Genomic DNA, 658415 nt, shown 5'->3' on the forward strand with positions numbered 1-658415 from the left:
TCACGCGATCGACGTGCCCGTCGCGATCGACGTCGAGCGGATCGGGATCGCCGAACAGCAGTTCATCGAGCAGCGCATACGAGCGCAGATACGACGCGGCGAGCCCTGCATACGGCGCGGCGATCGGCCGATGAATCCGGCCCGCTTCGTTGAGCCGCACGCGCGCGCCGTCGGCCTCGACTTCCGCCGCGCCCGCGTGACGCATCAGCGCCCAGGCGGCGCGCAGCGTGACGCGGTCCGCGTGCGGCCACGCATCGGCGGCCGACACCCAGTCGCGCTGCGCGTCGAACGCCTCGAAGAAGCTCGGCGCGGCCTTGCCTTGCTGCTTGCCCTGTTTCTCGAACACCGGCATGTCGAGCGCGACCCACGTCGGGCCGAGCAGCAGCCCGTCCATCGCGGTGCGAAGCTGCGCGTGGACGTGCCGCTCGAGCCCGTCGCGCGGTTCCGGCAGCGGCCACCCTTCGACGCAGATGCGCGCGAGATCCGCGTAGAGCGCGCTTTCGTCGTCGTCCGTGCGGCGACGATGGCAGAGCGCATGCAGGTGCTGCAGCATCGACGTCGCGTCGGCCAATCGCGTGAAGAGCGGCCGCTGCGCGTTCACGCACTCGACGACGCACGCGCCGGCCGGCGTCAGCGCATAGTCGACCTGCTCGTCGCCGCTGCCGAGCGTCACCCAGCCGGCGAGGCCGAGCAGGTTCAGCGCGCCCCACAGCAGGCCGAGGTTGAGCGTCGGATCGGCCTTGCGCGTGGCGGCGAACGCGCGCATCGAGCGGGGCTCGCCGGCCTTCAGGGCGTCGAACGCGCCCGCGAGCACCAGGCGCGTGAGCGTCGGCACGAGCACGATGCCGTTCGCCCAGTTGCAACTGCGCGTGTAGGCCATCACGCGCTGCGCGTCGTCGCTGCCGATGCGCAGCGTCGCCGCCTGAACGTCGCGGCGGGTTTCGATCGGTGCGCCGGCGTCGACGATCTCGACGTTCAGCGGCGTGCCGAGCGGCACGCCGAGCAGCTTGCAGCTGTCGTTCGCATGCGAGCGGAGGTAGTTTTCGAGCTGCGCGGTCAGGGTGCCGGCAGACGTGGCAAGTTCACAAAGCGACTGCATGATCGGATGCGCCTCACATGGAAGAAGAAATGTCGGACGGAGCCGCGTCCGCGTGCGGGCGCGCGCCTTGGTCCGTTCGGGTGGCGAGATGCGTCGCCAATGCGTCGATCGACGCGTGGTCCCAGACGGCGGATGCGTCGACGGTCGTGCGGAACGCGTCGCTGAACGCCATCGTCAGCTCGACAGCGAGGATCGAATCGAGGCCGATGTCGGCGAAGGTCGTCTCGGCCGTCAGCGAAATCCGGCGATTGCGCAGACGCTCGCCGAGCCATGTCACCAGCCATTGCTCGTATTCCCGCTTCAGCTCGGGATCGGCCGGCGCAATCGGCGCAATCGGCGCGGACGCGACGGCCGCCACGGGTGACGGTGCGTCGTCGGCAAGCGCGATGTCCGCGTCGGACGCGTCCGGACGCGCGTCGTACTCGGCGCGCAGCAGCGGATCGAGCCGCTGCTGCGCGCCCGGCACCGTCTGCTCGATCGGGCCGATTTCGTGCTCGACGCGCCGCGCCCACTCGGCGAGCTGCGCGGCGCTCGACAATACGCGCCGCCGGCCGACCTGACGCTGCGCCGCCTCGACTGCGAGCTCGTATTGGCTCTGCGCCCATTCGAGCGTCGCGGCGTCGACGCCGCGCCGTTTCGCGGCCTGCTCGACGGCCGCGAGCAGCAGCGCCCACTGCGCGACGCTGCCGAGCCAGTAGTTGACCCAGTTCGTCGCATGCGCGGCGCCGCCGAGCGGCTCGCCGTTCGCAAGCCCGTCCTCGAGCAGTTGCTCGCCGAGCCCGCGCAGCTCGGAAGCAAGCGCGCCCGCGCCCGTTCGTTCGCTCAGATAGCCGAGCAGATCGTCGCCGCCGTTCAGCACGCGGCTGCCCAGATGCGCGAGCAGCGTCTCGGTCGGCCCCTCGAAGATCCGCGGCAGCCGCGCGTCGCGGAAGATCTGCGGCGCGAGATTCGTTTCGATGTAGCCGCGCCCGCCGAGCATTTGCATCAGCTCGTCGGAGGTTTGCGACAGAAACTCGGAGCCGAGAATCTTCGCGATCAGCAAGCCGTCTTCGGGTGCGTCGCGTCCCGCGTCGAAATCGGCGGCGAGCAGGTCGATCAGCGCGGTCAAGCCGTCGATGCGGTGCCGCAGATCGCCGAGACGCTGCCGGCTCAGCGGGTTGTCGAGCAGCAGGCCCGTGCCGATCTGGCGCCGCGCGCCGTAGCGATGCATCAGTTGCGCGCAGCGCTTCATCCCACCGACGCAGACCGCGCCGATGCCCAGGCGTGCGAAATTCATCGTCTGCTGCGCGAGCGCCATCCCCTGTCCGGGCGCGCCGAGCCGGCACGCGTCGCTCACGCGCGCGCGATCCAGATGCAGCGTGTTCTGGATCATGCCGCGCACGCCCATCGTCAGGTCTTCCGCGCCGATCCGCAGGCCGGGCGTGCCCTGCCTGACGGCGAGCCCGACCATCCCCGCGCCGTCGGCCTGCTTCGCGAACACGTTGATCACGCCCGCCCACGCCGACGATCCGCTCCAGCTCTTCTGGCCGCTCACGAGCCAGCGATCGCCGTCGACGCGCTGCGCGGTCGCCCCGATCGCTCGCACGTTCGAGCCCGCGGCCGGCTCGGTGAGCGCGAACGCGGCGAGCGTGCGGCCCGTGGCGAGCAGCGGCAGCAGCTCGTCGCGCAGCGCGGGCTGCGCATGCAGCATGATCGGCCGGATGCCGAGCGTATTGTTCAGGCCGACGAAGAATGCCAGCGTCGAATCGATCGTCGCGAGCTGCGACACCACTTGCAGCATCTCGCGATTCGTGAAGCCGAGGCCGCCGTATGCGCGGTCGATCTGCATGCCGAGCAGCCCTTCGTTGCCGAAGTCGAGCACGATGTGCGGCGGAATCGTCCGGCGCTCGTCGATGGTTCGCGAATCGATCCGCATGCGTGCATAGTGGCGCAACCAGTCCTTGAGCTGCTCGACCTTCGCTGCGCTCGGCGATGCGGCGCCGCTCGGGTCGGCCACGTCGGCCGCATCGGCTTTCGCGCCCGACGCGGCGCAAGGCGCCGATGCGGCCGGCGAAGCCGGCGAGGCTGGCGAGGCCGATGAGGCCGACGGCGTGGCCGCTCCCCGCGTCGCGTCGGCGATGCGATCGTCCGCGTCCCAGCGCGCGAGCACCGTCAGCTCGCCGTCGCGCAACCGGGTGCGGCATTCGCTGCGCCGCACCTTGCCGCTCGACGTCTTCGGCACGCTGCCGGGCGACACCAGCAGCACCGCGCCGGGGCTGATGTCGTGGCGAAGCCAGATCGATTCGCGAATGCTCTTGAGCAGCGCGTCGAGATCGCCCTTGCGATGCGTGCGCTCGATTTCGGCGACGACGACGAGCCGCTCCTCGTCGCCCGCGTCGATCGTGAACGCCGCGCAGCCGTTGGGCACCAGCTCGGGCCGGCTGCCGATCACCGCGTACTCGACGTCTTCCGAATAGTAGTTGCGCCCGGCGATGATGATCATGTCCTTCAGGCGGCCGGTGACGTACAGATCGCCGCGATGATGGAAGCCGAGGTCGCCCGTGCCCGCGAACTCCTGCCCCGCCTCGCCGCCGATGCCGCGCTGGAACGTCGCGATCGTCTGTTCGTATTGCTGCCAGTAGCCGGGCGCGACGCTCTCGCCCGCGACGCAGATCTCGCCGATTTCGTCGGCCGCGCAGCGCTCGTTCGTGTTCAGATCGCGCACGACGACCCGCTGCTCGCCGATCGCCACGCCGACGCTGACGAGCACGCGCTCGCCGTCGCGCTCCTGCATCTGCGGCGACAGGCCTTCGAACTCGCGCCGGATCATCACCTTCTGCCGCTGCAGCGCCGCCTGATCGACGCACACCGTGCGCAGCGGCCGCGGCGCGCTGCGCCCCGCGACGAGCAGCGTGCATTCGGCGAGGCCGTAGCAAGGCTTGAAGCGTTCGGGATCGAAGCCCGTCGGCGCGAAACGCTGAGCGAACTCCGCGAGCGTGCCGTAGCGGACCGACTCCGCGCCGCTGTACGCGGTCTTCAGGCAGCTCAGGTCGAGCGTCGCGAGCTGCTCGTCCGGGATGCGGCGGCTGCACATCCGATAGGCGAAGTCGGGCGCGCCCGTCACGTCCGCGCGAAAGTCGCTGATCGCGCGCAGCCACAGGAACGGATGCTGGATGAAACGCTCGGGCGCCATCAGCACGCAACGGAAGCCGCCGAACAGCGATGTCAGGATGCCGCCGATCAGCCCCATGTCGTGATAAGGCGGCAGCCAGCTCACCATCGTGCTCTCTTCGTGATAGCCCATCCATTCGCCGATCAGCGCGAGGTTGTGCATCAGGTTGCCATGCGTGACCATCACGCCCTTCGGCTTGCCGGTCGTGCCCGACGTGTACTGCAGGAACGCGACGTGAGAAGGCGCGACGTCCGCCGGCTCGAGCGACGTGTCGAGCGGCTTCGCGGCATCGAGATCGAGCAGCGCGACGTGCGACGCTGCGGTGTCTTCGAGCAGCTTCGTGCAGCGCGCGAAATCGTCGCCCGTGCAGAGGATCGCCTTCGCGCCCGCGCTCTCGACGATGCCGACGATGCGCGCCGCGTGCTGCCGGTTGCGCGGCGGATAGACCGGCACCGCAACCGCGCCCGCGTACAGGCAGCCGAGAAAGCCGCAGATGTAGTCGAGGCCGGGCCGGCACAGCAGCAGCACGCGCTCGCCGACGCCGACTGATTGCCGCTGCAGCAGCAGCGCGACGCGGCGCGCCGAGCGGTCGAGATCCGCGAATGTGATCGATTGCTGCTGCTCGTCGTCGGGCTGACCGCTCAAGAACAGATAGGCGACTTTCTCGCCCCTCTTCGCCGCGCGCGAACGCAGCAGCTCGTTGATCGTCTTCGGCAGATTGGTGGTGGTCATGACGTCATCCGACAGAAAATGAAACCCACGGTCGTGGTGGTAGCGTTCGGCGGCCGGCGCCGAAGATCCGAGGTGAGCCGGCCGGTGGGGCAATCGGCGCAGAGGTCGCCCGCGCCGGCGGTCGCGCGCCTACGCGGCGCGCTGAAACAGGTCGATCATTCGTTCCATGCTCTTCAGATGCAGCGCGCGCGGCACCACTTTCGCGCTGCGCGCCGCGTAGCGCTCGGTCCATAGCTGCGCGAGCGCGCGCGTCGCGGCCGCATCGCCGCGCGTCGCGCGCGCTTCGTCGTCGCGCGCGGCGAGCCCGTCGCGCGCGTGCCGCACCGCATGCCGCGCGATGTCGCCGCCGACGATCCCGTGATGGCCGAGCGCGATCCGCGACGCGTGCAGCCGCTCGATCGCGCCGAGCGACTGCCGATACGCGGACAGATCCTCGAACACGAGCGGCAGCCATTGCGCCGGCCCGTGGTATTCGCCGAGCGCGTCCGACACGAACAGCAGATCGAGCTGCGGGCAGTGATAGCCGAACAGGCAGGCGCTGTGGCCCGGCAGCGCGATCGCGCGCATCCGCATCCCTTCGCCGATGTCGAGCTCCCTGCCCGCATTGAGCGGATGCAGCGGGATGTCGGACAGGTCCGCGAGATCGGCTTGCGCGACCGGCTCCCACGCAACGGACGCCTGAGCGTCGAGCTTTCTGATCGTGCGGCGCGCGGACGGGCTCTGCAGCGCGTCGGCGGTATCGGGAGAGCCGACGACATGCAGCCACGGCATGCGCGGCTGCAAGGTTCCGAGCAGGCTGCAATGGTCGTAGTGCGAATGCGTGATCAGCCAGTAGCGCAGATGCCGGATGCCGCCGTAGTCCTTCAGCAGATCGTGAAGCTGACGCCACACGAGCTCGGTCATGCCGCTCAGCCCGCCTTCGACGAGCGTCGCGGCCTCGTCGTTGACGACCACGTACAGCGGCACGTCCGCGTCGCCGACGATGGCGAGCTGCGAATCGATCCAGCCAGGGGTGCTGTGCCGCATGTCGTTCAGCTCCGGTAGAGCGCGCACGCCCACGTCGCGCCCGCGCCGTAGGTCACGAACAGGTTCAGTTGGCCGGAGCGCATTCGTCCTTGCTCGCGCGCGAGCGCGAGCGCCACCGGAAACGCGGCGCTCGCCATGTTGCCGAGATCCTCGACGGAAATCATGCAGCGCTCGCGCGGCAGGCCGAGCTGCTCGATCACCGCGTCGATGATCCGCAGGTTCGGCTGGTGCGGCACGACGAGCCCGATGTCGCCGAGCGTCAGCCGGTGCTTGTCGAGCATTTGCCGGCACGCGTCGACGATGCGGCGCGTCGCGTCCGCGAACATGTCGGCGCCGCGCATCCGGAAGCAGTGGCGGCCGGCCGCGATGTCGTCGGCGTCGATGAAGTTCGGCCGCTTCGCGCCCGGCGCTTCCGTCTGCAGCAGATCGAACTGCGTGCCGTCCGCGCCGAGCGACAGATCGAGCAGGCCGCGCGTCGCGTCGTCCCGCGCGCTCAGCACCATCGCGGCGGCGCCGTCGCTCAGCAGGATCGACAGGTTGCGGCCCGCGTTGCTCGTGTCGATTCGCCGCGACAGCGCTTCCGCGCAGATCAGCAGCACGTTGCGATACAGGCCGCTCGCGAGGAAGTGTCGCGCGATCTCGATCCCGTACAGTCCGCCGCTGCATTGCGCGCGGATGTCGAAGCACGGAATCTCGCGCAGCCCGAGCCTCGGCTGGATGTAGCACGCCTGCGACGGATCGTGATGATCCGGCGACAGCGTGTTGACGATCAGCAGATCGATGTCGGCGGGCGCGACGCCCGCGTCGGCCATCGCCCGCTCGGCAGCCGGGCACGCGAGGTCCGCGAGCTGCTGGCCCGGCGCGAGATAGCGGCGGTGCCGCACGCCGGTGCGGGTGCGGATGAACTCGTCGCTCGTGTCGATGACGCTCGCGACTTCGTCGTTGTCGACGATACGCTCCGGCAGCGCATGACCGAGCCCGGCGATGACGAGGTTACGCGGCATGGTCGGCCTCCGCGGCTTGGACGGGCGAATCCGCATCGGTCACGACCGTTTCGCCCCACCGCCACAGCTGCGCGCCGAACCCCCAGCCGGCGCCCGCGCCCGCGATCACCACCTGCGAGCCGGGCTTCACGACGCCGCTGCGAATCGATTCATAGAGCGCGAGCGGCACCGCGGCCGACACGAGGCACGCGCAATCGGCGAGGCGAATCACGTATTGATCCGGCGCGAGGCCGAGGCGCTGCGCCCACGCGCGCACGAGAATCTCGGATGGCTGATGGAACACCATCGCGTCGATGTCGTTCGCGCTCGCGCCGCTCTTGCGCAACAGCCGCTCGACGATGTCGGGAATCGCCTCGGGCATGAAGCGCGCGATCTGCTCCTGCGCCTCCGGTTTCAGCGTGAAATACGCGCCGAATCGCTCGGCCTGACGCTCCGCTTCCTCGCGGTTCGCCGCGGGCCTCGGGTAGCGCCATTGCATCGTCGCGAGATCGTAGTGCGTCGCGTCGCTGCGATAGACGGCGCTCAGCCAGTCCGCGCCCTGCGGATCGTGCGCGTCGGCGACGAGCACGGCGGCCGCCGCGCCGTCGCCGAACGTCGTCGACGATTTGCTCGCGTAATCGACGACGCCCGACATCCGCTCCGACGAGCACACGAGCGCGCGCTTCACGCGCCCTTGCTTGATCAGGTTCGTCGCGATCTGCATCTGCAGCACGAAGCTCGCGCATTCCATTTCGACGTCCGCATCGAGCGCGCGACGCGCGCCGAGCCGTTCGCGCAGCGTGCGCGAGAGCCGCGGCGCGAACCGCCTCGCGCCGCCTTCCGCGTTGACGTACGGCGACGTGATGTTGAACAGCACGAGATCGAGATCGGCCGCATCGACGCCCGCGCGCGCGAGCGCCTGGCGCGCGGTATGCTCCGCCATCGCGAGCTCGGACTCGCCCGCGCGCGGATCGATCACATAGCGCGACTTGATTCCCCAGAAGTGCCACCACTCCGACGGAATCGGCTCGACGTCGTCGAATGCGGGATCGTCGTTGCGCAGCAAGCGCGACGGCAGATTGCACGCCAGACTGGCCATACGAACGTTGTAGGACATCAGACCTCCATTGCGATGCATGCGATGCGCGGCTTGAACGCGTCGAGCGTCAGCGCGGCGACGACCTGCGCGTCGCCGCGCACGCCCGCGGAGGCGGCCGCGCGGGTCGCGAGCCACGCGGGCAGCTGGAACGCGGCGGGTATGTCGGCGGCGCCGTCGATCATGTCGACGCGCGTCTCGCTCGCGAAGCCGGGCTCGTCGGACAGCCAGCCCCGCAGCCACGATTCACGAAACAGTTCGGATACCGGCGCGTCGATCTTGCTTCTCACGTCGCCGACGACCGAGCGCACGGCCGCGTCCGCATTGCTCGGCTGCGTGCGGAAACGGCCCGTGGCCGGATCGAAGCCGCCGTCGAAGCGCGCGACGATGCCTGTTTCATGCATGTGCCGCGCCGGCACGGCGCCGAGGGTCGCGAGACTCGGCGCGTCGAGGTCCGCATAGCTCGCGTGGTAGCGATCGTCGCGGCCGGGCGCGAGCACGATCGCGCCCGCGCCGTCGGCATAGCCGCCGGACTCCGCGCCTTCGACGTCGGCGAGCGCCTCCGCCCTCACGACGAGCGCGCGGCGGTAGCCGAGCTGCCGGCAATGGCTCCGCACGAGATCGAGCGCGAGCGTCCAGTCCGCGTCGAGCAGATCGAACACGGCCGCGTTGGACGCGCGCAGATCGCGCTGCACCGGATGCGCGAGCCGCGGCCCCGCGATCGGCGCCGCGTCCGCCATCCGGTTCGGGGAAACCGACAGGCTGACGATGAGATCGAGCTCCGACGGCAGGCAGCGCGCCTTCGAGAGCGCCTGCCTCGCCGCCTTCACCGCATAGTCGTTCGCAAACGGCAGCGCGTGCTTCGCGCCGTCCGATACCGCAATACCCGCTCCTAGTATTTTCATGTCGCTTCGATGTTGATTGAATTGGGCGTTGCCGGCGCCGAACGCCGGCCGCGCGGCGCGGCCGTCAGGCCGCTTGCACGTCGCTCTCGGCCGCCTGCCGCAGCTTGAAGCGCTGCAACTTGCCGGACTCGTTGCGCGGCAGGCCGTCAGCGCGATACTCGATGCGCCGCGGATACTTGTACGGCGCGATCTGCGCCTTCACGTGCTGCTGCAATGCGGCCGTCAGCGCGTCGGAGGCGCACACGCCGGGCCGCAGCACGACGTGCGCGCACACGAGCGTGCCGCCCCGTTCGTCCGGCGCGCCGACGACGCCGCATTCGAGCACGTCCGCGTGGCGCAGCATGGCTTCCTCGACTTCGGCGGGCGAAATGGTGTAGCCGAGGCTGATGATCAGATCGTCGGCGCGCGACTGGTAGAACAGATAGCCGTCCTCGTCGAGATAGGCGGCGTCGCCCGTCAGGTTCCAGCCGTGCTGCACGTAATCGCGCTGCCGCGCGTCGTTCAGATAGCGGCAACCGGTCGGCCCCCGCACCGCGAGGCGGCCGACGTGGTAGGGCGGCAGACGTTCGCCGCGCTCGTCGAGGATCGCGAGCCGGTAGCCGGGCACCGCCCGGCCCACCGCCCCTTCCTTCACCTGGGTTTCGTCCGCCGACGCGAAGATGTGCAGCATCTCGGTCGAGCCGATGCCGTCGATGATGCGGATGCCCGTGCGCGCGAGCCAAGCGTTGCGCGTCGGCACCGGCAGCGCCTCGCCCGCGCACACGCATTTGCGCAGGCTCGAGATGTCGTGGCCGCCGATGTCGTCGAGCATCGCCCGGTACGCGGCCGGCGCGGTGAAGAGGATGCTCACGCGGTGCGCGGCGATCGCGGCGAACAGCCGGTCCGGCTTCGCGCGCTGCAACAGCACCGCGCTCGCGCCGACGCTCAGCGGAAACAGCAGCAGCGCGCCGAGGCCGAACGTGAACGCGAACGGCGGCGTGCCGCAGAACACGTCGTCCGCGCGGGGCTTCAGCACGTGCTGCGGAAAGCAATGGCAGATCGCCATCACGTCGCGATGAAAATGCACGGTCGCCTTCGGCCGCCCCGTCGTGCCGGACGTAAACGCGACGATGCACGGATCGTCAGCCTGCGTGTCGACCGTCTCGAACGCGGCCGGGTATTCGCGCATCAGCCGCTCGAACGCGGCGGCGTCGTCCGTTTCGTAGCAGCGGAGAAATCCGACGCCGGGCATGGCCTGCGTCGCCGCGTGCAGTTCCGCGGACACCGACGCCTCGCAGAGCGCGTGCGAGACCTTCGCCTGCGCGATGACTTTCGACAATTCGCCCGCGCGCAACAGCGGCATCGTCGTCACCGCGACGCCGCCCGCCTTGACGACCGCGAACCACGCGGCGGCGAGAAACGGATGATTGGTTCCGTGCAGCAGCACCCGGTTGCCCGGCACGAGAGCCCCGTCGCGCACCAGCATGTTCGCGATCCGGTTGCTGAGTTCGAGCAGTTCGCGATACGTCCATGCGGCGCCGGATTCGGTCCGGATCGCGACGCGATCGCCCCAGCCGCGCTTGGCCACGGCGTCGTCGAGCAGCGCCGCCGCGCAATTGATGCGCTCCGGAAACTGCAGGCCCGGCAACTCGAAGACGAACTCCGGCAGATCGGTCGTTGCAGGCAGATTCATGCGGCAAAAGTTGTCCATCGTCAGTGCTCACGGGAAGTTGACTGAGAAACCGGGGTGATTCCGCGTCGCACGCGTCGCGTGACGCGCACCGGGCGCGACGAAGCCGCGCGTGTCGCATGCCGGCGTCGTCGGTCGAGCGCGCTTCGATCGAAGGCGGCGGCGCCGCGCCGGCCAACGCCCTGACGTTCGCCGCATTCGGCTCAGGAATGGCCGCGGACGCCGCACCGGCGCCCATCGAAAGTGCTCGAATTGATATGTCGAGTTCGTCTAAATCCGCTTTCCCCTCTTCGATTGGATCATTTCAATCCATTGAATCATGCTCGATAAATTGCATGCTTCGGGAAATATCTTTCGATTCATCTTGAGCGCGCAATGTTAAAACAATTTTCAAAAAAATAAAGCCCCCGCGCGAAAACCCCGCCTTGAATAATCTGCCCATCAACCCCTAAATCATTGAGGTTACAGGCATCCCGACTTTCCTCGAGATTTCCTTTTCTCACCAAAATAGTCGGTCTCTTCGTTTTGTGCGGCCAAAATATTTTTAATGCAATTTGCGCGCATCGCTTGACATTTCAAAAACAGAAATAAAGGCAGATATATTTTTTGGCGTGCATTTTCAATTTCGCCAATTGAATCGGAATTCGGCTGGTTGCCGCGGCGGCGCGATTCGCTCCGCCCGGAAATTCCGATCGTCGCGGCGATTTCTCGAGCGATCGATGTCGGTCGAGCGGCTCGGCGCTCGCGCGCCGCGTGAGCGCCTCGCGAATCGAGCGGTTCGGAAGAAGACGCATGCGGAGCGCGAATCGCCGCACGTAAGGGCAAGCGTCGGATGGACAGGCACGTGACCCGCGCGAATCAGGCAGGACCGAGCCGAAGGAAGGATTGAGGAGAACGCGCGGGCGTCGATCGCGCCGATTGCATCGTCGTGACGCCCCGGCGATGAATCAGCGCGCCGCGCGACGCTCGGACGATGCGCACGGCATGGGTCGAATCGTGATCGACAGCTTCGTGCCTTTCACTATCGTCGCGGCGGGCACGCCGCATGCCGGCACCGACGCCGAAGCGACGCCCGCTATCGGACGAACAAGACGCGAAAGCGGATTGACGCGCCGTGCGGGATCGATCGTCCCGCACGGTCCGGCTTGAAAAACTCATCGCGAAGCGGCGGCCGCGCCGACGCACGCGGCGAGCGAACGCTCAACCGCAAGCGCCGATCTCGCCGCAAGCGGTGCAGAAATCGCAGCCGTCCTTGCGGATCACCGCATTCGCGCCGCACGAGTTGCACTTGCGCCCGAACATCGTGCGCAGCTCGGCGGCGCTGTGCGTCGCAGCGGCCGTTTCTTCCTCGCTTTCGCCGCCCGCCGATGCCGATTCCGTCTCGGCCGAGAGCATCGCGGCAACCGCATGCGGGTCTGCGCCGCCGCGCGGCAGCGCCGCGAGCAGCCGCGACGGCACCTGATTGCCCTCGGCGTCGAGAAAGCCGCGACGATGCAATATCTGCTGAATCGCGTAGCTGAGCGCGGCGACTTCCGAGTCGTGCCACAGCGGAATGCGCCGGCCGTCGAGCCGCTGCGTCTCGCCGAGCCGCACCTGTCCGCGATCCCACGACACCTTGCGCAGATCCTGCAGATTGCGCGCGACGAAGCCGCCGCGCGCGGCGAGCGACAGCGAGCGCATCGTCGCCGTGATCCATTGCTGCGACTCGTCGCGCTGGCCGACCGGGATGAAGAATTCGATCGGCCGCTCGATCGTCACCTCTTCGCCGCCGATGCGCCCCGTCACTTCCATGAACGACACCGCGACGTACAGCGACTTCTTCCCGAGCTGCGTCAGATACTCGACCTTCTCGATCACCGCGGGCAACTCGCCCTTCGGCCGGTGGTCGATCGCGATCCGCAGCGGATCGAGATCCGCCTCCGTCAGCGTATCGTCCGGCTCGGACGTGTGCAGCACCGCGCCGAGCGTGTCGTTCGGCCGGTACGTCGCGAGCCCTTTCAGGCCGCTCTTCCACGCATCGAAATAGAGGCTCTCGAAATCGTCGAACGGATAATCGGCCGGCACGTTGACCGTCTTCGAGATCGACGTGTCGATGTACGGCTGCACGGCCGCCATCATCGCGAGGTGATCGTGCGCGGACATCTGCAGCGCGCTGACGAAATAATCGGGCAACGCGTCGACGTCGCCGCCGAGCTCGCGGTACAGGCGATAAGCGTAATCCTCGACCGCGAACGTCTGGCGGCTGCCGTCCGCCATGATCTTCGTGCGTTGGTAGGTCCACGAGAACGCGGGCTCGATGCCGTTCGACGCATTGTCCGCGAACGCGAGGCTCACGGTGCCCGTCGGCGCGACCGACAGCAGATGGCTGTTGCGGATGCCGTCGCGGCGAATGGCTTCCTGAATGTCGTCGGGCAGCCGCGACGCGAACGTGCCCGCTTCGAGATACCGGTTCGCGTCGAAGAGCGGGAACGCGCCGCGCTCGCGCGCGAGCTCGACCGATGCGCGATACGCGGCGTCGCGCATCGCGCGCCCGACGCGCGCGGCGAAGTCGCGCCCTTCCTGCGAGTCGTAGCGCAGGCCGAGCATCACGAGCGCGTCGCCAAGGCCCGTGAAGCCGATGCCGATCCGCCGCTTCTGATGCGCCTCGTGGCGCTGCTCGGTCAGCGGCCACAGCGTCACGTCGAGCACGTCGTCGAGGAAGCGCGCGTGCGTGCGCGTGCGCTCGTCGAGCGCGGCCCAGTCGAACACGCTTTCGCCGCCGCGCAGTTGAGCGAACGGGTCGAGCACGAAGCGCGTCAGGTTCAGCGGGCCGAGATTGCAGCAGCCGTACGCGGGCAGCGGCTGCTCGCCGCACGGATTCGTCGCACGAATCAATTCGATCGCGCGCAGGTTGTTGTCGTCGTTCATCTTCGAGATGAACACGACGCCCGGCTCGGCGACGTCGTACGTCGAGCGCATGATCTTGTCCCAGATCGCGCGCGCGCGCCTTTCCGCATAGACCCACATGCCGTCGTCGCGCCGATGCAGATCGCCCGCCGCGCGCAGCGCGGGTGACGGCTCCGCGCGGTGCACGAGCTGCCACGGCAGATCCTGCTCGACCGCGTCCATGAACGCGTCGGTCACCGCGACCGAGATGTTGAAGTTGTTCCAGCGGCCTTTCGAATGTTTCGCTTCGATGAATTCGAGCAGATCGGGATGATCGCAATCGAGCACCGCCATCTGCGCGCCGCGCCGCGCGCCCGCGCTTTCGACCGTGCGGCACGACGCGTCGAACACGTCGATGTAGCTGCACGGACCGGACGCGCTCGAGCCCGTCGAATGCACGTACGCGCCGCGCGGGCGAATCGCCGAGAAGTTGTAGCCGACGCCGCCGCCGCGCCGCATCGTCTCGGCCGCCTGCAGCAGCGCGACGTAGATGCCGGGCAGCCCGCGCTCGTCGACGCCCTGGATGCAGTCGCCGACCGGCTGCACGAAGCAGTTGATCAGCGTCGCCGCGATCGCGCTGCCCGCCGCGCTCATGATCCGGCCCGCGCCGAGCGCGCCGCGTTGCAGATGCTCGACGAAGCGCGCCTCGACTTCGTCGCGCAGTTCGGCCGGCTCCGCCTGCGCGACGCCGTGGGCGACGCGGCGGTAAATGTCGTCGACCGTCCGCTCGTCGCCCTTCGCGTATTTTTCCAGCAGCACGTCGGTGGAGAATTGTTGCGGAGCGAGGTGAAACTCGGATGCGATGGTCGCCATGGACAGCCTCTCTACGGCACTGCGCGTGGATGATGGGCTCGACACTATAGCCACGGCAGGTGGCGATCGAGAGCGGCGCGTCGCCGCATCCGACGACCATACCGCAGGCGCCACTCCGCCGCAATCGGCGACGCGCGGGCGTCGTGCCGAAAACTACGGGCGGATCAACGGAACGCCGACGAGCGCCGAATGACGCGCCGTCGATCAAGCATAGCCACGCGACGGCCGGCAAGATGCTTGCCGCTTCGCAGCATGCGGGCGGCGCACGACCGGCGGGCGCTGGCGAGCGGGAACGAGCGCACGCGCGCGCCGGGATCGCATTGCGCAGGGCTGTAAGCCGATTGGAACACGTCTGGCGCGGCCGGCGATTCGACGCGCGGCATCGCTGAAGGTTAGGCCGAGGCTTGGCGGGACGGGTGGGGTAGTTTTGGTCTCGCCTTTCTCGCCTTTCTCGCCTTTCTCGCCTTTCTTGCCGTCCTCGCCTTTCTTACTTGCGTTACCGGACCGCGCCGAACTGCGCCGAGCGCGGCATGCCGAACCGCGCTTCGTTCACCAAAACATCCGCGCCGCGCCCAGCCAAGCCATCGCGCGCCGCGCCGCATCACGCCGACGCATGTCAGCCGCATCAAGCGCGCGCCTTCGTCCAGCGGGCAAGCGCGGCCCGTGCGAGCGCATCGAGCGCGAGCCCGATCGCGCCGATCACGACGATCACCGCCGCGAGCTCCGAATACGCAAGCCGGTCGCGCGTGTCGAGCACCAGATAGCCGAGCCCCGCGCTCACGCCGAGCATCTCGGCCGGCACGAGCACGATCCACAGCACGCCGATTGCGAGCCGCGCGCCGCTCAGCACCGACGCGGTGATCGCCGGCAGCACCACGTGCCATGCGAGCTCGGCGCGCGTCGCGGCGAGGCTCTCGCCGAGCTCGAGCCAGCGCCGGTCGACCTGCCCGACGCCGGACGCGGTGCTCATCAGGATCGGCCAGAACGCGGCGAACGCGAGCAGGAAACAGATCGAGCGCTCGCCGATGCCGAACGACATCACCGCGAGCGGCATCCACGACAGCGGCGAGATCATCCGCAGGAACTGGAAGGTCGGCGACAGCAGCGCGTCGAGCCATCTCACGCGTCCGATCAGCAGTCCGAGCGGCACGCCGAGCGCGAGCGCGATGCCGAGCCCCGTCGCCACGCGCACGACGCTCACGCGCACGTGCATCGCGAGGCGCTCGTCGCGCAACAGCGCGGGCGCGCTTTCGAGCGCACGCTCCGGCGCGAACAGGCGCACGGGCGACTGCGGCCCCGCCAGCCCGTGCGTCGCCGCCCACCAGAGCGCAATCGCGCAGACGAGGCCAGCGACGCCGATCGCCGCGTCGCGCAGCGGGCGAGCGAGCGGCCGGCGGCCGGCATGGACAGATGCGGCGGCGACCCGCGGCGGCGCGCCGCTTCCGCGATGAGCGCCCGCGCCGCCGCGCGCCGGCCCGCGCCGAACCGATACGTCAGACAACGATCGTCTCCTCGCGCGAAAACGATTCGGGCAACCCGAACGCCGCGAGGCCGCCGATGGCCGCGATGCTCTTCGTGACGAACCGCGCGTCGACGAGCTCGCTCGCGACGCGCGCCGGATCGAGCCGCTCGAGAAAGCGCGCGTCGCCGTCCATCGCGGTGCGCTTCAGGCGCCGCACCAGCTCTTCGGTGTAGCTCGGAAACGGATACGGCTGGAAATCGATTCGCTTCTCGCGCCAGCCGGCGTGCCGGATCGCGCCGCGCGCGCGATAGTCGGCGTCGAGCGCCGCCGACGGCGCGAGCACACGCGACAGCGTCTGCACGGCATGCGGCGTGTAATGCTGCGCGCCCTCCTTCGACAGCAGCCGCGCGGTCTCGTCCGGATGCGCGCGCGCCCAGAGCTGCGCCTTCACGATCGCGTCGACGACTTTCTGCGACCACTGCGGCCGCGCGTTCAGATCCTGCTCGTGCATGAACACGACGCAGCACGCATGATTCTTCCACACGTCGCCGGTAAACCGCAGGATCTTGCCGATCTTCATCAGCTCGACCGCCGCGTTGAACGGCTCCGCGACGATGTAGCCCGCGATCTGCCCGGCCGCGAGCGCGGGCGGCATGTCGGCGGGCGCCATCACGACGAGGTTCACTTCGTTCGCCGCGATGCCGCCCGTGCGCTTGAGCACCGGCGCGAGCCCGCTCTCGCGCAGCAGATGCTGCACGACGACGTTGTGAATCGAATACCAGAACGGCACCGCGACGGTCTTGCCGCCGAGCTGGCGGACGTCGTCGATCGCGGGCGCGACCGTCAGCGCCGAGCCGTTCACGTGATTCCACGCGACGACTTTCGCCCGCACACCGCTGCCGTAGCGCGCCCACACCGTCATCGGCGACAGCAGATGGACGACGTTGACCTGCCCGGACAGGAAAGCCTCGACGAGCTGCGCCCAGCTGCGCAACAGCCGCGGCTTCTCGGCCGCGGCGCCCGCCGCGTCGAAATAGCCGTTGTGATGCGCGACGAGGAGCGGCGCGGCGTCGGTGATCGGCAGATAGCCGATGCGCACCGGCGCGTCGGGCTCCACGGCCGCGCGCGCCGCGCGTTGCGCGAGAAGCGGCAACGCCGCCGCGCTCGTGAACAGCGCGGCGAGCTTGAGCCACTCGCGGCGGGTGATCGATACATCGCACATGGTCGGTCCGTTCGAAGAATGAAGAAATCAGGCGGCGGGACGCGCATCGTCCGCGCTCGCGCGTCCTGCGGCTTCGGGCGCGTCGCGCAGCGCGCGCAACATGCGGTGGATCTCGATGCGCAGCGCGTCGAGACGGTCGAATCGTTCAAGCGGGTCGAGCGGGTCGTGCCCCTCGATCCGCTCACGCAGCTCATGCAGCTCACGCAGCTCGCGGCGTTCCCGCGGCCCGCGCCGGTCGCATGCCGCCCGCAACGCATCGGGCGCGGCCGGCGCGGCGCAAGCGCCGGGCGCTTCGGATCGTTCGGACATCGCGCCACGGCCGCGCGCGGCGTCGATCGCGAGCGCGCCGCATGCGTCCCGCTCATTCCGCCCATTCCGCTCATTCCGCGCGGCGCGCGCATCGCACCCTTCGCCGACTTCCGACAGCGTCTCGACGCATCCGCCCGCCGCCGCCGCGCGCGACGCAACCGTCCAAGCGCCGGCCGTCCCGCCGCGCCCGTCGAGCAGCACGACCCGGTCGGCGACGCGCAGCGCCTCGTCGATGTCGTGCGTGACGAGCACGGTCGCCGCACGCGTGTCGGCGACGACGCGCAGCAGCAGGTCCTGCATGTCGGTGCGCGTCGCGGCGTCGAGCGCGCCGAACGGCTCGTCGAGCAGCAGCACCTGCGGCTGCCGCGCGATCGCGCGTGCGAGCGCGACGCGCTGCGCCATCCCGCCCGACAGTTGCGCCGGATGGTAGCCGCGTGCGTGCACGAGCCCGACTTCATCGATCGCCCATGCGACGCGGCGCGCGCGCTCGCCGCGCGACAGGCGCGGCTGCCGCTTGAAGCCGAGCCCGAACGCGACGTTGCGCTCGACCGACAGCCACGGCAGCAGGCTCGCTTCCTGGAACATCAGCACGACGTGCGGATGCGGCCCGTCGAGCGGGCGGCCCGAGATCTCGATCGTGCCGGACGCGGGCCGGCGCAAGCCCGCCAGCACGCGCAACAGGCTCGACTTGCCCGCGCCGCTCGCGCCGAGCACCGCGACCAACTCGCCCGCGCCCACCGCGAGATCGAAGCGGTCGAGCACGGGCGGCCGCGCCGCGTCGTAGCCGATCGTCAGCGCGCGGGCGTCGAGCCACGGCGCGCTCATGCGGCGTCGCGCGCCGCGTGTTTCGCGAGCTCGCTCTTCAGCTGCACGAGGCTCGGCGTGACGACCGGCACGAACGCGGCCTCGCGCCAGCGCCGTTCGAAACCGTTGTCGGCACCGTCGCGCCGCACGTACGCGCGTCCGCCGCTCGCCTGCAGTTCGAGCTGCACGGCAGTCTGCACGAGCTCGGCGAGCGCGATCCGAATCTCGAAGAGCCGCGCGCGCTGCGCGCCGAACGCGCCGTCGCGCAACCCGGCGACGAGCCGCCCGGCCGTCACATCGAGCGCGTCGCTCGCGCCGGCGATTTCGGCATCGAGGATTCGCCGCGTGGCGTCCGCCGAACGGCCCGCCTCGTCGAGCGACCGGCTCGCAAGCCCGATCGCCATCGCGCACTGCATCCCGAGGAACGCGGGCCGCACGGCGGGCAGAAACGCATGCGCGTCGTCGTGAATCCGCCAGCGCGCATCCAGCGCCACGTCGGTGAAACGCAGCGCCGCCGTGTTGCTGCCGCGCAAGGCGATCAGATCGAGATCGTCGCTCCGCGCGACGCCCGCCGCATCGTCGCGCACCGCGAAGATCGACGCCGCGCGCCCTTCGTGCGCGACGGCGACCGCGACGAGCGCGCCGCCCGGCCGTACGTTCGTCACCCACGGCAGCGCGCCGTTCAGCCGCCATGCTTCGGAACACGAAGGATCGGGCGTTGCGTCGAGCTGGAGCGATTCGATCCCCTGCAGATACTTCATCGCGTTCGACAGGCCGGTCGCGCCGGCCGCGTCGCCGCTCAGCAGCGCCGGCAGCCAGCGCGCGCGCAACTCGGCGTTCGGGCTGTGCAGCAGATATTCGACGAACGTCCGCTGCGCCCAGCACACGAACGCGGCCGTCAGCGAATGCCGCGCGAGCGCGGCGATCGTCGCCACCGCCTCGACGACGTCGCCCGCTTCGCCATCGCGCACCGGCAGGCCCGCATGAAACGCGCCCGCCGCCGCGAGGCGCGGCACGAGTTGCTGCTTCGCTTCCGACGAAGCGTCGAGCGACGCCGCGTGTGCGTCGAGCCAATCGGTCAGCGCCGGATCGAGCGCGATCCGGGTCATGCGGTTTGCGTGCGAGGTTCCCATCGGTAGGCGGCCAGTTCAGGATTCAATTCGTTCTGCGCGAGGTTGTTCGCGAAATTGCAGAGCGTCGCGAGGCTCACGCCGAGCACGACCTCGAGCGCGTTCGCGCGCGTGAAACCGGCGGCGACGAACGCATCGAACTGCGCGTCGCCGACCGCGCCGCGCGCCGCGATCACCGCGCGCGTGAACGTCGCGACGGCCGCAAGGCGCGCGTCAGCGGGCGGCTCGCCCGCGCGCAGCGCGTCGACGTCCGCGTTCGGCACGTGCGCCTTCTTCAGCGCGACGGCGGTGTGCCCGGCGACGCAAAAGCCGCAGCCGTGCGTCGCGGCGGCCGTGATCTGCACCGCCTCGCGCTCGGCGAGCGTGAGGCCGCTGCGGCCGTTGATCTCGGCGACCGTCAGGTACGTTTCGAGCGCGGTCGGCGCATTCGCGAGCGACGCGACGAGATTCGGCAGGAAGCCGTTGTTGTTCAGCACGCGCGTCAGATACGGCACGCTCGCTTCGGGCGCGTCGCTCGGCGTGAGAAGAGGAATGCGGCTCATGTGAGGCTCCTGGTGGAATGCCTCATTGTCCGAAGCGCGCCGCCGGCGGGCAATGCGCGAAGGTCTGCGAGTGCTGCGGATTCGTCCACGCGTGCGCAGCGAAGTACGAACGGACGAAACGATCGCCGCCGCCCGGCGCTCAGTGCTCGGCGCCGCTTCGACGGCGCGCGCTCAATGCAGCGCGGCGTTCGCTCCCGCGCCATGCGCGCCGCCGCGCGGCGGCGCCTCGCCCTGTTCACGCCGGTACGCGCCCGGCTGCAGCCCGACGATGCGCTTGAACGCATGCGCGAACGCCGATTCCGACTGATAGCCGACCCATTCGGCGACGCGCGCGATCGCCTCGCCCTGCCGCAGCATCTCGGCCGCGATCTTCATCCGGATCAGCGTGACGAATTGGGCGGGCGGCTGGCCGCACGCATCGACGAAGCGCTTGAAGAACGTCGCACGCGACATGTGCGCGAACGACGCCATCGCGTCGGTCGTCCATGGGTCGCCGGGCCGATCGATGACGGCCGCGATCAGGCTCGCGAACTCGGCGCGGCGCATCAGCGGCGCGAGGCCGCTCGCGAGCGAATCGTCGTCCACCGCGTCGCGCACCGCGTAGAAGAACAGCAGCTCGGTCAGCCGCGCGATGAGCGGCGACGGCTCGTCGAACGAGCCGGGCTTCGCCGCCTCCGCGCGAATCAGCCCGACGATCGCATGAATCTGCGCGGCCGCCGCGCTGGCGCGCCGGACCACGAGGCAATCGGGCAGGTACGATGCGATCCAGTCGCTCGAGCCGCTGCGGAACGCGAGAAAGCCGCATGCGAGGCCGACCGCGTCGGGCGCGCCGGGGTCGAAGCGCTGCATCGCCGGCTGCGCCGCGCGCGCGGCGTCGCGCGCGCGAACGGGCGGCTTCGCGCCGGATGTCAGCGCATGCGGGACGTCGCGCATCAGGAATGCCGCGTCGCCTTCGGCGAGCGGCACGCTCGCGCGGCCGTCGAAAAAGTGCAGCCGGCAGCGGCCGCTCAGCACGACGTGGAAGCTCGCCTTCGCGCGCCCGGCCGTCGACGCGCGCCAGCCGTCGCCGCAATACTGGCCGACATGAAAGATCGAGCCGACGGGCTCGAGGCTCGACAGCAGCCAGTGAATGATCTTGTCTGTGTGCGCCCGCATGCGTCGCGTCCCCGGTCGTGTCGTGTTGGTCGAATGCGATGGTAATCGCATTAATTCGTGCGCGTTACGTTAGCGGCATCGCGCCGGCAGACAAACCAACGTTTTGTCGGACGCTTATGAGCGCGAGAAATAAACGCGATGCGACAGGCGTCGAACAGTCGGTTCGACGCCTGTCGCGTGGCGAGCGCTCGGTTCGATCGACCATGTTTCGCTTCATGCGTCGCGTGCTCCGCTTCGCGTTCGACGTCACGCGCGAAGGATTGCGGCATCGCGCCGCACGCGCCGCCGAGGCACGCGGCCCGTCGAGCCGCGCACCTCGCGCGTCGCGCGATTCGCTCAGAAGTCGAAGCCCGGACCGCCCGCGCCCGGCACGCCGGCCGGCGCGGCGGGCGGCGCATCCTTCGGCGCTTCGTGGACGGTCGCATCGGTCGTGAGCAGCAGGCCCGCGACCGACGCCGCGTTTTGCAGCGCGGTGCGCGTGACCTTCGTCGGATCGAGCACGCCCGATTCGACGAGATCGCCGTATTCGCCGGTCGCCGCGTTGTAGCCGTAGTTGCCCTTGCCGGCCGCGACCGTCGCGACGACGACGCTCGCCTCCTCGCCCGCGTTCGCGACGATCTGGCGCAACGGCTCCTCGAGCGCGCGCAACACGATGCTGATGCCGGCCTTCTGATCGGCGTTCGCGGCCGCGAGGTCCGCGATCGCCTGCTTCACGCGAATCAGCGCGACGCCGCCGCCCGGCACGATGCCTTCCTCCACGGCCGCGCGCGTCGCGTGCAGCGCGTCGTCGACGCGGTCCTTCTTCTCTTTCACTTCGATTTCGGTCGCGCCGCCGACCTTGATCACCGCGACGCCGCCCGCGAGCTTCGCGACGCGCTCCTGCAGCTTCTCGCGATCGTAGTCGGACGTCGCATCGGCGATCTGCGCGCGAATCTGCTTCACGCGCGCCTCGATGTTCGCCTTCTCGCCCGCGCCGTCGATGAGCGTCGTGTTTTCCTTGCCCACCTCGATGCGCTTCGCGCGGCCGAGCTCCTGCAGCGTCGCCTTTTCGAGCGTGAGGCCGGTTTCCTCGGCGATCACCTGGCCGCCCGTCAGGATCGCGATGTCCTCGAGCAGCGCCTTGCGGCGATCGCCGAAGCCGGGCGCCTTCACCGCGACGGTCTTCAGGATGCCGCGGATGTTGTTGACGACGAGCGTCGCGAGCGCCTCGCCCTCGATATCCTCGGCGACGATGAGAAGCGGCCGGCCCGCCTTCGCGACCTGCTCGAGCACCGGCAGCAGATCGCGGATGTTCGAGATCTTCTTGTCGTGCAGCAGGATGAACGGCTCGTCGAGCACCGCGAGCTGGCGGTCGGGATTGTTGATGAAGTACGGCGACAGGTAGCCGCGATCGAACTGCAGCCCTTCGACGACGTCGAGCTCGTCGGCGAGCGACTTGCCGTCCTCGACGGTGATCACGCCCTCCTTGCCAACGCGGTCGATCGCCTCGGCGATGCGCTGGCCGATCGATTCCTCGCCGTTCGCCGAGATCGTCGCGACCTGCGCGATTTCCTTGCTCGTCGTCGTCGGCTTGCTGATCTTCTTCAGCTCCTCGACCGCGGCGGCAACGGCCTTGTCGATGCCGCGCTTCAGATCGAGCGGATTCAGGCCCGCCGCGACGTACTTTTGCCCTTCGCGAACGATCGCCTGCGCGAGCACGGTGGCCGTCGTCGTGCCGTCGCCCGCCGCGTCGCTCGTCTTCGACGCGACTTCCTTCACGAGCTGCGCGCCGATGTTCTGCACCTTGTCGGCGAGCTCGATCTCCTTCGCAACCGATACGCCGTCCTTCGTGACGACGGGTGCGCCGAAGCTGCGCTCGAGCACGACGTTGCGGCCTTTCGGGCCGAGCGTGACTTTCACCGCGTTCGCGAGCAGATTGACGCCTTCGACGAGCCTCGTGCGCGCGCCGTCGTGAAAAATGATTTCTTTCGCTGCCATGATTCGATGCTCCCCGCTCAGGAATGGACGACTGCGACGATCTCTTCTTCGCGCAGCACCAGCAATTCGTTGCCGTCGACCTTCACGGGCTGCCCCGCGTACTTGCCGAACAGCACGCGCTCGCCGACCTTCACGTCGGGCTCGATGCGCTTGCCGTCGGCGTCGCGCCGGCCGGGGCCGACCGCGAGGATCTCGCCCTGGTCGGGCTTTTCGGCCGCGCTGTCGGGAATCACGATGCCCGACGCGGTCTTGGTTTCCTGATCGAGTCGCTTGACGATGACGCGATCGTGTAGCGGACGTAGGCTCATTCTCACGTTTCCTTTATCGAAGTTCTCGCACTCGAGTTCAATGAGTGCCAACCGGAACCCGAGTATAGAAACGTGTCGCCGATCGCTCCAATAACGGATTCGCAAAAACTTATCGATGGACGGCATTAGCGGCGGCAGGCCGGATCGGCGGCCGGGATCGCACAGCGATCGGCCCTGTTTCATTTCGCAGCGGCGCCGCCGCCGGCCCGCGCCGGCAGCGCGGCGTCACCGATGCAGCCGTTGCCCGGCCCGCTCCAGCGTCTCGCTCGGCGTATGACCGAATTCGGCCTTGAAGATCCGGCTGAAATATTTTTCGTCGCGAAAGCCGTGGCGCCATGCGATCGTCGCGATCGACTCCCGGACGTACGCCGGATCGGCGAGCATGCGATAGGCCGATTCGAGACGCTTGCGCTGTATCTGCCGCATCACGCCACCATGCGGCTCGAACAACTGATAGAGCTTCGATCGCGAAAGACCGACCTGCTTGCAGATCAGATCAGGCGTCAGCTCGAGGCTCGACAGGTTCGCATCGATGTAGTTTTTCACGCGTTGCTGCAACGCGCTTTCGATGGCCGCGTTGGCCTGCTCGAACAGATCCGGGCTGCGCGCCGCGCAAGCGCTTGCGAGATGCAGCGCCGCCTGGACGACGGGACCGATGTCGTCGGCGTTCAAACGCGGCAGGTTCGCGACCAGCGAACGCAGGTGATCGGCGAGCAGTTGACCGACTCCCTGCTTCAGCGATTTCCCGTGCAGCCATTCGGCCGTTACCGGCAGCAACGATCGGGGTATCGCCATCCAAACGACGTTGCCCGTCGTGATCTCCGATTCGAACGGCTGGGTTGCGTCGATCACGTACAGTTCATTGCGTTGCTTGAACGATGGTTCCGGTCCGCTTAGCCAAACGAACCCGGCATCGAGATGAATCGTGAACTGATAAAGATCCAGCCCGCGCGCGGCAATCTGGCGAGAGGATCTATCGGCCTTGATCACGGCTCGCCGCGACGGATGCAACCAGGTATGCCAGCCGATCGACAGCGGCCCCACCGTGGCGCCGCTCGATTCCCAATCGAACGGCACGCCGGCGCTGTCGACGATCGAATACTGGCAACTGCCGCCTGCCGCCCACGCGTCGAATCTGTCACGCGCCGGAATCTCCAGCGTCGTGCAGCGGTAAATACCGATGCCGGGTGTTTTGTCCAAGTGGCCCCCGATCCGCGTGAATCGGCCAGCGCCTTTGCCGGCCGGGCAAAGGGCGATATTCCGAACATGGCCGGGAATCTCCGGCTCATCGGCCTATCGGCAACGCGAATGAGTGTAAGCGATGCGAAGAACGCACACCAGCTTCGAATCGCCGTGACGACAGCGCCCGCGTGGCCCCGTCCCGTTCTTCGACGAACAAGGTCCGCCGCGGAAACGGCGTGATGCGCTTTTGCGCGAATTTCATTCGTGGCCCACGCAAGGGACGGCGAGTCATACCCGCTCTGCGACGTATGCCGGGCGCAATGCCGCGATGCTATTTTCCGGAAATATAGTAATTTGAAACGACCCCCTTCTTGAAGGTGACCGACAACGACTTCCGTGCATCCCTGGAATAAATCTTGTCGAACACGCCCTGGTTCGCGGTGCCGACTGCATTGCCCGTCACGCCACTCGTTCCGGGCTTCGGGATCGAACCCCACAGATAACCGACGGCATGGCTGACCTGATTATCACCGGGGTTGAAATCGTAATCCCAGCTCTCCCCTCCATCGCTGTACATCATCTTGCGATCCGGATTGCCGTACAGCGTCCGCACCTGCTCCTGCGTCGTGACACCGGTGACAAGATGTTCCTTGATATAGGCGGTCCCGTACTTGGCGGTGTCCGTACCGCCAAAGGGCATCTGACTGCAAGCCGCCGCCAGCATCAGCGGCGACATCGTGAGCGTGCGCGTGACGATATTCATTTTCATGTTGTCCTCGTCGCGAGATATGCGCGATCAAAACGACTTCGTGACCGCAAACCGTTTGCACGACGATCGGAGCCGACTGCCTCCTTTCTACCTGCGATGCCGATTTGCAAAGCCTCTGTACGATATAGACCGCGTTATCTCCGCGTCAACGCCAATGCGTCCGGTTGTTTGGATAATGGACGCATATCCGCCTGAAATGGACTGAAATCCACCTTCCGCATGCAATGAAGCGCACGCGAATCGCATGTCTGCCGGGCGATCGGGGAGCTCATGCCCGAAGGCGTTTCTGCGAGCTCGACCTGCTTATTGATGACGCCTCCCACCACCTGTCGAGCTTCAATCCGCCGTACACCCGTCGAAATCCCCGCCGACGCGGATCGAGGCGACGCATCGCCGAGAATGAACGCAGCAATTGCGGGAATCGCGGCACGTTCGGCGGGCAATGCATTGGCGGCGGGTCTAGCGGCCGGAGCGCCATGGCCTGGACGGCGAACACTTCCGGGAGCACCTCCCGTCGAGCCGCCGTCCAGCCGCTCCGCCCGCCGATCGCCGCGTGATCGCGTCAACGCGCGCCGACCTTGCGCTGCCGCCACAGACACAGCAGATCGCACGCGACATGCGCGGCCGCGATCGCCGTGATTTCGCTCTGATCGTACGCGGGCGCGACTTCGACGACGTCCGCGCCGATCAGGTTCACGCCGCCGAGACCGCGCACGATCGCGAGCGCCTGCGCGGACGACAGCCCGCCCGCGACCGGCGTGCCCGTGCCCGGCGCGAACGCGGGATCGAGGCAGTCGATGTCGAACGTCAGATACGCGGGCCGGTCGCCGACGATCGAGCCGATGCGCTCGAGCGCCGCGCGCACACCGTGCTCGTGCACCCACGCGGCGTCGAGCACGTTGATGCCGAGATAATCGTCGTTCCACGTGCGAATGCCGACCTGCACCGACGTCTTCGGATCGATCAGCCCGTCTTTGACCGCCTTGTAGAACATCGTGCCGTGATTGAGGCTGTCGGGCGCGTCGTCGGCCCATGTGTCGCAGTGCGCGTCGAAATGGATCAGCGACAGTGGCTTGCCGTACTTCTGCGCGTGCGCGATCAGCAACGGATACGTGATGTAGTGATCGCCGCCGAGCGTCAGCATCCTCGCGTCCGACTGCAGGATCGTCCGCGCGTGCTCAACAATCGCGGCCTTGATCGTGAGCGGATTGTGCGCGTCGAACCAGCAGTCGCCGTAGTCGATCACCGCGAGATCGTCGAACGGATCGAAGCCCCACGGATACGGATTCAGCTCGGCAAGCTGCACGCTCGCCGCGCGCACCGCGGCGGGGCCGAGGCGCGCGCCGGAGCGGAACGTCGTTGCGAGATCGAGCGGCACGCCGGACACGGCGACGTCGACCCCGCCGAGATCGCGCGTGTAGTTGCGCCGCATGAACGACAGCACGCCCGCGTAAGTGTTTTCGATCGAGGAACCGTAGGGGGAGGAGCGGCGGATCGCGCCGTCGCCATAGAGCGTTTCAGTCATCGAATGACCCGGTGGAGGGACCGGCGCGCTCGCGATGCCGCCGATAATGCGAGCGCGCCGGCGTCGGATTCATTGGGAACGCGGCGGCGCGACGCATGCGCGCCGCCGCGCTGGCTTGCGAATCCTTTAGCGCAGCCGAACGAGCGTGGACTTCAGCTCGGTGTACTTCTCCAGTGCGTGCAACGACTTGTCGCGGCCGTTGCCCGATTGCTTGTAGCCGCCGAACGGGAAATTCATGTCGCCCCCTTCGTCGTAGCAATTGACCCATACGGTGCCCGCGCGCAGCCGGCGCGCGACTTCGTGCGCGGTCGTCAGGTTCGCGGTCCACACCGCGGCGCCGAGCCCGTATTCGCTATCGTTCGCGATCCTCACCGCTTCGTCGATCGAATCGAACGTGATCACCGACAGCACCGGGCCGAAGATCTCTTCGCGCGCGATCTTCGCGTCGGGCGCCGTGTCGAACACGGTGGGTTCGATGTAGAAGCCGCCGCTCTGCTCGTTCACGCGCGCGCCGCCGAGCAGCAGCTTCGCTTCGCCGCGGCCCGCTTCGATGTAGCCGAGCACGCGCTCGAGCTGGATCGCGTCGACGATCGCGCCCATCGACACGTTCGGGTCGAGCGGATTGCCCGGCTTGTATGCGCGCGCCGCGGCAATCAGCTTCTCGAGGAACGCATCCTTGATGTCGCGGTGCACGAGCAGGCGCGAGCCCGCCGTGCACATCTCGCCCATGTTGTAGAAGATCGCGCCCGCCGCCGCCTTCGCCGCGCGATCGAGATCCGGGCAGTCGGGCAGCACGATGTTCGGCGATTTGCCGCCGAGCTCGAGCCACACGCGCTTCAGGTTCGACTGGCCCGCGTACTGCATGATCAGCTTGCCGACGCCCGTCGAGCCGGTGAACGCGAGACAGTCGACGTCGCGATGCAGCGCGAGCAGCTTGCCCGGCTCGCCGCCGCCCGGCACGACGTTGAACACGCCGGCCGGAATGCCCGCTTCGTGCGCGAGCTGCGCGACCCTGATCGCCGTGAGCGGCGATTTCTCCGACGGCTTCAGCACGACGCTGTTGCCCGCGGCGAGCGCCGGCCCGAACTTCCACGACGCCATCAGGATCGGGAAATTCCACGGCACGACCGCGGCGACGACGCCGAGCGGCTCGCGCGTGACGAGGCCGACGAGATGATGATCGGCGGGCACGACTTCGCCGCCGACCTTGTCGATCGCTTCCGCGAACCATTCGACGCAGTACGCGGCGCCCGGCACGTCGACCGTCGTCGTGTCGCCGATCGGCTTGCCCGCGTCGAGCGTCTCGAGCAGCGACAGCTCGTCGAGATGCTCGCGCATCAGCGCCGCCCAGCGAAGCAGGATCGCCTTGCGCCGGCGCGGGTTCAGGCCCGCCCATGCCTGCTCGTCGAACGCGCGCCGCGCGGCCGCCACCGCCGCGTCGACGTCGGCCGCGCCGCAGTCGGCGACTTTCACGAGCACGCGGCCGTCGATCGGGCTCACGCAATCGAACGTCTTGCCGCCGTGCGCGTCGCGGTACGCGCCGCCGATGAATGCGCGCCCTTCTATCGCGAGCGTCGCTGCCTTGTCCTGCCAGTAAGCCAAAGTCGTCTTGTCCATCGGAATAGCCTCGTAGGGTTTGATTCGCCATGCAAACTAAATGCCCGGCGCCGCATGCTTGCGACGCGCGGGCGGCGGCGAATCGCGTTGGCGCGTCGTCAGAAGGTGGGCGGCGAATTCGCCGACACGACCTCGCAGACGTGTTCCGCGCTGGGATTGCGAAAACGGTGCGGCAAGCGGCTCTCGAAGTAGTAGCTGTCTCCGGGATCGAGCAGCCACGTCGCGCCGTCGACGGTCAGCTCGATCTGACCGGACACGACGACGCCGCCCTCGTGCCCCGCGTGCGTGAGCATTTCCGGGCCTGTATCCGCGAGCGGCTGATAGACCTCGCGCATGATGCACATGTTGCGGTCCTTGACGCCGGAGCCCGCCAGATAGAAGCCGATCGCGTCGTTGCCGAGATTCGGCATCTCGCCGCGGCGCGAGACGACCGAGCGATCCTCGTCGACCTCGAACGTGAAGAACTCCGCGAGGCTCATCGGAATGCACTCGAGCAATTTCTTCAGCGATCCTACCGAAGGACTCACGCGGCTCTGCTCGATCAGCGAGATCGTGCCGTTCGTGACGCCCGCGCGCTTCGCGAGCTCGCGCTGCGACAGGCCGTACTTCATGCGCACGTGACGCAGACGGGTGGCGACTTCATTGGACATCGATGTGGAATCCGACACGATTGGTGAGCGTCGACGACCGACGATTGCATGGCACGAGTGTCGAATATTCTAATCACTTTCAATCGTTTTCTGTCCGGGAAAACCCTGCAAGACGATCGAAATAATGCACGCTGCGGCGCGCATTCGCTCACGCAGGATTTATGCCCGCCACCATCGAGCACTCGATGCTTCGTATTTTTGAAAAATATTTGACGCCGTTTTTGGCTCGTATATGCTGATCCACAGGTCGGCGTCACATCATCGTCATGTTGCGGTGCGTTTCTGACGGTGTCCGAAATATGCAGCACGTTGACGATCTTGCCGCCGGACCGTCGCCCCGATTTATTAAACGCAGGATGCGTTCGATGAGCCGGGGTGTTCAAAACTTTCAACGTCACCAGTCGAGTGTAATCGTGAGAGTCCGTGGCCCTCTGGTAAGGTGGGATCGAAGACATGCGGCGAACATCCCGCATGACGTCGCCCTCTCCGACGGCAGCAGCGGCGCGCTTGTTCCTCGCCTGCTTCCGTCCGTATTCACCATCCTGTCCCGTCGCTCCGTGCGACGTCACAACGCCGTCTCCGCACGCGCCTACATCGCCGTGCACATCGACGAAGTCGCCTCGCTTCTGCCCTAGCGCCTCTCCTTCTGCCGCTGTTCGCTTCGAACGCACGCCCTGACGCCTGATCGGCGCAGCGGCCTGACATCGAACGCGCGCGCTCGGCCATCCCCGCTGCGTCGCGCGTTCGCTCGGAGCGAGCGCAATCCCCTGCATCGCGCGCCGTGCGGCTGCCGGCTTGCCGCCACCGTTCGACCGTCGCGCCACGACTCATCGACTTCGCGCATCGCGTGAAGCCGACGGGCCCCGTCACGCCTGCCGTATTGCGATTTTCGATGCGCGATTCGCAATCCGGGCATTCATCGAAACGTGAAATTCATGCAAAGCAAACCATTGGTCGGAATCACCGCTGACAAAACGATGATGGGCGCGCATCCATCTCATGTCGCCGGCGAAAAATACATCGCGGCAATCGTCGAGGGCGCGCTCGCGCTCGCGATGATCGTGCCGGCGCTCGGCGCGCGGCAAGCGGCGCGCGACGTGCTCGCGGCCGTCGACGGGCTGCTGTTTACCGGCAGCCATTCGAACGTCGAGCCGCATCGCTACGGCGGGCATCCGAGCGCGCCCGGCACGCTGCACGATCCCGCGCGCGACGAGACGACGCTGCCGCTCGTGCGCGCGGCGATCGACGCAGGCGTACCGGTGCTCGCGATCTGCCGCGGCTTCCAGGAAATGAACGTCGTGTTCGGCGGCACGCTGCATCAGCAGGTGCATGCGGTCGACGGCCTCGACGATCACCGCGAAAACAAGCAGGACGCGCCCGACGCGCAGTACGCGCCCGCGCATGACATCCGGCTCGCGCCGGGCGGCTTGCTGCAGCGCCTCTGCGGCGGCGAGACGAACGCGCGCGTGAACTCGCTGCACGGGCAAGGCATCGCGCAGCCCGGCGCGGGTCTCGCGATCGAGGCGCTCGCGCCCGACGGCCTGATCGAAGCCATCTCCGTGCCGGGCGCACGCGCATTCGCGCTCGGCGTGCAGTGGCATCCGGAATGGAAGCACGCGGACGATCCGCTATCCACCGCGATCTTCCGCGCATTCGGCGACGCGTGCCGCGCCCGGATGCTCGCCCGCATGCAGCACGACGCCGACCTGCCGCCGGCGCACGCGATCGGCGCGTGACCCGGCCCACTACAACGAGAACGATCATGCAAGACATCGACGAATTCCTGAAGAAACATCGAATCACCGAAATCGAGGCGATCATCCCGGACATGGCCGGCATCGCGCGCGGCAAGATCATTCCGCGCAGCAAGTTCGAAACCGGCGAATCGATGCGCCTGCCGCAGGCGGTGATGATCCAGACCGTCACCGGCGATTATCCCGAAGACGGCAGCCTGACGGGCGTCACCGATCCCGACATGGTGTGCCTGCCCGACGCATCGACGATCCGCCTGATTCCGTGGGCGATCGATCCGACCGCGCAGGTGATCCACGACTGCGTGCATTTCGACGGCACGCCCGTCGAGATCTCGCCGCGCCGCGTGCTGCGCCACGTGCTCGACCTTTACAAGGCGAAAGGCTGGAAGCCCGTGATCGCGCCCGAGCTCGAGTTCTATCTGGTCGACATGAACAAGGACCCGGACCTCCCGCTCGCACCGCCCATCGGTCGCACCGGCCGGCCGGAAACGGGCCGCCAGTCGTACTCGATCGAGGCAGTCAACGAGTTCGATCCGCTGTTCGAGGACATCTACGAGTACTGCGAAGTACAGGATCTCGAAGTCGACACGCTGATTCACGAAGTCGGCGCAGCGCAGATGGAGATCAACTTCCTGCACGGCGATCCGCTGAATCTCGCCGACCGCGTGTTCCTGTTCAAGCGCACCGTGCGCGAGGCTGCACTGCGGCATCACATGTACGCGACGTTCATGGCGAAGCCGATGGAGAACGAGCCGGGCTCGGCGATGCACGTGCATCAGAGCATCATCAACGAGGAGACGGGGCGCAATCTCTTCACCGCCGAAGACGGCAGCCCGACCGACATGTTCTACGCGTATATCGCCGGGCTGCAGAAGTACACGCCCGCGCTGATGCCGATCTTCGCGCCGTACATCAACTCGTATCGCCGGCTGTCGCGCTTCATGGCCGCGCCGATCAACGTGCAGTGGGGCTACGACAACCGCACGGTCGGCTTCCGGATTCCGCATTCGTCGTCGGTGTCGCGCCGGGTCGAGAACCGCATTCCGGGCGTCGACTGCAATCCGTATCTCGCGATCGCGGGCACGCTCGCGGCGGGCTATCTCGGCATGACGCAGCGCCTCGTGCCGACCGAGCCGCTCGTCAGCGACGGCTACAGCCTGCCGTACCAGTTGCCGCGCAATCTCGAGGAGGGGCTCACGCTGATGAGCGCATGCGAGCCGCTCGCCGGCATCCTCGGCGAAAAGTTCGTGAAGGCCTACCTCGCGCTGAAGGAAACCGAATACGAAGCGTTCTTCCGCGTGATCAGCTCGTGGGAACGCAAGCATCTGCTGCTGCACGTCTGAACGCGCACGCAGCCGCATCCATACAGGAGGAAACGATGAGCTACCGACTGAACAACGAATCGGCGTGGGTCGCGCCCGCCGCGCCCGCCGCGCCCACCGCGCCCGCATCCGGCGCACACGCGCAGCAGCGCCGCACGAGCGCCGAATATCGCGCGCTCGACGCGGCGCACCATATCCATCCGTTCTCGGACATGGGCTCGCTCAATCGCACGGGCAGCCGCGTGATCGTGAAGGCCGAGGGCGTGTATCTGTGGGATTCCGACGGCAACAAGATCATCGACGGGATGGCCGGGCTCTGGTGCGTGAACGTCGGCTACGGGCGCGAGGAGCTGATCGAGGCCGGCAGCCGGCAGCTGCGCGAACTGCCGTTCTACAACACGTTCTTCAAGACCACGCACCCGCCGATCATCGAGCTGTCCGCGCTGCTCGCCCAGATCGCGCCGCCGTCGTTCAACCGCTTCTTCTATTGCAACAGCGGCTCCGAGGGCAACGATACGGTGCTGCGCGTCGCGCATCAGTACTGGCGCACGCAGAACCGCCCGCAAAAGAAGTTCGTGATCTCGCGCAAGAACGGCTATCACGGCTCGACGATCGCGGGCGCGACGCTCGGCGGCATGGGCTACATGCACGAGCAGATGCCGTCGAAGGTCGAGCATATCGTGCACATCGATCAGCCTTATTACTTCGGCGAAGCGAGCGAAGGGCAAACGCCGGAGGCGTTCGGGCTCGAGCGCGCGCGGCAGCTCGAGGCGAAGATTCTCGAGCTCGGCGCGGACAACGTCGCGGCGTTCATCGGCGAGCCGTTCCAGGGTGCGGGCGGCGTGATCTTCCCGCCGTCGACGTACTGGCCCGAGATCGAGCGAATCTGCCGCAAGTACGACGTGCTGCTCGTCGCCGACGAGGTGATCGGTGGATTCGGGCGCACCGGCGAATGGTTCGCGCATCGGCACTTCGGCTTCGAGCCGGATCTGATGACGCTCGCGAAGGGGCTGACGAGCGGCTACGTGCCGATGGGCGCGGTCGCGCTGTCGGACCGGATCGCCGACGCGCTGATCGCGCACGGCGAGTTCAATCACGGGATGACGTACTCCGGGCATCCGGTCGCGGCGGCGGTGGCGGTGGCGAACCTGACATTGCTGCGCGACGCGAAGATCGTCGAGCGCGTGAAGACCGATACGGGCCCCTACTTCCAGAAACTGCTGCGCGAGACGTTTTCGCATCACCCGATCGTCGGCGAGATCTCGGGCGCGGGGCTCGTCGCGGGCCTGCAGCTCGCGCGCGAGCCGGGCGCGCGCAAGCGCTTCGAGAACGGCGGCGAGGTCGGCACGATCTGCCGCGACTACTGCTTCAACGGCAACCTGATCATGCGCGCGACGGGCGACCGGATGCTGCTGTCGCCGCCGCTCGTGGTCTCGAAGACTGAGATCGACGAGATCGTATCGAAAGCGAAGAAGGCGATCGACGCGACCGCACAGCAACTGGGCCTTTCCTAACCGCATTGCCAATCGGGCGGGCGGCGCTCGTGCGCCGCTCCCCACCTTCATCATCAGGGGAACAACATGAGTGTGAGCCATCTTCGTCATGCGGTCGCGCGCGCTGCGTTCGTCGCGCTCGCCGGTGCGTCGGCCTTGTCCGTTCCGGCCGCGCAGGCGGCCGGGGTCGAGCTGAACGTCTACAACTGGTCCGACTACATCGCGAAAGACACGATCCCGAACTTCGAGAAGCAGACGGGCATCCACGTCAAGTACGACAACTACGACAGCGACGACACGCTGCAGGCGAAGCTGCTCGCGGGCAGCTCCGGCTACGACATCGTCGTGCCCACGTCGAACTACATGGCCAAGCAGATTCAGGCGGGCGTCTATCAGAAGCTCGACAAGTCGAAGCTGCCGAATCTGTCGAACCTCGATCCGACGCTGATGAAGATGATCTCCGACGCCGATCCGGGCAATCAGTACGGCGTGCCCTGGGCGTTCGGCACCGACGGCATCGGCTACAACGTACAGGCGGTGAAGAAGGCGCTCGGCGAAAACGCGCCCGTCGACAGCTGGGCGCTCGTGCTCGATCCGGCGAACCTGTCGAAGCTGAAGGGTTGCGGCGTGTCGTTCCTCGATCAGGCGGTCGACGTGTTCGCCGCGACGCTGCAATACATGGGCAGGAATCCGAACAGCACGAATCCGGCCGACTACCAGGCGGCGTTCGACGTGCTGAAGAAAGTCCGCCCGTACATCACGCAGTTCAACTCGTCCGGCTACATCAACGATCTCGCGAACAACGACGTGTGCGTCGCGCTCGGCTGGTCGGGCGACGTCGGCATCGCGCACCGCCGCTCGGCCGAAGCGAAGCGCTCGTACGACATCAAGTTCTCGAACCCGAAGGAAGGCGGCCTGCTGTGGTTCGACGTGATGGTGATTCCGAAGGACGCTCCGCACGCGGAAGCCGCGCTGAAATGGATCAACTACATCGAGGACCCGAAGGTCAACGCGGCGATCACGAACGAAGTGTTCTACCCGACCGCGAACCGCGCGGCGCGACAGTTCGTCGTGCCGGGCGTCGCGCAGGACCCGACCGTCTACCCGCCCGAAGACGTGCTGAAGAAGATGACGCTGATGCGGCCGATGCCCGCCGACATCCTGCGTCTCGAAAACCGCCTGTGGGCGCAACTGAAGACGGGACACTGATCACGAACGACGGCCGCGGGCAGCAGTCGCTCGACCGCTGCCCGCCCGAAGCAAGCAAGCCGGCGCCGGCGCGTTCGACCTGAAACGCCCGACGCCTCGACTCCCGGTCGCAGTGCCTCCGCGATTCGCATCGTGCGCGTCGCGCGGGAGCGCTCATGCCTGCGATCCCCAACGAAGGATGGCTACATCATGAAATCGACGCCTTCAATCGACACCGCGCAACTGGCGCGCCCCCCGGCCGGCAAACCGTCCGGAACGAACGAGTTCGTCCGCATCGAGAACGTCGTGAAGAAATTCGGAGACAGCACCGCCGTCGACAACGTCAGCCTGTCGATCGCGAAGAACGAGCTGTTCGCGCTGCTCGGCAGCTCCGGCTGCGGCAAGTCCACGCTGCTGCGGATGCTCGCCGGGCTGGAGACGGCGACGTCCGGGCGCATCTTCGTCGACGGCGAGGATCTCGCGACCCTGCCGCCGTATCGCCGCCCCGTGAACATGATGTTCCAGTCGTACGCGCTGTTTCCGCACATGACGGTCGAGTCGAACGTCGCGTTCGGCCTGAAGCAGGAAGGCACGCCCAAGCACGAGATCCGCGAGCGCGTCGCCGATGCGCTGCACCTCGTGCAGATGAGCCGTTACGCGCAGCGCAAGCCGCATCAGCTCTCGGGCGGCCAGCAGCAGCGCGTCGCGCTCGCGCGCTCGCTCGTCAAGCGCCCGAAGCTGCTGCTGCTCGACGAGCCGATGTCCGCGCTCGACAAGAAGATCCGCCAGAAGACGCAGCTCGAGCTCGTCAACATCATCGAGAAGGTCGACGTGACCTGCGTGATGGTCACGCACGATCAGGAAGAAGCGATGACGATGGCGAGCCGCCTCGCGGTGATGAGCGAAGGCCGGATCGTGCAGATCGGCACGCCGAGCGCGGTCTACGAATTCCCGAACAGCCGCTTCTCGGCCGAATTCATCGGCTCGACGAATCTGTTCGAGGGCGTCGTCGTCGAGGACGAGCCCGATCACATCTTCGTCGAGAGCGAGGACCTGGAGGCGCGGATGTACGTGAGCCACGGCGTCACGGGGCCGCTCGGCATGCCGGTCGGCATCTCGGTGCGGCCCGAGCGCGTGCGCGTGTCGCGCGAGCGACCGAGCGCGCCGCACAACTGGGCGCGCGGCGTCGTCACCGACGTCGCGTACATGGGCAGCTATTCGCTGTACCACGTGCGCCTGCCGAGCGGCAAGACCGTCGTGTCCAATCTTTCGAGCTCGCACCTGATGCAGGAAGGTGCGCCCGCCTACAACGACGACGTGTTCGTCTCCTGGTCGCCCGCAAGCGGCGTGGTGCTGACGCAATGAGAACCTCTCCCTCTCCCTCTTCCTCGCTCGCGGCGGCCTCCTGCGCCGCCCGAAGCGCGTCGCCCGCGCGCGCGCTCGTCACGCGCATCGCGGCGCGCTTCAAGCCGTCCGGCCGCAGCGTCGCGATCGGCGTGCCGTTCCTCTGGCTCACGCTGTTCTTCGCGCTGCCGTTCGTGCTCGTGCTGAAGATCAGCTTCGCCGATCAGGTGATGGGCATCCCGCCGTACACCGCGCTGATGAGCGTCAAGGACGGCGCGGTGCAGTTCGCGCTGCAGCTCGGCCATTACGCGTTCCTGCTGCAAGACAGCCTCTATGTCGCGACCTACGTCAGCTCGCTGAAGATGGCTGCGGTGTCCACGCTGTTCTGCCTGCTGATCGGCTATCCGATGGCGTACTACATCGCGCGCTCCGCGCCCGCGACGCGCAACCTGCTGATGATGGGCGTGATGCTGCCGTTCTGGACATCGTTCCTGATCCGCGTCTACGCATGGATCGGCATCCTGAAGGACGACGGCCTGCTGAACCACGCGCTGATCGCGATCGGCCTGATTCACTCGCCGCTGCGCCTCTATCACACCGATGCGGGCGTCTACATCGGGATGGTCTATTCGTACCTGCCGTTCATGGTGATGCCGCTCTACGCGCACCTCGTGAAGATGGACCTGACGCTGCTCGAGGCCGCATACGACCTCGGCGCGAAGCCCTGGGTCGCGTTCACGCAAATCACGCTGCCGCTGTCGAAGAACGGAATCATCGCGGGCAGCCTGCTCGTGTTCATTCCGGCCGTCGGCGAATACGTGATTCCCGAGCTGCTCGGCGGCGCCGACACGCTGATGATCGGCCGCGTGATGTGGGACGAGTTCTTCAACAACATGGACTGGCCGATGGCCTCCGCGGTGACGGTCGCGATGGTGCTGCTGCTCCTCGTGCCGATGGCCGTGTTCCAGTACTACCAGGTGAAGGAACTGGGGGACGCGAAATGATCAAGCCCAACAAGCCGCTTTCCGCCGGCGTGCTGACGCTCGGCTTCCTGTTCCTGTACATCCCGATCGCGAGCCTCGTCGTCTATTCGTTCAACGAATCGAAGCTCGTCACCGTCTGGTCCGGCTTCTCGCTGAAGTGGTACGCGGCGCTGTTGCAGGACGACGAGCTGCTGACGAGCGCGTGGCTGTCGCTGAAGATCGGCCTGTTGACCGCGTTCGCGTCGGTATTCATCGGCACGTGGGCGGGCTTCGTGCTCGCGCGCTTCGGACGCTTTCGCGGCTTCACGCTCTACACCGGGATGATCAACGCGCCGCTCGTGATTCCCGAGGTGATCCAGGGCATCTCGCTGCTGCTGCTGTTCGTCGCGCTCGAGCAGATGCTCGGCTGGCCGAAGGGCCGCGGAATGGTGACGATCTGGATCGGCCACGTGATGCTGTGTGTGTCGTACGTCGCGATCATCGTGCAGTCGCGGGTCAAGGAGCTGAACAAGTCGCTCGAAGAAGCGGCGCTCGATCTCGGCGCGACGCCGCTCAAGGTGTTCTTCGTGATCACGCTGCCGCTGATCTCGCAGGCGCTGCTGTCCGGCTGGCTGCTGTCGTTCACGCTGTCGATCGACGATCTCGTGCTGTCCGCGTTCCTGTCCGGCCCCGGCTCGACGACGCTACCGCTCGTCGTGTTCTCGCGCGTGCGCCTCGGCCTCAATCCCGAAATGAACGCGCTGGCGACGCTCTTCATCACCGCCGTCACGATCGGCGTGATCCTCGTCAACCAGATGATGCTGAGCCGCGAGCGCCGGCGCGAGCGCGACATGCGTCTTGCGTTCGCGCAGCCCGCGCCGTCCGACGCCGCCGAATCCGACGCGCCCGGCAGCGCGCCGCGCGCACCGCAAACCGCCGCGACGAGAAAGTCGCTCGGCACAGCCTGACGCCGCCCCGATCGCCCGAACGAGCACCGAAGTCCTTCGCAATACGATCAATCAGGAGAATTTGCATGAGAAAGAAGTTAATCTGTCTGCTCGTGGCCGGGTCGCTTCCCGGCTTCGCCGGCGCCGCATCGACGAGCGCGCAGATCAAGGCGCTGCAGGCGCAGCTGAACGCACTGCAGGCGCAGGTGAAGGAGCTGCGGTCCGCGCTCGCATCGCAAAACGGCGCTGCGGGCGGCGGCGCTGCGGGCAAGGGTGCGGCAGCCGCGACAGCCGCCGCGCCTGTCGACGAATCGTCGCCGGACTACGGCCGCGCACCCGCCGCGCTGACGAACGACGACGTCACGCAGATGAAGCAGCAGATCGCGAATCAGCAACTGAAGGTCGATTCGCTAACCGACGCGGCGAACACGGGGCCGATCGCGGGCCTGTCGGTGACGGGCTACATCGATCCGACCTACGTGTTCAACCGCGCGGCGAGCACGTCGTCGTTCCTGTTCGCGAACCACGAGAGCAACTACAACTACTTCAACAGCACGTTCGGCGATCTGTATCTCGACATCAAGAAGACGTTCGGCGTCGGCCCGATGGCGCCGTCGGCCGAGATCACGCTGATGCCGAACCGCGGCAACGGCATCACGCTCTTGCAGAACTCGCGCGGCAACATCGGCAACAACATCCTCAACACCGCGGTCGTCAACGTGCCGCTCAGCGCGACGACGACGCTCGTCGCGGGCCTCGTGCCGAGCTTCGGCGGCTACGAGGTGCAGCAGTCGAACCAGATGCTCACGCTCACGCACAACCTGCTGTACGACTTCTCCGATCCGGGCAGCTACATCGGCATCGGCGCGAACTACACGAAGGGCAACTGGGCGTGGAAGTTCCTGCTCGGCAACGAGCAGTACCGCACGTACGGCTCGGTCACGCAGACGGGCACGAACGCGCTCGGCGATCCGATCACGACGAGCAACAAGGTGCCGACGTTCACCGCGCGCGTCGACTACACGTGGTCGAGCGCGCTCGATCTCGGCGGCTCGTTCAACGTCGGGCGACAGACGCTCGGCAGCGCGACGACGCAGTCGGGCGCGATCGTCTACGGTCCGGGCGGCCAGGCGTCGAGCCCGTACGGCGCGTTCTTCTTCGCGGAAGCGGACGCCACCTATACGCTCGCCGACATTCAGTACAACGCGGAAATCGACTACGGCCAGCAACAGCACGCCGCGTTCAACGGCGGCCGCGCGCAGTGGTACGGGTTGTCGCTGCTCGCGCACCGCAAGTTCAACGTGCCGGTGCTCGGCCGGATGGGCGCGACGGTGCGCTACGACTTCCTCGCGAACAGCAAGAACGGCGGCGGCGGCGGCGGGATCGCGCTCAACGGCAACGGGATGGATACCGCGGACGGCTTCGGCATCGACGCGGACTGCCTCGCGACGTCGAAGGCGAACGGCGGCCTCGGATTCGAGTGCAAGGGCGCGAACCGGCAGGACGTCGCGCTCGATCTGCTGTTCTATCCGACCCAGCAGATCACCGTGAAGGTCGAATACCGGCACGACTGGGCGAACAACAAGGTGTTCCTGCGCAACGACGGCTCGTACAGCAAGTCCAACGATCTGCTCGCGACGCAGTTCATCTATTCGTTCTGACGCCGACGGCGCGACGGCGGGCGGCGTGCCGCACGCCCGTTCGCGCCGCATCCCGTTTTCCGTATCGCATTGCCTCATATTGCATATCGCGCATCGCATATCGCGGCCGCACGACCCCGCGATGCGTCGATGCCGATCGACTTCCACCATTTGCCCATGACCGACACCTTCTCCCGCCGAGCCGAAGCGCTCGCACGCCGCTCGTACTACGAAGCCACCGCCGCCCGTCCCGACGACGACCCGACACTCAACGGCGCGCTCGACGTCGACGTCTGCGTGATCGGCGCCGGCTTCGCCGGCCTGTCGACCGCGCTCGACTGCCGCGCGCGCGGCCTGTCGGTGGCCGTGCTCGATGCGTACCGGCCGGGCTGGGGCGCGTCGGGCAGAAACGGCGGGCAGATGATCGCGGGTTTCGCGAAGGACGGCGAAATCGAGCGCCAGCTCGGCATCGACGGCGCGCGCGGCGCATGGGCGCTGTCGCTCGACGCCGTCGCGCTCGTCGAAGAGCGCATCGCGCGCTACGGGATCGACTGCGACTTCACGCGCGGCTACCTCACGGTCGCGACGCATCCGCGCCGCGTGCCGGAACTGCGGCAATGGATGGACAGCGCGACGTCGCGCTGGAGCCACCCGTCGCTAGAATGGCTCGATGCCGATGCGATTCGCGCACGCATCGCGTCGCCGCGCTATGTCGCGGGCGTCCACGATCCGCTGTCCGGCCATCTGCATCCGCTCAAGTACTGCCTCGGTCTCGCCGAGGCGGCGCGCCGCGAAGGCGCGCTGCTGTTCTCGCACACGCCCGCGCTCGAAGTCGTGCGCGGCGCGCGGCCCGTCGTGCGCACGCAAGCGGGCGAGGTGCGCTGCCGCCACGTCGTCGCGTGCTGCAACGCGGGCCCGGGCGACGTGCTGCCCGAGGCGACGGCCGCGCGCATCGCGCCGATCGCGTCGTACATCGTCGCGACCGAAGCGCTCGGCGCCGATCGTGCGAACACGCTGATCCCGCGGCGCGAAGCGGTTTGCGACAACAATTTCTTTCTCGACTACTTCCGCTTGTCCGCCGACCACCGGATGCTGTTCGGCGGCCGCGCGAGCTCGTCGGGCGCATCGCCCGACTCGTTCGTCGACGCGATCCGCAGCCGGATGGTCGGCGCGTTCCCGCAGCTCGCCGACGTGCGCATCGAATTCGCGTGGGGCGGCTTCGTCGACGTGACGCGCAATCGCGCGCCGGACTTCGGCGCGATCGATCCGAACTACTTCTACCTTCAGGGCTTCAGCGGCCACGGCGTCGCGCTGACCGGCATCGCTGGCCGCATCGTCGCGAACGCGATCGCGGGCGATACGCGCGCATTCGATCTGTTCGCACGCTTCAGGCATCGACGCTTTCCGGGTGGCCCCGCGTGGCGGCAGCCCGCGCTCGAACTGGGCATGCTGTACCACCGCGTGCGCGAGCTGCTGTTCTGAACGCGCAATTCACCCGCCTTCGCCCGGCACGTTCGTCACTCGATTGCCACGATGCCGCAGGCAAGCGGCCGCTGCGCATGCATAAGACTCCGGGCGTTCGTTGCCTTCATGCATTCGATATTCGCGAGCGCGTTCTCCGTTTCAGCTCACTATGGAGAACGCCGCTCGAAGGCCCCTTCGATTCCGTCAAACGTTCCCGCCAAGCCCGATGGACTCGCGCTTCTCCATCTGAACGCAGAGCATCGTTTGGGCATGCTCGATCCCTTCTCGAACAGTCCTTGCAAAATCCCGATGAAGTCGAAGCGAGTTGATAATTTTTTCGGCAATGCCGCCCGGAGTCGCGCATCGGCTCACATAGTTTTCGATTTCACCAGGATTCAAGCCTCGAGGCCTAACCCGTCTCGCCCAGTCGATCACTCCTGCCCATTCATCGAGCCCGTAATCTCCGGCGCACTTCAATATATCTCGATCGCTAACGGCCACCCTCATGAATTCGCAGTACATCAATATGAACGGAAGGCACGTGCCAAGGACGGTAACCGGCTCGACCTGATTCTCGGATCGCACGTCCAACGTATTCGCCACGACGGATTTCAATACTTTCCTCGCCGATTCACTCGCGTCGCCGCACGTCGCGCCAAGTGCCTGCCCGCTGGAAATCGTATCCGGCGCGCTTATGATCGCCCGGGCAATCGAGCCCGACCCAAGCGCCGCATCGGACAATCTCGAAAGCGAAACGCCGGCCAGGAACGAGATGACTGTCTGCCCCTCCCTCAACTCGTAATCGGAAATCATCCGGTAATCGATCGGTCGAACGGTGTAAAAGATCACATCGCAATTCTTCATCACCGCATTCACGTCTACAAGACGATCTTCGACTCCCGCCGCCGCACTCGTCGCATGCGATTTTTGAGAACCACGATGTCCGAGCCAAACATTCCCCCGGTCGAACCCGATATCGATCAAGCGCGACGCGAGAGCCACTCCCAGGTGCCCCGCACCGACAATTCCGATTCCTTGACTCGTCATCCCATCACCTCCGATAACCTTGGAAAGGTCAATTTGTTCTGTCATTGGGCCAATCGGGAAATCTGAAAACGGCCTGCAGTCACCGTGCCGCGAACGAGCGGATGAACCCTGCGTCCGATGATTAATAGGCCCCGCGATAGCTAGGCATTAGACTCGGACACGTCGTTCGCCGCGCCACGCGCATCGCGGCATCGCGATCATGAGCAGCAGGCCGAGCCGCCTCGGCGATCGAATCGTCATGGCGTGCCGCGTTTTTCAGGTCTCGCCATCGTTCGTCGCCATCGATCTCTCCCGACGCAACTCGCATTGCATTGTTTCGATCGATTTCCAACATGGGCGCGCTATCCGGCTGCGGCACGCACCCGCCCCGGTAGCCGTCGAACCGAATCCGCACACTGATCCGCATCGCGCCGACCGGAAGCCCGAACGCGACGCGCCTCGTCGGCGTCTTGCTCGTACCGCGGCGTGACAGCATCGGCATGAGTTGCTATCCTAGTTCACGACCGACCGTCGGTCAATGAAATGTCGATGCCTCTGTCGATACACACCCGAACGACCAGGAATGCAAATTTCGAGCGTATTCGAACCTTTGTTCGATTACGTTTGCACGCCACGTTTCAAGAAGCTTCGGCTGTCCCTTTCGTCAAGCCAACAACATGGGTATTTATCCAGATTCAAGGTGGCGCCACCACCCGCATATCGAATGAAATCGAGGATCACATGATCAACCAGCAGCGCTATGCTTTATTCGCACTCTTGCTATCCGGATTCGTAACGATTTTCGATTTATTTGTCGTCAATATCGCGATCGTCAACATTGAAAAGACACTGCATGCAAGCTATGTCGAGTTGACGATGATCATCGTGGCTTATGAGCTATCGTTCGGTCTATTGCTGATCACCGGAGGAAGGCTGGGTGATCTATGGGGGCGCCGCAGAGCCTATCAGATCGGCATGCTGTGCTTCACGGTGTCGTCGATTCTTTGCGGCCTAGCGCCCCACGCGACGGTTCTGATCGTCGCGCGCTTCTTGCAAGGGCTATCCGCCGCCGTGCTCTTTCCGCAAATCTACGCCAGCATCCGGGCGGATTTTGACGAGGCCGGCGCCCGCCGTGCTTTCGGATACCTGGGAATGACGCTCGGGCTCGCCGCGATGGCGGGGCAGGTTCTAGGCGGCTTGATCATCTCGGCCAATCTGCTGGAGTTGCAATGGAGAGCCATTTTTTTTATCAACCTTCCCATCGGGCTGGCGGCCCTGGCTTTTTCTCGCCATTTACGAAATACGCCCATCGAACAGAAAAGAAGCCTGGATTGGACCGGCGTCGCTCTTTCGAGCCTGGGGATCTCCGTTTCGCTGCTTCCCCTGCTCATGAGCGCCGTCTGGGGATGGAGCTTCAAAAGCTACGTCCTCACGCTGATCGGTCTGGGCACCTTGTATCTATTCATGCAACACGAGATCCGCTACGCACGCAGCGGCCGCGTCCCTCTCATCAACATGAAACTCCTCAGGGAAAGACGATTCATCAAGGGCTCGTCGTTGGTCATGTGCATCTATGCGACCGCGGGTTCATTCACGTTGGTGTTTTCAATTTTTCTTCAGTCCGGGTTGAAGCTAAGCCCGTTTGAAGCGGGAATGACCTATGTTTCGACCAGCATCGGGTTCGCCATTTCATCGCTATTGACGCCCAAGCTAATCGGCCGATCCGGCCCGCAAGTCGTTTCCATTGGCGCGGCCTCCTACGCGGCGAGTTTCGTCGCGCTGATGCTCGCCGTGCGATATTTCCCGATCCTCGAGCTGCCGTGGCTCCTGATGCCGGTATTGTGGACGCTGGGCTTTACCCAAGGCATGGTGATGACCCCTCTTTTGAATATCGTGCTGGCAAACGTGCAGGAAAATTTCGCGGGCATGGCCGCCGGTGTCGTTTCGACCTTGCAGCAAGTGGGCGCGGCATTCGGCGTTACCGCGGTCAGTACGATCCTGCAGATAACGCTGAAAAAAATGTCTCATCTGCAGGAATTTTCTCAACTGCAAAGCGCGTTCGTCTACAGCATGTTTTTCAACGTGGGAGCCGCCGTCATCGCCAGCTATATCCTGCGGAAGATGTTGAATCAAGCGCAGCGCGCCTGAACGGGATTGCGGCTCACCGCCCGGGCATGTTGCCGAATATCGGCAAAGCATCCGCCTCGACAAGGTTTTCTGACCGGACGCATCGCCAGATGCTCTCCGTCAACGTGCGAGGAACGTACGATAGAGTAGGCGTGACGGATTCTTCGCACTTGCTCGATGCCGACTTCGCGCGCATGCGCCGGCGACACGTTTCCCCAAAGAGAAGCACTCCGGAATTTCGTCGACGCTCGGAACCGGAACGCGACGCCGGCGCATGGCGACCGCCGGGAGGAGCCGGACTTTGCCTTCATGCATTGAATGGGCCGAGGGTCGGTCGATGACAAAAAACGTTGGTGGCATCGAGGACGTAGCCTAGACTTCTGACTTTTGCACGCAAGTTCTGAACCCCACGATGAGATACAAGACAAGCCAGCGGGAGCAGGGAGCGCCCAAAACACCCCGCACCAAGCCAGCCGAGGTACGTCTGGAAGAATTGATGGCGGCGGCCGAGAAGCTATTTTTGGCACATGGCGTCGAGGCCACCACGATCAACGAAATTGTTGAGTTGGCCGAAGTAGCCAAGGGCACCTTCTATCATTACTTCGCCTCGAAGAACGAACTCCTGGAGGCCATGGGTCAGCGCTACACGGCGCAATACCTCGGCTGCCTGGAAGAGGCCGTTGACGCTTGCGCGGCGGACGACTGGTTAGGTCGGCTGCGCGCATGGATACGGACGAGCATCGAAGCCTACGCAGAAACATATCGCACGCACGACATCGTCTATATCAACCATCACCACCACGCGCGGAACAATCGCGAGAAGAACGCCATTCTCGATCAGCTTCAGGGCATTCTCAGCGGCGGCGCAAAAGCCGGCGTGTGGCGGTTGACGCAACCACGCATCACGGCGCTGCTGATCTATGCGGGCGTTCACGGCGCCACGGACGATGCCATCGCGGCTCGAGAAGCGGATTATTCCGAATTTGCCCGGGCCGTCACCGCCGTTTGCCTGCAGATGGTCGGCGTTGCGGACGAGGCGCAAACGCCCAAGCCGCGCCGTCGGTCGCGGTGATTGCGCCCGTGCGAGCGGCATCGCGGCGATGACGCGAACCCCGACGCGATGATCGCGGATGTGGCGATCCGATTCGAAAGGCGCACGCTGAACGTGCATTGAATCGCGTCGGCTCCCTCATGCGAGGGATCGAGTGAAGGCGTCGATCGAAGGCGTCGGGGCGGCCTCGTCGATCGAAGCAGGAAGCCTGGGGCGGCACCGAGCCCCTGCAGAGCCGCACGCCACACCCCGCCTTGCTCGGCACCCGTCAGCGCCGCCTCCAATATCGTCAGGCTCGCGCAGGCGAACATGTCTTGCCGAACCAACGCCGGACAGTTGCCATGCCGCGCAGACCGGAATGTCGCGAGACATCCGGCCGCGGTGATATTGCGCGTCACGGTGATGGCGAGCAAAACGGCAACTTCGCCATCCGAAAGAAACGGTAAATTCCGCGCGCCGCCCTCCCCCGAGGCTTAAGAGACAGAGTGGTCGGCGCAACCCGCCACAACGAGCCATGGCGCAAAACGGCGCTGCGCGGCTGCGCCGACAAATATCCCGACATGCAACTCGTCGCGTTCGAACAGGATGCCGCATACGCATCTTTCCTGTTTCGCGTCGGAGAACTCAATACAAGCCGCGTCTCGGCGCCGAGAGCGAACTGGAATGGCGGGGAGTCGATAAGGGAAGAACCGTCAGCCCGCCCTTCGCTGGGTGAGTGAACTTCACTTGGGGACACGGACGAGCGTCGAAGTCGAGCTCACATTGCACATCGACCGACTCGCGGTCAAATGCAACGGCAACTATTTCTGTCTGAAGCGCAAGCCATGCGCTCGCGGGGCAGCCGCGCCGCAATCGAACTGGAACGCGTTGTCCAGCTCCGACGGTTCGTTTCGCGATGCCGAAAACAAGCGCCACCCGCTTCGACAATGCAGGAATTCACCGAACGCGGTACTCCATCGTTTCGACGCAACCTTACATCCGAAAGCTTATTGACCGACCGACGGTCAACAAGTAATAATTTTCATTACTATCTATAACAAGGAGATGACTGATGGCGTCGATGCAGATCATCGGCCTGCTGACCGAAATCGGTCTAGCGGCGGAACTGCTTCAATCGGCAGAATGCGACTGGCAATTACGGGCGGACCTGGGCTTGAGTTCCGCCGAAACACTGGAACTGCAAGTGCGGCTGGAGCGGTTGGGATGCATCGGGTTCTCGCTGTGGGACAAGCATGATCACTCGCTCGAGGAGTTGGACAAGCTGATTGCGTCGATCCCCGACCAAGCCTCCTGTCCTCGCGATCGCGTCACGCCGAGCGGTTCGGCTGCCGGGGAAGCGCAATGAACGCGCGCCTCGCTTCCCTGAACCGACGATTGGCCAGCGCCTTGCAGACCGGAGGCGAAACACCCGCCCTGATCGCGGACGGCCGAGTGATCTCGCATCGGGAATTGACGTCGCATGTCGCGATCACCGCCGAGCGGCTCAACGCCCATGGCATCGGCAAGGGCGATCGCGTCGCGCTCCAGTTGCCCAACTCCGCCGACGCGGCCGTGCTGATGCTCGCGACGCTCATGGCAGGCGCGATACCCGTTCCCATCTTGCCGGCCTACCGCGAGCGGGAACTTCGACACATTCTGAAGACCACTCGCCCGCGCGCCATCGCGTTGACCCGGGGCAGCCGCCGCTTCAGCCCGCTTCAGACAGTGGTCGGCCTGCTCTCCGAAGAAGGCCTGGAAGTCGACCTTCTGTTGGCCGACGGCCCTTCCCGCGCCGACGATCGTCCGGAATGGCTCGATCTCCGGCAATTCTGCCTGGCGCCCGCCGACTCGATGCCGCGCGAACTGCGCCCGGTCGACATGCGCGCCGACGACACCGCGATGATGCTGCTGTCCAGCGGTACGACCGGCTTGCCGAAGGCCATCGCAAGACGGAACGCCGGATACGGATACATGATCGCCGAAGGCTGCAAGGTGTTCGAGCTCAGCCGTTCAGCCGTCTATCTGGCCGCCTTGCCGCTCTCGCACGGCTTCGTGATCAACTGTCCGGGCATTCTCGGAACGCTTGCTTGCGGCGGAACAGTGGTCTTGGCGGCGGACGCTTCCGCACAAACCTCTCTGGAGCTCATCGGCGCGCACGGCGTCACTCACACCACGCTGGTCCCCGCGCTCTTGACGCAATGGATGGAGCGCGCGGACGAATCGCGAGCCGGTTCAGGCACGCTGAGGTACGTGCAGGTGGGCGGGTCGCGATTACCCGCCGATCTCGCGGCGCAGGCCGAATCCCGGCTGGGGGTGCGCATCCAGCAGTGCTACGGCATGAGCGAGGGACTGCTTTGCTTCACCCGCTTCACCGATCCCGACGCGATCCGCTTCAACTCCCAGGGGCGCCCGCTTTCGGACGCCGACGAGATCCTCATCGTCAATGATCGGGACGAACCGCTTCCCTACGGCCAATCGGGCGAGTTGCTCACCCGCGGCCCTTACACCATCGAACAGTATTTCAACGATCCGGACGCTTCGCGCCGAGCATTCACGCCGAACGGCTACTACCGCACGGGAGACGTCGCCCATCTCGATGCGGCGGGCAACGTCTATATCGACGGGCGCGTCACGGACACCATCAATCGCGGCGGCGAAAAATTCTGCCCGGAAGAACTCGAGGCGTTGATGAAGCGGCACGCCAAACTGAAGGACGCCGCTTGCGTCGGCATGCCTGACGGCCGCTTCGGCGAGGTTTCCTGCCTGTTCGCCGTCGCACGCGACGGTGAACAGGTGTCGCTCGCGGAACTCCGGAGGCATCTGGAAGCCGCCGGAGTCGCCGCGTTCAAACTGCCGGAACAGTTGGTGCTGATCGACGAGATCCCCAGAAAAGGCATCGGCAAGATCGATCGCGCCGCGTTGCGAGCAAGCGCCCGCGCGAACGCACCGGCCGTCGCGGCCGCTTGCCGGACGGGACAAGTATGAGGCGCCTGCAGACCCTTGCCGAAGGGGCGGTGAGATTCAGCGTGGCCGCGACGGCCCCCGTGCGGCACCAACTGGTGGTGTTCCCTCACGCCGGCGGCGGCGTCGACATGTATCGCGCATGGCGCGACTGCCTTCCGGCGCACGTGGATCTGATCGTCATGCAGTATCCGGGACCGACGCGAAGCGACGCGTTCCCGGCCTGGAGCGATCCGCGCGAGGCGATCCGGCGCTGCATGCGAGGGCTCGCCTGCCTGCTGGGCATCGCGCCGATCACCCTTTTCGGCCACAGCATGGGCGCACTGCTCGCCCTGCATGTCGCGTCGGCGCTGACGTCGTCCAGATTCCGCGCGGCGCAGCTCGTCCTTTCATCGCAGATGACGCCGCCCGCGCTGCAGGCAACGCTGCGAACGGCGCAAGACCTCGAGCGCCTCGCGGAAAGCGCGCTCGGCCTGGGTGAAGTGACGGCCCCCGCGAGACTCGATGCGGATCTGCGCGCGGCGGTCGCTTCGGCCGTCGCACGGGATCTGGGTTTGTTGCAACAGCTGGCGAGACTGCCCGTCGGCGACGTTGCGCCGACACGCATCTTCGGCGGCCGGGACGATCCGCTGATCAGCGCCGACGCGCTTGCCGACTGGTCGCGATTTCTGCCGCAAAGCGCGGGGATGGAAGTGTTTCCAGGAGGCCACTTCTATCACCGCGATCAGGTTCAAGCAGTGGTTGACGCCCTCCTGAAGCCGCATCGCGCATCACTCGCGGCGTAGATGCCGCATTTACGCCCATTTCAAACCCGTTACGGGAGAGTCATTATGGATTTCAATCTGTTCAATGCTCAGCCGTTCGCCCCCGATCCCAGCAAGGCGCTGGCCATGTTCCCTCGACTCAAGCGCTATAGCGACGCGCTCGGCAACACCCCGCTGCTGGAAGTCCCGGGGCCGAAGAACGGAGGCCGCATTTTCGCCAAGCTGGAGTCAAAAAATCCGTCGGGCTCCATCAAGGATCGCGTCGCCTTCGGCCTCTTTTGCGACGCGATCAATGCCCACGACTTCAGCCAGGCGCCCCTGAAATTGCTCGATTCGTCGGGCGGAAACATGGCGAAGGCGCTCGCCCATCTGGGTCATCTGTGCGGGCTGACGGTGCAGGTCGTGATACCGGACTCGTCGTCGGAAGAACTGCTCCGATCGCTGGAAGAAAGCCAAGCGATCGTCACGAAAGTGGACCGCAACCATTTCCTGCTCGGGATCATCGCGCGGAGCCAGCAGATCGCCAGCGAAGAACCCGAGTGGACCTTGCTGTCCCAGCATCTGAACCAGGTGAATACCGCGGTGCATCAGCACCATACGGGCGCGGAGATACGCCGCCAACTCGACGGCATGCGCGCGCACGCCTGGGTCGCGGCCGTCGGCACCGGCGGCACGCTCGCAGGCGTATATGCCGCGCTGGCGGAGCAGAACCCCGATGTGCGCGTGATCGGATGCACGCCGCGCGAAATGCCGTTCGGCACGCTGGAGCCGCCCAACGGCCACGCCCGATTCGCGGGCGCAGGCGGCTTGGGCTATGGATTCCGTCAGCCTTTCGTCTCGCTGATTCCCTTCAGCGTGCCTTTCCAGTCGGTGTCGCACGAGGAATCGCTGAAGGCGATGTACGCGTTCTTCGAAGCAACCGGCATCCCGATCGGCGGCTCCTCGGCCGCGAACTGGCTCGTCGCGCGCAGCGTCGCCGAACGGCTGGGGAAGGACGCGAACGTGGTCACCGTGTTCGCGGACGCAGGCAACGATGCCGACCGCGAACGCGGTCGCCAATTGATCGCAATCGAACGACGTGAAACCGGGAGCGCAAGCCATGCCATTGCCTGACAACGACATGATGTCGACCCTCGTCGGCCTCGCCAATCTGGCGCGAACCCGACTCGATGACGGCGCGGGAATGAAAGCCGCGCGCCGGACGATCGCCGAGCGGATCGGCAGCGAAAACATCGTTATCCTTCCGGCGCTCGAGTTGTGCGACATCAAGTTCAAAGCCCAGGCCGACGACCGGCCCAGCGTCGGCGACGTGAACTCGCATACCGACCGGTGGATCGGCGACGACGGCATCGAACTGGGCACGGTCCGCGGCGAAGGATGGAAGATCGCGAGCATCGGGCAAGACGTCATCTCCTACTATCGCGAAACCGCGGAGACGACGCTCGGCAGAATCGAAACGGCGGGCATCTGGAATTCCTCCGCGATCTGGCAGAGCCGTTGGCAATCGCTTTTCGCCACCGGCGTCAGCGGAGCGGTGACCGGCATGTTCGGCGTCCGGCAGCTGTACCAGGAAGTTCCGCGCATGCGCTACAGGTCCTTCGTCTTGCTCATTCCGATCGAAGCCGCCGACGCGTCTTTGCGAGACCGCATCCTGCGCGGATTCGCGGCCGACTGAACCAGGTGCCCCATGCGCAATCAGCTCTGCGAGCGGGATATCGCCGTCATCGGAATGGCCTGCCGTTTTCCCGGCGCGAACGATCCCGACGAGTACTGGCACAACCTGATCAACGGCGTCGAATCCGTGGTCGAGCTCGGCGATGCGCCGCCCGACAGGCATGCCGTTCCGTTCGCCGCGCCGCTCAACTGCGACGTCCTGTCTTTCGACGCCGCGTTCTTCGGCGTCGGCCATCGCGATGCGGCGTTGATGGACCCGCAGCACCGCTTGTTCCTCGAATGCGCGTGGCATGCGCTGGAAGACAGCGCAACGATGCCCGCGCAGTTGAAAGACGCCGGCCTTTTCGCGGGTTGCAGCAGCTCGTCGTATCTGCACGAACTGCAGCGATCGGAACTGATGGAGAAGTTCCAGCCGTCCGAGTTCGAATTGCAGATCACCAACGATAAGGACTACCTCGCGGGCCGCGCCGCCTGGCACCTCGGCATCGAGGGGCCCGTGCTCGGCGTGCAAGCCGCCTGCGCCACGTCGCTCGTCGCCGTCGCAGAGGCGGTCGAGGCGCTGCGAGCCGGCCGCTGCCGCATCGCGCTGGCGGGCGGCTGCACGGTGCGCCTGCCTCAGCGCGCGCCCTATCGGGCGCAGCAGGGGATGATCTACGCCAAGAACGGCCACTGCATGCCTTTTTCGCGAGACGCAAGCGGCACCGTGTTCGGCAGCGGCGTGGCGCTCGTGGTGCTGAAGCCGCTTTCGGCGGCATTGGCCGACGGGCAGCGCGTGTTGGCGGTGATCAAAGGCTGCGCCGTCAACAACGACGGCGCCGACAAGGTCGGCTTCACCGCGACGAGCGTCTCGGGTCAACGCACGCTCATCGACAAAGCCATGCGAGACGCCGGCCTCGCGCCCGCCGACATACGGGCGATCGAAGCACATGGAACGGGTACGATCGCCGGCGATCCGATCGAGTTCGATGCGCTGAACGAGCTGTTTGTAGCGCAGGGGCCGGCCGGCCACCAATGCGCGTTGGGCTCGGTCAAGGCGAACGTGGGCCATTTGGAAACCTGCGCCGGCATGGCGGGGCTCGTCAAAGCCGTGCTCGAAATCCGTCACGGCTGGATCACGCCGCAGATCCATGTCGGCGAGGTGAATCCGCGCATCGCGCTCGATGGCAGCCCGTTTTACCTACCGCCGGGCGCCGAACCATGGGACGCGGCAGACCCGCGAAGCGCGATCGGCGTGAGCGCCTTCGGCATCGGCGGCACCAACGCACACGTGCTGCTCGCCCGCCCCGGCGCGAGTGATCGCCGCGCGGCGCCGCGTCCGCTCCACTATCCGTCGGCCATCCCGGTGTCCGCGCGCAGCGAGGCCGCGTGCCATCGATTGATGCAGACCTACCGGTCGGAACTCTCCGGCTCGCCCGCCGATGCCCTGGCCTGGAGCGCGCAAACGGCCCGTCGGTCGCAGAGATACCGTGGCATGCTGCACGTCGATTCCGCAGGCGCACTGGAGCCGATCGAGAACGTTCGCGACACGGGCCGCCGCGGGCCGCGCGTCGTGTTTCAGTTCCCCGGCCAAGGGAGCCAGTTCGTCGACATGGCCACGGGTCTCGCGCAGTCGAACAACGCCTTCGCCGCGCTTGTGCGTCGACAGGTGAGCCTGCTGCGCGCATGCGCGGACGTCGACGTTTCCTTCCTGCTGAACGCCGGCGGCAAGCCTGCCGGCTTGTCGGATACGGCGACGGCGCAACCGGCGCTGATTGCGGTTCAGATCGCGATGGCGCGCTTGCTGATGCAACATGGCGTCGTCCCCAACGCGGTGATCGGTCACAGCCTGGGCGAGATCGCCGGCGCTTGCATCGCCGGCATGCTGACCGACGAGCAGGCGCTGCTGTTCGCCGCGCAGCGGGGCCGGTCGATGTCCCGGCTTCCCGGCGGCGCGATGCTCGCAGTCGCGTTGAGCGAGCAAGCGTGCAGCGCGTGGCTGTCCGACGAAGTGTCGCTCGCCGCCGTCAACGGCAGCGAGGCCTGCGTGCTTTCCGGCACACCGGCGGCGATCGGCCGGACGGAATCGGCCTTGAAGGCGCGCGGCGTTCGCTGCCGCACGTTGGCGGTGTCCCACGCGTTCCATTCCGTGATGATGGACCCGGCGTTGCCCGAGCTTGCGTCAGTGGCGCCGACAAGCTCCGCGGCGGCGCCGGACATCCGCTTCCACTCGACCTTGCTGGGCGCGGAACTCGCCGAGGGCGCGCGGCTGGACGCCGCGTACTGGACACGCCATGCCCGCGAGCCCGTGCGGTTCCGCGAGGCGCTCGATTCGCTGCCCGATCGCGGAAAGACGGTTTTCGTCGAAGTCGGCCCGGGCGCCACGCTGACCGCGTTGAGCCTGTCGTCGCGCCCCAAGGATGCGTCGGTGCGCACACTGCGGAGCGAACGCGACGAAACGGAGGACGGCGAGGTTTGGCACACGGCGCTGCGCAAACTGTGGATGGCGGGCCTCGATCTCGACTGGCGCCCTTCGTGGAACGAACCGGGCGAGAACGTCAGGTTGCCTCATTATCCGTTCGACAGGCAGCGGCACGGCGCCGGCGCCGACATGGATGCGGAAACCCGATCGGCGCGCGTGGCGGCTGCGCATCCACCCGCCGGACGCTACGCGACGCTCGATGCGGCGGCCGACGCACTCTGGGAAAAGGCCACCGGAATCGCGCCATCGGCCCCTCATCAACCGTTCAGCGAAGACGGCGGCGACTCCTTGGCGGCAATCCGGCTCGTCGTGCTGGCCGAGTCGGAGCTGGGCGTCGAAATGAGTCTGTCGGACTTCATGCGCACCCCCACCCCAACCGGATTGCGCGCCTGCCTCGCCGCCGCGGGCGCCGCCAACGTCATCGATGCACACAGTTCAGGAAAGGAGATTTGATCATGGCCATCATCAACCATCCCAGGTTCGGCGAATACGAAGTCGAAACCGTCGTGGTGGACGACAAGAGCTCGTTCACCATTGCCTGCTCGCCGCGCAGGCATCTGCTGCCGAGCAACGGCGGCATCCGGTGGCACCGGTATCCGTCGCTCGAGCGGCAGAAAGACGAGGCGATCATGCTCGCCCACGCGATGGACCTGAAGCACGGCCTTTACCGGACAGGCTTCAGCGGCGGCAAGATCGTCGTCAACAGCAAAGTCGGGCCCGACGAAGCGCCGCACGTGCTCGACGCCATCGGCCAGGTGCTCAACCGGTACGACGGATCGATGTACACGGGCTGCGACATCAACACGAGCAGCACCCACATGACCTACCTCAGAAAATCCACGCGATGGATACTGGATGCGATGGAAAGCCCGCAGATCAATACCTCGATCGCGACCGGCTACGGCGTCTGGAGCGCCCTGAGGGCGATACTCGATCAGTCGCCCGGCCGCGACGATGCGCCGCTCGTCGCCATTCACGGGATGGGCAAGGTCGGACGCGAAGTCGCACGGCAATGTCTCGCGCATGGGTACGACGTGATCGGATATGACATACGGCCGAGCGACGACATTCCGGCAGGCGTGTCGATGCTCGACGACGAGGATGCGTTTTGGACGCACGCGTCGGACGTGCTGTGCATTGCGTCGCTGTCCGGCGTACTCGATGCCGATACGGTCGATCGCATCCGCACGCGCTGGGTCGTGAGCAGTTCCAACTCGCCCTTCGCGAGCCCTGAAGCGCAGGCAAAACTGCTCGCGAACGGCGTCCAATATCTACCCGATTACGTCTGCAACGCGGGAGCCGTGATATGCGATAGCGTCGAGCGGTCGTTCCCGGACATCTTTCAGACGATGACGCAGGCGCAGGCGAACGAATACACGGGCGCGTTGATCAGCACCAAGACCGGGGAGCTGCTCAGGCGCGCGCGACTGCTCGGCTGCGACGTGCATACGCTGTTGTCGCGCGTCCACTGAGCAAGCCATGCACGCGCACCGCCGTCGTACCGAATTCCCGCGATCGGGGCGCGGCGCGCGAAACAGCGGCTTGGCCGGGCGCCGCGTCCGTCGAGCAGGCCGGCCCGCTCCCAGCCGCACGTCTTATCCGTCCGGGCCGCTCGTCCCGACGGCCCGCTTTCATCGCGAAACAGCATGTCGACCGGCGTTTCGCCGCAACGTCGAACGCCGCTGCGCCGTGCGCTCGCCGCAGCCATGCCGGCGTTCGCTCCACACGCTTGGGGGCCGCCGCGCAAGCCGCTGTCGCCATGGACATCGCCGGCCGCGGCGTCCGCGTCCGGCGGCCGATGCGCCGCCGATTGCTCGGCGGCGGCACCTTGGCGCATGCGATGCCCCTGTTGCGCGCCGACGCTCCCTTCGTAGGCGTCGGCGGTTGGGGGCCGACGAACCGACTCGCGAGCTTCACGGCCGTTTCCCGCCCATTGCGCATCAACCCGGCTACCGGCCGGGCTCGAACAGGACGCGACCGTCCCTGCACGCTTGAGGCCGGAGCGCCGTCACGCGCGGCGCGCTGCCCGAACGGTTCCCGCAAGAACACCACACGCACTCGATAACCTCTCAGGAAGCTACCATGCAATCCATCAAACCCGGTTCGACCTACGACGTGTTGATCGTCGGCGGCGGCATTCTCGGGCTCGCGAGCGCCTATTACGCGACGGCCAGAGGCTTGAGCACACTGATCGTCGATCAATTTGGCGTCCGGAACGACGTCAACAGCTCCAAGGGCGTCGAGCGCATGTTCCGGCTGATGCAGGACAACGAATCCGAGGCGCGGCTTGCCGAGGCGTCGCTCGCGCTATGGATGGAAATCCAGCTCGCAACGGGTACGCGCCTGCTCGCGATGGACGACCTCCTGTTCTTCGGGCACCGGGATGCCCCGATGACCACCGAAGGCAACGTCGCCCAGGTCCGGAAAACGATGGACGGCATGGGAATGCCGTATGAATATCTGGATTCGCCCGAGGCAATCCATCGGCGCTTTCCGATCTTCAATCTCGCCCCCCTGCCCCGCGATTACGTGGGGCTCGTCCAGGCCGCCAGCGCCTCGATCAACGTGCAGGCGGCGGCGAGAACCTTCCTGCTTGGCGCGAAGCGCACCGGTCGTCTCCACGTGCTCGACGGACAAACCGTCGTGAACGTCGAACATCACCAACAGGCGGCCGACTGCGCGTACGCGCTTCACACGCAGAGCGACGGTGCGTCGATGACGGTACATGGACGCCACCTCATCGCGTGCCCCGGCGTATGGGCGGATTCGGTGCTGCGCGGCCTCGGGCTCAAACAGAGCGGACGCTGGAAAATCTGGCAGATGAACTATGCGTACTGGGACCTCAAGGCAAGCCATCCCAAGATGCCCATCTGGTTCGAGTTCGGCAACGTCGATGCGAGCGACCGGGGAACGTTCTACGGATTTCCTCAATTGGATTTCTCGCCGGCCATGCACAACATGGTGAAGATGAGCGCGGACTACACCTACGACGTCTTCGACGAACCTTCGGCCATCCGGGCCACCGTGAGCGATCGACTGATGCGCGAGCTCACCGAGCATCTCGGGCAGCTCATCGACCCGGACGTCATCGATGCGGATCGTTACCAGCACGCGGGCACGTGCCTCTACTCGATGAGCCCGGACGGCAAGCTCGTCATCGGCCGAATTCCGACGCAGCCGCGCGGCGAGTCGTACCATGCCCGCGCCGCCATGTGCATCATGGAATCGGGCCGGGCATTCAAATACGCCCCGCTGTTCGGCCGCGTGCTGGTCGAGCTGGCCGTCGACGGCCATTCCCGCTATCAAAGCGATCTGGAAATCTTCTCGCCCACGCGCGATGGCCTGTTCGATTCGTTGAACCGCTAGAACGACGCACGCCCCGCCTCCATGGAAGATCGGCTCCGTGACGGGGCGGCGGCCACCTCGAGCCGATGGGCGGAGCGCAGGGTGGAATCCCTCGGCACACGGCGTCAATCCGGAATACGAAGAGAAACATATCGCCGCCGCACGAAGCACGACGCGGAACCACCCCTTCCTGCGCCACGTGCCGGCATCCGGACGATCGGCCTGCCCCCGCGCCGCCGGCATATCCGCGTCTCGGCGTGCAACTCGCGCGCCCGCCGCGGGTCCAACACGGCGCTTTCGCGTTGCCGCATCCATTCATTTGCCCATCGATCGCCGGCTCGCGACGCATTTTGATACGAGCTTTCCTGTGTACCGTCATCGCGACGAGGTACCGGCCGACACTCACGTATCGTCCAGCACGTCATGCTCACATTCGTCAACCAACCGCACGCCGCGTCGTACTATGCGGCAACCCTCAACGACACCACTCGCCATCCGTCGCTGGAAGGCCCGATCGACGCCGACGTATGCGTGATCGGCGCGGGCCTCACCGGCGTGTCGGCGGCGCTCAATCTCGCCGAGCGCGGCCATTCGGTCGCGGTCGTCGAGGCGTCGAAAGTCGGATGGGCGGCGAGCGGGCGCAACGGCGGCCAGATGATCGGCGGCTTCGCATGCGGAATCGACGCGTTCGGGCCGTACCTGAACGCCGGCGAAATCCGGCTGATGTGGGACATGGGGCTCGAAACGCTTTCGATCGTCAAGGAGCGGATCGCAAAGCATGCGATCGACTGCGCGCTCGTGCCCGGCCATCTGAGCGCCGCGAACAAGCCGCGCGACGTTCGCGCGCTGCGCGGCTGGCGCGACAAAGCCGCGCGCCGCTTCGGCTACGATCGCCTGCGTTACGTCGAGCGCGACGCGCTCGCGCAATACGTTCAATCGGACCGCTATCTCGGCGGCCTCTTCGATCCGGACAGCGGCCATCTGCATCCGCTCAACTACACGCTCGGGCTCGCGCGCGCGGCTGTCGGGCAAGGCGCACGCATCTACGAGGACAGCGCCGTCACGCGCATCGCGAGCGAAGCCGGGGCGCACGTCGTATCGACGGCGCGCGGAGAAGTCCGCGCGAAGTTCGTCGTGCTCGCGTGCAATGCGTTTCTCGGCGCGCTCGCACCCGCACTGTCGCGCAAGATCATGCCGGTCGGCACCTACGTGATCGCGACCGAACCGCTCGGCGAGGCGCGCGCGCACGCGCTGATGCCCGCGCAGGCGGCGATCTGCGACAGCCGCTTCGCGCTCGACTATTTCCGCCCCGCGCCCGACACGCGGCTGCTATGGGGCGGCAAGGTCAGCTACTCGACGCTCGAGCCGCGCGATCTCGCCGAAGCGATGCGCCGCGACATGCTGAAGACGTTCCCGCAGCTTGCGGACGTGAAGGTGGACTACGCGTGGGGCGGCTTCGTCGACATCACGATGAATCGCGCGCCGCACTTCGGCCGCTTGTCGCCGACCGTCTATTTCGCTCAGGGCTTCTCGGGACACGGCGTCAACACGACGGGGCTCGCGGGCAAGCTGATCGCCGAGGCGATCGACGGACAGGCCGCGCGCTTCGACGTGTTCGGCAAGATCCGCCATCGCGACTTTCCCGGCGGCGCGGCGCTCAGGACGCCGGCGCTCGTGCTTGCGATGGCGTGGCATCGGCTGCGCGATCTGCTGTGATGGCGCGTCGCGCCGGCGAGCGGGCGCACGCGAGCGCGCCAGACGCCCTGGGCCGCCGCCAGATACGGCGTGACGGCGCGACCGGTCGCCGCCCGCCGCACATGGTCGGCGCCGGACGGACGATTCGAACACCGCGCATGCCGTCGAATCGATGTAGAACATGGACGCACGCGCCGCTTGCGAGATTGCTTGCATGCGCAACGAACATGCGATGCACGGCGCGGCAGCCTGCATTCCAGCCGCCGCGCGACTGCTTCGGCCGATGCCGTCGCGCAATCAACCGCGCACGCCGTCATCGTTCGATCAGAACGTTTCCCAGTCCGCGGTCGCGTCCGCCGCAGCCGCTGCGCGCGCAGCCGGAACGACGGGCGCGGCCGGGGCCGCCGACGGGGCCGGCTTCACGGCGTCGACCACGCGCACCGCATGCGCCGCGCGCGGCGCGGTCACCGTCGACGTCGACGTCGCGGACGCCGACGCGCTCCGTCGATGCGAAGCCGAATCCGCCGACGCGCCGTCGAGCCGGAAAAACGCGACAGTCTGCTTCAGCTCGCGCCCCTGCTCTTCGAGCGAATGCGACGCGGCCGCCGCCTCCTCGACGAGCGCCGCGTTCTGCTGCGTGACCTGGTCCATCTGCGTGATCGCGAGATTCACCTGCTCGATGCCGCGGCTCTGCTCGGCCGACGCCGCCGCGATCTCGCCCATGATGTCGGTCACGCGCGCGACCGCCTGCGTGACTTCGGCCATCGTCTTGCCCGCTTCGCCCGCGAGCGCGGAGCCGTCGCGAATCTTCTGCACCGACGCGCTGATCAGATCCTTGATTTCCTTCGCCGCGCTCGACGAGCGCTGCGCGAGGCTGCGCACTTCGCCCGCGACCACCGCGAAGCCGCGCCCTTGCTCGCCCGCGCGCGCCGCCTCGACGGCCGCGTTCAGCGCGAGGATGTTGGTCTGGAACGCGATCCCTTCGATGATGCCGATGATTTCGGCAATCTTCGACGAGCGCTCGCTGATGTCGGTCATCGTGTCGACGACCTGGCCGACGACCGAACTGCCGCGCAGCGCGACGTCCGACGCATTGGACGCGAGCCCGCTCGCCTGCTGCGCGTTGTCCGCATTCTGCCGGACGGTCGACGTGAGCTCTTCCATGCTCGATGCGGTCTCCTGCAGCGAAGCCGCCTGCTCTTCGGTGCGCGACGACAGATCGAGGTTGCCGGCCGCGATCTGCCCGGAGGCGGTGGCGACCGCATCGCTGCCCATGCGCACGCGCTCGACGATGCCCTTCAGGCTGCCGTTCATGTCGGCGAGCGCTTTCAGCAACTGGCCCGTCTCGTCCTTCGACGTCGTGTCGATGCGCGTCGTGAGATCGCCGTCGGCGACGGTGCGCGCGAACTTCACCGCATCGCCCATCGGCTTCGTGATCGAGCGCGAGATCAGCACGCCGAGCCACAGCACGACCGCGAGCACGGCCGCCGCCGCGGACACCTCGAGCGTCACCGCGCGATCGATGATGTCCTTCGCTTCGTTCGAGCCGGCCTGCCCGAGATCGGCGTTGAACGCGCGATGCGCGGCGAGCGCCGAGTCCATCTGCTTGGCGATCTCGATCATCCGCGTGCCCATCAGGTCGCCCGCCTCCTGCTTCTTGCCGTCGCGCGACAACGCGAGCACGTTGTCGCGCACCGCGTCGAGCTGACTCATCAGCGCGCGGTCGGTCGCGAGCATCTCCTTGTCCTTGTCATTGGACAGCAGCGGTTCGTACTTCGTGAACTGATCGTCGACGTTGCGCCGTTCCTGCGCGATCTTCTGTTCGAAATCCTTCGCCTGATCGGCATTCGTCGAGAGCACGTGCTGATTCACGAGCAGCAGCATCGAATCGAATGCGCGCTGCGCGTCGTCGAGCACGACGAAGCTCGGCACCGTATTGACCGTCGAATAGCTGGCGGCCGTGTAGACGCGGCGGCTCTCGTAGATGCCGAAGCCGGTGATGGCGCACAAGGCGACGAGCGCGGCGAGAATCAGCACGATCAGCCGGGCGCCGATCTTCATGTCGTAAAAGAGTTTCATTTTTCAGGCGCGAGTAGCAGACGCGGGTAACTGTGGGGGCAACGATTCGGACAACTGCAAGACAGAGGCGCGTTCGACGACGGATGCCAATCGTGTGAAAATTGATCGTGCTTCCGTCATGCATTTGTATGGTTCGAACGCATTCTGCGCATAGCTATCCGACACCGTTAGCCCGGTATACGGCACGCGTGGGCATGTACTGAAGTGCTGCGCATCAGATTCGACGTCGATACGCGATCGACGTCGACACGCGTGCCGCATCCGCGGCTTTTCGTCTACATTTTCAGGGCGTTCAGATCGTGCCCGGCAACGGGCTCGACGCGAGCACGGCGGCTGTCGCGAGCACGCCCATCAGCACCAGCGATTCGATCTGCAGCACGATGCCGAAGCGCCGCAATGGTCGGATGAATGCGTTCGATTTCGGCGAGGAGCCGTCGAGCGTCGTCAGCAGAGAAGGCATCTCGAAGAAGCGATTGTGTCCGCCGAGCGCCGCGGCGATCGCCACGAGCGCGAGCTTCAGCAAGAGCACCTGCCCGTACGTCGAGCCGAGCAGATTCGCGGCCGCGCCGACGCCCCGCCAGCCGTTGTACGCGCCCGTGCCGAACAGCACGACGAGTGCGAACGTCGCCGCATCGGACAGCGACTGCACGAACGCCGCGCCGTTGCGCCGATCCGCGCCGGGCGCATCGGCGAGTTGCGGCACGACGACGTACGTCGCGATCGCCACGAGCCCGACCCACGCGCTGATCGCGAGCAGATGCAGCCAGTCGACCCACACCGGCACGCTGAACAGCCCGGCGTCGACCGGATGTCCGCCGTTGCTGCGCGCGAGCGCGACGCCCGCGAGCACGAACCACAGCGCGAACGGGAAACGGGCGTCGCCGCCGGACTTCGACAGCGACAGCCCGACGACCGCGAGCATCAGCACCGCGCTGACGAGCCATGCGTGGCCGTAGCCGGTTCCCACGAGCATCGAGCGGACGGCGGGCCACGCGTCCCACAGCGCCGATTCGCTCATCAGCGCGCAATGCACCCAGAACGCAAGCACGCTCGACAGCAGCATGCCCACCGCCGCGATCCGCAGCGCGCAAATCAACCGGCGACTCACTTGCGCCTGCCAGGGCGACGCGCCGCGCGCGAGCCACTGATCGCCGAGCAGCGCGCCGACGACGACCGCGAAGGCTGCGCTCTGCAACGCGACGCCGACCAGCCGCAACATGCCGAGGAAACCGTCGTTCATCACTTCACCTTGAACACGTAGGAGCCCTTGGTTTTGTGCGCATCGGCCGTCATCACCGTCCACTGGACGGTGTACGCGCCCGGCGCGAGCTTCGGCACCGCGAGCGTCAGCACGCGCGGGTTCGCCGCGTCGACGCGCGCCTTCTCCGCCGCGACGGGCGCGCCGTTCGCATCGGCAACCTTCACCGTGCTGAACGTCGATTCGAGGCTTTCGTTGAACGTGAGCCGCAGCGCGTCGGGCGCCGCGTCGACGGTGCTGCCCGCCGCCGGCACGGCGCTCTCGAGCTTGCCGTGCGCGAGCGCGACGGCGGGCGCCGCGGCGGCGGAGATGACAGCGGCCGCGATCGCGGCGAATCGAAGCCGCGGCGGGTAAGTGAATCTCTTCATGATTTCCAATCCTGAATAATCGTGGCGAAGCGGCGTCATACTTGTGCCGTCATTGCTTTTGCAGCTTCACGACGGTGAGCGCGCCGTTCACCTCTTCGGCGACAAAATCGATCTTGTCGCCGGTCTTCACCTGCGACAGCATCGCCGGGTCCTTGACCTTGAAGACCATCGTCATCGCGTCCATGCCGAGGTTCTCGAGCGGGCCATGCTTGATCGTCAGCCTGCCCGCGGCCGCATCGATCTTCTTGATTTCGCCGTGCGACATGCCGGCGTTCGCGGCGCCCGCCCGCTGCGCGCCGCCCTGCATGTCCATCCCGCTCATCTCGCCCGCCGCCTGCGCGGCGGCCGGAACGGCAAGCGCACATCCGATCGCGATCGTCGCCAATACGTTCTTCATGGTGTCATCTCCTTCGTTGGGGGTGGAAAACGAACCGGACGCCGCCGCCCGGCCCGGTAAAACTCAGTTGTCCGGCAATTCGCCGGTGTATTCGTACGCGACGGTTCCTTTCGGATGCCTGAACCAGCCCGGATCGCGGTAGTCGTTGCGGCCGAGACCCTGCCGAACCTTCACGACCGTGAACATCCCGCCCATCTCGAGCGGGCCGAACGGCCCGGTGCCCGTCATCATCGGCAGCGTGTTGTCGGGCAACGGCATTTCCATCCCGCCCATCGCGCCGCCCGTGCTGCCCATCGCCATGTAATCGGGCACGAGTTTGTTGATCCGCTTCGCGAGATCTTTTTGCGGCACGCCGATCAGGTTCGGCACCTGATGCCCCATCGCATTCATCGTGTGATGCGACTTGTGGCAATGGAACGCCCAGTCGCCCGGACGATCCGCGACGAATTCGATCGCGCGCATCTGGCCCACCGCGACGTCGACCGTGACCTCCGGCCAGCGCGCGGCGGGCGGAATCCAGCCGCCGTCGGTGCCCGCGACTTCGAATGCGTAGCCGTGCAGATGAATCGGATGATTGGTCATCGTCAGGTTGCCGAAACGAATCCGCACGCGGTCGCCCGCGCGCACCGGCAGCGGATCGATGCCCGGGAACACGCGTGCGTTCCACGTCCACATGTTGAAGTCCGTCATCTCGTTCACGCGCGGCGTGAAGCTGCCGGGATCGATGTCGTACGCGGACATCAGGAACACGAAATCGCGATCGACGGGCATCGCGCCGCGATCCTTCGGATGCACGATGAACGTGCCCATCATTCCCATCGCCATCTGCACCATCTCGTCCGAATGCGGGTGGTACATGAACGTGCCGGGTTTCTCGAGCCGGAACTCGTAGACGAATGTCTTGCCGGGCGGAATGTGCGGCTGCGTGAGGCCGCCGACGCCGTCCATCCCGCACGGCAGCAGCATCCCGTGCCAGTGGACCGTCGTGTGCTCGGGCAGCTTGTTCGTGACGAACACGCGGACCTTGTCGCCTTCGACGGCCTCGATCGTCGGCCCCGGCGTCTGTCCGTTGTAGCCCCACAGATTCGCGTTCATCCCGGGCGCCAGTTCGCGCACGACGGGCTCCGCGATCAGATGAAATTCCTTCCAACCGTTCTTCATCCGCCATGGCAGCGTCCAGCCGTTCAGCGTGACGACGGGCGTGTACGGGCGGCCGTTCGGCGGCGCGAGCGGCGGCTGGGTCGCGGCCTTCGCCATCGTAGGCGCCTCCGGCAGCGACGCGGCGCCGGCCTTGCTGACGAGCGCCGCGCCCAGCAGCGCGGCTCCGGAGCCGCCGAGAAAAGTTCGACGTGACACCATCTTCATTAACCTTCCGAATTCGTGGATGACGCGGGCGGCGCCGCGAGCGCGGGAGCTTGCCCCTGTGCGTGTGATGCGGGCGCGGGCGCGGCCGGCGCGGAGGACGATGCCGGCGCGACGGGCGCTGAAGCCGGCGATGCCGGCGCCGCGATCGCCGAAGCGGATGCCGACGACGAAGCCGACGAAGCGCGCCCGGCCGACGCCGCGGCGGGTGCGGCCGGTTGCGACTCGCCCGCCGCCTGCGCGCCGCGCGGCAAGCGCCCGCCCATCGCCTGCTGAAGATCGGTCTGCGCGAGCCAGTAGTCCTTCAGCGCTTCGATGTAGCCGTTCACCGCGCCGACCTGGTCGCGCGAGTCGGCAAGCAGCTCGAACACGCTGACGAGCATCCCGTTGTAGCGGAGCAGCATTTCGTCGGAGATCGTCTTGCGCAGCGGCACGATCTCGTCGCGGTAGTGCTTCGCGACGTCGTAGCGCGTCACGTAGGCCGCATACGATTCGCGCACTTCGGAGCGCGCATCGATCGCGGTCTGCGCGAGCCGGTTCGCCGATTGCAGGTAAGTCGCCTTCGCCCGCGCGACCTTCGCGCCGCCCCAGTCGAACAACGGAATCTCGACGCTGATCTCGTAACCGTGCTCGTGGCCCTTGTCGGTCTCGTAGTTGTCGAGGTAGCCGGCTTCGAGCGCGTTGACGAAGCGCGTCGCCTGCGTGAGGCCGAGCGACGTCGCGACGCCCTGCGTCCTCAGCTTCGCTGCCTGGATGTCGAGGCGGTGCGCGATCGCGAAGCGCTCGACGCCGTCGAGCTGCGGCCGCTCGGCGGGCAGATCGGGCAAGCGATCGGGCAACTCGTACGCGGTCGACGCGCCCCACAGGCCCATCGCGCGCGTGAGCTTCTCGCGCGCCGCGACCGCGCGCAGCCGCGCGCTCGCGAGTTGCGCGACCGAGTCCGCATAGAACGCCTGCTCGCGCGCATCGTCGAGCCGACTGAAGTTGCCCGCCTGACGCATCCGGCGCGCAAGCTCCGCGCCGGCGTCCGCCGAATCCGCGACCTGCTCCGCATAGGCCGCCGCCTGCGCGGCCGCGACCGCTTCGACGTACGCGCGGCGCGCATTAGCCGCGACATTGAGCATCGCGTCGGCGGTCTCGAGCTTCGTCTGCTCGAAGCGCCGCCCCTCGATCCTCGTCGCGAGCGGCAGCGTCAGAATGCTCAGGACGCCCATCGAAAAGGTTCGGCCGATGCTCAAGTCGTTGCTCGAGTGCGTGCGGCTGAACGTGAAGCCCGGATTCGGCAGCCGGCCCGCCTGCACGAGATCGGCCTCGGACAGGCCGAGCTCCGCGTACGAAGCCTGCAGCCCGCGATTGTTCAGGAGCGCGATCTGTACCGCGTCGTCGATGCCGAGCGGCTTCGACAGCAGCGCCTGCGTGCGGCGCGCGGCCGCGTCGCGGTCGGCGTCGGTCTTCACCAGCGCCGCGTCTTTTCCGAGCCGATCGGAAGCCGCGGCCGAGACGGCGTCGAAGCCGCCGTCCTTCGAAAAGGTCGTGCAGCCCGCGGTGAACGCCAGCACCGCGGCCGCTGCGCCGATCCGCAGAGAAACGAGGCGCGTCGTCATTGGGCCGCCTCGTCGTGCATCGCGCGATGGCCGCCATGGCCGTCGCTACCGCCGTGTCCGGCATGTCCTGCATGTCCTGCCTGTCCGGCTGCTGCGTCGTCACCCGCTCGGATGGGTTTCGCGGCCGCGCGGCGCGGCGGTTCGGCCACCGCGCGGTTCAATTGCTGCCAGGTCGGCCCGTCTTCGTCGCGGTAGCGGCGGTAGCCGTCGAGTGCGGACGGCGCCACGATCGCGGGCACCGACGCCGCGGCGTCCGCCGGGTCGGCGAACGTCGTCGTCGCGTGCACGAGCGCCGGCCATGCCGCCGACGCGCCGAGCAGCGCTGCGGAAATCTTTCGCATGAAATTGTCTCGTCGTCAGGCATCCCGGCGGCGCGCGTGCGCGCCGTCAGGACGAGTTTGCGTATCGCGGCAAGCGCGCCGCGACCCGAGGGATCAGACGAGAGAGATTCGAGGCGGCCGTTCGATGCCGCCCGTCAGGAACGACACCGCGCCGGCGTCGTGAGGAAGGAAAAGCGCGATGCGCGTCGCGTCGAACGACGCCGACGCGACGGAGCCGGCCGGCAAGCCCGCGCCCACACAGCAAGATACGCAGGTCGCGCATGGGTGCGCGTGATGCGCGCCGCGCGGATCGGAGTGCCGATGATCGTCGGCGGCCACGGCCGCGTCGTTCGCACCGTGACCGTTTTCCGCCGCGGCTTGCGGCAGATGGTGGGCAGGCGCGCCGCCGTCGCCGCGCGCGGGTTCGCAATTCATCGAGACGGCCGCCAGCGACTGAACCGGGAGGCTCAGGGCCAACAGCACGATAACGAGGAGCTTGCGCCAATATGACATAGGGGCGGAGTCTAACATGCGTCGACGACGGCCGTAAGCGCTTTCTGCACGTCGAACGAAATGCGGCGGCGCGGCGCTGCCGCGCTGGCAGAGCCGGCCGACGCTCGGCGGACGCAACGCAACGCAACGCGGCGCGGCGCGGCGCGGTGCAACTCGGCATCGGCACGGCTGACGAATCCGCGGATTCGCGCGCGCCCGCGGCACGCGCTGCGTCCTGCCCGAAAACGGCGACGAAACGAAAGCGAACAAAAGCGAACGAGGTCAAACGAGAGCGGGCGGGAACCGTTCGCGGCCGTCCGTGACGCCGCACCGCGCTCAAGCCGGCGCGCGCCCGCCCTTCTTCGTGCGGTGCGCGTCGCCTTCGCCGGCACTTCGCTCGCGCTCGCCCGTCGAACGCTTCTCCGAGCCACGCGCCGCCGACGCGGCGCGCCCGCCCATCGTCCGCGCGAGCAGCGGACGCAACTGTGCGAGCGTGCGCGTGTTCAGCACCTGTGCCTTCGTAAGCCAGCCGCGGCGCGCCTGATCGACGCCGATTCCGAGATGGATCAGATCCTCGCGGCGATGCGCGTCCGAATCGATCGACACGAGCACGCCGGCCTGCGCCGCCTGCCTGCACCAGACATCGGCAAGATCCAGCCGCTGCGGCTGCGCGTTCAGCTCGAGATGGCAGCCGCGCGCGCGCGCATGCTCGATCACGCGGGCGAGATCGATGTCGTATGCGTCGCGCTCGCCGAGCAGCCGTCCCGACGGATGCGCGAGGATCGTGAAATATGGATGATCCATCGCGCGCAGCACCCGCTCAGTCTGCGCCGCGCGGGACAGATCGAAACGGCCGTGCACCGCGCCGACCACCAGGTCGAGCCGCGCGAGCACGTCGTCGGGCAGATCGAGACCGCCGTCCTCGAGGATGTCGACCTCGATGCCCTTGAGCAGCACGACGCCGTCGAGCGTTTCGTTCAACCGATCGATTTCGTCGATTTGTCTCGCGAGGCGAGCGGCGTCGAGCCCGTGCGCGACGCCGAGCCGGTGCGAATGATCGGTGATCGCCAGATATTCGAGGCCGCGCCGGCTCGCCTCGAGCGCCATGTCCTTCAAGCCGTCGCGGCCGTCGGTCGCGCTCGTGTGCGCATGCAGATCGCCGCGCAGGTCCCGGCGCTCGACGAGATGCGGCAAGCGGCCTTCGCGAGCGGCTTCGATCTCGCCCTGGTTCTCGCGCAATTCGGGCGGCACCCACGCAAGGCCGATCGACGCGTAGACCGATTCCTCGGTCGCGCCCGCGATGCGCCGCTCGCCATGGAACACGCCGTATTCGTTGATCTTCAGATCGCGCGCCTGCGCGATGCGGCGCATCGCGATGTTGTGCGCCTTCGACCCGGTGAAGTAGACGAGCGCCGCGCCGAGCGACGGCGGCGCGACGACGCGCAAGTCGACCTGAATTCCGCAGCGAAGCACGACGCTCGAGCGCGTGTCGCCGCTCGCGAGCACGCGCGCGACTTCGTCGTATTCGGCGAAGCGCGCCGACACCTTCGCCGGATCGCTCGCGGTCACGAGAATGTCGAGATCGCCGACCGTCTCGCGCCTGCGGCGGAAGCTGCCGGCCGCAAGCGCCTCGCTCACGCCCGGCGTCTCGCGCAGATACGTGAGGAGCGGCGTCAGATACTGCGTCGCGAACGACAGCAGGAAGCGCTGCGACTTGCGCCGCAGCCGCGCGCCGATCGCCTCCGCGATGTGCGCCTCGGTCTTCTCGCCGAAACCCGGCAGCCCGCGAATCTTGCCGTTCTCGGCGGCCGCCTTCAGTTGCTCGAGCGTCTCGACGTGCAGCGCGTCGTGCAGCGCGCGCACGCGCTTCGCGCCGAGCCCCGGCACGCCGAGCAGCTCGACGATCGCGGGCGGCAACGCCTGGCGCAGTTGTTGCTGCAGCCCGCACGTGCCCGACGTCGCAATTTCTCGCAGCTTGGCGGCGAGATCGGGGCCGATCGTCGGAATGTCGTCGAGGTTCCGGCCCTCCGAGATCATCGTTCCGATGTCGCGACCGAGCCCGCCGACCGTGCGCGCCGCGTTCCGATAGGCGCGCACGCGAAACGGATTGGCTCCCTGTATCTCGAGCAGATCGGCGATCTCAGCAAAAACCGCCGCAAAATCGGCATTGTGGATCGGCATGTTCGACCTCGCGTCACATCGGCGTCGGCGCGCGACGCAGCGCGGTCACGCCGCGCGGCCCGACGCGCAGCCGCGCAACCGCGCGCAGCCATCGCGCCTTTTCAGCTTAGACCACGACGCGCATCGGGGCCGTGCGCGGACGCCGGCGGCGGCGCATGCCGGCTGCCGGCATCGCGATCCGTCCGCTCGACGTCCGGCACGACAGGCTCAGCATAGGCAGGGCGCGGCGCGTGTCGTTGCGTTGGATCAACCGGATGCACGCCGCAAATTTCGTGCGCGCTCGCGGCAGCCGTTACGTATGATGTGCGCGTTGCTGCACGAAGCCAAGCTGTACGGAACATGCGCGCCGACCTGCGGTAAGCGACGCCGGAATCGACTCCAGAACTGGAGAATCGCATCCGCCCGGTTTCTTGTACCGTTTCACGAGGAAGCCACTGCGGCCGCCGCAACGCGCGATACCGGCCGCGATACCGGCCGCGATATCGACTTCGAATCGATGCCGGCGAGGTTCGTCGATCCGCGGTCCGCCGCGGCCAATCGTCGATCGCGCCCGAAAAAAAACGCCGCGGCATGGGTCACTTCTGCGGATATCCCGGCGAAAATCGCACGGCGCCCCGCCGCAGCGCGTCGCTCAACGGCTCGGAATAGAACCGGAACACGCATTGCGCGACGAGCGCCGACACGCTCACGTAAAACACCAGCCACATCGGCTTCGCGCCCGCGCCGATCGTCTCGCGCGTGACGACCTCGCGCAAGATCCCGAGCACGACGATGTGGAACAGGTACAGCTCGTAGCTCCGTTGTCCGAACCAGCGAATGACGCGGGACGCGACGCGCGGCGCGCGCGCGTCGTCGCGCGCATCGTCCCTGCAGCCGTATAGCAGCACCGCCGAGCAGAATGCGACGGCAGTCACGCCCCAGACGACGTTGCGCATGATCGGCCCGCTCAGGTAGACGGCGGCGATCGCGGCGGCGGCGGCCGTCCGAAGCGCCCGGCTCCAGCCGCGCGGAAGCGGGCGAAACGGCAGCAGCGCCGCGCAGCATCCCATCGCGATCGCGTCGAAGCACGACACGTAGCCGTACAGCGCGACAATTTCGTCCTGCGCATGCAGGCTTCGGTAAAGAGGACCGGCGACGATCGGCACGCACAGGAACGCGACGATGCGGCGCCGGCGGCGCAGCACCAGGCAGAGGATCGGAAACGCAAGATAGAACACCTCCTCGACCGACAGCGACCACAGAATATTCATCGCGTAATTGAAATAGCCGACCTTCGCCATCAGCACGTTGTGCCAGAACGTCAGCACCGACAGCACCGCGACAAACGTGCTCGCGGTGTCCGGTTTGTCGACGAACGATCGCAGGCCGAGCGAGCCGAGCGCCACGATCGCGACGAGGACGAGCGCGAGGCTCGGCAAGATCCGCGACGCGCGATACGCGTAGAACGTCGCCGGCTCGATCGCGCCGAGCGAGCCGAAGCGCCGGATCGACGTCGACGTGATCAGGAACCCGGACGCGGCGAAAAACATCGTGACGCCGTAATTGCCGTTTCGCGCGGCGGCCTTGATCGCGTCCGACAGAAACGGCGAATCGATCGGCGTGACGTTCAGCCGGTACGTCAGATGGAAATGCAGGATCAGCACGAGCAGGATCGCGATGCCGCGCATCAGGTCGACGCCGTCGCTTCTTGTTTTCGATTCCATTGCTTCCGGATTCCATGCAGGTGTCGGCCGGCTTGCCGCGTGCGCCGGTTTTCTTCGATTTTTTCGGACTGCCACGAACCTGAACGCCGCCGCCGCACCGGCGCGCGCACGCCGAATCGCCTGCGTGATCACGCGCGTCGCCTGGATGCGATACGTTGCGATCGACGCCGAGCCCTCGTTCGAGGCGTCGAGAATCTTCATCCAGCAGGATTGAAAAAACGACCGTTTCAATTCCAATAATTTTGATGAGGAAAATTCCCTATCCCACTGTAATTGCTAACGTAATAGGCCGTTACTATAATCGTTCCAAAGCGGCAATCCAATAATTGGGGCGTCATGAAAACGACACCGTTTTCCTCGTTGAAAGCGATGTGCAGAACCGTACTTCGTCGATCGAAGTGGGCGGCGTTGCCGATCGCCCTCGCGTCCGCACTCGCCGTCCCGTCGTTCGACGCGCACGCGAATTCCGCCGTGCCGAAGCGGCATCCCGCCACGTTCGTGTTCATCAGGAAAGCGAGCTTTCATCCGCAATCGGCTCATGCGCCGCTCGCCACGCACCACGTAAAGGCCGGCCGCTACCGGCTGGCGAGCGGCGTGCACCGCATCGCGTTCTCGCCGCGCGCGCCGCTCGGCGCTCGCCCGTTCGAGCCGCGCGGCACGTCGCAACCGTTCGGACTCCGTTCGAACATCGCCTACATGATCGACCAGCACACCGGCGAAACGCTGTTCGAGCGAAATGCGCAATCAGTCGTGCCGATTGCGTCGGTGACGAAGCTGATGACCGCGATGGTCGTGCTCGATTCGAAGGCGCCGCTCGACGAGCGGATCGAAGTGACCGACGACGATCGCGACCAGGACAAGTTCACCGGCTCGCGCCTCGCGATCGGCTCGGCGCTGAGCCGCGACGACATGCTTCACATCGCGCTGATGGCGTCCGAGAATCGCGCGGCGGCGGCGCTGTCGCGCTACTACCCCGGCGGCCGCCCGGCATTCGTCGAAGCGATGAACCAGAAAGCGCGATCGCTCGGCATGGTCGACACGCATTTCGAGAATCCGACCGGGCTGTCGAAATACAACGTGTCGACCGCGCGCGATCTCGCGAAGATGGTCGAGGCGGCTTATCGATATCCGCTGATCCGCGACTATTCGACCGATCTGAAATACGAGGTCGACACGGGCCTGCGCACGCTCTACTACCACAGCACGAACATCCTGCTGCGCGACGCGGGCTGGAACATCAGCGTGCAGAAGACGGGCTATATCAAGGAGTCCGGCATTTGTCTCGTGATGCAGACGACGATCGACGGGCGCGATGTCGTGATGGTGCTGCTGGATTCCGCCGGGCGTCATTCCGATTTCTTCGACGCCGCGCGGCTGCGCGCGATGCTGACGACGGGCGGCGCGCGCGTGACGGAAGCGAATTCGGCGAACGGCGGCTGAGCCGGGGCGCGGAGCGCCGGAACGAGCGGGGCAGCGGGTTCGTCACGGGCGCGGTTCGCGAGTCGGCGCCCGGCGGCGAAACCGTTTCGTGACCGTGACGCGCGTCGCGCGGAACCGAACGATGCGGCGAGCGCGCCGCGCACCGCCGCTCAACGCGCTTCGGCAATGCCGCCGCATGCGCGAGCGCCGGCTCGCGCAACCCACGTTCGCCGCCCTGCGGCAGCCCGCTCCGATCGCCCTTCCGCTCGCGTTCCCCAACAGCCGGCCGCTCGCGCGTCTCACGCGCTCTTGCCGCGCCCGTCGAACGTCGCCCTGAATTGCGCGGCGAACCGGTCGACCTGATCGGCCGGCAGATGATTGACGCCCGCCGCGCGCTTTCGCCCGCCGCCCGTTGCGAAGCCTCGGCAAAAATCGTCCGCCCCGATCGCGTCGTTCTCGGGCACGCGCACGCTGACGACGTAGCCGCCGTCCGTCCTCGGACTCAGAATCGCCAGCGCGCACGCCGGATGCTCGCGCATGAGCTCGTTCGCGAGTACGCCGGTCACGCGGCGCGCCCAGCGCTCGGACGGCAGCACGAGCATCATCGCGCGGGACGTCGCCACCTCCGGGCGCACCGCGCGCGCTCGGCCCAGATCGTCTTCGTAACCGTCGCTCAGCACGCGCAGCACGTCGGTTCCGTCGATGAAGCCGAGTGGGTCCGCGAACGGCTGCATCGTCTCCGCCAATGCCGCGGGATCGAAATGCAGATCGTCGACGCGCTCGCCATATGCGTTGTAATTCAGGCACCGGCCGAGCCGCGCGTATTGCTCGAGCGCCGCCGGCTCGACGCGATGCGCGCGCGCAAGCGCTTCGCCGAGTTGCGGCAGCGCGTCGCCGAACGCCGCAACGATTGCCCAGCGCGCGTGACGCCCGTTCAGGAATCGGTCGACGATCGCGCTCGTGCAGACGTCGGCGGCGGTGTCGATGTACGCGTGGAAATTCGGATGGTCGGGCAGCGCGCCCGCGAAGTGGTGATCGAAGTAGCGCAGCCGCGCGCCGGCCGCGAGCAGCCGCTCGACGTCCGCGCGGTTCTGGTCGTGCGACACGTCGAGAACCGTGATCTCGTCGCCGGCGGCGGCCGACACGCGGTCCAGCAATCGAACGTCCCGCTTGACGCCCGTCACGAGCGTTCCGCCCGGCCCTTCGGCAAGACGCAGCTGCTGCAGCGCGCACAGGCCGTCCGCGTCGCCATTGAAGGCGAAGATCCGCGCGGGCGGCGGACGGCCGGCGTCGCGGCTCGCCGCGCCGTCCGCCGTTTCGTGGAGGGCCGCTTGCGGGCCTCGATGCCCGCCGCGTGCGATTCCGAAATTCGACATGGGTCTCCAGAAAGCGATCGATCGGTGTTCGAAGTGCTTCGCCGGGATGAAGCGTGGCCTATGCATGAAGTGACGAGGAGGGCCCCGTTCGACGTTCGACGTCAGGCTTCGGCTTCGGCTTCGGCTTCGGCTTCGGCTTCGGCTTCGGCTTCGGCTTCGGCTTCGGCTTCGGCTTCGGCTTCGGCTTCGGCTTCGGCTTCGGCAGGCCGATTATCCCTGCTCGATGCTCGAAGCGCGATGCGCGCACTCACAGTTCATCGCGCCTCGCATGACGAATCGAAGCGCCGCGATTGTATCGTTTCGCCGTCGATCAACCGCTTCGCTGCACGAAACGCCGCACCGCTACGTCGCGCGCCGCGTGCCTCGCCGGCCGCGCCGCACGGCCAGCCACCGCCGCGACCACGACCTCGCCTCCGCCTCGACCAACGCCGGCCCCGTCACGCCACTGCCCGCGCAACGCCCGTTGTCCGCCGCGCTCGAAGCTTCATCTTAGGCCGGCGCCCGATCCGAACCAAGCCCGCGTCAAGACGCAAAGGGCGCGCGGCCGGCCGCCTCTTCCGCCAGCCGTCTCCGGCCTCCATTCGCTCATGCAGCCGTCGGCGCCTCCGTTAAATACCGCGCGACATGTCCCATCGCCCGCGACACATACGCCTCCTTCTCGCCGACCGGCGCGACGTAATGCAGCGCACGCTCCGCGGCTTCCCGCCCGTCGAGGCGCGCGATGATCCACGCGGCCAGGTACTGCGACGCGAGGCAACCGCCAGCCGTCGCAACGTTGCCGCGCGCGAAGAACGGCTGATTCAGCACGTCGACGCCGGCCTCCTGCGCCCACGGCTTCGTCGTGAGATCGGTGCACGCCGGCAAGCCGTCGAGCACCCCGAGCTTCGCGAGCACGAGCGTGCCCGAGCATTGCGCGCCGAGTAGCTGCCGCGACGGATCGAGCCGCAGTTGCGCGAGCAGCGCGTCGTCGGCCACGACTTCGCGCGTGCGCACGCCGCTGCCGACGAGCACCGCATCGGCGTCGCTCGCGTCGCGCAGCGACGCCTGCGCGTCGATCTCGACGCCGTTCATCGACCTCACGCGCGCGGTCGGGCTCGCGATCGACACGCTCCAGCCCCGCGTCTTCACACAGTTGAGAATGCCGAGCGCGATCAGCGAATCGAGCTCGTTGAAGCCTTCGAAAGTGAGAATGGCGATATGCATGAAGTCGTCTCCGTCAGTGATCGATTGCGACGACGCATCGTATGCCCGAGAATCACTACAATCAAATAATTGTCATGGATACATCGGTATGGCCCGCGCCCGTTACAAACGCCTCGTCGACGCACTTGCCTCCGACATTCGCTCGGGCCGCCTGCCGCCCGGCACGCGCCTGCCGACCCATCGCAAGCTCGCGGCCGCAGAAGGGCTCGCGCTCGTCACAGCCACGCGCGTCTACGCGGAACTCGAAGCGATGGGGCTCGTCAGCGGCGAAGCCGGCCGCGGCACGTTCGTGCGGGAAACCGCGCTGCCGCGCGTGCTCGGCGTCGACCAGCACGCGGCCGCCTCCGGCGTCGTCGATCTCGGCTTCAACTATCCGTCGCTGCCCGAGCAGACCGAGCTGCTGCGAAGCGCGCTGCGGCAGCTCGCATCGTCGGGCGACCTCGATGCGCTGCTGCGCTACCAGCCGCACGGCGGGCGGTGGCACGAGCGCGCCTCCGTCGCGCGCCATCTCGCGTGCCGCGGGCTGTCGGTCGACGCCGAGCAGGTGACGATCGTGAGCGGGGCTCAGCACGGGCTCGCCGTGACGGCGATGGCGCTGTTGCAGCCCGGCGATGTCGTCGCCGCCGACGCGCTGACCTATCCGGGCTTCAAGGTCGTCGCGAACGCGCAGCGCCTCGAGCTCGCGCCGATTCCGGCGTCCGGCCAGGGCCCCGACCTCGACGCGCTCGCGCGGCTGTGCGAAACGCGCCGGGTGCGCGCGGTGTACACGATGCCGACGCTGCACAATCCGCTCGGCTGGGTGATGAGCGCGCATCGCAGGCGGCGGCTCGTCGCGATCGCGCGCCACCACGGGCTGATGATCATCGAGGACGCCGCGTACGCGTTTCTCGCCGGCGATCCGCCCGCGCCGATCGCGGCGCTCGCGCCGGAGGCGACCGTCTACGTGTCCGGGCTGTCGAAGAACGTCGCGACCGGGCTGCGCGTCGGTTTCGTCGCGGCGCCCGTGCAGTGGGTGCCGGCGATCGAGCGCGCGATCCGCGGCACCACGTGGAACACGCCCGGCGTGATGACGGCGATCGCATGCGGCTGGCTCGACGACGGAACCGTCGCGCGCCTCGAGGCCGACAAGCGCCGCGATGCGGCGGCGCGGCAGGCCATCGCGACCGACGCGCTCGCGGGGCTGCGCTGCGTTCGTCATCCGGCATCGTATTTCGTGTGGCTGCCGCTCGCCGACGAAGCGCGGGCCGATCAGGTCGCGATGGCGCTGATGCGCGAGCAGGTGTCGGTGTCGACCGCCGAGCCGTTCGCGACGTCCGCGCACGTGCCGCATGCGATCCGCGTCGCGCTCGGGTCCGTCGATCCGGAAACGCTGCGCGACGCGCTGCGCAAGGTGAGGCGAGTCATCGGCGAATATTCTTTTTAGGACCCGGAAGAGCGCCGGACGGAACGGCGGTCGGGCCGACAAAGCACGCGCCGGTCGCGGATACGCGAGCGACCGCCGCACCGTGCGAACACTTGACCGCGCGGCGACGAACGCGATCGGAAGCGGCCCCGAACCGCCCGGCGGCGAGCGCCTTTGCCTTTGCCTTTGCCTTTGCCTTTGCCTTTGCCTTTGCCTTTGCCTTTGCCTTTGCCGTCTGCCGTCTGCCGTTTGCCGCGCTGCCGTGACGATCGGCGAGAGACGCCTGTTCAGGCGCGCGGCCCGGCGGTCGGTTCGCCGTCGTCTCGGGAACACGCCAGCCGGTTCAGCCGAGCGGGAAAACTTCGGTAACGCGCGGCTTCGTCGGCACACCCGAGCGGCGCTGGGCCGAAGACGATCAAGCCACAATGAGAAGAGGAGCGATTGAATGGCGGCTCACCGCTTGGATCGGTGTCCCGCTTCCGGGCCGCTTGTGTCTGGGCCGCCATTCAATCGCCCCTCTTCTCATTGCCTGCCCGCACGCAAACTCAGCATGCGCTCGCCGGCCGAGCCCACGACGAAGCGCGCCCGCCTCGCGCGCGCCGCGTGTGCCTACAACGCTTCCTCGATGCGCTGCTCGCCGGTCTCGCGAACCGAGAGCGCGTCGCCGATCGCATAGAAGTGGCCGCCCGCGACGTGATGCAGGCTCCGCCACGCCGGCTCCGCTTGTTCGAATTGCCAATGCCCGTCCTTGAACGCGCGCGTATCGGACCATGCGGCTACGACCTCGCCGATGAACAGGTCGTAGGCCTGCTGGTTATGCGGCTCCGGCACGAGCCTGCACGCGAGCCACGCGGAGCAGCCCGCGACGAAAGGCACGTCGTGGCCGTCGATCGAAAACAGCTGCACGCCGGCACGCTGCAGCTTGTCCGGCTGGTCCGACAGGCTATGGCTGCCGACCTCGTGCGTAAGTCGCAACTGCGCCGCCGTCGGCACCTGGACGACGAAGCCACCGCCCTTCTCGATGAGCTCGCGCGTTTTCGTCGCCTTGTCGAGCACCACCGTCAGCTTCGGCGGCGAGAAATCCAGCGCGCACGCCCATGCCGCCGCCATTACGTTGTCCACGCCGTCGTGGCGCGCGGACACGAGCACCGTCGGACCGTGATTGATGAGTCGATAAGCTTTTTTCAGCTCGACCGCAGCGATATGACTGTCCATTCAGACTCCACAAAGAAAATTGCCACGGGATGATGCCGGGCGGGTTGCAACCGTTCGGACGTGATCGATTCGCCGACGCCGCGTGCTTGGCGCCGCGCGCCTCACGCCACATACCTCATGCCACACGCTGCGCACCGCACGCCGCGCGCCCGGAGCGCGTTGCTTGCCATGCGTCGCCGATGCGCCGACGGCCTCGCTTCGATGCGGTCGCCATGCGCATCGCATCCATCGCTTCCAACCTCGCCTGCGCCGCCCAAGCGACGGCGGCGAGCCGACCGACATGCACTTGCAAGCGCGGCGCGACGCAACGGCCACCGATCGGCTCGACGATGCGTCTTTCGACGCCGACGCCGACGCCCGTAACCCGTAACCCATCGCTCATCGTCCATCGCCCGACGACTACCGGCAGCGCTCGCACAAGCGCAAGGATAGCGTTCGTTAGCCGTCTTCGCTGACGGCGCCCGTGGCGCGCAAGCGCCACCGGCCGACGTTCGGGCCGACGTGCGTGGCGGTCAGGTCAATCGATCGGACGCCACGACATGCCCGCCCGGCTCCGGAACCAGCGCCGCCTCGATCAGTGCGCGGGCGATCCGCGGCGCCGGGTTGATCCGCCAGCCGCGCGGCAGCAGCGGCCCGAGCAGCGTCAGCGCGAGCACCGCGGCCCGCTCGCCGGCGCGAAACTCGCCGCGCTGCCCACCGATCAGCCCCGGCCGCACCGCGGTGAATGAAGCGAAGCCGAGACCGGCCAGATCCCGCTCCAGTTCGCCCTTCACGCGGTTGTAGAAGAAGCGCGACGACGGATCGGCGCCGACGGCCGAATTGAGCACGTAGGTCGGCGTGCCGTGCTGCCGCGCGATGCGCGCGACCGCGAGCGGATAGTCGTGATCGACGCGCCTGAACGCGGGCCGGGAGCCCGCGGCGCGCATCGTCGTGCCGAGCGTGCAGATCACCGCGTCCGCGCGCCACCACGGCGCGTCGTCGGGCAGGCGATCGAAGTCGACGCGCGGCGCGTGCAGCTTCGGATGTGCAGGCAGCGCGCGGCGCGCGAGCGCCACCACGCCGTCGACACGCGGATCGGCAAGCGCCAGGTCCAGCACGTGTCGGCCGACGAGCCCGGTCGATCCGACGAGAAGCAGCTTCATCCTGAATTCCTCGGTGCGTGGCGTGCATCGGCGACGACGGCGGCCTTGCCACATCGCCCGGCGATTCTCTTGCCGGGCGGCTGGCCATGCCGTCGCCCGTCGCGCCGATGCATTCCGTTCCGTTGCTCGAACGCCCGGCGCGAAGCCGGACGACCGTTCCAGGTGTTCGTGTCCGTTGCCGCCCGGACGATCGACGCCAGAAACGCAGGATAAGGGATTTTGAACTGTGTGCAGCGATTCGGATCGAACGTCGAAAATCGGCCGGCAAGTCCTGCGCGAGCCGTATCGAGAAGAACGGCATCGCCGCGATTTCGCCGATCGAAAGCGGCTTGCGCCGACGAATCTGCGGCGCGAGCGAAAGAAGAGATCAAGATCGATCGCGCCAAGCGCCTCGACGTTGTGGCGAATCGACAAGCGAAAGCCCAACGAGTTCGCACGTTGATTGACCATTGCCGACGCGCGCGCAACGCGCTCACAATCGAAACGGATCGGCACGCGGTTGCCTTGCGCATGATACGAGCGCCGGATGCTCGGCTCGGCCGCCGCACGGGACAACTTCCGCTATCTTGCAGCGGCGACGTAGCCGCCGCCGAACCAAAACGATTGTTCCCTGCCTGGCGGGCCGTCGTCCGTCGGCATCCGAACGCATTCGACAACGTGCGGGAATCACACGACATGGCTATCCCACAAACCAGGCAGGAATTGCTGGATGCGATCCGCACCACTTACGAAAAGCTGGCGGCGGACCTTGCCGGCGTGCCGCCGGAACGCGCACGTGAGGCTACCCTGGAAGGCCACGCACGAGGCACGCGGATGAGCGCGGCCGATCTGGTGGCCTACCTGATCGGCTGGAACCAGTTGGTGCTGAAATGGTGCGACGCCAGCGCGCACGGCCGGCCGGTGGATTTTCCCGATACCGGGTACAAGTGGAACGAACTGGGGCGCCTGGCACAGAAGTTCTATGCCGATCATGCCCATGACGACTATCCCGGCTTGCTGCACCGGTTCGCCGACGTGCACGCGCGCATCGTGTCGCTCGTCGAGCGGGAAACCGACGAATCTCTGTATGGCGCGCGCTGGTACGAGAAATACACGCTGGGACGGATGATCCAATTCAATACGTCGTCGCCGTATGCCAATGCGCGCGCGCGTTTGCGCAAGTGGAAGAAAGCCCATGGGATCACCTGACGGCGAATTTCTCGGAAGGTCGCGGCCGGCATGGGCTGCTGCAATGCGATGCGATGCGATGCAGATTTTCGACATCGAACGATACGACGCCCCCGTTTCCGACATGTTTTACGCCCGTCACCGCGAAAGTCGTCGTGCGCCGTTTTGGCGGAATCGCCATGCCGAGCCACGCGACCGCGCGCCTTCGTCACCGCAAGCGCTTCAAGGCTCCGAAGCTCCGTGAACAAGTGATGAACGAACAGCTGCCCATCGCCGGAATGTTCGTCATTCAAAATTTCGCTCATTCCGCTCAGTCCGGCTCCCCCGAATTCGAACGCGCTATCTCGCACACGATTCAAAAAAAGCGCCGCCCCAGCGACGAAATCATCAAGCAAAACAACATCCTCGATTAACGCCACATCTCACCCACCCGCACCCCAATTCCTCTCCGCGTCGAATTGACCTGCGGCGGGATTTTGTAGCCAATCAGGCAGTGAGTTTCGCGTCGATATTATCGGAATCCAACCAGGCTCGACGGACCGTGGCCGGAGGTTGATAGCGATGCGCGTTATGAGGCCGGCGCTCGTTGTAGAACTGCCGCCAGCGTTCGATGAGTACCTTGGCCTCGGCACGGCTGCGGAACCATTCCCGGTTCAGCAATTCGTCACGCAGCTTGCCGTTAAAGCTCTCGACGAACCCGTTTTGCCACGGACTGCCAGGCGCGATGAAGGCCGGACCGATTGCAGCGTCTCGCAGCCAGCGCATGACCTTGGCAGCAGTAAATTCAGCGCCGTTGTTAGACCGAACGAATGCGGGCTTGCCGTACAGCCGCATCAGTCGCGACAGCGTCAAGATCACATCCTGCGACCGCAAGCTGGCACCGACTTCGATCGCCAGGCATTCGCGAGTGTATTCATCGATCACGCAAAGCATCTTCAACGCCCGCCCGTCGCCGCGTCGACGGGGACTGCACTCTACGGCCTCTCGTCCCTCCCCCTCAGCAGCTACGCGGCGGCTGCGTCTATCGTGTTGTCGGTCTTCTACATATGGGGCTCACTGCCCCGAGTCGCACGGACTGCCGTAGCGCTCAAGCGCGGCGTGCTCGATAAGGACTGGTCACCTTGTTCCGACCTTCGGTTCACGGGAGCTTGGCAGCCTCAAGCGAAACGATTTCCGGGACTGGCTGGACAAGATGGAATGTACAAACAAACGTCTTGCCAACATCCAGAGTGTTGTACGGAAGGCACTCGAAGACGCGGTACAGGATGAGTTGTTGACCGCCAATCCCCTCCACGGGTGGACATACCGGAAGAAGGAGGCACCGAAGGAGGAGGACGACGTAGACCCATTCACTGCGGACGAGCAACGGGAAATTGTCGCAGCCATGCCTCCACAGGCGGCAAATATGTTTCGGTTCGCGTTTTGGACCGGGCTACGTACTTCGGAGCTTGTCGCGCTCAATTGGACGGACATCGATTGGAAGCGCGGCGTGATAGTCGTCAAACGGGCATTGACCCAGACCGCAAAGGAGGCAGAGGACACGAAGACACGTTCAAGTCGCCGGGAGGTAAAGCTCTTGCCGCCTGCCATGTCTGCGCTAGTCGCCCAAAAGGCTCACACGTATCTACAAGGCCGGGAAGTATTCCAGGACCCGCGAAACGATGCTCGATGGTCCGGGGACTCCCCCATCCGGATAGTGTGGACTCGGGGACTAAAGAAGGCACAGGTCAAGTACAGAAAGCCTTACCAGACACGCCATACATACGCATCTATGATGCTCTCCGCTGGGGAGCATCCAATGTGGGTAGCTCGCCAAATGGGCCATTCGAACCAGAACACAACCGTTCGAATCTACGCTAGGTGGATGCCTACGGCGGACCCCGATGCGGGCGGAAAAGCAGTGGAGAAGTTTGCGGAATCGACGTTGCGATTAAGTTGCGATTCCGTACAGAAAACAGCAGGAAATCAAGGCAATTAATCGCCACCCGCTTCGCCAAGCACTTGAATTATAAAGGAATTCTGGCGGAGAGAGGGGGATTCGAACCCCCGATAGGCTTTCACCTATACACGCTTTCCAGGCGTGCGACTTAAACCACTCATCCATCTCTCCGGAAGACGGCAAGTATAGCAAATTCCGGAACCGCACCGCCACCCCTTGGCAAAACCCGCGTCACGGATGCCGGATGTAGTCGACGAGCGCGTTCGTATAGGCGTCCGGCCGCCGATCCAGCAGGCTCACGGCGATCGCCGTCGCAAACCCGGCCGGCACGCCGAACACGCCGGAACTGATCGGCTCGATGCCGAACCAGCTCGGTCCCGCAAAGCCCGTGATCTGCGTGAAGAGCGGATACGTCGACACGATGTAATAAACGCATACGCCCAGCCCCGTCACCATCCCCGCCACCGCGCCGCGCGTCGTCGTGCGCTTCCAGAACACGCCGAGCACGAGCACCGGGAAAAAGCTCGATGCCGCGAGCGAAAACGCCGCCCCGACGAGAAACAGGATCTTCCCGGTATTCAGCGACGCGACATACGACGCGAACAGCGCGACGCCGAGCAGCAGCACCTTCGAAATCGTCACGCGCCGCTGGCTCGACGCGTCTGGCGCGACCATGTGGTAGTAGACGTCGTGCGACAGCGCGTTCGCGATCGTCAGCAGCAGCCCGTCCGCCGTCGACAGCGCCGCGGCAAGCGCACCCGCCGCGATCAGCCCCGACACGACGTACGGCAGCCCCGCAATCTCCGGCGCCGCGAGCACGACGATGTCGGGCTGCATCTGGATCTCGGACCAGTGGACGATGCCGTCGCGCAATTGATCGACGACGCTGATGAGCCCCGGCTCGAATCGATGCCATTGCGTGATCCATGCGGGCAGATCGGCGAACGGCCGCCCCACCAGGTTCGTCAGGATCTCGTATTTGATCAGCACCGCGAGCACCGGCACCGTCAGGTAGAACAGCGCGATGAAGAACAACGTCCAGCCGACCGAGCGCCGCGCGGATGCGACCGACGTCGTCGTGTTGTAGCGCGTCAGGATGTGCGGCAGGCTCGCCGTGCCGAGCGACAGGCACAGCAGCAGCGCGAGGAAGTTGCGCTCGCGCGGCCGGCGGTCGTCGTCGCTCGCGGCCGGAAACGGCTCGTGCATCGGCACCGGATCGGCCGCGCGCGCGAGCAGATCGTCGCGCGCCTGCTCCCACGCAATCCGCGCCGCCGCCGAATCGCGCGGAAATTCGGCGAGCTCGCGCTCGCGCTGGTTGATCTCGCGCAGCGGCCCGTTGTGCCGGCGCAGCGCGGCCACTTCTGCCACGAGCCGCGCGCGCGCGTCGTCGTACGACGCCGGCAGCCTATCGAGCTGCGCCTGGATCTCGGCCGCCTGCCGGCGATACGCGTCGCGCACCTGCCGCTCCTGCGGCGCGTCGCGCATCTGCGCCTCGAGCTTTTCGGCGCGCGACATCAGATGGCCGTAATTGAACTGCGGCACGGGCCCGAGGCCGTTCTTCATCGAGATCAGCGAAACCGGCAGCAGGAACGCGATGATCAGGATGATGTACTGCGCGACCTGCGTCCACGTGACCGCGCGCATCCCGCCGAGAAACGAGCAAACGAGAATCCCCGCCAGTCCGCAGAAGATGCCGATCGAGAAATCGACGCCGATGAAGCGCGTCGCGATGAGGCCGATGCCCTGTATCTGCGCGACGAGGTAGACGAACGAGCACAGGATCGCGGCGATCGCCGCAAGCGCCCTCACGAGCGTGCTCGAGAAGCGCGTGCCGAGGAAATCGGGAATCGTGTAGCGCGCGAGCTTGCGCACGTAAGGCGCGAGCAGGAACGCGACAAGGCAGAAGCCGCCCGTCCAGCCCATCAAGTACGCGAGCGCGTCGTAGCCGGTCGCGTACAGCGAGCCCGCGAGGCCGATGAACGAGGCGGCGGAGAGCCAGTCGGCGGCGGTCGCCATGCCGTTGAACGCGGACGGCACGCGCCGCCCGGCGACGTAGTATTCGACGAGATCCGACGTTCGCGACAGCAGCCCGATCACCGCATACACCGCGATCGGCACGAACAGGAACACGTAGCCGATCCACACGCCCGGTCCGGTCGCGCGCTCGATCCGCCAGAGCAGCAGCACGAACGCGACGAAGCCGATCGTGTATAGCGCATACGCCCGAACCAGCCGATTCGTCAGCATGCGTCGGCGTCCGTCGGATGCGGATGGGCGTCGTCACGCTTCGCCTCGCCCGCACACGCGTCGTAGTCGCGCCGCAGGATTCGGTCGGCGCGCTGCATCAGCACGATGTAGACGGCGATCAACGCGAGATAGACGAGAATCGCGCCTTGCGCGCCGACGTAGAACGGCAGGCTGAAACCGGCGAAGCGCAGAGGCTCGAGCGCCGGCGCGAAGAGCGGCACGATGAACGATACGATGCAGCCGATCGTCATCAACACGGCGATCAGCGCGACGTTGAAACGCCAGTAGCGCGCGTGTGCGCGCGCGAGCCGTGCCGGCACGAACGGCGGCTCGGCGGTATGCGTCGGCGTCGGCGTCGGCGAAGAAGAACCTGAAGAAGAAGCGGCCATGCGCTTGTGTAACAAAAAGCCCCTGCGCGGGCAATCGGGATTGCCGCGCAGGGGCTCGCGCGGCGCGCACTCAATCGCGCGCCGCGCGTCGCACGCGTTTAGCGCACTTCGGCGAGCTGTTCGAGGATCGCGGGGTTCTCGAGCGTCGACGTGTCCTGCGTGATCGCCTCGCCCTTCGCGAGCGAGCGCAGCAGGCGCCGCATGATCTTGCCCGAGCGCGTCTTCGGCAGGTTGTCGCCGAAGCGGATGTCCTTCGGCTTCGCGATCGGCCCGATCTCCTTGCCGACCCAGTCGCGCAGCGCCTTCGCGAGCGTGGCCGCCTCTTCGCCTTCCGGACGCGAGCGCTTGAGCACGACGAACGCGACGACCGCCTCGCCCGTCGTGTCGTCCGGCCGGCCGACGACCGCCGCTTCCGCGACGAGCTCGTGCGACACGAGCGCCGACTCGATCTCCATCGTGCCGAGCCGGTGTCCGGACACGTTCAGCACGTCGTCGATGCGGCCCATGATCGTGAAGTAGCCGGTTTCCTTGTCACGCACGGTGCCGTCGCCCGCCAGATACAGGCTGCCGCCGAGCTCGGCGGGGTAGTAGCTCTTCTTGAAGCGGTCCGGGTCGCCCCAGATCGTGCGCGCCAGCGCCGGCCACGGGCGCTTGACGACGAGAATGCCGCCCTGCCCGTTCGGCACGTCCTGCCCCGTTTCGTCGACGACGGCGGCCATGATGCCCGGCAGCGGCAGCGTGCACGAGCCCGGCACGGTCGGCGTCGCGCCGGGGAGCGGCGTGATCATGTGGCCGCCCGTTTCGGTCTGCCACCACGTATCGACGATCGGGCAGCGTTCCTGGCCGACGTGCTTGTGATACCAGATCCACGCTTCCGGATTGATCGGCTCGCCGACCGTGCCGATGATACGCAGGCTCGACAGATCGTAGCTCTTCGGATGCACGTGGACGTCGGCTTCGGCGGCCTTGATCAGCGAGCGGATCGCGGTCGGCGCGGTGTAGAACACGGACACCTTGTGGTCGCCGATCATCTTCCAAAAGCGGCCGGCGTTCGGATACGTCGGCACGCCCTCGAACACGACTTGCGTCGCGCCCACGGCGAGCGGGCCGTACGTGATGTACGAGTGGCCCGTGACCCAACCGATGTCGGCCGTGCACCAGAACACGTCGGTCGGCTTCCAGTCGAACGTCCATTTCATCGTCTGCGCGGCCCACAGCAGGTAGCCGCCCGTGCTGTGCTGCACGCCCTTCGGCTTGCCGGTCGAGCCGGACGTATACAGGATGAAGAGCGGATGCTCGGCGCCGACCCACTCGGGCTCGCACTGGTCGGCCTCGTTCGCGACGATTTCGTGCATCCAGACGTCGCGGCCTTCGTGCCAGTCGACCCGGCCGCCCGTGCGGCGATAGACGACGACGGTCTTCACCGCGTCGCAGCCGCCCATCGCGAGCGCCTCGTCGGCGATGCTCTTGAGCGGCAGCGTCTTGCCGCCGCGCATCTGCTCGTCGGCGGTGACGAGCGCGGTCGCGCCGACGTCGACGATGCGCTCGTGCAGCGATTTCGACGAAAAGCCGCCGAACACGACCGAGTGCGTCGCGCCGATCCGCGCGCACGCCTGCATCGCGACGATGCCCTCGACCGACATCGGGATGTAGATGACGACGCGGTCGCCGCGGCCGACGCCGCGCCTCTTCAGCGCGTTCGCGAAGCGCGAGACGCGCGCGAGCAGATCGGCGTAGGTGACGCGCGTGACGGTGCCGTCGTCGGCCTCGAAGATCACCGCGACGCGCTCGCCGAGGCCGGCGGCGACGTGGCGGTCGAGACAGTTGTACGACGCGTTCAGCTCGCCGTCCTCGAACCACTTGTAGAACGGCGCGTTCGTCTCGTCGAGCACCTTGCCGAACGGCTTGCGCCATTCGAGCGTCTCGCGCGCGAGGCGCGCCCAGAATCCTTCGTAATCGCGCTCAGCCTCTTCGACGAGCGCCCGATAAGCCGCCATGCTGGAAATGGCCGCCGCCTTCTCCACTGCGGCGGGCGGCGCGAACTGGCGGCGTTCGTGCAGAACCGATTCAATCGCAGACATCGACTACCCCTTGGTGAACATGGAATCCACTACACACTACATGCCGGCGCGATCGGGCGCGCCGTGTCTAATTCGGCGCGCAATGCGCCTGTCTCCCACCCTGCGCGCCGCATGCGGCTCACGCGGCGCGCGATGCTGCATCGCACCACGCCAACCGGCCGCGGCGAAGCGATGCAGACGTTTCACGATAAGCGCCGGAACTTACCCGTCACTTACGCGACGAGCGCGCCGATGCTGCTTTACGCTAGCTTTCACGCGACCCTACAATGCTAACTAACTCGTCGCCCGGATTCCAGCTTGAATCGCTACGCCCTCTTTCTCATCGTGTCGATGTTGCTCGTCGGCAGCAACGTCGGCATCGGCAAATCGATCGTCGCCTTCGTTCCCGTCGCCATTCTCGCCACGCTGCGCTTCGTCATCGCGAACGCGGTGCTCTGGCCGCTCTTCAGCCCGGTCAAGATGCGCACCGTCAAGCGCGGCGAGTGGCTGAACCTGTTCCTGCAGGCGTTCTTCGGCACGTTCATGTTCACGCTGCTGATGCTCAACGGCGTGCAGCGCACGAGCGCCGTCGCGGCGGGCGTCATCACGAGCACGATTCCGGCCGTCGTCGCGCTGTTCGCGTGGCTCTTCCTGCGCGAGAAACCGAACGGGCGTGCGCTCGTGTCGATCGCGCTCGCGATCGTCGGCGTCGTGACGATCAATCTCGCGAACAGCGGCGCGAGCGAAGGCGGCGGCCACGCGAGCTCGCTCTCGGGCAATCTGCTGATGCTCGGCGCGGTCTGCTGCGAGTCGATCTACGTGATCCTGTCGCGGCGCCTCACGCAAACGCTCGCGCCGATCGACATCTGCGCGTACACGCACCTGTTCGGCCTGCTGCTGATGCTGCCGCTCGGCGCGGGCGCGCTCTGGCATTTCGACTACGCGAGCGTGCCGGCGGGCATCTGGGCGCTCGTCGTCTGGTACGGCCTGTCGGCGAGCATCTTCTCGTTCTGGCTGTGGATGAAGGGCATCCGCCACGTGCCGGGCAGCCTCGCCGGCGTGTTCAGCGCGGTGCTGCCGATCTCGGCCGCGATTTACGGCATCCTGTTCCTCGGCGAACGGCCGACGCTCGCGCACGGCTTCGCGCTCGCGTGCGTGGTGACGGGGATCGTGCTCGCGAGCCTGCGCGTGCGGCGCTCGCCGCCCGTCTCGCCCTGAGCGAGCGCCGCGCGGGCGGCGCGCCGTCCGTGCGACGAAGCACCTTTACCGCTGCAAGCGCACCGCGCACACACCGCACCACACGACATTCGCACCGCGCACGCGCTCGGCGCGCCGCCGGCGGGCGCGTCGAGCGCGCCTGGCCGCGATGCTGCGCCGCTGCAAGCGGTCCGGCCGACGCGTTACAATAACGCGCTTTTTTTCAAAAACGTTCCATATCCCCGCGTCCCCGCTTCGCCCGACCATGTCCGCCGCCCCAACCGATCCGCGCCCCGCCCGCCCGGCCCGCCGCAAGATGCGCCCGCTGCCCGCCGTCATCTTCATGAGCCGCTGGCTGCAAGTGCCCCTTTATCTGGGCCTGATCGTCGCGCAGGCGATCTACGTGTTCCTGTTCCTGAAGGAAGTCTGGCACCTGCTGTCGCACGCGGCCGGCCTCGACGAGACAAACATCATGCTCGCCGTGCTCGGCCTGATCGACGTGGTGATGATCTCGAACCTGCTCATCATGGTGATCGTCGGCGGATATGAAACGTTCGTGTCGCGCCTCGGCGTCGAGGGCCACCCCGACGAACCGGAATGGCTCGACCACGTGAACGCGGGCGTGCTGAAAGTGAAGCTGTCGATGGCGCTCATCAGCATCTCGTCGATCCACCTGCTGAAGACGTTCATCAATCCGGACCAGCACACGGTGCACGCGATCATGTGGCAGGTGCTGATCCACGTCGCGTTCCTCGTGTCGGCGCTCGTGATGGCATGGGTCGACCGCCTGACGACGCACACGCACCCCGAGCATTACCACGAAGCGCCGGCGCAGCCGTCGGCGCCGCGCGAGCCGGCGCAACAGTCGGCCTGAGTCGATTCCCATACCCACAGTCCTCACAGAGTCTCAGCCATGACCGTCATCAAACAGGAAGACCTGATCCAGAGCATCGCGGATTCGCTGCAGTACATCAGCTACTACCACCCGCTCGACTACATCGAGGCGCTCGGCCGCGCATACGAGCTCGAGGAAAGCCCGGCCGCGAAAGACGCGATCGCGCAGATCCTGACGAACAGCCGCATGTGCGCGGAAGGCCGCCGCCCGATCTGCCAGGACACGGGTATCGTCACGATCTTCGTGAAGGTCGGCATGGACGTGCGCTGGGCAAGTGAAAACGGCGGCGCGACGATGAGCGTCACCGACATGATCAACGAGGGCGTGCGCCGCGGCTACACGCATCCGGACAACGTGCTGCGCGCATCGATCGTGAATCCGCCCGAAGGCGCGCGCAAGAACACGAAGGACAACACGCCGGCCGTGATCCACTACGAGATCGTGCCGGGCGACAAGGTCGACGTGCAGGTCGCGGCGAAGGGCGGCGGCTCGGAAAACAAGTCGAAGTTCGTGATGCTGAACCCGTCCGACTCGATCGTCGACTGGGTGCTGAAGACCGTGCCGACGATGGGCGCGGGCTGGTGCCCGCCCGGCATGCTCGGGATCGGCATCGGCGGCACCGCCGAGAAAGCGATGCTGATGGCGAAGGAATCGCTGATGGAGCCGATCGACATCCAGGAGATCATCGCGCGCGGGCCGAAGGACTGGGTCGAGGAACTGCGCGTCGAGCTGCACGAGAAGGTCAACGCGCTCGGCATCGGCGCGCAGGGTCTCGGCGGTCTGGCGACCGTGCTCGACGTGAAGATCATGGCCGCGCCGACGCACGCGGCGTCGAAGCCGGTCGCGCTGATCCCGAACTGCGCGGCCACGCGCCACGCGCACTTCGTGCTCGACGGCTCGGGCCCGGCCAAGCTTGAAGCGCCGTCGCTCGACGCGTGGCCGAAGGTCCAGTGGGAACCGAACACCGAAACCAGCAAGCGCGTCGATCTGAACGCGCTGACGCCGGAAGAAGTCGCCAGCTGGGCGCCGGGCCAGACGCTGCTGCTGTCGGGCAAGATGCTCACGGGCCGCGACGCCGCGCACAAGCGCATCGCCGACATGCTGGCCGCGGGCGAGAAGCTGCCCGTCGATTTCACGAACCGCGTGATCTACTACGTCGGCCCGGTCGATCCGGTGCGCGACGAAGTGGTCGGCCCGGCCGGCCCGACGACGGCCACGCGCATGGACAAGTTCACCGAGACGATGCTCGCGCAGACGGGCCTCATCTCGATGGTCGGCAAGGCCGAGCGCGGCCCGGTGGCGATCGACGCGATCAAGAAGCACAAGGCGGCTTACCTGATGGCGGTCGGCGGCGCGGCGTATCTCGTGTCGAAGGCGATCCGCGGCGCGAAGGTGCTCGCATTCGAGGATCTCGGCATGGAAGCGATCTACGAGTTCGACGTGCAGGACATGCCGGTGACGGTCGCCGTCGATTCGCAAGGCACGTCGGTCCACCAAACGGGGCCGAAGGAATGGCAGGCGAAAATCGGCAAGATTCCTGTCGCGAACGCGTAAATAAGAATGATTTTCAGGCCGGATTTCAATCCGGCCTTTTCGATGCGGCGAATTCGTTCACCTTTCGGATTTCGAACGAATTCGCCCTTGGCTTTTCAGGAACGAGCGTTTATCGTTCAGAAATTCAAGCCCCCACACGTCACAAGGAACGAACATGCAAGGCGATAAGAAAGTCATCGAATATCTGAACGCCCAGTTGAAGAACGAACTGACCGCGATCAATCAATATTTCCTGCATGCGCGGATGTACAAGCATTGGGGTCTCGAAAAACTCGGCAAGCACGAATACGACGAATCGATCGGCGAAATGAAGCACGCGGATTGGCTGATCGAGCGCGTGTTCATGCTCGACGGCCTGCCGAACCTGCAGGATCTGCACAAGCTGCTGATCGGCGAGGAAACCGAGGAAATCCTGAAATGCGATCTGAAGCTCGAGCAGATATCGCAGTCGACGTGCAAGGAAGCGATCGCATATTGCGAATCGGTGCGTGATTACGTGTCGCGCGAAATCTTCGAGAAGATCCTCGACGATACCGAAGAGCACATCGACTGGCTCGAAACGCAAATCGACCTGATCGGCAAGGTCGGCATTCAGAACTATCAGCAGTCGATGATGGGCTCGCCGGAGTAATTCCTCCCGTTCGATTTCTATTCGATCCACGCTCGCTCGCCGACATGACGCCGCCGCCCGCATCCGATTTCCGCGCATCGCCCGCCCATGCGCCGATCGGCATCTTCGATTCGGGGCTCGGCGGCCTGTCGGTGCTGCGCGCGGTGCGCGAGCGGCTGCCCGACGAGGCGCTCGTCTACGTCGCGGATTCCCGTCATGCGCCGTACGGCCCGCGCGAGGACGCGTTCATCGTCGAGCGCACGCTCGCGATCGGCGAATGGCTCGCCGCACGAGGCGCGAAGGCGCTCGTCGTCGCGTGCAACACCGCAACCGCGCAATCGATCGCGCTCGTGCGCGAGCGCCTGCCGATTCCGCTCGTCGGCGTCGAGCCCGGCATCAAGCCGGCGGCGCAACATTCGAAGACGCGCATCGCGGGCGTGCTCGCGACGCAGGCGACGCTGCGCAGCGCGCGCTTCGGCGCGCTGATCGCGCGCCATGCCGCCGACTGCCGCTTCATCTGCCAGGCGGGGCATGGCCTCGTCGAGGCGGTCGAGCGCGGCGACACCGGCTCGCCCGAGCTGCGCGCGCTGCTCGCGGGCTACCTCGAGCCGATGCTTGCGGCGGGCGCCGACACGCTCGTGCTCGGCTGCACGCACTACCCGTTCTTCGACGCCGCGATCCGCGACGTAACGTCCAACCGCCTGCATCTGATCGACACGAGCGACGCGATCGCCCGCCAGCTTTCGCGGATACTGGACGAGCGCGATCTGCGCGCGCCGGCCGGCTCCCGGCCGGCACCGCCGCCGCGCCTCTGCTCGACGGGCGATGGCCGGCAACTGCAGTCTCTCGCCGCGACACTGCTCGGGCTCGACGTGCCGGCCGAATCCGTCACCATTTCCTCCCCGAGCACGGCCGCGCCCGCCGCCCATCCGGCGTAGCCGCGCCGCCCGCCGTCGCCCGAAAACCCTTCCAAGCGCCTGGTTTTGTTACAAAAAACCCGGGACCGCGCTTGCCAAGCCCCACAAATATAATGATAATAATTCGCATTAACGTTAGCTATCGCGCTCCATCATGATCGTCTGCGTGTGCAAGTCCGTTTCCGATCGGAAGATTCGCGCATCCCTCGCGGAAGGCGTGGACACTTTCGACGAACTCCAGTTCGAACTCGGGGTCGCTACGTGCTGCGGCAAGTGCGAGGAAACCGTGCGCGACATCATGGCGGAACAGGGCGTTTGTGCGAGCCGCTGCGGCGTCGAGCACCACGCCGCCGTGCCGGTTCCAATCGCGTTCTACGAACGCAAGGCGGCCTGACCGGCGCGCCAGGATCGCACGCGGCGCCGCGCGCGCCGCGCTCTCGTTTTACCAGCCCGTCAGCAAGCCTGCCCGCGCGAGCCAACGGCCTACCTGCGAAGGAGCCCGTAATGGAATTGCTGATCGGATTCGTGACTACTGTGTGCATCTCTTTGCTGATCTTCCGCAAGTGATGCCGCACTTCGCGGCGTACGTCACGCGCGCCGCCGCGCTACGAAGCTAACATGCAGGTTTCGAATTCCCTGCCGGCCGCCTCCGCGCCGGTTTTTCCCCGTATGAATCCCCGCGTCGTCACCGCTGCCGTGGCGGTTCTCGCCGGACACGCGATCCTGCTGACCGGCGCACTGCTGATGCGCAACGACGCACCGCATCGATCGCTCGAGTCGAAGACGATCACCGCCCAGTTGCTGAGCGCGCCCGTCGCACAGCCGGTCGGCATCCAGTCGGCGCCGACGCCCGAGCCGCCGAAACCCGTCCCGAAGGTCAAGCCGAAGCCGGCGCCCGCGCCCCGGCCGGTCGCGAAACCGAGTCCGACGCCGCTGCCCGTGTCGCACGAGCCATCGCCGAACGCGATCACCGCGCCGGAACCCGCACCGCCCGCGCCCGCGGCTCCCGCCGACACGAGCGCGAAGGCAGCGCCGCCCGCCGGCGCGCCGACGAGCCGCCCGACGATGGAAATCGTCGCGCCGAAGGAAGGCGCGCATCTGACCTGCCAAATCGCGAAGGCTGCATATCCGACGCTGTCGAAGCGCCGCGGCGAGACGGGCGTCGTGAAGGTGCGCTTCGTCGTCGGCCTGACGGGCAAGATCGAAAGCGCGCAAGTCGTCCAGAGCAGCGGCTTTGCGCGCCTCGACGACGCGGCGCTCGACGCGATCCGCTCGTCGCCGTGCCAGCCATACATGCAGAACGGGCAGCCGATGCGCGCCGCCTACACGCAGCCCTACGACTTCACTCTGACCGACTAATCTCGGCAACACCCGAAAGAAACAACAAGGAAAGGAAATGCAAAGCTACGGAATCGCGCACGTGTGGGCGCAAGGTGACTTCGTTACGCGGTTCATCGCGATCGCGCTCCTCGTGATGTCGATCCTGTCGTGGATGGTGATCGTCATCAAAGGCTGGAACGTGATTCGCCTGAAGCGTCTGTCGAAAGATGCAGAGCAGTCGTTCTGGCATTCGGACGATTTCGAGGAAGGCGTGAAGAAGCTCGGCCGCGCATCGTCGTCGACGCAGGACAACCCGTTCCTCGCGCTCGCGCTGTCCGGCCAGGAGGCCGCCGATCATCACCATCAGACACAGCCGCACCTGCACGACCGGATGGACGTGTCCGACTGGGTCACGCGCTGCCTGAAGGACACGATGGACGAAGGCATCGCGCGAATGCAGAGCGGGCTCGCGATTCTCGCGTCGATCGGCAGCACCGCGCCGTTCGTCGGCCTGTTCGGCACCGTGTGGGGCATCTATCACGCGCTGCTCGTGATCGGCGCGACGGGCCAGACGTCGATCGATCAGGTCGCCGGCCCCGTCGGCGAATCGCTGATCATGACCGCGTTCGGCCTGTTCGTCGCGATTCCCGCCGTGCTTGGCTACAACGCGCTCACGCGCGCGAACAAGAGCATCGTGAGCCGCCTGCGCCGCTTCGCGCATGGCCTGCACGCCTACTTCGTGACGGGCGCGCGCCTCGCGTCGTCGGCCCAGCGCGACGGGCTGCGCCTCGCCGCGCGCGCGAACTGAGCGGAGGTTCGCGATGGCAATGAACACCAGCTTCGGCGACGATGACGACGACGGCCTGATGAACGAGATCAACATGACGCCGCTCGTCGACGTCATGCTCGTACTCCTGATCATCTTCCTCGTCACGATTCCGGCGATGCATCACGCGGTGAAGATCGACCTTCCGCGCGCGAGCAGCCAGCCGGTCGAAGTGAAGCCGAAGACGATCGACGTCGCGATCGAAGGCGACGGCACGGTTCTGTGGGACGACCATCCGGTGAACGCAACCGATCTGCAGGCGCGAATCGCGCAAGCCGCGCAAACGACGCCGCAGCCGGAGCTGCATCTGCGCGCGGATCGCAAGGTCGCGTACGAAAAGGTCGCTGAAGTGATGTCGGCCGCGCAGGCGGGCGGCCTGACGAAGCTCGGCTTCGTGACCGAGCCGAAGTCGAACGCGAAGTAATCGCCGTGTTGCATGCCGCGTGCGATAAACGCACGCGGCACAAACGCACGCGGCACAAAGTAAAAGGCCCTCATCGCCAGATGAAGGCCTTTTTTCATGCGCGCACGGGCGCCTTCGGGCGGCGGACCCGACGGCCTGACTGCTGCACGTCGAGCAACGCGATGCGACATGCCGTGGTCTGCACGGACTAGCGCGGTCTGCCCTATCTGGCTCGCAACATATGCGGCCACCTTGTTTCGCTTGGCACCTTCCCTCACGAAATGGGATTTCAATATAGGCCTAGCCGCGCACGCATTCAAGCAGCCGACGATTGAAACTACCGATTGCGTGACGCGCGTCAAATGCCAAAACCGATGCACACGCGAGCTTCCGATTTCGTCAGATCGAAATCTTCATGTCCGCGTCCTTCGCGCCGCGCTCCGGGCAGCTGGGCTCCTTGTAGTTTTCGCTGTCGAGCTTCTCGACGAGATAGTCGACGAACGCACGCACGGCGGGCGGCATCCCCTGCCGCGACACGAACACCGCGTAGAGCTGCGGCACGGGCAGCGTCCAGCCCGGCATCACCGGCGACAGTTGCCCCGCTCGCAGCGCATTGCCGTACATCGACTCCGGCAATGCCGCGATTCCGACCCCGTCGAGCACCGCTTCGCGGATCGACATCAGATCCGCCGTCACGAGGCGCGGCTCGTGCTCATGCGCGTGGCGCGTGCCGTCCGGCGCGATCAGGTTGAATACGTGACGGCCGTCGCCCGACGGCGTATCGAGCGTGTCGAATCTCGACAGATCGTCGGGCACGAGAGGCGGCGCGTTCTGCTGCAGCAGGCTCGGCGCGCCGACGAGCATCTGCTCGGTGCGCCACAGCGGCCGCACGACGATGTTCGCGTTCTGCGGCGGCTCGGATCGCACGCGCAGCGCGACGTCGATCGAGTCTTCGAAGAGATCGATCACGCGATTCGTCACGCGAATCTGCACGCGCACTTCGGGATAGCGGCGCAGGAATTCCGGCAGCAGACGCGAAAGCATCGTCTGCGACAACGTAACGGGCACGCTCACACGCACCGTGCCCCGCGGCGCCGAGCGTAGTTGCTGCACTGCATTCATCGCGGCCTGCGCTTCGGACAACATTGCTTGGCAATGCTGATAGAAAAGCTGCCCCGCCTCGGTCAACGCGAGCTTGCGAGTCGAACGCTGCAACAGGCGCACGCCGAGCGTCGCCTCGAGCTCGGTGAGCCGCCGCGACAGGCGCGACTTCGAGATTCCGAGCACGCGCTCCGCGGCCGAGAAGCCGCCGTGCTCGACCACCTGAGAGAAGTACATCAAGTCGTTCAGGTTATGTGCGTCGATAGTCATTTCATCGTTCCAATTCCACAACGATCCATTGCGAATCGAGCAGATTTAATCGGCAATTCGCTCAATATAATAGCCTTACGTTGCAAAAATATCGCTATTCCCAGCCATTCCTAGAGCCCTCCCATGACTATCGCCCGCTCGATCCAGCGCACCTACCCCTCGCTTCGCACCACGGAAGGCGGCGGCTTCGTGGTTCACCGCCCGTTTCCGACCCGCCTGCTGACGGATTTCGACCCGTTCCTGCTGCTCGACGAAATGGGGCCCGTCGATTACGCGCCGGGCGATGCGAAAGGCGCCCCCGACCACCCGCATCGCGGCTTCGAAACGGTCACGTACGTGCTCGACGGCTGGTTCCGTCATCGCGATTCGGCGGGCCACGCGGGCGCGCTCGGCCCCGGCGACGTGCAATGGATGACGGCGGGCGCGGGCGTCGTCCACAGCGAGCTGCCCGACCCCGAATTCGCGCGCCGGGGCGGCCACGCGCACGCGTTCCAGCTTTGGGTGAACCTGCCGCGCCGCGACAAGATGATCGCGCCGCGCTACCAGGACATCCCGGCCGCGCGCATTCCCACGGCCCAATCGGCCGACGGCCGCGCGAAAGTTCGCGTGATCGCCGGCGATGCATTCGGCGCGCGCGCGACGATCGAGACGCGCACGCCGATGCTCTATCTGCATTTCACGCTGTCGCCCGGCGCGCTCGTCGAGCAGCCCGTGCCGGCTGGCTTTCGCGTGTTCGCCTATCCGATCGAGGGCGGCGGATTCTACGGCGCCGACAGGACGGCGGTCGACGCGCGCCACATGGTCGTGTACGCGGAAGACGGCGACACCGTGGTCTTTGCCGCGGGCGACACGCCGCTCGAACTGCTGCTGATCGGCGGCGCGCCGCTCAACGAGCCGATCGTGCGCTACGGCCCGTTCGTGATGAACACCGAGGACGAAATCCGCGAGGCGGTCGTCGATTATCAGACGGGCCGCATGGGCCGCATTCCCGCCTAGGCACCGGCGGCACGCGTCGGCCAAACGACGGAGGGCGGCAACGTCCGCCACTACAGCGGATTTACGTCACAATATCTTCTCGCGCCCGGCAAGGGCCGCACTACAGAAGGAATCCGCCGCTTTGAACTTCGAACATCTGATCCAGATTAACGCCGCCGACAACCCGGCCCTGCCGACGCTGACTCGCGCGCAGCTATGGGAAGGTCTCGTGCTGCGCGCCGAGCAGCCGCAGCTTTTCGTGATCGGCCTCGACCGCTGCATCGTCCACGAACGCACGGAGACGACGCTCGAGCGCGAGCTGCACTACGGCAAAGCGACGGTCCGCGACCGCGTGACGTTCACGCCGAACGAGCAGGTGCGCTACGACATCCACGCGGCCGACGGCGAGATCGGCGGCTCGCTGACGATGACAATCGAAGAGCGCGACGATCAGCAACTATTCCTGCGCTTCGAATACCGGACGACGCTGCCCGTCAGCAACGACAGCGAAGACGCGCGCCAGACGCACGAGATCGTGAAGGAAGCCTACCGCACGTCCGACATCGATACCGTCCGCCTGATTCGCGAGTACACGCAGGGCCGCAAGGACCCGGACCCGCTGCATTGACCATGCCTGGCGACGGCGTATCCGTCGCCCTCTTTGCCCATGCCTATCGACATCCAGGTTCCGATCAATAAACTTACGTTGTAAATGGGAATGGTTATCATTTAGAATTCATTCCATCGAATCGCAACTCACCAATCGCCTGAATGACCGAACCTATGCGCTCCAATACGCTTACGTTGCGCCGCCCGGGCGGCACCGCATCCAGCAGCCGCCCCAAGGCGGCCGTGACGACGCCGGCGGAACCGGTGAAGTCCGCAGCGAAACCCGCGGCAGCCACGAACGCCGGGCAGCGCGTGGTGAGCAGCGATGCGCTGTTGCAAGGCCAAAGCCACGTGAGCATCGCGCACAACGGCGAAACCTACCAGTTGCGGGCCACCCGCCTGGGCAAGCTGATTCTGACGAAGTAACGAACCGAGTATTGTGGGGACCACCTCTACGAGAGGTGTTGGGCATTAGCCAGCCATGACGGCTTGCACGCGAGTCTAGACCCCTTCGTGCAAACATATTCAAGCAGCCGTTATAGCAAGCCAAGCCGCTTTTTTTGGGGTTCTCACTGCGTGAAAGAGAAAGCGACGCGTCCGATGGCGCGTCGCTTTTTTTGCTTGCACGGCTTGCGAAGCGAAAACGCGCGAACGGCCGCCACCGGCTCGTGCCGACGATTGAGCGGATGTCGACGAATGAAATGCCGCCGTCGGGGTCAGCCGGCGCCTATCAGCGCGGCGATCGCCGCGCGGGCGACCGTTGCGTCCTGCTCGGATTTCACGCCGGACACGCCGATTGCACCGACCGTCTCGCCTTCGACGATGATCGGCACGCCACCCTCCACGAGGCCAACGAGCGGCGCGCTCAGGAACGACACGCGCCCCTGCAGCACGATGTCTTCGTAGACCTTGCTCTCGCGACGACCGAGCGCGGCCGTGCGGCCCTTGCTGATCGCCATCTCGACAGTGCTCGGCGCGGCGCCGTCCATCCGGTGCAGATACAGCAGATGCGCGCCGTCGTCGACGATCGCAACCGTCACGGACCACTGGTTCGCAACCGCGAACGCCTCGGCGGCGGTCGCCATCTTCTTCACGTCATCGCTCGTCAAAACGGGTTTGGTTTTCATCTCGACACTCCTTCGTGATGAGAGCCCATCGACGGCTGCATCATAGCGCTCGAAGCGCGTCAGAATCCCCAGAACATCAGCCACCACGCACTGTCGATCACCGCGAGCGCGGCGCCGAACCAGGCCATCGCGAACAGCCGGCGCGTCCAGCCCGCATAGCGGCCGGTGACCTGCCAGGCGAGCCATGCGCTCCACAGATTCGCGCCGGCGAGAATCGCGATGCGAACGCCCGATGCCCAGCCGAGCGGCACATGCTCCGCGCGCAGCAGCGACAGCGTCGTCGCCGACAAGCCGAGGAACACGCCGGCGCCCGCAAGCGGGATCAGCGCCTGAGCGAGATGGTGCAGCCGCACGCGCTCGAAGCGGCCGAGCATCGCGACCGCGCCGGCGAGCAGCACGGCAAGCGCCGTGCCGTATGCGAGACCCGTGCCGGAGATGTACGCGATGACGAGCGAGCCGTCGAGCCACGAGAACACGTCGTTGTGCTCGGGGTAGTGCGTGAAGACGAACCACGGCGCGTTCGTGTCGAGCGGCCACATGATGTCGTGGTCGATCAGCCAGCCCGCAAGCCACTGCTTGATCTGCACGAACCACGGGCTCACCGTCCAGTGGAACGCGCCGATCGCAATGCCGAGCAGGCCGTATAGGATGAGCGCCGTGTCCCAGCCGCTCGCCTGCTTGTCGCCGAGCGCGACCACTTCCTCGGACGGCGAACGCGCCGTCAGCTCGATCGCGCCGCGGTGGCCGCTGCAGCGGCCGCACATGTGACACGCCGCCGCGCCCTTCATGTTGCGAAGCGGCACGAGCGGCGCGCAGTTGATCGGAATCACGCGGTGGCCGTGTTCGCCTTTCTTGTACGAACGGCGCCATGCCTGTTCATCGACCTTGTAGCGCAGCGGCGCGAGGCGCGCGAGCAACGAGAAGACCCCGTTCACGGGACACAGATAGCGGCACCACACGCGCTTCTCGCGCCCGTACAGAAAGCCGATCACGATCGCGGCAAGCGTCGAGCCGCCGAGCACGAGCAGCACCGCACGCGGATACTGATAGACGCTGACCATCTGGCCGTAGATCGTCGTCAAGCCGAACGCGACGAACGGCCAGCCGCCCCAGCGCATCCAGCGCGGAATCGCACGACCGCGGCCGAACTTGCTCGCGAATTCGCTCAGTGCGCCCTCAGGACACAGCACGCCGCACCAGACGCGGCCGAGCATCACCATCGACAGCAGCACGAACGGCCACCAGATGCCCCAAAACACGAACTGCGCGGCGAGCGTCAGGTTGCTCCATAGATGCGCGGTGTCGTCGGGCAGCGGCGTGAACGCCGGCACGAGGATCAGGAACGCATAGACGAGTACCACGATCCACTGGATGCCGCGGATCAGCGCGCCGTGGCGCTGCATCCAGTGCCCGGCTTCCGCGACGAGGCTCGTGCGGCGACGGCCGACGACGGCGCTCATGCCGGCCGGCCCGCAGTCGCCGCCGGGTGTCGCGCCGCGCGCTTGAGCAGCAGATAGACAACCGCCCAGTAGACTGCGTACGCGACGAGGTTCGTGAGCGACGGATGAGCGCGGTAGCCCGTCAGCGTCGCGACGAGCGAGCCGAACGTGCTTGAATCGTCGAGGATCGCCGACGTATCCCACAATTGCGCGATGCCGAGCGGCAGGATCTCCTTGTCGATCAGCTTGTCGATGCCCGTCTGGAACAGGCCCGCGCCGAGGAACAGCAGCATGATCTCGGTGACGCGGAAGAAGTGCCGCCACGAGAAGTACTTGCCGCCGAGTTGCAGCACGTAGAACGTCAGGAATGCGAGGCCGAGGCCGATCAGCACGGCGAGCATCTGGCCGCCGTCGACATGTCCGGACTGACCGAAGCCGAGCCCGTAGAGAAAGATCACCGTCTCGCTGCCTTCACGCGCGATCGCGAGCGCGACGAGCACCGCGACGCCCCACCAGTTCGCGTCCTGCGTGCTCTTCTGCAACGAGCGCTCCATGTCGCGCTTCAGCGAGCGCCCGTGCTGCTTCATCCACAGCACCATCTGCACGATCAGCACGCACGCGATCAGCACCATCGCGGTTTGAAAATAGTCCTGGGCGTCGCCCGACAACACTTCGGTGAAGCCGACGAGCGCGGCGCCGAGCCCGACCGCCATCAGCAGGCCGGCGAGAACGCCCGCCCACAAATAAGGCAGGCCGCGGCGCGCATCGTCGTCGCCGTTCTTCAGCCATGCATAGAGGATGCCGACGACGAGCAACGCCTCGACGCTCTCTCGCCAGACGATGAACAAGATCTGACCCATTGTTTTTACCTCCCGGCGCCCGCCGCGCGGCCTGTCCGCGCGTCAAACGCGAAAACCGTTACTTCGCGACGATGACGCCCTGTGCCTGCTGGTGAAAATCGTCGAAAAACTTGTACTCGCCCGGCGACAGCGGCGCGATCACGACGAACGATTCGCCGCCCGGCGCGAGCACCTTCTCCTTGCGAAGCTGCACGCTCTCGAACTCGACGGCGCCCTTGCCCGTATTACGGATCTGGATCTTGATGCGCTGCCCGGCCGGCACTTCGATGCGCGCCGGATTGAGCTTGCCGTCGGCCATCTCGAGCTTGAAGGTCGGCAGATCGGCCGCATGCGCGGCGCCTGCGACGAAGATCGCGGCGGCAAATGCGAATACTCTGGGGAATTTCATCGTATATCTCTAAAAGGACAGCGCGCTCGTCGCGCGCCGTCCGTTTGCTGCTTCTGCGATCAGTACCCGCCCTTCTTGCCGATGCCGGCGAACGGGAAATCGTATTCGAGCGTGATCGGCTTGAACCACGCGCCGACGCCGGTTTCCTTGTCGACGTGGCGGCCGAACGCCGTGTGGCCCGCCTGCATCGGCGGCTTCACGACGAGCGTCAGGTGATACTTGCCCGGGCCGGCCAGCTTCACGTTGTCGCCGTAGTGGGGACCGTCGCTCGCGACCATGCCCATCAGATCGCCTTGCGCCTTCCACTTCGCGTCGCCCTGCTTCGTCAGCTTGTACGTGACCTGCAGGTACGGCATCCAGTCGCCTTCGGCGAAGCCCGTCGGGTTGTTCTTGACCGCATGGATATCGGCTTCCAGGTGGATGTCCGAATCCGACGCCTTGCGCATCATCCCTTCCGGGTCCATCGTGATCGGCTGCAGATACACCGCGCCGATCTCCATCCCGCCTTGAATCTGATGCTTGCCGATCGGGTATTCCGCCGCCGTCGCCGACAGCGCAGCGCACGCGGCCGCCAACGCGATACCGCTGCGAACAAAGGAAGCACGCAACATTGACACTCCTGTTTTTATCTCGTGATACACGTCCCGCCCGCGCGGACCCGGAACCCGGGGGAAAGACAAGAAAGCGATGAAGAACGTTAATGCGAACTATTCTCAATACAGGCGCAAGTGTAGCACCGAACGGCCTCCGAAACAAATGGAGATGCCGCTAAATCCCTGATCTGACAAGGCTTACAGCGAGATTAACGAATGCGGCGGGGGGCCGCGAAGCCCTCACTCGAGCCCGCTCACGTGATCGCCCACGTTCGCGCCGAACAAGCGCTCGCGCAGCAACGCGAGCTGGTCGCGCGTCTGCGCGGCTTTCTCGAACTCGAGATTTTTCGCGTAATCGGCCATCTGCTTCTCGAGCCGCTTGATCTCCTTCGCGATCTGCTTCTCGGACATGTCCTCGAGCTTCGCGCGCTGCTGCGCCTCCTTCAGCTCGGCGCGCGCTTCGTCGACGTTGTAGACGCCGTCGATGATGTCCTTGATCCGCTTCACGACGCCGCGCGGCGTGATGCCCATTTTTTCGTTGTACGCGATCTGCTTCGCGCGGCGCCGCTCGGTCTCGTCGATCGCGCGACGCATCGAATCGGTGATCCGGTCCGCGTACAGGATCGCCTTGCCGTTCACGTTGCGCGCCGCGCGGCCGATCGTCTGGATCAGGGAGCGCTCGGCGCGCAGGAAGCCTTCCTTGTCCGCGTCGAGAATCGCGACGAGCGACACTTCGGGGATATCCAGGCCTTCGCGCAGCAGGTTGATCCCGACCAGCACGTCGAATGTGCCGAGCCGCAAGTCGCGAATGATCTCGACCCGCTCGACCGTGTCGATGTCGCTGTGCAGATAGCGGACCTTGACGCCGTGATCGGCGAGAAATTCGGTCAGCTGCTCGGCCATCCGCTTCGTGAGCACGGTGATCAGCACGCGCTCTTCCGCCTTCACGCGCTCGGTGATCTCGGACAGCACGTCGTCGACCTGCGTGCTCGCCGGCCGCACCTCGATCCCCGGATCGACGAGCCCCGTCGGCCGCACGACCTGCTCGGCGGTCTGGCCGGACACGCGCTGCTCGTAATCGGCGGGCGTCGCCGACACGAACACCACCTGGCGCATCTTGCGCTCGAACTCCGGGAACTTGAGCGGCCGGTTGTCGAGCGCCGACGGCAGCCGGAACCCGTAATCGACAAGATTCTCCTTGCGCGCGCGGTCGCCGTTGTACATCCCGTTCAGCTGGCCGATCAGCACGTGCGATTCGTCGAGCAGCATCAGCGCGTCGGACGGCAGATAGTCGACGAGCGTCGGCGGCGGCTCGCCCGGCGCCGCGCCGGAGAAGTGCCGCGAATAATTCTCGATGCCCTTGCAAAAGCCGAGCTCCTGCAGCATCTCGAGGTCGAAGCGGGTGCGCTGCTCGAGGCGCTGCGCCTCGACGAGCTTGCTCTCGCGATGGAAGAACTCGAGGCGATCGCGCAGTTCGTCCTTGATCGTCTCGACCGCCCGCATCACGGTCTCGCGCGGCGTCACGTAGTGCGACGACGGATAGACAGTGAAGCGCGGAATCTTCTGGCGCACGCGCCCCGTCAGCGGATCGAACAGATGCAGCGAATCGACCTCGTCGTCGAACAGCTCGACGCGCACCGCCATTTCCGCGTGCTCGGCCGGGAAGATGTCGATCGTGTCGCCGCGCACACGGAACGTGCCGCGCTGAAAGTCCTGCTCGTTGCGCGTGTACTGCATCGCGATCAGTCGCGCGATCACCTCGCGCTGGCCGATCTTGTCGCCCGTGCGCAGCGTGAGGATCATCTGGTGGTACTCGGACGGGTTGCCGATGCCGTAGATCGCCGACACCGTCGCGACTATCACGACGTCGCGGCGCTCCATCAGGCTCTTCGTCGCCGACAGCCGCATCTGCTCGATGTGCTCGTTGATCGACGAGTCCTTCTCGATGAAGAGATCGCGCTGAGGCACATACGCTTCCGGCTGGTAGTAGTCGTAGTACGACACGAAGTACTCGACCGCGTTGCGCGGGAAGAATTCGCGGAATTCCGCATAGAGCTGCGCGGCGAGCGTCTTGTTCGGCGCGAACACGATCGCCGGGCGGCCGAGCCGCGCGATCGTGTTCGCCATCGTGTAGGTCTTGCCCGAGCCCGTCACGCCGAGCAGCGTCTGGAACGAAAGGCCGTCCTCGACGCCTTCGACCAGCGTCGCGATCGCGCTCGGCTGGTCGCCCGAGGGCAGGTAAGGCTGGTATAGCTGGAACGGAGATTCGTCGAACGTCACGAATTTCGATTCGTCGAGATCGTCGCGGGTGTCGGGATGATGTTCGGACATGTGGATGCGAGGGCGGCGGGCCGAAGCGGAGCAAAAGATCATTCTAGCGCGTCGACGCTCGGCCGGCTCCGCCCCGCCGCGCTCGCGATTCGCAGGCCCGATGCGCAAAAAAGCGCGTGCGCGGCCGCGACATTGACCGAAAGGAGACGTCGAATTCGCTACAATGATGCGTTGCCGCGCTTCGCTTTTCGCGCCGAGCCGCCGCCCTTTGCCGCGCTTCGCCTCACGGCCCGCCCGGTCCGCATCGGCGCCCGAAGCTGACCCTCTTTTCACAACTGCTGCGAATCAATCATGTCGCTCTTCTCCGCTGTCGAACTTGCCCCCCGCGACCCAATCCTGGGCCTGAACGAAGCCTTCAACGCCGATACGCGCCCGACCAAGGTGAATCTGGGCGTCGGCGTCTACACCAACGAGGACGGCAAGATTCCGTTGCTGCGCGCGGTGCGCGACGCGGAAAAGGCGCGAGTGGAAGCCGGCCTGCCGCGCGGCTATCTGCCGATCGACGGCATCGCGGCCTATGACGCCGCCGTGCAGAAGCTGCTGCTCGGCGACGATTCGCCGCTGATCGCGGCCGGCCGCGTCGTGACGGCGCAAGCGCTCGGCGGCACGGGCGCGCTGAAGATCGGCGCGGACTTCCTGCGCACGCTGAATCCGAAGGCGAAGGTCGCGATCAGCGACCCGAGCTGGGAAAACCACCGCGCGCTGTTCGAAATGGCGGGCTTCGAGGTCGTCGCGTATCCGTACTACGACGCGAAAACGAACGGCGTCAACTTCGACGGCATGCTGGCCGCGCTCAACGGCTACGAGCCGGGCACGATCGTCGTGCTCCACGCGTGCTGCCACAACCCGACGGGCGTCGACCTGAACGAAGCGCAATGGGCACAGGTCGTCGAAGTCGTGAAGGCGCGCAAGCTCGTGCCGTTCCTCGACATCGCCTATCAAGGCTTCGGCGAGAGCATCGAAGCCGACGCGGCGGCGGTGCGCCTCTTCGCGGCGGCGGATCTGAACGTGTTCGTGTCGTCGTCGTTCTCGAAGTCGTTCTCGCTGTATGGCGAACGCGTCGGCGCGCTGTCGATCATCACCGACAGCAAGGACGAAGCCGCACGCGTGCTCTCGCAGTTGAAGCGCGTAATCCGCACGAACTACTCGAACCCGCCGACGCACGGCGGCGCGATCGTCGCCGCGGTGCTCGCTTCGCCGGACCTGCGCGCCTCGTGGGTGCAGGAATTGGGCGAAATGCGCGACCGCATCCGCGCGATGCGCAACGGCCTCGTCGAGCGCCTGAAGGCGGCCGGCATCGAGCGTGACTTCGGCTTCATCAACGCGCAGCGCGGCATGTTCTCGTACTCGGGCCTGACGTCGGCGCAAGTCGACCGTTTGCGCGAAGAGTTCGGCATCTATGCCGTGAGCACGGGCCGGATCTGCGTCGCGGCGCTCAACACGCGCAACCTCGACGTCGTCGCGAGCGCGATTGCCACGGTGCTCAAGTAAGCCGGACGCCGACGCCGCGGCCTTTGAGCCGCTGCGGGGCTGCACCGCCGGAATGAGAAACGCGCTCCTGATGGAGCGCGTTTTTTATGTTCGTGTGCGGCGCGAGCCGCGCGTCGTCAACCGCGGGCGGGCGCCAACGCGAGAACCAAGGCGAAACGACGCGAAGCCGAGCTGCGGCCCGACACTCGCCGTTTCGGACACGGCTTACTGCATGAACCAGCCGTGGCTGACGACAAACGACTGGCCGGTGAGCGCCGCGCTCGGGAACGCCGACAGAAACAGCACCGTCTTCGCGACGTCCTCGACGGTCGTGAACACCCCGTCGACCGTCTGCCCGAGCATCACCTTCTTCACCACTTCCTCCTCGCTGATCCCGAGCTCCTTCGCCTGCTCCGGAATCTGCTTGTCGACGAGCGGCGTGCGCACGAAGCCCGGACACACCACGTGCGAGCGCACGTTGTGCTTCGCGCCTTCCTTCGCCAGCACGCGCGCAAGCCCCAGCAGCCCGTGCTTCGCCGTCACGTACGCCGACTTCAGCGGCGACGCCTCGTGCGAATGCACCGAGCCCATGTAGATCACGACGCCGCCGCGATCGTCCCGGTACATGTGCTTGAGCGCGGCCTTCGTCGTGAGGAACGCGCCGTCGACGTGAATCGCCTGCATCTTCTTCCAGTCGGCGAACGCGTAGTTCTCGATCGGATTGACGATCTGGATGCCCGCGTTCGACACCAGAATGTCGACCGAGCCGAACGTCTCGGCAACCTTGTCGATGCCGGCGTTGACCGCGTCCTCGTTGGTCACGTCCATCGCGACGCCGATCGCCTTGCCGCCCGCCTGCTTGATCTGCTCGGCCACCGCGTTCGCGCCGTCCTGATTCAGATCGGCGATCGCGACCGCCGCGCCCGCACGCGCGAGCTCCAGCGCGATTTCCTTGCCGATGCCGCTTGCCGCGCCCGTCACGACTGCAGTTTTGCCGTTCAAGTTCGAAGTCATTCCCGAAGTCTCCATCAGTTAAGTCAATGAAAGCATCGCGTCCGGCATTCATCCAGTCGTCCGAGCGGCATAGGCCGAATGGCAGGCTGTCGCCGCGCGGCCGACATTGCTATTGTGCATGAACGAGACCGCGCGTCGCGGTCAAACAGGCTAAGCTTGTTGTCGGTCACGCTCGATCGGAGGCGATATGAACTACCGAAGGCTGGGACGTTCCGGATTGCAAGTCAGCGAGTTGTCGATCGGTTCATGGGTCACCTATGGCAACCAGGTCGATCGTCGTGCCGCGCGAGAATCGCTGGCTGCCGCACGCGACGCCGGCGTCAACTTCTTCGACAACGCCGAAGTGTATGCGGGCGGCAAATCCGAGGAAATCATGGGACATGCGCTGAAGTCGCTCGGCTGGCCGCGCATCAGCTACGTGGTTTCGACGAAGTTCTTCTGGGGGCTCGCGGAAGCGCCGAACCAGTACCACACCCTCAACCGCAAATACCTGCTGAACGCGATCGACGCGTCACTGCAACGTCTGCAGCTCGACTACGTCGACCTCGTGTTCTGCCATCGCCCCGATCCGAATACGCCAATCGAGGAAACCGTGTGGGCGATGAGCGACATCATCGCGCGCGGCAAGGCGCTCTACTGGGGCACGTCCGAATGGAGCGCCGACGAGATCCGCGCCGCATACGAAATCGCCGAGCGGCATCACCTGCGCAAGCCGACGATGGAGCAGCCGCAATACAACCTGTTTCATCGCAAGCGCGTCGAGCAAGAATATAGGCGCCTCTATGAGGATTTCGGAATGGGGCTCACGACCTGGAGCCCGCTAGCGTCTGGGCTGTTGACTGGAAAATACCGGCACGGGGTTCCCGCCGGCAGCCGAGCCGAAATTCACGGCTACGACTGGCTGCGCGCACAATTGACGGACCCGGCGAAGAACAGCGTCGTCGAAGCGCTCGGCGAGGTAGCGCGCGACCTAGGCTGCAGCGTCGGCCAGCTCGCGCTGGCTTGGGTGCTGAAGAATCCTCGCGTCAGCACCGTAATCACCGGCGCGTCGCGTGTCGAGCAAATCATCGAGAACATGCGCTCGCTCGACGTGGCGGCAAAGCTCACGCCGGACGTCAAGCAGCGGGTCGAGCAGCTCGTCGGCGATGCCTACCAGTAGCCGCACGGCAGACCGAATCGCATACTCGCGTACAATACGCGACCGCATCTGCCAGCCACGCCAGCAGGCGTTGCGACATCATTCGCACGTCCCGCCGCTCGGCCGATTTCCACGTCTCGCTCCGTATTTCTCTCGCCATGCTCAGCTATCGTCACGGCTTTCACGCCGGCAACCACGCGGACGTCCTCAAGCACGCCGTTGTCGTGCAGTTGCTGCGTCATTTGAACAAGAAGGACAAGTCGTACTGGTACATCGACACGCACGCAGGTGCAGGCGTCTACTCGCTCTTCGACGGTTATGCGGCGAAAACCGGTGAGTTCAGTACGGGGATCGAAAAAATTTGGGATGCGGCGGATCTGCCCGAAGCACTGGCCAACTATGTCGACGAAGTCCGCGCGCTGAACAGCGGCGGCGAGCTGCGCTACTATCCGGGCTCGCCCTATCTCGCATGGCGAATGATGCGCGAACAGGACCGGATGCGCCTGTTCGAGCTGCACACTACCGAAATCGACGTGCTACGACACAATTTTCGCGATGCGGGGCGACGCGCGATGATCTACGCCGGCGACGGATTCGAAGGCATCAAGGCGCTGCTGCCACCGCCGCCGCGGCGCGCGCTCGTGTTGATCGACCCGTCATACGAGGACAAGCGCGACTATGCAAAGACGATCACCTGCGTGGAAGAAAGCCTGAAACGATTTGCAACGGGATGCTATGCGATCTGGTATCCACAGGTGAGCCGCCCCGAATCTCAGAAATTCGCCGATCATCTGAAACGACTGCAGCCGAACAACTGGCTGCATCTGAGCTTGACTGTGAGCCGTCCTCCTTCTGACGGCTATGGCCTGTTCGGCAGCCGAATGTTCATCCTGAATCCGCCATATACGCTGATCGACTCGATGAAAGAGACTCTCCCGTATCTCGTCGAAAAGCTTGGGCAAGATGGCGGCGCGACGTTTGCGATCGAGCACCGCGGCAACTGACTTCGCGCTGTTTACTAATGCGGCGCGGGAGATTTGAGCGGAACGGCCGAATTCGGCACTGCGATGTACGGGATGATCACCATCGGCGCCGTTGAACCGGAAGACAGTTCCGTCATCGGCGCAGGTTGCGCAGGCGCGACAATCGAAGCATGCGATAAGGGCGCGTTCTGCAGCACGATACCGCCCTTACCGTCGTGAATGCCGCTTTGCGTGTCCAAGATCAGCGGCGCACCACCGTTTGCTCCAGCAATCGCAGCCGTTGCGATGCCGCATAGTGCGACGCAACCGATCGCGAAGCAGAAAAAGCGCTTGACGACTTTCATCCGGCCCCCGTTTCAGACGACGCTGATTGTACGCCGATAGGCTACGATATCTGTACTGGACGTTTCCAGCTTATGAAAAGACAAAGCCCCGTCAATACGGGGCTTTCCTTTACTCGCGCACTAAGCGCGTGACGCGACGTCTTGCCGCTTCGAGTTACAGCGAGTAGCCGTTGGCTTCCAGCGAACGGATGCGCTGTTCGAGTTGAACGATGTCGCTCGACGATGCCAAGTAGGCTTCACGGCGGTCGCGCTCTGCAGCTTCAAACCAGTTACTCAGCTTTTCGATGATGTAGGCAAACATGTTGGCTCTCCAAGGAAGGTTGAGATCCCCTGGTGAATCGACTTCAGGGATATCCCGCATAGGGTTAACCCGATTATAGCCTGATTGCACCAACTTGCCAGTGAAATGCTCGAATGTGATGCATGCCGATTTGGAATAGATCAAACAATTCCAACTTAAGCGTCTGATTTTTGAGGCACTTTCGTAGTCCGCTGCGCCAGAATCCCACGTCAGAATGCACTATTTTGGGTCACAGCAAGGGTTAGCCAAGCGCTCCAAAATGGGGCAATCCGGTCGGTCATCTCCACTGCAATGCGCGGCAAGGTTCGCAAGCGTGTTCCGCATGTCGGTAAGCTCGGCGATCCGGCCGTCAAGTTCGGCCACGTGCTCGATCGCAATCGCTTTGACTTCGGCGCTCGCTCTCGAGCGATCTTGCCAGAGCGCCAGCAGTTTCCGGATGTCGTCGACGAGAAACCCCAGCCGTCGCGCCTGCCGGATGAAGCGGAGCAAGTGGATTTCTTCATCGTGGTAGACGCGGTATCCCGAATCGGTACGCTTCGCCGGATTGAGAAGGCCTACGCTTTCGTAGTAGCGGATCATCTTTGCGCTGACGCCCGTTGCCTTTGCGGCCTCTCCGATGTTCACAATTCGCTCCAGACAGAATCACGACTCGAATGTTAGCGCGTTCTGCCAAATATCTTCTTCGCTGTCCGACTGCGGCTTGCGCTGAAGTCAGGCCCCCGACCAGGGGTATCGCACGACGAACGAGAACCAGAACTAGGCTGACAGCGAAGCATCCGGAAGTTACTGCTCGATGGAAAACATCTGGCCACCGGCTCAAGGCGGAATAAGTATCGCCGTCGCTCCGAAAAGGCTCGCCAGTGACCAAGGCGCTCACGCTGCGAAACGCGTGGAGCAGATCGGCGGACGAGACGCGGGGCCGGTCGAATCCCAAGAGCGCGTGCGTACCGTCCGAGAGGCCCGCCCGCGCTCGAGCGAGAAGTAAGCGCCTCACGGCGACCGTCGTAGACGAGGGCGAGAAGCGACATCAAAGTGGTGCCCATCATTTTCGATTTGATGGACATCACCGTGACAGAGCCGGAAGCCAAGCCCGGGAGCCGCAAGGGGCGCCCAAACTATGATCGCGAGTTTCGACGCCGTCTTGCGGCCGCGGCATGCGAGCCGGGTGCTTCGGTCGCAAAGCTGGCGCGCGAGAATGGCATCAATGCAAACATGCTGTTCACGTGGCGGCGTCGCTATCGCGAGCAATTGCTGGCCCAAACGACGTCGCTGATTCCGGTGGCGGTGGTCGATGAAACGCCGGCGCAGCGCGTGACCATGCCCTCGGAAGCTCGGGCAGTGGGCAACCGCACTACTCGAGCCGGGACAATCGAGATTCGATTCGGTGAGGTGGTCGTCAAGGTGGACGGCATTGTGGACGCCGACACGCTACGTGTTGTACTGGGGAGCATGCAATCGTGATCTCTCTTCCCACGGGTACCCGAGTCTGGCTGGTGGCCGGCGTCACCGACATGCGCTGCGGATTCCAAGGGCTGGCGGCGAAGGTGCACACGGCGCTCGAGGACAATGCGCTCAGCGGCAACGTGTTCATCTTCCGGGGCCGGCGCGGCGATCTCGTGAAGCTCATGTGGGCAACCGAGGACGGGCTCTGGCTTCTTGCGAAACGGCTTGAGCGTGGTCGTTTCGTCTGGCCGCAGGCCGATGGCGGCAAGGTTCATCTGACGGCAGCGCAATTGTCCATGTTGCTCGAAGGCATCGATTGGCGGCAACCGCGTCGCACCGCTGCACTGTCGATGTTGTAAACCGAGCAGAAGGCTCGTAAACTGCGCCGCATGTCGAACGGCGCCGAACTTCCTGACGATGTTGAAACGCTGCGAGCATTGCTGCTCGAGGCTCGTGCTCAGCTTGCCGAGCGCGATCTGGAGATCGAGCGGTAATCCTCCCGTCCAGTAGGTGGGATCAGAAGTAGAATTTCCAGCAAAGGGAGTTCTACGCAATGAAGAAGTCGAAGTTCACGGATAGCCAGATCATGGATGCGCTCAAGCGCGCGGAGGCTGGCGTGGCGGTGCCGGAGATTTGCCGGGAGCTGGGTGTCAGCACGGCGACGTTCTACAACTGGCGCAGCAAGTACGGCGGGATGGACGTGTCGCTGATGGCCCGGATGAAGGAGCTGGAAGCGGAAAACGCGCGACTGCGCAAGATGTACGTGGAAGAGAAGATCAAGGCGGAGATCGTCGCAGAGGCGCTGGCAAAAAAAGACTGAGGCCATCTACCCGCCGCGAGATGGCCAGAGAAGCAGTAGCGAGCCGGGGCGTGTCGATCCGGCTCGCATGCGAGGCATTTGGCGTAAGCCGGACGTGCTACCGCTACGAGCGGCAGCGCAATGCAGGGAACGAGCAGATTGCCGACTGGCTGCTACGGCTGACCGACAATCATCGCAACTGGGGCTTTGGGCTGTGTTTCCTGTACCTGCGCAACGTGAAGGGCTTCGGCTGGAACCATAAGCGCGTGTACCGGATTTACCGAGAACTGGAGCTGAACCTGCGCATCAAGCCTCGTAAGCGGCTTGTACGGCAGGCGCCGGAGCCGCTGATCGTGCCGGCGTCGGTGAATGCGGTGTGGTCGATGGACTTCATGCACGACCAGTTGAAGGACGGCCGCAGTATCCGACTGTTCAACGTGATCGACGACTTCAACCGCGAAGCATTGGGCATCGAGATCGACTTCTCGTTGCCCTCGGCGCGCGTCATCCGGGCTCTGGAGCAGATCATCGGCTGGCGAGGAAAACCGATGGCGATACGGTGCGATAACGGTCCCGAGTACTTAAGCGAGGCAATCACGCAATGGGCAGCCAGGCATGGCATCGCGTTGAACTACATTCAGCCGGGCAAGCCGCAGCAAAACGCCTATGTGGAGCGATTCAACCGGACGGTGCGCTATGAGTGGCTGTCGCAGTACTACTGGGACAACCTTGCGCACGTGCAGAGCTTCGCGACCGAATGGATGTGGCAATACAATCACGAGCGCCCTAACATGGGCCTTGGCGGCATGACGCCGAAACAGCGGCTCATGGCCGCGGCATAGTCTCTACTTCTGACTCGCGTTAAAAGCGGGGGGATTACCGAGCAACTCAAGGCTCAGCTCGACAAGCTTAGGCGCATGCAATTCGGACGCAAGTCCGAGCAGTTGGACCGCGAGGTTGCACGGCTAGAAACAGCGCTCGAGGACCTGACGGGCGAGCGTGGCGTCGCCGATGTGCGGCGCGCCCGCCAATCAAGCGCAAGCACGCCTGTGAGCGACGCATCGCCGAAAGAAGCGCTGCCGCCGCATCTGCCACGCGAAGAACGTGTACTGGAGGCTGACGCAACGTGTCCGAAGTGCGGCAGCGCAATGCAGCCGCTCGGAGAAGACGTGTCCGAGCAGCTCGCCCGCGTCGCGGCGGTGTTCAAGGTGATTCGTACGATCCGGCGCAAGACGGTTTGCCCGTGCGGCCACCACTTCTCGCAGCCGGCGATGCCCGGCCTGCCGATTACGCGCAGCATCGCCCATCCGAGCCTGCTGGCCGACATCCTCGTCTCGAAGTACGCCGACCACGCCCCGTTGTACCGCCAGTCGCAGATAGCCGCGCGCGACGGCGTGAAGCTCGACCCGGCCAGCATGGGCCGCTGGGTCGGCCAGTGCGAGGCCCTTTGCGATGCGCTGACCGAGGCACTGCGCCGCTACACGGTGGCGCCGTCGAAGCTGCACGCGGATGACACGCCTATCCCGGTACTCGAGCCGGGCAAGAAGAAGACGAAGACGGGGCGCCTGTGGGTGTATGTGCGCGATGACACTCGTTCGGGCTCGACCGAACCGGCCGCAGTGTGGTTTGCTTACTCGCCGGACCGCAAAGGCATTCATCCCCAGACCCACCTGGACGGATTCAAGGGTATCTTGCAAGCCGACGCCTACAGCGGCTTCAACGAACTGTACGAGAGCGGCAAGATTCGCGAGGCGGCATGCTGGGACCACGCGAGACGGTACATATACGACGTGCATGCCCGAACGCCTGCCGAGGCGACCCGGGAGGTGCTCGAGCTGATCGGTGCACTTTACGCGATCGAGGCCGACATCCGCGGCAAACCCGCCGCGCAGCGGCTGCGCGTGCGCCAGGAGAAAAGCATCCCGCTGCTCGCGGCCATCAAGACGTGGATGACGGACAAACTCGCGACGCTGTCGAAGAAATCCGAATTGGCCAAAGCGATCCATTACTCGCTTAATCAGTGGGATGCCCTCGTGCTGTACTGCGAAGAGGGCCGTGCCGAGATCAGCAACGCCCTGGCCGAAAACGCGTTGCGCTGTGTGAGTCTGGGTCGAAAGAACTTCTTGTTCGCCGGCTCCGACAGTGGGGGGAAACGGGCCGCGGCGATGTACAGCCTGATCGGCACGTGCAAGCTGAACGGGATCAACCCGCGCGCTTACCTCGAATACGTGCTGACCCATATCGCTGATCACCCCATTAACCGCATCGACGAATTACTACCCTGGAACGTGGCAAAAAAGCTGCCAGGGAAGTCTTGCCCACCTGCCTCCACGGGCTGATTGCCAGCGGGCCAACATGAGCGCTCGATAACCAATCATGCCTCACGTGCGCGCCGGATTGCGGACGGCCTTCGCGAGGCGCTTACAGCGAGAAGGGAGTCGAGGCGGGAGCTGGAGCGCGAGGCTCCTGCCGAGGGCGTTCAGGGGATTGGCGGAGGCGTAAAAAGCAAAACCCCCGCCGGTGAGGGCGGGGGTTTTCAGAGGGGAGCCTGACGATTACCTACTTTCACACGGGCAATCCGCACTATCATCGGCGTGGAGTCGTTTCACGGTCCTGTTCGGGATGGGAAGGGGTGGGACCGACTCGCTATGGTCATCAGGCAAAGAGGGTTGTTCTGCTGGCGCGGCCAACAGAACCAATCTGGGAAGAAGCAGTAATCTTGGGTGGGTTGTGAGGTTGTATCTCACACATACGCGGTACTTCAACCGCAGTACGTCGAGCGCCTTGCACTCGACACTCGATATCCGTGAGCGCTGACGCGCCAACGACTACCGAGACAGACTTGTTATAGGATCAAGCCTTACGGGCAATTAGTATCAGTTAGCTGAACGCATTACTGCGCTTACACACCTGACCTATCAACGTCCTGGTCTCGAACGACCCTTCAAGGGGATCAAGTCCCCAGGGATATCTCATCTTAAGGCGAGTTTCCCGCTTAGATGCTTTCAGCGGTTATCTCTTCCGAACATAGCTACCCGGCGATGCGACTGGCGTCACAACCGGTACACCAGAGGTTCGTCCACTCCGGTCCTCTCGTACTAGGAGCAGCCCCCTTCAAATATCCAACGCCCACGGCAGATAGGGACCAAACTGTCTCACGACGTTTTAAACCCAGCTCACGTACCTCTTTAAATGGCGAACAGCCATACCCTTGGGACCGGCTACAGCCCCAGGATGAGATGAGCCGACATCGAGGTGCCAAACACCGCCGTCGATATGAACTCTTGGGCGGTATCAGCCTGTTATCCCCAGAGTACCTTTTATCCGTTGAGCGATGGCCCTTCCATACAGAACCACCGGATCACTATGACCTGCTTTCGCACCTGCTCGACTTGTCGGTCTCGCAGTTAAGCACGCTTATGCCATTGCACTATCAGCACGATTTCCGACCGTACCTAGCGTACCTTCGTACTCCTCCGTTACGCTTTGGGAGGAGACCGCCCCAGTCAAACTGCCTACCATGCACTGTCCCCGACCCGGATCACGGGCCAAGGTTAGAACCTCAAACAAACCAGGGTGGTATTTCAAGGACGGCTCCACCGAAACTAGCGTTCCGGTTTCATAGCCTCCCACCTATCCTACACAGATCGGTTCAAAGTCCAATGCAAAGCTACAGTAAAGGTTCATGGGGTCTTTCCGTCTAGCCGCGGGTAGATTGCATCATCACAAACACTTCAACTTCGCTGAGTCTCGGGAGGAGACAGTGTGGCCATCGTTACGCCATTCGTGCAGGTCGGAACTTACCCGACAAGGAATTTCGCTACCTTAGGACCGTTATAGTTACGGCCGCCGTTTACCGGGACTTCAATCAAGAGCTTGCACCCCATCATTTAATCTTCCGGCACCGGGCAGGCGTCACACCCTATACGTCCACTTTCGTGTTTGCAGAGTGCTGTGTTTTTATTAAACAGTCGCAGCCACCAGTTTATTGCAACCCCTTCACCCTTTGCGCGCAGGCGCATCAAGCTACCAGGGCGTACCTTATCCCGAAGTTACGGTACCAATTTGCCGAGTTCCTTCTCCCGAGTTCTCTCAAGCGCCTTAGAATACTCATCTCGCCCACCTGTGTCGGTTTGCGGTACGGTCATTGTTAAACTGAAGCTTAGAGGCTTTTCTTGGAACCACTTCCAATTGCTTCGCTCCCTAAGGAGCTCGCGCCACACCCTTGAATTCCGCGCCCGGATTTGCCTAAGCGCCTTCTCCAATGCAGCGACCGGGACTTCCAACACCCGGACAACCTTCCGCGATCCGTCCCCCCATCGCATTTAACAATGGTGCAGGAATATTGACCTGCTTCCCATCAGCTACGCATTTCTGCCTCGCCTTAGGGGCCGACTCACCCTACGCCGATGAACGTTGCGTAGGAAACCTTGGGCTTACGGCGAGGGGGCCTTTCACCCCCTTTATCGCTACTCATGTCAGCATTCGCACTTCCGATACCTCCAGCACGCTTTTCAACGCACCTTCGCAGGCTTACGGAACGCTCTCCTACCATGCGTGCAAAGCACGCATCCGCAGCTTCGGTATATGGCTTAGCCCCGTTACATCTTCCGCGCAGGACGACTCGATCAGTGAGCTATTACGCTTTCTTTAAAGGGTGGCTGCTTCTAAGCCAACCTCCTGACTGTTTTAGCCTTCCCACTTCGTTTCCCACTTAGCCATATTTGGGGACCTTAGCTGGCGGTCTGGGTTGTTTCCCTCTTGACACCGGACGTTAGCACCCGATGTCTGTCTCCCGTGATTGCACTCTTCGGTATTCGGAGTTTGCTATGGCGGGGTAATCTGCAATAGACCCCCCAACCATGACAGTGCTCTACCCCCGAAGGTGAGACACGAGGCACTACCTAAATAGTTTTCGGAGAGAACCAGCTATTTCCAAGTTTGTTTAGCCTTTCACCCCTATCCACAGCTCATCCCCTAACTTTTCAACGTTAGTGGGTTCGGACCTCCAGTACGTGTTACCGCACCTTCATCCTGGCCATGGATAGATCACTTGGTTTCGGGTCTACGCCCAGCAACTGAACGCCCTATTCGGACTCGCTTTCGCTACGCCTGCCCTATTCGGTTAAGCTTGCTACTGAACGTAAGTCGCTGACCCATTATACAAAAGGTACGCCGTCACCCCTTACGAGGCTCCGACTGTTTGTATGCATGCGGTTTCAGGATCTATTTCACTCCCCTCCCGGGGTTCTTTTCGCCTTTCCCTCACGGTACTGGTTCACTATCGGTCGATCACGAGTATTTAGCCTTGGAGGATGGTCCCCCCATCTTCAGACAGGATTTCACGTGTCCCGCCCTACTTGTCGTACACCTAGTTCTTCCATACTGTTTTCGTCTACAGGGCTATCACCTGCTATGGCCGCACTTTCCAGAGCGTTCGACTAACAATACAGATAAAGAGTACAGGCTCTTCCCATTTCGCTCGCCACTACTTTGGGAATCTCGGTTGATTTCTTTTCCTGCGGTTACTTAGATGTTTCAGTTCACCGCGTTCGCCTCACATGACCTATGTATTCAGCCATGGATACTCCAAAAGGAGTGGGTTTCCCCATTCGGACATCTACGGATCAAAGCTCGTTTGCCAGCTCCCCGTAGCTTTTCGCAGGCTACCGCGTCCTTCATCGCCTGTGATCGCCAAGGCATCCACCACATGCACTTGTTCGCTTGACCCTATAACGAGTCTGTCTCATCTTTCGACGCAACAGTCGCTACAGGTTGAGTTCTCGCGTTGTGCCGTATTCCAAAATTGATGTCGGTCCGGCGTTAGCGCTTTAGCGCTTACGCCGACCCCACTCCCGAAGGGAGTAGACCCGAATCATCTTGAGATACATCGATACAATCACAACCCGGATAGTTTCCACGTCCATCTCATTAGACGCTTCCGCTATCCAAATTACTTACTTCTTCCAGATTGTTAAAGAACGACAGCCGATACGTACTACGTATCACTCTGACTGGCTCAATCGCCAATGGGGAATACTCGATTCGTTCTCTCGAACCCAATCAAATATTCTCCATTGGGACTCCCTTCGGGAGTGAGATGCCCGTAAGCGCTGAAGCACTAACGAGCACCGCAATTGGTGGAGGCAGACGGGATCGAACCGACGACCCCCTGCTTGCAAAGCAGGTGCTCTCCCAGCTGAGCTATGCCCCCTACAGAGACTTCACCCAGGTTTCCTGCGCCAGACAACTTGGTGGGTCTGGTTGGATTCGAACCAACGACCCCCGCCTTATCAAGACGGTGCTCTAACCGACTGAGCTACAGACCCCTGAGTCTGTCTTGATTACAGCCGATAAGCGTGAGCGCTCAACTTCGCGGAAATAAGCTCGAGAAAGGAGGTGATCCAGCCGCACCTTCCGATACGGCTACCTTGTTACGACTTCACCCCAGTCATGAATCCTACCGTGGTGACCGTCCTCCTTGCGGTTAGACTAGCCACTTCTGGTAAAACCCACTCCCATGGTGTGACGGGCGGTGTGTACAAGACCCGGGAACGTATTCACCGCGGCATGCTGATCCGCGATTACTAGCGATTCCAGCTTCATGCACTCGAGTTGCAGAGTGCAATCCGGACTACGATCGGTTTTCTGGGATTGGCTCCCCCTCGCGGGTTGGCGACCCTCTGTTCCGACCATTGTATGACGTGTGAAGCCCTACCCATAAGGGCCATGAGGACTTGACGTCATCCCCACCTTCCTCCGGTTTGTCACCGGCAGTCTCCTTAGAGTGCTCTTGCGTAGCAACTAAGGACAAGGGTTGCGCTCGTTGCGGGACTTAACCCAACATCTCACGACACGAGCTGACGACAGCCATGCAGCACCTGTGCGCCGGTTCTCTTTCGAGCACTCCCGCCTCTCAGCAGGATTCCGACCATGTCAAGGGTAGGTAAGGTTTTTCGCGTTGCATCGAATTAATCCACATCATCCACCGCTTGTGCGGGTCCCCGTCAATTCCTTTGAGTTTTAATCTTGCGACCGTACTCCCCAGGCGGTCAACTTCACGCGTTAGCTACGTTACTAAGGAAATGAATCCCCAACAACTAGTTGACATCGTTTAGGGCGTGGACTACCAGGGTATCTAATCCTGTTTGCTCCCCACGCTTTCGTGCATGAGCGTCAGTATTGGCCCAGGGGGCTGCCTTCGCCATCGGTATTCCTCCACATCTCTACGCATTTCACTGCTACACGTGGAATTCTACCCCCCTCTGCCATACTCTAGCCTGCCAGTCACCAATGCAGTTCCCAGGTTGAGCCCGGGGATTTCACATCGGTCTTAGCAAACCGCCTGCGCACGCTTTACGCCCAGTAATTCCGATTAACGCTCGCACCCTACGTATTACCGCGGCTGCTGGCACGTAGTTAGCCGGTGCTTATTCTTCCGGTACCGTCATCCCCCTAGGGTATTAGCCCAAAGGTTTTCTTTCCGGACAAAAGTGCTTTACAACCCGAAGGCCTTCTTCACACACGCGGCATTGCTGGATCAGGCTTTCGCCCATTGTCCAAAATTCCCCACTGCTGCCTCCCGTAGGAGTCTGGGCCGTGTCTCAGTCCCAGTGTGGCTGGTCGTCCTCTCAGACCAGCTACTGATCGTCGCCTTGGTAGGCCTTTACCCCACCAACTAGCTAATCAGCCATCGGCCAACCCTATAGCGCGAGGCCCGAAGGTCCCCCGCTTTCATCCGTAGATCGTATGCGGTATTAATCCGGCTTTCGCCGGGCTATCCCCCACTACAGGACATGTTCCGATGTTTTACTCACCCGTTCGCCACTCGCCACCAGGTGCAAGCACCCGTGCTGCCGTTCGACTTGCATGTGTAAGGCATGCCGCCAGCGTTCAATCTGAGCCAGGATCAAACTCTTCAGTTCAATTCCTGTTACTGTTTTCGGTTGTTTCCAACCGGTCGCTCACTCAAAGCTGACAGGTATATGAATTGCTCCATAAACCTGACTTACTTTAGTGTGAGACTCTTGATACTTTTGCTTGCGATCCAAGGATCGCCCGCTTCCATCAAGCGCCCACACTTATCGGCTGTTCATTGTTAAAGAGCACATCTGCGAGAAGACTTCACTACTTTCTGCCGCCTTCTCAGCAGCGCTGCGTTGTCTGCAGCAGAGAAACGAGATTATGATCACTTATTCGCAGCGCGTCAACAACTTTTTTACTGCCGCGTCGCGCTCCGCCCTGATCACCTTTCCGCACCGCCGGTCGGCTACCGCTTCGACCTTACCACCTCGGCATCGGAACTTCCCGCTTCCCCTCTCGCGCCGCGTTCGGCTTGGCGCGAAAGAGGCGTGATTGTAGGCACAACCCCTCCCACGCGCAAGCCCCTTTCGACAGTTTTTTGCGCCGACGCTTCGGGATCGCGAAACGGCCGATGCGTGCGGCCGCGCGCATCGGTTCGGCGCCCGTGCTCGACCGTGTCCGCGCGAGCGTCCTTGCCTTGCATGAGCGCCCTTATCCTTATACAAGAGGACGCTCGCGCGGCCGTTTATAAGGAAGCGGCGACGCGCGCGACCACACGCATGTAGTGATCCACATCCGGCGTGGCCTTGCCGGCCGCCTTCGCGAGATCGTCCCAGCGGCGCAGGCGGATCGCGTCCGCCGCGTAGGGGTGCTGCAGGAACGCATCGGCTTGCGCGCCCGAGAAGACGCCGCCCTGCAGCTGCAGGCTGCGCGCCGAGTCCGCCGACAGGCAGGCGCGATACGACGCGTCGATCGCGCAGAGGCAGCGCTTCGCGTCGACGTGCAGGCGGATCGGCTCCAGCGCCGCGTCAGGCAGCAACGGCCGCAGGAACGGCAGCACGTAGTACTGATGCAGATCGTCGATGCCGTGCGCGGTCGGCGTCTCGCCCTGGAGATTCAGCAGGTGCCCCAGGTCGTGCAACAGCGCCGCCGCGATCAGCGCGTCGCCCGCGCCCGCCTCTTGCGCGAGCTGCGCGCTTTGCAGCGCATGCTCGCGCTGCGTCACCGGCTCGCCGCTGTACGCGATGTCGCCGTGGCGATCGAACAGCGCGCGAATGTCGTCGAGTGTCAGCGCCATCTCGTCACGACCACGGCAAGGAGAAGGTCTTCAGGTTCGTGAAGCTCTTCATCGCCTCCTGGACCCCTTCCTTGTATCCCAAGCCCGAATCCTTGATCCCGCCGAACGGCGTCAGCTCGAGCCGGTAGCCCGGCACCTCCCACACGTTCACCGTGCCGACGTTCAGTTCATTGACGAAGCGCACGATCGCGTCCGCGCGATCCGTGCACACGCCCGACGACAGGCCGAACGCGGTGCCGTTGCTGATCCGGATCGCGTCGTCGATCGTGTCGAACGCGATGATCGGCGACACCGGCCCGAACGTTTCCTCCCGCACGAGCGTCATCGACGCGTCGACGCGATCGAGCACCGTCGGCGCATACAGCGCGCCGCGCCGCGCGTTGCCGGCCAGCAGGCGCGCGCCTTGCGACACCGCCTCGTCGACGCGCGCCTCGAACAGCGCGGCCGCCGCCTCGTCGATCACCGTGCCCATCCGGTTCGCCGGATCGAACGGGTCGCCGTACGTCCATGCGCGGGTCTTCTCGACGAGCAGCTCCGTGAAGCGAGGCGCGACGCCCTTCTGCACCAGGATGCGCTTGACCGCCGTGCAGCGTTGCCCCGAATTCTTGTACGAGCCCTGCGCGGCGAGCGCCGCCGCGCGCTCGAGGTCGGCGTCGTCGAGCACGATCAGCGGATCGTTGCCGCCCAGCTCGAGCACGATGCGCCGGTAGCCCGCCTTCGCCGCGATGTACTTGCCGATCGCGACGCCGCCCGTGAACGTGATCAGCGTCGCGCTCGGGTGCGTGAGCAGCTCGTCGGCGATCTCCCGCGGATCGCCCGTCAGCACCTGCAGCATCGGCTCGGGCAATCCCGCTTCGTACAGCACGTCGGCGAGATACAGCGCCGACAGCGGCACCTTTTCCGACGGCTTCACGATCACGCGGTTGTTCGTCGCGATCGCGGGCGCGATCTTGTGCGCGACCTGGTTCATCGGATGATTGAACGGCGTGATCGCGACGATCACGCCGTCGAGCGGCTGCCGCTGCGAGAACACGCGGCGCGACGTGCCGTGCGGCGTCAGATCGCACGAGTAGCTCTGCGCGTCGTCGCGCAGCGCCTCGATCGACGCGAACTTGAACACGTCCGCGACGCGGCCGATCTCGTAGCGCGAATCCTGCTTCGACAGGCCCGATTCGAGCGAAATCAGCGTCGACGCTTCTTCCGCGCATGCGTTCAGCCGCGCCGCCGCGCGCTCGAGGATCTGCGAGCGCTCGTAGCGCGACAGCGCCGGCCGATAGGCGGCCGCGTAGTCGAACGCGCACCGCACGTCGTCGACCGACGCGAGCGGCGCCGTGCCGACGCGCATCCCCGAATACGGATCGAATACGTCGAGCGTCCGGGCGCGCGCCGCCCGCTCGCCGCACCAGCGCAGCGTCTCGGCGCGGAACGCCGGATGGTCGCGAAGGAGCGCCCCCGTCATTGCACGGCCCGGTTCAGCGCGAGATCGAACAGATCGAAGTTGCGCAGCCGGCGGTCCGGCTCGACGCCCTCGATCCGGCGATTGAACAGGAGCGGCACGCGCTGCTCGGACAGGCCGCCGTGCGAGCGCAGCGGCACCGTCAGGCCCGACAGGTCGTGCTCGCTCGCGCGCGTGCCGAGCGCGACGTCGCGCCGGCTCACGACGACGACGTCGCCGATCCGGTCGGCCGGCAGCTCGAAGCGCCCGGCGGCCGTCGCGTTGCCGAGCGCGAGCTCGATGCCGTCGAGCGCGCGCAGGCGGCCGATGAGCGCGGCTGCGTCGGCGTCTTGCTCGAGATAGATCGTCGCGAACGAGCCGAGCGCGCCGTGATGGACGACGTACGGATCGGTGATCGGCAGGATCACGCGCGCGCGGCGCGGGCCGAGCCACGCGTCGAGCGCGTCCTGCAGATAGACGACGTTCGGCGCGCCCGTGCGCGGATCGTGCTTCGCGTTCATCCCGTGGTCCGCGGTCACGCCGATCGCCCAGCCGAGCGCGTCGAGCGCCGCGAGGTAGCGGTCCATCATCGCGTAGAACGCGTTCGCGCCGTCGCTGCCCGGCGCGCACTTGTGCTGCACGTAATCGGTCGTCGACAGGTACATCAGGTCCGCGCGCCGGCTCTGCGCGAGCCGCACGCCCGCCGCGAGCACGAATTCGGACAGCGCCGCGCTGTAGACGTCGGGCGACGGCAGGCCGACGAAGTCGAGCACGTCGCAGATGCCGTTCTCGCCGAGGTTCGCCTGATTCGCCTTCTCCGCCGAGAAGCACACGCCGCGCATTCGCCAGCCGAGCAGCCGCCGCAGCTTGTCCTTCGCGGTCACGACCGCGACCCGCGCGCCCGCGTCCGCCGCCGCGGCGAGCAGCGTGCCCGCGCGCAGGTACGCGGGGTCGTTCATCATCACCGCGGCGCCCGCGCCACCCTGCGCGTCGGAATCCCAGAAGAAATTGCCGCAGATGCCGTGCACCGACGGCGGCGCGCCGCACACGATCGACAGGTTGTTCGGGTTCGTGAACGACGGGATCACGCAGTCGGCGTCGAACGCCGAGCCTTCGCGCAGCATCCGCGCGATGAACGGCGCGACGCCCGCGTTCGCGGCCTCTTCCAGATACGCGTACTCGCAGCCGTCGACGCAGACGGCGACGGTCGGCTCGGCCGGCATCCGGTAGACGCGCCCGTTGACTTCGATGTGTCGATTCATGGTGTCCGCCCTGGGGGGCCTTTCGTTCATGTTACGCGCAACGCGCGCGCCGCCTCGCGCTCACCGCCCCGGCCGCGGCGCGCGCGCCGCGATCGCGACGAGCGCGACGAGCGACGCGCCGAGCAGCAGCAGCGACAGCGCCGACGCGGGCAGGTAGTAGCCGCGCTCGACGTCGCCGATCACGACGATCGGCACGGTCGCGAAGCCGGGCGGATAGACGGTCAGCGTCGCGCCGAGCTCGCCGAGCGACAGCGCGAAGCCGAGCGCGAGGCTCGCGCGGATCGCCGGCACGAGCTGCGGCAGCAGCACGCGGCGCAACACCATCGCGGGCGGCGCGCCGAGGCTCGCCGCCGCCTCACGCAGCACGGTCAGCTCGGGGCGCAACGCGGCGGCCGCGCACCGGTAGCAGAACGGCAGCACGAGCGCGAGCTGCACGAGCACGACGATCGCGGGCGAGCTCGACAGATCGACGGGCTTCGCGTGATACGCGATCAGCACGGCGAGCCCGAGCACGACGCTCGGCACGCCGTTCGGCAGCATCACGAGCGCGTCGACGAGCGCGCCGACACCGCGCCGGCTGCGCCCTTCGAGCGCGAGCGCCAGCGCGATGCCGAGCGCGGTGCCGAGCGCGGCGACGCCGAGCCCGATCTCGAGGCTCGCCGCGAGCGCGTCGAATTCGGGCCGGCCGAGGCGCTCGAACCAGCGCAGGCTGTAGCCCGCCGGCAGGATCGTGCCCGACCAGTGCTCGGCGACGCTCGACAACGCGACGACGACGACGGGCAGCACGAACAGCCAGCAGCAGGCGACGGCCGCGAGCGCGACGAGCGCGCGCGACGCGACGCGCGCCGCCGTATCGGTCCAGCGCGGCTCGCGGCGCGGCACCGCGGCGGCGCGCGCCGGGAATTCAGCGGACATCGCGCCCTCCTTCGCTCGCGCGCCGGCTCATTCGCCGGTACAGCGCGTAGAGCGTGAGCGACATCGCGAGCATCACGACCGCGCCGGCGGCCGCGGCCGGCAGATCGATGTCGACGGTCGCGCTGCTGTAGATCGCCACCGGCAGCGTGACGAGCTTCGCGCTGCCGAGCACGAGCAGGATGCCGAATTCGTTCAGCGTGAGCAGGAAGCACAGGATCACGCCCGCCGCGATGCCCGGCCACGCGAGCGGCAGCACGACGCGCCGCGCGAGCATCCAGCCGTTCGCGCCCAGGCTCGACGCGGCTTCGACGAGCCGCGGATCGAGCGTCGCGAACGACGCGAGCGTCGGCCGCACGACGAACGGCGTGTAGAACACCGTCTGAGCGAGAATCACGCCGCCCGCGCCGAACAGGAAATCGAGCGGCGGCGCGTCGAGGCCGAGAACGCGCTGCAGCGCGATGCTGACCGAGCCTTGCGAGCCGTACAGGAAGATCAGCGTGAACGCGACGAGAAACGACGGGAACGCGACGTACAGCTCGAGGAAGCGCGTGACGAGCGACGCGCCCGGAAACGGCCGGAAGAACAGCAGCGCGGCGAGCAGCACGCCGACGACCGACGCGGTGCCCGCGCTCGCGACGAGCACCCAGAGCGTCGTGCCGAGCACCTCGCGCACGTCGTGACTCGCGAAGAAGGCCCGGTACGCGGCGAGCGTCGGGCCGTGGTCGCCGAGCACGCTCAGCAGCACGAGCCGCGCGAGCGGATACAGCACGAGCGGGCCGAGCACGATGGCCGCGAGCGCGACGACGCGCGCGTTCGCGCCGCGCTCGCGCCGGCGCGCGGCGGCGTCGTGCGCGTCGGCCGATGCGCGGATGCGGGCGTGCGCCGCCGGATCGTCGGCGAGCGCCGCGCGCGGCTCAAGGCGAGATAAGAGCGACATCGTCCGCCTCGCAATCGAGCGACACGCGCGCGCCGCGCTCGGGCGCCGGGCCCCGGCCGCGCTGCATCGAGACGAGCACCGGCTCGTCGCACGCCGCATCGAGCGTCACGGTCAGCGACAGCGCCGCGCCGTGCCATTCGACCGACGCGATCGTGCCGTGCAGCCGCCCGACGCCGAGCGGGCACACCGTCAGGCGCTCCGGCCTCACGCATGCGACCTTGTCGCGCACGTCGTGGCGCGGATCGCCGAACGGGAACACGACGTTCGGCGGCAGCAGGTTCGCCGCGCCCAGATAGCGCGCGACGAAGCCGTCGGCGGGCGCGTCGTACAGTTGCTGCGGCGTGCCGAGCTGCGCGACGCGGCCGTCGCGCATCAGCAGCGCGCGGTCGGCGAGCACGAGCGCATCGTCGCGATCGTGCGTCACGCAGACGACGGTCAGGTTCGGCAGCCGCTCGTGCAGCGCCTTCAGCTCGCTGCGCACCGACGCGCGCAGGTTCGCGTCGAGCGCGGACAGCGGCTCGTCGAGCAGCAGCACGTCCGGCTCGATCACGAGCGCGCGCGCGAGCGCGACGCGCTGCTGCATGCCGCCCGACAACTGCGCGGGCAGATGATGTCCGGCGTCGCCGAGCTGCACGAGCTTGAGCGCATCGGCCACGCGCCGCGCGATTTCCGACGACGACATGCGCCGCGCGCGCAGCCCGAACGCGACGTTCTCGAACACCGTCAAATGCGGGAACAGCGCGTAGTTCTGAAACAGCAATCCGAGATTGCGCTTGTGCGGCGGCGCATGCGTCAGGTCGCGGCCGGCGACGGCGAGCGTGCCCGTCAGGCCGTCCGCCTTCACGAAGCCGGCGATGAAGCGCAGCAACGTCGTCTTGCCGCAGCCGCTCTTGCCGAGCACGGCGAGCAGCTCGCCCGCGCCGATGTCGAGCGACAGGTCGTCGAGCACCGTGCGCGCGCCGTAACGCACGCTCAAGTGCTCGATGCGCACGCCGCCCGGCGAGCCCGCGTGCGGGCTCGCGTGCGGGCGCGCCGCATCGAACGCGCCGTGGTGGGTGAGACTAGCGGTATCCAACAGGTTTCGTCCTTCGACGCGTCATCGCGTCGGCTTGTCGCGGCCGCGGCGTCCGCTCATTTCGGCTTGACGACTTCGGTCTGCTTGCCCGAATCGCCGATCACTTCCTTCTTCCAGCGCTCGGTCCAGACGGGCTTCTTCGCCATCACCGCGTTCCAGTCGACCGGAATCAGCTTCACGCCGGCGATCGCGCGCTTCACCGCCTCGCCGTTCTTGCCCGCGAGCGGCACGTCGGTGCGGCCCGGGATGCCGAACATGTCGGGCACCTTCGCCTGCACGTCGGTCGACATCAGGTAGTCGATCAGCTTCTTGCCCGCGTCCTGGTTCGGGCCGCTCTTGACGAGGCCGATCGCGTACGGCAGCTGGAACGTCGTCGGCGGCTCGCCGTCCTTCGCGGAAACGAAGATCGGCTTGATCGACAGGCCGCCGTGCTCGGCGTCGTCGAGATCCATCTGCAGATCGCCGTTCGCGACCGCGATCTCGTTGCGCGACAGCAGCACGTTCAGGTAGCCCGTGCCCTTCGTGTGGAACTTCACGCCGCGCTCGAGCTTCGCGAGATAGTCGAACGCCTTGTCCTCGCCCATCAGCGCGCTCGTCAGGATGATCACGGCCATCCCGTCGCCCGCCGTCGCCGGGTTCGAGTACGCGAGCTTGCCGCTGTAATCCGGATGCAGCAGATCGGCGAACGTCTTCGGCTGGCTCTTCACGACCGACGGGTTGATCGCGAACGAGAAGTAGTTGTTGACGAAGGTGGCCCACGAGCCGTCGTCCGCCTTCGCGATCGCCGGCACGTTCTTGTAGTTGACGCTGCGGTACGGCTGCAGGAGGCCGAGCTGGCCCGCCTGCTGGATGAACGGCGGCAGCGTGACGATCACGTCGGCCTTCGGAGAGCCCTTCTCGACGTTCGCGCGGTTCACCACTTCGCCGCTGCCCGCCGTCACGATGTTGACCTTCACGCCTTCCTGCTTCTCGAACGCGGGCAGCACGTCGCGGTACAGGTTCTCGAGGCCGTCCGCCGTGTACAGCACGACCGCCGCCGCTTGCGCGTGCGTCGCAACGCCTTGCAACAGCGCGGCCGCGCCGGCGGCGAGCGCGAAGCGGCGCCAGGCGCCGCCGCGCGGGAACTTCGAATCCGTCATGTCGCTTCTCCGTAGGGTGGAACCACGAACGGCCGAACGGCGCAAATCGCCGTCCGCGCGGGCCGCGCCGCCGTCCCGCCGCGGCCGGACGCTCCGGTCTTTCGCGGCACCCGAAGCATCACAGCGTTCGATGACAGCGCCGTGACGATTGACTCGATTTCCAAAAAACGACACATTTCGCCAATATCCTCCACATCATCGAATCACTCGATTCGACCTTTCCTGGAGTGACGACGCCATGCACGCACGTGATCCGATCCTGTTGACGCCGGGCCCGCTGACGACGTCGCGCAAGACGCGCGACGCGATGCTGCGCGACTGGGGCTCGTGGGACGCCGCTTTCAACCAGCTGACGCTGAGCGTCTGCGCGGACCTCGTGCGGATCGCGGGCGGCGGCGACGCCTTCGTCTGCGTGCCGCTGCAGGGAAGCGGCACGTTCGCGGTCGAGGCGGCGCTCGGCTCGCTCGTGCCGCGCGACGGCCGCGTGCTCGTGCCGAACAACGGCGCGTACTGCGCGCGGATCGCGACGATCCTGAGCCGGCTCGGCATCGCGCACGTCGAGCTGCCGTTCGCCGAAGACGAACCGGCGAGCGCGCAGGCGATCGACGATGCGCTCGCGTGCGATCCGCGCATCACGCACGTCGCGCTCGTGCATCTGGAAACCAGCGCCGGGCTGCTCAATCCGCTCGACGGCATCGCGGCCGTCTGCCGCGCGCGCCGAAAGGCGCTGATCGTCGATGCGATGAGCTCGTTCGGCGCGCTGCCGATCGCGCTCGCCGACAGCGGCGTCGACGCGTTGATCTCGGCGAGCGGCAAGTGTCTCGAAGGCGTGCCCGGCATGGGCTTCGTGATCGTTCGGCGCGCGCTGCTCGAAGCGTCCGAAGGGCGCTCCGCGTCGGTCGCGCTCGATCTTCACGACCAATACGCATACATGCAGCGCACGTCGCAATGGCGCTTCACGCCGCCGACGCACGTGCTCGCCGCGCTGCGCGCCGCGCTCGACCAGTTCTTCGACGAAGGCGGGCAGCCGGCGCGCGGCGCGCGCTATGCGAACAACTGCGCGACGCTGATCGACGGAATGCGCGCGCTCGGCTTCGAGCCGTTTCTCGATGCGCGCGCGCAGGCGAGCGTGATCGTCACGTTCCACGCGCCCGCCGATCCCGCGTATGCGTTCCCGGCGTTCTACGCGGCCGTGCGCGACGCCGGCTACGTGCTGTATCCGGGCAAGCTGACGACGGCCGACACGTTTCGCGTCGGCTGCATCGGCGCGATCGGCGCGGACGAGATGCGGGGGGCGGTGGCGGCGATCGGCGGCGCGCTGAAGTCGCTCGGGATTGCGATGCGGTGATGTGGAAGCGGTGATGCAGAGGTGGTAATTCGGAGGTGGTGATGCAGAGGTGGTAATCGGAGGTGGTGATGCGGACGCGGCAATACAGAGGCGGCGAAGTCGCCCCGGACGCGGCGGGGCAACGGACGGCACGTGTCGAGCGCGCCGGCGCATCGCGCAAACGCGACGGCGGCCGAGCGCGCGCGCCGTCGTCGATCCGGCCGCGAGCTGCCCACCGCGATCCGCCCCGACGCGAAAAAAACGGCGCGCGCGATCCAATCGGGCCGCGCGCGCGGTTCATTCGGCGCGCGCCGCTTACAGTTCGATCCGCTTGATGTCGCCGACGACGAAGATGTACGACAGCGCGCCGATCAGCGCGACGACGCCGATGAACGCGAGCGCGCCGACGAACGACCCGGTCGCCGCGACGATGAAGCCGACGACGAGCGGCGTGACGATGCCCGCGAGGTTCGCGGCGAGGTTGAAGATGCCGCCCGTCGCGCCGAGAAGCCCTTCGGGCGCGATGTCGGACACGAGCGTCCAGCCGAGCGCGGCCATCCCCTGCGCGAAGAACGCGACCGACATGATCGCGATCACCGCCTCGTTGCTCTGCACGTAGTTCGCGAGCACGATCGTCGATGCGAGCAGCAGGCCCGCGATGATCGGCAGCTTGCGCGCGACGTTCGCCGACTTTCCGCGGCGCAGCAGCCAGTCGGAGAAGATCCCGCCGAACATCACGCCGACGGACGCGGCGATGAACGGCATCACCGCGAAGAAGCCGATCTTGAGCCAGCCCATGTGGCGCTCGGTCGCGAGATAGGTCGGGAACCACGTGAGAAAGAACACGAGCGTCGAGTTGCCGGCGAACTGGCCGAGGCAGATGCCCGCGAGCTGGCGCTTCTTCAGCAACCGGCCGGCGATGCGCCAGCTGAACTTCGCGCGCCGGCCGTCGCGCGACGATTGCACGAGGCCGCCGCCGCCCTCGATGTACGCGAGCTCGGCCGCGTTCGCGCGCGGATGGTCCTGCGGCTCGTGATAGAGCTTCCACCAGACGAAGCCGAACACGATGCCGACGCCGCCCACGACCCAGAAGAGCGAGCGCCAGCCGAACGCGCCCATCAGCGCGAACAGCACGGGGCTCAGGAACGCGAGGCCGATGTATTCGCCGACGGTGTAGGTGCCCGTCGCCATCGCGCGCTCCTTCTGCGGGAACCAGGTCGCGACGACGCGGCTGTTGGTCGGAAAGCACGGCGCTTCGGAGAAGCCGAGCCCGAGCCGGCACGCGAGGAGCGGCGCGACGCCGTGAACGAAGCCTTGCAGCAGCGTGAACGCGGACCACAGCGTCATCGACCAGTAATAGGTGATCTTGCTGCCGAAGCGGTCGAGCAGCAGGCCGCCCGGCACCTGCGCGAGCACGTAGGTCCACGAGAACGCGGAGAACATCACGCCCATCGCCGCCGCGCCGATGCCGAGCTCTTTCGTCAGGCCGGGCGCCGCGACGCCGAGCACCGTGCGATCGAGATAATTGATCATCGTCCCGATCGCGAGCAGCGCGAGAATCCGGTAGCGCGCATTCGAGCGCGGCTGCGCGGCGCCCGGCGCGCGGGCGGTCGCGACGGCCGCGCTCGCCGCGGCGTCGGTGTTGATCGGCTGGGGCATCGATGTCTCCTGTTGTATCCGTCGTTCTGTCTGGTTGGGAAATTCAGCGCGCGACGAGCGCCTGGAAGTGCTCGAACATGCGCTCGGCGTCCGGCGCGCGGCCGGTGAAGATCTCGAACGCGTCGACCGCCTGGTACACCGCCATGCCGCCCCCCGGCAGCGTGCGGCAGCCGAGCGCGCGCGCCGTGCGGATCAGTTCGGTTTCGAGCGGGAAATAGACGATGTCCGCGACCCACAGGTCGGGGCGCAGCAACTCGGCCGGCAGCGGCAGGCCCGGATGCTTGAGCATGCCGGTCGGCGTCGCGTGAACGAGGCCGTTCGCGCTCGCGAGCGCTTCGGCGAGCGAGCCGCCCGCGCTCAGGCGCGCTTGCGGGAAGCGCGCCTGCAACTGATCGGCGAGCGCGCGTGCGCGCGCCGGGTCGACGTCGAAGAGCGCGAGCTCCGCCGCGCCCATCGTCAGCGCCGCATGCGCGACGGCCGCGCCCGCGCCGCCCGCGCCCAGCTGCGCGACGCGCGTGAGCGGCGCGCCCGGCAGCCCGCGCGCGAACGCCTTCGCGAAGCCCGACCAGTCGGTGTTGTGGCCGATCCGCCGGCCGCCGAGCAAGCGCACCGTGTTGACCGCGCCGAGCGCGGCCGCGTCCGGCGACAACTCGTCGAGCAGCTCGATCACGCGCTGCTTGCACGGATGCGTGATGTTCAGCCCGTCGAAGCCCATCCGCTCGGCCGCCGCGAGCAGCTCGGGCAGCGCGTCGGCCGTCAGCCGCAGCGCGTCCAGATCGATGCGCCGGTACACGTAGTTCAAGCCCTGGCGGCGGCCTTCCTCCTCGTGCATCGCGGGCGACAGCGAACCGCCGATCCCGGAGCCGATCAGGCCGATCAGAAACGAACGTCCGCTCATCGCGCGCCCTCCCGCCCGATCAGCGTCGCGATCCGCTGCAGCGCGAGCACGTAGCCTTCGGTGCCGCAGCCGCAGATCACGCCGTCGGCGACCGCCGACACGAACGAATGGTGGCGAAACGCCTCGCGCCGGTGGATGTTCGAGATGTGCACTTCGATGATCGGCTTGCCGAGCGCGGCGAGCGCGTCGGCGATCGCGACCGACGTGTGCGTGTACGCGGCCGGATTGATCACCACGCCCGCAACGCGCTCGCGCGCTTCGTGCAGCCAGTCGATCAGCTGATGCTCGGCGTTCGACTGGCGAAACTCGAGCGCGAGGCCGAGCGCGTGCGCGGCGTCCGCGCAGCGGCGCTCGACGTCCTGCAGCGTTTCCGAGCCGTAGATGTGCGGCTCGCGCTTGCCCAGCAGGTTCAGGTTCGGCCCGTTCAGGACCAGCACCTTCGGCTTGCTCATGTATGACACTCCGGTAAAAAACGGGTACGCATCCGTAGACGAACGCGCCCGCGTCGTCAAGATCCGGCGTCAGTGTGCGCTTGCGCTTGCGCAAAGTCTTTCCGGGTTTTCTATAATTTGTACCATCTAGTTAGTTCGTATACTCTGCGACTCGCGCCTTTCCGACCTTCGACGGCGCGCGGCCGGCAACGTGCCTCCTCCAGCGGCGCGGCGCAACCGGCCGCGCGCCGTCCCTCACCAGCGGGAAACTCACCATGCAGCGTTCGATCGCCACCGTGTCGCTGTCCGGCACGCTCGTCGAGAAGCTCAACGCGATCCGCGCGGCCGGCTTCGACGGCGTCGAGATCTTCGAGAACGACTTGCTGTACTTCGACGGCTCGCCCGCCGACGTGCGCCGCATCGCCGCCGATCTCGGCCTCGACATCGTGCTGTTCCAGCCGTTTCGCGACTTCGAGGGCGTGCCGCCCGAGCGCCTCGCGCGCAATCTCGAACGCGCGAAGCGAAAGTTCGAGCTGATGCACGAACTGGGCGCGGAGCGCATTCTCGTGTGCAGCAACGTGTCGCCGGACGCGCTCGGCGACGACGCGCTGCTCGTCGACCAGTTGGGCGCGCTCGCGCGCGCCGCGCAAGAGGCGGGCGTCGTCGTCGCGTACGAGGCGCTTGCATGGGGTCGAAACGTGAAGACCTACGGCCACGCGTGGCGGCTCGTCGACGCGGTCGGCCATCCGAACCTCGGGCTCGCGCTCGACAGCTTCCACACGCTGTCGCTCGACGATTCGCCCGACGGCATCGCGCGCATTCCGGGCAGCCGGATCGCGTTCGTGCAGATCGCCGACGCGCCGAAGCTCGCGATGGACGTGCTCGAATGGAGCCGTCATTACCGGTCGTTTCCGGGCCAGGGCGACTTCGACCTCGCGGAATTCACCGCGCGCGTGATCGAATCGGGCTACGAAGGGCCGCTGTCGCTCGAAATCTTCAACGACGGCCTGCGCGCCGCGCCGACCGCGCTGACGGCGGCCGACGGCTACCGGTCGCTGCTCTATCTCGAAGAAACGACGCGCGCGCGGCTCGCCCGCGAAGCAAGGCGGGCGCCGGCGGGGCAGGCGGGACAAGCGGAACAAACGGGACACGCCGAACAAGCCGGGCAGGAAGCCGCGCGCGGCGCGGGCCCGCGCATCGCCCCGAGGCCGTCGCAGCCGCTCTTCGCGCCGCCGCCCGCGCCCACGCACGTCGGCTTCCAGTTCATCGAATTCGCGGTGGACGCGGCCGCCGCCGAGAACGTCGCCGGCTGGCTCGGCAAGCTGCGCTTCAGGCGCGCGGGCCGCCACCGGTCGAAGGACGTGACGCTCTATCAGCACGGCGCGGCGTCGATCGTGCTGAACGCCGAGCGCGACTCGTTCGCCGACGCGTTCTTTCAGGAGCACGGCCTGTCGCTGTGCGCGTCGGCGTTTCGCGTCGACGACGCGCGGCTCGCGTTCGAGCGCGCGGCGGGCTACGGCTACGCGCCGTTCTCGGGCCGCGTCGGCCCGAACGAGCGCGTGCTGCCAAGCGTGCGCGCGCCGGACGGCAGCCTCGAATATTTCGTCGACGAGGCGCCCGGCGCGCCGACGCTGTACGAATCGGACTTCGTGCTCACCGACATCGACGGGCCGAGCGAGGTCGGCCCGCTCGCCGGCATCGATCACGTGTGCCTCGCGCTGCCCGCAGACGCGCTCGACACGTGGGTGCTGTTCTTCAAGACCGCGTTCGGCTTCGAGGCCGAGCGCAACTGGCTCGTGCCCGATCCGTACGGGCTCGTGCGCAGCCGCGCGGTGCGCAGCCCGGACGGCTCGGTGCGGATCGCGCTGAACGCGTCGGTGGACCGGCATACGGCCGTCGTCCAGTCGCTCGAGCGCTATCGCGGCACGGGGCTCAATCACGTCGCGTTCCGCACCGACGACATCGTCGCGGCGATCGCCGAATTCGCGGCGGACGGCGTGCCGTTCCTGCGGATTCCACGCAATTACTACGACGATCTCGCCGCGCGCTACGCGCTGCCCGACGAGACGATCGATACGCTCAGCCGCCATCATCTGCTCTACGACCGCGACGAAGCGGGCGGCGAGTTCCTGCACGCGTACACCGAGCTCGTCGACAACCGCTTTTCGTTCGAGCTCGTCGAGCGGCGCGGCGGCTACGACGGGTACGGCGCGGCGAACGCGGCCGTGCGGCTCGCCGCGCAGGCGCAGCGGCGCAAGTGAGCGCGGCGCGGCAGCCGGCGCGGGCGGCGTTCAGGCCGGCGCGCGCATGGCCGGCGGGCGGCGCGCACGGCTGTCGCGCGTCGAAAAGACGTGACGATTGGCCCAGCGGCGGCCCGCGACGTCACGCCATGCCGTGCGTCGCGGCCCACGCGTCGCACGTCGCGCATAGCACGCCGCACATAGCACATAGCACATAGCACTTGGCACTTGGCACTTGGCACTTGGCACTTGGCACTCGACAATTAGCACGTCCCGCATCGCATTCGATCGCGGCGCGAAATGCCACTTCGCCCGCGTTCCGGCATGCGCCGAAGCGCGCCACACCGCCTTGTCGTACCGCCACGGCGAACGCGAGCCGGATCGCCCCGCCGTTCGCGTCCGGCGACGCCGTCGAGTGAATTCGAACGCACCATTGCGCCCGACCGGCCGCGTTTCGTGATCGCCTGGCGCGCACCGCGCGCGGAAAATCGCGGGAAAAAAGCGCGCCGTCCCGCGCTGTCCCGCGCTGTCCCGCGCTGTCCCGCGCCGTCCCGCGACGCGCCGCGACGCGCCGCGCGCCGCCGCGATCCGCCCGCCGACGCGCGCGCCGCCCCCTGCGCCGTCAATGCGGCAGCGCCGGAATCATCCAGCTCAGCACGTGCTGCTGGAGAAACACGAGCACGCCGAGCAGCAGCGTGAGGATCACGCTGTGCCAGAAGGTCCGCGCGAACACGACGCCTTCCTGCCCTTTCAGATCGGTCGTCGACACGCCGGTCGCGATGTTCTGCGGCGAGATCATCTTGCCCATCACGCCGCCCGACGAGTTCGTCGCGGCCATCAGCACCGGATCGAAGCCGAGCTGCTTCGCGGCGACGACCTGCAGGTTGCCGAAGAGTGCGTTGCCCGACGTGTCGCTGCCCGACAGGAACACCGCGATCCAGCCGAGCGTGGCCGACACGAGCGGGAACAGCGCGCCCGTCGACGCGACGCCCATCCCGAGCGTGTAGCTCATCCCCGAATAGTTGAGCAGGTACGCAAGCCCGACGATCATCATCACGGTGACGATCGCGATGCGCGTCTGCCGCCACGTCTGCGCGACGCAGCCGAAGAAGCTCGCGACGCCGGTGCGCGTCCACACGGCCGTGACGATCGCCGACAGCAGGATCGCGGTGCCGGTGCCGAGCGGCTGGAAATCCCAGATCGCCACGTACGGCTTGTGATAGAGCGTCATGTAGACCGCGTCGTGCAAGCCGGGCCACTTGATCTTCATGTCGCCGATCGCGGCGACGCCCGCGTGCACCCAGAAGATCACGATCACCGACACGACGAGCCACGGCAGCCAGCCGCCGTAGCCGACGCGCCCGTGCGCGGCGCCCGCGCCGACGGCCGCGTCGCCGCGCGGGATCGCGAACTGCGGATCGGGCCGCGGCTTCCAGATTTTCAGGAATCCGATCGTCACGATCAGCGACGTGAGCGACGACAGCACGTCGGTCAGCTGATAGCTGATGAAGTTCGACGTGACGAACTGCGCGAGCGCAAAGCTGCCGCCGGACACGAAAAGCGCCGGCCACAGCCGGCCGATCGAACGCAGGCCGCCGTAGATCCCGACGACGTAGAACGGCAGCAGCAGCGCGAAGAACGGCAGCTGGCGGCCGACCATCGCGCCGAGCGTGTCCGGATGCAGCGACGTCACCGCGCCGAGCACGGTGATCGGCACGCCGAGCGCGCCGAACGCGACGGGCGCGGTGTTGAAGATCAGCGCGAAGGTGAGCGCCTCGATCGCCGGAAAGCCGAGCGCGATCAGGAGCGCGCTCGTGATCGCGACGGGCGTGCCGAAGCCGGAAATGCCTTCGAGCAGGCAGCCGAACGAGAACGCGACGACGAGCAGCACGAGGCGGCGATCGTCGGGCAGATGATCGAGCATCCATTGGCGGAACTGGTCGAAGCGGCCCGATTTCACCGCGATGTTGTACAGCAGCAGCGCGTTGAACACGATCCACATCACGGGGATCAGCGCGAGCGCCATGCCCGCGCCGACCGCGTCCAGCGCGAGCCCGACCGGCATCCCCCAGACGGCGACCGCGACGACGATGCCGGTCGCGAGGCCCGCGAGCGACGCCTGCCACGCCGGACGGCGGAACAGCCCGAGCATCGCGAGCGCGACCGCGATCGGCAGCACGGCGACGAGAAACGACAGCGCGAGCGAATGGGCGACGGGGGTCAGCGGCTGGGCGAACGCGATCCCCGCCGGCAGTGCGATTGAAGGGTTCATGTTGTCTCCTGTCTCCCCTCGGAACGGTTCCTGTCTCGGTCTTGTCGTCGATCTTGTCGTCGATCTTGTTGTCGATCTTGTTGTCGATCTTGTTGTCGATCTTGTCGTCGATCTTGTCGTCGATCTTGTTGTCGGTCTTGTTGTCGGTCTTGTCGTCGGCCTTGTCGTCGGCCTTGTCGTCGGCCTTGTCGTCGGCCTTGTCGTCGGCGGCGCTTCGCGCGCCGCGCGCGTGCGCTCGCATCCTTGCACGCGCGTCTTCGCCGGACGCGCGGCGATGGCGGCGGGCGGCGGGCGGCGGAGCGCCCCGCCGCCGCGTCAGCCCGCCTGCAGGTGCCGCTTGAACGCGAGCCGGTAACGGTGCAGCAGCGGCTCGGTATAGCCGCTCGGCTGGTCGCGCCCCTCCAGCACGAGCGCGCGTGCGGCGCGCAACGCGTACGAATTCGCGCCGTCGGGCGCCATCGGGCGATAGTGCGCGTCGCCCGCGTTCTGCGCATCGACGACGCGCGCCATCCGCTCGAACACCGCATCGACGAACGCGCGCGTCACGACGCCGTGATGCAGCCAATTCGCGATGTGCTGGCTTGAGATGCGCAGCGTCGCGCGGTCTTCCATCAGGCCGACGTCGTGGATGTCGGGCACCTTCGAGCAGCCGACGCCCTGCTCGACCCAGCGCACGACGTAGCCGAGAATCCCCTGCGCGTTGTTCTCGACTTCGGCGCGGATCTCGTCCTCGCTCCACGCGGCGCGCTCGACGACGGGAATCGTCAACAGGCCGTCGAGCAGCGCGTCGCGCTCGCGCGCGTAGTCGATCGTTTCGAGTTCCTGCTGGACCGCCTGCACGTCGACCTCGTGATAATGCAGCGCGTGCAGCGTCGCCGCGGTCGGCGAGGGCACCCACGCGGTGTTCGCGCCCGCGCGCGGATGCGCGATCTTCTGCTCGAGCATCGCGCGCATCAGGTCCGGCATCGCCCACATGCCCTTGCCGATCTGCGCGCGGCCGCGCAGCCCGGCCGCGAGCCCGGCGAGCACGTTGTTGCGCTCGTACGCGGCGATCCACGCGGACGACTTCATGTCGCCCTTGCGGCACATCGGCCCGGCTTCCATCGCGCTGTGCATCTCGTCGCCCGTGCGGTCGAGAAAGCCCGTGTTGATGAACGCGACGCGCGCCGGCGCCGCCGCGATGCACGCGGACAGGTTCACGCTCGTGCGGCGCTCCTCGTCCATGATCCCCATCTTGATCGTGTCGCGCGGCAAGCCGAGCAGATCCTCGACGCGCGCGAACAGCGCGTCCGCGAACGCGACTTCCGCCGGCCCGTGCATCTTCGGCTTCACGATGTAGATCGAGCCCGTGCGCGAGTTGCGCTTCGACTGCAGATCGTGCATCGCGCAAAGCGTCGTCACGACGCCGTCGAGGACACCTTCCGGAATCTCGTTGCCGTCGCGCCCGAGCACCGCGTTCGTCGTCATCAGATGGCCGACGTTACGCACGAAGAGGAGCGAGCGGCCGTGCAGCGTCAGCGTCGAGCCGTCGGGCGCGCGGTACTCGCGGTCCGCGTTCAGGCGGCGCGTGAACGTGCGCCCGCCCTTGTCGACCGCCTCGGTCAGCGTGCCCTGAATCAGCCCGAGCCAGTTGCGGTAGAGCTGGACTTTGTCGTCCGCGTCGACGGCCGCGACCGAATCCTCGCAATCGATGATCGTGCTCACCGCCGCCTCGAGCACCACGTCGTTCACGTGCGCCGGATCGTTCCGGCCGATCGGCGCCGACGCGTCGATCCGGATCTCGATGTGCAGCCCGTGGTGCGTGAGCAGCACGACGCCCGGCGCGTCGGCCTCGCCCTGGTGGCCGGCGAACTGCCCGGGGCGCGCGAGCGTTTTCGTGCCGTCGCGGGTGTCGACGGCGAGCCTGCCGCCCTCGACGCGATAGCGGAGCGCGTCGCGATGCGAGCCGTGCAGGAGCGGCACCGCGCGATCGAGGAAATCGCGCGCGTAGTCGATCACGCGCTGGCCGCGCACCGGGTTGTAGGGGCCCGCGCGCGTCGCGCCGCCGTCCTCGGGCAGCGCATCGGTGCCGTACAGCGCGTCGTACAGGCTGCCCCAGCGCGCGTTCGCCGCGTTCAGCGCGTAGCGCGCGTTCGACAGCGGCACGACGAGCTGCGGCCCCGCCTGCGACGCGATTTCGGCGTCGACGTTCGCCGTCGTCACCGCGACGCGCTCGGGCGGCGGCACCAGATAGCCGATCCGATCGAGGAACGCGCGGTAGGCGCGCGGATCGCGCACCGGTCCGGGGTGCGCGCGGTGCCAGCCGTCGAGCTCGCGCTGCAGCCGGTCGCGCTCGGCGAGCAGCGCGCGGTTGCGCGGCGCGAGGTCGTGCACGAGCGCGGCGAAGCCCCGCCAGAACGCGCCCGCGTCGACGCCCGTGCCGGGCAGCGCCTCCTGCTCGATGAACCGGGCAAGACCTTCGTCGACCTGGAGTCCGTGTAGCTCGATCATGCTGCTTTCTCCGTCGGTTACGTCGCTCGCCGCCGTGCTCGTGCGGCGATACTGCTTGCGTTTGCGCTCGCGCCTGCGTTCGCGATCCGCACGTTTCGATCGGGCCTTACGCCCGATACAGAGGCGAGCGCGGCCACGACTTGCCCGCGGCCTGCCCGTGGCCTGCCCGCGAATTGCCCGCGGCCTGCCCGCCGACGATCGCCGGCGCACCGCCTTCGGGCGTCGCCGCGAGCGGCGCGGCCGGGAACGCGGCGCGTCCGGCGGCGGGCGCTGGCCGCGCGGCTGGAATCGCCGCGCGGCAGGCTGCGCCGAAGATGTGCGCAATCGCTGCACGCAGCGGGAGCAGCGCGGGCGGCGTGAGCGGAACCGGTAGCGGCCGGCGTCGATCACGCCTGCATAGAGCTTAGTCCCCCGGTGGCCATACGGAAGTCAGTGCTTCTTCGAGTACGACGGATGCCGAGTGCGACGGATGCGCCGCCCGCGACGCGGCGTCGACGCGCGCGAGCCCGGGCGCACGGCCGCCGTCGCCTGCGACCGCAATCGTCGCGGGCCGGGCGCTGCGTTTCGCTTCGGCCCGTGTCACATCGCCGCGGACCGCTTCGGCACGAGCGGCTTCGAGGCTTCGACATGAGGGCCAATGCCGGCGATGCCGAGTCCGGATTGGGTCGGTACGTCGGGCATGCGTCGGGCATGCTTTTGATCGGAGGCAAGCACGAAATCGACTTGCGCGGCCTTGTCGCGTACGCGCACGGCCAATGCGCCGGAACGCGTGCGCTACGCGACTTCCGGGCAACCCGAAGGTGCGGCGACGCAACATCGCAAAAACGCCCGCGCGCGTTGCATTCAGGCTGGTCCGACCACACTGCCGCCCTTGTCCAGCAAGGCTGTTACATGCGGTAAATCTTCCGTTCGGCCGAACGCGGCCGCTTTAAGAATCGTTTAAGACTCGGCCGGCACCATCCGTCACCAGTATCGTTTCAGGAGGTTCCCGATGAGCGCCGTCGACACGTCCGCCGCGGTTCGCCCGGCCGCCCCCTCGGCCAAACCGAAAACCATGCTGCGCCGCCTGCTCAGCCATCACGAGATCGCGACGCTGCTGATCCTGCTGCACGCGCCGATCGGCGCGAACGCGAAGCCGGAACTGCCAGCATTGCAGGAAGCCGGCCTCGTCGAAATGGTCCGCACCGACATGGATGCGGCGCCGTCCTTTCGTCTGACGGAAAACGGCAGCGCCGTGCTGAAGGGCCTCGGCTACCGATAATCGTCCGATCGATTCGGCGACGGCCGGCCGATGCCGGTCGCGCCCGCCGACGCTTCGTCTTCGTCATGGCCGGCCCGATGGGCCGGTTCGTTTTTTTGGCGAACGCAATTGAGGCGTGCGGTTGGGCTGTGGAGTCTTTTGTCCGACTTTTGGCTTCTTCGCTTCTTCGCTTCTTCGCTTCTTCGCTTCTTCGCTTCTTCGCTTCAAGCCTTCAAGCCTTCGAGGCTTTCCACTTCGGCTCCGGCTCCGGCTCCGGCGTTGGCGTTGGCGTTGGCGTTGGCGTTGGCTTCGGCTTCGGCTTCGGCTTCGGCTTCCAGGATTATCGGTTTCGCGAGGCTTCGAACGCTCGGCATCCGGGCCGGCTTGCCGTCGATCTCGCGATACGCCCGGCCGACCGGCGCTTCGATCAAGCCGCGCGCGTTCTCCGAACCCCGCCGCCCGCTCGCCCGCCCAGCCGCGACGCGCGATCGCCCGCGCGCCGCCGCCCGAGCAAGTCCCGAGCAAGTCCCGAGCGAACCCCGAGCAAGCCCCGATCTCAGCCCCCCCGCCCCTCCTGCAACATCAGCCGATATTCGGTCGGCGTCACGCCGACCGTCGCCTTGAACTGCCGCGTGAATGCGCTGTGATCGGTATAGCCGCACAGCGCGGCGACGTCCGTCACCTTGTCGTGCGTGACGAGGAGCGCGGTCGCCGCGTCGAGCCGCGCCTTCAGCAGCATCTGCCGCGGCGTCAGATGAAACACCTTGTGGAAATAGCGCTCGAGCTGCGCGACCGACATCCCCGCCATCCCGGCGAGATGCTTCAGGTTCAGCGGCTGCACATAGTGCGCGTGGATGTAGCGGACGACGTCCGCGATGCGGCTGTACGCCGGGTGCGAGCTCTCGTGCGCGCGCAGGTCGCGCGACAGCCCCGCGATCCCGACGATCCTCCCCTGCGCGTTGCGCAGCGGCTCCTTGCACGTCAGGCACCAGCCGGGCTGGCGGCCCGAGTACAGATGCAGCTCGAGCTGATCGGTCAGTTGCCGGCCGCCCGCGATGATCGCCAGATCCTGCTCGACATAGCTGCGGCCGAAGCGGCGCGGAAAGACTTCGTCCGCGGCCTTGCCGTACAGGCCGCGCTTGTCCTTGTAGCCGCAGCGCTGCGCGAGCGTGCGGTTCACGAGCGCGTAGCGCGCATGCACGTCCTTCACGAAGAACGCGACGTCGGGCAGCGCGTCGAACACCGGCTCCAGCTGCGCGAAATGCGCGAGCATCGCGGCGAAGCCGTCGTCGTCCGGGGGGGCGGGCTGAGCGGAGGAAGCGGAAGCGGCCGACATCGCCCCGGCCGAGGCGGACGCGGCCGTCGTGGGCGCGGCCGATGCGGCGGACGCGGCGGACAGCTTCTCGGGCGGTACGGCAAGCAAAGTCATCATACGGATCTCGCGCGTCGAAACACGGATGGCGTCGATTATAGGAGCGCGTCGTCGGGCGCGACGAGCAGCGTGTCGATTCGCGCGGGCGAAAACGGCGGGCGCGGCGGGCTCGGCGGCGCGTCGTCCCAGCCGAAATACGCGTGCGCGGCCGCGCCGCAGACGCGCCCCTGGCACGCGCCCATCCCGCAGCGCGTTTGCAGCTTCGCGTCGCGCGCCGACGCGTGCGCGCGCACCGCGCCGATCGTCACGTCCTCGCAGCGGCACAGCAGCGTGTCGTCGGGCGGCAGCGCGCGCGCCGCGTCGCGCAGCGCGAACGTCTCGGCCACCCGCGACGCGAAGCGCCGCCACGTCGCACGCGCGCGCAGCAATGCGGCAACGCGCGCGCGGCCGTCCGGCGCCGCGTCCGCGCCAGCCGCCGCGAGCCCGGCCAGCTCGCCTTCGATCCGCGCGAGCTCGACGCCGCCGACGCCCGTGCATTCGCCCGCCGCGTACACGTGTTCGACCGACGTGCGCTGCGCATCGTCGATCGCGATCGCGCGGTCGCGCACCGCGCAGCCGAGCGCCAGCGCGAGCGTCACGTTCGGCACGAGGCCGAAGCCGCACGCGAGGCGATCGCATTCGAGCATCGCGCGCGCGCCGCCCCGCTCGATCGTGACCGCACGCACGCGCGCGTCGCCGTGCGCTTCGCGCACGACCGCGCCCGTCAGATAACGCGTGCCGGCAAAGCCGCGCGTGAGCCGCGCCGCCTGCGCGAGCTTCGACGGCGTCGCCGCGAGCGACAGCGCGAAACGCGCGAGCGCGTCGAGCGGCGCCTGCTCGACGACCGCGACGACGCGCGCGCCCGCCGCGCGCGCGGTCGCGAGCGACGCGATCAGAAGCGGCCCGCTGCCCGCGATCACGACGCGCTCGCCGCGCACCGGCAGGCCGCCCTTGATCAGCGCCTGCAGCCCGCCCGCGCCCGTCACGCCGGGCAGCGTCCAGCCGGCAAACGGCAGCAGCAGCTCGCGCGCGCCGCAGCACAGGATCAGCTTCCGGTAACCGAGCGAAAGCGCCCGCTCCGCGTCCTCGACGAGCAGCGCGCCGGGCTGCGGCGCGGCGACGACGCGCGTCGCCGCCAGGTGGCGCACGCCCGGCTGCCGCAGCACGTCGAAGCTCGCGCGCGCCGGCGCGCTCGGCGCGGCGCCCGGCCCCTGCCGCCAGACCTGTCCGCCCGCGCGCGGGTTGTCGTCGACGATCGCGACCGTGCGGCCGCTCCGCGCGGCCGCGCGCGCGGCCGCGAGGCCCGCCGGCCCCGCGCCGACGATCGCGACGTCGACCATCAGATGCTCGTTCGTCATCGCGTGCGCTCCACCTGCATGCCTTCGCGGCAGAGCGTCTGGCATGCGAGCCTGCGCCGTCCGTCGATCGTCACCCTGCACTCCTGGCAAATGCCCATCCCGCAAAACGGCGCGCGCGCGGCGCCCGTGCACGACGTGCGCGCCGTGTCGTCGCCGCTGCGTGCGAGCGCGGCCGCGACGGTCGTGCCGTCGGCCACGTCGAGCGGACGGCGATCCAGATAAATGATCATTGAAGCTCTCCGGCCACGGCCGATTTCGACGTCGACAAGAAACGCCCCGGCAGATACGGCTCGACGTCGATCGCCGCGCGCTCGCCGAACATCCGCGCGGCGAGCACGCGCGCGCTGCCGGGCGCGGTCGTCACGCCGAGCCCCTCGTGCCCGACCGCGAGCCACAGCCCGCGCTGCGACGGATGCTCGCCGACAAGCGGCAGGCCGTCCGGGCTCGCGCAGCGAAAGCCCGTCCACGCGCGAATGCCGTTCAGGCCGGCGAGCGCGGGCAGATAGCCGACCGCGCGACGCAGCATCCGCGCGAGCACGGGCGCCTCGACGCGCGGGTCCTCGGTGTCGAACTGCCGCGACGAGCCGATCAGCAACTGCCCGGTCGGCCGCGGCTGCACGTTGAACGCGACCGACGTGCCGTCGCTCGCATGCGCGCTCGCCGCGTAGCCGAGCTCGACGAGCTGGTGCGACACCTGCGCCGGATAGCGGTCGGTGATCAGCAGATGGCCCTTCTTCGGCCGCAGCGGCAGCTCCGGCAGGAGCGCGCGCGCCGCGACGCCGTTCGCGACGACGACGGCCTCCGCGCGCAGCGTGTCGCCGCCGTCGAGCGCGACGCTCGCGCCCTCGACGGCGACGGCCTTCGCGCGCCGCTGCGTGACGCCCGGCAGCCGGCCGAGCAGCCAGCTCGCGGCGACGGGCGCGTACAGGATGCCGTCGCCCGGAATCCTCAGCGCGCCGCCCAGGCCCGCGCGCAGCATCGGCTCGAGCGCGGCGAGCGCCGCGCGATCGATCAGCTCGCCCGCGACGCCGCGCTCGGCGAGCGCCGCCTGTTTCGCGCGCGCGAGGTCCATCTCGTGCGCGTCGGCGGCGAGCCACAGCGTGCCGCAGTTGCGATACGCGCAGCCGTCGGGCATCGCGTCGCGCAGCGCGTTCCACAGCTCGATCGAATAGTGGGTGAGCGCAAGCTCGGCCGCGTTGTCGTCCATCGCGACCAAGTGGCCCATGCCCGCGCCCGTCGCGCCGCCGCTGCCGTCATCGACGACCACGACGCGCAGCCCGCGCCGCGCGAACTCGTGCGCGCACGCGGCGCCGACGATGCCCGCGCCGATCACGACGACGTCGGTCCGCGATTCGCTCACGACACGATGCCCCAGCCGAACGGATCGTCGTCCTCGATCATGAGCGTCGCCTCGGCGCTCAAGTGCGCGCTGCCGCGAATCGTCGGCACGATGCCGCCTTCGGCGGGTTCGTAACTCGCCGAGAACACGCTGCCGATCACGCTCGCCTGCCGCCACGTCGCGCCGGGCGCGAGCTTGCCGTCCGCAGCAAGGCACGCGAGCTTCGCGCTCGTGCCGGTGCCGCACGGCGAGCGGTCGTACGCGTGGCCCGGGCACAGCACGAAGCTGCGGCTGTCGTGCTCGGGATCGTCGGCGAACAGCTCGATGTGATCGATCGGCGCGCCGTCGCGGCCCGTCACGCCCGCGCGCTCCAGCCCCTCGCGCACCGCCGACGCGTACGCGCTCAGCGCCGCGACGTTCTCGCCCGCGACGCGCTGGCCGTGATCGCTCGCGAGAAAGAACCAGTTGCCGCCCCACGCGACGTCGCCCGTCACCGCGCCGTGCCCCGGCACGTCGACGACGACGCCCTTCGCGTGCCGGTACGCGAGCACGTTGCGCACGCTGACGGACAGATCGCCGTGCAGCGTCGCCTCGACGTCGCCCACCGGCGTCTCGATCCGGTGCACGCCGGGCGCGATGCGGCCCATGTGATGCAACGTGCGCACGAGCCCGATCGTGCCGTGCCCGCACATGCCGAGGTAGCCCGCGTTGTTGAAGAAGATCACGCCCGCGGCCGCGTCGGCCGAGACGGGCTCGCACAGCAGCGCGCCGACGAGCACGTCGCTGCCGCGCGGCTCGAGGATGCACGCTGTGCGGAAACGGTCGTGCTCGCGCGCGAGCACCGCGAGGCGCTCGGCCATCGACGCGCCGCCGAGCGCCGGAAAGCCGGACACGACGACGCGCGTGGGTTCGCCGCCCGTATGCGAATCGATGATGTGGATGTGCTTCATGTCGCGTCGATCGAAGGTGGAAATGCGCACAGCTTCCCTTGTCGCGCATCGCGCCGCTTGTGCGTTTTCGATGATGCGCGCGACGAAATCGGCACAGCCCGGCGGGCGCGCCGGCGATCGCGCCCCGATTGTGCCGATTTCATCTTTTCACGGTTGGAAAAGGCTCAAGCCTCGCGGCTTTTCGGCGGCGATACTGGTTCACGCACCGACGACGCCCGTCGGCCCCCATTCGAACGTAGGAGATATTCAGTGAGCCGTAACGCCATTCAATGGAGCGGGGTCTTCCCCGCCGTCAGCACCCAGTTCAAGCCGGACTTCTCTCTCGACGTCGACGCGACGCACCGCGTCGTGAAGAACCTGGTGAACGACGGCGTGTCGGGCCTCGTCGTCTGCGGCACGGTCGGCGAGAACACGTCGTTGTCCACGTCGGAAAAGCTCCAGGTGATCGAGGCCGCGCGCGACGCGGCGGGCGGCAAGGTGCCGGTGATCGCCGGCATCGCCGAGTTCACGACCGAGTTCGCGCGCAACACGGTGCGCGAGGCGCAGCGCGTCGGCGTCGACGGCGTGATGGTGATGCCCGCGCTCGTCTATTCGGCCAAGCCGCACGAGACGGCCGCGCACTTTCGCGCGGTCGCGAAGGGCACCGACCTGCCGGTGATGGTCTACAACAATCCGCCGATCTACAAGAACGACGTGACGCCCGACGTGCTGATCGCGCTGCAGGACTGCGAGAACATCGTCTGCTTCAAGGATTCGTCGGGCGACACGCGCCGCTTCATCGACCTGCGCAACGCCGTCGGCGAGCGCTTCGTGCTGTTCGCGGGGCTCGACGACGTGGTGGTCGAGAGCATCGCCGTGGGCGCCGAAGGCTGGGTGTCGGGCATGTCGAACGCGTTCCCGAAGGAAGGCGAGACGCTGTTCCGCCTCGCGAAGCAGAAGCGCTTCGACGAAGCGCTCGCGCTGTACCGCTGGTTCATGCCGCTGTTGCACCTCGACGCACGGCCGGACCTCGTGCAGTGCATCAAGCTGTGCGAAGAGCTGGTCGGCCGAGGCAGCGCGCTCACGCGTGCGCCGCGCCTCCCGCTGCAAGGCGACGCGCTCGCGCAGGTGAAGGCGATCGTCGCGAAGGCGCTCGAAACGCGTCCGACGCTGCCGGACGTCGGCCTCTGATCGACGCGCGCGTCGCACGCCCGCGGCGGCCGGAGCGGGACGCGTCGGTGCGCGGTCGCGGTCGCGCCGCCGCGTGCCCTCCGCCGTTCGCGCGGCGCGGCGCGCGGCCCGCGCGCCGGCTTTCCGTTACGCGCGGCGGCCGCACCGCGCGCGAAACCGCGACGGTACGGCGCCCGCGCGATCCGGCACGCCGCAGCCGTGCCGGACGACCGAACCGGCGCAAACGACGCAAACGACCCGGTCGACGCGAACGGCTTCGCCGCGCGGGCCGCCCCGCTCACCGCAACGGCACCCTCAGTCGTAGTCGTAGTCGTAGTCGCAACCGCAACCGCAGTCGCAGTCGCAGTCGCAGTCGCAACCGCAACCGCAGCCGCAGCCGCAGCCGCAGCCGCAGCCGCAGCTGCAACTGCAACTGCAAGTAACTGCAACCGCAGCAACGACCGCGGCCGCCGCCGCACACGAGCCGCCACGCCCCGGCCGCCGCTCGAAGCAAGCCCATCAAAAATCAAGGAGACAAGCCCATGCCCGCTCAAGGCAACGCCCAACGATCCGTGCCGCTCGCACGGCCCGCCGCTCCCGATGCCGGCCACGGCAAGTTCAAGAAACAGTTGTCGCTCACCGACCTGACGTTCATCGGCCTCGGCGCGATCTTCGGCTCGGGGTGGCTGTTCGCCGCGAGCCACGTGTCGACGATCGCGGGCCCGGCCGGCATCCTCTCGTGGCTGCTCGGCGGCTTCGCGGTGCTGCTGCTCGGCATCGTCTACTGCGAGCTCGGCGCCGCGCTGCCGCGCGCGGGCGGCGTCGTCCGCTATCCGGTGTTCTCGCACGGCCCGCTGCTCGGCTATCTGATGGGCGCGATCACGCTGATCGCGTTCTCGAGCCTGATCGCGATCGAAGTCGTGGCCGCGCGGCAGTATGCGGCCGCGTGGTTTCCGGGCCTGACGGCCGCGGGCTCGGGCGAGCCGACGACGCTCGGCTGGCTCGTGCAGGCGGGCCTCCTCTGTTTCTTCTTCTACCTGAACTATTCGAGCGTGAAGACGTTCGCGAAGGCGAACAACGTGATCAGCGTGTTCAAGTTCGTCGTGCCGCTGTCGGTGATCGGCGTGCTGTTCGCGTTCTTCAAGCCCGCGAACCTGACGATCCACGGTTTCGCGCCGTTCGGCATGCCCGGCATCGAGATGGCCGTGTCGGCGGGCGGCATCATCTTCGCGTATCTCGGCCTCACGCCGATCGTGTCGGTCGCGAGCGAGGTGCGCAATCCGCAGCGCACGATCCCGATCGCGCTGATCCTGTCGATCGTGCTGTCGACGCTGATCTACGTGCTGCTGCAGCTCGCGTTTCTCGGCAGCATCCCGACCGCGATGCTCGCGCTCGGCTGGCACGACGTGAGCCGCGCGTTCTCGCTGCCGTATCGCGACATCGCGCTCGCGCTGGGCGTCGGCTGGCTCGCGTACATGGTCGTGGCCGACGCGATGATCTCGCCCTCCGGCTGCGGCAACATCTACATGAACGCGACGCCGCGCGTCGTCTACGGCTGGGCGAAGACGGGCACCTTCTTCAAGGTGTTCACGCGCGTCGACGAGGCCTCCGGCATTCCGCGCGCCGGGCTGTGGCTCACGTTCGCGCTCGCGATCTTCTGGACGCTGCCGTTCCCGTCGTGGGAGGCGCTCATCAACACCGTGTCGGCCGCGCTCGTGCTGAGCTACGCGGTCGCGCCCGTGTCGGTCGCCGCGCTGCGCCGCACCGCGCCCGAGCTGCCGCGGCCGTTCCGCGCGAGCGCGTTCGCGATCACCGGGCCCGCGTCGTTCGTGATCGCCGCGCTGATCGTCTACTGGTCGGGCTGGAGCACCGTGTCCTGGCTGCTCGGGCTGCAGATCGCGATGTTCGTCATCTATCTCGCGTGCCGCCGCTGGGTGCCGACCGCGCACCTGAGCCTCGCCGAGCAGGTTCGCTCGTCGCTGTGGCTGATCGCGTTCTACGCGCTGATGATCGTCGCGTCGTATTTCGGCGGCTTCGGCGGCACCGGGCAGCTCGCGCATCCGTACGACACCGTCGTCGTCGCCGCCGCCGCGCTCGTCATCTATTACTGGGGCGCGCATACCGGCGTGCCGGCCGCGAAGCTGCAGCTCGACGACGACGAGAACTGACGCGCGGCCCCGGCCGCATCCGCTTTTTCATCGGCCGGGCAGGCAACGCCCGGCCTGCACTTTTTCGAGGAGAACCATGCGACTCACAGGCCAGCTTTTGATCGGTCAATCCGAGGCGTTCGGGCAGAACGGCTCGTTTCTCGCGATCGACGCCGCGAGCGGCGCGCCGCTCGAACCCGCGTTCGGCGGCGCGAGCCTGCGCGATCTGGAAACCGCGTGCGCGCTCGCGGACGATGCGTTCGACGCGTATCGCGAGACCCCGCTCGACGCGCGCGCCGCGTTTCTCGACGCGATCGGCCGCCACATCGGCGCGCTCGGCGACGCGCTGATCGAGCGCTGCGTCGCCGAATCGGGATTGCCGCGCGCGCGCATCGAGGGCGAGCGCGCGCGCACCATCGGCCAGCTCGGGCTGTTCGCCGCGCTCGTGCGCGACGGCGGTTTTCTCGATGCGCGCATCGACCCCGCGCGCCCGGACCGCTTGCCGCTGCCGCGCGTCGACCTGCGGCTGCGCAACGTCGCAATCGGGCCCGTCGCCGTGTTCGGCGCGTCGAACTTTCCGCTCGCGTTCTCGGTCGCGGGCGGCGACACCGCATCCGCGCTCGCGGCCGGGTGCCCGGTGATCGTCAAGGCGCATTCCGCGCATCCGGGCACGTCCGAGCTCGTCGGCCGCGCGATCCAGGCGGCCGCGCGCGAGTGCGCGCTGCCGGCCGGCGTGTTCTCGCTGCTGTTCGACGCGTCGCGCGAGATCGGCCAGGCGCTCGTCGCCGATCCGCGCGTCAAGGCGGTCGGCTTCACCGGCTCGCGGCGCGGCGGCGTCGCGCTGATGCACATCGCGGCCGCGCGGCACGAGCCGATTCCGGTCTACGCGGAGATGAGCTCGATCAATCCGGTGCTGCTGCTGCCCGATGCGCTCGCCGCGCGACACGATGCGATCGCGCGGCAGTTCGTCGCGTCGCTCACGCTCGGCGCGGGGCAGTTCTGCACGAATCCGGGGCTGATCCTCGCGCTCGACGGCCCGGCGCTGCGCGCGTTCGAGGCCGCGGCCGCGGCCGCCGTCGACGCGGCCGCGCCCGCGACGATGCTCACGCCGCACATCCATGCGAGCTACGGCGAAGGCGTCGCGCGGCTCGCGTCGCACGACGCGGTCGAGCGGCTCGGCGAAGGCCCCGCGGGCGATCGCCATCAGGCGCGCGCCGCGCTGTTCGCGACGACGGCGCACGCGTTCATGACGCACGCCGAGCTGCGCGACGAAGTGTTCGGCCCCGCGTCGCTGATCGTGCGTTGCGCGGACGTCGACACGCTGCATCGGGTGCTGAAGTCGCTCGAAGGCCAGTTGACGATCGCCGCGCATCTCGCCGACGGCGACGCGCCGCTGTTCGCGAAGCTGCTGCCGACGCTCGAGCGCCGCGCCGGCCGCATCCTCGTGAACGGCTTCGGCACGGGCGTCGAGGTCGGCCATGCGATGGTGCACGGCGGGCCGTTCCCGGCGACGTCGGACACGCGCACGACGTCGGTCGGCGCGCGCGCGATCGAGCGCTTCCTGCGGCCGGTGTCGTACCAGGACGTGCCCGCCGCGCTGCTGCCCGACGCGCTGCGCGACGACAATCCGCTGCGCATCGCGCGGCGCATCGACGGCGTGATCGCGCAGCGGGAGCCGCGCGATGACTGATCCTCGGCGCCTCGCGCAAGACGTCGTGCTGTCGCTCGACGAAGTGCACGCGCTCGCGCGGCGCGTGCTCGCGCGCCACGGGCTGTCCGACGCGCACGCCCGCGCGATCGCGAACGTCGTCACGCAGGGCCAGCGCGACGAATGCCATTCGCACGGCGTCTACCGGCTGCTCGTCTGCGTGCGCTCGCTGCGCCACGGCAAGGTCGATCCGCAGGCGGTGCCGACGCTGCGCCGGCTTTCGTCGTCGATCGTGTCCGTCGACGCGCATCGCGGCTTCTCGCTGCTCGCGTTCGAGACCGGCCTGCCCGTGCTCGTCGAGATGGCGCGGCGGCACGGCATCGCCGCGATGGCGATCAACCGCTGCTACCACTTCTCCGCGCTGTGGCCCGAAGTGGAGGCGATCGCCGCGCACGGCCTCGCCGGCATCGCGATGAACCCGAGCCACAGCTGGGTCGCGCCGGAAGGCGGCGCGAAGCCGGTGTTCGGCACGAACCCGCTCGCGTTCGCGTGGCCGCGCCCGGGCGGCCTGCCGTTCGTGTTCGATTTCGCGACGAGCGCGATCGCGCGCGGCGACATCGAGCTGCACGCGAAAGAAGGCAAGCCGATTCCGCCGCACTGGGCGATCGACGCGAACGGCGCGCCGACCACCGATCCGCGAGCCGCGCTGCAAGGCGCGATGCGCACGTTCGGCGGGCACAAGGGCTCGGCGCTCGCGGCGATGATCGAGCTGCTCGGCGGCGCGCTGATCGGCGACATGACGAGCGCCGAATCGATGGCGTTCGACGAGGGCGTCGGCGCGACGCCGTGCCATGGCGAGCTCGTGATCGCGCTCGATCCGAAGGCGTTTCTCGGCGACGATCTCGAAGCCGGCCTCGCGCGCGGCGAGCGGATGCTCGACGCGATCGTCGCGCAGGGCGCGCGGCTGCCGTCGCAGCGGCGCTTCGACGCCCGCGCGCGCAGCGTCGCGAACGGCGTGCGGATTTCCGCCCGGCTCCACGACGAGATCCTCGCGCTGCTCGATTGACCTATCGGCGGCGAAGCCGAACGCCGCCCGCATGCGTGGCCGCGCAAGCGGGCGGCGCGCCCCCACGCATCGTTGCCCGCCCGTCGGCAATTGACGATTTCCACGATGCCGGCCGCGCCGTCGGGCATTCGTCAGTCCTGTAGAATCGCCGGCACTGCGTCACGTTCGTCTCCGCGCGGCCCCTACCGGCCGCCGCGCGGTTCGTGTCCCGTGCGACAACCCGCGCGTTGCACCGTCAGTCCGACGACGAGGCCCGCCGCCCGGCTCGGTTTGCCGCGCGGTACACAACCATTCGAACCAAGATCGCCCCGACCATGCCCGCATCCGAACTGAGCGCCGCGCCGAGCGCCGCGCCGCGCGCCCTCACGCGCCGCGACTACAAGACCCTGAGCCTCGCCGCGTTGGGCGGCGCGCTGGAGTTCTACGATTTCATCATCTTCGTGTTCTTCGCGCCCGCGATCGGCCAGTTGTTCTTTCCGCACGACATCCCCGACTGGCTGCGCCAGTTGCAGACGTTCGGCATCTTCGCGGCCGGCTATCTCGCGCGGCCGCTCGGCGGCATCGTGATGGCGCACTTCGGCGACCTCGTCGGCCGCAAGCGGATGTTCACGCTGAGCGTGCTGCTGATGTCGGTGCCGACGCTGCTGATGGGCCTGCTGCCGACTTACGACAGCGTCGGCCTGCTCGCGCCGATCGCGCTGCTGCTGTTCCGCGTGCTGCAAGGCGCGGCGGTCGGCGGCGAAGTGCCGGGCGCATGGGTGTTCGTGTCCGAGCACGTGCCGCCGCAGCGCATCGGCTACGCGTGCGGCACGCTCACGTCGGGCCTCACGGTCGGCATCCTGCTCGGCTCGCTCGTCGCGACGGCGGTCAACAGCCGCTTCTCGGCGGCCGAAGTCGGCGCGTTCGCGTGGCGCATTCCGTTCCTGCTCGGCGGCGTGTTCGGCCTTTTCTCCGTCTATCTGCGCCGCTGGCTGCACGAGACGCCCGTGTTCGCCGAGATGAAGGCGCGCAAGACGCTCGCGGCCGAGATCCCGCTGAAGGCGGTGATCCGCGACCACGGCCGCGCGGTGATCGTGTCGATGCTGCTCACGTGGATGCTGTCGGCCGCGATCGTCGTCGTGATCCTGATGACGCCGACGCTGTTGCAAAAGCAGTTCCACGTCGCGCCCGCGACCGCGCTGTTCGCGACCAGCGTCGCGACGCTGTGCCTGACGGCCGGCTGCATCACCGCCGGCACGCTCGCGGACCGCTTCGGCGCGAAGGCGGTGCTGTCGATCGGCGGCATCGCGATCGCGGCGTGCTTCTACGCGATGTTCTCGCAGCTCGCCGTCGACGCGACGCGCCTCGTGCCGCTCTACGCGCTCGCGGGCTTCGCCGTCGGCACGATCGGCGCGGTGCCGACCGTGATGGTCAAGAGCTTTCCGGCCGTCGTGCGCTTCTCGGGCATCTCGTTCTCGTACAACGTCGCGTACGCGGTGTTCGGCGGGCTTACGCCGGTGATCGTGTCGTTGATGATGAAATCGAATCCGCTCGCGCCGGCGCTTTATGTCGCGGCGGTCTGCGCGCTCGGCGCGGTCGCGGTGATGTTCGCGAAGGACGCCGAGTAACGCATGAACGCGTGCGGGCGGCGAAGGGCCGCACGCACGCACGCTTGCCGGACTGCGCGATTCGCTGTCGCGCCGGCGGGCGGACCGGCCGGCGTCGTCGAATCCGGCGAATCCGTCGCATCGATGGCGCCGCGACGCCCCGCGCCTCGCACCTTCCGACCCTGCTTCTTCGGTTCTGCTTCTTCGGTTCTGCTTCTTCGGTTCTGCTTCTTCGGTTCTGCTTCTTCGGTTCTGCTTCTTCGGTTCTGCTTCTTCGGTTCTGCTTCTTCGGTTCCTGCATTTCAGTTTCCGCGCCGCCCGGCCTGCGCTCCGCCGCCGCTCGACGTTCGCCGCTCGCGCCGCCGCGCGCAGCGAATCGCCGCAATCCTCCGCGCGTGCGCGCGAACGCCGCCGCACGCGCCCGGCTCGCCGCCCGCACCGCATTCGACATTTCAGAAGAGCCCGCAACGTCGCCGCATCGCACGGCACTACGATGCACGCATGGACACGCACATTCCCCACCCCGCCCTTTCCCGCGCCGCGCTCGTGCGCATCGTCTCGACCGTGAGCGCGGGCTTCGTCATCACGCAGCTCGACGTCACGATCGTCAACGTCGCGCTCGCGCGCATCGGCGCCGATCTGCGCACGAGCGTCGCGGGCCTGCAATGGATCGTCGACGCGTACACGCTCGCGGTCGCCGGGCTGATGTTGTCCGCCGGCGCGCTCGGCGACCGCTTCGGCGCGCGCCGGCTGTTCGCGGCCGGGCTCGCGCTCTTCGCGCTCGCGTCGTTCGTCTGCGGCGTCGCCGCGAACGCGGGCACGCTGATCGCCGCACGCGCGCTGCAAGGGCTCGCGGCGGCCGCGATGCTGCCGAACTCGCTTGCGCTCCTCAACCATGCGTGCGCGCACGATCCGCGGCTGCGGGCGCGCGCGGTCGGCTGGTGGACCGCGTCGGGCGCGATCTCGATCGCGGCGGGCCCCGTGATCGGCGGCCTGCTGATCGCGCAGTTCGGCTGGCGCAGCATCTTTTTCGTCAATCTGCCGCTGTGCGCCGCGGGGCTCGTTGCAACGTTCCTGTGGATCGGCGAAGACGGCGCGCGGGCGGCGGCAGCCGGCCGCGACGATTCAGGCGCGGGCCGTCCGGCCGAGGCGACGGCGACCGACGCGACGGCAAGCGCGAACGCGTCCCGCGCGAATGCCGCGGTGCGCGCCGCCGCCGCCCGCCCGCGCGGCGTCGATCTTCCCGGCCAATGTCTCGCCGTCGTCGCGCTGACGCTCTTCACCGGCGCGGTGATCGACTGGCGTCCGGCGCTCGTCGCCGTCGCGCTCGCGGCCGCCGCCGCGTTCGTGTTCGTCGAGTCGCGCAGCGCGCATCCGATGATGCCGCTCGCGCTGTTCAAGCAGCGCACGTTCAGCGTCGCCGTGCTGTTCGGCGTCTGCATGAATCTGTCGTACTACGGCATCATCTTCGTGCTGAGCCTGTATCTGCAGCGCGTGCGGCACGACTCGCCGCTCGAGGCGGGGCTCGCGTTCCTGCCGCTCACGGGCGGCTTCCTGCTGTCGAACGTCGCGAGCGGCTGGGCGACCGCGCATTACGGCGCGCGCCGGCCGATGATCGTCGGCGCGCTGATCGGCGCGACCGGGTTCGCGCTGCTGAGCCTCGTGCGCGCCGACACGCCGACCGTGGCGCTCGTCGTGCCGTTCCTGCTGATTCCGGGCGGCATGGGGCTCGCGGTGCCCGCGATGACGACGACGGTGCTCGCGTCGGTCGAGCGCTCGCGCGCCGCGACCGCGTCGGCGGTGCTCAACGCCGCGCGGCAGGCGGGCGGCGCGATCGGCGTCGCCGCGTTCGGCGCGCTCGCGAGCGGCGCGCTGCCGGCGCAGATCGTGCCGGGGCTGCACGCGTCGGCGTGCGTGTCGGCCGCCCTCTTCGTCGCCGCCGCGGCGATGGCGAGCGCCGTGCGCGGCGCGCCGCATCCGGCGGCGTCGGCGAAGCCCGCGAGCGCGAACGCGCGTTGACGACGTTCGGGCGGCAAGGGGTTCGAGGCCGGGGTTCGGGGTTCGGGGTTCGGGGTTCGGGGTTCGGGGTTCGGGGTTCGGGGTTCGGGGTTCGGGGTTCGGGGTTCGAGGTTCGAGGTTCGAGGCCGGGGCCGGGGCCGGGGCTCGGTCGCCGTTAGCCGTTAGCCACTAGTCCTTAGTCCTTAGCCGGTCGCGTTCCGACCGCGCCCACCGCGCCGTCGTTCGCGCGCCCCGGCCAGCCGCCCGCCGGTTTCCATTCGTTCGCGACCGATCAGACCGTTTCCGCCCGCGCCGCGCGATCCCGCGGCCAACCCTCGCAGCACCGCTCGCCCCGGCTCGCGCCGACGATTTCATTACGCCAATCATTGCGTTTTCCCTTCTCACGCGACGCGAAATCCGATCGTTCGTAATCCTCGAGATTACGAACGGTAATATATATGCGAATCATTCTCATTTGTATTGACAGCCTATTCCGGCCTGCATACGATGCGCCCGCATCGCGCCGTTTGCGCGTTTCGCCAACGATCAACGCGCGCATCCGGACACCGCGATCGCGCGACAAGAGGAAGAGACTTCAATGCAATTCGCGCCGCTCCCCGAACGATCGCCCCGCGATCGTCACCTTGCCTTCGGCCGCGCGGCGCTCGCCTGCGCATGGCTGTTCAGTTCGGCCGCTTTCGCCGCCGCGTCGCCCGACGCGCAGCCGGAAGCGCCCGAAGCCGACCTCGCGATCCACGCACAACCGGCAACGCAATGGACGGGCGTCTGGACGCGCCAGAACCTGCTCGGCGACATCGGCGGCCTGCGGCCGTGGCTCGGCAAGTACGGCGTCACGTTCAGCCTGCAGGAGACGAGCGAATATCTGGCGAACCTGCGCGGCGGCCTGAAGCGCGGCGGCACCTACGACGGCCTCACGACCGCGGCCGTCACCGTCGACACGCAAAAGGCGTTCGGCCTGCCGGGCGGCACGTTCAACGCGAGCGCGCTGCAGATTCACGGCCGCAACCTGAGCCAGTACAACCTCGGCACGCTGAACACCGCGAGCGGCATCGAGGCGCAGGACACGACGCGGCTCTGGGAGCTGTGGTACCAGCAATCGTTCCTCGATCAGCGCGTCGACGTGAAAATCGGCCAGCAGAGCCTCGATCAGGAATTCATCGTCAGCCAGTACGCCGCGACGTTCGTCAACACGATGTTCGGCTGGCCCGCGTTGCCGTCGTACGATCTGCCCAACGGCGGCCCCGCGTATCCGCTCTCGTCGCTCGGCGTGCGCGTGCGCGGGCGCATCACGCCTTCGCTGACGGCGCTCGCCGGCGTGTTCGACGGCGATCCGCTCGGCAACAATCCGAGCAACCTGAGCGGCACCAATTTCAACCTGCACAACGGCACGCTCTTCATCGGCGAGCTGCAGTACGCACTCAACCAGCCGGCCGACGGCCAGATGGACACGGGGCCGTCGAACGCGCTGCCCGGCACCTACAAGATCGGCCTCTGGTATCACAACGGCCGCTTCGCCGATCAGCAGACCGACAACACCGGCCTGTCGCTCGCGAATCCGGCGACAAGCGGCGTCGCGCGCGCGCATCACGGCGACTACAGCTTCTACGCGGTCGCCGACCAGATGGTCTGGCGGCCCGACCCGACGGGCGCGAAGAGCCTCGGCGTGTTCGCGCGCGTGATGGCCGCGCCCGGCGACCGCAATCTCGTCAGCGTCGCGGCCAACGCGGGCGTCGTGCTGAAGGCGCCGTTCGAGGGCCGCGACAACGACAGCGTCGGGCTCGCGCTCACGTACGTCAAGGTCGGCTCGCACGCGCGCGCGCTCGACGAAAACTTCGCGAACTTCACGGGCGGGCCGTACGGCGTGCGCACGAGCGAGACGACGCTCGAGGCGACGTACCAGTACCAGGTCACGCCGTGGTGGCAGCTGCAAGCGGACGCGCAATACACGTTCAACGCCGGCGCGGGCCAAAACCCGAGCGATCCGACGCAGCCGCTGCACAACACGTTCGTCGTCGGGCTGCGCACCAACGTCACGTTCTGAGCACGCCGAAAGATTCCGGTTTCGTTCGTATCCGCGACGGCCACGCCGCCGCCTCATCAGCAAGGAGAATCGCCCCATGCCCACCGCCCTGTCCTCGCCGCGCGCGCGCCGCGCCGCGCAGGCGTTCGCCGCGGCGCTCGTCGCGCTCACGGCGGCCGCGGCCGCGCACGCGCAGCCGCAAGGCTTCCTCGAGACGCTGCATCGCCACACGACGCTCGTCAACACCGTGCCCGAGAACGGCGACCAGAACCCGTATGCGATCGCCGTCGCGCCGGTGTCGGCCGGCGCGATCCAGCAAGGCGACGTGCTCGTCGACAACTTCAACAACGCGGCGAACCTGCAGGGCACGGGCTCGACGATCGTCGACTATCGCCCGTCGACGAAGCAGATGAGCGTGTTCGCCGCGATTGCGCGCGACCTGAAGGAATGCCCGGGCGGCGTCGGCCTGTCGGCCGCGATGACGATGCTGAAATCCGGCTGGGTGATCGTCGGCAGCACGCCGAGCAACGACGGCACCACCAACACGAAAGGCGCCGGCTGCCTGATCGTGCTCGATCCGCACGGCAAGGTCGCGTCGGCGTGGTCGAGCCCGAACATCAACGACCCGTGGGGCAACATGGCCGTCGTCGACCGCGGCGACAGCGCGACGCTGTTCGTCAGCATGGCGGGCTTCGGCGTCGGCGGCGCCGACGGCAGCCCGCCCGTCTACAAGCAGGCGACCGTGCTGCGCCTCGATCTCGCGATCGCCGACGGCAAGCCGCCCGTGATCAAGCGGGAAACGGTGGTCGCGAGCGGCCTCGGCGCGCAGGCCGACAAGGGCGTGTTCCTCGTCGGCCCGACCGGGCTCGCGCTGTCCGGCGACCAAACGAAGCTGTACGTATCCGACGCGATCGGCAACCGGATCGTCGAGATCGACGATCCATTGACGCGCGACACGAGCGCGGGCGTCGGCCGCCAGGTGACGGCGGACGGCTTCCTGCGCCGCCCGCTCGCGCTCGCGACCGCGCCGAACGGCCACCTGCTCGCGACCAACGCGCTGAACGGCCAAGTCGTCGAGATCGATCCGGCGGCGGGCAAGCAGCTTTACGCGCGCTGGATCGACACCGACAAGGCGCAATCGCCGCCCGGCAACGGCGACCTGTTCGGGATCGCGATGACCCCGGCGGGCGACGGCTTCTATTACGTCGAGGACGACGTGAACACCCTGATGCTCGCAAAGTGACGAAGGCGATCATGGCAGACGATCTCAAAGCGCCGCCGCGCCCCGCGCGACGCGGCTTCCTCAAGGCCGGCGGCGCGGCGGTGGCCGCGAGTCTCGCCGCGTCGACGATGCCCGCGGCGAAGGCGGCGGATGCGCCCGCGGCGGCGGCCGCGCAAGACGGCGTCGAGCCGTTCTACGGCACGCACCAGGCCGGCATCGCGACGCCGCAGCAGCGCCACGCGTATTTCGCGGCGCTCGACCTGAGCGCGACCACGCGCGCGGACGTGATCGCGCTCCTGAAGGCCTGGACCGACGCCGCCGCGCGCCTGACGCGCGGCGACACCGCGCAGCCGCTCGTGACGTCGGGCGGGGAAGACGCGGCGCCCGTCGACGGCGGCGACGCGCTCGGCCTGGGCCCCGCGCGGCTGACGATCACGTTCGGCTTCGGGCCCGGCATGTTCACGCTCGCCGGCAAGGATCGCTACGGGCTCGCGAAGCACCGCCCCGCCGCGCTCGTCGACCTGCCGCGCTTCAACGGCGACCAGTTGCTGCCGGAGAAAACGGGCGGCGACCTGTTCATCCAGGCGTGCGCGGACGACGCGCAGGTGGCGTTCCACGCGGTGCGCCAGCTCGCGCGCATCGGCGCGAAGGCCGCGCAAATGCGCTGGGGGCAGGCCGGCTTCACGTCCGGCAAGCCCGGCGAGACGCCGCGCAACCTGATGGGCTTCAAGGACGGCACGATGAACCCGCCGATGTCCGATCCGGCCGCGATGAACGAATTCGTGTGGGCCGGCGGCGAAGGCCCCGCGTGGATGAACGGCGGCACCTACACGGTCGTGCGCCGCATCCGCATCACGCTCGAGCACTGGGACAACACCGAGCTCGGCTTCCAGGAACAGGTGGTGGGCCGCCACAAGTACAGCGGCGCGCCGCTCGGCCGGAAGAGCGAGTTCGAGCCGCTCGATCTCGACGCGGTCGACAAGGACGGCAATTCGGTCATTCCCGACAACTCGCACGCGCGCCTCGCGTCGCCGCAGTTGAACGACGGCGCGCAGATCCTGCGCCGCGCGTACTCGTACAACGACAGCACGAACTTCTACATCGAGCGTTGGCCGCCGTGGCGCCAGCAGACCGAATACGACGCGGGGCTGATGTTCGTCGCGCACCAGCGCGACCCGCGCCGCGGCTTCATCCCGATCAACGAGAAGCTCGCGAAGCTGGACATCATGAACCAGTTCACGACGCACGTCGGCAGCGCGATCTTCGCTTGCCCGCCGGGCGCACGACCCGGCTCGTACATCGGCGCCGCGCTGTTCGAAGCGTAAGCGCCGACGATCAAGATTCCGAACCATTGCAGGAGGCATTGCGCCATGAACACACGTCACATCGCCCGCGCGCTGCGCCGCCGGGCCGCAACCGCGGCAACCGCCGCCGCGGCCGTCGCGCTCGCGGCGGCCGCGCCGCTCGCATCGGCCGCCACGCTCACGCTCTACAGCGCGCAGCACGAGCAGGTGGTCAACCAGCTCGTGAAGGACTTCGAAGCGCAAACCGGCATCGCCGTGAAGGTGCGCACGGGCGAAGGCCCGGCGCTCGCCGCGCAGCTCGTCGCCGAGGGCGACAGGACGCCCGCCGACGTCTATTTCACCGAGAACTCGCCGGAGCTCGCGCTGCTCGCCGAAAAGGGGCTGCTCGCGAAGACGGACGCCGCGACGCTCGCGGCCGTGCCCGCGCGCTTCAGCTCGCCCGACGGCGACTGGGTCGGCGTGCTCGCGCGCGAGAACGTGCTGATCTACAACACCGCGAAGATTCAGCCGCCGCAGTTGCCCGCGTCGCTCGTCGATCTCGCGAAGCCGGAATGGAAAGGCCGCGTGGGCGTCGCACCGAGCGACGCCGACTTCCTGCCGCTCGTGAGCGGCATGCTCGCGCTGAAGGGCGAAGCGCAGACGCTGCAGTGGCTGAAGGGCCTGAAAACCAACGCGCAAATCTTCGACGACGACGAAGGCGTGACGGCCGCCGTGAACCGCGGCGCGGTCGCGACGGGCATCGTCAACAATTACTACTGGGCGCGCCTGCACGCCGAGCTCGGCGACAAATCGACCCGCAGCGCGCTGTTCCACTTCGCGAACGGCGATGTCGGCGGCCTCGTCAACGTATCGGGCGCGGCCGTGACGAAGGCGTCGAAGCGCGGCGCCGACGCGCAGAAGTTCGTCGCGTACCTCGTCGGCGAGCGCGCGCAGAGCCTGATGGCGAAGGGGCGCGTCAGCTTCGAATATCCGCTGCGCCCGGGCGTCGCGCCCGATCCGATTCTCAAGCCGTTCGATCAGTTGAGCCCGCCCGCGATCACGTTCAAGCAGCTCGGCGACGACAGCCAGGCCGGCAAGCTGCTGCGCCGGGCCGGCCTTCTCTGAGCGGGCGGCAATGAGCGACGTCGTCACCGGCGCGCGCGCCGCCGCGCCGCCACCGGTTCGCGGCCGCGCGCCGCGCGGGCTCGTCGCCGCGGCGGCGCTCGGCCCGCTCGCCGTGCTGCTGCCGATCGCGTTCACCGCGTATCGCGCGGCCCGGCTCGGCGCGAACGACATCGGCGAGCTGCTGTTCCGCCCGATCGTCGCCGAGCTGCTCGGCAACACGTTCGCGATCACGGGCGCCGCGACGCTCGTGTGCGCGGTGCTCGGCACGGCCGTCGCGTGGCTCGTCGAGCGCACCGACCTGCCCGCGCGCAACGGATGGGCCGCGCTCGCCGCGGCGCCCCTCGCCGTGCCGCCCTTCGTCACGAGCTACGCGTGGGTATCGATCAGCCTCGATCTGCAGGATTTTCTCGGCGCGCTGATCGTGCTCGCGTCGTCGTACTTTCCGCTCGTCTATCTGCCCGTCGCCGCGGCGCTGCGCGGCCTCGATCCGGCGCTCGAGGAAAGCGCGCGCACGCTCGGCTGCCGCCCCGCGCAGGTCTTCTGGCGCGTCGTGCTACCGCAATTGCGGCCCGCGCTGCTGGGTGGGATGCTGCTCGTCGCGCTCGGCGTGCTGTCCGAGTTCGGCGCGTTCGCGCTGCTGCGCTTTCGCACCTTCACGACCGAGATCTACGCCGAATACCGCGTGGACTTCGACGGCGGCGGCGCGTCGCTGCTCGGCTGCGCGCTGATCGCGCTGTGCCTCGTCTGCATCGCGCTCGAATTGCGCGTGCGCGGCCGCGCCCGCTACGACGCCACGCACCGCGGCGCACGCCGCGCCGCGCATCGCTACGCGCTCGGCGCGTGGCGCGGGTGCGCGATCGCGGGGCTCGCGGCGCTCGCCGTCGCGACGCTCGGCGTGCCGCTCGCGACGATCGGCTACTGGCTCACGCAGCAGGGCGCGGCGGCCGTCACGCCCGCCGACGTATCGCCCGAGCTGCTGTGGCGCGCGACGCTCGCGTCCACCGGCTACGGCCTGTGCGCCGCCGCGCTCACGACGGCGCTCGCGCTGCCGCTCGGCTTCCTGTCGGTGCGCCATCCGGGCCGCATCGCGGCCGTGCTCGAACGTGTCGCGTTCGTCGCGCAAGGCATGCCCGGCATCGTCGTCGCGCTCGCGATCGTCTCGCTGACCGTGCGGCTGATGCAGCCGCTTTATCAAAGCGCGCCGATGCTGATCGGCGCCTATGCGATCCTGTTCCTACCGCTCGCGCTCGTCGGCGTGCGCGCGGCGCTCGCACAGGCGCAACCCCGTCTCGAGGAAACCGCGCGCGCGCTCGGCCTCACCTGGGCGCAGGCTGCGCGCCGCGTGCTGCTGCCGCTCGCCGCGCCCGGCCTCGGCGCGGCGGCGGCGATGGTCTTCATCTGCGTCGTCACCGAACTGAACGCGACGATCCTGCTGTCGCCGATCGGCACGCGCACGCTCGCGACGCAGGTCTGGAGCGATACGTCGACGCTCGCGTTCGCCGCCGCCGCGCCGTACGCGGCGCTGCTCGTCGCGCTGTCGCTCGCCGCGTCGGCGCTGCTGTTCGTGCTGCTCGGCCGCTCGGCGGTGCGCGCTTCGCCGAGCGTCGACGCATGACGTTCAAATTTCTTGCGAATCCATGAGCGAACTCCGAATCGACCGCGTGTGCAAATCGTTCGGCGGCCACGCCGTGCTGCACGACGTGAGTCTTACCGTCGAGCGCGGCGCGCTGCTCGCGCTGCTCGGCCCGTCCGGCAGCGGCAAGACGACGCTGCTTCGCATCCTGTGCGGCTTCGAGCGCGCGGAGCGAGGCACCGTCGACATCGACGGGCAGCGCGTCGCCGGGCCCGGCGCGCACGTGCCGCCCGAAGCGCGGCGCATCGGCTACGTGCCGCAGGAAGGCGCGCTGTTTCCGCACCTGTCGGTCGCGGAGAACATCGCGTTTGGCCTACCGCGCGCGCAGCGCCGCGCGCAACACCGCGTCGCCGAACTGCTGGAAATGGTCGGGCTGCCGGCCGCGTTCGCGCGGCGCGCGCCGCAACAACTGTCGGGCGGCCAGCAGCAGCGCGTCGCGCTCGCCCGCGCGCTCGCGCCGAAACCGTCGCTCGTGATTCTCGACGAGCCGTTTTCGTCGCTCGATGCGTCGCTGCGGCTCGACACGCGCGCGGCGGTGGTCAGCGCGCTCGCCGCCGCGCGCGCGACGGCCGTGCTCGTCACGCACGATCAGCCCGAGGCGCTGTCGCTCGGCGACGAAGTCGCGGTGCTCTGGCATGGAAGGATCGTGCAGACGGCAAGGCCCGAGACGCTGTATCGGCAGCCGGCGACGCGCGAACTCGCGACGTTCATCGGCGATGCGATGCTGATCGAAGGCGTCGTGGAGCGCGGCTTCGTCGTTTGCGCGCTCGGGCGTCTGCCGCTTCGCGCGCCGCTGCCCGACGGCCCCGTCGACGCGCTGCTGCGCCCCGAACAGATTCGCGTGCGTCGCGCGCACGAGCCGCGCGACGAGCACGCGCATTGGCGCGACGCGATCGTGCTCGGCGCGACGTTTGGCGGCCAGGATGCCTATCTGGACGCGCGGCTCGTCGACGCCCCCGATACGCGCGTGCGCGCTCGCGTGCCGGGCTATCGATGCGCGCCGGCGGGCGAGCGCATCGCGATCGCGGTCGACGACGACGTGATCGCGTATCCGCGCTGAGCGTGAGCGCGCGCCGCGCGCCGGCGAAGCGCACGCGGCGCCGCATCATTCATCGGGCAGGAAAATAAGCGCGTCGCGGGTTCGCTCGTCGAATCGGATTCGAACGCGTCACGATGATCGCGAGCGTTGCACGGCACGCAACGCGCTCAGCGCAGCGAGCCGTACGACGACGACGGCCGCCGCGCGCCGTCGATGCTCGCACCGCCCGCGCCCGTCACGTACAGCAGCAGGAAGCCGCCCGCGATCGCGACGTTCTTCCAGAAGTGCACGGCCATGTCGCGCTGCAAGGCCGAATTGGTTGCGTCCCAGAAGTTGTGTCCGATCAGCGCGGTCGCAATCGTGTAGAGCGCGAGCACGAGCGCAAGCGGCTTCACCTTGTAGCCGACGACGAGCAGCAGGCCGCCCAGCGCTTCGAGCGCGACGATCGCGGGCGCCGCGACCTGCGTGAACGGCACGCCGAGCCCCTTCAGATAACCGACGAATTCGCCGTAGCCCAGAAGCTTCATCGCGCCGCCCCAGAGGAACAGCACGGCGAGCAGGAGCCGTGCGAAGAATATGACGCCGGAATCGACGGAACGCGCCATGCATGACCTCCTGATGATCGATCGACGAGGGCCGCGCCGCGCGCGGCGTATCTCGTAAATCCGCCAGAATAGGAGGTCTCGTCCGTCGTTCCAAGCAAAAGGTTGTAGCAAATCTTTACACGGCTGTCCGCGCGAATCGGTGCAAACAGGGACACAGCGGATGAACGCGAGCCCGCTTGCGCGACGTATCGACCGATTCCGACGAGACAGTCCGCACTGTCACGATCGGCGGCGAACGCGCACGCACGTTCGCCCCCGCCACGCTCAATGCACGACCATTCCCGTGAGCCAGTACGCCTGCACGCAGGTCATCACGCCGACGATCAGCACGAAGAACAGGCTATGCCGCAGCGTGAAGCGAAACAGATCCGCCTCGTGCCCGACGAGGCCGACCGCCGCGCACGCAACCGCGATCGACTGCGGCGAAATCATCTTGCCCGCGACGCCGCCCGTCGTGTTCGCCGCGACGAGCAGCGTGCTCGACACGCCGATCTGCTGTGCGGTCGTCGCCTGCAGCGAGCAGAACAACGCGTTCGACGACGTGTCGGAGCCCGTCAGGAACACGCCGATCCAGCCGAGCAGCGGCGAGAAGAACGGGAACGCCGCGCCCGTGCCCGCGAGCAGCAATGCGAGCGTCGTCGACATTCCCGAAAAGTTCTCGACGAACGCGAATGCGAGCACGAGGCCGATCGACAGCACCGGGCGCTTCAGGTCCTTCAACGTCTCGAAGAACGTGCGCATGCCTGTGCGCGCGGAAACGTTCAGGATTGCCATCGATACGATCGCCGACAGCAGGATCGCGGTGCCCGTGGCCGCGAGCAGATCCCAGTTGAACACGGCGGGCACGGGCGTCGGGTGCGCGACGACGGGCGCCATCTTCTGCGTGAGCTTGTCGAGATGCGGGATGTGGAATTGCAGCGTCGTGAACGCGAGCGCGCCGCCCTTCGCGAACAGCGCCTTGAACGGCTTCATGCTCCAGATCGTCACCATCACGGTCAGCACGACGAACGGCGACCACGCGCGCGCGATCTGCGCGAACGAATACGGCGAAGGCTGCCGGCCGCCCGTCGCGCGCGCGCCGCCCATGCCGCCCGGCATCGCGCCCAGCGCGAGCGCGCCGCCGCCCGCCGACACGATCGAGGCCGCGCGTGCGGCCTCGCGCGCGCGCTTCGGCTGCCACACCTTCAGGAACGACGCGAGCGCGACGAGGCTCGCGAGCGCCGACGTCACGTCGGGCAGCTCGGGCCCGATGTAGTTCGACGTGAAGAACTGCACGACCGCGAAGCTGCCGCCCGCGACGAGCGCGGCGGGCCACGTCTCGCGCACCCCCTTCACGCCGTCCATCACGAACACGAGCCAAAACGGCAGGAAAAACGACATGAGCGGCAACTGGCGTCCCGCCATCGCGCCGACCGCCATCGGATCGAGGCCCGACACCTGGCCCGCGACGATCACCGGAATCCCGAGCGCGCCGAACGCGACGGGCGCGGTGTCCGCGATCAGGCAAAGTCCCGCCGCATAGAGCGGATTGAAGCCGAGGCCGACGAGCAGCGCGGCCGTGATCGCCACCGGCGCGCCGAAGCCCGCCGCGCCTTCGAGAAACGCGCCGAACGAGAAGCCGATCAACAGCATCTGCAGGCGCTGATCGTCGGTGAGCGACACGATCGAGCTGCGGATGATGTCGAACTGGCCGCTCGTCACGACGATCTTGTAGAGGAACACCGCGGTGACGATGATCCATGCGATCGGCCACAAGCCGTACGCGAAGCCATAGGCCGCCGATGCGAACGCGCGCTCGGCGGGCATGCCGTAGACGGCGATCGCGATGGCGAGCGAAAGCGCGAGGGTAAGCGCGCCCGCGACGTGTCCCTTGAGCCGCAACACCGCGAGCGACACGAAGAACAGAATGATCGGCGCGCCGGCTGCGAGCGCCGACCAGCCGACGCCGCCGAGCGGCAGATAGACCTGGTTCCAAACCTGCACGTGTGTCTCCTTCCATGAGTGAATCTGAATCGGGCGACGGCCTCGCGGCCGTCCGAATCGGCGCGCCGGTCCGTGCCGGCGCTTTGGTCTGTGCGCGACGTGAGCGACGTGCGTGGAGAACGCGCGTCGCATGGCGTCTGACTGATGCTGCTTGTCGGGGAATGTCTACGTCTTCGAATCGCCGGCGTGCCGCGTCCGGTTTTCGCTTCGGTGCGCTCGGCATCGCCGCGCGCCGTCTTGCGCAGTCTTGCGTCGTTTGTTGTCGCCTCTTACTTCTTGCGTCGCATGTCTTGCTGCCGCGCCTCGCGTGTTGAATGGTGCGTTCGCGGCATCGCGGCGCCGCCGCGAAATGATCTGCATACCGTAATTTCTCGTCCGGCCGTCTCGCGCGCCGTCGCGGGTTTCGACTAGCCGCGCGCGATGCCGCGCCGCGCGATTCGCCGGGCGCGCCACGCCGAAACGCAGCGCGCCGCCGCCGTCATTTCCGCGCGGGCTTTCACGCGTCGTCGCGAATCAGCACGAGCACGCGCTTCGGGCCGTGCACGCCGACCTGCACCGTCTGCTCGACGTCGGCGGTGCGCGACGGCCCGGTGATCACGTTGACCGCGCGCGGCAGCGTCGCGATCGTCGCGCGCACGCGCGCCCATGCGTCCTCCATCGTCGCGACGATCGCGCTGCGATCGACGAGCACGACGTGCGTGGCGGCGACGAAGTTGAGCGACGTCGGCGTCGCGCTCGACGACAGGCACACGACGCTGCCCGTCTCCGCGATCGCCGCGAACGACGGCGTCACGCTGACGAGCCCGTCGCGCCGCAGGTCGGCGCCCGGCAGCGCGCCGTGCGCGCGCCACGGCAGCGCCTCGAGCGCCGCCGCGACGACGAGCGGCGCATCGGCGAGGCCCACTTCGCGCAAATACGCGTCGACGGCCGCGGGCGCATCGGCGGCGGTCGCGATGTGCGCGCACGTCGCCGACACCTGCTGCGCCTTCGCGACGAAGCGCGCGACGAGGTCGACGCCGCCGAGCGAGATCGCCGGCCCGCACGCGGCGGCCGAAGCGGCCGAGGCGGCCGGGCCGGCGAAAGACGCCGCGCCCGCGCCGGATGCGGCATGCGCATTCGGCGCGGCGGACGCGCCCGCGCCCATCGTCTGCGCCGGAAACTGCGCGGCAAGCCGCGCGCGGTCGCTGCCGAGCGCCGCGCGGATACGGCCGAGAATGTCGTCGCGCCCGCTCATCGCTGCCCCCTCTGTTCGTTCGCGCGCGTCGCGTCCCACGTCTCGAAGAACGTGCGCGGCGGCGGCTTCGGCAATTCGCGCGAATCGGTCCAGCCGGACGCGAACGGCACGCGCGCGATGCTGCCGCGCGTGCCGCCGAGTGCGCGCAGCACGCGCGCACCGACGCGCGTCAGCCAGTGATAGAGCGCCGGCCGCCGCGCGATCGCGCCGAACGCGCGCAGCAGGAAGCGCGTGCCGGGCGCGGTGAGCCGCGCGTCGAACTGCATCCCGCGCAGCTTCTTGAGCAGCGTCGGCAGCGGAATCTTCACCGGACACACCTCCGCGCAGCGCCCGTTCAGCGTGCACGCGTTCGGCAGATCGGTGTCGTGCTCGATGCCTTGCAGGAGCGGCGTGAGAACGGCGCCCATCGGCCCCGGATAGACCCAACCGTACGCATGCCCGCCGACCGCGCCGTACACCGGGCAGTGGTTCATGCACGCGCCGCAGCGAATGCAGCGGAGCATGTCGCGGAACTCGCCCGCGAGCATCCGCGTGCGGCCGTTGTCGACGAGCACGACGTGATACTCGCGCGGCCCGTCCAGATCGTCGTCGCGCTTCGGGCCCGTGCTGAACGTGGTGTACGACGTGATCTCCTGCCCCGTCGCGCTGCGGCCGAGCAGCCGCACGAACAGCGCGACGTCGTCGAGCGTCGGCACGACGCGCTCGATGCCCGCCGTCACGATGTGCACGCGCGCGAGCGTCGACGTGAGATCGCCGTTGCCCTCGTTCGTGCAGATCACGTTCGAGCCCGTCTCGGCGACGAGATAGTTCGCGCCGGTAATGCCGACGTCCGCGACGAAGAATTTGTCGCGCAGCACCTGGCGCGCTTCGCCGACGACGTCCGCGACGGTCTCGCGCGGCCCGTCGTACTGCGCGGCCGAATGATGCCCGGCGAACAGTTCGGTAACCTGACCGATCGTCTTGTGCAGCGCCGGGAACACGATGTGGCTCGGCCCTTCGTGCGCGAGCTGCACGATGTATTCGCCGAGATCGGTTTCGACGACTTCCATCCCCGCGCCCTCGAGCGCGGCGGGCAAGCCGATCTCCTCGCCGACCATCGATTTGCCGCGCGTCACGGTTTTCGCGTTCGCGTCGCGGCAGATCTTCAGCACGATCTCGCGCGCTTCGGCCGCGTCGCTCGCCCAGTGAACGACGCCGCCCGCGCACGTGACGGCCGCTTCGTAGCGTTCGAGATACGTGTCGAGATTCGCTAGCACGTGATCCTTCACCACCTTCGCGCGCTCGCGCAGCATTTCGAACTCGGGCAGCAGCGACACGACGCGCCGCCGCTTCTCGATCCAGCCCTCGCCGAGCATCCCGAGCGCTTCCTGAAGCTGTGCGTCGTGCAGCGCGGCGCTCGCGCGCGCCTTGAAGTTCGTCGTCGCGGCCGATGGTTGCGCGCTCATTCGCCCTCCCCGCAGATCGGCTCGACGTTCATCCCGGTCAGCACCTCGGCGACGTGATAGACGCGCACCGGGCTGCCTTCGCGCTTCAGTCGCCCGCCGATGTTCATCAGGCAGCCGAGATCGCCGCCCGCGAGCACGGTCGCGCCGCTCGCGGCGACGTTCGCGGTCTTGTCGGACACGATCTTCGTCGAGATTTCCTGGTACTTCACGCAAAACGTGCCGCCGAAGCCGCAGCATACTTCGGCATCCTTCATTTCCTTCAATTCGACGCCGCCGACGCGCGACAGCAGCGCGCGCGGCTGCGCCTTGATGCCGAGGCCGCGCAGGCCCGAGCAGGTGTCGTGGTAGGCGAGCGTGCAGTCGGGCACCGCGGCGCGCTCCGGGCCCGCCCAGCCGAGCACGTCGACGAGAAAGCTCGTCAGCTCGTGCGCGCGCGCGGCGAGCCGCTCGGCGCGCGGCTTCCACGCGGGATCGTTCGCGAGCAGGTCCGGGTAGTCGTGACGCAGCGTGCGGATGCACGAGCCGGAGGGTGCCACGACGTAGTCGTAGCCTTCGAACACGCCAATCGTGCGGCGCGCGATGCCGCGCACGCCGTCGAAGTCGCCGCTGTTCAGCGCCGGCTGGCCGCAGCAGGTCTGCGCGCGCGGCGCGTCGACCGTGCAGCCGGCCGCTTCGAGCAACTGCACGGCGGCGAGCGCGGCGCTCGGCCGAAAGAGATTCGCGAGGCACGTGACGAACAGGCCGACGCGCGGCGTCTCGCGGGCGCCGCCGGACGAGCCGGCGGCCTGCGGGGATTGGTCCATGTGTTTCATCCCGGCCGCTCGTCGCGGCCGTTTCTTCGCTTCAACGGTTTGCTTCAACGAATCGCCGCGCGTTCGCGCGCGGCCGGTTTCGATGACCTATACTTGGTCATGTTGGTCTGACCACGCTGGCCAAGATAGTGAGATGGCGACCGGCTGTCAATGTCGCGGCCATCAGGGAAAACGCCGATCCGAACCCGGCCGATCGCGCCGAAACCCGCTCCGGCATTGGCTCGAACGGCCGCCTGCGCCCCGCCGGGTATAATTCCGCGCGGCCGCCGCACGCTCCGGCGCGAGCCGGCCGACGCGCGCGAACGCTCGGCCGCGAAAGCCGGTGCCCGCGCCACCCAACCGTCCAGAAGGCCCGTGCATGACGTTTCAGCCAGTCGAGTCCTACACCCGCGTGCGCCTGTCCGACGTGGTGTCCGACCAGATCAAGTCGCTCATCTCGGCGGGCAAGCTGCTGCCCGGCCAGAAGCTGCCGACCGAGCGCGAGCTCGCCGCGCAGCTGAGCGTGTCGCGCCCCTCGCTGCGCGAGGCGCTCGTGCGGCTCGAGGCGGACGGCTTCATCGGCTCGGTCGGGCGCGGCGGCTTCGTCGTCTCGGACATCACGGCGCCCGTCGTGTCGAATCCGCTCGCCGATCTGCTGCTGCAGAACCCCGAGACGAGCCACGACGTGCTCGAGCTGCGCCACGGCCTCGAAACGATCTCGACCGCATACGCGGCCGAACGCGCGACGCCAGCCGATCTCGTGAGGATCAAGGACGCATTCGACGCGCTCGCGGGCCTGTCGCTCAAGCACGAGCCCGGCCGGCTCGCCGAAGTCGACGCGAACTTTCACCTCGCGATCGCCGACGCGACGCACAACGTCGCGCTGATCCACGTGATGCACGGCATCCACGGATTGCTGCAGGAATCGATGCACAAGTCGCACCGGCTCGTGAACCATGCGGACGCGTTGGAGCGCGCGCTCCTCGAGCAGCACACCGAAATCTACGAAGCGATCGCCGCGAAAGACCCGGAACGCGCGCGCGCGGCGGCCGAGCGACATCTGCAATACGTGCGCACGCTGTACGAGCAGGCCGCGTAGCGCGCCGGCGCGCCGCGGCCGCCTCGAGCGCCGCGGCCGATGCTAAATTGGGGCTTTTCGACGAGGAGCCCGCATGCCGACGCCGGACCATCCATGGAATTCGCTGGAGATCGTCAAGCTCGTCGCGGACGTCCTCACGCCGCTTTCCGTCGCTGCGTTCGGCTGGCTCGTCAGCCACCGGCTCAAGCAGCTCGAGCTCGTCCAGTGGACGAACCAGAAGCTGATCGAAAAGCGGCTCGCCGTCTACGACACGGTCGCGCCGCTCCTCAACCGCCTGCTGTGCTTCTACACGTGGGTCGGCCCGTGGAAGGACATCTCGCCCGACGACGTGATCCGCACGAAGCGCGAGCTCGACCAGACGATCCACATCTACCGCCACCTGTTCGACGACGACGTGTACCGCGCGTACCAGTCGTACCTCGACGCGCTGTTCGACACGCATTCCGGCGCGGGCCACGACGCGCGCATCAAGTCGACGATCGCGAGCCCCGACGGCGACCGCATCGGTCACGGCACGTATCGCTGGAATCCCGCGTGGTCGGAGCGCTTCTCGAGCGCGAACGTCGTGCCGCGCGACGACGTGACGGCGCGCTATCAACGGATCATGGACGGGCTGCGCGTGTCGCTGGGCGCTGCGCGATGAGCGCTCGGTCGTCGCGCAATCAATCGCGCGGGCGATGCGCATCGGCGAGCGGCGGTGAGCCGCCGCCCGATCGCACGCCGCGCCGTCCGTCGACAACGAGACAGCGAGACAGCGAGACAACGAATCGTCACGGACTTCACATCAACGTGTCACATGTCGCGTGTCTGATTCGGGATACCGATTCTTGGCTGATCCTGGTTGACTTCGTTGATCTCACGGCCCGCATGCGGCGCCGGCGCGCAAGCGCCGCGTCGCCCGGGACCGGACCGGCACCGACATGAAAGCACGGCCGATGCTCGAATACGCGTTGCACCCGGTCGACGATCGACTGGTCCACGTCGACGAACTCTTTCGCGCGGACCCCGTCCCGCGCGGGTGGGCGCGCTGTCCGCTCTGTCTGGAGGCGCTGTACGTCGTGCAGTTGCGCGACCGCTCGCACGCGCGCCGATTCGTTCATCTCGCGGGCGAGTTCGCGCGCTGCCCGCTCGTGAACGACGCGCTGCCGAACCCGCTCGCCGTCCACGTCGGCCCGCCGCTCGACGAGCGTGGCCACCGGCAGCGCGCGACCTTTTTCCAGCACTGGCAGCGGCATCTGCACACGATCCGGCAGACGGCGTCCGCGTTCGGGATCGCGCGTTTCATACGCGTGATCGAGCTCGCGGACGTGCTGAAGCTGTGGGCATGGCCGACGCTCGCGCAACACGACATCCCGTACATCCTGCTCGTGCTGACGGAATTCATCGCCGCGCCGCGCGGCGAAAAAAAGCAGGCCGCGTGGTCGCGCTTCTGGTTCGACGCGTCGGTGCAGCAAATAGACGATCTGCACAAGCCGCGCGGCGTGCTGCCGCGCCTCTTCCGGCTGCGCTACCGATTGCCTAGGATGTCGAAATTTCCGAGCGCGCGGCATCTGATCGACTGCCAGCCGGTGCAGATGAACGACGACGCCCCGGCCGACGCGCCCATCGGCATGCCGCGCGCCGACGTCGCCGCATTCGAGGCTTTCGCCGCGCGCTTCGCGAGCCGGCCGGTCGAATGAAGATGAGAAAGACGATCGCGCGCGCCGTGAACGGGCGACGCGCGCGGCCGCGTCACGTGTAGAGCGACGCGTCGGGCAGCGCGCCCGTCAGCGCATGGCGGCCGACGTCGCGCAGCCGGTAGTCCAGCGGATCGTGCAGCGTGTGCGTGCGCGCGTTGCGCCAGAAGCGGTCGAGCGCGAGCGGCGCGGCCGTCGCGCGCGCGCCGCACGCATCGAACAGCGCCTCGCTGACGTCGAGCGCCGCGCGCTGCGCGACGATCTTCGCCTCCGAAATCGCGAGCGCGACTTCCGCGCGCGCATCGGCGGTGAGCGCCTCCTTCCTCTCCCACGCGCCCTGCAGCGCGCGCGCCGCGCGATCCGCAAGCGCCTCGGCGCTCACCGTCTGCACGCGCATGTCGCCGAAGCGCTGCAGCGTGTACGGATCGTCCGCCGCGCGTTCGACGCCCGAATGCACCCACGGCCGCCCCGCCCGCTGCACGTAGTCGCGCGCCTCGGCGAGCGCGCCTTCCGCGATACCGACGAACAGGTTCGTCAGCACGAGTTGCGACACGAGCGTGCGCAGCGTCGCGCGCGGCGTCGGCGGCGTTTCCGAGCGATGCAGCACCTCGTCGGGTTCGACGCGCACGCCGTCGAACGACACGCTGCCGCTATCGGTCTGCCGCTGGCCGATCGGGTCCCAGTCGTCGCGCACGGCAATGCCGGCGCGCTCGGTCGGCACGACCGCGAACACCGGCTTGCCCGTGTCCGGATCGTGCGCGGAGACCGTCATCCGCTGCGAGCCGCGCGTGCCCGAGCAGAAGCCCTTGACGCCTTCGAGCCGATAGCCGCCGTCGCCCGTCGCATGCGCGACGAGCCGCGCATCGAGCGGGTTCACTGCATTGCCCCACCACCAATTGTGCTCGACCGTGCCGCGCAGATAACGCTCGCGCTGCTCGGCGCTGCCCCACACGTCGACGCTGACGATCTGCAGGCACTGAAAGCCGAGCAGATGCGCGAGCGCGCTGTCGACGCGCGCGAGCGCGCGGATCGTGTGATAGATCACCGGCCAGCCGGCTTCCTGGCCGCCGAACTCACGCGGCACCGCAAGCGTCAGCAGGCCGGCGTCGGCGATCCACCGCTTCTCGTGCGCGGCGTGGCCGCCCGCTCGGTCGCGCTCCGGCGCGCTCGCGCGCAGCGCCGCGATCAGCTCGGCGAGCGTGTACGGCGCCCGGTTCGCTTCGGCAATCAGTTCAACCAGGACTCGTGGATCGTTCATGCGAAAGCTTCCCAGATGGTGGGCTTGTCGGTCGATGCGGCGGCGGGCCGCGATGACACGCGCCCGCGCACGCCGCGCCGCCGGTTATCGTCGATCGCCCGATTAGCGGTGTGGTGTGCGTCGAATACTAGCGCTGCGCAACTGTAATCAATGTACAGATATGTGTCTGAACATGATCGCGTCACATGGCCCGGCCGACGCGAATCGAAACGCGCGGCAGGCGGCCGGACGTCACATCGGCGTCGATCGGCGGCGCGCGCGCCGGCCGATTGACAAGGATTGCTTACATTACTTACGAGAACGCGGCCATCCGGATGCGCGCGAATCGACACGCCAGGCTGGTGCGCCCGGCTTGCGCGCGTCGCACACCGTGCCGCGTTCGGCCGGTTCCGGCCGGGTCGGAACGCGCGGTGTCGACAGCCGAAGGCGATCGTGACGGCCGTCGGCGCGCGATCGTCACGATGCGGCAGCGGCGTGCGGGTTGGCGTCGGCGCCGCATGTGGGAAGCCGCCATCGTCACGCACGAGCATGTCAGTTCGATGTGCGAGCGTTTCCGCAGTCAATGTCGCGGCGCTCGCGATTCGCTGCGCGTCCGCCGCGCTCGTCGTCCGCCCTCCTTCGCCGCGCACCGGGAACGGCGCGAGCGCGCCACATCGACGCGGCCGCTCGAAGGTGAGACTCTTCGGGAGCCGACGTGAAGCCCGCCGCCGCGCATGCGCGGCCTTCCGCACGCGCTCGCGCAATGCGCGCCGCCGATTCCCGCACGCCACCGCGTGCCTTCGTTCGCGCGATCCGCTCGACATCAGACGAGCCCTCTGTTGCGCCGCCACGCTCACACGCGCTTCGCGAGCCGCCGCACGATGCGATCGCCGGTGAATTGCACGACGGTGACGAGCGCGATCAGGATCACGATCACCGTCGCCATCACGGCCGTGTCGAAGCGCTGATAGCCGTAGCGGATCGCAAGATCGCCGAGCCCGCCCGCGCCGACCGCGCCCGCCATCGCGGTCGAGCCGATCAGCGCGACGATCGTGATCGTGAAGCCGCCGACGATTCCCGGCAGCGCCTCCGGCAGCAGCACGTGCCAGACGATGTGGCGCCGCTCGGCGCCCATCGCCTGCGCGGCTTCGACAAGCCCCTTGTCGACCTCGCGCAGGCTCACTTCGGCGATGCGCGCGAAGAACGGAATCGCCGCGATCGACAGCGGCACGATCGCGGCCCACACGCCGATCGTCGTGCCGATCACCAAGCGCGTGAACGGCAGCAGCGCGACGAGCAGAATGATGAACGGCGTCGAGCGAAACGCGTTGACGGCCGCGCCGAGCGCCGCGTTCAGGCCGCGCCGCTCGTAGATGCCGCCTCGCGCGGACGTGACGAGCACGAGCGCGAGCGGCACGCCGGCAAGCGCCGCGACGAACGCCGATGCGCCGACCATCCACAGCGTGTCGCGGATCGCATCCGCGAGCTCGGGAAACCACAGTTCAGACATAGCCCAGCACCTCCACGCGATTCGCATGCCGGCGCGCGGCGGCGAGCGCGGCCGCGATCCTTTCCGGACCGGCCGCGCCGCGCGCGGCAAGCGACGCGGCGATCACGAGCCGCCCTTGCGCGCGCCCCTGAATCCGATCGAGCCCGCCATGCACGAAACGCACCGTGTCGCCCACGTTGCGCGCAAGCGCGCTCGCGAGCGCGCCGAGATCCGGCTCGCCGCTGTCCGCGCCCGTGTAGCGAACGTCGAGCAGCAGTTGCGCGCCGCACGGCAGCGGCGCGCGGCCGTCGAGCGGCCGCACGCGCGTCGCGAGATCGGCCGGCAGATCGTGGACGAGCGTGCGCAGCAGCGCGCGCGTCGCGCCGTGCTGCGGATCGCCGAATACGCGCCACACGGGCCCCGTCTCGACCACCTCGCCATGCTCGACGACGGCCACGGTGTCGCACACCGCGCGAATCACTTCCATCTCGTGCGTGATCAGCACGATCGTGAGCCCGAGCCGCCGATTGACATCGGCGAGCAGCGCGAGAATCGACTGCGACGTTTGCGGATCGAGCGCCGAGGTCGCTTCGTCGCACAGCAGCAGATCAGGATCGTGGACGAGCGCGCGCGCGATGCCCACACGCTGCTTCTGGCCGCCCGACAGGCTCGCCGGATACGCATCGCGTTTCGCGGCGAGCCCGACGAGATCGAGCAGCGCATCGACTTTACGCGCACGCTCGGCCTTCCGCACGCCGGCGATCTTCAGCGGCAGTCCTATGTTTTCGGCGACGGTCTTCGCCGATAGCAGGTTGAAATGCTGGAACACCATGCCGATCCGGCGTCGCAGCGCGACGAGCCCGCGCTCGTCGAGCGCGCCGACGTCGACGCCGTTCACGCGCACCGCGCCCGAGGTCGGCCGTTCGAGCCCGTTGATCAGCCGCAGAAGCGTCGATTTGCCCGCGCCGCTGCGCCCGATCACGCCGAACACGCCGCCGCGCGCGACGTCGAGCGTCACTTCGCGCAACGCCGCCGACGGGCCTCGCGGACCGTCGAACACCTTGCTCGTGAGCTCGAACGACACCGCCGCGCCGGCTGCGGATGCGGCAGCCGCGGCCACGGTCGGATCATGCGAAGCCGCCGCGGCCCCGCGCCGCGCGGCGGCCGAGCTTTCGATGAAACCCAGGGAGTCGAGCAGTTGCACCATCGGATCGCCTCGTCGCGTCGTCATGCTTTCTCGGTTTCGCGCGCGCGGCCGAACCGGTGTTGCGCGCCCGCATGCCAGCCGGGCAGCCGAGCGCTTCCGCCGAACAGCTTCGCGCGCAGCGTCGGCTCCGAATCGTAGTCCTCCTTATAAAGGCCGCGATTCTGCAGCTCGGGCACGACCCGGTCGACGAAATCCTCGAACGACTCGGGCATCACCGTGCGCGTGACGTTGAAACCGTCGACACCCGTTTCGTCGACCCACGCCGCGAGCTCGTCCGCGACCTGCGACGGCGAGCCGACGACCGGGTGATAGCGCCCGCCGATCGACATCTGATCGAGGATGCGTCGTACGGTCCACGCGCCGGTCGTGCTCTTCTTCGAGATCGCGTCGACCGCCGACTGGATCGAATCGGTCTTCACGTGCGCGATCGGCTCGTCGAGGCCGAAGCGCGAGAAATCGATGCCGGTCGAGCTCGCGAAATGCGCGAGCCCCGCTTCCGGATTCGCGTGGCGCCGATATTCGTCGAACTTCTCGCGCGCGGCCCGCTCGTTCTCGTCCGTCACGACCGTGATGCCCGCGAAGATCTTGATCGACTCCGGATCGCGCCCGATCCGCGCGGCGGCCGCGCGAATGTCCGCCACCGCCGAGCGCGCGGCCGCCTTGCTCTGGCCGTTCACGAACACGCATTCGGCGTGCTTGGCGGCGAACTCGACGCCGCGCGCCGACGATCCCGCTTGATACAGCACCGGCGTACGCTGCGGCGACGGCTCGCTCAGATGAATCGCGTCGACCGAGTAATACGGCCCGTCGTGGCGCACGCGACGCACCTTGTCCGGGCGCGCGAACACGCGGGCATCGCGATCGCGAATCACCGCGTCGTCGTCCCAGCTGCGCTCCCACAGCTGATAGACGACGTCCATGTAATCGTCGGCGCGCGCATAGCGGTCGTCGTGCTCGATCTGCTTCGCGAGCCCCATTCCGCGCGCGGCGCTGTCGAGGTAGCCCGTGACGATGTTCCAGCCGATGCGGCCCTTCGTCAGATGATCGAGCGTCGACATCCGCCGCGCGAACAGATAAGGCGGCTCGTACGTGAGGTTCGCGGTCACGCCGAAGCCGAGATGCTTCGTCACCTGCGCCATCGCCGGCACGAGCAGCAGCGGATCGTTGACGGGCACCTGCACCGATTCGCGCAGCGCGACATCGGCGCTGCCGCCGTACACGTCGTAGACGCCGACGATATCGGCCAGAAAGATCCCGTCGAACTTGCCGCGCTCGAGCGTGCGCGCGAGATCGGCCCAGTAGTCGAGATCGATGTAATGCGCGGAGCGGTCGCGCGGATGCGTCCACAGGCCGTGATTGATATGGCCGACGCAATTCATGTTGAACGCGTTCAGCAGGATCTTCTTCTTCGCCATCGCATGGGCTCCGGCGTCACCAAGCGACCGCGTACAGCGAGCCGAACGCGTTGTCGAGCGCCTTCCTGACCGCCGGCGAATGCTGGTAGATCGCAATGAACTTGCGGATGCGCGGATCGCCGACGCTCTCCGGCCGCACGACCCATTGCAGCGCGAACAGCTTGTTCTCGAGCCCGTCGAACAGCAGCGCGCTGTTCGGATCGGCCGTGCCCGCGAGCTTGATGAAGCTCGGATAACCTTGTGCGAGATCGACGTCGTCGAGCGATCGCGCGAGCTGCGACGCCTCGAGCTGCACGATCTTCAGATGCTTCGGATTCGCGACGATGTCGCGCGTCGTCGCACGGTAATCGGTGCCCGGCTTCAACTTGATCAACCCCGCGCGCTGCAGCAGCAACAGGCCGCGCCCGCCGTTGACGGGATCGTTCGCGATCGCGACCGTCGCGCCGTCCTTCAGTTGGTCGAAGCTTTTGATCTTTTTCGAATAGAGGCCGATCTTCATGATCGTGCCCGGCGCGATCGTGACGAAATCGTAGCCGCCCTGCTTCTTCGCGTTCTCGAGGAATGGAATGTGCTGGAAGTAGTTGACGTCGATATCCTTGTTCGCGAGCGCGGCGTTCGGCGTGTTCCAGTCGGTGAATTCGACGATCTTCACGTCGAGCCCCTGCGCCTTCGCCTCCTTCGCGGCGATCTTCAGCGCGTCGATCTGCGGGCTCGTCGCGATGCCGACCTTCAGCGGCGCGGATTCGGCATGCACGAGCGGCGCGGCGAGCGCCGCGCTCGCGAGCGCGGCGGCAACGACGCGCGAAGCGCGCCGGGCAATGCGCGCAAGAACGAGGCGAGACTGCATAGGAGATTCTCTCTTCAGAATGCTGGACCGGGCGAAGTCGGCGGGCGTGCGAGGCCGCCCGCGCTCATGCGACGGTGCGGCTGCCTCATTTGGGAAATGAACTGCGATCGATGATAGGGCCGCGCGGCGGGACGGGTCTACGAAGCGATTTCGCAAAGTAAATCGCGACGGGCGATATAGCGCGGCGTGCGCCGGGACGGGATCGCGCGTTCGCGCGATGTCGTGGCGTCGCACGCGTCGGCGGGCATGCGCGCCGCGATGCCCATTGCGTGCGCCCGATCGGCCGGGCGCACGCACGATGCGCGCCGCCGTCGCTCGGTCCGCTCGGCCCGCTCGTCCGGGAACGGCTTCATGCGTGCGCCGTCAGATCATTCCGCGCGCCGATGCGATGACGACCGCCTGCGCGCGATTGTTCGCGCCGATCTTGCGTGCCGCGTTCGACAAATGAAACACGACTGTCCGCTCCGAAATGCCGAGGATCTTCGAGATTTCCCAAGCCGTCTTGCCGCGCCCCGCCCATTGCAGCGATTCGCGCTCGCGCGCCGTCAGATCGCACGAGCCCTGCCGCCTCAGCCGGCAGTCGAGCAGCTCCTGCATCGCCGCATGCACGAAGCTCGCGAGCAGTTGAGACAGGCTCAGCAGCCGCAGTACGTCGATCGTGTCGCGCTCGAACGGATCGTCGGTCGCCATGCTGAGCATGCTGATCGCACCGCTTCGATCGTGAACGGGGCAACTGAGCCCATAGACGAGGCCGTACGACTTCGCTTCGTCGCGCATCGTCTTCGCGCGGCCCGTCGTGTAAAGCTCGTCGTTCCAGATCAGCGGCACGGTCCGGCAACGGCAGTGCTGAACGACGGGATCGATCGAGAGATAGTCGGCGGCGTCGTATCGCAGGCGCCATTCGGCGGGAAATCCGTCGAGCATGCAGCGGCTCGACGACATCCCGGCGATCTGATGCCGATACGCAAAGTTCTTGAAGCCCAGTTGACGCACGTGGTACGCCGTCTGCTCAAAGAGGCTCTTCTTGCAAGTCGCGCTCAGAATTTCGTTAAACGAACAAATTGACAAGCCTTCGAACATAGAACCGCCCAGCTCAAGTAAGAATATTAGATTAGCGAAGCAATGAAGAAAGCGTGCTCGAAATGGCAAGGTGGCAAGGGCCGCGCTTTGGCGGCGGCTTCGCCGCGCGTGTCGCGCGAGCGTGTCTCCCGAAGCGTGCGCGGCCGTTGCGCGGACGCGCGGCGCGCAACCGCGCCGCCCGATGGATCGGGCGGGGCACGGCGATTCGTTCCCGGCGCCGGATAACCGATCGATCATGCATCGTTCGAATTCCTATGTTTTCCGACAGCGTTCGCCCCAGGACAGGCTGCTCCACACGCTGCCGCTCGACGACGCGCGCCCCCGCCCGCCGCGGCCCGGCTGCGGCATGCGCCCTCGTACGCATGGTGATCGAGCGCCGCGAGCTGAAGATCGATTTTCAGCAGGCTCGATGCACGCAAGGCAAACGTCGATCGACTATCGAACAAGAAATCCCCGGAATGCCGCCGGCGAACGCGACGATCGCATGCCGCGCCTGCGACAAAGACGTCCGGGGCGAGCGATAAGAGCGTCGACGACAAGCGCGCTGCGCGCCCCCTCGACGATGGCCCTTCGTCACGGCGGCTCGGCAACGGCATTTCCGACCATTTCAGGAAGAACGAAGTTCAGTTTATTTTTAAACTGTCCCCAACTATTTCGTATCTCGGATGAAAATCTTGCTTCATGCGTCCATTCATTGACGATGAAAAAATAATGGCATCGGATTTCCTGATTTATTTTTCGGTAGCTACATAATTAATTGCACGACGCTATCGAAAGTCACCGCATCGATGATATCCACAACGAACAATGCCGATGTTCCGTTTTGCGGATGTCATGACCTGGATTCGGAATCGTTGCCTCGGATTGAATATACCAACCCGGCATTTCGAAAGATAAAAATTTCCCGAGCGTGCGGGTCCAGTATGCTGGCGATCAAACGCGCCGCGACGGCGTTGAACGTGCATTTCATTCGCACTTTTATAGATGATTTTGTCGAATTTCCGATGTTTTGCTCGCCGCTTTTTCTCACACTTTAGGATCAGTCCGAGTCAGGGTTTATCACAATTCGAATTTTTCACGATACGGACATTTCCGGTGTTCGATTTACGCGAAATACACTGCAACCCGATTACATAGCGACTGTAAGAAGTTGCAGTATCGACCGTTTCGTAGCCTCTGATAATTTACCGCCGGACATTCGGAGTGGTTCTCATGAGGCAAATAGTTTCAACGAGCAACGGATCTCTCGTCAGCCGGGCCCGGATCGCCGCGTTCCCGTTCGCGGGCGGCAGCGATGCCAGTTACGCGGACATCGTGCGCGAACTCGGCGACGCGTTCGCGTTCACGACGCTCAGCCTGCCCGGCCGCGGCGCCGCCCAGCACATCCCGTTCTACGACGACTGGCCGTCTCTCGTCGACGATCTCGCGACCGAAGTCGCGCAGCTCGACGACGGGACGCCGCTCTTTCTGTTCGGTCACAGCCTGGGCGCGCTGCTCGCCTACGAAGTGGCGCGCGCGCTCGAGCAGCGCGGCGGCGTGCAGCCCGCCGGCCTGTTCCTGTCGGGCCATCCCGCCCCGTCGCGCGAACGCGCGGCTGACGCATGGCGTCAGCAGACACACGCGCTGCCCGACGCACGCTTCATCGAAGCCGTGCGGCGCTGGGGCTTCTTCCCCGACGGTACGCTCGACGATCCGGACATCGCCCGCTACGTGCTCCCGCCGCTGCGCGCGGACCTTCGGCTCGCGCAGACCTACCGGCACGCGTCCGGCGACGCGCTGCGCGCGCCTTGCGTGATCTACGGCGGCGCCGCCGATCCGAGCACGACCATCGACGATCTGCACGCGTGGCGCGCGCATGTTTCGCCGCGACACGCGTGCCCGGTCGAAACGTTCGACGGCAATCACTTCTATTTTCTCGGCGCGCCGTCGCGCGCGGCGCTGTGCGCGAGCATCGCCGGCCACGTCGAGCGGCTGCTCGCGCAGCGTCCCGCATCGATCGTCGCGGCGACGCCCGATGCGAACTCGCGCGTCGCGGCCTGCCTGCGCGCCGCCGACGATTGGGGCGACGCGCATTCGGTGCTCGCCGCGATTCGCGAGCACGTCGCGCGCACGCCCGATGCGCTCGCGCTGAAGGACGGCGAGCGCACGTGGACCTACCGCGAGCTCGCGTCGCACGCGGCCGAGCTCGCCGACGCCCTGCGCGAGGCGGGCGTCGCGCGGCAGGACGTCGTCGGCGTCTTTTTGCCGCACGGCGCCGAGTACGTGCTGACGATCGTCTCCGCGTGGTCGATCGGCGCGTCGGTGTGCCTGCTCGAAAAGAGCTGGCCCGATGCGCTCGTCGGCGAATTCGTCGCGAGCTGCCGCGTTGCGCAGATCGCGACGATTCCGGCGCTGCTCGCGCGCGCGGCCAAGCATCTGCCCGACGCGCGCTGCACGCTCGTCGGCGCGCGGCCGACGCGTGCGGATCGCGCATGGACGCCCGTCGCGCCACGCCGCGACGACATCGCGTTCGTGTCGCTGACGAGCGGCTCGACCGGCAAGCCGAAGGCCGTTCTCACCACGCACGTCGGCACAAGCTACTGCTTCCATGCGCGCGATGCGCTGTATCCGTACGCCGAAGGCGAGCGCGAGGGCCTCAACGTCTTTCTCGCGTGGGAATGCCTGCGTGCGCTGATGTTCGGCCGCCCGGCCGTCGCGATCGGCGACGACGCGATCTTCGATCCTCCAAGGCTCGTCGCGCTGCTGCGGCAGGAACGGATCACGCGGCTCGTCGTCACGCCGTCGCTGCTCGAAAGCGTGCTCGATTTCCCCGGCGTCGCCGCGCAGCTGCGCGACGCGCTCGCGCACATGTCCGCGTGGTTCCTGATGGGCGAAGTCGTGCCGCGGCGCGTCGTCGACAAGGCGCGCGCGGCGTTTCCGCCGTCGGTGCGGCTCGTCAACGCGTACAGCACGTGGGAAAGCCTCGACGTCTGCTATGCCGATCTGCTGCCGTCGCACGGCGGCGCGAACGGCCGACGCGCGCCGATCGGCCGGCCGTTGCCGGGCTGCGCGCTCGCGGTGCTCGACGAAGCGGGACGCGCGGTGCCGGCGGGTGAAACGGGTGAACTGTACGTCGCGTCGCCCGGCCTCGGCCCCGGCTATCTCGACGACGCGGCCCGCACCGCCGAGAAATTCCTGCCGTCCGTGCGCGCGCTCGCCGAGCGCGGCCACGACGCGCCCGTCTACCGCACGGGCGACAGTGCGCGGCTGCTGCCGGACGGCCAGATCGCGATCCTCGGCCGCATCGACAACACGGTGAAGATTCGCGGCTTCAAAGTGCTGCTGCATGCGATCGAGAACGTGCTCGACGCGGTCGACGGCGTCAGCAAATCGCTCGTCGTGCCGATCGACGATCCGCAGACGAAGCAGCCGTCCACGCTCGCCGCGTACGTGGTCGGCAACGACGGCGCGCCGTCCGCGACCACGCTCGCGCGGCTGCGCCAGCAGGCGCGCGCGAAGCTGCCCGAATACGCGGTGCCCGCGCACTTCATCGGCCTCGATGCGTTTGCGCTGCGCGCGGGCACGTCGCGCAAGCTCGACAAAAGCGCGCTGCCGCCGCCTGCGCCGACGGCCGCGCCGCCCGCCGCGCGCGACGCGTCGGCGAACGTCGCGGGCGACGGCCTCGAGGCGCGGCTCGCGGACGTGTGGCGCGACGTGCTCGGCGTCGCGTCGGTCGCGCGCGACGATCATTTCTTCGAGCTCGGCGGCAATTCGCTAAGCGCGGCGAAGGCGGTCGGCCTGCTCGGCGAGCGGCTCGGGCTTTCGCTCGCCGTCGTCGATCTGTATCAGCACAGCCGGCTGCAGGATCTCGCCGACTACTGCCGCCGCTCGCGCGACGATGCGGCGCGAGCGCGCGCGGACGACGCCCGCGAGCCGCGCGCCGCGCGCGTGGCGCCCGCCGCCGATGCGCCGAAGGTCGCGATCGTCGGCATGGCCGGGCGCTTCCCCGGCGCCGATTCGGTCGACGCGTTCTGGCGCAACCTGACCGAAGGCGTCGACAGCCTGTCGCGCTTCTCGCGCGAGCAACTGCTCGCGAAGGGCGTCGACGCCGCGCAGCTCGATCATCCGGACTGGGTGTCGGCCGCGCAGGTCGTCGGCGACGCGGACAAGTTCGACGCGCTCTTCTTCGGCATCGGCCCGCGCGAAGCGGCGCTGATGGACCCGCAGCACCGGCTCTTCATGGAAATCGCGTGGAGCGCGCTCGAGCAGGCCGGCTACGCGCGCGCCGACAACCGCTACCGCACGCGCACCGGCGTGTTCGCGAGCTGCGGGATCGACGGCTATCTCGTCCATCATCTGCAAGGCGGCGGGCTGCTCACGCCGCTCGATCCGGGCCGGCTGATGCTCACCGAGATCGGCAACGAGAAGGATTACATCGCGACGCGCGTGGCGTACCAGCTCGATCTCGGCGGCCCCGCGGTGTCGATCGGCGCCGCGTGCAGCAGCGCGCTCGTCGCGCTCGTGCAGGCGGTGCAGGCGATCCGCGCCGGCCAGTGCGAGATGGCGATCGCGGGCGCGTCCGCGCTGTCGTTTCCGAACTTCGGCTTCTGCTACGAGGACGGCCTCGTCGGCAGCGCCGACGGCCACGTGCGGCCGTTCGACGCGCGCGCGAGCGGCACGCTGTTCGGCGACGCGGTCGGCGCGGTCGTGCTCAAGCGCCTCGATCTCGCGCAAGCGGACGGCGATCCGATCCTCGCCGTGATCTCGGGCGTCGGGCTGTCGAACGACGGCCGGATGAAGGCGGGCTACACCGCGCCGAACGCGGACGCGCAGCGGCGCTGCATCGTCGACGCGCTCGACATGGCGGGCGTGCGCTCCGAGCAGATCTCGTATGTCGAATGCCATGCAACCGCGACGCTGATCGGCGACGCGATCGAGCTGAAAGGGCTGTCCGACGCATTCGCGCAGACGCGCGGGGCCGATGCGCCTGTGGCGGGCAGCTGCGCGATCGGCTGCGTGAAGGGCAACATCGGCCATGCGAACTGCGCGGCCGGCATCACCGGGCTCATCAAGACCGTGCTGCAGCTTCAGCATCGGCAGCGCGTGCCGACCGTGCATTTCGACACGCTCAATCCGAAGCTCGTGCCGTTCGTCGAGCACGACGCGTCGCCGTTCGTCGTGCAGCGGCGCGGCGACGACTGGACGGTCGCCGATCCGTCGGCGCAATTGCCGCGGCGCGCGGGCGTGTCGAGCTTCGGGATCGGCGGCACGAACGCGCACGTGATCGTCGAGGAAGCGCCCGCGCACGCCGCCGCCGCCACCGCTGCCGCTGACGTCACCGCCGACGGCTTGCCGCGCACGCATCACCTGATGACCGCGTCCGCGCGCACGCCGGGCGCGCTCGCGCGCCATCTGCGCGCGCTCGCCGAACGCGTCGCGACGATGGACGCCGACCAACTCGCATGCGCGGCGTACACGCTGCACGTCGCGCGCGAAGCGCATCCGCTGCGGGTCGCGCTCGCCGTGTCCGCGCAGCCGGCGCGAGCGGCCGTCGCGCTGCGCGAGCGCGCCGACGTGCTTGCCAAAGCGCTCGACGCACCCGACGCATCGGATGCATCCGATCCGTTCGGCGCGCCCGTTCGCGCGAAGCCGGGCGCGAGCGTCGCGTTCTGCTTCTCCGGCCAGGGCTCGCAGCATCCGGGCATGGCGCGCGAGCTGTATCGATCGAACGCGGAGGCCGGCCGCTTCCGTCATCACTTCGACGCCGCGTGCGCGGCGCTCGAACGCGCGCTCGGCGCGCCGATCGCCGACGCGATCCTGAACGCCGACGACGCCGGCATGCGCCGCCCGCTCGTCACGCAATGCGGGCTGTTCGCGGTCGAGCACGCGCTCGCGTCGGTGCTCGGCGAATACGGCGTGCGGCCCGTCGCGGTCGCGGGGCACAGCATCGGCCAGTATGCGGCGGCCGTCGCCGCCGAGGCGCTCACGCTCGATCAGGCGGCCGCGCTCGTCGCCGCGCGCGCGAGCGCGACCGAGGCGCTGGCCTCGTTCGCCGCCGCAGACGGCGCGCTCGCGCGCGGCGGCATGCTCGCCGTGACGGGCGACGAAGCACGCATCGAACAATGGATCGCCGGGCGCGCCGATCTCTGGATCGCGGTGCGCAATGCGCCGAACACGCTCGTGCTCGCGGGCACGGAGCCCGCGCTCGCGGATGCCGGGCGCGCGCTCGCCGCGCTCGATTGCCGATGCCGGCCGGTGCCGGTGTCGCATCCGTTCCATACGCCGCTGATGCGGCCCGTCGCCGACGCGATCGCCGCGCGGCGCATCGAAGGCGCGGCGCCGCGGATTCCGATGACGTGCAACGTGTCGGGCGGCTGGCTCGGCGCCGACGCCGCTTCGGCCGACTACTGGGCGCGCCATCTGCTCGAGCCGGTGCGCTGGTCGGACAACGTCGCCGCGCTGCTGCGCTGGCGGCCCGACGTCGTGCTCGAGATCGGCCCCGGCACAGTGCTGTGCAGCCTGCTCGGCAAGCATTTCGCGGCCGGCGCGCGCGCGGATGCCGACGAGTCGGCAGGCGCGCGCGGAGCGGCCGATGGGACGGCCAATGCGGCGGCCAATGCGACGACTAACAGGATGACTGACGGAGCGACGGACGAAGGCGCCAGCGGGATGATCGACGCGCCGCGCGTGTTGCCGTCGCTGCCCGCCGCACGCAGCGGAGCGAACGACGCCGATCACTTCGCCGGCATGCTCGGCGAACTGTGGTGCGCGGGCGTGTCGATCGACTGGCGCGCGTATCACGCGCACGAAGCGGCATCGCCCGGCCGCGCGCTCGCGCGCACGCCGCTGCCCGGCTATGCGTTCGAGCGCGACAGCTTTTGGACGCGGCCGGAAGCGTCGATTTACGTCGACGCGACGCCGAAGCCGAACGAATTCGGGACGCCGACGAGCCGCACGACCAACATCGCGAACGCGATGGGCGCGAAACGTCCGGCGAACGCCGCGAATGCGGCGTCGACAGGCGCTTGCGCCGCCGAATCGCGACCGTGCGGCGCGGCCGGCCACGACGATGCCTCCGGTTCGCGCATCGCGCAGCCGCAAGCCTCCGCGCCGCGCTGGCTCGTGCGGCTCAGGCCGCGCCGCCGGCCGCGCATGAAGCTGTACTGCTTCCCGTACGCGGGCGGCAGCAGCCGCAGCTTCGACGGCTGGGCGCGCGGCGCGCCCGCGTGGCTCGACATCGTCGCGATCGAATGGCCGGGCCGCAACGCGCGCGCCGAGGAAGCGCTCCCGCGCGACGACGCCGACGACCGCGCCGCGCGCGACGCGATCGCCGCCGCGATCGTCGCGGACGCGGGCGAGCTGCCCGTCGCGTTCTGCGGCCTGAGCTACGGCGGCGCAGCCGCAACCGAATTGCTGTGCGGGCCGCTGCGCGCATGGGCCGCGAGCGGCCGGGTGAAGGGGCTCGTCGTCGTCGGGCGCGCACCGCTCCTCGAGCAGCCGGCGATCGCCGCGCCCGCGGACAGCTTCCTGCTCGTCCCCAACGCGCTGCGCGACGATCCGCTGTGGCAGGAAGTGTTCCGCCCCGTGCTCGAAGCCGACCTCGACGCCGACACGCGCACCGCGCACCGGATCGCGCGGCGCTGGCGCGACGAAGGCCGGCATCCGCTCCTGACGGTTCCGCTGCAGATTCACGGCGGCGACGCCGATCCCGCGTTCGACTGGCGGCTCGCGGACGACTGGGCGCGGATCTCGTCCGCGCCGCTCGCGGGCCGGCACGCGTATCCGGGCGGCCACGACTTCATGATGCGATGCGAAGCCGAGATCGTGTCGCGCGCGGCCGCATGGCTGCGGCCGCGGCGCGACGCGCGGGCGATCGCGCCCGCGCCGACGTTCGCGCTGCATTGGCAGCCGCGTGCGGGTGCTTCGAGTGCTTCCGATGCTTCGGGTACTTCGGCCTCATCAAGCACGACGATCGCCTCGGACGCGTCGAGCGTCTCGAACCAGTCGGCAACCTCGGCCGCTTCGAATCCCATGCACGCGACGTCTCTGCCTGAATGCGCCGTCTACGCAGCCGGGCGCGAAGCGAACGCGCTCGAATGGCTCACGCCGCGCCTGCGCGCGAGCGGCGGCCACGCGGCGCTGCTGTGCGTCGGGTCGATCGACGATCCGCTCGGCGTCGCGCAATGCGCGGGCTTCGTCGCGCTGTGGCGGGCGCTCGCCGCCCGCGAATGCGCCGGCACGCTGACGCTCCTGCTGCCCGCCGACGCGCGCAGCGGCCCGCTCGTCGGCGCGGCGCGCGTCGCGAGCGCCGAGCATGCGGCGCTGCGCGTGCGGCTCGCGCTCGCCGACGATCATCCGGATCTCGCGCCGTGCGTGGCCGGCGATCATCCGGATCTCGCGCCGTGCGCGGCCGGCGAGCGCTGGGCCGCCGAGCTCGCGCGCGCCGCCGCCCACTTAGCGAACGAGCCGTGGCTGCTGCGCCGCGACGGCCGGATGTTCGTGCCGCGCCTGATGCCGCACGCGGCGCCCGCGCTGCCCGAAGGCGCGCTCGGCGCGGCGGGCGGCCCGTATCTCGTCACCGGCGCGACGGGCGGCGTCGGGCGCGCGCTCGTCGACTGGCTGATCGACGAGCAGCAGGTGCCGCCGCAACGCATCGTCGCGCTGTGCCGCGACGCCGCCGCCGCGCCGCGCGGCGTACGCGCCGTCGCCGCCGATCTCGGCGACGCGCGCGCGCTCGACGCCGCGCTCGCCTCGATCGGCGAGATCGAAGGCATCTTCCATCTGGCGGGCGCGCTCGACGACGGCGTCATCGCGAATCTCGACGACGCGCGGCTGCGCCGCGTGCTCGCGCCGAAGCAGAGTCTCGCCGCGCTGCTCGCGCACGCGCCGCGCTGGCGCACGCGCTGGGCGGTCGCGTTCTCGTCGACGAGCGCGCTGCTCGGCGTGCCGGGTCAGGCGAACTATGCGGCCGCGAACGCATGGCTCGATCAGCTCGCGTGCTGGCCCGCTCAGCCGGGACAGCCGCCCGTGCTGAGCATCCAGTGGGGCAGTTGGGCCGAGGTCGGAATGAGCGCGCGCAGCGACCGCGCGCTGCGCCGCGCGATTCAGGACGGCGAGCGCCCGCTCGCGCCCGACGCCGCGTTCGCCGCGCTCGGCGCGCTGCTCGCGGGCGCGCTCGGCGGCGCGACGGCCGGACGTCAGTTCGTGGTCTGCGACGTCGATTGGCCACGCTCGCCGTGGCGCGATGCGCCGCTCGTCGCCGAGATCGCGCGTGACGATGCGGCCGCTGCCGCGACCGCGCGCGACGCAACGAACGAGATGAACGCCGCGCACGCCGAGAGCGCGACAAGCGCAGCGAACACGGCGGGCACGCCGACGAGCGCGTCGTCCGCCGCGCACTCGCTCGGGCAGACGGCCGCCCCGCCCGCCGAAGTCGACTCGGGCTCCGCGCGTTCGTCGCTCCCGACACACGAGCATGCGCGCTGCGCCGCCGCCGCGTGCGCTTCGCCGCCGGCCGCCCGGGCGACGCGATCCGCAAGCACACGCGACCCCGTCCGCGCGTTCCTCGAAGACTACGTGAGCCGCTGGGACGAACGGCTCGATCTCGCGACGCTCGGCCTCGATTCGCTCGATCTCGCGCAGATGCGCAACGGCTTTTTCAAGAAATTCGGTGTGCAGATACCGCTTTCGACGCTCGCGTCGCCGACCATGAAGATCGGCGAGCTGGCCCGCCGGATGCGGAACGTCGCCGGCATCGCGGACGAGTAGATCCGCCCTTCCCGTCACCCGCGCATTCCGACGCGGCCGCAAAGAAGAGGTCCGCCGGGCGTTCCCGCCCGGCGCACGAATCCAGTCAAGGAGAGCAGCATGACGATCACCCTCATCGATCCCGTCCAGCAACGCACGGGGATCTATCCGTCGTCCGATCTGAAGATCGACGACGGCTACCCGTCGACCGACACGTTCCAGATCATCCAGACGCAGGACGGTCGCGGCGCGGGCATCCGCGTCCTGAAGGCGTTCGCGCGCGGCCGGCGGATGGCGCGCGTGTCCGGGCAGATCACCGCGTTCTGCCGGCTGCACACGCTGCAGATCAACACGCACACGCACCTGTACGACCCGCACTTCAGCGGGCTGCTGCTGCACTCGTGCGATCCGAACGTGCGCCTCGACATGGCGGGCTTCGAGCTCTGGTCGCTGCGCGACATCGCGGCGGGCGAGATGCTGACGATGGACTACGCGTCGACCGAGGACGAGCTGATGCGCCAGTTCGAGTGCCACTGCGGCGCGCCGAATTGCCGGCGCTGGATCACGGGCGCGAAGGAGCTGCCGAACGAAAAGGGGCAGGCGCTCCTCGCGGAATTGCGGACCGCCGCGCTCGCGTGATGGGGCGCGGGGCGGGGCGGACGGCGTGCGTCGCAGTTTGCACTGCATGCGGTTTGCGGTTTGCGGTTTGCGGTTTGCGGTTTGCGGTTTGCGGTTTGCGGTTTGCGGTTTGCGGTTTGCCGTTTGCCGTTTGCCGTTTGCCGTTTGCCGTTTGCCGTTTGCCGTTTGCCGTTTGCGTTGGTGACATAGGCGCGGCGTGCCTCGCGCGGCTGGCCGTGCGCCGCAGTTGTGCATGGTAGCGATCCGACGGGTGACTGAACGTTCGTGATCGCCGGCTGCGGTTCTGCGGTTCTGCGGTTCTGCGGTTCTGCGGTTCTGCGGTTCTGCGGTTCTGCGGTTCTGCGGTTCTGCGGTTCTGCGGTTCTGCGGTTCTGCGGTTCTGCGGTTCTGCGGTTCTGCGGTTCTGCGGTTCTGCGGTTCTGCGGTTCTGCGGTTCTGCGGTTCTGCGGTTCTGCGGTTGCGGCCGTGGCCGAGGCCCAGAAGTTCAATGTCGAACGTTCGTCGAGCGTTACGCGACGTTTCGATGCCCGGCGATCGCATGCATCGCGCGTTCATGCCGGTGCGCAGGCCGGTTGCGCACGGCGATGTCGCAATCGCATCGGGCATCGGGCATCGGGCATCGGGCATCGGGCATCGGGCATCGGGCATCGAGCGTCGAGCGTCGAGCGTCGAGCGTCGAGCGTCGGACGTCGGACGTCGGACGTCGGACGTCGGCGGCCACGACATGCGCAGCAACGTCGGCGGCCACCGTTGTTGCACTCGCGCCGACTCGGGCTACGGCATCGGCCGGCGCGTGCATACATGCAGGCTCCGACGATGCGTTTGCAGCGCCGGTGTCGACGGCGTCGCCATCGGCGTGGCCATCGTCATGGGCGCCGGCCTCGAATTCGACCGCCTGGCCGCCGTCACACGCCTCGCCGTCGCCAACGCCGCGCGCGACGCAACGCCTCGCCGCCCCGATCACGCGCTGCTCGACACGGGCCGCACGCATGCGCCTCGGCGCCGCGCCACGCCCACTACATGAACGAAAGGAGAACGCGTTATGGATTCCTTCATCGAACTGCAAGAAAACGACCGGCGTCAGGTGCCCGTGCGCGGCCGCGCCTATCTGGCGGGGGCCGACAGCCCGCTCGTGCCGGTAACGATTCCGATCGCGAACGATCTCGCGCTCGGGCTCGCGCGTGCCGCCGACACGCCCGCCGAAGCCGCCGCGCTCTGCCGCGACGCGATCGACGCGCGCCTGCCCGACACGGGCGCGCTGCTGTTGCGCAACCTGCCGATCGCCGATCGCGCCGGCTTCGATGCGTTCATGCGCTCGCTCGGCTACGCGCCGCACAGCTACGACGGCGGCATCGCGGTGCGCTCGCGCGACGCGGGTTACGCGCTCGTCGCCAGCCAGGAAGACCCGCGCATCACGATGGCGCCGCACAACGAGATGGCGTATCTGCCGAATCCGCCGCGCAAGGTGTTCTTCTTCTGCGCGGCCGCCGCGAACGAAGGCGGCGAAGTGCCGATCAACGACATCCGGCTCGCCGCCGAGCAGATCCCCGACGAGGTCCTCGCGAAGTTCGAGCGCAAGCGGATCGGCTACCACCGCTATTTGCCGCGCGAATCGACGCCGACGCAGATCGGCTGGATGGACACGTTCGGCGCGCGCGAGCGCGACGCCGTCGACGCGCTGATGCGCGAAAAGGGCTACGAACACCGCTGGCTCGACGGCGACGGCCTCGGCTACGGCTACGTGCACGACGCATTCCTCGACGATCCCGCAGGCGGCCCGCCGCTGTGGTTCAACCAGGTGACGGAGCTGCACGCATCGTACTGGCGCAGCCATCCGCTCTTCCCGTCCGACTGGAACGACGCGCGCTATCCGGCGACGACGACGTACGGCGACGGCGAGCCGATCGACCCCGAGCTCGTCACGAAACTGCGCGCGGCGCTGTGGCGCACGTCGCGCGCGGTCGCGATGCGGCCGGGCGACGTGCTCGTGCTCGACAACGTCTATGTGCAGCACGGCCGCTTCGCGTTCTCCGGGCCGCGCCTGCATCTCGTCAGCCTGAGCGACTGAGGTTTTCAATGGCATACCGAAACGATTCTCCTCTCACGAGCGCGCAGCAGGACGCGCGGCATCTGCTGCACCCATGGGCCGACCTGTCCGCGCTCGGCCGCGAGACGCCGACCGTCGTCGTCGACGCGCAAGGCACGCGCGTGACCGACGCCGAGGGCCGCACGTATCTCGACGCGATCGGCGGCATGTGGTGCGTGACGGTCGGCTATGGCCGGCGCGAGATCGCGGACGCGATCCGCGACCAGGCGCTGCGCATGCCGTTCTACACGCCGTTCGGCGCGATGACGAACGAGCCGGCCGCCGCGCTCGGCGCGCGGCTCGCCGAGCTCGCGCCCGGCGACCTGAAGCGCGTGCACCTGACCACCTGCGGCTCGACCGCGGTCGAATCGGCGCTGCGCTTCGCGCATTACTACTTCGGCGCGACAGGCCGCCCGCGCAAGCGCCACATCGTCACGCGCGGCGACGCTTACCACGGCAGCACATATCTCGCCGCGTCGGTGTCCGGCAAGGCGTGGGACCGCACGTGCTTCCATTACGACGACACGATCGTCCATCACCTGTCGTCGCCGAATCCGTACCGGCGGCCGGCCGGCATGAGCGTCGACGCGTTCTGCGCGATGCTCGTCGACGAGTTCGACGCGCTGATCGCGAAACTCGGCGCCGATCGCATCGCGTGCTTCATCGCCGAGCCGATCCTCGCGTCCGGCGGCGTGATCGTGCCGCCGCCCGGCTACCTCGCCGCGATGCGCGAGCGCTGCCGCCGGCACGACATCCTGTACATCTCCGACGAAGTCGTCACGGGCTTCGGCCGCGTCGGCCACTTCTTCGCGTCGCACGCGCACTTCGGCATCGAGCCCGACATGATCGTCGTCGCGAAGGGGCTCACGTCCGGCTACCAGCCGCTCGGCGCGGTGCTGATCTCGGAGCGGCTCCTCGACGCGGTGTCCGGCGAGCACGCATACGGCAACGGCGTGTTCACGAACGGCTTCACGTATTCGGGCCATCCGGTCGCGTGCGCGGCCGCGCTCGCGAACATCGAGCTGATGGAGCGCGAGCGGATCTGCGAACACGTGCGCGACGTCGGCCCGTATTTCATCCGCCGGCTCGACGCGCTGCGGCGCTTCCCCATAGTCGGCGACGTGCGCGGCGATCACCTGATGGCGTGCATCGAATGCACGAGCGGCGCCAGCGCGACAGGCGCGCTGCCGACGCCAGCGGACATCGCGATCGCGCAGCGCGTCGACCGCCATTGCGAGGAGATGGGCCTGCTCGTGCGGCCGTACGAGAGCATGTGCATCCTGTCGCCGCCGCTCACCGTGACGCGCGCCGAGATCGACGAAATCTGCGCGATTCTCGCCGCCGCGCTCGAGCGCACGCAGCACGAGCTCGCGAAACGCGCGCCCCTTCACGAGGAGAACGCGACATGCTGATCAACGGCGAATGCATCGCAGGAAGCGGCGAACCGCTTTCGATCGTCGATCCGGCGACGGGCGAGCCGCTCGCCGCGCCCGCGTCCGCGAGCGCGGCCGACGTCGAGCGCGCAGTCGCCGCGGCCGAAGCCGCGTTCCCCGCGTGGCGCGCGACGACGCCGCAAACGCGCGCGCGCCTGCTGCTCGCGCTCGCCGACGAAATCGAGCGGCAAGCGGACACGCTCGCGCGCATCGAGAGCCGCAACACCGGCAAACCGCTGCATCTCGTCATGGAGGACGAGATGCCCGCCGTCGCCGATTGCTTGCGCTTCTACGCCGGCGCGTCGCGCACCGCGAGCGGGCCGAGCGCGGGCGAATACGTCGAGGGGCACACGAGCATGGTGCGGCGCGATCCCGTCGGCGTCGTCGCGCAGATCGCGCCATGGAACTACCCGTTGATGATGGCGGCGTGGAAGCTCGCGCCGGCGCTCGCGGCCGGCAATACGATCGTGTTCAAGCCGTCGGAGTGGACGCCGCTGTCGATCGTCGCGCTCGAGGCGGCGCTCGCGCGCCTCTTTCCGGCGGGCGTCGTCAACGTCGTGCTCGGCGGCGGCGCGACGGTCGGCCGCGCGCTCGCCGCGCATCCGCGCGTGCGGATGATCTCGCTGACGGGCTCGGTCGAAGCCGGCAAGTCAGTGCTCGCCGAGGCGGCCGGCAACCTGAAGCGCACGCATCTCGAGCTCGGCGGCAAAGCGCCCGTCCTCGTGTTCGACGACGCCGATCTCGACGCGGTCGTCGCCGGCATCCGCTACGCGGGCTTCTACAACGCCGGGCAAGACTGCACGGCGGCGACGCGGATCTACGCGCAGCGCGGCGTCTACGACACGCTCGCGCGGCGGCTCGCGGACGCGGCGGGCGCGCTGCGCGTCGGCTCGCCCGATCGCGCCGGCGTCGAGATGGGGCCGCTCGTCAGCGCCGCGCATCGCGCGCGCGTCGATCGCTTCGTGCAGGACGCGGCCTCGCTGCCGCACGCGACGGTGCTCACGGGCGGCGCGCCGCTCGCCGGCCCCGGCTGCTATTACGCGCCGACGGTGATCGCCGGCGTGCGGCACGACGATGCGCCGATGCGCCGCGAGGCGTTCGGCCCGGTCGTCACGCTGACGCCGTTCGACACCGAATCGCAGGCGCTCAGGTGGGCGAACGATTCGGAATACGGACTGGCGTCGTCGGTGTGGACGCGCGACGCGGCGCGCGGCATGCGGCTCGCCGCCTGCATCGAGGCGGGCGTCACGTGGGTGAACGCGCATTTCACCTACACGGCCGACATGCCGCACGGCGGCACCAAGCAGTCCGGCTACGGCTGCGATCTGTCGACGCTCGGCCTCGCCGACTACACGCAGCCGCGCCACGTGATGTGGCGGCATTGACGCGCACGGCGCAGCGCGCGGCGCGTGAGCGCAGCGCGCGACTTTTCGAACCCGACACAGACGATTCCCATGACCGCATCTTCTCCTTCCCGCGAACTCGCCACGGCCGTCGAAGCGGCTGTCCTGTCGCTCGCCGCCGACATCGCCGGCCGCACGTTCGACGCGTCGGCCGCGGAGCGCCCGCTGCACGCACTGGGCTTCGACTCGTTGCAGTACGTCGAATTGTCCGGATGCCTGAACGATTACTACGGTCTCGATCTCGCGCCGACACTGTTCTTCGAGGTGCACGCGCCGCGCGCGATCGCCGAGCATCTGCTCGCGCGGCACGCGGCCGAGGTCGCGCGCAAGCACGGCTTCGCGCTCGGGAACGAAACGCACGCGGCGACCGGCGCATCCGCCGCCGCGCCCGGCGGCCGGTTGGAGGCCGGCGCGCGCCAGCAGCAGCCCGCGCCCGCGCAATTGGCGCAATCCGCGCCAATCGAGAGCCCGCCGCACGAGAGCGAGCCGCTTCGGGATGCCCATGCGCCGGACGACGCGCCGCACCGCGACGCCAACGGCGAATCCCTAAACGAAGCATCCGACGATACGGATGACGAAACAGCAAGCGACGTCGCGATCGTCGGCATGGCCGGCATCTTCCCGCAATCGGCCGACCTCGCCGAATTCTGGCGGCACCTCGCCGCGGGCGACGACCTGATCGCCGAAGCGCCGCCGTCGCGCTGGGACTGGCGCGCGGCCGACGGCGAGCCCGCGTCGCGTTGGGGCGGCTTCATTCCGCGCGTCGAATATTTCGACGCCGCGTTCTTCGGCATCTCGCCGCGCGAAGCCGAGCAGATGGACCCGCAGCAGCGCCTGCTGATGCAGACCGCATGGGCCGCGCTCGAAGACGCGGCGATCCGGCCGTCCGACCTGATGGGCAGCGACGCCGCCGTGTTCGTCGGCGTCAGCACGTCCGACTACATGGATCTGCTGCCCGGCGCGGACGGCCATCTCGCCGTCGGCAACGCGCACGCGATGCTGCCGAACCGGCTGTCGCATCTGCTCGGCACGCACGGGCCGAGCGAGGCCGTCGACACCGCGTGCTCGAGCTCGCTCGTCGCGCTGCATCGCGCGGTGCGCGCGCTGCGGCGCGGCGAGAGCGGCGTCGCGATCGTCGGCGGCGTGAACGTGATGCTGACGACGCGGCTGCACCGCGCGCTCGCCGCCGCCGGCATGCTGAGCCCCGACGGGCGCTGCAAGACGTTCGACGCGTCGGCGAACGGCTACGTGCGCGGCGAAGGCGTCGCGGCGCTGGTGCTGATGCCGCTCGAACGCGCGCGCGCGGGCGGGCATCCGGTGCTCGCGGTGATCAAGGGCAGCGCGATCAACCACGGCGGCCGCGCGGCGTTCCTGACCGCGCCCGACGTGAACGCGCAGGCCGCGCTGATCGAGGCCGCGTATCGCGACGCGCGCGTCGATCCCGCCACCGTTTCGTACGTCGAAGCGCACGGCACCGGCACGTCGCTCGGCGATCCGATCGAAGTGCAGGCGCTGCGCCAGGGCTTCGACGCGTGCGCGCGCGAGCGCGCCGGCGCACATGCGCCCGCGCGCTGCGGCCTCGGCTCGGTCAAGACCAACATCGGGCACCTCGAGGCGGCGGCGGGCCTCGCGGGCGTCGTCAAGGTCGTGCTCGCGATGAACCGGCGGACGCTGCCGCCGAGCCTGCATTGCCGCGAGCCGAATCCGTTTCTGAAGCTCGACGACAGCCGCTACTACGTCGTCACCGAGCCGGCGCCGTGGCCGGGCGCGGCAACGCCGACGCCGCTGCGCGCGGGTGTCAGCTCGTTCGGGTTCGGCGGATCGAACGCGCACGTCGTGCTGCAATCGGCCGGCGCACGGCCGATCGATCGCGCAAGCGCCGCCCGATCGCCTTCGTCGAACGCGCGGCGCGCCTCGAATGCGCAAGACCCAAGCGGCTCGCCCGCATCGTTCGTCCCGCTATCGGCCCGCACCGACACCGCGTTGCGCGAACGCGCCGCGCAGCTCGCGCGCTGGCTCGACGCCGAACGCATCGACGACGCATCGCTGCCGGCGCTCGCGAAAACGCTGTCGATCGGCCGCGAGCCGATGGCGCACCGCTTCGGCATCACGTGCTCGTCGCTCGCCGAGCTTCGCGCGCAGCTCGCGATCGCGCTCGACGGCTCCGCCGAATCGCTCACGCGCGACGACGCACGGCTGCGGCCGCCCGCCCCCGCGCACGCCGCGTGGCTCTCGGGTGATGCCGCGCCGCTGCCCGTCGCGTGGGATGAAGAGACGCCGCGCCTGCGGCTGCCCGTTTATCCGTTCGAAGGCGAGCGGCACTGGCCGACCGACGAAGCGCCGCCGTCGCGCTTCGCGCTCGCGCCCGAAGGCGATGGCGCGTACCGGATGTCTATCGCGCCGGACGCGCCGCTCGTCGCCGACCATCGCCTCGCCGGCGAGCCCGTGCTCGCCGCGGCCGCGCAGATCGTGATCGCGTGGCGCGCGCTCGAAGCGAACGCGAACGCGAACGCAATTGATGCAATTGACGCGAGCGGCGCAGGCGAATCGAATGAACCGACCGGATCAAACGGTTCGAGCGATTCGAGCGATTCGAGCGATTCGAGCGATTCGAGCGATTCGAGCGATTCGAGCGATTCGAGCGGTTCGAGCAACTCGAGCGCGCCGAATCCTTCGAGCGTTTCGACCGATTCGGACGCCACCGGCTGCCCGCACGACTCGCGTAGCACGATCGGCGCGGCCGTCGCGACGCACATCGCGCTGCACGACATCGAATGGCTCGCGCCGATCGCGATCGCCGAGCCGACCGACTTGCACGTCGCGCTCGCGCACGCGGGAGCCGACAACGGCGGCAACGACTACGCCAACGTCAATTCGGAGCGCGGCGAAAACCGGAACGCAAGCGAAACCGGCGGCGCGCTCCAATTCTCGATCGCCGTCTCCCCCGCCGTCGACGCGCCGCTCGGCCGCGGCCACGCAAGCCGCGTCGCAAACGCCCGGGCGAACGCGCCCGCGCTCGACATCGAGGCGATCCGCGCACGCTGCACGCAGCCGATCTCGGCCGACGCCTGCTACGACGCGTTCGCCGCGATCGGCATCGATTACGGCCCGACGTTCCGCCCGCTGCGCGCGCTCGCGATCGGCCGCGACGAAGTGCTCGCCGAATTCGACGCGTCGGCGCTCGCGCGCACGACGGGCGATGCGCGCCTCGTCGCGCTGATCGACGGCGCGTTCCAGGCGATCGCTGGCCTGCAGCTCGCGGGCGCGGGGCGCATCGACGGCGCGCTCCTGCCCGCGTCGCTCGCGCGCATCGAATTGACGGGGCCGCTCGCGGACAGCGCCCACGCGTGGATTCGCGAAGTGTCGAGCGACTCGGGCCGCCGCACGTTCGACCTCGATCTCGTGACGGTGCGCGGCGAGCCGTGCGCGGCGCTGCGCGGCCTCGCGCTCGCGTCCGGGCGGCGCGCGGCGGCGCGCGAAGCGCCGCGCCTCGCGACGCCGGGCGACCATCTGCTCGCGCCGCAGTGGCTGCCGTGCGCGAACGGCGCGGCGAGCACGGCAGCGCCCGCGCCGCGCGCCGGCGCGCTGACCGTATTGGGCGGCACGCCGGCGCAGCACGCGGCGCTCGCGGCGACGCACCCGACGAAGTTGCACACGATCGACGACCTCGCCGAACTCGACGCGCACGTCTCGCATCTCGTCTGGCTGCCGCCCGCGGCGGAGGATGCGGGCACGGATGCGCACGCGCCGCTCGCCCGATGCGCGGGCCTCGACGGCTTCCGCCTCGTCAAGCGGCTGCTCGCGCTCGGCGTCGGCGACCGCACGTTCGAGCTGACGGTGCTGACCGTCCGCTCGTGGACGATGCCGGGCGACGCGCCCGCGTTCCCCGCGCATGCGGATCTCGCCGGGCTGTGCGGATCGCTCGCGAACGAATATCCGCATTGGCGCGTGCGGCTCGTCGACTTGTCCGACGCCGACGCGCTGCCCGCCGACTGGCGCGCGCGGGAAGCGGAAAGCGGCCCCCCGCTGCTGCTGCACCGGCACGGCCAATGGTTCGCGCGCCGCCTCGTGCCGCTCGCGGCGCTGCCCGCGCGCGCGGAACCGCCGTACCGGCCGGGCGGCGTCTACGTCGCGATCGGCGGCGCGGGCGGCATCGGCCGCGTGTGGACCGAGCACGTGATCCGCGCGTGCGGCGCGCAAGTCGTGTGGATCGGGCGGCGGCCGCTCGACGCGCAGATCGATGCGCACTGCAGCGCACTCGCCGCGCTCGGGCCGCGCCCATCGTATCTGAGCGCCGACGCGAGCGACGCCGACGCCCTGCGCGCCGCGCGCGACACGGTGCTCGCGCGCTTCGGCCGGATCGACGGCGTCGTGCACACGGCGATCGTGCTGCAAGACGGCGGCCTCGCGCAGCAGCACGAAGCGCAATTCAGCGCGGCGCTGAGCGCTCAGGTCGCGACGAGCGCGAACCTCGCGCGCGTGTTCGGCGGCGACGCGCTCGACTTCATCCTGTTCTTCTCGTCGCTGCAAAGCGCGTTCGTCGCGGCGGGCCAAGGCAACTACGCGGCGGGCTGCACGTTCCGCGACGCCTTCGCCGACTGGCTGCGCACGCAGGTCCGCTGCGCGGTCAAGGTCGTGAACTGGGGCTTCTGGGGGCAAACGGGCGTCGTCGCGTCCGAGCCGTATCGCCAGCGAATGGCCGCGCTCGGCATCGGCTCGATCGAGCCCGCGGCGGCGATGGCGGTCGTCGACGCGCTGCTCGGCGCGTCCGTCGATCAGGTCGGCTACCTGAAGACGACCGCGAGCGCCGCGCTGCCGACGCTCGCACCGGCGCTCGCCGCGCGCATCGCGCCGCGCACGAACGCGCTCGCCGATGCGCCGCCGCATGCCGACGCGACCGGCGACAGCGCGCAGTGGCGGCACGCGCTCGCCGCGCTCGACCGCGCGATCGCGCGCCGGCTGTTCGCGGCGCTCGCCGCGCTGCGCGTGTTCGGCGGCGACGACGCGTCGAACGCCGGCAAGTTCGACGTCGACACCGCGCTACGCTCCGGCCGCATCGCACCCGCATACGGCCGCTGGCTCCCGCACGCGCTGGCCCTGATCGCGAAGCACGGCTGCATCGCGTGGAACGGCCGAACGGGCCACCTCGCCGAAGTGCCGGCGTCCGTCGACAATGCACGTGCCGAATGGACGCAAGCGCGCGCCGACCTCGCACGCACCGGGCTCGTCGACGCGCACCTCGCGCTCGTCGACGCGACGCTCGACGCGCTGCCCGCGATCCTGGAAGGCCGCGTGAGCGCGACGTCGATCCTGTTCCCCGACGGCGACCTGAGCCGCGTCGAGGCCGTCTATCAGCGCAACGAGCAGGCGGACCGCTGCAATCGCGCGCTCGCCGACGCGGTGCTGCATCTCGTCGGCGGCACATCGGCCGCGCCGCCGGCGGCGCTCGCCGAGATCGGCGCGGGCACCGGCGGCACGACCGCGCCGCTGCTCGCCGCACTCGACGCGAGCGGCGCGCGGCTCGGCCGCTACGACTTCACCGACATCTCGAAGGCATTCCTGCTGAACGCCGAGCAATCGTTCGGCCGCGGCCGCGAAGACCTGCGCTACCGGCTGTTCGACGTCGAGCGGCCAATCGCCGAGCAGGCGCTCGACGCGGGCGGCTACGACATCGTGATCGCGACCAACGTGCTGCACGCGACGCAGGACATCGGCGTCACGCTGCGCAACGCGAAGGCGCTGCTGAAGACGGGCGGCCACCTGATCGTCAACGAACTGCTCGACACGCACGCGTTCGCGCACGCGACGTTCGGTCTGCTGCCCGGCTGGTGGCGGCATCGCGACAGCGCGCGGCGGCTGCCCGGCAGCCCGCTGCTGTCGCGCGACGGCTGGGCGCGCGCGCTGCGCGAGGCAGGCTTCGCGGTGCTCAACGGAGATCCCGCCGATCGCGCGCCGGCTGGCCAGGGCGTGATCGTCGCGGTCAGCGACGGCGTGATCGTGCAGCCCGCGATCGTCGGCGCGCACGACGCGGCGCGCGGCGACGTGCGCGCGCACGCAGGCGCCGCCGCATCGGCCGCTTCCGGCGCTTCTGCCGCAAGCGCCATCGCCGCCCCGCCGCCCGCCGCCGCATCCGCCGGCGCGGACCTGCGCGCACGCTGCGTGCAATGGCTCACGCAACTCGTCGCGCGGACGCTGAAGATGCCCGCCGGCAAGCTCGCGCCGGATCAGCCGCTCGGCGGCTACGGCGTCGACTCGATTCTCGTGATCGGCCTCACGAAGACGCTGCGCGAGACGCTCGGCGTCGCGCTGTCGAACGCGACGCTGTTCGAGCACGCGACGCTGAACGCGCTCGCCGATTTCTTCGTCGCCGAGCATCGCACCGCGTGCGAGCGCGTGCTCGGCGGCGACGCCGCGGCCCCGGCAAACGCCGCGAGCGACGCAAACGCGTCGACGTTCGCGCGCGCGGCCGCTCAGCCTCACGCGGCCATCGGCGTATCGATCGATGCGCCCGCACCTGCTTACGCATCGACGATGCCCGACCCGGCCGCGCGGAACGCATCCGCATCGCGCACGACGATGCCGGCCACGCCGACAACACACGCGGCGTTCCCGCGCACGCTCCCCGCGCTCCCCGCGTTCGCCGACGACGCGGCCGTCGCCGTGATCGGCATGTCCGGCCGCTACGCGCAGGCCGACAACCTGCGCGAGTTCTGGGCGAACCTCCGTGCGGGCCGCCACTGCATCACCGAGGTGCCGGCCGTGCGCTGGGACTGGCGCACGCATTTCGACCCGGAAAAAGGCGCGCCCGGCCGCACGTACAGCCGCTGGGGCGGCTTCCTGAAACAGATCGACCGCTTCGACGCGGCGTTCTTCCGGATTGCGCCGCGCGACGCGGAAAACATCGATCCGCAAGGCCGCCTGTTCCTGGAAGAGTCGTGGGCCGCGATCGAGGATGCAGGCTACACGAGCGCGACGCTCAGCGCGAACCGCCAGGTCGGCGTGTTCGTCGGCGTGATGAACGGCGATTATCCGACGGGCGCGCAGTTCTGGAGCATCGCGAACCGCGTGTCGCACGCGCTCGACCTGCATGGGCCGAGCCTCGCCGTCGACACCGCGTGCTCGTCGTCGCTCACCGCGATCCACCTCGCGCTCGACAGCCTGCGCAGCGGCACCTGCGATTGCGCGCTCGCGGGCGGCGTCAACCTGATTCAGAGTCCGAAGCATCTGGTCGGCCTGTCGTCGCTGACGATGCTCTCGGCGGGCGACGCGTGCCGCGCGTTCGGCGCGGGCGCGGACGGCTTCGTCGACGGCGAGGGCGTCGGCGTGCTCGTGCTGAAACCGCTGTCGCGCGCGCTTGCCGACGGCGACGCGATCCACGGCGTCATCCGCGGCAGCATGATCAACGCGGGCGGCAAGACGCACGGCCTCACGGTGCCGAACCCGCGCGCGCAGCAGGCAGTGGTGGCCGCGGCGCTCGCGCGAAGCGGCGTGCCCCCGCGCGCGGTAGGCTACGTCGAGGCGCACGGCACCGGCACCGCGCTAGGCGATCCGATCGAGCTCGCGGGCCTCACGCGCGCGTTCGCCGACACCACCGGCGATCGCGGCTTCTGCGCGCTCGGCTCGGTGAAATCGAACATCGGCCATTGCGAAAGCGCGGCGGGCGTCGCGGGCGTGACGAAGGTGCTGCTGCAGATGAAGCATCGCGAACTCGTGCCGACGCTGCACGCGGACGAAGCGAACCCCGACATCGATTTCGCGCAGTCGCCGTTCGCGCTGCAACGCCGGCTCGCGCCGTGGCCGAAGCCGGATCTCGACGGCTGGCCGCGGATCGCGGGCGTGTCGTCGTTCGGCGCGGGCGGCGCGAACGCGCACGTCGTGCTCGAGGAGTTCGTCGACGCGCGCGCCGCGTCCGCCGACGACGCGCGCGGCCCCGCGATCGTCGTGCTGTCCGCCGCGACCGACGACGCGCTGCGCCGCCGCGCGCAACAGCTTCACGCGCTGCTCGCCGAAGGCGAAATCGGCGACGACCGCCTGCACGATCTCGCCTATACGCTGCAGGTCGGCCGCGAACCGATGGCCGCGCGCTTTGGCTGCGTCGCCGGCTGCGCCGCCGCGCTTAAGGCGATGCTCGCCGCGTTCGTCGAAGGCGACGCGCCGCACGGCTGGCATGCGCATCGGCTCGCCGCCGGCCACCACGGCCTCGTCGAGCTCGACGCCGATCCCGAGCTGCGCGCGTCGCTCATCGGCCAATGCATCGCGACCGGCAAGCTCGACAGGCTCGCGGCGCTCTGGTGCCAGGGCCTCGGCGTCGACTGGTCCGAGCTGCATCGCGGCCGCGCGCGCCGGCGCATGCATCTGCCCGCCTATCCGTTCGACGGCCCGAGCTACCGGCTGCGCGACGAAGCGGCGCTCGCCGCCGAGCCCGTGCGCCGGCAAGCGATCGACGCCGCGCGCGTCGATGCACCTGCGATGCGCGACGCGATTGCCGACGCGCCCGGCGCGCCGGACGCGTCGACGCGCGCCGCATCGACGCCCGACGTCGCAACCCTCGTGCGCCGCACGGTCGCGCAGGCGCTCGGCTATCCGGACGTCGATCTGAACGAGTCGTTCCTGTCGCTCGGCGGCGATTCGATTCGCGCGGCGCGCGTGCACCGGACGCTGCAACAGGCGCTCGGCGTGAAGATTCCGCTCAGCCTGATGCTGGAAGCGAAGACGCTCGCCGATTGCGTGCGCGCGATCGGCACGCTGACTCCGGCGGGCGACGCATCGGCGGCGTGCAGCTCCACGGCGGATTCGATCGACATCGGCGAGCCCGCGTTGCGCGCGTTCGCATCCGAACCGGGCGCCTCGCCCGCGGACGAATCGTCGTTGCAAGCCGCGTCGCCGCGCCGCGGCGCCCCCGCGCCGCGCGTTGCGATCCCGCGCGTGCACAAGTTGTCGCCGAACCAGCAGCAGTTCTTCTTCCTCGATCGCCTGAACCCGGCGAACCCGGCGTTCAACCTGCCGGGCGCGCTGCGCGTGCGCGGCGAGTGGCACGCCGACGCGCTCGAAGCCGCGTATCAGGCGCTCATCGATTCGCACGACGTGCTGCGCACCCGCTTCGTCGTGCGCGGCGGCGAGCCGTGCGCCGAAGTCGCGCCCCACCGCGCGGCGACGATCCGCCGTCACGATCTGTCGGCGCTCCTGCCGAAGCATCAGGCCGCACGCATCGCCGAATGCCTGACCGAATCGAGCCGGGAGGGCTTCGCGCTCGAACAGGGCGAGCCGAGCCGGCTGACGGTGCTCGAATTGCGCGACGACGATCATGTGATCCTGCTGAACCTGCATCACATCGTCGGCGACGCGGTGTCCGTCGTCGCGCTGCTCGACGCGCTCGCGCGCGCCGCGCTGACGGGCCGCGCGAGCGCGCCGTGCGATGCGCATCCGCAATATGCGGAGTGGGCCGCGCGCGAGGACGAGCCGCTCGCCGCGCTCGTCGAGCGCGAGCTGCCTTACTGGCTCGAGCGCCTGCGCGACGTGCCGCCGCCGTTGCCGCTGCCGTGCGACCGTGTGCGGCCGCCCGTGCCGAGCTATCGCGGGCAGAGCGTGCCGCTCGCGTTCCCGCCGGAGCTGACCGCGCAGCTCGACGCATACTGCAAGGCGCACGGGCTGTCGCGCTTCGTCGTGATGCTCGCCGCGTTCAAGGTCGCGCTGCGCGTGCTGTCGGGCCGCGACGATGTGGTCGTCGGCAGTCCTTACGCGAACCGCGCCGACGACGACACGGCCGACATGATCGGCTGCCTCGCGTACGCGCTCGTGCTGCGCACGCGCGTCGGCGAAGCCGAGACCTTCGCGGATGCGGTCTCGCTCGTGCGACGCACCGTGCACGGCGCGTTCGATCACCTCGGCGTGCCGTATCCGCGGCTCGTCGAGGCGCTGAATCCGGCGCGGCACGGCGGCGCGAATCCGCTCTACCAGATCATGTTCAACGTGATTCCGATGCCTGCGCTGCCGGACGGCGTCGAACCCGTCGAAGTGGATTCCGGCTGGCTCGACTACGACCTGTTCGTGCGGCTGCGCGCATCGGACCGCGCGATCGAAGGCGTGCTGCAATTCAGCGCGGATCTCTTCGATCGTTCGACCGCCGAAGCGATCGCGACGTACTACGTCGAGCTGCTGCATACGCTGCTCGCGCTTCCGTCGCTGCCGCTCGCGGGCCTCGCGCCGCCCGCCGGGCTCGCGCTCGCGCGAACGATCGCCGACGCGATGCCGCCGCTGCGCATCGAGATCGCGTCGACGTTCACGGATCGCCCGCTCGCCGGCACGCTGCGCTACTGGGGCGCCGCGACGGGCCAGCCGATCGAGCCGAATTTCGCGCCGTACGGGCAACTGCTCCAGACGCTCTACGATCCGTCGACGCCGTTCCATGCGAACCGGCGCGGCATGAACGTCGTGCTCGTCCGGCCGCGCGACTGGCTGCGCTTCGGCGAGGCGAGCGCGAGCGCGAGCGCCGAAGCCGCAGACGCGGACGCGGACGCAGACGACAACGCGGACGCCGACGCGAGCGCCGCGGCTGAGCAAATCGCGCTCTACGTCGACGAGCTTGCCGACGCGCTCGCCGACGCCGCGCCGTCGCTCGCTGTGCCGCTGCTCGTGCTGGTGCTGCCCGACGACGCCTCGTCGCTCGCGGCGTGCGACACGCTCAGCGGCGGCGAATGCATCGGCGATTGCGGCGGCGATTGCGGCGAGCAACGCGCGCGCGATTCGACGTTCGCGCCGTACCGCACGCTCGCCGCGGCGCTCGCGGACCTGCCGGCCGTGACGGTCGCGCACTGGCGCGACGTCGCGGCGATCTATCCGGTCGCCGACGTGTTCGATCCGCACGCGGACGCGGCGGGCCACGTGCCGTTCACGAGCGAGTACTACGCGGCGCTCGCGAGCTACATCGCGCGCACCGCGTTCCAGCACGCGTCGGTGCCGCTCGACGACGCATGGAACCGGCTCGCCGCGCAGATCCGCGACGACGCCGAGCACCTGCTCGCCGCGCCGGCCGGCGACGCGCGCGCGCGCCGCGCGCCGTACGCGCCGCCGACGAACGACGCCGAGGCAACGCTCGCGCCGATCTTCGCGGCCGCGCTGAAGCTCGACGATCTCGGCGTCGACGACAACTTCTTCGACTGCGGCGGCCATTCGATCCTCGCGATCGGCGTCGTCTATCAGATCAACGAAGCATTCGGCACGTCGCTGTCGGTCGCGGACATCTTCATGGCGCCGACCGTGCGCCGGCTCGCCGAGCGGATGCGCGACGCGCCGGACGGCCCGGAATACGTCGACCTCGCGAGCGCGGCGGTGCTGCCCGAAGACGTCGCGCCGCTGCCCGAGCCCGTCGCCGGCACGCCGCGCGCGCTGCTCCTGACGGGCGCGACGGGCTTCGTCGGCCGCCATCTGCTGCGCGAGCTGATCGACCGCACCGGCGCGACGATCTACTGCCTCGTGCGCTCGCCCGACGCCGCGCAGGGCCTCGCGCGGCTGCGCGCGACGCTCGAGCGCTGGTCGTTGTGGCGCGACGGCGACGAGGCGCGCGTGATCGCCGTGCCGGGCGACCTCGGCCGCCCGCGAATCGGCCTGTCGAGCGCCGACCGCGCGCGGCTCGTCGCCGAAGTCGACGCGATCTATCACAACGGCACCAGCATGAACCATCTCGAATCGTTCGAGATGGCGCGCGCGGCCAACGTCGACGGCGTGATCGAGCTGCTGCGGATCGCGACCGAAGGCCGGCCGAAGACGTTCAACTACGTGTCGACGCTCGCGGTGTTCAGCATGCGCGAGCGCACCGGCACGCACGTATTCGACGAATCCGCGCCGATCGACGCCGAACAGCATCCGTCGGACCAGGGCTACACGACGAGCAAGTGGGTCGGCGAGCAGCTCGCGCATCTCGCGGCCGCGCGCGGCGTGCCGTGCAACGTGTTCCGTCTCGGCCTCGTGACGGGCGACGTGCGCCACGGCCGTTACGACGCGCTGCAGGCGTACTACCGGCTGCTGAAGAGCTGCGTGCTGATGGGCGCGGCGTTCGACGATTTCCGCTACGACCTCGTGATCACGCCCGTCGACTACGTCGCGCGCGCGCTCGCGCATCTCGGCGCGAAGCATCCGGGCGGCGGCCGCGTGTTTCATCTGTCGACGATGCAGGTCACGCCGATGCGCACGGTGTTCGAAATGATGAACGCGCACCTGCCGGCGCCGATGCGCATGCTCACGCACCGCGCATGGATCGACGAGCTGCGCGTGCGCTACCGGCGCGGCGACGTGCAGCCGATCGTGCCCGTCGTGCAATGGATGATGAACATGAGCGACGGGGAGCTCGTGAAGCTCGCCCGCGAGCGCGAGGAAACCACGTTCATCTATGACTGCACGGCGACGCATCGCGAGCTCGAGGCGGCCGGCATCGTCGTGCCCGTGTTCGACGACGCGCTGCTGCAGCGATACCTGCGCGGCATGTTCGACGACGACGCGGACCTGCGCGCGCTCGCGCCCGAGCCGGACGACGGCGAGCGCGCTTCCTCCCTTCACTCCCACACGTGAAATGAAATTCATGGACGATCTCATCTATCAAGACGAACATGCGTCGCTGCAACCGCTCGAAGGCCTGACCGTGAGCGTGATCGGATACGGCATTCAGGGCCGCGCGTTCGCGGCGAATCTGCGCGACAGCGGCGTGTCGGTGCGCGTCGGCAACATCGACGACCGCTACTTCGAGCTCGCGCGCGCGGAAGGCCATCACGTGACGGGCATCGCCGAGGCGGTCGCGCACGCGGACATCGTGCTGCTGCTGATTCCGGACGAGGCGCACGGCGCGGTGTTCGATGCCGGCATCGCGCCCAACCTGCGCGAAGGCGCGCTGCTGTGCGTCGCGCACGGGCACTCGCTCGTGCAGGGCGACGTGCGCCCGCTCGCCGGGCGCGATCTCGCGATGCTCGCGCCGCGCATGTACGGCGATCCGATCCGCCGCTACTATCTCGCCGGGCAGGGCGCGCCCGCTTACTTCGACATCGTCGCGGACCACACCGGCCGCGCGCGCGAGAAGGTGCTCGCCGTCGCGCGCGCGGTCGGCTTCACGCGCGCGGGCGTGATGGCGCTCGGCTACCGGCAGGAGACGTTCCTCGATCTGTTTCAGGAGCAGTTCCTCGCGCCCGCGCTCGTCGATCTCGTCGAGGCGGGGTTTCAGGCGCTCGTCGAGCGCGGCTTCAATCCGAAGGCCGCGCTGCTCGAAGTCTACGGCTCGGGCGAGATGGGCAAGATGATGCTCGACGGCGCGGATATCGGGCTCGACGAAGTCGTCGCGCTGCAAGGCTCGCCGACCTGCCAGGTCGGCTATCACCGCTGGCGCGGCCGCACGCTGCCCGCCGCCGTGCGCGAGCTCGCCGCGCGCGTGCTCGATCAGATCGACAGCGGCGACTTCTCCGCCTATCTGAAGGAACATGCGTCGAACGACTACGCGTCGCTCGACGCGGCGCGCCGCGCGGTGCTGAAGCGGCCGCTCAACGTGACGCACGCGCAAGTGCGCGCGGCGTTCCGCTTCCCGACCGAGAGCGCGGGCGGGCTCTATCAATCGACGGCGGCGGCCGCCGCCGACGCCGAGCCGGAGATCGCACGATGAGCGCCCGGCGTCTTCTCGTCGGCGCGACGTTCACGGCGTCGCCGCTCGATCCGCTGCTGCGCGCGCAAGGTTTCGACGACGTCGCGTTCACGCGCTACAACCAGCTTTTGCAAACGCTCGTCGCCCCCGATCCGCGGCACGCGGGCGACGCGACGCTGCTGCTCGTGCGGCTCGCGGACTTTGTGCGTCACGAAGCGGGCGAGCGCGCGCAAACGCCGGACGCGCTCGCCGCGCTGCTCGCGCAGCGTGCGCACGCATGGCTCGACGCGCTCGCATCGTTCGGCGCGAACCGTGCGGCGCCGTCGTGGATCGTCGTGCTGCCGTCGCCCGCGCTCGACGCGCGCGGCGCGAATCTCGCCGATGCGTGCCGACGGCTCGAACACGCGCTGCTCGGCGTGCCCGGCTTGCGCGCGCTCGACTGGGCCGACTTCGCCGCGTCGAGCGCGATCGCGCAGCCGTTCGATCCGGTCGCGGACAAGCTCGGCCACGTGCCGCTGACGATCGAGGGATTCGCCGCGTTCGCGCGGTGGCTCGCCGAGCGCGTGCGCGGCGAAGCAAGCGAAACGACGCGTGCCGCGGCGAACGCGAACGATACCGCACGCGCCGAATTGGCGGCTGTCGCGAGCGCGCACGCGCCCGCCGCCGCCACCGAAGCCAGCGCCGTCGAAACCCGCGCCGCCGACACGCCGGCCTGCGCGCGCGCAAGCGCCCATTCGCGAGCCGCCGCGACGAGTGCGCACGCCCCCGCGCTCGGCGGGGCCACCGGGTCCGCCATTCAAACGAACACCGCCGCCACGCACGACGCCGCGCCGCCGCACACAGGCTCGCCAGCCGGCGGCACGACGGCCACGGCGCCCGCGCCGTCGCTCGCCCGCTTCTTCGAGCGCCTGCAACTGCGCGTCGCGAGCGTGGCGCTCGACGACGAAACGGCGCTCGCGAAAAGCGCGCGCCTGAGCCACACGGCCGCGACGTTCCACCTGAGCGGCCGCCCGTATCTCGAAGCCGACCTGCTCGACGCGATCGCGCGCGACGCATGCGGCCTCGCGCTGACCATCGCCGACCGCTTCGGCCAATACGGCTGCAGCGGCTTCGCGCTCGTGCGCGCGGAGGCCGGGCTGCCCGTTCTCGCCGAATTCGTGCTGAGCTGCACGGTGCTCGGCAAGCAGGCCGAGCACGGCGTGCTGCTCGCGCTCGCGCTCGCGGCGCAACGCGCCGCGCTGCCGGCCGTCGCGCTCGACTACGTGCGCACCGACGGCAATCAGCCGGCCGTCGAGTTCGTCGACGCGATTGCCGCGCAGGCAGGCGTCGCCGTCGAGCGAAGCGGCCCGCGCGCGCGGCTGCGCATCGCGCCCGCCGCGCTCGCCGACGCGGTGCTCGCCTGCGCGAAAGCGCCTCACGCGCTCGCGTCGAGCGCGCAGGCGCTCGACCTCGCCCCGCTCTTCTTCCGTTCAACCGCTTACCCGACCGCCCACCGATGAACGCGAACCCCGACGCCTTCAACCCATCCCGCGCCGCGCCGCCCGACGACTGGTGGGTGCGCGACAGGCTGCACTACCGCGACGGCGCGCTGCACTTCTGCGGCCGCAACGTCGCCGAGCTCGCGGCCGCCTTCGCCGAACCGCTCTTCCTGTACGACCCGCAGCGCGCAGTCGACAACGTCGAACGCCTGCAACGCGCGCTCGGCGGCCTGCAAGGCGGCGACTTCCGCGTCTATTACGCGATGAAGGCGAATCGCTTTCGCCCGCTGCTGTCCGAGCTGCTGCGCTCGCCGGTCTTCGGCATCGACGCGTGCTCGCCCGAGGAATTGCGCGAAGCGCTCGCGTGCGGCTTCGCGCCCGAGCGCATCTCGTACACGGCGCACGGGATGATGCCGGACGAAGCGGCCCTCCTCGCCGCGTTGCCCGGCGTGCACGTGAACTGCGACACGCTCAGCGCGATCGCGCTGCTCGGCAGCCGCTCGCCCGGCCGCGAGATCGGCATCCGCGTGAATCCCGGCGTCGGCATCGGCTACGGCGACAGCGAACGCCTGAGCTACGCGGGCGCGAACGTGACGAAGTTCGGCATCTATGCGGAGCAGTTCGGCGCGGCGCTCGAGCTCGCCGCGCGGCACGGGCTCGCCGTGACGTGGCTGCACTGCCACGCGGGCTGCGGCTACCTCGATGCGCAACTCGCGTCGTTCGAGCGCGTGCTCGACGCGCTGGACGCGTTCGTCGCGCGCGTGCCCGGCCTGCGCGGCGTCAACCTCGGCGGCGGGCTCGGCCTGCCGCATCGCGCGACCGACGGGCCGCTCGACCTCGAGCGCTGGCGCGCGGCCGTGCACGCGCGCTTCGACCGCCGCCCGCTCGCGCTCGCGATCGAGCCCGGCGATTTCATCGCGAAGGACGGCGGCATGCTCGTGCTGCGCGTCGCGTACGTCGAGCTCAAGCGCAACCGCCGCTTCGTCGGCCTGAACGGCGGCTTCAACCTCGCGATCGAGCCCGCGTTCTACGACCTGCCGTGCGAGCCCGTGCCGTGCGTGCGGCGGCCGGGCGCCGTGCAATCGGTATGTCTCGCCGGCAACATCAACGAGGCGCTCGATGTGTGGGGCGACCACGTGAGCCTGCCGCCCGTCGAGCCGGGCGACTTCGTCGCGCTGCTGAACGCGGGCGGCTACGCGTCGTCGATGAGCTCGAACCACTGCCTGCGCGGACAGTTCCGCGAGCTCGCGCTGTTCGACGCCGCGCCGCATTGACCTCAACTTCAACGATAAGGAGCCCCAGCGTGTCCTCGCTTTCACGACAATTGAGCGATCTCGGCAGCCGGATCTTCACGAGCGCGCCGTTCGGCCCCGGCGTGTCGATGCAGAATCTCGCCGAATGGTCGTCGCTCGCGCATGTGCAACTGCTCGGCAAGGTCGCCGCCGAATTCGGCATCGACATCGGCCTCGAAGACGCCTACCGGCTCGACAGCTTCGAGCGGCTGCTGCATTACATCGAGCGGCAGCGCGGGCCGGCCGGCGACGCGCCGCCAGCGGGCGCAACGCCCATATCGGCCGCGGATACGGCCGGCGCCGCCCCCGCCACGATCGGCGCGCTGCTGCACGCGCGCGCCGACGCACTGCCCGACGAGCCGTTCCTGTTCTTCCCCGCCGACGATCGCGGCTACACGTATCGCGCGTTCCACGATCTCTCGCGCGCCGCCGCCGAAACACTGCACGCGCACGGGTTGCGGCGCGGCGACCGGCTGTCGGTCGTGCTGCCGAACGGCCCCGAGTTCCTCGCGTACTACTTCGGCGCGCATCTGCTCGGCGTCGTGTCGGTGCCGATCAATCCGGCGTTGAGCGCGGCCGAGTGTGCGTACATCGTCCGCAACAGCGGCGCGAAGCTCGTCGTGTTCGACCGGCGAATGACGAACCTGCGCGACGCGGTGCGCGCCGAGCTCGGCGACGATGACGGCGCGCGCCTCGCGAGCGCCGACGCCGCGTCCGGCTTCGGCCTCGAAGCGCTCGCGGCGGCGGCCGAGCACGCGACGATCGCCGCCGATCCCGATCTCGCCGCCGACGACGACGCGAGCATCCTCTACACGTCCGGCACCACGGGCCACCCGAAAGGCGTGGTGCTGTCGCACCGGAACCTGCTGGCCGACGCGCGCGCGCTCGCCGACTGGTTCGCGTTCGAGCCCGGCACGCGCACGATGTGCATCCTGCCGCTGTTCCACAACAACGGCCAGGTGATCACGCTGCTGTCGCCGCTGATCGCGGGCGGCAGCTCGGTGATCCTCGAAGGCAAATCGGCGCTGCCGTCGTTCTGGAAGCTGATCGACGCGTATCGCGTGAACTGGACGAGCGTGATGCCCGCGTTCCTGTCCGCGTTCCTCGAATACGGGCTCAAGCGCACCGACGGCACGCTGCGCGGCATCGTCTGCGGCGGCCAGGTGCTGCTCGACGAGGTGCGCAACCGCTTCGAGAGCGAATACCGCGTGCCGGTGTTCGAGGGCTTCGGCCTCACCGAGACGACGTCGTTCGCGACGATGAACCGCCATCCCGCCGAGCGCCGCCGCTTCGGCTCGATCGGCGTCGCGCTGCCGTGCAACGCGCTGCGGATCGTCGACGCGCACGGCCGCGACGTCGCCGCGGGCGAGACGGGCGAGATGCTGATCCGCGGCGACAACGTCGCTGCGCGCTATCACGCGCGCGCCGAGCTCACCGCCGGGCGCTTTCGCGACGGCTGGCTGCACACGGGCGATTACGGCTACTGTGACGACGAAGGCCATTTCTTCTTCGCGACGCGCGCGGACGACCTGATCATCAAGGGCGGCGAGAACATCTATCCGGCCGAGATCGAGAACGTGCTGCACGGCTGCGCCGACATCGTCGAATGCGCGGCGCTCGGCGTGCCCGATCCGATTCTCGGCCAGGACGTGTGCGTGTACGTGAAGCTGCGGCCGTCGTCGACGCTCGGCAAGGACGACGTCCGCCGCCTGTGCGAAGGCCGCATCGCGCATTACAAGTGCCCGCGCCACGTCGTGCTGCTCAACGAGCTCGACGATCTGCCCGAGCTGCCGAAGGGCCCGACGCGCAAGATTCTCCGGCGCAAGCTGCTCGAGCACTTCGCGGCGCGGCGCGAACGGGAATCCGCATGACGCGCCGGGCCGCCGGCCTCGCGCATTTCACCGAACCGCATCGACCGACCATGAAGGAGACGCCATGAAGCTCGTACTGTTCCTGCATCTGATTTTCGTTGCCGCGTGGATGAGCTGCGTGATCGTCGAAGGCATCTTCGAGCACGCGATCGATCGGAGTCCGGAGCAGCGCGCGTTCATCTCGAAGCTGCACTGGGCCACCGACAAATACGTCGAGATTCCGGCCTTCACGATCGTATTGATCACGGGCGCGATCCTGCTCGCGCATCGCGCGCCGACGCCGCTGCTGCTCGCGAAGGTCGCGTTCGGCACGCTCGCGATCGCATTGAACGCCGTGTGCGTGTGGATCGTCGTGCGGCGCAGGCATTACGCGGCGCGCGACGACTACGCGGCGTGGGAACGCATCGACCGCGTGCAGCACAAGCTCGGCGGGATCGTCGCGATCGCGATGCTCGTCGCGCTCGGCATCGGCGGCTACATGTTCGCAGGAGCATAAATGAAGGCATTGATTTTCCCTGGCCAGGGCTCGCAGGCGGCCGGCATGGGCGGCGATCTGTTCGAACGGCATCCGCGGATCGTCGAGCAGGCGGACGACGTGATGGGCCTGTCGGTCGCGCGCCTTTGCATCGACGATCCGGACGGCCTGCTCGCCGACACCCGCTATGCACAGCCGGCCGTCTTCGTCGTCAACGCGCTCTGCCTCGCCGCCTGGCGCGACACGCACGACGACGCGCACGACGACGCGCACGTCTGGCTCGCCGGGCACAGCCTCGGCGAATACAGCGCGCTGCTCGCGGCGGGCGTGTTCGATTTCCGCACCGGGCTCGAGATCGTCAAGCGGCGCGGCGAGCTGTTCGCGTCCGTCGAAGGCGGCGCGATGGCGGCGGTCGTCGGCGTGAGCGCGGCCGAGCTCGGCCGCCGCCTGCGCGCGCGCGGCTTCGACGACGTCGACCTCGCGAACTACAACAGCGCCGGGCAAACCGTGATCGCGGGCCCGGCCGCATCGGTCGACGGCGCGGCGCGCATGCTCGACGCGTGCGGCGACGTCACCGTTCATCCGCTGAAGGTGAGCGGCGCGTTCCACTCGCGCTGCATGACGCCGCTCAAGCCCGAGTTCGACGCATTCCTCGCGCGCTTCACGCTCGCCGAGCCCGCGCGGCCCGTCGTGTCGAACGTGACCGCGCGCCCCTATCAGCCGCCCGGCACGCCCGCCGACTATCTCGTCGAGCAACTCGACCAACCGGTGCGCTGGCGCGACAGCGTCCGTCACATGCTGCGCTCGGGCGTCGACGAATGGGTCGAGCTCGGCCCCGGCCGCCGGGTCCTGACGCGCCTCGTCGACGCAATCCGGCGCGAACAGCCCGAACAGCCCGCCGCGCTGTCACCCGCATCTCTTTGAAGAGGACCGATCCGACATGTCACCCCTCCAATCCGCCCTCGCCGCCTGCCGGACGCTGACCGCGCCGCCGCCGCTCGCGCCCGCGTCCAACTTCGCCGACGTGCTGCGCTTTCGCGCCGAAACGACGCCCGACGAGTTCGCATACGGCTACCTCGGCTACGGCCGCATGCCGGACCGCGTGATGCGCTATGGCGACATTCACCGCCGCGCGCTCGCGATCGCGCGCGAAATCGTCGCGCACGGCCGCCCGGGCGACCCCGTGCTGCTGATCTTCCCGTCCGCCGCCGACTTCATCGAAGCGTTCTTCGGCTGCCTGTACGCGGGCCGGATGGCCGTGCCGGCGCTGCCGCCGCGCACCGAGAAAGAGCGCCGCCGGCTGATTTCGATTGCGCGCGATTGCGCGCCGTCGTTCGCGATCTGCGGCGCGGGCGAGCGGGACACCGTGCTCGCCGAGCTGTGCGCGGCGGGCGTCGTCGCGCCGCCGTGCCGCGAAGTCGACGCGTTCGACGCGATCGCCGACGATGCCGACCACGCCGCGCCCGCGCTGCCCGCCGTCGCGCCCGACAGCATCGCGTTCCTCCAGTACACGTCCGGCTCGACGTCCGATCCGAAGGGCGTGATGGTCGGCCACGACAACCTGCTCGCGAACGAGCGGCTGCTGCGCCGGCACTGGGGCAGCGATCGCGAGCGCTGGCTGATGGTGTCGTGGCTGCCGCACTATCACGACATGGGGCTGATCGGCGCAATCCTGCATCCGATCTACGCGGGGCGGCCCGCCGTGTTCATGTCGCCGCAGGACTTCCTCCAGCATCCGGCGCGCTGGCTCCACGCGGTGTCCGACTACGGCGCGACCTGCAGCGGCGCGCCGAACTTCGGCTACGAGCTGTGCCGCCGGCGCGCGAGCCGCATGGATCTCACGCGGCTCGATCTGTCGACATGGGAGCAGGCGTTCAACGGCGCGGAGCCGGTGCGGCCGCGCACGATGCGCGAGTTCGCCGACGCGTTCGCGTCCACCGGCTTTCGCTACGACGCTTTCGCGCCCTGCTACGGGCTCGCGGAGCTGACGCTCGCGGCAACGTCGAAGCAGCTCGGCGCGCCCGTCGTCATCCGGCGCGCCGACTACGGCGCGCTCGCCGACGGGCGCTTCGAACCGCACGAGGGGGACGGCAGGTCGATCGACGTCGTGTCGGTCGGCACGCTCGCGCATGCGGATCAGACGTTTCGCATCGTCGATCCTTCGACGGGCGAGCCGCAGCCGGTGGGCGCGATCGGCGAGATCTGCGTCGCGAGCGACAGCGTCTGCCACGGCTATTTCGGCCGCCCGGACGCAACCGACGCAACGTTCCGCGCATACCGCTGCGACGCCTTTCCGAACGGCATGCTGCGCACGGGCGACCTCGGCTTCGTCGACGATCGCGGCCATCTGTTCGTCTCGGGGCGGATCAAGGATCTGATCATCCTGAACGGCGTCAACTACTATCCGCAGGATATCGAAGGCGCGGTGCTCAACGTATCCGACCAGATCCGCGCGAACCGGCTCGCCGCGATCATGGTCGAGCGCGACGAGCAGGCGGGGGTCGTCGTCGTGCTGGAGGCGATCGGCCGGTTCGATCTCGCGACGCTCGCGCCGGAGATCGGCCGCGAGGTGTGGGACGCGTGCCAGCTGACGTTGAGCGGCGTGATCCGCGTGAAGAAGGGCGAGATCCATACGACGTCGAGCGGCAAGATCCAGCGCGCGACCTGCGCGAAGATGCTCGCGGACGGCGCGTTCACGATCGAGGATGCGCATTTGCACGACGCCGCGCAAGCGTGGCTCGCGCCGCTGATCGAGCGGTGCGCGGGCGGTGGCCGCGAGGCTTCAGGCGACGCGCGGGCCGTCGCCTGACCGCGCGCGGCGCGGCGCTCGCGCTCGATTCCTCGGACGGTCGCGTGGCGGCGTGCGGTGTTTTGCGTTTTGCGTTTTGCGTTTTGCGTTTTGCGTTTTGCGTTTTGCGTTTTGCGTTTTGCGTTCTGCGCCGGGTGTCGCGTGTCGTGAGTCGTAAGTCGTGAGTCGTGCGTGTCGCGCGTGTCGTGCGTCGTACGTTCTACGCTCCACTTTCTACCTGCGCGGCGATCGTCGGTCCCGCGAACGCCGTGCATGGATCGAGCGGAATTCGCGGACACGCATCGCCGGAATCCTCGCATCGCGCCGCACACCGGGTTATAGTCCGGCGTGCGCGCGCCGCACGCACGCATGCATGCCGCGCGACGTGACATGCGCCACGCGCACGCCCGTCGCCTCCGTCCCGGCGTCGCGCCGTTCTTCGACACCAACCCGCACGGGCGGCCCGCCGGGCCGTCCGGCATCCGATTCGTTCAAACGCCGATCGATGGCTTCGTTGATTCTCGTTCTCGCCTGCCTCGTCGCGGGCGCCGCGCTCGCACGGAGCAAGCGCCTGCCGGACAACTTCCCGGCCAGCCTCAATTATTTCGTCATCCAGATTTCGCTGCCCGCGCTCGTGCTGCAGCATCTGCACCGAATCGCCTTCGGCGCGGACGTGCTGTGGCTCTTCGCGACGCCCGTCATCGTGTTCGCGGCCACCGCGGCGCTCGCGCTCGCGGCGGGCGCGCTGCTCGGCCTCGACAAGGCGACGGTCGGCTGCCTCACGCTCGTCTGCGGCACGAGCAACACGTCGATCGTCGGCGTGCCGGTCGTGCAGGCGCTGATCGGCGGCGCGGCGGTCGGCCACGCGCTCGTCGTCGACCAGGCGAACTTCATCGTGATGTGCACGGCGGGCCTCGTCGCCGCCGATCTGTATGCCGGCAGCGCGACGAGCTGGCGCGGCGTCGCGCGGCAGCTCGCCGGCTACCGTCCGATTCAGGCGATGGCGCTTGCGCTGCTGTTGCGGCCGGTGCCGTTCCCGCCCGCCGTCGAGGACGTGCTGAGCGCGCTCGGCGCAACCCTCACGCCGATCGCGATGATCTCGGTGGGCGCAAGCTTCAGCCTGCGCAGCGCCCGCGACGCCGCGCGAAACTTCGTCGTGGGCATCGGCCTCAAGCTGCTCGTCGTGCCGGCGATCGTGCTCGCGTGCGGGCTCTACCTGTTCGCGCAGCGGGGCGTGCCGCTCGCCGTCGCGCTCGTGCAGGCGACGATGCCGCCGATGATCATCGCGGGGCTCATCGCGATCGACAGGAAGCTCGACCCGCCGCTCGCGGGCGCGCTGATGACGCTGGGCGTGCCGGCGTCGATCGCGGCCGCGTGGCTATGGCGCGGCGCGCTGCCCTATTGAGACGGCCGAAACGGCCGCGAGATTTGATTCGGAACACGAACCGTCCGGCCCGCGGCGCACGGTCTTCGTCGAGTGCCCGGCCCGGCGCGGATATCGCGTGCACGCGGCGGTTCTCGCCGCAACCGTGGCGAAAAGCGCGCCGCGCCCCGTCGGTCGAACGCGGCGCAACGGCGCTCGCGCGGCCGTCACGCACCGTCGGACAACAACCGGTGCATTTCGTGGAACACCATGTCGGGCCGCGCGGCAATCTTCAGCGGCACGCCCGACGCGACGAAGCCGAGCGATTCGTAAAAGCCGCGCGCCGAATCGCGTGCAGTGCACCAGACGACCTTTCCGTCCCGCCGCTGCGCGTACTCGATGCACGCGCGCATCAGCCGCGTGCCGACGCCGTGCCCCTGCATGAACGGCTCGACGGCCACGCCGCGCAGCCGCCACGCGCTGTCCGGCGGGAAATCGCGGAACGCCTGCCGGCAGATCGTCGCGACGGCGACGATCCCGTCCGGCGTTCGGGCCGCCAGATGAAGCGTCGCCTCGTGGTCGTCGCACGGAAAGCGGCTCGCGTTCTCGTCCCCGTCCAGCAGAATTCTGGCCCTGAGCGGCAACACGGACGCAACCGGCACGGTCACGATTGAGTACGACTGTTGATCGACGAGCATCGGCTGTTTACGAAAAAATTGATTGACCCATTCTAAATGCGCGAATGTTTTCGTTCGCAAAAAAATATTTGTTGTTCACCCCAGCCGATGCGGTTAATCTAAATAAATGTTGCTCGCTTCATTAATTTCAAGCAAACAAACTGCGATCACAGATAATGGAGAAAATCTCGTCCGATACGGGCAGCGCCTATGACGAGATCCGTTCGCGGATCTTCGACGGCCGATTGTCGCCCGGGCAGAAAATCTCTCACCGGGGCCTCGCACACGAGCTGGGCGTCGGGCAGATGCCGGTGCGCAGCGCACTGCAACTGCTCGCGTCGGAAGGGCTCGTCAACATCGTCGACAAGAGCGGCACCTTCGTCAACGAGCCGACGCGCGACGATCTGCGCGAAATCTACGAGCTGCGCCTCGCGCTGGAAAGCACCGCGGCGTACCTCGCCGCGCGCGGCGGCGCGACGGACGGGCTGTCGCGCTCGCACGCGCAGATGCGCCGGCTCGTCGACGAAAACAGCGCCGACATCATGGTCGAACAGAAAATCGGCTGGGTCTTTCATGACGAAATATTCAAGGCCGCGCGCAACGACCGGCTATTTACGACATACAAGCTGCTGCGCGCGCAAACTCACGCGCTGAACGAATTGCCGCGAAGCGATTTCGCGACGGTCAGGCGCGGCACGCTCGAACATTTGGAGATTTGCGCGGCCATCGATATGCGGGACGCGGAAACGGCGCGGCGCCTGATGTGGAATCACGTGATCGACGGCACTCCGGACAGAATCCGATTAATTCGAGCTCAATATGACACTGGTCAATAAAAAAATTCCTTTATCGCTGCTGATGATTCTCGGCCTCGCGCTCGGCGTGGCCTTCGGCCTGATCGCGCCCGCCGCGAGCCGCGATCTGGCATTCATTTCGACGCTGTTCGGCCACGCGATCAAGATGGTCGTGCTGCCGCTGATCCTGCTGTCGGTGACGCTCGGCGCGTTCCGCGCCGGCACGCAGCGCGGCCGGCTCGGCAAGACGGCCGCGTTCAGCCTCGTGTTCTTCGTGTTGATGACGGTGCTCGCCGCGTCGCTCGGCCTCGCGCTCAACTGGCTGTTCCGGCCGGGCATCGGCGCGAGCCATGCGCAGACGGCGTCGATGCCTGCGAATCTCGCGAGCGGCATCGACTGGCTGAAGTTCCTGACCGACATGATCCCGTCGAACATCGTCGGCGCGCTCGCGGCCGGCAATTCGCTGCCGGTGCTCGTGTTCGGCGTGCTGCTCGGCTGCGCGCTCGCCGCCGTCGAGGATCGCGCGGCGCCGTTCGTCGCCGTCTGCGAATCGATGCTCGCCGCATTCTTCAAGATGACGGAGTGGGTTGTGTCGCTGTCCCCGATTGCGATCTTCGCTGCGATCGCAGTGCTGCTGTCGTCGAAGGGGCTCGCCGCGATGGCGCCGCTCGCGAAGCTGCTCGGCATCGCATACCTCGGCATGGCGGTTCTCGCGCTGTGGCTCACGCTGATCGTCAAGCTCGCCGGCCATTCGCCGCGCGCGGTCGTGCGCAAGGTCAGCGAGCCGCTGATTCTCGGCTTCACGACGCGCTCGTCCGAAATCACGTTCCCCGTGCATCTGAAGAAGCTGACGGAGATGGGCGTGCCGGCGTCGGTCGCGTCGACGGTGCTGCCGCTGTCGTACATCTTCAATCGCGAAGGCGCGGTGCTCTATACGGTGCTCGCGGTGTGCTATCTCGCGGACGCGTATCAGCTCGCATGGAGCTGGCCGCTGATGATCACGATCGCCGTGCTGACGATCATCACGATCGACGGCGCCGCGAACGTGCCGTCCGGCGCGGTCGTCGCGATCACGGTGATCCTCGCCGCGATCGGGCTGCCCGCCGAAGCGGTGCTGCTGATTCTCGGCGTCGACGCGTTCTTCGACATGGGCCGCACCGCGCTCAACGTGTACGCGAGCACGGTCGCGACGACGCTCGCGAGCCGCGTGTCGGGCGTCACGCCGGAGATCGCGGACGCCGCGGCGCACGCGTCGCGCGTCTGAAGCATGTCGTGCGCGCCATCGACACCGGCGCGCGAAGCGGAAACGGCGCGGCGAAGGCTGCCGGAAACCGAAGATTCGACGACCGGCGCGGCGCGCCGGCCGATGCGGGAAAGTTTTTGCGAGCGCGATGCTCGGCGGTTCGGTGGATGCGGCACGCCGCGCGTGCGGCGGCGCACGACACGGCAACCGCCTCGCATGACATCGCCCGCGCGATTGTAGTTCCGTCTGCGAGTATTTCTGGCCCTCGGATGCAGGCGGTTACGCAGTCCCTGTCGCCCCACGCTGGGACTGCGCTTTTTATTGTCGGACCCAGCGGCGCAACGAAACGATGAGTTCGCGTTTCATGCGCCGCTGCCAAGTGTAGGCCGAGACACGGCGGCGAAACAGGCGTCGCGCCGCCGCAGGCCGGTTGGATCGATTCGATACGAATCGTCGTTCTTGCGCCGCCGATGCGAAGCGACGGCTGCGCCTCCCGCTCTTCATCGCGCATGCCGGCCGTCACGCGACGGGCGTCGGATTCGTGCGCCCGTCGCGTTCGCGCGGTCCTCAGGCTCTTGGGCTCTTGGGCTCTTGGGCTCTTGGGCTCTTGGGCTCTTGGGCTCTTGGGCCGTCAGGCAGGCAGTTGGACACTCAGGCAGCAGGGCTCTTCAGCTCTTCAGCATTCGAGCGCTTCGATCATCGAGCGTTCGAACATTCGGCCCATCAGATTCCGACTCTCAGGCTCGTGAGCGTCATCGGACTTCCTGACGCCGTGCCCCCGGCAATCGTGTTTTCCGACCAAGCAAGTCAGACGCGCATCGGCGCATGCGGCGGCTCACGATCCGCAGCCGCCGCACGCACCGCTCAACGCGACGCGACGTCCTGCTGCCGGGGCTCGCGCGCACCGACGGCCACGTCGCCCGCCCAGCCGCCGCCGAGCGCGCGAATCAGGTTGACCGTCGACACCGCCTGCGTGCCCGTCAGCTGATTCGACTGCAATTGCGATTCGAGCACCGAGCGCTCGCTGTCGATCACGTCGAGATAGCTGACCGCGCCTTCCTGATACTGCGTGCGCGAGAGCGTCGCCGCACGCCGCGACGCGTTGACCGCATCGCTCTGCGCGCGAATCTGATCGTCGAGCAGACGCAGATCGGCGAGGTTGTCCTCGACCTCGCGGAACGCGACAAGCACCTGCTGCCGGTAGTTCGCGACTTCCTCGTCGTACTTCGCGCGCGCCTGCGCGACGCCCGCGCTGCGCCGTCCGCCGTCGAAGATCGGCAGCGTGAGCGCCGTGCCCGCGAACGGCCCGAGCAGGAACGTGCGGCTCGACCACAGGAACAGATTGCCGAGCGTCGCCGCTTCATAGCCGAACGAGCCGGTGATGTCGAGCTTCGGGAAGTACGCGGACTTCGCGAGGCCGATGCGCGCGTTCGCGGCCATCATCGCGCGCTCGGCGGCCGCGATGTCGGGCCGCCGCTCGAGCAGCGCCGACGGCAGCCCCGCCGGCACCCGCACCGCCACCGGCACGATCGGCGTTTCCTTGAACGAGAAATCCGCGGGCGCCTTGCCGAGCAGGATCGCGAGCGCATGCTCGGATGCGGCGCGCCGCCGCTCGACGCCGACCGCGTCCGCCTGCGCGGTCGCGAGCTCGTTCTTCGCGCGCGACACGTCGAGTTCGCCGATGTCGCCTTCGCTGAAGCGCCGCTGCACGAGCTTCAGCGCCTGCTCGCGCAGTTCGACCGTGCGCCGGTACAGATCCTGGTCGGAATCGAGCCGGCGCAGCTCGAAATAATTTTGCGCGACGTCCGCCTGCAACGCGAGCTGCACCGAGCGGAACAGCGCCTGGCTCTGCGCTTCATCCGCGCGCGACGCTTCGACGTTGCGGCCGACCCGGCCGAACAAATCCGCTTCGTACGACACCGTGCCCTGCGCGCGCCAGAGCGTCGCGTTCGTCGGGCCCGCGCCTTGCGGCTGGAATTGCGACGCCGACGACAGCCCCTCGCGCGTCGGCCCGAAGCCGGCGCCCACTTGCGGGAACCACTGCGAGCGCGCGGCGCGCGTCGCCGCGCGCGCCTGCTCGACGCGCGCCGCCGCGGCCTTCAGGTTCTGGTTCGCCGCGAGCGCCTGCTCCTCGAGCGCGTCGAGCACGGGGTCTCCGAATACCCGCCACCATTCGCCGCGATGCGCGTCGTCGGCGGGCTCGGCGGCCTTCCACGTGCCGGCCTGCTCGCCCTGCGCGAGCGTCGGCGCTTCCTTGAACGCGGCGGGCGTCGCGACGTCCGGCCGCTTGTAGTCGGGCCCGACCGCGCACGCGGCGAGCAGCGCGACGAGCAGGCCGCTCGCCGCCGCGATCTTCGCGACGCGCGCGATGCGTTCGTTGATGTTGGTCTTGTTCATCTTCCTATCCTCAAGCGTCCGGAGCCGGCAGCCCGTAGCCCGCCGAATCCTTCTGCGCGACGTGAATCTTGCCGCCCGCGAGCGTGCGCAGCACCACGTAGAACACCGGCGTCAGCATCAGGCCGAACAGCGTCACGCCGAGCATCCCGAAGAACACCGCGATGCCCATCGCGTGCCGCATCTCCGCGCCTGCGCCCGTCGACAGCACGAGCGGCACGACGCCCATGATGAACGCGATCGACGTCATCAGGATCGGGCGCAGCCGCAGCCGGCTCGCCTCGACGGCGGCCTCGAACGGCGTCTTGCCGTCGTGCTCGAGCTCGCGCGCGAATTCGACGATCAGGATCGCGTTCTTCGCGGACAGCCCCACGAGCACCATCAGCCCGATCTGCGTGAAGATGTTGTTGTCGCCCTGCGTGAGCCACACGCCGGTGAGCGCCGACAGAATGCTCATCGGCACGATCAGGATCACCGCGAGCGGCAGCGTCAGGCTTTCATACAGCGCGGCGAGCACGAGGAACACGAGCAGCACGCTGATCGGGAACACCCAGAACGCCGAGTCGCCGGCCAGAATCTGCTGATACGTGAGATCGGTCCATTCGAACTTCACGCCGCGCGGCAGCGTCTGCGCGGCGATCCGCTCGACGGCCGCCTGCGCCTGCCCCGACGAGTAGCCGGGCGCGGGCCCGCCGTTCACGTCGGCCGCCGTGTACGCGTTGTAGCGCACGACCATCTCCGGCCCGAACGTCGGCGACACCGTGACGAGCGACGACAACGGCACCATCTCGCCCGCCGCGTTGCGCGTCTTCAGCTGCAGGATGTCGTCCGCGCGCTGGCGGAACGGCGCGTCCGCCTGCACGCGCACCTGATAGACGCGGCCGAAGCGGTTGAAGTCGTTCACGTACAGCGAGCCGAGATAGATCTGCATCGTGTCGAACACGTCGGTCACGTTCACGCCGAGCTGCTTCGCCTTCACGCGGTCGAGGTCGACGTTCAGCTGCGGCACGTTGATCTGGTAGCTCGTGAAGAGCGGCCCGAGCTCGGGCGCCTGTTGCGCACGCTTGATGAAGTCGTTCGTCGCATCCGCGAGCCGCGCGTAGCCTACCGCGCCGCGATCCTCGATCTGCATCTTGAAGCCGCCGAGCGTGCCTAGGCCGAGCACGGGCGGCGGCGGGAACACCGCGACGAATGAATCCTTGATCGCCGCGTACTGCTGATTCAGCGCGCCCGCGATCGCTCCCGCCGACAACGCCTTGCCGTGACGCTGATTGAACGGCTTCAGCGTGACGAACACGATGCCCGCGCTCGAGCTGTTCGTGAAGCCGTTCACCGACAGCCCCGGGAACGCGACCGCGCTCTCGACGCCCGGCTGCTTGAGCGCGATCGCGCCCATGTCGCGGATCACCTTCTCGGTGCGGTCGAGCGACGCGCCGTTCGGCAATTGCGCGAACGCGATCAGATACTCCTTGTCCTGCGCGGGCACGAAGCCGCCCGGCACGATCTTCGAGATCATCACGGTCGCGCCGACGAGCGCGAGATACACGCCGATCATCACCGCCTTTCTCGACAGCACGCCGCGCACGCCGCGCCCGTAGTTCTCCGCGCCGCGATGGAACACCTTGTTGAAGCCGCGGAAGAAGCCGCCGAGCACGCGGTTCATCACGCGCGTGAGCCAGTCTTCCTTGTCGCCGTGGCCCTTGAGCAGGATCGCCGACAGCGCGGGCGACAGCGTCAGCGAGTTGAACGCCGAGATCACCGTCGAGATCGCGATCGTCATCGCGAACTGCTTGTAGAACTGGCCCGTCAGGCCCGACATGAACGCGAGCGGCACGAACACGGCGACGAGCGTCAACGCGATCGCGATGATCGGCCCGCTCACTTCCTGCATCGCCTTGTAGGTCGCCTGCCGCGCGGTGAGCCCGTTCTCGATGTTCCGCTCGACGTTCTCGACGACGACGATCGCATCGTCGACGACGATCCCGATCGCGAGCACCATCCCGAACAGCGACAGCGCGTTGATCGAATAGCCGAACAGCAGCAGCAGCGAGAACGTGCCGACGATCGACACCGGCACCGCGATCAGCGGAATGATCGACGCGCGCCACGTCTGCAGGAACACGATCACGACGATCACGACGAGCGCGATCGCTTCGAGCAGCGTGTGGACGACCGCCTTGATCGACGAGCGCACGAACTGCGTCGGGTCGTAGACGATCTTGTAGTCGACGCCCGCCGGGAAGTCCTGCTTCAACTCGGCCATCGTCTTGCGCACTTCGTCGGAGATCGCGAGCGAGTTCGCGCCCGGCGACTGGTTGATCGCCATCGCGACGGCCGGCTTGTTGTCGAGCAGCGAGCGCAGCCCGTACTCGGACGCGTCGAGCTCGATGCGCGCGATGTCGCGCAAGTGCGTGACGCCGCCGTCCGGCGCGGTCTTCACGACGATGTCGCCGAATTCGTCCTCGTTCTGCAGGCGGCCGCGCGCGTTCACCGACAGTTGCAGCGGCGTGCCGGGCAGCGTCGGCGACGCGCCGATCACGCCCGCGGCGACCTGCACGTTCTGCTCGCGGATCGCGCGCACGACGTCGTCGGCCGTCAGGTTGCGCTGCGCGACCTTTTGCGGATCGAGCCACACGCGCATCGCGTAGTCGCCCGCGCCCCACAGCTGCACCTGGCCGACGCCCTGAATGCGCGACAGACGATCCTTCACGTTGATGAGCGCGTAGTTGCGCAGATACGTCATGTCGTAGCTGTCGTTCGGCGAGATCAGGTGCACGACCATCGTCAGCGTCGGCGAGCTCTTGAGCGTCGTGATGCCGAGCCGCTGCACGTCTTCCGGCAGGCGCGGCAGCGCCTGGTTCACGCGGTTCTGCACGAGCTGCGTGGCCTTGTCCGGATCGGTGCCGAGCTTGAACGTGACGGTGATCGTCATGTTGCCGTCGCTGTTCGCCTGCGACTGCATGTACAGCATGTCCTCGACGCCGTTGATCTGCTCCTCGAGCGGCGACGCGACCGTCTCGGCGATCACCTTCGGGTTCGCGCCCGGGTACTGCGCCTTGACGATCACGGACGGCGGCACGACTTCCGGATACTCGGAAATCGGCAGCAGGAACATCGCGATCATCCCGGCGAGCAGGATGACGACCGACAGCACCCCTGCGAAGATCGGTCGATCGATGAAGAATTTCGATATGTTCATGGAAGGCTCTATCTGATTAGGCGCGCCGGCGCGGCGGGCGCTCCGGGAATACGGCCGCCCGTCACGCGCGCGCGTTGCCCGGCGCGCCCTGCGGACGCTGCACGCCGCCCGCCACGGGCGTCGCGGCTGCGGCGTCGTCGCCGCCCGTCATCGGCACGAGATGCGGCTTCACCTGCTCGCCCGGACGCACGCGCTGCGTGCCGTTCACGACGATCCGGTCGCCCGCCGCGAGCCCGCCCGCGATCACGCGCTGATTGCCGTGCTGCGAGCCGAGCTGCACTTCGCGGTACGACACGCGGCCCTGCTGGTCGACGACGAACACGAACTTCTTGTCCTGGTCGGTGTTGATCGCCGCATCGTCGATCAGCAGCGCCGGATGCGGCGCGCTGCCGCCCACCTTCACGCGCGCATAGAGGCCCGGGACGAGCGCGCCGTCCGCGTTGTCGAAGCGCGCGCGCACGCGGATCGTGCCGGACGAGGTGTCGAGCCGGTTGTCGACCGAATCGATCACGCCCTGCCGCGAGTAGCCGCGCTCGTTCGCGAGGCCGAGCTCGACGGGCACCTTGCGGCCGTCCTTCGCGCCGCCGATGTATTGCAGGTACGTTTGCTCGTCCGCGTCGAACGACGCGTAGATCGGCGACACCGACACGAGCGTCGTGAGCGGCGCGGCCGACGCGCCCGCCGACACGACGTTGCCGAGCGTGATCTCCGCGCGCGACACGCGGCCCGACACGGGCGCGCTGATCCTCGTGTAGCCGAGGTTGATCCGCGCCGTTTCGAGCGCGGCTTCGGCCGCCTTCAGGTTCGCCGTCGCCTCGCGCGCGGCGTTCTGCTTTTCGTCGTAGTCGCGCTTGGCGATCGCGTTGTCGCCGATCAGGCGCTGCGCGCGCTGCCAGTCGCTCTGCGCGTAGCCGTTGCGGGCCTGCGCGCCGGCGAGCTGCGCGGCCGCGCGATCGACTTCCGCCTGGTAAGGGCGCGGATCGATCACGAACAGCACGTCGCCCTTCTTCACGAGCGCGCCGTCCTTGAAGTTCACCGACACGATCGTGCCCGACACGAGCGGACGCACGTCGACCTTCTCGACCGCCTCGAGCCGGCCCGAATAGGACTGCCAGTCGGTGATCGTCTTCGACAGCACGGTCGCGACGTCGACCTCCGGCAGCGGCGCCGCCGCCTTGTCCGGCGCGCCCGCGTTCACGCGGATCGCGCCGAACGCGCCGAGGCCCGCGATGACAACGGCCGCAAGCGTCGCGGCCGCGATCCGCGAACGGGAAGTACGCAAGATAGCCATGAATAAACCCCCAAGTTGTCGGTTGTTCTGGATTCGGATGAAAGCAGCGTCAGCCCGGCGAACCCGTGCTGAAGCGGCTTTGAAAGAATCGCGCCGCCTCTTCGAGCGCGGGCGCGTGATCGGCGAGCGCCGCGTGCGACACGTCCCGGTAGCGGACCACCTGCGTCGGCACGCCCGCGTCGATCAGACAGCTCGCGTATTTCTCGGCCTCGACGTGCAGCACGTCGTTCTGCGCGGTCGCGACGAGCGTCGGCGGCAGCCCCGCGAGGCGCACCGATTCGAGCGGCGCCGCATACGGATGCATGCGCTGCGACGGCTGCGGCAAGTAAGCGCGATAGCACGCGGCGCACTCCTGCGCGGTGATGTCGGACGACGCGACGCGCGCCGCGTCGGCGAGCCGCGTGAGGCTCGGATCGAGCATCGGGCCGATCAGCGCCTGCGCGGCGATGCGGATCTCGCCGCGGTCGCGCGCGATGAACGCGAGGCAGTTCGCGAGCTGGCCGCCCGCGTCGTGCCCCGCGACGCCGATCTTGCGCGGATTGCCGCCGAACGCGCGCGCGCGGGCCTCGGCCCAGCGCGCCGCGCAGTACGCGTCTTCCGGCGCGGCCGGGAACGGATGCCGCGGCGCGAGCGAATAATCGACCGACACGACGAGCGCCGGCACGTGCTCGGCGAGATGGCGCGCGGCGCGGTCGGCATCGTCGAGCGAGCCGCGCACGAAGCCGCCGCCGTGGAAATAAAGCACTACCGGCAACGAGGACTTTTCGGGGCGCCGGTAGAGGCGCAGCACGATGTCCTGCGCGTAGCCGCCGATCACGACGTCCGACACCGCGAGCGCCGGCCGCGCGCGCGCGCCTTCTGCGCTCGTGCGGGGGATTGGGCGGCGGAAATCGAATGCGTCCATGACGTGTCGTGCGCGGCGTCGCGCGTCCATTACGAGATGGATCGAATTCTGGGTCCGGCAGACATCGGGATAAATGCCTATAATCCGGCAACACAATTCACGTCCCCTGAACAATCGTCGGCTGCGCCGCCTTCATCGGTGTCGCGGCCTGCGTCTGTTCAGGGCGTCAATATCGCGGAGGTAAAGTAATGGACCGGCTGCAGGCCATGCAGGTGTTTACGCGCGTCGTCGATACGAACAGCTTTACCAAAGCGGCCGAGACGCTCGGCCTGCCGCGCGCGTCGGTGACGACGATCATCCAGAATCTGGAAGCCTTCCTCGGCGTGCGGCTGATGCACCGGACGACGCGCCGTCTGTCCCTCACGCCCGACGGCGCCGCGTACTACGAGCGCTGCGTGCGGATTCTCGCGGACGTCGAGGAAACCGAGGCGAGCTTCCAGACGAACAATCGAAAACCGCACGGCAAGCTGCGGGTCGACATGCCGGGTTCGATCGGACGCCTGATCGTGATTCCCGCGCTGTGCGAATTCCATTCGCGCTTTCCGGACATCGACCTGCAGCTCGGCCTGTCGGACCGGCCGGTCGATCTGCTGCAGGAAGGCATCGACTGCGTGATCCGCGTCGGCGCGCTGCAGGATTCGTCGCTCGTCGCGCGGCGCGTCGGGCTGTTCGAGGGCACGACGGTCGCCTCGCCCGCGTATCTCGAGAAGTACGGCGAGCCGCAGACGATCGAGGAGCTCGCGCAGCACAAGGCCGTCAACTACTTCTCGAGCCGCACCGGGCGCACGATCGATTGGGCGTTCCTGATCGACGGCAAGGAAGTCGAGGTGAAGATGAACGGCCTCGTGTCGGTCAACGACGCGGACGCGTACGTGACCTGCGGGATCGAAGGCTTCGGGCTGATCCAGCCGCCGCTCTTCATGGTGCTGCCGCAACTGCGCAACGGCGCGCTGAAGGAGGTGCTGCCGGGCTACAAGCCGCTGCCGATGCCGATTTCGGTCGTCTATCCGCACAGCCGGCATCTGTCGCCGAAAGTGCGCGTGTTCGTCGACTGGATCGCCGAGATCTTCGAGCGCTGCCCGCTGCTGAGCGGCCGCAAGGGGCTCGATGCGACCTGCAGCAAGCGCACGTTCGAGGAAGCCGAGCGCGCGCCGTCGCTCGACACGCCGGTGTTGAACGAGTGGGTCGCTTGAGCGGTCGGGGTCGGTCGCGCGCGCGTGCAAAAGCGCGCGCGGGCCGGTCGTCCAATTTTTTCGCCGTCGACGAACGGGCGCGCCGCAGCGGCCGCGCGCGGGAATGCCGCGTTGCGCCGGCGAGCGCCGCGATAGACGATCGTACGCGCAACTCATTCTTTCGTTTGTCCGCTTTTAATTGAACGCCTTCTTAAGAGCGGATCGGCCGGTTGACGCAATCGGCGCTTCGCGGCGTTCGCCAGACCTCGAGAACGCTCCCGGCGCAATGCGCGCCGCGATTCGGTCTGCCGGCCCCGCACCGTCTTCCCAGTGCATTCGGAACGTCGACGGCGCGGCGTTCGCAGCGCCTTCGCCGACAGCGTTCCTGCGAGCCGCAGCAGCGAATGCGCGCCGGCTCCCTCGCCTGCGAAGCGCTCGGGCATATCGCAGCGCGCGCGTGAACGATGAACGGACTGGCGACGCGCACAATCTTCGCAGGTCCTCTTTCTCTGCATGTCACCCGGCACTGCGCGAATCTCTTTGCCGCACCGGCTTGCATCATTTCAACGGTTGATTGCGACGTGCAATGTGCGATGTGCAACGCGCGGCGCACGACGGCCGGCGCGGCCCGCACGCGAGATCGCGGCAGCGCCTGTCGATCGAAACCCGCGCACGACGCGCGACGATCGGGGGCAAACGTGGACGCGAGCCCATCGCGTCCCGTTCGGACGACGAGCCAGTTTGTTGCTCGCGTTCGACGTCGCCGCTACTCGCTGGGCTCTCCGTTCGCGTAGCGCATATCGCGTAATGCGCAGATCCGCCCTCGCCCGGAAAATTCGGCGCGATGATTCGCGCAACGCGCCGCCGCGCTTGTTGCGGCGCGCCGCGAAAGTGCGCGGCGCATTCGTACGCGGCGCGGCGTTCCGCCCGGGCGCGCACGTCGCCGCTCGCACGCCGCGCCGCTTTTCCACGACACGCGTTGCGCGCCCTCGTCGCAAGCCCCTGCCGACGTCACGGACTCCGATTGTTCCATCCTCGCAACAATTCAATTCGCGACATCGCCATTTATCGCCGCCGCGCGCGCGCCTAAAGTACAGCCTGTCGCGCACCGCTTTCGGCGTGCGCATCGAATCGACAGGAGTCACATCATGAAACGCAGCAGTCTTCTCGCCGTCGCCGCCTTCGCGCTCGCCGTTGCCGCGCCGGCATTCGCGGACGGCGGGATCAGCCCTGCGGGCAGCGACGGCGACGCGTCGTGGCACGGCCACAGCCCCCGCACGCGCGCCGAAGTCCGCGCGGATCTCGAACAGGCGCAACGCGACGGCACGCTCGCCGCGTTGCGCAAGTCGATGTCGTACGCACCGCCCGGCGCCGAGCTCGTCGCGCAGCGTGCGTATCGTCCGGACCCCGACGCGAATCAGCTCGCGGGCGCAGGCCGGTAAACGCGACGCGCCGCGCATCGAAGCCGATGCGCGGCGCGTCATGCAGCATGCAGCCACGTCATTCTTCAGTGCGAGATCACGATCATGAACAGTCCGATTCCATCGCAGCTCGATCACTGGGACGACAGCACGCCCGTGTGGAAACCGTTCCGCTCGACCGCGCCGTCACGCTGACCGACGCGCGCCGCATGCGTCAGCGGCGCGGCACGCCGTCCTTCCATTCGCCCCAGTGCGTGACGATGTCCTGCACGAGCGGGTTGCCCGCGCGATACAGGTTCTCGGTCGCGAGCGGGAAGCCGCCCTGATCCGCGTAGTTCAGCAGATTGTCGACGCTCGTCTGGCCTTGATACGGGCGATCGAAATCCGAGCCGGTGCGCAGCACCGCGACGCGATTCAGATCGACGCGGTTCACGCTCGCCGCGCGCTTGAGCGCTTCGAACGTCGAATTGTCTTCCTGCGCGGTCATGCAATACGTGCCCTTGTTGTCGGTGAGGATCTTCGTCCATTGACGCGCGCGCTCGCCGAGCAGCGTGCCGGAGAACCACGTGTTGCCCGACGACGTGTCGCAACGCGTGACCACGGGCGGCTGGTTCGCCGGCGCGTAGTTGAACTTCGCGCGCGCCGCCTGCGCTTGCGCGCTGTCGGCGAGCTGGACGTTGCGCGACAGCGCGTACGCGGCGTCCGCGAGCGTGCCGTTCAACTGGAACACCTCGGTGCGATAGTCGAGCGGCGGCTTGTCGGTCGGGCTCTTCGTGTTGATGCCGAGATAGCCGCCGCTCCAGCCGGCCGGAATCTCGCGCGCGTCGAGCTCCCATTGCAGGCCGAAGTCGACGAGGTATTTCGCCCACGCGGCGGTGCCGAGCGTGCCGCGCGCCGGATCGACGCCCGCGATGCCCGAGATCAGGAAGTACGTCTGCCGCAGATCGAAGCGGCGCGAGAACGTGAGCGCCATGATCGTCGACGCCGCGTTCGCGTAGCCCATGCCCGTCGTAACGACGCACACGTCCTGCTTGTTGCAATGCACGTCCGGATAATCGGGCGACAGGCCAGGCACCGCGATGTTCTTCCACGGGCCGAGACGGTCGAGCCACGCCTGGCCTTCGGGGCCGAACATCGTGACGATCATCACCTTCACCGGGCGGCCCTGTGCACCGGCTTCGGCGAACGCGTCACCGTTGTTCTGCGCGACGGATTGCGCCGTCGCGCAAGCGGCGAGCGAAAACACGGCTGCGGAAAGTATCGAGCGAGTCAGCATTAGCGTTCCTTATTAAAAGTAGGTTCGATGAGAACGGCGTTCGGAGACTGCGCGAGCAGTATAAAGGACGTCAATATTCAAACGGGTGCAAAGGCTGCGGCGCCGCATGCGAGCACGACGACGGCGGTTGCGGCCCGCGTCGCCGCGAGCCGGCTCGAAGACCGGGCGAAACGCGCGTTCGCGCCGCGGCCGCGCGCGAACATGCGCTGCCCGGCGAGGCTGGCGGCAAAAGCCGTGTGCGTGCGCGGCGGGCAATGCGCGCGAACGGACGCGGCCGGTGGCGGCGCATCGGCGTGGAAGAAGAGGACGATCGTCGCGGGCTCGCGAGCGCGGCGAAGCGCGCCGGCGCACGCGCAATGCGGGCAGTGCTTCTTCCGGCGCACGGCACGGATGGGGCGCTCGCCCGCGACAGCACGCGAGCGCCCATCGCATTCAGCGCATTCAGCGCGAATGCGCGAGCAAGCGATCAGTCCGCTCCCGCGCGCCCCGATCTCCGCGACGAACGTACGTTCGTCGTGCGTCGTCCCGGAACGCCGAGCACACGAACGCGCGCGCATGGCCGATGCGCACGCGCTCATGCTCAGCGATCCGAAATCAGCTTGCCCGCTTTCGCCCATGCGTCGCGCGGCACTTCGGTGATGACGATGTCGACGCTCTCGACGGGACAGTTCAACGTCTGCGCCGTGACGCGCGTCACTTCGTTCACGAACGCGCGCTTCTGCTCCAGCGTGCGGCCCGGGTGCATTTCCAGATGAATCGTAGGCATCGCATGTCCTCGTCCAAGACCCCGGGAATCGGGGCGAAGCGACAGGATGAGCGCAAAGACGCGACGAATAAACATGCGACAATTCACGGCACTCCAAACCCATGGGTTGTCAATCGTGAATGTCCTCGCCGATATGGAGATGTTCGTGCGGGTCGTCGAATGCGGCAGCTTCGCCGCCGCGGCCGAAGCGAGCCAGGTGTCCGCCCAGATGGTGGCCAAACGCGTGCAGGCCATCGAAGCGCGCCTCGGCGCGCGGCTGCTTCATCGCACGACGCGCCGGCAGCAGTTGTCCGACGTCGGCCAGCTCTATTACGAGCGCTGCAAGCGCGCGCTGGCGGAAGTCGAGCTGGCCGAACACAGCGCGGCCGAACTGCACGCGACGCCGAGCGGCGTGCTGCGCGTCGTCGCGCCGGTGGGTTTCGGAAGCTACAGCCTCGTGCCCGCGCTCGCCGAATACATGGCGCAACATCCTCAGGTTCGCGTCGACCTGACGCTCGACAACGACGCGCCGCGCTTCTGGCACGACGATTTCGAACTGCGCGTCCATATCGGCGACATCGACGCGCCGGGGCTGGTTGCGCGGCCGCTGAAGCCCTACCGCAGGCGGCTCGCCGCCGCGCCGTCCTATCTCGCGCGGCATGGCGCCCCGAAGCGTCCCGAGCACTTGGCCGAGCACGCGTGTCTCGGCCTGTCGTATTGGCGGCGCCGCGACCGTTGGCGGCTCGTCGGGCCGCGCGGCGAGATCCGCGAGGTCGCCGTACGCGGCAGCTTCACCGCCAACCACGGTGATGCGTTGCGCGTCGCCGCACTGCAAGGCCTCGGCATCGTGCTGCAGCCTGAAGCCGTGCTGACCAACGATCTCGCCGCCGGCCGCCTGGTGCCCGTCCTGCCCGCGTGGTCGCTCGCGCCGTCGCCGATGTATCTCGTCTACGCGCAGTACCGCCGCCCGACGGCCAAGCTGCGCAGCGCCATCGATTTCCTGCTGGCGAAGTTCGGCGAGCAGGAAAAGCGTTGACCGGCCGGCGCGCTCGCGCAGGAGACGAGCGCGGGCCGGCGAGGCAGGTGCGATGAGGATCGCGCCGAGCGATTCGCGGCGCATGGCGACGCGACAGGCGCGTTCGCCGCGGCGCATGGCCGCGGGCCGCGCCGCGAGCGCGCATCGCGCCGCCTCGTGGGCGCTCGCGGGCTCTCATGAGCTCGCGTGAACTTCCGCGAGCGCTCGTCAGCTCACATCGACCCGCGCCGGCCCGTCGACCATTTCGCCGATCACCGCCGCGCGATCGAAGCCGTCGTCGCCAAAGCATGCGAGCACGTCGTCGACCGCTTCCGGCGCGCAGGCGACGAGCAATCCGCCCGACGTCTGCGGATCGGTCAGCAGCGCCTGCGCGACGGCGGGCAGGCCGTCGCGCAGGCGCACATCGTGACCGTACGCGGCCCAGTTGCGGCCGGATGCGCCGGTGAACACGCCGTCGGCGGCGAGCGCCTCGACGCCCGCGAGCCACGGCAGCGCGCCGTAGCGCACGCGCGCGGTCAGCCCGGCGCCGCGCGCGAGCTCGAGCGTGTGGCCGAGCAGGCCAAAGCCCGTCACGTCGGTCAGCGCATGCACGCCCGGCAGCGCGGCGAGTGCCGTGCCCGGCCGGTTCAGCTTCGTCGTCGTCGCGATCATCTGCGCGTAGCCGTCGGCGTCGAGGCGGTCCTTCTTCAGCGCGGCGGACAGCACGCCGACGCCGAGCGGCTTGCCGAGCACGAGCACGTCGCCCGCGCGCGCGGCCGCGTTGCGCTTCACGCGCGCCGGATGGACGACGCCGAGCGCCGCGAGCCCGTAGATCGGCTCGACCGAATCGATCGAATGCCCGCCCGCGACGGGGATGCCCGCGTCCGCGCACACCGCCTCGCCGCCGCGCAGCACCGCGGCGATCGTCTCGTGCGGCAGCACGTTGATCGGCATGCCGACGAGCGCGAGCGCGAGAATCGGCTTGCCGCCCATCGCGTAGACGTCGGACAGCGCGTTCGTCGCCGCGATGCGGCCGAAGTCGAACGGATCGTCGACGATCGGCATGAAGAAATCGGTCGTCGCGACGATCGCCTGCTCGTCGTTCAGACGATAGACGGCCGCGTCGTCGGACGTCTCGGTGCCGACGAGCAGATCGGGAAAGAGCGCGGGCGGCGCATTGCGCCTGAGCAGCTCCGACAACACGCCGGGCGCGATCTTGCAGCCGCAGCCGCCGCCGTGCGACAGGCTCGTGAGGCGCGGCGCCGCCGCGTCGGTTGGCTTGGTCTCGGTCATCGCTGAATCCGATAAAGGACAGAACGCTCTATTATCGACAATCCGGCGCGCAATTGCGCGCGAGCCGACCGCGCCGCCGCCGCGCAAGCCGACGCGAGATCGCAAACGCGGCGATAATCGTGCGCTCCGCCATTCCGGCAAGCCGCTCGCCGGCCGCTGGCTCCCGCGCCGATGGATCAACTATTCGTCCTGCTCGTGCTGTTCTCCGCGCTGCTGCACGCGGCGTGGAACGCGTTCCTGCACGTCAGCGAAGACCGCGTCGCGCAGCTCGGCACGATGTCGGTGCCGTATTTGCTGTTCGGCGCGGCGCTCGCGCTCGCGCTGCCGCTGCCGCCCGCCGCCGCGTGGCCGTACATCGCGGGCTCGGCGCTCCTCGAGCTCGGCTATTGCGTCGCGCTGCTGCGCGCGTACCGCAGCGGCGAATTCAGCCAGATCTATCCGATCGCGCGCGGCTTGTCGCCGCTCGTCGTCTGCGCGCTCGCGCTCGGCGCGCTCGGCGAAAAACCGACGCCGTTCGCGCTCGCCGGCATCGCGCTCGTGTCGCTCGGCATCGTGTCGCTCGCGTTCAAGCGCGGCTTGCGCTTTTCCGGCGAAAGCGTGCCGTACGCGATCCTGACGGGCCTTTTCATCGCCGCGTACTCCGTCGTCGACGCCCGCGGCGTGCGGCTCGCCGGCAACCCGCTCGCGTACGTCGCATGGGTGTACCTGCTATGGAACGCGCCGCAGTTCACGCTGATCTGCCGGCTGCGCGGCTTGCGCGCGGTCGTCGGCACGCGCGCCGCCGCCTCGCGCGGGCTCGTCGCCGGCACGCTGTCGCTCGCCGCGTATGCGATCGCGATCGTCGCGTACCGGCACCTGCCGGTGGCGACCGTGTCCGCGCTGCGCGAGACGAGCTCGATCTTCGCGGTCGCGATCGGCTGGTTCGCGCTGCACGAGCGGCCCAACGCGCGACGGCTCGCCGCATGCGTGCTCGTCGTCGCGGGCGCGATGCTGATCCGGCTGTGACGCGGCGCGGCCGCGCGCGAGCGGCGCGTCGGAACTGGTGCCGGATGCCCGCCGCGGCGGCGCTCCGCAGCGCGTGCCCGACGGTGCCGCGCCCGCTCGATCGCAGCCGCGGCCCCCCGGGCGACGTGCGCTGACGAAACCCGTTCGGATCGACGTCCGTGCGCCTCGACAGGAAACCGGAAAACGCCGCCCCCGCGTTCGCGTGCGGATGATGCGCATCGCGCGGCGCGCTCGCGATCGCCGCGCGGGATCGGCCGCCGGCAAACGCGCGCGCCGCTCAGCGTGCGGCGGCGGCCCGCTCGGCCCGATCCGCCGCCGATGCCGCCGCCTCGCGCCCGAACACCATGTCGTCGATCGCGTACGACAGCGTGTCGAACGCGCGCCCGATCTCGTCCTCCGGCACGCACGCGTAGCCGAGCAGCAGGCCCGAACCCGCGCGCTTCGCATCCGCGTAATAGCCGGACAGCGCGCGCACGACGATGTCGCGCTCGAGCGCCGCGCGCGCGACCGCGCGATCGTCGGCGCCGTCCGGCAGCCGCATCACGAGATGCAGCCCCGCATCGCCGCCGACCGCGGGCAGCGCATCGCCGTAGCGGCGCGCGAGCGCGTCGAGCAGCGTCTGCCGGCGCTGCCCGTACAGCGTGCGCATCTTGCGGATGTGCGACACGAAGTGCCCTTCCGCGATGAACTCGGCGAGCACCGCCTGCTGCAGCAGTTGCCCTTCGCGGTACAGCTCGGCGCTCGCGGTCGCGAAGCTCTCGGCGAGCGGCTCCGGCGCGACCAGATAGCCGACCCGCAGGCCCGGAAACAGCGTCTTGCTGAAGCTGCCGACGTAAATCACCTGCCCCGCCGTGTCGAGCCCCTGCAGCGACGCGAGCGGCCGGCTGCCGTAGCGGAACTCGCTGTCGTAATCGTCCTCGATGATCCACGCGCCGTGCTGGCGCGCGTATTCGAGCAACGTACGCCGCCGCGCGAGGCTCATCACCATGCCGAGCGGATACTGATGCGACGGCGTGACGAGCATCAGCTTCGGCGGCGCCGCGAAATCGGCGGGCGTCGGCGCGATCCCTTCCTCGTCGACGGAAATCGGCCGCGTCGTCAGGCCCGACACGTGCATCACGCTGCGCACGCCCCAGTAGCACGGGTCTTCGGTCCAGATCACGTCGCCCGGATCGGTCAGGAGGCGCACCGCGAGATCGATCGACTGATGAATGCCCGTCGTCACGATGATCTGCTCGGGCGCGCAGCGCACCGAGCGCGACGTGCGCAGATAATCGGCGAGCGCCTCGCGCAGCGACGCGAGGCCGCCGCCCGGCGCGTAGGTCAGCAGCTCCGGGCGCAGACGCCGCCAGTACTTGTTGTGCAGCCGCGTCCACACGCGCGCCGGGAAACGCGACACATCCGGCACGCCCGGCATGAACGCGCCGCCTTGCCGCTTCGACACGCCCGCGCCGCCGACGAGGCACGCGCCGCGCGCGGACAGCGAGCGGCGCGCGAAACCGGGCGCGGATGCGGGGTCGGACGCCGAGCCGCCGATCGACGCTCCAGCGCCCGACGCCGCCGCGCCGCGCGCACCCCGCGGCGATTCGGCCGGCGCGCCGACGATCTCGTCCGGCGCGCTGTCCGCGACGAACGTGCCGCGCCCGGTCGCCGAGCTCACGTAGCCTTCGAGCGCGAGCTGCTCGTAGACCTGCGTGACGGTGTTGCGCGCGATCCCGAGCTCCGCCGCGAGGAGCCGCGACGACGGCACGCGCGCGCCAGCCGGCAACTCGCGGGTCAGGATCGCCTGCTGCAGCAGCCGGTGCAGTTGCCGGTAGATCGGCTGCGCGCCGCCGCCGCGCACGATCCGCTGCGCCAGCCAGTCCGACAGCACGCTCACCCGCATAATTGGCTCCTACATATTTATCAAAATGGCTCTGATTTTCAGAGCCAAGTTTGATTATAGTGGTTTCAACGCGCACGCCGGGACAACGTGCCCGCGGGCGGCCGCCGCCCCCCGCGCATTCGAACCGCCAGGAGAGACGATTGTGAAAAATGCCGATCTGCACGCCCGCAAGAACGCTGCGACGCCCCGTGGCGTCGGCGTGATGTGCGACTTCTACGCCGCGCGCGCGGAGAACGCCGAGCTGTGGGACGTCGAGGGGCGCCGCTTCATCGACTTCGCGGCCGGCATCGCGGTGCTGAACACGGGCCACCGCCATCCGAAGATCGTGAAGGCGATCGCCGACCAGCTCGAGCACTTCACGCACACCGCGTACCAGATCGTGCCGTACGCGTCGTACGTCGAGCTCGCCGAGAAGATCAACGCGCGCGCGCCGATCGCGCTGCCGAAGAAGACCGCGTTCTTCACGACGGGCGCGGAGGCGGTCGAGAACGCGGTGAAGATCGCGCGCGCATACACCGGCCGGCCGGGCGTGATCGCGTTCGCGGGCGGCTTCCACGGCCGCACGATGATGGGCATGGCGCTCACGGGCAAGGTCGCGCCGTACAAGATCGGCTTCGGCCCGTTCCCGGGCGACGTGTTCCACGCGCCGTACCCGAACGCGCTGCGCGGCGTGACGACCGCCGATTCGATCGCCGCCGTCGAGACGCTGTTCAAGGCCGACATCGATCCGAAGCGCGTCGCCGCGATCATCTTCGAGCCGGTGCAGGGCGAAGGCGGCTTCAACCCCGCGCCCGCCGATTTCGTGCGCGCGCTGCGCAAGCTGTGCGACGCGCACGGCATCCTGCTCATCGCCGACGAAGTGCAGACGGGCTTCGCGCGCACGGGCAAGCTGTTCGCGATGGAGCACTACGACGTATCCGCCGATCTGATGACGATCGCGAAGAGCCTCGCGGGCGGGATGCCGCTGTCCGGCGTCGTCGGCCGCGCGGACGTGATGGACGCCGCCGCGCCGGGCGGCCTGGGCGGCACGTACGCGGGCAACCCGCTCGCCGTCGCGGCCGCGCACGCGGTGCTCGACGTGATCGACGAAGAGAAGCTCGCCGAACGCGCGACCGTGCTCGGCGACAAGCTGAAGGCGAAGCTCGCCGCATGGCGCGCGGACGTGCCGCAGATCGCCGACGTGCGCGGCCCGGGCGCGATGGTCGCGGCGGAATTCGTCGATCCGGACACGCGCGCGGCCGACGCCGCGTTCACGAAGCGCGTGCAGACGCTCGCGCTCGAGCGCGGCCTGCTGCTCCTCATCTGCGGCGTCGACGCGAACGTGATACGTTTCCTGTTTCCTCTCACCATTCAGGACGCCGTGTTCGACGAAGCGCTCGGCATTCTCGAGAGCGTGCTGAAGGAAGCGGTGGGCGTGCCCGCCTGAGTTTTTCGCCGCCCGCCCGCGCGCGTCGCGGCCCTCGCCGCGCCGCGCGGGCGGCGCCAATCGGTTCCGCATACGGTCGACACACGATGACTACAGCTCACGAAACCCTTGCACTGAAAGATCCCGCGCTGCTGCGCGAGCGCGCGTTCGTCGCGGGCGAATGGCAGGCCGCCGAAGGCGGCGCGACGTTCGAAGTCCGCAACCCGGCCACGGGCGCGCTGATCGGCACCGTGCCCGCGATGGGCGCGGCCGAGACGCGTCGCGCGATCGACGCGGCGAACGCCGCCTGGCCCGCGTGGCGCAAGAAGACCGCGAAGGAACGCGCGGCGATCCTGCGCAAGTGGCACGACCTGATGGTCGCGCATGCGGACGACCTCGCGCTCATCCTGACGACCGAGCAAGGCAAGCCGCTCGCCGAGGCGAAGGGCGAGATCGGCTACGCGGCGTCGTTCCTCGAATGGTTCGCGGAGGAAGGCAAGCGCGTGTACGGCGATACGATCCCGACGCCCGCCGCCGACAAGCGCATCGTCGTGACGAAGGAGCCCGTCGGCGTGTGCGCGGCGATCACGCCGTGGAACTTCCCGGCGGCGATGATCACGCGCAAGGTCGGCCCGGCGCTCGCGGCCGGCTGCCCGATCGTCGTGAAGCCGGCCGAGGCGACGCCGTTCTCCGCGCTCGCGATGGCGGTGCTCGCCGAGCGCGCGGGCGTGCCGGCCGGCGTGTTCAGCGTCGTCACGGGCGACCCGAAGGCGATCGGCGGCGAGCTCACGTCGAACCCCGTCGTGCGCAAGCTGTCGTTCACCGGCTCGACGCCCGTCGGGCGCCTGCTGATGGCGCAATGCGCGCCGACCGTGAAGAAGGTGTCGCTCGAGCTCGGCGGAAACGCGCCGTTCATCGTGTTCGACGATGCGGATCTCGATGCGGCGGTCGAGGGCGCGATCGCGTCGAAGTACCGCAACAGCGGGCAGACGTGCGTGTGCACGAACCGCTTCTACGTGCACGAGAAGGTCTACGACGCGTTCGCCGAGAAGCTCTCCACGGCCGTCGCGAAGCTGAAGGTCGGGCTCGGCACCGACGCGGGCGTCGTGCAGGGGCCGCTCATCAACGAGGCGGCCGTGCAGAAGATCGAATCGCACATCGCCGACGCGCTCGGCAAGGGCGCGCGCGTGACGACGGGCGGCAAGCGCCACGCGCTCGGCCACGGCTTCTTCGAGCCGACCGTGCTGACCGGCGTGACGACCGAGATGAAGGTCGCGAAGGAAGAGACGTTCGGGCCGCTCGCGCCGCTCTTCAGGTTCTCGACCGACGACGAAGCGATTCGCCATGCGAACGACACCGAGTTCGGCCTCGCCGCGTACTTCTACAGCCGCGACATCGGCCGCGTGTGGCGCGTCGCGGAAGCGCTCGAATACGGGATGGTCGGCATCAACACGGGAATCATCTCGAACGAGGTCGCGCCGTTCGGCGGCGTCAAGCAGTCGGGGCTCGGGCGCGAGGGCTCGCATTACGGGATCGACGATTACGTCGTGATCAAGTACATGTGCGTCGCCGTGTGATGTCCGACGCGCGCCGCGCGAGCGGCGCGGGCATGCGAAACGCCGCCGGCGCCTCGTGCTCCGGCGGCGTTTCTTGTTTTGCGCGCTGAAATCGCGGCGGATTCCGCCGCCGGAAATGTCGGTCATGCGCGACGCACGCGCCGCGCCGTGGCATCCCGACGATCGGGCGCTACGCGCCATGCGACGCATGCGCCACGCGCCGCGGCGGCGACGTCAAGGCGCAAAAGCCCGCCGATGCGATGGCGCGATCGCATGACGACGCGCGCAACGCCGAGATGAACGCGGACCTGGGCCAAGCCCGCGCGCCGACGCACCGCCGACGCACCGCGATCGGCGGCGCGCGGGCGATCGCATCCGATGCCGCCTCCAAGCAAGACGCCAAAACGACGAACGCCCGAGCCGCGTCGCCGAGCCCGCGCTCCGACGCGCGCACATGCGTCATGCGCGCCGCACCGGCCGCTCGAGACGCCGGCGCACGTTCGGCCGCGCGCGGCGGCAGACATCGACATCGGCGGAACACGCGCATCGCCGGACACGAACACCGCGACGCGCCGGCCAGCCCGAACCTCGCGCGGCGACGAAACACGCATGCGTTTCGCGCCGCACCGCGCCCGGCCGAGGCCGGCACGCATGCGCGCGCATCGCCGCCCCGTCTTCAGCGAAACACGCCCACCGCGTCGACGAGCATCGTCGCCTGCTGCCGCAGGCTTTCCGACGCCGCCGCGCTCTCTTCGACGAGCGCCGCGTTCTGCTGCGTGATGTTGTCGAGATGGACGACCGCGTCGTCGACCTGCGCGACGCCCGCGCGCTGCTCGCTCGTCGACGCGCTGATCTCGGCGATCAGATCGGACACCCGCTTCACCTGCGACACGATCTCGTCCATCGTCCTGCCCGCGCAGTCGACGGTCTGCGCGCCGGAGTCGACCCGCTCGACGCTCGCGCCGATCAGCGTCTTGATCTCCTTCGCCGCGTTCGCGCTGCGTTGCGCGAGCGCGCGCACCTCGCCCGCGACGACCGCGAAGCCGCGCCCCTGCTCGCCCGCGCGCGCGGCCTCGACGGCGGCATTCAGCGCGAGGATGTTGGTCTGGAACGCGATGCCGTCGATCACGCCGATGATTTCCGAGATCCGCCGCGAGCTCTCGGTGATCTCGCCCATCGTGCTGACGACCTCGCGCACCGCCTGCCCGCCGCGCTCCGCCGCGTGGCTCGCCGATTCGGACAGCCGGTTCGCCTGCGTCGCCGTCTCGGCGTTGCTCGACACGGTCGCCGTCATCTGCGCCATCGACGCGGCCGTCTGCTGGACGCTCGTCGCCGCCTGCTCGGTGCGCGCGCTCAGGTCGTTGTTGCCCTGCGCGATCTCGTTGATCGCGCGCTGCACGGTCAGCACCTGCTCGCTGACGTCGTCGATCAGCCAGCGGAACATCAGCCCGAGCTGGTTGATCGTGCGCAGCGTCATCCCGATCTCGTCGGTGCGGTTCATGTTGACGCCCTGACGGCTCGATCCGGTCGCGACGTCGAGCGCCTGCCGGCGCAGCGTGCGCAGCGGCCGCGCGATCTGCGCGTCGAGCCACCACGCGGCGAGCGCCGCGCCGCCGAGCGTCGCGCCCGCGAGCTGCGCGAGCGGCGCGCCCGTCACGCCCGCCGCCCAGGCGACGCCGACGACCGCCGGCGTCAGCGCGACGATCGGCAAATGGACGCGCGCGCGCACCGACATCGTCTGCAGCAGCGAACCGACGCGCAGCAGCCCCGTGCGCACGATCAGGCCCTTGTGGAAGCGCCGGCTGCCCGCGCGGCCTTCGCGCAAGCCGCGATAGAGCGCTTCGGCGGCGGCGATCTCGCCGCGCGCGGGCTTCGTGCGCACCGACATGTAGCCTTGCGTCTGCCCGGCGCGAATCACCGGCACCGCATTCGCGCGCACCCAGTAATGGTCGCCGTTCTTGCGGCGGTTCTTGACGAGCGCGGTCCACGGCTCGCCGCGCTTCAACGTCGCCCACATGTCGGCGAACGCCTCGCGCGGCATGTCGGGATGGCGCACGACGTTGTGCGCCTCGCCGACGATCTCGTCGCTCGAATACCCGCTGACGTGCACGAACGTCGCGTTCGCATACGTGATTCGGCCGTGCGGATCGGTGGTCGACATCAAGGTCGCATCGTCGGGATAATCGAATTCGTGTTGGGTGACGGGTTGGTTGTTACGCATGAACGCTCCGATTGCTGGATCTGTGTCCTTTAATTGATTTCATCGGCCGAGAAAAATCGATCGAATTGTGTTCGATCGGCCTGCACCCCGTTTTCGTCAGCCATTCGGCAAATCCGGCGTGCCCGAAAACACGAGATGATGAATTGCGCTTTGACGCATATCAAACCGGAGTTCCGCAAGCGGGCTTCCGGCGTGGCTTTTCGTCGTCGCTGCCGGCCCTGCAGCACTAGAATGTTTGCTCTAACCCATTCGGCGCTTCTGATCGACATCAAATAATTCAAGATGAATTATTTCACGATTTTTATCACCGGAATATTCAGGAATTGGAAATAAGATGCATTGATATTCGGAGCTTGCCTCGAATGACGAGATAAGCGGGCGGCGTGCGCCAATATGAGTGAGCGGGAATTCCGCGACGAATCGGATTTACCTTTTTCAAGCAAGGAGTTATCCGAATAATGAAGAGCTCGCCGGACGATGCGAAAGCGATCCTGCGGGAAGGGGCGATGGGCCCGACGCCATTCGCCACGATTGCGCGACACGGTGCGGTGCTGTGCGGCGTGGTGCGCCCGACGCCGCCGTCGCGATGCGCATGAAGCAAAACGGCCCGTGCGCTTACGGGCACGGGCCGTAGGGCCGTAAGGTCGGATTGGCCGACGATCAGCCGCATTGGCCGATCGCCGCGCGCTGCGCGGCGGCGCGGATCAGACGCGCTCGATCGCGATGGCGATCCCCTGACCGACGCCGATGCACATCGTGCAGAGCGCGTAGCGGCCGTTCGTGCGATGCAGCTGGTACGTCGCGGTCGTCACGAGCCGCGCGCCGGACGCGCCGAGCGGGTGCCCGAGCGCGATCGCGCCGCCGTTCGGATTCACCCGCGCATCGTCGTCCGCGACGCCGAGCAGGCGCAGCACCGCGAGCCCCTGCGAGGCGAACGCCTCGTTCAGCTCGATCACGTCGAACTGGTCGATCGTCATCCCGAGCCGCGCGAGCAGCTTGTGCGTGGCCGGCGCCGGGCCGATGCCCATCACCCGCGGCTCGACGCCCGCCGTCGCGATCCCCAGCACGCGCGCGCGCGGCACGAGCCCGTGACGCCGCGCGGCCGCCTCGCTCGCGACGAGCAGCGCGCACGCGCCGTCGTTCACGCCCGACGCGTTGCCCGCCGTCACCGTGCCGTCCGGCCGCACGACGCCCTTGAGTTTCGCGAGCGCGTCGAGCGATGTCTCGCGCGGATGCTCGTCGCGCGACACGACGGCCGGCTCGCCTTTCCTCTGCGCAATCGTCACCGGCACGATCTCCTGCGCGAGCGTGCCGTCGGCTTGCGCGCGCGCCGCTTTCTGCTGGCTGCGCAGCGCGAACGCGTCCTGGTCGGCGCGGCTCACGCGGTAATCGGTCGCGACGTTCTCGGCCGTCTCCGGCATCGAATCGACGCCGTACTGCTGTTTCATCAGCGGATTGACGAAGCGCCAGCCGATCGTCGTATCGAAGATCTCGGCCTGGCGCGAGAACGCGCTCGTCGCCTTGCCGGTCACGAACGGCGCGCGGCTCATGCTCTCGACGCCGCCCGCGATCATGAGGCCGGCCTCGCCGGCCTTGATGGCGCGAGCGGCGACGCCGATCGCGTCCATCCCGGAGCCGCAGAGGCGGTTGATGGTCGAGCCGGGCACGGCCTGGGGCAGGCCGGCGAGCAGCAGCGACATGCGCGCGACGTTGCGGTTGTCTTCGCCGGCCTGGTTCGCGCAGCCGTAGATGACGTCGTCGACGGCGGCCCAGTCGACGTCGCGGTTGCGCTCGACGAGCGCCTTGAGCGGCACGGCGCCGAGGTCGTCGGCCCGCACCGGCGCGAGGGCCCCGCCGTAGCGGCCGATCGGCGTGCGGATTGCGTCACACAGGAATGCTTCGGTCATGTCGTCTCCGGTCGGTCTGGTTCCGCGAGCCGCCCGGCGCGATGCGCCGCCCCGCTCGCCTCGAAAATGTCGCGATAATCGCCCGACGATTGTTCGATCCATGAACTTAAGATCGTCAATCGAACGTTCCCGTGCGATCATAGGGAGCGCACCGGTTCCCGTCAAGCGCGTGGCCATGCGGGGCGCGGGTTGGCGCAACCCGACCCCATGCGCTAATCTTCTCCGCTGCACATTATTCCAACCGGCCATGAGCACAGAATTTGAGGCAAAACCCGGCGACTCGTACGTCCAGTCGTTCGCGCGCGGACTCGCGGTGATTCGCGCGTTCGACGCCGAGCATCCCGAGCAGACGCTGACCGAGGTCGCGGCCGCGACCGGCCTGACCCGCGCGGGCGCGCGGCGCATCCTGCTGACGCTGCAGACGCTCGGCTATGTCGAGGCCGACGGCCGTCTGTTCCGCCTCACGCCGAAGATCCTCGATCTCGGGTTCGCGTATCTGACGTCGATGCCGTTCTGGAATCTCGCGGAGCCGGTGATGGAGCAATTGTCCGCGCGCATCCACGAAAGCTGCTCGGCAGCCGTGCTCGACCGCACCGAGATCGTCTACGTGCTGCGCGTGCCGACGCACAAGATCATGACGATCAACCTGTCGATCGGCAGCCGGCTGCCGGCTTACTGCACGTCGATGGGGCGCGTGCTGCTGGCTTCACTCGACGACGCCGCGCTCGACGACACGCTCGCGCAAAGCACGCTGCGCGCGTACACGCCGCGCACGCTCACCGAGCCCGCGGCGCTGAAGGAAGAGATCGCGCAGGTGCGCAGCCAGGGCTGGGCGATCGTCGATCAGGAGCTCGAAGCGGGATTGATTTCGTTGTCGGCGCCGATCCGCAACCGGCGCGGCCACGTGATCGCCGCGATGAACATCAGCGGCAATGCGCAGCGGCACACCGCGAAGCAGATGGTGAAGGCGTTCCTCGAACCACTGCTGGAAGCCTCGCAGACCGTGTCGCAGCTCGTCGCGCGCCGCGGCTGACATTGGCGCGCTTGGGAGCCGCCCTGCCCCCAAGCGCGCACTCTCCGCTTCATCTTCGGCCAGAACGGCACGGCGGCGCTTGCACGGCCCTATCTTTGTTTTGCTTTATCAAGCAGCGCCGCTCGCCGATCGAATCCTGTCCGAATGGTCAGGTTATAGCGCATTAGCGCCGTGAATTCAATGAATTAAAAAAAGGATGTCGCGCAACCGCGGCGAAACGGCCGCCGGCGGGCCGCGATGCGCCGGCCGGCCGGCGCGGCGTCTACAATGACGGCCTCCCGTTGCCGCCAGACCACGAGCGCACGCCATGCAACACGACGATCCGACGACGACGCCTCCCGACACGCCCGCGCCCCGCGCGCGAACCCAGGCGGCCCGCGCGCCGAGCCGCGCGCGCAAGGCGCACATTCGCGAGCTGAACGAAGCGCACCTGCTCGCGTGCGCGGAAGCCGTGTTCGCCGAGCGCGGCTTCGAGGGCGCGAGCACCGCGCTGATCGCGGAACGCGCCGGGCTGCCGAAGGCGAACCTGCACTATTACTTTCCGACGAAGCTCGCGCTGTACCGGCGCCTGCTCGACGATCTGCTCGAGGACTGGCACGCGGCCGCCGACAGCTTCGACGTCGGCGACGACCCGGTCGCCGCGCTCGGCGGATACGTGCGCGCGAAGATGGCGCTGTCGCGCAAGCGGCCGCTCGGCTCGAAGGTGTGGGCGAACGAGATCATCAGCGGCGCGGAGCACATGCAGGATCTGCTGCTCGAGCGCGTGAAGCCGTGGATGCAGACGCGGCTCGCGCTGATCGAGCGCTGGATCGCGCGCGGGCTCGTCGAGCCGGTCGAGCCGAAGACGCTGCTCTACATGATCTGGGCGACGACCCAGCATTACGCGGACTTCGACGCGCAGATCGTCGCGCTGTCCGGCAAGCGCGCGCTGTCGGCGAAGGCGTTCGACGCGACGACCGACGAGGTCGTGCGGCTGATCCTGCGCGCGTGCGGCGCGCGGTCGCCGCACGAACGGAATCGGGCGTAGGCTGGCGCGGCGAGCGGGACCGGCGGCGGTTCAGGGTTCGCTGGCCTTGGGCGTAGGCTCGAGCCTCGGCTTTGGGCTCGGCACTTGGCTTGGAGCCCGATGCTTGGGTTCGAGATCGGGTTCGGGCTCGGGCTCGGGCTCGGGGCTCGGGGCTCGGGGCTCGGGGCTCGGAACTCGGAACTCGGAACTCGGAACTCGGAACTCGGAACTCGGAACTCGGAACTCGGAACTCGGAACTCGGAACTCGGAACTCGGGACTCGGGACTCGGGACTCGGGACTCGAGGCTTAGGCCCGACCTCGGGACTCAGGGCTCGGGCTCGAACTCGGGCGCTGCCTCGGGGCTTTGTGATTCGGACGCTAGGCCTCGACCTCCGAGCGCCCCGCCCGATTTCTTCGGCTCACTTCAATCTTGAAAAACGGCCTCGGTAAGCTCGTGACTCGGTGGGAGCTCGGGGTCGAGATTCAAGACACGCCGCTGCCGCCCCCATCTTCTCTTCCAATTTGTCGGCCGCGTCCGGCCGGCGACGGCGCACCGCGAACCGCTCGCGCGCCGCGCCGCCGAGCGCCGTCACGCACTCAATCGACCGCCTCCACCGCCGTCTCGCGCAGCATCCCGACCGCGACGAGCGACACGGTCACGCACGCGGCCACGTACGCGGCGGGCGCGAGCTTGCTGCCCGTCGCGCGCACGAGCCACGTCGCGACGAGCTGCGCGGTGCCGCCGAACAGCGTCACCGAGAGCGCATAGGCGATCGAGATGCCGGTCGCGCGCACGCGGCGCGGAAACGATTCGCACATCAGCGCGAACTCGGACGCCGACCCCATCGAATAGAACAGCAGCATCAGCGCCGTGAGCGGCATCACGACCGCAAGCGACGGATAGCGGTTCATCAGCACGAATGCCGGAAACAGCAGCGCGACGAGCACGCCGCGCCCGACGAAGATCGGCAGGCGCCGGCTGCCGATCCTGTCGGACAGCCAACCGAATAGCGGGCACGTGACGAGCATCACGCAGCCCGACGCGACGCCGACGAACATCGACAGCTTCATCGGCAAGCCGAGCGTGTGGATCGCGTAGGTCGGCATGTAGAACGTCAGGATGTACGTCGACACCGTGCCGCCCATCACCGTGAGCGTCAGCAGCAGCACCGTGCGGCCGTGCTGCGCGAACAGCTCGCGCAGCACGCCGCCGTCGACGCCGTGATGGCCGGCACCCGGCGCGTCGTCGGCGAGGCGGCGGCGCAGATACATGCCGACGGGCGCGATCAGCACGCCGAGCGCGAACGGCACGCGCCAGCCCCAGCTCTCGAGCGCGTCCTTCGCGAGCGTGTTCGACACCAGCGCCGCGAACCCGGAGCCCATCAGCGCCGCGCCGCCCTGCGTCGCGAGCTGCCAGCTCGCGCGAAAGCCGCGGCGCGCGGCGCCGCCCTGCTCGACGAGCGTCGACGTCGCCGCACCGAACTCGCCGCCTTGCGAAAAGCCCTGCATCAGCCGCACGCCGACGACGATCACGGGCGCGAGCACGCCGATCTGCGCGTAGGTCGGCGCGAGCGCGATCATCCCGGTGCCGAGCGCCATCAGCATGATCGTCAGGTTCAGCGCCGCCTTGCGGCCGCGGCGGTCCGCGTAGACGCCGAGCACGACGCTGCCGAGCGGGCGCGTGAAGAAGCCCGCCGCGAACGTCGCGACCGACAGCAGCAGCGACGTCGTCGCGTCGTGCGACGGGAAAAACAGCTTGCCGATGATCACCGCGAAAAAGCCGAAGACGGTGAAATCGAAGAACTCGAGCCAGTTGCCGATCACCGCCGCCGCGACGGCACCGCCGCGCGCGGCGCGAGAGGTCGCCGCGGGCGCGGATGCGGCTGCGGCGGCGCCCGCGCGGTCGGCGGCGGGCATCGTCAGATTGTCTTCATGCATGTCGTCGTCTCCTCCTGGAATATCTCGGAACCGAATCGGAACCGCGATCGGCAGCCGACGGGCCGCCCCGCTTCGGCCGGCCGGCTCCTCGCGCTCCTCGCGCTCCTCGCGCCCCTCGCCGGCGCGAGCGGCGCGTCGCTCGCTGCGATCGCAATCGGCTCGCGAGCGGTCAGCCGAAATCGGCCGGCCGTCGTCATTCGTGTTCCTCTCGTGCCGCGCGGCAAGCGACGAGACACGTGGCTTCGCATCGTCGCCGGCAGCCGGTCAGCGCCGCCTCGGCGCCGCTGTCGAGACGGGCGACGAAACGCGCGCCGCGGCCGCAGTCGCGTTACCCGCCGGCCGCCAACCCAAACTAGCGATCCGCATGCCCGATTTCCTCACGCCAGGCCACGACCGCGAACCGCAAGCCGCACGCCGTACGCCACGAGCCGCACGCCACAAGCCGCGAGCCGCGAATGCAAACCACTCGCCGCGCGTCGCGAGGCGCAACCGCGCGTTGCCGTCGCGCCTCGCATATCAATGTGCAAGCCGCTTCACATACCGACTCACACACCGCTTCACACACCGATTCGCACGCCAACTTGCAACCCATTCGCACGCCGCTTCGCGGAGCCGACAAACACGGCCTATTCGAAGCGACGCGTAGCGACACCAAGCAACGAAGTCCGGCGAGCCGGCATCGAAGCCATCGAATCGGCGGAAGCGGCGCGCGGCAACCGTCCAGGCGTCGCGCGCGCCGCCCGCGTCGGTCGGCAACGCCCGCCCGTGCGCACCGCGCATCAGTCGCGAACCGCGCACCCGGCCGATCCACCGATCCACCGATCCGCCGATCCGCCGATCCACCAATCCGCCGATTTGCCGCCCGGCCGCCCCACCGGCGCTCCGCAAACGCGTCTGCGCCGCCGACGCGCACGCCTACCGCCCGAGATACCGCTCGACGAGCCGCGCCCAGAACGCCGCGCCGATCACGAGATTGCGATCGTTGAAGTCGTATTTCGGGTTGTGCACCATGCAGCCGTCCTCGCCCGCGCCGTTGCCGAGCCGCACGAACGAGCCCGGCCGCCGCTGCAGCATGAACGCGAAATCCTCGCTGCCCATCAGGATGTCGGCCTGCTCGACGACGTTGCGCTCGCCGACCAGTTCCTTCGCGACCTGCGCGGCGAAATCGGTTTCGTCGTCCGAATTGACGACGACCGGATAGCCTTCGATGTACTCGACGCTCGCCGTCGCGCCGTAGCTCGCCGCCTGCGCGTCGACGAGCGCCGCGATGCGGCGCTTGAGCAGCGCGCGCACCGCCGGATCGAATGAGCGCACCGACAGTTCGAGCCGCGCGCCGTTCGGAATGACGTTGTTCGCGGTGCCCGCGTGCAGCGAGCCGACCGTGACGACGGCAGGCTGCGCGGGATCGACGTTGCGCGCGACGATCGTCTGCAGCGCCATCACGATGCTCGCCGCGACGACGATCGGATCGACCGCGAGATGCGGCCGCGCCGCGTGGCCGCCGACGCCGTGAATCTCGATCACCGCCTTGTCGCCCGCCGACATGAACGCGCCGCGCCGCGTGAGGAACACGCCCGGCTCGACGCCCGGATGATTGTGCATCCCGAACACCGCGTCGCACGGGAAGCGCTCGAACAGGCCGTCGTCGATCATCCGCTTCGCGCCGCTGTCGACGCCGTGCTCCTCGGCCGGCTGGAAATAGAGATGGACGGTGCCGCAGAAGTTTCGCGTCTGCGCGAGCCGCCATGCGGCGCCGAGCAGCATCGTCGTGTGGCCGTCGTGGCCGCACGCGTGCATCTTGCCGGGCACGGCGCTCGCGTACGGCAGCCCGGTCGCCTCGACGATCGGCAGCGCGTCCATGTCCGCGCGCACGCCGACGCGGCGCGCGCCGTCGCCCGCGCGCAACGTGCCGACGACGCCCGTTCCGCCGACGCCGCGCGCCACCTGCCAGCCCCACGCCTCGAGCTTGCCGGCGACGAGCGCGGCGGTCTCGAGCTCCTCGTACGCGAGCTCCGGATGGCGGTGAATGCGATGGCGGATTTCGCGCAATTCGTCGGCGAGCGGGGCGAGGTCGTCGACCCCGGTCAAGCGTGCGTCGTTCATCGAAGGCTCCGTGACGGCGGCGCCCGGACAATCGGACGCGCAGAAGCGGGCCACTATAGCCACGCCATAACGATTCAATAAGATGCAGTTTTTTTCACCGCGATAAACTGCGTTTATCACCCGCCCTCGCCGCCATGAAGCTCCAGCAACTGCAGGCGTTCGTCGCCGCCGCCCACCACAAGAGCCTGCGCGCCGCCGCGCGCGAGCTCGGCGTCACGCAGCCCGCGATCACGCACACGATCCGCGAGCTCGAAAGCGCGCTCAACGCCGAGCTGCTCGTGCGCAGCGTGCGCGGCGTCGAGCTCACCGCGTGCGGCCATGCGCTGCTGCCGCGCGCCGAACAGCTGCTCGGCGACATGCGCCGCACCGTCGAGGCGGTCGAGCAGGTGAGGGGCGAGCTGTCCGGGCGCGTCGCGGTCGGCACGATGCCGTCGATCGCGCTGACCGCGCTGCCGCGCGCGGTGATGAAGTTTCGCGCGACGATGCCGCGCGTGAGCCTGTCGCTCGAGGAAGTCACGGTGCCCGATGCGCTCGCGCGGCTGCGCAACGGCGAGCTCGACATCGCCGCGATCCATCACATTCCCGCGCTCGAGCGCGACTTCACGCAGTTGCCGCTGTGCTCGACGGAGTTCGTCGTCGCGATGCGCGAAGGCCATCCGCTCGCGGGCGCGCGGCGGCTGTCGGAGCTGCTCGACGCCGAATGGATCGTCACGGTCGGCGCCGATCACTTTCCGCACAGCGTGATGATGTCGATGTTCAACGCGCACGGGCTGCCGCTGCCGCAGCGGCTGCTGCGCGCGCCGTCGTCGTTCGCGGTGACGCTCGGGCTCGTCGCGCGCTCGGACGTGATCGGCTGCTTCACGAAGCCGCTCGCGGCGATGGTCGCGCCGCTCGGCATTCGCGCCGCGCGCCTCGACGACACGCTGCCGAGCTACGACCTGTCGATCCTGTCGCGCCGCGACCTGCTGCCGACGCCCGCCGTCACGCAGTTCATCGCATGTCTTCGCCAGGCGGCCGACGAAACGTTGACGTAAATCATTCCTCGAGCGGCAACGTCGCGCCGTGCCGCGCAAACCGCCTCGGCGCGCGCCGGACCGCTATCGGGTCTTCCACTAGGCAGCCTCGCGCTATTTTGTCTTGGTAATCTTGGCACACCGCTCGTCCCGCACCGGACGAGGGCACCAGTCAGCCCGGCCGCAGCCGCGCCGGGCAGCAAGCGCATCCGCGGCACGACCGCGCGCAACCATCGAACTACACGAGGAATAACAGTGAAAAAATTCTTGGCGGCTTTGACCGTGGCCCTGCTGGCCGTGTCGGCAGGCGGCGTCCAGGCGAAGGATTGGTCGACGATCCGTTTCGGCGTCGACGCGAGCTACCCGCCTTTCGAATCGAAAGGCCCGGACGGCAAAGTGGTCGGCTTCGACGTCGATCTCGGCAACGAGATCTGTAAGCGTGTGAAAGCCAAATGCGTGTGGATCGAAAACGACTTCGACGGCATGATCCCCGCGCTGAAGGCGCGCAAGTTCGACGGCGTGCTGTCGTCGATGTCGATGACGCCGCAGCGTGAAGAGCAGATCGCGTTCTCGTCGAAGCTGTTCAACACGCCGACGCGCCTCGTCGCGAAGAAGGGCGCGAACGTGATGCCGACGGCGGATTCGCTGAAGGGCAAATCGGTCGGCGTCGAGCAAGGCACGATCCAGGAAACCTACGCGAAGACCTACTGGGCGCCGAAGGGCGTGAAGGTCCAGCCGTACCAGAATCAGGACCAGGTCTACGCCGACCTGATCGCCGGCCGCCTCGACGCGGCGCTGCAAGACGCGGTGCAGGCCGACATCGGCTTCCTGAAGACGCCGCGCGGCAAGGACTTCGCGTTCGCCGGCTCGGACCTCGACGATCCGAAGACGCTCGGCGAAGGCGCGGGCATCGGCCTGCGCAAGGAAGACACCGATCTGAAGGCGAAGATCGACAAGGCGATCGCCGACATGCGCAAGGACGGCACGTACGACAAGATCGCGAAGAAATACTTCGACTTCAACGTGTACGGCAAGTAAGCCGGCTCGCGCGCGGCGCGTCCGGCAGGGCGCGCCGCCGCGGTTCGCGGCGAAAACGGGCTTCGCTTCGCGGCGAAGCCCGTTTTTTTTGCGCGCGGCCGCGCCGGTGTCCGCCATCGGGCACGCGTCGCCGTCGGACAGCGGAGCCGCTCGACGTGAGCCGGATCGGAATGTCCCGGCGCGCGAGTCTGCCGACGAAGCGGCCGCCGACAGCTTGCCTTTCGCCTGCCGGCTTCTTGTCTGCCGGCTTTTTGTCTGCGCGATTTTTGTCCGCCCGTTTTTCATCCACCTGCCGCGCCGGCTCGTCGCGCTATCGAGACGGCCCATCACGGCGCGCCTTCCCTTCATCGACCGTCGGCGCTCGCGATCGCCTCGCGCCTCGATCCGATCGGCACGGCGCAAGCAACTCGCTACGCAGCGCCCATCATCTGACGCATGAACGCCTCGAAACCCGGAAGCACGCGCGAATTTCCATAGCCGCTGATGTGGTCGCCGTCGAAGAACAACGGCCGCCCGCCGTCGTACGCCGAGCACGTCTTCTCGCCGCACAGGAGCGGCAGCGGGTCCCACGTGCGGACGTCCGGCACCCGGGCGGCGATCCGCGCGTACGATTCCAGCACGGGCGCCCTCAGTTCGTCGATCTCGCCGCGGCCGACGAGCGGGCCGTGCGCGCAGATCGCGTTGCGTCGATTGAACCAGTCCGAGCAGCGGTACGGAACCATCCGGAAAACCGGCGGCGGCGCTTCGAGCACGATCCGCGCGCCGCGTCGCTCGATGTCCCGCAATACCGGGATGGCGGCCGCGACGGCCCGATCGCGCTGCTCGGCCGCATCGCCGCCGAACATCAGGCGGCGCGCGGCTTCGTCGCCGACGAACGCCCACTGCGTGGTCAGCCGCGGCAGGCGAAGCGACGGAAGAAACACGACGTCTCCGGGCTCGAGCTTCGACAGCATGTCCAGCCGCGCCGCGTCGCCGTACCGGCGGCATCCGGGATCGCCGCGCTCGCGCCACGGCTGCAGACTGACGAACGGACATCCCGCGTTGTTGTACGAATAGACGGCGATGCCCGTGCGCACGACGAACTGCTTGAACATGCCCGCATACGCCATCGCGTGTGAATCGCCGATCACGAACACGCGATGCCGGCTTGCCGGCCGCAGGTCGCAGTGCTTGCGCGAATAGATCCAAAGCTTGCCGCCGTCGACGTCGGCGCTGTCGACATCCGCGACGCAACCCGGATACGCGGCGTTCGTGTCGGCGCCGTACGGATACCAGTCGAGCCGATTTCGCGCGACGGTGCTGAGCGATAGCTGCGGCTGCGCGGCGGCCAGCATCGATGAGAATGCCGCGCCCGCCGCCATCGCGCCCGTCGTGCACGCGAGCACGACGAAGCGCGGCGCCCGCCGCGCGGATGCTCCGCGCCGAAACGGCGTCTCGACGAAGCGATACGACGCGGCCGACAGCGCGAACGCGAGCACCAGCGCGCACGCGCGGCTGCTGGCCGAATCGAGCCCGACCGTCCAGCGAAGCACGACGAAGATCGGCCAGTGCCACAAGTAAAGCGAATAGGAAATCCTGCCGACGAAGCGCAGCGCCCGGTTCTCGAGCGCCGTGGAGATCGGTCCCGCATGCCCGCGCCCGTGCAGCAAGCCGAGCAGCCCCAGCGTGCCGGCGACGGGAACGATCGCGCCGGGAAACGGATAGAGCGCCGGCCTCGACACGACGAATCCGGCCAGCACCGCGGCCGCCGACGCCCACGCGCCCGCCCGGATCGCGGGCGTCGCCGGCAATCGCGCCGGCTTGCCCGACGCGAATCCGAAGCACGCCATGCACTGATGAAGCAGGACGCCCGCGGCGAGTTCCCAGAAGCGCCCGAAGATGAAATAGAACGCCTGCGCGTGCCGCGCGGGGCCCGTCCAGAGCGCCCACGCGAGCGACGCGCCGAGCCCGGCCGCGAACAGCGCGGTCGACACGTATCGGCGGTCCCTGCCCGCGATCCACGGCCAGAACAGCAATGGGAAAATCGCATAGAACTGCTCCTCGACGCCGAGCGACCAGGTATGCGTATACGGGTTGAATTCCGCCTTCGGCGAAAAATAATCGCCGCCCGTCGCGCCGAGGATCACGTTGCTCGAGCCGAAGAATGCGAGCAGCGCGGTTTTCTGGTTTCTGTCGCTCAGATAGGAAGCCGGGATGAAGAGCGCCGCGAGCAGGCCGGTCGCGAGCAGGACCACGAAGAGCGCCGGCAGAATTCGCCGGATGCGCCGGGCGTAAAAAAACAAAAGAAATTGCCCGAACGACATCGGCCCCCGATTCGCGACCGACGCGCTCACGACGAAGCCGGAAATCACGAAAAAGATATCGACGCCGGAAAAGCCGCCCGGCAGCCAGCGCGCGTCCAGGTGGTACAGCACCACGGACAGCACCGCCCATGCGCGCAGGCCGTCGACGTACGGCAAGTAGGCGCTCGTCTCGCGCGCGCCCGGCAAGCCCGCCCGGCTGCCCGTCAACTGCAGTTCGCTCACTGTCATCGGATCGATCCCCGGCCGCGCCTTCGCCGCACGCGCGCTCACGCTAAAAAAAATCGACGCCCCGCACCCGCTGCGGCCAACAGTGTATCGATTAAAAAATCGCCATAATTTTGATCCGCCGAATGCGCGAATTTCGACGCAAGTCATTGATTGAACAGAAAAACCGTGCGCATACAGCACAGGTTTGGTGCATCCGCGACGATCCACGTACAATCATCGATTCACCGACATCGAACGACGCGCGGCGGCTGCGCCGCTCATTCCCATCATGCAAACGCAGACCCATCCGCTGATCTCGCCGGCCGTCGGCACGGCGCGCCACATCACGAGCTTCCATTACGGCCCGCGCAGCGGGAAGAAGGTGTACATCCAGGCGTCGCTGCACGCGGACGAGCTGCCCGGCATGCTCGTCGCGACGCTGCTGCGCCGCAAGCTCGCGGCGCTCGAGACGGCGGGCAAGCTGCGCGCCGAGATCGTCGTCGTGCCGGTCGCGAATCCGATCGGCCTCGCGCAGCACGTGTTCGGCGATCACCTCGGCCGCTTCGAGCTCGGCTCGATGCAGAACTTCAACCGCAATTTCCACGACCTCGCGGCGCTCGTGATCCCGCGCATCGAGGGCAGCCTCACGCACGACGCGGCCGCGAACCTCGCCGCCGTGCGCGGCGCGATGCGCGAGGCGCTCGACGAGCAGCAGCCGCGCACCGAGCTCGAATCGCAGCGGCTCGCGCTGCAGCGGCTGTCGCACGACGCCGACATCGTGCTCGACCTGCATTGCGACTGCGACGCGGTGATGCACATCTACACGAATCCGGACCTGTGGGAAGACGTCGAGCCGCTGTCGCGCTATCTGGGCGCGAAGGCGTCGCTGCTCGCGCTGAACTCGGTGGGCAATCCGTTCGACGAGATCCACAGCTTCTGCTGGTCGGAGCTGCGCCATCGCTTCGGCGAGCGTCATCCGATTCCGAACGGCACGATCTCGGTGACGGTCGAGCTGCGCAGCGAGCGCGACGTGTCGTACGAGCTCGCCGAGCACGACGCGCAGGCGCTGATCGAATACCTGACGCTGCGCGGCGCGATCGACGGCGCGCCCGCGCCGCAGCCGCCGCTCGAATTCGCGGCGACGCCGCTCGCGGGCACCGATCCGCTCGTCGCGCCGATGTCGGGGGTGATCGTGTTCCGCACGCCGGTCGGCGTGTGGATCGAAGCGGGTCAGGAAGTGGCCGACATCGTCGATCCGCTGACCGACCGCGTCGTCACGCTCAAGAGCAGCGTGTCCGGCGTGCTGTACGCGCGGCAGATCGCGCGCTTCGCGACGGCCGGCATGGAGGTCGCGCGCATCGCCGGCGCGACGCCGATCCGCAGTGGATCACTGCTGTCGGCCTGAGCGCGCGAGCGGCGGCGGCGGCGGTGCGTCGAACCGTCACGTGAAAAAAACTCGCCCGCGCAATGCGGGCGAGTTGCTTACCGGCTCTATTCGAATGGACGGGCGCGTCCCGCCCGAGCCTTTATGAGCACCGCTCGCTGCGATGCTTCCGGGCGCACGCTTCGCGCGCCGCCCGCCCCTGTCGGCCTCGTTCGTCAGAACGCCGGAATGATCGCACCGTTGAATTTCGTTTCGATGAATTTGCGCACGTCGTCCGATTCGTACGCGGCGACGAGCTTCTTCACCCAAGGCTTGTCCCTATCCTGCGCACGCACCGCGATCAGGTTCGCGTACGGGCCCTTCAGGTCCTCGATCGCGATCGCGTCCTTCACCGGCGACAGCCCCGCCTTCACCGCGTAGTCGGTGTTGATCGACGCCGCGTCGAGATCCGGCAGCGCGCGCGGCAGCTGCGCGGCGTCGAGCTCGACGAGCTTGATCTTCTTCGGATTCTCGGCGACGTCGAGCGGCGTCGCGTTCACGCCGTTCGCGCCGGCGCCCGGCTTCAGCTTGACGACCCCGTACTTCTGCAGCAGCAGAAGCGCGCGGTTGCCGTTCGACGGATCGTTCTGAATCCCGATTTTCGCGCCGACGGGCAGATCCTTCAGCGATTTGAGCTTCTTCGAATAGAAGCCCATCGGCGACGTGTACGTGAGCCCGACGCTCACGATCTTGTAGCCGCGCTGCTTGATCTGGCTGTCGAGGAACGGCTGGTGCTGGAAGCCGTTCGCGTCGAGATCCCCGGCGTCGAGCGCCGCGTTCGGCTGCACGTAATCGTTGAATTCGATCACCTTGATCGCAAGCCCGTCGCGCGCGGCGACCTTCGTCACCTCCGTCCAGATCTGCGCGTCCGGGCCGCTCATCGTGCCGATCTTCAGCGCCGGGCCGCCCGCGTGCGCGAGCGTCGCCGCGATTGCAAACGCCGCGCCGCCGGCCGCCCGGCGGAAGATCGAAACAAATCGTTGCATGGCTTGTCCTCGCATCCCGTCATGTGGAAAGCGCGCATCGTCGCATGTGGCGTCGAAGGGACAAACCAAGCAATTTTCATACATATATTCCTGCGCCCGGTCAATCAACCGGCCAAATCGGTATAACGCGGCCGGCGCAAGTCGCCATCATCACGTGTGGCGTGGGCGCGACACACCGTGAACATGTCCGCAATTGTCATATTCATTAAGCGCCCCGTCGATACAGTGCGCTTCCGTTCCCCTTCCAAACGCCTTAAAGAGCGCAGCGGAACCGCAAACATTCTTACTGCTCGGAGATTTGCCTTGAACAAGAAACTGTTGACCACCGCTATCCTCGCCGCGACCGCGAGCGCGGCTCACGCACAAAGCAGCGTCACGCTGTACGGCCTCATCGACGCCGGCGTCAGCTATGTGAACCACAGCAAGAGCGCCAACGGCAGCAGCAAGCTCTTCAAGTACGACGACGGCATCGCCCAGGGCAGCCGTTGGGGCCTGCGCGGCGCAGAAGACCTCGGCGGCGGCCTGAAGGCGATCTTCGTGCTCGAAAACGGCTTCAACAGCGGCAACGGCACGATCGGCCAGGGCGGCGCGATCTTCGGCCGCCAGGCCTATGTCGGCCTGTCGCACAAGGACGCCGGCACGCTGACGTTCGGCCGTCAGTACTCGTTCTCGACCGACATCCTCGGCTCGAACTACTCGACGGGCGGCAACACGGTCGCGGGCAACTACGCGTACCACGTGAACGACATCGACCAGCTGACGTCGAGCCGCATCAACAACGCGGTGAAGTTCCAGAGCGCGAACTACTCGGGCTTCACGTTCGGCGCGTTGTACGGCTTCTCGAACTCGACGTCGTTCGCCGGCGCGCCGGCGACGACGAACGGCACGACGACGACGCCCGGCTCGTCGCGCGCGTACAGCTTCGGCCTGAACTACGCGAACGGCCCGATCGGCCTCGGCGCCGCGTACACCGACATCCGCTATCCGGGCCAATCGACGCCCGCGTTCACGACCAACATCGCGAACCTGACGATCAACAACGTCCGCGACCTGCGCAGCCTCGGCGTCGGCGGCCGCTACATCTGGGGCCCGGCAACCGTCTGGGCGCTGTGGACGAACACGCGCCTCGAGCCGGTCACGGGCGGCAGCACGACGTACAACGCATACGAAGCCGGCGGCAAGTATGCGTTCACGCCGGCGCTGTCGGCGGGCGTCGGCTACACGTACTCGCGCGTGTCGGGGGCGAACTCGGGCCACTGGAACCAGGTCAACGGCGCGCTCGACTACGCGCTCAGCAAGCGCACCGACGTCTACCTGCTCGCGGTCTATCAGCAGGCGTCGGGCAAGGGCCTGCAAGCGCAGATCGGCTCGAGCACGAGCTACTTCAACACGTCGGGCACCGGCTCGAAGAACCAGATCGCCGCGCGCGTCGGTATCCGCCACAAGTTCTGAGCATTCGCTCGACAACTCGCGGCACACTACGGCAAAAGCGCCCCGCCTCGTGCGGGGCGCTTTTTTTGCTGCTTTTAAGTTTCGTTTAATTCTGGGTTGAGAGGATGCTCACACCCCCCCTGTTGGCCGCCTGAGCATCGGCGGCATTTTTTTTACCCGGATTGCGGCGGCGTAGACCGTCCAACGCAAGACAGGATCGGAGGAAACGATGGTCGAAGATACCGTTTTCAGCGGCCTGCGCACGTTACTCACGCACGAACACGCGTTCCCCGTGCAAAGCTGCCGCGTGTCGGTTGCGATGCAGCGCCCGTGGGGGCGCCCGTATCGGCTCGTCGAATGGACGATGCATCTCGATGCGCCCGCGCGCCGCCAGGTCGTGCCGGCCGAGAGCACCGAGGCGGAGATCGCCGAGGCGGTCGCGTCGCACGTGCCCGGGCGTCTGTACGAAGGCGGCACCGCGCTCTACTGACAAGCGCCGCGGCTTCGTTCGCCGCTCGGCGCGACGAGGGCCTGCGCACACGTCGCGGCACGCCCCGGCCGCGCGCGCTTCGGCGCTCCCGCGCCAACGCGCGGCTTTCGCTCGCTGCCGGCGCGCTTGCCTCTCTCTTCCCTCGCTTTTCACGTTCCATCCCTTCTTTCGCCGCTTCGCCGCTTCGCCGGATGAGCCGGCGTGACCCGCCGCGCTCGCGAGCCGCTCCCCGTTCGTCGCATTCGCGAACCGCGCCGGCCAGGCCGCGTTCCCGCCGCCGTGGCCGGCAGTCCTTGCCGATTCGCCCGTTCGCCGCGCGCGACGCGCGTTCCCGATGTCGGCGTCGTGCGTCAGCGGGCCTCGTTCGCGCATCGGTCAAATCTGCTACGCTGCGCGTTTTCGATTGACACCCTTTTGATGGAAAACGCCTTCAACGAACACGGCGTCATGGTCACGCGCAACGGCCTGTCCGCCGCCGGGCAAATCTTTGCGCTGCGCGAGATTCGCGGCGTCGAGGTTCTCACCGTCAGGAAGAACAAGATCGTTCCGTACGCGATCTCGCTGATCGGCGTCGCCGCCGCCGTCGCGGGCGGCTCGCTCGGCTCGAGCGCGACGCTCGTCGCGGGCGTGATGCTCGTCGTCGTCGGCTATCTCGCGTGGACCACGCAGGACGTCACGCATCGGCTCATCGTCGACATGCCCGACGGCAAGCGCGAGGCGATCACGAGCGTCGACCGCGAATTCGTCGAGCGCGTCGCGCAAGCGGTGAACGCCGCACGCGCCGCGGCTGCGGCAACTTGACGCACTCGCTTGCGCATTTCACGATTCGCGCCGCCGAGGCGTCCGACGACGACGCATGGCGTCGGCTTCGGCGCGCGCTGTGGCCGCATGCCGACGACGCCGCACACGCGCGCGACATCGCGCGACAACTCGGCGCGCCGGATCGACATGCCTGCTTCATCGCATCGGCGGCGGATGGCGCCGCGCTCGGCTTCGCCGAAGTCGCTGTTCGGCGCGACTACGTGAACGGCTGCGATACGTCGCCCGTGCTGTTTCTCGAAGGCATCTTCGTCGCTCCGGCCGCGCGCCGCCGCGGCGTCGCGCGCGCGCTGTGCTCGGCCGCCGCCGCGTGGGGCGAGGCGCGCGGCTGCGCCGAATTCGCGTCGGACGCGCCGCTCGAGAACGCCGCGTCGCACGCGCTGCATCGCGCGCTCGGCTTCGCCGAAACCGAGCGAGCGGTCTTCTTTCGCAAGGCGCTCCAGCGCCGACGCGGCGGCTTATCCGGATAGTTCGGCCCGGTCAGTTCAGCCGCGCGCCGATCGAGCTCGCGATGCTGCACAGAATCAGGCAGCACGACGCCGCCCCCGCATCGAGCGTGCCGACCGACCGCTCGCCGAGCCGCGCCGCCCGTCCGATCCTCGCCTGCAGCCAGCGCGTCGACTCCTTGCCGCGCTCCGCGGCCGCGCTCATCGCGGCGAGCGCGTGGCGAAAATCGTCGCCCGCGCGCAGCGCTTCGTGAAACGCGGCATCAGCCGGCGCGAGCGTGTCGATCAGCGTCTTGTCGCCGACCTTCGCGTCGCTGATGGCCTGCACGCCCGCCAACCCCGCCGACAGCGCTTCGCCGAACAGTGTCGCGTCGAGCGTGTCGCGCCCCTTCAGCACCACGGCGAAATCCATGAAGAAGCTGCCGTAAAGCGGGCCCATCGATCCGCCGATGCCGTCCAGGAGCGAGGTCGACAACATATCGAGCGCATCCGGCAGGCTCGTCGCGCCGCGCGCGTCGAGCCGCTCGCCGCATTGGCCGAAGCCCTTGCTCATGTTGATGCCGTGATCGCCGTCGCCGATCGCCGCGTCTATTTCGGATAACTGATCGCGATTGCGCCGGATCACGTCGACGAGCTCGCGCACGACGAAACCGGCGCCGGCGAGCGGCAGGCTCTGAAGGGTGGCGGCGTTCATGCGCGGCCTCCAACGGTGAGGCCGATGCTGCTGCACGGCGCGGCGAACAGTTGCTTCAGCTCGTCGTCGAGCCGGGTGATCGTCAGCGTGACGCCCATCATCTCGAGCGACGTGAACAGATTGCCGACGAGGCGAAAGCCGATCTTCAATCCGGCAGCCGCGAGCCGCTCCGCTACTTCGGCATACAGAATATATTGCTCCATCAGCGGCGTCGCGCCGAGTCCCGACACGAGCACGGCCACCTCCTCGCCGCGTTCGAGCGGAAAATCCGGCAGCACGATGTCGAGCATCATCGCGGCCATGTCCTTCGCGCTCACCGTGCGCATCACGCGCACGCCGTGCTCACCGTGGTGGCCGATGCCGACTTCCATCTCGCCGTCGGCGATGTGGAAATTCGCCTTGCCGTTCGCCGGAATCGTGCACGCGGACAGCCCGATGCCGACCGAGCGCGTGTTGTCGATCGCCTTGCGCGCGCTCGCGATCACCGCGTCGAGATCGCCGCCCGCCGCCGCGCGTGCGCCGCCCGCCTTCCACATCAGGATCTCGCCCGCGACGCCGCGACGCTTCGCGCGTTCGTCGCGCGGCGCCGACGCGACGTCATCGTTCGCGACGACGGTCTTCACGCAGATGCCCTGCGCGGCCGCCATCTTGATCGCCATCTTCACGTTCATGTTGTCGCCCGCGTAATTGCCGTACAGGCATGCGACGCCCGCACCGCGATCGGCGCGCCGGAACGCGTCGAGAAAGCTCTTCGCGGTCGGCGACGAGAAAATCTCGCCGACCGCGACCGCGTCCACGAGCCCCGGCCCCGCGTAGCCGAGAAACGCCGGCTCGTGGCCCGAGCCGCCGCCCGTGACGACGCCGACCTTGCCCACCGCCGGCCGTGCGACGCCGATCACGCGCGGATTGTCCGCATCGAGCGTGAGCTCCGGATGCGCGGCGGCGATCCCGCGCAGCATATCCTCGACGACGTAGTCGGGATGATTGATGACACGATTCATGCATTAACCTCGTGGGTCCAGGACGACCTTCAACGATTGCTCGCCGCGCTCCATCACCGCGAATGCGTCCGCGAAGCGCGACAGCGGGAACGTGTGCGTGACGATGCCGCGCACGTCGATCTTGCGTGAGCCGATGAACTCGATCGCGCGCGGGTACATGTACGGGCCGAGATGCGAGCCGAGCACGTCGAGCTCCTTGCGGTCGCCGATGATCGACCAGTCGACGGCCGCGTCGTCGTTGAACACGCTGAACTCGACGAAGCGGCCGAGCTTGCGCAGCATCGCGAGGCCCTGACCGACCGCGCGATGGTGGCCCGTCGCCTCGATGTAGATGTCGCAGCCGTAGCCGCCCGTGATCGACCGGATCTTCTCGATCACGTTCTCCTCGCCCGGATTCCACACTTCGTCCGCGCCCATTCCGAGCGCGAGCGCCGCGCGCTCGGGCTTCATGTCGAGCACGATCAGCTTCTTCGGATGGCGCAGCCGCACCGCGCCGATGATGCCGAGCCCGAGCGTGCCCGCCCCCGCCACGACGACCACGTCGTCGAAGCCGACGTTCGCGCGATCGGCCGCATGAAGCGAGCACGACAGCGGCTCGATCAGGATCGCCTCGTCGACCGGAATCGAATCGGGCACCTGGTGGACGATCGCCTCCTTCGTGAAGATCATGTACTCGGCCATCGCGCCGTGCACGTTGTTCTGGAATCCGTACAGATCGTGCTTCTGGCACATCCAGTACTGGCCGTGCCCGCAGAAGCGGCACCCCCAGCACGGCACGATCTGCTCGGAGATCACGCGATCGCCGATCTTCACGCCGCGCCGCTCGGCGAGCGGCCCGAGCGCGACGACGCGGCACACGAACTCGTGGCCCGGAATCATCGGCGGCTTCACGTAGCGCGGCTGCACCGCGTCGCCCCAGAACGACGGCGCGCCGCGGAACGTCTTGATGTCGCCCATGCAGATGCCCACGCGCTCCACTTCGGTCAGAATCTCGTCGGGCCCCGGCTTCGGCACGGGCACCTGCTCGAGGCGGTAATCCTGCGGGCCGTGACAGACCACGGCGCGCATCGTGGCGGGCAGCGCGCCCGCGTCGCTGCGCTCGGCCGCGCGTTGCGGCGGCGCTTCGGCTATCGACGACATGCAACGTCTCCTATGTTTTCGTCGGTCGGTTGTTCAGACGGCGGCTCGGCCGCCGCTTCAACGCGCGGTATAGCCGCCGTCGATCACGACGTTCTCGCCCGTCATCATCGCGGCCGCGTCGCTCAGCAGATAAAGCACCAGCGCGGCGATCTCGTCCGGCTGCGCGAAGCGGCCGGCCGGAATCTCGCGCTTCGCGCGCTCGCCGGCTTCGCCCGCCCACGCCTGCTTGCCGAGCTCGGTTTCGACGATCGTCGGCGACACCGCGTTCACGGTGATCCCGTGCGGCGCCCATTCGAGCGCGAGCACCTTCGTCATCCCGACGATCGCGGCCTTGCTCGCGCAATACGCGGCGTGCCTGTCGAGCCCGACCACGCTCGCCTGCGACGCGAGATTGACGATCCGCCCCCCGCGCCCGCCCGCGATCATCTGCCGCGCAACCGCCTGCGCGACGAAGAACGACGCCTTCACGTTGATCGCCATCGTCGCGTCCCACGCGGCCTCGCCGACGTCGAGCGCCTTGTCCAGCAGCGCGACGCCCGCGCTGTTGACGAGCAGATCGACGCCGCCGAAGCGCGACGCGACGAGCTCGACGGCAGCCTGCGCGGCCGAGCAGTCGCGCAGGTCGAGCGACATCCCGCTATGGCGCGCGGCGCCGCCTTCGAGCATCGCGGCGATCCGCATCGTTTCGGGATGCCGATCGACGAGCGCGACGCTCGCGCCGCGCTGTGCGAGCAGTTTCGCGCACGCGTGCCCGATGCCCGCCGCGCCGCCCGTCACGAGCGCGACGCGGCCCGTCAGATCGAACGCCCTGTCCCAGAGATTCGTCATGGCCGCCTCGCTCAACCGCCCGTGACCTGCTTGTACAGCTGATCGGCGTTCGCCGGCGTGACGGGCACCCACGGCAGGATGTAGCGCTTCGCGGTGCCGCCGTCCCACTTCAGATCCTTCGCGTAGCGCTGCCAGATCACCGACTGCGGCTTGTAGCTCGCGCCGACTAACTGCCGCAGCACGAGATCGAGCGCGCCTTGCGACTGCGCCTGCGCATCCTGCAGGAACGTCGTGATCTCGCCGCGCTTGGCCGCCTGGATCGCGTCGGGCATGCCGTCGATCGACGTGATCGGGATGTCCTTCGGCGTGAGCCCGCGATTCTTGACCGCCTGCAGCGCGCCAAGCGCCATGTCGTCGTTCTGCGCGATCACGCCGTTGATCTGCTTCGGATGCGCGTTGAGCCAGTCTTCCATCAGGTTCATCGCTTCCGCGCGCGACCAGTTCGCGGTCTTCTTCTCGATCACCTTGATGCCCGGATACTTCGCGAGCACTTCCATCTCGCCCTTCTCGCGATCGATCTGCGCGGACTGGCCGATCGGCCCCTGGATGATCACGACGTTGCCCTTGCCGCCGATCTGCCTGGCGAGCGCTTCGGCCTGCAGGCGGCCGCCCTCGACGTCGTCGTTACCGATGTACGGCACCTTCGGCGTCGCGAGCATCGTGTTCGACGCGATGAGCGGCGTGTCCGACGCGGCCGCGCGCGTGGCCACGCCGATGCCCGCCTTCGTGTCGATCGGCACGAACAGAATGCCGCTGTACTGCTGCGTGAGCATCGTCTCGATCTGGTTGTTCTGCGTGAGCGCGTCGTAGTTGCCGTCGAACACCGTGAGCTGCACCGCGCCGCTCTTCACGGCCGGATGCGCCTTGATCTCACGCACCCAGTTCTGCATGAACTGGCCTTTCATCCCGTAGACCGCCGCGCCGACGCGATACGGTCCGCTCGCCGCGTGCGCCGCGCCCGGCGCCGCCGTGATCGCGAGCGTCGCGCCGAGCGCCGCGGCGGCCGCGAAGCGGCCGAACCAGGTCTTTCGTGTTTGCATTGTCGTCTCCTCCGTCCGGATGGGAATGCGCTGCGTCAGCGCTGCTGTTTGCGGGCCACGTCGATGAGCACGGCCAGCACGATGATGAGCCCCTTGGCGATCTGCTGGTAATACGACGACACGCCGAGCAGGTTCAGCCCGTTGTTGATCACGCCGATCAGCAGCGCGCCGAACAGCGTGCCGACGACGCCGCCCTGTCCGCCCGACAGGCTCGTGCCGCCGATCACGACGGCCGCGATCGCATCGAGCTCGTACGACACGCCCGCCTGCGGCAGCGCGGACGTCGTGCGCGCGGCGAGAATCATCCCGGCGAGGCCCGCGAGCGCGCCCGACACGACGTACACCGAGAACACGACCTTGCGCACGCCGATGCCGGACGTGCGCGCGCTCTTCTCGTTGCCGCCGACCGCATACAGATAGCGGCCGTACGTCGTGTAGCGCAGCACCCACCAGCACGCGAGCGCGACCGCCGCGAAGATCAGCACCGGCATCCCGAGCGGGCCGAGCTTGCCGACGCCGAGCGACAGATAATCGTCGGGCAGGTTCGCGACCGGGCTGCCGTCGTTGACGATGTAAGTGACGCCGCGCGCGATGCTGAGCATCCCGAGCGTCGCGACGAACGGCGGCACGTTAAAGCGCGCGATCGTCACGCCGTTGATCGCGCCGAGCGCCGCGCCGCACGCGACGCCAGCTGCGAGCGACGCCGCGAGCCCGTGCCCCGCCGCGCCGGCGAGGCCGCTCACGATGCCGGCGAGCGCGAGCACCGAGCCGACCGACAGGTCGATGCCCTTGGTTAGGATCACGTATGTCATGCCGATCGCGAGAATCCCGTTGATCGACGTCTGCCGCAGGATGTCGCTCCAGTTGCGCCACGTGAGGAAGTACGGGCTCGCGAATGCGAGCACGACGCACAGCGCGACGAAGATGATCGGGATGCCGAAGCGGCTTGCGAGCTCGGCGACATTCACGCGCTTCGGCGCCGCATCGAGACGGGACAGGGTCTGGGTATTCATGGTCTTGTTCATGAAGCGAGATGGAGCAGGGATTCCTGAGTGGCGCCGTCGCCCGGACAGATCGCCGCGACGCGGCCGCCCTTGAACACCGCGATGCGATCGCTCAGATACAGCAGCTCGGGCGCCTCCGACGACACGACGATCACCGCGCCGCCGTCGCGCGCGAACGCATCGAGCAGCCGGTAGATTTCCTGTTTCGCGCCTTCGTCGATGCCGCGCGTCGGCTCGTCGCAAAGCAGCAGCACGGGCTCGGTCGACAGGCATTTCGCGAGCACGACCTTCTGCTGGTTGCCGCCGCTCATCGCCGACACGGGCATGCGCAGCGACGCGGCCTTGATCCGCAGCCGCTCGACCATCGATTGCGCGAGGCGGCGCACGCGCGAACGCCGGATCACGCCGCCGCGCGACAGGCGCCGGTACGCGGCCATCGCGATGTTCTCCTGCACGCTGCCCGTCAGCACGAGGCCCGAATCCTTGCGGTCCTCGGTGACGAGCGCGATGCCCGCGCGAATCGCCCGCGCGGGATCGCCCTGCGGCAGCGGCGCGCCGCCGAGCGTCGCGGCGCCGGCGTCGGGCCGCGTCAAGCCGTACACGCAGTTGAGGAATTCGCTGCGGCCCGAGCCCATCAGCCCGTAGATGCCGAGGATCTCGCCGCGCCGCACGTCGAGGCTCACGTCTTCGAATTCGTCCGCGCGCGCGAGGCCCGTGACCCGCAGGCAAGGCTCGCCGTGCGCGGGCCGGCGCGCCTTGTCGACAGCGGGCATTTCGCGGCCGACGATCGCCCGCACGAGATGCGCGCGATCGATGTCGGCCATCCTGCCGCTCTCGACATACGCGCCGTCGCGAAACACCGTGTAGTCGTCGGCGATATCGAACAGCTCGCTCAGCCGATGCGACACGTAGATGATCCCGGTGCCGTGCGCGGTGACGTTGCGAATCGCGGCGAACAGCGTCTCGGTTTCGCGCTCGCCGATCGCCGACGTCGGCTCGTCCATGATCATCACCTGGCAGTCGTGGCTGAACGCCTTCGCGATCTCGACGAGTTGCGTCTGCGCGAGGCTCAGCCGATGCATCGGCGCGCCCGCGTCGATCGCGAAGCCGAGGCGGTCGAGCAGCGCCTGCGCGCGGCGCGTCAGCGCACGGAAGTCGACGACGATGCGCGCGCGGGTCGGCTCGCGGCCGAGGTACAGGTTCTCGGCCACCGTCATCCCCGGCACGGGCGACAACTCCTGCGTGATGATCGCCATGCGGTTCGCGAGCGCCTCGGCGGGCGACGCGAAATCGACGTCGCGGCCGTTCAGCCGGATCGTACCCTCGTCGCGACGCAAAAGCCCCATCAGGATGTTCAGGAACGTGGATTTGCCGGTGCCGTTGCCGCCGCACAGCGCGTGCACGCGCCCGGCCATGAGGCTCAATCGCCCGTCGCGCAATGCGCTCACGCCGTTGAACCGCTTCGCTACCTGACTTGCTTCGAGCAGAACAGGAGTCACTGTCGTATCCCGGATGGTGACTGAACTTTTGTTCATTCACGATGATTTGATACAGCGTGACGGCATGGTAATCATCGGTTTTTTGGTGTGTCAATTACTGGTAAACGCTAGCCACCATCGCCAAAATACCCATACTCTGTTGATTTTGATGGAAATATTCAATGTAATGCGATCAGTGAGCAAAATTTCATCCTTTGCCAAATGTTCAGACAGACCTTTATAATTGCTCAACCCTGCGCATTTGCGCACTCCACTCTGCCCTCCGGAGGTCCACCATGAAAGTGGCGATCGGCTGCGACGAAGCGGCCTACGCGCTCAAGGAGTCGATCAAGCGGCACCTGCGCGCGGCGCATCCCGAAGTCGAGCTGGCCGACTTCGGCACGCACAGCGCGGACGAGGCGGTGCTGTATCCCGACATCGCGATCGAAGTCGCGCAGCGGGTCGCGGCGGGCGAGTTCCCGCGCGCGATCCTGCTGTGCGGCACGGGCATCGGCGTCGCCATCTCCGCGAACAAGGTGCCGGGCATCCGCGCCGCGCAGTGTCACGACACCTATTCGGCCGAGCGCGCGCGGCGCAGCAACGATGCGCAGATCATCACGATGGGCGCGCGCGTGATCGGCACCGAGCTCGCGAACAGCATCGTCGACGCGTGGCTCAAGGCAGAATTCGACGGCGGCCGCTCGCAGCCGAAGGTGCAGCGGATCGCCGACTACGAACGCCGGACCGGCCTCACCCAGGCCGGCCCGAACGACGCGCACTGCGGTTCATGACGCCGCGCCGCGCGCCGCCCCACTCGATAACGACATGACGAACGAAGAACTCACGCAACTCGCGAAGTGCTATTACGTCGACGGGTTGACCCAGGAAGAACTCGCGCAGAAGTTCGCGATCTCGCGCCCGAAGGTGGGCCGGCTGCTCAAGCGCGCGATCGAAGAGGGCATCGTCGAGATCCGCGTGCGCCATCATCCGCGCGCGGTGCAGGAGCTCGAGCAGGAACTCGTCGCGCGCTTCGGCATCCAGCGCGCGATCATCTCGGTCGACCACAAGGATCAGGACAGCCAGCGCGAGCTGCTCGCGGGCCTCGTCGCGAGCTATCTCGACCGCGTGCTCGCCGACGGCGCGATCGTCGCCGTCGGCATGGGCCGCAACGTGAGCGCGGTGTCGCGCCACGCGGTGTCGACGACGCAGCGCAACTGCTCGTTCGTGTCCGCGATCGGCGGCTCGTATCGCGGCGGCGAGACGATGAACGCCGATCACATCTGCCGCCGCCTCGCCGCGCGCTTCGGCGGCGAGAGCGAGACGCTGTACGCGCCCGCGCTCGTCAACGATGCGCGACTCTTCTCCGCGCTGCTCGAGAACGACGTCGTGCGCCAGTCGCTCGACAAGGCGCGCCGCGCGTCGATCGCGCTCGTCGGGATCGGCGACATCCTCGAGGACAGCAACATGGTCCGCATGGGCTGGTTCACGCCCGAGGAGATGGCGGAGGCGAAGCGCGCGGGCGCGGTCGGCGACATCATGGGCTACGACTTCATCGACATCCACGGCCGCCCGGCGACGACGATGCTGCGCGGCCGCGTGATCGGCCTCACGCTCGAAGACCTGAAGCGGATTCCGAACGTGATCGCAACGGCGAGCGAGCCGACGAAGGCGACGGGCATCCTCGGCGCGCTGCGCTCCGGCGTGATCAACACGCTCGCGACCACGCAGTCGATCGCGCAAACGGTGCTGAGCCTCGCGCAGGCGACCGAGACGGCCGCAGCGGAATAGAGGCGCTTCGCACGGCGGCGGCGAGCCGCTCTCGGCGGCCGCTTCTCGCGCGCCCGAACGCGGGCCGCGCCGCCGCATCGGCGCATCGCTCGATCGACGAGCGAGAATTGAAAATGCGCGCACAGCCGCTACACTGTCGCGCGGCGAAGCCCCGCGCGCTGCACCCAGCTTTCGCTTCGTCAGCTTGAGCCGCCGCGGCCTACCCGGCCGCACGGCACCGCCCGCCCGCGCGCCGATCCGCGCGCAGGCGCCCGCATGCGAAGAACCATCCGAGGAACACATGCGATCACCCGCGTCACCCGCACCGTCAGTCGCCCGCTCCCTGCTTCTCGCCTGTGCGCTCGCCGCGAGCGCCGCCCAAGCCGACGAAGGCATGTGGCAACCGCCCCAGCTTCCCGGCCTCGCCGATACGCTCGAACAGCGCGGCCTCGCGCTCGACCCGCACACGCTCTCGACGCTGACCGCGTGGCCGATGGACGCCGTCGTCAGCCTCGGCTTCTGCACCGCGTCGTTCGTGTCGCCCGACGGGCTGATCGTCACGAACCACCACTGCGGCTACGGCGCGCTGCAATACAACTCGACGCCGCAGAACAACCTGATCGAAAACGGCTTTCTCGCGCGGCAACGCGGCAACGAGCTGCCCGCCGACCCGACTCAGCGCGTGTACGTCACCGAGCGGATCAGCGACGTCACCGGCAAGATCGAAGCCGCGCTCACGCCTGGCATGGCGGGTTACGCGCGCTACGTCGCGATCGACGCCGCGAGGAAGCGTCTCGTTCGGGACTGCGAGCAGCCCGGCTACCGCTGCGACGTCTACACGTTCAGCGGCGGCTACAGCTACCAGTTGATCCGGCAGCGCGAACTGCGCGACGTGCGGCTCGTCTACGCGCCGCCATTGTCGATCGGCAAGTTCGGCGGCGACGTCGACAACTGGACGTGGCCGCGCCACACGGGCGACTTCACCTTCCTGCGCGCGTACGTCGCGAAGGACGGCAGCGCCGCGCCGTATTCGAAGGACAACGTACCGTATCGCCCCGCGCATTGGCTGACGGTCAATCCGGGCGGCGTGAACGCGGGCGATTTCGTGATGGTGGCGGGCTACCCTGGGCGCACCGAGCGCTACCGGCTCGCCGACGAGTTGCAGAACGCGATCGACTGGCGCTATCCGACCGAAATCGGGATGGCGAAGGATAACCTCGCGATCATCGACGCGGCGAACAAGAAGAATCCGGCGGTCGGCGTGCTCTACGCGAACCGCGTCGCCGGGCTCAACAACAGGATGAAGAATTTCGAAGGCAACCTCGACGGGCTCGCGCACAGTTCCGCGCTCGCGGACAAGCGCGCCGACGAGGCCGCGCTCGATCGCTGGCTCGCCGCTCGGCCCGAAAGCGGCAAGCTCGACGGCGCGGGCCTGAAGGCCGATTTCGCTGCGCTCCGGCAGCTCGTCGCGCGGCGCAACACGCTGCGCGAGCGCGATTTCGTCAGCGAGCTGCTGTCGAACGTCGGGTTGTATCAGGCGTCCTACAAGATCGTCCGGCTCGCCGACGAAAAGCAGAAAGCCGACGACATCGAGCGCGAGACCGGCTATCAGAAGCGCGACGAGATCCGCATCGCGGGCGAGGCGCAGCGGCTCGAACGCACGATGAATCCGGCCGTCGACCAGCAGATGCTCGTCTATGCGCTCGAGCGCCACATGAAGCTGCCGGCCGGCCAGCGGTTCGCCGCGCTCGATCGCTGGCTCGCCGGCGCGTCGGACGATGCGTCGATCGCGAGCAAGGTCGCCGATCTCTATCGCGGCTCGAAGCTCGCCGATACCGCGACGCGAATGCGCTGGCTCGACGCGACGCCCGCGCAGATCGCCGCGAGCGACGACGGCTGGCTCGTGCTGATGCGCGCGCTGATGCCGGACCTGCTCGCGTACGAGCGCGAGCAGAAGTCGATCGCCGCCGACGATTCGCGGCTGCGGGCGCGCTACATGACCGCGCTGATCGCGTTCGAGCAATCGCGCGGCCGCCCCGTCTATCACGACGCGAACAGCTCACTGCGCGTGACGTTCGGCACGGTTCAGGGATATGCGCCGCGCGACGCGGTTCGCTATGCGCCGTTCACGACCGTCGACGGCATCGCACAAAAGCAGACGGGCGTCGAGCCGTTCAATGCGAGCGCCGAGCAGCTGGATGCGATTCGCAAGCGCGCGTTCGACGGCTTCGCGTCGCCGGCGCTCGGCACGCTGCCCGTCAACTTTCTCGCGAATCTCGACATCACGGGCGGCAACTCCGGCTCGCCGACGCTCGACAAGAACGGCCGGCTCGTCGGCCTCGCGTTCGACGGCACGTGGGAAGGCGTGAGCTCCGGCTGGCGCTACATGCCGGACATGGATCGATCGATCCACGTCGACGTTCGCTACATGCTGTGGGTGATGCATCATCTCGATCACGCGGACAATCTGCTGAGCGAGATGCGGGTGAGCGTGCCGCGCTGATCGCGGCACGAGCGCGCAGCGCCGGCGGCCCGTGCGAGACGGCCGGCGCTGCGCACGCATCGCGCGTCAGAACGTGTGGCGCACGCCGACGCGCACGAGCGTCTGCGTATCGCCCGCCGACGAGATGCCGTTGCCGACGTCGCCGACCGACGCCGTCGCAGCGACGACGTTGCCGTACGGATCGAGCGTCTTGCCGCTCGCCTTCTGATAGCCGACGAGGCCGTACAGCGCGGTGCGCTTCGACAGGTAGTAGTACGACGCGAAGTTCAGCTGATGGTATTTCGGTGCGGGCTGGCCGTCGATCGAGCTGCCGCGCGTGAAATCGTAGCCCGCCGCGACGCGCAGCGCCGGCGTCGCCTGCCACGACACGGTGCCGCCGATCGAGTTGTATGTCGCCGCGCCGTTGAACGTCGAGAACGAGCCGGACTTGTACCGCGTGTTGCTGTACGACAGGCCGAGCGTCACCGCGCCGATCTGATAGGTGCTCGCCGCGGCGACGATCTGCATGCTCTTCGCCGACGCGAAGCCTTCGTTGATCGATGAAGCGAACGTGCCGTCGTACGAGCCCGTCCATGCGCCGCCGTTCGCGCCGTACGCGTTCGTCGCGTACAGGTACGCGGCGCCGATCGAGAACGGCCCGTTCACGTACTGGCCGCCGACGCTCCACGTGTTCTGGTTCTTCACGCTGCCCGCCTGATTGCCGAAACCGTACAACGCGCCCAGCGTGAAGCCGCCGAACTTCGGGCTTACGTACTTGATCGAGTTGTTCTCGCGCGACTGGTTGTCGATGTTGTCGAGATCGCCCGGATGCGCGCCCATGCCGGTCAGGAACGTGCCCGCGCTGATCGTGCCGACGAAGTCGACGATCGGATCGTACTGGCGGCCCATCGTCAGCGTGCCGTAGCGTTCGCTCGACAGCCCCATCCACGCCTGTCGGCCGAACATCCGTGCGCCCTGCCCCGCCTGGCCCGTGCCGATGTTGAAGCCGTTCTCGAGCTGGAACACCGCGGCGAGGCCGCCGCCCAGATCTTCCTTGCCCTTCAGCCCCCAGCGGCTGCCCGACCAGGTGCCGCTCGCGAAGCTGTAGCTCGACGCGTTCCGATAGCTGACTGGCGAGCCGAGCGCGCCCTTGCTCTGCGCGACGCGCTGATCGCTCGTATAGCCGAGCCCCGCATCGACGATCCCGTAGAGCGTCACCGTGCCCTGCGCATGCGCGCCCGCACACACGCTCCCCGTCACCAACAATGCTGCTGCCGCCTTTTTCATGAATAGGATTCCTGCCAAATAGGATCAAAACGAATGAAGCGCCTTCCTCTGCCAACCTCGACGCGGCTAGGGCCTGCTCCCGCTAATAACGGGCTTGCGCTGGCCGCCAGAAGGGCCGAGCGCAAGGATTGCGACGAAGCGAATACTCGACGTATTCGCGAGGAGCATGACGCAGCGATCGGCCCTTCTGGCGGCCAGCCCCTCGACGGATTTTTTCGATCACGGGAACAGGCCCTAGACCGAATCGACGAGCCATTGCGCGACGCGCGCGAGCAGCGGCTCCGGCGCGCCGAAGTTCTCGACGCCCGTCACTTGCGGCGCATCGCAAATCGTGAAAACCGGCTTGCCCCACTGCAGGCCGAGCGCGATCTCGGACAACGTGCCGAGCCCGCCGCCGACCGCGATCAGGCACAGCGACGCGCGCGCGATCAGCGCGTTGCGCGTGATGCCGAGCCCCGTCGGCAGCGCGACGCTCAGATGCGGATTCGCGCCGGCCGCATCGTCCTCGGGCAACAGTCCGATCACGAGGCCATTCGCGCCGCGCGCGCCCCGCGCCGCCGCCTCCATCACGCCGCCCTTGCCTCCGCCGACGATCGCGATGCCCGCTGCGGCGAGCGCATGCGCGATCGTCTCCGCGATGTGCAGTTGCGCATCGGTCGCGTCACGCGGGCCGATCAGGCCGACCGGCATCAGATGGCGGCGCGGCCCCTGCTGGCGCCGCGCGACGCGCGCGAGCGCAACGTTCGCCCCCGGCGTGCGTTCAACGATGTCGTCGCGCAACGTATTCCCCCATCGCGAGCACGCACGTGCACAGCGCCGTCAACACGATCGACAGCACGGCGGCCTGCGAGAAATCGGTCTGCCCGTCGGACAGCTTCAGGTACATCAGGAGCGGCAGGATGTTGATCTGCGTGCCGGCGAGCGCGAGCGCGGTGCCGTACGTGCCGAGCGCGATCGCCGTCACGAGGCACCACGCGGCCGCGATCGACGGCCACAGTTCGCGCCATGCGACGTCGAGCCACGCGCGCCACGGCTTCGCGCCGAGCGACATCGCCGCTTCGAGCGGCCTGCGGTCGAGATTCGCGAATGCCGGAAACAGCATCAGCGCGACGCGTGGAATCAGGTAGTACGCGTATGCGACGACGAGGCCGAACGTCGTGTAGATCACGCCGCCGACTTTCGCGGCGTCCGCGCCGAGGCCGGCGAGCAGCGTCGTGACGAAGCCCGCGCGGCCGAAGGTCAGGATGAAGCCGTACGCGATCACGAGCCCGGAGAACGCGAGCGGCACGCCGAGCAGCGCGAGCGACCAGCGGCGCCGCGCGGGCGTCTGATCGGCAAGCGACATCGCGAGCGGCATGCCGACGCACGTCGACAGCGTGCCCGTGCCGATCGCGAGCGCGACCGAGCGGCCGATCGCGTCCGCGACGAGCGGATCGCGCAGCACGGCGCCGAACGCGCGGCCGCCTTCCGCGAACGCCGCGCTCACTAGCGCGGCGAGCGGCAGCACAAAGAAGAGCGCGAGCAGCCCGCCTGCCGGGGCCGCGCCGAAGCGGCGCAGCAGGCCGCCTTCGAGAGACGATCGTTGCACGTCGCGCTCCTTATTGGCCGAGCGTCGCCTGCGACCACAGCCTGTCGACTTCAGCCTTGCGCGCGGCGGCCTTCACGACGTCGAGCGGGTGCACCTGCGGCGCGTTCGGCATCTTCGCCGCGACGTCCGGCGCGAGCGCGACGCCCGGCACCGCGGGCCGCACGTAGCCGCGCGCGAAGAGCGCCTGGCCGGCATCGCTCATCACGAAGTTGAGCCAGAGCTGCGCGGCCGCGGGATTCGGGCCGTTCTTCACGAGGCTCATCGCGTACGGCGCGGACACGCTGCCGTCCTGCGGAATCACGACGTCGACCGCGTCGCCCATGCCGTCCGCGTACTTCGCTTTCAGGCCGTCGTTCTCGTAGCCGATCAGAATCGGGATCTCGCCCTTCACGAACTTCGCATAGGGCGTCGTGCCCTCGATGCGCAACACGTTGCCCGCATTCTTCAGCTTTCCGAAGAAATCGGCGCCGGGCTTCGGATGGTCGACGCCGCCGCCGAACGCGGATGCCGCCGCGATCACGACGACTTGCCCTTGCCCCGTCGAGCGCGGATCGAGATAGACAACCGCATTCTTGTACTCCGGCTTCAGCAGATCCGACCAGCGCTGCGGCACGTCCTTCACGAGCTTCCTGTTCACGAGGAACGCGACGTTCAGCGAATGCACGGTGAACCAGCGGCCGTCCGCCTCGCGAAACACGGGCGGCAGCTTGTCAAAGTTGATCGGCTTGAACGGCGCGACGACGTCCTTGCCCGCCGCGTCGAGCGCCGACGCCGCGAAGTAGTACGCGGTGTCCGCCTGCGGACGGCGGCGCGACTTGTCGAGCGCGACGACCGTCGCGGCCGAGCCGATGTCGTTGTACGTGAGCTCGATTTTCGGGTAGCGCTTGCGGAACTCCGCGAACAGCGCCTTCCAGTTCGCCCACTCGGGGCCCGTGTCGAACGACACGACGAGCCCCTCGTCGGCGGCCTTCGCATAAAGCGCGTCTTCGCCCGCGTAGAGCGGCGCGGCCTGCGCGCCGTTCGCGACGAGCGTCGCGCAGGCGCCGAGCGCAAGCGCGCATGCGGCGCGACGCAGCGCCGTCAGGATTTGTCGACCTGAAAACATCGTGAATCTCCGTTGAACGAAACAATCATTGCGCGCCGGCCTGCGCCGGCAGCACGAGCAGATGGCGAGGATCAATCGCGATGCCGCGCATGGCGAGCACGCGGCCCTCGCACAGCAGCGGCTCCATTGCGCCGTGCGGCACGAAGTCGTAGCGATGCGTCGCGCCGAAGTAACGAACCTCGCCGAGCGCGCCGCCGATGCGGTTCACGCTGTGCTCGGCCGGATCGGGCTCCACGTGTTCGGGACGCACGAGCACGTCCACCTCGTCTCCCGGCCGATGCGAGCCCGTATCCGCGCGCAGCGTCGCGAAGCGCACGTCGATCGTGTCGCTCGCCAGCACGCGGGCGCGCAGGATCGTCGAGTGGCCGATGAAACGCGCGACCTGCGTCGATACAGGTCGCTCGTACAAATTGCGCGGCGTGCCGACCTGCAGCACGCGCCCGCCGTCGACGATCGCGACGCGATCCGCCATGCTGAGCGCCTCGTCCTGATCGTGCGTGACGAACAGCGTCGTCGCCCGGCACGCGCGCTGCAGCGCGCGAATCTCGTCGCGCAGCTGATGCCGGATGCCCGCGTCGAGCGCGGCGAGCGGCTCGTCGAGCAGCAGCACGGCCGGCTCGATCACGAGCGCGCGGGCAAGCGCGACGCGTTGCTGCTGACCGCCCGACAACTGCGTCGTGCTGCGCGCCGCATGCGCCGCCAGCCCCACTCGCTCGAGCATCTCGAGCGCGCGCCGCCGGCGCGCGGCGGCCGCGACGCCGCGCATGCGCAGGCCATACGCAACGTTGTCGACGACGGACAGATGCGGAAACAGTGCGTACTGCTGAAACACCATGCCGACCTCGCGCCGCCACACCGCCACGCCCGCCATGTCGATCCCGCCGATCGCGACGCGGCCGTCGTAACCGCTCAGCAGCCCCGCGCTCAGGCGCAGGAGCGTCGATTTTCCGGAGCCGCTGCGCCCGATCACGGCGAGCAGCTCGCCGGGCTGCGCGTGCAGCGTGACGGCGTCGACGCCGTGCGCCGCACCGGGGTATCTGAAACTGACGTTGTCGAATTCGAGGCTCATGGCTTCACTTCAGTCGTTGCACGGAATGGATCGATGCGAGCGTCGCCAGCACGGCAAGCAGCAGCAGCACGACGGTCGCCGCGCATGCGATGCCGGACGCGCCGTAGAACGCCTGCAGCAGCACGACGGGGAAATTGCGATAGCGAAAGCCCGCGATCAGGTTCGACACCTGAAACTCGCCGATCGACAGCGCCGCGACCATCACGAGCCCGGAAAACAGGCTCTGCCGCAGGTTCGGCAGCACGATCGTGAAGAACTGCCGCAACGGCGGCGCGCCGAGCGTCGCCGCCGAGGCTTCGAGCTTCGCGAGATCGAGATGGCGCAGGTCGCTCAGCAGCGTCTGCAGCAGGTACGGCAGCGTCAGCACCGCGTGCGCGGCGATCATCAGCGGCAGCGTGCCGAGCCACGGCAGCGCATCGCCGCCGAAGATCACGATGTAGCCGAAGCCGAGCGTGAGCGCGGGCACGCCGATCGGCATCAGCATCACGATGCGCGCCGCGATGCCGCGCCCGCGAAGCGCGCGGTGATGCAGCGCATACGCGAGCGGCACGCCGACGATCGCGTCGAGCCCGCAGCACGCGAGCGCGACGGCAAAGCTCACGCCGAACGCGCGCCTGAAGCTCGCATCGGCGGCCAGCTCGGCGAACCAGCGCCACGTGAAGCCGACGGGCAGCAGCGTGTTCGTCCAGCTCTGCCCGACCGATCCGATCAGCAGCAGCACGATCGGCATCAGCAGATACAGCGCGAACAGCGCGACGGTGCCGTTGACGACGACCGCGCCGAGCGACGGACGGCTTCTGCCGCGACGAAACGGAATACCGTCGGCAATGGCCGCGGCGGTGGTTGAGCGCATGACTGGTCTCGCAGGCGACGAAGGGATGCGGCGCGCGCAACGCCCGCTGGAGCAGGCGTTGCGCGCATCGCGACGACGGCCGCCAGTGTGTGTGCGCGACATGGCATCGTCATGAAAAAAACGTACAAACTCCGCATCGCTCTTTGCACCGACGGAACACTTCACGATGAAGCACCTGTACCCGAACGTCGCCGAGCTGCATGCGTTCGCCAGTTCTGCGAAACATCTGAACTTTTCGTACGCAGCGCGCGAGCTCGGCTTGACGCCGAGCGCGGTCAGCCGGCAGATCGCGAACCTCGAGGCGCTGCTCGGCGTGAAGCTGTTCGTCCGCGAGGGCCGCAACCTCGCGCTCACGCGCGCGGGCCAGGTCTACCAGGCGCGCGTCGCCGGGCCGTTGCGCGAGATCGGCAATGCATCGCTCGAATTGCTGAGCGCGCGCGAAGACAGCGACCTGCTGACGATCGCGAGCGTGCCGACGTTCACGACGAAATGGCTCGTGCCGCGTCTGCCGCACTTTCTCGAGACCGCACCCGACGTCACGCTCAGCTTTCGACGCCATCTCGCACCGGGCGACCCGTTCCCGCTCGGGCTCGACGCGGCGATCCGCTACGGCGACGGCCGCTGGGAAGGCGTTCGATGCGACTATCTCGACGGCCGCACGTTCGTGCCCGTGTGCGCGTCCGAATTCGCCGAGCGCTACGCGCTGCGCGCGCCCGCCGACGTCGCGAACGCGCCGCGGCTCGTGCACGAGCAGGCCGAATGCGCGTGGATCGCATGGGCGGACCGGCATCGCGTCACGCAGATGAACGCACTCGCCGGGCCGCGCTTCGAGCAGTACTCCGTACTGATCCAGGCGGCGCAGGCAGGGCTCGGGATCGCGCTCGTCCCGGCGTTCCTGATCCGCGATCAGCTCGCGGCCGGCACGCTCGCGCAGCCGCTCGACGCGCCCGTCGACGTCGACGAGCAAGGCCACTATCTGTGCTATGCGCCCGAGCGGCTGGAAACGAGCGAGTCGTTGCGGCGCTTGCGCGCATGGATGCTCGGCGAGTGCGCACGCACGTGATGCGCTCCGGATTGTTTCGTGCGCGCGCACATCGCGGGCGCCTTGTCGCGACGAATGCGCGCGCCGCTCGGCTTTTGCGCGCGGCGGACCTAGTATGAAAAGGTGAGCGGCCCGCGATCCCGCGGCGCCGCCTCGCTTTCTTCGACGGAGGTCGGCATGAACGTCCAGGCGCTGTCCGGCATGCTTCACGCTCAGGAATTGCTGCTCGTCTCGCTGATCCGCGCGCTTCCGGTCGACACGCGCCGAGCGCTCGCCGACGAGTTCGACCGGCAGATCCAGCTCGCGGAATCGTCGCATCTCGACTCGCCGCGCGATCGAGAAGCGCATGAGGCGTTTCTCGCGCACGTGCGCAAGCTGCTGATCCGGCTCGAATCGATGTCGTAATCGGCGCGCGCGCAGCCCCCGCCACGAATCGCGGAGAATCGCCGCGAGCCGCCGCGGTAGAAAACGCGGAAGGCCGTTAGGCGACGGCCGCCGATGCCGTCTGATTGTGCCGCCTGCGCGGCCGCTGCTGCGAAACCACATCGAAGCCACATCGAAACTACATCGAAACCGCATCGAAACCGCATCGGCTCGCCGCGTCGAGAGGCGCGCATGCACGCCGAAGGCGGGCGCCGTTCAGCGCTCGCGCTGGATGCAGCCCCGCGTGCGCTCATCCTCGAAGGCGTTGACCGGCGCAGACCGTTAGTTGCGGACAATAAGCGCTCGCAGACATGACGGCATGACGTCGCCCGCCACATCGACCGGCTTCCCGCATGATGAGCGAGGCCGTTTCTCGAATTGAATTGCGAATGATTCTCAATTACACTCTGCGTTCGTTTCGACGAACCTTTCCTTTCAACCTGCCCGCGCCGTTCGCGGCGCGCGGGCGCCAGCCAGGTGCACGCGTCACCCAGCCAGCCTCCGGGCTCATACGTCACTGGGAGACCAAACCGTGCATCAACCTCTGTTGGCGCGGCGGCCGCTTCGCGCCGCGCTGTTCGGCGCCTTCGGCATCTACGCGGCAGCCGCGCGCGCCGCCGGCGCCGCCTCCGAACCCGCCGTCGCCGCGCCGCCGTCCGCCGCGTCCGCGCCGCATGCGGCGATCGCCGGCGCGCGCGCGCTCGACCCGATCACCGTCACCGCGACGCGCACCGCGTCGGCTGCGAGCCGCACCGCGGCGAGCGTGTCGGTGATCACCGATTCGGACCTCGAAGAACAGCAAGCCGACAACATCAAGGACGCGCTGCGCTACGAGCCGGGCGTCACCGTGCGCCGCACCGCGTACCGCCCGGCAACGGCGGCGCTCGGCGGCGGCCGCGACGGCGATTCGAGCATCAACATCCGAGGCCTCGAAGGCAATCGCGTGCTGCTGATGGAAGACGGCATCCGGCTGCCGAGCGCGTTTTCGTTCGGCCCGCTCGAAGCGGGCCGCGGCGATTACGCCGATCTCGATACGCTCCGACGCATCGAGATCCTGCGCGGCCCGGCGTCGTCGCTGTACGGCAGCGACGGCCTGACAGGCGCCGTCAACTTCATCACGAAGGACCCGTCCGACCTGCTGTCGATCTATCGCAAGAAGACCTACTTCTCGTTGCGGCCGAGCTACGACTCGGTCGACCGCAGCGTCGGCGCAACCGTGTCCGCGGCCGCGGGCAACGATCGCGTGCAGGGGATGCTGATCGCATCCGGCCGCCGCGGCCACGAAGTGGATACGCACGGCGGCGACAATTCCGCGAGCACGAAGCGCACAACCGCGAATCCTCAGGATGTCTACACGGAATCGCTGCTAGGCAAGCTGACGATCACGCCGACATCGCGCGACACGTTCAAGTTCACCGCCGAGACGATGCGGCGCCGAGTCGACACGAACGTGCTGTCGGCGATCAACCCGCCGACGACGCTCGGCCTCACCGCGAACGACAAGCTCGAGCGCAACCGCTTCAGCGTCGATTACGACTTCCGCGACGACGCCGCACGCTGGTTCCAGACCGCGCACGTTCAGTTCTACTATCAGGAATCGACGCAGGATCAGGATTCGTTCGAGACGCGCGGCGGCCGGCTGCAGTCGCGCTCACGCTCGAACCATTACAGCGAGCGCGCGTTCGGCGGCTCCGCGTTCGCCGAAAGCGGCTTCTCGACCGGACCGCTCGCGCACAAGCTGCTGTACGGCGTCGACGGCAGCATCGACCGGATCAAGAGCCTGCGCGACGGCACGGTCGCGAGCCCAGGCGAATCGTTTCCGAACAAGGCGTTTCCGGATACCGACTACACGCTGTTCGGCGCGTTCGTGCAGGACCAGATCGGCTTCGGCAAGCTGCTCGTCACGCCGGGGCTGCGCTTGGACGCATATCGGCTGAGCCCGACGTCGGGCGATCCGCTCTTCACCGGCAAGACGGTCAGCTCGAGCGATCACGAGCTCTCGCCGCGCGTGGCGGTGCTGTACGAAGTGACGCCCGCGCTGATTCCGTACGCGCAGTATGCGCACGGCTTCCGCACGCCGATGCCCGATCAGGTCAACAACAGCTTCTCGAATCCGCTCTACGGCTATACGTCGATCGGGAATCCGAACTTGAAGCCCGAGACGAGCGACACCGTCGAAGCCGGCCTGCGCGGCACGCTCGGCACGGGTTACGGGCCGCTGCGCTACAGCGTCGCCGCGTTCGCCGGCCGCTATCGCGACTTCATCTCGCAACGCACGATCGGCGGCAGCGGCCGGCCGAACGATCCGCTCGTGTTCCAGTACGTGAACTTCGCGAACGCCCGCATCCACGGCTTCGAAGGGCGCGCCGAGTGGGTGATGCCGAACGGCTTCACGCTGAAGACCGCGATGGCGTTCACGAAGGGCACGACGCAGGACAACGGCGCGGCGAGCGAGCCGCTCGACACGGTCAACCCGTTCTCCGCCGTGCTCGGCGTGCGCTACGAGCCGAGCGAGCGCTGGTTCGCGCAGGCCGACCTGCTGTTCCAGGCGGCCAAGCGCGGCCGCGACGTGTCGTCGGCCGCGTGCCAGAAGAAAACGTGCTTCACGCCGCCTTCGTCGTTCGTCGTCGATGTGCGCGGCGGCTATCGCTTCAACAAGCACGTGAGCGCGTACCTCGGCATTCACAACCTGTTCGACCGCAAGTACTGGAACTGGTCGGACGTGCGCGGCATCGCCGCCGATTCGAACGTGCTCGACGCATACACGGCTCCGGGCCGCAGCGTCGCGGTCAGCATGAAGGTGGATTTCTGATGCGGCCCGCACGCCTTTTCCCAATCCGGCCCGTCCGGCAATCGAGGATCTCCGTCATGATGAACACCGCCGCTCCCGCCTCTTCGTCGCCCCACGCGCTCGCGCCGGCCGAGTTGCGCGATGCGTTCCTGCATCTGAAAGAAACCCGCAAGCTGCGCAACCGCGATGTCGCGCACCTGCTCGGCATCAGCGAAGGCGAAGCGCTCGCGGCGTTCGCGGGCGAGCGCGTCGTGCGGCTCGAGCCGAGCTTCGTCGAGCTGTTCGAGGAGATGCCGCGCTTGGGCGCCGTGATGGCGCTCACGCGCAACGCGGCCGCCGTGCACGAGAAGGACGGCGCGTTCGAGCAGATGAGCCACGACGGCCCGGTCGGGCTCGCGCTCGGCGCGATCGATTTGCGCATCTTCTACCGCAACTGGGCGGCGGGCTTCGCCGTGTACGAGCCGACCGCGCACGGCGTGATGAAGAGCCTGCAGTTCTTCGATGCGCAAGGCGACGCGGTGCACAAGGTCTATTTGCGCAAGCACAGCGATCACGATGCGTTCGACGCGTTCGTGTCGCGCTGGCGGATGCCGGTGCAATCGCCCGCGTTCGAGGCCGCGCCCGCGCCGCTCGCGTTCGTCGAGCGGCCAGACGGCGAAATCGACGCGGCGGGCCTGCGCGCCGCGTGGGATGCGATGACCGACACGCACCAGTTCCATGGCATCGTGCGCCGCTTCGGCGTCGCGCGCACGCAGGCGTTGCGGCTAGCCGGCGACAAGCGCGCGCATCGCGTCGCGACCGATGCGATGCGGCGCGTGCTCGAGCGCGCCTCGCAGACGCGGCTGCCGATCATGGTGTTCGTCGGCAATCGCGGCATGATTCAGATCCACACCGGGACCGTGACGAACATCCGCCGGATGGGCTCGTGGATCAACGTGCTCGACGAGGATTTCAACCTGCATCTGCGCGAGGATCTCGTCGCGTCCGCTTGGGCCGTGAGAAAGCCGACGAGCGACGGCGTCGTCACGTCGGTCGAGCTGTTCGATGCTGCGGGCGACAACATCGCGATGCTGTTCGGCGCGCGCAAGCCGGGACAGCCGGAGCTCGCGGGCTGGCGCGATCTCGTGCGCGCGCTGCCGACGATCGACGCCGCGGATGCGGCCCACGCGACGGACGTGGCCGGCGCGCCCGACTCGACCGACGCCGAGGTCGCGCGATGAGCCGGTCTTCGCGCATCGATGCACGCCGGCGCGCATGGCTCGCGGGCACGGGCGCGCTCGTGTTCGCGGCCGCGCATGCGGGCGCTTTCGCGCGCACGCCGGCGAGCGGGCCGCCCAAGCGCGTCGTCGCGATCGGCGGCGCGCTCGCCGAGACGATCTACGCGCTGGGCGGCGCGCGGACCGCGCGCTACGAACTCGTCGGCACCGACACCACGTGCACGTATCCGGAAGCCGCGCGGCGCTTGCCGAAGATCGGTTATCAGCGCGCGTTGTCCGCGGAAGGATTGTTGTCGCTTCGGCCGGATCTCGTGCTCGCGTCGGCGGAAGCGGGGCCGCCCGCCGCGCTCTCGCAGGTCGCGCGCGCGGGCGTGGCCGTCACGGCGTTCGACGAGGCGCACGATGTCGAATCGGTGCGCCGCAAGATCCGCGGCATCGCGCAGGCGCTGTCGCTGCAGGGCGCGGGCGACATGCTGCTCGCGCGCTTCGATCGCGACTGGCTCGCGGCGCGCGCGGCGGTCGACGCCGCGCCGCCTCGCACGCCGCGGCACACGCCCGCGCGCGTGCTGTTCGTGCTCAACCACACCGGCAACCAGGCGCTCGTCGCCGGCCAGCAGACGGCCGCCGACGCGATGATCCGCTACGCGGGCGCGCACAACGCGATGCAGGGATTCGATCGCTACAAGCCTCTGACCGCCGAGGCGCTGGTCGCGGCCGAGCCCGACGTCGTGCTGATCTCGGACGAGGGGCTGCAGGCGGCGGGCGGGCGCGACGCGCTGCTCGCCGCGCCCGGCTTCGCGGCGACGCCGGCCGGGCGCGCGCGGCGCGTCGTGTCGCTCGACGCGCTGTTCCTGCTCGGCTTCGGGCCGCGTCTGCCGCAGGCGGTCGCCGCGCTGCAACGCCGGCTGAACAGCACGCTCGCCTGAACATGCGAGATCGACGACATCCGCGCCGGATCGCCGCGGCGCATCGCGTCGCGCGTCGATCGCACGCAATCGTTCGGTTTCCTGAAGTCTTCGCCGCACTTGCGCGCCCCCGGGGCGGCGCGATCGAAACGCCACGCCTCGCGCGCCACGAAGCGTCCGCCGCATCACGGCACGCGGCGGACGTCGGCCGTTTCTCGCCCGCGTCGACGCGCTCGCCGTCTCACCGGTTCGATATCTCACGATGACCATCGCCGCCCGTTCTCCGTCAGTCGACCCCGCGCGCGCCGCCGCGCACAGGCCGACGTTCGCGTCGTCGATCGCCGCCGCGCTCCGCCGACGGCGCGCGGCGTGGACGCTCGCCGTGTTGATCGCCGCACTCGCCGCCGCGTCGATCGCCGCGCTCTGCATCGGCGCGTACCGGCTCACGCCCGCGCAACTGCTCGACGCGCTCGCCGCGACCGATGCGCGGCTCGCGAGCGATGCCGCGCTGCGCCAGGCGCGCGCGGTGCTGCTCGACATCCGTGCGCCGCGCGTCGTGCTCGCACTGCTCGTCGGCGCGGGCTTCGGCGCGGCGGGCGCCGCGATGCAGGCGCTGTTTCGCAATCCGCTCGCCGATCCGGGCCTGATCGGCGTATCGAGCGGCGCGGCGCTCGGCGCATCGGCGTTGATCGTGCTCGGCCCGCTCGCCGCCGCTCCGGTTGCGCTCGGCTTCCTGCCCGTCGCCGCATTCGGCGGCGCGCTCGCCGTTGCGGCGCTCGTCTACCGGCTCGCCGTCTCGCGCGGCCGGCTCGCGCTGCCGCTGCTGCTGCTCGCGGGCATCGCGATCAACGCGCTCGCCGGCGCCGCGATCGGACTACTCACGTATGTCGCCGACGACGCACAATTGCGCTCGCTGACGTTCTGGAGCCTCGGCAGCGTCGGCGGCGCGCAGTGGCGCGCGATCGCCGCCGTCGCGCCGTTCGCGCTCGCCGGCTGCGCGCTGCTCGCGCGCGAGCGGCACGCGCTGAACGCGCTGCAACTCGGCGAAACCGAAGCGCTGCATCTTGGCGTGCCGGTGCAGCGCGTGAAGCGGCGCGTGCTCGTCGGAACCGCGATGTGCGTCGGCGCGCTCGTGTCGTGCACCGGCGCGATCGGCTTCATCGGGCTCGTCGCGCCGCATTGCGTGCGCCTCGCGGCCGGCCCCGATCAGCGGATCGCGATGCCGGGCGCGGCGCTCCTCGGCGCGCTGATCGCGGTCACCGCCGATCTCGCCGCGCGAACGCTCGCCGCGCCGGCGGAGATTCCGCTCGGCATCCTGACCGCGCTGATCGGCGCGCCGTTCTTTCTCGCGCTGCTGTGGAAGCGGCGCGGCGCACTGGGGGCGTAGGATGCGCATGAGATTTCATGGTCGGCATGTCGCACGCCTCTTCGCGCGCCGGTCGATTTGTCACATCGATATGATCTCGAAGGTGAACTTACGCGCCGCTTTGCGATCGGCTATATCGAATCGCATATCGAATCGCATATCGAATCGCATATCGAATCGCATATCGAATCGCATATCGAATCGCATATCGAATCGCATATCGAATCGCATATCGAATCGCATATCGAATCGCATATCGAATCGCATATCGAATCGCATATCGAATCGCATATCGAATCGCATATCGAATCGCATATCGAATCGCATATCGAATCGCATATCGAATCGCATATCGAATCGCACTTCGACGCCGCATCGAACGCCATGCTGATCGCCGATCGCCTTCACGTCGCACGCGCCGGCGGCGTGATCCTTCACGACCTGTCGGTCCGGATCGCGCCCGGCCGCGTCACCGCACTGCTCGGGCGCAACGGCGCGGGCAAGAGCACGCTGCTCAAGGTGCTCGCGGGCGACTTGTCGACGGGCGGCGGCGCGCGCGGCGCGACCGTGCGCGGCGACGTCACGCTGAACGGCGAGCCGCTTGGCCGGATCGACGCCCCGCGTCTCGCGCGGCTGCGCGCCGTGCTTCCGCAAGCGTCGCAGCCCGCGTTTGCGTTCAGCGCGCTCGACGTCGTGCTGCTCGGCCGCTATCCGCACACGCGCCGCACCGGCGCGCCCGCGCGCGAGGACAACGAGATCGCGTCACAGGCGCTCGCGCTGGCGGGCGCTTCGGCGCTCGACGCGCGCGACGTGACGACGCTGTCGGGCGGCGAGCACGCGCGCGTGCAGTTCGCGCGCGTGCTCGCGCAGCTCTGGCCGTCCGGCGACACGGCGCGCGCGCCGCGCTACCTGCTGCTCGACGAACCGACCGCCGCGCTCGATCTCGCGCACCAGCATCAATTGCTCGACACGGTCCGACGCCTGTCGCGCGACTGGAACATCGGCGTGCTGACGATCGTCCACGATCCGAATCTCGCCGCGCGCCACGCGGATCGCATCGCGATGCTCGCGGACGGCGCGATCGTCGCCGACGGCGCGCCCGCCGACGTATTGCGCCCCGATGCGATCGAGCGTTGCTACGGCTTTCGCGTGCGCCTCGTCGACGCGGGCGACGGCGTCGCGCCCGTCATCGTGCCTGCATGAGCGGGCCGCGCGCATGCGGCGCGGGCCTCAGCCCGCGTCCGCCGCGTGAAACGCCTTCAGCCGCCAGCCGCGGCGCACGGCGAGCATCCGCACCGAGAATCCCGCGATCAGCGCGACGACGGTCGCGACGCCTTGCGCGACGCCGATCGTCGTCATGCCGACATACAGCCCGCCCGTCAGCAACGCGATGCTCGCGTACAGCTCCTTGCGCAGCACGAGCGGCATCTCGTTGCAGAGCAGGTCGCGCAGCATCCCGCCGCAAACGCCGGTGATCGCGCCCGCGAGCACGATCACGACCGGGCTGTCGTTGACGGTCGCCGCCACGTCGCAGCCGATGATCGAGAACGCCGCGAGCCCGAGCGCGTCGACCGTGGTGAACAGCGATTTCAGCCGCGCGACGTGCGTCGCCGTCATCGATGCGAAGGTCGCCGCCGCGAGCGTCAGCAGCAGGTATTCGGGATGCGCGACCCAGGTGAGCGGATAACGGCCGAGCAGCACGTCGCGCACGGTGCCGCCGCCCAGCGCCGTCACCGCGCCGACGAGCGCGAGGCCGAAGCGGTCCATCCCGCGCTGCATGCCCATCAGCGCGCCCGACATCGCTTCCGCGACGATCGCGATCAGGTAGAGCGTATGCATGCGTGCCCTCGCTCAGTCTTCCGTGCGGAACAGTTCGAGCACGCGCGCGCGTTCAGTCGCGTCGACGGCGGGCGGCGTCGACGCGCCCGCCAGCGCGGCGGCCGGCGCGCCGGCCGCCGCCGGCGCACGGCGCACCGCGTCGCACGCGAACGGGCTGCGAACGAACGGCGGCAGCGGCGGCGTGCACTTGCCGCTCGCGGCTTCGGCGTAGACGAAATCGCCGTCGACGAGCACGACGTCCGCGGGCGGCGTCCGGTCGATCGCCTTGCGGCCGCCGATCGCGGTCTTCATGTAGTCGACCCACACAGGCAGCGCGAGCGACGAGCCCGTCGCGCGGCCGAGGCTGCGCGGCGCGTCGTAGCCCATCCACACGACCGACACGACGCCCGACGAATAGCCGCCGAACCAGACGTCCTTCGAGCCGTTCGACGTGCCGGTCTTGCCCGCCGCGTCGGAACGATTCAGCGCGAGCGCGCGGCGCGCGGTGCCGTGACGCACGACGTCGCGCAGCATGTCGTCCATCACGAATGCGTTGCGCTCCGAAATGACGCGCACGCCGGTTGCCGGCTGCGCGTCGAACAGCACGCCGCCGTGCCGCTGCCGGACCGATTCGATCAGGCGCGGCTCCATGCGCACGCCGTCGTTCGCGAACACCGCGTACGCGCTCGCGATCTGCAGCGGCGTCGCCGCGCCCGCGCCGAGCGCGAGCGGCAGCGACGCGGGATTGCGTTGCGGCTCGAAGCCGAAGCGAGCCGCGTGCTGCTGCACGAAGTCGGGCTGCGCGGCCTGCATCAGGCTGACCGCGACGAGGTTCTTCGAGCGCATCAGCCCGCGCCGCACCGGAATGAAGCCTTCGTAGTTGTTGCCGAAATTGCGCGGCCGCCACGGGTTCGCGCCCGTCTCCTCGCGCGACAGCGTGCGTTGCGCGTCGTCGACGAGCACGCCGGGGAACATGCCCTTTTCCAGCGCGGCCGAGTAGACGAACGGCTTGAAGCTCGAGCCGGGCTGCCGGTACGCCTGCAGCGCGTGGTCGAACGAATTGCGCGCGAAATCCGCGCCGCCCGCGAGCGCGAGGATGTCGCCCGTCGCCGCGTCGACCGACACGAGCGCGCCCTCGAGCGCGTCCTTCGCGTCGCGCCGGCCGCCGCGCGTGAGGCCGCGCGCGAGCGCCGCCTCGGCCGCGCGCTGATCGCGCATCGCGATCGTCGTCGTCACGTCGAGGCCGAGCGTATACGCATCGTCATGAAAACGCTCGACCATCATCCGCCGCGCGCGCTCCGCGACGTACGGCGCGGCGACGATGCCGGGCGGCGGCGTGGTCGCGAGCGCGATCGGCGCGCCGGCGGCCTGCCGGTATGCGGCTTCGTCGAGATACCCGAGCGCGCGCATGCGGCCGAGCACGTAGTTGCGGCGCGTCGTCGCGCGCGCCGGATTGACGACCGGATTGAATGCGGACGGCGCCTTCGGCAGGCCGGCGAGCACGGCCGCCTCGCCGGGCGTGAGCGCATCGAGCGGCTTGCCGAAGTAGACCGACGCGGCGGCCGCGAATCCGTACGCGCGCTCGCCGAGATAGATCTCGTTCATGTACAGCTCGAGCAGCTTGTCCTTGCTGTACGCGCGCTCGAGCTTGTACGACATCAGGATCTCGGCGAGCTTGCGGCTCAGCACCTTGTCGCGCGTGAGAAAGAAATTGCGCGCGACTTGCATCGTGATCGTGCTGCCGCCCTGCCCCGGCTGGCCGGTGACGACGTTCGCGAACGTCGCGCGCGCGAGGCCGCCGATGTCGACCGCGCCGTGCGTGTAGAACTGCGCGTCCTCGGCGGCGAGCAGCGCGTGGCGCACGAGCGGCGGGATGCGTTCGAGCGGCACGAACTCGCGGCGCTCGACGCCGTATTCGGCGAGCAACTCGCCGTCGCGCGAAAAGATCCGCAGCGGCAGCGCCGGCCGGTAGACGGAGAGCGGCTCGACGGACGGCAACTGCGTCCAGATGCGCTGCAGCGTCCACGTGCCGACCGCGCCGCCCGCGATCGCCGCGCCGAGCACGAGGCCCGCGAGCGTGCGGAAATAGCGGCGGCGCCGCGGCGCGGGCTCCTGCGGTGGCGTCGGCGCGGCCTGCCGCGACGTGTTCGGCGTGTAATCGGTCATGTCGAAATCCTTCCTTTGCAGATGCGGCGTGCGGCGTCGTGCGAATGTTGCAGTGCACGATGCGCACGCGCGCATTGTCCGGGGAGGACACAGACATCGGTACAATATTTAGCTTAAGTTGATTACGCTAAATTTTATTTAGGAAGCCGGTTTCGCCGGCGCAACGCGATTCATAGATGACGATCGATCCGAAACAGGCGGCGGCGCTCGTCGCCGTTGCCGATACCGGCAGCTTCGAGCAGGCGGCGGCCCGGCTGCACGTGACCGCGTCGGCCGTCACGCAGCGCGTGCGCGCGCTCGAGACGAGCCTCGGCGCGCCGCTCCTGCTGCGCACGCGGCCGTGCCGGCCGACGGCCGCCGGCCAGCGCGTGCTGCAGCACCTGCGCCGCATGGCGCTGTTGCAGGCGGATCTGCAGGCCGATCTCGACGCGGAGCGCGGCTCGACGATCGCGGTTGCGATCGCGCTCAATTCGGACAGCCTCGGGTCGTGGTTCCTGCCCGCGCTGACGTCGGTGCTCGCGGGCGAGCGGATGCTGTTCGAGCTGATCGTCGAGGATCAGGATCACACGTTCGCGCTGCTCGAAAGCGGGATGGCGATCGGCTGCGTGACGACGCAGAGCAAGCCGATGCGCGGCTGCTTCGCGAAGCCGCTCGGCACGATGCGCTACCGGCTGATCGCCGCGCGGGAATTCGCCGCGCGCTGGTTTCCGCACGGCCTGACGCGCGAGAGCGCGCGCGACGCGCCCGTCGTCGCGCACGGCCGGCGCGACACGCTGCAGTCGTCGTTTCTGAGGGACAAGCTCGGCCTGCCGGACGGCGCGTTTCCGTGCCATTACGTGCCGGGCACGCACGCGCACTTCGCGGCCGTGCGGCACGGGCTCGGCTATGCGATGGTGCCCGAGCTGCTGCTCGGCCCCGGCTCGCCCGCCGAGCAAGGGCTCGTCGATCTCGCGCCCGCGCATTCGACCGACGTGTCGCTGTACTGGCACGCGTGGACGGTGCAGTCGCCGAAGATGGAATCGCTGTCGTCGCGGGTCGTCGAGGCCGCGCGGCAACTGCTCGCGCCGCCGCACGCCGCCGGGGCGACGGCCGCCGCGACCGCGCGGCCCGCGTCCGTCAGGCGCGCGAACGCGCGAAGTACGCGCTGATCGCGGCGACGGCCGTGTCGATGTCGTCGCGCGACACGTCGCAGTGCGTGACGAAGCGCGACGAATACAGCATCTGCGTGAGGATGCCGCGCTCCTTCAGCCACGCTTCGAGCGGCGCGCAATCGGCCTCGGGGATCTGCGCGAACACCATGTTCGTCGCCTGCGACAGCACCTTCACCGGCTCGATCCGCGCGAGCCCCTGCGCGAGGCGCTCGGCGTTCGCGTGATCGTCGGCGAGGCGCTCGACGTTGTGCTCGAGCGCATACAGGCACGCGGCCGCGAGCACACCCGCCTGCCGCATGCCGCCGCCGAGCACCTTGCGCCAGCGGTGCGCGCGGTCGATCAGCGCGCGGCTGCCGACGAGCACCGAGCCGACCGGCGCGCCGAGCCCCTTCGAAAAGCAGATCGAAATCGAATCGAACGGCGCGCACAGCTCGGCGATCGGGCGGCCCGACGCGACGGCCGCGTTGCACACGCGCGCGCCGTCGAGATGCGTCGAGAGCCCGCGGCTGCGCGCGAGCGCGACCGCTTCGTCGACGTAGCCCGCGGGCAACACCTTGCCGCCGATCGTGTTCTCGAGCGCGAAGAGGCGTGAGCGGGCGAAGTGATCGTCGATCGGCTTGATCGCGGCCGCGATCTTCTCGAGCGGCAGCGTGCCGTCAGCGGCGTTCTCGATCGGCTGCGGCTGGATGCTGCCGAGCACCGCCGCGCCGCCGCCTTCGTACTTGTACGTGTGCGCGGCCTGGCCGACGATGTACTCGTCGCCGCGCTCGCAATGCGACATCAGCGCGGCGAGATTGCTCTGCGTGCCGCTCGGAAAGAACAGCGCCGCCTCCTTGCCCGCGCGCTCCGCGACGGCGGCCTGCAGACGCGCGACGGTCGGATCGTCGCCCCACACGTCGTCGCCCACTTCGGCGGCCGTCATCGCGGCCAGCATCGGCGCGCTCGGGCGCGTCACGGTATCGCTGCGTAAATCGATCATCTGGGTTCCCGTCGGAGTCTCGTCGAAGAAGCGCCGGCGCTCGCGCGCGGCGATGCGATACTCCGAGTGTACGCAAATCGTCCGCGCGCCGCTGAGCGCGGCGGCGCGAAACGGCGTGCGGCGAACGAACGACCGGCGCGGCGAGGTCGGCGCGAGAGCCGGCCTTCTCGCCCGCCGAGCCGTGGCGCCGCCGCGCCCGGCGCGACCTCCGGCAGGCAGCGCATGCCGACGGCCGTAGCCGCTCAGATCCCGCCGCACGCCGCTCAGTACGCACCCGGCGGCGGTGGCGGCGGCATGCCGGGCGGCAGCGGCGGCGCGTCCGGCGCGTAGCCGCCGCCTCCGTAGCCTCCGTCGCCATAACCGCCGCGCCGCGCGCCGCCCGGCACCGGCACGCGGTCGCCCGCCGCGTACATGCATTGCATGTACGCACAGTCGTAGCGGCGCTGCACTTCGTACGCCGAGCCCTGCGCGGTGCCCGCGCCAACCACGCTGCCCGCGAGAAGGCCGGCTCCCGCGCCGAGCGCCGTGCCGAGCGCCGCGCTGCCGAGCGCGCTCGCCGTCGATGCCTGGTTCGCGCTCACGCCGCCCACCTGCCCGAACGCGAACTGCCGGCAGTTCGCGCCGTCGGCGCGCTCGCGCCGCGCCGGCCGCGCAATCGCAGCGCGGTCAATTGCCGCAGGCGCGTCAACCCGACGCGCCCCGCGCTATCACACAAAAGCGCTTCAAACTTGATACCAATCAACGATTTAAGTCGACCAACCGCGCGGCGGCGCTGGACATCTGCGACGAGTTGGCGCATTTCGCACCGCAACATGCAGCGCCATACTCCGAACCGACTCTTCAGCCGCGGCCTTGCACGCGCGGCGCAGGGGCCGCCGGCAGCCCCGCCGGCGGGTGTCGTCAGCTTCGGTCTACCCGCATGGAAACCGCTATTTCGGCCCTCGATCTGGCCCGCGTGCAGTTCGCATTCACCGTCTCCTTCCACATCGTCTTTCCCGCGCTGAGCATCGGGCTCGCGAGCTTCATCGCCGTGCTCGAATACCGATGGCTCAAGACCGGCAAGGCGTACTACAAAAACCTTTGCCTCTTCTGGTCGAAGATCTTCGCCGTCGCGTTCGGCATGGGCGTCGTGTCCGGCGTCGTGATGGCCTATCAGTTCGGCACGAACTGGTCCGGCTTCTCGAGCTTCGCCGGCTCCGTCACCGGCCCGCTGCTGATGTACGAAGTGATGACCGCATTCTTCCTCGAAGCGGGCTTCCTCGGCATCATGCTGTTCGGCTGGAACCGCGTGAGCCCGCGCGCGCACTTCGGCGCGACGCTGATGGTCGCGATCGGCACGATCATCTCGACGTTCTGGATTCTCGCGTCGAACAGCTGGATGCAGACGCCGCAGGGCTTCGAGATCGTCGACGGCCAGGTCGTGCCGACCGACTGGTTCGCGATCATCTTCAACCCGTCGTTTCCGTACCGGCTCGCGCACATGGCGCTCGCGGCGTTCATCGTCGCCGCGCTCGTCGTCGCCGCGACGGCCGCGTGGCACCTGCTGAAGGGCCGCCGCGACAAGGCCGTGAAGAAGATGTTCTCGATGTCGCTGTGGCTCTTGCTCGTGCTCGCGCCGCTGCAGGCCGTGATCGGCGACCAGCACGGCATCAACACGCTCCGCCACCAGCCCGCGAAGCTCGCCGCGATCGAGGGCCTGTGGGAAACCGAGCAGGGCGGCACCGCATTGAACCTGTTCGGCATCCCCGACATGAAGGCGGAAACGACGCGCTACGCGGTGTCGATCCCGCACCTCGGCAGCCTGATCCTCACGCATAGCTGGGACGGCGAGATCCGCGGGCTGAAGTCGTTCCCGCCCGAGGATCGCCCGAATTCGACCGTCGTGTTCTGGAGCTTCCGCGTGATGGTCGGGCTCGGCTTCGCGATGATCGGCCTCGCCGCCGCCGCGTGGCTGCTGCGCCGGCGCGGGCGCCTCTACGAAGCGAAATGGTTCCACCAGTTCGCGCTCGCGATGGGCCCGACGGGCTTCGTCTCGCTGCTCGCCGGCTGGGTGACGACCGAAGTGGGCCGCCAGCCGTGGGTCGTGTACGGCGTGATGCGCACGTCGCACGCGGTGTCGCCGCTGTCGACGCAGCAGGTCAGCGTATCGCTGATGACGTTCGTCGTCGTCTACTTCCTCGTGTTCGGCACGGGCGCGTACTACATGCTGAAGCTGATGAAGAAGGGCCCCGCGCTGCCGGGCGACACGCCCGACGACGCGCACGACGCGCGAGCCGACCGCACCGCCCGCCGCCCGCTGTCGGCCGCGAACCAGTTGATCGACGCCGCGTGAAGCCGGCGCGCCAAAAAGCCAAGCGAGGTTAGCAAATGGATGTCACCGTAATCTGGGCCGCGATCATCGCACTCGGCCTGTTCATGTACGTCGTGCTCGACGGCTTCGATCTGGGCATCGGCATCGTGTTTCCGTTCTTTCCCGCCGAAAAGGAGCGGGACCTGATGATGAACACCGTCGCGCCCGTGTGGGACGGCAACGAGACGTGGCTCGTGCTCGGCGGCGCGGGGCTCTTCGCGGTGTTCCCGATCGTCTATTCGACCGTGCTCTCGGCGCTTTATCTGCCGCTCGTGTTCATGCTCGTGTGCCTGATCTTTCGCGGCGTGTCGTTCGAGATCCGCGCGAAGGCGCGCCGCACGAAGCACCTGTGGGATCTCGCGTTCATCGGCGGCTCGACGGGCGCGACGTTCTTCCAGGGCGTGGCGCTCGGCGCGTTCCTGCAGGGCATTCCGGTCGACGGCGGCCGCTTTGCCGGCGACGCGTTCGGCTGGCTCACGCCGTTCAGCCTGCTGACGGGCTTGGGCCTCATCGCAACCTATGCGCTGCTCGGCTGTTGCTGGCTCGTCGCGAAGACGGAAGGCGATCTGCAGCGCCGCCTGCATCGCGTCGTGTGGCCGCTCACCGTCGTGCTGCTCGGCTTCATCGCGGTCGTGAGCCTGTGGACGCCGCTGCAGGACCCGAGCATCGCGCAGCGCTGGTTCGCGTCGGGCCTGTTCTGGCGCCTGCTGCCGGTGCCGTTCCTCGTCGCCGGCTGCGCGGTGCTGATGCGCCGCGCGGTGCGCGAGCGCCACGACACCGTGCCGTTCGTGCTCGCGCTCGCGCTCGTGTTCCTCGGCTACGTCGGTCTGCTCGTGAGCTTGTGGCCGTATGCGATTCCGCAAAGCGTGACGCTGTGGGAAGCCGCCGCGCCGCGTTCGAGCCAGATGTTCACGCTGATCGGCGCGGCCGTCATCATCCCGATCATCCTCGCGTACACGACGATGGGTTATTGGGTGTTCCGTGGAAAGGTGCGCCATGAAGACCAGCATTACTACCACCACTGAAGCGCACGCCGCCGCGCGCGGCACGCGGCTGCCGGGCTGGATGTGGTTCGGACTGCTGTGGATGGGCGGCGTCGCCGGCGCGGTGACGCTCGGTTATGCGTTCAAGCTGTTCATGTATGCGACGCTGTTCGCCGTGAAGTGAGCGGGAGCGGAAATGAGAGGACGCCGCGCGATGCGGCGTCGTGCGTCGTGCGTCGTGCGTCGTGCGTCGTGCATCGTGCGGCTCGTTCGGGCAGCGCGGCGGCGATGCTTGCCGTGATGCGTCGCCGCCGCACCGCGCCTCAATGCAACGCGGTGACGCCATGCAAAGCGCTTCCACAACGATGCCGCCGCGATAAGCGCGCGATAAACGCGCCGCCGCGCGATGCGCCGCGACGACCATATCGCGCAACGTCGGTGCAATCGACGATCGAAGCCGTGACATGACGATGCGGCGGGCGCGACGCGCCGGAAAATTGCGCGCCGCGTCCGCCCTATCGGCTGTCCAAGCTATGCACTCCGCCTCGCGACAATGCGCGAAAACGCGCACGCCGCGCGATCACGAACGCCGGCCGAGCGCCTCCTCGATCTTCTTGTCGGTCTTGTACTGGCTGAGCGCGTACACCGACCAGATCGCGGCGGGCAGCCAGCCGATCAACGTGATTTGCAGGATCAGGCAGATGATGCCCGCGAACGGGCGGCCGATCGTGAAGAACTGCAGCCAGGGCAGCAGCAAGGCGAGCAGAAGACGCATCGTGATTTCCTCTTGGTCGGATTGCCGATGATCGAAGTCGATCGGCGCATAGGTGGCGATTCGGCGCCGGATTTCAAGTCGCACGCGCAACGCGGTTCGCCGAATCGCCCGCCGTTCGCGCGGCCGCCCAGCGTGCGAGGCCGCCGCGCGATCGTTATAGCAGACTCGGAATTAAACGGTCCTTAAAAGGGCGCATCGCGGATCGGCGCGAGGACACGGGGCAAATCGCCCGTGTTCGGCCGGAAACGACGATCCATGGAAACCACCCGGCGCATGTCTGCCTGCGGGCCCGCGGCAATCGAATCGCGCTTATCGCCCCAAATCGGCGATCACATCGAATGTCTCGCAAACGAGCGGCATTGACGCGACAGGCTGCCGCCCTATGCGCTCACACTCCTTGCCGAAGAACCGCCAGTGCTCCACGCGCCAGCATTCGAGCGAGCGGTCGCCTTCTCCTTCTGCCGCCGCGAACTCGCCGGAGACTTTCTCGAACGGCACGATCTCGACTTTCGTCGTCCGTAGCAGCAGAACGGGACGATTGCGAAAATCCAGAACGATTTCGATGTCCCCTTCCCGCGGCAGGCGTTCGCCGTCAAATTCCCACGACCACAGCAGGCTGGACGTGCAGCGCTTCACCCTAGCCGCTATCAATGCAATGAGCATGGCGGACGACTCCTCCGAATCGCCATAGCCGCCATTTCGAACGTTGGCTCCGGACAAGTCGATTCCGCGTTCGCTTAACGCTGCAATCAACTCGGGCAGTGCGGGCGTATCGGGCATGAATGAGGCGAGACGCGATGTGGCGTCATGAATCGCATGCGATTGCATGACAGGTGCGAAACGAATGTCCGGGCCTGAGCGTTGAACCGACGTTCGGCGGACGGACCGGGCAAGCTGCGACGAGGCAACGAGGCGACGGGGCAACGAGCAAGACCCGCTGCGGAACGCTGAAAATCGGCAACACGCGCCCCCTCTTCTTTCTCGTTGCGCGATGCGAAGCGCGAGCATGGACGCGCTCGCGCGAGCGCCGGCCCTCACGCCACGAGCCGCGCCTCGACATCCGCGACCAGCCGGTCGAGCCACGCACGCAGCGCCCCGTTCGACATCGCGAGCGGCAGCGAATACGCGATGATCCGGTAGACATCGCCGCGCCGCACCTTCGACGCGCGCGCCGGATCGAGCCACGCATCGTTCGACGCGAGCAGCGCCAGCGTCTTCAGCCCGATCACGATCGGCCACAGGCAGGCGAGCCGCAAGCGCGGCGCGCGGCGCGGAATCGCGAACGTGTAATCGATGCCCGCGCGAAAATGCTCGAGCGCCCTGCGCACGAGCGCATGCATCAGCGCCCGCGCGCGCAGCGACGCGTCCGGCCGCAGCAGATCGCCCGCGCGCAAACCGTATTCGTCGAGCATCGCCTGCGGCAGGTAGCAGCGGCCGATCCGCAGATCCTTCCCGCAATCGCGCAGCACGTTGGTCATCTGCAGCGCCTTGCCGAAGCGGATTCCGCGCGCGGCCATCGTGTCCTCGCGCTCGGTCAGCAGGCCGGGCAAATGCGCGCACGTCATCTTCGTCCAGAACTCGCCGACGCAGCCGGCGACGAGATACGTGTAGCGATCGAGCTCCGGCCATTCGCGCAGCGCGGCGATCCGCCCCGACGATTCGTCCGGGAACGTGCACAGATCGAACTCCATCCCTTCGGTGAGCGTCGTCACGACGCCGCGCACCGCATCGCGATCAGGCGCGCTCAGTTGCGACAGCACCGCGAGCGCGGGGCCGAGCGATTCGAGCAGCGTCTTCTCGTCCGACTGCATCTGCTGCCCCGCGACTTCGCCCGCGATCCGCGCGAGCGCGCCCGGATCGGGCGTGCCGTTCACCTGCGCGCGCAGCGACAGCAGCAGTTCGAGCCGCTGCGCGGGCGGGATCAGCGACGTGTCGGCGATCGTGTCGGCCGCGCGCGCGAGCAGGTACGCGAGGCCGATCGGGTCGCGCATGCCTTCCGGCAGCACGCGCAGCGTCAGATAGAAGGAGCGCGAGACGCCCTTCAGCAGAGGGCCCAGCAGAAAGGCCCGGGAGGGATTGCCCATGGATCGGATCAGGTCGGTCATACGATTTGCTGCCGCATTGTATCGGCAAACGCGCGTGGCTCGCCGGGCGATTCGCGGACAGCGGGCGGTGCGTGCCGATCGGCGCGCGGTGCGTGGCTCACGGATTACGGCGCGCGGCGCGCGGCTCAGCGCTTGCGGTTCGCCGATTGCGGTTCGCCGATTGCGGTTCTCGGTTCTCGGTTATCAGTCCGTGGTTCGTGGTTCGTGGTTCGCGGTTCGCGGTTCGCGGTTCGCGGCTCGCGGTTCGCGGCTTGCCGCAGACGAACTCAGAGTCGCGGGCGTTCGACTGTCGGAAACGAATTCCGGCAGCGACGCGAAGGATAGGCCGCAGCGCCCATCGTCGCAACGACGTTCCCGCACAACGCCGCGCACGCCCGTCTGCAAGAACGCACCGGAGCCGCCACCCCGAGGCCACCCATCCGCGCCCGGAGCGCGCCGCCGCATCGCACGCGGCATCCGCGCAACGCAGCTCCCGACGAGGCCGCAATCGATATCCGCGCCGCGCGGCAATGCGTACAATCGCATCCTTTCCCGCAAGAGGTGAACGCGATGGCCATGAAGAAAACCGATCTCGAAAAAAACAAGGCGTTGAAGCTGACGCACGCGATGAAGCAGTCGACATCCGCGCGCTTCGGCAAGAGCTCCGAAGCCGCGCCCGACCGCCGCGAGCGGCGCAGGCTCGAACTGGCGCAGGGCCTGGTGCCGTTCGCCTGCAAGCTCAACATCGAACTCGTCGCGCACCTGAACGAGCGGGCCGCAGCGCATCCGGACGGGATGACCGGATTGTTGACCGAACTGTTGCAGCGCGGCCTCGACGAAACCGCGAAGTAAACGCCGCGAGCGTCGCGCGACGCGCACGGTGACGTCATGCAGGGCCCGCGGCGCATTTTCGACCTATGCTGAAAACGCAGCTCCGCATCCTTGCTCTCGTCGAATCCTCTAATACAGGAGTGCCGTGATGAATCCACCCGTCCTGCGCGTTGCCCGACCGACCAACGACATCGACTCGCTCGTCCGCTTCTACACAAAGGCGCTCGGCTTCGACGTCGTCGCCCGCTTCGAGAATCACGAAGGCTTCGACGGCGCGATCGTCGGCCGCGCCGGCTATCCGTGGCAAATCGAATTCACGCATCAGCATGGCGTGACGGTTGCGCGCGCACCGACTGCCGAGCATCTGCTCGTCTTCTATCTGCCCGATCGCGGCGCATGGACCGAGGCCGTCGAGCGCATGCGTGCATACGGCGCCGTGCCGCTCCCTTCGGAAAATCCGTACTGGGATCGCGAAGGCGTGACGTTTGAAGATCCGGACGGCTACCGGATCGTCCTGCAAAACTCGCAGCCGAGCTGAGCGCTCGCGCGCGATCGCGTTTGCGCGCGGCGCGCGTTGCGTCGTGCGATGCGCCGGGCATCGTGCTGCGCGACATCGGCGCAAGAGGCGCGACGCGCAACATGCGATCGTTGCGCACGCATCCATCCCGGTGACATAGTTCGCCGTTCGCCGTCTGCGACGGATGCGACGGATGCGACGGATGCGCCGGCCGCGCGCCGCTTCGCCGCAATGCCGTGCATTCCCGATCGGCTCCGATGCAATGACCTCGACGGACAACGCGCCGAAAGCGCCTCGCGACACGAGGTTTCGCATGCGTCGCGGCGCATCCGCCGCGATCGATCAAGCATCCTTCGCAATCGATCGCTCGTCCGATCCCTGACGACGCCCGGCGCGAGCCGCATCCGTCGGGCGCTGAACGGCGGCCCGCTCGTCGCAAAGAGCGGGCGTGCGCGACGCGATCTCCCCGGGCACATCGGCCCGCGCGCTCGAATGCGCCGCCGCGCCCCATTGCACCGATCCCGAACGCCCTCCCGGCCGCCGATGCGCCGCCCGCCCGGAAACAAATTCTCACAACTTCGCCGCCCTGCCCGTCTCGCTTGCGCCGCGCGTCGTGCCGCGCGTCGACAGACAAACGAAAGCGGCGCGTCACGACACGTTCGCAATCCGCGTGCAGATTGCAGCCCCGGGTGTGGGTATGCCAGTCCTAACGACGAGGTCAACGATGAAACTCAACAGTAAGTCCTTCGAAATCGGCGCGTGGCTCGGCGCCGGCGCGCTCGCGTTCGCGAGCGCGGCTTCGGCCGCCACCGCGCAGGATCGTGATCACGATCGCCGCCCTCTCGACGCGAAGCACGTGCTGCTCGTCAGCGTCGACGGCCTGCACGAGCAGGACCTCGCGCGCTGCGTCGGCGCGAACACGTGCCCGAACCTCGCGCTGCTCGCGAAATCGGGCGTCACGTACACGAACGCGCACACGCCGGGCCTGTCGGATTCGTTCCCGGGCCTCGCCGCGCTCGTGACGGGCGGCTCGCCGAAGAGCGCGGGCCTCTTCTACGACGTGTCGTACGACCGCACGCTGTACGCGCCGTCGGATACGACGTGCTCGGGCAAGCAAGGCTGGAACGTCGTGTTCGACGAGACCACCGGCATCGACGCGCAGAACGGCGGCGCGCTCACGCATCTCGACGGCGGCGGCGCATTCAACCCGCAGGCGATCCCGCATGCGCGCGTGAACGGCCAGTGCGTGAGCGTCTACCCGCACAATTACGTGAAGACGAACACGCTGTTCGAAGTCGTCAAGGAGCACATCCGCGGCTCGCACACCGCTTGGGCGGACAAGCACGCGTGGGGCTACGACTGGGTGAACGGCCCGTCGGGCAAGGGCGTCGACGACCTCGCGCGCACCGAGATCAACTCGATCGATCCGGCGACGAACAGCAACTACACCGACATCTACACGCACACCGAGAAGTTCGACAACTATCACGTGCAGGCGATCGTCAACCAGATCGACGGCAAGAACTCCACGGGCACCGCGGCCGCGCCCGTGCCGACCGTGTTCGGCACGAACTTCCAGACGCTGTCGGTCGCGCAGAAGGCGACCGTCGCATCGGGCGGCGGCTATCTCGACGCGAGCTTCACGCCGGGGCCGGATGTCGCGAACGCGATCGCGTACGTCGACGGCTCGCTCGGCCGCATCGTCTCCGAGCTCAAGCAGCGCGGCCTGTACGATTCGACCGTCGTGATCGTCACCGCGAAGCACGGCCAGTCGCCGGCCGATCACACGAAGCTCGTGAAGAACGGCGACACGCTGACGGCGCTCCTCGAGGCGAACAACTTCCTCGACCCGAACGGCAACTTCGGCCAGAACAACACGGCGTCGGGCAACCTGAACGACGGCACGGGCCTCGTCGGCACGGGCTTCGTGCAGACCGACGACGTCGGCCTCGTCTGGCTGCGCGACCAGAGCCAGTTGAACGCGGTCGTCGCGAAGCTGAAGGCGAACCTCGGCTGCAACGCGCCGGGGATCTGCGCGGACGGCCCGCAAGCGTACATCCTGTCCGGCGCGAGCGTCGCCGAGCGCTTCGGCAATCCGGCGCAGGGCCGCACGCCCGACATCGTCGTGCAGCCGAACCCGGGCGTGATCTACACGTCGAGCAAGAAGAAGGATGAAGAGCACGGCGGCAACGCGCCGGACGACAGCCATCTCGGCCTCGTCGTGTCGTACGCGGGCTTCCATCAGGGCCGCACGATCGACGCGCCGGTGCTGACGACGCAAGTCGCGCCGACGATCCTGCGCTCGCTCGGCCTCGAGCCGCGCCTGCTGCACGCGGTCGCGCTCGAAGGCACGCGCGTGCTGCCGGGCCTCGGCCTCGATCGCTGACAGCGCGGAGCGGCGCGGGCGCGCCGGCCGCCGCCGCAGGCGGCCGGCGCGCCCGCCCGATCCGAACCACCCGGTTCGTTTAATCCGAACACCGCGCTGCGCACATCAGCGCGTCCGCCGCCCGCCCACTGCGGCGGCTTGCCGCCCGACGCCCGCCGCGACGCCCGCACGTCCGGCCCGCCGGGCGATTTTTTTTTCGAGGTTGGCTGCGGACTATTGTCATGCGATAAGAAGATCGTCCTTATCCGGAGCATCACGATGGCCACGCTGGAAGCCTTCCGATGCGTGCTCGACGACGCGCGCACGCCCGAGATCATTCGTCATCACATCATCGACGCGCTGCAGTACGCGCTGCGCAACTACGGTCAGGTGTTCACCGCGAAGGAAGTCGAGTGGCTGACCGAATGGGACGATCCGCGCATTCCGCTCGCCGCGCGCAAGGAGCGCGACAAGCGAGATCCGGTCGCGGCGACGCGCTGACGCGGCGCGCCCGCCGCGCGCGAGCACGGCGACAACAAAAAAGGCGGCGCGCACCGAGCCGCACCGCCTTCGTCGAATCGACGCCGCCCGCGCGCATCGCGCCGGCGTCGCGCGCCGTCACTTCAGGCCGAAATCGACGCGCGTCGTCGCCCCCTTGTCCTCGATGCCCTTCGCGTCGAGCTTCGGTGCGACGATGAACATCCGGCTCGAATCGACCTTGCCCTCCAGATACTGGCGAACCGCCTCCGCGCGGTCCTGCGCGAGCGTGCGCAGGCTCGAATCGTCGACGCTCGCGTGATCCGCGAGCGCCTTTTTCATGTCGTCGTCGGGCAGCGTCTTCGTCAAGCCGATCATGTTGCGCGGCTTCTTGAAGTCGGCGGCCTTGTAGGCCTTCGTCAGGTACTTCGTGTATTCCGCGGGATCGACCTTCACCGCCCTCGGATCGACGCTCTCGCCCTGGCCGACCACGTCCCTCAGCTTCTGCTGCCTGACGAGCCGCTCGACGTACGCGGCGCGCAGGCCGGGCAGATCCTTGTCCGGATCGACGCGGCCGATCAGGTCGAGGCGGATCGAGGGCTTCTCGGCGAGCATCTTCGAGATCGTGTCGAGCTTCTTCTGCGACGCGTCGGACAGCGTCGCCAGGCCCGGCTCGAACTCGACGTAGCCGAGCTCCTCGCCGTCGCCGCCGAACGCGTGCGCGAGCAGCGTGAACGGCGACGTGACGGCCTTCGCGATCAGGTTCAGCACCGCGCGCCAGATCAGGCTGCCGACGCTGAACTCCGGGTTCGACAACGATCCGGACACCGGAACGTTCACGTCGATCTCGCCGCGCGAGTTCTTCAGGAGCGCGATCGCGAGCCGCACGGGCAGCTTCGTCGCCGTGTCGTTCTCGACGTGCTCGCCGAACGTCAGCTGATCGATGAAGATGTGGTTGTTCGCGCTCAGCTGATCGTTGTCGAGCTTGTAGTGCAGATCGACGTTCAGCTTGCCCTTCGTGATCGGATAGCCCGCGTACTTCGCCGAGTACGGCGTGAGGTTGGTCAGCTCGATGTCGTGCGCGGTCGCGGTCAGGTCGAGCGCCGGCTTCTCGATCAGCGGATTCACCGTCCCCTTGATCGTGATCGGGCCGTTCGCCGCCAGATTCGCGGCGATGTCGACGGGCGCGGGCGTCGTCGAATCGGTGCCGAACGCACCGACCGTGCCCTTGATCGCGACGAGGTTCGCCGTGTAGTTCGGCTTGATGAAGTTATCGGTGTACGTGACGCGGCCGCTTTGCAACAGCAGTTGGCCGAAATGCAGCCGCACCGGATGCTGCGGCGGCGCGGCCGCGCGCACGACGGCGGTGCCCGACGCGGGCGCTGCCGCGGCGGCCGACGCGCCCGCGGCCGGTGCGGCCGGCGCCGATGCGGCCGCCGACGCGAGCATCGGCGCCGACGCCGGCTCGAGCGCCGACGCCGCGACGGCCGCCTTCGCTTCCGGCGCCGCCTGCGGCGTGAGCGGCACCGGCTCCTTGCCGCTCGCGTCACGCGTGAGCGACTGCGCGGGCCCGCTTTCCTTCGCGACGACCTCGCGCAGGTTCAGCTTGCCTTGCGCGTCGAGCAGCACGCGGCCGTAAAAGTTCGAGAACGTCACGCGCGACGCCTCGACGTCGGTGCCGCGCACGTCGTCGTAGTTCGCCTTCAGGTTCGCGAGCGCGAGCGAGCGCCAGCCGGCGAACGGATCGGACGTCACCTTGTCGAGCATCCGCACGTCGACGAGCGCCGCGTCGCCGCGATACGACGCCTTCATCGACTGCTTCGCCTGCTCGACGCTCAAATCGCCCTTCGCGTTCAGGAGCGCGCTCGCGACCGTCGCGTTCAGCATGCTGCCGAAGTACGGCTCGAACGCGGCCGCGTCGAGCCGGTTGCCGTTCAGCTTCAGGCCGACCTTCAGCGGCGAGCCCGTCACGTTGCCCGACACGTCGAGCGAGCCCTTGCGGTTCAGCGTCGTCGTCAGCCTGACGGGCAGCGGCTTCGACAAGTCCTCGCTGATCTGCTTGACGTTCAGCGCGAGCGGCGCGAACGCGAGCTTCACGGGGCGCGGCGTCGAGCGGTCGGTGAAGTTCGCCTTCGCGTCCTTCACGTTCAGCTCGTCGATCCGGTAGCGCCACGCGGGCGCGGCGGGCTGCGCGCCGCGCGCGGCGGCACGCGCGCCCGCCGCCTTGCCGCTTTCGCCCGCGAGCGACGCGAGATCGATCTGGCCGTTCTGCAGGCGCGCGACGTCGAGCGCGAGGCCCGTCGCGTCGACGCTCGCGATCTCGGCGGTGCGCGCGGCCAGGTCGATCTTCGTCACCTTCACGCTGGCTTCGGGCAACGCGACGGCCGGCGTCTTCGCGTTCGGCAGCGCGATCTTCAGCGACTTCAGGCCGAGCTCGCTGTCGCTCACCTGCGCGTCGAGCGGCGTCTTCGACCAGTCCGCCTTCGCGTTGATCGACGTGCTGAGCGCGCCGTCGAGCACGCGTGCGGACGTCGCGCCGGCGAGGTACGGCTGCACCACCGGCAGCGCGAGCGCGTCGACGACGAGCTTCGTGTCGGCCTGCCGCGCGGCGAGGCTGAACGCGCCTTCGGCCTTCAGCGAGCCGCCGCTCGCGACGTCGGTCGCGAGCGTGTAGCGCGCGGGCGTCTTGCCCGCCAGCGTGAAATCGGCGAGCGTCGTCGCGACGTGCGTGAGCGAGATCGCGGCGGGCGTCGCGAGCGACGCGTCGTTCAGGTTCAACTGGCCGTCGTTGATCGCGAAGCGCTTGATCGTCAGGTCGAGCGGCTGCGCCTTTTCCTTGTCGGCGCTCGCCGCGCTCGACGCGGCCGGACCCGGCGCGGCGGCCGATGCAGCCACGCCGGATGCGGACGACGCCGAAGCGGCCGGGTCGGACGAAGCTGAAGCCGCCGCTGAAACTGAAGCCACTGCCGATGCCGAAGCCGATGCCGATGCCGATGCCGCCGCGGATTTTGCCGCAGCCGCCGACGACGAGGCAGCGGCGGCGCTCGCCGCGGCCGGCGCGCCCGCCGGGCCGCCCGCCAGCTTCATCACGTTCAGCGCGCCCGCCTTGTCGCGCGCGAGCGACACCACCGGCTGATCGATCCGGATGTCGTCGAAATGCAGCACGTTGCGCAGCGGCTCGAGCTGCGCGGCCGCCACGTGCACCGCATGCGCGGCGAAGAGCGGCTCGTTCGCGGGGCTCGTCACCTGCGCGTCGTTCAGATCGACCGTGCCCGACACGCGCAGCGACGGCGTCTCGCCCGCCATCGAGAAATTGACGTCGAGGTCGCTCGACAGCTTGCCCGAGCGCACGTCGACGGGCAGCTTCGTCGGCGCATAGGACAGCAGCCGCGGCACGTCGAGGCCGTCGAACTTCAGGTTGATCGACGATTCGCGCGACTGCGCGAACGGCTTCGTCTTGCCGTCGAGCGCGATCGGGCTGCCGTCGAGGCGCGCGCGCAGCTTCGGCTCGACGAAGATGCCGGTCTTCGACGGCAGCGTCGCGATGAACGGCACGCCGAGCGACCATTGGTCGACGACGTGCTTCGCGTTCAGCACCCGGTCGTCGAAATCGATGCGGCCGTCGTTGACCTGGATGTTCGACACCGAGAAGCGCGCCGGCTTCGTCGACGGCTGTGGCGAAGGCTTCGAGAACTTGTCGACCAGATCGGTGAAGTTGAAGCGCTGCGCGTCGTAGCGAACGATCCGCAGGCGCGGCTGATCGAGCCGCACTTCGTCGACGATCGGCGCGAGGCGCGCGAGCGAGGACCACGACGCGCGCACGACGAGCTTGCCGATGTCGACGAAATCGCCCTGCCCGCCGCGCTCGCCGACATGGACGCCGTCGGCCTCGAGCCGCAGCGTGTAAGGATTGAATGCAATGCGCGCGATCGTCGCGGGACGGTCGAGCTGCTGGCTCAGTTGCTGCTCGGCGACGTGCCGGATCAGCGGCGGCGCCGCGAAGAAGCCCAGCAGCCCGAACACGGCGAGAAAAATCAGCACGCCGATGCCGGCGCGCTTCGCGCGACGCGACCGGGCGGCCGCGCCGAGCTTCTGCAAGGTCGATTGGACGGTTTCTTTGTTGAATGCCATTACTGAATCGCCGTGGGAACGGCAGCGAGGAAATCGGGACGGGAGCGTCCGGCTTTCGCCAGTATAGGCGCTGCGCCTTTCGCGACGCAGCGTGGGAGACGGGCGTCGGCGCGCGCAGCGCCCGGCCTTATGACCGGACGGCGAGCGCGAACGTTCACTTGCGAACGACGGCGGGCGGCTGCCAGGTGCCGTCGGCGGCTTGCCGCTTCGGCGCGTAGAGCCGCAGCGCGAGCGCGAAATCGGCGCGCGGCGCGGGCAGCCAGTTCGACGCGTAGCCCTTGCCGGGCGGCGTCGCGGACACGACGATCTCGAGCGAGCCGTCGCGGTTGCGGCGCAGCCGGTCGCGCTCGCCGATCGAGCGGCGCGCGCGGCCGAGATCGGGCAGCGCGCCGTCCGGCGTGTACGGCGTGAGCGACCAGAATGCGCGCGCGGGCGGCAACGCGTTCGGCGCGAAGCGGATCACATAGCGATTCGCGCCGTTGAGCGGCCGGCCCGCGCTGTCGGTCTTCACGACGGCGACGGTTTCGTCGTCGCGCGTCGCCGCGCCGAATTGGGTCGACGCCGCGTACGCGCGCAGCGCGTAGTCCTGGCCGTAGCGGCCGGCGCTGTCGCCGAGCCAGTTCCAGCCGTTCGCGGCCAGCACGTTCGGCGGCAGCGCGGCGAGCCGCTCGCGCGCCTCGGCCGCGCCGTTCTCCGCGCCGATCAGCTTGTCGCCCTTCCATTGCACGGGCGCGCCCGCCGTCACTCCGATGTCGGCGAGGATTTCCTGCGCGTGCGCGTCGGCGGCGGGCGGCGGGTTGTCCTGCAACGCGCGCGCGACGCGCGAGAAGAACGCGGGCGGATCGAGCGCCGCGACCCGCGCAACGGGCGAAGCGGCCTCCGACGCCGGATCGGCGGACGCCGCGCCCGCGTGCACCGCGCGCGACGCGCCGCGCGCATCGCCCGTGTAGACGGACAGCGGCACGACGCGGATCGCGCGCTGCAGCTTCTTGACGGCGGTGAGATCGCGCCCGCCGCTCGTCTGAATCCGCACGTCGAGCCAGGCGTTGCGCGCGGGCACGTCGACGCGCGTGACGCCTTCGGGCAGCGCGCCTTCCCAGCCGGCGCCGACGAACGCGACCGCGCGCGCGCGGCTCACGCCCGAGCGCGGATTCGCCGACGGGCCGGTCGACCACAGCACGTTGGTCCACATGTCGAGCGCGCGGGCGTCGAAATAGCGGCCGCGCGTGTCGGGCAGCACGACGACGACCGGTTCGTCGGCGACGTCGAGCCAGGCGGACGAATCGAGCAGGTCGACGCTCGCGAGCGGCGGATTCGCCGAGCCCGGCGCGGGCAGCGCCTGCGCGTGGCGCAGCGTGTTGACGGGCGTGCCGCCCGGCGCGCCGTCGGCCGTCGCGGCCTCCTTCGCGGCGTCCATCAGCACGAGCGGGTAAGCGTAGATATAGGAATCCGCGACCTCGCTGCGCATCCAGCCCGTCTTGCGCTGGATCGCCTCGGGCGTCGACGTGCAGGCGGCGAGCAGCGCCAGCGCGGCAAGCGACGCGCAAGCGCGCCGCAGAGAAACAGCGGATTCTCGTCGGTTTGTTGTCATTCGGTGGCACGGCGAACGCGCGGCAGGGCCGCGCGTGTTGATCGGCGGCCGGCGCGTAGGGCGCGGTGGTTTCCTCGTAGCGTGCGTGCCGGCCGGCTGTTGCTTGATCAGCTCTTTATTTTTTGATCGGCAGTATCGTACTCTCGTCGCACCGGCAAAAACAATGCCTGATCGCACAATAGGGCGATTCGGCGCGGCGCGAGACGGGGCGCGGCGCGATGGCGGCACGGTTGCGGCGGCGCGTGGTCACTATTTGGGATTGCGGCAGCGGAAAGCGGATGGGCGGCGGCGCGTTGCGGCCGACGATCAACGATGGGCGGCGGCGCATCGCGGTTCGGGTGGAATCGGCCGCCCATGCGCCGCAAGTCGAATGCCCGAATGACGTGAGCCTCGCATGCGCGCCGGTCCGTGCGCGCCGGCCGCGCACGCGGCTAGCCGCGCCGCTCGGCGAGCCGGCCTCGCTCGAGCATGAAGCGCCGCACGACCTTGACCGTCGGCGCCTGCGCGAACGGCGCGCCCTCCGGGCGGTCCAGATATTCGACGACGACGAGCGCGCCGCCCGTCGCCGCGCGCTCGATCGACACCGACACCGGCGTCAGCCGATCGCCGAGCAGCACGGCCGGCGCGCCGCCGCCGTCCGGCTGCGCGGTCGCGACATACAGGAATCGGCCGCTGCCGCCCGGATCGTCGCTCAACAGGACGGCCGTCACCGCGCGGCCGGCGATCGTCGCCGGTGCGCTCTGCGCGACGAGTGCCGTTACACGTTTCGTCGCCGAGCCCGGCGCGGCCGCCTGCACCGATTCGCCGCGCGTCAGCTTGACGGATTCGCCGTCGATCACGTAAGTCGCGTCGGCGGCGCCGGGCGGCGACGCGTTCGCGCCCGTCATTCGCAGCACGAGCCGCTCGCCGGCGACATCGCGCAACGCGGCGATGCGCGCCGTGTACGCGCTCGTCAGGCAATCGGTCCGCACGCCGCATGCGTCGCGCACGCGCCGCCGCCAATGCTCCTGCTCGTCGCGCAGCGCGTCGCGGAACTCGCGGTACGCCATTCCCTCGTCGGCCGGACGTGCGTTGCGCAGGATCTCGTAGTACGCGTCCATGCGGACGTCCAGCTCGCCGAGCGCGGGCGTCTTGCAGATCGCGCGTTCGGCGGCGCTCGCGGCGCGCGCGCAGTCGAAGCTCGCGGCGCGCGCGAACGGCGCGCCGAACGTCAGCGCGACGCCGAGCGCCGCGGCCATCAGTCGTGTCGTATTCGTCGACATGGTTCCTCCTTGCGGTGCTTCGATTCGGCGATGCGGCGAACGTTCGCGAGGTGCGCTTCGGTGGCGGTGGCGGTGGCGGTGGCAGCGGCAGCGGCAGCGGCAGCGGCAGCGGCAGCGGCAGCGGCAGCGGCAGCGGCTAGCAATGGTAGCGGTAGTGATGACGGATATAGCGGTGGTGGCGACAACGGCAGCGAGCGGGTGCGTCGGGGAAATTTGGCGCGGTTGGCGGTTGGCATTCAGCACGTTGGGCGAATTAGGCACATTGGGAGCGGTGGGCACGCAAGGGGCAGTGGCAGTAGGCAGTAGGCAGTCGGCGGTTGGCGGTTGGCGGTTGGCGGTTGGCGGTTGGCGGTTGGCGGTTGGCGGTTGGCGGTTGGCGGTTGGCGGTTGCAGGCAGCAAGACCCAAGCCGAATGTCCCGACCGTCCCCGTGCCTCCGCCGATACGCGGCCAAACGCCGCGGCGTCGCTCAAGGCCACCGCGCCGCGCCCGCCGCCCGAACGTCCGCCGCAGCGCCGCGCGGCGGTCCTCGGCCGAGATCGCCCCGCTCCGCCCGCCTCCGCGCGACCGTCATCGGCCCGCCACCGCACGCTTGACCTTCCCATCATGGGAAAGTTGATACTTCGGGTCATCGGCGGCATCGTCCGCCTCATCGAATCGGATGGCAGATGACAAACCTGCTCGTTCCCGCCCCATCGGTCACGACGACGCTGTTCGTCGAAGGCATGCATTGCGGCGGCTGCACGGCGCGCGTCGAGAAGGCGCTCGCCCGGGTGCCGGGCGTGACCGGCGCGACCGTGGACCTCGACGCCGGCACGGCGACCGTCGACGCGACGCCCGCCGTCGACGCGCCCCGCCTCATCGACGCGCTCGGCGCCGCCGGATACCGCGCGACGGTCGCAACGCCCCCCGCCGCGCGCCGGGATGCGGATACGCAACGCGAAGGCGCGCAAGCAGGCGACGGCGACGCCATCGCGACGTGCGCGGCGACCGTGACGCTGACCGTCGGCGGGATGACTTGCGGCGGCTGCGCGCGACGCGTCGAGCAGGCGCTCCGGAAAGTGCGCGGCGTAACGGCCGTGACGGCGGATCTCGCGACGGCGCGCGCGACGGTCGGCATCGCGCGCGACGCCGATCCGCGAACGCTCGTCGCGGCCGTCGAGCAGGCCGGGTATCGCGCCGACGTGGTGCGCAACGCGCATGCGGAGGCTTCGCCGACGCCGCCCGCATGCTTGCTCGACGACGCGGCGCACTCGCCCGCGTCGCCCACGGCGCTCGCAACCGACGAAACGACTGCAACCGTCGCTCCCGCGACGCACGGCGCGGCGGCCAAGACGTTCGAATTCGACATCGACGGCATGACGTGCGCGTCATGCGCCGGCCGCGTCGAAAAAGCGCTGTCGCACATTCCCGGCGTCACCCGCGCGACGGTCAACCTCGCCACCGAGAAAGCGACGGTCGACGCCGACGCGCATCTCGACGCCGCTCAGCTCGTCGACGCGGTAAAGCGAGCGGGCTATCGCGCATCGCCGGTGAGCGCCGCGCCCGCGGCCTCCGCCGCAGCCGCACCGGCTGCACCGGCCGCCCCGACCCGCCCCGCGCCGCCCGCCGCCGAAGACCGCAAGCGCGCCGAGGCGCACCGCGAGCGCGCGCTCGTGATCGCATCCGCCGTGCTGACCGCGCCGCTCGCGCTGCCGATGTTCGCCGCGCCGTTCGGCATCGACGCCGCGCTGCCCGCCTGGCTGCAGCTCGTGCTCGCGTCGATCGTGCAGTTCGGCTTCGGCGCGCGCTTCTACCGCGCCGCGTGGCACGCGCTCAAGGCACGCGCGGGCAACATGGACCTGCTCGTCGCGCTCGGCACGTCAGCCGCGTATGGCCTGAGCATCTGGCTGATGCTGCGCGATCCCGGCCACACCGCGCATCTGTATTTCGAGGCGTCCGCGGTGATCGTCACGCTCGTGCGCTTCGGCAAATGGCTCGAAGCGCGCGCGAAGCGGCAGACCACCGATGCGATCCGCGCGCTCAACGCGCTGCGCCCCGATCGCGCGCGCATCGTCGAGCGCGGCGTCGAGCGCGACGTCCCGCTCGCGCAGGTGCGCATCGGCACCGTCGTGCGCGTGCTGCCGGGCGAGCGCGTGCCTGTCGACGGCCGGATCGAAGCGGGCATCACGCACGTCGACGAATCGCTGATCACCGGCGAGAGCCTGCCCGTGCCGAAGGAGCCGGGCGACCGCGTGACCGCCGGCTCGATCAACGGCGAAGGCGCGCTCACCGTCGCGACGACCGCGATCGGCGCCGAAACGACGCTCGCGCGCATCATCCGCCTCGTCGAATCCGCGCAGGCCGAGAAAGCGCCGATCCAGCGCCTCGTCGATCGCGTGAGCGCGGTGTTCGTGCCCGCGATCGTCGCGATCGCGCTCGTCACGTTCGCCGGCTGGCTCGTCGCGGGCGCGGGCGTCGAGACGGCGATCCTCAACGCGGTCGCGGTGCTCGTGATCGCGTGCCCGTGCGCGCTCGGCCTCGCGACGCCCGCCGCGATCATGGCGGGCACGGGCGTCGCCGCGCGGCACGGCGTGCTGATCAAGGATGCGCAGGCGCTCGAGCTCGCGCAGCGTGCGAGCATCGTCGCATTCGACAAGACGGGCACGCTGACGGAAGGCAAGCCGACCGTCACCGCGTTCGACGCGATCGGCGTTGCGCGCGCCGACGCGCTCGCACTCGCGGCCGCCGTCCAGCGCGACAGCGCGCATCCGCTCGCCCGCGCGGTCGTCGCCGCGTTCGACGCCGACGCCGACGCGCGCCGCTCGCCTCTCGCCGCCGCGCGTACCGACACGCCGCGCGCGGTCGCGGGGCGCGGCGTCGAGGCGCACGTCGACGGCCGCCTGCTCGCGCTCGGCAGCACGCGCTGGCGCGACGAGCTCGGCATCGCCGTGCCCGCCGACGTCGCGCGCCGCGCAGCGGAGCTCGAAGCGGCGGGCAACACGGTGTCGTGGCTGATGCGCGCCGATGCGCCGCGCGAGGCGCTCGCGCTCGTCGCGTTCGGCGACACGGTGAAGCCGCACGCGCGCCGCGCGATCGAACGGCTCGCGGCGCGCGGCATCAGGAGCGCGCTCGTGACGGGCGACAACCGGGGCAGCGCGGCGGCCGTCGCGGCGGCACTCGGCATCGACGAAGTCCACGCGCAAGTGCTGCCGGACGACAAGGCGCGCGTCGTCGCGCAGATGAAGGCGACGGCGGGCGACGGCGTCGTCGCGATGGTCGGCGACGGCATCAACGACGCGCCCGCGCTCGCTGCCGCCGACGTCGGCATCGCGATGGCGACGGGCACCGACGTTGCGATGCACACGGCGGGCGTCACGTTGATGCGCGGCGATCCGGCGCTCGTCGCGGATGCGGTCGACATCTCGCGCCGCACGTATCGGAAGATCCAGCAGAACCTGTTCTGGGCGTTCGTCTACAACCTGGTCGGGATTCCGCTCGCGGCGCTCGGCTGGCTGAATCCGATGATCGCCGGCGCGGCGATGGCGTTCTCGAGCGTGAGCGTCGTGACGAACGCGCTGCTGCTGCGGCGCTGGAAAGGCGACGCGCGCTGAGAGCCCGTTTGGAAATGCAAATTTCCGCCCTCGTAGCCACACTGATGTAGAGCGCTGCCTTGAAAGTAGCCCGTCGGCAAGGAATGCAGGCGTGGACCAGATGAGCTGGAATTCGCCGTTTCATCAATTTTCAAACGGGCTCTGAGCGTGAAGAGGCGCGATCCGCGCGTGAAGCGAGAGGCGCGGTTGAGCGGTTCTGCACTTTTGCGTTTGAACGTTTCAGCGGTCAGCGGTCAGCGGTCGGCGGTCGGCGGTCGGCGGTCGGCGGTCGGCGGTCGGCGGTCGGCGCTCAGCGCTCAGCGCTCAGCACTCCGCATTCGACGTCAGCGCACCGCACACCGCTCGCCACGACCGCTCGCGACAAATCGCGACACGCCCGCGTGCGCGGCTGCGCTAGACTTCATCCATCGATAGAACGACGGCGACGGACGAACGCACCGCGCATCACGCAGCATGACCTTATCCCCTACCCACCGCAACGCCAAGCACGCGCCGGCGATCGCGACGACCTCGCGATCGCGCCGCGCCGCAAGCCATCTGCTCGCCGTGCTCGTCCTCGCGCTGGCCGGCACTCAATACGCGTACGCCGAAATCCGCTGCGGCTGGCTCCAGAACCCGACGCCCGCGAACTGGTGGCTCGACGACCGCACCGGCTCATGGACGCTCGGCACGATGGGCGGCCCCGAAGCCGAAGGAATGGATTTGATTCCCGACATGGCGGGCAAGCAGTACGTCGAGACCAACGGCCCGCACGGCTATGCATGCGCGTGCCTCACCGTGATCACCGACAAGCAGGAACGCCGGATCGTGAAGGTGCTGAAAGCAAAGCAACTGCCGCTCTCGAGGTGCCGGCGCGACAAGCGGCTCAAGGAGCCGGAATAAGCGCGGGAGCAGGAACGCCCGCGGCATCGCCCAGCGGCGCGCGAATATCGAAACGCACGCGGAAACGGCGCGAATCGCATCGAGGACGAAGGCCCCTCGCGCCGCCGCCCCGCGACATCGGCAACATCGGCGGCATTCGTGCGATCCGCAATCTACGATGGCGGCGCGGCGATACGCCACGCGCGACGCGCACGCGGCGGCCGCGCGACCGCCCGCTCAAAGCGGTTCGATCGACTTGACGAACGTCGTCGTCGCGGCGGCGAAGCCGAGCTCGCTGTACAGCGCGAGCGCGGCCGTGTTGTGATTGAACACCGACAAGCCGATCTCGCTCACGCGCAATTGCCGCGCATCGTCCTCGAGCGCCTGCAGCACGCGCGTCGCCCAGCCCTGGCGGCGAAAGGCGGGCTCGATTTCGAGATCGTAGATGAAGAGCGTCCGGTGCGGCCCTTCCGCGACGACGCCATACCACAGGTGGCCGAGCACGACGCCGTCGCCGGATTCGCGCAGCGTGAGCAACACCTGGTCGTCGGTGAGGAGCCCATCGGGCAGCAGCGTGTCGATGCAGGCAAGCGCGCGCTCGTCGGCTTCGTCGGGCTCGCTCTGGCCGGATTCGATCAGATCCCGCGCATAGCCGCGCGCGGCGCGTTCCCGGTATTCGCGGAATTCCGTCTGGGTCATCGGGCGCATCTGGAGCATGCCGCACCTCTTCGAAGATGCCGGTGTATCACCCAGTGTAGCGGGCGGCGGGAGATTGCGCGAATCGGAATTCGCTCGCGAGCCGCCGGATGCGTGCGTTCGCGCTGTCGGCTCGATCGTGTTCGAGCGCGTCGATTTGCGCGCTCGGTACGCGGCCGTCCGTTTCCCATTTTTGCCGAACGCGCCGGCGGCGTCTCCGCCCATCGCTTCGCGCGATCCGCGTGCCCGCCGTGCCCACGGCCACGTCCGCCCTCTTGTTTGCCGCCTCGTTCACTGCCTCGCCCGCTGTCTCGTTCGCTGCTTCGCTCGCTGCTTCGTTCGCCGTCTAGCCCCGTTCCCACGCGATCTCGCTTTTCCTCGCCCGTCCGCCCGTCCGCCGACGAAACGGCCTCGACGTCGCGAATTCAACCGTCACACCGGCAGCGTTCCACCGCGCGAATCAATCGTCGGAACAAAATCGCCGCAGCGGATACAATCCGTCGGAAACCGGGCTCCGCGCGTCGGCACGACAACGACGACATTGCACAACGCGTCCGTTTATGGAAGGCGATCGCTCACGGCGAGCGTTTTCTCGACGCTTTTTTTCCGACAGGAACATCGATGAGCGAATGTATGGAGGTGCAGCCGGCCCGCCTGAGCCGCTTCGTTCCGATAGCAGTGGTCGTCTTTCTCGGCCTGATGGCGATGGGTATGCCGCTCGGATCTGTCCCCGCATTCGTCAACGCGAAGCTCGGATACGGAATGACGGTCGTCGGGCTCGTGATGGGCGTCGAATCCGTCGCGACGCTGCTTACGCGGCACTTCGCCGGCGTCACCGCCGACCGCAAGGGCCCCAAGATCGCCGTGACGATCGGCCTGATCGGCAGCTTCGCGTCGGGCGCGTTCTACTTCGTCGGCAGCGAATTCGCGTCGACGCCGGCGCTCGGCCTCGCGCTCGTCGTCGTCGGCCGGATCGCGATGGGCTTCGCGCAGGGCCTGCTGTTCACGGGCGGCAGCACCTGGCCGATCGGCATATTCGGCGCGAGCAACGCGGGCAAGGCGCTGTCGTGGATCGGCATCGCGATGTTCGCCGGCATTTCGGCCGGGGCGGCGCTCGCCGCCGCGCTCAACGAGATGTTCGGCTTCAGGATCGTCGCGCTCGCGACCGCGGTCATTCCGTTGATCGGCCTGCTCATCGCGGTGCGGCTGCCGAACGCGCATCTTGCCGCGCCCGCCGGTCACAAGGGCAGCGCGTTGCGGACGATCCGGAAAATCTGGCGGCCCGGCCTCGTGTTCGGGCTCGCGACCGTCGGCTACGTGACCGTCACGTCGTTCGTGGCGGTCGCATACATGGAGAAGGGCTGGTCGGGCGCGGAATATGCGCTGTCCGCGTTCGGGATCGGCTACGTGAGCGCGCGGCTGCTGCTCGGCTCGAGCACGGACAGGAACAGCTCACCCGCGATGGCGGTGGGGATGTTGTCGATCGAGGCAGTCGGGCAACTGCTGATCTGGCAGTCGACGAGCCCGTCGATGTCGATGCTCGGCGCCGCGCTGAGCGGCTTCGGCGTGTCGATGATTTATCCGCTGCTCGCGCTCGTCGCGATTCGCGGTATCGCGCGGCACGACTTCGGGATGGCGATCGGCTTCTATGACGCATGCTTCGACATCGCGATCGGCCTGTCAGCGCCGCTTGCCGGCGTGGTCGCGAAATTCGCCGACACGTCGGCGGTGTTCGTCGTGGGCGTCGTGTGCAGCCTCGCCGCGATCGCGATGGCGATCAGCGTCTATCGCGGCGAGGCTGCGCTCCACCAAGGCGGCGAGTGAGCTGCAAGCGAGAAGCGGCGCGCGGCGGTTCGAACCAAGGCTGGCGCGGCCGCTGCCGCACCGTCGTCGATCGATCGTCGGCCGCATCACGGCGCGATCGGCGATGCACGCGACGAAAGGCGCCGGTCGATCGCGGCTGGCGCAAGGGCACGCTGCGCCGCCGGCTTTCGGCGCAGCGGCGGTTCGTTGAATTCGCCGTGACCGGGCGCGTCGTGCCTGCCGGCGCGGGCCGCCATTTCACCGGATGCGGCTTCTCATCCGCCGGCTGGCGAACGCGCGAACGGGCCGCGACCTCGCCGACGGCGTCAATCAGCGACGGATCAGGCCGATCTGAGCGACGTGCGACTTGCGCACCCGCTCCGATTCGGCGTGGCGGGCTTTGTACGAATAGTCGGCGTCGAGCGGCAGATGCGGCGACGCGAAAAGGTCTTCGATCTTTTGAAGCAGTGCGAAGATGAGGCTCATTTGCGACTCCTGTCAGCTAGCGTCTAGGGTTTTCCCTTAGATAAAATTCTAGGGGTTTTCCCTAGATTGCGCTAGTGCGTCGCAGCAAAATCTCTGCGGAATGTTCGTTTTCCGCACAAATGGAACCGGCGCGTCGCGTTCTCGCAACATGCGCGCGGCATCGCGCCGCATCGGCCAGCCGTCCCTTTCCAATCAGTGGCCGCGGCCTCGGTGTGGCCGCCTGGCCGGCGTCGCGACGCCGTAAGGATGGGTCGTCAAGCGTTCCAGCTGCGCGCCGAGCTCGTCCTGGCGCTGGGTCAGCGTCGCGATCGTTGCCTCCTGGGTCGCCTGAGCGGCGACGAGTCGGTCGATGCGTTGCTGCAATGCAGCATATTCATCACGCTGCCGCGATGACTGGATCGCCTGCACGATCAGCGCGGCGATCGCCGCGAGCACGACCACCGCGAGCGCGAGCAGCAGACGGTTGACCCGGCGCATCTCCGTATCGGCCGCCCGTCGCAGATCGATAGTTTCCGATTGGAGCGCGCGGACGCGGTCGGCGAGCGGACGCAACTGGGCGTCGAGGTCGAGCGGCGCGGCGGGCGCATTCGACGGCGCGGGAGCCGCGTGCGGCTCGGCCGTCTGGCGATCGGGTGCGGGAGACGCCGACGCTCCGCCAGACGCGGGCGATCCGGAATGCGCGACAGTCGCGGGGGGATGGGGCGGATTGCCGGGATTGTCGGAATTGTCGTTGCTGACGCTATTACCGACGCCGCCGGCGCCGTTCGTCGCCCCGAATGCGTACGCGGCAGGCGTCGCATTGCCGTTTGCGTGCCGCGCGTTCGACAATTGCGACAGCGCCTGTGCGTCATCCGACGCGGCGGCGTCGCTGCGCGCCGCGGCGCTTGCCGTTCGAATCGCAACCGGCGATGCCGGCTGCGAATTCGCCGGGATCGAATCGGCTCGCTTTGGGTTCGTTGGCGCGCGATCCGCCGCGCGCTTCTTCGCGGCCGCTTCGGCGGCCCGGCCGTGTTCGGCCGATTCCTGCCGCACCGATTCCTGCCGCACCGATTCCTGCCGCACCGATTCCGCCGACGCTTGGCTTCGAGCCGCTTCGCCCGTGACGGTTCGACCTCCGCTCGCCTGGCCGCGAGCTGCATCGCCTTCAGGCGTGCGGCGCGCAGGCGTGCCGCTTTCGGCCGCCTGCTTCTTGCCGTTCGCGCGACGCGAAGACGAACGGCGCGAACGGGGCGGCCGGGCGGCCGCCGCGTCGTCAGCGCCGACGTTCGGCGCCACCGGGGCCGATATGTCGACGGTGGATGCATCGCGCCGCCCAGGGGCCGCATCCGCCGATGCGGCCTCGATGGAACTCGCTGCGGTGCTTGTCGCTTCATGCGCCGAAGTCTTGTCTTGCGGGCGGTCGCCCGTCGTCTCGGCGGCGGAGCGCTCGTGCGCGCCGTCTTGCGTATGTGCGGTCGTGCTGTCAGCGAATCCGCCCAGCAGATCCGCCCGTTCGCCGGCGCTTTCGGCTTCGCGCACCGACGCACGCGCGCCGCGCGCGCTTTCCGCCTCGGCGTTCGACGTCGCCGCGCCCGCCGCACGCGGCATGACGACGGCATCCGCCGTTTCTGCGATCGGCGGCGCGGCAGGCGCGCTCCGCGTTGCGTCGTCCGATGTCTCGTCGGCAGGCTCGGCCATCGACACGCCCGTTTTCGTCTGGTCCGCCGATTCGTCGGCTGGAGCGCTGGCTGTCCCGTCGTTGGCCTGAGTGTTGGCCTGAGTGTTGGCCTGAGTGTTGGCCTGAGTGTTGGCCTGATCATCGGTACGAGCGTCAGCCTGAGCATCGGTACGAGCATCGGCCTGAGCATCGGCGCGAGCCCCTGCCCGATCATCAGCCGCCACGGCATCGGCCGCCGCCTCCACGACCGTCACGCCAGCAGCCGAGCCGCCCGCCATCCCGCCACGAGCCGCTCCCTCCGCGTCCCGCGCATGCCCCGCACGCAAGTCGGCCTCGCCGCGCGGCGAATCGAAGCCCTCAAAACTGCTTTGCTGCGCACGCCCCTGCGCATCGCGCTTCCCGTCGCCCCCCGAACCGGCAGCCGCATCGTCCGTCTGCGCGCGCGCTCCCGCGGCGGCGGCGCCGAACAGATCGAGCGTGTGCTCGTCGCGAAACGCTTCGCTCGAGGCCGCGTCACGGCCGGAGCGCCCCGCCGCGCGCGATTGCACGCGGCCGTTCGCCGCCGCGGCGCGCGGCCGCCGCCTGGCCGTGGACGAACGGGAGGAACGAGTACGTGAGAATGCTGCGGAATCGGTCATGGATCGTTCAGCGGCGCGCCGCACGCGCGCCGGGCATGTGCTGCGAACAATTTCGGGAAGGCCGCATTGTCTCACGCCCGCCGCGCGATCCCGCGCCTCAATCGTCCGGCAAGCCGCTCTTCTGCTCGGTGAAGCCCCTCACGCCCGGCAATTGCCGCAGCCGCGCGCACATGCTCTCGTATTCGCCGTCCGAAACGCGGCTAAGCGCGATCGTCACTTCGTCGCTGTCCGCCGCATCCTCGCTCTGCTGGACGATGAAGCGCTTGACGCGCGCGCTGTCGACGCCGAGCGCCGCGTGCAGCGAATCGAACGTCAGCGTGCCGCGCTCGACCAGCAGCACGAGATGACGGCGCTGGCGCACGGTCAGGTAGCGCCGCTCGAGCGGCTTGATGCCGGCGAGGATCACGAGAATGATGATGGTCGCCGCGATCGCCGCCACGTACAGTCCACCGCCCACCGCGAGCCCGACGGCCGCGACCGACCACAGGCTCGCCGCCGTCGTCAGCCCGCGGACGATCTCGCCGCGCAGCAGGATCGACCCCGCGCCGAGAAAGCCGATCCCCGAGACGACCTGCGCGGCCATCCGGGACGGATCGAGATCGACGTGCGCCTCGCCCAGCACGTCGGCGAAACCGAACGCCGACACGATCATGATGAGCGCCGAGCCGACGCACACGAGCATGTGCGTGCGCAGCCCCGCCGCCCACGAAAGTCGCTCGCGCTCAATGCCGATGACGCTGCCGAGCGCCGCCGCGAGAATCAGCCGCATGATGAGTTCGACGTTGTTCAGCATCCGCACTCTCCTTTTTTCGACGGCGGCGGGCCGCATGCTTTATCCTTGCCGCTCGGCCCGCATGTCCGGGGCCGCTTTCTTCCACCGTCAACCGCGTCGTCATTCGCCATGTCCGCACCCGTCTCCGCTTCCGGCCAGGCCGCTCAGTTGCGCCGCCACTTCGCGCAAGTCGTCTTGCCGCTCTGGCGCGGGCCCGGCTTCAACCAGGCGCTGCAACTGCCGTTCGAGGCCGTCGCGCCGGACACGCACGCGCCGCTGCCCGTCACCCGCTATCGCGCGATGGCGTGCGCGCGTCAATTGTTCGTGTTCTCGCACGCGGGCGACGCCGAGCACGCGCACGCGCTCTTCGCCGCATTGTGCCGCCACTTTCGCGATCCTCGCCACGACGGCTGGTTTTTCAGCGTCGACGCGCAGGGCGCGCCGCTCGATCGCACCAAGGATCTGTATACGCACGCGTTCGTCGTGTTCGCGTGCGCCGAGTACTTCGCGGCGTTCGGCAATCGCGACGCGCGCGAGGTCGCGCAGCGCACGGCGGCGCTGATCGGCGAGCGCTTCGCGCCGGCGCCCGGCAGCGCGCTGCTCGATTCGGCACGCGGCGAGGACTTCGCCGCGACGGCAGGCGGCCCGCTGCAGAATCCGCTGATGCATCTGACGGAAGGCTGGCTCGCCGCGAGCCGCGCGTTCGGCGACGCCGCGTTCGACGACGCGCTGCTGCGCACCGCGCAGGCGGTCGAGCGCACGTTCGTCGATCCGCATACCGGCTGCGTCGCGGAGCTCCCGCTCGGCAGCGCCGACAATCGCTTCGAGCCCGGCCATCAGTTCGAATGGTTCTATCTCGTCAACGCGGCGGGCGCGCGGCTCGCGGCGACGGGCCTGCCCGACGCGCTCGCGCGTGCGTACGCGTTCGCGCAGCGGCACGGCGTCGATCCGGGCACGGGCGGCGTCCGCGCGGCGACCGACGAGCACGGCGCATGCATCGACGGCACGCAGCGCATCTGGGCGCAGACCGAATATCTGCGCGCGCTCGCGACGCACGGCGGCGAGCCGGACGCGCTCGCCCGTCAGATCGCCCGCTTCGCCGAGCGATTCCTGCATCCGCGCGGCTGGTACGAGTGCAAGACCGCGCAGGGCGACGTGTCGCGCGCGGACATGCCGTCGACGACGCCGTATCACCTCGCGACCGCGTACGCATCGCTGCCTGCGGATGCTTGATGCTTGATGCTTGATGCGCGGGGCGCGGGGCGCGGGGCGCGGGGCGCGGGGCGCGGCGAAGGCGCCTCGGCGCGAGAGGCCGATGTGCCGCGCCGCCGTGCGCGCCCGCGCATTTGCGTCGGCGCAGTCGCGATTTCATATCGCAAAGCCTGCAGGTGTGTTTATGCGCCTCTCGCATCGAGCATCGAGCATCGAGCATCGAGCATCGAGCATCGAGCATCGAGCATCGAGCTCCGGACCCGGCTCCGAGTCCCGAGTTCCCGGTTCGGAAACCTAAACCCCGAGTTTCGCGCTCCGTGCTCCACGCCTCGACCATCAAGCCGCAAGTTCCGAATTCCGCGCTCCCAACCGAGCTCCCAACCGAGCCCCCCAAGCTCGCGGCATCGAGCCCCGGAAAACGAATCCCCCCAACCGCCGAATCCCCCGCCGCGCACGACTCGGCTCTCCGCTAAAGCGTCGCCTGCCGCACGTACCGCACGAACGCGCGCACGGCAGGCGCCTTCTCGTGCTTCCGGTACGCGAGCGCGACTTCCGACGGAATCGGCTTGCCCTCGATCGGCCGATACGCGACGCCCGGCAGCGAGACGCAGCCGACGAGCGCCTGCGGCACGACCGCGACGAATCCGCTGACCGACACGTACGCCAACACCGCGACAAGCGCGCCCGGCCGCGCAGCGACGATCGGCTCGAAACGCCCGCGGCGCGCGACTTCGAGCGTGCCGAGCGCCTGCTCGGGCACGACGAAGCGCTCGCCCGCGAGCGCGGCCGGCCGGATCGATTCGCCCGCCGCGAGCGGCGAATGCGCGGGCACCGCCGCGACGAACACGTCGCGATGCACGGTGTGCGTCAGCACGCCGTCCGGCAACGGCAGCGGCGGACGCACGTACGCGACGTCGAGCGTGCCCGCGTCGAGTTGCGCGGCGACGGCGCCCATCGAGACCTCCCGCACGTCCACGCTGATGCCCGCATGCGCGTCGCGAAACGCGCCGATCGTGCGTTGCAGCACGCCCGAGTACGCCGCCGACGACACGTACCCGACCTCGATCCGCCCGATCTCGCCGCGCTCGGCGAGCGCCGCCAGCTCCCGGCCGCGCGCGAGATGCGCGAGCGCCGCCTCGGCCTGACCGACGTACACGGCGCCCGCCGCGCTCAGCGCGACCGAGCGCCGCGTGCGATGAAACAGCCGCACGCCGAGCAGCCGCTCCGCGTCCTGGATGAGCCGCGTCAGCGCGGGCGGCGCGATGTCGAGCTCGTCCGCCGCGCGGGCGAAGTGCAAATGCCGGGCGACGCAGAGAAATGCGCGGACGTGACGCAGTTCGAGGCGATCCATTTATTGCTCCATGATGCAATAAAGATGAATTTCTATATCAATGACGTGCAATAGGCGACCAGCCTAACATGCCGTTCCCCCTTCGCGTCACGGTGTCCGGCATGCACGATTCGCCTTCTCGATCCGCTCCGATGGAGCCCATCCTTCATGTGCCGGGGTCGCCCGCCGCACCCACGCCCGCGATCACGCCCGCCCCCGCGCCCATTGCCGCGCCGGGCTCCGCCGCGCCCCCGCGCGCGCACCGCAGCACCGCCTGGCGCGCGCTCGCGACCGCCTCCGCGACCTGCTCGCTGATCGTGCTCGACACCAACGTCGTCGCGGTGTCGCTGCCGTCGATCGCCCGCACGTTCCACGCGAGCTTCGCGGACATCGAATGGGTGGTGAGCGCGTACATGACCGCGTTCGCCGCGTGCCTGCTGCCGGCGGGCGGCCTCGCCGACCGCGCGGGCCGCAAGCGCGTGCTGCTCGCCGGGCTCGCGGTGTTCTTCGTCGCGTCGCTCGGCTGCGGGCTCGCGCCGTCGGCCGTGTTCCTCAACGTCGCGCGCGCGGTCAAGGGCGTCGGCGCCGCGATGCTGCTCACGTCGGCGCTCGCCGTGATCGCCAACCGCTTCCCCGACGGCCGCGACCGCGCGCGCGCATGGGCGATCTGGGGGATGTGCATGGGGATCGCGACGACGATCGCGCCGCTCGTCGGCGGCGCGATCGCGCAATGGATCGGGTGGCGCTGGATCTTCCTGCTGAACCTGCCGGTGTGCATCGCGCTCGCCGTGGCGGTTCGCGCGACGATCGACGAATCGCGCGACCCGCACGCGAAGCGCATCGACGTGCCGGGCAGCGTGCTGTTCGGCTCGGCGCTCGCGATCGGCATCTGGGCGCTGATCGACGCGCCGTCGCTCGGCTGGTCGGCGCCCGGCACGCTCGCGCGCTTCGCGGCGAGCGCGGCGCTCGTCGTGGCGTTCGTCGGCGCCGAGCGCTGGCAGCGGCGCCCGATGATCGACCTCGCGCTGTTCGGCGAACCGCGCTTCGTCGGCGCGCTGCTCGCGATGTTCGGCTACGCGGCGTGCGCGCAGGTGATGATGACGTTCCTGCCGCTCTATCTGCAGATCGGCTTCGGGATGTCCGCGATCGACGCGGGGCTCGGCATGCTGCCGTTCGCGCTCGCGATGGTCGTCGGGCCGTCGCTCGGCGCGGCGCTGTCGGCGCGCGCGCCGGCCGCGACCGTGCTCGGCTGCGGGCTCGCGCTGATCGGCATCGGGAATTTCGCGACCGCGGCGTTCGCGGGCGCGTCGCATTACGGCCTCGTCGCGCTCGGCATGCTGATCACCGGATGCGGCGCGGGCATCCTGAACGGCGACACGCAAAAGGCGATCATGGCGTGCGTGCCGCCGGAGCGGACCGGGATGGCGTCGGGCATCAGCACCACGACGCGCTTTTCCGCGATCGTGACGTCGGTCGGCGTGCTCGGCGCCGTGCTCGCCGCGCGGACCCACGCGGCGCTCGCCGAACGCGTCGCGCACACACCGGACCTGCTCGGCGCGCTCGACGCGCGCTTCATGTCGAGCCTGCTCGCGGGCGACCTCGCGCAGGCGTTACGCAGCCTCTCGCCGCATGCCGGCGCGGCGCTCGCGCGGATCGCGCCGTCCGGCTTCGCGAGCGGCTTTTCGGTCGCGCTGTGCGTGAGCGGCGCATTCGCGCTCGCGGCGGCCGTCGCGGTGCGGCTGCTCGTCGGCGCGACGCCGAAGCGGGCCGCGTGAACGCGCCGCTGTCGCGGCCCGAGCGGAGCGACGGATGAGGCAAGGCCCGTGCCGCTCACGTGCCTCGCACCACGCACCACGCACCACGCGCCTCGCACCACGCACCTCGCGCCTCGCACCACGCACCACGCACCTCGCGCCTCGCACCACGCACCTCGCGCCTCGCGCCTCGCACCACGCACCACGCACCTCGCGCCTCGCACCACGCACCTCGCGCCTCGCGCCTCGCGCCCGGCTCGCTCGACGCTACGCGCCCGCGAGCCGCGGCTCGGCCGCATCGGCGCGCGTCGCGGCGCCGGCCGGCCGGCGTCCGCGCGCGTCGCCCAGCTCGAACACCGAAACCGACCGCTGCAACTGCTCGGTCTGCTCGTTCAGCGACCCGGCCGCCGCCGCGACTTCCTCGACGAGCGCCGCGTTCTGCTGCGTCAACTGCTCCATCTGCGTGACGGCCTGATTCACCTGCTCGATCCCCGCGCTCTGCTCGATCGACGCGGCCGTGATCTCGGTCATCGTCTGCGCGACCCGCCCGATCGACGCCGACACCGAGCGCATCGCCTCGCCCGCCCGCTCGACGAGTTCGGAGCCGCCGTCGATCTGCGCGACCGATTCCTCGATCAGCGCCTTGATCTCCTTCGCCGACTGCGCGCTGCGCTGCGCGAGCGAGCGCACCTCGCCCGCGACCACCGCGAAGCCGCGCCCTTCCTCACCCGCGCGCGCCGCCTCGACGGCCGCGTTCAACGCGAGAATGTTGGTCTGGAACGCGATGCCGTCGATCACCGCGATGATCTCGGCGATCCGGCCCGAGCTGTGCGCGATCGCGTGCATCTTGTCGATCACGTCGTCGACGATCGCGCCGCCGTTCTTCGTCGTCTGCAACGCATCGTCGGCGAGCGCGCTCGCCGCGCGCGCGCTGTCGCTGTTCTGCCGCACGGTTGCGGTCAGCTCCTCCATGCTCGCCGCCGTTTCCTCGAGCGACGCGGCCTGGCTCGACGTGCGCGCGGACAGATCCGCGTTGCCGCTCGCGATCTCGGCCGCGCCGAGGTGGATCGCGTTCGACGCGTTGCGCACGGTGCGCACGGTCCCCGCGACGCTCGCCTGCATGTCGGCGAGCCCGCGCAGCAGGCGCTCGATTTCATGGACGCCGTGCGGCGTCACCTTCTCGTCGAGACGGCCGCGCGCCATCTGGTCGAAGTGCACGCACGCCTGCGCGAGCGGCGCGACCACCGCGCGCCGCGCGACGACGTAGATCCCGGCGATGCACGCGAGCATCAGCACGAGCAGCACCACGCCGACGGTCTCGAACCAGCGCATCCCGGTGTCGATCATGCCGAGCGCGTGCTGGCTCGTCCGGCCGCTGAAGTCCGAGAACGTGCGCAGTTCGCCGAGATAGGTGTCCTGGATCTCCTGCGTCGGCTGGTCGAAGAACGCCTGCATGTTGTTGGTTTCGAGGAACCGCACGAGATCGACGAGCGCCGCGTGGTACTTGCGGTAGCGGTCGGTGAGCGCCGCCGCGCGCTCGGTGTTCTCGGCGCTGATCGTCGGCGCGGCGGTGAAGTCGGCGAACGCGCGATCGGCGAGCGTGAGCTGGTCGCGCACGTGCTGGAGCGTCTCGGTGGGCATCGGATCGCCCTTCACCATCCGCGTGCTGGCGCGGGACAGGTTGGTGCGGGCGTCGAGCATGTGCTGGGTCGCGACGGTCGCGGCATCGACCTGCTTGATCGCGACGTTGGACAAATCGTCGACGTTGCTGCGCGACGCGGACAGCGACCAGAAGCCGAGCCCCTCGACCGCGATCAGAAACAGGCAGAACACGACGAGCACGCCGAGCAGCCCGGATGCGAGCTTGATTTTGCTGAACATGAATTTCCGTTAGAGCCAAGAAGAGATACTGCCTTGGCTTTAGCGGCATTTCGGCGGCGGACTTGAGCGATCACGCATGCGGCGTAGGGACTCTTCGATCGCTCGAGGCCCGCCGGACAAGCCGAGCGAGCCGAACGAGGCGCGGGCGAGCCCGCCCGCGCGGGCCGCCCTACGTCGACGCCGGCAGGCCCAGCAGGCGCTCCAGATCCTGCATCAGCGCGTGCCGGCGCTGCGTCTCCTGCTCGTAGGCTCGCGCGGCCGCTTCGATGTCGCTGCCGCAATGCGGGCAGGTGCGCTCGCTCGGGTACACGTAGCCGTCGCAGTTGCGGCACAGCTTCAGCCTCGGCGGCACGCGCCCGACGTCCGGCGAGCGCTTGCCCCTGTTCTTCCACGCGAGCTCGATCACCTGCCCCGAGCGGACGATGCTCGACACCGGCTCGCCGTCTTCGATGCGCTCGGTCACGAGATCGAAGCGGCCCACCGCGAACGACGCCGGGCCCGCGTCCTGCACCTTCGCGATCCGCTCGCGCAGGCCCTGTTTCCGCAGCTCGAGCACGCGATAGTGGCAGTACGGATTGTTGCCCGGCTTGCCGAGCAGCGAATGCGACGTCCACGTGCATCCGCCGCGGCACACGTCCGCGTAATAGCAACTGCGGCAAAAGCCCCACAGATCGTCGACCGAGCGCAACCGGCCGAAATGGATGCCTTCGCTCGTGCGCCAGATGTCCTCGAGCGACAGGTCGCGCACGTTGCCGCCCGAGAAGCCGACCGTCGCGAGCGACGGGCATCCCTTCACGGTGCCGTCCGCTTCGAGCGCGATCACGGTCTGGCCGGCCGCGCAGCCGCTCCAGTGCACGCGCTCGTCGCCGAAGCCGCGCCACAGATGCTCGTAGGGGCCGTAATAGCCGATGTTGTTGCCGACGTTCATCAGCAGGCCCCGGCTCAGGCCGTCCGTATACAGCTTCGCGAGGAGCGGCATCAGTTCGGCCAGCCGGTACGGCTGCAGCAGCAGTTCGTCGTTGTCGACCGCGTTGCCCATCGCGACCGTCAACTGAATCTGCCAGTGCGTCGCGCCGAGCTCGATGATCGTGTCCATCAGCGCGGGCAGGTCCGCCATCGTCTGCGCGCCGATCTGCGTGTTGACGCTCACCGCGAGGCCCGCGTCGCGCGCGCGGCGCAGCGTGTCGACGGCGCGATCGAACGCGCCCGGCACGTTGCGCACCTTGTCGTGCAGCGGCGCGAGCCCGTCGAGCGACACGCCCACGCCGTTCAGGCCGGCCTCGACCGCTTGCGCGAGGCGCTTCGGCGTCAGGTTGCGGCCGCCCGTCTGGATCGCGCAATACATGCCGTGCGAGCGGATCGCGCGGATCAGCTGCGTCCAGTCCTTGCGCAGATACGCCTCGCCGCCGATCATCGACACCTCGCGCGTGCCGAGCCGCGCGAGCGCGTCGATCACCTCGAGGCATTCGGCGGTGCTCAGCTCGTTCGTCCGCCGGCGGCCGGCCCGCGAGCCGCAGTGCAGGCATTTGAGATCGCAGGCGAGCGTGATTTCCCAAACGGCATGAACCGGGACGAAGCGTTGATAGTCGCGGTCGACCAGGTAGCGGGCCGGGCGCGCGTCCAGTGTGCTCATGTCGATGTCTCCTCGTGGGGCAGTGGCCGCCGCACGCGCGGAACACCCCCGCGCGTGCGGCAAGTCGCGCGGCCGCGCTCAGCGGCGCGCTTCCAGGCGCGAGATTTCCGCTTCGAGCTTGTCGAGCTCGGCGGCGATCGCGTCGTGGTCGGCGAGTTGCTGCTCCGCCTGCTGCGCGAGCCCCTTCATCCGGCTCAGATCGCCGGACGCCCGCGCTTCCTGCAGGCTGACTCCGTACAGCACGCCCACGTGCTCGTGCGGCGGATCGAGCGGGATCAGCGAGTTGTCTTTCGACACGATCGCGTGCTCGATCGAATGCCAGCGCCCTTCGTGCAGGTAGCGATAATTCGCCGTACCCGACTGCCAGTCCTCGGTCAGCAAGCCGTTGAACTCCAGAATCACCACCTGCGGCGCGACCGGACCGCTCGGGCTGCCCGTGACGCTCAGCGCGATCATCGGCGGCGACAGCGGGTCGATCCTCATCAGATGGAACTGCCCGGTGACGCGCGCGCGGAAATGCAGCGGCGGATAGATCGGCTGGGTGATGCGTGCGAAGCCCGAGACGATCTTCTCGACTTCGTTGACGAGCAGATACAACCAGAGGACCGGCGCGCCGAGATTGGGCGTCGCGACGCGAAGTTGGACGGGAAACAGACCGGTAGTAGCCATGACGTTAGCTCCACGAAGATGTACGAACGATGTCGATGCAAGCCCGCGCCGCTCACTGCCGGCTTTCGAGCTTGGCGATTTCCGCCTTCAGCGCGCCGAGCGCGGACGCGATGTCGTCGCGGCTTTCCAGCTGCTGGCGCGCGTAGGCGGCGAGCGTCTTCATGTGCGCGAGATCGCCGGACGCGGCCGCATACTGGATCGTCACCCCGTACAGCGGCACCGGCCCGTAAGGGGTGCGCGACGATTCGCGAATGACCGGGCCGGGCTCGAGCGGCACGACTTCCGGATCGGCCTTGACCGGTACGTTCTCGACTTCGTGCCAGGTGCCGTTCGAGTAATAGCGATACGACGCGACGCCCGTCTTGCCGTCGCCCTTGAGCAGCAGCTCGCCGAAGAACGTGATCATCGAATTCGAGTGCGGCCCGCCCTGGTTGCCCTGCAGCGAGATCTGCACGATCGCGCCGCGGCCGTCGCGACGCGGCGGCGGGCCGAGCCGGAACACGTAGGTGCCCCAGACGTCCGCGCGGAAGTTGAGCGGCGGATTCACGGCCTGCGAGATCGTCGCGGTGCCGACGACGCTATGGTCGACCGTGTCGACCACCAGATTGAGCACGAGCTGCGGCGCGCCGGGCAGCCCGGTGCCGACGATGTAGCGAACCGGAAACAAACCGACACGAAGATCTTCGGACATGTGAGCCTCCTTGATGCGGGTGGTTGAACGACGACGAAACACTGAAACGCCGCCGCGGCGAAACGGCGCGCCGAAGCGGCGCTCTCGCGGCTACTTCCGTTGTTCGAGCTTGGCGATTTCGATCTCGAGCAGCTCGAGCGCCGTGGCCAGGTTGCCCTGTTCGCTCAGCAGCGTCTGTGCCTGCTTGCGCAGCGACTTCATCTGCGTGAGATCGCCGCCGGCGATCGCCTGATGGATCGCCACGCCATACGGCGTGATCGGATGACCGTGTGCTTGACTCATGATTTCCTCGTTGAAAATGACGATGGCCGACAGCCCCGTGCCCTCTCCTGCAACCGGCGATATGCGTCTGGCTGTCGTGGTTCTGCAGGATCGGGAGTTTCGTCGATGAATGACGCGTTTCTCGCCATGCGGCGACACGGCGTCCCGCGCCGTGCCGCTTGCCGCCCGTGATTTGCCATTACTTGTCCTTCTGAACAGGCGCGTCGTTGTTCTGCGGCGGTAACGCGGTTGTCTCCGTACGCCCGTCAGGCGGGACGCTTGCGCGTCGTCGGCGGGTCTGCGTACTAAGGTTAGGTCGCCTGCGCGCTTTCGCTATCTACCAAAACTGGTAGTGGTCTGCCGAATGCCGGGCCTGCGGAGCGAGCGGCCCGGCGCCAGGCATGCGCAACGCTCGGCTCGAGCGTTGCATCGCGCGGTCGGCGCGGGCTCGGCGCGCGATCCGCCGGCGAACTGCCGGCGAACTGCCGGCGATCGATGCAGCGACCGACGCCCCGCTCGGCATCGGTCCGACGATGCGCCGGCGCATCGCGCATCGCAAGCCGCGCGCCGTGCATCGCACCGCACGCAGCACGCCGCGCGCCGCGCGCCGCCATTCGCCAGCCGCCAGCCGCCAGCCGCCAGCCGCGGCAGCATTGTCGGGAGCCGCCGCCTTCGAGCATGCCCCGGTTTCGCGCCGCCAAACGCGGCTTCGGCGCGATTCGGCACGGCTTCGGCGCGATTCGGCGAACGAACCCCGCCAATAGTGCGCCGGCACGACGAATTTCCTTGCGTATCGCCCGCCCCCTTCCTAGAGTGGAGCGCAAAGAGCCGGATTGCATCGGCGGCGCGCGCATCGCACCGCATTGTTCAACGTATCAATTCAATCGATAGCGAAGGAACGTCGATGACCGACATCGTGGACCACGCGCGCGGCGCCCTGCGCGCGCAACCCTTCAGCATGCTGCTCGGCACCGAGCTCGTGCACATCGGCGGCGACGAGGCATCGCTGCGCCTGCCGATCCGCGACGAGCTCAGGCAGCAGTACGGCTTCGTCCACGGCGGCGTCATCAGCTATCTCGCCGACAACGCGCTGACGTTCGCCGGCGCGCTCGCGCTCGGTCCGCGCGTCGTCACTAGCGAATACAAGATCAATTACCTGCGCCCGGCCGTCGTCGGCACGCTGATCGCGCGCGCGAAGCTGATTTACGCGGGACGGAATCAGGCGACCTGCCAGTGCCACGTGTTCGTGATCGACGGCGATCACGAACGGCTCGTCGCGGTCGCTCAGGGCACGATCAACCGTGTCGGGGACGGGCGCGAGCCGGGTGCGGTCGAAGAAAAGGCGTAGCGCGTCGGCAAGCTGCGCGTGCGGGGAGGCGAGCGGCCTCGTCGGCCGCGTGAAACGGCGGGGCGAGCGTGGAAGACGGCACGCGGCTTGGGTGACTTGGGTGACTTGGGTGACTTGGGTGACTTGGGTGACTTGGGTGACTTGGGTGGCTTGGGTGGCTTGGGTGGCTTGGGTGGCGCACGGTACGGCAGCGAATCCGCCGTTGCAAAGCGGTCGCGCCGAACATCGGAATAGCGGCATCCCGGATCACCACCATGCGCGATCGTCGGGATGCCAAATCATGGAAGCTTCAGATCACCGCAGCATCGGGACGCGGAAGCGCCCGGATGGCGAACCGCACGCGCGTCGAAGCTTTGAAGCACTAAATTCAAGGAACTCCGGAACTTTCGAGCTTCGAGCTTCGAGCCTTCGAGCCTTCGAGCCTTCGAGCCTTCGAGCCTTCGAGCCTTCGAGCCTTCGAGCCTTCGAGCCTTCGAGCCTTCGAGCCTTCGAGCATCGGAGCTTCCGGGCATCGGAAAGCAGGAACGTCAAAACGCCGAAGCACCCGATCATCGAAACAGCGCCACGACTAACCACCCGAACGCCCGGTCATCGCCCCGTCCAAGCGCCGAAGCGTCAGAACGCGTCGCCCGGCACCCGCACGAAGCCTTCCATCAGCACGCGCGCGCTGCGGCTCATGATCGCCTTCGTGACGACCCACTCGCCGCCCGCCTGCTTCGCCTCCGCGCCGACGCGCAACGTGCCCGACGGATGCCCGAAGCGCACGGCCTCACGCTCGCCGCCGCCCGCCGCGAGATTCACGAGCGTACCCGGAATCGCGGCCGCGGTGCCGATGGCCACGGCCGCCGTGCCCATCATCGCGTGATGCAGCTTGCCCATCGACAGCGCGCGCACGAGCAGATCGACGTCGGCGGCCGCGACGCGCTTGCCGCTCGACGCGACGTAGTCGGCCGGCTTCGCGACGAACGCAACCTTCGGCGTGTGCTGGCGCGTCGCGATTTCGTCGAGCGATGCGATGAGGCCCATGCGCAGCGCGCCGTGCGCGCGGATCGTCTCGAACATCGCGAGCGCCTTCGCATCGCCGTTGATCGCGTCCTGAAGCTCGGCGCCGGTGTAGCCGATCGTCGCCGCGTCGACGAAGATCGTCGGAATGCCCGCGTTGATCATCGTCGCCTTCAGCGTGCCGACGCCGGGCACCTCCAGATCGTCGACGAGATTCCCGGTCGGGAACATCGCGCCGCCCGCGCCCTCCTCGTCGGCCGCCGGGTCCATGAATTCGAGCTGCACTTCGGCGGCCGGGAACGTGACGCCGTCGAGCTCGAAGTCGCCCGTCTCCTGCACCGCGCCGCGCGTGACCGGCACGTGCGCGACGATCGTCTTGCCGATGTTCGCCTGCCAGATCCGCACGATCGCGACGCCGTTCTCCGGCACGCGCGCCGGATCGATCAGCCCGCCCGCGATCGCGAACGGGCCGACCGCCGCCGACAGGTTGCCGCAGTTGCCGCTCCAGTCGACGAACGGCTTGTCGATCGACACCTGGCCGAACAGGTAGTCGACGTCGTGATCGGGACGCGCGCTCTTCGCGACGATCACCGTCTTGCTGGTGCTCGACGTCGCGCCGCCCATCCCGTCGATCTGCTTGCCGTACGGGTCGGGGCTGCCGATCACGCGCATCAGCAGCGCATCGCGCGCGGCGCCGGGCTTTTGCGCGGCCTCGGGCAGATCCTGCAGGCGGAAGAACACGCCCTTGCTGGTGCCGCCGCGCAGGTACGTCGCGGGAATCCTGATTTGAGGGAGGTGAGCCATGGTTCGTGATGTCCTGTGTCGATCGATCGGAGCGAGTGCTTCGGCACCGACTCCGATCTCATGCAATGCAGGTGGGCCGGGGCCGCCCGCGCGCGGCGAACGGCCCCGCAAGGCGGCGCGTCGCCGCATCGCCCGGCAACGCGCGTCACCGCACCGTTACGCCGCCTTCGACGATTCGAGGAAGTCCTGCGCGAAGCGCTGCAACACGCCGCCCGCGTCGTAGATCGACACTTCCTCGGCCGTATCGAGCCGGCACGTGACGGGCACCTCGACGCGCTCGCCGCTCCCGCGATGGATCACGAGCGTGAGATCCGCGCGCGGCGTGCGCCCGCCGATCACGTCGAACGTCTCGGTGCCGTCGATGCGAAGCGTCGTGCGGTTCGTGCCCGGCTTGAACTCGAGCGGCAGCACGCCCATGCCGATCAGGTTCGTGCGGTGGATGCGCTCGAAGCCTTCCGCGACGATCGCCTCGACGCCCGCGAGCCGCACGCCCTTGGCCGCCCAGTCGCGCGACGAGCCCTGGCCGTAGTCGGCGCCGGCGACGACGATCAGCGGCTGCTTGCGATTCATGTAAGTCTCGATCGCTTCCCACATCCGCATGACCTTGCCTTCCGGCTCGACGCGCGCGAGCGAGCCTTTCTTCACCGCGCCGTCGACCACCGCCATCTCGTTGATCAGCGTCGGGTTCGCGAAGGTCGCGCGCTGCGCGGTCAGGTGGTCGCCCCGGTGCGTCGCGTACGAGTTGAAGTCTTCTTCCGGCAGACCCATCTTCGCGAGGTATTCGCCGGCCGCGCTGTCCAGCAGGATCGCGTTCGACGGCGACAGGTGGTCGGTCGTGATGTTGTCGCCGAGCACGGCGAGCGCTCGCATGCCCTGCAGCGTGCGCTCGCCCGCGAGCGCGCCTTCCCAGTACGGCGGGCGGCGGATGTACGTGCTCCGCGGCCGCCAGTCGTACAGCGGCGCCGCGCGCTCGCCGGCGTCGGCCGCGCGCGCGAACATCGGCTCGTAGACGCGGCGGAATTGCTCGGGCTTCACGCTCGACGCGACGATCGCGTCGATCTCCTCGTCGGTCGGCCAGATGTCCTTCAGCGTGACGGGCTTGCCGTCCTGGTCGTGGCCGAGCGCGTCCTTCTCGATGTCGAAGCGGATCGTGCCGGCAATCGCATACGCGACGACGAGCGGCGGCGACGCGAGGAACGCCTGCTTCGCATACGGATGGATGCGGCCGTCGAAGTTGCGGTTGCCGGACAGTACGGCCGTCGCGTACAGGTCGCGCTCGACGATCTCCTGCTGGATCTTCGGATCGAGCGCGCCGGACATCCCGTTGCAGGTCGTGCACGCGAACGCGACGATGCCGAAGCCGAGCTTCTCGAGTTCCGGCAGCAGGTTCGCTTCTTCCAGATACAGCTCGACCGCCTTCGAGCCGGGCGCGAGCGAGCTCTTCACCCACGGCTTGCGCGTAAGGCCGCGCGCGTTCGCGTTGCGCGCGAGCAGGGCCGCGGCGATCACGTTGCGCGGGTTGCTCGTGTTCGTGCAGCTCGTGATCGCGGCGATGATCACCGCGCCGTCGGGCATCTCGCCCGCCTTCTCTTCCCACCGGCCGGCGATCCCGCGCGCGGCGAGGTCCGACGTCGGCAGCCGCTTGTGCGGGTTCGACGGGCCGGCCATGTTGCGCACGACGCTCGACAGATCGAACGTCAGCGTGCGCTCGTATTGCGCGTTGGCGAGCGTATCGGCCCACAGGCCCGCCGCCTTCGCGTAGGTTTCGACGAGCTTCACCTGCTCGTCGCTGCGGCCCGTCAGGCGCAGATAATCGATCGTCTGCCCGTCGATGAAGAACATCGCGGCCGTCGCGCCGTATTCGGGCGCCATGTTCGAGATCGTCGCGCGATCGCCGAGCGTGAGGCTCTTCGCGCCCTCGCCGCGGAATTCCAGATACGCGCCGACCACCTTTTCCTTGCGCAGGAATTCGGTGAGCGCGAGCACGACGTCGGTCGCGGTGATGCCGGGCTGGCGCTTGCCCGTCAGCTCGACGCCGACGATGTCCGGCAGGCGCATCCACGACGCGCGGCCGAGCATCACGTTCTCCGCCTCGAGGCCACCCACGCCGATCGCGATCACGCCGAGCGCGTCGACGTGCGGCGTGTGGCTGTCGGTGCCGACGCAGGTGTCCGGGTACGCGACGCCGTCGTGCGCCTGGATCACGGGCGACATCTTCTCCAGGTTGATCTGGTGCATGATGCCGTTGCCGGGCGGAATCACGTCGACGTTCTCGAACGCCTTCTTCGTCCACTCGATGAAGTGGAAGCGATCCTCGTTGCGGCGATCCTCGATCGCGCGGTTCTTCGCGAACGCGTCCGGATCGAAGCCGCCGCACTCGACGGCGAGCGAGTGATCGACGATCAGCTGCACCGGCACGACCGGATTCACCTTCGCCGGATCGCCGCCGCGTTCCGCGATCGCGTCGCGCAGGCCCGCGAGATCGACGAGCGCGGTCTGGCCGAGGATGTCGTGGCACACGACGCGCGCCGGAAACCACGGGAAATCGCGCTCGCGCTTGCGCTCGACGAGCTGTTTCAGGGAATCGGCGAGGATCGCCGGGTCGCAGCGGCGCACGAGGTTCTCGGCGAGCACGCGCGACGTGTACGGCAGGGCGTCGTACGCGCCCGGGCTGATCGCGTCGACGGCGGCGCGCGCGTCGAAATAATCGAGCGACGTGCCGGGCAGGGGTTTGCGGTTGGCAGTGTTCATTGCGTGGGGACAGACTGGGTAACGATCGTCGCGAAACGGCCGGGCGTCGCGCCCGGCCGCCGGGTGCCGCCGATCAGCGCTTCTCGATCGGCACGAACTTCAGGTCTTCCGGCCCGGTGTAGTTCGCGCTCGGGCGGATGATCTTGTTGTCGACTCGCTGCTCGATGATGTGCGCGCTCCAGCCGGACGTGCGAGCGATCACGAAGAGCGGCGTGAACATCGCGGTCGGCACGCCCATCATGTGGTACGACACCGCGCTGAACCAGTCGAGGTTCGGGAACATCTTCTTGATCTCCCACATCACCGATTCGAGCCGCTCGGCGATGTTGAAGAGCTTCAGATCGCCTGCTTCCTTCGACAGCTTGCGCGCGACTTCCTTGATCACCTTGTTGCGCGGATCGGAGATCGTGTAGACGGGGTGGCCGAAGCCGATCACGACTTCCTTGTTCTCGACGCGGCGGCGGATGTCGGCTTCCGCTTCGTCAGGCGTGCGGTAGCGGTTCTGGATCTCGTACGCGACCTCGTTCGCGCCGCCGTGCTTCGGCCCGCGCAGCGCGCCGATCGCGCCCGTGATCGACGAATAGATGTCCGAGCCCGTGCCGGCGATCACGCGGCCCGTGAACGTCGACGCGTTGAACTCGTGCTCCGCGTACAGGATCAGCGACGTGTGCATCGCGTCGACCCACGATTTCGACGGCGTCTTGCCGTGCAGCAGGTGCAGGAAGTGTCCGCCGATCGAATCGTCGTCGGTTTCCGTTTCGATCCGGCGGCCGTTGTGCGAATAGTGATACCAGTACAGCAGCATCGAGCCGAGCGACGCCATCAGCCGGTCCGCGATGTCGCGCGCGCCCGGCAGGTTGTGATCGTCCTTCTCGGGCAGCACGGTGCCGAGCACCGACACGCCCGTGCGCATCACGTCCATCGGATGCGCGGACGCCGGCACCCATTCGAGCGCCGCCTTCACGTTCGCGGGCAGCCCGCGCATCGCGCGCAGCTTCGCCTTGTACGCGGCCAGCTCGGTGACGTTCGGCAGCGTCTCGTGCACGAGCAGGTGCGCGATCTCCTCGAATTCGCTCGAGCCGGCGATGTCGAGAATGTCGTAGCCGCGGTAATGCAGATCGTTGCCGGTCTTGCCGACCGTGCACAGCGCCGTGTTGCCCGCCGCGACGCCCGACAGCGCAACCGACTTCTTCGGCTTGAAACCGCCCGCGGCGCTCGTCGCCGCCGCTTCCTTCGTCTCGCTCATCCTTATACTCTCCTGGGTTCGAATCCGTGATTCCCTGCTTCGGTGCTCGCGCGCATCCGCGCTTCAGTTCCGGCCTTGGCTGAAGAGCTGGTCCAGCTTCTCTTCGTATGCGTAGTAGCCGAGATACTCGTACAGCTCCGCGCGCGTCTGCATCGTCGGCACCGCGGCCTTTTGCGTGCCGTCGCGGCGCACCGTCTCGTAGAAGTTCAGCGCGGCCTTGTTCATCGCGCGATACGCGCCGCAGCAGTACAGCGCGATGTCGACGTTCGCGCTCTTCAGCTCGTCGAGCGTGAAAAGCGGCGTCGAGCCGAACTCGGTCAGGTTCGCGAGAATCGGCACCTTCACCGCTTCCTTGAAGCGGCGGTAATCGTCGAGCGTCTTCATCGCCTCGGGGAAGATCATGTCCGCGCCCGCCTCGACGTACGCGATCGCGCGCTCGATCGCCGAGTCGATGCCCTCGGCCGCCGCGGCGTCGGTGCGCGCCATGATCACGAAGGTCTCGTCGGTGCGCGCGTCGACGGCCGCCTTGATCCGGTCGACCATCTCGCCCGTCGGCACGCATTCCTTGCCCGGACGGTGGCCGCAGCGCTTCTGGCCGACCTGATCCTCGAGGTGCACCGCGCCGACGCCCGCCTTGATGAACGAGCGGATCGTGCGCGCGATGTTGAACGCGCCGCCCCAGCCGGTATCGATGTCGACGAGAAGCGGCAGGTTCGTCGCGTTGGTGATCCGGTTCGCGTCGACGAGCACGTCGTCCATCGTGCTGATGCCGAGATCGGGAATGCCGAGCGAGTTCGCGGCGACGCCGCCGCCCGACAGATACACCGCCTTGAAGCCGACCGCCTCGGCCATCTTCGCGGCGTACGCGGTGATCGCGCCGACCACCTGCAGCGGCTGCTCGGCCGCGACCGCCGCGCGGAACTTCGCGCCGGCGCTGATCAGTTGTGGGTTGCCCATCGACTCCTCCTGAAAGATGCTCGTCAAGAGCAAGGTCCGGGCCAGGCCGATCGCCGGCCGCTAAGCTGCTGATTCTGCGCGCAATCCGCGCTTGCCGCTCATGTCGGACAATTGCAATTTCGAAATTGAAATTCCATATTTGAAATCAGCGCGCGATAATGCGAATCGTCATCCATCCGGCCGAGCGCCGCGCGCGCCCGGCCTTTCGGTCTCGATCATGAGCACCCTACCCGAAACCGGCGTGCGCCCGCGCGTCTGGGCGGTCGGCATCAGCCGGCTGCGCGCCCTCTTTCGCGACATCGCCGACGAATACGAAGAGCGCGCCGACCTGCGGATCGTCGCGCGCGGCTACGAGGAAGCGATCACCGCGCTCGCGACGGCGGGCGGCGAGCGGCCCGACGCGATCGTCGCGGCCGGCTCGAACGGCACCTACCTGAAGGCGCGCGTGCGCGTGCCCGTCGTGCTCGTCAATCCGACCGGCTTCGACGTGATGCACGCGCTCGCCCGCGCGCGGCGCGACGCGAGCCGGATCGCGCTCGTCAGCTACGGCGAAACGCCGCCCGAGGTGCGCAGCTTCGTGGCCGCGTACGGGCTCGACGTCGTGTTCGCGTCGTACCAAAGCGCGCAGGAAGCGGAAACGCGCGTGCTCGAAATGCGCGAGCGCGGCATCGAGACCGTCGTCGGGCCGGGGCTCGTCACCGATCTCGCCGCGAACGTCGGGATGGGCGCGGTGTTCGTGTACTCGCACGCGTCGGTGCGCGCGGCCGTCAACACCGCGCTCGAGGTCGCGCACGCGACGCACGCCGAGGCGCTGCGCCGCGAGCGCCTCGACAACCTGCTGCAGCATCTGCGCGACGGCGTCGTCGCGCTCGACGGCGACGGGCGCGTCGAGGCGATCAACGAGCGGCTCGCGCTCGCGCTCGGCGTCGAGCCGTCGGCCGCCGTCGGCCGCGCGCTGCACGAGCTGACGCCCGAGCTGCGCACGCTGCGCGCGGCCGACGGCGACACGCTCGCGACCTTGCGCGGCGTGCGCTACGTCGTGCATCGCGGGCCGCTCGCCGCGAGCGGCGGCGCGCCCGGCAGCGTGCTGACGTTCCAGGAATCGCGCGCGGTCGAGCGGCTCGACCGCACGCTGCGCTCGCATCAGCACGCGCAGCAGTTCACCGCGCGCTACCGGCTCGACGACGTCGTCGGTGCGTCGCCCGCGATCGCGCACGCGCGCGATCTCGCGCGGCGCTACGCGAAATCGGACGCGACCGTGCTGATCCTCGGCGAAAGCGGCACCGGCAAGGAGATGATCGCGCAGAGCCTGCATGCGCTGTCCGCGCGCCGCAAGTATCCGTTCGTCGCCGTGAACTGCGGCGCGTTTCCGGAAGCGCTGCTCGAGAGCGAGCTGTTCGGCTACGAGGAAGGCGCGTTCACGGGCGCGCGGCGCGGCGGCAAGGCGGGGCTCTTCGAGGCCGCGCATCGCGGCACGCTGTTTCTCGACGAGATCGGCGAGATGCCGCCGTCGCTGCAAAGCCGGCTGCTGCGCGTGCTGCAGGAGCGCGAGGTCGTGCGCGTCGGCTCGACCGAGCCGATCCCGATCGACATACGCGTCGTCGCGGCGACGCACCGGCCGCTCTTCGCGGCCGTCGAGGCGGGCGCGTTCCGCGCGGATCTCTATTACCGGCTCAACATCCTGAACATCGGGCTGCCGCCGCTGCGCGAACGCGCGGCCGACATTCCCGCGCTCGCCGCGACGCTGCTCGCGCAGGCCGCGCAACGCGAGCCGCGGCTCGCGGACAGGCTGCGCGACGCGCACGACGCGGCGCGCGCGCTCGCGGCGGCGAACGCGGCGTTGAGCCGCTATCGATGGCCCGGCAACGTGCGCGAGCTGCAAAACGTGATCGAGCGGATCGCGGTGGAGCTCGCCGATGCCGACGAGCGCGGCGACGCGGCGGCGAGCGTGGACACGCTGCGCGCGATCGCGCCCGAGGTGCTCGCGAGCGACGCGTTCGCGGCGGGCGGCCAAGGCGAGCGCGGCGGCAACGCGGATGCAGGCGATGGTGGCGACGATGACGCCGCGCAAGGCCTGACGCTCGTGCAACGCCGCCGGCGCGCGGAAGCCGACGAAATCCGCGCCGCGCTCGACGCATGCGGCGGCGATCGCGATCGCGCGTGCGCGATGCTCGGCATCAGCAAGACGACGCTGTGGCGCAAGCTCGCCGCCGACGAAGGGAAAGCGCGGCAGCGGTAAGCGCGGCGGCGGCGTGTGACGCGCAACCGGGAACTTGCGGCGAAGCGCTTTCGCTTCGGTTCTTGCGGTTTGCGGTTTGCGGTTTGCGGTTTGCGGTTTGCGGTTTGCGGTTTGCGGTTTGCAACTTGCATCTCGCGACTTGCGACTTGCATCTCGCGTCTCGCGTCTCGTGTCTCGCGTCTCGCGTCTCGCGTCTCGCGTCTCGCGTCTCGCGTCTCGCGTCTCGCGTCTCGCGTCTCGCGTCTCGCGATTTTCAGCTTGCGGCATTCGCAGCGCGTTGTCCTCGCGCCTTTCGTCGCGATTCTCGCTTCGTCACGCGATTCGTCGGCCGCGACGCGCCCGCATTGCCTGCGCGCCCCGCCCGCTCGCACGCGCATCCCGAGCATCCCGACGCATCCCATCGCATCCCGGCATCCGCGATTCGCCTGCCCGTCGCGCTCAATCATCTGATTTAAGGAACCCGGGCCCGCGCCGATAACCAGCCATCGACGCAGGCCACACGGCATTCACCCAGCAACGCCCGAAATCAGATGAAGCTCCGCCACAAAATCCCGCTTGCCTTCGCGGCAGCCCTCGTCGTCACATCCGCCGGCGCGTTCTACGGCATTCATGCGCTCAACCGCTCGCTCGACACGTACGCCACGACGGTCCAGCAAAACGCCGCGAACGAGCGGATGGTGTCCGCGACGCTCGTCGCGTTCAAGCTGCAAGTGCAGGAATGGAAGGACACGCTGCTGCGCGGCAAGGACCCGGCGAAACTCGACAAATACTGGAGCGCGTTCCAGCAGCGCGAACGAACCGTCGGCGCACTCGCCGCCGAACTCGAATCGAAGCTGCCCGACGGCGAAAGCCGCAGGCTGATCGAGCAATTCGCGTCGGCGCACGTGGAAATGGGGCGAGGCTATCGTAAGGGATTCGAAGCATTCAAGGCGTCGGGCTTCGATCCGTCGGCGGGCGACCAGGCCGTGGCCGGCGTCGATCGCGCGCCCGCCGCGCTCCTCGAAAAGGCCGCGCAGGACATCGCCGCCGACAGCGCGCGCGAATCGGCCGAAGCCGCGAGCAACGCCGCGCACGCGACGACGGTCAGCATCGTCGCGACGCTCGTCGTGTTCGCGCTCGCGCTCGCCGGCGGCGTCTGGTTCAGCGGCGCCGTCACGCGCCCGCTCGCGCGCGCGCTCGCCTGCGTGCGCCGGGTCGCGACGGGCGATCTGTCGACGCCGATCGACGCGCGCGGCGACGACGAGATCGCCGAGCTGCTCGCCGCGCTGAAGGACATGCAGGCGAGCCTGTCGCGCGTCGTCCACGACGTGCGGCACAGCGCCGACGGCGTCGCGACCGCGAGCGCGCAGATCGCGTCGGGCAATCTCGATCTGTCGTCGCGCACCGAGGAACAGGCGGCGTCGCTCGAGGAAACGGCGGCGAGCATGGACGAGCTCACGTCGACCGTGCGCCGCAACGCCGAGCATGCGCAGCATGCGTGCGCGGTGGCCGCGGGCGCGTCGACGACCGCGACGCGCGGCGGCGACGTGATGCGGCAAGTCGTCGACACGATGCGCGGGATCGCGGACAGCTCGGGCCGGGTCGCCGAGATCATCGCGGTGATCGACGGCATCGCGTTCCAGACCAACATCCTCGCGCTGAACGCGGCCGTCGAAGCCGCGCGCGCGGGCGAGCAAGGGCGCGGCTTCGCGGTCGTCGCGGGCGAGGTGCGCACGCTCGCGCAGCGCAGCGCGACGGCGGCCCGCGAAATCAAGGCGCTGATCGAGCAGTCGGCCGAACGCGTCGGCGCGGGCTCCGCGCTCGTCGGCGACGCGGGGCGGATCATCGGCGAGATCGTCGGCTCGGTGCGGCAGGTGACGGACATCGTGAGCGAGATCGCGTCGGCGTCGAACGAGCAGAGCGTCGGCATCGAGCAGGTCAACCATGCCGTCGCGCAAATGGACAACGTGACGCAGCAGAACGCGGCGCTCGTCGAGGAGGCGTCGGCGGCGGCGCACGCGCTCGCCGAGCAGGCGCGCGCGCTGCACGGCGCGGTCGCGGTGTTCAGGCTGCAAGACGATCGCGTGAGCGAGCGCGGCGACGCTCGCGGCGCGCAGCAGCCCGCCGAGCAAAAACTTCGGCTGGCGGACGCGTTTGTCTGAACGCCCGGCGAGCCGCGCGCATACCACCGGCGCTCGCCTCGGCGCAACTCGGTGCGGCTCTGTGCGGCTCTGTGCGGCTCTGTGCGGCTCTGTGCAGCTCTCTCGATGCGGCTCGGTGCAGCTCGGCTCGGCTAAGCGCGACTGAGCGTGACCGAACGACTGAACGAAACAGAACGAAACTGAACGAAACTGAACGCAACAGAACGAAACTGAACGCGACGCAGCGAATCACATGCGACGCATCAATGCAACCGCATCCACGCTACGCACTCGGCTTGCTCGCGACGAAGTGAAACCACGCTTCGCCGCCGAGATCCTGTTCGCGCCGCAACGGCTTGCCGGTCGAGCCGCCGAACGCCGCGCGCAGCTTCAGGCCGGCGGCATCGAGCTGCCTCTGCTGCGTGTCGAAATCGGTATACATGATGAGTATCCCGAACTTGTGCGCGGCGCACACGCGCATCGCATAGCCGTCGAACGTTCGATTGAAACGCGAATTCCGGACATAGTTGAACGCGCCGACCGGCAGCGAATAGGCGATCCGCGCCGCATCGATCGCGAGCGCGAGCGGATTCGCCGAGCGCCGCGGCAGACGAACGAGCCGCGACGGCCCTTCCCGATAGCTCGGCCCCGCGAGATTGTGCGTCGAAAACAGCGCGAAGCCGCCCGGCCGCAGCACGCGCGCGAACTCCTTCAGGATCGACATCCGGCCATCGTGATCGACCGCGTCGATGCCGTTGTAGCTGAACACGACGAGCGAAAAGCTCTCGTCGGCGAACGTCGACATGTCGCGCGCGTCCATCCGGTGCACGCGCGTGCCCGGATGATTGCGCCGGCAGATCTCGACGAGCTCGGGCGTGTAGTCGACGGCCGTGTAGTCGGCGCTGATCGACTTCAGCAGCGGCACGGTGCGCCCGCCGCCCACGCCGACGTCGAGGATCGGCTCGTCGCGCACGCGCTCGGCGATCCATGCGAACGCCGCCGCCTCGCCGGGATCGGTCCAGCCGGATGCGCGCCCGTATCCGCGAAGCGCGCTGCGGCTGCGCCAGACGGCCTGATTGATGCGGTCCTGCACGAAACCTGCGTTCACGACTCCCCCTCTTCGCCGACAGCCTCGGCGAATCGCCGCACTTCGTTGAACTCGCTTCGAGTATCGTCATGCGCGCTCACGCATCTCTGTTCTGCGGCTTACACTGGCGGAGATTTCGAAGAAAGGCTCGAAGCGGCGCGCCACGCGCGCACCGCTTCGCGATGCGGCGAGACGTGCGTCGCACGCGATGCCCGATCGCGAATCAACGCTCGCGCGCGAAGCGATCGGTCGCCGCGATCAGCGCGCGCAGGATGCCCGGCTCGTCATATGCGTGTCCCGCGTCGGGCACGATCTCGAGCGATGCGCGCGGCCACGCCTTCGCGAGCTCCCACGCGGTGCGGGCGGGCGTCGCGACGTCGTAGCGCCCCTGGACGATCGCGCCCGGAATGCCCGCGAGACGATGCGCGTCGCGCAGCAACTGCCCTTCCTCCATGAAACCTTGATGAACGAAGTAGTGATTCTCGATGCGCGCGAACGCTAGCGCGTAATGCGCGTCGCCGAAATGCGCTTCGTGCACGGGATTCGGCAGCAGCGTGATCGTCCGGCCTTCCCAGATGCTCCATGCGCGCGCGGCTTCGTGCTTCGCCGCCTCGTCGTCGCCCGTCAGCCGGCGGCGGTACGCGGCCATCAGGTCCGAGCGCTCGGACGGCGGAATGGGTGCGACGAACGCCTCCCAAAGATCGGGAAACAGCCACGACGCGCCTTCCTGGTAGTACCACAGCAATTCCGCGCGGCGCACCGTGAAGATGCCGCGCACGACGAGCTCGCTCACGCGAGACGGATGCGTTTGCGCGTACGCGAGCGCGAGCGTGCTGCCCCACGAGCCGCCGAACACGAGCCAGCGCTCGACGCCCGCCATCTCGCGCAGCCGCTCGATGTCGTCGACGAGATGCCACGTCGTGTTGTTCTCGAGGCTCGCGTGCGGCGTCGAGCGGCCGCAGCCGCGCTGGTCGAACAGCAGCACGCTGTAGCGCGCGGGATCGAAGAGGCGGCGGTGATCGGCGCGGCAGCCGCCGCCCGGCCCGCCGTGCAGGAAGACGGCCGGCTTGCCGTCGGGATTGCCGCACAGCTCCCAATACACTTGATGGCCGTCGCCGGTGTCGAGCAAGCCTTGCGCGTAGGGTTCGATCGGTGGGTACAAGAGGCGCTCCGGATGAATGGAAGAAAACGACCGGAGCGATCGTGCGCGGACGACGGGCGCGGGTGCGCATCGTCGGCCGGCGGCCCCGGTTCGGCGTCGAAAGCGACGCTTCATTATGCCGAGTCGACGGAAAATCGGCGCGCCCGTTCGCGCCAGTCCGCGCCAGTCCGCGCCCGGTAGCACCGCTTGCGCGCGGTCATCGCCCGGCCGCCCGCGCTACCCGTCGCGGCGCAACGCGCCGACGAGCAGCGCGAACGCCGCCGGCGGCTGCCGGCGGCCCGCATGGTGGAGGTAAGAGCCCGGATTCCCCGGGCACCCGCCGTCGAGCGCACGCTCGAGGCGGCCCTGCGCGACGTGAATTCGTCGGCGCGCCGGACTATCGGACTATCGGGCGATCGGCGATCGGCCGCTCGATCGCGCCTAGATCTTCTCCGCGTAAGCCGTCCGTTCGAGCGGCATGCAGGTGAGCGCCCGACCGGTCGGCTCGATGTAGCGCCGCGCGAGCGCCGCAGGTTCGGGATGCTCGACGACGCGCCAGCGATAGGGTTCGAGAAAGCCCTGCAAGTCCTGCGGATCGAGGCCGAAATGCCAGAGCCGGCCTTGCTCGACGTAGCGCCGATGGAGATTCTCGTCGCCGTACAGATTCCGGCCGTCGATGAAATCCTTGCGCACGTAGGTCAACGCAAGCCGGCTGCCGCGCGCGACGGTCGCGAGAAAATCCAGCACCTTGCGCACGCCCGCCTCGGTCAGATATTGCGTGACGCCTTCCCACACGAAGAAGCTTCGCCTGCCGCTCGAATAGCCGTGCCGGGCCAGCTCCGCGGCGAGCGTCTCGCGCTCGAAATCGATCGGCACGAGCGTCACGTGCTCGGGCACCTCGCCGAACAGGCGGCGAAGGCGCCGCCGCTTCGCATCGATGTTCCGCGGTTGATCGACTTCCCACACGGGCACGCTCGCGAGCGGCGCGAGCCGATACGCGCGCGTGTCGAAACCCGCGCCGAGATTGACGAACGAATCGATCTCGCCGGCCGATTCGAGCAACTTCTCGTCGATGAAGCGCTTGCGGCACAGGATGCCGCCCCAGACGCCGGGGAAATTCCGGTCCGACTTCGCGGCCATCCAGGCCGCCCCGCGCGGGCCGATCAACGAGACGATCGCTCGCGTGCCAAGCGGCGCGATCGCGCCCGCCAGTTCGTCGACGATGATGCGCCGCTCCGCGGGAAGCCGTTGCTCGACGGCGACCATCGCAATCGGTCGCGCGCCGGTCTGCGCTGCTGTCAACGCCATGTCGACACCTCGTCTGAAAAGTTCGATGAATCCAGTGTAGGCCGCGCATCGGCCGATCGCGAGACGAATGCACTCGCATGCGCGCTCGCGCGAATTCCGCCGCGCCTGCGCTCATCGGCACGTTTCGTTCGTCTAATCGTCGTGCGCGCCGACAAAAACGGTTCCAACAAGCGATCTGATGCCGCGTGCCGCGCTTCGATGCCTGTTTCGATGCCTGTCTCGATGCCTGTCTCGACGCCGCGGACACGACGAGCGCCCCGGGCCGCGATGCCAAGCGCATTGCACATGGAACGTCAACGAAAGCGCCCTAGGGCCTGTTCCCGCTAATAACGGGCTTGCGCTGGCCGCCAGAAGGGCCGAGCACAAGGATTGCGACGAAGTGAATACTCGACGTATTCGCGAGGAGCATGACGCAGCGATCGGCCCTTCTGGCGGCCAGCCCCTCGACGGATTTTTTCGATCACGGGAACGTGCCTTAGAGCGCCTTCGCCTCAGCGACGGCCGCGCGCCGATTGCACCGGATACCGAATCATTCCGCGCCGGCGCTGCCGAACGTCGAATTCACCGGCCGCCGCCTCGCGCATGCAATCGTCCGGACGGCCGGCCCACGATCACGCCCCGCCCGGATCATTGCGCGTCCCGCCTTGCCTCGCTCGACATCCGCGCGTCACGCGTTCCGGCGTGCAGCGCGCCACCCACGCCGATCGCGCGGCGCGACACGCTCCGAGCGCACCGCGCGACGCACGCCGCCGCGAAGCACCGGTGCGCGCTAACCGTCACGGGAAGACGCGCACGATCCGGCTCGTCATGCTGTTGCCGGGTGTCGAATGCGAAATGCAAACACTCCGGCGACGCCCGACGCGCGCATTCGATCCGGATCAACGCGGCTCAGGCGCAGCTATCTAGAATGAAAGGGCATGACGAAGCGCACGTCACCCAAGCGGCGGCGCGCCCCCACGACCGATGAAAGCCGGAACTTCGGCATCGGAATCGCAAACCAAGCAAAGAAAGCCTCGACATTCGCGGCGAATGGAACCGGTGTGTGCCGCGGCTAGACCGACCGGCATTTTCGGATTCGCCGGGGGCAGCTTCGATGAACCGTCCTCACACTACGCAGCCACGTCTCCTTCAATGCGCATGCATGCTTTGCGTCGTTGCACGCACATCGCTTGCGGGCTTCGCGATATTCGTATCGCAACCGGTTAGCGCCGAACTGGCTGCGACGATTACCACCAAAGCATCCGTGTCGGCCAGCGCGGCTTCGGCAGTGGTCGCGCCCGCCACGAAGTCACATCGCGCGCCATCGGGCGCGTCGAACGCATCCGGCGCATCGAGCACTTCGGGCACTTCAGGCACTTCGGGCACTTCGAGCGCATCGAGCGCGTCGAGCGCGTCGGAGGCATCCGGCGCATCCGCGTCTTTGCAAGCGTCGAGCGCACAATCGGCAACGCCCCGCGTGCTAACCGCCCCGCCGCTGCCGACGCTGACCGAAGCCGAAGCAGCGGACGTAACGCGCCGCGCGCTCGCGTTGCGCGCAACGTTCGCGCACGAAGTCACGCGACGCCTGAAGGTGCCGGCAGCGGAGCAGCGCGCATACGGCGAGCGCCTGCAACAAATGCTCGATGCGCGCAATCTGGGCGAGCTGGCCCGTGAATACGTCGTGCTCGTCGATCGCGCGCCGAACGTGCAGGCGGCATTCATCTACTTCCGCACGACGCGGAACAACACGTGGCAGATGATCGGCGCATCGCCCGTCGCGACCGGCCTGCCCGGCCAGTACGACCATTTCGTGACGCCGCTCGGCGTGTTCGAGCACACGCCCGCGAACATGGATTTCCGCGCGGAAGGCACGATGAACGACAACGGCATTCGCGGCTACGGCCGCCACGACATGCGCATCTACGATTTCGGCTGGGCAGACGCGGAGCGCGGCTGGGGCAAGGGCGGCGTGTCTCAGATGCGCTTTCAGATGCACGCGACGGACCCGGAATATCTGGAGCCGCTGCTCGGCATTCGCCACTCGAAGGGATGCGTGCGGATTCCCGCGACGCTGAACGTCTTCATCGATCAGCACGGGATTCTCGGCGCCGAGTATGAAGCGCGCGCCGCCACCGGCGACACGCCTTGGGTGCTGCGCGCGCATCGGCAAGTCACGCCTTGGGCGGGCCGCTTTCTCGTCGTCGTCGATTCGGCGCGCAAGACGCGCCCCGCATGGTCGCCCGCGCCGGGCAAGAAGGCGCAGGCGAAGGTGCCGAAGGGCGGCGACACCGCGGATTGATGCAGGCAGGCGCGGACGGACGAGGCCGCCGCCTTGGGGTTTCGCTGTTTCGCCGCTGTGCGGTCGTGCGGTCGTGCGGTCGTGCGGTTGTGCGGTCTAGCCGTCTTGCGATCGTACCCTCGTGCCGTTCGCCATTACGCCGCCGAGCCGTGCCGCCGCGCCCGGTTCGCATGCGGCTTCGTCGCCGCTCACGTCCGCGCGAGAACGAGCCGAACCCATGCGTCGACCGCGCCGCCGCCGTGTCAGCGGCGTTGCGCCACCGCGTCGTCCGCGTTCGTCGCCGGCGTTGCGCGCTGCCCGCGCGGCGCCCCGCCGAATCCGTCGAGAGCCGCCTTTGCCCGATACTGCGCGTCCCACATCGCCCGATAGCGCCCGTCGGCCGCGATCAGCTCGTCGTGCCGCCCCTGCTGCACGAGCCGGCCGCCGTCGATCACGAGAATCCGGTCCGCGCCGACGATCGTCGACAGACGATGCGCGATCACGATGACGGTCTTGTCCCGCACGAGCGCATCGATCGCGCGCTGCACCGCCAGTTCGCTTTCGACGTCGAGCGCCGCGGTCGGCTCGTCGAGAATCACGATCGGCGCATTCTTCAGCAGCGCGCGCGCGATCGAGATGCGCTGACGCTCGCCGCCCGACAGCCGGCCGCCGATCTCGCCGAGCCGCGTCTGCCAGCGCTGCGGCAGGCGTTCGATGAACGCGTGGCATTGCGCGGCGCGCGCCGCCGCCTCGACTTCGTCGTCCGTCGCGTCCGGGCGGGCCATCCGGATGTTCGCGAGCACCGTGTCGTCGAACAGGTAGACGTCCTGGAACACGACCGAAATCAGCGAATTCAGCGCCGCCTCCGGAATCCGGCGAATGTCGACGCCGCCGATCTCGATCGCACCGCGCTGAGGATCGGCATGGCGCAGCAGCAAACGTGCGATCGTCGACTTGCCCGATCCGGACGGGCCGACGAGCGCCGTCATCCCGTTCGCCGGCAGCGTCGCGCTGAAGCCGCCGAGCGCGTCGCCCGCCGCACGCGCATAGCGAAACGACACGTCGTCGAAACGCAAATCGAAGCGGCTCGGCACGCAAGACGGCTCACGCAACGGCAGCGGCTCGACCGCGAGCAGCGCCTCGATGCGCTCCAGCGCGGCTTCGATCATCTCGACGACCGCCGCATAGCCGATCAGCGTCGCCATCGGCTCGGAGAAGCGCACGACGATCACCATCACGGCCGCGACGACCGACAGATCGAGCGATCCCATCACGACCCACGTGACGGCCGCCGCGACGACGAGCTGCAGGCCCAGCTCGACGACGCTCGCGACGACGAGATTCGGCTTCGCGCTCTTGCGGTGCGCGGCCGTCTGCATGGCAAGCAACTCGTCGCAGCGCTCGGCGAGCGTGGACGCCTTCGCCGTGTCGCCGCAAGCCGCGCGCAGCACCGGCAGCCCTTGCGTGAATTCGACGATGTCGGCGTTCAGGCGGCGGTGCGCGTCCGCGAGCGCGCGCATCCCGCGCCCGAGCGCCGGCTGGCGCCAGCGGTACAGCGGCACGATCGCGGGAAACACGAGCAGCAGGATCAGGCCGACGCGCCAATCGACGAAAAGCGCGGCGAGCGCGACGACGCAGGGCGTGACGGTCGCGAGCGCGATCATGTTGACAATCGCGAGCGTGTAGTTCAGGTTCTCGTCGACGTTGCCGAGCAGCAGCGCGTTCATCTCGCCCGAGCGCTTGTCCTGCAGCGTTTCGAGCGGCATGCGGCGCAACTGCTCGCCGAGCCGCATGCGCAGCGCGTGCGTCGTGTGCGCCATGCGCCCGTTGTATTCGAAGCCTTGCGCGCGCCAGCGAACGAGTGTCGCGAACGCGGCGATCAGCGTCATCGCGACCAGCCAGCCGAACGCCGACTCGATCGAGCGCGCGCCGACGATCGCGGCGATCAGCGGAAACAGGCACGCGAGCGCGAGCCCCTGCGCGGCCGCGGCCACGCACAGGCCGACGATGCTCGCGCGCAGCGCCGCCGCATTCGGGCCCGCGACGCTCGTCAGCCGGCGATACGTCACGCGCCACGACGTCGGGCAGGGGGTTTCGGTCGATTCGTGTTTCATCACGCGCGCTCCTGTTCGACGCGGTTCCGGTTTTCCTGCGCGCCCCCGCGCAGCGCCCAGCGTTGCACGCGCTCGTGGCTGTCCCACAGCCGCGCATAGACGCCCCGCGCCGCCAGCAGCGCATCGTGACGCCCCGCTTCGGCGAGCTCGCCCTGATCGAACACGAGAATCTGGTCGGCATGGCGGATCGTCGACAGCCGATGCGCGACCATGATCACCGTCTTGCCGCGCATCAGCGCGGACAGCGCCCGCATCAGCTCGGCCTCGTTCTCCGGATCGGAAAACGCGGTCGCCTCGTCGAGCACGAGGATCGGGCGGTTCTGCAGGATCGCGCGCGCGATCGTGACGCGCTGCCGCTGCCCGCCCGACAGGAATGCGCCGCGCTCGCCCGCGCGCGTGTCATAGCCGTGCGGCAGGCCCATGATGAAGTCGTGCGCCTGCGCGGCCTTCGCCGCCGCGATCACGTCGTCCATCGTGCGATTCGGCGAACCGAGGCGGATGTTGTTCGCGATCGTGTCGGCGAACAGGAACGTGTCCTGGAACACGAACGCCAGTTGCGACATCAGCGTATCGGCCGTCATGTCGCGCACGTCGACGCCGCCGACGAGCACGCGCCCCGCGTCCACGTCCCAGAAGCGCGGAATCAGCCGCGCGACGGTCGTCTTGCCCGCGCCCGACGGGCCGACGAGCGCCGTCGTCGAGCCCTGCGGAACGTGGAAGCTCACGTTGCGCAGCACGCGCGCGCCGTCGCGGTCGTCGGCGTCGGCGTGCTTGTCGCCGCTTGTGCCGCCGCTTGTGCCGCCGCTTGTGCCGCCGCTTGTGTCGCCGCTTGTGTCGCCGCTTGTGTCGCCGCTTGTGCCGCCGCTCGCGCCACCGCCGGCGCCCCGAACGCGACCGGCGTCGCGGCAGGCGGGCGCGGCGTCCGAATCGTCCCCGGCCGTCGCCCCGTAGCCGAAGCCGACGTTCTCGAACGTGACGCTCGCGTCGGCCGGCGCGCGCCCAACGGCGGGCATCGGCAGCGTCGGCAACGCCAGCGTCTGCTGGATTCGCGCGACGCTCAGCTTCGCCTTGTCGACCATGTGGTTGAGCATCATCATCGGCATCATCGCCTCCGCCATGCCGGTGCCGACGAGCAGCACCGCGATCCACGCGCCGAAATCCGCGGCATCGCGCGCGACGAGCCACGCGCCGAGCCACAGCATCACGAGCAACGTCGGCAGCGGATTGAGCGCCGCGAACGAGAAGCGCGCGGAAAAGCCCGCCTGCCGATACCAGCGCGTGAGCACGTCTAGATACGCGTCGAGCGCATGCTGGAAGCGGCCGAACGTCGAATAGCCGGCATCGAACGTACGCACGACGGGCATCGCCTGCACGAATTCGATGACGGCCGCGCTCACGCGCTCGCGCGCGTCGTTGTACAGCCGGCTCATCTCGACCGAATTGCGCATCGCGAGCGTCAGCACGCCGAACCCGATCGCCATCACCGCCGCCGCACCGAGCGCGAGCCGCCAGTCGAGCCACAGCAGCGCGACGAGCGTGCACGCCGGCCCGACGAACGCGCGCGCATAGAGCGGCGTGCTGTCGGCGACGAAGATGTGCAGCGCTTTCACATCGTCGTGGACGACCTTCGACAGCGCGCCCGCGCCGACCTGCTGCAGCGTGCCGAGCGGCACGCGCGTCAGGCGCTCGGCCAGATCGCCGCGCAGGATCTTCTCGAGGCGAAACGCCGCGTAGTGCGACTGGCTGAACGCGCCGAGCCGCAGGAAATAGCTGCCGGCGAGGCACAGCACGGCGCACGCGAGAGGCCACGCCGGCCACGCGTGCGGCCGCTCGGCGAGCTGCCGCACGGTCCATGCGAGCGACAGCAGGAACGCGACGTTCAGCAGCGTCGCGAGCGACGAGACGAACATCGCGAAGCGGATCTGCGCACGCACCGGGCGCATGATGCGCCACGGGTCGGGGCGAGCATCCGCGCGCCGTCGGCGTACTGGACGGGCGGATTCGGTCGGTGGTTCGGACATGGCGATTCCTCGTGGGCCCGGCAACGGGCGAGACTGGTTGGCGCGCGGCGGCGCAAGCCGATCACGCGCGGCGCGCGGCGGCAGGAGAAACCGTGCGCGTCCGCGCGACGGCCGTGCACCGCGTCGCGCGACGGCACGCGATCGCGCGCGGCGGCGCATCGCGGGCGACGTCGCCGCCCGGCGGCGCGCGGCGGGCGGGCGGGCGCATCGAGCGCGGCGCGGCGCGCGCAGCGATCCGCCGCGCCGCGGCTCGCGCGGTCAGTAGTCGAACGCAACCGTCACCCCGACCGTGCGCCCGAGGCCGACCTGCGCGAGATTGCCCGTCGGCGCGCGGAACGCATACGTGCGGTAGTCGCGGTTCGTCAGGTTCTGCGCATAGAGCGTGAGCTCGACGTCGCGGCGCACGCGCCAGCCGAGCGACGCGTCGACGAGCGCATAGCCGCCCTGGCGCAGCTTGTTCGCGACGTCGAAGTACTGCGCGCCGACCCAGCGCACCGCGACGCGCGGCCGGACCGTGCCGACGCTCGTCGGCACGTCGCCGCCCACGTTCAGCGTGAAGCCGTAGCGCGGCGCGAACGGAACGTCGTTGCCGGCGCACGCGGCGCAGCCGAACGGATCGACGTAGCTGCGGAACGTCGCGTGGTTGAAGAAGCCGTCGAGCGCCGCCGTCCAGCCGCGCGCGATGCCCCATTCGACGCCGAACTCGACGCCCGTCGAGCGCGTGTCGCCGACGTTGCGCAGCGATTGGTAGCCGAGCGGATCGCTGCCGTAGAGTTGCGCATTGCGGATGTCGATCCGATAGAGCGCCACGCTGCCGCGCAGCTTCTGCCCGGCGTAGCGCGCGCCGAGCTCGTAGCTCACCGCGCGCTCGGGGCCGAAGCCTTGCGCATCCGCGAGGCTCGACGGCGCGAGATTGAAGCCGCCCGGCTTGTAGCCCTGCGACACGTTCGCATAGACGCGCCACGCCGGATCGATCTGATAGCCGGCGGACAGCTTGCCGAGAATCCGGTTGCCTGCCATCCCGCTCGCGCCGGCGAACGGCGCGTATGTCGACGCGGACGCCATCGCCGTGCCGGCGAACTGCGTCCAGGCCTGATCGCGCGACGCCCGCAGGCCGGCCGACAGATCGAGCGCGCCCGTCACGTGCCACGTGACGTCGCCGTAAGCGGCGATCGACTTGCTCTCGTTGCTCGACGCGGTCGTCGACAGATTGACGACCGACGGAATCATCATGTCGTTGACGTACGTGCGCGACTGATGCACGTCCTGCCGATACAGGCCGAACACCGCGTCCCAGCGCCGGCCGGGCGCATGCGTCGCGAGCCGCAGTTCCTGGACGTTCTGCCGCCAGTTCTCCGGCTGCTGCACGAAGTACTGGAGAAACGGGAAGCGCCGCTCGATGTCGAGCGTCTGCCACGCGGAAACCGCCGACAGACGCCAGTCGCCGATGTCGTAGCGCCCGGACAGCGCGTAGCTGTTCCCGCAGCGGCGCATGTACGACTCCGCGTATTGCGCGGGCAGCCGCGGATCGATGTTCGCGGTGCGGCCGCCGATGTCGTCGAAGGGCACGTAGATATCCTGCGTCGCCTTCGCGCAATCGCGCCCGACCGATACGTTCACTTCCCACGGCGCGCCGGTCGGCGCGACGCGCAGCTTCGCGCTGCCTGCCAATGAGCGGGAACCGCCCTGATGATCCGCGCCGCTCACCGGATTGCGCAGATCGCCGGGCGCGTCGACGTGCGCGAGCGACACCGCGCCATACAGCAAATCCCTGACGAGCGGCCCCGCGACCTCCGCCTGCTCGACGTTGCCGCCGCGGCTCGAGACGCCCGCCCGCAGGTGCACGCGCGGCGTGTTGTCGGGCGGCATCGTGACGATGTTCAGCACGCCGCCTTCCGCGCTCTTGCCGTACAGCGTGCCCTGCGGCCCCTTCAGCAACTCGACGCGATCGACGCTCATGAGCGTCTGCGACGCGAACGTGGGCAACTGCGGCACGCCGTCGACGTACACGGTCAGCGCCGGATTGTAGAAATCCTGCGCCGACGTGACGCCTCGCAAGCCGATCAGCGGAAACAGCAGCGAACCGCCGCCCGTCATCTGCACGCCGGGCAGCACGCGCGCGAGATCGAGCGTGTTCGCGATCTGCGCGTCGTCGAGCGCCGGCTGCTCGACGACGACCGCCGCGCCGTTGAGGGTCGCAAGCGGCTGATCGCGCTTGCTCGCGGTGACGGTCACCGCGGACAGCTCGGTGGCCTGCGCCGCGCCGGGCGGCAAGCCGGCCCGAGCCGGAGCGCCGTCCGGCCGCTGCGCCGGCGATGCGTCGGCCGCGCTTGCGCGGGCGATGCCCGCCAAAGAAATGAGAGAAACCGCTACTGCCGTTGCAAAGGCGTTCGACGCCTGGAGCCTGCCCCGCCAGGCCCGCTGATACCGCATGAAACACACTCCTTGATGATCTCGTAGGACGGCCGGCGGACTCCTCGTGCGATCGTGCCTCACGAGCAATCCCGTGTCGTCGTGGGCGCGCGCCATGACGAGACGAAGCCGTCGCGCGCCCGAGGGCGCGTGAAGCCGCCGAAACCGACCGGCTCTCCCGGAATGAGCGAATCGTCTCGACGGCGGCGACTGGAATTGCAATAATGATAACAATTCTCATTTACATTGCCACCCCGATCGGATCGACTTCTACCCCGATCGGTATGTGCGCGGAGACGATCACCGATGCCTGCTACCAGTCCTACGCATGCGACAACACCCGAAGTCGCGATATCGACGCTGCTCGCGGATTCCACGCCGCCCCCCGAATCCGCGCCCGACTGCCGGCTGCTGCGCGTCGCGTTGCAGGACGGCATCGACGTGCTCGTCTGGCAAGGCGAGCTGCGGCAGCCGGTCTCGATGAACCTTCGCGACGACTGGGGCCGCGTGCATTTCTGTTGCGCGCTGCAGGGCCGCTCGCGCTTCTCGATCGACACCGGCGTCCGCGAAACCGAGCATGTGCTGTCGGCGGGCACGGGATGCATCAGCTACACGCCCGATTGCAGCGGCCGCGCGATGCATGCGGGCCGAATCGAAAGCGTGACCGTGTCGATCCGGCCGGATCTCGTGCGCGAGCTCGCGCCCGATCTCGACACGGCGCTTCAGCGCAAGCTCGATTCGGCGCGCTGTTGCGCGCCATGCCGATGCGACGCCGAGATGCGCGCGACCGCGCAGGCGCTGAGCCATGCGCTGCAAGACAGGCATCGATGCGCGCAGGGCCGCTCGGGCCGCCCGTCGCTGTGGCTGCTCGGGCAGAGCCTCGCGCTCGCGAGCCTCGTGATCGAGGCGCACGGCGAGCCCGCGCAGCACGCGTGGCCGCTGCCGGCCGCGGACCGGCAAAAGCTGCTGCGCGCGCGCGATCTGCTGCTCGCGGATCTGAGCCGCGCGCCGACGATCGCGGCGCTCGCCAAGGAAACGGGGCTCAGCGTGCTCAAGCTCAAGCGCGGCTTTCGCCAGTTGTTCGATCACAGCGTCTACGGGCTCTTCCAGCACGAGCGGATGCACGAGGCGCGCCGTCGGCTGGCGTGCGCCGACATGCCGGTGATGACCGTCGCCGCCGACATGGGCTACGCGAACGCGAGCCATTTCACGGCGGCGTTCCAGAAGCAGTTCGGCGTCAACCCGTCGGCGTTCAAGCATCGCCGCTGACGATTCGTCCGGCGACATCCGGGCCTTGCGCGATATCCGCATGACGCGCTCTTTCGCGACATCGCCCGTCGCTGTCCGCACCCCGGCTGCGCCCTCCCGCCCCCCTCTTTTCGCCCGATGCGGATGCCGCGCCATCCGTGTCGGGCGAGCGTTTTTCGGCGGCGGCCGGATACCGATACGAGCGCAAATAAACCCGTTTCGGGTAGAGGCTCTAAACAATAACGCTTATCGTTCTCAATAATAAGAAGCACGACAAATCGAGGCAGCGCGCGTCGCACAGCGCCGTTGCACTCGGGGCAGGCAGACGATGGCTCGCCGATCCTCAAACGGATCTTTCAGGCGGCCGCCGATCGATTGCGCGTGTCGCCCGAAGGCCGCGCGCGGGTTCGTCTGTCCCGAGTCTTGTCGCTTGCGTGGCGTTACCGACGAGGGATTCATGAACGACTTCATCGACACCCGATCCTGGCCGCTCGTGTATCTGCACATGCCCGCGCAGGTGCCCGATACGGAGGCGGATGCACGGCTCGCGCAGTTCAAGGCGCTGTACGCGCGCGCCGAGCCGTTCGTGCTGGTGATGGACGGCGAGGAGCTGCCGCGTCATTCGCCGCGCTTCGTATCCGCGTATGTTCAATGGAGTCGCGACAACGCCGAGCAGCAGCGGCTGTGCGCCGGCGCGATCCGCATCGAGGCGGACGGCGCGCGGCGGCGCGTCTACGAAGACAAGGCCCGCGCGTGGGACCGCGCCGGGCATGCGCCCTACCCGTTTCGCATCGCCGCGACGCACGTCGAAGCGCGCGCACAGGCGCAGGCGTGGCTTGAACAGGGCGGCGGCCGCGCGCGAACGCCGGCCGCGCCGCGCGCAGAAGTCCGTAGCGCCGCGAGAGCGAACGCCGCGCCGAGTTGACCGGCGCACGGCGCCGCACGTGCCGCGGCAGCCGACGCGCCTCGTCACGCGAGCGTTTCCGCCCCCCATCCGAATACCGGCGACCGCACGACGCGTCGCGCCATCGCCCGCCAACGGGCGGCGGCGCGACGCGCCGGCGGAGCGTCCTTGCGTTCCGGGATTTCGCATTCCAACCGACTCGAGAGCTTCATTCATGTCCGACCTTCACACGAGCCTCGCCTCCGATCCCGCCGCCGAAGCCGACCGCGTCGCGCTCGACGGCGCATCGCTGCGCGCCGAGCTTGCCGCTGAACTTGCCGCCGATCTGTCCGTCGAGCCCGAACGGCTCGACGCCGACGCGAACCTGCTGCAGCTCGGCCTCGACTCGATGCGCCTGATGGTGTGGCTGAACCGGCTGCGCTCGCGCGGCCATACGCTGACGCTGCGCGAGCTGTACCGCGAGCCGACGCTCGCCGGCTGGCTCGCGCTGATGCGGCGCAGCCCTGCGCGCGCCGTCGAGCGGCCCGCCGCGCCGCGCTCGTGGCCGACGATGCGCGACGGCGAAGCGTTCGCGCTGACGCCCGTTCAGCATGCGTATCTCGTCGGCCGCTCCGCGCAGCAGCCGCTCGGCGGCGTCGGCTGCCATCTGTATCAGGAATTCGACGGCGCGGGGCTCACGCCCGACAGGCTGGAATCCGCCGTGCGCGCGCTGATCGCCCGTCATCCGATGCTGAGCGTCGCGTTCCGCGCGGACGGCAGCCAGCAATGGCGCGCGCGCTCGAGCTGGCCCGGCGTCGCCGTGCACGACTTGCGCGAATGCGGCGAAGCGGCGCGCGACGCTGCGCTCGCCGCGTTGCGCGAACGCCTCGGCCATCGCGTGCTCGACGTCGAGCACGGCGAGACGTTCGACTTCCAGCTGTCGCTGCTGCCGGGCGGGCGGCATCGCCTGCACGTCGATCTCGATCTGCTCGTGCTCGACGCGGCGAGCTTCACGCTCGTGTTCGACGAACTCGCGGCGCTCGTCGGCGGCCGCGCGCTGCCGGACGTCGGCGGCGGCTACGACTTTCGCGGCTACGTCGCGCAACTGGCGCACGACGGCGCGGCCGCGCGCGACGCCGCGCAACGCTACTGGCGCGCGAAGCTGCCCGCGCTGCCCGCCGCGCCGCGACTGCCGCTCGCGCAGGAGCCCGAGCGCGTCGCGCCGGTGCGCTTCCGCCGCCGCCGCGCGGAGCTCGTCGACGCCGACTGGCGCGCGTTCAAGGCGCACGCGAGCGCATCCGGCGTCACGCCGACGATGGCGCTCGCGACGTGCTTCGGCGCGGTGCTCGCGCGCTGGAGCGGCGAGCCGCGCCTGCTGCTGAACCTGACGCTGTTCGACCGCGAGCCGCTCGATCCGGCCGTCGAGCGGATGATCGCCGATTTCACCAACATCCTGCTGATCGATCTGGCCGCCGAAGGCGAGCCGTTCGACGCGCTCGCGCGCGAGAATCAGGCGACCTTCGCCGACGCCTACGAGCATCGCCGCTGGTCCGGCGTCGAGCTGCTGCGCGAGCTGCGCAAGGCGCAACGCCATCCGTACGGCGCGCCCGTCGTGTTCACGAGCAATCTCGGCCGGCCGCTGTACGGCCGCGACACCGCCGCGGCGCTCGGCGAGCCCGCGTGGGGCATCTCGCAGACGCCGCAGGTGTGGATCGACCATCTCGCGTTCGAGCACGGCGCGTCGGCGTGGCTGCAATGGGACAGCATCGACGCGCTGTTTCCGCCGGGCCTCGTCGACGCGCTGTTCGACGCGTACGTCGCGCTCGTGCGGCGCCTCGTGCGCGAGCCCGACGCATGGCGCAAGCCGCTGCCCGATCCGATGCCCGACGCGCAGCGCGCGGCTCGCGCGCGCGCGAACGACACCGCGCGGCCGGTGCCGGAAGGCTGCCTGCACGACGGCTTCTTCGACGCGGCCGCGCGCACGCCTGACGCCGTCGCGCTGATCCATCGCGACGCGCGGCTCAGCTTTGCGACGCTCGCCGAGCAGGCGCGCCGCTGCGCGGGCGCGCTCGCGGCGCGCGGCGTGCGCGCGGGCGACACGGTCGCCGTCAGCATGTCGAAGGGCGTCGGGCAGATCGTCGCGGTGCTCGGCGCGCTGCACGCGGGCGCGGTCTACGTGCCCGTGCCGCTCGACCAGCCGGACGAGCGGCGCCGCAAGATCTACGACGACGCGCGCGTGAAGCTCGTGCTCGCGTGTCGCGACGATCCGTCGGCGGTCGCGGCGGCGGACGATCCGGCGCGCTACCTCGCGTGGCAGGACGCGATCGCGGCCGACGCGCTGCGCGATCCCGTCGCGGTCGATCCGCGCACGCCTGCCTACGTGATCTACACGTCCGGCTCGACCGGCACGCCGAAGGGCGTCGTGATCCCGCATCGCGGCGCGCTCAACACGTGCGCGGAGCTCACCCGCCGCTACCGCGTCGGCGCGGGCGACCGTGTGCTCGCGCTGTCCGCGCTGCACTTCGATCTGTCGGTCTACGACATCTTCGGCGTGCTCGCGGCGGGCGGCGCGCTCGTGCTCGTCGACGAAGCGCAGCGGCGCGACCCCGCCGCGTGGTGCGAACTGATCGACCGCCATCGCGTGACCGTATGGAACAGCGTGCCCGCGCTGTTCGACATGCTGCTCACGTACGCCGACGGCTTCGCGCTCGGCGCGCCGTCGGCGCTGCGCATCGCGATGCTCTCCGGCGACTGGATCGGCCTCGACCTGCCCGCGCGCTACCGCGCGTTTCGCGCCGACGGCGAGCTCGTCGCGATGGGCGGCGCGACCGAGGCGTCGATCTGGTCGAACGCATACGACGTCGGCGACGTGCCGCCGCAATGGCGCTCGATCCCCTATGGCTTTCCGCTCGCGAACCAGCGCTACCGCGTCGTCGACGAGCAGCGCCGCGATTGCCCGGACTGGGTGCCGGGCGAGCTGTGGATCGGCGGCGAAGGCGTCGCGCTCGGCTACTTCAACGACGCCGAGCGAACGGCGCGGCAGTTCGTCGACGACGCGAACGGGCGCTGGTATCGGACGGGCGATCTCGGCTGCTACTGGCCCGACGGCACGCTCGAGTTTCTCGGCCGGCGCGACAAGCAGGTGAAGATCGGCGGCTATCGGATCGAGCTCGGCGAGATCGACGCGGCGCTCAATCGCATTGACGGCGTCAAGACCGGCATCGCGCTCGCGCTCGGCGAACGCGACAAATCGCTCGCCGCGTTCGTCGTGCCGTCGGGCGACGCGCTGTTCGACGAACGGCGCGCCGATCCGGCATGGCCGTCCGACTTTCGCGCATGGTTCGCGCCGCCGGACGCATCCGGCATCGCGCGAAGCGCCGATGCGGATGCGGATGCGAACGGCGACGACGCCCGCTCCGCCGATGTCGATGTCGATGTCGATGCCGACACCGGCGGCGACCCGCGCGCGAACGCCGCCGCCTGCGACGCCCCCGCCGCGATCGCGAAATCCGATGCGGACGTCGAGCGCCTCGTCGCCGATTTCCTGCACGACCATCTGCAACGCGAAGGCGTGAACTTCGACACGCCGCTCGACGTCGACGCGGCGCTCGCGCGATACGGCGCGCAGCCGGCGTGGCGCGCGCTGTTCGCACGCTGGCTCGCGCTGCTCGCCGCGCACGGCCGCGTCGCCGAAGAGCGCGGCGCATACCGCCGCGGCCCGCGCCACGACGGCGCGCGCCGCCGGCCGCGCGCCGACGATCCGCTGTTCACGACCGCGGACGCGCTGCTCGCCCACCACGACGCGCTCGCCGCGATCCTGCGCGGGCAACGCCCGGCGCACACGCTGCTCGATCACCCGTTCTGGTCGCCGGAATCGCTGCTGCTGCGCAGCGACGGCGCCGGACGGACGATCGACGCGCTCGCCGCCGCGCTCGCGGCGCTGTCCCGCACGCTCGCGCGGCCCGTGCGACTCGTCGAGACCGGCGCGCGCAGCGGCATGTTCGGCGAGGCGCTGCTGCGCCGTCTCGACGCGCGGCAGCTCACCTACACGGCTATCGACGCATCGCAGGACATGGTGCTGCGCGCCCAGGCGCGCCTCGCCGAATTCCCGCATGCGCAAGCGCGGCGCGCGGACCCCGCGGCGCTGAAGGACCTCGCGCACGCCGCCGACGCGATCTGGGCCAACAACGCGCTGCACCGCCTCGGCGAGCCCGCGCTCGGCGAACTCGCCGCGCTGGCCGCGCCGTCGGCGCTCGTCTACGTGACCGAGCTGCGTCGCGCGTCGGCGCTCGCGCTCGTCAGCGCCGACCTGCTCGCGCACGGCGCAGCCGCGCAGCACGGCCTGCGCGGCGCGCAAGACTGGCGGCGCGCGTTCGACGCGCGCGGGCTCGCGTGCGAGCAGGCGGACGACGTCGGCGCGCACCAGCGCTTCGTGCTGCGCGCGCCCGCCGTCGTGCGCACGCCCGATCCGCGCAAGCTGAGCGAAGCGCTCGCCGCGCAGCTGCCGTCGTACATGCTGCCGCAGCGCCTGCATTTCATCGACGCGTTGCCGCTCACCGCGAACGGCAAGATCGATCACAAGGCGCTCCTCTCGCACTGCTCACCCGCCGCTGCCGACGCCGCCGACGCCGCGCGGCAAGCGCCGCAGGGCGAAATCGAGACGGCCGTCGCCGACGTGTGGCGACGCCTGCTGCAGATCGATGCCGTGCATCGGCACAGCCACTTCCTGCAACTCGGCGGCGACAGCCTGCTCGCGACGCGCGTGATCGGCGAGCTCGATCGGGCCGGCTACGCGGCGCGGCTCGGCGATCTGTTCGACTACCCGACGCTCGCCGCCTTCGCCGCGACGCTGCGCCCGCGCGCCGAGCCGGCGGCCGCCGCGTTGCGGCGCGACGCCGCGTCGCGCTTCGCGCCGTTCCCGCTCACGAACGTCCAGCAGGCGTATCTGGTCGGCCGCCAGGCCGGCTTCGCGCTCGGCGGCGTCGGCTCGCACTTCTTCGTCGAATTCGAAGTCGAGCGGCTCGACGTCGCGCGTTTCGAGGCGGCGTGGAACCGCCTGATCGCGCGTCACGACATGCTGCGCGCGGTCGTGCGCGACGGCCGGCAGCAAGTGCTCGCCGACGCGCCGCCGTTCGTCCTCGCGCGCCATCGCGTCGCGAGCCTCGATGGTCCCGACGCAATCGCGCTGCGCGAGCGGCTCGCGCACCAGGTGCTCGACCCGGCGCGCTGGCCGGTGTTCGACGTGCAGGCGGCCGAAGACGGCGGCGCGCGCAGCCGGCTCTACGTATGCCTCGACAATCTGCTGCTCGACGGCCTCAGCATGCAGATCCTGCTCGCCGAGCTCGAACAGCTGTACGTCGCGCCCGATCGCGCGCTGCCGCCGCTCGAGATCGGTTTTCGCGATTACGTGACGCACGCCGCCGGCCGCCGCGCGAGCGAAGCGTCGCTCGCCTACTGGCGGCGCCGGCTCGACGATCTCCCGTGCGCGCCGCAACTGCCGCTTCGCCGCGCGCCCGGCGAAATCGGCACGCCGCGCTTCGCGCGCCTGTCGGCGCGGCTCACGCGCGCGCAATGGGACGCGCTGAAGGCGCGCGCCGGCGCGGCGAGCCTGACGCCGTCGGCACTGCTGCTCGCCGCGTACTCGGCCGTGCTGTCCGCGTGGAGCGCGCAGCGCGAGCTGTGCGTGAACCTCACGCTGTTCGACCGGCAGCCCGTCCATCCGCAGATCGAGCAGGTGCTCGGCGATTTCACGTCGCTGCTGCTGCTCGCGTGGCAGCCCGCGAACAACTGGCTCACGAGCGCGCAGCGATTGCAGCAGCGGCTGTGGCAAGACCTCGCGCACCGCGACGTGTCCGCGCTTTGGGTGATGCGCCAGCTCGCGCAGCGGCACGGCCGCGCCGCCGCCGAGATGCCCGTCGTGTTCACGAGCGCGCTCGGCTTCGAGCACGACCGCTTCCTCGCGCATGCGTCCTGGCTCGAACCGCGATGGGGCATCTCGCAGACGCCGCAGGTCTGGCTCGATCACCAGGTGTACGAATCGGAGGGCGAGCTGCGCTTCAACTGGGATGCGGTCGAAGCGCTGTTCGAGCCCGATCGGCTGCGCGCGATGTTCGATCAGTACGTCGCGCTGCTGCAGCGGCTCGCGTCCGACGCATCGGCGTGGCGGCTGCCGCTCGACGTCCTCGTGCCGCGTGTCGGCCAGGCCGGCGCGCGGACGCCGCGCGGCGACGCGCCCGCCGCCGCAAGCGCCGCGACCGCGACGCACGCCGCCGCCGCGCCGATCGACGCAGCCCGCGGCGACACGCCCGTCGACGCCGCGCTCGTCGGCCGGCTGCGCCAGCACTTCGAGCAAACGCTCGGCCTGCCGATCGCCGCGCGGCAGAGCTTCTTCGAGGCGGGCGCGACTTCGCTCGAGCTCGTCCAATGGCACGTCAGGCTCCGGCACGCGGGCTACGCGTCGCTCGCGGTGACGGATCTCTTCACGCACGCGTCGCCGCACGCGCTCGCCGCGCATCTCGGCGGCGCGAGCGCGCCCGCCCGGGCCGACGACGCGAACCGCCGCGCGCGCCTCGATCAACGCAAGGCGAATCTGCAACGCCGGCGAGGAGCCGCCGCATGAAGCGCTATCTGCCGTACTGGTCGTACTACGCGCACCAGGGCATGGTCAGCGCGCTGACGATGCAGGGCGTCGTCGGCTACTTCCGGCATGCGGGCGCCGATCTCGCGCAACTGAGCTGGCTGTCGCTCGCGATGCTGCCGTGGGTCGGCAAGTTCCTGTGGGCGCCGTGGTGCGAGCGTCATGCACGGCCGCTGCGCGGCAACCGCTATCTCGGCAGCCTCGTCGCGCTGCAGCTCTGCATGGCCGCCGTCATCACATGCATCGGCCTGTTGCCGCCGGCGCGTGCGGCCGGCGCGATCGTCGCGGCGCTGACGCTGCTGTCGCTGCTGTCCGCGAGCCACGGCATTTATGCGAACGGCATCGCGATCTGCACGACCGACGCGCGCAGCCGCCCGCTCGCGAACGTCGCGCAGGTCGGCGGCAGCTATCTCGGCATTCCGCTCGGCTCGTTCGTGTTCCTCGCGATCACCGAGCATGCCGGATGGCGCTACGGCTTCGCGGCCATCGCCGCGCTGTCGCTGCTGCTCGCGATCCCGCCGCTGCTGATCCGGCAGCCGATGCAGGCCACGCCCGCCGGCTCGGCGCGTCCGCGCCTGCGGTGGCGCGATTTGCGCGGCATCGGGCCCGCGCTCGCGCTGACCGCGGTCTACCTCGTCGCGATGCGCGGGCTGATGGCGCTGCAAACCGTGCTGCTCGTCGACGCGGGGCTCGGCCTCAGCGCGCTCGGCGAAGTCGTCACGATCTACAGCACGGTCGCGAGCGGCATCGGCATCGCGCTCGGCGGCTGGGCGATGCGCCGCTTCGGCCCATGGCGCTGCGTGCTGCCCGTGATGCTCACGTTCCCGCTGATCGCGGGCGTGCTCGCCGCGGGCTATCCGCGTTTCGGCGTGCGCGAATGGACGCTCGCGTTCGGCGCCGTCAACGTCGCGGCGGCGATCGGCTTCGTCACGCTCTACAACGTGCTGATGGGGCTCACCCGCCCTCACCAGCCGGCATCCGACTATGCGCTGTTCCAGTCGACCGACATGGCCGTCGCCATGCTGATGTCGATGGCCGTGCTGCGCGTGAGCGACGTCACCGGCTATCGCCCGGTGCTCGCGTTGCTCGCCGCGCTGGCCGTCGCGAGCCTGTGGCCCGCGATCCGACTGTGCCGCCGGCTCGCGCGGCCTGCCGCGGCCGCGCCCTCACCCGCCGTTCACGAACCCTCTCTCGAAACCAGTCATGGATAAAGCCACCTCGTCCGCGCGCCCGGCCGCGGACCTCGACGCGCTGCTCGCGACGCACTACCCGCACGGCGAGCCGATCGCCGTGATCGGCCACGCATGCCGCTTCCCCGAAGCGGACGACAGCGACGCGTTCTGGCGCAACCTGCTCGCCGGCGCCGAATGCAGCCGCCGCTTCACGCGGCAGGAAATGCTCGACGCGGGCCTCGACGCCGCGACGATCGATGCGCCGAACTTCGTCAATGTCGGCACCGTCGTGCGCGACGCCGACGCGTTCGACGCCGCGCTGTTCGGCCATTCCCGTCAGGAAGCCGAATCGATCGACCCACAGCAGCGCCTCTTCCTGCAGATCGTCTGGCATGCGCTCGAGCACGCGGGCTACGCGCCGCGCAACGTGGCGCATCGCACCGGCGTGTTCGGCTCGGCGCGCGTGAGCACGTATCCGGGCCAGGAACCGCTGCGGATCGCCGAAGTCGCGCAGGTCAAGGGCCTGCAGTCGCTGATGGGCAACGACAAGGACTACGTCGCGACGCGCGTCGCGTACAAGCTGAACCTGCGCGGGCCGGCGCTCGCCGTGCAGACCGCGTGCTCGAGCTCGCTCGTCGCGGCGCACCTCGCATGCGAGAGCCTGCGCTCCGGCGAATGCGACATGGCGGTCGCGGGCGGCGTGGCCGTGTCGTTTCCGCAGCACGCGGGCTATCTGCATCAGCCGGGCATGATCTTCTCGCCCGACGGCCGTTGCCGGCCGTTCGACGCCGACGCGCAGGGCACGTTCGCCGGCAACGGCGTCGGCGCGATCGTGCTGCGCCGGCTCGGCGACGCGCTGCGCGACGGCGACCCCGTCGTCGCGGTGCTGCTCGGCAGCGCAATCAACAACGACGGCGACCGCAAGGTCGGCTACACGGCGCCGTCGGCGGCCGGCCAGCGCGACGCGATTCGCGACGCGCTGATGCTCGCGGGCGTCGACAGCACGCAGATCGGCCTCGTCGAAGCGCACGGCACCGGCACGCCGCTCGGCGATCCGATCGAACTCGAAGCATTGCGCGGCGTCTTCCATCGGGCGGACGAAGGGCCGCGCTGCGCGCTCGGCTCGGTCAAGGGCAACGTCGGGCACCTCGACACAGCCGCCGGCATCGCGAGCCTGCTGAAAGCCGTGCTTGCCGTCGAGCGGCGCGCGATTCCGCCGAGCCTGCATCTGCGCAAGCCGAATCCGGCGCTCGGCCTCGACGACAGCCCGTTTTTCGTGCCCACCGACGCGCAGCCGTGGAACGACGCATCGCGCGTGGCCGGCGTGTCGTCGTTCGGCATCGGCGGCACGAACTGCCATATGGTCGTCGCGTCGCTGCCGGACGCGCTGCGCGCGGCCGTCGGCGGCAATGGCGACGGCAATGGCAATGGCAATGGCGACATCGACTGCAATGGCGACGGCAAAACCGAAAGCGAAGGCGAAAGCGAAAGCGAGAGCGAAAGCGACGACAGCCACGCACAGCCGGACGCGGGCGCGGCGCTACTGCTGAGCGCGGCGAGCGAGCCGGCGCTGCAGCGCCTCGCGCGCAGCTATGCGGATGCGTTGAAGCGCGCGAACGCGCGCGACCTGCTCCACACCGCGCTGCACGGCCGGCAGCTCGATCTGCCGCACCGGCTCGCGGTGCCGTTCTGCACAGAGACGATCGCGGCGCTCGACGCGTTCGCGGCGGGCGAAGACGATGCGCTCGTCCATCGCGGCAGCGGCGAAGCCGGGCAGATGGCCTGGCTCTTCACGGGCCAGGGTTCGCACTGGCCGGGCATGGGGCAGACGCTCTACCGGCAGTCGAGCGCGTTCGCCGCGTGTCTCGATCGCTGCTTCGCGGCCTGCGACGGCGAACTCGACGTCCCGCTGCGCGACGCGATGTTCGGCGAGCGCGGCGATCTGCTCGAACGGATGGACTACGCGCAGCCCGCGATCGTCGCGTTCGAACTCGCGATGGCCGCGCACTGGCGGGCGCTCGGTCTCGAACCGCAGCTCGTGATCGGCCATTCGGTCGGCGAATACGCGGCCGCGGTCGTCGCCGGGCATTACGAGATCGAGCAGGCGATGCCGCTCGTCCGGCTGCGCGGCGCGCTGATGCAGCGCTGCGCGCAGGGCGCGATGCTCGCCGCGTTCGCCGGCGCCGACGCGTTGCTGCCGCTCGCGGCGTGCGCCGGCGTCGACGTCGCCGCGTACAACGACGAACGCCATCTCGTGTTCTCCGGCCGAAGCGATGCGATCGACACGCTCGCGGCCGATCTCGTCGCGCGCAACATCCGGCACGCGCGGCTCGCGGTGACGGGCGCCGCGCATTCGGCGCTGCTCGATCCGGTTCTCGACGCGTTCGAGCGCGCGACCGCGCAGCTGAATGCCGCACCCGGCCGCGTGCCGCTCGTGTCGACGCTGCTCGGCGGGCCGATCGATGCGCACGGGCTCAACGCGCGCGACTACTGGCGGCGGCACATGCGCGAGCCGGTCCGTTACGCCGACGCGATCCGTCACGCGCTCGCGCAGGGCGCGAACGTGTTTCTCGAACTCGGGCCGGATGCGCAACTGACGGGCATCGGCCTGCGCGGCGCGCAGCCGGGCGCGCGCTGGATCGCGAGCGCGCGGCGGCGGCAGCCCGCGCTCGCGCAAACGCGGCAGGCGCTGCTCGAGCTCTATGCGGCGGGCGTCGCGCTACCGTGGGCGAAGGTGTTGCCTTCGTCCGGCCGCAAGCTGCACGCGCCGCGCTATCCGTTCGATACCGAGCGCTATTGGCGCGACGCGCGGCCGGCAGCGGCCGCCGCACCGCCCGCCGCGCACGGCGGCGATTTCGATCTCGCGCTCGCCGAAGGCCGGCGAATCGCGGCCACGGCCGCCGCCTCGCTCGATCTGCCGCGCCTGCAACGGCTCTACGATTGCGTCACGCAGTTGCATGCGATCTACGTCGACCGGCTCGTGCGCCGCTGCGTCGGCGAGCGCTTCGACGAAGGCGCGAGCGCACTCGGCATCCTGCGCGCGGGCCGTCTGCTGCCGCGGCATCGCCAGTTGCTCGTGCGGTTGCTGAACGCGTGCGTCGAAGACGGCTACTACCGCCGCGACGGCGACCGCTACGCCCCCGCGCTCGCGCTCGCCGTGCCGCACGCCGATCGCGACGCGCTGCTGCAAATCCTGCGCGAGTGCTGCGAAGGCTTCGACGCGATCGCCGACACCGTCGCGCGCGCCGGGGACAGCCTGTACGCGATGATGCGCGGCGACATCGAGCCGGTCGCGGTGATCTTCCCGGACAGCGCGTCGAGCGGCGTCGAGGTGCTGTATCAGGAATTCAGCTTCGGCCGCTATTTCAACCAGATCGCCGCGGGCGTCGTCGCGGGGCTCGTCCGCGAGCGGCAGGCGGGCCGGCGCGCGCATCGCCCGTTCCGAATCCTCGAAGTCGGCGGCGGCACGGGCGGCACGACCGCCTGGCTGCTGCCGGAGCTCGACGGCGCGCCGAACGTGCGCTACGACTTCACCGACATCTCGCCCATCTTCACGCGGCGCGCCGAGCAGAAATTCGCCGCTCACGGATGCGTCGACTATCGCGTGTTCGATTTGCAGAAAGATGCGCAAACGCAAGGCTTCGAAGCGGGCGCATACGATCTGATCGTCGCGGCGAACGTGATCCACGCGACGCAGCACGTCGGCCGCACGCTCGCGAACCTCGCGCCGCTGCTGAAGCCGGGCGGCCGCCTGCTGATGCGCGAGATCACGCGGCCGATGCGGCTCTTCGATTTCGTGTTCGGCCCGCTCGTGCTGCCGCTGCACGACGAGGACGCGCGCGGCGGCGAGCTGTTCCTGTCGACCGCGCGCTGGAAGGCGCAATGCGTCGAGGCGGGCTTCGAGCGCGTCGACTGGCTGCCGGACGACGGCGCGCCGACGTCCGGCATCAGCGAGCACATCGTGCTCGCGAGCATGCCGGGCCGCCCGGCGGGCGCCGCGTCGTGGCTCGACGAAGACGCCGATCCGCTGGTCGGCCAGCCGCTCACCGACGACGGCGTCTATCTCGCCGACTGGTCCGATTGCGCGGGCGAGCGCGACGCGTGGCGGCAACGGCTCGCGCGCAGCGCCGCGGAACTGGCGGCCCGCCACGGCGGCGGCCGGGCGGCTCCGGCGATTCGTGCGCCCGAATGCGCGCCCGCATGGCTCACGCTCGTGCGCCTGCGCTGGTGCGGCAGCCTGTTCGGCGCGGCGCGAATCGCGCTCGACGCGCGCGACGAGGCCGGCGCGTGGCGGCCGCTCGACGCCGACGCCAATGCCGACTCCGGCCATGGCCACTCCGGCTCCGACGCCCGCGACCTGCCCGCGCCGCAGCCGGCGCGCGACACGCATTACGGCTGGCGCTGGCGGCCCGTGCCCGACGCGTCGCCGGATGCGAGCGACATCGCCTTGCACGCCGAATCCGCGCCGCTCGCCGACACGCTGCGCGCGGCGGGCGTCCCGGTCTCGCCGAGCGCCGAGTGCCGGCTGCTCGTGCTTGACTCCGACGCGCATTCGCCGCACGAGGTCGCCGCCGCCTTGCTCGACGCGCTGTCCGATGCAAGCCGTGCGCCGCTCGTCGTCGTGACGCGCGGCGCATGGAAGATCCGCGCCGACGATCCCGTCGCGCCCGCCCATCGCGCCGCCTGGGGGCTGCTGCGCGTCGCGGCCGCCGAGCAGCCGGACCGCATGCTCGCCGCGATCGATCTGCATCCGCACGCCGCATGGCGCGATCTGCCGCCGGCGCTCGGCGCGCTCGGCGCGCTCGGCCACGGCGCGCGCTGGCTCGCGGTCCGCGACGGCCGCGTGCATGCGCCGTCGCTCGCGGCTCAGCCCTACGCCGCGCCCGCGTTGCCCGCCGGCGGGTTCGCCGACGAACGCTGGCACGTCGTCACCGGCGCGTTCGGCGGCCTCGGCCGACTGAGCGTGCGCTGGCTCGCGCGCCACGGCGCGCGCCGCATCGCGCTCGTCGCGCCGCGCGCGCACGACGACTGGCCCGCGTTCCAGCGCGAAATCGCCGCGCAGCATCGAGGCGAATTGCGCTGGGTGCGCTGCGACGTCGCCGAGCCCGCGCAACTGGCGGCGGCATTGCGCGCGCTGCACGCCGACGGCGGCGTCGCGGGCGCGATTCATGCGGCGGGCATCCTCGACGATGCGCCGCTCGCCGCGCTCGACGCCGAACGCGTCGCGCCCGTGCTCGCGCTGAAGGCCGACGCGGCGCGCGTGCTGCGCGACTGGCTCGGCGCGCACGGCGCGCGCTATCTGGTTTGCTATTCGTCGGCGGCCGCCGCGCTCGGCGCGCCGGGGCAAGGCGCGCACGCGCTCGCGAGCGCGTATCTCGACGGGCTCGCCGACGCGCACGCCGGCGACGAAACGCCGAGCGTGATCTCCGTTGCATGGGGCGCGTGGGGCGAAGCCGGCCGCGCGGCGCAATCCGCGTTGCAGCGCAAGCTCGCGGAAAACGGAATGGGCGTGCTGTCGACCGCGGAGGGCCTATGGCATCTGGAACAGGCCGTGATGCGCGGCGCGCCGTACCGGCTCGCGATGCGCGTGCTGCACGAGCGGCTCGACGTCGGCCGCCGCGCGCTGTTCGGCACCGACGCCGATCAATCGCCCGCCCGACTCGCGCGCAACCCGGCGGCGGGGGTTTCCGCCGAATCCTGCGCACCGGCCGCCGCCGGCGCAACGCTCGCCGCCGAGCGCCCCGATCCGCGCGACGCCCAGGCCGTCTGCCGCTGGCTGACCGCGCGCATCGCCGCGCAACTGAAGCTCGACGACCTCGCGCAGCTCACGCCGACACGCGATCTGCTGAAGCTCGGCCTCGATTCGCTGCTGTTCCTCGAATTGCGCAGCGCGGTCGAGTCGCAGCTCGGCGTGAGGCTCGACGCCGAGCGCGCGTACCGCGACATGACAGTCGCCGGAATCGGCCGCCTGATCGCCGAATCCGCGCCCGCTGGCGCCGGCGCGCCCGATCCGGCCGCGGGCATCCTCGTCCACGATCCCGCGAACCGCTTCGAGCCGTTCCCGTTGACGCCGATCCAGCACGCGTACTGGCTCGGCCGCACGGATCTGATCGCGTACGGCGGCGTCGCGTGCCACGTGCTGTTCGAATGGGACATGCGGCACGACACGTTCGACCTCGCGCGCTTCGAGGCCGCGTGGAACGCGCTCGTCGCGCGCCACGACATGCTCCGGATGATCGTCGACGCCGACGGCCGCCAGCGGATTCTGCGCGACGTGCCCGCATACCGGCCGCAGCGGCGCGACCTGACGCGCGCCGCCGCCGACGAGCAGGCGCGCGCGCTCGAACGCACCCGCGACGAGCTGTCGTACCGCGTGCTGCCCGCCGACCGCTGGCCGCTCTTCGAGCTCGTCGTGACCGAGCTGGACGACACGCGCTACCGGCTCCACATGAACCTCGACCTGCTGCTGTTCGACGTGCAGAGCTTCAAGGTGATGATGGACGATCTCGCGAGCGCGTATCGCGGCGCGGCGCTCGAGCCGCTGCAGATCACGTTCCGCGATTACGTGCTCGCCGAGCACGCACGCCGCGACGCGCCCGACTGGCAGGCATCGTGGCGCTACTGGCAGCGCACGCTGCCGCAATTGCCGCCCGCGCCCGTGCTGCCGCTCGCGCCCGCGCGCGCCGACGATGCGCGGCCCCGCTTCACCACGTATCAGGCGCGCCTCGCGCGCGCGGACTGGGACACGCTCAAACGCGAATGGCAGCGCTGGGGCGCGACGCCGTCGGCCGCGCTGCTCGCGCTCTTCGCGCACACGCTCGAACGCTGGAGCCGGCATCCGGACTTCACGCTGAACCTGACGTTCTTCAACCGGCGGCCCGACCATCCGCAGGTCTCCCAATTGATCGGCGATTTCACGTCGGTGCTGCTGATCGATTTCGCGCTCGGCGGCGGGCCGACGCTGCGCGACACGATCGAGCGCACGCAGCAACGGCTCTGGCAGCGCCTCGCGCACAGCCAGGTCAACGGCGTCGAGCTGATGCGCGAGCTGTCGCGCGGCCGCGCGCACGATCCGCGCCGGCCGCTGATGCCGGTCGTGTTCACGAGCATGCTCGGGATGTCGCTCGACGGCCTGAGCATCGACCAGGCGATGACGAGCCTGTTCGGCGAGCCCGTTCATGTGTTCACGCAGACGCCGCAGGTCTGGCTCGACCATCAGGTGATGGAAGTCGACGGCGATCTCGTGTTCAGCTGGTACTGCATGGACGACGTGCTCGCGCCCGGCGCCGCGCAGGCGATGTTCGACGATTACCGGTGCCTGCTGCGCGGCGCCGCCGCGCAACCGGAGCGGATGATGCAGCCGGGGCTCGCGAAGCTGCGCGACGACGGCGCATGGGCGGATTTCGAACGTCGGCGCTGGCCGCTGCATGTCGGCAACGCAGGCGATTCGGAAGACCCGGTCGACGCCGGCGTCGATCTGCGCGACATCGAGGACGCACTGCGCGCGCAGCACGGCGTGGCCGACGCCGACGCCGCGCTCGCCGAGGACGGACGCACGCTCGACATCGTCGTCTGCGCTGCGCACGCATGCGGCGCGCCGCCGCCGTCGCTCGACGCGCCGCTGGCGTTGGCGTCCGCGCTGCCGATGCTCGACGCCGCTCAGCTCGCGGAAATCGACGCGACGTGGCGCTGGCTCGAAGCGCGCGCGCTGCACGGCATCGCCCGGACGCTGAATCGCCACGGCCTGTTCGCGCAAGCCGGGCAGCGCCACGATCTCGACGACGTGCAATCGCGCCTGCGCGCGCTGCCGCAGTATCGCCGGCTGGCGCGCCAATGGCTGATCGCGCTCGGCGAGCGCGGCTGGCTGCGGCGCGAAGGCGACGCGTTCGTCTGCAAGCGCGCGCTCGATGCGGTTCCCGATGCGGCCGAAGCGCTGCCGCAAGCCGACTGGAGCCGCGCGCTCGGCGCGTATCTCGACGCATGCATCGCGCGCCACGACGCGTTGTTCGACGGCACGCAAGCGCCGCTCGCGCTGCTGTTCGACGACGACGATGCGGTCACCCGCGCGCTGTACAGCGACAATCCGGCGATCGACTGCCTGAACCGAAGCGCCGCGCAGATCGCGCGCGCGCTCGGCGAGCCGGCGGGCGGGTTGCGCGTGCTCGAAGTCGGCGCCGGCACCGCGGCGACGACACGCCATCTCGTGCCCGCGCTCGACGGCCGACTGCACGGCTACCGCTTCACCGACGTGTCGACGCTGTTCCTCGACGCCGCGCGCGAACGCTTCGCCGATCACGCGAAGCTCGACTACGCGATCTTCGACATCAACGCGCCGGTCGATTTCGATGCGCATCCCGAAGCGGGCTACGACGTCGTGGTCGCGGTCAACGTGCTGCACGACGCGAGCGACGTCGTGCGCTCGCTGCGCCGCCTCGGGCGCTTGCTGAAGCCGGGCGGCCGCCTGCTGATGATCGAGGCGACCGAACGCGACAGCGCGCTGCAGATGGCGAGCATCGGCTTCATCGAAGGCCTGAACGGCTACGAAGACTTCCGCACGGCCGACGACAAGCCGATGCTCGATCTGCCGTCATGGCGCGACGCGCTCGGGCAGGCGGGCTTCACCGTCGAGCTCGCGTGGCCGGAGCAGGAACGCAGCCCGCTGCGCCAGCATCTCGTGCTCGCGCGCGCGACGCACGTCGGCCGGCTCGAGCCCCGTGCGCTCGAACGCGAGCTGCGCGCGCGCTTCGGCCGCGCGCTGCCGCCCGCGCGCATCCGGCAATGCGAGCGCATCGATCGATATGCGGACCGCGTCGCCGAGCGGCATCGCGAAGCGGCCGACGAAACGCCGGCCCGCGCGGCGCGCGCGCCCGTCGCGCCGCCGCGCGACCCGCACGCACAGGCCGCGCTCGAGCGCAGCGTCGGCGAAGCGTGGCAGGCGCTGCTGAAGTGCCCGATCCATCGCGACAGCGACTTCTTCCAGTCGGGCGGCGACAGCCTGATCGCGACGCGCATGATCGCGCAGCTCAATCGCGGCGGCATGCGCGGCGCGAGCCTGCAGGCGCTCTTCGCGCAGCCGACGCTCGGCGCGTTCTGCGCGACGCTGGCCGCGCCGCCGGCGACCGAAGCGCAGGCGGGCGACTGCGTCGTGCCCCTTGCCGAAGGACGCGATCCGGCGCGCGTGTTCGTGTTCCACGCGTCCGACGGCGAGCTCGCCGCGTACGTGACGCTCGCGCGCCGCCTCGACTGCCGCGTCCACGGCCTGCGCGCGCCGGACGCCGCGCTGCCCGCCGATCTCGGCGCGCTCGCCGGCCGTTACGTGCAGGCGATGCGCGCATCGCAGCCCCACGGGCCGTACACGCTGATCGGCTGGTCGTACGGCGCGACCGTCGCCGCCGAGGCCGCGCGCCTGCTGCACGCGCGCGGCGAGACGGTCGAACTCGTGCTGCTCGATCCCGTGTGCCGCGACGATTTCCGCCACGCCGATCGCGCATCGCTGTTGCGTCTGCTCGCACGAGGGCGCGTCGCCGTGCCGCTGCCCGACGATCTCGAACAGCGCGACGCGGACGAGCAGACCGCATGCTTCGTCCACGCCGCGCAGGCGGCCGGGCTGCTGCCCGAACGCTCGAACGCCGCCGACGGCGAGCGCTGGCTCGCACGCATCGGCGATCTGCTCGGCCTGCTCGCGCGCCACCCCGCGCCCGCCCCGCTGCCGATCCGCTGCCTGTGGATCGCCGCCGCGCATCGCCCGTCCGTCTGGCAGCCGGCCGAGCGCGACTGGCACGGCTGGGGCGCGCACGCGCAACGCCACACGCTCGACGCAGACCATTGGACGCTCGTGATGGACGACGCACGAGCGCAACATGTCGCCGCCCTGTTCCGGCAGTGGCGCGACGACCATCGCCGCCCGCAGGAGAAAGTCGCATGAAATCCACTCACGCGCGCAACAGGCGCGTACTCGTCGCCGGCGCGAAATTCGGCGAAACCTATCTGAACGCGTTTCTCGCGCCGCAGCCGGGGCTCGAGCTCGCGGGCCTCCTCGCGAACGGCAGCCCGCGCGCGCGGCAACTGGCTCACGCGTTCGGCATTCCGCTCTACACGTCGATCGACGAGGTGCCGGGCGACATCGACATCGCGTGCGTGGTCGTCCGCTCGACGGTCGTCGGCGGCGCCGGCACGTCGCTCGCGCAGGCGTTCCTCGAACGCGGCGTGCACGTCGTGCAGGAGCATCCGCTGCATCCGGACGACATCGCCCGCCTGCAACGGCTCGCCGCGCAGCGCGAATGCGCGCACTGGGTCAACAGCTTCTATGCGCACACGCCGGCCGGCCGCTGCTGGATCGATCGCGCGCGGCGCGTGCGGCATGCGCTCGGCGGCGAGCCCGCGCATTTCGCGCACCTCGCCACGAGCCGGCAATTGCTCTATTCGTCGCTCGATCTGCTGCTGCAGGCGAGCGGCGCCGTCGACGCGACCGTCGACGGCGCCGCCGACGACGATCCCGCGTTCCGCACGCTGCGAATCGGCCTGCCCGGATGCCGCGCGACGCTGCGCTTGCAGACCTATCTCGATCCCGACGATCCCGATCTGCACAGCCTCGCGATGCATCAGCTCACGCTCGGCTGGCCGTCCGGCTATCTGTCGCTCGAGGCGAGCTACGGCCCGGTCGTCTGGACCGCCGCGCTGTACGACCCGCGACATCGCGACAGCCAGCGCAGCGCGTACCGGACGACGGGCGCCGACGGCGCGCATCTCGACCTGCCGCCCGCACTGCCGCTGCATCCCGCGCCGGCGAGCTGGCGCGACGCGCTCGAGGCCGACGGCCCCGCGGGCGTCGCGCACGTGCTGCACGCGCTGCGCCGGCATCTCGACGGCGCGCCGCCGCCCGCCGCGTTCGACGCCGCCTACCAGCTCGCGCTCGCCCGCGTCTGGCAAAAGGCGCTGCAATGCGCGGGCCCCGCGCGCGAGCGCAGCGTCGCGCCGCCGCCGGCGATCGATCCGCGCGCGCTCGTCGACGCGCAATCCGACGAGCAGGTGGCGGCATGAACGAGCGGCGGATGCTGCGCCCATGGATCGCGTCGCCGGAGCCGGCCGCGTGGCGGCTCGTCATGTGCCCGTTCGCGGGCGGCAGCAGCAGCGCGTTCCGCGACTGGCGCCAGGTCGACGATTTCGGCGTCGACGTCGCGCTCGCGATCTATCCGGGCCGCGACCACCGGATGCGCGAGCCGGCCGCGGACGACATCGGCGGGCTCGCCGATCAGCTCGCCGACGAGTTGATCGACACGCGCGCGTCGCCCGGCAAGCTGATCCTCGCCGGCCACAGCATGGGCGCGCAGGTCGCGTTCGAAACCTGCGAGCGCCTCGAGCGGCGCGGCGCGCCGCCGTTCGCGCTCGTGCTGTCCGGCTGCCACGCGCCGCACCTGCAAGGGCGGCGCCTGCTCAGCCATCTCGACGACCGCGCGTTCGTCGATCAGCTCGTCGAGATCGGCGGCAGCGACCCGACGCTGCTGTCCGATCCGTCGCTGCTCGCGATCTTCCTGCCGATGCTGCGCGCCGATTTCCGGATCACCGAGGCCTATCGCCGCCCGCCGCATGCCGCCCGGCGCCGTATCGACACGCCGACGCTGCTCGTCTACGGCAGCCGCGACGCCGAGGCGTCGCGCGACGAAGTCGCCGCGTGGCGCGACTGGCTCGCTCACGCGGACGAGCCGATCGCGATGCCCGGCGACCACTTCTACGCGACCCGCAGGCCGCGCGCGTTTCTGCAACAGATCCTGCGCCGGCTCGAGTCGACTTCCGCATGTGTGTGACCCTCAGAGAAGCTCATGGAAACTCTTCTTCATCCGAATCCGAACGAAACGGCCCGCACCGTCGCGGCCGCCCCTGACCACTCCGGCGCCGCGCTGCCGCTCGGCGAGCATCTGCGCCGCTGGGCGGCCGATCACGCGACGCGCACCGCGCTCGTCGCGGGCGGCGAGCGCGTGCCGTTCGCCGCGCTCGATCGCCGCGTCGATCGGCTCGCGGCCGGGCTGCACGGGCTCGGCCTGCGCCCCGGCGACCGCGCGATGGTTCAGCTGCCGAACGGGATCGCGTTCGTCACCGTCTGCTTCGCCCTCTTTCGCCTCGGCGTGGTGCCCGTGCTCGCGATGCCGACGCAGCGCTCGCGCGACATCGACGCGCTCTGCCGCATCGCCGAGCCCGCCGCCTACTTCGTCGCGGACGAAACCGACGGCGTCGACGCGCGATCGCTCGCCGTCGAGATGCTCGACGCGCATCCGTCACTGCGCCGCGTCGTCGTCGACGGCGGGCCGGGCCGGCACGGCGACGAACGCATCGTGCCGCTCGCGTCGCTCGACGCGCCGCCGCGCGCGTTGACGCCGCCCGCGCCGGCCGATGTCGCGCTGCTGCTCCTGTCCGGCGGCACGACCGGCACGCCGAAGCTGATTCCGCGCACGCATGCGGACTACGCGTACAACTTCGGCGCGTCGGCCGAGCTCTGCCGGCTCGACGAAGCGAGCGTCTATCTGGCGGTGCTGCCGGCCGCGCACAACTTCACGCTCGCGTGCCCCGGCATACTCGGCACGCTGTCGCGCGGCGGCACCGTCGTGCTGTCCGACACGGCGAGCTGCGACGAAGCGATGCCGCTGATCGCGCGCGAGCGGGTCACGCACGTCGCGCTCGTGCCGCCGCTCGCGCAGCTCTGGGCGCAGGCGCGCGAATGGGAGCGCAGCGATCTGTCGAGCCTGCGGCTCGTCCAGGTCGGCGGCGCGCGGCTCGATCCGCCGCTCGCGCGCCGCCTGCCCGACGTGCTCGGCTGCCGTCTGCAACAGGTGTTCGGCATGGCCGAAGGGCTGCTCTGCTACACGCGGCTCGACGATTCGCTCGATACGATCGTGCACACGCAGGGGCGGCCGCTGTCGTCGCGCGACGACATCCGCATCGTCGACGCGCACGGCCGCGACGTCGGCGCCGGCGAGATCGGCGAGCTGCTGACGCGCGGGCCGTACACGATCCGCGGCTACTATCGCGCGCCGGAGCACAACGCGCGCAGCTTCACGGCCGACGGCTATTACCGCACCGGCGATCTCGTGCGCCGCGATGCGGCCGGCAACCTGATCGTCGAAGGCCGCATCAAGGAGCAGATCAATCGCGGCGGCGAAAAAATTTCCGCCGCGGAAATCGAGCAGTTGCTCAATACGCTGCCGGGCGTGCAGGATTCGGCCGTCGTCGCGGTTCCCGACGCGCTGCTCGGCGAGCGCATCTGCGCGTTCGTGCGCCCGCAGCGCGATGCGCTCGACGCCGCCACGCTCAAGCAGGCGCTGCGCGCGCGCGGGCTCAGCGAATTCAAGCAGCCGGACCAGATCGAAATCGCCGCGCATTGGCCGTTGACGTCGGTCGGCAAGATCGACAAGCAGCGCCTGATCGCGCTCGCCCGCGCGCGCGACGCCGCCCCGGCGCGGCGTTACGTCGAGCGGCAACTGAGCGTGCGAAGCGAGCCGCTCGAGCTCGCGTCGCGCGTGATGCGCGCGTTGCCGAGCCGGCATTGCACGCTCTACGAGCGTGACGGCGAATGGAGCGTCGGCATCGATTCGGCGTTGAGCGTGATTGTCGAGCCGGACGGCGCGGTGCGCCGCAGCGACGGCGCATGCTGGCGCAACGTGCCGCCGTGCGACGCGATCGCGACCGCGCTCGCCGACGTCGGGATCGACGCATGGCGCGCGTACGGCCGCGCCCATTTCGAGTTCGCGCATCTGACGTACGGCGTCGCCGGCGCGCGCGGCGACGCGCCGCTGCTGCGGCTCGCGATTCCGCAAAGCGAGATCCGGATGTCGAGCGGCCGCGCGCTGATCCGCAGCCTGGAGCCCGACGCGCTCGCGACGCTCGCCGAGCTGGTCATGACGCAGGACGCCGCGCGCGACGCCGAGTCCGGCGCGCGTCTCGAGGCGATCGACGACGATCGCGACGCCGCCGCATACAAGGAGCAGGTCGCGTCCGCGGTGCGCGAGATGCAGGCGGACGCGTATCAGAAGGTGATCCTGTCGCGCGCGGTCGAGGTTCCGGCATCGCTCGACACGGTGTCGAGCTACGTCGCGGGCCGCCGGACGAACACGCCGGCGCGCTCGTTCCTGCTTCGCGACGGCGCTTTCGAAGCCTACGGCTTCAGCCCCGAGACGGTCGTCGAAGTGAGCGCCGACGGCTTCGTCAGCACGCAGCCGCTCGCCGGCACGCGCGCACTGACGGGCGACGACGCCGAAGACGCGCGCCTGCGGCGCGAACTGCTGCGCGACGCGAAGGAAATCGCCGAACATGCGGTATCGGTGCAACTGGCGATGGACGAAATGTCGTCCGTCTGTGACGCCGATTCGCTCGGCGTCAGCGAATTCATGAGCGTCTACCGGCGCGGCACCGTCCAGCATCTCGCGTCGCGCGTGCGCGGGCGGCTCGCGGCGGGCCGCCATGCGTGGCATGCGTTCGAGAAGCTGTTCCCCGCCGTCACGGCGTCGGGCATTCCGAAGCGGGAAGCGCTCGACAGCATCCGGCGCCACGAACGGCGCTTGCGCGGCCTGTACAGCGGCTGCGTGTTCGTCGTCGACAGCGAAGGCGCGATGGACGCGGCGCTCGTGCTGCGCTCCGTGTATCGGGACGGCGAGCGCTGCTGGCTGCAGGCCGGCGCGGGGCTCGTTCCGCTGTCGACGCCGGAGCGCGAATGGACGGAGACTTGCGAAAAGCTCGCTTCGGTCGCGCGTCATCTGCGGGGGCGGGCGGACGCGTAGGTGTTGGGAGGCGCGGCGCGGCTTTGCTTTGCTTTGCTTTGCTTTGCTTTGCTTTGCTTTGCGATGTGATGTGATGTGGCGTGGCGTGGCGTGGCGTGGCGCGATACGGTGCGTACGACGCGACGCGATGCGATGCGATGCGATGCGATGCGATGCGGCGCAGTGTAGCGGAAGCGCTTGAAACGCCGCATCGCACGGCGACATGTCGCGTCGCCCGACCGTACCGAGCCTGTCGGCGCCCGGCCGGCGCACGCCTCGATCGCCCATCGCCGATGAGTCGCACGAGCGGCTTGCGCAAGCATCGGCATGCGCAAGCCGGCGTTCGCAAGTGCGCATGCCGCGTGCCTTCGATACGGCCGCGCCGATCGCGCGCCGCGCCCTTGCGGCGCGACGCATCGCGTGCCGCCCGTCGACAGCGTGCCGCATCGCAACGATGCGGTTCCTCGCGCCGAGACACGAAAAACCGCGAAGCGGCTGCACATTCGCGCATCGTGCGACATCACGCGTGCGGCGTGCGGGCCGCGCGCCGAAGCGCCGCCGTGCTTCGCGCGAGACATCGTGAAGCCGACGTCTCCGGCAAGCGTGCACGCATGCGGCGTGCGCGCCGAATGCCCCGCACGTCGTCGCCGGTCTTGAATGCACGACCGTCGCCAGCGAACGAGCGGCATCTTTCGAAGCATCGTCGCGCCCGGCGCAACTCGCCTCGCCGGCGTTGCAAGCGGCGAATCGATCGCCGGCACGCGCGTCCGCCGATTCGACGCACGCCGTCACGCCGCCCTCCGGCGCGCGCTAGAATGACCGCTTCGGGTCCATTCTCCAGCCAGCTGCCCGCCCGCCATGTCCGTCACCGGCCTCGATCACTACAATCTGCGCGCGCCGCGTCCGCTCCTCGATACGCTGCGCGACTTCTATGTCGACGTCGTCGGACTGCGGCCCGGCGATCGCCCGCCGTTCCGCAGCCACGGCTATTGGCTGTATGCCGGCGCGCAGGCCGTGCTGCATCTGTCTGAAGCGAGCCCCGGCGAATCGCGCGCGCCGAACGTCACGAACACGTTCGATCATGTCGCGTTCGCGTGCAGCGATCTGCCGGAAACGATCGCGCGCCTGCAGCGGTTCGGCATCCGGTTTTCGAGCGCCGACGTGCCGCTCACGCGCCAGCATCAGCTGTTCTTCGACGATCCGGCGGGCAACGGCGTCGAATTGAATTTCGCGGCGAACGTCGACGGCTGACGCTCGCGCGCGACGCGGGCACGTGCGCGCAGCGGAAGAACGAGCGCGCACGCGAACCGGCGAACCATCCAGCGGCAAAAGCGCACATCCGGCACGTTCGCGCCCGGCGCGCCATCCATCGCCCGCCTTCCGTCCGCCTTCCGCGCGGCATTGCGCTCCGCATCGCACGCCGCCCGCGGCATTTCTCCCGCCCGCGCATAAGCTTGTCACCAAACAAGCTAAAAGCGCGCAACCGCGGCTCCTATAATCGGCCGACACCTTCACGAAAACAGGCCGACCGGAGACCCATCATGACCGAACCCGCATCCGCCGACTGGCGCCTCGAAACCATCGCCGTGCACGGCGGCTATCGCCCCGATCCGACGACGCGCGCCGCCGCGGTGCCGATCTACCAGACGGTCGCGTTCGCGTTCGACGACACGCAGCACGGCGCGGACCTGTTCGATCTGAAGGTTCAGGGCAACATCTATTCGCGGATCATGAATCCGACCAACGACGTGCTCGAGCAGCGCGTCGCGGCGCTCGAAGGCGGCGTCGGCGCACTCGCGCTCGCGTCGGGGCAGGCGGCCGTCACCTATTCGATCCTGACGATCGCCGAAGCGGGCGACAACGTCGTCTCGTCGAGCACGCTGTACGGCGGCACCTACAACCTGTTCGCGCACACGCTGCCGCAGTACGGGATCACGACGCGCTTCGCCGATCCGCGCAACCCCGCCGCATTCGAGGCGCTGATCGATTCACGCACGAAGGCGATCTTCGCGGAATCCGTCGGCAATCCGCTCGGCAACATCACCGACATCGCCGCGCTCGCCGACGTCGCGCATCGCCACGGGCTGCCGCTCATCGTCGACAACACGGTGCCGACGCCTTATCTGCTGCGCCCGTTCGAGCACGGCGCGGACATCGTCGTGCATTCGCTGACGAAGTATCTCGGCGGACACGGCACGAGCCTCGGCGGCGCGATCGTCGATTCGGGCAAGTTCCCGTGGGCGACGCACGCGGACCGTTTCAAGCGGCTGAACGAGCCGGACGTCAGCTATCACGGCGTCGTCTACACCGAAGCGTTCGGCGAGGCCGCGTACATCGGCCGCGCGCGCGTGGTCCCGCTGCGCAACACCGGCGCGGCGATCTCGCCGTTCAACGCGTTCCAGATCCTGCAAGGCATCGAGACGCTCGCGCTGCGCATCGACCGCATCAGCGACAACGCGCTGAAGATCGCGCAGCATCTCGCTCGGCACGAGAAGGTCGAATGGGTCGACTATTCCGGGCTGCCGAACCATCCGGATCACGCGCTCGTCGGCCGCTATCTGTCGGGCCGCGCGCCGGGCATCCTCACGTTCGGCGTGAAGGGCGGGCGCGCCGCGGGCGCCGCGTTCCAGGACGCGCTGCAGCTCTTCACGCGGCTCGTCAACATCGGCGACGCGAAGTCGCTCGCGACGCATCCCGCTTCGACGACGCACCGCCAGTTGTCGCCGGAAGAGCTCGCGAAGGCGGGCGTGAAGGAAGAGACGGTGCGGCTGTCGATCGGCATCGAACATATCGACGATCTGCTCGCCGATCTCGATCAGGCGCTCGCGAAAGTGTGAACGACGACGACGCGAATCGAACGTCCGCGCGTTCGATTCGCGGCGCAAGGCGCAGCGGCAGTGGTCGACGCGTCGGTGTTTCGGTGTTTCGGTGTTGCGGTGTTGCGGTGTTGCGGTGTCCCTCTATTCCGCCAGTTCTTCAGTTCTTCGGTGCATCGGTGCGTCGGTGCGTCGGTCCGTCGGTGCGCCGGTTCATCGGCTCGTCGGTCCGTCGGCTCGTCGGCTCGTCGGCTCGTCGGCTCGTCGGCTCGTCGGCTCGTCGGTTCGACACGATACGCCAGCCGACGCTCGAAGTGACGGGCGAAGCCGCGCGACGCACACTACCGGCGCGCGCCCGTTTCCGCGCCACCACCCTCCTCGCCGCTTCGCCGTCAACTAGCAGCGGCCTGCGTCGTGAACGCCTGCCGGTTTCGCCTCGGCGTCGCGCCGACGATCCGCCCGAAGCGCTCGCGCAACGCGTTCGCCGAGCCGAATCCCGCCTCGGTCGCGATCTGCTCGGCGGCCGATAGCGCCGTCGTCTCCGGCCATTGCTGCGCGCGCCTCACACGCGCGGTCTGCGTGGTATACGCGGTCTGAAGCCACCGAGGCGGCGACTTGCCGGTCAGCCCGCGGAAACGGCACGTGAGCATGCAACCGTTCATCACATTCCGCCGCGCGATGAAGTGGAATGTCGATCGCTCACGCACATTGCGCTTCGGCCATTCCATCACGGCCTGCGGCGCCACCGCACGCCGCGGCGGCCCGACGGCCGCCCTTCCGCTACCGGCTTATCGCCCGCCGCGCGCCGACACTCAGCGGCGTCACACCGCCGCGCGCGTCGTCTGCAACTGCTCGCCGAGCCCCGCGACACCGCAGCGCACCGTCTGCCCCGGCTTCAGATAGACGGGCGACGGCTTCACGCCCATTCCGACGCCGGGCGGCGTGCCGGTCGAGATCACGTCCCCGGGCTGCAGGCTCATGCAGCGCGACAGGTACGCGATCAGCTGCGCGACCGCGAACACCATCGTGCGCGTGTTGCCGTTCTGATAGCGCCGGCCGTCCACGTCGAGCCACAGATCGAGCGCCTGCGGATCGGCGATTTCGTCGCGCGTGACGAGCCACGGGCCGATCGGCCCGAACGTGTCGAAGCCCTTGCCCTTGTCCCACTGACCGCCGCGCTCGATCTGCCATTCGCGCTCGGACACATCGTTGACGACGCAATAGCCGGCGACGTGCGACAACGCGTCCGCCTCGTCGACGTTCTTGCACGCGCGGCCGATCACCACGCCGAGCTCGACTTCCCAATCGGTCTTCACCGAACCGCGCGGAATCTCGATGCCGTCGTGCGGGCCACACACGGCGCTCGTCCACTTGCCGAACACGACGGGCTCGGCCGGCACCGCGAGGCCCGCTTCCGCCGCGTGGTCCGCGTAGTTCAGGCCGATGCAGACGAACTTGCCGATCCGGCCGACGCACGCGCCGATCCGCGGCTCGCCGGGAACGAGCGGCAGCGACGCGGGATCGGCGGCGGCAAGCCGCGCGAGACTCGCGTCCGACAGCGCGTCGCCCGCGACGTCGCCGATCAGCGGCGACAGATCGCGAATGCGGCCGTCGGCATCGAGCAGACCGGGCTTTTCCTGGCCCACGGGGCCGTAACGAAGCAGTTTCATGGCAGGCGACCTCTTCAGTTCTGGACGGACGGGAACCCAGCGAGCGCGATGCGGCCGGCGCGACGGCGCCGTGCGTGAGCCCGTTGCGGAATTTGTACCACCCGTCGCACACGGTGAGACGTTGCATCGCGGATAACGACTATTGGAGCAGACGCTGGCGACGTGCGGGATCACCGTCGGCGACGGCGCCCGACGCCGTTCGTCATCGCCGCCGAAGGCCCGCCGCGCGGGCCTGCCGCGCGCATCCCCGCGCCAACGTTCGCACCGGTGCGCGTTCCCGGCGCCGGTTTCGCGCCGAGTTCGCGCCGGGCTCCCGCCCCACGCCGATTCTTGCCGAGCAGCCCGACGCATACTTTGACTCCATCGACGCAACACCGATACTCTTATTCAACAATTGTCGGCAAAGTTAGCGTTGATTTCGCATCCGTTGATTATCATTGCCGTTGGAGCAGTTACTTAATTTACAGACAAATCAATGATCCATCGATGCATGCGCGCGGCCGCGAAGCAGGCGCCGCGCCGGCGATCGATGCGTCGCGTTCCACCAGATCGACTCACCGATGAAACCCAGGAAAGACCAGCCCGCCGACGCCGCGGAAGAGACGCAGGATTGCGAGGAAATCGAACGCTATCGCGCCCCTGCGCTCGACAAGGGGCTCGACATCCTCGAACTGCTCGCCGAACAGAAGGAAGGCCTCACGCGCACCGAGATCACGAAGGAGCTCGGCCGCAACGCGAGCGAGATCTACCGGATGCTCGAGCGGCTCGTCGCGCGCCAGTACGTGATCCGCTCGCCGGGCGGCGACCGCTACACGCTGAGCCTCAAGGTTTATACGCTCGCGCATCGCCATCCGCCGCTCAAGCGGCTGATCGCCGAGGCGTTGCCGCCGATGCAGCGCTTCGCCGATGCCGCCGAGCAGTCGTGCCACCTGTCCGTCTACGACCGCGGCAACCTGCTCGTGATCGCGCAGGTCGACGGGCCGGGCGGATGGGGCATTTCGGTGCGGCTCGGCTCGCGCATCGGGCTCGTCGACACCGCGTCTGGCCCCGTGATGCTCGCGTTCCAGACGCCGGAGCAGCGCGCGCAAATGCTCGCCGAGCATACGAAGGTGGAAGGCGAGACCGCGCTCGACATGGGCGAATTCGACGCGCTGCTGCGCGAGATTCGCGCGACCGGGCGGCTGCTGCAGGGAAGCCGCCAGGCGTTCGGCGTCACCGACATCGCGTATCCGGTGCTCGGGCCCTCGGGCCATGCGATCGCCACGCTCACGTGTCCGTACATCCGCCGGATCGACGCATACGTCGCGCCGCCGATCGACGACGTCGCCGCGCAGCTGCGCGCAACCGCCAGGCATCTGTCGATGTGGAAGGAGACGGCCGCCTGACGCCCACTCGGCATCCGTCCGAAGCAAATGTGAAATCATCTGGGCCTCGCCGTTCCGATCCAGCCGAAAACGCGCGCCGCGTCCGCCGGCGCGCAGCACAAGGAGACAGGCCCATGTCGTCACACCGAGAAACCTTCGCCCGGCCCGCCAGCGTGCGGGACGTCGCGGACGCCGTGAACAGCGGGCGCACGCCCGCGATCCGGCACGCCGAGGCCGCACTCGAACGCCTCGCGCTCATCGAGCCGCTCCGCGCGATGACGCACGTCGCGCCGGACATCGCGCGCGAGGCCGCCGCGAACGTCGACGCGCAGATCGCGAGCGGTCGCAAGTTGCCGCTCGCGGGCGTGCCGTTCGTCATCAAGGCCAACATCTTCACCGCCGACATGCCGACGCACGCGGCAAGCCCCGCGCTGCTCGGCTTGCGCGCGGCGCACAACGCGACGGCCGTCCAGCAGTTGCTCGACGCGGGCGCCGTGCCGATCGGCAAGGCGAACATGCACGAGCTCGCGTTCGGCATCACGAGCGCGAACGGCCATTTCGGCGCGGTGCGCAATCCGCACGATCCGGCGCGCATCGCGGGCGGCTCGAGCGGGGGCACGGCGTCCGCCGTCGCGGCGGGCATTCCGTTCGGCCTCGGCACCGACACGGGCGGCTCGGTGCGGATTCCGGCGGCGTTCTGCGGCGTCGCCGGGCTGCGGCCGACGCCGCGCCGCTATTCGACGGAAGGCGTGCTCGCGCTGTCGCCGACGCGCGATACGGTCGGCCCGATCGCGCATAGCGTCGACGATCTGCTGCTGCTCGACGCGGTGCTGACGCGCGACGCGTCCGAGCCCGCGCCGCTCGCGCTCGCCGGTTTGACGATCGGCGTGCCGGACGCGCCATACTTCGACGGGCTCGATCCGGCCGTCGCCGAACTGACCGAGCGCGCGCTCGCCGCGCTCACGGGTGCGGGCGCGCGGCTCATCCCGCTCGCCGCCCGCGCGCTGTACGAGGCGGACGAAGCGTGCGGCTTCCCGATCGCCGGTTTCGAGGCGCTCGCGTACTGGCAACGCTTCAGCGCCGAGCGGCTCGATCAGCCGTTCACGGAGTTCGTCGCCCGGCTCGGCAGCGACGACGTGCGGCACATCTTCCGAGCGCTGATCGACGCGCCGCCGTCGAGCGATGCGTACGCGGCCGCGATCCGCGTGCTGCAGAGCATCGTGCGATGGTATGACCAGGCGTTCCATCGGACGGGCGTCGATTGCATCGTGCTGCCGACCGTTCAATGCGAAGCGCCGCTCGTCGCCGACAGCGGCCACGATCTTCCGCCCGACGCCGCGCACGCGCTTTTTGCACGCGTTATTCGTCAGACGGGGCCGGCGACGCTCGGCGGCGTGCCGTCGGTGTCGATTCCCGCAGGCCTGTCGAAGCATACCGGCATGCCGGTCGGGCTGATGCTCGAAGGCCCGGCCGGCAACGACCGCCGTTTGCTCGCGATCGCGCGCGAAGTGGAGCGGCTGCTCGCACGCACCGCATGACGCACACGCGGCGCACGCATGATGCACACGCGGCGCGTCGCACAGCGCGCGAGCCGCGCACACGATTCCGCCACCCGCGCGGCGCTACGCTAAAATAGCGCCCCCTTCAAAACGCTGCCGCCGTCTTCGCCGACGGCGGGCGACTCATGGATGTCATGGCCAAACTTCTGACCGATCTCGAATTCCAACGTTTCTCCGAACTTCAGCAGAAGCAGGCAAGCTTCACGATCACGCCCGAAGAGGCCGACGAACTGCGCGACATCGTCGCGCGCGCGCAGAAGAAGCGCGACGATCGCGCGGCCGCGATGCAGGCAATCGAAGACCACATCGCGCAATTCGACATCACGCCCGACGAGCTCTTCTCTCCCGAGCAGATCGGCGAAGCCGCGCGCACCTACGGCCTGATCGCGGCGGGCAAGAAGGAGCGCTCGCTGCCGCCGTCGCTCACGTTCAACGGCAAGCCGTATCAATGGACGAAGACGCTGCCCGACGACGTGCGGCTGCCGCTCTTCGACGCATTCAAGGCGGGCGAATCGATCAAGCGCTTCATCGCGATGCCGAAGGACAGCGCGCGCTGCGCGCTGACGGTCGCGCGCCTCGAACGCGAGACGGGCGCCGTCTACTCGGAAGCGCTGCTCGAAGAGCTCTCGGTCTCGCGCATGCAGGTGGATGAGGCCGCGACGAAGCTCGCGGCCTGATCCCGTCCGGCAAGCGCGTTCACTCGCGCTCGGGCGCGACGGATCGACGGACGCGCGTTCGTGCGTGCCCGCCGATGTGTCGCCGCCCAGCCCGATGTGGTCGATGACGAGCCGTTCGCGCCGCGTTTCGCGTCGGTCGGTTCGTCTCCCGAAAAATCTCACCTGCCTTCTGAAGGTGCGTCCCGTAAAGTCTCACCGCCGGCGGTTGGCGTTGTTGGCGTTGTTGGCGTTGTTGGCGTTGTTGGCGTTGTTGGCGTTGTTGGCGTTGTTGGCGTTGTTGGCGTTGTTGGCGTTGTTGGCGTCGGTGGCGTCGGTGGCGCCGGTGGCGCCGGTGGCGCCGTTGGCGGCAATGGCAACCGGGACGCTGAAATCGTCGGCCGCGGTCTGCAATCAGCAATGTCGACGGCTTGGAAAATATCGGCAACGCCCGAAGCACCGTCCGCGCCTCAAGCATCGGATTTCAAAACTTCGGCCACATCGACGACATCCGGCAGCGACTACTTAACCCCTCATCCGAACGCACGCGCACGACGCCGAATGCCACGCCGCCGGGCTCACGGCTGCAGTTTCAACCTGAACCCGACCACTCCCGGCTCTTCCGTCGCCGACACCGCGAAGCCGCTATTTTTCGCGAGCGTGATCATCGCCGTGTTCTCGCGCAACGCTTCGCCGATCATCCAGGCCGTTCCGCGCGAACGCGCATATTCGATGATGCGCGCCATCAGCAGCCGCCCAAGCCCCTTGCCCTTCTGATCGGGCCGCACCGCGATCGCAAACTCGGTCGCTTCGTTGTCCGGATCGGTCACGGCGCGCACCGCGCCGAGCGTATGCGCGCGGCCGTCGGCGTCGTTGACCGTCGCGATCAACGCCATCTCGCGGTCATAATCGATCTGCGTCATCCGCGCGATCTGCGAGTGATCGAAGTTGCGAACCGCGCCGAAGAAGCGCATCCGCAAATCGTCCGGCGTCATCGCACTCAGCAACTCGCGATGCGCTGCCTCGTCCTCGGGGCGAATCGGACGCACCGTGATGGGCTCTCCGTGCCAGTCGATTCTCTGCTCCAGGTAACGGGGATACGGCACGATCGCAAGCCGGCTGCGTCCCGTCGCGAGCCTGATGCACGGCCTCACCGCGATGACGCGCTCGGATTTCACGCGCAGCACGAGCGACATCTGGACGACCTCGCGCACCTCGCACACCGCCTGAGAAAGCGCGGTCAGCGCATGCAACAACGGCTCGGGCGGGGCGCGGCGCGCATACGGCGAACGCGCGACGACCGCTCGCGCAAGCACAGTGTTGAAAGGCGGCAGTCCGTAGACGACAAACGGCGCGGAGATGCCGTCCGCCGGCGGCACCGAATAGCGGAACACCGGCCCGAAGTTCTGGTCGTCGTACATCTCGACCGTAATGTCGACGATCGCATCGCCGACGTCCGCCTCGCTCGCACGCTCGACGCCGAAACCCGCCAGCCAGCCGAGCGCCGCGTCGCCCTCGAACACGTCCCGCCCCTGTGCGAGCGCCGCGCGCGCCGCCTGTTGCGCAGCGGCGACCGACGCAGTCGGCTGCGGCGGCGTGCCCTCCGGCGTCTGCATCAATAGTTCGCGCCCCAGTTGATAGTCGACGAGGCGCGCATGTGCGCGCGCGAGACGCTGCGGGGTCGTGTGCACCGGAATGCCGTGCTCGTGCAACGCGTCGCGCGTCGCGGCATCGACGCCGCCGAAGAAGCATGCAAGCATGCCGCGGCGCGCGAACTTGCGCGCTTCGATCAGCACGCGCGCGACGTCGTCGGCAGGCGCGCTATGCGACGTTGCGTGCACCACGAACAAGGTGCCCGTCTGCGGGTGCTGCGCGAGCGCCTTCAGCGCCGCGCCGAAATATTCGGGACGCGCATCGTCGCCGAGCAGCAGCGGATTGCCCGCGTCGATGCCGGCGGGCAGCGCGCCGCCGACTTCGTCGACGGCGGCCTGCGGCCATTGCGCGAGCGTCTCTCCGGCCGCCGCCAGCGCATCGACGGCGAGCTTCGCAACGCCCCTGTCGCTCGTCACGAGCGTCGCCGCGCCGCTCGCCGCGGCCCTGCCGACGCCGAGCGTCTCGATTTCGTCGAGGAGATCGTCGAGCGCGTCGACGCGCACCATCCCGGCGCGCTGAAACGCGGCCGTATGAAGCAGATCGCCCGAATCGCCACGGCCGGTGCGCAATGCGAGCACGGGCTTGTTGCGCGCCGCCGCGCGCGCCGCTGACATGAACTTGCGCGCCGACTTCACCGTGTCGAGCTCGAGCAGAATCGCGCGTGTCGCGGCGTCGCTCGCGAGGTAGTCGAGTACGTCGGCCGCGTCGACGTCCGCCTCGCCGCCGAGCGCGATCGCATGAGAGAAACCGAGCCCGCGCGCATGCGCCCAGCCGAGCACCGCGTTCGTCAGCGCATTCGACTGCGACACCCACGCGACCCCGCCCGCCTTCACGATGCATGCCGGCGCGCCGAAGTGCGCGTTCAGCGCGGGCGAAACGACACCCAGGCTGCCCGGCCCGATGATCCGCAGCAAATGAGGCTTCGCCGCGGCGAGCGCCCGTTCGAGCGCGGCCCGATCGGCGCTCGATCGGGCCGCGCCGACGATGATCGCCGCGCGAACGCCCAAGCCGCCGAGCTTGCGCACGATGCCGGGCCATGTCGCGGGCGGCGTGCAGACGATCGCGATCGACGGTGCGCTCGGCAGTTGATCGACATATGGATAAACCTTGTGCCCGTTCAGTTCGCCGTACTTCGGATTGACGGGCCAGATCGCACCGCCGAACCGGCCGTCGAGCACGCACGCCCAGACCATCGCGCCGACGCTGCCCGGACGCGGCGACGCGCCGACAACGGCGACGGAAGTCGGCTGGAACAACGCATCGAGATTGCGAACGGTCACGGCAACTCCGTTGAAAGGTTGAATGACGGCACTCGACGGCGCGGCCGGGCCGAACCGAACCTGTGAGCCCATAGGATAGGCGAAGCGCCACACGTCGCCTATATGCCGTTCGGCCGAGTCGCCGATTCGCGCAAGCGTCGGCATCATCGACATCGACACCTCCCTGCCGGTCGCCGACGCAGCCCCATCTCCGCCGGAAACACGGAACGGAGATACCGGCCTTTTGAAATGGAGCAGGACAACATGCAAGGATGGATCGAGCAAGCCACGCAATCGGCGGCGGCGCTACCCGTCTTCGACGAAGCTGCCCGCCGGCTTTGCCGCGAACGCGGCGATGCGGACCAACGGCGCGCGGCGCGAAATTCGCCTGCCTCGGCGGCGCGGCTCGCGATACCGCTGCCCGACACACGGCCGGCCACGGTCCGCCCGAACGAGCGCCCATTCCCCGGAATCGATTACAGAAGACGCGCAATCCCGAAACGGCCCGTTCGTCCGCATTTGATTGCACGCGCAGACATGTCTCGCCACACGGCTTTAAAAGACATGCTGATTCGTGTTGAAACGATCGTCTCGAAAATCCGATCCAGCCGGATGAAGCATCGCGCGCCCCGATTCAACGAATTCGATGCATTGCTCAATAGCGGCCAACTTTCGTGCGGTGTGCGGCCTCACTGCGGAATCGGTCGAGCGACGAAGTCCGGCATGCGACCGAAATCGCGTTCATTGCGCGGCTCCATCGCACGATTGCGTTCGAATGCGGGCGCAACGGCCATTGCGCATGGCGCTTCGTCGAACGGGCCTGCGATCGAGGTCCCGCAAGCGACATGTCGCTCGCAATGTAGCGGTGCCGGCGCCGGCGCTTCACGACGAACGCGAATGCGCATGCACACCGGCAAACATTACAAGCCGTTAAGAAATATATCTCGCGAAAACAACGAACGCATTCCATTCTCGCCGGCCGCCGTGCGACTCAAACCAATCGTCAATCGGATGAGAAGCCCGTCTCAAAAATGCCGTCCGCACACATTCGCGGTTCGAATGCGATGTCCATTCCGGCATACCGTTCGGCGAATCAGGACCGAGGAATCGCATCATCGACACGTCATCGCGTCTTTGGCATCGCGATCTAAGCGCGTGCCCGGCTTCCGAACCGAGTCTCGAAAGGTATGCCCCGCCGCGACGAATACGAGGCTCGCTTCGCCCGTCAAAGGTGAGCGTTTTCGGGAGTCATGGTGAGGATGTTCGGGATAGGTCGTCGAGTCGCGCCGAAATCTCGAATCAAAACGGGAAATTCGCGAACGCCGTCCCATATGCGCGATGCGGTGTGAAACAATTTCAACGAATCGGAAAATTCGCTTCGATTGTGAAATGACGCAATATCCGTCCAAACCCACGGGTTTTATCGCCGAATCAGCGTGCAACCATGTGCGGCACGACATCGCGTGGCTGCCGTGAAACAAGCAGCCGTTGGGCCAAAACAAAACGGTGCGAATGGCAGGCTTGCCGTTCGCACCGTCGTTCAAGGCGCCAAAGGTGAGGTTTTTCGGGATCAGTCCTTGATCAGGAAACGGTTGCGGTTCTTGCCGAGCCACGCCGGCGCACGGCCACGGCCGCTCCAGGTCTCGCCCGTCTTCGGATTGAGGTATTTCGGCGGCAGCTGGCGCTTCGGCTTCGCCGCGGTCTTGATGCTTCTGAACCCCAACTCCTCGGGCGTGATGTCGTATTCCTCGATCTTCGCCCGGATATCGGCAATGGCGTCCGCGATTGCTTTTTCGCGTTCCTTGTCGATTTTCTGCTGAAGTTTTTCGAGCTGTGCGGTCAGTTGCCTATAGGTCGCCATATGGATGAAGCTCCGTCTCGTTATTTATAGAGGGAATTATATGAATCTATTCAGGATCAATCGAATATTTTTTGCATTGCTTTCATATTCCGCAAGCGATGCTCAAAAGCCATTTCTAGCCTTGCATGCGAAGAGAAGGTTTCGCACGCCGTTATCGACCGATTGCTTGATCGTATCGAAATCGCCGCCGCAAATGCCGCGCGCATTCTGAATGCAGGTGTCCCAAGGACCGCCTTCCGGACACTGGACCATCGTGGTCGCACGCCCGTCCGGCGTAAACAGCGGCGCGCTACCCCCGCAGCCCGAGAGCACCGCCATTAAAGCAATCAAAAATACCGTCCGCAAGAACGCGCCGCATTGCCCCGGCGCTGGCGCACCCGTCTGTTTCATGAATCTGCCTATCGCTCCGCTTTCTTCTTGGACGACGCGAGTATATGCCAACGCGCGCGGCAAAGGGTCAATCAGGCGCAACGAGTGTCTTGTAGGGCGCACGTCCGCGCGGATCGTCGGTAAGCCGAATGAATACCTGCTCGACGTCCGGCAGCGCTTCGAGCCTGCGTCGCAGCGCATCGCGATCGAACGACGCAGGCGCGCATCCTTCGGCATAAATGAAGCGGCGCTGAATCGTGATCCAGATGCTCGTGCCCGCCAAAGCCGGATCGCCGGCGAGAAATCGCTGCTTCAGTTCTTCGGCAATCTGCTTGTCATATAAATAGGAATTCGGTTTGCTGCAGCGATGTGCGAGCCAGCAAGTCGTTCCGCGCTCGACGCGGTAATGCGCATCGTCTTCCATTTGCGCACGCGTCATCAATGGACCCAGCGGCATCGGACATTCGGCAATCGAATTCGACAATACAAAAAAAGGATCGTCGTACCAATTGCGTCGTTCGATCGAAGCGGTCGATCCCGGCGATGCGTCCGGCACCGACGAAACCGATGATTCCGGCGATGCCGGTGACGTTGACGATGCCGGCGACGACGCCACGAAAATCGTCGACGCCGACATCGCGGGCAACGACTTCGCAGCCGATTCGGACGATGCAAGCGCTGCAAGCGACGCAAGCGGTGCGGACGGCACAAACGGCACAGACGACGCAAACGATGCAGGCGATGCAGGCAATACGCGCACCGCGCCGCCCTGCGCAAACGCCTGCGCGACGACGGCGACGAACGCCACGCACGATGCGGCGAATCTGATGCGCTTCATCGCGACCTCCACACGGATGCGCCCGCTCGGCGTGCGAGCGCCGACGCGTTCGCAGCGCACGTGTTCCGCGCGTCGCGCGAACCGTCCGCTATGTATCGATGCCGAGCGCCGCGAGCTTCTTGTAGAACGTCGCGCGCCCGATGCCGATGCGCGCGGCCGCTTCCGTCACCTTGCCGTTGCATGCGGCCAGCGCGTCCGTCAGGAACTGACGCTCCCACGCGGCCAATGCGTCCGAGTAAGAAGAAGATGCAGCGCTTGCGTTGGACACGGCCGCCGGCGCCGCACCCGCGGCCAAACCCGCGCCCGCCCCGAAGCCGGCGCCTGCGCCGCCGCCCGACGCCGCGCCGCGCCCCGGCCCGATGAACGGCGCGAGCGCGCGCGCATCGATCAACGCGCGATCGGACAGCATCAGCGCCCGCTCGAGCGTGTTGCGCAATTCGCGCACGTTGCCGGGCCACGGATACGCGCATAGCAGACGCAGCGCGTCGTCGGTCAGTTCGCAGTGCTCGGCGAGTCCGTGCTGCGCGGCGAGTTCCTCGAGCATCGTGTAGACGAGCGCCTCGATGTCCGACGCGCGCTCGCGCAGCGGCGGCGCGTGAATCGTCAGCACGTTCAGCCGGTAATAGAGATCCGCGCGAAAGCGCCCTTCGGCGACGAGCGCCGGCAGCTCGGCCGACGTCGCCGCGATGATCCGCACGTTCGCGCGCACGATCCGGTTCGAGCCGACTGGCTCGAACTCCTTGTCCTGCAGCACGCGCAGCAGCTTGCCCTGCAGCGGCAGCGGCATGTCGCCGATTTCGTCGAGAAAGAGCGTGCCGCCGTCGGCGAGCTCGAACTTGCCGACGCGGCCTTTGCGGTCCGCGCCCGTGTACGCGCCCGGCGCCGCGCCGAAGAACTCGGTCTCTAGCAGCGCATCGGGAATCGCCGCGACGTTCACGGTCACGAGCGGCTTCAGCGCGCGCGCGGACGCCGCATGAATCGCATGCGCGAGCAGCTCCTTGCCGGTGCCCGTCTCGCCGAGCAGCAGGACGGGCGAATCGACTTGCGCGGCGCGCCGCCCCTGCCGCTTCGTCTCGAGAATCAGCGCGCTCGTGCCGACGAAGCTCGCGAACGTGTATTTCGGACGCCGTGCCTGCGCGAGCGAGCGCTGTGTCGCGATCAGCTCCTGCTGGACCTGCATGTAGCGGGAGAAAAGCGGCGTCAGCGTCTTCAGCTCGTCGAAGAGCGCGAAGCCGATCGCACCGACGGTCTCGCCCGCGTCGTCCGTGAGCGGCAGGCGCGTGACGATGAGCGGCTCGCGGCCGGTTTCCATGATGTCGAGCAGAATCGGCCGGCCGGTCGCGACCACTTCGCGCATCAGGCTGTGCGGAATGACCGCTTCGCAATCGCGGCCGATCGCCTGCTGCGGATCGGCGAACCCGAAGCGCGCGGCGTAACGCTGATTGATCCAGACGACGCGCGCGTCCTTGTCGACGATCAGCGTGCCGACGCTCGAATGCTCGAAGGTCTTGAAAAGCGACGCCGCCGCGCGCCGCAGCACATCGCCGTAATCGGCGGGCAGCGCGGCCCAGCCGTCCGAAATCTGTGCACTCGTCTCCACTTTTTCATTCTTGTCCACAAAACGAGACGAATTATCTCACGCGGGAGACATCCGGCAAGCGCTTGTCAATAAAGACCAAACCACGAAACGACGAGCACCGGGCGGCGCATTCGTCTAGCCAAAGAGACGTTTTCTGTAGAATCGGACGCAGCCGGCACCCGGCCGCCGCGCGCGCCCCCTCGCCCGTGCGGCAGCGGCCCGCCGCACGGCGGATGGCACGAATCCTGCGGCAGCGCCTGCCGCGGCATCGCGCCGTCCGCGAGGCGCGCACGCTCGCACAACAACCAAGATTAGGAGACTCTCTTGTCATTCGTGATCGTCCTCGCCGCGCTGGCGTTCCTGATGTTCGCCGCGTACCGCGGCTACAGCGTGATCCTGTTCGCGCCCGTCGCCGCGCTCGGTGCGGTGCTGTTGACCGACCCCGCCGCCGTCGCCCCCGTCTTCTCCGGCATCTTCATGGAAAAGATGGTCGGCTTCGTGAAGCTCTACTTCCCGGTGTTCCTGCTCGGCGCCGTGTTCGGCAAGGTGATCGAGCTGTCCGGCTTCTCCGAGGCGATCGTCGCGGCCGCGATCCGCTACATCGGCCGCTCGCGCGCGAATGCGGTGATCGTCGCGGTGTGCGCGCTGCTCACCTATGGCGGCGTGTCGCTGTTCGTCGTCGTGTTCGCCGTCTATCCGTTCGCGGCCGAGCTCTATCGTCAGAGCAACATTCCGAAGCGCCTGATGCCGGGCGCGATCGCGCTCGGCGCGTTCTCGTTCACGATGGATTCGCTGCCCGGCACGCCGCAGATCCAGAACATCATCCCGACCACGTTCTTCAAGACGACCGCGTGGGCCGCGCCCGCGCTCGGCACGATCGGCTCGGTCTTCATCATCGTCGTCGGCCTGTCGTATCTCGAATGGCGCCGCCGCTCGGCGCTCGCGCGCGGCGAAGGCTACGGCACGTCGCTCGTCAACGAGCCGGAGCGCGTCGAGACGCAGTCGCTGCCGAATCCGATCCTCGCCGTGTCGCCGCTCGTGCTCGTCGGCGTCGCGAACTTCACGCTGACGAAACTGATTCCAGTGTGGTACGGCGGCGCATCGTACACGGTGCCGCCCGACGTGCTGCCGGGCGTCCACACGCCGATCACGACGCCGATCAAGACCGTCGTCGCGATCTGGTCGGTCGAGGCGGCGCTGCTGCTCGGCATCCTGCTCGTCGTCATCACCGCGTTCAGGCGCGTGCACGAGCGCTTCGCGACCGGCACCAAGGCGGCCGTCGGCGGCGCGCTGCTCGCCGCGATGAACACCGCGTCCGAATACGGCTTCGGCGGCGTGATCGCCGCGCTGCCGGGCTTCATCGTCGTCGGCGACGCGCTGAAGAACATTCCGAATCCGCTCGTCAACGCAGCCGTGTCGGTCAGCTCGCTCGCGGGGATCACGGGCTCCGCGTCGGGCGGGATGAGCATCGCGCTCGCGGCGATGTCGGATCTCTTCATCAAGGGCGCGCAGGCCGCGCAGATTCCGATGGACGTGCTGCACCGGGTCGTCGCGATGGCGAGCGGCGGCATGGATACGCTGCCGCACAACGGCGCGGTGATCACGCTGCTCGCGGTGACGGGCCTCACGCACCGCGAATCGTATCGCGACATCTTCGCGGTGACCGTCATCAAGACGCTCGCGGTGTTCTTCGTGATCGCCGTCTATTATCTGACGGGGCTCGTCTGATCCGGCGACGGGCGCAACGCGCCCGTCCAGCGGCGGCAGCCCGACTGCTTCGGCGCGGCGCCGCCCGCTGCATCGGCCCGGCGCTCGCCGATCGACGGCGCGCCGGGCCGATTGCGTTTTCGCTCATACTTTTTGCCGTGACGCGCCGCCGCAACATGCGGGTTTGCGCGTACACCGAACGGCTCATTGTTCAACGCGCCGCAGCGCGCCGTCGGGCCGCCCGGCCCCACGGCTCCAACATCTCGCAAAATTCTCATTGCCGTCGTCCGGTTCGGCTAAACTGCATTGAAGCAGTTCGCAGAGCAACATTTCCTACTTCACGACACGAGGACACGTTCAATGCGCACGACCGGTTCTTCCGGGGCCATGACCCTGTTGACCGAATTCGATCAGGCCGACGGGCGCGAGCTTCGCTCGCTGCGTCTCGCGGCCACCGAAGACGGTAAAAGCGTACTGCTTATCGAAATCGACGAACGCAAACCCGGCATCCATCGGGAAGTACGCTACGAGATCACACCCGCCGAGTTGATCGCCGCGATACGTTCGCACGGCGCGGAACTGCCGGGCGAAACGCACGGCACCGTTCCGCTCGCCCGCACCGCGGCGCCCTGATCCGCCGCCGCGGTGAAGCCGAGGCTGGCCCGCGCCCTCGCCGTCTTCGCCGCGCGTCCATGCGCGGCGCGATCTCCTTTCCGAAAATAGCCGATAATCGGCACATCAACGCGCTTCATGCCGCGCGCGCTTCGCGGCGATCGTCCATCGTTTCGTCATGCTTCATGATCTCGTCGCCCGTTTCGGGCCGCTCATCGTGTTCGTCAACGTGCTCGCGGCCGCGATCGGCCTGCCCGTGCCGGCCATGCCGACGCTCGTGCTGTTCGGCGCGATGGCGACGCTGCATCCGGACGCGCTCGGCGCGCAGCTCGCGCCCGTGCTCGCGCTCGCGGTGCTCGCGGCGCTGATCGGCGACACCGTGTGGTACGTGGCAGGCCGGCATTTCGGCGGCCGCGCGCTGAAAACCTTATGCAAGCTTTCACTGTCGCGTGACAGTTGCGTGAAGAAGACCGAGCGTTTCTTCGGCCGCTGGGGCGTGCGCGTGCTCGCCGTCGCGCGCTTCATTCCCGGTCTGTCGCTGATCTCGGTGCCGATGGCGGGCGCGCTCGGCACGCGCTATCGCACCTTCGTCGGCTACGACGGCCTCGGCGCGCTGTTGTGGGCGGGCTGCGGCGTCGCCGTCGGGTTCGTGTTCGCGCGGCAGATCGACTGGCTGTTCACCGGCGCGAACCAGCTCGGCCGCGCGGTGCTCGCCGTGATCGTCGCGCTGCTCGCGCTCTATACGGCCGTGCGCTGGATGCGCCGCCGCGCGCTGATTCGTCAGCTCGCGAACGCGCGGATCGACGTCGACGAGCTCGATCGGCTGCTGCAAACCGATTCCGCGCCGATCGTCTTCGACACGCGCTCGGCGGAGCATCGCAAGCTCGACCCCTATGCGATCCCCGGCGCGCAATTCGCCGACGAGCGCGATCTGCGCGACATCGTCGCGCGCTATCCGGCGACGCAGAAATTCGTGATCTATTGCTCGTGTCCGAACGAGGTGTCGGCGGCGCTGATGGCGCAGCGCCTCAAGCAGGCAGGCTTCGCCGATGCGCTCGCGCTGCGCGGCGGCCTCGACGCATGGCGCGACACCGGCCGGCAGTTGATCGAGCTCGATTCGCAACTGGCAAGCGAAGTGGGGCTCGCGCCCGCGCACAAAACCGCCTGATCCCACTTCCGCTGATCGGAGCGATCCGTCCTGGCTGCCCGATTCGCGTGATCGGTCGGGCGCGCGGCCGCACACGCGCGCATCACGCGAATCAGGCCGAACGGTGCCGGCCGGCGCGTGAACACTCACGTCGAACGCCGTCGCCGAACACCGATGCCGATGCCGCAACCGCCGTCGCCGCGGCCGAAAGCGCGGACGCCCCGTCGGCCGCCTCGCGCTCGCCGCCGCCCGAATCGTTTCGGCGTGCTCAGAACACCTTCACCGGCACGTTCACGACGAGCCGGTATTCCTGGTTGGTGCTGTCCGAGTAATGCGCCGAACCGACGTGCCACATCGCGATGAACGTGATCTTCGTGTCCTTGAACTTGCCGCTCTGGATCGTGTACGACGGAATGAAGCCGAACTCGTGATGGCGGCCCTGCACCGGCGCGCCGTCCTTCCAGTAGATGCTCGAGCGCGTCGGATCGAGCGCCGCGCTCGCGGAGCCGTCCGCGCCCCAGCCCGTCACGCCCCACACCGTCGCCTTGAAGCCGGGCAGGCCCGCGTCCTTGCCGTAGAACGTGTAGCGCAGCTGCAGCGATTTCTCGTGCGGCGCGTTGTAGTCGACGTCCATCGAATCGACGAGGAAGACGCCGTTCGTTTCGTTCAGGTAATCGAAGAACTGGTCGCCGAGCACCTGCTGATAGCCGAGCAGCAGCTCGTGCGGGCCATGCTGCGCGGCGAGCGACAGGCTGTATGCGTTGTTGTCGATCTTGCCCTGGCGCGCATCGCCCGTGTCGTGCGTCGAATAGAAGTTGCCGAAGCCCGTCCACTTGATCGTCTGCGGCGAGCCGTAGCTCTGCTTGACCGAGCCGTAGTACTGGCGCCATACGTCGTCGGCCTGGCCTGCGTAAAACGTCGCCGAGCCCGTCGACGAATAATCCCACGTGCCGCCCAGATACGTGAAGCGATCCACGCGCGTGCCGCCGTATTGCGTCGTCAGGTTCGTGAGCGTCGTATGGCCGCGCGCGTTGGTCTTCGTGAAGCTGCCCGCTTCGAGCATCACGTTCTTGAATTCGTTGCTGACGATCGTGGCGCCGAGGAACGTCGGCGGCAGCGCGCGGTTGTCGTGCTGCTCCATGAACGGATTGTCGACCGCCTGCAGGCCGTACTTGATCACCGTGTTCGAGATGCGCGCCTTCACGTCGTAGATGCCGGGAAAGGCCCACGCGAGCTGGTTCGAGCCGCCGCCGCCCTTCGCGATGTGCACCATGTTGCCCGCGCCCGCGCCGCCGTCGAGCTTCAGCGCCGCGTAGATCGACGCGTCGACGCCGAAGCCGATCAGCCCGCCCGTGTAGCCGGACTCGAAGTTCGCCATCACGCCCTGCACCCATGCATGGCGATGCGGTCCGCCCTTCGCGTCGAGCACGTCCGCGTAGTTGCGCAGCAGCACGTCGAAATGGCTGTCGGCAATGAAGCCCTTCGACTTCGCCTGGCTCGATACCGGTTCCGCCGGCATGACCTCCTGCGTGGCGTCGGCGTTGATGACCGCGTTCGGCGTCGTCGCCTGCTGCGCGAGCGGCGCGGCGGGCGCCGCATCGTCCGCGCGCGCCGCGCCTGCGATCGACACGCCGGCAAGCACCGGCAGTCCCCACGCGAGCACGACTGCCCGCGCGACCCTCTTCATCGGTTGATGTTGTGTCATTGCGCTTCTCTTTTTATGTTGACTACCCACGCGCCGGCCGCGATGCGCGGCCGGCGACACCCCAACGCGCCGCCGTAACGGCGCGTCTTCCCACGGCGCGAAGTTCTTTCGCGCCGTCCACACCCCTGTTGGCTTATTGTGTCTTTGTCGGTACTGCTCAGCGCTGCGCGCCGGCGACGCCTGCCCGGATGCACGCGACGCGCGCGGACGATCCGCCGCGCACCTCCGGCTGCGGCACCTCGCGCGCGCATGCATCGATCGCATCCGGGCAGCGCGTGCGGAACACGCAGCCCGATGGCGGATCGAGCGGAGAAGGCATCTCGCTCGCGAGCAACAGCGGCCGCCGCGCGCGTTCGCGCGCGGGCTCCGGCGTCGGCGCGGCGGCGAGCAGCGCGCGCGTGTACGGGTGCTGCGGCGCGCCGTACACGTCGCGACGCGCGCCGAACTCCATCACGCGGCCGAGATACATCACGAGCACGCGCTGGCTGATCGCCTTGACGACCGCGAGATCGTGCGCGACGAACAGATAGGAGAGCGACAGTTCGCGCTGCAGATCGCGCAGCAGATTGACGATCTGCGCCTGGATCGACACATCGAGCGCGGACACGGGCTCGTCGCAGATCACGAGATGCGGCTCGCCGATCAACGCGCGCGCGATGCCGACGCGCTGGCACTGGCCGCCGGAAAATTCATGCGGATAACGAAGCAGATGATGCGCGTTCAGGCCGACGCGCTCGAGCATCGTCAACACGCGGCGGCGCACCTCGTCGCGGCCGATGCCTGGCCGATGCGTGACGATGGGCTCGGCGACGACCTGCTCGATCGTCATCCGCGGATCGAGCGACGCGAGCGGGTCCTGAAAGATCATCTGCATCTCGCGGCGGATCTTGCGCGCGTCGCGGCGCGCGCCCGTCACGATCGGCTCGCCGCGCCACTGCACGGTGCCCGCCGTCACCGGCGCGAGGCCGATCAGCGCGCGCGCGAGCGTCGACTTGCCGCAACCCGATTCGCCGACGAGCCCGACGGTCTCGCCCCGCTTCACGTCGAACGACACGCCGTCGACCGCGCGCAGCGTGCCCTTCGGCGACCACGGATAGCCGCCGAGCGGCACGCGGAAATGCACTTTGAGATCGCGCACCGACAGCAGCGCATCGGCATCCGGCGGCGCGCCGTCGCGTTGCGCATCGGCATTGGGCGCGCCGATGCCGGCGGCGCCCACGCCGCCCGACGCATCCGGCGAATCCGGCGAATCCGGCGCGAACGAGGACGTAGAGGAAATGAGATCAGTCGCGGCGCTCATCGCAGCCCTCCCATGATTTCCGCGATGGGTCGATGACACGCGCGCACGGCGCCCGCGTCCGAATAGGCGGCCAGCTCGGGGCGCTCGGCGCCGCAGCGATCCGACGCGTGCGAGCAGCGCTTCGCGAACGCGCAGCCGCGCATTCCCTGGCCGGGCAGCGGCGGATTGCCGGGAATCGCGACGAGCGGCGCGCCGTCGGGCGCATCGAGGCGCGGCAGCGCGTTCAGCAGCCCGATCGTGTACGGATGCGACGGCGCGGAGAAGATCGCGTCGGCGCTCGCGTACTCGACCGTGCGGCCCGCGTACATCACCATCACGTCGTCGGCGAGCCCCGCGACGACGCCCATGTCGTGCGTGATCAGCACGATCGACGTGCCGCGCTCGCGGTTCAGCTCGCGCAGCAGCTCGATGATCTGCGCCTGCACGGTGACGTCGAGCGCGGTCGTCGGCTCGTCGGCGATCAGGATTTCGGGCTCGAGCAACAGCGCCATCGCGATCATCACGCGCTGGCGCATGCCGCCCGAGAATTCGTGCGGATACATCCGGATTCGGCGCGCCGCGTCAGGAATCCTGACCGATTCGAGCGCCTCGACCGCGCGTCGGATCGCGTCCCGGCGCGACATCTTCCGGTGAAGCTGCAGGCTTTCCGTCATCTGCCGTTCGATCGTCAGGAACGGATTGAGCGACGTCATCGGGTCCTGAAAGATCATGCCGATCCGGTTGCCGCGCACTTCGTTCAACTGCCGCGCGCTCATCCGCAGCAGGTTCTCGCCGTCGAACAGCGCCTCGCCCGATGTCGAGCCGTTGCCCGCGAGCAGGCCGAGCAGCGCCATCACCGTCTGGCTCTTGCCGGAGCCCGATTCGCCGACGATGCCGAGCGTCTTGCCCGCTTCGAGCGAGAACGACACGCCCGACACCGCGTCGACCGGCTCGCCTTCCCTGCGCGTGAAGCGCACGCCGAGATTCTTGACTTCGAGCAGCGCCATATCTCAGCGGTCCTTCGGGTCGAGTGCGTCGCGCAGACCGTCGCCGACGAAGTTCACGCAATAGAGCGTCACGCACAGCATCACGGCGGGCGCGAGCAGCAGCCACGGCATCGCTTCGAGCTTCTGCGCGCCGTCCTGGATCAGCACGCCCCAGCTCGTCATCGGCTCCTGCACGCCGAGCCCGAGAAACGACAGCACCGATTCGGTCAGCACGATCGCCGGCACGCTGACGGTGGCATAAACCACCACCACGCCGAGCAGGTTCGGCACGATGTGGCGCCGGACGATCGCGGCCGGCGTGACGCCGATCGCGCGCGCCGCGTCGACGAACTCGCGCGTGCGCAGCGACAGCGTCTGGCCGCGCACGACGCGCGCCATGTCGAGCCACGAGAACGCGCTGATCGTCAGCACGACGAGGATGAACGAGCGGCCGAACAGCGTCATCATCAGGATCGCGATCAGCAGATACGGAATCGCGTACATCATGTCGACGACCCGCATCATCGTCGCGTCGACGCGGCCGCCCGCGAAGCCCGCGATCGCCCCCCACGCTACGCCGAAGAGCCCCGATACGAACGTGCCGAGCAGGCCGACTTCGAGCGACACGCGCCCGCCGATCAGCGTGCGCACGAGCAGATCGCGGCCGAGCTCGTCGGTGCCGAACCAGTGCATGTTCGCGACGGTCGGCGCGAGGCTGATCGACGACCAGTCGCTCGCGGCCGGATCGTTAGGAGAAAGAAGCGGCCCGACGAAGCACGCGAGCGCGATCAGGACGAGCACCGCGAGGCTCGCGAGCGCCGCGCGGTTGCGCACGAAGCGCCGTGCGGCGAGCTCGAGCGGCGTGCGCGAGCGCGGCGGCGTATCGGCCGGCTGCGGCACCTCGATCGAAGAGGAAACAGGCGTCATCGCGTCGCCCTCTCAATAGCGGATGCGCGGATCGAGCCACGCGTACGCGAGGTCGACCAGCAGGTTGAACAGCACCGCGCAGACGGTGGTCAGCACGACGAGGCCGAGCACGAGCGTGTAGTCGCGATTGATCGCGCCGTTGACGACGAGCTGGCCCAGGCCCGGCAGCGCGAACACCGATTCCGTCACGACGGCCGCGGTGATCGACGAGATGCAGACCGTGCCGAACAGCGACACGACGGGCATCAGCGCGGGCTTCAGCGCGTGGCGCAGCACGATCGTATGGCCGGGCAGGCCCTTCGCGCGCGCGGTGCGGATGTAGTTGCTCGACAGCGTCTCGATCATCGAGCCGCGCATCACGCGCGCGAGCAGCGACACGTTGATCAGCGTGAGCAGCGTGACGGGCAGCACGCGATAGCGCCAGCCGCCGTCGCTCCAGCCGCCGGCAGGCAGCCAGCCCACGCCCTCGGAGGTCTTCAGCAGGATCGCGAAGATCAGCACGAGCACGGGGCCGAGCACGAACGGCGGTATCACGTTGCCGAAGTTGCCGATCAGCATCACGAAGCGATCGACGAAGCTGTCGCGCCGCACCGCGGCGATCGTGCCGAGCAGCACGCCGAGCACGATCGACAGCGGAATCGACACGCCGCCGACGCCGAGGCTCACGGGAAACGCCTTGCGCACCAGATCGTTGACGGACCAGTCCGTATAGCGGAACGACGGGCCGAGATCGCCGTGCAGCAGGGAGCCGAGATACAGCAGGTACTGCTTCCACAGCGGCTCGTCGAGATGGTATTTCGCGTTCAGGTTCGCGAGCGTCGCGGCGGAAAGCTGCTTCTCGCTGTCGAACGGCCCGCCGGGCGTGAAGTGCAGCAGCAGGTAGCAGACGGTGACGACCGCGAGGATCGTCGGCACCGCCCACAACGTGCGCCGCAATGCATAGGCCAGCATGGTCGGCTCCGCTCAGTGCTTGGTCAGGTACATGTCCTGCGAGGCGCGCATGTCGATGTAGTTCGTCAGCGTGTAGCCGCCGACGTAAGACTTCACGAGACGGTCCGCCGAATACTGGAACAGCGACAGCATCGGATAGTCGCTCATCGCGAGATCGTGCGCCTGCGTGAGCAACGCCGTGCGCGCGCCTTCGTCGAGCTTCTGGTTCGCGTCGGCCACGAGCGAATCGACCTTCGAATTGCAATAGCCGACCGTGTTCTGCGGGCTGCCGCAGCGGATCAGATCGAAGAACGTCATCGCATCGTTGTAGTCGGCGAACCAGCCGTCGCGCGCGACCTGCACCTTGCCGTCATGACGCTGCTTCATCAGCACCTTGAACTCGACGTTCTCGAGCTTCGCCGTCACGCCGAGCTTCGTGCGCCATTCGGACGCCGCGAAGAGCGCGACCTTCTTGTGCAGGTCGTTCGTGTTGTAGGTCAGCGTGAACACGAGCGGATTCGCCTCGCCGTAGCCCGCCTGCTTCAGCAGATTCTTCGCGTAGTCGACGCGCTTGGCCATCGGCCACGACGCCCAGTCCGGCGTGAACGGCTTCTGCACGCCCTTCACGCCCTTCGGCATCAGTCCGTACATCGGCACTTCGCCCGCCTGCGTGATCTTCGACGTGAGGATGTCGCGATCGAGCACCATCGCGAGCGCCTCGCGCACGCGCTTGTCCTTCAGCGCCGGATCGCTGTTCTTCAAGTAGTAGTAGTACGTCGCGAGCTGCAGCCCCGGGCGCAGCTCCTTGCCGAACTGCTTGTTGACCTGGCCGAAGGCGCCCGCGGGAATCGAATACGTGTAGTCGATCTGGCCCGCCTGGTACATGCGCAGCGCGGTTTCGTCGTTCTCGATCGGCAGATACGTGACCTTGCGGATCACGACGTTGCGCGCGTTCCAGTACTTGTCGCTCTTCGCCATCAGGATGCGGTTGTTCGGCTGCCAGTCGACGAGCGTGTACGCGCCGTTGCTCACGATGTTCTTCGGGCGCGTCCACGCATCGCCGAACTTCGCGACCGCGTCCTTGTTGACGGGCGCGAGCGGCGCCATCGCGGTGAGCTCGGGGAAGTACGACACCGGCACCTCGGTTTGCACTTCGATCGTGTACGGATCGGCCGCGCGAATGCCGAGGCTGCTCGGCGGCTGCTTGCCCGCGATGATCGCCGATGCGTTCTTCACGAACTCGACGAGGATCGTGTACTTCGAGCCCGTCTTCGGATCGACGAGACGCTGCCACGAATACACGAAATCCGCGGCCGTCACCGGCTGTCCGTTGCTCCACTTCGCGTCGCGGCGCAGCTTGAAAATCCACGTATCCGGCGCCTTGTGCTCCCACGATTGCGCGACGCCCGGCACCACGCTTCCGTCCGCCGCGATACGCGCGAGCCCTTCGAACAGATCGAGGCCGATCGTGTTGCCCGTCCACGATTCGATGTGCGCGGGATCGAGCGACTCGACCTCCGCGGGCATCTGTCGCGTCATGTCCTGCTGATCGGCGAGGACGACGTTCGAGGGAACGGAGACGGCCGAGGCGGATTGCGACGTCGTCAGGGCGAGCGCGGCCAGCACGGCCGCGAAGGCATGCGTGTGTTTCATCGTGTGCGATTGGTAGTGATAGCGGGAATGCAGCGCGCGACACGAGGCCGTGCGCGGCGCGGCGCGAAGAACGCTTATGGGCGCGCGAAAACGGGAGGCCCCTGGTTCCTGAATTTCATATTAGTCATCCTTACGTTCCTTTCGACAGGCACCCCGTCGAAAGAACGAAGGAATGCCCCGTCTTAGAACAGCCTCGGCGTCCCGACCCAGACCACCACCGACTCGATCTTCGCGGTGTTGACCCAGCTGTGCGGGACCGTCGACTGGTAATGCGCACTGTCACCTGCATACAGAACGAACGACTTGCCTTCCAGCGTCAACGAAACTTCACCCTCGATCACATACAGGAATTCCTCGCCTGCATGCGTCGTTACCTCGGAGCGCTTCTGCCCGGGCGGCATCCGCACGAGAATCGCCTCGAGCTGGCGCCCTTCCGGCACGTTCGTCAGCCGCGCGAACAGGTTCGCCGAATCGGCGAAGCTGAAGAAGCGCAACTGATCGCCGCGGCAAACCGAACGCTCCTCGCTCGGCGTCTCGACGAAGTACTGCACCGTGACGCCCAGCGCGTGCGCGATGCCGGCCAGCGACGTGATGGACGGCGATGCGAGCCCGCGTTCGACCTGCGACAAAAACGGCTTGGAAATACCCGCGGCGGTCGCTGTTTCGTCGAGCGTGCGCTTCAACCGCTGCCGCAGCGCCCGAATCTTGCTCCCGAGCGCGATGCCGGCATTGGCAGGCCGCGTGTTTTCAGTGGAAGGAACCATAGCAGGCCGAAATCTTATCGTCAAAAAATGTTTGATGGAAAATAACGAAGTTTGATAGATATGACTTACTCTTCGTCGTCTCGCGCAGCGCTGTCGCCCCGAAGCGGACGCAGCAAGCCGTGGCGCCGAAATCGAGACAGCACGCTATCTTGCCAGACTCGCCGCCTTCACAGGCAAGCTGCAAGCGGGTTTGCGGGTGTTGCGGCGGAGCTCGACCAACGGCTTTCAACCCGCCCACGACCATGAGCAGCAAAGAAGACAGCCCTCTTTTTCGGGGATTACCCTGAGTGACGAAGATCCGACACGCCGCGAGAATCGCGGCCGCCCGGCGGACTGCGACGATCTCGCGGTCCGCATGTTTTTCAACGGTGAAGTCGCGCGGACCATCCGCCGCGCGCCGCGCCTCGTCTTGCGCCCCGATCGGTGCGCTTGCCCGCTTATCGACATGACGACCCTTTCCACTTTGCCGCGCGCCGCGCGCGCGCGCCTGAGCACCTCGCCCCCTTCACCGCGCAACCCTCCGGCCGGCACCGATCCGCCGGGACCGGTTCGCGGCCGCACAGCGGCCGGCGTCTCGCCCGCCATCCGCCGCGCCGCCGCGCGCGGCGTTTCGTCTGTTCAATCCAGAGGTGCACAATGAATACTCGCGTCTCCCAGACCCGCTCGTTCACGACGGTCTTCCTGATCGAAATGTGGGAGCGTTTCGGCTACTACGGGATGGCGGCCCTGCTCGTCCTGTTCATGGTCGACAAGCTCGGCTTCACCGACGGCCAGGCGAACCTGACCTGGGGCGCGTTCACCGCGCTCGTCTACGCGTCGCCGTCGATCGGCGGCTGGATCGGCGACAAGGTGCTCGGCGCGCGCCGCTCGATGATCATCGGCGCCGTCGTGCTGTGCGCGGGCTACCTGATGCTTGCGATTCCGAACGATCATCTGGCGTTCATGTACGCGTCGCTCGGCGTGATCGTCGTCGGCAACGGGCTCTTCAAGTCGAACGCCGCGAATCTCGTGCGCCGCATCTATGAGGGCGACGACGCGCGCATCGACAGCGCGTTCACGATCTACTACATGGCCGTCAACATCGGCTCCACCGCGTCGATGCTCGCGACGCCGTGGATCAAGGATCACTGGGGCTGGCACACGGCGTTCGCCGTCTGCTGCGCGGGGATGGTGCTCGGCATCCTCAACTTCGTGCTGATGCACCGCACGCTCGCGCGCATCGGCTCGCAGCCCGACGCGCAGCCCGTTCACTGGCGGCGCCTCGCCGCGGTCGCGGCGGGCGGCATCGCGCTCGGCCTCGTCACGATGTACGTGCTCGGCCACAAGCAGCTCGCGGTCGCGAGCGTGTGGGCCGCCGCGTTCGCGATCCTCGCGATCTTCGCGTACATGATCGCGAAATCGAACCGTTCCGAGCGCTCGGGCCTCATCGCCGCGCTGCTGCTGATCGCGCAGGTGATCCTGTTCTTCATCTTCTACGTGCAGATGCAGACGTCGCTCACGCTGTTCGCGCTGCGCAACGTCGATCCGCGCTTCATGCTGTTCGGCACGACGCTCTTCACGTGGAGCCCCGCGCAGTTCCAGGCGCTCAATCCGATCTGGATCATGCTGCTGAGCCCCGTGCTCGTCGCGATCTACAACGGGCTCGGCAAGCGCGGCCGCGATCTGCCCGTCGCCGGCAAGTACGCGCTCGGCTTCGCCGTCGTCGCGATCGGCTATCTCGCGTTCGCGATCAGCGGGCGCTTCGCGGTCGACGGCCGCGTGTCGTCGTGGTTCATGGTCGCGGGCTACGGCTTCTACTCGCTCGGCGAGCTGCTCGTGAGCGGCCTCGGCCTCGCGATGATCGCGCGCTACGTGCCGGCCCGGATGGGCGGCTTCATGATGGGCGCTTACTTCGTCGCGACGGGCGTATCTCAATATCTCGGCAGCGTCGTCGCGAATTTCGCGCAGATGCCGTCGAACGATCTGCCGGCGACCGCGTCGCTGCCGCTCTACATCGAGCTGTTCACGGGCCTCGGCTGGCTCGCCGCGGGCGGCACGGCGATCGGCCTGCTGATGCTGCCGCTGATGAACAAGCTGTCGCGCGAGCATCACCGCTGCGAGACGGAGCGCCGCGAAGCGCAGGCGGTTGCCGCGCACTAGTGAAATCCCTCGACATGTGACTTGCGCGCCACATTCTCCCTACGGTTCGCCCGCAAGCGTCCTACACTGAAACCAACTCGCCGGCACGGGCGACATCGGCAGGGAGAGAACGATGAAAAACAAGACTACGAGGCTTTGGCGGATGCTGTCGGACATCCGCCGCGCACAGCGCTGCACGGCGCTGCGCGCGGCGGCGGCCGCCGCCGACGTGGACGCGCTCCTGACCGAGCGCGACGACGATCCTCCCGACGCGGACGACGCGACGCAGGACGACGCGTCGAGCGCGAAGCGCGCGAGGACCGATCTGCGCCATTGACACCGCCGCGCCGCGCGCGCCGCCTGCGCGCGGCTTTTTCGTCCCGTCAGCTCGGCAACAGCATCAACGTGTCGCCGACGCCTCTCTCGCCCGTTGCGTCGGACGGATGTCCGACCGTTTTGCCGCCGATCACCATGTTGCTCGAGCCGCCCCCGTCGAGATTGACGGCCGACGTCGCGCCGAGCCACGCCATCACCGCCGCCGTCTCCGGAATGCTCGTGCCGACGCTCAGCGCCGGCTGCCGGCCGTCGATCTCGACGAGCAGGATCGTGCCGTCGGCCGCGACGCCCGCCGCCGTGCGCCCGTTGCGCGCGACGTACCAGCCGTTGTACCAGTTGCCGTTCGCGGCGCCGCCTTCGCCCGCGTCGACGCCGCCCACCGTCGGCGCAAAACCCTCCTGCGCGGCGCTTTGCGCGAGATTCGGCGCCGACAGCGTCGGCCCCGCCTCGACGAGCGACGTGCCCGACGCGAGCGCGAGATCCGCGCCGTTCGCCGACAGCCGCTGCGATGCGGCGAGGCGCGTGCCCGGCGCCGCGTGCGCCTGCAGCCACGCGGCGCTCGCGCCGAGCCCCTGCAGCACATAGCCGTTCGGCGGCGGCGCCGCGCCGAGCGTCGCGTGACCCGCGACGACGACGCCGTTCGCATCGACCACGAGTTCATATCGCGCGCCCTGATAGCCGGCGTCGACGAGCGTGTTCGATGCGCCGCCGCGCAGGTACAGCGCGTCGTACATCACGAGATCGTCGTAATTCGTGCAGACCGTGTCCTGCGCGGGCTCGCTCGTCGGCACTTTCGCCTGCACGCCGCAGTTGGCGACCGTGCCGAGGATCGGCCGATTCAGCGTCTGCACCGCGATCGTGCCGCCCTGCGCGTCGGTCAGCGTGATCGCCGTCGCGAGATTGCGCGCGATCGTCGCGCGCTGGCGGCCGTTCGCGTCGCGCGTGAGCAGCAGGCCGGGACGCTTGCCGATCGCCGCGGCGACGAGACGGCCGTCGACCACCGTCGCGCCGACGGGCGAGCGCGGCGGCAGCGGCGCGCCGAACGGATTGACGTTCGTGAAGAAGCCGCCGTTGACGCCGGCGAGCGCGTCGACGCGCGCCCGCGCGGCCGACACCGTCTCGCCGCCCGCGCCGAGATCGTTGCCGCCCGGCAGCGCAATCGACAGCTTCGCGCCGGCCTGCGACGGATCGATCGCGAGCACGTTGACGATCCACGGCCCCGTCGTCGGATTGCCGGCGAGCGACGTATGCCGCGTGCCGGGCTTGTAGCGGTTCTGCGTCGCCTGCGCGATCTGCGTGGCCGCGGCCGTTGCATCGGCCTGCGCCGCGTAGCGGCCGACCGACAGCCAGTAGCCGAGCACCTTGCCCTGCAGGTCGGTGCCCGCCGACGCGTCGACGCGCGTCGCGAAGCCGGCGGCGGCCAGGTTCGCCGCATCGGCCTGGGTTGCGGCCTGCGTCGCGTAGAAACCGATGTTGACGGTCCAGAAATCGGCCGCGCTCGGCGCGCCGCGCTTGATCTGGTAATAGGCGACGCCCGTCGCGACCGTTTGCGACAACACGTTCTGCGCAAGCCCTTGCGGACCGAGCGACATTTCACTCGCGGGCATCGCCCAGCGCTGCGCGGCGGGCGTCAGATCGTCGCCGCCGCAGCTCGCGAGCGCCAGCGCGAGGGCGAGGGCGAGGGCGGGAAGTAGGCGCGCGGCAAGGATGCCAATTGAATTCGTAGTCCGCAAGATTCTTCCTCGGTCGATTTCGTCCGTTGCTGCCCATTGCGACGCAACGGCGGGGACCGAGTATACGAACCGCCCATGACGGCGCGGTTAAACGCAAGGCGACGCACGCGAGCGGGCGGGCGCGGACGCGTTGGTCAAATGGATCGATCGCGCTGGAGCGGCGAAGCCGGCGCGCGCAATTCGAGCCGAACGCACGACAGGCGCAATGCACGCAATGCGCGCTCGCGCCGCGCGACGTAACGCCTCGCGCCGCCCGGCCGACCGCGCTCGCCTTTTCGGGCAAGCCGCGCCGATCGATTTCGTCGACGATGTCCGCCATGCAATCGTGCGGCGATGCATGCGCGACGCTGCCGTCGTCGTTCGCGACGATGCCGATGCAGCGGCCGCGTTACGGACTCCGTATCGAGCGGCGGTTTGCGGTTTGCGGTTTGCGGTTTGCGGTTTGCGGTTTGCGGTTTGCGGTTTGCGGTTTGCGGTTTGCGGTTGGCGGTTGGCGGTTGGCGGTTGGCGGTTGGCGGTTGGCGGTTGGCGGTTGGCGGTTGGCGGTTGGCGGTTGGCGGTTGGCGGTTCGCGGTTCGCGGTTCGCGGTTCGCGGTTCGCGGTTCGCGGTTCGCGGTTCGCGGTTCGCGGTTCGCGGTTCGCAAACACTTGGCGCAAACGGCGCGGATACGTTCACGGCAAGCGGCAACGTATCGAGCATGCTTGCCGCGACGAGCCGGTGCGGTGCATCGACCGCGCGCGGCACAAGGCGCACATATCGGCGCGCATATCGGCGAGCATCGCGGCGATCAGGCGGCTGTCGGCAGGACTGATCGACACGTTGGAGCGTCGAGCGCGGCTAAGGCGTTCGAGCGTCAGCGGCTCGTGCGCGTCCGGACGACGGCGGCTCGACACGCAGACGAGTCGGCCCGGAAACGGCAACTGCGGCGAAATCGAATCCGGATGCGCGTCGCCCGCTTGCTTCACGCAATGACGCTTCTGCGCAAGCGCTGGAACAGGAGATCCGAGCTCGCGACGGTCAGCATCAGCGTGAGCGCGCACGCATCGGCGGCGAGGCCGACGCCGAATTGCAGCATCCGCGCGTTGCCTTGCATGCCGTGCAGCAGCGAATCGAACGTCAGCGAGATCGCCGCGCCGACGACGAAGCACAGCATCCCGCGCTGCCCGACCGCGACGACGGGCCACGCCGCCCGCGCGATCCGCGCGATCCAGCCGTGGCGGACGAGCTCGGCCATCAGCCACGCGAACGCGACGAAGTTCATCACGCGCGGCCACGCGAGATGGCGCTTGAGCTCACCCTCCGGCAGCGGCAGCCCGGCAAACAGCTTGTAGTACGCGCACGCGAGCACGACCGCCAGCGCGACCGCGGTGATCGCCGCGCCGCCCGGCCGCGCCGCGACGTCGCGATGCAGCGGCCAGCAGCGCACGATCACGCCGACCACGAACATCAGTTGCCACGCAAACGGGTTGAAGCTCCAGCGGAACGAATCGGTGTCGAGAAGATCGGCCGCGAGCCATGGCGCGCAGCTCCACATCAGCACGCTGCCGAACAGCAGCCACCACGGCTTCGCGCGCGCGAGCGGCACGACCGCGGGCGTCGCGAGCGCGAACAGCACGTACATCGGCAGCACCGAAGCGAGATACGGCTGGCGCTTGAAGGTCAGCAGCTCGACGAGCCCCGTGAGCGGCGATGCGAGCAGCACGCTGATGTCGTCGAGCGCCATGTTCGGCGCGTCGATGCCGTAGTGATCGAGCGCGGCCGATACCACGAGCATCAGCGTCGACGTCGCGAGAAACGCGCGGTAGATCTGCGCGGCGCGGCGCACGAAACGGCGCCGCGCCGCGCCCGCGCCGTGGCGCGCACAGACCGCGAGATACGCGCTCGCGGTCGCGAAGCCGCCGAGGAACACGAACACCTCGGCCGCGTCGCACAACGCGAACGCGTGCAGCGTCACGCGCGACAGCACGCTCGCGCCGATGTGGTCGACGACGATCGTCAGCAGCACGAGGCCGCGAAAGAAATCGACCTCGATCGAGCGTCCGGCTGCCGCTTGGGCAGACATGACGGGAACGCTCATCGCACGGCCGGACCGATGCGCGCGGCGCGCGCCGGGCGAACTGCGGAAAGCGGGAAAGTCGGGCTTGCGAGCCGTTCTGCCGCGGCGCAATGCAAATGCCGGCTGAAAATCCGGCGATGCGCCGACGTGACGGAGCAACGCCCCTGCGACGTGAAAACATGACCGTTCATGGGCGGGCCCGTGGGCGAAAGAATTCGTCTAAAAATTTTAATCGCCGCTCAGGGTATGCCCTAAGTAACAAAATGCAACGAAATCTTTAGCCGGATTACAAGACGGATCGCGCGTCGCGAATGCCGCCGGGCATGCGGCGTGCTCGGCGCAACGGGATTGATTCGCGTGCGTGTCATGCGGTCGGCGCGCGGTGGGCGTCGGCAAGCGCGTCGCCGCGCAGCAGCGAATCGCGCGGCGGACGCATCGTGTAATCGGCTGCAATGCGCCGGCTCGCATCACGGCCGTCGATTGGCGAATCCGTCAGCCGGGATCTCCGTGACGCAGCGCGTCACCGGTCGCCGGTCGTGGTTCGACGTTGATCGGTCATCGAATTGCGGAATTGCCGATTTGCCGATTTGCCGATTTGCCGATTTGCCGATTTGCCGATTTGCCGATTTGCGGAATTGCGGAATTGCGGAATTGCGGAATTGCGGAATTGCTAATTCAGCCGTTCAGCCGTTCAGCCGTTCAGCCGTTCGGCCGTTCGGCCGTTCAGCGGTTCAGCGGTTCAGCGGGTCGACGGGTCCGCAGGTCGATAGGTCAGCGCGCCGGCAGGTCGGCATGGGCAATCCGCTCCCATCGCCCAGCCAGCCAACGCCCGCCATTCGAACCACGCGCCGCGCCATCGAACACGCAATCGCCATGCGCACCGAACGCGCGCGCCTACCTCCGTGCGAGCAAGAATCCGTGCCACGCGGTCAGCGCGACCGCCGCCCAGATCGGCACGTACGTCGCGAGCTGCTCCCAGCTCAGCGCCTCGCCGAGCACGAACACGGCAACCGCGACGAGCAGCACCGGCTCGACGTAGCCGAGAATCCCGAAGAGCGCCATCGGCAGCATGCGGCTCGCTTTCAGATAGCTGGCGAGCGCGAACGTGCTGATCGCGCCGAGGCCCGGCAGCAGCATCGCCCATAGGAGCGGCCGATCCGCGACGCGCGTGCCGCCCATCGCGAGCGTCGCGGCCGCGACCGGCAGCAGCGCGAGCATTTCGACCGAGAACAGCGCGAGCGAATCCGCATTCACGCGGCGTCGGAGCACGAAGTACGGCGGATAGCCGAGCGCGACGACGAGCGTCGGCCACGCGAACGCGCGCGTCGCCCAGATCTCGTGCGCGACGCCCGTGGCCGCGCACGCGAGCGCGAGCCATTGCAGCCCGCTCAGACGTTCGTGGTAGTAAAAGCGCCCGACGAGCACCATCGTCAGCGGCAGCAGGAAATAGCCGAGCGACACCTCGAGCATCCGGCCATGCAGCGGCGCCCACAGGAACAGCCATAGCTGCAGGCCGAGCAGCGCGGCGCTCGCCGCGAGCGACAGCGCGAGCCGCCGGTTCGCGAACGCGCGCGCGAGCAGCTCGCGCAACGCGGGCCAGCGGCCGCGCAGCGCGACGACCGCGATCGCGCCGGGCGCGGTCCAGACGATCCGCCACGCGAAGATGTCGAGCCCCGTGAGCGGCGCGAGCAGCTTCGCATACGCGGACAGCAGCGCGAACAGCGCCGACGCCGCCACCGACAGCGCGATCCCGCGCCCCGCCTGCGGATAATCGGCCGCGGCGCTCAATGCTGCTGGAAGCGCTCGAAGCGCTTGTCCGTCCGGCGCTCCTCGAACGTCACCTCGGTCACGCGCGCGGCGGGCGGCCCGTGCCGCAGCCACGCGAGCATCCGGTCGATCTGCGGCGCCGGGCCCTGCAGCATCGCCTCGACCGAGCCGTCGTCGAGATTCGCGACCCAGCCGCGCAGCTTGAGCGCATGCGCCTCGCGCACGGTCGCGTGCCGAAAGCCCACGCCCTGCACCACGCCGCGCACCCGCACGTAATAGGTTTCGATCCGCTCGTCCAGACGCTCGTCCAGATCGTCGCCGCTCATCGCATCCCCCGTGTCATCCAGTCGATCCAAGCCCGGCATTGTAGTCGCGCGCCGCGAACGATGCTCGACGAAACCGCGCGCCGCCCGCGCGAGGCGACCACGTACAATCTCGCACGACGCACAACACGCCGCGCTGCACGAGCGCGCGGCCATGAGGACTATGACTGACACACAACGCGATCTCGTTCTGGTGACCGGCGCCTCCGGTTTTGTCGGCTCCGCCGTCGCGCGCGCCGCGCGGCAGCAAGGCTATCGGGTGCGCGTGCTCGTGCGGCCGACGAGCCCGCGCACGAACGTCGCGGATCTCGACGCCGAGATCGCGACGGGCGACATGCGCGACGAAGCGTCGATGCGCGCCGCCCTGCGCGGCGTGCGTTACCTGCTGCACGTCGCGGCCGACTACCGGCTGTGGGCGCCCGATCCGCTCGAGATCGAGCGTGCGAATCTCGAAGGCGCGGTCGCGACGATGCGCGCGGCGCTCGCCGAGGGCGTCGAGCGGATCGTCTACACGAGCAGCGTCGCGACGCTGAAGGTGACGCCGTCGGGCGCATCGGCCGACGAGTCGTCGCCGCTCACGGCCGAGCAGGCGATCGGCGTCTACAAGCGCAGCAAGGTGCTCGCGGAGCGCGCGGTCGAGCGGATGATCGCCGAGGACAAGCTGCCCGCCGTGATCGTCAATCCGTCGACGCCGATCGGCCCGCGCGACGTGAAACCGACGCCGACCGGCCGGATCATCGTCGAAGCCGCGCTCGGCAAGATTCCCGCGTTCGTCGACACGGGCCTGAACCTGGCGCACGTCGACGACGTCGCGCACGGCCACCTGCTCGCGCTCGAGCGCGGGCGGACCGGCGAGCGCTACATCCTCGGCGGCGAGAACCTGCCGTTGCAGACGATGCTCGCCGACATCGCGCAACTGACGGGCCGCAAGGCGCCGACGCTCGCGCTGCCGCGCTGGCCGCTGTATCCGATCGCGCTCGGCGCGGAAGCGGTCGCGAAGATCACGAAGCGCGAGCCGTTCGTGACGGTCGACGGGCTCAGGATGTCGAAGAACAAGATGTATTTCACGTCGGCGAAGGCGGAGCGCGAGCTCGGCTATCGCGCTCGGCCATACCGCGAGGGCATTCGCGACGCGCTCGACTGGTTCCGGCAGGCGGGTTATTTGCGCTGAGCGGGGTTTCGGGGTTTCGGGGTTTCGGGGTTTCGGGGTTTCGGGGTTTCGGGGTTTCGGGGTTTCGGGGTTTCGGGGTTTCGGGGTTTCGGGGTTTCGGGGTTTCGGGGTTTCGGCGTTTCGGCGTTTCGGCGTTTCGGCGTTTCGGCGTTTCGGCGTTTCGGCGTTTCGGCGTTTCGGCGTTTCGGCGTTTCGGCGTTTCGGCGTTTCGGCGTTTCGGCAGCAATTCTGCGCGTGCCGTTCACGGTCCGCGCAACGTTCCGATTTTTCGCCGACTCATCGTGGACCGCGACGGGTTATCGACGCATTCGCCCCTCTTCCCGGAAAACGGGACGCCCGCATCCGCGTGCCGGATCGAAAATCGGCGATCGCGACGCATCGCGCGGCGCTCGGCTCGCCACGAGCGGCCCGCGGCTGCGATGCGCATTCGCGCCGTCGCTCTTCTTGTCGCCATCAGGCAAGATCCCCATCGATCTTGAAGCGATCGATGCGAACGCGTCGAGCATGTGATCGCCCGACGCTTTCGATCGAGAAAGACCCTCGAGCAGGCTGCCGCAGCAGCAAAGCGTGCGGTAACCACGGGGCAAAGGACATCTCGCCGCCCAACCAGCGTTCGCGCCGCGATCTCGCCGCGATCTCGCCGCGATCTCGCCACGATCTCACCACGATCTCACCGCGGATCTCACCGCGATCTCACCGTATCGCGGCCGACACGACGACGGACCTGCCTAACGGGCCGTCGGCGGGGCCGCCGGCGCGCGTCGACCGCCCTTTCCGATCGCCGCTGACACGAAACGCCCCCATGCGGCCTCGAAGATCGAAGACGATCCGGGAGGCGCCGGCCCACACTTCGGGCACACGTCGACCTCGGCGGCACCATCCGTCGACTTCTCGCCCATTACGTCAGCCAATGTCGCCGAACCGCTCCAAGTGCGCGGTCCGACACGCGCTCGCTGCCGCGTCCGCCACGTTGCCAGCATTTTGTTACATGCAACGTTCGAACCTGGACAGGGCCTGCGGGTAAAATCGCGGGTCTTACGTAGAGAATGCACGCATGAACTTGAACGATCAGATCGATACGCTCGACAGCCGCGTCGATCAGCTCATCCATACGGTGTGCGACGTAGCGAGCGCCGCGCAGGAAGCCGCCGCGACCGCCGCCGCAGACAAGGCCGCCGCGCAGGCCGCCGCCGAAGCCGCCGCGGCGAAGCACGCGGAAGCCGCCCGAATGTCCGTCGAGCAGTCGACGCTCGAATCCCTCGCCGCCCAAGCGGCCGCCGACAAGAAGGCGGCCGAAGCGTTCGCGACGCAAGCGGCCGCCGTCCAGGCCGCGGCCGAAGCCGCCGCCGCGCAGGCGGTCACCGACAAGACCGCGGCCGAAATGCTCGCGATGCAGGCGGCCGCGGATCGGGCCGCCGCCGAACAGGCCGCGGCACAAGCAGCGGCGGACAAATCGGCCGCCGAAGCGCTTGCCGCCCATACCGCAACGGAACGCGCGGCGACGGAACAGGCGTCGTCCGACAAGGCTGCCGCCGAAGCACTCGCCGCTCAGGCAGCGGCGGATCGCGCCGCCGCCGCGCACGCGACGGCGCAGGCCGAGGCTAACAAGACCGCCGCCGAAGCGCTCGTCGCGCAGGCGACGTCGGAGCGCACGGCGGCCGAGCATGCCGCCGCGCTAGCGGCCGCGGACCGAGCCGCCGCCGAACACGCTGCGACGCAGGCGGCCGCCGACAAGGCCGCGGCCGAATCGCTCGCGGCTCGAGCGGCGAGCGAGTGCGCAGCGGCGGATGCGGGCATCGCCGAGCGCGCAGCGGCCGATCGGGCCGCCGCCGAGCAAGCTGTCGCTCAGGCCGCCGACGACAAGGCAAAGGCGGACACGCTCGCCGCGCAAGCCGCGGCGGACCGCGCCGCCGCCGAGCAAGCCGCCGCTCAGGCGGCGGCCGACAAGGCCGCAGCCGAAGAGATCGCCGCCCAGGCGGCGGCCGATCGAGCCGCAGCGGAATTGCTCGCCGCGCAGGCCAGCGCCGAGCGCACTGCGGCCGAAACGCGCGCAACCGAACGAGAGACGGCGGAACGCAGCGCCGCCGACGCAGCGGCCGCACAAGCCGCCAACGACAAGGCGGAAGCCGAAACCCTCACCGCCCGAGCCGCGGCGGACCGCGCCGCGGCCGAGCAGGCCGCGGCCCAGGCGGCGGCCGACAAGGACGCGGCCGAGTCGCTGTTCGCGCAGGCCACGACCGAACGTTCGGCCGCCGAGGCCGCCGCCGCACGCGCGGCGAGCTACAAGGCGGCGGCGGAATCGCTCGCGTCGCAGGCCGAGCAGAACCGGGCGGCCGCCGAAGCCGCGGCGCCGGTCGCGGCAGTGCAAGCGGCGAACGGCGAGCTATCGCTGCACGTTGTGCGGCCGTCGCAGGACCAGATCACGCTCACGCTCGGCGAGCACTCGGTGTCGCTGCCGCCTCAGCAGCTCAGCCAGTTGATCGAGGAATTGGCGCACGTGCGCGCGTCGATGACGATCGAGCAGCCGAACGGGCTGCCGAACGGCTGGCGCTTCGTGACGACGCGCAATCCGCTGATGGCGGTGCAGAAGCAGGCGAACGGCGACCGCCTGCTCGTCGCGCGGCACAGCGGGTTCGGCTGGGTGCCGTTCACGTTCTCGCCGGAGGTCGTGATCCAGCTGTACATGCTGCTCACGCAGAAGTGACGCGGCGCGGCCGACCACGGCCAGCGCCGGCGCCGCACCGTCGGAAGGAAAGGGGAAGTGGTGACCGGAACGGCGGTCGAGACGGCCGCCGGCCGGGAAATGGCGAAGTCGCCCGATCGAGCGAGCGCATTCTCCTGAATAAACGCGGGGGACGTGCTCAATCGAGACCACTGACAACGGATAACGGCCCGCAGCAGCAACCGAGCCCCGCGGGTCCGCAAGCATCCGCAGTTTTCGCGGCGCCGGCGCCACGCCCGCACACGCACACGCACACGCACACGCACACGCACACGCACCCGGACGATCGGGCAAACCGGGCCGCGTGCCCCGTGCCGCGCCCTCGCCCCCCGACGAAACGCTTCGCGCAACAGCTTGCGCGCGCAGTCCGGCAAAGATCGCAGTCGACGCCAAAACCGACGAACAACCTGCCGACGCGGCCGCTCCCGAACGCCGCCGACCGGCCCGCAACGGTTCAGCGATCCTGCACCGGCGCCTGCACGCGCGCCTTCCACTGCCCGCCCTTGCCGCGCCAGTAGCGCACCGCCGACGCGAACGTCGCGCCGACATAGAACAGCGCGACGAGCGGCAGCGCCGGCGCCCACCACGGCGAGCGGCGGTAATAGCTCAGCATCGGCGCATACGCGGTGCACATCGACGCCCACGCGAGCCACGCCGGCCACGCGCGCGCGCCATACGCGAGCGCGGCGACGGGCGGCATCAGATAGATGATCGTCATCCCGACGAGCGTGCCGAGCAGCAGCACCGGCGAATAGCGAAGCTGCGTGAACGCGGTGCGCGCGATCATGTTCCAGATGTCGCGCCAGCTATCGTACGGGCGCAACGACACGCTGCGCTCGGCGAGGTCGAGCCGGATCGGGTGATGACCGGCGCCGCGATGCTTGATCCGCGCGGCGAGGCTGCAATCGTCGATCAGCGCGCCGCGAATCGATTCGATGCCGCCCGCCTCCTCGAGCGCGTCGCGGCGCACGAGCATGCAGCCGCCCGCCGCGCCCGCCGTCTTGTTGCGCGGATCGTTGACCCACGAGAACGGGTACAGCTTCGCGAAGAAGAACACGAACGCCGGGATCAGCGCCTTTTCCCAGAACGAATCGCAACGCAACCGCACCATCAGCGACACGAGATCGCGCTGCTCGGCCTGAGCGCGCGTGACGAGCTGCGCGAGCGCGTCCCGCGGATGGCCGATGTCGGCATCCGTCAGCAGCAGATAATCGGCGGGCAGCCCGAGCGAGCGCACCGCGGCGATCCCCTGCGACTGAGCCCACACCTTGCCCGACCAGCCGGCAGGCAGCGCCTCCGCGGTCAGCACGGTCAGCCGGTCGACGCGGCCGGCGGCGGCCGCGGCCGCGCGTGCGGCGTCGGCGGTGCCGTCGGTGCTGTGGTCGTCGACGACGATCAGGTGGAACGCGCCGTCGTAATCCTGCCCAACGAGCGACTTGACGGCCTCGCCGATCACGTCGGCCTCGTTGCGGGCGGGCACGACGGCCGCCACCGCGGGCCAGCCGGCGCCGGCGGCCGCGCCGCGCGCGTCGGGCGGCAGCCGCCGCGCGGGGCGCGCGCGCCAGAAGCCGCCGCGCCCGAACAGCAGCACGAGCCAGATCACGAGCGACAGGCACGACAGCAGAAACACGACGATGAGCGTCATGCGCGGCCCCCTGCCCGTGCGCGGCGGCGGCCCGGCGCGCCGCCCGGACCGGCGGCCGCGCGCGCCGGCGCGCCCGTTTCGTTACGATCGACTTCCATGCAAATCAGCCCTTTAGGTGCCCTCCGGCGTCAGCGAGCCGAAAGGTTCGGTGAAAACCGCCTAGTTTACTGGGTTTGACGCGCGCAAGCGCCGGACCTCCGGGGTTGCTCCAATTGCCACAACGTCAGGAACGGTAAAGCACGCAAAAGCCGATAGGGTTAAAATGCGCGATTACTTCGGGGTGCCGGGCCCGTTCCTGCATTCATAACATCCAAGTTGGGGCGATCGGCCCGGCCTGCCGGCCGCTCGCACCCCGCGTCAGTCGTCGGAGTTCGCCCAAATATGCGAGTCATCCTTGCCCAGCCTCGCGGCTTTTGTGCGGGGGTTGTCCGCGCGATCGAGATCGTCGAGCGCGCGCTGCAACAGCACGGCGCGCCGGTCTATGTACGTCACGAGATCGTCCATAATCGGCACGTAGTTGAAAACCTGAGAAATAAAGGGGCGCGATTCGTTGAGGAGCTCGACGAAGTGCCGCATGGCGCCGTGGCCATCTTCAGCGCGCACGGCGTCGCCCAGACCGTCGAAAAGGATGCCGATGCCCGGGGCCTCGACGTCCTCGACGCGACGTGCCCGCTCGTCACGAAGGTGCACGTGCAGGGGCGCCAGTACGTCGCGGCCGGCCGCCGGCTGATCCTGATCGGCCACGCCGGCCATCCGGAAGTCGAAGGCACGATCGGCCAGATTCCGGGCGAGGTGATCCTCGTCCAGAGCGAAGCCGAGGTCGATACGTTGACGCTGCCGGCCGACGCGCCCGTCGCGTACGTCACGCAGACGACGCTGTCGGTCGACGACACGCGCGGCATCATCGAAGCGCTGCAGCGCCGGTTCACCGACATCGTCGGCCCGGACACGCGCGACATCTGCTACGCGACGCAGAACCGCCAGGCGGCCGTGCGCGAACTGAGCGAGCAGGTCGACGTGCTGCTCGTCGTCGGCGCGACGAACAGCTCGAACTCGAACCGGCTGCGCGAGATCGGCGCCGAAAGCGGCGTGCCGAGCTATCTCGTCGCGGACGGCTCGGAAATCCGCACCGAATGGTTCGCGAACGCGCGCACGGTGGGCCTCACGGCCGGCGCGTCGGCGCCCGAGGAAATGGTCGAGGACGTGATCGCCGCATTGCGCGCGCTCGGCCCGGTCGAGGTCGCGACGATGTCGGGCCGCGAGGAAAAAGTCGAATTCAAGCTGCCGGCGAAGCTCATGCAAGCTGTCGCCCGCGAAGTTTAAGGAGGACATCTCTTGTCTATTCCGCTGCTCCAGCAAGCCCGCGTCGGCGCGTACATCGTGCGCCAACACCTGTCCGGCAACAAACGCTATCCGCTCGCGCTGATGCTCGAGCCCCTCTTCCGCTGCAACCTCGCGTGCAACGGCTGCGGCAAGATCGATTACCCCGATCCGATCCTGAACCAGCGCCTGTCCATCGAGGAATGCCTGCAGGCCGTCGACGAATGCGGCGCGCCCGTCGTGTCGATCGCGGGCGGCGAGCCGCTGCTCCACAAGGAAATGCCGGAAATCGTCCGGGGCATCATGAAGCGCAAGAAGTTCGTCTATCTGTGCACGAACGCGCTGCTGATGGAAAAGAAGATGGACGACTACCAGCCGAGCCCGTATTTCGTCTGGTCGGTTCACCTCGACGGCGACAAGGACATGCACGACCATTCCGTGTCGCAGGACGGCGTGTACGACAAGGCCGTCGCGGCGATCAAGGAAGCGAAGCGCCGCGGCTTCCGCGTGAACATCAACTGCACGCTGTTCAACGATGCGATCCCCGAGCGCGTCGCGAAGTTCTTCGATACGCTCAAGCCGATCGGCGTCGACGGCATCACGGTGTCGCCGGGCTACGCGTACGAACGCGCGCCGGATCAGCAGCACTTCCTGAACCGCGACAAGACGAAGAACCTGTTCCGCGAAATCCTGAAGCGCGGCGAAGGCGGCAAGCGCTGGTCGTTCAGCCAGTCGTCGCTGTTCCTCGATTTCCTCGCCGGCAACCAGACCTACAAGTGCACGCCGTGGGGCAACCCGGCGCGCACGGTGTTCGGCTGGCAGAAGCCGTGCTACCTGGTCGGCGAAGGCTACGTGAAGTCGTTCAAGGAACTGATGGAGACGACCGACTGGGACAACTACGGCGTCGGCAACTACGAGAAGTGCGCGGACTGCATGGTCCACTGCGGCTTCGAGGCGACCGCCGTGATGGACACGATCGCGCATCCGCTGAAGGCGCTGCGCGTGAGCCAGAAGGGCATCAAGACCGACGGCCCGTTCGCGCCGGACATTCCGATCGACAAGCAGCGTCCGGCCGAGTACGTGTTCTCCCGCCACGTCGAGATCAAGCTCGAAGAGATCCAGCGCGCGGGCAAGGGCAAGCTGCAAAAGTCGCCGAAGCCGGCCGCGACGGCCTGACCCGACGATCGCCGGCGACGCGCGAGATTGCGCGCCCGCCGTCGACGGCCGAGGCGCCCCGAATGACATTCGGGGCGCCTTTTGTTTTGGCGCGCGTGTCGCCGGGGTCCGGCCGCGCCTTTGCGCAGTTCGCCGCGATGCATTTTTTCGGCGCGCCGTGCGTCGGTTGCGATACGTCGGTCGGCGCGCGACGGACGATGTTTTGGGATGAATGAGCGGTGTCAGGCCGGTGTCAGGCCGGTGGCGGTGGCGGTGGCGGTGGCGGCATCGGTACCGATATCGATGCCGATGCGATTTCGCATCGTCGAACGCCTCGACATGGAAATCCTGGCGCACGTTCAGCGAAATTCCCCGCTTCACGCGTCTTTGTCGCACTTTTTCGTCACGTCCGCTTGCGCAACCGATCGATGTCGCATGCGACGGCCGCCGAGCCGAGCCGGCGCCACACACACCACTTGCGCCACTTGCGCCACTTGCGCCGCTAACCCGCAAGCACGCTTGCTCGCGCCGCGTTACGATGCGCGTTGAGCCGGCGCCAACGACGCGCCGCCACCGACAACGATGCGCACGGGCGCACGACGCCGCCGCGCACGCGCAGACATTCCGAGAACCGCCATGACATCTTCCGACGTCGCCGACATCATCGGCTGGCATGCCCACGTATATTTCGACGCATCGAGCCGCGACGCCGCGTGGGCGTTTCGCGCGATCGTCGAACGACGCTTCGGCGCGACCGTGCAGCTCGGCCGTTTTCACGAGCGACTCGTCGGGCCGCATCCGACGTGGTCGTATCAGATCGCGTTCGAGCCGGCGCAATTCGCCGAAGTCGTGCCGTGGCTCGTGCTGCACCACGGCGCGCTCGACGTGTTCCTTCATCCGAACACGGGCGACGAGCTGCGCGATCATCGCGACGCCGCGGTCTGGATCGGCCATTCATATGCGTTGAATCTCGATGCGTTGAGCGGCTAAACGACGCGACGCGCGCCGCATCGGCGTATCGCGCCGCGAAGTCGGCCACGTCGCGAAAGCGGCGAATCGGGCCGGATAACGTCGGGTTCGACCGGGTCACGCTCGACCGGCGCACGCTCGACCGGCGCACGTCGAGCCGGGTTGGGTCGCGTCGAGCAGGGACATGTCGGACCGGGTCGGGTCGGGTCGGGTCGGGTCGGACCGGACCGGATCGGGTCGGACCGGACCGGATCGGGTCGGACCGGACCGGGTCGGGTCGCGTCGCGTCGAGCCAGGCCACGCGGGCCGAGTCACGTCACGTCGCGTCGCGTCGTGCCAAGCCGGGCCGGGCCACGTCAGACCGAGTCGCGTCAGCCTCAAACCGGCGCACGTCAGACCGAGTCGCGCCGGACCGAAGCACTTTCGCCCGCTCCGCATTCGATCGCGTCATATCGAGCTCGGCCCGCGTCGCAATCGAAGAAGTTCCGTCGAACGTCACGCCGCACCCACGTCGACGGCCCGTCATCCGGATCGCGCGTGCGAGCGCCGTGCGGCGACACCGATCGCCCATGCAGCCGAATACGCGCGGATCTGCGCGAATATCTCGCCGCGAGACCGACATCGCAACGGATTGAGCGGCGACGCAGTTCGCGCGCCGTCGCATGCCCGAACCGGCGAACGAAGCCGCCGATACGTTCATCGAGCGTTGCGCGCCGCGCAATCGATGCGTGCGCCGCGGTAACGCCGGACGATCGACTCTCGCACTACCATTGCGTGGCATGCACGCCACGACACGGAGAAGCCGATGGCCCCCGATCTGAATCTGCTGATTGCGCTCGACGCACTGCTCGAAGAAGGCAGCGTCGTCGGCGCCGCGCGCCGCATGAATCTCAGCCCGCCCGCGATGAGCCGCACGCTCGCGCGCATCCGCGAAACCGTCGGCGATCCCATTTTCGTCCAGGCCGGGCGCAGGATGGTGCCCACGCCGCGCGCGCTCGCGCTGCGCGGCGTCGTGCGCGAGACCATCGAGCGCGCGTCGCAACTGCTCGCGCCGAGCGCCGAAATCGATTTGCGCACGCTCGACAAGCAGTTCAACGTGCGCGCGAACGACATCTTCGTCGGCATGCACAGCGGCCGGCTGCTCGAGGAGATGGAGCGCGGCATGCCGCGCGCGATGCTGCGCTTCACGCCCGAGGAGGACGACGTCGACGACGACGCGCTGCGCAGCGGCCGCATCGACCTGTTCATCAGCGCGTCGCGCCGCCTCGGGCCCGAGATCCGCGTGCAGCCGCTCTTCACGACGACGTTCGTCGGGCTCGCGCGCAGCGATCATCCGATCTTCGGCGACGACATCACGCCCGAGCGCTTCGCGCGCTGGCCGCACATCGGCGTGTCGCGGCGCGGCAAGTCGTCCGGGCCGATCGACGCCGCGCTCGCTGAGCGCGGGCTGAAGCGCCGCGTCGCGCTCGTCGTGCCGACGCCGTACGCGGCGGTATTCGCGCTGCACGCGTCGGATCTGATTCTGCCGCTGCCCGAGCATCTCGCGTGCGGCGCAGTGAAGGCGGGGCTCGACGTGCGCGCGTTCGAGCTGCCGGTGCCGCTCGAGACCGTGCTGATCACGCAGGCGTGGCATCCGCGCTTCCAGAGCGACCCCGCGCATCAATGGCTGCGCCGCGTCGTGCGCGGGCTGTGCACGGGCCCGACCGCGTTGCAGCCGGCGCACGCGTGACGCGCGCGCGACGCGTGCGTCTCACGCATGCGCCGATTGCAAAGACTTCACTTTTCTGAACGCGAGCGACGCCCGTAGACTGCCTCCGTCATTCATCACGGAGCGCGATCAGTGCGTGACGCAGCAGATCAGACGGCCGCCGTCTCGGCGGCGCGCGGACGACCGAGCCGAGCGACGGCGGCGCTGCTCGCGCGCCTCGAGCGATTCGAATTCGATCTGTTCACGCCGCGCGGCGCGTATGTCGCGCGCTCGATCGCCGCGGCCGCGCTCGCGCTCGGCGTCGCGTATCTGCTGGCGCTCGAGACGCCGTATTCCGCCGCGTCGACGGTGCTGCTCGTGATCAATCCCGTGCAGGGCGCGGTGATCGGCAAGGGCGTGTGGCGCGTCGCCGGCACGATCGCCGGGATGCTCGTCGCGTTCGTGCTGATGGGCTGCTTCGCGCAGCAGCCGCTGCTCTTCATTCTAGGCTTCGGCTTCTGGCTCGGCCTATGCGTCGCCGGCATGACGATGCTGCGGCACTTTCGCGCGTCGGGCACGGTGGTCGCCGGCTACACGATCGGCCTCGCGACATACGGCGCGATGCTGCGCCCCGAGCTCACCTTCGAACGCGTGATCGGCCGCGGCTCGACCGTCGTGATCGGCGTGCTGTGCCTGAGCCTCGTGTCGATGCTGTTCAGCGCCCGCGACGTTCGCGGCAAGCTCGAAGCGCTGGTGACGCGGCTCGCCGCGGCGGTCGCGCGCGCGATCGCCGCGCAGCGCGGCGGCATCGCGGCCGCGCCCGGCGACGACACGCGGCTCGCGCTGCTGGCCGACATCTACGGAATCGACGATCTGCTCGCGCTCGGCAAGGCCGAATCGGAGGACCTCGCGCAGCGCGCGATGGCCGTGCGGCACGGGATGGCGTCGCTGTTCGGCGCGCTCGCGGGCGGCACGCCGCCGCTGCCCGCGGACAGTCCGGGCGCGCGCGCGATCGCGCGCCTGCAACCGCGGCTCGAGGCGGCGTGGCGGGCCGCCGCCGACGCGCTCGACGACGGTCCCGACGGCGCCGCGCACGCGGCCGCGCTGCTCGGCGACGCGCGCACGCGCTTGCGGAACGCGCTCGCCGGGATCGCGTTCGCCGACCCGCGCGACGAGGCGACGCTGCTGATCGCGGGCGAGCGCCTGATCGAGCAGATCGACGACTATCTCGCCGCGCTGCGCGGCCTTGCCGAGTTGCAGCGGCCAAGGCCGCAGGGCAAGCCCGCGCCCGTGCGCTTTCATCGCGACGCGCGCTCGGCCGTGCGCAACGGCGCGCGCTCGATGTGCGCGATCGTGATCACGGGCGCGATATGGTTCGCGACCGGCTGGGATCAGGGCGACATGATGCTGCTCGTCGTCGCGCCGTATTGCGCGCTGCTCGCCACGGCCGGCGATCCCGCAGCAGGCGCGAAGGCATTCATCAAGGGCACGGTCGCCGCGGTGCCGGCCGCGTTCGTCTGCGCATTCGGCGTGCTGCCGCGCATCGAGGGCTTTCCGCTCCTCGTCGCGACGCTCGCGCTGTTCTGGCTGCCGGGCATCTATGCGACGAGCACGCCGAAGACCGCGCTCGCGGGCCTCGCGTATCTCGTCGCGTTCAACACGCTGAACGCGGCGACCAATCCGTTTCGCCCCGACCTCGGCCTGTTCCTCAATCAATCGGTCGCGTGGGTGCTCGCGACGTTCGTCACGCTGCTCGCGTTCCAGCTGATCCTGCCGCGCAACCTCGCCGCCGACATCGCGCGGCTACGCCGCACGATCCGCGACGATACGCTCGGGCTCCTCGCTTCTCGCCACAGGCGGCCGGCGGCGGCCCAGTGGCCGCAGCGGCAGCAACACCGCATCGCGCAGCTCGCCGCGCTGCTGAAAAGCCGGCCGGCCGCGATGACGCAGGCGAGCGTCGAAGGGCTCGCCGCGCTGCACGTCGGCAAGGAATTGCTGCGCATCCGGCGCTTCGTCGCGCGCGGCGATCTGCCCGCGCCCGCGCTCGACTGCGCACGCACCGGCCTCGCGCGGCTCGCGCGCCGCGCCGCCGAGCCCGCGCGCGCGGCGCTGCATGCGCGCCGCGCCGCCCGTGCGATCGCCCGGCTCGCCGCCGCGCATCCCGGCCACGACGCCGAGCTGAAGCGGCTGATGGCCGCGTTCGCCGACGTGCACACGCTGCTGCACACGCATGCCGCGTACTTCACCCCCGTTCCGCCGAGGTCCCGCCGTGCTCAGTGAATTCGCCGTGGCCGGCGTCTACCTGCCGCCGTTCTTCGTCTATGCATGCGCGACCGTGCCACTCTACCTGGCCGTGCGCGCCGCGCTCGCGCGCGCCGGGCTGCTGCGCCGCGTGTGGCACCCGGCGCTGTTCGAGTTCGCGGTTTCGCTCGTGCTCGTCGCCGCGCTGATCCTCTTTCTCTAGTTCGCCAAATCGCACCATGTCGCTCAAACCCCTGACCCGCTCCGTGGCGACGCTCGTCGCGATCGGCCTCGCGATCGCGCTCGTCGCCGCCCTCTGGCACGCGTACGTGCTCGCCCCCTGGACCCGCGACGGCCGCGTGAGCGCGCACGTCGTGCGAATCGCGCCGGAAGTGTCCGGAACCGTGATCGGCGTCGCTGTCGCCGACAACCAGCGCGTATCGAAAGGCGACGTGCTATACCGGATCGATCCGCGGCGCTTCGCGCTCGCGCTCGAGCAGGCGCAGGCGCAAGTCGCCGCGAGCGCCGAGGCGATGCGGCAGAAACGCGACGAGGCGCGCCGCCGCACCGGCCTCGACGATCTCGTGCCGCAAGAGGACATCCAGCGCTCGGGCCGCGCGGTGTCGATCGCGCAGGCCGAATACCGCAAGGCGCTCGCCGCGCTCGAAGTCGCGGAGCTCGATCTCGAGCGCGCGACGCTGCGCTCGCCGGTCGACGGCTACGTCACGCAGCTGCGCTTGCGTCGCGGCGACTACGCGGTCGCGGGCAAGCCCGGCATCTCGGTGCTCGACGCGCACAGCTTCTGGATCACCGGCTATTTCGAGGAAACGAAGCTGCGCCGCATCGCAACGGGCGCGCCCGCGCGGATCAAGCTGATGGGTTTCGATCCGCTGCTGAGCGGCCGTGTGGCAAGCATCGGCCGCGGCATCGCCGACGAGAACGGCGGCCTCGACGAACTCGGACTGCCGAGCGTCAATCCGACGTTCAGCTGGGTGCGGCTCGCGCAGCGGATTCCGGTGCGCATCGAGCTCGATCGCGTGCCGGCGGGCGTGCTGCTCGCGGCCGGCATGACCTGCAGCGTCGAGATCGGCGAGGCCGGCCGCCGCTCGACGCCGCGCGGCCGGCTCGCGTCGTGGCTGCACACGTTGATGTAGGCGGCGGCGATGCGATCCATTTCTTTCCGTCCGCCACGATGCGCCGCCGCGCTCACGGCCGGCGCCTGCGCGATCGCGCTTGCCGCGTGCACGGCGGTCGGCCCCGACTATCGTCCGCCGCGGCCCGCGCATCCGTCCGACTGGACGGCGCGCGGCGGCGACGCCGCGCCGGCCGATCCCGCGCAATCGCAGGACTGGTGGCGCGCGTTCCGCGATCCGTTGCTCGACAAGCTGATCGCGCAGGCGATCGGCGGCAATCAGGACCTCGCGATCGCGCGCCAGCGGCTGTTGCAGGCGCGCGCCGAGCGCGACCGGATCGCGAGCCGGCTCGGCCCGGCCGTCTCCGCGGGCGGCACGGCCGACGCGCTGCGTTCGTCGCGCGCGCTCGACTGGCCGCCGGGCATCGGCCAATCGCGAACGTATCGGCTCGGTTTCGACGCGTCGTGGGAACTCGACGTCTTCGGCGGCACGCGGCGCGCGATCGAATCCGCGGATGCGCAAGTCGAGGCGATCGACGAAGACCGCCGCGCGATTCTCGTGAGCCTCGTCGCCGAGCTCGCGTCCGATTACGCGGAACTGCGCGCGAGCCAGGCCCGGCTGCGGCTCGCGGCGGACAACGTCGCGAGCCTCGACGCGACGCTGCGGCTGACCGAGCGCGCGCAGCGGCGCGGTCTCGGCACATCGTTCGAGGTCGCGCAGGCGCGCGCCGAGCTCGAGCTCGCGCAGGCCGCGCTGCCGCCGCTGCGGGCGAGCGTCGCGCGGCTCGCGCACGCGATCGGCGTGCTGACGGGCGGCTTTCCCGGCGAGCTGCGCGACGCGCTCGCCGCGCCCGGCGCGACGCTGCCCGTCGCGCCGCAGTTGCCCGTCGCGCTGCCGGCCGACGTGATCCGCGAGCGGCCCGACATCCGCGCCGCCGAGCGGCGCTTCGCGGCCGCCACCGCGCAGATCGGCGTCGCGCGCGCCGCGCAATTGCCGCGCTTCGCGATTCCGCTGAGCGTCGGCTCGACCGCGAGCCTCGTGCAGGACTTGTTCGCGAGCGCGAGCGTCGCGTGGTCCATTGCGCTCGAAGGCACGCAAACGCTCTACGACGGCGGCCGCGCGAAAGCGGGCGTCAGCGCCGCGCAGGCCGCCGCCGAGGCGGCGCGCATCGCGTATGCGCAGCGCGTGCGCGTCGCGTTCCGCGAGGTCGAGGACGCGCTGACCGCGATCCGCGCCGAGCGCGACCGGCAGAAGGCGCTCGTCGCGGCGGCCGACAGCAGCCAGGACGCGCAGTCGCGCGCAACGCGCCTGTATCGCGGCGGACTGAGCGATTACCTGTCGGTGCTGACCGCGCAGCGCGCGACGTACCGCGCGCGCGACGCGCTCGCGCTGAGCCGCCTCGCGCATGTGCAGGGCGTGATCGCGCTGTACAAGGCGCTCGGCGCAGGCTGGCGGCGCGATGCGCCGGTCGCGCAAGCCGACGGCCCGCCGGACGCGCGCGGGCCTTGACGGCCGCCGCGCTGCGCCGCTTCGCTTCGCGCCTCGTCGTGGCGTTCGCCTTTGCCTTTGCCTTTGCCTTTGCCTTTGCCTTTGCCTTTGCCATTGCCATTGCCTTTGCCATTGCCATTGCCATTGCCATCGTCTTCGTCTTTGTCTTTGTCTTTGTCTTCGGATTTTTTTTCGTCATCCATTCCGGGAGCATTGCCATGAATCTCGATCCGCAGGATTTCGTCGTGCACGACGTGAGCCGGTTTCCGATGTGCGTATTCCGCGAAAGCGCCGCGACGCCCGGCTACGCGACGCAATGGGAGAAGGAAATCGACGCGCTGATGCGCGGCGGCGCGCCGTTCGTCGTCGTGTACGTCTCGCTCGAAGCCGGCGAGAGCCACGACGACCGCAAGCATCGCGCGATGTGGCTCAAGCGGAACAGGACGGCGCTCGGCGCGGTGTGCAGGGCGCTCATCAGCGTCGAGCCCGATCCCGAGCGGCGCGCGGCCGTCGCCGAGCAAGGCCGGATGGCCGTCAAGGCGTTCGGGATTCCGCACGAGGCGGTCGCGTCGCTCGGCGAGGCGACGGCGCTCGCCGCGCGGCTCACGGCAGCGAGCGGCGCAACCGGCGTCGAAACGCACGCGCGGCGGACCTGATACGCAAGGCGGCGATCCGGGCCGAAGTCGCCACGCTCGGCCGTCGGCGCCGGCGCGAACGTGCGCCGGCGATGCGCGGACGGCGCATGCCGGCGGCGTCGCTGCGGCGGCATGCCGATGCGACGTGGTCGGTTTCGACGCCGCGCCGCCGACGACGACGACACTCGCCGCCCGGCATAGGTGTCTTTCGGCGCGCTCGCCGCTCCGGTCGCGATGCTCGCAACGGCAAGTGAACGCCTTACGCGTCGGCGTGAGCCGATCGGTCGCAACGCGCATCGGCCATGGCCCTCATCGACGCCGCGCCGCCGACGCCGACGCTCGCCGCCCGCAACGGCGGTCAATGCGCCGAGCGCCGGTGCCCGTCGATCGTCCACGACGCACTGCGACCGACAACGCCCGTTCGCCCATCGCCTTGCGCGACGCTTCCGACATCTCGCGGCGCATTTCGCCGTCCCCCGCCCGTCCCCGCGCGCCGGCTCGGCCATCGCCTGTCGCGCCGGGCGCGCGCCGACGCCCGCCCGGCTCCCGCGAATCGACCAACTCGAATGAATATGCGAAGCTTTCGCCGACGTTCCGCGATTCCGTTTCATTCCGCAAAGGAGCCCACTTGGAAATTCGCCACGGAGTCAATCTGACGCGCGCCCGCGCGCTCCTCGCACGCGAACGCGACGCCTTCGAACGAGCCATGCCGACATCGCGCGCGCGCTGCGCCGAAGCGGCGCAGCACCTGCTGTTCGGCGTGCCGCTGCACTGGATGCGCGACTGGTCGACGCCCTTCTCGCTGCACGTCGATCACGCGCGCGGCGCGCATTTCACCGACGTCGACGGCCATCGCTACGCCGACTTCTGCCTCGGCGACACGGGCGCGATGTTCGGCCACGCGCCCGAGCCCGTCGCGCGCGCGCTCGCCGAGCAGGCGACGCGCGGCTACACGACGATGCTGCCGAGCGAGGACGCCGCGTGGGTCGGCGCGGAGCTCGCGCGCCGCTTCCGGCTGCCGTACTGGCAGTTCGCGCTGAGCGCGAGCGACGCGAACCGCTTCGCGCTGCGCTGGGCGCGCGCGGCAACGGGCCGCAAGCACATCGTCGTGTTCAACGGCTGCTATCACGGCACCGTCGACGACGTGTTCGTCGATCTCGTCGACGGCAAGCCGGCGCAGCGCGACAGCCTGCTCGGCCAGGCGCACGATCTGCTCGCGTACACGCGCGTCGTCGAATTCAACGATCTCGCCGCGCTCGAAGCCGCGCTGGAGAGCGGCGACGTCGCGTGCGTGCTCGCCGAGCCGGCGCTGACCAACATCGGCATGGTGCTGCCCGACCCCGGCTTCTGGCGCGAAGCGCGCGCGCTGACGCGCCGCCACGGCACGCTGCTCGCGATCGACGAAACCCATACGATCAGCAGCGGCCCCGGCGGCTACGCGGTCGCGCATGGGCTCGAGCCGGATCTGCTCGTCGTCGGCAAGCCGATCGGCGGCGGCGTGCCGTGCGCGGTGTACGGCTTCAGCGCGTCGTTCGCCGAGCGCGCGCAGCACGCGAAAGCGAGCGCGCCGCCCGGTCATTCCGGCATCGGCACGACGCTGACCGCGAACATGCTGGCGATGCGCGCGATCCGCGCGACGCTCGCCGACGTGATGACGGACGCCGCGTACGCGCACATGTTCGACCTCGCCGCACGGCTCGCGGCCGGCCTCGAACAGGCGATCGCGCGGCGCGGGCTGCCGTGGTGCGTGACGCGGATCGGCGCGCGCACCGAATTCCAGTTCGCGCCGACGCCGCCGCGCAACGGCGCGATCGCCGGAATGCAGCTCGACGGCGAGCTCGAGCACATCGTGCATCTGTATCTGCTGAACCGCGGCGTGCTGATCACGCCGTTCCACAACATGATGCTCGTGTGTCCGGAAACGGGCGCGGAAGACGTCGATCGGCTGGTCGCGGCATTCGATGCATGCATCGGGGAGATGGTCTGAGCGACGTCGCGCGGACGCCACGAAAAACGATGCGAGCGCGCGTGCGTGCGTGCCGCGGGAACGCTTGTCGGCGACGGGAACACGGAGGATGCCGAATAGCGCGCCAGTTCGCACGAGTAACCGGATGCCAGACACATTATCTCACGCGAGTTAATTAAAACCTGACAACTGGATACTCGTCGCGACACAATGCGGAATTCAATGTCAGATTGGGCGGCGAATAAAGCAGCCAAAATAAATCTTCTCAACCTTTCAACGCCAAGCCAAATATATCTCATATAGGCTATTAATAGCCTGATTGGTTGTCCGCTTCGACGATGTGCAGCCGCACAATGCGGCCATGCCGACGCTCGAAGAAAAAGCGGCGTTCGCAGAACGCCTCAAATTCGCCCTGCAGCGCAGCCCGGAGAAAATCTCCGGCGCGACCGCCCTTGCGCTGCACTTCAATCTGCGGCATCGCGGCGAACACCCGATTTCTCCGCAAACCGCACACAAATGGCTGACGGGCCGCACGATCCCGACGCCCGACAAGTTGCGCACGCTCGCCGATTGGCTGCGCGTCGATCTGCATTGGCTCCATTACGGCCCGCCGCCCGGCGCGCCCGGCGGCAGGACGCACGAGCCGGCGCGACGCGACGAAAAATACGCGCCGACGGCGGAGACCATCGAGCTGGCATCGAAGATCGAGGCGCTCTCGCCGCATCATCGCTATCTGATGCAGGAATTGATCGAGCATTTCTGCGGCGATCCGTCGAAGCGGCGCTGAGCGGCGCAGATGTCGGCGGATACTCATCGGGCCATCGTCCATCCATCCGCCTGGCCGTTCGCCGCTTCGATCCAACGCGTCGTCCCGCCGCATCCGCCCATGAAAAAAGCGCCACGGCTCGCACCGTGACGCTTTTGCGCGATCGCGACAAGCGCATCGCGAAACCGCCGCCGCCCGCGGACTACGCCGTCAGCAGCATTTCCCCGCTCCCGAACCGTATCGCGCATTCTGCCGTTCGCGGAAAAACTCCTCGTACGTCATCACCGGACGATCGGGATGCGTCGCGCGCATGTGCGCGACGTAGCCTTCGTAGTCGGGCAGGCCGACCATCAATCGCAGCGCCTGCCCCAGATAACGGCCCGCGGTGCGCAATTCGCCGCCGAGATCGGAGAACATCGCGGCCTCCCGTCAGCGCCCGCTGCCGAGCGCCTGCGCGGCCGGCATCGGCTCGTACGGCGTCTCGCGCGATGTCGGCTGCGCGGCACGGCGCGCGCGCGCGACCGCGATCACGCCGTACGCCGCGATGCTCACGACGACGAGGATGAACAGCGCCGCGAGCGCCGCGTCGACGTAGTCGTTGAAGATGATCCGCTGCATTTGCGCAAGCGTCTTCGCGGGCGCGAGCACCTTGCCGTCGGCCGCCGCCGCTTGCAGCTTCGCCGCATGCGCGAGGAAGCTGACCTTCGGGTTCGAATCGAACACCTTCTGCCAGCCGGCCGTCAGCGTGCAAATCAGCAGCCACGCGGTCGGCACGATCGTCACCCACGCGTAACGCTCGCGCTTCATCTTGAACAGCACGACGGTGCCGAGCACGAGCGCGATCGCGGCGAGCATCTGGTTCGAAATGCCGAAAAGCGGCCACAGCGTGTTGATGCCGCCGAGCGGATCGACCACGCCCTGATACAGGAAGTAGCCCCACGCGGCCACGCACAGCGCGGTCGCGATCAGGTTCGCCGGCAGCGATTCGGTGCGCTTCAAGGCCGGATGGAACGTGCCGAGCAGGTCCTGCAGCATGAAGCGGCCCGCGCGCGTGCCCGCGTCGACCGCGGTCAGGATGAAGAGCGCCTCGAACAGGATCGCGAAGTGATACCAGAACGCCATCATCGCCTGGCCGCCGATCACCTGGTGCAGGATCTGCGCCATGCCGACCGCGAGCGTCGGCGCGCCGCCGGCGCGCGCGATGATCGTCGTCTCGCCGACGGCCTTCGCCGTTTCGGTCAGCATGTCGGGCGTCAGCATGAAGCCCCATTGCGTGACGGTCTGCGCAACCGCCTCCGGCGTCGTGCCGAGCACGGCCGCGGGCGCGTTCATCGCGAAGTACACGCCCGGCTCGATCACGCACGCGGCGACGAGCGCCATGATCGCGACGAACGATTCCATCAGCATCGCGCCGTAGCCGATGAAGCGCGCGTTGGTTTCGTTGTCGAGCAGCTTCGGCGTCGTGCCCGACGCGATCAGCGAGTGGAAGCCCGACACCGCGCCGCACGCGATCGTGATGAACAGGAACGGGAACAGGTTGCCCGACCAGACCGGGCCCGTGCCGTCGACGAACTTCGTGAGCGCCGGCATCTTCAGCTCCGGCGCGACGATCAGGATGCCGATCGCGAGGCCGACGATCGTGCCGATCTTCAGGAACGTCGACAGATAGTCGCGCGGCGCGAGCAGCAGCCACACCGGCAGCACCGACGCGACGAAGCCGTAGCCGATCAGAATCCACGTGAGCTGCGTGCCGCTGAACGTGAACCACGCGGCGAGCGTCGGCGAATCGTGCACGTGCTGGCCGTACGCGATCGACGCCATCAGCAGCACGAAACCGATGATCGACACTTCGCCGATGCGGCCCGGCCGGATGTAGCGCGTGTAGACGCCCATGAAGAGCGCGATCGGAATCGTCGCGGCGACGGTGAACGTGCCCCACGGCGAATTCGTCAGCGCCTTCACGACGATGAGGGCGAGCACCGCGAGAATGATCACCATGATCAGGAACGCGCCGAACAGCGCGATCACGCCGGGCACCGCGCCGAGCTCCATCTTGACGAGATCGCCGAGCGAGCGGCCGTCGCGGCGCGTCGAGATGAACAGCACGATGAAATCCTGCACCGCGCCCGCGAACACGACGCCCGCGAGAATCCACAGCATGCCGGGCGTGTAGCCCATCTGCGCGGCGAGCACGGGGCCGACGAGCGGGCCCGCGCCCGCGATCGCGGCGAAATGGTGGCCGAACAGCACGTATTTGTTGGTCGGCACGTAGTCGAGGCCATCGTTGAACTTGACGGCGGGGGTCATCCGCAGGCCGTCGAGCTGGACGACCTTGCTCGCGATGAAGCGGCTGTAAAAGCGATACGCGATCAAATACACGCAAACGGCGGCGATCACGATCCATAGCGCGCTGACCCGCTCGCCGTGCGCGAGCGCGATCGTGCCGAACGCGAACGCGCCGAGCAGCGCGACGGCGATCCAGAGCAAATAACCGGAAGCCCGATTCATGGCGTCTCCTGTCTATTTTTTCGAAATATGCGCGGCGGGGAGCCGCGCGCAACGACGGCAAGCGTCACGCTCCGTCGGGACGTAGCGATGGGGCCATATTGTTCGCCTTCGATGCAAACCTAACAAGCGCATGACTACGTACGGCATCTACGTAGCATTGCGTAGGGGTTTGCGAGGGGGTGAGCGCCGTTCGATTCCTCGGAATATAAAACCGAACGGCGACAAAGGAAATCGCCGCCTCGCCGGCGCGCTGCGGCGCGACACTATGGTGCAAAACGCGTGAAGACGAAATCGCGATCCTTCACGCGGGCCTGATGGCACGCGAAGCAGGTCCGATGCTGCGCTTCGTCGGCCGGTGCGCCGTTGACGAAACGGCCGAAGCCCCAGCCTCCCGTCGACGCATACCGGCGCGAATCCTTGACCATCACCTGCACCGTCGTCGCCTGGCCCGGCACGGTCGCGGATTCGAACTCGGCGGACGGCTTGCGCTTGTACGCGAGCTTCACGAGCATCGCGCCGTCCGGAAACGGCAACGTCGCATGCTCGATCGCCTTCACGGCGGCGGGATTGCCGAGCACCACGCGCAGCTCGTCGAGCGGCGCCGCCTCTTCGGCCGGCGCGATCATCTCCCACTTCCGATAGCCTTCGGGAAGCGTCACACCGTAGATCGGCGACGCGGCCGGCTTCGATGCGTCCGCGAACGCGCCGCCGCCCCGCACCGCGAACAGCAGAAACGCGCCTGCGGCGAGCGCGCGGGCCATTCGAAAACTTCGCTTCGACATCGACTATCCTCCTCGCGTCACAGATGCGCGACTTGCAGGATCGCGTCGGCGAACGCCTTCGGCGCCTCCTGCGGCAGGTTGTGCCCGACGCCGCCCGCGACGTCGCGATGCAGATACTTGCCGACGAACTTCTTCGCGTAAGCGGCGGGCTCGGGATGCGGCGCGCCGTTGGCGTCGCCTTCGAGCGTGATCGTCGGCACCGTGATCGCAGGCGCGGCCGCGAGACGCGCCTCGAGCGCGTCGAATCGACGCTCGCCCTGCGCGAGCCCCAGACGCCATCGATAGTTGTGGATGACGATCGCCGCGTGATCAGGATTCCGGAACGATTGCGCCGAGCGTTCGTACGTCTCGTCGTCGAAACGCCACTTCGGCGACGCGAGCTGCCAGATCAGCCGGTTGAAATCGTCGCGGTTCGCCGCATAGCCGGCCGCGCCGCGCTCGGTTGCGAAATAGAACTGATACCACCACGCGAGCTCGGCCTTCGGCGGCAGCGGCTTGCGGTTCGCCTCCTGGCTGCCGATCAGATAGCCGCTCACCGACACGAGCGCCTTGCAGCGCTCGGGCCACAAAGCCGCGACGATGGCCGCCGTGCGCGCGCCCCAGTCGAAGCCGCCGAGCACGGCCTGATCGATCTTCAGTGCGTCCATCAGCGCGACGATGTCGGCGGCGATGACCGCCTGCTGGCCGTTGCGCGGCGTGTCGTCCGACAGCAAGCGCGTCGAGCCGTAGCCGCGCAGGTACGGCACCACGACGCGATAGCCGGCCGATGCGACGAGCGGCGCCACGTCGGCGAAGCTGTGGATGTCGTACGGCCATCCGTGCAGCAGGATGACGGCCGGACCGTCCTTCGGCCCGGCTTGCGCGTAGCCGACGTTGAGCGGGCCGGCGTCGATCTGATGGATCGTGTCGAACGTCGCGGCGTTCGGGGCGTTCGCGGCGTTCGGGACGTTCGGGGTGCTTGAATCGCCCGTTGCGCCGCTCGCGCCCGCCGAGCGCGGCGCGGACTGCGCGCGGGCGAGCCCGTCGAGACCGAGGTTCATCACGCCGACGCCCGCGAGCGCGGTGCCCATCAGCCGGCGGCGCCGGACGTTTATCGCATTGGACATGATCAGTCCTCCTTCAAGGTTGCCGGAAAACGCCGCATCGCATGCGGCGGCGAAATGCGCGGCGCATGGCGCGCCGCATGAACAGGCGATCGATCGGCATTGCGCGGCATCGCTCGGCCTCCCGGAACGAAGCAATGCATCGAATCGACGGACTGCGAACCATCGGCGTCACCGGACACGCGGGCCGCGCCCGCATTCGCGGAACGGCGGGCGCGAGCCGGGCCGGCAGGCGGACGTCGCGCGCACCGGTGACGTGCAATCGAATGGAAATGGAAACGGAAACGAACTAACGCATCGCCGCGCGAAACGCCCCGAAGGTCTGCCCGTTCGGCCGGAGGCGAATGTCCGGATCGAGGCGCGCCCACGCGAGATCCGCGGGATCGGCGGCCATCGGCCCCGGCGCTTTCGCGACGAGGATCGCCTCGGCGATCGCTTCGAAGTCCGCACGAAAATGAACCGAGCTCTTGTTCACGACGATCCGCATCCGCTCGGGCTCGATGCCCGCGACACGGAACTGGTTGCGCTCGAAGGTCTGCATCTTGTTCGTGCTCACCGCGATCCTGACGCCTTCGATGCGCAGGCAGGCCACCGCGCCGAGATCGCCGCGCGCGCCGTTGAACATCGGGCCGTCGAAACGAAAACACCCGTCGGACAGATGCTCGACCTCGAAATCGGCCGCGAGCGGCGCATCGCCGCGCACGCCCGAGCGGCCGCCGAGGCTCAGGCCGATGCGCGCGCCGACGCCCGCGCGGTGCGCGGCGGCCGCGGCGTCGGGGTCCCAGATCACGCCCACCGCCGCGTCCGTCGCCGCGCGGCGAAGCAGCGCCCGCACCATGCCCATCGTGTCGGCGTCGCCGCCCGCGCCGGGGTTGTCCTGCGTGTCGGCGATGACGACGGGTTTCGTCGCGCCGCGGCTCAGGCGAATCGCTTCGGCCACGGCGGCGTCGGGCGTCAGGAACGGCACGCCCCAGCGCGTTTCGTCGTCGACGAGTTTCGCGCACAGCACGTCGACCGCACGCTCGGCCGCGTCGCCATCGAACGCGTGCGCCCACACCGTGGGCCCGCATTCCGGAAAATCGGCGGCCGGAAAACCCGGAGCGAACGACATCGATACGACGCCGTCCCGTTCGAGTTGCGCGAGCAATCGATACGCGCCGCCCGCGGGCTCCGCGTGCGTGCACATGCCGTTGATCGGGATCAGGAACGGCAGCCGGCGCATCGCGCAATGCAGCGGCCGGCGTTCGGACACGATTCGCTCGAGCACCTGCGCGGCGCGCTCGCCGGTTGCCGCCATGTCGACGTGAGGATAGGTGCGATACGCGACGAGCGCGCTCGCGTGCGCGGCCATCCGCGCGGTGACGTTCGCGTGCAGATCGAGCGACGCGACGATCGGCATCCGGCTACCGACGATCCGCCGCACGCGCGCGAGGATCTCGCCTTCGCCGTCGTCGTGCTGCTCGGTGACCATCGCGCCGTGCAGGTCGAGATAGATCGCGTCGAACCCGCCCGCCTCGACCGCGGCGACGATCTCGCCGCCGATCCGCTCGAACGCGTCGGCCGTGACGTGCGCGGACGGGCACGCGCCCGCCCAGATCACGGGCAGCAGCGCGTGCCCGTTCGCCTGAGCGGCCCGGATGAAGCCGCCGACCGGCACGTTGACGTCGCGCAGCGACAGCACGTCCGCGCCGCGCGCCAGCGGCGGAAAGCCTTCGCCGCGAACGAAGCTCTGATACGACGCCCGCGTCGGCGCGAACGTATTGGTCTCGTGCTGGAAGCCTGCAATCAGAATGTTCATTTCGCCTTTCCGTGTGGAGGACGGCATCTCGTGCGTGCCTTCGCCGGACGATCGCTGCATGGCGTTCATGTTGGCAGCGCATGGCGCTACTAGCAAGAGCAACTAAGTTCACATATCGTTGACTCGTGAGCAACGACAGATCGACACGGGAGCCCTCGATGCGAGACATCAACCTCCAGCGCCTTCGGTACTTTCATGAAGTGCTGACGCACGGCACCATTCGCGGCGCAGCGGAGCACATCAACACGTCGCCGTCCGTCATCACGCGGCAGATCAGGCTGCTCGAGGAAGAGCTCGGCACCGAGCTGTTCGAGCGGCAGGCGCGCGGCGTGCGGCCGACTGAGGCCGCCGCGCATCTGCTCGAGTTCTGGCGGGGCTACCGGTCGCAACAGGAAAAGCTCGAAGACCAGCTTCACGCGCTGAAGGGCCTGCAGCAAGGGCACATCCGGATCGTCGTCAGCGAAGGATTCGTCGACACGCTCGTCGACGACGTGCTGGCGCCGTTCTGCGCGACATACCCGAAGCTCGCGATCGGCGTGGACATGCTGGCGGTCGATTCGATTCTCGAAGAGGTCGCGCAAAGCCGCGCGCACATCGGGCTCGCGTACAATCCGCCGCCCCATCCGCAGATCGCGTATCGCGCGAGCTCGCCGCAGCCGGTCGTGCTGTTGCTGCGGCGCGATCACCCGCTCGCGCGGCGCAAGCGGCCGGCGGCCATCGACGATCTTCGCGCGTACCCGCTCGCGCTGATGCCGCCGACGTTCGGCATCGGTCACGTGGTGAAGATGCTGGAGCTGGCCGAGAACGTCGCGATCCGGCCGACGTTGACGACGAATTCGCTGACGGCCTTGAAGCGCATCGTCACCGCGGAGAACTTCATCACGCTGATCGGCGAGTTCGCCGCCTATCGGGAGATTGCGAACGGCGAGCTGACGACGGTGCCGATCGCGCATCCGCTATTCGAGGGGACGCATGCGCGGGTGCTCGTCAAGTCGGGACGGCCGCTCGCGCCCGGTCCGCTCGAATTGCTCAAATGGATCGAGACTCGGTTGGCGGTGTTTTCGGGGCCGGCTGCCGGCGGCGGCAGGAAACGAAAGAGTCGACACGGCAAGCATTGAATGCTTGCATTCAGTGCTTGCTTCGTTTTGTCACGGTGGCTGATATAGGCGAACGCGTCGATTTCAATGGGATTCACGGGCCACACGAGGAGCCGCGGAGATCCATGGTTTTCCTTGGCGGCCCTCAGGCGTCGCGGCCGGCCTTGCGCCGCGAGCCACGGAGCGCCATCGGCAATCCGGCGACATTGGCGCGTCAGCAAGAACCTCGTATTCGCCGCGAACGTATCGCGTTCGCACAAACAACGCCATCGCGCGCATGACCGTGACGAGTATCACCGGCGCATCGAATGGCGAACTCGCAACCGTCGCGGGTGGCTCATCGGGGCCGCGATGCGGCTTGGCCCAGCTTGTCGCAAACGCCTCCGCTCGAAATCGGGCAACTCCGATGGCGGCTCGAAATTCGCGAGACGCACCGGCCGAGCGGTTGCGGGCGGTTCCGGGCCGACGGCTCCGGTCCGCACGATAGGAATGTCTGCCATGTTCGGCAACCTGTTCTTATCGAGCCTGAACAGCAGACCGGACCTTACCAGCACGGGGACGTAATAGTCGCCGGCGATCACGACGTCGTACCCACGGCGTGTCGACCATGATGATGCAAGCGACGCAGCGTTGCCCTTGCTGCTTGAGCATCGCCTGTGCGAGCAAATCGGCACGGGCCGGTCGCCCGGCCGATTCGCCATCGTGAAGCCCGCCCCATGGGCGGCGCTGAAACACTGATCGTTGATTCCGTTCATCGCCGTGAATCTGCGTGACCGACAACACCGCCGCGTCGAGCGGATTCTTGTTGCGTGTGACGATTCCTTGCAGCGCGGTCAGGATCTGCACGACCGCGAACACCAGATCGCAGCCGAGATGCGGTATCGCGCCATGGCGGCCGGCGCCGCGCACGTCGATCCGGAACAGGCTCGTCGACGCCTTCAGCAGCCCCGGCCGCACCGCGAAGTGCCCGGCCAGTTGCGCAGACCGAACGCCGCGTCTTCATGCATGTGTCGTGCTGCCACTCTATGACGCCGCCGGAAAAGCGCGGATTGCGACCGCCGTCGACACCTCCCCCCTCTTCGATTTCGCTGACTTTCTTTTCGATTCCGATCGGTCAATTGATTTTTCTCACTGTAGCGCCGACGAAACACATCGCTGCATTTCCATTTCATCTAGACTATTATCTGGCGCCAAGAAATTCCATTAAAATTGATTTTGAATGGCCATTCTTCGGAATCCATCTCTCGAGTTAGTCCGATTTCTATTGATATAGATTGTTGACGCAGGCTGCGTGGCACGGGTGGCCGGAATCGTTCTGCCGTCGTCTTTTGCCGGCAACGACCTCGTCAATCTTTCTGGATCGACTTCCCTGAGACTGTTGAGGCGGCATCGCCGCATCTGATGACGAGACAATTGACTCATTCAAAATTCATTGCACGATTGTTTTTCAGTTCAATAAATTCCTGAAATTCTAAAATCAAATAAATCAATATTTCTTTGGAAAATTCATTTCCATTGATTTTCCGCATATATCACGTATTCATCGTCCATGTCTGAATCCGTATTTCGCCCGTTGCTGGAAATTTCCCGCCGTCAAGACGTGCTGTTCTGTCTTGCGCTGACCACCTTCGAACTGCTCGCCCATCTCACCAGCGATATGGTGATGCCCACGATGTTGCAGGTCACCCACGACTTGTCCGCCGCGCGGCACCACGCGCCTGTCGCACTCCATGCCTTCCTGTTCGGCGACATCGCGTTCCAATGGCCGCGGGGGCCGCTGTCGGACCGCATCGGCTGCTGGCCGTTGCTGCTCACCGGCACTCTAGTGTTCGCAGCCGCCTGCCTGGCCGCGGTCGCCAGCCGGCATATCGGCGGCTTCAACCTGCTGCGCTTCGTCAAGGGCACCTTTTCGTCGTGGTCAGCTACCCGGCGCTGCAAGAGACCTTTGCCGAGCGCGACGCGGTACGGCTGATGGCGCTGTTCGCCGATATCGCGCTCCAGTCGCCACTCGCCGGACCGTTGGCCGGCACGCTGCTGCTGCGGGCACTGTCGTGGCGCGAGCTGTTCGTCGCGATCGGCGCCGTTGGCGCGCTGGTCACACTGGGCCTGTGGCGCTGTATGCCGGAAACGGCGCGCGCCGCGCCGCCGCCCCGGCCGCCGCGCGCGCGGGCGGTGCTTGCCCACTACGCGACGCAGCCACGTCATCGAGACCCCGTGTACGGCAGCCTCACGCTCGGCCTGTTGCCGCTGCCGCCGATCGTGTCGATCGGCCTGCCGCCTCGGTTGATCCGCGATCCGGGGTACGGCGGGCTGGCCTACGGACTCTGGCAGCTTTCCGTGTTCGGCGCCGTGATCGCCGGCAACCTGGCATTGAACCGGCTCACCGTCCGGCCCGACGTGTCCCGCTTGCTGCGCATCGCGCTGTACCCGGCTACCGCTGGCTTGCTACTGCTGGGCGCCGTCGTGCCGCTGTCACCCACGCTGCCACTGCTGCGTGCCGGCCTCTCCGTCCACCCATTCGGCGTGGGCCCGGGTAACGCGACGCCTTACCGGCTGACGCTATACAGTACCGACGAGGCCACGGGCAGCGTCGCCGCGCCGCTCGGCATGCCGTCCGTCGCGATGCCGGCGGCCGGCGGCGCAGCCCTCGCGTGGGTCCGCGCCGGGGATTCGCCGACCCGCTTCGGCATCAGCGTCAGCCTGGTCTCGCTGCTGGTCTCGCTGCTGGCCGCGCCGCTGCTCTGGCGCGCGCTGCGCCAAGCGCGCCCTGCTCCCACCGTCGCCCGATTTCCACCTTCCCCGCTCCCCCTCTCATGACTACGCTGCCCCATGTGGACGCGCTCTGCGCGCTCGAACACCCATACCGCGCCGACGACGCCTGCGACCATCTGTTCGACGCCGCGATGCGCGAACTGGTCGCTTACCACTGCGACGCAAGCCCCGGCTACCGCCGCTGGCTGGAGCGGAACGGCTGTCCGCCCGCGGACCTGGGCGCACTGTCCGATTGGTCGGCATTGCCGCCGATCTTCGCCAACTACTTCAAGCGCAATCTGCTGCTCAGCGAAACCGGCCAGGACGCACTCGAGCTGACCTCGTCCGGCACCACCGGCCAGAAGAGCCGCATGCGCTACGACGCGCGCAGCATGGGCGCCGCCCAGCGGATGGTGGACCGGGTCTTCGAGCATTACGGCTGGCATACGCCGGATCAACCTTGCAACTACGTGCTGCTCAGCTACGAACCCCGCGGCGCGATCACGCTCGGCACGGCCTATACCGACCAGTTCCTGTGCAAGTACGCGCCGGTCAATCACGCGGTCCATGTGCTTCGCCATACCGGCACGGGTCATGAGTTCGACCCGTTTGGCGCGATCCGCGCGCTGCAGCGTTTCGCCGACGAAGGCCTGCCGGTGCGCATCTTCGGTTTTCCCGCGTTCCTGTGGTTCACGCTTCGGCGCATGGGCGACATGGGCGTCCCGCCGCTGACGCTGCATCCCGACTCGCTGGTGTTTCTCGGCGGCGGCTGGAAAACCCATGCGGATGCCGCGATTCCAAAGCCCGAGCTGTATCGCCGCCTGGGCGAACAGCTCGGCGTGCCGGATTCGCGCTGTCGCGACGGTTATGGCTCGGTCGAGCATCCGGTGCCCTACGTCGAGTGTGCCCGCCATCGCTTTCACGTGCCGAGCTGGGCGCGCGCGTGGGCCCGCGACACCGCCACGCTGGCCCGGCTGCCCTATGGTGCGCCGGGCTTTCTCCACCTGGCGTCGCCCTTCATTTCCTCCAGCCCGGCGCACAGCCTGCTGTTGAGCGACCTGGCCGTGTTGTGGCCGGCCGAGCGCTGCGGCTGCGGCGCGCCCACCGACTGGTTCGACCTGCTGGGCCGCGCCGGCACCAGCAAGAACCGGAGCTGCGCGATGGCGGCATCCGAACTGATCAAGGAGCGTTGACATGTACCTGCTTCACGGCGTGCTGCACGCCGACCACGACCTCGACACGGCGCTCGCGCTGCTGCGCGAACGGCTCGCCGACACGCTCGCCGATCCGCTCGACAGCGAGACCGTGCTCGCCTGCGCCGAACGTTTCGCCGAGGCGCTGCAGGAAGGCGCGCCGTCGGCGCTGCCGGACACCGCCGCGCGCGCCGAACTGGCCGCGTTCTGCCGGCGCCCGGCACTGCAAGCCAAGCTCTCGCGGGAATTGGGCGAGCAGCCCGGCTCGCTGCGTCGTCCGGATTACCGCGAGCCACGCTTCGAAGCATGGCGGCCACTCGGCGTGGTGCTGCACGTGACGCCCGCCAACGCCGCACTGCTGCCCTTCATGGCCGTGCTGGAAGGTCTGCTGGCGGGCAACATCAACTGGCTGCGCCCGAGCAGCCGCACCGACGACCTGAGCGCGCGCCTGCTCGCCGAACTGCTGCGACACGACGCGAGCGGCCGGCTCGCCGCGCACATCGCCGTGCTGCCGGTGCCGAGCGCGCGACTCGGTGCGTTGCTGGCCTGCGCCGACGGCGTGTCCGCGTGGGGCGGCGCCACGGCGCTCGCGGCCCTGCGCGCGCAATTGCCGCCCGGTTGCCGCTGGATCGACTGGGGGCACCGGATCAGCTTCGCCTACCTGGCTCCGGACGCCCTCAGCGACGCGCAACTCGACGCGCTCGCCGACGACGTGTGCCGCCACGACCAGCAGGCCTGCTCCAGTCCGCAGGCCGTGCTGGTGGACAGCGACGATCCGGCGACGCTCGACACGCTTGCGCGCCGGCTCGCCGCCGCGCTGCGACGCCGGGCGCCCCATTGGCCCGCGCTGCGCGCGGATCGGCAGGAGGCAGCGGAGATCAGCACCCGCATGGCCTTCCATCGGCTGGACCAGGCGTTCGCCGACGCGCCGGGCGAGGTCATCGACGGCGACGGTTGGCGGATCGCGTGGACCTTGCGCGAGGAATTGACGCCATCGCCGCTGTTCCGCACCGTCGAGCTGCGCCCGGCCCCGCGTGCGAGACTGGCCGGCATCCTGCGCCCGTGGCGCACTCATCTGCAAAGTTGCGGACTGGTCGCCGCCGCCCGCGTGCCCGAGCTGAGCCGGCTGCTGCTCGCGGCGGGCGTGAGCCGCATCACGCCCGTCGGTCGCATGCACGACGGTTATGCCGGCGAGCCGCACGACGGCGCCTATGCGCTGCAACGCCTGTCGCGCCGCGTGTCGGTGAGCCTCGACCCCGCCACGCTGCCCGGCCACGCCCACCTGGACGCACCGCCTGCCATGCCGGAAGGCCTGCACGCGTCGCCGGTGATGGACAAGGCCGCGTTCCAACACCAGCCCGATCACGCGCGGGCGCAACTCTACTTCCGGAGCGGCGGCAGCAGCGGCACGCCCAAGCTGGCCCGCTTCAGCTATCGCGACTACCACCGCCAGATGCGCGCCGCGGCCGACGGCCTGTTCGCCGCCGGACTGGACCCCGCCACCGATCGGGTGATGAATCTCCTCTACGGCGGCAATCTGTACGGCGGCATGCTCAGCTTCTTCACGATCCTCGAAGCGCTCGGGGTGCCGCAGTATCCGATGGGCGGCCCCGTCGACGATGATTTCAGCGAGATCGCCCGGCTGATCGTCGAACAGCGCATCGACACGCTGATCGGCATGCCGGGCACCGTGCACCGGCTGTTCGAACGCGAAAGCGACGCGCTGCGCCGCTACGGCGGGGTGCGCAAGGTGTTCTGCGGCGGCGAGCATGTCAACGCCGGGCAACGCACGTATCTGGCGAGCTTCGGCGTCGAGCTGATTCGCTCGGCGATCTACGGCTCGGTGGACGCCGGTCCGCTCGGCCATGCGTGTGCGAGCTGCGCCGACGGCGAGTTCCACCTGCTGGCGGACACGCAATGGCTGGAAGTGCTGGAGCCTGCGCGCGACGTCCCTGCCGCGCCGGGCGAGACCGGCCGGCTGGTGTTCACGTCGCGCCACCGCGAAGCCCAGCGGGTGCTGCGCTACGACCTGGGCGACCTGGGCCGGTGGTTACCGGGGGTCTGCCCATGCGGGCTGGAGACGCCGCGCTTCCGGCTCGCCGGCCGCCATGGCGCGCTGTTGCGGGTCGGCACGATCTTCGTCGATCCGGAGCAACTGAGCCGGCCCATCGGCCAGCCGATGCAGTGGCTGATCGATCGTGATGACGGTGGGCGCGACCGCATCCGGCTGCTCGTCGACGGTGATCCGGCCTCGATCCGCGCACGCGTGCTGGACGACGCCATGCTGAACCAGGTCGTGAGCGGCGGGCTGCTGCGCCTCGAGGTGAGCGCCGTTGCGGCCGCCGCGTTCCAGCGCCATCCACACAGCGGCAAGACGCCGTTCGTCATGGATCTGCGCGGCTGAACTTCCGTCGTCCATACATTGCTCATCACCATGCATCCACGCCTCATTCCCCTCGTCGAGCATGCGCGCGCGCATTCGCCTCACTACCGCGCGCTGTACCGTGCGTTGCCCGCCCACGGCTGGCGCCTGACCGACCTGCCGACGATCGATCCCGCCGATTACTGGCGGGATTCGCAGGACCTGACGCGCTGGCGCGCGCTGACCGCCGCGCCGAACGACGGCCACGTGTTCAAGACCGGCGGCTCCACCGGCGACGGCAAGCTGTCGGTGTTCAGCCGCGCCGAATGGCGCGCGTTCGTGCAGGCGTTCGGCGCGGGCCTCGCGCACCAGCTGCGCGACGGCGACCGGGTCGCCAACCTGTTCTTCGCGGGCGACCTCTACACCAGCCTGTTGTTCATCCACGGCGCGCTGTCGCATGCGCCCGTGGCCCTCGTCGAGTACCCGTTCACCTGCCATGTCGACCACGACGTGCTGGCGGCCGCGATTCGCCAGCACCGCATCAACGTCCTGGCCGGCGTGCCGGCGCAGTTACTGCGTTTCGCCCGTCACCTGGCGGCGCATGGCCACACCTTGCCGGACGTGCGGGCAGTGCTCTACGGCGGCGAGACCTTGTTCGACGAGCAGATCGCGCTGCTCGCACAGGTATTGCCGCGTGCCCGCGTCGGCTCGGTGGGCTGCGCAAGCGTCGACGCGGGCCTGATCGGCTATGCCGATCAGGCTTGCGGGCACGGCGAGCATCGCGTGTTCGACGACGACAGCATGATCGAGATCGTCGACGAGGAGAGTGGTGAGCCCATCGACGAAGCCGGGCGCCGGGGCGTCCTGCTGGTCACCAACCTGCAGCGCCGGTTGATGCCCGTGATCCGTTATCCCAGCGGCGATCTCGCGTGCTGGCGCGAACCGCCCGGCCCCGCGCGCAAGTTCGCGCTGCTCGGGCGCGCCGCGCATGGCCACCGGGTCCGTGTCGGCACGCTGTCGCTGTTTCCGGAGGCGCTCGGGCGCGTGCTCGACGCAGCATGCGCGCTGCTGGGGTGGCAACTGGAAGTCGCGCGCGCGGACGGCGTGGATTGCCTGACGCTGCTGCTGGCGGCGCGCGCGCCGCTGGATCTCGAACGGATCCGCGATGCCGTATTCATGGCTCAGCCGGCGATCGCGGCACTGTGCGCCGAACAGCAATTGCGCGTGGCGCTACGGCAGACGCCACTGGAACGGATGCGTACCCATCCGCGCTCGGGCAAGCTGCTGCGGATCGTCGACCAGCGCGACTACGCGCATGCGGAGGCCTGGCGATGAGCGAGCGCGATCCGCTGGAGGCATTGGTGCGCGACTATCAGGCGGCCGATGCCGAACCCGTCAGCGCGTTGTTTCGCGCGGTCTATGGCGAGCATTACGTGTATCCGGACGTCTATCTGCCGAGCCGGATTCACGCGCACAACGTCAGCGGCCGATGGCGCTCGGCGGTGGCGGTCCGCGACGGGCGGCTGCTGGGCCACGCGACATTGTGGCGGGATGCGGCGCGGCCCGGGCTGGCGGAACTGGCGCTGAACGTTGTGCATCCGGACGCGCGCGGCCAGCGCATCGCGAGCCGGCTCGCCCGTCATCTGCACGCGACGGCGGGACGGCTCGGCGTCGGCATGGTGACGATCAAGCAGGTCTGTTCGCATCCGCGCAGCCAGCATGTCGCGCTGGCGCTGGGGTTTCGCAGCACGGCGCTGCTGATCGACTACGTCGAATCGCCGTTCGGGCAGGCGGAACGGGAGAGCATCGTGGTCGGGTGCCTGCCGCTGCGTGCGTGGCCTCTGCCTCGGCTCGACTGGCCGGCGCACTGGCGCGCATGGCTGGACAGTTTGCGCGCGGCGTTCGGCGAGGCGCCGCCGGCACCGGACTCCGCCGCGTCGGACTTCACGCTGACGCGGGACGGCTTGCGGGTCGTGCTGGAGACGTCGCGGGCAAGTGAAGCGCAGATCGCCGAGATTGCCGCGCTGCCCGCGCGTTCGTTGCTCGATCTGAGCTTGCCGGCCACGGCGGAAAATGTGGCGCACGCGCCCGTGTTGACGCGCGGCGGATTCCGTTTCGGCGGCTTGTTGCCCGCCGCGAACGGCGGCTGGCGGCTGCTTTGGCTGCGCGGACGGGGGCCACGGGAGCTACATCTGTGCGATCGTCAAGGCGAGCGTTTGTATCGGCTCTATGCGGAGGCGGAGCCAGGTGCGCGCGAATCAGGGAATCGCTGTCCATGAATTAGGACTCGGCGTGCGACGGTCGTTGCTCGAAGTGGATCACGTTGCGGCGCGCGAATGTCACGCGCTCACCGAGCAAAAAGCCTCGGCGCGCCCGCGCGCGACGCCGGCCGGCAAGCAGACGGATTTCGTCGCAACGACGGAGATCGGGAACGGCCCGATTCGACGGCACCGCGCGTAGCGGGGCCGGCACGGCGTCTCGATCATCGAGGCCGACGCCGGTCGCCGGGGCGGCCGATGAGCCCCGCGCCGCGCGACATCGCATCGCGCCGCGACGAAGGCCGCTCGCGGATCAAGCCGCGCCGATGCGTTGCACCGCGATCGACGCGACGTCGACGCGGCGCGGCAGGATCGCGTCGCGCACCGCGCGATCGGCCACCTGCTGCAGCGTCGCGATGTCGGCCGCGCCGACCGCCCGCTGCGCGAGCGCCGCGCGGCGCGTGATGTCCGCCGCCGTGTCGAGCGACAGACGCGTGAGCGACGCATAGACCTTCGCGTATTCGTCCGGATGCGCGAGCGCCCAGCGCCCCGCCCGTTCGAGCCGCGCGAGCGCGTCGGCGAGCGCCGCGCGCTTCGCGCGGTCGTCGAGCGTACCGACGGGCGACGTCAGGAACGCGAGGCCCGAGTTGATGCCGCCGCCGTCGCGCACGACGCGCGCGCCGCGTCTCACGACATGCCCGTAATACGGATCGAACGTCGCCCAAATGTCGATACGCTTCGCCTCGAACGCGGCGAACGCATCGACGGGCAGCACGAATCTCACGTCGACGTCCTGCCGAGACAGCCCGCGCTCGGCGAGCGCGCCGTAAAGCTGGTACTGCGAAATGCTGCCGCGCGCGGACGATACGACAACCGTGCGCCCCTTCAGGTCGGCCACGTCGCGCACCGGCGAATCGGGCTGCACGACGATGCCGAGCGACGCCGGCGAGCCGACGCGCGTCGCGACGATCCGCAGCGCCGGATCGCCGAGCGCGGCGGTGAGCACCGGCAAGTCGCCCGCGGGCGCGAGGTCGATCGCGCCCGCGCGTTGCGCTTCGAAGAGCGGCGCCGCGCCCTGGAAATTCGCCCAGCGGAATCGATACGGCGTGTCGTTCAGCACGCGCGCCGCCTCGGCGAGCGCACGCAGGCCGCCCGCCTGATCGCCGAGCACGAGCGTGACGCCGGACACGTCGACGCCCGCCGTCGCGGCCGCCGCCCGCTGCGCCGCCGTTGTCGGCGCAACGCGGCCGGCGAGCGCCGCGGCCGCCGCGACGGCAAGGCAGCGCAACGCGCGGCGGCGGGCGGCGAACGGCGGCGGGAAAGCGTGACGATTCATCGGCGGAAGCCTCTCGAACGAACGTCGCCGCGCACGATCGCACGACCGACGAAACGCCAAGCTTATGGAATCGCCCGAAGCGGAACAAACATCGATTTGCGAAATGCTTATTGCAAAGCGCTATCCGGCAATGAGCGACGTGCGCGGACATCGCGCCGCACGCATCGCACTCATCTCACTCATCGCACTCGCCGCGTGCGGCCCGCATCGCGCGCAGTCCGCACGCTCACGCGTCGCCACACGCGCTCGACCGAACGCCGCAGCACTCGGCGCCGCGTCCCGGCGGTCTCGACGCCGCACGCGCGCGGCTCATCCGCGCGGGCGCATCGTCAGGCGCATCGAGATTCGGTTCGTCGAGCAGCGCGACAGGCCGCGCGACGTAGTCGCACGGCGTGAGCCCGACCGCCCGCCGGAAATGCCGGCCGAGGTGGCTCTGGTCGAAGAAGCCGACTTCGGTCGCGACGACGGAAGGCGGCACGCCCCGCAGCAACAGATCCTGCGCGCGACGTATCCGCACGCGGCACAGATAGCGATGCGGCGACAGGCCCACTTCGTCTCGAAAGCGCGCCGCGAATCGCGACACGCTCAGGCCCGCGACGTCCGCGAGCATGTGCAGATTGAGCGGCTGCGCGAAGTGCGTGTCGATGAAGCGCAGCGCGCAGCACACGGCGCGCGATACGGGACGCGATACGGCGCGCGACTCGGGGCGCGACTCGGGACGAGACCCGTGACGAGACTCCGGGCGTGCCCCAGGGCGCGCCGCCGCGCACGCCGCAGCGGGCGCGGCGGCGTCGATGCGATCCGGAACGTTCGCCATGCGCGCTCCGTCACGCCGCCGCGTGCGCGACCGTTGGCGGCGACACGAAGCGCGCGATCGAAAACGGCTCGATCGGGGTGCGCGTCGCGCCGCTGTCGATCAGTTCGGCCATCGTATCGCCGACGCCCGGCCCGAGCTGGAAGCCATGCCCGCAAAAGCCGAATGCGTAATAGAGGCCGTCGACCTTCGCGCTGCGTCCCATGATCGGGCGATCGTCGGGCATGTAGCCTTCCACGCCGCTCCACACGCGGATGATGTTCAGCCGCGCGAGCGCGGGCGCGACGCGCGCGAGCTGGCGAAACTGCAGCAGCGTGCTTTCCGGCAGCACCTTCGCGCGGCGCTCGTCGAGATACGCGCTCGCGCGCGCGCAGCCGCCGATCACGATGTTGCCGCGCTCCACCTGCCGGAAGTACACGACTTCCTCGATGTGCGGCGACGATACGCCGACCACCGGCCGGATCGCGTACGGCACGGGCTCGGTGACGGCCATCTGCGGGCCGTTCACCTCGATCGGCACCGCTTCGCCGAACTGCGCGCTCAACTGGCTGCCCCACGCGCCCGCGGTCACGAGCAGATTCGGCGCGCAGAACACGCGGCCGTCGGCGGTGCTCGCGCGGAACGTGTCGCCGTCCTTCTCGACGGTCACGATCGCGGTGTTCTCCTCGATCCTCGCGCCCGCGCGCGCCGCCGCGCGGCCGAACGCCGGCGCCGCGAGCCGCGGGTTCGCATGGCCGTCCATCTCCGAATGCGACGCGCTCAGGATCTCGGGGCCGAGAAACGGAAACTTCGCGCGCATCGCCGCGCCCCGGTACAGATCGAGCTTCAGCCCGTAATGGCTCGCTTCCTTCGCGTAGGCCTCGAACGTGTCGTCCTGCTCCTGCCGGTAGCACACGCGAATGTGCCCGGTCTGCAGGAACTCCGCGCTGTGTCCGATCAACTCGGGCAGCCGCCCCCAGATCTCGCGCGACCGGTTCGCGAGCGGCAGTTGCGGCAGGTAGCGGCCCTGCCGGCGCACGTTGCCGAAGTTCGTGCCGCTCGCCTGCTGTCCGATCAGCGCGCGTTCGATCAGGATCACCGAACGTCCGCGCCGGCGCAGGAAGAACGCGGCCGCCGCGCCCATGAAGCCGCCGCCGACGATCACCACATCCGCATCGGCCCGCATCACGATTCCTCCACTGTTTCGTCCGTCGCGCGGGTGCGCGGCGTGTCCTCGCTCGCGCGCGTGGCGATCGCGAGCGGCTTGACGGGCGCCTGCCCGCGCAACCGGCCGACCGCCTCGAGCGGCAGCTTCGTCGCGTCCGCGATCACCTCGGCCGCCGCGTGGCCGCAATAACGCCCCTGGCAGCGCCCCATGCCGACGCGGCTGAACGCCTTCGCGCGATTCGCCTCGCACGCGCCCTCGTCGCGGATCACGCGGCGCAGCTCGCCCGCGCTGATGCCCTCGCAGCGGCACACGATCGTATCGTCGGACAGTTGCGCAGCCTGCCGCGCGGGCCACGGAAACGCTTGCGCGAGGCCCGCGCGAAAGCGGTCCATCTTCGCGAGCGTGCGTTGCAGCGCGGCGATCCGGCGTTCGTCGACCGCACGCCCGAGGTCCTTCAACGCGGCGAGCGCGGCGAGCTCGCCCGCCGCCTCCGCGCCGTCCGCGCCGAGAATGCGCGCGCCGTCGCCCGCCAGATAGACGCGCTCGACGGTCGCCCGCCCCATGTCGTCGCGCTGCGGCAGCCACTGGCGCGTGCCGGCGTCGAAGCGGAACGCGCACCCCGCGAGATCGGCCAATTGCGTCTCGGGCCGCAGGTGATAGCCAAGCGCGACCGCATCGCAGCCGATGCGGCGGGCTTCGCCGCGCGCATCGCGATAGCTCACGCCCGTCACGCCGCACGCGTCGCCGCCGTGGATTTCGACGGGCGTCACGCCGGTTTCGATCGTCACGCCGCGCTCCTTGAGCGACGCGACGAGCCGCGCTCCCTTGAACAGCGCGTCGGGCCGCGCGAGCAGCTTCGGCAGCGCGCGCAGCCGGTTGCGCGCGGGCGACGTGTCGAGCACCGCCGCGACGTTCGCCCCCGCCTGCACGTACTGGCTCGCGACCAGATACAACAGCGGCCCCGTGCCCATGAACACGACTTCCGAGCCGATCGCGCACGCCTGCGCCTTCAGCGCGATCTGCGACGCGCCCAGGCTGTATGCGCCCGCGTATTGCCAGCCCTTCACGGGCATCAGCCGATCGGTCGCGCCGGGGCAGAGGATCAGCGCATCGTACGGATGGCGCGCCGAGCAACCCGCGCGCATCGTGTAGAGCGCGCCGCCCGACACGTTCCACGCGAGCGTGTCGGGCGAGTAGTCGACCATCGCGCGCAGCCGCTCGAACGTGCCGTGCAGATCGAGCGCGCGCCGCGCCTCGGTGCCGTACAGCTTCGCATACGGCCGCGAGAACTGTTCGGGCTGCCGACGATAGATCTGTCCGCCGTCGCGGCGCCCTTCGTCGATCACGAGCGCTCGCACGCCCGCCTCCGCCAGCGCCGCCGCGCAGCGCACGCCCGCCGGCCCCGCGCCGACGACGATCACGCGAGGTTCGGCCATTGCGCCTCCGGCTGTCGCGTGACGACGTCGAGCGACGCGTCGACGAGCGTCGTGCACGCGCGCACGCGCCCGCCGTCGGCCGTCCATACCCAGCAGTCCTGACAAGCGCCCATCAGGCAGAAGCCCGCGCGCGCCTCGGGGCCGAATTCCGATTGCCGGACATGGCCCGTGTGGCAAAGCATCGCCACGAGCAGCGTGTCGCCTTCGAGCGCGTCGACCGCCCGCCCGTCGACGCGAAACGTCACGGTTGCGCGTTCGGTTTCGGCCAGCCGAACGAATCGCGATTTCATGGGTGCCCTCCAGTCGCTCCGCGTGAACGAAGCGCATCGTGATCGGAAGCGGCGCGGCGCGCGCCGGGCGTCGTCGGCTTCAATGCAGGATGTCCTGCAGGCGATAGTACGCACCGACGAACGGCAGGAACCACGCGTGCCCGAAGTGGCCCGGCATCGCCGGCCAGTCGAGCTCGCGCCACGGGTTGCTCGCGGCCGCGCCGTACAGCACGTCCGCCATCACGCGGCCCATGTGCACCGACATCTGCACGCCGTGGCCGCTGTAGCCCATCGAGTAGTACAGCCCTTCGTGCTGGCCCGCGCGCGGCAGGCGGTCGGCCGTGATGTCGACGAGGCCGCCCCAGCAATAGTCGAGCCGCACGTTCGCGAGCTCCGGAAAATACGCGGCCATCCCCGCTCGCAGGATGTCGCCGCTCTTCGCGTCGGAGTGCGGATTCGACAGCGCGAAGCGCGCGCGGCCGCCGAACAGCAGGCGATCGTCGGGCGTCACGCGAAAGTAGTTGCCGATGTGGCGCGTCGTCACGTACGCGCGCCGGTTCGGAAACAGGCGATCGAGCTGCGCCTTCGGCAGCGGCTCGGTGACGACGATGAAGCTGCCGACGGGCGCGATGCGGCGGCGGAACCACTGGAACGGGCCGAGCTGCGACGCGCCCGTCGCGACCAGCACGCGATCCGCGCGAATCGTGCCGCGCGTGCTCGTGATCTCATGGCGCTCGCCGTCGAGGCGCTTCAACTGCGTGACGGCCGCGTGCTCGTAGACGCGCGCGCCGCGCGCGACGGCCGCGCGCGCGAGCCCGACGCCGAACTTGCCCATGTGCATCTGCGCGCCGGTACGTTGCAGCAGGCCGCCGTAGAAGCGGTCCGAGCCGACTTCGTCGCGCATGTGCGCGGGTTCGATCAGCTCGACGTCCGGATCGACGTCGCGGCGCAGCAGCTCGAAAGTCTTCGCGAGCCCGGCGAAATGCTGCGGCTTCGCCGCGAGCTTCAGCTTGCCGGTGCGCAGGAAGTCGCAGTCGATCGCATGCTCGGCGACGATCGAATCGACGGTCGCGACGGCACTCGCATAAGCGCGATAGAACGCCTGCGCGCGCGGCGCGCCGACGCGCGCGGCGAGCGCCGCGTAATCCTGCGCGAGCCCGGTGTTGCACTGGCCGCCGTTGCGCCCGGACGCCTCGGCCGCGATCTGCCCCGCTTCGAGCACGACCGCCTGCACGCCGCGCTTCGCGAGTTCGAGCGCGGCCGACAGCCCGGTGAAGCCGCCGCCGATCACGACGACGTCCGCGCGCCCTTCGACGGGCGCCTCGCAGCCTTCGCAAAATTCCGGGCGCGTATCCAGCCAGTACGATTCGAATTTCATCGGTTCCTTCACACGATTGACCCACGCAGGCGAGCCGGCGTCGCGCGACGCCGGCTCGCGCCGATCACAGCCCGACGACGCCCGCGAGGCCGCCGATGTCCTTGATCTCGGTGTAGCCGTAGAACGGCGTTGACGGCTCATGGCCGCGCGCGACGAACACCTTGTTCCGGATGCCGATGTCGTGCGCGGACATCAGGTCGTAGCGCAGGCTCGACGACACGTGCAGGATGTCCTCCGGGCCGCAGCCGAGGTTGTCGAGCAGATATTCGAACGCCTGCAGCCGCGGCTTGTACGCCTGCGCCATCTGCGCGGTGTACACGCGATGGAACGGCGCGCCGAGCTTGTCGACGTTGCGCTGGATCTGATCGTTCGACGCATTCGACAGGATCACGAGCGGAATCTCCTTGGCGACCTTCGCGAGCCCTTCCGGCACGTCCGGATGCGGGCCCCAGGTCGGCACCGCGTCGTAGAACTTCTGCGCCTCGGCGTCGTCGTACGCGATGTGCCAGCGCTTGCAGGTGCGGCGGACCGCGTTCTTCACGACGTCCTGATAGGGCTTCCATGCGCCGAGCACTTCGTCGAGCCGGTACGCGGCGAAGTCCTTGACGAACTGCTCCATGTTCTCGGCGCTCACGCGATCGGCGAACAGCTCGCGCGCGAGGTCGCCCATCCGGAAGCGCGTGAGCGTGCCGTAGCAGTCGAACGTGATGTATTTGGGCTTGAATCGGGTCATGTCCTTGTCCTGTAGCTTGTCCAGTAATCAGCAAAACCAGGCCCGTGCGACGGGACCATTCGAAACTCGGAAACCGCGCGGCGGCGGGTGCGCGACGCATGCCCGCCGTCCGCCTTCGCGAAGCCGCGGCGCACCGCGATCACGCCGCCGGTCACGCCTGTTGCCAATCATTTAATCACCTTCAAAAAGCCGAGTTGCCTTGTATTGGCGCTCGCGCGGCACAGAATCCACCGTTTTTTCCGATCCGCGCAGCACACTATGCGGCGCGGATTTCGGCGCGGCGGCGCGGTGTTTTTCGGCCGCTGTCCGGGCGCTGCCCGGATGCTGTCCGAAAGCCGTCCGGCCGACGCCCGGCAGCTTTTCCGCCAGCGTCGAACGCTTCGCGATCGCGCAAGCGCGAGCGCAAGCGCACGCTCGCGCGATCGATCGGCGCATCGAACCGACACGTACCCGACGATGCACGCCGCGCATCCGCTGCCGCTGCCGCTGCCGCATCAGACGTTCTCGCCGAAATCGATCAGCACGCTCTTCACGCGCAGGTTCGCTTCGTAGGCGTGACGGCCGAGATCCTTGCCGATCCCCGAGCTCTTGTAGCCGCCCGTCGGAATCGCGAAATCCGCGGTGCGCCCGTAGCGGTTGATCCACACGGTGCCCGCCTCGATCGCGCGCATCATCCGCAGCGCGCGGCTCAGATCGGCCGTGTGCACGCCCGCCGCGAGCCCGTACCGGTCGTGCGCGGCGAGCGCGAGCGCCTCGTCGTCGTCGTCGAACGCCTGCACGGTCAGCACCGGCCCGAAGATTTCCTCGCGCACCGCCTCCGCCTGCGGCGTCACGCCGGTAAGGATCGTCGGCGCGTAGAACGCGCCGTCGCCCGCCAGCTCGATCCGCGCGCCGCCCGCGGCCGCGTGTGCGCCGCCGTCGAGCGTGCGCCGCACGATGCCGTCGATCCGCTGAAGCTGCGGCGCGGAGATGATCGGCGGCAGCGTCGTGCCGCGCGCCCACGTCGCGCCGGGGCGCAGCTCGGCGAACGCGGCCGCCACCGCGTCGACGAAGCGCGCCTGAACCTTGCGCTCGACGATCAGCCGCGAGCCCGCGACGCACACCTGCCCGGCGTTGCCCGCGATCGCCGCCGCGACGCGCCGCGCGACGCGCTCGAGATTCGGCGCGTCGGCGAACACGAGCTGCGGGCTCTTGCCGCCCAGCTCCAGCGTCACGGGCTTGGTGCCGTGCTGCGCGCACGCGGCCATGATCGCGGCGCCCGTCTGGCTCGAGCCCGTGAACGTCACTTTGGACACCTTCGGATGCCGGCACAGCGCATCGCCCGTCGTGCGGCCGTCGCCGTGCACGACGTTGAAGACGCCGGGCGGCACGCCCGCCTCGATCGCGAGCTCCGCGAGCCGCACCGACGAGAACGGCGTGAGCTCCGACGGCTTCAGCACGACCGCGTTGCCGGCGGCGAGCGCCGGCGCGATCTTCCACGACGCCATCACGAGCGGAAAATTCCACGGTGCGATCGCGGCGACGACGCCGTACGGCTCGGTGATCGTCATCCCGAGATGGTCGGCGCGCGTCGCCGCGACTTCGCCGCCGACGCGGTCCGCGCACTCGGCGAAGAAGCGAATGCCTTCGGCCGTGAACGGCACGTCCCAGCGCGCGGCGTCGGCGATCGGGCGCGTCGAGCCGACCGCTTCGAGCGGCGCGAGCGTCGCGACGTCGGCCTCGATCAGCTCGGCCCAGCGGCGCATCGCGCGGGCGCGTTCGCGCGGCGCGCGGCGCGCCCAGTCGCTCGTCCTGAACGCAAGCCACGCATCGTCCACCGCCCGGTCGACGAGCGACGCGTCCGCCGCCGGCAGCGCCGCGTAGGCGACGCCGTCCGACGGCCGCTTCACGTCGATGACGCCCGGGCCGTCGACATGCCGGCCGCCGATGAAGTGCGCGCTGCGGACCGCGACGCGCGCGGGATCGAAACTGTCCATCGTGTGTGTTCCTGAAACATGGAGAAAAAACGGCGCGACGCGCGCGGCGGCAGCGCTCGCGATGCGCGGCGACGACGGCGCATGCTCGCGCCGCGGGCGACGCCGTCGATGCCCGCGACGCCGGCCATGCGCGCAACGCGGCCGCCTCTTGCGGCACAAACCGAAACCGCGCCGCAAGAGACGCGTCGCGCGAGGCCCCGCGACGCCGTCAGCGCCGCTCGCATCGTGTGCATTCGTCGGGCGGCGCCGCGCATCGCGCTGCGCCGGCCGCACCCGTGGCGGATGCGCGCGGCGCGGCCCGGCGAACGACGCATCGACGAGTTCGCCGCCCCTGTCCGCGCGGCCGCCCGGATCGTCCGCGACGTACGCATCGGGCGCAGCGTTCGCACGACGCCGCGCATCGCGTCACGCCGCCTGCGTCAATTGCGGATACGCGCGGCACAGCTCGGCGAACAGCGCATCGACGAGTTCGCCGCCGCCGCCCGCGCAACCGGCCCGGTCGGCTGCGATGCGCGCATCGAGCGCGTCGAACAGCCGATGCTTGATGAAGTGGCGCCATTGCACCGGCACGCCGGCGAGGATGCGCGTAAGCGCCGCGTAGCGCGCGACCGTCCACTTCGCCTCGAACGCGTCGCGGTACGCGCCGAACGCGAACGCCGGCGCGGCGCCGCCCGCTAGCCGCGCACGCGCCGCTTCGCGCAGCGCGGCCGTTCCTTCGACGTCGATCTCGTCGCCGTCGAGCGCGACGCCGTACACGTCGCGCGCAACGTCGGCGCTCACGTAGCCGCGCAGCACGTCGTCGCGCACCTTCGCCGGCTCGCGCTCGATCGGCCGGCCGTAGCCGCCCGCGCCCGCGCCGACGAGCCGGATCACGTCGCCCGGCGCGCAGACGACGAGATCGTTGTTGTCGAGCGCCTCTTCGCGCGGCGTGCCCGGATTGCGCGTGAAGCGCGCGTTGCCGCCCGGCCGCCCTCCGTGCAGCCCCCACGACGCGAAGCGCGTGCGATCGCGATTGCGCGCGGTCACGAGCGTGTTCGGCGCGAACACCTGGAACTCCATCACGAGCCCCTGCCCGCCGCGATGCCGCCCCGCACCGCCCGAGCCCGGCGCGACGCCGTAGCGCGTGATCCGGATCGGCACTTCCGTCTCGTTGATCTCGACCGGCGTGTTGCGCAGGAACGCGTTGTTCGCGCCGGAGCCGTCCTCGCCGTCGTCGGCGGCGCTGCCGCCCGCGCCGCCGCCGATCGGCCCGATCGACGCCATCACCGTCTGCCCTTCGCGGTTCATCGTCTTCACGCTGAGAATCGACAGCCCGCCCGCCGGGCACGCGGCGAGGCGCTCGGGCACCGCGCGCGCGAACGCGCCGAAGGTCAGCAGATGCAGCAGCTTGCACGTGAGGCTGCGCATGCCGACCGCGGCGGGCGGCACCGCGTTGACGACCGAGCCTTCGGGCAGCACGCAGCGCGCGACGCGCAGCATCCCGGTGTTCAGCAGGATGTCGGGATCGAGCGTATAGAGCACGTACACGAGGCCGACGAGCGCGAGCGCATGCCGCTCGTGTCCGCCCGTCGGCATGTTCAGCGACGATTGCAGTTGCGGATCGCTGCCCGAGTAGTCCATCTCGACCTCGCCGCCGCGAATGCGCGCGGTCAGCGCGACGCGCATCGGCTTGCCGTTCGCCGAATCCTCGTCCGCGTATTCGGCGAACGAGTAGTCGCCGTCGGGAATGCCGCGCAGGATCGTGCGCGCCTGCTCCTCCGAATAGTCGAGGAGCGCGCGCATCCCAGCCTTGAAGCCGTCGATGCCGAAGCGCTCGACGATCTCCAGCACGCGCCGCTCGCCGGTGTGCAGCGACGCGAGCTGCGCGAGCAGATCGCCGACGTTCTGCTCGGGCGCGCGCACGTTCGTCGCCATGATCCGCACGAGCGCGTCGTCGACGACGCCCGCGCGCACGATCTTGCAAGGCGGAAAGCGCACGCCTTCCTGCTGGATCTCGGTCAGCGTGCGCGACAGCGACGCCGGCACCGCGCCGCCCATGTCGGTGTTGTGGATGTGCCCGCCGACGAAGCAGACGATCTCGTCCGCGTAAAACACCGGCTTCCAGATCACGATGTCGGGCGTGTGGGTCGCGACGAAGCCGCTGTACGCGTCGTTCGTCATGCAGACGTCGCCCGGCGCGTAGCTGTCGATCATCCGGATCACCGAGCCGTAGTCGAGCCCGACGTACCACGTCGCGCCGAGCGTCTTCGGCGACGCGAACGTGAGCCCGTCCGGCGTCATGATCGCGCACGAAAAATCTTCGGTTTCCTTCACGAACGTCGAATGCGCGGTTCGCACGAGCGTGTACGCCATGCTTTCCGCCGCCGCGACGCAATAGTTCGCGAAGATCTGCAGCACCGATTTGTCGAATTGCATTGCGTTCTCCGGATCAGTTCGCGCGCGAGAGGATCAGCTGGCCGAGCGCGTCGACGCGGCCGCGGTAGCCCGGCAGCACCGTCGTCGTGCAGTCGTCCTGCGCGATCACGGCCGGGCCGTCGAAGCGCTGGCCCGCCTTCAGGTCGCGGCGCAGGTAGAGCGCCGCGTCGTGGAACGCGCCGTTCATGAACACGCGGATCGTGCTCACGGGCGCGGGCGGCGCGTCGCTCGCGTCGACGGCCTTCAGCGCGGGCTTCGGCGTCGCGGCCGAGATCACGAGCCGCAGCGCGACCACCTGCACGCGCGCGCCCGGATCGCCGTGGCCGTACAGGCGCGCGTGCTCGCGATGAAACGCGTCGCGCAGCGGCGCGGGATCGCCGCCGTGCAGCCAGTCGAGCTCGAGCGGCGTGTCGATCTCGAACGACTGGCCCTTGTAGCGCATGTCCGCCGACACCGCGATTCGCGCGTCGCGATCGTCGCCGATCTGATCGGCGATCCACGCGCGCGCCGCGCGTTCGAGCGCGCGCGCGTCGTCGGAAAGGCGCGCGAGCGACGCCGCGTCGAGATCGTAGTAAGCGGTCTTCACGAAATCGTTGCGCGTATCGGCGATCAGGCCGCCCAGCGCGCTCAGCACGCCCGGCGCGATCGGCACGACGATCTCGTCGATGCCGATCGCGCGCGCGAAATGGCACGCGAGCATCGGCCCCGCGCCGCCGAACGGCAGCAGCGCGAACGCGCGCGGATCGATCCCGAAGCGCGACACGATCCGGCTCACGCCCGCGTACATCCCCGACACCGCGACGTCGACGATCGCCTCGGCGGTACGGTATGCATCCGCGCCGAGCCGCTCAGCGAGCGCGTCGATCGCGCGATGCGCGGCCGCTCGGTCGACCTTCACCGAGTCGTAGCCGAGGCTCGCGTTGCCGATCACGCCGAGCACGACGAACGCGTCGGTGATCGTCGCGCGCGTGCCGCCGCGCCCGTAGCAGACGGGCCCCGGATTCGAGCCCGCGCTGTCCGGGCCCACCTTCAGCACGCCGAAATCGTCGACCCACGCGATCGAGCCGCCGCCGTCGCCGATCGACGACACGGACACCGAAGGAATGTGGATCTGGAAATCGCCGATGTATTCGCCGCTCGCGTACTGCGGCTCGCCGTCGACGATCAGCGCGACGTCGGCGGTCGTGCCGCCGATGTCGAGGCTCATGCAGCGCGCGAGGCCGCTCTGCCTCGCGACGTACGCGGCGCCGATCACGCCGGACGCGGTGCCGGACAGGATCATCTGCACGCAGTTGGTCTTGCCCGCTTCGGCGCTCATCACGCCGCCGTTGGATTTCGTGACCTTCATGTCGCACGCCACGCCCGTCTGCGCGAGCGCGCGCTGCAGCGAGCCGAGATAATGCGACACCTTCGGCTGCACGTAGCCGCCGATCACGGCGGTCGACGTGCGCTCGTATTCGCGGATGATCGGCCACACGTCCGACGAGCACGACACGAAGAAGCCCGGCATCTCGCGCTCGACGATCGCCTTCACCGCGTGCTCGTGCGCCGGATTGCGATACGCATGGAGCAGCGCGATCACCACGCCTTCGCACTTCGCGCGCCGCAGCCGCGCGATCGCGTCGAGCACGCTCGCCTCGTCGACGGGCGTCTCGACGCCGCCGTCGGCCGCGAGCCGCTCGATCACGCCGAACACGCGCTCGCGCGGCACGAGCGGCGCGGGGCGCTTCGACAGCAGGTTGTACATGTCGGGGCCCTTCAGCCGCGCGAGGTCGAGCACGTCCTCGAAATGGCGCGTCGTCACGAGCCCGAGCCGCAGGCCCTTGCGCTGCACGACCGCGTTCACGCCGACCGTCGTGCCGTGCGTGAAGTACGCGACGTCGCGCGGCGCGATCCCGTAGCGCTCGCCGAGCGCCTCCATTCCGCGCAGCACTTCGCTGCCGGGGCTGTCCGGCCGCGAAAACACCTTCAGCGTCTTCAATTCGCCCGTCGCGTCGTCGAGCACCGCGAAATCGGCGAATGAGCCGCCGATGTCCACCCCGATTCGGATTCCCACGAAGATTCCTCGTTCATTGATGCCCGGCGGACGCGGCCCGCCGAACGACCGGAAAGACCATCCGAAGCCGCGCTTCGGGACGCGCGGCCGCGCGCCGGCGAGCGCCGCGCCGCTTGCGCCGCCCGCTTCACGCGCGCTCCGCGCCCGCGAGCGCCGCCGCCGCGGGCAGCGCCTGGAACTGGATCAGGTCGGCCTCGCTGCGATGGCAGAGCACCTGCGCGCCGTTGTCGAGCGTGCGCATCGACGGCGTCGCCCGGTTGCACACGCCGTCGATGCGCGCCGCGCAGCGCGGCAGGAACGCGCACAGCTCGGGGTTGTCGGCCGGCGGGCCGATCGGCGCGAGCGGGCGGCGGCAGCGCTCGGTCGCGTCGTCGAGCCAGCCCGCGCGCAGCTCGGGCGCGGACGACACGAGCAGATGCGAATACGGATGGAACGGCGGCGCGCACAGCGCGTCGCGGCTGCCCGTCTCGACGCGCCGGCCCGCGTACAGCACGACGATGTCGTCGCTGATCGCGCGCACCTTCGCGATGTCGTGCGTGATGAACAGATACGACACGCCGAGCTTGCGTTGCAGGTCGCGCAGCAGCTCCATGATCGCCGCGCCGACCACCGTGTCGAGCGCGGACGTCACTTCGTCGCAGAGGATCAGATCCGGCTCGGCCGCGAGCGCGCGCGCGAGGTTCACGCGCTGCTTCTGTCCGCCGGACAGCTCGACCGTGCGGCGCGCGGCGATCGACGCCGGCAGCCGCACGAGCTCGAGCAGCTCGGCGACGCGCCGCCGCGCGCGCTCGCCCTTCATCCCGTGATAGAACGCGAGCGGCCGCGCGAGCGTGCGCTCGACCGTGTGCGCCGGATTGAGCGCGGTGTCCGCGTTCTGGAACACGATCTGGATGCGCCGGTACTGCTCCTTCGTGCGGCGGCCCAGATCGCCCGGCAGCGGCGCGCCGTCGAGCAGCAGCTGGCCGCCCGCGGCCGGCACGAGGCCCGCGATCACCTTCGCGAGCGTCGTCTTGCCCGAGCCCGATTCGCCGATCACGCCGACGGTTTGTCCGCGGCCGATCGACAGCTCGACGTCGTCGAGAATCGTCTTCGCGGGCCGGCCCTTCGCGTCCTTGCGGCCGTAGCCGGCCGTCACGCGCCGCACTTCGAGGAGCGGCCGCGCGGCGGCCCGCGCCGTCGCGCCCGAGGCCGCGCGCGCGAAATCGCTCGGCGTGACCGCGGCGATCAGGCTCTGCGTGTACGGATGCGCCGGCGCGTGCAGAATCTGCTCGGTGTCGCCGATCTCGCGGATGCGGCCGTCGCTCAGCACGACGATCCGGTCCGCCATCTGCGCGACCACTGCGAGATCGTGCGACACGTACACGGCCGTCATCCCGCACTGCCGGATCACGCGCTTGAATGCCTGCAGCACGTCGATCTGCGTGGTCACGTCGAGCGCGGTGGTCGGCTCGTCGAGGATCACGAGCTCCGGATCGGTGATGAGCGCCATCGCGGCCATCAGCCGCTGAAGCTGCCCGCCCGACACCTGGTGCGGGTAGCGCGCGCCGATCTTCTCCGGCTCGGGCAGCGCGAGCGCGCGGAACAGTTCGACCGCCTTCGCCTCGGCCGCGCGCCGCGTCAGCGTCTTGTGGATCAGCGCGCTCTCGATCACCTGATCGAGGATCGTGCGCACCGGATTGAACGCGGCGGCCGCGCTCTGCGCGATGTACGCGACCTTGCGGCCGCGCAGCGACGCGAGCGCCGGGTCGGACAGCGCGCGCACGTCGGCGTCGCCGACGCGGATCGCGCCGCCCGCGATCCGGCAGCCGCTGCGCGCGTGGCCCATCAGCGACAGCGCGATCGTCGTCTTGCCGGAGCCCGATTCGCCGATCAGCGCGAGCACTTCGCCGCGCCGCACGTCGAAGTCGACGCCGTGCACGATCGTCGTGACGGGCTCGCCCGGGCGGCCGCCGACGACGCGCAGCCCGCGCACCTCGACGAGGTTTTCGCGATTCGCGTTCATTCAGTGTTCTCCTGCGGCGAGCGCCGCGTCGCTGCGGCGGCCGCGGTGCGGCAGGCCGTCGATCAGCAGGTTCACGCCGACCGTGACGATCGCGATCGCGAGCGCCGGCATGATGACGACGGGCGAGCCGTCGCCGAGCCCGGCGATGTTCTCGCGCACGAGCGAGCCGAGGTCCGCGTACGGCGGCTGCACGCCGAGGCCGAGAAAGCTCAGGCCGCTCAGGAGCAGCACGACGAACGTGAAGCGCAGGCCGGTGTCGGCGAGCATCGGGTGGATCATGTTCGGCAGCATCTCGACGCACGCGATGTAGACCGGGCTCTCGCCGCGCGCGCGCGCGACCTGCACGTATTCGTATGTGCTGATGTTGAGCGCGAGCGAGCGCGCGATCCGGTACGAGCCCGGCATGTAGCTGATCGCGGCCGTGACGATCAAAAGCGGCAGCGACGAGCCGAACACCGCGACCAGCATCAGCGCGAACATCTTCGACGGGATCGACGTGATCGCGTCGAGCAGGCGGCTCATCGTTTCGTCGACCGCGCGGCCCGCGACCGTCGCGAGCAGGCCGAGCGACGTGCCGGTGATCGCGGCGAGAAGCGCCGCCGCGAGCGCGAGCAGCACCGTCAGGCGCGTGCCGTAGATGATGCGGCTCAGCATGTCGCGGCCGAGGTAGTCGGAGCCGAGCGGCAGCTTCGCGCTGAACGCGGCGAACACGTCGGCCGACACGATCGAGCCGACCGAGTGCGGCGCGAGCCACGGCGCGAACACCGCGACGAACAGCGCGACGCTCACCATCGCGAGGCCCGCCCAGCCGCCCTTGGACAGCCGCAGCCGCGCGGCGAGCGGCTTGCGCGCGGCGCGCGGGGCGGGCGCGCCGGGCGGCGAGCCGCCGTTCCACGCCGGCTCGCGGCCGTCGGCGGGCGTGGCGCTGCTGCGTTGAATCAGATCGGCGTGGTTCATGGGCCGCGTCTCCGTCGAAAGAGGTTCGGGGGTCGTCATGTCCGCAGCTTCGGATTCGAGACGATCGAGCACAGGTCGGCGAGCAGCACGAGCGCCAGATAGCCGGAGCAGAAGATCATCGTGCACGCCTGGACGAGCGGGAAATCGCGGTTCGACACCGCGTCGACCATCAGGCTCGCGAGGCCCGGGTAGTTGAAGATCGTCTCGACGACGATCACGCCGCCGAGCAGATACGACAGGCTCAGCGCAACCGCATTCGCGATCGGGCCGATCGCGTTCGGCAGCGCGTGGCGCAGCACGACGCGCGCGGGGCTCGCGCCCTTGAGCATCGCCATCTCGACGTACGACGCGCCGAGCTGCTCGATCACCGCCGCGCGCGTCATCCGCGCCATCTGCGCGATCACGACCGCGCACAGCGTGAGCACCGGCATCGCATACGCGCGCAGGAAGTGATCGACGCTGTCGATCTCGCCGCCGTACGACAGCGCGGACAGCCAGTGCAGCTTGACCGCGAGCACGAGCACCGCGACCGTCGCGATCAGGAACTCGGGCGTCGCGACGAGCGACAGCGTGCCGAGGCTCACGATCCGGTCGATCACGGTCTCGCGTTTCACCGCCGCGAGAATGCCGAGCACGAGCGCGACCGGCACCGACACCGCCGTCGTGATCGCGGCGAGCGTCAGCGATTTCGGCAGCCGCCCGTCGATCATCTCGGCGACCGGCAGCCCGCTCGACAGCGACTTGCCGAAATCGCCGTGCAGCACCTGCGCGAGCCAGTGGCCGTAGCGCAGATGAACCGGCTGATCGAGGCCGAACTGCTGGCGCAGCGCGGCGACCGTCTCCGGCGTCGCCGACTGCCCGAGCGCCGCTTGCGCGGCGTCGCCCGGCAGCAGGTTCGTGATCGCGAAGATGATCACCGACACGATCAGCAGCGTGAGCGCCGTCAGCGCGATCCGCTTGCCGATCAATTCGACTATGGTCTGGTTCATGCTCGAAGCCTCTTCGATATGCGGCGAGCCGGGCCCGGGAGCGACGCGCGCCCGGCGATGCCGGCTCCATCACGTGCGCATCACGCGCGCGTCACGCTTCCCACCAGACATGCTCGGCGAACTGGAAGCCCATCAGCGCGCCCGTCGGGATCGAGCCGAGCCCCTTCAGGCGCTTGTCGTGCGCATCGAGCAGGCTGATGAAGGCCGGAATGCCGATCCCGCCCTGCTCCGATACGAGCGCCTGCATCTCGCCGTACATCTGCTTGCGCTTCGCCTCGTCGGTTTCCGAGCGCGCGGCGAGCAGCAACTGGTCGAACTTCGGGTTCTTCCAGCCCGACTCGTTCCACGTCGCATCCGACTTGAAGAACTGCGTGAACAGCACGTCGGCGCTCGAGCGCGGGTTGATGCTGCCGAAGCCGATCGGATGCTTCATCCAGTGGTTCGACCAGTAGCCGTCGGCGGGCACGCGGTTCACCGTCAGGTTCACGCCGATCTTCGCGGCCGTCTGCTGCAGCAGCACCGCCATCTCGACCGAGCCGTTCGCGTCGGTCGTCGCGTAGATCGGCGGCAGCGTCGTGCCGATCGCGCCCGCCTTCTGGAAATGGAACTTCGCGCGGTCGAGATCGAACGGCCGCTGCGCCAGCGACGCGTTGAAGTAGCGATGCCCGGGCGGAATCGGCTGATCGTTCGCGATCACCGAATAGCCGCGGAACACGGCCGAGCGGATCTGCTCGCGGTCGAACAGGTACTTCATCCCGTTGACGAAATCCATGTTGCCCGTCATCGCGTTGTCGCGGCGCAGGATCAAGTCCGTGTAGAGGCCCGACTTCGTCTCCTTCACCACGAAGCCCGCCGTCGACGCAACCCGCTGCGTCGAGCGCGGATCGACGCCGTTGATGAGCTGCACATCGCCCGACAGCAGCGCGTTCACGCGCGCGGCCGCGTCGCCGATGCCGATCAGCTCGATCTGGTCGAGATACGGCGCGCCCGATTTCCAGTAGCCGTCGTTGCGCACGCCGACGGTCGACACGCCCGGCTTGAACGATTTCAGCTTGTACGGGCCCGTGCCGATCGCCTGCGAGAAATCGGTCGTGCCGTCCTTCACGATCACGAACTGCGGCGTCGCGAGGATCACCGGCAGGTCGGCGTTCGCGTTGTCGAGCGTGAGCGTGACCTCGTTCGGGCCCGTCGCCTTGACGTCGGCGAACTGGTCGGCGAGCGACTTCACCTTCGACGCGGTCGCCGCGTTCTTGTGGCGCGTCAGCGAATAGACGACGTCGGCGGGCGCGAGCGGCTTGCCGTCGTGGAACGTCACGCCGCGGCGCAGCTTGACGACCCAGGTCTTCGCATCCTTCGTCTGCACCGATTCGGCGATGTTCGGCTGCGGCGTGAGGCTCTCGTCGAGCTGCGTCAAGCCGCTGTAGAACAGGAAGCAGCGGATGTAGTCCGCGCCCGTCGAGCCCTTCGCCGGATCGAGCGTGTCGGCGGTCGAGCTCGCGTCGTACGCGACGCGGATCTTGCCGCCGCGCTTGGGCGCCGGAGCGGCGAACGCGGATCGCGCGCCGGCCAGCAGCCCGCCCGCCGCGCCCGTCGCCAACACGCCCCCCGCGGCCATCACGCGCATCATGTCGCGGCGCGTGAAGCCGCCATGCTTGATTTCGTCGCTCATCCGAACAGCTCCTAACAAGAAGGTTGATCCTGGGTGTCCAGCAGTTTTTTTGTTCCGACGTTTGGCCCGGGTCCGCCTGCTGGCGCCGGTTCCCGCGATGCGCGTTTCAAGACGATTTAAGCATCGAAAAAAATGCCGAATGTCGCGATTCGACGCGCCTCGACAACACGATTCGACCGTTTTGGGTGGTCCGCGCAGCACGATTTGCTGCGCATCCGCGAAAACCCGCCGGCGAACGGCGTCCCGGCGGCGCGGTTTCGGCTCGTCACGTCCTGGTGGAAATCGTAATGGGGCGCGCATCGCGGCAATCGTCGACAAAAAAGCCGATTCGGCACAACCGCCGCGTTCTTGCGCGCCGGACCATGCGTTTCGCATCGATTCGCGCGCCCGGCGGCGAGCGCCGCGCAAACGGGAAGATCGTCCTAGGCGGGTGCCGCTTCGGTGTGCCAGTGGCCGAAGCATCGGGGCGAGCGAAGGCGCCGCCCGACGCCGCGCGTGCGGTGCGCGCCGCGTCGGCGCTCGGGCCTGCGCGCGGCGGCCGCGCGCTTCGCATTCGCCGATGGCGACGGCAGCGACGGCGACGGCGGCGGCAGCGGCGGCGGCTTCGACGGCACACGCGCGCGAGCTGCCGCGAACGGCTCGGCTTCGTTCGCGCCGCCGTTGCGTCGCGCCGCGCGTCGCGGCGAGAGCGGGCGCCGATGGCGCGCGCGGCTGCGTCGAACGCGTGCGACGCGAAGGCCCGATCCAACGCCGCTTCGCGCACGACAAATGCGCGCGTTAGCCGATCTCCGGCCCATTCGCGAGCGTGCGCGCGGCAATGCATCGAAAGGAGGAGAGGAGAAGCGAACGAAAGGTGACGAAAGCTGCGCAACCGCGGATGAACGAACGCGCGGCGGCGAGCGTGCGCAGCCGAATGCGCCGTGCAGGGCAATCGATGCGGCAGACGTGGCGTTTTCGCGAGCGGCGCGCGCGACACCGCCGACGCCACGCTGTTCGGCGGCCGCCGGCAGTGAACGGCGCGCGCCCTCTCGCGCGATCTCGCCCCTCCAGCACCGGCATGCGCCGCCGTCAGCGATACGTCCAGCGCCGATGCATCGCGAACGTCAACGGCGGCACGAGCGCGACGACGGCCGCGATGCTCCACGCGGACGCGACGCCGAGCGCCTGCACGCCGCGCGAGATCGCCATCGTCAGCATCAGGCCCGCGGCCGACACCGCAAGGAAGCGCACGACGTTGCGCCAGCGCAGCGGCGCCGAAAAGCTCCACAACGTGTTCAGCAGATACGACGCGCCCGTCGCGCAGACGAACGCGACCGCGTTCGCCTGCACCGCGGTCGCGGCGAACGCGCCCATCAGCGCGCCGGCGATCGCCGCGTGCAGCGCGGTGGACAGCGCGCCGGACACGCCGAAGCGCACGAGCCGCGCGCGCACGCCGATGTCGGTGACGGCGCTCATTGCGGCGCGCTGTGCTTCGTCAGGACCGCGAACAGCGACACGCCGAACGGCAGCGAATGCTTCGGCAGCCAGCCGCGTTCCGCGCGGAAGATGCGGTACAACGCGGAGTTGACCGCGCGCGGCCCGATCGCGTCGCCGCTCGAGCGCGCGCGATGCAGCAGCCGGTCGGTCATCCGCGCGGCGACGGCGACCGGAAACAGCAGCGTGTTGAAATACGAGCTTCGCACGATCTTGCAGCCGGCCGCCTGCGCGCAGCGCTCGAGCGCCGCGCGGTCGTAGCGGCGGTAGTGATGGAGAAACGTGTCGTGCGCGCTCCAGAGCCACTGATACGCGGGCACCGTGACGACGATCGCGCCGCCCGGCGCGAGATGGTCGCTCGCGCGGCGCAGCGCGGCCGCGTCGTCCTCGATGTGCTCGAGGCAATCGAAGAAGCAGATCAGATCGAAGCGCTGGTCGCCGAACGGCACGTCGTCCGGGCAGCGGCCCGCGCGAATGTCGAAGCGCCAGCCGGTTCGGCGGTTCGCGATCGAGCGCGCGGTGTCGTCCATCTCGAGCGCGCTCACCGCGCCGAATTCCTCCAGCATCTCGAGATTGCCGCCCGTGCCGGAGCCGATCTCGAGTATGCGGGCGCCCGCCGGCAACGCGAGCTTCGCGAGCAACGCATGCAGGATGTCGCGCCGTGCGCGGAACCACCAGTGCGTGGATTCGGTGGCGGCCATCTGCAGATAAGCTTCGGGTGACATGGCGTCCTCCTGTCCGTCAGCGGCTCGCGGCGCGGGCGCGCGGCATCGCGCGCCGCCGCGCGAAATCGATCCGCGCGCCGTGCGCGGCGCGCGTCGCGGCGCTGCCGACAGGCAGCGCGCTCACCTTGGTGCGCGCCTGATAGCGGCGGCGCACGAGGTAGATCGGCCGTTCCTTCGATTCGTAGTAGATGCGGCCGATGTACTCGCCGACCACGCCGATGCCGACAAGCTCGATCCCGCCGATGAACAGCATCACCGAGATCAGAGAAGCATAGCCCGGCACCGGATTGCCCATCCATAGCGTGCGCGCGACGATGAAGCCGCCGTACAGGAACGCGAGCGCGGCGATCCCGAGCCCGATGTAGGTCCAGCTGCGCAGCGGCACCGTGCTGAAGCTCGTGATTCCTTCGAGCGCGAAGTTCCAGAGCTTCCAGCCGGAGAACTTCGAATGCCCGGCGCAGCGCGCCTCGCGTTGATACTCGACGATCACGGTCCGATAGCCGACCCACGCGAACAGCCCCTTCATGAAGCGCCGGCGTTCGGGCAGGCTGCGCAGCGCGTTGACGACCTGCCGGTCCATCAGCCGGAAATCGCCGACGTTGACGGGCAGCTTCACTTCGGACAACGCATTGTGCACGCGGTAATAGAGCGCGGCCGCGGTGCGCTTCGCGAACGTGTCGCACGCGCGGTTGCTGCGCTTGGCCGCGACCACCTCGGCGCCGCCGCGCCAATGCTCGATCATCACCGGAATGAGGCTCGGCGGGTCCTGCAAGTCCGCGTCGATCGGTATCACGGCGTCGCCGTTCGATTCGTCGAGGCCGGCCGTCAGCGCGGCCTCCTTGCCGAAGTTGCGCGTCAGATCGATCACGCGCACCCGGGCGTCCTGCGCGCTCACGGCGACGAGCTGATCGAGCGTATCGTCGCGGCTGCCGTCGTTCACGCAGACGATCTCGAAGCGGATCGATTCGATCGCCTCCATCAACGGCACGACTTCCGCGAAGAACCGCGTGACCGCAGCGCCTTCGTTGTAGAACGGCACGACGAGCGAAATGAGCGGTGTGTTTATTTGATCCCGCATGGTGTTTCTCCCTGATCCCCGTGACGACCGCGGCCGGCCAGCGGCGGCGCCGCTCGCGTGTGCCGCGCGGCGGCGTCCGATGCGCCGCGCGCCGTCATGAAACGAACTGAATCGATCGCGTCCGCCGCGTCTTCGTCGCCGGGCAGACACGGTGCGCTGCGGCGCTCGTGCGCGATGCGGCTCACGATCGCCGCGAGCGCGCCCGCCGTCACGAGCGGCAGGAACTGGAACCGCAGCGGGCCGGCCGCGAAGAGTCCCGCGAGCGGCATCCACGCGAGCAACGCGAGCCCTTCGCGTTCGAGCGGACGCCAGCCGTCGGCGCGCGCGTGGCGCACGGCCCACGCGATCACGATCCCGTACCACGCGAGGTCGTAGTCGTACAGGTACGGGCTCACGAGCAGGCTCGCGCAGACGAGCGCGGCCGAGCGCAGCGCATGCGAGCACGCGCCGCGCCACGCATAGATCACCGCGGCGGCCGCGAACGCGATCGAGCACGCCTGCAACAGCTGCGCGGCGGCGGGCGACAGCCCCGCGAACGTCGCCAACGCGAAGAACGTCGGAATCCGCGCGAGCGGCGCCTGCCCGGCGCCGATCGTCTGCATCACGGACGCGGCCGCGTGCGCGAACGCCGTCCACGCGCCGAAGCCGAACGCGAGCGTGCCGAGCGCCAGGACGAGCGCGACCGTCACGGCCCATGCGCGCAATGCGCGCCATTGCGACGCGCACAGCAGCGCGAGCGGAAACAGCGGCGCGAGCTGCGGCTTGACGACGAGGAGCCCGAAGCAACAGCCGGCGAGCGCCGGGCGGCGGCGCAGCGCGACGAGGCCGAAGCCCGCGAGCGCGGCCGTCAGCAGGCTGTTCTGGCCGACGAGCGCAACGAAGAACGTGCCGGGGAACGCGAGCGCGCAGAGCGCCGCGAGGCGGCGCGGCACGATCGCGCGCACCGTCGCGACGAACAGCGCGCCGGTGCCGACGATCCACACGAACGCCGCGACCGGATACGGCAGCCAGCCGAGCGGCGACACGAGCAGCAGCGTCTGCGGCGGATACAGCCACAACAGCACGCCGCGCATGTCGCGCATCGAAGGCACCGCGTTCAGCTCGACCGCATGCAGCGTCGAGAATTGCCAAGCGTCGAGCGCATGACCGCGCACCGCGAGCCACGCGGCGCTCCAGGTCGGCACGAAGTCCATCGTCGGCGGCATCGGCGAGTCCGGTCCGCCCGACAGCCAGCGCATCACGCAGACGCCTGCGAACGCCGCATAGCAGACGAGCGCCGCGATCGCATAGGTGCGCACCCGCTTCGCGTCGAGCCAGTGCGGACGGCGGCGCGGCCCGGCCGCCGGCAGCTCCGGGCACTCGACGTCGAGACGCGTCGGCGCATGGCCGTGCGGATGCATTTTCATCGCGCGGCTCCCGGCATCGCCCGCGCGCGGCGCACGACGATCAGCAGCACCGCGAGCAGCACGACGGGCCCGATCTGCGGAAAGCGGGTCGCGCGATTGAAGAACTCGAAGAACGGCAGCAGCCAGCCGGCGACGAGCACCAGCTGCTCGCCGGGCAGCCAGCCGGTATCGAGCGCGCAGGCGAGCACGCAGAACAGCGCGATGCCGAGCCACGCGAGTTCGTAATGCCACAGATACGGCGTCGCGAGCAGCGTCGCGACGGCAAACGCCGCCGCGCGAAGGCGCGCGTCGCTCGTGCGCAGCCACACGTTCAGCGCGGCCATCGCCGCGAGCGCGCCGATGGCGATCTGCACCGCATACGAGACATGCAGCGAAGCGCCGGCGAGCCGCATCGTCGAGAACGGCGCGGGGGACGCGAGCCAGTATTGCGTGCCTTGCTCGAGCACGAGCTCGCGCAGCATCGTCGTGCCCGACAGGAACGCGTGCACGGACGCCGTGCCGCAAACGGCGACGCTCGCCGCCGCGAAGATCAGCGTGCCGGCGGCGGCGAAGAAGAACGCGCGCCACGCGCGCGTCGCGACGAGCAGCAGCGGAAACAGCAGCGCCATCTGCGGCTTGACCGCGAGCAGGCTGATGCAAAGCCCCGCTATCGCCGGCCGCTTCGCGAGCGACCGCACCGCAAGCGCCGCGCACGCGGCCGTCAGCAACGAGTTCTGTCCGATCGCGGCGGCGACGAGCACGCCCGGAAACGACAGGATCGCGAACGATGCGAGACGCGGCCGCGCCAGCCGATCGCGCAAGCCCGACAGCGCGCCGACGCCCTTCGCATAGGCGGCGAGGCCGAGCGCGCAGAAGAGCAGCAGCGACGGCACATAAGGCAGCAGCGCGAGCGGCGTGACGAGCACGAGCAGCGTCGGCGGATACACCCAGGGCAGGAAGCTGCGGTTCACGTACGCGCCGAGCTGCGCCGCCTCGACGCGCGAGAACGCCGGATAGTCGTAGACGCTCGCGGGCGCGCCGTGCAGCATCACGTGCGAGCCGCTCCAGAACACCGTGAAATCGATGCCGGGCCGCACGGTCGTGTTCGCGGTGAAACCGTGTGTCGTCCATCCCCACGCGCCCAGCAGCGCGATGCTGAGAATCAGCGTCGCGCCGCCGTATGCGAGCACGCGATCGCCGGTCAGCCATCCGCTGGAACGCAACATGCCGAAGCATGTTCCCCGATTCGCAAGATCCATGATGCCCCGATGTGTGATTAAGCGTTTTGTTTAAACACGTCGAATTCTTTTATCGATTCATTCGGACGGCGTTCTTGTTTGCATGACGTCGTCGCGCTTCCATTGATAGATAAAAAAGCGAGTCGATGCAAATCGCGGCGGCGCGCGATATCGCCGCGCGCAAGCCTGAAAAAGCGAATTCCGCATGAAAAATGACGAACGGCGGCGTCCGCGTTTCGGCGTTGAAACACTTTCCTTCGCCGGACGTCTCCGCCGAAGTCGGCCGGCACGGCCCGATTCACGGAATGCCGGGTCAGGGAAAATCCCGACAAAATTTTTATGGCCTTGCCTGGCGGGCGTTTGCGGGCGACGGCCACGCGCCGGCACGCGTTCGCGTGTATCAAATCCGAAACCTTCTGCACCGCGTCATGCCCGCCGCGTTACACCGGTGAGCCGCTCGTCCTTGTCCCGCCGTGCGTTCCCGAAAGCTGGCCCACTCCTTGCGGAATGTCCTGCGCGGCAAACGACGACGCGACGATCGAAAGATTCACGGCATCCAGATCAACAGACAGAATCCGCCGACGTCACCCACGGGGTCGCATCCGGTGCAACGCATGCAAGTGCAAGTGCCGCGCCGGATGTGTACAGGGCAGTCGCCGTTCGACCAGCGGGGCGCCGGCTGCGGCCGTGCGCCAGGAAAAATTGCTCGTTGTGAATACCGGGGTGAAGGCAATGTCCACTTATTCCGTCCAGCGGCCCGTCGGCCGCTCAAGCAGTGAAACGGCGCGCACCTGCGCCGTCTCCCGCTATCCCTCCGCCGGCCGCAACGGCCGCCGGTTCCGCACTTTCCCAGGCTGGCGCCGCACGGCGCGCATCGATTCATGCGCGCGCGCCGGCAAGCCTCATCCCGCCGATCGCTCCGCTCGCGCAGGCGCATGCATTCGCGTGCAGGCCCCGCTGCGGCTGTTCTGATCCGCGGCCCGTTTTTTAGCAGTGCCTTGCAGTGCCTGTAGTGCCCTGTCGTGCCAGCAGCACCCGTAGTGCCTTGTAGCACCAGCAGTGCCTTGTAGTACCAGCAGTGCCTCGTAGTACCCGTAGTGCCTTGCAGTTCCGGCAGCACCTTGTAGTCGAAGCAGTTCCCGTTGTACGTCCCGCGCCATCGATGGCAAGGGGTTTTTTTGTTATCCGAAAGGAGAGAGTCATGTCCAGCCTCGTTCAATACGTGAAGCAGTTCGTTCGCGACGAGGGCGGCGTCAGTGCCATCGAATACGGCCTGATCGCTGCTCTGATCGCGATCGTGATCATCGGTGCGGTGAAGACGGTCGGTACCAACCTCAACACCGTCTTCTCGACGATCGGCAACGATCTGTAAGGGCGCGTCGGCGGAAAGACGGATGGCTATGTCCCCACTCGCCGTCCGTCGCTTCCCTTCCGTTCGTTTCCTTTAGATGTTCCGTTCGATACCGCTGAGGAGCGATTCATGAGAACCCATTCCTTTTGCCGGGAGTCGACCCGTCCGCACCGGATCGACGCGCAACCCGCCCATGCCTTCATGCATTGGCTGCGCGACGAATCGGCGGTGTCCGCGATCGAATACGCGCTGATCGCATCGCTCATCGCGATCGTGATCATCGGCTCGGTACAGATCGTCGGCACCAATCTGCAGTCGGTGTTCAGCACTATCGCTTCGGATGTGTGAACTCAAGCCCGCCTGGTTGCGCCAGTCCGGCATGCCGGCTGGCGTCACCGAAGCAGCTCATCGAACGATCGAATACGACACGAGGCCTTCAATGTTCTCCGCCCTGCCGCCGCAACCGATCCCGCTCTGCGTGACGTTGCTTGCAATCGCAGCAGCCAGCATCGATCTGGCGAGCCGGCGCATTCCCAATCGACTGATCGCGCTCGGCCTCGTGGGCGCGCTCGTCGCGCAGTGCTGGCTGCCCGGCCCGCACACCGGCTTCGCCGTGTGGCTCGCCGGAGCGGCCACGGGCGCCGGCCTGCTGCTGCCGTTCTACCTCGTGCGCGGGATGGCCGCGGGCGACGTGAAGCTGATGCTCGCGATCGGCGCGTGGGTCGGCCCTTCGCTCGCGCTGCACATCGTGCTCGCGACGTTCGTCGTCGGCGGCGCATGGGCGCTCGCGGTCGTGCTCAAGCGCGGCCGGTTCCGCAAGCTGCTCGCGAACGTGCGTCATCTGCTCGTGAGCGCGGCGCTGCTGCGCAATCCGTCCGCGCCGCGCGCCGCACCCGAGTTCGACTCGGTCGGGACGCTGCCGTACGGCGTCGCGATCGCGATTGGCACGCTCGGCGTGCTGTTCACGGCGGCGGCCTGATGCGCATGCCGCCTCCCACCCAACGATTGGAGCGACCATGAACCTGGATCAAGCAGAACCGCGGCATGACGCGCAGATCGCCCATCTGCCGGAGCCATCCGCACTGCGCGCATACCGCGCAAGGCACGCCGCGCGCCTGCCCGCCGCGCCGCGCACGCTCGCGGAAACCGGCCTGGACGAAGCCTTCGTCGCGGCGCTGCTGCTGAAATCGATGCTCGCGCACGGACGCTCGAGCCTCACCGAAATCGTCGAGCGTCACGGCCTGCCGCCCGTCGTGCTCGACGAAGTGCTGACGTTCCTCGCGTGCGAGCGCCTGATCGAAGTCACGCATCGCGGCCTGTCCGACATCGACATGACGCTGCGCCTGACCGACCTCGGCCGCGCGCTCGCGCTCGAGGAAAAAGCGCGCAACAGCTACTGCGGTCCGGCGCCCGTCACGCACGAAGCGTACGTCGCGAGCGTCGCCGCGCATTCGGTGCGGCACGTGACGATTTCGCGCGCCGACGCGCACGCGGCGTTCCAAGGCGTCGTGATCGAGCCGTCGATGCTCGACGCGGCGGCCGCGTCGATGAACGCGGGCCGCCCGCTGCTGATCTATGGCCCCGCGGGCAGCGGCAAGACCTATCTCGCCGAGCGCCTCGGCTCGCTGCTGCGCGGCAACGTGCCGATTCCGTATGCGATCTATGCGTCGGGCGAGGTGATCAAGATTCATGATCCGCACGCGCACGTCGACGCGCCGCGCGCAACCGACAGCGCGAACGGCGACCGCCGCTGGCGCCTGTGCCGCCGGCCCATCGTGCTGTCGGGCGGCGAGCTGACGCTCGCCGAGCTCGACCTGCGCCGGGACGACGCGACGGGCTACTACCAGGCCCCGCCGCACGTGAAGGCGAACATGGGCCTCTACATCATCGACGATCTCGGCCGCCAGCGCATCGCGCCGCGCGATCTGCTCAACCGCTGGCTGCTGCCGCTCGATCGCAACGTCGATCAGCTGACGTTCGCGAGCGGCGTGCGGCTCGAAATGCCGTTCGACGTGTGGCCGGTGTTCTCGAGCAACCTCGCGCCCGCGCAGTTCAGCGACGAAGCGTTCCTGCGCCGGCTCGGCTCGAAGCTGCACGTCGGGCCGCTGCCCGTCGCCCGCTATCGCGACCTGTACGACGCGAGCTGCGCATCGCTCGCGCTGCACTCGGACGCATCGACGTTCGACTACCTGCTGCAACGCCTGCACGCGCCCGCGCGGATGCCGTTTCTCGCGTGCTATCCGGGCGACCTGCTGCGGCTCGTCGCGGCGTCCGTGCACTATCGCGGCGACACGCCCACGGTCACGCCGCAGGCGCTGCACGAAGCGTGGCGCAGTTTCTTCGGCTCGGCGCCCGACGAACCGCCGCTCACCCCGCCGGATGCGGATCGCGATTGGTAGCGTCCGGCCCATTGGTTCTTGATACGACTAGCGAGGAGTACCGCCATGAAAAACAGTCGCGCATTCACGATGCTCGCCATCGCCATCCTGGCGGGGCTGGCCGCCGTCGCCTTCGCTTCGCGATGGCTCGTGCAAACCTCGAGCAGCGCCATCACGCCCGTCGCGGTCGCCGCGACCGACGTGAATCTCGGCGAGCCGCTCGGCCCGAACCAGCTGCGCATCGTCAACTGGCCGACGGCGAGCGTGCCGCCCGGCGCGTTCAACGACGTCAAGTCGCTCGAAGGCCGCGTCGTGCGCACGAGCCTCGCGCGCGGCGAGCCCGTGCTCGGCTCGAAGCTCGCGCCCGTCGGCACGAAGGGCGGCCTGTCCGCCGTGATCGCCCCCGGAGACCGCGCGATCACCGTGCGCGTGAACGATGTCGTCGGCGTCGCGGGCTTCGCGCTGCCCGGCAACTACGTCGACGTGATCGTCAACACGCAGGAACAGGCGAAGGCCGATCCGCAGCAGAGCATCTCGAAGATCGTGCTCGAGAAGATCCTCGTGCTCGCCGTCGCGCAGCAAGTGAGCCGCGACGACACCGCACCGAAGGTCGTCAACGCGGTCACGCTCGAAGTCACGCCCGACCAGGCGGAAAAGCTCGACCTCGCGCGCAGCGTCGGCACGCTGTCGCTCGTGCTGCGCAACCAGGTCGACAAGGACGCGCTGAACACCGGCGGCGCGACGAAGAACACGCTGCTCGGCCAGCCGGCGGCCGCGGCAGCGCCCGTCGCGGCGCCCGCCGCGCAACCGCGCACCGTGCGCACGCGCGTCGTCGTCGCGCATGCGCGCGCGGCGGCCGGCCGCGACTGCGTCGGCGTGCTGTCCGGCGTGACGGGCAGCGTCGAATGTTTCTGACATAAGCGGCAAAGCACTGACGATGCCTGGCGTTTCCGCTGCCCGCTTGCGTTCCGGCAGCTTTCGATAGTCAAACCCGGCGCACTGCGCCGGGCACTGGGGGACCACACGAAATGGACACCAAATCGCAACTTTCCCGGCCGACGCCGACGCGCATGCGCGTCGTGCGCGGCGCGGCGCTCGCCGCCGCGTGCTGTGCCGGGCTCTTCACCGTCTTCGCCGCGTCCGCGCAGGACGCCGTCGAGAACGCCGCGATCGCGAAGGGCGCCTCGGCCGCGCCGATGGCGATCGGCCGCGGACCGATGCAGATGACGATCAGCATGGCGCCCGCGCCCGTCGCCGGCGCCGCGGGTGCGGCGGCCGCCGCGCCGCTGCGCGGCCCGAACTGCGTCGGCGAGATGCGCGAATCGACCAGCGTGAGCGTGCCGCTCGGCAAGTCGCTGCTCGTGCCGCTCGACGAGCCGGTGCGCAACCGCACGATCGGCAATCCCGCCGTCGCGCAGGCGACGATGGTGTCGCCGCGCACGCTCTATCTCGTCGGCATGTCCGTCGGCACGACGAACATGATCGTCCAGGGCAAGAGCGGCGCGTGCCAGATCATCGACGTCGCGGTGGGCGCGGACGCGGGCGGCCTGCAGGCGTCGCTGCGCCAGCTGATGCCGCACGAGCGCGACATTCGCGTGTCGACCGCGGCGGACACGATCGTCCTCGCGGGCAACGTGTCGAGCGCGCAGGCCGCGCAGCAGGCGGTCGCGATCGCGAAGGCGTACAGCGACCGCACGAACGCCGGCGCCGCCGCCAACGGCAACGGCAACGGCGGCGGCGGCGGCCCGCGCGCCGACGTGCTCAACATGCTGACCGTCACGTCGCCGCAGCAGGTGATGCTCGAGGTGAAGGTCGCCGAGGTATCGAAGACGCTGATCAACCAGATGGGATCGGCCGTCAACATTCAAGGCGGCTTCGGCTCGTGGACGGGCGCGCTCGTGACGAGCCTGCTCACGGGCGTGGGCAGCGGCATCTCGGCGAGCAAGTCGAACAAGCTGCCGCTGAACGGCTCGATCGACGCGCAGAACACCGACCAGCCGGTGAAGATCCTCGCCGAGCCGCGGCTCGTCACGATCAGCGGCCAGGAAGCGACGTTCCTCGCGGGCGGCAAGATCTTCATCCCGGTTCCGCAAAGCAGCGGCATCGGCACGAACACGATCACGCTGCAGGAAGAGGAATTCGGCGTCGGGCTGAAGTTCACGCCGACGGTGCTGTCGAACGGGCGGATCAGCCTGAAGGTCGCGCCCGAGGTGTCCGAGCTGTCGCCGACGGGCGTCACGCTGTCCGCGGCGAACGTGGGCAACGTGTCGATCCTGCCGCTCATCACGACTCGGCGCGCGTCGACCACCGTGCAAATGGGCGACGGCGAAACGTTCGCGATCGGCGGCCTCATCAAGGACAACGCGCAAGGCTCGCTCAAGGCGCTGCCCGGCATCGGCGAGCTGCCCGTGCTCGGCGCGCTGTTCCGCAGCACGTCGTTCCAGCAGGACCGCACCGAGCTCGTGTTCGTCATCACGCCGCACCTGGTGAAGCCGCTCGACACCGCCGACGTGCCGCTGCCGACCGACAGCTTCACGAAGCCGAACGAAATCGACGTCTATGCGACGGGCAACATGGAAGGCCGCGGCGGACTGCGCCAGCACGCAACCGCGCCGGCGAACGCCGCTCCCGCGAACGCCGCGCCGATGAGCGCCGCGCCCGCCGGTGCCGCGCCGACGGCCACGGCGCCTGCCGCGCCCGCTACGTCCACTGCGCCTGCCACGTCCGCTGCGCCTGCAGCACCTGCGGCACCTGCGGCCGCCGCGCCGGCGCCTGCCGCGCCGCCCGCCGCGCCGGCGAGCGTCGCGCCCGATGCCGCGCAGCCGGCGAAGCCCGCGGCACCCGCACCGGCACCGGCGCGCCCGTCGGCGACCGTGCAGGCGCCGCCGCCCGCAACGCCGGCCGCGGCCGCGCTCGCGCAGCGTCAAGGCGTGCGCGCCGCATCGCCCAACGCCGCCGCCACCGCGGCCGCCGTGCCCGCCGTGCCCGCCGCGCCGGCCGCCGCATCGCCCGCACCCGCCGCGCTCGCGGCGCCGGCCGCAGCCGGCGCGACCGCGAAGCGCCAGGGCGCGCTGCCGTCGCAACAACTCGCCAACACCAGCGCGATCGCGCAAGACTTCGATCGCTGAACCATCGCAAGGGGACGCTCATGAACCTCGACTACTTCACGCTGACGCGCCGCCTCGTGCTCGCCGCGTCGCTCGCCGCCTCGCTCGGCGGCTGCATGACCAGCACGCCCGTCTGGGACAGCCGTTTCGGCGACTCGGTTCGCACCGTGATGCAGGCTCAGATCATCGATCCGCACGCGGCCGAACACGCGAAGTCGGCAGCCGGCGTCGACGGCCGCGCCGCCGCCGCCGCGCTCGACAACTACGACAGGTCGTTCCAGCAGATCGAGCCCACGCCGAACGCGTTCGTGATCGGCGTCGGCGGCGGCAAGGCGGGCGGCCAATAACCACCATTCGCTCAGGGAGACCGTCATGTCTCGCGTCACTTCCTCGTCAGGCGCCGCCCTTCACGGCGGGCGGCGCCGCCAGCGCGGCGTCGTGTCGATTCTCGTCGCGCTGATGCTCGCGGTGCTGATCGGCTTCGTCGGCCTCGCGCTGGATCTCGGCAAGCTCTACGTGACGCGCAGCGAGCTGCAGAACAGCGCTGACGCGTGCGCGCTCGCCGCGGCGCGCGACCTGACGGGCGCCATCAGCCTGTCCGTGCCGGAGGCGGCCGGCATCACCGCCGGCCACCTCAACTACGCGCTGTTCGAGCAGTTTCCCGTTCAGATGCTGACGAACTCGAACGTCACGTTCACCGATTCGCTCAGCAATCCGTTCCAGCCGAAGAGCTCGATCGCCTCGCCGTCGTCGATCAAGTACGTGAAGTGCACGACGTCGCGAACGGGCATCGTCAACTGGTTCATCCAGACGCTCAACATGGTGCCGGGCGTGAGCGTCGCGAACGCGTCGGTGTCCGCGACGGCCGTCGCGACCGTCGGCGCCGCGCAGACCACCTGCGCGATCCCGGTGTTCATCTGCAAGGCCGGCACGCAAACGAGCCCGCCCGTGGCCGGCGCGTCGTACAACATCGGCGACTGGCTCGCCGCGAAGACGGGCTCGCCGCCGTCGTTCGGCTCGGGCAACTTCGGCTGGGCGGCGCTCGACGGATCGAACAGCGCGTCGTCGATCAAGAGCGAGCTGACGGGCAATTACTGCTCGCTGCCCGCGACCGGCTCGCAGGTCGGCACGCCGGGCAACAAGGTCGCGGACAGCACCGCGTACAACACGCGCTTCGGCATCTATGCGAATCCGTACAAGGACCCGTCGTACGGCACGCCTGATTTCACCGGCTACGCGTACGACGCGACCACGTGGCCCGCGCAGAGCAACGCGTACTCGGATTTCGTGAGCAAGCGCCTGACGTTCACGAGCTATCAGGGCGACCATCTTTCCGGCATCACCACGAGCGGCTCGTACAACGCGAGCTACTACCCGGCGGGCGCCGACCGGCGTCTCGCGCTCGCGCCGGAAATCGACTGCTCGGTGCTGCTGAACGGCCACAGCGCGCCCGTGCTGTCGTGGGACTGCGTGCTGATGCTCGACCCGATGGGCTCGGGCGGCAGCGCAGGCCCCGTGCACCTCGAATATCGCGGCTCGTCGACGGCGGCCGGCAGCCCGTGCGCGACGCAAGGCACGCCCGGCAACGGCAGCTCGGTCGGCCCGCAAGTGCCCGTGCTGCTCCAATGAACGCATGATCAACCGAGACGATCATGAACCGACTCTCATTGCCTCCCCGCGCGTCGCGCATGCGCGGCGCCGTCGCGGTCGAATTCGCGATCGTGATGATTCCGCTCGTGCTGCTCGTGACCGGCGTCGCAGAGTTCGGCCGCGCGATCTACCAGTACGAGGCGCTGACGAAAGCGACGCGCGACGCGACGCGCTATCTGTCGACGTACCTGTCGACCGACCCCGCGTATCCGGTCGCGCAGGCGCAGTGCCTCGCCGTCTACGGCAGCACGACCTGCGGCTCGACCGGCAGCGAGCTCGCGCCCGGCCTCACGACGTCGATGGTCGTCGTGTGCGACGCGTCGCACACGACGAACTGCGGCGACGCGTCCGATCCCGCGCAGTTCGCGAACGTGCCGACCTACGACACGAACAACGGCTCGCCCGATCCGGCGAACCTCGCGGGCAGCATCAATCTCGTCGAGGTCAAGATCAAGGGCTATCGATACCACCCGATCCCCGCCTTCCCGGGGCTGCCGACGCTGACCTTCGGCAACATCGTCACCGTGATGAGGCAAGTGTCATGAACGCGCGCCCCTTCTCCCTCGCCCGGCGCCGTGCGCAGCGCGGCATGGCGGCCGTCGAGTTCGCGCTCGTCGCCGCGATCCTCTGCACGATCCTGATCGGCATCTGCGAGTTCGGCCGCGTGCTGTTCTACTGGAACACCGCGAGCGAGGCGGTCCGGCTCAGCGCACGCACGGCGGCCGTCTGCGACGCCGACGCATCCGTCGTGAAGACGCGCATCAGCCAGCTGATGCCGCTCATCGGCAATGCGAACGTGAGCCTGTCGTACGCGCCCGCCGGCTGCGATTCCGACGCGGCGACGGCGCGCAGCACCTGCACGTTCGTCACCGTGTCGGTCACGAACGTGACGGTCAAGACGCTGATTCCGTTCGTGCCGCTCACGCTCGCGATGCCCCCCTTCGTCACCACGCTGCCCCGCGAAAGTCTCGCGACGTCGACGGGCGGCACGGTCTGTCAATGAAATCCACGCGAGGTCAACGACCATGATCAACATCCTCGTCGCTTCCGAAGACGCATCGCGGCTCGCGCATCTCGCGCGGCTCGTCGGCGATGCCGGCCGCTATCGCGTCACGCGCACGGTCGGCCGCGCCGCGCAGATCGTGCAGCGCACCGACGGCCTCGATGCATTCGACATCCTGATGATCGACGGCGTCGCGCTCGACACCGCCGAGCTCGCCGCGATCGAGAAGCTGAGCCGCCTGCATCCGGGCCTCACGTGCATGCTCGTGACGACCGACGCGTCGTCGCAGACGCTGCTCGACGCGATGCGCGCCGGCGTGCGCGACGTGCTGCCCTGGCCGGTCGAGCCGCGCGTGCTCGACGCCGCGCTCGAGCGCGCGGCCTTGCAATGCACGCAGCGCGACACGCCCGACACGCGCGTCGTGTCGTTCATGTCGTGCAAGGGCGGCGCGGGCACGAGCTTCATCGCGGGCAACGTCGCGTACGAGATCGCCGAAGACTCGAAGCGCCGCACGCTGCTCATCGACCTGAACCAGCAGTTCGCCGACGCCGCGTTCCTCGTCAGCGACCAGACGCCGCCGTCGACCATCGCGCAGCTCTGCGGGCAGCTCGAAAGACTGGACGGCGCGTTTCTCGACGCGAGCGTGGTGCGCGTGACCGAAACGTTTCACGTGCTCGCGGGCGCGGGCGATCCGCTCAAGGCCGCAGACCTGCGCGAGGACGCGCTCGAATGGATTCTCGGCGTCGCCGCGCCGCGCTACGACTTCGTGATCTTCGATCTCGGCGTGAGCCTGAACGCGGTGTCGATGGTCGCGCTCGACCGCAGCGATCACATCGAAGTGGTGCTGCAGCCGAGCATGCCGCACGTGCGCGCGGCCCGGCGCCTGCAGGAGCTGCTCGTGTCGCTCGGCTGCCCGCTCGATCGCATCCAGCTCGTGTTGAACCGGCAGACGCGCGCGTCCGAGCGCGCGCGCGCGGCGCTCGAGGAAGTGCTGAGCATGCGCGCTTCGTATGTGATACCCGACGATCCCGCCCTGGTCGGCGAGGCCGTCGACCAGGGCGTGCCGCTGTCGCGGCTCGCGCGCGGCTGCGCCGTCGCGCGCAGCCTGCAGGCGTTCGCGAAGCATCTCGTCGACGGCGCGCAGCGCCCGCGGCGCGACGCCGAGCACGACGCGCCGCTGTTCGCCCGGCTCTTCAGCCGCGGCGCGACGCCCAAACTCAAATCGATGTAATACCCGTTCGAGGAGACCATCATGTCATTGCGAGACCAGATGTCCACGCGGCGCGCGCCACCGTTCATGTCCCGAAACGAGGCCGTCGGCGCGGCCACCGCGATGGCGCGCGAAGCGTATCAGAAGCTGCGCCGCCAGATGCACGGCGCCGTGCTCGAGCGCGTCGAGCTCGAGCGCCTGTCACGGCTGCCCGCCGAGCAGGTGCGCAACGAGATCGCGACGCTGATCGCGCGCATTCTCGACGAAGAGAAGCTGCTCGCGAACGATCTCGAGCGCCGCCAGCTGACGATCGACATCTACGACGAAATGTTCGGCTTCGGCCCGCTCGAATCGCTGCTGCGCGACCCGACCGTGTCGGACATCCTCGTCAACACGGCGAGCGCCGTCTACGTCGAGCGGTTCGGCCGGCTCGAGCTGACCGACGTCACGTTCTACGACGACGCGCACCTGATGAAGGTGATCGAGAAGATCGTGTCGCGCGTCGGCCGGCGCATCGACGAATCGAGCCCGATGGTCGACGCGCGCCTGCCCGACGGCTCGCGCGTGAACGCGATCATCCCGCCTTCCGCGATCGACGGCCCGCTGATGTCGATCCGCCGCTTCGCGGTCAACCCGCTGAAGATGGACGATCTCGTCAACTACCAGACGCTCACGCCGCCGATGGCGCAGCTGCTCGAAGCGCTCGCGCGCGCGAAGGTCAACGTGCTCGTGTCGGGCGGCACCGGCAGCGGCAAGACGACGCTCCTGAACATCCTGTCCGGCTACATTCCGGATGCCGAACGGATCGTCACGATCGAGGACGCCGCCGAGCTCCAGCTGCAGCAGCATCACGTGCTGCGGCTCGAGACGCGCCCGCCGAACATCGAGGGCAAGGGCGAGATCACGCAGCGCACGCTCGTGCGCAACGCGCTGCGGATGCGCCCCGACCGCATCATTCTCGGCGAAGTGCGCGGCGCCGAAGCGCTCGACATGCTCAACGCGATGAACACCGGCCACGAGGGCTCGCTCGCGACGATCCACGCGAACACGCCGCGCGACGCGCTGACGAGGCTCGAGAACATGATCGGCGTCGCGGGCCTCTCGCTGCCGCCGAAGACGATGCGCCAGCAGATCAGCTCGGCGCTGTCGGTCGTCGTGCAGACCACGCGCCTCACGGACGGCAAGCGCAAGATCGTCAGCATCCAGGAGCTGACCGGCATGGAAGGCGAAATCATCAACATGCAGGAGATCTTCACGTTCAAGCGCACCGGTCTCGACGCGAACGGCAACGTGCTCGGCCACTTCACCGCGACGGGCGTGCGGCCGAAGTTCACCGAGCGTCTGAACGCGTTCGGCATCCAGCTGCCCGACGCGATGTACGATCCCGCGCGCCGCTTCGAAGTGGCGTAAATCCCGCGCCGCATGAAGGAGCCTGTCATGGACCCGATCTTCTACGGTTTCATCCTGCTGCTGTTCGTCGCCGTGGTGCTGGCGTTCGAAGGCGTCTATCAATGGTGGAACGCCCGCCACGGGCCGGCCGCGCGCCGCATCGAGGCGCGCATCCGCGCGATGTCGGCGGGCGGCCAGGTGCAGAAGGAGCGGCTGTCGATCCTCAAGGAGCGGATGCTCAACGACGCGAAGCCGCTCGACCGCCTGCTGATGCGCCTGCCTCGCGTGCAGACGCTCGACCTGATGATCGAGCAATCGGGCCTCGCGTGGTCGGTCGTGAAGCTCGCGTGGATCTCGCTGGCGATGCCGTTCGTCGTGTTCGTCGCGCTCAGCTTCGCGCCGCTGCCGCTGTGGGCCGCCGCCGCGGTGTCGGTCGCGATGGTGAGCCTGCCGACGCTGTTCGTGCTGCGGTGCCGCACGCGCCGCCTGCGCAAGCTCGAACGCCAGCTGCCGGACGCATGCGACATGATCGCGCGCGCGCTGCGCGCCGGCCACGCGTTCTCGAGCGCGATCTCGATGGTGGGCGGCGAATTCGCCGAGCCGATGGGCGGCGAGTTCCGGATCACGTTCGACGAGATCAACTACGGCGTGCCGCTTCAGGAAGCGCTGCTGAATCTCGCGACGCGCGTGCCGGTGCCCGACCTGCGCTACTTCGTGATCGCGGTGCTGATCCAGCGCGAGACGGGCGGCAACCTCGCCGAGCTGCTCGACGGCATTGCGCTGCTGATCCGCGAGCGCTTCAAGCTGTTCGACAAGATCCGCGTGCTGTCGGCGGAAGGCAAGCTGTCCGCGCTGATCCTGACGCTGCTGCCGTTCGGCACGGCGGGCCTGCTGTCGATCATGAATCCCGACTTCATCGCGGTGCTCTGGCAGGACCCGGCCGGCATGCTGCTCGTCGGGGTCACGATCGCGTCGATGGCGTTCGGCATCCTGTGGATGCGGCACATCATCCGCATTCGCGTGTGAAGCGGCGCGCGGCACATCCGGCAATCAATCATTCGTTGAACGACATTCGGGGACTGTCATGGAAAATCTCAACGTCACGCAAATCCTGCTGCTGTTCGGCCTGTTCGCGGCCGTCGTCGCGGGGGTGATGGGCGCGTGGCTCGCGCTCGCGCCGCGCGGCTTCGCGCGCCGCCTCGAGCAGATCGGCGGCGCCGCGGTTGCGACGGGCGACGGCCCGGCGCCGCCGGCCGTCTGGGTCGAGAAGCTCGCCGAAATCTCGCAGCCGATCTCGAAGCTGTCGCTGCCGAAGGCCGGCTGGGAGAATTCGCCGCTGCGGCTGCGCCTCATCAACGCCGGATGGCGTTCGCCGGGCTCGGCGCACCTGTACTTCGCCGCGAAGACCGTGCTCGCGCTCGCGCTGCCCGCGGCCGCGATGCCGTTCATGATCGGCACCGCGCTCGGCGACAGCCCGTACTCGGTGTCGGCGATGCTCGTGCTGATCGGCGCGTTCGGCTTCTATCTGCCGAACGCCATGCTGGCGCGCCGCATCGCGTCGCGCCAGCGCATGATCGTCGAGGATTTTCCGGACGCGATCGATCTGCTGACCGTGTGCGTCGAAGCCGGCCTCGGGCTCGACGCGGCGCTGACGAAAGTCGCCGACGAGCTGCGGCTGCGCAGCCCGGTCGTCGCGGACGAGCTCGGGCTGATGCTGCTCGAGATGCGCTCCGGCTTCTCGAAGGAAGCCGCGCTGCGCAACCTCGCGCTGCGCACGGGCGCCGAGGACGTCGACGCGTTCAGCGCGATGCTGATCCAGGCGGACCGTTTCGGGACGAGCATCGGCGCGTCGCTGCGCGTGCTGTCGGACACGCTGCGCACGCAGCGGCGGATGCGCGCGGAGGAGCGCGCGGCGAAGATCGCGCTGAAGCTGCTGTTTCCGCTGATCTTCTGCATCTTCCCGGCGCTACTGACGGTGCTGCTCGGGCCCGCGTTCATCCATATCTACCGGACGCTGCTGCCGACGATGACGGGCGGTTGAGCGGCGCTCGCGGCGGCGCCGGACGGTATCGCCGTGCCGCCGGCGCCGCGCGGGCGGCCGGCCCGCCGCGCCGACGACAAGAATGCGAAAGCCGCGCGGCGGGCGGGGCGGGGCGGGGAAAGCCGGCCGCGCGCCGCGTTCGGCGGCCGCACGTTCGCCGCACGCCCGCGCCGTCCGATTGCACGATCACCCGATCACCCGAAAGAAGACACGCCGCGCATGCGGCGTGAATCACGTACGGAAGGCGCTCGCGCTTGCCCCGCCGCGCGCCGCGCTCAGAGCCCGTTTGAAAATGGATGAAATGGCGAATTCCAGCTCATCTGGCCCACGCCTGCATTCCTTGCCCACGGGCTACTTTCAAAGCAGCGCTCTACATCAGCGTGGCTACGAGGGCGGAAATTTGCATTTCCAAACGGGCGCTAAGCGGGTTTGGCCGCGAGATCGAGCACGGAGCCGTCGCGCTTGAGCGTCGCGAGCACGATGCTCGAATTCGTCGACATCACGCCGCGCGCGCGGTGCAGCTTGTTCATCACGAACTCGGAGAAGTGATCGAGGCTGCGCGCCCGCACGGTCAGCACGTAGTTCGATTCGCCCGTCACCACCTGCGCGGCGACGACTTCCGGCCACGACTGGATCGCGGCGACGAACGAATCGTGCCAGTCGTCGATGTCGGGCCGCATCGACACATGCACGAGCGCCTCGAATTCGACGCCGATGCGCTTCGGCGCGATCACGCACCGATAACCTTCGATCACGCCCTGCTCCTCCATCAGCTTGACGCGCCGCAGGCACGCGGACGGCGACAGCGCGACCGACGTCGCGAGGTCCTGATTGCTGATGCGCCCGTCGCTCTCCAGCTCGCGAAGAATGCGCATATCGGTACGATCCAGGCTCATTTCGCAGAATCCCGCAAAAAAACAATCTCAATTCGCAGACTCTATCACGACGAAACGTAGGCAAGCACGATTTCCGAAGCACATTTCATTTTTTCGTCGATAACATGCGCCCCATGAATCGTGCAGCGGAGGCGGCCCGCAAGGCCGCACGCGGCGCGGCGGCGCGGCCTGCGGGCGATGCGACGCGCCGCGCCGAGCCGCTGTTTCCGCCACCGTCACCCGCAAGCCGCCTCCACCATGTTCGAACACATCCACGCGTACCCCGGCGACCCGATCCTGTCGCTGTTCCAGGCGTTCCAGCGCGATCCCGAGCCGCGCAAGGTCAACCTCAGCATCGGCCTGTATTACGACGAAAGCGGCGCCGTGCCCGTCCTCGACAGCGTGCGCGCGGCGGCGGCGCGCCTGAGCGAGCGGCACGACGCGCACACGTATCTGCCGATGGAAGGCATGGCCGACTACCGGCGCGCGCTGCAATCGCTGCTGTTCGGCGCCGGCAGCACCGCGTTGCGCGACAAGCGGATCGCGACGGTGCAGACGGTCGGCGGCTCCGGCGCGCTGCGTCTCGGCGCGGACCTGCTGAAGCGCTATTTCCCCGACAGCGCGATCTGGATCGGCGATCCGACATGGGACAACCACCGCGTGCTGTTCGCGGCGGCGGGCCTCGACGTGCACACGTACCCGTACTACGACGCGGCGACGAACGGCATCCGCTTCGACGCGATGACGGCGACGCTCGACACGCTGCCCGCGCGCGCGATCGTGCTGCTGCAGCCGTGCTGCCACAACCCGACGGGCATCGACCTGTCGCGCGAGCAGTGGCGCGAGCTCGCCGCGCTGTGCGGCCGGCGCGGGCTGATCCCGTTCCTCGACATCGCATATCAAGGCTTCGGCGACAGCCTGGACGACGACGCCTGGCCGATCCGCGCGATGACCGACGCGGGGCTGCCCGTCTTCGTCAGCCATTCGTTCTCGAAGAATTTCTCGCTGTACGGCGAACGCTGCGGCGGGCTGTCGATCGCGTGCGCGAACGAAAGCGAGGCGGCCCGCGTGCTGAGCCAGATTCAGGCGGGCGTGCGCCGCATCTATTCGAGCCCGCCGCTTCACGGCGCGCGGCTCATCTCGACCGTGCTGAACGACGCGGCGCTCGCGCAGCAATGGGCGCGCGACGTCGCCGCGATGCGCGAGCGCATCAAGCGGATGCGCTCGGCGCTCGCCGCGCGGCTCGCTGCGCTCGTGCCGGGCGCGTCGTTCGACTACCTCGTCGAGCAGCGCGGAATGTTCAGCTACACCGGCCTCGCGCCCGCCGAAGTCGACGCGCTGCGCGAGCGCGACGGCGTGTACCTGCTGCGCTCCGGGCGCGCGTGCATCGCCGGGCTGAGCGACGCGAACGTCGATCATGTCGCGAACGCGATCGCCGGCGTGTTGAAGACGCGCCGGGCGCGCGTCGCGGCGTGATGCGCGATGCGTCGCGGCGTGATTCGTGATGCACGGCATCCGGGCTGAAATCGAAAGGCAAAGCCGGATGCCGCAGCCGAATTCCGGAACCGAAGCCGGGTCCGGGTCCGGGTCCGGGTCCGGAGTCGAAGTCGAAGTCGAAGTCGAAGTCGAAGTCGAAGTCGAGGCCGAAGTCGAAGTCGAAGTCGAAGTCGAAGTCGAAGCCGAGGCCGAGTCCAAAGCCGAGTCCGAGTCCGAGTCCGAGGCCGAGTCCGAACCCGAAGCCAGCCGGCGCCCCGAGCCGCGGCGCGCGAGCGCCGCGACGCCCGCGGCCCCGCTCCAATAATCAGACATCCGAAAGAGTCCCCCCATGCCCGCACTGATTCCCGTCGATCTGCCCGCACCCGCACAGCCGTTCTCGTGGGCCACGCACGCGCACGGCCTGATGTTCACCGCGCACGGTCCCGTCGATGCGACGGGCGCGATCATCGGCGGCGACATCGCGCGGCAGGCGCGTCTCACGCTGTCGAACCTCGCCGCAACCGTGCGCGCCGCCCGCGCGCAGATGCAGGACGTCGCCCAGGTGCTGCTGTACGTCGCCGACGCACGCGACATCCCCATCATCGATGCCGTCTACCGCGAGTTCTTCGACGCACCGTACCCGAACCGCGCATGCGTCGCGGTGCACGGCTTCGCGCATCCGGACATGCGCATCGAACTCGTCGCGCACGTCGCGCTCGGCCGCGCGGCCGACTAGTTTCGCATTCGATCCACGCGCCGCCGCCCGCCGACGAGGCCGGCGGCGGCGCGCGCGGAGCGCGTCGCAACACGGACGGCGGCGGCCCGCTCGCCTCGCCGCGGCAGTTTGCCGCGCGGCGAGGGCTTCCCGCCGTCCGGCACAACGACACATCGACAAGGAAACGAAGATGAACAGGTTTGGAGCAACGACATGGCCGGTCGCGATCGGCATCGCGCTGTCGGGCCCTGCATTCGCGCAGAGCTCGGTCACGCTGTACGGGATCGTCGATCAGAGCATCCGCTACACGACGCACGCGGACGCCGCGAACGGCGGCGCCGTGCAGATGGCGAACGGCGCGATCACGAACAGCCGCTGGGGCCTGAAAGGCGCCGAGGATCTCGGCGACGGCCTGAAGACGATCTTCCGCCTCGAGAACGGCTTCGAGCCGCAATCGGGGCAAGCGGACGGCGCTCGCCTGTTCGGCCGCTACGCGTACGTCGGCCTGTCGGGCCGCTTCGGCACGGTCGAGCTCGGCCGCCAGACCACCGAGGGCTTCAACCTGTTCGGCGATCTCGATCCGCTGACGATCGGCAACTACACGGCGAACATGTGGCCGTACTTCCTCACGCAGGGCTACGCGAACAACGTCGTCAGCTATGCGAACACGCTCGGCGGCCTCGCGCTCGGCGCGAGCTACGGCTTCGGCGGCGTCGCGGGCAGCATGAGCCGCAACGCGTACTGGGGCGTGCGCTCCGCGTACACGCACGGCGCACTGACGATCGGCGCCGTCTATCAGCAGACGCGCGACGCCGGCGGCCGCGCGCAGCAGATGTGGGGCGCGGCGGGCCGCTACGCCGTCGGCCCCGCGACGCTGTTCGTCGGCTATCTCGGCGGCAAGGACGCGACGGGCACGATCGATCGCGACTACCTGAACGATCCGGGCCGCACGGTCGCCTACGGCTCGTTCGCCGATCATCCGCGCTACGACACGATCGGCTACGCGGGCGCCGCGTACCGGATCGATCCGGCGATCACGCTCACGGGCGCGTTCTATTACGATGCGATCCGCAACGTGAACGGCATCGACGGCAACGGCGGCAAGCGCTACGCGGGCGTGCTCGAAGCGGAGTACGCACTGTCGAAGGCGACGCAGGCGTACGCGAGCGTCGACTACAACAAGGTGTCCGGCGGCGCCGTCACCGAGATGCCGGGCCGCGGCAATCAGACGGGCGTCGCGGTCGGCCTGCGGCACATGTTCTGACGAACGGTCCGGATCGTTCACGCCAATCGCGCGGGCGCGCCGCGGCGCGCCCGCCATCCATAACGACAATCGGAGGAGCATTCAATGAGTTCGGAAGGGCAATTTCACGCGATCGCGGCCCGCGAAGGCGGGCTGCGCCGCACGCTGAGCGCCAGCCAGATGACGATGATCGCGATCGGCGGCGCGATCGGCACGGGCCTCTTTCTCGGCAGCGGCTTCGCGATCGGTTTCGCGGGGCCGAGCGTGCTGATCAGCTATGCGATCGGCGCGCTGATCTCGCTGCTGCTGATGGGCTGCCTCGCGGAGATGACGGTCGCGCATCCGACGTCGGGCTCGTTCGGCGCGCACGCCGAGCACTACCTCGGCCCCTGGGCGGGTTTTCTCGTGCGCTACGCGTATTGGGCGTGCATCGTGCTCGCGGTCGGCACCGAAGTCACCGCGATCGCGCTGTACATGAAGTACTGGTTTCCCGCGGTGCCCGGCTGGATCTGGATCGCGGGCTTCTCGGCCGTGCTCGTGCTCGTCAACGCGCTGAGCGTCGACGTGTTCGGCTCGGTCGAATACTGGTTCTCGGTCGTGAAGATCGCGGCGATCGTCGCGTTCATCGCGATCGGCGGCTACGTCGTGTTCGTCGATCCGTCGCTCGTCGCGGGCTCGAACGCGGGCGCGCCGGGCCTGCGCCATTACGTCGAGCACGGCGGCTTCTTCCCGAAAGGCGCATGGGGGATGTGGGTCGCGGTGATCGTGTCGATCTTCAGTTACCTGAGCATCGAGATGATCGCCGTCGCCGCGGGCGAGGCGCAGGACCCGGAGCGCGCGGTCACGCGCGCGTTCCGCTCGACGGTCGTCCGCCTCGTGCTGTTCTACCTCGTCACGCTCGCGCTGATGCTGGCGATCGTCCCATGGACCGCCGCCGGACGCGACGAGAGCCCGTTCGTCAAGGTGATGACCGCGATTCACCTGCCGGGCGCGGCGGGCGTCATCAACTTCGTCGTGCTGATCGCCGCGCTGTCCGCGATGAACAGCCAGCTCTATATCACGACGCGGATGATGTTCAGCCTCGCGTGCGCGGGCCACGCGCCGCACGGCCTCGGCCGGCTCAGCGCGCGCGGCGTGCCGCTCAACGCGCTGCTGCTGTCGACGGCCGGCATCGCGATCGCGACGCTCGTGAGCATCGTCTACCCGGACGCGTCGTTCACGATCATGATGGCGATCTCGATGTTCGGCGCGATGTTCACGTGGATGATGATCTTCGTCACGCACTACTTCTTCCGCCGCAAGCGCGCGGCGAGCGGGCTGCCGGCGGCCGGCTTCCGGATGCCCGGCTTCCCGTTCGCCACGCTCGCCGGCGCGGCGCTGATGCTCGCGATCATGGCGACGACGTACTTCACGCCCGAGTTTCACATGACGCTCGTGTTCGGCGTGCCGTTTCTCGTCGCGCTGAGCGTGCTGTATCTCGCGCGATATCGCCGCCGGCCGGAAGCGCTCGCCGACACGCAGACGCTGCCGCGATAAGCGCGCCGCCGCCGTGCGCGAAGCGCGAAGCGCGAGGCGCGGGGCGCGAGACGTGGAGCGCGAGGCGCGAAACGTCAGACGCACGCCGCACACGCGGCGGCGCGCATCACGACGCCCGGCCCGCTCAGGCCGGATCGAGGCTCGCCTCGTTGACGGCCGCGCGCAGCGCGACCATCGCCGTGCGCGCGCCGTCCCCGTCGCGGCCGTCGATCGCCGCGACGAGCTTGGCGGCGGCGTCGCGGATCGCGTCGTTGCGCTCCTGCAGCGTCGCCGCGTCGAGATCGATCGCCATCACGCCCGCACGCGCGACCTCGGCCATCTGCCGGATGAACTGATTGCGGCTCGCCTCGACGATCGACGCATGCAGCAGCTCGAGCGCGCGGCGCAGCGCGTCGGGCTCGATCGCCTCGCGCAGCGCCGCATGCGCGGCGCGGATCGCGCGCCGCTGCGCGTCGTCCGAATGCACCGCCACCTGCGCGGCCGCCTCCGGTTCGATCAGGTCGCACATCGCGGCGACGTCGAGCAGGAAATCCGTGTCCGACGCGATCCGCATCCGCCACTGCATCACGTGATCGTCGAACAGCCGCCATTCGCTGCGCGGCGTGAGGCGCGTGCCCGCCTTGGTCCGCGCGTGCAGCATCCGCCGCGCGGTCAGCATCCGCGTGACCTCGCGCATCACCGAGCGCGGCACGCCCAGCTCGCGCGCGAGCACGTCCTGCGGCGGCAGCAGGCCGGACGTGTATTCGCCGTCGACGATGCGCGTGACGAGCTCGTCGAGCACGCGCTGCACGCGCGGGGACGCCTTCAGCGAACGGCGCTCGGCCGAATCGCCGAACGGTCTCGCCAGCGCGCGCGCCGGGTTAAGGAGATGGTTGGTATCAAAGGAGTTCATCGTACTCATCCAAGTTCGGAACGGGGTTCCTTCGCTGAAAACGGAAGGCGCGACGACGTGAACGCATCCGCAACGCGACGAACGCATGCGAAGGCGGGACCGGCTGCGACAATCGCTGCCTCGGGAATAAAAAGCGCGATCGGAGCATGTTCCGATCGCAAGGCCACTGCCGCAGACAACCGGGCCACCGGGCGGCAGATGGGGCGCGACGCGCGCGGGGCGCGTCGTGACAATCGATTCGATGCGCCCGGGCGCGTGCCGGGCGCGAAGGAGCGGAAAGCGGGCGAGCCGGGCGCGCGCCGGGCCGGCGCGGCGGCATCGGCGCGCAGCGAGGAAATGACCTGTTCCTGTTCCCGCGCACACGGCGATCGGCGCGCATCCGGCGAGTCCGGCGCGCGCGACGGTTTGGCCGCCGCATGCGCGGCGCCCGCGCGCGGCACGATCGCAAGCGCGAACGCGTGCGCCGCGGCCGGACGCTCGCCGCGACCTCGCGCCTGTCTCAGGAAACGCAACGCGCAGCGCCGTCGCAGCGGCGCGCGCGCGACGAGGCATGGACGTTGCCGTACAATGCCGACAGCCATGGTGGGGTCTTCGCTGAAAGTCTTCCGTGGTCAGGCCGCGCCGGGTGTTGGCGCACCTTGCGCGGCCGCTCGCATCACTGCATTCGTCCTATATCCGCATCTCTCCCGTAATCCCGTCCGCGTGCGTCGAGCACGGCGCGCCGCAGCCGAAGAACGGCGCGCCGCACGGGCTCACGCGCATCCCGTCGGCAAGCGACGTCCAGCGCAGATCGGCCGGGTCGGCGGCCATCCAGCCGCCCGCTTTCGCAATCAGCACGCAATCTGCGATCGCATCGAAATCCGCCCGAAAATGCACGGAGCTCTTGTTGACCAGAATCTTCATCGTTTCCGGCGCGACGCCTGCGATCCGGTAGAAGCTCCGGTCAGTCATCTGCACGCGCGCCGACGTGACGACGACGCGCACGTCGCCGATCCGCAGGCACGCGGTCGGGCCGAGCTCGAGCGTCGCGCCCTTGAGCATCGGGCCATGGCAATGGCAGCGGCCGTTCGACAGCGACTCGACGCGAAACGTCCCCGTGAACGGCAGCCCGCTCTCCGCGCCGAGCGTGATCTCGAGCGACGCGCCGAGCCCCGCCGCGTGCGCGGCGCACGCGGCCGCGGGATCGAAGAACAGCCCGAGCGCCGTATCGGGCGCGCGATGCGTGACGAGCGCATGCAGCAAACCCGTCGTGTTCGAGCCGCCGCCCGCGCCCGGGTTGTCCTGCGTATCGGCGATCACGACCGGCTTGTCCGCGCGGCGCGCGATCCGGATCGCTTCCGTCACCGCCTCGTCCGCCGACATGAAGCGCACCGACCACTCCGATTCGATCGACACGACGTGCTCGTACAGCGCGTCGACGGCGCGCGCGAGCTGGACGGGATCGGCGCCGTAGCCCCAGATCGAAGGCCCGCATTCGGCGAAGTCCGCGGCCGGAAAGCCCGGCGCGAACGACAGCGACCGCACGCCGCCCGTCTCCAGCCGGTCGAGCAGCCGGAACACGCTCTTCGAAGGCTCGAGCGACGTGCACATCGCGTTGACCGGAATCAGGAACGGCACGCGCCGCGCGGCCCGGAAATGGCGATGACGGCCGCGCTTGCCGAGCAGCGTGTCGAGCAGCGCGATCGCGCGGCGCCCGGTGTCCGCCATGTCGACGTGAGGATAGGTGCGATATGTGACGAGCGCGTCCGCGCTGTCGAGCATTTGCCGCGTGACGTTCGCGTGCAGATCGAGCGACGCGACGATCGGCACCCGCGCGCCGACGGCCTCGCGCAGCCGGCGCAGCAGTTCGCCTTCGCCGTCGTCGTAATGCTCGGCCGCCATCGCGCCGTGCTGGTCGACGTAGATGCCGTCGGCGTCGCACCGCTTCGCCGCGTCGACGATCTCGCCCGCGATCCGCTCGAACGCGACCGATTCGACGACGCCCGACGGCGCCGCGTCGGCCCAGATCGCGGGCAGCGCGACATGCCCGGCGTCTTCGATCGCCGCCAGCGCGCCCGCGATCGGCAGGTTCATGCCCTTCAGCCGGTGCATCTCCGCGCCGCGCGACAGCGGATAGCGGCCGCCGTCCGCGACGAAGCTCGCGTAGGACGCCCTGCTCGGTGCGAACGTGTTCGTCTCGTGCCGGAATCCGGCGACCAGGATCTTCATGATGCGGCGGCGCTCCATTTCTTCGCGTCGACGCGGTTCGCGAGCAGCACGATCGCGCCCGCGACGAACAGCGCAACCATCACCATCAGCCCGGCCTGCAGGCTGCCCGTCGTGGTCTTGATCCAGCCGATGACCGTCGGGCTCACGAAGCCGCCGAACAGGCCGATCGAATTGATGAGCGCGATGCCGCCCGCGGCGACGTCGCCCTTCAGATAATCGGCGGGAATCGCCCAGAACACCGCGTAGGCCGAATACATCAGCGCGGTCGCCGCGACGAGCGCGACCATCGCGACGACGAAGCGATCGCCCGCGACCACCGTGACCGTCAACGCGGCCGCGCTCAGCAGCAGCGCGATCGCGCTGTGCAGACGCCGCTCGCCGCGCTTGTCGGAGCGCCGGCCGATCACCTGCATCGCGACGATCGCCGCGAGATAGGGCAGCGCGGTCAGCGCGCCGATATGCAGCAGGTTCTTCACGCCGGCGCCGCGCAGCAGCGTCGGCAGCCAGAAGCTGACCGCATAGAGACCGCAGATGATCGCGAAATAGGAGAACGCCATCGCATAGATTCGTGGATCTTTCAGGACCTCGCGAAACGCGGTGTGCCGGCTTGCCGCGCGCGGCGCCGAACCGATCTCGGCGAGCAGGATCGACTTCTCGCTCTCGCTCAGCCACTTCGCGTCGGCGGGCCGCTCGCTCAGCGTGAAGAACAGCACGACGCCGAGCAGCACCGCCGGCAACCCTTCGAGCAGAAACAGCCACTGCCAGCCGGTCAGACCATACACGCCCGCGAGCTGCGTCATGATGAGCGTCGACACCGGCCCGCCGATCACGGCGCCGACGGGTCCCGCACACAAGAGCATCGCCATCGCGCGCGCCATTCGCGCCTCCGGATACCAGCGTGTCAGACAGAACAGCATGCCGGGGCTGAAACCCGCCTCGAACACGCCGAGCAGGAAACGCAATGCGTAGAACGTCGTCACGTTGGTGGCGAACATCATCGCGACCGATGTCAGCCCCCACAACACCATGATGCGGCTCAGCGTGAGCCGCGCGCCGATACGGGTGAGCCAGAGATTGCTCGGCACCTCGAACGCCATGTAGCCGAGAAAGAAGATTCCGGCGCCAAGGCCGTACACGGCCTCGCTCCATCCGAGGTCCGTCTGCATCGCGAGCTTCGCGAAACTGATGTTGATGCGATCGATATAGGCCGTGACGTAACAGACTGCGAGAAACCCGAGGATGCGGATGTCGACCTTTCGATAGATTCGCGAGCGCGCGTTTCCGGAAGCGTTCTGTTCTCTCATATGGCCCGTATTGGAATCTGCGTGCGCGTACTCCCGCGCTCATTTGTCGTGGCCATTATCTCCATACTGTATGATCCCAGTGACAGCAACTTTGGTGTACGGCCGTTGCTTTGCAAGGCAACAAGTGTATGGATCAATCGTTCCAGGTCAATCTCAACCGCCTCCGCTACTTCCACGCAATCCTCGACCACGGATCGATCCGCGCGGCGGCAGAACGGCTGAACACCGCGCCATCCGTCGTCAGCCGGCAGTTGCAGCTGCTCGAGAGCGAAATCGGCGCACCGCTGTTCGAGCGCCGGCAGCACGGCATGATCGCGACCGAAGCCGCCACCCTCCTCGTCGAATACACGCACGCGTGCCGAATCGGATTAGAGCAATTCCACGAATCCTTGCACGGCGAATTGCGCGGGCGCGTCGAGATCGCACTGACGGTCGGCTATGTCGAAGACCTGATGGATTCCGTTATCACACGTTTTTTGCATCGGCATCCGCACGTATCGGTCGCATTGAACGTGCGCACCGCGGACGGCGTCGTAGATGACGTATTACGCAAACGTGCGCATATCGGCCTCACGTACAATCCGTCGCTGCCGCAAGAGATTCGCGAGTGCCTGAGCGTCGCGCATCCGACGTTTCTCGCGGTCGCGCCCGATCATCCGCTCGCGAAGCGCGGCGAGCCGCTCGAATTGCGCGAGGCCGTCAGCTATCCGCTCGCGCTGATGCCCGCGCCGTATTACGGCGTCGGGCAGATCGTGCACACCGTCGCGCATGCGGAGAACATTCCGCTCGCGCCGCGGCTCGTCACGAACTCGGTGCCCGCGATGCGGCGCTTCGTGCGTTCGGGCAACGGCGTCGCGTTCCTCACGCGCCTGCTGATCGAAGACGATCTCGAATGCGGCGAGATCGTCGCGCTGCGGATGCGCAATCCGCTGTTCAACTCGCCCTGCGGCAAGGTGCTCGTTCACAACGAGCGCGCGCTGCCGCGCGCGGCGAACGAGATCCTCGCGCAGATCGTGCGGGATTTGCCGTCGTTCAAGGTTTGACGCGCGGCGCGCGAAGCGCCGCCGGCGCGCGATCGTTGATGCGCGCCGACGCGGCACGCGCACGTGAGCGCGGGAGCGCATGAGCGCCAGCGCGTCGCGCGAACGATGCGCCCGGCCGATGCGGCAATCGAAAACGCTCCGCTCGATCGGTTCTCCGAACGAATCCGCACGCCGAAGCGGCCCCGCGATCGGGCGCACGAACGTTCGGGCTGCAACGCGCAGATGCGATCGTCGGGCTTGCCGATCGCGAAGCGTCGTTTTTCTCAACGCGCCGGCATATGCGAACGTCGAGCGGCGGCATGCATTCGCGGACGGCGCTCGACAGCGCGGCCGACTCGCTCGAAGCCGGCGATGCCCGATATCCAGCCGAACCGCGATCGCCGCTCGATCTCGCGCCGACGCACGCAATGTGTGCACATTAGCCGTCGCGCCCGAAGCATTAAAAACATATCCGCCGCACCGTTTCCTGAAGTGAAACGATGCGCGCCGCGCGCCGTGCGCCGTGCGCCGTGCGCCGCGCGCCCCAACGCCGCATCGTCCCGCAAGCGCGCACAGCGCAAGCCGAGCGTGACCGTTCCCTCGACCATCACCGCGCGGGCGCGCCCGATTTCGCTCATTCATCTGCGCGCGGAAGAATTTATATGCGATATATGCGACGATGGACATCGCCGCCGTTCGTCGCGACGCACGTGCGCCTCGCGCGTCGGAACATCCGTTGCCTGCATTCTCGATTCACGGCCGGCCGCCTCGTGGCCTGCCGAACGCCAACGCGGCGAGCGTGCGGCGCGCGAGCCGAGACTCGCGCATCTCGCGCATGCTCGCCGCCCGTCAGGAGCACGCGATGCGGATATTCGAAACGATCGCCCTGCTGTTCTCGCGCGCCGCCGGCCGGCGGCCGCGTTCCGAAGGCTTGGCCGGTTCGCGCGTCGGCGCGCGCGCGGCGTGCCGCGCCTGTCCGTCGCGCCGCGCGCATGCGGGCCGTCCGCACGCCGCGCACGTGCATGCGCCGCAGGCGTCGCGCACGCGGCGGCCGCCGTTCGAGCCTCGGCGTCCCGAGCGGTTCGGCGCCGGCGACGTCGAGCCCGGCTCGTCGAACGCGCCCGAGGCGGGCGGCATCAAGCTGTGAGCGCGCGATGGCTACCGGCAAGACGCCCGCCCGCAAAAGCGCCCCGCGCAAGACCGCGCCCCGTCCGCCCGCGTCCGGCCGCAAGCGCGCCCGCACCGCGCAGGAAAAATCCGGCCGCTACTGGTCGAACGACGTGACGCGGCACAGCAACGCGCTCGATCTCGAACCCGACATCTTCAAGTCCGACGACCCCGAAGCGATCGCGCAATCGCTGAAGCGCTCCGCGCTCGACAGCACGCGGCGCAAGGCCAATCCGTTTCAATCGGCGATGTCGATGCTCAATTTCTACGTGAACCGCGCCGGCCGAAACCTTCCGAAGGCGCGCCGGGAAACGCTCGAACTCGCGAAGAAAAAATTGCGCGAGGCGTTCGGCCGCAAGCCCTGACGCATCCGCCGAGACGAGCGCCGATCGGCCGTTGCGGACGGCCGGCCGGCGTTGCGCCGAGCGCGCTTTCCCGCTCGCGGCCGTCATCGTCGTGCGATGCCCAGCGCGAGCACGACGAGAAGGATCACGGCGAACGCATAGAGCAGGATCTTCGCGATCTCCGCCGCGCCGCCCACCGGCGGCGACGCGACGCGCCACCCCGCTAAAACTGGTAATTGATCGACACGTCGACGGCCGAATCCGTCGAGCGCTGCGCGAGCGGACTGCGCGCGGCGCTGCCGACGAGTTGTTCGACCGCGCCGTCGGCCGTCACGAACCAGTGCTTCGTGACGAACCAGACGAGCGTCACGCCGCCGCCGACCGACTTCACACCCGCGCTCGGCGCATAGCGCGAATAGCCGGAGCGCGCCGCCTGCGCGTCGTTCACGCCGAACCAGCTGTTCATGTAGCGCGAATCGGCGAACGTGACGGTCGGCCCCGCGAACCAGTAGAACGTTTCCGAGCTGCCGGGCAGCGGCATGTACGCGGCGAGATCGGCGACCCAGCCGTTCGCGCCGCCGACGCTGCGGCGAACGTCCGCGCGCAGCACGAGCGGGAAATCGCGCGAGATCACGTAATCGGCCGACAGCTTGATCACCGCCGCCGGATTGACGTTGCCGACGCCCGTCAGATGACCGCGGTCGTCGGCCTCGCGGCGGCCGAAGTCGTAGCCCACGGAGATCGTCGCGCGCCAGTTCGGCCCGCGCAGCACGTTGACGCCGATCCCCTCGCCCGTCGACACGAACCACAGGTCGCGATAGCGGACGTCGAGGGTCGGCCCGGCCATCGGACGATACTGGTTCGAGCCGTCGTAGCGCGGCTGCAGCGTCGCGGCCGCGCCGACCGCGATCTGCCATGCCGGCTGCTGCGGATCGAAAAGCTTGTCGAGCGGCACGCCGGCCGAATACTGCCACTCGGCGGCCGGCGACGGCGTCTGCGCGCGCGCCGAAACGGCCGCCGCCGCGCACGCGATGCAGACGATGCCGCGCACGGCGCGATCGATGCGATCGATGCGATCGATGCGCCGTCGCGCCGGCGCGCGGCGCGGTGCGACGGCTCCCCGGATTGGAACGGCTCGTGCGTCGGCCATGTGCTGTCCTCGTTGTTCGGATTGTTGTCGCCGCGGCGAACCCGCGCGCGAACCAACCTTTGCCGGCACGCGATTGCAGCACATCGCGCGCCCCGACGCCACCGGCGCCACCGGCGCCTCGAGCGCACGCCGGCGCGTCAGCTCAAGCCTCGCGCTCGACGCGATCCGCGAACAGATTCAGCGCGCGCGCGACCTGACGCCCGAAGTAGCCCGGGCGCTCACGCTCGTACGCGCGCAGCAGCGTCGTGCATTCGCGTTCCGCCCAGCGCCAGTATGGCCCCTGCTTCGCGAAAGCCGGATGATCCCGCAATTCGGCCGGCACCGTGTGCTCGTCGTCCCATCCCCAGAAATACGCCTGATGCGAACGCGAGAACGACATGCCGACCATGCTCGCGACAATTTCGTCGTGGCGCATCGTGAAGTCGATGACCTCCGTTCGCGCGAGCCCGGCGGCATCGGTGTGGCGCGCCTCGATCCAGCAGTGATAGCGCGCGAGCTGCGACAGATGCTTCGCGGCGCGGCGCCGCTCGCGCGTCGAGCAGAGCACGAAGAGTGTGTCGTCGCCGAAATCCATGACCTCGCCGCCCGCGACGGGCCGATACCGCGTGCCGGTCAGCATGGTCAGCACGCGCGCGCCGACGATCGCGTAATCGGCGCAGCGCATGTAGCCGTTCTTGGTCGTCGCCTCCGACACGCTTCGATGGACGACTTCGTCGATGACGGGACGCAGCGCCAAGCTGATCGGCACGGTCAGAATCGGGGAGTTTGCTGCGGATTCGTGTTGCATCGGGACTGAACGCATTCAGCCGATCATTGGTCGGCGCGGGTGGGAGCCGCGGAATTATTACTTTTCGTTACATTCGGCTGTGTCGATTTTGGAAAAGATCTGTGTACTTTTGTCGAGATCGGCGCACGAAATGCTGCCTGCCGCGACAACCGCTCCGTCGCACGCCAAATCGTTCGTCGCCGCCCTCATTCGCGGCCGCGGACGGCCCGGCCCGGCCGTTCGTTCGCTCGTTGGCCCGTTGGCCCGTTGGCCCGTTCGCCCGTTCGCCCGTTCGCCCGTTGGTCCGTTGGTCCGTTGGTCCGTTGGTCCGTTGGTCCGTTGGTCCGTTGGTCCGTTCGTCCGTTCGTCCGTTCGTCCGTTCGTCCGTCCGCCGCGCGCAGCGCAAGCGGCCGTGCCGCTCACGCGGCCCCGCGCGGCGCGCTGCTCCGTGCACACGTGCGAGAACCTGAAGTTCGACCGCGGAGCGGCCCTTCGCGCGCCCGCTCGTTGCGCGATGACGGCTGCGTCGCGCATTTTTTTTACCAATGCGCTGTAACGAAAGTGTCGGCCGGATGGATCAACGATCGCACGCTCGGCCACGGCGAACGGATTTCCGCGATGCCGGCCGAAGAGAAGGCGCGCGCGCCGCGGCCGGTCTCGACATCGCGCACGCACCGCACGCCGGCGCGCAAGCCGCGCAACGCGATCGGGCACGCGTTCACCCTCGCCGACGATCAGATCGAGGCGGCGCCGTCGCGGCGCACGCCGCGTCACGGCGACGTGCGCCGCGACGCGCTGCCGCCGCCGCTCGGCGCGACGCTCGCGCGCTCACGGCAGCGCTTCATTGCCGCGTCGCTCGAATACTTCAACGGCGACAAGCCGCGCATCGCCAAGGCGCTCGGCATCGGCCTCGAGCCGCTGCACAACCGGCTTACGCCGATGCGCGTGCGCGAGACCGAAGCACCGCGTTAGCGTGGGCGCGGCGCGCATCGTCTCGCCGGATGCTTTTGAACGAAAGCGCCATGTGGGCGATGCGCCGCCGAGAAACGCTTCGGCATGCAAACGATCCGATCCGAGATCAAGCGGTCAGGTCGAAACGAAAGACGGTGCCGCCGTTTCTTTCGAGCCGCACGACATCGGCCGCGCCGACTGCGGCGATCGCGCGCGGCCAGAAACGCTGCGCGGGCGCGTTCCCGCGCATCACGCTCACTTCCCAGCGCCCCGGATGCGCGCGCCACAGCGCGCAAGCCGCCGCGGCGCCGCAGCCGTGGCCGCGCGCGTGCGGCAGGATGAAGAACTCGGCAATCGAATGGTCGACCTCGGGTTCGTCGTGCGCGCGCACGAACGCGAAGCCGATGCGCGCCGTTCCCACGTCGAGCAGATAGGGCCAGCGCGCTTCGCCGGGCTGCCAGTAAAGATCGAAATAGGGATAGTCGAAACTCACTTCGTCATGCTGACCGAGTTCCGCCAGATAGCGATGCAACATCGATCGGACGAGCGGCCGGTCCGCCGCCGAGGCGACCGTCAATGCGACCGGCGGGCCGTTCGGATGCAAGTTCGTCATGCGCGGCATCCGTCGCCAATCGACGCGGCGCAACGCGCCTGCGCCGCTTCGATCGCGTGCCGGCGAGCCGATCGACGCGTCGGCGGGCTCGCCGATCGATCCGTTTCACGCGCGCCGCACGCCGTTCGCGCGCGAGCGCGCGCCTGCGAGCTCGCGCGCAAATGCAAACGGCGCGCGGCGCGCCGATCGCGAACGGCCGCGACGATCCACCGTTCGCGCGCACGATCCTCGCGTCGAGAGCGGCAAGCCATTGCAAACATGCGGCGCACGTCGCGGCCCATTCGATGCACGCGCGCGCTCGTCAGCCGCCCGCGTTCCGCGCCGCGCTGCGCGCCTCGATCGCGCGCACGACGGCCGCCATGTCCGCCTGCCCGTGCCCGAGCGCCTCGGTCTCGCGATACAGATCGCGGCAGACGTCGAGCAGCGGCGACGCAAGATGCGCGGCGTGCGCGGCCTCGGTCGCGAGCCGGCTGTTCTTGAACACGTCGGTAATCGACGCCTGAACTTCGAAGTCTTCGTTGACGAGCTTGTCGATCTTCACGCGCGACACGCTGCTCGCCATCGGCCCCGCGTCGAGCACCGCCTGGAACTGCTTCATGTCGAGCCCGAAGCCGCGCGCCGCGTGCGCGGCCTCGGCGAGCCCCGTCACCATCGAGATCAGGAACGTGTTGACCGCGAGCTTCATCAGCAGGCCGGTCGGCACCGGTCCCGTCACGACGATCTCGCGGCACATCGGCGCGAGCAGCGAACGCACTTCGTCGACGGCCGCCGGATCGCCCGCCAGCATCGCGACGAGCTGCCCGGCCTCGGCCGGCTTGCGCGAGCCCGACACCGGCGCCTCGACATAGCGGCCGCCCGCCGCGCGAATATCGGCTTCGAGGCCGCGCGAATATTCGGCGGACACCGTCCCCATATGGACGATCGTGTGCTGCGCGACGTTGCCCGCGAACGCGGGCGTGCCGCGGCCGAGCACCGCGTCGAGCGCGGCGTCGGTCGCCATCATCAGGATCACGACGTGCGCGTGTCGATAGACGTCGGCCGCCGATTCGGCGACCTGCGCGCCGGCCGCGCGCAACGGTTCGCAGCGCTCGGGCGTGCGGTTCCACACGACGAGCTCGGTGCCGGCGCGCGCGAGATTGAGCGCCATCGGCTGCCCCATCACGCCGATGCCGATGAATCCTACTTTCATGAGCGTCTCCATGATTTCGCCGCCGCTCGTGGCGGCGGCGCATCGGATAGGTTGCGGGCGACCGGTGCGCTGGCGCCGGCCGGGCGCCCTGGCTGGCGGCGGGTTGCACGCCGCGCCGCCGGCCAGTTTAGCTAAATTGCCGCAACCTGTGCGTCGTGCGCGTAGCGGCTCTCCTTGTAGGGCAGACCGAGATGGTCGCGCAGCGTCGCGCCGCGCAGCACCGGATCGAAGTAGCCGCGCGCGGTCAGCTCGGGCAGCACGCGGTCGACGAAATCGTCGAGCCCGAAGCCCGTCACCGGCAGGCCGAGCATGAAGCCGTCCGCCGCGCCCTCGTCGACCCAGCGGATCATCTCGTCGGCGACCTTCTCCGCCGTGCCGATGAACGCCTCGGACGTGCCGATGTTCGAGCGCCGCGTCGCCACTTCGTATGCGACCTCGCGCAACGTCAGCTTGCGCTCGCGCGCAAGGCGCTTGATGTTGTCGGTGGTCGACTGGAACCCGTCGCTGCCGAGATTGCCGATGTCCGGAAACGGGCCGTCGAGCGGATAGGCGCTGAAGTCGTGCTGCTGGAAGAAGTGACCGAGATACGCGAGCACCTCGCGCGGGGACAGCAGGTCGCGCACCTGCCGGTACTTGTCGTCGGCCTCGTCCTGCGTCGCGCCGACGATCGGGCCGATGCCCGGAAACACCTTCACGTGATCGGGATCGCGGCCCGCGGCGGCGGCCGCCGCCTTCACGCGGCGATAGAAGACGCGCGCGTCGTCGAACGTACCGCCGTTCGAGAACACCGCGTCCGCGCAGCGGCCCGCGAAATCGATCCCGTCGTCCGACGAGCCGGCCTGGAAGATCACCGGCTGCCCCTGCGGCGAGCGACGGATGTTGAGCGGCCCCTCGACGCAGAAGAAGCGGCCGCGATGATCGAGACGGTGCAGCTTGTCCGGATCGAAGAAGCGGCCGGCGGCGCGATCGCGGACGAGCGCGTCGTCGTCCCAGCTGTCCCACAGGCCCTGAACCACGTCGAGATGCTCTTCGGCGATCGCATAGCGCTGTGCATGATCCGGGTGCGGGCGGCCGTAGTTCTTCCCGGTGCCCTCGATCGACGACGTGACGACGTTCCAGCCGGCGCGCCCGCCGCTGATCAGATCGAGCGACGCGAACTGCCGCGCGACCGTGTACGGCTCGCTGTACGACGACGACACCGTGCCGACGAGACCGATCTTCGACGTGACGGCCGCGAGCGCGGACAGCAGCGAGATCGGCTCGAGGCGATTGAGGAAATGCGGCGCCGACTTCGGCGTCACGTACGCCGAATCCGCGATGAACGCGAACGCGATGCCGGCCGCCTCCGCACGGCGCGCTCGATCCACGTAGAAGTCGAAATTGATGCTTGCGTCCGGGGGCACGCTCGGATGCTTCCATGCGTTCATGTTCGCCCCTGCCCCTTGAATCAGGACGCCGAAATGGATGTGTTTTCTGGTCATGGGAAGGCTCTATCGAAACGTTCAAACAGCGCGCGCGAACGCCGCGGCGCAGATGCCGCCGGGCCGCGCGCCCGGGAAGGCCGCGTGCGACGTCGCGCGGCCTCGCGGCGCCGCCGTCCGCCGAACCCGGACTTCGTCACGCGGCAGCGCCTGTCTCGAACATCGGGCGAACGTCGCCCATCAGTTCGCGATGCTAAATAAATCGGCAGGACCGCTCCGCTTGCGGTGCGGCCGGCGCTTCGTCAAGCGCTTTCAGCACATCGGCGCTTCGGCGCGCTCAGCCGATCGCGGCTTCGCCGTGCAGGCTCGCCGCCGGGTCCGGCACGATTTCGCGCATCCGGACGTCGAACGGTCGCGCCGCCGCGTGCGCGTCGCGAATCCCGAGCGCCATCCGATGCTCCGCGCCGATGCCGAGCAGCGCGAATTGCCAATGGCTCGCGTCGTCGTCGACATGCCGATCGAACGCGATGCGGATCGGCTGCGCGGGCAGCGCGAACGAGAACTGACCGAGATCGATCGACAACCCGACGCCGCGCGCCTTGATGTACGCCTCCTTCAGGGTCCACAGCTCGAAGAAGCGCTCGCGCCGCCGCTCGGGAGGCAGCGCGAAGAACGCCGCGCGCTCGCTCGCCGAGAAATGCGACGCGGCGATGCCGTCGAGATCGTTGCTGCGCGCCACCTCCTCGACGTCGATTCCCGCATCGGCCGCCCGCGTGACGACGCATGCGACGACGCTGCGCGCGTTCGACAAGTTGAAGCGCAGCGGCGGCCGCGCATCGCCCGCGTCGATCTCCGGCCGGCCGTGCGCGTTCGCGCGAAACCGCCATTGCGCGGGCGAGACGTCATTGACGTACGCGGACAGCACGGTGCGGCACAACGCGCGCGTCACCAGGTACTCGAGCTTCAGGTGATCGAACGCGAAGCGCTCGAGGCGCTCGTGCTCGGCGGCGCTCAGCAGCGCGCGATACCGTTCGCGCAGTGCGGGCGCATCGCATGCGGCGGTGCGCGCGTACCACACGTGCGCGTCGCGTTCGCCGAGCGGCAGTGCGGTCGGTGCGTTCATCGTCGGGTCGGTCGTCGAAGCGTTTGTCATTCGGGTTGCCGTATCGCGCGAGTGCGCCGTTCGCGCGCGCACTCGCGTCCACATTCACGTTTTCAGGTTCGCACTCGCGTTTTCGATCGCGATTGCATCCGCACCGCCGCGTGTGCGCACCGCATCGTCACGCATGCGTGCCGGGCGTTCACGTCGAGCGCGCAGGCGCTGTCCGTCGTGCGCAAGGCGCGAAGGCATCGTCGCACGGCTGCGGCGGCGCTCACGTGCGCCGCGGCCCGGCGCATGCCGGTCACGCCCGCGCGAGCGCCGCGCCGCCATGCGCGGGCGCGTCATCGATCGGGAAATGCAGCAGCGCCGCGAACAGCCCCGCGAGCGCCGTCGCGCCCCAGATCAGCGAATACGACCCCGTCACGTCGAACACGTAGCCGCCGAGCCACGAGCCGAGGAACGACCCGATCTGATGGCTCAAGAAGCAGACGCCGAACAGCGTGCCCAGATGCCGCGTGCCGAACACCTTCGCGACGAGCCCGCTCGTCAGCGGCACGGTGCCGAGCCACGTCAGCCCCATGATCGCCGCGAAGACGACGACCGACGCATCCGTCTTCGGCGCGAGGAAGAACACCGCGATCGTCGCGCCGCGAATCAGGTACAGCCAGCCGAGCACGTGATGCTGCCGGTAGCGCCCGCCGAGCCAGCCGCACGCCCAGCTGCCCGCCATGTTGAACAGACCGATCAGCGCGAGCGCCGTCGCGCCGAGCCCGACCGGCATGTGACATAGCAGCAGATAGTTCGGTAGATGGGTCGCGATGAAAGCGAGCTGGAACCCGCACGTAAAGAAGCCGACCGTCAGCAGACAATAGCCGCGATGCCGCGCCGCGTGCGACAGCGCGTCCTTCAGCGACACGGCCGCCGCTTCGTGCGCGCTCGCGTGGCCCGCGCCCGCGTTGCGGTCGAGCAGCACGCCGAACGGCGCGATCGCGATCAGGCAACCGGCGAGCACGAGGAGCGACGCCATCGTCCCCGAATGCGTCGTGAACCACTGCGCGACCGGCACGAGCGCGACCTGGCCGAGCGAGCCGCCCGCGCTCGCGATGCCCATCGCCATGCTGCGCTTCTCGGGCGGCGCGCCGCGGCCGACCGCCGTCAGCACGACGCCGAAGCTCGTGCAGCTGATGCCGATGCCGACGAGCACGCCCATCCCGAGCACGAGCATCGTGCCCGACGGCACGACCGCCGCGATCGCGAGGCCGAGCGCGAACACGAGCGCGCCGATCGCGACGAGCGGCCCGGCGCCGTAGCGGTCGGCGGCCGCGCCAGCGAACGGCTGCGCGACGCCCCAGACGAGATTGTGCAACGCGATCGCGAATGCGATCGTCGTGACGGGCAAGCCGTGGTCGAACGAGAACGGCCCGATGAAGAGGCCGAAGGTCTGCCGCACGCCCATCGCGGCGCTCATGATGAGCGCGCCGGCGAGCACGGCGATCATCGCGGGATTGAAAATGCGTGGAGAACCGTCGCGTCGATGCGTTTCGGGTGCAAACATGTCCGCTCCTGTTATGGCGGCTGCCCACGGCGCGCGCGCGTCGCGGGCAACGCAATTCGTTTTATGTCGATACGGCGTCGCACCCTCGGTCACGCGGCGCGGACAAGTGCGCGCACTCGCGAACGCGGTGGCGCGTCGTGCGGCAAGCGGTTTGTCGCCGGCCCTCGGTTGCACGCGACGATCTCGCTTGCGCTCGCACCGCGCGCGAGCCTCGGAGCGATCGAAGACTTGGCAGCGCAACAATCCGGCGCGCATCGACGCGCCGCGCGGCGGCCAGGGAACCATCGGATGATTCGCTTTGCAGTCTATATGAGCGTTTCGCATTTGTGCAGGAAATCCGCCGTCGGCGTCGTGTCATTGCGCATCGTGCGCGATTGGGGTCAGGGCGCGTGCCGCGCATGGTCCGCCGTCCTGCCACAACAGCGGCGCGACGGGCCCGGCGACCCACACCGAATCGACCCGGCCGATCACGATCGTGTGGCTGCCGTAGCCGAAATCGCCGTCGACCTCGCACAGCAGCGTCGCCTGCGCGCCGGCGAGCATCGGCACGCCGTGCGCGTCGCGCCATTCGCCGTGCGCGAAGCGCGCGTCGTGATCGAGCTTGCCGCTGAACGGCGCGATCAGGTCGAGCTGCCGTTCGTGCAGCAGATTCAACGAGAAGCGGCGCGTGCGCATCAGCGGCGCATGCAGCGTCGCCGCGCGATTGATGCACACGAGGATCGCGGGCGGATCGGTGCTGACCGCGCTCACCGCGGTCGCCGCCATTCCGAAGCGCGCGCACGCGTCGCGCGTCGCGACGATCGACACCGCCGACGTCAGTCGGCGCATCGCGGCCTTGAAATGCTGCGTCAGCGCGTCGGGCGCGCGCGATGCGGCGCCGTTCGACGCCGGCGCGTATCCGCTCGGCGCCGATACGCCGTGCTCGGCGCGCGGCGCGTCGCGCCGCTCGCGTTCCCGCTCGAGCATCGGCAGCTCGAGTGCGGCGTGCGCGTCGGTTGCGGCGCGCGCCGCGCGGTGGGTCCATGGGTTCGCCATTACGTCTCCTCCTTCGGATTTCGGGCGGTCGACGCGACGGGCCCGTCGAACAGCGCGAATTCGCATGCGCCCGGACGCGAAGCCGCGCCGCCGATCAGGAACCAGCCGTCACCGATGTACAGCGGACCGGCGGACGCGATGCGGGCGTCGCTTCGACACCGTGCATCGCCCGCCCCCGCCACGGCGGCCGACAGCGCGCGCGTTCCCGCGCCGCGCACGATCCGCCGCAACCGCCGCGCCCATTCGGTGCATGTCTCCATCTGACCGGACCCTCGCTGCGAAGCGTCGACGCGGGGCGCGTTCCCGTCGCGATTCAGCCGACATCGCGCACGGGCGCACGGGCGAACGATGCCGCGCGCGTCCGTGCATTCGTGTGCGCGATCGTTCGTCGACGACTTCCGGCCCCTCGTCGTTCGATTGCCTCTCGTTCGAACCTGCTCGTTTCTGTTTCTCGGCGTTCGATGCGGATGCGGATACGGCCCGCGCCGAACGTGCTGCGTCTTTCGTTCAGCTTGAATCGTGAAGCAATGGATACGGCGGCAAACTTGACCGCGCATCCGGACGGCGCGCCGCGCGCGTGCGCGGCGTTGGTCCCGAGACGCATCGCGCTTGGCGGCCGATGCATGCGATACAGGCTAACGGAAAACGCCCGCGTAATGCGTTAGATCGTTTACGGCATATGACGGGCGAGGTTCCGCTCATTTCGAGATATAGCCTTCGGCGAGCAATCCCAATCGCTTCGCCTTCGTCGCGCTGCTCTTGATGTGCTTGCTGTCCATCTTGCGGTTGATCGCGGTAAACAGCTGATAGACCGCGCGCTCGTCGAGCCGCAGTTCCTCGGCGACATGACGCGCGCCGCCGCCGCGTGCGACGAGCCGCAGCGCGAGCACGTCCTGCGCGGCGAGCGACAGCTCCTGCGCAAGCTCGCGCCGTCGCCGCACGACGCGCCATTCGAGCATCTCGTTCGCGAGCCCGCGCAGCAGGCGCCGGTTGCGCCATGGCATGTCCTCGCCCTGCGGCGCCGGCAGCGGCGTCGCGACGTGCAGCAGTCCGAACGTCGAAACGTCGCGGCGGTGCGCGGGAAAGAACACGTTGCTGCCGAGCCCCTGCGTCTGCGCGTAATGGTTCAGCCAATGATCGGGCGGCAATTCGGCGAGCGTCGAGCCGCGCAGCGGCTGCGTGTTGTCGCGCGCGTGCGCGACGGCCGGATCGTTCAGATACCAGTGCTGATGCACGTAACGCTGCGCCCATGCGGGTGCGCCGCCGATCAGCAGATCGTGGGTCGAGAACTCGTCCGTCTCTTCGTCGACGACGAACCAGTGATAGAAGCACTGAGTCGCGCCGCACGACGCGCAAATGCGGCGCATCAGCGCGAGCAGCGCGCCGTCGTGCTCGCATTCGGCCGCGAATTCCGGCTGCGTCGCCGGCGCGGCCGCCGCAGCCGCCGCGCCGGTGCGCTCCGATGTGCGGGATGCATCGAGCGCGTCGTTCGCCGCAGGCGCATGTCGCACATCGTGCGCTGCGTGCGCGCCGTGCGGAGCCGCCGCGTCGGCTCCGCGATGCACGTCGAGCAGCGCCCGGTAGTCGATTCCGAGCTGCGCCGCATACGGATCGTGTTCGACGAACGCCGCGACGGCCGCCGGGTCGCGCAGGCCGACGCGCTGCGTCGATACCGGCTCGCCGGGGCTCTTGCAGCGTCGCTCGAGCACGAAGCCGCACAGCGCGTCGCCTCGGACGCCGAGCGAAATGCGCTTGCCGTCGACGATGCCGTCACGGGTGCGCGCGAGGTCGGGTGAAGAAAGTTCGAACGAAACAGAGGTGGATTGTCGAGCCATGGCGCCGATCCATCGGTTGGGGTGGGAAGGCGATGGCGGTTCGGCCCGACGGCCGCAAAGCGCACGACGACCGGGCGGCTCACGGCAGCAGGTCAAATTGCGAACGGTGACGTGAACGCGTCGTGCGGAGTCGGGAAAGAAAAGAGCTGCTCCTGCATCACGGCCACCGGCGGCCATCGGTGGTGATCAGTCGCGCGGCAGCGGCGCTGCCGTCGTCAAGCGGAGTCGAGCAAAGGAAAAAGGGAGGGCGCGCCCGCGCGATGCGCGGGCGAGTCGAACGCCGGCGGGCCCGGCGGGCCTCGTTATCGGAGCTGGAACCGGTACGCCGACACGGCGCACCGAAGGCGAAAACGCGCGCGAAGCGCGCGGCAGAGGCTGCGTTCGCTCACGCCGCACGCCGCCGGCGCGAGGCACGACGCCCCACGCCGGCGGCGCGCGCCGGAATGGCGAACGAAACGCGTCGGCCGGCGCAGCCCGCGACGCGCGAACGCGTCCGGCACGTCGCCGTACCGCTTAGTTTTCGTCGTAGTGGATGTTGAAGATCGCCATTCGCCCTCGCTCGCCTCTGTGCCTGATGGCCGGGATCGCGACGCGTCCCGGCGTCGTTGATATCGGACGCGACCGCGCGGCGTGCGCGATCGCGATTGCGTGCTTCAGATGTGCAACGCGTGGCCGAGCGCGCGAAGCGCGGCTTCCATCACCGCTTCTCCGAGCGTCGGGTGTGCGTGAATCGTACCACCGACGTCTTCGAGGCGCGCGCCCATTTCGAGCGATTGCGAGAACGCGGCGGCGAGCTCGGACACGCCGACGCCGACCGCCTGCCAGCCGACGATCAGATGATCGTCGCGGCGCGCGACGACGCGCACGAAGCCGTCCGCGCTTTCGAGCGTGAGCGCGCGGCCGTTCGCGGCGAACGGGAACGACGCGCTCAGGCACTCGCCGAACTCGCGCTCGGCTTCGTCGGGCGCGAGCCCGGCCGACACGATCTCGGGATCGGTGAAGCAGATCGCGGCAATCGCCGCGGGCGTGAAGTGCCGCCGCTTGCCGGCGACGAGCTCCGCAACCATCTCGCCCTGCGCCATCGCGCGATGCGCGAGCATCGGCTCGCCCGTCAGGTCGCCGATCGCCCACACGTTGCGCATCGACGTGCGGCACATGTCGTCGATCCTCAGCGCGGCGCCCGCGCGATCGAGCTGCAGCGCCTCGAGCCCCCAGCCCTGCGTGCGCGGCCGGCGGCCGACCGTCACGAGCACCTGGTCGGCGGCGAGCTCGGTCTGCGCGTGCTCGCCGTCCTGCACGCGCACCGCGTCGCCGCGCGCGTTCAGCCCGAGCACCTTGTGGCCGAGGTGCACGCGCACGCCAAGGCGCTTGAGCGACGCCGCAACGGGCTTCGTCAGCTCCGCGTCGTAGATCGGCAGGATACGCTCGCGCGCCTCGACGACGGTCACGTCGACGCCGAGTTTCCGGTACGCGATGCCGAGCTCGAGCCCGATATACCCGGCCCCGACGACGACGAGCCGCTTCGGCAGCTTGCCCGGCGACAATGCGTCGGTCGACGAGATCACGCTGCCGCCGAACGGCATCGCCGGCAGCTCGACGGGCTCGGACCCCGCGGCGAGCAGCAGGTGCTCGCACTGGATGCGCACGCGCGCGCCGCCGCCCGCGTCGACTTCGACGGTCTTGCCGTCGACGATGCGCGCGTCGCCGTGCACGACTTCGACGCCGTTCTTCTTCAAGAGCGCGCCGACGCCGCCCGTCAGCTTCTTGACGATGCCGTCCTTCCACGCAACCGTGCGCGTGATGTCGATCGCGGGCGCTTCCGTGCGGATGCCGAGCGGCGAATCGCCGGCGAAGCCGCGCACCTTGTCGAATTCGCCCGCCGCGTGAATCAGCGCCTTCGACGGAATGCAGCCGATGTTCAGGCACGTGCCGCCGAGCCTGTCGCGCTCGACGAGAATCGTGCGCACGCCGAGCTGCCCCGCGCGGATCGCGGCGACGTAGCCGCCCGGCCCGCCGCCGATCACGAGCAGGGTCGTAGTCTTGTTGTCCGTCATCGGGTCATTCCACGAAAAGAAGGGCGGGTTGCTCGAGCCGCGCGCGCACGGCCTGGATGAACTCGGCCGCGTCCATGCCGTCGATCACGCGATGATCGAACGACGACGACAGGTTCATCAGCTTGCGCGCGACCACCGCGCCCGCGCGGAACATCGGCCGCTCGACGATCCGGTTCACGCCGACGATGCCGACCTCGGGCGAATTGATGACGGGCGTCGACGCGATGCCGCCGAGCGCGCCCAAGCTCGTGATCGTGATCGTCGAGCCCGACAGCTCGTCGCGCTCCGCGCGGCCCGTGCGCACCGCGTCCGCGAGCCGCGCGATCTCGGCCGCGAGCGACCACGGATCGCGCGCCTCAGCATGGCGCACGACGGGCACCATCAGGCCCGCCTTGCTCTGCGTCGCGACGCCGAGATGCACCGCGCCGTGACGCGTGACGACGCCGGCTTCGTCGTCGTAGCGCGCGTTGATCTGCGGGAAATCGCGCAGCGCGATCACCATCGCGCGCGCGAGGAACGGCAGCACCGTCAGGCGGCCGCGCGACTCGCCGTACGTGCGGTTCAGCTCGGCGCGCAGCGCTTCGAGCTCGGTGACGTCGATCTCCTCGACGTAGCTGAAGTGAGGAATCCGACGCTTCGCGTCCTGCATCCGCTGCGCGATCTTGCGGCGCAAGCCGATCACGGGCACCGCCTCCTCGTCGTGCCGCTCGACGTAGGCCGCGTGGCCGCCGCGCGCGCCCTGCGCGGCCGCGCCGCGGCCTTGCAGGTACGCGTCGAGATCCTCGTGCAGGATGCGCCCCGCTTCGCCCGTGCCATGCACGAAGCGCAGCTCGACGCCGAGATCCCACGCGCGCCTGCGCACCGCGGGCGACGCGAGCGGGCGCTCGCCCGGCCGGCGCGCGGGCGGCGGCGATGCGCGCCGCGATGCTTCGTCATGCGATGCTTCGGGTTCGGCCCATGCCGCCCGATCGCCGTCCGGATGCGACGCGGCGCGCGCGTCGTCGGCATCGCGCCCGGCGCGAGCCGGCCTCGCGGCGGCGTTCGCGCGCGCATGCGCCGCGTCGGCGAAGCGTTCCGGCCGCGCCGAGGACGAGGCCGTTTCGCCGCGCGCGATGTCATTCGAAGCGCTGCTTGCAACTTCATTTGCAACGCCGTTCGCGGCGGCGCCGACGCGATCGTCCCCGTGGCCGCTCCTCTGGTCGCCCTGGTGATTGCCCTCGCCCTCGACCTCGAGCCGCACGAGCTCGCTGCCGACGGCGAGCACGTCGCCTTCCTTGCCGCCCAGCGCGACGACGACGCCCGTCACGGGCGACGGAATCTCGACCGACGCCTTGTCGGTCATCACATCCGCGATCGCCTGGTCTTCCTTCACGCGATCGCCGACCTTCACGTGCCACAGCCCGAGCTCGACTTCCGCGATGCCTTCGCCGATATCCGGCATCTTGATGACGTGGATGCCCATATCAATTCTCCATCACGCGCCGCAACGCATCGCCGACCCGGTTCGGGCCCGGGAAATACGCCCACTCCTGCGCGTGCGGATACGGCGTGTCCCAGCCCGTCACGCGCTCGACGGGCGCTTCGAGCCAATGGAAGCAGTGCTCCTGAACGAGCGAGATCAGCTCGGCGCCGTAGCCGCACGTGCGCGTCGCTTCGTGCACGACGACGCAGCGGCCCGTCTTGCGCACCGATTCGACGATCGTGTCGAGATCGAGCGGCCAGAGGCTGCGCAGGTCGATCACTTCGGCGTCGACGCCGCTCTCGTCGACGGCCGCGAGCGACACGTGCACGGTCGTCCCGTAGGTCAGCACCGTCACGTCGCCGCCGGGGCGCACGATCGCCGCCGAATCGAGCGGCACCGTGTAGTAGCCGTCCGGCACGAGGCTCGCGGGATGCTTGCTCCAGGGCGTCACCGGCCGGTCGTGATGGCCGTCGAACGGGCCGTTGTAGAGCCGCTTCGGCTCGAGGAAGATCACCGGATCGTCGTTCTCGATCGAGGCGATCAGCAGGCCCTTCGCGTCGTACGGATTCGACGGCATCACGGTGCGCAGCCCGCACACCTGCGTGAACATCGCCTCGGGGCTCTGGCTGTGCGTCTGGCCGCCGTAGATGCCGCCGCCGCACGGCATGCGGATCGTCAGCGGCGCGATGAACTCGGCCGCCGACCGGTAGCGCAGCCGCGCCGCCTCCGACACGATCTGGTCGGACGCCGGATAGAAATAGTCGGCGAACTGGATCTCGCAAACGGGGCGCAGCCCGTACGCGCCCATCCCCACCGCCGCGCCGACGATCCCGCCTTCGTTGATCGGCGCGTCGAACACGCGCGACTTGCCGTATTTGTTCTGCAGTCCTTCGGTGCAGCGAAACACGCCGCCGAAGTAGCCGACGTCCTGCCCGAACACCACCACGTTGCCGTCGCGCTCGAGCATCACGTCCATTGCCGAGCGCAAAGCCTGGATCATGGTCATCGGCGAAGCCGCCGGACCTTCTTTGCTTGCTGTCGTCATCGCTGTCAAACCCCGAGCTGTTGGCGCTGCCGGCGCAGGTGCGCGGGCATCTCCTTGTAGACGTCCTCGAAAATGCTCGCGACGTTCGGCACGTGCTCGTCGGCGAGCGTGCCGTAGCGCTCCGCTTCCTTCTGCGCGGCGAGCACATCCGCTTCGAGCGCTGCCTTCGTGTCTTCGTGCTCCTGCTCGGACCACGCGCCGATGCCGATCATGTGGCGCTTCAGGCGCTCGAGCGGATCGCCGAGCGGGAAGTACGTCCAGTCGTCGCCGGGGCGGTACTTGGAAGGATCGTCGGACGTCGAGTGCGGGCCCGCGCGATACGTGACCCACTCGATCAGCGTCGGCCCGAGGTTGCGGCGCGCGCGTTCGGCCGCCCAGCGGGATGCGGCGTAGACCGCGAGGAAATCGTTGCCGTCGACGCGCAGCGAAGCGATGCCGCAGCCGACGCCGCGCCCGGCAAAGGTCGCGCCTTCGCCGCCCGCGATCGCCTGGAACGTCGAGATCGCCCACTGGTTGTTGACGACGTTCAGGATCACGGGCGCGCGATACACGTGTGCGAACGTGAGCGCGGTATGGAAATCGGCTTCGGCCGTCGCGCCGTCGCCGATCCACGCGGAAGCGATGCGCGTGTCGCCCTTGATCGCCGATGCCATCGCCCAGCCGACCGCCTGGATGAACTGCGTCGCGAGATTGCCCGAGATCGAGAAGAAGCCCGCTTCGCGGCTCGAATACATCACCGGCAACTGGCGGCCCTTCAGCGGATCGCGCTCGTTCGACATCAGCTGGCACATCATGTCGACGAGCGGATAGTCGCGCACCATCAGGATTCCTTGCTGCCGATACGTCGGGAAGCACATGTCGCCGCGTTCGAGCGCGAGCGTATGCGCGACTGCGATCGCTTCCTCGCCGAGGCACTGCATGTAGAACGAGATCTTCTTCTGGCGCTGCGCGATCTGCATGCGCGCGTCGAAGACGCGCGTCTTCAGCATCGCGCGGATGCCGCGGCGCAGGATGTCGGGATCGAGATCGAGCGCCCATGGCCCGAGCGCCCGTCCGTCGTCGTCGAGCACGCGCACGAGGCCATAGGCCAAGTCGCTCGTGTCGGCCGGGGCGACGTCGATGGGGGGTTTGCGCACCTTGCCGGGGGACGACAGGTGCAGATAGGAAAAATCGGTCTTGCATCCCGGACGCCCGGTAGGCTCCGGCACATGCAATCGCAATGGCCCGTACTGGCTCATTCAATTGTCTCCACGTTTGATTTTGTCGCACGCTTCGCCGCAGAGCGTAACAAAGTTATCGCACGTGGTGAAAGTCTCTTCGGACTCGGAGTCGCCCCGATTCTCAAACGGACGCCGGAATGTTATGACGTATTTCAGCACGCTCGTTCGCGGCGGCGCGATCGCGGCGGCCGGATGCTGCGAATGCGATGCCGTGCCTCGTCTTGCCGCGCGCGCCGCCGGCATGTTCGCCGGGCTGTATTTTGTGCGACGCGCAAATGCTTGCGGATGAATGCGCGTTCGATGTCGCGGCGCATTCGCGCGCCGATAATCGGCGCGCGCCCCCGCCGATCTCCCCACTCTCGTCACGAGTTATTCGCTTGCGCCCGATCGTCGGCGACGCATAGCGATTCGAATATCGCTTATCACCATTTTCAATTTCCGCCGCTTCGCGTTTCGTCCTAGACTCACCAAAACATGACATCGATCGATGTAATGGTCGACCGCACGGAGGCCGCGCCGGCCGTTCGCGCCGGTCGCGCGCCGGTCGCGCAGCTCGCACGGCCGCGCGATATTCGATTCATTCACGACATGGAGACCGCACGAGCGCGCGACGTCGTTCGCATCCCGAATCGTCACGACTTCGCCGCTCGCGCCACCCGCCCGACTCATCGACCTCTCTCGCCATGAACACAGTCATCGCCCCGGGCAACGCCCCGCCCACCTCCGCCGCGCGCACGAGCCCGCTGATGGCGGCGATCGCCCGGTTCGTGGTCGCCGCGCTATTGCCGAGAATCGATCGCGCGGCCGACGCGTCGACGCATCCGTTCCGCACGCCGGAGATGCTCGTGCCGCACGTGCGCGAAAAGCGCTACGGGCTCACGCATTACGGCATCTTCTTTCCGAGCCTGCCCGAGCCGCACCGGTACTGCAACGTGATGACGCTGCTCGGCGCGACGGGCAGCGTCGCGTTCGACAACGACTATCTGGTCGACGGCGATCCGCGCGACGTCGCGACGGTGCTGTCGTCGACGGCCGCCGACGACGCGCATCACTACCGCGCGTATTCGATCAAGCGCGAATGCGCGGCGCGGCGCGCGGACACGGTCGTCGCGTTCGGCGACGACCTGACGATCTCGGGCGCGTACCCGCGCTACACGGTGAAGGCCGACTACGCGCACTTCGGCCTCGATATCGCGATCGATTGCACCGACGTCGTCTCGTGGTTCGTCCGCAATGTCGCTTACGACCACCTGAGCCTGCTCGCGACGTGCTCGGGCACGATCCGCCACGGCGATCGCACGATGCCGGTCGACACGATGTGCACGTTCGAATACGCGCGGATGACGACGCCGCAAGCGTGGTTAGCGCGGCCGTTGAGCGAGCGCTGGAAACTGCCGCTCGATTTCTTCACGTACCAGATCGTGAATCTCGACGAAGGCGTGCAGTTGCTGCTGACCGAAGTCCGCGTGCTCGGCGAGAAGGCGTTCAAGGGCATCCATCTGCGCGCGCTCGACGGCACGGCCGAGATTCACGAGCGCGGCGTCGCGTTCGTCGTCGACGAATATCGGGACGCGCTCGCGACGTCGCCGGACGGCAAGCGCATGCGGCTGCCGCATCGCTTGTCGTGGACCGCGCGCGACGACGCGGGCCGGCCATGGCTCGAACTGCACGGCACGATCGACAGCCCGTGGCGCTTCGGCCACGGGCGCGGCTACGTCGCCAGCTATCGCTTCGAAGGAAGCGTCAAGGGCCGCGCGTACAGCGGGCGCGGGTACATCGAGTACGTCGATTGCGAGGTGTCGTATCGCTGATGCATCGCGTTGCGTTGCATCGCCTCGCGTCACGTGGCTGCACGTCGCATCGATCGTGAGACGCTCCTCCGCGCGCGTCTCGCGCGTCTCGCGCGCCCGCGCGCCCGCTCGCCGGCTCGCCGGCGCGGCGGAACCGGATCGGATCGCGCGCCGCGACGGTATCAAAGACGGCATTTCAACGTCATCAACAGGGAGAGAAAACATGGAGACTTCAGTCGTTCCGGCCGCTCGTCAACCGGCCGCGCAATCGCCGGTCATGGGGCGCGCCGTCGTCGCGGCGCTGATCGCGGGCCTCGGCATCTTCAGCGTCGGCGATCACTTCTATCACGTGTGGAACGGCATCCTCTGGTACAACTGGGCGCCGCGGCTCGACGGTCAATCGCTGCTCGTGTGGCCGATCTTCGTCGCCGGCGCGGGCGCGATACTCGCCGTGACGTATCCGTTCACGCGCGGCACGGCGCCGCCGCCGGCTTCGAGGCTCATCGCGCTCGTCGCCGTCTCGCATCTCGTCTATGCGGCAACCGGCGTGTTCGGCAATACGCATCCGCTCGCGCTGTCGATCGCGCTCGTCGCGCTGTGGCTCGCGCGCATCGCCGCGACGGCCGAACATCGCGCGCGGATCGCCGCGCTGTCCGTCATGGTGGCCGCGACCGGGCCGCTGATCGAGGGATTCGTGTCGTCGCTCGGCCTGTTCGACTACGCGTTGCAGCAGTTCGCGCGCGTGCCGTATTGGCTGTTCGCCGCTTATCTGCACGCCGGCCCGCTCGCGTTCGCATTCGGCCGGTGGGTGCGCAACGGCCGGCTTGGCGGCGGCGCCTGAACACCGCGTTCGCGGCTTCGCGGCCGCCACGGCTCGCCATGCGCGTGCGGTCCGCCGCGCGTCGGATGCGATGTCACGCGGCGCGGCGCTTGCTTGCTCGGGCATACGGGGCCGCGGCGGTTTTGCATTTCGCATTTCGCGTTTCGCATTTCGCATTTCGCCGTTCGCCGTTCGCGGCAACGGCAGCAACGGCAACGGCAGCAGCAGCAGCAGCAGCAGCAGCAGCAGCGAGCATGCACGCACCGCGCTTGCGATACGACCCCGCATTCGCACGCGCAATCACCCCGATTGACGATGACATTGATCAATGTCATCGTCATTGCATGCGCGACAACCCCGGCCATCGTGACGCACCGCAGCATCGGCCGCCGCCCGATCGAGCGACACGCCGCTCGACCGCCCGCCGGCCGCTCCTCAACCCTCGACAAGCGACCTTCGTATGAAACAGCAACGCATTGAAATCGCAGAAGAGTTCGACGCCCCGGTCCAGCAGGTCTTCCGCTTCTTCAGCGAGCACGAGAATCTCGGGTCAATCTTCTCGCCCGCGAAGATCCGCCGAATCAGCGACGGCGAGCCGGCGCGCAACGGCGTAGGCTCGGCGCGCGAAATGCGCGTGCCCGGCGCGCCGCCGTTCGTCGAGACGGTGACCGCCTATCTGGAGAACGAACTGATCGAATACCGGATCACGCGCGGCAGCCCCCTACGCGACCATCACGGCGTGATGCGCTTCGTTCCGATCGACGAGCGCCGCACGTATTTTCATTACGTGATCACGTTCGAAGGCAAGGTGCCGCTCGTCGCGCCGATCGTGCGGCACGTGCTCGAGGGCAGCATTCGCCGCGGGATCGGAAAAGTGACGCGGCGGCGGCTCTGGGCATGAGCGTGCGGGATGCGGCAATGGGCGTGGCCGCCGCGCGGCGCGCGGAGGACACGGAGGGCGCGGAGCGCGCGACGTGCCGAAGGTGCGAAACACGCGCGACGCGGGCAGCCGGAACGATTCGAGCGACGCAAGGGGCAACATACGCGACATGCGCAACATTGCACCTTGCCCGGCATGCGTCGCGCATGCGTCGCCGCGCCGGCGAACGCATCGTCGAACGGCCGCGCGCGCCCGACGTCATTCGTCGCGCGCCCCTTCGAGCCGCCGCTTCAGCAGCATGAGCGAATGCGCGGACTCGCGTTCGACGCGCCTGCGCATCACGAGCGCATTCGCGAGCCGCAGCAGCGGATTCGGCGAATGATAGTGCAGCGTGCGGACGAAACGCGCGCCGTGCGCGCCGCCGCGACACTCGTAGGTCAGCAGGATGCGCAGGCTGCCAGCCGCGTTCGCCGCGCGCGCCTGCCAGATCACGCCGGGCTCGTGGCGAACGACGTCCCAGCGCAGATGATCGACGCGCCCGGCCGCACGCACGTCCTCGTCGAAACGGCTGCCCGCCGCGAGCGATCCCGCCGGCCCGTCGACGCGCAGCGACGACGGATGCCATTGCGGCCAGCACGCCGCGGTGCTCGCATACGCGAGCACGTCCTCGGGGCGGCGCGCGATATCGATCTCGTGCCGCATGCGCGTCGAGAACTCCGCGCCGGGCTCGGCACTCCAGCGCAGCGTGCCGTGCAGCCAGTCCATCAGCGGCCAGACGACGTCGAAGTTGCACGCGCGCATCAGGTCGCGGCGATGATGAATCCGGTGCAGCGTGCGCATCTGCCGAATCCATGGCCAGTTCGCGAGCGGATGCGCATCGGGCAAGTGCTCGCACGCGTGCATGCATTCGTAGAGCAGATAGCCGCCGAGCATCGTGCTCGCGAAGAGCCCCGCGACGTTCGCGTCGACGCGGCTCAGCAGCGCATGCGCGACGAACAGCCCGATGCTGAACGCGACGATCAGCCAGGCCGGGAACAGGATCACGCGCCAGTCGCGCGCGTCGCGGTACGTCATCTGTTCGTTCACGAAGAAGCTGTGATGATCGCCCGTATGCCGCCGATAGAACATCGCGCCGAAGCGGCGCTTGAAATGGCCCACATGCCGATGAATCGAGAATTCGAGCCAGTTGAACAGCAGGAACGCGACGGGCACGGTCGCCCATTGATATGCGCTCACGTGCGCGACGCCCTTCAGGAAAAACGCGATCGCCGCCGCGCCGTATGCGAACACGAAACCGCCGTGCCGCCAGGCGTTGTAGCGCGAATGAACGTTCGCGCGATAGTGCGTCCGGAACGCGGTCACGTCCTGGGTCATCGTCGTCTCCTGTCGTCGGGCAAGCGCGGCGCATCCGATGCGCGCCGGCTTGACGGCAGATTAGAGTAGCCTCGATGATTTCTCCAATGGAGAATCGTGATTTGACTTATTCATCGACCTGAATTCGATCATGCGCCGCTCCGATATGTCGAACGATGCATTCGATTGCGAACGTCCGCCGCCCGTGTCGGCGCGACGGCGCAACGCGCGCTCGCGCCGTCGCGCGAGCGGCGGGCGTTGCGCGAGCGGCGCGCGCACGCTCCGGAGCGCCGCCGAATGATCCGGAACCTGCGACAACTGGACTTGAACCTGCTGCTCGTCTTCGACGCGCTGATGCAGGAGCAGAACCTGTCGCGCGCCGCGGTGCGGCTGCACATGAGCCAGCCGGCCGTCAGCAACGCGCTGACGCGGCTGCGCCAGCAGCTCGGCGAATCGCTCTTCACGCGCACCGCGCGCGGGATGACGCCGACCGCGCAGGCGCGCGCGCTGTACGAACCGGTGCGTCAAGCGCTGTATCTGCTGCAGATCGGGCTCGGCCCGCAATCCGGTTTCGAGCTCGACACGCATCACCTGTTCAGGCTGTCGATGAACGACTACGGACAGGCCGTGCTGCTGCCCGATCTCCTCGCGCACATCAAGGCGCGCGCGCCGAACGTGATGCTGTCGGTGCAGAGCGACGACGCCGGCTCCATTCCCGCTCAGCTGACGACGGGCACGCTCGATCTCGCCATCGACTACCTGCATTTCGACAATCCCGAGCTCTGCTACGAGCCGCTGCACGAGGAGCATCTCGTCGTGATCGGGCGCGACGGCCATCCGGCGTTCACGAACGGTCTCACGCTGCGCGGCTACGAGGAAAGCGGCCACGTGTCGATCCAGCCGCGCGACCGGCGCGGCTCGCCGCTCGAGATCGTGCTCGGTTCCGCCCGCGTGCGGCGCGTCGTGCATCTGCAGGTGCCGCACTATCTGACGATTCCCGCGCTTGTCGCGAAATCGGACTTGCTCGGCACGATTCCGCGCCGGCTCGCCGAACGGTTCGCCGACGTCTACGCGCTGCAGATCGCGCCGCTGCCGGTCGATATCGCGCCGATCCAGGTAAGCCTCATCTGGCATCGGCAGCAGGATGCGCAGCCGGGCCTTCGCTGGTTGCGCGAGCAGATCGTGCACACGCATCGTGCGATCGTCGCGAATGCCGAACGCGCGACGGCGTGACGCGCGCCGCGGCGGCGGCGCTCAGGCGTGCCGCAGCGCGACGACGGTGTAGCCGATCGCGAACAGCGCGATCAGCACCAGGCCCGCGATGTCGCCCGCGCGCAGGCTGCGCGTCTCCGGCGTCGGCCGCTGCGCGGCCGCGAGCGCGCGCTCGCGATGGATCAGGAACAGCGGAAACGCGACGCTGATCGCAACGGCCACGCTCAGCACGATGTAGATCCACGCGCCGCGCATCGCGAGACGGCGCGCTTCGAGCACGAGCCACAGAAACAGCGCGAGCCCGAGCAGCACGATGTCGACCGTGATCGATCGGCTTGCGGGATTCGCGAGCGTGTCGAGCAGGAAGCGCGGCCCGGCGTTCGCCGCGCCGAGCGGCAGATATTGCAGATTGTTGGCCCACGTGCCGATCAGCGCGACGAGCGCGATCACGCCGTAAGCGGTGCAAAGCAGTTTCCTCGAGATGGGCATGGCGGTCATCGTTCGTGTGGTGGCGGCAAATTCCGCATCGGGCTGATGCTGGTGCAGGAACCCTAGATCAACACGGCCCGGCCGGCAAGCGCGCGCGCCGATCCGGCCGAACGCTTCGTCGCCGCCCGTTTGAATCGCCGCGTAAACGAATTCGAATTCAATGCGATAACGCGCGCGCCGTGTTTCGAATTGATGCTCGGCGAAAGGCGCTCGAAACTAAACGGTTCGCGCGGGCGGACGCGCATCGGATCGACGCGCATGTGCGTAGCGCATGCGCATCCGGCGCCCGGCGCGCGTCGTGCGCCGGATCGCGCGACGAAGAAGACAGGGAGACGAACCGCACGCGCGTCGTCGCGCACGCCGGGCGGTTCGAACAATCATAAAAGGTGAACCGAATGAAGCAGCAGTCCTACGATTACGACTACGTCGTGGTCGGGTCCGGCTTCGGCGGCAGCGTATCGGCGCTGCGTCTGGCCGAGAAAGGCTATCGCGTGCTCGTGATCGAGCAGGGCCGTCGCTGGACGCCCGAGAACCTGCCCGAGAGCACGTGGAACCTGTCGCGCTGGCAATGGCGCCCCGCGCTCGGGCTGCGCGGCTTCTTCAGCATGCGCTTCTTCAAGCACGTCGTCGTGCTGCACGGCAATGCAGTGGGCGGCGGCTCCATCACTTACGCGAACACGCTGCTCGTGCCGCCCGACAAGGTGTGGCGCGAAGGCACCTGGGCGGGCCTCGCGGACTGGGAGCGCGTGATGCCCGCGCATTACGCGACCGCGAAGCGCATGCTCGGCGTCGTCACGAACCGGCGAATGGACGCGGCCGATTTCCGGCTCAAGGAGATGGCGAAGCTGATCGGCGTGGAGAAGAGTTTTTATCCGACCGAGGTCGGCGTGTTCTTCGGCGACGACGCGCACGCGCCCGGCACGCGCTACGCCGATCCTTACTTCGGCGGCGCGGGCCCGGAACGCACGTCGTGCATCGGCTGCGGCGGCTGCATGGTCGGCTGCCGCCACGGCGCGAAGAACACGCTCGATCGCAATTACCTGTATCTCGCCGAGCGCCTCGGCGCGCAGGTGAGCGAGCAGACGAAGGTCGTCGACGTGAGCCCGCTCGGCGCGCGCGACGACGGCGCGGCGGGCTACGCGGTGCAAACCGTGTCGCTCGCGGCCGGCACGCGCGGCGCGAAGCGCCGCATCACGTGCCGCGGCGTCGTGTTCGCCGCGTCGTCGCTCGGCACGCAGGATCTGCTGATGCGCCTGCGGGAGAAGCGCTCGCTGCCGCATCTGTCGGGCGCGCTCGGCAAGCGCGTGCGCACGAACGCCGAATCGCTGATCGGCGTGCGCTTTCCGAAATCGAGCGTCGATCTTTCGAAGGGCGTCGCGATCGGCTCGGGCATCTACATCGACGAGCACACGCACATCGAGGCCACCCGCTATCCTTCGGGCTCCGATACGATGGGACTGCTGACGACCGTGCTCACGCGCGGCGCGCCCGGCGGGCTGCGTCCGCTCGTGTGGCTCGGCTCGCTCGCGAAGCTGCTCGCGACGCGGCCGCTGACCGCGCTGCGGATGATCGATCCGCGCGGCTTCGCGCGCGAGACGATGATCTTCCTGTGCATGCAGACGCTCGACGGGCACCTGACGATGCGCCTGAAGCGCCGCTGGTTCTGGCCGTTCTCGAAGCAGCTCGCGACGTCGGGCGCGAAGATCCCCGCGTACATCCCGGCCGCGAACGACTTCGCGCAGAAGGCGGCGCGCGCGCTCGGCGGCGTGCCGATGACGTCGCTGACCGAGATCCTGCTGAACGTGCCGATGACCGCGCACTGCATGGGCGGCGCGGCGATGGCGCGCAACGCGCGCGACGGCGTGTGCGACGGCCGCAACCGCGTGTTCGGCTATCGCAACATGTACATCTGCGACGGCTCGGTGCTCGGCGCGAATCTCGGCGTGAACCCGAGTCTCACGATCACCGCGCTCGCCGAGCACGCAATGAGCCACGTGCCCGCCGCGGGCGAGCAGCGCTGGGACAGCATCGGAGAAGAGCTCGCGGCGTGAGTGGGGGCGGCGTGGGGGGGTGTCGACGCGGCGCATGGCGCGCGGTGCGTGTGGTGCGTGGCGATCGACGTGCACGCATGAAACCCAGGCGCGACGGTATCGCGCGCGGCGTCCGCCGCGCGCGATACACGTCACACGTCACACGTCACACGTCACACGTCACACGTCACACGTCACACGTCACACGTCACACGTCACACGTCACACGTCACACGTCACACGTCACACGTCACACGTCACACGTCACACGTCACACGTCACACGTCACACGTCACACGTCACACGTCACACGTCACACGTCACACGTCACACGTCGCGCGTCACGTGCCGCGACGCCTGCGCCGATGATTCGCGCGGCCGTTCGCGAGCGCGACGAGCGCCGCGTCGTAGCCCTGCTTCTGCAATTGCGCGACCGCGTCCGACGAAAAATCGTAGTCCTCGATGAACGACAGCCGCCCGTCCCGATTCAGCGTGATCCGCGCAATGTCGAGCGCCCCGCGGTTGCCCATCAGCCGGATGTACAGCGGCTGCTGACGGATCTCGTTCGCGCTCTGCGCGTCGACGTGCGCGAGGATGCCGTCGACGAGATCGCCGAAATCGCTCGCGTATTCCTCGAAGCGCAGATCGTTGCGCACGCGGTCCATGTAGGCGATTTCCTCGCGGCGCAGCATCACTTCGACGACGTTCGTCGGCAGCGTCTTCGTGCCCGAGAACAGATCGACGATGAATACGCGCCCGCCGATCTGCCCGCATCGCTCGATCACCAGATCGAGCGGCGAATTGCTGACGACGCCGCCGTCCCAGTACGGCCGGCCGTCGACGACGGTCCACGGCATCCCGGGCGGCAGGCTGCCGCTCGCGAGCAGATGCGCGGGGCTCAGGCGATCGACGTAGCTGTCGAAGATGCGCGGCTCGCCCGTCTCGACGTCGACCGCGCTGATCAGCAGCCGCGTCGGGCTCACGCAGAGCGAATCGAAATCGACGTAGCGCGTGATCAGCTTCTCGATCGGCGATGCGTCGAAGAAGCTCGTCCATTTCGCGCGCAGCCGGTCGAGGTCGAAGCCGAGCCGAGACCATTGCGGCTTCAGGAAATTCGGCACGCCGAACCACAGCACGTAAGTGGACAGCCACGCCTCATGCCACTGCGAGCCGTACGGCGACGGCAGCGCGATCGACAGCTCGCGCCAGAACGCTTCGAGCGCCTTCGCCGCGCCCGTCGGATGGCTCGCGACGATCGCGCCGTTGAACGCGCCGATCGACACCGCGGAGATCACGTCGGGCCGCACGCCGTGCTGCTCGAGCGCCTTGATCGCGCCGCATTCGAACGCGCCGAGCGCGCCGCCGCCCTGCAGGATCAGCATCGTCTGCACCGGCAGCTTGTCGAGCGAAAAGTTCGGATCGCTCAATGTCGCCCGCTGCGCGGCGACGTTCACGTGCAGCCTGATCGCGTCGCTCAGCGCGGCGATCTCCACGGCCGGCCGGTCGATCGTGAACGCGGCGCGCAGCACGTCGTCGGCGAGATAGAGCAGCGCGTACGAGCGATCGTCGAACGCGCCGCGCTCTATCGTCTCCGTCGCGCCGACCGGATAGCCGACCAGGTTGTACGACAGCCCGAACACGCTGCCGTAAAAGATCGATATGTCGCGATACGGCAGCCGGTGGCCGAGCATGTTGCGCGCCGCGATCTTGCCCTGCCGCACCGCGTTGTCCCAATGCTCGATCCGCCGCCGCACGCCGAAGATCGGATCGTCGAAGTGCGCGGCGTCGCCCGCCGCGAACACGTTCGGATCGGCCGTCTGCAGGAACGCGTCGACTTCGATCCCGTTGCCGAGCGCGAGGCCGCTGCCTTCGAGCCAGCCGCAGTTCGGCGCGACGCCGACCGCCGCGACGAACAGGTCGCACGGCCGCGTCTCGCCGTCGCTCGTCTCGACCGCCGCGACGCGCTGCGCGCCGAGCACGCGGCGCACCTCGCGGCTCGTCAGCACGTCGATGCCGCGCGCCGTGCACAGCGCCTCGAAATGGCGCGCGAGCGCCGGCGCGCGCAGCGGCGGCATCAGCTCCGGCGCATGCTCGACGAGCGTCACCTGCAGGCCGAGCGCCTGCAGCGTCGCGGCGATCTCGACGCCGAGGAAGCCGCCGCCGAGCACGGTCGCGCGGCGCGCGTGCGCGGCTGCGTCCTTCAGCGTCTGCGCCTGCGCGATCGTGTGCAGCACGTGCACGCCGTCGAGCTCGATGCCCGGCAGCGCGGGCACCTTCGCGCTCGCGCCCGTCGCGATCAGCAGCTTGCGATAGCGGTACGCCGCGCCGTTCGACGCACGCACGACCCGCTTCGCGAGATCGAGATGCTCGGCGCTCGCGCCGAGCACGACGTCGATGCGCTGCGACGCGTAGAACGCCGCGTCGTGCAGCGCGATGCTCGCGGCCTGCGCGGTGCCCATCAGGAATTCCTGGCTGAGCGGCGGGCGCTGATACGGCAGCACGGGTTCGCCGCACAGGATCGCGATACTCGCCGAAGCGTCCTCGCCGCGCAGCGACCGCGCGGCGGTGACGCTCGCGATGCCGCCGCCGACGAGCAGATAGTCGAATTCACGCATCGGCGCCTCCCGTCGAGCAGACGCGCGCGGCGAATGCGGCGGGCGGCCGGGCCCCGCCGCTCACAGCGACGACCTCGGCAGCGTCGCGAACCGCCGCTCGTGCGCGTGCTGGCACGGCGCGCAACGCGACGCGGTCGGACGCGCGAGCAGGCGCTCGTATTCGATCGGCTGCCTGCAGTCCGCGCAGTAGCCGTAGCCGCCCCGCGCGAGCCGCTCGAGCGCGGCGTCGACGGCGCGCAGCTCGGCGAGTTTCATGCCGATCAGCGCATGGTCGACGTCGACGAACAGATTCGCGTTCGCCTCGTCGCCTTCGTCGGGCGCCGTGCCCGCGAGGTTCGCGTACGGTTCGTCGGCGCGCTGCCGCTCGCATGCGCGCACGTCGGCCTGGAGCACCTGCCTGCACGCATGCAGCAGATCGCTTAGAACCTGGAGTTGATGCTCGTCGAACGCTGCCATCCGATCCTCCGCGTATTGCGTTGCCGCATCGGGTCCGCACCGACGGGCGGACGAGGCGGGCTGGTTGCTAGCCGCTCGTGCGCGTGTTTCGTGCGCGCGACAGGTTCGCGGCGCATGCGCCGCCCCTGTCGCGCGCGCCGCATGCGCCGCGCCCGGCGAACGGGCGCGCCGGAACGCCGGACGCCGATCCGTTTCCGTTTCCGTTTTTCGGACGCGGCGGCTCGGCGCGGCCTTCGGCCGATTGCTGCGCAAGCGTATGCCGAGCCGCCCCGCCGGCGTTGACTTGAGTCAATCGGCGCTCGCCGATGCGGCGGCTACGCGCCGCACCGCAGCGCGTTCCCGCCACGATGCCACCGCGCCGCGTCCGCCGCAACGTGTCGCGCCGCATGTGCGCGGTGCAGCCCGCCGCCGCTTGCCGTCCGCGGCGCGGCGGCGCCGCCGCGCCGTATCGCCGCGCGGCCGTTCGCAGCGCCGCGACCGCCTGAACGCGAGGCGAAGCGCGACGCCGGTCCCCGCCGCGTTCCGCCGAGCCGAGGCCGCAACGGCGCGTCACAGCCAGCCGCCGCGCGCCGCGGCGAACGTCATCCGCCGCCTGCTTGACGATCGTCAAAAACCCCGCGAGCCCGGCTTTTAATCTGGTCATGCGGCGCCCGCCGGCCTATTCTTTCCCCATCCGATGCGCAGCAAATCCGGCGCGCGGCGGCAGGCGCGCGGCGCTTGGCCGCCATCGCCGATGTCGCCTCGCGACAGCGGGCGCTTCGGCGCCGCAAGCGCCCCGCCCGCCGCAAGCGCCGCCCTCGCCGTCGCGCGCATGCCGCCACCCGCGGCCTGCGCGCGACGCGGCCGCGGCGCCCGATCCCGCGCCGCCAGTAAGGAGATTCGATGCTCTACGCGTGGCTTGAAGCGCAACGTGAATTCGTCCGGGCATGCCAGCCCTGGGCGGGCGCCGCGCAGCGCGCGGACACCAACTCGCGCCCGGCCGGCTGGCCGACATGGGGCCCGATGGCGCGCGCGGCCGACGCCGTGCCGGTGCCGCCGCCGTTCGCGATCGCGGCGGTCGCGAGCGGCGGCGCGGTCGTCCCGATCGACGAGCGCATCGTCGGCGACACACCGTTCTGCGCGCTGCGCAAGTTTTCCCGCCGGCTCCAGGGCGCAGCCGCCGCGCGCCCCGCGGTGTTTCTGTGCACGCCCCTCGCCGGGCACCACGCGGTGATGCTGCGCGAGACCGTCGAAACGCTGCTCGCGACGCGCGACGTCTACGTGACCGACTGGCGCAACGCGCGCGACGTCCCGCCCGAGGCGGGCGCGTTCGGCCTGGACGACTACGTGCTCACGCTCGAACGCTTCATCGCCGGCGCGAACGCGAACGGGCTGCACGTGATGGCGGTCTGCCAGGCGACGGTGCCCGCGCTCGCGGCGGCCGCGCTGCTTGCCGCGCGCGGCGTCCACGTCGCGAGCGTCGCGCTGCTCGGCGGCCCGATCGACACGCGCACGAGCCCGACGCTCGTCGATCGCTTCGCGCTCGAGCACGACCTCGACTGGTTCCGCCGTGCGGCGATCGACGTCGTGCCGCCGCCGTACGCGGGCGCGGGGCGGCGCGTCTATCCCGGCTTCGTTCAGCACGCGGCGATCGTCGTCGCGCACCCGCAGCGGCGCGTGTCGCTCGAAAGCCGCCTTTGGGCCGCGTGGATGACGGGCGACTTCGCGGGCGCCGCGCGCTGCCTGCGCGAGATGAACGAATACGGCGCGGTGCTCGACATGACGGAGCGCTATTTCCTCGACACGATCCGCGTGATCTTTCACGAATGCCTGCTCGCGGAGGGCCGCTGGTCGATCGGCCGCCGCCGCGTCGCGCCGGAGCGGCTCACGCGCACCGCGCTCTGCACGATCGAAGGCGGCCGCGACGACATCTCCGGCGCCGGCCAGACGCACGCCGCGCAGCGGCTGTGCGACGCGCCGCCCGACGCCGCGCGCGAGCGGATCACCGAGCCGGACTGCGATCACTACGATCTCTTCCTCGGCCCGCGCTGGCAGCGATCGATCTATCCGGCGCTGGAGGCGTTCTGGACGCGCGCCGAAACGCCGGACTCGGACCACGCGCGCCGCGCCGCGCATTGAATCGAGCATCGCGCCGCGCATCGGGCCGCCCGGCCCGGCCCGTGCGCACGCCGCTTGCGGACGATCAACAAACGCACGCGCGCCGCTCGCCACACGGATTCGTTCGTCCGCATGATCGGCGTCATGGACGACCAACCGATCTGCGACGCCGTATTCGCCGACCGCTATGCGCTGCCGGGCGAGAACTCGCGCTCCCAGGCGTTCGCGCGGGTCGCTCGCGCGCTCGCGCTCGCGGAGCCGGTCGCGACGCGCCCGGGCGCCGCGCGGCGCTTCTACCGCAACCTGCTGACCGGCGCGCTCGGCGCGGGCAGCATCATGGCGCGCGCGGGCGCCGCGCAGGATCAGACGATGGCGAGCTGCTTCGTTCATCCGATCCGCGCGCCCGCCGCGCTCACGCGCTTTCATCCGGACCTCGACCAGGCGATCGACGAGGCGCGCCTCACGCTCGCGATGGGCGGCGACATCGGCTACGACTTCTCGGAGATCCCGCCCGCGAGCGCGCGGCCCGAAACCGACCGGTCGACGTCGCCCGGCGTGTGCGCGGCGCTCGACCGGTTCGACCGCATCGGCGCGCAGGCGGGCGAGCGCGACGGACGCCGCCGCGCGCAGCTCGCGGTGCTGCGCTGCGATCATCCGGACCTGCTCGCGTTCGCCGCCGCGAAGCGGGAGCACAAGCGGGAGCGCGCGTGCCGGGCGACGCTCGATCTCGCGGTGGCCGCCACCGATGCGTTCATGCTGGCGGTCGAGCAGGATCTGCCGTGGACGCTGCGGCATCCGGCGCCGCCGCAGGGCGCGCCGAGCGGCGCGCTGCCCGCCGCCGACGGCGCATGGACATACGCGACCGTGCCCGCGCGACATCTGTGGCGCGAGATCGTCGCGGCGGCGCGCGACGGCGCGGGGCCCGGGCTCGTGTTCGTCGACGCGATCGACGCCGCCGGCCCGCTGCGCGGCCGCGAGCGGATCGACGCGACGAGCCCGTGCGGCGCGCAGCCGCTGCCGCCGTACGGCAGCAGCATGCTCGGCGCGATCGATCTGTCGCGGTTCGTGCGCAATCCGTTCGGCGTCGGCGGCGAGCCGCGCTTCGATTTCGCCGCATTCGACGCGGCGGTGCGCGTCCAGGCGCGCTTTCTCGACAACGCGCTCGACGTCACGCGCTGGCCGCTCGCCGCGCATGCGCGCGAGTCGTATCAAAAGCGACGGATCGGCGTCGGCGTGACGGGGCTCGCGGACATGCTCGCGATGATGCGGCTGCGCTACGACTCGCCGGCCGCGCGCGAGATGGCGCGCTACATCGCGTCCGATCTGCGCAATCATGCGTATGCGGCGTCGGCCGAGCTCGCCGCCGAGCGCGGCGCGTATCCGCTGTGCGACCGGCACGCGCACCTCGACGCGCTGCACGCGGGGCCGCCGCTGCCGCACGCGGTTCGCCACGCGATCGAGCGCGACGGGCTGCGCAACAGCCATCTGACGTCGTTCGCGCCCGCCGTCGGCGTGAGCCTCGCGTTCGGGGACAACTGCTCGCCGGGCGTCGAGCCGGCGCACGCGTGGATCGAGCACCGGGCGGTGCGCGCGGGCGCGGCGGGGATGCGCGCGGAGAACCACGCGCACCGGCTGTTCCGGTCGCTGCGCGGCGATCGCGTCGCGCTGCCCGACTATTTCGCGACCGATGCGGACGTCGCGCCGAGCGAGCGCCTCGCGATGCGCGCGGCGCTGCAGCCTTATGTCGACGCGGGGGTCGAGAGCACGCTGACGCTCGCGAAGCATTACTCGCTCGAAGAGATCAATGCGCTGCTGTTCGGCGCATGGCGCGCGAAGCTGAAGAGCGTCGCGATACGGCGCACGGATCTCGCGCGCGACGCGGGGGCGGGGGCGGGCGGTGAAGGCAGCGGCGTCTGAGGCCACGGGCGGCGCGCGCGAGCGCTTGACCCACGTCAAGCCGGCGCTCGCCGCAATCGGGTCGAATGACAACGGGCGCAATCGCGGCGCGGCGGTCTCCATGGCACGTCGACCGCGCGGCCGGCTGCGTCCCGTCCCGCGTGATCACGAACCCCGGAGGTGACGAGATGCGCCGTGCGCGCCGACCGAAGCTCGCGCAATCCGCCGACATGCCGCGCCGCGCGCGCGCAGCCGCCATGCGCGGCAACGGCCCGCAGCGGCGGGCCGTGCGCGAGCGTGCGGCCCGCCGCCTGTCGCGCGACATCGACGCGACGCTGCGCCGCACGTCGACATACCCGCATCCGGCCGGCCGCATCGCGCGCATCGAAACGCACATCTCCGTCGTCTACCTTGTCGGACGCTTCGCGTACAAGCGCCTGAAGCCGTTCGACTTCGGCTTCGCGAACTTCGGCGATCTGGCCGCGCGCCGCCGCGCGTGCGAAGCCGAGCTCGCGCTGAACCGCCCGCTCGCCGCGCCCATATATCTCGCGGCCGGCCCGATCGTGCGCCGCGCGCGCGGCCTTCGCCTGTTCGACGCGGGCGTCGCCGTCGATCATGTCGTCAAGATGCGCCGCTTCGACGAACGGATGCTGTTTTCCCGATTGCTCGCGCGCGGCGAGCTCGGCGCGGCGGACATCGACGCCGCCGCGACGCGCATCGCCGCATACCATCTGCACGCGCCGCGCGACGTTCCGCGGCGCGAGTACGGCGGCGCGCGCGAGCTGCGCAGGCAGATCGCGGACGTGTTCGCGCCGCTCGAGCGCGCACTCGGCACGGCGCTGCCCGCGCCGCTGCGCGCGTGGTGCGTGCGCCGCTGCGACGAGCTCGCCGCGCATCTCGACGCACGCCGCGCGAGCGGCTATGTCCGCGCGTGCCACGGCGACCTGCATCTCGACAACGTCGTGAAGCACGGCCGCGACGCGCTGATGTTCGATTGCATCGATTTCGACGACGCGCTGCGCTGGATCGACGTGATCAACGACCTGTCGTTTCTGCTGATGGATCTGCACGCGCACGGTCGCGCCGATCTCGCGCACCGGCTGCTGAACCGCTGGCTCGACGAGACGGGCGATTTCGCGGGCCTCGCCGCGCTGCCGCTGTACGTCGCGTACCGGGCGCTCGTGCGCGCGCTCGTCGCGACGATGCGCGGCGGCGGCGACGCCGCGGCGCGCGCCGCGCACATCGAGCGCGCGCGCAGGTACGTCGACGTCGCCGCGAGCGAGGCCCGCGCGCGCCGCCCGTGCCTGCTGCTGTGCCACGGCTATTCGGGCTCGGGCAAATCGGTGGCGAGCCGCGCGCTCGCCGACGTATGCGGCGCGATCCGGCTGTCGAGCGACAGCGAGCGCAAGCGCGCGCGACCGTTCGCGGCGGTCGACGCGCGGCCGCTGCCCGCCGCCGCGTACACGCCGCAACAGATCGATGCGCAATACGAGCGCCTGCGCGCGCTCGCGCGCGACGTGCTGCGCGCCGGCTACACGGCGCTCGTCGACGCGACGTTTCTCTCGCAGGCGCGCCGCGCGCGCTTCGTCGCGCTCGCACGCGAAATGGGCGTGCCCGTCTTCATTCTCGATTTCCGCGCGAGCCGCGCGTGTCTCGAACGGCGCGTCGACGCGCGCGCCGCCGCGCAAAACGACCGTTCGGACGCGGGCGCGGCCGTGCTCGCGACGCAGCTCGCGAGCGCCGATCCGCTCGACGCCGACGAACGCGCACACACGATCGGCTTCGATACCGACGTGCCGCTGCAAGCAATCCGGTCGGCCGAATATTGGCGGCCGGTGCTCGACGCGCTCGATACGGCCTCACTTGATGCCGCGACGACGAGTTGATGCCGAAAAGGCCCCGCGCCGGAAACGCTCGCCACTGTCGGATGAACCGCCTGGGTCTGATCAATTGCGCTGCCGCGGCCGCCCATTTCATACCGGCAATACGTCGTACCGGATCGTACGATCTGACGAAGCGCGCCGCAGCGATACAGCGCATCCCGCCGACTGGCTCTGGTGCGACGCGAGCGCTCGCCCAACAGCTCAGCCATGCGGGCCGACGTTATCCACGACCCAGCCTTTGCAGGTCATCTCGATAACGTGCCGGTGCCCGTCGCACCCTATATGGAACCTTCCATTGCGCGACATCGCTCGGATATAAAAAATCTTCATCGAAGTCAATTCTTGGATTCTTGTTATTTCGATACGCGTACCTCGCGATTTTTTATTTAATCTCCTGTCGCGTCGTATCGGGGAAAACTCCATCGCCTCCGTCGCAGACTTTCGCGTACATCATGGCAATCACCAACCCGGCAATCGCCATAACAAGAACAACGGCGGGCCCGTCACCAATTTCGCCTTCCGGGATCGATTTGAATTCAATTTACCATCCATCAAAGCAATTCATTCACCGTCACACAATTCAAATCCACGCCCCCGAAATACCTGACTTCCCGTCAAAGTTCGATTGAATCCCTCAATCGCATATGAAGCATTGCAGGCGTGCTTTCCATATTTACCACTTCAATTAAAACAGATCGGTCTCGATGAGAAACGCACGCACCTTTGCTCCGGTTACAACGGGCGTCCATTCGGGCAGAAAGACATGCGTCCGCCAGCCCTACGACCGAGTGCGCGCTCCACCCGCCGCCCATCCCCCGTTGATCTGGGTCAAGCTCCGCCGGACGGCCGCTCCATAGACTGAAATCGGTCCTACGCGATCCGCCCCGCCCTCGAATTCCGGCGCGTCGTACCCGCCCGCGCGCGGCCCCGCGCTTCCCGACAGGAGACCTGCAACATGGAAACATCCCCGCTCCAGACGACGACGCACGACGACATCCCCCCGTTCGATCCGTTGGCGAGCGTCGAGGACCAGCTGCGCCTCGCGATCCGCTACGCGATCCTCGCGCCGTCGAGCCACAACACGCAGCCGTGGCGCTTCATCCTCGGCGACGCGTCGGTGATGCTGTGCGCGGACCGGCTGCGCGCGCTGTCCGTCGTCGATCCGTACGATCGCGAGCTGCTCATCAGCTGCGGCGCGGCGCTCTTCAATCTGCGCGTCGCGTTGAGCCGCTTCGGGTTCGCTTACTCGATCGACATGTTCCCGTCGACGTCGGACCCGGACGTGATCGCGCTCGTGCGGCTCGATCCCCACGGCTACCACGACGAAAGTCTCGTGCCGCTGTTCGACGCGATCGTCGAGCGCGTGACGACCCGCGCGCCGTTCGCGAGCGAGGCGGTGTCGTGCGAGGTCCAGCGCGCGCTCGTCGACGCCGGCGAGGCCGAAGGCGCGGAGATCGCGTGCGTGGACGCGCCCGGCGCGCGCGACGAGATCGCCGAGATGATCGCCGACGCCGACCGCCTGCAGTTCGCCGATCCGCGCTTTCGCCGCGAGCTCGCGAACTGGGTGCATCCGCGCCGCCGCGACGACGGGATGCCGGCGTTCGCGGCCGGCGTGCCCACGCTGCTCGACTTCGCGACGCCCGTCGTCGCGTCGGTGGTCCGCACGTTCGATCTCGGCGGCGGCATGGCGGCGATGCATCACAAGCTCGTCGACGGCTCGCCGCTCATCGTCGGCATCTCGACGGCGAGCGACGATCGCGACGCCTGGGTCGCGACCGGCCAGGCGCTCGAGCGCGTGCTGCTCGTCGCGACGGCCGCGGGGCTCACCGCGTCGTATCTGAATCAGCCGATCGAAATCGACACGCTGCGCGAGCGGCTGCGGCCGCTGCTGCACGTCGACGCGCATCCGCAGTTGCTGCTGCGCGTCGGACGCGGCCCGGTCGTCGCGCACGCGCCACGGCGTCCGCTGACGGACGTCGTGTCTTGATCGAGCGGGAACGCGCCGCGCGCGGACGGGACGCCGCGCGGCGCGGCGGAAGCGGCGGAAGCGGCGGAAGCGGCGGAAGCGGCGGAAGCGGCGGAAGCGGCGGAAGCCGTGGTGGCCGCGGCGATAGAGGAAGCGGCGGAAGTCGCGGCGATAGCGATCCTAGTGGCGGCGGCGACAGCGGTGGCAGCAGCGGCGGTAACGGAAGTGGCGGAAGTCGCGACGATAGCCGCCGTAATGGCGGTGGCGGTGGCGGTGGCGGTGGCGGTGGCGGTGGCGGTAGCGGTGGCAGTGGCAGTGACAACCGCGGCGGCGGCACCGAATCATGGCGCCGCTGGCTGCCCGGCGTCGCGACGCTGCGCACTTACCGGCGCGCGTGGCTCGCGCGCGATCTGTTCGCGGGCGTCGCGCTGACCGCCGTCCTCGTGCCGGTCGGCATGAGCTACGCGCAGGCGGCCGGCCTGCCCGTCGTCTCCGGCCTGTATGCGACGATCGCCGCGCTCGTCGGCTACGCGATCTTCGGGCCGAGCCGGATTCTCGTGCTCGGCCCCGATTCCGCGCTCGCCGCGCTGATCGCCGGCGCGGTCGCGCCGCTCGCGCACGGCGATCCCGCGCACGCGGTCGCGCTGTCGGCCGCGCTCGCGCTGATGTCGGGCGGCTTCTGCGTGCTCGCCGGGCTGCTGAAGCTCGGCTTCGTCACCGATCTGCTGTCCAAGCCGATTCAATACGGCTATCTGAACGGGCTCGCGCTGACGCTGATCGCGAGCCAGCTCCCGAGCCTGCTCGGCGCCGCGCCTTGCGGCGGCACGTTCGTCGACGAAGCGGCGAGCATCGCGGGCACCGTCGCGCAAAGCCGGATCGATATCGCATCGCTCGCGCTCGGCGGCGGCTGTCTTGCCGCCATCGTGTTGCTGCGGCGCGTCGCGCCCGCGTGGCCCGGCATTCTGATCGCGGTCGCCGCCGCGTCAGTGGCCGCCGCGTGGCTCGGGGCCGCGCCGGATCTGCATGTCGCGAACGCGCACGTCGCAAACGCGCATGTCGCGAACGCGCATGTCGCCCTCGTCGGCTCGCTTGCCGGCGTCATGCCGCCGCCCGGCCTGCCGTCGATCGCGCTCGCCGATGCGAGCCGGCTCGTCGCCGGCGCGCTCGCGATCGCGCTGGTGTCCGTTGCCGACATCAGCGTGCTGTCGCGCGTGTTCGCCGCCGACGACGGCCGCGAGACCGACCGCAATCAGGAGCTGATCGCGCTCGGCGCGGCGAACCTGCTCGCCGGCGCGCTGCGCGGCTGCGCGGTCAGCAGCAGTTCGTCGCGCACGCCCGTCGCGCTCGCGGCCGGCGCGCGCACGCAGCTGACGAGCGTCGTCGCGGCCGGCTGCATCGCGCTGCTGCTCGTCGCGCCGCTGCTGCTCGCCCGCGTGCCGCTCGCGGCGCTGTCGGCGGTCGTCGTCTATTCGGCGAGCGGCCTCGTCGACGTGCGCGCGATCGTCCGGCTCTACCGCGTGCGGCGCGGCGAGTGCGCGGTGTCGCTGCTGTGCTTCGCGGGCGTCGTGCTGCTCGGCGTGGTGCCGGGCATCCTGCTCGCGGTCGGGCTCTCGCTGCTGTCGTTCGTCTGGCGCGCGTGGCATCCGTACGACGCGGTGCTCGGCCGCGTCGAAGGCATGCACGGCTTTCACGACGTGTCGCGCCATCCGGACGCGGCTCTCACGCCCGGTCTCGTCGCGTTCCGCTGGGACGCGCCGCTGTTTCATGCGAACGCGACGATCTTTCGCGACCACGTGCGCGACGCGATCGCCGATGCCGATGCGCCGGTGCGCTGCGTCGTGATTGCGGCCGAGCCGATCACCGACGTCGACGTCACCGCCGCCGACATGCTCGCGACGCTGCGCGACGAGCTCGCCGCGCGCCGCATCACGCTGTACATCGCGGAGATGAAAGGGCCGGTCAAGGACCGGCTGCGCACGTACGGGCTCTTCGACAAGATCGGCGCGGATCACTTCTTTCCGACTGTGACGGACGCGGTTGCGCGCTTCGCGCAGGTGCGCAAGGACGTGGCGGCCGCGCGGCGGGCGCGGCGATGAAATTTCGCCGAGCGTGCGGCGCAGGCGCGGCGCGTTGCGTTGCGTTGCGCACGCATGCCTGCGATCGCGCGCGGCGGAATCGGTCGAAACCGCGTTGTTTCGCTCGTCGAACACCACCCGGATCGCATGGCGCGCATGCGGCTCGCGACGGCAGTGCGGCCGCCGCGCCGATTTCGGCGCGCCGCGAAGGCGTGACGGCGATTGCCTGATTCAGGCCGCGTCGGGCGGGGCGCCGCCCCTCGCTCCGCGTGGATGAAACCGGTTGCTCGCATGCGGCCCGCGGCAACGCATCGTGCATCGTTCGCAAGACCGCAGCACCGCAACGAAGCCCGGCGGCGGCGCTCGGCGGCGATCGCGCGAAACAGATGAGATCGATTGCAGACATGCCTCCGTCATCCGCGAGCACGAAACGATCGCGTGAAGGCGGCGCGCGCGATCGCGCCGCGCACGGCGTCCGCGCAGGGTGCGACGGGACATACGACCACGACCGCGCGACACGGCACGCATCGATCTCCGGCGAATCGCCCGCAATCCGCGGACATGGAACCGGTTGCGCGAACGCAGCGCGAAACCGACCGGCAACGGCGCTCGCGCGCAGGCGATCTATGCGGCGGCGAGACCGGCCGCGCGGCACCCGCGACGCAACGCCATTCCGGCGAAACCGCTCCGCGCATTCGCTGGCGAAGCCGCGGCGATGACGGCGCGCGGAACGTCGCACCCGGCCAGAGCCGGGTCACGCTGATCGCAGGTTCTGGCGGGCGGTTGAAAACGGGGTTGCGAAGTGCTCGCATGCGGTTTTTGGGGCTTCCTTACCGGCGCCGCACGAGCAATTCGTCGCGCATTCCGAGAGGTCGACAATTTTCTCCGGCATCTCGCCGCAGAGAATATCTATCGCCTGCCGAAAGCGCACCCGTTCGCCTTCGCCCCGCGCGCGCGTCAACTCCGCGCCTTCTCCTCGAAGTGAATCTGGCGCCGGGAGATCGACGCGATCTCGTCGAACAACGACGCCGCGCACGCCAGCACGTCGTCCACGGACACCATGCCGACGAGCGCGCCGCCCGCGCTCACGACCGGCATCCGGCGCGCGCCCGTCAGCCGCATCCGGTGCGCGATCGTCCACAGGCTGTCCTGCTCGTGCACGACGGTCGCCGGCGCGGACATGATCTCGCCGACGAACAGCGCGGCGGGGTCGATCTCCTTCGCGATCAGCGACAGCACGATGTCGCGGTCGGTCAGCATGCCGACCGGCTCTTGCGCGCGCCCCGCGTCGTCGACGACGATCAGGTCCCCGACATGGCGGTCGCGCATCAGGTGCGCGGCGTCGAGCACGGTGTCGGTGCGGCGACACACGGCGACGTCGCGGGTGCAGATTTCGGCAGCGTTCACGATCGGCCTCCGTTTTCATATGCAGGGCGCCCGCGCGCGGCGCGGCCGGCGCGCGACGGCGTTCCGGCAGCGCGTCGCGCAACGGCACGACACGAAACGAGATGCGGTGAAGTGCCCGGTCCTGCGAGCGCTCAAGCGAACGGTCAGCGTCGCACGCACGACCTTCGCGCATTCTGACGCACATCAACGTCAACGTCGGCGTCGGCGTCGACGTGGCGACGCGCACGCGCCGGCGCGCGACGCTTGATCGGGATCAGTTCGGCATCCGGCACACTCGCTATCGTTGACGAACGGACGCGCTCGCGCGCGGGTGCGGCGCGGCTTTCCCCTGTCTTGGAGACGGACATGAGCGACCCCGAATTGCTGACTTATCAACCGATCGCCGTAGCATTGCCCGCGCCTGCCGAAGCGCAGGCGCCCGCGATCATCGACCTGCCGCAACCCGATCTCGGCGCGGGCCTGCCGCTGATGGCCGCGCTGTCGCTGCGGGCGAGCGCGCGCGAATTCTCGTCCGCGGCGCTCGCGCCGACGACGCTCGGCGAGCTGCTGTGGGCGGCCGACGGCGTCAACCGCCCGGCAACGGGCGGCCGCACCGCGCCGTCCGCGCATGCGTTCAACGAAATCGACGTTTACGTCGCGCTGCCGGACGGCGTCTATCGCTACGACGCGCCGCTGCACCGGCTGCTGCTCAAGCGCTCGATCGACGCGCGCAACCTGACCGGCTACCAGGATTTCGTCGGCGCCGCGCCGCTCGATCTCGTGTACGTCGTGCGGACGTCGCGGCTGCTGTCGATGCCCAAGCCGCTGCGCGAGGCGTTCCCGGCGGTGGCGGCGGGCGCGATCGCGCAGAACGTCGCGCTGTATTGCGCGTCGGCGGGACTCGGCTGCGTCGTGCGCGGCTGGATCAACCATCGGCTGCTCGCCGACGCGCTCAGCCTGAACGAAGACGAACTGCCGATCCTCGCGCAGACGGTCGGCAAGCCGGCGGCGCACGCGGGCGGCGCGCGGCACGCCTGAACGCATGACGATTCGGCGGCGGCGTCGCGGGTGGGAGCGGTGCGTGACGCCGCGCGTCGATCGGGGCTGGCGATGACGGGCGGTGGATGACCGGCAACGGATGACCGGCAACGGATGACCGGCAACGGATGACCGGCAACGGATGACCGGCAACGGATGACCGGCAACGGATGACCGGCAACGGATGACCGGCGGCGCTCGGCACGCGCCGCGCGCCTCGCGCCGTAGCATGGAGCACGCGCCGCATTCAGCGCGCGCTTCGCCGTGCGCGACACATGCATCGCAGATCAATTGCGCGACGGCAGCCGCGCGCGGGCCGCGTCAGGCCAAAAGGCACAAGCGGCACAAGCGCGGCCGACGCGCCGCCGAACGCGCGCCGGCCCGCATCGCGCAACGCCGCGTCAGCCGCGGCGCGCGCATGCTCAACTGATCGCCAGCTTCTTTTTCTCCGCCGTCGCCTTCTTCGGCAGCGTCAGCGACAGCACGCCGTCCTGATACTGCGCGACCGCCGCGTCGCGGTCGATTTCGTTCGCAAGCGAGAAGGTCCGGCCGAACTCGCCCGAATAGCGCTCGCGCCGGATCACGCGCTCGCCTTCCTTCAGCTCCTTGTTGCGCTCGACCTTCGCGTTGATCGACACAGTGTTGCCTTCGATCTGCACGTTGATGTCGTTCTTGTCGACGCCGGGCAGCTCGGCCTTGACGATGTAGGACTGATCGTTCTCGGTCACGTCGATCTTCATCGACGCGAGCTTCTCTTCTTCGACGTCGACCATGCTGCGCAGCGGACGGAACAGACCCTGGAACAGGTCGGACACGGGCTCCAGCGAAAACGGGTCGTAACGCGTCAAATTGCTCATTGCTCTCTCCAGGAATTCGCAGCCGCGCACGATGCGCGGCCGACGCCGCACACGGCGTCCGGCGCTCGCCGAACGCCTCTCGATTCGTTGATGCAGGCCGGATCGATACCGGCCGATTTCAGCGTAGCGCCGCAGGCCCGGCCGGCATTGACATGAGTCAATCAGCGCTCATGGGTGTCCGAACGGGCCGCAGCGGCATCGATGTCTCGCGTCGGCGCGCCCGGTTCGTTTCGGTTCGTCTCGTTCCGTCCGCGCGCCGCGCCGGCTCGGCGGCGACCGGACGGCGAGCATCCGCCGCTCGCTCGCGCGACGTGCCCGGCCGCGCCGCACCGCACCGCGTATGAGGCTTGTGTGTGCGCACGCTCCGCCTGCATCGGCGATCTATCGGCCCCGCTGATGACTTCCGTTCGAAATCGCGATTTTTCATACGAGAACGTCGCACGTAGCATGCAAAGCGCGAGTCGACCACGGTCGCGCTCGCTTCGACAGGCCCCACGACAAAGAGCGAACATGAACGATCGTGTGCGATCCGGCAACGAGAAACTCGAAGTCAAGACGACGACCTGCTACATGTGCGCGTGCCGCTGCGGAATCCGCGTGCATCTGCGCGACGGCGAAGTCCGCTACATCGACGGCAACCCTGATCACCCGCTCAATCAGGGCGTGATCTGCGCGAAGGGCGCATCGGGGATCATGAAGCAGTACTCGCCCGCGCGGCTCACGCAGCCGCTGATGCGCACGGCGCACGCCGAGCGCGGCAGCGCGCAGTTCGAGCCGGTGTCGTGGGAGCGCGCGTTCGGCGTGCTCGAAAAACGTCTCGCGCACCTGCGCGCGACCGATCCGAAGCGTTTCGCGCTCTTCACCGGCCGCGACCAGATGCAGGCGCTGACGGGCCTCTTCGCGAAACAGTACGGCACGCCGAATTACGCGGCCCACGGCGGCTTCTGCTCGGCGAACATGGCGGCCGGAATGATTTATACGGTCGGCGGCTCGTTCTGGGAATTCGGCGGCCCCGATCTCGATCGCGCGAAGCTGTTTTTCATGATCGGCACCGCCGAGGACCATCATTCCAATCCGCTGAAAATCGCGATCTCGAAGTTCAAGCGCGCGGGCGGCCGGTTCGTCGCGATCAATCCGATCCGCACCGGCTACGCGGCGATCGCCGACGAATGGGTGCCGATCCGCCCCGGCACCGACGGCGCGCTGTTCATGGCGCTGATCCGCGAGCTGATCGAGACGCAGCGCTACGATCGCGACTTCGTCACGCGCTACACGAACGCGGCCGAACTGCTCGACATGCGCGCCGACGCCGACACGTTCGGCCTGTTCGTGCGCGACGCGGCGACGCCCGAGCGCAATCCGCTGTTTCCGCAAAACCACCTGTGGTGGGATCTCGGCAGCGGCCGGCCCGTGCCGCATCACACGCGCGGCGCGACGCCCGCGCTCGAGGGCCGCTACGCGCTCGACGACGGCACGCCCGTCGCGCCGTCGTTCGCGCTGCTGCGCGAGCGCGCCGCCGAATGCACGCCGGAATGGGCGGAGCGGATCACGGGCGTCCCGGCCGCGACGATCCGCCGGCTCGCGCACGAAATGGCGGACGTCGCGCGCGATCACCGGATCACGCTGCCGATCCGCTGGACCGACGCATGGGGCGAGACGCACGACACCGTCACCGGCAACCCGATCGCGTTCCATGCGATGCGCGGCCTCGCCGCCCATTCGAACGGCTTCCAGTCGATCCGCGCGCTCGCGGTGCTGATGTCGCTGCTCGGCACGATCGACCGGCCGGGCGGCTTCCGGCACAAATCGCCTTATCCGCGCGCGGTGCCGCCTTCGGCGAAGCCGCCGAACGGCCCGGACGCGGTGCGCCCGAACACGCCGCTCGCGGCGGGCCCGCTCGGCTGGCCGGCCGCGCCCGAGGATCTGTTCGTCGACGAGCACGGCGGCCCGGTGCGGATCGACAAGGCGTTCTCGTGGGAATACCCGCTCGCCGTGCACGGCCTGATGCACAGCGTGATCACGAACGCGTGGCGCGGCGATCCCTATCCGATCGACACGCTGATGATCTTCATGGCGAACATGGCGTGGAATTCGTCGATGAACACGGTCGAGGTCCGCAAGATGCTCGCGGACAAGCACGAGAACGGCGAATACAAGATCCCGTTCATCGTCGTGTGCGACGCGTTCCAGTCCGAAATGACCGCGTTCGCCGATCTGATCCTGCCCGACACGACGTACCTCGAGCGTCACGACGCGATGTCGATGCTCGACCGCCCGATCTCTGAATTCGACGGCCCGGCGGACTCGGTGCGCGTCCCGGTGGTGCCGCCGACAGGCGAATGCAAGCCGTTTCAGGACGTGCTGATCGAACTCGCGAGCCGGCTGAAGCTGCCGGCGTTCACGAATCCGGACGGCACGCGCAAGTTCCGCGACTATCCGCACTTCGTCGTCGACTATCAGACCGCGCCCAATTCCGGCGTCGGCTTCCTGATGGGCTGGCGCGGCGAGAACGGCGGCGACGCGCTCGTCGGCGCGCCGAATCCGCGCCAATGGGACGAATACGCGAAGCACGGCTGCGTGTTCCACCACACGCTGCCGGATACGCTGCAGTACATGCGCGGCTGCAACGGCCCGTATCTGAAATGGGCGGTCGAGAAGGGCTTTCGCAAGTTCGACGAGCCGATCGTGATCCACCTCTATTCGGACGTGATGCAGACATTCCGCCTCGCCGCCCAGGGCAGGACGAGCGGCCGGCAGCCGCCCGACCATTTGCGCGCGCGCATCGCGCGCTATTTCGATCCGCTGCCGTTCTGGTACGAGCCGCTCGAGCTCGGCGCGACCGATCTGCAACGCTACCCGCTCGCCGCCGTCACGCAGCGGCCGATGGCGATGTATCACTCGTGGGATTCGCAGAACGCGTGGCTTCGCCAGATTCATGGGGAGAACTATCTGTTCGTGAACCCGAAGGCCGCGCGCGAAGCGGGCATCGACGACGGCGGCTGGATCTACGTCGAATCGCAATGGGGCAAGGTGCGTTGCCGCGCACGCTACAGCGAGGTTGTCGAGCCGGGCACCGTGTGGACCTGGAACGCGATCGGCAAGGCGGCGGGCGCGTGGAATCTCGGCCCGCACGCGAACGAATCGCAGCGCGGCTTCCTGCTGAACCACGTGATCACCGACGAGCTGCCCGGCGACGCCGCGCGTGCGCCGCGCATCTCGAACTCCGATCCGATCACCGGCCAGGCCGCGTGGTACGACGTGCGCGTGCGCATCTACCCGGCCGAAGCGCACGCCGACCACACGCTGCCGCAATTCGCGCCGATGCCGGCGCTGCCGGGCGTGACGGGCGCGGTGCGACGCATCGTGCAGGGCTATTTCGCGGGCCGCGGCGAATTCGCCGCCCGGCTGCGCAACCCGGCGAAACGCCGTTGACGAGGAGCATGCGATGACGCAAATGGCGCTCGTGATCGATCTGAACGTGTGCGTGGGATGCCATGCCTGCGTGACGAGCTGCAAGGAATGGAACACGTCGGGCGCGGCGGGCGCGCTGTCGGACGTGCGGCCGTACGACGCCGATCCGTCCGGCACGTTCTTCAACCGCGTGCAGACGTTCGAGGCGGGCGAGTTTCCGCTCGCCGACACGATCCACTTTCCGAAGTCGTGCCTGCATTGCGAAGACCCGCCGTGCGTGCCCGTGTGCCCGACGGGCGCGAGCTACAAGCGCAAGGAAGACGGGCTCGTGCTCGTCGATTACGACAAGTGCATCGGCTGCAAGTATTGCGCGTGGGCGTGCCCGTACGGCGCGCGGGAGCTCGACGAGGCGCGCAAGGAAATGACGAAGTGCACGCTCTGCGCGGACCGCATCCATGACGACGCGCTGCCCGAGCGCGACCGCCAGCCCGCCTGCGTGCTCGCATGTCCGACGTCGGCGCGCCTGTTCGGCGACATTCACGATCCCGATTCGGCCGTATCGCAAGCGATTCGCGAGCGCGGCGGCTATCAGCTGATGCCGGAATGGGGCACGCGGCCCGCGAATCACTATCTGCCGCGCCGCACGACGACCGCCTGCGGCGGCGGCGGCAACGCGTGCGCATGCGGATCGGCGGACGCGGCGGTCTCGCCTGCCCCCGCGCCCGCTTCCGCCGACGACGACTTCGCGTACGCACCGGTGAATCTCGCCGCGCTCGCGAAGCGCGCCTGAACGCGCCGGACGCGCGCGTCACCGGCCATCGCCTTTGATAACGAATCCGGAGCACCACGCATGAAACCCGCTTTCTCGGTCATCTTCCTGACGACGCTGTGCGGCGCGAGCCAGGGGCTCATGATCGCGCTGTTCGGCGTCGAGCTCGCGGCGCGGCTCGGGCTGTTCGCAGCGCCGCCGCAGGCGTTCTTCGTCGCGAACGCGGCGCTGTCGGTGCTGCTCGGCTCGCTCGGCCTGTTCGCGTCGTTCTTCCATCTCGGGCATCCGGAGCGCGCGTGGCGCGCGATCGCGATGTGGCGCACGTCGTGGCTCGCGCGCGAATGCATCGCGCTGCCGGTGTTTCTCGCGTGCACGACCGCCTACGGCGGCGCGCATCTGCTCGCGCTGCCGTACACGCTCGCGCTCGGCCTGCTCGCGACGATCGCGGGCGGCGCGCTGTTCGTCTGCACCGGCATGATCTACATCTGTCTGCGCTTTCTGCAGGAATGGGCGACGCCGCTCACGATGACCAATTTCGTGCTGCTCGGTTGCGCGTCCGGCTTCACGCTCGCGACCGCCGGCGCCGCGTGGTTCGTTCCGCCGCTCGTGCCCGCGCTCGCCGCGTGCGCATGCGCGCTGACCCTCGCGGGCGGCGCGACGCGCGTCGCGTCGCTCGCGCGCAACGCACGGCTGCGGCCGCGCTCGACCGTGCAGAGCGCGACCGGCATTCGCGCGCGGCAGGTCGTCCAGCGATCGCGCGGCTTCACGGCCGGCGCGTTCAACCTGCGCGAGTTCTTTCACGGGAAAACGCCGCGCACGCTGCAACGCGTGAAGTGGACGTTCCTGATCTGCGCGTTCGCGTTGCCGTTCCTGCTGCTCGCGATCGGCGGCGCGGCCGCGCCGGCCGTCGCGTCGTTCGCGCTTGCGTGCGGCGCGTTCGCGATCCAGTATGCGGGGCTCGTCGCGGAACGCTGGTTTTTCTTCGCCGAAGCGCGGCATCCGCAAAACGTCTATTACCAGAGCGCCGCGTGACGAACGGCGCGTGCGTATCGAGCGCATCGAGGTTGCGCTCGATGCGCGCGTCCGGCATGCGGACGTTGCGCTCGGCCGAGGCGCTCGCCGCCTGACGTGACGCATGCGCCGCCCCGCAGCGCCCCGCCGCCCCGCCGACGCCGCCTGCCGATGTCTTTCGCGTCGCGCCCCGGTATCGTTCGTCTTTCCTCTTCGCTCGCGCCGCCGTCCGCGCGACCCGCGTCCGTCGAATTCGCGGCGCCAAGGCCGGCGTTATTGACCACGATCAATCGCCGCCGCTCAAACCATAGCAGCATGTTCGACATGGCGTAACCGGTTCGATTCGATGCGATCCGCCCGGCCACGCGCGCCGGCCGCTCACGTGGCCGCCGCAACGGCGTTCGGCGCCGCGGCGGTGAGTCTTTACGGGAGCTGACGTGAGCCTTTACGGGAACCGGTGGCGTCCACCGGCTCCGCTCGGCGCGCTGCCGTGACGGTCGCCCCCGGGCCGCCCGCAAGAGCGGGGTGAATCGGCCTCGTCGCGCTGCCGTGGCTCGCCGACGGCGAATCATCGTGCCGCATGATGCATCGGGCATGCTTGCGCGGCGGGCATGCGTGCGCGGCGGGCTCGGTGAGCGCGTCCGCATGGCGAAAGCACCCGCCGATCGAGGCGAAGCGCACGGCGACGAAGCGTGCGCACGCATGCTCGCCGCCACTCGCGACGCCCCGGCGCAATCGCGATCGGTCCGCCCGAACAAGTTTCGAACAACCGAAGGAACGCCATTGCGACACTCAGGCTCCCGCTTCACCCGATTCCGGCTCGCGGCGGCGGCCTGGTGTCTCGCATCGGCGGCGAGCGTCGCATCGCCGGCGTTCGCCGGGGCAAACGCCGATGCCGCCGCACCGCCCGCCGACGGTGCGTCGCGCCCCGCGATTCTCGTCTATCACCGTTTCTCGATATCAGCGCCGCCCGACTCGATGACCATCCGAGTCAGCACATTCGAAGCGCAGCTCGCATTCCTCCGCTCGCATGGCTACACCGTCGTGCCGCTGCGCGAGGTCGTCGCATGGGCGGCGTCGCCGTCCGCGTCGCTGCCGGACAAGGCGGTCGCGATCACCGTCGACGACGGCCATCGCTCGGTGTACGAACTATTGCGGCCGATCGTGCTGCGCGAGCGGCTGCCCGTCACGTTGTTCATCTATCCGTCCGCGATCTCGAACGCATCGTACGCAATGACGTGGGACGAGCTGCGCGCATTGCGCGACACCGGCCGCTTCGACATCCAGTCGCATACGTGGTGGCATCCGAACTTCCGCACCGAGCGGCGGCGTCTCGCGCCGGACGCGTTCCGCCGCTTCGCCGCGACGCAGTTCGCGCATTCGCGCGCGTTGCTCGAGCGCGAAGTCGGCGGCCGGATCGATCTGCTCGCATGGCCGTTCGGCCTCTACGACGACGAACTCACGGCGCTCGCCGCTCAGGCGGGCTACGTCGCGGGCTTCACGCTCGACGCGCGCAAGGCCCGGCGCGGCGACGCGCCGCTCGCGCTGCCGCGCTTCCTGATCGTCGAAAGTTGCACGCCGGCCGCGCTCGCGCGGCTGCTCGGCGAGCGCGACGATGCGCATGCCGCTTCTCACACCGCTTCTCACGCCGATACTCATGCCGACATGCACGCGGAGGTTCCGCAGTGAACGAAATCGACTCTCGGCCAAGGGTGCGCGATCACTCGCACGCTCACGGCAACCACCTCCGCCGTAACCGCCACGGCGAGCGCCGATATTCACTCGAAGCATCGCTCATGCCCGAGTTCGATCATGGATCACGGACCAACGCCGCCGCGGACGCGCTCGCCGTCACGGCCGCCGCATCCGCCGGCGCGCTCGCCGCGACGCATGCGGGCGGGCCGGCGATGAACGCGTGTTCGCAATGGCTGAAAACCTGCGCATGTGCGCGCACATTCGCCATCGCCGCCCGCACTCATCGATGCGATCGCCGTGACGCACGCGGGAGATCGACCATGAACGGGCTCGCCCGACGGCTGCGAACGAGCCCTTGCACACGCGCGCTCGCCATTGCCGCCGCCGCGCCTACCGACGCGTTCGTCGCGACGCATGCAGAGGACCGCACATGAACACAATCGCACAATGGTTGCGTACGAGCGCCCGTGCGTGCGTGCTCGCCGTCGCATTGGCAGCCGTGCCGCCGGCCGGCGATGCGCTCGCCGCCGACGCATCATCCGGCGCACCGGCGGCCGCATCGCCGACGCCGACGCCGACGCCAACTCCAACGCCCGCGCCCGCCGTCCGCGGCACCGTCGTCGACGCGCGAACCGGCAAGCCGATCGCGGCCGCGGTCGTGACGATCGGCGGCCGCCCGATGCGCGCGGACGACCACGGCGCGTTCTCGAGCGGCGCGGCCGCCGCCGACATCGCCGTGCGCGCGCCCGGCTATCTCGCGACGCGCGCGGCCGTCGAAACCGGCAAACCCGTCACCGTCGCGCTCGCGCCGTTCCGGCCGAAGGCTGTCTATCTGTCCGTATTCGGGATCACGAGCAAGACGCTGCGCGACGCCGCGACGAAACTCAAGGGCGACACCGCGATCAACGCGCTCGTCATCGACATGAAGGGCGATCGCGGCATCGCGCCGTATCCGAGCGCGGCGCGGCGCGCGTCGGGCGCGGCCGCGCAAACGCCGAACGCGCCCGTGGTGCGCGACTTCGCCGCGCTCGTCGGCGATCTGCATCGGCGCGGGTTCTATCTGATCGCGCGGATCGTCGTGTTCAAGGACGATCCGCTCGCCGCCGCGCATCCGGACTGGACGGTGCGCGATGCGGACGGCGACGTGTGGCACGATCGCGAGAAGCTGCGCTGGATCGATCCGACGCTGCGCGAGGCGTGGACGCACAACCTCGACGTCGCCGAGGAAGCGGCGAAGCTCGGCTTCGACGAAATCCAGTTCGACTACGTGCGCTTTCCGGACGCGCGCGGGCTGCGCTTCAGCGTGCCGAACACGCGCGCGAACCGCACCGCGGCGATCACGGGCTTCCTGCAGGCGGCGCGCGGCCGGCTCGCGCCGTACAACGTGTTCGTCGCCGCCGATATCTTCGGCTACGTCTGCTGGAACGAGGACGACACCGCGATCGGTCAGCAGATCGAAATGCTCGGCGGGCCGCTCGACTACATTTCGCCGATGCTCTACCCGTCCGGCTTCACGTGGGGATTGCCGGGCTGCACGCAGCCGACTGCCGATCCGGGGCAGATCGTGCGCCGCTCGCTCGCCGAGGCGCGCTCGCGGACCGGGCTGCCGGGCGTGCGGTTCCGGCCATGGCTGCAGGCGTTTCGCGACTATGCGTTCGACCGCCGCGATTTCGCGGCGGAGGAGATCCGCGCGCAGGTCGACGCCGCCGAGGCCGCCGACACCGACGGCTGGATGCTGTGGAACGCGCGCAATCGCTACGATCCGCAACAGTTGCCGAAATGAGCGCGCGGCGGCACGGCGTGGCCGCGCGAAGCGGATCGACACGGCCGCTCTCGAACTCGTCTCGAGGCCGCAGTGTTTGCGTGTGCTCGACGGCGGCACGCGCCGCCGCGCCGATGTCCCGCGCCGCCGCGCACCGCCTGCTTGCGCGCCAGCCGGCGCGGGCCGATCCGGCGACGCGCACGCCGCCGGCATGCGCGGGCGCGTCGCGGCTCCGCCCCTCCTTCGCGCGGCGCCGCTAGTTGCCTGCGCCCGTTCCGCTCGCCGCCGGCGCGTCGGGCGTCGGCGTCGGCGACATCGGCGCGCTGTCGTTCGGCAAGCCGTTGTCCGGCTGCGCGGCGGGCGGCGGCTGCACGGACGAAGGCGGCGTCGGCTGCAGCAGCGGCGGCATCTGAGGCGCGGATGCGCCGCCCGGCGCGAACGGCGCAACGCTCACGGCCGACGCGGCCGAGGCTGACGCTTCGGACGCGGCGCGCGCCGCCGCGGCTGCCTCGGAAGCCGCTTCGACCTCGGACGCCGGCATCACCTCCTCCACCGGCGCACGCGGCGCCTTCGGCGGCGGCGCGGCCTTCTGCGGCTCGGGCTTCCCGAACAGATAGCGATACCAGTCGCCGAGCTTGTCGCGGAACGTGTCGAACGCGCCCGGCGGCGCCTCGGTCGCGAAGCGCTCGCGCGTGTCGACGATCCGCGCGCGAATCGCCCGCTGATAGAAGTCGCCGACGATCGGCAGCGCGCTCCTCGCCCCTTGCCCCCAGTCGCTGCCGAGCGTCACGCGGCCGTCGTCGAAGCCGACCCACGCGCCCGCCACGAGTTCCGGCTGCATCAGGATGAACCAGCCGTCGGTGTCGCCCTGCGTCGTGCCGGTCTTGCCGGCGACGTCCGCGCGAATGCCGTAGCGCGAGCGGATCGCCGCGCCGGTGCCGCGCTCGACGACGCCGCGCATCACGTCGATCAGCGTGCGCGCCGCCGACGCGTCGAGCGCGCGCTCGGGCGACGCGCTCGCGAATTCGGCGAGCACCTCGCCGTTGCGATCCTCGATGCGCGTGACCATCCGCGGCTCGACGTATTCGCCGACGTTCGCGATCGTCGCGTACGCGGACACCATCTCCTTGAGCGTGACGGGGCTCGTGCCGAGCGCGAGCGCCGGCACCGCGTCGAGCTCGCTGTCGCGCACGCCCATCGCGCGCGCGAGCCGCGCGACCTTTTGCGGGCCGACTTTCATCATCAGCTGCGCGGTGATCCGGTTGCGCGAATACGCGATCGCGTCGCGCAGCGTCATCGGCTTGCCGGTCGGCGGCGCGTCGTCGTCGGGCCGCCAGATCTCGCCGCCCTTCAGCGCAATCTCGACCGGCTGATCGACGAACGTGTCGTCGGGCGTCGCGCCCGCCGCGAACGCCGCGCCGTAGACGAACGGCTTGAATGTCGAGCCCGGTTGCCGGCGCGCCTGCTGCACGTGATCGAACGGCTCGGTCGTGAAGTCGCGGCTGCCGACCCACGCCCTGATTTGCCCGTTGCGCGGATCGATCGCGAGAAAGCCCGCCTGCACGTCGGCCTTCGTCTTGCAGAGCGCGCGCGCGAAGCCGCGATCGGCGAGCAGGCGCTTGAGCGCCGCGCCCTCGGTCGCGCCGCCGTCGAGCGCCGCGCGGAACTGCGGCGTCTCGCGCACGAACGCGCGGAATAGCGGATTGCCCGGCGCGCAGCCGCTGCCCGCGTTCCACATCCCGTTCGCGACGCCCTGAAGCTGATTCGTCTGCCGCGCGAGTGCCTGCGTCGCGTACGTCTGCAGCCGCGAATCGATCGTCGTGCGCACGACGAGGCCGTCCGAGTAGATGTTGTAGTCGTTGCGGTCGGCCCACGCGATCAGCCACTTGCGCAGTTGCTGCGCGAAATGCGGCGCGGGGCCGGGCGGCTCCTTCTGCCGCTCGAAGTCGATCCGCAGCGGCTTCCTCTGCAGCGACGCATACGCGGCGGGCGACAACTTCCCGTACTTCACCATCTGCGCAAGCACCGTGTTGCGCCGCGCGAGCGCGCGCTCGGGGTTCAGCACCGGGTTGTAATAGCTGTTGCCCTTCAGCATGCCGACGAGCGTCGCGGCGTCGAGCGCGTCGAGCTGATCGGCCGATTTGTCGAAGTACGTGCGCGCCGCCATCTCGACGCCGTACGCGTTGTACAGGAACGGCACCGTGTTCAGATACGTCTCGAGAATCTGCGGCTTGCTGTAGACCGCCTCGATCTTCAGCGCGGTGATCGCCTCTTTCAGCTTGCGCGTGAGCGTCGGCGCGCGGCCGATCTCGTCCGGATACAGATTGCGCGCGAGCTGCTGCGTGATCGTCGAGCCGCCCTGCCGCTCGCCCGAGAACGTGCGCAGCGCGGCGCCCGCGGTGCGGCGCCAGTCGAGGCCGTGGTGCTCGTAGAAGCGGTGGTCCTCGGTCGAGATCAGCGCATCGACCATCTTCGGCGAGATGCCCGCGAGCGGCACCCATTCGCGGTTCGACGGCTTGAACTCGGCGAGCAGCTTGCCGTCGGCGGACAGGATCTGCGCGGGCGCGTCGACGCGCGCCTTGCGGATGTCGCCGATGCCCGGCGTGAACGGGATCAGCGCGAACACGTAGATCACGAACAGCGCGGGAACGGCGGCGAGCGCGAGCAGGACGCCGCGTCGCGTCGGATGACGCAAGCGGCGCAGGACGTTGGCGGCGTGCGGCTTTGCGGCGGCGAGCCAGGCCGCGCAACGGTCGAGGACGGACGACACGATTCGGCGATTCACGCGGTGATGCGAATGGGTGGGAAAGCGTGCATCGTACCAAACGCGGCGACGCGCCCGAAGGATGGCGGGGCCGGAGCGGCATCGCGATGCTGCCGCCGATGCCGCCGTTGACGCCGACGCGTCGCAACTGCGGCCCCGCCCGCGACGCCGCGGTTCACGCCCGTCGTTCCGGGCAACGGGCGCGCACCGCGGCGACGGCGGCGGCCGTCATCCGCGCCGCCGCATCGGCGTCAAAACTTGTCGTCCTTCTTGACCGCGACTTCCATGTACCGGTTCGAGAAGACGCGGCGCGCCGCCCCGATCTCCGGGCGATGCAGGGCGTCGGCGAGCTTGTTGACGAGCTTGCTGACAGGCACGTCGTCGACGCCGCCGAGCACGCGCGCCCGCGCGTCCGGCGGCAGGTTCGCGCGCCCGTCGCGCACGACGGACAGCGCAGTGCCCGCCTTCATGACCTCGCCGGCGAATGCCGTCCGGAGCGGCTGCGGCGTGCGCCCGGACAAGCGCGCGCATTCGTCCCGGCTCGGGCCTTCGATGTGCCGATCGAGCTTCGGCGTGCGCGCGAAACACATTTCGACGAGGCTGAGCCACGCGGTATCGCGCAAATGCGGATCGTCGAAATCGAAGCGAAACGATGCGCCGCCGAAGCGATCGTGCGCGGCGCTCCGGCGACGTCGAGACGCCCGGCGTTGCGCTCGGCCGCCGCGGCCGGGCCGACGCCGGATTGCGTGGAAACGAACGGGACCGAATCAAGCTCAAGCATGGGCGAGCGCATCGTATTCGCGGGTCGAGCGAAGCGCATCGTGCGACGCGGAAAACGCCTGTTGCTCGATCGCGCAAGACTCGCGGCTCCAGGCCGCCAGCCATTCGACGAGCCCGGCGAATGCGCCCGTCAGACGTTCGAGCGTCAGGTTCGCGGGCGACAAATGACGCATCGCCACGAGCGCATCCGTTTGCGGATTCAGGCCGATGGTCGGCACGTGCTCGTGCAACGCGTCGAACTGGCGGGCGAGCACGAAGCGCGTCCACGCTTCGCGTTGCAGCGTGTCGACCGTCGGCATCGGCAATTCGGCGAGCAGCGTCAGACAGTCGAGCGCACGGTTGTCGTAAAGCGCGAGCTTCAGATCGTCGATTCGCAGCTGGCATACGCCGGTCGCGTCGAATTTCAGATCGGATAGCCCGATCCGCGCGCCGAATTCGCCCAGCAGGGCGTTCGTCATTTCCATCGATTGGCTCTTGGTTGCTCGTACGGCGCCAATGTTAGGCAGTCGGGCGCGAACCTCTTTCGAATACCGGGCGCTTGTTTCGATTTTGACCCGGAAAGTGCGTGGGCCGGCCGCGCGAACCGCTTCCGGGCAGCGGCTTCGCGTGGCTTCAGTGCGGCCGGGCGGGCGCGGGCGCATTGCCGGCTCGCGCGACAAACGATTTCGCATGAGCGACGACGCATGTTGCTTCCGGCCATGCGCCACGGAAATGCGCGACGTCCGCGCGCAATGCGCGCTCGCGGGCGCGCCGCTCAAGCGCGCCAACCCAGCGCGTCACCCCTCTCGCGCCCCGCGCGCGCCTGCACGCGAGGCGTCGTTCGACGCCGTCATGCCCTCGCGCTCCTGATCAAGCTCTCGCAGGTCCCGACTTGCGGATCGCCCGCCGGCAGCTTCCCGCACACGCCTTCGAACTGCCTGACGACCGCGAGCGCCGCCGCGTCGTGCGCGCCGCCCTGCCGCCAATGCGCGAGCTGCGTGACGACGCGCGTCAGCGCGCGCCGGTTCGCGCCGTAGAACGCGTTGCGCGTCTGGCTCGCCTGCGTCAGCACGTCGCTTGCGATCGCGCGGATTCGCTCGGCGTCGTCCGGCGCGAGATCGACCGCGTTCGCGAAGTACGCCGCGCCCCAGCGCAGCCGCGTCGCCGGGCCGGTCGCCGCTTCATACGCCTTCCTGTACCAAGCGAGCGCCGCCGCGCGGTCGCCGCGCGCCTTCGCATTCGCCGCGAGCCCCGACATGAAGTAGTACGGCGTCGGCGAACGCGCGATCTCCGCCTTCAGCAGCGCGTCGGCCGCATCGAACTGGCCGGCGTCGGTCAGCGTGTCCGCCGCCTCGCTGACGACCGCCTGCCGCCCATAGACGTTCGTCGATTCGGCGAGCGCCGACGCGGTCTGCCGCCGCACCGCGTCGGCGAGCGCGGACGGCAGCGGCGCGCCCGGCTTCGCGTCGAGCCGCGCGATGCGCACGCGGCCGTGCAGCGCCATCGTCCGGTCGATCGCGGCGAGCGACCTATCGGTCGACAGCCGCGCGAGCGCCGCATCGTACTGCTTCGCGAGCGTCGCGCGCGCCGCCGCGTCGCCGCCCGCCAGATACTTGACGACGTCGTCCGGCGCGGCGACGAGCACGTCATAGTCCGCGCGCGCAAGCTTCGGGTCGCGCAGCGCGTCGCGCACGGCGGCCGCGCCCGCCGCCTTGTCGACATCGCCCCGCTGCGGCGGATCGCCGAGCGCCGCCGACACGACCGCCTTCAAATCGAGCCGCAGCCCCTCGGCGCTCGCATGGCCCGCGCCCGCGTGGTGGGCGAGCGTTTGCAGCGTCGTCGCGACGCGCTCGTTCGGCACCGGCAGATCGCCGTCGGTGTCCCACGAGTAGTCGGCGAGCACGCGCCAGTCGTCGGGCGTGACGCGCGCGCCGTCCTTCAGCGCGGCAGCGAGCGTCTGCTTGAACGGATGCGCGGCGTTCAGCCCGATCGACAGCGCCTGCATGTAGCGGTCGAGATCGACTTCGCCCGGCAGCCGCGTGACTTCGGCGCCGTCCGGCCGGAACAGGATCATCGTCGGATAGCCGCGCACCTTGAAGCGCTCGCCGATCTTCTGCGCATTCTCGGTGTCGCCGTCGAGATAAACCGGCACGAAGAACGACGAGCGCGCTTTGAACGCCTGCTGGCTGAAGATCGTCGACTTCACCTGATTGCACGACGGGCACCAGACCGCGCCCCAATACAGGAACAGCGGCTTGTTCGTGCGCTTCGCCTCGGCGAACGCGGCGTCGACGTCGCCTTGCCGCCACGCGATGCCGGGCGGCAGATGCTCGGGCGCGTGGGGCGCGTCGGCGGCGAAGCACGCGCCCGCGGCGGCGACGAGCAGCGACGCCGTCAGCTTTCGAATCGCAGTTTTCATCGATGAGAGTCCGGTTGGGGCGGCGCCGCGTCGTTCGGCATCTTGGTGGCGGCCCGCATCGGGTTGACGTTCGAGCGCGCCGGCCGCGCGCTCCGTTCTTTCACGGCGCAATCGTATGAAGTATAGAAACAATCTCGGGCGCTGCGGGAGGCCTCGATGTGTGACGCGAGAGACTCGGCGAGAACTCGGCAAGAACTCGGCGAGAACTCGGCAAGGGCTCGGCGAGGGCTCGGCGAGGGCTCGGCGGGAAAAGGGTCGCGCAACGGACTCGCCAATGGGATCGGGCAACGGGCTCGTGTGCCGCGGCGGCTTGCTTGACCGCCGTGCCGCGGGCGCGGCGGCCGTCGACACGAGCGCGTCGTTCACGACCAGCCGGGCAGCCATACGTCCGCGGCGGCGGACGGAGCCGACGTCGTCGCGATGGATCGACATCGTCGACACGCGCGCGATTCGCGACGATCGCCGCAATGGCAGTCGGAGCGGCGGCGACGTAGATCTTCTCGATCGCTTCCCGCTCTTCGATCCCGACGAGCCACCCGATCTGCCGGCTCCGTCGCGCTTTCGTCCGCCGCATCGCGAGCATCGCTTGCGCCGATTCGCTCGATTCCATCGACGACGCGACGCGACGACGCCCGCGCGCAACCTCCCGCCCGGCCCGTCGCGCATCGCGAATCGCGCGCCCGGATCAGAACTTGTGCCGAATCCCGACGATCGCGAGCTCCTGCGAATCGGTGCCCGAGTTCACGCCATACGAACCGACGGACGCCTGCGCATCGACCACCGAGCCGTTCGCGCCGAGCGTGCGGCCGCTCGCCTTCTGATAGCCGAACAGCGCATAGAGATCGGTGCGCTTCGACAGTGCGTAGCCCGCGCCGAGGTTCACCTGGTGATAGTGCGCGGAAGCGGGCCCCGTCAGCGACGTGTAGTTGTAGCCGACGCCCGCGCGCAGCGCCGGCGAGAACTGATAGTTGAAGAACGCGGAGCCGCTGTTGAACTTCGCGGTTTCGTTGAACGTCGACAGCGAATCGCGGCCGTAGTGCGTGTTCGAATACGCGAGGCCGAACGTCGCCGAGCCGAGCACGTACTGGCCGCCGACGCGCACGATCTGAATCGACTTCGCGCTCGCGAAGCCCTGGTTGATCACGGTGTTGAACAGCGTGTCCGAGCTGCCCGTCCACGTGCGCACGCCGTTCGCGGCGGTCGTGCCGCCGTCCGCGTACAGATAGCCGGCGCCGAGCGACAGCGGCCCGTTCGCGTAGCTCGCCGCGAAGCTGTACGTGCGGCCGCTGCCCGTCGCGCCGGCCACGCCGCCGAAGCCGTACAGCGCTTCGAACTGGAAGCCCGACAGCACCGGGCTCGTGTACTTCACCGAGTTGCTCACGCGCAGGCTGTTGTCGTAGTTGTCGAGGTCGCCCGGCGTCGCGAACACGCCGCCGAAGTAATTGTCCTCGGTAAGCCCCTGCACGAGATCGACGACCGGATCGTATTGGCGGCCGAGCGTGACGGTGCCCCACGTGTTGCTCGCGAGGCCGACGATCGCCTTGCGGCCGAACTCGCGATTGCCGTTCTGCTGGCCGGTGCCGAGATTGAAGCCGTTTTCGAGCTGGAACAGCGCCGCGAGGCCGCCGCCCAGATCCTCGGTCCCCTTCAGGCCCCAGCGGCTGCCGGACAGGTTGCCGCTGCTGAATTTCACGAGCGACGACTGATTGCGGCCGTCGGTTCCCTGCGCGTTGTGCACGTATGCGATGCCCGCATCGACGATCCCGTACAGCGTGACGCTGCTTTGCGCGTGCGCGCCGGCGCAGAGCAGGAGGCCGGCCGGCACGGCGAGCGCGGCGAGGTGCTTCGTTTGCTTCATGTGGTGGTTGTCCTCGTAGTCGACTTGTTGTTGGAATCGCTGAACGATACGGACAGGACGACGAACCGAAAACCAATTAATTCTGCGATGGTTATGATGGGCGCCGGATCGCCGAACTCCGCACGCGCCCGCGACAATGCCACCGGCGCCGCGCGCGCCCGATTCGCCACGCGCGACACTGACACCATATATCGGGCACCGGAGCGTGCGCGCGCATGAACGCACCAGCCGAATTCACGACGCAACCGACGCGCATTGCAGATTTCGAATAGGCCAGTTGACGGCCGCGACGCGGTCATTCAAGTCGAAATCGGGTTCGCGCGCGCCTTACTCGGCCACATGACGGCGAAGGCCTTATTGCCCCAACGGCCCGCGCCGATCTTGATTACGCGGCCCCAGCCGCGCAATGCGAGCATCCCCGATCCACTTCGAACTCGATTCGCGGCGACCGAAGTCGATTAATGCCCACCCGACACATCAATCATAAATCCACGCGCGGAAGCCGCATTAGCCGCCGACAGGTCGCAAAAGACAGCCGTCTCACATATCTCGGACAAGGATCACCATTCAGCTTCCACGAATCCCACATTACCCTTTTAAATCAACCACTTCAAATACGATCAAAATTTTAGTTTCTAATTAACATCGGCTCTAATTCCGCTTTCAACACGTTATTGTCACAGATCAATTACAAGATCCTTAAAAATTCATTAGACAGTTACGAGAATCCTATGGTTAAATTCACTCGACTCGCCGGGCCATCGTCTCTCATCGATTGAATTCATCCTGTTTGCAGGATTCAGTCGAATAACCGATATAACGATAAATTCCGGCAAAAGTGCCTCCGACATTCCTTCGAAAATAACAATAAATTCCAAGCTGTCAAATGTTGTGCGGGAAAGCAGCCTGCGGCAAGCGGATTATCAATGTCTGCTCATTTGATCTTGACTTCGACGGATATTTAGCAATGCTAATCGAGACGCAAACCCTAGCGGAAACATCCGGCTCCACACACGGAGGCATTCGAGGGAAGTTGCAACAGCAAGGTTGGGCCAGATTCGACGCCGCCGATCTCGACCACGTCGAAGCAAAATCACACTGCCTCGCACAGCTCAGCCGTTACGCCGATCAGTTGCCTGTCGATCGCCACGGGGGTGCCGGCCGGCACCGCAGCTATGCGGAAGGCGTTCTCGCGCCGAACGACGGCCACGTCGCATGGAAGCCGGGCTTCGTCGGACTCGACGGCGCGATCGAAATCGAATATCGCCAGGAAATCGGTTTTCAGCCCGAATACGGCGGCGTGCACCGCCGTTTCCTGCGAACGAGCGACAGCATTCTCGCACTGCCGCTGATCCGCAAGCTCATCCGCTTCGATCTCGCGCTCACGCCGCTGGGCGAACTCGGCGAGCCGCTCCTGTGCGGTCTGCACGTGCTCCGGATGCGCGCGTTGCCGGGCGTCATGTCGAGAATCACGCCGGACTGCCTGCACCAGGACGGCCAGCCGTTCACGGCCGTCCATCTGATCGACCGCACCAGCGCGGTCGGCGGCGTCAATTACATCGCGCCGCCGCAGTATGCGGGCCGCCAGGTGGACGACGTCCCCGACGAACAGGTTCGCGCATTCTCGCTTCACGTGCCGCTCGAGAGCTACATCATCGACGACGCAGCCGTCAGCCATCACGTGACGTCGATCTCGTGCGCGCCCGGCGCGCCGTGCGGCATGCGCACCGTCATCCTCATCGATTTCACGCCGCTCGATGCAGTCGTCCGCTCACCGTCGGACGCCGCTCGCCCAATCGTGCCAACATCCAATCCGGAGCCCGTCCGTGACTAATCGCTCTACTCGATTGAAATCGCTCGAAGAAGTCGAGCGCGACACCGCCGCTGCCGGACACGGGGTGCTCACGCTCGCCCCAACGGCGGCGCAGCGTCGTCTGTGGTTCATCACGAGCGGCGACGTTCGCTCGGCCACTTACAACATCGCAGCGGCATTTCGAATCCGCGGTCACCTCGACGAAAGCGCGCTCGGCAGCGCATTCGTCTTCGTCGCGAACCGGCATCCGATTCTCGCGTCGCGTTTGCGCACCGTGGACGGCGAGCTCGTCATCGACGTACGCCCCGCCGGCTCGCTGCTGCAGGTCGCGGACCTGAGCGAGCTCGCGGCCGACGCACAATCGGCCGCCGTGCAACAGCACGAGCGCGAGCTGGCCGCGCATCTGTTCGATCTCGAGAACGAAGCGCCGCTGCGCGCGACGCTGCTGCGCATCGGCGGCGATCGCCACGTGCTGCTCGTCAATATTCATCACATGGCGATCGACGCATGGTCGCTGGATCTCTTTTATCGCGAACTCGGCGACGCCTATCGCGCGCTGCGCGACGGCCGCGAGCCGGCGCTCGCCGCCGTGCGGTACGCGACGGCCGACGAGGCCATGGATCAGCTCGCCGACGCGGCGCTCAAAGACGAATCGCGCCAATACTGGCGGCGTCGTCTCGACGGCATTCCGAACCTGCACAAGCTGCCGACCGACCGGGCCCGCCCGCCGCAGCAGCGCGGCGCGGGGGCCGTCGTCGAGCACGCGTTCTCGCCGTCGATCGCCGCCGGCATCGCGCGCCTCTGTCGCACGGCCGGCGTGACGCCGTACACGATCGGCGTCGCGGCGTTCGCCGCGCTGCTCCATCGGTATTCGAACGAGAGCGATATCGTCATCGGCAGCCCGTTCGCGAACCGCGCGACCGAGGATGAGCAGCGGCAAATCGGCTTTTTCATCAACTTGGCGCCGCTGCGCTTCGACTTCAGCGGCGCACCGAGCTTTCTCGAGCTGCTCGCGCAAGCGACGACCACGGTGCTCGATGCATTCGAGCACATCGGCCTGTCGTTCGACGAAATCGTCGACGCCGTGCAGCCGCCGCGCTCGCTGAGCCACGCCCCCGTCTTTCAGGTCATGTTCGATTACCTGAAGGGCTCGTCGCACGCGCTGTCGCTCACCGGCGCGCAAGTCGAGGGGGCGCTGATCCACAACGGCACGGCGAAATACGATTTGACGTTGTCGCTCGAGGAAATCGACGACGCGTTGATCGGCTACCTCGAATACGACACGGACCTCTACGACGAAGCGACGATCGCGCGCCTCGCCGGCCATCTCGATCAATTGCTGCAATCCGTGCTCGACGCGCCGAACGAGCCCGTGACGAAAGGCTCGCTGCTGAGCGATGCCGAGCTTGCCGACATTTTGCGGCTCGCCAAACCCGGCGAACCACTCGTGTCGGACGGATTCTCGCCGATTCCGCAGCGCATTCGCGCTGCGGCGCGACGCACGCCAGATGCGGAGGCCGTCGTTCATCGCGAGACGCGGCTCACGTACGCGCAACTCGATCGGCTGTCGGATCGCGTCGCGGCGCAGCTGCGCGCGCGAGGCGTGACGGCGGGCAGCCGCGTCGCGTCGTTCGTCTCATACTCGCACGAGGTCCCGATCGCATTCGTCGCGATCCTGAAAGCCGGTGGCGTCTATCTGCCGATCGGACCGGACGATCCGCGCTTTCGCGACAAGATCGACGACGCGAAGCCGTTCGCGATCGTCACGACGGCGCACGATCTCGCGCGGCTCGACGGCGACCTTCGCGCGCTCGCGCTCGTGCTCGACGAAGCAGCCGGCGACCCGGCCCGCGACACCTCGAGCGCGCCGCCGTTCGAAATCCCGGCATTGCAGGAGGATGATCCCGCCTATGTGATCTATACGTCGGGCTCCACCGGCAAGCCGAAGGGCGTCGAGGTGTCGCACGGCAACCTGAATCTGTCGTATCACGCGTGGCGTCAGGCCTATCGCTTCGATCAGCCCGGCCATCCGATCGCGCTGCAGCTCGCGGGGCCGACGTTCGACCTCGGTATCGGCGACCTCAGCCGGACGCTCGGCTCGGGCGGCAAACTCGTGATGTGCCCGCGCGACTGGATGCTCGACGCATCCAGGGTGCATGCGCTGATCGAGCACGAGCGCGTCACGTTCGGTGATTTTCCGCCCGTCGTGCTGCGTGAGCTGATCCGCTACTGTCACGATCACGATGCGCGACTCGACGGCCTCGCGACCCTCGTGTGCGGCGCCGACGTCTGGTTCGGCCACGAACTGCAGGCGGCGCAAGCGCTGTGCGCGCCGCACGCGCGCGTGCTCGGCTCGTACGGCGTAACCGAAGCGACGATCGACAGCTCCGTGTTCGATCCGGCCGAGCACGATCTCGCGCCCGGCAGCGTCGTTCCGATCGGCCGGCCGCTGTCGAGCTGCGAGCTCTACGTCGCCGACGCAAGGCTGCAGCTCACGCCGATCGGCGTGCCGGGCGAACTGCTGATCGCGGGCCCCGCCGTGTCGCAACGCTATCTGAACAACCCCGAGCTCACGCGCGAGAAGTTCATCTCCGGCGCGTTCGATGCGCGCGGCCGCCTCGCGCAGGCCCCCGGCCAGACGCGCTTTTACCGCACGGGCGACATGTGCCGCATGCTGGCGGACGGCACGATCGAATTCCTCGGACGGCGCGATCATCAGGTCAAGATTCGCGGGTTCCGCGTCGAACTGGGCGAAATCGAAAGCACGCTCGCCGCGCATCCGGACGTGCGCCAATGCGCGCTCACCACGAAAAACGAGCAGTTCGACGACGCCGTGCTCGTCGCATACGTCGTCAGCGACGCGCCGACTGCCGCGCTCTATCATTTCCTGCGCGAACGCCTGCCCGCGCACATGTTGCCGACAGTGATCGAACAACTGCCGGAGCTGCCGCTGACGGCAAGCGGCAAGATCGATCGAAAGCGTTTGCAGGCGCTCGAGCTGTCGCCGCTCGGCGGCAGCCGGGCGGAGCCGCGCACCGAGACCGAGCGCCGCGTGCTCGAGCTCTGGCGCGCCGTGCTGCCCGCGCCCGTCACGGGCGTCGACGAAAACTTCTTCTTCTGCGGCGGCCACTCGCTGATCGCCGCGCGCCTGATCTCGCGCGTCAACGACGCATTCGATGTGCGTCTGCGGGTCGCGACGTTGTTCAAGCACCCGACCGTCGCCGAAATGGCCGAGCACGTCGACGACGCGCGACGCGCGTGCCCGCGGGCGAGCCACGCGCCGGAAGCGCCGCTCGCGAGCGCCGCGGACGCGCCGGCCCCCGGATCGGCCGCGCAGCGATCCGGCGATCCCCGCCGACTCTCGCTCGCGCAGAACAGCCTGTGGCTCGCGGCGAAGCGGCGGCCTCGGGATTTCGCGTACAACATCCCGATGGTCTGGCGCCTCGACGGCGCGCCGGATCGCGACGCGCTCGCGCGTGCGCTCGACGATATCGCGCGCCGCCATCCCGCGCTTCGCACGACGTTTTCCGCGAAGCTCGTGCCGCTCGACGACGAATCGGGCAACGCGTCGCTCGAACCGGCGCAGATCGTCGCCGACGCGGCGCACGCGCCGTTGCGCATCGTCGACGTCGCCGACGACGAGACACTGTCCCGCCTGCTACACGACGAAGAAACCGCGCCGTTCGACCTGACGACGGGCCCGCTCGTGCGCGCCGTTCTGTTCGCTCGCGGCGAACGCTGTCACCTGCTATGCGTGACCGTCCACCACATCGTGTTCGACGGCCCGTCGCTCAGCATCTTCTGGCGCGACCTGCAGGCTGCCTACAACGCCCGCGCGCGCGGCGAAGCCTTCGATCCGCCGCCGCCCGACGCGACGTACGCGGATTTCGTCGCGCGACAGCGCGCACTCGCGAACGCGCCCGCGCTCGAACGGACGCTGTCGCACTGGCGTGAATGCCTGTGTGAACTGCCGCCGACGCTGCGCATTCCCGCCGACGACGCCGCGCGTGCGCAACCCGGATCGTCGAGCTTCGAGATTCCCGCGCCGCTCGCGGCGCGAATCGAGCAAACATCGCGGCAACTCAACTGCACGCCGCTGATGTTCTATCTGAGCCTGTTCGCGCAGGCGCTGCGTGACGAAACGGGCGACGACGACCTCGCGATCGGCATCCCGATTTCATTGCGCCCGACCGAGGCGTTCGACTCCGTCATCGGTTTCTTCACGAACACGCTGCCGCTGCGCGTGCGCTTCGGCGAAGCCGGCACGTTCCGGAGCCTGCTGGAGCAGGTCAAGCAAACCTGCCTCGACGTGTTCGAGCACCGGGACGTTGCGTTCGAGCAATTGGTCCAGGCGCTCAATCCGGCGCGTCATCCGACGCGCAGCCCGATTTTCCAGGCGGGATTCTCGTACGACCTCGACGAAGTCGGCTCGCTCGATCTCGATGGCGTGCGCGCGACGCCTCATCCGCTCGAGACTTACGTCGCGAAGCTCGACCTGGAGTTCGCCGTCACGCGGCAAGGCGACGCCGTGTTCGGGCACCTGATGTCGCGGCCCGGCTCGTTCGGCGGCGCATCGCTCACGCGGATGCGCGATCGCATGCTCGCGCTCGCGGCACGCGCGGCGGCCGACGTCGACTGGCGCACCGATGCGGCGCCGAACGGCCATGCGGCGGCCGCGATCGCCGACGCGGACGGCGAAAGCGACGCCGGGCATGCCGACCTCTACGCGCTGTTCGCCGCGCGCGTCGCCGACGGCGGCGAGCGCGTCGCCGTCGAAGCGGACGATCTCTCACTGACGTATCGCGAACTCGATGCGCTGTCAGCGGCGATCGCCACGGCGCTGCGCAACGTCGGCGTTCGCGGCGGCGACCGCGTCGGCATCTGCGTGGGCCGCCATCCGTACGCCATCGCGGCGATGCTCGCGATCGCGCGCATCGGCGCCGCATTCGTGCCGTTCGATCCGGATCAAAAGCCGCAGTGGAACCAATACATCGCGCACGACGCGGCGCTGCGCGCGATCGTGAGCCGCAACGCGCTCACCGCCAAGGTGTCGCACCTGAATCTGCCGCTCGTCGACGCCGATCTCGTCGACGCCGACGCATCCGCCGGCGCGCCCGCGCCCGACGCCGCGATCGCGCCCGGCGACACCGCTTACGTCATTTACACGTCCGGTTCGACGGGCATGCCGAAGGGCGTCGCGGTCCCGCATCGAAGCGTGTGCCACAACGTGCTCGCGATGCGCGACACATTGGGCATCACGCACGGCTCGCGCATCGCGCAGTACCTTTCGCCGATCTTCGATGCGGTGCTCGCCGAGATATTCCCCCCGCTCGCGTCGGGGGCGGCGATCGTCTTCGGCGACCGCCAGAGGCTGCTGCCCGGCAGCGATCTCGTCGAATGGCTCGCGCAACGGCGCATCACGCATCTGGTTATCGTGCCGTCCACGCTCGCGCTCGTGCCGCACGCGCCGCTGCCCGCGCTGGAGGCGATCGTCGTCGGAGGCGAAGCGTGTCCGCGCGAAGTCGCGCAGCGCTGGGCGGCCGGGCGACGCCTCTTCAACGGCTATGGCCCGACGGAATGCGCGATCGCCGTCTCGATGGCCGAATACTGGGCCGAAGGCGAACGTCTCGTGCTGCGCCCGCTCGGCGGCGCGCGCTTTTACGTGCTGGACGACGCGCTCGAGCAAACGCGGGACGGCGCCGCGGGCGAATTGTTCGTCGGCGGCGTCTGCGTGTCGCACGGCTATCTGGGCAAGCCCGCCCGCACGGCGTCGGCGTTCGTCGCCGATCCGTTTGCCGCGCGCCCGGGCGCGCGGATGTATCGCACCGGCGATGTCGTCAGACAGCTCGACGACGGCAGCGTCCAGTTCATCGGCCGCGCGGACCGCCAGGTGAAGATCCGCGGCTTCCGGATCGAGCTCGACGCAGTCCGCGCCGCGTTGATGGAAGCGCCGGGCGTGCGCGCGGCCGAAGCGCTCGTCCATCCCGATGCGCGCGGCCAGTCGGAGCTTGTCGGCTACGTCGTCGGCACGAGCGACCGCGATGCGATCGCCGACGCGCTGCGCGGCAAGATACCCGACGTGATGATTCCAACCGCATTCGTGTTCCTCGACCGCCTGCCGACCGGACGCACCGGCAAGGTCGACCTGCAGGCGCTGAAGGCGATCAAGCCGACGGCGGACGGCGCGGCGCGCGCGATCGCGCGCACGCCGCCCGACAAGCCGGCCTCGCCGCGTGCAACGCCCGCGGCCACGATCGCCAAGGTTTCGGCCATCTGGCGCGAACTGCTCGGACGCGCCGACATCGGCGACGACGAGAATTTTTTCGAGGCGGGAGGCCATTCGCTGCGCGCGGTCGCGCTGCATCAGCGCCTCGGCGAAGAATTCGGCAGTTGGGTCACGCTTACCGACGTGTTCGAATATCCGACCATTCACGCACTGTCCGCGCAAATCGACGTGTTGCGACGCCGGCACGAACCGGCCGCGAGCGAAGCGCCGCCGCCGGCGGAAACGGCGGCGCCTGCCGCCGACGAGCACGCGATCGCCGTCATCGGCCTTGTCGGGCGCTTCCCGCAGGCGCCGGATCTGCAAACGTTCTGGACGCGCCTGCTGTCGGGCTACGACGCCGGCGCTGATCTGTCTGACGACGAGTTGCGCGCCCGCGGCGTGCCCCCCGAGGTCATCGCGCATCCGAACTTCGTGCGGCGCGCGAAAGTGCTCGACGGCGTCGCGGATTTCGACGCCGAGTTCTTCGGCTACTCCCCGCGCGAGGCTCAGGTGATGGACCCGCAGCAACGAATCTTTCTCGAGCTCGCGTGGGAACTGCTCGAGGAGGCGGGCTACGGCGACCGCGACGCGCAGCGGCCCGTCGGCGTGTTCGGCAGCGTCGCGTTCAGTTATTACCTCGTCGAGAACGTGATTCCGAACATCCGCACGCACCGCCTCGACGCGGGTCAGTGGATGCTCGGCAACGACAAGGATTTCGTCGCGACCCGCACCGCGTACAAGCTCGATTTGCGCGGCCCCGCCGTCAGCGTCGCGACGGCCTGCTCGTCGTCGCTGACGGCCGTTCACATGGCTTGCGCGAGCGTGCGCGCCGGCGAGTGCGCACTCGCGATCGCGGGGGCGGTCGGACTCGATCCGGAGCAGGCCGGCTACGTCTATTCGGAAGGCGGCATCATGTCGCCGGACGGCCGCTGCAGGCCGTTCGACGCCGCCGCCAACGGCACGGCGGGCGGCAGCGGCGCGGGCCTCGTGCTGCTCAAGAAGCTATCCGCCGCGATTCGCGACGGCGACACGATCCATGCGGTCATCAAGGGCTCGGCGATCAACAACGACGGCGGCAGCAAGGTCAGCTACACGGCGCCGAGCGTTAGCGGCCAGGCGGCCGTGATCGGCGACGCGCTGCGCGCCGCGGGCGTCGCCGCCGACACGATCGACTACGTCGAAGCGCACGGCACCGGCACGCCGCTCGGCGATCCGGTCGAAGTGCGGGCGCTGACGCAAGCGTTCGCGGCGGCTTCGAGCGAGGAAGCGAACGCCGCCGCGCCGTCCGCCCGCAAGTGCGGGATCGGCTCGGTGAAGGGCAATATCGGGCATCTCGACGCCGCGGCCGGCATCGCGGGCCTCATCAAGACGATCCTCGCGCTGCGCCACGAGACGATTCCGCCGAGCATTCATTGCAACGAGCCGAACCCGGAAATCCGCTTCGACGAAACGCCGTTCGAGGTCGTCCGCGCCGCGCGTGCGTGGGCGCGCGGCCCGAGGCCTCGGCGCGCGGGCGTGAGCTCGTTCGGCGTCGGCGGCACCAACGCGCACGTGATCGTCGAAGAAGCGCCGATCGCGCCGATCGAACGGCAGGACGCGGACGACGGCGCACAGTTGCTCCCGGTGTCGGCAAAATCGCCCGAGGCGGTCGGCGAGGCCGCGCGACGCTTGTCGGCGCGCCTGTCGAACGGCGTCGAAGGCGCGACGCTCGGCAACGTCGCCCACACGCTTCAGGCCGGACGCACCGCGTTCGCGCATCGCGCCTTCGTCGTCGGCGACGACATGAGCACGGTCGCCGCGCAGCTTGCGCGCGCCGCGGACCTGCCGATCGTCGGCGCGCGCAAGTCGGCGCCCGTCGTCTTCATGTTTCCCGGCCAGGGCAGCCAGCACGCGGGCATGGGACAGGCGCTGTATCGCCGGTATCGCGTATTCCGCGATGTCGTCGACCACTGCGCGGACATCCTCATGCCGCATCTTCACGTCGACATCCGCGCGCTGATCCACGGCGACAGCGACGGCGGCGGCACGGCCGGCGCGGACCGGCTGCGCGAGACGCGCTACGCGCAGCCCGCGCTGTTCACGGTCGAATACGCGCTCGCGCGCCTGCTCGAGGATTGGGGCATCGCCCCCGACGCGCTGATCGGCCACAGCCTGGGCGAACTGGTCGCCGCGTGCGTGTCGCGCCGGCTCGCGCTCGACGATGCGCTCGCGCTCGTCGCCGCCCGCGCATCGGCGATGCAACGGCAGCCGGCCGGCGCGATGCTCGCCGTCACCGCGTCGCCGGAGCATCTCGACGCGCTGTACGCGACCGGCTGCGAGCTCGCCGCCGTCAACGGCGACGACCAGTTCGTGCTGTCCGGCGCGCCCGGCGACATCGCAAAGCTCGAAGACGCGTGCGTGCTCGCCGGCCTGCCGTGCCAGCGCCTCGCGACATCGCATGCGTTCCATAGCTCGCTGATGGAAAACGCGGTGGGCGAGATCAACCGCGTCGGCGCATCGCTGCGGACCGCCGACGGCACCGTGCCGATGATCTCGAATCGCAGCGGCCGGTGGTTCGACGAAAGCGACCGACGGGACCCCGGCTACTGGGGTGACCACGTGCGCCGCACGGTTCGGTTCTCCGAAGGGTTGTCGACCGTGCTCGCCGCATTCGATCGCCCGCTGCTGCTCGAAGTGGGTCCCGGCCGCGCGCTCGCATCGCTTGCGGCCGGCGTCGACGGCCTCGAGCGTTCGCGCGTCGCGACGACGATGCGACATGCGCGCGAGCCGCGCACGGACGACGTGGCGTTGCTGACGGGCGTCGGCTCGCTGTGGGCGCACGGCGCGCACGTCGAATGGGAACGCCTGCGCGACGGCGCCGCCGCGCGCCGCGTCGCACTGCCCACTTATCCGTTCACCCGCAAACGCCACTGGCTGAGTCGCCCGGCAGCCGACGCCGCGCCGGCTCCAGCACCGCCGTCCTCGCCGGACGACGGCACGCTGCGCTTCGAGCGCAAGGAAATCGACGCGCAGCGCATCGACGTCTGCTTCACGTTGAGCGAGCGCCACTGGTTCGTCGACGAACATCGCATCTTCGGCGGCCACGGCGTGCTGCCGGGCACCGGCTGCCTCGAGCTCGTGCGGCGCGCGTTCGTCATCTCGCACGGCGCGTCGCAGCCCGTGCTGCGCGACGTGTATTTCCCGTCACCGCTCGTGTTCGACGCCGGCGTGCAGCGCAGCCTGCGCGCCGTGTTCAAGCAGCGCGACGGCGCGCTGGATTTCGTGCTCGAGAGCCGCCCCGACGACGCATCCGGCGCCTGGACGCCGCACGCGAGCGGCAACGTCTCGGCGACGCGCCTCGCCGACGCGCCAACGCTTTCCGACGGCTCGATCGACGCGCTGTGCGCCCGCCTGTCGCTGCAGCCGCTCGCCGATGCGCCCGCGCAGTTCCGGCGCGCGTTCGCGGAGTACGGCCCGCGCTGGCACTGCATCGACGCGGTGTGGCTCGGCGAGCGCCAAGGCCTCGCCCGCCTGCGCCTGCCCCACACGTTCGAGCGCGACCTGCCCGCGTTCGCGCTGCATCCGGCGCTGCTCGATCTCGGCGTTGCGTTCCTGCATGCGTGCCTGCGCCCCGCCGACGCATCGCTGCCGTTCCGGTACGAGACGCTGACGGTTCATGCGCCGCTGACGGCCGAGTGCTACAGCCTCGCGATCGAACGCGCGCCGCGGACATTCGACGTCACGCTGTTCTCGTGGAACGCGCAAGCGCGGCGCGCGACGACGCTCGTCGAAGTCCGCGGATTCGGCCTGCGGGAAACCAACCGGGCCGGCGGCGCGACGCCGGCCGACTGGTGCCGCACGCCCGCCTGGGCGCGGGCGCCGCTGCCCGCGCACCAACGCGATACGGGCGCCTGGCTGACGTTCGCCGATGCGCCGGACGAACCGCTTGCCGCGCACGCGCCGCCGCGCAGCGTGCTGGTCGTCAAGGGCGACGCGTTCCGGCAGCTCGACGACGCGCGTTTCGCGTTGCGTGCCGGCTCCGGCGACGACTACGCCCGGTTGCTCGACGCGCTCGCCCGCGCCGAACGGCTGCCGTCGCAGATCGTCTACGCGTGGCGCGCCGACGAATCGCGCCCGGCGCTCGACGCAACGCTCGACGGCTTCACGCATCTCGTCACGCTGATTCAGACGCTCGCGCGACGAGCGATCGCGCCGCGCGTGACGCTCGTCACGCGACGATGGCGCCGCGCCGACGCGCCCGCCGCCTGCGCGACGGCAGCGACGGCGGCGTCGCTCAAGGCGGTGCAGTGGGAGTTTCCCGACATCGTCTGCCGGCATCTCGACGTCGACGACGACGAGCCGTCGACGCAACAGGCGCTGCACACGGAACTGTCGATCGTGCCGGAGATTTCCGAGAGCGGCATCGGCTACTTCGACAAAGCGGCGACCGTCTGCCTCGCGGCCGGCTCACGCGAAACGCTCCGGTTCGTCGATGCGCCGGCGCCCGATACGACGCAAGGCGCGCCGCTGCGCGACGGCGGCGTCTATCTGATCACGGGGGGGCTGGGCGGCATCGGCGGCGAGCTTGCCCGGCACATCGCGGAAACGGCGCCGGGCGCGAAACTCGCGCTGATCGGCCGCCAGCGCGAAGGGTTGACCGACAAGCAAGCGGCCAGGCTACGCGCGCTGGAAGCCGCGGGCGCCGACGTGCTCGTGCTGCGCGCCGACGTCGCCGACGCGCGGCAGATGCGTACGGCGATCGCCGAACTGCATGCGCGCTTCGGTCGGGTGAACGGCATCGTCCACTCGGCAGGCGTCGAGGCGAGCGGCCTCATCGAGACGGGCGCGCCCGACGCGTGGCGGCGCGTGCTCGCCGCGAAAGTCGCCGGCACGCACAACCTCATCGATCTCGTCGCAGCCGATCGCCTCGACTTCGTCGTGCTCTGCTCGTCGCTCGCGTCACTCGTCGGCGGCCTCGGTCAGGCCGATTACGCGGCCGCGAACGGCTACCTCGACGCGATCGCGCGCCACTGGAGCCGAGCGCGCATCCCGGTCGTTTCGCTGAACTGGGATGCGTGGACGGAAACCGGCATGGCCGTCGACTACACCGAGCGCACCGCGCATCGCGGTGCCGACTCGGTGCGCGGCCTCACCAATCGCGAGGGCCGCGCGATCTTCGACCTCGCGATCCGCATGCCCGGCTCGGGCATCGCGCAACTCGCAGTCAGCAAGTTCGGCTTCGATCGCCAGCCATCGAACGCGCAGCGCAAAGCGGCCGCCGCGCCGCCTTCGAGTGACGTGGAGCGCACGCTCGTCGGCCTTTGGCGCGACCTGCTCGGCGTCGACGACGTCGGCATCGACGACGATTTCTTCGATCTCGGCGGCCATTCGCTGCTGGCGACGCAGCTGATTTCGCAAGTGCGCGATCTGTATGGCCGCTGCCTGACGCTCGGCGAGTTTCTCGACGCGCCGACGATCTCGCGAATCCTGCGCTCGATCGACGCGACGGGCAACGCGACAAGCGACTCGCCGCAATCGAACGACGCGGCGATCCGCTATTGCATCGTGCCGATGGTCGACGCGGGCCGCCGGGCGCCGTTCTTCTGCATTCCCGGCATGGGCGGCAACATCACGCAACTGCTGCCGCTCGCGAAGACGCTGCGCGCGGACCGGCCCGTCGTCGGGCTTCAATATCTCGGGCTCGACGGCATGGCCGAGCCTCACACGTCGATCGAACAGATCGCCGCGCATTACATCGCCTGCATGCGGTCGGTGCAGCCGCAAGGCCCGTATCACTTCGGCGGTCATTCGCTCGGCGGCAAGATCGCCTATGAAATCGCCCGGCAGCTGATCGACGCCGGCGAACGCATCGGGCTCGTCGTGCTGTTCGATTCCGCCGCGCCGCCCTATGCGCCCATGGTGTATCAAGACGATGCAGAGATGGCTCGCCTCATCCTCGGCATCTTCGCGTATTACGCGGACAAGCCCGAGCTCGTCGACGGCATCGACGCCGCGCTCGCGCCGCTTTCGCGCGCCGCGCTGCTCGAGTTCATCGGCGAACGGCTCGCGGCATCCGGCGTCGTGCACTCGCAAGCGGACAGCAATTCGATCCGCGGGCTGTTCAACGTCTATCGAGCGGCCGCCGACCTGTCGCCGAAGTACGATCCGCCGCGCGTGCAGCGGCCGATTCCGATGCTGCTGGTGAAGGCGGCGGGCCCGACGCCGGAAGGCTTCAATCTGCCGGAGATCCGCGACACCGCCGCGTGGGGTTGGGAACGGTTCACGAGCCTGCCGGTCGAGTGCCGCGAAGTGCCGGGCAATCACTACTCGTGCCTGATGCCCGACTACGTCGAGCACGTGTCCGCCTGCGTGCGCGCGGCGCTCGCTTCGGCCGACGCGGCCTCTGCCGCGAATCCCGCCGTCGCATGAGCGCGCCTCCGACGCAAAGGCGTGCCCCCCGCCCGCCTAGGCAGGTCGCCGTGGTGCTGCTGACGCTCGCGGTGGATGCGATCGGCATGGGCGTCGCGGTGCCTGTGCTGCCGCAGCTGCTGCGGGCGATCGGGTACGGCGCCGCGAACGTGCCACTGCTGATCGGCGTGCTGATGACGTGCGCCGCGCTCATGCAGTTCGTGTTCGGGCCGCTGCTCGGCACGCTGAGCGACGCAAAGGGAAGGCGGCTGGTGCTGCTGGCAGCCCTGTTCGGCAACGCGACGGCATTCCTGCTGCTCGCCGCCGCGCGCGACTTCGCGTGGTTGCTCGCCGGCCATTTGCTCGTCGGCGCCACCGCGGCCAGCACGGGCGTCGCGACCGCCTATCTCGCCGACGTCACACCGCCCCACCTGCGCGCCGCGCGGTTCGGCTTCGCGAGCGGCGTGGTCGCCCTCGGTCTCGTGGCCGGCCCCGCGTTCGGCGGCCTGCTCGGCACGCTCGGGCCGCGCGCGCCGTTCTACGCGGCCGGCGCGCTTGCGCTCTGCAACGGCGCGTGCGCGCTGTTCGCGCTGCCCGAGAGCCTGCCCGCGACGCGGCGCAGCCCGTTTGCGCGGCGGCGCGCGAATCCGTTCGGCAGCCTCGCGCTGCTGCGGCAGGACAGTGACTTTCGCCGGCTGTCGTTCGCCGTGTGCTGCGGCATGATGGCCTACGGCATCTTCCTCACCTGCTTCGTCATCTCGAACGAGCAGCGGATCGGATGGGGACCGAGAGAGAACGGCCTGGCGCTCGCGATGCTGGGTCTCGGCATCGCGCTCACGCAAAGCTTCGTGCTGCCGCGCCTCGTGTCGCGGCTCGGCGAGCGCGGGACGGCGGCCGCCGGCTATGCGCTGTTCGTGCCGGCCTATCTCTGCTACAGCATCGCCGCGTCGCCTGCCGTCGTGATCGTCGCGATCGCGCTGCACGCTCTCGCGCTCGTCAGCGATCCCGCCGTGCGCACGATGATCTCGCTGCGCGCCGGCAGTGACCGGCAAGGCGAATATCAGGGCGCGCTCGTCTGCCTGATGGGATTGGCCGCATCCTGCGCGCCGCTCGCCGGCGCGAACCTGTTTCACTTCTTCGCGGGGCCATCGTCCCCGCTTCGCCTTCCCGGTGCACCCTTCCTGGTTGCCGCGGCGCTGTACGTGCTGTCGCTCGCCGCCATCCTGCGCGGCGGCTCCGGCGCGCACGCGCGCGCTCCGGCACCGTCGCTCCCACCCTACGCTAGAGAGGATAGCCATGACTAATCTGCTCGACGATCCCGACGGCACGTTCGTCGTGCTGTCGAACGCCGAAGGACAACACTCGCTCTGGCCGGCGTCGATCGCGCCGCCCGCCGGCTGGAGCGTCGTGTTCGGACAAGCCGCGCGTCAGCCCTGCGTCGACTACCTCGATGCGCACTGGACCGACCTGACCCCGCGCCGCCCGCACGCCGCCTGACGTCGCGCACGCGCACGCCGACGCTTCACCGCGGAACGCGGACGCCGCGCGCCGCCGTCGCGGCGGCGATCGCCCGATCACGCGCCGCCCAACGAGGACACGCCGACATGACGAACGAGTTCGCCCCCCCATCCCACCCGCTGCTGCCTGCGCAGCAGGAAATCTGGTTCGCGGAGCAGCTCGCGCCGGGAACCAGCGCGTACAACACCGCCGCCTATCTCGACATCGACGGTCCGATCGACGCCGGACGCTTCGACGCGACCGTCCGCCGCCTCGTCGCCGAAACCGAGTGTCTTCGCGTCGCGTTCGCGGAGCGCGGCTCGATACCGGTGCAGATCGCGCGCGCGCGCGACGACCGGGACGTCGTCCATCTCGATTTCGGTTTCGCGGACGATCCGCACGAAGCCGCCGAGGCATGGATGGCCGCCGATCGCGTTCGCCCGACGGATCTCACCCGCGATCCGCCGTTTCGCTTCGCGCTGCTGCGCGTCGCGCCCGACCGGTTCTACTGGTATCTGTTCTTTCATCACATCGTGATCGACGGGTTCGGCATCTCGCTGCTGATCCGGCGCGGCGCCGAGATCTACACGGCGCTCGCCGCCGGCGAGACGCCGGCGCCGGCGCCGTTCGGCACGCTCGCCGACCTGCTTCGGATCGACACGGCATATCGCGCGTCGCCGTCGTTCGCGCTCGACCGCGAGTACTGGAGCGCGCGGCTCGCCGGCCGGCCGTCGCCCGCGAGCCTCGCGAGCGACGCGAATCCCGGCGAGTTCTCGCCGCTCGGCCGGTTTCGCCGCGAATGGGAGCGCCTGTCGGCCGACACGAGCCGCGCGCTGCGCGCGCTCGCGCAGGCCGAAGGCACGGGCGTCCCGCAATTGATGATCGCGCTGGCGGCCGCCTATCTGCATCGCGCGCTCGGCCAGGACGAAATCGTGGTCGGCATGTCCGCCACCGCGCGCACCGGGCCCGACCTGCGCAAAACGCCGGGCATGTGCGCGAACGTGCTGCCGCTTCGTTTCGCGTTCGACGCGGCGACGTCCCTGCGGGCCGTCGCGCGCCAGGCCGCGCGAGAGGTTCGGCAGGCGCTGCGCCATGCGCGCTACCGCAGCGTCGAGCTGTTCCGCGACGCGCAGCAAAAGGGCGAGAGCACCCGCCTCTTCGCGCACGTCGTCAACGTGATGACATTCGACTTGGACGCCCATTTCGCCGGCCATCGCGCGCGCTTTCGCCACTTGTCGGCCGGCCCGGTCGACGATTTTTCGTGGACCGTCTACGCCCACGGCGGCGACGAGGAGCTGTGCATCGCGTTCGACGCGAACGCCGCGCAGTACGGCGACGACCAGCTCGGCCGCCACCGGGAACGCTTCGTGCGGCTCATCGAGGCGGCAGTGGCCGAGCCCGCGCGGCCAGTCGCGACGATCGCGCTGACGAGCGCCGCGGAGCGGCACCGCATCCTGCACGACTGGAATGCGGTCGTCACGGCGCCGACGGGTACCGTGCCGGCCGCGTTCGAGCAGCAGGCGGCCGCCACGCCGGACGCGATCGCGCTCACCTTCGGCACGCAGCACCTGTCCTACGCGACGCTCAACGCACGCGCGAATCGCATCGCGCACCGGCTGATCGCGCTCGGCGTCGGTCCCGGCGCGATCGCCGCCGTGTGCGTGCCCCGCTCGGCCGAGCTCATCGTGGCGCTGCTTGCGATCCTGAAGGCGGGCGCCGCCTATCTGCCGCTCGATCCTGACTATCCGCCGGAGCGGCTCGCGTTCATGCTCGCCGACGCCAGGCCCGCTGCGACGCTGACCACCACGGCGCTTGCGGCGCGCGTCGGCGGCGGCGGCGGCGACGTGCTGTATGTCGACAGCCCCGCCGAAAACGACGCATCGCCCGCCGCCGCACACGATCCGGCCGACGGCGACCGGCTCCGGCCGTTGCTTGCGTCGGACCCGGCGTACGTCATCTATACGTCCGGGTCGACCGGCAAGCCGAAAGGCGTCGTCGTCCCGCACGCCAACGTGATCCGTCTGTTGACGAGCACCGATCGATGGTTCGGCTTCGGCGCCGACGACGTCTGGACGCTGTTCCATTCGTGCGCATTCGATTTCTCGGTATGGGAATGCTGGGGGGCGCTGCTACGCGGCGGCCGGCTCGTGATCGTGCCGTTTCCGGTCAGCCGCTCGCCCGTCGAATTTCTGAGCCTCCTCGCGCGCGAGCGCGTGACCGTGCTGAATCAGACGCCGTCGGCGTTCCAGCAGCTGATGCAGGCGGATCGCGACGATCCGGCGCTCGGCCGGTCGTTGCGGCTGCGCTACGTGATCTTCGGCGGCGAGGCGCTCGACATGCGCAAGCTCGACGACTGGTACGCGCGCCACGCCGAAAACGCGCCGCAACTGATCAACATGTACGGCATCACGGAGACGACCGTGCACGTCAGCTATCTCGAGCTGACGCGGCGCATGGCCGCCGAGCCCGCTCACAGCCTGATCGGCAGCAAGATTCCCGACCTGCGCCTCTACGTCCTCGACGGCGCGCTCAATCCCGTGCCGCCCGGTGTCACGGGCGAAATCTACGTCGCCGGCGCGGGACTCGCGCTCGGTTATCTCCGACGACCAGGCCTGACGGCGCAGCGCTTCGTCGCGGACCCGTTCGGCGCGCCGGGCGCGCGCATGTACCGCTCCGGCGACCTCGCGCGCTGGCGCGCCGACGGCACGCTCGACTTCATCGGCCGGCAGGACGATCAGATCAAGATCCGCGGGTTTCGCGTCGAGCTGGGAGAAATCGCCCACGCGCTGATGCGGCACGAAAGCATCGCGCAAGCGGAAGCCGTCGTTCGCGAGGACCGGCCCGGCGAGAAGCGCCTCGTCGCCTACGTCGTCGCGGCGGCGGGCTTTTCCGCGCAGCCGCAGGCGCTGCGCGAGGATCTCTCGCGGCATCTGCCCGAGCACATGGTGCCCTCCGCGATCGTCGCGCTCGATGCGCTGCCGTTGACGCCGAACGGCAAGCTTGATCGTCGCGCGTTGCCCGCACCTGTTTTCTCGAGCCACGGCACGCGCACGCCCGCCGGCGAGCAGGAACGCGCGCTTTGCGTGCTGCTCGCGGACATTCTCGGCGTCGACACCATCGGCCCGGACGACAATTTCTTCGAGATGGGCGGCGATTCGCTGGCCGCGATGCGCGTCATCAATCGCGTGCGGGCGACATTCGGCGTCAAGCTGTCGATCCGCGAGCTGTTCGCCGCGCCGAGCGTCGCACGGATCGCGCCGATCCTCGACGCGAAACGATCACCGCCCGCGCGCGCCGAGGCGCACGTCGTGCAGAACGCATGAGCCGGCACGGCATCGGGCCGTCCGATTTTTCAACGAAGCCGGTGACCGCCGATCAACGAACGTCGACCGCAGCCTGCTCGCTCGGTTGTGCGCGCGGCGCATCGAGTCCGCTGCGATTCGTCCTGCGCGTGACGTTCTTTCAGATCGCGGAATCGGCAGTCATCCAAGGCAGCGCCGGGCTTGCCCGGGGCACGCGGCGCGCCGTTCAGACGAGGAGCAAACGTGGTGAGGAAAAGCAAATACACCGACGAGCAGATCGCCGATGCGCTGAGGCGCGCGCAGCAGGGCGCACCGATAGCGGACGTGTGCCGCGATATGGGGATCAGCGAAGCGACTTTCTACAACTGGCGCGCCAAATTCGGCGGCCTGACGCCGACGAAGGTGAATCACGTCAAGCAACTGGAGAAAGAAAACGCGAAGCTCAAGCGGCTCGTCGCAAATCTCTCGCTCGACAAGGCGATGTTGCAGGATGTCCTGTCAAAAAAAGCCTGAAGCCTTCCCGGCTGCGCGAACTCGCCGTCGACCTGATGCATCGCTTCGACGCGAGCCAACGCCAGGTGTGCGCGGCGCTCAAACTTTCGCGTTCGGTCTTCAGCTATCGGCCGATCGCACCCGACTCGAGCAAGCCTGCGGCGCGCGTCGGCGAAATCGCGCAGGCAGGCAGACGCCACGGCTACCGCCCTCTGCATCTGCCGAGCCGGGAAGGCTGGCGAGACGCTCACGCGCGCATTCCGCGCGCGCATGGCGAGCAGGGCTCGCCGCAGGCAGGCAAGCGGCCGCGTTCCGAAGAAACCGACTAGCCGGGCAACCCGAACAACCAGTGAACAGGTTCGTCCGAGCGTCGGTGGCCCGGGCGCGGCTTCGCGCCGGCCGGGCGTGCGCTCTCTTCATGCGCGCGTGAAGCGGCGCGACGCCGGGTTCTTGCCGTGCCAAGAACCCGCGTGCTCCGCCGTCTCGGCGGCCGCCCGCCAATCGATCGGCCGCGTTGCGCAAATGCGCGTCGCGTTTGTCCCTCGATCGGGCGGTGGCCGGCAAATTCGTTCGACGACGCCTCGCGCCGCCGCACATCCGCCGAACGGTCCGCATGGCATGCGCATCACCGGCACCGAGGCGGGTCGCGGCCGGCCGCCGCCATGCGGCCGGCCGACATCGCCCGCGCGCCGAGACGGCGCGTCGCGCACGCCAGGCAGTCGCGGGCGGCGAGCCGCCCGTCGCGCATCACGCATCGACCGCCGGCACGTTCGAGCGCTCGACGAACCGCGGCTCGCGCCGCCACTGCGTCGCCTGCTCGAACGCGTAGCCGAGCGCGAGCAGCCGCGCCTCGCTCCACGGCGCGCCGACGAACGACACGCCGACCGGCAAGCCGCGCACCAGCCCCGCGGGCACGGTCAGATGCGGAAAGCCCGCGACGGCCGCAGGCGTCGAGAAGCCGTCGGTGCCGCTGTCGCCGTTGATCAGGTCGATCAGCCATGCGGTGCCCTCGGTCGGCGCGACGAGCGCATCGAGCCGCGCGTCGCGCAGCACGCGCGCGAGCCCCTCGTCGCGGGCGCGGCGGCCGCAGCGAGCGAGCGCGTCGCGATAGGCCGCCGCGTCGAGCCCGCCCGCTTCCTGCGCGCGCAACAGCAGCTCCTGCCCGAAGTACGGCATCTCCTTCGCGCGCTGCGCCGCGTTGAACGCGATCACGTCGGCGAGCGTGCGCACGCGCGCATGCGGCGCGAACGCGCGCAGCCACAGCGGCAAGCCGTGCTTGAACTCGTGCAACAGCACGGTCTTCTCGTCGTCCTCGTAGTCGGGCTTCGGCAGGTCGACGGGATCGATCACCACCGCGCCGAGCCGCTGCATCCGAGCGATCGCGCGCTCGATCTGCGCGTCCACCTCGTCATGCCCGGTGAAGAACGCGCGCGCGATGCCGATCCGCGCGCCGCGCAGCGCGTTCGCGTCGAGCGCGGCGACGTAGTCGGCGGGAGGCGGCGCGCCCGCCGTCGCGGGGTCGTTCGCATCGCCGCCCGCGAGCGCGCCGAGCAGCCGCGCCGCGTCGCGGACCGTGCGCGCGATCGGCCCCGCCGTATCCTGCGTGTGCGACAGCGGCACGATCCCGTCGCGGCTCACTCGCCCGACGGTCGGCTTCAGCCCGACGCAGCCGTTGATCGCGGCGGGCGACACGATCGAGCCGTCGGTCTCGGTGCCGACCGCCATCTCGACGAGCCCCGCCGCGACCGCCGCCGCCGAGCCCGAGCTCGATCCGCTCGCCGTCCGGTCGAGCGCGTACGGATTGCGCGACAGCCCGCCGCGCCCGCTCCACCCGCTCGTCGAGCGCGTCGAGCGGAAGTTCGCCCACTCGCTCAGGTTGGTCTTCGCGACGATCACCGCGCCCGCGCGCCGCAGCCGCGCGACGAGATGCGCATCGCGTGCCGCGCGCACGCCGTCGAGCGCGAGCGAGCCGGCCGTCGTCGCCATCCGGTCGCCCGTCGCGATGTTGTCCTTCAGCGCGACGCTCACGCCGTGCATCGGGCCGCGCACGGCGCGCGCCGCCCGCTCGGCGTCGAGCGCGTGCGCGATCGCCTCGGCGTCCGGATTCAGTTCGATGATCGCGTTCAGCCGCGGGCCGCCGCGATCGATGCGCGCGACGCGCTCGAGCGTCTCGCGCACCGCCTGCGCCGCGCTGCGCTCTTCGCGCGGCGACACAAGCGCCGATTGGCCGCCGCGCTCGCCGCCAGCGGTCGTCGCCGATGCCGGCGCGCTCGCGAGCACCACATGCGCCGAACTCAGCGCGCCGAGCGAGTGAAGGAAATGGCGTCGTTTCATTCGAGTACGTCCTGAGTACGTCCTGTTGTCGTGATGCGGCCGGGGCCGGGCCGGGGCCGGGGCTGACGGCGCGGGTGTCGCGCGTCGCCGGGCGCACGCGCCGGTGGAGTGTAGGCGAAAGGCAATCGATGCGCACGCAACGTTCGCGCGCCGGGCGAAGCGATCTCGCCGCTTCGCGCCGTTCATAGTGAACTTCCGCGACGAATCGCGATCCCTTTATCGCGTGTCGTCGCGTGTCGTCGCGTGTCGTCGCGTGTCGTCGCGTGTCGTCGCGTGTCGTCGCGTGTCGTCGCGTGTCGTCGCGTGTCGTCGCGTGTCGTCGCGTGTCGTCGCGTGTCGTCGCGTGTCGTCGCGGGTCGTCGCGGGTCGTCGCGGGTCGTCGCGGGTCGTCGCGGGTCGTCGCGGGTCGTCGCGGGTCGTCGCGGGTCGTCGCGGGTCGTCGCGGGTCGGCGCGGGTCGGCGCGGGTCGGCGCGGGTCGGCGCGGGTCGGCGCGGGTCGTCGCGGGCCGGCGCGGGCCGGCGCGGGCCGGCGCGGGTCGGCGCAAGTGCGCGAGTCACCGTCGGCGGCCGGCTTCCGCTGCGAAACCGGCCGCATCCGCCCACGGCGCGCGCACGATCATCGAAAGCCACTGTTTTTTTGAAGGACTCAATGAAGAAGATTCTCGCTGTCATCGCTTTTCTCGCCGTCGTCGGCTGGCTCGCCGCGACGACGACCATCCTGCTCGCGCCCACCTCGCAACCGTGCACCGACGCATGGTTCGACGCGGTCGACAAGCAATTCCACATCACCGACGACGGTGGGCACGGCCCCGATCCCGGCAGCGGCGAATGGCTCGGCGCGGTCGAGCGCAAGGCGAAGCTGCCCGAAAACGACCATCTGCCCGAGCAGCAGCGTTGCGAGGCGATTCAGCGCGAGCTTTCGCATCGCACGTACATCGTCAACCCGCGCCTCGGCCTGCGATTCTCGCTCTGACGCTCGCGCACCCTTGCTCGCTCGCCGGCCGCGTCGCCGTCGCGAGCGGGCGAACGGGCGAGTGCGCGAGCACAACGCCGATGCGCGCCCGCCCGCATCGGCGCGCTCATTCGTTCGCCGCTACCCCGTGCTCGCCCGATTCGCGATCGCGCTCGACAGCCCGCCGCCCGCGCCGCCCGAGCGACGCGACCACCTGAAACGCGACCGGCGCGAACACGAGCCCGAACAGCGTCGCGGCGAGCACGCCGCCGAACGCGCCCGTGCCGATCGAGCGGCGGCTCTCGGCGCCCGCGCCCGTCGCGCTCACGAGCGGCACGACGCCGAGCACGAACGCCATCGACGTCATCACGATCGGCCGAAAGCGCGCCGACGCCGCGTCGACCACCGCCTGGCGCAGCGCGACGCCGCGCGCGTGCAGATCGCGCGCGAACTGCACGATCAGGATCGCGTTCTTCGCGGACAGCCCGATCACCGTAATCATCGCAACCTTGAAATACACGTCGTTCGGCATGCCGCGCAACTGCACGGCCGCCACCGCGCCGATCACGCCGAGCGGCACGACGGTCAGCACGGACAGCGGAATCGTCCAGCTTTCGTACAGCGCGGCGAGCGCCATGAACACCGCGAGCACGGATAGGCCGATCAGCAGCGGCGTCTGCCGCGCGGCGACGGTTTCCTCGCGCGCCGCGTCGACCCAGTCATAGCCGACGCCCGTCGGCAGGTTCGCGGCGAGCCGCTCCATTTCGGCCATCGCCGCGCCGAGGCTGTATCCGTTCGCCGGACGGCCGACCACGTCGAGCGACGGATAGCCGTCGAAGCGGTTCAGCGCGACGGGCCCGACGCTCCAGCGCCGCGACGCGATCGCCGACAGCGGCACCATGTCGCCCGTCTTGTTCGGCACGGAAAGCGCCATCAGTTGATCGTCGGTGCTGCGCGCGCCGGCGTCCGCTTCGATGATCACGCGCCGCATCCGCCCCGCCGCCGGAAAATCGTCGACGTAGTTCGAGCCGAGCAGCCCGCCGAGCAGGCCCGCGATCCGCTCGAACGGCACGCCGAACGCGTACGCCTTCGCGCGGTCGACGTCGAGCTCGACGCGCGGCGCGTCCGGCAAATCCTCGGTGCGCACGGACGCGAGCGCCGGATCGGCCTTCGCCGCGTCGGCGAGGCGCTCGCGCGCCGCCTTCAGCGCGTCGACGCCGATGCCGCCGCGATCCTCGAGCCGCAGCGTGAAGCCGTCCGAATGCCCGATGCCGGGCACCGACGGCGGCAGCGACGCATCGACGTCGCCGTCGCGAATCCGCGCGAACGCGCCGTTCAGCCGATCGCGCAGCGCGGCCGCGTCGACGCCGCGCTGCGCCCAGTCCTTCAGCTCGACGAACGCCATCGCGACGTTCTGCCCGCTGCCGGCGAAGCTCCAGCCGATCACGCTCGTCACGTTCGCGACGGCCGGCTGCGCGTGCAGGATCGCCTCCACCCGCTCGACGATCGCCATCGTGCGCGCCTGCGTCGCGCCCGCCGGCAGCTGGATCATCACCTGCAGTTGCCCCTGGTCCTCGGTCGGCAGGAAGCCGTTCGGCATCGCCCAGTACAGCGCCGCGCCGCAGACGAGCAGCGCCGCGTAGATCGCGGCCATCGGCCCGATGCGCGCGACCGTGCGCGCGGTGAGCGAGCGATAGCCCGCCGACGCGCGCGCGAAGCCCGCCGCGAAGCGGTCCGCCGCCCACGCGCCGAGCCCGCGCACGCCGCGCCGCCGCCCGATCCGCGCCCGCGCGCCGCCGGGCGGCAGCGGCTTGAGCAGGTTCGCGCACAGCGCGGGCGTGAGCGACAGCGCCATGAACGACGATACGAGCATCGACGCGATCATCGCGACCGAGAACTGCCGATAGATCCCGCCGACGCCGCCCGGAAAGAACGCCATCGGCACGAACACCGCGGTCAGCACGGCCGTCACGCCGACGATCGCGCCGACGATGCGCTTCATCGCGCGGCGCGTCGCCTCGCGCGGCGACACGCGCTCCTCCTCCATCACGCGATGCACGCTCTCGACGACGACGATCGCATCGTCGACCAGAATGCCGATCGCGAGCACGAGGCCGAACATCGTGAACACGTTGATCGACAGCCCGAACGCCCACATCGCGACGAACGCCCCCATCAGCGTGACCGGAATCACGATCGTCGGCACGAGCGTGCAGCGCAGGTCGCGCAGGAACAGCCACATCACGAAGAACACGAGGACGATCGCCTCGACGAGCGTCAGCACGACCTCGTCGATCGCGATGCGGACGAAATGCGCGCCGTCGAACGGAATGGCCACCGCGACGCCGGGCGGCAGCCGCTTCGACAATTCGGCGAGGCGCGCGCGAATCGCGTTCGACGTCTCGAGCGCGTTGCCGCGCGGGCCGAGCTGGATGCCGACCGTCGCGGCCGTCTTGCCGTTCAGCCGCGACGAGAACGAATAGTCGTCGCGGCCGAGCTCGACGCGCGCGACGTCCGCGAGCCGCACGACGGAGCCGTCCGGCTTCGCCTTCAGCACGATCCGGCCGAACTCGGCGGGCGATGCGAGCTGGCCCTTCACGATCACCGACGCGGTCGTCTGCTGGCCGGCGACGAACGGCGCATCGCCGATCGCGCCCGCCGTCACCGCCGCGTTCTGCGACGCGACGGCCGCGATCACGTCGTCGGCGCCGAGCCCGTACTCGCGCAGCTTCATCGGGTCCAGCCAGATCCGCAGCGCCTCGTCGGCGTCCCACAGCTGCGCGGAGCCGACGCCCGGCGCGCGCTTCAGCTCGCGCAGCACATAGCGGCTCAGGTAGTCGCTCAGTTGCGCGGAATCGCGCGTGCCGTCGGTCGACGTCAGCGCGACGAGCATCAGGAACGTGTTCGCCGCCTTGAACACGCCGATGCCCTGCTGGACGACCTGCTGCGGCAGCCGCGGCTCGACCTGCTTGAGCCGGTTCTGCACGTCGACGAGCGCGAGGTCCGGATCGGTGCCGGGCGCGAACGTCACGTCGATCTCGAGGTTGCCGTGGCCGTCGCTGCTCGTCTCGTAATAGAGCAGCCCGTCCGCGCCGTCGAGGCTCTCCTCGATGATGCTGCCGACGTCGCCGTCGACCGTCTCCGTCGACGCGCCCGGATAAGTCGCGTTGATCACGACGCGCGGCGGCGCGAGGCGCGGATACTGCGCGACCGGCAGCTGCGGAATCGCGAGCACGCCCGCGACGACGATCGCGAGCGCGACGATCCACGCGAAAACGGGGCGGTCGATGAAGAACGACGGCATGCGTGCGGCTCCGTCAGCGCGACGCGTTCAATTCGGCGCGCACGGTCGCGCCGATCACGCGGCGCGCGGCGGCCGCGCTCGCGCCGAGGCGCCCGAAGCAATCGAAGCAATCGGAGCAATCGAAGCAATCGAAGTGCTTGAAGCGCCTGAAGCGCTCACCGCGGCTCAGATCCGCGAAGAGCCCGCGCGGATCGCCGTGAAAATGCAGGAACGCCTTCGCGCGACGGGCGAAGACGCCGCGCGCCCGCTCGCTCAGCCAGGGCAGCCGGCGATTCTCGCTCGGCAGGTTTTCAAGCCGGTCCAGCGCCGCTGCGTCGGCGTGCTTCATCGATGTCTCCGTGATTGCGCAATCGTCGTTCGAATGGGGCGCGCCGGCATCCGCTCGCGCGCTCAGCGCGGCGCAAACGGTGGCGCGTCGGCGAGCCGCGCCATGTGCAGCACGTCGACCAGCTCGCCGGCGCGGATCGCGTAGCCGCGCGAGCGCCCCTCCTCGGTGAAGCCGAAGCGGCGATACAGCGCGATCGCACGCGCGTTGTCGGCGAACACCGTGAGCTCGACGCGGCGCAGGCCGAGCGCGCGGTCCGCGCAGTCGACGATCGCGGCCATCAGCGCGCCGCCGACGCCGCGCCCCGCATACGCGTCGTGCACGCCGATGCCGAGCAGCGCGCAGTGCGCGCGGCGGCCGGAAAACGTCTCGAGCCCGCCGTGACCGACGACGCGCCCGTCCACCTCGGCGCACAGGTTGACGCCGCCGCCTCGCCGCGCCGCGACCCGCATGAGCCACGCGGCGACCGCGTCGGCCGACGCGTGCGGCATCGCGAGCGTGCCGCGCTGCACGAGCGGCTGGTTGCGCATCTGCGCGATGGCCGCCGCGTCCGCCAGCTCGGCCGCACGCACGATCACGCGGCTCGCGCCCGCGCGCGACGGGTTCGCATCGGTCCGATCGCCTGCTCGTTGCGTCGTCATGCCGGAGGCTCGGAGGGGGCCGCCGCAAGCGGCGGCGAGTCCTTCAGGCGCGCGATCAGACAGCCGTCGACGAGCACGCCGTCGCGCAGCGCCGCACCGCGCTGCGTCGCCTCGATCTCGAAGCCGAACTTGCGATGGAACGCGAGCGCGACGAAATCGTCCGCGTACAGCTGCGCCTCGATCCTGCGCAGCCCGAGCCAGTCGTCGGCGATCGCGAGCGTCTCGCGCATCAGCGCGCCGCCGACGCCGCGACGATGCCACGCGTCATGCACGGCGATCGAGATCGACGCCGCATGCGAGCGCCGCAGCTTGCCCGGCGCGAGCTCGCTCCAGCCGACGAGCGCCTCGCCGATCCATGCGCCGAGCGCGTATTGCTCGCGCATCAGCGCATCGAGCCATTCGCGCCGCCTGTCGAGCGATGCGTGAGGCGCGCTCGCGAAGCGCCCGTCGATCGACGGCTGCCGCGCGAGCGCGTGCAGCGCGTCGGCGTCCGCCGCGCGCAGCGCGCGGATCGTCACGTCCGGCGGCGGCGGTGAACTCGCGGCGCGCTCCATCGCGTTACAGCGTCAGCTCGAACGAGCGCGCGAGCAGGCCCGGCAGCCTCGCGCCGCCCGTCGGCCGCTCGCCCCACGATTCGTCGCTCAGCAGCACTTCCGGCGTCGCGCCGAGCTGCTCGAGCTCGCCGCCGAGCAGCCGGTACAGGCTGTCGTCGAAGCGCATCGCATCGACGGGCGCGACGATCCTGCCGCCTTCGGCCCAGAACGTCGCGAAGCGCGTCATCCCGGTGATCCGGCAATTCATCTTGTCCGAGAAATTCAGATACCAGAGATTGCCGATGTAGAGGCCCGTGTCGAGCGCCGCGAGCACGTCGGCGTCGGCGAGCGCGCCGCCCGCGATCGACAGCGTCTCCGGCATCTCGTCCGCAGACGCGCCGTTCGGGCTCAGGCCGTGCTCGCGCGCGGTGCGCGCGCTCACGAGCCGCCCCGCGCTGCGCCCCTCGACGACGAGCGGCACGCTGTCGCGGCGATAGCCGTCCGCGTTGAACGCGGGCGCGACGCCGAGCGAAAAATCCTCGGTGATCGTCACGCGCGGATCGAGCGCCGCCTCGCCCGCGTGCAGCCGGTGCAGGCTGCTGCGCGCGCTCGCGTTCGCGCGCGCCGAAAAGCCGTCCCAGCGCAGCAGGCGGACGATCTCCGCGACCGCGGCCGGCGCGAGATACGCGCGGTAGCGGCCGGGCGCGAGCGCCTTCGGCGCGCGGCCGAGCACCGGCAAGCGCGCGGCGGCCTCCTCGACCTTGCGCGCGAACGCGGCGTCGCTCCACGCGTCGCCCGCGTAGACGGTCTTGATCGCGCGGCCGCTCGGGTCGTACAGCGACCAGCTGAAATCGAAATTCTCCACCTCGTGCCAGCCGCGGCTGCCCGCCGACGACGCGAAGCCGCGCACGAGCGAGCCGCCCGCGTAGAAGCCGACGAAGTCGAGCCCGCGCGCCGCTTCGGCGACGATGCGCGCGAGCGCGTCGGGGTCGGGCAGGCTGCCGGCGCGGCGGGTCGACTGCCGCCACGTCGACGTATCGAACAGCAGATGCGGATCGTCGGGCGCGTCGCGCAGGCCGTCGCGCAGCGTCGCGAGCGCATCCGCGAGCTCGGGCACGTCCGTCGCCGGATCGCCGCTCACCGTCTGCGTGAACGACGCCTGCCGCGCGTGCGCCACGAGCCGCACGCCGAGCTTGCCTTGCAGCACGCGCCCGGTCTGGCGAATTCTGCCCGCGTTGAAGCGGATGAAATCGGACGTCTCGCCGGCGAACCACAGCAGCACCGTCTCGCCCGGCTGCTTCAGCCGTTCGGCTTCGTCCGCGAGCCGCGCGAAATGCGCGTGCCAGTCGATCGGGGCGATCGGGGCCGCGCGCCCCGGCTTCGCGAAGTCGGTCATCACGCGCCTCCGAACACGTCGACGTCGGCGAACACGCAGGCGGGCGACGCGTGGCCGACACGGATGATCTGCGCGGGCTCGCCCTTGCCGCAGTACGGCGTGCCGTACACGCGGAACGTGCTTGCGTCGCCGACCGCGCGCAGGCTGCGCCAGAAGCTCGCGGAAACGCCGCGATAGTTCGGCCGCTTGACGACCTGCGTCAGCTCGCCGTTTTCGATCAGTTGCCCGAATTCGCAGCCGAACTGGAATTTGTTGCGGTGATCGTCGATCGACCACGACGTGTTCGTGCGCATCAGGACGCCGCGCTCGATGCCCGCGACGAGCGCGTCGAACGAATGCGAGCCGGGCTCGACGTTCAGGTTCGCCATCCGGTCGATCGGCGGCCGGTTCCAGCTCGACGCGCGCGCGTTCGCGACGCCCGGCAAGCCCGCACGCGCCTGCGACAGCGCGCCGCCGAGCGGCCGCTCGAGCACGCCGTCGCGGATCAGGTATTGCTTGCGCGCGGCGCTGCCGTCGTCGTCGAACGCGTACGACGCCGCCTCGCCGGACATCGCGGGATCGAACGTGACGTTCAAGAGCGGCGAGCCGTACCGGTACGAGCCGAACATCTCCGGCTTCACGAAGCTCCAGCCCGCGAAATTGCGCTCGTCGCCGAGAATCCGGTCGAGCTCGAGCGGGTGGCCGATCGATTCGTGGATCTGCAGCATCATCTGGTCCGGCATCAGCAGCAGGTCGCGTGTTCCGGCGGGGCAGTTCGGCGCGGCGAGCAGTTGCAGCGCCTCGCCGGCGACGCGCGCGCCCGCGCCGTCGAAGCCGTAGCGCGCGAGCACGTCGAGGCCGCCCTGCGCGAGCGTGCCCGCGTTGCCGAGCGTGCGCACCTGCGTATCGCCGCGCGCGTGCGCGACGACGCTCAGCTGCGGCATCACGTGGCGAAAGCGCTGATCGATCCGCACGCCGTCGCTCGTCACGTAGAGCTGATCGGCATGCACGAGCATCACGCCCGCCGTGCGCTCGACGATCCGCGCATCGACGGCCGCCGCCGCGCATTCATGCGCGAGGCGCTCGATCCATTCCGCGCGGGACGGCAGCGCCTCGTCCGCGTGCGGCGACGCATAGCCGCCGCTCGCGTCCGGCCGCGCAACCGCGCGATGGTCGATCAGCGACAGCGCCGCGCTCGCCTTCGCGCGCGCGGCGGCCGCATCGAGCGCCGCCTGCAGGCCGGCCGCCGACAGATCGGCTGTCGCCGCGTAGCCGGCGCCCGCGCCCGACCACGCAATCAGCATCGCGCCGCGGTCGCGCACGCTCGCGAGCGGCTGCGCGACGTCGTTGCGCACCGCGTGTTCGTCGATCCGTTCGTCGACGACGCGCAGCGACCAGAAATCGGCGTCGCTGCGCAATAGTCGGGCGGCTTGCGCCCAGCGTTCGTCAATCATCCGCCCTCTCTCGCACACTGCGCCGCGGCGTCAGCATCGACGACGCCAGCAGCGACCGCGTATACGGGTGCGACGGCGCGCCCAACACGTCCAGCGTGTCGCCCGCCTCGACCACGCGCCCTTCCTTCATCACGAGCACCCGATGGGCCATCGCCCGCATCACCGCCAGGTCGTGCGTGATGAACAAGTAGCTGAGTTTGTACTTTTTTTGGAGATTCGTCAGCAGGTTCAACACCTGTTTCTGGATCGACACGTCGAGCGCGCTCGTCGGCTCGTCGAGCACGAGCAGTTCCGGCTCGACCGCGAGCGCGCGCGCGATCGCGATCCGCTGCCGCTGGCCGCCGGAAAACTCGTGCGGATAGCGCAGCATCGCCTCGGCAGGCAGGCCGACTTCCTGCAACAGCCCGGCGATCCGCGCACGCCTCGCGTCGCCGGTGACTTCCGGCCGATGCACGGAAAGCCCCTCGCCGACGATCTGCTCGATCGTCATCCGCGGCGACAGCGAGCCGAACGGGTCCTGGAACACGACCTGCATGCGCCGGTACAGGCCGCGCCGGCCGCGCGCCGAGCGCAGCGCTTCGAGCGGCAGCCCGTCGATCTCGATTCCGCCCGCCGCCGGCCGCTGCAGCCCGAGCACGGCGGACGCGAGCGTCGATTTGCCCGACCCCGATTCGCCGACGATGCCGATCGTCTCGCCGCGCCGCAGCGCAAACTGCGCGTCGTGCACCGCGCGAAACGTCGTCTTGCCGAACAGCGCGCGCCAGCCTTTCGGCGCGATCCGGTAATCGACCGCGAGCGACTTGACGTCGAGGATCGTCCGCGCGGACGGCGCGACGGTTTCGATCGCGCGCTGCGGCTCGCTGTCGAGCAGGCGCTGCGTATACGGATGCTGCGGATTCGCGAACAGCGCATCGGTGTCGCCCGTCTCGACGAGCTCGCCGTGCTCCATCACCGCGACGCGCTGCGCGAAGCGCCGCACGAGATTCAGATCGTGCGTGATCAGCAGCACCGCCATCCCGCGCGCCGCCGCCTCCTGCTCCTGCAGCTCGATCAGCAAATCGACGATCTGCTCGCGCACCGTCACGTCGAGCGCGGTCGTCGGCTCGTCGGCCAGCAGCAGGCGCGGCCGGCACGCGAGCGCCATCGCGATCATCGCGCGCTGCCGCTGGCCGCCCGACAGTTGATGCGCGAAGCTGTCGATCCTGCGTTCGGGCTCCGGAATGCCGGTGCGCCGCAGCAGCTCGATTCCGCGCGCGCGCGCCTCGCCCGGCCGCAACCCTTCGTGCAGCCGCAGGCTTTCGGCGATCTGCTTGCCGATCGTGTAAAGCGGGTTGAGCGCCGTCATCGGCTCCTGGAACACCATCGCGATGTCCGCGCCGCGGATGCCGCGCATCTGCTGCTCGGTCTTCGCCAACAGGTCTTCGCCGTCGAACAGCATCCGTCCGGACAGCGTCGCGTGCTGCACGAGCCGCAGGATCGACAGCGCGGTGACGCTCTTGCCCGAGCCGGATTCGCCGACGAGCGCGACGCGCTCGCCGCGCGCGATCGACAGACTCAGTTCGCGCACCGCGATCTTCTCGCCGAACGCCGCGGAGAAACCGTCGATTTCGAGAAGCGGCCGGTTCATCGCGGACCTCCTCCGAACGCCGAGCCGCGCGTGCGCGTATCGAGCGCGTTGCGCAGCGCGTCGCCCATGAACGTGAGCAGCAGCAGCGTGACGACGAGCGCCGCGAACGCCGACATCGAGATCCACCACGCGTCGAGATTGTTCTTCCCTTCCTGCAACAGCTCGCCCAGGCTCGGCGTCGGCGGCGGCACGCCGAGACCGAGAAAATCGAGGCTCGTCAGCGACAGGATCGCCGCGCTCATCCGGAACGGCAGGAACGTGATGACGGGCGTGAGGCTGTTCGGCAGCACGTGCCGCCAGATGATCTGCCAGTTCGTGAGCCCCATCGTGCGCGCGGCCTTCACGTAGTCGAGCGCGCGGTTGCGCAGGAACTCCGCGCGCACGTAGTCGGACAGCACGAGCCAGCCGAACATCGACAGCAGGACGAACAGCAGCCACAGCGTCGGCTCGAAGATCGCCGCGAAGATGATCAGCAGGTACAGATCGGGCAGCGCGCTCCAGATCTCGATCAGGCGCTGCCCGATCAGATCGGCGCGGCCGCCGTAGAAGCCCTGCAACGCGCCCGTGAGCACGCCGATCGTGACGCCCGACACCGTCAGCGCGATCGCCATCAGCACCGACAGCCGGAAGCCGTACAGAAGACGCGACAGCACGTCGCGGCCGAACTGGTCGGTGCCGAGCCAGTTGCTCGCGGACGGCGGCGCCGGATACGGGCGCGACGCGAAATAGTCGATCGTGTCGTAGCGATAGCGGTTCGGCGGGTAGATCGCGAAGTTGCCGTTCGCTTCGATCTTCGAGCGGATGTACGGATCGAGATAATTCGTCTTCGCCGGAAAATCGCCGCCGAACTGCGCCTCCGGATAATCCTTCAGGATCGGAAAATAATAATGCCCTTCGTAGCGGACGACGAGCGGCCGGTCGTTTGACAGCACGTCGGCGAACAGGCTGATCGCGAACAGCGCGGCGAAGATCACGAGGCTCCAGTAGCCGAGCCGCTGGCTGCGAAAGCGCAGCCACGTGCGCCGCCACGGCGACGGCGACGCCGCGCACGCGACGCACGCGGGATCAGTGGTCCACGCGGTGGAATTGGATGCGGGGGTCGACGAGGACATAGCAGACGTCAGCGATGAGTTTAGTGACGAGACCGATCAGCGTGAACAGGAACAGCGAGCCGAGCACGACCGGATAGTCGCGGCGGATCACCGAGTCGTACGACAGTTGCCCCATGCCGTCGAGCGAGAACAGCGTCTCGATCAGCAGGTTGCCGTTCAGGAACGCGCCGACGAACGCGGCGGGCAGGCCGGTGACGAGCGGAATCGCCGCGTTGCGCAGCACGTGCTTCCACAGCACGTCGCGCTCGGGCGCGCCCTTCGCGCGCGCGGTCAGCACGTATTGCCGGCCGATCTCTTCGAGAAACGTGTTCTTCGTCAGGATCGTGACGATCGCGAAGTTGCCGACGACCGATGCGGTGACGGGCAGCACGACGTGCCACAGATAATCGAGCGCCTTGCCGAGCGCGGTGAGCTCGTCGAAGTTGTCCGACGTGAGGCCGCGCATCGGGAACACCTGCCAGAACGTGCCGCCGCCGAACAGCATCAGCAGCAGCACGCCGAGCACGAAGCCGGGAATCGCGTAGCCGGCGAGCACGAGCACGCTCGTCACGGTGTCGAAGCGCGAGCCGTTGCGCACGGCCTTCGCGATGCCGAGCGGCACCGAGATCAGATACGTGAGGATCACGGTCCAAAGCCCGAGCGTGATCGATACCGGCAGCTTCGAGCGGATCACGCCCCACACGCTCTCGTGCGCGTAGTACGACTGCCCGAGATCGAACGTCGCGTAGCTCTTCAGCATCATCACGTAACGCGTGAGCGGCGGCTTGTCGAAGCCGAACTGCTTCTTGATCTGCTCGATCTGCTGCGGATCGACGCCCTGGCTGCCGTGATAGCCGCCCCCGCCGCCGCCCGCCTCGCCGCCGCGCGCGGTGCCGTGGCGCAGTTGCGTCAGCACCTGCTCGACCGGGCCGCCCGGCACGAACTGCGTGACGACGAACGTGATCGTCACGACGCCGACGAGCGTCGGCACCATCAGCAGCAATCGTCTGAGAATGTATGCAAGCATCGTCGCTCCCCGCTAGGCGGCCGGTTCCGGCTCTTGCGCAACCGCGCCGGCCGCCGGCTTCTTCCTGAACCAGTAATCGATGATCCAGTCCTCGTATTGATAGGATGCCGGAATGACCGGCGGATGCCCATACGTCGTCTTGTAGGCGATCCGCGCGTTCGGCAGGTAATACTGCGGCACGAGGATGTACAGGTTGATCAGCACGCGGTCGAGCGCGTGCGTCGCCGTCTTCAGCTCGTCGAGCGTGTTCGCCGCGAGCGCCGCGCGGATCAGCGCGTCGACCGCCTTCGAGCGCACGCCCGGGTAGTTCTCCGAACCGACTTCCGACGCCGCCGCGCTGCCGAAGCGGCGCACGAGCTCGGCGCCGGGAATCGTGACGGGCGGATAGATGAGCGTCGTCATGTCGTACTGGAAGTTGTCGAGGCGCTTCTGATACAGCGCGCTGTCGATCTCGTGCATGTGCGCATGGATGCCGAGCATCCCGAGCGCCTGGATGTACGGCAGGATCAGCCGGTCCATGCCCGGCTCGTCGTCCATGATCTCGATCGTCATCGCCGTGCCGCTCGCGTCGCGCAGCGCGCCGTCGCGATAGTGCCAGCCGGCCTGCGCGAGCAGGTCGCGCGCCTCTTTCAGGTTCGCGCGCAGCGAGCCGGGCGGCACCGTCGACGGCTGCTTGACCATCGGGCCGAACACTTCGGGCGGCAGTTCCGCGCGAAACGGTTCGAGCAGCGCGAGCTCCTCGCTGCTCGGCATTCCGGACGCGCCGAACGGGCTCGCCTCCCAGAAGCTGTTCGTGCGGCGATATTGCCCGTAGAACATCATCCGGTTCATCCAGTCGTAATCGAACGCGAGCGCAAGCGCATGACGCACGCGCGCGTCGCGGAACTTCGGTTCGCGCATGTTGATGAGGAAGCCCTGCATCTGCGCGGGGCCGTCCGGGAACTCACCCTTCTTCAGCATGCCGTTTCGGAAGTTCTTGCCGACGTAGCGGCGCGCCCATTGCGTCGAGCTGTATTCCATCCGCACGTCGACATCGCCCGCCTTGAACGCTTCGAGCATCGTGTATTGATCGAGATACAGCTTGAACGACACGCGCGCGAAGCGGAACATCCCGCGCCGCGTCGGCAGATCGGCCGCCCAGTAACGCGGATTGCGCACGTAGGCGATCTGCTTGTCGTTCTTGCGCTGCTCGATCAGGTACGCGCCGCTCGCGATCGGCGGCTCGCTCACGATCTGGTCGAACGGCGGCCGCGTGCCGTCCGCCCGCATCCCCCATTTCGGCGAGAACACCGGCAGGTCGCCCGCGATCAGCGGAGCCGCGCGTTCGGGGCGCTTGAAGTCGAAGCGCACCGTCAGCCGGTCGACAACCGTCGCGCGCTTGATGACCGCGAACTGCGCGTTGACCAGCGGCGACGCCTGCGGGCTCGTCAGCATGTCGAACGAATACTTGACGTCGGCCGCGGTGATCGCCTCGCCGTTCGAGAAGCGCGCGGCCGGATTGATGTGGAACGTCGCCGAGCCGCCGTCGGGCGCGACGTCGACGTTGTCCGCGATCAGCGGATATTCGGAGGCGAGCTCGTCCCAACTGCGCTGCATCAGCGTGTCGAACATCAGGTTCTGGATGTCCGGCGCGGGCGAGCCGCGCACGAGGAACGGATTCAACGAATCGTAGCTCTGCGCCTCGTTGTAGTTTTCGAAATTCAACGGGCCGTCGTTCGGCGCGTCGGGGTCCGCATAATCGAAATGCGTGAAGGTCGGCGGATACTTCGGCTCGCCGTATTGCGCGAGCGCCGTGGCGGCGAGCGCGTGCGACGGCGCGGCGGCGCTTGCGACGAGCATCCCGCACGCGATGGCCGCGATCCGCACGGCCGCCCAAGCGCGCATCGCCCAGCTCGCGTCGAACGGCAAACGCAACTTCGTTGGTCTCATCGTCACCTGCGTACGATCGCATCGGCGCTGTGCCGACGCAGAGTCAATTCTCGCGCGACGCGGCGGCATGAACGGCAACGCGCGTCCAGTCCCGTTTCGTCGCTGTTTGCCTGCTGCATCGCAGTACTCCGGCATCGGATAAAAAGAGGCCGCTCCAAAGGGGTGGTTAGGGAAGCGGAGCGGCCCGTCGAATGCCAAAGGACGATGCGAAACGGCGTCAGAACTTATAAGTCGCGCCGACCTGGATCACCCGCCCGTAGTACATGTACAGCGACTGGTCGTAGCCGTTCTGGTTGAGCGCGTTCTGCCAGACCGGATCGAACGGCGGCGCACGGTCGAAGATGTTGTTGATCCCGCCGTACAGCGTCCAGTTCTTGAAGCCGGTGTAGCTCGCGTACAGGTTGAACTGGCTGTACGAGCCCACGTGGTCCGCCGCCTGCGTCGGCGCGGCCACGCCGAGCGCCTGTGCGTACGGGCCCGTGAATTCCCAGCTCAGCGTCGCGTTCCACTTGCGATACGCCCAGTTCAGCGACGTATTGCCCTTCCAGCGCGGGATGCTCGCGCCGAAAGGCTGCGTGATCGCGAAGTTGTTGCCCGCCGAATCGACGGTCGCCGAGCCCGGGAAGCCGATGTTGAAGTGATGCACGTATGCCCAGTCGGCCGACAGCGTGAACGTGCCGTACTTCGTCGGCAGCGCCTGGCGGAACGTCATCTCGAAGCCGTCGGTTTCGAGCGTGCCGAGGTTCTGATACGGCAGCACGACGTATGTGATCTGCCCCGTCGCCGGATCGCGCACGACCTGCGACGGGTTGTTCGCCGCGATCACCGAGTTCAGGCTCGCCTGGCCGATCACGTTGTCGATGAAGATCTTGTAGAAGTCGAAGCCGAAATCCGTATAGCGCGTCGGCGAAGCCTGGAAGCCGAGGTTGATGTTGCGCGTGCGTTCGGGCTGCAGGCTCGTGTTGCCGGTCTGCAGCGTGTTGACGAGCGTGTTGCCGAACGTTTGCAGGCCGATGTTCTGCGACGGCGTGTTCTCGACGAACGTCGGCGCGCGGAAGCCGCGATTGTACGAACCGTACATCGTGAATTCCTTGATCGGCTGGTAGCGCAGCGCAAAGCGGGGCGAGAACGCGCCGCCGAAATCGCTGTAATGGTCGTAGCGGCCCGATTGGCTGAACGTCAGGTTCTTGATGATCGGGATATCGAACTGATAGTAGACCGCCGCGACGTTGCGCGAGCCGTTCACCGATTGCGTCAGCGGGTTCAGCACCTGCCCGCTCAGCGCCTCGGAGCCCTGCCCGATGAATTCGCTTTCGTGCAGGAACTGCGCGCCGAGGCCGAAGCCGACGTCGCCCGTGGGCAGCTTGAACAGGTTCGGCGTCGACAGCGTCGCATCGACCGCGTCGAGCTTCGACACGCCGAGGTTGGTCGTCGACATGTACAGCCCGTTGAACGCGTTGGGCGTCGCCGACGGGTTCGCGAAGTTCAGCGTGCCGTTCTGATAGATGTCGTTGACGACGGACGCGTTCAGCACGTTATTGAACGTGTTGGACACGACGCTCTGCGAATGCGAGTAGGCCGCCGACCAGTCCCAATCGCCGTACGGCAGCGTGAACGAACCCTTGACGCCCGTCGCGGCGCGCCAGAAGTTCGAGCTCGTCCGGTCGGACGCCGCAGCCGGAAACGTATAGGCGAGCGGCGTATCGACGCCGAACGGGTTGTACGGATTGCTCGCGGGCACGACCGAATTGAACTGGCTCAGCTTGCCGGTCGCCGGATTGAGGACGAGGCTCGGCGACGTCGGGCTGCCCACCGTCAGCACGCCGTTGTTCTGCACCGTCGTATTGTTGCTTTCCCACAGATCGGCGAACGCTGTCGTCTTGTCGTCGATCTTGAAGTCCGCATGCACCTTCGCGCTCAGACGCTCGGTCCACGGCGCGATCGACGTCGATTCCGCCGAATTGAAACTGCACACGGTGCCGCCCATGCCGGCACCCGCGCTCAGATAGTTGCTCGCGGCGGGGCGCACGGCGCCGCCGAACGGGCAGCCGCTGAGCGCCTGCGCGGTCGCGCCACCGTTGGTCTGCCAGAACGACGGCGCGAGCAGCGAGAGGCCGCCCGCCTGGTTCGTGAAATCCTGGTTCTTCGTCGTGTCGCGATCGGCGATCGTGAAGCCGTTCGCCTTGTAGTAGCTCGCGGCCGCCGTGATGTTGAAGCGGTCCGAGTTCAGATCGCCGAAGCCGCCGAGAATGCTGAACTTCGTCGTGCCGTCGCCGCCTTGCGTCGCGCCCGAGTAGCTGCCGTCGAGCTGCAGCCCCTGATAGTTGTGCTTCGTGATGATGTTGACGACGCCCGCGATCGCGTCCGAGCCGTACTGCGACACGGCGCCCGTCTTCACGATCTCGATGCGGTCGATGATGTTGAGGGGAAGCGTGTTGAGGTCGAAGAACGTGTCGGTGCCGTTCGACGCGAACGCGTACGGCGCGACGCGCTGGCCGTCGACCATCACGAGCGAGTATTTCTCGCTCAGGCCGCGCAGCGCGATGCCCGCGCCGCCCGCGGCGAAGCCGTTCGTCTGCCCTTCGCTCCAACTGCTCGCGGAGTTCGCCGACACGCCGCGCAGGAAGTCCGCGACGTTCGTGTAGCCGCTGTCCTGGATGTCCTTCGCGGTGACCGTCTGCACTTGCTGGAAGCCGACCTTGTCGGCACTGCGAATCAGCGAGCCCGTCACCTCGAAGCGCTTGATCTGCGCGACGCCGTTCTTCGCGGCCGGTGCAGCCGGTGCAGCCGGCGTCGCGCCCGCCGCTTCGGCGGCGCCCGAGGCGGCCGCGGGCGCCGCCGCGGCCGGCGCGGAGACCGCGCCCGTCGCGCCCGTCGCGCTCGCCGCCGCATCCGCCTGCGCGAGCGCGACGCTCGCGCCTTGTGCCGATGCCGCCGCGCCGGCAGATGCCGGCTGGCTCTGCGCGAACGCGGGCGCCGCCAGCGTGGCCGTCAACGCCAACTCGGCCCAGACGATCCGCTTGATCGCCAACGCCAATGCTCTTTGCTTCATCTTTCCCCTCTCACTCGTCAGTAAGACCCCACCCGTTGCGCGCGGCAATCTTTTGAACCCCGCGCCCGACTCGCGGCACTCGCGTACCGCCCCCGCTGCCGCCCGACTGCCCGCCGGACGCCGCCAAACGATCGACGCGCTCGCGTCTTCACGGCCCTTCGCTTCTTTTCAATTTGTTAGGTTCACGAAATTTCTACGAAGCGAGCCCTGTTATTCGTTTCTTTTCATCCCGTCTGCTTCGGCATCTCACCGCCTCATGACATCAGGATTCCTTACATTTACATTCGAAGATCAAACCGAGTTGCCAGGCTTGCTCAGAACAACCTGGGCGTCCCCACCCAGACGACCAGCGCCTCGCTGTCTCCGCCGTTGCGCCACGCATGCGGCGTCGTCGATTCGTAATGCGCGGTGTCGCCCGCCGCCAGCGAGAACGTCACGTCCTCCAGCGTCAGTTCCACGCGGCCGCTCACCACGTACAGAAACTCCTCGCCCGCGTGCGTCGTGACTTCCGAAAGCGGTTGCGCGGCCGGCATCCGCACGAGAATCGCGTCGAGTTGCCGGCCGTCGACAACGTTCGTCAGGCGCGCGAACGCGTTCGTCGAGTTCGCGAGGCTGAAATACTGCAGCGCCTCGCTGCGGCATACCGAACGCGCTTCGGTCGGCGCATCGACGAAGTAATGCATCGTCACGCCAAGCGCACGCGCGATCCCGACGAGCGACGTGATAGACGGCGTCGCGCGTCCGCGCTCCACCTGCGACAGAAACGGCTTCGAAATGCCGGCCGCCGCCGCTGCTTCGTCGAGCGTGAGCTTGAGCCGCTGGCGCAGCGCTCGTATCTTGTTTCCAATCGAGGCTGCGACTACCGCCGATTCGTCGAGTGGCAAAACCATGGCAACACGCAATCCCGCGATCAAGAATCGTTTTTGATGAAGAAGCCGGCTGCGCTGCGCCCGCGCAGCACGCATCGCGAAGCGGCGACCCGCCATACGCGATGCGGGCCGCGCGGGCGACGTGCACGCCTTGCGCAAGCTGTCCGGGAACGTCCCGAGCCCGGATGCGCCGCGCAAGATGGCACCGTTCGTTTCACCGATCAGCAAAGCCGCTCCTTTCCCCGTGTTTCGCCGATAACCGCCGTTCCCGCCCCTCCAAGCGCGCGAGCGCCGCTACCTCGCCGCGACGAGCGCCCACAGTCTTGCGAGATCCGCCGAGCCGTCGCCGCCCTGCACGCTGCGGAAGGTCTGCACCGCGCGCGCCTTCTCGCCCGCCACGTAGTACGCTTCGCCGAGCCGCAGCCGCGCTTCGTCGACATGCTCGATGCCGCCCTTCGCAAGCGCCGCCTCCATCGCCGCGATGCCCTGCTTCGCCTGCCCGGCGAACACGAGATTCATCCCGGCGTCGAGCGGCGCGACGGGATTCGCGTTGTCGGCCGGCGCCTGCGCGCGCTTCGCCGCGAGCGCCTGCAGCCGCTTCTCGCGATCCGCGCCGGCATCGCGCCCGAGCGTGCCGGACGCGAAGCCCTGATCGATCACCTGCTTCGCTTCCGCCGCCGAACCCGCGACGAGCGCCAGCTGCGTCATCTCCATGTATGCGTCGGCGCCGTTCAGCGCGCCTGTCGCGCGCCGCAGCCGATACATGTCGAGATCGAGCGACGACAGATAGCCGGGCTTGTCGCGAATCGAACGAAACAGTTCGTCCCAGTACGCGGGGTTCGGGTGATACGCGACGAGCTTCTCGAGCGACGCCCGATAAGTCGCCCCATCCTTCATCTTCTGCGCGCATGTGCCTAGCATCTGCAACTGCGCCTCGTCGGGCGCGTGTCCGGCGCGCGCCTGCGCGTCGACGCTCGGCTTGAGCTGGCTCACCACCGCCGCGCAATCGTTCGACAGGTAGTACGACTGAACCAGCAGCGTGCGCATGTCCGGATCGCCGCCCCCTGCCTTCAGATAGCGCTGCGCGATCTTGATCGCCTGCGGATAATTCCGCTGCTGGAAGTAGACGCCGGCGAGCGCCGCCGTCGTGCGCTGCTCGTCGTCCTTCGACAGCCGGCCGGAACCCAGCACCGCCTCGTACGCCTGGATCGCCGTGCCGGTACCGCCCGCCGCCATCGCCGCCGCGCCGCGCATCTCCTCGACCATGTAGGTCTCGTACGGCGTCTTGTTCGGCACCGCCGCGGCCTGCGCGATCTTGCCGAGCGCATCGCGGTACTTGTGCGCTCGATACAGGTCCTGCGCGGCGCCGAGCGGCCGCGCGACGTCCGGGCGCAACGTTTCGGCGGCGGCCGCCGCGCCGAACGGCGCGGCGACGACGCAGCAGCCCCCGAGCGCGGCCGCCAGCACGGCGCACTTCAACCATCGTTGGATCATGGGACACGCTCGCTTCGTTATTGCATGTACTGCTCGTTGCCGATCAGCCCGATCTTCGTCGCGCCGATGCGCTGCGCGGACGCGAGCACCGCGGCGACGTCCCTGTACGGCACGAGCTTGTTCGGCCGCAGGTGAATCTCCGCCTGCACCGGCTCGGCCGCGACCTGCGCGAGCTTCGCCTCGAGTGCCGCGCGGTTCGGCACGGGCGCGCCGTTCCACGTCGTCGTGCCGTCGAAATCGATGTCGATCTGCACGATTTCCGGCTGCGTCGCGGGCGGCGGCGGATTGCCGACCGGCAGATTCATCTTGATCGAGTGCATCTGGATCGGGATCGTGATGATCAGCATGATCAGCAGCACCAGCATCACGTCGATGAGCGGCGTCGTGTTGATGTCGACCATCACGTCCGGCTCGCCGCCGCCCGAAGATACGTTCATTCCCATCGTCGCCTCCTAGCCGCCGCGCGCGGGCGGTTCCGTGATGAACGAGACTTTCGCGATGCCGGCCCGCTCGCATGCGGTGATCACGCGGCCGATGAACTCGTAGCGCGTGCTCTGATCGCCGCGCACGTGCACGTCCGGCTGCGGATTCATCACCGATACGGTCTTCAGCTTCGACAGCAGCGTCGAAGCGTCGACGAGCGTCTCGTTCCAGAAGACATCGCCGTCGCGATTGACCGCGATCTCGACGCTCTTCGGCGTGGTCTGCAGCGGCTGGATCGTTTCCTTCGGCAGTTGCAGCTGAATCGTGTGCGTGACGACCGGAATCGTGATCAGGAAGATGATCAGCAGCACCAGCATCACGTCGACGAGCGGCGTCGTGTTGATGTTGGAGATCACCTCGTCGTTATCGTCCTGCCCGACGCTCATGCCCATGGCGCACCCCGCTTCAGCGAACGAGCGACGCGGCCTGCACGTTCGCTCGCGAGGCCCGCTTTCCGCCCGCGAGCAGCACCGTGTGCAGTTGCGCGCCGAAGTTGCGCACGCGCTCCATCACCGATTTGTTGCGACGCACGAGGAAGTTGTAGCCGAGCACCGCCGGCACCGCGACCGCGAGGCCGATCGCGGTCATGATCAGCGCCTCGCCCACCGGCCCCGCGACCTTGTCGATCGACGCCTGGCCCGCGATGCCGATTGCCGTCAGCGCGTGATAGATGCCCCACACGGTGCCGAACAGGCCGACGAACGGCGCCGTCGAGCCGACCGTGCCGAGGAACGCGAGCCCGTCCTGCAGGCGGTTCGACACGTTGGTGATCGCCCGCTCGACCGACACGTCGATCCACGTATTGCGATCCACCGCTTCGAGCAGCGCTTCGTCGTGATGCTCGCCCGCCTCGATCGCCGTTTCGGCGATGAAGCGGAACGGCGACGCTTCGTCGAGCCGCTTCGCGCCTTCGGCAAGCGACGGCGCGCTCCACAGCTGCTCGTCGGCGACCTTCGCACGGCGGTTCGCGCGCAGCTGATCGAGGAACTTGGTGATCATGATGTACCAGCTGCCCATCGACATCACGACGAGCAACAGCAGCACGAAGCGAGCGACGAAATCGCCGTTCTTCCACAACGCGCCGAGGCCGTACGGATTCTCGACAGCTTCGGTCGCCGCGGGCGCGGGCGGCGGCGCGGGTTCTGCCGCCGTGTTCGCCGTCTGAGGTGCCGTGGCCGCGGACACCGCGACCGCCGCGTCGCTCGCCTGCGCAAAGGCCTGCTGCGGCGCGACAAGTGCGTCAACCGCAGCGACGGAGATCAACATGCTTGCCGCCAGAGCGGCCAGTGAACGCTTGGTCATACCCCACTCCAAATTTTTCGTTGAACTGACTAACCGGGTTCGCTCCCGATCCTGTCCGGCCCGCGTACGGGCTCAGTTCAGGTTGAACGAGAACGGAACCTGCACGCGCACCGACTGCCCTTGCGCTACGCACTTGAACTGCTTGACCGCATTGAACGCCGCACGATCGAGCACCGGATCGGCCGATTGCGCGACGCGCTCGCTCGTGATGCGCCCTTCCGCATCGACGACGAATTCGATCGTCACGTCGCCCGTGATGTTGTTCTCCTGGGCTTCCTTCGGATACTGCATCGATGCGCGGATCTGGTCGGAATTCGGACACACGACGCCCACTTCATGGCTGACCGCCTTCGCCGGCGCGGGCGCGGCGGCCACCGGCGCCTGCACGGCGGGCGCGGATTGCACGGGCGCAGCTTGGTGCGTGATCGTCGGCTGGGTCGGCGCCTGCACCGGCACTTCCGGCGGCGGCACGAACGGAGGCGGCGGCGGCGCGAACTTCGGCGGCGGGAGCTTGACCGTCGGCATCGGCGGCGGGGGCGGCGGCTTCACCGGTTCGATGATGCGCGTCTCGATCGGATGCTGGATGACTTGCACGACCTTTGTCGCGAGGCCGTTGAGGAGCGCATAAACCAGCACGATGTGCAGCGCGAGCACGATCGCGAGGCCGCCGAAGCGCCGAGCCGGGTTCTGCTGCCTTTTGCCGAATTCGCGCGGACGACCGAGCCGAGCGAGTCCGTCGTTTGAAACAGCCAAGCCTTCGTCGACTTTCATACCCACTTTCACCCCCAAAGCACGATTCGTCCAGCCGTCCAGCTGCGACGCGATGCGCTGGACTCTTCATTCGCCATCGGCCCGCAAGCTTTCAATTTGTTTTGGAATCCAAATTATTAGCCGCGGTGTACGATGCGAATTCAATCGATACGACGCTATTGATTTATTCCCCGCGGCCGGTTCGCCGGTTTTAATGTTGCAGCAACGCTTTTCAGACAGGTATTCGTCAGGTTGAGGCCCGCACCCCATTTTTCAGACGAAACGCCGGTTCTTCATTCACTTTCTTCGATCAGCCTGTATGTAGCGCGTGTCTTGGGAGCAGAAGATAGCAAGGAAAAAATTTTGCCGTCAAACTTTATTTGATGTGCCCACACAAAATTTGGAGCAATTATTCGAAAAACGATTTAGTAAGGAATTTGAATTGAAATCGTCGACAAAGTAATTGATTTGTATGGGTTGGCAATTCGATTATCTTCTAAGCCGCGTAATTCTCTTATTTGGTGCGCTGCAATTTCAAGTCTTCTTTTACGGTGCATCCTCGTATCTCAAAAATACCCTCCTTCGACCGCATCTCTTCAGGCGTATTCCCCCCCACCTCATTACTTCGCATATCTAATCAACATGCCGAGAAACGAAACCGCGAGAGCCCGCATCGCCCTTCCGGGCAGTCGTCGCGCACATCGCGGCGAGCGTTCGAATCGGGATGCCGGCTGCATCGCATGACGCTCGGCGCGACTTGTCGATTCGCATACGAAGCAGGCGGTTGCAGCCTGACCGGCATGACATGAGCGTCGCGGCTTCGATCGCCGCGCCGCCGTCGTGCCGATCGACTCGCGCTTGAGACGCCGGAAGGCCCCCTCTTCGCACGCGCTTGTCGCCACGCGAGCGATACACGCAAAACGACGCGGGTGAACGCCGCCCGTTTCCGACCGCTTCTTCGAGCATCCGCCGCGCGCATACCGCGCGCCGTCAAGTCGAGGCCGCGAATCTTCCGCTAGAATGCGCTCGGCGGAACGATCGGCGCCGAACGACAACCACAAGCCGCTCGCCGACATGTGCCAATCCCGGCGATGGAACCCAGATGAGACTCGCGCGCGACATCATTGAAGGCGGCGCGCCGCCGACCAGACAGACAATCGACGGCGCGCCCCCGCGCGCGGTCCGCCGCGCGTGCGCGGCGCGCGCCCCCACGGCCGGATGCCCATTGCGATGAGGCTGAAGTTCAAGATCTTCCTGCTCGCGATCGTGCCCTTCCTCGTGACGATCGCGGCGATCGGCCTGGGCGTGCGCCAGCAAGCAACCTTGCTCGCGCGCACGCAGCACGCGACGATCGAGGCCGCGTACCTGTCGAGCAAGGAAATCGAGCTCAAGCACTACGTCGATCTCGCGACGAGCGCCGTCGCGCCGCTGTACGAGGCAGGCCGCGACAACGCGCGCGACGACGCGATGCTCCGCCAGCAAGCGCTCGCGATGCTGCAAAAGATGGAATTCGGCCCCGACGGCTACTTCTTCGTCTACGATCTGCACGGCAATTCGCTGATGCATCCGCGCGAGCCCGAACGGGTCGGTCACAATTTCTGGTCGCTGCGCGACCCGCGGGGCTCGCTCGCGATTCAACAGCTGATTGCGGCCGCGTCGCGCGGCGGCGGCTACGTGCGCTACGTGTGGCAGCGCCCGTCGACAGGCAAGCTCGCGCCGAAGCTCGGCTACGTCGTTTCGCTGCCGCGCTGGGGCTGGATGGTCGGCACCGGCATCTATCTGGACGACGTCGACACCGCGCTCGCGCGGATCGACGCGCGCGCATCGGCGAACATCGAGCGCACGATGACGTGGTTGAGCGCGATCGCGCTCGCGGGCGCCGCGGTCATCGCGCTGTGCGCGCTCGTGCTGAACGTGAGCGAGTCGCGCAGCGCGGACGCGAAGCTCAAGCGCCTCGCGCAGCAAGTCGTCGAATCACAGGAACAGGAGCGCGCGCGCCTTGCGCGCGAGCTGCACGACGGCATCAGCCAGATGATGGTTTCGGCGAAGCTGATGTTCGAATCGGCGCTCGAACGCTTCGCACGCCTGCCGACGCGCGAGACCGCCGCGGAAGCCGCGCTGTCGAAAGGCATCGCGCGGCTCGGCGACACGCTGCGCGAAGTGCGCCGCATCTCGCACGCGCTGCGCCCCACGATGCTCGACGACCTCGGCCTCGCGGCCGCGCTCGACCAGTTGGTGCGCGAACTCGGCGTGGAGACGGGCGTCGAGCTCGGCTTCACGCGGGTCGAGCACGGCGGCGCGCCGTCGTTGCCGGCACCCGTGAAAACCGCGCTCTTTCGCATCGCGCAGGAGGCGCTGACCAACATCCTGCGCCATGCGCATGCAACGCGCGCGGCCGTTACGCTCGAGCTGTCGTCGCGCGAAGCCGCGCTGACGATCGCCGACAACGGCCGCGGCTTCGACGCCGAACGCGCGCAGGCGGACGCGCGCGGCGGCGTCGGCCTGCGCAACATGCGCGAGCGGCTCGACGCGCTCGGCGGCGCGCTCGCGATCAGCTCGCAGGTCGGACACACAGTCGTCGCCGCGCGCGTGCCGCTGTCCGGCGCCGACTCAACAGGAACCACGCGATGACGACTTCCTCCTCGACGATGCGCCCCGCGCGCCTCCTGCTCGTCGACGACCATCCGCTCGTGCGCGACGGCCTCAAGATGCGCCTCGAAGCGGCGCCCGGCCTCGCCGTCGTCGGCGAAGCGGGCAACGCGGACGAAGCGCTCGCGCTCGCCGAATCGCTCGAGCCCGATCTTGCGCTGATGGACATCGGCATGCAGGGCATGAACGGAATCGCGCTCGCGGGCGTCTTTCACGAGCGCTTCCCTGCGATTCGCGTGCTGATGCTGTCGATGCACGACAACGTCGAATACGTGACGCAGGCGGTGCGCGCGGGCGCGAGCGGCTATCTGCTGAAGGATTCGCCCGCGACCGAGATCGTGCGCGCGATCGGTGCGGTGCTCGCCGGTCAGACGTTCTTCAGCGAGGGCATCGCCGCACGGATGATTCACGCGAGCGCGGAAGCGTCGCCGCTCGACCGGCTCACGCCGCGCGAACGCGACATCCTCGATGCGCTCGCGCACGGGTTGTCGAGCAAGCAGATCGCGCAGCGCAACGGCCTGTCGGTGCGCACGGTCGAAACGCATCGGCTGAATCTGAAACGCAAGCTCGATATCGAAGGCCAGGCGGAGCTGATCAAGTTCGCGGTCGAGCATCGCAGGCGCTAGGCGAACGCGCGACACAAGCATCAGCGGCGAGCGCACGCCACACGCAGCGCGCAGCGCGCTCGACACACCCCGCATCTTCATCGCGCGACATGAAAAAGGGCGCCGAAGCGCCCATTTGCATGACGAATGACGAATGCCGAACGAATCGGCCGGCGCGCTCAGTTCGCGCGCGCGTTGTGCTTCGTCAGGAATGCGATCAGACCGTCGATGCCGCCCTGCGCGAGCTGCGCCTTGAACTGGCCCTGGTAGACCTGGATCAGCCACGCGCCCGACATGTCGATGTCGTAGATCTTCCAGTCGTTGCCGATCTTGCCGAGCCGGTAGCCGACCGACTGGCTGTCGCCCGGCGTCGTCACCGTCGAGCGCACCAGCGCGTCGGCGCCGCCCGCGCCCGCCGCCTTGAAACTGAACTTCGCGTCCTGGCTGCCGAGCTGCGCGAGCGATGCCGCGTACGTGCGCGTCATCAGAATCCGGAATTGCTTGTACAGCTCCTCTTGTTGCTGCGGGCTCGCCTGCTTCCACGCATCACCCACCGCGATGCGCGTCGTGCGCTCGAAGTTCGTCGCGGGCAGAAAGCGCGCTTCGACGATCTGCGTGATCTTCGCCATGTCGCCGCCGCGCGCGGCGGGGTCCGCCTTCATCGCGCCGACGGTGCCCTCCACGGCGTTCCTGACCACCTCGACGGGCGCGGTTTGAGCGATTGCCGAAACGGACACGACGGCCGCGGCCACAAAAGCAAACAGATGACGTTTCATGCGTGTAGCGTGTATCGAACTAGGAAGAGAACAAGCCGGACGCGACACGGCGCCGGCGCAGACAGGACAGTATACCGAGCTTGGCGCGCTCGCGCGGCGCCGTGACGGTCTGTTACCGAATAGACGAAATATTTACGACGCGGCCGGCGAAGCGGTGCGCCTCTCCGTCGCCGCCACGCATGGACACGCATGCGCGACCGATCGACGCGCGCCACCGCGGATCGCCCGCGAAGCGGGCTCGCCTCGCCGTCGCCGGCCGGGCTTGCGTTCGCCCGCCGCCAGACGACGACGCGCGGAGCTCACGCGTCGAGGCAGCATGAAAGGCTCATCTCGAAATAACGGAAGCTGCGCTCGATGCCGGCCGAGACGTCGCGCACCTGCTCGGTGCTCGGCGATTGGCCGAGGATCGTCGCGACGATGTCGAGCGCCTCCCACGGATGCTTGTCGTCATAGCTCGAATGCAGCTTCAGCCAGCGCATCGCACGGCCGCGCACATGCTCGGGAAAACCCATTTCATAGACGTCCGAACGGCACAGGTCCGCGCTCCATTCGCCCGTCACGCCTTCGATCGCGTAGTTGGTCGCCGCGATGCTCGCCGCGAGCGAATCCGCGCTGCTGCTCTTCCAGCACCAGTGGCTGAGCGCGAGCGCGGCGGGCGGGCTGTCGCCGTCGATCAGCTGCCGGCGCGGCAAGCCGCTCGCCTCCGCCCAGTTGACCCAGTGCTCGACGTGGTTCAGCTCGACGCGAATGTTGCGAATCAGATAGCGGCGCGCCTTCTCGTCGCCGGACGAACTCGTGCCGTTCGCCTTCAGCAGGTTCATCGACATGTACTTCGGAAACTGCTCGACGACGGGCCAGCCGTTCACGAAGAACGCGGCGAGCTGCCGCGGCGCGAGGCGGCCGTCGCGCATCAGCGAGAAAACCTCGTGGAAGCGCACGCGGTCGCGCGCCGCCCGCACCGTGCCGACCACGTCCTGTAGCCAGTGTGGATAGCTCCCGATATCCATCAAGTCGCCTTCGCGTTCAAAAGGGATATGCAATTTCCTCTCCTTAGATAAAGTCACCCAACCACGTCAATAGCCGCCCTCGCGCCACGGCGAAGGCTGAGCAAAGAAATATCCCTGGCAGAAGTCGATGCCGAGCTCGCGCAGCATGCCGAGCTCGGCGTCGGATTCCACATGCTCGGCGACGGTGCTGCAACGCATCGAGTGCGCGACCGCGTTGATCGCGCTGACGACGCCAAAACTCACCCGGTCCGACATCATGTTCGACACGAATTCGCCGTCGATCTTCAGGTAATCGATCGGCAGGTTGCGCAGATAGCGAAACGACGACATGCCCGCGCCGAAATCGTCCAGCGCGAAGCGGCAGCCTATCGTGCGCAGCTCGCTCATGAAGCGCGACGCAAGCTCGAGATTCTTCACGGCGATCGTTTCGGTGATCTCGAAGCAGATCACCGATGGTTCGAGACCGGAGCTCAACAGCTCGGCGATCACGAATTCGAGAAAGCGCTCGTCGGAAATCGACGCGCCCGACAAGTTCACGTTGTATTCGTGGTACTCGCGCACCGGCATCGCGCTCAACTTGTGGAACACGGTGCGGACCACCCAGCGATCGATGAGCCCCATCAGCCCGTAGCGCTCGGCGGCCGGCAGGAACGCGGCGGGCGAGATGTCGCGGCCCGCGCCGCCCGTCATGCGCAGCAGCACCTCCGCGCGCTCGGGCGTGCCGGAATCCGGGCGCGTGTGGACGATGGGCTGCACGTACAGGCGGAAGCCGTCGGTTTCGAGCGCGGTCTTGATCCGGCGGCTCCATTGCACGTCGCCGACGTGGCGCGCCTGCTGCAAGTCGCTCGGGTCGGCGAGCTGGATGCGGTTGCGCCCGCGCTCCTTCGCGATGTAGCACGCGATGTCGGCAAGCTTGACGGCCATCTCGAGATTGCGCGGCGCCTTGCAGAGCTCGAGCACGCCGATGCTGACGCTGACCGTGAAGCGCTCGCCCTCCCACAGGAACACGAAATCCTCGAGGCTGCGGCGCAGCCGCTCGGCCTTGTTCTTCGACGGCCACGAGCCCGCGCCGTGCGGCAGCAGCACGCCGAACTCGTCGCCGCCGAGCCGCGCGAGCACGTCCTCGTCGTCGAGGCAGCTCTGGAAGCGCTGCGTAACTTCACGCAGCATCGCGTCGCCCGCCGCGTGGCCGCACGTGTCGTTGATCTCCTTGAAGCGGTCGAGGTCGAGCATCAGCAGCATCGAATCGATGCGGGCCTTGCCGGAGGTCGCGTCGGCGAGCGCGACTTCGAGACGGCGCTCGAACTCGACGCGGTTCACGAGGCCCGTCAGCACGTCGTGCGTCGCCTGCCATGCGAGGCTTTCGAGGAACTGCTGCTCGCGCGTCATGTTGCGCAGGATCAGCACGTAGCCGATGTGGCCATGCACGCGGTCGCCCATTTCCGAGATGGTTGTCTGTACAACTATCTTCGAGTGATCGCGGCGCAGCAGATGCACCTCGCGCTTGATCGGCGTACGCTCCTCGCGCGCCCAGAGTTCGTCGACGATGTCGACCGCGTTCCCCGTCTCCTTGTCGAGCAGCATCAGCACGCTCGACACCGGCGCGCCGACGCACGCGGCGGCCGAATAGCCGAGCAACTGCTCAGCCGCGTTGTTGATGAAGTCGACGTTCTTCGCGAGCCCCACGGTGATCACGGCCTCCGCGACCGAGCTCAGCGCCGCCTCGGCGAACGCCTCGCTGCGGTCGAGCGCGTACTGGATCGACAACCGTTGCAACGCGGCCTTGCGCGCCCAGACGAGCGCGAGATACATCAGGAACATCGACGCGACGAAGTAGCAGACGAGCAGCAGCGCGACGCTCGAGCGGAATTCGTCGCTGAACGCCTTCGAGAAGCGATCGGGCAGGCCGGACACGCGCTCGTTGATGTCCCACGCGCGATATTCGAGCTCCTTCACGCGCGGATCGTCGCGATGGCCGCTGCTGACGAGCGCGTGCAGCTGGCTCGCGACGCTGCGGAACTCGGCGAGCTCGACGTCGGCCTGCATCCAGCACTGCAGCGCGTAGTTGATCTTCGCGACCCAGCTGAGCGCGGGCAGCAGCAGCGCGGCCGCCGCCGCGTCGGTAGGGTCGATGCCGCTCGCGATGATCGCCTCGCGCGCGGTCGCGCGATCGGGCGGCTTGCGCTGCAACGCGGCGCGCGCGAGGCTCAGCCGATAGGGTTTGTCGATCGCGGCCTCGTAGAGCTTGTATGCGCGCTCGTCGCCCGTCTCCGCGTAACGGATCAGATAGATGACCGCGTCCTTCTGCGACTTCGACCACGTGCTCTCGCCGCCGATGTACACCCTAAGGAAGGACACCACCGTCAGACTCACGATCACGACGCACACGAGCACCGACACCATCAGCAGGATCGGCCAGACGTCGAGCGCCGGCCTCAGTTCGGCCGCCTGGCCTCTTGCGTCGTTCAAGCCGAGCGCCTGTTCGCGCATGCTGGAAGTCCCGTTCATCGTCCACCTTGCCTCAGCCCCGCCGCCGCGCCGCTTCACCGCGGCGGTCTCGTATTCCCCCGGCGCGCGCTAACGCCGGAAACGAACCGGCGGCGACCCGTTGCCGGTCCGCCGCCAGATGCTCGAAGCGTGGCCTGTCTCGCAGATCCTCGTGGAGGTCGTGCGTAGACTGGCCATCTTGCGCGCATTCGTCTGCTCGTCGCGTTACATATGACGCGTCCGCTGCATGAATGCGCGTGCGCCGCCGCTCGCGCAAGCGGCGGCGCATTCGTCGGACAATCATACGACGCGCGGCGCGCCGCCGCTCAACCTTCTTTCAAACGCCCTGTAATTTCAGCCGGTTCGCATGCGTGCGCAGCACCGCGACCGGATCGGGCGCATACGCGCCGCGAACGCCGAGCAGTTGGTTGATCTCGTCGAAGTGATTCCATTTGTAATCCGTCGAGATCGACGTTCCGTAGAGCGAGCTGCAGGTCGACGTGAAGCCGTCGTTCGGCCCCGCCTGCTTGAGCGCCATGATGTTGCCGGCCGTCAGGAACACGAGCGTCGACGGATCGAGCACGTTGGCCGGATCGACGAGCGCAATGGTGCTCGTGTCGATCGCGCCCGTCGTGACGCCGAGCACCTTGATCGGCTGGTACGCGCTGCCGCTCCACGAATACAGCAGGTGCACGTTGCCGCCGACCGTCTCGCTCGGCACGCCCGACGCGCACGCGCCGGCCGCGCCGAGGCCCGCGCTCGGGAACAGCGTGTTGAATTGCGTCGCGTATGACGTGCTGAGCGCGTTCAGCGCGGCGATTGCATCCTGATTCGTGTTGTGTGTGTGGCTTGTCAGGATGCCGAAAATATTCAGCAGTCCGCCGAAGATCGGCGTCGACAGGCCGGTCGGATCGAGACTCAGCGCGCTGAGCACGAAGTCGGCGAACTGCGAGCCGCGATGCGGCGTCGCGATCGTCGTCACCGAGGCAACGAGATCCGGCGCAACCGCCGCGACGTAGCGCGACGTCAGCCCGCCCTGGCTGTGGCCGATCAGGTTGACCTTCTGCGCGCCGGTGACGGCGAGCACCTGCTTCACGTACGCGAGCAGCTGCTCGCCGCGCCCGTTCGGGCCGATGTCGCTCTGGAATCCTGACAGATCGGCGACGAACACGGTCGCGCCGTGCCGCTGCAGATCGGATTGCATGCCGTACCAGTAAGGCACGATGCCGAAATAGTCGTCGGTGCCCGTCAGGCCGTGGACGAGGATGATCGGATAGCGCGTCGCCGCGTAATCGTCGACCGCGCCCGCCGCGGTGTCCGCGTGCACTGCCGGCGCGGCGATCGCGCACATCGCGGCGACGATCGCCGTCGCCCAGGCATTCATCAGACTTTTTCTTGCTGCCCGCGCCGCGTCGGCGACGCATTTGAACATCGACTCCATGAACGTTTCCCCTGCATGTAGCGTTACTTGAACGATGCCGCACGCCCGTTCGCCGCAATCGCCACGATCGCGACGCCGGACGGCGGCTCACCACCCCAAACAGAATCCGCGCAAGTGCGCACCGCGATCCTCCATCGCGACCGCGGCGCGCCACTGCGCGCCGAGCGCGACGTCGGCGACCGCCCACCGCACGCCGTCGCTCACGCATTCGTCCCGCGCGCCCGGCGACACGGGCCACGGCATCTCCAGCTCCCGCGGATCGCGCCGCAGGCCCGCGCCGTGCGCCTTCAAGAGCGCCTCCTTGCGCGTCCACAATTGCAGTAACAGCCGCTCGCGCGCGTTTTTCGGCACGCGCTCGAACAGGTCGCGCTCGCGTTCGCCGAGGCTCGCGGCCGCGAGCGCGTCGACGTCGAGCTTTCGACCGAGCGATTCGAGATCGCAGCCCACCCGCTTTTTCGCGACCGCCATCAGCACCGCGCCGCACGCATGGCTCACGCTGAATTCGAGATCGCGGCCGAACAGCACCGGCTTTCCGCCCGGCTCGACGTCGAACACGAGCCGCGCCGGATCGGCGCTCAGGTATTCGCCGAGCACGACGCGCACCATCGCGCGCGCGAACACGAACAACTCGCGATGCGCGCCGAACTTGAGCCGCGCGGCGCGCTCGTATTCGCTCAGCGACAAGCAATCGCGCTTCAGATACGAACCCGCTTCGTCCGCGCGTGCGCGCCACACGTGCGCCTCGCCGCGCATCAACCGCTCCGTCAGTGCCGCCGACGGCCGCGCGACGCAGAACCGCAGCGCCGCCGCGTCGTCATGCGGTGCCGCGCGCGGCAATCCTTCCGCCATCATTTTTGTCAGTCAACCTAAGTGTTTCAAACGCACGCCGACGGCGCCGGCCGCGCTGCGCGCTCGACGTCGCCCGTCAGCCGGCCGTCGCCGCGACGCGGCGCTGCCACCAGACGAACAGCGGCGCGCCGACGATCTCGAGTACGGTAAAGCCGATGAACGGCGGGAACGGTGCGCCGAGCGACACGAGTGAGATGAGACGCCCGATTCCGCCGACGAAGATCATCGTCCACAGCGCGCGGAACAGGACGCCGTTGCGCTCGATGTTCGGGATCGTCCAGAACGCGCCGAGACCGAGGCCGAACCAGACGCCCGCGTAGAAGCGCAGGTTGCTGTCGAGCGTCGCGTCGGCGGGCAGCGCGACGCCGAGCGATGCGTACAGCGGATCGTGAATGCCCATCATGCCGAGCGCGCCGGTTGCGACCGGCACGGCCGCGAGAATCGCGGTGGCGATTTGCAGAATGCGTTTGCTCATCGAAGAGTGGCCCTTGTCCTTGTTATTCGACGATTGACGACGTCTCATTGATAAAAAATGCCCAGCACCTGAACGCTGCTCGCCTCGGGCATCGCGCCGAAGCGGCTCCACGACGGTCCCGTCTGCCGCAGGAACTGCACGGCGACGTCGAACGTGTCGAAGCGCCGCCGCAGCTCGACCCAATACTGCCGCCCCGCGCCGAGATCGAGTTGCGCGAAGCCCGTCAGGTCGAGGCGGCGCACGAACACGTTGCGCCATGCGGCCATCAGGAACAGCCCGTGCCGCGACGGCAACTCCTGCGCGGCGATCGACGTACGAACCGCGCGGCCCCACGCGTAAGGATCGCTCGCCTGCAGCGCGCGCCATTGCGATGCCGACGCGCCGCCGCTGTTGCCTTGCAGCTCAGCCGTCAGCGACAAGTCGATCGGTAGCGTCCACGTAAAGCCGACCGCCGAGCGCGTGCGAAACGCGCGGTTGCCGTTGCCGCCGCCCGTCGCCGAGCCGATCAGCGACGGCCGCCAGCCGAGCGTCCATTCCGCGTACGCGACCACCGCGTTGCCCAGCAGCACGCTCAGATTCTGCCCGAACTGCGGCGATTGCCCGCTCTCGCCGTACAGCACCCACTGCGGCTGGATCGCCGGCGTGATCCGCTGGCTGCCGACGAGCATCCAGCGATCGACGCCATTCGTGCGCCGCAGGTCCGACGACGCGAACGGATCGCCCGGCACGCTGCGGCTCGCGAGCCGCGGCGACAGCATCAGCGCGATCGATCCCGAATCCCAGACGCGCTGCGCGCGCACGCCGACGCTGCCGAGCCGGTTCGTGTGGCGGCTGTCCGGATCGGGCGGCACGTCGAGGCTCACCGCGCCCGCCTTGAAGAAATCGGTCGGGTTGTAGCCGATCGCCGCGCCGATGCGTTCGTTGATCCGGCCCGCGTCGATCGCCAGCAGCGGCGACGGCTTCCAGCTCGCATACGCCTCCTTGACGAGCATCACGTCACGGTGCGACGCCGCGCCGGACGACAATGGATCGAAACGATCGAACCGCATCGCGAAGTTCACGTTCAGCGTCGGCGTGAGCGCGTGCTCGAACTGGAATTCCAGCGACAGCTGGTTACGCCACGATGAAGCGGCGTCACGGTCGTCGCTCCAGCGCACCGCATCCTGCACGCTGAATTTCCACGATCGCGCCGCTTCCGGCGCGGCGACAGGCGTTGCGTCAGCCAGGTCCAGCGCCGCGTTCGTCGCGTCGCCCGGCGCGTCAGCATCGCCTGCCGCCGCGGCGCGCAGCGGCATCGCCGCGGCCGCCGCGCAAATCAGGACCGCCAACGATCTGAGCGTCATTGCGCCTGGAAGCGGGGCAGATAATCTCGCTGCAGCCACGCGTCCGGAATGTCGCGCCACGCGTATCCGGAAAAGCGCATCACCGTCACCCAGTTCGGATCGAGGCCGTCGATGATCACCGTCTCGGTCGGACGCTCCACGCCGAGCTCCATCGTATAGCGCCGATAGAACGCGCTCTTCAGCAGCCGGTCGCTTTCCGAATAGAACTTCGCCTTCACCGGCCGGCTGTTCGACGCGTCGAGCCACATCTCGATCCGATGGTACGTGAGGCCCTGCGCATTGCCCTTCAGCGACAGCTTGTAACAATGCCGCGTCTGCCGGTCGCCGTCCATCACGTCCTCGGCGCCCTCGAGCTCCGCCTGATAATCGTGCGCGAGATTGACGGTCACGACGTCGCCGTTCGCCGCCTGCCCGAGCAGCCGCTGGTCCGGCGAGATGCGGATGCTCGCCTGGTTCGCCGGATCGTAGAACCACAGGTCGTTGCCGTTCTTCAGCATCAGCTTGCCCGCATCGCGCGCGGGCGCGACGAAGCGCACCAGCGTGCGGAACGCGCCGCCCGGCGCGTCGGGCTTCGAATAGATCGACAGCGTGTTGCCGTCGACCTGCTTGCCGGACCGGTATTCGGTCAGCGTCGCGGTGAGCACGAACGACTTCGCCGGCGTGCGGATCGCGTCGCTTTCCGCGAGCAGCTTCTGCGGATCGGGCGGCGTCTGCGCATGCGCGAGCGCCGCCGCGCCGAGACTCAATCCGATCCACCATGTACGAAACAAGCGACGCACGCTCCACCTCCCGATCGATTCGATCTTTCGTTGTTCAAACTGAAAATTCACGAAACTCATACGTAGCGCAGCGCGTCGACGATCGACAGCCGCGCCGCGTGCCGCGCGGGCAGCCATGCGGACAGCCCGGCGACGAACGCGAGCCCGACGAACGTCAACGCGATGAGGCGCCATTCGCCCCACACGCGCACCGTCAGCGCGACCGAATCGATCCGCGCGGGCGGCGTCCACGCGAGCCCGCTGTGATTCACCGCTGCCGCGAGACCGAGCGCGACGAGCACGCCGACCGACGCGCCGACGATGCCGAGCAGCGCGCCTTCGCAGACGAACAGCGCCTGGATGCCGCCGCGGCGCACGCCCATCGAGCGCAGCGTGCCGATCTCGACGGTCCGCTCGAGGATCGCCGTGCTCATCGTGTTGCTGACCACGAACAGCACGATCGCGCCGATCAGCACGAACACGAAGCCGAAGATCATCGAGAACATGCGGTTCGTCTGGTCATAGAACGGATTGAGCGCGGCGAAATCGAGCATGTCGAGCGGCTGGCCTTCGAAGCGGCCGCCGAACAGCTGGTCGATCCGCGCGCGCGCGGCGGGCAGTTGCGCGGTGTGCTTGAACTGGATCTCGATCGCCGTCACGCGCGGCGCGTCGCCGCCGTAGACGAGCCGCTGCGCGCGCGGCAGATGCATCGCGAGATAAACGTCGTCGAGCTCCTTCACGCCCTGCTGCTCGGCCTTGACCACCGTGAAGCCGCCGACGTTCGGCGCGCCGTAGGCGTTCGCCGCGAGCACCTCGATGTGCGTCGCGCCCGCGCCGTCGCTCTTTCGCTCGCGCTTTTGCGCGTCCGCCTCGGCCGCGGCGAGCGCGAGCACGTCGGCGGGCGCGTCGGCCGCGGCGGGCGCGGATGCATCGGACGTCGCCGCGTCGGGCGTCGCCACGCCGGACGCGGCCGTTGCAGCCCCCTTCGCGATGCCGCCGTCGCCGCAATCGGGCACGCGCAGCGGCCCGCATAGATGCAGCACGCGCGCGACGCCGTGCCCGACGATCGCCGCATCGGGCACGGTGCCGACGAGCGGATACGGCTTCGGCGTCAATGGAAAGCCGTAGTCGTTCCACTGCTGCATCCGGTCTTGCTCGTCGGCGATCGCGCCCTGCGCGAGCACCGTGCGCGACACGCCCGCTTCGAAGTTTCCGGCTATCCCGCCGAACTGCAGCGTCGGCGTGATCACCGCGATCATCGGCGCGAGCACCGGATCGTCGCGCAGCTGCGCGATCAGCCGCTCGTAGCCGCCGATCCCGTACGCGACCGGGTTGCCGCTGCCGTACTGGAAATAGCCGTGCCGCTGGATCTGCAAGTGCCCGCTGCGCCGCACGAAATCCGTCTGCAATCCGAACGTGATGTCCTTGCTGAAGCCGCCGAACAGCAGGATCGCGCAGACGCCGACGATCATCGCGAGCAGCGTCGTGATCGAGCGCCGCCGGTTTCGCTGCAGATTGCGCAGCGCCAACATGAAGGTATGCATCAGCTCTGCGCCTCCTGCGCGACGCGGCGGCGATCGACGATGCGCCCGTCGCGAATCTGCACGACGTCGTCGGCCGCATCCAGCACCTGCGGATCGTGCGACGACACGATGAACGACACGCCGCTCTCGCGCTGCATCTTGTGCATCAACGCGATGATCGCCTGGCCCGTGACGCTGTCGAGGTTCGCGGTCGGCTCGTCGGCGAGCACGAGCGACGGCCCCGCCGCGAGCGCGCGCGCGATCGCGACGCGCTGCCGCTGGCCGCCCGACAGCTGGCTCGGCCGGTGCGCGCCCTTGCCGCTCAAGCCGACGGCATCGAGCAGATACGCGACGCGCTCCGCGCGCTCGCGTGCAGGCGTGCGCGCCATCAGCAGCGGATATTCGACGTTCTCGTACGCGGACAGCACCGGCAGCAGGTTGAACGACTGAAACACGTGGCCCACCTGTCTCGCGCGGAAATCCGACAGCGCATCGTCGGACAACGTCGCGGTGTCCTGCCCCGCCACGCTCACGCGCCCCGCGTCCGGCCGGTCGATGCAGCCGATCATGTTGAGCAGCGTCGTCTTGCCGCTGCCGGACGGGCCGCTCAGCACGGTGAAGCGATTCGCGTCGATGTCGATCGACACGCCGGCGAGGCCGGTCACTTTCACGCTGTCGAGCAAGTAGGTCTTGCTGACGTTCTCGACGCGCACGATCGGCATCACGCGTCCCCCGCCTGCACGCGCGCGGCGGCTTGCGCCGGAGGCGAAGCCGAAGCCGCGACGGCCACGGGCCGCGCCTGCCGCGACGCGACGCGCGAATCGGGCAGCGAGCGAATCAGCCGCTTCAGTTGCAGCCGGTACGCGAAATGCTCGACTTCGATCACGTGCCGCTGCGTAGCGCTGAAATGAATTCCGCCGTTCCAGTTCGAGCGGTCGCGGCCGGTCAGCCGGTCGATCCGCGCGGCTTTGCGCGGCGCCGCATCGCGCGCGCGCAGGTAGCGCGCGACGAGCTGCGCCTGATAATCCATCAGCGGCCAGTTGCCGGTCGACGTCTGGAACAGGCCGATGAAGAACAGGTTCGGATGCGCGCGATCGAAGATGTTCAGGTACAGGCGCGGCTGCATCTTGTCCCATTGAAGATACGACTGGTCGAGAAACGGGAAGCTCAGCTGGAAGCCCGTTGCGTAGACGATCGCGTCGATCTGTTCCTCGCTGCCGTCCGAGAACGCCACGCGGTCGCCCTTCAGCTCGACGACGTCCGGCTTCGCGGCGAGATCGCCGTGCCCGAGGTGATAGAACAGCGTCGAATTGATGATGAAGTGCGCCTCGAACAGCTTGTGGTCCGGCTTCGGCAGCCCGTAGTCTTCCGGCTGGCCGGCCGTCGTCAGACGCAAGAGCCGTTCGCCGAACAAGCGCCGCGCCCACAGCGGCAGGCGCAGCTTCAGCGGCCACTCGGCCCAGCGATCCGCAGGAATCCCAAACAGGAATTTCGGCCAGTAGAAGTAGCCGCGCCGCGTGCTGTGAAACACCGCGCTCGCGTGATGGGCCGCCTCGACCGCGATGTCGCAGCCCGAATTGCCCGCGCCGACGACGAGCACGCGCTTGTCCTTCAGCACGTCGGGCGTCTTGTACAGCGCCGAATGCAGCTGCAGCCCGTCGAAGCGGCCCGGATAATCCGGCACCTGCGGCTTCGACAGATGGCCGTTGCAGACGAATACGCCTTTGTAGTGGCGCACGTCGTGGCCGTCGAGCTCGACGCGCCACAAGCCGCCTTCCGCGAGCGGCGCGACTTCCAGCACGGTCCGGTTGAACTCCGCGTGCTCGTAGACGCCGAAGCGGCGCGCGTAGTCGCGCAGATACGCGAGCGCCTGATCGCCGCGCGCGTACGTCGGGTAATCGGCCGGCATCGGGTAATCCGTGTATTCGGAGAACTCGCGCGAGCTGATCATGTGCACCGATTTGTAGATCGCGCTGCACGGCTTGCCGTAGTACCAGGTGCCGCCGATGTCGTCCTCGCGCTCGATCAGATCGAACGCGATGCCATGTTCGCGCAGGTTCTTCGCCGTCGCGATGCCGGCCGCGCCGCCGCCGATGATGCAATAGCGGCCGCTGCAATCCCGGTGCGCCGACGTCGCTGCCGCTGCCGTGCTCGGTTCCGTCGTCGTGTTCGTCGTCGTCATCGTTGTCGTTCCTTCACTTGTACGGTCGCGCATCATGCCGTCAGCGGATCGGCAAGCGCGCCTGTTTCGGACTGCGTCGCATGTGCGGCGTCGGCATCGGCGCCGACGCGCGTGTCGTCGACACGCAGCAGCACGTAGCCGCGCGCGTCGAGCACCGCGAAGCGGCCGGTCGCGTACTCGACGACGCTGTCTGCCGACGACGCCGGCAGACGCGCGAGCTTCGCGCCGCCGATCCGCCACACGGCCGGCGCGTCGGGCTGCGCGGCGCCCCATTCGGCGAGCAGCACGCGCAGCACGTGCTCGACGTGATTGACGGGCAGGCGCAGTTCGAGCGGAAACGGCAGCGCCCAGAGGCTCAACACGGCGGCGGGCGGCACGCGGCCGATCCGCACGATGCCGGCCGACGCGTCGTCGGGCACGCTCCAGTCGCCCGCCGGCAGCAGCTCGCCGTTCCACGCGGCATGCGGCGCGCTCGTGAGCCGCGCGGGCTCCGGCGTCGTGCCGGGCGGGCGCGCATACGCGGCGCCGATCTGCTCCGGCTGCGGCCGATAGACGAGCGTCATGCTGAGCAGCTCGGCGCGCGTGCGCGCGTCGCTGCAGCGCACGTCGACACACCAGACGTCGCCGATCATGTAGCCGGCCGCCTCGCTGCCGATCTCGACGGGCTCGCCGCCGCCGGACACGTCGGGCAGCGCGTCGAGACGCAACACGACGTTCGTCATCTCGCTCAGGTCGCGCGGCTCGCCCGTCGGCGGCATCACCCAGTCGCCGACCGCGCACGCGTGCTCGAGCACGAGCGACGCGGGCAGCACCGCGCGGCCGTTGAAGCGGAACGCGTGCGCGTACGGCGCGACGGCGGGATCGATCGCATAGCGGCCCTCGAAACGCTTGAACGGCCGAAAGCGCAGCGGCTCGCCGACGTGATGCCGGCGCGTGACGAGCTCGCCGATGTTCGGCAGCTCGCGAATCGGCTGGAATCCCTTGATCTGCACGGGCGTCGGCGCGCGGCCGACCGCGCCCATGAACATCACCTCGCCGCTGCCCGGCGACGCGAGCTCGCGCAGCCAGTGGCGCACGCCCTCGTCGACGTTCATCGGCGTGATGTAGCGCTGCGTGACCGCGAAGTTCGTGATCATCCCGACGCCTTCCCACGTCGGCCACACGAGCGTCTTCACGCCGCACGCGGGCGAAAGCGCGTGCTTGGCCGCCCACAGGCCCAGGCGCGCGAGCGCCTCGTTCGCGGCCGCATAGTCGGTCTCGCCCGTCATCCCGCCCCAGCGGCCCGTCAGCGAGCCGACGTTGCAGAACTGCACGAGCCGCGGCCGCGCGCGGACCGCATCGCACAGATTCGCGAAGCCGAGCACCTTGGTGCGGACCGTGTGCGCGAAATCGTCGGCGCGCTTCTGGATCAGCCGCACCGGCTGGTCGACGCCCGCGTTGTGGATCACCATCCGCAGCGAATCGCCGAGCTCGTCGCACAGCGCGCGCACGGCCGCGCGGTCGGTCACGTCGCATACGCGGTAATGCACCGCCAGACCGAGCGCGGCCATCTCGTCGAGCGCCGCCTTCAGCTCGCGCCGCCGCTTCAGGCGCTGCAGCGTCGCGCGGATCGACTTCGGCGGATTGTCGGGCGTCGCCGCGCGCAGCTGTTCGAGGCCGTATCGCTTGAAGCCTTCGTCGTCGAGCGCCATCCATGGCTCGCTGCCGTCGGGCGGCGCCTCGCGCCCCGTGACGATCACCGCGCAGCCGTGGCGTTCGGCCAGCGCACGCGCGCACAGCAGGCCGATCCCGCGCGCGCCGCCCGAGAACAGCACGGTGTCGCCGGGCGCGAGCGCCGTTTGCGCGTCGACGGCGAGCGGCGGCAGTTCGTTGCGCTTCGCGTGCAACGTGTAGCGCACGCCGTTGCGATAGCCGACCTCGAACAGGCCCCAGCGATACAGCTCGTTGACGACGTGCCGGTCGACGCGGCCCGTCTCGTCGGGCGCGATGTCGAGCACGCGCACGTTGCAGTTCGGCAGCTCCTGCGGCAGCGTCTTCGCGAGCCCCGCCCACAGGCCGCCGAGCGGCTGCGCGCCGGCGTCGCCGCCGTAGCCCATCTGCCCGTCCATCCACGTGAGCGCGACATAGAAGAGCCGCGACGTGTCGTCCTCCGCCGCCCAGTCGCCGTAGCATGCCTTCAGCAGCTCGACCGTGCGGCGCATCGGCGCTTCCCATGCGCTCGCGTCGTCGAGCGCGAACGGCGTTTCGAGCCCGAGATCGACGATGCCGTCGAGCGGCCCCGCTTCGTTGACGAAGGTTCGCGCGGCTTCCGCGTGATCGGCGCTCGCGGCGGGCGCGAACACCGATACCTTCGCGCAGGTCCGCGCGAGCGCGGCCGCGACGCGCTCGACCGTGCCGCCGCGCCCGTTGACGAGCGCGATCCGCTTGCCGCTCAACGCGGGCGACGGCTCGTCGGGCACCGCATCGACGGGCACCGGCTTCCACGTGAAGCGCCACGCGGGCACGCCGCGCGCATTCGCGTCGGCGGCCGCGTCGTGCGGCGCCGCCGCGGGCGCGATAGCCAGCGACAGCCGCGCGGCATCGGCAGGCTGCCCGGCCGCCGCATGCTCATGCTCCGCGGCGACGGCCGCGCCGCCCGCAGGCGCGCAGGCGAGCGCGCCCGCCTCCGCCGCCGCGGCGGCGGCCGCGTTCGCGCCGATCTCGTGCGCCGCCGTCATCGGACACGCGGCGCCCGTCGGTTCGACCGAATCGCCGAGCGGCCGCAGCGCGCGCGCCGATTCGTGCTCGCGCACGCGCGCGAGATGGCTCTGCTGCCGCTCGCGCGGCTTCACGATCAGACGAATGCCGTGCACCGGCCGCAGCGAGATCGTCGCGCCGAGTTCGATCGGATGGCCTGGCAGCACGTTCAGATCGAAGTGCTGCGCGACCACCGCGACGAGCACGCGCATCTGCAAGAGCGCGGTCTGAAAGCCGATGCACTTGCGCATCCCGCCGCCGAACGGGAAATAGACGAAGCGATGGCGCGCCGGCGCGTCGCTCGCGAAGTTCTCCGGATCGAACGCGTCGGGATTGCGCCAGAACGCCGGATGGCGATGCGTGACGTACGGCGACATGAACACCGACGTGCGCGCCGGAATCCGGTAGCCGCCGATCTCGTCGTCCTCGACGAGATCGCGCGTGAAGCCCCAGATCGGCGGATAGACGCGCAGCGCCTCGTCGACGACCTGCGACAGGTACGGCAATTGTTCGAAGTCCTGCATGGTCGGCGCGCGTCCGCCGAGGCGCGCGTCGAGCTCGTCGCGCAGCTGGCGCAGCACGGCCGGATGCTGCGCGAGCGCGTACAGCGCCCACGCCAGGCCCGCGCCCGTCGTCTCGTGCCCCGCGAGGAACACGGTCATCACTTCGTCGTGCACCTCCTGCTGCGTCATCGGCGCGCCGGTGTCGGGATCGCGCGCGTTCAGCAGCAGCGAGATCACGTCGCTCGGCTCGCAGCGTTCTTCGCGGTGATCGGCGATGATCTTCGCGACGATCGTGTCGATCGCGCGGCGCGCGTGCGCGATCCGACGATTGAAGCGCGTCGGCGCCCAGCGCGGGACGAAGTCGTTCATGTTGCCCTGCGGCATCATCGCTTCGATGCCGAAGCGCACCGCCGGGCCGACCGCCTCCGCGTGCGACGACACGTCGGTGTTGAACACCATCAGCCCGAGCATCCTCAGGCTCAGATGCATCATCTCCTCGACGACGTCGACCGACTTGCCGGGCGGCAGCGCGCTCCAGCGATTCGCGAGCGCGAGCGCGGCGTCGCCGACCGCGGCCGTGTGCGCATCGACCTGCTTCTTGTGGAAGAGCGGCTGCACCGCGCGCCGATGGCGGCGCCAGAATTCGCCGTCCGTCGTCAGCAGCCCGTCGCCGAAAAACATCTTGAAGTTGTCGTAGAAACGCCCGCGCACGTAGTTGCGATGGTTCTCCTGCAGCACATACTGGATGTGGTCCGGATGCGCGAGCGCATGCGTGACGAACGGTCCGAGCCGGTTGCGCGCGACGTCGCCGTACTGCTGATGCAGGCGCAGCAGCATCGTGATCGGATTGCGCTTGTACGCGGCGAGGTTGCCCATCACGAGGCTGCCGCGCGGCCCCGGCGCCTGGCGGTGCTTGCTCATGCCGTCTCCCGCTCGGTTGCGAGGCGCGCGGCGAGCGCGTCGACCTCGCCCTTCGTCGCGTACGCGCCCGTCGTCCGGTGCACATAGCCGATCACGACGCCTGACACGTCGCTCATCTCCATCAGCATGCGGCCGTCGGGCCGCACCGCGGCGAAGCGGTTGCCGCCGTGCGCGCCCTCGAGCGCGAATGCGCGGGGCGTCGCGTACAAATCGATCCGCTCGTAGCGGCGCGCGAGCTCGCAGTCGTTGCCGCTTTCGTACAGTTCGATCCTGCCGATCGACACCGGCGCGGCGAGCGGAATGTAGTCGTCCGCCACGTAATTCAGCACCGCGACGCGCGCGAGGCCGTCGAGCATGATGCTCGGGACGATGAAACGCGAGAACACCGGATCGTCGGCGGCGACGTTCAGCTGGTAGCGCGCGACCTTGCCCGACGCGGTGACGCCGGTATCCGCGGTCGACACGAACATGCCCGTCAGGCGCACGGGCGCCGATTCGAAATGATACGGATCGGCGACCGGCGTGCGCGGCTCGTCCGGCCGCATCGGCCAGGCGGGCGCGCTCGCGTGGCGCGGCGCGACGAGCGCCTTGATCTCGAAGTGCAGCTTGTCCTGCACGAGCACCTGGCCGTTCGGCGCGAGCACGTCGCCCGTGATGCGCACCTGCACGACCGCCGCGTCGCCTTCGCGGCCGACAACCTGCGCGTGGATGCGCTTCGTGCTCGGCCGCTGCGCGTCGTACACGCGCAGGAAGTGGCGGAACGCGGCGTCGCGGAAGCCGACGACGCGCAGGCCCGGCAGCAGCTTCATCGCCGCCTCGGCCGCGAGCTCGGGCACGAACGTGCCGGGCAGCGTCGCGAAGCGGTTCACGACGTGGTGCTGCAAATACGCGTCGGTGCGCAGATCGAAGATGCGCTCGAACGTCACGCTGTCGCTCGTGCGGCGCACTTCGCGGCCGAGATAGAAATCGTGGCTCGGCGGCTGCGCGATGCGCTCGCGCGGCGGCGGCGTCGGATGCGATTGCGGCGACGGCCAAGCCGCGTGCCCCGCATGTGCGGCGACGACGGCTTGCGCGTCGGCCGCGCCGCTCGCCGATTGCACGGGCCGCTGCGTTGACGCGGCGCGCACGGATGCGGGCGGCGCATCGAAGAACGTCGGCAGATGCGTCTCGATCGCGCGCCGCTCGGCCGCGCCGAGATGCACGGAGCTCGCCGCGCGCTCGGTCAGATTGATCTCGCGCAGGAAGTGATGAATGCCCTCGTTGGTCCGCATGCTCGTGAAGAGCCCGCTCTTTTCGAGGAACGCGCGCGTGACGGGATTCGCGCCGAGACCGACCGAGCGCCACAGCGTCCAGCCGATCGTGAACTCATCGCGCGCGAGCGCCGCGCGATGGTAGGCGGCCTGCGTGTTGAGGAAATCGTTGCCCGATGCGTAATCGGTCTCGCCCGCCTGGCCCGTCAGGCCGATGAACGAGCCGAAGTTGCACCACGCGCGCGGTTGCGCGGCGCCGAACGCGTCGCGCACGTTCCAGTAGCCGCGAATCTTGATGTCGCGCACCGCGACGAAATCGTCGAACGATTTCACGTTGACCGACGCGGAGCGGTTCAGGCCCGCCGCGTTGACGACGAGATCGATCGGCTGGCCCGCCGCCGCGATCCGGCCGACCGCCTCGCGCACGCTGCCTGCGTCGAGTACGTCGGCGCGCAGGTAGAACACCTTGTTCGGACCGCAGTACGACTTCATCACGTCGATGTTGCGGCGCGCGGCGCGCGCCTCGACCTGGCGCTCGAACGCCTTGATGATCGCGGGCAGCGGCAAATGCGGATGGCGCGCTTTCTGCTCGCGGATGTAGTCGGGGCGACGGCGCGCGAACGCCTCGTCGCTGCCCGAGAACACGTCGGGGCCGTATGCGTCGAGCGCGCTGCTGCCGATCAGATGGATCGTCGGCTGGAAGTGCTCGGCAACCGCCTTCATCAGCTCCGCGGTGATCCCGCGCGCGCCGCCGAACGCAACGACGACCGAGTCGGGCCCGAGCCGCGCGAAACCGTCGGCGGGCAGCTCGCCCGCGTCGCGCGTCACGCGCGGCGTCAGGCGCCGGCCGCCGCACAGCGCGACGACGGGCAGCAGATGCTGCGCGCCGCTCTCGCGCTCGGCGCGCGCGACGCCGTGCCGGATGTCCGCGTCGTCCGTCAGCACGGCGAGCGAGCGCGCATGCGGCAGCTCGATCGCGAGCGCCTTCACGAGGCCCGTGAACATGCCCGCGTCCGGATGCAGCACGTCGTCCTTCACCGCGTCGAGCAGCAGCGCGATGAACGAGCCCTGCTGCGCGACGCCGTCGTAGCACTGCTTGAGCGCGAGGAACGCGAGGTCGTGCAGCTTCAGCCGCTCGGGCGCAGGCGCGGACGAGCGGTCCGGCGCGAGCGCGCCCGCGCGCAGCGACGTCAGCAGCCGCACGTGGCGCGTGCCCGCCGGAATCAGCCCTTGCAACGCGGCTTCGCCGAGCGTATCGACGACGACGAGCCGCGCGCGCGCGAACGCCGTCGCGCGCGTCGACAGCACGAGCAGATCGGCGGGCAGCATGCCGATGCCGTCGAGCAGCTCGGGCGCGTCGGTCACGACGACGCTGCCCGCGGGCAGATACGCGATCGCGCCCGCGCCCGCGTGCCACGGCGTCTCCTGCAGATCGATCCGATAGCGGGCGACGCCGAGCGGCTCGCCGTCGGCGGCGACATCGGTTGCCTTCAGCGTCGAGGGAATCGGCACGCGCTTGTCGGCCGACGCGCCGGCAATCGGCTCGGCCGTCGCGACGGCCACCGGCGGCTCCGCGTGCACGGTCGTTGCGAGCGGCGCGACGAGATGCGCCGGCGGCGCCGACGCAACGGCGGGCGTCGACGACGGTTCCGAAAGGTGAGAAGAAACGGGAGCCGGCGATGTCGATGTCGATGTCGATGTCGATGTCGATGTCGATGTCGGCACCGGCACCGGCACCGAAGTCGACAAGCCGCTCGCATCCGCAGCGTCGCGTGCGCGTACGCCGTCGCCGCTCACCGGCGGCGCGTTGCGATCGACGCGCAGGCCGAAGCGCACCCGATCGCGATCGTTGCCGAACGCGATCGACGCGGCGTCCTCGCGGCCGACGAGCGCGCGCAGCACCGCGAGCGCGCCGTCGGCGCCCGCGTACGTGACTGCGCGGCCTTGCGCATCGCGCGGCGCGAGCGCCGCTGCGGCGGCGTCCGCGAACTCGCGGCCGCTCTCGATCCACGCGAGCGCCGGCAGCCCGGCTGCGTCGGCCTGCGCCTTCGTCGTCACCGCGAACAGCACGATCCCCTCGGCGAGCGGCCGGTCGAACGCCGGCTGCACTTCGTCGGCCGAATTGCCGTTGATGCCGCCGACGATCACCATGTCGAGCTCGCCGCTTCTCAGGAAGCGCGACGCGACCTCGAACGCGGCGAGCGTCGATGCGTGCCCGGCGTCGACCGTCATGTTCATCCCGTGCAGATCGTGATAATTCGCGACGCGCGCGGGAATCACGTTCGGCATCATGCCGGGAAACGAATTCTCGGTCGTCGGCGGCACGAGGCGCTTCGTGTGCTCCGCGACGCGCGCGAGCGCATCGTCAAGCGGCGCGCGCGATGCGTCGTCGAAGCTCGCGCGCACGGCGGTCGCGATGTCGTCGAGATAGCAGCGGCTCGCGTACAGCGCGGCGTTGCGCGTCGGCCCCATGTGGCCCATCACGACGCCGATCGTGTTCGCATGCCCGCTCCAGTAGTCGCGCAGCTGCTCGCGCATGTCGTGCGCGGCGTCGAGCGCCATCAGCTGGCAACGATCGAGCGCGCGCAGCACCGCGGGCGGCATCCGCACGCGGTCGAAACTCGGCAGCGGATAGGTGAGGCCGAAACTCGCGCCGGGCGCCGCGCCCGCGCCGTTCAGCCACGCGGCGATCGCGTCGCGGCCGTCGAGCCCGGGAAATTTCGCGGACCAGCCGACGATCGCGAGCGGCTCGCGATTGACGCGCGCGGCAGGCATGGACGCGCCCAGGTCCGGCCGGTATTCGCAGACGATCAGATGGCCGTTCGTGCCGCCGAAGCCGAAGCCCGACACGGCGGCGACGCGCGCCGCATCGGCCTTGCGCGGCCAGTCGACCGCGCGCGTCGGAATCGTGAAGCCGCTCGCGCCGATGTCGAATTCCCGCGGCGGCTCGGAGAACCGATGCTGCGGCGGAATGCGGCCGTGCTCGAGCGCAAGCAGCACCTGGATCAGCGACACGACGCCCGCCGCCCAGCCGGTGTGACCGACGAGCGACTTGTTCGACGTCACGTACACCGGACGGTCGCGCTTGAGCATGTCGCGCAGGCTCTGGAATTCGGCGAGGTCGCCCGCGGGCGTGCCCGTCGCGTGCGCGACGACCCAGTCGACCGCGGCCTTCGGCACGTCGGTCTGCCGATACGCGCGCTCGATCGCGATGCTCTGACCGGCCGAGTTCGGCGCGTAGATCGCCTTGCCCTTGCCGTCCGACGATGAACCGAACGCCTTCAGCACGCCGAGCACGCGGTCGCCGTCGGCGAGCGCGCGCTTCAGGCGCTTGAGGATCACGACGCCCGCGCCGTCGGCGAACAGCACGCCGTCGCACGCCTTGTCGAGCGGCCGCACTTCGCCGCTCTTCGACAGCCCGTGCAGCTTCGAGAACAGGATCGAGCCGCGCGGCGCGAGCGCGAACGCGCCGCCGCACGCGACGACGTCGTGCTTGCCGGCGAGCAGGCTCTTGATGCCGAGATCGACCGAATAGAGCGACGACGAGCACGCGGTGTCGACCATCATGTACTCGGCGTCGTCGGGCAGCACGCCGCGCATCGCGTTCAGGCCGACGCGATGCGGAAAATACTCGGACAACTCGCCCGTGCCGCGCGCATAGCGCGCGCGCAGCACCGCGTCGATCTGCGCGATGCGGCTCTCGCGCTCGTCGGGTGACGCGCCGGTTTCGTCGAGCGCGTCGCGCAGCCGCGCGCGCATCGCCGCGAGCACCATCCCTTCTTCGAGATGCTGGCTGCCGTCGGCCGTGTAACCGACGAGGAACGAGGTTCGGTCGCCCGCGCGCACGCGCACGCCGTCGAGCGCCTGGCGCAGCGAATGGCGCAGCCACAGCGTCGTCAGCTCGTCGGGCGCGGCGGCCGCTTCGATTTCGGCGCGCAGGCGCGCCTCGGGCTCGAAGCGCTCGATGAACACCGAGCGCGACTGGTAGCTCTTGTCTTCCGCCGACGAGTCCGGCGAATAGAACGATCGGTAATCCCAACGATCGGGCGGCACGTTGCCGAACAGCTCGGGGCCGTTCAGCAGCGCCTGCCAGAATGCTTCCGGGTCGCTCGCGCCGGGCAGCGCGACGCCCATGCCGACTACGGCGATGTCGTCGGCTTCGGTGTCGTCGGCTTCGGTGTCGTCGGATGCGCGTTCGGCATGCGGCGCGTCGATCTCGCCGGCCGGCGTCGCGGGACGAACGCCGTTCGCGTCCGCGACGTTCGCGTCAGCAAACGCGTGCGATGCCGCGACGGCGAAAGACGACGGCGCGTCGATGCCTGCGCCCGCCTGAGCCGAAGCCGGGCTCGAAACCCGCGGCAACGCGGAACCCGTCGACGATGCCGAAACGTCGGCGCGCCCGCCGGACGCCGATGCGCTCGGCTCGACCGGCGCATGCGCCGAAGCGGAATCGTTCGACGGCGCGCTCGCACGCTCGCTCGCGACGTTCCGCGCAATCGCCGACACCGCCGCCGCACCGGCAGCGCCAACGCCGGCCATCGCCGCCGTCGCGACGCCGACATCCGCAACGTGCGACGCAACCGGCGCAGCCGCCGCACCGACGCTCGCCCGGCTCGCAAACGCGGCCGCCGACGGCGCGGCGTCGCCACCCTGCCCGCCGCCCTGCACGCCGTTCGCCGCGCCGCTCCATTCGCGCCGCGGCGACAGCGCCTCGCTGCACAGCGACAGCCCGCCGTCGGCGACGATCACCTGCCCCGTGATCCAGCGCGCCGCATCCGACGCGAGGAACAGCACGACGTCCGCGAGATCCTCGGCGGTCGCGAGGCGGCCGAGCGGCGTCGCCGCGATGCTCGAGCGCTTCGTGTTGTCGGGGTCGGGAAACTGCGCGGCCACGTCGCCGTCGATCAGCGTCGACGACGCCCCGTTCACGCGAATGCCGAGGCTCGCGTACTCGACCGCCAGATAGCGCGTCAGCGATTCGAGCGCGGCCTTCGCCGTGCCGACGACGAGATAGTTCGCCGGCACGAGCGTCGAGCCGACCGACGACACGTTGACGATCGCGCCGCCGCCCGCGCGCGCCATCAGCCGCGCGGCGCGGCGCGCGCACCAGAACGCGCCCTTCAGATTGGTGTCGAGCGCACGGTCGAAGTGCGCGGCCTCGATGTCGTCGACGGGCAACAGCGCGCCCGACGCCGCGTTGTTGACGAGAATGTCGAGCTTGCCGTACTTCGCTTCGATTTCGTCGAACATCCGCTCGACCTGCGCCGGCTGCGCGACGGACGCGCGCACGACGTCGACAGTCGCGCCCAGCGCGCGCAGCTCGGCCGCGGTCTCTTTCGACGCGTCGAGCGAATGAAAGAAATTGACGATGACGTGCGCGCCTTCTTCGGCAAAGCGGCGGCAGATCGCCTTGCCGACATTCTTTGCCCCGCCCGTCACCAGAACCCGTTTCCCCAACAGATAGGAATTCGACATAAATCGCAGTGGTCAGGATTACCAAACATTCGGACGAGACTCTCCGTCTGATCCGGCCCTCTCCTCTCGTTCTTCTCGTGGCGCGCGGTGCGTGTGCGGCGCTTCAGCTCGTGACGAGCGCCGCCGCCTGGCCCTGATGCTCGTAGACGAAATCGACGATCTGGCCCATCGCCTTGAAATCGCCGGCGCGGAAATTCGCCGGCAGCGGCGGCAGCCCGTAGCGGGCGCTGATCCGCTGAATGATCTCCGTCTGCTTGACCGAATCGATGCCGAGCTCCGCTTCGAGCTCGACAGTCTCGGTAAACACTTCGACCGGGTATTCCATCGCCTCCGCATAGATCGCGACGAGCTCGGCGAAGAGCCGATCGCGCGGCACGCGCGCGGCCGGCGCGTCGGCGGGTTCGGCGCCCGCGCCGGGCGCGGCCGGCGCTTGCATGACCGGCGCGGCATGCGCTGCATGCGCAACGGGCGCGGCCGGCGCCGCGGGTGCGACAGCCGGCGTGGCCTGCGTAACGGGCGCAGCAGGCGCAGTGGGCACAGCGGGCGCAGCCGACGCAACCGGCGCAACCGGCGCGAAACCGGCCGCGGCGCCGCGAGCAGTCACGATGTGCGGCGCGGGCGTCGCCTGCAGCCCCCGCGCGTCGAAGAAGCGCTTGAGCTCGCCCTTGATCTTCTCGACGATCCCCGGACCGCTGTTGCGCCAGAACTCGTCGAAATCGAGTTGCAGATTGCTTGCGCGAATGTCGTCGTTCATGACACTACCCCCATTGAAATATGCGAGAACGTTCTCCAGGCCGCCGAGTTCGCCTCCCACGCTCGACGCGCCCGAAAAGGTCTTGATGGCGCCGGGCCCCAGCGCGCGCACCGCGATCCTGCTGAGCGCGTTCAGCGCCCCGCACTCGACGAGCGCGCCGATGCCGGCGGCTTTCAGTCTTGCGACCCCATCTCCGAACCGGACCGGCAGCACCAGGTGGCGCGCGAGACACGCGCCGAGATCGTCGGCCGCCGCGTAATAGCGATTCAATATCGGCGAATAAACCGGATATTCGAGCGCTTTATTTTTATAAGCTTTCAGACGCCGTCCAAATTCGATGCGCACATTTTCCAGATCGTCATGATGAAATGCGTAAGGCGAATTTAATATTTGCGCGGAGATATTGTTTCGCGCGCAATAGGCCGTGAATTCGTCGACATATTCGCGCGCACCCGACACGACCGTCTGCGACGAATGATTTTCGACTGCGATCTGCACGCGCCCCGGGCGCCATTGCGGCGCGCCGCGAAAGCACGCGGCGAGGTGCGCGCGCACCGCGTCGGGCGATGCGCCGACGGCCGCCATCCGGCCGTCGGCGGGCGCCGCTTCGCGCAGCGCGTCGATGCGGTCGCAGACGATGTCCGCGCCCTGCTCGAACGAGAACGCGCCGGCGCACGCGAGCGCGGCGACCTCGCCGAAGCTGTGCCCGACGAGCACGTCGGGCCGCACGCCGCGCGCGCGCAGCGCTTCGAAGTACGAAACGGACGTCGCGTAGATCGCGAGCTGCAGCAGGTCCGGCGCGTATTGCAGGAGATCCTCCACGCCGATGTGCTCGTCCCACACGGTCGCGAGCAGCGGGCGGCGCAGCCGCCGCACGGAAACGGCGTCGATGGCTTGCATGGCCCGCTGTACCACGGGGTACGCGCCGCTCAACGCCCGCGTCGCGCCCGCATAGAATGCGCCTTGCCCGGGAAACAGAAATGCAACTTGCGCCATGTGATTGCCTTTACCCACCACCAATGCCAAACGGCCCGATGTCGATCGGTCGAGAATCTGTCTCCCCAGCCTCCTGCCGTCCATTTATTCGATTACGCATCGCGGGGCGATATGCAATCCTTAAATCCATTAATGCATTGGCGTAAAGTAACATACGTGCTTACACACCTATGTTCGCCAAACTACACATCTTCTGTGCCCATTTACGCATCGAATATGCATGGCGCCGCGTCGCGCGGGCCCGATCTTAAAGTCAGATTCACGACAATATTTGTTAAAAATCTTGAATTAACCGACTGAAAATCGATATTCGCGCGCGGCACTCCAGATTGGCGGCCGTCGCGAACGAATCGGTGCGATTGCGGGCGGGCGCACGCGCGGAATTCCCGCGTTTCCCTCTGCCCGCATTCGCATCGCGCTCCGGCCCCGGCCCGCGTTCGATATGTCCCCGCCTTTTTTCCGCCGCATTCCAACCCCGGTTCGCAACAATCCGGCGGGATTCGCACGCGCCCGAACCTAGCCGACTCTCAAACCCGCGCGCCGGTATACTTGGCTACTTTGCCTTTTCGCAGCCCCCAACCCGCCGCCTCATGCTGACTTCCGTCCTCGTCCGACTCGTCGCCTGGTCGGTGCGGCGCCCGATCTGGGTCGTCGTGCTGTCGCTTGTCGCCGCCGCGCTCAGCGGCGTGTACGTCGCGCACCATTTCAAGATCAACACTGACATCAGCAAGCTCGTCGAGAACGACCCGCAATGGGCCGCGCTCGGCAACGCGATCGACGATGCGTTCCCGCAGCGCAGCCAGACGATCCTCGCCGTCGTCGAGGCGCCCGCGCCCGAATTCGCGACCGCCGCGGCCGACGCGCTCGCCGAGGGCCTGCGCCGCGAAACCGAGGCGGGCCGCATCGGCCAGGTGTCGGAGCCCGCGGGCGGGCCGCTCTTCGAGCACAACGGGCTGCTGTTCCTGCCCGAGCAGGACGTCGCGACGACGACCGCGCAGCTCGCGAGCGCGCGGCCGCTCGTCAACGTGCTCGCGAAGGACCCGAGCATCGCGGGCCTCGCGACGACGCTGTCGACGACGCTCGGCGTGCCGCTGCAGTCGGGCCAGGTCAAGCTCTCGGGGATGGCGAAGCTGCTGTCGCGCAGCGCGGCGACGGTCGACGACGTGCTCGCCGGCAAGCCGGCCGCGTTCTCGTGGCGCGCGCTCGTCGATGCAGACGCCGCCCGCGCACCCGCGCGCGCGTTCGTCACCGTGCAGCCGGTCGTCAACTACGGCGCGCTGAAGGCGGGCGAGCAGGCGTCGCGGACGATCCGCGCGACCGCGCGGGCGCTCGAGCTCGACAAGCGCTTCGGCGCCGCCGTGCGGCTGACGGGCGAGCAGCCGCTCGCCGACGAGGAATTCGCGTCGGTGCAGGACGGCGCGCTCGTCAACGGCATCGCGACGCTGGCGATCGTGCTCGTGATCCTGTGGATCGCGCTGCGCTCGAAGCGAATGATCGCGGCGGTGTTCGTCACGCTGTTCGTCGGCCTCGTCGTCACGGCCGCGCTCGGGCTGATGATGGTCGGCTCGCTGAACATGATCTCGGTCGCGTTCATGGTGCTGTTCGTCGGCCTCGGCGTCGATTTCGCGATCCAGTACGGCGTCAAGTATCGCGAGGAACGCCACCGCTATCCGAATCTCGATCACGCGCTCGTCGGCGCCGCGCACGCGATGGGCATGCCGCTCACGCTCGCGACGGCGGCCGTCGCCGCGAGCTTCTTCTCGTTCCTGCCGACCGCGTATCGCGGCGTGTCGGAGCTCGGCCTGATCGCGGGCGTCGGGATGTTCGTCGCGCTCTTCACGACGCTCACGCTCCTGCCCGCGCTGCTCAGGCTGTTCGCGCCGCCCGGCGAGCGCAAGCCGCCGGGCTTTCCGCGCCTCGCGCCCGTCGACGATTATCTCGACCACCATCGCAAGCCGATCCTGATCGGCACGCTCGCCGTCGTGATCGGCGCGCTGCCGCTGCTCGCGCATCTGCGCTTCGATTTCAACCCGCTGCATCTGAAGGACCCGAGCAGCGAATCGATGGCGACGCTGCTCGCACTGAAGGATTCGCCGGAAGCGTCGGTCAACGACGTGTCGATGCTCGCGCCGTCGCTCGCGGCCGCCGACGCCGCCGCGAAGCGGCTCGACGCGCTGCCCGAGGTCGGCCGCACGACGACGCTGTCGACGTTCATCCCCGACGCACAGCCGCAAAAGCTCGCGACGATCGCGGCGGCCGCGCGCGACCTGCTGCCCGCGCTCACGCAACCGGCCGCGGCGCCCGCTTCGGACGCGCAGCGCGTCGCGGCATTGAAGCGCGCGTCGAACCTGCTCGAATATGCGTCCGAGGATTACCCGGGCCCGGGCGCGGCGGCCGCGAAGCATCTGTCCGAATCGCTCGCGAAGCTCGCCGCCGCCGACGCCGCGACGCGCGACCGCGCGGAGCACGCGTTCTCCGCGCCGCTGCGGATCGCGCTGAACCAGCTCGCGATGCTCTTGCAGCCGTCGGAGATCACGCGCGAGAACCTGCCGCCGCAGATCGCGCGCGACTGGATCGCGCCGGGCGGCCGCGCGCTCGTGCAGATCTCGCCGAAGGTGCCCAAGGGCGTCGATCCCGGCGACGACGCGATGCTGCGCCGTTTCGCGAAGGCCGTGAAGGCGGCGGAGCCGGGCGCGATCGGCGGCCCGATCTCGATCCTGCATTCGGCGGACACGATCATCCGCGCATTCCTGCAGGCGGCCGCGCTGTCCGTCATATCGATCACGGCGCTGCTGTGGATCACGCTGCGCCGCTTCGGCGACGTGCTGCGCACGCTCGTGCCGCTCCTCGTGTCGGGCGTCGTGACGCTCGAGCTGTGCGTGCTGTTCGGCATGCCGCTGAATTTCGCGAACATCATCGCGCTGCCGCTGATGCTCGGCGTCGGCGTCGCGTTCAAGGTGTATTTCGTGATGGCGTGGCGCGCGGGCCAGACGGGCCTGCTGCAGTCGAGCCTCACGCACGCGGTGCTGTTCAGCGCCGCGACGACGGCCACCGCGTTCGGCAGCCTGTGGCTGTCGCATCATCCGGGCACGGCGAGCATGGGGCGGCTGCTCGCGCTCGCGCTGTCGTGCACGCTGATCGGCGCCGTCGTCTTCCAGCCCGTGCTGATGGGCAAGCCGCGCACGAAGCGTGTGACGAATCAATCGCAAGGAATCGATGAATAAAATGCGAATTACCGCGTCGGCGCTCGCCGTCTGCCTGCTTGCAAGCGGCTGCGCGACCGGCCCCAACCGGCACCCGGGCGATCCGCTCGAGCCGATGAACCGCGCCGTCTTCAAGTTCAACGACGCGGTCGACTCGACGATCGCCGTGCCGATCGCGAAGGGCTATCAAAAAGTGACGCCCACGCCGCTGCGCACGGCGATCAGCAATTTCTTCTCGAACCTCGGCGATCTCGGCAACATCGCGAACAACCTGCTGCAGCTCCGGATCACGGATGCAACGGAGGACGTGATGCGCGTCGCGATGAACTCGTTGTTCGGCGTCGCCGGGCTGATCGACGTCGCGACGCTCGCCGGGCTGCCGAAGCATCACCAGGACTTCGGCCTTACGCTCGCGCGCTGGGGCGTGCCGGCGGGCCCGTATCTCGTGCTGCCGATCTTCGGGCCGAGCTCGATCCGCGACGGCGTCGGCCGAGCGGTGGACGTCCGCTTCAATCTGCTCAACTACATCGAGCCCGCCGCGCGCAATCCAATGTATATCGCGCAGTTCATCAGCGCGCGCTCGGATCTGCTCGGCGCGACCGACCTGCTGCAGCAGGCGGCGCTCGACAAATACTCGTTCGTGCGCGACGCGTACGTGCAGCAGCGCCGCTCGCTCACGTATCACGGCAAGAGCGAGGAAGATTCGCTGCCGAACTACAACGAACCGGGCGGCGAGGGCGCGGGCGGCAACGCGCCGGGCGGCTTGCCGCAGTACGAGGACCCGGGCGAGGGCGCGGGCGGCATGCCGTCCGGCGGCGCGCAAGGCGGCGCACGCGAGCCGGCCGGGCTGCCGCGGTATCAGGACCCGGGCGACGCGGGTGCAAGCGGCGCGGCGCCGGCTGCGGCATCCGCAACGGCTCCCACGCCCGCATCGGCGGCTGCGCCGGCGGAGCCTGCATCCGCGCCCGCCGCGAACGCCTCGCCGAAGACGAACTGACGCTCGCGCTGCGCAACGACACGGCGGCCGCGTCGAATCCGAAACGGCCGCCGTTGTCTTATCCGGATCAGGCTCGCGCGCGCGCCGCACCATGTCCTTCGCGCTTCGTCTTTCCGCCGATCAGCCGGCGAGCGGCAACGCCGTGCGCCCATCGATCTTCGGCCTTCGGCCGTCACACGAACCGAACGCGGCGCGCGCATTGTCCGCCTCATCGGCACTTCTTCCCGCCGCTCACTCCGCGAACGGCAGCACCGTCTGCCCGTCCGCGCGCATCGCGAACACGTTCAGCGTCATCGCGACAAGCGCGTAGTAGCCGAGCAGCGCGACGAGATTCACGACCACCTGATGCCCGAAACGCGCAACCGCCTCGTCGTATGTCGCATCGCACACGCGCTTCGTCTCGTATAGCTCGGTCGCGAAGCGGAAGATCAATGCGTCGTCCGCTTCGTCGAACGCCGGAGCCGTGCAGGTGCGGATCGCTTCGGCAACCGCGGCGGGCACGCCTGCTTCGAGCGCGATCGGATGATGGATGTGCCATTCCGCCTGCGAGCGCCAGCGCGCCGCCGTCACGAGGATCGCGAGCTCGGACAGCCGCAGCGGCAGCCCCGTTCGATACCGGCAGAACGCGCCCAGCCGCTGCGCGTGCTGCGCGAGCTCGGGGCTCGCGATCCAGCCGAGAAACGGCCCGTTCAGGTTGCCGCGCGGCCCGCTCAGGATTTCGTCGAGCACTGCCTTCTGCTCGTCGGTTGCAGTCTCGCGGTGGAATTCAGGAAGCCTCATCTTCGCTTTCGTCATGTCGGTTCATTGGGACCGTGCAAACGCACGCAATCACGCATCAGCGCGCCGCCGCACCGATCGACGCGAGCGCCGCGTCGATCGCGTCGCCGAGCCGCTCGACGATCGTGTCGATCTGCGGCGCGGTGCAGATGAACGGCGGCGCGAGCAGGATATGATCGCCGAAATTGCCGTCGACGGTGCCGCCCATCGGATACACCATCAGCCCGCGCTGCATCGCCTCGCGCTTCACGAGCGCATGCAGCTTCAGCTTCGGATCGAACGGCGCTTTGGTGTCGCGCTCGCGCACGAGCTCGACGCCGACGAACAGCCCGCGCCCGCGCACGTCGCCGATGTGCGGATGATCGGCCTGGCGCTCGCGCAGCCGCGCGCGCAATTGCTCGCCGCGCGCCTTCACGTTGTCGAGCAAGCGATCCTCGGCGATCACGCGTTGCACTTCGAGCGCCGCCGCGCATGCGCTCGCGTGGCCGATGTACGTGTGGCCGTGCTGAAAGAAGCCCGAGCCGTCGACGATCGTCCGGTAGATCGCGTCGCTCACGAGCGTCGCGCCGATCGGCTGATAGCCCGCGCCGAGCCCCTTCGCGATCGTCAGGATGTCCGGCGCGACGCCGTCCTCTTCGCACGCGAACAGGTAGCCGGTGCGCCCCATCCCCGACATGATCTCGTCGAGAATCAGCAGGACACCGTACTTGTCGCACACCGCGCGGATCTTGCGGAAATATTCGCGCACGGGCGGCACCGCGCCCGCCGTCGCGCCGACGACCGTCTCCGCGACGAACGCCGCGACCGTGTCCGGCCCGAGTTCGAGAATCTTGCTTTCAAGCTCGTCGGCGAGACGCTGCGCGAATGCCTCTTCGGTTTCGTCCGCGCGCTGCTCGCGATACGCGTAGCACGGGCTCACGTGATGCGCTTCGATCAAGAGCGGCAGGAACGGCTCGCGCCGCCATGCGTTGCCGCCTATTGCGAGCGCGCCGAGCGTGTTGCCGTGATAGCTCTGCCGGCGCGCGATGAAGTGCCGGCGCGCGGGCTCGCCCCGCTCGACGAAGTACTGGCGCGCGAGCTTCAGCGCGGCTTCGATCGCCTCCGACCCGCCCGACACGAAATACACATGCTCGAGCCCGGCGGGCGCGGCCGCGACGAGCCTGTCCGCGAGCTCCTCGGCCGGCTGCGTCGTGAAGAACGACGTGTGTGCGTACGGCAGTTGCTGCGCCTGCCGCTTGATCGCGTCGATCACGCGCTGGTTGCCGTGCCCGAGGCACGACACGGCAGCGCCGCCGCATGCGTCGATGTAGCGCTTGCCCGTCGAATCGATGATCTCGATGCCGTCGCCCGCGATCGCGACCGGCAGGTTCGCGCGCGGCGCGCGATGAAATACGGTGGTCATGCGTGTCCTTGTCCGTGTCGAAGCGCCGAAGGACGCTGCGGGTCCCGCGGCACGAATTGCTGAAAGCGCACCGAGCCTTGCTCGCGCACCTCGAACGCGACGCCGTCGTCGCCGATCGAGAACAGCGCGGTCGCGAGCGTGTTCTCGTCGTCCGGATCGCGTGGATCGTCGCGATAGATCGGCAGGCCGTCGCCCGCGCGATCGGCAAGCACGCGCCACAGCGCGGACGCGTCGGCCGCGCCGCCGAGCGGCGGCAGCAACTGAGCGAGCCGCGCCTGCCGATCGGCGGACGACGCGGTGACGATCTGCGCTTCGCCGTCGCAGCCCGGATGGATCAGATGGTTCGCGTGGCCGTACACGCCGTCGACGTCGAGCGTCGACGTGCGCGCGACGCTCGCCTCGACGCTGACGACGCGCGCGTCGCCCGCGCAGCCGAGCGTGTGATGGAAGCCGCTCGCGCGCGGCGTATCGCGCAGCACGCGCAGCGCGCCGTCGAGCGACACCGCGTCGAGCACCGCGCGCGCGAGGATCATTCGCGGCACGCCCGCCGCCGGGCGGCGGATGCGCACGTTGTTGATCGTCTGCACGAGCCCCGCACGATTCACCGCGAACGTATGGCCCGGCAGCGAGCCCGGATAGTAGAAGCTGACGAAGCCCGGCTTGCCGTCGGGCCGCACGTCGACGAGCCTGCATTTGCCGCGCAGATGCGGATCGCCGTCCTCGTTGTGCGCGATCATCCGCTCGCGCGGCGTGCGCACCGCGAGCGTCGTGCAGCCGTCCGGCGCGTTGTGGATCAGCTCGCCGCGGCAGTTCCAGACGAACACGTCTTCCGCACGCCAGCCGAGCCCGGCCGCGATCCCGTCGAGTTCGGCGACGAGCGCCGGAAACGCCGCCTCGGCCGCACGGCGCAGCTCGGCGACGAACGGATGGCCGCGCCAGCGCGCCACTGCGCGCCACGCGCTGCTCTGCGAGAAATACGCGTCCATCGCCGGCCGCGCGAGCTCGCCGAGCTGCCGGCCGATGTCATGCGGCGAACCCGTCACGACGGCGGGCGTGAGAAACTTCATCGGTTGTCCTGATCACGAAACGTGTTTGAGAAATTCCCTCAGGCGCGGCGTCGGCGGTTGATCGATCAGCGTCTTCGGATCGCCGTCCTCGGCGATGCCGCCCTGGTCCATGAACAGCAGGCGCGTGCCGACCTGCTTCGCGAAGCCGATCTCGTGCGTGACGACGATCATCGTCATGCCCTCGTTCGCGAGATCGCGCATCACCTTCAGCACTTCGTGGCGCAGCTCGGGATCGAGCGCCGACGTCGGCTCGTCGAACAGCATCAGCTTCGGCTTGATCGCGAGCGCGCGCGCGATCGCGACGCGCTGCTGCTGGCCGCCCGACAGCTCGGACGGATAGTGGTTCGCGCGCGCCTCGAGGCCGACTTTCGCGAGCAGCGCCACCGCCTGATCGCGCGCCTGCGCGCGCGACGCGCCGCGCACCTGGATCGGCCCGAACATCACGTTCTCGAGCGCGGTCATCTGCGGAAACAGATTGAACTGCTGAAACACCATGCCGGCTTCGAGCCGGATGTTGTGGATCACCGCGGCCTTGCCCTTCACGCTCTGCCCGTCGACGAGCAGATCGCCGCCCGTGATCTTCTCGAGCGCGTTGATGCAGCGAAGCATCGTCGACTTGCCCGAGCCCGACGGCCCAACGACGACCACGACCTCGCCCGCGTCGATGCGCAGGTTGATGTCCTTCAGCACCGGCACGTGGCCGAAGCTTTTCGACACGCTGCGGAATTCGACCATGCTCATAGGATACGCATCCTTTTCTCGACGAAGCGAAGCGTGAGCGTCATCACGCCGGTAAGCACGAGATAGATCGCGGCGACCGCGGTCCAGATCTCGACCGCCTGGAAGTTGCCGGCGATGATCTCCTGCCCCTTGCGCGTCAGTTCGCCGACACCGATCACGATGAACAGCGACGTATCCTTCAGGCTGACGATGCACTGATTGCCGAGCGGCGGAATGAGCCGCCGGAACGCGAGCGGCCCGACGATCTTCACGAGCACGCGCGGCATCGGCAATCCCATCGCGAGCCCGGCTTCCGTCAATCCTTTAGGAATGGAAAGCAGTGCGCCGCGCACGACTTCGGCGAGATACGCGCCGGAGTTCAGCGTGATCGCGACGACCGCGGCCGTCAGCCCGTCGATTCGAATGTGCGCGAGCAGCGGCAGCGCGAAATAGAGGAACATCACCTGCACGACGATCGGCGTGCCGCGGATCAGTTCGATGTATACCTGCGCGAGCACGTTCAGCGCGGCGGGGCCGTACGCGCGAAACATGCCCGCGATCATGCCGACGAGAAAACCGCCCGCCAGCCCGAAGAACGCGATGAAAACCGTGAGCCGCACGCCGTCCATCAAGTCCGGCAATGCAGCCCATATCGCTGACCAGTCGAATTGCACATCCAGCTCCCGATTGAGTTCCGATCGACGCGGCGCGGCGCGCCGCGCCGGCGCGATTCATCGCTTAGGATTTCGGCGGCTCGGAGCCGAACCACTTCTTGTAGATCTTCGCGTAGCGGCCATCGGCCTTCATCTTCGCGAGCTCCGCGTTGACCTTCGCGACGAGCGGGCTGCCCTTCGGGAAGCCGATCCCGTACTTGTCGCCGCTCACCGGCGTGCCCGCGACCTTCACGTGCCCCTTGCCCTCGTTGTTCACGAAGAACAGCACGTTCGGCGTGTCGTGCATCGCGGCGTCGACGCGGCCCGCCTCCAGCGCGAGATACGCCTGATCGATGTTCGGGAACTGGCGGATTTCCTTCGGCTTCAGGTGCGCCTTGATCCAGTCGATCGTCGCGGTGCCCGTCTTCGCGGCGATCACCTTGCCGTTCAGATCGTCGATCGACTTGATCGTCGTGTTGCCCGTCTGGACCATCGCGGCGAGGCCGCTGTCATAGTACGGATCGGAGAAGTCGATCGCCTTCTTGCGCTCCTCCTTGATCGTCATTCCGGACAGCGCGACGTCGATGTTCTGCGTCTGCAGCGCCGGGATCAGGCCGGCGAAGTCCATCGGCTGGATCTTGTAGGCCCAGCCCGCGTCCTTCGCGATCTCGGCCCACAGATCGAGGTCGAAGCCGACGTACTTGTCGCCCTGCTTGAACTCGAACGGCATGAACGAAGTATCGGTGCCGACGACGAGCTCCTTCGCATGCGCGCTCGCGAGGCTCGCGCCGGCAAGCGCAACCGCGACGACTGTCTTGATGAACGAACGGCGTCCCATGATTTCTCTTCTCCGCAGTGAGTGGCGATGCCCCGATCCGATCGGGGATTGGCGACGAACACCAGCCGCACCGCAACACGCGATGTCGTGATTGTAAATCGTGCAACATGTGTTGTCACGACGGATGCTAAGCCGCCAAAAAAGAATGCAACAGGAATTTGCGTCGCGAGAAACCCTAGGTTTGCGGGGAGGCTGGCTGGCTCGGCAGGAAGAGCGGGCCGATGGCCGGGCGCGCCCGCCGATGCGCGCGCGGGACCGGGGGATTCGGGTCGGGATCGGGGTCGGAGCGATTTGGCTCAGCGTAGGCGGCGCAACGGCGCGGCAAGCACGAGCAGCCGCACATGGAACATGAGGCCGCGGAGGCGGCCCGCCGTGCCGACGATGACGGATGGCCATGAGGGTACGGATCGCTCGTTGCGGCCTCGGAATTCAGATCGAATGGGAAGACGAAAAGCGCGAGACGGAAGACGGAAGACGGGAGACGGGAGACGGGAGACGGAAAGCGGAAAGCGGAAAGCGGAAAGCGGAAAGCGGAAAGCGGAAAGCGGAAAGCGGAAAGCGGAAAGCGGAAAGCGGCAGCCTAAACTCGACATCGCCGCCGTGCCAAGCGAAATCGACGCCGAGACGGCGCGCCGCAATCATTTCGAACGGCGAACCGATTCACGTCGCGCTCGCGCGAGAGACGCGCCCCATCGCAAGCCGCTGCGCGACGCACCGAAGCCCGCCGCGCACCGCGCTCAACCGATCCGCCACGCCCCCGCACGCTCGAACGCCCGCCGCGCTTGCACGAGCGTCGAGCGCGCCGCGCGCGCATCGCCCGCCACCTGCAGCAGCGCGCCGAGTTGCGAAGGCTCTTTCGCGAGCTCGCGCAGGATCGGCAGGATCGCCGTGCTGCCGTCGTCGCGCAGCCCGGCCGTCGCCGCTTTCGGCAGCGTGCGCCATACCGGGTCGACGATCGCGCGGCACACCGCGAACGGCACGCCGCGCGCCGCCGCGAACGCGCCGGCGATGTGCGATTCCATGTCGACCGCGAGCGCGCCCTTCGCCCGATGCAGCATTTCCTTCTCGCGCGCGTCGACGACGGGCGCGCCGACCGCCGCGACCGTGCCGCGCCGCGTGCGCGACGCGACCGGCGTGCCCGCGAGCGCGGCGACGATGCGCGCGCTCCACGCGGAATCGGTGTCGAGCACGCCGAACGGCCCGTCGACCGCATCGGCGACGATCAGCGCGCCCGGCGCGAGATCGGGCGCGAGCCCGCCCGCCGTTCCGAAGCTGACGATGCCCGCGCAGCCGTGCGCGTCGGCCGCTTCGGCGAGCGCGCGCTCGAGCCGATCGGCGCGCGCCGCATAGGCCGCCTCGACGCCCGCGCCGCGCGCGATGCGCGCTTCGAACGCCATCCCGGCGACGGCGATCACGGGCGCGGCCGACCGGCCGGAACTTGCCATCGTCCGTTACATCCCGACCGTCACGCGCGTCGTGTTCGCGCGCTTCAGGTTGCGATAGCGGGCGAGCGCCCACAGCGGGAAGAACTTGCGGTAGCCGTGATAGCGCAGGTAGAACACGCGCGGGAAACCCGTTGCGGTGAAGCGCGTCTCGTCCCACAAGCCGTGCTCGCGCTGCGCGCCGAGCAGATGGTCGATCCCGCGCGCGACGGCCGGATTGTCGGCTTCGCCCGCCGCCATCAGGCCGAGCAGCGCCCACGCGGTCTGCGACGACGTGCTCGACGCACGCTCGTAGCCGCGATAGTTGAGCTTGTAGCTTTCGCCGTCCTCGCCCCAGCCGCCGTCCTGATTCTGGATCGACAGCAGCCATTGCGCCGCACGCTTCACGCGCGGGTCGTCATGGCCGAGGCCCGCCGCGTTCAGCGCGCACAGCGCGGTCCACGTGCCGTAGATATAGTTCATCCCCCAGCGGCCGTACCAGCTGCCGTCCGGTTCCTGCTCCTTCAGGATGTAGTCGAACGCGCGGCGCGCGGGCTCGCTCGACGCGTTCGTCTCGCCGAGCTGCGCGAGCATCGACAGGCAGCGGCCCGACACGTCGGCGGTCGGCGGATCGAGCAGCGCGCCGTGATCCGAGAACGGAATGTTGTTCAGGTAGTACTGCGTATTCTCCGGCTCGAACGCGCCCCAGCCGCCGTCGCTGCTCTGCATGCCGACGACCCATTCGCGCGCGCGCGCGATCTGCTCGCGATACGCATCCGTCTGATCGAGCTTCGCGACGCGGTCCATCGCCATCACGACGACTGCCGTGTCGTCGACGTCCGGATAGTGCGGGTTCGCGTACTGGAACGCCCAGCCGCCCGGACGCACGTGCGGACGGCGCGAGATCCAGTCGCCGCGCACGTCGAGAATCTGGCGCGGCACGAGCCAGTCGAGGCCGCGCACGGCCGCTTCGCGCGCACGCTCGTCGCCCGTTTCGAGGAGCGCGTGCGCGGCGAGCGACGTGTCCCAGACGGGCGACAGGCACGGCTGGCAATACGCCTCTTCTTCGCCGACGACGAGCAGCTTCTCGATCGACTGGCGCGCGATCGCGCGGTTCGGATGATCTTCGGGATAGCCGAGCGCCGCGTACATCATCACCGCGTTCGCCATCGCCGGATAGATCGCGCCGAGGCCGTCCTCGCCGTTCAGGCGCTCGTCGACGAACGCGACCGCCTGCCGGATCGCGCGCTCGCGCGTGTAGCGGGGGAACAGGCCGTCGACGAGGCGCAGCACGCCGTCGACGACGCGGAAGAACGCGAACCAGCCGGTTCTCTGGTGAGGCTGCTTCGGCAGCAGGCCCGTGTTGACGGGCGCGCTCTTGAACAGCTCGTCGATGCGCACGCCGCGCGGGTTCTTCGCGACCGGGCGCTTCGCGTTCAGCACGAGCAGCGGCACGATCACGGTGCGCGCCCAGTACGACACCTTCGACAGATGGAACGGGAACCACTGCGGCAGCAGCATCACTTCGACCGGCATCATCGGCACCGCGTACCACGGCACGACGCCGTACAGCGCGAGCTGAATCCGCGTGAACACGTTCGATATCTCCGCGCCGCCCATCGCGTGGATCGCGCGGCGCGCGCGCTGCATGTGCTCGGCGTTTTCGTCGTCGCCGATCACCTTCAGCGCGAAGTACGCCTTCACGCTCGCGCTGATGTTCGGCGCGCCGTCGGTGAACAGCGGCCAGCCGCCCTCCGGCTGCTGGATGCGGCGCAGATAGCGCGCGATCTTCTGCTCCAGCTCGACGTTCGGCTCCTCGCCGAGATAGTGGACGAGCAGCACGTATTCGGCCGGGATCGTCGAATCGGCTTCGAGCTCGTAGACCCAGTGGCCGTCCGCGTTCTGCGCGGCAAGAAGCGCGTCGGTCGCGCGCGCGACGGCGGCATCGAGGCCTTCCGCCACGGCGGGCGCGGCGGCGGCCGGCGCGGCGGCTGCGTCGAGCGTCTGCATTTCGGTCATGTCGTTCATCGGTCCCTCTCTTATTGACGGCGCGCGCGCCCGGCGATCTTGCCCGGTCGAAGCGCGCGCCCGTTCGTCGCGGGCCGGCCTGCGGCCGTCCAAGCGCCCGCGAGCACCTGGTTCGACACGCGCGTACGCGTGCCGGGGGTTTGCATCCGCCGCGCGGGAGCCGCGCGGCGAACCGTCGGCACGATGCGCACGCCGCATCCGATCGTCATGCGCTGTGTGCGATCGGATCGGCGCCGCCCGTGTGCGGCGGCAAATGGCGATGCGGTGCGCGGCGCGCGCCGCCGTTCGAGCGTCGCGATGCGGCCCGACGGGCGTGCGCGGCCCGCATCGACGGTGTCCCGCATCGAATCAGAACAGCGCGTAGCGCGCCGCGAGCAGCAGCATCCGCGCGCGCGGCTTGCGCAGCGGCGCGCGCGGCGGCGCGAAGCCGCGCGCCACCGCGGCTTCGAGAATCAGACGATACGCACCCGACATGATGCGCGGCGCGCGAACCTGCGCGCGCCGCGACATATCCATCACCGCATCGGCCTGCGCGAAATGCCGCCGCGCGCGCTCGACGAGCGTCGTGCAGACGCGCGGCAGATTCGGATCGCGCGCGATCGTCTGCGGATCGGTGATCGCGATCCCTTCGCGCGTGAGCAGCTCGCGCGGCAGGTAGCAGCGGTTGATCGCCGCGTCGTCGTCGATGTCGCGCAGGATGTTCGTCAATTGCAGCGCGCGGCCGAGGTGGTGCGACAGCACGCGGCCGGGCTCGTCCGGCATCCCGAAAATCCTCACCGATAGCCGGCCGGCCGAGCTCGCGACGCGGTCGCAATACAGGTCGAGCGTCTGTTCGTCGGGCGCGCAGATGTCCTCGGCGGCGTCCATCGCCATGCCGTCGATCATCGCGTGGAAGTCTTCGCGATGCAGACCGAACTTCCCGATCTCGCGCGCGAGCGGTGCGAGCGACGCGCGCGGCTTGCCCGCATAGCAGTCGTCGATGTCGGCGCGCCAGCGGTCGAGCTGCGCCGCGCGCTCGGTGCGCGGGCCGCCTTCGTCGGCGATGTCGTCGACCGCGCGGCAGAACGCATAGACCTGAAACATCGCGTCGCGCTGCTCCGCGGGCAGGATGCGCATCGCGAGATAGAAAGAGCTGCCCGATGTGGCGGCAGCGGCGTCGGTTTCGTTATCGTCCACGACGGGATTGGAAACGGCCAAGACGAGCTCCGCTATGGCGCCCTTGCGGGGCGATTGAAGAAGCCATGCCCGGCTGGGATGGTAAATGCGTGCGAGATGCGCGAACGATCGGCGCAGACAGGCACAAATTACCGGCGGGAAACCGGAATTGGGCGAGAGTATAGCAATCTTTAAGGGTCGCTGCCGCGCGGTTCGGCTGTCGAATACGGGCGGGCGGCGACGTGCGACGGGTTCGTGGCGGGTTCTTGTCAATAGTGCGGCCAGTGGTTCGTTTTCGTTGACGATGCGGAACTGGATGGCTTGATGGAATAGGGGGCGCAAACGCGACGATGGCTGGGCGGTGGCGGCGGATTTCGTTTTCCGACGGCCTCGAATCGTCGGATTGGATATGGATTAATGGCTGTTCGAATTTAGTTGACGCCCTCTTTGGCGGATATGGTCCGCCCCCATCATTATTCGGCGGAATCCGTGCCTTTCTGCCGTCCGTTGCATTTCGATCGCCGTTGCCGTTGCCGTTGCCGTTGCCGTTGCCGTTGCCGTTGCCGTTGCCGTTGCCGTTGCCGTTGCCGTTGCCGTTGCCGTTGCCGTTGACTTGGGCTTGGGCTTGGGCTTGGGCTTGGGCTTGGGCTTGGGCTTGGGCTTGGGCTTGGGCGTCGGCGTCGGCGTCGGCGTCGGCGTCGGCGTCGGCGTCGGCGTCGGCGTCGGCGTCGGCGTCGGCGTCGGCTTCGGCGTCGGCTTCGGCATCGGCATCGGCTTCGGCTTCGGCTTCGGCTTCGGCTTCGGCTTCGGCTTCGGCTTCGGCTTCGGCTTCGGCTTCGGCTTCGGCTTCGGCGTTGAGCGTACGCCATCCGGCACGCGGTGCTCGGTAGCCCGCAATCCGCGCGGCGCCGAACGATCCGCCGTCGGCGCCCGCATGCCATATGCCCGCAACAAGATACCTTCTCGGGGCTCGATCAAACGCGACACCGCGCCGATTCCTCACTAAGATGGCGCTGGCTTACGATCAGCCACAAGAACCATGACCGACAGGAGACAGATTTGCCGACCGAACCGCGCGACACCACCGCCGACCGCCGCGACCCCGCGGCCTCGTCCCCTCTGCCTTTCGTGCTCGTGCACGGCGCGTGGCACGGCGCATGGGCCTACGAACGGGTGATTCCCGCGCTCGCCGCGCACGGCCACGCGGCGCTCGCGCGCGATCTGCCCGCGCACGGCATCAACGCCCGCTTTCCCGCATCGTTCTTCCAGCGCCCGCTCGACGCCGCCGCGTTCGCGAGCGAGCCGTCGCCCGTCGCGGGCACGACGCTCGACGACTACGTCGACCACGTGCTGCGCACCGTCGATCAGGCTCGCGCGCTCGGTCACGAACAGGTCGTGCTGGTCGGCCACAGCATGGGCGGCATTGCGATCACGATGGCCGCCGAGCGCGCGCCCGAGAAAATCGCGAAGCTCGTCTACCTGGCTGCGTTCATGCCGACCGCGGGCACCACGGGCCTCGACTACGTGCGCGCGCCCGAGAACCAGGGCGAGATGCTCGCGCCGCTGATGATGGCGAGCCCGAAGGCGACGGGCGCGCTGCGGATGGACCCGCGCAGCGAAGACCCGGCGTACCGCGCGGCGGCGAAGCGCGCGCTCTGCGACGACGCCAGCGACGCCGACCACACGGCGATCGGCCATTTGCTCAGTTGCGACGTGCCCGCGGCGCCGTTCGCGACGCGCATCGAGACGACGGCCGCGCGGTGGGGCTCGATCGAGCGTCACTACATCAAATGCCTGCGCGACCGGGTGTTGCTGCCCGCGCTGCAGCAGCGCTTCGTCGACGAGGCCGACGCGCTCGCCCCCGGCAACCGCACGCGCGTGCACACGCTCGACAGCAGCCACTCGCCGTTCATCGCGCAGCCGCACGCCGTCGCCGATACGCTCGCCGCGATCGCGCGCGGCTGACGCTCGCCGCCTCGCCGCTCACGCGCCGAAGCGGTGCGGCGCGCCGATCGCCTCGCTTCGTGCGCGCTGCAGCGTTTCTCGAGCGTATGCTGGTTGCCCGATTGATCGATTGATCGATTGATCGATTGATCGATTGGGCGATTGGGCGATTGGGCGATTGGGCGATTGGGCGATTGGGCGATTGGGCGATTGGGCGATTGGGCGATCAGGCGATCAGGCGATCAGGCGATCAGGCAGTCTAATCATTTGCCCCCAAAGCAAGCGCATCGCCCCCTCCCAACCCACCACCTCACCCAAACGCAACCGAACAATTGCGCCCCTGCCGCTTCGCGCGGTAAAGCGCGGCATCGGCTTCGTTGACGAGCGTCTCGTGCGTGAGCGCGCCCACGTGCGCGGCCGCGCCGCCCACGCTCGCCGTCACCGGCACCCGCGCGCCTTCCGCTTCGATCGGCGTGCTGCCGATCGTCTGGCGGATCTTCTCGGCCACTTGCATCGCCTCGTCGAGCGACGTGCACGGCAGCAGCAGCGCGAATTCCTCGCCGCCGAAGCGGCCGAACGTGTCCTGCGAACGCACGACGTCCGCGACGCGCTGCGCCATCACGCGCAACACGTTGTCCCCGACGACATGGCCGAAGCGATCGTTGATCGTCTTGAAGTGGTCGAGATCGAACAGCAGCACCGACAGATTGCCGCCGTAACGCTGCCAGCGCGAGAACTCGTCGCGCAGCCGCGCCTCGAAGAAGCGCCGGTTCGCAATGCCCGTCAGGCCGTCGCGGTTCGCATATTCCTGCAGCTTCGCGACGGCCTCCTCGCGCTCGCGCTGCATCACGCTCACGTGCGTGACGTCGGAGATCGTCACGCAGACGGCCTCCACTTCGCGTGCGCGCGCGATCGGCACGAACGTGCAGTCCTGCTGCATGAAGTCGACGCCGCCCGTGATCGGCCGGTCATGATCGAAGCGGAACAGATACGGGCGCTGCTCCCACGAGCTGAACGCAAAGCTGCCGAGCTGAAACACGCTCTCGATCTTGCGCGACAGCCACGCGCGCGGCAGCTCCGGAAAGCAGTCGAACAGATTGCGGCCGATCACGTCGGCCGCGGCGACGCCGCTGTGGTCCTGCATGAACCGGTTCCACATGAGCACCTTCATCTCGCGGTCGAGCACGAAAATACCGAAGCTGACCCGTTCGATGACGAGATCGCTCAGCGAAGCAAGCAGGTTCATAAGCTGGACAGCAACGTATCGAGGGCGTCGCTCATGTGACGAATCGAGTCTTCCGCGAGCAGCATCACGAAATGCGTGCGGGCACCGTCGTCCGCGACGCCGAAATTCACTTCGAGCAGGAGCGTCTCGCTCCACGCGAGCACGTCGGGCTGAAACACGTCGTCGAGCGCGATGTCTTCGCCGAGCAGCCCCGGCGGCGAAAACACCGGCGTGCGCCCGAGTTCGTCGAGAATCGACGACACGCACGCGCCCATCAGCACGTTCGCCATGTCGAACATCAGCTCGGCCTGCGTGACGGTGCCGAACTCGCCGTCCGCGTACGCATCGTCGACGAGCGACACGAGCTGGCCGACGCCCGCGCTGCGGCACAGCATCAGCGCCTCGCCCTTGATGTCGGAGCGGAAGCCCTGACGCACGGCGGTCACGTTGTCGTGAATGCCCGTCATGTCGCGCAGCACGCGCCCGACGTCGGCCGCGCGCACGACGCGCACGCGCGGCACCGACAGCTCGATGAAGGTGCCGAGGAGAAGCGCGAGGCGCGCCGCCGCGCGTCCCATCGCGAGGTTGGCGATCTCCTGCAAGGCGTCGCGTTGCTCCGCCGTCAACACCGTCTCAGACATACAACCCATACTCCTTGAGAATGGGCAGCAATGCTTCCGAGGTGACGGGCTTGGCGACGAAAGCCGCCGCGCCCAGCTCGCGCACGCGTGCCTGCGCCATCGGTTGGATATCGGCGGACACGACGATCACGAACGTGTTCAGATCCTCGCCGCGCAACGTCTCGAGCACTTCGTAGCCGCTCATGTCCGGCATCGTCAGATCGAGGAACATCACCGATGCCTTGCCGTCGCGATACAGCATCAACGCGTCGCGACCGTTCGACGCATAGTTCACGTCGACGTCCCAATCCGCCGGCAGCGCCTTCGTCAGCAGCTTGCGAGCGAGCAAGGAATCGTCGGCGATCACAATCGGCAGGGGCATGGCTGTCGTAACGGTAAACGGAGTCGTGTGTCTCGCGTTAACGACGGTTCGCCGCGCTTCTTTAGGCAAGGTGCGACTGGGCGATACGAGGGACGAACCACGCGCGAACCGCTCGGCTCGCAAGAACCGGCTCGACACGCCGGATGCGCCCGCCCGCGGATGAACCTCGCCGAGGCCGCGCCCGGGCATCGCGGGCATTTTCCGCATAGGAAAGCGATGCGGGATTCTGGGAGTAAACCCCGTGCGTTGCAACTCGCCATTTTTGCGGGTTCGAACAGAATTGATTAGCCCGAATTCGAATCCGGGAATAGCTCGGGTTGTTTTCGCGATAAGCACGCAAATTATTCCTTTGCTTACGTTTGCGCTTTTGAATTCGTCGCTGTTTGCGCGAAGCCGCCGCAAGCGAAGGAAATCCGGGCTTGCGCAATGCCCGCGCCGCATCGGGGCGCGCACGCGCGACTCGTTTATGATGCCGATCAATCCTCTTGCACTCGTTCGCCAACCATGACGCCCGAACGGCCCGACGCCTCACGCTCGACACCGCCCGACAATGATTGGGAGGACGATGCGTCGTTCGCATCCGGCGCGCCGGAGCACGACTTCGCGGTGCGGCGCGTGACGCTCATCGTGATGCTCGTCGCCGCGATCGTGCTGCCGTGCGTCTACGTCGCGGTGATGGCGTACAACGACATGCGCACGCGCGAAGCGACCGCGCGCGACGTGACGATGCGCACCGTGCGCGTCGCGGAAGAACACGCGCTGAAGGTGTTCGACCTGTCGGAGACGCTCGACGCGCGCATCGTCGATCTCGTGCAGGATCTCGACGACGCCGCGGTCCGCAACGCCGAAGCCGACATCCACGACGCGCTCAACACGATCGGCGGCGGCTATCCGCAGGTCGCGTCGGTGTCGATCTTCGGCGCGAGCGGGATGCTGCTCGCAAACAGCCTCTATTACCCGGCGCCGTATGCGTCGATCACGAATCGCGACGATTTCGTCGGCATCCGCGACGGCAAGGTGATCGAGCACATCTCGCGCGTGATGCCGGGGCCGCTCAAGGCGGCGAATCCGGGGCCCGTGTTCAACACGGGCGTCGCGCGGCGTCACAGCGACGGAACGTTCGCGGGAATGGTGTCGATCGCGCTGAAATCAGCGTATTTCAATGCGTTCTATCGCGATCTGCTCGGCGGCGCGGACGCGCCGATGTCGATGGCGCTCACGCGCAGCGACGGCGCCGTGCTCGCGTCGTATCCGCCCGCGCCGCGCGGCGCGCCGGGCGACGCCGCCGCGCAGGCCGACAGCGCGACGCCGTTCGGCGGCGCGCAAGGCGATCAGCACGCGGGCGTCGTGCGCGTGAAGCGCGACGGCGACAGCGAGATCGTCGCGTACCGGCAGGTCGGCAGCTATCCGGTGTTCGTGTCGTGCGCGTACCGCACGTCGGCGATCCGCAGCGCTTGGTACGAACACCTGAGCGTCCTGTTCATCTCGATGTTCGCGCCGTCCGCCGCGCTGTGGGGCGTGATCTGGCTGTCGCTCAAGCGGCTGCGCGCGGAGGAGGAGGCGTGGGAGCGCTGGCAGGCGGAGGCGTCGATGCGGCGCTCGATCGAATCGGCGTACCGGCAATCGCGCAAGATGGAAGCGCTCGGCAATCTGGTCGGCAGCGTCGCGCACGACTTCAACAATCTGCTGATGATCATCTCGAGCAACGTGCAGATCGCGCGGCGGCGCGGCGTCCAGCATCTCGACACGGAGCTCGCCGCGATCGAGCGCGCGCTGAAGAACGGCCAGTCGCTCACGCGCCAGTTGCTCGGCGTCGCGCGCAAGCAGCCGCTGCGCAGCGAGACGATCGACATCGCGCAATGGCTCGCGTCGTGCCGCGAATTGCTGAAGACATCGCTCGGCTCGAAATCGACGCTCGCCGTCGACGCGCAGCTCGACTTGTGGCCCGTACGCGTCGACGTCGCGGAACTCGAGCTCGCGGTGATCAATCTCGCCGTCAACGCCCGCGACGCGATGCCTCAGGGCGGCCGCTTCAAGATCAGCGCGCACAACATCACGTTTCGCCGCGAGGACGGCTTTCCGCTGACGGGCGACTTCGTGCGGATCTCGGTCGAGGACACGGGGCTGGGCATGCCGCCCGACGTGCTCGCGCGCGCGTTCGAACCGCTTTTCACGACGAAGGCGAAGGGGATGGGCACGGGCCTCGGGCTGCCGCAGGTGTTCGCGTTTTGCGAGCGTTCGGGCGGCCTGGCGACGATCGAGAGCGAAGTCGGCGCCGGCACGTCGGTGCGGCTCTATCTGCCGCGCACGATGGAGCTCGCGCCGCCCGCCGCCGCGCCGGACGCGATCGATAAGCCGGCCGCATCGACGCCGGCGGGCTTGAGAATCCTGCTCGTCGAAGACAACGGCGAAGTTGCGGCGGGCACCGAGGCGCTGCTCGAGCTGCTTGGCCACCAGGTCACGCACGCGCCGAATGCGGACGACGCGCTGCGCATGCTGAACGAAGCAGGCGCCGAGCCGACCGCGCCCGGCGCATTCGATCTCGTGATCTCGGACATCCACATGCCGGGCACGATGAACGGAATCGATCTTGCGGAGGCGATCGAGCGCGGCGACGCGAAGCTGCCGGTGATTCTCATCACCGGCTATGCGGAGGAATTCGACCGGACGCGGCGCGTGCATGCGCGCCTGCTGTCGAAGCCGTTCGACATCGCGCTGCTCGACGACTTGCTGCTGAAGATTCAGCACGAGCGCGATATGGGGCACGCGGGGCGTGCTGATTGAGGTGAGCGGCGGCGCGCCGGCTGCCCGTTGGTCGATGAAGGATGGGGCGATGCGCGAGTGAGCCGGTGGGCGGTGGGCGGTGGGCGGTTGGCGGTTGGCGGTTGGCGGTTGGCGGTTGGCGGGCAGCATCGGGCCGCGATGGCGTCGGCCAAGCCGTCACCCTTCCGTGGCAGTCGATGCCAAGACGAACGCTTGAACGCGCGCGCGCCTCGACATCCGTATGTCCCGATCGCGCCGCCAATCGCTCAGGCCGGCTTCGCGTGCCGGCGCACCCAGTCCGCGTAGCGATCGACGAAACCTTGCAGGAACTTGCGCGTGTCGTCGTTGACGAGGTTGCCCTGCGCGTCGATCTTCGACGCGTCGTGCTTGATGAAGATTTCGGGCTGTCCGAGCGTCGGGACGTCGAGATACGCGAGTACGTTGCGCAGGTGCTGTTGCGCGAGCGCCGTGCCGGTCGCGCCCGGCGACGTGCCGAGCACGGCGGCCGGCTTGCCCGTCCACGAATTGCTGCCCCACGGACGCGACCCCCAGTCGAGCGCGTTCTTCAGCACGCCGGGCATCGAACGGTTGTACTCGGGCGTGACGAACAGCAGCCCCTGCGCGGCTTCGATCGACTGTTTGAAACGCTTCGCGACGTCGGGGAAATCCGCGTCGTAGTCCTGGCTATATAGCGGCAGCGAGCCGATATCGATCGATTCGAACGACAGATCGGCGGGCGCAAGCGAAATCACGGCCTGCGCGAGCGCGCGATTGAACGATTCGCGCCGCAGACTGCCGACAATCACCGCAATTCGATAAGCCATCTGATTCTCCTTCCGTTCAGTAGGTAATCAATCTGTTTTGTTTCTGATTTCGCATCAATTGGCCCTTTTATGAGCAAGCCAGCTTGAATCCCGGTAGATCGGGGCTTCGGATCGGATTTCCACAAAGTTATCCACAGAAAATGTGGATAACTTTGTGAATATGTATAGCCGTTCCATTTATATCGCCGATGTCAGTTCAGCGCGTATGTTGCCGATTGGCGGCATGGTCTACGATGAGAGCATAGCGCGCGACGGCGCGTCGAGAAACGCGAACGCGCCCGACAACGACACGCATCGCTTGCAACACCCTTGCAACGACGCGCGTCGCATGGATAATCTTGCGCTGCCGCCTGCGCGTGCCGTGTGCGCGGGCACGAACCGGAAGCCATCCCATGCAGCACGCGCGCCCCGCGCACGACGATCCCGCCTATCTCGCGCAATTGCGCCACGATTTACTCCGCTTCGCGCGCCTGCAATTGCGCGATGCCGATGCAGCCGAAGACGCCGTCCAGGAAGCGCTTGCGGCCGCGTGGGCTCAGGCCGGGCGCTTCGACGGACAGTCGAGCCACAAGACCTGGGTGTTCGGCATCCTGCGCAACAAACTGATCGACACGATGCGGGCGCGCCGGCGGACGATCAATGCGTCGGCGCTCGACGCCGAACTCGACGGCGAAGCACTTCTCGATCGCGAACTGTTCGCGGACAATGGCCACTGGGCGCCGCATGCGAAGCCGCGTCCGTGGCCGAAGCCGGAAACCGTCCTGCAGCAGCGGCAATTCTGGATGCTGTTCGAGATGTGTCTCGATCATCTGCCGGAGCAGATCGGCCGCGTGTTCATGATGCGCGAATTCCTCGACTTCGCCATCGAGGACATCTGCATGGAGCTCGAGTTGAAGGCGAATCATTGCAGCGTCCTGCTATACCGCGCACGAACCCGGCTGCGCACCTGTCTCACCGAAAAAGGCCTGACGACCGAAGATGCTACTGGGGAAATGTAAGGACATCACGCGGCTATTGTCGGACGAACTCGATCGTTCGCTGTCGCTCGACGAACGGCTCCGGGTGCGCGTGCATCTGCCGGCCTGCTCCGGCTGCCGCAACTATCGCATGCAGATTCGCTTGCTGCGGGAGGCGGCGCGCGTGTCAGGCGGGCGCGGGACGGAACAGGGCGAGTGAGCGCTCCTCGTTCCTCGATGCGCACGAATCGCGCGTGGCCGGGGCGGTGGAGAACCGCGTGGATCGTTCAATGCCAGGTCAGCCGATCTACAAGCGGCGCGGCAAATTCGACGTTCGCCTGAAATTGCTCGGGATCGGGCGAGCAACTACGCGCGCTCAAACCGCTTCTGCCACGCTGCGCTTGGACAACCACGATAGCTGGCCTGATAAGCCTCAGGCCGGCTGCATCCGTAGCAAGGAAAGCTGCCGGACCGACACTCTCTTCGAAAGTTTATTTTTTCAATAATTATTCGAACAACGATTTCACTACTTCAGGCGGGCGACCGATCACTGCCTTATCGCCGTACACGACGATAGGGCGCTGCAACAGGAGCGGGTGCTCCGCGATCGCGTCATACAGCTGCGTATCAGATATGGCGGGATCATCAAGATTGAGGTCCTTGTAAGGCACCTCGTTGTCACGGATCATTTCGCGCACCGGGCGCCCCAGTTGCCGATGGAGCGCCTTCAATTGCGCGACGGTCGGCGGTTGTTTCAGGTACTCGACGACATGAATGGCGTCCCCGGCCTGGTTGAGCGTTTCGAGCAACGCCAGCGTTTCACGCGATTTGGAGCAGCGAGGGTTGTGATAGATCGTGATCATCGGTCAGCGGATGAAAGTGGGTGAATGACGCGGGTATTGTAGCGGCCGTGGCATTAGGCGGCTGGGCGCTGGGGATTGCGGGCGAATCGCTGGTAGGTCTAGGCGTCAAGTGCTTAGTTGTCGTTGACCCATGGCGGTTGAATCGACGCGCATCGTAGGCTACGGACGCAACAGACGATATCGCGGCGTCGGACTTTATGCGCATAAAGTCCGACGCAATGCGATGACATTCGGCTTCGGCTTCGGCTTCGGCTTCGGCTTCGGCTTCGGCTTCGGCTTCGGCTTCGGCTTCGGCTTCGGCTTCGGCTTCGGCTTCGGCTTCGGCTTCGGCTTCGGCTTCGGCTTCGGCTTCGGCTTCGGCTTCGGCTTCGGCTTCGGCTTCGGCTTCGGCTTCGGCTTCGGCTTCGGCTTCGGCTTCGGCTTCGGCTTCGGCTTCGGCTTCGGCTTCGGCTTCGGCTTCGGCTTCGGCTTCGGCTTCGGCTTCGGCTTCGGCTTCGGCTTCGGCTTCGGCTTCGGCTTCGAACATCATCGCATCAGCATCTGCGCGACAACGATGGCCGCTTCGCGCACAAGTTTGATCTCCCTCGACGCGCTACAGCCCACCAACTCAGATCGCAGTGTCGAACCTGCGTTATCGATCGGCCGCCCATCACGACCGCACCCCGTCGATTCGCCCGACACCCGCCTCGGCTTTATGCGCATAAACCATCGGCCAAATGGCTAGCGCGTGGTCAGTTCACAACAAATTCATTGAAATAAAAAATTCGTCCGGTAGAATTCTCCCGATCAAAATAGGAGTGAAAATTGGCAGCTGAAATCATTGCAGTCACTCAGCAAAAGGGCGGTGTCGGCAAGAGCACCATTGCGATGCACCTCGGCGCCGCATTCCACGAAAAAGGGCGACGCGTTCTGGTAATCGACGCCGATGGCCAAAACACCCTCGTTCACTGGTCCAGCGCCTCCGCAGATAGCGACACCGGCATCCCGTTCCCCGTCGTCAACCTCGCCGAAGCGGGCAGCCAGATTCACCGCGAAATCAAGAAATTCATCAACGACTACGACGTCATCATCGTCGACTGCCCGCCGTCGATCACCGAGAAGGTGTCCGGTGTCGTACTGCTCGCCGCGACGATCGCGGTGATCCCGACTTCGTCGTCGCCGGCCGACTATTGGTCGAGCGTCGGCCTCGTCAAACTGATTCAGCAAGCGCAGGTGATGAACGAGGATCTTCGCGCCGTGTTTCTGCTGAACAAGACCGAAGAGAAGCGGATGCTCACGCGCGAATTGAAGCGTGCACTCGAAGAACTCGGCTTCCCGCTCCTCAGGACGCAAATTCCCACGCGAGAAGCCTATAAACAAGCGATGGCGCTAGGCCAAACCGTCTTGCAAATGAACGACCGCGGCGCAAAGCTCGCAGCGGCGGAAATCCGTGCATGTGCCGACGAGATCGGCGCGATGCTGCCCTGACTTTATGCGCATAAAGGACCCTGAATGAAACCCTCTCAATTCGCCAAAGGCTTCCAAGCGCGCCCCGACATCACAACCAGCGAAAAGCGCACGGCGCTCGACCGGCTCAACGCGATCGATGGTCTCGTCAAGTCCGACCCAGCCGCACCCGCTGCTCCCGCTGCTCCCGCCAGCAAATCATCGAAGAAAAACATTCCTGTCACCATCGTCGAAACGCCTCCTACAGATCCGGCCGACGAATCGAGCCACTATCGCACGTGGCGAATCGAGAATCGCTATCAGCCCGGCCAGGTGATCGAACTGCCGCTCAAGACGATCAAGCCGAGCCCCTTCAATCCTCGGCACTTTTATCTGAAATCGTCGATCGCGGAACTTGCCGTCAATCTGGCAAAGCAAGGGCAGCAGCAAGCAATTCACGTCATCCCCGATTACGACAATCCCGGCTCCTACTTCGTCAGCGATGGCGGCCGCCGCGTCCGTGCGCTGAAGGAAGCGAACAAGGAATCGGTCAAGGCAATCGTCATCGATCTGCCGATCGGCATTCAGAGCTACAAGCTCGGCTACGACCTCAACGTCCAGCGCGACTCGCAAACGGTCTTCGACAATGCGATCGTCTGGAAGCGCTTTCTCGAGGAAAAGTATTTTCAGAGCCAGAAGGAACTGGCCGAGCATCTCGGACTCGACGAATCGACGGTCGCCGTCGCGCTCTCGATCGGCAAACTGCCCGAGGCCGTGATGCAGGAGATGGTCGCGCGACCGGATCGCTTTGGTTCGAACATGGCGTATCAAGTCGGCCGATACCATACGGCGCGAGGCACCGACTCAACGCTGCGCCTCATCAACAAGATCCTGTCCGATGATCTCAGCACCCGCCAGGTGGCCGACATCGTGAAGGGAAGGGCGACCTCGCAGGAAAGCCCGAAGCCCGCGAGCCGGCAACGATATGCGCAACGGCACGAGATCAAGCTGAACGGCGTATCAGTCGGCGATCTGAAGTCGTACGGCGAAGATCGACTGGAACTGCGGCTGCGCGGCCTGACGCGAGAAAAGCGGGACGAAATCCTTCAGCAACTCGAGCGGATGCTGTTGTCGAACTGAACGCGTGAGTCAAAAAGAAACGGGGCCCAGCGGGCCCCGTTTTTTGTTGCTCGTTACCGAAGAAGTCGAATCCGCGAATCGATCGACAATCGC

The 658415-nt window shown here is 68.6% G+C and carries 493 protein-coding genes, 3 tRNA genes, 3 rRNA genes and 11 pseudogenes (1 of these 510 cut by a window edge); 232 read left to right on the plus strand and 278 right to left on the minus strand.

The window, feature by feature from the left end; translation table 11 throughout:
* The 8 genes from WT60_RS30475 to WT60_RS30510 form a co-directional block, all read right to left on the minus strand.
* On the minus strand, nt 1-1099 hold the 5' portion of the coding sequence (locus tag WT60_RS30475) for a hypothetical protein (RefSeq protein ID WP_059579622.1). Its footprint begins 1037 nt before the window's first position; only the first 1099 of its 2136 coding nucleotides appear in the window; its start codon is at nt 1097-1099; its stop codon lies off the left edge, out of view.
* Nucleotides 1100-1112: 13 nt separating this feature from the next.
* A complete protein-coding gene (locus tag WT60_RS30480) occupies nt 1113-4982 on the minus strand; it encodes an AMP-binding protein (protein WP_060356629.1) in 3870 nt (1289 codons plus the stop codon).
* Nucleotides 4983-5111: 129 nt separating this feature from the next.
* Nucleotides 5112-6008, minus strand: a complete 897-nt coding sequence (locus WT60_RS30485) for an MBL fold metallo-hydrolase (RefSeq protein ID WP_038752845.1) — start codon at nt 6006-6008, stop codon at nt 5112-5114.
* Nucleotides 6009-6013: 5 nt separating this feature from the next.
* Entirely contained in the window at nt 6014-7012 is a 999-nt protein-coding gene (locus WT60_RS30490) for a ketoacyl-ACP synthase III (RefSeq protein WP_059579613.1), read from the minus strand.
* Complete coding sequence (locus tag WT60_RS30495) at nt 7002-8108, minus strand: 3-oxoacyl-ACP synthase III family protein (RefSeq protein WP_060356628.1); 1107 nt, start codon at nt 8106-8108, stop codon at nt 7002-7004. Before WT60_RS30495 ends, WT60_RS30490 begins: the two co-directional genes overlap by 11 nt.
* Nucleotides 8108-8992 carry a hypothetical protein gene (locus tag WT60_RS30500; protein ID WP_059579609.1) on the minus strand — a complete coding sequence of 295 codons (885 nt, stop codon included), beginning with the start codon at nt 8990-8992 and terminating at the stop codon, nt 8108-8110. The genes WT60_RS30495 and WT60_RS30500 overlap by 1 nt, the downstream gene beginning before the upstream one ends.
* 64 nt (nt 8993-9056) lie before the next feature.
* Nucleotides 9057-10682, minus strand: coding sequence for an AMP-binding protein (locus WT60_RS30505; protein WP_060356627.1), 1626 nt, complete (start codon nt 10680-10682; stop codon nt 9057-9059).
* A gap of 554 nt (nt 10683-11236) precedes the next feature.
* Nucleotides 11237-11455, minus strand: coding sequence for a hypothetical protein (locus tag WT60_RS30510; RefSeq protein WP_060356626.1), 219 nt, complete (start codon nt 11453-11455; stop codon nt 11237-11239).
* A gap of 148 nt (nt 11456-11603) precedes the next feature.
* Here WT60_RS30510 and WT60_RS30515 point away from each other — a divergent pair, with 148 nt between their 5' ends.
* Nucleotides 11604-11810 carry a hypothetical protein gene (locus tag WT60_RS30515; RefSeq protein WP_038752816.1) on the plus strand — a complete coding sequence of 69 codons (207 nt, stop codon included), beginning with the start codon at nt 11604-11606 and terminating at the stop codon, nt 11808-11810.
* A gap of 51 nt (nt 11811-11861) precedes the next feature.
* On the opposite strand, the gene WT60_RS30520 is transcribed toward WT60_RS30515, so the two are convergent.
* Nucleotides 11862-14399, minus strand: a complete 2538-nt coding sequence (locus WT60_RS30520; protein ID WP_059642603.1) for an adenosylcobalamin-dependent ribonucleoside-diphosphate reductase — start codon at nt 14397-14399, stop codon at nt 11862-11864.
* Between WT60_RS30520 and WT60_RS34130 the strand changes: the two genes are divergently transcribed.
* Entirely contained in the window at nt 14398-14592 is a 195-nt protein-coding gene (locus WT60_RS34130; RefSeq protein ID WP_145986920.1) for a hypothetical protein, read from the plus strand. The two genes, WT60_RS30520 and WT60_RS34130, sit on opposite strands and share 2 nt — an antisense overlap.
* Nucleotides 14593-15024: 432 nt before the next feature.
* Here WT60_RS34130 and WT60_RS30525 read toward each other — a convergent pair whose 3' ends face one another.
* The 13 genes and pseudogenes from WT60_RS30525 to WT60_RS30585 form a co-directional block, all read right to left on the minus strand.
* Complete coding sequence (locus tag WT60_RS30525; protein WP_059642599.1) at nt 15025-15900, minus strand: ABC transporter permease; 876 nt, start codon at nt 15898-15900, stop codon at nt 15025-15027.
* Nucleotides 15893-17083, minus strand: coding sequence for an ABC transporter substrate-binding protein (locus WT60_RS30530; protein WP_060356625.1), 1191 nt, complete (start codon nt 17081-17083; stop codon nt 15893-15895). The genes WT60_RS30525 and WT60_RS30530 overlap by 8 nt, the downstream gene beginning before the upstream one ends.
* Nucleotides 17084-17572: 489 nt before the next feature.
* Nucleotides 17573-18217: pseudogene (locus tag WT60_RS35500) on the minus strand (ABC transporter ATP-binding protein); the annotation flags it as partial.
* Nucleotides 18214-19329 carry an acyl-CoA dehydrogenase family protein gene (locus WT60_RS30540; protein ID WP_059579589.1) on the minus strand — a complete coding sequence of 372 codons (1116 nt, stop codon included), beginning with the start codon at nt 19327-19329 and terminating at the stop codon, nt 18214-18216. The pseudogene WT60_RS35500 and the gene WT60_RS30540, both read right to left, overlap by 4 nt.
* Nucleotides 19302-19868 carry a carboxymuconolactone decarboxylase family protein gene (locus WT60_RS30545; protein WP_038752804.1) on the minus strand — a complete coding sequence of 189 codons (567 nt, stop codon included), beginning with the start codon at nt 19866-19868 and terminating at the stop codon, nt 19302-19304. The genes WT60_RS30540 and WT60_RS30545 overlap by 28 nt, the downstream gene beginning before the upstream one ends.
* Nucleotides 19869-20039: 171 nt before the next feature.
* Nucleotides 20040-21023: an AraC family transcriptional regulator gene (locus WT60_RS30550; RefSeq protein ID WP_060356623.1), complete on the minus strand. Its 984-nt coding sequence runs from the start codon at nt 21021-21023 to the stop codon at nt 20040-20042.
* Nucleotides 21024-21359: 336 nt separating this feature from the next.
* Nucleotides 21360-23000 (minus strand): chaperonin GroEL, encoded by a 1641-nt coding sequence (groL, locus tag WT60_RS30555; protein WP_059579576.1) that lies wholly within the window; start codon nt 22998-23000, stop codon nt 21360-21362.
* A gap of 17 nt (nt 23001-23017) precedes the next feature.
* Nucleotides 23018-23308, minus strand: a complete 291-nt coding sequence (locus WT60_RS30560; protein ID WP_038752798.1) for a co-chaperone GroES — start codon at nt 23306-23308, stop codon at nt 23018-23020.
* Nucleotides 23309-23533: 225 nt separating this feature from the next.
* Nucleotides 23534-24508 carry a helix-turn-helix domain-containing protein gene (locus WT60_RS30565; RefSeq protein ID WP_060356622.1) on the minus strand — a complete coding sequence of 325 codons (975 nt, stop codon included), beginning with the start codon at nt 24506-24508 and terminating at the stop codon, nt 23534-23536.
* Nucleotides 24509-24821: 313 nt separating this feature from the next.
* A complete protein-coding gene (locus WT60_RS30570) occupies nt 24822-25259 on the minus strand; it encodes a hypothetical protein (protein WP_059642584.1) in 438 nt (145 codons plus the stop codon).
* A gap of 562 nt (nt 25260-25821) precedes the next feature.
* Nucleotides 25822-26784 carry an agmatinase gene (gene speB / locus WT60_RS30575; RefSeq protein WP_060356621.1) on the minus strand — a complete coding sequence of 321 codons (963 nt, stop codon included), beginning with the start codon at nt 26782-26784 and terminating at the stop codon, nt 25822-25824.
* Nucleotides 26785-26910: 126 nt separating this feature from the next.
* Entirely contained in the window at nt 26911-28401 is a 1491-nt protein-coding gene (locus tag WT60_RS30580) for an aldehyde dehydrogenase (protein ID WP_059579564.1), read from the minus strand.
* A 98-nt stretch (nt 28402-28499) separates the two neighbouring features.
* Nucleotides 28500-29051 (minus strand): cupin domain-containing protein, encoded by a 552-nt coding sequence (locus WT60_RS30585; RefSeq protein WP_038752790.1) that lies wholly within the window; start codon nt 29049-29051, stop codon nt 28500-28502.
* Nucleotides 29052-29482: 431 nt separating this feature from the next.
* Here WT60_RS30585 and WT60_RS35505 point away from each other — a divergent pair, with 431 nt between their 5' ends.
* From WT60_RS35505 to WT60_RS30640, 10 genes are all read left to right on the plus strand, one after another.
* Nucleotides 29483-29686: a hypothetical protein gene (locus WT60_RS35505; protein ID WP_226377325.1), complete on the plus strand. Its 204-nt coding sequence runs from the start codon at nt 29483-29485 to the stop codon at nt 29684-29686.
* A 300-nt stretch (nt 29687-29986) separates the two neighbouring features.
* Nucleotides 29987-30787 carry a gamma-glutamyl-gamma-aminobutyrate hydrolase family protein gene (locus tag WT60_RS30600; protein ID WP_060356630.1) on the plus strand — a complete coding sequence of 267 codons (801 nt, stop codon included), beginning with the start codon at nt 29987-29989 and terminating at the stop codon, nt 30785-30787.
* 26 nt (nt 30788-30813) lie between these two features.
* Nucleotides 30814-32148: a glutamine synthetase family protein gene (locus WT60_RS30605; RefSeq protein WP_059579553.1), complete on the plus strand. Its 1335-nt coding sequence runs from the start codon at nt 30814-30816 to the stop codon at nt 32146-32148.
* A gap of 35 nt (nt 32149-32183) precedes the next feature.
* Complete coding sequence (locus WT60_RS30610; RefSeq protein WP_100185425.1) at nt 32184-33641, plus strand: aspartate aminotransferase family protein; 1458 nt, start codon at nt 32184-32186, stop codon at nt 33639-33641.
* A gap of 66 nt (nt 33642-33707) precedes the next feature.
* Complete coding sequence (locus WT60_RS30615; protein WP_038748247.1) at nt 33708-34829, plus strand: polyamine ABC transporter substrate-binding protein; 1122 nt, start codon at nt 33708-33710, stop codon at nt 34827-34829.
* A 189-nt stretch (nt 34830-35018) separates the two neighbouring features.
* Complete coding sequence (potA, locus tag WT60_RS30620; protein ID WP_038748245.1) at nt 35019-36173, plus strand: polyamine ABC transporter ATP-binding protein; 1155 nt, start codon at nt 35019-35021, stop codon at nt 36171-36173.
* Entirely contained in the window at nt 36170-37156 is a 987-nt protein-coding gene (locus WT60_RS30625) for an ABC transporter permease subunit (RefSeq protein ID WP_060356664.1), read from the plus strand. The genes potA and WT60_RS30625 overlap by 4 nt, the downstream gene beginning before the upstream one ends.
* Nucleotides 37153-38082: an ABC transporter permease subunit gene (locus WT60_RS30630; RefSeq protein ID WP_059579264.1), complete on the plus strand. Its 930-nt coding sequence runs from the start codon at nt 37153-37155 to the stop codon at nt 38080-38082. The genes WT60_RS30625 and WT60_RS30630 overlap by 4 nt, the downstream gene beginning before the upstream one ends.
* 65 nt (nt 38083-38147) lie before the next feature.
* Nucleotides 38148-39722, plus strand: a complete 1575-nt coding sequence (locus WT60_RS30635; protein ID WP_038748239.1) for a DUF3138 family protein — start codon at nt 38148-38150, stop codon at nt 39720-39722.
* A gap of 156 nt (nt 39723-39878) precedes the next feature.
* On the plus strand, nt 39879-41183 hold the full coding sequence (locus WT60_RS30640; RefSeq protein WP_060356670.1) for an FAD-binding oxidoreductase: 1305 nt from the start codon (nt 39879-39881) through the stop codon (nt 41181-41183).
* A gap of 186 nt (nt 41184-41369) precedes the next feature.
* Here WT60_RS30640 and WT60_RS30645 read toward each other — a convergent pair whose 3' ends face one another.
* Nucleotides 41370-42257 carry an NAD(P)-binding domain-containing protein gene (locus WT60_RS30645; protein WP_038748238.1) on the minus strand — a complete coding sequence of 296 codons (888 nt, stop codon included), beginning with the start codon at nt 42255-42257 and terminating at the stop codon, nt 41370-41372.
* A gap of 76 nt (nt 42258-42333) precedes the next feature.
* Nucleotides 42334-42693, minus strand: coding sequence for a hypothetical protein (locus tag WT60_RS34135; RefSeq protein ID WP_145986921.1), 360 nt, complete (start codon nt 42691-42693; stop codon nt 42334-42336).
* Nucleotides 42694-42932: 239 nt separating this feature from the next.
* Here WT60_RS34135 and WT60_RS30650 point away from each other — a divergent pair, with 239 nt between their 5' ends.
* The 12 genes from WT60_RS30650 to WT60_RS30700 all read left to right on the plus strand — a co-directional run bounded on the left by WT60_RS30650 (nt 42933) and on the right by WT60_RS30700 (nt 58266).
* A complete protein-coding gene (locus WT60_RS30650) occupies nt 42933-44339 on the plus strand; it encodes an MFS transporter (protein WP_038748236.1) in 1407 nt (468 codons plus the stop codon).
* Between the two features lie 391 nt (nt 44340-44730).
* Nucleotides 44731-45390, plus strand: a complete 660-nt coding sequence (locus WT60_RS30655; protein WP_060356665.1) for a TetR/AcrR family transcriptional regulator — start codon at nt 44731-44733, stop codon at nt 45388-45390.
* A 464-nt stretch (nt 45391-45854) separates the two neighbouring features.
* Entirely contained in the window at nt 45855-46088 is a 234-nt protein-coding gene (locus tag WT60_RS34140) for a hypothetical protein (RefSeq protein ID WP_145986922.1), read from the plus strand.
* Nucleotides 46089-46420: 332 nt separating this feature from the next.
* A complete protein-coding gene (locus tag WT60_RS30660; protein WP_038748232.1) occupies nt 46421-46714 on the plus strand; it encodes a hypothetical protein in 294 nt (97 codons plus the stop codon).
* Nucleotides 46711-48333 carry an AMP-binding protein gene (locus WT60_RS30665; protein ID WP_060356666.1) on the plus strand — a complete coding sequence of 541 codons (1623 nt, stop codon included), beginning with the start codon at nt 46711-46713 and terminating at the stop codon, nt 48331-48333. The genes WT60_RS30660 and WT60_RS30665 overlap by 4 nt, the downstream gene beginning before the upstream one ends.
* Nucleotides 48330-49094 (plus strand): alpha/beta fold hydrolase, encoded by a 765-nt coding sequence (locus WT60_RS30670; protein WP_038748228.1) that lies wholly within the window; start codon nt 48330-48332, stop codon nt 49092-49094. Before WT60_RS30665 ends, WT60_RS30670 begins: the two co-directional genes overlap by 4 nt.
* Before the next feature lie 45 nt (nt 49095-49139).
* Complete coding sequence (locus WT60_RS30675) at nt 49140-50186, plus strand: pyridoxal-phosphate dependent enzyme (RefSeq protein ID WP_059671221.1); 1047 nt, start codon at nt 49140-49142, stop codon at nt 50184-50186.
* Nucleotides 50173-50748 (plus strand): hypothetical protein, encoded by a 576-nt coding sequence (locus tag WT60_RS30680; protein WP_038748225.1) that lies wholly within the window; start codon nt 50173-50175, stop codon nt 50746-50748. Before WT60_RS30675 ends, WT60_RS30680 begins: the two co-directional genes overlap by 14 nt.
* A 12-nt stretch (nt 50749-50760) precedes the next feature.
* On the plus strand, nt 50761-53658 hold the full coding sequence (locus WT60_RS30685) for a type I polyketide synthase (protein WP_082759498.1): 2898 nt from the start codon (nt 50761-50763) through the stop codon (nt 53656-53658).
* A gap of 2 nt (nt 53659-53660) precedes the next feature.
* Entirely contained in the window at nt 53661-54677 is a 1017-nt protein-coding gene (locus tag WT60_RS30690) for a Glu/Leu/Phe/Val dehydrogenase dimerization domain-containing protein (protein WP_038748224.1), read from the plus strand.
* Between the two features lie 610 nt (nt 54678-55287).
* Nucleotides 55288-56571: an FAD-dependent oxidoreductase gene (locus WT60_RS30695; protein ID WP_081989554.1), complete on the plus strand. Its 1284-nt coding sequence runs from the start codon at nt 55288-55290 to the stop codon at nt 56569-56571.
* A gap of 402 nt (nt 56572-56973) precedes the next feature.
* A complete protein-coding gene (locus tag WT60_RS30700) occupies nt 56974-58266 on the plus strand; it encodes an FAD-binding oxidoreductase (protein ID WP_059671222.1) in 1293 nt (430 codons plus the stop codon).
* Between the two features lie 303 nt (nt 58267-58569).
* Here the strand turns inward: WT60_RS30700 and WT60_RS30705 are convergent, their stop codons facing one another.
* The 10 genes from WT60_RS30705 to WT60_RS30750 form a co-directional block, all read right to left on the minus strand.
* A complete protein-coding gene (locus WT60_RS30705; RefSeq protein WP_059579237.1) occupies nt 58570-60324 on the minus strand; it encodes a methyl-accepting chemotaxis protein in 1755 nt (584 codons plus the stop codon).
* A gap of 292 nt (nt 60325-60616) precedes the next feature.
* Nucleotides 60617-61564, minus strand: coding sequence for a CopD family protein (locus tag WT60_RS30710; protein ID WP_060356667.1), 948 nt, complete (start codon nt 61562-61564; stop codon nt 60617-60619).
* Nucleotides 61564-61950 (minus strand): copper homeostasis periplasmic binding protein CopC, encoded by a 387-nt coding sequence (copC, locus tag WT60_RS30715; RefSeq protein ID WP_038748254.1) that lies wholly within the window; start codon nt 61948-61950, stop codon nt 61564-61566. Before copC ends, WT60_RS30710 begins: the two co-directional genes overlap by 1 nt.
* 49 nt (nt 61951-61999) lie before the next feature.
* Complete coding sequence (locus WT60_RS30720) at nt 62000-62347, minus strand: copper-binding protein (protein WP_038748218.1); 348 nt, start codon at nt 62345-62347, stop codon at nt 62000-62002.
* A 63-nt stretch (nt 62348-62410) separates the two neighbouring features.
* On the minus strand, nt 62411-63712 hold the full coding sequence (locus tag WT60_RS30725) for a copper oxidase (protein ID WP_038748216.1): 1302 nt from the start codon (nt 63710-63712) through the stop codon (nt 62411-62413).
* The gene (locus WT60_RS30730; protein ID WP_060356668.1) at nt 63712-65313 is read right to left on the minus strand and encodes a TolC family protein; all 1602 of its coding nucleotides are present in this window, start codon (nt 65311-65313) and stop codon (nt 63712-63714) included. The genes WT60_RS30725 and WT60_RS30730 overlap by 1 nt, the downstream gene beginning before the upstream one ends.
* Nucleotides 65310-65654 (minus strand): hypothetical protein, encoded by a 345-nt coding sequence (locus WT60_RS30735; protein WP_059641390.1) that lies wholly within the window; start codon nt 65652-65654, stop codon nt 65310-65312. Before WT60_RS30735 ends, WT60_RS30730 begins: the two co-directional genes overlap by 4 nt.
* 93 nt (nt 65655-65747) lie before the next feature.
* Entirely contained in the window at nt 65748-66146 is a 399-nt protein-coding gene (locus tag WT60_RS30740) for a hypothetical protein (protein WP_038748210.1), read from the minus strand.
* Between the two features lie 315 nt (nt 66147-66461).
* Complete coding sequence (polX, locus tag WT60_RS30745) at nt 66462-68306, minus strand: DNA polymerase/3'-5' exonuclease PolX (protein ID WP_060356669.1); 1845 nt, start codon at nt 68304-68306, stop codon at nt 66462-66464.
* 575 nt (nt 68307-68881) lie between these two features.
* A complete protein-coding gene (locus tag WT60_RS30750; RefSeq protein WP_060356672.1) occupies nt 68882-70009 on the minus strand; it encodes an acyltransferase in 1128 nt (375 codons plus the stop codon).
* A 369-nt stretch (nt 70010-70378) separates the two neighbouring features.
* Here WT60_RS30750 and WT60_RS30755 point away from each other — a divergent pair, with 369 nt between their 5' ends.
* Nucleotides 70379-71449 (plus strand): serine hydrolase, encoded by a 1071-nt coding sequence (locus WT60_RS30755; protein ID WP_060356673.1) that lies wholly within the window; start codon nt 70379-70381, stop codon nt 71447-71449.
* A gap of 278 nt (nt 71450-71727) precedes the next feature.
* Here the strand turns inward: WT60_RS30755 and WT60_RS30765 are convergent, their stop codons facing one another.
* The 3 genes from WT60_RS30765 to WT60_RS30770 all read right to left on the minus strand — a co-directional run bounded on the left by WT60_RS30765 (nt 71728) and on the right by WT60_RS30770 (nt 74007).
* The gene (locus WT60_RS30765) at nt 71728-72804 is read right to left on the minus strand and encodes an acetyltransferase (protein WP_081989553.1); all 1077 of its coding nucleotides are present in this window, start codon (nt 72802-72804) and stop codon (nt 71728-71730) included.
* Between the two features lie 101 nt (nt 72805-72905).
* Nucleotides 72906-73055: a hypothetical protein gene (locus WT60_RS34145; protein WP_186448631.1), complete on the minus strand. Its 150-nt coding sequence runs from the start codon at nt 73053-73055 to the stop codon at nt 72906-72908.
* Nucleotides 73056-73389: 334 nt separating this feature from the next.
* Nucleotides 73390-74007 carry a DJ-1/PfpI family protein gene (locus tag WT60_RS30770; RefSeq protein WP_060355906.1) on the minus strand — a complete coding sequence of 206 codons (618 nt, stop codon included), beginning with the start codon at nt 74005-74007 and terminating at the stop codon, nt 73390-73392.
* Nucleotides 74008-74095: 88 nt separating this feature from the next.
* Here WT60_RS30770 and WT60_RS30775 point away from each other — a divergent pair, with 88 nt between their 5' ends.
* Nucleotides 74096-75430: a PLP-dependent aminotransferase family protein gene (locus WT60_RS30775; protein ID WP_060355907.1), complete on the plus strand. Its 1335-nt coding sequence runs from the start codon at nt 74096-74098 to the stop codon at nt 75428-75430.
* A gap of 92 nt (nt 75431-75522) precedes the next feature.
* Nucleotides 75523-75675, plus strand: coding sequence for a hypothetical protein (locus WT60_RS34840; protein ID WP_186448632.1), 153 nt, complete (start codon nt 75523-75525; stop codon nt 75673-75675).
* Nucleotides 75676-76018: 343 nt separating this feature from the next.
* Here the strand turns inward: WT60_RS34840 and WT60_RS30785 are convergent, their stop codons facing one another.
* The 3 genes from WT60_RS30785 to WT60_RS34150 all read right to left on the minus strand — a co-directional run bounded on the left by WT60_RS30785 (nt 76019) and on the right by WT60_RS34150 (nt 78137).
* On the minus strand, nt 76019-76624 hold the full coding sequence (locus WT60_RS30785) for a flavin reductase family protein (RefSeq protein WP_038748198.1): 606 nt from the start codon (nt 76622-76624) through the stop codon (nt 76019-76021).
* A 512-nt stretch (nt 76625-77136) separates the two neighbouring features.
* Nucleotides 77137-77766, minus strand: coding sequence for an NAD-dependent dehydratase (locus WT60_RS30795; protein ID WP_038748196.1), 630 nt, complete (start codon nt 77764-77766; stop codon nt 77137-77139).
* A complete protein-coding gene (locus WT60_RS34150) occupies nt 77763-78137 on the minus strand; it encodes a hypothetical protein (RefSeq protein WP_145986924.1) in 375 nt (124 codons plus the stop codon). Before WT60_RS34150 ends, WT60_RS30795 begins: the two co-directional genes overlap by 4 nt.
* 67 nt (nt 78138-78204) lie before the next feature.
* Here WT60_RS34150 and WT60_RS30805 point away from each other — a divergent pair, with 67 nt between their 5' ends.
* Together WT60_RS30805 and WT60_RS34155 are read left to right on the plus strand one after the other, a co-directional pair.
* Entirely contained in the window at nt 78205-78954 is a 750-nt protein-coding gene (locus tag WT60_RS30805) for a ClbS/DfsB family four-helix bundle protein (RefSeq protein ID WP_269467181.1), read from the plus strand.
* Nucleotides 78927-79346 carry a hypothetical protein gene (locus tag WT60_RS34155; protein ID WP_145986925.1) on the plus strand — a complete coding sequence of 140 codons (420 nt, stop codon included), beginning with the start codon at nt 78927-78929 and terminating at the stop codon, nt 79344-79346. Before WT60_RS30805 ends, WT60_RS34155 begins: the two co-directional genes overlap by 28 nt.
* 73 nt (nt 79347-79419) lie before the next feature.
* On the opposite strand, the pseudogene WT60_RS30815 reads toward WT60_RS34155, so the two are convergent.
* Nucleotides 79420-79884, minus strand: a pseudogene (locus WT60_RS30815) (integrase core domain-containing protein); the annotation flags it as partial.
* A gap of 241 nt (nt 79885-80125) precedes the next feature.
* Here WT60_RS30815 and WT60_RS30825 point away from each other — a divergent pair.
* Nucleotides 80126-80911 carry a site-specific integrase gene (locus tag WT60_RS30825; RefSeq protein WP_257790888.1) on the plus strand — a complete coding sequence of 262 codons (786 nt, stop codon included), beginning with the start codon at nt 80126-80128 and terminating at the stop codon, nt 80909-80911.
* Nucleotides 80912-80953: 42 nt separating this feature from the next.
* Here WT60_RS30825 and WT60_RS30830 read toward each other — a convergent pair.
* The 4 genes from WT60_RS30830 to acs form a co-directional block, all read right to left on the minus strand.
* Nucleotides 80954-81043, minus strand: a tRNA-Ser gene (locus WT60_RS30830).
* Nucleotides 81044-81103: 60 nt separating this feature from the next.
* The gene (locus tag WT60_RS30835; protein ID WP_038748188.1) at nt 81104-83119 is read right to left on the minus strand and encodes a VC_2705 family sodium/solute symporter; all 2016 of its coding nucleotides are present in this window, start codon (nt 83117-83119) and stop codon (nt 81104-81106) included.
* Nucleotides 83113-83439 (minus strand): DUF4212 domain-containing protein, encoded by a 327-nt coding sequence (locus tag WT60_RS30840; RefSeq protein ID WP_038748186.1) that lies wholly within the window; start codon nt 83437-83439, stop codon nt 83113-83115. Before WT60_RS30840 ends, WT60_RS30835 begins: the two co-directional genes overlap by 7 nt.
* 167 nt (nt 83440-83606) lie before the next feature.
* Nucleotides 83607-85589: an acetate--CoA ligase gene (gene acs / locus WT60_RS30845; protein ID WP_038748184.1), complete on the minus strand. Its 1983-nt coding sequence runs from the start codon at nt 85587-85589 to the stop codon at nt 83607-83609.
* 297 nt (nt 85590-85886) lie between these two features.
* Between acs and WT60_RS30850 the strand changes: the two genes are divergently transcribed.
* From WT60_RS30850 to WT60_RS30890, 9 genes are all read left to right on the plus strand, one after another.
* Complete coding sequence (locus tag WT60_RS30850; protein WP_038748182.1) at nt 85887-86786, plus strand: DMT family transporter; 900 nt, start codon at nt 85887-85889, stop codon at nt 86784-86786.
* A 244-nt stretch (nt 86787-87030) separates the two neighbouring features.
* Nucleotides 87031-87639: a TIGR00645 family protein gene (locus tag WT60_RS30855; RefSeq protein ID WP_038748180.1), complete on the plus strand. Its 609-nt coding sequence runs from the start codon at nt 87031-87033 to the stop codon at nt 87637-87639.
* Between the two features lie 39 nt (nt 87640-87678).
* Nucleotides 87679-89214 (plus strand): fumarate hydratase, encoded by a 1536-nt coding sequence (locus WT60_RS30860; RefSeq protein WP_038748178.1) that lies wholly within the window; start codon nt 87679-87681, stop codon nt 89212-89214.
* Between the two features lie 154 nt (nt 89215-89368).
* Nucleotides 89369-89845, plus strand: a complete 477-nt coding sequence (gene bfr, locus WT60_RS30865; protein WP_038748176.1) for a bacterioferritin — start codon at nt 89369-89371, stop codon at nt 89843-89845.
* 44 nt (nt 89846-89889) lie between these two features.
* Nucleotides 89890-90762, plus strand: coding sequence for a glutamate racemase (gene murI / locus WT60_RS30870; protein WP_038748174.1), 873 nt, complete (start codon nt 89890-89892; stop codon nt 90760-90762).
* A 133-nt stretch (nt 90763-90895) separates the two neighbouring features.
* Nucleotides 90896-91135 (plus strand): (2Fe-2S)-binding protein, encoded by a 240-nt coding sequence (locus WT60_RS30875; protein WP_038748172.1) that lies wholly within the window; start codon nt 90896-90898, stop codon nt 91133-91135.
* A 224-nt stretch (nt 91136-91359) separates the two neighbouring features.
* A complete protein-coding gene (locus tag WT60_RS30880) occupies nt 91360-92100 on the plus strand; it encodes an energy transducer TonB (RefSeq protein WP_038748170.1) in 741 nt (246 codons plus the stop codon).
* A 37-nt stretch (nt 92101-92137) separates the two neighbouring features.
* Nucleotides 92138-92869, plus strand: a complete 732-nt coding sequence (locus WT60_RS30885; protein WP_038748168.1) for a MotA/TolQ/ExbB proton channel family protein — start codon at nt 92138-92140, stop codon at nt 92867-92869.
* A 13-nt stretch (nt 92870-92882) separates the two neighbouring features.
* Complete coding sequence (locus WT60_RS30890; protein WP_059574454.1) at nt 92883-93311, plus strand: biopolymer transporter ExbD; 429 nt, start codon at nt 92883-92885, stop codon at nt 93309-93311.
* 378 nt (nt 93312-93689) lie between these two features.
* Here WT60_RS30890 and WT60_RS30900 read toward each other — a convergent pair whose 3' ends face one another.
* Entirely contained in the window at nt 93690-94661 is a 972-nt protein-coding gene (locus WT60_RS30900) for a LysR family transcriptional regulator (RefSeq protein WP_038748165.1), read from the minus strand.
* Nucleotides 94662-94784: 123 nt separating this feature from the next.
* Between WT60_RS30900 and WT60_RS30905 the strand changes: the two genes are divergently transcribed.
* The 3 genes from WT60_RS30905 (at nt 94785) to WT60_RS30915 (ending at nt 96671) form a co-directional block, all read left to right on the plus strand.
* Entirely contained in the window at nt 94785-95657 is an 873-nt protein-coding gene (locus WT60_RS30905) for a pirin family protein (RefSeq protein ID WP_038748163.1), read from the plus strand.
* 121 nt (nt 95658-95778) lie between these two features.
* Nucleotides 95779-96264 (plus strand): SRPBCC family protein, encoded by a 486-nt coding sequence (locus tag WT60_RS30910; RefSeq protein WP_038748161.1) that lies wholly within the window; start codon nt 95779-95781, stop codon nt 96262-96264.
* Between the two features lie 176 nt (nt 96265-96440).
* A complete protein-coding gene (locus tag WT60_RS30915; protein ID WP_317135478.1) occupies nt 96441-96671 on the plus strand; it encodes a hemin uptake protein HemP in 231 nt (76 codons plus the stop codon).
* Nucleotides 96672-96961: 290 nt separating this feature from the next.
* Here WT60_RS30915 and WT60_RS30920 read toward each other — a convergent pair whose 3' ends face one another.
* The 6 genes from WT60_RS30920 to uvrB form a co-directional block, all read right to left on the minus strand.
* Nucleotides 96962-97372, minus strand: coding sequence for a heme-binding protein (locus WT60_RS30920; protein WP_038748157.1), 411 nt, complete (start codon nt 97370-97372; stop codon nt 96962-96964).
* A gap of 59 nt (nt 97373-97431) precedes the next feature.
* Complete coding sequence (locus WT60_RS30925; protein ID WP_038748156.1) at nt 97432-98832, minus strand: 4Fe-4S binding protein; 1401 nt, start codon at nt 98830-98832, stop codon at nt 97432-97434.
* Nucleotides 98829-99671, minus strand: coding sequence for an FTR1 family protein (locus tag WT60_RS30930; protein WP_038748154.1), 843 nt, complete (start codon nt 99669-99671; stop codon nt 98829-98831). The genes WT60_RS30925 and WT60_RS30930 overlap by 4 nt, the downstream gene beginning before the upstream one ends.
* 58 nt (nt 99672-99729) lie before the next feature.
* Nucleotides 99730-100059 carry a cupredoxin domain-containing protein gene (locus WT60_RS30935; protein ID WP_038748152.1) on the minus strand — a complete coding sequence of 110 codons (330 nt, stop codon included), beginning with the start codon at nt 100057-100059 and terminating at the stop codon, nt 99730-99732.
* Nucleotides 100060-100118: 59 nt separating this feature from the next.
* A complete protein-coding gene (locus WT60_RS30940) occupies nt 100119-100670 on the minus strand; it encodes an iron transporter (RefSeq protein ID WP_038748151.1) in 552 nt (183 codons plus the stop codon).
* Between the two features lie 222 nt (nt 100671-100892).
* On the minus strand, nt 100893-102983 hold the full coding sequence (gene uvrB / locus WT60_RS30945) for an excinuclease ABC subunit UvrB (protein WP_059671238.1): 2091 nt from the start codon (nt 102981-102983) through the stop codon (nt 100893-100895).
* Nucleotides 102984-103274: 291 nt separating this feature from the next.
* Here uvrB and WT60_RS30950 point away from each other — a divergent pair, with 291 nt between their 5' ends.
* The gene (locus WT60_RS30950) at nt 103275-104474 is read left to right on the plus strand and encodes an amino acid aminotransferase (RefSeq protein WP_038748148.1); all 1200 of its coding nucleotides are present in this window, start codon (nt 103275-103277) and stop codon (nt 104472-104474) included.
* Nucleotides 104475-104678: 204 nt separating this feature from the next.
* Here the strand turns inward: WT60_RS30950 and WT60_RS30955 are convergent, their stop codons facing one another.
* Nucleotides 104679-105467 (minus strand): 3-hydroxybutyrate dehydrogenase, encoded by a 789-nt coding sequence (locus WT60_RS30955; protein ID WP_060819792.1) that lies wholly within the window; start codon nt 105465-105467, stop codon nt 104679-104681.
* Nucleotides 105468-105654: 187 nt separating this feature from the next.
* On the opposite strand from WT60_RS30955, the gene WT60_RS30960 reads away from it, so the two are divergent.
* Nucleotides 105655-106626, plus strand: a complete 972-nt coding sequence (locus WT60_RS30960) for an aldo/keto reductase (protein ID WP_038744514.1) — start codon at nt 105655-105657, stop codon at nt 106624-106626.
* Between the two features lie 137 nt (nt 106627-106763).
* Nucleotides 106764-107609, plus strand: coding sequence for a 23S rRNA (adenine(2030)-N(6))-methyltransferase RlmJ (gene rlmJ, locus WT60_RS30965; RefSeq protein WP_060356357.1), 846 nt, complete (start codon nt 106764-106766; stop codon nt 107607-107609).
* A 14-nt stretch (nt 107610-107623) separates the two neighbouring features.
* On the opposite strand, the gene WT60_RS30970 is transcribed toward rlmJ, so the two are convergent.
* The 3 genes from WT60_RS30970 to cueR form a co-directional block, all read right to left on the minus strand.
* Nucleotides 107624-107932, minus strand: a complete 309-nt coding sequence (locus WT60_RS30970) for a hypothetical protein (protein ID WP_052145007.1) — start codon at nt 107930-107932, stop codon at nt 107624-107626.
* Between the two features lie 154 nt (nt 107933-108086).
* Nucleotides 108087-108233 (minus strand): DUF3563 family protein, encoded by a 147-nt coding sequence (locus WT60_RS30975; RefSeq protein ID WP_081989347.1) that lies wholly within the window; start codon nt 108231-108233, stop codon nt 108087-108089.
* 219 nt (nt 108234-108452) lie between these two features.
* Complete coding sequence (cueR, locus tag WT60_RS30980) at nt 108453-108857, minus strand: Cu(I)-responsive transcriptional regulator (protein ID WP_038744516.1); 405 nt, start codon at nt 108855-108857, stop codon at nt 108453-108455.
* A 408-nt stretch (nt 108858-109265) separates the two neighbouring features.
* Between cueR and WT60_RS30985 the strand changes: the two genes are divergently transcribed.
* From WT60_RS30985 to WT60_RS31000, 4 genes and pseudogenes are all read left to right on the plus strand, one after another.
* Nucleotides 109266-109694 carry a transposase gene (locus WT60_RS30985; RefSeq protein WP_231752061.1) on the plus strand — a complete coding sequence of 143 codons (429 nt, stop codon included), beginning with the start codon at nt 109266-109268 and terminating at the stop codon, nt 109692-109694.
* Between the two features lie 32 nt (nt 109695-109726).
* A complete protein-coding gene (gene tnpB / locus WT60_RS30990) occupies nt 109727-110035 on the plus strand; it encodes an IS66 family insertion sequence element accessory protein TnpB (RefSeq protein ID WP_348982041.1) in 309 nt (102 codons plus the stop codon).
* Nucleotides 110036-110229: 194 nt separating this feature from the next.
* Nucleotides 110230-111317 (plus strand): IS3 family transposase gene (locus WT60_RS30995; RefSeq protein WP_100185219.1). Its coding sequence is split into 2 segments (ribosomal slippage): nt 110230-110491 and nt 110491-111317, totalling 1089 coding nucleotides; the frame shifts between segments, so codons are not numbered across the junction.
* Nucleotides 111318-111356: 39 nt separating this feature from the next.
* Nucleotides 111357-112814, plus strand: a pseudogene (locus WT60_RS31000) (IS66 family transposase); the annotation flags it as partial.
* 207 nt (nt 112815-113021) lie between these two features.
* On the opposite strand, the gene rrf reads toward WT60_RS31000, so the two are convergent.
* The 12 genes from rrf to phnS form a co-directional block, all read right to left on the minus strand.
* Nucleotides 113022-113135: ribosomal RNA gene (rrf, locus tag WT60_RS31005) — 5S ribosomal RNA — on the minus strand.
* Nucleotides 113136-113324: 189 nt separating this feature from the next.
* Nucleotides 113325-116205: ribosomal RNA gene (locus WT60_RS31010) — 23S ribosomal RNA — on the minus strand.
* 408 nt (nt 116206-116613) lie between these two features.
* Nucleotides 116614-116689, minus strand: a tRNA-Ala gene (locus WT60_RS31015).
* 38 nt (nt 116690-116727) lie between these two features.
* A tRNA-Ile gene (locus WT60_RS31020) sits at nt 116728-116804 on the minus strand.
* Between the two features lie 63 nt (nt 116805-116867).
* Nucleotides 116868-118400 (minus strand): 16S ribosomal RNA (locus WT60_RS31025).
* The 16S, 23S and 5S rRNA genes sit together here with 2 tRNA genes alongside, the layout of an rRNA operon.
* 623 nt (nt 118401-119023) lie before the next feature.
* Nucleotides 119024-119575, minus strand: coding sequence for a phosphonate degradation HD-domain oxygenase (locus WT60_RS31045; RefSeq protein ID WP_038754968.1), 552 nt, complete (start codon nt 119573-119575; stop codon nt 119024-119026).
* A gap of 4 nt (nt 119576-119579) precedes the next feature.
* Complete coding sequence (gene phnY / locus WT60_RS31050; RefSeq protein WP_060355177.1) at nt 119580-121034, minus strand: phosphonoacetaldehyde dehydrogenase; 1455 nt, start codon at nt 121032-121034, stop codon at nt 119580-119582.
* Nucleotides 121031-122302 (minus strand): phosphonoacetate hydrolase, encoded by a 1272-nt coding sequence (gene phnA, locus WT60_RS31055; protein ID WP_038754961.1) that lies wholly within the window; start codon nt 122300-122302, stop codon nt 121031-121033. Before phnA ends, phnY begins: the two co-directional genes overlap by 4 nt.
* A 30-nt stretch (nt 122303-122332) precedes the next feature.
* Nucleotides 122333-123187, minus strand: coding sequence for a 2-aminoethylphosphonate ABC transport system, membrane component PhnV (gene phnV / locus WT60_RS31060; RefSeq protein WP_038754958.1), 855 nt, complete (start codon nt 123185-123187; stop codon nt 122333-122335).
* The gene (phnU, locus tag WT60_RS31065) at nt 123177-124124 is read right to left on the minus strand and encodes a 2-aminoethylphosphonate ABC transporter permease subunit (RefSeq protein ID WP_060355178.1); all 948 of its coding nucleotides are present in this window, start codon (nt 124122-124124) and stop codon (nt 123177-123179) included. The genes phnV and phnU overlap by 11 nt, the downstream gene beginning before the upstream one ends.
* Nucleotides 124102-125199: a 2-aminoethylphosphonate ABC transport system ATP-binding subunit PhnT gene (phnT, locus tag WT60_RS31070; RefSeq protein WP_038754952.1), complete on the minus strand. Its 1098-nt coding sequence runs from the start codon at nt 125197-125199 to the stop codon at nt 124102-124104. Before phnT ends, phnU begins: the two co-directional genes overlap by 23 nt.
* 56 nt (nt 125200-125255) lie before the next feature.
* Entirely contained in the window at nt 125256-126338 is a 1083-nt protein-coding gene (gene phnS / locus WT60_RS31075; protein ID WP_038754949.1) for a 2-aminoethylphosphonate ABC transporter substrate-binding protein, read from the minus strand.
* A 238-nt stretch (nt 126339-126576) separates the two neighbouring features.
* On the opposite strand from phnS, the gene WT60_RS31085 reads away from it, so the two are divergent.
* Entirely contained in the window at nt 126577-127686 is a 1110-nt protein-coding gene (locus WT60_RS31085; protein ID WP_059670258.1) for a 2-aminoethylphosphonate--pyruvate transaminase, read from the plus strand.
* A 294-nt stretch (nt 127687-127980) separates the two neighbouring features.
* Here the strand turns inward: WT60_RS31085 and WT60_RS31090 are convergent, their stop codons facing one another.
* The 3 genes from WT60_RS31090 to aroQ are packed head-to-tail and all read right to left on the minus strand — an operon-like array spanning nt 127981 to nt 130674.
* Nucleotides 127981-129324, minus strand: a complete 1344-nt coding sequence (locus tag WT60_RS31090) for an MFS transporter (RefSeq protein WP_060355179.1) — start codon at nt 129322-129324, stop codon at nt 127981-127983.
* 43 nt (nt 129325-129367) lie between these two features.
* A complete protein-coding gene (locus WT60_RS31095) occupies nt 129368-130222 on the minus strand; it encodes a shikimate dehydrogenase (protein ID WP_060355180.1) in 855 nt (284 codons plus the stop codon).
* Nucleotides 130219-130674, minus strand: a complete 456-nt coding sequence (aroQ, locus tag WT60_RS31100; protein WP_038754938.1) for a type II 3-dehydroquinate dehydratase — start codon at nt 130672-130674, stop codon at nt 130219-130221. Before aroQ ends, WT60_RS31095 begins: the two co-directional genes overlap by 4 nt.
* A 254-nt stretch (nt 130675-130928) precedes the next feature.
* Between aroQ and WT60_RS31110 the strand changes: the two genes are divergently transcribed.
* Entirely contained in the window at nt 130929-132914 is a 1986-nt protein-coding gene (locus tag WT60_RS31110; RefSeq protein ID WP_060355181.1) for a sugar phosphate isomerase/epimerase and 4-hydroxyphenylpyruvate domain-containing protein, read from the plus strand.
* Between the two features lie 601 nt (nt 132915-133515).
* On the opposite strand, the gene WT60_RS31115 is transcribed toward WT60_RS31110, so the two are convergent.
* Nucleotides 133516-135165, minus strand: a complete 1650-nt coding sequence (locus tag WT60_RS31115) for an L-lactate permease (protein WP_038754932.1) — start codon at nt 135163-135165, stop codon at nt 133516-133518.
* Between WT60_RS31115 and WT60_RS31120 the strand changes: the two genes are divergently transcribed.
* A complete protein-coding gene (locus WT60_RS31120; RefSeq protein ID WP_145986926.1) occupies nt 135164-135520 on the plus strand; it encodes a hypothetical protein in 357 nt (118 codons plus the stop codon). The two genes, WT60_RS31115 and WT60_RS31120, sit on opposite strands and share 2 nt — an antisense overlap.
* Here the strand turns inward: WT60_RS31120 and WT60_RS31125 are convergent.
* Both WT60_RS31125 and WT60_RS35795 read right to left on the minus strand, forming a co-directional pair.
* On the minus strand, nt 135481-137655 hold the full coding sequence (locus WT60_RS31125; RefSeq protein ID WP_060355183.1) for a malate synthase G: 2175 nt from the start codon (nt 137653-137655) through the stop codon (nt 135481-135483). The two genes, WT60_RS31120 and WT60_RS31125, sit on opposite strands and share 40 nt — an antisense overlap.
* 963 nt (nt 137656-138618) lie before the next feature.
* On the minus strand, nt 138619-138711 hold the full coding sequence (locus tag WT60_RS35795; RefSeq protein ID WP_317135477.1) for a malate synthase: 93 nt from the start codon (nt 138709-138711) through the stop codon (nt 138619-138621).
* Between WT60_RS35795 and WT60_RS31130 the strand changes: the two genes are divergently transcribed.
* Nucleotides 138710-138916 (plus strand): hypothetical protein, encoded by a 207-nt coding sequence (locus WT60_RS31130; RefSeq protein WP_317135476.1) that lies wholly within the window; start codon nt 138710-138712, stop codon nt 138914-138916. The genes WT60_RS35795 and WT60_RS31130 overlap by 2 nt on opposite strands.
* A 203-nt stretch (nt 138917-139119) precedes the next feature.
* On the opposite strand, the gene WT60_RS31135 is transcribed toward WT60_RS31130, so the two are convergent.
* From WT60_RS31135 to WT60_RS31160, 6 genes are all read right to left on the minus strand, one after another.
* Nucleotides 139120-139326 (minus strand): hypothetical protein, encoded by a 207-nt coding sequence (locus WT60_RS31135; protein WP_060355184.1) that lies wholly within the window; start codon nt 139324-139326, stop codon nt 139120-139122.
* A gap of 125 nt (nt 139327-139451) precedes the next feature.
* Nucleotides 139452-140327: an AraC family transcriptional regulator gene (locus WT60_RS31140; protein WP_038750930.1), complete on the minus strand. Its 876-nt coding sequence runs from the start codon at nt 140325-140327 to the stop codon at nt 139452-139454.
* A gap of 35 nt (nt 140328-140362) precedes the next feature.
* Nucleotides 140363-141664 (minus strand): FAD/NAD(P)-binding oxidoreductase, encoded by a 1302-nt coding sequence (locus tag WT60_RS31145; RefSeq protein ID WP_038750929.1) that lies wholly within the window; start codon nt 141662-141664, stop codon nt 140363-140365.
* Nucleotides 141661-141894: a (2Fe-2S)-binding protein gene (locus tag WT60_RS31150; protein WP_038750928.1), complete on the minus strand. Its 234-nt coding sequence runs from the start codon at nt 141892-141894 to the stop codon at nt 141661-141663. The genes WT60_RS31145 and WT60_RS31150 overlap by 4 nt, the downstream gene beginning before the upstream one ends.
* On the minus strand, nt 141891-143024 hold the full coding sequence (locus WT60_RS31155) for an FAD-dependent oxidoreductase (protein WP_038750927.1): 1134 nt from the start codon (nt 143022-143024) through the stop codon (nt 141891-141893). The genes WT60_RS31150 and WT60_RS31155 overlap by 4 nt, the downstream gene beginning before the upstream one ends.
* Entirely contained in the window at nt 143021-143953 is a 933-nt protein-coding gene (locus WT60_RS31160; protein ID WP_038750926.1) for a 4-hydroxyproline epimerase, read from the minus strand. The genes WT60_RS31155 and WT60_RS31160 overlap by 4 nt, the downstream gene beginning before the upstream one ends.
* 249 nt (nt 143954-144202) lie before the next feature.
* Between WT60_RS31160 and WT60_RS31165 the strand changes: the two genes are divergently transcribed.
* From WT60_RS31165 to WT60_RS31225, 12 genes are all read left to right on the plus strand, one after another.
* Complete coding sequence (locus tag WT60_RS31165; RefSeq protein WP_038750925.1) at nt 144203-145123, plus strand: dihydrodipicolinate synthase family protein; 921 nt, start codon at nt 144203-144205, stop codon at nt 145121-145123.
* Nucleotides 145124-145644: 521 nt separating this feature from the next.
* Nucleotides 145645-147270 carry an APC family permease gene (locus WT60_RS31175; protein ID WP_059670254.1) on the plus strand — a complete coding sequence of 542 codons (1626 nt, stop codon included), beginning with the start codon at nt 145645-145647 and terminating at the stop codon, nt 147268-147270.
* 76 nt (nt 147271-147346) lie between these two features.
* Nucleotides 147347-148939, plus strand: coding sequence for an aldehyde dehydrogenase (NADP(+)) (locus WT60_RS31180; RefSeq protein WP_038750923.1), 1593 nt, complete (start codon nt 147347-147349; stop codon nt 148937-148939).
* Nucleotides 148932-149963, plus strand: coding sequence for an Ldh family oxidoreductase (locus WT60_RS31185; RefSeq protein WP_060355185.1), 1032 nt, complete (start codon nt 148932-148934; stop codon nt 149961-149963). Before WT60_RS31180 ends, WT60_RS31185 begins: the two co-directional genes overlap by 8 nt.
* A gap of 314 nt (nt 149964-150277) precedes the next feature.
* Nucleotides 150278-151570 carry an MFS transporter gene (locus WT60_RS31190; protein ID WP_038750921.1) on the plus strand — a complete coding sequence of 431 codons (1293 nt, stop codon included), beginning with the start codon at nt 150278-150280 and terminating at the stop codon, nt 151568-151570.
* 480 nt (nt 151571-152050) lie between these two features.
* Nucleotides 152051-153568, plus strand: a complete 1518-nt coding sequence (locus WT60_RS31195; protein WP_060355186.1) for an MFS transporter — start codon at nt 152051-152053, stop codon at nt 153566-153568.
* A 577-nt stretch (nt 153569-154145) separates the two neighbouring features.
* Entirely contained in the window at nt 154146-155609 is a 1464-nt protein-coding gene (locus WT60_RS31200) for a carbohydrate porin (protein WP_059646984.1), read from the plus strand.
* 76 nt (nt 155610-155685) lie between these two features.
* Nucleotides 155686-156831: a hypothetical protein gene (locus WT60_RS31205; RefSeq protein ID WP_059579974.1), complete on the plus strand. Its 1146-nt coding sequence runs from the start codon at nt 155686-155688 to the stop codon at nt 156829-156831.
* An 11-nt stretch (nt 156832-156842) separates the two neighbouring features.
* Nucleotides 156843-158135 (plus strand): iron uptake transporter deferrochelatase/peroxidase subunit, encoded by a 1293-nt coding sequence (gene efeB / locus WT60_RS31210; RefSeq protein ID WP_059647028.1) that lies wholly within the window; start codon nt 156843-156845, stop codon nt 158133-158135.
* 45 nt (nt 158136-158180) lie between these two features.
* On the plus strand, nt 158181-159218 hold the full coding sequence (locus tag WT60_RS31215; protein ID WP_060355187.1) for an iron ABC transporter substrate-binding protein: 1038 nt from the start codon (nt 158181-158183) through the stop codon (nt 159216-159218).
* Nucleotides 159219-159228: 10 nt separating this feature from the next.
* Complete coding sequence (locus WT60_RS31220) at nt 159229-160833, plus strand: iron ABC transporter permease (RefSeq protein WP_060355188.1); 1605 nt, start codon at nt 159229-159231, stop codon at nt 160831-160833.
* Between the two features lie 22 nt (nt 160834-160855).
* Nucleotides 160856-161911, plus strand: a complete 1056-nt coding sequence (locus WT60_RS31225; protein ID WP_060355189.1) for an ABC transporter ATP-binding protein — start codon at nt 160856-160858, stop codon at nt 161909-161911.
* A 146-nt stretch (nt 161912-162057) separates the two neighbouring features.
* Here the strand turns inward: WT60_RS31225 and WT60_RS31230 are convergent, their stop codons facing one another.
* The 5 genes from WT60_RS31230 to WT60_RS31250 all read right to left on the minus strand — a co-directional run bounded on the left by WT60_RS31230 (nt 162058) and on the right by WT60_RS31250 (nt 167960).
* A complete protein-coding gene (locus tag WT60_RS31230) occupies nt 162058-162495 on the minus strand; it encodes a DoxX family protein (protein WP_038750916.1) in 438 nt (145 codons plus the stop codon).
* Nucleotides 162496-162759: 264 nt separating this feature from the next.
* Nucleotides 162760-164478, minus strand: coding sequence for a lactate permease LctP family transporter (locus WT60_RS31235; protein ID WP_059580182.1), 1719 nt, complete (start codon nt 164476-164478; stop codon nt 162760-162762).
* 496 nt (nt 164479-164974) lie between these two features.
* Nucleotides 164975-165712 carry an LUD domain-containing protein gene (locus tag WT60_RS31240; RefSeq protein ID WP_060355190.1) on the minus strand — a complete coding sequence of 246 codons (738 nt, stop codon included), beginning with the start codon at nt 165710-165712 and terminating at the stop codon, nt 164975-164977.
* Nucleotides 165709-167157: a LutB/LldF family L-lactate oxidation iron-sulfur protein gene (locus WT60_RS31245; RefSeq protein WP_038750911.1), complete on the minus strand. Its 1449-nt coding sequence runs from the start codon at nt 167155-167157 to the stop codon at nt 165709-165711. Before WT60_RS31245 ends, WT60_RS31240 begins: the two co-directional genes overlap by 4 nt.
* Complete coding sequence (locus WT60_RS31250) at nt 167154-167960, minus strand: (Fe-S)-binding protein (RefSeq protein WP_060355191.1); 807 nt, start codon at nt 167958-167960, stop codon at nt 167154-167156. Before WT60_RS31250 ends, WT60_RS31245 begins: the two co-directional genes overlap by 4 nt.
* Before the next feature lie 367 nt (nt 167961-168327).
* Between WT60_RS31250 and WT60_RS31255 the strand changes: the two genes are divergently transcribed.
* The 3 genes from WT60_RS31255 (at nt 168328) to WT60_RS31265 (ending at nt 170726) form a co-directional block, all read left to right on the plus strand.
* Nucleotides 168328-169047 carry a FadR/GntR family transcriptional regulator gene (locus WT60_RS31255; RefSeq protein ID WP_038750906.1) on the plus strand — a complete coding sequence of 240 codons (720 nt, stop codon included), beginning with the start codon at nt 168328-168330 and terminating at the stop codon, nt 169045-169047.
* Between the two features lie 73 nt (nt 169048-169120).
* A complete protein-coding gene (locus WT60_RS31260; RefSeq protein ID WP_059646988.1) occupies nt 169121-169690 on the plus strand; it encodes a hypothetical protein in 570 nt (189 codons plus the stop codon).
* Between the two features lie 292 nt (nt 169691-169982).
* On the plus strand, nt 169983-170726 hold the full coding sequence (locus tag WT60_RS31265) for a hypothetical protein (RefSeq protein ID WP_060355209.1): 744 nt from the start codon (nt 169983-169985) through the stop codon (nt 170724-170726).
* Between the two features lie 52 nt (nt 170727-170778).
* Here WT60_RS31265 and WT60_RS31270 read toward each other — a convergent pair whose 3' ends face one another.
* Entirely contained in the window at nt 170779-171954 is a 1176-nt protein-coding gene (locus tag WT60_RS31270; RefSeq protein WP_038750933.1) for an acyl-CoA dehydrogenase family protein, read from the minus strand.
* Between the two features lie 212 nt (nt 171955-172166).
* Here WT60_RS31270 and WT60_RS34165 point away from each other — a divergent pair, with 212 nt between their 5' ends.
* Nucleotides 172167-172679 (plus strand): hypothetical protein, encoded by a 513-nt coding sequence (locus WT60_RS34165; RefSeq protein WP_145986928.1) that lies wholly within the window; start codon nt 172167-172169, stop codon nt 172677-172679.
* Between the two features lie 134 nt (nt 172680-172813).
* On the opposite strand, the gene WT60_RS31275 is transcribed toward WT60_RS34165, so the two are convergent.
* The 5 genes from WT60_RS31275 to WT60_RS31305 all read right to left on the minus strand — a co-directional run bounded on the left by WT60_RS31275 (nt 172814) and on the right by WT60_RS31305 (nt 177986).
* Nucleotides 172814-173470: a methionine ABC transporter permease gene (locus WT60_RS31275; RefSeq protein WP_038750903.1), complete on the minus strand. Its 657-nt coding sequence runs from the start codon at nt 173468-173470 to the stop codon at nt 172814-172816.
* Nucleotides 173463-174680, minus strand: a complete 1218-nt coding sequence (locus tag WT60_RS31280) for an ATP-binding cassette domain-containing protein (protein ID WP_060355192.1) — start codon at nt 174678-174680, stop codon at nt 173463-173465. The genes WT60_RS31275 and WT60_RS31280 overlap by 8 nt, the downstream gene beginning before the upstream one ends.
* A complete protein-coding gene (locus WT60_RS31285; protein WP_060355193.1) occupies nt 174677-176071 on the minus strand; it encodes an LLM class flavin-dependent oxidoreductase in 1395 nt (464 codons plus the stop codon). Before WT60_RS31285 ends, WT60_RS31280 begins: the two co-directional genes overlap by 4 nt.
* Nucleotides 176072-176087: 16 nt before the next feature.
* Nucleotides 176088-176918 (minus strand): MetQ/NlpA family ABC transporter substrate-binding protein, encoded by an 831-nt coding sequence (locus tag WT60_RS31290; protein ID WP_060355194.1) that lies wholly within the window; start codon nt 176916-176918, stop codon nt 176088-176090.
* 363 nt (nt 176919-177281) lie between these two features.
* On the minus strand, nt 177282-177986 hold the full coding sequence (locus WT60_RS31305) for a LuxR family transcriptional regulator (RefSeq protein ID WP_197419400.1): 705 nt from the start codon (nt 177984-177986) through the stop codon (nt 177282-177284).
* Between the two features lie 1224 nt (nt 177987-179210).
* On the opposite strand from WT60_RS31305, the gene WT60_RS31315 reads away from it, so the two are divergent.
* The 15 genes from WT60_RS31315 (at nt 179211) to WT60_RS31395 (ending at nt 216212) form a co-directional block, all read left to right on the plus strand.
* On the plus strand, nt 179211-187745 hold the full coding sequence (locus WT60_RS31315) for a type I polyketide synthase (RefSeq protein WP_060355196.1): 8535 nt from the start codon (nt 179211-179213) through the stop codon (nt 187743-187745).
* Between the two features lie 99 nt (nt 187746-187844).
* Nucleotides 187845-188363 carry an SET domain-containing protein-lysine N-methyltransferase gene (locus WT60_RS31320; RefSeq protein WP_038750889.1) on the plus strand — a complete coding sequence of 173 codons (519 nt, stop codon included), beginning with the start codon at nt 187845-187847 and terminating at the stop codon, nt 188361-188363.
* Between the two features lie 538 nt (nt 188364-188901).
* Nucleotides 188902-189387 carry a hypothetical protein gene (locus tag WT60_RS31330; protein ID WP_145986930.1) on the plus strand — a complete coding sequence of 162 codons (486 nt, stop codon included), beginning with the start codon at nt 188902-188904 and terminating at the stop codon, nt 189385-189387.
* Between the two features lie 18 nt (nt 189388-189405).
* Nucleotides 189406-190431, plus strand: coding sequence for a TauD/TfdA family dioxygenase (locus WT60_RS31335; protein ID WP_059580231.1), 1026 nt, complete (start codon nt 189406-189408; stop codon nt 190429-190431).
* Between the two features lie 8 nt (nt 190432-190439).
* A complete protein-coding gene (locus WT60_RS31340; RefSeq protein ID WP_060355210.1) occupies nt 190440-191861 on the plus strand; it encodes an aminotransferase in 1422 nt (473 codons plus the stop codon).
* A complete protein-coding gene (locus tag WT60_RS31345) occupies nt 191855-193267 on the plus strand; it encodes a gamma-aminobutyraldehyde dehydrogenase (protein WP_060355197.1) in 1413 nt (470 codons plus the stop codon). The genes WT60_RS31340 and WT60_RS31345 overlap by 7 nt, the downstream gene beginning before the upstream one ends.
* A 69-nt stretch (nt 193268-193336) precedes the next feature.
* Entirely contained in the window at nt 193337-205849 is a 12513-nt protein-coding gene (locus WT60_RS31350; protein WP_060355198.1) for a thioester reductase domain-containing protein, read from the plus strand.
* Nucleotides 205850-205859: 10 nt separating this feature from the next.
* Nucleotides 205860-206924 (plus strand): NAD(P)-binding domain-containing protein, encoded by a 1065-nt coding sequence (locus WT60_RS31355; RefSeq protein WP_060355211.1) that lies wholly within the window; start codon nt 205860-205862, stop codon nt 206922-206924.
* On the plus strand, nt 206921-208402 hold the full coding sequence (locus WT60_RS31360) for a hypothetical protein (protein WP_060355199.1): 1482 nt from the start codon (nt 206921-206923) through the stop codon (nt 208400-208402). The genes WT60_RS31355 and WT60_RS31360 overlap by 4 nt, the downstream gene beginning before the upstream one ends.
* Nucleotides 208399-209655 carry a diaminopimelate decarboxylase gene (locus WT60_RS31365; RefSeq protein ID WP_060355200.1) on the plus strand — a complete coding sequence of 419 codons (1257 nt, stop codon included), beginning with the start codon at nt 208399-208401 and terminating at the stop codon, nt 209653-209655. Before WT60_RS31360 ends, WT60_RS31365 begins: the two co-directional genes overlap by 4 nt.
* Before the next feature lie 29 nt (nt 209656-209684).
* Nucleotides 209685-211544, plus strand: a complete 1860-nt coding sequence (locus tag WT60_RS31370) for an AMP-binding protein (protein WP_060355201.1) — start codon at nt 209685-209687, stop codon at nt 211542-211544.
* Nucleotides 211545-211608: 64 nt separating this feature from the next.
* Entirely contained in the window at nt 211609-212040 is a 432-nt protein-coding gene (locus WT60_RS31375; protein WP_038749578.1) for a hypothetical protein, read from the plus strand.
* Nucleotides 212041-212943, plus strand: coding sequence for an ACP S-malonyltransferase (gene fabD, locus WT60_RS31380; protein WP_060355202.1), 903 nt, complete (start codon nt 212041-212043; stop codon nt 212941-212943).
* A 16-nt stretch (nt 212944-212959) separates the two neighbouring features.
* The gene (locus tag WT60_RS31385) at nt 212960-214828 is read left to right on the plus strand and encodes a fatty acyl-AMP ligase (RefSeq protein ID WP_038749582.1); all 1869 of its coding nucleotides are present in this window, start codon (nt 212960-212962) and stop codon (nt 214826-214828) included.
* Nucleotides 214829-215312: 484 nt separating this feature from the next.
* Nucleotides 215313-216212, plus strand: coding sequence for an AEC family transporter (locus tag WT60_RS31395; protein WP_059670238.1), 900 nt, complete (start codon nt 215313-215315; stop codon nt 216210-216212).
* 185 nt (nt 216213-216397) lie between these two features.
* On the opposite strand, the gene WT60_RS31400 is transcribed toward WT60_RS31395, so the two are convergent.
* On the minus strand, nt 216398-216868 hold the full coding sequence (locus tag WT60_RS31400) for a GNAT family N-acetyltransferase (RefSeq protein ID WP_059670237.1): 471 nt from the start codon (nt 216866-216868) through the stop codon (nt 216398-216400).
* A 155-nt stretch (nt 216869-217023) separates the two neighbouring features.
* Between WT60_RS31400 and WT60_RS31405 the strand changes: the two genes are divergently transcribed.
* Together WT60_RS31405 and WT60_RS31410 are read left to right on the plus strand one after the other, a co-directional pair.
* Nucleotides 217024-217683, plus strand: coding sequence for a GntR family transcriptional regulator (locus tag WT60_RS31405; RefSeq protein ID WP_038749588.1), 660 nt, complete (start codon nt 217024-217026; stop codon nt 217681-217683).
* Nucleotides 217667-218905 carry a dicarboxylate/amino acid:cation symporter gene (locus WT60_RS31410; RefSeq protein WP_060355203.1) on the plus strand — a complete coding sequence of 413 codons (1239 nt, stop codon included), beginning with the start codon at nt 217667-217669 and terminating at the stop codon, nt 218903-218905. The genes WT60_RS31405 and WT60_RS31410 overlap by 17 nt, the downstream gene beginning before the upstream one ends.
* Nucleotides 218906-219748: 843 nt before the next feature.
* Here the strand turns inward: WT60_RS31410 and WT60_RS31420 are convergent.
* The 4 genes from WT60_RS31420 to WT60_RS31435 form a co-directional block, all read right to left on the minus strand.
* A complete protein-coding gene (locus WT60_RS31420) occupies nt 219749-221281 on the minus strand; it encodes an efflux transporter outer membrane subunit (protein WP_059580277.1) in 1533 nt (510 codons plus the stop codon).
* Between the two features lie 10 nt (nt 221282-221291).
* Nucleotides 221292-224477: a multidrug efflux RND transporter permease subunit CeoB gene (gene ceoB / locus WT60_RS31425; RefSeq protein ID WP_060355205.1), complete on the minus strand. Its 3186-nt coding sequence runs from the start codon at nt 224475-224477 to the stop codon at nt 221292-221294.
* A 61-nt stretch (nt 224478-224538) separates the two neighbouring features.
* Nucleotides 224539-225768, minus strand: coding sequence for an efflux RND transporter periplasmic adaptor subunit (locus WT60_RS31430; protein WP_038749598.1), 1230 nt, complete (start codon nt 225766-225768; stop codon nt 224539-224541).
* A 49-nt stretch (nt 225769-225817) separates the two neighbouring features.
* Complete coding sequence (locus WT60_RS31435; protein ID WP_038749623.1) at nt 225818-226672, minus strand: alpha/beta hydrolase; 855 nt, start codon at nt 226670-226672, stop codon at nt 225818-225820.
* 188 nt (nt 226673-226860) lie between these two features.
* Between WT60_RS31435 and ceoR the strand changes: the two genes are divergently transcribed.
* Both ceoR and WT60_RS31450 read left to right on the plus strand, forming a co-directional pair.
* Nucleotides 226861-227865: a putative multidrug efflux transcriptional regulator CeoR gene (ceoR, locus tag WT60_RS31440; RefSeq protein ID WP_038749600.1), complete on the plus strand. Its 1005-nt coding sequence runs from the start codon at nt 226861-226863 to the stop codon at nt 227863-227865.
* A gap of 1127 nt (nt 227866-228992) precedes the next feature.
* Nucleotides 228993-229286, plus strand: a complete 294-nt coding sequence (locus tag WT60_RS31450; protein WP_038749602.1) for a DUF4148 domain-containing protein — start codon at nt 228993-228995, stop codon at nt 229284-229286.
* A 193-nt stretch (nt 229287-229479) separates the two neighbouring features.
* Here the strand turns inward: WT60_RS31450 and WT60_RS31455 are convergent, their stop codons facing one another.
* The 3 genes from WT60_RS31455 to WT60_RS31460 form a co-directional block, all read right to left on the minus strand.
* Nucleotides 229480-230541: a purine nucleoside permease gene (locus tag WT60_RS31455; RefSeq protein WP_060355206.1), complete on the minus strand. Its 1062-nt coding sequence runs from the start codon at nt 230539-230541 to the stop codon at nt 229480-229482.
* A gap of 77 nt (nt 230542-230618) precedes the next feature.
* Nucleotides 230619-231158: a hypothetical protein gene (locus WT60_RS34845; protein ID WP_186448633.1), complete on the minus strand. Its 540-nt coding sequence runs from the start codon at nt 231156-231158 to the stop codon at nt 230619-230621.
* Nucleotides 231122-231307 carry a 4-oxalocrotonate tautomerase gene (locus tag WT60_RS31460; protein WP_038749606.1) on the minus strand — a complete coding sequence of 62 codons (186 nt, stop codon included), beginning with the start codon at nt 231305-231307 and terminating at the stop codon, nt 231122-231124. Before WT60_RS31460 ends, WT60_RS34845 begins: the two co-directional genes overlap by 37 nt.
* Nucleotides 231308-231422: 115 nt before the next feature.
* On the opposite strand from WT60_RS31460, the gene WT60_RS31465 reads away from it, so the two are divergent.
* The gene (locus tag WT60_RS31465) at nt 231423-232322 is read left to right on the plus strand and encodes a LysR family transcriptional regulator (RefSeq protein WP_060355212.1); all 900 of its coding nucleotides are present in this window, start codon (nt 231423-231425) and stop codon (nt 232320-232322) included.
* A gap of 207 nt (nt 232323-232529) precedes the next feature.
* Here WT60_RS31465 and selD read toward each other — a convergent pair whose 3' ends face one another.
* Nucleotides 232530-233594: a selenide, water dikinase SelD gene (gene selD, locus WT60_RS31470; protein ID WP_059580291.1), complete on the minus strand. Its 1065-nt coding sequence runs from the start codon at nt 233592-233594 to the stop codon at nt 232530-232532.
* Between the two features lie 171 nt (nt 233595-233765).
* Between selD and WT60_RS31475 the strand changes: the two genes are divergently transcribed.
* Entirely contained in the window at nt 233766-234599 is an 834-nt protein-coding gene (locus tag WT60_RS31475) for a DMT family transporter (RefSeq protein WP_059647022.1), read from the plus strand.
* 277 nt (nt 234600-234876) lie between these two features.
* Here WT60_RS31475 and WT60_RS31480 read toward each other — a convergent pair whose 3' ends face one another.
* Nucleotides 234877-236484: a PLP-dependent aminotransferase family protein gene (locus WT60_RS31480; protein WP_060355208.1), complete on the minus strand. Its 1608-nt coding sequence runs from the start codon at nt 236482-236484 to the stop codon at nt 234877-234879.
* Nucleotides 236485-236626: 142 nt separating this feature from the next.
* On the opposite strand from WT60_RS31480, the gene WT60_RS31485 reads away from it, so the two are divergent.
* Both WT60_RS31485 and gabD read left to right on the plus strand, forming a co-directional pair.
* Complete coding sequence (locus tag WT60_RS31485) at nt 236627-237910, plus strand: 4-aminobutyrate--2-oxoglutarate transaminase (protein ID WP_038749615.1); 1284 nt, start codon at nt 236627-236629, stop codon at nt 237908-237910.
* An 86-nt stretch (nt 237911-237996) separates the two neighbouring features.
* On the plus strand, nt 237997-239466 hold the full coding sequence (gene gabD, locus WT60_RS31490; RefSeq protein WP_038749616.1) for an NADP-dependent succinate-semialdehyde dehydrogenase: 1470 nt from the start codon (nt 237997-237999) through the stop codon (nt 239464-239466).
* 655 nt (nt 239467-240121) lie between these two features.
* Here gabD and WT60_RS31500 read toward each other — a convergent pair.
* Nucleotides 240122-241666: a PAS domain-containing methyl-accepting chemotaxis protein gene (locus WT60_RS31500; protein WP_038749620.1), complete on the minus strand. Its 1545-nt coding sequence runs from the start codon at nt 241664-241666 to the stop codon at nt 240122-240124.
* Between the two features lie 704 nt (nt 241667-242370).
* Nucleotides 242371-243573, minus strand: coding sequence for a 3-oxoadipyl-CoA thiolase (pcaF, locus tag WT60_RS31505; RefSeq protein ID WP_038744858.1), 1203 nt, complete (start codon nt 243571-243573; stop codon nt 242371-242373).
* Nucleotides 243574-243820: 247 nt separating this feature from the next.
* Here pcaF and WT60_RS31510 point away from each other — a divergent pair, with 247 nt between their 5' ends.
* A complete protein-coding gene (locus tag WT60_RS31510) occupies nt 243821-244606 on the plus strand; it encodes an IclR family transcriptional regulator (RefSeq protein WP_038753102.1) in 786 nt (261 codons plus the stop codon).
* Nucleotides 244607-244913: 307 nt separating this feature from the next.
* Nucleotides 244914-245633 (plus strand): TetR/AcrR family transcriptional regulator, encoded by a 720-nt coding sequence (locus WT60_RS31515; RefSeq protein WP_038753100.1) that lies wholly within the window; start codon nt 244914-244916, stop codon nt 245631-245633.
* Between the two features lie 577 nt (nt 245634-246210).
* Here WT60_RS31515 and WT60_RS31525 read toward each other — a convergent pair.
* Both WT60_RS31525 and WT60_RS31530 read right to left on the minus strand, forming a co-directional pair.
* Nucleotides 246211-247551: an MFS transporter gene (locus WT60_RS31525; protein ID WP_059671537.1), complete on the minus strand. Its 1341-nt coding sequence runs from the start codon at nt 247549-247551 to the stop codon at nt 246211-246213.
* A 915-nt stretch (nt 247552-248466) separates the two neighbouring features.
* Complete coding sequence (locus tag WT60_RS31530) at nt 248467-249654, minus strand: M20 aminoacylase family protein (protein WP_038753109.1); 1188 nt, start codon at nt 249652-249654, stop codon at nt 248467-248469.
* A 134-nt stretch (nt 249655-249788) separates the two neighbouring features.
* Between WT60_RS31530 and WT60_RS31535 the strand changes: the two genes are divergently transcribed.
* Complete coding sequence (locus tag WT60_RS31535; protein WP_038753096.1) at nt 249789-250688, plus strand: LysR substrate-binding domain-containing protein; 900 nt, start codon at nt 249789-249791, stop codon at nt 250686-250688.
* A gap of 234 nt (nt 250689-250922) precedes the next feature.
* Entirely contained in the window at nt 250923-251705 is a 783-nt protein-coding gene (locus WT60_RS31540) for an ABC transporter substrate-binding protein (RefSeq protein WP_038753094.1), read from the plus strand.
* 410 nt (nt 251706-252115) lie between these two features.
* On the opposite strand, the gene WT60_RS31545 is transcribed toward WT60_RS31540, so the two are convergent.
* Nucleotides 252116-254236 (minus strand): acyltransferase family protein, encoded by a 2121-nt coding sequence (locus WT60_RS31545; protein WP_060355244.1) that lies wholly within the window; start codon nt 254234-254236, stop codon nt 252116-252118.
* Between the two features lie 268 nt (nt 254237-254504).
* Here WT60_RS31545 and WT60_RS31550 point away from each other — a divergent pair, with 268 nt between their 5' ends.
* A complete protein-coding gene (locus tag WT60_RS31550; protein WP_038753106.1) occupies nt 254505-255620 on the plus strand; it encodes a succinylglutamate desuccinylase/aspartoacylase family protein in 1116 nt (371 codons plus the stop codon).
* Between the two features lie 194 nt (nt 255621-255814).
* Here the strand turns inward: WT60_RS31550 and WT60_RS31555 are convergent, their stop codons facing one another.
* Entirely contained in the window at nt 255815-256624 is an 810-nt protein-coding gene (locus WT60_RS31555; protein WP_038753092.1) for a MetQ/NlpA family lipoprotein, read from the minus strand.
* Nucleotides 256625-256927: 303 nt separating this feature from the next.
* Here WT60_RS31555 and WT60_RS31560 point away from each other — a divergent pair, with 303 nt between their 5' ends.
* From WT60_RS31560 to aac(6'), 4 genes are all read left to right on the plus strand, one after another.
* Entirely contained in the window at nt 256928-258076 is a 1149-nt protein-coding gene (locus WT60_RS31560) for a porin (protein WP_038753090.1), read from the plus strand.
* A 208-nt stretch (nt 258077-258284) separates the two neighbouring features.
* Nucleotides 258285-258545: a DUF2866 domain-containing protein gene (locus WT60_RS31565; RefSeq protein WP_038753088.1), complete on the plus strand. Its 261-nt coding sequence runs from the start codon at nt 258285-258287 to the stop codon at nt 258543-258545.
* Nucleotides 258546-258962: 417 nt separating this feature from the next.
* Nucleotides 258963-259346 carry a DUF6232 family protein gene (locus WT60_RS31570; protein WP_059575493.1) on the plus strand — a complete coding sequence of 128 codons (384 nt, stop codon included), beginning with the start codon at nt 258963-258965 and terminating at the stop codon, nt 259344-259346.
* Nucleotides 259343-259834, plus strand: a complete 492-nt coding sequence (gene aac(6') / locus WT60_RS31575) for an aminoglycoside 6'-N-acetyltransferase (protein ID WP_059646231.1) — start codon at nt 259343-259345, stop codon at nt 259832-259834. The genes WT60_RS31570 and aac(6') overlap by 4 nt, the downstream gene beginning before the upstream one ends.
* 10 nt (nt 259835-259844) lie before the next feature.
* Here the strand turns inward: aac(6') and dhaL are convergent, their stop codons facing one another.
* Genes dhaL through WT60_RS31610 form a run of 7 tightly spaced genes read right to left on the minus strand, consistent with a single transcriptional unit; the run spans nt 259845 to nt 267052 of the window.
* Nucleotides 259845-260504 (minus strand): dihydroxyacetone kinase subunit DhaL, encoded by a 660-nt coding sequence (dhaL, locus tag WT60_RS31580; protein WP_059575498.1) that lies wholly within the window; start codon nt 260502-260504, stop codon nt 259845-259847.
* Nucleotides 260501-261505 (minus strand): dihydroxyacetone kinase subunit DhaK, encoded by a 1005-nt coding sequence (locus WT60_RS31585; RefSeq protein WP_060355213.1) that lies wholly within the window; start codon nt 261503-261505, stop codon nt 260501-260503. The genes dhaL and WT60_RS31585 overlap by 4 nt, the downstream gene beginning before the upstream one ends.
* Nucleotides 261506-261508: 3 nt before the next feature.
* The gene (locus WT60_RS31590; protein WP_038753079.1) at nt 261509-262645 is read right to left on the minus strand and encodes an alcohol dehydrogenase catalytic domain-containing protein; all 1137 of its coding nucleotides are present in this window, start codon (nt 262643-262645) and stop codon (nt 261509-261511) included.
* Nucleotides 262646-262702: 57 nt separating this feature from the next.
* On the minus strand, nt 262703-263473 hold the full coding sequence (locus WT60_RS31595; protein ID WP_038753077.1) for an SDR family oxidoreductase: 771 nt from the start codon (nt 263471-263473) through the stop codon (nt 262703-262705).
* 11 nt (nt 263474-263484) lie between these two features.
* Complete coding sequence (locus tag WT60_RS31600; RefSeq protein WP_038753075.1) at nt 263485-264513, minus strand: substrate-binding domain-containing protein; 1029 nt, start codon at nt 264511-264513, stop codon at nt 263485-263487.
* 35 nt (nt 264514-264548) lie between these two features.
* A complete protein-coding gene (locus WT60_RS31605; protein WP_038753073.1) occupies nt 264549-265538 on the minus strand; it encodes an ABC transporter permease in 990 nt (329 codons plus the stop codon).
* Complete coding sequence (locus WT60_RS31610; protein WP_059575502.1) at nt 265535-267052, minus strand: sugar ABC transporter ATP-binding protein; 1518 nt, start codon at nt 267050-267052, stop codon at nt 265535-265537. The genes WT60_RS31605 and WT60_RS31610 overlap by 4 nt, the downstream gene beginning before the upstream one ends.
* A 239-nt stretch (nt 267053-267291) precedes the next feature.
* Here WT60_RS31610 and rpiB point away from each other — a divergent pair, with 239 nt between their 5' ends.
* The 3 genes from rpiB (at nt 267292) to WT60_RS31625 (ending at nt 271265) form a co-directional block, all read left to right on the plus strand.
* A complete protein-coding gene (rpiB, locus tag WT60_RS31615) occupies nt 267292-267786 on the plus strand; it encodes a ribose 5-phosphate isomerase B (RefSeq protein ID WP_038753069.1) in 495 nt (164 codons plus the stop codon).
* A 34-nt stretch (nt 267787-267820) separates the two neighbouring features.
* Nucleotides 267821-268783 carry a sugar-binding transcriptional regulator gene (locus tag WT60_RS31620; RefSeq protein ID WP_038753067.1) on the plus strand — a complete coding sequence of 321 codons (963 nt, stop codon included), beginning with the start codon at nt 267821-267823 and terminating at the stop codon, nt 268781-268783.
* 373 nt (nt 268784-269156) lie between these two features.
* Nucleotides 269157-271265, plus strand: coding sequence for a S46 family peptidase (locus WT60_RS31625; protein ID WP_236860897.1), 2109 nt, complete (start codon nt 269157-269159; stop codon nt 271263-271265).
* Between the two features lie 66 nt (nt 271266-271331).
* Here the strand turns inward: WT60_RS31625 and WT60_RS31630 are convergent, their stop codons facing one another.
* From WT60_RS31630 to WT60_RS31655, 6 genes are all read right to left on the minus strand, one after another.
* Nucleotides 271332-272531, minus strand: coding sequence for a porin (locus WT60_RS31630; RefSeq protein ID WP_059671543.1), 1200 nt, complete (start codon nt 272529-272531; stop codon nt 271332-271334).
* Nucleotides 272532-272765: 234 nt separating this feature from the next.
* Nucleotides 272766-273221, minus strand: a complete 456-nt coding sequence (locus WT60_RS31635; RefSeq protein ID WP_081989953.1) for an LOG family protein — start codon at nt 273219-273221, stop codon at nt 272766-272768.
* A 70-nt stretch (nt 273222-273291) separates the two neighbouring features.
* The gene (locus tag WT60_RS31640) at nt 273292-274119 is read right to left on the minus strand and encodes an ABC transporter permease subunit (protein ID WP_060355216.1); all 828 of its coding nucleotides are present in this window, start codon (nt 274117-274119) and stop codon (nt 273292-273294) included.
* 10 nt (nt 274120-274129) lie between these two features.
* Nucleotides 274130-275224 carry an extracellular solute-binding protein gene (locus tag WT60_RS31645; protein ID WP_059575508.1) on the minus strand — a complete coding sequence of 365 codons (1095 nt, stop codon included), beginning with the start codon at nt 275222-275224 and terminating at the stop codon, nt 274130-274132.
* Between the two features lie 25 nt (nt 275225-275249).
* Complete coding sequence (locus WT60_RS31650) at nt 275250-276293, minus strand: ABC transporter ATP-binding protein (protein ID WP_059671544.1); 1044 nt, start codon at nt 276291-276293, stop codon at nt 275250-275252.
* A 4-nt stretch (nt 276294-276297) separates the two neighbouring features.
* On the minus strand, nt 276298-277146 hold the full coding sequence (locus tag WT60_RS31655; protein ID WP_038752221.1) for an ABC transporter permease subunit: 849 nt from the start codon (nt 277144-277146) through the stop codon (nt 276298-276300).
* Between the two features lie 166 nt (nt 277147-277312).
* Between WT60_RS31655 and WT60_RS31660 the strand changes: the two genes are divergently transcribed.
* The 7 genes from WT60_RS31660 (at nt 277313) to WT60_RS31690 (ending at nt 286093) form a co-directional block, all read left to right on the plus strand.
* Nucleotides 277313-278209, plus strand: a complete 897-nt coding sequence (locus WT60_RS31660; protein WP_059575514.1) for a LysR substrate-binding domain-containing protein — start codon at nt 277313-277315, stop codon at nt 278207-278209.
* Nucleotides 278210-278365: 156 nt separating this feature from the next.
* Nucleotides 278366-278593, plus strand: a complete 228-nt coding sequence (locus WT60_RS31665) for a hypothetical protein (protein WP_060355217.1) — start codon at nt 278366-278368, stop codon at nt 278591-278593.
* Between the two features lie 565 nt (nt 278594-279158).
* On the plus strand, nt 279159-281423 hold the full coding sequence (locus WT60_RS31670) for a TonB-dependent hemoglobin/transferrin/lactoferrin family receptor (RefSeq protein ID WP_038752212.1): 2265 nt from the start codon (nt 279159-279161) through the stop codon (nt 281421-281423).
* A gap of 56 nt (nt 281424-281479) precedes the next feature.
* The gene (locus WT60_RS31675; RefSeq protein WP_060355218.1) at nt 281480-282622 is read left to right on the plus strand and encodes a hemin-degrading factor; all 1143 of its coding nucleotides are present in this window, start codon (nt 281480-281482) and stop codon (nt 282620-282622) included.
* Entirely contained in the window at nt 282619-283545 is a 927-nt protein-coding gene (locus tag WT60_RS31680) for a helical backbone metal receptor (RefSeq protein ID WP_060355219.1), read from the plus strand. The genes WT60_RS31675 and WT60_RS31680 overlap by 4 nt, the downstream gene beginning before the upstream one ends.
* A 241-nt stretch (nt 283546-283786) precedes the next feature.
* Entirely contained in the window at nt 283787-284911 is a 1125-nt protein-coding gene (locus WT60_RS31685; RefSeq protein WP_060355220.1) for an iron ABC transporter permease, read from the plus strand.
* A 363-nt stretch (nt 284912-285274) separates the two neighbouring features.
* The gene (locus WT60_RS31690) at nt 285275-286093 is read left to right on the plus strand and encodes a heme ABC transporter ATP-binding protein (protein WP_060355245.1); all 819 of its coding nucleotides are present in this window, start codon (nt 285275-285277) and stop codon (nt 286091-286093) included.
* A 27-nt stretch (nt 286094-286120) separates the two neighbouring features.
* Here the strand turns inward: WT60_RS31690 and WT60_RS31695 are convergent, their stop codons facing one another.
* A complete protein-coding gene (locus WT60_RS31695) occupies nt 286121-286729 on the minus strand; it encodes a trimeric intracellular cation channel family protein (protein ID WP_060355221.1) in 609 nt (202 codons plus the stop codon).
* 12 nt (nt 286730-286741) lie between these two features.
* Nucleotides 286742-288874, minus strand: coding sequence for a PBP1A family penicillin-binding protein (locus WT60_RS31700; RefSeq protein ID WP_060355222.1), 2133 nt, complete (start codon nt 288872-288874; stop codon nt 286742-286744).
* 176 nt (nt 288875-289050) lie between these two features.
* Between WT60_RS31700 and WT60_RS31705 the strand changes: the two genes are divergently transcribed.
* Nucleotides 289051-290022: an HTH-type transcriptional regulator ArgP gene (locus WT60_RS31705; RefSeq protein ID WP_038752193.1), complete on the plus strand. Its 972-nt coding sequence runs from the start codon at nt 289051-289053 to the stop codon at nt 290020-290022.
* Here the strand turns inward: WT60_RS31705 and ltaE are convergent.
* Nucleotides 289991-291004 (minus strand): low-specificity L-threonine aldolase, encoded by a 1014-nt coding sequence (ltaE, locus tag WT60_RS31710; RefSeq protein WP_038752190.1) that lies wholly within the window; start codon nt 291002-291004, stop codon nt 289991-289993. The genes WT60_RS31705 and ltaE overlap by 32 nt on opposite strands.
* A gap of 263 nt (nt 291005-291267) precedes the next feature.
* Nucleotides 291268-291642: pseudogene (locus tag WT60_RS31715) on the minus strand (hypothetical protein); the annotation flags it as partial.
* 281 nt (nt 291643-291923) lie between these two features.
* Here WT60_RS31715 and WT60_RS31720 point away from each other — a divergent pair.
* Genes WT60_RS31720 through WT60_RS31730 form a run of 3 tightly spaced genes read left to right on the plus strand, consistent with a single transcriptional unit; the run spans nt 291924 to nt 294521 of the window.
* Entirely contained in the window at nt 291924-293336 is a 1413-nt protein-coding gene (locus WT60_RS31720) for a cytochrome ubiquinol oxidase subunit I (RefSeq protein ID WP_059646268.1), read from the plus strand.
* 35 nt (nt 293337-293371) lie between these two features.
* Nucleotides 293372-294379, plus strand: a complete 1008-nt coding sequence (gene cydB, locus WT60_RS31725; RefSeq protein ID WP_038752184.1) for a cytochrome d ubiquinol oxidase subunit II — start codon at nt 293372-293374, stop codon at nt 294377-294379.
* On the plus strand, nt 294351-294521 hold the full coding sequence (locus tag WT60_RS31730) for a hypothetical protein (RefSeq protein WP_162836177.1): 171 nt from the start codon (nt 294351-294353) through the stop codon (nt 294519-294521). The genes cydB and WT60_RS31730 overlap by 29 nt, the downstream gene beginning before the upstream one ends.
* 396 nt (nt 294522-294917) lie before the next feature.
* On the opposite strand, the gene WT60_RS31740 is transcribed toward WT60_RS31730, so the two are convergent.
* The 3 genes from WT60_RS31740 to WT60_RS31750 all read right to left on the minus strand — a co-directional run bounded on the left by WT60_RS31740 (nt 294918) and on the right by WT60_RS31750 (nt 297217).
* Nucleotides 294918-295112: a YqaE/Pmp3 family membrane protein gene (locus tag WT60_RS31740; RefSeq protein ID WP_009914210.1), complete on the minus strand. Its 195-nt coding sequence runs from the start codon at nt 295110-295112 to the stop codon at nt 294918-294920.
* Nucleotides 295113-295421: 309 nt separating this feature from the next.
* Nucleotides 295422-295940 carry an ASCH domain-containing protein gene (locus WT60_RS31745; protein ID WP_231752111.1) on the minus strand — a complete coding sequence of 173 codons (519 nt, stop codon included), beginning with the start codon at nt 295938-295940 and terminating at the stop codon, nt 295422-295424.
* A 206-nt stretch (nt 295941-296146) separates the two neighbouring features.
* Nucleotides 296147-297217, minus strand: coding sequence for a phytoene/squalene synthase family protein (locus WT60_RS31750; RefSeq protein ID WP_081989950.1), 1071 nt, complete (start codon nt 297215-297217; stop codon nt 296147-296149).
* Nucleotides 297218-297757: 540 nt separating this feature from the next.
* On the opposite strand from WT60_RS31750, the gene WT60_RS31760 reads away from it, so the two are divergent.
* The 4 genes from WT60_RS31760 (at nt 297758) to WT60_RS31785 (ending at nt 301410) form a co-directional block, all read left to right on the plus strand.
* Entirely contained in the window at nt 297758-298048 is a 291-nt protein-coding gene (locus WT60_RS31760) for a hypothetical protein (protein ID WP_186448634.1), read from the plus strand.
* A 127-nt stretch (nt 298049-298175) separates the two neighbouring features.
* Entirely contained in the window at nt 298176-298565 is a 390-nt protein-coding gene (locus tag WT60_RS31765; RefSeq protein ID WP_038752177.1) for a VOC family protein, read from the plus strand.
* Between the two features lie 703 nt (nt 298566-299268).
* On the plus strand, nt 299269-300930 hold the full coding sequence (locus WT60_RS31780) for an alkaline phosphatase family protein (RefSeq protein WP_059575531.1): 1662 nt from the start codon (nt 299269-299271) through the stop codon (nt 300928-300930).
* A 258-nt stretch (nt 300931-301188) separates the two neighbouring features.
* Nucleotides 301189-301410 (plus strand): hypothetical protein, encoded by a 222-nt coding sequence (locus tag WT60_RS31785; protein WP_059646273.1) that lies wholly within the window; start codon nt 301189-301191, stop codon nt 301408-301410.
* Between the two features lie 117 nt (nt 301411-301527).
* On the opposite strand, the gene WT60_RS31790 is transcribed toward WT60_RS31785, so the two are convergent.
* The 4 genes and pseudogenes from WT60_RS31790 to WT60_RS31810 form a co-directional block, all read right to left on the minus strand.
* Nucleotides 301528-305517, minus strand: a complete 3990-nt coding sequence (locus tag WT60_RS31790; protein WP_060355225.1) for a DUF748 domain-containing protein — start codon at nt 305515-305517, stop codon at nt 301528-301530.
* Nucleotides 305517-305675 (minus strand): transcriptional regulator, encoded by a 159-nt coding sequence (locus WT60_RS34850; RefSeq protein WP_161788684.1) that lies wholly within the window; start codon nt 305673-305675, stop codon nt 305517-305519. The genes WT60_RS31790 and WT60_RS34850 overlap by 1 nt, the downstream gene beginning before the upstream one ends.
* Entirely contained in the window at nt 305672-307108 is a 1437-nt protein-coding gene (locus tag WT60_RS31800; RefSeq protein WP_060355226.1) for a DUF1254 domain-containing protein, read from the minus strand. Before WT60_RS31800 ends, WT60_RS34850 begins: the two co-directional genes overlap by 4 nt.
* Before the next feature lie 431 nt (nt 307109-307539).
* A pseudogene (locus tag WT60_RS31810) lies at nt 307540-308421 on the minus strand (lysozyme inhibitor LprI family protein); the annotation flags it as partial.
* Between the two features lie 616 nt (nt 308422-309037).
* Between WT60_RS31810 and WT60_RS31825 the strand changes: the two are divergent.
* Together WT60_RS31825 and WT60_RS31830 are read left to right on the plus strand one after the other, a co-directional pair.
* Nucleotides 309038-311962, plus strand: coding sequence for a heavy metal translocating P-type ATPase (locus WT60_RS31825; protein ID WP_082759130.1), 2925 nt, complete (start codon nt 309038-309040; stop codon nt 311960-311962).
* A gap of 453 nt (nt 311963-312415) precedes the next feature.
* On the plus strand, nt 312416-312844 hold the full coding sequence (locus WT60_RS31830; protein ID WP_082745195.1) for a DUF4087 domain-containing protein: 429 nt from the start codon (nt 312416-312418) through the stop codon (nt 312842-312844).
* A 216-nt stretch (nt 312845-313060) separates the two neighbouring features.
* Here the strand turns inward: WT60_RS31830 and WT60_RS31835 are convergent, their stop codons facing one another.
* The gene (locus WT60_RS31835; protein WP_038754713.1) at nt 313061-313540 is read right to left on the minus strand and encodes a GNAT family N-acetyltransferase; all 480 of its coding nucleotides are present in this window, start codon (nt 313538-313540) and stop codon (nt 313061-313063) included.
* A 600-nt stretch (nt 313541-314140) separates the two neighbouring features.
* On the opposite strand from WT60_RS31835, the gene WT60_RS31840 reads away from it, so the two are divergent.
* Complete coding sequence (locus tag WT60_RS31840; RefSeq protein ID WP_082759132.1) at nt 314141-315343, plus strand: MFS transporter; 1203 nt, start codon at nt 314141-314143, stop codon at nt 315341-315343.
* Between the two features lie 309 nt (nt 315344-315652).
* Here the strand turns inward: WT60_RS31840 and WT60_RS34855 are convergent, their stop codons facing one another.
* The 3 genes from WT60_RS34855 to WT60_RS31855 all read right to left on the minus strand — a co-directional run bounded on the left by WT60_RS34855 (nt 315653) and on the right by WT60_RS31855 (nt 318896).
* Nucleotides 315653-315808, minus strand: coding sequence for a hypothetical protein (locus WT60_RS34855; RefSeq protein ID WP_162836180.1), 156 nt, complete (start codon nt 315806-315808; stop codon nt 315653-315655).
* A gap of 192 nt (nt 315809-316000) precedes the next feature.
* Nucleotides 316001-318103: a hypothetical protein gene (locus WT60_RS31845; protein ID WP_186448635.1), complete on the minus strand. Its 2103-nt coding sequence runs from the start codon at nt 318101-318103 to the stop codon at nt 316001-316003.
* Between the two features lie 97 nt (nt 318104-318200).
* The gene (locus tag WT60_RS31855; protein ID WP_038754708.1) at nt 318201-318896 is read right to left on the minus strand and encodes an MgtC/SapB family protein; all 696 of its coding nucleotides are present in this window, start codon (nt 318894-318896) and stop codon (nt 318201-318203) included.
* Between the two features lie 108 nt (nt 318897-319004).
* On the opposite strand from WT60_RS31855, the gene WT60_RS31860 reads away from it, so the two are divergent.
* Complete coding sequence (locus tag WT60_RS31860) at nt 319005-320108, plus strand: AGE family epimerase/isomerase (RefSeq protein WP_059575544.1); 1104 nt, start codon at nt 319005-319007, stop codon at nt 320106-320108.
* A 448-nt stretch (nt 320109-320556) separates the two neighbouring features.
* Here the strand turns inward: WT60_RS31860 and WT60_RS31865 are convergent, their stop codons facing one another.
* Complete coding sequence (locus WT60_RS31865; protein ID WP_038754702.1) at nt 320557-321438, minus strand: LysR family transcriptional regulator; 882 nt, start codon at nt 321436-321438, stop codon at nt 320557-320559.
* A 131-nt stretch (nt 321439-321569) separates the two neighbouring features.
* On the opposite strand from WT60_RS31865, the gene WT60_RS31870 reads away from it, so the two are divergent.
* On the plus strand, nt 321570-323192 hold the full coding sequence (locus WT60_RS31870) for an MFS transporter (RefSeq protein WP_236860898.1): 1623 nt from the start codon (nt 321570-321572) through the stop codon (nt 323190-323192).
* Nucleotides 323193-323438: 246 nt separating this feature from the next.
* Here the strand turns inward: WT60_RS31870 and WT60_RS31880 are convergent, their stop codons facing one another.
* The 5 genes from WT60_RS31880 to WT60_RS31900 all read right to left on the minus strand — a co-directional run bounded on the left by WT60_RS31880 (nt 323439) and on the right by WT60_RS31900 (nt 328327).
* Nucleotides 323439-325052 (minus strand): methyl-accepting chemotaxis protein, encoded by a 1614-nt coding sequence (locus tag WT60_RS31880; protein WP_038754699.1) that lies wholly within the window; start codon nt 325050-325052, stop codon nt 323439-323441.
* Nucleotides 325053-325221: 169 nt separating this feature from the next.
* Entirely contained in the window at nt 325222-326685 is a 1464-nt protein-coding gene (locus WT60_RS31885; protein WP_038754696.1) for a GDL motif peptide-associated radical SAM/SPASM maturase, read from the minus strand.
* 78 nt (nt 326686-326763) lie between these two features.
* On the minus strand, nt 326764-327354 hold the full coding sequence (locus WT60_RS31890) for a DUF1842 domain-containing protein (RefSeq protein ID WP_038754693.1): 591 nt from the start codon (nt 327352-327354) through the stop codon (nt 326764-326766).
* A gap of 52 nt (nt 327355-327406) precedes the next feature.
* On the minus strand, nt 327407-328045 hold the full coding sequence (locus WT60_RS31895) for a DUF1842 domain-containing protein (protein ID WP_038754690.1): 639 nt from the start codon (nt 328043-328045) through the stop codon (nt 327407-327409).
* A 90-nt stretch (nt 328046-328135) separates the two neighbouring features.
* Nucleotides 328136-328327 carry a DUF1843 domain-containing protein gene (locus WT60_RS31900; RefSeq protein WP_038754687.1) on the minus strand — a complete coding sequence of 64 codons (192 nt, stop codon included), beginning with the start codon at nt 328325-328327 and terminating at the stop codon, nt 328136-328138.
* A gap of 380 nt (nt 328328-328707) precedes the next feature.
* Between WT60_RS31900 and WT60_RS34860 the strand changes: the two genes are divergently transcribed.
* Entirely contained in the window at nt 328708-329070 is a 363-nt protein-coding gene (locus WT60_RS34860; protein ID WP_060355230.1) for a hypothetical protein, read from the plus strand.
* Nucleotides 329071-329210: 140 nt separating this feature from the next.
* Nucleotides 329211-329654: a PaaI family thioesterase gene (locus tag WT60_RS31910; RefSeq protein ID WP_038754684.1), complete on the plus strand. Its 444-nt coding sequence runs from the start codon at nt 329211-329213 to the stop codon at nt 329652-329654.
* A 615-nt stretch (nt 329655-330269) separates the two neighbouring features.
* Here the strand turns inward: WT60_RS31910 and prpF are convergent.
* The 4 genes from prpF to prpB form a co-directional block, all read right to left on the minus strand.
* Nucleotides 330270-331460 carry a 2-methylaconitate cis-trans isomerase PrpF gene (prpF, locus tag WT60_RS31925; RefSeq protein WP_060355231.1) on the minus strand — a complete coding sequence of 397 codons (1191 nt, stop codon included), beginning with the start codon at nt 331458-331460 and terminating at the stop codon, nt 330270-330272.
* A gap of 156 nt (nt 331461-331616) precedes the next feature.
* The gene (gene acnD / locus WT60_RS31930) at nt 331617-334211 is read right to left on the minus strand and encodes a Fe/S-dependent 2-methylisocitrate dehydratase AcnD (protein ID WP_060355232.1); all 2595 of its coding nucleotides are present in this window, start codon (nt 334209-334211) and stop codon (nt 331617-331619) included.
* A 73-nt stretch (nt 334212-334284) separates the two neighbouring features.
* Entirely contained in the window at nt 334285-335457 is a 1173-nt protein-coding gene (gene prpC, locus WT60_RS31935) for a 2-methylcitrate synthase (protein WP_038744225.1), read from the minus strand.
* 63 nt (nt 335458-335520) lie between these two features.
* Nucleotides 335521-336414, minus strand: a complete 894-nt coding sequence (prpB, locus tag WT60_RS31940; protein WP_038744230.1) for a methylisocitrate lyase — start codon at nt 336412-336414, stop codon at nt 335521-335523.
* Between the two features lie 217 nt (nt 336415-336631).
* On the opposite strand from prpB, the gene prpR reads away from it, so the two are divergent.
* Both prpR and WT60_RS31950 read left to right on the plus strand, forming a co-directional pair.
* A complete protein-coding gene (gene prpR / locus WT60_RS31945; RefSeq protein WP_052144995.1) occupies nt 336632-338653 on the plus strand; it encodes a propionate catabolism operon regulatory protein PrpR in 2022 nt (673 codons plus the stop codon).
* Nucleotides 338654-339183: 530 nt separating this feature from the next.
* Nucleotides 339184-340794: a methyl-accepting chemotaxis protein gene (locus tag WT60_RS31950; RefSeq protein WP_038755267.1), complete on the plus strand. Its 1611-nt coding sequence runs from the start codon at nt 339184-339186 to the stop codon at nt 340792-340794.
* 262 nt (nt 340795-341056) lie between these two features.
* Here WT60_RS31950 and WT60_RS31955 read toward each other — a convergent pair whose 3' ends face one another.
* The 3 genes from WT60_RS31955 to WT60_RS31965 form a co-directional block, all read right to left on the minus strand.
* A complete protein-coding gene (locus WT60_RS31955) occupies nt 341057-341881 on the minus strand; it encodes a class I SAM-dependent methyltransferase (protein WP_038755266.1) in 825 nt (274 codons plus the stop codon).
* A gap of 202 nt (nt 341882-342083) precedes the next feature.
* Nucleotides 342084-343022, minus strand: a complete 939-nt coding sequence (gene pip, locus WT60_RS31960) for a prolyl aminopeptidase (protein ID WP_038755265.1) — start codon at nt 343020-343022, stop codon at nt 342084-342086.
* Nucleotides 343023-343442: 420 nt separating this feature from the next.
* On the minus strand, nt 343443-344309 hold the full coding sequence (locus WT60_RS31965; protein WP_038755264.1) for an SAM-dependent methyltransferase: 867 nt from the start codon (nt 344307-344309) through the stop codon (nt 343443-343445).
* A 1093-nt stretch (nt 344310-345402) separates the two neighbouring features.
* Here WT60_RS31965 and WT60_RS31975 point away from each other — a divergent pair.
* Entirely contained in the window at nt 345403-346587 is a 1185-nt protein-coding gene (locus WT60_RS31975; protein ID WP_082759140.1) for a hypothetical protein, read from the plus strand.
* Nucleotides 346588-346829: 242 nt separating this feature from the next.
* Here the strand turns inward: WT60_RS31975 and WT60_RS31980 are convergent, their stop codons facing one another.
* From WT60_RS31980 to WT60_RS31990, 3 genes are all read right to left on the minus strand, one after another.
* Nucleotides 346830-348680 (minus strand): ABC transporter ATP-binding protein, encoded by a 1851-nt coding sequence (locus WT60_RS31980; RefSeq protein WP_081990127.1) that lies wholly within the window; start codon nt 348678-348680, stop codon nt 346830-346832.
* On the minus strand, nt 348680-350623 hold the full coding sequence (locus tag WT60_RS31985; RefSeq protein WP_060355233.1) for an ABC transporter ATP-binding protein: 1944 nt from the start codon (nt 350621-350623) through the stop codon (nt 348680-348682). The genes WT60_RS31980 and WT60_RS31985 overlap by 1 nt, the downstream gene beginning before the upstream one ends.
* 336 nt (nt 350624-350959) lie before the next feature.
* The gene (locus WT60_RS31990; protein WP_082759141.1) at nt 350960-353134 is read right to left on the minus strand and encodes a TonB-dependent siderophore receptor; all 2175 of its coding nucleotides are present in this window, start codon (nt 353132-353134) and stop codon (nt 350960-350962) included.
* A gap of 285 nt (nt 353135-353419) precedes the next feature.
* On the opposite strand from WT60_RS31990, the gene WT60_RS31995 reads away from it, so the two are divergent.
* The 10 genes from WT60_RS31995 (at nt 353420) to WT60_RS32045 (ending at nt 380637) form a co-directional block, all read left to right on the plus strand.
* Complete coding sequence (locus tag WT60_RS31995; RefSeq protein WP_038755258.1) at nt 353420-354382, plus strand: helix-turn-helix transcriptional regulator; 963 nt, start codon at nt 353420-353422, stop codon at nt 354380-354382.
* Between the two features lie 436 nt (nt 354383-354818).
* On the plus strand, nt 354819-355286 hold the full coding sequence (locus WT60_RS32000; protein ID WP_060355234.1) for a hypothetical protein: 468 nt from the start codon (nt 354819-354821) through the stop codon (nt 355284-355286).
* Between the two features lie 193 nt (nt 355287-355479).
* A complete protein-coding gene (locus WT60_RS32005; protein WP_060355235.1) occupies nt 355480-361863 on the plus strand; it encodes a non-ribosomal peptide synthetase in 6384 nt (2127 codons plus the stop codon).
* The gene (locus tag WT60_RS32010; protein WP_060355236.1) at nt 361860-363092 is read left to right on the plus strand and encodes an MFS transporter; all 1233 of its coding nucleotides are present in this window, start codon (nt 361860-361862) and stop codon (nt 363090-363092) included. The genes WT60_RS32005 and WT60_RS32010 overlap by 4 nt, the downstream gene beginning before the upstream one ends.
* Nucleotides 363085-372978 carry a type I polyketide synthase gene (locus WT60_RS32015; protein ID WP_060355237.1) on the plus strand — a complete coding sequence of 3298 codons (9894 nt, stop codon included), beginning with the start codon at nt 363085-363087 and terminating at the stop codon, nt 372976-372978. The genes WT60_RS32010 and WT60_RS32015 overlap by 8 nt, the downstream gene beginning before the upstream one ends.
* Entirely contained in the window at nt 372975-374093 is a 1119-nt protein-coding gene (locus WT60_RS32020; protein ID WP_038755253.1) for a Gfo/Idh/MocA family oxidoreductase, read from the plus strand. Before WT60_RS32015 ends, WT60_RS32020 begins: the two co-directional genes overlap by 4 nt.
* Nucleotides 374090-374857, plus strand: coding sequence for an alpha/beta fold hydrolase (locus WT60_RS32025; RefSeq protein WP_038755252.1), 768 nt, complete (start codon nt 374090-374092; stop codon nt 374855-374857). The genes WT60_RS32020 and WT60_RS32025 overlap by 4 nt, the downstream gene beginning before the upstream one ends.
* Before the next feature lie 15 nt (nt 374858-374872).
* Nucleotides 374873-377821 (plus strand): salicylate synthase, encoded by a 2949-nt coding sequence (locus WT60_RS32030; protein ID WP_059575572.1) that lies wholly within the window; start codon nt 374873-374875, stop codon nt 377819-377821.
* An 837-nt stretch (nt 377822-378658) separates the two neighbouring features.
* Entirely contained in the window at nt 378659-379051 is a 393-nt protein-coding gene (locus WT60_RS32040; RefSeq protein ID WP_038755249.1) for a VOC family protein, read from the plus strand.
* 290 nt (nt 379052-379341) lie between these two features.
* The gene (locus WT60_RS32045; RefSeq protein WP_038755247.1) at nt 379342-380637 is read left to right on the plus strand and encodes an aminotransferase class I/II-fold pyridoxal phosphate-dependent enzyme; all 1296 of its coding nucleotides are present in this window, start codon (nt 379342-379344) and stop codon (nt 380635-380637) included.
* Between the two features lie 371 nt (nt 380638-381008).
* On the opposite strand, the gene WT60_RS32055 is transcribed toward WT60_RS32045, so the two are convergent.
* Both WT60_RS32055 and WT60_RS32060 read right to left on the minus strand, forming a co-directional pair.
* The gene (locus WT60_RS32055; RefSeq protein WP_236860899.1) at nt 381009-381266 is read right to left on the minus strand and encodes an AraC family transcriptional regulator; all 258 of its coding nucleotides are present in this window, start codon (nt 381264-381266) and stop codon (nt 381009-381011) included.
* A gap of 171 nt (nt 381267-381437) precedes the next feature.
* Nucleotides 381438-382286 (minus strand): ureidoglycolate lyase, encoded by an 849-nt coding sequence (locus tag WT60_RS32060; RefSeq protein ID WP_060355239.1) that lies wholly within the window; start codon nt 382284-382286, stop codon nt 381438-381440.
* Between the two features lie 560 nt (nt 382287-382846).
* On the opposite strand from WT60_RS32060, the gene WT60_RS32065 reads away from it, so the two are divergent.
* The 3 genes from WT60_RS32065 (at nt 382847) to WT60_RS32075 (ending at nt 385886) form a co-directional block, all read left to right on the plus strand.
* Nucleotides 382847-383671, plus strand: a complete 825-nt coding sequence (locus WT60_RS32065) for an IclR family transcriptional regulator (RefSeq protein ID WP_059646364.1) — start codon at nt 382847-382849, stop codon at nt 383669-383671.
* A 113-nt stretch (nt 383672-383784) separates the two neighbouring features.
* On the plus strand, nt 383785-385188 hold the full coding sequence (iaaH, locus tag WT60_RS32070; protein WP_059671300.1) for an indoleacetamide hydrolase: 1404 nt from the start codon (nt 383785-383787) through the stop codon (nt 385186-385188).
* Between the two features lie 146 nt (nt 385189-385334).
* Nucleotides 385335-385886 carry a hypothetical protein gene (locus tag WT60_RS32075; RefSeq protein ID WP_038755239.1) on the plus strand — a complete coding sequence of 184 codons (552 nt, stop codon included), beginning with the start codon at nt 385335-385337 and terminating at the stop codon, nt 385884-385886.
* A 192-nt stretch (nt 385887-386078) separates the two neighbouring features.
* Here the strand turns inward: WT60_RS32075 and WT60_RS32080 are convergent, their stop codons facing one another.
* From WT60_RS32080 to WT60_RS32110, 6 genes are all read right to left on the minus strand, one after another.
* Complete coding sequence (locus tag WT60_RS32080; protein WP_186448636.1) at nt 386079-386276, minus strand: hypothetical protein; 198 nt, start codon at nt 386274-386276, stop codon at nt 386079-386081.
* A 164-nt stretch (nt 386277-386440) separates the two neighbouring features.
* Nucleotides 386441-388795: a GNAT family N-acetyltransferase gene (locus WT60_RS32085; protein ID WP_060355241.1), complete on the minus strand. Its 2355-nt coding sequence runs from the start codon at nt 388793-388795 to the stop codon at nt 386441-386443.
* Between the two features lie 1549 nt (nt 388796-390344).
* Nucleotides 390345-390635, minus strand: coding sequence for an H-NS histone family protein (locus WT60_RS32095; protein ID WP_038755234.1), 291 nt, complete (start codon nt 390633-390635; stop codon nt 390345-390347).
* Between the two features lie 102 nt (nt 390636-390737).
* Entirely contained in the window at nt 390738-391037 is a 300-nt protein-coding gene (locus tag WT60_RS34865) for a hypothetical protein (RefSeq protein WP_231752123.1), read from the minus strand.
* A 55-nt stretch (nt 391038-391092) separates the two neighbouring features.
* Nucleotides 391093-391641, minus strand: coding sequence for a BON domain-containing protein (locus WT60_RS32105; protein ID WP_082754974.1), 549 nt, complete (start codon nt 391639-391641; stop codon nt 391093-391095).
* A gap of 289 nt (nt 391642-391930) precedes the next feature.
* On the minus strand, nt 391931-393460 hold the full coding sequence (locus WT60_RS32110; protein WP_059575580.1) for a sigma 54-interacting transcriptional regulator: 1530 nt from the start codon (nt 393458-393460) through the stop codon (nt 391931-391933).
* Between the two features lie 285 nt (nt 393461-393745).
* Between WT60_RS32110 and WT60_RS32115 the strand changes: the two genes are divergently transcribed.
* The 4 genes and pseudogenes from WT60_RS32115 (at nt 393746) to WT60_RS32135 (ending at nt 396908) form a co-directional block, all read left to right on the plus strand.
* Nucleotides 393746-395149 carry a GntP family permease gene (locus tag WT60_RS32115; protein ID WP_038755230.1) on the plus strand — a complete coding sequence of 468 codons (1404 nt, stop codon included), beginning with the start codon at nt 393746-393748 and terminating at the stop codon, nt 395147-395149.
* A 137-nt stretch (nt 395150-395286) separates the two neighbouring features.
* Nucleotides 395287-395519, plus strand: a pseudogene (locus WT60_RS35800) (hypothetical protein).
* The gene (locus tag WT60_RS32125; protein ID WP_038755227.1) at nt 395489-395761 is read left to right on the plus strand and encodes a hypothetical protein; all 273 of its coding nucleotides are present in this window, start codon (nt 395489-395491) and stop codon (nt 395759-395761) included. Before WT60_RS35800 ends, WT60_RS32125 begins: the two are co-directional and overlap by 31 nt.
* Before the next feature lie 157 nt (nt 395762-395918).
* The gene (locus WT60_RS32135; RefSeq protein WP_038755225.1) at nt 395919-396908 is read left to right on the plus strand and encodes a DedA family protein/thiosulfate sulfurtransferase GlpE; all 990 of its coding nucleotides are present in this window, start codon (nt 395919-395921) and stop codon (nt 396906-396908) included.
* 247 nt (nt 396909-397155) lie between these two features.
* Here the strand turns inward: WT60_RS32135 and WT60_RS32140 are convergent, their stop codons facing one another.
* From WT60_RS32140 to WT60_RS32170, 7 genes are all read right to left on the minus strand, one after another.
* A complete protein-coding gene (locus WT60_RS32140) occupies nt 397156-398592 on the minus strand; it encodes an OprD family porin (RefSeq protein WP_052145222.1) in 1437 nt (478 codons plus the stop codon).
* A 157-nt stretch (nt 398593-398749) separates the two neighbouring features.
* Nucleotides 398750-399892, minus strand: coding sequence for an oligopeptide/dipeptide ABC transporter ATP-binding protein (locus WT60_RS32145; RefSeq protein WP_038755221.1), 1143 nt, complete (start codon nt 399890-399892; stop codon nt 398750-398752).
* Entirely contained in the window at nt 399889-400878 is a 990-nt protein-coding gene (locus WT60_RS32150; protein ID WP_059575586.1) for an ABC transporter ATP-binding protein, read from the minus strand. Before WT60_RS32150 ends, WT60_RS32145 begins: the two co-directional genes overlap by 4 nt.
* A 3-nt stretch (nt 400879-400881) precedes the next feature.
* Complete coding sequence (locus WT60_RS32155) at nt 400882-401784, minus strand: ABC transporter permease subunit (RefSeq protein ID WP_038755217.1); 903 nt, start codon at nt 401782-401784, stop codon at nt 400882-400884.
* A 12-nt stretch (nt 401785-401796) separates the two neighbouring features.
* Nucleotides 401797-402735 carry an ABC transporter permease subunit gene (locus tag WT60_RS32160; protein ID WP_038755215.1) on the minus strand — a complete coding sequence of 313 codons (939 nt, stop codon included), beginning with the start codon at nt 402733-402735 and terminating at the stop codon, nt 401797-401799.
* Nucleotides 402736-402747: 12 nt separating this feature from the next.
* Nucleotides 402748-404367 carry a peptide ABC transporter substrate-binding protein gene (locus tag WT60_RS32165; RefSeq protein ID WP_038755213.1) on the minus strand — a complete coding sequence of 540 codons (1620 nt, stop codon included), beginning with the start codon at nt 404365-404367 and terminating at the stop codon, nt 402748-402750.
* Between the two features lie 182 nt (nt 404368-404549).
* The gene (locus tag WT60_RS32170; RefSeq protein WP_038755211.1) at nt 404550-405131 is read right to left on the minus strand and encodes a cupin domain-containing protein; all 582 of its coding nucleotides are present in this window, start codon (nt 405129-405131) and stop codon (nt 404550-404552) included.
* A 636-nt stretch (nt 405132-405767) separates the two neighbouring features.
* Here WT60_RS32170 and WT60_RS32185 point away from each other — a divergent pair.
* Nucleotides 405768-407270, plus strand: a complete 1503-nt coding sequence (locus WT60_RS32185) for an oligopeptide:H+ symporter (RefSeq protein WP_038755209.1) — start codon at nt 405768-405770, stop codon at nt 407268-407270.
* 112 nt (nt 407271-407382) lie between these two features.
* Complete coding sequence (locus tag WT60_RS32190) at nt 407383-407586, plus strand: hypothetical protein (protein WP_059575592.1); 204 nt, start codon at nt 407383-407385, stop codon at nt 407584-407586.
* A 46-nt stretch (nt 407587-407632) separates the two neighbouring features.
* Here WT60_RS32190 and WT60_RS32195 read toward each other — a convergent pair whose 3' ends face one another.
* On the minus strand, nt 407633-409318 hold the full coding sequence (locus WT60_RS32195; protein WP_060355242.1) for a phosphodiester glycosidase family protein: 1686 nt from the start codon (nt 409316-409318) through the stop codon (nt 407633-407635).
* Nucleotides 409319-409448: 130 nt separating this feature from the next.
* Here WT60_RS32195 and WT60_RS34870 point away from each other — a divergent pair, with 130 nt between their 5' ends.
* Nucleotides 409449-410291: a hypothetical protein gene (locus WT60_RS34870; RefSeq protein ID WP_186448637.1), complete on the plus strand. Its 843-nt coding sequence runs from the start codon at nt 409449-409451 to the stop codon at nt 410289-410291.
* On the opposite strand, the gene WT60_RS32205 is transcribed toward WT60_RS34870, so the two are convergent.
* The 3 genes from WT60_RS32205 to WT60_RS32215 all read right to left on the minus strand — a co-directional run bounded on the left by WT60_RS32205 (nt 410281) and on the right by WT60_RS32215 (nt 413468).
* Nucleotides 410281-411396, minus strand: coding sequence for an OpgC domain-containing protein (locus tag WT60_RS32205; protein ID WP_038755280.1), 1116 nt, complete (start codon nt 411394-411396; stop codon nt 410281-410283). The two genes, WT60_RS34870 and WT60_RS32205, sit on opposite strands and share 11 nt — an antisense overlap.
* A gap of 873 nt (nt 411397-412269) precedes the next feature.
* Complete coding sequence (gene rarD, locus WT60_RS32210) at nt 412270-413163, minus strand: EamA family transporter RarD (protein WP_059575599.1); 894 nt, start codon at nt 413161-413163, stop codon at nt 412270-412272.
* Nucleotides 413160-413468 (minus strand): acylphosphatase, encoded by a 309-nt coding sequence (locus WT60_RS32215; protein ID WP_038755204.1) that lies wholly within the window; start codon nt 413466-413468, stop codon nt 413160-413162. The genes rarD and WT60_RS32215 overlap by 4 nt, the downstream gene beginning before the upstream one ends.
* 160 nt (nt 413469-413628) lie before the next feature.
* Here WT60_RS32215 and hpnA point away from each other — a divergent pair, with 160 nt between their 5' ends.
* Together hpnA and WT60_RS32235 are read left to right on the plus strand one after the other, a co-directional pair.
* Nucleotides 413629-414636: a hopanoid-associated sugar epimerase gene (gene hpnA, locus WT60_RS32220; RefSeq protein WP_060355243.1), complete on the plus strand. Its 1008-nt coding sequence runs from the start codon at nt 413629-413631 to the stop codon at nt 414634-414636.
* 1054 nt (nt 414637-415690) lie between these two features.
* Nucleotides 415691-417340: a hypothetical protein gene (locus tag WT60_RS32235; RefSeq protein WP_060356464.1), complete on the plus strand. Its 1650-nt coding sequence runs from the start codon at nt 415691-415693 to the stop codon at nt 417338-417340.
* 472 nt (nt 417341-417812) lie between these two features.
* On the opposite strand, the gene WT60_RS32240 is transcribed toward WT60_RS32235, so the two are convergent.
* A complete protein-coding gene (locus WT60_RS32240; RefSeq protein ID WP_060356465.1) occupies nt 417813-419003 on the minus strand; it encodes a glycosyltransferase in 1191 nt (396 codons plus the stop codon).
* Between the two features lie 381 nt (nt 419004-419384).
* Here WT60_RS32240 and ispH point away from each other — a divergent pair, with 381 nt between their 5' ends.
* From ispH to WT60_RS32305, 11 genes are all read left to right on the plus strand, one after another.
* Nucleotides 419385-420326, plus strand: a complete 942-nt coding sequence (ispH, locus tag WT60_RS32250; protein WP_038755192.1) for a 4-hydroxy-3-methylbut-2-enyl diphosphate reductase — start codon at nt 419385-419387, stop codon at nt 420324-420326.
* A 12-nt stretch (nt 420327-420338) separates the two neighbouring features.
* Entirely contained in the window at nt 420339-421499 is a 1161-nt protein-coding gene (hpnH, locus tag WT60_RS32255) for an adenosyl-hopene transferase HpnH (protein ID WP_059575607.1), read from the plus strand.
* A 615-nt stretch (nt 421500-422114) separates the two neighbouring features.
* On the plus strand, nt 422115-422468 hold the full coding sequence (locus tag WT60_RS32260) for a DOPA 4,5-dioxygenase family protein (protein WP_038755181.1): 354 nt from the start codon (nt 422115-422117) through the stop codon (nt 422466-422468).
* Nucleotides 422469-423252: 784 nt separating this feature from the next.
* Nucleotides 423253-424176, plus strand: coding sequence for a LysR family transcriptional regulator (locus WT60_RS32265; protein ID WP_038755178.1), 924 nt, complete (start codon nt 423253-423255; stop codon nt 424174-424176).
* 111 nt (nt 424177-424287) lie between these two features.
* The gene (locus tag WT60_RS32270; protein ID WP_060356466.1) at nt 424288-426414 is read left to right on the plus strand and encodes an FUSC family protein; all 2127 of its coding nucleotides are present in this window, start codon (nt 424288-424290) and stop codon (nt 426412-426414) included.
* Nucleotides 426404-426598, plus strand: coding sequence for a DUF1656 domain-containing protein (locus WT60_RS32275; RefSeq protein ID WP_038755172.1), 195 nt, complete (start codon nt 426404-426406; stop codon nt 426596-426598). The genes WT60_RS32270 and WT60_RS32275 overlap by 11 nt, the downstream gene beginning before the upstream one ends.
* A 16-nt stretch (nt 426599-426614) precedes the next feature.
* Entirely contained in the window at nt 426615-427529 is a 915-nt protein-coding gene (locus WT60_RS32280) for an HlyD family secretion protein (protein ID WP_059671672.1), read from the plus strand.
* Between the two features lie 9 nt (nt 427530-427538).
* Nucleotides 427539-429017: an efflux transporter outer membrane subunit gene (locus WT60_RS32285; protein WP_060356467.1), complete on the plus strand. Its 1479-nt coding sequence runs from the start codon at nt 427539-427541 to the stop codon at nt 429015-429017.
* Nucleotides 429014-429652, plus strand: a complete 639-nt coding sequence (locus WT60_RS32295) for a hypothetical protein (RefSeq protein ID WP_236860900.1) — start codon at nt 429014-429016, stop codon at nt 429650-429652. The genes WT60_RS32285 and WT60_RS32295 overlap by 4 nt, the downstream gene beginning before the upstream one ends.
* A 607-nt stretch (nt 429653-430259) precedes the next feature.
* Complete coding sequence (locus tag WT60_RS32300; protein WP_059642644.1) at nt 430260-431618, plus strand: aspartate aminotransferase family protein; 1359 nt, start codon at nt 430260-430262, stop codon at nt 431616-431618.
* A gap of 340 nt (nt 431619-431958) precedes the next feature.
* Entirely contained in the window at nt 431959-432384 is a 426-nt protein-coding gene (locus WT60_RS32305; RefSeq protein ID WP_038755160.1) for a transcriptional regulator, read from the plus strand.
* Between the two features lie 189 nt (nt 432385-432573).
* On the opposite strand, the gene WT60_RS32310 is transcribed toward WT60_RS32305, so the two are convergent.
* The 5 genes from WT60_RS32310 to WT60_RS32330 form a co-directional block, all read right to left on the minus strand.
* The gene (locus WT60_RS32310; RefSeq protein WP_038755157.1) at nt 432574-432780 is read right to left on the minus strand and encodes a YbdD/YjiX family protein; all 207 of its coding nucleotides are present in this window, start codon (nt 432778-432780) and stop codon (nt 432574-432576) included.
* 12 nt (nt 432781-432792) lie between these two features.
* Nucleotides 432793-434871 (minus strand): carbon starvation CstA family protein, encoded by a 2079-nt coding sequence (locus tag WT60_RS32315; protein WP_038755154.1) that lies wholly within the window; start codon nt 434869-434871, stop codon nt 432793-432795.
* Nucleotides 434872-435134: 263 nt separating this feature from the next.
* Nucleotides 435135-435632, minus strand: coding sequence for a cytochrome P460 family protein (locus tag WT60_RS32320; RefSeq protein WP_226377328.1), 498 nt, complete (start codon nt 435630-435632; stop codon nt 435135-435137).
* A 38-nt stretch (nt 435633-435670) separates the two neighbouring features.
* Nucleotides 435671-436759 (minus strand): alpha/beta hydrolase, encoded by a 1089-nt coding sequence (locus tag WT60_RS32325; RefSeq protein WP_060356468.1) that lies wholly within the window; start codon nt 436757-436759, stop codon nt 435671-435673.
* A 286-nt stretch (nt 436760-437045) separates the two neighbouring features.
* Complete coding sequence (locus WT60_RS32330) at nt 437046-438554, minus strand: M81 family metallopeptidase (RefSeq protein WP_038755277.1); 1509 nt, start codon at nt 438552-438554, stop codon at nt 437046-437048.
* Between the two features lie 158 nt (nt 438555-438712).
* Here WT60_RS32330 and WT60_RS32335 point away from each other — a divergent pair, with 158 nt between their 5' ends.
* Nucleotides 438713-439672, plus strand: coding sequence for a LysR family transcriptional regulator (locus WT60_RS32335; protein ID WP_060356469.1), 960 nt, complete (start codon nt 438713-438715; stop codon nt 439670-439672).
* A 467-nt stretch (nt 439673-440139) separates the two neighbouring features.
* Here WT60_RS32335 and WT60_RS32340 read toward each other — a convergent pair.
* Nucleotides 440140-440244, minus strand: a pseudogene (locus WT60_RS32340) (spermidine/putrescine ABC transporter substrate-binding protein); the annotation flags it as partial.
* 166 nt (nt 440245-440410) lie between these two features.
* Nucleotides 440411-440649: pseudogene (locus WT60_RS32345) on the minus strand (amidohydrolase); the annotation flags it as partial.
* Between the two features lie 551 nt (nt 440650-441200).
* Here WT60_RS32345 and WT60_RS32350 point away from each other — a divergent pair.
* From WT60_RS32350 to WT60_RS32375, 6 genes are read left to right on the plus strand one after another with little or no spacing between them, the layout of a single operon-like run.
* A complete protein-coding gene (locus WT60_RS32350; RefSeq protein ID WP_145986935.1) occupies nt 441201-441623 on the plus strand; it encodes an MFS transporter in 423 nt (140 codons plus the stop codon).
* On the plus strand, nt 441566-442468 hold the full coding sequence (locus WT60_RS32355) for a hypothetical protein (RefSeq protein ID WP_060356471.1): 903 nt from the start codon (nt 441566-441568) through the stop codon (nt 442466-442468). Before WT60_RS32350 ends, WT60_RS32355 begins: the two co-directional genes overlap by 58 nt.
* Nucleotides 442465-443595 (plus strand): acyl-protein synthase, encoded by a 1131-nt coding sequence (locus WT60_RS32360; protein ID WP_060356472.1) that lies wholly within the window; start codon nt 442465-442467, stop codon nt 443593-443595. Before WT60_RS32355 ends, WT60_RS32360 begins: the two co-directional genes overlap by 4 nt.
* Nucleotide 443596: 1 nt before the next feature.
* Nucleotides 443597-445999, plus strand: coding sequence for an acyl-CoA reductase (locus tag WT60_RS32365; protein WP_038755142.1), 2403 nt, complete (start codon nt 443597-443599; stop codon nt 445997-445999).
* Nucleotides 446000-446029: 30 nt separating this feature from the next.
* The gene (locus WT60_RS32370) at nt 446030-447292 is read left to right on the plus strand and encodes an AMP-binding protein (RefSeq protein WP_038755139.1); all 1263 of its coding nucleotides are present in this window, start codon (nt 446030-446032) and stop codon (nt 447290-447292) included.
* Complete coding sequence (locus WT60_RS32375) at nt 447289-448236, plus strand: GNAT family N-acetyltransferase (RefSeq protein WP_059575627.1); 948 nt, start codon at nt 447289-447291, stop codon at nt 448234-448236. The genes WT60_RS32370 and WT60_RS32375 overlap by 4 nt, the downstream gene beginning before the upstream one ends.
* 292 nt (nt 448237-448528) lie before the next feature.
* Here WT60_RS32375 and WT60_RS32380 read toward each other — a convergent pair whose 3' ends face one another.
* The 7 genes from WT60_RS32380 to WT60_RS32410 all read right to left on the minus strand — a co-directional run bounded on the left by WT60_RS32380 (nt 448529) and on the right by WT60_RS32410 (nt 455328).
* The gene (locus tag WT60_RS32380) at nt 448529-449551 is read right to left on the minus strand and encodes a PhnD/SsuA/transferrin family substrate-binding protein (protein ID WP_060356473.1); all 1023 of its coding nucleotides are present in this window, start codon (nt 449549-449551) and stop codon (nt 448529-448531) included.
* 226 nt (nt 449552-449777) lie between these two features.
* On the minus strand, nt 449778-450218 hold the full coding sequence (locus WT60_RS32385) for an AraC family transcriptional regulator (RefSeq protein WP_226377256.1): 441 nt from the start codon (nt 450216-450218) through the stop codon (nt 449778-449780).
* 160 nt (nt 450219-450378) lie between these two features.
* Complete coding sequence (locus WT60_RS32390) at nt 450379-451530, minus strand: FAD-binding oxidoreductase (protein WP_186448668.1); 1152 nt, start codon at nt 451528-451530, stop codon at nt 450379-450381.
* Nucleotides 451530-452948, minus strand: coding sequence for an FAD/NAD(P)-binding oxidoreductase (locus WT60_RS32395; RefSeq protein WP_052145217.1), 1419 nt, complete (start codon nt 452946-452948; stop codon nt 451530-451532). The genes WT60_RS32390 and WT60_RS32395 overlap by 1 nt, the downstream gene beginning before the upstream one ends.
* Nucleotides 452930-453238, minus strand: coding sequence for a (2Fe-2S)-binding protein (locus tag WT60_RS32400; protein WP_038755128.1), 309 nt, complete (start codon nt 453236-453238; stop codon nt 452930-452932). The genes WT60_RS32395 and WT60_RS32400 overlap by 19 nt, the downstream gene beginning before the upstream one ends.
* A 79-nt stretch (nt 453239-453317) precedes the next feature.
* Nucleotides 453318-454595, minus strand: coding sequence for an FAD-binding oxidoreductase (locus WT60_RS32405; RefSeq protein ID WP_038755125.1), 1278 nt, complete (start codon nt 454593-454595; stop codon nt 453318-453320).
* A gap of 64 nt (nt 454596-454659) precedes the next feature.
* Nucleotides 454660-455328, minus strand: coding sequence for a haloacid dehalogenase type II (locus WT60_RS32410; protein ID WP_059575630.1), 669 nt, complete (start codon nt 455326-455328; stop codon nt 454660-454662).
* Between the two features lie 87 nt (nt 455329-455415).
* Here WT60_RS32410 and WT60_RS34210 point away from each other — a divergent pair, with 87 nt between their 5' ends.
* Nucleotides 455416-455880: a hypothetical protein gene (locus WT60_RS34210; RefSeq protein ID WP_145986936.1), complete on the plus strand. Its 465-nt coding sequence runs from the start codon at nt 455416-455418 to the stop codon at nt 455878-455880.
* Here WT60_RS34210 and WT60_RS32420 read toward each other — a convergent pair.
* The 13 genes from WT60_RS32420 to WT60_RS32490 all read right to left on the minus strand — a co-directional run bounded on the left by WT60_RS32420 (nt 455823) and on the right by WT60_RS32490 (nt 473668).
* Nucleotides 455823-457304 (minus strand): aldehyde dehydrogenase family protein, encoded by a 1482-nt coding sequence (locus tag WT60_RS32420; RefSeq protein ID WP_059575635.1) that lies wholly within the window; start codon nt 457302-457304, stop codon nt 455823-455825. The two genes, WT60_RS34210 and WT60_RS32420, sit on opposite strands and share 58 nt — an antisense overlap.
* A gap of 405 nt (nt 457305-457709) precedes the next feature.
* Nucleotides 457710-459719: a hydantoinase B/oxoprolinase family protein gene (locus WT60_RS32425; protein ID WP_060356474.1), complete on the minus strand. Its 2010-nt coding sequence runs from the start codon at nt 459717-459719 to the stop codon at nt 457710-457712.
* Between the two features lie 13 nt (nt 459720-459732).
* A complete protein-coding gene (locus tag WT60_RS32430; RefSeq protein ID WP_038755111.1) occupies nt 459733-461775 on the minus strand; it encodes a hydantoinase/oxoprolinase family protein in 2043 nt (680 codons plus the stop codon).
* A 127-nt stretch (nt 461776-461902) separates the two neighbouring features.
* A complete protein-coding gene (locus tag WT60_RS32435; protein ID WP_038755107.1) occupies nt 461903-463777 on the minus strand; it encodes an ABC transporter ATP-binding protein in 1875 nt (624 codons plus the stop codon).
* Nucleotides 463778-464734: an ABC transporter permease gene (locus tag WT60_RS32440; protein WP_038755104.1), complete on the minus strand. Its 957-nt coding sequence runs from the start codon at nt 464732-464734 to the stop codon at nt 463778-463780.
* A gap of 35 nt (nt 464735-464769) precedes the next feature.
* Nucleotides 464770-465723, minus strand: coding sequence for an ABC transporter permease (locus WT60_RS32445; RefSeq protein WP_038755101.1), 954 nt, complete (start codon nt 465721-465723; stop codon nt 464770-464772).
* A 91-nt stretch (nt 465724-465814) separates the two neighbouring features.
* On the minus strand, nt 465815-467392 hold the full coding sequence (locus WT60_RS32450; RefSeq protein WP_038755099.1) for an ABC transporter substrate-binding protein: 1578 nt from the start codon (nt 467390-467392) through the stop codon (nt 465815-465817).
* A 1068-nt stretch (nt 467393-468460) separates the two neighbouring features.
* Nucleotides 468461-468847 (minus strand): GtrA family protein, encoded by a 387-nt coding sequence (locus WT60_RS32465; RefSeq protein ID WP_060356475.1) that lies wholly within the window; start codon nt 468845-468847, stop codon nt 468461-468463.
* Nucleotides 468844-469590 (minus strand): class I SAM-dependent methyltransferase, encoded by a 747-nt coding sequence (locus tag WT60_RS32470; RefSeq protein WP_038755087.1) that lies wholly within the window; start codon nt 469588-469590, stop codon nt 468844-468846. The genes WT60_RS32465 and WT60_RS32470 overlap by 4 nt, the downstream gene beginning before the upstream one ends.
* 16 nt (nt 469591-469606) lie before the next feature.
* Nucleotides 469607-470668 (minus strand): glycosyltransferase family 2 protein, encoded by a 1062-nt coding sequence (locus tag WT60_RS32475; RefSeq protein ID WP_059575645.1) that lies wholly within the window; start codon nt 470666-470668, stop codon nt 469607-469609.
* On the minus strand, nt 470653-472074 hold the full coding sequence (locus tag WT60_RS32480; RefSeq protein WP_060356476.1) for a glycosyltransferase family 87 protein: 1422 nt from the start codon (nt 472072-472074) through the stop codon (nt 470653-470655). The genes WT60_RS32475 and WT60_RS32480 overlap by 16 nt, the downstream gene beginning before the upstream one ends.
* Nucleotides 472071-473279, minus strand: coding sequence for a glycosyltransferase family 87 protein (locus tag WT60_RS32485; RefSeq protein WP_060356490.1), 1209 nt, complete (start codon nt 473277-473279; stop codon nt 472071-472073). Before WT60_RS32485 ends, WT60_RS32480 begins: the two co-directional genes overlap by 4 nt.
* A gap of 50 nt (nt 473280-473329) precedes the next feature.
* Nucleotides 473330-473668 carry a hypothetical protein gene (locus WT60_RS32490; RefSeq protein WP_231751960.1) on the minus strand — a complete coding sequence of 113 codons (339 nt, stop codon included), beginning with the start codon at nt 473666-473668 and terminating at the stop codon, nt 473330-473332.
* 824 nt (nt 473669-474492) lie between these two features.
* Here WT60_RS32490 and WT60_RS32500 point away from each other — a divergent pair.
* From WT60_RS32500 to WT60_RS32565, 14 genes are all read left to right on the plus strand, one after another.
* A complete protein-coding gene (locus WT60_RS32500; protein WP_038755079.1) occupies nt 474493-474663 on the plus strand; it encodes a Flp family type IVb pilin in 171 nt (56 codons plus the stop codon).
* A 180-nt stretch (nt 474664-474843) separates the two neighbouring features.
* Nucleotides 474844-474990 carry a Flp family type IVb pilin gene (locus WT60_RS32505; RefSeq protein ID WP_038755076.1) on the plus strand — a complete coding sequence of 49 codons (147 nt, stop codon included), beginning with the start codon at nt 474844-474846 and terminating at the stop codon, nt 474988-474990.
* Between the two features lie 91 nt (nt 474991-475081).
* On the plus strand, nt 475082-475621 hold the full coding sequence (locus WT60_RS32510; protein WP_038755073.1) for a prepilin peptidase: 540 nt from the start codon (nt 475082-475084) through the stop codon (nt 475619-475621).
* Between the two features lie 37 nt (nt 475622-475658).
* Nucleotides 475659-477041 carry a hypothetical protein gene (locus WT60_RS32515; RefSeq protein ID WP_060356477.1) on the plus strand — a complete coding sequence of 461 codons (1383 nt, stop codon included), beginning with the start codon at nt 475659-475661 and terminating at the stop codon, nt 477039-477041.
* A 45-nt stretch (nt 477042-477086) separates the two neighbouring features.
* The gene (cpaB, locus tag WT60_RS32520; RefSeq protein WP_038755067.1) at nt 477087-477935 is read left to right on the plus strand and encodes a Flp pilus assembly protein CpaB; all 849 of its coding nucleotides are present in this window, start codon (nt 477087-477089) and stop codon (nt 477933-477935) included.
* A 113-nt stretch (nt 477936-478048) separates the two neighbouring features.
* Nucleotides 478049-480148, plus strand: coding sequence for a type II and III secretion system protein family protein (locus WT60_RS32525; RefSeq protein WP_060356478.1), 2100 nt, complete (start codon nt 478049-478051; stop codon nt 480146-480148).
* Between the two features lie 20 nt (nt 480149-480168).
* On the plus strand, nt 480169-480474 hold the full coding sequence (locus tag WT60_RS32530; RefSeq protein ID WP_038755061.1) for a hypothetical protein: 306 nt from the start codon (nt 480169-480171) through the stop codon (nt 480472-480474).
* A 25-nt stretch (nt 480475-480499) separates the two neighbouring features.
* Nucleotides 480500-481756, plus strand: a complete 1257-nt coding sequence (locus WT60_RS32535) for a pilus assembly protein TadG-related protein (RefSeq protein WP_059669711.1) — start codon at nt 480500-480502, stop codon at nt 481754-481756.
* 59 nt (nt 481757-481815) lie between these two features.
* Nucleotides 481816-482322, plus strand: a complete 507-nt coding sequence (locus WT60_RS32540; protein ID WP_059669712.1) for a TadE/TadG family type IV pilus assembly protein — start codon at nt 481816-481818, stop codon at nt 482320-482322.
* Complete coding sequence (locus WT60_RS32545; protein ID WP_059669713.1) at nt 482319-482780, plus strand: TadE family protein; 462 nt, start codon at nt 482319-482321, stop codon at nt 482778-482780. The genes WT60_RS32540 and WT60_RS32545 overlap by 4 nt, the downstream gene beginning before the upstream one ends.
* Before the next feature lie 22 nt (nt 482781-482802).
* The gene (locus WT60_RS32550) at nt 482803-484011 is read left to right on the plus strand and encodes an AAA family ATPase (RefSeq protein WP_060356479.1); all 1209 of its coding nucleotides are present in this window, start codon (nt 482803-482805) and stop codon (nt 484009-484011) included.
* A gap of 21 nt (nt 484012-484032) precedes the next feature.
* Nucleotides 484033-485400, plus strand: coding sequence for a CpaF family protein (locus tag WT60_RS32555; RefSeq protein WP_038755047.1), 1368 nt, complete (start codon nt 484033-484035; stop codon nt 485398-485400).
* Between the two features lie 27 nt (nt 485401-485427).
* Nucleotides 485428-486405, plus strand: coding sequence for a type II secretion system F family protein (locus WT60_RS32560; RefSeq protein ID WP_038755044.1), 978 nt, complete (start codon nt 485428-485430; stop codon nt 486403-486405).
* Between the two features lie 58 nt (nt 486406-486463).
* Nucleotides 486464-487420, plus strand: coding sequence for a type II secretion system F family protein (locus WT60_RS32565; protein ID WP_060356480.1), 957 nt, complete (start codon nt 486464-486466; stop codon nt 487418-487420).
* 419 nt (nt 487421-487839) lie between these two features.
* On the opposite strand, the gene WT60_RS32570 is transcribed toward WT60_RS32565, so the two are convergent.
* Nucleotides 487840-488316 (minus strand): Lrp/AsnC family transcriptional regulator, encoded by a 477-nt coding sequence (locus WT60_RS32570; protein WP_038755035.1) that lies wholly within the window; start codon nt 488314-488316, stop codon nt 487840-487842.
* A 237-nt stretch (nt 488317-488553) separates the two neighbouring features.
* Here WT60_RS32570 and WT60_RS32575 point away from each other — a divergent pair, with 237 nt between their 5' ends.
* The 5 genes from WT60_RS32575 (at nt 488554) to WT60_RS32595 (ending at nt 493265) form a co-directional block, all read left to right on the plus strand.
* Nucleotides 488554-489771 (plus strand): amino acid aminotransferase, encoded by a 1218-nt coding sequence (locus tag WT60_RS32575; protein ID WP_038755272.1) that lies wholly within the window; start codon nt 488554-488556, stop codon nt 489769-489771.
* 25 nt (nt 489772-489796) lie between these two features.
* The gene (locus WT60_RS34875) at nt 489797-490096 is read left to right on the plus strand and encodes a hypothetical protein (RefSeq protein ID WP_186448638.1); all 300 of its coding nucleotides are present in this window, start codon (nt 489797-489799) and stop codon (nt 490094-490096) included.
* 24 nt (nt 490097-490120) lie between these two features.
* Nucleotides 490121-490507 carry a RidA family protein gene (locus tag WT60_RS32585; RefSeq protein ID WP_060356482.1) on the plus strand — a complete coding sequence of 129 codons (387 nt, stop codon included), beginning with the start codon at nt 490121-490123 and terminating at the stop codon, nt 490505-490507.
* 169 nt (nt 490508-490676) lie between these two features.
* Nucleotides 490677-491750, plus strand: a complete 1074-nt coding sequence (locus tag WT60_RS32590) for a porin (protein ID WP_038755029.1) — start codon at nt 490677-490679, stop codon at nt 491748-491750.
* 84 nt (nt 491751-491834) lie between these two features.
* A complete protein-coding gene (locus WT60_RS32595; protein WP_038755026.1) occupies nt 491835-493265 on the plus strand; it encodes an amino acid permease in 1431 nt (476 codons plus the stop codon).
* Between the two features lie 124 nt (nt 493266-493389).
* Here the strand turns inward: WT60_RS32595 and WT60_RS32600 are convergent, their stop codons facing one another.
* The 4 genes from WT60_RS32600 to WT60_RS32615 all read right to left on the minus strand — a co-directional run bounded on the left by WT60_RS32600 (nt 493390) and on the right by WT60_RS32615 (nt 497669).
* The gene (locus WT60_RS32600; RefSeq protein ID WP_052145216.1) at nt 493390-494157 is read right to left on the minus strand and encodes an FCD domain-containing protein; all 768 of its coding nucleotides are present in this window, start codon (nt 494155-494157) and stop codon (nt 493390-493392) included.
* 5 nt (nt 494158-494162) lie between these two features.
* Entirely contained in the window at nt 494163-494738 is a 576-nt protein-coding gene (locus WT60_RS35515; protein WP_231751961.1) for a hypothetical protein, read from the minus strand.
* Between the two features lie 88 nt (nt 494739-494826).
* Nucleotides 494827-496365, minus strand: coding sequence for a M81 family metallopeptidase (locus WT60_RS32610; protein WP_038755270.1), 1539 nt, complete (start codon nt 496363-496365; stop codon nt 494827-494829).
* Nucleotides 496362-497669: an MFS transporter gene (locus WT60_RS32615; RefSeq protein WP_038755023.1), complete on the minus strand. Its 1308-nt coding sequence runs from the start codon at nt 497667-497669 to the stop codon at nt 496362-496364. The genes WT60_RS32610 and WT60_RS32615 overlap by 4 nt, the downstream gene beginning before the upstream one ends.
* A 128-nt stretch (nt 497670-497797) precedes the next feature.
* Here WT60_RS32615 and WT60_RS32620 point away from each other — a divergent pair, with 128 nt between their 5' ends.
* Nucleotides 497798-498712: a LysR family transcriptional regulator gene (locus WT60_RS32620; RefSeq protein WP_038755020.1), complete on the plus strand. Its 915-nt coding sequence runs from the start codon at nt 497798-497800 to the stop codon at nt 498710-498712.
* 263 nt (nt 498713-498975) lie between these two features.
* Here WT60_RS32620 and WT60_RS34215 read toward each other — a convergent pair whose 3' ends face one another.
* On the minus strand, nt 498976-499329 hold the full coding sequence (locus WT60_RS34215) for a hypothetical protein (RefSeq protein ID WP_145986937.1): 354 nt from the start codon (nt 499327-499329) through the stop codon (nt 498976-498978).
* Between the two features lie 224 nt (nt 499330-499553).
* Here WT60_RS34215 and WT60_RS32625 point away from each other — a divergent pair, with 224 nt between their 5' ends.
* Both WT60_RS32625 and WT60_RS32630 read left to right on the plus strand, forming a co-directional pair.
* Nucleotides 499554-499838 (plus strand): hypothetical protein, encoded by a 285-nt coding sequence (locus WT60_RS32625; protein WP_060356491.1) that lies wholly within the window; start codon nt 499554-499556, stop codon nt 499836-499838.
* A 7-nt stretch (nt 499839-499845) separates the two neighbouring features.
* On the plus strand, nt 499846-500223 hold the full coding sequence (locus WT60_RS32630) for a DUF3175 domain-containing protein (RefSeq protein WP_038755017.1): 378 nt from the start codon (nt 499846-499848) through the stop codon (nt 500221-500223).
* An 83-nt stretch (nt 500224-500306) separates the two neighbouring features.
* Here WT60_RS32630 and WT60_RS35520 read toward each other — a convergent pair.
* From WT60_RS35520 to WT60_RS32640, 3 genes and pseudogenes are all read right to left on the minus strand, one after another.
* Nucleotides 500307-500393 (minus strand): annotated as a pseudogene (locus tag WT60_RS35520) (DUF1328 domain-containing protein); the annotation flags it as partial.
* Between the two features lie 32 nt (nt 500394-500425).
* Nucleotides 500426-501352 (minus strand): MipA/OmpV family protein, encoded by a 927-nt coding sequence (locus WT60_RS32635; protein ID WP_060356483.1) that lies wholly within the window; start codon nt 501350-501352, stop codon nt 500426-500428.
* A 142-nt stretch (nt 501353-501494) separates the two neighbouring features.
* Entirely contained in the window at nt 501495-502139 is a 645-nt protein-coding gene (locus WT60_RS32640; RefSeq protein WP_038755014.1) for a hypothetical protein, read from the minus strand.
* Between the two features lie 666 nt (nt 502140-502805).
* Here WT60_RS32640 and WT60_RS32645 point away from each other — a divergent pair.
* Nucleotides 502806-503090: pseudogene (locus tag WT60_RS32645) on the plus strand (sigma-54-dependent Fis family transcriptional regulator); the annotation flags it as partial.
* A 106-nt stretch (nt 503091-503196) separates the two neighbouring features.
* On the opposite strand, the gene WT60_RS32650 reads toward WT60_RS32645, so the two are convergent.
* The 12 genes from WT60_RS32650 to WT60_RS32725 form a co-directional block, all read right to left on the minus strand.
* Nucleotides 503197-503682: a hypothetical protein gene (locus WT60_RS32650; protein ID WP_059669752.1), complete on the minus strand. Its 486-nt coding sequence runs from the start codon at nt 503680-503682 to the stop codon at nt 503197-503199.
* Nucleotides 503683-503983: 301 nt separating this feature from the next.
* Nucleotides 503984-504883, minus strand: a complete 900-nt coding sequence (locus tag WT60_RS32655) for an NAD(P)-dependent oxidoreductase (protein WP_161788703.1) — start codon at nt 504881-504883, stop codon at nt 503984-503986.
* A gap of 119 nt (nt 504884-505002) precedes the next feature.
* Nucleotides 505003-506352 carry an LLM class flavin-dependent oxidoreductase gene (locus WT60_RS32660; protein WP_038753867.1) on the minus strand — a complete coding sequence of 450 codons (1350 nt, stop codon included), beginning with the start codon at nt 506350-506352 and terminating at the stop codon, nt 505003-505005.
* A 277-nt stretch (nt 506353-506629) separates the two neighbouring features.
* Nucleotides 506630-507445 (minus strand): 4'-phosphopantetheinyl transferase superfamily protein, encoded by an 816-nt coding sequence (locus WT60_RS32670; RefSeq protein WP_038753925.1) that lies wholly within the window; start codon nt 507443-507445, stop codon nt 506630-506632.
* A 250-nt stretch (nt 507446-507695) separates the two neighbouring features.
* Nucleotides 507696-508949: an MFS transporter gene (locus tag WT60_RS32680; RefSeq protein WP_038753872.1), complete on the minus strand. Its 1254-nt coding sequence runs from the start codon at nt 508947-508949 to the stop codon at nt 507696-507698.
* Between the two features lie 354 nt (nt 508950-509303).
* On the minus strand, nt 509304-509984 hold the full coding sequence (locus WT60_RS32690; RefSeq protein ID WP_060356485.1) for a flavin reductase family protein: 681 nt from the start codon (nt 509982-509984) through the stop codon (nt 509304-509306).
* On the minus strand, nt 509984-510244 hold the full coding sequence (locus WT60_RS32695; protein WP_038753878.1) for a hypothetical protein: 261 nt from the start codon (nt 510242-510244) through the stop codon (nt 509984-509986). The genes WT60_RS32690 and WT60_RS32695 overlap by 1 nt, the downstream gene beginning before the upstream one ends.
* A 438-nt stretch (nt 510245-510682) precedes the next feature.
* Nucleotides 510683-511819: an autoinducer binding domain-containing protein gene (locus WT60_RS32700; RefSeq protein WP_059669725.1), complete on the minus strand. Its 1137-nt coding sequence runs from the start codon at nt 511817-511819 to the stop codon at nt 510683-510685.
* 653 nt (nt 511820-512472) lie between these two features.
* Nucleotides 512473-513873 carry a dihydrolipoyl dehydrogenase gene (lpdA, locus tag WT60_RS32710; protein ID WP_059642720.1) on the minus strand — a complete coding sequence of 467 codons (1401 nt, stop codon included), beginning with the start codon at nt 513871-513873 and terminating at the stop codon, nt 512473-512475.
* Between the two features lie 4 nt (nt 513874-513877).
* Nucleotides 513878-515335, minus strand: a complete 1458-nt coding sequence (locus WT60_RS32715) for a dihydrolipoamide acetyltransferase family protein (RefSeq protein ID WP_060356486.1) — start codon at nt 515333-515335, stop codon at nt 513878-513880.
* A 1-nt stretch (nt 515336) separates the two neighbouring features.
* Complete coding sequence (locus tag WT60_RS32720) at nt 515337-516380, minus strand: alpha-ketoacid dehydrogenase subunit beta (protein ID WP_038753892.1); 1044 nt, start codon at nt 516378-516380, stop codon at nt 515337-515339.
* A gap of 5 nt (nt 516381-516385) precedes the next feature.
* Nucleotides 516386-517618 (minus strand): 3-methyl-2-oxobutanoate dehydrogenase (2-methylpropanoyl-transferring) subunit alpha, encoded by a 1233-nt coding sequence (locus WT60_RS32725; RefSeq protein ID WP_059669728.1) that lies wholly within the window; start codon nt 517616-517618, stop codon nt 516386-516388.
* A gap of 665 nt (nt 517619-518283) precedes the next feature.
* Here WT60_RS32725 and WT60_RS32735 point away from each other — a divergent pair.
* The 4 genes from WT60_RS32735 to WT60_RS32750 all read left to right on the plus strand — a co-directional run bounded on the left by WT60_RS32735 (nt 518284) and on the right by WT60_RS32750 (nt 521111).
* Entirely contained in the window at nt 518284-519411 is a 1128-nt protein-coding gene (locus WT60_RS32735) for a DUF6670 family protein (protein ID WP_059575695.1), read from the plus strand.
* 202 nt (nt 519412-519613) lie between these two features.
* Nucleotides 519614-520231 carry a DUF2878 family protein gene (locus WT60_RS32740; RefSeq protein WP_038753898.1) on the plus strand — a complete coding sequence of 206 codons (618 nt, stop codon included), beginning with the start codon at nt 519614-519616 and terminating at the stop codon, nt 520229-520231.
* 294 nt (nt 520232-520525) lie between these two features.
* A complete protein-coding gene (locus tag WT60_RS34880; protein ID WP_156437395.1) occupies nt 520526-520690 on the plus strand; it encodes a hypothetical protein in 165 nt (54 codons plus the stop codon).
* The gene (locus WT60_RS32750; protein ID WP_038753903.1) at nt 520671-521111 is read left to right on the plus strand and encodes an SRPBCC family protein; all 441 of its coding nucleotides are present in this window, start codon (nt 520671-520673) and stop codon (nt 521109-521111) included. Before WT60_RS34880 ends, WT60_RS32750 begins: the two co-directional genes overlap by 20 nt.
* Before the next feature lie 237 nt (nt 521112-521348).
* Here WT60_RS32750 and WT60_RS32755 read toward each other — a convergent pair whose 3' ends face one another.
* Nucleotides 521349-522464, minus strand: a complete 1116-nt coding sequence (locus tag WT60_RS32755) for an SRPBCC family protein (protein WP_060356488.1) — start codon at nt 522462-522464, stop codon at nt 521349-521351.
* A gap of 276 nt (nt 522465-522740) precedes the next feature.
* Between WT60_RS32755 and WT60_RS32765 the strand changes: the two genes are divergently transcribed.
* The gene (locus WT60_RS32765; protein ID WP_059575700.1) at nt 522741-523676 is read left to right on the plus strand and encodes a LysR family transcriptional regulator; all 936 of its coding nucleotides are present in this window, start codon (nt 522741-522743) and stop codon (nt 523674-523676) included.
* A gap of 21 nt (nt 523677-523697) precedes the next feature.
* On the opposite strand, the gene WT60_RS32770 is transcribed toward WT60_RS32765, so the two are convergent.
* Nucleotides 523698-524144: a DUF2834 domain-containing protein gene (locus WT60_RS32770; RefSeq protein ID WP_063889423.1), complete on the minus strand. Its 447-nt coding sequence runs from the start codon at nt 524142-524144 to the stop codon at nt 523698-523700.
* A gap of 62 nt (nt 524145-524206) precedes the next feature.
* Nucleotides 524207-524404: a hypothetical protein gene (locus WT60_RS34885; protein WP_059642733.1), complete on the minus strand. Its 198-nt coding sequence runs from the start codon at nt 524402-524404 to the stop codon at nt 524207-524209.
* A gap of 135 nt (nt 524405-524539) precedes the next feature.
* On the opposite strand from WT60_RS34885, the gene WT60_RS32780 reads away from it, so the two are divergent.
* Entirely contained in the window at nt 524540-526195 is a 1656-nt protein-coding gene (locus WT60_RS32780) for a GMC family oxidoreductase (RefSeq protein WP_060356489.1), read from the plus strand.
* A 320-nt stretch (nt 526196-526515) separates the two neighbouring features.
* On the opposite strand, the gene WT60_RS32785 is transcribed toward WT60_RS32780, so the two are convergent.
* Nucleotides 526516-528789, minus strand: a complete 2274-nt coding sequence (locus WT60_RS32785; protein ID WP_060355910.1) for an FAD-dependent oxidoreductase — start codon at nt 528787-528789, stop codon at nt 526516-526518.
* Nucleotides 528790-528849: 60 nt separating this feature from the next.
* A complete protein-coding gene (locus tag WT60_RS32790) occupies nt 528850-529245 on the minus strand; it encodes a TraR/DksA C4-type zinc finger protein (protein WP_038755290.1) in 396 nt (131 codons plus the stop codon).
* Nucleotides 529246-529528: 283 nt separating this feature from the next.
* Between WT60_RS32790 and WT60_RS34225 the strand changes: the two genes are divergently transcribed.
* The 6 genes from WT60_RS34225 (at nt 529529) to WT60_RS32835 (ending at nt 539183) form a co-directional block, all read left to right on the plus strand.
* A complete protein-coding gene (locus WT60_RS34225) occupies nt 529529-529879 on the plus strand; it encodes a hypothetical protein (protein WP_145986939.1) in 351 nt (116 codons plus the stop codon).
* A 248-nt stretch (nt 529880-530127) separates the two neighbouring features.
* The gene (phaZ, locus tag WT60_RS32800; RefSeq protein WP_059669734.1) at nt 530128-531363 is read left to right on the plus strand and encodes a polyhydroxyalkanoate depolymerase; all 1236 of its coding nucleotides are present in this window, start codon (nt 530128-530130) and stop codon (nt 531361-531363) included.
* 54 nt (nt 531364-531417) lie between these two features.
* Nucleotides 531418-533259, plus strand: coding sequence for a ribonucleotide reductase-like protein (locus WT60_RS32805; RefSeq protein WP_059642750.1), 1842 nt, complete (start codon nt 531418-531420; stop codon nt 533257-533259).
* Between the two features lie 65 nt (nt 533260-533324).
* Entirely contained in the window at nt 533325-535124 is a 1800-nt protein-coding gene (locus WT60_RS32810) for a bifunctional aminoglycoside phosphotransferase/ATP-binding protein (protein WP_060355912.1), read from the plus strand.
* Nucleotides 535125-536076: 952 nt separating this feature from the next.
* On the plus strand, nt 536077-537108 hold the full coding sequence (locus WT60_RS32825) for a nitroreductase family protein (RefSeq protein ID WP_060355913.1): 1032 nt from the start codon (nt 536077-536079) through the stop codon (nt 537106-537108).
* The gene (locus tag WT60_RS32835) at nt 537105-539183 is read left to right on the plus strand and encodes a SulP family inorganic anion transporter (protein WP_236860901.1); all 2079 of its coding nucleotides are present in this window, start codon (nt 537105-537107) and stop codon (nt 539181-539183) included. The genes WT60_RS32825 and WT60_RS32835 overlap by 4 nt, the downstream gene beginning before the upstream one ends.
* Nucleotides 539184-540119: 936 nt before the next feature.
* On the opposite strand, the gene WT60_RS32840 is transcribed toward WT60_RS32835, so the two are convergent.
* Nucleotides 540120-540569 (minus strand): CBS domain-containing protein, encoded by a 450-nt coding sequence (locus WT60_RS32840; protein WP_038755286.1) that lies wholly within the window; start codon nt 540567-540569, stop codon nt 540120-540122.
* A 345-nt stretch (nt 540570-540914) separates the two neighbouring features.
* Here WT60_RS32840 and WT60_RS32850 point away from each other — a divergent pair, with 345 nt between their 5' ends.
* Nucleotides 540915-541586: a nitroreductase family protein gene (locus WT60_RS32850; protein ID WP_059642759.1), complete on the plus strand. Its 672-nt coding sequence runs from the start codon at nt 540915-540917 to the stop codon at nt 541584-541586.
* A 422-nt stretch (nt 541587-542008) separates the two neighbouring features.
* Here the strand turns inward: WT60_RS32850 and WT60_RS32860 are convergent, their stop codons facing one another.
* A complete protein-coding gene (locus WT60_RS32860) occupies nt 542009-542443 on the minus strand; it encodes an Hsp20/alpha crystallin family protein (protein WP_038751997.1) in 435 nt (144 codons plus the stop codon).
* A gap of 510 nt (nt 542444-542953) precedes the next feature.
* On the opposite strand from WT60_RS32860, the gene WT60_RS32870 reads away from it, so the two are divergent.
* From WT60_RS32870 to WT60_RS32890, 6 genes and pseudogenes are all read left to right on the plus strand, one after another.
* Entirely contained in the window at nt 542954-545875 is a 2922-nt protein-coding gene (locus WT60_RS32870; protein ID WP_060355915.1) for a molybdopterin oxidoreductase family protein, read from the plus strand.
* Between the two features lie 13 nt (nt 545876-545888).
* Nucleotides 545889-546644: a 4Fe-4S dicluster domain-containing protein gene (locus tag WT60_RS32875; protein ID WP_059579868.1), complete on the plus strand. Its 756-nt coding sequence runs from the start codon at nt 545889-545891 to the stop codon at nt 546642-546644.
* A 60-nt stretch (nt 546645-546704) separates the two neighbouring features.
* The gene (locus WT60_RS32880) at nt 546705-547655 is read left to right on the plus strand and encodes a DmsC/YnfH family molybdoenzyme membrane anchor subunit (protein ID WP_059579865.1); all 951 of its coding nucleotides are present in this window, start codon (nt 546705-546707) and stop codon (nt 547653-547655) included.
* 709 nt (nt 547656-548364) lie between these two features.
* A pseudogene (locus WT60_RS32885) lies at nt 548365-549323 on the plus strand (polysaccharide deacetylase family protein); the annotation flags it as partial.
* Nucleotides 549320-549763 carry a hypothetical protein gene (locus tag WT60_RS34230; RefSeq protein ID WP_145986941.1) on the plus strand — a complete coding sequence of 148 codons (444 nt, stop codon included), beginning with the start codon at nt 549320-549322 and terminating at the stop codon, nt 549761-549763. The pseudogene WT60_RS32885 and the gene WT60_RS34230, both read left to right, overlap by 4 nt.
* The gene (locus WT60_RS32890) at nt 549760-551112 is read left to right on the plus strand and encodes a putative glycoside hydrolase (RefSeq protein WP_060355917.1); all 1353 of its coding nucleotides are present in this window, start codon (nt 549760-549762) and stop codon (nt 551110-551112) included. Before WT60_RS34230 ends, WT60_RS32890 begins: the two co-directional genes overlap by 4 nt.
* A gap of 235 nt (nt 551113-551347) precedes the next feature.
* On the opposite strand, the gene WT60_RS32895 is transcribed toward WT60_RS32890, so the two are convergent.
* From WT60_RS32895 to WT60_RS32920, 5 genes are all read right to left on the minus strand, one after another.
* On the minus strand, nt 551348-553876 hold the full coding sequence (locus WT60_RS32895) for a transglycosylase domain-containing protein (protein ID WP_060355918.1): 2529 nt from the start codon (nt 553874-553876) through the stop codon (nt 551348-551350).
* Nucleotides 553877-554106: 230 nt separating this feature from the next.
* Complete coding sequence (locus tag WT60_RS32900; RefSeq protein ID WP_059642780.1) at nt 554107-554478, minus strand: hypothetical protein; 372 nt, start codon at nt 554476-554478, stop codon at nt 554107-554109.
* A 150-nt stretch (nt 554479-554628) separates the two neighbouring features.
* Nucleotides 554629-555093 (minus strand): type III secretion system chaperone, encoded by a 465-nt coding sequence (locus WT60_RS32905; RefSeq protein WP_059579850.1) that lies wholly within the window; start codon nt 555091-555093, stop codon nt 554629-554631.
* A 371-nt stretch (nt 555094-555464) separates the two neighbouring features.
* Nucleotides 555465-557033, minus strand: a complete 1569-nt coding sequence (locus tag WT60_RS32910) for a thioredoxin family protein (RefSeq protein ID WP_060355919.1) — start codon at nt 557031-557033, stop codon at nt 555465-555467.
* Between the two features lie 685 nt (nt 557034-557718).
* On the minus strand, nt 557719-558891 hold the full coding sequence (locus WT60_RS32920; protein ID WP_059579841.1) for a porin: 1173 nt from the start codon (nt 558889-558891) through the stop codon (nt 557719-557721).
* Between the two features lie 1033 nt (nt 558892-559924).
* On the opposite strand from WT60_RS32920, the gene WT60_RS32930 reads away from it, so the two are divergent.
* The 7 genes from WT60_RS32930 (at nt 559925) to WT60_RS32960 (ending at nt 578976) form a co-directional block, all read left to right on the plus strand.
* Entirely contained in the window at nt 559925-560725 is an 801-nt protein-coding gene (locus WT60_RS32930) for a 2OG-Fe dioxygenase family protein (RefSeq protein ID WP_060355920.1), read from the plus strand.
* Entirely contained in the window at nt 560718-573377 is a 12660-nt protein-coding gene (locus WT60_RS32935; protein ID WP_236860903.1) for a hybrid non-ribosomal peptide synthetase/type I polyketide synthase, read from the plus strand. Before WT60_RS32930 ends, WT60_RS32935 begins: the two co-directional genes overlap by 8 nt.
* A 50-nt stretch (nt 573378-573427) precedes the next feature.
* A complete protein-coding gene (locus tag WT60_RS32940; RefSeq protein WP_226377260.1) occupies nt 573428-574660 on the plus strand; it encodes an MFS transporter in 1233 nt (410 codons plus the stop codon).
* On the plus strand, nt 574653-574853 hold the full coding sequence (locus WT60_RS32945; protein ID WP_038752032.1) for an MbtH family protein: 201 nt from the start codon (nt 574653-574655) through the stop codon (nt 574851-574853). The genes WT60_RS32940 and WT60_RS32945 overlap by 8 nt, the downstream gene beginning before the upstream one ends.
* A gap of 107 nt (nt 574854-574960) precedes the next feature.
* Nucleotides 574961-578176 carry a non-ribosomal peptide synthetase gene (locus WT60_RS32950; protein ID WP_060355922.1) on the plus strand — a complete coding sequence of 1072 codons (3216 nt, stop codon included), beginning with the start codon at nt 574961-574963 and terminating at the stop codon, nt 578174-578176.
* A 222-nt stretch (nt 578177-578398) separates the two neighbouring features.
* Complete coding sequence (locus tag WT60_RS32955) at nt 578399-578668, plus strand: transposase (protein ID WP_161788683.1); 270 nt, start codon at nt 578399-578401, stop codon at nt 578666-578668.
* Nucleotides 578669-578703: 35 nt separating this feature from the next.
* Nucleotides 578704-578976 carry a hypothetical protein gene (locus WT60_RS32960; protein WP_038752037.1) on the plus strand — a complete coding sequence of 91 codons (273 nt, stop codon included), beginning with the start codon at nt 578704-578706 and terminating at the stop codon, nt 578974-578976.
* A 418-nt stretch (nt 578977-579394) separates the two neighbouring features.
* On the opposite strand, the gene WT60_RS32965 is transcribed toward WT60_RS32960, so the two are convergent.
* Nucleotides 579395-580981 carry an amidase gene (locus WT60_RS32965; protein ID WP_059642797.1) on the minus strand — a complete coding sequence of 529 codons (1587 nt, stop codon included), beginning with the start codon at nt 580979-580981 and terminating at the stop codon, nt 579395-579397.
* 223 nt (nt 580982-581204) lie between these two features.
* On the opposite strand from WT60_RS32965, the gene WT60_RS34235 reads away from it, so the two are divergent.
* Nucleotides 581205-581954, plus strand: coding sequence for a hypothetical protein (locus WT60_RS34235; RefSeq protein WP_145986944.1), 750 nt, complete (start codon nt 581205-581207; stop codon nt 581952-581954).
* 106 nt (nt 581955-582060) lie between these two features.
* On the opposite strand, the gene WT60_RS32980 is transcribed toward WT60_RS34235, so the two are convergent.
* The 17 genes from WT60_RS32980 to WT60_RS33060 all read right to left on the minus strand — a co-directional run bounded on the left by WT60_RS32980 (nt 582061) and on the right by WT60_RS33060 (nt 603210).
* Nucleotides 582061-585237, minus strand: coding sequence for a multidrug efflux RND transporter permease subunit (locus WT60_RS32980; protein ID WP_060356914.1), 3177 nt, complete (start codon nt 585235-585237; stop codon nt 582061-582063).
* Nucleotides 585238-585250: 13 nt separating this feature from the next.
* Complete coding sequence (locus WT60_RS32985; RefSeq protein WP_060356913.1) at nt 585251-585565, minus strand: hypothetical protein; 315 nt, start codon at nt 585563-585565, stop codon at nt 585251-585253.
* Nucleotides 585566-585627: 62 nt separating this feature from the next.
* Nucleotides 585628-586203, minus strand: a complete 576-nt coding sequence (locus WT60_RS32990) for a GNAT family N-acetyltransferase (protein ID WP_038749086.1) — start codon at nt 586201-586203, stop codon at nt 585628-585630.
* Entirely contained in the window at nt 586200-586757 is a 558-nt protein-coding gene (locus WT60_RS32995) for a GNAT family N-acetyltransferase (protein WP_060356912.1), read from the minus strand. The genes WT60_RS32990 and WT60_RS32995 overlap by 4 nt, the downstream gene beginning before the upstream one ends.
* Nucleotides 586758-586761: 4 nt before the next feature.
* On the minus strand, nt 586762-588132 hold the full coding sequence (locus WT60_RS33000) for a metallopeptidase TldD-related protein (protein ID WP_060356911.1): 1371 nt from the start codon (nt 588130-588132) through the stop codon (nt 586762-586764).
* The gene (locus WT60_RS33005; protein ID WP_060356910.1) at nt 588132-589565 is read right to left on the minus strand and encodes a TldD/PmbA family protein; all 1434 of its coding nucleotides are present in this window, start codon (nt 589563-589565) and stop codon (nt 588132-588134) included. The genes WT60_RS33000 and WT60_RS33005 overlap by 1 nt, the downstream gene beginning before the upstream one ends.
* Nucleotides 589558-591192, minus strand: a complete 1635-nt coding sequence (locus WT60_RS33010; protein ID WP_060356909.1) for a dipeptide ABC transporter ATP-binding protein — start codon at nt 591190-591192, stop codon at nt 589558-589560. Before WT60_RS33010 ends, WT60_RS33005 begins: the two co-directional genes overlap by 8 nt.
* Nucleotides 591189-592304: an ABC transporter permease gene (locus WT60_RS33015; protein WP_059579812.1), complete on the minus strand. Its 1116-nt coding sequence runs from the start codon at nt 592302-592304 to the stop codon at nt 591189-591191. Before WT60_RS33015 ends, WT60_RS33010 begins: the two co-directional genes overlap by 4 nt.
* On the minus strand, nt 592258-593310 hold the full coding sequence (locus tag WT60_RS33020; RefSeq protein WP_038749069.1) for an ABC transporter permease subunit: 1053 nt from the start codon (nt 593308-593310) through the stop codon (nt 592258-592260). Before WT60_RS33020 ends, WT60_RS33015 begins: the two co-directional genes overlap by 47 nt.
* Before the next feature lie 12 nt (nt 593311-593322).
* Nucleotides 593323-595194, minus strand: coding sequence for an extracellular solute-binding protein (locus WT60_RS33025; protein WP_038749104.1), 1872 nt, complete (start codon nt 595192-595194; stop codon nt 593323-593325).
* Nucleotides 595195-595456: 262 nt separating this feature from the next.
* Entirely contained in the window at nt 595457-598291 is a 2835-nt protein-coding gene (locus WT60_RS33030; protein ID WP_059670777.1) for a TonB-dependent receptor, read from the minus strand.
* Nucleotides 598292-598605: 314 nt separating this feature from the next.
* Nucleotides 598606-599181: an XRE family transcriptional regulator gene (locus tag WT60_RS33035; protein WP_038749063.1), complete on the minus strand. Its 576-nt coding sequence runs from the start codon at nt 599179-599181 to the stop codon at nt 598606-598608.
* 273 nt (nt 599182-599454) lie between these two features.
* Nucleotides 599455-600654: a tetratricopeptide repeat protein gene (locus WT60_RS33040; RefSeq protein ID WP_060356908.1), complete on the minus strand. Its 1200-nt coding sequence runs from the start codon at nt 600652-600654 to the stop codon at nt 599455-599457.
* Nucleotides 600655-600671: 17 nt separating this feature from the next.
* Nucleotides 600672-601097 (minus strand): biopolymer transporter ExbD, encoded by a 426-nt coding sequence (locus WT60_RS33045; protein WP_038749057.1) that lies wholly within the window; start codon nt 601095-601097, stop codon nt 600672-600674.
* A gap of 9 nt (nt 601098-601106) precedes the next feature.
* A complete protein-coding gene (locus tag WT60_RS33050) occupies nt 601107-601529 on the minus strand; it encodes a biopolymer transporter ExbD (RefSeq protein ID WP_038749054.1) in 423 nt (140 codons plus the stop codon).
* Between the two features lie 13 nt (nt 601530-601542).
* Nucleotides 601543-602439, minus strand: a complete 897-nt coding sequence (locus WT60_RS33055) for a MotA/TolQ/ExbB proton channel family protein (protein WP_038749051.1) — start codon at nt 602437-602439, stop codon at nt 601543-601545.
* A 72-nt stretch (nt 602440-602511) separates the two neighbouring features.
* Complete coding sequence (locus WT60_RS33060; RefSeq protein ID WP_038749048.1) at nt 602512-603210, minus strand: energy transducer TonB; 699 nt, start codon at nt 603208-603210, stop codon at nt 602512-602514.
* 1209 nt (nt 603211-604419) lie between these two features.
* On the opposite strand from WT60_RS33060, the gene WT60_RS33070 reads away from it, so the two are divergent.
* Nucleotides 604420-605820: a cache domain-containing protein gene (locus tag WT60_RS33070; RefSeq protein ID WP_059579887.1), complete on the plus strand. Its 1401-nt coding sequence runs from the start codon at nt 604420-604422 to the stop codon at nt 605818-605820.
* Nucleotides 605817-606464: a response regulator transcription factor gene (locus tag WT60_RS33075; RefSeq protein ID WP_060356907.1), complete on the plus strand. Its 648-nt coding sequence runs from the start codon at nt 605817-605819 to the stop codon at nt 606462-606464. Before WT60_RS33070 ends, WT60_RS33075 begins: the two co-directional genes overlap by 4 nt.
* Before the next feature lie 158 nt (nt 606465-606622).
* On the opposite strand, the gene WT60_RS33080 is transcribed toward WT60_RS33075, so the two are convergent.
* The 14 genes from WT60_RS33080 to WT60_RS33155 form a co-directional block, all read right to left on the minus strand.
* On the minus strand, nt 606623-607219 hold the full coding sequence (locus WT60_RS33080) for an ABC transporter substrate-binding protein (protein ID WP_038749042.1): 597 nt from the start codon (nt 607217-607219) through the stop codon (nt 606623-606625).
* A gap of 299 nt (nt 607220-607518) precedes the next feature.
* Nucleotides 607519-608259 (minus strand): iron-containing redox enzyme family protein, encoded by a 741-nt coding sequence (locus WT60_RS33090; RefSeq protein ID WP_038749040.1) that lies wholly within the window; start codon nt 608257-608259, stop codon nt 607519-607521.
* Nucleotides 608260-608292: 33 nt separating this feature from the next.
* Nucleotides 608293-610716 carry an EAL domain-containing protein gene (locus WT60_RS33095; protein ID WP_038749037.1) on the minus strand — a complete coding sequence of 808 codons (2424 nt, stop codon included), beginning with the start codon at nt 610714-610716 and terminating at the stop codon, nt 608293-608295.
* Between the two features lie 334 nt (nt 610717-611050).
* Nucleotides 611051-612154, minus strand: a complete 1104-nt coding sequence (locus tag WT60_RS33105) for a triacylglycerol lipase (protein WP_060356906.1) — start codon at nt 612152-612154, stop codon at nt 611051-611053.
* A gap of 87 nt (nt 612155-612241) precedes the next feature.
* Nucleotides 612242-613006: a 4'-phosphopantetheinyl transferase superfamily protein gene (locus WT60_RS33110; protein WP_060356905.1), complete on the minus strand. Its 765-nt coding sequence runs from the start codon at nt 613004-613006 to the stop codon at nt 612242-612244.
* A 73-nt stretch (nt 613007-613079) separates the two neighbouring features.
* A complete protein-coding gene (locus WT60_RS33115) occupies nt 613080-613478 on the minus strand; it encodes a DUF4345 domain-containing protein (protein WP_059579796.1) in 399 nt (132 codons plus the stop codon).
* A 44-nt stretch (nt 613479-613522) separates the two neighbouring features.
* Nucleotides 613523-614821, minus strand: coding sequence for a hypothetical protein (locus tag WT60_RS33120; RefSeq protein ID WP_060356904.1), 1299 nt, complete (start codon nt 614819-614821; stop codon nt 613523-613525).
* Complete coding sequence (locus WT60_RS33125) at nt 614818-615600, minus strand: outer membrane lipoprotein-sorting protein (RefSeq protein WP_059579882.1); 783 nt, start codon at nt 615598-615600, stop codon at nt 614818-614820. The genes WT60_RS33120 and WT60_RS33125 overlap by 4 nt, the downstream gene beginning before the upstream one ends.
* 56 nt (nt 615601-615656) lie before the next feature.
* Nucleotides 615657-617123, minus strand: a complete 1467-nt coding sequence (locus tag WT60_RS33130; protein WP_038749023.1) for an FtsX-like permease family protein — start codon at nt 617121-617123, stop codon at nt 615657-615659.
* On the minus strand, nt 617123-617824 hold the full coding sequence (locus tag WT60_RS33135; RefSeq protein WP_038749020.1) for an ABC transporter ATP-binding protein: 702 nt from the start codon (nt 617822-617824) through the stop codon (nt 617123-617125). The genes WT60_RS33130 and WT60_RS33135 overlap by 1 nt, the downstream gene beginning before the upstream one ends.
* Entirely contained in the window at nt 617824-619284 is a 1461-nt protein-coding gene (locus WT60_RS33140) for an NAD(P)-binding domain-containing protein (protein ID WP_060356903.1), read from the minus strand. The genes WT60_RS33135 and WT60_RS33140 overlap by 1 nt, the downstream gene beginning before the upstream one ends.
* Before the next feature lie 32 nt (nt 619285-619316).
* Nucleotides 619317-623444, minus strand: coding sequence for a cytochrome P450 (locus WT60_RS33145; protein ID WP_060356902.1), 4128 nt, complete (start codon nt 623442-623444; stop codon nt 619317-619319).
* Entirely contained in the window at nt 623441-630169 is a 6729-nt protein-coding gene (locus tag WT60_RS33150) for an SDR family oxidoreductase (RefSeq protein ID WP_060356901.1), read from the minus strand. The genes WT60_RS33145 and WT60_RS33150 overlap by 4 nt, the downstream gene beginning before the upstream one ends.
* A 103-nt stretch (nt 630170-630272) precedes the next feature.
* Nucleotides 630273-631919 (minus strand): acyltransferase domain-containing protein, encoded by a 1647-nt coding sequence (locus tag WT60_RS33155; protein ID WP_060356900.1) that lies wholly within the window; start codon nt 631917-631919, stop codon nt 630273-630275.
* Nucleotides 631920-632509: 590 nt separating this feature from the next.
* On the opposite strand from WT60_RS33155, the gene WT60_RS33160 reads away from it, so the two are divergent.
* A complete protein-coding gene (locus tag WT60_RS33160) occupies nt 632510-635143 on the plus strand; it encodes an MMPL family transporter (protein ID WP_059670769.1) in 2634 nt (877 codons plus the stop codon).
* 1 nt (nt 635144) lies between these two features.
* Complete coding sequence (locus WT60_RS33165; RefSeq protein ID WP_060356899.1) at nt 635145-636119, plus strand: VacJ family lipoprotein; 975 nt, start codon at nt 635145-635147, stop codon at nt 636117-636119.
* 231 nt (nt 636120-636350) lie between these two features.
* Here the strand turns inward: WT60_RS33165 and WT60_RS33170 are convergent, their stop codons facing one another.
* From WT60_RS33170 to hpnD, 10 genes are all read right to left on the minus strand, one after another.
* Complete coding sequence (locus tag WT60_RS33170; RefSeq protein WP_059579765.1) at nt 636351-636914, minus strand: carboxymuconolactone decarboxylase family protein; 564 nt, start codon at nt 636912-636914, stop codon at nt 636351-636353.
* Nucleotides 636915-636954: 40 nt separating this feature from the next.
* Nucleotides 636955-638298, minus strand: a complete 1344-nt coding sequence (locus tag WT60_RS33175) for an aspartate aminotransferase family protein (protein ID WP_038749000.1) — start codon at nt 638296-638298, stop codon at nt 636955-636957.
* Nucleotides 638295-639365: a C45 family peptidase gene (locus WT60_RS33180; RefSeq protein ID WP_059642860.1), complete on the minus strand. Its 1071-nt coding sequence runs from the start codon at nt 639363-639365 to the stop codon at nt 638295-638297. Before WT60_RS33180 ends, WT60_RS33175 begins: the two co-directional genes overlap by 4 nt.
* A gap of 12 nt (nt 639366-639377) precedes the next feature.
* Nucleotides 639378-640106: a glutamine ABC transporter ATP-binding protein GlnQ gene (gene glnQ / locus WT60_RS33185; RefSeq protein WP_038748996.1), complete on the minus strand. Its 729-nt coding sequence runs from the start codon at nt 640104-640106 to the stop codon at nt 639378-639380.
* Nucleotides 640103-640759 (minus strand): glutamine ABC transporter permease GlnP, encoded by a 657-nt coding sequence (glnP, locus tag WT60_RS33190; protein WP_038748993.1) that lies wholly within the window; start codon nt 640757-640759, stop codon nt 640103-640105. The genes glnQ and glnP overlap by 4 nt, the downstream gene beginning before the upstream one ends.
* A gap of 64 nt (nt 640760-640823) precedes the next feature.
* Nucleotides 640824-641576, minus strand: a complete 753-nt coding sequence (gene glnH / locus WT60_RS33195; protein ID WP_038748990.1) for a glutamine ABC transporter substrate-binding protein GlnH — start codon at nt 641574-641576, stop codon at nt 640824-640826.
* A gap of 737 nt (nt 641577-642313) precedes the next feature.
* Nucleotides 642314-643021 carry a phosphorylase gene (locus WT60_RS33200; protein WP_060356898.1) on the minus strand — a complete coding sequence of 236 codons (708 nt, stop codon included), beginning with the start codon at nt 643019-643021 and terminating at the stop codon, nt 642314-642316.
* A 6-nt stretch (nt 643022-643027) separates the two neighbouring features.
* Entirely contained in the window at nt 643028-645025 is a 1998-nt protein-coding gene (gene shc / locus WT60_RS33205) for a squalene--hopene cyclase (RefSeq protein WP_060356897.1), read from the minus strand.
* Nucleotides 645026-645036: 11 nt separating this feature from the next.
* Nucleotides 645037-645369, minus strand: coding sequence for a hypothetical protein (locus WT60_RS35525; RefSeq protein WP_052145103.1), 333 nt, complete (start codon nt 645367-645369; stop codon nt 645037-645039).
* 4 nt (nt 645370-645373) lie between these two features.
* Nucleotides 645374-646222, minus strand: a complete 849-nt coding sequence (hpnD, locus tag WT60_RS33215; RefSeq protein ID WP_059670764.1) for a presqualene diphosphate synthase HpnD — start codon at nt 646220-646222, stop codon at nt 645374-645376.
* Nucleotides 646223-646835: 613 nt separating this feature from the next.
* Here hpnD and WT60_RS34890 point away from each other — a divergent pair.
* Nucleotides 646836-647186, plus strand: coding sequence for a hypothetical protein (locus tag WT60_RS34890; protein WP_186448640.1), 351 nt, complete (start codon nt 646836-646838; stop codon nt 647184-647186).
* Between the two features lie 53 nt (nt 647187-647239).
* Nucleotides 647240-648145: an alpha/beta fold hydrolase gene (locus WT60_RS33230; protein WP_038755509.1), complete on the plus strand. Its 906-nt coding sequence runs from the start codon at nt 647240-647242 to the stop codon at nt 648143-648145.
* Nucleotides 648146-648434: 289 nt separating this feature from the next.
* Here WT60_RS33230 and WT60_RS33235 read toward each other — a convergent pair whose 3' ends face one another.
* Genes WT60_RS33235 through WT60_RS33245 form a run of 3 tightly spaced genes read right to left on the minus strand, consistent with a single transcriptional unit; the run spans nt 648435 to nt 650351 of the window.
* Entirely contained in the window at nt 648435-649370 is a 936-nt protein-coding gene (locus WT60_RS33235) for a diguanylate cyclase (protein WP_038755507.1), read from the minus strand.
* Nucleotides 649367-649990, minus strand: a complete 624-nt coding sequence (locus WT60_RS33240; RefSeq protein WP_038755506.1) for a chemotaxis protein CheC — start codon at nt 649988-649990, stop codon at nt 649367-649369. Before WT60_RS33240 ends, WT60_RS33235 begins: the two co-directional genes overlap by 4 nt.
* Nucleotides 649983-650351: a response regulator gene (locus tag WT60_RS33245; protein WP_038755504.1), complete on the minus strand. Its 369-nt coding sequence runs from the start codon at nt 650349-650351 to the stop codon at nt 649983-649985. The genes WT60_RS33240 and WT60_RS33245 overlap by 8 nt, the downstream gene beginning before the upstream one ends.
* A 504-nt stretch (nt 650352-650855) precedes the next feature.
* On the opposite strand from WT60_RS33245, the gene WT60_RS33255 reads away from it, so the two are divergent.
* On the plus strand, nt 650856-653135 hold the full coding sequence (locus tag WT60_RS33255; RefSeq protein WP_060355730.1) for a hybrid sensor histidine kinase/response regulator: 2280 nt from the start codon (nt 650856-650858) through the stop codon (nt 653133-653135).
* A 245-nt stretch (nt 653136-653380) separates the two neighbouring features.
* Here WT60_RS33255 and WT60_RS33265 read toward each other — a convergent pair whose 3' ends face one another.
* Nucleotides 653381-653938, minus strand: a complete 558-nt coding sequence (locus tag WT60_RS33265) for an NADPH-dependent FMN reductase (protein ID WP_038755500.1) — start codon at nt 653936-653938, stop codon at nt 653381-653383.
* 392 nt (nt 653939-654330) lie between these two features.
* Here WT60_RS33265 and WT60_RS33270 point away from each other — a divergent pair, with 392 nt between their 5' ends.
* Nucleotides 654331-654936 (plus strand): RNA polymerase factor sigma-70, encoded by a 606-nt coding sequence (locus WT60_RS33270; protein WP_038755498.1) that lies wholly within the window; start codon nt 654331-654333, stop codon nt 654934-654936.
* On the plus strand, nt 654917-655114 hold the full coding sequence (locus WT60_RS33275) for a zf-HC2 domain-containing protein (RefSeq protein WP_038755496.1): 198 nt from the start codon (nt 654917-654919) through the stop codon (nt 655112-655114). Before WT60_RS33270 ends, WT60_RS33275 begins: the two co-directional genes overlap by 20 nt.
* Nucleotides 655115-655400: 286 nt before the next feature.
* Here the strand turns inward: WT60_RS33275 and arsC are convergent, their stop codons facing one another.
* Nucleotides 655401-655757: an arsenate reductase (glutaredoxin) gene (gene arsC, locus WT60_RS33280; RefSeq protein WP_060355731.1), complete on the minus strand. Its 357-nt coding sequence runs from the start codon at nt 655755-655757 to the stop codon at nt 655401-655403.
* Nucleotides 655758-655887: 130 nt separating this feature from the next.
* Between arsC and WT60_RS34895 the strand changes: the two genes are divergently transcribed.
* The 3 genes from WT60_RS34895 (at nt 655888) to WT60_RS33295 (ending at nt 658322) form a co-directional block, all read left to right on the plus strand.
* Entirely contained in the window at nt 655888-656481 is a 594-nt protein-coding gene (locus WT60_RS34895; RefSeq protein WP_186448641.1) for a hypothetical protein, read from the plus strand.
* Between the two features lie 80 nt (nt 656482-656561).
* The gene (parA, locus tag WT60_RS33290) at nt 656562-657224 is read left to right on the plus strand and encodes a ParA family partition ATPase (protein ID WP_038755455.1); all 663 of its coding nucleotides are present in this window, start codon (nt 656562-656564) and stop codon (nt 657222-657224) included.
* A gap of 24 nt (nt 657225-657248) precedes the next feature.
* On the plus strand, nt 657249-658322 hold the full coding sequence (locus tag WT60_RS33295; RefSeq protein ID WP_060355733.1) for a ParB/RepB/Spo0J family partition protein: 1074 nt from the start codon (nt 657249-657251) through the stop codon (nt 658320-658322).
* Nucleotides 658323-658415 lie beyond the last annotated feature (93 nt).

Origin of the sequence: Burkholderia sp. MSMB617WGS (assembly GCF_001532025.2) — a bacterium.
GTDB classification, from domain to species: Bacteria; Pseudomonadota; Gammaproteobacteria; order Burkholderiales; family Burkholderiaceae; genus Burkholderia; species Burkholderia savannae.

Bases quoted from the DNA above. Each gene is read 5' to 3' on its own strand.
- WT60_RS32920 (WP_059579841.1), bottom strand. From the start codon at position 558,891: ATGAAGCAAACGAAGCACCTCGCCGCGCTCGCCGTGCCGGCCGGCCTC.
- WT60_RS31500 (WP_038749620.1), bottom strand. From the start codon at position 241,666: ATGCGTAACAACCAACCCGTCACCCAACACGAATTCGATTATCCCGAC.
- hpnA (WP_060355243.1), top strand. From the start codon at position 413,629: ATGACTGACACACAACGCGATCTCGTTCTGGTGACCGGCGCCTCCGGT.
- WT60_RS31330 (WP_145986930.1), top strand. From the start codon at position 188,902: ATGCATCGCGCGTTCATGCCGGTGCGCAGGCCGGTTGCGCACGGCGAT.
- WT60_RS31555 (WP_038753092.1), bottom strand. From the start codon at position 256,624: ATGCAACGATTTGTTTCGATCTTCCGCCGGGCGGCCGGCGGCGCGGCG.
- WT60_RS33245 (WP_038755504.1), bottom strand. From the start codon at position 650,351: ATGCCCCTGCCGATTGTGATCGCCGACGATTCCTTGCTCGCTCGCAAG.
- WT60_RS32215 (WP_038755204.1), bottom strand. From the start codon at position 413,468: ATGAGCGGCGACGATCTGGACGAGCGTCTGGACGAGCGGATCGAAACC.
- WT60_RS31420 (WP_059580277.1), bottom strand. From the start codon at position 221,281: ATGAACAAGACCAACATCAACGAACGCATCGCGCGCGTCGCGAAGATC.
- phnY (WP_060355177.1), bottom strand. From the start codon at position 121,034: ATGACGGGGGCGCTCCTTCGCGACCATCCGGCGTTCCGCGCCGAGACG.
- WT60_RS30670 (WP_038748228.1), top strand. From the start codon at position 48,330: ATGAGGCGCCTGCAGACCCTTGCCGAAGGGGCGGTGAGATTCAGCGTG.
- WT60_RS31190 (WP_038750921.1), top strand. From the start codon at position 150,278: ATGCCCGCATCCGAACTGAGCGCCGCGCCGAGCGCCGCGCCGCGCGCC.
- WT60_RS32325 (WP_060356468.1), bottom strand. From the start codon at position 436,759: ATGTCCAATGCGATAAACGTCCGGCGCCGCCGGCTGATGGGCACCGCG.
- WT60_RS32160 (WP_038755215.1), bottom strand. From the start codon at position 402,735: ATGCTGGCCTATGCATTGCGGCGCACGTTGTGGGCGGTGCCGACGATC.
- WT60_RS30490 (WP_059579613.1), bottom strand. From the start codon at position 7,012: ATGCCGCGTAACCTCGTCATCGCCGGGCTCGGTCATGCGCTGCCGGAG.
- WT60_RS30690 (WP_038748224.1), top strand. From the start codon at position 53,661: ATGGCCATCATCAACCATCCCAGGTTCGGCGAATACGAAGTCGAAACC.
- WT60_RS32515 (WP_060356477.1), top strand. From the start codon at position 475,659: ATGAACCTGGATCAAGCAGAACCGCGGCATGACGCGCAGATCGCCCAT.
- WT60_RS30705 (WP_059579237.1), bottom strand. From the start codon at position 60,324: ATGAAACTCTTTTACGACATGAAGATCGGCGCCCGGCTGATCGTGCTG.
- WT60_RS31780 (WP_059575531.1), top strand. From the start codon at position 299,269: ATGAAACTCAACAGTAAGTCCTTCGAAATCGGCGCGTGGCTCGGCGCC.
- WT60_RS30615 (WP_038748247.1), top strand. From the start codon at position 33,708: ATGAGTGTGAGCCATCTTCGTCATGCGGTCGCGCGCGCTGCGTTCGTC.
- ceoB (WP_060355205.1), bottom strand. From the start codon at position 224,477: ATGAACATATCGAAATTCTTCATCGATCGACCGATCTTCGCAGGGGTG.
- WT60_RS35795 (WP_317135477.1), bottom strand. From the start codon at position 138,711: ATGGTTTTCGGTTTGGCCGAGGGGGCGGCCGGGCGAACCGCGGCGGAC.
- WT60_RS32535 (WP_059669711.1), top strand. From the start codon at position 480,500: ATGTCTCGCGTCACTTCCTCGTCAGGCGCCGCCCTTCACGGCGGGCGG.
- WT60_RS32005 (WP_060355235.1), top strand. From the start codon at position 355,480: ATGTCCGACCTTCACACGAGCCTCGCCTCCGATCCCGCCGCCGAAGCC.
- WT60_RS32260 (WP_038755181.1), top strand. From the start codon at position 422,115: ATGACATCTTCCGACGTCGCCGACATCATCGGCTGGCATGCCCACGTA.
- WT60_RS33200 (WP_060356898.1), bottom strand. From the start codon at position 643,021: ATGGCAAGTTCCGGCCGGTCGGCCGCGCCCGTGATCGCCGTCGCCGGG.
- WT60_RS31290 (WP_060355194.1), bottom strand. From the start codon at position 176,918: ATGCAGTCTCGCCTCGTTCTTGCGCGCATTGCCCGGCGCGCTTCGCGC.
- uvrB (WP_059671238.1), bottom strand. From the start codon at position 102,983: ATGTCCGAACATCATCCCGACACCCGCGACGATCTCGACGAATCGAAA.
- cydB (WP_038752184.1), top strand. From the start codon at position 293,372: ATGGATGTCACCGTAATCTGGGCCGCGATCATCGCACTCGGCCTGTTC.
- WT60_RS31200 (WP_059646984.1), top strand. From the start codon at position 154,146: ATGCAATTCGCGCCGCTCCCCGAACGATCGCCCCGCGATCGTCACCTT.
- shc (WP_060356897.1), bottom strand. From the start codon at position 645,025: ATGAACGACATGACCGAAATGCAGACGCTCGACGCAGCCGCCGCGCCG.
- WT60_RS32425 (WP_060356474.1), bottom strand. From the start codon at position 459,719: ATGCAATTCGACAAATCGGTGCTGCAGATCTTCGCGAACTATTGCGTC.
- WT60_RS32000 (WP_060355234.1), top strand. From the start codon at position 354,819: ATGAACGACTTCATCGACACCCGATCCTGGCCGCTCGTGTATCTGCAC.
- WT60_RS33000 (WP_060356911.1), bottom strand. From the start codon at position 588,132: ATGACCGACTTCGCGAAGCCGGGGCGCGCGGCCCCGATCGCCCCGATC.
- WT60_RS32660 (WP_038753867.1), bottom strand. From the start codon at position 506,352: ATGACCAGAAAACACATCCATTTCGGCGTCCTGATTCAAGGGGCAGGG.
- WT60_RS31860 (WP_059575544.1), top strand. From the start codon at position 319,005: ATGTCCGCACCCGTCTCCGCTTCCGGCCAGGCCGCTCAGTTGCGCCGC.
- WT60_RS31335 (WP_059580231.1), top strand. From the start codon at position 189,406: ATGGATTCCTTCATCGAACTGCAAGAAAACGACCGGCGTCAGGTGCCC.
- WT60_RS34845 (WP_186448633.1), bottom strand. From the start codon at position 231,158: ATGGGCGAAAGCGGGCAAGCTGATTTCGGATCGCTGAGCATGAGCGCG.
- WT60_RS30585 (WP_038752790.1), bottom strand. From the start codon at position 29,051: ATGTCCAATGAAGTCGCCACCCGTCTGCGTCACGTGCGCATGAAGTAC.
- WT60_RS32075 (WP_038755239.1), top strand. From the start codon at position 385,335: ATGGATGTCATGGCCAAACTTCTGACCGATCTCGAATTCCAACGTTTC.
- WT60_RS30970 (WP_052145007.1), bottom strand. From the start codon at position 107,932: ATGAAAGTCGTCAAGCGCTTTTTCTGCTTCGCGATCGGTTGCGTCGCA.
- WT60_RS32650 (WP_059669752.1), bottom strand. From the start codon at position 503,682: ATGACGAACTTGCATCCGAACGGCCCGCCGGTCGCATTGACGGTCGCC.
- WT60_RS32475 (WP_059575645.1), bottom strand. From the start codon at position 470,668: ATGCGGGATCAAATAAACACACCGCTCATTTCGCTCGTCGTGCCGTTC.
- WT60_RS31225 (WP_060355189.1), top strand. From the start codon at position 160,856: ATGAGCGAACTCCGAATCGACCGCGTGTGCAAATCGTTCGGCGGCCAC.
- WT60_RS32105 (WP_082754974.1), bottom strand. From the start codon at position 391,641: ATGTCGGCGTCGACGATTTTCGTGGCGTCGTCGCCGGCATCGTCAACG.
- WT60_RS31085 (WP_059670258.1), top strand. From the start codon at position 126,577: ATGCACGCACGTGATCCGATCCTGTTGACGCCGGGCCCGCTGACGACG.
- WT60_RS31980 (WP_081990127.1), bottom strand. From the start codon at position 348,680: ATGAAACACGAATCGACCGAAACCCCCTGCCCGACGTCGTGGCGCGTG.
- WT60_RS31180 (WP_038750923.1), top strand. From the start codon at position 147,347: ATGCGACTCACAGGCCAGCTTTTGATCGGTCAATCCGAGGCGTTCGGG.
- WT60_RS32770 (WP_063889423.1), bottom strand. From the start codon at position 524,144: ATGCCCATCTCGAGGAAACTGCTTTGCACCGCTTACGGCGTGATCGCG.
- WT60_RS31750 (WP_081989950.1), bottom strand. From the start codon at position 297,217: ATGACCGACCTGATCCGATCCATGGGCAATCCCTCCCGGGCCTTTCTG.
- WT60_RS32370 (WP_038755139.1), top strand. From the start codon at position 446,030: ATGCATCCACGCCTCATTCCCCTCGTCGAGCATGCGCGCGCGCATTCG.
- WT60_RS31045 (WP_038754968.1), bottom strand. From the start codon at position 119,575: ATGGCGCTGACACTCGACGACATTCGCGCGCTGTTCGATCGCCACGGC.
- WT60_RS31620 (WP_038753067.1), top strand. From the start codon at position 267,821: ATGACGAACGAAGAACTCACGCAACTCGCGAAGTGCTATTACGTCGAC.
- WT60_RS30720 (WP_038748218.1), bottom strand. From the start codon at position 62,347: ATGAAGAACGTATTGGCGACGATCGCGATCGGATGTGCGCTTGCCGTT.
- WT60_RS31600 (WP_038753075.1), bottom strand. From the start codon at position 264,513: ATGCAAACACGAAAGACCTGGTTCGGCCGCTTCGCGGCCGCCGCGGCG.
- WT60_RS32095 (WP_038755234.1), bottom strand. From the start codon at position 390,635: ATGGCGACCTATAGGCAACTGACCGCACAGCTCGAAAAACTTCAGCAG.
- WT60_RS31275 (WP_038750903.1), bottom strand. From the start codon at position 173,470: ATGTCTGAACTGTGGTTTCCCGAGCTCGCGGATGCGATCCGCGACACG.
- WT60_RS32560 (WP_038755044.1), top strand. From the start codon at position 485,428: ATGGACCCGATCTTCTACGGTTTCATCCTGCTGCTGTTCGTCGCCGTG.
- WT60_RS30655 (WP_060356665.1), top strand. From the start codon at position 44,731: ATGAGATACAAGACAAGCCAGCGGGAGCAGGGAGCGCCCAAAACACCC.
- WT60_RS31530 (WP_038753109.1), bottom strand. From the start codon at position 249,654: ATGAACGACGCACGCTTGACCGGGGTCGACGACCTCGCCCCGCTCGCC.
- WT60_RS31095 (WP_060355180.1), bottom strand. From the start codon at position 130,222: ATGAGCGGACGTTCGTTTCTGATCGGCCTGATCGGCTCCGGGATCGGC.
- WT60_RS31625 (WP_236860897.1), top strand. From the start codon at position 269,157: ATGTGGCAACCGCCCCAGCTTCCCGGCCTCGCCGATACGCTCGAACAG.
- WT60_RS32010 (WP_060355236.1), top strand. From the start codon at position 361,860: ATGAAGCGCTATCTGCCGTACTGGTCGTACTACGCGCACCAGGGCATG.
- WT60_RS31090 (WP_060355179.1), bottom strand. From the start codon at position 129,324: ATGCCCCAGCCGATCAACACCGACGCCGCGGCGAGCGCGGCCGTCGCG.
- WT60_RS31965 (WP_038755264.1), bottom strand. From the start codon at position 344,309: ATGGCGTTGACAGCAGCGCAGACCGGCGCGCGACCGATTGCGATGGTC.
- WT60_RS30600 (WP_060356630.1), top strand. From the start codon at position 29,987: ATGCAAAGCAAACCATTGGTCGGAATCACCGCTGACAAAACGATGATG.
- WT60_RS32570 (WP_038755035.1), bottom strand. From the start codon at position 488,316: ATGAGCCTGGATCGTACCGATATGCGCATTCTTCGCGAGCTGGAGAGC.
- WT60_RS30625 (WP_060356664.1), top strand. From the start codon at position 36,170: ATGAGAACCTCTCCCTCTCCCTCTTCCTCGCTCGCGGCGGCCTCCTGC.
- WT60_RS33175 (WP_038749000.1), bottom strand. From the start codon at position 638,298: ATGACCACCGTATTTCATCGCGCGCCGCGCGCGAACCTGCCGGTCGCG.
- WT60_RS35525 (WP_052145103.1), bottom strand. From the start codon at position 645,369: ATGCGGGACACCGTCGATGCGGGCCGCGCACGCCCGTCGGGCCGCATC.
- WT60_RS31840 (WP_082759132.1), top strand. From the start codon at position 314,141: ATGAGCGAATGTATGGAGGTGCAGCCGGCCCGCCTGAGCCGCTTCGTT.
- WT60_RS33235 (WP_038755507.1), bottom strand. From the start codon at position 649,370: ATGAACCTGCTTGCTTCGCTGAGCGATCTCGTCATCGAACGGGTCAGC.
- polX (WP_060356669.1), bottom strand. From the start codon at position 68,306: ATGCCGATCCACAATGCCGATTTTGCGGCGGTTTTTGCTGAGATCGCC.
- WT60_RS32155 (WP_038755217.1), bottom strand. From the start codon at position 401,784: ATGACGCCTGTTTCCTCTTCGATCGAGGTGCCGCAGCCGGCCGATACG.
- WT60_RS31985 (WP_060355233.1), bottom strand. From the start codon at position 350,623: ATGCGCCCGGTGCGTGCGCAGATCCGCTTCGCGATGTTCGTCTCGTCG.
- WT60_RS31700 (WP_060355222.1), bottom strand. From the start codon at position 288,874: ATGACCGATTACACGCCGAACACGTCGCGGCAGGCCGCGCCGACGCCA.
- WT60_RS31785 (WP_059646273.1), top strand. From the start codon at position 301,189: ATGGCCACGCTGGAAGCCTTCCGATGCGTGCTCGACGACGCGCGCACG.
- WT60_RS31865 (WP_038754702.1), bottom strand. From the start codon at position 321,438: ATGGATCGCCTCGAACTGCGTCACGTCCGCGCATTTCTCTGCGTCGCC.
- WT60_RS32380 (WP_060356473.1), bottom strand. From the start codon at position 449,551: ATGAATCGTCACGCTTTCCCGCCGCCGTTCGCCGCCCGCCGCCGCGCG.
- WT60_RS30855 (WP_038748180.1), top strand. From the start codon at position 87,031: ATGTCCGCCGCCCCAACCGATCCGCGCCCCGCCCGCCCGGCCCGCCGC.
- WT60_RS33130 (WP_038749023.1), bottom strand. From the start codon at position 617,123: ATGCATACCTTCATGTTGGCGCTGCGCAATCTGCAGCGAAACCGGCGG.
- WT60_RS32780 (WP_060356489.1), top strand. From the start codon at position 524,540: ATGAAGCAGCAGTCCTACGATTACGACTACGTCGTGGTCGGGTCCGGC.
- WT60_RS31910 (WP_038754684.1), top strand. From the start codon at position 329,211: ATGACCGACATCGTGGACCACGCGCGCGGCGCCCTGCGCGCGCAACCC.
- WT60_RS33060 (WP_038749048.1), bottom strand. From the start codon at position 603,210: ATGAAAGTCGACGAAGGCTTGGCTGTTTCAAACGACGGACTCGCTCGG.
- murI (WP_038748174.1), top strand. From the start codon at position 89,890: ATGACGCCGCCGCCCGCATCCGATTTCCGCGCATCGCCCGCCCATGCG.
- WT60_RS32505 (WP_038755076.1), top strand. From the start codon at position 474,844: ATGCATTGGCTGCGCGACGAATCGGCGGTGTCCGCGATCGAATACGCG.
- WT60_RS30730 (WP_060356668.1), bottom strand. From the start codon at position 65,313: ATGACGACGCGCCTCGTTTCTCTGCGGATCGGCGCAGCGGCCGCGGTG.
- WT60_RS31690 (WP_060355245.1), top strand. From the start codon at position 285,275: ATGCTGATCGCCGATCGCCTTCACGTCGCACGCGCCGGCGGCGTGATC.
- phnU (WP_060355178.1), bottom strand. From the start codon at position 124,124: ATGTCGCTCTTATCTCGCCTTGAGCCGCGCGCGGCGCTCGCCGACGAT.
- acnD (WP_060355232.1), bottom strand. From the start codon at position 334,211: ATGAACACTGCCAACCGCAAACCCCTGCCCGGCACGTCGCTCGATTAT.
- WT60_RS32750 (WP_038753903.1), top strand. From the start codon at position 520,671: ATGAAACAGCAACGCATTGAAATCGCAGAAGAGTTCGACGCCCCGGTC.
- WT60_RS31995 (WP_038755258.1), top strand. From the start codon at position 353,420: ATGCCTGCTACCAGTCCTACGCATGCGACAACACCCGAAGTCGCGATA.
- efeB (WP_059647028.1), top strand. From the start codon at position 156,843: ATGGCAGACGATCTCAAAGCGCCGCCGCGCCCCGCGCGACGCGGCTTC.
- WT60_RS30875 (WP_038748172.1), top strand. From the start codon at position 90,896: ATGATCGTCTGCGTGTGCAAGTCCGTTTCCGATCGGAAGATTCGCGCA.
- WT60_RS31230 (WP_038750916.1), bottom strand. From the start codon at position 162,495: ATGGCGCGTTCCGTCGATTCCGGCGTCATATTCTTCGCACGGCTCCTG.
- WT60_RS33070 (WP_059579887.1), top strand. From the start codon at position 604,420: ATGAGGCTGAAGTTCAAGATCTTCCTGCTCGCGATCGTGCCCTTCCTC.
- WT60_RS33145 (WP_060356902.1), bottom strand. From the start codon at position 623,444: ATGAGCAAGCACCGCCAGGCGCCGGGGCCGCGCGGCAGCCTCGTGATG.
- WT60_RS32205 (WP_038755280.1), bottom strand. From the start codon at position 411,396: ATGAGCGTTCCCGTCATGTCTGCCCAAGCGGCAGCCGGACGCTCGATC.
- WT60_RS33275 (WP_038755496.1), top strand. From the start codon at position 654,917: ATGCTACTGGGGAAATGTAAGGACATCACGCGGCTATTGTCGGACGAA.
- iaaH (WP_059671300.1), top strand. From the start codon at position 383,785: ATGTCGTCACACCGAGAAACCTTCGCCCGGCCCGCCAGCGTGCGGGAC.
- WT60_RS31550 (WP_038753106.1), top strand. From the start codon at position 254,505: ATGCAAACGCAGACCCATCCGCTGATCTCGCCGGCCGTCGGCACGGCG.
- WT60_RS30710 (WP_060356667.1), bottom strand. From the start codon at position 61,564: ATGAACGACGGTTTCCTCGGCATGTTGCGGCTGGTCGGCGTCGCGTTG.
- WT60_RS34130 (WP_145986920.1), top strand. From the start codon at position 14,398: ATGGACAGCCTCTCTACGGCACTGCGCGTGGATGATGGGCTCGACACT.
- WT60_RS32870 (WP_060355915.1), top strand. From the start codon at position 542,954: ATGAACGATCGTGTGCGATCCGGCAACGAGAAACTCGAAGTCAAGACG.
- WT60_RS31365 (WP_060355200.1), top strand. From the start codon at position 208,399: ATGAACGCGAACCCCGACGCCTTCAACCCATCCCGCGCCGCGCCGCCC.
- WT60_RS33010 (WP_060356909.1), bottom strand. From the start codon at position 591,192: ATGAACCGGCCGCTTCTCGAAATCGACGGTTTCTCCGCGGCGTTCGGC.
- WT60_RS34215 (WP_145986937.1), bottom strand. From the start codon at position 499,329: ATGAGCGAAATCGGGCGCGCCCGCGCGGTGATGGTCGAGGGAACGGTC.
- WT60_RS31605 (WP_038753073.1), bottom strand. From the start codon at position 265,538: ATGAACAAGACCATGAATACCCAGACCCTGTCCCGTCTCGATGCGGCG.
- WT60_RS32395 (WP_052145217.1), bottom strand. From the start codon at position 452,948: ATGGCCGAACCTCGCGTGATCGTCGTCGGCGCGGGGCCGGCGGGCGTG.
- WT60_RS32670 (WP_038753925.1), bottom strand. From the start codon at position 507,445: ATGACAAACGCTTCGACGACCGACCCGACGATGAACGCACCGACCGCA.
- WT60_RS30695 (WP_081989554.1), top strand. From the start codon at position 55,288: ATGCAATCCATCAAACCCGGTTCGACCTACGACGTGTTGATCGTCGGC.
- prpB (WP_038744230.1), bottom strand. From the start codon at position 336,414: ATGGGCAACCCACAACTGATCAGCGCCGGCGCGAAGTTCCGCGCGGCG.
- WT60_RS33110 (WP_060356905.1), bottom strand. From the start codon at position 613,006: ATGATGGCGGAAGGATTGCCGCGCGCGGCACCGCATGACGACGCGGCG.
- WT60_RS31565 (WP_038753088.1), top strand. From the start codon at position 258,285: ATGGTCGAAGATACCGTTTTCAGCGGCCTGCGCACGTTACTCACGCAC.
- WT60_RS34895 (WP_186448641.1), top strand. From the start codon at position 655,888: ATGGCGGTTGAATCGACGCGCATCGTAGGCTACGGACGCAACAGACGA.
- WT60_RS31745 (WP_231752111.1), bottom strand. From the start codon at position 295,940: ATGCAATCGCATGCGATTCATGACGCCACATCGCGTCTCGCCTCATTC.
- WT60_RS32640 (WP_038755014.1), bottom strand. From the start codon at position 502,139: ATGCAACACGAATCCGCAGCAAACTCCCCGATTCTGACCGTGCCGATC.
- WT60_RS31645 (WP_059575508.1), bottom strand. From the start codon at position 275,224: ATGTTTTCAGGTCGACAAATCCTGACGGCGCTGCGTCGCGCCGCATGC.
- WT60_RS32030 (WP_059575572.1), top strand. From the start codon at position 374,873: ATGGAAACTCTTCTTCATCCGAATCCGAACGAAACGGCCCGCACCGTC.
- WT60_RS32545 (WP_059669713.1), top strand. From the start codon at position 482,319: ATGAACGCGCGCCCCTTCTCCCTCGCCCGGCGCCGTGCGCAGCGCGGC.
- WT60_RS32420 (WP_059575635.1), bottom strand. From the start codon at position 457,304: ATGGACAGTTTCGATCCCGCGCGCGTCGCGGTCCGCAGCGCGCACTTC.
- WT60_RS32595 (WP_038755026.1), top strand. From the start codon at position 491,835: ATGAGTTCGGAAGGGCAATTTCACGCGATCGCGGCCCGCGAAGGCGGG.
- WT60_RS33160 (WP_059670769.1), top strand. From the start codon at position 632,510: ATGCTGACTTCCGTCCTCGTCCGACTCGTCGCCTGGTCGGTGCGGCGC.
- WT60_RS30545 (WP_038752804.1), bottom strand. From the start codon at position 19,868: ATGAGCCGCATTCCTCTTCTCACGCCGAGCGACGCGCCCGAAGCGAGC.
- WT60_RS33165 (WP_060356899.1), top strand. From the start codon at position 635,145: ATGCGAATTACCGCGTCGGCGCTCGCCGTCTGCCTGCTTGCAAGCGGC.
- WT60_RS32980 (WP_060356914.1), bottom strand. From the start codon at position 585,237: ATGCCGTCGTTCTTCATCGACCGCCCCGTTTTCGCGTGGATCGTCGCG.
- WT60_RS31400 (WP_059670237.1), bottom strand. From the start codon at position 216,868: ATGCTCGTCGATCAACAGTCGTACTCAATCGTGACCGTGCCGGTTGCG.
- WT60_RS32470 (WP_038755087.1), bottom strand. From the start codon at position 469,590: ATGTCACCCGAAGCTTATCTGCAGATGGCCGCCACCGAATCCACGCAC.
- WT60_RS32850 (WP_059642759.1), top strand. From the start codon at position 540,915: ATGAGCGACCCCGAATTGCTGACTTATCAACCGATCGCCGTAGCATTG.
- WT60_RS32635 (WP_060356483.1), bottom strand. From the start codon at position 501,352: ATGGCCGACGCACGAGCCGTTCCAATCCGGGGAGCCGTCGCACCGCGC.
- WT60_RS32945 (WP_038752032.1), top strand. From the start codon at position 574,653: ATGACTAATCTGCTCGACGATCCCGACGGCACGTTCGTCGTGCTGTCG.
- WT60_RS32465 (WP_060356475.1), bottom strand. From the start codon at position 468,847: ATGAGCGCCGTCACCGACATCGGCGTGCGCGCGCGGCTCGTGCGCTTC.
- WT60_RS32590 (WP_038755029.1), top strand. From the start codon at position 490,677: ATGAACAGGTTTGGAGCAACGACATGGCCGGTCGCGATCGGCATCGCG.
- WT60_RS30610 (WP_100185425.1), top strand. From the start codon at position 32,184: ATGAGCTACCGACTGAACAACGAATCGGCGTGGGTCGCGCCCGCCGCG.
- WT60_RS31110 (WP_060355181.1), top strand. From the start codon at position 130,929: ATGCAGCGTTCGATCGCCACCGTGTCGCTGTCCGGCACGCTCGTCGAG.
- WT60_RS33140 (WP_060356903.1), bottom strand. From the start codon at position 619,284: ATGACGACGACGAACACGACGACGGAACCGAGCACGGCAGCGGCAGCG.
- rpiB (WP_038753069.1), top strand. From the start codon at position 267,292: ATGAAAGTGGCGATCGGCTGCGACGAAGCGGCCTACGCGCTCAAGGAG.
- fabD (WP_060355202.1), top strand. From the start codon at position 212,041: ATGAAGGCATTGATTTTCCCTGGCCAGGGCTCGCAGGCGGCCGGCATG.
- WT60_RS32960 (WP_038752037.1), top strand. From the start codon at position 578,704: ATGCATCGCTTCGACGCGAGCCAACGCCAGGTGTGCGCGGCGCTCAAA.
- WT60_RS32025 (WP_038755252.1), top strand. From the start codon at position 374,090: ATGAACGAGCGGCGGATGCTGCGCCCATGGATCGCGTCGCCGGAGCCG.
- WT60_RS30785 (WP_038748198.1), bottom strand. From the start codon at position 76,624: ATGGACAGTCATATCGCTGCGGTCGAGCTGAAAAAAGCTTATCGACTC.
- WT60_RS31515 (WP_038753100.1), top strand. From the start codon at position 244,914: ATGCAACACGACGATCCGACGACGACGCCTCCCGACACGCCCGCGCCC.
- WT60_RS32990 (WP_038749086.1), bottom strand. From the start codon at position 586,203: ATGACGACGCAACGAGCAGGCGATCGGACCGATGCGAACCCGTCGCGC.
- WT60_RS32585 (WP_060356482.1), top strand. From the start codon at position 490,121: ATGCCCGCACTGATTCCCGTCGATCTGCCCGCACCCGCACAGCCGTTC.
- WT60_RS31315 (WP_060355196.1), top strand. From the start codon at position 179,211: ATGAGGCAAATAGTTTCAACGAGCAACGGATCTCTCGTCAGCCGGGCC.
- WT60_RS31185 (WP_060355185.1), top strand. From the start codon at position 148,932: ATGACTGATCCTCGGCGCCTCGCGCAAGACGTCGTGCTGTCGCTCGAC.
- WT60_RS31675 (WP_060355218.1), top strand. From the start codon at position 281,480: ATGATGAACACCGCCGCTCCCGCCTCTTCGTCGCCCCACGCGCTCGCG.
- WT60_RS33030 (WP_059670777.1), bottom strand. From the start codon at position 598,291: ATGAAGCAAAGAGCATTGGCGTTGGCGATCAAGCGGATCGTCTGGGCC.
- WT60_RS30640 (WP_060356670.1), top strand. From the start codon at position 39,879: ATGACCGACACCTTCTCCCGCCGAGCCGAAGCGCTCGCACGCCGCTCG.
- WT60_RS33115 (WP_059579796.1), bottom strand. From the start codon at position 613,478: ATGAGCAAACGCATTCTGCAAATCGCCACCGCGATTCTCGCGGCCGTG.
- WT60_RS32190 (WP_059575592.1), top strand. From the start codon at position 407,383: ATGAAAAACAAGACTACGAGGCTTTGGCGGATGCTGTCGGACATCCGC.
- WT60_RS30580 (WP_059579564.1), bottom strand. From the start codon at position 28,401: ATGGACAAGACGACTTTGGCTTACTGGCAGGACAAGGCAGCGACGCTC.
- WT60_RS32480 (WP_060356476.1), bottom strand. From the start codon at position 472,074: ATGAAAATGCATCCGCACGGCCATGCGCCGACGCGTCTCGACGTCGAG.
- WT60_RS31450 (WP_038749602.1), top strand. From the start codon at position 228,993: ATGAAACGCAGCAGTCTTCTCGCCGTCGCCGCCTTCGCGCTCGCCGTT.
- WT60_RS31360 (WP_060355199.1), top strand. From the start codon at position 206,921: ATGAGCGCCCGGCGTCTTCTCGTCGGCGCGACGTTCACGGCGTCGCCG.
- WT60_RS31265 (WP_060355209.1), top strand. From the start codon at position 169,983: ATGCTCGAATACGCGTTGCACCCGGTCGACGATCGACTGGTCCACGTC.
- WT60_RS31195 (WP_060355186.1), top strand. From the start codon at position 152,051: ATGGACACGCACATTCCCCACCCCGCCCTTTCCCGCGCCGCGCTCGTG.
- WT60_RS33270 (WP_038755498.1), top strand. From the start codon at position 654,331: ATGCAGCACGCGCGCCCCGCGCACGACGATCCCGCCTATCTCGCGCAA.
- WT60_RS30635 (WP_038748239.1), top strand. From the start codon at position 38,148: ATGAGAAAGAAGTTAATCTGTCTGCTCGTGGCCGGGTCGCTTCCCGGC.
- WT60_RS31880 (WP_038754699.1), bottom strand. From the start codon at position 325,052: ATGTTCAGCAAAATCAAGCTCGCATCCGGGCTGCTCGGCGTGCTCGTC.
- prpC (WP_038744225.1), bottom strand. From the start codon at position 335,457: ATGAGCGAGACGAAGGAAGCGGCGGCGACGAGCGCCGCGGGCGGTTTC.
- WT60_RS32860 (WP_038751997.1), bottom strand. From the start codon at position 542,443: ATGAGCAATTTGACGCGTTACGACCCGTTTTCGCTGGAGCCCGTGTCC.
- WT60_RS32170 (WP_038755211.1), bottom strand. From the start codon at position 405,131: ATGGTTCCTTCCACTGAAAACACGCGGCCTGCCAATGCCGGCATCGCG.
- WT60_RS33265 (WP_038755500.1), bottom strand. From the start codon at position 653,938: ATGGCTTATCGAATTGCGGTGATTGTCGGCAGTCTGCGGCGCGAATCG.
- WT60_RS31395 (WP_059670238.1), top strand. From the start codon at position 215,313: ATGGCTTCGTTGATTCTCGTTCTCGCCTGCCTCGTCGCGGGCGCCGCG.
- WT60_RS31150 (WP_038750928.1), bottom strand. From the start codon at position 141,894: ATGATCATTTATCTGGATCGCCGTCCGCTCGACGTGGCCGACGGCACG.
- WT60_RS32700 (WP_059669725.1), bottom strand. From the start codon at position 511,819: ATGGCTCGACAATCCACCTCTGTTTCGTTCGAACTTTCTTCACCCGAC.
- WT60_RS31340 (WP_060355210.1), top strand. From the start codon at position 190,440: ATGGCATACCGAAACGATTCTCCTCTCACGAGCGCGCAGCAGGACGCG.
- WT60_RS30775 (WP_060355907.1), top strand. From the start codon at position 74,096: ATGGCCCGCGCCCGTTACAAACGCCTCGTCGACGCACTTGCCTCCGAC.
- WT60_RS32695 (WP_038753878.1), bottom strand. From the start codon at position 510,244: ATGGAGACATGCACCGAATGGGCGCGGCGGTTGCGGCGGATCGTGCGC.
- WT60_RS31205 (WP_059579974.1), top strand. From the start codon at position 155,686: ATGCCCACCGCCCTGTCCTCGCCGCGCGCGCGCCGCGCCGCGCAGGCG.
- WT60_RS35515 (WP_231751961.1), bottom strand. From the start codon at position 494,738: ATGGCTGTCGGCATTGTACGGCAACGTCCATGCCTCGTCGCGCGCGCG.
- WT60_RS34860 (WP_060355230.1), top strand. From the start codon at position 328,708: ATGCGCAACGCTCGGCTCGAGCGTTGCATCGCGCGGTCGGCGCGGGCT.
- WT60_RS30735 (WP_059641390.1), bottom strand. From the start codon at position 65,654: ATGCGAAAGATTTCCGCAGCGCTGCTCGGCGCGTCGGCGGCATGGCCG.
- WT60_RS32910 (WP_060355919.1), bottom strand. From the start codon at position 557,033: ATGAAAACTGCGATTCGAAAGCTGACGGCGTCGCTGCTCGTCGCCGCC.
- WT60_RS31990 (WP_082759141.1), bottom strand. From the start codon at position 353,134: ATGCGGTATCAGCGGGCCTGGCGGGGCAGGCTCCAGGCGTCGAACGCC.
- WT60_RS31790 (WP_060355225.1), bottom strand. From the start codon at position 305,517: ATGGCATTCAACAAAGAAACCGTCCAATCGACCTTGCAGAAGCTCGGC.
- WT60_RS32350 (WP_145986935.1), top strand. From the start codon at position 441,201: ATGTCTGAATCCGTATTTCGCCCGTTGCTGGAAATTTCCCGCCGTCAA.
- copC (WP_038748254.1), bottom strand. From the start codon at position 61,950: ATGAAGAGATTCACTTACCCGCCGCGGCTTCGATTCGCCGCGATCGCG.
- WT60_RS32880 (WP_059579865.1), top strand. From the start codon at position 546,705: ATGAAACCCGCTTTCTCGGTCATCTTCCTGACGACGCTGTGCGGCGCG.
- gabD (WP_038749616.1), top strand. From the start codon at position 237,997: ATGACTACAGCTCACGAAACCCTTGCACTGAAAGATCCCGCGCTGCTG.
- WT60_RS32625 (WP_060356491.1), top strand. From the start codon at position 499,554: ATGCGGATATTCGAAACGATCGCCCTGCTGTTCTCGCGCGCCGCCGGC.
- WT60_RS32145 (WP_038755221.1), bottom strand. From the start codon at position 399,892: ATGAGCGCCGCGACTGATCTCATTTCCTCTACGTCCTCGTTCGCGCCG.
- WT60_RS33050 (WP_038749054.1), bottom strand. From the start codon at position 601,529: ATGGGCATGAGCGTCGGGCAGGACGATAACGACGAGGTGATCTCCAAC.
- WT60_RS34165 (WP_145986928.1), top strand. From the start codon at position 172,167: ATGGCCCGGCCGACGCGAATCGAAACGCGCGGCAGGCGGCCGGACGTC.
- WT60_RS30750 (WP_060356672.1), bottom strand. From the start codon at position 70,009: ATGGAATCGAAAACAAGAAGCGACGGCGTCGACCTGATGCGCGGCATC.
- WT60_RS34855 (WP_162836180.1), bottom strand. From the start codon at position 315,808: ATGAGCCTCATCTTCGCACTGCTTCAAAAGATCGAAGACCTTTTCGCG.
- WT60_RS30685 (WP_082759498.1), top strand. From the start codon at position 50,761: ATGCGCAATCAGCTCTGCGAGCGGGATATCGCCGTCATCGGAATGGCC.
- WT60_RS32680 (WP_038753872.1), bottom strand. From the start codon at position 508,949: ATGTTTGCACCCGAAACGCATCGACGCGACGGTTCTCCACGCATTTTC.
- acs (WP_038748184.1), bottom strand. From the start codon at position 85,589: ATGTCTGCGATTGAATCGGTTCTGCACGAACGCCGCCAGTTCGCGCCG.
- WT60_RS32375 (WP_059575627.1), top strand. From the start codon at position 447,289: ATGAGCGAGCGCGATCCGCTGGAGGCATTGGTGCGCGACTATCAGGCG.
- WT60_RS30960 (WP_038744514.1), top strand. From the start codon at position 105,655: ATGAACTACCGAAGGCTGGGACGTTCCGGATTGCAAGTCAGCGAGTTG.
- WT60_RS32530 (WP_038755061.1), top strand. From the start codon at position 480,169: ATGAACCTCGACTACTTCACGCTGACGCGCCGCCTCGTGCTCGCCGCG.
- WT60_RS31245 (WP_038750911.1), bottom strand. From the start codon at position 167,157: ATGAGCGCGCAACCATCGGCCGCGACGACGAACTTCAAGGCGCGCGCG.
- WT60_RS32740 (WP_038753898.1), top strand. From the start codon at position 519,614: ATGGAGACTTCAGTCGTTCCGGCCGCTCGTCAACCGGCCGCGCAATCG.
- WT60_RS32410 (WP_059575630.1), bottom strand. From the start codon at position 455,328: ATGACCCGATTCAAGCCCAAATACATCACGTTCGACTGCTACGGCACG.
- WT60_RS32240 (WP_060356465.1), bottom strand. From the start codon at position 419,003: ATGACGCTCATCGTCGTGTTTCTGCTGTCGTGCCTGTCGCTCGTGATC.
- WT60_RS32620 (WP_038755020.1), top strand. From the start codon at position 497,798: ATGGATCAATCGTTCCAGGTCAATCTCAACCGCCTCCGCTACTTCCAC.
- WT60_RS31140 (WP_038750930.1), bottom strand. From the start codon at position 140,327: ATGATGACTTTGCTTGCCGTACCGCCCGAGAAGCTGTCCGCCGCGTCC.
- WT60_RS31890 (WP_038754693.1), bottom strand. From the start codon at position 327,354: ATGGCTACTACCGGTCTGTTTCCCGTCCAACTTCGCGTCGCGACGCCC.
- WT60_RS32500 (WP_038755079.1), top strand. From the start codon at position 474,493: ATGTCCAGCCTCGTTCAATACGTGAAGCAGTTCGTTCGCGACGAGGGC.
- WT60_RS30955 (WP_060819792.1), bottom strand. From the start codon at position 105,467: ATGACTTCGAACTTGAACGGCAAAACTGCAGTCGTGACGGGCGCGGCA.
- WT60_RS31145 (WP_038750929.1), bottom strand. From the start codon at position 141,664: ATGACGAACGAGCATCTGATGGTCGACGTCGCGATCGTCGGCGCGGGG.
- WT60_RS32285 (WP_060356467.1), top strand. From the start codon at position 427,539: ATGCGATCCATTTCTTTCCGTCCGCCACGATGCGCCGCCGCGCTCACG.
- WT60_RS32400 (WP_038755128.1), bottom strand. From the start codon at position 453,238: ATGAAATCGCGATTCGTTCGGCTGGCCGAAACCGAACGCGCAACCGTG.
- WT60_RS32540 (WP_059669712.1), top strand. From the start codon at position 481,816: ATGCGCGGCGCCGTCGCGGTCGAATTCGCGATCGTGATGATTCCGCTC.
- WT60_RS32525 (WP_060356478.1), top strand. From the start codon at position 478,049: ATGGACACCAAATCGCAACTTTCCCGGCCGACGCCGACGCGCATGCGC.
- WT60_RS30940 (WP_038748151.1), bottom strand. From the start codon at position 100,670: ATGTTGCGTGCTTCCTTTGTTCGCAGCGGTATCGCGTTGGCGGCCGCG.
- WT60_RS31480 (WP_060355208.1), bottom strand. From the start codon at position 236,484: ATGCGGGTGAGCGTGCTGTCGGACTGGCTGGCGCAGCGGATCGTGCGC.
- WT60_RS31570 (WP_059575493.1), top strand. From the start codon at position 258,963: ATGGAAAACGCCTTCAACGAACACGGCGTCATGGTCACGCGCAACGGC.
- WT60_RS31610 (WP_059575502.1), bottom strand. From the start codon at position 267,052: ATGAACAAAAGTTCAGTCACCATCCGGGATACGACAGTGACTCCTGTT.
- WT60_RS32615 (WP_038755023.1), bottom strand. From the start codon at position 497,669: ATGAGAGAACAGAACGCTTCCGGAAACGCGCGCTCGCGAATCTATCGA.
- WT60_RS30795 (WP_038748196.1), bottom strand. From the start codon at position 77,766: ATGAAGCTGCTTCTCGTCGGATCGACCGGGCTCGTCGGCCGACACGTG.
- WT60_RS31800 (WP_060355226.1), bottom strand. From the start codon at position 307,108: ATGACAACAAACCGACGAGAATCCGCTGTTTCTCTGCGGCGCGCTTGC.
- WT60_RS32060 (WP_060355239.1), bottom strand. From the start codon at position 382,286: ATGAAACTGCTTCGTTACGGCCCCGTGGGCCAGGAAAAGCCCGGTCTG.
- WT60_RS33155 (WP_060356900.1), bottom strand. From the start codon at position 631,919: ATGGCGCAAGTTGCATTTCTGTTTCCCGGGCAAGGCGCATTCTATGCG.
- WT60_RS31525 (WP_059671537.1), bottom strand. From the start codon at position 247,551: ATGCATGAAGACAATCTGACGATGCCCGCCGCCGACCGCGCGGGCGCC.
- WT60_RS32765 (WP_059575700.1), top strand. From the start codon at position 522,741: ATGATCCGGAACCTGCGACAACTGGACTTGAACCTGCTGCTCGTCTTC.
- WT60_RS33180 (WP_059642860.1), bottom strand. From the start codon at position 639,365: ATGAAGTTTCTCACGCCCGCCGTCGTGACGGGTTCGCCGCATGACATC.
- glnQ (WP_038748996.1), bottom strand. From the start codon at position 640,106: ATGAGCATGGTCGAATTCCGCAGCGTGTCGAAAAGCTTCGGCCACGTG.
- WT60_RS30550 (WP_060356623.1), bottom strand. From the start codon at position 21,023: ATGCGGGCGCACACAGACAAGATCATTCACTGGCTGCTGTCGAGCCTC.
- WT60_RS31405 (WP_038749588.1), top strand. From the start codon at position 217,024: ATGGAGAAAATCTCGTCCGATACGGGCAGCGCCTATGACGAGATCCGT.
- WT60_RS31410 (WP_060355203.1), top strand. From the start codon at position 217,667: ATGACACTGGTCAATAAAAAAATTCCTTTATCGCTGCTGATGATTCTC.
- WT60_RS31835 (WP_038754713.1), bottom strand. From the start codon at position 313,540: ATGCTCCAGATGCGCCCGATGACCCAGACGGAATTCCGCGAATACCGG.
- WT60_RS33135 (WP_038749020.1), bottom strand. From the start codon at position 617,824: ATGCCGATCGTGCGCGTCGAGAACGTCAGCAAGACCTACTTGCTCGAC.
- WT60_RS30740 (WP_038748210.1), bottom strand. From the start codon at position 66,146: ATGTCATATTGGCGCAAGCTCCTCGTTATCGTGCTGTTGGCCCTGAGC.
- dhaL (WP_059575498.1), bottom strand. From the start codon at position 260,504: ATGAACGCCGCCACCCTTCAGAGCCTGCCGCTCGCCGGCGCCGGTTTC.
- WT60_RS32445 (WP_038755101.1), bottom strand. From the start codon at position 465,723: ATGAACCAGACCATAGTCGAATTGATCGGCAAGCGGATCGCGCTGACG.
- WT60_RS33020 (WP_038749069.1), bottom strand. From the start codon at position 593,310: ATGCTTGCATACATTCTCAGACGATTGCTGCTGATGGTGCCGACGCTC.
- WT60_RS33120 (WP_060356904.1), bottom strand. From the start codon at position 614,821: ATGACGCTCAGATCGTTGGCGGTCCTGATTTGCGCGGCGGCCGCGGCG.
- WT60_RS31545 (WP_060355244.1), bottom strand. From the start codon at position 254,236: ATGACAGTGAGCGAACTGCAGTTGACGGGCAGCCGGGCGGGCTTGCCG.
- WT60_RS31535 (WP_038753096.1), top strand. From the start codon at position 249,789: ATGAAGCTCCAGCAACTGCAGGCGTTCGTCGCCGCCGCCCACCACAAG.
- groL (WP_059579576.1), bottom strand. From the start codon at position 23,000: ATGGCAGCGAAAGAAATCATTTTTCACGACGGCGCGCGCACGAGGCTC.
- WT60_RS30645 (WP_038748238.1), bottom strand. From the start codon at position 42,257: ATGACAGAACAAATTGACCTTTCCAAGGTTATCGGAGGTGATGGGATG.
- WT60_RS31320 (WP_038750889.1), top strand. From the start codon at position 187,845: ATGACGATCACCCTCATCGATCCCGTCCAGCAACGCACGGGGATCTAT.
- WT60_RS32320 (WP_226377328.1), bottom strand. From the start codon at position 435,632: ATGGCCCGCGCGCTCGCCGCAGGCGCGTTTCTGCTGTTCGCGGTGCGG.
- WT60_RS33105 (WP_060356906.1), bottom strand. From the start codon at position 612,154: ATGGAGTCGATGTTCAAATGCGTCGCCGACGCGGCGCGGGCAGCAAGA.
- WT60_RS33025 (WP_038749104.1), bottom strand. From the start codon at position 595,194: ATGCGCGCTTGGGCGGCCGTGCGGATCGCGGCCATCGCGTGCGGGATG.
- prpF (WP_060355231.1), bottom strand. From the start codon at position 331,460: ATGGCTCACCTCCCTCAAATCAGGATTCCCGCGACGTACCTGCGCGGC.
- WT60_RS32610 (WP_038755270.1), bottom strand. From the start codon at position 496,365: ATGAAGATCCTGGTCGCCGGATTCCGGCACGAGACGAACACGTTCGCA.
- WT60_RS32825 (WP_060355913.1), top strand. From the start codon at position 536,077: ATGGAAACATCCCCGCTCCAGACGACGACGCACGACGACATCCCCCCG.
- WT60_RS31765 (WP_038752177.1), top strand. From the start codon at position 298,176: ATGAATCCACCCGTCCTGCGCGTTGCCCGACCGACCAACGACATCGAC.
- WT60_RS32720 (WP_038753892.1), bottom strand. From the start codon at position 516,380: ATGACGACAGCAAGCAAAGAAGGTCCGGCGGCTTCGCCGATGACCATG.
- potA (WP_038748245.1), top strand. From the start codon at position 35,019: ATGAAATCGACGCCTTCAATCGACACCGCGCAACTGGCGCGCCCCCCG.
- WT60_RS31215 (WP_060355187.1), top strand. From the start codon at position 158,181: ATGAACACACGTCACATCGCCCGCGCGCTGCGCCGCCGGGCCGCAACC.
- WT60_RS30900 (WP_038748165.1), bottom strand. From the start codon at position 94,661: ATGACTATCGACGCACATAACCTGAACGACTTGATGTACTTCTCTCAG.
- WT60_RS31660 (WP_059575514.1), top strand. From the start codon at position 277,313: ATGAAGCACCTGTACCCGAACGTCGCCGAGCTGCATGCGTTCGCCAGT.
- WT60_RS31280 (WP_060355192.1), bottom strand. From the start codon at position 174,680: ATGACGACGCGACGAGGCGATCCGATGGTGCAACTGCTCGACTCCCTG.
- WT60_RS33080 (WP_038749042.1), bottom strand. From the start codon at position 607,219: ATGAAACGTCATCTGTTTGCTTTTGTGGCCGCGGCCGTCGTGTCCGTT.
- WT60_RS32055 (WP_236860899.1), bottom strand. From the start codon at position 381,266: ATGCTCACGTGCCGTTTCCGCGGGCTGACCGGCAAGTCGCCGCCTCGG.
- WT60_RS31595 (WP_038753077.1), bottom strand. From the start codon at position 263,473: ATGACGAATCTCTGGGACAGGGCGTTCGATCTGACGGGCCGCGTCGCG.
- WT60_RS32135 (WP_038755225.1), top strand. From the start codon at position 395,919: ATGCTTCATGATCTCGTCGCCCGTTTCGGGCCGCTCATCGTGTTCGTC.
- WT60_RS32905 (WP_059579850.1), bottom strand. From the start codon at position 555,093: ATGACGAACGCCCTGCTGGGCGAATTCGGCGCGCGGATCGGGCTATCC.
- WT60_RS32965 (WP_059642797.1), bottom strand. From the start codon at position 580,981: ATGAAACGACGCCATTTCCTTCACTCGCTCGGCGCGCTGAGTTCGGCG.
- rlmJ (WP_060356357.1), top strand. From the start codon at position 106,764: ATGCTCAGCTATCGTCACGGCTTTCACGCCGGCAACCACGCGGACGTC.
- WT60_RS32655 (WP_161788703.1), bottom strand. From the start codon at position 504,883: ATGGAGACGCTCATGAAAGTAGGATTCATCGGCATCGGCGTGATGGGG.
- WT60_RS32725 (WP_059669728.1), bottom strand. From the start codon at position 517,618: ATGAGCCAGTACGGGCCATTGCGATTGCATGTGCCGGAGCCTACCGGG.
- WT60_RS30560 (WP_038752798.1), bottom strand. From the start codon at position 23,308: ATGAGCCTACGTCCGCTACACGATCGCGTCATCGTCAAGCGACTCGAT.
- WT60_RS31885 (WP_038754696.1), bottom strand. From the start codon at position 326,685: ATGAGCACACTGGACGCGCGCCCGGCCCGCTACCTGGTCGACCGCGAC.
- WT60_RS30660 (WP_038748232.1), top strand. From the start codon at position 46,421: ATGGCGTCGATGCAGATCATCGGCCTGCTGACCGAAATCGGTCTAGCG.
- WT60_RS31830 (WP_082745195.1), top strand. From the start codon at position 312,416: ATGACCTTATCCCCTACCCACCGCAACGCCAAGCACGCGCCGGCGATC.
- WT60_RS31460 (WP_038749606.1), bottom strand. From the start codon at position 231,307: ATGCCTACGATTCATCTGGAAATGCACCCGGGCCGCACGCTGGAGCAG.
- WT60_RS31705 (WP_038752193.1), top strand. From the start codon at position 289,051: ATGACGATCGATCCGAAACAGGCGGCGGCGCTCGTCGCCGTTGCCGAT.
- WT60_RS31730 (WP_162836177.1), top strand. From the start codon at position 294,351: ATGAAGACCAGCATTACTACCACCACTGAAGCGCACGCCGCCGCGCGC.
- WT60_RS33170 (WP_059579765.1), bottom strand. From the start codon at position 636,914: ATGACGAAAGCGAAGATGAGGCTTCCTGAATTCCACCGCGAGACTGCA.
- WT60_RS31240 (WP_060355190.1), bottom strand. From the start codon at position 165,712: ATGAGCGGGCGCGACGACATTCTCGGCCGTATCCGCGCGGCGCTCGGC.
- WT60_RS32790 (WP_038755290.1), bottom strand. From the start codon at position 529,245: ATGGCAGCGTTCGACGAGCATCAACTCCAGGTTCTAAGCGATCTGCTG.
- WT60_RS32875 (WP_059579868.1), top strand. From the start codon at position 545,889: ATGACGCAAATGGCGCTCGTGATCGATCTGAACGTGTGCGTGGGATGC.
- phnS (WP_038754949.1), bottom strand. From the start codon at position 126,338: ATGACGGATTCGAAGTTCCCGCGCGGCGGCGCCTGGCGCCGCTTCGCG.
- WT60_RS32985 (WP_060356913.1), bottom strand. From the start codon at position 585,565: ATGAAGCACGCCGACGCAGCGGCGCTGGACCGGCTTGAAAACCTGCCG.
- WT60_RS32890 (WP_060355917.1), top strand. From the start codon at position 549,760: ATGAACACAATCGCACAATGGTTGCGTACGAGCGCCCGTGCGTGCGTG.
- WT60_RS31455 (WP_060355206.1), bottom strand. From the start codon at position 230,541: ATGCTGACTCGCTCGATACTTTCCGCAGCCGTGTTTTCGCTCGCCGCT.
- WT60_RS33295 (WP_060355733.1), top strand. From the start codon at position 657,249: ATGAAACCCTCTCAATTCGCCAAAGGCTTCCAAGCGCGCCCCGACATC.
- WT60_RS31630 (WP_059671543.1), bottom strand. From the start codon at position 272,531: ATGAAAAAGGCGGCAGCAGCATTGTTGGTGACGGGGAGCGTGTGTGCG.
- WT60_RS32185 (WP_038755209.1), top strand. From the start codon at position 405,768: ATGAATACTCGCGTCTCCCAGACCCGCTCGTTCACGACGGTCTTCCTG.
- WT60_RS33075 (WP_060356907.1), top strand. From the start codon at position 605,817: ATGACGACTTCCTCCTCGACGATGCGCCCCGCGCGCCTCCTGCTCGTC.
- WT60_RS33095 (WP_038749037.1), bottom strand. From the start codon at position 610,716: ATGCGCGAACAGGCGCTCGGCTTGAACGACGCAAGAGGCCAGGCGGCC.
- WT60_RS31680 (WP_060355219.1), top strand. From the start codon at position 282,619: ATGAGCCGGTCTTCGCGCATCGATGCACGCCGGCGCGCATGGCTCGCG.
- WT60_RS31260 (WP_059646988.1), top strand. From the start codon at position 169,121: ATGCCGACGCCGGACCATCCATGGAATTCGCTGGAGATCGTCAAGCTC.
- ispH (WP_038755192.1), top strand. From the start codon at position 419,385: ATGCGAGTCATCCTTGCCCAGCCTCGCGGCTTTTGTGCGGGGGTTGTC.
- WT60_RS30765 (WP_081989553.1), bottom strand. From the start codon at position 72,804: ATGTCGAATTTCGGAATCGCACGCGGCGGGCATCGAGGCCCGCAAGCG.
- WT60_RS31950 (WP_038755267.1), top strand. From the start codon at position 339,184: ATGAAGCTCCGCCACAAAATCCCGCTTGCCTTCGCGGCAGCCCTCGTC.
- WT60_RS32140 (WP_052145222.1), bottom strand. From the start codon at position 398,592: ATGACACAACATCAACCGATGAAGAGGGTCGCGCGGGCAGTCGTGCTC.
- WT60_RS30520 (WP_059642603.1), bottom strand. From the start codon at position 14,399: ATGGCGACCATCGCATCCGAGTTTCACCTCGCTCCGCAACAATTCTCC.
- WT60_RS30920 (WP_038748157.1), bottom strand. From the start codon at position 97,372: ATGAAAACCAAACCCGTTTTGACGAGCGATGACGTGAAGAAGATGGCG.
- WT60_RS30540 (WP_059579589.1), bottom strand. From the start codon at position 19,329: ATGGGAACCTCGCACGCAAACCGCATGACCCGGATCGCGCTCGATCCG.
- prpR (WP_052144995.1), top strand. From the start codon at position 336,632: ATGAGCACCCTACCCGAAACCGGCGTGCGCCCGCGCGTCTGGGCGGTC.
- WT60_RS30680 (WP_038748225.1), top strand. From the start codon at position 50,173: ATGCCATTGCCTGACAACGACATGATGTCGACCCTCGTCGGCCTCGCC.
- WT60_RS31975 (WP_082759140.1), top strand. From the start codon at position 345,403: ATGAACCGTCCTCACACTACGCAGCCACGTCTCCTTCAATGCGCATGC.
- WT60_RS34880 (WP_156437395.1), top strand. From the start codon at position 520,526: ATGACATTGATCAATGTCATCGTCATTGCATGCGCGACAACCCCGGCC.
- WT60_RS32015 (WP_060355237.1), top strand. From the start codon at position 363,085: ATGGATAAAGCCACCTCGTCCGCGCGCCCGGCCGCGGACCTCGACGCG.
- WT60_RS32565 (WP_060356480.1), top strand. From the start codon at position 486,464: ATGGAAAATCTCAACGTCACGCAAATCCTGCTGCTGTTCGGCCTGTTC.
- WT60_RS33055 (WP_038749051.1), bottom strand. From the start codon at position 602,439: ATGACCAAGCGTTCACTGGCCGCTCTGGCGGCAAGCATGTTGATCTCC.
- WT60_RS30495 (WP_060356628.1), bottom strand. From the start codon at position 8,108: ATGTCCTACAACGTTCGTATGGCCAGTCTGGCGTGCAATCTGCCGTCG.
- WT60_RS32550 (WP_060356479.1), top strand. From the start codon at position 482,803: ATGATCAACATCCTCGTCGCTTCCGAAGACGCATCGCGGCTCGCGCAT.
- WT60_RS32305 (WP_038755160.1), top strand. From the start codon at position 431,959: ATGCCGACGCTCGAAGAAAAAGCGGCGTTCGCAGAACGCCTCAAATTC.
- phnA (WP_038754961.1), bottom strand. From the start codon at position 122,302: ATGAACGAAAGGCCCCCCAGGGCGGACACCATGAATCGACACATCGAA.
- WT60_RS32330 (WP_038755277.1), bottom strand. From the start codon at position 438,554: ATGAACATTCTGATTGCAGGCTTCCAGCACGAGACCAATACGTTCGCG.
- WT60_RS32600 (WP_052145216.1), bottom strand. From the start codon at position 494,157: ATGAACTCCTTTGATACCAACCATCTCCTTAACCCGGCGCGCGCGCTG.
- WT60_RS32280 (WP_059671672.1), top strand. From the start codon at position 426,615: ATGTCGCTCAAACCCCTGACCCGCTCCGTGGCGACGCTCGTCGCGATC.
- WT60_RS30770 (WP_060355906.1), bottom strand. From the start codon at position 74,007: ATGCATATCGCCATTCTCACTTTCGAAGGCTTCAACGAGCTCGATTCG.
- WT60_RS32150 (WP_059575586.1), bottom strand. From the start codon at position 400,878: ATGGCGCTGCTCGAAGTCAAGAATCTCGGCGTGCGCTTCACGCGCAGG.
- WT60_RS30885 (WP_038748168.1), top strand. From the start codon at position 92,138: ATGCAAAGCTACGGAATCGCGCACGTGTGGGCGCAAGGTGACTTCGTT.
- WT60_RS31855 (WP_038754708.1), bottom strand. From the start codon at position 318,896: ATGCTGAACAACGTCGAACTCATCATGCGGCTGATTCTCGCGGCGGCG.
- WT60_RS32065 (WP_059646364.1), top strand. From the start codon at position 382,847: ATGAAACCCAGGAAAGACCAGCCCGCCGACGCCGCGGAAGAGACGCAG.
- WT60_RS31845 (WP_186448635.1), bottom strand. From the start codon at position 318,103: ATGACCGATTCCGCAGCATTCTCACGTACTCGTTCCTCCCGTTCGTCC.
- WT60_RS32575 (WP_038755272.1), top strand. From the start codon at position 488,554: ATGTTCGAACACATCCACGCGTACCCCGGCGACCCGATCCTGTCGCTG.
- WT60_RS31720 (WP_059646268.1), top strand. From the start codon at position 291,924: ATGGAAACCGCTATTTCGGCCCTCGATCTGGCCCGCGTGCAGTTCGCA.
- WT60_RS31650 (WP_059671544.1), bottom strand. From the start codon at position 276,293: ATGAGCCTCGAATTCGACAACGTCAGTTTCAGATACCCCGGTGCGGCG.
- WT60_RS30880 (WP_038748170.1), top strand. From the start codon at position 91,360: ATGCAGGTTTCGAATTCCCTGCCGGCCGCCTCCGCGCCGGTTTTTCCC.
- WT60_RS32950 (WP_060355922.1), top strand. From the start codon at position 574,961: ATGACGAACGAGTTCGCCCCCCCATCCCACCCGCTGCTGCCTGCGCAG.
- WT60_RS30950 (WP_038748148.1), top strand. From the start codon at position 103,275: ATGTCGCTCTTCTCCGCTGTCGAACTTGCCCCCCGCGACCCAATCCTG.
- WT60_RS32390 (WP_186448668.1), bottom strand. From the start codon at position 451,530: ATGCGGGCCGATGCGGATGTGGTGATCGTCGGCGGCGGCTTCATGGGC.
- WT60_RS32405 (WP_038755125.1), bottom strand. From the start codon at position 454,595: ATGAAATTCGAATCGTACTGGCTGGATACGCGCCCGGAATTTTGCGAA.
- WT60_RS32310 (WP_038755157.1), bottom strand. From the start codon at position 432,780: ATGTTCTCCGATCTCGGCGGCGAATTGCGCACCGCGGGCCGTTATCTG.
- WT60_RS31900 (WP_038754687.1), bottom strand. From the start codon at position 328,327: ATGAGTCAAGCACACGGTCATCCGATCACGCCGTATGGCGTGGCGATC.
- WT60_RS31510 (WP_038753102.1), top strand. From the start codon at position 243,821: ATGAGCACAGAATTTGAGGCAAAACCCGGCGACTCGTACGTCCAGTCG.
- arsC (WP_060355731.1), bottom strand. From the start codon at position 655,757: ATGATCACGATCTATCACAACCCTCGCTGCTCCAAATCGCGTGAAACG.
- WT60_RS31665 (WP_060355217.1), top strand. From the start codon at position 278,366: ATGAACGTCCAGGCGCTGTCCGGCATGCTTCACGCTCAGGAATTGCTG.
- glnH (WP_038748990.1), bottom strand. From the start codon at position 641,576: ATGGGACGCCGTTCGTTCATCAAGACAGTCGTCGCGGTTGCGCTTGCC.
- WT60_RS31255 (WP_038750906.1), top strand. From the start codon at position 168,328: ATGACGTTTCAGCCAGTCGAGTCCTACACCCGCGTGCGCCTGTCCGAC.
- WT60_RS32335 (WP_060356469.1), top strand. From the start codon at position 438,713: ATGCGAGACATCAACCTCCAGCGCCTTCGGTACTTTCATGAAGTGCTG.
- WT60_RS32435 (WP_038755107.1), bottom strand. From the start codon at position 463,777: ATGAACGCGAATCGCGAAAACCTCGTCGAGGTGCGCGGGCTGCGCGTC.
- WT60_RS32360 (WP_060356472.1), top strand. From the start codon at position 442,465: ATGACTACGCTGCCCCATGTGGACGCGCTCTGCGCGCTCGAACACCCA.
- WT60_RS32315 (WP_038755154.1), bottom strand. From the start codon at position 434,871: ATGAATCGGGCTTCCGGTTATTTGCTCTGGATCGCCGTCGCGCTGCTC.
- WT60_RS30725 (WP_038748216.1), bottom strand. From the start codon at position 63,712: ATGAAGATGGTGTCACGTCGAACTTTTCTCGGCGGCTCCGGAGCCGCG.
- ltaE (WP_038752190.1), bottom strand. From the start codon at position 291,004: ATGATCGATTTACGCAGCGATACCGTGACGCGCCCGAGCGCGCCGATG.
- WT60_RS31160 (WP_038750926.1), bottom strand. From the start codon at position 143,953: ATGAAGCACATCCACATCATCGATTCGCATACGGGCGGCGAACCCACG.
- WT60_RS30675 (WP_059671221.1), top strand. From the start codon at position 49,140: ATGGATTTCAATCTGTTCAATGCTCAGCCGTTCGCCCCCGATCCCAGC.
- WT60_RS34135 (WP_145986921.1), bottom strand. From the start codon at position 42,693: ATGCCGATGCTGTCACGCCGCGGTACGAGCAAGACGCCGACGAGGCGC.
- WT60_RS30975 (WP_081989347.1), bottom strand. From the start codon at position 108,233: ATGTTTGCCTACATCATCGAAAAGCTGAGTAACTGGTTTGAAGCTGCA.
- WT60_RS32755 (WP_060356488.1), bottom strand. From the start codon at position 522,464: ATGACCCAGGACGTGACCGCGTTCCGGACGCACTATCGCGCGAACGTT.
- WT60_RS30515 (WP_038752816.1), top strand. From the start codon at position 11,604: ATGAATCAGCGCGCCGCGCGACGCTCGGACGATGCGCACGGCATGGGT.
- WT60_RS32265 (WP_038755178.1), top strand. From the start codon at position 423,253: ATGGCCCCCGATCTGAATCTGCTGATTGCGCTCGACGCACTGCTCGAA.
- WT60_RS31345 (WP_060355197.1), top strand. From the start codon at position 191,855: ATGCTGATCAACGGCGAATGCATCGCAGGAAGCGGCGAACCGCTTTCG.
- WT60_RS32020 (WP_038755253.1), top strand. From the start codon at position 372,975: ATGAAATCCACTCACGCGCGCAACAGGCGCGTACTCGTCGCCGGCGCG.
- WT60_RS32235 (WP_060356464.1), top strand. From the start codon at position 415,691: ATGAACTTGAACGATCAGATCGATACGCTCGACAGCCGCGTCGATCAG.
- WT60_RS32715 (WP_060356486.1), bottom strand. From the start codon at position 515,335: ATGGGCATCCACGTCATCAAGATGCCGGATATCGGCGAAGGCATCGCG.
- WT60_RS30650 (WP_038748236.1), top strand. From the start codon at position 42,933: ATGATCAACCAGCAGCGCTATGCTTTATTCGCACTCTTGCTATCCGGA.
- WT60_RS33015 (WP_059579812.1), bottom strand. From the start codon at position 592,304: ATGTCCTCGTCGACCCCCGCATCCAATTCCACCGCGTGGACCACTGAT.
- WT60_RS34885 (WP_059642733.1), bottom strand. From the start codon at position 524,404: ATGCGCGTCGATCCGATGCGCGTCCGCCCGCGCGAACCGTTTAGTTTC.
- WT60_RS32125 (WP_038755227.1), top strand. From the start codon at position 395,489: ATGCGCACGACCGGTTCTTCCGGGGCCATGACCCTGTTGACCGAATTC.
- WT60_RS30755 (WP_060356673.1), top strand. From the start codon at position 70,379: ATGTGCAGAACCGTACTTCGTCGATCGAAGTGGGCGGCGTTGCCGATC.
- WT60_RS31585 (WP_060355213.1), bottom strand. From the start codon at position 261,505: ATGAATCGTGTCATCAATCATCCCGACTACGTCGTCGAGGATATGCTG.
- WT60_RS31355 (WP_060355211.1), top strand. From the start codon at position 205,860: ATGGACGATCTCATCTATCAAGACGAACATGCGTCGCTGCAACCGCTC.
- WT60_RS30930 (WP_038748154.1), bottom strand. From the start codon at position 99,671: ATGGGTCAGATCTTGTTCATCGTCTGGCGAGAGAGCGTCGAGGCGTTG.
- WT60_RS32810 (WP_060355912.1), top strand. From the start codon at position 533,325: ATGACAACGGGCGCAATCGCGGCGCGGCGGTCTCCATGGCACGTCGAC.
- WT60_RS32040 (WP_038755249.1), top strand. From the start codon at position 378,659: ATGTCCGTCACCGGCCTCGATCACTACAATCTGCGCGCGCCGCGTCCG.
- WT60_RS31430 (WP_038749598.1), bottom strand. From the start codon at position 225,768: ATGGCTATCTTGCGTACTTCCCGTTCGCGGATCGCGGCCGCGACGCTT.
- WT60_RS33240 (WP_038755506.1), bottom strand. From the start codon at position 649,990: ATGTCTGAGACGGTGTTGACGGCGGAGCAACGCGACGCCTTGCAGGAG.
- WT60_RS32690 (WP_060356485.1), bottom strand. From the start codon at position 509,984: ATGGCGAACCCATGGACCCACCGCGCGGCGCGCGCCGCAACCGACGCG.
- WT60_RS31590 (WP_038753079.1), bottom strand. From the start codon at position 262,645: ATGTCGTCGATAGCCGAAGCGCCGCCGCAACGCGCGGCCGAGCGCAGC.
- WT60_RS30505 (WP_060356627.1), bottom strand. From the start codon at position 10,682: ATGGACAACTTTTGCCGCATGAATCTGCCTGCAACGACCGATCTGCCG.
- WT60_RS32485 (WP_060356490.1), bottom strand. From the start codon at position 473,279: ATGTTGCGTTCCAGCGGATGGCTGACCGGCGATCGCGTGCTCGCATAC.
- lpdA (WP_059642720.1), bottom strand. From the start codon at position 513,873: ATGACGGACAACAAGACTACGACCCTGCTCGTGATCGGCGGCGGGCCG.
- WT60_RS32365 (WP_038755142.1), top strand. From the start codon at position 443,597: ATGTACCTGCTTCACGGCGTGCTGCACGCCGACCACGACCTCGACACG.
- WT60_RS30530 (WP_060356625.1), bottom strand. From the start codon at position 17,083: ATGTGCGATGTATCGATCACCCGCCGCGAGTGGCTCAAGCTCGCCGCG.
- WT60_RS32555 (WP_038755047.1), top strand. From the start codon at position 484,033: ATGTCATTGCGAGACCAGATGTCCACGCGGCGCGCGCCACCGTTCATG.
- WT60_RS31740 (WP_009914210.1), bottom strand. From the start codon at position 295,112: ATGCGTCTTCTGCTCGCCTTGCTGCTGCCCTGGCTGCAGTTCTTCACG.
- WT60_RS31250 (WP_060355191.1), bottom strand. From the start codon at position 167,960: ATGGACCAATCCCCGCAGGCCGCCGGCTCGTCCGGCGGCGCCCGCGAG.
- WT60_RS30510 (WP_060356626.1), bottom strand. From the start codon at position 11,455: ATGCGTCTTCTTCCGAACCGCTCGATTCGCGAGGCGCTCACGCGGCGC.
- phaZ (WP_059669734.1), top strand. From the start codon at position 530,128: ATGCTCTACGCGTGGCTTGAAGCGCAACGTGAATTCGTCCGGGCATGC.
- WT60_RS30835 (WP_038748188.1), bottom strand. From the start codon at position 83,119: ATGCTGACGAATCGGCTGGTTCGGGCGTATGCGCTATACACGATCGGC.
- WT60_RS31825 (WP_082759130.1), top strand. From the start codon at position 309,038: ATGACAAACCTGCTCGTTCCCGCCCCATCGGTCACGACGACGCTGTTC.
- phnV (WP_038754958.1), bottom strand. From the start codon at position 123,187: ATGTCCGCTGAATTCCCGGCGCGCGCCGCCGCGGTGCCGCGCCGCGAG.
- WT60_RS31125 (WP_060355183.1), bottom strand. From the start codon at position 137,655: ATGATCGAGCTACACGGACTCCAGGTCGACGAAGGTCTTGCCCGGTTC.
- WT60_RS31350 (WP_060355198.1), top strand. From the start codon at position 193,337: ATGACCGCATCTTCTCCTTCCCGCGAACTCGCCACGGCCGTCGAAGCG.
- WT60_RS30630 (WP_059579264.1), top strand. From the start codon at position 37,153: ATGATCAAGCCCAACAAGCCGCTTTCCGCCGGCGTGCTGACGCTCGGC.
- WT60_RS30890 (WP_059574454.1), top strand. From the start codon at position 92,883: ATGGCAATGAACACCAGCTTCGGCGACGATGACGACGACGGCCTGATG.
- WT60_RS30500 (WP_059579609.1), bottom strand. From the start codon at position 8,992: ATGAAAATACTAGGAGCGGGTATTGCGGTATCGGACGGCGCGAAGCAC.
- WT60_RS31385 (WP_038749582.1), top strand. From the start codon at position 212,960: ATGTCACCCCTCCAATCCGCCCTCGCCGCCTGCCGGACGCTGACCGCG.
- WT60_RS31655 (WP_038752221.1), bottom strand. From the start codon at position 277,146: ATGCGCTCAACCACCGCCGCGGCCATTGCCGACGGTATTCCGTTTCGT.
- pcaF (WP_038744858.1), bottom strand. From the start codon at position 243,573: ATGACCGAAGCATTCCTGTGTGACGCAATCCGCACGCCGATCGGCCGC.
- WT60_RS31115 (WP_038754932.1), bottom strand. From the start codon at position 135,165: ATGAACCCTTCAATCGCACTGCCGGCGGGGATCGCGTTCGCCCAGCCG.
- WT60_RS30860 (WP_038748178.1), top strand. From the start codon at position 87,679: ATGACCGTCATCAAACAGGAAGACCTGATCCAGAGCATCGCGGATTCG.
- WT60_RS30935 (WP_038748152.1), bottom strand. From the start codon at position 100,059: ATGAAATTCCCCAGAGTATTCGCATTTGCCGCCGCGATCTTCGTCGCA.
- WT60_RS33035 (WP_038749063.1), bottom strand. From the start codon at position 599,181: ATGGTTTTGCCACTCGACGAATCGGCGGTAGTCGCAGCCTCGATTGGA.
- WT60_RS32510 (WP_038755073.1), top strand. From the start codon at position 475,082: ATGTTCTCCGCCCTGCCGCCGCAACCGATCCCGCTCTGCGTGACGTTG.
- WT60_RS33255 (WP_060355730.1), top strand. From the start codon at position 650,856: ATGACGCCCGAACGGCCCGACGCCTCACGCTCGACACCGCCCGACAAT.
- WT60_RS32735 (WP_059575695.1), top strand. From the start codon at position 518,284: ATGAACACAGTCATCGCCCCGGGCAACGCCCCGCCCACCTCCGCCGCG.
- WT60_RS30905 (WP_038748163.1), top strand. From the start codon at position 94,785: ATGACTATCGCCCGCTCGATCCAGCGCACCTACCCCTCGCTTCGCACC.
- WT60_RS31685 (WP_060355220.1), top strand. From the start codon at position 283,787: ATGACCATCGCCGCCCGTTCTCCGTCAGTCGACCCCGCGCGCGCCGCC.
- WT60_RS31175 (WP_059670254.1), top strand. From the start codon at position 145,645: ATGCCCGCTCAAGGCAACGCCCAACGATCCGTGCCGCTCGCACGGCCC.
- WT60_RS32630 (WP_038755017.1), top strand. From the start codon at position 499,846: ATGGCTACCGGCAAGACGCCCGCCCGCAAAAGCGCCCCGCGCAAGACC.
- WT60_RS32165 (WP_038755213.1), bottom strand. From the start codon at position 404,367: ATGAAACACACGCATGCCTTCGCGGCCGTGCTGGCCGCGCTCGCCCTG.
- WT60_RS32440 (WP_038755104.1), bottom strand. From the start codon at position 464,734: ATGAACCACGCCGATCTGATTCAACGCAGCAGCGCCACGCCCGCCGAC.
- WT60_RS31435 (WP_038749623.1), bottom strand. From the start codon at position 226,672: ATGGACGCATTCGATTTCCGCCGCCCAATCCCCCGCACGAGCGCAGAA.
- WT60_RS32450 (WP_038755099.1), bottom strand. From the start codon at position 467,392: ATGAGCGACGAAATCAAGCATGGCGGCTTCACGCGCCGCGACATGATG.
- WT60_RS31285 (WP_060355193.1), bottom strand. From the start codon at position 176,071: ATGGCGAAGAAGAAGATCCTGCTGAACGCGTTCAACATGAATTGCGTC.
- WT60_RS31220 (WP_060355188.1), top strand. From the start codon at position 159,229: ATGAGCGACGTCGTCACCGGCGCGCGCGCCGCCGCGCCGCCACCGGTT.
- selD (WP_059580291.1), bottom strand. From the start codon at position 233,594: ATGACCGAGACCAAGCCAACCGACGCGGCGGCGCCGCGCCTCACGAGC.
- WT60_RS30665 (WP_060356666.1), top strand. From the start codon at position 46,711: ATGAACGCGCGCCTCGCTTCCCTGAACCGACGATTGGCCAGCGCCTTG.
- WT60_RS31695 (WP_060355221.1), bottom strand. From the start codon at position 286,729: ATGCATACGCTCTACCTGATCGCGATCGTCGCGGAAGCGATGTCGGGC.
- WT60_RS33040 (WP_060356908.1), bottom strand. From the start codon at position 600,654: ATGATCCAACGATGGTTGAAGTGCGCCGTGCTGGCGGCCGCGCTCGGG.
- WT60_RS30605 (WP_059579553.1), top strand. From the start codon at position 30,814: ATGCAAGACATCGACGAATTCCTGAAGAAACATCGAATCACCGAAATC.
- WT60_RS31895 (WP_038754690.1), bottom strand. From the start codon at position 328,045: ATGTCCGAAGATCTTCGTGTCGGTTTGTTTCCGGTTCGCTACATCGTC.
- WT60_RS33045 (WP_038749057.1), bottom strand. From the start codon at position 601,097: ATGGGAATGAACGTATCTTCGGGCGGCGGCGAGCCGGACGTGATGGTC.
- WT60_RS31120 (WP_145986926.1), top strand. From the start codon at position 135,164: ATGTTGTCTCCTGTCTCCCCTCGGAACGGTTCCTGTCTCGGTCTTGTC.
- ceoR (WP_038749600.1), top strand. From the start codon at position 226,861: ATGGACCGGCTGCAGGCCATGCAGGTGTTTACGCGCGTCGTCGATACG.
- WT60_RS30700 (WP_059671222.1), top strand. From the start codon at position 56,974: ATGCTCACATTCGTCAACCAACCGCACGCCGCGTCGTACTATGCGGCA.
- WT60_RS30825 (WP_257790888.1), top strand. From the start codon at position 80,126: ATGGAATGTACAAACAAACGTCTTGCCAACATCCAGAGTGTTGTACGG.
- WT60_RS30570 (WP_059642584.1), bottom strand. From the start codon at position 25,259: ATGAAAATGAATATCGTCACGCGCACGCTCACGATGTCGCCGCTGATG.
- WT60_RS33005 (WP_060356910.1), bottom strand. From the start codon at position 589,565: ATGATTGACGAACGCTGGGCGCAAGCCGCCCGACTATTGCGCAGCGAC.
- WT60_RS31870 (WP_236860898.1), top strand. From the start codon at position 321,570: ATGGAGCCCATCCTTCATGTGCCGGGGTCGCCCGCCGCACCCACGCCC.
- WT60_RS32785 (WP_060355910.1), bottom strand. From the start codon at position 528,789: ATGCGTGAATTCGACTATCTGCTCGTCGGCGGCGGCATCGCGAGCGTC.
- WT60_RS33150 (WP_060356901.1), bottom strand. From the start codon at position 630,169: ATGTCGAATTCCTATCTGTTGGGGAAACGGGTTCTGGTGACGGGCGGG.
- speB (WP_060356621.1), bottom strand. From the start codon at position 26,784: ATGACTGAAACGCTCTATGGCGACGGCGCGATCCGCCGCTCCTCCCCC.
- WT60_RS31130 (WP_317135476.1), top strand. From the start codon at position 138,710: ATGCTGCGCCGCCTGCTCAGCCATCACGAGATCGCGACGCTGCTGATC.
- bfr (WP_038748176.1), top strand. From the start codon at position 89,369: ATGCAAGGCGATAAGAAAGTCATCGAATATCTGAACGCCCAGTTGAAG.
- aroQ (WP_038754938.1), bottom strand. From the start codon at position 130,674: ATGAGCAAGCCGAAGGTGCTGGTCCTGAACGGGCCGAACCTGAACCTG.
- WT60_RS31375 (WP_038749578.1), top strand. From the start codon at position 211,609: ATGAAGCTCGTACTGTTCCTGCATCTGATTTTCGTTGCCGCGTGGATG.
- WT60_RS32995 (WP_060356912.1), bottom strand. From the start codon at position 586,757: ATGGAGCGCGCCGCGAGTTCACCGCCGCCGCCGGACGTGACGATCCGC.
- WT60_RS30480 (WP_060356629.1), bottom strand. From the start codon at position 4,982: ATGACCACCACCAATCTGCCGAAGACGATCAACGAGCTGCTGCGTTCG.
- cpaB (WP_038755067.1), top strand. From the start codon at position 477,087: ATGAAAAACAGTCGCGCATTCACGATGCTCGCCATCGCCATCCTGGCG.
- WT60_RS32045 (WP_038755247.1), top strand. From the start codon at position 379,342: ATGACCGAACCCGCATCCGCCGACTGGCGCCTCGAAACCATCGCCGTG.
- WT60_RS31475 (WP_059647022.1), top strand. From the start codon at position 233,766: ATGGATCAACTATTCGTCCTGCTCGTGCTGTTCTCCGCGCTGCTGCAC.
- WT60_RS31635 (WP_081989953.1), bottom strand. From the start codon at position 273,221: ATGCCGGTCGGCCTGATCGGCCCGCGTGACGCGACCGATGCGCAACTG.
- WT60_RS30925 (WP_038748156.1), bottom strand. From the start codon at position 98,832: ATGAGCGCCGTCGTCGGCCGTCGCCGCACGAGCCTCGTCGCGGAAGCC.
- WT60_RS30485 (WP_038752845.1), bottom strand. From the start codon at position 6,008: ATGCGGCACAGCACCCCTGGCTGGATCGATTCGCAGCTCGCCATCGTC.